Here is a 913,677-nt window from a genome sequence, read left to right as displayed (position 1 = left end):
ATCTTTGGCCGGGCGAAACGCTGGCGCTGGTGGGGGAGTCCGGCTGCGGTAAATCCACCACCGGGCGCGCGTTGCTCCGTCTGGTGGAATCACAGGAAGGCTGCATTACCTTTAACGGCGAGCGCATTGATACCCTTCCGGACAGCAGGCTGCAGGCGGTGCGGCGGGATATTCAGTTTATTTTCCAGGACCCGTATGCCTCCCTCGATCCGCGCCATACGGTGGGGTATTCGATCATGGAGCCGCTGCGGGTACATAACCTGCTCGACGGCGAAGCGGCCCAGCGTCGCGTGGCCTGGCTGCTGGAGCGCGTCGGCCTGAAGCCGGAGCACGCATGGCGTTATCCGCACGAGTTTTCCGGCGGGCAGCGGCAGCGTATCTGCATCGCCCGCGCGCTGGCGCTGAATCCAAAAGTGGTGATTGCCGATGAGTCCGTCTCGGCGCTGGATGTTTCTATCCGGGCGCAAATCATCAACCTGTTGCTGGATTTACAGCGGGATATGGGCATCGCCTTCCTGTTTATCTCGCACGATATGGCGGTGGTCGAGCGCATCAGCCATCGCGTGGCGGTGATGTTTATGGGGCAGATCGTGGAGATTGGGCCGCGAAGGGCGGTGTTTGAAAACCCGCAGCATCCGTACACCCGCAAGCTTATCGCGGCGGTCCCGGTTGCCGATCCGGCGCATCGTCACGGCCAGCGCGTGCTGCTGCAGGATGAAATGCCGAGCAATATTCATAAACGCGGCGAGGCCGTGGAGCGCGTGACGCTGCGCGAGGTCGGGCCGGGTCATTTCGTCGCTCCCCCGCGTCAGGACAACGCTTTTTCGCGGTTATAACTTACAACAGGCAGGAGAACACAATGGTTACATTTGTAGCGCGTAGATGGTTGTTAGCCGCGAGCGTGACGGCAGCCCTGGCCGCTGCCCCCGCGTTCGCTGCCAAAGATGTGGTGGTCGCCGTCGGCTCCAATTTCACCACGCTCGATCCGTATGACGCCAACGACACGCTCTCTCAGGCGGTGGCGAAATCGTTCTATCAGGGCCTGTTTGGCCTCGATAAAGAGATGAAGCTCAAAAACGTGCTGGCGGAGGGGTACACCGTGTCCGACGACGGGCTGGTGTATACCATCAAGCTCAGGACCGGCGTGAAGTTCCAGGACGGGACAGACTTCAATGCGGAGGCGGTGAAGGTTAACCTGGACCGCGCCAGCAATCCGGAAAATAGCCTCAAGCGCTATAACCTGTATAAAAATATCGCCAGCACCGAGGTGGTCGACCCGGCGACGGTCAAAATCACCCTGAAAGAGCCGTTCTCCGCGTTTATCAATATCCTGGCGCATCCGGCAACGGCGATGATTTCCCCTGCCGCGCTGAAAAAATACGGCAAGGAGATCGGCTTCCACCCTGTTGGCACCGGCCCTTACGAACTGCTCACCTGGAACCAGACCGATTTTGTGAAGGTGAAGAAATTCGCGGGATACTGGCAGCAGGGGCTGCCGAAGCTCGACACCATCACCTGGCGCCCGGTGGTGGACAACAACACCCGCGCGGCGATGCTGCAAACCGGCGAGGCGCAGTTTGCCTTCCCGATCCCCTATGAGCAGGCCGCCATTTTGCAGAAAAACAGCAAGCTGGAGCTGGTCGCCAGCCCGTCGATCATGCAGCGCTACATCAGCATGAACGTCACGCAAAAGCCGTTCGATAACCCGAAGGTGCGTGAAGCCATCAACTACGCCATTAACCGTCAGGCGCTGGTGAAGGTCGCTTTTGCCGGCTATGCCACCCCGGCCACCGGCGTGCTGCCGCCGGCGATCGCCTATGCGCAAAGCTATCAGCCGTGGCCGTACGATCCGGCTAAAGCGCGCGAGCTGCTGAAAGAGGCGGGCTTCCCGAACGGTTTCAGCACCACGCTGTGGTCCTCGCATAATCACAGTACCGCCCAGAAGGTGCTGCAATTTACCCAGCAGCAGCTGGCGCAGGTGGGGATCAAGGTACAGGTCACCGCAATGGATGCCGGACAGCGTGCGGCAGAAGTGGAGGGGAAAGGGCAGAAAGAGAGCGGCGTGCGGATGTTCTACACCGGCTGGACGGCGTCGACCGGTGAGGCCGACTGGGCGCTGTCGCCGCTGTTTGCCTCGCAAAACTGGCCGCCAACCCTGTTCAACACCGCGTTTTACAGCAACCCGCAGGTGGACAAAGACCTGGCCGATGCCCTGAAAACCACCAAACCGGAAGAGAAGGCGCGCCTCTACAAAGACGCGCAGGATATTATCTGGAAAGAGTCACCGTGGGTGCCGCTGGTGGTGGAGAAACTGGTGTCAGCCCATAACAAAGCGTTGACCGGGTTCTACATCATGCCGGACACGGGCTTTAGCTTTGACGATGCGGATTTAAAATAAACCTCATGCTGAATTATGTTTGTAAACGCCTGCTGGGGCTTATTCCGACGCTGCTGATTGTGGCGGTCCTGGTGTTTTTGTTTGTCCATATGCTGCCGGGCGATCCGGCGCGTCTGGTCGCCGGGCCTGAGGCGGATGCCACCGTTATTGACCTGGTGCGTAAGCAGCTTGGCCTCGACCAGCCGCTGTATATGCAGTTCATCCATTACATTTGCAACGTTCTGCAGGGCGATTTTGGTATCTCGATGGTGTCGCGCCGTCCGGTGTCGGAGGAGATTGCCAGCCGCTTTATGCCGACGTTCTGGTTAACGATAGCCAGCATGAGCTGGGCGGTCGTGTTTGGGCTTGGCGCCGGGATTATCGCGGCCGTCTGGCGCAACCGCTGGCCGGACAAGCTCGGCATGGCGCTGGCGGTGACCGGCATCTCCTTCCCGGCGTTCGCGCTGGGGATGCTGCTGATGCAGATCTTCTCCGTCGAACTGGGCTGGCTGCCGACCGTCGGGGCCGATACCTGGAAGCATTACATCCTGCCTTCCATGACGCTGGGGGCTGCCGTTTCGGCGGTGATGGCGCGCTTTACCCGCGCCTCGTTCGTTGACGTGCTGAGCGAAGATTATATTCGCACCGCACGGGCGAAAGGGGTCAGCGAGAAGTGGGTCATTCTCAAGCACGGATTCCGCAATGCGATGATCCCGGTAGTGACGATGATGGGGCTCCAGTTTGGTTTCCTGCTCGGCGGCTCGATCGTCGTGGAAAAGGTCTTCAACTGGCCGGGGCTGGGACGCCTGCTTGTTGATTCCGTCGAGATGCGCGACTACCCGGTGATTCAGGCGGAAGTCCTGCTTTTCTCGCTGGAGTTTATTCTTATCAACTTAGTGGTGGACGTGCTCTACGCCGCCATTAACCCGGCCATCAGGTACAAGTAAGATGCGATTGTTGAACTGGCGACGTCAGGCCGTTTTAAACGCGATGCCGGGGCTAAAACCGGACCACGTCCGCACCCCGTGGTCTGAATTCTGGCGGCGTTTTCGCCGTCAGCCGGTCGCGATGACCGCGGGGCTGTTTGTGCTGCTGCTGATTGCGGTGGCGGTGATTGCGCCGTGGGTGGCACCGTTTGATGCGGAAAACTATTTTGACTACGACCGTCTGAACGACGGACCGTCGATGCTTCACTGGTTCGGCGTGGACTCACTCGGGCGCGATATCTTTAGCCGCGTGCTGGTCGGGGCGCAAATCTCGCTCGCCGCCGGGGTGTTCGCGGTGCTGATCGGCGCGGCCATCGGTACCGTGCTGGGCCTCGTTGCCGGGTATTACGAAGGCTGGTGGGACCGCGTCATCATGCGTATCTGCGACGTGCTGTTTGCTTTCCCCGGCATTTTGCTGGCGATTGCCGTGGTAGCGATCATGGGCAGCGGCATGGCGAACGTCATCATTGCGGTCGCGGTATTTTCGATTCCGGCGTTCGCGCGGCTGGTGCGCGGCAACACGCTGGTGCTGAAACAGCAGACGTTTATCGAATCAGCCCGCAGCATGGGGGCCAGCGATGCCACCATCCTGTTCAGCCATATTCTGCCGGGTACGGTGTCGTCCATCGTGGTCTATTTCACCATGCGTATCGGCGTGTCGATTATCTCGGCGGCGAGCCTGTCGTTTCTGGGGTTAGGGGCGCAGCCACCGACGCCGGAGTGGGGCGCGATGCTGAACGAGGCGAGGGCGGATATGGTGATTGCACCGCACGTGGCGATCTTCCCGAGTCTGGCAATTTTCCTGACCGTGCTGGCGTTTAACCTGCTGGGGGACGGGCTGCGCGACGCGCTGGATCCGAGGATTAAGGGGTAGGCTTTTGCTTGCCCCTCACCCCGGCCCTCTCCCCAAAGGGGCGAGGGTGAAAAACCGCACCCAGCAGTCCCCTCTCCCCAGTGGGGAGAGGGTTAGGGTGAGGGGGAAAGGAGATTAAACCCGGCTACCCCACAGGTCATACTCGTCCGCGTTTTCAACCTTCACGCGAATAATATCACCCGGCTTAACGCTGGTTTCGCCGTTCAGGTACACCGCGCCGTCGATTTCCGGGGCGTCCGCCATGCTGCGGCCAATCGCGCCTTCTTCGTCCACTTCGTCAACGATGACCATGATCTCGCGGCCCACTTTTTCCTGCAGACGCTCGGCAGAGATCTGCTGCTGCAGCTGCATGAAGCGGTTCCAGCGCTCTTCTTTCACCTCTTCTGGCACCTGGTCCGCCAGCTCGTTGGCGGTTGCGCCTTCTACCGGGCTGTACTTGAAGCAACCTACGCGGTCCAGACGCGCTTCTTTCAGGAAGTCGAGCAGCATCTGGAAGTCTTCTTCGGTTTCACCCGGGAAGCCGACGATGAAGGTGGAGCGCAGGGTCAGATCCGGGCAGATTTCACGCCACTGCTTGATGCGCGCCAGCTGGCGATCAACGGATCCAGGACGCTTCATCAGCTTCAGGATACGCGGGCTGGCGTGCTGCAGCGGGATATCCAGGTACGGCAGAATTTTGCCTTCAGCCATCAGCGGGATCACGTCGTCAACGTGCGGATACGGATAGACGTAGTGCAGACGCGTCCAGATACCGAGCTTAGACAGCTGTTCGCACAGGCCGACCATGCTGGTTTTCACCGGCTCGCCGTTGTGGAAACCGGAGCGGTGTTTAACGTCCACGCCGTAAGCCGAGGTGTCCTGGGAGATGACCAGCAGTTCCTTCACGCCCGCGTCGGCCAGACGTTTAGCTTCCGCCAGCACTTCGCCAATCGGACGGCTCACCAGATCGCCACGCATGGACGGGATGATGCAGAAGGTGCAGCGATGGTTGCAGCCTTCGGAAATTTTCAGGTACGCGTAGTGGCGCGGCGTCAGCTTCACGCCCTGCTCTGGCACCAGGCTCAGGAACGGGTTGTGCTTTGGTTTTGGCACGTAGTGATGAACATGTTCCAGCACCTGCTCGTAGCTGTGCGGGCCGGTGATCTCCAGCACCTTCGGGTGCACTTCGCGGATCTGGTCTTCTTTCGCGCCCAGACAGCCGGTAACAATCACTTTGCCGTTTTCCGTCAGGGCTTCACCGATGGCTTCCAGTGATTCCTGAACCGCGCTGTCGATAAACCCGCAGGTGTTCACGATCACCATATCGGCGTTGTCGTAGCTTGGCACCACGTCATAGCCCTCGGTGCGCAGTTCGGTCAGGATGCGTTCGGAATCCACGAGGTTTTTCGGGCAGCCCAGGGAGACGAAGCCGATTTTCGGCTGGTGCGTAACATTGCTCATAGGTTAAAAATTCATCAATTATGGAGTTATCAGGGCGGGATTTTACAGCGTATCGCGGGGGATTTATACACTCTTTGCAAGGCGGATGCGCCGGGCAGACGTTGTAACATTGTAAATAATGTTAATCAGTTAATAAAAATTGATCCCAGGCATTAAACTGTACAAAAAATATACTTATCCTGACTATGCACAATGGCTGACAGAGGAGGAAAGAGCATGACCGTTGACAGACTAAAACGCGATCTGCTTAACAAGCTGATCAACGCCCGAATCGACCTGGCCGCGTACCTGCAGTTGAGGAAGGCAAAAGGGTATATGTCAGTCAGCGAAAGCGAACATCTGCGTGATAACCTGTTTGAACTTTGCAATTTCATGCGTGAAAAAGCACCGACCCTTAAGGCGAAATACGGCGAAAGTGAGCTGATCGCCCTGCGCCGCGCCGCTGAGGTACTTTCCATCGCTGGGGTATGTTTGATGAACGGACGCCACGACTGCCCGAATTTTATCGCTGTTAACGCGGAGAAGCTTGAAAACTGCCTGACCACGCTCTCTCTATGCATCATGTGCCTGAACGAGCACGAGAAGCTTGAACAGCACTGACCCAGGGGGAGGCAACTCCCCCTTCTGATTAAGCTTTTGTAAAAGTGGTAACGCGCCCGGATGCAGTGGCTAACCTTTATGCCATATGCCGATAAAGGAGTGCGTTATGCCTCGATCCTCGCTAATTTCCCTGCCTGCGCTGTTCATTCCGTTTTCGCTTCTTGCTGCCCCGGAGGCGGTCAAGGTCGAGGTGCTGCAAAACAAACTCGATCATCCCTGGTCTCTGACGTTTCTGCCGGACAATAAAGGCCTGCTGGTGACCCTGAAGGGCGGTCAGCTCAAACGCTGGCAGGCCGGAAAAGGGCTGTCCGATCCGATTGTCGGCGTGCCGAAGGTCTGGGCAAACGGTCAGGGAGGATTGCTGGACGTGGTCCTCGACCCGGATTTTGAAAAATCACGCCGCATCTGGCTGAGCTTCGCCGAAGCCGGGAGTGACGGCAAGGCCGGAACGGCGGTGGGCTATGGTCGGCTGAGCGACGATCTGACGCGCATTGACGCTTTCCAGGTGGTGTTCCGCCAGATGCCGAAACTCTCCACCGGGAACCATTTTGGTGGGCGACTGGTATTCGACGGCAAAGGCTCGCTCTTTATCGGACTCGGCGAGAATAACCAGCGTCCGACGGCGCAGGATCTGGATAAATTGCAGGGTAAAGTGGTGCGCCTCACTGAAGACGGAAAAGTGCCGCCGGATAACCCGTTTGTGAATACCCCCGGCGCGCGACCCGAAATCTGGTCTTACGGCATTCGCAACCCGCAGGGGATGGCGATGAACCCCTGGAGCGACGCGCTGTGGCTGAACGAGCACGGTCCGCGAGGCGGGGATGAGATCAACATCCCGGAGAAAGGAAAGAACTACGGCTGGCCGCTGGCGACGCACGGCATTAACTATAGCGGTCTGAAAATTCCGGAAGCCAAAGGCGAGCACGTTGAGGGTACCGAAAAACCGCTGTTCGTCTGGAAAGTGTCGCCCGCCGTGAGCGGTATGGCGTTTTACAACAGCGACGTCTTCCCGCAGTGGAAAAACAAGCTGTTTATCGGCGCGCTGAAGGAAAAGGACGTTATCGTGCTGAGCGTGGACGGCAATAAGGTCACGGAGGACGGGCGAATTCTCGGCGACCGGGATAAACGTATTCGCGATGTGCGGGTGGGGCCGGACGGCTATTTATACGTTCTGACCGACGAGACGGACGGGCAGCTGTTAAAAGTCAGCCCGTCCGGTGCGTAATCAGGTGACCGGGATCATTACCACGTTGCGGTACGCCGGGCGATCGCTTAGCTGTTTTAGCCAGCGCTCAAGGTGAGGGCGCGGCGTCCACTTCAGGCCGAGGTTGGTCAGGTTCCAGACGAACGGCGCCACGGCAATATCGCCCACGCCGAACGCCTCACCGGAGAACCAGGCGTGCTTCGCCAGTTCGTCATCCATCATCGCAAACAGGTTTTCACACGCATCCTGAGCGGCATGAATGGCAGGGTAGTCGCGCTCGGCTTCAGGGGTTCTGACTAACCCCATCAGGATCACGCGGTGGGTTGGCGATAGCGTCTGGTTCGCCCAGTCCATCCACTTTTCACCCTGGGCGCGACGGGCCGAGCTTTCAACCCACAGGCGGCCCTGACCGTACTGGGCGGCGAGGTAACGGACAATGGTGTTGGATTCCCAAAGCGTCGCGTCGGTTTCATCATCGCGCAGCAGCGGCACCAGGCCGTTCGGGTTCATGGCCAGATAGTCGGCCTCTTTGTTCACGCCGAACGACATGCCGGCCATGATTTGATTGAACGGTAAATCCAGCTCCTCAAGCGTCCAGAGCACTTTCTTAACGTTGGTCGAGTTGTTCCTGCCCCATAGCGTAATCATATTTACTCCTGATGAGATGTGAATCCGGGTCAGCTTTCGCCATGGTGAGATAAACCTAACAATTACGCAACAGAAGACAAAAAAATCGTCTGAATCAAAGCGTATCTGAATGTTATTGCATAAACTTTAATAACTTTACCCTCGTTGGGTTTCTTTAACCGTTTTAGTGCGCTATTACTCATCGCTTCTTGCGACACGGTGATGTGACGTAATTTTTGAATGGACACTCGGGTGGCATTTATGACGCGTAAAATGACTTCTCTGCGCAGCCTTGCGACAGGCTCTGCGCTCCTTTTCCTTTTTGCACCAACGCTCTACGCAGCTGAACAGGCTGCGCCCGAAGCGCCGCCTGTGGATGCGCGCGCCTGGATCCTGATGGACTACTCCAGCGGTAAAGTGCTGGCGGAAGGCAACGCGGATGAGAAACTCGATCCGGCAAGCCTGACCAAAATCATGACCAGCTATGTGGTCGGCCAGGCGTTGAAAGCGGGCAAGATCAAGCTGGACGATATGGTCACCATCGGGAAGGATGCCTGGGCGACCGGCAACCCGGCGCTGCGGGGCTCTTCGGTGATGTTCCTGAAGCCGGGGGATCAGGTCTCCGTTTCCGATCTGAACAAAGGGGTAATTATTCAGTCGGGAAATGATGCGTGCATCGCGCTGGCCGATTACGTTGCCGGCAGCCAGGATTCTTTCATTGGCTTGATGAATGGCTACGCGCAGAAACTGGGCTTAACCAACACCACGTTCAAAACGGTTCACGGTCTGGATTCGCCGGGACAGTTCAGTACCGCGCGCGACATGGCGCTGCTGGGGAAAGCGCTGATCCACGACGTGCCGGATGAATACGCCATCCATAAAGAGAAAGAGTTTACCTTCAATAAAATCCGCCAGCCGAACCGCAACCGCCTGCTGTGGAGCAGCAACGTTAACGTGGACGGAATGAAAACCGGCACCACGGCGGGCGCGGGCTATAACCTGGTGGCCTCCGCGACCCAGGGCGACATGCGCCTGATTTCGGTGGTGCTGGGCACCAAAACCGACCGTATTCGCTTTAATGAGTCAGAAAAACTGCTGACCTGGGGCTTCCGCTTCTATGAAACCGTGACGCCGATTAAACCGGATGCCACGTTCGTCAGCCAGCGCGTCTGGTTTGGCGACAAGAGTGAAGTCAATCTCGGGGCGGGTGAAGGCGGCTCGGTGACCATTCCGCGCGGTCAGCTGAAAAACCTGAAGGCCAGCTATACCCTGACCGACCCGCAGCTTACGGCTCCGCTGAAAAAAGGCCAGGTGGTCGGGACGATTGATTTCCAGCTAAACGGTAAGTCGATTGAACAGCGTCCGCTGATTGTAATGGAGGCGGTGGAAGAGGGCGGCTTCTTCAGCCGGATGTGGGATTTCGTGATGATGAAATTCCACGGGTGGTTTGGCAGCTGGTTTAGCTAAGTTTTTTGCCGGGTGACGCTGCGCTTACCCGGCCTACGTTTTTTCTCCCTCTCCTGTGGGAGAGGGGCGGGGGGCGGGCATCAGACCGCACCCTCTTAATACATTAACTTCACCTGCTGCGCCTTCGCGTGGGCCACGATCTCGTCGTCCGGGCGGCAGTCGCTGACGATGGCATCGAACTGCGCCAGCTCGCCCATTCTTGCCGAACGCACCTTGCCAAACTTGCTGTGATCGACCACCAGCACATGATACTGCGCCGCGCTTAACGCCCAGTGCTTCACCGGTAATTCTTCCAGGTTAAAGCAGGTCGCACCCTGACGCACGTTGACGCCTGCGGCGGAATAAAACGCGATATCCGGGCAGAGATTGCTGAGCGTATCCTGCAGGTTGAGCGGCTTAAAGATGGCGTTGCTGGCGTGAAACTCACCGCCGCAGAGGATCACCCGGCACTCCGGTTTCTCCTGAAGCGCCAGAAAGGTGTTCAGGGAGTAGCACACGGCGGTAAAAGGGATGCTGCTGTCGATGGCTTCGATAATCCACGGCGTGGTGGTTCCGCAGTCAAAAAACAGCGTCTGGTGCGGCTGTACCAGTGAGGCCGCAAGCCGGGCGGCTTTGCGCTTCTCTTCCACCAGGCGCGTCTTCTGGTCGCTGATTAGATAATGGCTGGCGCTACGCGGCTCAAGCACAATATATCCGCCCAGCAGCACGACGGGCGCGCTTTCGCTGTTCAGATCCCGACGAATGGTCATCTCTGAGACGCCGAGGAGGTTGGCGGCTTCCTTAAGATGCAGCTTATCGCTGCGCTTCAGCGCCTGTAGCAGCTGAGCAATGCGGTCATCGCGACGTGTTTCCATAGTTCCTCGGGATAAAAAAGTGAACCCCCGCAGGGCGGGGGCTCAAGTGTAACCTGTCAGGTTGGGGTTAGTCACGTATCCAGCCTTTGCGGATCGGGATAGCGAAAATGGCGCGATAAAGCGAAGACAGCGTGCGGTAAAGCGCTTCGCCAAAGAGGCTCCACAGGATAGCCGCGCTCACGCAGCCAATCAGCCCCACCAGGAAACCGCCCACCATATCCAGCGGCCAGTGAACGCCCAGGTAAACGCGAGACCAGGCGATAGCCAGGGCTGCCACCATCAGGACCGCACCGGACCACAGGCGATGCCAGAACAGGAAAGCCAGCGCGAAGGTAAAGATCACCGTTCCGTGATCGCTCGGGAACGAGTCATCCGGCGCGTGGTGCAGGAAGGTATAGCCGACGCGATCGACAAAAGGACGATCGTGCGGGAACGCATGGCCGAGAATGTAGCTGACCAGGACGCTTACCCCGAGCGCCATCGCGACTTTAATCACCAGCTGGCGCTGCGCCTTCACCTGGCTGCGGGGACCCCACAGCCAGAGAATCGCAGCCAGTGCAGGCACGATGCTGATCAGATCTTTTGCCAGAAAGGTGGCAAAATCGATCGTCCACTCAGGCGAGGCCGGCGTGGCGTTGATCAGATAAAACAGCTGATAATTCAGATTCTCTAACATAGCGTTATCACTCTTTAGCAAACCGGATGGAAATAAGTCCGTAGACCACCACCTGGGAAAACCAGACCCACCACCCGGCCCACAGGTTGTGAGAGAAAAAATGCGCCCCGCGCATGACCTGGCCGTAGCCCATCGCCAGACCTAACACCACGCCCAGCGCGACGAAGCACCAGGCGAGACGCGGACGCTCGCGCCAGAAGGCAAAAAACAGCCCCATCACCATAAAGCCGCTGGATGCATGACCGCCGGGAAAACAGCGCCCCGGACCGCTGTCAGCAGGGACGGCGCTGAACAGGGGATAAGACATAGCCTTACCGCCATATTCCACCAGATCCCACGGGCAGCTGTGATGGCTCATGCTTTTCAGCACGCCTACCACCAGCGCGCCAACGCCCATCAGTAGCGCCGCCGTCACCAGCCTTGCGTTGCGCTTGTAGGCGCCGTAAAACAGCGCTACGGCACCTAAGCCGATAGCGATGTACTTCGCCAGTCGGTGGTTCAGCAGATCCAGCAGGTGGTCCTTCTGGAGCGGAAAGCTCTGCGTTGCCGCGTCATACCAAAAGCCGGTGATCCATCTGTCGAGCGCTTCACTGCGCGATAGCCACGTAAAGACCACGGCAAGGGCGATCAGTACGAAAAGCTGATAACCATAAAAGCGGGTCGGTAAGCGGTAAAGTCGTTTTGTCTTATTTGTCTGTAAGTTAGACAATTCTGAACGGCTGGAGGTGAGTGCCATAATTTGGGATCGTTGACGAGTAATCGCGCTATCATAAAAGTGTCAACTTAAGGAAACCTTAAACGAAGACGATATGTGCTTTATTTCTGTTTATCCTCGATAAATCACTATCTCGGGCTGCGGCATTTCATTAAACTCGTCGCGATTTTGTCATTATAAAGAGATTGCATGTTAAACCGTTCTTCTTCTGGTTCACGTCTGGGTCGTCAGGCGTTGCTTTTCCCTCTGTGTCTGGTGCTCTACGAATTCTCTACCTATATCGGCAACGATATGATCCAGCCCGGTATGCTGGCCGTTGTGGCGCAGTACAACGCGGGTATTGAGTGGGTGCCGACCTCCATGACCGCCTATCTGGCCGGCGGCATGTTTTTACAGTGGCTGTTAGGCCCGCTGTCGGATCGTATTGGCCGTCGTCCGGTAATGCTGACGGGCGTGGTGTGGTTCATCGTCACCTGTCTCGCCACGCTGCTGGCGCAAAACATTGAACAATTTACCCTGCTGCGTTTCCTGCAGGGGGTGAGCCTGTGCTTTATCGGCGCCGTGGGGTATGCCGCCATTCAGGAGTCGTTTGAAGAGGCGGTATGTATCAAAATTACCGCGCTGATGGCGAACGTCGCGCTGATCGCCCCCTTGCTCGGGCCGCTGGTGGGGGCCGCGTGGGTGCACGTTGCGCCGTGGGAAGGGATGTTTGTGCTCTTTGCGCTTCTCGCCGCCTTCGCGTTCTTTGGCCTGCACCGGGCGATGCCGGAAACGGCCACCCGCATCGGCGAGAAACTCTCGCTGAAAGAGCTGGGTCGGGATTACAAAGAAGTGCTGAAGAACGGCCGCTTTGTGGCGGGCGCGCTGGCGACCGGGTTCGTTAGCCTGCCGCTGCTGGCGTGGATCGCGCAGTCGCCGGTCATTATCATCAGCGGTGAAAAGCTCAGCAGCTACGAGTATGGCCTGCTGCAGGTGCCGATCTTTGGCGCGCTGATTATCGGGAACCTGGTGCTGGCACGTTTGACGTCACGACGCACCGTGCGTTCCCTGATTATCATGGGCGGCTGGCCGATTGCGGCAGGGCTGATTCTGGCTGCGGTCGCGACCGTCGCGTCATCCCACGCCTATCTGTGGATGACGGCGGGGCTCAGCCTCTATGCCTTCGGAATTGGCGTGGCCAACGCCGGGCTGGTGCGCCTGACGCTGTTTGCCAGCGAGATGAGTAAAGGCACGGTGTCAGCGGCGATGGGAATGCTGCAGATGCTGATTTTTACCGTCGGTATTGAAGTGAGCAAGCATGCCTACGCGATGGGCGGCAACGGGCTGTTCAGCCTGTTTAACCTCGCCAACGGCGCGCTGTGGGTTGGCCTGATGGTGGTGTTCCTGAAAGATAAACGCGTCGGGAACGCCCTGCAACCATAATCTTTTTTCCCTCTCCCCTTTGGGGAGAGGGCCAGGGTGAGGGGCGAGGGCACCAGACCGCACGCGGTCAATTAAACGGTGCCTCCCCGTTCAACACCTTCTCAATCACGTTTAAAACGCCTTCATCGTTATTGTGCGGCGCTTCAAAACGCGCCGCCTCTTTGATGTGCGGTCTGGCATTCGCCATCGCAAAGCTGAACCCGGACTGGCGCAGCATCTCCACGTCGTTGCCGCTGTCGCCGAAGGCCACCACTTCGCTATCGTCAATGCCCCAGCGCTTTTGCAGGATCCGCAGGCCGTTAGCTTTGTGCACGCCGGGGATAATCAGGTCGATACTGCCGTGACCGGTGGTGACGGGCACCATGATGTCGCTCAGCTTTTCATGCAGCAGCGCCTGAATCCGCGGAATTTCATCGTCAGAGACGTTAAGCCCGAACTTGAAGAAAATATCGTTCAGGTTATCGAAATCGCTGACCATTTCGAGGCGGTGGTAATACTTCGCCGCGATATCCTTAAAGCCCTCGTCATAGCATTTCAGCGTGTACGCGCTGCTTTTCCCGCAGGCGATGATCTCAATGCCCGGAACCTCGTTTAGCACGTTCGCGACGGTCTCGAAATGGGCTTTCGACAGTTCACCGTTAAAGACATCTTCACCTTCGCTCACGACCCAGCCGCCGTTTTCGGCGACGAACGCGATTTCATGCGCTATCTCCGGGAAAAAGGAGATCAGCTGGTAATACTGGTTGCCGCTGGCGACCACGAAGCGAATGCCTTGCGCCTTCATGCGGGCGTACTGCGCCAGAAAGCGCGGCCGATTATAGGTCTTGGCATCGCTCAGAAAAGTACCATCCATGTCGACGGCGATCAGTTTAACGCTCATATCCCTTCTCCAGTGTCGTTTGATTCGTTTCCGGCTTTGCCACCGCGCGCGCCACCAGCGCCGCGATGATGACCAACCCTAACACCACCAGCATGGCGCTGCGCAGCCCGTAGTGCTCGCCGAGGAAGCCGAGCAGCGGCGGCCCGACCAGGAAGGCGAGATAACCGGTAGTTGCCACCACGCTGACGCGCGTCGGGGCATCCGGGCCGGTGTCGCTGGCGGCGGAAATGGTCAGCGGGAAGCCAAGTGATGCCCCCAGTCCCCAGAGAATCACGGAAACGCCCGCAATCCAGTCCACGTCCACAAAGATGATCATCGCGATACCCAGGCCGCCGAGCAGGGCGCTGGCGCGCACCACCGCCACGCGGCTATAGCGGTCGATAAACCAGCCGCCGGTGAAGCGACCTACGGTCATCCCGAGCGTAAACCCGGCGTAAATCAGCGAGCCGGAGGTCGGGCTAAAGCCGTGACCGTCCACCATCAGCAGCGGCAGCCAGTCGTTGGCGGAACCTTCCGCGAACGCCATCGCCAGCACCACCACGCCGATCAGCATCAGCTGGAAGTCGCGGTAGAAGGGCAGCCCTTTTTCAGCCGAGTGCTGTTCGTCAGCGGAGTTTTTACCGGTGCCGTCCGGGATGGCCCGGATGCCGGTCAGGATCGGAATGATGCACACCAGCGCCGCCAGCAGGATATGCAGATTCGCGCTCACGCCGGTGGCCGTCAGCGCCATCCCCACGCCCGCACCGGCCAGCGTGCCGAGGCTGTAAAAACCGTGCATCATCGGCAGCACGGTTTTATTCATCTCACGTTCGACCGCCGCCCCTTCCACGTTGATGGCAACTTCCGCCGACCCAAAGCTTCCACCAAATACCGTCAGGCCCAGGGCGAACAGCACCGGCGAGGCACACCACAGCGCCACGCTTAATATGCCCATCCCGAACACGGCAAAGCACATGGTGGTGCGGATCACCGCTCGCGTACCAAAGCGCTTTACCAGCCACGCGGAGCAGAGGATGCCGCTCATGGAGCCTATCGACAGGCCGAACAGCACGATGCCCATCTCGGCGGTAGAAACGGACAAAATATCGCGAATGGCGGGAGTGCGCGTGGCCCAGGAGGCCATCAGCAGGCCGGGAATGAAGAAGAACATAAACAGCGCCCACAGGCGTCGCTGCAGGGCTTTACGGGGAGAGGTCTGCGTCATTGGGGTAGCACCAGAAGTACAACAATAGCGACAACACTAGCAAGTTTGTGTACATTTGTACACAAACCACGTGAGGAATTTATGAGCAGACCACCGAACGATCCGCATCGCCGGGAGAAGATCCTGCAGGCAACGCTCGATACTATCGCTGAGCACGGTATTCACGCCGTCACGCACCGTAAAATCGCCACCTGCGCGGGCGTGCCGCTGGGGTCGATGACCTACTATTTTGACGGCATGGAGCCGCTGCTGGAGGAGGCCTTCACGTGGTTTACCCGGCAGATGTCGCAGCAGTACCGGGATTTCTTCGCCGGCGTCACCGGGCCGGAAATGGCGTGCGAATCTATCACCACGCTGATCCACAGCTCGCAGGTGACCACGCCGCACAACATGGCGCTGATGTATCAGCTCTACGCTTTTATGCACCGCAGCGCGGCGCTCAAAACGGTGATGCAGGACTGGATGAAAATGAGCCAGACCACGCTGGAGCAGTGGTTCGACCCGGTTACCACCCGCGCCCTGGACGCGTTTATCGAAGGGATGACGCTGCACTATGTCACCGACCGGGCGCCGTTAACCCGCGAAGAGATCCGGGCAATGGTGGGGAGAATTGCGGGCGAGGGCGGCTGCTAGGTTGCGCCCGCGGTCATATTGACGGTGGTTCCCGTCATAGCGCCTGCCGCATCTGAGGCCATAAACGTAATCGTGTCTGCCACCTGTGCCAGCGTCGGCAGGCGATGCGTCAGGGTGCTTTGCGCGGCACCGCTGAGAAACTGCTCAACCGTAATACCCATCGCCTGCGCCCGGGCGGCGAAAATGGCTCCCACATACGAACCCGCCTGCACCGCGTCTGCTATCGCATGCGAACGCACGCACAGCACGCGAATATTTTGTGTCCCAAGTTCCGCCGCCAGCGCCCGGGTCAAGGCTTCCGTTCCCGCGCAGCCGACGATATGCCCGAGGTGGCCCGCGATCGTCATGTTCGCGGCAGGCGCGACGACGGTAATAATGACTCCACCATGCTCGCCGCCCATGCGGGGCGACACGGCTTTCGCAATGTTAAAGTAGGCGGCCAGGAAGGGATCAAAACCCTGCCTGAACTCATCGAGCGTTAACGTCTCAAGGCGTTTGCCCTGATCGTGCATAAAGCCCGTGGCGTTGACGACGATATCAATGCGGGCAAGGTCCGGGAGCTGCGAGGAATCATCGAGTGCATCGAACATAAACGTGCTGGCAGACCCACCGGCGGCGCGAATACGGCTGGCGACCTGCTCCAGCCTGGCGTGGTCGCGTGCGGCGAGGTACACATCCGCCCCTTCACGCGCCAGAGCGTGCGCCACTGAACTGCCGATGACGCCGCTTCCGCCGAAGATAACGGCGGTTTTGTTCTTAAAGCCCATAGCTGCATACCCTCACCAGGATTAACCCTCAGAAGTATGTGCTGGGTTTCGGCTGATGCAACCTGGCAGATGGGTGGGGTATGCGGCTGGAAGGCCTTACTGCGCCATTATCAACGGGTTACTTTGGCGAGATTTTTTTGCCGCTGGCGTCCACGACGGCTTCGCCATCCTCTTTCGTAAACGCCCCTTTCTGCGCATCCGGCAGGATGTCGAGGACGACTTCAGACGGGCGGCACAGGCGGGTACCCAGCGGCGTCACCACGATCGGACGATTAATCAGGATCGGGTGCTGCAGGATAAAATCAATAAGCTGGTCGTCGGTGAACTTATCGTCGGCAAGGCCGAGCTGTTCATAGGGCTCCACGTTTTTACGCAGCAGATCCCGCACTGAAATGCCCATCTCGGCAATCAGGGTGGTCAGCTTATCGCGCGACGGCGGGGTTTCCAGATAAAGGATAATCTCTGGCTCCGTGCCGCTGTTGCGGATCATCTCCAGCGTGTTGCGCGAGGTTCCGCAGGCCGGGTTGTGATAAATGGTGATGTGGCTCATATCAGTGGCTCATTACAGTGTGAAGGAGAGACGTAGCGCCAGCGCGGCGAGCGTCACAAACAGGACCGGCAGCGTCATAACGATGCCCGTCCGGAAATAGTAGCCCCAGGTGATCGTCATGTTTTTCTGCGCCAGCACGTGGAGCCAGAGCAGGGTGGCGAGGCTGCCGATAGGCGTGATTTTCGGCCCCAGATCGCAGCCAATCACGTTGGCGTAAATCATCGCTTCCTTGATCAAACCTGTCGCCGTACTGCCCTCGATGGAGAGCGCGCCAATTAGCACCGTGGGCATATTGTTCATTATGGATGACAGAAACGCGGTGATGAACCCGGTTCCCAGCGTGGTGGCCCACAGCCCGTGTCCGGCCAGGCTATCCAGTACGCCTGTGAGAGAGTCCGTCAGCCCGGCATTGCGCAGGCCATACACCACCAGATACATCCCCAGCGAAAAGATAACGATCTGCCACGGCGCGCCGCGCAGCACTTTTCCGGTGTTTATCGCATGTCCGCGTTTTGCGACAGCGAATAAAATCAGCGCGCCGACGGTCGCGATGGCGCTGACCGGAATGCCGAGAGGTTCAAGCACAAAGAAACCGACGAGAAGCAGCAGCAGGACGATCCAGCCCGTTCTGAACGTCGGGAGGTCGTGAATGGCCCGCGCGGGCTCGCGGAGTTTTGCAAGGTCATATTCCGGGGGGATTTCCTTGCGAAAGAACAGATGCAGCATCACCAGCGTTGCGGCAATCGCGGCGATATCTACCGGGATCATCACCGAGGCGTATTCGCTGAACCCCAGCTTAAAGAAGTCTGCCGACACGATGTTGACCAGGTTGGACACAATCAGCGGCAGGCTGGCGGTATCGGCGATGAAGCCCGCCGCCATCACAAACGCCAGCGTGGCCTGCTTGCTGAACCCCAGCGCCAGCAGCATGGCGATCACGATAGGGGTCAGGATCAGCGCCGCACCGTCATTGGCAAACAGCGCCGCCACGGCTGCGCCCAGCAGCACGATATACGTAAACAGCAATCGCCCGCGACCGTTCCCCCAGCGGGCAACGTGCAGCGCCGCCCACTCGAAAAAGCCGGACTCATCCAGCAGCAGGCTGATAATGATGACGGCGATAAACGTTGCCGTGGCGTTCCAGACGATATTCCACACCACAGGTATATCGTTAATGTGAATCACGCCGCTGGCCAGCGCCAGTACGGCGCCGATAGTCGCGCTCCAGCCGATACTGAGCCCTTTGGGCTGCCAGATGACCAGTACCAGCGTAAACAGAAAAATAGCCCCTGCCAGAAACATCTTCTACTCCGTTATATCTGTTTTTGTGAATGTGTTTTGCCTAGCACGAGCCTGAAAGTCGGTTTTTAAGCTTCATGCGCGTCTCTTCCCGCAGGCAGTTCCAGCTGTTGTCGATAACGGTTGCCGCCCATGCAGGCATGTTGGGAGACAAACGGTAATGGACCCATTTCCCCTCGCGACGGTCGATAACCAGCCCGGACTCGCGCAGCAACGCCATGTGGCGGGAGACCTTAGGCTGCGACTCGGTGGTTGCGGAGCACAGATCGCAGACGCACAGCTCGCCCGCTTCGCGGAGCAGCATGACGATGGCGAGCCGCGTTTCGTCGGAGAGGGTTTTAAAGAGCTGGAGTGGGTGGAGCATGGGCGTTCCTGCAGGTGGAATGATTTATATATGTTTAATCATATATGTTTTGATTGCAGGATAGAAGCGGAGATGAGAGGTACGGGAATTTCAGGCAACAAAAAACCCATTTATGTAAACGGGTTAGTGAAAACAATTACTTGCATGATAATCAATGAGTTAGGTTGGTGGTAAGAAGTGGCGATTACGGGGTAATGCCAACCGCTGCCGCCACTTTGTCGCCACTTGGCAGGGTAGCTAACGGGTTGAAGCGTAGGGCAGTTTCAAGGTGATCAGGTGCCAGGTGAGCATAGCGCATGGTCATTTTTATGTCGTGGTGGCCGAGAATTTTCTGTAGGGCAAGAATGTTTCCGCCCGACATCATAAAGTGCGCTGCAAATGTGTGGCGCAGAACGTGGGTAAGCTGGCCGCGCGGAAGCACGATGGAGGTTTTGTCCATCACAGACAAAAACTGGAAGTAGCAATCCGTAAAGAATTTGAAGCCGTCAAGGGCAATAATTTCCTCGTAAAGCTCTTTGCTAATCGGAATGCTTCGGTTCTTTTTGCCTTTGGTCCTGACGAATGTGATCCGGTACTTTGTGACCTGGGAGCGGGTGAGGTTCACCGCTTCGCGCCAGCGTGCTCCGGTGCTCAGGCAGATTTTGACAACCAAAGCGAGAAGGGGGCTTTGGCGATTGTAGTCATAGAGTAGTTCAGTTATTTGCTCATGCGTTAGCCAGGCCATTTCTTTTTCGGCAATGGTGAACTTACGCATGTTCTCCAGCGGGTTCGGTGCTGCCCATTCTCCGAGTCGGGCCAGTTCGCTAAAAACGCCACTCAGATAGCTTTGTTCGAGGTTGATTGTTACCGGGCTGGCACCTTTCTTCCACTTCTCACTAAAATAGATTTCACCCGTCAGGCGTTTGTCACGGTAATGCGCGAACAATTTCGAGCTGAGATCAGTAGCAAGAGGGTTTCCGAGTGCATCGACCATCAGGACCAACTTGTCGTAAACATGTTCACCAGCGGTAAGAGATTTGCCGTGCAGTTTGAACCAGAGTTCAACTACGTCTTTCAGAGTCCGACGGTCTACCGATTCACCTAACCATGGCTTAGACTCTGCCTCATCCATCGTGTGACGCTCAAAGGACAATGCTTCGCCTTTGGTGGCGAACTGCTTGCGTACACGACGCCCGCTGCGCCCGGCGGGGTAGCATTCACAAATCCATTTTCCTGTGTCGAGTTTTCGTACTGCCATAAAAAAAGCCCTCATGTCTGAGGGCTAAATTTAACTGTATGTTTGGACAGTGGTCAATGTTTGGTATATTTTTTGTATACATCGAATGTTTTTACTTCTGCATTTCCCATCTCAGCGACTGCATCAACATTGTATAAATGTTAAATAAAAATGTTTTTAAAGTGAGAACAAGAAAAACAGCACTACTGCCAACTATTATATACACTATTTTAACACTAATTATTTTTTCACAATGAGGGATCATTAGCGCTTTAAGTATTTTTGTAATTAAACCATTTTCCTGTCCAAACATGAGAATGATTAAGTAAATAATAGACCATGTGATAAAATGGATGAAAACTCGCATGAAAACGCCATAAACATATTTCAAATAACTAAGGTTATATTTAGGGTGCTTAACTTCCATTAGAGCAAGGAAAAGTTCGGGTTTGTTTATTGTAGCAAAAATAGTAAATCCTGTTATCAGAAAGCCAAGGGTTGTAGTGGTGAAACCAAAAATTAAAGGAGCCCATTGTCTTACTGATGATATTAACTCTACAGATGAAGAAAGCCAGAAGGCATTGAAAGTTAATGCCAAAGATAATGCTAATGTAAAATAGAAATCAAAGGTGTTTATCTTTATTTCTCTTGTTAGTCTATATACATCAAACAAAGATGTCTCTTTAACTAACTCATTTGGGTCAAATGTATATTTCATGCTAGAGCCACCTATTAATGATAGATGTTATCTTTGATATGATATTAGCACGATCTGGACGATTAGGTACAATAATATCACCCTCTTCCTTTAATTCATTAAATGAGATATACGCCTCTCTAGACGCTTTTTCTAAATCTGAATCTAAATCAGGTTTAGGTGTTTTGAGAGTAAAGCTCTCATTATTCCCAGAGAGTGTAGCACCATTTTCATCTTTCCCTGAGATAACAACTTTTGAATTTGCCATTTGTGTTGCGCTTGTTGTTTTTTCGACAACTGCACTTGAGTTTAATCCATCTTCTGTTCTGTTTGTGTATACCAATTGAGCCTTATTACTGTTCAAGTCCTCTTTTTCTCTTTCAATTTTACGCCAAAAATCATCAAGAGATATATTTTCACTATTTGTAGGAAGAAGTTCTATGGATAATCTATTTACGACTGAAAAGAGCTCCACGAAGTTATTTAAAGTTCTAGGGTCAGTCAATGGTGTTACACGTAGTTTTGGTACCCCAAGTTTTTCATAAATATCTTTCTTGTAAATTCTTTTAACATGAGGTTTTTTCTTTCTGGTTCTTTTATTTTTAAGAATCTCATAGTCAACGAAAGAGTTGTAGCGTTTTGCTAAACAGTGTTTACTCGTATTTTCAAACTCTTCAAGAGTTGGTGCGCCAGCAACTTCTTTGCATAGCATTAATCTATGGTCATTAAGAATTAGGATGAATATTGAGCTGGGATGGCTTTCAAGTGTTTGGTGATCTTGAATTATCACACCATCTCGGAATATTTGATCACGTTTTAATGTGGTTTTTTTTATTATTCTTCCGCAAATGGCAATTGTAGGAAAAGGCAATGGGCCTTCAAACTGAGCATCAATAGTGTCTAAAGAGATTAAGCGTGTCTCTGTAAAGAAATACTCTGTGTCTTTAAATTTCCTAATGTATTTTTGATCTGAGAATGAAGGTAAAACTATGCTTTCAAAAGCATCCAGTAGTACTTTATCTGTACCAAAATTCAATGTGTAGTTAGCAAATTCAATTGTTTTTGTGAAACTCATGCTTAAACCCTTCTTTTTATTATGCCTTTAATGTGGTTATTAATTTCTATATCAGTTGCACCACACTCAAAACTATATTTTTCATTTTCAACTCGGATGCGATTGTTTGGTAGTTTGTAAACACTCCTTAAACTAAATTGACCATCAATCGATATTAACCATAGTCCATCAACGAGATTATACTCTTTACTTATAATATAAGATTCGTAATTATCATTAACAATATAAGGCTGGTTTAGGATCTCAGGTAAAAGCTCTCGAGAAATAGAACGCTGTTGAATATTGATTAGTTCTCCATCATGCAGGTCAAAGGAGTCTAATGTGATGAGTTCAGTGGTGCTGATTTGATTCAGCAAGCCCTTACCTGATGTTAACCATTCGAGTGAAACACCGGTTTCCAATGAGCATCTTATAACCCAGTCAGCGGGGAATATATCTCGCATGTAGCGAGTAGCCATAGTGCTCTTAGATACGCCTAAATGGTCACATAGAGCTTGACGGGTTGAGAACCCGTATGCCTCAACCAGACGTTCAATTGCCTTCTTTCCACCGGAATTGAAATCCAAAAGTCCTCCAAAACAATCTGAATTGCATTGACAGATTCCAAAAGCGATCTTAAAGTTGAACTCGAAGTGTTCTTTTGGAGCCTTCACAACTAATCACGATAAACAACGGCTCGCCACAAGCCGAACTAAAGAAGGAATGTTGCACCATGACCCCAAACATTTCAATCACTCTGAATACACCGCACGTCACAATTGAGCGCTATAGCGAACTTACAGGCCTTCCAGTCGATACGATCAATGACATGTTGGCTGATGGTCGCCTTCCGCGCCATCGTCTCCGTAAAGATAAAAAGCGCGAAAAAGTCATGATTAACATTGCTGCTCTGACTGTAGATGCACTATCGGCTTAAGAAATTTTTTGCTTATCGCACTCATCTTTAAGGTTCGATATTGCGATAAGTACGGAGATGAAAACTATGTTTGATTATAAAGTTTCCAAACACGGACACTTTAATGAAGCTTGCCGCACCTTCGCTCTACGCCACAACATGGCGAAGCTGGCAGAACGTACAGGTATGAACGTTCAGACCCTGCGTAACAAGCTCAACCCGGAGCAACCGCATCAGCTCACAGCGCCCGATATCTGGCTGTTAACCGATCTCACCGAAGATTCAACGCTGGTTGATGGATTTCTGGCGCAGATTCATTGCCTGCCATGCGTCCCTACCAATGAAGTCGCACGGGAGAAAATGCCGCAGTACGTCCTGAAAGCCACCGCCGAGATCGGTCGTGTTGCTGCAAGTGCGGTTTCTGGTGTTCAGCTAAATGCTACCACCCGCCGCCAGGTTGTCGAAAGCGTCAACTCCGTTACTCGGCTGATGGCGCTTACAGCCATTTCACTGCAGGCGCGTTTACAGGCCAATCCTGCAATGGCCAGTGTCGTCGATACCGTGACAGGTCTTGGCTCTTCTTTTGGGCTGAGCTGAGGTGTTTATGTTGAATAACGAACCTTCATTCGCATCACTGCTGGTTAGGCAAAGCCCGGCAATGCATTACGGTCATGGCTGGATTTACTTACCTGACGGGAAAAAGTGGCATCCGTGTATTGAATTGTCTCCCCGGCAGCAGGCTGTCCGGGGAACTGGCAAAAAGAGTTTGCTACAACGTCTAAGTATTAACGTGGCAGGCAACCTGCAAACCAGGCGAAAAGCTTTTCCTGGACGCCAAGCTTAGTGTCATCAGGCCGACCACATGCAATAGCAGCTCTTTTGTAGGCTGGATTTAACAAAGAACCGAAAGGTGCGGAATCAGAGTGATGCAGCATTTTCAACTTTTGTGCAATCAGTTCCGGGGTCAGTTCATTCCCTGCATAAAGCAATTCCCCGTAATGGCGGCTTTGTACGCTAGCACGTTCGGAAATAATAGCTGGTTGCCACACAAGTTGAATTGTCGCGATAACGACAACTGGCAAAGCGAACAACCATTCCAGACCGGTGTCCGCAAACACAGCAGTACCGCTAATAAGCTGAATGGCTGTCATCAATTTGTCAGCTCTACCGTGAAGCGTTGCCGTCATAACCTCAAGGTAATAACTGTAATGCAGTTGGAAGTATTCGGAGCTTTGTTTAGTCATGCCGGAATCCTATTTTTTATCCTGTCCCGGCGCTGGTTGAGGTGCAGGAGCAGGGCGAGGCAATACGTGGAAGTTGTCAGAGTCTGACATCAGGTTTCTCCTTCGGTGGGTAGATGATTGTTGGCGCAAATAGTCTACCACTAAGGCACGTGCCGGGCGTGCATAAAAATCCCCGGCTTCACTTTAAACATTCTTTGGTTCAGTGGGTTATGTGGATGTTTAACCATTTAAGTTCAGGTCGCTTGTGAGGTTGAACAATGGCTATAGAAGGTAACACGGCGACAGTTCCGCTTAGCCCCGGTCAGCGCCTGAATGGGCTGAACCACATCGCGGAGCTGAGAGCAAAAGTGTTTGGTCTGAATATTGAGCGGGAGCTGGAGCGGTTTATTAATGAGTTGCGCGATCACCGCGACATTAACCACAAACAAAACGAGAGGGCACTGGCCGCCATATTCTTCATGGCAAAAATTCCGGCAGAACGTCACAGCGTCAATATTAATGAGCTGACCACTGACGAAACGCGGGAGCTGATTAAAGCAATGAATCATTTTCGTGCAGTAGTGAGCTTATTTCCCAAACGGCTAACCATGCCGAACTAACCCAAAACAGAAATTAATGGCGTAAACCCGCCGGGCATTCTTTTGCCCAAATTCAGGAGAAATGATTATGCGAAATAGTGAAACACGTATCACCAAAACCGGACCGGATGATGCCGGTTTATTCCAGCTGTTTAACGAGACTCGCCTAGATGAGCGTAAAAGCTGCGCCTTTGCCGTTTCCATCCGCATGGAGGCACTGGCGATCCACATCCTGAAAGAGGGAATGAACGGAGTGGAGGCGGCAGAACTACTGCGCCGTGAAGTTGCTCGTTATGAAGCTGAATCACGCGGAGACTGGCACTGATGGCTGATTTCATGGATCTCGTACAGCAGCGCATCGAAGAAAACTTGCAGCGCCATATCCAGAATGCTCGTGTCAGAAAGCCAGGCATTGCCCGCGTTATTTGCATCGACTGCGAGGCACCAATCCCAGTAGCTCGCAGGCAAGCCATCCCTGGCGTGCAGTGCTGTGTTGCGTGCCAGGAAATCGCTGAGCTGAAAGGGAAGCACTATACCCGAGGTGCCCTGTGAGCTTCGGAGCCTGCCAGTGATGTCTGAATTAACAAACGACAAAGGCGGCCCGAATAAGGCCGCCGGGGTTTTCCCATGGAATGCCCCGAAAAAATCAGTAAACCCCTATCTGGACCCGGCGGAAGTTGCGCCGGTGTTTGCACTTTCAAACCTGATCACTCTCTACACTGCGGATAACGAGCAGCAACAGCTACGCCGTGATGCGCTGAGTGATGAGGTATGGGAACGCTATTTCTTCAATGAATCCCGTGATCCAGTTCAGCGTGAAATGGAACACGACCAGCTCATCAGTCGCGCCAAAATGGCCCGTGAGCAACAGCGCTTTAATCCCGATTTAGTCATTCTGGCCAACGTCAGCGCCGAACCCACCCACGTCAGCAAACCTCTGCTGGAGCGAATTAAATTCTTCCGTGGGCTGGGAAGGCCAAAGGCTTATTCCCGCTATCTACGCGAAACCATCAGGCCGTGTCTTGAGCGACTGGATAACGTACGTGAAAGTCAGGTGTCTGCCTCATTCCGGTTTATGGCGAGCCATGAAGGGCTGGAGGGGCTGCTTGTACTGCCTGAAATGAATCAGGAGCAGGTTAAGCGTCTTTCCACGCTGGTTGCGGCACATATGAGCATGTGTCTCGATGAAGCCTGCAGCGATATGTTTGTGACTAATGACGTCAAACCGGAACAAATTCGCCAATCATGGGAAAAGGTAGCCGCTAAGGCAATGCGCCTTGATGTGATCCCACCTGCCTTTGAACAGCTGCGCCGCAAGAAATGCCGTCGCAAGCCAGTACCTTATGACCTTATTCCGGGTTCGCTGGCGCGTATGCTGTGTGCAGACTGGTGGTATCGCAAACTGTGGCAGATGCGCTGCGAGTGGCGGGAGGAACAGCTGCGTGCTGTTTGCCTGGTCAACAAGAAAGCGTCCCCGTATATCAGCTATGAAGCTGTGATCCACAAACGCGAGCAGCGCCGTAAATCGCTAGAGTTTTTTCAGTCGCACGAGCTGGTCAATGCCGACGGTGACAGGCTGGACATGGAAGATGTGGTGAATGCTAGCAGCAGCAATCCAGCGCACCGTCGTAATGAAATGATGGCCTGTGTGAAAGGACTGGAGCTGATCGCAGAAATGCGCGGCGACTGCGCCGTGTTCTATACTATCACCTGCCCGTCACGCTTCCACGCCACGCTCAACAACGGCAGACCCAATCCGAAGTGGACCAGCGAAACGGTCCGGCAGAGCAGTGATTATCTTGTCGATACCTTCGCCGGATTCCGCAAAGCCATGCATAAAGCCGGGCTGCGCTGGTATGGCGTGCGCGTTGCCGAGCCGCATCACGACGGCACAGTGCACTGGCATCTACTGTGCTTTATGCGCAAGAAAGACCGTCGCACACTTACTGCGCTTCTGCGCAAATTCGCCATTCGTGTAGACCGCGCCGAGCTGGGCAACAACACCGGCCCGCGCTTCAAGTCTGAACTCCTTAACCCACGTAAAGGCACGCCGACCAGCTACATCGCCAAATACATCAGTAAGAACATCGACGGGCGCGGGCTGGCAAAAGAAATCAGCAAGGAAACCGGCAAATCACTGCGTGACAACGCGGAACATGTCAGTGCCTGGGCATCCCTGCACCGTGTCCAGCAGTTCCGTTTCTTCGGTATTCCAGGACGTCAGACATACCGCGAGCTGCGTTTGCTGGCTGGGCAGGCAGCGAGAGCGCAGGGCGATAAAAAAGCAGGTGCGCCGGTGCTGGAAAATGCGCGGCTTGATGCCGTGTTAGCTGCCGCTGATGCGGGCTGCTTTGCCACCTATATCATGAGGCAGGGCGGCGTTCTGGTTCCCCGCAAACATCACCTTATCAGAACCGCATATGAGTTTAACGATGAGCCTGGCACCTACGGCGATTACGGCATCCGTATCTATGGCATCTGGTCCCCGATTGTTGAGGGCCGGATCTGCACGCACGCAATGAAGTGGAAAATGGTTCGTAAGGCCGTTGACGTTCAGGAGGCGACAGCCGACCAGGGCGCTCGCGCCCCTTGGACTCGGACTCGTGGCAATAACTGTCCCCCTGTTGAAAAAATGTACCAGACAGGGGGAGAACTTTCGGGCAGCAAAGAACCTGCAGCGCAGCCGGACTTCGAGAACATGAGCAAAAAGGAACTGCGCGAGCTGACGGCAAGGCTGCGGCTGGTTAAACCGAAGCGACGAAAAGGCTACAAACAGGAAATTACGGAACACCAAAGGCTACAGCTCGATGCGGAGTTGCTGTCCAGAGGCTTTGAAGCCAGTGAAACGGAAGTGGATCTGCTTCTGCGTGGCGGCAGCCTACCATCTGGAGCCGGGCTGCGCCTGTTCTACCGGAACCAGCGCCTACAGGAGGATGACAAATGGCGTCAGTGGTACTGACAGCTCAGATAAATGGCATATCTATTAATCAAAGAGTTAGCTGAGTAAAAAACCATTTCAGCTTTAAAATTATATGATGTACTGTATGTATAAACAGTAATATTGGGAGGGAGTTGTGAACGATTTGTTCATGGAGTCACTTGCACTGCAGCGGATAGAACTTATGGCCCGGCTGGTTGCCAGCTCAGATTGTAGCGATGACGACAAGTAGGTTGCGATTTCGTGGCTGTCGGAGCTGACAAGCGATCTGGTTACCAGGGTGAATGATTATGGAGTAGGGCAGGATGAGAGTACGCATTAGTGATTTCGCACCATGGGAAACTCCCTCTCATATGGCATCCTGCGGTTTGAGAACGCAGTGCATGTCTATGGTGCATGGATTCGCATGATCCAAAAAGGATCGCAATGGGTCGGGGCCGCCAGAACTGGCGCGCTTTTCGGCCCGTCATGCGCCTGCATGAAAACCACTACACAAAGCGGGCAGGCGTGGCGGGGATACGAGCGCGCGCGTTGAGTTAAAATCTCTTGAGTTGATGAAAATAAGAGGTATTTTAATCTGGCACAGTAAAACCTAACAACTCATAAGGACAATGATAATAATGCAAATAGTTTCCGTTATAAATTACAAGGGTGGCGTTGGTAAAACAACAGTTACGTCTAATTTAGCAGCTGAATTAGCATTCCGAGGAAAGAATGTTTTAGTTCTGGATATGGATGCTCAAGCAAGCCTGACATTTTCGTTTCTAACTCCCGATTATTGGGATGAACATCTTAAAAATGAAAGGACCATTAAAAACTGGTTTGATTGTATTAGTCAGGGAGAGCAAACAATGCCTCTTTCGACTCTAAGAGTACGACCTGAACCAGTTAATAGTAGGTTTGGCAGAAATGGTGGATGCTTAGATTTAATTTCTTCCCACCTTGGGTTGATAAATGTTGATCTTGAACTTGCGACTCTTTTAGGAGGAGCAAGTCCTAGCCAAACTCAAAAAAAATATCTTAAAGTTCATGGCAAGCTTAGAGAGGAACTTCAAATTCTAGCTGATGAAATGAATTATGATATCGTTTTAATTGATTGCCCACCTAACTTTAATATCGTAACAAAAAATGCGTTAATTGCATCGGATAAAATTTTAATACCAGCCAAGCCTGACTATTTGTCAACGCTAGGCATCGATTATTTAAAAAGAAGCGTAGATTCTCTGGTTACAGACTATAATTTCTATGCCGATAAAGATGAAGATTATGAAAGAGTATCTCCTGAAATTCTCGGAGTAGTTTTTACTATGATTCAAATTAATTCTGGGCAACCTATTGCCGCGCAAAGACAGTATATTGCGCAGACAAAACGTCTGGGTGTTCCCGTATTTGATGCTATTTTTAGAGAGAATAAAACTATCTTTGCTGATGCCCCTAGAGATGGAATTCCTGTAGCATTAATTGGCTACTCGCATTCAACTCACTCTTCTATTGTTGGAGAGATTGAGGATTTTGTTGATGAATTCCTTCAAAAGATTGGAGAATAAAAGTGAGTAAAGCTAAAACTTTAACTATGCTGTTTCGTGAATTACAAGATGCAGTTCTTGAACTCAATGAGGGGGAATTGGAAAAAATTATTTCAGGTGAGTATCAATTCGTCCTTAAAGTAGTTAAAAAACGTGTTGGTACTAGTGCAAAGATAAGTTCAGTAGATGATTTTAGCTATGGCGAGTTGCTCAATTTACTTAACCAATGCGAGTCGAGAGAACAAGGTAATGAGCTTTTGTCGCGTGAGCTTAAGACTAAATCTGAGTTTGAAAAGTTCGCGCGTCATGTTGAAGTTGCTGTAATGAAAAGTGATAAGGTCGAGAAGATTAGAGATAATATTATTGAGTCGACAGTAGGTGCTAAACTCCGTTCTGATGCTATTCAAAATAAAAAGTAATTAATAGCCGCCAATTTGGCGGCTATTTTTTGTAATTCATAATTCATAATTCATAATTCATAAAACTAATGATATTTTCGTCAAGCCACCTATTTAACTCTTCCAGTCGTTTCTGAAGAGGCAATAGTTCATTACGCACAAACACATTCGCTGCCTTCTCCACATCCCCAAACCCCCCAACATTACTCGGCATAATCCCCATCATCTGCGGCGGAACGCGGTGCGCTGCCATCATGTCGTCCCGGCTCACGTTCTTGATGTTCAGAAACTCATCCTTCGCCGCGACCTCAGACAGCGGGATGATCTGAATCCCGTCTTTTTTACCGTTCGGTGAGTACATGAACAGGTTGCGGAAGTTGCCCGGTCCTTTGGCGTTTTTCATCGCTCGGCGGATGTTGTTCACGTCCTCCTGATTCTGCGCGGCGTCGGTCATGTACATGATGAATCCTGCATGGCTGCCATTGATGTAATACTTGCGGCGGAACAGCGTGGCGGATTCGTTGAGCAGGGCAGAGGGGATGGCGGACAGGTATTCCGGCAGACCGTAAATCTCTTGGTTTAAATCCGGCTCCATCAGGTGAAAGATGCTGCCTCTGGTGAACTCATAGGGCTGGGTGGTCATGCCGTATTGCACAAACCAGTAAGTATCCAGATCCACGCCGCGCCGGGTGTATTTCGCCAGCGACGGCTCCAGCGACAGAATGCCGCCGAGCCGGTTGGTGCGCTTTTCCAGATACGCGTTACCAAATACCAGATAGTCCTGCACAAACCGGCTGAACGCCTGCTGGCTCAGCAGCGGATGCGGAATAAAGGTGCTGGTCAGAATGTTGCGTTTTACCGCAATTGGGGAGCTGTGATGCACCGCCGCACGATAGGTGCGCGCCAACCCGTCAAAACTCACCGGCGGCTCATACCAGCGGTCCATCTGCACGCACTCCACATAATCAAGTAGCTCGCGGCGGTCCAGTACCGGGATCGGGTCGCCAAAGCTGAATGCTTCTGCAGATGCGCCGCTGCTGTGCTGAACTGCTGCACGGTTTTTCCTGTTCTTGCCCATCAAAATATCTCCACAATATTGCTGGTATTGGCGTATTCGCCCTGCAGCGGTTCGTTAAATAGGGCGTGCATCGTTGCCCAGGCCAGATCGGCATGGCTGGCTTCTTCGCTGCGGCTGGCTTCGTAGGTCGGGCGGTTGCCGCTGGCCGTGGTGGCGCGGCGGATTGCCATGAATGACTGTGCGATATCGGTGTGACCGGCGTCGAACTCCAGGCGGCGGTGGCTGATAATGTCGTACGCCTTGAGCACCAGGGCGTTTTTGACGTTGGGGTTGTAGACGAACTCGCGCACGGCCGTGAAGAACGCCTTCACGTTCTCATACACGCCGTGGCCGACGCCGGTGGAGTCGATGCCGATATAGGTCACGTTGTACTGCTGCGTCAGCTTTTTGATGGCGTCCGCCTGGGCGCGAAAGTCCATCCCGCGCCACTGGTGACGCTCCAGAATGCGAAACTTACCGCCCGGCACGGCAGGCGGCGCCATGACCACGCAACCTGCGCTGTCGCCGTTTTGCGTTCCCTTTGCCGGGTCGTAGCCGATCCACACTTCGCGCCAGCCAAACGGGCGCAGCGCCAGCGCGTGAAAATCTGACCAGACTTCCCAGCTGTCCACCATGCACGCCTGCAGCTCGGTGAGCGGAAACACGGACGCCAGATCGTCGATAAACTCGCACATCAGCAGATTCTGGTACTCGTCCGGGCTGTACTCCATGCGCAGCTGGTCGATGTCGAACAGGTTACACCCGCCGCGCACCGCATCTTCCACGGTGACAATCTGGCGATACTGCCCGTCCGGACACAGCAGGCCGGGAGCCAGGCTGCCGTGGGTCATGTCAATATCCACTTTGTCCGCTTTGGCGCGGCCCCGGTTGAACAATGCGCCGGACCAGAACGGATACGCGCTGTGCGTCAGGCTGGATGGCGTGGAGAAATAGGTCTGGCGCCATTTTTTGTGAATAGCCATCCCGGAGGCGACTTTGCGCAGCTCCTGGAATTTCGGTATCCAGAAATATTCATCCAGGTACAGGTTGCCGTGGTAGCTCTGCGCCGTGCGGGCGTTGGTGCCGAGGAAGTACAGACACGCGCCGTTGCTGAGCGTCATCGGGTCGCCTTTCAGCTCCACATCGACCTCTTTGGCAAAGTCGATGATGTACTGCTTAAAGACATGCGCCTGCGCCTTGCTGGCGGAGAGGAAAATCTGGTTGCGGCCGGTGGTGATGGCGTCAATCAGCGCTTCACGGGCAAAGAAGAAGGTCGCCCCAATCTGGCGAGACTTGAGCAGGTTGCGGATGCGGTGCCGGTTGCCTGCCTCCCACCAGTGGCGCTGGTAGGCAAACATTGAGTCGTGGAAAACCTCCTGCAGCTTCTCGATCTGCTCGTCGGTGAATAGGTTCTTTTCTGGCGGCTTGCGCGGGCCTTTGTTGCGGTTGGCGACGTTGGGATTCAGATCGGCTTCGTTGCCGCCGTCGTTGAATTTGCCGATCCGGGCGTGGCGCTCGGACTGGCGTGCCAGCAGGTCAATCTCCTTGAAGTCTTTCCCTTCTTTTTGCTCCTTCATGATGAGCTGGCAGTAACGCGCGGCGGTGGTGAGCTGCATCTGATCCAGCGGCCCGTACTCGCCCCATTTATCGCGCTTCTTCCAGCTGTGAACGGTTGCAACTTTCTCGCCCAGCATTTCAGCAATGCGGGCTACGCGGTATCCCTGAAAGTACAGCAGCATGGCCTGCCGACGGGGATCGAGGTCTGCGGGGGTCAGTGTCATATCCATGGCACAAGCCTACGGCCTTGACTGACCTCTTTCTTCGGCTTCGTTTTGTATGGCGAAAGGCACAAGCGCCGCGCGTTGTCTCACTCCCCCATCCCCGCAACCATAAGGCTCCAGACAGTTTTCTAACGGAGCACTGCTCATGACAGTGAAAGCAAAACGTTTCCGCATCGGGGTGGAAGGTGCCACCACCGACGGACGCGAAATCCAGCGTGAATGGCTGGAACAAATGGCGGCGAGCTACAACCCGACGGTCTACACCGCGCTGATTAACCTTGAGCATATCAAGTCTTACTCCCCGGACAGCGCCTTTAACCGCTACGGCCAGGTGACGGCGCTGGTTGCCGAAGAAATCAAGGACGGTCCGCTGGCCGGAAAAATGGCGCTGTACGCCGACGTGGAGCCGACCGGCTCTCTGGTGGAACTGGTCAAAAAAGGCCAGAAGCTATTCACCTCCATGGAAGTCAGCCCGAAATTTGCCGACACCGGTAAAGCCTATCTTGTCGGACTTGCTGCAACCGACGATCCGGCGAGCCTCGGCACGGAAATGCTGGCATTCAGCGCCAGTGCCGCCCACAACCCGCTGGCGAATCGCAAGCAGAAACCGGAGAACCTGTTTTCTGCCGCTGAAGAAACGCTGATCGAGCTGGAAGAAATCCAGGACGAAAAACCCTCCCTGTTTGCCCGCGTCACCGCGCTGTTCACCAAAAAAGAGCAAACCGACGAGGCGCGTTTTTCTGACGTGCATCAGGCCGTGGAGCTGGTCGCCACCGAGCAGCAGAACCTGAGCGAACGCACCGCCAAAACTCTGACCGAAAACGGCGAACGCCTGTCCGCGCTGGAGACTTCCCTGCAGGAGCAGCAGGTCGCCTTTGCTGAGCTTGAGCAGAAGCTGAACCGCGAAGACAGCCGCAGGGACTACCGCCAGCGTGCGCCGGGCGGTGACGCCCCGGCAGGCACCGTGACCAATTGCTGAGGAGCAAACCAACACATGAAACAGAAAACCCGCTTTGCCTTTAACGCCTACCTGCAGCAGCTGGCGCGCCTGAACGGTGTGGCCGTGACCGAGCTTGCCAGCAAGTTCACCGTGGAGCCGTCGGTATCCCAGACGCTGGAAGATGAAATCCAGCAGTCCACCGCGTTTCTGACGCTGATCAACGTGATGGGCGTGGCCGAACAGTCCGGTCAGTTGCTGGGCCTGGGCGTCGGCAGCACCATTGCCGGAACGACGGACACCACCACAAAAGAGCGCGAACCAACCGATCCGACGCTGATGGCTGACGTGGAATACAAGTGCGAGCAGACCAACTTCGACACGGTGCTGACCTACGCGAAGCTGGACCTGTGGGCCAAGTTCCAGGACTTCCAGGTGCGTATCCGCAACGCCATCGTCAAACGTCAGGCGCTGGACCGCATCATGATCGGCTTCAACGGCGTGAAGCGTGCCAAAACTTCCAACCGTGGCGAGAACGTCCTGCTGCAGGACGTGAACAAGGGCTGGCTGCAGAAAATCCGCGAAGACGCGCCGGACAACGTGCTGGGCACTAAAACGGCTGATGATGGCATCGTGACCGTCGAACCGGTGAAAGTCGGGAAGGGCGGTCTGTACGCCAACCTCGACGCGCTGGTGATGGATGCGGTCAACGAGCTGATTGATCCAATTTTCCAGGACGATGACGAGCTGGTTGTGGTCTGTGGCCGCGAACTGCTGTCCGACAAGTATTTCCCGCTGGTCAACAAAGAGCAGGAGAACAGCGAGAAAATCGCCGCCGATCTGATTATCAGCCAGAAACGCATGGGCGGCCTGCAGGCCTTGCGCGCGCCGTATTTCCCGGCGAACGCCGTGCTGATCACCCGCCTGGATAACCTGTCCATCTACTGGCAGGAAGAGACCCGCCGCCGCTCGGTTATCGACAACCCGAAACGTGACCGCATCGAAAACTTCGAATCCGTAAACGAGGCCTATGTGGTCGAAGACTACCGCTGCGCGGCCCTGGTGGAAAACATCGAAATCGGTGATTTCAGCGCATCTGCCGCACCGGACGCCGGGGAGTAACACATGAGCCTGAGTCCCGCACGGCAGCACCGCCTGCGCATTCAGGCTGAACAGGCCGCCCGCGAGGGCGGCAGTGTTCGCCATGCGTCGGGTTATGACCTGATGCTACTCCAGCTGGCCGAGGACCGCCGCCGTCTCAATGGCATCCAGTCCACGGTGAAAAAGGCGCAAATCAAGGTGGAGCTGCTGCCGAAATATGCCGCCTGGGCAGATGGCGTGCTGGCCGCCGGAGGCACGCAACAGGATGACGTCCTGATGTACGTGATGCTGTGGCGTATCGATGCCGGGGATTATGCCGGTGCGCTGGAAATCGGGCGTCATGCCCTGCGCCATGGCTGGGTGATGCCGCTCGGCAACCGCAACGTGCAGACCGTGCTGGCCGAAGAAATGGCCGACGCGGCGCAAAGCGCGATGCTTGCGGCTGCTCCATTCGATGCTGACCTGCTGATGCAGGCGCTGGACCTCACCACCGGGCAGGATATGCCGGACCAGTCACGGGCGCGTCTGCACAAAGCCATCGGCGCGGTGCTGAGCGAAAGCAACCCGGCATCGGCCCTAAATCACCTCACTCATGCGCTCCAGCTGGACTCCCGCTGCGGTGTGAAGAAAGACAAAGAGCGGCTGGAGCGCAGACTGCGCAACGACCGCTGACGGAACGTGCCCCGCGCACGGGCGGCACGGGATGGCGACAGGCATGGCCTCATCAAAATCCCGTTCACCGCCCACTTATTCAGGAGAAGACCGCATGAAGTTTGTGGCGCACGAACCGGCACCGGAACAGGCGGAGGTCATCAAAAATACGCCGTTCTGGCCGGATGTGGATTTGTCGGAGTTTCGCAGCGTGATGCGCACTGACGGCACGGTGACGCAGCCGCGCTTAAAGCAGGTCCTGCTGACCGCCATTTCCGAAGTGAACGCCGAGCTGTTCGACTTCCGCAACCGTCAGCGAATGCTCGGCTTTCAGGCGCTGGCGCAGGTCCCGTCGGACGTGCTCGATGGCAAAAACGAGCGCATTCAGCACTATCACAACGCTGTCTATTGCTGGGCGCGCGCCGTGCTCAATGAGCGTTATCAGGACTATGACGCCACGGCGTCTGGGGTGAAACGCGGGGAAGAGCTGGCAGAGGCCAGCGGCGACCTGTGGCGCGATGCTCGCTGGGCGATCAGCCGGGTGCAGGATGCGCCGCACTGCACGCTGGAACTTATCTGATGAAAGTGCGTGCGCACCAGTATGACACGGTGGATGCCCTGTGCTGGCGTCACTACGGGCGGACGCGGGGTGTCACGGAGCAGGTATTACGGGCCAATCCGTGGCTGGCCGAACACGGCCCCTTTTTACCGTACGGGCTGCAGGTGGAGCTGCCGGATATAACGGAAACGCCCACCGTGCAGACCGTTCAGCTATGGGACTGAATCATGACGCTTGAACGAATCAGCGCCTTTATCACGTATTTCATCGCCGCAGTGCTGGCATGGATGGGGGACCTGTCCATCAAGGATGCCTCCACGGTGGGCGGTGTGTTGATCGGCGTGCTGATGCTGCTGATCAACTGGTACTACAAACACAAAACTTTCCAGCTGCTGCGTGACGGAAAGCTCTCACGGGAGGCGTATGACTCCATCAATCGTTAAGCGCTGCCTGGTCGGCGTGGTGCTGACGATCGCCGCCACGCTGCCGGGCTTTCAGACCCTCCACACCTCGCTGGATGGCCTGAAACTGATTGCGGATTACGAGGGCTGCCGCCTGCAGCCGTACCAGTGCAGCGCAGGCATCTGGACCGACGGCATCGGCAACACGTCCGGCGTGACGCCCGGCAAAACCATCACGGAACGGCAGGCGGCGAAGGGGCTTATCAACAATGTGTTGATTGTCGAAAGGGCGCTGGAGAAGTGCGTCGTGCCGCCGGTGCCGCAAAAGGTCTATGACGCCGTGGTGTCGTTTGCCTTCAACGTCGGCAGCAATAATGCCTGCAGCTCCACGCTGGTGAAACTGCTCAATCAAAAGCGCTGGGCGGACGCCTGCCGCCAGCTGCCGCGCTGGGTGTACGTCAAAGGCGCGTTTAATCAGGGGCTGGATAACCGCCGCGCGCGTGAAATGGCCTGGTGCCTGAAAGGCGCGGGCGTATGACGCGCACGCTGGCGGTTTTTTTGCTGCTACTGGTGGCGCTGGGCTGGCAGTCGTGGCGGCTCAACAACGCCCGCCACACCATCGAAACTCAGGGCGAAACGCTGGAAACCAAAACGCAGGTACTGGCGAAGAAAAACAGCCAGCTGATCGGCATGTCCATTCTGACCGAAACCAACAGCCGGGAGCAGATGCGGCTTTATGCGTCGGCGGAGCAAACCTCCGCGCTGCTGCGTCATCGGCAGCATCGGATCGAGGAGTTAAAACGTGAAAACGAGGATTTACGCCGCTGGGCTGACACTCCTTTGCCTGCTGACATTATCCGGCTGCGGGAACGTCCGGCCCTCGCTGGAGGTGCAGCTTACCGTCAATGGCTGTCCCAGAGTGACGCCGTGCAGTCTGACCCCGTCAGCGCCGCGCACTAACGGCGATCTGAACGCGATGCTGGATGAAACCGAGGCCGCCTGGGCGGTCTGCGCTGACAAAGTGGACACGATAGTGGCGTGTCAGGAGCGAAACAGTGAACAAGCCGCAGTCCTTACGCCGCGCCCTGAATAAGGCGGTGCCCTACGTGCGCGATAACCCGGACAAGGTGCATCTGTTCGTGGACAACGGTTCTTTGGTGGCAACCGGCGCGCGGTCCATGTCATGGGAATACCGCTACACCCTGAACGTGGTGATCGAGGATTTCAGCGGTGACCAGAATCTGCTGATGGCCCCGGTGCTACTGTGGCTGAAAGCGAATCAGACAGATGCCATTAATAACCCCGACCTGCGTGAAAAACTGTTCACCTTTGAGGTGGATATTCTGCGCAACGACGTATGCGATATCAGCCTGAACCTGCAGCTGACGGAGCGCGTGCTGGTCAGCACCGACGGCGCTATCTCAACGGTTGATGCAGAGCCAGAACCTGACGAGCCCGAAGAAATGTGGACGGTGAAACGTGGATAATCTGCATAAAGTGGACGCCAGGCTGGCCGCGCTGCTGGCGAATCTTGAACCTGCCGCACGTCAGCGCATGATGCGGGAGCTGGCGCAGGAGTTGCGCCGGAATCAGCAGCAGAACATCCGGCTGCAGCGCAACCCGGACGGCAGCGGATACGAGCCGCGAAAGGTTACGGCCAGGACTAAAAAGGGGCGCATCAAGCGACAGATGTTTGCGAAGCTACGCACGGCGAAATATCTGAAAACTGCAGCCAGCGCGGAGTCGGCCAGTGTGCAGTTTGCAGGGAAGGTGCAGCGTATTGCGCGAGTACATCATTACGGCTTACGTGATCGTGTAAGCCGTAAAGGGGGAGAGGTACGTTATGCTGAGCGACGGTTACTCGGTGTCAACAGCGAAGTAAACACTCTGACTCTTGATATTCTGATGCGCTGGCTAGCGCACTGATGTCATTAATTTATGAAGACATGCTTTTCTTAGTAATGATTTAGTAAATAGTTCTCTTTGTTAAAACTATTTATAATCATAATGGATGGATGCGATGGTGGAAGTTCGAATTCATATTCGCCATCACTATGCGGAGGTGGAGTGTCCCCACTAAGAGAGTGTAGTAAGGAATTTGTTATTCTAAATTCATTGTGCATGCCAGATATGCAATTCATTACTTCATGTTGAAATGCTAATGATAGAATGTTTCGGCTGAAAGAGTTATAAACCTTAACGCCTCTAGGGCAATTTACTCTGTTTTGTCTCGATAAATTATAGCAATATGACTTATTTACAGCTAAGCCCAGCATCGCATGAATGAATAAAGACCAATGGTCATTAGGTGAATTGTTACCTGTGTTGAAAAATCGCCCTGCACTAGTGTTTATTATTGATGATAGTGTGCTTGAAAAATCTTCATTACAGAATAACCCATCCGTTGCAGAGCTTTCTTCATCTTCACATTTTGCTGTGTTCCATGCGCAAGAATTATAGAAGCCTGACTTGGAAAATTCTGAAGTTAGCGAAAGTTCTTTGTTATTGAAGGCCTGGCCTTTATAGATCAGGATGTATTTTGAATGTTCTCTGCTATCTGTTTTAGAAAAATCCCATTGTGTTACAGACGCTTCGAATTCGTTCTTTCTGGTTGAGAATTTAAAGGTAGGCCATTTGTTATATAAATAAAATTGTATGGCTTCGGTATCGTGTGCTAATGAGCCAGTACGTGCATGCAAGTTCCGTTTTGCCTGGAATAGCATCGCATTACCCATTGGTGGAATGTTGGGGATGTTGTGGTGAACATTGATTATGAGAAGATCGGCAATCTCAACGGATTTTTCACAATCCGATGGTTTTACTTTAGGTGACTGGTGAGTATAGATTGCATCGATAATAAAATGACGATCAAGTTGCGCGTCATTCAGCATATCTTGAAGTACTCGATGGTTTTCAATAAATGAACTTATAAAACTTGGTTCATCTGCTTCTTTGGAAATTTCCTCTGCTCTTTTGTAAGTGAGGAAATGCGAACTGTTTATATAGGTACGTAAAATTTCATTTAAGGACATATGATTTCCTATGGAAGCTGTTCATTTTGCCTAATTAAATATTCGTTGTGCCACCAATCATACATTTTGGGAATCTTACTACAAGTATTTGTCGCTGCCATTATAAAAAAATGAACACACAACTCACAGAAATCATGCGCCTCATCACCAACCTGATCCGCACCGGCACCGTGACCGAAGTGGACCGGGATAACTGGCTGTGCCGGGTGAAGGTGGGCGATCTCGAAACCAACTGGATTAACTGGCTGACACTGCGCGCAGGCGGTGCCCGTACATGGTGGTGCCCGTCGCCGGATGAGCAGGTGGTGGTTCTGAGTATGGGCGGCAATCTGGAAACCGCTTTTGCCTTACCTGCGATCTATTCCAACCAGTTTGCGCCGCCGTCGGACTCAGAGGACGGCTGCGTAACGGAATACCCGGACGGTGGATGGTTTGAATATGAACCCGTGACCGGCCGCTGGCATGTGCGGGGTATCAAATCCATGGTGATCGAGGCGGCAGATAACATAACCCTGAAAACGGGGGAGTTTGTAGTGGAAGCAAGCAACACGCGCATAAACAGCGAGGTGGTGATCAATGGTGGCGTCACCCAGGGCGGCGGCGCCATGAGTTCTAACGGGATCGTAGTCGATAAACACGGTCATACCGGTGTTAAGTCCGGCGGCGATACATCGGGAGGTCCAGTATGACGCTGTATATCGGTATGAATCAGGGCAATGGCAAAGCCATTTCTGATGCAGACCATTTGCGGCAGTCGGTCAGGGATATTCTGCTGACTCCCCAGGGAAGCCGTATAGCCCGCCGGGAATATGGTTCCCTGCTGTCAGCATTGATTGACCAGCCCCAGAACCCGGCGCTGCGCCTGCAGATTATGGCGGCTGTTTACGTATCGCTGAGTCGCTGGGAGCCTCGGCTTACGCTGGGTTCCATCACCATCAACAGCAGCTTTGACGGCTCCATGGTGGTTGAGCTAACCGGGAAGCGCAATAACGGCGCGCCTGTTTCTCTTTCGGTATCAACCGGAGCAGACAATGGCAGTCATTGACCTTTCCCAGCTCCCCGCACCGCAAATCGTTGACGTGCCGGACTTTGAATCCCTGCTGGCTGAGCGTAAGGCCGCCTTTGTGGCCCTGTATCCGGCAGATGAGCAGCACGCGGTGAGGCGAACGCTTGAGCTGGAATCTGAACCCATCACCAAACAACTGCAGGAAAATACGTACCGGGAAATCCTGCTGCGCCAGCGTATCAATGAGGCGGCGCAGGCGGTCATGGTGGCTTATGCCATGGGCGGCGATCTCGATCAGATGGCGGCCAACTACAACGTGAAGCGGCTGACGGTTACACCTGCTGATAACGACGCGGTGCCGCCGGTCGCAGCGGTAATGGAAAGTGACGAGGCGTTGCGCCTGCGTGTTCCTGCTGCATTTGAGGGGCTGTCCGTTGCGGGACCGACAGCGGCTTATGAGTTTCACGCTAAAAGCACGGACGGACGAGTCGCTGACGCCAGCGCAACCAGCCCGGCACCGGCGGAGGTGGTGCTTACCGTACTGAGCCGTGAGGGCGACGGAACAGCGGCGGCGGACCTGCTGGCGGTGGTTGAACAGGCGCTTAACAGTGAGAACGTGCGGCCGGTTGCTGACCGTCTGACGGTGCGCAGCGCTGAAATTATTCCGTACAGCGTGGATGCAACGATCTTTCTTTACCCGGGGCCAGAAGCTGAGCCGGTGATGGAGGCGGCAAAGGCCAGCCTGCAGAAATATATCGCCAGCCAGACGAGGCTGGGGCGCGATATTCGCCGCAGTGCTATTTATGCCGCGCTGCATGTTGAAGGTGTGCAACGTGTTGAGCTGGCCTCGCCGCTCGCTGATGTGGTGCTGGATAAGACACAAGCCGCTTCATGTACGGAATGGAGCGTAACCAACGGGGGAACGGATGAATAGTCTGCTTCCTCCTGGTTCATCGCCGCTTGAGCGCCGCCTGGCGCAGACCTGCAGCGGAATTTCCGATCTGCAGGTGCCGCTGCGCGATTTATGGAACCCGGCAACATGCCCGGTCAAGTTTCTGCCGTATCTGGCGTGGGCCTTTTCGGTTGATCGCTGGGACGAAGGATGGGCGGAGAGCGTGAAGCGCCGCGTGGTGCAGGATGCGTTCTATATCCATCAGCACAAGGGCACAACCAGCGCTGTGCGGCGTGTGGTGGAGCCGTTCGGCTTTCTGATCCGCATCATTGAATGGTGGCAGACCGGCGAGGCGCCGGGCACGTTTCGCCTGGATATTGGGGTGCAGGACCAGGGCATAACAGAGGAAACCTATCTGGAGCTGGAGCGCCTGATTGGTGACGCCAAACCCTGCAGCCGGCATCTGATCGGCATGTCCATAAATCTGCAGACGAGCGGGCCATATTTTGTGGGGGCTGCCACCTATAGCGGCGAAGAAATCACGATTTACCCGTATATCAATGAAACCATCATTTCCGGCGGTTCTGCCTACGAGGGCGGCGCCGTCCATGTTATTGACACAATGAGAGTGAACCCATGAGCGCAAAATTTTATACCCTGCTGACGGATATCGGCGCGGCGAAACTGGCAAATGCCGCCGCGCTCGGTGTTCCGCTGAAAATTACACAGATGGCGGTGGGGGATGGCGGCGGCGTGCTGCCAACACCAAACGCACAACAGACAAAGCTGGTCGGTGAAAAACGCCGTGCAGCTCTGAATATGCTGTATATCGATCCGCAGAACATCAGCCAGGTGATCGCTGAGCAAGTGATACCCGAAACAGAGGGCGGTTGGTGGATTCGTGAAGTTGGGTTGTTTGATGAAACCGGCGCGCTGATTGCTGTCGGTAACTGCCCGGAGAGCTACAAGCCGCAGCTGGCAGAGGGCAGCGGGCGCACGCAGACAGTGCGCATGGTGTTAATTACCAGCAGCACCGATAACATTACGCTGAAAATTGATCCTTCCGTGGTGCTCGCTACCCGTAAATACGTGGATGATAAGGTACTGGAGCTTAAGGTGTATGTGGATGAGCTGATGGCGGCACATCTTGCGGCAGCTGATCCGCATTCACAATATGCTACAAAAGCCAGCCTGACTAATGCCATGGCGAACAAGTAGCCTCTGGATAATACGCTGACAGCCTTGTCAGGAAAATCCGTTGCGGCCATTCTCGAATACCTCGGTTTAGGGGAAGGTTCTGCATTGCCTGTCGGTATACACATTCCATGGCCTTCTGCTAAACCTCCTGCGGGGTGGCTCAAATGCAATGGCGCTACGTTTATTGCTGAGCTATATCCAAAGCTGGCGCTTGCCTATCCTGCCCTTAAATTGCCAGATTTGCGCGGTGAGTTTATACGTGGTTGGGATGATGGGCGTGGGGTGGATGTTAGCAGGGGAGTGCTATCAGCTCAGCTTGATGCGCTGCAGAAAATGACAGGTACTGCAAGCAATGGCGCTGCGACAGGTTTTATAAATAACAGCACTTCTATTGTTACTGGTGTATTTAAGCGTGGGATAGCAACTTATGGAAATACAACCGCACAGGATCCAAATTACCAAGGGGTAGATTTATTATTCGACTCATCGCTGGTTGCTCGATCATCAACTGAAACCAGACCGCGCAACGTTGCATTCAATTATATTGTGAGGGCTGCGTAATGGCTCAGGCTATTTTGAACAAAGATAAAGTTGCCAGTTCGGCAGGGAATGTTACGGTATATAACTACGATGGCGAGACGCGAGAATATATTTCTTCTGCGGTTGAGTATTTGGCTGTTGGGGTTGGTATACCGGCTAACTCATGCATTGATCTGCCTTTCGAAAATAAAGAAGGATTTGCAATTTGTCGAACTAAGGACTTTTCTGGATGGGAGTATCTTGCTGATCATCGCGGTGAAACTGTTTACAGTATCGAAACAGGTGAGGCTTTGGTAATTACGGCGCCAGGCGATTACCCAAGAGGGACCACTACGCAGCCACCTTTTACTCCATTTGATAAGTGGAATGGTAGTGAATGGCTCACGGATATCGCTGCGAAGCATTCGTCAGAGGTGTTAGCCGCAGAACAGCAGAAAGCCGCCTTATTGAATAAAGCCAGGACAGAGATAAGCATTTGGCAGACTGAACTACAGCTAGGAGTTATCAGCGATCAAGATAAAGTCAACTTGATAAAATGGCTAAACTACATTAAAGAGTTGCAGGCGATAGATCCAACTGTCGTACCAGATATAGACTGGCCTGAGAAGCCACAAGATTAAGAAAAAATCAAACCCGGTAAATTGGAAGTAGAACAAAATTACCGGGTTTTTAACGTTCATTTTGCCAGATTCTCACCCTTGCAAATTAGTGAAACTGCTTTATCAAAAATGGTTGTTAACAGTCCATTGATTGCTCTCAATGAAAGCATGTAACAGACTATGCAACATGCTAGTATTTGTGTTGCTAACAATATACTTTGCGGGGTGTTGTTTAGTAAGAATGCAGAAAGCTCTCTGATGAACAATCCATGCATTAGATATATAGATAAACTATACCCACCAAGGCGTGATAAAAATGATAGTGATGGATGTAGATAAAATATGGATGCTATCAATAAAGCAACACCTAAATAGCTTAAGAGCCTGTAGCCTAAAAAGTGAGAATTGTTAAGTCCTAAGGAATTAAAACCACTTGAGCCATACAAAAAAGGAATTGAGGCGTTTTTGGAAACGAATGCAAGGCATGCTAAGGCGGTTATAAGAGTAATTAACGTAATGCGCGTAGATGGTTTTTTAATATGCAGTGAATGCTTGAATGCTAAACAACCCATGATATAGAAAGGTAGGAAAGTAAATGTTCGCATTGCAGAAAATGATAAGCCATTGAAGTTTAAATACTGGAAAAGCAAAGAGATTGCAATTGCAATGATAAGCGGGTGTTGAGTTGACAAAATAAATGGGGAAATTATTTTCCAGAATAATAAGCTAAGCAAGTACCACATTAACCAATATGGTGCTGCAAGATAAAAATAACCAGAGAAGCTTCCATTTTTTAAGAGGTTTATAGCTTCATAAAGCACATTGAATATTACCAAAGGGAGAATTACACCATTGATTAACTTTTCAATATTTATATCCTTGCTGCCCTTCGATAAAAAACCGGAAATAAATACAAATAGTGGCATATGAAAAGTATATATAAAGCTGTATATATGCTTGAAATATTCGTTGTTTAAATTTGACTCCAGCATATGACCAAAAACAACTAAAAAAATCAACATACCTTTAATGGTATCAATCGATTGTCTATCTTGAGAGTTAAGGAGCATATTCAATTACCAAAAAAACCAGCCAGACTATAACATATCATTATTACTGAATTAGTTGCTACTGATGCTTGATTAAGTAGCAAGGGTGAGTATCAGCGAAGCTGAAAAGGCGTGCATATCAATTATGTCCTTTCTGTCCGTACAAGAGCTGGAAGCTTATCTTCTGCCGGCTGACAAACTTCATATACGCGCGGGCGTATTGTGTGATTTAGGGGACAATGCCGCGAAGCTGTTTGCGCGGCCTATTCACTTCACCATAGGGCGAAACCTAAACACCGGAGGGTTCGCCGTATGGCTCAGGATTATCACCACGGTGTGCGCGTCGTTGAGGTCAACGATGGCACCCGCCCTATTTCAACAGTAAGCACGGCAATTGTCGGTATGGTCTGTACCGGCGATGATGCAGATGCGTCCGTGTTCCCTCTCAATAAACCGGTACTGCTTACCGACGTGCTGACCGCCAGCGGTAAAGCAGGCGAGTCCGGCACGCTGGCCCGCTCCCTGGATGCAATTGCCGATCAGGCTAAACCCGTGACCGTAGTTGTGCGCGTTGCACAGGGTGAAACCGAAGCGGAGACAACCTCAAACATTATCGGTGGCGTGACAGCCGACGGTAAAAAAACAGGCATGAAGGCACTGTTATCTGCGCAGTCCCAGCTCGGCGTTAAGCCGCGTATTCTTGGCGTACCAGGGCACGACACGCAGGCGGTTGCTACTGAGCTGCTGAGCGTGGCGCAGAGTCTGCGCGGTTTCGCCTATCTGTCAGCCTACGGCTGTAAAACGGTAGCTGAGGCGATAGCCTACCGTGAGAATTTTAGCCAGCGCGAGGGGATGCTGATCTGGCCTGATTTCATCAGTTTTGACACTGTGCTGAATGCTGAATGCTGAATGCTGAATGCTGACGCAACGGCTTACGCCTCAGCCCGTGCGCTTGGCCTGCGTGCCAAAATTGACGAACAGACAGGCTGGCACAAATCCCTGTCCAACGTGGGCGTGAACGGCGTCACCGGAATTTCAGCCGATGTGTTCTGGGATCTGCAGGACCCGGCAACCGATGCGGGGCTGCTGAACCAGAACGATGTCACCACGCTGATCCGCAAAGACGGTTTTCGCTTCTGGGGTTCCCGCTGCCTCAGTGACGATCCTCTGTTTGCCTTTGAAAACTACACCCGCACCGCGCAGGTACTGGCTGACACCATCGCAGAAGCACACATGTGGGCCGTGGACAAACCGCTTAACCCGTCGCTGGCGCGCGACATTATCGAAGGTATCCGGGCCAAAATGCGCAGCCTGGTGAGTCAGGGGTACCTCATCGGCGCAGATTGCTGGCTGGATGAGTCCGTCAACGATAAAGACTCCCTGAAAGCCGGGAAGCTCACCATTGACTACGACTATACGCCGGTACCGCCTCTGGAAAACCTGATGCTGCGTCAGCGCATTACCGACAAATACCTAATGGATTTTGCCAGCAAGATCAGCGCATAAGGGGGCAATATGGCATTACCACGCAAGTTAAAACACCTGAACCTGTTTAACGACGGGAACAACTATCAGGGGATCGTTGAATCTCTGACCCTGCCTAAATTCGGCCGCAAGTTTGAAAAGTATCGCGGTGGCGGTATGCCCGGTTCGGCGGATGTTGATCTGGGGCTGGATGATGGCGCACTGGACACGGAATTTTCAATCGGTGGCACCGAACTGCTGTTATTCAAGCAGATGGGTAAAGCCACGGTTGACGGCATCCAGCTGCGTTTCACCGGCTCCATTCAGCGTGACGATACCGGCGAAGTGCAGGCCGTTGAGCTGGTTGTGCGCGGGCGACATAAAGAAGTCGATTCCGGCGAATGGAAAACCGGCGAGAGCAACACCACAAAAGTCAGCAGCACCAACAGTTACGCGAAGCTGACCATCAACGGCGAGGTGCTCTATGAGGTTGATGTGATCAACATGATTGAAATCGTTGATGGCGTGGACCTGATGGAAGAGCACCGCAATGCCCTGGGCCTCTGATCCACTTTAAAGGCGCGGGCCGCCGCGCCAGTACCTTAATAACAGGATATGACGATGAGCGAACAACTGACTGAAAAAACCGTACAGCTGGATACCCCAATCAAGCGCGGTAAAACCGAAATTACCGAAATTGTGCTGCGCAAGCCGCAGTCCGGCGCGCTGCGTGGCACCCGTCTGCAGGCGATCATGGATATGGACGTCGGCGCGATGATGACGATTATTCCCCGCATTTCCACCCCGGCGCTGACCGCACAGGAAATGGCAGAGCTGGACCCTGCCGATCTCACCGCGCTTTCGGTTGAGGTGGTCACTTTTTTGTTGAAGAAATCGGTGCTTGCCGGTTTGCCGACAGCCTGACGGTAGAAGACCTAGTGGCTGATATCGCCACCATTTTTCACTGGCCGCCGTCCGTCACTGACGTTATGCCGCTGACCGAAGTGCTGGAGTGGCGGCATAAAGCGATTCAGAGAAGCGGGGCCAGCGATGAGTGACACTAACCTGCGTTTGCAGGTAATTCTAAATGCGGTTGATAAGCTCACCCGCCCATTCCGATCCGCGCAGGCCAGTTCTAAAGAGCTGGCTACCGCCATTCAGCAAAGCCGCGCAAGATTAAAAGAACTGGACGCCCAGGCGGGCCGCATTGACGGTTTCCGCAAGGCAAGCGCGCAGCTGGCCGTCACCGGCAACAGTCTTAAAGCCGCACGCGAAGAAGCGGCGAAGCTTGCCAAGCAGTTCTCGGCCACTAACCGCCCGACGGCGGCGCAGGCACGTCTGCTTGAGCAGGCAAAAAACCGCGTTAACGAGCTGCAGAGCAAATACAACGGTCTGCGTCAGTCTGTGCAGCGTCAGCGTCTTGCGCTCAATGAGGCCGGGCTGGACACCAAAAAGCTGAGTAGTGCGCAGCGGGAGCTGCGGCAGAACGCCGACGAAACCCGGCAGGCTCTGGACCGTCAGCAAAAATCTCTTAAACGTCTTGGCGCGCAACAGGCGCGAATGCATGCTGTCCGCGATCAGTATTCCCGCCGCCTTGAGGTGAGGGATCGTATTGCTGGCGCCGGAGCAACTACCTCTGCAGCCGGGCTGGCGATGGGGGCGCCGGTCATGGCCGCCGTGAAAAGCTATGCCAGCATGGAAGATGCCATGAAAGGGGTGGCAAAGCAGGTGAACGGTCTGCGGGACGACAACGGCAACCGGACAAAACAGTATTACGATATGCAGGATGCCATCAAGGCCGCCAGTGAGCAGCTGCCGATGGAGAATGGCGCTATTGACTATGCCGCACTGGTTGAAGGTGGCGCGCGTATGGGTGTGACAAATCAGAATGATCCTTACGAAGACCGGAAGCGTGACCTGCTGGCCTTTGCATCCACGGCAGCAAAAGCCGCAACCGCCTTTGAGCTGCCCGCTGATGAACTGGCGGAAGGTCTGGGTAAAATCGCACAGCTGTATAAAGTGCCCACCCGAAATATTGAACAGCTTGGCGATGCCCTGAACTACCTGGACGATAACGCCATGTCAAAGGGTGGCGATGTTATCAACGTGCTGCAGCGTATGGGGGGCGTGGCTGACAGGCTTGATTTCCGCAAGGCGGCCGCGCTGGGTTCAACGTTCCTGTCTCTTGGCGCTGCGCCAGAAATTGCTGCCAGTGCATCGAATGCCATGGTGCGCGAACTGTCGATTGCGACCATGCAGAGCAAGCGGTTCATGGAAGGTATGGATCTGCTGAAACTCAATCCAGAAGAGATTGAAAAGCAGATGACAAAGGACGCAATGGGGACCATTCAGCGCGTGCTGGAGAAGGTCAACAAGCTGCCGCAGGATAAACGCCTGTCCGCCATGACGATGATATTCGGCAAGGAATTTGGCGATGATGCTGCGAAGCTTGCAAACAACCTGCCGGAGCTGCAGCGACAGCTGAAACTCACCTCAGGCTCTGAGGCTAACGGCTCCATGCAGAAAGAATCCGATATCAATAAGGATTCACTTTCCGCGCAGTGGTTGCTTGTGAAAACTGGCGCGCAGAACGCGTTCAGTAGCCTGGGTGAAACCCTTCGCCAGCCGCTGATGGATATCATGAATTACGTGAAAAAGGTCACGGGGACGCTGCGCCGCTGGGTGGAGGAAAACCCGAAGCTGGCTGGCTCATTGCTGAAAGTAATGGCGGCACTGGCGGCGATTACAGGGGTTCTGGGTACGGTCATGCTGGCAGTGTCGGTTGTGCTTGGCCCGCTGGCGCTGATGCGCCTGCAGTTTTCTATTCTGGGTATCAAAGGCGGTGGTGCCTTTGGGCTTATCACTAAAGCCCTAAAGGGGGTAGGTAGCGGGATATTGTGGCTGGGTCGCCTGATGTTTGCCAACCCCATTCTGGCCGTTATTGCTCTGATAGCCGCAGGAGCGATTTACATCTGGCAAAACTGGGGCACGCTTGGGCCAAAGTTTAAAGCCATTTGGGATGAGGTTTGCGCTGCCACCACGGCGGCGTGGGAATGGATTAAACAAGCCGTAAGCTATGCCTGGGAAAGTATTAAATACCTGTTTTTCAATTACACACTACCGGGCCTTATAGCAAAAAACTGGGAAACTATTAAAGCCGGTGTGTCTGAGGCGTGGGCCAGTGTCCGGAAGACGATCAGTGACAAGTGGAATGCCATTATTTCAGATGTCGGTGCGCTACCGGCTAAATTCCAGGATATGGGCAGCGCCATTATTGACAACATCCTGAATGGTATCGATGCGAAGTGGGAAGCACTCAAGAGCAAACTGGCTTCCGTTACCGATTATCTGCCTGACTGGATGACAGGGAAAAATAAAGCGCCGGGTAATACTCAGGTTCAGGTTGTTGGTGGTGCCGCAGCTGCTTCTGTTCCGTTTGCAGGGCTGTATGACAGCGGTGGTGTTATTCCGCGCGGTCAGTTTGGCATAGTCGGGGAGAATGGCCCGGAGATTGTGAACGGTCCGGCTAATGTGACCAGCAGGCGCCGGACTGCTGCACTGGCTTCCGTTGTTGCGGGCGTCATGGGTGTGGCAGCTGCTCCTGCTGAAGCCTCGCAGCTGCATCCATATAGCCTGCCAGCTAAAGAGTACAAACAAAGCCAGTCAGCTAAATCCGCCAGTGCGCCGCAGGCAATTCGTTATGAAATTAACGCGCCTATTCATATCAACGCCCAGCCGGGGCAGAGCGCACAGGATATTGCCCGCGAAGTGTCGCGGCAGCTTGATGATCGTGAGCGCAGGGCCAGGGCAAAAGCGCGCAGCAATTTCAGTGATCGAGGGGGGTATGAATCATGATGATGGTGCTGGGGTTGTACGTATTCATGCTGCGCACCGTGCCGTATCAGGAGCTGCAGTATCAGCGCAGCTGGCGGCATGCCACTAACAGCCGGGTAAACCGGCGCCCATCTACACAGTTTCTTGGGCCGGATAACGATTCGTTGACGCTGTCCGGCGTCCTGCTACCGGAAATCACCGGCGGCAGGCTGTCATTGCTGGCCCTTGAGCAGATGGCGGAGCTGGGTAAGTCGTGGCCCTTGATTGAGGGGAGCGGGACGATTTACGGCATGTTTGTGATCGAGAGCCTGAGTCAGACCAAAACTGAATTTTTTGAAAGCGGGATGCCGCGGCGTATTGAATTCACGCTGACGCTGAAACGGGTGGATGAGTCGCTGTCTGATATGTTCGGCAGCCTCAGCGATCAGCTCAGCAATTTGCAGGGTACAGCCACCTCAGCGATAGGGAATATTAAAAATACGGTGGGAGGGTTACTGCAGTGAATTTCACCTCTGATCTCACGAACCTGAACAGTAAAACGCCGGGTTTCAGCGTCATTATTGAAGGCAAGGATGTCACAACCGTACTGGATTCGCGCCTGATGAGTCTAACGCTTACGGATAACAGGGGCTTTGAAGCTGACCAGCTTGATCTGGAGCTGGACGACTCGGACGGGCAAATCGTTCTGCCGCGTCGTGGGGCCATTATTCAGTTTGCGCTGGGGTGGAAAGACCAGCCGCTTTTTCCGAAAGGGGGATTTACTGTCGATGAGATTGAGCACAGCGGCGCGCCTGACCGTCTCACAATTCGAGCACGTAGCGCAGATTTCCGTGAAACCCTGAACACGCGGCGTGAAAAATCATGGCACCAGATAACGGTGGGTGAAGTGGTGAAGGAAATAGCTGCCAGGCATAAATTAAAGATGGCGCTGGGGCGGGACCTGATGGACAAGCCTATGGATCATCTTGACCAAACCAACGAGAGCGATACGAGTTTCCTGATGAAGCTGGCGCGGCAGTATGGGGCGATAGCCTCAGTCAAGGACGGAAATCTGTTGTTTATCCGCCAGGGGCAGGGCAGAACGGCAAGCGGTAAGCCGCTACCGGTTATCACCATAACCCGCCAGGCCGGTGACGGTCATCGTTTTACCCTGGCAGATCGCGATGCCTATACGGGGGTGATTGCCAGCTGGCTCCATACCCGTGAGCCAAAGAAAAAAGAGACAGCAAAGGTAAAGCGCCGTCGAAAGAAAACCGCCACGGCAAAGGAGCCGGAAGCAAAACAGGGAAATTACCTGGTTGGGACGTATGAAAACGTGCTGGTACTCAACAGAACTTATGCAAACCGCAGCAATGCAGAGCGAGCGGCAAAGATGCAGTGGGAACGTCTGCAGCGCGGGGTTGCAAGCTTCTCCCTGCAGCTCGCAGAGGGAAGGGCTGATCTGTATACCGAAATGCCGGTGAAGGTGAGCGGGTTTAAACAGCCAATTGATGCTGGCGAATGGACCATTACCACTCTGACGCATACCGTCAGCCCGGATAACGGATTTACGACCAGTCTGGAACTCGAAGTGAAAATAGATGAGTTCGACATTGAATGATTAGTTTCAAAATGAGAACAATAATGTATCATTATTGCGAACTGGTTAAGAGTGAGGGCCGAACGAAATGATGAATTGTCCGATGTGCGGTCAGGCCGCGCATACACGCAGTAGCTTTCAGGTTTCCAGCGAAACCAAAGAACGATACAACCAGTGCACCAATATTGAGTGCGGACATACGTTCGTGACGCATGAAACTTTTGTGCGATCCGTGTGCCGTCCGCAAAAAATCAGCGCCGCGCCGCCTCATCCGAAAGGAATGCAGGAACAACTAGCTTACTGATCCAAGACTATAGGCGTAGTTTTTATTACTGCGCCATTAGTCTTCTTCTGAAACCCCTTTCATCAGCAATCTCCATCAATCTTGCTTCTGCTGCAGCCTGACTACGCATTCCCGAAAGCGTCATTCTAAAGTCATGAGCATTTCCCTGAATGTTCAAGGGGAGGGGAATCGATGCGATCAGCGTGTCCTCAAGTTCCCATGGTGCTTCGACAGGAATCCAGTGAACTTTGGCATTCTTTTCCATCCAGGCATCAAGCCACTGCTCGCCTGGGTGAGTGAATGTCATTCTGGAGCCAGATCCAACCCGGCGCAGGGGAAAGCTGCTTTCTCGGCTTAGTAGCACTCCAAGTATGCGTCTAAGAGTGGAGCCAGCAGCATTTCCGCTGTAATGCGTTTTGATACGCTTCCTTAAATTCGAACGACTGTTGGGTTTCCCACGCTGGTCTGGTGAGATGCCAACATACAGCAAAGTGTAATCGTCAAATGTTATGCAGCCCTCTGCAGGAACTCCCGGAGGGATTTCTTTAAACCACCAAAAATAAATACCGTTCACCGCTGGAACCGGAGAAGGCGGACTCATGACTTCCGTTCTGCTGTAGGTTTTCTCAGGGTAAAAATCGAACATTCGACTTTCCTTGCTGACTATTTTTTTTGATTTTATTCATTTGTTGCCAGGAATCGATGGTTTTTAGTAGTGAGGAGGGCGAAAAATCAGGGGGAATTGAAGTCAGGTTTTTGCGACGTGCTTTAGTGTTGTCGCCACTTTGTCGCCATACATGGGAAAGTGGTTATGTAACTGTTTGATTTTATGGGTGGTAAATTTCAGGCAACAAAAAACCCATCAACCTTGAACCAAAACGGCGGGGTTGATGGGCTCCACAAATTGGGGACATCAAAGAAAAGCAGTGGCACTAGTTATGACTGCCCCCTGATAAAAAAGTTCTGCGCGTAACGAAAATAATTTTCCCCGCGCGCAAACTTAGGAGTTATCCGAGTCCAGGCCAGATGATAACGATCAGCGTACCCGCCAGCGTCAGCAGCACGTTGGCAATGGCGTACGTGCCCGCATACCCCAGCGCCGGGATGTTGCTGCGCGCGGTATCGCTGATGATTTCCATGGCCGGCGCACAGGTACGCGCGCCCATCATCGCCCCGAACAGCAGGGCGCGGTTCATGCGCAGCACGTAGGCGCCGAACAGGAAGCAGATAACGACCGGCACCAGGCTGACGATAAGTCCGGAAACCAGCATCTGCCAGCCGACGGCGCCCAGGCTGTGGCCGATACCGCTTCCCGCGCTTAAGCCGACGCCCGCCATAAACACCATCAGACCAAACTCTTTCACCATGTTCAGCGCGCCCTGCGGAATGTAGCCGAAGGTTGGGTGGTTGGCTCGCAGGAAGCCCAGCATGATCCCGGCAAACAGCAGCCCGGCGGCGTTACCGATGCCAAAACTGAAGTTGCTGAACTGGAAGGTGATCATCCCGATCATCAGGCCAACGATAAAGAAGGCGCAGAAGGCCAGCAGGTCGGTGACCTGGCTGTGAATGGAGATAAAGCCGATGCGGTCGGCAACGGTTTTCACGCGTCGCGCGTCGCCGCTGACCTGCAAAACATCGCCTTTGTTGAGCACGACGTTATCGTCGATCGGCATCTCAATCTGGCTGCGGATCACGCGGTTGAGGAAGCAGCCGTGGTCGGTCAGCTTCAGCTGCGCCAGACGTCGGCCCACGGCGTTATGGTTTTTCACCACGATCTCTTCGGTGACGATACGCATGTCGAGCAGATCGCGATCGAACACCTCTTTGCCGTTACGGAAGCTCGGGTCGAGACGGGCGTGGGCGTCCGGGTAACCCACCAGCGCGATGTCGTCGCCCATCTGCAGCACCGCGTCGCCGTCCGGGTTCGCCAGAATGCCGTTGCGGCGGATACGTTCGATATAGCAGCCCGTCTGGCGGTAAATCCCCAGCTCGCGCAGGTTTTTGCCGTCAGCCCATGCCACCAGCTCTGGCCCGACGCGATAGGCGCGGATCACCGGGAGATAGACTTTACGTTTGGAATCGGTATCCAGGCCGCGCTCGCGCGCGATTTGCTGGGCACTGGTTTGCAGATCCTGGTGCTGAAGTTTTGGCAGGTAGCGCGCGCCGACGATCAGGCTCACCAGACCAATCAGATAGGTCAGGGCATAGCCCAGGCTCAGGTGGTCGAGGGCGGTAGAGAGCTGTGCGCCGGCCATGCCGGAATGGCGAAGGGTATCACCGGCACCCACGAGCACGGGGGTGGAGGTCATGGAGCCTGCCAGCATACCGGCCGTTAACCCGATATCCCAGCCAAACAGTTTACCCAGCCCTAACGCGATCAGCAGCGCGCTGCCGACCATCACCAGCGCCAGCATCAGATAATTTTTGCCGTCGCGGAAGAAAATTGAAAAAAAGTTCGGTCCCGCTTCCACGCCAACACAAAAAATAAACAGCATAAAACCTAAGTTGAGCGCGTCCGTGTTAATGCTGAAGTGCTGCTGGCCTAATAATAAGGAGACGACTAAAACGCCAATGGAATTACCAAGTTGAACTGAACCCAGGCGCAATTTACCCAGGCAGAGGCCCAGCGCCAGTACCACAAATAATAACAGGATGTAATTCCCATTTAACAAGTCTGCGACGTTTATATTCACGGAGGCTAACTTCTTGTTTACCAGTAAGTTGTTGAATGAAAGGACTATTTGGGCTACTGTTTTCTGAGCCAGGGAACGTGTTCAACCCTCCCTGTTACCTAATTTATTCCCTAAAACATTAGCTGGCCGATAGTTTAATCGTATTAGCTACTGACAGCTACCTATTATCGCATCACCCTGTGCGTACTTTGGCAAGGATTGCCGCATTGCTTTATCTGACTGGGCGTCTACCCGACGAAGGTGTATTTGATAGAGATAAGTCAGGAGGATAGTTTGAACATTAAACGAAACTGGGCGGGGGTGATCAGCTGCTTTTTGCTGTTTACCGTCGTGTGCATGTCGCTCGCTTTTAATGTGAAGGGGGCATTCAGGGCTGCCGGACACCCGGAGCTGGGGCTGCTCTTTTTTACCCTGCCGGGAGCGGCAGCCAGTTTTCTTTCCCGTAAAGGGGAGGTGGTCAAGCCGCTTATTGGCGCAATGCTGGCGGCACCGCTGTGTCTGCTGCTGATGCGCATGCTGTATGTATCAACGCGAAGTTTCTGGCAGGAGATGGCGTGGTTGCTGAGCGGCGTCTTCTGGTGCGCCCTCGGCGCGCTGTGCTATTTGTTTGTATGCAGCCTGATTAAGCATCGACGGCACCACAAATAAAAACGCCCTCCGGGTGAGGGCGTCTTCGCATTACTGGGCGGCAAACAGGCCCAGATGCTCTTTGGCGTAAGCTTCAAAGTCAGTGCAACCGCCGATGTGTTTCTGATCGAGGAAGATCTGCGGTACGGTTTCAACCGGCTTGCCGACGGTTTTTTCGAGATCCGCTTTGGTGATGCCTTCCGCGTGGATGTCCACGTAGCGGAAGTTGAAGTCATCGCGCTCTTCGGTCAGTTTCTCAGCCAGCTCTTTCGCGCGCACACAGTAAGGGCACCCTGGACGACCAAAAATTACTGCAAACATTTCTCTCTCCTCAAAAAACAAGCCTGACGGCGAATAGGACATATAGTGCCCGATAACCTGTCGCCATTAAAGAAGGTTTCGCCTGTCGCTTTGATACAGTAAGGCTATGTTTCGCCAATTACACCGCGCAAATCATTGCCTATACTGGCTGCCATACGGTTTAAGCAAGACAAAGAGAGACAAGATGACGCCAACCATAGACCTGCTCACATCCCACCGTTCCATTCGCCACTTCACCGACGAGCCGATTACCGAGGCGCAGCGCGAAGCGATTATTAACAGCGCCAGGGCGACCTCCAGCTCCAGCTTTCTGCAGTGCAGCTCGATTATCCGCATTACCGACCCGGCCATGCGTGAACAGCTGGTCGCGCTGACCGGCGGACAGAAGCATGTGGCCCAGGCCGCGGAGTTCTGGGTGTTCTGCGCCGACTTTAACCGCCACCTGCAGATCTGCCCTGAGGCCGAGCTGGGGCTGGCCGAACAGCTGCTGCTGGGCGTGGTGGATACCGCACTGATGGCGCAAAACGCCTTTACGGCGGCGGAGTCGCTGGGATTAGGCGGCGTATATATCGGTGGCCTGCGTAACAACATTGAAAGCGTGACCGAGCTGCTGAAGCTGCCAAAACACGTCCTGCCGCTGTTCGGCCTGTGCCTCGGCTGGCCTGCGGATAACCCGGATCTGAAGCCGCGTATTCCTGCCGCCATGCTGGTGCACGAAAACCACTACCAGCCGGTCGATCAGGACGTCCTGAATCAATATGATGAAGAGCTGGCGAACTACTACCTGACGCGCGGCAGCAATAACCGTCGGGATACCTGGACTGACCATATTCGTCGCACCATCATTAAAGAAAACCGCCCGTTTATTCTTGATTACCTGCACAAACAGGGCTGGGCGACGCGATAGTCCATTCCGCCTGCGCCTGCCTGCGTATATGATATGCAGGCTTTTTCCATGTCTTCAGAGAGGTGCAGGGTGAAAATTGCCATATTGTCCCGGGATGGAACGCTCTATTCATGTAAGCGCCTGCGAGACGCGGCGGCGAAACGCGGGCATCAGGTTGAGATCCTCGACCCGATGTCCTGCTATATGAACATTGACCCGGCCGCCTCGTCGATTCACTACAAAGGCCGCAAGCTGCCGCACTTTGATGCGGTGATCCCGCGCATCGGCTCCCAGATCACCTATTACGGCACCGCCGCGCTGCGCCAGTTTGAGATGCTGGGCAGCTATCCGCTCAATGAATCCGTCGCCATTTCGCGCGCCCGCGACAAGCTGCGCTCGCTGCAGCTCCTCGCCCGCCAGGGGATCGATCTCCCCGTCACGGGGATTGCCCATTCACCTGACGACACCAGCGATCTCATCGACATGGTGGGCGGCGCGCCTTTGGTCATCAAACTGGTGGAAGGCACGCAGGGCATTGGCGTGGTGCTGGCGGAAACGCGTCAGGCGGCGGAGAGCGTGATTGACGCCTTTAGGGGCCTCAATGCCCACATCCTGGTGCAGGAGTACATCGAAGAGGCGAAAGGGCGCGACATCCGCTGCTTCGTGGTCGGCAATGAGGTGGTGGCAGCTATTGAGCGCCAGGCGAAAGAGGGCGATTTCCGCTCTAACCTTCACCGCGGCGGCGTGGCGCGGGTAGCCGATATTAGCGATCGCGAACGGGAAATTGCCGTCAAAGCGGCGCAAACCCTGGGGCTGGACGTGGCGGGCGTAGACCTTCTGCGGGCGACGCGCGGGCCGCTGGTCATGGAGGTGAACGCTTCGCCGGGGCTGGAAGGCGTAGAAAAAACCACAGGTGTCGATATTGCAGGTAAAATGATCGCATGGATCGAGCGTCATGCCACGCCGGGCTACTGTCTGAAAACGGGCGGTTAAATGGTATTGAACGCACTTTTTGCGTACCCTATGCACAGATTATATTGAAGAGGCTGCACAGCGATGGATTTACAGGTCGTACCTACACTGGATACGTTACGTCAATGGCTTGATGATGCCGGAATTACGTTCTTTGAATGCGATTCCTGCCAGGCGCTGCATCTGCCTCATATGCAGAATTTCGACGGCATTTTCGATGCCAAAATCGATCTCATTAACGACGTGATCCTTTTCTCCGCGCTGGCTGAAGTGAAGCCCTCCGCGCTGCTGGCGCTGGCCTCCGACCTGTCAGCGATCAACGCCAGTTCTTTGACGGTGAAAGCATTTCTCGACATACAGGATGATAATCTGCCAAAACTGGTCGTTTGCCAGTCTTTATTCTCCGGTGCCGGGCTGTCGTTCAAGCAGTTCTCCTGGTTTATGCGCTTGAGCGAAGAGCAAATTTCCATGGTCATGATGGAAGCCAATGCACACCATCTGCTGTATAGCGCGGAAGATGATGCAGAGAATAATGATGTATCTCCCAATTTTCTTCACTAAGCCTGTCTGACTTTTGCGCAGTCGCTGCCATAGCGGCTGCAGAAGGCCATTTTTTCTGCTGCTTTTAACCTTTCTTTAAAGAGTTTTTCACCTCCCTGAAGGCCGTTTCGGCTTATCACGTAGACATAACCTGCATAAAAAATTGATAAAAGGCGTTTTTTCGTCTGGGCTATAGCCGGAGACACGGGCTACAGTTATTCTTGCGATGCTTAAAAAAGCGAGCGGAAGCTGCCGGGTAAAGAGGTTTCTTTTTATTTTGGGCAGAGCGACAAACTATGCATGATTATTGCATATCTTCAGATTGCACAGTTTTAGTTCGTTTGTTAACGAGCTTTCAGAAGGAATAAAGATATGATCGCCTTGAATAAAAAATGGTTATCGGGTCTGGTTGCGGGTGCTCTGATGGCCGTCTCTGCCGGCACGCTCGCTGCGGAACAAAAAACGCTGCACGTTTACAACTGGTCTGACTATATCGCGCCGGACACGGTGGCGAATTTTGAAAAAGAGACCGGCATTAAAGTGGTCTACGACGTATTCGATTCCAACGAAGTGCTGGAAGGAAAACTGATGGCGGGCAGCACCGGGTTTGATCTCGTGGTGCCTTCTGCAAGCTTTCTCGAGCGCCAGCTGACGGCAGGCGTCTTCCAGCCTCTGGACAAGAGCAAGTTACCGAACTGGAAAAACCTCGATCCGGAAGTGCTGAAGCTGGTGGCGAAGCATGACCCGGACAACAAATACGCCATGCCTTACCTGTGGGCGACCACCGGTATCGGCTACAACGTGGATAAAGTCAAAGCGGTGCTGGGCCCGGACGTCAAGCTGGACAGCTGGGACGTGGTGCTGAAGCCGGAAAACCTTGAGAAGCTGAAAAGCTGCGGCGTCTCCTTCCTCGATGCGCCGGAAGAGATTTTCGCCACCGTGCTGAACTACCTGGGCAAAGACCCGAACAGCAGTAAAGCCGATGATTACACCGGCCCGGCGACCGATCTGCTGCTGAAGCTGCGTCCAAACATACGTTACTTCCACTCGTCTCAGTACATTAACGACCTGGCGAACGGCGACATCTGCGTCGCGATCGGCTGGGCAGGGGACGTGTGGCAGGCGGCTAACCGCGCGAAAGAGGCGAAAAACGGCGTGAACGTCTCTTACTTCATTCCGAAAGAGGGGGCGCTGGCCTTCTTCGACGTCTTCGCGATGCCGGCTGATGCGAAAAACAAAGACGAAGCCTATCAGTTCCTCAACTACCTGATGCGTCCTGAGGTGATCGCCCACATCAGCGACCACGTTTACTACGCGAACGGTAACAAGGCCTCCGTGCCGCTGGTAAGCGAAGAAATCCGTAACAACCCGGCTATCTATCCGCCAGCGGATGTGTTCGCCAAGCTCTTCACCCTGAAAGTGCAGGATCCAAAAATTGACCGCGTGCGTACCCGCGCGTGGACCAAGGTGAAAAGCGGTAAATAACGGCGTTGGGTATTGTTGCCCGGTGGCGCTGTCGCCTACCGGGCCTGTACAACCCGTAGGCCGGGCAAGCGTTAGCGCCGCCCGGCGATGCGCACCCTGACGGTGCGTTTGCACCAGTACTGATCTATGCCGGAGAACACCCCGTGAATGACGCGATCCCCCGCCCGCAGGCGAAAGTCCGTAAAGCGCTGACCCCGCTTCTTGAAATTCGTAACCTCACCAAATCTTTCGATGGCCAGCATGCCGTGGATGACGTCAGCCTGACTATCTATAAAGGCGAGATTTTTGCCCTTCTGGGGGCTTCTGGCTGCGGTAAATCGACCCTGCTGCGTATGCTGGCCGGTTTTGAACAGCCCACCGCCGGGCAAATCATGCTTGATGGCGTGGATCTCTCCAGCGTGCCGCCGTATCAGCGCCCAATTAACATGATGTTCCAGTCCTACGCGCTGTTCCCGCACATGACGGTGGAGCAGAACATCGCCTTTGGCCTGAAGCAGGACAAGCTGCCGAAGGCCGAAATTACCGCGCGCGTGGCCGAGATGCTGAGCCTGGTGCACATGCAGGAGTTCGCGAAGCGTAAGCCGCACCAGCTCTCCGGCGGCCAGCGCCAGCGCGTGGCTCTGGCTCGCAGTCTGGCAAAACGCCCGAAATTATTGTTGCTCGATGAGCCGATGGGCGCGCTGGATAAAAAACTGCGCGACCGTATGCAGCTCGAAGTGGTGGATATCCTCGAGCGCGTGGGGGTGACCTGCGTGATGGTGACCCACGACCAGGAAGAAGCGATGACCATGGCCGGACGCATCGCGATCATGAACCGCGGGAAGTTCGTGCAGATTGGCGAGCCGGAAGAGATTTATGAGCACCCGACCACCCGCTACAGCGCGGAGTTCATCGGCTCGGTCAACGTCTTCGAAGGGCTGCTGAAAGATCGTCAGGAAGATGGCCTGGTCATCGAATCACCGGGGCTGCAGCATCCGCTTAAGGTCGATCCGGATAACTCCGTGGTGGACAACGTGCCGGTCTACGTCGCGCTGCGTCCGGAGAAAATCATGCTCTGCGAGGATCCGCCTGCCGATGGCTATAACTTTGCCGTGGGCGAAGTGGTGCACATTGCCTACCTGGGCGATCTGTCTATCTACCACGTGCGGCTGAAAAGCGGGCAGATGCTCAGCGCGCAGCTACAGAACGAACATCGCTACCGCAAGGGGCAGCCAACATGGGGTGACGAAGTGCGCCTGTGCTGGGATGCTGACAGTTGCGTCGTGCTGACGGTATAAGGAGCGGCAAATGAGTGCACTTGAACCTCCAGCTCGCGCAGAAAAGCCGGGCGGTTTTGCCCAGTGGCTAACGCGCTTGCAGATGAACCACGGCCGCAAGCTGGTGATCGCCATGCCGTACGTGTGGCTGATCCTGCTGTTCCTGCTGCCGTTCCTGATTGTTTTCAAGATAAGCCTGGCGGAAATGGCGCGGGCGATCCCGCCCTATACCAACCTGCTGGACTGGGCCGACGGGCAGCTGACGCTGACGCTTAATCTCGGCAACTTCCTGCAGCTCACCGACGATCCGCTCTATTTCGAAGCCTATCTGCAGTCGCTGCAGGTGGCGGCGATCTCGACGCTCTGCTGTCTGGTGATGGGCTACCCGCTGGCGTGGGCGGTGGCGCACAGCAAACCGTCGACGCGTAACATCCTGCTGCTGCTGGTGATCCTGCCGTCGTGGACCTCGTTCCTGATCCGCGTTTACGCCTGGATGGGGATCCTGAAAAACAACGGCGTGCTGAATAACTTTCTCATGTGGCTCGGGGTTATCGATCAGCCGCTGACGATCCTGCACACCAACCTCGCGGTCTATATCGGCATTGTGTACGCCTATCTGCCGTTTATGGTTCTGCCGATCTACACGGCCCTGACGCGTATTGATTACTCGCTGGTGGAAGCGTCGCTCGATCTTGGCGCCCGTCCGTTAAAAACCTTCTTCAGCGTGATTGTCCCGCTGACCAAAGGCGGCATTATCGCCGGGTCAATGCTGGTCTTTATCCCGGCGGTAGGGGAGTTTGTGATCCCTGAACTGCTCGGCGGCCCGGACAGCATCATGATTGGCCGCGTGCTGTGGCAGGAGTTCTTCAATAACCGCGACTGGCCGGTGGCCTCGGCGGTAGCGATTGTTATGCTCCTGCTGCTGATCGTGCCGATCATGTGGTTCCACAAGCATCAGCAGAAACAGATGGGAGACCACGGATGAACAACTTACCGGTAGTGCGCTCCCCGTGGCGAATTGCGATTCTCGTTATCGGCTTTACCTTCCTGTATGCGCCGATGCTGATGCTGGTGATCTACTCGTTCAACAGCTCTAAGCTGGTAACGGTCTGGGCGGGCTGGTCGACGCGCTGGTACAGCGAGCTGTTTCACGACGATGCGATGATGAGCGCGGTGGGGCTGAGCCTGACCATTGCTGCCCTTGCGGCGACAATGGCGTCGGTGCTGGGCACGATCGCCGCGCTGGTGATGGTGCGCTTCGGGCGTTTTCGCGGCTCAAACGGGTTCGCCTTTATGATCACCGCGCCGCTGGTCATGCCGGACGTGATCACCGGACTCGCGCTGCTGCTGCTGTTCGTGGCCCTGGCGCACGCCATCGGCTGGCCGGCGGATCGCGGCATGCTCACCATCTGGCTGGCGCACGTCACCTTCTGTACGGCCTACGTGGCGGTTGTGATCTCCTCGCGCATGCGCGAGCTGGATCGCTCCATTGAAGAGGCGGCGATGGATCTTGGCGCGACGCCGCTGAAGGTCTTTTTCATCATTACCCTGCCGATGATTATGCCGGCGGTGATCTCCGGCTGGCTGCTGGCGTTTACGCTGTCGCTGGACGATCTGGTTATCGCCAGCTTTGTCTCCGGACCGGGCGCGACGACGCTGCCGATGCTGGTCTTCTCCAGCGTGCGCATGGGGGTCAACCCGGAGATCAACGCCCTGGCTTCCATCATCCTCGGCGTGGTCGGAATTGTCGGATTTATCGCCTGGTATTTGATGGCGCGCGCGGAAAAACAGCGCGTGCGCGATATCCAGCGTGCAAGACGCGGCTGAAGGATTTAAAATTTCCAGTGAAGTGCCGCGCATGACGCGGCACTGTTTTTCAGGGAAGTAAAACATTGGGATTATTAAAAAAATCACGTACTACGCACGCGCGTCCTAACGTACCTGCACTGGTTCAGGTGGCGGCGCTCGCCATTATTATGATCCGCTGCCTGGACGTGCTGATGATTCTGAACACCCTGGGCGTGCGCGGCATCGGTGAATTCATTCACCGCAGCGTGCAGACGTGGAATCTAACGCTGGTCTTTTTGAGCAGCCTGGTGCTGGTGTTTATCGAGATCTACTGCGCGTTTTCGCTGGTCAAAGGGCGCAACTGGGCGCGCTGGGTCTATCTGCTGACGCAAATTACCGCCGCCAGCTATCTGTGGGCCGCCTCGCTGGGATACGGCTACCCGGAGCTGTTCAGCATTGCCGGGGAATCCAAGCGCGAGATCCTGCGCGCGCTGTTTATGCAAAAATTGCCGGATATGCTGGTGCTCTGTCTACTCTTCGTTCCGGCCTCAAGCCGGCGGTTCTTCCGCCTGCAATAATGTGTATAATCGCAGCCCTCGTGATTCTTAAGGTTTTCATATGCAGTGCGCACTCTATGACGCCGGACGCTGCCGCTCCTGTCAGTGGATAGAACAGCCGGTCTCTCAACAACTCACCGCCAAAATGGCCGACCTGCAACAGCTGCTGGCAGCACACGCGGTGGGCGAGTGGTGCGCACCCGTCAGCGGCCCGGAGCAGGGCTTTCGTAATAAAGCCAAAATGGTGGTTAGCGGCAGCGTTGAAAAACCGCTGCTGGGAATGCTGCACCGCGACGGCACACCGGAAGACCTGACCGGCTGCCCGCTGTATCCCGCCTCGTTCGAACCCGTCTTTGCCGCGCTGAAACCGTTTATCGCGCGTGCAGGATTAACGCCTTACAGCGTCGCCCGCAGGCGCGGCGAGCTGAAATACCTTCTGCTGACGGAAAGCCAACTCGACGGCGGCATGATGCTGCGCTTCGTGCTGCGCTCGGAAGCCAAGCTGGAGCAGCTGCGCGCGGCGCTGCCGTGGCTGCAGGAACAGCTGCCGCAGCTGAAGGTCATTACCGCAAATATTCAGCCGGTGCATATGGCGATCATGGAAGGGGAGAAAGAGATTTTCTTCACCGACCAGCACGCGCTGGCCGAAAGCTTCAACGGCGTGCCGCTGTGGATCCGCCCGCAAAGCTTCTTCCAGACCAACCCGACCGTGGCAAGCAGCCTGTACGCCACCGCCCGCGACTGGGTTCGTGCGTTAAACGTCCATCATATGTGGGATCTCTTCTGCGGCGTGGGCGGCTTTGGTCTGCACTGCGCCACGCCAGAGATGCAGCTCACCGGCATTGAGATCTCTGCCGAAGCGATTGCCTGCGCGAAACAGTCCGCCGCCGGGCTGGGGTTAACGAATCTGCACTTCCAGGCGCTGGATTCCACGCAGTTTGCGACCGGCCAGGGCAACGTGCCGGAGCTGGTGCTGGTCAACCCGCCGCGCCGCGGCATCGGCAAGGCGCTGTGCGACTACCTGAGCCAGATGGCACCCGAGTACATCGTCTATTCCAGCTGTAACGCCCAGACCATGGCGAAAGACATCGCCAGCCTGCCGGGCTACCGCATTAAACGCGTTCAGCTTTTCGATATGTTCCCGCATACCGCGCATTATGAAGTGCTGACGTTGCTCGTGAAATCTTAAACAAAATGTGAACTCTTCCCCCGCTCGAAATCAGGTAAGCTTACGTCATAAGAGATGAATAAAGGCTTACCCATGAAGCAGATCCTGCTGGTGGAAGACGACCACGATATCGCGGCGCTTCTGCGACTCAATTTAGAAGACGAAGGCTACGCCATTACCCACGAGCCCGACGGGGGCAAGGCCTTACTGCGTCTTGAAAAACAGCCGTGGGATGCGGTGATCCTCGACCTGATGCTGCCCTGCGTTGACGGTCTAGAGATTTGCCGCCGCATCCGTCAGATGACGCGCTACCTGCCGGTGATCATCATCAGCGCCCGCAGCAGCGAGACCGACCGCATTACCGGGCTGGAAACCGGCGCCGATGATTATCTGGCTAAGCCGTTCTCGGTGCAGGAACTCATTGCGCGCATCAAAGCGCTGTTCCGCCGCCAGCAGGCGATGGGGCAGGCGCAAACCGACGGTCAAATTCAGGCCCACGGTCTGACCATCGATCCGCTGGCGCGCAGCGTGCTGCTTCACGGTCAGGTGGTGGATCTCACCCCGCGTGAATTCGAGCTGCTGTACTTCTTTGCCCGTCATCCTGGCGAGGTCTTTTCGCGTCTGGCGCTGCTGGAGCAGGTCTGGGGCTATCAGCACGAAGGCTATGAGCACACCGTTAACACCCATATCAACCGCCTGCGCATCAAGATTGAGAAGGACGCCGCCGAGCCGGAGATTATTCGCACCGTCTGGGGCAAGGGCTATAAATTTGCGGAGCCAAATCATGATGCGCCGCTTTAGCCTGGGCCAGCGCCTGACGCTGCTGTTTATCCTGCTGATGATGCTCTGCGCCACCGTCGCCTGTGCGGTACAACTCTACACCAGTACGCAGTACGGCAACGCGATGGTGCAGCGGCTGTCGGGCGGGCTGGCGCAGCAGATCGTTCAGCGTGAAGCGATTCTGGACGCGCAGGGCAGGGTCGACCGAAAGGCGCTCAAGCCGCTGTTCGATCGGCTGATGACCTTTAATCCGAGCGTTGAGCTGTACGTTGTCTCCCCGGACGGCGATATCCTGGCCGATGCCGCACCGCCGGGCCACATTCAGCGACAAAAAATCGATCTGGCCCCGGTTCAGACCTTCCTGAGCGGTACCGCCATACCGGTCCTGGGCGACGATCCTCGCAGTCAAAATAAAAAGGTCTTTAGCGCCACGCCGCTGCGGCAGGACGGCGAGCTTAAGGGCTACCTGTACATTATTTTGCAGGGCGAAGAGTCAAACGCCCTGGCGGAAATGGCCTGGCATAAGGCGCTGTGGAGCACGGTGCTGTGGTCATTGCTGTGGGTCGCGCTGTTTGGCCTGCTGGCAGGTTTACTGATCTGGTACTGGGTCACGCGCCCGGTAAAACAGCTGACGGTGGAGCTCGCCGGGCTGGAGCAGGACAGCATCAGCGCTATCAGAAAACTGGCGGCGCAGCCGTCGGACGCGGCGGCAAAGGATGAAGTGGCGATCCTGCGCAACAGCTTTATCGAGCTGGCGCGTAAAATCACACGCCAGTGGGACCAGCTGGCCGACAGCGATCGCCAGCGCCGGGAGTTTATCGCTAACATTTCGCACGATCTCCGTACGCCGCTGACCTCGCTGCTGGGCTATCTGGAAACTCTGTCGCTAAAAGCCGCCACGCTGACGCCGCAGGAGCACCAGCAGTATCTCGCCACCGCGCTGCGTCAGGGACAAAAAGTCCGTCATCTTTCTCAGCAGCTGTTCGAGCTGGCGCGCCTTGAGCACGGCGGCATTAAGCCGCAGCGCGAGCGTTTCGCGATGGGGGAGTTGATTTCCGACGTGGCGCAGAAGTTTGAGCTCACCGCCCGCACGCGCGAAGTGAATCTGCATATTGACGTGCCGGGACCGCTGCCGCTGATTAACGCCGACGTGTCAATGATCGAACGCGTGGTGACCAACCTGCTCGATAACGCGATGCGCCATACGCCATCTGGCGGGGAAATTCGTCTGGCGGTCTGGCAGGAGAATGAACGGCTTCAGGTCGAAGTGGCTGACAGCGGAACGGGCGTGGATGCCTCGCTGCGCGACGATCTGTTCCAGCGGCCATCGGCGTTGAACACCCAGGCATCGCGGGAGAATCGCGGCGGGCTGGGGCTGTTAATCGTGAAACGTATGCTGGAGCTGCACGGCGGTGGGATCAGGCTGATGGAGTCGGTGAGCGGGGCGCGGTTCAGGTTCTTTGTGCCGTTGTGAGAGAGTGCCGGGTGGCGGCTTCGCCTTACCCGGCCTACAGACTACCACCCCCGTAGGCCGGGCCACCCGGCAAAAAAATCTTACTGCGGGAACCACTGCTCGCTGATTTTCTGATACGTACCGTCAGCTTTAATCGCTTTCAGCGCGCCGTTCAGTTTTTCCAGCAGGGCCTTGTTATCCGGACGTACCGCGATGCCCAGACCCGTGCCGAAGTACTGCGGATCGGTCACTTTCTCGGTTGCGGTGCCCAGCTGCGGATTGGTTTTCAGCCATTCGTTCACCACGGCGGTATCGCCGAACACGCCGTCGATGCGGCCATTTTTCAGGTCGATAATCGCGTTCTGGTAGCTGTCATAAGCCACGGTTTTTACTTCAGGATGTTTGTCCTGGAGGTATTTCTGGTGCGTGGTGCCGTTTTCCATCCCGATGCGTTTGCCTTTCAGCTGATCGAAAGAGGTATAGGCGCCTTTCTTCGCAATCACGACCGCCGAGTTGGCGTAGTACGGGTCGGTGAACGCAACCTGTTTGCTGCGCTCAGGCGTGATGTCCATCCCGGAGATCACCGCGTCGTATTTTTTGAATTTCAGCGACGGGATCAGGCTGTCGAAGGCATGGTTGGTAAAGGTGCAGTCGGCCTGCATTTGTTTGCACAGCGCTTTCGCCAGGTCAATGTCGAAACCCACGATCTGGTTGCTGGCATCCAGCGATTCAAACGGCGGATAGGTGGCGGACACGCCAAAATTGATTTTATCAGCTGCGGATGCGCCAGCGGCGAAGGTGGCGAGCAATGCGGCCAGAACTAACTTTTTCATTGTAATACTCCCGTCTGTCTTATTTATGCGCCGTGTCTGCGGCATGGATGTACAATGCCATTTAATGAATTTATATGCAATAAAAATGATTAAGTATTAGTTTAATGGCAAAAAAAAGCGGATAACCAGAAAGTTACCCGCATTGATTAATCACATTTATGCACTTCTTGCCGGGCGGCGCTGCGCTTACCCGGCCTACGATCTGCGCTCAAACGCCAGCGCTTTACGCTCGATCAGGCGCATCATCAGCGTCAACAGGCCGTTAACCACCAGATAGACCACGCCTGCCGCACCGAACACCATCACGTCATAGGTGCGCCCGTACAGCAGCTGTCCGTGACCCATTACCTCCATCAGGGTGATGGTGTAGGCCAGAGAGGTACTCTTGAACACCAGCACCACTTCGTTGGAGTAAGAGGAGAGCGCGCGCTTAAAGGCGTATGGCAGCAGGATCGCCAGCGTGTCCTTCTTGCTCATGCCCAGCGCTCCGCAGGACTGCCATTGTCCTTCCGGAATGGCGCGGATCGCCCCGTAGAACAGCTGGGTGGTATAGGCCGCACTGTTCAGCGAAAGGGCAATCAGGGCACACAGCCACGGTTCAGAAAGCAGATGCCAGATAACCGGATACTCCTGCAGCGACGGGAACTGGCCCGGGCCGTAGTAAATCAGGAAGATCTGCACCAGCAGCGGCGTACCGGTAAACAGGGTGATGTAGCCGCGCACAATCCACACCAGCACCGGCGTTTTCAGCGTCAGGATGATGGTGAAGATAAGGGCCAGGATCAGCGCCACGATAATGGACGCCACGGTCAGCGTCAGGCTGGTGTGCAGCCCTTTCATCAGCTCGGGGAAATATTCAAGCATCAGCCTGGTCTCCGTTCAAAGCGCGTCGCACGCAGGTCAATACGCTTGAGGATGTACTGACTGAGCAACGTGATCACCAGGTAGATAGCCGCCGCCACAATGTACCAGGTAAAAGGCTCCTGGGTGCGGGTGGCGATGCTTTTGGTTTGCAGCATCAAATCGTTAACGCTGATCAGGCTCACCAGCGCGGTATCTTTCAGCAGCACCAGCCACTGGTTGCCGAGGCCCGGCAGGGCATGGCGCCACATCTGCGGCATGACCAGACGGAAGAAGATCGCTGATTTCGACAGGCCTAACGCCTGACCCGACTCCCATTGACCCTGCGGCACGGCTTTCAGCGCACCGCGCAGGGTTTGCGACGCGTACGCGGAGTAGAGCAGGGAGAGGGCAATCACGCCGCACAGGAACGGGCTGACGTCGAAGTTTTCAATCTGCATCTGCACCGGGATCTGCGCAAAGCCAAGATTGATCGTAAAACCGTCCGACAGCGTCAGCAGCAGCTGTGAGGAGCCGAAATAGATAAACAGGACCACCAGAATTTCCGGAAGCCCACGCAGCACGGTGACCAGCGCGGAGCCTGTCCAGGCGACGGGGAACCATTTCGCGGATTCCCACACCGCAAAGAACATCGCCAGCACGAGGCCGATAATCAGTGCGCAAACGGCAAGGCCGACGGTCATCCCGGCGGCGCTTGCTAAAGGAAAAATTTCATTCATCAGGAATTACTTCTGGAACCATTTTTTGTAGATGGTTTCGTAGGTGCCGTCTTTCTTCACTTTTTCCAGCGCAGCGTTGAATTTCTGCTGCAGCTCAGTGTTGCCCTGACGAACGGCAATCCCCAGACCGGTACCGAAGTAATCCTTATCGGTCACTTTGTCGCCCACTGGCGCCAGTTTATCGTTGGCTTTCAGCCACTCGGTTACGACCGCGGTATCACCAAATACGCCGTCGATACGGCCATTTTGCAGATCCAGCTTCGCGTTCTGGTAGCTGTCATACGGAACGGTTGTGATTTCCGGATGTTTATCCATGATGAATTTCTGGTGCGTGGTGCCGTTCTGCACGCCAACTTTTTTGCCTTTCAGCTGATCGACAGAGGTAAATTTACCTTTCTGACCAATGAACAGGGCGGAGTTGTCGTAGTAAGGCGTAGAGAACAGAACCTGCTTTTCACGCTCCGGGGTGATGTCCATACCGGCCATCACGGCGTCGATACGGCGGAACTTCAGGCTTGGGATCAGGCTGTCGAACGCCTGGTTGCTGAAGGTACAGGTCGCGTCGATCTCTTTACACAGGGCGTTAGCCAGGTCCACGTCGAAGCCAACAATTTTGTTGTTCGCATCAATGGACTCAAACGGAGGGTAAGAGGCTTCCGTGGCGAAACGAATGGTCTGAGCTGCGGTAGCGGAAAGGGTAACGCCAGCAAGCAGCACGGCAAGTAATACTTTTTTCATTATATTTCCCCTGACACAATCAATGAGATAAATAGTTTTTGAAGGCATCGGTTTGCGGGTTCGCGAAGCAGCTCGCATCACCTTGCTCAACGATATACCCGTTTTCCATGTAGACCACACGGCTGGCGGTTTTACGCGCCACTTCCACTTCGTGGGTGACGATAACCTGCGTAATATTGGTTTCCGCCAGCTCGCGAATGATGCTGACGATCTGGGCGGTAATTTCCGGGTCCAGCGCCGCGGTTGGCTCATCAAACAGCAATACCGCAGGCTCCATCATCAGCGCGCGGGCAATGGCTACGCGCTGCTGCTGACCACCGGAAAGGTGCAGCGGATAGCGGTCGCTGTAGGGCTTAAGGCGCAGACGATCCAGCAGCTTTTCAGCGCGCGCGATCGCCTGATCCTTGCTTAACCCCAGCACGCGGCACGGCGCTTCAATCAGGTTTTGCAGGACGGTCAGATGCGGCCAGAGATTGTATTGCTGGAAGACCATGCCGACGTTTTGACGCAGTTCGCGAATCGCTTTATCAGACGGCGTTTTCGCGAAGTCAAAATGGTTACCGGCAATTGCCAGCGTACCTGAACGGGGCATTTCAAGCAGATTAAGGACACGCAGAAGGGAGCTTTTGCCTGCACCGCTTGGGCCAAGCAAAACCAGCGTTTCGCCTTCCGGGCAGTTCAGCGTGATGTCAAACAGCGCCTGGTGTGCGCCGTAGAAGCAGTTAATGCCGTTTAGTTTAATACTCATCGGGGCAGTCTTTACTCATCCAGGCAATCTATAGCAATTGAGGCCGCAGATAGTACCGTTGACAGAATAGTTATGCAATATTTATGCGTTAAAAGTTAAATATAACCCGTGTTTCCTCTTAAACATAGCACAAAATAGCGAACGGTAAGGTCGGCGAGTATAAATGTCGGCATTCCGCATGAAATGCCGCACATTTTACGGGGGTTACCGGGTTGTATCGGCGGGTTTAGCGATTCTCAATCGACTGGCGCAGCGTGCCTGCCGGGGCATGAACGCTGCCGCCAACGTAGCGCACGTCGTCTACCGCCCAGCACTGTCCTTCACGGATCATCAGCACTTCATCCTGCCAGGTTTGGGTTCCCTGCGTCAGCTTCACGCGCAGCGGAATATTACGGGCATCGGTATTTGGGATGGTTGACGCGCTGGCTACTTCGGCGCTGTCCGGCAGCGTGGTGCGGCTGGAGAACGGATCGGATTTCAGCAGGGCGTTATGCTGCGGATCGCGGGTGGCGTCGTTAAGCAGTTTTGCCAGACCGTCGCTCAGATACGGGCGCAGGCCGGTGAGATCGTTGCTGCGGTGCTGAATGCGATAATCATAGAACTGCTGCGCCACGGCGTCCGGGCCGCCCTCAATGCAGGGGCCGCTGCGGGTACCGATATCCTTAAAGGCTGGCGTGACCGTGGTGGTACAGGCGCTGAGCACCAGCGCGCAGGGCACCAAAAGTGTTAAAGCAGAATAGCGCATGTTGATTTCCTTATTTATTAACTATCCTTTCAATCATAGCGTAACGAACCGATAATGCTGTGCCTAAGGCATTGAACGCTAAAGAAGGAGAGAAACCATGCAGTTTTCAACAACGCCAACCCTGGAAGGGCAGACAATAACCGAGTATTGCGGTGTGGTTACCGGCGAAGCCATTCTCGGCGCTAATATCTTCCGCGACTTTTTTGCCGGTATCCGCGATATCGTTGGCGGCCGCTCGGGCGCATACGAAAAAGAGCTGCGCAAAGCGCGTGAAATCGCCTTTAAAGAGCTTGGCGAGCAGGCGGAAGCCCTCGGCGCTGATGCGGTTGTGGGAATTGATATCGACTACGAAACGGTCGGGAAAGATGCCAGCATGCTGATGGTGAGCGTAAGCGGTACGGCGGTGAAAACCCTCCGATGACGCGTTCGCTTGCAACGCTCCTGCTGGCGCTGCTGCTGGCAGGGTGTGCCACGGAAAAAGGGATTATCGACAAAGGCGCCTACGAGCTGGACACGCGTCATCAGGCGCAGGCGGCTTACCCGCGTATAAAGGTGCTGGTGATCCACTACACCGCAGATGACTTTGACAGCTCGCTGGCCACGCTGACGGATAAGAACGTCAGCTCCCACTATTTGATCCCGGCTAAACCCCCTGCTCCGGACGGTAAGCCGCGCATCTGGCAGCTGGTGCCCGAGAGCGAACTGGCCTGGCATGCGGGCATCAGCTTCTGGCGCGGCACCAACCGGATTAACGATACGTCTGTCGGCATTGAGCTGGAGAACCGCGGCTGGCAAAAAACGTCGGGCGTTAAGCATTTTACGCCGTTTGAGCCTGCGCAAATTGCGGCGCTGGTTCCGCTCGCCAAAGACATTATTGCCCGCTACAACATCAGACCTGAAAATGTGGTGGCCCATTCGGACATCGCTCCGCAGCGTAAAGACGATCCCGGCCCGCTGTTCCCGTGGCGTGAGCTGGCGCAGCAGGGGATTGGTGCATGGCCCGATGCCGGGCGCGTTGCGTTCTATATAAACGGGCGACCGCCTTATCAGCCGGTAGACACCGCAGCGCTGCTGGATTTACTCGCACGCTATGGTTATGAGGTGCCCGACAACAGCACGCCTGCCCAGCAGAAGCGCATCATCATGGTGTTCCAGATGCACTTCAGGCCGCAGCTGTGGAACGGCGTAGCTGATGTGGAAACGATGGCTATTGCAGAAGCGCTTTTAGAGAAATACGGGCAGGGGTAATCCTTCGGATATCCCTCTCCGTGAATTAAGGCTATCGGTGCAACTTCCCATGATCCCGCAGCCACGCCGCCGTAAGCGTAATCCCTTCATCCAGCGTTACGATCGGTTTGTACCCAAGCTCGTTCTCCGCCCGCGAAATATCCAGCGTGAAATCAAAGTTAAGCTTCGATACGCCGTAATGCGTCAGCGCAGGCTCTTTGGCCGATTTACTGCCAAAACGCTCCATGCTGCGGGCAATCATATCCAGCATTGGGTAAGGGACTGAACGGATGCGGCAGTCGATCTGCAGCTCGTCAATTAAACGCTGCACAATGCTGCGCAGCGTGCAGGGTTCGCCGTTCGTGATGTTGTAGGCGCGACCGGAGATCAGCTTATCGCAGTCCGGCTGGCTTGCCAGCCACATGGCGTGAACGGCGTTTTCGTAATAGGTCATATCCACCAGCGCATCGCCGCCGCGCGGCAGCAGCACGCTGCCGTAGTGGTGCATCATCTGCGCCAGGCGCGGAATAAACACTTTGTCGTGCGGCCCGAACAGGCTCTGCGGACGTAAGACCGTAAAACGGGTGTGCGGGTTCGACTGTGCCAGCAGGTCAATCACCTCTTCGCTGGCCGCCTTGCTGCGGGCAAACTCGCAGGCAAAGCGAGCGGGACGGAAATCTTCCTGCACGTCACGATGGTGGTGATAGTCGAAATAGAGTGAAGGTGACGAGATATGAATAAAGTTACGCACGCCCCAGGCAACGGCCCATTCGCCCAGACGGCGGGTTGCCCGCACGTTGGCGAGATCGAAGGCTTCCTGGGTACCCCACGGGGAGGTGAAGCTGGAGCAGTGCCACAGCGTGTCGATACCGGCGAGCATCACTTTCGCCTGAGAGGAGACCAGCTCCGTCAGGTCAGCATGGACGAACTCCGCGCCCATTTTTTGCAGCAGTTTTCCCATCGCTTCGTTGCGACCGGTAGCCCTGACGCTAATGCCCTTGTTGCGCAGAAATTCGACCGCATTTCGGCCTAAGCCGCTGGTCGCCCCGGTAACCAGTACCTTCATATCAATCCACTGTGTTGAAAAGAATTTCGTGCGCATTCTTTCGTGAATTACGGCGCTATGCAATGGGAAAGGTGAAAGAAAGAGAGTTTTATTTAGATCTTTTCCGTCTTTTGTTCTGCCCGTTGCGCAATCCGCTTTGCCATCCCGCGGAAGATAAACAGGTGGGCGGGGATCATCAACAGCCAGTAGAACAGACCCGGCATTCCGTGGGGATGCCACCAGGCGCGGACGTCCAGTTCACGACAATCGCCTTTGTCTTTCAGGGTAAAGCAGAGCCGGCCCAGCCCCGGGGCTTTCATACCGAACAGCAGCGCCAGCTGTTTTTCCGGCTCGACGATGATGACCTTCCAGCTGTCGACCGCGTCGCCCACCTCAAGATACGGGCGTGCCGGGCGGCCTTTTGCCAGCCTGTGCCCCACCAGCAGATCCATTGCTCCGCGCGTTTGCCACAGGATATTACCGAAGAAATAACCGTCTTTGCCGCCAATCTGGTTCACCACCTCCCACAGCGCGGCCATGCTGGCGTGGGTTTTCACCGTGCAGCCCGCCTGTTTCGGGTAATAGCCGTACTCCGGCCGCCAGCGGGCAAACGCCTGAGCGTCGTAACCCCAGTCGCTGGAGTTCACCAGCTGCTCTTCCTCTTTCAGCGTATTGCGCACGGCATCGTCAAAGCGGATCAGGTCCTGGGGAATGAGTGCCCGCAGTTCGCGATCGTCCGCCAGTAAATCATGTTTGAGCCCCTGGATCAGCGCTTTGGCGATCGTCGGCGGCACCGAGGTGATCACATTCAAAAACCACACCGAAATCCAGCGGGTCGGGAAGGGAATGGGGATCAGCCAGCGGCGGCGGCCGCTGACGCGCATGAAATGTTCGAACTGCTCCTGATAGCTCAGCACTTCAGGGCCTGCCGCCTCGAGCACGCGGTGATGCTCCGCCGTGTGATCCAGCAGGGCCACCAGATAATGCAGTAAATTCTCCAGCGCAATCGGCGTGGTGCGCGAGCGCACCCAGCGCGGCGGCGTGAGTACGGGCAGGTTGTAAACCATATCGCGCATCACTTCGAAGGCGGCGGAGCCTGCGCCGACGATGATCCCGGCGCGCAGTTCGGTGACGGGGATATTCGCCCCGCGCAGGGTGTCAGCCGTCAGCTGGCGGGCGCGCAGGTGATCGGACTGCTCGTGTTCGGGCGCCTGGAGCGAGCTTAAAAAAATGACCTGCTTCACCGGGGTTTGCAGCAGGGCGTCGCGAACGTTCATCGCCACCTGCCGCTCATGGGCGATGAAATCCCCGCCTTCGCCCATGCTGTGCACCAGGTAGTAAAGCGTATCGACCCCTTCCAGCAGGGCGGGAAGTTCCTTCGGCCAGTTGAGGTCAACGCTGTGGCAGGTGACGCCAGGCAAACTGAGCTTTTGCAGGCGTTCGGTGTTGCGTGCCGCTGCCAGCACCTGGTGTCCCTGCTGGCTTAACGCCGCGGTGAGATGCTGACCGATGTACCCGCTGGCGCCGAGCACCAGAATTCGTTGCGGCACGTGATGCTCCTTATCGCTGTAAAAACGCCTGCCAGTGTTTCACCACGTCCGCCAGCTGTTCGCGGCTCACGTCGAGATGCATGACCAGGCGCACGACGGGTGAGGCGTTGATCAGCACGCCACGTGATTTCATAAATTCACCCAGCGCGGCGGCGCGGTCATCGCCCACGCGTACGAACAGCATGTTGGTGTCGTGGCGCATCACGTCGGCGCCAATCTCGCGCAGCTGCGCCGCCATCCACGCGGCGTTGTCGTGATCGTCCTTCAGGCGCGCCACGTTATTTTTCAGGGCATACAGCCCGGCAGCCGCCAGAATACCCGCCTGACGCATGCCGCCGCCGGTCATTTTACGCCAGCGGTTGGCGCGCTTGATGTAGTCCGCGTCGCCCACAAGCAGAGAGCCCACCGGCGTGCCCAGCCCTTTTGAGAGGCAGATGGTGAACGAGTCGCAGTATTGCGCAATCTCTTTCAGCTCGCAGCCATACTCCACGACGGCGTTAAAGATACGCGCGCCGTCAACGTGCAGGCCGAGCCGGCGCTCGCGGGTGAATTCCCACGCTGCTTTCAGGTATTCGCGCGGCAGCACTTTGCCGTTGTGGGTGTTTTCGAGGCTGAGCAGTCGGGTGCGGGCGAAGTGAATATCGTCAGCTTTGATTTTCGCCGCGACTTTATCGAGCGGCAGGGAGCCGTCCGGCGCGGCGTCAATCGGCTGCGGCTGAATGCTGCCGAGCACCGCCGCGCCGCCGGCTTCGTAGAGATAGTTATGCGCGCCCTGGCCGACGATATACTCTTCCCCCCGCTCGCAGTGGCTGAGCAGCGCCACCAGGTTAGCCTGCGTGCCGGTTGGCAGAAACAGGGCCGCTTCCTTGCCGCTCAGCTCTGCCGCGTAACGCTGCAGTTCGTTAACCGTTGGGTCATCGCCGTAAACGTCATCCCCGACCGGGGCGGCCATCATCTCTTCGAGCATGGCGCGGCTCGGGCGGGTTACGGTATCGCTGCGTAAATCAATCATTTCACATCCCTTTATTTTAAGAGGTCATGCGAAATGTTTTACCTGAGCCAGTTGGTTTTTGCCAGTTCGATCACCTCGTCGCCGCGCCCGCTGATGATGGCGCGCAGCATATACAGGCTAAAGCCTTTGGCCTGTTCAAGCTTGATCTGCGGCGGGATCGCCAGCTCTTCTTTGGCGACGACGACATCCACCAGCACCGGACCGTCGATGGAAAATGCGCGCTGCAGGGCTTCGTCCACCTCTGAGGCTTTCTCCACGCGAATGCCGGTGATGCCGCAGGCCTCGGCGATGCGCGCGAAGTTGGTGTCGTGCAGCTCGGTGCCGTCCGTGAGATAGCCTCCGGCCTTCATCTCCATCGCCACGAAGCCCAGCACGCTGTTGTTAAAGACCACGATTTTCAGCGGGAGCTTCATCTGCACCACCGACAGGAAATCCCCCATCAGCATGCTGAACCCGCCGTCGCCGCACATCGCCACCACCTGACGCTCCGGCGCCGTCGCTTTTGCGCCCAGCGCCTGCGGCATGGCGTTGGCCATAGAGCCGTGGTTGAACGAGCCGAGCAGGCGACGCTTGCCGTTCATCTTCAGATAGCGTGCCGCCCAGACGGTTGGCGTGCCCACGTCGCAGGTGAAGATGGCGTCTTCGTCCGCGAAATGGCTGATCTGCTGCGCCAGATACTGCGGATGAATGGCTTTGTCGCTCGGTTTGGCGAGGTCGTCCAGCCCCTTGCGGGCGTCGCGATAGTCGCTCAGGGCTTTATCAAGGAACTTGCGGTCCGTTTTTACTTCCAGCAGCGGCAGCAGGGCGGAAAGGGTAGATTTGATATCGCCCACCAGCGCCATATCAACCTTGCTGTGCGCGCCGATGCTGGCCGGGTTGATATCAATCTGAATGATTTTCGCATCCGTCGGGTAGAACGCGCGATACGGGAATTGGGTGCCGAGCAGGATCAGCGTGTCGGCGTTCATCATGGTGTGGAAGCCGCTGGAGAAACCGATCAGACCGGTCATCCCCACATCAAAGGGGTTGTCGTACTCGACGTGCTCTTTGCCGCGCAGGGCGTGAACAATGGGGGCCTTAAGCTTACCGGCGAATTCAAGCAGCTCCTTGTGCGCGCCCGCGCAGCCGCTGCCGCACATCAGGGCGATATTACTTGAGTACCGCAGCAGCTGTGCCAGCTTTTTCAGCTCCTCTTCCGCAGGCGTCACCACCGGCTGCGGGGCGTGATACCAGTGGGTGCTGGCCCCTTCTGGCGCAGCCTTGAGGGCCACATCGCCCGGGATAACGACCACAGAAACGCCGCGGTTCAGCACGGCTTTGCGCATGGCGATCGCCAGCACCTGCGGGATCTGCTCCGGAGATGAAACCAGCTCGCAATAGTGGCTGCATTCACGGAACAGCTCCTGCGGATGCGTCTCCTGAAAATAGCCGCTGCCGATTTCGGAAGAGGGGATATGGGCGGCAATCGCCAGCACCGGCACGTGGTTACGGTGACAGTCAAAGAGGCCGTTGATCAGATGCAGGTTACCCGGCCCGCACGATCCGGCGCAGACGGCCAGTTCCCCCGTGATCTGCGCTTCAGCGCCTGCGGCGAAGGCGGCAACCTCTTCATGGCGGGTGGGCATCCATTCGATGGTCTTCATCTTGTTGAGGCTGTCGCTAAGTCCGTTCAGGGAATCGCCGGTTACGCCCCAGATACGTTTCACGCCAGCCTGTTCGAGCGTTTTCGCTATATATGCAGCCACGGTTTGTTTCATGGTTGTCCGTCTCCTTTTTGTGATATCGCTTACAAGCTTAGAAGAAAGTCTCCGTATTGCCCGTCGCATCCTCCCAATTAAAAGGTGCTTTTCATGCGCAATTATTCGGCATAATCTGGTGTTAACTCAGTAAAAAAAGGAATTATTTCAAATGGTTAAATCATTGTTAATCGCTGTTAATGAAAAGCTATCGTGCGACGATCTTGGCAAACTCTTGTTACGACTTGCCGTCGGCGGGCTGATGCTTTTTCATGGTTTGCACAAGCTTTTTGGCGGCGTGGGCTTTATCAGCGGCATGCTGGTGGAAAAAGGGCTGCCGGGATTTATCGCCTACGGCGTGTTGGTTGGCGAAGTGGTGGCACCGATCCTGATTATTGTCGGGCTCTTTACGCGTCCGGCCGCGCTGGTGCTGGCCTTTACGATGATTGTGGCGTGGCTGATGGGGGGAATGGGGGAAACGCTCGCCCTCGATAAGGTAGGCGCATGGGCGATTGAAAGCCTGGTGTATTTCTTTATCGGCTCGCTGGCGGTCGCGTTTTTAGGGGCGGGGCGGTTTGCGCTGGGTAAAGCGCCCGCGTGGCGGTAGGGTTATTGTAGGTCGGATAAACGCAGTGCCACCCGACAAAAAGCCCGGTGGCGCTGACGCTTACCGGGCCTACGATCGAACGTTTACCGTTTATGCGAGGACGAGATCGCCCTGTGGATGGCATGAGCATGCCAGCACGTAACCCTCGGCAATTTCCGCGTCCGACAGCGTCATGGTGCTGGTGACGGTGTACTCCCCGGAAACCACCTTCGTCTTACAGCAGCCGCACACGCCCGCACGACAGGCAGCCGCTACCGGCACCTTGTTGCTTTCCAGCGCCTCCAGCAGCGTGGTCCCCACGCGGCCAAAGAAGGTCTGCGCAGGCTGCAGTTTGGTGAAGGTAATGCCGCTGGTTGCCGCTTCCGCCACCGGCGTGAAGAACTGCTCTTTGAAGAAGCGCGTCACGCCAAGCGCTTTCACCTCTTTCTCCACGATATCCATGTACGGCGCCGGGCCGCAGGTCATCACGGTGCGGTTCGCGATATCCGGCACGCTTTGCAGCAGCTCGCGGCTCAGGCGACCGGGCACAAAGCCGTGGGTCGCGTTGTGCTCCGCCACCAGCGTTACCGGATAATTACGCCACTCCCCGGCAAAAATCACATCTTCCGGGGAACGGACGCTGAAGATCGCCTGCACGTTGGCCTGCGGGCGGTTCTTCGCCAGCCAGCGGCGCATCGACATAATTGGCGTTACGCCACAGCCCGCCGCCAGCAGCAGGAATTTATCGTCCGTCTTATCGTCACAGGTGAATTCCCCCTGCGCGTCGGACAGCCAGATGTAATCCCCGCGCTTGACGTCCCGCGTCAGCCACTGCGAGCCCGCGCCGTCGTCAATGCGGCGGACGGTGAGCGTAATGTACTCGCTCACGCCCGGCGTGGAGGAGATCGTGTAGGCGCGCAGCGTGTCCGCCGAATTGCGAACGCTGACCAGCGCGTACTGGCCTGCACGGTACGGATAGTAGTCATGGCACAGCAGCGACAGCGTCCACACATCCGGCGTCTCCTGATGGATGTGATGAACCTGCATCCGCCACGGACATTGTGAGGTTGGCATGGTCATGAATAACTCCTTACGCGCTCAGCAGCTGTTTCATATCATCTTCAACGTTGGTCACGGAACGCAGGCCGAATTTCTCGTTCAGCACCGCCAGCAGGTCCGGCGTCAGGAAGCCAGGCGCGGTCGGGCCAGTCACGATGTTGGTGACGCCGAGAGAGAGCAGGGTCAGGAGGATGACAATCGCTTTCTGCTCGAACCATGACAGCACCAGCGACAGCGGCAGGTCGTTCACGCCGCAGCCCAGTTTCTCCGCCAGGGTGACCGCCAGAATGATGGCCGAGTAAGCATCGTTACACTGGCCCGCATCGATCAGGCGCGGCAGACCTTCGATGTCGCCGAAGTCCAGCTTGTTGAAACGGTATTTGCCGCACGCCAGGGTCAGGATCAGGCAGTCTTCCGGCACGCTGGTGGCGAAATCGGTGAAGTAGTTACGCTCGCCGCGCGCGCCGTCGCAGCCGCCGACCAGGAAGATGTGGCGCAGCTTTTCACGGCTGACGAGATCGATCAGCGAATCAGCGGCACCCAGCAGGGTTTCACGACCGAAGCCGACGGTAATAAGGTGCGGGATCTCGCTGTACGGGAAGCCTGCCATCTGCTGCGCCTGGGCGATAACCGGACCGAAATCGTCACCTTCAAGATGGCTCACGCCCGGCCAGCCAACGATGCTGCGGGTCCAGATGCGGTCATCGTACGCGCCGACGGTCGGGTCGATGATGCAGTTAGAGGTCATCACGATAGGGCCAGGGAAGCGGGTAAACTCCACCTGCTGGTTCTGCCAGCCGCTGCCGTAGTTACCGATGAGATGCTTAAATTTACGCAGCTCCGGGTAGCCGTGCGCCGGCAGCATTTCGCCGTGGGTATAAACGTTAACGCCGGTGCCTTCGGTTTGCTTCAGCAGGTTGTAGAGATCTTTCAGGTCGTGACCGGAAATCAGAATGCACTTGCCTTCGGTTGCCTTGACGTTGACCTGCGTCGGCGTCGGGTGGCCGTAGGTGCTGGTTTCACCGGCATCCAGAATGCTCATCACGCGGAAGTTCATCTGGCCGATTTCCATTGAGCACTCAAGCAGGGCGTTCATATCGGCAGGCCAGGTGCCCAGCCACGCCATGATTTTGTGGTACTGGGCATAAATCTCATTGTCGTACTGACCCAGAACGTGCGCGTGCTCCATATAGGCCGCAGCGCCTTTCAGGCCGTACAGGCACAGCAGGCGCAGGCCGAGAATGTTCTCGCCAATCGCCGCTTTGTCTTTATTCGGGGTGAATTCTGCCGCCTGACGCTGGAGGTCGCCCAAATCGTCGCTGACCAGCTGAAGTTCTGACATCGGGTTTTCCACGCGAGCGGAGGCATCCGCCTTCAGGCACTGGGCTTTCAGCGCCTCACGCAGGGCAATCGCTTCGCGGGCGTAGCCGACAATGCGCGGAGAGTCGAAGTTAACGTTGGTCAGCGTGGAGAAAAACGCGCGCGGGGCGAAGCTGTCGACGTAGTGCTCGACAATGCCGTATTCGCGGGCTTTGAACGCCCATGCGGAAAGGCCTTGCAGAGCCGCAATCAGCAGGTCCTGCAGGTCAGATGTTTCTGCGGTTTTGCCGCACATACCCTGTGCGTAAGAGCAGCCATTGCCTGCCGGGGTACGGATGGTTTGTTCACATTGCACACAAAACATAATCACACCTGTTAAAGTTATATTTGATATACATGTTTAAGGTTATGCCTGTGCCAGAACGGAGAAAAGGGCTTTCTGCTACAAAATAGAGGGAGATTGATTTAGCGCAATTTTGGCGGCAGGAAACCTACCGCCAAAGAAGTATCAGGCAGAGAAGAAGGCCATCAGGACCGGAACCAGCAGGCTTAAAATAAAGCCGTGCACGATAGCCGCGGGAACCATCTCCAGACCTCCGGAGCGTTGTAGTACCGGCAGGGTAAAGTCCATCGACGTCGCGCCGCACAGACCCAGCGCGGTAGAACGACTGCGGCGAACCAGGCTCGGGATCAGCATGATGGCAATCAGCTCGCGCGCCAGATCATTAAAGAAGGCGGCGCTGCCGATCACCGGTCCGAATGATTCGGTCAGCAGAATACCGGAGAGCGAATACCAGCCAAAACCGGACGCCATCGCCAAGCCGGTTTTCAGGGGAAGATCGAGAATAAAGGCGTTGATGACGCCCGCCACCATTGAACTGGCAACAACCATAACCGCAACCATCATTCCCCGACGGTTGAGGACAATTTGTTTCAGCGTCATGCCATTATTTCGCAGCTGAATACCGATCAGGAACAGCAGGAAGATCAGCGTATATTCACTTGCCTCAGTCGCGTGCTGTAAAAATGCCCAACCGGTCAGCCCAAGAAGAAAACCGAGCACCACGACGCCGCATAATTTTAATGATTCAAGCGCCATTGCAATTCGTGAAGGGAGTTTTTCCTGATGATGGTGATTTTTCCATGGAATAGTGCGTTCCAGCCACAGCAGCGCGGCAATATTGCACAGCAAAATAACCACCACGGTGACGACAGAATAATGGAGGATGGAGAGTAAATTCGCCGATAAGTTGTCCAGAAATGCCAGGCTAATCCCCATAAAGAAAAGAATAACGTAGACAATCCAGCTCAGGAATCGATTAATGAGCCTTAATGCGGATTCACGATGCAGCGGAATAAGATAGCCCACGATCAAGGGCAGCAAAATGATGAGGAGTCCTGAAAACATGAACAGCCGGTCCTTTTTGAATATCGGTTAAGCGCCAGTGACACTACCCAATAAAGGCTGTTCAGTAAAGCGGCAAAAGAAAGCCGGGCGGCGGCTACGCTTTACCCGGCTTGTGTCTACGTGGGGTGTGCGGCCTGAAGCCCTCACCCCGGAGCTCTCCCACGGGGAGAGGGAGGAAAGATTAATCGCGTTTTTCCAGCAGGGTGCGATACAGCACGCCACCCAGAATACCGCCGATAACTGGCATCACCCAGAACAGCCACAGCTGCTCAAGCGCCCAGCCGCCCTGGAAGATGGCGACGGCGGTACTGCGTGCCGGGTTAACGGAGGTGTTGGTGACCGGAATAGAAATCAGGTGGATAAGCGTCAGCGCCAGACCAATGGCAATCGGGGCAAAACCGGCCGGGGCGTGTTTGTCCGTTGCGCCGTGGATCACCAGCAAGAAGCCGGCGGTAAGCACGATTTCAATCACGATGGCAGACAGCATGGAGTAGCCGCCCGGAGAGTGTTCGCCAAAGCCGTTAGAGGCAAAGCCGCTGGCCGCCGCGTCGAAGCCGGCTTTACCGCTGGCAATCACGTACAGAACGCCCGCCGCGATAATACCGCCAACCACCTGCGCCACAATATAGCCAATCACGTCTTTCGCCGGGAAACGGCCCCCCGCCCATAAACCTAACGTTACTGCCGGGTTAAAATGACCGCCGGAAATATGTCCCACGGCAAACGCCATGGTTAATACGGTTAAACCAAAAGCCAGCGCAACGCCGACAAAACCGATACCTAATTCCGGGAATGCTGCTGCCAGAACGGCGCTACCGCAGCCACCAAATACCAGCCAGAATGTACCAAAGCATTCTGCTGCCAATTTTCTAAACATAACCACCTCAAATAATTATCCGCACGCTTTCCCGCGTGCGGGATATATCGCCATAAAGGGATGACGACTCAAAGAGCCCGTATTTTAAAAACCAACAACACCCCTTCGCCACTTAAATAAATTCGATTAATTTGATTTAAGGCAATGTGATGTCAATCCTTGTTCAAACTGGAGGTAAATAGAGCATAGTCCAATTTGCGGGCGGTAGTATCTTGCGAGATGTGGGTTATTTCAAATGAAACCTGATGGATAAATTCTGAATTTTTCGTGCTTCCGCCAGGTTATGGAGGCGGATTGCAGTGTCAAGCCCGTCTGCATCCCGCTATACTGCTGATAACTTGAAGGAAAAAGTGATCATATCGCGGGGGATTTATGCTTCTCGAACGTGTGGAAATTGTCGGGTTTCGCGGTATTAACCGCCTGTCGCTGCAGCTGGAGCAAAACAACGTCCTGATCGGCGAGAACGCGTGGGGTAAGTCCAGCCTGCTGGATGCGTTGACGCTACTGCTTTCGCCCGAGGACGATCTGTATCACTTCGTCCGCGACGATTTCTGGTTCCCGCCCGGCGACGTGACGGGGCGCGAGAAGCACCTGCATATCATCCTGACGTTCCGCGAATCCGAACCCGGACGTCACCGCGTGCGTCGCTTCCGCCCGCTGTCACCCTGCTGGGTGCCGTGCGATGACGGTTTCCACCGGATTTTCTATCGGCTGGAAGGCGAGATGGCGGAGAACGAGGGGGTACTCACCCTGCGTGATTTTCTCGATGAGAAAGCCAACCCGATCCCGCTGGACAATATCGACGATCTGGCCCGCCACCTGATCCGCCTGACGCCGGTGTTACGCCTGCGCGATGCACGCTTTATGCGGCGTATTCGTAACGGAACCGTACCCAATATGCCGGAAGTGGAAGTCACCGCCCGCGAGCTGGATTTTCTGGCCAGAGAGCTGGTGTCGCGTCCGCAGAATCTGACCGATGGCCAAATTCGTCAGGGGTTGTCCGCAATGGTGCAACTCCTTGAGCACTATTTTTCCGAGCAGGGCACGTCGGAATCGCGCCACCGTCTGATGCGCCGCCGCTCTCATGATGAGCAGCGAAGCTGGCGTTACCTCGACATCATTAACCGGATGATCGACCGGCCCGGCGGTCGCACCCATCGGGTGATTTTGCTGGGGCTGTTTTCAACGCTTCTGCAGGCCAAAGGCACCGTTCGTCTGGACCGGGACGCCCGGCCGCTGCTGCTGGTGGAAGACCCGGAAACGCGCCTGCATCCCATCATGCTCTCTGTGGCATGGCATCTGCTGAATCTGTTGCCGCTACAGCGCATTACGACCACCAATTCCGGGGAATTATTATCGCTGACGCCGGTAGAACACGTCTGTCGCCTGGTGCGTGAATCCTCCCGCGTCTCCGCTTTCCGGCTTGGGCCGGGCGGTTTGAATGCGGAAGACGGGCGGCGCATCGCGTTTCATATTCGCTTTAATCGGGCGTCGTCGCTCTTTGCCCGCTGCTGGCTGCTGGTGGAGGGGGAGACGGAAACCTGGGTCATCAACGAGCTGGCGCGCCAGTGCGGCCACCATTTTGATGCGGAAGGCATTAAGGTGATCGAATTCGCCCAGTCGGGATTAAAGCCGCTGATAAAATTTGCCCGCCGGATGGGGATCGAGTGGCACGTGCTGGTAGACGGTGATGAGGCGGGTAAAAAATATGCCTCGACCGTGCGGAGCCTGCTGAATAACGAGCGCGAGGAAGAGCGCGACCATTTAACCATGCTGCCCGCGATGGACATGGAACACTTTATGTATCGGCAGGGGTTCGACGACGTCTTCCACCGAATTGCCATGGTGCCGGTCGATGTCCCAATGAACATGCGGCGGGTGATCGCCAAAGCCATTCACCGTTCGTCAAAACCGGATTTAGCCATTGAAGTGGCGACGGAAGCGGGAAGGCGCGGCGTGGAGGCGGTACCGACCCTGCTGCGGAAGATGTTCTCCCGCGTGCTGTGGCTGGCACGCGGGAAAGCGGATTAGCGCTGGGTCGCCTGTTTCACCTGCTGAATCAGGCTATCCAGCAGTTCGTAGCGGCGGCGATATTCGGAGCGTTTTTTGCTGGCGATCTCTTCCATCGGTTTACGCGGCATGACGAGCGGCAGCATAAAGTTACCGTTGTCCTGCTTTTCACCGCCGATGGAGCTCCAGAAACTGTCGTAATCGGCCAGCAGTTTGCCCTCTTTTTTCTTGCGGTAGCGCCAGCTGCGATAAATGTGGGTAGCGTTACTGACGGCGACTATTTGCTCTACCGGGAACGCGGCGCCGAGTGTCATTGCGGCCTCGACCAGCAGACGTTTCGGGAACAGACCGTGGCAGGCTTTCGTCGCACCCTGGATCAGCTCGTGGGGAACATGCGCTTTTGCACCCTGCAAACCGCCAATGAACAGCGTCGATTTTCCCTCAAACTGGCATAGCGTAAAGGTCATCTCCGCCAGCGCCGTATTTTGACTGTCACAGAAAACGAGGGTAGCTTCTCCCTCTTTATCCATAAACGCGTCGGCACACAGGCGGACGGTAAATTGCTGTTCATCTTTTCCGGTTAAGGTCAGCAGAGTCACGCCCTGCTTTGAAAGGTAACCCTTTGTCAGCGTCGCCGGCAGCTGGCGACACATCATCTGATAGTGCCAGGACAGCGATTCCAGCGCACGCTGTCGATCCATATTGACCGTCAGCCACGGACGATGAAGGCGACACGGCAGCCCCGGCTGAACCTGGAGCATTTGCATCAGGTGCGGATGTTTCGCAAGATCAGACAGCAGGCGAGCGGTGCTGAGCGGTGTCGCCAGTGAACGCAGCATGAACTTGCGTCGGTAGGCGGTTTTTTCCCATGCCAGCCCGGGTGCGATCTCACCAAAAGCCAGGTTTTTGAAGAGTTGCCAGCCGGTTTTTGGCTGCGGCAGGTTTGAAAGTGATGTATCGACGATAGAAGACATGGTAGATCCTGATCCTTTTGGAATATCGCTATTTCAACAGGGGAAATGTCAACGTCTCGTAAACAAATTAGGGCGATTTCGGAGAACAGGGGTTTCGTTGAGGAGTCGTTTAGATAGAATCAACATTTATAATTGCCAGAACATTTATTTGGAATATTTATGAACCTCAAGGGAAAACGCAGAACGCTGTTTCTGCTGCTGGCGGTCGCGGTTTTAGCCGGTGGGTACTGGCTATGGCAGGTGCTGAATGCGCCGGTGCCGCAGTATCAGACACTGATTGTTCGCCCGGGCGAACTGCAGCAAAACGTCCTCGCGACGGGCAAGCTTGACGCGCTGCGCAAGGTTGACGTCGGCGCTCAGGTCAGCGGCCAGCTGAAAACGCTGTCGGTTGAGATTGGTGACAAGGTGAAAAAAGGCCAGCTGCTCGGCGTTATCGATCCTGAGCAGGCTGAGAACCAGATCCGCGAGGTGGAAGCCACGCTGATGGAGCTGCGCGCGCAGCGTGCGCAGGCGCTGGCAGAACGTAACCTGGCTCAGGTAACGCTGACCCGTCAGCAGGCGCTGGCCAAAACCCAGGCTATTTCGAAACAGGATTTAGATACTGCCACCACAGAACTGGCGGTGAAACAGGCGCAGATTGGCACGATTGACGCGCAAATCAAACGCAATCAGGCCTCGCTGGATACGGCAAAAACCAACCTCGACTACACCAAAATCGTCGCGCCGATGGCGGGCGAAGTCACCCAGATCACCACGCTGCAGGGCCAGACGGTGATTGCCGCGCAGCAGGCGCCAAACATTCTGACGCTGGCTGACATGAGCACCATGCTGGTCAAAGCCCAGGTCTCAGAGGCGGATGTTATCCATCTTAAGCCCGGACAAAACGCCTGGTTTACGGTGCTTGGCGACCCGCAGACGCGCTACGAAGGCGTGCTGAAAGACATTCTGCCGACGCCGGAAAAAGTTAACGACGCTATCTTCTACTATGCCCGCTTTGAGGTGCCAAACCCGCAGGGCGTGCTGCGTCTGGATATGACCGCACAGGTGCATATCCAGCTGACCGGCGTGAAGAACGTGCTGACCATTCCGCTCTCAGCGCTCGGTGAGTCCGCCGGGGATAGCCGTTATAAAGTGAAAGTGCTGCGCAACGGCGAAACGCGCGAGCGCGAGGTCGTGATCGGCGCGCGCAACGACACCGACGTGGTGGTGGTGAAAGGTCTGGAAGAGGGCGAGGAGGTTGTTGTCAGCGAAAGCCTGCCCGGAGCCGCTAAATGACGGCGCTGCTTGAGCTGAATAACATTCGTCGCAGCTATCCGTCAGGCGACGGTCCGGTGGAGGTGCTGAAGGGCATCTCCCTGCGCGTGGAAGCGGGCGAGATGGTGGCGATTGTCGGGGCATCGGGTTCCGGTAAATCGACGCTGATGAACATTCTCGGCTGTCTGGATAAACCGACCAGCGGTACCTATCGCGTGGCCGGGACGGATGTCTCCACGCTGGACGGCGACGCGCTGGCGAAGCTGCGTCGGGAACATTTCGGCTTTATCTTCCAGCGTTACCATTTGCTTTCTCACCTGAATGCGGCGCAGAACGTGGAAGTGCCTGCGGTGTATGCGGGCGTCGAGCGGAAAAAGCGACTTGAGCGCGCGCAGATGCTGCTGACGCGTCTGGGGCTGGCGGAGCGGGTGGAGTACCAGCCCTCGCAGCTGTCCGGCGGCCAGCAGCAGCGCGTGAGTATTGCCCGTGCGCTGATGAACGGCGGGCAGGTGATCCTCGCGGATGAACCGACCGGGGCACTTGACAGCCATTCCGGCGAAGAGGTGATGGCGATCCTTCACCAGCTTCGCGATCAGGGCCACACTGTCATCATTGTTACCCACGATCCGCAGGTAGCGGCGCAGGCGGAACGCATTATTGAGATCCACGACGGCGAGCTGGTCAGCAATCCGCCGCCGCGTGAGTCCAGGGCAGCGGCGCCGAAAGAAGCGCTGCCGGCATCAACAGGCTGGGGGCAGTTCTCCAGCGGCTTTCGCGAGGCGCTGACCATGGCCTGGCTGGCGATGGCGGCCAATAAAATGCGTACCCTGTTGACGATGCTCGGCATCATTATCGGGATCGCCTCGGTGGTGTCGATTGTGGTGGTGGGCGACGCGGCGAAGCAGCTGGTGCTGGCCGATATCCGCGCCATCGGCACCAATACCATTGACGTCTATCCCGGCAAAGACTTTGGCGACGACGAGCCGCAGTATCAGCAGGCGCTGAAATACGACGATCTGGCGGCGATTCAGAAGCAGCCGTGGGTGAACTCCGCCACGCCTGCGGTTTCGCAGAACCTGCGTCTGCGAGTGGGCAACGTTGACGTGGCCGCCAGCGCTAACGGCGTGAGCGGAGACTATTTCAACGTCTACGGCATGACCTTCAGCGAAGGTGCCACCTTCAACGCCGAGCAGCTGGCGGGCAGGGCGCAGGTGGTGGTGCTGGACGCGAACTCGCGCAGGCAGCTTTTCCCAAACAAAGCCAACGTGGTTGGCGAAGTGATTCTGGTCGGCAACATGCCTGCCACGGTCATCGGCGTGGCGGAAGAGAAGCAGTCGATGTTTGGCAGCAGTAAGATCCTGCGCGTCTGGCTGCCCTACACCACCATCTCAGGGCGGATTATGGGGCAGTCATGGCTCAACTCCATCACCGTACGCGTGAAGGAGGGCTACGACAGCGCGCTGGCCGAACAGCAGCTTGAACGGCTGTTAACCCTGCGCCACGGGAAGAAAGATTTCTTCACCTGGAATATGGACGGCCTCTTGAAAACGGCGGAAAAGACCACACGTACTCTTCAGCTGTTCCTCACGCTGGTGGCGGTGATTTCGCTGGTCGTCGGCGGCATCGGGGTGATGAATATCATGCTGGTGTCGGTAACCGAACGTACCCGGGAGATCGGCATTCGCATGGCGGTCGGCGCCCGGGCCAGCGACGTGCTGCAGCAGTTTTTGATTGAAGCGGTGCTGGTGTGTCTGGTTGGCGGGGCGATGGGTATTGCGCTCTCGATGATGATCGCGTTTGCGCTTCAGCTCTTTTTACCCGGCTGGGAGATTGGCTTCTCGCCGGTTGCCATTATTACCGCATTTTTGTGTTCGACCTTTACCGGCATTTTGTTTGGCTGGTTGCCCGCCCGCAACGCGGCGCGGCTGGATCCGGTGGACGCGCTGGCTCGGGAATAACCCGAAAATAAAAATGCCAGCCGATCGGGCTGGCATTTTGACTGCGGGATGTACACAATAAAACAGAGAGCTATGCAACCGTCTCTGCTTCAACGGGTACGATTAGGCTGGCATGATTGCCTTTTGGTCCCTGATGTACATCGAACCGGACGGACTGCCCGGCTTTGAGCGTTCTGTAACCATCCATCTGAATGGTGGAATAGTGAGCGAAGATATCCTCGCCGCCGCCTTCGGGGCAGATGAAGCCAAACCCTTTGGCGTTGTTGAACCACTTAACAGTACCCATTTCCATGCTTCGACATCCTTCGTAAATCTTATAAGTTAAGATGGAATGAACCGGTGGTGGAGTGGGGGCTGTTCAAAACCTCGCCATCTCACGCTTGTACAATTTAGAGAAACGAAAGAAGTCGTCAAGCGTTTGGCGCTGGAGATGGGACAATAATCAACCAAAGTTTGAAGCAGTTAACGCTATTGCAACAGTTTGTGACAGACATCGCGGATGACAGTAATAGATGATTGTTATCTAACATCTGAGGTAGATTCAAAGTGGTTATGCATAATGGGTAAGACCAACGATTGGCTGGATTTCGACCAGCTGGCGGAAGACAAAGTGCGCGACGCGCTAAAACCGCCATCTATGTATAAAGTTATGTTAATGAACGATGATTACACGCCGATGGAATTTGTTATTGACGTGCTACAAAAGTTCTTTTCTTATGATGTAGAACGTGCAACGCAACTGATGCTTACCGTTCATTATCGTGGCAAAGCTATCTGCGGCATCTTCACAGCCGAAGTGGCGGAAACCAAAGTGGCGATGGTGAACGACTATGCGAGGGAGAACGAGCATCCGTTGCTGTGTACGCTGGAAAAGGCCTGATAAGGCATAAAATTGGGGGAGGTGCCTATGCTCAATCAAGAACTGGAACTCAGTTTAAACATGGCTTTCGCCAGAGCGCGTGAGCACCGACATGAGTTTATGACCGTCGAGCATTTACTGCTCGCACTGCTTAGCAACCCATCTGCCCGCGAAGCGCTGGAAGCCTGCTCCGTGGATCTGGTGGCGCTACGTCAGGAACTCGAAGCCTTCATCGAACAAACCACACCGGTGCTGCCAGCCAGTGAAGAAGAGCGCGACACGCAGCCGACGCTCAGCTTCCAGCGCGTGCTGCAGCGCGCGGTATTCCACGTCCAGTCTTCCGGGCGTAGCGAAGTGACTGGCGCAAACGTCTTAGTCGCCATCTTCAGCGAGCAGGAGTCACAGGCTGCCTACCTGCTGCGCAAACACGAAGTCAGCCGCCTCGACGTGGTTAACTTTATTTCTCACGGAACGCGCAAAGACGAGCCTAACCAGGCATCGGATTCCAGCAATCAGGTCAATAACAATGAAGAGCAAGCAGGCGGGGAGGATCGTATGGAAAACTTCACCACCAACCTTAACCAGCTTGCTCGCGTTGGCGGTATCGACCCGCTGATTGGTCGCGATAAAGAGCTGGAGCGCGCGATCCAGGTGCTGTGCCGTCGCCGCAAGAACAACCCGCTGCTGGTGGGTGAGTCAGGCGTGGGTAAAACCGCGATTGCCGAAGGGCTTGCCTGGCGCATTGTGCAGGGTGACGTGCCGGAAGTGATTGCCGACTGCACCATCTACTCGCTGGATATCGGCTCGCTGCTGGCGGGCACCAAATACCGCGGTGATTTTGAAAAACGCTTCAAGGCGCTGTTGAAACAGCTGGAGCAGGACACCAACAGCATCCTGTTTATCGATGAGATCCACACCATCATCGGCGCAGGTGCGGCCTCCGGTGGCCAGGTGGATGCCGCGAACCTGATCAAACCGCTGCTCTCCAGCGGCAAGATCCGCGTGATTGGCTCCACGACCTACCAGGAGTTCAGCAACATCTTTGAGAAAGACCGTGCGCTGGCGCGTCGCTTCCAGAAAATCGACGTGACCGAGCCGTCCGTCGAGGAAACGGTGCAGATCATCAACGGCCTGAAGCCGAAGTATGAAGCGCACCACGACGTGCGTTACACCGCGAAAGCGGTCCGTGCCGCGGTGGAGCTGGCGGTGAAATACATCAACGACCGTCATCTGCCGGATAAGGCGATTGACGTGATTGATGAGGCGGGGGCGCGTGCGCGCCTGATGCCGGCCAGCAAGCGTAAGAAAACCGTTAACGTGGCGGATATTGAGTCCGTGGTGGCCCGCATCGCGCGTATCCCTGAGAAGAGCGTTTCTCAGAGCGACCGCGACACGCTGCGCACCCTCGGCAATCGCCTGAAAATGCTGGTCTTTGGTCAGGATAAAGCCATTGAGGCCTTAACCGAAGCGATCAAGATGGCCCGCGCCGGGCTGGGGCATGACCACAAGCCTGTCGGTTCCTTCCTGTTCGCTGGCCCGACCGGCGTAGGGAAAACCGAGGTGACGGTTCAGCTCTCCAAAGCGCTGGGCATTGAGCTGCTGCGCTTTGATATGTCCGAGTATATGGAGCGTCACACCGTCAGCCGTTTGATTGGTGCGCCTCCGGGCTACGTGGGCTTTGACCAGGGCGGCCTGCTCACCGACGCGGTGATCAAGCATCCGCACGCGGTACTGCTGCTCGATGAAATCGAGAAAGCGCACCCGGACGTGTTCAACATTCTGCTGCAGGTGATGGACAACGGGACGCTGACCGACAACAACGGGCGCAAGGCGGACTTCCGCAACGTGGTGCTGGTGATGACCACCAACGCCGGCGTGCGTGAAACCGAGCGTAAATCCATCGGCCTTATCCACCAGGATAACAGCACCGATGCGATGGAGGAGATCAAGAAGATCTTCACGCCGGAGTTCCGTAACCGTCTGGACAACATTATCTGGTTCGATCACCTGTCTACCGAGGTGATCCATCAGGTTGTGGACAAGTTCATCGTCGAGCTGCAGGTTCAGCTGGATCAGAAAGGCGTGTCGCTGGAAGTGAGCCAGGAGGCCCGCAACTGGCTGGCCGAGAAAGGCTACGACCGTGCGATGGGTGCCCGTCCGATGGCGCGCGTGATTCAGGACAACCTGAAGAAACCGCTGGCGAACGAGTTGCTGTTTGGCTCGCTGGTGGACGGCGGTCAGGTGACCGTGGCGCTGGACCAGGCGAAGAACGAACTGACGTATGATTTCCAGAGTGCGGCGAAGCACAAGCCGGAAGCGGCTCACTGAGTTAAACGTTAATCTAAAAAACCGGGCATTTGCCCGGTTTTTTTATGCCTGCCAAGGTAAAAGCAAAACGACAACAGTGTTGTCGTTTTTAGGGTTTTCTCCCTCTCCCTGTGGGAGAGGGTTGGGGTGAGGGCATCAGGCCGCAGAGGAATTTTGCGAGGCGCTTTCCAGTTTCTTTCGAAGTCAGTTGCTGGATAAATCCACAGTAATAAAATGGCGGCGCACCTGCAAAATCAGGTGTCAGGATTGGCGTCCTGATTACACACGAGAAATGATGTTGATACGTCAACTATCATCAGGTTCGTTCACACTTTTGAAAGCTAGCGATATAATCCGCAGACTCAATTATGGTGGGCTGAACCGGGGCTTCTTTTGAAGCGCCGATTTTCCCGTGTGGGTCGGTACGCCAAACCGGTTCAGTCTGCCACCTGAGTTGGCGTTCGGGTGGAGATCTCATCATTTCACACGGAGTCAAAATCAAATGGAACATAACAATCTTTCACTGCTTTACAGCGAACTCTCCCTCAACCCCGATCTCCCAACCCTTGCAGAGCGCTGCAAATTGCTCACTGAAATCCTCCTCGACTGCACATCACTCCCACAAACGCAGCCCGTCTGTCGCTGCCTGGGAGCGTATCTGGAAGAAATGAAATCCGGCCTCAAAGAATCAATGCGTGATTTTCAGGTGGTGGAATTTGAGGATGAAGCAGAACAACCGCGACAAAAAGAGTGGTTGCTGGAAGACACCGAAGCACAGTGTGATTACTGCCGGGCGTTAAACCACATACTGCTGGTATCGCATTTTGACCGCGATATGTTGCCGCACCTGACGGGACTGCTGCATGACATAACGCATTCGATGGCCGCAGATGTCGTTGCACCTCAAAGTGCAAAAACGGTAATTCACATTATTTCCTGACGTCGATCCGAGGCGTCGGGGGAGTTCCTCTGACGCCAAATGGATTAATCTTCGGAAAAGTAGGTGTTACAGGAAGACGTTAATAACTTTTGATGACAATAAAAAATAGTGCAGTTCGCTTTCAGTTCGCTGCCGTACAGCTCGCGTTATGTAGCCCTTAACGGCCTGAATTTTCCTTTATCTGTTGGTTATAAATACAGCCAAGACCCACTAAATGCTGGCTCACTACCCGCGCCCCAAAGTTATGACACTGTAATGACCATGGATGGGATTTCAGCCAGACAGCAAATGCAGTGCAGGATGCAAGTGAAATCAACGCGGGCTCCGCTGTACTTTGCTGTCCGGTCAGCAGGCCAATCATCTTGCATATCTCGCCATTATCCCAACGCTGCCACACATTTTTCCACCATCCCATTTTCCAGCTACCAGTAAGGCAAAATGCTTTGTCAGAGAGGTTGGCGTTTTCAATATTTTCAGACACAAACCAAAGATCGGTTTTCCCAAGTCGGACTTCTGTTGACCAGGCAGTTATAGCCCCGCCGCGCAAAACGCACTCATGGGCGAGATAATGATCGGTTACACCCGGGAAGCGTCGTTTTAATCTCTGGAAATGACTGTGTATGGTAATGACAGGACGGACCATGCTTCCCCGGTCGTTTCGCTTAAGCTCGGCACTACCGTACTGAATTTCATCAAATTGACTCCGTTTAAGAAATTGCATCTCTTGCTCCCGAATAAGATCGGTGTCGCTCGACGGTAGTATTGAAGAAGAGAAAGACTTAGAACCCTGATAGAGCAATGAATCACCTGCCTTCCAGTCGCAATAGTTGGTTGTTATTTGAATAATTTTGCCGGAGTCAGCATCGGCACTGATTACAACATACAGTTTCTGTCTCGCAGAATGACCCTGAAACGGTATAACCATTGTGGTCGTTGACACCCTTGTTAGCGCAGGGAGTGAAACATGCAGATCGTGCTCGAACCCGTTAACCGCTTGCGCAAGGACCCTTTGGTTTGTCGTTTCACCAGAGTGCACCCCTTGTTCGAGCTGGGAAAGAAGGGTGATATTTTTATTCCGGCCTACAGCATTGTCATAGTGTGGAGTAAATACATAACGGCAGGTACAACATTGAAAGCGGGGTGTTCTGGCTTTTGTGTATCCATAGCGAATGATGTGCGCTGTAAAACAGCGGGGACAACCTTGTCCTGTATTTCCTAATTTTCGTTGCATGAATTGACTGAACCACTCGTCACATTCTTTTGCATTAAACAGTGGAGGAAGACTGCCACATTTTTGACATTCAAGTGCAGCGTAGCCCAGACGATAAACAGGAAAAACATAATCACTCGCATCTGGTATTCCGAGATTTGGACATGACCAGCTTTTACAAACATTGAGATCTATTTTTGGAGCGGATTCCATGTGCTTCACCAACTGATTCTGTTAGTCGTAAATTTTCGCGTCTCCCTTTTTCATATGTCGTGAGAAGGTTCACAAAATCTGTTTTTTGCTAATCGATAATGAAATTCTTTCTTTAATTCGAGAGTTAAAAAATGAAAAAAACAGTAATCGCGGTTTTATTACTATCGGGATATGCTTCGCTAAGTCCAGCGCAGGACGTTACCGTCATTTATACCAATGACCTGCATGCACATGTTGAGCCCTATAAACTTCCTTATGTTGCAGAAGGTAAAAGAGCTGTCGGTGGCTTCGCAAATATTGCGACTTACGTCAAGCAAGAAAAGCAAAAGAATAAGGCTACTTTTTATTTCGATGCTGGAGATTACTTTACCGGTCCATACATTAGCAGCCTGACAAAAGGGCGGGCAATCATAGATATTATGAATACAATGTCATTTGATGCTGCGTCTGTCGGCAATCATGAGTTCGACCATGGTTGGGATAATACGCTGATACAGCTCAGTCAGGCTAAATTCCCGATACTGTTAGGTAACGTGTTTTATAAAAATAGTAATGTCCTTTTCTGGAATAAGACGTATACAATCCTTGAAAAGGATGGCATTAAAATTGGGGTCATTGGGTTGCATGGCGTATTCGCTTTTGATGATACCGTTTCATCGTCAATGCGTCAGGGCATTGAAGCGCGTGACGAGGTGAAATATCTCCAGCGTTATCTGGATGAACTACGTGGAAAAGTAGATATAACCGTTGCACTCATGCATGAAGGTTTCCCTGCACGCCAGTCCAGTATCGGCAATACTGATGTCAAACGCGCCCTTGATAAGGATATCCAGACGGCGAAGCAGGTGAAAGGACTGGATATTCTGATTACCGGACATGCGCATGTTGGAACACCGGAGCCGCTTAAAGTAGGTAACACGCTGGTGCTTTCGACTGACAGCGGTGGGATTGATATTGGTAAACTGGTCCTGGATGTGGATCTAAAAAAACATCACAACAAAATAAAAAGCTTCGAACTTAAAACCCTTTACGCTGATGAATGGAAACCCGATCCGGCAACTCAGAGTGTTATTGATAGCTGGAATAAAAAGCTCTCCGAAACGGTTCGCCAAAAAGTTGGAGAGACGCCTGTTACGCTTACGCGCGCCTACGGGGAATCATCTTCGCTGGGCAATTTATTTACCGATGCAATGCTTGCTGCTGCGCCTGATGCGCAACTGGCGCTCACTAATTCAGGTGGTCTGCGTGCTGATTTGAATGCCGGTCCGATAACCCTCGGCGATGTTATTAGCGCGTTCCCGTTTCCAAATGAGCTTACCGTAATGGATTTGAATGGGAAATCCTTACGAAATCTTATGGAGCACAGTGCGTCACTCACTAACGGTGTTTTGCAGATGTCGAAAGGACTGGAAATGCGCTACGACCAACATAAACCTGTCGGGCAACGCGTTGTGCTACTTACGCTTAATGGCAAGCCAATTGTAGACTCTGAAACCTATCGTGTAGCGACAAATAGTTTCCTTGCTCCTGGTGGCGATGGCTTTACTGCATTCATTGATGGTCAGAACAAACAGGTAAAAGGTGGATATAACCTTTCCAATGCGGTTATTGATTATCTGGTGAAAGGAAATAAGATCATTCCCCAACAGGTGAATGAGATGCGAGTAAAAGAAGTTACACAGTAATAATTAACAACAGGTGAATAATATGGCAATTACCTATCTTGGAATGGAACTCGCCCCTGCTAACAACCAGCTTGCGGTCTATCTGAAGTTTATAATTGATGAGGCGATAACATATTCCTATACGGTACTGGGAAGATCGACTAGCACGACAAGTTTAGACTTTACGTATTCTTCAAATGACATTGTCTCTTTACCTGAGATAAAAATTCCGGTTATTGGGCTGTATGCAAACTACCTTAACCAGGTGCAGGTTGTCTTTAAAAACCTTAGCGGAGTGGAAGTTTTTAATCAAACCATCCAGGTAAGCACACAGCAACAACTCTACCGCGATGGGACGATTTTCCATATCGATATTGAGCAAACTGATCCCGCTAACTTCACGACCGTATGGGGAAACAGTTGGTTAATGACTACCAATTGTGATGGCTACGACCGGAACGGCGATCTTCGCTGCTATTATGCTCAGCCCTACCGTAATCAGATGCTAAAAACGCATAATGGTTATTTCTATATCGGCAGTGATGAAGATGAACACTGGTATGGGCGACGCTTTTTCAAAATCGATATTTTGGGCAACGAGATTCTGGAGTTTGATTTACGTGACCGCGATGGTAACCGCTATGCTAACACACACGATCTGATTTGGGATTCCGCCGATAATCTTTTCATGATTGGTAATGATAACCCGGACCGTTCGACCAACACGATGAGACAGGACGCATCAATTTTAAAATTTGATGAAAAGACAGGCGTGATGCTGTGGGCAAAAAATTATACCCGTGCATTTGATAATACTCAGATCCTGAATAATAGCCCCACAAACGATGCTCACCTTAACTCGCTTTCCTGGATCCCCGCAGGCGAGGCAAATGCTGAAGCGATTGTTGTCCATACTCGCTCTGCAGGCCTGACGTTTGGTATTTCTCCTGCCGACGGCAAGATATTATGGAGTATTAATACCGGGGGATTTAACAGTAATTTCGCAGCAGGACAGGGCGTTACGCAGATAGATACTTCCGGTATTGAGAGTTTTGAAAATGGCGCTCATACCGTATTCGTCACTAAAAATAGCGCTTTTGCTGGGTTAAGCAATGAGACTGAAGGAAAATTTGTTCTTTCGCTCTTTGATAATCGCTCCTGCGTGGATAATGAAGGCAATGCGGTGACTCGAGATATTACACGTGATTCAACGGCTGATTCTTACAAAACCGATCCTGCGAGAGTCATGTTCTATGCTGTTGATCTCGTCGCCAATACAGCAACCCAGGCAGGTAGCATTATCCAGTTACCCTCCGATCGTGTTCCTCAGGTCACTGATTTTATGGGGGCAGCAATAGATTATGGTGACTACTATGGCATCTACACCAACCACGCACGCTCTTTCTTTATCAGCGATGCAACAGGCCATATTATTGCCACAATCTACGATCTGATTTGCTCGATGGATGGCTATCCAGAGTTCCCTGGTGAATGCTACCGGGCAAGGTTGTTTGCAAAAGACGAGCTTGATGCTTTGATAAATATAGGTTATCAGGTGGCAAACGGCTGATAGCTTAGCAAGACACAGCCATTAAAAAGGCATTGCTGTCGAACAGACAGCCCTGACGCTGAATCGAACGGCCAAATAATTGTTCAAATAATAGCCTGCAGCACAAAAAAGTAAGGCCGGGAAAATCCCGGCCTTAATTAATATTCATCTGCCATTACAGGCGAAAACAATTAGCGACTACGGAAGACAATGCGGCCTTTGCTCAGGTCGTACGGGGTCAGTTCAACAGTCACTTTGTCGCCCGTCAAAATGCGGATGTAGTTTTTGCGCATTTTACCGGAGATGTGCGCAGTTACCACGTGACCGTTTTCCAGCTCTACGCGAAACATGGTATTAGGCAACGTATCAAGTACGGTACCCTGCATTTCAATATTGTCTTCTTTGGCCATCTAATCCTCTGGGGTATCACTACCAAGTTTTGAACCGGCAAGATAATGCCGAAATTCATCAATTAAGTAAAGAATTGCGCGATTAAAACGCAGCAAAACAGTTTCGGCGCATTGCCCAAGCGTCACGGTACAACCGAACAGGAAGCGCATTCGTAAAGGGGAGACAACAGGATAAACGTCAGGACGTTATCTGAAGCGAGGGTCCCAAACGGCGGCGGGGCAACAGGCAGAAGCTACTCTGCGGCATAATTATAACACCCTCACAAAAAATATGCGGAAAACATTTAGGCATTGGGCATAAAGAGCGTTCTCGGTATCCAGAAGTCGCGCGGGAGCTTCTCCTGACGGCTGACGTCCAGATGCTCGATATACTGGCGTCGCGGGATTTCAACAGCACCCAGCGAGGCCGTGTGCTCGTTGAGCACCTGACAATCAATCAGGCTTCCGCCGCGCTGGGCAAACGCCTCGCAGAAGACCAGCAGTGCGGTTTTCGAGGCGTTAACCGTACGAGAGAACATCGACTCGCCGCAAAATAGGGTGCCTTGCGCCACGCCGTACATGCCGCCGACGAGTGCTCCGCCTTCCCACACCTCGATAGAGTGGGCGTAGCCAAGCTCGTGGAGCTGGTGGTAGGCGGTAATGATATCGCGGGTTATCCATGTCCCTTCATAGCGGTCTTCAGCGCAGCCTTCAATGACCTGACCAAAGGCGTGATTGAGGGTGACGCGGTAGGGTGATTTCGCATGGAAACGCTTCATGCTGCGGCTCGCGTGAAACTGCGCTGGCCACAGCACGGCACGCGGATCGGGGGACCACCATAAAATCGGATCGCCGGGGGAAAACCAGGGAAATATACCGCGCTGGTACGCCATCAAAAGCCGTGCGGGACTGAGGTCACCACCAAGGGCCAGCAGCCCGTTGGGCTCACGCAGCGCCCCTTCCGGAGAAGGGAACGCGATGTTATGACGAGAAAGCTGGACCAGGCGCATGACAGCAAAACTCCAGTACGCGAGTAAGGACGCTACAAATATAGTCTACAGACGCTGTTTAAACTGGTAGTAGCGACCCTGTTTCGCCAACAGCTCTGCGTGACTACCTTGCTCAATAATGTGTCCGTTGTCCATCACAATTATCCGATCAAAACTCGCCAGTCCGCGCAGGCGGTGTGTGACCATCAGCACGGTTTTGCCGGTCATGACATTCGCCAGCAAATCAAGGATTTGGCTCTCGGTGGTGGCATCCAGCCCCTCGGTGGGTTCGTCGAGCAGCATCAGCGGCGCATCGTGCAGCAGCGCGCGCGCAATGGCCAGACGGCGCAGTTCACCGCCGGACAGCTGACGGCCGCCTTCGCCCAGCCAGCTGTTTAGCCCGTCGTCCTCAAGCAGTTTTTGCAGTCCGACCTGCTCCAGCACGGCGCGAAGCGCATCATCAGAGGCCTCTGGCGCGGCCAGCAGCAGGTTATCGCGCAGTGTGGCGCTAAACAGATGCACGCGCTGCGGAACGACGCTCACCGTCTTGCGCAGGGCCTGCTCGCTGAAATCAGTCAGCAACGTGTTATTAAAACGAATCTGGCCGCGCTGCGGATCCCAGGCGCGGGTCAGCAACTGCAGCAGCGTCGATTTACCGCAGCCGGTACGGCCGAGGATCGCCATCCGCTGTCCTGCATTAACAGAAAGGTTGATACCGTCCAGCGCGTTCTGCGCCTGTTTGTCATAGGCGAAGGTGACATCTTCAAGCGTCAGCGCAACCTGCTCTGGTACCGCGGTCTGCCCGGCACTGAACGTGACTTCAGGCTCCTGCTCGGCAATCTGCGTGATGCGCAGGGCAGAGGCGATCACCTGGCCCAGATGCTGGAAGGCGCCCGTTACCGGGGCCAGCGCCTCAAACGCCGCCAGCGCGCAGAAGACGAAAAGGGCAATAAGTGGACCCGGCTGTGAATTCCCCCCGACATCGCCGGAAGCCAGCCACAGCATGGCAATCACCGCCACGCCGCCGATTAACATCATCAGCGCCTGAGAGAAGGCCGTCAGCTCCGACTGGCGGCGCTGGGCCTCATGCCAGTTAAGCTCCGTACTTTCCATGCGGGCGCGATAGCGCTTGCTGGCGCCAAAAATCGTCAGCTCTGCCTGCCCCTGAAGCCAGGAGGTGAGCTGCTGGCGGTAGTCCCCGCGCAGGCGCGTCAGGTTTTCCCCGGTGGATTTCCCGGCGCGGTAAAACAGCGGCGGCAGAATGATGAGCGTCAGCAGCATGATCCCGCCCAGCGTCAGCGCAACGGAAACATCCAGAACAGACAGCCCCAGCGTGACCACCACAATCACCACAAACGCGCCCACGATCGGGGAAATCACGCGCAGGTAAAGGTGATCCAGCGTGTCGACATCCGCAACGACACGGTTAAGTAACTCACCCTGACGAAAACGCGCCAGCCCGGCAGGGGAGAGGGGCAGCAGTTTGCTGAAGGTGTAGATGCGCAGGTGCTGCAGCACGCGGAAAGTGGCGTCGTGGCTGACCAGCCGTTCGAAATAGCGTCCGGCAGTCCGCGTGATGGCGGTACCGCGAACACCCGCAGCCGGGAGCATATAGTTGAAGCTGTATAAACCGGCAAAGCCCGCGACGGCCGAGGCCGACAGGAACCAGCCGGAAAGCGTGAGCAGGCCAATGCTGGCGAGCAGCGTGACAATCGCCAGCACAATCCCCAGCGTCAGCATCCATTTGTGGCGTTTATAGAGCGCAAGATAAGGCAGCAGAGCACGCATCAGATGTCCTCCTGACGGTTCGCCAGCAGGGCGGCAAACGGTCCCTGGGCGGCAACGAGAGAGGCGTAATCGCCTTGCTCAACAATACGGCCGTTCTCCATGACCCAGATCTGGTCCCAGTCGGCAATCCCCTCCAGCTGATGGGTAACCATCAGGGTGGTTTGCTGCCGGGAGGCGGCGTTCAGGGCCTCCATTACGCGCTGTTCGCTGTGCGCGTCCAGGCTGGCGGCGGGCTCATCCAGCAGCATCAGCTGACAAGGATTCAACAACGCGCGGGCAACGGCCACGCGCTGCGCCTGTCCGACCGACAGCCCGGCGGACTGATCGCCGACCACGGTATCTACCCCCTGCGGAAGCAGCGGCAGAAACTCGCTGACCCAGGCGCGGTCGAGCACCGACTGCAGTTCATCTTCACGCGCGTCCGGGCGCGCCAGCAGGACGTTTTCGCGCAGCGTTGAGGCTGGAAGCTGTGGGTTTTGGCCCACCCAGCTAAGCTGTTTACGCCAGGCGTCTGGATCGAGGTTGCGCAGTTCGGTTTTGTTGATCCGCAGTGAACCCGTGTAGGCCATAAAGCCGGATAGCGCATTCAGCAGAGAACTTTTACCGGAACCGCTGGTGCCGACGAGCACCACCCGTTGTCCGGCAGGTAAGGTAAAGTTCAGCGGACCCGCGAGCACTTTGCCTTCGGGTGATAGAATAGAAAAGTCCTGCGCTTCAATCGTCACGGGGTCTTTAGCATTCAGCGTCACGTCACCCCGCTCCGGGTGTGCCAGCGGCGTTTCCAGGAACGTTTTCAGACTATCGGCTGCGCCAACTGCCTGCGCTTTGGCGTGATAGAAGGTTCCCAGATCGCGAAGCGGCTGGAAAAACTCCGGGGCCAGGATCAGCGCCAGGAAGCCGGCAGAAAGGGTTACCGCCGTGCCGTAATGGCCGAAATCCAGCGCGCCGAGATAGGAGAAGCCGAAGTAGACCGCTACGAGGGCAATCGACAGCGAGGTAAAGAATTCCAGAACGCCTGAAGACAAGAATGCAAGGCGTAAAACTTCCATAGTGCGCTGACGGAAGTCCTGCGATGCCAGGCGAATATTTTCGGTTTCTGCTTCACCGCGGCCAAAAATGCGTAACGTCTCCATGCCTCGAAGACGATCGAGGAAATGACCGCTCAGGCGACCCAGTGCCAGGAAGTTACGGCGGTTGGCATCCGCTGCACCCATGCCGACCAGCGCCATAAACAGCGGGATCAGCGGGGCGGTGCCCATCAGAATCAGCGCAGCCATCCAGTTCACCGGGAAGATGGCGATCACGATCAGCAGCGGAACGAAGACGGCAAGGGCCATTTGCGGCAGATAGCGCGCATAGTAGTCGTGCATATCGTCAATCTGCTCAAGGATCAGCGTCGCCCAGCTACCGGCAGGTTTACCCTGGATCCACGCGGGCCCGGCTTCCTGAAGACGATCGAGCACCTGGCGGCGAATCTCGTAGCGGATGTGCTGTCCGGCGTGAAAACCGACGCGCTCACGCAGCCACACCACCCAGGCGCGCAGGATAAAAATCAGGATCAGGACAATAAAAGGCAGCAACAGCGCTTCGCGCGGGATGTTCTCCATGATCATGTGATTAAGAATGCGGGCCAGCAGCCATGCCTGGGCAACAATCAACAGACCGCTAACGAACCCCAGGAGACGGGAAATCGTAAGCCAGCGGCGGGAAATAACGCTTTGCTGTTTCAGCCAGCGTGTTAACTCTTGTTGACGGGTTTTTTCCATTGCGTACTTTGCAGGTGACGTTATTAGAAATTGGGCAGCGCAATGTTACAACGGGGAGACAATAAAGGCGACTTATCGCCGCCTTTATTTACGTTTGTTACTGACTTGTAAAGATTATTTACCTTGTTCAGCCAGTCCATCGAGGTAGCGTTCAGCGTCCAGCGCGGCCATACAGCCGGTGCCCGCAGAGGTGATCGCCTGACGATAAATATGGTCCATTACGTCGCCAGCCGCGAACACGCCCGGGATGCTGGTCTGGGTCGCGTTACCGTGAATGCCGGACTGCACTTTGATGTAGCCGTTTTCCAGCTCCAGCTGACCGTCGAAGATCGCGGTGTTCGGGCTGTGACCGATCGCCACGAACAGACCCGCCACTTCAAGCGTTTCGACGTTATCGGTGTTCTGGGTATCACGGATACGCAGACCGGCAACGCCCATCTGGTCGCCCGTCACCTCTTCCAGGGTACGGTTGGTGTGCAGCACGATGTTGCCGCTGGCCACTTTATCCATCAGACGTTTGATCAGGATCTTCTCCGCGCGGAAGGTTTCGCGACGGTGGATCAGGTGCACTTCAGAGGCAATGTTCGCCAGGTAGAGCGCTTCTTCCACTGCGGTGTTGCCGCCGCCGATGACCGCGACTTTCTGATTACGGTAGAAGAAACCGTCACAGGTTGCGCAGGCAGAGACGCCGCGGCCTTTGAACGCTTCTTCAGATGGCAGACCGAGGTAACGGGCAGAGGCGCCGGTGGCGATGATCAGCGCGTCACAGGTGTATTCGCCGCTGTCGCCCGTCAGGCGGAACGGACGGTTCTGCAGATCGACCTTATTGATGTGGTCGAACAGAATTTCAGTTTCGAATTTAGCGGCATGCTCGTGCATACGTTCCATCAGCAGCGGCCCGGTCAGGTCGTTCGGGTCCCCTGGCCAGTTTTCCACTTCGGTGGTGGTGGTCAGCTGACCGCCTTTTTCCATGCCGGTGATGAGTACCGGGTGCAGGTTAGCGCGTGCAGCATAGACCGCTGCGGTATATCCCGCAGGTCCAGAACCAAGGATTAGCAGCTTACTGTGTTTGGCCGTGCCCATGAGATCCCCATTGTTGTTGGCAGACATTTGGCTGGATTGTAGGGAATTTGTTGTCGTAAAAAAAGAGCGCAGCAATTTTGATATCAATCTGTGTAATAGCCACGGGCGATGAATGAGGCGCTATAACATCACGCTTTCGCCTGAAAACCGGTCGTTTGTAAGGCAATAAAATGAGGATTAATACCCTGCCGTAATGAATATCCGGCATGTTGTACTAAAAAACGATGTTTTGCTTTGACAATCCCCTGCGCTTTTGCGAAAACATTCAAGGAAGAAAAAAAACCGCGTTAACCGTATGCCGCATAGGCATGCACGTAAATGCCATTTTTACCGGGTCAGTGAAATCTACGCATGGCGTGGACAGACGCCATACGTGATGTCGGTGACTGCCTTCGGGCAACGGTCTTCTTACCAACAGAACCCGAATCCGCATCGCGTCTAATACAAAACCAGGCGATGTGATGACTAACGGGTACAGGCTCTGAACAGTGATGTGCACAGGGTCCAGGCAGGAGTAGGGAAGGAATACAGAGAGACAATAATAATGGTAGATAGCAAGAAGCGCCCTGGCAAAGATCTCGACCGTATCGATCGTAACATTCTTAATGAATTGCAAAAGGATGGGCGTATTTCCAACGTCGAGCTTTCAAAACGTGTGGGACTTTCCCCGACGCCGTGCCTTGAGCGTGTGCGCCGACTGGAAAGACAGGGTTTCATTCAGGGCTATACTGCTCTGCTGAACCCGCATTATCTGGATGCCTCACTTCTGGTATTTGTTGAGATTACTCTGAATCGTGGTGCGCCGGATGTGTTTGAGCAATTTAACGCCGCTGTACAAAAACTTGAAGAAATTCAAGAGTGTCATCTGGTATCCGGTGATTTCGACTACCTGTTGAAAACCCGTGTGCCTGATATGTCCGCCTACCGTAAGCTGCTGGGGGAAACCCTGCTGCGTCTGCCAGGCGTGAACGACACCCGTACATATGTGGTGATGGAAGAGGTCAAACAGAGCAATCGTCTGGTTATTAAGACGCGCTAACACGGAACAGGTGCAAAATCAGCGTAGTTTGATTACACTCCTGTTAATCCATACAGCAACAGTGCCGGGGAGTCCCGGCGCTGTTGTCCGTTTTAGCAAAAAGGCAGGATATGCCTGATACCTGGAGAGCCTTTTTTGAGCCAGGAATACACTGAAGACAAAGAAGTCACACTATCGAAGCTAAGCAGCGGACGTCGTCTCCTCGAGGCTTTGCTGATTGTTATTGCCCTTTTTGCCGTCTGGCTGATGGCAGCCTTACTCAGTTTCAACCCCTCAGATCCCAGCTGGTCACAAACTGCATGGCATGAGCCTATCCATAATTTAGGCGGTGTCCCCGGTGCCTGGCTTGCGGACACGCTGTTCTTCATTTTCGGTGTGATGGCCTACACCCTTCCCGTCATTATCATTGGCGGATGCTGGTTTGCGTGGCGTCATCGTCAGAACGATGATTACATCGACTATTTTGCCGTGTCGCTGCGCCTGATTGGCGCGCTGGCGCTGATCCTCACCTCGTGCGGGCTGGCGGCAATCAATGCGGATGATATCTGGTACTTCGCCTCTGGCGGAGTGATCGGCAGTTTACTCAGTTCTGCGCTGCAGCCGATGCTGCACAGCAGCGGCGGCACGCTGGCGCTGCTCTGCATCTGGGCGGCCGGGCTGACGCTGTTTACCGGCTGGTCCTGGGTGAGCATTGCTGAGAAGATCGGAAGTTTTATCCTCACCATTCTGACTTTCGCCAGCAACCGTACCCGCCGTGACGATACGTGGGTTGATGAAGACGAATACGAAGATGAAGAGGAAGATGACGCGCCTGTGCAGCGTCGCGAGTCTCGTCGTGCGCGTATTTTGCGCGGCGCGCTGGCGCGTCGTCAGCGTGTTGCAGAGAAATTTGCCAACCCGCTGGGTCGTAAAACCGATGCGGCGCTCTTCTCCGGTAAACGCATGGATGAAGACGAGCAGGTGGCGTATCGCGCTGCGGGTGTCGCCGTCGATCCTGACGATGTGCTCTTCTCCGGCAGCCGGGCCACTCCGGGTGACTTCGACGAATACGATCCGCTGTTAAATGGCCATTCGGTTACCGAGCCGGTTGCAGCCGCCGCAGCCGCGACGACCGCTGCGCAGGCGTATGCCGCGCCTGTCGACGCCGTGATGCCATCCGCGCCGGTTTCGCCGCCGGAATCCGTTATTCAGCAGCCTCAGGTTGACTGGCAGACTGCGCCAGGCGTTCACACGCCGGAGCCGGTTATCGCGCCTGAACCTGAAAGCTACATCCCTGTGCAGCAGGAGCAGTGGCAGCAGCCATATCAGCCGCCGCAGCCTGCGTATGAACCGCAAGAGTCCCCGCACTATGAACAGCCTGTGGCCCAACCTTATCAGGAGTATGTGCCTGAACCGGTTGAACCTGTGCAGCCTTATGTAGAGCCGCAGCCTGAACCTGAAATCGTGGAAGAGGTAAAACCCTCTCGTCCACCAATGTACTATTTTGAAGAAGTTGAAGAGCGTCGTGCGCGTGAACGCGAGCAGCTGGCGGCCTGGTACCAGCCTGTGCCTGAACCGGTGCAGGAGCCGGTGACGAAAGCGCCTTCTGTTTCCGTTCCACCGATCGACCCGACGCCTGCAGTCGCACCCGTAGCGGAAAGCGTGAAGCAGGCTACCGCGGCCGCTGCCGTGGCTGCACCTGTCTTTAGCCTGGCAACAGGGGGCGCGCCACGTCCTCAGGTGAAGGAGGGGATTGGTCCGCAACTGCCTCGCCCTAACCGCGTTCGCGTTCCAACCCGCCGTGAGCTTGCCTCTTATGGCATCAAGCTGCCTTCCCAGCGTATGGCGGAAGAGAAAGCGCGCGAGCCTGAGTACGAAGATGACGCCGATGAAATGCAGCAGGACGAGCTGGCCCGTCAGTTCGCCGCGCAGCAGAATCAGCGCTACGGTAATGAATACCAGCACGATGAACCTATGCTGGAAGACGAAGAGGACGCGGCTGAAGCAGAACTGGCGCGCCAGTTTGCCGCCACCCAGCAGCAGCGCTATTCAGGTGAACAACCGGCTGGTGCAAATCCGTTCTCGCTGTCTGATTTTGAATTCTCGCCGATGAAGGATCTGGTGGATGATGGCCCGAGCGAGCCTTTATTTACCCCGAGCGTGATGCCGGAAGCTGAGCCTGTGCGCCAGCAGCCGGCACCACAGGCCTACGCGCAGCCGCAGCAGCCTGTTCAGCAGCCGTATGCGCAGCCGCATCAACCTGTTCAGCAACCGCAGCAGCCACCACAGCCGCCGCAGTTCCAGCAGCCTGCGCCTCAGCCGCAGGAAAGTCTGATTCACCCGCTGCTGATGCGTAACGGTGACAGCCGTCCGCTGCAGCGTCCAAGCACTCCGCTGCCGTCGCTGGATCTGTTAACGCCTCCGCCGTCAGAAGTGGAGCCGGTCGATACCTTCGCGCTGGAGCAGATGGCGCGTCTGGTTGAAGCGCGTCTGGCTGACTTCCGCATCAAGGCGGACGTGGTGAACTACTCGCCGGGTCCTGTGATCACCCGTTTTGAACTGAACCTGGCGCCTGGCGTTAAAGCCGCGCGTATTTCCAACCTGTCCCGCGACCTGGCGCGTTCTCTCTCGACCGTTGCGGTGCGAGTGGTGGAAGTGATACCGGGCAAACCGTACGTTGGCCTTGAGCTGCCGAACAAGAAACGTCAGACCGTCTACCTGCGTGAAGTGCTGGATAACACCAAATTCCGCGATAACCCATCTCCGCTGACCGTGGTGCTGGGTAAAGATATCGCTGGCGATCCGGTAGTCGCGGATCTCGCCAAAATGCCTCACCTGCTGGTAGCAGGTACCACCGGTTCCGGTAAGTCTGTCGGTGTGAACGCCATGATCCTCAGCATGCTCTATAAAGCGCAGCCGGAAGATGTGCGTTTCATTATGATCGACCCGAAAATGCTCGAACTGTCGGTCTACGAAGGCATCCCACATTTGCTGACCGAAGTGGTCACCGATATGAAGGACGCCGCCAACGCCCTGCGCTGGAGCGTCAATGAGATGGAACGCCGCTACAAGCTGATGTCTGCGTTGGGCGTGCGTAACCTGGCCGGGTATAACGAGAAAATTGCCCAGGCTGTGCGCATGGGGCGTCCGATCCCGGATCCTTACTGGAAGCCGGGTGACAGCATGGATGCCCAGCATCCGGTGCTGGAAAAGCTGCCTTATATCGTCGTGCTGGTCGATGAATTCGCTGACCTGATGATGACCGTCGGTAAGAAAGTAGAAGAGCTGATTGCCCGTCTGGCGCAGAAAGCGCGTGCGGCCGGTATTCACCTTGTGCTGGCGACCCAGCGTCCTTCCGTGGACGTGATCACTGGTCTTATCAAAGCGAACATCCCGACGCGTATCGCCTTTACCGTATCCAGTAAAATTGACTCCCGTACCATTCTTGACCAGGGCGGCGCAGAGTCGCTGCTGGGTATGGGTGATATGCTCTATTCCGGCCCGAACTCCACCTCTCCGGTGCGTGTCCACGGTGCGTTCGTCCGCGATGAGGAAGTTCACGCCGTCGTGCAGGACTGGAAGGCGCGTGGTCGTCCGCAATACGTTGACGGTATTACCAGCGACACGGAAAGCGAAGGCGGCGGCGGTGGCTTCGACGGCGGCGAAGAGCTGGATCCGTTATTCGATCAGGCGGTTAACTTCGTTACCGAAAAACGCAAAGCGTCCATCTCTGGCGTGCAGCGTCAGTTCCGCATCGGCTATAACCGCGCAGCGCGCATCATCGAGCAGATGGAAGCGCAGGGTATTGTGAGCGAGCAGGGGCATAACGGTAACCGCGAGGTGCTGGCACCACCGCCGTTTGATTAACCTTCAGCGATTGCAAAGAAGGGTAAATCAGCCAAAATTAAGCATTTTCTTCTGTCGCCTGCCTTCGGGCAGGTCCAGAATAGAAGACGGAAACCCCATATCGGGAAGACGTATTTTAAGGAATAACAATGAAAAAAATCGCCATCGCCTGTGCATTACTCACCAGTTTTGTCGCCAGCAGCGTCTGGGCTGATGCAGCCAGCGACCTTAAAAGCCGACTGGATAAAGTAAGCAGCTTCCACGCCAGCTTCACGCAAAAAGTGACTGACGGCAGCGGCAACGCGGTGCAGGAAGGTCAGGGAGATTTGTGGGTAAAACGCCCAAATCTGTTCAACTGGCACATGACCCAGCCGGATGAGAGCATCCTGGTCTCTGACGGCAAAACCTTATGGTTCTTCAACCCGTTCGTTGAGCAGGCAACGGCGACCTGGCTGAAAGATGCCACCAGCAATACGCCGTTTATGCTGATTGCTCGTAACCAGTCCAGCGACTGGCAGCAGTACAATATTAAACAGACGGGTGACGAGTTTGTCCTGACGCCGAAAGGCAGTAACGGCAACCTGAAGCAGTTCACCATTAACGTAAGCACCAACGGTACGATTAATCAGTTTGGCGCGGTTGAGCAGGACGATCAGCGCAGCAGCTACCAGCTCAAGTCTCAGCAGAACGGCGCCGTTGATGCATCGAAATTCACCTTTACCCCGCCGCAGGGCGTAACGGTGGACGACCAACGCAATAAGTAAGAGGCGTGAGTGGGCAATCTGTCGCTCGATTTTTCAGATAACGCGTTTCAACCTCTGGCCGCCCGTATGCGGCCAGAAAATTTAGCGCAGTACATCGGCCAGCAGCATCTGCTGGCTGCCGGTAAGCCATTGCCGCGCGCCATTGAGGCCGGGCATCTTCACTCCATGATCCTCTGGGGACCCCCTGGCACCGGCAAGACTACGCTTGCAGAAGTTATCGCCCGCTATGCCAACGCGGACGTTGAACGTATCTCGGCGGTCACCTCCGGCGTGAAAGAGATCCGCGAGGCGATCGAGCGTGCGCGGCAGAACCGCAACGCCGGGCGGCGTACCATCCTCTTCGTGGACGAAGTCCACCGCTTCAACAAGAGCCAGCAGGATGCCTTCCTGCCGCATATTGAAGACGGCACGATCTTCTTCATCGGTGCGACCACCGAAAACCCATCGTTTGAACTGAACTCGGCGCTGCTTTCCCGCGCGCGCGTTTACCTGCTCAAATCGCTCACCACCGAGGATATCGAAAAGGTTCTCACCCAGGCGATGGACGACAAAGCGCGCGGCTACGGCGGGCAGGATATCGTTCTGCCTGACGACACGCGTCGTGCGATTGCCGAGCTGGTAAACGGTGATGCGCGGCGTGCGCTGAATACGCTGGAAATGATGGCCGATATGGCCGAAGTCGACGATGCCGGGAAGCGGGTGCTGAAGCAGGAGCTGCTCACCGAAATTGCGGGGGAGCGCAGCGCGCGTTTCGATAACAAAGGCGACCGTTTTTACGACCTGATCTCGGCGCTGCATAAGTCCGTGCGCGGCAGCGCGCCGGATGCGGCGCTTTACTGGTACGCGCGCATTATCACTGCGGGCGGCGATCCTTTGTATGTCGCGCGTCGCTGTCTGGCGATTGCGTCAGAAGATGTCGGCAATGCCGATCCTCGCGCCATGCAGGTTGCGCTGTCGGCCTGGGACTGCTTCACCCGCGTTGGACCTGCGGAAGGCGAACGTGCCATTGCGCAGGCGATTGTTTATCTGGCCTGCGCGCCGAAAAGCAATGCGGTTTATACCGCCTTTAAAGCGGCGATGTCCGACGCGCGTGAACGTCCGGACTACGATGTGCCGGTTCACCTGCGTAACGCGCCGACCAAACTGATGAAAGAGATGGGATATGGGCAGGAGTATCGTTACGCTCATGATGAACCCAATGCCTACGCTGCCGGGGAGGAATATTTCCCGCAGGAGATGGCGCAAACGCGCTATTATCACCCCACAAACAGAGGTCTTGAAGGCAAGATTGGTGAAAAGCTCACCTGGCTCGCCGGACAGGATCAAAATAGCCCTATAAAACGCTACCGTTAGTTCAATCGTTGCGGTAATGTTGGCAATGTATCCTTGTGGCCGCAGGCTGTGGTCACATTTTCCTATTTTAATTCGATAAGCACAGGATAAGCATGCTCGATCCCAATCTGCTGCGTAATGAGCCAGACGCAGTCGCTGAAAAACTGGCACGCCGGGGCTTTAAGCTGGATGTAGATAAGCTGCGCGCTCTCGAAGAGCGTCGTAAAGTTCTGCAGGTACAAACTGAAAATCTGCAGGCAGAGCGTAACTCTCGATCGAAATCCATCGGCCAGGCGAAAGCGCGCGGGGAAGATATTGAGCCATTACGCCTGGAAGTGAACAAACTGGGTGAAGAACTGGATCAGGCGAAAGCTGAGCTGGACGTTCTTCAGGCCGAGATTCGTGATATTGCCCTGGCTATCCCGAATATTCCTGACGACAGCGTGCCTGTCGGCAAAGATGAAAACGACAACGTTGAAGTGAAACGCTGGGGTACGCCTCGTGAGTTTGACTTCGAAGTGCGCGATCACGTGACGCTGGGCGAAATGCACGCGGGCCTGGACTTTGCGGCAGCGGTTAAGCTGACCGGCTCCCGTTTTGTGGTGATGAAAGGCCAGATTGCCCATCTGCACCGCGCGCTGGCGCAGTTCATGCTGGATCTGCACACCGAGCAGCATGGCTACAGCGAAACCTACGTGCCGTATCTGGTCAACCACGATACGCTGTACGGTACGGGCCAGCTGCCGAAATTTGCCGGCGATCTGTTCCATACCCGTCCGCTGGACGAGGAAGCAGACAGCAGCAACTACGCGCTGATCCCAACCGCTGAAGTGCCGCTGACTAACCTCGTGCGTGATGAGATCATCGATGAAGACGACCTGCCAATTAAGCTGACGGCACATTCACCGTGCTTCCGTTCTGAAGCAGGTTCTTACGGTCGCGACACGCGCGGTCTGATCCGTATGCACCAGTTCGACAAAGTTGAGATGGTGCAGATCGTCCGTCCTGAAGAGTCCATGGACGCGCTGGAAGAGATGACCGGCCACGCTGAGAAAGTGCTGGAGCTGCTGGGCCTGCCGTACCGTCGTATGGCCCTGTGCACCGGTGATATGGGCTTTGGCGCCTGCAAAACCTTCGATCTGGAAGTGTGGGTGCCTGCTCAGAACACCTATCGTGAGATCTCCTCCTGCTCTAACGTCTGGGATTTCCAGGCGCGTCGTATGCAGGCACGCTGCCGCAGCAAATCTGACAAGAAAACCCGTCTGGTGCATACCCTGAACGGTTCTGGTCTGGCTGTGGGCCGTACGCTGGTTGCCGTGCTGGAAAACTACCAGCAGGCAGACGGTCGTATTGAGATCCCTGAAGTGCTGCGCCCATACATGAAAGGCCAGCAGTACATCGGCTAATTCTTTGCCTCACAACAAAAAAGCGCCTTTGGGCGCTTTTTTTATGCCTCTGAATTGACACGACGCAATACCACCTCCCTCTAAAGTAGTAATACTCCTCCGAATGAAAGTCAGCAGAAAAAGCTGATTACGTAAAAATTCGTTGTATATAAAAATACATAGCGGTTTGCGCCGCCACTCTTTTCTTTGTGAGCAACCAAAGTGAGTCTCTATGAAAATCAACGCGCCTGAAGCATTAATGGCTGCCGAGGTCACTCGCCGTGGGTTGATGAAAACCACGGCAATAGGCGGCCTGGCCGTAGCCAGCAGCGCCTTCACGCTTCCTTTTACCCGACTGGCCTCAGCGGCTGATGCACTATCCCCAGCCTCAGCTCCGGAAAAAGTGGTGTGGAGTGCCTGTACCGTAAACTGCGGTAGCCGTTGTCCGCTGCGTATGCACGTGGTGGATGGTGAAATAAAATATGTCGAAACCGACAATACCGGGGACGATAACTATGAAGGGTTACATCAGGTTCGCGCCTGTTTGCGCGGCCGCTCAATGCGTCGTCGCGTGTATAATCCGGACCGCCTGAAATATCCGATGAAGCGCGTCGGTAAGCGTGGGGAAGGGAAGTTCGAGCGGATTAGCTGGGATGAAGCCTACGACATTATCGCCACCAATATGCAGCGCCTTATCAAAGAGTACGGCAACGAATCCATCTACCTGAACTACGGCACCGGGACGCTCGGCGGTACGCTGACCCGCTCCTGGCCACCGGGTAAAACGCTGGTGGCACGTCTGATGAACTGCTGCGGCGGTTATCTTAATCACTATGGTGACTACTCATCGGCGCAGATTGCTGCGGGCCTGAACTACACCTACGGCGGCTGGGCGGACGGCAACAGCCCGTCCGATATCGAAAACAGTAAGTTGGTCGTCCTGTTCGGTAACAACCCGGGCGAAACCCGCATGAGCGGCGGCGGGGTAACCTATTACCTCGAACAGGCCCGCGCCAAATCCAATGCCCGCATGATCATTATCGATCCGCGCTATACCGACACCGGCGCCGGACGTGAAGACGAGTGGATCCCAATCCGTCCGGGTACCGATGCAGCGCTGGTCTCGGCGCTTGCGTGGGTAATGATCGCAGAAAACCTCGTCGATCAGCCTTTCCTGGATAAATACTGCGTCGGCTATGACGAGAAAACCCTGCCAGCCAGTGCGCCTGCTAACGGTCATTACAAAGCCTATATTCTCGGGCAGGGCAGCGACGGCGTGGCGAAAACGCCCGAGTGGGCGTCCACCATCACCGGTATTCCGCCCGAGCGTATCGTTCAGCTGGCGCGTGAGATTGGCTCGGCCAAACCGGCCTACATCAGCCAGGGCTGGGGACCGCAGCGCCATGCGAACGGTGAAATCGCGACTCGCGCCATCTCCATGCTCTCCATTCTGACCGGCAACGTCGGTATTCACGGCGGTAACACCGGCGCGCGTGAAGGCTCGTATGAAGTGCCGTTTGAACGTATGCCGACGCTGGATAACCCTGTTCAGACCAGCATCTCCATGTTTATGTGGACCGATGCGATCGAACGTGGTCCTGAAATGACCGCCCTGCGCGACGGCGTGCGCGGCAAGGACAAGCTGGACGTGCCGATCAAGATGATCTGGAACTATGCCGGTAACTGTCTCATCAACCAGCACTCCGAAATCAACCGCACCCATGAAATCCTGCAGGATGATAAGAAGTGCGAGATGATTGTGGTCATCGACTGCCACATGACCTCCTCGGCGAAATATGCCGATATCCTGCTGCCGGACTGCACGGCCTCTGAGCAGATGGATTTCGCGCTGGACGCCTCCTGCGGCAACATGTCCTACGTGATCTTTACCGACCAGGCGATTAAACCGCGCTTCGAGTGCAAAACCATTTATGAGATGACCTCTGAGCTGGCGAAACGTCTTGGCGTTGAGCAGCAGTTTACCGAGGGGCGTACTCAGGAAGGGTGGATGCGCCATCTGCATGAACTCTCCCGTAAGGCGGTCCCTGACCTGCCGGATTTCGATACCTTCCGCAAGCAGGGTATGTACAAACAGCGCGATCCGGAAGGGCACCACGTGGCGTACAAAGCGTTCCGTGAAGACCCGCAGGCGAACCCGCTGACCACGCCGTCGGGCAAAATCGAAATCTACTCCGAAGAGCTGGCAAAAATCGCGTCGACCTGGGAGCTGCCGGAAGGGGACGTTATCGATCCGCTGCCGATCTACACGCCGGGTTTTGAAAACTATAACGATCCGCTGACGGCGAAATTCCCGCTGCAGCTGACCGGTTTCCACTACAAAGCGCGCGTGCACTCCACCTACGGTAACGTCGACGTACTCAAGGCCGCCTGCCGTCAGGAGATGTGGATCAACCCGATGGATGCCAAAGCACGCGGCATCAGCAATGGCGATCGCGTGCGTATCTTCAATGGCCGCGGCGAGGTGCACATTGAGGCCAAAGTGACGCCGCGCATGATGCCAGGCGTGGTGGCGCTGGGGGAAGGGGCCTGGTACAACCCTGATGCCAACCGCATCGACCAGGCGGGCAGTATTAACGTACTGACCACGCAGCGTCCGTCGCCGCTGGCGAAGGGCAACCCATCCCACACAAACCTTGTCCAGGTTGAAAAGGTTTAAGGAGTAGCCGATGACAACCCAGTATGGATTTTTTATTGATTCCAGCCGTTGCACCGGGTGCAAAACCTGCGAGCTGGCCTGTAAAGATTACAAAGACCTGACTCCTGACGTCAGCTTCCGCCGCATCTACGAATACGCCGGGGGCGACTGGCAGGAAGATAACGGCGTCTGGCATCAGAACGTCTTTGCCTATTACCTGTCGATTGCCTGTAACCACTGTGAAGATCCGGCCTGCACCAAGGTCTGCCCGAGCGGGGCGATGCACAAGCGTGAAGACGGCTTTGTGGTGGTGGACGAAGATGTCTGCATCGGCTGTCGGTACTGCCATATGGCGTGCCCGTACGGCGCGCCGCAGTACAACGCCGCCAAAGGTCATATGACCAAATGCGACGGTTGCCACACCCGCGTGGCGGACGGCAAAAAGCCGATTTGCGTCGAGTCCTGTCCGCTGCGCGCGCTGGACTTCGGCCCGATTGAAGAGCTGCGTCAAAAACACGGTCAGCTTGCCGCAGTGGCACCGCTGCCGTCTGCGCACTTCACGAAGCCGAGCATTGTGATTAAACCTAACGCCAACAGCCGTCCTACAGGTGACACCACCGGCTACCTGGCAAATCCGAAGGAGGTGTGAGATGGGAAGTGGATGGCATGAATGGCCGCTGATGATCTTCACGGTCTTTGGCCAGTGCGTGGCGGGCGGTTTCATTGTGCTCGCGCTGGCGCTGCTGAAGGGGAATCTCAACGCTGAACAGCAGCAGCGTTTAGTGTTGAGCATGTTTGGCCTGTGGGTGCTGATGGGGATTGGGTTTATCGCCTCTACGCTGCACCTGGGTTCGCCGATGCGCGCGTTTAACTCTCTGAACCGCGTGGGGGCCTCATCCCTCAGTAACGAGATTGCCAGCGGGGCAATTTTCTTTGCCGTCGGTGGGCTGGGCTGGCTGCTGGCCGCTTTGAAGAAATTGCCTGCGGGTCTGCGCAGCCTGTGGCTGATCGTGACCATGGTGCTGGGCGTGGTGTTCGTGTGGATGATGGTGCGCGTCTATAACACCATCGATACCGTTCCAACCTGGTACAGCGTCTGGACGCCGATGAGCTTCTTCCTGACGATGTTTATCGGCGGGCCGCTGCTGGGCTACCTGCTGCTGCGCGTGGCGGGCGTAGACGGGTGGGCAATGCGTTTGCTGCCGGCTGTTTCGCTGCTGGCGCTGGTGGTGAGTGCGATGGTCGCTCTGATGCAGGGGGCAGAACTGGCAACCATTCACAGCTCTATCCAGCAGGCTTCTGCCCTGGTGCCGGACTACGGTTCTCTGATGGCCTGGCGCATCGTTCTGCTGGTCGCTGCGTTGGTATTCTGGATTGCTCCTCAGCTCAAAGGTTATCAGCCTGCGCTGCCGCTGCTGTCACTGGCCTTTGTGCTGGTCCTGGCGGGTGAACTGATTGGCCGCGGTGTGTTCTACGGCTTGCATATGACCGTTGGTATGGCTATCGCCAGTTAACGTTGCATTGAGTTATATCAAGCCGGGCCTGAGTGCCCGGCTTTTTCTTTTTTCGATCATGAAATTTTTCGACTGTCGTTTTGTTTTAATTTCGCCCATTAATAAATAAAAACAGACACATAATTAATATCTACAGCAGGCGTGGCATTAGCAGGATAAGTTTTTTAAATCGACAGGGAACATATTGTGCGAGGCGGCTAAATCAGTGGATTGACTTTGTTTTTGCCAGTGGCATGATGCGCACGAAATCTGAACTTCCTCACGGTTTTTAATCCATGACCACCTATACCCGGCCAGTGCTTCTGTTGCTCTGTGGCCTGCTTCTGTTGACCCTGGCGATCGCAGTGTTAAATACGCTCGTCCCGCTATGGCTCGCCCATGAAAACTTACCGACCTGGCAGGTGGGTATGGTCAGCTCGTCCTTTTTTACCGGGAACCTGCTGGGTACGCTAATGACCGGGAGCCTGATTAAGCGCTTTGGCTTTAATCGCAGCTATTATCTGGCTTCGCTGATTTTCGCCGCCGGGTGTGCCGGGCTGGGCCTGATGGTCGGCTTCTGGAGCTGGATGGCATGGCGCTTTATCGCAGGCGTAGGCTGCGCGATGATTTGGGTGGTGGTTGAAAGCGCGCTGATGTGCAGCGGCACCTCCCGCAACCGCGGACGCCTGCTGGCGGCCTATATGATGGTTTACTACGTCGGCACCGTGCTGGGTCAACTGATGGTCAGCAAGCTGCCAACCGATCTGATGAGCGTTCTGCCGTGGGTAACGGGCATGGTGCTCGCCGCGATCCTGCCGCTGCTCTTCACGCGCATTGTGAACCAGAACAGCGAGCATCAGGAATCGACCCACGTCTGGCCGATGCTCAGACTCCGTCAGGCGCGTCTGGGCGTTAACGGCTGCATTATCTCGGGGATTGTACTGGGCTCGCTCTATGGCCTGATGCCGCTCTATCTGAATCATCAGGGCGTCAGCGATTCTGGAATTGGCTTCTGGATGGCGGTGATGGTGAGTGCGGGGATCGTCGGGCAGTGGCCGATTGGCCGTCTGGCGGACCGCTTCGGTCGTCTGCTGGTGCTGCGCGTGCAGGTCTTTGTGGTCATTATGGGATGCCTTGCCATGCTCAGCAACGCCGCGATGGCGCCTGCGCTGTTTATTCTCGGGGCGGCTGGCTTTACGCTCTATCCGGTCGCGATGGCCTGGGCCTGTGAGAAAGTTGAACATCACCAGCTGGTAGCAATGAACCAGGCGCTGTTACTGAGCTATACCATCGGCAGCTTATTAGGCCCGACGTTTACCGCGATGCTGATGCAGAATTACTCTGATAACTTATTGTTTATCATGATCGCCAGCGTATCGTTTATTTATCTCTTAATGCTGCTGCGCAAAGTGGGAGAACACCCAACGCCTGTGGCTCATGCCTGATTAATTAAAAGCCTGTCGATGACAGGCTTTTTTGTCCCTGTCACAACTAAGAGTTTTACTTATTGTTTGTTTATTGCGCCAGGCGATAATTCATGTGAGTCCTACCACTATAAGGCAGCAATCATGTCTATTCGTCGTTTTTCCACTACCGCACTTGCCGTAGTGTTGTCTTTAACGTTTGCAACGGCTCCGGTCATGGCTAATCCTGGAAACGGGAATGGCGGTGGTCACGGAAACGGTGGCGGGCAAGGTAATGGCGGTAATCATGGTAACGGAAATTCTGGTAACCATGGCAATAAGCAAAATAACGGTCAGGATAACCCTGGAAAATCGGATAAAAGCTTTAAAAGCAGTAAAGATGTCGGTAACGATGTCGACGCTCGCGTGAGCTTCGATCATGCCCGCCATCTGGCGCTGAATTATGGCCTAACGGGCTATGACTCTCTGCCTCCGGGTATCGCGAAAAACCTGGCGCGCGGTAAGCCGTTGCCTCCGGGCATTGCGAAGAAAACCGTGCCGGCCTCAATGCTGGGTCAGCTTCCTTCCTACCCTGGCTATGAATGGCGCGTGGTCGGAGACGACCTGGTCTTAATTGCGCTGAGTACAGCCATTGTGACGTCCGTTATTAACGGCGTCTTTAAATAGAATATAAAAAAGCCCGGTTTTCACCGGGCTTTTCTTTAATACATCACCTTGTGGCCGTACTGTTCAAGAATACCTTTGACGCGTTCCATCGTCTCTTTTTTTGGCGGCTTCACGCCATCAAGTTTGTACTCTTCGCCCATCGCCACCCATTTATGTTTACCCAGCTCGTGATAGGGCAGAAGCTCGATTTTCTCGACGTTGCCCATGTCGCGGGTAAATTCCCCGAGGCGGTGCGCGGAGTCGTCGTCATCTGACCAGCCGGGAACCACCACGTAGCGGATCCAGGTTTTGATGCCTTTATCGGCAATGTATTTGGCAAATTCCAGCGTGCGGTGGTTTGAGACGCCAACGAGGTTCTGGTGGATCTCATCGTTCATCTGTTTAAGATCGAGCATCACCAGATCGGTCACTTCAAGCAGCTCGTCGATAACCGGATCGTAGCGGCGCACAAAGCCGTTGGTGTCGAGGCAGGTATGAATGCCTTCTTTATGGCAGGCGCGGAACCAGTCGCGGACAAATTCGGCCTGCAGAATGGCTTCACCGCCGGATGCGGTGACGCCGCCGCCGGACGCGTTCATAAAGTGGCGGTAGGTCACCACCTCTTTCATCAAGTCTTCAACGGTCACTTCTTTACCGCCGTGCGTATCCCAGGTGTCACGGTTATGGCAGTACAGGCAGCGCATCAGGCAGCCCTGGAAAAAGGTGATGAAACGGATACCCGGGCCATCGACGGTGCCACAGGATTCAAAGGAGTGAATGCGACCAATAATTGACATTGCGGTGATATCTCCAGCATCGGCCCGTCCGGGGCCTGAGTATGCACAGCTCAAAGCCGGCTGTGTTGAAGTCTGTTTTGGCTGATATCCATAGAGTATAGATAGCGGACAAAAGAGACTGAGGTGGAGAGGGTGCTAAAAAGGCCCCACTGACGTGGAGCCTTTATTGTACGCTTTTTAACGCGTGATTTCAGTCAATTCCACTTACATGGACTGAGTGAAAGTACGGGTGATAACGTCCTGCTGCTGTTCTTTAGTCAGGGAGTTAAAACGTACTGCGTAGCCAGATACGCGGATGGTCAGCTGAGGATATTTCTCAGGGTGTTCCATCGCGTCGAGCAGCATTTCACGGTTCATGACGTTCACGTTCAGGTGCTGACCACCTTCGATGGACGCTTCGTGGTGGAAGTAACCATCCATCAGACCCGCGAGGTTAGTTTTACGCACTTCGTCGTCTTTACCCAGCGCGTTTGGCACGATAGAGAAGGTGTAAGAGATACCATCTTTCGCGTAAGCAAACGGCAGTTTAGCAACGGAGGTCAGAGAGGCAACCGCACCTTTCTGGTCACGACCGTGCATTGGGTTAGCACCTGGGCCGAATGGCGCGCCAGCACGACGACCGTCTGGGGTGTTACCGGTTTTCTTACCATACACAACGTTAGAGGTGATGGTCAGAACAGACTGAGTCGGGATAGCGTTACGGTAAGTAGTCAGTTTCTGAATTTTCTTCATGAAACGTTCTACCAGGTCAACCGCCATGTCATCAACGCGAGAGTCGTTGTTACCAAACTGCGGATATTCACCTTCGATTTCGAAGTCTACAGCCAGGCCGTCTTCGTCACGAATTGGTTTAACTTTCGCATATTTGATTGCAGACAGGGAGTCAGCAGCAACGGACAGACCAGCGATACCACACGCCATGGTGCGGATAACGTCACGGTCGTGCAGCGCCATCAGAGAGGCTTCGTAGCTGTACTTGTCGTGCATGTAGTGGATAACGTTCAGCGCAGTGACGTACTGTTTAGCCAGCCAGTCCATGAAGTGATCCATACGTTCCATGACTTCGTCGAAGTTCAGAACGTCGCCTTTGATCGGCTCAGACTTAGGACCAACCTGCATTTTCAGTTTTTCATCAACGCCGCCGTTGATTGCGTACAGCATGGTTTTCGCCAGGTTTGCACGCGCACCGAAGAACTGCATTTGTTTACCAACAACCATTGGGCTTACGCAGCAAGCGATAGCGTAATCGTCGTTGTTGAAGTCCGGACGCATCAGGTCATCGTTCTCGTACTGCAGAGAAGAGGTATCGATGGACACTTTAGCCGCGAATTTCTTGAAGTTCAGAGGCAGTTTTTCAGACCACAGAACGGTGATGTTCGGCTCCGGAGAAGGACCCATGGTGTACAGGGTGTTCAGGAAGCGGAAGCTGTTTTTGGTTACCAGAGTACGGCCGTCAACGCCCATACCACCGATTGATTCTGTTGCCCAGATTGGGTCACCAGAGAACAGCTCATCGTATTCAGGAGTACGCAGGAAGCGAACCATACGCAGTTTCATGACCAGGTGGTCAATCATTTCCTGAGCGTCTTGCTCGGTGATTTTGCCTGCTTTGATGTCGCGTTCGATGTACGCATCCAGGAAGGTGGATACGCGACCGAAGGACATTGCTGCACCGTTCTGAGACTTAACAGCGGCAAGGTAGCCGAAGTAGGTCCACTGGATGGCTTCCTGAGCGTTGGTCGCAGGACCAGAGATATCGCAGCCATATTTAGCAGCCATCTCTTTGATCTGACCCAGCGCGCGGTGCTGTTCAGCGATTTCTTCACGCAGACGGATAGTCGCTTCCAGGTTTACGCCATTTTCCAGGTCAGACTGCAGGGAAACAAACTGCGCGTACTTGTCTTTCATCAGGAAGTCGATACCGTACAGCGCAACGCGACGGTAGTCACCGATGATACGGCCACGGCCATACGCATCTGGCAGACCAGTCAGAACGCCAGATTTACGGCAGTTCAGGATGTCTTTGGTGTAAACATCGAATACGCCCTGGTTGTGGGTTTTGCGGTATTCGGTGAAGATTTTTTTCAGCATTGGGTCCAGCTCGCGGTTATACGCTTTGCAGGAACCTTCAACCATTTTGATACCACCGAACGGGATGATTGCGCGTTTCAGTGGTGCTTCAGTCTGCAGACCAACGATTTTCTCAAGGGCTTTGTTGATGTAGCCAGCATCGTGAGAAGTGATGGTGGAAGCAACGGAGGTGTCAAAATCAACTGGCGCGTGAGTGCGGTTTTCCAGTTTAACTCCTTCCATTACGCTGTCCCACAGCTTGGTGGTCGCGTCAGTTGCGCCAGCCAGGAAGGATTCGTCACCTTCATACGGGGTATAGTTTTTCTGAATGAAGTCACGTACGTTTACTTCATTCTGCCAGTCACCTTTCGCAAAACCTTCCCAGGCTGTGGCTAACTTTTCATTAAGCTCGGACATGTAACACCTACCTTCTTAAGTGGATTTTTTATTTACTGCCTGAGAAAACCATCAATGATGATCGTCGCCACGCAGGTAAATGACCCAGTATGTCAACCCAACTAACAGACCCCCACCGATAATGTTCCCGATAGTGACAGGGATCAGGTTATCAATAATGAAATTCATAATAGTCAGGTGAGAGAAACTTTCCGGGGATGAACCAACTGCGGTCCAGAACTCCGGGCTTGCAAAGTCGCGGATGACAATGCCCATTGGGATCATGAACATATTCGCGATACTGTGCTCAAAGCCGCTGGCAACAAACATCGCAACCGGCAGAACCATAATTAAGGCTTTGTCCATCAGGCTACGACCCGAGTAGCTCATCCATACAGCCAGGCAGACCATCAGGTTAGCGAGGATGCCGAGAGCAACGGCTTCGATAAATGTGTGGTGCATTTTGTGGTCGGCGGTTTGCAGGACGTTAAGGCCCCAGCCACCGTTGGCGGTCATGTACTCGCCAGAAAGCCACATCAACAAAACAAAGAGCAGACAGCCAACCAGGTTACCCACGTAGACGTTAAGCCAGTTACGTGCCAGCTGACCCCAGGTAATTCTTCCGCTGGCCTTTGCCACGACAATAAGCACCGTTGAGGTGAAGAGGTCGGCGCCGCAGATGACGCAGAGAATCAGACCCAGTGAGAAGCAAATGCCGCCAATCAGTTTGGCCATGCCGAAAGGCATTCCGGCAGTACCGGTGGTGGCGGTGATGTAGAAGACGAAAGCGATAGAGATGAACACACCAGCCGTGATCGCCAGATAGAACGTCTTCATCGGGTGTTTCGTTGCTTTATAGACACCCGCTTCTTCGGCAACTTTGGCCATCGCAGCAGGGAGTAAAAGATCAAAAGGGTTGTCAGCTTTCACACTAACTCTCTCTTTATTAAGTCGGCGACGAGATACTAACAAAGCATTATAGAAGAGAAATTGATATAGATCATATCTCGCCTGGCTTATAGGCCCGCAGTGTGTATGGTTTTACAGCAAATGCGGAGTAAGTATTTGATTATCCGTATAAAAATAAATTTTAAAAGTTATGAAAAGAGTTGAATTTTTTCGTTCAGCCACCTCTGACGCAGTTAATTAATATGGAGTATTTACCATAAAAAGTAACAGTAAAGCCCAGGTAAATATTATTATATTTACCCATGTTTAACTTTATTATTACAATCAACAGTCATTGCCGAAGAAAATAAAAAACGGGGCAATGAAATTGCCCCGTAATATAGCCCAGACGATTGAATACGCCTACAGCTGGTAATGTTATGTGCGCTTATTTTGACCAGTAAGCGGCTTTTGCTTTCTGCAGTTTTTCGTAGGCCTTCAGCAGCGACTGATGCGCCGGGAAGGCTTTCAGATCGCTATCAACAGCCTGCAGGCCATAGAACGGCTCTTCGCCGCTCAGGGCTGCACTGGCTGCTTCTACGGCCTCAGCTCCGTACATCCGCACGAAAGCATTCAGGTATTGCAGCGGCTCGCGATCCTCTTCCTGGGCCAGCAGCAGCAGGGTTTGCAGGCAGCGGTAATAATTGGTGCGCTCGGCAGAGAAGACCGACTGGTTGAATTCCATGGTCCACTCGGTCCAGGCCAGGGCCTGATCCAAATCGCCACCCGCCAGGGCCAGCATCGCTTTCAGCTCACCGATGCGCAGGGTATACCAGCCGTTGTCTTTACCGGTCGCCAGGCCCAGCAGTTCGCGTACGCGGGTAAAGTCATCGTGGCCTTCTTCGTCCAGCTGGGCGATCAGGTTCAGATAATCTTCTTTCTCCCACTCGCTGCCCGGCAGAGCCAGCAGCGTTTCGCGCAGGTGCGCGCCCATGCTGTTATTGGCCAGCCACAGATCTTCAGCCGGGTAGATGTCGGACATGCCCGGAACGATAATGCGGCACGCGTAGACGCCAAGATGTTCGTAGTCGGCAATGTAAACTTCCTGATTTTCCGCGTTGAAGATAGCCATCAGCGTGGTGAACTCTTCTTCCGTGGTACCGGCAAAGCTCCAGTCCACGAACGGGTAGTCGGCGTCCTGCTTGAACATATCCCAGGAAATTAAACCGCTGGAGTCGATGAAATGGGTTTCAAGGTTGGTATGCTCGGCCACTTCTTCATCGTCAAACGTTGGCGGGGTGAAGACGTCGAGATCTTTCAGGCTACGGCCCTGCAGCAGCTCGGTAACGGTACGCTCCAGCGCCACGCCGAAGTCAGGGTGCGCGCCGAATGAGGCGAAGCAGGTACCGTTGGTCGGGTTAAACAGCACGACGCAGATAACCGGATACTTACCGCCCAGCGAGCCGTCATAGGCAAAGATTGGGAAACCTTCGGCTTCCAGCTTGGCGATGGACTCCACTACGCCCGGGTAGCGCGCCAGCACGTCTGCCGGAATTTCAGGCAGGCTGATGGATTCGGCAATAATGCGGTTTTTAATGTGGCGTTCGAAAACTTCAGACAGACCCTGCACGCGTGCTTCATTGCGGGTGTTACCGGCGGACATACCGTTGGACACATACAGGTTGCCGACGATGTTCATCGGAATATATACGGTCTGCTCGTCAGACTGACGGGTGAACGGCAGGGCGCAGATCCCACGGTCTTCATTGCCAGACTGCAGATCGATCAGCATGCTGGCGGTCAGTTCGCTGGCTGGATCGTAGAAGGCACGCAGGCGCGCGTCGAGAATACCTTCCGGCAGCTCGTCATCTTCGGTCAGCGGGAACCATTTTTCATTTGGATAGTGAACGAACGGGCCGTTAGCGATGGTTTCGCCCAGCCAGAAATCAGCGAAGAAATAGTTGGTGGACAGACGCTCAAAATACTCACCCAGCGCAGAGGCCAGTGCCGCTTTTTTCGTCGCGCCTTTACCGTTGGTAAAGCACAGGGCACAGTCTTTATCGCGAATATGCACGGACCAGACATGAGGCACCGGATTGAGCCAGGAGGCTTCTTCGATGTTAAAACCCAGGTCGGTCAGTTTCTGCTGGAAGCGAGCGATGGAATCTTCCAGAGCGGCGTCTTTGCCGGGGATAAACGTTTGAGTCATGGCGTTCACTTTTATCGTACGTAAAGCGCGCAATGATACGGGTTTTGCGTGACGGGTGCTATCTTCGGCGAAAATAAAAGGCTGGGCTATGCTTAGTGGCAGTAACTGACTGTTAAGGCATAGAAAAATGAAAGCATTTGATCTCCAGCGGATGGCGTTTGATAAAGTTCCTCCTGAATTTCTGGGCGAAGTGGCGCTGCGCAGCCTGTATACCTTCGTCCTCGTCTTCCTGTTTCTTAAAATCACCGGCCGCCGCGGCGTGCGGCAGATGTCGCTCTTTGAGGTGTTGATCATCCTTACGCTGGGCTCGGCGGCGGGTGACGTCGCCTTTTATGACGACGTGCCGATGGTGCCGGTGTTTATCGTTTTTGTCTCACTGGCGCTACTTTACCGTCTTGTCATGTGGCTGATGTCGAAAAGCGAAAAGCTGGAAGATCTGCTTGAAGGGAAGCCGGTCGTTATCGTCGAGGACGGACAGCTGGCCTGGGAAAATGTACAAAGCGCCAATATGACCGAGTTTGAGTTCTTTATGGAGCTTCGCCTGAACAGCGTTGAACAGCTCGGGCAGGTGCGTCTGGCGATCATGGAAACCAACGGGCAGATCAGCGTCTATTACTATTCTGACGACGAGGTGAAGCCGGGACTGTGTATCCTGCCGGATATGCTCATTGAGCGTTTCAGAACGGTACCGGAATCAGGCGAGTATGCTTGCGTAAGATGTAGCCATGTTGTCGCGATGCAGCCGGGGGATCGTCAATTATGCCCCCGCTGTGCAAATCCGGAATGGACGAAGGTTAGCCGGGCCAAACGCATCACCTGACAGCCATTTTGTCGGTTTTGTCCTGGCGAGGCGGCAGATTGTTTTGTGTGACGCGGGGCACATTTCGCGGGTCATAAGTTTTAGACATTGCGGCGCGTGTCACTGAATGATAAAACCGATATCCACAGTTATAACTTATGGCTTTTAGCGTGGTGAGGGGAAATGGCTCAAGTCTTTAATTTCAGTTCAGGTCCGGCAATGTTACCGGCAGACGTGCTTAAACAGGCTCAACAGGAACTCTGTGACTGGAACGGTCTCGGTACGTCGGTGATGGAAATCAGCCACCGTGGTAAAGAGTTTATTCAGGTGGCGGAAGAGGCAGAAAAGGATTTTCGCGATCTGCTGAATATTCCCTCGAACTACAAAGTATTGTTCTGTCACGGCGGTGGACGCGGCCAGTTTGCAGGCGTTCCGCTGAATATTCTCGGTGACAATACCACGGCTGACTACGTTGACGCGGGTTACTGGGCGGCAAGCGCCGTTAAAGAAGCGCATAAATACTGCACGCCGAATGTTATCGACGCCAAAGTGACCGTTGACGGTCTGCGCGCCGTGAAGCCAATGAGCGAGTGGCAGCTTTCCGATAACGCAGCGTATCTGCACTACTGCCCGAACGAAACCATTGACGGGATTGCCATCGACGAGACGCCAAACTTCGGTAGCGATGTCGTGGTTGCCGCCGACTTCTCCTCCACCATTCTGTCTGCGCCAATTGATGTCAGCCGCTACGGCGTTATCTATGCGGGCGCGCAGAAAAATATCGGCCCGGCCGGTTTGACTATCGTCGTTGTGCGTGAAGACCTGCTGGGTAAAGCACATAAATCCTGTCCTTCGATTCTCGATTACACCGTGCTGAACGATAACGATTCGATGTTCAACACCCCACCAACGTTTGCCTGGTATCTCTCCGGCCTGGTCTTCAAATGGCTGAAGCAAAACGGCGGCGTGGCGCAGATGGACAAGGTCAATCAGCAGAAAGCTGAACTGCTGTATGGCGTGATCGACAAGAGCGATTTCTACCGCAACGATGTGGCGAAAGCGAACCGTTCCCGCATGAACGTGCCGTTCCAGCTGGCGGACAGCAGCCTGGACAAAGTGTTCCTGGAAGAGTCCTTCGCGGCAGGTCTGCATGCGCTCAAAGGTCACCGTGTCGTTGGCGGCATGCGTGCCTCCATCTATAACGCGATGCCGCTGGAAGGCGTTAAGGCCCTGACGGATTTCATGATCGACTTCGAACGTCGTCACGGTTAATTTGCTGTTTTTCACCCCCGCAGCGTCCCTGCGGGGTTTTTATTATGTTGAGTTGAGAGTTTAGTTTTCATGGAATCCCTGACGTTACAACCTATCGCGCGGGTAGATGGCACCATCAATCTGCCTGGTTCAAAAAGTGTCTCGAACCGCGCTCTGCTGCTGGCAGCTCTGGCAAACGGCACCACCGTCCTCACCAACCTGCTGGACAGCGATGACGTGCGTCATATGCTCAATGCGCTGAAAGCGTTGGGCGTTCATTACACTCTCTCCGACGATCGTACCCGCTGCGAAGTGACCGGCAACGGCGGCGCGCTGCGCTCGGGCGAAGAGCTTGAGCTGTTTCTGGGCAACGCCGGTACCGCGATGCGCCCGCTGGCGGCGGCCCTGTGCCTGGGTAGCAACAACATTGTGCTGACCGGCGAGCCGCGCATGAAAGAGCGTCCGATTGGTCACCTGGTGGATGCTCTGCGTCAGGGCGGCGCGCAGGTTGAGTATCTTGAGCAGGAAAACTATCCGCCACTGCGTCTGCGCGGCGGTTTTACCGGCGGTCACGTCGAGGTGGACGGCAGCGTCTCCAGCCAGTTCCTGACGGCACTGCTGATGACCGCGCCGCTGGCACCGCAGGATACGGTTATCACCATTAAAGGTGAGCTGGTCTCCAAACCGTACATTGATATCACCCTGCACCTGATGAAAACCTTCGGCGTCGAGGTGGAAAACCAGTCTTATCAGCGCTTCGTGGTGCGTGGGGCGCAGCAGTACCAGTCTCCGGGTAACTATCTCGTTGAAGGGGATGCGTCATCCGCGTCCTACTTCCTGGCCGCGGGTGCGATTAAAGGCGGCACGGTAAAAGTGACCGGTATTGGCCGTAACAGCGTGCAGGGCGACATCCATTTTGCGGACGTGCTGGAAAAGATGGGCGCCATTGTCACCTGGGGCGATGACTTCATCTCCTGTACCCACGGCGAGCTGAACGCCATCGACATGGACATGAACCATATTCCGGATGCGGCGATGACCATTGCCACGGCGGCGCTGTTTGCCAAAGGCACTACCACGCTGCGTAACATCTACAACTGGCGCGTAAAAGAGACGGACCGCCTGTTCGCGATGGCGACCGAGCTGCGAAAAGTCGGTGCCGAGGTGGAAGAGGGCGAAGACTACATTCGCGTGACCCCTCCGGCAAAACTGCAGTTTGCGGAAATCGGCACCTATAACGATCACCGCATGGCGATGTGCTTCTCGCTGGTGGCGCTGTCAGACACCCCTGTCACCATTCTTGACCCGAAATGTACGGCGAAAACGTTCCCGGACTACTTCGAACAGCTGGCACGCATTAGCACGCTGGCCTGATAACGTATTGCCGCATCGCCCGATGCGGCATTTGCTTACGCTTCATTACGAACACCTCCGCTCATTTCTTCTACACTCTGCTTCAATCATTCCGTAATTTGCACGCAAAGGTAACAGTTGCGCACGTTGGCGCGTATAATGCGCGGCGTTCATGTAAACGGTATGCCTTATTTAAGGAGAAAAAGATGACGGCAGTTGCCCCGGTAATCACCATTGATGGGCCGAGTGGCGCAGGGAAAGGTACTCTGTGCAAAGCGATGGCGGAAGCATTGCAATGGCATCTTTTAGATTCGGGAGCAATCTATCGCGTGTTGGCGCTGGCCGCGCTGCATCACCATGTGGATGTCGCGTCTGAAGAAGCGCTGGTTCCGCTGGCTGCGCATCTGGATGTGCGTTTCGTATCGACCGATGGCAACCTGGAAGTCATCCTTGAAGGGGAAGACGTGAGCGGCGAAATCCGTACGCAGGAAGTAGCTAATGCGGCCTCTCAGGTCGCGGCGTTCCCGCGCGTTCGCGAGGCGCTGTTACGTCGTCAGCGCGCGTTCCGTGAAGCCCCGGGGCTGATCGCTGACGGACGCGATATGGGAACGGTGGTATTCCCTGATGCGCCAGTGAAAATTTTTCTTGACGCCTCTTCGGAAGAACGTGCTCAACGCCGCATGCTTCAGTTGCAGGAAAAGGGGTTTAGTGTTAACTTTGATCGCCTTTTATCCGAGATAAAAGAGCGCGATGACCGCGATCGTAACCGCGCCGTCGCCCCACTTGTTCCTGCAGAAGATGCATTAGTTCTGGATTCAACCAGTTTAACTATTGAGCAAGTGATTGAAAAAGCGCTACAATATGCGCGCCAAAAACTGGCACTCGCGTAATCGCGACCGATTTAGCAGTACCCCCGCTGCAATGGATTGACGGCGGGTATGTGAAACAACCCCATCCGGCACGGAGCCAGGTGGACGTTAATATTAACCTGAAGATTAAACATGACTGAATCTTTTGCTCAACTGTTTGAAGAATCCTTAAAAACAATCGAAACCCGCCCGGGTTCCATCGTTCGCGGTGTTGTTGTTGCTATCGACAAAGACGTAGTACTGGTTGACGCCGGTCTGAAATCTGAGTCCGCCATTCCGGCAGAGCAGTTCAAAAACGCCCAGGGCGAGCTGGAAATCCAGGTAGGTGACGAAGTTGACGTTGCTCTGGACGCAGTAGAAGACGGCTTCGGTGAAACCCTGCTTTCTCGTGAGAAAGCTAAACGTCACGAAGCATGGATCACGCTGGAAAAAGCTTACGAAGAAGCTGAAACTGTGGTCGGTGTTATCAACGGCAAAGTTAAAGGTGGCTTCACTGTTGAGCTGAATGGTATTCGTGCGTTCCTGCCAGGTTCTCTGGTAGACGTTCGTCCAGTTCGTGACACTCTGCACCTGGAAGGCAAAGAGCTTGAATTCAAAGTAATCAAGCTGGACCAGAAGCGTAACAACGTTGTTGTTTCCCGTCGTGCCGTTATCGAATCCGAAAACAGCGCAGAACGCGATCAGCTGCTGGAAAACCTGCAGGAAGGCATGGAAGTCAAAGGTATCGTTAAGAACCTCACTGACTACGGCGCATTCGTTGACCTGGGCGGCGTTGATGGCCTGCTGCACATCACCGACATGGCGTGGAAACGCGTTAAGCACCCAAGCGAAATCGTGAACGTGGGCGACGAAATCACTGTTAAAGTGCTGAAGTTCGACCGCGAGCGTACTCGTGTATCCCTCGGCCTGAAACAGCTGGGCGAAGATCCATGGGTAGCTATCGCTAAGCGTTACCCAGAAGGTACTAAACTGACTGGTCGCGTAACCAACCTGACTGACTACGGCTGCTTCGTTGAAATCGAAGAAGGCGTTGAAGGTCTGGTGCACGTTTCCGAAATGGACTGGACCAACAAAAACATCCACCCATCCAAAGTTGTTAACGTTGGTGATGTAGTGGAAGTGATGGTTCTGGATATCGACGAAGAACGTCGTCGTATCTCCCTGGGCCTGAAACAGTGCAAAAACAACCCATGGCAGCAGTTCGCGGAAACCCACAACAAGGGTGACCGTGTTGAAGGTAAAATCAAGTCTATCACTGACTTCGGTATCTTCATCGGCCTGGACGGCGGCATCGATGGCCTGGTTCACCTGTCTGACATCTCCTGGAACGTTGCAGGCGAAGAAGCAGTTCGTGAATACAAAAAAGGCGACGAAATCGCTGCAGTTGTTCTGCAGGTTGACGCAGAGCGTGAGCGTATCTCCCTGGGCGTTAAACAACTCGCAGAAGATCCGTTCAACAACTGGGTTGCACTGAACAAGAAAGGCGCAATCGTAAACGGTAAAGTGACTGCAGTTGACGCTAAAGGCGCAACCGTAGAACTGGCTGACGGCGTTGAAGGTTACCTGCGCGCTTCTGAAGCTTCACGTGACCGCGTTGAAGATGCCACTCTGGTTCTGAACGTAGGCGACGACGTTGAAGCTAAGTTCACCGGTGTTGACCGTAAGAACCGTGCAATCAGCCTGTCTGTTCGTGCTAAAGACGAAGCTGATGAGAAAGATGCAATCGCAACTGTTAACAAACAGGAAGATGCAAACTTCTCTAACAACGCAATGGCTGAAGCTTTCAAAGCAGCTAAAGGCGAGTAATGTCAGGTTCTCAGCATCATTTGCGCTGTAACGCATTTACAGCGTGAAGGATGAGGAGCAAACTTGACAGATTGCAGGATTCGTCCTGTAATCAATAACAAAGGGCGGCTACGGCCGCCCTTGTTTAATGAGCTGTTCAGCTAATTGGTTTGAAAGGAACCGGAGGAATCATGACCAAGTCAGAATTGATTGAAAGACTTGCCAGTCAGCAACCGCATATCCCTGCCAAGGCAGTGGAAGATGCCGTAAAAGAGATGCTGGAGCATATGGCCTCCACTCTTGCCCAGGGCGAGCGCATTGAAATCCGCGGTTTCGGTAGTTTTTCTCTGCACTATCGTGCTCCACGTACCGGGCGTAACCCGAAAACTGGCGATAAAGTCGAGCTGGAAGGCAAGTACGTTCCACACTTTAAGCCGGGTAAAGAACTGCGCGATCGCGCCAATATTTACGGCAACTGAGTTTAGCCAGACGGTTAAACTGGGTTCGAAAGAAAGCACCTGCGGGTGCTTTTTTTGTCTCTGTCGCTTTCCTTCTGAAGGTGCCCCGCATTTTTCCGTTTCGTTTTCTGCAAACCGATAAAAACAGCACAGCTCGCGCTGTAAAACGTACTTTTCCCATCTGACAATTCGCTCTGCCTGATTAGATACTGCCCCTCTGAAACAGGGAGGTAGCAATGGGAATTCCCGCGCTTAGCATCTGCGTCATTCTGGCAATAGCCCCGTTACTCTGGTTACCTGAACTGCCATCACGTCATACCGTGTGGATAATGATTGTTGGCGGGATCGTGCTGGCCGCACGGCGAAACGTACGACTGAAGTATGCGGGTATCACGCTGTTATTTTGCGTGTGGGGTATTCTGGCTGCGAAGGAGAGCGTCTGGCCGATGCAGCATTTAACCACGGGGGCCGTGCAGGCTGAGGTAGCGATCACCGCCACAGATGGCGCAACGCAGCATCAGGGAAACATTCTTAGCGTTGATGGCAAGCGCTGGTGGGCCTCTACCGGCATAACGCTGTATGGCAATTATCTGCCACAGAAAGCGTGTGCCGGTCAGCGCTGGACCATGACGCTCAGGCTCAGGCCTGCCCACGGCGAACTGAACGACGGCGGTTATGATTCCCAGCGCAGCGCTTTTGCCCGCCATCAAACGCTGAGCGGGCGCTTCACCCGTGCGGAACTCGTCGATGGACGCTGCAGCCTGCGAGCGCAATATCTCATCTCACTGCAAAACCGCCTTTCTGCTTACCGATGGGGGGCGGTTATCCTCGGACTGGGAATGGGTGAACGTCTGGATATGCCCCGGGAAATACAAGACCTGATGCGCGAAACCGGGACGCTGCATCTGATGGCGATTTCGGGACTGCATATCGCGCTGGCGGCATCCCTCGCCTGGTTACTCGCACGTGGGCTACAGTTTTTATTACCCAGCCACCGTATCCACTGGCAAATGCCTCTTCTGGCCGGGTTATGCTTTGCCGCTTTCTACGCCTGGCTTACCGGTCTTCAACCGCCTGCGCTACGAACGGTCATCGCGCTTGCTGTGCTTGCAATGTTGCGGATCGCTGCCCGTCAGTGGTCTCCCTGGCAGGTGTGGGTCTGCTGTATCGCGGCGATCCTGATAAGCGATCCCTTAGCCATACTCTCGCAGAGTCTGCTCTTATCTGCATTTGCCGTCGCCGCGCTGATTTTCTGGTTTCAGTGGCTGCCTCTTCCTGGCTGGCGCAGGGCACGACATCTACGGCCGCTGCTGAACCTGATCTATCTGCAGGTGGGCATGCTGATGCTGATGATGCCGTTACAGGTTCTGATTTTCCACGGCTTCAGCATTTCTTCTCTGGTCGCGAATCTCTTTGCCGTTCCCCTGGTGACGTTTGTCTCCGTGCCGCTGATTCTGCTCGGTATGCTGCTTCATCTGTTGCCGTTGGCGGCACTTGAAAGCGTTGTCTGGTTCGCAGCCGATAAATCACTTGCGGGGCTGTTCTGGCTCCTCATGCGCCTGCCTGACGGCTGGCAAAATGTCGACCAACGCTGGCAGTACATGACATTACTGCCCTGGCTTATCATCATTGGCTGGCGCTTTCGTGCCTGGAAAACCCTTCCAGCCGTTTGTCTTGCAGGAAGTGCCTTACTGACATTTCCTCTGTGGCGAACGGAAAAAAGCGAGAGCTGGACGCTGCATATGCTGGATGTGGGTCAGGGGCTGGCGATGGTCATTGAACGGCAGGGGAAAGCCATTCTCTATGATACCGGACTCGCCTGGCCGGGCGGGGATAGCGCGCAGCGGTTGATTATCCCGTGGCTTCGCTGGCATCACCTGCGGCCTGAAGGCGTTATTCTCAGTCATGAGCACCTCGACCATGCGGGAGGACTCGCATCGTTGCAAAAAGCGTGGCCTGACGCGTGGGTAAGAAGCCCATTGCGCCAGGCGGGGCATCGCCCCTGTTTTCGCGGGCAGAGATGGAAATGGCAGGGACTCTCCTTCACCGTCCACTGGCCCCCCGAAAATTACCCGGCGCAGGGAAACAACCATTCCTGCGTGGTAAAGGTGGACGACGGTGAGCAGAGCGTTCTGCTAACGGGGGACATTGAAGCGCAAGCGGAACAGGCTATGCTTAGCCATTACTGGCGTTATCTGACGTCTACGCTTATACAGGTGCCCCATCATGGCAGCAATACTTCGTCGTCATTGCCGCTGGTACAGCGGGTGGAAGGTCAGATCGCCCTGGATTCAGCGGCCCGCTATAACGCATGGCGATTCCCGTCGGCAAAAGTTGTCCGACGCTACCGAAAAGAGGGGTACATCTGGCACGATACCCCTCATTCTGGACAAATATCGGTGACATTCTCGCAACATCACTGGCAAATCCGGCGCTTGCGAGAGCAATTTTTACCCGTTTGGTATCATCAGTGGTTTGGCGAGCCCGTCGATAACGGGTAGAATATGCGGCTATTTCAACGAATGCTGGTTTTTTGAATGCATAACGACAAAGATCTCTCCACGTGGCAAACCTTCCGCCGACTCTGGCCGATGATTGCGCCCTTTAAAACAGGCCTGATCGTGGCGGGAGTAGCGTTAATCCTCAACGCAGCCAGCGATACTTTTATGCTATCGCTTCTCAAACCGTTACTGGACGACGGTTTTGGTAAAACGGATCGCTCAGTGTTGCTATGGATGCCTCTGGTGGTTATCGGACTGATGATCTTACGCGGCATCACCAGCTATATCTCCAGCTACTGTATTTCCTGGGTATCAGGGAAAGTGGTGATGACCATGCGCCGTCGCCTGTTCAGCCACATGATGGGCATGCCGGTTTCGTTCTTTGACAAGCAGTCTACCGGGACGCTGCTGTCCCGTATTACCTACGACTCAGAGCAGGTTGCCTCCTCGTCCTCGAGCGCGCTGATCACCGTTGTGCGTGAGGGCGCGTCAATCATCGGCCTGTTCGCGATGATGTTCTATTACAGCTGGCAGCTGTCGATCATCCTTATCGTTCTGGCGCCGATAGTTTCTATTGCTATCCGCGTCGTCTCAAAGCGCTTCCGCAATATCAGTAAGAATATGCAGAACACGATGGGGCAGGTGACGACCAGCGCGGAACAGATGCTGAAAGGGCATAAAGAAGTTCTGATTTTTGGCGGTCAGGACGTCGAAACCAAACGCTTCGATAAAGTCAGCAATAAAATGCGTCTGCAGGGGATGAAAATGGTCTCGGCCTCTTCCATCTCTGACCCGATTATTCAGCTGATTGCCTCCCTGGCGCTGGCATTCGTCCTGTATGCCGCAAGCTTCCCGAGCGTCATGGAGACGCTGACGGCGGGTACTATCACCGTGGTCTTCTCCTCTATGATCGCCCTGATGCGTCCGCTGAAATCCCTGACGAACGTGAACGCCCAGTTCCAGCGCGGGATGGCCGCCTGTCAGACGCTGTTCAGTATTCTGGATTCCGAACAGGAAAAAGATGAAGGTACTCGCGAGATTGAGCGCGCCCGTGGTGACGTTGAATTCCGCAATGTCACTTTCGCCTATCCTGGACGTGAAACGCCGGCGCTGCGTAATATCAACCTGTCCATTCCGGCGGGTAAAACCGTGGCGCTGGTAGGCCGTTCCGGCTCGGGTAAATCGACCATTGCCAGCCTGATCACCCGTTTCTACGATATTAACGAAGGTGAGATCCTCCTGGACGGTCATGATCTGCGGGAGTATACCCTGCAGTCGCTGCGTAACCAGGTGGCGCTGGTTTCCCAGAACGTGCACCTGTTCAACGATACTGTGGCTAACAACATTGCGTATGCGCGCACGGATGAATACAGCCGTGAGCAGATTGAGAACGCCGCGCGTATGGCCTACGCAATGGACTTTATCAACAAGATGGATAACGGCCTGGATACGATAATCGGTGAGAACGGGGTACTGCTCTCCGGCGGTCAGCGTCAGCGTATCGCCATTGCGCGTGCGCTGCTGCGCGACAGCCCGATCCTGATTCTGGACGAAGCGACCTCCGCGCTGGATACGGAATCTGAACGCGCTATTCAGTCTGCGCTGGATGAGCTGCAAAAGAACCGTACCTCGCTGGTGATTGCGCACCGTCTGTCGACTATCGAGCAGGCTGACGAAATCGTCGTGGTTGAGGACGGTATCATTGTTGAACGCGGAAGCCATGCTGATTTGCTGGAACACCGCGGCGTTTACGCCCAGCTTCATAAGATGCAGTTTGGCGAATGATTGCACGCATCTGGTCCGGTGAATCTCCGCTGTGGCTGCTGCTTTTGCCGCTCTCCTGGCTATACGGCCTGGTGAGCGGCACAATTCGTCTGCTTTACCGTCTCGGGCTGAAGCGTGCCTGGCGCGCGCCGGTTCCGGTGGTGGTGGTCGGTAATCTTACGGCGGGCGGCAACGGTAAAACGCCGGTGGTGATCTGGCTGGTGGAGCAATTGCAAAAACGCGGTATCCGCCCGGGGGTGGTATCGCGCGGATATGGCGGTAAAGCGGCGCGTTATCCGCTGCTGCTGACGGCGGAAACCACGACTGCCGAAGCGGGTGATGAGCCGGTATTGATTTTCCAGCGTACCGGCGCGCCGGTTGCGGTCTCCCCGGTGCGCAGCAACGCCGTTCAGGCACTGCTTGCCGAACACGCGGTACAAATCATTATCACTGACGATGGCCTGCAGCATTACGCCCTGGCGCGTGATAAAGAGATTGTGGTCATCGACGGGGTTCGCCGCTTCGGTAACGGCTGGTGGCTGCCGGCCGGGCCCATGCGCGAACGCGCTTCGCGCCTTAAGTCCGTTGATGCGGTGATTGTGAACGGTGGTGAGGCAAAAGCGGGTGAAATCCCGATGTACCTGCAGCCAGGCCTGGCGATCAACCTGGTGACGGGTGAGCGCCGGTCAGTTGCTGAGCTGCCTTCACCGGTGGCGATGGCGGGGATTGGCCATCCGCCGCGCTTCTTCGCGACGCTGGAACACTGTGGTGCCCGGCTGGAAAAACGCGTTCCGCTGGCCGACCACCAGGCGCTGGTGGAAGGGCAGGTCGACGCCCTGACCGTACCCGGGCAGTCGCTGATTATGACCGAAAAAGATGCGGTGAAATGCCGTGCCTTCGCGAAAGAAAACTGGTGGTATCTGCCGGTTGACGCTGAACTCAGCGGCGAGCAGCCGGAACGTTTGCTCAAGGAACTGATTGCGTTGGTGAAATAAACGCTTACGCGGTTCTGGTGGCGCTTTGACTGACAGGATAACGCATGTCTTTACCGCAACTCTCGCTTTCAGCCGCACGTCATTTACACCTTGCCGCGCAGGGGCTGCTTAGAAAGCCCCGCCGCCGCGCGCAGCCTGCCGATATTCTCTCTACCGTCCAGCGCATGTCGCTGCTTCAAATCGACACCATTAACATCGTGGCCCGTAGCCCTTACCTGGTGCTGTTTAGCCGCCTGGGGAATTATCCTTCGCAGTGGCTGGATGAGGCGCTCAGCAAGGGGGAGTTAATGGAGTACTGGGCGCACGAAGCCTGCTTCCTGCCCCGCAGCGATTTTGCCCTGGTTCGCCACCGTATGCTTGCCCCTCAAAAGATGGGCTGGAAATACCGTCAGGCGTGGATGCTGGAACATGCTGCCGAAATTGAGCAGCTTATCGCGCATATTCAGGAAAACGGTCCCGTACGCTCCGCCGATTTTGAACACCCGCGCAAAGGCACCAGCGGCTGGTGGGAGTGGAAGCCGCATAAACGTCATCTCGAAGGGCTGTTTACCTCTGGCAAAGTCATGGTGATTGAGCGGCGTAATTTTCAGCGCGTCTACGACCTGACGCATCGCGTGATGCCGCACTGGGACGACGAGCGTGACCTGCTTACCCAGGAGGCGGCCGAGGCTATCATGCTCGAAAACAGCGCCCGCAGCCTGGGAATTTTCCGCCCGCAATGGCTGGCTGATTATTATCGCCTTCGCCAGCCCGCGCTGAAACCGCTGCTGGATATCTGGCAACGCGAACAGCGCATCATCCCCGTCACGGTGGAAACGCTGGGCGAAATGTGGCTGCATGCGGATCTCCTCCCGCTACTGCCTCTGGCCCAGGAGGGGAAACTTCAGGCAACCCACAGTGCGGTGTTGTCGCCTTTCGACCCGGTCGTCTGGGACAGAAAACGTGCCGAGCAGCTGTTCGATTTTAGCTACCGGCTGGAATGTTATACCCCAGCGCCAAAGCGCCAGTATGGTTACTTTGTTCTCCCGCTGCTGCATAAGGGGCAACTGGTCGGGCGTATGGACGCCAAAATGCACCGCAAGACCGGCACGCTTGAAATCATTGCGCTTTATCTGGAAGAGGGTGTCAGGGTGACGGCGAGCCTGGAAAAAGGGTTAACGTTCGCCATTAGCGAATTCGCGCGCTGGCAGGGTGCCCGCGACGTGACGCTGGGCCGGGTGCCCGACGGACTGTTTACATCCTGTCGAAGTGGCTGGGAAACAGGCACTCCCTGAAAAGGGAATGTGTTAAGCTTTAGCGATTACCCATACGGAGGAACTATGGATCACCGTTTACTTGAAATTATTGCCTGCCCGGTTTGCAACGGCAAACTCTACTACAGCCAGGACAAACAGGAGCTGATTTGCAAGCTGGACAGCCTGGCTTTCCCGCTGCGTGACGGCATTCCGGTGCTGCTGGAAAATGAAGCTCGTTCCCTGGTGGCAGAAGAGAGCAAACCATGAGTTTTGTTGTCATTATTCCTGCGCGTTATGCCTCAACGCGTCTTCCGGGTAAACCGCTGGTGGATATCAACGGCAAGCCGATGATTGTGCATGTCCTTGAGCGTGCGCGTGAATCCGGTGCCGATCGCGTGATTGTTGCTACCGATCATCCTGACGTCGCCCGTGCGGTTGAGGCGGCTGGCGGTGAGGTGTGCATGACCCGCGCCGATCACCAGTCCGGCACCGAGCGTCTGGCGGAAGTGGTTGAGAAATGTGGCTTCAGTGATGATACGGTCATCGTTAACGTTCAGGGTGACGAGCCGATGATCCCGGCGGTGATTATCCGTCAGGTGGCAGAAAACCTGGCTCAGCGTCAGGTCGGTATGGCGACGCTCGCGGTGCCCATTCACCACGCTGAAGAGGCATTCAATCCCAATGCGGTGAAGGTGGTCATGGATGCCGAAGGCTATGCGCTCTATTTCTCACGCGCCACGATCCCGTGGGATCGCGATCGCTTTGCGCTCTCTAAAGAGACAATCGGTGATACTTTCCTGCGTCATATCGGGATCTACGGCTATCGCGCCGGTTTTATTCGTCGATATGTTACCTGGGCGCCGAGTCCGCTGGAGCATATCGAAATGCTGGAGCAGCTTCGCGTGCTCTGGTACGGCGAAAAAATTCACGTTGCCGTTGCCAGCGAAGTGCCTGGAACGGGCGTTGATACGCCGGAAGATCTTGAGCGCGTTCGCGCCGAGTTGCGCTAATCCAGCCTGCATCCCTCCTGTCGGAGGGATGCTCTCTCCCTCGCTAATTCCCCTTTCTTTTTCCTAATTGTTCTCTTCCGGGTGACATCTCCCTTCAGGACGCTCATTATAAAAGCAGTAGTCTTAATGGGGGTAATCTCATATGGAACAGCTGCGTGCCGAACTTAGCCATCTGCTGGGTGAGAAATTAAGCCGGGTCGAATGCGTGAGTGAAAAGGCCGATACCGCGCTTTGGTCGTTGTATGACAGTCAGGGCAACCCAATGCCGCTGATGGCCAGAAGTTTCACCTCGCCGGGCGTTGCCAGGCAGCTGGCATGGAAAATGTCGATGCTGGCACGGGAGGGAACCGTCCGTATGCCGACGGTGTACGGCGTGATGACCCACGAGGAACACCCCGGCCCGGACGTGCTGCTGATTGAGCGTTTACGCGGCGTGCCCGTTGAAGCGCCCGCGCGCACGCCGGAACGCTGGGAGCAGTTAAAAGACCAGATTGTCGAGGCGCTGCTGGCCTGGCACCGTCAGGATAGCCGCGGGCTTGTCGGTCCGGTCGACAGCACTCAGGAAAACCTGTGGCCGCTGTGGTATCGCCAGCGGGTGGAAGTGCTGTGGGGAACGCTTAACCAGTTCAGCAATACCGGTTTAACCATGCAGGACAAACGTATTCTGTTTCGCACCCGCGAGTGCTTACCGGCGCTATTCGACGGTTTTAATGACAACTGCGTGCTGATTCACGGTAATTTCACCCTGCGCAGCATGCTTAAGGACTCCCGCAGCGATCAGCTTCTGGCGATGCTTGGGCCGGGGATCATGCTCTGGGCTCCGCGCGAATACGAACTGTTCAGGCTCAGCGACAGCGGGGCGGCGGAAGGTTTACTGTGGCACTACCTTCAACGCGCGCCCGTTGCAGAAGCGTTTCTCTGGCGGCGCTGGCTTTACCTGCTCTGGGACGAAGTCGCGCAGTTGGTCAACACCGGACGTTTTAATCGCGCAAATTTCGATCTGGCAACAAAATCACTCTTGCCCTGGCTCGCCTGACGACCCTCTCAGCCACTGCCAGAGGCGTCCGAGCATCTCATAACCGACGCGATCGCTATGCATCAGCCAGGCCGGGGATGGGATCGCCCGTTCCCACGGGTTGAGCGGCGCGTCGATGGCCATCTGGTTTGCCGGTGCGGGAAGCGGGTGCAGGCCTTGCTTCTGGAAGAAAATCATCGCGCGGGGCAGGTGTGAGGCGGAGGTCACCAGTAAGAACGGGACATCGCCAATTGCCTGCTTCACTGCGGCAGCCTCTTCTTCGGTGTCTTTTGGACTGTCCAGGGTGATAATCGAGGAACGCGGCACGCCGAGTGATTCTGCGACCCTGGCGCCCGCTTCAGCCGTACTCACCGGGTTCGTTTTGGCCGCCGCGCCGGTGAAGATCATTTTTGAACCCGGGTTCGCCAGCCAGAGGCGAATGCCTTCGTTTAGCCGTGGCAGGCTGTTGTTGATCAGGTTTGAACTGGGGGCCCAGTCAGGATCCCAGGTATATCCGCCGCCCAGCACCACGATGTACGCCACTTTCTGATTTCCCTGCCATGTTGGGTACGTGTTTTCGATGGGGCGTAACAAGCCATCCGCGACCGGCTGCAGGCTCAACAACAGCAGGACAAACCAGCCGAGCGTGATAAGCGTTTTGCCACTCTTCTGAAAGCGACTGAACCACACCAGCGCCAGCCCCAGCGCGATGATGATGAGCAGCAGCGGAAGGGGAAGCATCATCCCTCCAATGTATTTCTTAAGGGTAAAAAGCATCCTTTTTGGTTCCTTTTTTGACCATATAGCAGGTGATTACCCGTGATATTACACCAGAGAGGTTCATTCTCCGCGCGGGTGTGACAAAATAGCGGTTTTGCAGTTAGCGAGTGGAACTCTCCCAATGCGGGATCGCAATTTTGATGACATCGCGGAAAAGTTTTCGCGCAACATTTATGGCACCACGAAAGGTCAGCTCCGTCAGACGATCCTCTGGCAGGATCTGGACACCATTCTGGCCACCTTTGGTGGGCAAACGTTGCGCGTGCTGGACGCCGGTGGCGGTGAAGGGCAGACGGCGATAAAAATGGCCGAGCGCGGTCATCACGTCACGCTTTGCGATCTTTCTGCTGAAATGGTCGCCCGCGCGACGCGTGCTGCAGAAGAGAAAGGTGTGAGCGACAACATGCATTTTATACAATGCGCCGCTCAGGACATCGCACAGCATTTGGAAACCCAGGTTGATCTGATATTGTTTCATGCGGTGCTGGAGTGGGTTGCCGATCCGCAAAGCGTGTTACAAACCCTGTGGTCGATGTTGCGCCCGGGCGGCACGCTGTCGCTGATGTTCTACAATGCTAACGGCTTCCTGATGCACAACATGGTTGCAGGAAACTTCGACTATGTGCAAGTCGGGATGCCCAAAAAGAAAAAGCGCACGCTTTCCCCGGACTATCCGCGCGATCCACAGCAGGTTTATGGCTGGCTGGAAGCGATTGGCTGGCAGATAGTCGGGAAGACGGGCGTCAGGGTGTTTCATGATTATCTGCGTGAAAAACACAAACAGCGTGACTGTTTTGACACCTTAACAGAATTAGAAACGCGGTATTGCCGTCAGGAGCCTTTTATCAGCCTTGGCCGCTATATTCACGTCACCGCGCACAAGCCGCAGATGCAAGGATAACCTATGAGTGAATTTTCCCAGACAGTCCCCGAACTGGTTGCCTGGGCCAGGAAAAACGATTTCTCCATCTCGCTGCCGGTAGACAGACTCTCTTTCCTGCTGGCGGTTGCCACGCTGAACGGCGAACGGCTGGACGGTGAAATGAGCGAGGGTGAACTGGTGGATGCGTTCCGCCATGTCAGTGATGCGTTTGAGCAAACCAGCGAAACCATTAGCGTGCGTGCCAACAACGCAATCAACGATATGGTGCGTCAACGTCTGCTGAACCGCTTTACCAGCGAGCAGGCGGAAGGAAACGCCATCTATCGCCTGACGCCGCTGGGCATCGGCATCACCGATTACTATATTCGCCAGCGTGAATTTTCTACGCTGCGTCTTTCCATGCAGCTCTCGATCGTGGCGGGTGAGCTTAAGCGCGCCGCCGACGCGGCGGATGAAAACGGTGACGAATTCCACTGGCACCGTAACGTCTACGCGCCGCTGAAATATTCGGTGGCCGAGATTTTCGACAGTATCGATCTCACCCAGCGCCTGATGGACGAACAGCAGCAGCAGGTGAAAGACGATATCGCCCAGCTGCTGAATAAAGACTGGCGAGCGGCCATCTCCAGCTGTGAACTTCTGCTGTCAGAAACCTCCGGCACGCTGCGTGAGCTCCAGGATACGCTGGAAGCCGCAGGAGACAAGCTGCAGGCTAACCTGCTGCGTATCCAGGATGCGACGCTGGCACACGACGATCTGCATTTTGTCGACCGCCTGGTGTTCGATCTGCAGAGCAAACTCGATCGCATTATCAGCTGGGGCCAGCAGTCGATCGACCTGTGGATCGGCTACGACCGACACGTGCATAAATTTATCCGTACCGCGATTGATATGGATAAAAACCGCGTCTTTGCTCAGCGTCTGCGTCAGTCGGTGCAGACCTATTTCGATGCGCCGTGGGCGCTGACCTACGCCAATGCCGATCGTTTGCTGGATATGCGCGACGAAGAGATGGCGCTGCGCGATGAAGAGGTAACCGGTGAACTGCCGCCGGATCTGGAATACGAAGAATTTAACGAAATTCGCGAGCAGCTTGCGGCGATGATCGAAGAACAGCTCGCAGTCTACAAAACCAGACAAGTGCCGCTGGATCTTGGGCTCGTGGTGCGCGACTATCTGGCGCAATATCCACGCGCGCGCCACTTCGACATTGCCCGCATTGTGGTAGACCAGGCGGTGCGCCTGGGCGTTGCGCAAGCAGATTTCACCGGACTGCCGCCGAAGTGGCAGCCAATCAACGATTACGGAGCCAAGGTACAGGCGCATGTCATTGACAAATATTGAACAAGTGATGCCAGTTAAGCTGGCACAGGCGCTGGCGAATCCGTTATTTCCGGCGCTGGACAGCCAGCTGCGTGCCGGTCGTCACATTGGATTAGACGAGCTGGATAATCACGCCTTTTTGATGGACTTCCAGGAGTACCTGGAAGAGTTTTACGCACGCTATAACGTGGAACTTATCCGCGCGCCGGAAGGGTTTTTCTACCTGCGTCCGCGCTCCACGACGCTGATCCCGCGTTCCGTGCTTTCCGAGCTGGATATGATGGTCGGCAAAATTCTCTGCTACCTCTACCTCAGCCCGGAACGTCTGGCGAATGAAGGGATCTTCACCCAGCAGGAACTTTACGACGAGCTGTTGACGCTGGCTGATGAGAGCAAGCTGCTCAAGCTGGTGAACAACCGCTCCACGGGGTCGGACCTTGACCGTCAGAAATTACAGGAAAAGGTTCGCTCTTCCCTGAACCGTCTGCGTCGTCTGGGGATGGTCTGGTTTATGGGCCATGACAGCAGCAAATTCCGCATTACGGAATCTGTCTTCCGCTTCGGCGCCGACGTGCGTGCGGGCGATGACGCGCGTGAAGCGCAGCTTCGCATGATCCGCGACGGTGAAGCGATGCCGGTGGAAAACCATTTGCAGCTCAATGACGAGCATGAAGAGAATCTGCCGGATAGCGGGGAGGAAGAGTAATGATTGAACGCGGTAAATTTCGCTCACTGACGCTGATTAACTGGAACGGCTTCTTTGCCCGAACGTTCGATCTGGATGAGCTGGTCACGACGCTCTCCGGCGGTAACGGTGCGGGTAAATCCACCACCATGGCAGCCTTTGTTACGGCGCTGATCCCTGACCTGACGCTGCTTCACTTCCGTAACACCACCGAAGCGGGAGCCACAAGCGGCTCCCGTGATAAAGGTCTGCACGGTAAGCTGAAGGCTGGCGTCTGTTATTCGGTTCTGGACGTCATTAACTCCCGTCATCAGCGCGTTGTGGTGGGCGTGCGCCTGCAGCAGGTCGCCGGTCGCGACCGTAAAGTGGATATCAAACCGTTTGCAATCCAGGGGCTGCCAACCTCCGTGCAGCCGACGGCGCTGCTGACGGAAACCCTGAACGAACGCCAGGCGCGCGTGCTGACGCTGCAGGAGCTGAAGGACAAGCTTGAGGCCATCGAAGGCGTGCAGTTCAAGCAGTTCAACTCGATTACCGACTACCACTCGCTGATGTTCGATCTGGGCGTGGTGGCGCGTCGTCTGCGCACGGCATCAGACCGTAGCAAATACTACCGCCTGATCGAAGCGTCTCTGTACGGCGGTATCTCCAGCGCGATTACCCGCTCCCTGCGCGACTACCTGCTGCCGGAAAACAGCGGCGTGCGTAAGGCCTTCCAGGATATGGAAGCGGCGCTGCGCGAAAACCGCATGACGCTGGAAGCGATTCGCGTTACCCAGTCTGACCGCGACCTGTTTAAACACCTGATCAGCGAAGCCACCAACTACGTGGCGGCAGACTACATGCGCCACGCCAACGAGCGCCGGGTGCATCTCGATCAGGCATTAGAATACCGCCGCGAGCTGTTTACCTCCCGTAAACAGCTTGTGGCCGAGCAGTACAAGCACGTTGAAATGGCGCGCGAGCTGGGCGAGCACAACGGTGCTGAAGGCGACCTGGAAGCCGACTATCAGGCCGCCAGCGATCATCTGAACCTGGTGCAGACCGCGCTGCGTCAGCAGGAAAAAATCGAGCGCTATGAAGCGGACCTCGATGAGCTGCAGATTCGTCTCGAAGAGCAAAATGAAGTGGTGGCTGAAGCCGCCGACATGCAGGAAGAGAACGAAGCCCGCGCCGAAGCGGCCGAGCTGGAAGTGGATGAGCTGAAAAGCCAGCTTGCCGATTACCAGCAGGCGCTGGACGTGCAGCAAACGCGAGCGATTCAGTACACCCAGGCACTGCAGGCATTACAGCGTGCGAAAGAGCTGTGCCATCTGCCTGACCTTACGCCGGACAGCGCCGACGAATGGCTGGATACCTTCCAGGCCAAAGAGCAGGAAGCCACCGAGAAACTGCTCTCCCTCGAACAGAAAATGAGCGTCGCGCAAACGGCGCACAGCCAGTTTGAGCAGGCTTATCAGCTGGTAGTCGCGATTAACGGCCCGCTGGCGCGTAACGAAGCCTGGGACGTTGCCCGTGAACTGCTGCGCGACGGTGTGAACCAGCGCCATCTGGCCGAGCAGGTTCAGCCGCTGCGTATGCGTCTGAACGAGCTGGAGCAGCGCCTGCGCGAGCAGCAGGAAGCCGAGCGTCTGCTGGCGGAATTCTGTAAGCGTCAGGGAAAAAATTACGATTTCGACGAGCTTGAGGCCCTGCATCAGGAGCTGGAAGCGCGTATTGCGGCCCTGTCCGATACCGTATCAAACGCCAGCGAACAGCGTATGACCCTGCGTCAGGAGCTGGAGCAGATTCAGTCCCGTTCGAAGACGCTCCTGGAGCGTGCACCGGTCTGGCTGGCGGCTCAAAGCAGCCTGAACCAGCTCAGCGAGCAGTGCGGCGAGCAGTTCGAATCCAGTCAGGAAATGACCGAATACCTGCAGCAGCTGCTGGAGCGCGAGCGCGAAGCCATCGTTGAGCGTGATGAAGTGGGCGCCCGCAAGCGCGACGTCGATGAAGAAATTGAGCGCTTAAGCCAGCCGGGCGGGTCAGAAGATCCACGCCTGAATGCGCTAGCGGAGCGTTTTGGCGGCGTGCTGCTGTCCGAGATTTATGACGACGTTGGCCTGGACGATGCGCCGTACTTCTCCGCGCTGTACGGTCCATCCCGCAACGCGATTGTGGTCCCGGATCTGTCGCTGATTTCTGAGCAGCTTGCCGGCCTGGAAGATTGCCCGGAAGATCTCTATCTGATCGAAGGGGATCCGCAGTCGTTCGATGACAGCGTATTCAGCGTCGACGAGCTGGAAAAAGCGGTGGTGGTGAAAATTGCCGACCGTCAGTGGCGTTATTCCCGCTTCCCGGAGCTGCCGCTGTTTGGCCGCGCCGCGCGCGAAAGCCGCATCGAGAGCCTGCACGCCGAGCGTGAAACGCTGTCTGAACGTTTTGCGACCCTGTCGTTTGACGTGCAGAAAACCCAGCGTTTGCACCAGTCGTTCAGCCGCTTTATCGGCAGCCATCTCGCCGTAGCGTTTGACGCGGATCCGGAAGCCGAAATCCGCAAGCTCAATACCCGCCGTGGCGAGCTGGAACGTGCGATTGCCAGCCATGAAAGCGATAACCAGCAGAGTCGCGTTCAGTTTGAACAGGCGAAAGAGGGCGTCGCTGCCCTTAACCGCATTCTGCCGCGCCTGAATCTGCTGGCGGATGACACGCTGGCTGACCGTGTGGATGAGATCCAGGAGCGTCTGGATGAAGCGCAGGAAGCCGCGCGTTTCGTTCAGCAGCACGGCAATCAGCTGGCGAAGCTGGAGCCCGTCGTGTCTGTCCTGCAGAGCGACCCGGAACAGTTCGAGCAGTTAAAAGAAGATTATGCCTGGTCGCAGCAGGTGCAGCGCGAAGCGCGTCAGCAGGCGTTTGCCCTGACGGAAGTGGTGCAGCGTCGGGCCCACTTTGGCTACTCCGATTCGGCTGAAATGCTGAGCGGTAACAGCGATCTGAACGAAAAACTGCGTCAGCGGCTTGAGCAGGCGGAGGCGGAACGTACTCGCGCCCGCGAAGCAATGCGCAGCCATTCCGCTCAGCTGAACCAGTACAACCAGGTGCTAGCCTCGCTGAAAAGCTCCTTCGACACCAAGAAAGAGCTGTTAAACGATCTGCAGAAAGAGCTTCAGGACATCGGCGTGCGTGCCGACAGCGGGGCAGAAGAGCGCGCGCGTATTCGTCGTGACGAGCTGCATTCGCAGCTCAGCAATAACCGCGCGCGTCGTAATCAGCTGGAAAAAGCGCTGACCTTCTGCGAAGCCGAAATGGATAACCTGACCCGTCGCCTGCGCAAGCTGGAACGCGACTATCACGAAATGCGCGAGCAGGTCGTGACCGCCAAGGCGGGCTGGTGCGCGGTGATGCGCATGGTGAAAGACAATAACGTTGAGCGTCGTCTGCACCGCCGCGAGCTGGCGTATCTCTCTGCCGATGAGCTGCGCTCCATGTCGGATAAGGCGCTGGGTGCGCTGCGTCTGGCGGTGGCGGATAACGAACACCTGCGCGACGTGCTGCGCATGTCGGAGGATCCGAAACGTCCGGAACGTAAAATCCAGTTCTTCGTGGCAGTTTACCAGCACCTGCGCGAGCGTATTCGTCAGGACATCATCCGTACCGACGATCCGGTCGAAGCCATCGAACAGATGGAAATCGAGCTGGGCCGTCTGACGGAAGAACTGACCTCCCGCGAGCAGAAGCTGGCGATCAGCTCCCGCAGCGTGGCGAACATTATTCGTAAAACCATTCAGCGCGAGCAGAACCGTATCCGCCAGCTGAACCAGGGTCTGCAGAGCGTGTCGTTTGGCCAGGTGAACAGCGTGCGCCTCAACGTCAACGTGCGTGAAGCCCACGCGACGCTGCTGGAAGTGCTCTCAGAGCAGCACGAGCAGCATCAGGATCTGTTCAACAGCAACCGTCTGACCTTCTCCGAAGCGCTGGCGAAGCTGTATCAGCGCCTGAACCCGCAGATTGATATGGGCCAGCGTACTCCACAAACCATCGGTGAAGAGCTGCTGGACTACCGTAACTACCTGGAAATGGAAGTTGAGGTAAACCGTGGCTCAGACGGCTGGCTGCGTGCGGAATCCGGGGCGCTCTCTACCGGTGAAGCGATCGGTACCGGGATGTCAATTCTGGTGATGGTCGTACAGAGCTGGGAAGATGAAGCGCGCCGCCTGCGCGGCAAAGATATCTCGCCATGCCGACTGCTGTTCCTGGATGAGGCGGCGCGTCTTGATGCCCGCTCGATTGCCACGCTGTTCGAGCTTTGCGAACGTCTCGATATGCAGCTCATTATCGCGGCGCCGGAGAACATCAGCCCCGAGAAGGGCACCACCTACAAACTGGTGCGTAAGGTGTTCCAGAACAGCGAACACGTTCACGTTGTGGGGCTGCGTGGCTTTGCGCCGCAGCCGCCGGAGTCGTTGACGGAAACCACGGCGGACGCTTCCTGAAGCGTCTTCTGACCCGAAGCGGCGCACTGGCGCCGCTTTTTTTTTAAACTTAACTTGTGCTTGGGGCTGCGTTATCTTTAAACTTCTTTACATAAGGTAAGGCAACAGCTTAGCCGTCTACCTATAATGAAAGAAAGCCCCAGCGTGATGGGCATGTCGTGAAAACAGGGGGCAAGGGATGTTGCTAAAGAAAGAATGTGGTCGTCAGCTGTCTGCGCTGAGTTTATGCCTGGCAGTGATGTTTGCTCCGCTGTTAACCGCCCAGGCCGACGAGCCTGAAATTGTGCCGACTGACAGCTCGGCAACGACAGGCGCTCAGCCAACGTCGTTGTCCCAGCCGCTGGAGCAGTCTCCGGCGACGGCTATCATGGCCGGTATTAAACCGCTGCCGGAAGGCATCGACGCGGAATCGCTCAGTCAGCAGCTGCAGTCGGAGCTGCCGTCAGGCTACACGCCTGTCTATATCAACCAGCTCACGCTCCTCTATGCTGCCCGCGATATGAAACCGATGTGGGAAAATCGCGATGCCGTGCGCGCCTTCCAGCAGCAGCTGGCAGAGGTTGCGATTGCAGGGTTTCAGCCGCAGTTTACAAAGTGGGTTGAGCTGTTAACCGATCCTGCCGTCACCGGGCAGGCGCGTGATGTGGTGCTTTCCGATGCCATGATGGGCTACCTGCAGTTCGTGGCGGGTATCCCGGTCAACGGCAACCGCTGGCTGTACAGCGATAAGCCGTACAAGCTGGCGACGCCGGCGCTGTCGGTGATTAACCAGTGGCAGCTAGCGCTGGATAACGGCGAACTGCCGCGCTTTATTGCCAGCCTGGCACCGGCGCATCCACACTATGCCACTCTGCACCAGTCGCTTCTCGCGCTGGTTGGGGACACGCGTCCATGGCCGCAGATGCGCGGCACCGCGACGCTGCGTCCGGGGCAGTGGAGCAGCGATGTGCCCGCCCTGCGCGAGATCCTGACGCGTTCCGGTCTTCTTGACGGCGGGCCAAAGATTGTTCTCCCGGGTGACGATCCACAGAACGTCGCCGTCAGCCCGTCAGCGCCAGTTAAAGAGAAGAAAGCCGTTGCCCTGAGCAACAAACCCGCGGCTTACGATCGCGAGCTGGTTGCGGCCGTTAAACAGTTCCAGGCCGCTCAGGGGCTGGGGGCCGATGGCGTCATTGGCCAGACGACGCGCGACTGGCTGAACGTATCGCCTGCGCAGCGGGCAGGGGTGCTGGCGCTCAATATCCAGCGTTTGCGCTTGCTGCCGGGAACGCTCTCTACCGGAATTATGGTTAACATCCCGGCGTATTCCCTGGTCTATTACCAGAACGGCAGCGAAGTGCTGGCGTCGCGCGTGATTGTCGGGCGTCCGGATCGTAAAACACCGATGATGAGCAGCGCGCTGAATAACGTGGTGGTTAACCCGCCGTGGAACGTACCGCCGACGCTGGCGCGTAAAGACATTCTGCCGAAAGTCTGGAACGATCCGGGTTATCTGGAGCGTCATGGCTACACGGTGATGCGTGGATGGAACAGTAAAGAGGCCATCGATCCTTATATGGTCGACTGGTCGACCATCACAGCGTCGAATCTGCCGTTCCGCTTCCAGCAGGCTCCCGGAGCGCATAACTCTTTAGGGCGCTACAAATTCAACATGCCGAGTTCAGAAGCGATCTATCTGCACGATACGCCGAACCACAATCTGTTCCAGAAAGATACGCGCGCGCTGAGTTCTGGCTGTGTGCGCGTGAACAAAGCTTCAGAGCTGGCCAATATGCTGTTGCAGGATGCGGGCTGGAACGATACGCGTATCTCGGATGCCCTGAAGCAGGGGGATACGCGTTACGTGAATATTCGCCACAATATTCCGGTCAATCTTTACTATCTGACGGCATTTGTGGGTGAGGACGGGCGTACCCAGTATCGTACAGATATTTACAATTATGATCTCACCGCGCGATCCGGCGCACAAATTTTGCCAAAAGCGGAACAATTAATCAGGTAAATGAAGCAGTTCGGGAAAAATGATTGTCGTAAGTTAGGGTGAATAGGGGGCAATATCGCTGTAAGCCGCGTATTCACTGGGGTTGGGCGCCTTGACGTACCTGGTTTTGCCAGTTAAGGTGCCCTTCGTGCGCTAAGCATATTACGATTTCTTTTACCTGTAGACCTGATTATCATGGACAAATTTGACGCTAATCGCCGCAAACTGCTGGCGTTAGGTGGTGTTGCGCTTGGCGCAGCGGCCATCTTGCCGACGCCAGCATTTGCCACCCTCTCGACACCTCGTCCGCGAGTTTTAACGCTCAATAACCTGCATACCGGTGAGTCGCTAAAAGCGGAGTTTTTCGATGGCAGAGGCTATATTCAGGATGAATTAGCAAGACTTAACCATTTTTTCCGTGATTTCCGCGCGAATAAAATAAAAGCCATCGATCCAGGACTGTTTGATCAGATTTTCCGCCTTCAGGGCCTGCTGGGCACCAGCAGGCCGGTGCAGCTCATTTCTGGCTATCGTTCGATTGATACCAATAATGAACTGCGCGCCCACAGTCGCGGGGTAGCCAAAAAAAGCTATCACACGAAGGGACAGGCAATGGATTTCCATATTGAAGGCGTTTCGTTAGCCAATATTCGCAAAGCCGCGTTATCTATGCGCGCAGGTGGTGTAGGATATTACCCCAGCAGCAATTTTGTGCATATTGATACCGGTCCGGTTCGGCACTGGTAATAACGAAACACAGGAGCAGTATGAACTATCGTATTATTCCGGTTACCGCGTTCTCCCAGAATTGTTCATTGATCTGGTGCGAACAGACTAAACTGGCCGCGCTTGTCGATCCCGGCGGTGACGCTGAGAAAATCAAGCAGGAAGTCGCCGACAGCGGCGTGACGCTCATGCAGATTTTACTGACGCACGGTCACCTCGACCATGTGGGTGCAGCGGCTGAACTCGCTAAACACTACGGTGTGCCGATCGTCGGTCCGGAAAAAGAAGATGAGTTCTGGCTGCAGGGGTTACCCGCCCAAAGCCGCATGTTTGGCCTTGATGAGTGTCAGCCCCTGACGCCCGATCGCTGGCTGAACGAAGGAGAGCGAGTTAACGTAGGGAATGTGACTTTACAGGTGTTGCATTGTCCTGGGCATACGCCAGGCCATATCGTCTTCTTTGATGACCAGTCCCGTCTGCTGATTTCCGGCGATGTGATCTTCAAAGGTGGCGTAGGACGCAGCGATTTTCCGCGCGGCGATCACGGGCAGCTGATTCAGTCGATTAAACAAAAGTTATTGCCGCTGGGTGATGACGTTACGTTTATCCCTGGACACGGTCCGATGTCGACGCTGGGCTACGAACGGCTCCATAATCCGTTCCTTCAGGATGAGATGCCTGTCTGGTAACCAGAATAAAAAAAGCCTGCATAACGCAGGCTTTTTTATGGACGCAAATTACAGTACGGCGACAATCGCTTCGCACAGTGGCGCCATGTTGTCAGGCGTCATGCCAGCAACGTTCACGCGGCCTGAGGCCACGGCGTACACGCCAAACTCTTCACGCAGACGCAGAACCTGCTCTTTGGTCAGGCCGCTGAACGAGAACATGCCGTTCTGTTTGATAATAAAGCTGAAGTCGCGGTCCGCGCCTTTCTCAGCCAGTGTGTTCACAAACAGCAGGCGCATGCGCTGAATACGTTGACGCATATCGTTCAGCTCTTGTTCCCAGATAGCGCGCAGCGCATCGTTGCTCAGGATAGTGGCAACAACAGACGCACCGTGTGCCGGTGGGTTAGAGTAGTTAGCGCGGATAACCGATTTCATCTGGCTGAACGCACGATCGACGGTCTCTTCGTTAGCGGCAACCAGCGTACAGGCACCCACGCGCTCATTGTACAGACCGAAGTTCTTGGAATACGAGCTTGCGACAATCAGCTCCTGGTGAACGGCTGCGAACGCGCGCAGGCCTTCGGCATCTTCTTCCAGACCACGGGCGAAGCCCTGGTAGGCAAAGTCAAACAGCGGCAGCCAGCCTTTTTCAACGGACAGCTTCGCCAGGTGTTGCCACTGCTCAAGCGTCGGATCGATACCGGTTGGGTTGTGGCAGCAGCCGTGGAACAGAACCACGTCACCTGCCTGCGCTTCGCTCAGGCTCGCCAGCAGGCCGTCAAAGTCGAGAGAGTGGTTTGCCGCGTCGTAGTATGCATATTCACGCACTTCCAGACCCGCAGAGTTAAACACGCTCTTGTGGTTCGGCCAGCTTGGGTTGCTCACCCATACGCGCTTAACAGAGGTGTTTTTCGCAAGGAAATCCGCCGCTACGCGCAGCGCACCGGTACCGCCTGGGGTCTGTGCTGTACGGGCACGTTTGTCACTCACAATTGCGCTGCCTTTACCGAACAGCAGCTCCTGGGTGCAGCGACCAAACTCAGGGATACCATCAATACCGAGGTAGTTTTTGGTGGTTTCGTTTTCCAGCAGATACTGCTCAGCTTTCTTAACGCTGGTCAGTACCGGAGTTTTGCCGGTTTCATCTTTATATACACCAATACCCAGGTTGATTTTGCCAGGGCGGTCGTCGGCACGAAACAGATCGGCCAGGCCCAGAATAGGGTCGGCAGGAGCGGCGGTAATGTTCTCAAACATGACGAAGTTCCATTGTGATTACAGAAGTGAAATCCGCTATCAGGTTAACGGTAGATTTACAAAATGCCAACCGTTTGCGACGAAAAGCGTGCGGCTTTTCAAAAGTCGCCATTATTTTCTGTCACGCATAAAAAAACAGGGCCGAAGCCCTGTTCATTAAGCATATAACAAAGTGGTGTACTGATTAGAACTGGTAGGTTACGCCAACGGTAGCTTGGTTGTCAGAGCCAACCCAGCTGGTGGACGCATCTTTGTCGTCCAGCAGGTTGAAGCGGTAGTCACCGTACACGTTGAAGTTCTTGTTGAAGTAGTAAGTCGCACCAGTGGTGATGTATTTCGCCAGGTCACGGTCGCCGATGCCGTTCAGGTCTTTACCTTTGGACTGAACGTAAGAAACGGAAGGACGCAGGCCGAAGTCGAACTGGTACTGAGCGATAACTTCAAAGTTCTGGGTCTTGTTAGCAATGTTATAAACATTACCATCATCATTCGGAACATAGTTTTCGCCGCTGTTACCCAGGCGGCTCATGTTGCGAGTCTCTGCATAAACGGTCGCCAGGTAGATGTTGTTCGCGTCGTATTTCGCGCCAACAGCCCAAGATTCAGCTTTATCGCCTTTACCATCTTTTTTCTGCTCAAGCGTACGGTTAGCGGTACTGTAGGCACCGATCAGACCGAAGCCTTCACCGAACTCGTAACCCAGGGACAGGCCAACACCGTCGCCGTTTGCTTCATTCAGGTTTTTACGATCGTTTTTACCCTGGTATTGAACGCCAAAGTTCAGACCATCAACCAGACCGAAGAAGTTGTTGTTACGGTAGGTCAGCAGGCCAGTAGAACGGCTGGTCATGTAGTTATCAACATAGCCGCCACCCCAGGTTTCGCCAGAGAAGGACGGAGCCATATCGGTGTAGGATTCTACGTCATACACGATACCGTAGTTACGACCGTAGTCCAGAGAACCCGCGTCAGCGATTTTCAGGCCAGCGAAAGCCAGACGAGTTACGTTAGTCTGATCACCTTCAGCTGCACCGGCGCGTGCACGGTATTCCCACTGACCGTAACCGGTCAGCTGGTCGTTGATCTGAGTTTCGCCTTTGAAGCCGATCTGGCCGTAAGAGGAGTCAGCGTTTTTGTGTACGCCAGAAGTGGTGAAGCCGTGTTCGCCCACAACTTTACCGTAGAAGTCCAGTTTGTTGCCGTTCTTGTTATAGATTTCTGCAGCGTTAGCTGCACCGGCTACCAGCAGGGCAGGGATTACCACTGCCAGAATATTGCGCTTCATCATTATTTATTACCCTCATTGGTTTTTTTATGACACTCGCCACTGCCGTCAATAAATTCTGTCAATAAATATTTCCGGAACTATTGATGAGAGTTTGGTGTCTTTATGTATCTGACAGGCATCTTTCCATTCGGCGAAGCGTTTCGCTAGCCTGAAAGTGCTACAATTCTCAAGATTAAGTAACCGAAAGAAAATATGTGTAACTAAATATGTATTTTTGGGAACTTTGTGAACCATCTCAAACTTCAGAACTCCCTGACGAATTAAACAGCAAGGGCTATCCTATATATATGAATTCCTTATGATTAATTGAGATAAAGGCGATTCGTATAAACAGACCTTAAACGGCTCGTTTTTTCTTATGACTGCAAAAGGCCTTCCGGATGGCTGTAAGATTGGTCGAAATTTGTGCTATCGCTTGAGGGTGTAATAATCGCAATAAGAATGGGGTTTATTTTTTGTGGCTGGATATTTCGCGGAAACAAAACGTAACAGGTAGTGGTTGTGACGGGGGGAAGGTTTAAAGACGCTGACTTTGCGCTGACGAAAACTGACAATACAGAATAAAATAATGGCCAGCATCTGCTGGCCATTTCAGTCTTTTACCGATTAGAAGCTGGCGTTACGTGGAGTACGTGGGAATGGGATCACGTCTCGTACGTTCTGAACACCGGTAACGTAGGCAATCAGACGCTCGAAGCCCAGACCAAAACCGGCGTGCGGTACGGTACCGTAACGGCGCAGATCGCGGTACCAGCTGTAGTCAGCGGGGTTGAGGCCCATCTCTTCCATACGCGCGTCCAGCACGTCAAGACGTTCTTCACGCTGAGAGCCACCGATGATTTCACCAATGCCCGGCGCCAGTACATCCATCGCTGCCACGGTTTTACCGTCTTCGTTAAGGCGCATATAGAAGGCCTTAATGTCTTTCGGGTAGTTTTTAACGACAACCGGCGCTTTGAAATGCTTCTCGGCCAGATAGCGTTCGTGCTCAGACGCCAGGTCAACGCCCCAGTAAACCGGGTTCTCGAACGTCTCACCGCATTTCTCGAGGATCGCCACCGCGTCGGTATAGTCCACCTGCGCAAAGTCGGCAGAGACGAAACGCTCCAGACGCGCTACAGCATCGCTGTCTACGCGTTCTGCGAAGAATTTCATGTCGTCAGGACGCTCTTCCAGCACCGCTTTGAAGACATACTTCAGCATGGCTTCTGCCAGGCCAGCGACATCGTCGAGGTTGGCGAAGGCCACTTCAGGCTCCAGCATCCAGAATTCCGCCAGGTGACGACTGGTGTTGGAGTTTTCGGCGCGGAAGGTTGGGCCAAAGGTGTAGATCTTTGACAGCGCACAGGCGTACGTTTCGCCGTTGAGCTGACCAGATACCGTCAGGAAGGCTTCTTTACCAAAGAAGTCTTTGTCATAGTCCACTTTACCTTCAGGCGTGCGCGGCAGGTTTTCCATGTCCAGCGTCGAAACGCGGAACATCTCACCGGCACCTTCCGTATCGGACGCGGTGATCAGCGGGGTAGACACCCAGAAGTAACCCTGCTCATCGAAGAAACGATGCAGCGCCTGCGCCAGCGTATGACGCACGCGCGCCACCGCACCAATCAGGTTGGTACGCGGACGCAGGTGGGCGACTTCACGCAGATATTCGATGCTGTGGCGTTTTGCCGCCATCGGATAGGTGTCCGGATCTTCAACCCAGCCGGTGACTTCAATCGCAGTGGCCTGAATTTCGAAGCTCTGGCCCTGACCCGGTGAAGCCACAACCACGCCGGTAACAATGACGGAGCAACCCGTTGTCAGTCGCAGAACGTCATCATTGTAATTGGGCAGAGAATTATTAATGACGGCCTGTACAGGATCAAAGCAGGAACCGTCATAGACGGCGAGGAAGGAGATGCCAGCTTTAGAATCTCGGCGGGTACGCACCCATCCGCGCACGGTGACTTCCTGGTCAACGGCGACACGGCCCTGGAGTACGTCGGCTACAGGCACAACGCTCATAATATTCTCTCTGTTAATAGTCGGAAAAAATAAACACTTGTCCACCCTTATGGGGGGATATCTATGTTACCTGCCATCCGCTATCAGACAAGTAAATTTCGCAGTCAAAAGAGAAGAATTAAGAAATAAATAAGAAGAAGGGAGCCATAAAGGCTCCCGTAAGCGCTTAACTGGCTTTTTTGATCAAGGGGAGGTCGAACGCTTTACGCAATGCGCGGACAAACGCTTTGTCATGGCAGATGGTTTTACCCGGGCTGTCGGAGAGTTTCGCCACCGGCTTGCCGTTACATTCCACCAGTTTGATGACGATATTCAGAGGTTTTACCTGAGGAATATCGCAGGTCAGACGGGTACCAATCCCGAAGCTCAGGTTCACACGGGTATTGAAATGGCGATAGAGGTCGACCGCTTTCGCCAGGTCGAGATTATCCGAGAAGACCAGCACTTTGCTCATCGGGTCAATGCCGAGTTTTTGGTAATGGGCAATGGCTTTCTCGCCCCATTCAACCGGATCCCCGGAGTCGTGCCGTAATCCCTGGTAACGTTCAGCGAACTCGGGACCAAAGTCGCGCAGGAAAGCATCCATCGTAATACAGTCGGTGAGGGCGATCCCTAGCTGATTCGGGTACTCCTCAAGCCATGCGGCCAGTGCCGCGCGCTGGCTGTTAGCCAGATCGGGGCTGATCTGCTGATGCGCCTGGAACCACTCGTGTGCCTGGGTGCCCATTGGCGTCAGGCTGAGGCGTCGTGCCAGATCGTAGTTACTGGTGCCCACGAACCACGGCTCCCGCTGCAGACGTTTAACGATGGCCTCCTGAACATCACGCGAGAAACGGCGACGCGTGCCAAAGTCCATCAGGCGGAAGCAGGACATGTCCAGCCCTTCGGTCAGCGTGGAGAAGGCTGCGAGTTTATTTTCCAGCGCGGCGACCGCCTGCTCGACGCCTTTTTCCGGCGAACGGTAGCGGTGAGCCAGTTCACTGATCACCGCCAGAAGCGGCACTTCCCACATGATCACTTCCCGCCACGGACCTTCAAGGCGAATATCCAGCTTGCCATTATCGTTAACCACGCTGACCTGCTCCGGCTTATAGCGGAAATCGCGCAGCCAGTTCAGGTAGTCGTCTTTGAAGAAGGGCAGGCCAGAAAGCCACTGATATTCCTCGTCCTGCAGCGTCAGATGCTGCATAGCATCGACCTGTTCACGAATGGCGTCTGCGTAGATACCGAGCAAGTCGTCGCCACGACAGCGGAATTCCGCCGCGACGTGAACGTCATAGTAATGGTGGAAAACGGCTTGCTGCATATGCAGTTTATACGCGTCGGTATCCAGCAACGTATGCAGAACTGGAGAAGCGAATTGAGTCATAGGTGCGCAGTAGCATCCTCTCACAGGAGCGTTTAGTACAATAAACAACTCCGGAGTATACCTTGTTTAGTGATTTATTGAACCCCGATCACAACATAAGCGCGTTTTATGGTCGAGGGCATTTTGTGCCCCGTGTTATACAAATGTAGCAAAAAAAGGTTTTGACCCTGAAAAGATGAACATTCTGCATAGCGCGATTTGCGCAACAGGAATATATTGAAACGTTACTCGACAAACGATGCATAAGGTTTTCTATGACACAACAGCCACAAGCCAAATACCGCCACGACTACCGTGCGCCGGATTACCTGATTAGCGAAATCGATCTGACTTTTGACCTGGATGCCACAAAAACCGTTGTCACGGCGGTGAGCCAGGTGACGCGCCATAGCGCAACTGCGGTGCCGCTGCGTCTGGATGGTGAAGACCTGACGCTGGTCTCCCTGCATATTAATGATGAAGCCTGGTCAGACTATAAAGAAGAAAACAACCAGCTGGTCATCGACAACCTGCCGGAACAGTTTACACTGCGCATCGTGAATGAAATCAGCCCGGCCGCCAACACCGCGCTGGAAGGGCTTTACCAGTCGGGCGTGGCGCTTTGTACCCAGTGTGAAGCGGAAGGGTTCCGCCACATAACCTGGTATCTCGACCGTCCGGACGTCCTGGCGCGCTTCACCACCAAAATCATCGCCGATAAAACCCTGTATCCCTTCCTGCTCTCTAACGGTAACCGCGTAGGCGAAGGCGAGCTCGAGAATGGCCGTCACTGGGTGCAGTGGCAGGATCCCTTCCCGAAACCGTGCTACCTGTTTGCGCTGGTGGCGGGGGACTTCGACGTGCTGCGCGACACCTTCAAAACGCGCTCAGGCCGCGAGGTGGCGCTGGAGCTGTTTGTTGACCGCGGCAACCTTGACCGCGCGCCGTGGGCGATGACCTCCCTCATCAACTCCATGAAGTGGGACGAAGAGCGCTTCGGCCTCGAATATGACCTCGACATCTATATGATCGTCGCCGTCGATTTCTTCAACATGGGCGCAATGGAGAACAAAGGCCTTAACGTCTTTAACTCCAAATACGTGCTGGCGCGTACCGATACCGCAACGGACAAAGACTACCTTGATATCGAACGCGTTATCGGCCACGAATATTTCCACAACTGGACCGGTAACCGCGTCACCTGCCGCGACTGGTTCCAGCTGAGCCTGAAAGAGGGCCTGACCGTCTTCCGCGATCAGGAATTCAGCTCCGATCTGGGTTCACGCGCGGTGAACCGCATCAACAACGTGCGTACCATGCGTGGCCTGCAGTTTGCGGAAGATGCCAGCCCAATGGCGCACCCGATCCGGCCGGATAAAGTCATCGAGATGAACAACTTCTACACCCTGACGGTGTACGAGAAGGGCGCTGAAATTATCCGCATGATCCACACCCTGCTGGGCGAGGAGAACTTCCAGAAAGGGATGCAGCTGTACTTCGAGCGTCATGACGGCAGCGCGGCCACCTGCGACGATTTTGTGCAGGCTATGGAAGATGCCTCTAATGTCGATCTCTCTCACTTCCGCCGCTGGTACAGCCAGGCCGGGACGCCGGTTGTCACCGTCAAAGACGATTACAATCCGGAAACCGAGCAGTACACCCTGACCATCAGCCAGCGCACGCCGCCGACGGCGGAGCAGGAAGAGAAATATCCGTTGCATATTCCGTTCAGCATTGAGCTGTACGATAACGAAGGCAAAGTCATCCCGCTCCAGAAGGGCGGCCACCCGGTACACCACGTGCTGAACGTGACTCAGGCCGAACAGACCTTTATCTTCGATAACGTCTACTTCCAGCCGGTGCCTGCGCTGCTGTGCGAATTCTCCGCGCCGGTGAAGCTGGAATACAAGTGGAGCGATCAGCAGCTGACGTTCCTGATGCGTCACGCGCGTAACGACTTCTCCCGCTGGGACGCGGCGCAAAGCCTGCTGGCGACCTACATCAAGCTCAACGTAAACCGCCATCAGCAGGGCCAGCCGCTGTCGCTGCCTGTCCATGTGGCTGACGCGTTCCGCGCGATCCTGCTGGATGAGAAGATTGACCCGGCCCTGGCCGCTGAAATTCTGACCCTGCCGTCAGCGACTGAAATCGCCGAGCTGTTTGACATCATCGACCCGATTGCCATCGTGGCGGTGCGTGAAGCGTTGACCCGTACGCTGGCTGCAGAGCTGGCCGATGAGTTCCTGGCTATATATAACGCCAACAAGCTTGACGCTTATCGCGTTGAGCACGCGGACATTGGCAAACGTTCTCTGCGCAATACCTGCCTGCGCTATCTGGCGTTTGGTGAAACCGAGCTGGCGAACACCCTGGTGAGCAAGCAGTACCACGAAGCGGATAACATGACCGACGCCCTGGCCGCGCTGGGTGCAAGCGTTGCCGCTGAACTGCCGTGCCGTGATGCGTTAATGCAGGAGTACGACGACAAGTGGCATCAGGATGGCCTGGTGATGGACAAATGGTTCATCCTGCAGGCGACCAGCCCGGCGGCCGATGCGCTCAGCAACGTGCGCAGCCTGCTGAAGCATCGCTCCTTTACCCTGAGCAACCCAAACCGCGTGCGTTCTCTGATTGGCGCGTTTGCCAGCAGCAACCCAGCCGCGTTCCACGCCGAAGACGGCAGCGGGTATCAGTTCATGGTGGAAATGCTGACCGAGCTGAACAGCCGTAACCCGCAGGTGGCGTCGCGCCTGATTGAGCCGCTGATCCGTTTGAAACGCTACGATGCGAAGCGTCAGGCGAAGATGCGTGCCGCGCTTGAGCAGCTGAAAGGGCTGGAGAACCTGTCTGGCGATCTGTACGAGAAGATTGCTAAAGCCTTAGCGTAATAAAAAATTGCCCGGTGGGCAGGTAAAAGCAAAACGGCAACCTCGGTTGCCGTTTTTAGTGTTTTCTCCCCGTGGGAGAGGGCCGGGGTGAGGGCATCAGGCATTAGCCTTGGCTCGCTGTAACTCCGTCCCCCCGCGCTTCATCACCCGATCCAATACCTCAGCTTCCAGCTCCGCCAGCCTTGCCGAGCCCACGCGGCGAGGGCGCGGAAGATCCACCGTCAGATCCAGACCTATTTTCCCGTCCTCAATTAGCAGCACCCGGTCAGCCATCGCGACGGCCTCGCTCACGTCATGCGTCACCAGCAGTACCGTAAAGCCGTGCGCCTGCCACAGGGAGCCAATCAAATCCTGCATTTCGATCCGCGTCAGGGCGTCGAGCGCGCCGAGCGGTTCATCAAGCAACAGCAGGCCCGGACGGTGAATCAACGCCCGCGCCAGCGCCACGCGCTGCTTCTGCCCACCCGAGAGGGCGGCAGGCCATTCACCCGCACGATTTTCCAGCCCAACGGCGGCAAGCGCCTGGCGGGCTTCATCCCGCCAGCTGCCCTTAAGACCGAGCCCGACATTGTCGATAACCGTTTTCCACGGCAGCAGGCGTGCATCCTGAAACATCATGCGGGTATCGTCCTGAATATTCGAAAGCGGCGTCGTTCCTGCCAGAATGTCACCGCCGTTGGGGGCTTCCAGCCCGGCCAGAAGTCGTAGCAAGGTACTCTTGCCGCCGCCGCTGCGCCCGACAACGGCCACAAATTGTCCGGCGGGAATATGCAGATCCAGCCCGTTAAGAATGGTGTTTTCGCCGTAGCGTTTGGTCACGCCGTTCAGCAGTAACGGCGTTCCCTGGTTCAGTCGTGCAGTATTCATGCTTTCGCCTCCTGAAGGGTATAGGCCGGGTTCCAGCGCAGCCAGCTGCGCTCCACCCACTGGGCGCTGACGTCGGCGAGTTTGCCGAGCAGGGCATACAGAATGATGGCAACCACCACCACGTCCGTTTGCAGGAATTCGCGGGCGTTCATCGCCAGGTAGCCAATACCTGAGTTGGCCGAGATGGTCTCCGCCACAATCAGCGTCAGCCACATCAGACCGAGCGCAAAACGCACCCCGACCATAATGGAGGGCAGGGCGCCAGGCAGGATCACGTGGATAAAGAGAGAAAAACCGGACAAGCCGTAGCTGCGTGCCATCTCCACCAGACCGCGATCGATGTTGCGGATGCCGTGCCAGGTGTTGATGTAAATCGGGAACAGTGTACCCAGCGCCACGAGGAAGATCTTGGCGCTCTCATCAATGCCAAACCACAGGATAACCAGCGGGATCAGCGCCAGATGCGGCACGTTGCGCAGCATCTGAATGGAGGTATCCAGCAGCCGCTCGCCCCAGCGGGAAAGGCCGCTGATCAGGCCCAGAACCAGACCGATGCTACCGCCGATGGAAAACCCAATCACGGCGCGCCAGGAGCTGATCGCCAGATGCTGCCACAGCTCACCGCTGACGCTCAGCGACCAGAACGCTTCTACGACGCCCTCCGGAGAGGGCAGAATGCGGCTCGACAGCCAGCCGGTGGACGACGCGAGCTGCCAGAGAGCCACAATGCCGACGGGTAAAAACCACGGCGCGGCGCGCAGCAGCCATTTTTGGGAGGTGGCAGACATGGTCACTCCTTAGCTCTGTGCGGCTTTGCGTGGAATAAACTCGTTCGCCACGGCTTCGCCCTGAAGCTGAAGCCGCTGCGGCTGCGGAATCTCCGGGATGGCGACATCCAGATGCGGGAATAACAGCTCGCCCACCTTGTACGCCTCTTCCAGATGCGGATAACCGGAGAGAATAAAGCTGTCGATACCCAGGTCTGCGTATTCATTAATCCGGGCGGCTACGGTCGGTCCGTCGCCGACCAGCGCCGTGCCCGCACCGCCGCGCACCAGGCCAACGCCCGCCCACAGGTTCGGGCTGATCTCCAGGTTCTCGCGCTTGCCGTTGTGCAGGGACGCCATTCGGTGCTGTCCGACGGAGTCGGTTTTCGCAAACGCGGCCTGCGCCCTGGCGATGGTCTCATCGTCCAGGTGGGAGATCAGGCGGTCGGCGGCCTGCCAGGCTTCTTCATTGGTTTCCCGCACAATTACGTGCAGGCGAATGCCGAAGCGCACCTTGCGACCATGGGCGGCCGCCTTAGCGCGTACCTGGGCAATTTTTTCTTTCACCAGCTCAGGCGGTTCGCCCCAGGTCAGATAGAGATCGACCTGCTCTGCCGCCAGATCCTGGGCTACGTCCGACGATCCGCCAAAATAGAGCGGCGGTCGCGGCTGCTGCACCGGCGGGAAGTAGAGCTTCGCGTCACGAACGTGAATATGCTTGCCTTCAAAGGTGACGGTTTCACCTTCCAGCAGATGTCGCCAGACGCGGGTGAACTCGGCGGAAGCTTCGTAGCGCTCGGTATGGTCGAGGAACACCCCATCGCCCGCCAGCTCCTGCGGATCGCTGCCCGTCACCAGGTTAAACAGGGCGCGGCCGTTGGACAGCCTGTCCAGCGTTGCCGCCTGACGCGCCGCCACGGTGGGGGAGACCACGCTCGGGCGTAAGGCAACCAGGAACTTCAGACGCTGGGTGACCGGGATCATCGACGCGGCGACCAGCCAGGCATCTTCACATGAACGTCCGGTCGGGATCAGCACTCCGGTGAAACCGATTCGGTCCGCCGCCTGCGCAATCTGCTGCAGGTAGCCGTGGTCAACCGGGCGCGAGCCCTCTTCTGTACCAAGATAGTGTCCATCACCGTGGGTGGGTAAAAACCAGAAAAGATTCAGACTCATGATTTAGCTCCTTCTTTGCCTGCGGGCTGCCAGATGCGTTCGCGAATAGTGACCTGTTTTGGCACCAGGTGGTTTTGATAGAAAAGGTCAGCCGTTTGTTGCTGAAGCGCGGCGACGTGCGCGTCCACGGGCGTAATGGTGGTCGGCGGACGGTGGTTGAGATAGCTCGCGATCACCGGCTCAGGTAAGCCCATGGTTTTCGCCAGCAGGGCAATGCTCTCCTGACGCTGGGTCTGGGTCAGCGCATCGGCCTGAGTAAAGGTATCCAGTACGCCCTGGATAAATGCGCCGTTCTTTTCCGCATAAGGACGCGCGGCCAGATAGAACGAGCCGGTCTGCTTCAGCGTGGTACCGTCTTTCAGCACGCGAACGCCGCCCTGCAGCAATGCGGCGGAGTAGTACGGATCCCAGATGGCCCAGGCATCAACGTTCTTCTGCTGGAACGCGGCGCGCGCGTCGGCAGGCGTCAGGTAAACGGGCTGAATGTCAGTGAACTTGAGCCCGGCTTCCTGCAGGGCACGCAGCAGCAGGTTGTGCGAGCTGGAACCTTTCTGGAAAGCCACTTTATGCCCTTTGAGGTCGGCGACGCTTTTAATGTCGCTGTTTTCAGGCACCAGGATCACTTCGGCCTTTGGTTTGGGCGGCTCAACGCCAACATAGACGAGGTCCGCTCCCGCCGCCTGGGCGAATATCGGCGGAATATCACCCGTGCTGCCGAGATCGATACTGCCGACGTTCAGGGCCTCCAGCATCTGCGGGCCAGCCGGGAACTCCACCCACGAGAATTTGGTGTCCGGGAAGCGTTTTTCCAGCAGCTGGTGGCTTTTCGCCAGCACCATGCTGACGCTGCCTTTCTGATAGCCAATGCGCAAACTTTCCGGAGCCGCTTCTGCGGCATGGGCCAGCGAGCTGAGCGCCATCAGACCTGCCAGTCCGATGCGGGTTAACGTTTTAAACATGTGCGACTCCTTGAGGCTGACCAAACGCCGGGGCCTGGATATCCCTGCGGTGCAGGGCATGCCAGAAGGTTTCCAGGGCAGTATCGAGGCGGGTTTGCAGGTTCGGCGTAAAATGAGGTTTATGTTGGTAATCGATAACCTGGGAGTCATCTGCGAAAACGCCGTGGAGGATCTCCTGCGCTTTCAGCGCGTTTAGCACCGGCTTCAGGGCATAATCCACGGCCAGTAAATGGGCAACCGTACCGCCCGTTGCCAGCGGCAGCACGACTTTGCCGTCCAGGGCGCGCTCCGGAAGCAGATCGAGCAGGGTTTTCAGCGCCCCGGAAAAAGAGGCTTTATAAATAGGCGTGGCCACAATTAAGCCGTCAGCGCCGTTAAGCTGCTCGATGAGCGTTTTTAGCGCTGGGCTGTCGAAGCGGGCGTAGAGCAGATCTTCAGGTTCGAAGTTATGCAGGTTCCAGTGGCACACTTCCACATCCAGGGCATTGAGTTTTTCGCGGGCATATTCCAGCAGGGCGCTGGAGCGCGAAGGGAATCGTGGACTTCCGGCCAGGGTAATGACGCGCATACTTCCTCCTTATAACCAATTGTTTGCTTTTATCTAACATTCATAACAATTTTCAGGAGTGTGACACCGCGCGGTTATTCCACTAAATGATTTATCTGCAATTAAAATGCGAAAAAGTGCATAAGAAATAGACTGGGAGGTAAACGATTGCGTTTTACGCTGATTTTTTGCCGCAGGTCAATTCCCTTTCGCGCGTGGATCGCCCATAATCCCCTCCCGGTTTGCACACCGGGAATCCAGGAGAGTTCATGTACTACCCCTTCGTTCGTAAAGCCCTTTTCCAGCTCGACCCTGAGCGCGCTCATGAATTTACATTCCAGCAATTACGCCGTATTACCGGAACGCCGCTGGCCGCTCTGGTGCGTCAGAATGTGCCGGAAAAACCTGTGCAGTGCATGGGTCTGACCTTTAAGAATCCGCTGGGTCTGGCGGCCGGTCTGGATAAAAATGGCGAGTGCATTGATGCCCTGGGCGCGATGGGCTTTGGTTCCATTGAAATCGGTACCGTCACGCCGCGCCCGCAGCCGGGAAATGACAAGCCGCGCCTGTTCCGCCTGGTTGAAGCCGAAGGGCTGATCAACCGCATGGGCTTTAATAACCTCGGTGTTGATCACCTGGTTGAGAACGTAAAAAAAGCCCATTTTGACGGAATATTAGGCATCAATATCGGTAAAAATAAAGACACGCCGGTAGAGCAGGGTAAAGATGACTATCTGATTTGTATGGAAAAAGTCTACGCCTATGCCGGTTATATCGCGGTGAATATTTCTTCACCCAATACTCCGGGTCTGCGTTCCTTACAATATGGCGAAGCGCTGGACGATCTTCTGAGTGCCATTAAAAATAAACAAAATGAACTCCAGACGATCCACCATAAATATGTTCCGGTCGCGGTTAAGATCGCCCCGGATCTTTCTCCTGAAGAATTGATCCAGGTTGCCGACAGTTTGGTTCGCCATAATATTGATGGTGTTATTGCGACCAATACCACTCTCGATCGTTCCCTCGTGCAGGGAATGAAAAACTGTGACGAAGCGGGTGGGTTAAGTGGACGTCCGGTGCAATTAAAAAGCACCGAAATTATTCGCGCCCTGTCTGCAGAATTAAAAGGACGTCTGCCGATTATTGGTGTCGGCGGCATTGACTCAGTGATTGCTGCGCGCGAGAAGATGGCGGCAGGTGCGTCACTGGTGCAAATCTATTCCGGCTTTATTTTTAAAGGACCGCCGCTGATTAAAGAAATCGTTACTCATATCTAATCTTTTCTCTTAATCAGACAACCAGGGCTTTATTTCCAGCCCTGGTTGTTTTATATTCCGTCACTGTTGCTTATTTAGTCATTATAGTCTTTTATTAATGGTGTTATAAACGAGGCGGCAAACAGGACATTTTTAGTACAGGACGTTTGGGGACGGGAGAGACACATGCGAATTAAACCTGACGATAACTGGCGCTGGTATTTTTGCGACGAGCATGACCGAATGATGCTCGATTTAGCCAATGGCATGTTGTTTCGTTCTCGTTTTGCCCGCCGAATGTTAACCCCGGATGCATTTTCCCCGTCGGGCTTTTGCGTTGACGATGCGGCGCTTTATTTCTCTTTTGAAGAAAAATGCCGCGATCTGGTGCTCTCTAAAGAGCAGCGTGCCGAGCTGGTATTAAATGCGCTGGTGGCTATCCGCTTCCTGAAACCGCAAATGCCAAAAAGCTGGCATTTTCTTGCGCATGGTATGAGCTGGACCCCGGCAACGGGTGACGCGGCCAGCGTCAATCTGAGCGATACCGCAGAAGAGGTGAGCCTGCTGGTGGTTGAGCCAGGTGAAAATGCTGCGCTCTGCCTGCTGGCACAGCCCGGCGTAACCATTGCCGGGCGGACGATGCAGCTTGGCGATGCCATTAAAGTGATGAACGACAGGCTGAAGCCGCAGCTGCGCGTAGATTCCTTCAGCCTTGAACAGGCGGTTTAAGCTTCCAGCTGTACGGACGTTTTCGGTATGCAGCTACAGCACAGAATTGTGCCGTCATTTCCAATTGCCGATTTTTTCAGCGCACTGACCTCTCCATCCACCAGCCTGATGCGGCAGCATCCGCAAATGCCTGCGCGACAGGAATAGGGTACGCGAATACCTGCCTGCTCCAGTTGCTCCAGTAATACCTGCTGGTTGTTGCCACGGATGACGTTGCCCTCCCAGTGAATATCTACTGCAGAGGCGGCATTCGTCACAACGTCGACCATTTCTTCTTCCTGACCCGAGCCGTACGCTTTTGCAGGCCCTCGGGCAAGAATTTCTACCTCATCACCGACGCGGATTGCGCCGCTGGAGCGCGGGATCAGGTTCTGGCCGAAATCCACATCGCCGTTATCCTGTGCGGTGCGGAACGACTGCAGCGTCTTCAGCGGTTCACCGGAAGGGTGCTTCTGGCCTTTCTCAGGGCTCACCGTGGTGAAAATGCAGCGGCTGCAGGATTTTACGACATCAAAGATGACGCTGCCGATGCGGATCACTTTCCAGGTGTCTTCTTCCCAGGCGTCGGCGCCCGTGACCACCAGGTTCGGACGGAACTGTTCCATCTGAACGCTGGCCTTGCAGCGGGCTTGTAAATCACGCAGCGAGGCTTCGTTAGTCAGCAGGAACGGGAAACCATCGGCGAAGGAGAGGGGAACTGCGTTGTGGCGCTTCACGCGACGCGTCGGTTCAGGCCCAACCCAGCGCAGCTGCACGTCGCGAGAGAAGAAACCGCTCAGCCAGCGGTTAATCTCATCCGGGGCGATGCGCGCGGTAAAATGATTGCCCCACACTTCCGTTGGCGCATCGACAGGCGCAAAATCAGCAAAGCGAATGACCGCGCTGGAACCGTCCGGCGCGGTAAGGTGCAAACCGTCATGAAGCGGGGAAGGGGTAAAGCGAACCATCTGCGGGAACTGGCGTGCGGTAATGAACGTGCCGTCAGGCTCGGTGACCATAAAAATACGATCGAAGGCGAATCCACTCATGTCGGCCAGCGCGTGAGAGACGCCGATGCCGCGCATGGATTTCACCGGATGAATAAAAAGCCTGGATAACGTCGCCACTGCACACTCCCACAAATGAAAATAAGCCTTCAACTTTATGACATACACGCCATATTAGCTATAATGCGCGACAATTTTCTAAGAGTAAAAGTGACGATATGAATTCTCTGTTTGCCAGTACGGCCCGTGGGCTGGAAGAGCTGTTAAAAACTGAACTGGAAAGCCTGGGCGCGCAAGAGTGCCAGGTGGTTCAGGGTGGTGTCCATTTTGAGGGCGACACGCGGCTTATTTACCAGAGCCTGATGTGGAGCCGTCTGGCGTCGCGCATCATGCTGCCGATGAAGGAGTGCAAGGTCTATAGCGACCTGGACCTCTATACCGGCGTACAGATGATCGACTGGACAGAGATCTTCACGCCCAATGCCACCTTTGCGGTGCATTTCAATGGCGTGAACGACGAGATCCGCAACAGCCAGTACGGTGCCCTGCGCGTCAAAGACGCCATTGTGGACTGCTTCACGCGTAAAAATAAGGAACGTCCGAACGTCGATCGCGAAAATCCGGATCTGCGTATTAACGTCTGGCTGAACGGCGACACGGCGAGTATTTCTCTCGATCTGAGCGGCGCGGGCCTGCACCTGCGCGGCTACCGCGATCGTACCGGTATGGCGCCAATTAAAGAAACGCTGGCTGCCGCCATCGTAATGCGCTCCGGCTGGCAGCCGGGCACGCCGCTGCTCGATCCGATGTGTGGTTCCGGTACGTTGCTGATTGAAGCGGCCATGCTGGCAACCGACCGCGCGCCGGGCCTGCATCGCGGTCACTGGGGCTTTAAAGGCTGGGCGCAGCACGACGAAGCGCTCTGGAAAGAGGTCAAAGACGACGCGCAGACCCGCGCGCGTAAAGGTCTGGCGGAGTATACCTCCCACTTCTACGGTTCGGACAGCGACCCGCGCGTGATCGAACGTGCGCGCAGCAACGCCCGTCGCGCCGGTATCGGCGAGCTGGTCACCTTCGAGGTGAAAGACGTGGCGAATCTGACCAACCCGCTGCCAAAAGGTCCGTACGGTACCGTGATCAGCAACCCGCCTTACGGCGAGCGTCTGGACAGCGAGCCGGCGCTGATTGCCCTGCACAGCCTGCTGGGCCGCAATATGAAGGACTACTTCGGCGGCTGGAACCTGTCGCTGTTTAGCGCCTCGCCGGAGCTGCTGAGCTGCCTGCAGCTGCGTGCCGATCGCCAGTTTAAGGCGAAAAACGGCCCGCTGGACTGCGTGCAGAAAAACTACCATCTGGCGGAGAAAGCGGCGGACAGTAAGCCATCCGGCGTGGCGGAAGATTATGCCAACCGCCTGCGCAAGAACCTGAAAAAATATGAAAAGTGGGCGAAGCAGGAAGGGATTGAATGCTACCGCCTGTACGACGCCGACCTGCCGGAGTATAACGTGGCGGTTGACCGCTACGCGGACTGGGTGGTGATTCAGGAATATGCGCCACCGAAAACCATTGATGCGCAAAAAGCGCGTCAGCGCATGCTGGACGTTATCGCGGCCACCATCGCCGTGCTCGGCATTGCGCCGAACAAGCTGGTGCTGAAAACCCGCGAGCGTCAGAAAGGGAAAAATCAGTACCAGAAGATGGGCGAGAAGGGCGACTTCATCGAAGTGGGCGAATACAACGCTCGCCTGTGGGTGAACCTGACAGACTATCTGGATACCGGCCTGTTCCTCGACCACCGTATCGCGCGTCGCATGCTGGGCCAGATGAGCAAGGGCAAAGATTTCCTCAACCTGTTCTCCTATACCGGCAGCGCGAGCGTGCATGCGGGTCTGGGCGGCGCGCGGAGCACCACCACGGTGGATATGTCCCGCACCTATCTGGAGTGGGCGGAGCGCAACCTGCGTCTTAATGGGCTGACCGGACGTCAGCACCGACTGATGCAGGCCGACGTGCTGGGCTGGCTGCGTGATACTGACGAGCAGTTCGATCTGATCTTTATCGATCCGCCGACCTTCTCCAACTCCAAGCGTATGGAGGATAGCTTTGACGTTCAACGCGATCACCTGCGCCTGATGACCGACCTGAAGCGCCTGCTGCGTAAGGGCGGTACCATTATGTTCTCGAACAACAAACGCGGCTTCCGTATGGATCATGACGGCTTAGCAGCCCTGGGACTGAAAGCACAAGAAATCAGCCAAAAAACGCTGTCTCAGGACTTTGCCCGTAACCGTCAAATTCATAACTGCTGGTTGATTACCGCGGCCTGAAAGGAAAAATAAATGTCTTTAATTAGTATGCACGGCGCGTGGCTCTCTTTCAGCGACTCGCCGCTTCTCGATAATGCAGAGCTGCATATCGAAGATAACGAGCGCGTCTGTCTGGTGGGCCGTAACGGCGCGGGTAAATCCACGCTGATGAAAATCCTCAACCGTGAACAGGGGCTGGATGACGGTCGCATCGTGTACGAGCAGGATCTGATCGTCTCTCGCCTCCAGCAGGACCCGCCGCGTCACGTGACAGGCAGCGTTTACGATTTCGTGGCGGAAGGCATTTCTGAGCAGGCCGAATACCTGAAGCGCTATCACGAGATTTCGCATCTGGTGATGACCGACCCGAGCGACAAGAACCTCAACGAACTGGCGAAAGTGCAGGAGATGCTCGATCACCACGGTCTGTGGCAGCTTGAAAACCGCATTAACGAGGTTCTGGCCCAGCTTGGTCTGGAAGCGGACATGGAGCTGTCGGCGCTCTCCGGCGGCTGGCTGCGTAAAGCGGCCCTGGGCCGCGCGCTGGTCAGCGGGCCGAAGGTGCTGCTGCTGGATGAACCGACCAACCACCTGGATATCGAAGCGATTGACTGGCTGGAAGGGTTCCTGAAGACCTTTAACGGTACCATTATTTTCATCTCACACGACCGTTCGTTTATCCGCAACATGGCGACGCGTATTGTCGATCTCGATCGCGGCAAGCTGGTCACCTATCCTGGCGATTACGACACCTATCTGCTGGAGAAAGAAGAAAACCTGCGCGTGGAAGAGCTGCAGAATGCGGAGTTCGACCGCAAGCTGGCGCAGGAAGAGGTGTGGATCCGCCAGGGCATCAAGGCCCGCCGTACCCGTAACGAAGGTCGCGTGCGCGCTCTGAAGGCAATGCGCCGTGAGCGCAGCGAACGCCGTGAAGTGATGGGCAGCGCCAAAATGCAGGTGGAAGAAGCGTCCCGTTCCGGCAAGATTGTCTTCGAAATGGAAAACGTCAACTATCAGGTTGATGGCAAAGTGCTGGTGAAAGATTTCTCCGCCCAGGTGCAGCGCGGCGACAAAATTGCGCTTATCGGCCCGAACGGCTGCGGTAAAACCACGCTGCTGAAGCTGATGCTGGGGCAGCTGCAGGCCGACAGCGGCCGCATTCACTGTGGGACTAAGCTGGAAGTGGCGTACTTCGACCAGCACCGCGCGGAGCTGGATCCGGACCGCACGGTGATGGATAACCTCGCCGAAGGCAAGCAAGAGGTAATGGTAAACGGCAAACCGCGCCACGTGTTGGGCTATCTGCAGGACTTCCTGTTCCATCCGAAACGTGCGATGACCCCTGTTCGTGCGTTGTCTGGCGGAGAGCGTAATCGTCTGCTGCTGGCGCGTCTGTTCCTGAAACCAAGTAACCTGTTGATTCTCGATGAACCAACGAACGACCTGGATGTCGAAACGCTGGAATTGCTCGAAGAACTGATTGACGGTTATCAGGGGACCGTGATGCTGGTCAGCCACGATCGTCAGTTTGTGGATAACACCGTAACCGAATGCTGGATCTTCGAAGGTGAAGGGCGAATTGGACAATACGTAGGCGGTTATCACGATGCAAAAGGGCAGCAATCGCAGTCTCTGGCGCAGAAACAGTCAAAGTCCAAAATAAGTTCAGAACCTGCTGTAACAAAAGCAGAAACTGTCAAGAAAACCTCGGCTAAACTAAGCTATAACCTGCAGCGCGAACTGGAGGGGCTACCGCAGCGTCTTGAAGAGCTGGAAGCCGCGCTTGAGGATCTGCAAAAACAGGTTGCTGATGCGTCATTCTTTACCCAATCGCATGACTATACTCAGAAAGTACTGGCTGAACTATCCGCGGCTGAAAAAGCCCTGGAAGAAGCATTTGAGCGCTGGGAGTACCTTGAGTCTCTGAAAAACGGCGCATAGACAGGGATAACATATGTGTGACCAGCACCATGCCGACAGGCATATTTTATGCTCGCAATGCGATATGCTCGTGGCGTTGCCAGAGCTTGGTCACGGACATAAAGCCCTGTGTCCACGTTGCGGCGCAACGTTGACAACCGAGTGGGACGCGCCGCGGCAGCGTCCCACTGCTTACGCTCTGGCAGCATTGTTCATGCTGCTGCTCTCCAATCTCTTCCCCTTCATCTATATGAAGGTGGGGGGGATAACCAGCCAGGTGGATCTCCTTGAAATCCCGGGCGTGATGTTCTCGGAAGATTACGCCAGCCTCGGCACCTTTTTTCTCCTGTTTGTCCAGATAGTCCCGGCTTTTTGCCTGGTCGTTATCCTTTTGCTGGTCAACCGCGTCAGGATGCCCTCATCACTCAAAATCCGGCTCGCGCGTATCCTTTTTCAGCTCAAAAGCTGGGGCATGGCTGAAATCTTTCTGGCGGGTATTCTGGTCAGTTTCGTGAAGCTCATGGCGTACGGCGATGTGGGGATCGGCAGCAGCTTTGTTCCGTGGTGCCTGTACTGTGTCCTGCAGCTGCGTGCTTTCCAATGCGTGGACAGACGCTGGGCGTGGGATGATATCGCCCCGGCACCGACGCTTGCGCAGACGGTAAAAGTCGGCGTGCCCGGCATTCGTCAGGGGCTGCGTTCCTGCCCGTGCTGCACCGCCGTGCTGCCCGCCGATCTCGACGTTTGTCCGCGCTGCGAAACGAAGGGTCACGTACGCCGTAAAAATAGCCTTCAGTGGACGATGGCGCTGCTGGTCACCTCCATCATGTTGTATCTGCCAGCCAATATTCTACCGATCATGATCACCGATTTGCTCGGCGATAAAATGCCCTCGACGATCCTCGCCGGGGTGATACTGCTGTGGGGCGAAGGTTCCTATCCTGTCGCCGGCGTGATCTTTATCGCCAGTATTATGGTGCCAACCTTAAAAATGATCGCCATCGCCTGGCTCTGTTGGGATGCGAAGGGTCATGGAAAACGCGACAGCGAACGCATGCACCTGATTTATGAAGTGGTCGAGTTTGTCGGACGCTGGTCAATGATTGACGTGTTTGTCATCGCCGTTCTCTCTGCACTGGTGCGGATGGGCGGTTTGATGAGTATTTATCCCGCGATGGGGGCTTTAATGTTTGCACTGGTCGTGATTATGACCATGTTTGCGGCCATGACCTTCGACCCTCGTTTATCGTGGGATCGTGAGCCTGAATCAAGCCATGAGGAAGAGTAAGAGCATGGAAAATAAGAGTGGAGAGGCGAAAGTGCAGAAGGTCAAAAACTGGTCGCCGGTGTGGATTTTCCCCATCGTGACCGCGCTGATCGGTGCATGGATCCTGTTTTATCATTACAGCCATCAGGGACCGGAAGTCACGCTGATAACCACCAATGCCGAGGGGATTGAGGGCGGTAAAACGACCATCAAAAGCCGTAGCGTGGACGTGGGCGTGGTCGAAAGCGCAACCCTGACCGACGATTTAACCCATGTGGAGATTAAGGCGCGCCTTAATGCCGGCATGGAAAAACTGCTGCATGGCGATTCCGTTTTCTGGGTGGTTAAACCGCAGGTGGGGCGCGAAGGGATCAGCGGCTTAGGGACGCTGCTCTCTGGAGCCTACATTGAACTGCAGCCCGGCACGAAGGGCAGCCAGCCTGGGCAATATCAGCTTCTCGACTCACCGCCGCTTGCGCCGCCTGATGCCAAGGGTATCCGCGTGATCCTCGACAGCAAAAAAGCGGGCCAGCTTACGGCGGGTGACCCGGTACTGTTCCGCGGCTACCGCGTCGGTTCCGTTGAAACCAGCACCTTCGATGCGCAAAAGCGTACCATCAGCTATCAGCTTTTCATCAATGCGCCAAACGATCGTCTGGTGACCAGCAACGTTCGCTTCTGGAAGGACAGCGGGATCGCGGTCGATCTTACGTCGGCGGGGATGCGCGTAGAAATGGGTTCCTTAACCACGCTGTTTGGCGGCGGGGTGAGCTTTGATGTGCCGGAAGGGCAGGATCTGGGGCAGCCGGTTGCCGAGAAAACGGCGTTCAGACTCTTTGACGATCAGCGAAGCATTCAGGACGCGCTCTATACCGACCACATCGACTTCCTGATGTTCTTCAAGGATTCCGTCCGCGGTCTGCAGCCGGGCGCACCCGTTGAGTTCCGCGGTATTCGTCTTGGTACGGTTGGGCAAGTTCCGTTCTTTGTACCGGGCCTGAGCCAGATGCTGGACGATGATTATCGTATTCCGGTGCTGATCCGCATTGAGCCGGAGCGTCTGCTTAACCAGATTGGCGAGAATCAGGATATTGCCACCCATATCAGTCAACTGATGGACCGTGGTCTGCGAGGTTCCTTGAAGACGGGTAATCTGGTGACCGGTGCGCTGTATGTGGATATGGACTTCTACCCGAAAGCACCGCCGATTACCGGTATTCGTGAATTTGGTGGCTACAAGATCATTCCAACGGTGAGCAGCGGTCTGGCTCAGATCCAGCAGCGTCTGATGGAAACGCTGGATAAGATCAACAATCTGCCACTGAATCCGATGATTGAAGCGGCGACGAACTCTCTGAGCGAAAGCCAGGCAACGATGCGTCGCCTGCAAACCACGCTGGATAACATCAACAAGATCACTGCGAGCCAGAGCATGCAGCAGCTGCCGCAGGATATGCAGAAAACGCTACGTGAGCTGAACCGCAGTATGCAGGGCTTCCAGCCGGGTTCAGCGGCGTACAACAAGATGGTGGCAGATATGCAGCGTCTTGATCAGGTCTTGCGTGAACTGCAGCCGGTGCTGAAAACGCTCAACGAGAAGAGCAATGCGCTGGTGTTCGAAGCGAAAGATAAAAAGGATCCTGAGCCGAAGAGGGCAAAAGAATGAAAAAGTGGCTATTGATGGTTGGCGCTCTGCTGTTAACGGCGTGCAGTTCAGGGGTAGATAATAAAAGCTACTATCAGCTGCCTGTGTCTACCCACAGCGGTGGACAAAGCACGGCCAGCCAGGGAAACCGCCAGCTGTGGGTTGAGCAGGTTGCCGTGCCGGATTATCTGGCAGGAAACGGCGTGGTCTATCAGACCAGCGAGGTTAAATACGTGATTGCGACGAACAACCTGTGGGCCAGCCCGCTGGATCAGCAGCTGCGTAACACGCTGGTGGCCAATCTGGGCAGCCAGCTTCCGGGCTGGGTTGTCGCGTCGCAGCCGCTGGGTAACGACCAGGATACGCTTAACGTCACGGTCACGGGCTTCCACGGCCGCTATGACGGTGTGGTGGTGATCAGCGGGGAGTGGTTGCTGAACCATCAGGGGCAGCTGATTAAGCGTCCTTTCCATCTGGAGCTGAAGCAGCAGAAAGATGGCTATGACGAAATGGTGAAAGTTCTGGGTCAGGGTTGGGCACAGGAGTCGGCCAGTATCGCAAGGGAAATTTCCCGGCTGCCATAAGTAAAATTCATCATCAAAAACCGCAGTTGGCCTGTCGCTGATTGCGGTTTTTTTTCGTTTTCACTTCAGATTGTTACTTGTGCCACGTCACAATTTTTGTACAAATGAACTTCCAACTAGCTCACAAATATGACACCCGTATGAATTTTGAACATTGACGATGCGACTAATTCGGGGTATTCGTTATCTGTGCCTGTACATTGAGTGCAGACACTGTTTTCTTTCCACCAGACAAAAGAATGAGGGAAACGAGGCATGAAGAGACAGAAACGAGATCGCCTGGAACGGGCTCATCAACGTGGTTATCAGGCCGGCATCGCTGGACGTTCTAAAGAAATGTGTCCTTATCAGACGATAAATCAAAGGTCACAATGGCTTGGAGGCTGGCGAGAAGCCATCGGCGACAGGGCACTCATAGCCTGATAACGTCTCTTTCAAAAAAGAAACCTCCGCAATGCGGAGGTTTCGCCTTTTTGGGGGTGCCAAAAGCACGATCAGAAAGCTGAAGTATCCTGGAACAGGCCAACTTTCAGGTCGCTTGCGCTATAGATCAGGCGACCGTCGACCAGCACTTCGCCATCTGCCAGGCCCATAATCAGGCGGCGGTTAACGATGCGCTTGAAGTGAATACGATAGGTCACTTTCTTCGCCGTAGGCAGAACCTGGCCAGTGAATTTTACTTCGCCCACGCCCAGCGCGCGGCCTTTACCTTCGCCGCCCAGCCAGCCCAGATAGAAGCCAACCAGCTGCCACATGGCATCCAGGCCCAGACAGCCAGGCATTACCGGATCGCCAATAAAGTGGCAACCGAAGAACCACAGGTCCGGGTTGATATCGAGTTCTGCTTCTACGTAACCCTTATCGAAGTTGCCGCCGGTTTCGGTCATTTTCACGACACGGTCCATCATCAGCATGTTCGGGGCCGGTAACTGTGGGCCTTTAGCGCCAAACAGTTCACCGCGACCAGAGGCAAGAAGATCTTCTTTTGTATAGGATTCGCGTTTATCTACCATGTTCTCAGTAAGCCTTATTTTAGTGAAGGACGCAGGATAGCTAACACGTGTACGCTGAACAAGTCCGATCAGTTCGAACTAAACAAGCCCAGCCAGCGTAACGGCCATGGATAACGATGACGAGCATCCTGCTGTGTCGCCTGAGCTATGCGCTCCTGGATAGTCTGCATCAGGGTAGTTTGCCCTTCGCCATCCCAAACCAGATTTGTCAGTAAGGGTAGCGCATCCTCAATCCCTTCGATGGCCCAGATGGCGAATTGCTCTTGCTCAACCGCATCCAGAATATCCTGACTGAGGCTCAAATGGCGTGCGTTGGGAGCAGGAATAATCACCCCCTGTTTGCCGTTTAAACCGCGCTGCTGACAGATAGAGAAGAAGCCTTCAATTTTCTCGTTGAGGCCTCCCACTGGCTGGGCACGACCGAACTGGTCCACCGAACCGGTGATCGCGATGTTCTGATTGATGGGCACTTCCGCCAGGGCGCTGATTAAGGCGCACAGCTCGGCCATAGAGGCGCTATCGCCATCCACTTCGCTGTAGGACTGCTCAAACGTCAGCGAGGCGGAGAAGGGGATCTGTTGCTCAAGCTGCAGCTCTGACATCAAAAACGCCTGCATGATCATCATGCCTTTCGCGTGAATGTTGCCGCCCAGCTCGGCTTTTCGTTCAATATCGGTGAACTCGCCATCGCCAATGTGCACAACGCAGCTGATACGGGACGGTTCCCCGAATGCGCGCGGATGGCCAGGAAATTCAATCACCGACAGGGCGTTGATCTGCCCGACGCGTTCGCCTTCGGTTTCCACCAGAATTTGTTCCAGCAGAATTTCATCCTGCATACGGTCGGCAAGATAGCCTTCTCGCCACTCACGCTGAGCCAGCATCTGAGTGAGCTGTTCTCCGGTGAACGTCCCGTTACCGCTAATCACACCCACTTCACGCAGCTGTTTGCCGATCCAGAGCGGGCAAAGCGGCAGCGTTTCCTGGTCACCGGTGTAGCGTACCGCTTCGCGGATTAAGCCCGGCCACGCGTCAGCCGCAGGGGTTGGCAGCGCAAAACGCTCAGCAACGGCCATCACCCACTGGCACCACTCCGCCATATCGTCGGCGTCAGCAATCTGGACGTTGTCTTCGTATTCGCTATACACCGCCTGCTCAGCGAGTTCTGGCTCCATTTCCTGGAAATCCGCCAGCGATTCGCGGTCGCCCGTCAGCACGACGGTCAGCGACAGCGGCATAGACGGAACAGAGACAGGCAGAGGACGAGACTCGTCGTAGCCGACCCAGTCGAAACGCTGCTGGTTGACGATAGTTTTCAGACGCATCCACAGCAGCGGCTGCGAGAGCAGGGTACGCAGTGAGATGATGAGAACACCGCCATTTGCGCGATGAACCAGCCCCGGCTGCAGCGAAAGTTCGCCGTTAAACTGGCGCAGACAACCAAAGAGTTGTTCCGCCTCGACCCAGTTAGCGGTAATCACTTCGCCTTTAACGGCAAAACGGCCATCGGCCTGCGCCGTTGGTTCGAAAGTGACATCATGTCCCGCAATACGATACTGGCCGCCAAAAACTGCGTTCGCTTCCGGCTTCAGCTGGCGCACGGCATCACCGAGCAGCGTCAGGTATTCCGCTTCTTCCGGGGCCTTGAGCAGCATGAAGGGCGCTGTTGCCCATGGGCTTAACACCTGCTCCAGCGCATAATGCAAACGAGGCTGCGTATCGCTAAGGATGAATTCGTGTTCTTTTGCGAGTTCGGGCTGTGCAAACAGTTCCTGGTAACTTTCGGTATCCGGAACAAGGTCACGCCATGCAAGTTTCGTAATGGTCAAAGTTGATGTTTTTTAGTCAGATGTAAAAGCGTGGAGTATACCGTAAGCGGGGGGCTGTACCCAAGCAGGATTGGGGATTTCGACAGGGCGATTGGCTGCATTCACTCACAGGATATGATTTCTTTTCAGCAGATTGCTAAAAAACTGATATTCTGAACAGAGTTACGTGGTAACACTGAGATCGCAATGAAATATCAACAACTGGAAAATCTCGAAAGCGGCTGGAAATGGAAGTACCTGGTCAAAAAGCACCGTGAAGGGGAGCTGATCACCTGCTACGTCGAAGCCAGCGCTGCGCAAGAAGCCGTGGATATTTTGCTGACCCTCGAAAATGAACCGGTACAGGTTAACGGCTGGATTGAGAAACACATCAATCCCGCGTTGTTAAACCGGATGAAGCAAACTATCCGCGCGCGACGCAAACGGCATTTTAATGCTGAGCATCAGCACACTCGCAAAAAATCAATCGACCTGGAGTTCGTTGTCTGGCAACGCCTGGCTGGGCTGGCACAACGACGGGGCAAAACGCTGTCGGAAACCATCGTGCAGCTGATTGAGGATGCCGAACATAAAGAGAAGTACGCCAACCAGATGTCGACGCTGAAGAACGACCTTCAGGCTCTGTTGGGTAAAAAATAGATTTTTCTTTTCTTCAGACAATAAAAAACCCCGCATGGCGGGGTTTTTTTATAAGACGATAACTTATGCCGCTGGCTGAGTTACAACGTCTTTGATGCCTTTAACTTCGATCTCTACGCGACGATCTGGAGCCAGGCAGTCGATCAGTGCAGCGCGAGCTTTCACGTTGTCACAGGTGTTGCCAGTAACTGGGTTAGATTCGCCCATACCACGTGGGGAGATCTTGTTAGCTGGGATACCTTTAGAGATCAGGTAATCAACAACAGACTGAGCACGTTTCTCAGACAGTTTCTGGTTGTAAGCGTCAGAACCGATACGGTCGGTGAAGCCCAGAACCACTACGGAACCATCTTTAGGATCCAGGTTGCTCAGCTGGGTGTACAGCTGATCCAGTGCCTGCTGGCCTTCTGGTTTCAGAGTCGCTTTGTTGAAGTTGAACAGAACGTCAGACTTCAGAGTGAAGTGCTTGGTCTGTACTTCTGGAGCTGGAGCCGGCGCTGGAGCAACAACTGGAGCTGCTTCTTCCTGCTGGCCGAAACGGTAGGAAACACCTACGCTCAGCATGCCGTTGTCTGGACGAACACCAACGGTGTTGCCGTCGCCGATGTTGTTAACCCACTGGTATTCCAGACGGGTAGCGATGTCACGGGTCATAGCCCACTCAACGCCACCAGCGAATACTGGGGAAACACCGGTGTCATGGTTGTCACCAGAGATGTTGTTGCTGGAATCTGCGCGCCATACCATGCCGCCCAGACGGGTGTACACGTCCAGATCGTCAGTGATTGGGTAGCCCAGTTTAGCGGTCAGCTGAACGCCCTGTGCTTTGAAAGCGCCGTTGATGGTGTCGCCTTTGTATGGCATACGACCTAACCAGTCGTAACCCATTTCAAAACCAACATACGGGTTAACCTGATAGCCACCGAACGCACCTGCACCAAGCTGGCTCTCGTGAGTTGGGCCATCATTGTTCAGGCTGCTGTTGTACCAGCCGGTGTCGTGGAACTGAGACCAGCCCAGTTTACCACCTGCATACCAGGTATTATCTTTCGGAGCGGCCTGCGCTACGGTAGCGAAGCCAGCCAGTGCCACTGCAATCGCGATAGCTGTCTTTTTCATTTTTTGCGCCTCGTTATCATCCAAAATTCGCCATGAAAGTCTCAGGAGAGAATCACGGTTAAATCCTTCACCGGGGGGCGTGGTCAAATATAAATCTACCGATATCTTCGGCTTAGGCCGAGCACCCCTGGCGATGTAAAGTCTACAACGTAGCTGAAAACTTACAAGTGTGAAGTCCGTCAGGCATATGAAAAAAAAAGTTCCGTATACCGATTATTTAACATTTTTCGTACGAATTTTGTGCAATAAAATTAAGGAGAACCGCACCAGACAAGCCTTGCCGCAATTTTCAGGCCGGGAACTTTAATGCCATCTTGTGGTCAAAAAAAATTCCAGGAAAAATCTTAATTTCTCTCAATGATACAAATTTGAGTGAATTTTTAGCCCAGAAAGTTGTCCTCTGCGGTAAGAATCCGATCGAACCGGACGCATAATGAACCCGATCGCATTCCCTTCTTCGGCTGCTTCAGTCAGACGGAAATGTTCCTCTTCCGTCAATTCTTCCGGTAACCATCCAATCACCACGCTGTAATTTCCGGTGCGTAACGCGCGGATCATCGACTCAACGGTATCGCACGGCGGGAGCTGATTAATTTGCATGACCTTAGTAAGCGGAAGGCCTGCGGACTGAACCCATTCACGGCTCAGTTTTTGCTGAGGCGTGAGCCAAAGCTGCCAGCGCGATTGCTGACCAAGCTGTTGTAATAACGGCAACAACAGAAGTTGCGTCAACAGGGGCTGGTCTTCACGATAAACCACTTCACTGATTAGCCCCGTGGAAACACGCTCGACGGAATTCTGCGCGACATTGCCTGCGGTAGAAGAGAGAGAGGTTGAGCGATTTGCATAGCCTGAAGTGTGCATATTCATTCCAGCCCTGTAGTTACTGTATGGATATACAGTAACCCCTGTATGCATAAAGATCAACCTCATTTTCGGAAAGCGACTCGCAAAATTCATTCAATGTTGATGTCCCTCGAAAAATCATCTTGCTCATCGGCAATAAGTTGCCTATTTTCCTGCTAACGGATCCGCTAGTAAGAAATTTCGTTGTTACTTTATGATTTTGAAGGGAAATATCATGAAAAAGATATCTTATGAACGGATTTATAAATCCCAGGAATACCTCTCCCCGTTGGGCGAGATTCATCATCGTGCGCTGTTTGGAGGCTATACCCTGGCGGTGGATGATGCGGTTTTTGCCATGGTGTCAGACGGAGAGCTTTATCTTCGCGCCTGTGAAGAGAGTGCGAAATACTGTGTAAAAAATGCCTCCTCTTTTTTGACGTTGATGAAGCGAGGCCGCCCTGTGCTGCTCAACTATTATCGTGTGGATGACGGATTATGGCAGGACAGGGAGCGGCTGCTTCAGCTCTCCTCGTTTGCGCTCAGTGCGGCAAGAAAAGAGCGCTATCAGCGCCATCAACGAAACCGACTCAAGGATCTGCCAAACCTGACCTTTCAGCTTGAAGTCTTGCTCTTTGAAGCTGGCATCACCAATGAGGAAACGCTGCGGGCGCTGGGTGCCAGAGCGAGCTGGCTGAAGATGCGGGCAAAAAACAAAGCGCTCGGTATTAAGGTTCTCTTCGCACTGGAAGGGGCTATCGAGGGGCTGCATGAGGCGGCACTCCCGGCAGGCATTCGCCGGGAGCTGACGGAGTGGTTTAATGCGCTGCCTGAGCCACAGGAGAATCACTCCTCCAGGTAGCGATTTGCTGTTGCAGCCGGCAAATTTCAGGCAGCAGAGCGATAAGCAGGCCTATTTGCTGAAGCACCAGCGGCGCTTTGCTGTCGTTTCCTGGGTCAAGATGCGCAATGCGTTGAGCCAGTTCATCCAGCGCCTGTTGAACGCGCGGCTCATCGGCCGGTCGGTGATGAAGTGCGTCATCAACGTAGCAGACGGCGTCATCGAGCAGGTTGAGAATGCCTGGGTTGGTGAGTTTCTCACGGTGGGCGCCCAGCGTCGAAATATAGCTGGTGAACGTATGGTTCAGGCAGAGCAGGCGGAACGCAGTCTCACGAATCTCCACCGTGGCGCGAGGCTCCGTTGACATATTAGAGACAACGGAGGCCAGTTCTGCATCACTGTTGTGCGCGTCGCGACGGGCTATCCGGTAAGCCAGGCGGTTATCCCGCCCCTGGTGGTACTGCTCCAGGATTGCGTCAAGGTATCGACAGTTGGCGTTCATTGCCCTGTCTACCACGCGCGGCAAATTGCGGAAACGCCAGTCCGGCCAGATAAAGCTGACCGCAGCCCAGGCAATCGCACAGCCAATCAGGGTATCGATCACGCGGGGCAGGGCAACTTCAAACCCTTCACCCAGCAGGTTAAAGCAGAGCAGCACCAGCAGCGTGATGAACATGGTGGCGTGGGCGTACTGCACGTTGCGAAACGCGAAGAACAGCACGCCGGTGATCACAATCAGAATCAGTTGACCTTCAACGGAGGGCACGAAATAGAGCACCGGAAGGCCGATCGCGACGCCGACCAGCGTGCCGATAATACGCAGAGCAAGACGGTGTCGGGTGGCGTTATAGTTTGGCTGGCAGACGAACAGGCTGGTCAGCAGGATCCAGTAGCCGTGGTGCAGCCCGGTTATCTGGATAAAGGCATACCCCACGCACAGCACCAGCGACATTCTTACCGCGTGGCGAAAGAGTGCCGACTCCGGCGTAAAGTTACGACTCAGACGCAGCCACATATCGCTAACGCTGTGCACGCTGTCATCAGCAAGCTGATTTTCCACCTCACTACCCGGCAGCGCCATCGCCTGTTCGGACTCAATGGTTGCCAGCTGGGCATCAATCGCCCGCAGGTTGTTCAGCAGAAAGCCCAGCGCTTTGATGTGCTCCGGTGACGTTCCGCTGGCCTGAACGCGGTCGAGCGCCGCATCAAGATGGCTGAATACCCGTTCAAAGCGGGGGTCATGCTGATAGGGCGTACGCAGCAGAATGGAGCGCGAGAGCTGCTGGCACGCCTGGGACTGCATGGACAACAGGCGCTGGAAGCGGAACATCACGTCGCTGTAGCGGAACTTCTCGCGCAGGGCCGCGTATTGAACGTGCGAGGAGCTGGCACGTTCGTGAATGTCCTGGGCGGCAAAATAGTAGTGTAAGGTCCTTCGCGTTCCGCGCTGACCGCGATCGCCGCGCAGACGGGTAAGCAGAGAGGCCTTTGTCTGGTTAAGGGTGGCGACCAGCTGGCCGTTTGCCAGCGCCAGATCGTAGAGCGGAGCCTGGCTTTCTTCCTCGATATCCGGGTCGAACAGCCGGGATTTCAGTTCCAGATAGTGAGCTAACTGCTCAAAGCTGCGGGCAAGGTTATCCTGCAGCGGGCGAACCGGGAAGATCAGATGACCGGTTAGCGTCAGCAGATTATACCAGATGGCACCCAGCAGCAGGAGAACCGGCTGCTGGTACCACTGGTCGTACAGGGAAACGCCCAGCATGGTGTAGATGGCGATCAGCAATGCACCAAACGCGATGGTGGCATAGCGCTGCCCGAGGCCGCCCAGCAAAATAAACCCGCTGGTTGAGAGCGTAAGGCCCAGGGCAAACAGCCAGGGCCACGGGAAAAGCAGCTCAACGGACGCTGACGCAATGAAAAAGCAGACGAGCGTAATGACCAGGTTACGTAAGCGTCCGGCCAGACGATCGTCCAGGTCCGCCAGCGCCCCGGCCACCACCCCCAGCGTAAGCGGAATGGTGAGCTTGACATCATTCAGCCACCAGGGCAGGGCAACCGTGCCGCAAAGCGCGATAAATATCCTGACGTTGTATAGCCAGGTGCTGTTCCAGGTATAACGGCGAAGCAGTGGGCTTAGCATAAACGCGGCCGGTCCTTATTTACTGAAAACGACGACGCGCGTTAGCTTCACGGGCCGCCTGGGCCACTTCTACCGGAACAACCCTGCGACCGACGGGCCAAAGGGCGATAGCGGCGATCTTAAAGTTCGCTATCCCCACCGGAATACCAATAATCGTGATGCACTGTGCAATACCGGCAAAAATATGCATGATGCACAGCCACCAGCCGAAGAAAATCAGCCACAGTATGTTCAGCAGGGTTCCGCCCGTATTCATCAGGGCGTTTTTGTTCTCCGGATTGAGCTCGTCAACGTGGATAGCTTCATTCCCGTAGGGGATTAAGGAGAGTTTTGTGATTTCCCAGCAGGAACGGGTCAGGGGAAGCGTGAAAATCAGGACGATGCTCACCAGCGTGGCAAAAAGCCAGGAAAGGGTGGTGGCAAAACCGCCCAGCACAAAATTCAACACATTCAGAACGGTACGCATAAACCCTCACTTCCTTTCGATAAAATTAACGCCCAATGATTGTAACGTTTTTTTAGGCTGGAGCACCTTAAAACTGGCAGTTAAACTGTCAGGTAAATTATCTCTTCGTGGATTTGGCGGAACATGGAACTGAAAGCAACGTCGTTAGGCAAACGCCTGGCGCAACACCCTTACGACAGGGTGGTTCTCCTTAATGCCGGGGTGAAAGTCTCCGGGGAACGCCACGAATACCTTATTCCGTTTAATCAGCTTCTGGCTATCCACTGTAAACGCGGGCTGGTGTGGGGCGAGCTGGAGTTCGTTCTGCCTGACGATAAAGTCGTGCGTCTTCACGGCACCGAGTGGTCGGAAACCCAGCGTTTCCATCATCACCTGAACGCACTCTGGCAGCAGTGGAGCCAGGATATGAGCGTAATTGCCGCCCAGGTGCTGCAGCAGGTGCTGGACGATATCGCGCAGAGCAACGCACAGCACGCGTGGCTGACCCGTCAGCAGACCGCCGGGCTGCAGCAAAAGATCCGACAGGCACTCTCGGCGCTGCCGCTCTCCGTGACGCGTCTCGACGAGTTTGACAACTGTCGCGACGCCTGGCGCCAGTGTCAGGCGTGGCTGAATGATAAGGATAAAAGCCGTCTCGCCCATAACCAGGCCTGGACGGACGCCATGCTCACCCAATACGCCGACTTTTTTAGTACGGTGGAGTCTTCACCGCTCAATCCGGCCCAGGCGCGCGCGGTGGTCAACGGCGAGCAGTCGCTGCTGGTGCTGGCGGGGGCCGGTAGCGGTAAAACGTCGGTGCTGGTGGCGCGTGCCGGCTGGCTGCTGACGACCGGAGAAGCGGTAGCCGATCAAATACTGCTTCTGGCCTTTGGCCGCAAGGCTGCCCAGGAGATGGACGAACGTATCCAGGAACGTCTGCACACGCGGGATATCACGGCCAGAACCTTCCATGCCCTTGCGCTGCATATTATTCAGCAGGGCAGTAAAAAAGTGCCTTCCATCAGTAAGCTGGAAAACGACGCGCAGGCGCGTCAGGCGCTGTTCATCAAAACGTGGCGCCAGCAGTGCAGTGAGAAAAAGGCGCAGGCGAAAGGGTGGCGTCAGTGGCTGGAGGAGGAGCTCGGCTGGGAGGTGCCAGAGGGCAGCTTCTGGCAGGATGACAAACTGGCGCGTCGGCTGGGTTCGCGACTTGACCGCTGGGTCAGCCTGATGCGAATGCACGGTGGAACGCAGGCAGAGATGATTGAAAGCGCGCCGGAGGCGATCCGCGATCTGTTTTCGAAACGGGTCAAGCTGATGGCTCCGCTGCTGAAAGCCTGGAAAACCGCGCTGAAAGAGGAAAATGCCGTCGATTTCTCCGGTTTGATCCATCAGGCCATCATCATTCTTGAGAAGGGACGTTTTGTCAGCCCGTGGAAACACATTCTGGTGGATGAGTTCCAGGATATCTCTCCGCAGCGTGCTGCACTACTCTCGGCGCTAAGGGCGCAAAATAAACATACGTCGCTGTTTGCGGTGGGTGACGACTGGCAGGCCATCTATCGCTTCAGCGGGGCGCAGCTCTCCCTGACGACCGCGTTCCACCACTATTTTGGCGAAGGGGATCGCAGCGATCTGGACACCACCTACCGCTTCAATTCACGCATTGGTGAGATCGCCAACCGCTTTATCCAGCAAAACCCGCATCAGCTGGCCAAGCCGCTCAATAGCCTGCGCCCAGGGGATAAAAAAGCGGTCACCCTGCTGGCGGATGACCAGCTGGAGCCGCTGCTGGACAAGCTCAGCGGCTACGCGAAGCCCGATGAACGTATTCTGGTGCTGGCCCGCTACCATCACCTTAAGCCCGTGGCGCTGGAAAAAGCCGCCACCCGCTGGCCGAAACTGCAGCTTGAATTTATGACAATTCACGCCAGCAAAGGGCAGCAGGCTGACTATGTGATTGTGGTGGGGCTGAAAGAGGGCAGCGACGGTTTCCCGGCCCCGGCCCGCGAGTCGGTGATGGAAGAGGCCCTGCTGCCGGTGCCGGAAGATTTCCCGGATGCCGAAGAGCGGCGTTTGCTGTATGTGGCCATCACCCGCGCGCGGCATCGCGTGTGGCTGCTGTTCAATAAAGAGGAGCCATCCGTGTTTGTCGATATCCTGAAGAGTATTGATGTGCCGGTGGCGCGTAAGCCATAACGATGTCAGGCAAGATTTTGTAGCCGGGTAAGGCATAGCCGCCACCCGGCAAAAAAGCTACTTCAGTCTGTCGGAAAGATAACGCTGATAGTCCGGAATAAGGATATCAACCGGCGAGTTAAACTGCGGCGATTCGATGATGAAATCCGCCGTCGACAGGTTTGTCGCCACCGGAATATTCCACACCGTCGCCAGGCGCAGCAGCGCTTTAACATCCGGATCGTGCGGAACCGCGTTCAGCGGGTCCCAGAAGAAGATCAGCACATCAATTTTCCCTTCGGAAATCTGCGCGCCGACCTGCTGATCGCCGCCCATCGGACCGCTCAGCATGGCATTCACCTGCAGACCCGTTTCGCGCTGGATCAGGTTACCGGTTGTGCCGGTCGCCGACAGGGCGTGCTTTTCCAGCGAAGGCTGATGGCGGCGAACCCAGTTAAGCAGCATTTGTTTACAGTGATCGTGCGCCACAAGAGCAATGTGTTTGCGCTCAGGCAGCGTGCGTGTTGTCAGTTCCATAATCATATCCATCAGGTTAACTGACTACACGATGACGGGAACCGTCTGACGCTGCAAGAGAAAGGCGTAAAAAATGTGGCTTATGATGAAGGTTGTTGTTTTGCCCACTGTAAAAACCGGGCCCGCGTGTCGGGATCGGCCTGCTGGAACCAGAATTTAAGGCGCTGTTCCGTCAGGGTCTGGGACTGGGGAGGAATAACGTCCAGTTCAGAGACGCCGGATAGAAGCGTACTGTCGTCCGCCATCATGGTGGCAAACTGCGGAAGCGAGGCGCGTTTCCCCGCTTTGTTATAGGTCTGGGTCGCGGCCTCGTAATCCGGGCCTTTCGGCGAGGTCGTTAACGCCAGAATATCCAGCTTCACCGGAATCGGCATCGCATTCCCGTCCAGAAGTTCAACGCGGGGTGAAGCGTCAAAGGCCGCAGATTCCTTCTCCGTTTCAAGGCGAGGCAGGGTGATGTTCACCTGACTGATTTGCCGGGTATTAAAGCTGACGATCAGCGGCGGGGAAATGTACATCCGTTGCTCGTGATTAGCCAGACCGATCGACTTTTCTACCCGAAAGACCAGCTGATGCGGCCCGTTATCTAACTCGATGCTGTCTGCACCGCGCAATAACGAGCTGGAGACCTTTTTTCCGTCCAGTACAAGAAGATCAATGTCGGTAGAGAGCCGGAGCGTGGTAGCAAAAACGCAGACCGGCATCACTAACGCAATCAGGGCAGTGGCAATACCGGTTTTCATAGAAGGCTCCCGTCAGAAATCCTGTCGCCGCATTAATGTATCTAAATTTTTCGATAATCACGTTTACTAACATATAGACATATTTCGCCGTTTTGCCCTCATGCATCTGTATGGGATGGATGGTTGAGATGTGCGGTTTGGCGTACACTTTTAAAAAAGCCAGGAGAAAAACCATGAAAGAGAACGATATTGCCGAGATTCTGACATCCACGCGTACCATTGCGCTGGTGGGCGCGAGCGATAAACCCGATCGTCCCAGCTATCGGGTGATGAAATACCTTCTCGATCAGGGCTATCACGTTATCCCGGTCTCACCAAAAGTGGCGGGGAAAACATTGCTGGGTCAGCAGGGTTACGCCACGCTCGCGGAGGTGCCGGAAAAAATCGATATGGTCGATGTCTTCCGTAATTCCGAGGCAGCGTGGGAAGTGGCGCAGGACGCTATCGCCGTAGGGGCGAAAACGCTGTGGATGCAGCTGGGCGTGATTAACGAGCAGGCCGCCGTGCTGGCGCGGGATGCGGGGTTGAAGGTCGTCATGGATCGCTGTCCGGCGATCGACATCCCCCGTCTGGGGCTGGCGAAGTAATAAAAAAAAGCCCGTTTATCGGGCTTTTTTTACACGCTTAGTTCCGCAGGCGCGGAGCCTGTAACTGTTTGCGGATAGTCTGAGCAAGTTCATCCATTGTGGGTTGCTCCGGATGCTCTTCCTGCAGCTCGCTACTCAGCTGCGCTTCGGCCAGATAGGTGTGAACGGGTTGTCCATCATCACCTTCCATTACCACATGGTACCAGGGCGCGGCGCGAAGCTCTGCGTTCACCGCCAGCTCGTCTGCTGACGGTTCATCAAGGGAATACTCCGGGTCGATATCCACGACCACACCCAAATACCCTAGCAAAGTGTGGCGGACCTGCTGGCCGATACCGAATTTGCTGGCAATCATAGTCACCTCCCGGGAAATACGACTTACACGTTATGTGCGGGCAATATTTCTCTTTTCAAGTTACATGACGCGACAGGCAAACCCTTTCAGATACAGTCCTTCCGGGTAGGTAGCAATCACGGGGTGATCGGCTGCCTGACGGAACTGCTCTATAAATTGTACATCACGACCAGCATCTATTGCGGCATCGGCGATGATTTTCTGAAATAAATCTGTGGTCATCAGGCCGGAGCAGGAGAAGGTGAGCAGAACCCCGCCCGGATTCAGCAGCTGGATAGCCAGCATGTTGATATCTTTATACCCGCGGCACGCGCCCATCAGCTGGCTTTTGTTTTCCACAAACTTCGGCGGATCCATCACGATAACGTCGAACTTCTCGCCCTGATCGCGATATTTACGCAGCAGCTTGAACACGTCATCGCGCACAAACTCCGCTTTGCTCAAGTCCAGCTTGTTGAGCTCGACGTTCTGTTTTGCCACGTCCAGCGCTTCCTGCGACGTGTCCACGCTCACCACCTGAGCACAGCCGCCCATCAGCGCCGAAACGGCAAAACCGCCGGTATAGGAGAAGCAGTTCAGCACGCGTTTGTCGGCAACGTACTGACGCGTAGCCAGACGGCTGTCGCGCTGGTCGAGGTAGTAACCCGTTTTGTGCCCGCCCTGAATATCCACCAGCAGCTTCATGCCGTGCTCTTCAATCGGCAGCAGGGCCGGTGGCAGTTCGCCCGTTACGGGCCCCTGAGTCAGCTCCATGCCTTCTTTTTTGCGCACCGCCACATCGCTGCGGTCGTAAATGGCGCATTCCGGGAACAGCGTTTGCAGCGCGCTGATCAGCGCGGCACGCTGGTATTCCGCTCCGGCGCTCAGGAGCTGCAGCACCAGGAAGTTACCGAAGCGATCGATGGTCACGCCAGGCAGGCCGTCGGACTCACCGGCAATCAGGCGGTAGCTGTCCAGCCCGTCGCGTTTTGCCAGCCAGTCGCGCCACTGCTGCGCCTGCTGCAGACGGCGAACGAAGAAGTCGATGTCGATGGTTTCATCTTTATCAAACGTCCAGACGCGAGCGCGGATCTGGGACGCTGGCGAGTAGGCGCCTCGCGCTAACCATTTCCCCTGATGGTCAACGATATCAATGGTTTCACCGAGGCTTGCTTTGCCTTCCATACGGGCAACCGCGCCGGAAAAGACCCAGGGATGACGGCGCAGTAATGATTTCTCGCGCCCTTTGGCTAACACTAAACGTACACTCATAATTTGCTGTTCTGTCGATTTCAGGAAATGGCGCGTAGATTACCACATTCAGCAAGGCGCAATCATCTGCGGATACCGTTGAGCGTTTCGGCACAAAATCAAATCGCTTAGGCACATTACGATATTGCAGCTGGGTTTAGAGTGGGGCTTCCGGTACAGCAGAGGGAGCACCCATGAAAAAGCGCAGTGTGATAGCCATCGCCGCTCTGGCGGCGATGAGTTTTCAGGTTTTAGCAACAACGCCTTTCGACGTCACCAGCCGGGATATTTCCGGCGAAAGGCGGCTGGCGCAACAGCAGGTATTTGAGGGGTTTGGCTGCCACGGTGGGAATATCTCACCGCAGCTGGCATGGAAAAATCCGCCTGCCGGTACGAAAAGTTTTGCCGTCACGGTATATGACCCGGATGCGCCTACCGGCAGCGGCTGGTGGCACTGGACCGTAGCCAATATTCCGGCGAAGACAATGACGCTGCCCGCTGACGCCGGTAACCCGAACGGCGAGAAATTACCTGCCGGCGTTGTGCAGGGGCGTAATGATTTCGGCTATTCTGGATTCGGCGGCGCATGTCCACCCGAAGGGGACAAGCCTCACCGCTATCAGATTACCGTCTGGGCCCTGGACGTGGATAAACTGCCCGTCGACAACAATGCCAGCGGCGCGCTGGTCGGTTTTATGCTCAATAGTCACGTTCTGGCAAAGGCTCAGTTAACAGCAACCTACAGCAGATAAGGATGGCAGGGTGCAGGAGTTTCATTTTCGACATAACCATCTTACCGCGGGTGAAGTGACTGCCAGCAAAATGCATCGCCTGCACCAGGTTAAACTCTTTTTTCCGGCTATTTGTCATATCACTCACGGCACTAAGGTGATAGTTCAGGATGATAACCGCCTGGAGGCGACACGGGATGAGCTCATTATTATCCCGGCCAATACGGCGATGGAGATTATCAATCAGCCTGTAAACGGTCTGTTTCACTCGGATTTGCTGATGTTATCCCCGGAGATCGTCGCCGAGTTTAAGGCGCATTACCTGAAATCCTGGCCGCGCACGACGCTGCATTCGCTCTGCGCCCCGCTGAGCGAGGGATTGGCGTTTATGTGGGACAATCTGCTGCACGCCGTGCGTCAGGATTTACCGGAGGCGCTACAAAAGCATCAGGCTTTCGGCCTTTTGCTGGCCCTGCTGCACGATGGCGTGGCGGGTCCGCTGCTTGTTGAGCGCAACAGTAACCTGACCGAGCAGGTGCGGCAGTTCATTATGCTGTCGCCCTCCAGAGCCTGGACCGCGCAGGATGTCGCCAGCCGTCTGGCCTTAAGCGTGCCGACGCTGCGCAGACGCTTACGTGAAGAGTCGCAGAGTTTTCGCCAGATCGTGGAGGAGGTGAGGATGGCCGTTGCTTTGTCACAGCTCCAGTCAACCCGATTACCAATTGGCGAAATCGCATTACAATGTGGGTATCTTTCCAGCTCTCGTTTCACCGCCCGTTTCCGGCAGCACTATGGCTGTTTGCCGAAAACGCTACGTTAAGGAGAAGAAAAATGTCAAAAGTCTGCACCATTGCCTGGGTTCACGGCGTTGTTCAGGGCGTGGGGTTCCGCTACAGCACCCAGCGCGAAGCGGTTGAGCTTGGGCTCACGGGATACGCGCGAAATAGGGACGACGGCAGCGTTGAGGTGGTCGCCTGCGGCGAAGCGGAGCAGGTCGACAAGCTGGTGGCGTGGCTGAAAGCGGGCGGGCCGCGCAGCGCACGGGTTGATAAGGTGTTAACGGAACCGCATCAACCCGGGCGCGAATACGTAAACTTCGGGATTCGGTATTAAATACACTTCACCGGCTTAGGCAGGCCGGCAATTTTGGTGGCCTGTTTTGCCGGGCCTTTCGGGAACAGACGATACAGATAGCGGCTGTTGCCTTTCTCTTCGCCGAACTTATTGGCCATGGCTTTGACCAGCATGCGGATCGCCGGAGAGGTGTTGAATTCAAGATAGAACTCGCGGACAAAACGCACCACTTCCCAGTGTTCGGGGGAGAGGGTAATCCCTTCGTTTTCCGCAATTTTCTCCGCCAGCGGCTCGCTCCAGAGCGTCGTATCTTTCAGATAGCCTTCGCTATCGGTCTCAATTTCCTGGCCTGCAAAAATGAACATAATCTTCTGTCGTCTGTGAAAAAAACGGCGACAGTGTAGCAAAAAAGCCGCCGAAGGATAAGCCGTGCCCTACAGGAGCAGTTGCAGCAGATTGTTGGCATTAAGCTTTTTCAGCGCGTTGCATTTATGGGTTGAAACCTGCTTCTCAGACATACGCGTCACGATGGCAATGTGGCGTACCGGCAAGCCGGTAAGCATCAGATCGAGCACGTTGAATTCAAGGCCGGTAAGACAGCAGTCAAGACTTCGGACGCGGCGAGGCTCTTTTGCCAGCAAATATGCCGCATCAGCGACGGCGATCCGGTCATCGATGATATAAAGGGTCAACGTACTGAAACGCTTGCGTAAATGCGTCGCCAGCGCCCACCCCTTTTCATTGCAGACCAGATACAGGCTGCCTTGCCAGCGGGCGGCTTCCAGTCTGAGCAAAATGTTTATCAATGCCTGATGCGTACCCGCCACGGAAAAACGGCAGCGTACGACAACCACGCGGCGGGTAAGCAGCGCTGGCTGCCATTGCACGGTGTCGCTTTGGACCTCTGGCTGAACGCCCCGACGCAGCAGCGCGTAGCGCAACCCTTCGGCGTAAAATCGATTATTGTCGAGAATAGCGTAACTCACGGTGACCTCGTTATAACGTGCTGGGCGTATAGATAACGCGCAGCGTGCCGGTATAGTCGCCCGCGTTTTTGCTGCTGGCGGCAAACGCTGGGGTTTTCAGGATAATAGGGGCAGGGATGCACAATACGCTCTCGCGTCCGCCGGGCAGCACGACCTGACGCAGATGCTGCGGATCGTTCGTGCCTTGCCAGACCAGGGTTTTACCGTTCGCGACGGCTTCGGTTGCGCCTGTTATTGGATTGGTGACGGAGACCCGATAATCGAGACGATCCCGCGCATCGGTCTGGCTACCGCCGCGTCGCCTGATAGAAAACGCGCCTTCGGCACGATCCGCTGAGGGGAGTCCGTCATCCTCAAAGCGAAGATAGGCGCGGGTGCTGGTACTGTTTTTGCCGTCGTAAAGGCACATATCCAGCGAGTTTTCACCCTGGATCTCACTACCTCCCGGCCGCCCCGGGAAGTTGGTCAGGTTGAGGTTAACGACGGGCGTTGAGTGCGGAAAGGCCGGCAGATAAATCTGCTGATTACCCGGATCGACCACCTCAATGCGAATGTTTGCCTGCCACCTGGCGATGGTGAGGTAGCCAGGGCATCCGACGTTTACGTCATTGAAGTTTCCGCCACAGTCGGCGCTCCCCCATTGACGCAGGTTCTGCTTCAGCGTTGCGGTCCAGATCCCCGGCAGGGCGAGCTTATCCAGTTCGCTTTTCACAATATAGAAATCGAAATAGGGTTCTCTGTTCCAGGCGCTGAGATCGCCCGTTCCCCCCGTGACAAAGCTGGCAAAGGTAAAGACTTTATTGTTGATAAACATGTAGTGATCGCCATATACCTTGATATCCACCGTCTTGCTGGTGAGGGCATGCGTGAAACGTAAATTGATGGCATAGGGCGCGGCCGGGTTAGCTGAGAACCAGACCGGTGAGTTCATGCAGGCCCCGTTCGTGGTATCAGTTCGGGACTCACAGGTCAGGGTATTACGTCCCCACTTTTGCGGGTCGGCGAGGTCATAGCCGCCCGATTCATGAAACCAGATATCGAAACGCGCAGGCGATGCCGTACGATCGAAGCTGATCCCAACGCTGGTGTTTCGTCCCGCAGGGGCGCCCGCCAGCGCCTGGCCTGTCCACAGGCTTAAGAACAGTAATATAAAGAAGCACTTAATCACATCATTTCCCTTTAGTGAGGTTGTCGGCGTTCATGGCAGTTGGACCGGCAGGTACCGATCGTCCGGCGAGCATCAGCTGCGCCTGCTGCTGGACGGCATCCGGCAGGGCGGAGAAGGTTAACTCCCGGCAAGGAATGGAACCGACATAGCGCACCACGTCGCGCATACTTTTCACGTTGAGTTCGCACTGATAAAACTGCTGCTGGCGCACCAGGTAGAGGTTATGCAGCAGGGCATCGCTCTGGGCGCTGAATCCGCCGTTGCCAAGATCGCTCCAGCCGTTAACGTTCAGCGGCACGCCACCGATAAACGGCGAATGACGCTCGTCGGTTAACTGGCCGAGCCAGGTGTAGCTTGCGGTGGTTTGCACATCCCGACGCAGCAGTTTGCCAGGCACCATAAACAGCGTTCTGCTGCCTGAACCTTGCGTGATCTCACTGCTGGCTCCCCGGGATACGTCCAGCGATTCGTTAATCGTCAACGTTGTCTGCTGGTAGCCCGGCACTGCGAAGAGGGCGCGGCTATTGCCCGGAATGTCTGCGCTCCCGCTGTTATCCAGCGACACGGCAACGCTAGGAGCCTGGGTATCTTCCGGTGTGGCAACGTTAACCGCGACGGCGGAAGCAGGACGACCGTCGCTCCAGCGTCCCAGCCACAGGCCAGAACGCGACAGCGCAAGGGTCGAGCTGTAGTTGCCGCTGCTGCTCAGCGTATGGCGACGATCCTGTCGATCCCAGGCGTCGCTGACGGTCAGGCTGCCGTTGCCGTATCGCCCGCCCTGGCGCGTATAGGCTGAGGTATTCAGCGAGTCGCTGTTAATGCCCGACGCGCTTAGACCATACTCGTTTTCGCCGCGTGCATCGGCGTACCAGTTATGCGCCACGTTGTAGCTCAGCTGATTTTTTTCACGCTGCTGGTGCTGCCAGGTCGCGCCCAGAGAGGTATAGCTCGACGCATCGCCCTGACGGTTATGCGCCATGGACAGGCTCACGCTAAGGTAGCCGCCTTTGTCCCTGCCGTCGCGGGCGTCATCGTGACGCATGAACAGGTTAATGCTGCTGTTAATGTTCAGGCCTCGGGTGCTAAAGGCATTGCTCAGCCCTCCCTGCCAGGCGCGCGAGCGCGAGCGGGTCATATAGACCGATTCCCACGGCAAACCCGCATCGTGGCGATCGTCGCTGTCCGGGAGCTCCCGACGTGAAACGTACCGTCCTTCGTTGCGGTTATCCGAATATCCGAGGCTCGCATACCAGGCGCCGACAGGGACGGAAAACATCACCGAGAGGGTGCGATAGCAGCCGTTCACGGCGTCAAACCCCGCGCTTCGGGTGTTGCAGTTTTCCGCTGATAGCGCGTTGCGATAGAGGCTCAGCGAAAAACCGTCGTTGTAGCTGATTTGCTGAATATTGCCGCGCTGGCCTTCGCTGCCGTAAAGGTAGCTAAACCGGGTACTCAGCACGCCGTCGATCGGGCCCGCGTTGAAGCCCCGGCTCCAGTCGAGCGCATTTTCCAGGAAACGCTGGTTTTTCTTTATCGTTGCTCCGCTGGTCAGCGCCAGGGTCGGGGTGACGGGCATGCGTACGCCCGCCTGCGCAACCGCGCTGCGTTCTTCGTTCCGATCGCTATTGTCGGTTTCACCCGCCTGCAGGAACCACTCGACGCGGTCGAATGGCGTAATGCCGGTTCGGGTAAACGGCACCTGCTCGGTACGCGTCAGCCGGTTATTTTCATAGACCGACAGCGTGACGGTGTAGCTCCCGTCCGGAAACGAGCGCGTGTCGAGGGTTTGCGCCCCGGCATTCAGATAAAAGCTGGCCAGCAGCTGATTGCCACGGCGGGCGTCGATACGCGCGTCATGGGAAAGAAGTACGGTGACAGGCGTTCCCTTTGACTGCTGAACCGGATTAATCCACGCCCGTGTTGAACCCGTGCGCAGACCGCGAATTTTGCCCAGCGGCAGCTGGCTGAGGTTGATATTCCCGCCGGCATTACTGAACAGATCGCGGGTATCCATCTCGCCCAGCTGGACATAGTACTGACGCAGGATATCCTGGCGGAACCAGGCGTTGTTGACGGTGATTTCCTGCTGCTGCTGGTGCCTTGAACGCTGTCCCAGCCAGGTCCAGTCGAGGTTAACATAGCCGTCCTGCGTGAGCGCCAGCGCGCCATTGCCCTGTACGGTGGCTGACTGATAATCCCTGTCGGCAACAAAATTAATATTCTGCTGATGGATCAGCGCATTTTCGGTGTCCTGCGTGGGCTGATACCACTGATTTTCCGCGGTAGCTTTAGGCAGATATTTCTTGTCCAAAAACAGGCTAATGCGGGCGTTATTCTCGTCATAGATAATGGCCGCGCGGTCGGTATCAATGTAATCGCAGCCCGCTGCGGAGCCGTTGCTGCTGCAGGCCAGGTTGCCGTTACGGGCAAGCGGAACGGCCAGCGCGGCAGACACGGTGCCAACGAGAGCAGGGTCGTCGTTAAACCGGTGTTTGATGGCCGCTACAACGGTTTCAGGTGCGACAAAACTGACCGTTTCAAGCGTGATATCCGTTTCAAAAAGTCCAAGCGACTCGCCGTAGAGGTTGACCTCTGTCCACAGGCGCTGCGTTTTCGCCAGATCTTCAAAACCTGCCGGGACGGCCATCCCGGCGCAGGCGAGTTGGATGGATGCGGGTAACAAAGCAACAAAGAGGAGAGTATTTCTGTGAAACGCCATGAACGAGCCTCGACATCATCCTGACGTCAGAGGGCGGGCACCCTCTGACGTTATTCCTTAGGTGCTGTGGTGTTACGCACCGCCTTCCGTGGTAGTCGCCTGCGTCAGCATCAGGCTGACAACGCCGCTGTACTGACCGGTTTTCAGAATGCCTTTGGTGGTCTGAGAAATGGTCAGCGGCAGTACCGCTGAACCGTTTTCAATGCTTCCCGGGAACAGTTCGGTACCGGTATATTCCACATCGGCGGTAGAGAGGGTTTTATCGCCCAGCTTCACCGTCATTGGGATGGTCTCAGCACCGTCGGCATTTGCCAGCTTCGCGGCGCTTACCAGACGGACTTTCACGTTGCTGGTGGCGGAGTTAGACCACACCTTGGTATTCAGGCGATAGCTTTCCAGACCGCGGCCTGGCAGGTACTGCATATCGATGCTTGCCGGCAGCGGCGTGTTATCGGCCTGGGTCATATCCAGCTGTGAATCAACGCTGGCGTTGACGGTAATATCTTTTTGGATCGCCAGCGCGCTAACGGACGTGGTCATCGCGGCAACAATCATCAGAGGTTTAAAGTACTTACGCATTGATATCTCCATATTTACAAATGAGCACCCTGGCTCTTTAAACAAACCCTTTGGGGTCTTTACGGTAACGTCGTGTTATTGCACGACGGGTAAATCAGCTTCTTCAGCGGTTTTATTCACCCAGTTGAAGTAGCGGAATTTATATTTCTGGCCTTGTGTATTTGTGAGCGTTTTTAATTTCCGTTCGGTATCCGGATAAATCGTCGCGTCTTCTTTAACCCATTTACACGACGAATCTGCGTCACAAATACCGATCTCTCTCAGCGGCACGCGCAGCGTACCGTTGTTTTTTAACGTGCCCCTGCGAGGGTCTATCGAGAGTGAAACCACACTTTTTTCCGGGGCGAGGTGGATCAGGGCGCCCCAGATCACATTGACGCCCAATGTCGCCGTCGCAGCCGGGCTTTCTGCCTTGCCGGGAATAATGCTGTCAGGCTGCTTAACCCCTTCAAAATAGACGCGCCAGGTGGTCTCTTTTTCCGGTGGCGTAAGCGATACCAGACGAACGACGCGCATTGCGCCTGCCGCGAGAGCAAATTTTTCGGGCGTGACAACAACGCCACCTTCTTTCCACGAGGCCACATCAATCTCTTTTTCCTGGGCCGTGCCGGGATTAAGAATTTTCTTTTGCCTCACCCGAATGAACTGAATATCATCCGTTTTCGACGCTACCTTAATTTGTGCCGCACCGGACCTGTCCACATTCAGTTCCATGGGGTACACGCTCATATTGGCCATTGCCATTTCTGAGAAAAATGGCAATGACAGCGCGGCGACATAAAAGGCGGTTGTCATGTTCACTCTATTTTTCTGTTTCACATTCAGTCTGCCTGCTCTGAGTTCATCGGCGGCGCGTTAACACCAGGACACCGTCTGCTTTCGTATTGCTTCAGGGCAGGGAAACTTTAACCAGAACAGCGGTTTGTGAAAATTTGTATTAATTAACTCGTTAAATACAGGTTTTTATCCTGCTTTTCTGTCTTTAAGGTTGTATAGTTAAGCGAAAATACCGCGGCCAGGGATAGGAAGAAAATTCCTTCTGATGAAAAAATAAGCAGGTCAGGAGGCGGTTTTCATGTCGATGTACCAGGGATTAAAAAAGCATGCGGTAACAGCCGAGAATAAAAGATGTTTTTTATATGCAATAATTCGTTGTTATTCGATCCTGAAGCACATGCAATAAGTCTTGTTGGACAACCAGAATCTGTATTAACGCTTTCGGCGCCAGCCGTGCGGCTTTTGCAGGAATTTATAAAACACAAAGGGCACGACCTGAGTCGGGAGGAATTGATCACTCGCGTTTGGGAGGAATTTGGCTTTACGCCATCGGGAAATAATCTCAATAAAGCGGTAAGCGAATTACGTAAAAGCTTCCAGTCTCTGGGAGAGGGGCACGAATTTATTGTGACCGTACCCCGTTACGGATTTCGCTTTGATGCTGAGGTGATTTTTCAGCCGGGGGAGAATATTCCATCCGTCGATCCGCAACCCTCGGTCGCACCGCAAGAAGTAAAGCCTCAACGCGCCTCCATGAAAAAATGGGCGATTGTGGCCGTATTGATCGTCGCTGCGCTGGGGACGAGCCTCTACTTCAGCCGACAGCAGGGGATTTTCATTCCGGCGAAACTCAAGCCGGTTAAGGAAAAAATCGCGCGTTGCAGCATCTGGATTATCAACGATCACGGACGACCGCTGGTGCTATCGAAATTAGCGGAGCGGCTGGAGGCTAATAACGTGGCGTGCGGACGGGAGGAGTACGACATTTATTATTTCAGCGCCCGTTTTACTATTTCCGCTGCAGATGAGGTGTTTATTGGTGCCTGTCCGGTCAGCAAAACCAGCCTGTGTAAAACCATACGTTATAAAAGCGGGGCACAAAAATGAAAATAAAACTTCTTTTTGGCGTGGGCGGTGTCCTGGTTGGTTGTTCGCTGGCATTTTTTTACTATTCCGGCAGCGTGGGTAAAAAGGATGTGCTGGCCTGCAGCACTGAATTTAATTTCACGCGCAATGAGGGAAAAGCCAGTGAAGTGAAGGTCAATACCGTTGCCCAGTTCTATTTTCATCGGGACGGTACCGGGTTGACCACCTATAAAGGCGCGGCAAGGGCTGGCGGGCAATGTTTGATCGTTGACAGGGATGTGGATTTTACCTGGCAGCAGCGGGACGATGATAACGTCATCGTATTGAGCTACACCAAAACCTGGCGTCGGCACAATGACAATACGCCTGATGCTCAGTGGGGTAGCTTCGCCAATCCGACCGCACGCTACTACCTGACGATCTCTGAACTCTCGCCTTCCGTGTGGCTGATTCAGGACCGGCGCTATCCCACCTATATTTGCCGGGGTGAGTAGGGCATAAAAAAAGGAGAATGCCACAGGCATTCTCCTTTTTCGTATCCGTTGTGCTTAATCGCGGCTGGCGAAGCCCAGGATGCTCAGCAGGCTGACGAAGATGTTGTACAGCGACACATACAGGCTCACGGTGGCGCGGATATAGTTCGTCTCGCCGCCGCGAATGATGTTGCTGGTTTCAAACAGGATCGCGCCTGAAGAAATCAGAATAAACACGGCGCTGATTGCCAGATGCAGGGCAGGCAGCTGCAGGAAGATGTTTGCCACCATGCCCACCAGCACTACCACAACACCCGCCATCAGCATACCGCCGAGGAAGGACATGTCCTTACGCGTGGTCAGCACGTAGGCCGAGCAGCAGAAGAACACCAGCGCGGTGCCGCCCAGCGCCATGCCGATAAGATCACCCATACCGGCAGACAGATACGCATTCAGCATCGGCCCCAGGATGTAGCCCAGGAAGCCGGTGAAAGCAAACGCGGACAGGATGCCGACGGGCTTGTCAGCGGTTTTGTAGGTCAGGAACATCAGACCATACATACCCACCAGCGTCAGGATCAGCCCCGGAGACGGCAGCATCAGCACGGTGCTGGCGGTGGCGGTGATCGCTGAGAAAGCCAGCGTCAGGCTGAGCATGAAATAGGTATTGCGCAGCACCTTGTGGGTGCTGAGTAGCGATGTGCGGTCGCGTGAAGAAGTAATTATACGATCCATGAGTCACTCTCTTATGACAGATGTAATTAGTGGAAAGAATAGGAAACGGCACGCCAGTCTTAAAGTGGTTTTACCCATCTTTACTCAGCACGTTAGCGCTGGAGGCGGTTATTTCTTCTGCAGAAATCCGTTTCGCCAGTATGAACAGCGGTTTGCGACAATTTACCAGATCAAGCTCTTATAGGTTACTGAAAAATATTGCGTTATTACCATTCGAACGCTAAGAGTTATTTCCGGATCGTCATAAAACAGACTATAAGGCGAAGGAAATGAAACCACAAACACGCACTCACTTTACGCTCTCTTTGTTAACCGCAGGGATCCTGTGCGCCAGCACGGCAGCCTGGGCGGCTAACGTGCCGACAGGAACCGCGCTGGCCGACAAACAGGAACTGGTCAGAAACAACGGCAGTGAACCGGCTTCGCTCGACCCGCATAAAGTCGAAAGCGATGTCGAATTCAATATTATCAGCGATTTATTCGAAGGGCTGGTCAGCGTCTCCCCGACAGGCGAAGTCCAACCGCGACTGGCGGAAAAATGGGAGAACAAGGACAACACCGTCTGGACGTTCCATTTGCGCCCGGGCATCACCTGGAGCGACGGCACGGCGATTACCGCTGAGGATGTGGTCTGGAGCTGGCAGCGCCTGATCGATCCGAAAACGGCTTCGCCGTATGCCAGCTATCCGGGCAACATGCATATCGTCAACGCGGCCGATATTGCTCAGGGGAAAAAAGCGCCCGATACGCTGGGCGTAAAAGCGATTAACGACACCACGCTGGAAGTGACGCTCACGCAGCCAAACGCGGCCTTCCTCGCGATGCTGGCGCACCCGTCGCTGGTGCCGGTGGATAAAGTGCTGATTGGCCGCTTCGGGGATAAGTGGACCAAGCCGGAGCATTTCGTGAGCAGCGGGGCGTATAAGCTGTCGCAGTGGGTGGTCAACGAACGCATCGTGGCAGAGCGCAACCCGCGCTACTGGGATAACGCGCATACCGTGATTAACAAAGTCACCTACCTGCCCATCACCTCTGAGGCCTCGGATGTGAACCGCTATAAGGCGGGCGAAATTGACATCGTGTACACGGTGCCGATCAACCAGTTTGCCCAGCTCAAGAAAACCCTGGGCAGCGAGCTGGACGTTTCACCTCAGCTGGCGACCTATTACTACGAATTCAATACCACCCGGCCGCCGTTTAACGACGCGCGCGTGCGTAAGGCGCTGAACATGGCGCTGGATAAAGACATCATTGCCGGAAAAGTATTAGGGCAGGGGCAGCGCCCGGCGTGGCTCATCAGCCAGCCGGATATCGGCGGCGTGAAGCTACAGAACCCGGATTACGCCAGCTGGCCGCTGGACAAGCGCATCGCGGAGGCGAAAAAGCTGCTGAACGAGGCCGGATATAACGCCAGCCATCCTCTGAGCTTCAACCTGCTCTACAACACCTCTGAATCGCACCAGCGCATCGCGATTGCGGCCAGCTCCATGTGGAAGAAAAACCTTGGCGTGGAGGCAAAGCTGCAAAACCAGGAGTGGAAAACCATGCTGGATACCATGCACACCCACAACTTTGACGCGGTGCGGTACGCGTGGATTGCCGATTACGACGATGCGGCGACCTTCCTGAACAACTTCCGCACGGGCGACAGCGAAAACACCAGCCAGTACAGCAATCCGGAATACGATCGGGCGCTGCTCGATGCCGCAAAAGCCAAATCAGCGGAAGAGCGGGGTAAGTTCTACCAGCAGGCGGAAGATCTGCTGGGGCGTGATGTGCCGGCTATTCCGGTTTATCACTACGTCCGCACCCACCTGGTGAAACCGTGGGTAGGCGGATTTACGCCGGATAAGCTGGGGTACTATTTCACGAAAGACATGTACATCAAAAAACACTAGGCCTGTGCTGATAAAATCGTCGATGTGTCGTCAGTTCAACCGATTAAACACGTTTTGACTATTTTTACAGCGAACGAGTGAAGCCACTCTTTACAGCACGCGGTGAGGTGTTTATAGTTCGCCTCACTTAGGAAGTGTGGCCGAGCGGTTGAAGGCACCGGTCTTGAAAACCGGCGACCCGAAAGGGTTCCAGAGTTCGAATCTCTGCGCTTCCGCCAGATATAAACCCCAGGTTACTCGTTAACCTGGGGTTTTTCTTTTGCCTTAACGCGGGTTTGTCTGTCACCAGATTCTGGCCATTCCTTCGCTTTCCGGGCGAACGAACGTAAAACCAAATTTTGCATAAAGCTCAGGCACATCCGCCATTAAACAAACGTAGGCCCCTTTACAGGCATGGGTATCCAGCCAGGCTACAAGCGTTTCCATAATGACTCTGCCAAGCCCTTTTCCCTGATAAAGGGGATCAACGGCGACATCGACAATATCGAAATTCAACGCACCGTCCCCCACGATTCGCCCCATACCCACTGGTTTACCCTCATAAAGAATATGCATGCCGTAACAGCTGCCAGGCAGTGCTTTCCGGGCTGCCTTCAGAGGACGAGGGCTGAGGCCCGAGATTTCGCGCAGCCGACAAAACGCTTCTGCAGTGGGGACGGTCTCAACAACGGTATAGTTATCAGGCATAAAAAAGCTCCAGTCAGTGTCCATCAGGGGATCCCAGTCTGGCAGTAAAACTGACTAAACACGATTTTTAGGATCGATCCGCCTCACACTTTTAAGACTCTGCTATTTCCCTGTAAAAAACAGGCGTTATCATTCATCCCGTAAATATATTGCTATCTCTTACCGAGGCTTTGATGCTGGAGAATGTTTTCATCAGATAATCAGTTTCCCGCCCTTTTCAGGACGGACTGGTTATCGCTGCGCTTAAACCTTACGCGCGCACCTGCGGGTGTGGGCTCGTTTTTACGCATGATGATTACACAGGTTTTCCAGTATGAATTTATCCCGTCAGGAACAACGCACCTTACACGTTCTCGCCAAAGGTGGACGTATTGTGCACGTCCGCGACAGCTCTGGCCGCGTCACTTCCGTAGAGTGCTACACCCGTGAAGGGTTGGTGCTGAGCGACTGCACGCTTAGCGTCTTTAAAAAACTCCGCACCAAAAAGCTGATCCGTTCCGTGAACGGGCAGCCTTACCGCATCAACACTACCGGGCTGAACAACGTTCGCGCCCAGCTGGATAATCGCTAAGGAGAAGTGATGAATACACCTTACACAGATAGCTACGACCGCGCTTTTTTGCTCGATACCATGATGGGCCCAAACGCCATGCGGCTTACCGAGGAGCTGGTTGCTCAACTGCAGATTGATCCAGGAATGCGCATACTCGATCTCGGCTGCGGGAAAGGGATCTCTTCTATCCTGCTCGCCGAAAAATATGACGCCACGGTTTTTGCCGCCGATCTATGGATTACGCCGAGCGAAAACGCAGCGCGTTTCAGCGAACGGGGTCTGGACGGAAAAATTTTTCCGCTACGGGTTGATGCCACGAAAGCGATCCCGTTCGCGCATGATTACTTCGACCTGATCGTGAGCGTGGATGCGTATCAATACTTTGGCAACAATGACGCCATGCTGGGCACGCTGCTACCTTTCCTGAAACCCGGAGGACATATTGCGGTTGCCGTTCCCGGGTTTATCGGGGAATACAGCGAAACGCATCTTCCGGAGGTGGTTAAGCCTTTCTGGACGCCAGAGTGGTATTTCTATCCGCTCTCCTGGTGGAAAGCGCTGTGGGAAAAAGAGCCCGGTTCGGTTCTGACCACCGTGCGGGAGATGGATACCTGCCAGCAGGCGTGGGATGAGTTTATGCAATGCGAGATCGCCCAGGAGATGATGGTACCCATTATGGACGCGGGCGCCGGGACTTATTTCAACATGATCCAACTGGTTGCGCAGAAGCGCTAAAAGCTCATAAACAACGCCACCCTCGGGTGGCGTTCATGCATTGAATTGTGCAAATGTAGGCCGGGTAAGCGCAGCGCCACCCGGCAAGAAACGCGGCGTTATGAGCGGATAAAGGCCAGAATGTCCGCGTTGATGGTGTCCGCATGGGTGGTATGCATCCCGTGCGGGAAGCCCGGATAAATTTTCAGTACGCTGTTCGCCAGCAGTTTATCCTGCAGCAGGGCAGCGTTTTTATACGGCACGACCTGATCGTCATCGCCCTGCAACACCAGAACGGGAACCGTGATGGTTTTCAAATCTTCCGTCTGGTCGGTCTCTGAAAACGCCTTAATCCCCTCGTAGTGGGCCTTAGCGCTGCCGATCATCCCCTGACGCCACCAGTTCTGGAGCGTACCCTGTGAAACGTCCGCGCCCTCCCGGTTAAAGCCGTAAAACGGGCCGCTGGCGACGTCGAGGTAAAACTGGGCGCGGTTAGCCGCCAGCGCTTTGCGGAAGCCGTCGAAAACCTCAATAGGCGTTCCGCCTGGGTTCGCGTCCGTTTTGACCATCAGCGGCGGCACGGCGCTGACGAGTACCGCTTTGGCGACGCGACCCTGCGGTTGTCCATACCGGGCAACATAGCGGGCGACCTGGCCGCCGCCGGTGGAGTGACCGACGTGTACTGCATTGCGCAGATCCAGGCTTTCAACCACGGCCGACGCGTCGGACGCATAATGATCCATGTCGTGGCCTTCGCTCACCTGGTCCGAACGCCCGTGACCACGGCGATCGATAGCGATAACGCGATAGCCTTCTGCGAGGAAGAAGAGCATCTGGTTATCCCAGTCATCGGCACTCAGCGGCCAGCCGTGGTGGAAAACAATGGGTTGAGCCTCTTTTGGGCCCCAGTCTTTGTAGTAAATATTGACGCCGTCTTTCGTTGTTACGAATGCCATACCGCAGACTCCTCTGTTAAAGGCAAAACGATCCCCGGCTGAGCGCACAGCGAATCATTAATGCCTTAATTAAGTTGGCTTTTTTCTGTTTCCCGTACCGACAGTACTCCTAAAGTGTAGGAGAAATAGTAAAAGCGGTTGGTTTCATTGCTGTTAAAGGCATCCATTGCCAGCCCTATCATCGTTCTCCCGGCGTTACCCGCTTGCGGGTATACATCGCCTTGTCTGCGCTATTGAGCAACGTATCGGCATCACCCGCGTCATGAGGAAAGCGGGCAATGCCAATACTGCCGGAGATGGTAATCACCTGTTCGTTAATCAAAAAAGATTGTGCCAGCGCGGCGCTGACCTTTTCCGCCGTTTGTGTGGGTAAGGGATCGGCGGGGGTTAAATCGGGGAGCAGGGCGACAAACTCATCGCCGCCGAGGCAGGCCACCGTGTCACCTTCGCGCAGTACGCTTTGCAGACGAAATGCCACCAGCCGCAGCAGCTCGTCGCCGACGGCATGACCATGGAGATCGTTCACCGGTTTAAACCGGTCGAGGTCGATAAACAGCAGCGCCACTTCTTTATCGTGGGCGATAGCCTGGGCGATCGCCAGCTCCAGACGGTTAACCAGTAATCTCCGGTTCGGTAAACCCGTCAGGGCATCAAAGTTTGCATGCAGCCACGCGATATGTTCACGCTGTTTGCGATCGGTAATATCGCGAATAAAGGCTGAAAATATTTGCTTACCCGCTTGCTGATGCGGCCATATCGAGAGCTCAATAGGGAACTCGCCTTTGGTGCGATGCAGCGCAGCGATCTCGATAGTGCGGTTGAGAATATTCGACGGTTGCCCGGCCTGGAAGCGCATCAGGCCGCGTGCGTGCTGCTCGCGAAACGCTTCTGGTACGATCATCTTGCCAAGGCTGTTGCCTGTCGCTTCTTCCGCTGACCAGCCGAACATTCGCTCTGCCGCCTGGTTCCAGTTCACAACGTTACCGGCATGATCGATGGTAATCACCGCATCCTGCGCGGTTTCAACCAGCTGACGGTGGTACTCTTCACTCTCTTCCAGCGCCTGCTTCATCGACTCTATCTGGCTAATGCTCTCCTGCAGCTCGCGGTGCATTTCCGCCAGCGAAAGGGAGAAGAAGCGGATCCGCTCTTCAACGGACATATTTTTCATTTCTGAATAAAGATCGCTGGCGGTACGTGGCGGCATACTGAATTCCTGACAAAAGAGTTAGGTACCTATCAATTATGGCGCTTTAGATAACTTTTTGTATCGGGAGTGTGGCTAGGCAGCGGTAGGGGGCTTGCAGGTAATTTGGGCAGCAGCAATAAAACAGGCTCTGGAGCATGCCTCCAGAGCCTTCCGGGTTAGCGGTTTTCTTCAATATAGCGGGCCAGGTCCGCCGGAGTTTTTAGCACCGTCGCCACGTCAGTTGGTGGGATCATGCAGCCGTAAATGTCCTGCACTTCCAGCACCATATCGACCGCCAGGATGGAGTCGAGAATGTCGGATTCAATCAGTTCATCGTGAAAGCCCACCTTACGGGATAACACTTTTTCGAACAGGGCGAGAATTTCTTGTTCCATAATTTTTCCTGGAGTCATTAATTTGTGCGGGCGTAAGCGTCCAGCAGCTTGCGGTCAATTTTGCCGTTAGGATTCAGCGGCAAAGCGTCTTTTACGATAATTTGTGAAGGCACCATATAGTGCGGTACGACCTTCGAAAGCGATGTTTTGATGGTGTCCGGCGCCATATCCGTCACGCAGAACGCGGCAATGCGCAGCACGCTGCCGCAGGATTTCATCAGCGGCAGGACCACCGCTTCGTTGATGCCGGACATGGCCAGCAGGCGGTTCTCGATCTCGTTGATTTCAATACGGTAGCCGTTCAGTTTGACCTGGCTGTCGTTGCGGCCCTGACAGTAGATCAGCCCCGCCTCATAGCCCAGATCGCCGGTCCGGTAGCCGCGAAACGCTTCATCTTCCCGACGGAGTAATTTCGCCGCGTTCTCCTGCGGCAGGCCGAGATAGCCGCGCATGACGTTTTTACCCCAGATAATCAGCTCGCCGTCGGCGGAAATTTCCATTTTGCTCTCAGGCATCATGACGCCCACCGGCAGCACGGCGCTGTCGCTGTTCAGGATCGCATCCGTGATTTCAACCACGGTCGTCGCAATCGTCGCTTCCGTTGGGCCATACGAGTTAATGATTTTGGCCTGCGGGAAGCGGCGGCGAAGCTGTTTAACCAGCGCTTTATTGAGCACTTCGCCAATGAAGATAAAGACGTTGAGCGCGGGCAAATACTCGCTGTTGAACTGCGGGGAAAGCAGCTGCTGGTATGCAAAAGAAGGGGTGGAAACCCAGGCGGAGACCGCGTTGCTTTTCAGTCGCTCCAGCCAGTTCTCTTTCTGAATGTCCTCTTTGGCGTTCAGCACGATGTGTCCGCCCATCGCCAGATTCGCCAGCAAAGGGATCAGGGAGAGGTCAAAGCTGAATACCGCGTGGTTCATCAGGACCGGTTTTTCCGGCAGTGAAAAGTCCTGGCTGACCCATTTCATGAAGTGCCATACGCTTTCACGCCCAATCTGTACGCCTTTAGGTTTACCGGTGCTGCCTGAAGTAAACATGATGTAGGCCAGATCCTGCTCCTCCAGTACCTTGCCCGGTTCCCCGGTGGCGATGAACTGCCGGGTCGCGACGTCGTAATAGTAAGGGGCGCTGGCCAGATGGCAGATCTCCCGGAGGCGCTCCTGCGGATAGATGCAGTCCACCGGGATGTACGGAATGTTGTGCAGCAGGCAGCTATAAATCGCCACGGCGAAATCGGCCTGCTGGTGTCCGTACAATACGACCGGCGTACCGGCAACAGGCTGGCAGCGCTGATAGCGCTGCGCCCAGTCCGTCACGGCAGCAGAAAGCTGTAGCCAGCTTAAGGCTTCGTCGCTGCCGCTGATGGCCAGCTGCTGCGGGGAGGCGGGATCGCACAATGCCGCACGTAAGAAATCCTGCAGTTCCTGAAGATCGGAGTGATTTTTCATAGAGGTGACATTCCACTAAAGATGTAAAGGGATCCCGCGGCGCTTCCCAGCGTCAGAATTCGCCCTAAAAACGCAACGGCCGGATACTGCAGGCCGCGGTGCAATGCCGGGCTGCGTTTGGCTGACCACAGCAGCATATTGTGAGCGACGGAAATCGCGCCAAACAGCGCGCCGCTGATGACGTAATGGCGTTCCAGGCCATTCCATGCCCCCATGCAGAATAAGGTGCAAAAAATACCGATATTTTGCGCCAGCGTTTTGTTCTGACGGAAAAAGTTGAATTTCATCAAGTTCATATAAACGGGCATAAAGACCACATCGCGCAGCCATTCAGACAGGCTGATGTGGAAGCGGCGCCAGAAATCCTGCGGGTTCTTTGCCAGAAGCGGCATGTTAAAGTTTGCCGGAATGCTGAGCCCAAACAGGCGGCCCGCGCCGATGGCCATATTGCTGTAGCCCGCAAAATCAAAGTACAGGTAGGTGCTGTAGGCAATCGACATCACCACGCCCACGGTCAGCGTAAACGGCTTATGGCTCCAGGGCTGCACGACAAGCGAATCAATCAGCATGGCAAACAGGAACTTCTGGACAATGCCGGTAATGATTTGCTCCAGCGCGACTAAAAACTGTTCGCGGTTAAGGGCAAATACGGGCTTGCTGACGTCACTCATCCACGTCCGCCAGCGGTACATTGGGCCGGCCAGGATAATAAAGGGCATAAACAGATAACAGAAATAGTGCAGGAAATTCTGACCTTCTTTTTTACTGCGATAGAGCAGCACGTCCAGCGCGCGGAACGTCATAAAAGAGAGGCCGATCATGCCCCAGTGGTTATTTAAATGTAATTTCACCAGCAGTAGCGGCAATAATGTCAGAACGACCGCCTGCCACGTTTTTAACCATCCCTTCTCTTTAAGCGTGGCAAAAACATAAAAGCTGAAAAAAACGGCGGCGGGGACAATATAATCGCCCTGAAATATATATCCCCATCCCAGCGCCGTTAACACCGAGAGCGCAGATAACCAGGTCAGACGATGGCGCAATACGCGATTAACCAGCGCAAACGCCAGCGCGGATGAAAACAAATAAACAAAAAACATTCCTGAGCTGTACATCATTCGGCCTCAGAACTTTTGATATTCAAAATGCAGCTGCATGCTCATGCTGTCATCGACAGAGGTCCACGCGACGATGGTGATCGCCAGCAGGAGATAAAGGAAAAAAAGACGGATCGCGATTTTCATCATTTAAAACTCTGTGCAATAAAGCGAATCATAGGAACCCAGGCCAGTTCGGAAGGGTGCAAACGATCCCAGTTCCAGCCATTCTGATAAGGCATGGCGTACATATCTAAATAAGGGATCTGGTTTTTTTCCAGAATGGTTTTTATTTGTTTATCAACCGGACGGAAGGTATCGGTATTGTAAAGCGCCCAGGGGTTAACCGGGTCGACGATAGCAATCACCTGCACGTGGTGTTCTTTAAGCAGCTGGACGGTTTTACTGAAGGCGGCGATTTGCGCAGGCACGACCGGCGTGTCATCCCACTGCTGCCGCGTACTGTCCTCCTCGTAAATCGTTTTGTCCATCCACAGGGTGGCCGCGCTCTGCTGGCGTTTTTTATTTAACTCGCGCGCATTCGCCAGCTCTTTATCCCAGTCGGGGGCAATGTGGGCGGCTGGCTGCTGCGGCCAGGGCTGTACCGTCTGGGGCGTGATGTTGAGCAGCGCCAGCCAGTCGTTTTTTATCAGGGTGCAGACGTTGGCAAACTGGAAGCTCAGCTCGTCCCACATCAGATCGGGGTGCCAGCCAAAGACGCGCATTTGGCCGAAGGTTAAATGGCTTATTTCTTTACTATCAATATGCTTTAAATAATTAACCAGCAGCGGGCGCGCCTGCGGATCCTTCATCAGCGGATTAAAAATAGAGCCGGGGAAATTATCGGCATAGATAGCCGGTGGCAGCCCTTTTGAATAAAAGCTGTCAGGAGCCAGAAGCAAAACAACTTTACTGTTTGCGTTAAGGCTATTTTTAAAACGAGAGAACAGTAAAAATTGCGTTTCATCATCGACGAACGCATCGCCATACGCCACGACGGGTTTGTGTAATTGCTTATTAAAGTAATTATATACAGCGTAATGTTCATCTTCTGAGGTGGCCACCTCAGACGCGCCAATGAAGAAAATAGCATTCCCTTCTAAGGCATGGGAAATAGTCGCAATTTTTTCCGCTTGTTCTTTCGGCGTGCCCGCCATTGATTTAATCAGCGGCTGGAAGGTGAGGGGCGGATTGAAGCTCGTCACCAGCGGGTGAACACAGAGGAACAAAATGGCCAGGGTCGCCATCAGGATATGTAAGCAAAGCGTATTTTTGATTTTCATCATCAACCAGTAACACTGCATGGCAGTAATTTCTAAATCTGCGGGTACTCAGATTTATAACAATTACACAACAAATGACCGTTTATTTTTGTGGCATTCTATACCAGAGCGATTTAAAAGGATGAGCGTTGCTGTGTAACGGTATGTACAAGGGGGCTGTGACCGGTGCGCGGCAAGCGACTGGGTGATTTTTGCGCAGTCAAACGCCGGTGGGTGAAAATAGAAAAATTCCTGCTTTACAAGGGGCTAATAGATGTTTATAGTGCGCCTCACTTTGGAAGCGTGGCCGAGCGGTTGAAGGCACCGGTCTTGAAAACCGGCGACCCGAAAGGGTTCTAGAGTTCGAATCTCTACGCTTCCGCCAAATTCGAAACCCTGCGATAGCAATATCGCAGGGTTTTTTCGTTTTACAGGGCAATCACCAGCTCCCCGGAATGGCTCCGCGAACAGCACAGCGCCACCTGCTGGTCCGTCGCGCTTTTTTCCGCCTCCGACTGCACGCTATCCCGGTGATCCACCACGCCGTCAATCACCGGCGTCAGGCACGCCCCGCAGATCCCCATTTCGCATGACAGCGGCACGTCCACGCCGTTTTCCTGTAGTACCTGAGCGATGGTCTTATCCGCAGGCACCGGCCAGCGCTCCCCGGTGGAGGCGAGTTTGACCGTAAAGATCTCGCCCGCGTCACCGCGTGCGGCAGGGGCCGCGGGCTGAAACGCCTCGCTGTGAAGATGGCCATCATCCCATTCCCTGGCCGTCGCCACGTCTCGCACTTTTTCCATAAACCCTGCCGGGCCGCAGATCCAGGCGTGAAGCCCCGCCTCAGGTGCCGGGAGATGCTCTGCCAGCGCCGTGCGCGGGCTGGCGGTATGAATCTGGCACTCACCGAACCGGGAGAGTTCGCGCGCAAAGGCCGCGCTTTCGCGGCGTTTGACGTAATAGTGCAGCGTAAACGGCGTTCCGGCCGCCTTCAGCTGCAGGGCCATCGCATACAGCGGCGTAATGCCAATGCCTGCCGCCAGCAGCAACACCCGCTCAGCCTGATGCAGCGGAAACAGATTGCGCGGGGCAGAGATCGCTAATTTCTGCCCGGGTCGCAGCGTCTCGTGAACGTAACGCGATCCGCCGCGCGAGGCGGTTTCCCGCCCCACGCAGATAAGATAGCTCTCGTCTCCACACGCACCGGTCAGGGAATACTGGCGCACCGCGCCGCAGGGCAAGTGGACATCAATGTGCGCGCCGGGCTGCCACGCCGGCAGCGCGTTACCGTCTTCAGCCACCAGCCTGACGGCGAGGCTTTTGTCGCCCTCGCGCCACAGCCCGTCAACAATTACGCTCAGCATATCGGCCTCCGTCATACGAGGAAAAATTCGCCAAAGCCCATCTTCTTCAGTCCCCGACGGTAGGCAATTGAGCTCTTATCGGCGGGAATATGGGCTTCCAGCGTCAGATCCAGCGGCAGACTTTCCGGGCGCTGGGTTTCCACCATCAGGCGATCCTCTTCAAAAATGCGCAGATTGAAGGCATGCACATCCTCCACCGGAATATGCAGGTCAAAGTTACGCGCGATAGGGGCGAACATGCGGGTGACGCGCGATGACACGGGCGACGCGGCGTTCATGATGACCAGTCGCGATTCTCCCGGAAAATGAATCGTCAGGGTGGCGGTAAACGGCAGATGCATTTCAAAATGGCGCAGCCACTGGAACCCTTCCGGCGCCTGCACGGGTGAACTGGCGGGATAGTTGCTCACGGAGCTCCAGTAATCGGCAACAAAACCGAACGGCGTCTCCTGCGGTTGATAGGTGGGGACCCGCTGATTATTGGGGTCGGCAAAGGTATCGGTGTGGATCCAGGCAAAGTGCGCCACGTCCAGAAACCCCTCTACCTGACGACCGGCAAAGCCGTTCACCTCAAACGCCGGGCAGTTGATCTGCTGAAATCCGTCGTCATCCCAGTGCGGCATGGTGGGCAGCGGCACAGGATTGTCCGGGTCAAACGCCAGGCAGGTCCAGATCAGGCCGAAGCGCTCTTCCACGGCGTAGTTAATCAGGTTCAGCTTCGCCGGAACGGGCTGGTCGGGGCTGGACGGAATACGGTTGCAGCGCCCGTCCTCCCCGAAGCGTAAGCCGTGGTAGGGACAGATAATCCCGTACTCATCGTGAAAGCCGAGCGTCAGCGGCACGCCGCGGTGCGGGCAGACGTCACGGGCGACCACGACCTGGTCGTTAATCCGGTAAATCACCAGCTGTTCGTCCAGCAGGGTCGCCTTGACCGGCGCCGGGCCGATGTCGCAGGCGCGCGCGACCGGATGCCAGCATTTCGCCAGGCGCAGCCAGTCCTCTGGCTCAAACGTGCAGTGGGCGGGTGGAGTCGGTTCTCTTTTCATCGTTGTCCCTCTTGCGTTCAGCCTAACGGGCCGCCCTGAATGGTCTCGCACAGACCGTTGATGATGCGCTCACCGGTCTCCTCTTTGAGCTCCTGATACCAGGCCTGCGTCAGAGCCATGTCTTTCCCGTGGGTGACGTCGCAGCGTTTACGCGCCTTCAGCACCAGGTCGCGCACCCGGTCGCAGCGCAGCGCTTCGTACTGGCGCAGCGCCAGCGTAATGCTGTGGTTTTCACGCAGGCACTCACCCAGCACCACGGCGTCTTCCATCGCCGCACAGCCGCCCTGGCCGATATCCGGCGTGGTGCTGTGCGCGGCATCGCCGAGCAGCGCGACGTTGCCGCGCACCAGGCTGTCGAACGGCTCAATGTCGTGGATTTCAATGCGGTTGGTCGTTTCAGGATCCAGCGCCGCGATAAGCTTCTGCACCGGCGGCGCCCATCCGCGGAAGTAGCCCGTGAGGTCGGCGCGCAGAGTGGTGCGATCCTCCGCCAGGCCCGCGGGCAGCGGCACGTCAAAAAAGAAGTAGAAGCGTCCGCCGGAGACGGGCATCAGCGACACGCGTTTGCCTTCGCCAACGAAGGTGGTCCACTGGTGCGCCGGGGCGATCTCTTCGTCAATCTTCACCAGCCCGTTCCAGTTCACGTACCCGGCGTAGCGGCGCTCCGGGGTATAGCCCAGCACGTACGGGCGCACGGCGGAGTGGCTGCCGTCGGCGGCAATCAGAAAATCGCCGGCTGCCGTGGTGCCGTCGGTGAAGGTCACGCTCACGCCCGCGCCGTCTTCGCTTACGCGTTCGACGCGCTTGCCGAACTGCACCCTGTCGCGCCCCCAGAAATCCAGCATTTCGCGCTGAAGCTCAGCGCGCGAGACGGGGCAGGGGCGCCCGCCGGTACGCTCAACCAGCGGGGCAAGGCTGAAGCGGGTCAGGGTCTCGCCGCGCCGGTAATCCTTGTAGGCCATAAAACGCATCGGCCCGCCGTAGGTCTCGATGATGTCGCCCATGCCGAGGTGCTGCATGCATTTCACGCCGTTAGGCCAGATGGAGATGGCCGCCCCGACGGGCCGGATCTCTTTGACGGCTTCAAACACGGTACAGTCGATGCCCGCTTTCTTCAGCGCGACGGCGGCGCTCAGGCCGCCAATACCCGCACCAATGACGATTGCTCTCATGCTTCTCTCCTTTTGCAGGGTGTAAAGACATTCAGCAATTTGCGTACCAGGCTGCAGAGTGGCGAAAACGGCGTTGTGAGGGCTACGTTTGCACTGCTAAGGTGCGCAAACGCGGTGAGCGTGCCTTTTTTTGAATCAAAAATTTCCAGTTGAGCTATACGGAATCGACTGTTTCACGCTCGCGTTCAGAGTGGCGTGGTTTGTGCAATAACCCGGAGGAAGACAATAAAGGAGACGCTATGATCGCACTGCACGACTTCAATCATCTTCCCCACGAAAAGGCGTTAGCGCTGATTCACCCCTGCGTGGCGCTCCCCGAGTGGGCCGATGCGCTGGCTCTGGGGCGGCCCTACGCCAGCCGGGACGAATTGTTCAGTACGGCAAACGCGCTGACGCAAAACTGGGACGAAGCGGCGCTGGCGCAGGCCCTGAGCGCCCATCCGCGCATCGGAGAAAAGCCCGCAGGTTCACAGGCGGAGGCGGCGCTGTCGCGCCAGGAGCAGGGCGCGGTGAATGAAGGCGATGCTGCCCTTGCCCGGGCGCTGCGCGAGGGCAATGCCCGCTACGAGGCCCGCTTCGGACGCGTGTTTCTGATCCGCGCGAAGGGCCGCAGCGGCGAGGAGATTTTACAGGCGCTGCACGCGCGGCTGGAGAACAGCGACGCGCAGGAAGTCCGTGCCGCGCTGGAACAGCTGCGGGAAATTACGCTGCTACGGCTGGAAGGAGTTATTAGCGAATGAGCACACTCAGCACCCATATTCTTGATATCTCGACGGGCAAACCCGCACAGGGCGTGACGGTCCATCTCGAACGGGAGGGCGAAATCATGGCCTCGGGCGTGACCAACGTCCAGGGACGCATCGCCGCGTTCGTTCCCTCTCTGCCCGCAGGCCGCTATCGGCTGGTGGCGGAGATCGGCGCGTGGTTTAGCGAAACCGGCCGCGACACGCTATACCCCTGCGCGCAAATTGATTTTGTGACGGGAGAAGCGGCAGACGAGCATTTCCACCTGCCGTTTGTGATTGCGCCCGGCGGATGGTCAACCTACCGGGGAAGTTGACCACACCCGCTCGCCGTTGACCCAGGTCTCGCTGATGTTGCGCTCGTCGCCGAGGGTCATCAGCACAAAAAGCTGCTCGTAGATATCCTGACAGCGGCGATTGCGCAGGCGCTGCAGCGGCGTCACGTCAGGGTCGATTACCACGAAATCCGCCTCTTTGCCGGGCGCGAAGTTGCCAATCTTATCGTCGAGCCTGAGGGCGTGCGCGCCACCCAGCGTGGCGTGGTAAAACGCCTCGCTGGCGCGCAGGCGGTAGCTCTGAAGCTGGCCGACCTTGTAGGCCTCCCCCAGGGTGCGCAGCATGCTGAAGGTGGTGCCCGCGCCGACGTCGGTGCCGATGCCCATCCGCACCCTGTGCTGCCAGCAGGCGGGCAGGCGAAACAGCCCGCTGCCGAGAAACAGATTTGAGGTGGGGCAAAACGCGACTGCCGAACCGGTGTCATGCAGGCACTGCCATTCGCTGTGGTGAAGATGGATCGCGTGGGCAAACACGCTGCGCTCGCCGGTCAGGCCGTAGTGGTGATACACGTCCAGATAGCGCTCGTGCTCCGGCCAGAGGTCGCTCACCCAGGCCACTTCGTTGGGGTTTTCGCTCAGGTGGGTCTGCATCCAGGTATCCGGGAACTCCTCTCTGAGCAGGCTGACCGCGGCGAGCAGCTCGGGAGATGAGGTCGGAGCAAAGCGCGGGGTAATGGCGTAGCCCAGCCGTCCCCGGTGGTGCCAGCGCTGGATCAGCGCCCGCGTCTGCCGGTAGCTCTGCTTCGCGTCTTCGCTCAGGTAGTCCGGCGTGTGTCTGTCCATCATCACCTTTCCGGCGATTAGGCGCATGTTGAGGCGCAGGGCTTCGGTAAACAACGCCTCGACCGATTCCGGATGCAGCGTGCAAAACACCAGCGCGGTGGTGGTGCCGTTGCTTACCAGCTGGTGAATGAAAAATTCGGCGATCTCTTTCGCGTAGGCTTCATCGGCAAACTGGCTCTCCACCGGGAAGGTGTAGGTGGTCAGCCACTCCAGCAGCTGCTCGCCAAAGGCGCCGATCATCTCCGTTTGCGGATAATGGACGTGGGTGTCGACAAAACCGGGCAGCAGAAGCCTGCCGCGCAGGTCGGTGTAGCCCTTGTGGGGGTCAAGATACTGCTCGCCCTCCTGCCACGGCATGTGCGCCAGAATTTTTCCGTTCTGTATAAACAGCACCCCGTCCTCAAGGTAGCGCGCGTGCCGGGCAATCGCGTCTGCGCTGTCGCAGACCTGGGCAATATCAAAAAATGCGCCGCGGATCGCTGTCTGGTAATCCATCATGGTTCCTGCCTTATTGTGTACATAACGGGGTGATAAGGCTCAGCAAGAACGGTGCCAGAATGAACGGGCCGCAGATAGGCTGCGGCCGGAAGGAGGGGGTTACTCTTTTTGCGTTGCCACGCGTGAGCCGAACGACGTCGCGCCCGCCGTCTCGCGATCTTCCCGCGCCAGCCAGCGGTAAGTCACGCCGCCGAGGAAGACGCCGATAAACCAGCTGAAGTTCGCCACCTCATGCAGGGCCGGAATAAAGCTGATCACCAGGCCCACCGCAACGGACGGGATCAGCGCGCCAATGGCTTTCGGGTTGAAACCGTTGCGGTACCAGTATTTGCCCTTTGGCGTGTCGTCGAACAGATCGTCAACCGACACCTTGCCGCGCTTAATCAGGTAGAAGTCGGCAATCAGAATGCCGAACAGCGGGCCGATGAACGCCCCGAGCACGTCCAGGGTGTAGTGGATAAGCTCCGGCGAGTTGAACAGGTTCCACGGGGTGAGCAGGATCGAGCCGACGGCGGCAATCATTCCCCCGGTGCGGAAGCTGATTTTCTGCGGCGAGCAGTTAGAGAAATCAAACGCCGGGGAGACGAAGTTCGCGACGATGTTGATCCCGATGGTGGCGGTTATCATCGTCAGCAGGCCAATCGCTACGGCCAGATCGTTGCCCACGCGGCTGACGGTTTCGATCGGGTCGGTGATCATGCGCCCAAACAGCGACTGGGTGCCGGAGACAATCACCACGGTGACGATGGAGAACAGCAGGAAGTTAAACGGCAGGCCCCAGCGGTTGCCGCGGCGGATCTCGCCCATGCTTTTGCCGTAGCGGGAGAAGTCGCCAAAGTTGAGCAGCGGGCCGGAGAAGTAAGACACCACCAGCGCGGTCGCGGTGATCATCTGCCACGTCTGCTCGCCCGCGCTCAGGGATTTGCTGGCGAGAGTGAAGGATATGCCGTCAAAACCGGTCTTGTATACAATCCAGCCTGCGAGGGCCAGCATCACCACGTAGACCGCCGGACCGGCGATATCAATAAAGCGCTTGATAGCGCTCATGCCGTGCCAGAAGACCATCGCCTGCAGCACCCACATGATGGCAAAGCAGATCCAGCCGAGATGCGACAGGCCCAGGAATGCGCCGGTAGTGAGCGAAGAGAGCGACGGCCAGAACTTGAGCGCCACCAGCATCAGGGCGTTGGCGGCCAGGTAGGTCTGAATGCCGTACCACGCGAAGGCAATCAGCCCGCGGATCACCGCCGGAATATTGGCCCCGAAGACGCCAAACGCCTGACGGCTGATTACCGCGTAGGGCACGCCCGCCATCTGGCTCGGTTTGGCCACCAGGTTGGCGCACAGCTGCACGATGCAAATCCCCACCAGCAGGCACAGCAGCACCTGCCAGCTTGCCAGACCGAGCGTAAAGAAGCTCGCGGCGACAACATAACCCCCCATGCTGTGAACGTCCGACATCCAGAACGAAAAGATGTTGTACCAGCTCCAGTTCTGGTCACGCGTCGGTGCCAGATCCTCATTGCAAAGACGTGGGCTGTAAACCGCACCGGAATCAGCGGCCGTACCCTGCTGCGCGTTTTGACTGTTTGGCATGAAACCTGCTCCTGTGAATGAAAACCCGTTAAGCGGGAGTGCAGACGGTGTTGCAGGATCCAGGCCAAAATAATAAATCTTGTATGCAATATTTTATTTTTATGTATACGATTCGATAACGAAGAGTAAAAGACGGAGTGGTGAATGAACAACATAAACGCCCTGCAGACCGCGCCAGACCTGCATGACAAAGACGAATCGATCTTTCAGGCGCTGATGACCGCGATTGTCGAACATCAGCTGCTGCCGGGGAGCAAACTGCCGGAGGAGGCGCTGGCCGAGGTCTTTGGCGTAAGCCGCACGGGCATCCGCAAGGTGCTTCAACGACTCGCGGCTGTGCAAATGGTCACCTTAACGCCCAAGCGTGGTGCACACGTCGCCAGCCCGACGGTGGAAGAGGCGCAGCATATCTTCCGCACCCGCGCTCTGCTGGAGGTCGCCAACCTGCCGGACGTGCTGGCCCGCTGCCAGCCGCCGCACCTTGCCGCGCTGGACGCCATTATTCGTCAGGAGCAGCAGGCGCACGAGGCCTACGACGGCCCGGCGGCAATTCGCCACTCCGCCAATTTCCACATTCAGCTGCAGGCCATCTCCGGCAACCAGGTGCTGACGGAGATGGTGACCGGCCTGAGCCAGCGCTCGTCGCTGGTGATTGCCACCTGGGGCGCGCCGTGGCGTCAGGGGTGCCGCTGCAACGATCACGAACAGCTGGTGGATCTGCTGCGCCAGAAGGCGCTCCAGCCGCTAAGCGATGCCTTAATGCACCATTTTGAACACATCGTTGCCAGCCTTTGCTTCGAGCGGGCGGGCGAGTGCCTGCCTGATTTTGCCCGGCTGTTTGCCGGCCACAAGGAGTCGTAATGTCATCTGTCTGTATACAAGTGATCAACCCCAACACCAGCCTCGCGATGACGGAAACCATCGGCGCGGCGGCCCGCGCGGTGGCGGCGCCGGGAACGGAGATCCTCGCGGTCTGCCCCAGCGCGGGCGTGCCGTCTATAGAAGGCCACTTTGATGAGGCCATCGCCGCCGTGGGGGTTCTCGAACAGGTTAAGCTCGGCAGAGAGCAGGGCGTGGACGGTCACGTGATTGCCTGCTTTGGCGATCCGGGCCTGCTGGCGGCGCGCGAGCTGGCGCAGGGGCCGGTTATCGGCATTGCCGAAGCCGCCATGCATATGGCGACGCTGGTGGCGACGCGCTTTTCGGTGGTCACCACGCTGCCGCGCACGCTGATTATTGCCCGCCATCTGCTGCACCAGTATGGCTTTCACGATCGCTGCGCGGCGCTGCACGCTATCGATCTCCCGGTGCTGGCGCTGGAAGACGGCAGCGGTCTGGCGCAGGAGAAGGTGCGCACGCGCTGTATACAGGCGCTGAAAGAGGACGGCTGCGGCGCCATCGTGCTGGGCTGCGGCGGCATGGCGACGCTGGCGCAGGAGCTGACGCGCGAGCTGCGCGTGCCGGTCATCGACGGCGTCAGCGCGGCGGTGAAGATGGTGGAATCGCTGGTGGCGCTGGGGCTGTCGACCAGCAAGCACGGGGATCTGGCGTTCCCGGAGAAAAAAGCGTTAAGCGGACATTTTCAGGCACTGAATCCATTTTAATTTTTGGGGGTGGCAATGGGGCTTTTTGAACAGGATTACCCGCGGGATCTGCGCGGCTACGCGGGCAACCCGCCGCACGCGCGGTGGCCGAATCAGGCGCGTATCGCCGTGCAGTTTGTGCTCAATTATGAGGAAGGGGCGGAAAACCACGTTCTGCACGGCGATGCCGGATCCGAGCAGTTCCTGTCGGACATTATCGGCGCGGCCAGCTACCCGGATAAACACATGTCGATGGACTCCCTCTACGAATACGGCAGCCGCGCCGGGTTCTGGCGGATCCACACTGAATTTCAAAAGCGCGGCCTGCCGTTGACGGTCTTTGGCGTAGCGATGGCGCTGGCGCGTCATCCTGAGATCGTCGAGGCAATCAAGGCGGCGGATTATGACGTGGTGAGCCACGGCTGGCGCTGGATCCACTATCAGAGCATGAATATCAGCCAGGAGCGCGAACACCTGCACAAGGCGGTGCACGTGTTGACCGACCTGTTCGGCAAGCCGCCGACGGGCTGGTACACCGGGCGCGACAGCCCCAACACCCGCCAGCTGGTGGTGGAGCACGGCGGCTTCGACTATGACAGCGACTACTACGGCGACGATCTGCCCTTCTGGACGGAAGTGGCCTGCAGCGACGGCTCCCGTAAACCGCACCTGATCGTGCCGTATACGCTGGATGCGAACGACATGCGCTTCGCCACCGCGCAGGGGTTTAACACTGCCGAGCAGTTTTATACGTATCTGAAGGACAGTTTTGACGTGCTGTACGAAGAGGGGGAACGCGCGCCGAAGATGATGTCCATCGGCATGCACTGTCGCCTGCTGGGGCGGCCGGGGCGTTTTCGCGCGCTGCAGCGGTTCCTCGATTACGTGCAGCAGCACGAGCGGGTGTGGGTCTGTACCCGCCAGCAGATTGCCGACCACTGGCGGGATGTGCATCCGTTTAAGAAGTAAGTGTGCCGTGTTTAGCCGGGTGGCGGCTGCGCCTTACCCGGCCTAGGACTACGACATCAAACTCACCTGTGCCGCCACGATCCGCCATCCGTAGGCAAACCGCACCCACGTCTGCTGCTGGCGGCCAATGCGTTCCGTCCCCTCGCGGGTAAACTCGGTGCTGCACACGGCATAATCCTCGCCGAAGGTGGTGATGACGGTGTGGCGCAACGTCCGCTGCAGCCCGGCGGCGGGGCGCGCCGCCCGAAAGGCGCGGATTTCATCAATCCCGTACAGGTTTTCACCCGCCCCCAGACGCACCGTGTTTTTGTCGTGCCAGAACAGCTCGTCCAGCACCGCAACGTTGTTGCTCACCAGCGCGTCTTCATAGCGATAAAACGCGGCGGTCACCTCGGCAACTACCCACGGAAGGTTAATGTCATCGTGATTCATCATGCGGCCACCTCCGCCGGGCGGGCATCGGCGATGCCGCTCCCTTCAAGCACGCGCGCGACGCGCAGGCAGGCCTGCTCGTTAAACGGCGCGGCAATCAGCTGCAGGCCAATCGGCGCACCCTGCGCGGTGCGCAGCGGAACGGTGGTCACGGGCAGGCCCAGAAATGAAATCGGCTGGGTCAGCATCCCCATGCTGGCGCGAATGGGGAGCGGCTGACCGTTAATCTCCATGGTCTGCTCACCCGCGAGCGTGGCGCTGCGCGGCGTTGCCGGCGCGATCAGCACGTCGGCCTGCGCGAACAGGGTTTTAAACGCCTGCCGGGCGTGCGCGCGAAACCGCTGGGCCTGAATGTACCAGGCTGAGGGGATCATCGCGCCTGCCAGCAGGCGTTCCCGGGAGTGCGGCTCAAAACGCTCGGGCTCGCGGCGAAGCGCCGGCAGGTACTGGTTTCCCCCTTCGGAGGCGCTGATGATAAACGCTGCGGAGCGCGCCAGCTCGGCGTCCGGGAACTGCAGCTCATCCCGCACGTCGAGCGCCTTCGCCGCCCGCGCCACGGCGTCTCTGGCATCCGCGTCGCACCAGGTGGTGAAGTAGCCGCCGAGCACCGCGCAGCGCAGGCCGTCAAGCCCGCGATCGAGGAGGGAGCGCGTCTGCTCGCGCGAGCTCTCTGCCTGAAAAGCGTCGCTGCTGTCCCGCCCCTGCAGCGCATCGTAGACGGACGCCAGGTCGCACACGCGGCGGGCAAAGGGGCCGATATGATCGAGGCTCGCGACAAACGGATGGCTGCCGGATCGCGACAGGCGGCCAAAGGTGGGCTTCAGGCCGTAGATGCCGCACAGGGAGGCCGGAACGCGAATCGAGCCGTTGGTGTCGGTGCCGAGCGAAAAGTGCACCAGCCCGGCGGCCACGGCGGCGGCCGAGCCCCCGGACGAGCCGCCCGCAATGCGCGCCAGATCGTGCGGGTTACGCGTCGTGCCGTAGTGGCTGTTTTCGGTAGTAAAGCCGTAGGCGTAGGCGTCCATGTTCACCATCCCGGTCAGCAGCCCGCCCGCGCTGCGCAGCTGGCGCACCGCGAAGCTGTCAGCGGCCGCGGCGGGGCGCTGGCTGAACAGCTCTGCCCCGGCAAGGGTGGTGTGGCCGGCAACGTCGAACAGGTTTTTTACCGCGTAGGGCACGCCCGCCAGCGGGGGCAGGGGGCGCTTTTCGCGGCGCAGGGTATCGATGCTCTCGGCCTCGGCGAGCATGCGCGCTTCCGTCACGGCGGTCCAGGCGCCGATCTGCGGGTTAACGCGCGCAATCGCCTCCAGCGTCTGGCGGGCAATCTCGCGAGCGCTCAGCTCGCCCGCGCCCAGCGCATGCTGGATCGCGCTGATACTCATCTCGTGTAGCCTCATGCTTTGTACACTCCTGCGATCTCCAGACGGTCGTCGAGCGGCAGCGCCATCAGCGGGGCGGCCATGTTTGCTATGCGGCTGAACTGCACCTGCAGCTCGGCGCGGCGGGCATCGTCCAGCGTTACGCCGAGCACGGACTCCATTTGCGCCAGATACGCCTGCCAGTCGGGTTGTTGTGTCGTCATAGTTTTCTCCTCAGAATCCGGCGGCCGCGCCGTTGCTGCGCGGGTCAAATGCCCCTTCGAACAGCCCGTTGGGGTGGCGGACAATCGCGCCCGCGTGGCCCATCGCTTCGCTGAAGTCAGGGAACATTTCCACCTCGTGCCCGAGTGCCTGAAGCCGTGAGACCGTCTCAGCGGTAAAGCGTCCTTCCAGCTTTAACGTGTCCGAGGTTTGTCCCCAGGTGCGCCCCAGCAGCCAGCGCGGGCGGGAAATGCTCTCCTGTAAAGGCACGCCCTGAATCGCGTAGCGGGTAAAAAGCGCGGCCTGGGTTTGCGGCTGTCCGTCACCGCCCATCGATCCGTAGACCATCACGCGCCCGTCCTTAAGACGCGCCGCCGCCGGGTTCAGGGTATGGAAGGGCTGCTTGCCCGGCGCGAGGGCCAGAAGATGATTGGGATCGAGGCTGAACGATGCGCCCCGGTTCTGCCAGACGATGCCGGTGTCGGGCAGCACAACGCCGCTGCCGAACTCGTGATAGATACTCTGGATAAACGACACGGCAAGCCCGCTGTTATCCATCACTCCCATCCACACCGTATCGCCGGGGCCTTTTCCGATGCCCCACGGCGCGGCGCGGCCGTCGTCAACCCTGTCGGCAAGCGCCTGCAGGGCGGCGGGATCCAGCAGACCCTGAATATCGGTTTTCAGCTCGCGCGGGTCGGTAATGTGGGCATCGCGCAGGCCAAAGGCCAGCTTGGTGGCTTCAACGATGCGGTGAATGGTGTCGGCGTCGTCGGCCTCGGCCATGTTCAGGCGGTCGGTGATGCCGAGTATCGCCAGCGAGACCAGCCCCTGCGTCGGCGGGGCGTGGTTAAAGATCTCCCCCTGCTGATGCTGCAGCCTCAGCGGTGCGGTGCGCCGGGCAGCGTGCGCGTTAAGATCGGCCAGCGTCACGGGCAGGCCCAGCGTCTCCATGCCGTGCGCCAGCACGTCCGCCAGCGGGCCGCGGTAAAAGCTGTCCAGACCGTCTTCCGCCAGGCGCGTCAACGTCGTGGCCATGGCGGGCTGGTAAAAGCGGCTCCCGACCTGCGGCGGCTTACCGTCCACCAGCCAGGTTTCCGCGAAGCCGGGGACGTCCTTCAGCTCGTCGAATTTGCTGGCCGTGGCGTGGGCCTGAGAGGCCGTGACCGGCGTGCCGTTCTGCGCATAGTCAATGGCGTCGGCCAGCAGTCGGGACAGCGGCAGCGCCTTGCCGGTCAACTCGCGCGAGACCTTCAGCGCCTCGTCCCAGCCGCTCACCGTGCCGGCGACGGTCAGCGCCGCGCGGGGGCCGCGATGGGGGATATGCGCCAGACCGTCGTAGGCGTCGAGCGTTGCGCGCGATCCCGCCGCGCCGCTGGCATCAATGGCGACAGGTTCGCCTTCCGGCGGCACGATAAGCCAGAAGCCATCGCCGCCCAGCCCGTTCATGTGCGGATAAACCACGGCAACGGTGGCCGCCGCGGCGACCATCGCCTCTATCGCGCTGCCGCCTTCGCGCAGTACCGCCAGCGCGCTCTGGCTGGCAAGATGGTGGGGCGCAACGGCCATGCCGTGCGTGGAGACATTACTTTGCATAGAGAGTCCTCGTAACCCTGAAAGTCACAAGGCGCTGCAAAAGCTGTTCCAGTTCTGAAAGAAAAGTTTCAGTAAACTGGCACGTATAATGAATACGCATAATAAAAGGTACAATGTGATGAAACAAAAGTTACAGAGGCGCTATGGAACAACTGGATGAACGTCTGAAAGCACAGTACCCGTCGCTGTCGCCGCAGGAGCAGCGGGTGGCGGACTTTATTTTCGATCATTTTGACGATCTCATTAGCTACAACAGCGCCGAGCTGGCGCAGCTGAGCGGGGTGTCGAAAGCCACGGTTAGCCGTCTGTTTAAGCGTCTGGGCTATGAGAAATATAAGGACATGCGCGACGAGCTGCGCACCCTGCGCCAGAGCGGGATGCCGCTCACCGATAACCGCGACGCGGTGCAGGGCAATACGCTGCTGGCGCGCCACTATAAGCAGGAGATGGCGAACCTGACCCAGTGGGTCAACGCCCTCGACGCGCAGCAGTTTGCCGACGCGATGGCCTGCATGGTGAAGGCGCGGCGCATCGTCATTATCGGCATGCGTAACGCCTATCCGGCGGCGCTGCACCTGCGCCAGCAGCTGCTGCAGGCGCGCGGACAGGTGCTGGTCCTGCCGCAGCCGGGGCAGAGCCTGAGCGAGGAGCTGGTGGATTTAACGCCGGACGATCTGGTGGTCATGATGGCCTTTCGCCGCCGCCCGCGCATCATCCGCCCGCTGATGCAGCAGCTTCAGAGCCGCGGTATTCCGGTGCTGCTGATGTGCGAGCCGCAGGCGCACAGCCTCTTTCCGCTGGCGAGCTGGCAGCTCTGCGCCCCGCTGGACAGCGTCTCGGCCTATGACAGCTACTCCTCGGTCAACAGCCTGATTAACCTGCTGGCGAATGCCTTCCTGCATGACAGTCTCGATAAAGGCCGTCCGCGCATTCACGAGATTGCCTCCCTTTACCAGCAGCTGGACGAACTCGAACAGCGATAATGGGGCATCAGGCTGGTGCTTTGCATTAAAATGGTGCATCTGACGGGTCGGGAAAATAGACGTTTTTTCGACCCGTCCGCGTTTTATCAGGCTTCATAAGAATATTTTCCGCTTCGCCCTATCTGGCACATTAGTTGCAAAATCATACTCAAAGAATCTTTTGTTTCATGTTAACGTTACGGGGAAGCACCATGAAAAAATTGTTGATTGCACTGGCCGGGGCCGCATGTCTCTTCACACAGCTGCCGGCAAAGGCTGACCAGCTTCAGGATATCGAGAAGCGCGGCACCATTCGCATTGCCGTTCCGCAGGACTTCCCGCCGTTTGGCTCGGTGGGGACCGACCTGCAGCCGCAGGGCTATGATATCGACATGGCGCGCTATCTGGCCAAACAGATGAAGCTCAAGCTGCAGCTGGTGCCGGTGACCAGCGCCAACCGCGTCCCGTACCTGCAAACCGATAAGGTGGATCTGGTCATTTCCAGCCTCGGTAAAAACCCGGAGCGCGAGAAGGTGATCGACTTTAGCCGCGCCTACGCGCCGTTCTTCCTCGGCGTGTTTGGTCCGAAAGGGGCCGAGCTGAAAGACGCCGCCGCGCTGAGCGGAAAAACCATCGGCGTGACGCGCGGGGCGGTGGAGGACATGGTGCTGACCGGCCTGGCGCCGAAAGACGCGGACGTGAAGCGCTACGAAGATAACAACACCACGCTCTCCGCCTACCTCTCCGGACAGGTGCAGTACGTGGCAACCGGTAACCTCGTGGTGGCGGCCATTTCGCGCCAGAACGCGGATAAAGCTCCCGTGCCGAGCTTTATGCTGAAAGATTCGCCGTGCTTTATTGGCCTGAAGAAAAACGAACCGGCCCTGAAGGCAAAAGTGGACGCGCTGATTGAGCAGGGCATCAAGGACGGCACGCTGAACGGCCTGTCCGAGCAGTGGCTGAAGGCTTCGCTGCCGGCCAACCTTGGCGCCTGAGCCGATGACTGAGCAACTTGATTTTTCCGCGCTCTGGCCGCACTGGCCGGAGCTGCTGGCGGGGCTGTGGGTCACTATTCAGCTGACGGTGATGGCGACCGTCGGCGGCCTGGCGATAGGGATTTTCGGGGCGGCGATCCGCAGCGGACGCACCACCTGGTACAGCCGGATCTGGGGCGCGTACGTGGAGATCATCCGCAACACGCCGTTTGTGGTGCAGCTGTTTTTCATCGTCTTCGGCCTGCCGAATCTTGGGCTGAAGATGACGGCGGGGGAAGCGGCGCTGCTGGCCATGGTGGTGAACCTGGGCGCCTACAGCACCGAGATTATCCGCGCGGGCATTCAGGTCACGCCGAAAGGGCAGTGGGAGGCCGGACGCGTGCTGGGGCTGACCCGCCTGCAGACCTTTATCCGCGTGGTGCTGCCGCCCGCGCTGCAGCGCATTTACCCGGCGCTGGTGAGCCAGTGCATCATCGTGATGCTCGGCTCGTCGGTGGTGTCGCAGGTCTCGTATGAAGAGCTGACCTTCGCCGCCAACCTGATCCAGTCCAGAACGTTTCTGAGCTTTGAGGTTTATCTGGTGACAACCGGGATTTACTTAGCGCTGTCGATTACCCTGCGCCAGCTGATGATGGCGGCGGGACGCAAATGGCTGGGGGTGCAGGCATGATGACCACCTTTACTGACTGGGACATTATTCGCAACCTGCTGCTGGCCGGACGCTGGACGGTGCTGCTGTCGCTGGTGGCGTTTGTCGGCGGGGCGGCGGTGACGCTGCCGCTCCTGCTGCTGCGCCTGACGGGCGGGCGCACGGTCAGGCGCATCATCCGCGGCTATATTGAGCTGTTTCAGGGCACGCCGCTGCTGATGCAGCTGTTCCTGGCCTTCTTCGGCGTTGCGCTGTTCGGCATCGACGTCTCGCCGTGGACCGCCGCCTCGCTGGCGCTCACCTTCTACACCAGCGCGTTTCTGCTCGACATCTGGTTTGGCAGTATTCGCGCCTTGCCAAAAGGGCAGTGGGAAGCGTCGCGCTGTCTGGGGCTGACCTTCGGCCAGACCCTGTTTCGCGTCGTCGCCCCGCAGGCGCTGCGCATCGGTATCGCCCCGACGGTCGGCTTTGCCGTGCAGGTGATCAAGGGCACCGCTCTGGCGTCGATTATCGGTTTTATCGAGCTGACCAAGGCCGGGACCATGCTGACCAACGTGACGTATCAGCCGTTTAAGGTTTTTGCGCTGGTGGCGCTCGGCTACTTTATTCTGTGTTATCCGCTGTCGCGCTACAGCCGCTATCTGGAGACGAAATTCAATGCCTCTCATCACCATTAATCAGGTGCAGAAGTACTACGGCGATAACCACGTGCTCAAGGGCGTCGATCTGGATATCGACATGGGCCAGGTGATCTCCATTATCGGGCGCAGCGGATCGGGCAAAAGCACGCTGCTGCGCTGCATCAACGGCCTGGAAGGCTATCAGGACGGCAGCATCAAGCTGGGCGGCATGACCATTACCGACCGGGATTCTCAGGCGCGCGAAATCAGCCGCTCGGTCGGGATGGTGTTCCAGAGCTTCAACCTGTTTCCGCACATGACGGCGCTGGAAAACGTGATGCTCGCCCCGCGTCGGGTGCTGAAGAAAAGCGCCGCCGAATGCCGCGAGCTGGCGCAGCAGATGCTGGAGAAAGTGGGCTTAGGCGATCGTCTGGATTACTACCCGTCGAGCCTCTCCGGCGGCCAGCAGCAGCGCGTGGCGATTGCCCGCGCGCTGGCGATGTCGCCGAAAGTTTTACTCTGCGACGAGATCACCTCCGCGCTCGACCCGGAGCTGGTGGGCGAAGTGCTCAAGGTGCTGGAGCAGCTGGCGGCCGAGGGGATAACGCTCATACTGGTTACCCATGAAATGAATTTTGCCCGCGAAGTGGGCGACCGCGTGGTGTTTATGCACCAGGGGAAAGTCTGGGAGCAGGGCGACAGCAAAACGCTGTTCGCCAACCCGCAGACCACGGAACTGAAGCAGTTCATCTCCTCCGTGCGCGGCCTCAACTGATAAGGACTTAACAATGGATATCGCACGCTTTCCGCAAATCAACCCGCCCCAGCGCCTGCTGATGGGGCCGGGCCCGATCAACGCCGACCCGCGCGTGCTGCGCGCCATGTCGAGCCAGCTGATCGGCCAGTACGATCCGGCCATGACCCACTACATGAACGAGGTGATGGCGCTCTATCGCGGGGTGTTCCGCACCGAGAACCGCTGGACGATGCTGGTGGACGGCACTTCCCGCGCGGGGATTGAAGCCATTCTGGTCTCCGCCATTCGCCCGGGAGATAAGGTGCTGGTGCCGGTCTTTGGCCGCTTTGGTCATCTGCTGTGCGAAATTGCCCGCCGCTGCCGCGCGGAAGTACATACCATCGAGGTGCCGTGGGGCGAGGTGTTTACCCCGGATCAGGTGGAGGATGCGATTAAGCGTGTTCGTCCGCGCCTGCTGCTGACCGTGCAGGGCGATACCTCCACCACCATGCTGCAGCCCCTCGCCGAGCTTGGCGCCATCTGCCGCCGCTACGACGTGCTGTTTTATACCGACGCCACCGCGTCGCTCGGCGGCAACGCGCTGGAAACCGACGCCTGGGGACTGGATGCGGTATCGGCCGGGATGCAGAAGTGCCTCGGCGGCCCGTCGGGCACCTCGCCGATCACCCTGAGCGCGCGCATGGAGGAGGCGATCCGCCGCCGCAAATGCGTTGAGGAGGGCATCCGCACCGACGCCCACCGCGACGGCGACGAGGAGATGATCTACTCCAACTATTTCGATCTCGGCATGGTGATGGATTACTGGGGCCCGGAGCGCCTTAACCACCATACCGAAGCCACCACCGCGCTGTTTGGCGCCCGCGAGTGCGCGCGTCTGATCCTGCAGGAAGGGCTGGATAACGGCATCGCGCGCCATAAGCTGCACGGCGATGCGCTGCTGAAGGGCATTCAGGCGATGGGGCTGGAGACCTTCGGCGACCTGAAGCACAAGATGAACAACGTGCTGGGCGTGGTTATCCCGCAGGGCGTCAACGGCGACCAGGTGCGTAAGCTGATGCTGGAGGATTTCGGGATTGAAATCGGCACCTCGTTTGGCCCGCTGCACGGCAAAGTGTGGCGCATTGGCACCATGGGCTACAACGCGCGCAAGGACTGCGTGATGACCACCCTGAGCGCGCTGGAGTCGGTGCTGAACTACCTGAAATTCAACACCACGCAGGGTGCCGCCATGCAGGCCGCGTGGGACCACTATCGTCGCGAGACGCCGCAATGAGCCCGGCGGCAGAACGGGTGATGGCCCGCGCCGACGCGCTGGCCGCCATCAGCGAAACCCCGGATGCGCTGACGAGGGTTTATCTCTCCACCCAGCATCTGCAGGCCAACCAGCTGGTGGGGCAGTGGATGAGCCAGGCGGGAATGACCGTCTGGCAGGACAGCGTGGGCAACATCTGTGGACGCTATGAGGGCGCGCAGGAAGGGGCGCAGGCGGTGCTGCTCGGCTCGCATCTCGATACCGTGCGCAATGCCGGGCGCTACGACGGCATGCTCGGCGTGCTTGCCGCCATTGAGGTAGTGGACAGCCTGCACCAGCAGGGGGTGCATCTGGCCCAGGCCATCGAGATTGTCGGCTTTTGCGACGAAGAGGGAACCCGCTTCGGCATTACGCTGTTAGGCAGCCGGGGGCTGACGGGCACCTGGCCGCAGGGCTGGCTGGAAAAAGTCGACGCCAGCGGGATCAGCGTGGCGCAGGCGATGACCCTGATGGGGCTCGATCCTGCCCGCGTGCTCCATGCCGCGCGCCGTCAGGAGGATTTCAGCGCCTATCTGGAGCTGCATATTGAGCAGGGGCCGTGCCTTGAGCAGGAGGCGCTCGCCCTTGGCGTGGTGGAAGCCATTAACGGCGCGCGCCGTCTGAACTGCCGCTTTACCGGCGAGGCCGGGCATGCGGGAACCGTGCCGATGCTCCACCGCAGGGACGCGCTGGCCGCCGCCGCCGAGTGGATGGTTATCATTGAAAACGCTACCCGACAGCAGGGCGGCAACCTGGTGGCGACGGTTGGCGAGCTGCGCTGTCTGCCGGGGGCGGTGAACGTGATCCCCGGCGAGGTTCAGCTCTCGCTGGATATTCGCGGGCCGCAGGATGCGCCGCTGGATCGGTTGCTTAACGACCTGCTGGAACATGCGCAGGCGATCGCCTCGCGCCGCGGTCTGGACTTCAGCGCCGAGGAGTTTTACCGCATTGCCGCCACGCCGTGCGATATCCACCTGCAAAAGGTGCTGGGGGAGGCCGTTACATCGGTACAGAGTCGCTCGCTATCGCTGCCCAGCGGTGCGGGACACGACGCGATTGCCATCGCGGAACGCTGGCCGGTCGGCATGCTGTTTGTGCGCTGCAAAGGGGGCGTCAGCCACCATCCGGCGGAATCGGTGATGGCTGAAGATGTCGCCCTGGCGATTGAGGCGTTTGGGCGGGCGGTAAGAACGCTTGGTGCGATCTGAGTATTGCCCGGCGGCGCTACGCTTGCACGGGCCTACGGGATGGGTAGGCCGGGTAAGCGCAGCGCCACCCGGCAGGGAACTACGTTACTCCAGCCCCAGCGTATATTGCGCGATCTTGAAGTAGATAATCAGCCCGGTGCCGTCGATAAGCGTCGCGATAAACGGCGCGGAGACGACCGCCGGGTCAATGCCGCAGCGCTTGAGCACCATCGGGATCACGGACGACACAATCGCACTCCACAGCGTAATGCACACCAGCGTCAGGCTGACGATAAGCGTAATTTCCAGCCCAATCCCCATCATCCAGGCGCGAATGCACCCGGCGATACCGAGCGTGGCGGCAATCATCAGCGAGGTGGTCATCTCTTTACGCAGCACGCGGCCAACGTCGCGCAGGCGGACTTCCCCCAGCGCCATGGCGCGCACCAGCGTGGAGGTGATCTGCGTCCCGCTGTTACCGCCCGTGCCGATCAGCAGCGGAATAAAGAACGCCAGCGCGATGGCGGATTCCAGCGCCTCTTCAAAATGCTGGATCACCGAGCTGGTGTAGGCCTCCGCGACAAACAGCAGCAGCAGCCAGACGGAACGTTTCTTCCACAGGCTATACGGGCTGGTGTCCAGATAGGGCTTCTCCAGCGGCAGCGTCGCCCCCTGAAGCTGGGCGTCTTCGGTGACGTCATCTTCCAGCAGATGGGCGATTTCGCGCTCGGTCAGGCAGCCGACGAGCTTGCCGTGGGTGACCACGGGCACCACATCCGCGCCGCCGTGCGCCAGCAGTCCGGCAACGTCGGCACGTTCATCCTCCGGTTTGACCTGCAAAAACTGCGAAATCATCAGCGATTTCACCGGCTGTACCGTGTCGGCGGTCTGCAGCAATTTACGCACGGCAATCATGCCCGCCAGGCGGCCATTGTCTTCAATAAAAATATGAGACGGAATATCGTCGTCTTTTAATTTTTCGAAGAATTGTTCGCGCGCCAGCGCCACGCATAATGAAATATCGAGGACAATAAAATCGGTATTCATATATTGCGCGATCGCGCTGTCATTGAATGCCAGGTTCTGGTTGTGAATAGCGTAAGACATAGTGAATTCCCTTTGAATAATAACATCTCTCAGGGGCGAGCAAGACAGGGCATGTCGAAGAGGAGATCCCCACGTCCTGGGTTCAGCACTGTACACCGTATCCCACGAGGGAAGTTATACTGACAAAGCCTTGATTCGACAGTGCCTGTTTTACCCTGTGTCGGTTCTCTCGAACCTACCAGAGCGATAACGTGTATTTGTACAGGAGCCTCGCCATAACGAGATCGTTGTAAAACGAGAGGAATAATACGCTTATTTAAATTTACCGCTCAGGAAATTAAATAATGTTTAAGAACGGTTTAGACGATTTTTATTAATAAAATGTTGAGGGTTTATTTAAGTTAATTCATTTCTAATGGAGGATTAAATAATCAACGGAGGAGAGGATAATGGCGTGGTTTGATAATCTGCTGAATCATTTTGCGCTGTATCCGGCACATCTTTTCGCGCTGTTATTTGTGATGGCGCTGAGTAAATCGACGGTGCTGATCTCCTCCGTGCTGCCGCCCGCCTCGGTGATGCTGCTGGCGGGCATTACCGTCAGCCAGGCGAGCATGCATCCTGCGCTGGCGTGGCTGGCCGTGGTGCTAGGGGCAACGGCGGGTTCGGGGCTGAACTACCATATCGGTCAGCTGATGGGGCACACGCGATGGATGACCCGCTTCACGGCAAAGCACGCCGGTAAAATGCTGCGGGTGCAGCATCAGCTGCAGAAAAACGGGGTGCTGGTCCTGTTCACCGCGCGCTTCCTGGCGGTGCTGCGCTACATCGTGCCGCTGGCGGCGGGAATGCTCAGGCTGAATGCAGTCAAGGTCTACGCCGTCAGCCTGCTTTCCGCCTGCGCTTGGGCGGCGCTGTATGTCGGCATCGTCACCGGCATCAGCGCCTTTTGAATTACAAACTCCCCATTCCGCCGTCCACCAGCAGCTCCGTTCCCACCGTGTAGCTCGACTCGTCGGACGCCAGATAGAGCGCGGCTTTTGCCAGCTCCGTCGTCGAGCCCATTCTGCCGAGCGGCACCAGCTTGATGATCTCCGCCATCATCGCGTTAAGCGCCTCGTCGCTTAAGCCCGTTTTGGTAAACGCCGGGGTCTCCACCGGACCGGGGCTCAGGCCGTTGACGCGGATCCCGCGCGGCAGCAGCTCCGCCGACAGCGTGCGCGCCAGCGACAGCAGGGCGGCCTTGCTCGCGGCATACACGCTGCTGGTCGGCAGGCCGATACGCGCGCTCACGGAGCCGCAGAGGATCACCGACGACGGGTTATTCAGCAGCGGCAGCAGCGCCTGAATTAAAAAGAACGGCCCCTTCAGGTTGATGCCCATCAGGCGGTCCCAGGCATCCTCCTGCCAGGCTTCCAGCGGCGCGTGCGTCACGTCACCGGCGTTGAGAAACACCGCGTCCAGGCGTGGCCAGCGGGCGGCGAGGGTTTCCGCCAGCGCTTTTTGCGAGGCGATATCTCCCGCATCGGTCGGGATCACCCAGGCCTTATCGCCAAGAATACGTTCTGCTTCGGCGAGGGTGTCCGGGTTGCGTCCGGTCACGGCGACGCGCGCGCCTTCGGCGATAAACGCCTGCGCGGTGGCAAGACCGATGCCGCTGGTGCCGCCGGTAATCAGCGTATATTTATCTGTTAAACGACCCATGTTCTTCTCCTGAAATGTCTCTGGAGAAAGCACTATAGAAACGTTAGTATCGAAAGGAAACCAGGTACCAAATGGATACTAAAGAGGCAAGAGGTGTGCTATGGCAGAAATGCTGGAGGTGTGCTGTGAAAAAAAATCTGAGGCGTATACCTGCCCGATGACGAAGTTTGTGAACCTGATATCCGGTAAGTGGGCGATCCCCATTCTCTACCGCCTGATTGTCTTTAATACGCCCGTTCGCTTTGGCGATCTGCTGCGGGCGGCCACACCCATCACTCAGAAAGAATTGACCAAGCAGCTGCGCCTGTTTGAGCAGCGCGGGCTGGTGACGCGGACGGTCTACCCGGAGATCCCGCCGCGCGTGGAGTATCAGATCACCGCGCTGGGGTTAACCCTGCAGGACGCACTCTCCCCGCTGGCCGCCTGGATGAGCGAGTACGGCGACCAGCTTGAGCGTTAGGCTACTGTTTTGCGTAGCGCGGTGCCGGAATGCCGGTGCGTGCGCTATTAAACAGCTCAAGACGCGCCGCTTCGTAGCGATCCCACAGGCCGGCGTCATGCATCGGCGGGATGGTGATCGGTTCACCCTGATCCAGACCCGCCAGCGATGCATCCACCATATCGTCGGTGGTCATCACCGATCCTTCCGGCAGATCGTTTACCGTGACGCCCGAATGGCTCCAGATTTCCGTCGCCGTGGCGGCGGGCAGCACGGCCTGAATGCGCACGCTGCTGTCGGCAAATTCTTCCTGTAACCCACGGGTAAAGCTCAACACCCACGCCTTGGTGGCGCTGTAGAGCGCGCTGCCCGCCCGGACGTGCAGGGCCAGCACGGACGCGATATTGATCAGCGTGCCGCGATTGTTCTGCGCCAGGCGGGGCAGGATGGCGTAGGTCAGACGCATCAGCGCCGTGGTGTTCAGGGTGTTAATGGCCTGATGCTGCGCCACATCGCCCGCGAGGAACGGCGCCATCTGCGCGGTGCCCGCGTTGTTAATGAGCGTATCAATGGCGGTATTGCTGCGCAGTGCCTCTTCCACGGCGCGGATCCCGGCTTCATCGGTAAGATCGGCCACCAGAATATCGACGGCCACGCCGTAGCGCGCGCGAAGGTCGGCGGCAAGGGTGTTCAGGCGATCTTCGCGACGGGCGACCAGCACCAGGTTAGCGCCGCGCGCTGCAAGGCGATCGGCATAAACAGCACCAATTCCGGAAGAGGCGCCCGTAATCAGGGCGGTGGTGATTTGCGTAGTCATCGTGTGTTACCTCAGGGCAAAGTGGGTTATTTGGTTTCAAGATGAAACTGAATAAACTCTCTGTCATTTGGTTTTATAATGCAACTATATTTGCGAGCATTTTGTGCTGTTGCCGTCGGGAACGATCAGGATGGGAGTTTTGCCACGATCTCTTCAGGCGTCAGTTCGCGGCCATCGTCGGCGATAAGCGCCAGTTTGCGCAGGGGTTTGCGCTGTTCGGTATCGACCAGCACGGTGCCGCATTCGTTATCCGCAAACAAAAATTCATTGCCCCACTGGGAGAGGGCAACCAGCACCGTTTGCAGGGCACGCCCTTTATCGGTCAGGACATACTCCTGCCAGGCGCTGCCGTCGGACGCGGGCTGAAGCCGGAGGATGCCTTCGTCGACCAGCAGTTTCAGCCGCGTGGTCAGCATGTTTTTCGCGATGCCGAGGCTTTTCTGGAACTCGCCGAAGCGCTTAATCCCGCGCAGCGCGTCGCGCACAATCAGCAGCGACCACCAGTCGCCGATGATATCCAGCGAACGGGCGACGGGGCAGGTGCTCTCTTCGAGGCGGGTACGTTTCACGGTCAATTCTCCGGTGGGGTGTGGTTTTATTATAAAACTTATTGGCACACACCGTAAGCACGTTAATCATCAGTTTGAGAAATGCTTCCCGGAAAATTGTCACCAATCTGTCACACTGAACGCGACATTTTAAAACGAGTGAGGAATTAGGGATGAGAAAAGCACTACTCGCGCTGGCAGTCGCCGGTTCCATTTCAGCAACGTTTGGCGTGCAGGCGCAAGAGACGCCGGAAGGGTATCAGCTGGAGCAAGTTTTAATCATGAGCCGTCATAACCTGCGCGCGCCGCTCGCCAATAACGGCAGCGTGCTGGAGCAGTCCACGCCGAAGCAGTGGCCGGAGTGGGAGGTGCCGGGCGGTCAGCTCACCACCAAGGGCGGCGTGCTGGAAGTCTATATGGGCCATTACATGCGCGAGTGGCTGGCGCAGCAGGGGATGGTGAAGACGGGAGAATGCCCAGCGGCGGATAGCGTTTATGCTTACGCCAACAGCCTGCAGCGTACCGTCGCCACCGCGCAGTTCTTCATCACCGGTGCGTTCCCGGGCTGCGACGTTCCCGTGCACCATCAGGAAAAAATGGGCACCATGGATCCGACCTTTAATCCGGTGATTACCGATAACTCGCCGGAATTTCGCGAAAAAGCGCTCAAGGCGATGGAGTCCGAGCGGCAGAAAATGCAGCTGGGCGAAAGCTATAAGCTGCTTGAGCAGATGACGAACTACGCGGATTCCCCGTCCTGCAAAGAGAAAAAGGTCTGCTCGCTGGCTGACGCGAAAGATACCTTCAGCGCCGACTATGAAAAAGAGCCTGGCGTATCCGGGCCGCTGAAGGTGGGTAACTCGCTGGTGGACGCGTTCACGCTGCAGTATTACGAAGGCTTCCCGGCCGACCAGGTGGCCTGGGGCGAAATCAAAACCGACCAGCAGTGGCGCGTGCTGTCGAAGCTGAAGAACGGCTATCAGGACTCGCTGTTTACCTCCACCGAAGTGGCGCAAAACGTGGCGAAGCCGCTGGTGAAGTACATTGATAAAACGCTGGTTACCGAGCAGGCAAAAGCGCCGAAAATCACCCTGCTGGTGGGGCATGACTCGAACATTGCTTCCCTGCTGACGGCCCTGGATTTCAAACCGTATCAGCTGCACGACCAGCAGGAGCGCACCCCAATTGGCGGCAAGATTGTCTTCCAGCGCTGGCATGACAAAAACGCCAATCAGGAGCTGATGAAAATTGAGTATGTCTACCAGAGCTCAGAGCAGCTGCGTAACGCCAGCGTCCTGTCGCTGCAGTCGCCCGCGCAGCGCGTGACGCTGGAGCTGAAAGGCTGCCCGGTGGATGCGAACGGCTTCTGTCCTGTCGATAAATTCAATGCGGTGATGAATAACGCGGCGAAGTAAAAGAGAACCCCCCGCTGCGGCGGGGGGAAACGCTTAGACGTTTTTACGTTCGATGGTTTGCTCGCCCCAGTAGAGCGAGTCTTTATCCGTTTTTTCGAAGGCGCGCACCAGCACCTCATCGTTACCTTCCTCCCAAATCTGCTCGGCCAGCTTTTCATCGTACTTCGCGACTTCAAAGATAGCTTCGGCAATCTCCGGAGAGGTGTTGCGTAAACTTGCCCATTCGCCCACGTGGTGAGCTTTGGATTCTTGAGTTGGCATGCTTGTCCTCCTGTTGGGTGTTAGCCGTTCAGTTTTTTGGCCAGACCCGCGACGTATTCACCCTGATAGCGGGCGATAGACAGTTCTTCATTGCTTGGCTGACGTGAGCCATCCCCACCGGCAATGGTGGTTGCGCCGTACGGCGTACCGCCACGCACCTGGGAAATGTCAAACAGCTCCTGGGCGCCGTAGCCAATCGGCACAATCACCATCCCGTGATGAGCAAGGGTAGTCCAGGTTGAGGTAATCGTCTGCTCCTGACCGCCGCCGGTGCCGGTAGAGCTGAATACGCTGGCGAGTTTGCCGTAAAGCGCCCCGGATGCCCAAAGTCCGCCGGTTTGATCGAGGAAGGTGCGCATCTGGCCCGACATATTGCCGAAGCGGGTCGGGGTGCCGAAGATGATGGCATCATAGTCCGCCAGCTCCTGCGGGGTGGCGACCGGGGCGTTTTGCGTTTTCCCCCCGGCTTTCAGGAAGGCTTCCGCCTGCATGGTTTCCGGTACGCGTTTCACCACAACCTCAACGCCATCAACCCTGTTCGCACCTTCTGCTACCGCGTGAGCCATGGTTTCAATGTGTCCATACATGGAATAATAGAGCACCAGAACTTTTGCCATTTTGCATCACTCCTCGTTGGTTTTTCTGACAGCGGATCGCTGCGTTCTTTTAAAGATATGCCATCACAGCCAGACTGCAAAAATGAACGGCATTTCTTTGATTTATAACAATATGGTTACAAAAAGGCTTTGTAGCAAAATGAAACAACTTTTTGGCAGCATATTTTTGAAATGATAAGAAAGGTTTATGAATCGCCGCCGCGTCATCTCACCCGAAAGGCTGAGTTCATGTTGCAGAATATTACCTGCGGCTTGCCGGATAGCGGCATTCCACTAAGCTTAGTTTCACGCGGCACAGATAAAGGCACTGTCCTTGTGTTGCGAGGTGAAAGAATCCTCTTTTACTGAATGCAATATGATGTCTAATGTTTCACATTCTGGAGGTTAGAGATGGCAAACCATCGTGGTGGTTCAGGTAATTTCGCAGAAGATCGTGAAAGAGCATCAGAAGCAGGCCGTAAAGGTGGCCAGCATAGCGGGGGCAATTTCAAGAATGACCCGCAACGCGCATCTGAAGCTGGCAAGAAAGGGGGGAAAAACAGCCACGGCAGCAGTAAGTAACACGCCGGGTTGAACCCCTGCCGCCGGGATCTCCCGGCGGTTTTTTTATTTCTGCAACATTGAACTGTAACCAAAGGCAACGCACACTAGGGAATTGATCTTAACCGCGAGTGCCGCATGTCTGTTTCACGCTTCAAATTCTCCGTTAAACCGCAGGAAGCCATCCTGATTCTCATCACCATGTTCTGGGGCGGGACGTTTCTGGCCGTTCAGTACGCGGTGACCCTCAGCGATCCGTTCTTTTTTGTTGGCCTGCGCTTTGCGACGGCGGCGCTTGCCGTGGGGCTGATTTCGCTTAAAACGCTGCGGGGGCTGACGCTGAAAGAACTTAAGGCCGGCGTGGCGATTGGGGTGGCGATAGCGATGGGCTACAGCCTGCAGACATGGGGATTGCAGACCATCTCCAGCAGTAAATCCGCGTTTATCACCGCCATGTATGTGCCGCTGGTGCCGCTGCTGCAGTGGCTGTGCCTGGGGCGGCTGCCGGGGCTGATGTCCTGTATTGGCATCGTGCTGGCGTTTATCGGCCTGATCTTACTGGCCGGGCCGGAAAACAACCTGCTTGCGCTGGGGCCGGGCGAAATCATCACCCTGATAGGGGCGATTGCCATTGCGGCGGAAATTATTCTGATTAGCGCCTGGGCGGGCAAGGTCGACGTCAAGCGGGTAACGGTGGTGCAGCTCGCCACGGCGTCGCTGGTGGCGTTTGCGACGATGGTGCCGGCAGGCGAGTCCGTGCCGCCGATGTCCACCGGCCTGGTGGTGGTCGCACTGGGGCTGGGTATTTTCAGCGCCATTATTCAGGTCACCATGAACTGGGCGCAGCGCAGCGTATCGCCAACCCGCGCGACGGTGATTTATACCGGTGAACCGGTCTGGGCGGGGATTTTCGGACGCATTGCAGGTGAGCGTTTGCCGCTTCTGGCGCTGGTGGGAGCGGCATTTATTGTCGCCGGGGTGCTGGTGAGCGAGTTAAAGCTCAGAAAACGTCGGGGTGAGGTCAGGGATTTGACTGCAAAAGAAGGTTTAGATTGAAAAAATGGACAGGCTTATTTACGATGTGTACGGATAAATACCGTACACGGTGATGTAAACCATGCCAGCACTTAAAAAACAGCGTATCGATCTTCGCTTAACGGACGAAGACAAAACAATGATTGAAGAAGCGGCGGCGATGACGAACCAAACGATCACCCAGTTTATGGTGAACAGTGCGTCAGAGCGTGCTGCAGAGGTCATCGAGCAGCACCGTCGTCTCGTATTAAACGAAGCATCATGGACTGCGGTGATGGATGCCATCGACAATCCGCCTGAGCCAAATGAACGCCTGAAACGAGCAGCAAAACGGCTTCGAAACATGGAGTGAAGCGCCGTGGAGAATCTCACGATCGAAATGTTATCAGAGGGAACCGATTATGACTTCGAGTATTTTGATTGTGGCGAACCCTCGCTAAATGCCTTCCTTGCTGAACATCTGGTGCGTCAGCACAATGGGCGTATTTTACGAGCCTACCTGCTTAAAGAGCGCGATCGTCCGCGTGTACTGGGTTATTACACGTTATCGGGAAGCTGTTTTGAAAGAGCGATGCTTCCTTCTAAGACTCAGCAGCGCCGGATCCCTTATATCAACGTACCCAGCGTGACGCTGGGACGTCTGGCTGTAGATAAAACCCTACAGGGAAACGAGTGGGGAACAACGCTCGTTGCGCATGCTATGCGCGTTGTCTACCTGGCTTCACAGGCTGTGGGGGTACACGGAATATTTGTTGATGCCCTTAACGAGCGGGCAAAACGATTTTATCTGAAGCAGGGTTTTATCCCGATGACAGCTGAAAACAGCCATTCTTTGTTCTTCCCTACAAAATCTATCGAACGGCTGTTTGAGCAAGAGTGATTGCTTTACTACCTGTTGTTCTGAAGGAATGTACACGTCGGGTGAGGCCTGGCCGTCACCCGACATGGTGATTTCACGAATCCTGATGCACTACGGCGCCCTGCGGCGCGGCGGCCATCCGGCGGCTCAGCAGGGCGTTAAGCAGAATTGCCCCAAAGGTCGCCGTGCCAATCCCGCCAATCGTAAACCCGCCCAGCGTCAGGGCAAAATCGCCTGCGCCCAGCACCAGCGTGACCGCCACCATAATCAGGTTGCCGTTCTGGCTGAGATCGACGCGATGCTGTACCCAGATGCGCGCGCCGGCCACGGCGATCAGCCCAAACACCACAATCGATGCCCCGCCGATGACCGGGGACGGAATGGTGTGGATCAGCGCGCCGAACTTCGGTGAGAAGCCGAGCAGCATCGCCATCACCGCCGCCGCCACGAAGACCAGCGTCGAGTAGACCTTGGTCACCGCCATCACGCCGATATTTTCGGCATAGGTGGTGACGCCGCTGCCGCCTACGGAACCGGAGAGCATGGTCGCCAGCCCGTCACCGACGAACGCGCGGCCCATGTACGGATCCATGCTGCGCCCGGTCATTCCCGCAACCGCCTTCAGGTGGCCTAAGTTCTCCGCCACCAGGATCACCGCCACCGGTGCGATAAGCATCATCGCCTGGGTGTTAAAGGTGGGCGAGGTCACCTTCGGCAGGCCGAACCAGGCGGCCTGGTGGAGCAGCGTAAAGTCAACCGGCTTGCCCAGACCGAAAATGTTGGCCAGCAGGGCGTAGACCAGGCAAGCCACGATGAGTCCGACCAAAATCAGCAGCCGCTGAATCATGCCGCGCGTGAACACCGCCACCAGACCGATGCACAGCACCGTGATCACCGCCATCCAGCTTTCAAACGGCGAGGCGGAGACGCTTCTGACCGCAATCGGCGCGAGGTTGAGGCCTATCGCCATTACCACGGCGCCCGTCACGACGGGAGGCATCATTCGCTCTATCCAGCGCGTGCCGATTTTCATCACTACCAGACCAATCAGGGTGTACACCAGGCCGCAGGCGATGATGCCGCCGAGGGCCACGCTCAGGTTGGGGTTGATCCCCTGGCCGTTAAACCCGGTAGTGGCGATGACGACGCCGACAAAGGCGGCGCTGGATCCGAGATAGCTGGGCACGCGCCCGCCGGTGACGAAAAAGAACAGCAGCGTGCCGATACCCGACATCAGAATAGACAGGTTGGGATCGAGTCCCATCAGCATCGGCATCAGCACCGTGGCGCCAAACATGGCGACCGCGTGCTGAACGCCCATCACCATCGTCTGCCCGAGCGGGAGATGTTCATCCGGCGCGACCACGCCTGCTTCTGTGGAGGTCGATTTCAACTGCCAGTGGGGAAATCCGAACATGGTCTGTCTCCTTAAGGCGGGTTAACAGGCGGGTCGCATAAGCGCGTGGTAGCCGCGGTCAAACCACACCAGCCCTTGCGGCGCGGGGTGGCGAATAATCGAAATAATGTCGCAAAACAGAATGTCGTGGGTGCCGACGCTCACCACCTGGTTGATGCGGCAGTCAAACGAGGCCAGCGCATCTTCCAGGCGCGGACAGCCCGTGTCGCCCGTCTGCCAGCGGGCGGCGGCAAAGCGTTCTGCCATCGGCGTTTTCCCGCCAAACAGGTTAGATAAAGGCTCCTGTCCGGCGCTCAGGGTATTCACGCAAAGGGTGCGGTTTTCGCTAAAGGTTGGCCAGACGGACGCGCCGCGGTTCAGGCACACCAGCAGGGTGGGCGGTGAATCCGTGACGCTGCACACCGCGCTGGCGGTGAAGCCTGCCATCCCCGCCGGGCCGTCGGTGGTGATGATGTTGACCGCCGCGCCAACGCAGGCCATGGCGTCGCGAAAGGTTTGTTTATCCGGTGATGTCATCATCGCTCCTTACGCCAGCCCGCAGGCGTCGTCAAAGTCCAGGCGCGGCAGGCGCCCGTAAAGTTTGCGGGTATCGCCATAGCCTATGTTGATCAGCAGATTGCTTTTAAGCGTCGTGCCGGTGAAAAAGGCTTCGTCGACCTTTTGGCGGTCAAATCCCGACATCGGGCCGGTGTCCAGCCCCAGGGCGCGACAGGCGAAAATCAGGTAAGCGGCCTGCATTGAGCTGTTGCGAAAGGCAGTCTCTTCCGCATGCGCGGGGCTGGTGGTGAACCAGCTCTTTGCATCGCCGTGCGGGAACAGCTCGGGCAGGCGCTCGTAGAATTCACCGTCCCAGGCAATAATCGCCGTGACCGGAGCGGTGAGCGTTTTCTCGAGGTTACCGCTGGAGAGCGCCGGGCGCAGCTTCTCTTTTCCCTCCGCGCTTCGCACAAACACAATCCGTGCCGGGGAGCAATTGGCGGACGTGGGCCCCCATTTCATCAGGTTGTAGATTTCGCGCAGCGTTTCGTCGCTGACGGGCATATCCTGCCAGCCGTTATGGGTGCGCGCGCCGGTGAACAGCGTTTCCAGCGCGGCGGGGGTAATGGCTTCGCTCATTAAAGCTCCTTATAAAGCGGGTTCCGGGCTGTGCAGCAGGCTGGCAAGCCCGTTCAGCAGCAGGGTGTTGAAGGTATCCGGCTCGGTGACGTTGCAGGCATGCCCGCCCTGGCGCATCACCACGCTGCGGCTGTGCGGGATCGCCGCCTGCAGTTCCGACGAGCAGACTGAGGGCACCAGCATGTCGTCGGCAGAACAGACGATCTGTACCGGGCAGCGAATGCGCGCCGCATGGCGGCTGAAGTCGGCCTTTTTCAGGGCGCTGAGCCTGTGCAGCAGGTTGGTTTTACCCTGGAAATGGGCCAGCGCCAGCGCTTCTTCGGCCTCCAGACGGGGCGCGCGGGCGGCCATCCAGTCCGCCGGGTAGAGAAACAGCGGCTGCGCCTCGACCCACGCCTGTGCGCCGCCGTAATGCAGCAGGCGCTCGCGGATCTGAAAGCAGCGGCGGGTGTGGGCGTTGAGGGTCAACCAGCCGTTGACGCACACCAGCGCGGTGAGGGCGTCGGGCCTGTCGAGGGCCAGCTGCAGGCCGACCAGCGCCCCCAGCGCGTGACCCACGACGCTGTAGCGGGCAATCCCGGCTTCAGCCAGCGCCTGGGCCAGCTCGTCCGCCATCTGCGCAAGGCTGTACCCTTCCGGCAGGGTGGCGGGGTTATTGCCCGTTCCCCGCTGGTCATAGCACACCACCTGATACTCCGGCTCCAGCGCGGCCAGCTGGGGCAGCCAGTAGCTGCCGCTGCCGCCGAGACCGGAAATAAAGACCACCACGGGCGCGCCCTCGTACGGGGGCGGCGAGACGGAAAGTTTCATACCTGCCTCACTTCGCGATGTGCGCAACGGTGGCGATCTCAACCAGCGCCTCTGGCTTCACCAGCCCGCACTGAATGCAGAACCGCGCCGGTTTATCGCCGGGGAAGAACTCGGCGTAAATCTCGTTAATCGCGGCGTAGTTTTTCCAGTCGGTGATAAAGATGCTGTTGAAGGTCACGTCCTCCATCGTGCCACCCGCCGTTTCGATCACGGTTTTGATCGTCTCCAGCACGTGGCGGGTTTGCGCCTTTGGGTCGTTGATAAACACCACGTTGTTGTCTTTATCAAACGGCAGCGTGCCGGAGACATACACCACGCCGTCGGCGAGGATGCCGGGAACAAACGGGGCAATCGGCGTGCTGGTGCCCGGCGGAATAATCACGGATTTTGGCATCAGGCGTCTCCTCAGGCGATACGGGCAAGCGGGGGAGTCAGGGCGTCGCAGAAATCATTGACGTTACTGACCCAGCCAAAAAAGGTTTCGATGTTGAACAGGGCCGCTTTCTGGGCGAATTCCGGCCCGGCCTGGTGGGTCGCGTCTTCCAGCACCACGCCAAAATACTCGAGGAAAAAGCCGTCGCGCAGGGTCGACTCCACGCAGACGTTGGTGGCGATGCCGGTGAACACCAGATGACGAATGCCCCGGCTGCGCAGCAGGCTGTCGAGCGGGGTGTTGAAAAAGCCGCTGTAGCGCGGTTTGGGCAGAACAATATCGCCCGCCTGCGGTACCAGCTCATCCACCAGCTGATAGTCCCAGCCGCCTTTCGCCAGCAGCTTGCCCTGCAGTTCGGGCCGTTTACGCATGGTTTTCAGGGCGTTCGACTTGTGGAAGTTGGGCGAGCCGGGGCCGCCGGCCTCGACGTACTGGTCATCCCAGCCGTTCTGGAACCAGATGATGAGCATGCCCGCGGCGCGCGCGGCGGCGACGGCAGTTTTAATGTTCTCGATCACCGGCCGGGTGGCGGAGACGTCGAACCCCGCCAGATCCAGATAACCGCCCTGGCTGGCGTAGGCGTTTTGCATGTCCACCACGATCAGCGCGCTCTGCTGCGGCGCGAAGGTGATGGCTTCCGGGCGTGCGTTAAGGGTCGTCATTACGCCACCTCCTTCGTGACGGCAGGGATGTGGGCGCGGCACTGCATCAGCGGCTGGATGCGCTCGCCGAAGGTCTCCACGCCGGTGAGGAAATCGTCGAAGGTCAGCAGAACGCCTTCCGCCCCGGGCACGGCCGCCACTTCGTCCAGCATTCTGGCGACGCTGGCGTACGAGCCGACCAGCGTGCCCATGTTGATATTGACGGCGGAGGTAGGGTCAGCCATCTGGCGAACGTTGGTATCTGCCCCGGAGCGGGTATCTTTCTGGCTCTGTTCGGTGAGCCAGCTTAGGGCCTCCTCGTCGGCGCCGTCCTTATAGCGCTCCCATTTCGCGCGCGCGCCGTCGTCGGTTTCGTCGGCAATGACCATAAACAGCACGTAGGAGCCCACGTCGCGCCTGGTCCTGTCGGCGGCCTCTTTCATCCGCGCGGCGGTCGGGGCGAAGGCGGCAGGCGTGTTCACGCCTTTGCCGAAGCAGAAGTTGAAGTCGGCGTATTTGGCGGAGAATTCCATCCCCGCGTCGCTCTGCCCGGCGCAAATCACCTTCATCGGCACCGACGGCTGCGGGCTGACGCGGCAGTCGTTCATGGTGAAGAAATCGCCCTTGAAATCGCTTTTTCCGGTACCCCACAGATCGCGCAGCACCTGCACGTATTCGGTCAGGTAGTCGTAGCGACGCGAGAAGTACTCGTCACCCGGCCAGAGCCCCATCTGCTCGTACTCCGGTTTTTGCCAGCCGGTGACCAGGTTGACGCCAAAACGCCCGCCGGAGATGGAGTCGATGGTGGAGGCCATGCGCGCGACGATCGCCGGGGGCAGGGTGAGCGTGGCGGCGGTGGCGTAGATTTGGATCCGCGAGGTGACCGCGGCCAGCCCGGCCATCAGGGTAAAGGACTCCAGGTTGTGGTCCCAGAATTCGGTTTTTCCGCCAAAGCCGCGCAGCTTGATCATCGAAAGCGCAAAGTCGAAATGGTAATGCTCTGCTTTCTGCACGATGGCTTTATTGAGCTCAAAGGTCGGCTTGTATTGCGGTGCAGTGGTCGAGATAAGCCAGCCGTTGTTGCCGATGGGTACAAATACGCCAATTTTCATCACGAACCTCTCTTCATTACGTCGCAGGTGTATCGGTGTTTTTGCAAAGGCGGTGCCAGTTTTGAAAATGGCTGTGTTATTAATGTGTTAATCAGAAGTTGGTGGATTGATGCGGCTAAATGTGGACTAACTGGTCAAAAACATTGCACAGAAAACAGGCATTCATGCGCGATCGGAGTGCAGGATGTCGTGGCGAGTCGGGGGTTTTGCTATGCTGAGGGCAACGCAGAATAAGGAGAGCGGGAATGACACAAGGCGCAGTGAAAACTCCAGGTAAACGTTCGCAGGCGGTGAGCGCCAAGAAGCAGGCGATCCTCAGCGCGGCGCTGGAGACTTTTTCGCAGTTTGGTATTCACGGCACGCGCCTGGAGCAGGTGGCGGAGCAGTCCGGCGTATCCAAAACCAATCTGCTTTACTATTACCCGTCGAAAGAGGCGCTCTATGTGGCGGTGATGCAGCAGATCCTCGATATCTGGCTGGCGCCCCTCAAAGCGTTCCGCGCGGAGCTGGCCCCGCTGGTGGCGATCAAAGAGTACATTCGCCTGAAGCTGGAGGTGTCGCGCGATTACCCGCAGGCGTCGCGACTGTTTTGTCTTGAGATGCTGCAGGGCGCGCCGCTGCTGCAGGCGGAATTAACCGGAGATTTAAAGCAGCTGGTGGACGATAAGTCGGCCATTATTGCCGGATGGGTCGCCAGCGGAAAACTGGCCCCGGTCGACCCGCATCATCTGATCTTTATGATCTGGGCCTCCACCCAGCATTACGCTGACTTTGCGGCCCAGGTTGAGGCGGTGACCGGTAAAACGCTCCAGGACGAGGCGTTTTTCCACAGCACCCTGGAAAACGTGCAGCGGATGATTATCGAAGGGATCCGCCTGCGCTAGTTCCCCCTCACCCCAGCCCTCTCCCTCAAGGGGGAGGGGGCCGTCCGCGCAGGTATTATTTTGTGGGGATCCCTCAGCCCGGCGGGAGAGGGCAGCTTAAGTCGCCCTCTTCACACTGCATCAGCGAGGCCAGAAACGCTTCGCGCTCCACGGTTTTTTCCGCCAGGCACTGGTTAACAATCATTGGCTGGACGCTCCCGCCTTCCGTCCCCGAACCGATAAACGCGCAGTCCGCATCGCGCAGGGTAATCCACGCCTGCTGCGCTTTTTTCAGCAGGTCGCGCTGAGGAGCTGCCGCGCGTTTGATGGCGGCCTGATACGTCTGGTTGAGTTTTTTATCGGCAGTCTGGTACTGCTGCGCGCTACAGGTATTCAGTTCAAGCTGGGTGGTCGCTTTGTCGCACTCGTCGGCCAGCGCGCTGGCGCTCAGCAGCAGTGCCGCACTGGCGATAAGATATCGTTTCATATACTCCCCAATAAAATAAGGCTCCGTCTCCGGAGCCTTATTAACACAGCGTTAGCCTATTGTCATCAGGCTGGCGTTACCGCCTGCCGCCGCGGTGTTGACGCTGAGCGAGCGCTCCACGTACAGACGCTCCAGCAGCAGGTTGGTTTCCCCGCGCGCAAAGCCCTGCACGGAAACGATGGCGCCGCTGCGGGCCGCAACCTGCTCGCACAGTTCGCGCAGCTGATCGGAATCACCGTGGTAGATCACCGCATCAAACGGCTGGGTCAGCAGGCTATCGGCTTTCGCGAAGCGAATGCGGGCCGAGACCGCTTTCGGCAGCTGTTTGGCGAGATCGCGATGCAGGGCATCTTCCGGCCACAGCACTTCACAGCCGGTTGCCATGGCGGCGGCCAGCTGCACCAGCGCGTCCTGCTCGTTATCGGCCACGCACAGCACGCGCTCGCGCGGCATCAGCGTCCAGGTGTTGCGCTCGCCGGTTGGCCCCGGCAGCAGACGCTGCGTGCCCGCCTGCGCCAGCTCGCCGTACTGCTTCGCAACGGCACGCAGTTCAGGACGTTTTTCTGCCCATGTAATGAGCGCCTCCAGCGGCTGGGTCAGCACGGTTTTCAACTGCGCATCCACCGGATAGTCCGCATCCTGGCGTGCCAGGGTGACGCCCAGGGCGTTCTCCGGACGGTTCGCCAGCAGACGGTACAGGTAGAGCGGACCGCCCGCTTTCGGACCGGTGCCGGAAAGGCCTTCGCCGCCGAACGGCTGCACGCCCACGACCGCGCCAACCATGTTGCGGTTAACGTACAGGTTGCCCACTTTGGCTCTGCCGGTGACCTGCGCGATAGTCTCGTCGATACGGGTATGCACGCCGAGCGTCAGGCCATAGCCGGAGGCGTTGATCTGCTCAACCAGCTCGTTCAGGTTGTTACGGTTGTAGCGCACCACGTGCAGCACCGGGCCGAAGACCTCTTTTTTCAGCTCGTCGAAGCTTGCCAGCTCAATCAGCGTTGGCGGCACAAAGGTGCCGGTCCGCCATTCGCGGGCATCTTCGCTGTTCTCGCGCACCTCCTGGAACACCGGGCGGCCTTTCGCGCGCATGGTCTGAATGTGGTTTTCGATGTTGGCTTTGGCTTCCGCGTCGATCACCGGCCCGATATCGGTAGTGAGACGGCCCGGGTTGCCCATGCGGCATTCGGCCATCGCGCCGCGCAGCATCTTCAGCGTGTGGTCCGCCACGTCGTCCTGCAGGCACAGCACGCGCAGGGCGGAGCAGCGCTGACCGGCGCTGTCGAACGCGGAGGCCAGCACGTCGACCACCACCTGCTCGGTAAGGGCAGAGGAGTCTACGATCATGGCGTTCATCCCGCCGGTTTCCGCGATGAGCGGCGTAGGGCGGCCCTGCGCATCCAGACGGGTGGCAATATTGCGCTGCAGCAGTGACGCCACTTCGGTCGAACCGGTGAACATCACGCCGCGCACGCGGTTGTCGGAGGTCAGTTTGGCACCGACGGTTTCACCGCGGCCCGGCAGCAGCTGAACCACGCCCGCCGGCACGCCGGCTTCCAGAAGAATGTTGATGCCCTGCGCGGCAATCAGCGGGGTCTGCTCTGCCGGTTTTGCCAGCACGCTGTTGCCTGCGGCCAGCGCGGCGGCAATCTGGCCGGTGAAGATCGCCAGCGGGAAGTTCCACGGGCTGATACAGACGACCGGACCCAGCGGACGGTGGGTTTCGTTATCGAAATCATCGCGCACCTGACCGGCGTAGTAGTGGAGGAAGTCGACGGCCTCGCGCACTTCGGCAATGGCGTTGCTGAAGGTTTTGCCCGCTTCGCGCACCAGAATGCCGATGAGCGACTGCATCTGATCTTCCATCAGCACCGCGGCGCGCTCCAGAATCGCGGCGCGCTCCTGCGGCGGCGTGGCAAACCAGATAGGGGCGTTGTTCACCGCGCTGTCCAGCGCCTGATCCACTTCCGCTTCGGTCGCTTCACGCGCGTAGCCGACGATATCCTTCGGCTCGGCCGGGTTGATCACCGGCTGCATTTCGCCGTCTGCAACGGGCTGCTCCAGCATCGGTTTGGCCTGCCACTTCTGCAGCGCGCTGTTGAGCAGGGCAGAGGAGAGGGACGCCAGACGGTGTTCGTTGGCGAGATCCAGACCCGCCGAGTTGACGCGGCCTTTGCCGTACAGCTCGCGCGGCAGGGCAATCTTCGGATGCGGCAGGCCAACCTGGCCTTCCTGCGCCGCCATCTTCTCAACGGCCTGCACCGGGTCGGCCACCAGCTCGTCCAGCGGCAGCGTGGTGTCGGCGATGCGGTTAACGAAGGAGGTATTCGCGCCGTTTTCCAGCAGACGACGCACCAGGTACGCCAGCAGGGTTTCGTGCGTTCCCACCGGAGCATAGATACGGCATGGGCGGTTCAGCTTGCCGTCCGCCACTTTACCGGTGACCTGCTCGTACAGCGGTTCACCCATACCGTGCAGGCACTGGAACTCGTACTGGCCCGGATAGTAGTTTTGCCCGGCCAGGCTGTAGATCGCCGCCAGGGTGTGGGCGTTGTGGGTAGCGAACTGCGGATAGATCAGGTTCGGCACGCCGAGCAGCTTTTTCGCACAGGCGAGGTAAGAGACGTCGGTGTAAACCTTGCGGGTATAGACCGGATAGCCTTCCAGCCCTTCCATCTGGGCGCGTTTGATTTCGCTGTCCCAGTAGGCGCCTTTCACCAGACGGATCATCAGGCGACGGCGGCTGCGGCTTGCCAGGTCAATCAGGTAATCAATGACGAACGGGCAGCGCTTCTGGTAGGCCTGGATAACGAAGCCAATGCCGTTCCAGCCTGCCAGCTCCGGCTCGAAGCACAGTTTTTCCAGCAGATCGAGGGAGATCTCCAGACGGTCGGCCTCTTCGGCGTCGATGTTAATGCCGATGTCATACTGGCGCGCCAGCAGGGTCAGGGACTTCAGGCGCGGGTAGAGTTCTTCCATCACCCGGTCGTACTGCGCGCGGCTGTAGCGCGGGTGCAGGGCGGAGAGCTTGATAGAGATGCCCGGGCCTTCATAAATACCGCGACCGTTGGACGCTTTACCAATGGCGTGGATCGCCTGCTGGTAAGAGACCATGTAGGCCTGCGCGTCGGCGGCGGTCAGGGCCGCTTCGCCCAGCATGTCGTACGAGTAGCGGAAACCTTTATCTTCCAGCTTGCGGGCGTTCGCCAGCGCTTCGGCAATGGTTTCCCCGGTGACGAACTGCTCGCCCATCAGACGCATCGCCATGTCCACGCCTTTGCGGATCAGCGGCTCGCCGCTCTTGCCGATGATGCGGTTCAGGGAGCGGGAGAGGTTGGCTTCGTTATGGGTGGAGACCAGTTTGCCGGTAAACAGCAGGCCCCAGGTTGCCGCGTTGACGAACAGCGACGGACTGCGGCCAATGTGGGAATGCCAGTTGCCGTTGCTGATCTTGTCGCGGATCAGCGCGTCGCGGGTGGCTTTATCCGGAATACGCAGCAGCGCTTCCGCGAGGCACATCAGCGCCACGCCTTCCTGAGAGGAGAGGGAAAACTCCTGCAGCAGGCCCTGAACCATCCCGGCGCGGCCGGTGGCGGTTTTCTGGTTGCGCAGCTTGTCGGCTAACTGATACGCCAGGCTGTGCGCCTGCGCGGCAATGGCTTCCGGCAGGCGGGCCTGCTCCAGCAGCATCGGCACGGCGTCGGTTTCGGCACGGCGGTAGGCGCCGGTAATGGCGGCACGGCTGACGGACTGCGGCAGGATCTGCTCGGCGAATTCGAGGAACGGCTGATGATTCTCGTCGCCAGCGGCCGGGGCTTCTTCACTTTCGTTCGCCGCGCCGGCCAGCAGGGCAGGCAGCTCCGGCAGGCCCTCATCGCTCTCGAGTCTTTCGAGATAGTTAAAAATCGCCTGCTTAATTAACCAGTGCGGCGTGCGGTCAATGCGGGTTGCTGCGGTCTTAATCCGTTCGCGGGTTGCGTCATCCAGCTTAACCCCCATGGTGGTCATACCCATGCCAAAGCTCCTGTTGTTCTGTAATAGCGTTCTGTTGATAGCGTGAAATATCCACCATGTTGCAACTTTGTGCAACCGTGTTAAATGTGACCTGGTTTGCAACCCGGAAAATGAATGGATTGTTAACGGATGGTTAGCTGGAAAAACGCACTGGCTTTTGTGCAGGAGGCCTGGTTTTATGCGGTAGTTAACACTTTTCAAAGGTGCAACCCGCAAAAGCGTGAGCGAGTGCAACCTATAGGAAACTCGTATCAAACCGGGGATGAAATTGATGTAAATGCAGTGTTAAATCGTTTGTCAGCGGAAGGCGCATACGGCAGGATAGCGCGCCCAACCGAAACACAAGATACATTCACCTCGTTCCGGTGATCATATAACAAGGCAGCCCGGATGGTTGTCGCTCGACATTTTGGAGAATTTGAATGGCTATTAGCACACCGATGCTGGTGACATTTCTCGTTTATATTTTTGGCATGATCCTGATAGGGTTTTTGGCGTGGCGTTCTACAAAGAACTTTGACGACTACATTCTGGGCGGACGCAGTTTAGGCCCGATGGTGACCGCACTCTCTGCGGGCGCCTCCGACATGAGCGGCTGGCTGCTGATGGGGCTGCCCGGCGCGATTTTTATCTCCGGCATCTCGGAAAGCTGGATCGCCATCGGCCTGACCCTCGGCGCGTGGATCAACTGGAAGCTGGTGGCAGGCCGTCTGCGCGTGCATACCGAGGCCAACAACAACGCCCTGACGCTGCCGGATTACTTCACCGGACGTTTTGAAGATAACAGCCGCATCCTGCGCATTATCTCTGCGGTGGTTATCCTGCTGTTCTTCACCATCTACTGTGCCTCCGGCATCGTGGCCGGCGCGCGTCTGTTCGAAAGCACCTTCGGCATGAGCTACGAAACCGCCCTGTGGGCCGGTGCGGCGGCGACCATCCTCTATACCTTCGTGGGCGGATTCCTGGCGGTAAGCTGGACCGACACCGTGCAGGCGAGCCTGATGATCTTCGCCCTGATCCTGACTCCGGTGATTGTGATTTTCACCGTTGGCGGCTTTGGCGAATCGCTGGAAGTGATCAAGCAGAAGAGCATCGAAAACGTCGACATGCTGAAAGGGCTGAACTTCGTGGCCATCGTCTCGCTGATGGGCTGGGGTCTGGGCTACTTCGGTCAGCCGCATATCCTGGCGCGCTTTATGGCGGCGGATTCCCACCACACCATCGTTCATGCCCGTCGCATCAGCATGACGTGGATGATCCTGTGTCTGGCAGGGGCGTGTGCGGTCGGCTTCTTCGGCATCGCGTACTTCAACAACAACCCGGCGCAGGCGGGCGCGGTGAACCAGAACGCCGAGCGCGTGTTCATCGAGCTGGCGCAAATTCTGTTTAACCCGTGGATTGCCGGTATTCTGCTCTCCGCAATCCTGGCGGCGGTGATGTCCACCCTGAGCTGTCAGCTGCTGGTTTGCTCCAGTGCGATCACCGAAGACCTATACAAAGCCTTCCTGCGTAAAAATGCGAGCCAGAAAGAGCTGGTGTGGGTAGGGCGCTTTATGGTGCTGCTGGTGGCGCTGATTGCCATCGCGCTGGCGGCCAACCCGGAAAACCGCGTGCTGGGCCTCGTGAGCTACGCGTGGGCGGGCTTCGGTGCGGCGTTTGGTCCGGTCGTGCTGTTCTCCGTCATGTGGTCACGTATGACCCGTAACGGCGCGCTGGCGGGGATGATCATCGGTGCGCTGACCGTTATCGTCTGGAAACAGTTCGCGTGGCTGGGCCTGTACGAAATCATTCCGGGCTTCATCTTCGGCAGCATCGGCATCGTGGTGTTCAGCCTGCTGGGTAAAGCCCCGTCTGCCTCCATGCAGAAACGCTTTGCTGAAGCCGACGCGCATTACCACACTGCGCCGCCGTCTAAGCTCCAGGCAGAATAATTTTTCTCGCAGCACAATGCAGGCCGGGTGAGCGCAAGCGCACCCGGCTTTTTTCTTGCCAAAATCCGCAATTTCCTGTGATATCCATGTGCTTATAACAATGAGGATAGCGAAGCATGACAATCAAAACAGGGGTAATGGCAGCGGCACTATTGATGCTCGCTGGCTGCACGGCGCCATCGCAACACGCGGCTGTAGAGACCTGCAAGGCGGATAACCAGATGCAGCAAACCACGCTCTATTTCGGCTTAAATCGTCCTGCCGGGGCGCAAATCACCAGCAACGAGTGGCAGCAGTTTGTTGACCAGGACGTGACGCCGCGTTTCCGCGATGGCTTAACGGTGTTTGACGCGCGCGGGCAGTGGCTGGGGAACGACGGGAAAGTGGCGCGTGAACCCAGCAAAGCGCTGATGCTGATCCACGGTAAGGATGCGCAGAGCGAGAAGAACATCGAAGCGTTACGCGGGATTTATAAATCACGCTTCGCGCAGGAGTCGGTGATGCGCGTCGACCAGCCGGTGTGCGTGCAGTTCTAATAAAAACGGCGGGAAATCCCGCCGTTGTTGTTTTGTAGGCCGGGTAAGCGAAGCGCCACCCGGTATTGCATCAGAGCACCAACCCCGCAAAGCTCGCCGACAGCAGGCTCACCAGCGTCGCGCCGTACACCAGACGCAGACCAAACCGCGACACCACATTCCCCTGCTGCTCGTTAAGGCCCTTAATCGCCCCGGCCACAATGCCGATGGACGCGAAGTTCGCGAAGGACACCAGGAAGACGGATAAAATGCCCAGCCCGCGCGGGGACATCTGATGCGCGATTTTTTGCAGCTCAATCATCGCCACAAATTCATTCGCCACCAGCTTGGTCGCCATAATACTGCCCGCGTTTAAGGCATCACTCAGCGGAATACCCACCAGCCACGCCAGGGGATAAAATACATAGCCCAGGATCTGCTGGAAGCTCATGCCAAATACGCTGGAGAAGAGGGCGTTAATGGCGCTAATAAGGGCGATAAAGCCAATCAGCATGGCCAGAATAATCATCGCCACCTTAAAACCGGCCAGAATATACTCGCCGAGCATTTCGAAGAAGCTCTGCGATTCATGCAGTTTTTCCAGCTTGATATCCGGCTCCGCTTCCGGGCGCGCCGGGTTGATGACGGAGAGAATAATAAAGGTGCTGAACATGTTCAGAATCAGCGCCGCGACGACAAATTTGGCGTCGAGCATGGTCATATAGGCGCCGACAATCGACAGGGAGACCGTCGACATGGCCGTGGCCGCCATGGTGAACAGACGACGAGAGGAGAGATCGCCCAGCACGCCTTTGTAGGCAATGAAGTTTTCCGACTGGCCGAGGATCAGCGAGCTCACCGCGTTAAAGGATTCCAGCTTGCCCATACCGTTCAGTTTTGACAGCAGCGTGCCGATGACCCGAATAAAAATCGGCAGGATCCGCCAGTGCTGAAGAATACCAATCAGCGCGGAAATAAAAATAATTGGGCAAAGCACGCTGAGGAAAATGAACGCCAGCCCTTTTTCCCCCATTCCGCCAAAGACGAAATTGGTCCCTTCCGAAGCAAATTTAAGCAGTGACTCAAAGAAGCCGGAAACATATTTAATCAGGAATAACCCGCTTTCGGCGTGCAGGAAAAAGAACGCCAGCGCAATTTCAATAACAATCAGCTGTAAAACATAACGAATGCGAATTTTTCGGCGGTCGAAACTTACCAGCCAGGCAAGCGCGAGAATAATGACCAGCGCCAGCAGGAAATGGACAATTTTAAACATAATTAATTTTCACCAGGTGTTTGAGGCGGATATTTAGCCACAGCCCCGAACCAGCGTAAATGGGCATTTTCGTTATAACTTATAAACCTGAACGTAACGTATGTAACTATTACCAGGCTCGGCGTTTACAACTCGTCATCAAAACACCACACATTTCGCTTGTGTTTCTTTTCGCCGTAATGATAATCACTATCACAAGAATTTACCTTTCTTTGCATCAGTTGACCGCGATAAACATTTAAGGTGTCGGTATGTTTGTTCCATTTCTCATTATGTTACGTGAAGGGCTCGAAGCTGCCCTTATCGTGAGCCTCATCGCCAGCTATCTGAAGCGTACCCAGCGCGGACGCTGGATTGGCGTCATGTGGGTCGGGGTATTCCTTGCCGCGGCACTTTGTCTGGGCCTCGGTATCCTCATCAACGAAACCACCGGGGAGTTCCCGCAGAAAGAGCAGGAGCTGTTCGAAGGGATCGTCGCCGTGATTGCGGTGGTGATCCTCACGTGGATGGTGTTCTGGATGCGTAAAGTCTCCCGTAATGTGAAGGTGCAGCTGGAGCAGGCGGTGGATAATGCGCTGCAAAAGGGCAATAACCACGGCTGGGCGCTGATCATGATGGTCTTTTTTGCCGTCGCGCGTGAAGGCCTGGAGTCCGTTTTCTTCCTGCTGGCGGCGTTTCAGCAGGATGTCGGTATCTGGCCGCCGGTTGGCGCGATGCTCGGGCTGGCAACCGCCGTTGTGCTGGGCTTTCTGCTCTACTGGGGCGGCATTCGTCTCAATCTGGGCGCCTTCTTCAAGTGGACCAGCCTGTTTATTCTGCTGGTGGCGGCAGGGCTGGCGGCGGGGGCGATACGCGCCTTCCACGAGGCGGGCCTGTGGAACCATTTCCAGGACGTGGCGTTCGACCTCAGCAACGTGCTCTCCACGCACTCTCTGACCGGCACCCTACTCGAAGGTATCTTCGGCTATCAGGAAACGCCGAGCGTCAGCGAAGTGGCGATGTACTTTATTTATCTGGTTCCGGCGCTGGTGCTGTTCGCAATGCCGCCGCGTACCGGCACGCAGGCGTCGCGCGTTACGCCATAATTTTTGTTTTAGTTACAACATACTTTTAAAGGGAAGAGTCATGGCAATTCAGTTCCGTCGTAGTGCGTTATGCGCAGGCATTGCCGCGCTGTTCGCTTCTGCATTCTCCGCCTGGGGCGCGGATGTTCCTCAGGTTAAAGTCACCGTTAATGATAAGCAGTGTGAGCCGATGACCCTCACGGTGAACAGCGGCAAAACCCAGTTTATTATTCAGAACCACAGCCAGAAAGCGCTGGAGTGGGAGATCCTGAAAGGGGTTCTGGTGGTGGAGGAGCGTGAAAACATCGCCCCTGGCTTCAGCCAGAAGATGACCGCCAACCTGCAGCCGGGCGAGTATGAGATGACCTGCGGCCTGCTGACCAACCCTAAAGGGAAGCTGATCGTCAAAGGTGAAGCGACGGCCGATGCGGCGAAAGGTGCTGCGGTGCTGAGCCTGGGCGACGCGATTACGGCCTATAAAGCCTACGTCACGAAAGAGACGGCGGACCTGGCGGCGGCAACCAAAGCCTTTACCGATGCGGTGAAGGCCGGTGACATCGAAAAAGCGAAATCCCTGTATGCGCCAACCCGTCAGCACTACGAGCGCATCGAGCCGATTGCCGAACTGTTCTCTGACCTTGATGGCAGCATTGATGCCCGCGAAGATGATTACGAGCAGAAAGCCGCCGATCCGAAATTCACCGGTTTCCACCGTCTGGAGAAAGCCCTGTTTGGCGACAACTCTACCAAAGGGATGGAGAAATACGCCGAGCAGCTGAACGGCGACGTGCTGGAGCTGCAAAAGCGCATCAGCGAGCTGGCCTTCCCGCCGTCAAAAGTGGTGGGCGGCGCGGCTGGTCTGATTGAAGAAGTGGCCGCGAGCAAAATCAGCGGCGAAGAAGATCGCTACAGCCATACCGATCTGTGGGACTTCCAGGCCAACGTCGACGGCGCGCAGAAAATTGTTAACCTGCTGCGTCCTCAGCTGCAGAAAGAGAACGGCGAACTGCTGGCCAAAGTGGATGCCAACTTCAAAAAAGTCGACACCATTCTGGCGAAGTATCGTACCAAAGACGGGTTTGAAACCTACGACAAGCTGACCGATGCCGACCGTAACGCGCTGAAAGGCCCGATTACCGCCCTGGCGGAAGATCTCTCTCTGCTGCGCGGCGTACTGGGTCTGGACTAAGCACGATGAATAAGCATAGCGATAACGATGTGGTTGAGCCTTCACGTCGTCGATTGTTAAAAGGAGTAGGGGCGCTGGGGGGCGCTCTTGCTCTGGCCGGTGGCTGTCCGGTAGCGCATGCGGCGAAACCGCAGAGCGCGCCCGGCACGCTGTCACCCAATGCCCGCATGGAGACGCAGCCATTTTATGGCGAGCATCAGTCGGGCATCCTGACGCCGCAGCAGGCGTCCATGATGCTGGTGGCCTTTGATTCGCTGGCCAGCGATAAAGCCGATCTGGAGCGCCTGTTCCGCCTGCTGACGACGCGCATCGCGTTTCTCACCGCCGGCGGACCGGCACCCGATACGCCGAACCCGCGTCTGCCGCCAATGGACTCCGGCATTCTGGGGTCGTTTATCGCCCCGGATAACCTGACCATTACCGTTTCGCTCGGTGAGTCGCTGTTTGACGCGCGCTATGGGCTGGCAAAACAGAAGCCGAAAGCGCTGCAGAAAATGACGCGTTTCCCGAACGACTCCCTGGACGCGGCGCTGTGTCATGGCGACCTGCTCCTGCAAATTTGTGCCAATACCCAGGACACGGTGATCCACGCCCTGCGCGATATCATCAAGCACACGCCGGATCTGCTGAGCGTGCGCTGGAAGCGGGAAGGGTTTATCTCGGACCACGCCGCCCGCAGTAAAGGGAAAGAGACGCCGGTGAACCTGCTGGGCTTTAAGGACGGTACGGCCAACCCTGACAGCCACGATGGTGCGCTCATGAAGGAGGTGGTGTGGGTCACTGCCGATCAGGGCGAACCGGCGTGGGCGGTGGGCGGCAGCTATCAGGCGGTGCGGATTATCCAGTTCCACGTGGAGTTCTGGGATCGCACGCCGCTGAAAGAACAGCAGACGATCTTTGGTCGCGATAAGCAAAGCGGCGCGCCGCTCGGCATGAAGAACGAGCATGACGTGCCCGACTACGCCAGCGATCCCAATGGGGATACCATCGCGCTGGACAGCCACATTCGTCTGGCCAATCCGCGCACCAAAGAGACGCAGTCCAGCCTGATGATGCGTCGTGGCTACAGCTATTCGCTCGGCGTGACCAACGCCGGCCAGCTTGATATGGGCCTGCTGTTCGTCTGCTATCAGCACGATCTGGAAAAAGGCTTCCTGACCGTGCAGAAGCGGCTCAACGGCGAAGCGCTGGAAGAGTACATTAAGCCTATCGGCGGCGGCTATTTCTTTGCCCTGCCGGGCGTGCGCGATCGGAACGCATACCTCGCTCAAGGTCTTATTGAAGCCTGATAATTGTCCCCGCAACCGTTCGCGGGGACATTATTTTTTCATATGACTATCCTCCTGTTATATTTCTGTAATATTTCTATATGAGACTGATTTCACCTGTAGGGACAGTCTTAAAAGTTGCATTCAGGTAAAATAAATGTTGCATTTATGATAACTCCTGATGTACTTAAGATAAGACAGCGGTAGTTCCCGGCAGTGATGCTGAATCACTATGGAGATCGCGAATGGTTGCGTCCTGTACTGGACAAGGTAAACATAACAACCGCAGCACCCGGCGCGGAGGCTCAGACTCCGGCAGCGATTTCCTCACCACTAAATTCTCCCCCCTTCCTCAAGAATCTGATTCGACCGACGTGCAGAACGGTGCGCGTAGCTGTTCCGTATCGTTATCCGATAAAGCAAGCAATGGCTTACAAGGAAGCCAACCCTCTGATGTTCGTGCGCATAATCGTGCCGAAGCTGGCGCGTGTGATGAATACCAACAACTCAAGGTGCTATCCATGGGAAGACAAAAAGCAGTGATCAAAGCTCGTCGCGAAGCAAAACGTGTGCTGAGACGGGATTCACGTAGCCATAAACAGCGTGAAGAAGAATCGGTCACCTCGCTTGTGCAGATGAGTGGCGTAGAAGCAATTGGCATGGCCCGAGACAGCCGTGATAATTCTCCAATTGTGGCGCGCAATGAGGCTCAGGCGCACTACCTGAATGCTATCGAGAGTAAACAGCTCATCTTTGCAACCGGTGAAGCCGGATGCGGGAAAACCTGGATCAGTGCAGCCAAAGCGGCGGAAGCGCTGATTCATAAGGATGTGGAGCGCATTATTGTTACCCGTCCTGTACTGCAGGCTGATGAAGATCTCGGCTTCCTCCCCGGAGATATTTCGGAGAAGTTTGCTCCGTACTTCAGGCCCGTCTATGACGTGCTGGTGAAGCGACTGGGTGCATCCTTTATGCAGTACTGCCTGCGACCAGAGATTGGCAAGGTGGAAATCGCGCCGTTCGCCTATATGCGCGGACGTACATTTGAAAATGCGGTCGTCATTCTTGACGAGGCTCAGAACGTGACCGCTGCGCAAATGAAGATGTTTTTAACGCGCCTCGGGGAGAACGTGACGGTTATCGTTAACGGCGATATTACCCAGTGTGACCTGCCATCCGGCGTGAAATCCGGGCTGAGCGACGCCATGTCACGTTTTGAGGAAGATGAGATGATTGGGGTGGTACGCTTCACCAAAGAGGACTGCGTGCGTTCCGCGCTCTGTCAGCGCACGCTTCAAGCGTATTATTGAGTTTGCTGTTGTGTTCAAGGCCCGGGAAACCGGGCTTTGTTTTTTGTGCTTTTTATCCACTCTCCCCTGGGGAGAGGGGCAGGGTGAGGGGCTCAGGCCGCACCGGGCTGCATATAGCACCGGGGGATTCTCATCCCACCAGAGGTGTGCAACATGCGAAAAAAAAGCCCGCATTTTCATGCGAGCTCTTCTTTAAATATGGCGGTGAGGGGGGGATTGACTCGCTTCGCTCGCCCTGCGGGCAGACTGTTCGCTACGCTCTCAGTCTGTCCAACTGGCTGTCACCAGTTGTCGAACCCCGGTCGGGGGATTCTCATCCCCCCGCAGGCGTGCAACATGCGAAAAAAAAGCCCGCATTTTCATGCGAGCTCTTCTTTAAATATGGCGGTGAGGGGGGGATTCGAACCCCCGATACGTTGCCGTATACACACTTTCCAGGCGTGCTCCTTCAGCCACTCGGACACCTCACCATATTTTTTGCTGCCTGACCGCTTGGGGGCAACGGGGCGCTACTATAGGGAGTTGCGCTAACACGGTCAAGCAGATTTTCTGTATTCGTGCTCGTTCGGTTAAGCCTTAATCAGCTCTTGTCGCAGCACGGGTTATTAACGCTGTGAATCGAGCACTTCGCTGTTTTTAACTACTTCCTGTGCTTTGCCGTAGCTTTCGATCAGCAGCTGGTAAGCCGGGAAGATGTGGGTATATACCTCAGCCCACTCGGCTGCGTCCTCACGGTTCCAGGTTCTCTGGATCTCAGAGGCCACCGCCGCCGTATCCATCGGAACCACACCGGCCTGCACCACGCGCGCCAGGGTGATCTCCTGCGCCATTTTGCTGTAGGTGCCGGAGGCATCAATCACCGCAAACACCTTATAGCCGTCCGCTACCGCGCTGATTGACGGGAAGGCCATGCAGACGCTGGTGATAGTGCCCGCGATAATCAGCGTCTTGCGCCCGGTCGCTTTCACCGCCGCAACAAACTCCGGGTTATCCCAGGCGTTGATTTCACCTTTACGGGCAACATATTGCGCATGCGGCGCGTTGGCGTGGATCTCCGGGATAAGCGGTCCGTTCGGTCCCTGCGGGACGGACGCGGTGGTGATCACCGGGATCTTCGCCAGAGTCGCGATTTTTGCCAGCGCAGCCGCACGGGCGCGCAGTTCCGGCATTGGCATATCCCCAACGGTCTGGAACAGACCGCTCTGGTGATCGATAAGCAACATCACCGCATCGTTCACATCAATAACCGGACGTGCGCCATTAAAATTCGCAGGTGTAGACATTATCTTCTCCTTTTATTAATTTCAGATCTGGCCGAAGCGGCCGGAGTTAAAATCACGAATGGCTTCGTTGATTTCGCTTTTACTGTTCATCACAAACGGGCCATAGCCCACGATGGGTTCATTCAGCGGCTCGCCGGCCATCAGCAGCACTTTGGCATCGCTGTTCGCCTCCAGGTGCAGTTTGTCGCCTTCCTGACTCAAAACGACCAGCTGGGCTTCACCCGCCTGCGTTGTACCGTTCACCGTGATGTTGCCTTCAAGCACGACCAGCGCGGTGCTCCAGCCTTCGGGCTGATTGAGCGTCAGATGGCTTCCCAGGTTCAGCGCGATGTCCCAGACGTTGAGCGGTGAGAAGGTGTGCGCCGGGCCGGTTACAGCCTCGTAGCGACCGGCAATAACCCGCAGCGAACCGCTGATATCCGGTAGCGTCACGACCGGGATCGCATCCTTGGTAATGCTCTGGTAGCCGGGTGCCGCCATCTTGTCTTTGGCCGGCAGGTTGACCCAAAGCTGCATCATTTTCAGTTCTCCGCCTTTCTGCGAGAACGCGCTGGAGTGGAACTCCTCGTGCAAAATGCCTGCACCTGCCGTCATCCACTGCACGTCGCCGGGGCCAATGACGCCGCCTTTGCCCGTGGAGTCGCGATGCTCTACTTCACCGGAATAGACGATGGTGACCGTTTCAAAACCCCGGTGAGGGTGTTGGCCTACGCCGCGTTTCGCCCCATCTGCCGGAAAGGTGTACGGGCCCGCGTAGTCCAGCAGCAGGAACGGGCTCAGCGGCTCGCCGTGGGTTTGGTAAGAAAACATCGAACGTACCGGGAAACCATCGCCAACCCAGTGCTGGCGGGGAGCGGTATAAACGCCTGTTACGTTTTTCATGATTAACTCCTGATGTTCTGTTGATGTAATTAGCTTATATTCAGAGTTAATACTCCGGTAGATAGTGAAATTGGCATTCACTGTTCTGAAAATGAAACGATGAGGATTTATGCAGGATCTCAATGACTTCGTCTGGTTTGTGAAGGTGGTGGACTACGGCGGCTTTGCGGCGGCGGGAAGGGCGCTTGATCTGCCAAAGTCCAGGCTAAGCCGCCGGATAGCGCAGCTCGAGGAACGCCTTGGCGTGCGGCTTATCCACCGAACAACCCGACAGTTTACGGTGACCGAGGTCGGGCAGACCTTCTACCAGCACTGTAAAGCGATGATGGTGGAGGCCGAGGCCGCGGAGGAAGCCGTGGCGGCACTGCAGGCTGAACCGCGCGGTGTTGTCAGAATTACGTGCCCGATAACTCTGTTGCATGTCCACGTGGGTCCGATGCTGGCCAGATTTATGGCGCGCTACCCCGGGATTAATCTTCAGCTTGAGGCGACCAACCGGCGGGTAGACCTGGTGGGAGAGGGGGTTGATATCGCGATCCGCGTACGCCCGCGTCCCTTTGATGACAGCGATCTGGTATTAAGGGTGCTGGCTGACAGGGGACATTGTCTGGTCGCGGGTCCGGCGTTGATTCAACGCATGGGAGAACCCGTCGTGCCGTCTGAACTCAGTGCCTGGCCCGGGTTAAGCATGAACGAGGGGAAACATATTCATAAATGGGAGCTGTCCGGTCCCGGAGGTGCCAAAGCGGAGATCCATTACCATCCTCGATTGATCACCACCGACATGCTGGCGCTACGTGAAGCTGCCATGGCAGGCATCGGCGTGGTGCAGCTGCCGATTTTGATGGTTAAGGACCAGCTGGCGACGGGGGAACTGGTACGGGTGCTCGACGCATGGGAACCCAGACGGGAAGTGATTCATGCTGTTTATCCTTCGCGGCGCGGCCTGCTGCCGTCCGTCAGGACGCTGGTGGATTTTCTGACCGAAGAGTATGCGCGGATGGTGGAAGAGTAACACTTCCCTCTCCCCTGGGGAGAGGGGCAGGGTGAGGGGCTCAGGCCGCACCGAGCTGCATATAGCACCGGGGGTTCTCATCCCCCCCTTTACGGAGAATATAAAAGAAAAAAGCCCGTACTTTCGTACGAGCTCTCATCTTAAATATGGCGGTGAGGGGGGGATTCGAACCCCCGATACGTTGCCGTATACACACTTTCCAGGCGTGCTCCTTCAGCCACTCGGACACCTCACCATATTGTCATCCCGTTGTTGCCGGGACGGGCGCTAATGTAAGGAAAAGCCGAACTGCCGTCAACTCACTTTTTCAGTAATTTAGCGCGTTTAGACAAACTTCAGGCAACATGATTCTTAAATGTGCTGAAAGCGTCTTTTTTATCATCAACACAGTTGCGCTATAAATTTGATATGCTGACCGTCCAGTGAAAAAGCAAAATAAATCAGCGCAATAAAAGGCAGGAATGACAATGGATATACTTTTCTATCACCCAACGTTTGATACGGCATACTGGATCAAGGCGCTTTCGGCGGCGTTACCCGGCGCCCGCGTTCGCGAGTGGAAGCGTGGCGATAATGAACATGCTGACTATGCGCTGGTCTGGCATCCTCCGGTAGAAATGCTCCAGGGCCGCAAGCTGAAGGCCGTTTTTGCCCTGGGAGCCGGCGTGGATTCCATTCTGAGCAAACTGAAGGCACACCCTGAAATGTTGTCGGAAGATGTCCCCCTTTTCCGCCTGGAAGATACCGGAATGGGCCAGCAAATGCAGGAATATGCCGTGAGCCAGGTGCTGCACTGGTTCCGCCGCTTTGATGATTATCAGGCCTTTAAACAGCGAGCCCACTGGGAGCCGCTGCCGGAGTACCATCGCGAAGACTTTACGATCGGCATACTCGGTGCGGGCGTGCTGGGCTCAAAAGTGGCCGAAGCGCTTGCCCCGTGGGGATTCCCGTTGCGCTGCTGGAGCCGCAGCCGCAAGGATTATCCGGGCGTTGAGAGTTTTGCCGGAACGGATGAGCTTCCTGCATTCCTGAAAGGGACACGCGTGCTTATTAACCTGCTGCCAAACACGGCGGAAACGGTAGGGATCATCAATGAAGCTCTGCTCAATCAGCTCGTCGACCAGAGCTACCTGATGAACCTGGCGCGCGGGGTACATGTCGTGGAAGGCGATCTGCTGAAGGCGCTGGACAGCGGAAAGCTAAAAGGCGCCATGCTGGATGTCTATAGCCGTGAGCCGCTGCCCGCGGAAAGCCCGCTGTGGGCGCACCCGCGCGTGGCGATGACCCCGCACGTGGCTGCCGTGACGCGTCCGGCAGAAGCGGTGGCGTATATATCCCATACCATCAGCGAAATGGAAAAGGGTAACGCGGTCACCGGACAGGTCGACAGACAGCGCGGCTACTGAGAGAAACCCGGCGTTCGCCGGGTTTTTGCTAATATTCACCGCTGATAACTGCTATCCTTTGGAAAAACCGCAGAGGAGAGAGAGATGTATCCCGTTGACCTGCATATGCACACCGTCGCCAGCACCCACGCGTATAGCAACCTCCATGATTATATCGCCCAGGCGAAGCTTAAAGGCATCAAGCTGTTCGCGATCACCGATCATGGCCCGGACATGGCGGATGCGCCGCACTACTGGCATTTTGTGAATATGCGGATCTGGCCACGCCTGGTGGACGGCATTGGGATACTGCGCGGTATTGAAGCGAACATCAAGAATACCGACGGTGAGATCGACTGCACCGGCCCGATGCTGACGTCTCTTGACCTTATCCTCGCCGGTTTTCATGAGCCGGTTTTCCCGCCTCAGGATAAAGACACCAACACCGCGGCGATGATTGCCACCATTGCCAGCGGCAATGTGCACATTATCAGCCACCCCGGTAACCCGAGGTATCCGATTGATATTCAGGCTGTCGCGCAGGCGGCAGCGAAGCACCGCGTGGCGCTGGAGATTAACAACTCCTCCTTTGTGCACTCGCGTAAGGGCAGTGAAGCCAACTGCCGCGAAGTGGCTGCCGCCGTGCGTGACGCAGGTGGCATGGTGGCGCTGGGCTCAGATTCTCATACCGCGTTTACGCTGGGCGATTTCAGCGAGTGCCTGAAAGTGCTGAATGATGTTAACTTCCCGGAAGCGCAAATCCTGAACGTGACCCCACGCCGCATGCTCGATTTCCTCGAGTCGCGCGGAATGGAACCGATAGCCGAATTTGCCGATCTTTAATTGTGTAATGGAATCATAAAAATGAACGAGTTTTCCATCCTCTGCCGCGTGCTGGGTACGCTCTATTATCGCCAGCCGCAAGACCCGCTGTTGGTTCCGCTCTTTACGTTAATTCGTGAAGGCAAACTGGCGCAGAACTGGCCGCTGGAACAGGATGATTTACTGGAACGTCTGCAAAAAAGCTGCGACATGCAGCAGATTGCGACGGACTACAATGCGCTGTTCGTCGGCGATGAGTGCCGCGTTTCGCCATACCGTTCAGCCTGGCAGGAAGGGGCAACGGAAGCGGAAGTCCGCGCGTTCCTCTCCACGCGCGGTATGCCGCTGAGCGACACGCCAGCCGATCATATCGGTACGCTGCTGCTGGCGGCGTCCTGGATCGAAGACAACGCCGGTGATGATGAGAATGAAGCCATCGAAACCTTGTTCGAAACGTACCTGCTGCCGTGGGTCGGGACATTCCTGGGTAAAGTCGAAGCGCATGCCACCTCGCCGTTCTGGAGAACTCTGGCCCCGCTGACCCGCGACGCTATTGCGGCAATGTGGGATGAGCTGGAAGAAGAGAACGAAGAGTGATTTAGATCACATAAATTCTGCAACTCAACATTTCAACTTGCACGTAATGTGCTTCTGATCTCATTTCTATAGTGCGCATCTGCTAAGATGCGCGCCATGAATATATTACTTTGTATCGCACTAACGACAGGTATTCTCTCCGGACTCTGGGGATGGGTAGCCGTGTCTCTCGGATTGCTCAGCTGGGCCGGGTTCCTCGGCTGCACCGCCTATTTCGCCTGTCCGCAGGGGGGCGTCAAAGGGCTCTTTATCTCTGGCTGCACGCTGATGAGCGGTGTTATCTGGGCGCTGGTGATTATGAAGGGCAGCGCGCTGGCGCCGCATCTGGAGATGCTGGGGTACGTCATGACGGGTGTCGTTGCCTTTTTAATGTGCATCCAGGCTAAGCATCTGCTGCTTTCATTTGTGCCGGGGACCTTTATGGGGGCGTGCGCGACCTTTGCAGGGCAGGGTGACTGGAAGCTGGTGGTTCCCTCCCTGGCGCTGGGGTTGCTGTTTGGCTATGCCATGAAAAACAGCGGTCTTTGGCTGGCGTCGCGACGGGGAAAAGCGCAAAACATCACTGCGGTGAGCGAATAAAAAAAGGCGAGATAATCATCTCGCCTTTTTTATGCGCTTCCTGTCAGGATTCCGGAGGGACTGACATATCGCGGTATTTCACCAGTATCGGGTTCTGCACGTCAGCTTTGTTTTGCAGATCCCACAGCCCGCGGTCAATACCGTCGTTGATTAAGAAGATCACGCCGGTTTCAATGGCTGACATCAGGCACATCATGACCGGCTCGTTAGAGGTGTAGCCAATTTCACCTTCCAGCAAACGCTGGTAATCGATGAAGCGGAATACCCCTGCCTGCACTTCATAAGACAGAATGGTTTTGCTGGTGTTCACCGAAGAGAGCACTTCGCCTGTACTGACGTTAACCACACGCAGGTTCACGGCGATTTGGTCAAGCTGGTACTGGGTATCCGCACCGATACCGAAGTAACGAGCTCCTGCACCACCCGACTTAACGTTACTTTCGTAGCCAATAATCGATCCTTCGATCATCACGTTCGCTGCCGCCAGAGATTGCAGAGGCATGCGGTTATTGTCCGCGACGGTGCCATTTTCCTGAGCGGCACGAATGATTTTGCGTTCATTCAACAGGTTCTGGAGCCCCTGACGTTCCAGCGGAATAAACCAGTGCGAATCCTTGAGCGCGGTAACCAGCATGGCGGTGGCGCTTTGCGGCACAGCCGTGGAGAAGTTACTTGCCGGGTAAGGTTTGAATTGCCCGGTTTCATCCTGAATGTTGTATACGGAGACAAATATTTTCCCCGTCGGTGAAGGTAAATGCGTTAAATCACGATAACTCTGGGCCCGAGGCATTAATGTCGGTTTTGCAGCTTCTTTAGGTGGAGCAGTTAAACAACCGCTCAATAAGCACACTGCAACAAATATCAGGAAGCGCTGCATGATCGTTGTCCTTATTTAGCTATTGTTTAAAAGTCAGTTGAATTACTTTGTAGACCGGAAACCTGAATGGTGGAGATTCTTCCGGTTTTACGATCGGTCACGTTCAACTGAAGCTGTCCGTCAGTATTGGCGATATCAACGATAAAGTCGTTGGTCACCATGCGGCCGGGTTTACCGGTATTAATGTTGGTCAGTAACCCCCCTAAAATCTGCGACTGAATAGCTTGAGTGAAGTTGTCCAGCGCGGACGGGGTATCAACGCTAAAATCCTTTAAGCTGGGATCCTTATAGGAGTTTTGCGCCTGGGCTTCGTTCAGCAGGAACGCGCCGTTATTAGGGTTACCGCCAAAGTTAGGGTTACGGAACTGAAACGTCATGTTTCCGGCCCAGCTTATGGGTGTTATCAGCATTATCGAAACAACTGCATATGCAATACGCATGACAGCCTCCGCATATCGGTTCGCTAGAACTCGTCTTTTGCTAAATCGCTGGTGCTTAATAGGGCTTTATCTATTTGCAGGCGATTAATAGCGTCTTCTGATTGTGCCAGTGCTAAGGCTACGTTTTTATCGAAGTCTATTTTGGTCGGGAATAAAAACGTTTGATAAATAACGTACTGATTAGCCGTTATTGTTATCCAACTTCCCCATCGTGCACTGGGCCGCTCGTTGATTGTTATATTTCCGGTGTAGGTACTGTCCCATTTGTCACTGAAGGCGCGGTAAAAACTGTGCCCGACCGATGAGACAGTGTGGTCTGTTAACAATCCGGGAACTTCGACCTCGACGGCCTTCAGATTCCCGGCAGCGAGCAGGAAACTCGCTGCGGCGATCCAACTCAACGTACGCTTCATGTGATTAACGCCTGAGGTTATCGTTTGCCCACGAAACAGCCTGAGTTCGGTTTTTAACAGCTATCTTCTTGAAAAGATTATAAAGGTGCGTCTTTACCGTATTTTCGCTGATAAATAACGAACGGGCGATTTCAATATTTGAAGCACCAATGCGTAACTTGTTCAGGATCTCTTTCTCACGGTGCGTGAGCAGCGCGGACTCTGAACTGTTATAGCGATAATTTCCGGAGTGCGTGATGAGATAGCTGGCAAGCTTTTGCGAAAAATAACACTCTCCGCGTAATATACCTTGCAGCCCCTCTACCACCCGGTCTTCTTCTTCCGTGACGTAGAACACGCCATTGATATGCGGCCAGCTTTCAATATCTCTGAAAGGATATTCATCAGGCGTATTCAACAATAGCACGCGGATATTATTGTTTTTCCTGCTTAAAATATCTTGCCAGTAATGGATAAGCTTTTTATCAGCTTCCATCATATCGAAAAGAATGATGCTGCCAGGTGCAATATCATCAAAAGAACGTTGAATATTATGCAATTTCCCGTTCAGTGATAAAGATTGCTTTAAATGTTGTAATAACGCTGTCGCTTGCAAAGAAGGTTTTGTGATCAACAGTAATGTATGACCATGTAAACTATGGACTTCATTATACATGATGAAACCCCACTTTTTTTTGGCACCTGGCAGCTGTCCTCCTGTTTATTAGAGGACACCAGAAGTACTGACAGATGTTGCACTGCTGTGTGTAGAATCAGACCATAACCTCCACAGGGAGGTAAATATAAAACCAATTTCGTACATCTAATTTCAATCTAGCTTTTACGAAGTTTAAAGCAAGTGTTAAACGTGTAACAGAATGTAAAAATCAATATTAATTTGTGAAAACTGCTTGTTGTTAATGGTAATAATTGATGAAAAAGTTGTACATATAAATAGATTTGCACAGATTTTAAAAATCATACAAATATTTTTATATGATTGATTTTTGAGGTTATTTGTTATTTTTACGCAGCAGTAATTAAGTATGAGTTTCAGATTATTTCTAAGCCCATGAATGGGCTGCTGCCTGGCTTAAGAAAACAGGCGTCGTGTCACGCACTGAGAAAAATGATCTCCAGCCGTTACGTTTAAACAACGCGGGATGACGCCTGGACAGCCTTCATCCCGTTGTACAACCCGATCGCAAGACCTGCTTAATAAAAAATATAAGCTGACCTGATTAAAGTGATTTTTGATGTAAATTACGACTTTGTGGTGAGCCGATAAATAAAAATAAGCCGCGCGGGTGAGATATTTAAAATGTTTCAGCGGACATACTCTTCACCGTAACGACGCGTTAACACAATACGAGTCGTTTTAACAAGTAGCATTGTTATAGGGTTATGGCGTGATTAAATAGCCAGGTCCAGGGTGACAACATGAAAAACACATCGTTAATTATGATGTTTACATTACTGGGTGCGCCTGGATTTGTAACCGCAGCGAATTCAGATTTGGCAAATGCTGAATATAACTTTGCGGTTAACGAATTAAGTCTTTCATCACTCAATCAGGCAGCCATTATTGGTCAACGGGGCGTTTTCAATAACGCTGAGGTTAGCCAGGACGGTTCAAGACTCTTATCCATTGTATCTCAGGATGGGGCGGGTAACAGAGCGAGAGTTGATCAATCAGGGAGTTACAATTTAGCCTGGATCGATCAGAGCGGTAACGGGAATGATGCAGGTATTACGCAAGATGGATACGGTAATAGCGCGAAAATTATCCAGAAAGGGTCGGGTAATAGAGCAAATATTACGCAGTACGGTACGCAGAAAACCGCAGTTGTAGTGCAGAAACAGTCGCAAATGGCGATTAACGTTATTCAACATTAGCGCGTTCGCGACGACTTTAATCAATCCGATGGGGGTTTACCATGAAATTTATCAAAGTGGCAGCACTTGCAGCAATCGTAGTTTCTGGTAGTGCTATGGCGGGTTCTATTAATCAGGGCGGATGGGGTCATGGACATGGTCATGGTGGAAACAGTGGCCCAAATTCAACTCTGAATATTTATCAGAACGGTGGCGGTAACTCCGCGGTTGCCCTGCAGACAGACGCCAGAAATTCCGTCCTGAATATTAGCCAGACCGGCGGCTTTAACGGTGCTGACGTTGGTCAGGGCTCTGATGACAGTAAAATCAACCTGACCCAGAAAGGTTTTGGCAACAGTGCGACACTTGATCAGTGGAACAGTAAAAAATCCGTTATGAACGTTAGCCAGTCCGGCGGCTTTAACGGTGCACTCGTAGACCAGACTGCGTCCAACTCGACTGTTAACGTTACCCAGATCGGTTTTGGTAACCACGCGTCAGCTCATCAGTACTGATACTGAAATCTGTGCTACAAAAAAACAGGGCATCAGCCCTGTTTTTTTTCGGGAGTTCATCATGAATACCTTAATTCTACTCGCCGCGCTTTCCAGCCAGATAACCTTCAAAACGTCACAGCAGGAAAATATGACCACCATTGTTCCTCAGGTCACTCTGGCGCAATCGTGTGATTGTCAGGTTCAGGTTGTTTCTGTGCGAGAAGGGCAGGGGGGACAAAGTTCTTCCCGGCAGCAAAACACACTTTTTATACCCGCTAATCAGACGATTGATTTAATGCGCCTAAGTTTAAATATTAATGCGGGAGACACGGTAAAAATCGTTGTCACCGTTTCAGACGGTAAATCGCTGCATTTATCACAACAGTGGTCGCCAGCGGAACGCTCGCTCTAAACGTTCATGAAATCAATAGGTTGGGAATGTGGCGGGTCTGTGCCGTTGAGCTATGCTGATATCAGGGACCAGGTCGTTATGTTCCGTAACGTGAAACTTCGTTTGCAATAATAAATGAAGCGCGTTTACCCCTCATGGACGATTTTCATTGAGGAGTACCTATAATGAACAACTATTTTGCTCGACTCGTGGCAGGTCTGGGTCTGGTCGTTTCTGCTTTGAGTATCCCGGCTTATTCGGCCACGGTTGTTGACGGCGGTGTCATTCATTTTCGCGGTGCCATTGTCGCCGACCCCTGTGAAGTCACTCCCCAGAAGCAACAGTTTGCCATGTCATGTCCAGATAATAACCGTATGCAAACGCGTATGGTCAGCTATGAAGAGGCGCTTAACGGGAAAGTGAGCGACTCAAACGTGGCAACGCTCAATATGAAATACCTTAATCCTGAAAAAACGCTCGCGGTTGTCGAAATCCAGTATCGCTAATGCGCGCTCTCCCGCCCTGCGATGGATGAGGATTTTTTCTGATAGTTTTTTCTCCCGGTCTCCTCTGCGATACACTTAAGAAAATGGCGGGTTGCAGAGGGGCTTTATGAAACCGCAAATTGAAATTATTCATGGCGATATTACGACAGTGCACGTCGACGTTATCGTCAATGCGGCCAATCCCTCCCTGATGGGGGGAGGCGGCGTGGACGGGGCTATCCACCGGGCTGCCGGACCGCAGCTGCTGGAAGCCTGTAAAACCGTGCGGCAACAGCAGGGCGAATGTCCTCCCGGTCACGCGGTGATTACGCTGGCGGGCAATCTGCCTGCGAGAGCGGTAATTCACGCGGTAGGGCCGGTCTGGCATGGCGGGGACCAGCACGAAGCGAGTATTCTGGAAGAGGCTTACCGGAACTGTCTGCGACTGGCCGCCGACAACGGTTATAAAACGATGGCGTTTCCGGCCATCAGCACCGGCGTGTATGGTTACCCTAAGGCCGCTGCCGCAACGATCGCCGTTGAAACGGTTTACCGCTATTTGTCGCTAAAACCGCTGCCAGAGAAGGTGATTTTTGTCTGTTTCGACGACGACACCACGCATCTTTATCAGCGGCTTCTGACTCAGCGCAGACAAGAGCTGGAGAGCTGATGCAAACGCGGCGCATCTGATGCGCCGCGTGATTTATGAGGCTTTTGCCTGCGGTTTTCCTGAAAAGAGGAAGCGCAGGAGCGGGATCCGCAGATGGATTTCGTAGAGTACGATTGCCACCCCTACAACAAACACCAGCCCGGTAAAGAAGCCCAGCGTGTTGGAGGCGATGTGCGGTGTGATGTAAGCCCCGAAGAAAAGCGTCAACGGGTGATGCACCAGATAAATAAACAGTGATGCATTAACGAAGTAGGTCACGCGGCTGGACTTAAAGTTCAGCAAGCGGTGGCCCAGTGCGAATACCACGTTCACCATCCACAGCCCCAGCAGCATAGTGATCACGCTTTCCGTTTCATACATCCAGGCGTCGCCGCTGCCGTAGCGCTGATTCAGCAGATAGGCCGCGAACGCGAGGGTGGCCCCCAGCGCGCACCACGGTGATGGGGTGACAAACAGCGATTTAAGCTTCGTATGAATAAAAGCCAGCGCGCCGATTAAAAAGAACGGAATGTAGAACAGGGACTGCATCACCACAAAATTAAATAACCCGTCGCTCAAAATCGGCGGATAGACGATAAGCAGCGTCCGTCGCACGGCGGCATAGGCAATCCCCAACAGCAAGAAGAGCACAGACAGTTTGCCCATCGTAACGTTGGCGAAGAAGGTGTCGGCTTTTGTACTCAGACGGTGGCGCAGGCGGCTGAAAATCAACAGGCTCACCGTTGTGAGCACCACCAGCACCAGCAGGAACCACAGGTGAGACACCAGCTCCCAGACCAGCGTATTGTACTTTTCATACAGCGTAAGGTTCGGCCAGTTCTCCGCTTTGCCTTTGACATATTGCAACATAATGAACTGAGGCAGCGTCAGCAGTGGAATTGCGGTCAGCATGGGGATCCCCACGCGCTCTACGCGCACTTTCCACCAGCGCTTGAGCGGGTATCGCAGAAACAGCATGTAAGAGAAATAGCCGGATATGACGAAGAACACCTGCATACGGAAGGCGTGAATAAAGTCATTAAACAGCGTCAGCCACCAGGAGGGCATCTGGCTATTCACATGCCAGGTGTGGCTTGAGTAAATCAGCGAAATGTGAAAGGGGATCCCCAGTAGCATCAGCCAGGCCCTGATCGAGTCGAGGAAATATTCACGTTCTGTTGGTGTTGTGCTCATATAACGTTGTGCATTCTCAGACTTTTCGTCTTATCCCTAAGACTCATAATGGTTACATTCGAAGCCAACCCTACACCAAGACCGACACCCTGTCTCCAGGATAAGCACGCAAAGTGAATAGCGGGTTCTTTCATTTGCTTATTCCATGAGCCAGCAGCTGAACAAAGCAGTGATAATGTTGTCGGATTGCCTGAGTTTCCATTAAAATGGATCGGATCGATATAAGCACACAAAGGGGGAAGTGCTTACTTATTATGAAACATAAACCACAGATGATGAAAATGCGTTGGTTGGGTGCTGCAGTGGTGTTATCACTGTATACCTCATCGGCACTGGCCTTTAACATCGACGATGTCGCAAAACAGGCAAAATCGATGGCAGGCAAGAGCTACGAAGCGCCGAAAAGTAACTTGCCCTCCGTTTTCCGCGACATGAAGTATGCGGACTATCAGCAGATCCAGTTCAATCACGACAAAGCGTACTGGAGCAATATTAAAACCCCGTTCAAGCTTGAATTTTATCATCAGGGTATGTACTTCGACACGCCTGTTGCCATCAATGAAGTGACGGCAACCGCGGTACGTAAGATCAAGTACAGCCCGGATTACTTCAATTTTGGCAATGTGCAACACGACAAAGATACGGTGAAAGACCTGGGCTTCGCAGGCTTTAAGGTGCTTTACCCGATCAACAGCAAAGATAAAAACGACGAAATCGTCAGCATGCTTGGCGCCAGCTATTTCCGCGTTATCGGCGCGGGGCAGGTGTACGGGCTTTCTGCGCGTGGTCTGGCAATTGATACCGCGCTGCCATCAGGTGAAGAGTTCCCGCGTTTCCGTGAGTTCTGGATTGAACGTCCAAAGCCAACGGATAAGCGTCTGACCATTTATGCGCTGCTGGATTCCCCGCGTGCAACCGGTGCCTATCGCTTTGTGATTATGCCGGGTCGTGACACGGTAGTTGACGTGCAGTCCAAGGTTTACCTGCGTGATAAAGTGGGCAAACTGGGCGTTGCGCCACTGACCAGTATGTTCCTGTTTGGGCCGAACCAGCCGTCACCGGCTACCAACTTCCGTCCGGAACTGCATGACTCCAACGGTCTGTCTATTCATGCCGGCAACGGTGAGTGGATCTGGCGTCCGCTGAATAACCCGAAACATCTGGCGGTTAGCAGCTTCGCAATGGAAAACCCGCAAGGTTTTGGCCTGCTGCAGCGTGGTCGTCAGTTCTCCCGCTTTGAAGATTTGGACGATCGCTATGACCAGCGTCCAAGCGCCTGGGTCACGCCAAACGGTGACTGGGGTAAAGGCAAGGTCGAGTTGGTAGAAATTCCAACCAACGACGAAACCAACGATAACATCGTCGCTTACTGGACGCCGGATCAGCTGCCGGAAGCCGGTAAAGAGATGAACTTCAAGTACACCATTACCTTCAGCCGCGACGAAGATAAGCTGCATGCGCCGGATAACGCGTATGTGATGCAGACTCGCCGCTCAACGGGTGATGTGAAGCAGTCTAATCTTATCCGTCAGCCTGATGGTACCGTGGCGTTTGTCGTGGACTTCACAGGCCAAGATATGAAGAAACTGTCACCGGACACCGCCGTTGCCGCTCAGGCCAGCATCGGTGATAACGGTGAAATCGTTGAGAATACCGTGCGTTACAACCCGGTAACCAAAGGCTGGCGTCTGACCCTGCGCGTGAAAGTGAAAGATCCGAAACAGACCACTGAAATGCGTGCTGCGCTGGTCAGTAACGATCAGCCGCTGAGTGAAACCTGGAGCTATCAGCTACCTGCCAATGAATAATACATCTGAATATATTGATGCCATGCCGCTGACGGATATCGAAAAAGCGGCACTGCCAAAGAGCGACATCCGCGCGGTTCACACCGCGCTGGATGGTGAACATCATACGTTTTCCCGTGATGATGATACGCCGCTCGGGTCAGTCAAGGCGCGTCTGGAGCAGGCCTGGCCGGACTCGCTGGCGGAAGGGCAGTTGATTAAAGACGACGAAGGACGCGCTCAGCTTCAGGCGATGCCGAAGGCCACGCGTTCCTCTATGTTCCCCGATCCATGGCGCACCAACCCGGTGGGTCGCTTCTGGGATCGCCTGCGCGGGCGTGATGTGACGCCGCGCTATCTGTCGCGTCTGACGAAAGAAGAGCAGGCGTCCGAACAGAAATGGCGTACCGTCGGGACAATCCGTCGCTATATCCTGCTGCTTCTGACGCTTGCGCAGACGGTCGTCGCGACCTGGTACATGAAAACTATCCTGCCTTACCAGGGCTGGGCGTTTATCAACCCGACGGACATGATGGGCCAGGATCTCTGGGTCTCCTTCATGCAGCTGCTGCCGTATATCCTGCAGAGCGGCATTCTCCTGCTGTTCGCGGTCCTCTTCTGCTGGGTCTCGGCCGGTTTCTGGACCGCGCTGATGGGCTTCCTGCAATTGCTCATGGGGCGTGACAAATACAGCATTTCGGCGTCAACGGTCGGGGATGAACCCCTTAATCCCGAGCACCGTACCGCGCTGATTATGCCTATCTGTAACGAAGACGTTGACCGCGTATTTGCGGGCCTGCGTGCGACCTGGGAGTCCGTGAAGGCGACCGGCAACGCGGAGCATTTCGACGTTTACATCCTGAGCGACAGCTACAACCCGGATATCTGCGTTGCGGAACAAAAAGCGTGGATGGAGCTGATTGCAGAAGTGCAGGGCGAAGGCCAGATCTTTTACCGTCGCCGCCGCCGTCGCGTGAAGCGTAAAAGCGGCAACATCGATGACTTCTGCCGTCGCTGGGGTAACCAGTACAGCTACATGGTAGTGCTGGATGCTGACTCCGTCATGAGCGGAGACTGCCTGAGCGGTCTGGTGCGTCTGATGGAAGCCAACCCTAACGCCGGTATCATTCAGTCCTCGCCAAAAGCGTCCGGAATGGACACCCTTTATGCGCGCTGCCAGCAGTTCGCCACCCGTGTTTACGGGCCGCTGTTTACGGCCGGTCTGCACTTCTGGCAGCTGGGTGAGTCGCACTACTGGGGTCACAACGCCATTATCCGCGTGAAGCCGTTCATTGAACACTGTGCGCTGGCGCCGCTGCCGGGTGAGGGTTCGTTTGCCGGTTCTATTCTGTCGCATGACTTCGTAGAAGCGGCGTTGATGCGTCGTGCTGGCTGGGGCGTCTGGATTGCCTACGACCTGCCGGGATCCTACGAAGAGCTGCCGCCGAACCTGCTGGACGAGCTTAAGCGTGACCGCCGCTGGTGTCACGGTAACCTGATGAACTTCCGCCTGTTCCTGGTAAAAGGGATGCACCCGGTTCACCGCGCGGTGTTCCTGACGGGCGTGATGTCTTATCTCTCCGCACCGCTGTGGTTTATGTTCCTGGCGCTGTCAACTGCCTTACAGGTGGTTCATGCCCTGACGGAGCCGCAATACTTCCTGCAACCGCGGCAGCTGTTCCCGGTGTGGCCGCAGTGGCGTCCGGAGCTGGCGATTGCGCTGTTTGCCTCCACCATGGTGCTACTGTTCCTGCCTAAGCTGCTCAGCATCATCCTGATCTGGTGCAAAGGCTCGAAAGAGTACGGCGGTTTCTTCCGCGTGACCCTTTCACTGCTGATGGAAGTGCTGTTCTCGGTCCTGCTGGCGCCGGTACGTATGCTGTTCCACACCGTGTTTGTGGTCAGTGCGTTCCTGGGCTGGGAAGTGGTCTGGAACTCACCGCAGCGTGACGACGACTCCACGCCGTGGGGTGAAGCCTTTATGCGCCACGGTTCTCAGCTGCTGCTGGGTCTGGTGTGGGCTGCCGGGATGGCTTGGCTTGATCTGCGCTTCCTGTTCTGGCTGGCGCCGATTGTCTTCTCGCTGATCCTGTCGCCGTTTGTGTCCGTGATTTCCAGCCGTTCAACGGTGGGGCTGCGGACCAAACGCTGGAAGCTGTTCCTGATCCCGGAAGAGTATTCCCCGCCGCAGGTGCTGGTGGATACCGATCGTTACCTGGAACAGAACCGCAGTCGCTCGCTGGATGACGGCTTCATGCACGCCGTGTTTAACCCGTCATTCAACGCCCTGGCGACGGCAATGGCTACCGCGCGTCACCGCGCCAGCCAGGTGCTGGAGATTGCCCGCGATCGTCACGTTGAGCAGGCGCTTAACGAGACCCCGGAAAAACTCAACCGCGACCGTCGTCTGGTGCTGTTGAGCGACCCGGTGACAATGGCGCGTCTTCACTACCGCGTGTGGTCCGCTCCGGAGAAATACTCTTCGTGGGTGAACTACTATAAGGACGTGAAGCTGAATCCGCTCGCCCTGAAGGCGAAGTAAGCAGTTAAGTAAGGCGGGTAAGCGAAGCGCCACCCGCCAGATAAAATACCGGCTTAATCGCCGGTATTTTTTTAGAGGTTAAAGATGAGAATAATCATCGTCGTTATGGTGGCATGCCTGCTGAGCGGCTGCGGCAGTATCATCAGTCGCACCATTCCAGGGCAAGGTCACGGAAATCAGTATTACCCGGGCGTGAAATGGGATCTTCGTGATTCCGCGTGGCGCTACCTGACCGTGCTCGATCTACCGTTCTCGCTGATTTTCGACACGCTGTTGCTGCCGATCGATGCCAGCCACGGCCCTTACGAATAGCGTAAATTAACGCTCGTCCCACTCGTCGGCTGCGGTTTGACCTTCTTCCGTATCCAGCGGCGGCTCGAGCTGAAACTCACCCTCATCCCACTCGTGCAGGGTATTCTCTTCCAGCCATTCCTGCCGAAGTTCGATTTCGTCATAGTCGCCATCAAAGACGGCCTGCGCACCTTCACCACTTAATATCGGCAAACATTCCCCTTCTTCACCGTCATCGGCAAAGAATTCGGCCTGCCACATAATATCCCCATCCTGCAGAACGTATTTTTGGATATTAAGCTGTTGCACGTCAGCATCTTCTTCTTCAACGCCGGGGTTGTCGGCGAGGAACTCTTCACGAGCGGCATCAATAGCTTCTTCCAGCGTGGCGTACATGGTCATTGGTGTCTCCCTGTTTTCCAGAAGGTTTCAGGGAAAGAATAGCTGAATATAAGATTCTGCAAGTATGAATGCGAAAATAAGCTATCAGGCGTTCGTCTTATTCCGTCACGGGCCGCAGCGCGCGGGATAAACTGAACCATGAATAGATGGCATTGAACAACACGACGCCCGCCGTCACGATAAAGACGGCGCGAAAACCGAAGCTGGCGGAAATCCCGGCCCCGAGCAGCGGTCCGGTGACGTTACCGATGTCGCGGAATGACTGGTTATAGCTGAAAATACGCCCGGCAATCTGGTTCGTGGAGTTGTAGACCAGCAGGGTCTGTACGGCGGGCAGCAGCGCGCCGTCGGCGGCACCCAGCAAAAAACGCAGGACGCCCAGCTGCCATGGCGTTTGCACCATCGACATCGGGATAAGCAGCAGGACGGAAATCACCAGCGCGCAGATCAGAATTTTTTCCGGACCCACCCGGTCTCCCAGTTTCCCCAGCCTCGGGGCGCTCAGCAGCGCCGCCACGCCGGGTACGGAGGCAATCAGCCCGCTGATGAACGCAATATTGCTGACGTTACCCGCCAGGTCGCGAACGTACAGCGTCAGAATAGGGGCAATCGACCCGGTGGCTACCTGAATAATCAGGGTTGTCACGAACAGGCTCAGCACCAGTCTGGGATTTTTGAGCGAGGTCAGCACCTCTCTGGCGTGGAGCATCTCTTTTTTGGCGACAGGCGTGAAGTTTTCCCGGATACAGAGCAGGGTGACGATGAAGCACAGGAACAACACGCTGGCGGTGATAAAGAAGACCGGGCGCAGGCCGTAGTTATCCGCCAGTAATCCCCCGGCCAGCGGTCCCAGCAGAGCACCGCTCACGCCGCCGGTTGAGAGCGTGCCCAGCGCCCAGCCGCTTTTATGGCGGGGAATTTGCGTGGCAATCAGCGCATTCGCGTTGGGAATAAATCCCCCCAGCAGGCCCAGCAGCGCGCGCAGGATCAGAAACTGCCAGACGTTCTGCGCCACGCCCATCAGCGCCATGATAATGGCCATCCCCAGCGCCGAACGCAGCAGCATGATTTTACGTCCCTTGCGATCGGCAAGGCCGCCCCAGAAGGGCGAGGCCATCGCGGAAAAGAGAAATGTGATGCTGAATACCAGACCGGACCACATATTGAGCGCGCTGTGGCCCGTAACGCCTAGCTGTTCGACGTAGAGCGGCAGGAATGGCATAACCAGGCTAAAGGCCGCGCCGGTAAGAAAACAGCCAAGCCACGCAACCGCGAGGTTACGCTTCCAGTTTATGGGGGCATCTGAGGGTGACATAACTATCCGCATAATGAGGTGCAGAGCACCTGAAGCATAAAGTAATAAGCCTGCTAATTATGCGCCTGGGTTATGATTGCCGCAATGATGAGGAGCTTTTAAAGCTAAAACGGCATGCGGCCCTGAGGACCGCATGAGGATTAATAGCGGGACGGCGTGCCTTGTGGCCGCGTTTTAAAACGGCGGTGCAGCCACATGTACTGCTCGGGCGCCAGCATGATGCACTTCTCCACAACGCTGTTCATCCAGCGCGCGGTGGTTTCCGCATCGTCAAGCGGTGGCGCAAGCTCCGGCTCCAGCATCATCAGCTCGTAGCCTGAACCATCCGGCTTACGGCGAGGGACGAAAGGCACGATGGCGGCTTTGGACATGCGCGCCAGCATCCAGGTACCGGTCGTTGTGGCGGCCTCTTCAACGGCGAAGAAGGGAACAAATACGCTGGCCTGTGGGCCATAGTCGTGGTCGGGGGCATACCAGACCACTTCGCCGGATTTCAGCGCGCGGATCATCCCCTTCAGATCCTTACGGTCGATCATGCTTTTGTTGGAGCGCATGCGGCCGTTGGTCTGGATTAAATCGATGACCGGGTTATCGTTAGGACGATAAACGCCAATGCCAGGCGCCTGCATCCCGAACATGCGCGCCCCGATTTCCAGCGTCAGGAAATGGACGCCGATCAGCAAAACGCCCGTCTGGTTGGCCTGAAGCGTATGCACAGGATCCATGCCGGTTCCCGTCACCTCGCTCCAGCGGGCCATGCGTTTGTCCGGCCAGAACCACGCCATACCGGTTTCCATGAGCCCCATCCCGACGGATTCGAAATTCTTCGCGACCATATCGTGACGCTCTGGCTCGCTCATCTGCGGAAAACACAGCTCAAGATTGCGGTACGCGATTCTGGCGCGACGCTTCATAAACAGTTGCGCGAAGCGGCCCAGAAATTTACCCAACCGAAAAATAACAGGGTAGGGAAGCTGTACCAGAAGCCATAAAAAGCCGATGCCAAGCCAGGTCAACCAATAGCGGGGATGCAAAAGGGCGGCAGTAAATTTTGGTAACTGGGTCATGTCTTTCCTGTGTTCAAACGTCCTGTTTTGCTAGTGTCTCATTTTTTGAGACATAGCCAAAATATCTGCTTTCGAAGCGTGCACGAATACAGCAATTGTTAAGCCTGATTAATCAGGGTGTGTGAAATGTAGCGTAAATTGTGGGGATGTAAATTGGTTTTGTTTGCTATATGATGCCGACCGATTTTTCATTCTCTCTAACGATTCCAGGACTGTACACCATGCCAGTGTTACACAACCGCGTGTCGAATGAGATGTTGAAAGCGCGTATGTTGGCTGAAACCGAACCGCGCACAACCATCTCTTTCTATAAATACTTCACGATCGACGATCCGCAGGCGACCCGCGATGCGCTTTATCAGGCGTTCACGGCCCTGAACGTCTTCGGCCGCGTCTACCTTGCCCGTGAAGGCATCAACGCGCAAATTAGCGTACCGGAAAGCAAAGTCAGCGCTTTCCGCGAGTGTCTTTATCAGTTCGATCCGGCCCTCGACGGCTTACGCCTGAACATTGCCCTGGACGATGACGGAAAATCCTTCTGGGTGCTGCGCATGAAGGTGCGTGAACGCATCGTGGCGGACGGTATCGACGATCCTGCGTTTAACGCGGCGGATGTCGGTGAATATCTCAAGGCAGCGGAAGTGAATGCGATGCTGGACGATCCGGATGCCGTGTTCATTGATATGCGTAACCACTATGAATACGAAGTGGGGCATTTCGAGAACGCGATGGAAATCCCGGCCGATACCTTCCGCGAGCAACTGCCCAAGGCGGTTGAGATGATGCAGGAACATAAAGATAAAAAGATCGTTATGTACTGCACCGGCGGTATCCGCTGTGAGAAAGCCAGCGCGTGGATGAAGCACAACGGCTTTAATAAGGTCTGGCATATTGAAGGCGGAATTATCGAGTACGCCCGCCGCGCCCGCGAGCAGGGTTTACCGGTGCGCTTTATCGGGAAAAACTTTGTCTTTGACGAGCGTATGGGTGAGCGTATCTCGGAAGACGTTATTGCCCAGTGCCACCAGTGCGGCGCACCGTGCGATACCCACACCAACTGCAAAAACGACGGGTGTCATCTGCTGTTCATTCAGTGCCCGGCCTGTGCCGAGAAGTTTAACGGCTGCTGTAGCGAACTGTGCAGCGAAGAGAGCATCCTGCCGGAAGAAGAGCAGCGTCGCCGCCGCGCAGGACGCGAAAACGGCAACAAGATTTTTAATAAATCACGCGGCCGTCTGAATACCAAACTGGGTATCCCTGACCCGGAATGATAATAACGCCCGGCACGGCGAAAGCCTTCCGGGCGAATCTATTATGATTTCTGCTGTACGCCTTCAACGGAAATAATCAGCTCAACGTCCTGAGACGCCGGGCCTAAATCCGTTGTGATATTAAAATCTTTCAGGTGAATTTTACCCGCCGCTTCAAAACCTGCGCGTTTACCGCCCCACGGATCGTCACCCTGACCCAGTAATTTAGCATCCAGCGTGACCGGTTTTGTTACGCCGTTAAGCGTCAGGTTGCCGGTAATATTCAGCTTATCACCCTCTTTTTTCACTTCCGTGGAGGTGAAGGTCGCCTGTGGGTATTTCCCGACATTGAGGAATTCCCCACTGCGCAGATGTTTATCACGTTCAGCATGATTGGTATCCACGCTGTTGGTATTAATGGTTACGTTGACCTTATCGGCGGCAGGATTCTTCTCGTCAAAGGTGAATGTGCCGTCAAAATCTTTAAAGGTACCGTACAGCCAGCTGTATCCCAGGTGCTGAATACGGAAATTGACGAAAGCGTGCTGGCCCTCCTTATCAATTTTATAATCAGCCGCCACGGCGGAACCGGCGGTGAATAACAGAGAACCCAGGGCGATACCCAGCAGGTGTTTTTTCATTTTATGCTCCAGAGTCAACTGACGAGCGGCCAAGCATGCGCTTTAGCGTATCGTCTTTATCAATAAAATGGTGTTTGAGGGCGGCAAGCCCGTGCAGCACGGACAGGATCACGACGCTCCACGCAAGCCAGAGGTGAACGACCCCGGCGGTGTCAGCCTGAGCGCCCGCATCGCTGAGCGTTGCCGGGACGTCAAAAAGGCCAAAGACGCTAATCGGCTTACCGTCCGCCGTTGAGATAAGATAGCCGCTGATCAGAATGGCGAAGAGCAGCGCATAGAGCGCGATATGCGCGGCAACGGCACTCAGGCGGGTCATTTTTCCGTGGGTCTTAGGCGCCGCGGGCGGCGGGGAAATATGTCGCCAGATCACACGAAAAACCAGACCCAGCATCAGGAGAACGCCAATGCTTTTATGTAACTCCGGTGCCTGGTGATACCAGCCGTCGTAATAGCTGAGCGTGACCATCCAGAGTCCAAGGCCAAACATACCGTAGACGGCAATAGCAAATATCCAGTGCAAACCTATGGATATTATTCCGTAGCGCCGGGAGGTGTTACGCAGTTGCATCAGAATGTCCATTTTCGTATTAACCGAAGGGTAAAAATGAACGGGAAGATGTGACATTGCAACTGAAATAATTGTCTATTGATTTGTATTTTATTTATTTCAGCAATTTTGAAAGGAAAGGGCGAAGGTAATTCAATGCCTTCGTGCAAGAGGAGTTGAGAGTTTCAATAAAGCTAAATTAATGTCAATTATTGTCAGTCAGGGTTTTCAATAAAATACAATGTAAACAAAATCAATAATAGCCAGCAGCGCCCACAATAAGATATAGAGCATGAAATGCTCGCGAATATTATTCATCAGAAAGCTAACGATCCTGCGCATAATGCCCCGTAATGCAGTGTGAATAAAACGGGCCCCGGAACCTCCGGAGCCCGTGCGGATTATCTGTTAAAACGCGAGAGTGAGAAGGGCGTCAGATCAAACTGCGGCGCGATGCCCTGGCCAAACTGTGCGGCGATCTCGCCCAGCACGGAAGCGAACTTAAAGCCGTGGCCGCTCAGCCCGGTGATCAGCAGGACGTTGTCATGCCCTGGCAGGGTATCAATGATAAAGTCTTCATCCGGCGTGTTGTCGTAGGTACAGGCCGCGCCATACAGCAAGCCACCGACGCCCGGAAGGATAGTACGCAGGAACGAGAAGGCTTCCGAACCATCCTGTGGATAGGCGCCAAAAGGCTTACGCTCTTCAGGGGAGGCGATCGCCTGGCCACCGTTGTGTTTACCGATTTTCAGCGCGTCTTTCTCGGAAGGGAAACCGTAGAACTGATCGCCATTCGGCAATTCGCCGGTGAAGGCCGGGAATTTATTCTGCGCGCTGTAGCGACCATCCGACTGGAACCAGGAGAAGACCTTCCGCACCGGCTGGATTGGCAGTTCCGGCAGCAGGCGAGTGACCCAGGTTCCGGCGCTGACGAGCAGGCGGGACGCTGAATAGTCGCCGTCAAAAGTCGTTACCGTGACGCCATTCTCGTCATGGGTGATGGCCTCCACCGGACAGTTAAACAGCTGCGCACAGCCGGCCTTAGCGGCAAGATCGATCCAGGTTTTGATTGCCGTTTCACAATGCAGCACGCCGGAGTGGGCTTCAAAGAGGCCGATGTAATCGTCCGGGACGGTAATTTCAGGCCAGCGCGCGGTAATGCCCGTTGCGTCCAGCTTCTCAACATCCAGATTAAAGGCTTTTGCGCTGCGCTCGACGCCGGCGAGAAAATCAGAATGAGCAGGGCCAAGGTTGATGACGCCGGTACGCTCGAAAATACGCTCTTCGGTCTGTGTCGCCAGTTCATCCCACAGCGTCTGGGCGCGAAGCACCAGCGGCACATAGCGCTCGCCTTCTCCATACGCATGGCGCATGAGACGGGTATCGCCATGATGGCTGCCCTCCGAATGAGGAGGAAGGTGGGCATCGATCATCAGGACCTTCAGACCTGCCTGTGTTGCGTAATAACCGGCAGCGGAACCCACGGAGCCGCTACCAATAATGATTAAGTCGTATCTCATATGCATCTCGTAAACTGATGTTTTGTTAGCAGAGTAATTAACAACGCGGGGTTAGACAAGGGAGAAATAAATAAGGCACCGCGAGGGTGCCTGTAGAGAGAAAAGTGGGCATAAGCTTAGTGCCGTTTATACTCATTTTCCTGATAGTCGCCAGATTCTATTTTTGCAATACCTGCCTCTAAAATAGAAATAAACTGACGGGCGACGTCTGTTGTTAGCCACAGCGTCTGTCCAACTTCCGCTTCTTCACGGTTGAGTTGATTCGGGGTCTGGTAGTGCAAACGCAGCATCAGCGCATCGTAGCTATCTACGGTACTGATATCCCAGCCAACCAGTGGATGGGTCTGGATCACTTCACTATTCTTTTCCATTATAACCCCCTTAATGCGTGTTAGAAGACAACGGCTCTGAGGTTCAATGCATGTTTTTCTGAAAGCATCTTCAGTATACCAAGTAATAAGGGTTCCAACGGGAAAAATAAACAGGTGGCAACACATTTTTCTGCTTTTTAGGATTGTTCGAACAATAAAACACCATCTCGTTCACGATTTTTAAAGAAGATGCCGAATTAATTTGAACTTGCAGGATTTTTAGACAAAAAAAAGCCGGGGCGACCCGGCAAAAAAACACAATGAGGGAGCAGTGTTAATCTGTGATAAACCAGTCGTCTGCGCTTTCCCACGTTTCCTGCAGGATTTCGCTGATGCGATCTTTATCTTCTTTCGCAGCACCAATGACGGAGAGGTTGTTCGCCGCGGCGTAACGCACCGTTACGGCACCCGCGTTGTCGGGAAAGGTGTTGTTAATACGGCGGGATAATTCGCCTGCCAGTGCATCAAGCGCGCCGGCAGGCAGAACAGTTGTTTTGGCTATGGTGACTTCAATACGCATAAATGCCCCCTGTGTAATATACTGTTTATTTATACAGGTATATTATCGGTTTGACAACAAGGGGCATTGATTTTTTAACGTTTTACCGTCCAGTTAACGGTTTCGCCCGCCAGGAATGGGATCAGCGTGTCATCCGTCAGCGCAATGGACTCCTCAACGTGGCTCGCTTTACGCTCCAGTTCGATGAAGGTGTCGTTGACCGGCAGGCCGTAGAAGCGCGGGCCGTTAAGGGAGCAGAACGCTTCAAAATGTTCGAGCGCGTTCATCTCTTCAAAGACGGTCGCGTAGCTGGCCAGTGCCGTTGGGGCGTTGAAGCAGCCTGCACAGCCGCAGCTCGCCTCTTTGCGGTGGCGAGCGTGAGGTGCGGAATCGGTGCCGAGGAACGCGCGGGAGAACCCGCTGGCAACCAGCTCGCGCAGCGCCTGCTGGTGGATGTTGCGCTTGAGAATAGGCAGACAGTACAGGTGAGGACGCACCCCGCCCACCAGCATGTGGTTACGGTTAAACATCAGATGCTGTGGCGTAATGGTCGCGGCGATAAGATCGTTGCCGTCGCGCACATACTCTGCCGCGTCTTTGGTGGTGATATGCTCAAAGACCACTTTAAGCGCGGGCAGGCGCTGGCGCAGAGGCTCCATTACGGTCTCGATAAAGCGGGCTTCACGGTCGAAGATGTCAATCTCGGCATGCGTGACTTCACCATGGACCAGTAGCGGCATGCCCAGTTTCTGCATGCGTTCCAGAACCGGCATGATGGCATCAATGCTGGTGACGCCGTGGCTGGAGTTGGTGGTGGCATTTGCCGGGTAGAGTTTCGCCGCCGTAAATACGCCTTCGTTAAACCCGCGCTCCACTTCGTTCGGATCCAGCGAGTCGGTCAGATAGCAGGTCATCAACGGGGTAAAATCGTGTCCCGCAGGAACGGCATCCAGGATGCGCTGGCGATAGGCCATCGCGGCATCGACGGTGGTGACTGGTGGAACCAGGTTAGGCATGACAATCGCGCGGCCATAAATTTCGCTGGTATAAGGCACGACGGTTTTCAGCATATCGCCATCACGCAGATGGATATGCCAGTCGTCAGGGCGGCGGATTTTAAGAACCTGGGGTTGTGCAGTCATGGAAGCTCCGGCTTGTCAGGAATCAGTCATAAGGATGGCTGTTTTTGCCGGACACAAATCATAAGCGGAAACGTTTTCGTTTGCACACTTTTCCGTAAAAAAAAGGGCGCCGCAGCGCCCTTCAGGTTAATCGGTGAAAGGAATGATAATTTCACCCGGTTTCACCTCAATGCCTTTTGCATATTTTTTCGCCAGAGCTTCACCCTTGCTTTTGTCTTCGCTTAAGACGTACGCGGGCTGCTGGTTAAAGTAATTTCGCAGCGACTGGTTCAGATAGGGCATCAGGGTTTGCAGAACCGGTGCCATCTTGTCCGGCGACACCTGCGCATCGACGACTTCCATCTCCTGCAGGAAAATCGCCCCTTTCTCTTTGTTGAAAACGGGCAGGGCCTTCAGCTTGAGCTTGATGTTGGCCTTCTGATTGCCAAAGAGGGATGACATATCGAGATCCGCATCACCGGCCAGGGTGACTTTGTTTGGCTCTTCACGTCCGATCTGGCTGGTCAGGTTCGTCAGGACGATATGCGCGTCCGCCAGTCCCGGCACGCCAATGTCTTTAGAGAAATTGTTATGTTTTTCCAGCGCCTGATTAATTTCCTGTTCACTGACGGTATATTGCGTGAGCTGGTTACAGCCAACCAGCAGACCGCTGACAACTAATGCCGCGGCAAAGACAATTTTCTTCATAGTGTTCCTCAACGAAAAATCGGCGCTTCTGTCCTGTTACGCCAGTATGTCAGTGTGAATTGGCAGAAACCAGCAGAAAAAACTGAGAAGTGGGGCGGGAAGGGCTCCCGCCCGAGGGAAAGGCTACGCGCCAGGCTCGAGCATACCGCTCGCGCTGCGTTTCGGGCTGAACTGCCACCACAGAGCAAGGAGCGTCATAAAACCCACCGCGCCGAGCATCATCCACGGGAGTTCGGGCTGGCTTAACGCTTTTCCGGCATCAAACAACCAGCCGCCACCGGCGTAACCTAATGCGCCGCCAAGCGCCAGCCCCAGCCGGCTGAACCCCATATAGCTGCCACGCGCACGCGCATCTGCAAGCGAGGCGCTCAGCGTTTCACGGGCAGGCTCGGCGATGATCGACCCTATATAGAACGTGCAAATCAGCGTAAACAGCTGCTGGAGAGAGTTCACCAGGCCGATCGGCATCATGCTCAGCGTCATCAGGAACAGACCGGCCATCAGGCGATGCTCCAGACGAAAACGCCGTTCGCTCCAGCGGGCAATCGGATAAAGCAGCGTTAACGACAGGCAGGCTTCGATGGCGTACATCCATTTAACGGCTGCAGGGGTCCCCGCGATGTCGTTAACCATGATCGGCAGCATCAGCATGACCTGTACAGCCAGCATGTAGTATCCCGTCAGGGTCAACACATAGGTGACAAAACGCCTGTCGCGCAGGACGCGGCCAAGCCCTTCACGGACCGGCGCTTTGACCGTCGACAGTTTCCAGGCGGGCAGGAACAGGCCATTGAACAGCGCGCACAGAATAAAGAGCACCGCCCCAGCGGCGCAGACCAGACGGAAGTCATACTGCAGCAGCCAGCTTCCCAACAGGGCGCCGATAACCGCCCCTGCACTGTCCTGCATCATCAGAATCGAGAAGAAACGGCCGCGGTGCTGGGGGCGAATAAGCTTTACCACCAGCGCGGTGCGTGGCGGATCGAACAGCGTGCCGCCGATACCGGAGAGGAAACAGGAGAACCAGAGCAGCCAGGGCTCCTGGGCGACCGCCATCGTGGCAAAGCCTGCCGCGCGCAGCAGCATACCGGTAACGATCATCGGTTTAGCGCCGAAGCGGTCAGCGATGGCCCCGCCAAAGACGCCCAGGCCCTGCTGGACAAACTGGCGTAGCCCCAGGGCAATGCCAACCATTAATGCCGCCCAGCCCATCTGATCGACAAAGCGGATCGATATCAGCGGAAAAACGACAAAAAAGCCGAGCACGACCAGCATGTTATCGACGAGCAGGAAATATTTACCCAGGCTCCTGGCCTGTGATACGCGGGACATTTTCCCTCCAGGGAAAATAAGAAGGTGAGCACGCTAACATTCTGCGGTGTCGCCGCGTTTTTTCCCACCCCCGGGGGTGACAATATTTTTTTATCAAAAGGGTGCTTTGATAGAGAGTTCTCATCGAAAAATGTGAAAAGAGGTGAAAATGGTATGTCACTGTTTTCACAGACGGCGCAGGCGCAGGTATAGTAAAGCTAATGGGTCAGCAGAAGTGACGGGAAGGAGTGGTATCGATGTTTGGCTATCGCAGCAATGTGCCAAAAGTGCGTCTGACAACGGACAGGCTGGTCGTTCGTCTGGTGCATGAGCGTGATGCCTGGCGTCTGGCGGATTATTACGCCGAGAATCGCCAGTTTTTAAAACCCTGGGAACCCGTTCGGGATGAGAGCCATTGTTACCCTTCCGGCTGGCAGGCGCGCCTCAGCATGATTACGGAATTTCACAAGCAGGGCAGCGCGTTTTATTTCGCGCTGCTGGATCCTGAAGAGAAAGAAATTATCGGGATCGCCAACTTTTCAAACGTGGTGCGCGGGTCGTTTCACGCCTGCTACCTCGGCTACTCCATCGGCCAGAAATGGCAGGGGCAGGGGCTGATGTACGAGGCGTTAACGGTGGCGATCCGCTATATGCAACGCACGCAGCATATCCATCGCATTATGGCGAACTATATGCCGCACAATCAGCGCAGCGGCAATTTGCTGGCCCGCTTAGGGTTCGAGAAAGAGGGTTACGCCAAAGACTATCTGCTGATAGACGGAGAGTGGCGCGACCACGTTCTGACGGCGTTAACCACCCGGGACTGGACCGCAGGTCGTTAAGGAGAAAAGATGAAGTATCAGCTAAACGGTACAGAAGCGCGCGTGATTGGGTGCTTACTCGAAAAGCAGGTTACCACGCCGGAGCAGTATCCGCTCTCCGTCAACGCCGTGACCATGGCCTGCAACCAGAAGACCAACCGCGAGCCGGTGATGAACCTCAGCGAGCATGAGGTTCAGGACGTGCTGGATGCGCTGGTAAAACGCCACTACCTGCGCACCGTCAGCGGCTTCGGCAACCGCGTGACCAAATACGAACAGCGCTTCTGTAACTCCGAATTCGGCGACCTGAAGCTGAGCAGTGCGGAAGTGGCGGTCATCACCACGCTGTTGCTGCGCGGGGCGCAGACGCCGGGAGAGTTGCGCACGCGCGCTTCCCGTATGCATGAGTTCAGCGATATGCAGGAAGTTGAGCAGACCCTGGAAGGGCTGGCCTCACGTGAAGACGGCCCATACGTGGTGCGACTGGCGCGCGAGCCGGGCAAACGTGAAAGCCGCTATATGCATCTGTTCAGCGGCGACGTTGATGTCGCTACCGCTACCGTGGAGAGCGACGCGGGATCCTCAGCAAGTAATGACACTCTTGCCGCGCGCGTAGAAGCGCTGGAAGACGAGGTCGCCGGGCTGAAACAGCGCCTGGATGCGTTGCTGGCACATCTGGGAGACTGACGGTGAAAAAATTACGCGTAGGCGTGGTGGGGCTCGGCGGCATCGCGCAAAAGGCCTGGCTGCCTGTTTTAGGTGCAGCAACGGACTGGGCCCTGCAAGGGGCATGGTCACCCACCCGAGAAAAGGCAGAACGTATCTGCGAAACCTGGCGCATTCCGTATGCTGCCTCCCTGCAGGATCTGGCCCGCGAGTGTGATGCGGTCTTTGTGCATACCTCAACGGCAACCCACTATCAGGTGGTAAGCGAGTTGCTCAATTTAGGAGTTCACGTCTGCGTGGATAAGCCGCTGGCGGAAAATGTTCAGGATGCCGAGCGGCTGATTGAGCTGGCCGCGCGCAAAAAACTGACGCTGATGGTGGGCTTCAACCGCCGCTTCGCGCCGCTTTACCAGCAGCTGAAGGCGCAGTCGGACACGCTCGCCTCGCTGCGGATGGATAAGCACCGCACCGACAGCATTGGGCCAAACGATCTGCGCTTCACCCTTCTGGATGATTATCTGCACGTTGTGGATACGGCGCTGTGGCTGAGCAACGGAAATGCGCAGCTGAAGAGCGGTACCCTGTTAACGAATGACCAGGGGCAGATGGTCTACGCGGAACACCACTTCGCCGTTGAGCATCTTCAGATTACCACCAGCATGCACCGTCGTGCGGGAAGTCAGCGTGAATCCGTGCAGGCGGTGACCGAGGGTGCGCTGTACGACATTACGGACATGCGCGAGTGGCGGGAAGAGAAGGGCAACGGCGTGGTGACGCTCCCGGCGCCAGGCTGGCAGAGCACCCTCGAGCAGCGCGGTTTCGCAGGATGCGCCCGTCACTTTATCACCTGCGTGCAAAATCAGACGGTTCCTGAAACGTCCGGCGAGCAGGCCATTCTGGCGCAGCGCATTGTGGAAAGGCTCTGGCGCGATGCCATGAGCGAATAACTCGCTGTAACATCTGCGGATAGTAATTCGTTGAAATCCGGTTAGACTAAGCGCCGCTTGTTGGCTTTGCCGGGTGGCGCTTACGCTAACCCGATCTACAAATCCGTATGGTTCTGGAAATTCACGTTAATGAACTTATTAAAATCGCTGGCGGCCGTCAGCTCGATGACCATGTTTTCCCGCGTGCTGGGTTTTGCGCGCGACGCCATTGTGGCAAGGGTATTTGGTGCAGGGATGGCCACGGACGCCTTTTTCGTCGCGTTCAAATTGCCGAACCTGCTGCGTCGTATTTTTGCTGAAGGGGCGTTTTCCCAGGCATTCGTGCCCATTCTGGCGGAATATAAAAGCAAGCAGGGTGAAGACGCGACGCGCGTCTTTGTTTCTTATGTCTCCGGCCTGCTGACGCTGGCTTTGGCGGTGGTGACCGTACTCGGGATGCTGGCCGCGCCCTGGGTGATTATGGTGACCGCGCCCGGTTTTGCCGATACGGCTGACAAATTTGCGCTGACCTCGCAGCTGCTGCGCATTACTTTCCCCTATATTCTGCTCATCTCGCTGGCCTCGCTGGTGGGGGCGATCCTGAACACCTGGAACCGCTTCTCTGTCCCGGCGTTTGCGCCAACGTTTCTCAACGTCAGCATGATCGGTTTTGCCCTGTTCGCCGCGCCGCACTTCAACCCGCCGGTGCTGGCGCTGGCCTGGGCGGTTACCGTCGGCGGCGTGCTGCAGCTGGCGTACCAGCTGCCGCATCTGAAAAAAATCGGCATGCTGGTGCTGCCGCGCATCAATCTTAAAGATGCCGGGGCGATGCGCGTGATCAAGCAGATGGGGCCCGCCATTCTCGGCGTCTCCGTCAGCCAGATCTCGCTTATCATCAACACCATCTTTGCCTCTTTCCTCGTGTCCGGCTCGGTATCCTGGATGTACTACGCCGACCGTCTGATGGAGTTCCCGTCCGGGGTGCTGGGCGTGGCGCTGGGGACCATCCTGCTGCCGTCGCTGTCGAAAAGTTTTGCCAGCGGAAACCATGATGAATATTGCCGCCTGATGGACTGGGGTTTACGTCTCTGCTTCCTGCTGGCCCTGCCAAGCGCGGTAGCGCTGGGTATTCTGGCCAAACCGCTGACGGTGTCGCTCTTTCAGTACGGGAAATTCACCGCCTTTGATGCCGCTATGACCCAGCGCGCGCTGATTGCCTACTCGGTCGGCTTGATGGGGCTGATCGTCGTCAAGGTGCTGGCGCCCGGGTTCTACTCGCGTCAGGACATCAAAACGCCGGTGAAAATTGCCATCGTGACGCTGATTATGACCCAGCTGATGAACCTGGCGTTTATTGGTCCGCTGAAGCATGCCGGCCTGTCGCTGTCTATTGGTCTGGCGGCCTGTCTGAATGCCGGGCTGTTGTACTGGCAGCTGCGCAAGCAGGATATTTTCACGCCGCAGCCGGGGTGGGGAAGTTTCCTGGTACGTCTGATCGTTGCGGTACTGGTGATGTCAGCCGCGCTGCTCGGCATGATGTACGTGATGCCGGAGTGGTCCGTCGGCACCATGCCTTATCGTCTGATGCGGCTGATGGCCGTGGTAGGCGTCGGGGTGGTGGCTTACTTTGCCACGCTCGCGGTGCTGGGGTTCAAAGTGAAAGAGTTTGCCCGCCGTACGGCATAAACGCCAAAAGGGGAGTTCACCTTATGGTGCTCCCCGCTGCATGATTTGTCGCTCAGGCGTCAAATCGAAATCTTTTTAACTCCCGCAATACGCGCAGTCGCTGTTTGACCATCCGCACCGTACAGTCCGGTTTCTTTATGCGGTTTCAATACCTCAAGCGCCTGCTGATTACGCTCAATCTGACCTTCCAGTAGCCAGCCGTTGTGCTGGTTAAGGTCGCGCAGGTGCTGGGTTTTTTCGGTAATGGTTTGCCAGCGCTCAATAATATCGTCATTGGCGCTACGCTTAGGATCCTGCTCAGCGCGGCGCTGCTGCTCCAGATAATCCAGCGTCGCCAGTAGCGAACTCTTATCTTCAGTAATACGCTGCAGCGCGCTGCCGTTGATGTGACCGGAAGAGAGATGCTGCTGTTCAGCGTCCATTACCGTTTTCAGGTCGTTAAGAACAACCGTCATTTGATCCAGTATTTCTGACAGTCGACTCATACGGTTAGTTACTCTGTAAGAAACTCTGTGCTTCCTGAATCAGGGCGTCAGCGATTTTGCTGGTGTCCATTTTCAGCTCACCGTTACGAATAGCCGTTTTCAGCGCTTCAACACGTTCCATATTGATATCGTTGCTGCCTGGCTGCATCAGTTTTGCCTGCGCGTCGCTCAGGGTCACGCTGGTGCTGTTGGACGTTGACGGTTTTTCCAGACGCGTTTTCTGCGCAGGAGCGTCATTCGTTTCGCGAGGTTGTACAGCGCTTACCGGCTTCAGGGCTGATGTACGATCAATGCTCATAGTGTTGTCCTCATCGAGGGTTCGCGGCGTTTGCGCCTGACATCATCATTAGTGGAATATTTATCGGCACGCGCCGCGAAATCTTTAAAAAGATTATAGGTTAATCAGAATATTCCCATCAGAATCGACGGTTCCGCTCACCACCTGGCCTGAGGACATTCTGACGCGGGCGTTTTGCGCCACCGCGGCATTGTTTAACGCTTTCCCTTCACTGTTGATGCTAAAGCCATCTCCGTTGGCCACCACCATCACCTGTTGACCTGCTTTTACCCGCCATGACTGACGCAGCATTGAGAGCTGTATCGGCTGGCCGGGTGCGACATCGCGCAGGCTGACGGCGTCCTGTGCCTGGTTCATTTCCAGCATGGTGCGTGGAGGCAGCTGGTCCAGACGGCCGCGTTTTAACGTCACGCTGTTCGTCTGCAGCACGCTGCCGCGCGCAATGGGCACGGCGGCGACAACATAATTGCCCGTCGCCTGAACTGCAACCTGTAAATAGCGTTTTTCGTTCGCGCAGCGTGCCAGCACGTTCACATTTCCCCACAGCCGGGTGGTTCCCGTCACGCTGAATGACGGTTGGTCACAGGTCGGGTACAGATTCGGTGGGGTGCGCACGGTAACGTTAACCTCATCGCTAAAGCCCGCCAGCTTTTCAGCAAAAAAAGCCGTCAGCCGATCCTGTAAGCCTTCAGCCTGCACCAGAGGGCTAAAGAGCAAGAAAGTTGCCACCAGGCCACGTTTTAACGTTTGCATCGCAAGTTCCACCGTTTCCAGAGTTGAATGAATTCTACCTGCAGTGGTTTTGCATCAACGCAATAAATAGCGACGCATTTTGCGCTTATTCCGTCGATAGGGGAGACCGGGTGAGATTTAAGCTGTGAACTGAAATTTTGCCATCAGCGGAGGAGACATGCTCGATAAACTCGACGCCGCGTTACGTTTTCAGCAGGAAGCGCTCAATTTACGCGCCCAGCGGCAGGAGATTTTAGCCGCCAACATCGCTAACGCCGATACCCCAGGGTTTCAGGCGCGCGATATTGATTTTTCCAGTGAACTCAAAAAGGTGATGGAGCGTGGACGTGCCGAAGGAACGGGTGTTGCACTTGCCATGACATCCTCTCGCCATATTCCTGCTCAGGCGATGACCGCGCCAGCGACCGATTTACTTTACCGCATTCCCGATCAGCCCTCACTCGACGGTAACACCGTGGATATGGACCGGGAGCGTACCCAGTTTGCCGATAACAGTCTGAAATACCAGACGGGCCTGACCGTACTCGGCGGACAAATCAAAGGCATGATGAACGTCCTGCAGGGGGGGAACTGATAGATGGCCTTGTTGAATATTTTTGATATTGCCGGTTCGGCGTTAACCGCGCAGTCCAAACGCCTGAACGTGGCTGCCAGTAACCTGGCGAACGCCGACAGCGTAACCGGACCAGACGGCCAGCCTTATCGCGCCAAACAGGTTGTCTTTCAGGTCGATGCTGCGCCGGGCGCGGCGACGGGCGGCGTGAAGGTGTCTGATGTGGTAGAGAGCCAGGCGCCGGACAGACTGGTGTATGAGCCGGGTAACCCGCTCGCGGATGCCAGCGGATACGTGAAAATGCCAAACGTGGATGTGGTGGGTGAGATGGTGAACTCCATGTCGGCTTCCCGCAGCTACCAGGCCAACGTTGAAGTGCTGAATACCGTGAAGAGCATGATGCTCAAAACGCTCACTCTCGGCCAGTAAAGGAGACATGCATGTCCATCGCCGTAAATGTGAATGATCCTACGAACTCGGGTGTTAATAACACCAAGAGTACGACGGGTTCTAACTCCCTCACCGGGAGCAATGCCTCCGATCTTCAGGGCAGCTTTCTGACGCTGCTGGTGGCGCAGCTTAAGAACCAGGATCCCACCAACCCAATGCAGAACAACGAACTGACCACGCAGCTTGCGCAGATCAGCACCGTGAGCGGCATTGAGAAACTTAACACCACCCTAGGCTCCGTCTCCGGGCAGATCAACAGTGCCCAGTCTCTGCAGGCGGCAAGCCTGATTGGCCACGGGGTGATGATCCCGGGAACCACGATTCTGGCGGGCACCAGCACCACTGAAGGCAACACCACAACGACCACCACGCCGTTTGGCGTTGAGCTCCAGCAGGCGGCTGAGAAGGTCACTGCAACGATCATGGATGCCAATAACGTGGTGGTTCGCACCATTGATATCGGTGAGCTGAAGGCGGGCGTTCACACCTTTACGTGGGATGGCAGCCTGACCGACGGCACTAAAGCACCAAACGGTTCTTACAAAGTAGCGATCAGCGCCAGCAACGGGACGACCCAGCTGGTGGCGCAGCCGCTGCAGTTCGCGCTGGTCCAGGGCGTGATTAAAGGAAGCGACGGCAACAAACTGGATTTGGGAACCTCTGGTTCCACCACACTCGACGAAGTTCGGCAGATTATCTAAGCCTTAACACTTATCAGGAGTAAGTCATGGCCTTTTCTCAAGCGGTCAGCGGCCTGAATGCTGCGGCCACCAACCTGGACGTCATTGGCAACAACATCGCCAACTCCGCGACCTATGGTTTTAAATCCGGTTCTGCTTCATTTGCGGACATGTTCGCCGGTTCCAAAGTCGGCCTGGGCGTGAAAGTTGCGGGCATCACTCAGGACTTTACCGACGGCACCACCACCAACACCGGTCGTGGTCTGGACGTTGCTATCAGCCAGAACGGTTTCTTCCGTATGGTCGATTCCAACGGTTCTGTGTTCTACAGCCGTAACGGCCAGTTCAAGCTGGACGAAAACCGTACGCTGGTTAACATGCAGGGCATGCAGCTGACGGGCTACCCGGTAGCTGGAACGCCTCCAACCGTTCAGACCGGTGCGAACCCTCAGGCGATTACTATCCCGAATACCCTGATGGCGGCGAAATCAACCACCACCGCGACGCAGCAGATCAACCTGAACTCAACCGATCCTGTTCAAACTGCCCCGTTCGATGCGACCAACCCGGATACCTATAACAAAAAAGGGACCGTGACCGTATTCGACAGCCAGGGTAACGCCCACAACATGTACGTCTACTACGTGAAGACGGCCAACAATAAATGGGATCTTTACACTCAGGACGGCAGCGTTGCGGGTTCTACAGCAGCGAAAGCGGCGCAGATGAACTTTGATGCGAACGGTAACCTGGCGGGTGTCTACAACTACGACGCTGCGGGTGTACTGAGCGCAACGCCAAACGCCACGCCGGCCATTAACATCACCACGGGTTCTGTCAGCGGTGCGACGGCGGCGACCTTCTCCCTGAGCTTCCAGAACTCCATGCAGCAGAACACCGGTGCAAACAGCGTTGTGGCAACCAATCAGAACGGCTACAAGCCTGGCGACCTGGTGAGCTACCAGATCAACGACGATGGCACCGTGGTGGGAAGCTACTCTAACGAACAGTCTCAGGTTCTGGGCCAGATCGTGTTGGCAAACTTCGCGAACAACGAAGGCCTGAAATCTGAAGGCGACAACGTCTGGTCTGCCACTCAGTCCTCCGGCGTGGCGCTGCTGGGTACCGCAGGCACCGGTAACTTCGGCAAGCTGACTAACGGCGCGCTGGAAGCTTCCAACGTGGATATGAGTAAAGAACTGGTGAACATGATCGTCGCGCAGCGTAACTATCAGTCGAACGCGCAGACCATCAAAACCCAGGACCAGATCCTCAACACGCTGGTTAACCTGCGTTAAGCGGCTAACAGGAAAGCACAATGGATCACGCAATATATACCGCGATGGGCGCGGCAAGTCAGACGCTCAATCAGCAGGCCGTTACCGCCAGCAACCTGGCAAACGCCTCTACGCCAGGCTTTCGCGCGCAGCTTAATGCGCTGCGCGCGGTGCCGGTAGAAGGGCTGTCCCTGCCGACCCGTACGCTGGTGACGGCATCAACCCCTGGCGCAGATATGACGCCTGGGCAGATGGACTACACCTCGCGCCCGCTGGACGTTGCCCTGCAGCAGGACGGCTGGCTGGCGGTGCAAACGGCCGACGGCAGCGAAGGCTATACCCGTAACGGCAATATCCAGGTGAGCGCGACGGGCCAGCTGACGATTCAGGGTCATCCGGTAATGGGGGAAGCGGGTCCGCTGACCGTGCCGGAAGGCTCTGAGCTGACTATCGCCGCGGACGGTACCATTTCGGCGCTGAACCCGGGCGACCCGGCCAATACCGTTGCGCCCGTCGGACGTCTGAAGCTGGTGAAAGCGGAAGCCAAAGACGTGCAGCGCGGCGACGACGGCATGTTCCGTCTGACCCAGGCGGCGCAGGCGGCGCAGGCGACGCGTGGTGCCACGTTACAGGCCGATCCGAGCATCCGCGTGATGTCCGGCGTTCTGGAAGGCAGCAACGTCAAGCCGGTCGAAGCCATGACCGACATGATTGCCAGCGCCCGTCGTTTTGAAATGCAGATGAAGATCATCAGCAGCGTGGATGAAAACGCGGGCAAGGCTAACCAACTTCTGGCTATGAGTTAACAGGACTCCTTATGATCAGTTCTTTATGGATCGCGAAAACTGGCCTGGACGCCCAGCAAACCAATATGGACGTGATTGCCAACAACCTGGCAAACGTGAGCACCAATGGTTTCAAGCGTCAGCGTGCCGTTTTCGAAGATTTGCTTTATCAAACCATCCGCCAGCCGGGCGCGCAGTCTTCTGAACAGACGACGCTGCCGTCGGGTCTGCAGATCGGTACCGGTGTTCGTCCGGTGGCCACCGAGCGTCTGCACAGCCAGGGCAACCTGTCTCAGACCAACAACAGTAAAGACGTGGCAATCAAAGGCCAGGGCTTCTTCCAGGTGCAGCTGCCTGACGGGACCTCTGCCTATACCCGCGACGGTTCATTCCAGGTCGATCAGAACGGCCAGCTGGTGACGGCGGGCGGTTTCCAGGTTCAGCCTGCGATTACCATCCCGGCGAACGCCCTGAGCATCACCATCGGACGCGACGGTGTGGTCAGCGTGACCCAGCAGGGACAGGCCGCGCCGGTTCAGGTCGGGCAGCTCAACCTGACCACCTTCATGAACGATACCGGTCTGGAAAGCATTGGTGAGAACCTCTACACCGAAACGCAATCCTCCGGTACGCCGAATGAGAGCACCCCGGGCCTGAACGGCGCAGGCCTGCTGTACCAGGGTTATGTTGAAACGTCCAACGTGAACGTGGCGGAAGAGCTGGTGAATATGATCCAGGTCCAGCGCGCGTATGAAATTAACAGTAAAGCAGTGTCGACGACCGACCAGATGCTGCAGAAACTGACGCAACTCTAAGGTGTAGCCCGGTGCGGTAAACGCCGCACCGGCTCCCTGTTTTCGAAGATGAAGGCAATGCAAAAAAACGCGGCGTTTCGTTATCCGATACTGACTGTTCTGGCTGTCACCCTCAGCGGGTGTGCTTTGATCCCGTCTAAACCATTGGTCCAGGGTGCGACGACTGCCCAACCCGTTCCTGGCCCCGCGCCAGTGGTAAACGGCTCCATTTTCCAGACCGCGCAGCCGATTAATTACGGCTATCAGCCGCTGTTTGAAGATCGCCGCCCGCGTAACGTCGGCGATACATTGACCATTGTGCTGCAGGAAAACGTCAGCGCGAGCAAGAGCTCGTCGGCGAACGCCAGCCGCGATGGCAAAACCAATTTTGGCTTCGATACCGTGCCACGCTATCTCGAAGGGCTGTTCGGCAACGCGCGTGCTGATGTGAACGCGTCCGGCGGCAATACCTTTAACGGCAAAGGCGGCGCGAACGCCAGCAACACCTTCAGCGGTACGCTGACGGTCACGGTTGACCAGGTACTGGTTAACGGCAACTTGCACGTTGTGGGTGAAAAACAGATCGCCATCAACCAGGGCACTGAATTCATTCGCTTCTCGGGCGTGGTTAACCCTCGCACCATCAGCGGCACCAACACCGTTCCGTCCACCCAGGTGGCGGATGCGCGCATTGAGTACGTCGGTAACGGCTATATCAATGAAGCGCAAAATATGGGTTGGCTGCAGCGCTTCTTCCTTAATTTATCGCCGATGTAAGCGAGGTGACCCATGTTTAAATCGATCTTCGCCGTGGCGCTCGCGCTGGTGGCAACGTTTGCCCAGGCTGACCGTATTCGCGACCTCACCAGCGTTCAGGGCGTTCGTGAAAACTCCCTGATTGGCTATGGCCTGGTGGTTGGTCTGGATGGTACCGGTGACCAGACGACCCAGACGCCGTTCACCACCCAAAGCCTGAACAACATGCTTTCCCAGCTCGGCATTACCGTGCCGGCGGGAACCAACATGCAGCTGAAAAACGTGGCCGCGGTAATGGTCACTGCGTCCTACCCGGCGTTTGCGCGTCAGGGGCAGACCATTGATGTGGTGGTCTCCTCAATGGGTAACGCCAAAAGCCTGCGCGGCGGTACGCTGTTGATGACTCCACTGAAAGGCGTTGACAGCCAGGTCTATGCGCTGGCGCAGGGGAACATTCTGGTTGGCGGTGCGGGGGCATCCGCAGGCGGAAGCAGCGTGCAGGTGAACCAACTGAACGGTGGACGTATCACCAACGGTGCGATCATTGAGCGTGAACTGCCGACCCAGTTTGGCGCGGGCAACACCATCAACCTGCAGCTTAATAATGAAGACTTCACCATGGCGCAGCAAATTGCCGATACCATCAACCGCAGCCGCGGCTACGGTAATGCAACGGCACTCGACGCGCGCACCGTGCAGATCCGCACCTCCACCGGCAGCAGCAACCAGGTGCGCATGCTGGCGGATATCCAGAATATGGAAGTGAACGTTCCGGTTCAGGATGCGAAAGTGATCATCAACTCCCGTACCGGCTCGGTGGTGATGAACCGGGAAGTGTCGCTGGACAGCTGTGCCGTGGCGCAGGGGAACCTCTCCGTGACGGTAAACCGCTCCGCGAACGTGAGCCAGCCGAATACGCCATTTGGTGGCGGTCAGACGGTGGTGACGCCGCAAACGCAGATTGATATGCGTCAGAGCGGCGGGTCGCTGCAGAGCGTTCGCTCCAGCGCCAACCTGAACAGCGTGGTGCGTGCCCTGAACGCCCTGGGCGCAACGCCGATGGATCTGATGTCCATCCTGCAATCCATGCAAAGCGCGGGCTGCCTGCGCGCCAAACTGGAAATCATCTAATGCTGACCGATAGCAAACTGTTGACCAGTGCAGCCTGGGACGCCCAGTCGCTCAACGAACTGAAAACCAAAGCAGGCAAAGACCCGGCGGCGAACATCCGCCCGGTCGCCCGCCAGGTGGAAGGGATGTTTGTACAGATGATGCTGAAAAGCATGCGCGAAACCCTGCCGAAAGACGGGATGTTCAGCAGTGATTCAACGCGTCTCTACACCAGCATGTATGACCAGCAGATTGCGCAGCAGATGACCGCCGGTAAAGGCCTCGGTCTGGCTGACATGATTGTGAAACAGACCGAAGCCGCGCAGGGCATTCAGCCTCAGGATCAGACGCAGCAGGTGCCGATGAAGTTCGACCTGGAAACGGTGACCAGTTATCAGAACCAGGCTCTGACGCAAATGGTGCGTAAAGCGATGCCAAAAGCCACGGGCAGCGGCGATGAGCCGCTCTCCGGTGACAGCAAAGACTTCCTGGCGCAGCTTTCTCTGCCCGCGCGTCTCGCCAGCGAACAGAGCGGCGTGCCGCATCACCTGATTCTGGCGCAGGCCGCGCTGGAGTCGGGCTGGGGCCAGCGTCAGATCCGCAAGGAAAACGGCGATCCGAGCTTCAACATCTTCGGCGTGAAGGCCACCTCCAGCTGGAAGGGGCCAACAACGGAGATCACGACCACCGAATACGAGAACGGTGCGGCGGTGAAGGTCAAAGCAAAATTCCGCGTCTACAGCTCCTATCTGGAAGCATTGTCCGATTACGTTGGCCTGCTGAGCCGCAATCCGCGTTATACCGCCGTTACGCAGGCGGCGACGGCGGAGCAGGGCGCTCAGGCCTTACAAAACGCGGGCTACGCGACCGACCCGAACTATGCGCGCAAGCTTACCAGCATGATCCAGCAGCTGAAATCCATGGGCGAGAAGGTCAGCAAAGCCTATAGCACAGATATTGAAAATCTGTTCTGAAAGTTCTCAAGTCCCGGTGGAGGTTGCCGATAACCTTCATCAGGACTCGTGTCTGAACGTATAAAAGGAACCCCCATGTCCAGTTTGATTAACAGCGCCATGAGTGGCCTCAGTGCCGCGCAGTCGGCACTCAATACCGTCAGTAATAATATTTCAAGCTATAACGTGGCAGGTTACACCCGCCAGACCACGGTGCTGGGTGCATCTAACAGCACGCTGACCGGCGGTGGCTGGGTAGGTAACGGGGTTTATGTCTCCGGTGTCCAGCGTGAGTATGACGCCTTCATCACCAACCAGCTGCGCGCCGCGCAGACGCAGAGCAGCGGTCTGACGACGCGCTATCAGCAGATGTCAAAGATTGACGATGTGCTCTCCGATACCACCAACTCGCTTTCCACCACCCTGCAGGACTTCTTCAAAAGCCTGCAAACCCTGGTGAGCAACGCGGAAGACCCGGCTGCACGTCAGACGGTGCTGGGTAAAGCGGGCGGTCTGGTCAATCAGTTCAAAACCAACGATCAGTATCTGCGTGACCAGGATACGCAGGTCAATACCGCGATTGGGACCAGCGTGTCTCAGATCAACAACTATGCCAAACAGATTGCGAACCTGAACGATCAGATCTCCCGTCTGACCGGCGTCGGTGCGGGCGCATCGCCTAACGATCTGCTCGACCAGCGCGATCAGCTCGTCAATGAGCTGAACAAAATCGTGGGCGTGGAAGTGTCTGTTCAGGATAGCGGTACGTTTAACATCTCTTTCGGCAACGGTTACAGCCTGGTTCAGGGAAGTAAAGCTAACCAGCTGGCTGCCGTGAAGTCGAGTGCCGATCCGGCTCGTACCACCGTGGCCTACGTCGATGACGTGGCGGGTAATGTCGAGATTCCGGAAAAGATGATCACCACCGGTTCTTTGGGCGGTTTACTGACCTTCCGCACGGAAGATCTGGATAAAGCCCGTAACACCCTGAACCAGATGGCGCTGGCCTTTGCCGATTCAATGAACGCGCAGCATGAAGCCGGTTTTGATGCGAACGGTGATGCGGGCGGTAAGCTGTTCAACTTCGGTTCTCCGGCGGTTCTGTCCAACAGCAAGAACGGCGGCTCTGCCGTTGTTACGGCTTCTGTGGCGGACAGCAAACAGGTCCAGGCGACAGACTATAAGCTGCAGTTTAACGGCACTGACTGGACGGTCACCCGTACGTCAGACAAAACCAGCTTTACGATGAGCCCGGATGCCAGCGGCAATCTGTCGTTTGATGGCCTTAACGTCAACGTCAGCGGTACGGCAAATACCAAAGACAGCTTTACCGTGAAGCCTGTTTCCAACGTCATCATGAACATGGACCTTGCGATCAGCGACGAGTCCAAACTGGCAATGGCGTCGGTGCAAAACGGCGGCGAAAGTGACAACCGTAACGGCCAGAAACTGCTCGATCTGCAAAACGGCAAAGTGGTGGGTGGAAATAAAACCTTCAACGATGCGTATGCCTCTCTCGTCAGTACCGTCGGTAGCTCAACGGCGTCACTGAAGGTGAGCAGCCAGACGAAAGCCAACGTGGAAACGCAGTTAATCAAGCAGCAGCAGACCATCTCTGGGGTAAACCTCGACGAAGAGTATGGCAATTTGCAGCGTTATCAGCAGTATTACCTGGCCAATGCCCAGGTGCTACAAACTGCCAGTACGCTCTTCGATGCAATTATCAACATTCGTTAAGGTTGAGGTGAACAATGCGTATTAGCACCCAGATGATGTACGAGCAGAACATGCGTGGGATCACCGATTCTCAGAGCAGATGGCTGAGCTACGGTGAGCAGATGTCCACCGGCAAGCGCGTCAATCGTCCTTCGGACGATCCTATCGCCGCGTCGCAGGCCATCGTTCTGTCACAGTCTCAGTCGCAAAACAGCCAGTTTGCGCTCGCGCGTACCTTTGCAACGCAGAAGGTCTCGCTGGAAGATAACGTGTTAACCCAGGTCAACACCGCGATCTCAAGCGTGCGCGAGAAGCTCGTTTATGCGTCAAACGGCACATTAAGCGATGACGACCGTCTTTCTCTGGCAACCGATATTCAGGGGATCCGCGATCAGCTGATGAACCTGGCCAACACGACGGATGGTAATGGTCGCTTTATCTTTGCGGGATACAAAACCGAGAGCGCACCGTTTGATGCCGCGACCGGGGATTATAACGGCGGCGCTGAGGCCATCACGCAGCAGGTTGATACGGCGCGAAATATGACCATTAGCCATACCGGCCAGCAAATTTTCGAAAGCATTACCAGTAATGCGGAACAGCTGCCGGGCGGTGGATATGGCCAGACCAACATGTTCAAAATCCTGGATTCTGCTATTGCCTCGCTGAAGACACCGATTGAGAACGATCCGGCTGCCGCAACGGCGCAAAGCCAGGTGATTGCCAATGCGCAAATCGGCATCAAAAACTCCCAGAACAATGTCCTGACGGTCGTTGCGGATGTGGGGACCAAGATGAACGAGCTGGAAAAACTCGACACGCTGGGTGATGACCGCGCGCTGGGTCAGACCAAGCAGATGAGTGACCTGGTGGATGTTGACTGGAACGAAGCGATTTCCTCTTACACCATGCAGCAGGCGGCCTTGCAGGCGTCTTATAAAGCGTTTAGCGATATGCAGGGCATGTCTCTGTTCCAGCTGAACAAATAACATCTTGACCTCTTGGAACATGTCTTGAAACTGGGCATGTTTTACTGCCCAATCCGTCTGGATTGGGCATTTTTTTTATGCAACTTCTGCTGATGCGGAGGTAACTCGTGCGCTTTCTATCAGACGGATTGCCAGCGCAATGACGCCACAGACCGTCGCCAGCGCGACCACGCCCGTCCAGCCGGCCAGCGAGTAGATATTGCTGCCTAACGCGGAACCCAGCGCCATCCCGATAAAGACCACCGTAAAGAGCAGGGCGTTGAGACGACCGCGCGCCTGCGGTTCAAGGCTGTATACCAGGTTCTGGTGAGCGACCAGGCTGGACTGCAGACCCAGGTCGAACCCGACGGCGGAGATGGCGATCAGAATCAGCTGTCCATGAACGCCCAGCGCGGGCATCAGGAACATCAGGGCGAATGAAACGGTCACAAGAGCGGCACCAAGCTGCGTGACTTTTCCTGCGCCCAGTTTGTCTGCCAGACCCCCTGCCAGCGGGGCAGCTAACGCACCGGCGGCACCTGCAATACCAAAACCACCCGCTACGGCGCTACCCAGGTGATAGCGTTCCAGCAGCATGACCGCAAGCGTAGACCAGAAGGCGCTAAAGGCAATCGACAGAAAGCCCTGAGCCAGCGCCGCACGGCGCAGCGCCGGATAGCGACGCCACAGATGCTCCATTGAGCGCATCAGCGCGGGGTAGCTCAGCGTGGAGTGAATGGCAAAACGGGGAAGCACAAACCACATCATCACCCCGACGAACGCAATGCTCGCCGCCGCCAGCTGGTACATGACGCGCCAGCCAAACGCTTCGCCCACCACGCCGCTCACGGTTCTTGATAATAAGATCCCCATCAGCAGCCCGGTCATTACCGTACCCACGGTTTTCCCCTGTTTACCTTCCGGCGCAAGGATGGCTGCGGCAGGGACAATATCCTGTGCCATGGTGGCGGCCATGCCGATGAGCAGGCTGACCAGCAGCAGAGAGTGGATCTGCCCGGTCAGGCTACAGCCGAGAAGAAACAGCGCCAGCGCCGCACTTTTTATCAGGATTAACGTCCTGCGGTCGTGGCGATCGCCGAGCGGGAGCAGGAACAGGATCCCCAGGGCATATCCCGCCTGGGTGAGCGTCGGAACCATGCCCATTCCTTCGATACTCAGGTGAAGGTCTGCGCCCATCAGCGGCAGCAGAGGCTGGGCATAATAGATAGATGCCACGCTGAAACCTGCACCGATCGCCAGCATTAAGATTACCCAGCGGCTCACGGCATGGGCGGCGGTTGTTGTGTTCATAAGATGTTCCTCATTCCTCGTGTGAGGCTATTTTTTATCAGTACGCCTTGCGACGGTAGCGGGCCCGGTGGTAAAACGCTTATACGTTAAACGTATAAGTGAAAATGCGATGAAAAGAGCTGAGCGTATAGACAGGGTGGAGCTAATGCGGACGTTTGTTCGTATTGTGGAGGCGGGATCCCTCTCTGCGGCGGCACGGCAGCTGGCTACTACCCAGGCCACGGTAAGCAGACGGTTACAGTCGCTGGAGACCATGCTGGGCGTGCGCCTGATATTGCGCACCACCCACACGACGCGGCTGACGGATGACGGCGAGCGCTGTTATCAGCACGCCCGTCGGGTGATTGACAGCTGGCTGGCGCTGGAAGATGAGGTGGGGCAGACGGAAGATGAGCCGGTAGGCGTGCTGCGGGTGCGCGCTCCTCACGCGTTTGGTCAGGACCAGCTTCTGAAACCCGTAACCGAGTTTTTGCAACGTTATCCGCAGCTTTCGATTGAGTGGATGCTCAACGATCGGTCGGCGGACTTCCTCGGCGACAACCTTGACTGTGCGATTCGGGTGGGCGTGGAAGTCGATCCGGCGACCGTGTCCGTGCTGCTGGCCGAAGTGCCGCGTTCGGTAGTGGCTTCTCCGGCGCTGCTGGCCCGTTTCCCGACGGTCAACACGCCGGAGGATTTGCAGCAGTTTCCCTGGATAGCGATTAGCTCTTTCTACCAGCGCCATGTGGAGCTTTTTCACGATGCATCATCCGCCACCGCGCGGATTGCTATTACGCCACGGCTGAGCACCGACAGCCTGTATGTCGCACGCAATACGGCGCTCACCGGGCTTGGCGTGGCGGTGGTATCCAGCTGGACGGTACAGGATGATATTCGGGAAGGGCGGCTGGTGCATTTGCTGCCAGAGTGGCAGCCAGCGGCGTTACCGGTGCATCTGGTTTACCCCTGGTCCCGCTATTATCCGGCACGCTTGCGGCGTTTTCTGGAGTTGATGCGGCAGGTCATGCCTGAGGTGACCGGAATGAGAAAGCCCGTGCAGCAGCCATAAAAAAAGCCGACCCGAAGGTCGGCTTTTTACTTTCAGCGTCGTTATTCGACAGACTGCGGACGCGTCGCCGGTGCAGTCGCCTGATGCGTTGCACTGTGGCCGCCTGCAGCGCCTTTACCGTCGAAGCTGAAGGCCGGGCGTACCCAGTCACTGTGACGCGGGGCTTCAGGCACGTAATCCGGTGCCGGGGCGCGCGTCATTGGTGCTGTCGCCACGTGGGCTGCGGCTGGTGCAGAAACAACCGGCTCAGGTTTTACCTCAGGCGCTTTCGCTTCTTCGACAACCGGTTCAACCTGAATCTCAACGTCCTGAACGACTTCTTCAGTGGTGGTTTCAACGAGGGTTTCTGCGGTGTCTTCCACTGCGGCTACAGGTTCAGCCTCTTCAGCGACTTCCTCAGCCACCACGGCATCTTCTTCGGCGATAAGCTGCGGTGCGGCATCAACCGGCGCGGCAATCACTTCTGGATGGGTGGTTTCAACTTCCACTGCGTGAGGTGCTTCAGCTTCAACAACCTCAGGTTCAACAACCTCAGGTTCAACCACGGTTGCCGCTTCAGTCACGACAGCTTCTACCGCGGCTGCTGGTGCAATCACCTCTTCGGTTACAGGCTGTTCTTCAACAACCTGCTCCGGGCGAGCAACCGGGTAGCGGATCCAGACTTTGCCGGAGGCCATTTCTGGCGAAGCACAGGCAATAGTCAGCGGCATTGGCGACTGAGTCGGGTAACGCTCGTCACGATAGCGACGACGGCGCTGGCCGCTGACGCGCAGATGACGTGGAGAACGACGTGAACGGCGCGGCATACCGGCGTTATCACGGTTTTCACCGTTATCATCCTGCTCAACGTTGTTTTCAACGACCGCTGGCAGGTCAACTTTTGCCACTTGTGTACCGGTTGCGATCTCGCTGGTTTCAACCGCGATAGCGCCTGACTCTTCGGTTGCTTCAGAGGCGAAGCGAACTTTCTGAGAAAGCTGGCGCTGCTTACGACGCGGCATAACCTGAGTACGTTCTTCCTGCTCGCCGTCCTGCTGTTCAACAGGCTCTTCGCGGTTCAGGTTTTTGACTTCCTGCTGTGCCTGACGCTTCTCGTCGTTACGGCGACGGCTGCGTTCACGGCGCGGCTGCTGGTCGTCACGCTGTTTGCTCTTCTCAGACTCATCGCCCGTCTGCTGGCGAATTTCACGATCTTCAACATTCGGCTGTTGTTTCTCGCGACGGTTGCGGCGGTTGTCTTCGCGTTGCTCACGGCCTTCGCCATTCTCAGAGCGGTTGTCACGGTTGTCACGGTTGTCACGACGCTCGCTGCGGTCATTGCGATCGCTGCGGTCGTTACGATCGCGGCGGTTGTTCTGACGCTTACGGCGATCCTGCTGACGCTCTGGCTTGGCTGCTTTTGGCTCTTCTTTCGGCTGCTCTGGCTGAACTTCTTCTTCAGCAAACATCTTCTTCAGCGCGCCAAAGAAGCGGCTCAGCAGACCCGGCTGTGCCGGCTGGGCTTTCGCTACCGCGGCTTCTGGTTTCTGCGCTGCAGGTTTTTCCAGAGCTGCTTCCGGTGGTGCTTCAGGCATGATGAAGGTCGCTAACGCAGGCTGCTCTGGCAGTTTGCGCTCGGCTGGCTCTTCATCGGAAGGCAGGGACATCTCTTCTTCATGCAGCTTCGGCAGCAGGTAGCTGAGGGTGGTCGTCTCTTCGCCCTTACGCACGCGCAGCACGTGATAGTGTGGGGTCTGCATCTGGTCGTTTGGCACGATGATGCAGCGAACGCCACCCTGACGCGCTTCAATCGCACTTACCGCTGCACGTTTTTCGTTAAGCAGGTAAGAGGCAACGGGCACCGGCACAATGGCGTGAACCTCTTTGGTGTTCTCTTTCAGCGCTTCTTCTTCAATCAGACGCAGAATGGAGAGGGACAGCGATTCGTTATCACGCACGGTACCGGTGCCGGAGCAGCGCGGACAAACGTGATGGCTGGACTCGCCGAGAGACGGGCTCAGACGCTGACGGGACATCTCCAGCAGGCCAAAGCGTGAGATATGGCTAATCTGGATACGCGCCCTGTCCTGACGCACCGCTTCGCGCAGACGGTTTTCAACCGCACGCTGATGGCGAACAGGGGTCATGTCGATGAAGTCGATAACAATCAGACCACCCAGGTCGCGCAGGCGGAGCTGGCGGGCGATTTCATCAGCGGCTTCGAGGTTCGTGTTGTAGGCGGTCTCTTCGATATCGCCACCGCGCGTTGCACGCGCGGAGTTGATGTCGATAGCGGTCAGCGCTTCAGTGGTATCGATAACGATAGAACCGCCGGATGGCAGACGCACTTCACGCTGGAAGGCGGACTCAATCTGGGATTCGATCTGATAGTGGCTGAACAGCGGGATTTCGCCGGTGTACAGTTTAATTTTGCTGGTGAAATCTGGACGACCCAGCGCGGCGATGTGCTGGCGCGCCAGTTCAAGCACTTTCGGATTATCGATCAGAATCTCACCGATGTCCTGACGCAGGTAATCACGGAAGGCACGCACAATAACGTTGCTTTCCTGGTGGATCAGGAACGGAGCAGGGCGGCTTTCGGCTGCTTTCTGAATGGCTTCCCAGTGCTTCAGACGGAAGCTCAGGTCCCACTGCAGCGCTTCAGCTGATTTGCCAACGCCTGCGGTACGCACGATAAGCCCCATGCCATCAGGCAGTTCGAGGCTTGCCAGCGCTTCTTTTAGCTCGGTACGGTCATCACCTTCGATACGGCGAGAGATGCCACCCGCACGCGGGTTGTTAGGCATCAGAACCAGATAGCTCCCTGCCAGGCTGATAAAGGTGGTCAGTGCGGCACCTTTGTTGCCACGCTCTTCTTTATCAATCTGAACGATAACTTCCTGACCTTCACGCAGAACATCTTTGATGTTTGGGCGGCCATGGGCGTTGTAGTTTGCAGGGAAATATTCGCGGGCGATTTCTTTCAGAGGGAGGAAACCATGACGCTCAGCACCGTAATCGACAAATGCAGCTTCAAGGCTTGGTTCAATGCGGGTGATTTTACCTTTGTAAATGTTCGCTTTTTTCTGTTCGTGTCCAGGACTTTCGATATCCAGATCGTACAGGCGCTGCCCATCCACAAGGGCGACACGCAACTCTTCTTGCTGAGTTGCGTTGATTAACATTCTTTTCATCGTAACTTACTCGTTATTCTTACATTGACGACAAAGCTGCGGGCAAGGTGACGCTTTCCGGGGTATGAACCGATGGCCTCGTGTCTGTTCACGTCGCCAACCTCACGGTTGTCGCTCGCTTAAGAGGCGCAGAGTGTCGGTTGCCTGTGTTTCATACGGAAACACAGCGCAATTATCAGGGGAATTGCCTGGGTAGAACTCTCCAGAGAACAATCCTTATACCGGGAAGTACTGCAACCCGCAGCCCGCTAACTGCCTGAAAGATCAATACGTCTTACGCCATTGCTGCGTGGATGATCGGTCAGACAAAATTGGTCATTCCGTCAACATCCTTACTTAACCAGGATTTAACACGGAAAACAGCCTCATTATTCCACTGCTCGCCGGGTTATAGCAAGATGACTTTTACCAATTATCACCCGGTTACTCACAGTTTCTTCACTTCAGAATGGCGATTGGTTTAATAACCACCAAATCGGTTGCGCGAAACGGGGAGCTGGCCGGATAAAAGTAAATATAAGCATAGAAAAATGAGTGGCGCTAATGGCTGACGATATTTAGAATCGCCAACCATGAAAACAGAGACTCCAGCCGTAAAAATGGTTGCCATCGCCGAAGATGACGCGGGGCAACGTATCGATAACTTTTTGCGCACCCAGTTGAAAGGTGTGCCAAAGAGCATGATTTACCGCATCCTGCGCAAGGGCGAGGTGCGGGTGAACAAAAAACGCGTGAAGCCTGAGTACAAACTCGAGGCGGGCGATGAAGTGCGTATTCCGCCGGTGCGCGTTGCGGAACGTGAAGAAGAGACCGTTTCACCGAAGCTACAGAAAGTGGCGGCCCTGAGCGATGTGATCCTGTACGAAGATGACCACATTCTGGTGCTCAATAAACCGTCAGGAACGGCTGTTCATGGCGGTAGCGGTCTGAGCTTCGGCGTGATTGAAGGGCTGCGTGCCCTGCGCCCGGAAGCGCGTTTCCTTGAACTGGTGCACCGTCTTGACCGTGACACCTCTGGCGTACTGCTGGTGGCGAAAAAGCGTTCTGCCCTGCGTTCTCTGCATGAACAGCTGCGTGAAAAAGGGATGCAGAAAGACTACCTGGCGTTGGTGCGCGGTCAGTGGCAGTCCCATGTAAAAGTGGTGCAGGCGCCGCTGCTGAAGAACATTCTGCAAAGCGGCGAACGTATTGTCCGCGTGAGCCAGGAAGGGAAACCGTCTGAGACGCGCTTTAAAGTTGAAGAGCGCTATGAGTTTGCCACGCTGGTGCGCTGCAGTCCGGTGACCGGTCGTACTCACCAGATCCGCGTGCATACGCAGTTCGCAGGGCACCCTATCGCCTTTGATGACCGCTATGGCGACCGCGAGTTTGATAAGCAGCTGGCGGGGACGGGGCTGTCGCGTCTGTTCCTGCATGCGGCAGCGCTGAAGTTTACCCATCCTAATACGGGGGAAGTCATCCGTATTGAAGCGCCGCTGGACGAGCAGTTGAAACGCTGTCTTAAGGTTCTGCGCGGCTAAGGTAAACGTAAAACGGCAACGAATGTTGTCGTTTTTAATGTTTGCTCCCTCTCCCTGTGGGAGAGGGCCGGGGTGAGGGCATCAGGCCGCAGTTTAGTAGGCCCATGCAAGCGAAGCGCCGCTGGGCAAAAGTCACATAGTCAGCGGATTACACTCTTCTCGCCTTAACATCTGACACAGGGCAATCAGCGGTAACCCCACCAGCGTGTTGGGATCGCGACCGTCCAGCTTGTCGAACAGCGCAATCCCCAGTCCTTCGCTTTTAAAGCTCCCCGCACAGTTCAGCGGACGTTCCCGGCGCACATAATCCACAATCTCTTGCTCGCTGAGATGGCGGAAGTGTACGTCGAACGGCTCGCATTCGGTTTGCAGATGACCGGTGGCAGAGTTATAAAGCGCAAGGCCGGTATAAAAGGTCACGATAGTGCCTCGCGCGCGCAGAAGCTGCTGGCAGGCGTTCTCCTCCGTATGGGGCTTGCCGGTGATTTCGCCGTCCAGCACGCAAACCTGGTCTGAGCCTATAATCAAATGTGCGGGATAACGTGCGGCCAGCGACTGCGCTTTCTCTTTAGCAAGACGCATCACCAGATGACGCGGTGATTCGCCCGGCTGTGGCGTCTCATCAACCTCTGGCGCGGCGCATTCAAACGGGATCCCGAGCTTTTCCAGCAGCATTCGGCGGTAGGGAGACGTGGAAGCAAGGACGAGATTTGGCATATTTTTATCACCAGATATAGCGTATCGATGCCAGCCATTTTAAACTACAGGCCGCAATGTGTGCGAATAATTGGCAAAAGGCAGCTCTGGTTGCCTTTTTCTTTGACTCTATGACGTTACAAAGTTAATATGCGCGCCCTATGCAAAAGGTAAAATTACCCCTGACTCTTGATCCGGTTCGTACGGCTCAAAAACGCCTCGATTACGAAGGTATCTATACTTCCGATCAGGCTGAGCGTATTGCCGAATCCGTAGTCAGTGTGGACAGTGATGTAGAATGCTCCATGTCGTTCGCTATCGACAACCAGCGTCTCGCCGTTTTAACCGGTGATGCAAAGGTGACGGTAACGCTCGAGTGTCAGCGTTGCGGGAAACCGTTTGTACAGCATGTTCACACAACGTATTGTTTCAGTCCGGTTCGTTCTGACGAACAGGCTGAAGCACTCCCGGAAGCGTATGAGCCGATTGAGGTTAACGAATTCGGTGAAATCGATCTTCTGGCTCTGGTTGAAGATGAAATCATCCTCACCTTGCCAGTAGTTCCGGTGCATGATTCTGAACACTGTGAAGTGTCCGAGGCGGACATGGTCTTTGGGGAACTGCCTGATGAAGCGCAAAAACCAAACCCATTTGCCGTATTAGCCAGCTTAAAGCGTAAGTAATTGAGGAGTAAGGTCCATGGCCGTACAACAGAATAAACCAACCCGTTCCAAACGTGGCATGCGTCGTTCCCATGACGCGCTGACTGCAGTTACCAGCCTGTCTGTAGACAAGACTTCTGGTGAGAAACACCTGCGTCACCACATCACCGCTGACGGTTTCTACCGCGGCCGCAAGGTTATCACTAAGTAATCACGCGCAAGCGTGATTAGGCTTAGTGAGGATTTCCCCGTGCAAACGGGGAATTTACCGAACCAGGCTGCGACGATACCTTGACACGTCTAACCCTGGCGTTAGATGTCATGGGGGGAGATTTTGGCCCTTCCGTGACAGTGCCTGCAGCATTGCAGGCACTGAATTCTAATTCGCAACTCACACTTCTTTTAGTCGGCAATCCCGACGCAATCACGCCATTACTCGCAAAAGCTGACTTTGAACAACGTTCGCGTCTGCAGATTATTCCTGCGCAGTCAGTTATTGCCAGTGATGCCCGACCCTCGCAGGCGATTCGCAATAGTCGTGGCAGCTCTATGCGGATAGCGCTGGAGCTGGTGAAAGAAGGGCGAGCTCAGGCTTGCGTCAGCGCGGGAAATACCGGCGCGCTGATGGGGCTGTCGAAATTGCTGCTCAAACCTATTGAAGGTATTGAGCGCCCTGCGCTGGTAACGGTGTTACCGCATCAGCAGAAGGGCAAGACGGTGGTGCTCGATTTGGGCGCTAACGTCGACTGTGATAGTACTATGCTGGCTCAGTTTGCCGTGATGGGATCGGTGCTGGCAGAAGAAGTTGTCGGGATCAACACTCCCCGTGTTGCGTTACTGAACATTGGTGAAGAAGAGACCAAAGGCCTGGACAGCATTCGCGAAGCAGCTGAATTGCTCAAACAGGTTCCCTCCATCAACTATATTGGTTATCTCGAAGCCAATGAGTTGTTGACGGGTAAAACGGATGTTCTGGTGTGCGATGGCTTCACCGGAAACGTCACGTTGAAGACCATGGAAGGGGTCGTACGCATGTTTCTTTCTCTGCTGAAATCTCAGGGAGAAGGCAAAAAAAGCGCCTGGTGGCTGATTTTATTGAAGCGTTGGTTACAAAAGAGCCTGACGCGGCGATTCAGTCACCTCAACCCCGACCAGTATAATGGCGCCTGTCTGTTAGGATTGCGCGGCATCGTGATTAAGAGTCATGGCGCCGCTAATCAGCGAGCATTTGCTGTCGCGATTGAACAGGCAGTGCAGGCGGTGCAGCGACAAGTCCCTCAGCGGATTGCCGCTCGCCTGGAATCTGTATTAGCTAAAAGTGACTGAGCGTACATGTATACGAAGATTTTAGGTACCGGCAGCTACCTGCCAAAACAAGTGCGTACCAACGCCGATCTGGAAAAAATGGTAGATACGTCTGACGAGTGGATTATCACGCGCACAGGTATCCGTGAACGTCGTATTGCCGCGCCAGACGAAACCGTGTCGACCATGGGTTACGAAGCCGCACAGCGTGCTATCGAAATGGCGGGCATTGATAAAGAACAGATTGGTTTGATCGTGGTCGCCACGACGTCTGCCACGCATGCTTTCCCAAGCGCGGCATGCCAGGTGCAGAACATGCTCGGCATTAAAGGCTGTCCGGCGTTTGACGTCGCTGCCGCGTGCGCAGGCTTCACCTATGCGCTGAGCGTTGCCGATCAGTACGTGAAATCCGGTGCCGTTAAATACGCGCTGGTGATCGGTGCTGACGTGCTGGCGCGTACCTGCGATCCAACCGATCGTGGAACGATCATTATTTTTGGTGATGGTGCGGGTGCAGTGCTGCTGGGGCAGTCCGAAGAGCCAGGTATCATCTCTACGCATCTGCATGCTGATGGCAGCTATGGCGAACTGTTGACCCTGCCTAACGCCGATCGCGTTAATCCGGACAACTCGATTTACCTGACTATGGCAGGGAACGAGGTGTTCAAGGTGGCGGTAACCGAGCTTGCACACATCGTTGATGAAACGCTGGAAGCGAATAACCTTGAGCGTACCGCGCTCGACTGGCTGGTGCCGCATCAGGCGAACCTGCGTATCATCAGCGCGACCGCGAAAAAGCTGGGCATGTCGATGGATAACGTTGTAGTGACGCTGGATCGTCATGGCAACACCTCTGCGGCGTCGGTACCGTGCGCATTTGATGAAGCGGTACGCGATGGACGAATCAAACGGGGCCAGCTGGTCTTGCTTGAAGCCTTCGGTGGCGGGTTCACCTGGGGTTCCGCGCTGGTTCGTTTCTAGTATAAGGAATAAAAAATGACGCAATTTGCTTTTGTGTTCCCGGGCCAGGGCTCTCAAACCGTTGGGATGTTGTCTGAAATGGCAGCACGCTATCCGGTAATTGAAGAGACTTTCCGTGAAGCTTCTGATGCACTGGGTTATGATTTATGGGCGTTGACCCAGCAGGGTCCGGCCGAAGAACTGAACAAAACCTGGCAGACCCAGCCAGCGCTGCTGACCGCGTCCGTTGCGCTGTGGCGTGTCTGGCAGCAGCAGGGCGGTAAAGCGCCAGCGCTGCTCGCGGGTCACAGCCTGGGTGAATACTCTGCGCTGGTGTGTGCCGGCGTGATCGCGTTTGCTGACGCGGTACGTCTGGTTGAACTGCGCGGTAAATACATGCAGGAAGCGGTGCCGGAAGGCACGGGCGGCATGTCTGCCATCATCGGTCTGGATGATGCTGCAATTGCAAAAGCGTGTGAAGAATCTGCTGAAGGCCAGGTTGTCTCTCCGGTAAACTTCAACTCGCCGGGCCAGGTGGTTATTGCCGGTCATAAAGAAGCGGTTGAACGTGCGGGTGCGGCCTGTAAAGCAGCGGGTGCTAAGCGTGCGCTGCCGCTGCCGGTCAGCGTGCCGTCTCACTGTGCGCTGATGAAGCCTGCTGCCGAAAAACTGGCGGTTGAGCTGGAAAAAATTACGTTTAACGCACCGACGATTTCCGTTGTGAACAACGTCGATGTGAAATGCGAAACCACGCCGGAAGCGATCCGTGACGCGCTGGTTCGCCAGCTCTACAGCCCGGTACAGTGGACTAAAACCGTTGAGTTTATGGCCGCTCAGGGCGTTGAGCACCTGTATGAAGTCGGCCCAGGTAAAGTCCTCACCGGTCTGACAAAACGTATTGTTGACACCCTGACAGCCTCGGCAATTAACGAGCCGGAAGCGATGTCAGCGGCACTCTCGCAATAAAAGAGGAATACCATGAGTTTTGAAGGAAAAATCGCCCTGGTCACTGGCGCAAGCCGCGGTATCGGGCGTGCAATTGCTGAAACACTGGTTGCGCGCGGCGCGAAGGTGATTGGTACAGCAACCAGCGAGAATGGCGCTCAGGCCATCAGCGAGTATCTGGGTGCGAATGGTAAAGGTCTGGTACTGAATGTGACCGAACCTGCATCTATCGAATCTGTTCTGGAAAATATTCGCGCAGAGTTTGGTGAAGTGGATATTCTGGTAAACAATGCTGGGATCACTCGCGATAACCTGTTAATGCGAATGAAAGACGACGAGTGGAACGATATCATCGAAACCAACCTGTCATCTGTATTCCGTCTGTCAAAAGCGGTAATGCGCGCTATGATGAAAAAGCGTCATGGACGTATTATCACTGTCGGTTCTGTGGTTGGTACCATGGGAAATGCTGGTCAGGCTAACTACGCTGCGGCGAAAGCAGGTCTGATTGGTTTCAGTAAGTCGCTGGCGCGTGAAGTCGCGTCCCGCGGTATTACTGTAAACGTTGTTGCTCCGGGCTTTATTGAAACGGACATGACGCGTGCGCTGACTGATGAGCAGCGTGCGGGTACGCTGGCGGCAGTTCCGGCGGGTCGTCTTGGCGACCCTAAAGAAATCGCCAGTGCGGTTGCATTTTTAGCCTCTGACGAAGCGGGTTACATCACTGGTGAGACCCTCCACGTCAACGGCGGGATGTATATGGTTTAACCACGAGATACACTAAATCATTCTGGTTGGATCAAGGCGGCAAGACCGAGAAGCTTGGGAGCATAGATTACTATGTGACCGGGATTAGAGGGCGCAGCCAACGCAGAGGCAGCCTGGATGATGACGTGTAGAAAAATATTTGCGTTATTAGGGCAAATGGCCTCAAAATAACGTAAAATCGTGGTACGAACTGCCGGGATTTAGTTGCAAATTTTTCAACATTTTATACACTACGAAAACCATCGCGAAAGCGAGTTTTGATAGGAAATTTAAGAGTATGAGCACTATCGAAGAACGCGTTAAGAAAATTATCGGCGAACAGCTGGGCGTTAAGCAGGAAGAAGTTGTGAACTCCGCTTCCTTCGTTGAAGACCTGGGCGCAGATTCTCTTGACACCGTTGAGCTGGTAATGGCTCTGGAAGAAGAGTTTGATACTGAGATTCCGGACGAAGAAGCTGAGAAGATCACCACCGTTCAGGCTGCCATTGATTACATCAACGGTCACCAGGCGTAAGTGAACATCTCCAGGCGGTCATTCGACCGCCTGAGTTTTATCTTTTTTAGTCCCACGAATCTCTTTTTTTATCCCTCCCTGGAGGACAAACGTGTCTAAGCGTCGTGTAGTTGTGACCGGACTTGGCATGTTGTCTCCTGTCGGCAATACCGTAGAGTCCACCTGGAAAGCTCTCCTTGCCGGTCAGAGCGGCATCAGCCTAATCGACCATTTCGATACTAGCGCCTATGCAACGAAATTTGCTGGCTTAGTAAAGGATTTTAACTGTGAAGAGATCATCTCGCGCAAAGAACAGCGCAAGATGGATGCCTTCATTCAATATGGAATTGTCGCTGGCGTTCAGGCCATGCAGGATTCTGGCCTTGTGATTACGGAAGAGAACGCAACCCGTATTGGCGCCGCTATCGGCTCCGGGATTGGCGGTCTTGGCCTGATCGAGGAAAACCATACATCTCTGATGAATGGCGGCCCGCGTAAGATCAGCCCGTTCTTCGTTCCGTCCACGATTGTTAACATGGTGGCGGGTCACCTGACCATCATGTTCGGCCTGCGTGGGCCAAGCATTTCTATCGCGACTGCCTGTACGTCTGGCGTACATAACATCGGCCAGGCCGCGCGCATTATTGCGTACGGCGATGCAGATGCTATGGTTGCGGGCGGTGCTGAAAAAGCCAGTACCCCACTGGGTGTCGGCGGTTTTGGTGCGGCGCGTGCGCTGTCTACCCGCAATGATAACCCGCAGGCGGCGAGCCGTCCGTGGGATAAAGACCGTGACGGCTTCGTGCTGGGCGACGGGGCGGGCATGATCGTACTGGAAGAGTACGAACACGCGAAAAAACGCGGCGCGAAAATTTATGCTGAAATCGTTGGTTTCGGCATGAGCAGCGATGCTTACCACATGACGTCTCCTCCTGAGAACGGCGCGGGTGCTGCGCTGGCGATGGAAAACGCGATTCGTGATGCGGGTATTACCCCAGCACAAATTGGCTACGTGAACGCGCACGGTACTTCTACACCTGCAGGCGATAAAGCTGAAGCTCAGGCGGTTAAGTCTATCTTCGGCGAATCTGCCAGCCGCGTAATGGTGAGCTCCACCAAGTCCATGACCGGTCACCTGTTGGGTGCGGCGGGTGCAGTAGAGTCAATCTACTCCATCCTTGCGCTGCGCGATCAGGCTGTTCCGCCAACCATCAACCTGGATAACCCGGATGAAGGTTGCGATCTGGACTTCGTTCCTCACGAAGCGCGTCAGGTTAGCGGTATGGAGTACACCCTGTGTAACTCCTTCGGCTTCGGCGGCACCAACGGCTCTCTGATCTTCAAAAAGATCTGATCCTGACGTCCCGATAGCATTTAAAAAGGTCCGCTTGCCGGGCCTTTTTTATTAAGCCTAATCTTCTTGTCGGCTGCATGACATCCTGCCAGACTAATTGCCCACGCATAAGGAGCCACCATGTTTTTAATCAATGGCCTTGAGCAGGACACGCTGCCTGCCAGCGACAGGGCGATACAGTTCGGTGATGGTTGCTTTACGACGGCGCGCATTCTGGAAGGTGATATCTGCCTGCTGGAGGCGCACATTCGACGCCTGCAGCATGGCTGTGAAAAGCTCATGATCCCCTTTACGCACTGGGACACGTTGCGACAGGAAATGTGCCAGTTGGCAACCGGGAAGGACAGCGGCGTACTCAAAGTCATCATCAGCCGCGGCAGTGGTGGCCGGGGTTACAGCGCCGCATCGTGTATCAACCCTACGCGTATTCTCTCCGTTTCTGCTTATCCCGCGCATTACACTCGCTGGCGAGAAGACGGCATCACGCTGACGCTGAGCCCAGTACGACTGGGACGAAACCCGATGCTGGCCGGGCTTAAGCATCTCAATCGCCTAGAGCAGGTGCTCATTCGTACTCATCTTGAACAGACGGACGCCGATGAGGCGCTGGTTCTTGACAGCGAAGGGTTCATTACGGAATGCTGTGCGGCTAATTTACTCTGGCGGCAGGGGGAAGAGGTGTTCACTCCGTCGCTGGAACACGCTGGCGTAAATGGGTTAATGCGTCAGTTTTGTCTGCAACAGCTGGCACGCTCTGACTTTCGCGTTGTCGAAGTTAGCGCAGGAGAAGCGGCGCTACAGACCGCCGATGAAGTCATCATCTGCAATGCGCTGATGCCTGTTGTACCCGTCCGTGCGTATGGCCAACAACGCTGGTCTTCGCGCGAGCTGTTTCAGTTTTTAGCCCCGATATGTGAGCAAACCAGATAGTCATGAAAAAAATGTTGCGCTTTGTCCTTATCCTCATCGTCGCGCTGGGCGTCGCCGGCGGAGCAGGCGTATGGAAAGTTCGCCAGCTGGCGAACAGCAAGATCCTGGTTAAAGACGAAACGATCTTTACCCTGAAAGCGGGAACCGGCCGTCAGGCGCTTGGGGAACAGCTCTATGGCGACAAGATTATCAATCGTCCACGCGTATTCCAGTGGCTATTGCGCGTGGAACCTGAGCTGTCACATTTCAAAGCCGGTACCTATCGCTTTACGTCGGGAATGACCGTCAGAGAGATGCTGCAGCTGCTGGAAAGCGGTAAAGAAGCCCAGTTCCCCCTGCGGTTTGTGGAAGGGATGCGCCTGAGTGATTACCTCAAACAGCTGCGTGACGCGCCGTATATCAAACATACGTTAAAAGACGATAGCTATCAGACGGTGGCAGAAGCGCTGAAGCTTGAACATCCGGAATGGGTGGAAGGCTGGTTCTGGCCAGACACCTGGATGTACACGGCAGGCACGACCGATGTGGCTATCCTGAAGCGGGCGCACAAAAAAATGGTTGCCGCCGTAGATGCCGCCTGGGAAGGGCGGATGGAAGGATTGCCTTACAGCGATCCGAACCAGTTCGTGACTATGGCCTCGATCATCGAGAAAGAAACGGCCGTCGCTGCTGAGCGCGATCGGGTGGCGTCAGTATTTATCAACCGTCTGCGCATCGGGATGCGTCTGCAAACCGACCCTACCGTTATCTACGGCATGGGCGAGAGCTACACGGGCAAAATCTCAAGAAAAGATCTGGAGACGCCAACGGCGTATAATACCTACGTGATTAGCGGTTTACCGCCGGGCCCGATTGCCACGCCGAGCGAGGCGTCGCTTAAAGCCGCCGCGCATCCGGCTAAAACACCGTATCTCTATTTTGTGGCTGATGGAAAAGGGGGGCATACCTTTAACACCAACCTTGCCAGCCACAATCGCTCTGTTCAGGACTATCTGAAGGCACTTAAGGAAAAAAATGCGCAGTAAATACATTGTCATTGAGGGACTCGAAGGGGCGGGTAAAACCACCGCCCGCAACGTGGTGGTGGATACGCTCAAAGCGCTTGGCGTGGCGGACATGGTATTTACCCGCGAGCCGGGCGGCACGCAGCTGGCTGAAAAGTTGCGCAGCCTGGTACTGGATATCAAATCCGTCGGCGACGAAGTTATCACTGACAAAGCCGAAGTGCTGATGTTCTACGCGGCGCGCGTTCAGCTGGTTGAGACGGTGATCAAACCCGCGCTGGCCGAGGGCAAGTGGGTGATCGGCGACCGTCACGATCTGTCGACTCAGGCGTATCAGGGCGGAGGACGCGGCATCGACCAGACAATGCTGGCAACGCTACGTAATGCCGTACTGGGTGATTTTCGCCCCGACCTGACGCTCTATCTGGATGTGACCCCGGAAGTGGGTCTCAAACGTGCCCGCGCGCGCGGCGAGCTGGACCGCATTGAACAAGAGTCGTTTGATTTCTTTAACCGCACCCGTGCGCGCTATCTTGAACTGGCCGCACAGGACAGCTCAATTTGTACCATCGATGCGACGCAGTCTCTGGACGACGTTACGCGCGACATTCAGCACACCATTACGCAGTGGGTGCAGGAGCAGCAGGCATGAAATGGTATCCATGGTTGCGCCCACACTTTGAACAGCTGATCGGCAGCTATCAGGCGGGTCGGGGGCATCATGCGTTACTGATTCAGGCGTTGCCAGGAATGGGTGATGATGCGTTGATTTATGCCATCACCCGTTTTCTGATGTGTCAGCAGCCGGAAGGGCACAAGAGCTGTGGTAAATGCCGTGGCTGCCAGCTGATGCAGGCGGGCACGCATCCTGACTACTACACCCTTGAGCCTGAGAAGGGTAAAAGCGCGCTCGGTATCGATGCCGTGCGTGAAGTCAGTGAAAAATTGTATGAACACGCGCGACTGGGCGGCGCTAAAGTGGTCTGGCTTAAAGACGCCACGCTGCTTACCGAGGCGGCGGCTAACGCCCTGCTTAAAACCCTGGAAGAGCCGCCGGTTAAAACGTGGTTTTTCCTCTCATGCCGTGACCCGGGACGATTACTGGCAACGTTGCGCAGCCGTTGTCGTCTTCATCACCTTGCAGTACCTCAGGAATCGTGGGCGCTGAGCTGGCTTGAACGAGAGGTGACAACGTCACCAGAGAGTGCGCTGTCCGCCTTACGCCTGAGCAGCGGCGCGCCCGCGGCGGCGCTGGCACTACTGCAGCCTGACGTATGTTCAGAGCGAGAAACGCTCTGCCGGGCCGTAGACGCGTCGCTGAATAGTCACGACTGGCTAAGTTTACTGCCTGCGCTTAACAGTGATCGGGCCGTTGATCGTCTGCACTGGCTGGCCTCCCTACTGCTGGATGCGCTCAAAATCCAGCAAGGTGCAACGCTTCTGACTAACCCGGACGCGTTGCCGCTGGTGAATACGCTGGCGAACCGCCTCTCAGGGACGGTTCTTCACGCGATGCTCCATGACATCTGCCAGAGCCGTGAACAGCTTTTAACCGTAACGGGTCTTAATCGCGAGCTTTTACTGACCGACCAGTTACTGCGTATCGAACATTACCTGCAACCCGGCGTCACACCGCCTGTTTTCCATCTCTGAGAGAGACATTATGTTTTTAGTCGACTCACACTGCCATCTTGATGGCCTGGATTATCAATCCCTGCATAAAAACGTGGATGACGTGCTGGCAAAAGCCGCTGCCCGCGATGTGAAATTCTGTCTTGCGGTGGCGACGACGCTGCCGGGCTATCGCTCCATGCGTGAGCTGGTGGGCGTTCGCGATAACGTGGTGTTCTCCTGCGGCGTACATCCGTTGAATCAGGACGAGGCCTACGATGTTGAGGATCTGCGCCGACTGGCAGCAGAAGAGGGCGTTGTGGCGATGGGCGAGACCGGGCTGGACTATTTTTACACGCCGGAAACCAAACCGCGCCAGCAGGAGTCCTTCCGCAACCATATTCGCATTGGTCGGGAACTGAATAAGCCGGTTATCGTCCACACCCGCGATGCGCGTGCGGATACCCTGGCTATCCTCCGGGAAGAAAACGTGACGGATTGCGGTGGCGTACTACACTGTTTCACAGAAGACAGAGAAACGGCGGGGAAGCTGCTTGATTTGGGGTTTTATATCTCGTTTTCGGGGATCGTGACGTTCCGTAACGCTGAGCAGCTGCGTGATGCTGCACGTTATGTTCCGCTCGATCGCATTCTGGTGGAGACGGATTCTCCGTACCTGGCACCGGTACCGCATCGCGGTAAAGAGAACCAGCCCGCTATGACGAGAGATGTGGCTGAGTACATGGCCGTACTGAAGGGCGTCAGCATCGATGAGCTGGCCCGCGTGACGACGGAAAACTTCTCCACGCTGTTCCATATCGACCCCGCCCGCCTGCAATCTGTCTGATACACCTGTTTTTTTTAGGCTCGTAATTAATAAGTAAAGCGAGTAAAGTTCACCGCCTCATTTGGGGCGGTGAGTGTGTATTTAGACACATCTGGACATGCTTTTTGTAAATAACTGAAAGTTTTTCGACCGCCTTAAGCTGAAACGTGATAGCCGTCAAACAAACTCAGAGGGAATTATTTTACTCTGTGTAATAAATAAAGGGCGCTTAGATGTCCTGTCCACGGCACGGTACTCCCCCCGGGCCAATGCGTGAAAGCGTAAAAAAAGCACAAATACTCAGGAGCACTCTCAATTATGTTTAAGAATGCATTTGCTAACCTGCAAAAGGTCGGTAAATCGCTGATGCTGCCAGTATCCGTACTGCCTATCGCAGGTATCCTGCTGGGTGTCGGTTCTGCTAACTTCAGCTGGCTGCCAGCCGTAGTGTCCCACGTGATGGCCGAAGCAGGCGGTTCTGTCTTTGCTAACATGCCACTGATCTTCGCGATCGGTGTGGCTCTGGGCTTCACCAATAACGACGGCGTTTCTGCGCTGGCTGCAGTGGTTGCCTACGGCATCATGGTGAAAACCATGGCTGTGGTTGCGCCGCTGGTTCTGCATTTACCGGCAGAAGAGATCGCCGCGAAACACCTGGCGGACACCGGTGTTCTGGGCGGTATCATCTCCGGTGCGATTGCAGCGTATATGTTTAACCGCTTCTATCGCATCAAGCTGCCTGAGTATCTGGGCTTCTTCGCGGGCAAGCGTTTCGTTCCGATCATCTCTGGTCTGGCAGCGATTTTCACTGGCGTGATTCTGTCCTTCATCTGGCCACCAATCGGCTCTGCTATCCAGACCTTCTCTCAGTGGGCTGCTTACCAGAACCCGGTTGTGGCGTTTGGTATCTACGGCTTCATCGAGCGTTGCCTGGTACCATTCGGTCTGCACCACATCTGGAACGTTCCATTCCAGATGCAGATTGGTGAATTCACCAACGCAGCAGGTCAGGTATTCCACGGCGATATCCCACGTTACATGGCGGGCGACCCAACTGCAGGTAAACTGTCTGGTGGCTTCCTGTTCAAAATGTACGGTCTGCCGGCAGCGGCGATTGCTATCTGGCACTCTGCTAAGCCAGAGAACCGTGCAAAAGTGGGCGGTATCATGATCTCCGCAGCGCTGACCTCGTTCCTGACCGGTATCACCGAGCCGATCGAGTTCTCCTTCATGTTCGTTGCGCCGATCCTGTACGTTATCCACGCGATTCTGGCGGGCCTGGCGTTCCCAATCTGTATCCTGCTGGGTATGCGTGACGGTACGTCCTTCTCTCACGGTCTGATCGACTTCATCGTTCTGTCCGGTAACAGCAGCAAACTGTGGCTGTTCCCAATCGTGGGTGCGTGCTATGCCGTTGTTTACTACACCATCTTCCGCGTGCTGATTAAAGCACTGGACCTGAAAACTCCGGGTCGTGAAGATGCGACAGAAGACAGCAAAGCTGGCGCTACCAGCGAAATGGCTCCGGCACTGGTCGCAGCGTTCGGCGGTAAAGAGAACATCACTAACCTGGACGCGTGCATCACTCGTCTGCGTGTGAGCGTTGCCGACGTGGCGAAAGTAGACCAGCCGGGTCTGAAAAAACTGGGCGCAGCGGGCGTAGTTGTTGCAGGTTCTGGTGTACAGGCAATCTTCGGTACCAAATCCGATAACCTGAAAACCGAAATGGATGAGTACATCCGCAGCAACTAAGTTGTGACCTGGGGAGACTAAGGCAGCCGAATGGCTGCCTTTTTTATTTGTGTCTTAAAAAACGCCACTGAGACGCGAGAGCGGTCACTCTTCAGTCAGCTGATGAACATTCAGGAAAGAAATCGAGGGAGGAGGTTGAAAGGACAGGAGAAACTCGCTCATACTCTTGGATTGTGTCACACACCGATCCCGGGAGTGTGTTTACAGCGGACGCATTGCGCCAGATTAAACAAAAAAGGAAAAGGTCATGGCTGAAGAAACGATTTTCAGTAAAATTATCCGCCGCGAAATCCCGTCGGATATCGTCTATCAGGATGAACTGGTGACGGCTTTCCGGGACATTTCCCCTCAGGCCCCGACGCACATCCTTATCATTCCCAATATTCTGATTCCGACTGTAAACGACGTAAAAACCGAGCATGAAGTGGCGTTAGGTCGTATGCTGACGGTGGCTGCCAGAATCGCTGAACAGGAAGGGATTGCAGAAGACGGTTACCGTCTGATCATGAACTGCAACCGTCATGGTGGCCAGGAAGTTTATCATATTCACATGCATCTGCTGGGTGGACGTCCTCTGGGGCCGATGCTGGCACATAAAGGTCTTTGACATGCTGAAAGGGCGTATTGCAGCGCTGGTAATGGCGATGATGATTGTGGGGTGCAGCTCGCGTCCGGCGATCCCCGTGAATGATGAACAGACGCTGGTCATGGAATCCTCCGTGCTTGCCGCGGGCATCACGGCGCAACAGCCTGCGTTGACCATCAGTGAAATCAACTCATCTGCCTCCTCTACGCTCTTTAATGAAAGACATGAACCGGTGACGGTTCACTACCGTTTTTTCTGGTATGACGTAAGAGGTCTTGAAATGCATCCGCTGGAGGCGCCGCGCAGCGTCACCATTCCGGCCAGGTCGTCGGTAACGCTCTATGGCAGCGCCAACTATCTGGGTGCGCATAAGGTGAGACTTTATCTTTATCTCTGAGGGGTGAACCTTGATTAAAAATTTGAGCCGCTATGCGCTCGTGACAGCTTTCGCTCTGTTTCTTGCAGGGTGTGTGACTCGAACTGAACAGCCTGCGCCTGTGGAAGAGGCTAAACCGGGTACTGAACAGCCGACACCGCCAACGCAGCAGCAGCCAACCGTGCCGTCTGTACCGTCTATTCCGGCGCAGCCAGGCCCGATTGAACATCCGGACCAGACGTCACAGCCCACGCCGCGCGTGCGCCATTACGACTGGAACGGGGCGATGCAGCCGATGGTAGGCAAAATGCTGCAGGCGCAGGGCGTGACGGCGGGCAGCGTATTGCTGGTCGACAGCGTGAACAACCGTACCAACGGTTCGCTGAACGCGGGTGAAGCCACGGAAACCCTGCGTAATGCTCTGGCTAACAACGGCAAGTTTACGCTGGTCTCGGCTCAGCAGCTCTCCGTCGCCAAACAGCAGCTGGGCCTGTCGCCGCAGGATAGCCTCGGTACCCGCAGCAAGGCGATCGGCATTGCCCGTAACGTTGGCGCGCAGTATGTGCTGTACTCTAACGCCACCGGTAACGTGAATACCCCAGCCCTGCAGATGCAGCTGATGCTGGTTCAGACAGGCGAAATTATCTGGTCAGGTAAAGGTGCGGTTACGCAACAATGACGGCACGCGTGAAGAGATTCTGACGCGCTATTTTCCTCAGTACCGCCTTATCGCGCCGCAGGCCCATTCCGGGCTTGGCGGCGCGAGTTGCATTATAGAACAGGGCGAACGACGTCTGGTCTTGCGGCAAAATCACGATCCCGACGCGCCTGCCTCCCATTTCCGTCGTCAGTTTCGTGCCCTGAGACGTCTTCCGTCAGATCTCGTGCCTGCCCCTCGTTTTTTCAGACAGGGCTGGATGGCCGTCGACTATCTGGAAGGTGAAGTTAAAAGCGCGCTGCCGGACACGCCGGAGCTTGCGGCGGTGCTGTATCATCTGCACCGGCAGCCACGTCTGGGGTGGCGAACGACGTTATTCCCGCTGCTTGAACATTACTGGCAGCAAGCCCTGCCTGACAGGCGTACTCCAGTGTGGCTGGCACATCTTAAGCGGCTGCGTAAAACGGGCGAGCCGCAGCCGATTCGGCTCACGCCGCTGCATATGGATGTTCATGCCGGGAATATTGTTCATACGCCAGCGGGGATCAGGCTTATCGACTGGGAGTATGCCGGAGATGGCGATGTGGCGCTGGAGCTGGCGGCCGTCTGGACGGAGAGTGAAGCCGCGCGGCAGATGCTCATCAGGGAATACGCCCGGGTGGCACATATTGACCCCGACGCGCTGAGGCGTCAGGTCAGGCGCTGGCGACCCTGGGTCATCATGTTAATGGCTGGCTGGTTTGAAATGCGCTATCGGCAGTCCAGAGACAAACAATTTATTGCGCTGGCGGACGATGCCTGGCGTCAGTTACAAACGAAAGGATAAGAGAGGTGGATGTGGGTCCAGTCATGTTGGATGTAGAAGGGTTTGAGCTGGATGCGGAGGAGCGTGAAATTCTGGCGCATCCGCTGGTGGGTGGCCTGATCCTGTTTACCCGCAACTATCACGATCCGGCGCAGCTGCGTGAGCTGGTGCGTCAGATCCGCGCCGCGTCGCGCAATCATCTGGTGGTGGCCGTCGATCAGGAAGGCGGGCGCGTGCAGCGTTTCCGCGACGGTTTTACCCGCCTGCCCGCAGCCCAGTCTTTTGCCGCGCTGCTCGGCACGGAAGAGGGTGGAAAACTGGCGCAGGAGGCCGGCTGGCTGATGGCCAGCGAAATGATTGCCATGGATATCGACATCAGCTTTGCCCCGGTGCTGGATGTAGGGCATATCAGCGCTGCCATTGGCGAGCGCTCATACCATGAAGACCCGCGTATTGCGCTGGCAATGGCGACCCGGTTCATCGACGGCATGCACGACGCAGGCATGAAAACCACCGGGAAACACTTCCCGGGTCATGGGGCGGTGACGGCGGATTCTCACAAAGAGACCCCGCGCGATCCGCGCCCGGAAGCGGAAATTCGCGCCAAAGATATGTCAGTTTTCCAGTCGCTTATCACCGATAACAAGCTGGATGCCATTATGCCCGCGCATGTGATTTATAGCGACGTCGACCCGCGTCCTGCCAGCGGCTCTCCGCACTGGCTGAAAACCGTTCTGCGCCAGGAGCTGGGCTTCAACGGCGTGATTTTCTCTGACGATTTGTCGATGGAAGGGGCCGCGATCATGGGCAGCTACGCTGAACGCGGTCAGGCATCGCTGGATGCGGGTTGCGATATGATCCTGGTCTGCAATAATCGTAAAGGTGCCGTTAGCGTGCTGGATAACCTGTCGCCGATCAATGCAGAGCGTGTTACACAATTGTATCATAAAGGTTCATTTAGCCGTCAGGAGCTGATGGATTCGGCGCGCTGGAAGACGGTCAACGCCCGGCTTGAAGACCTGAATGAGCGCTGGCAGGCACATAAAGCCAGCCTGTAAACCCTCCCGGAAGGCGTAGCGTGGTGAGAAGACGATGATCATCTATTTACACGGTTTTGACTCAAACAGTCCTGGTAATCATGAGAAGGTGCTGCAGCTGCAGTTTATCGATCCGGATGTACGGTTGATCAGCTACAGCACGCGCCATCCGAAGCATGATATGCAGCATCTGCTCAAAGAGGTGGACAAGATGTTGCAGCTCAACGTCGACGATCGCCCGTTGATTTGCGGCGTAGGGCTGGGCGGCTACTGGGCGGAGCGGATTGGCTTCCTGTGCGACATTCGCCAGGTGGTGTTCAATCCTAACCTGTTCCCGAACGAGAACATGGAAGGCAAAATTGACCGTCCGGAAGAGTATGTCGATATTGCGACCAAGTGCGTGAGCAACTTCCGTGAGAAAAACCGCGACCGCTGCCTGGTGATCCTTTCCCGTAATGATGAAGCGCTCAACAGCCATCGGGCAGCAGAGCTCCTGCATCATTACTATGAGATCGTCTGGGACGAAGAACAGACCCACAAGTTCAAAAACATCTCTCCGCATCTGCAGCGTATTAAAGCGTTTAAAACGCTGGGTTAATCAATTACCCGCATGCATCAAAGCCCGGCCGCGAAAGCGTACCGGGCTTTCTTTTTGACCAGAATTGTCTACTTTTAAGCCATCAAAACTTGATGCATATCAATTTTGGTATGACCAATGCGCCTGACGTGGTATTCTCAATGCACCTGAATGGTTTCAGTGCTGTAACCTGTTGTTAATTAAGGGTTATTTTTATAACTTTTAATTAACAATTGGTTAATAATTTGAGGGGGTCACGTTGACTACGCCATTGAAAAAGATAGTGATTGTAGGCGGTGGTGCTGGCGGGCTGGAGCTGGCTACACAGCTGGGCAAGAAGCTGGGTCGCGGTAAAAAAGCCAAAATTACGCTGGTGGATCGTAACCACAGCCACCTGTGGAAACCGCTGCTGCACGAAGTGGCGACAGGTTCTCTGGATGAGGGCGTGGACGCGCTCAGCTATCTGGCGCACGCGCGCAACCATCATTTCCAGTTCCAGCTGGGCTCGGTGGTGGACATCAACCGTGAAAGCAAAACCATCACCCTGGCAGAGCTGCGCGATGAAAAAGGGGAGCTGCTGGTTCCCGAGCGTAAACTGGCGTACGACACGCTGGTCATGGCGCTGGGCAGTACCTCCAACGACTTCAACACGCCGGGCGTGAAAGAGCACTGCATCTTCCTCGATAACCCGCACCAGGCGCGTCGTTTCCATCAGGAAATGCTGAACCTGTTCCTGAAGTACACCAGCAATATGGGTGCGAACGGTAAGGTGAATATCGCTATTGTCGGCGGCGGCGCGACGGGCGTTGAGCTGTCAGCGGAGCTGCACAATGCGGTGAAGCAGCTGCACAGCTACGGCTACAAAGGGCTAACTAACGAAGCGCTGAACGTGACGCTGGTTGAAGCCGGTGAACGGATCCTGCCTGCGCTGCCTCCGCGTATTTCCGGTGCGGCGCACAATGAGCTCACCAAGCTGGGCGTGCGGGTGCTGACGCAGACCATGGTGACCAGCGCCGACGAAGGCGGCCTGCATACCAAAGACGGTGAGTATATCAAAGCGGATCTGATGGTCTGGGCGGCAGGTATCAAAGCGCCTGACTTTATGAAAGAGATCGGCGGTCTGGAAACCAACCGCATTAACCAGCTGGTAACCGAGCCAACGCTGCAAACCACGCGCGATCCTGAAATCTTTGCCATCGGTGACTGCGCCTCCTGCGCGCGTCCTGAAGGTGGATTCGTGCCGCCGCGCGCGCAGGCCGCTCACCAGATGGCAAGCCTGGTGCTGCACAACATTCTGGCGCAGTACAAAGGCAAGCCAATGAAAGCCTATGTCTACAAAGACCACGGTTCACTGGTGTCGCTGTCAAACTTCTCTACCGTCGGCAGCCTGATGGGCAACCTGATGCGCGGCTCAATGATGGTAGAGGGGCGCATTGCCCGCTTCGTGTATATCTCCCTGTACCGCATGCATCAGATTGCGCTGCACGGCTACTTCAAAACCGGGCTGATGATGCTGGTGGGCAGAATCAACCGCGTGATCCGTCCGCGTCTGAAGCTGCACTAATCTTTCACTCCCTCCGGGCCCTCCGGAGGGAGTTTTTAGCATTTCATGCTGTAGATCACAGTTTGACTGCTTAAGAGTTCTCCTAAATACAATATATCTCCTCTCCACGCCCCCTTTTTTGATCCTTTATCTTATTGGCGAAGCCGTGCCGCCATTGCAAAATTGTTACCAATAGCAACAAAGGAGGAAGTCCCGTGAATAAATCAATGTTGGCGGGTATAGGGATTGGCGTCGCGGCTGCGTTAGGTGTGGCTGCCGTTGCCAGTCTCAACGTATTAGATCGCGGCCCGCAGTATGCACAGGTGGTTTCTGCTACACCGATTAAAGAAACCGTAAAAACGCCTCGTCAGGAGTGCCGTAACGTCTCCGTGACGCACCGTCGTCCGGTGCAGGATGAAAACCGCATTGCCGGTTCTGTTCTGGGGGCAGTAGCGGGTGGCGTTATTGGTCACCAGTTTGGCGGCGGCCGGGGTAAAGACGTGGCGACCGTGGTCGGCGCGCTGGGTGGCGGCTATGCCGGTAACCAGGTGCAGGGCGCGATGCAGGATAATGATACCTACACCACGACTCAGCAACGCTGCAAAACCGTCTATGACAAGTCGGAAAAAATGCTGGGCTATGACGTGACGTACAAAATTGGCGATCAGCAGGGCAAAATCCGCATGGATAAAGACCCGGGCACGCAAATTCCACTGGATGGAAACGGCCAGCTGGTTCTGAATAACAAAGTGTAAAAAAGATGTTCTCTGAATTTAGCTCCTCATGCGCTCAGGCTGAGGAGCTTTTTTTTTGCTTCAGATTTTCAGTAGCTCAGGCCACAGCCGCAGCGTGGTTTCGCTAATATGCTGCAGTTTTTCCAGCGTGGCCCCTTCGCGGGCGCTGATCGACATCCCCTGCAAAATACAGCTCAGGTATTGCGCCAGCAGCTGAGGGTTGCATTGCGCGGGGATTTCACCGCGCTGCTGGCGCTGAGCCAGAAATGCGCTGAGGGTCTCCTCCTGCATGGCATGCCGTGATTTCACCGTATTGGCAATCTCTTTAGAGGACGCCGCCAGGGTGGCAGAGGTGTTAATCATAAAGCAGCCCGCAGGCGTCTCTTTACTGGTAAAGCAGGTCGCGACGGCGGTGAAATAGTCCCGGAGCGCCTGTTCAACGCTTTTCTCTTCGCAGAACAGCTGGGCTTCGTGTTTCGCCGCAAAGCGCGAAATGTATCTGTCCAGCACCGCCCTGAACAGCCCCTCTTTATTGGTAAATTCGGCATACAGCGTCGGCGCTTTGGCTCCGGTAGCTTCTACCAGATCGGAAAGCGAGGTTGCTTCATACCCATGTTGCCAGAAGAGAGTCATGGCCTTATCAAGCGCTGCATCCCTGTCAAACACTTTTGGTCGGCCACGGCTTTTCTTCGCACAACTCGTGACATCGGTTGTCATTTGCCGTTGGTCCTCTGTTGGTTTGGTGAATGACCATTATAAAAATAAACGCAACCCACCACCAGTGCAGAATGCTTAAAAATAAATTAATCATATATGTATGAAAAATAACAATTTTAAAATTAAGTTAACGATCGTTATAAAATTATGTTGACGCGTGACCTGGATCACATTTATGATTTACCTATCGATCGTTAACTAAATGATTAACGACCTCCAAATTCATCTGCTAAAGGTAAATATCATGAAAAACGTAAAAACTCTCATCGCTGCCGCTGTCCTGAGTTCACTCTCTTTCGCAAGCTTTGCTGCTGTACAGGTACAATCCACCCCTGCTGACCAGCATAAAGTCGGGACAATCTCTGCGTCTGCAGGTACTAACCTGGGTTCCCTGGAAGATCAGCTGGCGCAAAAAGCGCAAGAGATGGGGGCAAAATCTTACCGCATCACCTCAGTGACCGGTCCTAACACCCTGCACGGCACTGCTGTCATCTACAAATAAGCCGTGCATGAACCCTCATTTATGCCACTGCAATAAAAAACGCCCTGCTGAGCAGGGCGTTTTTTTATTTCTGATTTACATCGACTGCGGGACGACACCGTGATGCCGGGTGACATCGGTCGGCATGCCTGACCGGGCTTCCATCGCACGCTCCATCACCACGCTGTTGGTATTCGCATTCGTTTTGAAGCTTACCATCGCGGCATTCAGGTTGATGGGCAGCGTCTGCGGATCGTCGCCGATATTTTTCGATAACGGCTGATGGATCTCAACCAGCCGCACGCCGCCGGGCTCCTCTGAAACTTTAATCGGCGTATTGATAATATTCACTTTGGTTCCCGGCGTAACGACGTTAAACAGCGTTTTGATATCGTCATCGCGCAGACGAATACAGCCGGAGCTGACGCGCATGCCGATGCCAAAGTCCGCATTCGTTCCGTGCAGCAGGTAGACGCCGCCGTATGCCGCGAGGCGTATCGCGTGGTGCCCCATCGGGTTATCCGGACCAGCCGGCACCACGGCAGGAAGATCGATCCCCTGGGCCTTATAGCGGGCACGAATGTTCGCCGTTGGGGTCCAGGTTGGATTCGCGCGTTTATCCGAGACGGTGGTGACCATCGTCGGCGTCAGCGTGTCGCCGCCCAGCTGACCAATACCGATAGGGTAGACGGTGACTTCATTTTTACCCGGCGGGTAATAGTACAGGCGCAGCTCGGCGAGGTTTATCACCATCCCCTCGCGCGGGGCGTCCGGCAGGATGGTCTGTAACGGGATGGTCAGTACGCTGCCCGCGCGCGGGACGTACGGATCGACGCCGGGGTTGGCCTGCAGCAGGGCCAGAAAACCGACGTTATATTTTTTGGCAATCGCTTCCAGTGAACCACCATTATTTTCAACCACATGAAAGCGGTTTTCCCCCACCACCTTGCTGCCGGGAGGGGGAAGGGGCCAGGTATTTGCCCGGGCGGGAAGCGCAACCGCGACGGTGGCTGCCAGCGCAAACAGAGTCATCCAGCGAGTAAAACGCGAAGAGGTCATCATCACCATAATCCATGTAAATGATAAGGTTATTGTTTTATAAGACTTTAAACATAATTATGGCGAATGGGTATGTCGGGAAGATCGGGTGAAGTGCAAAGAGTTTGTAAATTGTCCCCTCGTAGCGCCGGGCTGACAGGGGGAAGGGATCCCCATAAAATAATCCCTGAACGGACGACCCCCTCTCCCTTGAGGGAGAGGGTTGGGGTGAGGGGGAACATACGGCTCTGGTGGTCATTCCGTTCACTTCATGTTCCTTGCTACTCTTTAACGACATAACCGGTGAACGTGCCAGGGTGGCTCAGTCGCCACCACCCTGGCGATCCGGGCTCCCGGTGGTAAATCGCCGCTTCGCGATGCCCTCGGCTTATTCCTTCCGGCTTATCGGGGACGGGCGGAGGCAACGTCCATGTAAAGCCCGCCCTCTCGGCGCATCCCTGCGCTTCGCCCCGGCCTGCAAGGAAACGCCTCAGCGAAACTCCTCAGCTAACAGGGGGAAGGGAGGTTATGCGATCGCGTTCTCTTCCAGCTGGCGCATAAAGTTACGCACCCAGTCCATACGGGTTTTGCGCTCCGTCAGCTCCTGGGTAAATTTCAGACGGGTTGGACCATCCAGACGGAAATGCTGCGGCTGTTTTTGCAGCAGGCCGATTAGCCACATCGGGTTGACGTGATTCTTCTCGGCGAATTCAATCACGCCGCCTTTTTCATTGCCTTCAAGCTTGCGGATCCCCAACTTTTGCGCCTGCTGGCGCAGCCTCGCGATATCCAGCAAATTTCTCGCCGGATCGGGCAGCAGACCAAAGCGGTCAATCAGCTCCACCTTGATCTCTTCCAGCTCGTTCTCCTTCTTCGCGCTGGCGATGCGCTTGTAGAACGACAGTCGGGTATTCACGTCCGGAATAAAATCGTCCGGCAGCAGGGAAGGCATACGCAGCTCGACCTCGGTCTGCTGGCTGGTGAGATCTTCCAGCGACGGCTCGCGTCCGGCCTTCAGGGCATCAACCGCGTTTTCCAGCAGCTCCATATAGAGCGAGAAGCCGATGGTTTCCATGGAGCCGCTCTGGTCTTCACCCAGCAGCTCGCCGGCACCGCGGATCTCGAGATCGTGCGTCGCCAGCGCAAAGCCAGCGCCCAGGTCTTCCAGCGAGGCGATGGCTTCCAGACGCTTTTGCGCGTCGGTGGTCATCGCTTTCGGATGCGGCGTCAGCAGCCAGGCGTAGGCCTGATGGTGCGAACGCCCGACGCGGCCGCGCAGCTGGTGAAGCTGCGCCAGACCAAAGTGATCCGCACGCTCAATGATGATGGTGTTTGCCGTCGGAATGTCGATCCCGGTCTCAATGATGGTGGTGCACACCAGCACGTTAAAGCGCTGGTGGTGGAAGTCGTTCATTACCCGTTCCAGCTCGCGCTCGCGCATCTGCCCGTGACCGATAGCTATGCGCGCTTCCGGCACCAGCTCCGCCAGCCTGTCCGCGGCTTTCTGGATGTTTTCCACGTCATTGTAGAGGTAGTAGACCTGACCTCCACGCAGCACTTCACGCAGAATGGCCTCCCGCACCACCAGATTATCGTACTCGCGAACAAAGGTTTTCACCGCCAGACGGCGCGCCGGCGGCGTGGCAATAATCGACAGATCGCGCATGCCGCTCATCGCCATGTTGAGGGTTCGCGGGATCGGCGTCGCGGTCAGGGTCAGGATATCGACGTCGGCGCGCATCGCTTTGATTCGCTCTTTATGACGCACCCCGAAGCGGTGCTCTTCGTCGACGATCAGCAGCCCCAGATCTTTCCACTTCACGTCGCTTTGCAGCAGCTTGTGGGTGCCGATCAGAATATCGATTTTGCCTTCGCTGGCCTGCTCCAGGATCTGCGTCTGCTCTTTAGTACTGCGAAAACGCGAGAGCATCTCGATACGTACCGGCCAGTTGGCGAAACGGTCGCGGAAGTTGTCGAAGTGCTGCTGAGCGAGCAGGGTGGTCGGCACCAGCACCGCCACCTGCTTGTTGTTTTCGACCGCAAGGAAGGCTGCGCGCATCGCCACTTCGGTTTTACCGAAGCCGACGTCGCCGCAGACTAAGCGGTCCATGGCCAGCGGCTGGCACATGTCGCTCAGCACGGCGTTGATGGCCTGGGCCTGATCCGGCGTGGTTTCAAACGGGAAGCTGTCGCAGAACAGCTGGTACTGTTCTTTATCATGCTTAAAGGCGAAGCCCTGTTTGGCCGCGCGCTGGGCGTAGATATCCAGCAGCTCGGCCGCCACGTCGCGCACTTTTTCCGCCGCCTTCTGGCGCGCGCGCGCCCAGGCATCGCCGCCCAGCTTGTGCAGCGGCGCATTCTCTTCGGCGCCGCCCGCGTAGCGGCTGATCAGATGCAGGGAAGAGACCGGGACATACAGTTTGGCGTCGTTGGCGTAGGTGAGCATCAGGTATTCACCTTTGATGCCGCCCGCTTCCAGCGTGGTCATCCCCTGATAGCGCCCAACGCCGTGCTCCAGGTGAACAATCGGCTGGCCCGGATGCAGCTCGGCCAGGTTACGGATCAGCGTGTCCGGGTTGATGGTCCGACGGCTGTCCTGACGGCGGCGCGCGACGCGCTCGCCCAGCAGGTCGCTTTCGCAAATCAGCGCCAGGTTGTTGAGCGTGTCGATGAACCCGTGCTCGGCGGCGCCAATCATCAGGTAACGACCGTTTCCGGTCGCTTCGCTCAGACGCAGGATGCGCTTCGGCGCCACCTTAATGCGTCCCAGCAGCTCACCTAACGCTTCGCGGCGGCCTTCACTCTCAACGGAGAACACCACCGGGCCGGTGAATGACTCCAGGAACTTGCGCAGATTATCCAGCGGGGATTTCTGCTGCGCCTGAACGGCCAGGTCCGGCAGCGTCCGGAAGGCGAGGTTGGTATTGGCGGCCTTATCTGCAAGCGAATCGGTTTTCAGCTGCATGCGCGGCCAGCGCTTCAGCTCGGCGTTCAGCTCGTCGGTGCGCAGCCACAGCGCTTCCGGTGGCAGCAGCGGACGCATCGGGTCAACGCCACGGTTTTCAAAGCGGGCGCGGGTTTCGCTTTCAAAGCGGCTGGCGCTGGCGTCGATATCCCCGGTGTTGACAATCAGCGTGTTCGCCGGGAAGTAGCTGAACAGGGCAGGCAGCGGCTCGTTGAAGAACAGCGGCTGCCAGTATTCGATCCCGGCTGGAAGCGTGCCTTTACTGACCTGCTGATAAATATGTTCCGCGTCGCGCTTCACCTCGAACTTATCGCGCCACTGGCTGCGGAACAGCTCGATAGCGGTTTTGTCCGTGGGGAACTCATGCGCGGGCAGTAAATTGATCGACTCTACTTCCTCAAGCGTGCGCTGCGTGTCGGCGTCGAATACGCGCAGGCTGTCGATTTCATCATCAAAGAAATCCAGACGATACGGCTGGTCGCTGCCCATCGGATAAAGGTCAAGCAGCGCGCCGCGGGTCGCGTATTCCCCGTGCTCCATCACCTGGTCGACGTGGCGATAGCCGGCACCGTCAAGCTGCGCGCGCAGGGCATCACGGGAGAGGCGCTGGCCTTTTTTCATCACCAGCGCGTGACCGTGCAGATAGCTGTGCGGACAGACGCGCTGCATCAGGGTGTTCACCGGCACAATCAGCACGCCGCGCTGCATGGTCGGCAGCTGATAGAGCGTCGACAGGCGCGAGGAGATGATCTCCTGATGCGGAGAGAAGCTGTCATACGGCAGCGTCTCCCAGTCGGCCAGGCTGAATACCAGGCTATCGGTGAACTGGCGAATTTCGTCGTGCAGGCGCAGGGCGTTTTGCATATCCGGGGCAACCAGAATCACCGGGCCTGGGTGACGCTCGGCGATTTCCGCCACCAGCGTGGCGCACGCCGCGCCCGTGAGTTCACCCAGCTGGCGCTGGTCGCCCGCTTTGACAGGCAAGGAATAACGATAGTGTTCAGGCATAGCTATGTCAGAGTCTCTTATGGATATACCAACAGTATTGGGGCATATCACTGATACGCAATGTCTTTATTATCCTCGATCGTTTTACATAAGCAAATCGTAACCGCACGGCGGGGCTAAACGCCCCCGAAACGGGGGCGGAGAGGGCATTAACGCGTTGAAGGTGACAGGGTTAGCGTAGACGGAGGAGAGAAGAAAACGTCCCCAAACAGCGCGGTGGAGATTTTACGCACTCCGAGCCCGGCAAGGGTACAGATAAGCAGGCTGGCAAACGGGTAGACCAGCACCAGGGTGAGCTCTGCCCAGACCGGCCACGAGGCGGCATTCATTTCGCCAATCAGGAACAGGCTAAAGGCCTCAATCAGGATGCGGTGGGTGGTATAAATCGCAATGGTATTGGAGCCAATCACGTTCAGCAGATTGTTCGGGTTAACGGCGTAGCGCTGCTCAAGGCTGTAGAACAGCTTCATGATCAACACAATCGACAGCAATGAGAGGAGCAGCGGAACGTTAGCAAACCACAGCACCACGGAGACGGCGGCGAAAGCGCCGGTTGCCAGCCAGATGCGGCGCAGGTTGACGCTTTTCATCCACGTCATCAGCGCTGCGCCATACCACGCCCCGAGGCTGTAGTAGATCATGTTGCGGACCACGCTGTTCATTCCCCACCACGGCAGCGGCAGGAAGTTAATCGCGATGCTCGCCAGCGCCAGCAGTCCAAGAACCGGCAGCTTCCAGCGGCTCAGCAGTTTACACAGCGTGAAGTAGACCACCAGGGCATACAGATACCACAGGCTGGTGCTGGCGGTGAGCATACCCCGTACAAATCCTGAGAGCGAGTCGGCGTAGGCCGCGTTCGACGCGGTGGCAAGCTCACGCTCGGGCGCCAGCCAGGCGTTCAGGTGGGTCAACGCCTGCCATTGCAGAACGCCCCACAGCGCCAGGACCCAGACAATGCTCCAGATCCGTTTATCGAGACTGGTTCGCCAGTCCACTTCGTCAATATAACGACGGATCAGATAGCCGGAGATAAAGAAGAAGACCGGCATACGAAACGGTGCGAGATAGAGGTTAAAATAGACCCAGCATTTGGCGAGAAGGCCGGAGAGCGGGTGCTGCAGCCCGATCAGATGCGGATAAAACGTGATAACCGAATGATAGATAACCACCAGGCAGATACACAGCCCTTTTATCTGGTTAATCCATAATGCTTTTTGCTTCATTGTTCGCCACTACCTTATTGCCATAAACGAACGAGCAATTGTTGTAAAACGAAGCCGGGATGTAATGGGTAACAGTCTGTATCCGGTGGTTTTTCGGAAAAGGTGGAGGTTGCGAGGTGAGTATTCAGACAATAGCACCCTGATTTATCTGAATTTTTCGGAAGAATGATTACCAAAGCTTACTGTTTCAGTCATTTACGCTTAACGGATTCGCTTATATACTCGTGGGTCTGCTATCAGCAAACAGACGGATTTCATGTATCAACCTGTCGCACTCTTCATAGGCTTACGTTACATGCGTGGGCGCGCCGCGGACCGCTTCGGTCGCTTTGTCTCCTGGCTTTCGACTATTGGCATTACGCTTGGCGTGATGGCACTGGTGACGGTACTTTCCGTCATGAATGGCTTTGAGCGCGAGCTGCAAAACAACATCCTGGGGCTGATGCCGCAGGCCGTTCTTTCATCATCCAACGGTTCGGTTAACCCGCAACAGCTGCCGGAAAGCGCGGCGAAGTTACAGGGCGTCACGCGCGTCGCGCCGTTGACGACCGGCGACGTGGTGCTGCAAAGCGCCCGCAGCGTGGCGGTCGGCGTGATGCTGGGTATTGACCCGGCGCAAAACGATCCGCTGACGCCGTATCTGGTTAATGTGAAGCAGACCGATCTGGAAGCCGGGAAATACAACGTGATTCTGGGTGAACAGCTTGCCGGACAGCTTGGCGTCAACCGTGGCGATCAGCTGCGCGTGATGGTGCCTTCTGCCAGCCAGTTTACGCCGATGGGGCGCCTGCCAAGCCAGCGCCTGTTTAACGTGATTGGTACCTTTGCCGCCAATAGCGAAGTCGATGGTTACCAGATGCTGGTTAACATTCAGGACGCTTCACGCCTGATGCGCTACCCGGCAGGGAACATCACCGGCTGGCGTCTGTGGCTCGATGCGCCGCTGAAGGTCGATACCCTCAGCCAGCAAAAACTGCCGGACGGCACCAAATGGCAGGACTGGCGCGAGCGTAAAGGCGAACTGTTCCAGGCCGTGCGGATGGAAAAAAATATGATGGGGCTGCTGCTGAGCCTGATCGTGGCCGTGGCCGCATTTAACATCATCACCTCGCTGGGCCTGATGGTAATGGAGAAGCAGGGCGAAGTCGCCATTCTGCAAACCCAGGGGCTCACGCCGCGCCAGATTATGGCGGTGTTTATGGTGCAGGGAGCCAGCGCAGGCATCATCGGCGCGCTGCTCGGCGCCGTGCTGGGGGCCTTGCTTGCCAGCCAGCTTAATAACTTAATGCCGATCATCGGCGCCCTGCTCGACGGCGCGGCGCTGCCGGTGGCTATCGAGCCGCTGCAGGTGGTCGGTATTGCGCTGGCCGCGATGGCCATTGCGCTGCTTTCTACGCTTTATCCTTCCTGGCGCGCTGCCGCCACTCAACCCGCTGAGGCTTTACGTTATGAATAAGATCCTGTTGCAATGCGACAACCTGTCCAAACGCTATCAGGAAGGCACTGTGCAAACCGACGTGCTGCACAATGTGAGCTTCAGCGTGGGCGAAGGCGAGATGATGGCGATTGTCGGTAGCTCCGGCTCGGGTAAAAGTACGCTGCTGCATCTGCTGGGCGGGCTGGATACGCCAACCGAAGGCGACGTGATTTTCTCCGGCCAGCCGATGAGCAAAATGTCCTCCGCGGCGAAGGCCGAGCTGCGCAACCGCGAGCTGGGCTTTATCTACCAGTTCCACCACCTGCTGCCGGATTTCACGGCGCTTGAAAACGTGGCGATGCCGCTGCTGATTGGCAAAAAGAAACCGACAGAAATTAACGCCCGCGCCAGCGACATGCTGAAAGCGGTAGGGCTTGGCCATCGCGGTAACCATCGTCCCTCTGAGCTTTCCGGCGGCGAGCGCCAGCGCGTGGCGATTGCCCGTGCGCTGGTCAACAACCCGCGTCTGGTGCTGGCGGATGAGCCTACCGGTAACCTGGATGCCCGCAATGCGGACAGTATTTTCCAGCTTCTGGGCGAGCTGAACGCCTCGCAGGGCACCGCGTTTCTGGTCGTAACCCACGATCTGCAGCTGGCAAAACGCATGGGGCGTCAGCTTGAGATGCGCGACGGCCATCTGAACGCGGAACTGACCCTGATGGGAGCAGAGTAATGGCGTCACCGTTATCGTTACTCATCGGTTTACGTTTTAGCCGCGGCCGCCGTCGCGGCGGCATGGTGTCGCTGATCTCCGTCATCTCGACCATCGGTATTGCGCTCGGTGTGGCGGTGCTGATTGTGGGCTTAAGCGCCATGAACGGTTTTGAGCGCGAGCTGAATAACCGCATTCTGGCGGTAGTGCCGCACGGGGAGATCGAGCCGGTTAACCAGCCGTGGACGAACTGGAGCGATGCGCTCGCCAAAGTCGAAAAGGTGCCGGGCATTGCCGCGGCCGCGCCCTACATTAACTTTACCGGGCTGGTGGAGAGCGGGGTAAACCTGCGCGCCATTCAGGTAAAGGGGGTTAACCCCGCCCAGGAAGCGCGTCTCAGCGCGCTGCCAAACTATGTGCAGAACGGCGCATGGGCCAACTTTAAGGCCGGCGAGCAGCAGATCATCATGGGTAAAGGCGTGGCCGATGCCCTGAAGGTGAAGCAGGGCGACTGGGTGTCGATCATGATCCCGAACGCCAGCGCCGACCACAAACTGCAGCAGCCTAAGCGCGTGCGCCTGCACGTCACCGGTATTCTTCAGCTGAGCGGTCAGCTTGACCATAGCTTTGCGATGGTGCCGATGGAGGATGCGCGCCAGTATCTCGACATGGCTGACAGCGTGACGGGCATTGCCATTAAGGTGAACGACGTCTTTAACGCCAACAAACTGGTTCGCGACGCGGGCAGCGTGACCAATAACTATGTCTACATCAAAAGCTGGATCGGCACTTACGGCTATATGTACCGTGATATCCAGATGATCCGCGCCATTATGTATCTGGCGATGGTGCTGGTGATTGGTGTCGCGTGCTTTAATATCGTCTCGACGCTGGTTATGGCGGTCAAGGACAAGAGCGGCGACATCGCCGTGCTGCGTACGCTGGGGGCGAAAGATGGTCTTATTCGCGCCATCTTCGTCTGGTACGGTTTGCTGGCGGGGCTGTTCGGTAGCCTTTGCGGCGTGGTGATTGGCGTGGTGGTTTCCCTGCAGCTGACGCCGATTATCAACGGGATCGAAAAGCTTATTGGTCACCAGTTCCTGTCGGGTGATATCTACTTTATTGACTTCCTGCCGTCTGAACTGCACTGGCTGGACGTTTTTTATGTGCTGGTTACAGCACTTTTACTGAGTCTGCTGGCAAGCTGGTATCCGGCGCGTCGCGCAAGCCGAATTGATCCGGCGAGGGTATTAAGTGGCCAGTAATTACGTCATGATCTAGCGGCTTTCTGGCCGCCAGGTTAAAAGAGGAATGCGTTATGTATTACGGATTTGATATTGGCGGCACCAAGATTGCGCTAGGCGTGTTTGATAAAGACCTCAGGCTGCAGTGGGAAACCCGCGTTCCCACGCCGCGCGAAAGCTATGACGAATTTTTAACCGCGATTGCCGCGCTGGTGGCTCAGGCCGATGAACGCTTTGGCGTGAAAGGCAGCGTCGGCATCGGCATTCCGGGTATGCCCGAAACCGACGACGGCACGCTGTATGCCGCCAACGTGCCTGCCGCCAGCGGTAAACCGCTCCGCGCCGATCTCTCTGCCCTCCTTGAACGCGACGTGCGTTTAGACAATGATGCTAACTGCTTTGCGCTCTCCGAAGCCTGGGACGATGAGTTCCGTCAGTATCCGCTGGTGATGGGGCTGATCCTCGGTACCGGCGTCGGCGGGGGAATTGTGATCAACGGGAAGCCAATCACCGGGCGCAGCTACATCACCGGCGAGTTTGGTCATATCCGTCTCCCGGTGGATGCCCTGGAGGTAGTGGGGCGCGATTTCCCGCTGACTCGCTGCGGCTGCGGCCAGCACGGCTGTATTGAGAACACCCTCTCCGGCCGCGGGTTTGCATGGCTTTACGAACACTTCTATCATCAGAAACTTGAGGCCCCTCAAATCATTACCATGTGGGAGCAAGGGGATGCGCAGGCGCGTGAGCACGTCGAGCGTTATCTGGATCTGCTGGCGGTGTGTCTGGGAAATATTCTCACCATCGTCGACCCGGATCTGCTGGTGATCGGGGGAGGGCTGTCAAACTTTACCGCGATTACGGAACGGTTGTCCGGGCGTTTGCCCCGACATTTATTGCCGGTTGCCCGCGTGCCGCGTATTGAACGCGCGCGACACGGGGACGCAGGAGGCATGCGCGGAGCCGCATTCCTTCATCTCACCGATTAGTTTACGAGGTTTCTATGCTGTCGCGTCGCCAGGGTCGACTCAGCCGTTTTCGCAAAAACAAACGCCGCTTGCGTGAGCGCTTGCGCCAGCGGATCTTTTTCAGAGACAGAATGATGCCAGAAGCGATGGATAAACCCAGAGTGGTGGTGCTGACCGGGGCGGGGATCTCCGCCGAGTCAGGAATTCGAACCTTCCGCGCGGCGGACGGGCTGTGGGAAGAGCACCGCGTGGAGGATGTGGCCACGCCGGAAGGCTTTGCCCGCGATCCGGATCTCGTGCAGGCGTTTTACAACGCTCGCCGCCGTCAGCTTCAGCAGCCTGACGTCGCGCCGAATGCGGCGCATCTGGCGCTGGCGAAGCTGGAAGAGGCGCTGGGCGATCGTTTTCTGCTGGTGACGCAGAATATCGACAACCTGCACGAGCGGGCCGGTAACAAGAACATCATCCATATGCACGGCGAGCTGCTCAAGGTTCGCTGCGCCTGGAGCGGTCAGGTGCTGGACTGGCAAGAGGACGTGCTGCCTGAGGATAAGTGCCACTGCTGCCAGTTCCCGTCGCGCCTGCGTCCGCACGTGGTCTGGTTCGGTGAAATGCCGCTGGGAATGGATGATATCTACAGCGCGCTGGCGATGGCCGACGTATTTATCGCCATCGGCACATCCGGTCATGTTTACCCGGCGGCGGGGTTTGTCCACGAAGCGCGCCTGCACGGTGCGCATACGGTAGAACTCAACCTTGAGCCAAGCCAGGTGGGCAGCGAGTTTGAAGAGAAACACTACGGTCTGGCAAGCACGGTCGTCCCGGAGTTTGTCGACAAGCTGCTGAAAGGGCTGTAACGGCAATCGCCTAAAAGGCACCCGTCCAGCGGGTGCCTTTTTATTTATGAATGGAAGAACGCCAGCGTCTTCTCGAGCGATTTAGCCTGGTCATCCAGCGAGAGCGCCGCCGCAGAGATCTGCTGAACCAGAGAGGCGTTCTGCTGGGTCGTGCTGTCCATCTGGTTAACGGCGGTGCTGACCTGGCTAATCCCGCGATTTTGCTCGTCCAGCGCCTGAACGATATCGTTGATGACCAGATGCACATGCGACACCGCTTCAATCACCTGTTTCATCATCACGCCGGTTTCATTGACCAGCTCAACGCCTTTGCTCACGCGCCCTGAGGACTCGGCAATCAGCTGAGAGATCTCTTTTGCCGCGTTAGCGCTTCGCTGGGCAAGATTGCGCACTTCCCCTGCGACGACCGCGAAGCCGCGCCCCTGTTCGCCTGCCCGTGCCGCTTCAACGGCAGCATTCAGCGCCAGGATATTGGTCTGGAAGGCGATGCCATCGACAATGCTGTTAATCTCGCCGATCTTACGCGCGCTCTCATCAATCTCCCCAATCACCACGACCACGTCGTTCACCAGCGTTTCGCCATGCCCGGCGAGGCTCGCGGCGCGATCGGTCAGCGTGGTCGCCTTGTGGGCGTTGTCGGCGTTATTCTTCACCGTGACCGAAATCTCTTCCATGCTGGCTGCCGTTTCAACAATCGCAGCCGCCTGTTCCTCGGTTCGCGAGGCGAGGTCCAGGTTGCCCGCCGAAATTTCGCTGGTGCCGCCGTGCACGGAGTGGCTGGCTTCGCTGATGTTGTCGACGATGCGCTTGAGCTGCATCTGCATGGTGTGCAGGGCGTAAAAAATGCTGTGGGTATCTCCGGAACGCACCGGGATGGTGTTGTTCAGGTCTCCCCGGGCAACGGCCAGAGCGATCCCGGCGGCCTCAGAAGGTTCTCCCCCAACCGGACGGTCAACTTTGCGGGTGAAGATCTGTGCCATGACCAGGCTAACCGCCACGATGCTTAGCAGCATCATGATGATGGCTTTCAGTAAAAATGCGCGCGCTTCGGCCATCACTTCGCTGACCGGCGTGATAATGGCAAGTTTCCACGGCGTCTGGCTGTTACCGACGGCGATGTCCTGCCAGGTGATAAACACGTCCTCCTTCAGCAGCGGATCGTTAATGCGGGTGACGTCATGACCGGCAATCTGACCGGCGTAAGGCTTGCCCGCCGCGCGCTTGTCCGGGCTGGACACCACGTTATTACCTGCGGAGAGGAGCAGGGCATAGCCCGTGCCGTTCCACGGTTTAATCGCGCCGATCGTCGACTGCAGCGTGGCGAGAGAGAAGTCAGAGGTGACCGAGCCCAGAAACTGACCGTCACGCATGATGGGGGCGGCAATCGAGGTGAGCATCACGTCCACGCCGTTGTAGGGATAGATATAGGGCTCTATGATCACATCTTTATGGCGTTGTTTCGGCAGCAGATAATAATCGCCGCTGCCGGGCGTTTCGATGTCCGTCAGCAGGTGTAATGCCGGTTTGCCGGTGGCGTCCCGGTCGACATAGCGGGCGTAGCGCCCGGCAGGATCTTCACCGCTTTGACCGGCCCAGACGGCATCTTTATCGTCGAACGCGTTAGGCTCAAAGGCCATCGACATGGAGAGAAACTGCGGGTGAGCCAAAAGGTAGTGGATGAGCAGCTGGTTCAGGCTCTGGCGATCGGTCACGCCCGCCTCGCGCAGCGCCAGGGCGCTGTTGCCCATATCCCGGGCGGCAGTCAGGGCAGAATCCAGCTGTTTACTGACCTGCAACGCTTGCACCTCGGCAATCTGGCGGATATGCTTTTTGGCCAGAACCTCCTGCTGTGCCATCCACTGCCACATCATAAACCCGATCGTTGCCGTAAAGCCCACCGTTACGGTGAGGAAAATGGACAATAGCATCAACGTCTTGACTCTTATTTTTTTTCTTTGGACCACGGCGTCTTTCATTCTCATCTCCCGTAATATCGTGCATGTCGGGCAGGCACATATTCCTTATCGGATATTTTCTCCTCTTTCTGTAGAGCGCCAGGGATATTTAATTTAAATTTTGATTTGTAAATCCGGTTAATTAGTGTGGATGCTTTTATTTTGTGCATTCAATCAAAATAGTGCTCGATAAAGCTCGTTATCGTCGTGTAGAAAGAGGATGCTAATAAATATAAAGTTGTAGAGGAGGATGGGATATGTACGGATTTATTGCGCGACAACCCATTTTTAACCCTGAGATGAAGACGGTGGCCTATGAACTGCTCTTCAGAGATGGGATGACAAACCGTTTTCCGGACGTGTCGGCGGAATATGCCACCTCCAGGATGATATCAGATCAGTTTTTATGCGTGCCGTCCCAGCGCATCGCCGGGGCACATACGTCGTTTATTAATTTCCCTTCGCGGATGGTCATAGACCGCAGTGGAGAAGCGCTGGATAAAGAGAGCGTGGTCATTGAGATCCTGGAAGATGCTGTGCCGGGAGCGGAGCTGTTGCAGGCCGTCAGGGAGATGAGTGCGGATGGTTATCAGTTTGCGCTTGATGATTTCACCCTTGCTCCAGAATGGGATGCTTTTTTACCCTATATTTCAATACTGAAATTTGACGTCAGAAATTATACCTTAGCGCAAATTAAACAGTATCTGAAAGAGCGTAAACATTTAACCGGACATATTAAATATCTCGCTGAAAAAATTGAGACTAAAGAGGAATTCAGCCAATACAGGGAAGAGGGATTCTCGCTGTTTCAGGGCTATTTTTTCTGCCGTCCGGAGGTCATTAAATATAAACGGCTATCGCAAAATCAGCTGGCAATTTTTCGGCTGCAAATGGAGGTTGGGCGCAATAAGCCTGATTTTCGGATCGTCGAGTCGTTGATTAAAACCGATCTCACGCTGTCCTGGAAAATCATGCGCTACATGAAGCACACCGCATTTAAACATATCGGTGCCTGTAATTTCAGCAAGTTAACCCTGAGCGAAGTCCTCAGATATCTCGGGGAAAATCAGCTGAGACGGTTTGTTGCCGTCGTGGTCCTGGCGAGCGCGGGCAATGACACCGTCAGCGAGCTTTACCCGTTGAGCATGATGCGCGGTAAGTTCTGTGAACTGATCGCAGAGACGATGAACGAACCGACGCTGGCTGAAAATGCCTTCATGTGCGGCCTGTTTTCGCTGCTCGATACCCTCCTCGAACAGCCGATGGCCGAGTTGATGAAGCAAATTGCGGTCCCGCAGAGCGTGAGCAATGCCCTGTGCCACCAGGAGGGACGGTTAGCCGATATGGTGAGCCTGTGCCGTTACTATGAACAGCAGCAGTGGGACGAGGCTGCCCGGGTTCGTCAGGCGCTGGGTCTGTCGGATGAGGATGTGGTTGAGGCGATGAGAAAGGCGACGATCTGGGCTGGGGAGAATGCGGTCAGTTAATCCTCCTCACGCCGCACGTACGGCGTGAGGAAGAACGCGATACCGTTTATCGGCCCGCTTTTAATTTCTGGTAATACTCTTCGTAGAGGCGGCTGGCGTCACCGACATCGTTCTGCCATTCACCTTTGCTGATGGTTCCGGCATCCGGATAGAGCGATTTATCGTTAGCCACTTCAGGCTTCAGCAGCCTGCGTGCGGCGAGGTTTGGCGTGGGGTAGCCAATCGTCTCGGCAACCTGTTTCGCCACGTCCGGGCGCAGCAGGAAGTTAATCAGCTTATGCGCCCCTTCAACGTTTTTCGCGTTGGCGGGGATCGCAAGGCTGTCCATCCAGAAGATCCCCCCTTCTTTCGGCCAGACCACCTCAAGCGGCGTCCCGGCCTGGCGGGCGACATACGCGGAGCCGTTCCACACCATCCCCAGGTTCACTTCGCCTTCCATATACGGGTTTGCCGGGTTATCAGAGTTGAACGCCGCCACGTTAGGCATCAGCTTTTTCAGCTCGTTATACGCCGCTTCAATCTCTTTAGGATCCGTCGTGTTGCCCGAGTAGCCCAGCGTGCGCAGCGCGACCTGGAACACCTCACGCGCGTCGTCGGTTAACAGCAGGCTACCCTTGTATTCTGGTTTCCACAGATCGGCCCAGCTTGTCACCGTTTTCGGATCGACGGCATCGCTGTTCACGCCGATAGCGGTTGCCCCCCAGATGTACGGAATGGAGTAGTCGTTATTCGGGTCGAACGGCTTGTTGAGCATCTCTGGATCGAGGTTTGAAAAATTGGTTAGCTTCGTTTTATCGATATTCTGAATCATGCCCTCTTTGCGCATTTTGTCGACAAAGTAGGTGGAAGGCACGACCAGATCGTACGCGCCGTCTTTGTAGGTTTTCAGCTTGGCGTACATGGTTTCATTCGACTCGTAGGTCGAGTAGATAACCTTGATGCCCGTCTCCTTCGTGAACTGTTCCAGCAGACCCGGCGGCACGTACTCGGTCCAGTTGTAGAAGTAGAGCGTTTTGCTGTCATCAGCGTGCGCGGCACCCATGCCAAGCACCAGCGCCGCAGCGGCGAGCATTTTTTTCATTTCATTGTCCCCTGAGATTTTGTTTTATCACGAGCAATAACCTGGCTGGCGATCACCAGAACCAGCGAAAACACCAGCAGAATGGTCGCCAGCGCGTTCACCTCCGGTGAGACGCCGACTTTCACCATTGAATAGATCTTCAACGGCAGAATTTCATAGCTCGGACCGGTGACGAAGGAGGACACGACCACGTCATCCATCGACAGGGTGAAGCTAAGTAGCCATCCGGCCGCCACTGCGGGCATCGCCAGCGGCAGGATGATTTTGCGCAGGATGGTCATCTCGCTGGCGCCCAGATCCTTCGCCGCCTCCAGCATGCGCACGTCGAACCCTTTCAGGCGCGCGAAAACGGTCACCACCACAAACGGCAGGCAGAAGGTGATATGCGAGAACAGCAGCGACCAGAAGCCAAGCTGTACGCCCAGCAGCATAAACAGCACCAGCAGCGAAATGGCCATCACGATGTCCGGCGACATCATCACCACAAACAGCATGCCGCTGACAAACGGTTTGCCGCGAAAGCGATAGCGGTAGAGCGCCACGGCGGTGAGCGAGCCAATCAGCGTCGCGAAGGTGGCGGAGAAGATCGCCATCGTCAGCGAGTGCTGAGCGGCCTGCAGGAGGCTATCGTTGTTCATCAGCAGGCTGTACCAGCTAGTGGTAAAACCCTGCCAGTTAATCCCGAAGCGTGAGCTGTTAAACGAGTTCACGATCAAAATAACGATCGGGATATAGAGATAGGCATAAATGGCGGTCATAAAACCGCCGCGAAGCAGTCGACCGATCATTCGAGTTCCACCTTTTTATTCAGCAAGCGTGAGGCGCGCCAGTAGACCAGCAGCATCAGGCCCATGACCACCGTCAGCGTAATGCTCGTCGCGGAGCCGAACGGCCAGTCGCGGATGTTGAGGAACTGGCTCTTGATCACGTTACCGATCAGCAGGTTTTTCGCGCCGCCCATCAGATCCGACACGTAGAACAAGCCCATCGCCGGGAGCATTACCAGCAGACAGCCCGCGATAATGCCGGGCATGGTCAGCGGGATAATAATGCGGATGAAGGTCTGCAGCTTGTTAGCGCCCAGATCTTTTGCCGCCTCCAGCAGCGGTTTATCCAGCTTCTCGATGCTGGAGTAGAGCGGCATCACCATAAACGGCAGCAGGATGTAGACCAGGCCGACAATCACCGCGCTCGGGGTAAACATGATGCGGATCGGCGTATCAATCACCCCCAGCCACAGTAGAAACTCGTTGAGATAGCCTTTAGTGCTGAGGAAGATCTTCAGCCCGTAGATGCGGATTAACGAGTTGGTCCAGAAGGGAACAATCAGTAAAAACAGCAGCAGGGGCCGCACCTTTTGCGGCAGACCCGCGAGGAACCATGCGAAAGGATACCCCAGCACCAGACAGGCAAGGGTGGCAATCAGCGCCATGTTGAGCGAGTGCAGCAGCACGTCAAAATAGAGCGGATCGAGCAGGCGCGCGTAGTTGTCCAGCGTAAAGACCAGCGAAACGAAGCTAGCGTCGTCGCGGGTCAGAAAGCTGGTGGCAACGATCATCAGGTTGGGTAAAAAGACAAACAGCACAAGCCAACCGACGATCGTGGCGATCACCACATTCTGGAATTTACTTGTGTTCTTCATCAGCCAGCACAACCTCCCAGCTTTCTACCCAGTTGATAACCATTTTCTGGTCGAGAGAGTGGTCGAAGTCAGGGTCGTCTTCGTTAAAGAACTCGCTGACCATCACCATCTTGCCGTTCTCCAGCTCGACAACGGACTCCAGCGTCATCCCTTTGTAGTTGCGCTCGCGGATATAGCCGATTAACCCTTCAGCCTCGGTATTGCCGTGAATTTCATCGACGCGCAGATCTTCCGGGCGCAGAAGAACGTTGAGCTTTTGTCCCTTTTCGACGGGGAAATTCACCGTGATATTGCACTCGCGTCCTTCGACGCTGGCGCGCACGCGCTGGTCGTCCAGACGCTCAATCACCGTGGCGTCGAAGATATTGATCTCGCCAATGAAGCTGGCGACAAACAGATTCTTCGGCTCTTCGTAGATTTCGCGCGGCGTGCCGTCCTGCTCGATTTTGCCGTCGCGCATTACCACGATGCGGTCGGACATGGTCAGGGCCTCTTCCTGATCGTGGGTGACGAAGACAAAGGTAATGCCGAGCTTGCGCTGCAGGGCTTTAAGCTCGTTCTGCATCTGCTTGCGCAGCTTGTAATCCAGCGCGGAGAGGGATTCATCCAGCAGGAGCAGGCGCGGCTTGTTGACCACGGCGCGTGCGATGGCTACACGCTGCTGCTGGCCGCCGGAAAGCTGATGGGGTTTTCGCTGGGCAAACGTCTCAAGCTGCACCATGCGCAGGGCGTCGGTGACGCGCGGTTCGATCTCATTCGCCGGCGTTTTTTGCATCCGCAGGCCAAACGCCACGTTTTCAAACACGGTCATGTGCGGGAACAGGGCGTAGCTCTGAAAGACGGTATTGACGTGGCGATCTTCGGCAGGAACTTGGGTGATGTCCTGGTTTTCAAGATGGATATGGCCGTTATCGACGCTTTCCAGCCCGGCGATAAGGCGCAGTACGGTTGTTTTGCCGCAGCCCGAGGGGCCAAGCAGCGTTAGAAACTCACCGTCATTGATGGTCAGAGTGAGGTCGGAAATAACGTCTTTACCATCAAAACTTTTACGAATTCGTTCCAGTTGCACCAGCGGTGAACGTGAACGGGATTGTGTATTCAATTTTTGCGCTGTCCCATATAGACGCCTCAGGCAGCAGACTGAAGCGGGGTTTGTGTGTAACCACCTTGGTGACTCGTAATGAGGGCGGACATTCTACGGCAATCCCCTGCGAACGCCAAACCTTGTCACTGATTCATAAGCTACATTTACTAACGCATAACCATATAAACGGAAAATATTCTCGTTTGCGGGATAAAAGTGACCTGACGCAATATTTGCGTTTTGATGCTTACTGATAATGTTGTCACGAAAAGTGAGGGTGACTGCATGGATAAATTACTTGAGCGTTTTTTACAGTACGTTTCGCTGGATACCCAATCTAAGCCGGGTGTTCGCCAGGTGCCGAGCACTGAAGGCCAGTGGAAGTTATTAAACCTGCTTAAAGAGCAGCTTGACGCCATGGGGCTGGTCAACGTCACGTTAAGCGAAAAAGGCACTGTGATGGCAACGCTGCCGGCGAATGTCCAGGGTGATATTCCGGCGATTGGCTTTATCTCCCATGTCGACACCTCTCCGGATTTTAGCGGTAAACATGTGAACCCGCAGATTGTGGAAAATTACCGCGGCGGCGATATTGCGCTGGGCATTGGCGACGAGGTGCTCTCGCCGGTGATGTTCCCCGTGCTGCACCAGCTGCTGGGCCAGACGCTGATCACCACCGACGGTAAAACGCTGCTGGGGGCGGATGACAAGGCGGGTATCGCGGAAATTATGACGGCGCTGGCGGTGCTGAAGGGCAAAAACATCCCGCACGGCGATATCCGCGTGGCCTTTACGCCGGATGAAGAGGTCGGCAAGGGCGCGAAGCACTTCGACGTGGAAGCCTTTAACGCGCAGTGGGCCTATACCGTTGACGGCGGCGGCGTCGGTGAACTGGAGTATGAAAACTTCAATGCCGCGTCCGTCACGATCAAAATTGTCGGCAACAACGTTCATCCCGGTTCGGCGAAAGGCGTTATGGTGAACGCGCTGTCGCTGGCGTCCAGAATTCATGCAGAAGTCCCGGCGGAAGAGAGCCCTGAACAGACCGAAGGGTATGAAGGTTTCTATCACCTGACCAGCATTAAAGGCACTGTGGACAGCGCGCAGATGCACTACATCATCCGCGATTTCGACCGCAAAGCCTTTGAGGCGCGCAAGCGCAAGATGATGGAGATCGCCAAGAAGGTCGGTAAAGGGTTACACCCTGATTGCTATATTGAGCTGATCATTGAAGACAGCTATTACAACATGCGCGAGAAGGTGATGGCGCATCCGCATATTCTCGATATCGCCCAGCAGGCGATGCGCGACTGCGATATTGAACCGCAGCTGAAGCCGATTCGCGGCGGCACCGACGGTTCTCAGCTGTCGTTTATGGGGCTGCCGTGCCCGAACCTGTTTACCGGTGGCTACAACTACCATGGCAAGCATGAGTTTGTGACGCTCGAAGGAATGGAAAAAGCGGTGAAGGTGATAGTGCGGATAGCGGAGTTGACCGCGAAGCGGTAAGAAAAAGCCCAGTGGCGCTACGCTTACCGGGCCTACGATCGTAATGTAGGCCGGGTAAGGCGAAGCCGCCACCCGGCATTCAGGCAAGGAGCGCCATGTCAAACTATCGTCGCCACTACGTCCCTGGTGGAACCTGGTTCTTCACCGTCAACCTGCAAAACCGCCAAAGCGATTTGCTTACCCGTCATATCGACAGCCTGCGTGCTGCCACCTCAACGGTTAAACATGCAAAGCCATTTACTATCAACGCATGGGTAATCCTTCCTGAACATATGCACTGTATCTGGACCTTACCGGAAGGCGACAGTGACTTTTCGGCCCGCTGGCGCGACATTAAAAAGACATTCAGCCGCTACATCGGCATGCGCCATATCTGGCAGCCACGCTTCTGGGAGCACACAGTCCGTAACGAAAAAGACTACCGTCGGCATGTGGATTACGTCTACATCAATCCGGTGAAACATGGCTATGTCAGTAAGGTCAGCGACTGGCCGTATTCAACGTTTCATCGCGATGTACGGGAAGGCTTGTATCCGGTGGATTGGGCGGGAGAGATCGAGGATTTTGCGGCGGGTGAGCGGAGATAAAAACGCCCGGTGGCGCTACGCTTACCGGGCCTACGGGATCGTGCTTTTGTAGGCCGGGTAAGGCGAAGCCGCCACCCGGCAAATATCACGACTTAGTCCTCAAAGAACCAGTACCCGCTGTTGACCAGCGCGGCGAGCATCGCGAGGAAGGAAGGATCTTCCAGCGCATCGCCAAAGGTGTCGGCAGTCAACACCAGATGGCTGGCAATGGCTTCCAGCGCCGGACGGTGCGGAGAGTCCAGCTTCTCGCCGTTAACGAACACTTCTTCACCAATGCGCAGCACGCGCAACCCGCCCAGACGCGTCAGCTTGTCGCCCTGCTGAAGCGCATCATAAATCTCGTCAGCCTGATACGGCGGCTCCGGCGGCGCAACGTCCAGCTCATGACGAGACTGGCTGATAAACTCACCAAACCACTGTTTGAAGTGCTCCGGCTCGTTGATCAGATCCAGCATCATGCCGCGCAGCTTATCGAGTTCTTCTGGCAGAATATCCGCCGGATGCTCGCGCGCAGGCACATCAGGGTCGCTGTAACGATAGCTGCCCAGCTCGCGTTGCAGAACATAGTCGGCAAATCCGCTGATCATCTCGCGGCCGCTTGGCGCGCGGAACCCCACGGAGTAGTTGAGTGAGTTTTCCAGGGAGTAGCCTTCGTGAGGGAATCCCGGCGGAATGTAGAGAATATCACCCGGCTCCAGCTCTTCGTCGATAATCCCTTCAAACGGGTCAACCTGAAGCAGGTCAGGATGCGGGCAGTGCTGCTTCATCGGCACTTTTTCACCCACGCGCCAGCGGCGGCGGCCCGTACCCTGAATGATGAACACGTCGTACTGGTCAAGATGTGGACCTACGCCGCCGCCCGGCACGGAGAAGGAGATCATCAGATCGTCCATGCGCCAGTCGGGCAGGGCGCGGAACGGGCGCATTAAGGCAGCAGTCGGCTCGTGCCAGTGGTTGACCGCCTGCACCAGCAGCGACCAGTTGTTTTCACCGAGGTGATCGTAGCTTTCGAAAGGACCGTGGCTAACCTGCCATTTCCCGTCCTGGTGGCTGACCAGACGGCTGTCGACTTCGTTTTCCATGGCCAGACCAGCCAGCTCGTCAGGCGAGATAGGGTCGACAAAATTGCTGAATCCGCGTTTCAGAACCACCGGGCGTTTTTGCCAGTAACGTTCAATAAACTCGGGCCAGTTAAGCGTTAAGTGATAATCCATAATTTTTTTATTCCGCAGGCTCTTACTGACTCGGATTATAACGGAAGCTCAGCCCCCCGGCTGCGAGATCCTCGCATTTTTCACATAACGGGTTAACTATCGTTCAATGTGGGCTGCTGGCGGCCAAAAATAACCTCCATTCTGGCGCCGCCCAGCAGACTTTCGCTGGTTTCGATTTTCCCGTCGTACTGGTCGACAATCTCACGAGCGACGGCTAACCCGACGCCCTGGCCAGGACGTAGCGTATCGGCGCGCTGACCGCGATCGAACACCACATCGCGTTTATTTCGAGGGATCCCCGGGCCATCATCCTCAACGATAATATGCAGTTCGGTTTCCGTCTGACGCGCTGACACTTCCACGAACTCCAGGCAGTATTTGCAGGCGTTATCCAGTAGGTTACCCATCACTTCCATGAAGTCATTTTTTTCACCCACAAAGCTTATCTCTGGCGAGATATCGAGGCTGATGTTCACCCCTTTACGCTGATACACCTTGTTGAGGGCGGACGTGAGGTTATCCAGAAGCGGGGCTACCGGGTACAGCTCGCGGCTCAGAAGCGCGCTGCCGGAACGCATGCTGGCGCGGTGCAGGTAATAGCCAATTTGCTGTGAAATACGGCTGATCTGCTCCAGCATCACCGGCTCGGCATCATCGACGCTCAGCTTCGAACTGCGCATTGAACGCAGGGTACTTTGCATGACGGCCAGCGGAGTTTTCAGGCTGTGGGTCAGGTCGGTAAGGGTGGTACGGTATTTATCGTAGCGTTCGCGTTCACTTTTCAGCAGGCGGTTGAGGTTACGCACCAGGCTGGTGAGCTCACGGGTGGTTTCCGGGTTCAGCTTCTCGCGATGATGTTCTTCCAGCTCACGAACCTCTTTCGCCAGTGATTCAATGGGGCGCAAGCTCCACCACGCCGCTACCCACAGCAGCGGGATCACCAGCAGGAGATTCGCAGCCAGAACGTAGATGAACCAGCTCCAGACCATATAAGAACGCTTCAGCTCGACCGGAATGGTGTCGATCACCACAATGGTCAGCTGCGGCATGTTCAGCGTCGCCGGATAGAGGTTAATCGCGACGGAGTGCGTCATCTCCGTTTCGGCGTTGTCGGCGCGGATCTCGTTCAGCTTTTGCTGCAGGGAGCGATCTTCACGGATCAGCGAGCTGGTGGTGTTGAGATCGGCTTCAATTTCATGAAACCCGTTGGTTTTGAGCCAGTCCGGACGAATGCTTTTAACCAGCCAGGGGATATCACGCTGCGCCCACAGTAATTTACCTTTTTCGTTATAAATCAGGGCCAGCGTTGGGCTCTGCTGGTTGAGGTTTTCCGGCATTTCGACGGTGATTCGGTTGTTTTCCCACTTCGCCAGGGTATAAAACAGATTGCTTTCGCCGCGCAACAGCCGAAAGGTTGTTTTATCAAAGCTGACGCTGTAGCCCACCAGGGCGACCATGCCGTAGGAGAGCGACAGCACCAGCACGACGGCGGCTGTTGCCAGTAAGAAACGAACCCGCAGCGAGAGGGGCAGAATGTGGCGTAAAATCCCTCTCATTTAGCGTAATTCGAACAGGTAGCCCTGGCCACGGACGGTGGTAATCACATCCTGCGGATACTGCGCCTGAATTTTCTTACGTAAACGTCCCATCAGCACGTCAATGGTATGGCTCTCGCGCAGTTCAGCATCAGGATAAAGCTGGAGCATTAAGGAATCTTTGCTCACCACTTTGCCATTGTTACGGATCAGCGTTTCCATGATGGTGTATTCGAAGGCGGTGAGCTTAATCACTTCCTCATTGATCGCTAATTCCCGGCGGGAGAGATCGACCTGGAATGGCGGGATGGAAATAACCTGTGAAGCCAGCCCGCTGTTGCGGCGTAACAGCGCCTGCATGCGCGCCGCCACCTCTTCAATATGAAACGGCTTGGTGACGTAATCGTCTGCACCCGCGCTGAGCACTTCGACCTTATCCTGCCAGCCTTCACGGGCGGTCAGAACCAGAACCGGCAGGGAGACATCGTGGCTGCGCCAACGGCGAATTAACGACAGGCCGTCTTCGTCAGGCAACCCTAAATCGACAATGGCGATATCCGGCAGGTGTTCATTGAGATAATAATCGGCTTCTTTTGCATCTTCAGCATCGTCCACCTGATGTCCCATCTCCTGAAGCTGAACCTTCAGGTGATGGCGTAGCAATGCGTTATCCTCAACAACCAGTACGCGCATCATCTCTTCTCCCTAAATAATTGGTATGAATAGTTTAACGCTGATTATGTTGTTGTGGGGATAAACATTGAGTAAACCGGGGAAAAGCATCCCCCCTTTTCGGGCGAAAAGGGGGAGAGGGGCGTTACTTCAGCTCGTCGACCATGGTGATGGCGCGGCCAATGTAGTTCGCCGGGGTCATCGCCTTCAGGCGCGTTTTCTCTTCTTCCGGCAGCGCCAGACCGTCGATAAACTGCTTCATGCCTTCGGCGTCAACGCGTTTGCCGCGGGTCAGCTCTTTCAGCTTCTCGTACGGTTTTTCGATACCGTAACGGCGCATCACGGTCTGGATTGGCTCCGCCAGCACTTCCCAGTTGTGATCCAGCTCGTCCAGCAGACGGTCGCGGTTCACTTCCAGTTTGCTCACGCCTTTCAGGGTGGACTGGTACGCGATCAGCGCGTAGCCAATGCCCACGCCCAGGTTACGCAGTACGGTGGAGTCGGTCAGGTCGCGCTGCCAGCGGGATACCGGCAGTTTGCTCGCCATATGCTGCAGCACGGCGTTCGCCAGGCCCAGGTTGCCTTCGGAGTTTTCGAAGTCGATTGGGTTCACTTTGTGCGGCATGGTGGAAGAGCCGATTTCACCGGCGATGGTTTTCTGCTTGAAGTGGTTCAGGGCGATGTAGCCCCACACGTCACGATCGAAGTCGATCAGGATGGTGTTGAAGCGCGCGATGCAGTCAAACAGTTCGGCGATATAGTCGTGCGGCTCAATCTGCGTGGTGTACGGGTTCCACTGAATGCCCAGAGAGGTCACGAACTCTTCGCTGAACTGGTGCCAGTCCACTTCCGGGTAAGCGGCGATGTGGGCGTTATAGTTACCGACCGCGCCGTTGATTTTGCCGAGGATCTCAACCTGCTCCAGCTGACGGTACTGGCGCTCCATACGGTACGCGACGTTCGCCATCTCTTTACCCATCGTGGATGGGGTGGCTGGCTGGCCGTGGGTACGGGAGAGCAGCGGAATGTCGCGGTATTCCACGGACAGCGCTTTTACCGCGTCGATGATTTTACGCCAGTAAGGCAGCACCACCTCTTTACGCGCGGTGGAGAGCATCAGCGCGTGAGACAGGTTGTTGATGTCTTCAGAGGTACAGGCGAAGTGAATGAACTCAGACACGGCATGCAGCGCAGGGACGCTTTCCACTTTCTCTTTCAGGAAGTACTCAACCGCTTTCACGTCGTGGTTGGTGGTGCGTTCGATGGTTTTAATGCGCGCGGCGTCTTGTTCGCTAAACTCGGCAACGATTTGATCAAGGTAATCGTTTGCCTTTTCGTCAAAAGCAGGAACTTCCTTGATTGCTGCCTGGGCGGCCAGCTTTTGCAGCCAGCGTACTTCAACCTGAACACGGAACTTCAGCAAACCATATTCGCTGAAGATCCCGCGCAGCGCGCTGACTTTATCGCCGTAGCGTCCATCGACAGGGGATACGGCGGTCAGTGAGGATAATTCCATAATTCGCAACTCCGGGAGGTTAACAATGAGCAAGAATTTGTTTTGCCTGAGTGGTCAGGCGATTACGAGAAAACATTAACTGCAGGCGGCCACCGCCCACCTGGTGCCACAGCACGGCGGCGCGGATACCTGCCAGCAGGGACGCGCGCACTTTTGCCTGTACCTGCGGACTTTGCAGCACGGCAGGGGATCCGGTGACCTGAATACGCGGCCCCAGCGGGCTGATGACGTCAACATAAATGCCGGCCATAGCGCTCAGCAGCGTGTCGGACTGCAGATCAAAATGGTCAAGCTGGCGCTGCAGCCCGGCAATACGATCGCCCAGGGTATTCATTGCGCCTTTTGCGGCGCTCAGCTTACGCTCCAGCACCATCAGGCTCAGCGTGTAGCGGGTCAGCTCCGCGTTTAATCCCTGACGGCTGCTGGCGTTAAGCACGCCGAGCAGGGTTTCAAGACCGAGACGAAGATTAGTTTCACTGCCGCCGAACACGCCCAGGGTCGAGCCGGGGTTGAGATCGATAACGCTGTTCAGTGAAACGTGCAGGGCATCTGCGTCGCAATGACCCTGATGCGCCAGCTGTTGCACCAGACGGGCTGACTGGCAAATTCCCGCCAGCGCCAGGGTGATGTCATAGTAGTTCTTCGCCACACGGTCTCCTTTATGTGTGAATCGTATTAAACAGCAGGCAGCGGCAGGCGCTGTTCAATGATCCCGCCGCCCAGACAGATTTCGCCGCTGTAGAAGACAGCAGACTGACCCGGGGTGACGGCTGCGACCGGCTCGTCGAAACGCACGTCAATGCGATCGTCATCAAGCGCGGTAATGGTGCAAGGAATATCGGTCTGACGGTAGCGTGTTTTCACCGTGCAGCGCAGGGTGCCTTTCAGCGGCTCACGATCGACCCAGTGCAGCTGCTGTGCAATAAGGCCAACGGACATCAGACGCGGATGATCGTGGCCCTGGGCAACAACCAGAATATTGTTTTCGACGTCTTTGTCGACAACATACCATGGATCTTCGCTACCTTCTTTGGTCCCGCCAATACCCAGCCCTTTACGCTGGCCGAGCGTGTGGTACATCAGCCCCTGATGCTGGCCAATCTCTTCCCCGTCGACGGTGACAATTTTACCCGGCTGAGCAGGCAGGTAACGTCCCAGGAAATCGCGGAATTTGCGCTCGCCGATGAAGCAAATGCCGGTAGAGTCTTTTTTCTTCGCGGTGATCAGGTCCAGCTCTTCGGCGATTTTACGCACCTGCGGCTTTTCCAGCTCGCCGACCGGGAACAGGCTCTGGGCGATTTGCTCGTGGCTCAGCGTATAGAGGAAATAGCTTTGATCTTTGTTGCCGTCCAGACCGCGCAGCAGCTGGCTTTTGCCATTCACGTCTGCACGGCGCACGTAGTGACCGGTCGCGATGTAGTCAGCGCCCAGATCTTCCGCGGCGAATTCCAGGAAGGCCTTAAATTTGATCTCTTTGTTGCACAGAATATCCGGGTTCGGCGTGCGGCCCGCTTTGTACTCTTCCAGGAACAGTTCAAAAACGTTGTCCCAGTATTCTGCGGCAAAGTTAACGGTGTGCAGTTCAATGCCGAGCTTATCGCATACGGCCTGCGCGTCGGCGAGATCCGCAGCGGCGGTGCAGTATTCCTCGCCATCATCTTCCTCCCAGTTCTTCATGAACAGGCCCTCCACCTTATAGCCCTGTTGCTGTAACAGGTAGGCGGAAACGGAGGAATCGACACCGCCGGACATGCCGACGATCACTTTTTTCTGGCTGTTATCTGACATGGAATACTCACGACATTGAACTTCAAGGCGGCGTATTCTATCACGCCCCCCCACCATTGACACCCTCTGTAAACGGCCAGTTAAATGCGCCGATGACGTCCAGCGGTAAGCGGCCAGCAGACTGCCAGCAGCGAATGCTTTCCGCAACCAGCGGCGAGCGCAGGTTTGGCGCGTTCAGGATCTCGTCGGCGGTGACCCAGAGACAGCGATCGATATCGTCATCCTGCGGCTCTGTGGCGCACGTTTCGCTAAGCTCAACGGCGAATAAAAAGCGCAGGAACGGGGTGTGATCCGGCGCGATCCACTGGTGCATACGGATGAAGTGCTGGGGCTCAGCGTGAATGCCGGTCTCTTCCCACAGCTCGCGTTTTGCTGCCTGCAGCAGGGTTTCATTGGCTTCAAGGTGTCCGGCAGGCTGGTTCCACAGCGCTTTGCCGTTAATGCTCTCTTCAACAACAAGGAATTTACCCCTGGCGTGGACCACGCAGGCAACCGTGACATGAGGTTTAAACATAGTGACTCCTTAAGGGGTGACGTCGCGCCATTCGCCGTTTGCCAGCGTTTCCAGGGTGTAGCTGCCCATGGCGTAGCGAATCAGACGCAGGGTAGGGAAGCCGACGTGTGCGGTCATGCGGCGAACCTGGCGGTTGCGGCCTTCATAAAGGGTGATTTTGAGCCAGCTTGTCGGGATGGATTTGCGTTCGCGAATCGGCGGGTTGCGCGGCCACAGCCACTCCGGCTCATTCACGCGTTCAATACCTGCGGGCAGGGTTGGGCCGTCGTTCAACGTCACGCCGCTGCGTAGTGCTGCCAGCGTCGCGTCATCCGGCTCGCCTTCCACCTGGACGAAGTAAATTTTGCCGGTGCGTTTGCCCGGCTGCGTGAGCTTTGCCTGCAACGCGCCGTCGTTGGTTAAGACCAGAAGGCCTTCGCTGTCGCGGTCCAGGCGCCCGGCCGCGTAGACGCCCTGAACGGGAATGTAGTCCTTCAGCGTGCTGCGCCCGGCTTCATCGGTAAACTGCGGCAAAACATCGTAGGGTTTATTGAATAAAATAACCCGCTTCGGCTGGGTTTCCTGCGGTCTTCTGGCGGCTTGTCGCGAGCTGAATCGCTCAACCCGGTGTTTTGTAAAAGAAGTTTTCTTCATGGTATTTTCAGGCGTTATCAATTGCCGCATTATAGCCTAATAACGAAGACCTTTCATGGCGCAGGACAATCAGGTACTATCGAAGGGCTCATTACAATTTATTAACATAAGATCAGTAACAACCAGAAGCGCTCGAAGGAGAGGTTAATGGAAAGCAAAGTAGTTGTTCCGGCGGAAGGTAAAAAGATCACCCTGCAAAACGGCAAGATTAACGTTCCTCACAATCCGATTATCCCGTTCATCGAAGGTGACGGTATCGGTGTAGACGTTACCCCGGCGATGCTGAAAGTGGTTGATGCCGCTGTTGAGAAAGCCTACAAAGGCGAGCGTAAAATTTCCTGGATGGAAATTTACACCGGTGAGAAATCTACTCAAGTTTATGGCCAGGACGTCTGGCTGCCAGCAGAAACGCTGGACCTGATCCGCGACTACCGCGTTGCTATTAAAGGCCCACTGACGACGCCAGTTGGCGGCGGTATCCGTTCCCTGAACGTGGCACTGCGTCAGGAGCTGGACCTGTACGTGTGTCTGCGTCCGGTTCGTTACTATCAGGGCACCCCAAGCCCGGTTAAGCACCCTGAACTGACCGATATGGTTATCTTCCGCGAAAACTCAGAAGACATCTACGCGGGTATCGAATGGAAAGCGGACTCTGCTGACGCAGAAAAAGTGATTAAATTCCTGCGCGAAGAGATGGGCGTGAAGAAGATTCGCTTCCCTGAGCATTGCGGTATCGGCATCAAGCCATGCTCTGAAGACGGTACTAAACGTCTCGTGCGTGCGGCCATCGAATACGCGATCACCAACGACCGTGACTCTGTGACTCTGGTTCACAAAGGCAACATCATGAAGTTCACCGAAGGCGCGTTCAAAGACTGGGGCTACCAGTTGGCGAAAGAAGAGTTCGGCGGTGAGCTGATCGACGGTGGCCCATGGCAGAAGATTAAGAACCCGAACACCGGCAAAGAGATCATCATTAAAGATGTGATCGCCGATGCGTTCCTGCAGCAGATCCTGCTGCGTCCTGCAGAATACGACGTAATTGCCTGTATGAACCTGAACGGTGACTACATCTCTGACGCCCTGGCAGCACAGGTTGGCGGTATCGGTATCGCCCCTGGCGCGAACATCGGTGACGAGTGCGCCCTGTTCGAAGCAACCCACGGTACTGCACCTAAATACGCGGGTCAGGACAAAGTGAACCCAGGCTCTATCATCCTGTCCGCAGAGATGATGCTGCGTCATATGGAATGGTTCGAAGCCGCAGACCTGATCGTTAAAGGTATGGAAGGCGCGATCAACGCGAAAACCGTAACCTATGACTTCGAACGTCTGATGGAAGGCGCTAAGCTGCTGAAATGCTCAGAGTTTGGCGACGCGATTATCGCGAACATGTAATCCAGATTCTGGGTTAAACAAGAGCGGGGGCCTGAGGGTTCCCGTTTTTTTTGCCTCTGCCTGCGGGAGACAACACGATGTTAGCCACCGTCCTTATCGCTGTCGTTGTATTCATCCATCTTTATATTCTTGTGCTGGAAATGTTCCTGTGGAATACCAAAACAGGGCATAAGGCCTTTAATCTGCGTCCTGATTTTGCGCGCGAGACCCGCGTGCTGGCCGCGAATCAGGGGCTGTATAACGGTTTTCTGGCGGCTGGTCTGCTCTGGAGCCTCTGGCTCGGGGAAAAGGGGATTCAGGTGGCCATCTTCTTCCTGGCCTGCGTGCTGATCGCCGGACTCTTTGGCGCAGCCACCGCCAGCCGAAAAATTTTGTATGTACAGGCCGCGCCTGCTCTCGCAGCGCTGCTTGCGTTACTCATCTGAAGCAATGCTTTGGTTGAGATTAGGCGTCCGATATACTGATGGCTTTACCCGTAAAAATTAGCGACGAGACAGTTATGAACAACGATATCCCACTGAAATATTATGACATTGCCGATGAGTACGCGACGGAAGCCGCTGAACAGGTCGCTGAGTCAGAGCGCGACGCGCTGGCACATTATTTCCAGCTGCTGCTCACCCGTTTATCGAATAATGAGGAGATTAGCGAGGAAGCCCAGCAGGAGATGGCCACTGAGGCCGGGATCCGTGCGGGTCGCGTTGATGATATTGCGAACTTCCTCAATCAGTGGGGAAATGAATAGTCTGCTTCAAAAACCGTTATGCTGATGCTTTGCGATACAGCTCAGCATCACGCTATCGGACCACATGCATTTTTTCCGCAGAATATGCGAAGCGGGGGCGTCGATAAACAGCGCGAAAATAACGGTCAGACAAAAGAGTACCACTGGGAATAGTAAGGATAATTTCACGTTTTTAACCAAAATATGAGTGTGCTTCAGGGTAATCTACCGTCTGAATGTGACGACTATATGTTTTTGCGTAAAAAATAGAAATGCCCGACTGGAAAAAAACGGACGCGCAAGGCTTCGGGTTACGGTGCGACCCCGGTGAGTCGCTTCGCCAGCTCGCTCCGGGTGAGCGCTTTTGAAAAATACCATCCCTGAATCAGCGCATCGGGATATCTGCTTGCAATAAAGCGATACTGAATTTCATTTTCCACGCCCTCGAAAACAAGCGTTTTATTCAATCTTGCCAGGGCATCGCAGAAGATTGCAAAGATGTTTTGCTTATAATGCTCGCTGATGCCGTCCACCAGCGACTTATCGATTTTGATTTCATCATATTCAAGCAGCGACAGGCGGGCGAGATTGGAGTTTTGCACGCCAAAATCATCTATTGATATTTTAACGCCGAGCGATTTCAGCTCCTGACAGAATCCCTCGAGGATATCTGCCGTGGAAACGGCTTTTTCGGAGAGTTCGACCTTCATCAGGGAAAGGGGAAGGTGATTGGCAAAACACGCACGACGCAAAATGGTAATGAACTGTCTATCTTCAATTTCCTTGTGCCCAACGTTTATGGAGACTATCAGCTGGTGTTTTATCGCCAGAGGGGCAATTTCGGAAAGGGATTTTTCGATAATATTACTGTAATATTTTTTATACAGACCGATCTTCTTAATTAATGGGATAAACAGCTCCGGAGAGACGTCCCCGTGCTTTTGGTCACGCCATCTCGACAGAACTTCTACACCCACGATTTTTTGATCGTGAATGCGAATAATGGGCTGATAGTTAACGCTTATGGTATTCGTGAGGACGGCTTTTATCAGCGTACGTTCCAGAGAAAAACGGTCTTCATAGATACGGAAGATAAATAACGTTATCGCAATCCAGATAAAACAGAGAATGACCGCGAGAAGCGCAAAGATAAACGGAGGTAACGAGGCCAGCCCGGCGTCGTGATGCTTCACGATGACGCACAGGTCCCAGAAGGCGCTGCACTGTGTCAGGGTCAGGGTAAACAACGTCGAATGCAGCCAGCTCTGCTGATTTAGCTCCGTGGCGGCCGAAAAAAAGACTCTGCCGAAGTCTTTGGTGGTAGCACTGAGCGAATAGCTTGCGGTGACCGGGGTGAATTTATCGTAAGCATAGCGGGAGGTGAAGATAATAATATTATTATGAATTGCCGCATTGCCCGTGAAAAAGTCTTTTCTCGAAAATTGGGCCAGGAGAAAGCCCCTCGGCGTTTTATGCAGTTCTGCAGGAAGTGCAACGGGCGTCGCGAGTTTCCCCCAAAAAGCGGTACAGACTATTTTTCCCTTCTCAATAAAGCCGATATCGGCAAAATAAAGATTATTAAGCTTAATTTGTCTGTAGCGATCGAGGCTGGTTTTATCGCATCCCTGCGTCGTGATGCTTTTGAGACCCAGCGCCACGCTTTGGGACACGTCTTCTGAATAATGTAAAAGGGTACGGGATATTTCACGCTGTTTACTCTTCTGCTGACCGATGATTACAGCATTGACCGCATAAAGAGACAGGAAGACCAGAAGCGTCGAAACGATAGCAATGGCAATGAGCTTTTTCATTTTCCAGATATCCAGTCCGCTCCCTGATTTCACAAATCTTAACACAGCCAGGGCAAGGAACAAGCCTGATAGTCACGTCATGTGAGTAAATGCCGGCAGGTGAACTCATACGAAAGTATCAGTTTTTTAAGACAATTCTCAGCTAAGCTATTTTCATTGTTATATGCAATACCGGGTTAGCACAGGCTCTTCTACCAGAACATCCATGCTTGTTTTTTCTATTAAGGAAAACATCGTGCGCAACGTGATGATCCCTATTCTTAGCGCTCTGTTTCTTTTTCTGAGCGGCATTTTGATTATTAACTGGCAGCTATGGCAGATGGCGAAGCTGAGTAATAGTCATACCGCCACGGCCAGCACCCAAAAAATAGAAAACATTCTGGCTGAAGCCGTCAGTGCGGCCAGCACGGCAAAGCGCGTTGCGGCTCAAGGGTGTACCAGTAGCGGACAGCTGGCGCTGGGGACAGAGGCAGCGCTAAAACCGCATCTGCGCGCCATCATGATCGAGTTGCAGGGTAAAATGATCTGTACTTCCCTTCCCGGGAATGGCGTGTTGATTATTCATCCTGAGACGTTACCTGCCGAAAAATTGATGCTGTTACCCGGCAATCGACTGGTGAACGGCATTCCGGTGCTTATCTTCCAGATGCCCATCGCGGGAGGGCGCGTCATTGTCAGCATCAGTGACGCGCATTTGCAGGACGTCATTGCAAGCGCATCGAACAGCGTGGATCTGGGGCTGGTTGTCGGCGAAAGCATGCTTGTTCGCAACGGCGATGTGAGGGGCTGGAAAGCGGCCTCCTGGACGGGGTCGCTTAAGGCATCAACGCAATTTCCCTTTAGCCTTGCCTGGCAACCTCCTGCCTTTTTCAGCCTGACGCGGCTTTTGCAACAGGGATGGAGCCTGATACTGCTTATTCTCGCGCTATCGGTGGCGGTGGGTATTTTGATCCGCCGATACAAGGGGAAAAGTACCTCATTTGAAGACGATTTGCGTAAAGCGATTTTGCAGGGGGAGATCGAGCCTTATTACCAGCCGATCGTGAACGGCGATACCGGCGGGCTCTACGGCGTTGAGGTCCTGGCAAGATGGAAGCATCCAAAGTCAGGCTTTATCCCGCCGGATGTCTTTATTCCGATTGCTGAACGTAGCGGGTTGATTATTCCGCTGACCAAAGGATTGATGGCGAAAGTGGTGACCCAGCTTAAGCCGCTTTTGCCTAAGCTACCGGACGGGTTTCATATTGGGGTGAACATCAGCGCCAGGCATATTAATGCGCCTTCATTTATCGGTGACTGTCGCGTCTTCGGGAAGGGGTTTCAGGGTAAAGAGGTCAAACTGGTTCTCGAGGTGACCGAGCGTGAACCGCTGGTCGATAATCCTCACCTCGTGGAGAACCTTAACATGCTGCATAACGCCGGCTTTGTTATTGCCCTGGATGATTTTGGTACGGGTTATTCCGGGCTGTCATGCCTTAATGCGCTTGCCATTGATTATATTAAAATTGATAAAAGCTTTGTGAACCGGGTTTCAGAGGAAAAGGACTCAACCATCTTGCTGGACTGCGTCATTGACCTGGCGAAAAAACTCTCATTGCGCATTGTCGCTGAAGGCGTAGAAACAAAAGAGCAACTGGAGTATCTCAACCGTAATGAGATAACCCTGTTACAGGGATATTATTTTGGTAAGCCCGTCTCCTATATCGATTTTATTAAAGTCATTTTATCTAAACCCAGGGAGACCGTTAGTTTGTAAAACGAAATAAAGACGAGCTTCTGTTGTATGCTTAAGTGCAATTCATTTTCCTCTTATCCCGAGCTTTGTTACAGTGACAAGAGTTGTCAGCCAGGGATGTCAGGCGTGATAAGGTGGAAAAGCTCGTGCATGTGAAAAATACTTTTTACACAACAACCATTACCGTCATCATTGTCTCATTGATCATCTCGCTGTCGCTTGCCGTCCAAATTGCCACGTCCAGACAGCAGTCAATTCAGCAAATTAATACCAGCGTTGCTAACCTGAGCCATACCCTTGATGTCTACACCGAGGGGATCATGCGCCAAAGCGAAATGTTAATTACTACCGTTTCCGACATAATCGAAATTTATGGCATGACGCCGCAACAGGCGACCAATATTCAGCGGATGATAAATAATCAGGATAATCTTCTTACCCAGATTAATAATGTGGTTGTTTACGACGCTCAGGGCGATATCTTTACCGCGTTGCACGAAACTTTTACAGGCCCACGCAAAGGATCGGACAGGTCATTTTTTATCTATCACAAGGAAAATAAAAATCAGCAGATTTTTATTGGTGAGCCCGTGGTCAGCAGAACCAATGGCAAATGGGTCATTACCATTAGTCGTCGCCTTGAAACCCACACCGGGGCATTTAACGGTGTCGTGGTGGTGACGCTGGGTATCGAGAATTTTCTCGCGCTTTACGGGCAGATTAATATTGGTCACCTGGGCGTCATTGGCTTAACGACACAATCCGGCGTGCTGCTGGTCCGTCACCCCTTTAAAAATACCTACGTCGGCACGATTTTTTCTGATTCACCCCTCTTCAGGAAATACCTAAAGGTACAAAATACCGGGATAGCCAGTTCCGTCTCGCGGTTTGATAAAATCGAACGCATTTACGCCTATGAGAAAAACCGACGCTACGGGCTGGTGACCACCGTGGCCGTCAGCATTGATGAAGCCCTCGCACCGTGGCGCAAGCAGGCCATTCAGCTGGCGCTGCTCATTTTCGTTTTCACTGCGATACTTATCGTCGCGTCATACTTCCTGTATTCCGACTTATCCAGAAAAACCAGAGATAATAAGGCGCTGAAGATTATCGCTTCCGAGGATGCGTTGACCGGGCTGTACAACCGTCGCATTTTTGATGAAAGAATCCTCTCGGAAATCGCGACTTGTGCCGCGCATGACGCAGCAATTTCGATACTGATTGTGGACGTGGACTACTTCAAAAAATACAACGATAACTACGGCCATCCGGAAGGGGACCGGTGTCTGACGCTGCTGGGAAACAGTCTCAGGGAGAGCCTTACCCGTGATAATCAGATTGTGGCGCGCTACGGCGGAGAGGAGTTTGCGCTGATATTGCCTGATACGGATATTCAGGAGGCGCTTCGACTGGCGCAGACGATTATTCGCAACGTGTTCTCCCTGCAAATCACGCATGATTTTAGCCCCTTCGGGCGGGTGACGGTAAGCGTCGGGATTTCCACCGCGCGTGCGGTCGACATCGCGGGCAGCCAGCAGAATATCATTATTGCCGCTGACCAGGCGCTCTACCAGGCAAAACGCGCAGGACGTAACCGGTACGCGTTTGTTGGGGTATGAACAGAAAAAAAAGCCCACTCAGGAGTGGGCAAGAAATACTGGAAGCAATGTGAGCAATGTCGTACTGAATACCTGAGTGTTACGCTCAACTATTCAGTGTTGAGAAAGATAATCTTTCTCAACAAAAGATGCAACCCCACAGTTTATGCGGCAGGCTCTTTTTGTTGATGAATAATTGCGCACTCTCTCATTGTGATGCCTATCACAAATTTCCTTTCTGAAATCCTGTGCTATTCTTTTTTGTGTCGTTGATTTAATGACAAAAACCATACAGAGAGGAAAGTTATGGGAATTTTATCCTGGATTATCTTTGGGCTTATTGCGGGTATTCTGGCGAAGTGGATCATGCCGGGCAAAGATGGCGGTGGGTTTATCGTCACCGTAATACTGGGTATTATCGGCGCGGTAGTCGGCGGCTGGATCAGTACGCTGTTCGGTTTTGGCAAAGTCGATGGCTTTAACTTCGGCAGTTTCGCTGTCGCGGTGATTGGTGCGCTGGTTGTTCTGTTTATCTACAGAAAAATCAAAAGCTAAGGCTTACAAGCGTTAAAAAAGGCTGCCAGATGGCGGCCTTTTTACGTAGTGGCGTTTACCACCAGCCAAGCTGCGTGCCGGCAAATGCCGCGATGGCAACGATCAGCATAACGAGGGTCGTTTTTCTCATTTATGCCCCAGGCGCCGCGTAACCACCGACAAAAAACCATGCTAAAAAAATCACCGCCGTTATAAAAATAACGACCGGGAAGAGGATCCCTATTCTCATATCATCACCTGTTTCGGTTTTTGTAACGCCGTAGAGTGTACGGGGTTAATCGATAGTGAGAAAGCGTGTTTTGCTTTTTCCTTTCTTATCCTGATACATCGCGACATCTGCGTCGCGTAATGCGCTGTCCGGATCGGTTATCTGAGGGTCCACTTCGATAACGCCGACGCTGGCTCCGGGGTAAATGAGGTTGACGCTACCCAGCCAGTATTCACCGGCAATACAGGCGCTGAGACGCGTTTTGAGCAGCGTGACCTGCGCGTTATCTCCTTCGCTGTGGGATGTGCTCAACGACGCCACCAGAAACTCATCGCCGCCCAGCCGGCCAATGATATCGTCCTGCTGTTTTTCTTCCGTCAGACGCTTGCCCACTTCAATCAGGAACTGGTCGCCAGCCTCGTGGCCGTAGCGATCGTTAATCAGCTTGAAATCATCCAGATCGATGAACGCGATGACGGTGTTACGTTTAAGGTGACGCGCCAGGGAAAACAGCGTGGTCAGATCTTCAAAAATGGCGCGACGGTTGGGTAAACCGGTAAGGGCATCCGTGTAAGAGTGCGCGATGAGGGCCGCGTTGGCTTCGCGAAGCTGGGTTACCAGCGACTCTTTCTGAATGGACTGGGCAATCAGACCGGCGAATAACTTCAGAACCTGTTCACCGCGCTCGCTAAGCGGCTTTCTGGCCGTGCTGGTGGCACAAAGCGTTCCGTAGAGTGAACCATCCGCAAGATGGACAGGAATACTCATGTAGGTCGTAATGCCGAGCGCTTTCGCCGCCTCGCACTCCGGCCAGCGTTCGGGAACGTCGTTGCTGAATACGGTGTCGCTATCCAGCGCGCGCTTGCACAGTGTTTCATCCCATGGGACGCTCAGCCCCTCAGGAATTGTCATCTGCTTGCTGTTGCGGGCGTAGAGGATATGCTGCAGTCGGGCTTCGATATCTACCTTGGTGAGGTAAGTCGACTCCATGTCAGTCACAATCTCCAGCATCTCCAGCAGCTGGCGAACGAGACCTTCAAGGGATTGTTCAGTGGCGAGGGTTTCTGAAACACGGGCAAGGATAATATCCGACATGACGTAGAATGACTCCCAGGCAGAAGACGTCTGCATCTGCATGTTATGCTGAATTTTTAGACTTCAGGCATAGTAAAACATGAATATAAAAAATTTAATATATGCAGGGAGAGGGCAGCAGCAGAGAAAAAAAGGCCCCGTTGTTGAGACCGGGGCAAAGACATCTTGATTACGGAATGATGTTCTCTGGTCATATCGAGAACATGCCACACTATAGTGTTGAAAAGTGCAGTTAAAATGGAGAAATCATGGAGAAAGGGGCGATGACCCGTTAACCTTAGATTGTCATGATGTCACAAGGATCAATGAGATGAGATTTCTGCTTCTGGCGCTTCCCCTGGCTGCCTGCACCGCGAAAACAACCCCACCCGATGCGCCGAAACCACCGCACGCTATCGGTATGGCGAACCCGGCCTCCGTGTACTGCCTGGAGAAAGGTGGGGAACAGATCCCGGTTCAAAGCCCGCAGGGCGTACGCACGGAGTGCAAACTACCGGGGGGCGAAGTGATTGATGAATGGACGCTCTACCGTCGCGATCGTCCGCAACCTGCCAGGTGACAGACCTATATTGCCTGCGATACACTTCTCTTTAGGATTATTCTTAGCCAGTCCCTGGCTATCGTTACCTTGAGAGAAGTATGTTTCAGCTTAAACCGGGCAGCATGGCGATGATCATCGGTGCCCGCACGGCGTCAGGCCGTCGCAATATTGGTAAATCTGTTGAGCTGTTTGGCCTGTGTCAGCCCGGCCTGCGTTTCGTTAACCCGGTCAACGGCGTGATGACGCAATTACCCGCTACCGCCGATCGCGCGCTTTGGCTGGTGACGGGTGATGTTTACGCCTTTGACAATCAGCACGGCTTTGCCTTTGTCCGCGCCGAACATCTGATGCCGCTCACCCCCGATGAAGCGCCGCAAATGCTTGACGAGCTGGCGATCGGCTGATCAGAGATGGCGTAGCCAGTCGGCTAATACCTGGGCGTGATTTTGCTTCGTGTCTTTGGCAGCAAAGAGCAGGGTGACGGTCTGCCTGTTCGCCAGCGTCGCCAGACGCATTCCCTCGTCAGCATGCTGCGCCAGCTCTTCCCGATAAGCCTTGCTGAAGGCGGCGAAATCAATGGTTTCGCTATGAAAGGCCTTACGTAATTCATTCGAGGGCGTGAGTGCTTTACACCATTCATCATACGCGAGGTCCGTTTTTTTAACCCCGCGCGGCCACAGCTTGTCCACCAGCACCCGATAGCCGTCGCCCGGACCAGCCTGCTCGTATACGCGTTTGCATTGAATCATAATTCCACCCTCCCAATTTAAGGTATTGTGATAATTGCAGAAGATCGGTAGTCTGAGGTTCCTTATGTTATCTGATAATACTCTGGCATAAGGAACCTTTCATGGAACACCTCCCGGTTAAAACGACGCTGCGCATTGCGCTGGTTGGCGATTACAATCCCAGTGTTATTGCGCATCAGGCGATCCCGCTGGCGATTGACGACGCCGCCGCAGTCCTTGACCTCACCGCCGATTACGACTGGCTTGCCACCACGGAGCTGACAAGCCCTGAAGATCTGGTGGGCTACGATGCCATCTGGCTGGTGCCTGCCAGCCCCTATAAAAACACCGAGGCCGCCTTTATCGCCGCGCGCTACGCGCGTGAAAACGGCGTACCGTTCCTGGGCACCTGCGGTGGATTCCAGCACGCGCTGATTGAGTATGCCCGCAATGTGTTGGGCTGGGCCGATGCGGCACATGCCGAGACGGATACAGAAGGCACCATGGTGATTGCGCCGCTGACCTGCTCGCTGGTGGAAAAAACCGATGCCATTGAGCTGCGCAAAAATACGCTGATCGCGAAAGCGTACGGCAAGCCGGAAATTGAAGAGGGCTATCACTGTAACTATGGCGTGTCGCCGGCGTTTGCACAGGCGCTGGAAAGCGGTGACATGCACGTTACGGGCTGGGACGAACAGGGGGAAATTCGCGCCGCAGAACTGGTCACGCACCCGTTCTTCGTGATCACCTTATTCCAGCATGAGCGTGCCGCGCTGGAAGGCCGTCCGGTCGTGCTGGTGCAGGCGATGCTGCGCGCGGCTCGCGGGTAGGAAAAGGCAGACCCGATGGTCTGCCACAGTCTCTAACGGGGCGCGATCTCCCGGTCTCGCCCGGCAAGCACGCCGCAGAGCGCCATTATCACGGCGGCCAGAGCGCAGCCCAGAAGCGGGATTTGCCAATTTCCCGCGCTATCGTGAATTTTCCCCATCAGCGGAGGGCCGCAGGCGGCGAGCAGATAGCCAATCGACTGCGCCATGCCGGACAGCGCCGCAGCCTGGTGCGCGGAGCTGGCGCGCAGACCGATGAACGTCAGGCCGAGGATCATCGTTGCTCCAGAGCCAAAGCCAAACACCAGCGTCCACATCACCGCCATGTCAGGCATAAACCATAGCCCCGCCGCGCTTACCGCGCACATCAGCGCCACCGCGCCGGCGATCCCCCGCTGGTCTTTCAGACGGTGGAGGATCAGCGGAACGGCAAGCCCCGGCACGGCCGTGGCCAGCTGCAACAGCCCGTGCACCGAGCCGGCCTGCGCTTCGCTGTAGCCGTGGCTGAGCAATATCGCCGGCAGCCAGCCGATGATGACGTAGTAAATCAGCGAGTTAATCCCCAAAAAGAGCGTTACCTGCCAGGCGAGGGCCGAGCGCCAGATGGCGCGGTTATGCAGCGCGCCAGCGCCCGTTACCGTCGCAACGTGTTTCTGGCGCCACTGCGGCAGCCAGAGCAGCAGCGCGACCAGCGGAAACGCCATCAGCATCAGCAGCGCGCCATGCCAGCCCGCGCTACCCTGCGCCAGGGGAACAATCATCGCTGAGCCAAACGCCGCCGAGACGCCCATCGTCAGAGAATAGGCCCCGGTGAGTCGGGCTACCAGGCCCGGGAAGTCACGCTTAATTAATCCGGGTAACAGCACGTTCCCGAGCGCAATTCCGCAGCCGATGACCGCGGTTCCTATGAAAAGCAGCGCGGCGGAAGGCAGCGAGCGAAGTGCAATTCCGGCGCAAATCAGCAGCAGGGCGACAAACAGGCTGCGCTCCATGCCGATACGTCGGGCAACGCCTGCGGCGAGCGGCGAGACAAGGGCGAAAGCCAGCAGGGGCAGGGTAGTCAGCAGACCGGTTTGCGCCGTGCTTAAGCCATAATCAAGACGAATAGTGTCGAGCAGCGGAGCTGCGCCGGTAAAGGTGACGCGAAGCGTAGTGGCAATCATCAGGATGCCTGCAATCAACAGCGCGCCGTGTTTTCCTGAGGTGCGAATAGCAGTAGTCATTATGTTCTCATACGTTCAAGCGAGCGCACACAATACCGATTTTCCCGGCGGTTGAAATCAGGCTAAAATGACAGTTTATCGCTAAAATCGGACAAACTGATGATTGGTCTGGGACTGGACGGCTATGATCCCGATAGCCAGCACGACGCGGCCGTCGCATTTCGCATCCGCGTGGTGGCTGAGGAACAGTATATTCCCCGGCATCATCACCGTAAGGGGCAGCTGATTCTGGCCCTCGGCGGCGCGATCACCTGCGAAGTGGAAAATGCCATGCTGATGGTTCCGCCCCAGTACGCCGTCTGGATCCCCGGCCAGATGCCGCACAGCAACAGGGCCACCCCGGGCGCGCAGCTCTGCTTTTTGTTCATTGAACCGGGGGCGGCAAGCTTGCCCGACCGCTGCTGCACCCTGAAAATCTCCCCTCTGGTGCGGGAGCTGATTTTATCCCTGGCGGAAAAATCGCGTGAACAATTCTCTCTTGCGGCCACGTCGCGCCTGGTAGACGTTCTGTTTGACGAGCTGCCGCTCCAGCGTCAGGAGCATCTGCAGCTGCCCGTCTCGCCCCATCCTAAAATTCGGCTGATGAGCGAGAAAATGGCGGAAGAGCCCGCCGCCTGGCAGACGCTGACGCAGTGGGCGAGCCACTTTGCCATGAGCGAACGCAACCTGGCGCGGCTGGTAGTGAAAGAGACCGGCTTAAGCTTTCGCCGCTGGCGTCACCAGCTGCAGCTGATCGTGGCGTTACAGCATTTGATCGGTGGGAAATCGGTACAGCAGGTGGCACAGACACTTGGCTACGACTCTACCACCGCGTTTATCACCATGTTCAGAAAGGGACTGGGCCAGACGCCGGCGCGTTATATGGCCAGCCTGACTACGACTTCCCGATAAACAGAGAGACAAGGCCAGCCGCAATCAGCGGCCCCACAGGAACGCCGCGAAAGAGCGCCACGCCCAGCACGGTGCCCACCAGCAGACCCGCCACCAGCGAGGGCTGGCTGCTCATCAGCGTAACGCCGCGCCCGCCCAGCCACGAAACAAAAATCCCCACCGCGATCGCCACCAGCGATTTCCAGTTTACAAACGAGTGCAGCAGGGTTGAAGCGGGAAGCGTGCCGCTGGCGATGGGCGCCATTACCCCGATGGTTAAAATGATGATCCCGATGGTGAGGCCCTGTTTTTCTATCCACGGGAAGAAGGTATTTAACGGGGTCACGCGAACAATAATCAGCACCAGAATCGAGATGGCGACGGTGGTGTTATGGCTGACAAAGCCGAGCGCGGCGAGTGCCAGAAGAATGAGCAGAGTAGGGTCAAACATAGGGAATCCTTGCCAAAATAATCAACTTGCTTACTGTACGCGCAAACGCGGCGGAGGACAGTTTTAAAAAGATTATATTGCTGTCATAACCTTGTCATTTACGCGGATTAAAACGAAGGCAGATATCGCAAAAGGGGTCGCCATCATGAACGATCACATGTTTGTTGAAACGCTGATTATCTCCTCATCGTTTTTCGCTATTGCCATTATTCTCGTCGCCTCCGTGCTGTTTCTGGAAAGAAAAGGCTGACAGGGGCGTCAGCCATCGCGGTTACGCTTTGTGGAAGGTCACCAGCTCAGGACGGGCGATGCGCAGGTAATCCTGGGTATCCATAATCACGGATTTCTCCAGTAAACCGGCGTTAAAGGCGATTTCGTCAAAGCGCTCGAACAGCAGCGGGTCGGCAACCAGTGCCAAATCAGGATGGAAGCTAAAGGGCGGGATAGCGCCGAAAACGCAGGCGGTCAGGGTATCGACCTCGGCCGGGCTGGCGAGGGAGGCCTTCAGCCCGCCAAAATGGCTGGCAAGCTGGCCCAGGTCGGCCTGCAGATCGGCGGCGAGGATCGCCAGAACGTGTTTTTTTACGCCGTTGCCCTTCACCTTGCAGACCAGGGCTTTGGCGCCTTGCCGCAGATCGGTCCCGCGAATTTCACTTACCGCTTCACATTTCCCGACCGCCGCATGTTCCATAACGCGAAACCGCGCGCCCTGCTCGGTGAGTAAGGTAATCAGCTGCTGGTGGGTTCCTGCCCCAATAACGTCGTCAGTCATAACGATTTCCCGGTGATAATCCATTTTGCAGGGTTCTACATTAGCACGGGATGAACGAGGTCGAAAGAAAACAGCCAGCGGGTTCGCTGGCTGTTGGATTATGCGTTGCTGGTAGCAGATTGCTTGTGGAACAGCTCCCTGAACACCGGATAAATATCATCCTGGTCACGGATATGCTGCATGGCAAAATTATCGAACATTGCTTGCAGATGTTCATACTCCCGCCACAGGGTCTGGTGCGCGCGACGGGTAATTTCGATATAGCTGTAGTAACGCACCACCGGCAGAATTTTCTTCGCCAGAATCTCGTGACACAGCGGTGAGTCATCGGCCCAGTTGTCGCCATCGGACGCCTGCGCGGCATAAATGTTCCACTGCGCCGGGTCGTAACGCTCTTTCACCACTTCATCCATCAGCTTCAGGGCGCTTGATACGATGGTCCCGCCCGTCTCCTGCGAGTAGAAGAACTCATGTTCATCCACCTCTTTCGCCTGAGTGTGGTGACGAATATAAACCACCTCCACGTTCTTATAGGTTCTGCTCAGGAACAGGTAGAGCAGAATATAAAAACGCTTCGCCATATCCTTCGTGGCCTGGTCCATCGAGCCGGAAACGTCCATCAGACAGAACATCACCGCCTGGCTGGAGGGCTCAGGGCGTTTTTCGTAATTCTTGTAGCGCAGGTCGAAGGTGTCGATAAACGGTACCCGTTCGATCTTCGCTCTTAGTTCCGCAATCTCTTTACGCAGACGCTCCTCTTCCAGCAGTTGCGCCGGTTCCGTGTTTTCCACGACCTTCAGGCTGCTCTCCAGCTCGCGCAGTTCGCGCCGTTTGCCCGCCGTCATGGCCGTTCGTCGCGCCAGCGAATTCTGCAACGAACGCACGACGCTGATATTGGCGGGCACGCCGTTGGCGGTATAGCCCGCGCGATGGGTTTTGTATTCATTAAGCTGACGATGCTGATTCTTTTTCAGATTCGGCAGCGCCAGGTCTTCAAACAGCAGGTCGAGATATTCGTCTTTCGAAATCTGGAAGACAAATTCGTCCTGACCTTCACCGTCCTGGCTGGCCTGTCCCTGACCGCTTCCTGAACCACCGCCGCCGCCCTGAGGACGCTCAATTCTGTCGTTCTGAACGAAGTGGTCATTACCTGGGTGTACGCGATGGCGCAGGCCGCCTCGCCCCTGATGAAACATCGGTTCGCTGATGTCATCGGTGGGGATGGAGACAGACTCGCCGCTGTCGACGTCGGTCACCGAGCGTTTGTTGATGGCCTCGGAGATAGACTGTTTAATTTGCGCTTTATAACGACGCAAGAAGCGCTGGCGGTTCACCGTGCTCTTGTTTTTGCCGTTAAGACGCCGGTCAATAAACCAGGTCATATACCCCCCGTACTGCATTTGCCAACTTGCATTTTGTAGGCCCGGTCAGCGCTAACCGCCACCGGGCACTTGTTTTTAAGACGATTTACGCACGCGCAGATACCATTCGCAGAGCAGACGGACCTGCTTGCGGGTGTAGCCTTTTTCCATCATACGGTCGACAAAGTCGTCGTGTTTTTTCTGCTCATCGGTTGAGGTTTTGGCGTTAAACGAGATCACCGGCAGCAGCTCTTCGGTATTGGAGAACATTTTCTTCTCAATGACCGTGCGCAGTTTCTCGTAGCTGGTCCAGTTCGGATTGCGCCCGTTGTTATGCGCTCTGGCGCGCAGGACGAAGTTCACAATCTCGTTACGGAAGTCTTTCGGGTTGCTGATCCCGGCAGGCTTCTCGATTTTTTCCAGCTCCGCGTTCAGGGATTCACGGTCAAACAGCTGGCCGGTATCCGGGTCCCGGTACTCCTGATCCTGGATCCAGAAGTCAGCATAGGTGACATAACGGTCGAAAATGTTCTGCCCGTATTCTGAATAGGATTCCAGGTAGGCCGTCTGGATCTCTTTGCCAATGAACTCGGCGTATTTCGGGATCAGGTAACCTTTGAGGAACTCAAGGTAGCGTTCAGCCTGCTCCTGCGGGAACTGCTCGCGTTCGATTTGCTGCTCCAGCACGTAGAACAGATGAACCGGGTTGGCCGCCACTTCCGCATGGTCGAAGTTAAAGACGCGGGAGAGGATCTTAAACGCGAAACGCGTGGACAGACCGTTCATCCCCTCATCAACCCCGGCATAGTCGCGGTATTCCTGATACGACTTCGCTTTCGGGTCGGTATCTTTCAGGCTTTCACCGTCATAGACGCGCATTTTCGAATAGATGCTGGAGTTTTCCGGCTCTTTCAGACGCGAAAGGATGGAGAAGCGCGACAGCGTTTCCAGCGTGCCGGGCGCGCAGGGAGCGTGCACCAGCTCGCTGTGGTTAAGCAGTTTCTCGTAAATTTTGATCTCTTCGGAGATCCGCAGGCAATAAGGCACCTTGACGATGTACACGCGGTCAAGGAAGGCCTCATTGTTTTTGTTATTACGGAAGGTCACCCATTCAGATTCGTTCGAGTGGGCGAGAATAATCCCGTTAAACGGCAGGGCGGAGATACCTTCCGTCCCGTTGTAGTTGCCTTCCTGGGTAGCCGTCAGCAGAGGATGCAGCACTTTAATCGGTGCTTTAAACATCTCGACGAATTCCATAATCCCCTGGTTCGCACGGCACAGCGCGCCTGAGTAACCGTAGGCATCCGGATCGTTTTGCGCGAAGTTTTCCAGCTTACGGATATCGACTTTACCTACCAGCGCCGAGATATCCTGGTTGTTCTCATCACCGGGTTCTGTTTTGGCGATGGCGATCTGCTCAAGGATAGACGGCCAGACCTTCACCACGCGGAATTTGGTGATGTCGCCACCAAACTCGTGCAGGCGTTTTGCCGCCCACGGCGACATGATGGTGCCGAGGTAGCGACGCGGGATGCCATACTCTTTATCCAGAATCTGCGCGTCTTCCTGCGGATTGAACAGGCACAGCGGATGGTCGTTCACCGGGCTGCGTTCACCGTTGGCGCTCAGCACATAAATAGGAACGCGCTGCATCAGCGACTTCAGGCGTTCAGCCAGCGATGATTTACCGCCACCCACCGGGCCGAGTAAATAGAGGATCTGTTTCTTCTCTTCCAGACCCTGAGCGGCATGCTTCAGATAGGAGACAATCTGTTCAATGGCATCTTCCATACCATAGAACTCTTCAAACGCCGGGTATCGGGCGACCACCCGATTCGAAAAGAGACGGGAAAGCCGAGGCTCCAGGGCAGTGTCAACCATGTTTGGCTCACCAATAGCCATCAATAGCCGTTCTGCCGCATTGGCATAGGCACTGCGATCTTGCCGACAGATGGTAAGAAACTCCTGCAGTGTGAACTCTTCGTCCTTGGCAGCTTCATAGCGCTGGCGATAGTGATCGAATATATTCATGGCATGCCGTCCTTTCGTTTTTTAGCACAGGATAAGAGCCGTTCGTATGAGTAGTGGAGGCTCCCGGAAGAGAATCTCTCGCACCTCACTGCCAGAGCAGCAACCTGTGTGCCAGGTCAGACGCTAAGAACCGCAGGGTGTTCAGGAAAACTCTTCTTAAATTAAAGCGTAGATGGCATTTGCAAAACTTGCATGCCCAGAAAATCTACTTTCAATGACATATCAATAACTCATCCAAAAATTTCCACTGTCGTTATAAGACAAATGCACGTTTTTCATTCAGTGGTCATATAAATGAAAGCGTGTTGTCATCTGAAAAGTTAAAAATAACGGGTTAATTAGACTGATTAGCAGGCAAAAAATTTTGGGATGTACGGGAATGGCGGTTACACTTCATCCGCTGATTATTTGACTACAGGAAAGAATGGATTGTGACCAAACTCAAACTTCTGGCATTAGGCATCCTTGCCGCGACCGCAGTGAACACCGCGCAGGCGGAAAGTCAGTGGACGGTTGGCGCGGGTGTTGGCGTCATTAACAGCCCGTATAAACAGTATGACCGTGATGTTTATCCTGTTCCCGTTATCACCTATGAAGGCGACAACGTCTGGTTCCGCGGGCTCGGCGGCGGCTACTATCTCTGGAACGATAAGGCCGATAAGCTCTCCATCATGGCCTACTACGACCCAACGCACTTCAAGCCGGGTGACAGCGACAGCCATGCGCTTCGCCAGCTCGACAAGCGTAAAAGCACCATGATGGCCGGGCTCTCTTATGTACATAACACCGAGTATGGCTTCCTGCGTACGGCACTGGCGGGTGACACGCTGGATAACAGCAACGGCTTTATCTGGGATCTGGCGTGGTTGTACCGCTACACCAACGGTGGGCTCACCCTGACGCCGGGTATCGGTGTGCAGTACAACAGCGAGAACTACAACGATTACTACTACGGCGTCTCTAAAAACGAGTCCCGCCGCAGTGGTCTGAAAAGCTACAGTGCAGATGACGGCTGGGATCCTTACCTGGAGCTGACCGCGAGCTACAACTTCCTCGGTGACTGGAGCGTGTACGGTACCGGCCGCTATGAGCGTCTGAGCGACGAAGTGAAGGATAGCCCGATGGTCGATAAGTCCTGGGCAGGCATCTTCTCTGTGGGCGTGAGCTACAAGTTCTGATTGTGCATTAATTCAGTGCAATCTATGCATCAAAACGGGGCGCTTGCGCCCCGTTTGCTTTAGCGTGGTGCAGTGAATTTATCGCTTAACAATGCGAATCGTCTGCCCTAAACGAGACGGTTTTTCCTCACTCGCTTTTTGCGGGTTGCTCACGCAAGCGGTTTCCACGCAGACAAACGTTTTGTAGCCATCATCCGTCATGTCGGCCATGCTGACGGACAGCGCAGGGCCCGGGTTCCAGCCCACCACGTCGCTGTGATGATGATGGACCACTTCAATGCCGCGGTTCAGGGCGCCGTCGTGGATCACGCTGCACGCTTCCGGGTGCAGGTAAACGCGGTCGGTACGGTCAGGGAATGCCTGAACGCCGTCGCTCAGTTTGCCTTCTTTCGCGTTATCCACTTTGTCGATATAGGTATCGCCCAGGCCGCTCACCTTCACGGCGCTGATATCACCCACGTTGAAATAGGTGTGCAGGGCAGAGGTGGTTTCGAACTCGCCGTGAGCTTCCAGTTCGATTTCACAGGTTTTACCCAGCTTGAAGCGGGCATAAAGGGTGAAATCGTGCGGCCAGAGGGCGCGGGTTTCATCATTAGCCTGCAGCTCAAAGGTCAGCACTGCGCCGTTGTCATCTTCGTTATGCGCTTTCAGCGTCCACTGCTGGTTACGGGCAAAACCGTGAGACGGCAAACCCGGCTGTGCGGACGGGCCGAACCACGGCCAGCAGATCGGTACGCCACCGCGGATTGCGGCCCCTTTTTTGAAGGAGGTCGCATCGCTCAGCCATAAGCCTTCTGCTTCGCCTTCCGGTTTCCAGGAGAGCAGGTGGGCGCCGTTGAGCGCTACGGAGGCTTTAACGCGTGGGTGGTCAACGACGATAATATCAGCACCGTCAATCTGACGGCGGGAGAGCACAGGGGTAAGTTGTTCGACTACCGGAAGTGCAAAAATTTTATGAGTCATTAAGCAATCCTCTGTCTAAAAACAATAAAAAAGGCGACCGAAGTCGCCTTTTTGGATCAAACACTCATCTCAACTTATTTGGAGATGTGAGCGATCAGGTCCAGTACTTTGTTAGAGTAGCCGGTTTCGTTGTCGTACCAGGAAACCAGTTTCACGAAGTTGTCGTTCAGTGCGATACCTGCTTTAGCATCGAATACTGAAGTACAGATTTCGCCGTTGAAATCGGTAGATACAACGTCGTCTTCGGTGTAGCCCAGAACGCCTTTCATTGCGCCTTCGGAAGCAGCTTTGATTGCTTTCTTAATTTCTTCATAAGAAGCAGCTTTTTCCAGACGAACGGTCAGGTCAACAACGGATACGTTAGGAGTTGGAACGCGGAACGCCATACCAGTCAGTTTGCCATTCAGTTCTGGCAGTACTTTACCTACAGCTTTAGCAGCACCGGTAGAGGATGGGATGATGTTCTGAGCCGCGCCACGGCCGCCGCGCCAGTCTTTGTGAGACGGGCCATCAACGGTTTTCTGAGTAGCGGTAGTCGCGTGAACGGTAGTCATCAGACCTTCGATGATGCCGAAGTTGTCGTTGATAACTTTAGCCAGCGGTGCCAGGCAGTTGGTGGTGCAGGATGCGTTAGACACGATATCCTGGCCAGCGTAAGTTTCGAAGTTTGCACCACGAACGAACATTGGGGTGTTGTCTTTGGAAGGACCAGTCAGAACAACTTTCTTCGCACCTGCGGTGATGTGTTTACGCGCAGTTTCGTCGGTCAGGAAGATACCGGTTGCTTCAGCAACAACGTCAACACCGATTTCGTTCCATTTCAGGTTAGCTGGGTCTTTTTCAGCAGTAACGCGGATGGTTTTGCCATTAACAACCAGGTGGCCGTCTTTCACTTCAACGGTGCCGTCGAAACGACCGTGAGTTGAGTCGTACTTCAGCATGTACGCCATGTATTCAGCGTCCAGGAGATCGTTGATACCAACGATTTCGATGTCAGAACGTTTCTGAGCAGCACGGAAAACAATACGGCCGATACGGCCAAAACCGTTGATACCTACTTTGATAGTCATATATTCCACCAGCTATTTGTTAGTGAATAAAAGGTTGCCTGTAAAATTACAAAAACCTTACGCAGCGTCAAGCGGAATCGTGTCAATCATTGCGACAAATCAATCCTGTGACTAACGTTTGTGCGACTGACTCGCCTCACTTTCCCTTTGAGCTTGCACCCATATGGGGGCTGAGCCGGGATTTTAAAGTCCTCGCAGGATAAAAATGTGAACGTGATCACAATTGCCTGACCGCTTATTCGCGACACATAAGTTTAGATCAAAAGTGCACGCAAGGGTGTTAATGTTTTGTTAGAATCCGGGTTGAAAGATGTCTGTTTCTACAGCGAGATGTAAGCATATGTCGAACCAACGTAACCCTGACGATTTGAAAAAAAACCTCACAGAAATGCAGTTTTACGTGACGCAGAATCACGGAACGGAACCGCCGTTCACCGGGCGTTTACTGCACAACAAGCGAGACGGCGTCTACCACTGCCTGGTCTGCGATGCGCCTCTGTTCAATTCACAAACGAAATTTGATTCTGGCTGCGGCTGGCCGAGTTTCTACGAGCCGGTGAGCGATGAGGCCATCCGCTACCTGACCGACTCGTCGCACGGCATGGTGCGTACGGAAATTCGCTGCGGCAACTGCGATGCGCACCTTGGGCACGTCTTCCCGGATGGCCCCCAGCCTACGGGCGAGCGTTTCTGCGTAAATTCAGCCTCAATGAGCTTCACCGATGATGAAAACGGTGACCAGATTAAGGGTTGAAAAAACGATTCAGCAAATTATTCCTTTGAAAGGGCGCGAGAGTGAATATTGATGACATGATTAGCGGCATGACGCCGGAGATTTATCAGCGTCTGGTGACCGCCGTAGAACTGGGAAAATGGCCCGACGGCGTTGCGCTGACGCCGGAGCAAAAAGAGAACAGTTTGCAGCTGGTGATGCTGTGGCAGGCGCGCAATAACACCGACGCGCAGCACATGACGATCGACACCAAAGGCCAGATGGTCATGAAGAGCAAGCGCGAGCTGAAAGAAGACTTTGGCATCACGCCGAAGCCGATTGCGACGATGAAAATGCAATAACGGTGCAGGTTGATACCCTCTCCCACAGGGAGAGGGCGTAAAAGACTACGCCTGTGTTTCCAGCCAGTCTTCGAGCGTATACAGCGTTGCGCCTTCCGCAGCCATATCCATAAACGCCTGAGCGCTGTCCTGCGGGTGAATGTTTACCCCGCGGCAGCCGTCGGTGATGACGCTGACGGTATACCCCAACTGGAGCGCGTCCAGCACGGTAAACTTCACGCAGTAATCCGTCGCCAGGCCCAGCACGATCAGCTCCGTGATTTCATGGTGGCGTAACCACGCGTCCAGCGCCGTTTTCTGGCGATGCCCGTTATCAAAAAACGCGCTATAGCTGTCGATAGCCGGGTTTTCACCTTTATGGAACACCGCGTCGATGGCTTTCTGGTTCAGGAGCGGATGCAGCTCCGCGCCTTCCGTCTGCTGTACGCAGTGATCCGGCCAGAAGGTTTGCGCCAGCCCGTCGAGTTCTCCCTGAGTGAAAGGCTCGACGTCGTGCTGGCTGGCAAAGCTGCCGTGGTTCGCCGGGTGCCAGTCCTGGCTTGCGACAACCGCTTCACCGCGGGCTTTGCACCAGTCAATCAGCGTGTTTGCCACGTCAACGGTGCTGTCACCTTCGGCGACGGCCAGCGCACCGCCCGCGCAGAAATCATTTTGCAAATCGACCAGTAGCAGGGCGCGTTGCTTCATGAGCACTCCTTATTCGTCCGGGGTCAGCTCGCCGCGCAGGTTTTGCATCATCGCGCTGCGAATGGACTGAATGTCCAGATCCTGACTCAGTAAATAGTGAAGTTTAGTCAGCGTTGCCTCAACGGTCATATCGAAGCCGCTGATAACCCCCGCATGTGCCAGCGCGTTACCGGTGGCATAGCCGCCCATGTTGACCTTTCCGGACATACACTGGGTCAGGTTCACGACCACAATTCCGCGCTCGCTGGCTTCCTGAAGCTCTTTCAGGAATTCGCCGTTCTGCGGCGCGTTGCCGACGCCATAGGAGCGCAGAATCAGCGCTTTCACCGGCTGGCGCAGGAAGTTACGCACCACGTCGGCAGAGATACCCGGGTAGATAGTGACCACGCCAATCGGCTGCGGAGTGATCGGATGCACGATCAGCTCGCCGGCGGTGTTCGGCGCAGGCGGCGTGCCCAGACGACGGATATGAATCCCGGCCTCCAGCAGCGGCTGCAGGTTAGGGGAGGCGAAGGCGTCAAAACCGTCAGCATGGGCTTTGGTGGTACGGTTGCCGCGATACAGACGGTTATTGAAGAACAGCGACACTTCGTTGATCGGGTAATTCGCCGCCACGTACAGGGAGTTAAGCAGGTTGATCTGCCCGTCCGAGCGCAGCTCAGCCAGCGGGATTTGCGACCCGGTGACGATAACCGGCTTGCTCAGGTTCTCCAGCATGAAGGAGAGCGCCGAGGCGGTAAACGCCATGGTGTCGGTGCCGTGCAGGATCACAAAGCCGTCGTACTGGTCGTAATGGGCTTTAATGTCATCCGCGATATGCTGCCAGTCTTCCGGCGTCATGTCGGAGGAGTCCATCAGCGGCTCGTATTCGTGGATGGTGAAGTCAGGCATTTCCGGACGGTGGAATTCTGGCATCAGCGCAAGCTGACGCTGAAGGTGGCCGGAGACAGGGATATAGCCGTTTTCAGAGCGCTGCATACCGATGGTACCGCCAGTGTAGGCTACATAAATCGATTTCTTCTGCATGGTAGTGAGTTCTTGTTCTTCAAAGAAAAAAATCCCCTCTTCGCGGGAAGAGGGGACGGTTTTTAACGGACGTTAGCGCAGGTCAGGCAAAACGCGTAACGACTCTGTGGATCGTTAAAGGCCGCAAGCTTGTCGCTTTCCGCCTTCATCGCTTTCGCCGCCGTGGCGACTGGCGCAGGCAGGTAAGCCTGCATCGCCTCCGGCAGCATGGCGCGTACCGAGCCGGACATGCTGTCCATGACCATATCGAAGAACGACGGCTCGTCCTGGTAATACTCGATATGCCACTGCTTGAGCTTCGCCAGCTCGGCGGCTTTCTTCACCGCGTCATCGAAGTCGCCCAGGCTGTCCACCAGACCGTTGCTCTTCGCATCCTGGCCGGTCCAGACGTGTCCCTGTGCGATCTGGTCGATCTGCTCAGGCGTCTTTTTACGCGAGTCCGCCACCAGGGTGATAAAGCGCTTATAGCCGTTCTCAATGCTGAGCTGCATCATCTCAGAGACTTCCGGCGGCAGGGATTTGGTCACCGACACATCCGCCAGCGGAGAGGTGGCCACGCCATCGGTATGCACGCCAAGAGAATCCAGGCTGTTTTCCACGGTGTTGATCACCCCGAAGATGCCAATCGAACCGGTCAGCGTGCTTGGGTTGGCCACGATGTAGTTGGCTGGCGTTGAGATCCAGTAACCCCCGGAGGCGGCCATTCCGCCCATTGATACAACCACCGGCTTGCCGGCGGCACGCGCCGCGGCAAGTTCAGCGCGGATCACCTCGGAGGCGCTGACGCTGCCGCCAGGGCTGTTCACCCGCAGGACAATCGCTTTCACTTTTGGATCCAGGCGAGCATCGCGGATTTGTGACGCGGTAGTATCGCCGCCCACGTTCCCCGGCGTCTCCTGGCCGTCCATGATGGCGCCGTTGGCAAACACCACCGCGACGCTGTCACCGCTGTCATCCGGCTTTTTCGTAGAGTAATCATACATGCTGATGGCGCTGTAATTTTTATCCTCTTTGCTCCAGCCAAACTGCTTGCTCAGGGATTTTTCAATCTCGGCGCTGGTGCCCAGGGCATCAACCAGTTTGTTATCGAGCGCATATTTTGCGGTATCACCGTCAACCTTACGCAGGCCTTCGAGCACGCCCTGTGCGCCAGGGAATGCCTGCTCAGGCGTAATCTGACGGTTAGCGGCAACGGTGCCGAGATAGTTCTGCCACAGCTCGCCAATCCAGCGGCTGTCCGCTTCGCGGGCGGCAGGGGACATATCGTCGCGGATAAACGGCTCGACGGCGGATTTGTACGTGCCGACGCGGAAGACGTGGGTGGTGACCTTCAGCTTGTCGAGCAGGGATTTGTAGTACAGGCCGTTGGTGGCAAACCCGTGCAGATCGACCGTGCCCTGCGGGGAGAGCCAGATCTTATTGGCGAAGCTCGCCAGATAATATTGCCCCTGGCTGTAGCTGTCGCCCACGGCAATCACCGGCTTGCCGCTGTCGCGGAATTCGCGCAGCGCTTTACCGATGTACTGCATTGAAGGCTGATCGCCTCCGGCAAAATCTTTCAGATCCAGCACGATCCCGGTGATGTTCCGGTCGTCTTTGGCCTGGCGGATGGTATCGACGATATCGAACAGGGAGTTTTCCTGCAGACGGTCTGATGTCGCGCCAAACAGCTGGCGGCTGATTGCCCCCAGACGGTTGCTGGCGGACGGTTTATCAACGATAACGCCGGTGATATCGAGTAACAGGGCCCCGCGAGTCGAATGCTGCGCCTGATTCGCGTTGCTGATATGCATCCAGATGCCCGCGCAAACCAGAACCAGCAGGATGAAGAAAATGTTCATCACCAGGTTGCGGACGAAGTTGAGCAGTCGCCACGTCCATTTAAAGAAACCGGCAATGATTCGCCAAAGGGTTCGCATGTATTCTCCCTAACCAGAAAATGACTGTTTCCGTCGCCACTGGACGGTAATGTTGGGTTATCGTAATGACCCAACCGCCACTTGTCAGCAGGAATCGCCTGCCAGGCTGTAACAAAATCTGCCGTCGTGTTAATTTTGTGAGTAAATTTCAAGAAAGGAGTTAACCAATGGACGCACTCGAACTGCTTGTTAACCGCCGTAGCGCTTCCCGTCTGGCCGAACCTGCCCCGGCAGGCGAGCAGCTGGAGAACATTCTGCGTGCCGGCATGCGTGCCCCCGATCACGGCACGCTGCAGCCGTGGCACTTCTTTGTGATTGAAGGCGAAGGCCTCGATCGTTTCAGTCAGCTGCTGGAGCAGGGCGCGGTTGCCGCCGGTCAGGATGAGAAAGGTATCGACAAGGCGCGCAATGCCCCGTTCCGCGCCCCGATGATTATCGCCGTCGTGGCGAAATGCCAGGCTGACCATAAGGTGCCGGTCTGGGAACAGGAAATGTCCGCAGGCTGTGCGGTCATGGCGATGCAAATGGCCGCCGTCGCGCAGGGCTTTAACGGTATCTGGCGTACCGGTGCGCTGACCGAAAGCCCGGCGGTCCGTGACGGTTTTGGCTGCGGTGAGCATGACAAAATTGTCGGTTTCCTCTATCTCGGCACCCCGCAGCTTAAAGCCTCCAGCACCATCAGCATTCCGGACACCACGCCTTTCGTCAGCCATTTCTGATAACGCACCTAAACTGTCTGGATTCTGAGCATCTGCCGCAGAATTCAGACAGTCATACTTACCTCTTTATGGAATGAGCGCTACCATAGCGCGATTGAGATGACAGGAGACGTCCATGAGCGAGCAAACCATTCGTTTAACGCAGTACAGCCACGGAGCCGGTTGCGGTTGTAAAATTTCCCCGAAAGTGCTGGAGACCATCCTGCACAGTGAACAGGCGAAGTTTGTCGACCCGAACCTGCTTGTCGGCAATGAAACGCGTGACGATGCTGCAGTTTATGACTTAGGTAACGGCACCAGCATTATCAGTACTACCGACTTCTTTATGCCGATTGTCGATAACCCGTTCGACTTCGGGCGCATTGCGGCCACCAACGCCATCAGCGATATCTTCGCGATGGGCGGTAAGCCGATCATGGCGATTGCCATTCTGGGCTGGCCGATCAACACCATCCCGCCGGAAGTGGCCCGTGAGGTGATTGATGGCGGACGTTTTGCCTGCCAGCAGGCGGGGATTGCCCTGGCCGGCGGTCACTCTATTGATGCGCCGGAGCCTATCTTTGGCCTGGCCGTTACCGGCGTAGTGCCGACCGAACGCGTGAAGCGCAACAGCACCGCGCAGGCAGGCTGCAAACTGTTCCTCACCAAGCCGCTGGGCATTGGCGTGCTGACCACCGCCGAGAAAAAATCCCTGCTGAAACCGGAGCACAAAGGCCTGGCAACGGAAGTTATGTGCCAGATGAACCTTGCCGGTGCGGCGTTTGCCAATATCGACGGCGTGAAGGCGATGACCGACGTCACCGGTTTTGGTCTGCTGGGACATCTCTCTGAAGTGTGTCAGGGCGCGGGCGTTCAGGCGCAGGTCTGGTATCAGGACGTGCCGAAGCTGCCGGGCGTGGAAGAGTATATTGCTCAGGGCGCGGTCCCGGGCGGTACCCAGCGCAACTTCGCCAGCTACGGTCACCTGATGGGCGAAATGCCTGAGGAGTGGCGCAACCTGCTGTGCGATCCGCAAACCTCCGGCGGCCTGCTGCTGGCGGTCACGCCGGAATCCGAAGCCGAGGTTCAGGCCACTGCCGCCGAGTTCGGCATCACCCTGACGGCGATCGGCGAGCTGGTGACCGCGCGCGGCGGTCGTCCGATGATTGAGATCCGTTAATTCGATGCGGTTGTTTATTGCCGAAAAGCCGAGCCTGGCCCGTGCCATCGCCGACGTGCTGCCTAAGCCGCATCGCAAGGGCGACGGCTTTATCGAATGCGGTAACGGGCAGGTGGTCACCTGGTGTATTGGTCACCTGCTTGAGCAGGCGCAGCCGGACGTTTACGACAGCCGCTACGCCCGCTGGAACCTGAACGATCTGCCCATCGTGCCGGAAAAATGGCGTCTGCAGCCCCGGCCTTCGGTCACCAAACAGCTCAACGTGATCAAGCGTTTCCTGCATGAAGCGGCTGAAATTGTGCACGCGGGTGACCCGGACAGGGAAGGGCAGCTGCTGGTGGATGAGGTGCTGGACTATCTTGAGCTGGCGCCGGAAAAGCGCCAGCAGGTGCAGCGCTGCCTGATTAACGACCTCAACCCGCAGGCCGTCGAGCGGGCGATTTCGCGCCTGCGCGCCAACAGCGAGTTTATTCCGCTGTGCGTCTCGGCTTTAGCCCGCGCCCGCGCCGACTGGCTGTACGGCATCAACATGACCCGCGCCTACACCATCCTCGGGCGCAACGCGGGCTATCAGGGCGTGCTTTCCGTGGGGCGCGTGCAGACGCCGGTGCTGGGGCTGGTCGTGCGTCGTGACGAAGAGATTGAGAACTTCGTCGCCAAAGATTTCTTTGAGGTGAAAGCGCATATCGTCACGCCTAAAGACGAACGCTTTACCGCCGTCTGGCAGCCGAGCGATGCCTGTGAATCGTATCAGGATGAAGAGGGGCGTCTGCTCCATCGTCCTCTGGCGGATCACGTGGTTAACCGCATTACCGGCCAGCCGGCTATCGTCACCAGCTATAACGATAAACGGGAATCAGAACCCGCGCCGCTGCCGTTCTCGCTTTCTGCACTTCAGATTGAGGCGGCCAAAAAGTTTGGCTTGAGCGCGCAGAACGTGCTGGACATCTGCCAGAAGCTCTACGAAACCCACAAGCTCATCACCTACCCGCGTTCGGACAGCCGCTATCTGCCGGAAGAGCACTTTGCCGGTCGCCACTCGGTGATGAACGCCATTAGCGTGCACGCGCCGGATCTGCTCCCGCAGCCGGCGGTGAATCCGGACACCCATAACCGCTGCTGGGACGACAAAAAAGTCGATGCTCACCACGCGATTATCCCGACGGCGCGCGCCAGCAACGTCAACCTGACCGAGAACGAAGCGAAGGTCTATAACCTGATCGCTCGTCAGTACCTGATGCAGTTCTGCCCGGACGCGGTATTCCGTAAGTGCGTGATTGAGCTTGAGATTGCCAAAGGCAAGTTCATCGCCAAAGCGCGTTTCCTCGCGGAAGCGGGCTGGCGCACGCTGCTGGGTAACAAAGAGCGCGACGAAGAGAACGACGGCACGCCGCTGCCGGTGGTCGCTAAAGATGACGAACTGCTGTGCGAGAAGGGCGAAGTGGTTGAACGTCAGACCCAGCCGCCGCGCCATTTCACCGATGCGACGCTGCTGTCGGCGATGACCGGGATCGCCCGGTTTGTGCAGGATAAAGATCTGAAGAAGATCCTGCGCGCCACCGACGGTCTGGGAACGGAAGCGACGCGAGCGGGGATCATCGAGCTGCTCTTTAAGCGTGGCTTCCTGGAGAAAAAGGGACGCTACATCCACTCAACGGAACCGGGCCGGGCGCTGATTCATTCTCTGCCGGAGCTGGCCGCGAGGCCGGACATGACCGCGCACTGGGAATCGGTGCTGACGCAGATCAGCGAGAAGCAGTGCCGCTATCAGGACTTTATGCAGCCGCTGGTCGGGACGCTTTATCAGCTGATCGATCAGGCGCGCAGCACGCCGGTGAAAACGTTCAGAGGGATGGTTGCGCCCGGTGGCGGCGCGAAGAAACCGTTCAAAAAGAAAAAGAGCGCGGCAGCCTCTTAAACCGTAGGTCGGGTAAGGCGCAGCCGCTACCCGGCGAAAAGCAGCTCTGCGGCCTGATACGCCCGGTTTTCTCCCTCTCCCTGTGGGAGAGGGCCGGGGTGAGGGCATCCGGCCGCACGCGATAAATCTTAAATCACACCCTGACCAATCATCGCATCCGCCACCTTCACGAATCCGGCGATATTCGCCCCGCGCACGTAGTTGGTTTGCGACGCCTCGCCGCCGTACTCCACGCAGGCATGGTGAATATCCAGCATGATGTGGTGCAGGCGCGCATCCACTTTTTCCGCCTTCCAGCCGAGACGCGCGGCGTTTTGCGCCATCTCGAGGCCGGAGGTCGCCACGCCGCCCGCGTTAGCGGCCTTGCCCGGCGCAAACAGCACGCCCGCTTCGAGGAACAGGTCCGTCGCGTCGATGGTGGTCGGCATATTCGCCCCTTCGGCCACCGCTTTTACGCCGTTGCTAATCAGGGTACGTGCGGCGTCCGCATCCAGCTCGTTCTGCGTGGCGCACGGCAGGGCGATATCCACCGGCACGCCCCACGGCTGTTTCCCTTCCTGGTAGGTCAGGCCAAGCTCCCGGGCATAATCCGCCACGCGACCGTCGCGGCTGGCTTTGATTTCACACAGGCGCGCCAGCTTCTCTGCCGTGAAGCCCGCTTCATCCACTACCGTGCCGCTGGAGTCAGAGGCGGTCACCACGCGAGCGCCAAGCTGCATCGCTTTCTCAATCGCGTACTGCGCCACGTTACCTGAGCCGGACACCGCGACGCGCATACCTTCAAAGCCTAAACCGTGACGCTTGAGCATCGCCTCGGTGAAGTAAACCAGGCCGTATCCCGTCGCTTCCGGGCGGATCAGGCTCCCGCCAAACGACAGCCCCTTGCCGGTAAAGACGCAGGCGCTGTTGTTGGAGAGCTTTTTCATCATCCCGGCCATAAAGCCCACTTCACGTCCGCCCACGCCGATATCACCGGCAGGAACGTCGGTATCCGGGCCGAGGTGACGGTAGAGTTCGGTCATCAGCGCCTGGCAGAAGCGCATGACTTCGCCTTCGCTTTTGCCTTTCGGGTCGAAATCGCTGCCGCCTTTCCCGCCGCCCATCGGTAGCGTGGTGAGGGCGTTTTTAAAGGTCTGCTCGAAGCCGAGGAATTTCAGAATCGACAGGTTCACGGACGGATGAAAACGCATGCCGCCCTTAAACGGGCCAATGGCCGAGTTAAACTGAACGCGCCACGCGCGGTTAACCTGTACCTGGTTGCGATCGTCAACCCACGTCACGCGGAACTGGATCACGCGCTCTGGCTCGACCAGGCGTTCAAGCAGAGACATCTGGCGATAACGCGGGTTTTGTTCAAGGAAGGGCCACAGGGTGGTCATAACTTCACGCACGGCCTGCGCGAACTCGCTTTGGTGCGGGTCGCGCTGCTGAACATGGGCAAGGAAACTTTCCAGAGAGCGTGTCTGATCCATAGATATAAGAACCTCTTATCGTATTTTATGTGTATTACTTATGCGATTTGTGTTGTTTTTTTGACTATACCACCCGTACCGCTTTGTGAGGCAAGCAGAAATTTATGACGAAAGGGAAATTAATGAGAGGGCGGGCGTCATAACGAAAAGCGATGAAGAGATAAATTAAAGGTTCCGCTCTGGTTTACCGTTATAGTCATTATCAAGGAACTACTGGAAGATGTGTCTATGAAACGTTATCTACTCACCGCGTTATGCGCGATCTTTGCCGCAGGCGTGCAGGCCAACCCCATTCTCCCGGACGTGGAAGTGAATGTGCCGCCGGAAGTGTTTAGCTCCAGCGGCCAGAATCAAACGGTGCAGCCCTGTAATCAGTGCTGTATCTATCAGAATCAGAACTACTCGGAAGGGGCCGTTGTGAAAGCGGACGGCATTCTGCTGCAGTGCCAGCGCGACGAGCGCGCCATCAGCACGAACCCGCTGGTCTGGCGTCGCGTAAAACAATAAAGGCTTCCAGCAGCGGAATATCCGCCGGGGCTAAGTCGTAGCCAAACGCCTCTTCCGGCGTACACCACGCGAGCGCGCTGTGGTAGTGCGCCGTGAGCTCGCCGCGAAAAGCAGGAACGTGCCAGGCATGCAGGTTAATCAACCGCTGCGACACTTCCCGCTGGTGGCTTGCCACGTATTGCCCCGGCAGGGCGTCAATGCCCAACTCTTCACGCAGCTCGCGGATAAGCGCTTCTGGCTGGGTTTCTCCGGCCTCGACTTTACCGCCTGCAAATTCCCACATTTCCGGCTGGTCGGCGTGGGCAGGGCGCTGCGCCAGTAAAATGTTGCCGTCTTTTTCGATGATGGCGGCAACGACATCGAGTGTTTTCAGCATGGTCGTCAATAATTGATAGCGAAAAAAGACATATTATCGTGCCCTTTCTCAGAGTCCAGTAAACAGGAGAATCAGGTGAAAGAGTCCACCGCCTGGGTTGCCCCCCTCGAATCCCTTCCCGCCAGCCTAAAACCGATTGCCGCCATGCAGAAAAAGCACTTTGGCGCGGTGCTGAATCCCACCCGCTGGTGGGGGCGAATGCCGCGTCTGTTCTGGCTGGTGGCGCTGTTTGTCGGCTTTCTGGAGCGTCGTCACGCGCGCCTGACGCCCGCGCTGCGTTCGCTGCTCATGACGCGGGTATCCCAGCTCTGTCACTGCGCTTTCTGTATTGATGCCAACAGCCTGCGGCTGGCCGAGCGCTGCGGCGCGCTGGATAAGGTTCAGGCCGTGAGCGACTGGCAGGATTCCGCCTTGTTTACCGAGCAAGAGCGCGCGGCCCTGGCCTACGCCGAGGCGATGACCGCCACGCCGCCCCGGGCGGATGAGTCAGTCAGAACGGCGCTGAAACGCCACTTCACGGATGATGCCATCACCGAGATGACGGCGCTGATTGCGTTTCAGAATCTCTCCGCCCGCTTTAATGCCGCGCTGGATATTCCGGCGCAGGGGCTGTGCGCCACGTTTAACGAGACTCCTCATGCTTGACCGTCATCTTCATCCGCGGGTAAAGCCCGTTCTGAATCGTCTGGTTTCCGTGCTGGATAAGCCGGGCATCACGCCCGACGGATTGACCCTGACCGGGTTTGTCTTCGGCGTGCTGGCGCTGCCGTTTCTGGCCCTCGGCTGGTATCCGGCGGCGCTGGCCGCCATCGTGCTTAACCGCCTGCTGGATGGTCTGGACGGCGCGCTGGCGCGCCGGAGAGGGCTGACCGATGCGGGGGGATTTCTCGACATCGCGCTCGATTTTCTGTTCTACGCCCTGGTGCCGTTTGGCTTTGCACTTGCGGCTCCGGCAGAGAATGCGCTCGCGGCCGCCTGGCTGCTGTTTGCGTTTATCGGTACCGGCAGCAGCTTTCTGGCGTTTGCGGCGCTGGCCGCAAAGCACGACATCGACAACCCCGGCTATGCGCACAAGTCGTTTTATTACATCGGTGGGTTAACGGAAGGGACGGAGACCATCGCGCTGTTCGTGCTGTGCTGCCTCTTCCCGGCGCACTTTGCGCTGTTCGCGTGGGTATTCGGCGCGCTGTGCTGGCTGACCACCACAACGCGCGTCTGGAGCGGTTATGTAACGCTGAAGTCACTCACCCGTTAGAGAGTACTCTCGGGCCCGCGCTCTCCGGTGGTGACCGGGTTCTGCGGGTGACTGCTCCATTCGTACCAGCCGCCGTCATAGACGGCGACATTCTTCCAGCCCATCGCCCGGGCGTACATAAAGGTTTCTGACGCGCGCCACCCGGTGCCGCAGTAAAACGCGACGTGCTGTTCCGGCAGAATATTCCAGCGCTTCCACTGGGCGGCGATATCGTCCGCGCTGCGCATGGTGCCATCCGGGTTATGGAAATCTTCCATATGGGTCGCGTCGCTGCCCGCATGACCCCAGCGGGCACCGGCTATTTCACCTTTTGGCTTGATGTAGCTGTAGCCGCTGGTTTCGCCGATGAACTCCGGCCAGGAACGAATGCTGACCAGGGCGGCATCCTGACGGTGCAGCATCCCGCGCGCCTGTTCCATATCAACCATCAGCTGCGGCTGGCCGGGGATCGGCGCGCCGAAATCGGGGGCTGGCGTCACTTTCGCGGGCGTGCCGCGCTCAACCGGGAGGCCAGCATCCGACCACGCCTTCCAGCCGCCGTCGAGAATACGCACATCCTTCACGCCGGCATACAGCATGATCTGCGCCACGCGCGCGGCGGCGTAAACGTCACGGCCATACAAAATGACGGTGGTGTCGTGACGGATCCCGTGCCTTGCCAGCATCGCTTTCAGCGCGTCGTCGGAGACTTTATTCCACAGCGGCTCGCTCTCCACCTCGTTGGTGTCGATGTAGCCCGCGCCGGGAATGTGGTTCAGCAGGTAAAACTTCGGTGCGCCCCAGGCGGCTTCAATCACTTTCCAGTCACCCGCCGGCGCGGCGGTCACGGGTTTACCCTGCTGGAGGCGGTGGATCCACTGCGGGTAAACCAGCTGTTCAAAGTGAGGCAGGCGCTGAAGGCGGTCGGGCGTCTGCAGCGCGTCGCTGAGCAGCGAGACGTGGCGGTATCCGGCTTTCTCCAGGCGGGATTTCACCGCCAGGTTATCGTTCTCGTCGCCGTAGAGGGCGATGGCCGTCGCGGGCGTAAGCTGATGCTGTTTTGCCCAGCTCGCAATCTGCTCGTCGCTCATTGCGCCCAGCCAGGCGGCAGCCAGGTTGAGTGCGGTGGGTTCATGTCCTGAGGGGCCGCTGAGGGTTTGCGGCCAGCCGTTATAGAACGCGCTGGGGCGGGTGTCGACAGGCGTGCCGTGCTGCGCCTGAAGCTGGGAGAGCGTCATCGCGTTGGGCATATCAGCCGCCAGAGAGGAAAAGGACGCGAGGCCGCAGAGCAGGGCCAGCGCGGTCAGTTGAGAAACACGTTTCATCGAATAACCTGACGTCAGTAAAAGAGGGGGGCATTGTCGTCTCTCCCGAAACGGAAAACATTGCGTTAGCACATTATTGCCAGCGAGAAATCTCAATCAGCTCGCCGCCGGGCGGAATATCGTCCTCATCGTGCGTGACCAGCACCACCGGGATATTGCGCGCGCGGAGGGCGTCAAAAACCCATGTCCGAAACGTTGTGCGCAGCGTTTTATCGAGACGACTGAACGGTTCGTCCAGCAGCAGCGCCTGCGGCTCTGCGAGCAGGGCGCGCAGCAGGCTGACCCGGGCACGCTCCCCGCCGGAAAGGGTGGCCGGATCGCTGGCGTAATGACCGCTCAGCCCGGCGGAATCCAGCGCCTGCTCGACCGCTTCCCGACGCGCTCTCCCTACGATGCGCTCAGGCAAGGCCAGCAGCAAATTTTGCCCGACGCTGAACGGTTCAAACAGCAGCGCGTCCTGAAAGAGAATGCCCAGCCCGCGGGATTCGACGGGAAGGCCGTCGCAGCGACGCGCGTCGAGCCACAGTTCGCCCCGCGCCTGGAAATCGTCTGACAGCGCGCCGACCATCCACGCAAAAAGGGTCGATTTGCCGCTGCCGGACGGCCCCATCAGGGTAACGATCTCCCCGCGAGGAACGCAAAAATTGACCTCGCGGAAAAGCGGTTCGATGGTGAGATCTTTTACCTTCAGCATTAACGTAATCCTTGACGGTAGCGGCCCGCGAGTCGGGATAACAGGGCGGCAAGACCGAACACCGTGCCCGTGACCAGCAGTAATCCCAGCGCCCTGCTGGCGAGAACGGGGATGCTGCCCCCGCTGCTGAGCGCGACGGTTTCGGTAGTCAGCGTGGCGAAACGCCCCGCGCCAAGCCAGAGCGTCGGCATGTATTGCGCCATGCTGACGGAAAAGCCGGTGGCAAAGGCCAGCAGCGCAGGGCGCACCAGAAGGGGGCATTTCAGCAGTAAGAATATTTTCGCCCGTCGCCAGCCGAGCGTTCTGGCGGTAAGGATAAGCCGGGGATCGATCCGCCGCCAGGCGGGCTGCAGAACCAGCAGCATCCAGGGTAATACCCACAGCAGATGGCTCCAGAGCACGGCGGCATAGTTCCCGTCGAGTCCCAGACGCAATGCAATAAAGTATTGCCCGGTGACGAGCGGCAGCGCAGGAAGGGCGAGCGGTGACCACACCCACGCTGCGCCGCGCTGCGGTCCCCATTCCAGCCAGAGAAAAATGACGATGAGGGCGATCAGGCTCGACAGCAGGCCGAAGGAAAGGCTGGTCCCCACGGGGCCCGCGTCTCCCCCTTCCGCCAGCATCAGCAGTACCGCAGCGCACAGGACGCCGCACGCGGGCAGTAACCCGCTGAATGCCCGCTCAGGCAGGACGAGTGGAGAACGGGGGCGCGTCCCCGCGAGATTCGGGATCGTGCGACGCCATGCTTTCCAGAGGCCGTACCCGAGGGCGGCCAGCGCGGCCAGCAGTACAAGGAGAAGCAGGCACAGCAGCATTCCTTTTGCCTGCTGCTGCGCGTCGCCCTGGCTTAGCCACTGAAAGGCCAGCACGGCCAGGGTGGGCGGGTTGCCGGGCCCGAGAACGATCGCCACGTCCACGACCGAGAGCGACCATGCCAGCACCGCCAGCATCACCGCGCCGAGGACAGGCGCGATCGCCGGGAGGATCAGCCAGCTGAGCGTCTGATAACGCCCGTAGCCAAAGGTTTGCAGGACGATCTTCTGCTGCGCGAGCCGTTGTTCCGGCAGTACGGCGTAAATGGCCCACAGCACGAACGCGCTCTCTTTGACCGCGAGCGTCAGGCCCAGCCCGACGCCGTAGCGGTCAAACGGAGCCGTACAGACGGTACAGAGCTGATAAAACAGACCGCCCTCGGCAAACAGCAGCAACGCGCTGGTGGCGAACGCCACATGGGGGATCGCCAGTAGCCACGGCAGCCGGGTCGTGAGGCGTCGCCAGCGTTGACCGGGCCACAAAAGGCAGACGAAGAAAAGGGCAATCAGCAACGCCCCCAGCGTGGCGATGAGCGTTGAGACCAGCGTGGCGACGGTCGCCTGCGGCAGCTGCGGATCGTTCAGCAGCCGCTGCCAGTTTGTCGCAGAAAGCGCCGGTGCGAAAAGCATCACGCCGGCGGGCAGGATCGGCAGATAAATCACCGCCATCGCCAGCCAGACAAGCCCGCTCAGCGGGTGCCGTAACGACGCAGCCATTCCTGCTCCAGCGCGTTCACCCAGGCGGACTGCGGCTCTGCAAGCACCTGCGGCAGCCCCTTAGGCGTATGGGCCAGCAGCTGTTTCGCTTCCTCTTCGGGCAGCGCTTTCGCATCCAGGACGCTCGGGTCTCCCCAGATGGCCGGGTCGGCCTTGCGGATTTGCGCCTGCGGTGACAGCAGGAAATTAGCGACCACCTTTGCACCCGCGCTCGCGCTGGCATTGGCCGGGATAGCCACAAAATGGACGTTGCCGAGCATCCCGCTCTGGAAACCAAAGCTGTAGCTGTCGGCAGGCAGTTCGCCGCTCGCCACTTTCTGCTGCGCATGAGCCGGGTTAAAGGTCAGCGACAGGTTCAGACTGCCGCTGGCAAGCAGGGCATCCATTCGGGCAGGCGAGGGAGGAAAATCTTTTCCTTCGCGCCACAGCAGCGGGTGCAGCTTATCGAGGTAGGCCCAGAGCGGCGCCGTAACCTCAGCAAACGTTGCATCGGGCGCTTTTTGTAAAGCTTCAGGGCGATCGGTCAGCGTCAGCAGCAGCTGCTCCAGAAAGGCCGTGCCGGTAAAATCGGGCGGGCGGGGATAGCTGACCTTGCCCGGGTGCTGCTGCGCGTACGCAAGCAGCGCCTGAGGATCCTCCGACGGCGTCGGCATGCTGGATTTGCGGGCGATAAAGGTCAGCTGCGCGCCGCCCCACGGGGATTCCGCCCCGTCGGTTGGAATCGCAAAATCTTCCGTGACGGGTTTGCGGGTATCGACATAGCGCCAGTCTGGCAACGTCTGCGCCCATCCGGTTTGCAGCAGGTTCGCCTCTTTTAACGTGCGGAAGTTTTCGCCGTTGACCCACAGCAGGTCAACCGAGCCGTTGGTCTTACGCCCCGCGGCTGCTTCGGTCTGAATACGTTTTACCGCATCGGCGGCATCCGCCAGCGGGACGATTTTTAGGGTAATGGCGTAGTGCGTTTGCATCTCACCGCTGACCCACTCAAGGTAGCGGTTGACCGCCGGATCGCCGCCCCAGGCGTTAAACCAAACGGTCTGGCCTTTGGCCTGCTGTTGGATGGCGTGCCAGCTTTCGGCGGCACACAGGGGGGCTGCCAGCAGCAGACCGGTCAAGAACGCGCAAAAACGCACACGGCGCATAATGCCTCACTTTTTAACAGACGGGAGATAACGGGAAAACAGCCGGCGCGTCGCCAGCGGCAATAACCCCAGTAGTGTAAAGGCGATTAGCATGCCCGGCGACAAAATATCGCGCAGCGACGCCACTTTCCCCAGCTCGCGCCCGGCGTTCAGAAAGACAACCGTCGCGGGCAGCATGGCGACCTGGCTGACCCACCAGTAGCGGCAGACTCCAATGCGGGTCAGCCCCATCAGCAAATTGACCAGGAAAAACGGGAACAGCGGCATCAGGCGCAGGGCAAAAAGATAGCCCGCGCCGTCATGCGCCATACCGGCGTTCACCGTTTTCATCTGCTGAGCAAACCGACGCTGGACCCATTCGCGCAGCAGATATCGGCTGGCGAGCATCGCAAGCGTGGCCCCGAGCGTGGAGGCAAACGAGACCAGCACGGTGCCTTCCCACAGGGGAAATAACGCCCCGCCCAGCAGGGTGAGGATCGCCGCGCCGGGGATCGACAGGGCGGAGACCACCACGTAGAGCGCAAAAAAGATCAGCGCGCTTCGCAGCGGCGCGTGGTCAACATGGGAGAGGAGTGCCTGCTGGTGGGTTTTAATCCCTTCCAGGGAGAGCGTGCCTGGAGGAAGCATGACAAACGTCAGAATAAATGCGCCCAGAAGGGCGCACAGGAAAGCAATTTTTCGAATGTTCACGCGTCATTACAGCTTGAATTTAGCCCACACCGGCGCGTGGTCAGACGGTTTTTCCATGCTGCGGATCTCGTAGTCGATCCCGGTTTCGATGCAGCGCTCTGCCAGCGGCGAACTGGCGAGCAGCAGGTCGATACGCAGGCCGCGGTTGTCGTCAAAACCTTTTGAGCGGTAGTCAAACCACGAGAAGCGATCCTGCGTGTCCGGGTTGGCGGTACGGAAGGTATCCACCAGCCCCCAGTCCAGCAGGCGCTGCATCCACTCGCGCTCTTCCGGCAGGAAGGAGCATTTGCCGGTACGCAGCCAGCGTTTGCGGCTGTCTTCACCGATGCCAATATCCAGATCGGTCGGGCTGATATTCACATCACCCATGATCAGCACCGGATTGTCTTTATTGAGTTCGGTTGTCAGGTAGTTCTGCAGATCCTGATAAAACTTGGCTTTGGCCGGGAATTTGGTCGGATGGTCGCGGCTTTCGCCCTGGGGAAAGTAACCATTAATCACGGTGATGTTCCCCAGCGGGGAAGGCAGCTCCGCCATGATGATGCGGCGCTGTGCTTCTTCGTCATCGCCGGGAAACCCGCGGCGGACTGAAACTGGCGTCTCTTTGGTCAACAGCGCAACGCCGTAATGGCCTTTCTGCCCATGATAGAAGACGTTGTAGCCGAGCTTCGCCACCTCTTCGAGGGGGAACATGTCGTCGTGAACCTTGGTCTCCTGCAGGCCGATCACATCTGGCTGATGTTGTTCAACGATAGCTTCAAGCTGATGGGGGCGGGCGCGCAGGCCGTTGATATTAAAAGAGACAAATTTCATAGTCGCTGCCAGTGCAAGGTGAATAGTGCATGGATGGTAGCAGAATTTGCGTCAACTGTTACCGGGTTCGGCCAATAACTGCGACAGATAATGCCGGTGGTGCAATATTTGCACCATTCTGACGCGCATCGCCCTCAAACAGGGCGTAAATGACCGATAAATTTCGCGAGCGATCACAATTCCAGAATTATATTTGGCCCTTGCATACTCTTTCTGATTTTCATGCGGCAAAGCGCCGCTTGTCGTAAAAATATTCACTTTTTATGCAATAACAGTGAATAACTCCATATTGTAACTTATTGATATTCTGTTACCTCAACCCGTTTATGCAATTTTATCGCTGGCTGGCACGAAGGCTGCAATCTACATTCACAGTGCAAACACTCAATTATTTAACATTCAAATAACTTTTTATTTACCGGATGAGGTCGCTATGTCTCTGTCAATTACGCGTGAAAATTTCGATGAATGGATGATGCCGGTTTACGCTCCGGCGGCTTTTATTCCGGTTCGTGGGGAAGGCTCGCGCCTGTGGGATCAGCAGGGTAAAGAGTATATCGACTTTGCAGGTGGGATTGCGGTCAACGCGCTGGGTCATGCGCACCCTGCGCTGCGTCAGGCGCTGAATGACCAGGCGGCGAAGTTCTGGCATACCGGCAACGGCTTTACTAACGAGCCCGCGCTGCGCCTGGCCAAAAAACTGATCGACGCGACGTTTGCCGAAAAGGTCTTTTTCTGTAACTCGGGGGCGGAAGCCAACGAAGCTGCGCTGAAGCTGGCGCGCAAATATGCGCACGATAAATTTGGTACCCACAAGAGCGGCATCGTGGCGTTTAAAAATGCCTTCCACGGGCGCACGCTCTTTACCGTCAGCGCGGGCGGCCAGCCTTCCTACTCGCAGGATTTCGCACCGCTGCCGCCGGATATCCGTCACGGTGTTTATAACGATCTGCAGTCCGCCAGCGAGCTGATTAACGACACCACCTGCGCGGTGATCGTCGAACCGATGCAGGGCGAGGGCGGCGTGCTTCCGGCGCAAAAAGCCTTCCTGCAGGGGCTGCGCGAGCTGTGCGATCGCCACAACGCGGTACTGATTTTCGACGAAGTCCAGACCGGCGTGGGCCGCACCGGCGAGCTGTATGCCTATATGCACTATGGCGTAACGCCGGATGTGCTTTCGACCGCCAAAGCGCTGGGCGGCGGCTTCCCGATTGGCGCGACGCTGACCACCGATAAATTCGCCAGCGTAATGACCGTAGGTACCCATGGCACCACCTACGGCGGCAACCCGCTGGCAACCGCCGTCGCCGGGCAGGTTCTGGACATCATTAACACGCCTGAGGTGCTGAAAGGCGTTAAGCAGCGTCACGACTGGTTTGTCGAGCGCCTGAATGCCATCAACGGCAAAACGGGGCTGTTTAAAGAAATTCGCGGTCTGGGGCTGTTAATCGGCTGCGAGCTCACCGCCGAGTTTGCCGGAAAAGCTAAACTTATTTCACAGGAAGCGGCAAAAGTGGGCGTGATGGTGCTGATTGCCGGTGCCAACGTGGTGCGTTTTGCGCCGGCGCTGATCGTCAGCGAGGAAGAGGTGCAAACCGGTCTGGACCGTTTTGCGCTGGCGTGTGAAAAAGTGAAATCCGGGGTGTCATCATGATGGTCATCCGTCCCGTTGAGCGCGGCGATCTCGCCGGGCTCATGCAGCTTGCCGGTAAGACGGGAGGCGGGCTGACCTCGCTTCCTGCCGATGAAAAAACGCTGTCGGCGCGCATTGAGCGCGCCCTGCAAACCTGGCAGGGGACGTTGCCAAAAAGCGAACAGGGGTATGTGTTCGTGCTGGAAGACACCGACACGGGGACCGTGGCCGGGATCTGCGCCATTGAAGTGGCCGTCGGGCTTAACGACCCGTGGTACAACTACCGCGTCGGCACCATGGTTCACGCCTCGAAAGAGCTGAACGTCTATAACGCGCTGCCCACGCTGTTCCTCTGTAATGACCACACGGGCGCCAGCGAGCTGTGCACGCTGTTCCTCGACCCGGCGTGGCGCAAAGAGGGCAACGGCTATCTGCTCTCCAAATCGCGCTTTATGTTTATGGCCGCCTTCCGCGATCGCTTTAACGAAAAAGTGGTCGCAGAGATGCGCGGCGTGATCGACGACACCGGCTACTCGCCGTTCTGGGAGAGCCTGGGCGAGCGCTTCTTCTCGATGGAGTTCAGCCGGGCGGACTATCTCTGCGGCACCGGCCAGAAAGCCTTTATCGCCGAACTGATGCCGAAGCATCCTATCTATACCCATTTCCTCAGTCCGGAAGCGCAGGCGGTGATTGGCGAAGTCCATCCGCAAACCGCGCCCGCCCGCGCGGTGCTGGAGAAAGAGGGGTTCCGCTACCGGAACTATGTCGACATCTTTGACGGCGGCCCAACGCTTGAGTGCGATATCGACCGCGTGCGCGCGATCCGTAAAAGCCGTCTGGTTGAGGTCTCTGAAGGTCAGCCCGCGCCGGGTGACTGGCCCGCCTGTCTGGTGTCGAACGAAAATTACGCCAACTTCCGCGCCATGCTGGTGCGTACCAACCCGAAATGTGAACGTCTGGTGCTGACGGCTGCAGAACTGGATGCCCTGAAATGTAACGCCGGCGATACGGTTCGCCTGGTGCGTCTCTGCCCTGAGGAGAAAACAGCATGACATTATGGATTAACGGTGACTGGGTCACGGGCGAAGGCGAAGAGCGCGTAAAGACCAATCCGGTTGGAAAAGAGGTGCTCTGGAAGGGGCATGACGCCAGCGCCGCGCAGGTGGAACAAGCCTGCCGAGCCGCGCGCCGCGCGTTTCCGGCGTGGGCAAAACAGCCTTTCGCCGTGCGCCAGGAAATTGTTGAAAAGTTTGCCGGGCTGCTGGAGGCAAACAAGGCCGAACTGACGCGCATCATCGCGTCTGAAACCAGCAAGCCGCGCTGGGAAGCGACAACCGAAGTGACGGCGATGATCAACAAAATCGCCATTTCGGTGAAGGCGTACCACACCCGCACCGGCGAACAGCACACCGACATGCCGGACGGCGCAGCCACGCTGCGCCACCGTCCCCACGGCGTCCTGGCGGTGTTTGGCCCGTATAACTTCCCGGGGCATCTGCCGAATGGCCATATTGTGCCTGCGCTGCTGGCGGGCAATACCGTCATCTTCAAACCGAGCGAGCTCACGCCATTCACCGGCGAGGCGGTGGTTAAGCTGTGGGAACAGGCCGGCCTGCCGCCGGGCGTGCTGAACCTGGTGCAGGGCGGGCGGGAAACCGGTCAGGCGCTGAGCGCGCTGAGCGATATCGACGGCCTGCTGTTTACCGGCAGCGCCGGTACGGGCTATCAGCTGCACCGCCAGCTGGCAGGGCAGCCGGAGAAAATCCTGGCGCTGGAGATGGGCGGCAACAACCCGCTGATTGTGGAAGACCCTGACGATATCGACGCCGCGGTGCACCTGACGATTCAGTCCGCCTTTATTACCGCCGGACAGCGCTGTACCTGTGCTCGCCGTCTGCTGGTCAAGCGCGGCGCGCAGGGGGATGCCTTCCTGAAGCGTCTGGTAGAAGTGAGCGCGCGTCTGGTGCCTGCCGCATGGGATGCCGAACCGCAGCCGTTTATCGGCGGGCTGATTTCCGAACAGGCCGCGCTGAACGTGCTGAAGGCCTGGCAGGACCACGTCGCGCGCGGCGCGAAAACCCTGCTGGAGCCGAAGCAGGTTCAGCCGGGTAGCTCGCTGCTGACGCCGGGTATTGTAGAGATGAGCGGCGCGAGCAACGTGCCGGATGAAGAGGTCTTTGGCCCGCTGCTGTGCGTCTGGCGTTACGACGATTTCGATGCGGCCATTGCGATGGCGAACAACACCCGCTACGGCCTGTCGAGCGGGCTGATTTCGCCGCATCGCGAGAAGTTTGATCGGCTGCTGCTGGAAGCGCGCGCCGGGATTGTGAACTGGAATAAACCGCTGACCGGGGCCGCGAGCACCGCGCCGTTCGGCGGGGTGGGCGCGTCGGGCAACCATCGCGCCAGCGCGTGGTATGCCGCCGATTACTGCGCGTGGCCGATGGCGAGCCTGGAAACCCCGGCGCTGACGCTGCCGGAGACGCTTAATCCGGGGCTGGATTTTACCGGAGGGGATCGCCATGAAAGCACGTGAGGTTAACTTTGACGGGCTGGTGGGGCTGACGCACCACTATGCCGGTCTCTCTTTTGGTAATGAAGCCTCGACGAAGCACCGTTTTCAGGTTTCCAACCCGAAGCTGGCGGCGAAGCAGGGGCTGCTAAAAATGAAGGCGCTGGCGGATGCCGGTTTCCCACAGGCGGTGATCCCGCCGCAGGAACGCCCGAACGTGGCGGTCCTTCGTCAGCTCGGCTTTAGCGGTACCGATGAGCAGGTCGTCGAAAAAGCGGGTACGCAGACCCCGCACCTGCTCTCCGCGGCAAGCTCCGCCTCCTCTATGTGGGTGGCCAACGCGGGGACCGTCGCGCCGTCAGCCGACACGCTGGATGGCAAAGTTCATCTGACGGTGGCGAACCTGAACAATAAATTCCACCGCGCCACCGAAGCGGAAACCACCGAGCGCGTGCTGCGCGCCATTTTCAACCATGACGCCCATTTTGAGGTGCATCAGGCCCTGCCGCAGGTGGCGATGTTTGGCGACGAAGGCGCGGCCAACCATAACCGCCTGGGGGGCGACTATGGCGACCCGGGCCTGCAGCTGTTTATCTACGGGCGAGAAGAGGGGGGCCACGCCGCGCCAACCCGTTATCCTGCCCGTCAGACGCTGGCGGCGAGCCAGGCGGTTGCCCGACTGAACCAGGTCAATCCTTCCCAGGTGGTTTTTGCCCAGCAAAACCCGCATGTGATTGACCAGGGCGTGTTCCATAACGACGTGATTGCCGTTTCTAACCGCCAGGTGCTGTTCTGCCACGAGCAGGCGTTTGCCCATCAGGAGAAGCTGCTCGCCACGCTGCAGGAGCGCGTGCGCGGCTTTACGCCAATCCAGGTGCCCACGGAGGCGGTGAGCGTGCAGGACGCGGTAGAAACCTATCTGTTCAATAGCCAGCTGCTGAGCCGTGACGATGGCAGCATGATGCTGGTCCTGCCGCAGGAGTCCCGGGATCATAAAGGCGTGTGGCGCTACCTGACGGAGCTGGTCAAGGCCGATAACCCGATTGACGAACTGCGCGTGTTTGATCTGCGCGAAAGCATGGCCAACGGCGGTGGTCCCGCCTGTTTACGTCTGCGCGTGGTCCTGACCCAGGACGAAATGCAGGCGGTGAACCCGGCGGTCATGATGAACGATACGCTCTTTACGCGGCTGAATGACTGGGTCGATCGCTACTATCGCGATCGTCTGACGCAGGCGGATCTGGTTGACCCGCAGCTTCTGCGTGAAGGACGCGAGGCGCTGGATGCGTTATCGACAATCCTGCAGCTGGGATCGGTTTACCCGTTCCAGCGCTAAAGGAGTGGATATGGAAAATTTACTGGCGCTGACCCTGGCCGATGAGACGCCGGAACAGAAAGAGGGGGACGGCCCCTCATTTCGCTGGCGGTGGCTGGGACGCGGGGTGCTTGAGCTGACGCCGACCGTAAAAAGCGATCTCTCGCTGCTGCTTTCAACGGGTATCCACGGGAATGAAACCGCGCCCGTTGAGATTGTTGATCTGCTGCTGCGTGCGCTGTATCGCAATGAGATCGAACTAAAGTGCCGCGTGCTGGTGGTGCTCGGCAATCCCCCTGCGCTGGCGCAAAACAAACGGTATCTGGTGAGCGACATTAACCGCATGTTTGGCGGCCGCTGGTCGCAGTTTCCCCAGAGCGATGAAACGGCGCGGGCAGAGTGGCTGGAGAACGTCGTGACCGCGTTTTTTGCCGCCGCGGGACCGGGGCGCTGGCATCTGGATCTGCATACGGCAATCCGCGCGTCCTACCACGTTCGCTTCGGCGTTCTGCCGCAGCGCAGTCAGCCTTGGGATGAAGCGTTCCTGAGCTGGCTGGGTGACGCCGGGCTGGAGGCGCTGGTATTTCATCAGTCGCCGGGCGGAACGTTTACCCATTTCACCTGTGAACGTTTCGCTGCGCTGTCCTGCACGCTGGAGCTGGGAAAAGCGCTGCCGTTCGGCCAGAACGATCTGAGCCGCTTTGCGCCTACGCATCTCGCCCTTCGGGCGCTGCTGGGAGGAACGGCTCCCGAGCACGCGCATCAGCCCGTTGAGCGGTATCGGGTCGTACAGCAGATCACGCGCCGCAGCGATGCCTTCCAGCTCCATATGGCCGCACACACCCTGAACTTCACCCCGTTCCGCAAAGGGGTGCTGCTGGCTGAGGATGGCGAGGAACGTTACGAGGTGCAGAACACCACCGAGTATGTCTTATTCCCTAACCCTACCGTCGCGTTTGGCCTGCGGGCCGGGCTGATGCTGGAAAAAATATCCTGAGCCTTTCCCCTCTCATCATCCGGGAGGGGGAAGTAAAAAACTTTTCTTAACGATTAAAGCGCTTGTGCTTGTTTTGCAGAATATTCCTGGTGAATTGCTTTATTATTGATCTTCACTTCGCTATACTTCTGCTTAATCTCTTTAAAATCAGCCTGTTAAATATTTTTTGTTGCAACTCTCCACGCTTTATCCTTATTTCCTCCACATTTGGCGAAAATTTGTTTTTTACACTTTCATTGTTTTACCGTTGCTCTGACTAATTGACGATAAACCCCGTAAAGTTAATCTCGTCAACACGGCATAGCGCCGAAGAATAACTGAAAGAAAGGAAATAAATTATGCGTAAGTTTACTGCACTGTTTGTTGCTTCTACCCTGGCTCTGGGCGCTACCAGCATGGCGTTCGCCGCAGATACTGCGACCACTGCACCTACCGTGCCTGCTGAAGGCAAAATGATGATGCATCATAAAGGTCCGGGTATGCACAACGAGATGATGATGTTTAAGGATCTCAACCTGACGGATGCGCAGAAGCAGCAGATCCGCGACATCAGAAAAGCCGAACGCGACCAGATGAAACGTCCTCCGCTTGAAGAGCGTCGTGCGATGCATGACATCATCGCCAGCGACAGCTTCGATAAGGCGAAAGCCGAAGCGCAGATCGACAAAATGGCCGAGCAGCACAAAGCCCGCATGCTGGCTCACATGGAAACCCAGAACAAGATCTACAACATTCTGACCCCGGAACAGAAAAAACAATTTAATGCGAATTTTGAGAAGCGTCTGACAGAACGTCCGGCGATGGAAGGTAAAATGCCAGCACCAACCGAATAATCGGTTCACACTCTTAAGACCGCCGGGATCCTGTCCACAAAAGCGCAACCGCTGTGGACAGGACCGGCGGTTTTTCTTTCCTGCCCTCTTGCCTGCCGCCGCCAGCGCGGTATCCTCCTGTAGTCGCTTCAGAGAATGTTTGCAGAGTCATGGCGTTAGAATTTTTATTAACGTTCCGCTAAGGCCTGCCCGCTCTGCTGCCGATACTGTTTCTGTGAATACCCAACGATAACAAACAAGACAGCAACGATAGCGATATCCTTGCCCTGGCACGGGTTGTGCCATTCAGGAGTGGTGATGGAGTTCTTTGATATCCGTAAGATGCCGGTCAGCCTCTGGCGCAATGGTGCTGGCGAAACGCGTGAGATTTGCTGCTTCCCTCCCGCGACGCGCGATTTTCACTGGCGCGCCAGTATCGCGACGATTGCCAGCAACGGCGAATTCTCCTCGTTTCCCGGTGTTGACCGGGTGATTACCTTGCTGGAAGGGGGAGAGGTGACGCTGGACGCGGGTCAGGCGTTCTCCCATACCCTCAAGCATCATCAGCCCTACAGTTTTGCCGGCGATCTGCCGGTGAAAGCGCTGCTTTCAGATGGGCGGATGGCGATGGACTTTAACATCATGACCCGGCGCGACTGCTGCCGGGCGAAGGTGCGCGTTGCTGACCGAACCTTCACCACCTTTGGCTCACGCGGGGGCGTGGTGTTCGTGCTAAGCGGGGCGTGGCAGCTGGGCGATAAATTGCTGACGGCCGATCAGGGTGCCAGCTGGGAGGAGGGTACCCATACGCTGCGTCTGCTGGAGGCTCAGGGCACCTTATTGTTCAGCGAAATCACGTGGCTGCCGGGTCATTGAGCACAATGATCTCAAACTTTCCCGCCAGGACCGGTTTGCAGAGAATTTTGTAGCCATCGTGGTCAAATCCGGCGGGCGTGCGCAGCAGGGTTGCCGCGTCGTTGATGTCGTCGACGGCGCCCAGCCAGAGCCAGTTGTTGACGATGTGATACTGGGTCATGGCCTCGCCCACTTCTTTTAGCGCAACGGCGCTTTCCCAGGGCCAGCAGTTCACGCTGATGGCCGCCAGACCGGTGAGAAGCCGGGCGTGATGCGCCTCAACGCTCTCTTTCCCGCAGCACGCACCGGCGCAGCGCTTCAGCGCGGATCGAAAACAGGCGCGTCCCCGGGTGGTAGCCTCCAGACCTAAAAGGCTGTAGCAAAGCTGTAAATCGTCCGCCAGCGTCTGCAGCGCCTGGAGCGCGGCGCGTTTATTGGCGAATAGCCCATAGAGATTCGGGGCATGAGAAAAATCGACGTCGCGCGCGTAGACGACCTGCGGCCTGCCATCGTTTATCTGCAGGGAGCAGAGCTGACGGTTGCGGCGCAGGCGCTTATTGAACAGCGGCTGTTGTTCTTTTATCAACCGCGCCTCCAGCAACAGCGCGCCCATTTCTCCCGCCGTCTGGAACCAGGTAATGCGTCGCGACTGGCGCAGCATGGCGGCCTCGTCCGGCGTACGGAGATGGGATAACACCCGACTGCGAATGTTAACGCTCTTGCCGATATAGAGCGGCAGGGTATCGCTTTCACCGTGAAAGATGTACACGCCCGGCTGTTTAGGCAGCGCCTCAAGCCAGGGGCGAAGGTGCTCGGGATATTCGTAGATAGCCGCCGCTTCAAATTCAAGACGCGGGGCGGATTGACGCCTGCTCACATACTGCTCCATATACTGTTCAGGCATACAGTGTAGCAGGAGTGTGATGGTTAAAAAAGAGCCGGGTGGCGGCTACGCCTTACCCGGCCAGGACGTGCGGCCTGGTGCCCTCACCCCAACCCTCTCCCACGGGAGAGGGCGCAAACATTAAAAGCGGTAACCTGGTTACCGCTTTGCTTTATTTTTTCCAGAAGTCGTCAAACACCGTAATGGGCGTATGGCGCTTGTGCTCGGTTTTCAGATACCAGCCCTCGATGATTTTCGCGGTCCGTTCATCCAGCTTTTTGCCTTCCAGATAATCATCGATGTTGTCATAGGTGACGCCAAGGGCCGCTTCATCCGGCAGGGAAGGGCGATCGTCTTCAAGGTCCGCTGTCGGCGCTTTCTTATACAGATGCTCAGGACAGCCCAGCGCGGCCAGCAGCTGCTTACCCTGACGCTTGTTGAGACGGAAGATCGGGTTAATGTCGGTGCCGCCGTCGCCGTATTTGGTGAAGAAACCGGTAATCGCTTCTGCCGCATGGTCGGTGCCGACGACAACGCCTTTGGTCATCCCGGCGATGCTGTACTGCGCTTTCATGCGCTCGCGGGCCTTCTCGTTGCCGCGAACAAAATCGCTCAGCTCAATGCCCGCTTCGCGAAGCGCCTGCTCGCTTGCCAGCACCGAGCCCTTAATATTCACGGTCAGCACGCGGTCAGGCTGAATGAAGGCAATGGCATCCTGGCAATCCTGCTCGTCCGCCTGTACGCCATAAGGAAGACGCACCGCGATAAACTGCAGTTTCTCATCGTCCGTCTCTTCGCGAAGCTCTGAAATCGCCATCTGGCAGAGTTTACCGGTCAGGGTAGAGTCCTGGCCGCCGCTGATGCCCAGCACCAGGGATTTCAGGAAAGCGTTCTTTTTTAAGTACGATTTTAAAAAATCCACGCTGCGGCGGATCTCTTCATGTGCATCTACCGTAGGCTTCGCGCCCAGTGCCTGAATAATCTCTTGTTGCAGAGCCATCACGCCCTCCATATGCAGTACATAAACAGAATGTGTTAGCTGTTAAAACTAACCCTTTGGGCGAGAAACGACAAGGATCACAGTTTCGAGTGCGCTAATTTGCGCCGATTTAGCAGGTTATCGTTGTTTTATTAGAATTTTCCGAAATTCGTCTGGCGTAACTCACAAAGTTGAACAATAGTACTTTTTATCCCATGCTTAGATAACACGCTGATAAACAAGAGGACGGAATATGAACAAGAACGTAGCAGGAATTCTTAGCGCAGCGGCGGTACTGACTATGCTGGCAGGGTGTACGGCTTACGATCGCACTAAGGATCAGTTTACGCAGCCCGTAGTAAAAGACGTTAAAAAAGGGATGACCCGTTCGCAGGTGGCTGCGATTGCCGGTAAACCTTCTTCTGAAGTGACCATGATTCATGCGAAAGGGACCTGCCAGACCTATATCCTGGGTCAACGTGATGGTAAGGCAGAAACCTACTTCGTCGCCCTGGATGATACCGGTCATGTGATCAACTCCGGCTATCAGACCTGTGCTGAATACGATACCGATCCTCAGGCACCTAAGGCGCAGTAACCCTGCTTGCCTGAGGATGTTAACAAACCGGCCCATGGGCCGGTTTTTTTATGCATCAGAAAATCTTATTTCTTTGCGCGAATTATTTGCCCGAAATGTGAAGGGAGTCAACAAGCCAGGTCAATGAGAGACAATTTGAGCCTATCCAGAATTATCCCCTGTCTGTACCATTGCGTATACTCACTCCAACGATAAACAACAGTACGCAAGCTACCTGTCTGCCGGGACAGCGAGTCGAGTGATAGCGCGATGGCAGGTAGTCATACAAGAGGGAAATCACGATGGAAAAGAAACATATCTACCTGTTCTGCTCAGCGGGCATGTCAACGTCGCTTCTGGTGTCAAAGATGCGTGCGCAGGCTGAAAAGTATGAAGTCCCTGTGGTGATTGAAGCGTTTCCAGAGACGCTGGCGGGCGAAAAAGGCCAGACAGCCGATGTTGTTTTACTGGGGCCGCAAATTGCCTATATGTTGCCCGAAATTCAACGACTGTTACCCAATAAACCGGTCGAAGTGATCGACTCGGGGCTGTACGGCAAGATTGATGGTTTAGGTGTTCTTAAAGCTGCTGTTGCAGCCATTAAAAAAGCTGCTAATTAATTTTTATTTTTCCCGTCAAAGAGTTATTTCACACACAATACGCCGTAACATGCGTTACGGCATTTAAGGGTATTTTCCTATGAGTAAAGTCATCGCTTCACTTGAAAAGGTACTCCTTCCTTTTGCTGTTAAAATAGGAAAGCAGCCTCACGTTAACGCCATCAAAAACGGCTTTATTAAATTAATGCCGTTGACGCTGGCCGGGGCCATGTTCGTTTTAATTAACAACGTTTTTCTGAGCTTTGGTGAAGGTTCCTTCTTTTATTCATTAGGAATTCGGTTAGACGCTTCCACAATTGAAACCCTTAATGGTTTTAAAGCCATTGGCGGCAACGTCTATAACGGTACGTTAGGGATTATGTCGTTGATGGCGCCTTTCTTTATTGGGATGGCACTGGCAGAAGAGCGTAAAGTGGATCCGCTGGCTGCCGGGTTATTATCCGTCGCCGCTTTTATGACCGTGACGCCTTACAGCGTGGGCGAAGCCTATGCCGTTGGCGCCAACTGGCTGGGCGGGGCCAACATCATCTCCGGTATTGTTATCGGCCTGGTGGTGGCAGAAATGTTCACCTTTATTATCCGCCGCAACTGGGTTATCCGCCTGCCGGATAGCGTACCGGCTTCCGTTTCTCGTTCATTTTCCGCGTTGATTCCAGGCTTCATTATTCTCTCCATCATGGGGATTATCGCCTGGGCGCTCTCCCACTGGGGCACTAACTTCCACCAGATCATCATGGACTCTATCTCTACGCCGCTGGCGTCGATGGGTGGCGTGGTCGGTTGGGCGTATGTGATTTTCACCTCTCTGCTGTGGTTCTTTGGCGTGCATGGTTCACTGGCACTGGCCGCGCTGGACAGCGGGATTATGACCCCCTGGGCACTGGAAAACGTTGCGCTTTACCAGCAGTACGGCTCCGTTGACGCGGCGCTGGCAGCGGGTAAAACCTTCCATGTGTGGGCGAAGCCGATGCTTGACTCCTATATCTTCCTGGGCGGTACCGGGGCGACCTTGGGTCTGATCATCGCGGTCTTTATTGTCTCTCGTCGTGCTGACTACCGTCAGGTCGCGAAGCTGGCGCTGCCATCAGGCATCTTCCAGATTAACGAACCGATTCTGTTCGGTCTGCCAATCATCATGAACCCGGTAATGTTCATTCCGTTCATCCTGATTCAGCCGCTGCTGGCCGCGATCACCCTGACGGCGTATTACATGGGCATCATTCCACCGGTCACCAACATTGCGCCGTGGACCATGCCGGCGGGCCTGGGCGCCTTCTTCAACACCAACGGTAGCGTCGCGGCCTTCCTGCTGGCGATATTCAACCTCGGGATTGCCACCCTGCTGTACATGCCGTTCGTGGCGATTGCCAACAAAGCCGCCACCATTATTGATGAAGAAGAGAGCGAAGAGGATATTGCCCTCTCACTGAAATTCTAGGATTGACCGGCGCGGGGAAGCCCGCGCCAGCCACAAGGAGCTTAAACATGTTAGATTTGGATAGTATTGTCGCAGACGAAGCCGTCGAGAACGATCTCGAAGAAGTGGTGATGGGGCTTATCATCAACTCCGGACAGGCCCGCAGCCTGGCCTATGCCGCACTGAAGCAGGCCAAGCAGGGAGATTTCGCCGCCGCGAAAACCATGATGGACCAGTCCCGCACGGCGCTGAACGAAGCGCACCTGGTGCAGACAAAGCTGATTGAAGGCGATCAGGGCGAAGGGAAGATGAAGGTCAGCCTGGTGCTGGTCCACGCGCAGGATCACCTGATGACCTCGATGCTGGCGCGTGAGCTGGTGGCGGAGCTTATCGAGCTTCACGAGAAAATGCACTGAGTCGGATTTCGCAGCAGGAGGTCAGCACGATGGAAATTAAAACCGCACTTGAACAGCAGCTGTTTAACGGCAAAAATTTTCACGTGGTTATCTACAACAAGACGGAGAGCGCCAGCGGTCTGCACCAGCATGACTACTACGAGTTCACGATTGTTCTGACCGGCCGCTACTACCAGGAGATCAACGGTAAGCGCGTCCTGCTTGAGCGAGGGGATTTTGTCTTCCTGCCGATGGGGTCTTATCACCAGAGCTTTTACGAATTTGGTGCCACCCGTATTCTGAATGTGGGCGTCAGCAGACGCTTCTTTGAGAAGCACTATCTGCCGCTGGTGCCGTTCTGCTTTGTGGCCTCCCAGGTCTATCGGGTCAAAAACGAGTTTATGACCTGGATTGAAACGGTTATCGCCTCGCTTAACTTCCGCGACAATGAATTTGATGAGTTTATTGAAACGGTGACCTTCTATGTGATGAACCGGCTGCGCCATCATCGTGAGGAGCAGCAGGTGACGGACGATATTCCACAGTGGCTGCGCAGCACCGTTGAGCTGATGCACGATAAAGGCCAGTTCAGCGAAAATGCGCTGGAAAATATGGTGTCACTGTCGGGAAAATCCCAGGAATATCTGACCCGCGCGACGCAGCGCTATTATCGTAAAACACCCGTGCAAATTATTAATGAAATCCGCATTAATTTTGCCAGGAAACAGCTGGAAATTACCAACTACTCTGTCACCGATATTGCGTACGAGTCAGGATACAGCAGTCCCAGCCTGTTTATTAAGACCTTTAAGAAATTGACTTCATTCACACCGAACAGTTACCGGAAGAATTTAACGGTAATTAATTAACTTTCGGCGGATTACCCGCCACAAATATTGCTTTAATGGCTTGCCCAAATAGCGGGAAGAGTACGCTATACCTTGCAGGCGATTAACCTGATACGCTAAGGGAGATATTATGCAGAAGAAATTAAAAGTCGTAACCATTGGTGGCGGCAGCAGCTATACCCCGGAATTACTTGAAGGTTTCCTGAAACGTTATCATGAATTACCGGTCAGCGAATTATGGCTGGTTGACGTTGAGGAAGGTCAGGAAAAGCTGAATATTATTTTCGACCTGTGCAAGCGCATGGTGGAGAAAGCGGGCGTGCCTCTGACCGTGCATAAAACCCTCGATCGCCGTCTGGCGCTGAAAGATGCGGATTTCGTGACCACCCAGCTGCGCGTCGGCCAGCTGAAGGCGCGCGAGCTGGACGAGCGTATTCCGCTGAGCCACGGCTATCTCGGGCAGGAGACCAACGGCGCGGGCGGTCTGTTCAAAGGCCTGCGTACCATCCCGGTCATTTTCGACATCGTCAAAGACGTGCAGGATATCTGCCCGAACGCGTGGGTTATTAACTTCACCAACCCGGCCGGGATGGTGACCGAGGCGGTCTATCGTCATACCGGTTTTAAACGCTTTATCGGCGTCTGTAATATTCCGATTGGTATGAAGATGTTTATCCGCGACGTGCTGGCGCTGAACGACAGCGACGATCTCTCCATCGACCTGTTCGGCCTGAACCACATGGTGTTCATTAAAGACGTTATCGTGAACGGTCAATCGCGCTTTGCCGAACTGCTCGACGGCGTGGCTTCCGGTCGACTGACGGCGGCATCGGTGAAAAACATCTTTGACCTGCCGTTCAGCGAAGGGCTGATCCGCTCGCTGAACCTGCTTCCGTGCTCGTACCTGCTTTACTACTTTAAGCAGAAAGAGATGCTGGCCATCGAAATGGGCGAGTACTATAAGGGCGGCGCGCGCGCGCAGATCGTTCAGAAAGTCGAGAAGCAGCTGTTCGATTTGTATAAAGATCCGAACCTGAACGTTAAACCGAAAGAGCTGGAGCAGCGCGGCGGGGCCTACTACTCCGATGCTGCGTGCGAGGTGATTAACGCCATCTACAACGACAAGCAGGCGGAACACTATGTTAACGTGCCGCACTACGGCCATATCGACAATATCCCGGCGGACTGGGCGGTCGAGATGACCTGCATCCTGGGACGCGAAGGCGCTAAACCGCATCCACGCATCACCCACTTCGATGATAAGGTCATGGGCCTGATCCACACCATCAAAGGCTTTGAAGTGGCGGCAAGCAACGCGGCGCTGAGCGGCGAGCTCAATGACGTGCTGCTGGCGCTGAACCTCAGCCCGCTGGTGCATTCCGACCGCGATGCGGAGCAGCTGGCCGGCGAGATGATCCTGGCGCATGAAAAATGGTTGCCGAACTTTGCCGCCACGATCGAGAAGCTGAAGTTCAAACACCACTGAGAGGACGTACAATGGAAAACCTGCTGATCGTTAATGCTGATGATTTTGGCCTCTCGAAAGGCCAGAACTACGGCATTATTGAAGCCTGTCGCCGGGGTGTTGTGACCTCGACCACGGCACTGGTGAATGGTGAGGCGGTTGAACACGCGGCGCAGCTGAGCCGCGAGGTGCCGGAGCTGGGCGTTGGCATGCATTTTGTGCTGACGCTCGGGATGCCGCTTTCGCCCATGCCCGGCCTGACGCGCGACGGCCAGCTGGGCAAATGGATTTGGGAACAGGCGGAGCAGGGCGCTCTGCCGCTCGAAGAGATTGCCGGCGAGCTGGAGCGTCAGTTCAACCGCTTTATTGACGCGTTTGGAAAGGCGCCGACGCATATCGACAGCCATCACCACGTACACATGATCCCGGCAATTTTCCCGATTGTCGCGGAGTTTGCGCAGCGTAAAGGCGTGGCGATGCGCGTGGATCGGGAGGCGCGCGGCGTGCCCGACTGCGACGTGACCACCACAGAGGGGTTCAGCAGCGCATTTTACGGCGACGAGATCGACGAAGCGCTGTTCCTTAAGGTGCTGGATGATTCCAGCGCGCGGGGGGAACGGTCGCTGGAGATCATGGCGCATCCTGCTTTTGTCGATAACATCGTACGTAAGAGCGCCTACTGCTGGCCGCGCCTGGCGGAGCTGGACGTGCTGACGTCGCCGTCGCTGAAATACGCGATTGCCGAGCGTGGGTATCGGTTGGGGACGTTCGGGGATCTTTGAGATAAAGCCCGGTGGCGAGGTAAAAGCAAAACGGTAACCTGGGTTACCGTTTTTATTGTTTTCTCCCTCTCCCGTGGGAGAGGGGCGGGGTGAGGGTATTTTTTACGCCGGGATTTGGTCAATCTTACTGCTGCGCGACCAGACGCGGTGCGCGGCGAGCAAATCAAACAGCTTCGTCATAAAGGCATCGTCAACGTTGTCGCCCTCGACAATGCCGTCCTCACCCTGATCGGCCACCTTCAGGTGCGCCTTAAACCGTCGCGCGTCGCCGGACAGCGCGATCGGTTTCAGGTGCTTATAGGCTTCCAGCAGATAATACACCGCGTCACCGTTGCTCAGCAGGCTGTCAATGTCTCCGCACGGCACAATCACCGCATCGACGGTCAGCGATGGCGCCCCGGCAAAGGTCGCCGCCACCGGCAGCACGGAGCCGTCATCGGCGGTCACTTCCCCCATGCGGGAATAAAGCAGTTTCGCATGCACGCCCTGGGTCTTCAGCGCCTGCATGATCCCCAGCACGTCGCTGGCGCGGGTTTTGTCGTTCAGCAGGATGGCGACCACGCGGCCTTTAATCGAGCCACCCGGCACGGCATACAGGCTCAGCGACGGATCTTTCTTCACGCCGTTAACCTCTTTAGGCGGGGCAAGGTTGCGCTGCTCGTCGGTCAGCGTAATGCCCAGGTTATCCGCAACGCTCTGGGCGAGCTGAATATCAATGCGCGCCAGCTGATCGACGACCCGCTCGCGGATGTAGGTACGCACCACTTTGCTCAGCTCAAAGCTGAAGCCGCCGATAATGTGCTGTTGCTCAATCGGCGTCTGGCTGTTCCAGAACAGGCGAGGATGGGCGTAATACTCGCCGAACGACGGGCTGCGCTCGCGAATTTTGTTGCCGTCGACACGCTCCTGGTACGATTCGAATCCACCGCGTTTCGGCGCCGGAGGCGTTTCGCGCGGCCAGTTATCGTTGATGGAGTTCGGCTCATAGTTTGCCGGATTGGTATCAATATCCTGACGATGCATCCCGTCGCGCTGGAAGTTATGGTAAGGGCAGGTTGGGCGGTTAATCGGAATTTCGTGGAAGTTCGGCCCGCCCAGACGGCTGATCTGCGTATCGGTATACGAGAACAAGCGACCCTGCAGGAGCGGATCGTTGGTGAAGTCCAGCCCCGGCACGATATGCCCCGGGTGGAATGCGGCCTGTTCGTTTTCGGCAAAGAAATTATCCGGGTTGCGGTTGAGCACCATTTTACCCACCAGCTGAACCGGCACCAGCTCTTCCGGGATCAGCTTCGTCGGGTCAAGCAGGTCGAAATCGAACTTAAATTCGTCCTCTTCCGGAATGAGCTGCAGGCCCAGCTCGTACTCCGGGAAGTCGCCCGCTTCGATAGACTCCCACAGCTCGCGGCGGTGGAAGTCCGGGTCGCGCCCGGTCAGCTTTTGCGCCTCGTCCCACACCAGCGAGGCTTTACCCGCCACCGGCTTCCAGTGGAAACGGACGAACGTGGCTTTACCCTCGGCGTTGATCAGACGGAAGGTATGGATGCCAAAGCCTTCCATGGTGCGATAGCTGCGCGGAATGCCGCGGTCTGACATCGCCCACATCACGTTGTGTAAGGTCTCAGGCTGCAGGGAGACATAGTCCCAAAAGGTGTCGTGCGCGCTTTGTCCCTGCGGTATGGCCCAGTGGGGCTCCGGTTTTACCGCATGGACAAAGTCAGGAAATTTATGCGCATCCTGAATGAAGAACACCGGGGTGTTATTGCCCACCAGATCGAAAATACCCTCTTCGGTATAAAACTTGGTGGCAAAGCCGCGGATATCCCGGACGGTATCTGCCGAACCCGCGCCGCCCTGTACGGTGGAGAAGCGCACAAATACCGGAGTGATTTTGTCCGGATCGGAGAGGAAATCCGCTTTGGTGATCGCTTTCAGACTCTTATAGGGCTGGAAGTAGCCGTGCGCAGCGGAACCTCGCGCGTGGACGATGCGTTCCGGTATCCGCTCGTGGTCGAAATGGGTGATTTTTTCCCGCAGGATAAAGTCTTCCAGCAGGGTTGGCCCGCGCGCGCCTGCGCGAAGGGAGTTCTGATCGTCCGCAATGCGCACGCCCTGATTGGTGGTGAGCGCAAAACCTTCGCCGCCTTTGCGGTGCGGCTCAAGCGATTTCAGCTTCTCGTTTCCCGTCTCCGGCGATTTCATGCTTCCCGGTGCGGTAGGCTGTTCGCCCGGTGCGGAAGGGCCAGGGGAGGGGCGGTGAGAGCCGTCCGCAGGGGCGAGAGAGTCCATACCCGGTTGAGATTCCTCAGTGCCATGAATCGGTGATTGATGAGTTTTATCTTTGTTCGACATTGCACGCTTCTCCTTTATCCATTGCTAAAAACCCTATTAAGGATAGAACAATGTCGCGAGATGGCTCGCGAACTAAGAGTTTTCACATGCCGTCATTAACGAAAGGAGCCATCCCACCCACTCGGAGCGCGACGGAAGGCAGCAGGATCGGCTATCATAGAATTTTCCTGCTTCAAGAATTTGCTTTAGTGAACCAGTCGCTTATGAAACCTCTTCGTCAACAAAACCGCCAGGTTATTAGCTATGTGCCCCGCGTTGAGCCCGCGCCGCCTGACCATGCCCTGAAAGTTGAGGGGTTTCGCGATGTCTGGCAGCTGCGGGGAAAATACGTGGCCTTTGTGCTGATCGGCGAACATTTCCGCCGCTCGCCCACGTTTACGGTGCCGGAATCAGCGCAACGGTGGGCGATGCAGATCCGCCAGGATGAAGAGGTTGAAGAATAACAGCCATAAAAAAACCGCCATCAGGCGGTTTTTTTTATTTCTAAAGTGATTAACGGTGCGCCAGCTCGGCGTCGTCTTCACTTTCCAGAATCGCTTTGTCGGTCTGCTTCAGCCACTGGCTGGTCAGCGTACCGGCGGTCATGGAGCCGCTCACGTTCAGCGCGGTACGGCCCATGTCGATCAGCGGTTCAACGGAGATCAGCAGCGCGACCAGCGTCACGGGCAGACCCAGCGCAGGCAGCACAATCAGCGCGGCGAAGGTTGCGCCACCGCCAACACCCGCAACGCCTGCGGAGCTGACGGTAACAATCCCGACCAGCGTGGCGATCCAGACCGGATCCAGCGGGTTAATCCCAACGGTAGGGGCAACCATCACCGCCAGCATCGCCGGGTACAGACCCGCACAGCCGTTCTGACCAATGGTGGCACCAAAGGAGGCAGAGAAGCTGGCGATGGATTCAGGCACGCCCAGACGACGGGTTTGCGCTTCAACGTTCAGCGGAATAGACGCGGCGCTGGAACGGCTGGTGAAGGCAAAGGTCAGTACCGGCCAGACTTTACGGAAGTATTTCAGCGGGCTGACGCCGTTTACGCCCAGCAGGATGCCGTGCACCACGAACATAATGCCCAGACCCAGATAAGAGGCGACAACGAAGCTGCCCAGCTTAATGATGTCCTGCAGGTTAGAGCCGGCAACCACTTTGGTCATCAGCGCCAGCACGCCGTAAGGCGTCAGCTGCATCACCAGACGCACCAGCTTCATCACCCAGCTTTGCAGGGTATCAATCGCCGTCAGCACGCGTTCGCCTTTAGGCGCGTCGTCTTTCAGAAGCTTCAGCGCCGCTACGCCCAGGAACGCGGCGAAAATAACCACGCTGATGATTGAGGTTGGGCTCGCCCCGGTCAGGTCAGCAAACGGGTTCTTCGGAATGAAGGAGAGCACCATCTGCGGCACGGTCAGGTCAGCCACTTTACCAACGTAGTTGGTTTGAATCGCGGTAAGACGCGCCGTTTCAGCGGTACCCTGAACCAGACCTTCTGCGGTCAGGCCAAACAGGTTGGTGACCAGCACACCCACCAGCGCGGCAATCAGCGTGGTGAACAGCAGCGTACCAATGGTCAGGAAGCTGATTTTTCCCAGCTGGGTCGCGTTATGCAGGCGGGCAACGGCGCTCAGAATAGAGGCGAACACCAGCGGCATAACGATCATCTGCAGCAGCTGAACATAGCCGTTACCGACGATGTTGAACCACTGAATAGAATCTTTCAGAACTGGATTATCGGAACCATAAATTGCCTGTAATGCCAGACCAAATACGACACCCATGGCCAGACCAACCAGCACTTTTTTCGCCAGGCTCCACTGTTTGTGGCGCGCCTGCGCGAGAAGCAATAGCAATACAACGAACACAACGACGTTCGCGATGAGTGGAAAATTCATCCCCGTTCTCCTGATTTATTATTGGGTCGGTTTTTACCGATCCTGTTGGCGGAAGGTTAGCAGAAGTGTGATGTAGCGCTTATATCCAAATGGAATGGGTTATGACAAATAGGATAATTTTGTTGGTTTACTGTTCAATCTGGTGATGAATAAAGCGATTGAACTGAAATTGCAGCGAATTAATCATCTGGGATGACCAGCGAACTGCACTGTTTTCGGGCAATGTTTGCGGCATCCAGACGGCATAAGCAAATAGCGCCATGCACAATACGCGCTCAAGCTGGTTGCCTTTCTGCGGTGCGAGGATCGGAAAACGGAAACGCCAGCGGCAGGGCCACAGCAGCGGCACGCCCGCAGGCGTCAGCATATCGGCGAGAATATGGCTTAAATAGCCCAGCACCATCCCCTGGATGGCATCGGCGGGGACTATCCAGCTTTCGGGCACCTTCAAATAGAAAAGCGTCAGCAGGCCAAACACGGCCAGCAGGCTGTGCGTAAACCCCCGATGGCCGAACGCGCGGGCGATGGGTTTCGACACCCACTTCAGGCGTTGTCCGAGAAAGGACTTGGGGTGGTCAATGTCGGGCAGCAGACAGGTCAATACGGCGGAAGGGACAATATGCCACCAGTCCCCCTGTGCCAGCACGGGGGTGAGTTCAGCGTTTTTGGCAAATACTGCGCACGCAATAGAAAAAAGCAGGTGGCCTTCCGCCGTCATGATAAAACCCACAAAACTGTCAATTCATACAGTATAGGGTTTTTATACAGTAGGCGGAAGAGGTGACGGTGTAACTGTTTGTCACAAACCGGAGAAGGGCGTTAACCGCCCTGCAGATGATGCGCAGTGAGTTCTGCCAGCGAGTTAAGCTTCACGTCGGCGAGGGCAAACCGGGGGTCGTGACGGCCTTCTTCAGCGGGCACCACAATGGAGCGCATCCGTGCAGCCTTCGACGCCACCATACCGTTAACGGAATCTTCCAGCGCAACGCAGTTGAGGGGATCCAGGCCCAGCTTTGCGGCGCAGTCCAGATAAACCTGCGGGTGCGGCTTGCTGTAAGGCAATTTTTCAGCGGACGCCAGCGCGTCAAAACTGTCGCGCAGTTCAAACATCGTGAGCACTTTTTCCAGCATATGTAGCGGTGAAGCCGAGGCCAGTCCGACCTTCAGCCCCTGGGCTTTACACAGCGCGACGGCCTCACGTACGCCGGGCAGCAGCGGCCTGTTCTCTTCCACCAGAGAAATGGCGCGGCTGATAATGCGTGCGGTCACCTCATCGCGATTGGGACCTACCCAAGGCTGTTGGGCAAACCACAGGTCAACCACCATATCGATGCGCAGGCCCAGCGTATCGGGAAGTTCATTACGGCGGCTGATATCCACGCCGAGGCTGGCCATCACATCCAGTTCGGCGCGATCCCACAGCGGTTCGGAATCGATCAGTAATCCATCCATGTCAAAAATTGCGGCAAGAATTTGGCGCGGTGTCGACATCACAACGTCTCCTTATCCAGGGTGTTCGACAGACGATACGTGCTAAGCACACTCTGCAATTTAGCATATTGCTTTTAAAGAGCGGGCGAAATTGATGACCAGCAGGTAGACTTAGGCACAAATAACGCGTCTTTATGAAGAGGAACTGATGACGTATCAACAAGCTGGACGCATTGCGGTCTTAAAACGTATTGCTGGCTGGGTGATTTTTATTCCTGCCGTCATTTCTACGCTGATTTCTGTACTCAAATTTATGTACGACCACAGCGAAAAACAGCCGGGTATCAATGCGGTAATGCTTGATTTCGCTCATGTCATGATTGAGATGATGCGTTTTAATACGCCATTTTTGAATGTCTTCTGGTTTAACTCACCCACCCCGGATTTTCATCAACAGCTGAATATCGGCTTTTGGGTGATATATGCCCTGATCTTTGTCGCGCTGGCATTACAAGCCTCTGGCGCGAGAATGAGTCGCCAGACGCGCTTTTTACGCGAAGGCGTTGAGGATCAGTTGATTCTGGAGCAGGCCAAAGGCCCGGAAGGAATGAGTCGGGAGCAGATTGAATCCCGCATTGTTGTGCCGCGTCACACCATTTTCCTGCAAATTTTCCCGCTCTACATCCTTCCCGTGATTATCATTGTGGCGGGATACTTCTTCTTCTCACTGCTCGGTTTTCTGTAAGCGATAAGGGTGGCGGCAAGGCCACCCGTTATCTTCTCAGGCGGCAAGCATACGCTCGAGTGCCCGCTGCGCGTTAACAAGGTGTTCTCCGCCAAAAAGAATGGCACGGTTCATCAGCGTATAAAGCTGATACACCGGCTGGCGGTCGAGGAAACCGGGCGGGAGGGGGGAAACAGACTGGTATCCGTCGTATATTTGCGGCGGCTGCTCAGGATGAAGTGGCAGCATGGCTAGATCGCACTCTCTGTCACCCCAGTAGCAGGCCGGGTCAAAGATGTACGGGCCGTTGGGACCCAGCGCGCAGTTATTGGACCACAAATCGCCGTGCAGCAGAGACGCCTGAGGCTGGTGGGATGCCAGACGCTGTTGAACATGCTCGACGATGGCGTCGATATTGCCAAACTCCAGCCCTTTCTCGGCGGCCAGCTCAAGCTGCCAGCCAATGCGCTGCTCGGCAAAAAATGTCGACCAGCGACGCTGCCAGGCATTGGGCTGTGGCGTGGTGGAGAGATCGTTGTCAAAGTCGAGACCAAACTGCGGCTGGTCGCTCCATTGATGCAGGCGCGCCAACTGTTGGCCAAGGATGAACGCATTATGGGCATCCAGCGGGCGGGCGGGGAGATATTCCATTACCAGGAAGCTGTAGTCGCGGTCGCTCCCCACGGCCAGAACCTGCGGGACCGTGACCGTTTTACTGCGGGACAACAGCTCCAGCTGGTCGGCTTCGGCGGTAAATATTGGAAGCAGCTCTCGCTCATCGCATTTAACGAAGAGATCGCGCCCTGCGTAGCGTAAATGCCACGCGGCGTGGATCTCACCGCCTGGCAGTTCGTTACGCAGTTCAATTTCACCTTCACCCAGCTGCTCACGTAAAAGATGACTGATAGCCTGCCACATGTTGTCTCTCCCATGTTGTCTGCCAGATCATAAAGTTAGCGCATAACTGCGGTAAAAAAATACGAACTAACGCACACCTGAGCGGTTTAAATTCATACAGCGCACTTATTGTTCTTTTTTCCGCCAGCTTTCCCAGGTATCCACGTCAATTTCGGCAGGCTTGTCGGCCACGCTCTCCACCAGACTGGCGGCCAGCGCATGAACCTCTTCCTGACTCAGGGCGCCGATCAGACCAAATGTCAGGGTGCCTAAATCATGAATGTTGCCCTCGTCATCCGTCAGCGTGAGGAGAAAATTAGCCCGGGTGAAAGCATTGTTGAGCTCATTCAGCTCGGTCAGCGATGCTTCATGAAGGTTGATGGTCACGACGTAGCGTGTGATGTCACCACTGCTCATAATTCACCTCATTGTTATCATGGAAGTTTTCTTAGCATAGTCGATAGTTTGCGTTTGGCGACTCAGAGACGACATTCCCCTCCGTTAAAGACGAAGGGGAAGAGGGGTTAATTTCGGGACAGGTAATCGACGATTTTTTGCGTATCGGCAAGCGAACAGAGACGCGTGCCCTGGTTGATGGTGGCGGCGCTACCCGCCGCCACGCCGTAGCGGGTCATTTCGAGCAGAGACGCGCCCTGCGCCAGTTTTAGCGTCATCGCACCCACCATGCTATCGCCCGCGCCAACCGTGCTCTGGCTCTTCATCGGCGGTGGAACAACCTGAACGGACGACGATTCATCGACTGCCAGCGCCCCCTGAGGGCCAAGGGAGACGACTACGCGCCGCGCTTTGCCGCTTCGCACCAGCTCCTGCGCGGCGGTGCGCACATCATCAGGCTGCGTCAGTTCGCGGTTGACCAGCGCGCTTAACTCTTTCTGGTTGGGTTTGACCAGCTCAAGATTGCCCGGCACCAGAGCCGCCTGCAGGGCCTCGCCGCTGCTGTCGACAATGCAGCGGATACCGCGCTGCTGCGCGGCCTGAATCAGCGCCGTCAATTTTTCCTGGCTTACGCCGGGCGGCAGGCTGCCGCTTACCACCAGCAGCGCGCCGCTTTCTATCGTCAGCACTTTCTCTTCAAGCTGACGAAACTCGTCATCGCTGAGTTTCGCACCCGGCATGACAAAACGGTACTGCTCGCCGCTGGATTCTACGTGGACATGCAGGTTTTGCCGCGTCCAGTCTTTCGCCTCGACGGTGTCTACGGCCACCTGTTCATCGGCCAGCAGAGAGACCAGGTGTTCACCGGTGGCACCGCCTGCGGGGAAAATGGCCGTGGCTTTGCCGCCGAGGTGTGTAATGGCGCGCGCCACGTTGATCCCGCCGCCGCCGGGCTCAAAGACCGGGGCGCTGCAGCGCAATTTACCTTCCGGGTAAATCTGCGGCGTCAGGGTGGCGGAATCCAGGGAAGGGGAGAGCGTCAGAGTATAAATAGAAACCATCATTACCTCCTTTTAGCATGGGTTCTTATTAGCCTGGCACCATTTGTCAGGAAGGCAATGTAAATAACAGTATGATTTTAAATATGAATACTGACGAAAAGTGAGGCGGGGGATATATAAAATAAAACGCTTTTTGAGATCGTTCTTATTCAAAAAATGAAATAAGAAAACATTGCTATGTTATTTGCGGCTTTTTATAATTTGTTACCTTTCTCTGGACTCCTTGTCATTGATCCTCAAGAAAGATTCCGGGACCGTGTGGTCTCTTTTTTTGTTGTACGGACTCCTTAATAAAATGAAGCTTTTAAAGACAGTGCCCGCTGCACTGATGCTGGCGGGTGGCGTGTTTGCGGCTATGAACGCGACCGCTGATGATACCGTTTTTACTGTCATGGACGATCCTTCCACCGCGAAAAAACCGTTTGAAGGTAACCTGAACGCCGGATACCTGGCACAATCCGGTAACACCAAAAGCTCTTCTCTGACGGCGGACAGTACGCTAACCTGGTACGGTAATACCACCGCCTGGTCTCTATGGGGTAATGCCAGCAACACTTCCGCTAACGACGAACGTTCTTCCGAGAAGTATGCGGTAGGCGGACGTAGCCGTTACAACATGACCGACTATGACTACCTGTTTGGTCAGGCAAGCTGGTTAACCGACCGTTACAACGGTTATCGCCAGCGCGATGTATTCACCGCCGGTTATGGTCGCCAGTTCCTGAACGGTCCGGTACACAGCTTCCGTTTTGAATTCGGTCCGGGTGTGCGTTATGACGAGTACACCAATGGCGATACTAAAACCCAACCGCTCGGTTACGCTTCCGGTACCTATGCCTGGCAGATGACTGACAACACCAAATTTACCCAGGGTGTTTCTGTATTTGGTGCCGACGATACGACGCTGAACTCTGAGACGGCGCTGAACGTGGCTATCAACGAACACTTTGGCCTGAAAGTCGCCTACAACGTGACCTGGAACTCTTCACCACCAGAATCTGCACCGGATCATACCGACCGCAGAACCACGGTTTCACTGGGTTATAGAATGTAATAAAAGCGGGCCGATGATGATGTCGGCCCGTTTATTGTCTGCGGTCTTTAGACGTCCCTTCTGATGACTTGTCTTCGCCCCTAGCCCCAAATCATTGCCGCCCAACGGAGTAGCAGCATTGCGCCGCAGATGGCAATCAGCACCAGCACCATTTTCCAGTGTTTTACGGCAAATCGTTTAGTTGGCATAACCTAATCCTTGTTGGTTGATATCCCCAGTCTACCAAACAGGGCCGAAATATGCCCCTTCTCAGGATCGATTGGGTTATGCCAGCGCAGGATTCGGCTCAGAACCAGTGGAATCGTTCGGCGAGAATCAACAATAAACCTGTGGCGGAAAGGATGTTCAATATCACAACCGTTCTACTGGATACGTTCATGGTATGCACCTTTGGGTTTAAAGACCTGTTCAAGGGTAGCCCAGCATCTTTGAAATGCGAGCGCAGGGGAGAAGCAACCTGCAAATTCGTACGAAAGCGCCAGCCCATCAATCTGGCCGCAGAGGGTGCAATCTCCTTGCCGTTAGTGTTAACATTACGTCGCTTGCCGTAAATCCACATTAATCTGAATTCGGCTGGTGAATGATGACGAACCAATTTGACGATTGTTGGTCAGATGGTGTCGTAATCTATTGTCAAATCACGATTATTTTCTTTGTATATGCTCTTATGTGTGGGGCATCACTGCAAATAAGGATATAAAATGCCTGTAATTACTCTTCCTGATGGCAGCCAACGCCATTTCGACCGTGCTGTTAGCCCAATGGATGTTGCCCTGGACATTGGTCCTGGTCTCGCGAAAGCGACTATCGCTGGCCGCGTTAACGGTGAGCTGGTGGATGCTTCCGATCTGATCGAAAACGATGCGACGCTTGCAATCATCACTGCGAAAGACGAAGAAGGTCTGGAGATCATTCGTCACTCCTGCGCGCACCTGTTAGGCCATGCCATCAAACAGCTGTGGCCAAACACCAAAATGGCGATCGGTCCGGTTATCGACAATGGTTTCTACTATGACGTTGACCTTGACCACACCCTGACTCAGGAAGATATCGACGCGCTCGAAAAACGCATGCACGAGCTCGCCGAAACGAACTATGACGTCATCAAGAAGAAAGTCAGCTGGCACGAAGCGCGTGAAACCTTCGTGAAGCGCGGCGAGAGCTATAAAGTCTCTATTCTTGACGAAAACATTTCGCATGATGACAAGCCTGGCTTGTACCATCACGAAGAATACGTCGACATGTGCCGTGGACCGCACGTGCCGAACATGCGCTTCTGTCATCACTTTAAGCTGATGAAGATCGCGGGCGCCTACTGGCGTGGCGACAGCAACAACAAAATGTTGCAGCGTATTTATGGTACCGCGTGGGCTGATAAAAAAGCCCTGAACGCATACCTGCTGCGCCTGGAAGAGGCGGCGAAGCGTGACCACCGTAAAATCGGTAAGCAGCTTGACCTGTACCACATGCAGGAAGAAGCGCCGGGTATGGTGTTCTGGCATAACGACGGCTGGACTATCTTCCGTGAACTGGAAACTTTCGTACGCTCCAAGCTGAAAGAGTACCAGTATCAGGAAGTGAAAGGCCCGTTCATGATGGACCGTGTGCTGTGGGAAAAAACCGGCCACTGGGACAACTACAAAGATGCGATGTTCACCACCTCGTCTGAGAACCGTGAATACTGCATCAAGCCAATGAACTGCCCGGGCCACGTTCAGATCTTCAACCAGGGTCTGAAGTCCTACCGCGACCTGCCGCTGCGTATGGCGGAGTTCGGTAGCTGCCACCGTAACGAACCATCAGGTGCGCTGCACGGTCTGATGCGTGTTCGTGGCTTTACTCAGGATGATGCGCATATCTTCTGTACTGAAGATCAGGTCCGTGACGAAGTTAACGCCTGTATTCGTATGGTCTACGATATGTACAGCACCTTTGGCTTCGAGAAGATCGTAGTCAAACTCTCAACGCGTCCGGAAAAACGTATCGGCAGCGATGAGACATGGGATCGCGCAGAAGCGGATCTCGCCGTGGCGCTGGAAGAGAACGGCATACCGTTCGAATACCAGCTGGGCGAGGGCGCATTCTACGGTCCGAAAATTGAATTTACCCTGTATGACTGCCTCGATCGCGCATGGCAGTGCGGTACTGTACAGCTGGACTTCTCCCTGCCGCAGCGTTTAAGCGCCTCTTATGTTGGCGAAGACAACGAGCGTCAGGTACCGGTAATGATTCACCGTGCAATTCTCGGTTCTCTGGAGCGCTTCATCGGCATCCTGACCGAAGAGTTCGCTGGCTTCTTCCCAACCTGGCTTGCGCCAGTGCAGGTCGTGGTGATGAACATTACCGATTCTCAGGCGGATTACGTTAAAGAATTGACGCAGAAACTACAAAATGCGGGCATTCGCGTAAAAGCAGACTTGAGAAATGAGAAGATTGGCTTTAAAATCCGCGAGCACACTTTACGTCGTGTCCCGTATATGTTGGTCTGTGGTGATAAAGAGGTGGAAGCAGGCAAAGTTGCCGTTCGCACCCGCCGTGGTAAAGACCTGGGCAGCCTGGACGTAAGTGAAGTGATTGAGAAGCTGCAACAAGAGATTCGCAGCCGCAGTCTTCAACAACTGGAGGAATAAGGTATTAAAGGCGGAAAACGAGTTCAAACGGCACGTCCGAATCGTATCAATGGCGAGATTCGCGCCCAGGAAGTTCGCTTAACAGATCTTGAAGGTGAACCACTGGGGATTGTGAGTCTGAGAGAAGCGATCGAAAAAGCTGAAGAAGCTGGAGTAGATTTAGTTGAAATCAGCCCTAACGCCGAACCGCCAGTTTGTCGTATCATGGACTACGGCAAGTTCCTTTATGAAAAGAGTAAGTCTTCTAAGGAACAGAAGAAGAAGCAAAAAGTTATCCAGGTTAAGGAAATCAAATTCCGTCCTGGTACCGACGATGGCGATTATCAGGTAAAACTCCGCAGCCTGATTCGCTTTCTGGAAGATGGCGATAAGGCCAAGATCACACTGCGTTTCCGCGGTCGTGAGATGGCCCACCAACAGATTGGTATGGAAGTGCTTAACCGCGTCCGTGACGATCTGAGTGAACTGGCAGTAGTCGAATCCTTCCCTACGAAGATCGAAGGCCGCCAGATGATCATGGTGCTCGCTCCTAAGAAGAAACAGTAAGGCCTTCAAGCAGCAAAATCTGTGGAGCCTTCGGGTTTCATAGGTTTTGTTCGCCTATGTTTCGTTTATTTAACAATGCGAAGTGGAAGTTATTAAGATGCCAAAAATTAAGACCGTACGCGGTGCTGCTAAGCGCTTCAAAAAAACCGGTGGTGGTGGATTTAAGCGTAAGCACGCAAACCTGCGTCATATTCTGACCAAAAAATCTACTAAGCGTAAACGTCACCTGCGTCCAAAAGGCCTCGTTTCTAAAGGCGATCTGGGTCTGGTTATCGCGTGCCTGCCGTACGCATAAGCCGTTAACGTTTAATTTTTTACTAAGAATATAGATACAGGAGAGCACATATGGCTCGCGTAAAACGTGGTGTAATTGCACGTGCACGTCACAAGAAAATTTTGAAACAAGCTAAAGGCTACTACGGTGCGCGTTCACGCGTATACCGCGTTGCCTTCCAGGCTGTTATCAAAGCAGGTCAGTACGCTTACCGTGACCGTCGTCAGCGTAAGCGTCAGTTCCGTCAACTGTGGATTGCGCGTATCAACGCAGCAGCACGTCAGAACGGTATTTCTTACAGCAAATTCATCAACGGCCTGAAAAAAGCCTCTGTTGAAATCGACCGTAAGATCCTGGCTGACATCGCAGTATTCGACAAAGTAGCGTTCACCGCTCTGGTCGAAAAAGCGAAAGCAGCACTGGCATAAGCCAGTTGAGAGAGGGGGCTTTGCTCCCTCTTTTCATTTAACACCATCAGAAGATTGACATTTATCCGTCCAGGCTTTTCAATAAGGTCTTAACGGTTTTTACCAGACAAGGTAACGCAAGCATGAATGCTGCTATTTTCCGCTTCTTCTTTTACTTTAGCACCTGATTTCAGGAGGCTAGCGCGTGAAAGATGAAACGAAAAACAGCGCCAGATAAGCCTCCCGATGGAGGCTTTTTTTGTGCCTGAATTTGAGAGAATAACTCCACCAAATCGGTGTCTGCACCGACATAATGAGGAAAATCATGTCACATCTCGCAGAGCTGGTTGCCAGTGCAACAGCCGCCATTAATCAGGCCTCAGATGTTGCCGCGTTAGACAATGTCCGCGTCGAATATCTTGGGAAGAAAGGGCACCTGACCCTTCAGATGACAACCCTGCGTGAGCTGCCGGCAGAAGAACGCCCGGCAGCAGGTGCGGTGATTAACGAAGCCAAAGAGCAGGTACAGCAGGCGCTGAACGCGCGTAAAGCCGAGCTGGAAAGCGCGGTGCTGAATGCGCGTCTGGCCGCAGAGACGATCGACGTTTCTCTGCCGGGTCGCCGTATCGAAAACGGTGGTCTGCATCCGGTTACCCGCACCATCGATCGCATTGAAAGTTTCTTCGGTGAGCTCGGCTTTACCGTGGCGACTGGCCCGGAAATCGAAGATGATTACCACAACTTCGACGCCCTGAACATTCCTGGCCATCATCCGGCACGCGCTGACCACGACACTTTCTGGTTCGACGCTACGCGTCTGCTGCGTACTCAGACCTCCGGCGTTCAGATCCGTACCATGAAGGATCAGGAGCCGCCAATCCGCATTATCGCGCCGGGCCGCGTCTATCGTAACGACTACGATCAGACCCACACGCCAATGTTCCACCAGATGGAAGGTCTGATTGTTGATAAAAACATCAGCTTCACCAACCTGAAGGGCACGCTGCACGATTTCCTGAACAACTTCTTTGAGGAAGATCTGCAGGTTCGTTTCCGTCCGTCCTACTTCCCGTTCACCGAACCGTCTGCGGAAGTTGACGTGATGGGTAAAAACGGCAAATGGCTGGAAGTGCTGGGCTGCGGCATGGTGCATCCAAACGTGCTGCGCAACGTGGGTATCGATCCGGAAGTTTACTCCGGCTTTGCTTTCGGCATGGGCATGGAGCGTCTGACCATGCTGCGTTACGGCGTGACCGACTTACGTGCATTCTTCGAAAACGATCTGCGTTTCCTCAAACAGTTTAAATAAGGGCAGGACAGAACAATGAAATTCAGTGAACTGTGGTTACGCGAGTGGGTAAACACCACGCTGGACAGCGACGCGCTTTCTAACCAGATCACCATGGCGGGTCTGGAAGTGGACGGCGTTGAGCCGGTTTCCGGTGCCTTCAGCGGCGTGGTTGTCGGCGAAGTGGTCGAGTGCGGCCAGCACCCTAACGCTGACAAACTGCGCGTAACAAAAGTAAACGTGGGCGGTGACCGTCTGCTGGATATCGTCTGCGGTGCGCCAAACTGCCGTCAGGGCCTGAAGGTGGCCGTGGCGACCGTCGGTGCGGTGCTGCCGGGTGATTTCAAAATTAAAGCGGCTAAGCTGCGCGGCGAGCCGTCTGAAGGCATGCTGTGCTCCTTCTCCGAGCTGGGTATTTCCGACGATCACAACGGCATTATTGAGCTGCCGCTGGATGCGCCAATCGGCACCGATATCCGTGAATACCTGAAGCTTGATGACAACACCATCGAAATCAGCGTTACGCCAAACCGTGCCGACTGCTTAGGTATCATCGGCGTGGCGCGCGACGTGGCCGTGCTGAACCAGACTGAGCTGAACGCGCCGGACATTGCGCCGGTTGAAGCGACCATCAGTGACGTGCTGCCTATTCAGGTTGACGCTGCGGATGCTTGCCCGCGCTACCTCGGTCGCGTGGTAAAAGGCATCAACGTGAAAGCGCCAACTCCGCTGTGGATGAAAGAGAAGCTGCGCCGCTGCGGTATTCGCTCTATCGACGCCGTGGTTGACGTGACCAACTACGTTCTGCTGGAGCTGGGCCAGCCAATGCACGCGTTCGATAAAGATCGTATCGACGGCGGCATCGTTGTGCGCATGGCGAAAGAGGGCGAAACCCTGGTTCTGCTCGACGGCAGCGAAGCGAAACTGAACGCCGACACCCTGGTGATTGCTGACCACAGCAAAGCGCTGGCAATGGGCGGTATCTTCGGTGGCGAGCACTCAGGCGTGAACGACGAGACGCAAAACGTCCTGCTGGAATGCGCGTTCTTCAGCCCGCTCTCCATCACCGGTCGCGCACGCCGTCACGGCCTGCATACCGATGCCTCTCACCGCTACGAGCGCGGCGTTGACCCGGCGCTGCAGTACAAAGCGATGGAACGTGCGACCCGCCTGCTGATCGACATCTGCGGCGGTGAAGCGGGGCCGGTTATCGACGTCACCAACGAAGCGACCCTGCCGAAGCGTGCGACCATCACCCTGCGCCGCAGCAAGCTGGATCGCCTGATTGGCCATCACGTTGCCGATGCGCAGGTAACCGACATCCTGAAACGTCTGGGCTGTGAAGTAACCGAAGGCCAGGACGAATGGAAAGCCGTTGCGCCATCATGGCGTTTCGACATGGAAATTGAAGAAGATCTGGTGGAAGAAGTGGCCCGCGTTTACGGCTACAACAACATCCCTGACGAGCCTGTCCAGGCAGGTCTGGTGATGGGCACCCACCGCGAAGCCGACCTGTCTCTGAAGCGCGTGAAAACCATGCTGAACGACAAAGGCTACCAGGAAGTGATCACCTACAGCTTCGTTGATCCAAAGCTGCAGCAGCTGATCCACCCGGGTCAGGAGGCGCTGATCCTGCCAAGCCCAATTTCCAGCGAAATGTCCGCGATGCGTCTGTCTCTGTGGACGGGCCTGCTGGGTACTGTCGTTTATAACCAGAATCGCCAGCAAAACCGCGTGCGAATTTTCGAAAGCGGTTTGCGCTTTGTACCGGATAATCAGGCAAATTTAGGCATCCGTCAGGATCTCATGCTGGCTGGCGCCATCAGCGGCAACCGCTATGAAGAGCACTGGGACCTGGCAAAAGGCACGGTTGATTTCTACGATATGAAGGGCGATCTGGAAGCGATTCTGGATCTGACCGGTAAATTATCTGAAATTGAATTCCGCGCAGAAGCTATCCCGGCTCTGCATCCGGGCCAGAGCGCAGCTATCTATTTAGACGGCAAACGCGTTGGTTTTATTGGGGTTGTTCACCCTGAGCTGGAGCGTAAGCTGGACCTGAACGGCCGTACCATCGTGTTCGAGCTGGAATGGAACCCGGTGGCTGACCGTGTTATTCCTCAGGCTCAGGACGTCTCCCGCTTCCCGGCAAACCGCCGTGATATCGCGGTTGTGGTCGCGGAAAATGTGCCTGCAGCAGATATTTTGGCCGAATGTAAGAAAGTTGGCGTAAATCAGGTAGTTGGCGTAAACTTATTTGACGTGTACCGCGGCAAGGGCGTAGCAGAAGGTTTCAAGAGCCTCGCTATTAGCCTTATCCTTCAGGATACCAGCCGTACACTCGAAGAAGAGGAGATTGCCGCTACCGTCGCCAAATGTGTAGAGGCATTAAAAGAGCGATTCCAGGCATCATTGAGGGATTGAACCTATGGCGCTTACAAAAGCTGAAATGTCAGAATATCTGTTTGATAAGCTTGGGCTTAGCAAACGGGATGCCAAAGAGCTGGTAGAGCTGTTTTTCGAAGAGATCCGTCGTGCTCTGGAAAATGGTGAGCAGGTAAAACTCTCCGGTTTTGGCAATTTTGATTTGCGAGACAAAAACCAACGTCCGGGCCGCAACCCGAAGACGGGGGAAGATATTCCCATTACAGCCCGCCGCGTGGTGACCTTCAGACCCGGCCAGAAGTTGAAAAGCCGTGTCGAAAACGCAACGCCCAAAGCAGAGTAATATGAACTAACTAAAAAGGCCGCCCACGCGGCCTTTTTTCTTTGCGCTCTCCGGCAAACCCGCCGTAAAATCAATTACATCTCTCGCTACTAAAACCGTACACATGCTTGATTATGCCCATCGCCAGCACCGTTCCGATAAGCGTCACCTGCTTTTGCTGGTGCTGTTGCTCATTGTCGCCGCGGGCGTGAGCCTCTGCGCGGGCGACAGATGGATCGGGCCTGAAAGCTGGTGGGGGCCGGACGGGCAGCTCTTCGTCTGGCAAATTCGCCTGCCGCGCACCGTCGCGGTGGTTCTGGTCGGCGCCTCGCTGGCGCTGTGCGGCACCATAATGCAGGCGTTGTTTGATAACCCTCTGGCGGAGCCCGGGCTGCTCGGCGTGTCAAACGGCGCAGGCGTAGGCCTGATTGCGGCGGTGATGCTGGGTGGGGGAAAACTCTCCGGATGGAGTATTAGCCTGAGCGCTATCCTCGGCGCGCTGCTGATCACCGCGATCCTTCTTCGTTTTGCCAGACGGCACTTATCGACCAGCCGCCTGCTGCTTGCCGGCGTGGCGCTGGGGATCATTTGTAGCGCGCTGATGACCTGGGCGGTCTACTTCTCAACATCCTTTGACTTGCGTCAGCTGATGTACTGGATGATGGGCGGCTTTGGCGGCGTTGACTGGCACCAGGGCTGGCTGATGGCGCTGCTGGTACCGGTTATCGTGTGGGCTGCCCTGCAGGCGCAGCCGCTGAATATGCTCGCGCTGGGTGAAACCTCTGCCCGCCAGCTCGGCATGCCGATTGGGTTCTGGCGTAATGTGCTGGTGATCGTCATTGGCTGGCTGGTCGGCGTCAGCGTGGCTCTGGCGGGCGCGATCGGTTTTATCGGGCTGGTTATTCCGCATATGCTGCGTCTGTGTGGCCTCACGGACCATCGGACCCTGCTTCCGGCCTCGGCGGTTGCCGGTGCCGTCACGCTGCTGGTGGCTGATATCATCGCCCGGCTTGCCCTGACGTCCGCAGAGCTGCCGATTGGCGTGGTGACCGCCACGCTGGGCGCGCCGGTATTTATCTGGCTACTATTAAAAGCTGGACGTTAATTCAACAAGCCGTAAGACAACCTGAGGGAATGCTATGCAGTCAGACATCCTGAATACTGAAGTGACCACCATTGATGGCGATAACACCACGCTGGAAGGCTACAAAGGCAACGTGCTGCTTATCGTCAACGTGGCATCCAAATGTGGCCTGACGCCGCAGTACGAGCAGCTGGAGAACATTCAGAAGGCCTGGGAGAAAGACGGTTTCACCGTACTGGGCTTCCCGTGCAACCAGTTCCTGGGCCAGGAGCCGGGCAGCGAAGAGGAGATTAAAACCTTCTGCAGCACCACCTATGGCGTGACGTTCCCGATGTTCAGCAAAATCGATGTCAACGGCGAAGACCGCCATCCTCTGTATGAGAAGCTGATCGCTGCCGCGCCGAAGGCCGTTGCGCCGGAAGGAAGCGGTTTTTATGAACGCATGGCCAGCAAAGGCCGCGCGCCGCTTTACCCGGACGATATCCTGTGGAATTTTGAAAAATTCCTGATTGGCCGCGACGGCCAGGTCGTTCAGCGTTTTTCGCCGGATATGACCCCTGAGGATCCGATCGTCATGGAATCGATCAAGCTGGCGCTGGCGAAATAATGTCGTTGCTGATGCAGCTCACGGACGTTGCCGAGCGGGGACGTCTGGAGCCGATAACCGGTACCATCAATGCGGGAGAAATCCTGCATCTTGTCGGGCCAAACGGTGCAGGGAAGAGCACGCTGCTGGCAAGGATGGCAGGCATGACCGTCGGAGAAGGGCAGATAACGCTGCTGGAGCATACGCTCGCCGACTGGTCACCGGTCTCGCTGGCGCATCGGCGCAGTTACCTCGTGCAGCAGCAGGTGCCGCCCTTTGCGATGCCGGTCTGGCACTATCTGATGCTGCATTTGCACGACAAACAACAGACGGCACTGCTGACGGACGTTGCCGCGGCCCTGGGGCTGGAAGATAAACTGTCCCGGCACGCCAGCCAGCTTTCCGGCGGAGAGTGGCAGCGGGTGCGCCTGGCGGCCGTCATTCTTCAGATCCACCCGGCAGGTAATCCTCACGGACGAATGCTGCTTCTCGATGAACCCATGAGCGGTCTGGACGTGGCGCAGCAGGCGGCACTGGATACGCTGTTAAGCGCCCTGAGCCGAAAAGGTATCGGCGTGGTGATGAGCAGTCATGACCTCAACCACACCCTGCGTCATGCCCACCGGGTGTGGCTGCTGTCGCAGGGAAAGATGATCGCCAGCGGCGCGCGGGATCGGGTTCTTACGCCGCCCCATCTTGCCCGCGCGTACAACATGTCGTTCCGCAGGCTGGATATTGAGGGACATAAGATGCTGATTTCTACCGGGCAGACGTAACCGTTTCTTGCCTCTTAGCACAATTGCACGCTAAATTACGAAAAGAACAAAAAAAGCAGAGGATTCGTCTGAAAATGCGATTCTGGTTTCTCCTGATGGCCGCACTTTTTCTTGCGGGATGCAGTAGCCATCGTGCGCCGCCGCCTAACCCACGGCTTTCAGATTCGATCACCGTCATTGCCAGCCTTAACGATCAGCTGAGCAACTGGCGCGGTACGCCTTATCGCTACGGCGGAATGAGCCGCGGCGGCGTAGATTGTTCCGGCTTCGTTCTGATGACGTTCCGCGACAAGTTTGATTTACAGCTTCCGCGCGAAACGCGCAAGCAGGCCGAAATTGGCACTGAAATTGATAAAGGCGATCTTCTCCCCGGGGACCTGGTTTTCTTCAAAACCGGATCGGGTGAAAGCGGTCTTCATGTGGGCATATATGATACAGACAATCAGTTCATTCACGCCTCGACAAGCCGCGGGGTGATGCGCTCTTCTCTTGATAATGTTTACTGGCGTAAAAATTTCTGGCAGGCACGACGTATATAGTCTTTGTCAGACACTTCTCTTATGACGGCATGGTCTCTAATAAATCATGCCGTTTTTTCTCAAATAAGATGCTTAAAGTTAAATTTATCTAAAATTAGCGAATCCTGCATGTGTCTGTTTTATCTAAAACTGGCTATTATTCGGCAACCAGGATAAAATTATTTTAGATTCAGGGATAAATCTGAAAATAAATACGGAACTAATGAAATTAATCTTATTAAAATCAAGACAGTGGAATTGTGTCGGCAATTGCTCCAGGATGTCCTCTCTCATCTTTAATGCGGAGCGAGTGCAATGATTATTACGCTAGATAATGCTTACCAGTCTGAACTGCTGCTTCTGCCTGCTCGTAATAGTGCAGGGGAGCTTAAAGGTTTAGAGGTTCTGGTTAACTTTACTGGCGTCGGCAGCGATGTGCGGATCCCCACTGAGCTCGTTATCCCTCGGCTTTCAGCAGCTGAAGAGTTAGTGCTGTTTAACGAAAAATTGCAATTGCTTGATACCTGTAAACTGTTTTTTATTCAGCATCAGTTAATTGCATGGATCAATATTACACCTGCAATAGTTGAATTTTTATTAAGTAATAGAAACGCTGTTTCAATCCTTGAGCGTTACCCGTTTCTTGAGTTTACTGTTAATGAGAATTATCCAGGTTTAAATAACGGAAAGGACGATCTGCAGCTGGCGAGAATGGCAATCCATTTCCCGTTGGTCCTGGCAAACTTTGGCGCAGGTGCCGCATCGCTCAAAGCGGTCTATGATGGATTATTTAAACGGGTTATTCTCGACAAAGGCTTCATTCAGCAGCGTGCCCCGGAGCTCTCTTTTGAGCCTTTTATGCGCGCCATCCTCTGGCAAATCACACCGCACTGCCAGTCAGTTATCGTCGCGGGCATTGACGACCACGGCCTGTTGCAACGCGTTTTGTCCTTCAATTTTGGCGCCATGCAGGGCGCACTCTGGCCAGCCGTCTCTGCGGAGCACGTTACATCGCTGGTTCAGCAGCGATAACCCTTGCTTTCGCCCGTGTTTAAGTCCGGGTAAACCCTCTACACTAAAAGCAGGAGGACCTATGACCCTGTCTTTTACTGCTCACTGGCATGACGAGTTGCCTGGCTTTTACACCGCACTCAAACCAACACCGTTACAAAATTCACGCCTTATCTGGCACAACGATTTGCTGGCAGAAGAACTGGCCATTCCGCCTGAGCTGTTTCAGCTTTCAGAGGGCGCTGGCGTCTGGGGCGGTGAAACGCTTCTCGCCGGGATGCAACCTCTGGCTCAGGTCTATAGCGGACATCAGTTTGGCGTCTGGGCGGGGCAGCTGGGCGACGGCAGGGGGATCCTGCTCGGCGAACAACGGCTTCCCAACGGGGGAACGGTTGACTGGCACCTGAAAGGGGCAGGCCTTACTCCCTATTCGCGAATGGGCGACGGGCGCGCGGTGCTGCGTTCAACGATTCGCGAGTGCCTGGCGTCCGAAGCGATGCATGCCCTGGGTATTCCCACTACGCGCGCGCTGTCGATTATCACCAGCGATACGCCGGTAGCGCGCGAAACGGTGGAAAAAGGGGCAATGCTGATGCGTATTGCGCAAAGCCATTTGCGCTTCGGCCATTTTGAGCACTTTTACTATCGCCGCGAGCCGGACAAGGTTCGCCAGCTGGCTGATTTTGCCATTCGTCACCACTGGGCGCATTTGCAGGACGAGGCGGATAAATACGTTCTCTGGTTCAGGGATGTGGTTGCCCGTACCGCAAGCCTGATTGCCCGCTGGCAAACGGTGGGCTTTGCCCATGGCGTCATGAATACGGACAACATGTCGATCCTCGGGCTGACCTTTGATTACGGTCCGTTTGGTTTCCTGGACGATTATCAGCCTGGCTATATCTGCAACCACTCCGACTATCAGGGACGTTACAGCTTTGACAATCAGCCCGCGGTTGGCCTGTGGAACCTGCAGCGGCTTGCGCAAACCCTGTCGCCGTTCATCGACGTAGATGCCCTCAATGATGCGCTCGACAGCTATCAGGACATATTGCTGCGAGAATACGGCTCGCTGATGCGCAACAAGCTGGGGCTGATGACGCAGGAGAGGGGCGATAACGACATCCTCAACGGTCTGTTTGCCCTCATGGCGCGCGAGGGCAGCGATTATACCCGTACCTTCCGGATGCTGGGCCAGACGGAGCAGCACAGTGCGGCCTCACCGCTGCGCGACGAGTTTATTGACAGACAGGCGTTTGACGACTGGTTTGCCACTTACCGCGCGCGGCTGCAGCAGGAGCAGGTGGACGACGCTACCCGCCAGACGCAGATGAACGCGACAAATCCCGCGATGGTGTTGCGCAACTGGCTGGCGCAGCGGGCGATTGAGCAGGCAGAGCAGGGGGAATACGACGAGCTACACCGTTTGCATCTGGCGTTGCGCACGCCGTTTGCCGAGCGGGATGATGACTACGTCAGCCGCCCGCCTGACTGGGGCAAGCGGCTGGAGGTCAGCTGCTCAAGTTAGAGATTTTGCCGGGTGGAGGCGTCGCCTTACCCGGCAAAAGTCACTGCGCAACCCAGCCGCCATCCATATTCCACGCGGCGCCGCGAACGTTCACGGCGCCATCGCTGCACAAAAACAGCGCCAGTTCACCCAGCTGCTCCGGAGTGACAAACTCGCCCGAAGGCTGTTTCTCCGCGAGAAGCCGATCGCGAGCCAGCTCCGGCGGGACGCCTTCAGCGATGCGCTGGTCGATTTGCTGTTGCACCAGCGGCGTCAGTACCCAGCCGGGGCAGATGGTATTGGCGGTAATACCGGTGCGGGCGGTTTCCAGCGCCAGCGATTTCGTAAAGCCCACTACGCCATGCTTGGCGGCAACGTAGGCTGACTTCTCTTTTGAGGCGACCAGCCCGTGAACGGAGGCGATATTAATGATGCGCCCCCAGTTTTTCTCGCGCATGGCGGGCAGCGCCAGCCTACTGGTGTGAAATACCGAGGAGAGGTTGATGGCGATAATGTCGTTCCATTTCTCCACCGGAAACGCGTCAACCGGCGCGACATGCTGTATCCCGGCGTTGTTGACAAGAATGTCCACGCCGCCAAACTGCGATTCGGCGTAGCGCATCATGGCTTCAATTTGCAGCATGTCACGCAGGTCCGCATCGTGATAGCCTGGCTTTTTGCCCAGTTGCGCAATCTCTTCTCTTGCTGATTCGCTGTCGCCGAAACCGTTGAGGATCAGCTGCGCTCCGGCCTTCGCCAGCACGCGGGCGATCCCAAGTCCAATGCCGCTGGTCGAGCCCGTCACCAGCGCGGTCTTACCGTTCAGATTCATCTTTCTCTCCTTACACAATGCCGGTCAGATAGAACACGGCAATGACAAAAAGCACTGCCAGACTTTTAATGAGGGTGATAGCGAAAATGCCGCCGTAGGCCTGACGATGGCTCAGGCCGGTAATCGCCAGCAGGGTAATCACCGCGCCGTTATGGGGAAGGGTATCCATCCCCCCGCTCGCCATCGAGGCCACGCGGTGCAGCACCTCAAGCGGAATATTGGCGGCGTGGGCGGCGGCGACAAACGAGTCTGACATGGCGGCTAGGGCAATGCTCATCCCGCCGGACGCCGATCCGGTGATCCCCGCGAGGACGGTCACGCTGATGGCCTCATTCAGCAGCGGATTCGGGATGGCCGCCAGCGCTTTGGATAACACCAGGAACCCGGGCAGGGCGGCGATCACCGCGCCGAAACCGTATTCCGAGGCGGTATTCATCGCCGCCAGAATGGCACCGCTCACCGCGGTCCGGCTGCCTTCAGCCAGACGCCCCCGGATATTGCGAAAGCCAAAAATCAGCACCAGCACGATACCGGAGATCAGCGCCGCCTCGACGGCCCAGATGGCGGTGATCTTGCCCACCTCGGTGACAATCGGTTTCGCCAGGCCTGGCAGAGTAAGCTGGTGGGTTGTGCCGTACCAGCCGGGGATCCAGCGGGTAAACAGCAGGTTCAGTATGCCCACCACCAGCAGCGGGGAGATAGCAATCAGCGGGTGCGGAAGGTTAATGTTATCCGGCGTCTCGGGTTCATTTTTCAGATCCGTGCCGTAGCCTTCGTTGTTATTGAACGCCTTACGACGCTGGCGCTCCAGCCAGAGCAGGCCAAAGACGATAATAAACAGAGAGCCAATAAGCCCAAGCCACGGCGCGGCCCAGGCGTTCGTGCCAAAGAAGCTGGTGGGGATGATATTCTGGATCTGCGGCGTGCCGGGCAGGGCGTCCATGGTAAACGAAAATGCCCCCAGCGCCACGGTGGCCGGGATCAGCCGCTTGGGGATGCCGCTCTGGCGGAACAGTTCCGCGGCAAACGGATACACCGCAAATGCCACCACGAACAGCGACACGCCGCCGTAGGTTAACAGCGCGCACACCAGGACGATCACCGGAATGGCGTGGCGACGACCGAGGATCTGAATCGCGGCCGCGACGATGGATCGTGAGAAACCGGAAAGCTCAATCAGCTTGCCGAAAACGGCCCCCAGCAGGAACACCGGGAAGTAGAGCTTGACGAAGCCCACCATCTTTTCCATAAACAGGCCGGTAAACGTCGGGCCGACGGCACCCGGATCGGTCAGCAGCACGGCGCCGAGCGCCGCAATCGGCGCAAACAAAATAACGCTGTATCCGCGATAGGCCGCCAGCATCAGCAGCGCCAGCGCCGCCAGGGCAATTAACACACTCATTACGACTCCTCACTTTAATTATTATTCGGGTACCAACGAGATGCTTAACGCTCGACGGTCAGAGCAATGCCTTGTCCGCCGCCCACGCACAGGGTGACGAGCCCTTTTTTGACGTCACGGCGCTGCATTTCGTACAGCAGCGTCACGAGGATGCGGCAGCCGGAGGCGCCAATCGGATGACCCAGGGCGATAGCGCCGCCGTTAACGTTCACCCTGCGCTCATCCCAGCCGAGCTGCTTGCCTACCGCCAGCGCCTGGGCGGCAAAGGCTTCATTGGCTTCAATGAGATCCACGTCATCGAGCGTCCAGCCCGCCCTCGCCAGCGCCGTCCGGCAGGCGCTGACCGGACCGATGCCCATTACCGACGGGTCAACGCCCGTCACGGCGTAGCTCACGATGCGACCGAGGATCGGCAAACCGCTCTCCCGCGCCTTTTCGCCGCTCATCAGCAGCACCGCGGCGGCACCGTCGTTGAGCGTCGACGCATTTCCGGCCGTGACCGTGCCTTCCGCCTGCAAAAAGGCGGGGCGCAGCTGCGCCAGCTGCTCAGCGGTAGTGCCAGGCCGGGGCTGTTCGTCACGGCTGACGATAAGCGGCGTTTTTTTGCCCTGTTTTACCGTCACCGGCGCAATCTCGGCGTCAAACCGACCCGCTTCGATGGCAAAGGCCGCTTTTTGCTGCGACCGGGCGGCGAAGGCGTCCTGCTGCTCGCGGGAAATGGCATTCTCCCGGGCGACGTTTTCAGCGGTGATCCCCATGTGGTAATCGTTGAACGCGTCCCACAGCCCGTCGGTAATCATGCTGTCCTGCAGGCCCGTATGGCCAAAACGCAGCCCTGAACGCGCGCCGTCCAGCAGATAGGGGGCGTTGCTCATGCTCTCCTGACCGCCAGCGATAGCCACGTCCGCGTCGCCGCAGCGGATCGCCTGCGCGGCGAGCTGCACCGCTTTTAGGCCCGCACCGCACACCAGGTTGACCGTTGTCGCCGGCGTGCTGACGGGTAATCCGGCGGCGATGGCCGTCTGACGCGCCGGGTTTTGCCCGCATCCCGCGGTTAGCACCTGTCCGAAAATCAGTTCATCTACCTGTTCTTCGAGAAGATTGCTGTTCTCCAGCAGGTGCCGCACCGCGACGGCCCCCAGCTCAACCGCTGAAAGGGACGATAGCGAGCCGCGAAAACTACCAATGGGGGTTCGCGTTGCCCCGACAATCATGACTTCTTTCATCGTGAGTCCTCAGTTGAAGCGCATCTCGCGAACGTCGTCCGCCACAATCATTTTCCCGGATGTCTTAGCCGCAATTTCGTCGATGCTGACGCCGGGGGCGTATTCCCGCAGGATGAACGCGCCGTCCTCGATCTCCAGCAACGCGAGGTCGGTCAAGACCCGACGGATACAGCCCGCACCCGTGAGCGGCAGCGTGCAGCGCGGCAGCAGCTTTGACTCACCGCTTTTCGAGGCGTGGGTCATCACCACAATGATGTTCTGCGCCCCGGCCACGAGATCCATCGCGCCGCCCATGCCCTTGACCATCTTTCCGGGGATCATCCACGAGGCGATATTGCCCTCGACGTCCACTTCAAACGCGCCCAGCACGGTCAGATCCACATGACCGCCGCGGATCATGGCAAACGACTGGGCCGAGTCGAAAATGGCCGCGCCGGTGCGCGCGGTCACGGTCTGTTTACCGGCGTTGATCATGTCGGCGTCAAGGCTCTGCTCGTCAGGAAAAGCCCCCATCCCCAGCAGCCCGTTTTCCGACTGGAGCATCACGTCCATTCCGTCCGGAATGTAGTTCGCCACCAGGGTAGGAATACCGATCCCCAGGTTGACGTAATACCCGTCGCGCAGCTCGCGGGCGACGCGCATGGCCATCTGTTCACGGGTTAACATCGTCAGACTCCTTCCGCGCGCAGGGTGCGCTGTTCAATGCGTTTTTCAAACTGGCCGACAATCAGCCTGTCGACGTAAATTCCCGGGGTATGAATGGCCGACGGGGGCAGCTCGCCCGGGGGAACTATCTCTTCCACCTCGACGACCGTTATCCGGCCCGCCGTTGCCATCAGCGGATTAAAATTTTGCGCGGTATGCCGATAGACAACGTTGCCGTACCAGTCCGCTTTCCAGCCCTTAATGAGCGCGAAATCGCCGGTAATGGCCTCTTCAAGGATGTAGTGCTTCCCCGCAAACTGGCGCACGTCTTTGCCGGTAGCCACGGGCGTGCCGTAGCCGGTGGCCGTGTAAAATGCCGGAATGCCCGCGCCGCCCGCGCGTACCTTTTCCGCCAGCGTGCCCTGAGGCGTGAGTTCAATCTCCAGTTCGCCGCTCAGCACCTGCTGTTCGAACAGGGCGTTCTCGCCGACGTAAGAGGCCACCACTTTGCGAACCTGCCGCGTTTCGAGCAATATCCCGAGACCGAAACCGTCCACGCCGCAGTTGTTTGATACCACCGTCAGATCTTTCACCTGACGGCGTCTGACCTCTGCAATCAGGTTCTCCGGAATCCCGCACAGGCCGAAGCCGCCCGCCAGCAAGGTCATTCCGTCCGTCAGCCCATCCAGCGCCCGCGCATAGCTGCCGACGCGCTTATCCAGTCCCGCCATAGTCATCCCTCCCGTTATCCGTGCCGGTATCATTAGGGGCGGCGACTCATTTGTTAATTTTGAATTTGTGACCCACTCATTTGGTTTTTTTATTAATTTCCTGTTAACTAAATTTTTTCAATTAGTTAACAGGATGAAAAATGAGAATGAGTGTCAAACAGTTACGCGCGTTTTTAGCGGTAGCTCACACTCTCAATTTCGCGCACGCAAGCGAACGGCTGAATCTTTCCCAGCCGGCCCTGAGCCTGACGATTAAAGCGCTGGAGGATGCGCTCGGCGGACCGCTGCTGCAGCGGAGCACGCGCAAGGTCGCGCTGACGCAGGAGGGAGAGACGTTTTTGCCGATGGCGCGCCAGCTGCTTGCCGACTGGGATAACGTCGAAGAGGCGATGCACCAGTGCTTTACCCTGCAGCGCGGTAAAATTTCGGTTGCGGCCATGCCGTCGTTTGCCGCGAATGTCCTGCCCGAGGTGCTAAAAGCGTTTCGCGATCGCCATGCCGGGATCAACGTCACCGTGCATGATGTCATTAACGAGCAGGTGATAGAGATGGTGCGGGAAGGGCGGGTCGAGATGGGCATCGCCTTTGAGCCCGCGCCAACGCACAACCTGCTGTTTACTCCGCTGGGCCTCGACAGGTTTGTGGCCATTGTGCCGAAAGATTCCTCGCTGGCAGGCAAGAAGCGCCTGTCATGGGAAGAGCTGCTGACGCTGGATTTCATCACCCTGCAGCGCCCGTCGGCGGTACGTCTGATGATGGAGGAGGAGCTGGCGCGAAGCGGCAGAAAGCTGGACGTGGCGCTGGAGAGTCATCAGCTGGTGACGGTCGGGCGAATGGTCGCGAGCGGGCTGGGCGGCAGCGCCGTTCCGGCGCTCTGCGAGGCGCAGATGACTGCGCTGGGCGCGGTCTGTATTCCGCTGGATAACCCGCCGATAGAAAAGTGCATTGGAGCGATCCATCCAGGACACACGCAGCTCTCTAAAGCGGCGCATGCCCTGCTGGAAACGCTGAAAGATTTTTACCAGCCCAATCAGGGGGCGAGAAACACCTGCGGCGCGGCGTGAGCCGGATGCCTGCCGACGATAACCTGCGCGCCGTACCAGCGCGCCAGCGCGTCGGTCTGCAAAACGGTTTCCGGTGCTCCCTGGGACACGATTCTGCCGTCATGCAGCAGCAGGATGCGGTCCGCCCACAGCGCCGCCAGATTAAGGTCGTGCAGCACCGCGCAAACGTGCAGATGACCCCGACGGGTCAGGGATTTCAGCAGGCGCAGCAGATGCTGCTGGTGATAGAGATCCATCGCAGACGTGGGTTCATCAAGGAACAGCCAGCCGCGCGGCGCGCCGTCGCACCAAAGCTGAGCCAGCGCGCGGGCGAGCTGGATGCGCTGCTGCTCGCCGCCGGAGAGTGCGGCAAACTGCCTGCCCGCCAGCGGTAAACAGCCGGTGACGGCCATGACCTCCTCAATAACCGTCGCTTCAGGCGTGCGGGTCCAGGGCGCTCGCCCCATACCGACGACCGCCTCAACCGGCCAGTCAAATCCGAGCTGCGTGTTCTGGCGCATTACCGCCCGGTAGCGGGAAAGCCTGTTCGGCTGCCAGGCCGCAAGCGGTGTGCCCGCCAGGCTGCACCGTCCGCCCGCAGGTTTAAGGTAGCCGGTCAGCAGCCGCAACAGCGTTGATTTCCCGGCGCCGTTGGGGCCAATCAGCGCCACCAGCTCGCCCTGAGATAAGGTCAGCGACACGTCGTCAATCAGCGTGCGTTGTCCGGCGCGAAAAACAAGGTTTTCAGCACAATAGCGTTCAGCCATGCGCACCTCCGCGACGAAAGATAAGCCACAGAAACCACGGCGCGCCGAGAAGGCTGGTCAGTAAGCCGACCGGCATTTCCGCCGGTGCGACCAGGCTGCGCGCCAGCGTATCGGCAACCAGCAGAAGCAACGCGCCGGCCAGCACCGAGCCGGGGAGCACGGCCCGGTGGTCGGCTCCCAGCCACATGCGCACCAGGTGCGGCACCACCAGGCCGACAAAGCCGATCACGCCGCTGACCGCAACGGCGGCGGCCACCAGCAGGGCGCTGCACAACAGCAGGATCCGCTGCACGGCGGCAACCTCCACGCCGAGGTAATGTGCCTCTTCGTCGCCCAGCTGCAGCAGGTTGAGGGCGCCTGCCAGACGCCAGATCGCGAGCACGGTGGGAACCATCAGCGACGCGACGACCAGCAGCGTTGACCACTGCGCCTGGCCGAGGCTGCCCATTCCCCAGAGCGAAAGCTGGCGAAGCTGGGAATCATTGCTGAGCCATGACAGCACCCCGACGGCCGCGCCGCACAGGGCGTTGATGGCAATTCCCACCAGCAGCAGGCGCGACAGGGAAGCGTCACGCTGACGGCTGAGCAGGAAAATCACGAAGGTGGCGGCCAGCGCGCCGAGAAACGCCGCCAGCATCGGGGCATACAGCATCACCAGTGCAGGCAGCGAGAGCGGAAGAACCACCCACAGCGCAACGGCGAGCGCCGCGCCGCTGCTGATGCCGAGCAGTCCCGGGTCTGCCAGCGGATTTCGAAACAGCCCCTGCATCACGCAACCCGCCAGCGCCAGTGAACCGCCGATCGCCAGCGCCAGCAGCACGCGAGGCAGGCGGATTGTCAGCCAGATTTGACGCAGCGCCTCGTCGGTCCCGTTCCACATCAGGCTGATCGGCAGGTGTAATGCCCCAACCCCGGTCGCTGCGAGCGTCATGATGGTCAGGATCGCGGTCAGCATCCATAACGATAAGGCGATCCGCCGGGACATCAGGGCAGCAGCTCCGCTTTGGCACGCAGCTGCTGGATGGCTTCCGGCGTTCGCACGCTGAAGCCCAGCAGCGCCATATCGTCAATCGCCAGCACCTGCTTGTTCCGTCCCGCCGGGGTTTGCGCCAGGCCGGGCAGCGTCCACAGATTCGCTTCACCGCCCAGGGCGTTGAGACCGTCCTGAGAAATCACCACCAGATCGGGTTGGCTGGCTATCGTGCCTTCCTGAGACAGCGGCTGATAGCGGGTAAACCCCTGCATCGCGTTCTGCAGCCCCGCCGCACGAATGGCAGCATCCGCGCCGGTCTGTTGTCCGGCGGCCATGGCGGTCATCCCGCCGTGGTTGAGAATAAACAGTACCCGCTTATTGAGCGGCGACGCGGGAAGCGCCGACAGTGCCTGGCGCAGCGTGCTGCGCAGGACCTCCCCCTCGACCTCGCGGTGCGTCGCTTCAGCGACGATCCGCACCTTTTCGTCAATGACGTTCAGGTCGTTACTGGCAGGAACAGCGATCACCCTGACGTGGCTTTGCTCAACCTGCTTTAGCGCCAGAGACGGCTGCGCCTGAGCGCTGGCCAGCACCAGCGTGGGGCGCATGGATAAGATCCCTTCCGCATTGAGCTGGCGCAGATAGCCCACGTCAGGCAGCGAATTCGCCGCCTGCGGCCACTGGCTGGTGCTGTCGCGGGCCACCAGCGAGGGCGCCGCGCCGAGAGCGTAGACAATCTCGGTGACGTCGCCGCCGAGGGTAACGATTTTCTCCTGCGGCGCCGCAGACGCCAGCAGGGGCAGGGCGCTAAGCAGGGCAAGCCACCGTTTCATGCGGCCAGCCCTTTCGCCGTTAAGGCGTCAATCTGGCTGCGCCACTGGCTCTGCTCCGGTTCGCCTTCCGTACGCTGGCCGTACAGCTGGGCGATTTGCGTTCCGTCGGCGGCAAACAGCTCCAGGCTGGTGACATGCCCGTCAGCCGTCGGCTTGCGCGTGACCCACGTTTCCGCAATGGATCCTTCAAGCAGATGCAGGGTAAAGGTTGGGTTAAAGACGTTCAGCCAGCCTTTCATTGGCACCAGCTTTTCCACCGCGCCGGTGAAGATCTGCACGCAGCCGCGGTTGCCGACGAAGACCATGATTTCGTTACCGTCCCGACGCGCCGTCTCAAGGAGTTGCGCCAGCGCGGTGTTTTCTACCCGGCAGGCCAGATCGTCACCCACCAGGCGAAACGCCTGCTGGCGGCTGAGGTTATGGCGCTTGAGCAGGCTGAAGAACTGATGAACGTCGGTCATGGCGCGCCACTCGTTATCCACGAGAGCGGCATTTGCGTTTTCTGCATGAGCCGGAGCATCGGCTATCCTCAACGCCAGCGGCGGGTTGTCGGCAAAGATAAAGCGGGTCAGCACGTCGCCCCAGGCGGAAACGTCGGTGTTGTCCGTGGCGTAGACCTTCAGCAGGGCATCGCCCTGGTGATCGAAGAACTGAATGCTCTGCCGCTCGCCGCGTGCGGTGGCTTCACTGATGTGAAACACGCTCGACCACTGGTTGAGGAACAGGCGCAGATCCAGCGCGCGCGGGTTCAGCACCAGCCCGGCGTGGCCGTTCAGGTGCTGGTTGGTAAATCTCCCGACCTGCTCGTGTACGGCGTATTCGTTGCGGCAGATACATTTGGTTTCGCCCACCGCCTCCAGCGCGCCCAGGATCTCGCGGATTTCACCGCACAGTCGCCAGGCGTCGTGACCTACGCGGGCAAAGGTCAGCTCTGCTTCACTGATGTTCATTAACCCCGCGACGTCGCGCGCGTACATACCCGGATTGGCTTCTTTTAGCTCAAGCCAGCGCGTGTAGTGATTCATTGTCTCTTCCTTCTGAATAGTTGCCCCGAAGGGAATTACCACTGATAGCTTACGAAAATCTTGCCGTTACGACCGTCCTGCGGAATGCCCTGAGGTGACCAGTACGCTTTGTCAAAGGCGTTGCCCAGCACCAGCGTAGTGGTCACGCCTTTGAGCCGCTCCTGGCCTTTGTAGCTCACGTAGAAATCGTTGACCGCATAGCCCGGCTGCTTGCTATAGCTGCCGCTGATATGCGTTGAGCGATCGACAAAAGTACCGATCCAGCCGACGGAGAATCCGCTTTGCGCCACCGGGATATCCAGCTTGCTGGTGACGGTGTCCGGGTTAATGCTGGAGATGTACTCGCCCGTATCGGTGTCTTTCCCGCGCGTGCGGTTGTAGGCCAGATCGAGGCTGAAGAGATCGGCCGAGTATTTTGCCATCATATCCCAACCCCAGATTTTGGCGTTCGGAACGTTGTACGACATGGTGGTCGCGGCGGCAAAATCGACGGTGGTGGAGATATAGTCTTTGGCTTTGGTGTCGAAATAGCTGGCTTTAAACTCCAGCGCATCGTTGGCAAGCATCAGATTGTCAAAGCGCAGGCCAAAACCAAACTCCTGCGTTTCGTTGGTTTCCGGGCGCAGGTTCGGGTTTGGCACCCAGTAGTTGGTATAGAAGCGGCCAATGGAGAAGTGTTTGGCGTCGTTATACATTTCGCCCATGGTCGGCGCGCGGAAGGCCTGCGCGTAAGAGCCAAACAGCATCAGCCAGTCGGTTGGGCTGATGGTTAACCCGGCGCGGGATGACCACTTGTCTGCATCCACATCTTTGTAGCCGTCGCTGCTGCCGCGGTAGCTGTCATAGCGCGTGCCGCCCAGCAGGGTAACAGGCAGATCGCGCAGGGTGATCTCATCCTGCAGCCAGCCGGAGCTGAAGTCGATTTTCGCGTCCGGGAAGCCGGTGGTTGCCCCGCCCGGATGCTGCTCCTGACGATAGTATTCCCCGCCGTAGGTCAGAAGGTGTGCTGCAAAGGTGTCGCTGAACAGACGGGTGCGGTTTTCCACCTTGCCGCCTTTGGTGGTCTGCTTGCGGAACTCACCGCTACCGTCGACGTTTTGGGCATTAATGCGCGCTTCGGACCAGTAGACCTTCGCGTCGGCGTCCAGCCAGTCGTACCCTTCCGGTGAAATGTGGTAGCCAACCTGCGCATCGCGCTGGATGGTGGAGCGGTCGGTCATCGGGTTACTGCTGTCCGCCCCGGTGGTTTGCGGGTTTTTCGGCTCCTGAGCGGCGTTGTTGTAGTAGCGCAGGGAGCCGCTCAGGGTCTGGGCGGGGGCGATTTTCCAGCTGCCTTTTGCCAGCATGTTGTTGATGGATTCGTCGTTAGGCGCGGTTGCACCGTCGCTCTGGCGGATATCACCGCGATCCCGGCTGGACCAGGAGACCAGACCGTCCAGCGTATCGGTGCGGCCGTAGGCGCTGGCCCCCATCCCGAGGCTATGATCGCCCGTTGCGCCCGTTCCAAACACGCGGTAGCCGCTGTTTTTACCCGGTTCGAGCAGATCGTTGGCATCGGCGGTGTCATAAGAGATCACGCCGCCCAGCGCGCCGCTGCCGTACAGCAGGGCCGACGGGCCGCGGACCACCTCGATACGTTTGATTAGCGCGGGATCGAGAAAGGTGCTGTTCAGGTGACCTGTGTCGGTGCCCTGACGCACGCCGTCAACCAGCACCAGCACGCCGCGACGGTCATAGCCGCGCAGGTTGACGTCCTGCCCGTTAGTGCGCCCAGTGCCGTCCAGCGTCAGACCGGGGACGTTACGCAGCAGGTCGGCCGCCGAGCTTGCGGTTTGTTTCTCCGGCGCGCTGGCGTCAATTACGCTTACCATCATGGGCGCTTCAAAGGTGCTGCGGGCGTTGCCCGTGGCGGTGACGGTAATGTCGTCTGTGGCGGCGAACGCGACGCCCGGTAGGGTACTGGCAATCGCCAGCGCCAGAAGTGACGGACGTAAAGATGCGGAAGGCAGGTGTGGCATAGCAACTCTCCATAAGAAGTGAAAAGCGCTGGCTGCCTGGGGATAACCTGGGTGGCTGGCGTATTTTTAGGTGTTGTTTATTTTGTGAGGATCAGTTTTCCGGCATGGGTCTGGCGCAGAAGATAGCGCTGTCCGTCATGCTCGATAATGACCCGTCCCTCATCGCCGAGGAGGGTTTTGCTGTCAATGCGACGCTCGGCGGGGGCTGGCGCTGTGTGTGTTTTTTCTTGCGTTGCCGCGCTGTTATCCGTACGTGACATAATGTTTATAAATGGCAATCAATGTAACAATGATAATCATTATCAATAAAGTACAAATTGACGGCAAGCGTTTTTGTGAAAAAAGGGGGAGGGGATCAAATTTGGGGGTGAGGTGCGGTCTGATGCCCTCACTCCGACCCTCTCCCACAGGGAGAGGGAGAAGGGCACAATCGTAGGTCGGGTAAGCGCAGCGCCACCCGACAATAACATCAGAAGCGAGAATCTACCGCAGCTGCCAGCTTTTCCAGCAGCAGTTCGCTGTCTTCCCAGCTCAGGCACGGGTCGGTGATCGACTGGCCGTAAACCATCTGCTGTCCGGCAACGATTTTCTGCGTGCCTTCTTTGATAAAGCTCTCAGCCATAATCCCTGCAACGGCGGTCGAGCCGCTGCGGATCTGCTGGCAGATCTCATCGCAGACGTCCAGCTGGCGGCGATGCTGCTTCTGGCAGTTGCCGTGGCTGAAATCCACCACCAGATGTTCCGGCAGGTCAAATTCGGCCAGCGTTTCACAGGCCGCCGCAATATCTTGGGCATGGTAATTGGGTTTCTTCCCGCCGCGCATAATGATATGCCCGTAAGGGTTACCGCTGGTCTGGTAGATGGTCATATGACCGCTCTTGTCCGGCGACAGGAACATGTGGCTGGCACGGGCAGCGCGGATGGCATCAACCGCGATACGGGTGTTGCCATCGGTCCCGTTTTTGAAGCCGACCGGGCAGGAGAGGGCAGAGGCCATCTCACGGTGGATCTGGCTTTCGGTGGTGCGCGCGCCGATCGCGCCCCAGCTGATCAGATCGGCGATAAACTGCCCGGTCACCATATCGAGAAACTCGGTCGCCGTCGGAACGCCCAGCTCGTTGACCTGTAAAAGCAGCTTCCGCGCCAGCTCGATACCGTGGTTAACGCGATAGCTGCCGTTGAGGTCAGGGTCGGAAATCAGGCCTTTCCAGCCCACCACGGTGCGCGGTTTTTCAAAGTAGGTGCGCATCACGATCTCAAGGCGATGCTGGTACTTATCCCGCAGTCCCTGGAGTCGTTTTGCATAATCCATCGCGGCATCCAGATCGTGGATGGAGCAAGGCCCAATCACCACCAGAAGACGTTTGTCTTCACCGTTCAGGATTTTTTCAATGCGGCGGCGGGAGGCCGTCACATGTTCCGCGACGGCGGCGGAAACGGGATGCCGCTGTGCCAGTTCAGCCGGCGTGACCAGGCTGTCAATGCGCGCAGTGCGGAGTTCATCGGTTTTATTCATGGAATGTCTCAGAAAATTTTTGCTTCATCGGCAGACTACCGGGAAGTGATGGGCATCACCTTAAACCAATCCCTGCTGATTTCAAGTTCGGGGCGACACCGCCCCGTGGTTGCAGATGATGATACCTGAATCTGAGTTAATGTACTAGCATATTAGTACATGCGGCGATTAAGCCCCATGATGTCGAGAATTTTGGTGGCAATTTCTTCAACTGAATAGTTGGTGCTGTTCAGCCACGGGATCTGGTTTTTGCGGTACAGCGCTTCCACTTCGGAGACCTCCATCCGGCACTGGCGCATGGAGGCGTAGCGGCTGTTCTCGCGACGCTCCTCGCGGATGGCCGCAAGGCGTTCAGGGTTGATCGTCAGGCCGAACAGCTTGTGCTGCAGCGGCTTAAGGGCGGCGGGCAGCACCAGGTTATCCATATCGTCGGCGATAAACGGGTAGTTTGCGGCGCGAATGCCAAACTGCATCGCCAGATAAAGGCTGGTCGGGGTTTTGCCGCAGCGCGACACGCCAAGCAGGATCACCTGCGCCTGGTCGAGATTTCGCAGCGAAATACCGTCGTCGTGGGCCAGGGTGTAGTCGATAGCGGCGATACGCGCGTCGTACTTGGTCAGGTTGCCGGGGTTCAGCCCGTGGGTTCGGTGGGCAATCGGGGTCGGGTCGAGCTTAAGCTCGCTCTGCAGCGGCGCCACCAGCGCCTGCACGATATCCTGGCAGAAGCCTTCACTTTGCAGAATGATGGAGCGAATCTCGGGGATCACGATAGAGTAGAACACCAGCGGGCGGACGCCGGTCTGCTGGTAGATGGCGTCAATCTGGTCCTTCACCGCTTTAGCGCGGCTCTCGTTTTCGACAAACGGCAGCGTGATGCTGTTAATCGAGACGGGAAACTGCGACATCACCGCGTGGCCCAGCACCTCGGCGGTGATCGCCGTACCATCAGAAATATAAAAAACGTGGCGATCGACAGCACTATCCATTTTACTCACCCTGAATATCAGACCTAATTGTCTGAAAGCATAAATTAAAAAAGTAAATTACACAGCAAAGAACTTATCCTAATTATGAATGAAACACTGTTTTTGATTTTCCTGAAAAGTGGATTTCATTTTTCAAATAGCGACTTTATTTTTGGGGTTTCTGGCTGAATATAGAGGAATCATCGGGTTAATCGTTGATGGGAAAGTATCCGAAAAGTTGAAATTTTAAATTGCTTACACGATTCACCGTTTTTTTAGCGGAAATAAATATGCCAGTATAAATACGTAGTCAGGTGTTACTTACTCCGATCAAATATCACAAAAGGATTGTTTCGATGTCCAACAATGGCTCGTCACCGCTGGTGCTTTGGTATAACCAACTCGGCATGAATGATGTAGACAGAGTTGGGGGCAAAAATGCCTCCCTGGGTGAAATGATTACAAATCTGTCGGGTATGGGTGTCTCCGTACCGAACGGGTTTGCCACCACCGCCGATGCCTTTAACCTGTTTTTAGACCAGAGCGGTGTTAACCAGCGCATTTACGACCTGCTGGATAAAACGGATATTGATGACGTTACCGAGCTTGCCAAAGCCGGGGCGCAGATCCGCCAGTGGATCATCGACACACCTTTCCAGCCGGAACTGGAAAAAGCCATTCACGACGCGTACAACCAGCTCTCAGCTGACGATGCGCAGGCCTCCTTTGCCGTACGTTCCTCTGCGACCGCAGAAGATATGCCGGACGCCTCGTTTGCCGGGCAGCAGGAAACCTTCCTGAACGTCCAGGGTTATGATGCGGTGCTGGTGGCGGTGAAGCACGTGTTTGCTTCCCTGTTCAACGATCGCGCCATCTCCTATCGCGTGCACCAGGGCTACGACCATCGCGGCGTGGCGCTCTCCGCTGGCGTGCAGCGCATGGTGCGCTCGGACGTGGGCTCATCCGGCGTGATGTTCTCCATTGATACCGAATCCGGCTTCGACCAGGTGGTGTTTATCACCTCCGCGTGGGGTCTGGGTGAGATGGTTGTGCAGGGCGCGGTAAACCCTGACGAATTCTACGTCCACAAGCCTACGCTGGCTGCTGGCCGTCCGGCGGTGGTGCGCCGCACCATGGGCTCGAAAAAAATCCGCATGATCTATGCCCCGACCCAGGAGCATGGCAAGCAGGTTAAAATTGAAGATGTACCGCAGGAGCAGCGCGACCGCTTCTCCCTGACCGACGCCGAAGTGCAGGAACTGGCGAAGCAGGCGGTGCAGATCGAAAAACACTACGGCCGTCCGATGGACATCGAATGGGCAAAAGACGGTAACACCGGCAAGCTGTTTATCGTGCAGGCGCGTCCGGAAACCGTCCGCTCGCGCGGTCAGGTGATGGAGCGTTATACGCTGCACGCGCAGGGTAAAATCGTGGCGGAAGGCCGCGCCATCGGCCACCGCATCGGTGCCGGTCCGGTCAAAGTGATCCACGACATCAGCGAGATGAACCGTATTGAGCCAGGCGACGTGCTGGTGACCGACATGACCGACCCGGACTGGGAACCGATCATGAAGAAAGCGGCGGCTATCGTCACCAACCGCGGCGGTCGTACCTGCCACGCGGCGATCATTGCCCGCGAGCTGGGCATTCCTGCGGTTGTCGGCTGCGGTGACGCCACCGAACGCATGAAGGACGGCCAGAACGTGACCGTCTCCTGTGCCGAAGGCGATACCGGCTACGTCTACGCCGATATCCTCGACTTCAGCGTGAAGAGCTCAAGCGTGGATACCATGCCGGACCTGCCGCTGAAGATCATGATGAACGTCGGCAACCCGGACCGCGCGTTTGACTTCGCCTGCCTGCCGAACGAAGGCGTTGGCCTGGCGCGTCTGGAATTTATCATCAACCGTATGATCGGCGTTCACCCGCGCGCGCTGCTGGAGTTTGACGACCAGGATCCGAAGCTGCAGAACGAAATCCGCGAGATGATGAAAGGCTACGACTCACCGAAAGAGTTCTACGTCGGCCGTCTGACCGAAGGGATCGCGACGCTGGGCGCTGCCTTCTATCCAAAACGCGTGATCGTGCGTCTGTCTGACTTTAAGTCTAACGAATACGCCAACCTGGTAGGCGGCGAGCGCTACGAGCCGGAAGAAGAGAACCCGATGCTGGGCTTCCGCGGGGCCGGACGCTACGTGTCCGACAGCTTCCGCGACTGCTTCGCGCTGGAGTGTGAGGCGGTGAAACGCGTGCGCAACGACATGGGGCTGACCAACGTTGAAATCATGATCCCGTTCGTGCGTACCGTGGATCAGGCGAAAGCGGTGGTGGACGAGCTTGCGCGTCAGGGTCTGAAGCGCGGCGAGAACGGGCTGAAGATCATCATGATGTGCGAAATCCCGTCCAACGCCCTGCTGGCCGAGCAGTTCCTGGAGCACTTCGACGGCTTCTCTATCGGCTCGAACGACATGACGCAGCTGACGCTGGGTCTGGACCGCGACTCCGGCGTGGTCTCCGAGCTGTTCGACGAGCGCAACGAGGCGGTGAAAGCGCTGCTCTCCATGTCCATCCGCGCGGCGAAGAAGCAGGGTAAATACGTCGGGATCTGCGGTCAGGGGCCGTCCGACCATGAAGACTTTGCCGCATGGCTGATGGAAGAGGGGATCGATAGCCTGTCCCTGAACCCGGACACCGTGGTGCAAACCTGGCTGAGCCTGGCAGAACTGAACAAGTAACGCCACGCTGACCCGAAAAGGCGAGGATATTATTCCTCGCCTTTTTTATTTCATTTCTTATTTGCTCCCCATCACAAATAAAGTAAAAAACCAAATATCATAATTTGTCTGTCAATTTAGACAATTGTTAGCGCGCAAACCGTTGCTAATACTTGAGCCTTACTGCGCATTTCCCTTAAGAAGATGCGCAACTGGTTGAAATACGTTTTAACCTGATAAAAAGGCAAATAACAATGACACTCTCCTCTGTATTGCGTACCAAAGATAAAATAGGTTATGGTTTAGGCGATATGGCCAGCGCGCTGGTCTGGCAAACGGCAACCTTATTTCTCGCTTATTTTTATACAGACGTATTTGGGCTGCCCGCCGCGATTATGGGCACCATGTTTTTAGTGGTGCGCGTGGTCGATGCGTTTGTCGATCCGTGCATTGGCGCACTGGTTGACCGCACCCGGACGCGTCACGGACGTTTCCGTCCCTGGCTGCTGTGGTTTGCTATCCCGTTTGGCGTGAGCTGCCTCATTACCTTCTATGTGCCGGACGTTGGGCCGACGGCAAAAATCGTTTACGCCTGCGTGACCTACGCGATTTTAAGTCTGATATACTCCGCGATTAACGTGCCTTACTGCGCCATGCCCGGCGCGCTGACGCTGGACCCGCGCGAGCGTCATTCTCTGCAGTCGTGGCGCTTTGGCCTGTCGTTTATCGGCGGGCTGATCGTGACGGTTATTGCCCTGCCGCTGGTCTCACTGTTAGGCCAGGGCAACGTGCAGAAAGGCTATTTCTATGCCATGAGCCTGATGGGTCTGCTGGGAATTGTGCTGTTCTTCTGCTGTTTCCTGATGACCCGCGAGCGTTATTCTCCGCGCAATGATACCTCCGGCTCCATGCTCACCGATTTAAAACTGCTGGCCGGGAACAGCCAGTGGCGGATTGTTTTTCTGTTTAATATTTTGCTGTTAACGGCGGTGGTGACGCGCGGTTCCGCCACCATGTATTACGTGAACTATGTGCTGCTGCGTCCGGATCTGGTTTTTGCCTTTATTGTTTCCGGCATGGTGGCCTCCTTAAGCGGCGCATTATTATCTGAACGGCTGCTGGGGAAATTTGACCGCGTGCGCGCCTACCAGTGGACGATTATCTCCTTCGTTATCTTCGGCGCGCTGATTTTCTTCCTGCCTCCTTCACAGGTGTGGCTAATCTTTGGCCTTAACATCGTCTTTAGCTTTATTCAAAACCTCACCACGCCGCTGCAATGGACCATGTTCTCCGATGTGGTCGACTACGAAGAGCACCGCAGCGGCCGTCGTCTGGACGGGCTGGTCTTCTCCACCGCGCTGTTTGCCATCAAGTTTGGCCTGGCGCTGGGTGGGGCGGTCGTCGGTTGGGTGCTTGGCATGGTGGATTACGCCCCGGGCCAGGCAACCCAGGCGCCAGGCGTTCTCTCGACCATTAACGCGCTGTTCACCCTTATCCCTTGCGCGCTGTTCCTCTGCATGGTCGCGCTGCTTGCCATCTACAAGCTCAACAGCCGGCTGGTGGATTCCATCGCCCGGGAGCTGGCCAGCAAGCGTGAAGTCAGACCCGAAGCGGGGCAGCTCAGCCCGGCAACCCCTTCCGCACTACAGGAGTAAAACATGACGACTATCTATAAGGACGCGGGACGTCCCGTGCACGAGCGCGTCGCCGATTTACTGGCGCGCATGACCCCGGAAGAGAAGTTCGCCCAGATGCACGCGTACTGGCTGATCCTCGATGAAAACGGTAACCACCGCGAGCGCAGCGACCTCAGCGACGAATTCGCCGGCGTGAGCGAGCAGGCTGCGCTCAGCGAACGGCTTAAGCTGGGCGTCGGGCAGATCACGCGGCCGCTGGGCACCCACATCGTTGACGCGAAGACCGGCGTGCGCGCGGCGAACCGCCTGCAGCGCATGATGATGGAAGAGACGCGGCTCGGCATCCCGGCGCTATTCCACGAGGAGTGTCTGGTGGGGCTGCTGTGCAAAGACGCCACCCTGTTCCCGTCGTCATTGAACTACGGTTCGACCTGGGATCCGGAGCTGGTGCAGCGGGCGGCAGAGCAGATTGGCAAAGAGGCGCGCTCCGTCGGCTGCCAGCAGGGGCTGGCACCGGTGCTGGACGTATCCCGCGACGTGCGCTGGGGGCGAACGGAAGAGACCTTCGGGGAGGATCCCTGGCTGGTGGGCGTAATGGCGACCGCCTACGTGAAGGGCTTACAGGGCGATAAGCGCGATCTGCTGGCGACGCTCAAGCATTACGTGGGGCATTCGTTCAGCGAAGGAGCGCGCAACCATGCGCCGGTCCACCTGGGGTTCAGCGAGCTGAACGACACCTTCCTGCTGCCGTTCGAAATGGCGGTCAAGCTGGCAAACGCCGGTTCGGTGATGCCCGCGTACCACGATATTGATAACCAGCCGGGGCACAGCGACAGCTTCCTGTTGACCACCGTCCTGCGCGAGCAGTGGGGGTTCGACGGGATTATTGTCGCGGACTACGGCGGCGTCAGCCTGCTGCACCAGCACCACGGGATTTCCCACGACGCGGCCGAATCTGCTGCGCTGGCGTTCAACGCCGGGCTGGACGTTGAGCTGCCGAAAGACGACTGCGCGCGGCATCTGGCGGAAGCGGTAGAGCGCGGGCTGATCTCTATGGCGAAGGTCGACGAGATCGTGGCGCGTACGCTGACGGAAAAATTCCGCCTTGGCCTGTTTGAAAAGCCGTACGCGGATGAAAACGGTATCGATCTGCAAAACGATATGACCCGCCAGGCCGCGCGGGAGGTGGCGACGAAATCGATCACGCTGCTGGAAAACAACGGTATTTTACCGCTCGGCGGCAAACCCCGCGTGGCGGTAGTGGGGCCGACGGCAGACGATCCGCTGGCGTTACTCAGCGGCTACAGCTTCCCGGTGCATTTGATCATCAGCGATATGGTGGAAGAGACCTCGCAGGTCACGACCCCGCGCGCGGCGCTGGAGCAGTATCTTGGTGCATCGAACGTCCGCTATGCCAAAGGGTGCCACATCATCGAAAAACGGATGGCGGGCGCGCCGGTCTTCCCTGGCGACAGCGGCGGCAAACCGATGCAGCAGTCGCCCGTATCGCAAAGTACCGCCCCGATCCCCGAGGCCGTGAACGCCGCGCAGGAGAGTGACGTGGTGGTGGCCTGCGTGGGCGATCTCGCCGGGCTGTTCCAGAGCGGTACCGTGGGGGAAGGTTCCGATACCGATTCCCTGAACCTGCCGGGCGTGCAGCAACAGCTGCTGGAAGCGCTGGTCGCCACCGGTAAACCGGTGATTGTGGTGATGACCGGGGGGCGTCCATACAACCTGCAGGGTCTGGAAGATAAGGTCGCGGCGCTGATGATGGCCTGGGCGCCGGGGCAGGAAGGGGGCTGGGCGATTGCGGACGTGTTAACCGGGCGTGCGGAGCCGCAGGGTCGTCTGGTGGTGAGCGTACCGAAAAGCGCCGGTGCGATGCCGTATTACTACAATCACAAGCTCAAAAGCGGCGGCACGCCGTTTGCGTTCCATTTCGGCTCACGTTACCCGTTTGGCTTCGGCCTCGGCTGGACGACGTTTAGCTGGGGCGCTGTCCGCGTCGCCGAAAGCAGCGTACCGGTCGACGGTGAGGTGAGGCTGAGCGTGGATATCACCAATACCGGAGAGCGCAGCGGCAGCGAGGTGGTGCAGGTTTACGTCAGGGATAAGGTCGCCACGCAGGTGCGGCCGCTTCAGGAGCTGAAGGCCTTCCAGCGCGTCACGCTCTCGCCGGGAGAAACCGCCACGCTCACCTTCACGCTGCCGGTTGAGATGTTCAACTTCACCCGTCGCGACGGAAAACGCATCGTCGAGCCGGGCGAGTTTGAGCTGCAGGTTGGCGCATCGTCGGCGGATATCCGCGAGACGGTGATGGTCAATGCGACAGGGGAAACGCGGGTGCTGCCGGCTGAGTGGCGGATGCTCAGTACCTGTGAGGTTCAACGCGCGTAGTCAGAATAAAAAAAAGCCCATCGTGGGAGATGGGCAAAGACTACACACAGCAATTCGTTGTTTCACTCAGGGGATTTCCATGCTTATAAATCAAGGTGTTGATTTATAACCGTGTGCTAATAGTAGGCATTGTGTTATTTAGCGTCGATCGGATTCGTCTCAATAGTTAAAGAGACGTAAAGAATTCTTGAGGTTATTAGCAGACTTATTGCTGAAAAGGCGGGTCTGACCAGTGAGCAACGAATAAATACTTTAGCAGTGTTTAAGTATCATGCGAGAGAGTGTAGGCCGGGTGAGCGTTAACGCCACCCGGCAGCATACCTTAATGCGTGTTCTTCTCTTCCAGCTCTTCCAGTTCGCTCAAAATCACGTCCGGGTCAGTTCCCGGCGGTGGAATTTCATGCACCCAGGCAGAGAACAGACGCCAGGTGACGGCGAGCAGCACCGGGCCAATAAACAGGCCAATCATGCCAAAGGCAATCAATCCGCCAATGACCCCGGAGAGGATCAGGATCAGCGGCAGGTCTGCGCCCATGCGGATGAGGATCGGACGAATGACGTTATCCATGGTGCCGACCACGCAGCTCCAGACCAGCAGCACCGTTCCCCACGTGGTGTCGCCCGTCCAGTAGAGCCAGATAATGCTGGGAACCAGCACCAGCAGAGGTCCCAGCTGTGCAAGACAGGTCATCAGCATGACAACGGTGAACACGGTAGCGTACGGTACGCCGGAAATCGCCAGACCGATCCCGCCCAGCACCGCCTGCACCAGCGCGGTGACCACCACGCCCAGCGCAACCGCGCGCACGGCCTGCGCGGCCAGCAGCACCGCTGCGTCACCGCGTTTGCCCGCCAGGCGGGTGGCAAAGTGACGAACGCCTAAAGCCACCTGCTCGCCGCGCCAGTAGAGCAGGGCGCTGAAGAGCAGCATCAGGGTACAGTGCATCATAAAGCGGCCGATATGCGCCGCCTGCCCGACAAACCAGGTGGTGGTGGTGCCAATATACGGGCGGACTTTTGCCATCAGCGCGCTGCCGCCCATCTCCAGCAGGCTATGCCAGCCGCTGTAGAGTTTGGCGCCCACCAGCGGAATGCTGTTCAGCCAGGCGAGATCCGGCAGCGTCAGGTCGCCGCTGCTAATGGCGCGAATAACCGGGCCACTGGAATCCACCAGGCTATTTACCAGCAGGGCAATCGGAATGATAAACAGCAGGAACAGCAGGAGCGTCATGACCAGCACGGCGAGCCCGCGGCGGCCAAACAGCAGCTTCTGCAAGCGCAGCAGCAAAGGCCACGTGGCCACGACAACGGTGGCAGCCCACGCAAAGCCGAGAATAAAGGGTTGAACAATCCACAGACACGCAATAATCATGAGGGCCAGAAACAGCACCGACAGCAAAATTTGCGCAACATCCCTGGGCTGGCGAAGATTGACCATAAATGAAACTTTCCTTAAAAGAACGCCAGTACGACTGGCGGGAACGGAAAACCGCGTCTCTTTAATCATTAATGATCTCAGCGGTTTTTAACAGGCGAATTCTGCCTGTAATTCAGCAGAGATTATAAGAAAAAAATGTGATAAAACTTTTAAGATACACGCAAACGATTTCATACAACTCTAATTAGGGTCGACAGTCATGATCCCACAGATTTCTCAGGCACCTGGCGTCGTTCAGCTGGTGCTTAATTTTTTGCAAGCACTGGAGCAACAGGGTTTTACAGGTGATACCGCCACGAACTATGCCGACAGGCTGACGATGGCGACCGATAACAGTATCTACCAGCTTCTTCCCGATGCCGTGGTTTTCCCCCGTTCAACGGCCGACGTCGCGCTTATCGCCCGGCTGGCCACGCAGGAGCGGTTTGCCTCGCTGGTCTTCACGCCGCGCGGCGGCGGCACCGGAACCAACGGTCAGGCGCTGAACCAGGGCATCATTGTTGATATGTCGCGCTATATGAACCGCATCATTGAGATCAACCCGGAAGAGGGGTGGGTGCGGGTCGAAGCGGGCGTCATCAAAGATCAGCTTAATCAGTATCTCAAGCCGTACGGCTACTTTTTTGCCCCTGAGCTTTCCACCAGCAACCGCGCCACCCTTGGCGGGATGATTAACACGGATGCCTCCGGGCAGGGCTCGCTGGTCTACGGTAAAACTTCCGATCACGTGCTGGGCGTGCGTGCGGTGCTGCTGGGCGGCGACATCCTCGATACCCAGCCGATGCCGGTTGAACTGGCGGAAACGCTGGGCAAAGACAACACCGCCAGCGGACGCATCTATCGCACCGTGCTGGAACGCTGCCGTGACAACCGCCAGCTTATTCTCGATAAATTCCCCAAACTGAACCGCTTCCTGACCGGTTACGATCTGCGTCACGTCTTCAACGATGACCTGACCCAGTTTGATTTAACCCGCGTGCTGACCGGCTCCGAAGGAACGCTGGCATTTATTACCGAAGCGCGGCTGGATATCACCCGGTTGCCGAAAGTGCGCCGTCTGGTGAACGTCAAATATGACTCCTTCGACTCCGCGCTGCGCAATGCGCCGTTTATGGTGCAAGCGCAGGCGCTGTCGGTGGAGACCGTCGACTCTAAGGTGCTCAATCTTGCCCGGGAAGATATTGTCTGGCACTCCGTAAGCGACCTCATTACCGACGTGCCGGATAAAGAGATGCTCGGTCTTAATATCGTGGAATTTGCCGGCGATGATGCGGAGCTGATTGAGCGTCAGGTCACCACGCTCTGCCAGCGTCTGGACGAGCTGATTGCGCAGGGTGAAGGCGGCGTGATCGGCTGGCAGCTCTGTAACGATCTGGCCGGGATTGAGCGTATCTATGCGATGCGTAAAAAAGCCGTGGGCCTGCTCGGCAATGCGAAAGGGGCGGCGAAGCCCATTCCCTTTGCCGAAGATACCTGCGTGCCGCCCGAGCATCTGGCGGATTACATCGTGGAGTTTCGCGCCCTGCTGGACAGCCACGGCCTGAGCTATGGCATGTTCGGCCACGTCGACGCCGGGGTACTGCACGTGCGTCCGGCGCTGGACATGTGCGACCCGCAGCAGGAGATCCTGATGAAGCAGATCTCCGACGACGTGGTGGCCTTAACCGCCAAATACGGCGGCCTGCTGTGGGGGGAGCACGGGAAAGGGTTCCGCGCGGAGTACAGCCCGGCATTCTTCGGCGAACAGCTCTACGCGGAGTTGCGTAAGGTGAAAGCGGCTTTCGACCCGCATAACCGCCTTAACCCGGGTAAAATCTGCCCGCCTGAGGGTGTTGATGCCCCGATGCTGCAGGTGGATGCCGTCAAGCGCGGCACGTACGACAGGCAGATCCCTATTGCGGTGCGCTCGTCCTGGCGCGGCGCGATGGAGTGCAACGGCAATGGCCTGTGCTTTAACTTTGATGTGAAAAGCCCGATGTGCCCGTCGATGAAAATCACCAGCAACCGTATTCACTCGCCGAAAGGGCGGGCGACGCTGGTGCGCGAGTGGCTGCGTCTGCTGGCCGACCGCGGGGTGGATCCGCTCAAGCTGGAGCAGGAGCTGCCGGAAAAACGGGCCAGCCTGCGCTCGCTGATTGAGCGCACCCGCAACAGCTGGCATGCCAACAAGGGCGAGTATGATTTCTCCCACGAGGTGAAAGAGGCGATGTCCGGCTGTCTGGCCTGTAAAGCCTGCTCCACCCAGTGCCCGATTAAAATCGACGTGCCGGAATTCCGCTCGCGTTTCCTGCAGCTTTACCACACCCGATACCTCCGCCCGGTACGCGACCATCTGGTGGCGACGGTGGAAAGCTACGCGCCGCTGATGGCGCGTGCGCCAAAGACCTTCAACTTCTTTATCAACCAGCCGCTGGTGCGCAAGCTCTCCGAAAAACACATCGGCATGGTCGATCTGCCGCTGCTGTCGGTGCCGTCTCTGCAGCGCCAGCTCGTCGGTCACCGTTCGGCGAACATGACTCTGGAACAGCTGGAGGCGCTCGCTCCGGAGCAAAAAGCCAGTATGGTGCTGGTGGTGCAGGATCCGTTCACTAGCTACTACGATGCGCAGGTCGTGGCCGATTTTGTCCGTCTGGCGGAGAAAGTGGGCTACCAGCCGGTTGTGCTGCCGTTCTCTCCCAACGGCAAGGCGCAGCACATTAAGGGTTTCCTGAACCGATTTGCGAAGACCGCGCAGAAAACGTCTGACTTCTTAAACCGCGTGGCGCAACTCGGGATACCGATGGTCGGTGTTGATCCGGCGCTGGTGCTTTGCTATCGCGATGAATACAAGCAGACGCTGGGCGATAAGCGCGGTGATTTCAACGTCATGCTGGTGCACGAGTGGCTTCCGGTGGCGCTGGCAGATAAAGCCGTTCAGGATGTCAGCGGTGAACCGTGGTATCTGTTCGGCCACTGCACGGAAGTGACCGCGCTGCCGGGTGCCCCCGCGCAGTGGGCGTCCGTTTTTGCCCGCTTTGGTGCGAAGCTGGAGAGCGTCAACGTAGGCTGCTGCGGGATGGCCGGAACCTACGGACACGAAGTGAAAAACCACGCCAACTCGCTCGGCATCTATGAGCTGTCCTGGCATCAGGCGATGCAGCGTTTGCCGCGAAACCGCTGTCTGGCGACGGGCTACTCCTGTCGCAGCCAGGTAAAACGGGTAGAAGGTAACGGTGTGCGTCACCCATTGCAGGCTTTACTGGAGATAATTGGATGATCTGGAAACGTGCCGTGACGCTGCAGGCGCTGAACGCCATGGGCGAGGGGAATATGGTGGGGCTGCTGGATATCCAGTTCATCCGCATTGGCGACGATGAGATTGAGGCCACCATGCCGGTCGATAGTCGCACCCACCAGCCGTTTGGTTTATTGCATGGCGGGGCCTCCGTCGTGCTGGCCGAAACGCTGGGCTCGGTGGCGGGCTATCTCTGTACCGAAGGGGAGCAGAAGGTTGTTGGACTCGAGGTGAATGCTAACCACATACGCTCGGTGCGCAGCGGGCGCGTGCGCGGTGTTTGCCGCGCGCTGCACGCCGGCAGCCGCCATCAGGTATGGCAGATAGATATTCTCGATGAGCAGGATCGCCTGTGCTGCTCGTCGCGGCTGACCACGGCGGTTGTGTAAAGTTTTCAGATGTTTTGCCTTTGGTCAAAAACTAGCCAGTCCGTTGTGATATACTGGTCAGGTTTTGTACATAAGCGAGGACATCATGGATACTGAAATAACCCCAACACAGCTGGCAATTGAATATTTACGTCGCGATAAGAGCAACCTGTCTCCGGCGCAGTACCTGAAAAAGCTGAAACAGCTTGAGCTGGAATTTACAGATTTGCTGGCGCTCTCTTCGAATGAACTGAAAGAAGAGATCTATTTTGCCTGGCGGTTGGGCGTTCACGTCCATTGAGTACATGAGAATAAAAGGGCCGCGAGTGCGGCCTTTTTTGTGTCTGCAATTCAGTATCGGGCGGCGGTGACGCCACCCGATATTTTCCTCAGACATTGACGGCGTTGATCAGCCGCGACTTCATGGACTGATACGCCGACGCCGCAAAATCCTCCGCCCAGCGCTGGTCCTCAATCGCCTCCAGCTGCACCGCGCAGTACTTCGTTTCCGGCGTTTTGGAGATGGGATCGAGATTATCCTGGGTCAGCTCGTTGCAGGCGCCAATCCACCACTGATAGGTCATGTAGACCGCCCCGGCGTTGATACGCTCGCTAATGCTGGCGCGGGTAATCACTTTGCCGCGACGCGAGCGCACCCAGACCAGCTGGCCCTCCGCGATGCCCAGCCTTTGCGCATCGGCTGGGTTCATTTGCACCCGGCCCGGCTCATCGGCCAGGCTTTGCAGCGCGGCGCAGTTCCCGGTCATCGAGCGGCAGGAGTAGTGCCCCACTTCACGCACCGTGCACAGCACCAGCGGGAAATCCGCGTCCGGGGTTTCCGCCGGCGCGCGCCACGGGGCGGCAAAGAGCTGCCCTTTACCGGTTGGGGTGTCGAACTGATTGTCTTTGTACAGGTACGGCGTTCCCGGATGATCCAGCGTCGGGCACGGCCACTGCACGTGGCCCATCTCGCCCATTTTTTCATACGTCACGCCGTAGAAGAGAGGGCACAGCTCGCGCATCTCGTCCCAGATCTGCTGGTTGGAGTCATAATGCATCGGGTAGCCCATCTCGGTGGCGAGCAGGCTGATAATCTCCCAGTCGCGCTTCACGTTGCCGCTGGCCTCAATGGCTTTGCCAAAACGCTGGAATCCGCGATCGGCACAGGTAAAGACGCCGCCGTGTTCACCCCAGGAGGTGGCAGGAAGCAGAACGTCCGCCACTTCTGCCGTTTTGGTCATAAAGATGTCCTGAACCACCACAAAGTCGAGCGCCTCAAAACCGCTGCGAACGAGACCGAGATCGGCTTCGGTCTGAAGCGGATCTTCCCCCATGATGTAGTAGGCCTTGACCTTGCCTTCCAGCGCCAGATGGGGCACCTCGGTAATGCGCGTCCCGACCCGATCGTCCATTTTAGTGGCGTCAATTCCCCAGGCATCGGCAAACTTCTGCCTGACCGCCGGATCGGTCACATCCTGATAGCCCGGGAACATATTCGGCAGAACGCCCATATCGCAGGCGCCCTGAACGTTGTTTTGCCCGCGCACGGGACCGACGCCGACGGCAGGGCGCCCGAGGTTGCCGGTCAGCAGCGCCAGGCTGGAAAGCCCTTTGACCACATCCACGGCCTGACCAAACTGGGTCACGCCCATCCCCCACATCACGGTGGCGGAAGGGGCCGCCGCGAAGGTACGCATCGCCTGGCGAACGTCGCGGGCGGGAATGCCGGTAAGATGCTCAACCTTCTCCGGCGCATAGTCTTTCACCGTCTGGCGGTAAGCCTCAAGCCCCTCGGTAAAGCGCGCCACGTAGCTTTTGTCGTAGAGCTCCTCTTCCAGCAGCACGAAGCCAAAGGCGTTCACCAGCGCCATATTGCTGCCGTTTTTCAGCTGCAGATGCTGGTCGGCGATGCGCGCCGTTTCAATGCGCCGCGGATCGCAGACGATGATTTTTGCGCCGTTTTCCCGCGCTTTCAGCACGCGCCGGGCGACGATAGGGTGGGAGTCCGCGCAGTTATAGCCAAACACCAGCAGGCATTTTGAGTTTTCAATATCGCTGATTGAGTTGCTCATCGCGCCGTTGCCGAGCGTTTCCTGTAAACCGGCCACGGAAGGGCCGTGACAGACGCGCGCGCAGCAGTCCACGTTGTTGGTGTTCAGCACCGCGCGGGCAAATTTTTGCATCACATAGTTTGTTTCATTGCCGGTTCCGCGAGAGGATCCGGTGGTCATGATCGACCGCGGCCCGTGCTGCGCTTTAATGCTGCTGAGTTTGTGCGCGGTGTAGCGGATAGCCTCTTCCCAGGTGACGGGAGTGAATGCCTCGCCTTTGCGGTAGCGGATCATCGGCTGGGTCAGGCGCGGGGTGAGCAGACGGGTATCGTTGAGGAAGTCCCAGCCGTAAAAGCCTTTCAGACACAGGGTGCCCTGGTTTGTGACGCCTTCTGCGGCTTCGGCACGGATGATACGGTTATTTTCAACGACAAGGTTTAATTTACAGCCTGCACCGCAGTAGGGGCAGACGCTGGCGATCTTTTTCATCAATAACAGACCTGTTAAGAAATGAAGCAAAGTTGACTGGAAAATCCAGTCCCGTACACGGAGGTAAGCAGGAACCGTGCCAGGTTGGCTTTGCTGGTTTTACAGGGTGTTAAGCAGGGAAGGCGCGTGTCATCGTCAGGCTGTTCGTCAGTTTTGACGATGACACGAGAGCAGGATGAGGAGCCGTGAAATTACAGGTCGTCCATGGTGTAGCCCACGACAATTTCCAGCGTCTTGCGAATCACATCCGCCTGGACAACGTCACGGGTCGCTTCCAGCGTCTGAATGAGCCAGAGGATGATCGCTTTGTTGGACAGATGGCCTTCGGAGGCCAGAACACAGCGTACTGCAGTAGAAAAAATAGCGGACTCTTCAGCAAAACGATCGCCTGCATGACGGAAATATTCCGCCAGCGCACTGTCTAAAAAAGCAGAGTGGTATTCGGGTTGAAGCTGAATATTTTGTCTCATTTGTTCTCACCGTAGCTGTTAAATTGCAGTCAATGTATTTTTTTGGGGTCGGACGGTTTTCCACTTCCAAATAACGGCACTACATTGTCTCTGTTATCGTTGAGAGGTCCCTCTCTGTTCGTTCGTCCTTGCGCGGTTCTGCGACGTGTAAAGGCGATGCTGTTTGAGCCGATCTCGGCAATCACCACCGCAAGTGTCTCCCGCCGCCGGGGATCCTTTTCATGTTCTTTCATTACCCGCAGACGCTGCAGCAATCCTTCGGTTGTCACTGGCCCCCGCTCTTTCAGAAGAGAGAGAACGGCTTCACCGATAAGCGTGTCGATCAGTCGGTCTGCGTCACTGCTATTCATCACGTTACCGTTCGAAGAGCAGACCAAGCAGCATGTGGTAGTGCTCTTCCTCTTCCGGACCATCGGCCCTTTCGAGGCGGCTGAGCAGTTTGGTACAGAGCGATTTGCGATTCAGGTTTCGCCCGTCGCTGAGGATTTCGACAACCACCTGGCCCAGCGTCTCCTGCTGAGTAGGAAGCGCCGCCTTTTCGAAGTACTGTGCGATCGCTGCTGCGGAATCTGTGGCGTAACCTTTCTGCTGCATGTTTCGCTCCTGTAAAATTTTGTAATCACTAACGTTACAATTAAGGTATACACAATTCTTAAATCTGTACACTTAAAATGTACAGATTTTTAATATTTTTATGATGTATTTTATAAATTGCTTTATTTTCAGATGGTTAATTAGTTGGTATGAACCGGTAATGTTACAGGATATATTGTACAAAAAGGTCTGACACTGGTAAGTTGTACAGCGCAGAAAAATGTTTCATTAACTGCCGTAAATGATTGAGATGTAAATTATTTGTCAGGCAATGAATGTGCTATAAATGATACTTATCCACCTTTTTGTGGCCAAAACCCTAACCCCAGGAATCGCATGCTCACAACCATCATTTACCGCAGCCATATCTGCGAGGACGTTCCAGTGAAAGCGCTGGAAGCCATGGTCGCTGCAGCAAATAGTAAAAACCGGCAATCCAACGTCACGGGGATCCTGCTGTTTAACGGCACACATTTTTTTCAGCTGCTTGAAGGGCCAGTGGAACACGTCTCTGCTATCTATGAGCAGATCTGCAACGACCCGCGCCACCATAACGTGGTGGAGCTGATGCGCGATCACGGACCTGTCCGGCGTTTTGGCAACGTGGGCATGGAGCTTTTTGATTTGCGCCACTTCGACAGGGACGAAGTGCTGCAGCAGGTGCTCAACAGGGGGACGACACGCTATCAGCTGACGTATAATGACCGCCCGCTGCAGTTTTTCCGCACCTTTGTCGAGGCCACGGAAAAAGCGAACTATTTTGAACTGCCGCCTGCGGATTCCTGGGAGTTCGTTCGCGAAGAAACGCGCCTGTCCGCGCAGCCCGAAGTGGTCGCGAAAGGGGCGGATTGCAGCTTTGCGTTCCAGCCGATAGTCGATCCGTTTATGCAGCAGGTCGTCTCCTGGGAGGCGCTTCTCCGCACGCCTGACGGCGGCGCACCGGGAGATTACTTTGCTAATCTGCCGCGTGACGAGGTGTACGCCTCTGATTTACACAGCAAGCAGGTGGCGCTCTCCATGGCCAGCGCGCTGGGGCTCCAGGACCAGACGTTATCCCTCAACCTGCGGCCCATGACGCTGGTCAACATTCCCAACGCCGTGGATTTCCTGCTCACCGCGATTGAAGCCAATGGGTTTGTACCCGAGCAAATTGTGGTGGAGTTCACCGAGAGCGAAGCCATTTCCCGTTTTGATGAATTCACGGATTCGGTCAGGCAGTTAAAAAGCGCGGGTATCAGCGTGACGATCGATCACTTTGGCGCCGGTTTTGCCGGGCTGCAGCTGCTGGCGCAGTTCCAGCCGGACAGAATTAAGATTAATCGCGATCTGGTCGCGAACGTGCATAAAAGTGGCCCCCGACAGGCCATTATTCAGGCGATTATTAAATGCTGCTCCTCGCTTGAGATCCAGTTCTGCGCGGTAGGAGTAGAGAAGGCTGAAGAGTGGATGTGGCTGGAATCCGCCGGGATTTCCCAGTTCCAGGGACATCTTTTTGCCAGCCCGCGACACGGCGGTATTCCCGCGATTGCGTGGCCGGAGAAAAAGTTCGATTTCTGATAAAGCTGTACACCTTACGGCAGAGTTAACTGTACGAATGGTAATTTTTATACAACAATGTATTAACAGGTGAAGGGAGGAGTAGCCCATTCACCTGAGCAAAATGCGGTCTTAGTTATACAAATGGTGTGTACAATCTGATAAGGTTGGTGCAGTTAGGTATGGAAGTTCTGAGCGTGAGGGAGTTAATGGCCTATTACAGTATCGGCGAAGTGGCCGAACGATGCGGTATCAACCCCGTTACGCTGCGTGCCTGGCAGCGCCGTTATGGATTGTTGAAGCCGCAGCGCAGCGAAGGGGGTCATCGTCAGTTTGACGATGAAGATATCCTCCGCATAGAAGAGATCAAGCGCCTGATGAAAAGCGGCGTCTCGGTCGGAAAAGTCAAAGCCTTGCTGGAAAACAAAGAAGTATTGACTCAGGGCAACTGGGTCTCGTTCCAGGAAGAGATGATGACCGTTCTGCGTTACGCCAGCCCGGCAAAGCTGCGCGCCAAAATGGGCGAATTCCGCCGCGATCACGCGATAGATGCGCTGATTGACAATATTATTTCTCCCGTTCGTCAGCGCATGAATCAGGATCAAAACACCGTGCGTCACATGGCGAGCCTGTTTGACGGCGTCCTGATCGAATTCGCGATTGCAAGCCTGGCGGAATCCCGCAAAAAAGCCGGTAAAGACGCGCTTCTGATTGGCTGGGAATGCGATGACCGCACCCACCTGTGGCTGGAAGCCGCGCGCTTATCGCAGAAGGGCTGGCACATTGACGTCCTGGCGGAACCTATTGATTCGCCGCGTCCTGAACTGTTCCCTGGGCAAAAAATCTTCGTCTGGACGGGGAAATCCCCAACGCCTCGCCAGCAGGAACAGCTCGACCACTGGCGTGAACAGGGGTTTGCTGTCTCATTTCATCACTGATTAACAGAGGCCTTGAGGGCCTTTTTTTGTTTTTGTCATTTTCTGAGCAAAAGCTATCTCAAAAATAGGCATTTCCGATGCATATTTTACTTTTCTCTTCCCTGTCATAAATGCCGCGACGAAATGCATTATTAATCAATGCATTGAACAAATACATCCATCCTGACTGCATCCTCTCACAGGGTCTATGCTTAATAAAAGTAGGCAAAAAGGGCGGTTTAGCCGAATGCCCCTGCTGACAGAGGGTTGAAGTGATAATCGTTATCACTAACATGGTGTTATGCCCTGATGGCTTATCAGATGAGGTGGACCTATGGAACTGCATTCAGAAACCTTTAATCCTGCCGATTTTGCCTGGCGCGGCTTAACGCTCACGCCAGCGGCGGCGGCACATATTCACGATCTGGTGGCGAAAAAGCCCGAGATCCTTGGCGTGCGTTTAGGCGTCAAACAGACCGGCTGCGCGGGTTTCGGCTACGTGCTCGATACCGTCACCGAACCCGAGAAAGATGACCTGGTGTTCGAGACTGACGGCGCGAAGCTGTACGTCGCGCTGCAGGCCATGCCGTTTATTGACGGCACCGAAGTGGACTACGTCCGCGAAGGCTTAAACCAGTTATTCAAATTTCATAACCCGAAAGCCCAGAACGAATGCGGCTGCGGCGAAAGCTTTGGGGTATAGGCGGTACTATGTCTCGTAATACTGAAGCAACGAGTGAAGTAAATACCTGGGGCGGTGGGCACCTCAACTATAAAGAGGGGTTCTTCACCCAGTTGCAGACCGATGAGCTGGCGAAAGGCATCAACGAAGATGTCGTGCGGGCGATCTCAGCGAAACGCAACGAGCCCGGGTGGATGCTGGAGTTCCGCCTGAGCGCCTTCCGCGCCTGGCTGGAGATGGAAGAACCGCACTGGCTGAAAGCGCACTACGACAAGCTGAACTATCAGGATTACAGCTACTATTCTGCGCCCTCCTGTGGCAGCTGTGACGATACCTGCGCCTCGCAGCCCGGCGCGGTGCAGCAAACCGGTGCGGAGAACAGTTTCCTCAGCAAAGAGGTGGAAGAAGCCTTTAACCAGCTTGGCGTGCCCGTGCGTGAGGGGAAAGAGGTGGCGGTGGACGCCATTTTCGACTCCGTCTCGGTGGCAACCACCTACCGCGAGAAGCTGGCAGAGCAGGGGATCATTTTCTGCTCCTTCGGCGAAGCGATTCACGATCATCCGGAACTGGTGAAAAAATACATTGGGACCGTGGTGCCTTCTAACGACAACTTCTTTGCGGCGCTCAACGCGGCGGTAGCCTCTGACGGCACCTTTATCTATGTGCCGAAAGGCGTGCGCTGCCCGATGGAGCTGTCCACCTATTTCCGCATCAATGCCGAAAAAACCGGCCAGTTCGAACGCACGATTCTGGTTGCGGATGAAGGCAGCTACGTCAGCTATATCGAAGGGTGCTCCGCCCCGGTCCGCGACAGCTACCAGCTGCACGCGGCGGTGGTGGAGGTCATCATCCACAAAGACGCCGAGGTGAAATACTCCACGGTGCAAAACTGGTTCCCGGGCGACGGCAATACCGGCGGTATCCTGAACTTCGTCACCAAGCGCGCGCTGTGCGAAGGCGTAAACAGCAAGATGTCGTGGACCCAGTCTGAAACCGGCTCTGCCATCACCTGGAAATACCCGAGCTGCATTCTGCGCGGGGATAACTCCATCGGCGAGTTTTACTCGGTGGCGCTGACCAGCGGCCATCAGCAGGCCGATACCGGCACCAAGATGATCCACATAGGTAAAAACACCAAATCAACCATCATCTCGAAAGGGATTTCCGCCGGGCATAGCCAGAACAGCTATCGCGGGCTGGTGAAAATCATGCCGACGGCCACCAATGCGAGAAACTTTACCCAGTGTGACTCGATGCTGATCGGTGCCGACTGCGGGGCGCATACCTTCCCGTACGTCGAGTGCCGTAACAACACGGCCCAGCTTGAGCACGAGGCGACGACGTCGCGGATTGGGGAAGATCAGCTCTTCTACTGCCTGCAGCGCGGGATCAGCGAAGAAGACGCCATCTCGATGATCGTTAACGGCTTCTGTAAGGACGTGTTCTCTGAACTGCCGCTGGAATTTGCCGTTGAAGCCCAGAAACTCCTCGCCATTAGTCTTGAACACAGCGTCGGTTAAGGAAAGCACATGTTAAGCATTAAAGATTTACAGGTTAGCGTAGAAGACAAAGCCATCCTGCGTGGCCTCAATTTTGACGTTAAGCCGGGTGAAGTCCACGCCATCATGGGGCCGAACGGCTCCGGAAAAAGTACGCTTTCTGCGACGCTGGCGGGGCGCGAAGATTATGAGGTAACCCACGGCTCGGTGGAGTTTAACGGCAAAGATCTGCTGGAGATGTCGCCGGAAGACCGCGCGGGAGAGGGCATCTTCATGGCCTTCCAGTACCCGGTCGAAATTCCGGGCGTCAGCAACCAGTTCTTCCTGCAGACGGCGCTGAATGCGGTGCGCAAGTATCGCGGCCTGGAGGCGCTGGACCGCTTTGACTTCCAGGACCTGATGGAAGAGAAGATCAAGCTGCTGAAGATGCCGGAAGATCTGCTGACCCGTTCGGTGAACGTTGGCTTTTCCGGCGGCGAGAAAAAGCGTAACGACATTCTGCAGATGGCGGTGCTGGAGCCCGAGCTGTGCATTCTGGATGAGACCGACTCCGGTCTGGATATCGACGCCCTGAAGATTGTCGCTGACGGCGTGAATTCCCTGCGTGACGGCAAGCGTTCGTTCATTATCGTCACCCACTACCAGCGCATTCTGGACTACATCAAGCCGGATTACGTTCACGTGCTTTACCAGGGGCGTATTGTGAAATCCGGTGATTTCACGCTGGTTAAACAACTGGAGGAGCAGGGCTATGGCTGGCTTACCGAACAGCAGTAATGCGCTCCAGCAGTGGCACCGGCTGTTTGAAGCCCAGGGCGGCACGCGCTCTGAGCAGGCGCAGCAGCATCTGCAGCAGATGCTGCGTCTCGGCCTGCCGACGCGTAAGCATGAGAACTGGAAATACACCCCGCTTGACGGCCTGCTGAACGCCGAGTTCGTGACCCGTCTGGCAGATCTCACCCCGGCGCAGCGTGACGCGCTGGCCGTAAACGTGGATGCCGTGCGCCTGGTGTTTGTCGACGGTGAGTTCCGTCCGGAGCTGAGCGACGACCTTCAGGGGAGCGGATTTGAGATTGAGATAAACGACGATCGCCAGCCCCTGAGCGCCCCGGTTCAGCCTGAGGTTTTCCTGCACCTGACCGAGAGCCTGGCCCGCAGCGTGACGCATATCCGCGTGAAGCGTAACCAGCGTCCGGCAAAACCGCTGCTGCTGATGCACATCACCCAGGGTCTGGACGGCGACGAAATCAACACCGCGCACTATCGCCACCATCTTGAGCTGGCGGAGGGGGCGGAGGCCACGGTAATCGAACATTACGTCAGCCTCAACGATATCCGGCACTTTACCGGATCGCGTCTGACGATGAACGTTGCCGCCAATGCCCAGCTTCACCACGTCAAGCTGGCGTTTGAGAATGCGCAGAGCCACCACTTTGCCCATAACGACATTGTGCTGGGTCAGGATGCCGCGGCGTACAGCCACAGCTTCCTGCTCGGCGGGTCGGTATTGCGCCACAACACCAGCACGCAGCTTAACGGTGAAAACACCACGCTGCGCATCAACAGCCTGGCGATGCCGGTTAAATCTGAAGTGTGCGACACGCGCACCTGGCTTGAGCACAACAAAGGCTACTGCAACAGCCGCCAGCTGCACAAAACTATCGTGAGTGATAAAGGGCGCGCGGTGTTTAACGGACTGATTAACGTGGCGCAGCACGCCATTAAAACCGACGGTCAGATGACCAACAACAATCTGCTGTTAGGTCGCCTGGCGGAAGTGGACACCAAACCGCAGCTGGAGATCTACGCCGACGACGTGAAGTGCAGCCACGGTGCGACGGTCGGGCGCATCGACGACGAGCAGATGTTCTACCTGCGTTCCCGCGGTATCGACCAGCAGGCGGCGCAGAAAATGATTATCTATGCGTTTGCCGCCGAACTGACGGAAGCGCTGAACGATGGTCAGTTGAAACAGCAGGTGCTGGCGCGTATCGGTCAGCGTCTGCCTGGAGGCGAAGCATGAGTTTTCCCGTCGAGAAAGTACGGGCAGATTTTCCGGTTCTGACCCGTGAAGTAAACGGTCTTCCTCTGGCCTATCTGGACAGCGCGGCCAGCGCGCAGAAGCCTAACCCGGTAGTGGATGCGGAAGCCGAGTTTTATCGCCACGGCTACGCCGCCGTGCATCGCGGTATTCATACCCTGAGCGCCGAGGCGACCCAGCGTATGGAAAACGTGCGCACGCAAATTGCCGCCTTCCTCAATGCGAAATCGCCTGAAGAGCTGGTCTTCGTGCGCGGAACTACCGAAGGGATCAACCTTGTCGCTAACAGCTGGGGCAACGCGCAGGTCCACGCGGGGGATAATATTATCATCACCCAGATGGAGCACCACGCCAATATCGTGCCGTGGCAGATGCTCTGTGAGCGCGTTGGCGCGCAGCTGCGGGTCATTCCGCTTAACCTTGACGGGACGCTGCAGCTCGAGCAGCTCGACGCACTGCTGGATGACCGCACGCGGCTGGTGGCGGTCACCCAGGTCTCCAACGTGCTGGGGACGGAAAACCCGGTGGCAGAGATTATCGAAAAAGCCCACCAGGCCGGCGCGAAGGTGCTGATTGACGGCGCTCAGGCGGTGATGCACCACGCGGTAGACGTTCAGGCGCTGGACTGCGATTTCTACGTCTTTTCAGGCCACAAGCTCTATGGGCCGACCGGGATTGGCGTGCTGTACGTGAAAGAAGACATCCTGCAGGCGATGCCGCCGTGGGAAGGGGGCGGATCGATGATCGCCACCGTTAGCCTGACGGAAGGCACCACCTATGCGCGCGCGCCGTGGCGTTTTGAGGCGGGCACGCCCAATACCGGCGGGATTATCGGGCTGGGGGCGGCGGTTTCCTACGTCTCCGCAATCGGCCTTCAGAGCATTCAGGAGTACGAACAGCTGCTGATGCACTATGCGCTTGCCGAGCTTGCCAGCGTGCCGGATCTGACCCTCTATGGGCCTGCCGACCGACAAGGGGTGATTGCGTTCAATCTCGGGAAACATCACGCCTATGACGTGGGCAGTTTCCTCGATAACTACGGCGTGGCGGTCCGTACCGGGCACCACTGCGCCATGCCGCTGATGGCGTTTTACCAGGTGCCGGCAATGTGCCGCGCGTCGCTGGTGATGTACAACACAACGGAAGAGGTCGACAGGCTGGTGGCGGGGCTTAAGCGCATTCACCAGCTGCTGGGCTAACGGAGAGGCGAAAGATGGCAGAACTGCCGGACAGAGACAAATTGCTGCGCAACTTTGGGCGTTGCGCAAACTGGGAAGAGAAGTACCTGTATATCATCGAGCTGGGGCAGCGTCTGCCGCCGCTCGGTGAAGAGGCGCATAACCCGGAAAATATTATTCAGGGCTGTCAGAGCCAGGTGTGGATTGTGATGGAACAGTCTGACGACGGCACGATAGCACTGCACGGCGACAGCGATGCGGCCATTGTGAAAGGGCTTATTGCGGTCGTCTTTATTCTCTATCACCAGATGTCGGCGCAGGACATTGTCGCGTTCGATGTCCGCCCGTGGTTTGAAAAAATGGCCCTGACCCAACACCTCACCCCGTCTCGTTCCCAGGGACTGGAAGCGATGATTCGCGCGATTCGCGCCAAAGCTGCAATCCTTAGCTAGAATTACAGAACAGCATTCATTCTGTTTCGCGAGGTGGTTCCCGCCTCGCTGGTTTTTCAGCTTTCTGGCGTCCTGCCAGTGAATAAGGAATCTCAGCATGAAGCGCGCGTCTCTCATAACTCTATTACTCCTCAGTTCGCTCGGCGCACTTAATTCGGCCCGCGCGATGGACTATCCGTTGCCGCCCGCAGGCAGTCGCCTGATTGGGCAAAATCAAACCTACACGATACAGGAAGGGGATAATAAGCTGCAGACCATCGCCCGCCGGTTTAATACCGCGGCGCAGGTGATTCTGGAAACGAACAATACCATTGCGCCGGTAAACCCGGCGCCGGGAACCGTCATTACCATCCCGTCGCAGATGCTGCTGCCGGACACGCCGCGCGAGGGGATTGTGGTGAACCTCGCTGAGCTGCGGCTCTACTACTTCCCGCCGGGAGAAAACATCGTTCAGGTCTTCCCGCTCGGTATCGGACAGCTGGGGCTGGAAACACCGGTCACGACCACGCGCGTAAGCCAGAAAATCCCGAATCCCACCTGGACGCCCACGCCGGGCATCAGAGCCCGCTCTCTGGAGCAGGGAATTAAATTACCGCCGGTGGTACCTGCCGGGCCAAATAACCCGCTGGGACGTTTCGCACTGCGTTTAGGCGTGGGCAACGGGGAATATCTCATCCACGGCACCAGCGCGCCGGACAGCGTTGGCCTGCGCGTCAGCTCCGGCTGTATGCGGATGAACGCCCCGGACATTAAAGCCCTGTTCGAACAGGTGCGGGTTGGCACGCGGGTACAGATTATCAATGAACCCGTGAAGTTCTCCGTGGAGCCGGATGGCAAACGCTATATTGAAGTCCATCGCCCGCTGGCGCAGGCTGAGGGAGAAAACCCGCAGGTCTCGCCCATTACCCATTCCGCAGACTTTGCGACCTTTGTTTCTCAGGCGGGAAGCGATAAGGCTCTGATTGAGAAAGCTCTGTCACGCCGCGCCGGGATCCCGGTTATCGTGTCGTCAGGGAGCGTCCCGTCGGCCAGCAATAGCGTGTTATCGGTGCAGAACAGTCGGGTGTCCGCTGCGGTAGCGGAGGATGAAGGGGAGAAGGTGACGCAGTAGCCGTTTGACGCAGGCAAAAAAAATGGCGCACAATGTGCGCCATTTTATTAACAGGTACTATTACTTACGGTATTTAGTAGCCTGGTTGTCCAGACGCTGGTTAGCGCGAGCTGCGTCGTCTTTAGCAGCCTGAACGTCGGAACGGATTGCGTTCACGTCGTTGCTCAGCTGGTCAACTTTAGCGTTCAGAGTCTGAACGTCAGAAGACAGCTGATCGATTTTAGCGTTGCTGGAGCAACCAGCCAGCAGAGTAGAACCCAGGATTACCGCGCCCAGTACCAGTTTAGTACGATTCATTATTAATACCCTCTAGATTGAGTTAATCTCCATGTAGCGTTACAAGTATTACACAAAGTTTTTTGGGTTGAGAATATTTTTTTGATGGGAATACACCTATTTTTGATCGTTCGCTCAAAGAAGCATCGAATCGGCCCTTTTTGAGCAAAAATCTATGTAAAAAAAGGCATTTATCATCGGATTCATCTTAGATAATTCGCAATTAAATAGAAAAACCCGATTTGCAATTTGAATGACTTTAGCTAATGCCAGGAATAAAAAAAGCGCCCGGAGGGCGCTTTTTATCAAAATTAATTCGTTCGGGAATTATTACAGCACGTGAACAGATGCGGTATTGGTAGTTCCGCTTGGTACCAGCGCGCCAGAAACCATGACCACAACGTCACCTTTCTGTGCCAGACCACGATCAACCAGCTCCAGAGCGACTTCTTTACCCAGACGGTAGAAATCATCCGTAGACGCGATCTCTTTCACCAGGTGAGGGATCACGCCTTTGCTCAGCACCAGCTGACGAGCCGTGGTTTCGTTGGTGGTCAGCGCCAGGATAGTCGCATCCGGGAAGTATTTACGCACCGCGCGAGCAGATTTACCGCCCTGGGTGGCAACCACGATCAGCGGTGCTTCCAGTTTCTCAGCCGTTTCTACTGCACCACGGCATACCGCTTCGGTGATGCGCAGCTTGCGGCTGTCGTTGTTGTAGTCCAGACGGCTTTTCATTACGCGGTCGGTACGTTCGCAGATGGTGGCCATGATGGACACCGCTTCCAGCGGATATTTACCTTTTGCGGATTCGCCTGACAGCATAACGGCATCAGTACCGTCGAGGATGGCGTTAGCCACGTCGCCTGCTTCTGCGCGGGTTGGGCGTGGGTTTTTGATCATGGAGTCCAGCATCTGCGTTGCGGTGATAACCACTTTACGCGCGCGAACACATTTCTCGATCATCATCTTCTGCGCGAAGATCACTTCTTCAACCGGGATTTCTACGCCCAGGTCGCCACGTGCAACCATGATGCCGTCAGACGCTTCGAGGATTTCGTCGAAGTTGTTCAGGCCTTCCTGGTTTTCAATTTTGGAGATGATCTGGATCTTCTCGCCGCCGTGGGCTTTCAGGTGCTCACGAATTTCAACCACGTCTGAACGCTTACGGATGAAGGAGGCCGCAACAAAGTCAACGCCTTGTTCGCAACCGAAGATCAGGTCCTGTTTGTCTTTTTCAGCCAGTGCTGGCAGTGCGATAGAGACGCCCGGCAGGTTAACGCCTTTGTTTTCGCCCAGGTCGCCGTTGTTCAGCACTTTACAGATAACCTTGTTGCCTTCGATGGCGGTGACTTCCATACCGATCAGACCATCGTCTACCAGCACGGTGTTACCGACGGACAGGTCGTTGGTGAAGCCTTCATAGGTCACTGCAACGATTTCGCTGTTGCCGACAACGGATTTGTCGGTGGTGAAGGTGAAGGTCTGGCCCGCTTTCAGAGAGACGTCGTTACCGCCTTCCAGTTTGATGGTGCGGATTTCTGGACCTTTGGTATCCAGCAGGATCGCAGCTTTTTTACCGGTCTTGCTCATTACGTTGCGCAAGTTCTGGATACGCTGACCGTGTTCAGCGTAATCACCGTGGGAGAAGTTCAGACGCATCACGTTCATGCCGGCGTCCAGCATTTTGGTCAGCATCTCTTCAGATTCGGTTTTCGGGCCGATAGTACAAACAATTTTCGTCTTTTTCATGACAGTCTTAGTCTTTAAGTTGGGAAGGATATGGAAATCTCGCTCCGGGGGCGCACCGCCGCGGAGTCAAACCTGTGTTGCAAAAGAGTATATGACACGCACTAAGGATAGGAGACATCAAATGAGCGTGCAGAAGAAAGTGTGCCTGAGTGACAGCCCAACGAAGGAGAGGAGAAGTTGTACGTTGTTTTTTGTATTCCAAGCGCTGAAACCATTCACCAGGGATTAGGCGCGCATTATACGCTGATTTTAAGATAAAAGGAAAATGGAAACGGTGTTTCAGAAATAATCTGTGCAGTTTCACATAATATTGTTATCAAGGCGTTAAGCCATGATGACAACTTATGGCGGCAGGTGATTGACCTGCCGCGTTTTGCTTATTTTTGCAGCGCCTGGCTGAGATCGGCAATCAGGTCTTTCGGATCTTCAATCCCGACTGACAGACGGATCAGCTGCGGCACAATGCCGTTTGCCAGGCGTTGCTCCAGCGGAATCGAGGCGTGCGTCATGCTGTAAGGCTGGCTCACCAGACTTTCCACACCGCCGAGGCTTTCCGCGAGGGTGAACAGCTTCAGGTTGCGAATCACCTCGGTGGCGCGTTGCGCATCGCCTTTTACCACCACGGAAATCATCCCGCCGGGCAGAGCCATCTGCGTGCGGGCAAGTTGATATTGCGGATGCGATTCCAGGCCGGGATAGAACACCTTTTCGACCAGAGGATGCTGCTCCAGCCATTGCGCAATCGCCAGCGCGTTGGTGCTGTGCTTTTCTACCCTCAAAGCAAGCGTGCGAATACCGCGCAGCGTCAGGAAGCTGCTGAACGGATCCAGTACGCCGCCTACCGCGTTTTGCAGATAGCCCAGCTTATCCGCCAGTTCCCTGTTGTCCCCGACAATCGCCAGCCCGGCCACCACGTCAGAGTGGCCGTTCAGATATTTGGTGGCGGAGTGCACCACGATATCGAAACCCGACTCCAGCGGACGGTGGATCACCGGTGACGCGAAGGTGTTATCCGCCACGCTGATGACGTTATGACGGCGGGCGATCGCCGCAATGGCCGCCAGATCCGCCAGCTTCAGCAGCGGGTTGGTTGGCGTTTCGACCCACACCATGCGGGTATCCGGGCGAATGGCGGCCTCGAGACCGGCTAAGTCGTCCGGTTTAACCCAGCTGACCTGCAGGCCGGTGCTGCGCTTGCGCACGTTTTCAATCAGGCGGTACGTCCCGCCGTAAACGTCATCAATGGCGACAATATGGCTGTCTTTGTCCAGCAGTTCGAGCACCGTGGAGATGGCCGCCAGACCGGAGGCGAAGGCGTAGCCGCGCGTGCCGCCTTCTAGTTCGGCGATGGCGGTTTCCAGCGCATGGCGGGTAGGATTGCCGCTGCGGGAATACTCATAGCCGGTATGCTCGCCGGGTGACGGTTGCGCAAACGTTGAGGTGGCGTATATCGGCGGCATGACGGCGCCGTGCTGGTCGTTGAACTCGCCGCTGTGTACGCTCAGGGTAGCCAGGTTTTTCATCATCGATTCCTTTATTGCTGAAGACGGTTGCGCCAGGCGGTCAGAACGTCGCTGCGCGTAATCAGACCGAGAAAACGGTCGTTGTCATTAATCACGGCCACCAGACCGCGGTCGAAGATGGCGTTAAGGGCGCTTTCCGGGGCGTGTTTATCAAGAAACTCCACCTGACGCGTCATGGCTGCCGTCACCGGAAGCGCGAAGCGGTCGCCGTCGCCGCCGATGTGCCGCAGGAGATCCCACTCGTCGATAATGCCCACCACCTTGCCGTTCTCCAGCACCGGCAGCTGGGAGATGTCATACAGGCGCATGCGTGCCAGTACGGTGGAAAGCGTGTCGTCCGGGGCGGCGGTAACGGTGGCGCCTTCATCGTGGCGCAGGGCGATATAGTCGGAGAGATCGCCGGCCTGAGGGCGCGTGATGAGCCCTTGCTGACGCATCCAGTCATCGTTGAACATCTTCGAGAGATACTTATTGCCGCTGTCGCAGGCGAAGGTCACCACGCGCTTCGGCGCGGTCTGCGCCTGGCAATACTTCAGCGCGGCCGCCAGCAGCGTGCCGCTGGAGGAGCCCGCCAGAATGCCTTCCGTTTTCAGCAGATCGCGCGCGGTGGTGAAGGCCTCGCGGTCGGTGATGCGCCAGGCGCGATTCACCCCTTCAATGTGGGCCAGCGGCGGAATAAAGTCTTCGCCAATACCTTCAACCAGCCAGGAGCCCGCGTCGTGATAGCGTCCAGTTTCCACCTGGTCGGCCAGAACCGATCCTGCCGGGTCTGCCAGGACAAACTCCGTGTGCGGAGAGTGCTCGGCGAACCACGCCTGCAGGCCGCCCAGCGTACCGCCTGAGCCGACGCCCACCACGATGGCGTCGATCCGCCCGTCAAGCTGCTCGTACAGTTCCGGTGCCGTGGTGGTGCGGTGCGCCAGCGGGTTGGCCTCGTTATTGAACTGGTCGATGTAAAACGCGCCGGGCAGCTCGTTGGCCAGGCGCTGGGCGTAATCCTGGTAGTAGGCAGGGTGTCCCTTGTTAACGTCGGAGCGGGTCAGCACCACCTGGGCACCCAGCGCGCGCAGGTGGAAAATCTTCTCGCGGCTCATTTTGTCCGGCACCACCAGGATCAGCGAGTAGCCTTTCTGGGCGGCAATCAGGGCCAGGCCGAGACCGGTATTCCCCGCCGTCGCCTCAATAATCGTGCCGCCCGGCTGCAGCTGGCCGGTACGCTCCGCTTCGTTAATCATCGACAGCGCAACGCGATCCTTAATAGAGCCGCCCGGATTCTGGTTTTCCAGCTTCAGGAACAGCGAGCAGGGACCGGTATCAAGCTTGTGCAGCTGGATAAGCGGGGTACGGCCAATCAGTTCGGTGACGGAATGGTAAATCGTCATGATTTTTTCCTTTCTGGATGTCATGACGGGATGATAGAGCGGCGAAATTTTCGCAATAAAGAACCATTCACTGCTCTTTAGAACAGAAAAGAATATAAATGCCATTTTTGGATGTCAGGACAGCAAGACGTAAAGTTGTCTGGATGTGAGGATGGCTATATCGGCAGGAAATGCTGAAAAAATGAGCGTTTTTAGCGGGCATCTGCCAGCAGATATGCATCCGGCAGATAATCATTGCTGAAATTGATCTAAATGCTTCCCACCCTGTAAATCCGCTGTTTATTTCCGAAAGTTATAACAAATTCTTTTTTGTTCATTTGAAAGCTGATAACGCCTGTTTACTATCGTTTGGACATCCATACTGCTAAACAGCCATGCGCGAAACGGATAAAGAATAAGAATGATCGTACTCAGGAATATTTCGAAGGTTTTTGACAACGGAAAGGTCGCGCTGACTGCCGTTGATAACGTCAATTTGACGATAGAACAGGGACAGATTTACGGAATTATCGGCTACAGCGGAGCCGGGAAAAGCACGCTGATTCGTCTGCTGAACGGCCTGGAAAAACCCAGCGCCGGAAGCGTCACCATTAACGGACAGGATATCTCTGCGGCAAAGGGTGAAGCGCTGCGCCAGGCGCGCCTGAAAATCAGCATGGTGTTCCAGCACTTCAACCTGCTGTGGTCGCGCACGGTGAGCGAGAATATCGCTTTCTCGATGCAAATCGCCGGTGTACCAAAAGCCAACATCAAGGCGCGCGTCGCCGAGTTGGTGGATCTGGTTGGCCTGAAGGGGCGCGAGAATGCCTACCCGTCCCAGCTGAGCGGCGGGCAAAAGCAGCGCGTCGGCATTGCGCGCGCTTTGGCTAACAGCCCTGACGTGCTGCTCTGCGATGAAGCCACCTCCGCGCTCGACCCGCAGACCACCGATCAGATCCTCGATCTGCTGCTGGATATTAACCGCCGCTTCAGGCTGACCATCGTGCTGATCACCCACGAGATGCACGTGGTGCGCAAAATCTGCGACCGCGTGGCGGTGATGGAGAACGGTAAAGTGGTGGAAGAGGGTGACGTACTGAGCGTTTTTACCCATCCGCAGCAGCCGATTACGCAGCAGTTTGTCCGCCAGGTGAGCCAGTACGCCGAGGAGGAAACCTTCAATACCGAACTGGCAAACGATCTGGAAGGCACGGTCATCAGGCTGACCTTTACCGGGCACAGCACCCATAAGCCGATCGTGGGTGAACTGACCCTGCGCTACGGCCTGCCGTTTAATATCCTGCACGGGAAAATGACGCAAACCGCCCACGGTGTGTTTGGTCAGCTCTGGGTGCATGTCGTGGCATCCGATGAACAACTGAACAATATCCTCGCCGACCTGCAGCACAGCGATATTGAAGGCGAGGTGATTAAACATGGCTGAGAATCTCTTTCCGCATCTCAAGTGGGATCAGCTCTGGGCGGCGACGCTGGAGACGCTATACATGACCGCGCTGTCCGGCGTGGCGACGTTTGTGCTGGGCATCGTGCTGGGGCTGGCGCTGTTTTTAACCGCGCGCGGCGGGCTGTTCCACAACCGCACGGTCTACAGCGTGATTTCGATTGTGGTGAACGTGTTCCGCTCTATTCCGTTCATCATTTTGATTGTCCTGCTGATCCCGTTCACCAAGACCGTCGTCGGCACCATTCTTGGCGCCAACGCGGCGCTGCCGGCGCTGATTGTGGGCGCCGCACCGTTCTACGCACGCCTGGTGGAGATCGCCCTGCGTGAAGTGGATAAAGGCGTCATCGAAGCAACGCGCTCGATGGGCGCACGACTGAGCACGTTAGTGTTTCGGGTTTTACTGCCGGAATCATCACCCGCACTGGTATCGGGTATTACGGTGACGCTCATTGCGCTGGTGAGCTACAGCGCAATGGCGGGGGTGATTGGCGCCGGCGGTTTGGGAAATCTGGCTTATCTGGAAGGATTCCAGCGCAACCATGGTGACGTCACGCTGGTGGCAACGGTGACCATTCTGATCATCGTTTTCATTATCCAGTTCTGCGGCGATGTCATTACTTCACTGTTAGATAAACGCTAATAAATACACACAGGAACCACATCATGAAAAAAACACTGACACTGATCGCCGCCGCAACCCTGAGCGCCCTGAGCTTCGCCTCCTGGGCCGACACCCTGACCGTGGGCGCATCCAACACGCCGCACGCCGAAATTCTGGAGCAGGCTAAGCCGATTCTGGCGAAGCAGGGTATCGACCTGGAGATTAAACCGTTCCAGGACTACATTCTGCCGAACACCGCGCTGGCGGGTCATGACATCGACGCGAACTATTTCCAGCACATTCCTTACCTGAACAGCGTGCTTAAGGATCATGCGGGCGATAAAGACTACGATTTCGTCAGTGCGGGCGCGATCCACATTGAGCCAATCGGCATCTACTCCAAAAAATACAAGTCGCTGAAAGACCTGCCGGAAGGCGGCAAGATCATCATGCGTGACGCGGTTTCTGAAGAGGGGCGTATTCTCTCCATCTTCGAGAAAGAGGGCGTGATCAAGCTGAAGCCGGGCATCGATAAAGTGACCGCGCGCATCAGCGACATCGTTGAGAACCCGAAAAAGCTGAAGTTCACGCCGAACGTGGAAGCCTCTCTGCTGCCGCAGATGTACAACAACAACGAAGGCGATGCGGTGGTGATTAACGCCAACTACGCGATTGACGCCGGTCTGGATCCGGTTCACGACCCGATTGCGGTAGAGAGCGGTGAAAACAACCCGTACGCCAACATCATTACCGTGCATCGCGGTGACGAGAAGAAGAAAGATATCGTTGCGCTGGTGAACGTGCTGCACTCGAAAGAGATTCAGGACTGGATCCGCACCAAGTACAAAGGCGCGGTCATCCCAGTAAACAACTAATTTACTGATTTTACAGATGAAGCCCGGCGAGTCTCTCGCCGGGCTTCTTTTTTGTATCCGGCAGGAGAATCATTTAAGCTCAACGTTTAACAGGCAATGGAGTGATGACGATGGGTAACGTGACCAAAGATGAAGCGCTGTACCAGGAAATGTGCCGGGTGGTCGGGAAGGTGGTGCTTGAGATGCGTGATTTAGGGCAGGAGCCAAAGCATATTGTCATTGCCGGAGTCCTGCGTACCGCGCTGGCGAACCAGCGCGTTAAACGCAGTGAATTGACAACCGAAGCGATGGAAACGGTGGTTAAAGCGCTGGCCGGGTAATGCGCCAGCGTTTCGCAAGCTGTTCGAGCGAGCAGCAGAGCAGGTAGTAGACCACGCCCGTAAAGATAAAAATGGCCGCCGGGTAGATTTGCACCCGGTTGTTGACCTGTCCCGCCACCGTGGTCAGTTCCGGTACGTTCACGATAAACGCCAGCGACGTATCCTTCAGCAGGCTGATAAAAATCCCCACCAGCGACGGCAGAATATTCCTCAGCGCCTGCGGCAGCAGCACGCGCAGGAGGGTTTGCTGCGTGCTGAATCCCTGTGACAGTGCGGCCTCATATTGTCCTGACGGTAGCGCGTTAAGCCCGGCCAGCACCGAGTGCATCACCGTTGCCGCGGTAAACCAGGCCAGGGCCAGCGTGACGGTCAGCGCTCCCGGCAGATCGCCCCCGGTCATAAGCGGCAGCAGATACCACATCCAGAAAATCACGAAGATGAGCGGGATACCGCGGATCAGCTCTGCCCATAAAAAGAGGGCCTTTCGCACGAGCCCGGTAAAGCGCCAGGCCAGACACGCGAGCACTATCCCACCGGGCAGGGCGATGACGGCGGCCCCGGCAGCCATCATCAACGACAGCAATACGCCCCCCGGTTCACCCGTTGCCGCGCGTCCCCACAGCAGATAGTCGAGGTTATCGGTGATGACGTTAAGTCCGGCAATCATGTTTTTCACTCCCTGTGGTGGCGACGCCTGGGCGTTTACGTTTCGCGTCAGGCCCGATGCGAACCAGCACCAGCCCCATGACCAGGCCGGTCAGCAGATAGAGTGCGGTTCCGAGGGTAAACGCCTCCAGGGCGTGCGCGTTATAGCTCTCGATCTGCCTGACCTGATAGGTCAGCTCGGCAAAGCCAATCCCGCTCGCGAGCGAGGAGAGCTTCATCAGATTTAGGTACTGGCCCACGACCGGCTGCCAGGCGTTGGCCAGGCCCTGCGGCAGAAGGATGTAACGAAACAGACGCCACGCGGAGAATCCCTGCGCGAGCGCCGCCTCACGCTGTCCGGCAGGCACGGAACGTAACCCCGCCTCCACCTCTTCGATTAAAAACGCCGAGGTAAAGACCCCCAGCCCCCAGGCAGAACATAAAAATTCGGGCGTAAACCACCAGACGTCGCCGGGCAGAATTGACCAGCTGTGATCCGCGTTCACCGCGTCGCGGAACGCCTGCGGTAATCCGTTCCAGGCGGCAAAATACCAGAACAGCAGCTGCACCAGCAGCGGCGTATTGCGAAACAGCGACACCCAGCTGCTGACAACCGCGTTCCCGGGGCGGCCGCCGGAGAGGCGCAGGAGCATAAAGAGCAGTGCGAGCAGGCTGGCCAGCAGCATTCCGGCAAGCGTGACCCACAGGGTGGTGAGGAATCCGGAGAGTATCCACTGCAGAGGCTGTCCGGTCAGTACCCCCTGCCAGTCGAGCGCGGGCATTACAGATGCTCCTGATGCAGCGGGTTGAGCACCTTCTGCAGGAACCGCTGCGCGCGCGGATGCGACGGCTGGCTGAAAAACTGTGCCGGCGGCGCGGTTTCCAGAATTTGCCCGCCGTCGATAAAGACAATCCGGTCGGCAATTTCCCGGGCAAACTGCATCTCGTGGGTCACCACGATCATCGTGATCCCGCTGTGGGCGAGGGCTTTCATCACGTACAGCACTTCACCAATCATCTCCGGATCCAGCGCAGAGGTGGGTTCATCAAACAGAATGATTTGCGGTGAAGAGGCCAGGGCGCGGGCAATCGCGACGCGCTGCTGCTGTCCACCGGAAAGCTCCGTCGGGAAATGGTGGGCTTTTTCCAGCATCCCGACCTTCTCCAGCAGGGCCAGCGCGCGCTCCTGAGCTGGCTGCGGCTTCCAGCCGTGAACGTGCTCCAGCGCCAGGGTAATGTTCTGGCTGGCGGTGAGGTGGGCGTAAAGATTGAACTGCTGGAACACAAACCCCACGCGGCTGCGCAGCTGGCGCAGCCCGGTACCGGAGAGCTTTGCGGTAGGCTTGTTGTCGACCAGAATCTCTCCGCCGCTCAGGGTTTCAAGCTGGTTGATAAGACGAATCAGGGTGGATTTACCGGAACCCGAAGGGCCGAGGATGGCGACCACTTCACCGGGCGTGATGGTGAGGTTAATGTCGTTTAAAACCTGATGGTCACCGTAGCGTTTGTCCACATGACGAAACTCGACGCTGGCCTGTTCCAGATGTGAAAAATCCGCGGCACCGGCCGCGGAGTGTGAAAATAAACCTGAGAGCATAATTATCTGGCTTCTATTTTAAAGGCGCGAGGCTGTGGGGAAGGCGTGTTTGGGCCAAACCAGACATCGTAGATTTTTGCTGCCTGACCGTTCTTCTCGAGATTAATCAGCTCGTCGTTAACGGCCTTCAGCAGCGCCGTTTCACCTTTCTTCACCCCAACGCCAATCTCTTCTTTGCTGAGCAGATCGGGCAGGATTTTAAAGTTCGCTTTATCCGGCGCCTGCGCCAGCAGACCGGCCAGAATGGTGCTGTCCTGGGTGATGGCCTGTACGTTACCGTTGCGCAGCGCCGTCAGCGCCAGCGGAATATCGTCATACGAGAGCACGCGTGACTGCGGGAAACGCTGGTGCAGCGCCTGCTCGCCCGTCGTTCCTTTGACCGCGCCAATACGCGCCCGGCTGTAGTCATCAAGCTTGTCCGGTGATTTAGCCGGCACCAGGAACTGCTGACCGGTGACAAAGTAAGGCGTTGAGAAATCAATCACCTGCGCGCGTTCCGGAGTGATAGTAATATCCGCCACGATCAGATCGGCTTTTCCGGACTGCAGCAGCGGAATACGGTTAGCCGGATTGGTGGCAACCAGTTCAAGCTTCACGCCGAGCGATTTTGCCAGCGCTTTGGCGAAGTCCACGTCATAACCCACGATCTCGTGCGTTTTGGCATCAATAGAGCCAAACGGCGGGTTGGCGTCAAACGTGGCCACTTTCACCACCCCTGCGGCCTTAATATCCGCCAGCTGATCGGCCTGTGCCTGCGCTGAAAGCAGGCTCCCCGCCGCCAGTAATGCCAGAACCAGTGTCCGTTTGGTAAACCCTTTCATATTTGCTGCCATAGTCATTCGCCATCCCGTAGTTTTTGTTTTACCCCGCTACGCTCCCATAAGCGAAAGCTATCGCCAAATAAGAAATCGTTCTTTGCTACGAGCAAAAAAGCATTAGTGAACAACGTGTTAATGAAGAGTGAAAAGAACGGGATGCTATTTGCAGATCCTGCACATCGACAGTGGATTTTGGTATTTCCCCCGCGCGGCATTTGAGTGCTTAACTGAGATCAGACACGGCGAGAGAGGGTAAGACGATGAAAAAATGGATCAGCACGTTACGGCGGTTTTTTGCGACCCGACCAGTGAATGCGGAGAACAGCGCGCAACGTGTTCTTGAGTCAATCCTGCCTGTCGCCAGCCTGTATGGCGTCGACGTTGCCAACATTGACCCGGAGTGGTTCCATGATAAAACGTCACGCTGAACTGCGCCGCACGCGCGAAACGTACTGGAACGAGGTGTGCGTGACGTTTAACGAGTGAAATAAAAAAGCACCGGTTTCCCGGTGCTTTTTTATTAGATTTTGCAGGCGTCGCCGCAGTCGTCGTCGGCGACAATCGCCTGCGCTTTTTTGTCTGCATCATCCAGACGTTCGGCATTACGCTCTTCGGCTTCATCCAGACCGTTAAAGACTAAGTTATCGAGATCAATTTCCATGTGGCACCTGCTCTGTTCAGTTTTTGATACTGGCACAGTATAGGGCAAAAAAAGCCAGCAATGTACCTCGCAGCACATAAGGATAATCCCTGCCATACTCAGTGCTTTATCGCTGAGGAGAGCACATGATTACACTCTGTAAAACCTGCGGAACCGCCTACGATGCCCGCCCGGACAGATGCCCGATTTGCGAGGATGAGCGTCAGTACGTGCCCGCCACGGGCCAGGCGTGGACCGATTTCGACACCGTCACCACCACGCATACCAACAAATGGCAGCAGCTGGAGCCGCGGCTGTTTGGGATCAAAACGGTCCCCGCGTTTGCGATCAACCAGCGGGCGCTGCTCCTGCAAACGGCCCACGGCAATATCCTCTGGGACTGCATCGCCAACCTCGACCCCGCAACCAAAACGCTCATTACCGCCCTCGGCGGCATCAGCGCGATTGCTATTTCACATCCGCACTATTACACCACGATGCAGGAGTGGGCTGCGGCGTTTGATGCGCCGGTTTACCTGCACGCCAGCGACAGAGAGTGGGTCATGCGCGACAGCCCGGCCATTCATTTCTGGGAGGGGGATGCGCTGGAGATTTTCCCGTCGGTCACCTTGCTGCGTCTGGGCGGGCATTTTGCCGGTGGAACGGTGCTGCACTGGCAGGAGGGGGATGGGGTATTGCTGGTGGGCGATATTCTGCAGGTCACGCCGGGTAAAGACGCCGTCTCGTTTATGTGGAGCTACCCGAATTATCTTCCGCTGCCGGCCCGCACCGTGGCGTCGGTGGTGAGTCATCTCGAAAGGAAAACCTTCGAACGTCTTTACGGCGCGTTTGAAGGGCAGAACATCCCGGCCAGTGCGGACGAGATTGTGCAGCGGTCGGGCCAGAAATATATTGCTTGTCTGAAGTAAACCACGATGGGTAAACTTTACGAGTGTGATCTCGATCATGCCTAAACTAAAACAGATAAAAGAGACATTGCTATGCAACATATCATTGAAGGTTTTCTCAGCTTTCAAAAAGAGATTTTCCCGCAACGTAAAGAACTCTTCCGCAGTTTAGCGTCCAGCCAGAATCCCAAAGCGCTGTTCATCTCATGCTCCGACAGCCGTCTGGTCCCGGAACTGGTCACCCAGCAAGAGCCAGGACAACTCTTTGTCATTCGTAATGCTGGCAACATCGTGCCGCCATTCGGGCCGGAGCCTGGCGGTGTGTCTGCAACCATCGAATACGCCGTGGTGGCGCTGGGCGTCACGGATATCGTGATTTGCGGTCACTCCAACTGTGGCGCGATGAAGGCGATTGCCGATAACGCGAACCTGGAGCCGATGCCTGCTGTGTCACACTGGCTGCGCTATTCTGACGCGGCGAAAGCCGTGGTTGAGAAGAAAACCTGGGATAAACCAATCGATAAAGTCAATGCGATGGTGCAGGAGAACGTGTTTGCGCAGCTGAGCAACATTAAGACCCACCCGTCCGTCGCGGTGGGCCTGCGTAATAACTCCATCCGACTGCACGGCTGGGTGTACGACATTGAAAGCGGCAAAATTCTTGCCCTGGATAAAGCGACGAAAACCTTCGTTTCGCTGTCTGAAAACCCAGAAGTCTTCTTCGAGTAATCCGCGACAGCAGGGCATGGAAGCCCTGTCAGTTCTCGATATACGGTAATCTGCGCCGCGATACCGACGCGGGTTTTTCCGCCGCCTTTGCCATTGCTTCCGCAATCTCTGCACACTCCGCCAGCCCCTGAACGAAGGGACGATCGTGCATCAGCCACGGTATCGCGCCGAAGGCAATGCGTCCGCGAACGGCGTCAGGCGCTTTTAAGGTGTAATCCTCACCGACGTCGGGAATCTCTTCGCCCGTGGCTTCCAGCTGTTTGCGCAGCGTCGGAAAGGGCAGATCTTTCGTTTTGAGCGGCTTCTGCCCGCGCGCATCAATAAACACGTCGAAACGGTAAACGGTCTCTTGTGTGGTGATTACCGTTCGATCGCTGCCAACGTCCAGCGCGTAATCGTCACCGAGCGTCGCCACGCTGATGATGCCGGCTTCGCGAAGCGCGAGCAGCCTGCGGATAGACTGCGGAGGGATGGCCGCATAGTTGTCGATAAATACGCGGGCGAGGCCTTGCTTAAAGCGCTCTCTGTCCCGTTCGTTGAGGTGGGGAACAATCTCCTGAACCACCTCATGCAGCCGAAGGACGGTATAGCGCCAGGCTACGGTGCGCCGCTCGCGTTTGTTCCGCTCCACCTCGTTGAGATTTTCTTCCGCCCAGGTAAAGGGGCCGTGCCGTTTACGATCCTCAAACCAGGCCTCACGAATGCTGTCCGCATTCTGCTTATGCAGGGATATTTTCTCACACCACGTCGGGTCAGCGAGTTGAAGCTCTTTCACCATCAGGGTAAATATACGGTCGAGCAGGCCATCCGAACCTTTGGCGATCTCGTTTTCAACCACGAATTCGGTTAAGACCGACAGCGGTTCATAAGGAATAGGGCAGTAAAAATCGGCTTCCGGCAGAATACCCGTTCGGGACATCAGGACAATCTTCAACGCGTCGCTGCCTTTATCCAGCACGAATTTATCATCACGAAATTCACCGTGCTGCATCACTACCGCCATGGCCGCGTCGAGACCGCTTAACGATGTCCCCATGATACCGACGCGGCAGGGAGGAATACTGGCATCCATCAGACCGGACCAGGGGCTTGGAAAGAACGCGCGCGTGGCTTCGTCCTCTTCTGGCCAGACGTGGCCGGTTGCGATAACCGCAAGGTCGAAGCGTTCAGGAAAGGCGCTGTCGTTGACGGAAAGCGTGACCCCTTCTTTCGTGGGCACGATATCGGTGACCTGGGCGGATTCATGGACATCAACCTGAAACCGCAGCTTTCTGGCCTCTTTCACGATTGAACGAAAGCTGTCGCGAAAATACTCGCCCAGCAGAAGCCGGGGCAGGAACTGTCGGTCATGCAGGCGGGTTGTATCGACCTTAAAGCGCGCCAGATGAGCTTCGCTCTGATCCTTCAGCCAGTCGAGGTAGGTCATAAAAATGGGCGGGATTTCAATGCTCGCAATGTTCGCCAGCATCAGCCGGGAGTTATCGTCGTCGTTATAGGGCATACCCACGCCAGCGTCTTCGGATTGTTCAAAGATGGAAACTGAGAGCGGCTTGCTGTTTTTAAGGAGATGATAAAAAGTATAAATCCCTGTGGGGCCGGAGCCAATAATCGCGATTTTCTTCATCGACGTTCTTCCTGTTTTTTTTCCATAAGAAAAGCGTAGCAGGAGAACAATGATGAAAATAAGGGATTAGGAAAATTCAGGATATCAGAAGAGGATTTGCACCATTTCAGGACTGAAATGGTGCGTCCGAGTGGACTCGAACCACCGACCCCCACCATGTCAAGGTGGTGCTCTAACCAACTGAGCTACGGACGCAGAATGGTGCGTTCAATTGGACTCGAACCAACGACCCCCACCATGTCAAGGTGGTGCTCTAACCAACTGAGCTATGAACGCAACGTGTTGTCGCTGACAACGGGGACGAATATTAGCGGCACAGCATCGAGGTGGCAAGAGGGAAAATGCATTTTTCTCTCTGATTTCACGCGATTGCTTCATTACCGCGCAAAGTGAAGAGAAAGTAGCCGCCGGGCGGCGGCTACCGCGTCGTTAACGTGCCGCGCGTTGCAAAATGACCGTTGATGGCTGGCGCTGCAGGAAGCGCATTCGCATCATCATCATAATCGCCGCCGACGTCAGGCCGATGATAAAGCCCATCCAGAACCCTGCCGGACCCATGCGATCCACCACAAGATCGGTAAGCGCCAGGATATAGCCACACGGCAGACCCAGCACCCAGTAGGCGATGAAGGTGATAAAGAAGATGGAGCGCGTGTCTTTATATCCGCGCAGCACGCCGCTGCCAATCACCTGGATGGAGTCAGAGATCTGGTAAATTGCGGCCAGCAGCATCAGGTGCGATGCCAGCGTGACCACTTCCGGGTTGTCGTTATAGAGCAGGGCAATCTGCTCGCGTAATGCAACGGTAAAGAGCGCCGTACAGACAGCCATGCAGACGCCGACGCCCAGCCCGGTCCGGGCGGCCGTTTGCGCATCAAGCGTTGAGCCCTGGCCCAGGCGGAAGCCGACGCGGATCGTGACCGCCGCCGCCAGCGACATCGGCAGGACGAACATCAGGGAGCTGAAGTTCAGCGCAATCTGGTGCCCGGCCACGTTCACGATGCCCAGCGGGGAGACCAGCAGGGCGACCACGGCAAACAGGGTCACCTCAAAGAACAGCGCGAGGGCGATCGGTAACCCTAACTGCACCAGACGCGTCATGATGTTCCAGTCCGGCGTGCTAAATCTTTTCTCGTTGCGAATATCGCGCATGGAACGGGCGCGTTTTACAAAGGCGATCATGGAGAAGAACATCACCCAGTAAACGGCTGCCGTCGCCACGCCGCAGCCGACGCCGCCGAGCTCCGGCATCCCGAAATGACCGTAAATAAACACGTAGTTCACCGGAATGTTGACCAGTAAACCGATGAAGCCCATCACCATCCCGGGCTTGGTTTTCGCCAGGCCTTCACACTGGTTACGCGCCACCTGGAAAAAGAGGTAGCCGGGCGCACCCCAGAGCAGGGCGCGCAGATAGCCCACGGCTTTATCAGCCAGTGCCGGGTCAATGTTATGCATAGCGCGAATGATGTGGCCCGCGTTCCAGAGCACGACCATGATCAGCACGGAAACAAACCCTGCCAGCCAGAAACCCTGACGAACCTGATGGGCAATGCGCTCGCGACGACCCGAGCCATTGAGCTGAGCGATAACCGGCGTGAGCGCGAGCAGCAGACCGTGGCCGAACAGGATGGCCGGAAGCCAGATTGACGTGCCGATAGCAACGGCCGCCATATCGGTGGCGCTATAGCCACCTGCCATTACCGTATCCACAAATCCCATTGCGGTCTGGGCCACTTGCGCGACGATCACTGGGATAGCCAGTGCCAATAGCTGGCGCGCTTCATTCATGTACTTCTGCACGTGAACACCTTTATTTTGTTGTTATTTGAGAGACTAAAAAAGCCGCCGAAACGGGCAGCAAGAAGAAAATGCAGGGGGGTGCCAGCTATTGTAGCGGGCTTTAGCTATTTATCTAGTGAAAAAATCGCCAGAAAATGCGCTCCGCTGGCAACCTCTTTTTCCAACTGTTATTGTGGTGGGATTAAACGGTGTCACCACCGTCCGGAAAAAACAGGAGTTGTAAGCATGTTTACTGGTATTGTGCAGGGCACCGCCAAAGTGGTGTCCATTGATGAAAAACCTAATTTCCGTACTCATGTTGTTGAGCTGCCGGAATATATGCTTGAGGGCATTGAAACAGGCGCGTCGATTGCCCATAACGGCTGCTGCCTGACCGTTACCGAAATTAACGGCAACCAGATTAGCTTTGATTTAATGAAAGAGACGCTGCGCATCACCAACCTTGGCGAGCTGGCGGTGGGAGATACCGTCAACGTTGAGCGGGCGGCGAAGTTCAGCGATGAGATTGGCGGCCACCTGATGTCCGGGCACATCATGACCACCGCTGAAGTGGCAAAAATCGTGACCTCGGAAAATAACCGTCAAATCTGGTTTAAAATGCAGGATCCTTCATTAATGAAATACATCCTCTATAAAGGATTTATTGGCATTGACGGGATTAGCCTGACGGTGGGTGAAGTAACGCCAACGCGTTTTTGCGTGCATTTAATTCCTGAAACGCTGCAGCGCACCACGCTGGGCGCCAAAAAACTGGGGCATCGCGTGAATATTGAAATCGATCCGCAAACCCAGGCGGTAGTGGATACGGTTGAGCGCGTGCTGGCAGCAAAAGAAGCGGCGATAATAAAGACCGCCACAGAAGAAGAATAAAAAATAACCCCGGGCATCCGGGGTTATTTTTTAGCGTGCGACACGTAATCCGTGTTCAATCCCACGGCTGAATACCACCTGCCAGAGCTGAATATCCCGTGCGCGAAACGCCCCCGCGCAGGCATTCAGATAATAGCTAAACATCCGCCTGAATCGTTCAGAATAGTTGTCCGCAATCTCAGGCCAGGTTTCCTGAAAACGCGCATGCCAGGCCATCAACGTGGTGTCGTAATCCGCGCCAAAGTTATGCCAGTCTTCCATCACGAAATGGGGTTCACTGGCGTTGGCAATCTGGCGGACGGACGGTAAACAGCCATTCGGAAAGATGTATTTGTTGATCCACGGGTCGACGTTATTGTCGGTCCGCTTAGAGCCGATGGTGTGCAGCAGGAAGATACCGTCCGGTTTCAGATTCCGATCCACCACCTCAAAATAGGTAGCGTAGTTTTTCGGCCCGACGTGCTCGAACATGCCGACGGAAACGATCCGGTCAAACTGTTCGTTAAGATCACGGTAATCCTGCAGCCGGATATCCACATCGAGGCCCTGGCAGCGTTCCCGCGCCATTTTTTGCTGTTCCGCTGAAATCGTGACGCCGACGACGCTGACGCCATAGTGCTTCGCCATAAAATACGCCAGCCCGCCCCAGCCGCAACCGATATCCAGCACGCGCATTCCGGGCTGGAGCTGCAGCTTCTCGCTAATCAGACGCAGCTTGGCCTGCTGGGCCTCTTCAAGCGTCGACGCCTCTTTCCAGTAGGCGCAGGAGTACTGCATGAAAGGGTCCAGCATACGGCTGAACAGGTCGTTGCCAAGATCGTAGTGTTCTTTACCAACGATCCACGCGCGTTTTTTACTTTGCAGATTGAACAGTCGGGCAGAGGCGACGCGCAGGGTGTCTTTCAGATTGCGAGGGAGTTGATTTTCAAGACCGGCACGCAGCACGCTGGCGAAAAAGGTATCCAGACGTTCGCACTCCCACCAGCCGTCCATGTAGCTTTCTCCCAGGCCTAACGATCCCTCTCGCAGCACGCGTTTAAAAAAGTCGGGATGTTTAACCTGAGGATCGGATGGCGATGATCCATTGATAGTGATGCCTGCTCGACCTAACAGTTCACTGACGATCCGGGACCAGTTATCGTCCGGAACGCTGACTTCTTCTATACACGATGAACTCATAGCTTCTCCATCACCCTACTGTGATCAGAACCTTAAAACAGCGTAGACGCTTTTTTTGGTTTGTGAGAAATCTCACGGTAAATACCGCGAGGCTAATATCCGACGTAGAACAGAGGAAGGGAGATAACCCTTGCCGAAATGCCTTCCATGGTAAAACGGGAGCACTCCGGCTCCCGTTAACACTTAATATTTATCGTATTTAATCGAACCAAATTTAGTATAGGCCTCAAAATTTGGTGATTCAATAGAAAATTCTTAGCAACCTAATCACTGAAAATTAACATGATTTCTGGCGCAATCAGGCATGTGACGTTTCAACCTGAGCACTCTTTTCCTGCGCACGCTGCGCGGAGGCCTGCATGCGATAGCCCAACACCGCCAACGCAACGGTCACCAGCATCACGCTGGTGGTGGTCAGGAGCGGCGTGGCAATCAGCGCCGATACAACCAGGCTTGCCAGGAAGCACAGCCCCAGCTGCAGGGTATTCTGCAGCGCGGCGGCGCGGCCTGTTGCCTGCGGGAAGGGACGCAGCGCCTGGGCTACAACGATAGGGTAAATCGCCCCGTTCGCAACGGCCATCACGCAGAATGGGATCAAAATTTCGGCCAGACCGGCGCCAGGAATAAAGCCAACGGCCCAGGTCCCGATAACGCTCAGCGCATACAGCACCAGCAGCCACGGCAGCATCTGCTGACCTTCCCACTTTTGCAGCGCCGCGCGACAGCCGTACCCGCCTACCAGGAACGCGATGGTCTGCGGAACATAGCTCAGGCCGATGGCTGCCGGGCTGTAACCCATATCGTGCAGAATGAACGGCGAGCCGGTGAGCCACGCGAAGAAGCTTGCCGAGCAGGCGGCATAGATCAGGACATTCCCGCGATACGCTTTGGTGCTGAGCAGAGACGTGAAGGTAATCGGCTTCGCGTCTGCATGCGCTTCTTTTTTATGCGCGGGCTTGAGGGCGAACGCCGGCAGCATCAGTACCAGGGTAATTGCAAACAGCGTGGCGAAAATGGCCTGCCAGTCGAAATGCGCGAGGATCCAGCTGCCCAGCAGGGGAGCGAGGGCCGGTGAGAGACCCACCAGCGGCATAATGGTGGCGAAAATACGGTTTGTGCGGTTAGCCGGGTAATAGTCGGTGACCAGCGCCTGCCATGTCACTGCCGCGGCACAGACGCCCACGGCCTGAATAAAACGCAGCACCAGCAGCCAGGTGGCATCGCGTACCCATAACATTCCCAGGCAGCCCACGGCAAAAATGGCCAGGCCCAGCAACAGCACCGGTTTACGACCAAAGCGATCCGAGAGCGGTCCCCAGAGCAGCTGTGCGAAGGCAAAACCGGCGAGGAATAAGCTCAGGCTGGCGCTGATGGCGGCAGCAGGCGTTTGCAAATCTTCCTGCATGGCGGCAAACGCCGGCAGGTACATATCGGTGGCCAAAAAGCCCAGCACGCTCAAGCCGCCGAGCCAGACTAAAAAACCGTTCCTGGGTTGCATTATTTTATTCTCCTGAGGAGGCAGGTATACATTGGCGCTGAGTGTAGGGAGTGCAAAGCCGCTTGTGAAACGCTAATATTTGGCGGGTGCATTCAAAAAATTTGCAGGCAGAAAATGTGGTCAGATTATTCTCTTGAAGTGGTCGATGCTGTTGCACGTAACGGCAGCTTCAGCGGTGCGGCGCAGGAGCTGCACCGCGTCCCTTCGGCAATAAGCTACACGGTGCGCCAGCTGGAGGAGTGGCTGGCGGTTCCGCTGTTTGAACGGCGGCATCGTGATGTGGAATTAACGCCCGCAGGCGCGTGGTTTTTGAAGGAAGGGCGTTCTGTTATCAAAAAAATGCAGATCACCCGCGAACAGTGTCAGCAGATCGCTAACGGCTGGCGGGGGCATCTTTCCATCGCGGTGGATAACATCGTTAAGCCGGAACGCACCCGGCAGATGATCGTCGATTTCTACCGTCATTTCTCTGACGTCGAGCTGCGGGTCTCGCAGGAGGTGTTCAACGGCGTCTGGGATGCGCTGGCGGACGGCAGGGCAGAGATGGCGATTGGGGCTACGCAGGCGATCCCGGTCGGGGGACGTTACGCTTTTCGCGATATGGGGATGCTGAGCTGGAAATGCGTGGTGGCAAGCGACCATCCGCTGGCGGCGATGGAAGGGCCGCTCAGCGATGACACGCTGCGCAACTGGCCGTCGCTGGTGCTGGAGGATACGTCCCGTTCATTGCCCAAGCGTATCACCTGGCTTCTGGACAACCAGCGGCGGGTGGTGGCCCCTGACTGGGAATCGTCGGCGACGTGCCTCAGCGCCGGGCTGTGCGTCGCGATGGTGCCCGTTCATTTCGCGCGTCCGCGCATCGATACCGGAGAGTGGGTTGAGCTGACGCTGGAGAATCCGTTCCCGGATGCGGCCTGCTGCCTCACATGGCAGCAAAATGACGTCTCGCCTGCGATGGCCTGGCTGCTGGATTATCTGGGAGACAGCGAAACGCTGAACCGGGAATGGTTACGGGAGCCAGCATAGCTGGCCCCGTAAAGCGATTAACGACGGTAGTCGCGGAACGGACCGTCCGCAACGGAACGGCGTTCGATAAGACGCGGGTGAACTTCAATAGACTGCGACTCTTCGCGTTTGTTGACGATCCTGTCCATCAGCATGTTGAAGGCCGTTTCGCCCAGCGAATCTTTCGGCTGGTGAATGGTGGTCAGCGCCGGGGTGAAGAAACGCGCGTTACGCACGTTGTCATACCCGATCACGGAAATATCCTGCGGTACGCGCAGGCCCAGCTCGTCGGCAGCGCATAGCGCGCCCATGGCCATAATGTCGCCCCCGCAGAACACGGCGGTCGGACGGTGCGGCTGGGAGACGATCTGCTGCATCGCGCGGTAGCCCGATTCCGGCTCAAAGTCACCCTGCACAATCCAGTTTTCCGGCACGTTGATCAACGCTTCTTCCATCGCTTTCATAAAACCGGCCAGACGGCCCGCGCCGGTGTTGCGCTCCAGCGGACCGGGGATCACGCCAATCTCGCGGTGGCCGCGTTCGATCAGATAACGACCGGCCATATAGCCGCCTTCAAAGGCGTTATCGATAACGGAATCGGTAAAGTCTGCGCGCGCTTCGCCCCAGTCCATCACCACCATCGGAATATGGCGATACTCTTCCAGCATCGACAGCACGGATTCCGGGTACTCGGAACACATCACCAGCAGGCCATCAACGCGCTTTTGCGCCATCATCGACAGGTAGGCACGCTGTTTTTCAATGCTGTTCCACGCGTTGCCCAGAATCAGGGTATAGCCTTTCTGGAAGCAGTTCTTTTCGACCGCTTCAATGATCTCGGCAAAATAGGCCGCTTCACTGCTGGTCGCCAGCAATCCAATGGATTTGGTGTGATTAACCTTGAGGCTACGCGCAACCGCACTTGGCGAATAGTGCAGCTCTTTGATCGCTGCCCAGACGGCGTTGCGCGTCTCTTCCGCCACAAAGCGGGTTTTGTTAATTACATGTGATACGGTTGTAGTGGAAACGTTTGCGCGTTTTGCTACGTCTTTAATTGTTGCCATTAAATGTCACTCCAGACCATATCCTAAGCTCCTGAAAAACTTGAAGGTAAACGTTTGCCTTCTCTCACCCTTATCTCGCAATCTTGAATTGCGGCACGCCGGGAAAACGACACGGGACGTCAGGAGGGGGTCAATGGCCGGTACGCTAATAAATTTAGCGTGGAATTTTGTCCTATCTTGATGAAAAGGGGAAGAGGTAAAGTGGTTATCAGTATAAATCCAGGAAGATTTTTGACGTAATCTGTGCAAAAATGAGCAAGCTCACTTTTCGTGTGGGGATTAAAAGGAGAAAAATTGATGAGTTCCGATCTTAAGTTTTCGCTGTTCACCACCGTTGTTGTGCTGGCTCTGATTGTTGCGGCCGGTCTGACGGCTGCGCTGCACTGATTTACGCGGAGGGAGAGCCTTCTCCCTCCCGACTCCCCGGATTGTTACTTCTCTGGCAAAAATCTTTTGCCATTTTGTTAACTTCTCATTTTTTGTGATTGATGTCATGCTTTCTGCTTCTTTGTTCTGTGTCACCACATGACACGGCATCCGGAGTTGACGCATGAAAATCAATTATCCCCTGCTGGCCCTGGCGATTGGCGCTTTTGGGATTGGCACCACTGAATTCTCCCCGATGGGGTTACTGCCTGTTATTGCCCGCGGCGTAGATGTCTCTATCCCTGCGGCAGGGATGTTAATCAGCGCCTACGCTATCGGCGTGATGGTCGGGGCGCCGCTGATGACGCTTCTTCTTTCACACCGCGCGCGCCGCAATGCGCTGATTTTCCTGATGGCGATTTTCACCCTGGGCAACGTGCTTTCGGCCATTTCGCCGGACTACACCACATTGATGCTGTCGCGCATTCTGACCAGCCTTAACCATGGCGCGTTCTTTGGGCTGGGATCGGTTGTGGCTGCCAGCGTGGTGCCAAAACACAAGCAGGCGAGCGCCGTAGCAACCATGTTTATGGGGCTGACGATTGCCAATATCGGCGGGGTGCCTGCGGCAACCTGGCTGGGAGAAGCGATCGGCTGGCGTATGTCTTTCCTGGCGACGGCCGGGCTGGGCGTGGTTGCAATGGTGGCGCTGTTCTTCTCCCTGCCGAAAGGAAGCGCCGGAGAACGTCCGGAAGTGCGTAAAGAGCTGGCGGTGCTGATGCGCCCGCAGGTGCTCTCCGCGCTGCTCACCACCGTGCTGGGGGCAGGGGCGATGTTTACCCTCTACACCTATATTTCACCGGTACTGCACGATATCACCCACGCAACGCCTCTCTTCGTTACCGCGATGCTGGTGCTGATTGGCGTGGGCTTCTCGATCGGCAACTATCTCGGCGGGAAATTTGCCGACCGTTCCGTGAGCGGGACGCTGAAGGGCTTCTTAACCCTGCTGATTGTCATCATGGTTGCCATTCCATGGCTGGCGCGTAATGAGTTCGGGGCCGCGATTGCGATGGTCGTCTGGGGAGCCGCCACTTTCGCCGTGGTGCCGCCGCTGCAGATGCGCGTAATGCGTGTCGCGCACGAGGCGCCGGGACTTTCATCTTCCGTGAATATCGGTGCGTTTAACCTGGGTAATGCCCTGGGCGCGGCGGCCGGTGGGGCCGTGATTTCAGGTGGTCTGGGGTACAGCTTTGTGCCGGTGATGGGGGCGATTATTGCCGCGCTCGGCCTGCTGCTGGTGATGATGTCGGGTCGTAAACAGCCTGAAGCAGCCTGTGCTGCGGAGTAAACTAAAAACGCAGAAGGGCGAACCCTTCTGCGTGTCTCTTACGCGGCGAAGTTCTTCGCGACAAAGTCCCAGTTAACCAGTGCCCAGAAGTGCTCCAGGTAGTTCGGACGCGCGTTGCGGTAGTCAATGTAGTAAGCGTGTTCCCACACGTCCACGGTCATCAGCGGCTTCGCGCTGGTGGTCAGCGGGGTACCCGCATTAGAGGTGGACACGATAGCCAGTTTGCCATCCGCCTCTTTAACCAGCCACGTCCAGCCAGAGCCGAAGTTCTTGATGGCTGCATCGGTAAATTTCGCTTTGAAATCCGCGAAGCTGCCAAATGCGGCATTGATAGCGGTAGCCAGTTCACCGACAGGTTCACCGCCGGCATTTGGCGCCAGGCAGTGCCAGTAGAAGGTGTGGTTCCACACCTGAGCGGCGTTGTTAAAGACGCCACCCTCTGAGCTGCGGACGATCTCTTCCAGCGTTTTGCCTTCAAAATCGGTGCCCTTGATCAGATTGTTCAGGTTGGTGACGTACGTCTGGTGATGCTTGCCGTAGTGATATTCCAGGGTTTCCGCAGAAATGTGCGGTGCCAGGGCGTCTTTTGCATACGGTAGTGCAGGTAATTCGAACGACATTGCTTCTCTCCTTATTGTATTTTGTGTTGCCAATAACCACACAGACAACATGGACAGGATAGCAAATTGAAAGGGTATGCAAAAGAGGAACTTACCCTGCCACGGATGCGGCAGGGCAGGGGTTAGCGAATGGTTTTTGGCGTCATCACGCGACGCGCGCCGACGTAGTGGCGTACCCAGTAGTCTTCACTGAGAGAAGTGATCTGAATATCCTGGCCGCTACGGGGAGACTGGATGAATTTCCCGTTGCCGACATACACGCCGACGTGGTCAGCCGTGCCGCGACCCTGGGTGCGGAAGAACACCAGATCGCCGTTTTCCAGTTCACCGCGGTCAACCGGTGAGGCATCGCGCAGGTGGTACATCTCATTGGCGGTACGAGGAATGCGGAATTTGACCAGATCTTTATAGGCGTAATAGACGAGGCCGCTGCAGTCAAACCCGGTACGCGGCGAGCTGCCACCCCAGTGATAAGGTTTGCCAATCTGCCCCATCAGTTTGTTCATCGCGGTTTTTTGCGCTTTCTGTACGCGCACTTTATGCACTTCCGCTATTTTCGTGACCTTCGTGCATTTCGCCTTGTGGCCTTTACGCGTGATGCATTTTTCAGTAACGAGGTTAGCGGCGGTTTGCGAAGCTTTACTTTTAGCGGAGTGGGCAGTGCGGGAAGGTTTTGTTTTCGTCTTGCTGGAAGCGGTCTGTTTCGTCTGAGCTGTTGTTTTTTTCTTGTCGTTCTTAGCGGTGGTTTTTTTCTTACGTTCTGTGGCTTTCACCAGATGGTTTTTTTGTACAGCAGAATGCCGCGCCTGCTGAGAGGCGTTTGCCACTGGCGTGAAAGTGAGTGAAGTAAACAGTAAAGCACAGAGCGTGATCGAGATTTTATTTATCCGCGCCACTGGGCAGTCCCCTGATAAATGCAGGTCATCAATAATACCCGCGTGTGATTTACAAAGCCCGTCGATTCTAATCTATAAAAACCCAGAAAGTTAATAGCATTTTTCAATCTACAATCGTGTTTCGTTAGCAAGTGCAAAAAAATTCATCGTTCTGTCGCACATTTGCCCACTCCCTAAGCAAAACCCTGACCGCCGCAGGGGTAAACACCATTTGCAATGCAACTTTTCGTGACTCGGGGTAGAATGTATAAACGTGACAAAAATGTTATTTTCCGATGCCAGTCTGAACCGCTACAATGTCAGACGAATGCCGTAACAGAAGTTAAAGGAAGCAAGACATGAGCACCACTATTGAAAAAATCCAGCGCCAGATCGCTGAAAACCCAATTCTGCTGTATATGAAAGGTTCTCCGAAGCTGCCAAGCTGCGGCTTCTCCGCACAAGCGGTTCAGGCGCTGTCAGCCTGTGGTGAGCGTTTTGCTTACGTTGATATCCTGCAGAACCCGGACATCCGCGCTGAGCTGCCTAAGTACGCTAACTGGCCGACTTTCCCACAGCTGTGGGTAGACGGTGAGCTGGTTGGCGGCTGCGATATCCTGATTGAAATGTATCAGCGCGGCGAACTGCAGCAGCTGATCAAAGAGACGGCGGCGAAGTACAAAACTGAAGAGCCGGACGCAGAGTAATTTTCTGCGCAAATAAATAAGCGACCTGATAAGGTCGCTTTTTTTTATTCTTCGCTGTCGCCCATCGGCAGCGGCCAGCCGCCAAGACGCTTCCAGCGGTTAACGATCTCACAGAACAGCTCTGCGGTGCGCTCCGTGTCGTATAAAGCGGAATGCGCCTGCGTGCCGTCAAAAGGTATACCCGCCGTGATGCAGGCTTTAGATAACACCGTTTGTCCCAGAGCCAGGCCGCTCAGCGCGGCGGTGTCGAAGGTTACAAAAGGATGGAAGGGGTTGCGTTTGAGCGCGGCGCGCTCCGCGGCGGCCATGGTAAAGCTGTGATCGAAGGTGGCGTTATGGGCCACCATGATGGCGCGGCTGCAGTTACTCTCTTTCATGCCTTTACGCACCATTTTAAAAATGGCGTGCAGCGCATCATATTCACTGACTGCACCACGCAGCGGGTTATGCGGATCGATACCATTAAACGCCAGCGCTTCCGGCTGTAAGTTTGCCCCTTCGAAAGGTTCAACGTGGAAATGCAGCGTGGTGTCCGGTGTAAGCCAGCCCTGTTCATCCATCTTCAGCGTGATGGCGGCAATTTCGAGCAGCGCATCGGTTTTAGCGTTAAATCCGGCTGTTTCTACATCAATGACAACGGGATAAAAACCACGAAAACGGTCGCACAGACCGCTAAATTGAGCGTTATCGGACATCAGGGTCTCTTACAAGGGGAAAAAGCAGAGCGCATTATGGCAAATTTTGCAGGGTGATGCAGTAAAACTACGGGCGCATGTTGCGCCCTGAGGGATCAGTTGCCCAGACCGCGACCCGCGTCTTTGGCTTCAATCAGTTCGATTTTGTAACCGTCGGGATCTTCCACGAACGCAATCACGGTGGTGCCACCTTTTACCGGACCCGCTTCGCGCGTAACGTTACCGCCGCTGCTGCGAATGCGTTCACACGCTTCGGCCGCGTTGTCCACTTCCAGCGCGATGTGGCCGTAGGCGGTGCCCAGCTCATAGCTGTCTACGCCCCAGTTGTAGGTCAGCTCGATCACCGCTTCATCCGTTTCCGGGCCGTAACCCACGAACGCCAGCGAGTATTTGTATTCCGGGTTTTCGCTGGTGCGCAGCAGCTTCATGCCCAGGACGTTAGTGTAGAAATCAATGGAACGTTGCAGGTCGCCAACGCGCAGCATGGTGTGAAGTAGGCGCATAATTTCCTCATTAACCAATGGAATAGACTGTCTTTTTGAACAGAAACGATGTTTTAGTATAGCGGCGAAGTATCGCCGCTATCAATGAACAATGGCGAGATTACAGAGAAGGGTAGTCGGTGTAGCCTTCCGCGCCGCCGCCGTAGAAGCTTTCCGGGCGCTGCGGATTCAGGGCCGCTTTTTTCTGCAGACGGGCAACCAGATCCGGGTTGGCGATGTAGTCGCGGCCAAACGCGACGGCATCGATCAGCCCTTTGCCGATCAGATCTTCGGCTTTCTCCGGGGTATAAGCCCCCGCACCGATGATCACCCCGTGGAAACGCTCGCGCACTTTCTGACGGAAAGCGTCCGTGTAAGGCTTACCGCCAGCCCAGTCCGGCTCGGACATGTGCAGATAGGCGATGCCGCGTTTAGCCAGTTCTTCGATCAGGTACAGGGCATCGGCTTCTTCGTTCGGACCGTTGTCGACGTTCTGGAAAGAACCGATTGGGGAGACGCGGATCCCGATACGATCCGGGCTCCACTCCTGGCATACGGCGTCAACCACTTCCAGCACCAGGCGAGCGCGGTTTTCGACGCTGCCGCCGTACTGGTCGGTGCGATGGTTGGACGACGGTGACAGGAACTGGTGTAGCAGGTAGCCATGGGCGGAGTGCAGCTCAATCAGGTCAAAACCGGCTTCACGGGCGTTGGCCACGGCCTGGCGGAAGTCGTTCACGATACCCGGAATTTCATCCAGCTCAAGCGCGCGCGGCATAGAGGTATCCACGCGGATCGCATTGCCGTTTTCATCACGCAGGGAAGTACGGGTATTTGCGCTCAGGGCCGAAGCGGAGACCGGAGCCTGGCCGCCAGGCTGAATGCTGCTGTGAGAGATACGACCGGTATGCCAAAGCTGGACCGCAATGCGACCCTCTTCAGCGTGAACGCCCGCGGTGATTTTCTGCCATGCGGCGATCTGTTCCGGGCTGTGAAGACCCGGCGCACCCGCATAGCCTTTAGCCTGAGCGGAAATCTGCGTGGCTTCGGTGATGATCAGGCCAGAGCTTGCGCGCTGACGATAGTATTCACCCATCAGTGGGGTTGGGATGTCGCCCGGCTCAATACTGCGCAGGCGGGTAAGTGGAGCCATAAACACGCGGTTTGGCGCAGTGACGGCACCTACTTTCAGTGGGGTAAATAATTTTTCAGCGGACATAAAGACTCCTGAGTAGACCAGTCGACTAGTAGTTGGGTAAATAAAAACGCCTGTTAAATGCCAGGCGCAGTAATGCTGTTTTTCACATGTGCCAGCGCGCTTTCCAGCGGCACGGCACTGCGCGAGATTTTTGCCTGCAGGTTAGCGCCTAGCCAGAGCGCATATAACACCTGCGCCTGGGTTAACGGCTCGCCGGAAAAGGCCAGCGTTTTTTCATCGCGGCCTTTCTCCAGCGCCTGGGCCAGGAGGGCGATAACGCCGCGGGCACCTTTATCCATCGCCGTGCGCATATCTTCAGAAAGATCGCACACTTCTGCAGACAGCTTAACGGTCAGGCAACCGCTGATAATGCCCTGCTGACAGAACTGGTTCAGCGTTTCCTGATAGTAGTTCAGAACACGATCCCGGTAGTTACCTTCACCCGACGCAAAGTGGGTCGCCAGGCGCTGGTGGTAGCCAGCATAATGACGCTCCAGCATCGCTACGCCAAAAGCCTCTTTGGACCGGAAGTAGTGATAAAACGACCCCTTCGGTACCTCAGCGGTTTTTAAAAGCTCGCTCAACCCCATACCGGTAAACCCGCGATGCATGCAAAGCTGCTCGCCGGTTGCCAGTAAATGTTCGCGGGTATCGTGTTCAGTATTTCTGCTCATGGCCGCACTCTAATAGACCGTTCGGTCTAATGCAAGCGAGTTTACTGGCGACATGCGCTCAGTATATCCAGCTGCGGTTGATAAACGGTTGATTTCACGTCCATCATACCCAATACGGTTGAGAATAAATTGTCCTGGGAAACCGCATTTTTTGCTGCATTGTCGCGCAAACACTGTTCGTTGACGCCAAAGTTTTTCGCGTAATCCGGTGACAGCCAGAACATAAACGGAATATGCGTTTGCTGCTCCGGTGCCAGCATGTACGGCGTGCCGTGCAGATAAATACCGCTTTCGCCCAGCGATTCACCGTGATCTGAGAGATAAATCAGCGCGGTGTTCATGCTCGACTGGCGCGCTTTCAGCGCATCAATGGTTTTACTGACCATGCTGTCGGTATAGAGGATAGTGTTGTCATAGGTATTGATCAGCGCCTGATGGTCGCAATCCTGAATTTCATTGGTATCGCAGGTTGGGGTGAATTTACGGAAGTTGTCCGGGTAACGGCGATAGTATGCCGGACCGTGGCTCCCCATCAGGTGGATAACCAGCACCGTATCTTGCTTCACGCCATCCAGCACGTTGTCCAGACGATAAAAGTTCACATCGTCAATACAGGATTTGTCTTTGCAGAACTGATCCAGCTGCCACTGCGTCATGTCGGTATGGGGCACGCGATCGCAGGCACCTTTACAGCCGCCGTCGTTGTCGCGCCACAGCAGGTTGATACCCGCATGCTTAAGCACGTCGAGTAGCCCCTCGCGATGGTGAGCCAGGTCGGCATCGTATTTGCTGCGCGTCATGCCGGAGAACATGCACGGAACGGAAACCGCGGTTTCGGTACCACATGAGGAGGCCTGCGGGAAGTTAATCACGTCCTGCTTTTTCAGCTCCGGGTTGGTTTCGCGTTCGTAACCGTTCAGGGAGTAGTTTGCCGCGCGAGAGGCTTCGCCGACGACAAGCACCAGAACGGTTTTCTTTTGTTGGCCGGTAATCAGTGACCCTTTGTGGGCATCTTCACCAATGCGCACCAGCGTTTGATCGCCGGCAAACCAGCGCATTTTGCTGTACTTCACCACGGCGCTAACATAGTTCGCTGGGGTGACCATTTTGACGATGCTTTTGTTATTGCGGAACAGCGACGCGTAATCTTTATAAAACAGCGCGGCAATCAGGATAATCACCAGCAGAGCGCCGAGCATCGCGGCAACGCGTGTCAGCAGCGCGTACCACCATTTTCCGGTACGAATCCGGGTCAACGCCAGCACCACGGAAGGCACGAGGCCGGCTATGACAATCCACAGAATCATCTGCGGGGTCACCAGGGCGGTCGCTTCCTGAGAGTTGGTTTCGAACACGTTCACAATCATGTTCTGGTCGATCACCGCGCCGTAGGTATACATGAAATAGGTCGCCGCGGCGCATCCGATCGTCAATACAATCAGCAGCGGCTTGCGGAGATACGGGATGTTAAGCAGGCTAAAGACAATCACCCAGCCGCAAAACAGCACCAGCGGGACGGAGGCGGCAAAGAGGAAGTCGTGCAGATGCACTGGGCCGATAATGGCCCAGCTGCGCTGGATAAACAGCCCGTTCAGCAGAGTAAAAAAGAGTGCACAGCCCAGAGTAAATTTAATGTCGTTACATTGTAACTTTCTGATTAACCACATCGATCGGTAAACCCGTTATTGTCATGATGGGCCGAGTATAGAGAGGGAAGATTAGTGAAACCTTAATGCCACAAATCTGTGATACGGCCTTGCACGCGACGCGATTAACGTCTTCACTGTAGGTGAGAGTAGCTATCGGGAGGTGAGTGTGGCAGAGCAGCTGGAGTTTTTCCCCATCCAGAGCCCGTGCCGGGGTATTTGTCAGGTCGATGAACGCGGATATTGCCGCGGGTGCATGCGTACCCGCGATGAGCGTTTTAACTGGCAAAACTTTAGCGACACGCAAAAGCAGGAGGTGTTACGCCTCTGCCGACAGCGTCTTCTGCGCAAAATACGCGCAAACAAAGCGGGTGAGACCGAAGAACCCCAGCAACCTTCACTTTTTTAACACGGTAATTGCGTATACTCATGACATTACGTCCTTGAGGAAAATGTTATGGTTCAGCGAATTACCCTTGCCCCCCAGGGGCCAGAATTCTCCCGTTTTGTGATGGGCTACTGGCGTCTGATGGACTGGAATATGTCCCCGCTCCAGCTGGCGAGCTTTATTGAAGAGCACCTCGATTTAGGCATCACCACGGTCGATCATGCGGATATTTACGGTGGCTACCAGTGCGAGGCCGCGTTCGGCGAGGCGCTTAAGCTTGTTCCGGCCCTGCGCGACCGCATGGAGATCGTCACGAAGTGTGGGATTGCCACCACGGCAAAACCTGAACATGCCCTCGGTCATTACATTACCGACAGCGCGCATATCATCAAGAGCGCCGAGCAGTCGCTGATCAATCTGGCGACCGATCGTATCGATCTGCTGTTAATCCATCGCCCCGACCCGCTGATGGATGCCGATGAGGTGGCGGAAGCCTTCCTGAACCTGCATCAGAGTGGAAAAGTGCGTCACTTCGGCGTCTCTAACTTTACCCCGGCACAGTTTGCGCTGCTTCAGTCTCGTCTGCCGTTCACCCTCGCCACCAACCAGGTTGAGATCTCCCCGGTACACCAGCCGCTGCTGCTGGATGGTACGCTCGATCAGCTGCAGCAGCTGCGCATTCGCCCGATGGCGTGGTCCTGCCTGGGGGGCGGACGTCTGTTTAATGATGAGGAATTCCAGCCGCTGCGCAACGAGCTTGAAACCATCGCCCGCGAACTGAACGCGGAGAGCATTGAACAGGTGGTTTACGCATGGATCCTGCGCCTGCCGTCAAAACCGCTGCCCATTATCGGCTCCGGCAAAATAGAACGCGTGCGTTCTGCGCTGGCCGCTGAAGAGCTGCAGATGACCCGTCAGCAGTGGTTCCGCATCCGTAAGGCCGCGCTGGGTTACGACGTACCATAAACCGCCTGAAAGTGGCTTTCCGGTGAAATCTTTGCCTCTGGTATACACTTAAGGGGCAAAAAATAACCCGCGGAGGTCACTATGAAGCGTTTTGCTCTGGCACTGGTCACGCTGGTTGTTTGCGCAGGGGCGCAGGCAGCCAGTGACGAAGTGGAAATGAATCTCGTCACCCCACAGGGTGTGGGTCAGTCCATCGGAACGGTGAAAATCACTGAAACCGATAAAGGGCTGGAGTTCGCCCCCAACCTCAAAGCCCTCCCTCCCGGTGAACATGGTTTCCATGTTCATGCCAAAGGCAGCTGTCAGCCCGCTTTAAAAGAAGGTAAACCGTCTGCGGCGGAAGCGGCAGGAGGGCACCTCGATCCGCAGCATTCCGGCAAGCATGAAGGCCCTGAAGGAATGGGGCATTTAGGCGATCTGCCTGTGCTGGTGGTGAATAACGACGGTAAAGCCACCGATCCTGTTGTCGCGCCGCGACTGAAAAAGCTGGATGAGGTGAAAGGCAAGGCGCTGATGATCCATGTCGGCGGCGACAATATGTCCGATCGGCCTAAACCGCTTGGCGGCGGCGGAGCACGCTATGCGTGCGGCGTGATCTGATCCCCAATCGTTCCCGGTGGCGGTGCCTGTTCCAGCTGCGACAGCGAGCAGTGCAGGCGCCAGATTATTGAGGCCAAATCACGGGCTGCGGGCAGATGATGCTGTGCCAGCGTATCGCAGATCCGCTGCAGTTCATTCAGCGTGGCTTCCAGCGGCCTCTGCTGGACACCGCGCTCGCTCATTACATCGCGCAGCAGGGAGATGCAAACATCACGAACCTGCGACAGCGGATCGGAACGCGTTTCCCACGCGCGCAGCTGCCAGACCACGTGCGAGCAGTTTAACAGCACCACGCCCCAGCGCAGCAGCCAGCGCCGGGACAGCGCGTCCTGGCTGTTATTCAGCTGGCTGACGTGATGATAGACCAGCGATTCATACTCGTTTTCGCTCAGATGCGGTTTACGGCTGAGCTGGTCGACAAACCCTCTGCGTAGCTCCCGGATATGCCTGCGGCTCTTGCGTGCATCGGAGCCGGGACGTAACACCGCGAAAGCCAGCCACGCCAGCCCCACGCCCAGGATCTTCGCCAGGTTGTCATTGAGAAAATCGGCGTAATCATAAACAGGTGGATTCGTCACGGAGATAAACGAGCCCATAAAGACAATCAGCTGTCCCCAGAGGCCCGCCAGCTTGGGCATTTGCAGCTTCAGAAGCTGCATGGTGGTCAACAGGGGAAACAGGAACAGCAGGAACTGCCACAGATCGCTTATCTGCACCATCAGGCCAAACTTCACCACGAAGCTGAACAGCGACAGCAGCACCAGCGTGCGCAGCAGCAGCGTAAGCGAGTTGAACGGCGAGGCCGCGACGGAGTAAAGCACGCAGCTGATGGCGGCAAGCGTCAGGGCCGCCGTACCAGACTCCCACTGCGTGGTAATGCTCCACGCCCCCACCAGCATCAGCGCACAGAAGGTGCGAAAACCGCTCCACAGCGCTTCAAGATAGTCGGTATGGCGCGCAAGTGCCGGGCTGCCGGGGACGTTGAACTCCGTCATCGGGGTCGCGTTTTCGACGGCCGTAATCCAGCGGCTGCTGCGCAGGTACAGCCGACAAAAGTAATTCAGGCGCTGCCAGAAGGCGCGATGGCGGTAGTCGTACTCATCAACCGGGGCGAGCGGGGCGATAATCCGCGCTACGGTGTAAATGTCCGCATCCGGGCGCGCAAGGGCCGCGAGAAGCGTTTCAATCACGGCTCGGGTATTTTCAGGTGGCGTCGGCCAGTTGAGCAGCATCCGGCGCAGGCTGGAGATGGCGCTGGTCATGCGCAGCTGCTGGTGCAGCAGATAGTTAAGTAGGGTGTTCTGGCGGCGAAAGCGGTAGTGGCTCCAGAACGCCTGAATGCGCAGCAGATTCATCGTCAGGATCTGTCCGATCACCTTTTCATGCGCGAGGCGGATATCGTCGCTGGTATCCGGTTGCCACAGCAGGCTCGCGTGTTCCAGTAACCGGGTATGCATGGTTTTCAGCGCGGTGATGAGCGCGGTGCCGTCGGATGTGCTGGGGAGGATCATCATCATGAAGCCGCCGCTGAGGATCCCGACAATCACTTCACAGACGCGCGCCTGGGCAATATCCCACAGCTCGGTGGTGTCGAGCACGTTAACCACCGGAAAGGCGATGATGGCGGCGGTATAGCCCGCCAGCTGAAACGCGTAGGCAACGTTATTGGTAAAATGGGCGCAGGCCCAGGTACAGCACCCCAGCCATGCGGCCATGCTCAGCAGGAACAGCCACGGATCGTTCAGCGTATGGCCAGCGATAATTAGCGCCGCGGTGGCGCCGAGCAGGCTGCCTGCGATGCGGCCAAGACTTTTACTGATCACTCCGCCTACTGTCGGAAAACTGACTACCGCCGCAGACGTCATCGCCCAGTAGGGCTCATCCAGGTTAAGGTAATAAGCCACAGTCAGCGCAAGACACATGGCAATGCCGTTACGCAGCGCGTAGCGCCACTGGGGACGCGTTGCTTTCATCCACGGCGTGTTTTGCCAGGAGAGACCCTGCAGCTTCATCACCGGTTTCCGATGGAGACAGTGCAGGTTGTGCCGGACACCAGGGTAATGTCCTCCGGCAAGCGGTCAAACTCCACGCGAACCGGAACGCGCTGGGCCAGACGCACCCAGGGTACGTTCGGCTTTATGTCCGGCACCAGGCCTGAATCCGTTTCAACACTTTGATCGTAAATAGCGCGGCCAATGCTGGAAACGTGACCCTGTAACTTTTGAGGGCCGCTGTAAAGCGTTATTGCGGCTGGCGAACCCTCGCGAATATGCCGAAGCTTGGTCTCTTCGAAATAGCCCACGACGTAGAAGGAGTGGCTGTCGACGAGGGCAAATATCGGTTGTCCCGTGGTGGCATAATTCCCCACGCGGGCCGAGAGGTTGGTCACCCATCCATCAACAGGTGCCGTAATCACGGTTTGGGTCAGTTGCCACTGCGCCTGCTTCAGCGTCGCCTCCGCCACGTTAACGTTAGCCTGCATCGCCTTAACGTTGATATTGGCGGTGTCTAAATCTTCCGCTGAGATGTAGTTTTGCGACAAGTGGCGGCGGCGGTTGGCCTCGTTGTTGGCCTTAGCCAGATCCGACTGGGCTTTCGCCAGCTGCGCCTGGGCGTTCAGGATCGCAATGTGGTACGGGGTGTCGTCGATGCGGAATAAAATGTCTCCCTTTTTGACGAACTGGTTATCCTTAACCAACAGCGTCGTAATACTTCCCGAAACCTGAGGGGTAATGCTGACCTGCTCGGCGCGGACTTTGCCGTCACGCGTCCACGGCGACTGCATATAAAAATTCCACATCCACCAGCCCGCAACCAGCGCGAGGGCAAGGACTAACAGGGTGGAAAAGTACTTTAGCGTTTTCAGGGACATATTCACCACACAGTCAAAACGGCAAGGCCCAGGCATACGGAAAGGGCAAACAGGGAAAGATCCATCAGCATGGGATGCCAGATTTCGCCGGAGTACATCCAGTCGCGAAGCAGGCGATGCGCGATGAGCCAGAGGATAAAGCCCACCAGAGCGTCCTTAAACAGAGGAGGAAAGTAGACTGACGCACCGAAGATCAGGTCCTGAAGGGGTAAACCCTCTGAGCGATGAAAAAACGTCACGGGCAGAAATCCTTTGCAGTGAACAGAATGCCGCGTTGGCTTGTCTTAGTATGATGAAGCATCACAATTCAGTGTAAGTCATACTTTTAAGTTCGATGAATGCAGTATTGCATTTGTTTTGGCAATACAAATGCTGCACACTATTCTAAAATCAGTATAATAACTTAGCAAGCTAATTATAAGGAGATGAAATTGGAATCGCCATTAGGTTCTGATCTGGCAAGGTTGGTACGCGTCTGGCGTGCTCTGATTGACCATCGCCTGAAACCTCTGGAACTCACACAGACGCATTGGGTCACACTGCACAACATTCATCAGCTGCCGCCCGAACAGTCGCAAATTCAACTGGCAAAAGCGATAGGGATTGAGCAACCGTCGCTGGTGCGCACGCTTGACCAGCTGGAAGAGAAGGGGTTGATCTCGCGGCAAACCTGCGCCAGCGATCGTCGCGCCAAGCGGATTAAACTCACCGAGAAAGCGGCGCCTATCATCACGGAAATGGAAGCCGTGATCACTAAGACGCGCGGTGAAATCCTGTCAGGCGTTTCACCGGCGGAGCTGGAAATGCTCATCAGCCTCATTGGGCGCCTTGAGCAAAACATCCATGAGCTACAGTCGCGCGACTGACAAACAACAAGGCCTTGCAGCAGCAAGGCCTTTTTTTTACTTAAAGACGACCACGCGGTTACGGCCCGTCTCCTTCGCTTCATACATCGCTTTGTCGGCATTTTCCACGCACGTTTCTGCGGCTATTGCGGGTGACGTTGCCGTAAACACCCCCATGCTGATGGTGATTGGCTCCGGTAGTTGACCGCCGCTGCTGGCGTTATCGAAGCTGCTCAGATTTAACCGTATGCGTTCCGCCACCTGATACGCCGCGTCTGATGAGGTGTTGGCCAGCATCAGAACAAACTCCTCACCACCGATACGGGCCGCGATATCCTGGGGGCGCACGGAATCCATCAGCAGATTAGCAACAAACTGCAGGACCTTGTCGCCCTGAAGATGCCCGTAGGTGTCGTTGATGCGCTTGAAGCGATCGAGATCGCTTACGATGACGGAAACCGGGCGGCTGGGTTTGGCAATATCCAGCGCCTGCTTTAATGTTTCATAAAAATAACTGCGGTTATACAGGCGCGTCAGCGGATCGCGAATGGAGTTCTGGTAAGACTGCTGATACTTAACGTGCGAGTCGCGATACAGCCTGAAAACATCGTAGAGCAGAACAAAAATGATCATCAGCGTGGCGACGGTTTCAAATAAGCGAGCGCGATACCAGGAGACATCTTCAACATGTCCACCCACTAACAGCATTGAGAGCGTGACGATATAGCAGACGCACAGAAAATTACCGCCCACCCAGAATAAGTTGCGTATGCGCGTAATAAACATCAGCGTGGCTAATGTGACCACCCAGAGTGCAATCAATGCAATATTAATAAAGTGGCTCCAGAGAACCATAAACTCACGGGTTTCATTATCCACAAGATCAATGGATAAAAAGGAAGAATGACTGGAATACATCCAGGCCAACCCTACAGTAAAAGCGGTAAAGAGAAACTCGCCGCTCACAATAGCAATATGCGCCAGCCGCGAAAGGGGACAATTGCGCGTGGTATAAAGTATTGCCGAAACGATTATTAGCACCGCCATTAAGAGATGGCGGAACATATAGAAGATCATCGCATCGTTGTAGTTCACCGCGTTGAACTGATAGAGGTCCAGCCAGGCGGGAAAGCTGCACAGCGTTCCGACCATCAGCGATGCCGACCCGGCAAAGGCAAAAGCAAGCGATACCAGATACAACCGTTTTCGGTCACACCAGTATTTCATTGCCATAAAGCAGGCAATAAACAGGTCAAACACCAGTAAAAAAATGGTGAGCGTAGGGAACAAGTGAGACGAAAAGGTAGGAACCCATTCGGCAATTTTTGAAAACAGGGCGTGTAATATGCCGATAACAGCAATACAACCTAGACAGAACGAGATATAACGGCCCTTTACAGAACGGCGATTCGCAAACATATATGGTTTTAATAACTTTATAATGAATTAAGGTGAGGGTATTGCGAAGAGTGTAATCAATTAGCACGCTAAATACTTTGCGCAGAAACAATATATGGCGTGGTTAATTATGGGTAGGGTGAATGTATTTTGTAAATATATTTGTGGGAGTGATAAATAATGTAAATGGATGTGGCCTGATGACCACATCCATTTTTAATTAACGTGGAGAAACGGTCACCTGACTTCCGTTGCTTGCCAGAACAACGCGCTGGCCTGCAGAGAAGCGAGTGCTGCCTTGTTTCTGCACAACCATGATCGTGCTGCCGTCGTCTTTACGAATTTCCAGCTCTACGCCCTGGGTTTTGTTCATCGCACCCTGAACGCCCTGGCCGGCTACGCCACCCGCAACGGCACCTGCGGCCGTTGCCAGAGAACGGCCAGTGCCGCCGCCGACGGTATTACCCAGGAAACCACCCAGCACGGCACCGCCGATTGCGCCCATCACGTTGCTTTCATCACCACCCTGGATCTGTACAGGGCGTGCGTTAACAACGGTACCGTAAGTCACGTTCTGAACCTGTTTCGCTTCAGAAGCGCTGTAAACGTCGCCAGAAAGTGAACTGTCATTCACACAGCCAGCCAGAGTTAAACCAATCAGCGAAACGCCCAGTACACGTAAAATCATTTGAATCTCCTGTTCACCAAAAACGCCCGATTGGGGGCATCCGTTATGGCTAAATTATATGGCATAAGGGGCCATAGTTCATATCTTTGCACTAACAATAAGAAAATTGTACTTGAATTTGACTTAACGAGACATAAACAGGATCCGCCCGTGTTACCCGTCTGACATTGTTAAAAAATATTATCGCAGGATGGCAAAGCTGCGCCGTTTATGGTTGAGTGGATAACCTTAGCCCACGCAACGTAAGGAAAGCGCATGAAATCGGGTCGCTACATTGGTGTGATGTCAGGCACCAGTCTGGATGGGGTAGATGTCGTTCTGGCCGCCATTGACGAAAACATGGTGGCGCAGCAGGCGAGCCTGACCTGGCCAATCCCCATTTCACTGAAAGAGGATATTTTGAGTATCTGTCAGGGGCAGCAGCTGACCCTCTCCCAGCTTGGACAGCTTGATGTTCGCCTGGGGGCGCTATTTGCGGATGCAGTGCAGGCTTTGATGCAAAAAGAACATCTTCGCCCGCAGGATGTGGTGGCCATCGGCTGTCACGGACAAACGGTCTGGCATGAGCCCGGCGGAGATGCCCCGCATACTCTGCAAATCGGCGATAACAACCAGATTGTGGCGAAGACGGGCGTGACGGTGGTAGGCGATTTCCGTCGTCGCGATATCGCCCTTGGCGGGCAGGGCGCGCCGCTGGTACCCGCGTTCCATCAGGCGTTACTGGCGCACCCTACAGAACGCCGCATGGTGCTCAACATTGGTGGGATTGCCAATCTTTCGATGCTCATCCCGGGGCAGCCCGTCCGCGGCTACGATACCGGCCCGGGCAATATGTTAATGGATGCCTGGATCTGGCGGCAGTGCGGACAACCGTATGATAAAAACGCGGAGTGGGCGAGCGGGGGGAAAGTGATTATTCCGCTGCTGCAGTCGATGCTGAGCGATCCATATTTTGCCCTGCCGGCCCCTAAGAGCACGGGGCGTGAATACTTCAACCTGGGCTGGCTTGAGCGTCAGCTGGCGCCATTCCCGGCGCTCGCGCCGCAGGATGTCCAGGCGACGCTTGCCGAGCTGACGGCCGTGTCGATCTCCGAACAGGTTCTGCTCAGCGGCGGATGTGAACGCCTGCTGGTGTGCGGCGGAGGAAGCCGAAACCCGCTGGTGATGGCGCGTCTTGCGGGGCTACTGTCGGGTACCGAAGTGACCACGACCGACGAGGCCGGCATCAGCGGGGATGATATGGAGGCGCTGGCCTTCGCCTGGCTTGCCTGGCGCACTATTGCCGGACTGCCGGGCAACTTGCCGTCGGTGACCGGCGCGCGTGAGGCGAGCGTCCTCGGGGCGATTTTCCCGGCAAATCCTCGTCATAATCAGAGTTAACTGAAATTCAGCGCGGCGCGTCATCGTTAGAATGGAACGAAACAGGAGGGCAGCCATGCCCTCCAGGACCAGGAAAGTCTTCGGAATACGCCCATGAAAAAACTTCTTCTTATTGCCGCGCCTTTATTGCTGTCAGGATGCAGCGTCTATAACCAGCTTCTTGAGCGCATGCAGACCGATACGCTGGAGTATCGCTGCGATGAAAAACCGCTGACCGTCAAGCTGAATAACCCACGCCAGGAAGCCAGTTTTGTTTATGACAATAAATTGCTGACGCTGAAGCAGGGGATGTCAGCCTCCGGCGCACGTTATTCTGACGGTATCTACGTCTTCTGGTCGAAAGGCGACAGCGCCGCGGTCTACAAACGCGACCGCATTGTGTTGAACAATTGTCAGCTCGAAAATCCGAAGCGTTGAGATTTTTACAGGGGCGGCGCACAATAGCGCCACCCACTCTCAATGTCAGCTAACGCCATGTCAGATAACGACGAACTGCAGCAAATTGCGCATCTGCGCCGTGAATACACTAAAGGCGGCCTGCGTCGCCAGGATCTTCCCGCTGAACCCCTCGTGCTTTTTGAACGCTGGCTGAAACAGGCCTGCGAAGCGAAACTCGCCGACCCAACCGCCATGGTTGTCGCGACGGTGGATGAAAACGGCCAACCGTATCAGCGCATCGTATTGCTCAAGCATTATGACGAGAAAGGGCTGGTGTTCTATACCAACCTTGGCAGCCGCAAGGCACACCATTTAGAAAACAATCCGCGTATCAGCCTGCTGTTTCCCTGGCACATGCTGGAACGTCAGGTAATGGTCACCGGCAAGGCGGAACGTCTCTCGACGCTGGAAGTGGTTAAGTATTTCCACAGCCGCCCGCGCGACAGCCAGATTGGCGCCTGGGTATCAAAACAGTCCAGCCGAATTTCCGCCCGCGGCGTGCTGGAAAGTAAATTCCTGGAGCTGAAACAGAAGTTCCAGCAGGGTGAAATTCCTTTGCCAAGCTTCTGGGGCGGTTTCCGCATCCCGATTGAGCAGATGGAGTTCTGGCAGGGGGGCGAACATCGCCTGCACGACCGCTTTTTATACCAGCGCGAGAATGGCGGCTGGAAAATCGACAGACTGGCACCGTAATCCCCGAAATTTGTTGATTTAAGCGCTAGCGCACACCGCGCTTGCGCTTTATTCTATTGTCCTTTCGCATCAGGCGAAAAGTCGTGTACCGGCAAAGGTGCAGTCGTTTATACATGGAGAATTTGATGGCAAGCAGTAACTTGATTAAACAATTGCAAGAGCGGGGCCTCGTGGCCCAGGTGACGGACGAGGAAGCGTTAGCAGAGCGACTGGCGCAAGGCCCGATCGCGCTCTATTGCGGCTTCGATCCCACCGCTGACAGCTTGCATTTGGGGCATCTTGTTCCATTGTTATGCCTGAAACGCTTCCAGATGGCGGGCCATAAGCCTGTTGCGCTGGTGGGCGGCGCGACCGGCCTGATTGGTGACCCAAGCTTTAAAGCCGCTGAGCGTAAACTGAATACCGAAGATACCGTGCAGGAGTGGGTGGATAAGATCCGCAAACAGGTTGCACCGTTCCTCGACTTCAACTGTGGTGATAACTCTGCCATTGCCGCGAACAACTACGACTGGTTTGGCAGCATGAACGTGCTGACCTTCCTGCGCGACATCGGAAAGCACTTCTCTGTTAACCAGATGATTAACAAAGAAGCCGTGAAGCAGCGTCTGAACCGTGACGACCAGGGTATCTCTTTTACCGAGTTCTCCTACAACCTGCTGCAGGGTTATGACTTTGCCTGCCTGAACAAGCTGCACGGCGTTTCCCTGCAGATTGGCGGTTCCGATCAGTGGGGTAACATCACCTCCGGTATCGACCTGACACGTCGTCTGCACCAGAACCAGGTCTTCGGTCTGACCGTTCCGCTGATCACCAAGGCAGACGGCACCAAATTTGGGAAGACAGAAGGCGGCGCGGTATGGCTCGATCCGAAGAAAACCAGCCCGTACAAATTCTACCAGTTCTGGATCAACACGGCGGATGCCGATGTTTACCGCTTCCTGAAGTTCTTCACCTTTATGGACATCGAAGACATCAACGCGCTGGAAGAAGAAGACAAAAACAGCGGTAAAGCACCGCGCGCCCAGTATGTGCTGGCGGACGAAGTGACCAAACTGGTTCACGGTGAAGAAGGTCTGGCCGCGGCAAAACGTATTACCGCAAGCCTGTTCAACGGTACCCTGAGCGATCTGAGCGAAGCGGACTTCGAACAGCTGGCGCAGGACGGCGTGCCAATGGTTGAGATGGAAAAAGGGGCTGACCTGATGCAGGCGCTGGTGGACTCTGAGCTCCAGCCTTCGCGCGGTCAGGCGCGTAAAACCATCGCGTCTAACGCTATCACCATCAACGGTGAGAAACAGGCCGACCCGGAATACACCTTCGTTGACGGTGACCGTCTGTATGGTCGCTACACGCTGCTGCGTCGCGGTAAGAAAAACTACTGCCTTGTCTGCTGGAAATAATTAACAGTCTCCAGGGGCGTGGGAAACCACGCCCCTTTTGTTTTTTCAGGGTTTGGTAAGAAAAAAATGAAGAACATCCTCGCCATTCAGTCCCACGTTGTTTTTGGACACGCTGGCAATAGCGCCGCGGAATTCCCGATGCGTCGCCTCGGCGTCAACGTCTGGCCCCTTAATACCGTGCAGTTCTCTAACCACACGCAATACGGCAAATGGACCGGCTGCGTAATGCCGCCTTCGCACCTCACCGAGGTTGTGCAGGGGATTGCCGATATCGACCAGCTCAGACGCTGTGACGCCGTGCTGAGCGGCTACCTCGGCTCAGCGGAGCAGGGGGAGCATATCCTCGGCATCGTACGCCAGGTGAAAGCCGCAAACCCGGCGGCAAAATACTTCTGCGACCCCGTTATGGGCCATCCGGAGAAAGGCTGTATCGTGGCGCCAGGCGTCGCAGAGTTTCACGTCCGCCACGCGTTGCCCGCCAGCGATATCATTGCGCCAAACCTGGTCGAGCTCGAAATTCTCTGCGAGCGTCCGGTTAACAGCGTAGAAGAGGCGGTAAGCGCGTCTCGCGAACTGATCGCTCAGGGGCCTGAGGTGGTGCTGGTAAAACATCTCGCCCGCGCAGGGCTGAGTCAGGACCGTTTTGAGATGCTTCTGGTGACGAAAGATGACGCCTGGCATATTAGCCGTCCGCTGGTGGATTTCGGCCTGCGCCAGCCGGTTGGGGTCGGAGATGTTACGAGTGGTCTGCTGCTGGTGAAATTACTGCAGGGGGCGACGATACGTGACGCGCTGGAACACGTTACCGCGGCGGTGTACGAAATCATGATTGCGACGAAAGAGATGCAGGAATATGAACTGCAGGTGGTTGCGGCACAGGATCGTATCGCGAAGCCGGAGCACTATTTCAGCGCAACCCGGTTATAACCGGCCAAAACGTGTAGGCCGGGTAAGCGTTAGCGCCACCCGGCAACACAGGCCGCTCGGTTAATTCAACCCTTCCGCTTTCAGCGCCGCAGCCACTGCAGGACGCTCTGCCACGCGTTTCATATACGATGCGATATGGTCTAACCCTTCCAGGTTCAGCTTAACCGCGCGCGCCCAGCGCAGCACGGTAAACAGATACGCATCGGCAATCGTGAAGCGCGAACCACAAATCCACTGTTCGTCTTTCAGCGATTCGTTAACATACTGCAGCTTTTTCTCAAGAAGCGCACGCAGGGTCGGTTTGAACTCCTCTGGCGTATCCGGGCGGAACAACGGCGTAAATCCTTTGTGCAGTTCGGTCGCAATGTAGTTCAGCCATTCCAGCGTCTTATAGCGAGAAATGGTACTGACCGGAGCCAGCAGCTGGCGATCGGGTACGCTATCGGCCAGGAACTGCATAATCGCGACGCCTTCGGTCAGCAGAGTACCGTCATCCAGCAAGAGCGCCGGAACTTGTCCCTTGGGGTTAATGGCAAGAAAATCATCGCCATTTTCCAGACGCTTTTTCATCAGATCAACGCCGTCCAGCGTGAAATCTTTGCCGCTCTCGCGCAGGGTGATATGGGAAGCAAGAGAGCACGCGCCCGGTTTGTAGAACAGTTTCATCGGTAACTCCTTTTTGCTGAGGTTTCAGCTATGTTAGTGCGCCAACGGACAAAAAAAAAGCCGCTAATACATTAGCGGCTTCTGTTCTGTCGTTTCTCAATAATCTTACGCGGTAGCGGTTTTGGTCGCTTCAGCCGTCTTGTCGTCGTCCTGAGTCATACGATTCAGTTTCGGCGCGGTCAGCAGCATCAGAACTGCAATAACCGCAGTCGCGATACCAATCTGCATGAACACGGTACCGTAGACGTTCAGGGAGACCAGTGGGTCAGTGACGTTTTCCGGTACAGCCATCAGGTTCGCAATTTTACCCGCAATGATTGCCGCACCGGCAGTCGTCAGGAACCAGCTACCCATAATGAAGCCCATCAGACGCTGTGGCACCAGCTGTGCAACCATCGCCAGACCCAGACCGGAGATCATCAGTTCACCGATAGACTGCAGCGCGTAGCTCAGGATCAGCCAGTTAACGGACACGATACCCGCGTCGGTGGCAAATTTGGTACCCAGCGGCAGCACCAGGAACGCGCCGGAGCACAGCACCATACCGATAGCAAACTTGTGCGGCATTGGCAGACGGTCGCCCATCTTGTTATAAATAGCGGCCAGAATCGGGCTACCAATCATGATCCAGAACGGGTTCAGCGCCTGATACTGTTCCGGCTCGAACGCGATGCCCAGAATTGAGTGCTCAACGTTACGAATGGCGAAGAAGTTCAGTGAGGTTGGCATCTGGCTGTACAGCACGAAGAAGATAATCGCTTCCAGCATCAGAATGAACGCCACAATCATCTTGCGACGGGCAGCACCCTGCATGGCGAACGCTTCTTTCGCAAAGATAACCACGATACCCAGCGCGACCACGCCCAGAACGGCACGGGCGATACCCTGGTTGTGCAGCAGCCAGGTGGCGATTGCCGCGAGGACAACAACGCCCACGATGGTGGCCAGCAGTTTGCCCATATGCACAGGCTCGAAGTCAGGTTTTGAACCGTAGTCTTTAACCCAGCTGCGGCAGAACAGGAAGTTGACCACGGTGATCAGCATGCCCACGAAGCTCAGCGCAAACGCCACGCTCCAGCCGAACTTCGCCGCAAGCCATGGGGTTGCCAGCATCGAGAAGAACGAACCGATGTTGATGGACATGTAGTACATGGTAAATGCACCGTCCAGGCGCGGATCGTCTTTGTTATAGCAGGTAGAAAGCAGGGAGGACGGGTTCGCTTTGAACAGACCGTTACCGACGGCAATCGTCGCCATACCCATATACACGACAGCGGCATCATGCCCTGACCATGCAACCAGACCATAGCCAATCGCCAGGACAATGGCGCCCAGCATGATGACGCGTTTAGTCCCGAGGACTTTATCACCCAGCCAGCCGCCAATAGCGACCAGACCGTACACCAGAGCACTAAAGGAAGAGAACAGCGTGATGGAATCGGCTTCGGACATACCCAGCTGTTTTACCAGGTAAACCGCCATGATCCCTTGCAGGCCGTAATAACCAAAACGCTCCCATAACTCGATAGAGAAGATGAGATAGAACGCTTTAGGCTGTTTAAAAGCGTTAAGACTCACGCTTTCATCTGTTGGTTTATTGTTTGCAGTAGACACATATACCTCTTTTTTTACATCCCATATTAACGGGGGTGTTCATAGCGCGATGGCCGTAGTCCATACGCCTTATAGTTATATTGGGAGGAGAAACGGCGGGTAATGTTCACTATCCTGCCCCATCTGGCAATACGTTTGTAATAATCTGTTACATATATCTGAAGTGGTATAATCGTCGGTTCATATAAATGTTATTCAGCGTTAAATTTCATACGATGAGTAAAGGTAGTTTTTTCGACTGGCATTAACCCACCGCGACCGGCTTTTGGCGATATGTTCTGCTATTTACTGCTTAATGCAGTGATATGGGCCATATTCTGAAAAATAGCTGGTCTTATCTTCGGTGATGGACGGAGAGTATCTTGTCAGACAAAGGGTTCAGGCGAATTTTGACAACAAAAATTCAACATGAAGTTATCAGGGTGATCGCGATCACAGATGTATAGAAATTTTTGGCTATGAAAAAAGTATTAACCTGTTTGAGCGTTAAACAACCGAACAAGTGACAGGTCAGGGGGAATGAAAGACGGACAAATAACGGCCAAAAGAAGGGTGTCTGGTAGCCCTTCTTTTGATAAGGGTTTGTGACGATCAGGGATACACTTTTTCTTTGTATTCGCAGAGATCTTCAATAATGCAGGAGCCGCAGCGAGGCTTACGGGCAATACAGGTATAGCGGCCGTGCAGAATCAGCCAGTGATGACAGTCAACCTTAAATTCGTCCGGAACCACCTTTAACAGCTTCTCTTCGACCTGCTCAACATTTTTCCCCGGCGCGAAGTTAGTCCGGTTAGAGACGCGGAAAATATGCGTATCCACGGCGATGGTCGGCCAGCCAAACGCGGTGTTGAGCACCACGTTCGCGGTCTTACGCCCCACGCCCGGTAAGGCTTCCAGCGCGGCGCGATCTTCCGGTACTTCGCCTCCGTGCTGTTCCAGCAGGATCCGGCAGGTCTTAATGACGTTCTCGGCTTTGCTGTTAAACAGGCCGATGGTTTTGATATAGGACTTCACGCCTTCCACGCCCAGCTCCAGCATGGCTTTTGGCGTATTGGCGACCGGATAGAGCAGGGCAGTGGCTTTATTGACGCTCACATCGGTCGCCTGTGCAGAGAGCAACACCGCGATCAGCAGCTCAAACGGGGAGGTAAAATTCAGCTCCGTCGTCGGGTGCGGGTTCTCGTCCCGCAGACGGGTCAGGATCGCAATGCGCTTTTCTTTATTCATGAAGCCTTCTCGGGTGTCCCTTCCAGAACGCTGCGCTCAGCCGCACGGCGCTTACGTTTCTCATCAATCAGGTATTTTATCGCCAGCATCATGCCAAGGCCAATAAACGCGCCAGGGGGCAGCATTGCCAGCAGGAATGGCGTATCGGTGTGGAACACTTCAACGCGCAGCGCTTTGGCCCAGCCGCCCAGCAGCGCATCTGCGCCGTCAAACAGCGTACCGTTACCGAGGATCTCGCGCAGCGAGCCCAGCACGAACATGGCGCAGGTGGCGCCCATTCCAATGGAAAAACCATCCAGCGCCGACATGGCGGGGCTGTTTTTCACCGCGAACGCTTCCGCACGGCCAACGACGATACAGTTGGTCACGATAAGGGGAATAAAGATCCCGAGCGACTGGTACAGGCCAAACGCGTAGGCGTTAATCAGCATCTGGACGATACTGACCACCGACGCAATGATCATGACGTAAATCGGAATACGAATTTCCGACGGCGTCCAGCGGCGCAGGGCGGAGATGGAGAGGTTGGTCAGCGTCAGCACCAGCGTGGTTGCCAGACCCAGACCGAGCGCGTTGGTGGCGGTGGACGTTACCGCCAGCAGGGGACACATCCCCAGAAGCTGGACCAGCGCGGAGTTGTTCTTCCACAACCCCTGGACAATAACCTCTTTAACCTGGCTCATGATTACTCCTCACAGGCCGGAAGATTGTTGATTTGCGCGGGCAGCGTTTCAGCATACAGCCCGGCTCGTTTTACGGCGTTCACCACGGCGCGCGGCGTGATGGTCGCGCCGGTGAATTGATCGAACTCGCCGCCATCTTTCTTCACCGCAAACGCGGTATCCCCTTCGCCATGGATAACTTTACCGGCGAAGTGCAAAATCCAGTCGCTCAGACGGGTTTCAATTTTATCGCCCAGGCCCGGCGTTTCATGATGTTCCGTCACGCGAGTACCCAGAATAGTGCCGGAGAAATCGCTGCCGACAAGCAGCTGAATGGCACCGGAATAGCCGTCGGGCGCGGTCGCTTCCATCACCGCGCCTACCGGTCTATCCCCTTTGCGGGCAATAAAGAGGCGGTGCGCGCCTTTCCCAAGCTGCGGCGCGTCTACCACAAAGCAGCTCTTTTGCAGGTCATTATCGTAGAAATCTGACGGGATCACCTGATCGAACAGCGCCTTTTGCTGCTTTGAAGCCTGCTCTTCGATGGTCGTTTTGGTTAACGTGTTAACCAGGGCCGTCAGCCCGGTGAGGACCGCGGCGAAGACAGCCAGCGTGACGCCGTGTTTTTGCATCGTTTTTAACATGGCGAAACCCTTAGCGATGGCCGTACACGCGCGGACGCGTGTAATAGTCGATGAGCGGAACGGTAATGTTGGCGAGCAGGACGGCAAACGCTACGCCGTCCGGGTAACCGCCAAAGCTGCGGATGAGCCATACCAGCAGGCCCGCCAGCGCGCCGAAGATCAGGCGGCCGCGGTTAGTCGTTGACGCCGTAACCGGGTCCGTCAGGATAAAGAAGGCACCCAGCATGGTCGCACCGGAGAGCAAATGCATCTGCGGGCTGGCGAGTGATTCAGGAGAGAATACCCAACCCAGCGTGGCGCAAACCGCCAGCGTCACGAGGAAGCTGACCGGAATATGCCAGCGAATGGCTTTCTGCTGCAGCAGGAACAGGCCGCCCAGCAGATACGCCAGGTTGACCCACTGCCAGCCCGCACCCGCCAGCATGCCGCTGTAAATCGCGGATTTCATGATCTGCTCAACGCTTTGCCCGGCGTGCAGGGACGTTTTAAAGGTATCGAGAGGCGTCGCCTGGCTGATACCGTCCACGCCCATGCGCAGCGCGTTCATATCAGCGCCGAGCGCCGTATGGCCGGTAAAGATAACGTGCAGGGCATCCATAAAGCCCGGAACCGTGGCCGCAATCTCGTGCGGTGGCAGCCAGCTGGTCATCTGCACCGGGAAGGAGATCAGCAGCACCACGTAGCCAATCATCGCCGGGTTAAACGGGTTATGGCCGAGCCCGCCGTACAGCTGTTTGGCAATGATCACGGCAAACACGGTACCGAGCATGACCATCCACCACGGGGCAAACGGCGGAATACTGATGGCGAGCAGCAGGCCGGTCAGCAGCGCGGAGTTGTCAGCCAGAATGCGTGACACCGCCATCTTACGCAGCTTCAGGACGAGTGCTTCCGCCGCGACGGCGCTGGCGCAGCCCAGGGCTATCTGGAACAGGGTTCCCCAGCCGAAAAACCAGCACTGAACGGCAATGCCCGGCAGCGCGGCCAGGCAGACCAGCATCATAATGCGCGATGTCTGACGCTGGTTGTGGGTGTAAGGGGAACTTGCGATTCTGAAAACCATTTAATCCTCGTTTACGGCTTGCTGTGCGGCTTTCTTCGCCTGAACGCGCGCAATGGCGGCGGCGACGGCGGCCTTGCGCGGGTCATCGTTGGCGGCCTGCGGCTGCTCTTCCTGCTGCGCAGCCTTACGGGCTTTGGCGCGGGCAATCGCTGCTTCGACGGCGGCTTTACGCGGGTCGACCGGTGGTGCTTCTGCTTCTGATACTGCCTCTGGCGCCTGCTGCGCAGCCTTGCGGGCTTTGGCGCGAGCAATCGCCGCTTCAACGGCGGCTTTGCGTGGGTCGACCGCTTCTTGCTCGACGACTACCTGCTGCTCTCCAGCTTTGCGGGCCTTGGCCCGGGCTATCGCCGCTTCAACGGCCGCTTTACGCGGGTCGATCTCAGTATCTGCCTGAACCGTTTGCGCTTTTTCCGCCTGACGCGCGCGAGCCGCAGCCTTTCGCGCTTCGCGAGCGGCAATCGCCTCGCTGTTATCCGGTTTTTCCCCGGCCTGGATCACCACCGTCTGGGCGGCATCGGCTTTTTTCTCGCGAACGCGCGCCAGTGCGGCGTTGATCGCATCCTGATCTTTCCCGGCAGGCTGAACGGCGGCCTGCTTATGGCGTTCCTGACGGGCGATTTTTTCGCGCTCCAGTCGCGCCTGACGCGCTTCGAAACGTGCCTTGGCTTCTGCGGCGCGTTTTTCTTCCATGGAGATGGCATAAATCTCGGCCTTCTCCTGACGGAAGTATTGCACCAGCGGAATGTTGCTTGGGCAGACCCAGGCGCAGGCGCCGCATTCAATGCAGTCGGCCAGATTATGTGATTTTGCCTTGTCGTGCAGCTGGCCTTTGCTGTACCAGTACAGCTGCTGCGGGAGGAGATCCGCCGGGCAGGCATCGGCACAGGCGCTGCAGCGGATGCAACCTTTCTCTTCCTGCTCTTCACCCATTTCGGTGGGGGAAGGAGCGAGCAGACAGTTAGTGATTTTCACTACCGGAACGTCCAGCCACGGCAGCGTAAAGCCCATCAGCGGGCCGCCCATGATCACCATCTGATCGCTGGCCGGGCAAAATTCAGCCTGTTCCAGCAGATGGCGCACCGGCGTACCCAGACGCGCCCAGACGTTGCCCGGACGGGAAACCGACTCGCCGGTCAGCGTCACCACGCGCTCGGTCAACGGCTCGCCGTCAATCACCGCGCGTTTCACCGCATAGGCGGTGCCGACGTTTTGCATCAGCACGCCGATATCCGAAGAGCGTCCGCCGTGCGGGACCTGCTTGCCGGTGAGAATTTGCGTCAGCTGTTTTGCGCCGCCAGAAGGGTACTTGGTCGGGATAACGCGCAGGCTAATATCATGACTGCCCGCCAGCACGGCGCGCAGCATCGAGATGGCCTGCGGTTTATTGTCTTCGATACCAATCAGCACTTCCCGCGGCTTCAGAATGTGCGCCAGGATGCGGATGCCTTCCACCACCTGAGCGGCGCAATCCTGCATCAGACGATCGTCGGCGGTGATATACGGCTCGCACTCGGCGGCGTTGATAATCAACGTCTGGATGTTATCGCCACCGCCGCGCAGCTTGACGCCGGTCGGGAAGCCCGCGCCGCCCAGCCCGGCGACGCCGAACTGATGAATACGCTCAATAAGCGCTTCGCGGCTCTGGCTGCGGTAATCGCTCCAGCCGTCACGTTCAATCCAGCGGTCTTCGCCGTCGGCTTCAATGATCACGCTCAGCTCCGACAGCGCGGACGGATGAGCCACCGTATGAGGGGCAATCGCCACCACTTTACCGGAGGTAGGGGCGTGCACCGGCAGCATACGTCCACGGCCAAAGGTCAGCGGCTGACCGCGAAGAACCGTATCGCCTTCTTTCACGCACAGCTCGCCCTCAGCGCCAATATGCTGCTTGAGCGGCATGACGTAACGCGTCGCCAGCGGAATTTGACGCAGCGGCGTGCCGTTGGACTGGGTTTTCATCTCTGGCGGATGGATACCGCCGTCAAAGTCCCAAATCTTCTCTTTTCTGAAAGCAGAAAATAACTTAAGCATGTTGTTCCACAGGAATGATACGAACCGGAATGGTTTGAAGATCCCACTTCCAGCTTTCGGTAGTCGTTTCAACCGGGCGCAGCTCGATACATTGCGTCGGGCAGGGGGCCACGCAGAGGTTACAGCCGGTGCACAGATCCGCCACGACGGTGTGCATGGCGCGGGTGGCGCCGACAATGGCGTCAACCGGGCAGGCCTGAATACATTTGGTGCAGCCGATGCAGTTTGCCTCGTCGATCACGGCGAGGGCGCGAACCGGTTCCTGCACCTCCGCATCGCCATCAACGGGCTGCGGATCGACGTTAAGCAGGGCCGCGATTTTCAGCATCACCGCTTCGCCGCCGGGGGCGCAGCGGTTAATTTTTTCACCCTGAATGCCTACCGCTTCGGCATAGGGGCGGCAGCCCGGGTAGCCGCACTGCCCGCACTGGCTTTGCGGCAAAAGCTCATCAATTTTTTCAACAACGGGATCGTCCTCTACCGCGAAACGGCGGGAGGCGTAACCCAGGATAAGGCCAAACACCAACCCCAGGACGCTGATAGAGGCGATGGCAATCCAGATAGCATTCATTACAACTTCACCAGACCACTAAAGCCCATAAAGGCCAGAGACATTAAACCCGCGGTAACCAGCGCAATCGCGTTACCGCGGAAGGGCGCAGGGATATCCGCTGCCGCCAGACGCTCGCGAATCGACGCGAACAGGACCATAACAAATGAGAAACCGACGGCGGCGGAAAAACCGTACAGCGCCGACTGCATAAAGTTATGGCCAAGGTTGATGTTCAGCAGCGCAACGCCGAGAACGGCACAGTTGGTGGTGATCAGCGGCAGGAAGATACCCAGCAGGCGATAGAGGGCCGGGCTGGTTTTACGCACCACCATTTCAGTAAATTGCACAACAACCGCAATGACCAGAATAAAAGCCAGCGTACGAAGATAGATTAACCCCAGCGGGATGAGGATCCAGGTATCAATCAACCACGCGCAGATGGACGCCATCGTCATGACGAAGGTTGTCGCCAGCCCCATGCCCATCGCCGTTTCCAGCTTTTTGGACACGCCCATAAACGGGCACAGGCCAAGGAACTTCACCAGAACGAAGTTGTTAACCAGCACGGTGCCGACAAAGAGCAGTAAGTAATCGGTCATTATTTAGCCTGAAATAAAAAAGCCGCCTATTATCGGACAAACTCACGCAGGCGACAACAGGTTATCTGTAGGGTTATTACGGGTTCACAAAGGTGTTTTTTACCCGCGTCGAACGCTTGAAATAGGGGACCAGCAGCGCGGCCGCCAGTAACGGGAAAAGCAGCTGACGAACGGCCAGAGCGTCTGATACGGGCGAAAAAGCAAACGCTTTAACCGCCAGCAGAACCGAAATCAGCAGCCAGATAATGTAGTGTTTAGGTACACTTTTGCGGCGCTTAAAGAAGGCGATGGTCAACCACAGGGTGTAGTACCACATACCAATCGCGAAAACGAACGACACAAACCACATCGCAATACTCAGCACGCTTTGCGACATCAGGGTCTGGATGGCGTGAGGAGTAATCAGTGCGGTGGTATACAGCAGCAGCGCAAGTGATGCGCTTAATAAGGCAACCAGCAGCCATGCCAGTGGGGCGATTAACCAGCCTCCAATGCGTTCTCCAGGCGTTGCGGTCATGAACTCTCCCATAATCTGCGCGAAATGTTGTACAGCCAGTTTGCAGGGCGGAGAGTATATAACATTTCGCGCGGATGGCTACTTTCTTATAAAACGTAACGCCATACGGACTTAGGCACTTCACCCACGTTGAACAAACGACCTCCGGAAACCAGCTCCGCACGGCGATGGTCAGCGGCGCGATACATATTAATGATGTCCTGATTATCCGACAGGGTGTAGTTCAGATGGTCAAACAGTTTTTCCAGGCTCTCAAGCGAATTGATCTTGCGAAATTTTAATAAATAGTCCTGAACTGTCATATTAATAAGTTTCCATATAAAAGTGAGTAATACCAGTTAAGGTAATTCGTTCGAATAATAAACGGATTAATAAAGACGTAAACAGCCCACTCAGGTAACGCGACGAAATTAGGAGTTTTCTTTGCTGAAATTTAGGCATCAGACGATGCCTGGAAGAGAAGGTTAACCGTGTTCACCAGGGCTGGCAATAAGTAACTGACATATTATGTCACTCTTTATTGCAGTAACCGGTTACTTAGGTTGGGCGACTGTGACAGGCTCCGGCGGCTGGTAGTTATCGATATGGCTGGCAACGCCCAGCAAAATGACCGAAACCCCAAGGACAATCCATCCCGCTAATTCAATGATTCGATTAATAATTGACGTCATGATTCGTAGTTGTACTTTATCCATAAATACAGGTCGCAAATGTTACAGCGACGTTTCCCCGACGGCAAGCGCTTTGGGAACGGTTCCCTTAAACAAAATCAGTGGGTTAATACTATGTAACAAAAACAACCCCTACAACCTGCTATTTTAAGTCATATGGCACATTATTAATCTGTGGTAATGCCAAGCTAGCCAGTGTGAAATAAGAACGTCATAAAAGAGGACGGCACTATGAGTGATAATATCCGCGTTGGGCTTATCGGCTACGGGTATGCAAGCAAAACGTTTCATGCGCCTCTGATAGCCGGGACGCCGGGGATGACCCTGGCTGCGGTATCCAGCAGCGATGCCGCTAAAGTCCATGCCGACTGGCCTTCCGTGCCGGTTGTCTCTGAGCCAAAACACCTTTTCAACGATCCAAATATTGATTTAATCGTTATCCCCACCCCGAACGACACCCACTTTCCGCTGGCAAAGGCCGCGCTGGAGGCCGGTAAGCACGTGGTTGTCGATAAGCCCTTTACCGTCACCCTGTCTCAGGCTCGCGAGCTGGATGCGCTGGCAAAGAGCCTGGGCAGGCTGCTGTCGGTGTTCCATAACCGCCGCTGGGACAGCGACTTTCTGACGGTAAAAAGGCTTCTCAGTGAAGGCACGCTAGGGGAGATCCTCTTTTTTGAATCGCACTTTGACCGCTTCCGGCCGCAGGTACGAAACCGCTGGCGCGAGCAGGCCGGTCCGGGCAGCGGTATCTGGTACGATTTAGCCCCGCATCTGCTGGATCAGGCCGTCAATCTTTTTGGTCTGCCGGTGAGCATGACGGTCGATCTGGCCCAGCTCCGGCCCGGAGCGCAGACGACCGATTACTTCCACGCGGTGCTCAGCTACCCGCAGCGGCGGATTGTGCTGCACGGCACGATGGTCGCGGCCGCGGAATCTGCCCGCTACATCATTCACGGCACGCGCGGGAGCTACGTGAAGTTTGGCCTCGATCCGCAGGAGGACCGGCTGAAAAGCGGTGAACGTTTGCCGCAGGAAGACTGGGGCTATGATATGCGGGACGGCGTGGTCACGCGGGTGGAAGGTGAGGAACTGGTAGAGGAAACCTTGCTGACGATCCCGGGCAACTATCCGGCCTATTATGCGGGCATTCGCGATGCGCTGAACGGCACGGGCGAAAATCCGGTTCCGGCCAGCCAGGCGATTCAGATTATGGAGCTGATTGAGCTGGGTATTGAATCTGCCAAACATCGCGCCACGCTCTGTCTGGCATAAGTTTTAAGGGCTGTTGTAGGCCGGGTAAGGCGTAGCCGCTACCCGGCAAATGCTCAACCGCGAGCCACTTTATCTTTAAGCGCCTGCTTCTCTTCAGGCGTCAGGAAGGCGATCTCCAGCCCGTTGATCTGCGCCTGACGGATCTGCTCGCGGCTCAGACCCGCCTGCGGTGCGGCGATGTTGTATTCGTGGATGATATCCACGCCCTGAACCGCCGGGTCGTCAGTGTTCAGCGAGGCCAGCACGCCGTGCTCGAGGAACGTTTTCAGCGGATGATGCGCCAGCGTTGCCACGGTGCTGGTCTGAATATTAGACGTCAGGCACGACTCAATCCCGATACGCTGCTCCGCCAGGAAATCCATCAGGGCGCGATCTTCTACCGCCTTCACGCCGTGGCCGATACGCTCGGCGCCCAGCTCGCGGATGGCCTGCCAGATGCTTTCCGGGCCAGCCGCTTCACCCGCATGCACGGTAATGTGCCAGCCGGCATCGCGCGCGCGGTTGAAGTGGGAGAGGAACAGACTGCCCGGGAAGCCCAGCTCGTCACCGGCCAGATCGACGGCGGTGATGGCATCGCGATGGGCCAGCAGCGCTTCAAGCTCCTGCAGGCAGGCGGCTTCGCCGAACGTACGGCTCATAATGCCAATCAGACGGGCCTGAACGTCGAAGGTTTTACACCCTTCGCGCACGCCTTCAATCACGGCTTCCACCACGCCTGCAACGGGCAGGCTGTGGGTCATCGCCATATAGCCCGGCGAGAAGCGCAGCTCGACGTAATGCAGGCCATTACGGGCCGCATCTTCAATGTTCTCAAACGCCACGCGGCGGCAGGCATCCAGCGAGGCCAGCATCTTCACGCCCCAGTCGAGTTTGCTCAGGAAGCTGACCAGGTCCGGTTCATTGGAGGTTACCTGTACGTGAGGGATCAGCGACTCAAGCGTCTGCGCAGGAAGCGTTAAATTGAACTGGCGGCCAAGATCGAGGATGGTTTGGGCACGAATGTTACCGTCAAGGTGACGATGAATATCAGTTAAAGGCAGGCGTGTATCAATCATGGTCGCACTCTTTTCTGGTTAAAGTGCGCCATATTATAAAAACAAAACGGGGTAAAAAGCTATTTGCGCAAGGGAATAATCCGTTGCGCAAATTGATTAGAGGAGCGTGTTAATCCCGGCAATGAGGCATTGCACCCCTTGTTCAAGCTTGCTGCGCGGACAGCCGGCGTTCAGGCGAACAAAGCCGTTTCCCTCTTTGCCGTAGGTATATCCCGGCATGATGGCGACTTTTTGCTGCTCGATCAGCACTTTTTGCAGCGCCCGATCGTCAATATTCAGCGGGCGCAGGTCAATCCAGGCCAGATAGGTCGCTTCGGGCGGCTGCCAGTTCAGTTTCGGAAAGGCGCGGTTTACTTCCTGCGCGATATACAACAGATTCTCTTCCAGATACCCCCGCAGGGCATCCAGCCACGGCGCTCCCTGCTGATAGGCGGCGATATGCGCCGTTAGCGCCAGCACGGAAGGGGAAGAGAGTCCGTCCCGGCCTTTTAGTGCGCTGAGATAACCGTTACGGCTCTCCTCATCACCAATAAGGCCGTAAGCGCCCGTCAGCGCTGGAATATTAAAGCTTTTCGAGCCGGAAGTGAGAAGCGCCCATTTGCCGCGCGCCACCGCGTTCCACGGCGTGTGACGATGCTCTCCCCACACCATATCCATATGAATTTCATCGCTGATAACCGCCACGTCATAGCGTGCGCACAGTTCCGCCATCTGCGTCAGCTCGTCCCGCGTCCAGACCTTGCCGGTTGGGTTTTGCGGGCTGCAAAGAAGTAAAATTTTGTTTTCAGGTTTCGCCAGGGCCGCTTCCAGCGCCGCCATATTTCCCTGCCAGCCTGCTGCGTGCTTTTCCATCTCCACGGGCACCACATGACGCGCATTCCCTTCAATGGCTTTGTAAAACGCGTCGTATGCCGGGGTGTGTACCACCACGCCGTCGCCGGGGTGTGACCAGAGACGAATCAGCTCTGACACCATGTAGATAACGGAAGGACCATAAACGACGGTTTCCGTATCAATCTGGCTGTTAAAGCGCTTCTGGAACCAGTGCGCGACGGCGGCGAGAAACTCATCGTTCTTCCAGCGGCTGTAGCCCAGCACGCCGTGATTGATGCGCTGATGCAGCGCGTCGGTAATGCAGGGCGCGGTGGCGAAATCCATATCCGAGATGGTGAAAGGCAGCAGATCGGCCGCGCCAAAGCGGTCGGCGACGTAGTCCCACTGCGTACACCAGGTGCCGTGTCGATCCACGACGGTAGAAAAATCAAACATGACGTGAGTCCTTAAAGTAAAACCCCCTCATGAGAGGGGGCTGAGGCATCAGGCTTCAACTGTTCGCATCAGGGTTGCCAGCTCATCCTTCACCGACTGGACCTGCGGGCCGATAACCACCTGCAAATTGTGCTGATTTAACTGTACCACGCCGATGGCCCGGTTGGCTTTCAGGGCGTTGGTATCCACTTTTGACATATCCGCCACCGACAGACGCAGGCGGGTGATGCAGTTATCCAGCGAGGTGATGTTATCCGCGCCGCCCAGCGCCGCCAGAATGGCCGGGGTGTTATAGCCGGATTTGCCCACGGTCCCGGCAACCGCCTGTTCAACGCTGCTCGCCGTATCGGTATCGCGGCCAGGCGTTTTCAGGTTAAAGCGGGTGATGGCGAAGCGGAAGATGCCGTAGTAAACCGCAAACCAGATAGCCGCCACAACCGGCACCAGGTACCACTTGGTGGACAGGCCGTGCAGGATCCCGAACACCACGAAGTCGATCACGTTGCCGTCGGTGTTGCCGATGGTCACGCCCAGCACCGCCATCACGGTAAAGCCCAGACCGGTCAGCACCGCGTGGATGAGGTACAGCACCGGTGCGACGAACAGGAACAGGAATTCGATTGGCTCGGTGGTACCGCCCACGACGCAGGCGATCACGCCGGAAATCAGCAGACCTTTAATTTTATGACGGTTTTCCGGGCGAGCGCAGTGGTACATCGCCAGCGCGGCACCCGGCAGGCCGCCGAGGAAGGCAGGCATTTTACCCTGAGACAGGAAGCGGGTGGCACTTTCCGAGAAGCCGTGGGTAGTCGGGCAGCTCAGCTGCGCCTGGAAGATGGTCAGCGCGCCGCTCACGTCGTGACCGCACACCTCCATCGTACCGCCCGCTTCGGTGAAGCGAATCAGGGCCACCAGGATATGCTGCAGGCCAAACGGCAGCAGCAGACGCTCGCCGGTGCCGAAGATCATCGGACCGAAATCTCCCGCGCCGTTGATGATGCGGCCAATACCGTTGATGCCCATCGCAAAGACCGGCCAGATCAGCGGAATGATTAAACCGAACAGACCCATCACCACCAGGGTAACAATCGGCACAAAGCGGGTACCGCCGAAGAAGGCCAGGGCATCCGGCAGCCGGATATTATGGAAGCGCTCGTGCAGCATCCAGATAATCACACCCGCGATCACCGCCCCGAGGATCCCGGTATCAATAGACTGGATACCGATCACGCTCTGAATGTTGTTGGCTTTAAGTACGGCAGCGTCGGTGGTCGGCAAAATGCCTTTCGCGGTCAGCCAGAAGTTAACCGCCAGGTTCATCACGGCGTAGCCCACAAACCCGGCAAACGCCGCGACGCCTTTGTTCTCGCGCGCCAGGCCCAGCGGGATAGCGATACAGAACATGACGGGCAGGAAGCTAAACGCAAAGGAGCCAACTTTACTCATCCAGATGAAGATCGCCTGCAGCACCGGGGTACCGAGGAACGGGATCAGCGTGATGACGTCTTTACTGCTCAGCGAGCTGCCGATCCCGAGCATGATCCCGCAGAACGAGAGGAGTGCCACGGGCAGCATAAAGGTTTTACCCAGTTGCTGGAAAAATTCCCACAGCGATATTTTTTGTGCTGCTTTCGCCGTCATAAAACGACTCCTTTATTGTTAAAATCAGTTTGCCTGCTTCAATGCTGCGAGAAGATAAAACGTTTTATCAAAGTTTAGTGCGCGCTAAATCACATTCTCAGGCTTTGACTGGTAGTATAAAGATAACGTATTGATAAAACGTTTTACCGATCTCATTTCAGGGAGTCACGCCAACACATGGCTGTAGCGAAAAAAATCACCATCAACGATGTCGCGCTGGCGGCGGGCGTTTCCGTCAGCACCGTTTCTCTGGTGCTAAGCGGAAAAGGGCGCATCTCTCCTGCGACCGGTCAGCGGGTTAACGAGGCGGTTGAGCAGCTGGGTTTTGTGCGTAACCGTCAGGCGTCGGCGCTGCGCGGCGGGCAAAGCGGGGTGATTGGCCTGATTGTCCGCGACCTGACGTCACCTTTCTATGCGGAGCTGACCGCAGGGTTAACCGAAGCGCTTGAAGCGCAGGGGCGGATGGTCTTTCTTCTGCACGGCGGTCGCGAGCCCGATCAGCTTCTTTCCCGGCTCGATATGCTGCTGAATCAGGGTGTTGACGGGGTGATCGTCGCCGGGGCGTCGGGCGTGGGCAGCGAGCTGTGCGAGCGCGCCGCCGAAAAAGGCGTGCCGCTGGTGTTTGCTTCGCGCGCCAGCTACCTGGACGAGGCCGATACGCTGCGCCCGGATAACATGCAGGCCGCGCAAATGCTGACCGAGCATCTTATTCGTCGCGGACACCAGCGCATTGCGTGGCTCGGCGGGAAAAGTTCGTCCCTGACCCGCGCCGAGCGGGTCGGCGGCTACTGCGCGACGCTGATTAAATACGGCCTGCCGTTCCACAGCGAATGGGTCGTGGAGTGTGAATCCAGCCAGAAGAAAGCGGCAGAAGCGATAGGCGCGCTGCTGCGCAGCAGTCCGACGATCAGCGCCGTGATTTGCTACAACGATGTGATTGCCATGGGCGCCTGGTTTGGCCTGATCCGCGCCGGGCGTCAGAGCGGCGAGGGCGGGGTGGAAACCTTCTTCGGCCATCAGGTGGCGCTCGGGGCGTTCGCCGACGTCGGTGAAAACGCGCTCGACGATCTGCCGATCGTCTGGGCTACCACCCCTGCGCGGGAGATGGGCTACACGCTGGCGGACAGGATCATGCAGCGCATCGACAACACGGACGTTCAGGCCGGGCACCAGATTGTGGCGGCGCGGCTGGTGACGGTGAAATAATATCAGGTGGGTTGCGTCAGCGGATTGAGCAACAGTTCGGCTTCCAGCGCTTCCACAAATTTTCTTACTTTTGCCGGGATCAGCCTGGAGGTCGGGTAAACCGCCCAAACGGCCAGCGATTCCGGCTGAGCGTCCTCCAGGACGATCCGCACGAGTTTACCCTCACTGAACGCCGGCTCTACGTACCAGCGGGATAAATTGGCGATCCCCAACCCTCCGAGGCAGGCTTCGAAAATGGCCTCAACGGAGTTCGCGGAGAATCGGCCCGACACCTTTTGTTTGTAGCGCTGTTCACCTTGTTCGAATGACCAGTGGACGGTATCTGACGTGGTCAGACAGCTGTGTGCCGCCAGATCGTTAAACGATTTTGGATAGCCATTCGCGGCAAGATACGCAGCGCTGGCGCAGAGATCGCGAGGGTTGTGACACAGGCGATGGGCAACCAGCCGGTTATCGCGCAGCGGCGCAATGCGTAACGCCACGTCTATGCCTTTTCCGACAATATCAACCTGTTCGTCGGTGGCGAGTAAATCGACCTGCAGGGCGGGATGTCGCTGCATGAACCGGGTCAGCATGGGAGCAACGATCTTACGGCCAAACCCCGCTGAGGCGGTAATGCGCAGGCGTCCGGAAAGGTGCGTCCCTTCGGGAAACAGATCGGCAAGCGCGTTATTTTTATCTTCCAGCAACGCCTGCGCATGGGGCAAAAAAACGGCCCCATCGCTGGTGGGTGACAGGGAACGCGTGGTGCGGTGCACCAGCCTGACCCTCAGTTCAGCCTCAAGATTATTAAGAGACCGTGACGCCGCCATGGCGCTCACAGAGAGCCGACGCGCGGCGCCCGCCAGACTACCCGCCTTGACGGCTTCGACAAACACTTCAACATCTTCCAGTTTCATTGCATCGATTTTCGTTATGCTGACTTATCAAAGTACATATCTACATTATTTATCGTTACGCTGCCATAGTCTCTTCACAACCTGAAAAATATCAATCTGGAGTGAAGATGAAAAAGTTGAAAACGGTTCTGGCGCTCAGCGGCCTGCTCCTGGCAAGCACATCGTGGGCAGATGCCCCGGCACAGGTGAAACAGCAGGTTCCGGGCTATTATCGTCTGGCGGTCGGGGAATATGAGGTAACGGCGCTGTTCGACGGCTATAACGATCTTTCGCCTGCCTTACTACACGGGCTCTCAGGCGACAAGGTTCGCGAACTGCTGGCTCAACACAAAGTTGATGCCGAACGCATGCCTACCGCCTTTAACGCCTTTCTGGTGAATACCGGTAAACACCTGGTCATGATTGACAGCGGGGGGGGCCACTGCATGGCGGAAACGGCCGGCCAGCTGGTCAGCAATATGAACGCATCAGGGTACCGTCCCGAGCAGGTTGATACCATTTTCCTGACCCACCTGCATCTTGACCACGTATGCGGCCTGAGCGATGCAGAGGGTAAGGCGTTGTTCCCCAATGCTACCGTCTACGTACCGCAGGGGGAGGCCGACTACTGGCTTGACCCCGCAAAAGAAGCGAGCGCGCCGGCTAATGCGAGAGAGTATTTCGCTATCGCCAGGAATGCGCTGTCTGCGTATAAAGCCGCCGGGCACCTTAAAACCTTCGTCCCGCCAGCTTCGCCTGTCCCGGAAGTCCAGACGGCATATGCCATCGGGCATACGCCTGGCAGTACCGTTTATCGCTTCGCGTCGCAGGGGACGGCTATCAACTTCATTGGGGATTTGATTCATGCTCCTGCCGTCCAGTTCCCGCACCCTGAAGTGTCTATTCGCTTTGATGTCGATCCGAAAAAAGCCATCTCATCCCGGGCGCAGGAGTTTAACGCGCTGGCGAAAGACGGTGAGTGGATGGCTGCGGCACATCTGCCTTTCCCCGGTATCGGGCATATCACCGCCTGGCAGCAGGGCTATAGCTGGAATCCTGTCAATTACGGTCCTTATCAACGTGCGGCCAACGTGCCTCTGCTGAAATAAAGTGAGGTGACGAGCATGAAAAGTTACACCGTAATGGCAAACGGTATCCGTCAGTTTGTGGTTGAAGAGGGTGAAGGCGCACCGGTTATTCTCCTGCATGGTTTTCCTGAAACAAACTATGCCTGGCGCTACCAGATACCCGTACTGTCCCGGCACTACCGCGTGATTGCACCGGATTTACGCGGGTATGGCGAAACGGATAAACCTGCTTCTGGCTATGATAAGCGCAATATGGCGCGGGACATCCGGGAACTGATGCGTGTGCTGGGTTTACAGAAAGTGGTGCTGGTAGGGCACGATCGCGGCGCACGCGTTGCGACGCGGTTTGCAAAAGATTACCCTGAGCTGGTGGATCGACTGGTGGTGATGGATAACGTGCCAACGCGTATTGTGGCGCGCGATCTGAATGCGTCGATTGCGCGTGCGTACTGGTTCTTCCTGTTTCATCTTGTGCCAGACCTGCCGGAAGCGCTGATTGCGGGTCGGGAGCATATCTGGCTGCGCCACTTTTTCTCGGACTGGACCTACAATCCCTCGACCATCAGCGGCGAGGCGTTTGACACCTATGTTCGGGCGTATCAGGCGCCGGGTGCCGTGCGTGGCGCAATGGCTGACTATCGCGCCAACGCAGAGGATGTGGCGCAGGATATGGCAGACGCTGAGGTGAAAATCACCTGCCCGGTAATGTCGCTGTGGGGTAATGATTTTCATGCGGTCGGCAAGCTTTTCGATATGGAAAGCGTCTGGGCCGAAATGGCGGAGAACCTGCGGGCGCAGGGTATTGATGAGTGCGGCCATCTGCCGCAGGAGGAGCAGCCAGAGAAAGTGAACGCGCTTCTGATGGATTTCCTGGCTGGATGGAAAAATTAGCGGGCAATAAAAAACCCCTCATGCGAGGGGTTTTGACGTTTACTGCTGCGGTGCCGCCGGTGCTGCCGGTTCCGGCATCCCCAGCGTCGGCATACCAAACATGCCGACAAAGTCTTCCAGCGGCATCTTGTCGCCGTTCAGCGTTACCTGGCCGTTGGCGTACTGCAGGCTGGTGGAAATCGTGTTGTTTTCCACTTTAGTGATGCGGAACATCTGGCCCATGGCCGCCAGACCTTTCACCTGCTGGTTAGCCAGCTTGCCGGCGTCTTCATCGCCGTAGCCTTCCAGCTTCGCAATCTGGGTCATAAACTCGGTCGCCATATCCATCGGGATGGTCAGCTTGCTGTCGAGCGACTTCACGCTGCGATCCACTTCCTGCGCCAGCGTCTGCGGTTCACCCGTTGCGGTTGCCGGATCTTTCAGGAACAGCGACAGGTTAAAGCTGGTTTCGCCTTTGCTGTTTTTCCAGCTCAGCGGCGCAACGGTGATCACCGGCTCGCCTTTCAGCAGGACAGGCAGGTTGTTGAACAGTACCGCCATCGCCTGCTGCTGATACACCTCAGGGTTCTGCTGGAGTGCGGCATCGGTCAGCAGCGCCTGGCTCTCTTTGCTGTATTTCTGGCTAAACTCGTGCCACGCCTGGCCGTCGATATTGCCGATCTTCAGCGACAGCTTGCCGGTGCCCAGATCCTGATTCTGCACCTTCAGGCTCTTCAGCGTGTAATCCAGCTGGGTGTTGATGCTTTTACCGTCTTTGGAAACGTCGGATTTGCCGTTGACGTCCATGCCTTCCAGCACGGCCATCTCTTTTCCTTCAACCGCAATGGCTACCTTGTCGAGAGAGAGTTTCTGATCGCCGATACGCTCCTGGAAATCGGTCATTCGACTGTTGCCGTCGGCTTTCAGGTTGTTGAAGGTGAGCTGAACCTTTTGGTTATATTCGTTCACGGCATTGACCAGGCCGCTTTCCGCTTCACCCGTCAGGGAGAACACATTTCCGTCGCGGTCAGCATCGAGTTTGAAGTGACCGCCGCTAAAGGCGACTTTCTCATTCTCTTTCTCGTAGTTCAGCGCTTTCAGAGCAATATCGGAGCTCGTGTCGCCGGCATAGCTAATTCGGGTATTAATGTCGAAAGGCGATTCATTCTTCGCCAGGTCAAACAGCGGTTTGGTGACGTCGTTATTCACCAGCACGGTATGAACGGACGCCATCGACGGGATCAGGTTAAAGGACTTCAGCTGCGCCAGCGGCAGCGGACCGTGGCTCACCACCTCGTCCAGCACCACGCTCTGGCCCGGTTTCAGCCAGCCGTTTTCAGCACCGGCCACTGGCTTCACAACCAGCTGCATACGGCTGGTAAACACGCCGCGATGATAATTCTGGTAGCTCAGCTCAAGGCCCGCCTCCGGCGCGCTGCGCTTAATCTCTCCGTTAGCCTGCGCCACCATCTCAGCCAGACGGCCTTCCAGCTGTTTCCCGGTAAACCAGGAGGCACCCGTCCAGACCACGCCTAACGCTACAATCACTCCAACCGCTACGACCGATTTTTTCATTGCGACTATCCCTAAAATGAAACCAGGCGGTAAAAACCGCCTGGAGATATTAAGCCTGCAACTAGCTTAGCAAGAGTTGTTAAAAAAATCAGTAAGTCCCTAATACCCGTCATACTTCAAGTTGCCTGTGCGTTGGCTTTCCTCGCTCACCCCAGTCACGTACTTATGTACGCTCCTGGGGATTCGCTGCGTCGCCGCCTTCATGCAACTCGAATTATTTAGGGTATAGCTTATTAAAAACGCGCGCCAGACGACCGGTGCCGCTTACGCTGACCGGTGATTCACTGGCTGCAACGAATGCTGACTCACCGGGCTTAAGCACCAGACGCTGTTCGCCTTTGCGCAGCGTCGCTTCGCCCTCGGCGCAGAACAGAATCGCCGCGCTTTCCTGCGCGATGACGGCTTCGGCCTGGCTCAGGTCGTGCAGGGAAAAAGCAAAATCCTCAACCGGAATTGGGAAGTCCAGCTCTGCGCCGTTTTTCACCGGCTGAGTCAGCAGCTCCGCGGCAGGTTTCGCCACAAACTTCACGTTGGCAACCAGTTCAGGAATATCGATGTATTTCGGCGTCAGGCCCGCGCGCAGCACGTTATCGGAGTTGGCCATTACCTCCAGCGCCACGCCCTGCAGGTAGGCGTGCGGGGTTTCGGCAAACAGGAACATCGCTTCGCCCGGGTTCAGCTTCACCACGTTCAGCAGCAGAGGGGAGAACAGGCCGCTGTCGTCCGGGTAGAATTCGGAGATCAGGCGGATAGTCTCCCAGGGTTCACCCTGCTGGCTGCCCAGAGCCGCTTTCAGCACCGCCAGCGCGTGAGATTTCTCTTCACCCTGCATATTCAGCAGGCTGGCAAACAGCTGGCTCAGCGCGTCTGCGTTCGGGTTTTCAAGGAAGTGGGCGATAGCCTTGTGGGCACCCGCGACCGGTTGCAGCAGGGAAACGATCTCTGAAAACTCGCGGAACGCGTTCATCGCCAGGAACGGGGTCAGCGCAAAGACCAGCTCCGGCTTGTGGTTAGGATCTTTGTAGTTACGCTCGGCGGCGTCTAACGGAATACCCGCCGCGTTCTCTTTCGCAAAGCCGATTTCAGAAGCTTTCTTGTTCGGGTGAACCTGGATGGAGAGCGGCTGGTCGGCGCACAGCACCTTGAACAGGAACGGCAGTTCGCCGAAGCGCTGAGCCACCTTGTCGCCAAGCAGCGCGGCTTTATCGGCGTCAATCACGTCACGCAGGCTGCGAACCTGGCCGCTGGCGTCTTCAATTTTTGAGCTGCTCTTCGGGTGCGCCCCCATCCACAGTTCTGCCATCGGCAGGTTGTTCGGGTTCGCGATACCGTAGAGATCCGTTAACGCAGTTTTACTTCCCCAGGCGTAGTTTTGCACTGAGTTAATGAGTTTTTGCATTATCAAGCCCTGATTCAATTGTGGAATTAACTCCGGGTATTAAAGCAATAAACCTCATGGAAGTAACCTGTGGATGTAAAAAGTCGTACTAGTCTCAGTTTTTGTTAAAAAATTGTGTAGGATAAGCTGACTCGCTTTTAAGCCGGGCAGCGGAACATCTGCCCTGAATAAACAGACCGAAGCAGTAAGTGAGAGACCAATGTCGAATAAACCCTTCCATTATCAGGATCCTTTCCCCCTCAGTAAGGATCGGACCGAGTATTACCTGTTAACCCGCGATCACGTCTCCGTCTCTGAGTTTGAAGGACAAGAGATCCTCAAGGTGGATCCGCAGGCGCTGACGCTGCTGGCGCAGCACGCTTTCCACGACGCCTCGTTTATGCTCCGCCCAGCGCACCAGCAGCAGGTTGCCGATATTCTCAGCGACCCGCAGGCCAGCGAAAACGATAAATACGTTGCCCTGCAGTTCCTGCGTAACTCAGACATCGCCGCGAAAGGTGTTCTGCCTACCTGTCAGGACACCGGCACGGCGATCATCGTCGGTAAAAAAGGCCAGCGCGTCTGGACCGGCGGCGGTGACGAAGCGGCCCTGGCGCACGGCGTCTACAACACGTACACCGAAGATAACCTGCGCTACTCGCAAAACGCGGCGCTGGATATGTACAAAGAGGTCAACACAGGCACCAACCTGCCGGCACAGATCGATCTCTACAGCGTCGACGGTGACGAGTACAAATTCCTCTGTATCGCCAAGGGCGGCGGTTCAGCCAACAAAACCTATCTTTACCAGGAAACCAAGGCGCTGCTCACCCCGGGCAAGCTGAAAAATTATCTGGTTGAGAAGATGCGCACCCTCGGCACCGCGGCGTGCCCGCCGTACCATATCGCGTTTGTGATTGGCGGTACGTCGGCTGAAAGCACGCTGAAAACCGTCAAGCTGGCCTCAACCAAATACTACGACGGCCTGCCTACCGAAGGTAACGAGCACGGCCAGGCGTTCCGCGACGTACAGCTTGAGCAGGAACTGCTGGAAGAAGCGCGCAATCTGGGCCTCGGCGCGCAGTTTGGCGGCAAATACTTTGCCCACGACGTGCGCGTGATCCGTCTGCCGCGTCACGGTGCCTCCTGTCCGGTCGGGATGGGCGTGTCCTGCTCCGCGGATCGCAACATCAAGGCGAAGATCAACCGCGAAGGCGTGTGGATCGAAAAACTGGAAAACAATCCGGGCAAATACATCCCGGAAGAGCTGCGCAAAGCGGGTGAGGGTGAAGCGGTTCGCGTCGACCTGAACCGTCCGATGAAAGAGATTCTGGCGCAGCTTTCGCAGTATCCGGTCTCGACCCGTCTCTCGCTGAACGGCACGATCATCGTGGGCCGCGACATCGCGCACGCGAAGCTGAAAGAGCGTCTGGACAACGGCGAAGGCCTGCCGCAGTACATTAAAGATCATCCGATCTACTACGCAGGCCCGGCGAAAACGCCTGAAGGCTACGCGTCCGGCTCGTTAGGCCCAACCACGGCAGGGCGTATGGACTCGTACGTTGACCAGCTGCAGGCCAACGGCGGCAGCATGATCATGCTGGCGAAAGGCAACCGCAGCCAGCAGGTGACGGACGCCTGCCACAAGCACGGCGGTTTCTACCTCGGCAGCATCGGCGGCCCGGCTGCGGTTCTGGCGCAGGGCAGCATTAAGAGCCTGGAGTGCGTGGAGTACCCGGAACTGGGTATGGAAGCGATCTGGAAAATTGAAGTGGAAGACTTCCCGGCGTTTATCCTCGTGGATGACAAAGGCAACGACTTCTTCAAGCAGATCCAGTCGTCCCAGTGTTCGGCGTGCGTGAAGTAATTCTGTAAATTGCCGGGTGGCGCTGACGCTTGCCCGGCCTATATTCTCGTAGCTCGGGTAAGGCGCAGCCGAAACCCGACACCAAAAAGAGCGCACAAAGCGCCATATCGTTTCCCAGAAGTCATCAATACTTATCCCTTAAGCATGTGAGCAATCCCTCTTTTGTTATCAAGGAGAAAGTAATGACCACGGTACGCCATGAGAAAGATTCGATGGGCGCCATCGACGTCCCGGCCGACAAGCTTTGGGGCGCGCAAACCCAGCGTTCGCTGGAGCACTTCCGTATTTCGACCGAAAAATTGCCCGTCTCGCTGATTCAGGCGCTGGCGCTCACCAAACGCGCTGCCGCGAAAGTGAATCAGGATTTAGGCCTGCTGACGGCAGACAAAGCGACCGCCATCATCAACGCCGCCGACGAAGTGCTGGCGGGTAAGCATCCCGACGAATTCCCCCTCGCCATCTGGCAGACCGGTTCCGGCACCCAGAGCAACATGAACATGAACGAAGTGCTGGCGAACCGGGCCAGCGAACTGCTTGGCGGCGTGCGCGGCATGGAGCGTAAGGTCCATCCGAACGATGACGTCAACAAAAGCCAGAGTTCTAACGACGTCTTCCCGACGGCGATGCATGTGGCGGCGGTCATCGCTATCCGCGAGCAGCTTATCCCGCAGCTCAACGTGCTGAAATCCACGCTCAACGAGAAAGCGCAGGCCTTCCGCGACATCGTCAAAATTGGCCGTACGCACCTGCAGGACGCCACGCCGCTGACGCTCGGCCAGGAGATTTCCGGCTGGGTGGCGATGCTGGAACATAACCTGAAGCACATTGAATACAGCCTGCCGCACCTGGCGGAGCTGGCGCTCGGCGGAACGGCGGTCGGGACCGGGTTAAACACCCATCCAGAATACGCGGTGCGCGTGGCAGAGGAGCTGGCAAACATCACCGGGCAGCCGTTCGTCACGGCGCCCAACAAGTTCGAAGCGCTGGCGACCTGCGATGCGCTGGTCCACACCCACGGCGCGCTGAAAGGGCTGGCGGCCTCGCTGATGAAAATCGCCAACGACGTGCGCTGGCTGGCCTCGGGTCCGCGCTGCGGCATCGGTGAAATCAGCATTCCGGAAAACGAGCCGGGCAGCTCCATCATGCCGGGTAAAGTGAACCCGACCCAGTGCGAAGCCATGACCATGCTCTGCTGTCAGGTGTTGGGCAACGACGTAGCCGTCAACCTGGGCGGTGCGTCCGGCAACTTCGAGCTGAACGTCTATCGCCCGATGGTGATCCACAACGTTCTGCAATCGATTCGTCTGCTGGCGGACGGGATGGAGAGCTTTAACGAGCACTGTGCGGTAGGGATTGAGCCGAATCGCGAACGTATCAGCCAGTTGCTCAATGAATCCCTGATGCTGGTGACGGCGCTGAATACCCATATCGGCTACGACAAGGCCGCCGAGATCGCTAAAAAAGCGCATAAAGAGGGGCTGACGCTGAAAGCCTCCGCCCTGGCGCTGGGCTATCTCACGGAGGCGGAGTTCGACGCCTGGGTTCGCCCGGAAGCGATGGTCGGCAGCCTGAAATAGTCATCCCGCCACGTACAGGTGCAGCCGCGGAATAATTAGCTGCAGCGGCTGCGCCTGAGGTCTGTAACGGTGCTGGACATTGTCCGCATCGTAATTCAAAAGCTCACCAATATCCGGCACGATGGCCCCCCGATCGGCATCATAGAGCGCAATCAGCGGCGTAGGGCAGGCATACTGAACCTGTTTTTGCTGGCCGGAATACCAGACGCGGGCGATAGGCTGTACCTTCACCGGACGCTTTATCTTGATGCGCGCGTCCGCCGGCAGCGAGGCGATGCTGTGGTACTCCTGCTCCAGGCGCTCAATCCACTGCTCGCGCGACCACGGTGCGACGGTGCGCGGCGTCTTCAGGCTTTTTTCCAGCTGCGCCAGAATTTCATCCCGGGTGAAGTTTTTAATGATGTGCTTATTCGCCCAGCCGAAGCGCAGCGTGGCGGGGTGACGCAGTACCGTCAGCGTGCGATAGGCGTTCAGGGTAATCAGCCCCGGAAGCTGACGGTGCACCCATTCAAACCGGGCGGCAGGGGCGAGGCCGGACTCTTCGGTAACGATCTTTTCAAAGGCCGCTTTCAGGGTGTTGATGTGGGTAATCTGGCTTTCCAGCGCGTCGCGCGTTGTCGCATCGGTTTGCAGGCAGATCACGCCGGGCAGACGCACGGCGGCCTTACTGCTGCGGTTTTCTGACTGCTGCTGGATAAACAGGCGGCGATAGTGCTTCAGCGTCAGCTCAAGGGCGGCGCTGCCGATGTGCTGTTCAACCGCGATGGTGTCCAGCGGGTCGTGCTCGGCCCCTTTGGCCACCTCGGGCAGGGTAAAGACGCGCGCGGCCAGCAGACGGCAGCTCTGCAAACGTTCGGTCAGGGTCAGGAGCTCGTGTTCTATTTCCCGAAACGTGCTGTTCAGCCGTTCGAGGAGATCGTAGGTCGCCATAAGCACTCTCGTTAGTTACAACATACTTATCATATAGCACAGCACGCCGGGTCAGGCCAGCGTGCGGTTGAAGTCAGGCAGGGACGGGAAGGGCGATGTTATGGTATACCGGCCAGCTAAAGCAGAAGCGCGCGCCGCCGAGCTCGCTCTCTTCGCAATGCACCGTGCCGCCCATCGCCTGCGCGATAGAGTAAACAATCGCCAGCCCCAGGCCGCATCCGCCAGTGGCGCGATCGCGGCTGGGGTCGAGGCGGACAAACGGTTCAAACACGGTTTCTCGCGCTTCCGGGGCAATCCCCGGACCGTCATCCTCCACCGTCAGGCTGGCCTGATTGCCCTGCAAATCCAGCCCAATCTGTAGCGTGCTTTCGCTGTAGCGCATGGCGTTGTTCATCAGATTGTCCAGCACGCGCTCCATCAGGCGCATATCGAGCGCGCCGTAATCACCCGGCGTGACGCGCGTTAACAGCGTGCGCTGCGGGTTCACGCTCTGAACGTCATCGATGTGGGTTTGCAGCCAGGCAGGCAGGTCCGGCGTGCTGAGGTTCAGTTCGTTTTGCGGACGATCGAGTCGTGCGTAGGTCAGCAGCTCCTCAATCAGCGCCTCAAGCTGGCCGATATCGCGGTTAAGCGCCTGAGACTCCGCTTCCGTCAGATTCTCGCTCATCTCCAGACGATAGCGCAGGCGAACCAGCGGCGTGCGCAGCTCGTGCGCAATCCCGTCGATCAGCTGCTTTTTACTGGCGATCAGGGCATTGATGTTATCGGCCATCTGGTTAAAGGCCACGCCCAGACGTTCAAAACTGGAACCGCTGTCGAAGTGGATGCGTTCGGTAAAATGCCCTTCGCCAAAACGCTGCGCGGCGGATTCCAGCTTCAGCATGTCCTGCCAGTGCGGGCGCATCCAGATAAAGACCGGAAACGCGAGCGAAATGGCGATAAAGGCCATCAGCGCCATGTCCAGCAGACGCATCTGGTGCAGATAATAGAGATAGGGTACCGGCCCGACGGCCAGCACGTAATGGCTGCGCGGAATACGCTGGATAAAGGTGTATTTCTCGTCCAGCGCGACGATGTCCCCGTCGCGCAGACGCTGCATGGCGGGCGGATCCAGCTCAAAATCTTTTAACGGCTCGATGCGTAAATCGAATGACAGGTTCAGATCCAGCTCTTTGAGGGTTTTCGCCCAGTCGTGCGGCGGGATCTCTCTCAGCTCGCTGCGCATCAGATAGAGCGAGCTTTTCATCAGATCGTCCAGCGACTGCCTGCCCGCACGTTCGGCGGTGAATTTATAGACCAGCCCGACCAGCATGGTCATGACCAGGAAACAGACAAACAGCAAAAGATAAAACTGCACAAACAGCTTTTTCATTGGATCTCACCGAAGAAACGCTTTGTGCAGAATATACATGAAAACCCGTCGATATTTTCATGTCTGTGGAGCGCGTTACATGGCAATTGCGCTGTTTTTTACCTTGGCGATGAGTGTTTCCGTTACGGCCAGTCCTTCCGCAATGTGCATATCAATCACATCGGTACCGAATTCGTTAATTAAATCCAGAAGTATTTCGTAAGTCTGGATGAGCTCAAGGAGATCAAAGAGCGCTTTTTGATCGGCGCGTGAGGGGGAGGAATGGCTAAGCGCAGCCTGATTAACAATCCATTCAAGATTGGTTTTGATGGCTTCTACCTGACTGTAGCTATACATATTTCATGGGCTTAAATCCTCATTTCAAGATTTTATGGGAGAGGTATCGTGAGAGCTTCACGGTGAAAAAAGAGTCTGCATGTCGCCGGGGCAGTGCTGGCTGTAGAAAGGATGGCTGAAGATTTAATTATGGGATAGTTCGCGTGCTTAGCAAGTTAATTGTTGCGCAAACGTAAAAATAAACGCGCGAAAGGGAGGACATCGCGGTGTAATGCCTTCATTTCGCGCACGTTATGCTAGCCAGATAACGGAATCAGGTTTCCCAGGCGTGCGGGGCAAACAGATAACCCTTGTTACGCACGGTTTTAATGCGGTAGGGCTCGGTAGCGTTATCCTGCAGCTTTTTGCGCAGACGCGAAATCGCCACGTCAACGCTGCGGTCCATTCCGTCATAGCTCACGCCACGCAGGTTTTTCAGCAGCGCGTCGCGGTCCATGATTTGCCCGGCGTGCGTTGCCAGCTCCCACAGCAGGTCAAAGTCTGCGGTGGAGAGGGCGATAAGCTCGCCGGAGAGCAGCACCTGGCGGTTAATGGGGTCAATAGACAGCGTACCGAAGCGCATCGCTTTGTGCGGCGTCAGAGACGGCGCGGGCGCTTCGCGTTCGATGCTGGCGTGCTGGCGCAAATGCAGGCGCAGGCGGGCAAGCAGGACGGCAGGCGGTGTGGTTTTCAGAATGTAGTCATTGGCGCCCATCTCCAGCGACAAAATGTGGTTCATATCGCTGTCCAGTGAGGTGAGCAGGACGATAGGACCCTCCCACCGGGCGCGCAGGTCACGGCAGAGCGTCATGCCGTCTTTGCCTGGCAACATAATATCCAGCAGTACCAGATCCGGGTTTTCACGGACGACCACCTCTTCGGCACGATCGCCGCGAGGTTCAACAATGACGTCCATATCATGTTTACCCAGATAGGCGGCGATCAGTTGTCCGACCTCGGGTTCGTCTTCAACATAAACAATCTTATTCATACAGCGTCTGTTTTCGTGAAAAAAGCCAACATACACCGCGGAACCTTAACCTTCCATTAATCTTTCAAAATTAACGCCGGTTCCGTTATTCTGGCTCATATTGTGAGTTGATTATTCCAGGGAAAAATATGGGGCTGGTGATCAAAGCCGCGCTGGGCGCGCTGGTGGTGTTACTGATTGGCATTCTGGCAAAAACGAAAAACTACTATATTGCCGGGCTAATCCCGCTGTTTCCGACCTTTGCGCTTATTGCTCACTATATTGTGGCTTCTGAACGGGGCACGGAAGCGTTACGCACGACCATCGTGTTTGGCATGTGGTCTATTATTCCGTACTTTCTCTACCTGCTTTCGCTGTGGTATTTCACCGGCTTTCTGCGTCTTCCCCTGGCGCTGAGCGGGGCGGTGGTCTGCTGGGGACTCAGCGCCTGGGTGCTAATTTTCTTCTGGAGCCGTTTTCACTAGCGCAGCGGGCGGCCGCCGTCCACGGCAAAGGTTCTGCCCGTGACGTAGCAGCTGGTGAGCAGGTAATCCACGAGGTCGATTACCTCTTTCTCGCCCGGCGCGATTTTCATGAGCGACTTATTCAGCGCCTGCTGGCGATACTCCGCATCATCGTTTTCGTTAAACAAAATCATCGCCGGGGCGATGGCGTTTACCTTCACCTCGGGCGCGAGCTTGCGGGCAAACGAGCGCGTCATATTATCCAGTGCGGCTTTACTGGCCGCGTAGGCGATGTGCTTGTCGCTGCCGCGCTCCACCACATAATCGGTGAAGTGAATAATATCGCCCGCCGCGTGCCCATGGCCGCGCAGCAGATCCTGCAGAGCGTGGTTAAGCAGATAAGGGGCATTGACGTGGATCTGCAGCATGGCGGAGAGCGTTTCGCTGAGTGACGTACCGGGTTTTTCGGCTCGCCATGCGCTGGCGTTATGGATCACGGCGCGCAGTCCCGTCGTGGTGGCTTTTACCTTTTCCGTGAAAGCCAGAATGCCTTCATCGGTCGAAAAATCAGCCTGAATGCAGACCGCCCCGGCTTTGCGTAACCCTTCAATCGACGGGTATTCCGTACGGTAGCTGACAATGACCGGATGGCGAAGGTTGAGAAAGTGATGGGCGAGGGCGAGGCCGATACGGCGGCCTCCACCGGTAATCAGTATTGGGCGAAGCGGTGCATTTCCCATCGTATTCTCCTTTACAGTTCAACAATGGGAAAGGCGATGCTATCCCATTAACATCCAGGTTGCCGGTAGGGCAGCAACCAGTAACAGTCCAATTAATGCCATCTCACGGCGCTTCAGCGCGTTCTCCAGCTGATGCGTGCGGCGGGCGTAGATAAACACCAGCAGACCCGGTGCGTACAGCACTACCGACAGCAGCAGATGCATAGGCCCGGAAGCATACAACAACCACAGGCCGTAAATACAGGCTCCGACACCCACGACATAATGCGCCGGGCGTGTGGCAATTTTTAACAGATACGCACCCACTAGGAAATAGGGTACCAGAATCATCTCCGAGGCGATGGTCAGCAGGGTGTTATAGTCTGAACCTGTGAGCCAGATCAGCACCAGACAGACCTGAACGCTGATGTTGGTCAGCCAGAGCGATGCCGACGGCGCGCTGTTTTGGTTTTGACGGGCGAACAGACGTGGAAACGCCTTGTGCGTCGCGGCCAGGAACGGCACTTCAGCCGCCATGATGGTCCAGCTAAGGTAAGCGCCGCAGACGGAGACGATCAGCCCTGCGGCAATCACCACGTCGCCCCAGGGACCGAGCATTTTCACCATCAGGCCCGCCATTGACGGGTTACGCATTTCAGCCAGCTCAGGACGCGCCACCACGCCCAGCGACAGCAGCGTGACCAGCAGATAGACCCCCAGCGCGGCCAGAACGGCCAGCAGCGTGGCGCGGCCCACATCGCGTTTATTCCTGGCCCGGGCAGAAACCACGACCGCGCCTTCAACACCGATGAACACCCACAGGGTAATCAGCATCGTGTTTTTCACCTGCTCCCAGACGGGCACGCCCAGCGCGATACCGGTGAAATCGAGCTTAAAGATGTCCATACGGAACGCAATAAAGGCCAGAACGATAAACAGGCCGAGCGGAACCAGTTTCGCCAGCGTCGCCACCAGGTTGATGCTGGCGGCCGTTTGTACGCCACGTAACACCAGCCAGTGGACGAACCACAGCAACACCGAGGCGCCCACAATAGACTGCCAGGTATTCCCGTCGCCAAAGAGGCGCAGCTCAGGCGTATCGGTAAAGAAACTGAGCGCTGAGAAGACGATCACAAGATAAGAGACGTTGGCGATAACGGCACACAGCCAGTATCCCCACGCGGAACAGAAGCCAATCAGCTCGCCGAAACCTTCACGCGCATAGGTGAAAATGCCGCCGTCCAGATCCGGGCGAATGCGGGTGAGCAGCAGCATCGCGAAGGCCAGCAGCAGTATGCCGACACCCGTAATGCCCCAGCCAATGATGAGCGCGGAAGGGCTGGCAACGGCCGCCATATTTTGCGGCAAACTGAATACACCCGCACCCAGCATTGAGCTTAAAACGAGTGCAGTCAGAGCACTCAGGCCAAGTTTCTTTTCCATTGGCTTCCTGTTATGAAAGGTCAAAATCCAGAATAATTATTTCGCTCAGGCGCATAAAAATGGTGGATCACACTAAGGCGCGGGATTTTACGGAGTGTAACGAATGCATGCAATGACGTGAGGCAGAAATTCAAAAAAAGTAACAAAAAAAGGCGGCATTGCGCCGCCTTTCGTCAACGATGTTGTTACTTGTACAGATCGGCGCTGATGGTCACGTTGTTACCACGTTCCTGCCACTGGCGGGTGATGTGGTAGTACTTCGCCCCTTTCTTCGCCGCACGCTTCGCGACCTGGTAAGAGACTTCCGTCATGTTGCCGTAGTTGCCGGTAAACTTGATGCTGTCGAACGGCACCATCTGCGCTGCAGTGGCGTTGTTCAGCTCTTCAATTTTGGTACCGTCAGGCAGCGTAACGGAGTAACGGCCACCTTTCGTGGACTGCGTTTCGAAGAAACGGCCCACTTCAGCGCTTGGGGCAGCCGTCGTTGCTACGCCTGGAATTTCAACTTTCTTCGCTGCTTCGCCGCCTTTCGCTATCGCCGCGCGACCTGCTTCTGAATTTGCCGGGATGGCATCCGGGCTCTGCAGAACACGTTTTTTCGCATCTTTTTTATAGATGAACGCGGTAATACGCTGGTTGCCACCCTGGTTAGCATCGACCTGACGCACGATGAAGAAAGAGTAGGCCCCTTTCTCTTTCGCGGCTTTGGTGATGGCATCGTTCACTTCAGGCTGGCTGCGATAGAAGCCCTGAACGGTGACGGTGTCGTAAGGTTCCAGCTCAATCGCCTGATCTTTCGGCAGTTCAACAACACCGTTGATCACGCGGTTTTTCGGTGCGTCAGCTTTTGGCGCATTGTCTTTGAACAGCGCGATAGTTACGCGCAGGTTACCGCTGTTGCCGTAATCGGACTGGTCAACGACATAAAACGAGGCCGCCCCGTTTTTATCAGCGGCTTTTGATGCAGCGGCGACGGCGTCGCCAATAGAATTATAACGACCCACAATGACCGTATGGTCAAAAGGTTTTAACGCTGCCGCTTGCTCCGGCGTTAACTCTGTTGCGGCATTCGCAGACAGGGCGGTCGCGGAAAGAAGTGCGGACGCCAGGAGTGTGTTCTTAAGCTTCATAAAAATGATCCTTCGCCTTGCGCAAACCATGTACTGGTATTGTTGTTAATTTGAGACGGTCCCGATTATTGCATTTAAAACCCGTCGCTGTCTGCGCCATTTTTCACTGCCTGTGCTTACTGAATCACCGAATTCGATAACATTTAGTGATATGTTGAAAAAACACGCGTTTGACAAGTAAAACTGATAAAGCATATGACTTTTACAAGTTAATTTAATGTTAACAAGTTGTTCTGTTATGGCGCTATATCATGTTTTTACCGCTTCGCTTGCGCGATTTATCGGTTCTGGCAGTGAATTTAAAGTAAATATCACTGTCAGTGACGCCGATCGCTTATTTTTCACAGACAAAGTAAGAAATAGTGTTTTCTGGCGGTAGATCACGGGCGCTATTTTCAGTAGGTTATAGACAGTTTGTTACTGTTTTATTTTCCGGGGTTAATCATCTCTCGTCGCTCGCGCGATGGCGAAAATTGATACAAACCGCGGGCATTTATCGATAAACCATCATCAAAAACCGATGGAAGGGAAAACTATGCGTATTGGGGTACCAAAAGAACGGTTAGCCAATGAGACCCGCGTAGCGGCAACACCGAAAACGGTGGAGCAACTGCTTAAACTGGGTTTTACGGTCGCGGTTGAAAGCGGCGCGGGCAAACTGGCGAGTTTCGATGACGAGGCCTTTATCCAGGCTGGCGCGGAAGTGGTCGACGGTGCTGACGTCTGGCAGTCGCCGGTGATTCTGAAGGTCAACGCACCGGAAGAGAGTGAGATTGCGCTGCTGAATCCGGGAACGACCCTGGTGAGCTTCATCTGGCCTGCGCAAAACCCGGAGCTGATGGAGAAGCTGGCGGCCCGCGGCGTGACCGTGATGGCAATGGACTCCGTGCCGCGCATTTCGCGCGCGCAGTCGCTGGATGCCTTGAGCTCCATGGCAAACATTGCCGGCTACCGCGCTATTGTTGAAGCGGCCCACGAGTTTGGTCGCTTCTTTACCGGTCAAATCACCGCCGCGGGTAAAGTCCCTCCGGCGAAAGTGATGGTGATTGGCGCTGGCGTGGCGGGCCTTGCCGCAATCGGTGCGGCAAACAGCCTGGGCGCTATCGTACGCGCCTTTGACACCCGTCCTGAAGTAAAGGAACAGGTCCAGAGTATGGGCGCCGAATTCCTTGAGCTGGACTTCAAGGAAGAAGCAGGCAGCGGCGATGGTTACGCGAAGGTAATGTCCGAAGCCTTCATCAAAGCCGAAATGGAACTCTTCGCCGCTCAGGCGAAAGATGTCGACATTATTGTCACCACCGCGCTTATCCCGGGTAAACCGGCGCCGAAGCTGATCACCCGTGAGATGGTTGACTCCATGAAGCCGGGCAGCGTGATTGTCGACCTGGCCGCCCAAAACGGCGGTAACTGTGAATATACCGTTCCAAATCAGGTAACCACGACCGCTAACGGCGTGAAGGTGATCGGCTATACCGATCTGCCGGGCCGCCTGCCAACGCAGTCTTCTCAGCTCTACGGCACCAACCTCGTCAACCTGCTGAAGCTGCTTTGCAAAGAGAAAGACGGCAACGTCACCGTTGATTTCGACGATGTGGTGGTGCGCGGCGTCACGGTGGTCCGTGAAGGTGAAATTACCTGGCCTGCGCCGCCTATTAAGGTTTCTGCTCAGCCTCAGGCGGCACCGAAAGCGGCGCCTGAGCCAAAAGAACCCGCCAAACCCGCTTCTCCATGGCGCAAATACGCGATCATGGCGCTGGTGATTATTCTGTTCGGCTGGCTGGCTGACGTTGCGCCAAAAGAGTTCCTCGGCCACTTTACCGTCTTCGCGCTCTCCTGCGTCGTGGGCTACTACGTGGTGTGGAACGTCTCCCATGCGCTGCATACGCCGCTGATGTCGGTAACCAACGCCATCTCCGGGATCATCGTGGTGGGGGCGTTACTGCAGATTGGTCACGGCGGCTGGATCAGCTTCCTGAGCTTTATCGCGGTGCTGATCGCCAGTATCAATATTTTCGGTGGTTTCACCGTGACTCAGCGCATGCTGAAAATGTTTCGTAAAGGCTAAGGGGTAGCATATGTCTGGAGGATTAGTGACAGCTGCATACATTGTTGCTGCAATCCTGTTTATTTTCAGTCTGGCGGGGCTTTCCAAACACGAAACGTCTCAGCAGGGGAATAACTTTGGTATCGCCGGGATGGCGATTGCGCTGATTGCCACCATCTTCGGGCCGGATACCGGCAACGTGGCGTGGATCCTGGTGGCGATGATCATCGGCGGCGCGATTGGTATTCGCCTGGCAAAACGCGTTGAAATGACCGAGATGCCGGAGCTGGTTGCCATTCTGCACAGCTTCGTGGGTCTGGCTGCAGTGCTGGTGGGCTTCAACAGCTACCTGTATCACGAACCGGGTCTGGAACCGATTCTGGTGAACATTCACCTGACGGAAGTGTTCCTCGGTATCTTCATCGGTGCGGTGACCTTCACCGGCTCCATTGTGGCGTTCGGCAAGCTGCGCGGGAAGATCTCCTCTAAACCGCTGATGCTGCCAAACCGTCATAAGCTGAATCTGGCGGCGCTGGTGGTGTCGTTTGTACTGCTGGTGGTCTTCGTGCGTACCGAAAGCGTCGGTCTGCAGGTGCTGGCGTTGCTGGTGATGACCATCATCGCGCTGGCGTTCGGCTGGCACCTGGTGGCGTCCATCGGCGGTGCGGATATGCCGGTGGTTGTCTCGATGCTGAACTCCTACTCCGGTTGGGCGGCAGCGGCGGCAGGCTTTATGCTGAGCAACGACCTGCTGATCGTCACCGGTGCGCTGGTGGGTTCTTCCGGTGCGATACTGTCTTACATCATGTGTAAGGCGATGAACCGCTCGTTCATCAGCGTTATCGCCGGTGGTTTCGGGACCGATGGGTCTTCTTCCAGTGCGGATGAAGAAGTGGGTGAGCACCGCGAAATTTCTGCGGAAGATACCGCAGACATGCTGAAAAACTCGCACTCCGTGATCATCACTCCGGGCTACGGCATGGCGGTGGCGCAGGCGCAGTATCCGGTTGCGGAAATCACCGAGAAGCTGCGCGCGCGGGGCATCAAGGTTCGCTTTGGTATTCACCCGGTGGCAGGGCGTCTGCCAGGCCACATGAACGTACTGCTGGCGGAAGCGAAAGTGCCATACGACATCGTGCTGGAAATGGATGAGATCAACGATGATTTCGCCGACACCGACACCGTGCTGGTCATTGGCGCCAACGATACCGTTAACCCTGCTGCACAGGACGACCCGGGTAGCCCAATCGCCGGTATGCCTGTTCTGGAAGTGTGGAAGGCGCAGAACGTGATCGTCTTCAAACGCTCCATGAATACCGGCTATGCCGGGGTTCAGAACCCGCTGTTCTTCAAAGAGAACACCCACATGCTGTTTGGCGATGCCAAAGCCAGCGTGGATGCGATTCTGAAATCACTGTAAGTTGCGTTGAAACGAAAAAACCGCCGAATTCGGCGGTTTTTTTTATTGCCGGGTGGCGCTGACGCTTACCCGGCCTACGGTTTTGTAGGCCCGGCAAGCCTGCGCCGCCGGGCGTCAGGCGTTAATCGTCTTCAGGATCGTCCAGCTCAACCGGCGTCTGATACTCATCCGGCTTAATGACCAGCAGGTCGCAGCGCAGATGGTCGATCACCTGTTCGGCGGTATTGCCGAGGAATGCGGCAGAAATACCGGTTCGGCCAATGGTGCCCAGCACCACAATCCCCGCCTGCAGGTGTTCCGCCAGGTCCGGGATCACCTCTTCAGGCAGGCCTTTTTCCACGTGAGTCATTTTCTCATCGATGCTGAATTTCTGGCGCAGCGCTTTCATGGCCAGCAGATGCTGACCGCGGATCGCGTCGTTGTACACGCTTGGGTCAAATTCAGGGAGCTCAATGGCAATGTTAATCGGGGTGACCGGATAGGCGCCTACCAGATGCACTTCGGTATGATTCACCTGATCGGCAAGCTGGATGGTCTCCTTCACCAGCTTCTCGTTCAGCGAATTGTGGTAATCCTCTTCGCTCGCGAGGTTTACCGCCACAACGGCTTTCCCGCCTTCAGGCCACGGCTGGTCTTTCACCATCCAGACCGGGCAAGGGCATTTGCGCAGCAAGTGCCAGTCGGTCGGGGTGAAGATGACGGATTCCAGCTTGTCGTGCTGGTGCGCCATCTTCAGCAGCAGGTCGTGCCCACCGGCGACAATTTCCTGGATGATGGCTTCGAAAGGTCGGTTATGCCAGACCACTTTAATATCAATGGGCACGCCCGCTTCCAGGTAATACTTCGCCTGTTCACGGATCCACGCGGTACGCTGGCTGATGACGCCCTGACGCATAGCGGTGCGCTCGTCAGGCGACAGAAGGGTGGTCATCTCATACGAGAAGTCATAGATCGGCAAAAACGCTTTGATTTTGCCACCAATCCGTTGATGTAAATACACAGCACGTCGTAATGCCGGCTGATCGTCCTGATTCGGATCGATAGCTACCAGCATGTTTTGATACTTGGCCATACAGGTCTCCTTACTACTGTCACCACAGTCTGTAATTAAAAGAGTAACCTATATATCCTGAATGAAACAGAGGGGAGGTTTTGCCAGATCAATAATTCATGAAAATTTATCAGAGGAAAAGTACCGTCGTCGTCACCGCGATAAACGCAATAAACAGCAGCACCATCACCGCTATCGCAAAGGTCGTGGAGTCCTGGACGTAGGTTTTTTCTTCCCCCTTCATCGGACCGACAAGCATGATCCAGATGAAGATAAAGGTCACAGAGGCAATCACGACTGAAACGAAAAACAAACTTTCTCTCAATTCATAACCTCAACGAGAACCTTTCGGGCGCTGTGTGGGGACGTGCTACGGTGAAAATATCTTGAAACGGAAGTGATTACACCAGACCAATAAATCACAAGAATTTATGGTCTGGTCATCAACATGCGGAGAGTTACGCCACGTTGCGGGCGTGCCCGGCAAGAACGGCAAGCGCTTCACCGTTTTCGATAGTGATGTATTTACCTTTAACGGCCAGCATCCCGCTTTTCTGGAAACGGCCCAGCAGACGGCTGATGGTTTCCACGGTCAGACCCAGGTAGTTGCCGATATCGCCACGCGTCATCGTCAGACGGAATTCACGCGGCGAGAAGCCACGCTCGGCGAAGCGGCGGGAGAGGTTGTAGATAAACGCGGCCAGGCGCTCTTCTGCGTTCTTTTTAGAAAGCAGCAGAATCATGTCCTGATCGCCTTTGATCTCACCGCTCATCAGACGCATCATCTGCTGACGCAGGTTAGGCATCTTACCGGACAGATCGTCCAGGGTTTCAAACGGGATTTCGCAAACCATTGAGGTTTCGAGTGCCTGAGCAAAGCTCGGGTGATGGCCCGTGCCGATGGCATCAAAGCCCACCAGGTCGCCCGCCAGATGGAAGCCGGTGATCTGCTCATCACCTTGTTCGGTGATGGTGTAGCTCTTGATGGTGCCAGAACGGATAGCATAGAGCGATTTCAGTTCGTCTCCCGCTTTAAACAGCGTCTGCCCTTTCTGAATAGGCTTTTTGCGCTCGATGATATTATCAAGCTGATCGAGTTCATGCTCATTCAGGGTAAACGGGATACAGAGCTGGCTGATGCTGCAATCCTGGCAATGGATAGCACAACCGCCAGACTGAATGCGTCGTATAATTCGCTTTTCCGGGATCATAGGTTTGCTCAAGCCTTAATTGATATTGGTCAATTTTAACATCTTTTTGGTAAGTACGTAAGCCTGACAAACCCTCAATAAGGACAAGAGACGGCAACGTGTCGCCATCTTCTTGAAATTCCACAGCTTGATTATGGATTTTTAGCCTAACCGGTAGAAAATTAAGCACAAAAAGCCTGGGAGCTAGAGCAGGAGATACCCTTCGTGACGCAGCAACCACTCTTTTCGCTGCACGCCGCCGGCATAGCCTGTCATGGTGCCGTTGCGGCCAATGACGCGATGGCACGGCACCACGATGCTGACCGGGTTAGAGCCGTTGGCGGCACCCACCGCGCGTGCGGCGCCTGCGCGGCCTAGCTGTTCCGCGAGCTGGCCGTAATGCATGACCTGCCCGCAGGGAATGGACCGCAGCGCCTGCCACACTTCGCGCTGAAAAGGCGTGCCTGCCGTGGCGGTTGGCAGAGTATCAATGATGCTGAGATCGCCTTCGAAGTAGGCGGCAAGCTTGTCGCTCAGCCCGCCCGGGTTGGTGGCGCGGATACGTTCATACCCCTGCGAGCGGTAGTGAACATTGAGCAGTTCTTCCATCCGGTCGCTGTGCTCTTCCCATTCGACGGCGCGCAGGCAGAACTGCTCGTCCGCGATCACCCACAGCGGCCCGAGCGGCGTCGCAATCTTATCTTCGAGTAATCTCAGCATCCTCATTCCTTTAGTTCAGCCTCGGGTAAATCCCCGGCCCAATCGGCAGGCCGACAAGATACCATGCCACCAGCATCACCAGCCATACCCCTAAAAAGATAAGCGGGTAGGGTAAAACCAGCGAATAGTAGGTACCCAGTTTGGCCTCGGGTTTATAGCGCTGCAGGAAGCCTAAAAACAGCGGAACAAACGGCGAAACCGGCGCCAGCGGAATCACCGAGGAGTCCGCGATGCGGAACAGGATCTGGGCAAACGCAGGATGAAAACCCAGCATCATAAACATCGGTACGAAGATCGGGGCCAGAATCGACCAGATGGCGGAGCCGCTGGCGATAAACATGCACAGCAGGGATGACAGCAGCGCCAGGCCGACAAACGCCGGTACGCCGCTTAGCCCGGCAGCCTCCAGCGCGTCGGTCAGGCCCACGGCCATAAACTTGCCCATGTTGCTCCAGTTAAACATCGCCACAAACTGCGCCAGCGGGAACACCATCACGATAAATCCCGCCATCTCTTTCATCGGCTCGATCATCAGCTGCGGCAGATCGCCCTGACGGCGGATCTTACCGGTCGCGATACCGTAGGCGAGCGAAACGACAAAGAAGAAGAGGATAATCAGCGGCACGATGCCCTGAATAAACGGCGACGGCAGGACGGTATGTTTAACCGGATCGCGCAAGATGCCGTTTTCCGGCACCACCATCAGCGCCACCAGCGCGATAAAGGCCAGCGAGACAACGCCCGCCACGCGCAGGCCGAAGCGCTGCTCTTTGCTCAGGGTTTCCAGCTTTTCATCGCTACGGCCTTCCCATTTACCCAGCCGCGGCTCGATGATTTTATCGGTAATCAGCCCGCCGACAATCGTCAGGACAATCACTGAGCTCGCCATAAAGTACCAGTTGTCGATCACGCTGACGTGCATGGCCGCATCAATGGTCTTCGCCGCCTCCGTGCTGATGCCAGAGAGCAGCACGTCGGTGGTGACGATCAGCAGGTTAGCGGTAAATCCGCAGCCCACGCCCGCAATCGCCGACAGCAGGCCCGCCACGGGATGACGCCCGACGGCGAGGAAAATCAGCGCCCCCATCGGCGGCATGATCACCAGCGCGGCGTCGGAGGAGATATGGCTGAAGAAGGCGATAAACAGCACCATATAGCTCGCGTAACGCGCGCTGACGTGAGAAGCCATCTTCACCATTAATGCGGGCAGCAAGCCCACGCGTTCAGCCAGCCCGGCGCCCAAAACCAGCGCCAGAATGGCGCCCAGCGGGGCGAAGCCGCTGAAGTTTTTGATGACGTTGGGTAAAAACCAGTGCAGCCCGTCAACGCTGAGCAGGTTTTTCACCGCCACCAGGCTGCCGTCGGCCGGGCTGCGCACGCTCACGTCAAAGGCGGAGAGCACGGCGGTGGCGACCATTAAAATCACAATCAGATAGATAAACAGCAGGAAAGGGTGCGGCACTTTATTGCCGATCCTTTCAACCCAGCCATAGAGCTTACCGGATGGGGAATGCGAAGGTATGGATGACATACTCATGGGCGTTCCTCGGGAGTGTTGTGTTGTTGTGTTGTGTTTTTTTATTTTAAAGGTGACGGTGTCACGCCCTGTGGGATCGGACACACGTACGGTTTTTCTTGTATTTGTTGTTCGAACTCTTCACGGCATTTTTTCAGCAGCGCCGCGTCCTGCAGCAGATTGAGCGCGGTTGCGCCCATCACTTTTCCGGCCAGCAGCATGCCTTTGTGGGCAATGGAGGTACGGCCCTGCGCCACCAGTTGCCAGGTGTGCAGCGGCGTGCCGACGGTAAAGCAGGGGCTGAAGCACTGGGCGACCGGCATTTTCCAGCTGACGTCGCCCACGTCGGTTGAACCCGCCAGCACATTGTCGGTGATGGCATAGGGCGCGACTTCATCCACCAGCAGCGTCTCCTGATGACGCCGGGCAAAGGCTTTACCCGCATCACCGCCCGTCGCGGCAATATTTTTCAGGCTGTTTTGCAGATCGTTGGGCGTCAGGGTGGCGCGGATCTCGCGGGCGAAGGCGCGTTCTTCCTCCGTCCAGAGCGGCGTGCCGTAGTGCTGCAACGCGCGATACATCGCCGCTTCAAGCGTGCGGTTCGGCAGGTAGCTGGAGCAGGCTTTATCAAAGCGGCACTCGACGGTGGTTTCGGTCATCATCGCCGCGCCCTGGGCGATTTTTTCGATGCGTTCGTAGATCTGCTGCGCATCGGCCATCTCCGGGGCGCGGATCAGGTACAGCACCTCCGCCTGCGCCTGCACCACGTTGGGCGAAATCCCGCCGGTGTCGGTGATGGCGTAATGGACGCGCGCTTTCTCAATGATGTGTTCGTTAAGGAAGTTGGTGCCGGTGGTCATCAGCGTCACGGCGTCGAGCGCGCTGCGTCCCAGATGGGGGGAGTTGGCCGCGTGTGCCGCCACGCCGTGAAAACGCCAGGCGGCCTGAATATTCGCCAGCGTGCTGACGTTAAACATCCCGGCGAAGGCTTCCGGATGCCAGGTGACGGCGGCATCGACGTCATCAAACAGGCCTTCGCGCACCATAAAGGTTTTCCCGGAGCCACCTTCCTCGCCGGGACAGCCATAAAAACGCACCGTTCCGCTGCCGCCGTGCTGCTCCAGCCAGCTTTTCACCGCCACCGCGCCCGCAAGCGCCGCGGTGCCTAAGAGGTTATGCCCGCAGCCGTGGCCGTTGGCTCCCGGCGTGGCGGATTGCGCCGTCGCGCAGTGCGCCTGCTGGCTTAGCCCGGCCAGCGCGTCGTATTCGCCCAGCAGGGCGATGACCGGTTTCCCGCAGCCGAAGCTGGCGATAAAGGCATTTGGAATACCGCCGGCCTCGCGCGTCAGCGTGAAGCCCTCGGCCTCAAGCTCGCTGGCGAGCCGCTCGGCGGACCAGAACTCTTCAAAGCGGGTTTCAGGACGATCCCAGATCGCGTCGGCAATATCGGTTAACGTTCGACATCGCGTGTCGATCGCATCGGCAATAAAATCGTAGTTCTCCTGCATTACACACCTCGCGTCCACGTGAAATTGAGCGCAGTTCGCGCCAGCGTTTCAATGGCGATGGCCATGACCTGCTCATCGAAGTCGAATTTTTCGTTGTGATGTCCGGCGCTCAAATCCGTGCCGAACACCATATAGGACGCCATGCCGCCGTTCTCCTGCACGCGGGCCATCATCAGCGTGGCGTCTTCGGAACCCGCTGGCGCTTTCACCTTGTCGATGGCGTGAATAACCCCGGAAACCTGGCTCGCCTGTTCGCGCAGGTAATCCACCCACGCCGGTGTCGGCGCGCTGGACGTCGCGGCACCCATCAGGCGCATCTCAGCGCGCACGCCGTAGAGCGCCGCTGCGCCGGTAATGACCGCCTGCGCGCGTTCAAAGACGTACTGATTAATCGCTTCGCTTTCACCGCGGGTTTCAACCTTTATCAGGGCATTGGCGGGCACTACGTTGCGTCCGCTGCCCGCCTGCATCACCCCGACGTTCACCCGGGAGGCGCCGTCGCTGTGCGGGGCGATGCTGTGCAGGGCGAGGGCGGCCTGCGCGGCGGCGAGCAGGGCGTTACGTCCGTCCTCCGGCTTACCGCCCGCGTGTGCGGCAACGCCGGTAAAGTTCACGTCGAACTTGGTGGTGGCCATAAAGTTATCGCTGCCGCAAATCACCGTTCCGGCAGGGACGCCGGTACCAATATGGATGGCCGTAAAATAGTCCACGTCGTCCAGCGCCCCGGCGGCAACCATGGCGCGCGCCCCGCGAGTGCCTTCTTCGGCTGGCTGGAAGATCAGCTTGATGGTGCCGTTGAGCTGTGCGTCATTCTGCTTAAGCACCTGCGCCAGCCCCAGACCAATAGCGGTGTGGCCGTCGTGCGCGCAGGCGTGCATCATGCCCGCGTTGCAGGAGGCAAACCCGTCGCGGAACGGGCGATGGCTTTCATCCAGCGCTTCGCTTAAGTCAAGGGCATCCATGTCGACGCGAAACGCCAGGGTCGGTCCAGGGCGGCCGGTATTGAGGGTCGCCACAATGCCGGTAAACCCGCCTTCAAACGGCGCCAGCCATTTCTCAGGCGCGCCCTGCGCCCGCGCGCGGGCAAACTCTTGCGCCAGGGTAGCGGCATCGGGCAGCCCCATCCGGCTTTCGGCATCGACGACGTCGCGGCCCATCGCCAGTTCGTAGCCCAGCGAGTCGAGGATTTCCGCGACTTTCGCGGCCGTTCGAAACTCTACCCAGCCGGATTCCGCGAAATGGTGAAAATCGCGACGCCATGCGCTCAGCTGCGGGGATAGTGTCTGGATGTACTGCGCCAGTGTGTCCATATCTGTTCCTGTCATCATTAAAATATGTGAACTGCTTCACGCTGTGATAGTTTTTACTTATCACTAACCGATTTTTCACAGTTTTAACCGTTCAGGAATTACCCTCGCACATCCCTTTCCATTAAAGTAGATGACAGTTTCTTTGCTCTGATAAACAACGGTTATCGGTCGGGCTATGACATTCCAGATTAAATTTCATCAAATCCGGGCGTTTGTTGAGGTAGCGCGTCAGGGCAGCATTCGCGGTGCCAGCAGGACGCTGAATCTTTCCCAGCCGGCGCTGACCAAATCCATCAAAGAGCTGGAGGAGGGCATGGCGGCGCAGCTTTTCGTGCGCAGGAGTAAAGGCGTCGCGTTGACCGAATGCGGTGAGGGTTTTTACCAGCGCGCCAGGTTGATTCTGGAAGAGCTGCGCGCGGCGCAGGATGACATCCGTCAACGGCAGGGGGAGCTGGCCGGGCAGATCAACATCGGGATGGGGGCCAGCGTTTCACGCACGCTGATGCCCGCCGTTATCACCCGCTTTCATGCGCAGCATCCGCAGGTCAAGGTGCGGATTATGGAAGGGCAGCTGGTGTCGATGATCAATGAATTACGCCAGGGCGAACTGGACTTCACCATCAACACCTATTATCAGGGGCCTTACGACCAGGAATTTACGTTTGAAAAGCTCTTCGAAAAACCGTTTGCGGTATTTTGTCGGGAGGGGCATCCGGCAATGGGGGCAACGTCAATTAATGAGCTCCTGCATTATAACTGGACAATGCCGACGCCGCGGGGAAGTTATTATAAGCAATTAGAGGAGGTATTTAGCGATCGTTCGCAAATACCGCGAATTGGTGTGGTTTGCGAAACATTTTCTTCCTGTATTAGCCTGGTCGCGCAAAGTGATTTTTTAAGCATATTGCCGCAGGAGCTGGGCTGTGACCCGCTGCTGGCGCACCGTCTGGTCATGCTGCCGGTTATCGAATCGCTTCCTAAAGCAACATATTATTTAATTCAGCGCCGTGATTCACGTCAGACGCCCCTTGCTGAGTCATTAATTACGCAGTTCAGAAGGGAAGCGAGAAAAATAATCGTCGCGTGAAATGCAGATTAAAAAAACAGGATCTGCCCGACATCAGACAGACCCTATAGTACACACAGCAGTGCGTCCTTTCGCCAATCCTGGGTATTATTTCCATGAGGCAGGTATATTTAGGTATAACACCTTTTCTGAAAAATGAAAGGCGGGCGAGTGATTGATTTCACGAAATTTTAACATAAATCACGTATTTTACCTTTGCTGAAATTTTAGTTAAGTCTTATTTAAATCTATTTAATAATTACTATATATATTCATCAGGTTAATATTATTGCCGCGCATTGCCCCGTAACGGTGATTGAGGCCGGTCTCTGGCGCAGGTATAGTACAGTCCTCAGATGCAGCCGGAGGATGTCCATGAACCCTGACGACAAATCATTTTTTCTTGACGCCATGGAAGATGTCCAGCCCCTGAAGCGCTGCGCGGATATTCACTGGCAGCCCAGCCGCAATACGCGGACGCGCGAGGAGGTGGATAGCGAACAGCTGGATAACTTCCTGACGCTGGATTTTCTTGACATGCTTCCCCTGGAAGAACCGCTGGCGTTCCAGCGCGAAGGGGTACAGCAGGGCGTTATCGATAAGCTGCGCTCGGGGAAATATGCCCGCCAGGCCAGCTTAAACCTCCTGCGCCAGCCCGCCGAACGCTGCCGTCAGATGCTCTATTCTTTTATTCGCCAGGCCGGACGCGACGGGTTACGCAATCTGATCATCATTCACGGGAAAGGGCGCGAGCAGAACTCGCATCCCAACGTGGTGCGCAGCTATCTGGCGCGCTGGTTAACCGAGTTCGAGGAAGTGCAGGCCTTCTGCGTGGCGCTGCCGCATCACGGCGGCAGCGGGGCATGTTATGTTTCACTGCGAAAATCAGATGAGGCAAAACGGGATAACTGGGAGCGGCACGCCAAGCGCAGCCGCTAGCGGGCGATCTCCTCGCCCGCCGGTGACTCAGAACGTTTCCCAGTTGCTGTCGGTGGAGGCGGTTGTCGTTGCCGGGCGCAGCAGCTGTGGCGTTTTCAGACTGGCGGGGCGCGGGGCGACCGCTTTTTCTTTGCCGTTCAGACGAAACGCGGCTACCGCCTGGCGCAGCTGCTCGGACTGATCTTCCAGTGCCGCAGCCGCCGTGGCGGACTCCTGCACCAGCGCGGCGTTTTGCTGCGTCACGCTGTCCATCTGCGAAACGGCCAGGCTCACCTGCTCAATACCGCGGCTCTGCTCGTCAGAGGCAGATGAAATCTCACCCATGATATCGGTCACGCGGGTGACGGCGGCGACAATTTCCTTCATGGTGGTGCCAGCCTCGCTGACCTGCTCAGAACCGGTATTCACCCGGCTGACGGAGTTCTCGATAAGCCCTTTGATCTCTTTCGCCGCCTGCGCGCTGCGGCTCGCCAGCGTACGGACTTCACCTGCAACAACCGCAAAACCACGGCCCTGTTCCCCGGCGCGTGCCGCTTCCACCGCGGCGTTAAGCGCCAGAATGTTGGTCTGGAACGCGATGCTGTCGATCACGCCGGTAATATGCGCAATTTGCTGCGAACTGTCGGCGATTTCGTTCATGGTGCGAACCACGTTATCCACGACGTGACCGCCGCGCGCGGCCGTTTCAGAGGCGTTTTTCGCCAGCAGCGTGGCCTGACGGGCGTTATCGGAGTTCTGCTTAACCGTCGCGGTCAGCTCTTCCATGCTGGCGGCGGTCTCTTCGAGCGAGGCGGCCTGCTGCTCGGTGCGGGCGGAAAGATCGTTGCTCCCTGCGGCAATTTCGCCTGCGCCGGTGTAGATGGAATCCGTACTTCCCCGTACGGCGCTGACGGTGGTCACCAGCGACTGTTGCATCTCATGCAGGCCCGCGGCCAGCTGGCCCATCTCATTGCGACCGGAGATAGCGATCTCCTGCGTCAGGTCGCCCCCTGCAATGGCGCGAATATGGTTCATAATGGAGTGGAGGGGTTTTAACAGCAGGTGCTGTAAACCCTGCCAGATGACCACCAGAACCGCGATAACGGCCAGCAGAATAGCCGCCAGCGTCCACTGCATCTGCGTGAAGCTGCTCTGGTTCTCTTCGGTTGCGGCCTTCAGCAGGGTGTTGTTTTCGGCGCGCCAGCGGTTATAGACCGCCTCCATCTCGTCCTGCGCCTGCTGGGCGTCCAGATCGCCATAGGCCTGGTAGTTGTCGGCACGCAGATACTCAATCGATAGGCGCATCACTTCGTGCATCTGGTTCCAGGACTTCTGCATCTCGTCGGTTAATGCTGCCTCCTGGCCGTTAACCTGCGGCAGCTTCTGCCACTCTTTGTTATAGGCTTCGGCTTTTGCCAGCGAGTCGGCTGCGGTGCCAAGCAGTTTATTGATCGCCGCAAGGGAAGCCGGATCGCGCTGGTTTTTCAGGTAGCGGATCGCCACGCGGGTGACGGTGACGCGTGTTTTCACCAGCGTGTTCACGCTGTCGCTCAGGCTTTCCTGCTGGGCATTGAGCACGCCGGAATTCTGGAAGTTATGGCGATCGTTGCTGACGGCAGAGTAGAACAACCCTCCCGTGACAACTTGCAGCAGACAGAATATGGTGAGGGCAAAGATAATACCGGTAATCACGTGCAAATTTTTCAGCATAGCGGTCGTCCGTTAGAAAGGATGCAGAGGTACACCAATACTATCGTCGTATAGAATTTAAACTTTAATTTAACTCGCGCTTAACTAAGGGCTCCGGTGAGGAACCTGTTGTAAATCCGGATCATTTTTATGAGGAAGGTTAACATGAGCAGCATTGATAAAAGCGGGACGTACGCGCTCGGGACGCGGACGGTAAAACGACTGGGCTACGGTGCGATGCAGCTCGCCGGGCCGGGCGTCTTTGGTCCACCGAAGGATAAGCAGGCCGCGCTGGACGTGCTGCGCGAAGCGGTGGCGGCGGGGGTGAACCACATTGATACCAGTGATTTTTATGGTCCTCATGTCACTAACCAGCTGATCCGCGAGGCGCTTCACCCTTATCGGGACGATCTAACGCTCGTCACCAAGATTGGCGCCCGTCGCAACGACAAAGGTGCCTGGCTGCCGGCCTTTTCCGCGCAGGAACTGACCCAGGCGGTGCATGACAACCTGCGTAATCTGCAGCTGGACGTGCTGGACGTGGTGAATCTCAGAATCATGTTTAGCGCGCACGGGCCGGCGGAAGGGTCAATTGCTGAACCGCTCTCCACCCTGGCCGAATTACAGCAGCAGGGTCTGGTGCGTCATATTGGCCTGAGCAACGTCACGGCCACCCAGGTTGCGGAAGCCCAGAAAATGGTTCCGGTGGTGTGCGTGCAGAACATGTACAACATTGTGAACCGGGGTGACGACGCGCTGGTGGATCTGCTGGCGCAGCAGAGGATCGCGTATGTACCGTTCTTCCCATTGGGAGGCTTTACGCCACTGCAATCTTCCGGGCTGAAGGCCGTCGCGGATTCACTGGGCGCCACGCCAATGCAGGTTGCGCTGGCATGGCTGCTGCAACGTTCCCTGAATATTCTGCTGATTCCTGGCACCTCTTCCGTGGCGCATCTGCGGCAAAACCTCGCGGCGGGGGAGCTGCGTTTGCCGCCTGAAGCACTGGAAACGCTGAATTCGCTGAGGGATTAAAAGTGACACGCGCAAAGCCTGGAGGGTGCTTCCGGCTTTGCGCGCTTAGGCTCCTGTCTGACTTTTCTGCCTGTGAAGCGCTAACGCTTCCGCCACAATCTCCTGCTTGCTCTTACGCGTCTCAAAGGCGGTGGTTCTGATGTACTCCATCAGATCGGAATCGATGCGGGCGCTCAACATCCTGAGATCGGCCTCCTTTGCCAGACCGCGTGCAACACGCTTGTCTGGATAGTCACGGGCTGGCATTGAAAATATTCTCCAGTAAGTCTTGTTAATTCGTTCGGTAAAATATGCTTTTATCTGACTTAAAAGTCAATGTGTAGTTATTGCATAGTGATGTTATTTTTTATAAGTCATAAACCAGATGACTTTTATATGACTTCTGCTGTCAGGCCTGTTAACGGCGGGCAACGTTGCTAAATTAAAACCGCTCAAACTTCAACGCGTTTGGGTTCGCCTTTGGAAATGACCTTGATCCTTGTTCATAATCCGTAATACTGTATTTATATACAGTATCTGGCGAGAAAGGTATTATGGACACTCTCTTTTCTTATCACCCAAAACAAGACATTGAATTACCTTTTTTTTTAGAACGCGTGGCCTGTGGTTTTCCCAGCCCGGCGCAGGATTATGTGGAGGATCGTCTCGATCTTAACCGGCTGGCAGTCAGACACCCCAGTGCGACCTATTTTATCAAGGTGAGTGGAGACTCCATGATTGGAGCGGGGATCGGCGACGGCGATCTGCTGGTGGTCGATCGTTCGTTAAATGCCGAACACGGGGATATCGTCGTGGCGTCGGTCGCCGGTGAGTTTACGGTGAAAGAGCTACAGACCCGCCCGGTTCTGAGACTTCTGCCGCATAATGCCCGCTATCAGCCGATTACTTTTCGGTCCGAAGAGGAGCTGCAGATCTTCGGCGTCGTCACCCACACGCTCAAAACGCATAAACATGTTCGCGCTGGTTGATGTGAATAGCTTTTACGCCTCCTGCGAGCGGGTATTCCGCCCCGATCTGCAGGGGAAACCCATCGTGGTGGTGTCCAATAACGACGGCTGCATTATTTCGCTGTCGCGGGAGGCAAAGCAGTTCGGCATAAAAATGGGTGAGCCGTATTTTAAATTCAAAGAAAAGCTATATCCGTCAAAAGTTTACGTCTTTAGCTCGAACTATGCGCTGTATGCCGATCTCAGCAGTCGGGTCATGCAGACGCTGACCGATCTCGCCCCGGCAATAGAGATTTACTCCATCGATGAAGCGTTCGTGAACGTTTCAGGGGTCAGCCACTGCCTGTCGCTGGAAGCGTTCGGTCACCAGATGCGCACAGAGGTCTTTAAAAATACGGGCCTAACCGTTGGCGTCGGTATTGCCCCGACCAAAACCCTTGCAAAGCTGGCCAACTATGCGGCGAAACGCTGGGCCAGCACGGGCGGCGTGGTCGATCTCTCAGGCCGCGAGCGGCAGCGTAAGCTGCTGGAAAAGGTTCCGGTAGAGGAGGTGTGGGGCGTAGGGCGGCGCATCACGAAAAAGCTCAACGCTATGGGCATTACCACGGCGCTGGAGCTGGCGGAAGCGTCGTCCTGGGTCATCCGCAAACATTTCAACGTGGTACTGGAGCGGACGGCCCGCGAGCTGCGCGGTGAGCCCTGTCTTGATCTGGAGGAGTTCACCCCCACCAAGCAGCAAATCATCTGTAGCCGTTCGTTTGGACACCGTATTACCCAATATGAAGAGATGCACCAGGCCATTTGCGCCTACGCGGAACGCGCTGCGGAAAAACTGCGCGGCGAGCATCAATACTGTTGTTTTATCAGCGTGTTTGTGCGCACCAGCCCGCACGCGGATAACGAAATTTATTACGGCAATCAGGCTTCCGTCACCCTGATGACGCCTACCAATGACTCACGGGATATCATCCGCGCCGCCACGGAGGCGCTGGGGCGTATATGGCTCGACGGCTATCGCTATATGAAAGCCGGGGTCATGCTTGCGGACTTTTTCAGCAGCGGCGTCGCCCAGCTTAACTTGTTTGACGATAATCGCCTGCGCGCCAACAGCGCGGCGCTGATGGAAACGATCGACAGCCTGAATCATTCCGGCAAAGGGAAGATATGGTTTGCCGGGCAGGGTATTGAGAAATCCTGGGCGATGAAGCGTGAGATGCTGTCACCGGCCTATACGACGCGGTACGCCGATTTGCCGGTGGCGAAGTAGAAGATGGTTGCGTTATTTCTTTTGCGTCAACCAGGTTGCCGCAGCCGTCAGCACGCCAATCCACGGCATTTGGCCCGCTCCGGCCAGGAAGTTATGGCGATCGATCTCGTTATTTTTACGGATATCGGCAAGGCGGGTAAGCGCCTCTTTTTCATCCGCGGCGCCAATCTCCTCAAACTGTTTTTCAAACCCCTGAGCGATGAGCTGAGCGGCCGCATCGGTGTTTGCGCTCTCGATCGCTATGAGGTTCGGGCCTTTTTGGAAAAAACGGTAATCCGGCATAAGTGCTCCAGAAAGAGGAGGATACGGTAAAAACACTCTATTCCTGGCGGTTAAAAAATGCACGTGATTTACGGCGGAAATAATCAATTTTTCTTTATTATTTCAGGCAGTAACTGCTCGATTACGCTGACGACCTTTCTGACGCGCTGCGGAATAAAGCGGGCGTCAGGGTAGACGGCATAGAGGAAGCGATCGGGTAACCGCCAGTCGGGCAGCACCGGTACCAGCGTGCCCGCCTGCAGCGCCCTGGCCACGAGCGGTCGCTGCATGCCGCCGATACCCATGCCGGATTCCAGCGCCTGCAGCAGCGCGTCGCTGGTGTTGGCTCGGAAAACGGTATTCACGTTGATCTCGACCGTTTCCTCGTCGGACATCAGGCGCAGGGGGGCATCCAGCGGAATACCGCTGAACCGTACGTGTGGCAGCGTCGCCAGCTCGCTGACGGCGTGTACCACCTGAAAACCGGGAGCGGCAAACAGCGCGGCTTCAATACGCGCCAGCACGCGAGCCGCGTGCGCCTGCGGAGGCTCACTGCCCAGCCGTATCGCGACATCCACGCCCTCCGTCACCAGATCGGCAAGGCGGTCATCCAGGGAAATCATCAGCTGCAGTTCGGGATGCAGGCGCTGTAGCGCCAGCAGATGCGGCAAAAAAATCTGCCCCAGGCCGCTCGGCAACTGGACATGGACGCGTCCCTGAACGCGATGGTCGGCAGGATGTAAACGCCTTTCCGCTTCCCCCATGGCGTCCAGCACAAGCTGCATATCACGCCGGTAACGTTCACCCTGTTCGGTCAGCTTCATCGTACGCGTCGTACGGTGCAGCAGCACCACGCCAAGCTCATCCTCAAGTGCCGCGATCTGTTGACTGACGGCGGACTGCTTAATCCCGGTCTGCCGGGCGGCCGCCGAAAACGAGCCCGCTTCAGCGACGCGTAGAAAGGTAGAAATGGCGGTGAGCTTATTATTCATTTAATGATTCTGCTTATAAGTGCCATCGGTTTCAGGGGATATCTCCAGAAAAAATAATAGATCACACTGCGTCTGTCACCCTTTGCGGAGAAACACCATGAATAAGATGCAGCAGCACAACGTCGCCCTGGTCGCGGGGGCCAGCGGCATTGTCGGCAGACAGCTGGTCAACACGCTCCTGCACCATCAGTGGGAAGTGATCGGCCTCAGTCGCCGCGAGGTAACCCATCCGGACGGCATTCCCATGGTGAACGTTGATTTACTGGATGCGCAGGACACCGCAAGGGCGCTGCACGCCCTGAACGGTATTACCCACATCTTTTACAGCGCCTGGGCGAACGCGGCGAACTGGACGGACATGGTTGAGCCGAACGTCACCATGCTGCGCAATCTGGTCAGCACCCTCGAAAAAACGGCACCTTTGCAGACGGTCAGCCTGATGCAGGGGTACAAAGTCTATGGTGCGCATCTGGGGCCGTTTAAAACCCCGGCGCGGGAAAGCGATCCCGGCGTGCCGGGTGCCGAATTTAACGCCGCGCAGCTCGCGTGGCTCAGCCAGTTTCAGCGGGGGAAAGACTGGCACTGGAATGCCATCAGGCCGGGCGTGGTGGGGAGCCCGGTACCGGGCAATGCCATGAACCTTGCGCTGAGCATCGCCCTGTACGCCTCCCTGTGCAGGGCGCAGGGTTTACCGCTGCGTTTTCCCGGTTCGGAACAGGCCTGGCACAGCATCGTTGACCATACCGACGCCGGGCTGCTGGCCGAGGCCACGCTGTGGGCCGCCGCGTCACCTGCGGCACAGAATCAGGCGTTCAACGTAAACAATGGCGATATCTGGCGCTGGAGCGAGCTGTGGCCGCGTATTGCGCGCTGGTTTGAACTGGACTCTGCGCCGCCGGTGAGGCTGTCATTTCATCAGCTGTTTAACGACTATCGCGGCGTATGGCGCGAGCTTGCCGAAGAGGGGCTGGCGGAAGCGGATATTTTGCAGCTGAGCGACGGCCATTTTGCCGATTTTGTCTTTGGCTGGAATTACGACATGTTTGGTGACGGGAGCAAGCTGCGCAGGGCGGGCTTTACGCAAATGCAGGCGACCGATGAGATGTTTTTCAGCCTGTTCGCGCAGATGAGAGCCGCGCGGATTATTCCCTGATGAGCCTGGGCGTCCTGGGGCAGCCCAGGACGCCGGGTGCTTACTCAACCGTTAACGCATTCACAACTTCGGCCACGCTTTTCACGCTGCGGATGTTCCCAATCCCCGTGCCGAGCGCGATATAGCCTTCATCGGTATTATCTTCCAGCATGCCCAGGCGCAGGCCCCGTAATCCTCCCATCGCCTTGCCCAGCGCGTCGTTGCTTGCGCCAGCTTTATCCATCGCCGCCAGTTTTTCCGCCAGCTTGCCGGGAAGAGCGCGGTAGTAATGGGGCACGGTGCGGAAAAGCAGCAAATCGAGACCGTTGGCGGCAACGATTTTCTCTTTGACCCCCTGCGGCACGCGGCTTTCTTCCGTGCTGATAAAGACCGACCCGGCAAACACGCCTTCCGCACCCAATGCATGGGCCGCTCTGGCGGAGCGACTGTCGGTAATGCCGCCCGCGGCCATCACCGGGATGTGCTTCACGGCATCGGCAATCAGCGGCACGATGGAAAAGGTGCCAAGCACCGTAGCGGGTAACGTCCCGCCCTCATCAAAACCGGTGGCGACGATAATGTCAGACCCCATTTCTTCTGCGAGGCGGGTGTTCTCAGGAGTTGGGTTGATATCGCGGTAGATAATGGCGATACCCGCCTCTTTTAACTCGCGGAACAGGGCGGGAATAATGCTGCCTTCCCCGTAGCCCGTATACACCACGGCCCTGACGCCTTCGTCTTTCACCACCTGAAGAATAGGCCCAGTCCAGACGTCATTAACGGCCGTGGGGATCAGGTTCACGCCAAACGGTTTCTCGGTCAGCCGTTTGGTTTTACGAATTTCTTCGCGCATTTTTTCGGCGGTCTCTTCCGGCGTGGAGACCGCGGTGTCGGCGGTTAAACCGGCATTGGGCCCCAGCACGCCGAGCCCTCCGGCATTGCTGACCGCAGCAACTAAACGGGCATCCGTGAGCCAGGATAACGGCCCCTGAATAACAGGTTTTTCGATGCCCAGGATCTGACAAATACGGTTATTTTTCATAGCAGACTCTCCCTCACGTTTGAATGGGGAAGAGTGTAGGGCGGAGGATTGTTAGGAAAAATAGCCAAAAAGATTCATCACTGTTATAAAATTAATAACAATCATATTATTCTGCTCGCGGCAAAAGCATTCCTTATGCAAATAAACCTCTTTGAAGCTCTTCGAATTTTTATTGAAATTGTCGAGTCAGGCAGTCTTAGCCAGGCGGCGGAGAATCTGCAGATCCATCGTCCGGCAGTCACCAAAGCGTTACAGCTTCTGGAGCAGCACAGCGGCACGCGGCTACTGCAGCGCACAACGCGTCGGATTAGCCTGACCCCGGATGGGGAAGCGTTTTATCGCCGGAGTAAACCCCTGCTGGCGCAGGCGGACGAATTGCTGGAGTCGTTTGGTACGGACCGGGCAATACACGGCCAGCTGCGTGTGGATATGCCGGTCTCTTTTGCCACGCTGCGGGTGATACCTAATCTGCCTGATTTTTATCGTCAGCATCCTGAGATCGACATCATTCTGAGCAGCTCTGACCGCCGTCGGGATATGCTGCGGGATGGCCTGGACTGCGTGCTGCGCGTGGGAGAGCTGGAGGACGGTGACTACATCGCGCGTAAAATCGGGAACATCAAAATCACGACCTGCGCCAGCCCGGCCTGGCTGGCAAAGCACGGTACGCCAGAAACGCCGGATGATTTACGCAAACATCAGGCCATCAACTGGATTAATAACCGCAGCAGACAAATTCATCCGTGGACGTTTACCACGCCAGAAGGCATCGCGGAAATTACCCTGCCCGGTAAGCTTGTCGTGGATAACTCCGAAGCCTACATCGCGGCAGGTCTGGCCGGACTGGGGTTAATGCAGGGGATGAATCTCTTTCTCCAGCCTTACATTGACCGCGGTCTTCTGGTTGAAGTCCTGCCGGACTATCGCTCGCCGGACCGCAAGCTGTCACTGCTCTATCCACACCGCCACCTCTCCCGCAAGGTGCGGGTCTTTACCGAGTGGCTGGAGACTCTGGTGTGAAAGCGGCCAGCTCGTGACACAGCGCGCCAATCTGTTCTACGGCGTTCAGCAGGCGGGGCGTGGGTTCGTTTGCGCAGTTCAGCCGCAGAAAGTGCGTTAACTCTGCGGCAGGTGAAAACAGGGGGCCAGGGCTGACGCCAATGCCCAGCGCCAGCGCGCGACGGTGCACCTCCAGCGCGTTGACCCGCTGAGGCAGTTCAACCCACAGCAGGAAACCGGCAGCGGGCACGTTAACGCTCGTTCCGGGGGGAAAGCTCGCCTTGACCTGCGCCACGACGGCGTGAACGCCCTCTGCGATCCGGCGCTTCAGCCGCCGCAGATGGCGATCGTAGTCGCCGCTCGCCAGAACCTCGCTCGTCGCCGCTTCCAGCAGCGGGGCGCCAGCCCATTCTCCGGCCATGCGGGCCTGTAAGACCTGCGGGGAGTAGCGTCCGGCGGCGATCCAGCCGATTCGCCATCCGGGCGCAAGCGTTTTGGACAGGGAACTGCAGTAAATCACATTCCCGCTCTGGTCGAACGCCTTGCAGGCCGGAGGGCGTTGCCCCTCGCCGACCAGGTCACCGTAAACATCGTCCTCAATCAAAGGAATTTCAGCCTCTTCAAGCAGGGCAACCAGTTCCTGCTTGCGCGCGACGGGCATGCTGGCACCCAAAGGGTTTTGCACGGTGGGCGAGGCCAGAACGGCCACAGGGCGGTGGCGGCGAATGGCGTCCGCCAGCGGTTCCAGCAGCAGGCCTTCCACAGGGTCGGTGGGGATCGCTAAAGCCTTCAGGCCTAAATCTTCCAGCAGCAGGAGCGTGCCAAAGTAGGCGGGCTGCTCAATCGCCACGACATCGCCCGGCTGGCACACGGCCCGAAGGGCCAGGCGCAGCGCCTGCGTCGCGCCTGCGGTAATAATGAGATCGTCCGCGCCGAACCGGGCTCCCCACTGGGCAGAACGCGCGGCAATCCTGCTTCGCAAATCCCGCCTTCCCGGAGGCAGGCTGTAGCTCTGTCCATGCGCGTCCAGGCGACGGCCCGCAGAGTGCAACGCCCGCTGCAGGGCATCTCCCGGCAGCCACGCGGGATCGGGCAGGGCGGCGCCCAGCGGGATCAGCCGGGCTTCTGCACTGCTGAACAGCGACCGGGCCACGGCGGACATTGTGACGGGGACCGGGCCCGGCGTGGAACGCGCGGGCTCCGCGCGCGCAGGCTGGCTGGTCTGGCGGATGTAATAGCCTGAACGCGGGCGCGCAACGATCAGCCCTTCAGCCTCAAGGCAGCGAAGGGCCTCCAGCGCCGTCGGAAGGCTAACGCGCTCGCGTTCGGCCAGTTTGCGCGCGGAGATCATCCTGTCACCGGCGCGTAGCGCGCCGGACGTAATGGTAAGACGCAGCATATCCGCAATACGGCGATAGTGAGGAGAGGACTGGGACGGGGCAGACATGGGTAACTGTTCAGGCTAATTTTCGATAAAACTGACTATACAGCCATTGATGCGCGCCATCTATAGTGTCCGGCATGTTCAGGACAAGGAGGCATTATGCAAAGCGATAACTTCAACATTTCCACCTATTTCAACCGCATAAACTACACCGGACCGGCGGGTGCCGATACGGCCACCCTGCATGCGCTGATGCGTCATCAGCTCTTTTCCGTTCCCTTTGAGAATCTGGACGTGCAGGCGGGCAAAGTTGTCTCGCTGGCGCCAGACGATATCGCCGATAAGGTGTTAACGCAGGGGCGCGGCGGCTACTGCTATGAGGTAAACGGGCTTTTTGCCATGGCGCTGGCGGCGTTAGGGATCCCTTACCGCTTCGTGGCGGCGCGCCCGATGTTCTACCCCGCACGGCGGCCGAAAACCCACATGGCGATCGTCGCTGAGGTAGATAGCCGACAGTGGCTTTGCGACCTCGGGTTCGGCAGCTACGGCATTCGTGCGCCGATGGCGCTGGACACGCTTGATGTGGATATCACGCAGGATTTCGACACGTTTCGGCTAAGCCGCGGCGCGGAGGGTGAGTATCTGCTTGAGGCGAAGGTTGAGGGAGAGTGGGCCCGGCAGTACGGCTTTGATCTCACCCCTCAGGAATGGATTGACTTCGTTCCGGCCAACTACCTTAACTCCACGCACCCGGATGCCATCTTTGTGCAGAAGCGGGTAGTGGTGCAGCACAGCCCGGAGGGACGCCAGATTTTACTGGGCGATATGCTGAAAACCATCACGGCGAACGGCACTGAAACGCGGCAGCTGGCGGAGGATGAAATCCGCCATGTCCTGAAGGACCGTTTTGCGCTGACCGCCGCGTAATCTATCGGGGAACGAGGGGGGCCTCAGCGCAGTCCGTCTTCTGCGGCTTTACGCTGAGTTCCCCACTGTAACAGCAGGCTAAACGACGCGGGTAATACGGTCAGCGTCACCAGCGTCGCGACCAGCAGCCCGCCGATAATCGCATAGGCCATTGGCCCCCAGAAGACCTGATGAGAGATCGGGATCATGCCCAGAATGGCGGCGCAGGCGGTCAGGCAGATGGGTCTGGCCCGGTGCTCCGCGGCCGCCATAATTGCGGCATCGTTTGCCATCCCCTGAGCAAGATTGCTGTCAACCTCGCTAATCAGTATCACCGCGTTGCGCACGATCATTCCCGCCAGAGCGATGACGCCCAGCAGCGCGACAAACCCCATCGGCGTGCCGCCGGGCAGCATAGCCAGCACGATCCCCGGCAAGCCAAACGGGGCCATCAGGAGGGCCAGCAGCATCCGGGAATATCGCCGCAGCTGAAGCATCAGCAGCAACAGCATGATGACCAGCGTTACCGGAAGAACGGTAAAGACGGAGCTGTTCCCCTTGTCCGATTCGGCAACCGCGCCGCCTTCTTCAATGCTGTAACCTGCGGGCAGGCTCGCGCGCAGCTTGTCGACCGCCGGACGCAGCGCCGCGGATACCGCTTCAGCCTTCAGCCCCGGGGCAAGGTCCGTTTGCACCGTGATGAAGGGCACGCGCTGCCGACGCCAGACGACCGGATCGTCCACGCCCCAGACCGGCGTCGCAACGGCGCTGAGCGGAATTTTTTTACCGTCATTCCCCTGAATCGTGAGCGAGGAGAGGGTGGCGGTGCTGTGACGTGCATCGTCCGTGGCCCGCAGCACCACGTCGACAAGGCGGTCGTTATCCCTGATGGAGGTGACAACGCTGCCGGACCAGACGGTGTTCAGCGTGCGGGCGAGGCTTTCTGACGATATTCCCGCCGCTCTGGCCGCCGTCTGATTCACTTTAAGGGTGATGACCCTCTCCGGCTCTCCGGCCGTCTGGTTAACGTCGCGTGAGAACGGAGACCGGCCAATCGCGTCCGTGAGACGGTTCGCCAACACCCGAACCTGCAGATAATCTGGCCCGCTCACCCGGTATTTGATGGGCCAGCCGACGGGCGGCCCCAGCTCAAGGGGCGACACGCGCGTGATGATGTCGCTAAACTGCGTCGCCAGGATCCTGTTGAGCCGAGCATGCAGACGATCCCGCGCCTCAAGATCCTTAGCCACCACGACCATCTGGGCGATGTTTTCATTTTCCAGCAGCACGTCCATCGGCAGGTAAAAACGGATGGCTCCCGACCCGACGTACGTCGAATAGCGATCGATGTTGCCGTTGCCTGCCAGCGCCTTTTCCAGCTTTTCCACCTCTCTTAACGTTTCCGGCTGCGACGCGTTGGCCGGAAGCGTCAGGCTGACCAGCAGCTCTGGCCGGTCCGAAGCGGGGAAAAACTCGCCCTGCATAAACGTCGTGCCGTACGCTGACAGCCCCAGCGCGGCAAGCGCAATCAGCACGGTAGCGAGCCGGTGGCGCAGTGCCAGGCGTAAAAGCCGTCCGTACCCGCGCGCGATCCTGCCGGGGCCTGCCGCGTGATGTCTGACTTTTTCCGGCAGCAGCCACGTGCCCGTCAGCGGGGAAAACAGGATCGCGACAGCCCAGGAGCAGAGCAGGGCAATGAGCACCACCGCAAACAGGGAAAAGCAGTATTCACCGGCGCTGGAGGCCGCAAAACCAACGGGAATAAAGCCGGCAATCATCACCAGAGTACCGGTGAGCATCGGGAAGGCCGTCGTTTTGAACGCATGCGTGGCCGCGTGCCGACGGGAATCCCCCGCTTCCAGCCGGGAGACCATCGTTTCGACGGCGATCATGGCGTCATCCACCAGCAGGCCCAGGGCAATGATCAGCGCCCCTAGCGAGATACGCTGAAGGCCAATACCGGCGAGCATCATGCCGGCAAACGTCATGGCGAGCACCAGCGGAATGGCCGTCGCCACCACCAGTCCGGCCCGTAACCCCAGCGAGACAAATGAAACCGCCAGCACGATAACAACGGCTTCGATAAGCACCCGGATAAACCCGCTTACCGCGTCACTGACCACCGCTGACTGATCGGCAACTTTCACCATCTCGATACCGTACGGCAGCCCGGCGCTGAGGGCCGCCATTCTGGCATTCAGCGCAGCGCCGAAACGCAGCATGTTGCCCGTTGGCGCCATCGACACCGCCAGCCCGATAGCCGGTTTGCCGTTCACCCGGTAGGCCGGGGCCGGTGGCTCGGCGATTTCCCGGGTGACGGTGGCAATGTCGGTCAGCGGAATATAGCGATTGTTCACGTGCAGCGTGACGGCGCGTAAGCTCTCCTCGGTCGTGAGCGCTCCGCTGACCTTGATCGCCATGTTCTCTTTTTCGGTACGCATCGTTCCTGCCGGGACAACCGCATTTTGCGCCCGGAGGGCGTCGGCAACCGCCTGAATATCGAGCCCCATGCCGGCCAGGCGTGCCGGAGAAAAGGCGAGAACCCACTGCTCCTGCTGTTCGCCCAGCAGGGTGGTTTTGCCTATATCCGGCAGGGACATCAGCTCTCGACTAATTGTTTCTGCGCGATCCCGCACCTCCCGCAGGGTAAAACCTTCGGGAATAAAGGCGTAAATTGTGCCGAACGTGTCGTCAAACTCGTCGTCCACGGCAGGACCCTGCACCCCTTCGGGCAGGGACGGCGCGATGTCCTGCATTTTTTTGCGAACCTGATACCAGATATCCGGCACGCGTTGCGGGGGCGTATCGTCACGGAGGTTGACGTGGATAACGGTGCGTCCGGCCCGGGTTTCACTTTCGAGATAGTCCAGCCAGGGCGTTTCCTGCAGCTTTTTTTCAAGCGTATCGGTCAGCAGGCGGGTGGTATCCGCCACGGAGGCTCCCGGCCACTGCGCGGAGACGACGGCCGTTTTAATGGTAAAAGCCGGATCTTCGTTACGCGGCAGCTTCTCATAGCAGAACACGCCCATCGCAATCACCAGCAGCATGAAAAAGCTGACCATCTGCTGGTTCTTCAGCGCCCAGGCGGAGAGGTTAAATTTGGCTTCCGGTCCTGTGTTCATGGCTGAACCTCTCCGGCAACCACCGGCTCGCCGGATCGTAATGTGCTCACGCCCGCCGTAATCACCCTGTCGCCCGGCTCAAGGCCGGAGGCAATAATGACGGAGGAGGCCGTATAGCTCGCGGGCACCACCGCGCGCAGCTGCGCCCGCGACTGCGGGGTAATCACAAAAACGGCCGGTTTGTCGCCGATGCGGGTCAGCGCCGAGGCGGGAAGGGTGTAGCCGCGCGGGGCAGACGATGGCAACGTGACGGTTACGCTGGCGCCCAGCGCCATGGCCGCCGGCGGGTTTTGCAGGGTGGCCCTGACGCGCCAGGTGCGGGTCTGAGGATCGGCCTGCGGGGTGATATCCCGCAGCGCGGCAGACGCCTGCACCGACGGGTCGCTGAGGAGGGAAACCCGCAACTCCGCCTTATCCAGAGGCGGGATCGCATCCGGAGTGGCAATATCAAACGCCACGTCGCGGGCTTCACCCGTTGCCAGCGTCAGCACGGACTGACCGTCGCTGACAACCTGCCCCGCAGAAGCGTTCACGGCGGTGATGACGCCCGCCTGCGGCGCGATCAGGCGCGTCCAGCCGAGGCTTTCGCGGGCATTTCGCCACGCGGCCTCGCTGCTTTTTAAGCGCGCGCGGGCGACAAGCCAGTCCGCACGGGCGCTGTCGAGCTGCGTGCGGGCAATCGCGCCCGTTGGCATGAGCTTTTGCATTCGACTGACGTTAAGCGCGGCGACCTGCGCCGAGGCTTTAGCACCTTCATAGTCGGCCGCCGCGCCGTCGAGCTGGTTTTGCCCGGTCGTGTTGTCAAGCGTGGCCAGCAGCTGTCCGGCAGTGACCCGGTCGCCAATATCAACGCTGCGCGTCAGTATCCGGCCCCCGGTCCGAAAGCTCAGGATCGTTTCATCGCGGGCATGGATCTCACCGGTTCTTTCCAGCGCGGGAAGGGTTTGGGCGGTGCCAACGACGACGTAGCGTACCGCTCGCGCCGGGTCGGGCTTATTTTCGTGTTTATCACCGCAGCCGGTCAGCGGAAAAATCGCCAGCGCAAGCAGGGCCAGGGGAAGAAAATGCAGCCAGGAAAGGGTGCGCGCCACGCCGTACAAATGATGCAGGCAGTGGCGGAGGGAGAGAAAAATTTCGTCTGACATAACGCCGCTCCATAAAGGGAATGGCGTTATTAAATGCGCGCTACGTCGAGAAAGATTCGATGTTCTGTCAAGGCTTTATCAAGAGTGAAGATTTTCATTACCGGACGGGTGCCAGGGCAATAAAATGCGCACGGCGAGGCCGCCGGTTTCCGGTAATGACGCGCTAATCTCACCCCCATGCGCCTCGCAAATCGCCCGGGCGATGGATAAACCGAGGCCGCTGCCGCCGGAATGCCGCGCGCGGGACTGCTCCTCGCGGCTAAAGCGTTTAAACATTTCCGGTAAAAACTGGGGCGAGACGCCCGGCCCGTCATCGGTAAATTCGAGGGTGTAGCGCCCGCTGGCGTAGTGCAGCGCCACCTCGAGGTGGCCGCCCTCGCGTCCGTAACGTAGCGCATTTTCCATGAGGATGGTAACGACCTGTCCAAGACGGAACGCATCGCCTCTGAAGGGGCTGGTGCGCGGGTTGCGAAGCGTTATCCGGAAATGATGCGCGTCAGCCTGGGGCATGATCCAGGCAGCCCGCTCCTGAATCAGCTCATCCAGACAAAACGGCTGGTCCTCCAGCACGAGGTTGCCCGCGTCGGCGAGCGAGAGAAGGTGAAGCTCATCGGTGAGGCGGTTGAGGTGCTGGAGCTGTTTCATCACCATGCCGAGCTGCGCCGGGCTGGCGTCAAACACGCCGTCTAACATGCCCTGCAGACGCCCGATGGCGGCCGTCAGGGGCGAGCGCAGCTCGTGCGCCATCGCAACGTGCGAGGCGCGGAGCTCTTTTTCATAGCGGGCGAGCTGTCCCGTCATGGAGTTAAAGTCGGTCGCAAAGCTGACCATTTCAGCCGGCGCATCCTTGATAAGTTCCGCCTGGCGGCCAAACTGCCCGTCGGCAACATCCTTTGCCGCATCGCGAAGGCGGCTGAACTGCAGCGCCAGCGGCCGGGCGTGTTTGAGCCCCATCACCACGATAAACGGGATCATCACCAGCACCAGCAGGGCCACCGTGGCCCAGTCGGCTGAGGCGATAGACGGCGTGGAATAGCTCAGGCCCCACCAGGTGTCCACAATCGAGTGGAAGCGGGCCGGATTGGCCTGCGGGTTCTGGCTGAGCGTCAGAAACTCCTGCCGGACCGCCGCTGGCATTTTGCCCATTATCCAGTAGTTCTGTACCGCATAGCGCAGCCACATGCAGGTGGCAATGACGATCACGCTGCCGATAGCCAGCGCCAGGATGCGCGCGCAAATCCAGCGCCACAGAGAGGAGTGCTGATTTTTAATCATGGCTGTCTGAACCTGTAACCCACGCCGCGAACGTTGATCAGCACGCCGGAGATCCCCGCCGCTTCCAGTTTTTTACGCAGGTTATAAATATGGGTGTCCACCACGCGCTCCAGCGCCTCGCTTTCCGGCAGACAGTGCTCCAGTAAATACTGGCGGGAGAACGGGTGCGCCGGAGAACGCAGCAGCGTTGCCAGAAGCGAGAATTCCGTTGGCGTAAGATCGAGCATCACGGGCGCATCGCCGCCGTTATCCACGCTCGCCACAATGGCGGCCACGTCCACCTCGAGCGTTTGCCAGCGAAGGATCGCTTCGTCCGTCTCTTTTTTACTGCTGCGCCGCAGCACCGCCTGCACCCGAGCCACCACTTCGCCCGGATGATAAGGCTTCACAACGTAATCATCGGCACCGTACCGCAGGGCACCAATACGGTCGGGCGTATCCCCCATGGCCGTGACCATGATCACCGGCACATCGCTTTTACGACGCAGGCCAGCCAGCACCTCGGTGCCGTTAAGCCCCGGCAGCATCACGTCCAGCAGGATGAGGTCGGGCTTCCACCGCTGCGCCATATCCAGCCCGGAATGACCGTCTCCGGTAATGGTCACGTCGTAATTTTCCCGCCGTAAATAGGCTTCGAGCACGCCGGCCGCATCGGCGTCATCTTCAATAATCAGCACTCTTCTGGACAACATCCGTTCACCTTGACCATTTCTTAACACTATCCCGACGATTCATTGATTCAGCCAAATCATACTGCGCCCACATTGTGTGGCCGCCCCCGTATCAGGAGGCGCCAGCGTCCGTATGGAGAGCAGTATGATAGCGATAAAAAAAGTCCTGTATATGTCCGTCCCGCTTCTGATGGCCGTGGCTTCCGGCGCGCAGGCGGATGATGGCACCGCGTCCGATTCCTTAACCGTCGGGCTGGGGGGACAGTATGCCCCACGTTACTCAGGCTCAGACAAGCAGGTGTGGCAGGTGGTTCCGGTGCTGCAGGGTCGTAAAGGCGCTTTCTTTATTGATGCGCAAAAAGGGGTGGGATATGACCTGCAAAACGACAGCGGCTGGTATTTCGAACACACGCTGGGCTACGACTTCGGAAGGGATGATAAAAATTCTGGCTGGCGTGAGGGCGCAAACAATCTGAAAGGGATGGGAGACATTGATGCCACCCTGAATACCGGCCTTGCCGTCGGCTGGCAGGCCGCGCCATGGCTGAGTATGGAAGGCAAAGCGACGCTGCCGTTAACGGACAGCCAGGGGGCAAGCTATCAGGCTTCCGTTACGCTAATTCCGGTACAAAATAAACAGGACACGGTCGCCTTTCAGTCTGCGGCCCTGTTTGGCGACAGCCGTTATCTGAATACCTGGTATGGGGTCAGCGAGCAGCAGAGCCGCCGCACCGGCTATCGCCGCTATGCTGCGACGGGTGGATTCTATGGCGTCGACACCAGCCTGACCTGGAGCCATCAGTTCGATGCCCACTGGGGGACAGTCCTGAGCGCGGACTATACCTGGCTTGGCGCTCGTGCGAATAACAGCCCGATCGTGATGCGGCGCAATGAGGGGGCTGCAACCGCCGCTATCACCTGGACATTTTAACGAGGGAAAGGGTCAGGCAAAGAGTCCCTTAATAAGCATCCAGAAAAGTGAGAGCACGCAGAGGAGTTGTACCGTTCGCAATGACCACAGCTGAAAACGCCATTGATATCGCTCCCGGGCATCGGCTTCTGCGATCGGGCCAGCGGCATCAGCAGCGTTTTTCCCTGGGCGGCGCAGAAAATCATGGCACAGCCAGACCAGAAGTATGAGGCAAAGTATTCTCGTGAAAAGTAAACCGTAGGCGGTATAAAACATATCCCAGTAGCAGCGGAGGGTGTCCATGGCCTTTATCCTTTCCTGAGCCGCCCATACGGCAGGTATGGGCGGTGAAAGATTATTTCTTCTTATCCATCATCGCTTTTAAATCGGCAAACGGGTTAAACGTGGCGACGCCTACGTCTTTTTGCGCGTCTTCCCCGGCGACCACGGTGGTGCCGTACTGATCCGCTTCGGTGTATTTCGAATGTTCGTGGTCGTGGCAAAACAGGCACAACAGCTCCCAGTTGCTGCCATCTTCCGGGTTGTTGGTATGGTCGTGATCGATATGATGAACCGTGAGTTCACGCAGATTGGAATAGACAAACTCGCGCGAGCAGCGTCCGCAGACCCAGGGATAGATTTTTAATGCTTTTTCGCGATAGCCGCTTTCCAGCCGCGCGTAGTTTTTGGGGATCAAAGCCATTGCCGGTTTTACCTGTGATAAAAATAGTGTGCCAATATAGCCCATCGGGTGCCGTAAAGGTAAACGCCATTGCTCCGTTAGAGTGAAAATGCGCCTTCAAGCGTAATCACACATTTTCCCCCTACGCGAACCACCGCCTTTCCTGACGAGGCATCGTATCCCGCGAACAGCACGCTTGCTCGCCCCATATCAACGCCCTGACTGACGTTAAGGTTAAGCGTCGTTTTATTGCGGTGCAACGCCAGCAGCGCCGTTGTAGCGGCGGTCGCGCTACCTGTTGCAGGATCTTCTGTCATGCGGGGAGTAAACATGCGGGCCTGCATATCGTGAGGTTCATCGGGATCCGTATCCAGGGTATAGGCATAGAGGGAAACCGCGCCATCCAGCGGTAACGTTGCGCGAAAACCCTGTAAATTCGGCACGCACCGACGAAGCGCCTCGCGAGAAGCCAGCTCGGCTATCAGGAAGGGCAGACCTACCGACGCGACAACAGGCATATGTACCGCGGTACGGATATCTTCTGCTTTCAGGGATAAGCAGGCAGCTACGCTTTCCGGGCTTACTTCAGAGCGGCAGGAGAGTGCCTCAGGCACCAGGAGTTCTGCGCCAGTCACGGTATCGTTGTCACGCAGCAGGCGTACTGGCACCAGACCGGCTATTTCCTCGAAGTGCAGCGTTTCAGGCAGGGGCTGATGATTCATCGCGGCGTGATAGGCCAGCACGTATGCAGTTCCAACATTCGGGTGCCCGGCGAAGGGGATCTCGCGCGAGGGCGTAAAAATTCGCACGCGTGCCGTACTGGAGGGATTGTCTGGCGGCAGAACGAACGTGGTTTCGCTGTAGCCAAATTCAACGGCGACCTGCTGCATTTGTGCTTTGCTCATACCCTCCGCATCGAGTACGACGGCGACAGGGTTACCCTGAAACGGGGTGTCAGTAAAAACATCCGCAACAACATAGCGTCTCTTCATTTTCTGTCCGGTGTAAAAATCCTGACATAGAGTAGTAACGTTAAATCAAACCGATAACCAGCCGTTTTTTACCTGACGGACCTGAAAAAAATTCAATCAATTTATTTGAATTATTCCGTTAAATAAACGGCATTTATTCTTACCGGGTAATGCGTAAAGTGTATAGAACGCAAAGCATTATCAGGACACATGGTTATGAAAAAGATCGGGTTTTTATCCTTTGGTCACTGGACGCCTTCACCGCAGTCCGGCACGCGCTCGGCGGCAGACACGCTGCTGCAGTCCATTGATTTAGCCGTGGCGGCTGAAGAGCTGGGGGCAGACGGCGCCTATTTCCGCGTGCACCACTTTGCCCGACAGCTGAGCTCGCCGTTCCCTCTGCTGGCGGCAATAGGCGCAAAAACGAAAACCATCGAAATCGGTACCGGCGTGATTGATATGCGCTATGAAAATCCGATGTACATGGCCGAGGATGCGGGCGCGGCGGATCTGATTTCCGGCGGTCGTTTGCAGCTTGGCATCAGCCGCGGTTCGCCGGAGCAGGTCATTGATGGCTGGCGTCATTTCGGCTATGTCCCGCAGGAAGGGGAAGACGAATCGGATATGGCGCGCCGTCATACCGAGGTGCTGCTTGAGGTGCTGCGCGGTGAAGGGTTTGCCAAACCCAATCCGCAGCCTATGTTCCCGAATCCGCCGGGGCTGCTGCGCCTGGAGCCGTATTCTGAAGGGCTGCGCGAGCGTATCTGGTGGGGTGCCGGTTCCAATGCGACGGCCGTATGGGCCGCAAAACTGGGAATGAACCTGCAAAGTTCAACCCTGAAGGACGATGAAACCGGCGAGCCGTTCCATATTCAGCAGGCAAAACAGATCCGCGCGTACCGTCAGGCCTGGAAAGAGGCAGGGCATACGCGCCAGCCGCGGGTGTCGGTCAGCCGCAGCATTTTTGCGCTAATGGACGACCGCGACCGGATGTATTTCGGTGCCAGCCGCAACGACAGCGATAGCGTGGGCTACCTTGATGAGAAAACGCGCGCCATCTTCGGGCGCAGCTATGCGGCGGAGCCGGACAAGCTGATTGAACAGCTGAAAAAGGACGACGCGATTGCCGAAGCCGATACGTTATTACTGACCGTGCCGAACCAGCTCGGTGTGGATTACAATGCGCATGTGATTGAATCCATTCTCAAACACGTCGCACCGGCAATGGGCTGGCGCGAGTAGTAGGCACACAGGGATAGCGCGTGGCGTGATTCTCAATCTGTAACTATCCGGGCGCTTATCGCGAAGACAGGAGGGGCAATACGTCCCTCCTGTCAGCGCTATTTATGGCTCATATCGCTCAGCAGCACGGCGATAGTTTGCCCGCCCGCCGTCTGTTCCAGACCGATCTTGACGATAATGGTCAGCGGGACTGAGAGCAGCATCCCAACGGGCCCGAGAAGCCAGCCCCAGAAAATCAGGGACAAAAAGACCACCAGCGTGGAGAGTCCCAGCCCCCGACCCATCATGCGTGGCTCAAGAATATTACCGAACACCAGGTTGATGACCAGATAGCCGGCCAGCAGGATCAGCGCGTCATAAAGCCCGCTGAAAACCAGCACCTGGAGGATAGGGGGGATCGCCGCCAGCACGGAGCCGATGTTGGGAATGTAGTTAAGCGCAAACGCCAGTAACCCCCAGACAAACGCAAAGCGAACGTCCAGCGCCAGAAGCATCCCCCAGACAACACCGCCCGTGACCAGGCTAATCGCCGTTTTCAGCACAAGATAGCGGGAGACGCTGTCCAGCGCGCGTTGAATCGCTCCCATTCCTTCAACCGGACGGACCATCATCTGCTGCAGCTTTGCCGGCAGCTGCGGCACCTCCAGCAGCATGAACACCACCGTTAAAAACAGCAGGAAAATGGAGGTCATGGCATTGGAAAGCTGCGCCAGCAGGCTGGTGACGATCGTCATGGCCGCATTGGGGTCGATATATTTCAGGAGTTCCTCAACCGAGACTTCGATGCCCGCGCGCTGCAGCCAGGGTTCCAGCTGCAGCAGCGGTATCGCCAGCGAAGAGCGGTACTTCGGCAGCGTTCGCGCCAGTTCATTGAGCGAGGTCCCCAGATACGCCACCAGCAAGACCATCGCCACAATGATGATGCTGATAAGCAGCGTAATCGCCAGCACGCGCGGGATGCGTAGCCGCGTCATGCGCTGCACCAGCGGGTTAAGGATCACCGCAACAAACAGGGCCAGAATAAAAGGCACAATAATGTCGGCGGCAAAACGAACGCCCGTCAGTATGATCACCAGCATGCCCAGCATGATGACAATTTTTAACCCGTTCAGGGTAATAATGGGTTTAGCCATGGTGACTCCGAATTTTTCTTTATATTTATAATAAAGGTGAAAGGCGTTGCAATAAACTAACCAAAATCAAACGGTATGGGTAAAGAATTGCAAAGACTTTGAGTAAAATCCTGGCTTATGGTACAAATCTGGTGTGTTTAACTACTGAGGACAATTTTCATCCGCAAAGACGAGAAGCAACAACGCGGATAATTGTAATTTTATGGACAATATGTTCAGGACGTACTCTTCAAACAATACCGCTGTCTACTCCACCTCCTTCTGCCTGCTTTCTGGTGAGCAACACTGGCGCACCGCACTATAGTCACGTCTTCTGCCTGAGCTGGCGCTAAGCGCTTAGCTATCTGATTTCAATTCGTATTTTTTTGGTTTGCTGCACGCAGCGAGCCACGATGGATTATATTCTCAAGCAGGAGAAAAACATGTTTTACTGGATCCTATTAGCGCTGGCTATCATCGCTGAAATTACCGGCACGCTGTCTATGAAATGGGCAAGCGTCAGCGATGGCAACACCGGTTTTATTTTGATGCTGGTGATGATTTCACTTTCTTATATTTTCCTCTCGTTTGCGGTGAAAAAAATTGCGCTGGGCGTCGCGTATGCACTGTGGGAAGGGATCGGTATTTTGTTGATTACGCTGTTCAGCGTGCTGATATTTGACGAAACATTAACAACAATGAAGGTCGCCGGATTAACGACGCTGGTCGCGGGTATTGTGCTGATTAAATCGGGTACCCGTAAACCTGGCAAACAGCAGAAGGAGCAGAACCATGCAACAGTTTGAGTGGGTTCATGCTGCCTGGCTGGGGCTCGCCATCGTGCTGGAGATCCTGGCGAACGTTCTGCTGAAATTCTCGGATGGTTTTCGCCGTAAACTCTACGGCCTGATGTCGATTGCCGCGGTTCTGGGGGCGTTCAGCGCGCTGTCTCAGGCGGTAAAAGGGATCGATCTTTCGGTGGCCTATGCGCTGTGGGGCGGTTTTGGTATCGCCGCTACCCTGGCCGCTGGCTGGGTACTCTTCGGCCAGCGCTTAAACAACAAGGGCTGGATGGGGCTCATCTTGCTGCTTGCCGGCATGATCATGATAAAACTCGCCTGACAGACCTCTCGCCATGATTTACAGGCAGCGAAATTCGCTGCCTGTATTACGCTTAGAAAAGCAAAACATGAAGAGGATGGCTGATGTATCGCACATTAAGCTGGCGCAATATTCCCAATGCGAGAACGTTGTTTGCCCTGGTCTTCATGGCGGGCATCGGCTTAATCATCTCCATCGTCGCACTGCTCTATCTATCCCTGCATCTTATCAGCACCAAAACCAACGAAATTGATGAACACCGCACGGCGCTTTCCGTGCAGGGGTCTATTCAGACATCGGTTAACCGCGTCTCCTCTCTGGTGCTTGATAACGCCGTCTGGGACGATGCGGTGCGGGAGGCCTACCGTCCCACGCTCGATACCGACTGGTTGTACAACACCTGGGGTACTGGCTTTAAAATCAATAACCTCTATGACGGCACCTTCGTGCTGGATGAGCATTTCAACGTCCTCTGGGGATCGTTTCAAAGCCGGCCCTTTAACGAAAAAAACCTCGACTTCTTTGGTAAAGGCCTCAAAGCGCTTATCGACCAGCACGGGCGCGAGCTTGCGGGCGAAAAAAATATCTATGCGGGGATCAGCCAGACGCGCAACGGCGTGGCCTTTGTCGGCATTGGGCTGATTCGCCCGATGGTCGGCAGCTTACAGGTCCACGACGGAACGCGCCGCTATCTGGTGATTACCCGCCATCTGAACGCCAGAATATTATCCGACCTGGGCGGCACCTTTCAGATCGATAACCTCCATTTTACCCCGGGCAAAATCAACGATCGCAGTATGCCGCTGCACAGTGCGGCAGGGGAGTTGGTCGGATATCTGAACTGGCAGGCGCGGCTCCCGGGCGCACAGGCCGCCCGGGCGGCATCGTCTGATATCAGGCAGATTGTGGTGCTGGTGTCGGGGCTGATTCTGCTCTTCATTCTGGTGAGCAGCGTGGGGCTGTACAAACTCGCGCGCGGCGAAAGCCAGGCGCGTCTGGTCGCAAGAACGGACTGGCTAAGCCATCTGCCGAACCGACGCGCGCTTATAGAAACGCTTGATCGGGTGCGTTTACGCGGCGATACCGACGTCAAAAGCGTGGTGTTTATCGATCTGGACGGTTTTAAAGATGTGAATGACATCTACGGCCACAGCGTGGGTGACGACCTCATCGTGGCGATAGCAAAAACGCTGAATGAACGCGTGCCGCCGGGCGGGATGCTGGCGCGCATGGGCGGGGATGAGTTTGCCATGACCATCGGTGGAGATGATGCAGAGGCGCAGGCTACCGCCTTTGCCGTTTCCGTGCTGGATTTTCTCACCACCCCGGTTCAGCTGGGGGAACGCACCATCCATATCGGTGCCAGCATCGGCATCGCCAGCGGAACCCTGACGGAATGCAACAGTTCCGAACTGTTTCGCCGTGCCGATATTGCCATGTATCACGCCAAAATGAGCGGGAAAGGGCGTATTACCCACTACGACGCGGAGCTGAACAGCGTCCGGGAACGCAAGCTGGCGATTGAAAATCAGATCCGCAGCGGTCTGGAGCGCGATGAGTTTGAGGTCTGGTATCAGCCGATCGTTGACGCCCGCAGTCAGACAATGAGCAGCGTCGAAGCGCTGGTCCGCTGGCCACGTCGCCCGGAGGGGCCGCTGGGTCCGGACACCTTTATCGCCATTGCGGAGACCAGCGGTCTGATTTACAAGCTGGGTCAGTTCGTATTGCAGCGAGCCTGTGAGGATCTGCAGCCGTACGGTGAATTAAAGCTCTCCGTGAATATCTCCCCCGCGCAATTTCGCGATCCTGCCTTCGAAGAAAAAGTGGCCAGCGTGCTGGAGAGCACCCGTTTCCCGGCCAACCGGCTGCAGCTTGAGGTTACGGAGTCGTATGTACTGGAAAATCCGGAGCGAGCCCGCATGGCGATAGCGAATCTTAAAGCGCTGGGTACGGCGGTGGCGCTGGATGACTTTGGCACCGGCTATTCCAGCATTGGCTATTTGCGGCGTTTTAACTTCGACACCATCAAGATCGATAAATCCCTGGCCGGGCTGGTGGATAACGATGAACAGGCGGCCGCGCTGGTGAGCGGTACGGTGCGGATCGCCAATGCGCTGGGCATGGCGGTGGTGGCAGAAGGGGTGGAAACCGAGAAGCAAATGAAACTGCTGCGGCTGGCTGGCTGCGATCAACTGCAGGGTTTTTGGTTCAGCCAGCCGATGCCAATTGAGTCAATCAAAGCGTTACGTAAGGTCAGACGCTGCTGATTTACTGCTGCGCCAGCGCTTCCAGCTGGTCGCGGAAACCGGTAACGGACAAGGCGCGGTTATCGGCGCGCCACCGGTCTTTTGCCGCCGGCGCAGAGCTCTGGACACCAATCAACTGCCAGCCATTGTCGGTTTTCAGCATCAGCGGCGAACCACTGTCACCCGGCAACGTATCGCACTGATGCGAGAGTACGCTGGTTTGCGCCCAGCCCGTCACAATACAGTCGCTGTGCGTATAAAGCGTATCCAGATGATCGACAGGATAGCCTGACTGCGTCACCTTTCGGTCGGCGGCTTTCAGCGCGGCGGTGAGGGCGGCCTTGTCGCCGTCAAATAACGGCAGCGGCGTAATGCCCGAAGGCGGGTAGCGTAAAACGATCAGGCCAAAGTCCCATGAGGCGGCCGCCGGTGGCACTATCCAGCCGTCGCCATCCGGCTTCAGGCGTTTGCCGAGAGACGGATCGACCCGTCCTTCAATGCCGTGGATTTCATAGCGCCAGGTCCCTTTTTGCGACACAAACCGCAAGGCAACCGCTTTATCCGGCTTGCCGTTTGGCGGCGTTAACAGGCAGTGGCCTGCCGTCAGGGCAAGCTGCGGGGTGATCAGCGTCGCGGTGCATAAGTTACCGCTGGCGGTTTCCAGTTGACCTATAGCATCCCAGGGGGCCTGGGTGGGATCGGCGACGCGCGTACGATCGTCATGACCGAAAAAAAGCGTCTTTAGCTCTTTCGCGCTAATGGTGTCATCACCGCCATCATCCGCATGTGAGAATCCAGAAAAAAGACCAAACGTTCCCAGTAACAACACAACAGATTTACGCATATCACACTCTGGTGGGGGTAATTATGATTATTAAAAGTGAACCCTATGAAAATACTATAGACGGGACAGCGCTAAAGTGGGAGTAAAATCAGCGTGCTACAATCAGGAAAGATAAAAATGGCTGGCGATGAGCGCGCATAAAATAAGCAGGATAAGAATCAGCTCAAACCGATAGCGTCGCAGCATACGCCCTCCGGAAATAAAAAAACGGCGCGGAACCTGTTCCGGTTCAGCGCCGGTTTACCAACGTGCCCCGAAGGGCACGGTTAAGCTTGTACTCTTACGCAGCTGGCTGTGCAGCTGGTTTAGCAGCTTCGTGTTTTACTGCTTTTTTGTGATGCTTTTTAGCAGCCTGAGCTTTCTGTTCTACAGCCGGTTTGGTCGCTTTTTTGTGGTGCTTTTTAGCAGCCTGCGCTTTCTGCTCTACAGCCGGTTTGGTCGCTTTTTTGTGATGCTTTTTAGCAGCCTGCGCTTTCTGCTCTACAGCCGGTTTAGCGGCTTTCTTGTGGTGCTTTTTGGCAGCCTGAGCTTTCTGCTCGGTTGGTGCTGCGGTTGCTGGCGCAGCGGCTTCTTTTTTCACTGCAGCTTTGTGATGTTTCTTATGGTGAACCGCTTTTGCTGGCGCAGCGGTGGTGGTTGCTGCAGGCGCGGCAGCCGGTGCAGCAGTTGCGGTAGTGTCAGCAGCAAATGCAGCAGAAGACAGACCCATAGCAGCGGCAACAACCAGAGCTAATACTTTATTCATTCTCATACCCTCGAATTTGGTTTTTCATTTAACCCCACTGCGGGGCCGTTGAAATAACTATATCCCTGTAAATTCGAGGTTTCCGTGAGTGATTGGTATCGGCGTGTAACGGAATGTACAGAGGGGAGGAAAGTGTACGAACAGGCCAAACGCCGCTGCTCGTACGGGCCTCTGTTATTTGTTCAGTGTGGCCAGAATAGCCGCCGGAGACTGACTGCCTATAATCGTCCGTGATTCAGGCTCGATCACCACCATTACCGGGGTGATGCTAATGCCCAGTCGTTCTGCCAGTGCAGATTGCCGCGCGATCAGATCGGAACAGGCTGTGGTGGTATCGTTATCCGGTAAAAATCCCGCCATCGCTTGTTGCAGGCTTTTGACCTTATCGGTTGAACACCAGACGCGCCCCATATCTTCAATTACCGAGTCGCGAATGGCGTTGGGCGCAACGGTCAGAAACGACATCGTCAAACCGGCATCCGTATATTGCTTAACGTTTTTCACTACGTTGCTGCAGTAAATGCACTGGTTATCAATAAACACCAGCAGCTTATATTTTTCAGCAGGAGCCTGAAACGTGATGGGCTGGAGGTCTGCAAGAGAGCGGGTAATATCGTTGAACGCGTCTTGCGGGGTATTATCCGTGGCTGCGAAAGTACTTAAACTGGTCGCACACAGAATGGCTAACATCGTTTTCATTATGCCTTTCATCATTCATCCCTTTATTTTTTTAATCCTGACCTGATGGCAGTCTAATTGTGTCGGAAGGACACGCATTCATACACCCGACGCAATCATGACAACATGTGCTAAATCATATTCTTATTGAAAAGGGTGAGAAGAGTGCCGGAGCAGGCTCCGGCAGAGGGATTAAAGATAACGGGAGGTCAGATGTTCGCGGAAGTAACGGATATTCAGATCTTCGCCCGTCGCCTGGGTGATTAATTGCGACGTGCTGAAACGGCTGCCGTGCTGCCAGATGTTCTGACGCAGCCACTCAAAGAGTGCGGAAAAATCGCCTTCAGCGATGGAGGTCTGCAGACCCGGCAGTGCGGTTCGGGCGGCATGGAACAGCTGCGCGGCGTACATAGCGCCAAGCGTGTATGACGGGAAGTAACCAAAACCGCCATCGGTCCAGTGGATGTCCTGCATACAGCCGTTGCGGTAGTTGTCTTTGGTGGATAATCCGAGCCAGGCCTGCATTTTCTCATCCCACAGGGAGGGAATATCGTCCACCTCGATCTCGCCGTTGATCAGCGCACGCTCAATCTCATAGCGCAGCACCACGTGTGCCGGGTAGCTCACTTCGTCCGCATCGACGCGGATATAGCCAGGCTTCACGCGCTGGTTCCAGGCAATGAAGTTCTCTTCGCTGAACGCCGCCTGGCTGCCAAAGCGGGCGTGTACCGCAGGGAGAAGATGCCTGAGGAAGGCTTCACTGCGCCCCAACTGCATTTCAAAGAACAGGCTCTGTGACTCATGGATCGCGGTTGAGCGCGCCAGGGCAACCGGCTGTCCTGCCCACGCGCGCGGCAGGTTTTGTTCGTAGCGGGCGTGTCCAGTTTCGTGGATCACGCCAAACAGCGCGCTGAGCAGCTCATCTTCGTCATAGCGCGTGGTGATGCGCACGTCTTCCGGGACGCCGCCGCAGAACGGGTGCGCGCTCACGTCCAGGCGACCGCCGTTAAAATCGAAGCCAAGCATCTTCATGGCTTCAAGGCCCAGCTCACGCTGTGTTGCCGTCGGGAAGGGGCCTTGCGGCGGAATAAACGACCGTTGAGCCTGCTTTTCCACCACGTTTGCCAGCAGGTCCGGGAGCCAGGACTTCATATCGCCGAACAGAACGTCCAGACGCGCGCTGGTCATGTCGGGTTCAAAAATGTCCAGCAGCGCGTCGTACGGCGTACAGCCTTTGGCTTCGGCCCGCAGGCGAGCCTCTTCGCGGCTGAGTTTGACCACCTCTTTCAGGTTGGCGGAAAAACCCTGCCAGTCGTTAGCGGGGCGCTGAGTACGCCAGGCGTGTTCACACTTGCTGCCCGCCAGGGATTTGGCTTCCACCAGCGATTCCGGCAGCAGAGTGGCCTGCTGGTAGTGGCGCGTCATTTCGCGCAGGTTGGCCTGTTCGACATCATTCAGATCTTCACCTGCCGCCGCCGCTAACAGGTCGCCGACTTTTTTATCGGTCAGGATCTGATGTTGCAGGACGCTCATCTCCGCGAGTGCTTCACCGCGCGCGGCGCTGCCGCCCGGCGGCATCATCGTGAACATATCCCAGCTGGCGATGGAGGAGAGGTGGGAGAAGCGGGAGAGACGCTGGAAGGTGCGGGTGAGTTGTTGGTAGTTATTGTTTTTCATGAAGTCCTCGTGTCTGAATCAGCCGATGACAAAAATTAGCATCGGCTTGATTTAAACACGAAGGCGCTGGAATGTTAATGCAGACGTTTATGCAAACTGGTGCCCACCAGCAGCGCCGCGCACAGCATCAGCGCGATAAACCCGCCCACGCCGTTCCAGCCGTAGTTATGCCAGAACACGCCGCCGAGGGTCCCGGCGATGCTGGAGCCCAGGTAATAGCTGAACAGATACAGCGATGATGCCTGGCCTTTGGCGCGACGCGCGCGCGGGCCAATCCAGCTGCTGGCGACCGAGTGGGCGGCGAAGAACCCGGCGGAGAAGAGCAGCATCCCGGCAAAGATGAACCACAGCGAGGAAAAGAGCGTCAGCAGCAGGCCGAGTAACATCACGCCCGTGAATACCAGCAGTACCGGCCCGCGTCCATAGCGTGCGGTCATCGCCCCGGCTTTCGGCGAGCTCCACGTGCCGGTGAGATAGGCCACAGAAAGCAAACCGACAACGGCCTGATTCAGATGCCACGGCGAGAGCATCAGGCGGTAGCCAATATAGTTAAACAGCGTGACGAAGGCGCCCATCAGCAGGAAGCCGATCAGAAACAGGCGCGGGAGCCCTTTGTCGCGCCAGTGCAGGCGGAAGTTGATAAACAGCGTTTTCGGGCGCAGCGATGTCGGGCGGAAATGACGCGATTCCGGCAGAATTTTCCAGAACATCAGCGCTGATGCCAGCGCAAAACATCCGATTACCGCCAGCGCAATACGCCAGTTAAAGAAATCCGTAAACACCCCGCTCAGCAGGCGGCCGCTCATTCCGCCAATCGAGTTCCCGCTGATGTAAAGCCCCATAGAGAAAGCAACAAAGCTCGGGTGGATCTCCTCGCTGAGGTAGGTCATCCCGACCGCCGCCACGCCGCTGAGCGAGAGCCCAATCAGCGCGCGCATCACCAGAATACCGTGCCAGCTGGTCATCATGGTCGAGAGTAACGTACAGACCGACGCCAGCATCAGCGCGGTTACCATCACCGGTTTACGGCCAATGGCGTCGGACAGCGGCCCGGTAAAGAGCAGGCCAATCGCCAGCATGCCGGTAGAAACAGAGAGCGAAACGCTGCTGCTGGCAGGCGATACGCCAAACTCATGTGAGAGAACGGGCAGGATCGGCTGAACGCAATAGAGCAGGGCGAAGGTCGCCAGACCGGCGGAAAAGAGCGCCAGCGTGACGCGCATAAATTGGGGGGTACCACGTTTAATGAACTGGACCGGCTGCGGTGCTGCGGGTAAATCATCGATATCTCTTGCCGGATCGATATCAATAGTCGTTGTACGGCTCACACAATTTCCTTGCTTAAACATCCCCGTGATTTCTGGTGACGGGTATGACCACCTGTTCAGGGTAGGAAAATGTAAATATTCTGTCTAATATATTAATAATCTCAAATGATACTTTAAAAATATGAATATCGAGCTGCGTCATCTTCGCTACTTTGTCGCCGTCGCCGAGGAGCTGCATTTTGGCCGCGCGGCGGCACGGCTGAATATCTCTCAGCCACCGTTAAGCCAGCAGATTCAGATCCTGGAGCAGCAGGTCGGGGCGCGCCTTCTGGCCCGCACCAACCGCAGCGTGAGCCTGACGGCGGCGGGTAAACAGTTCCTGATCGACAGCCGACAAATTCTGAGCATGGTCGATGACGCCGCCGCCCGTGCTGAACGGCTCTATCTCGGGGAAGCCGGAGAGCTTCGGATCGGGTTTACCTCGTCCGCGCCGTTTATCAGCGCCGTCTCGGAGACCCTTTCGTCATTTCGTCGCCATTTTCCGGATGTTCACATTCAGACGCGCGAAATCAACACCCGCGAGCAGATTGCGCCGCTGAATGAGGGATCGCTGGATCTGGGGCTGATGCGTAACACTCAACTGCCGGACACGCTGGCGTGGGAGGTTATCCTGCGCGAACCGCTGATGGCCATGATCCCGCACGATCACCCGCTGGCGTCGCGTCCGTCGGTTTCGCTGGCAGAGCTGGCAAAAGAGCCGTTTGTCTTTTTTGACCCGCAGGTCGGGACGGGCCTGTATGACGATATCCTGGGGCTGATGCGCCGCTACGATCTTGCCCCGGTCATCACCCAGGAGGTAGGGGAAGCGATGACCATTATCGGCCTGGTCGCGGCCGGTCTGGGCGTATCTATTCTTCCGGCCTCCTTTAAGCGGGTGCAACTGCGCGAAATGCGCTGGGTGACCATCGCCGAAGAGGATGCCGTTTCCGAAATGTGGCTGGTGTGGTCAAAACACCGTGAACAGAGCCATGCCGCACAGCGCTTCAAACAGCAGCTAATGAGCGCCTCTGCCGGGCGGCATTTTCACGTAAAAGAGGGTAAAAATGTGCGGTAAATCACATGGCTAAGTAAATATTTGACGACGGCCATGCAAGTGCTTCACCATAGCAAACAGTTTATTTCGAAGCTCGAAAATAAGGGAGTACGAGGTGGTTGCTGATAGTCAGCCAGGGCATATCGATCAGATTAAGCAGACCAACGCTGGCGCGGTGTATCGCCTGATTGATCAGCTTGGTCCGGTTTCGCGTATCGATCTTTCGCGCCTGGCACAACTGGCACCTGCCAGTATCACCAAGATTGTCCGCGAAATGCTGGAAGCGCACCTGGTTCAGGAGACGGAAATTCAGGAGCCGGGCAGCCGCGGTCGTCCGGCAGTCGGGCTGGTGGTTGAAACGGAAGCGTGGCACTACCTGTCACTGCGCATCAGCCGGGGGGAGATCTTCCTTGCGCTGCGCGACCTGAGCAGCAAGCTGGTGGTGGAAGACCGTCTTGAACTGCCGCTCAACGCGGAGGAACCGCTCCTCGACGCGATTGTCTCGCATATCGATCACTTCTTTATCCGCCATCAGCAGCGGCTTGAACGCTTAACCGCGATTGCCATCACCATGCCGGGCATTATTGATACCGAAAACGGGATTGTTCACCGCATGCCGTTTTACGACGATGTCAAAGAGATGCCGCTGGGCGAGGTGCTGAAAAACCATACCGGCGTACCGGTCTATATCCAGCATGACATCAGCGCCTGGACAATGGCGGAAGCGCTGTTTGGCGCGTCGCGCGGCGCGCGGGATGTGATTCAGGTGGTCATCGACCATAACGTTGGGGCGGGCGTGATTACCGACGGACGTCTTCTCCACGCCGGGAGCAGTAGCCTGGTGGAAATCGGTCATACCCAGGTCGACCCGTACGGCAAGCGCTGCTACTGCGGAAACCACGGCTGTCTGGAGACCATTGCCAGCGTGGAAAGCGTGCTGGAGCTTGCGCAGGTCCGGCTCAGCCAGTCCATGAGCTCCTCGCTGCACGGACAACCCCTGACGGTGGATTCCCTCTGCGCCGCCGCGCGCCAGGGCGATCTGCTGGCGAAGGACATTATTACCGGCGTGGGGAATAACGTTGGCCGCATACTGGCCATTATGGTGAACCTCTTCAATCCGCAAAAAATCCTTATTGGCTCACCGCTGAGCCAGGCGGCGGAGATCCTCTTCCCGGCGATTTCGGCCTGCATCCATCAGCAGTCGCTTCCCGCCTACAGCAAAAATATTGCGGTAGAAAGCACCCAGTTTTCCAACCAGGGAACCATGGCCGGCGCGGCGCTGGTCAAAGATGCCATGTATAACGGCTCGCTGTTGATCCGCCTGCTGCAGGGTTAACTCTTTTCCGCAGATGTAAGAAAAATTGCGCTATCTCAAGCCGGGTAGCGCACGCATCCCGTAGACTTCCTCCACTGAATTATTTACCTGGTTTATATTTTCGAAGCATACCCAAGAGGTGGAGTGAGTCATGCTTAAGCGTTTCTTTGTTACTGGTACAGATACCTCTGTCGGCAAGACCGTCGTATCCCGCGCATTGCTGCAGGCGCTGGCAGCAAGCGGTAAACGCGTGGCAGGGTACAAACCGGTCGCAAAAGGGAGTAAAGAGACGCCAGAGGGATTGCGTAATAAAGACGCCCTGGTGCTGCAAAGCGTCTCGTCGCTGGAACTGCCTTATCACGCGGTCAATCCCATTGCGTTAAGCGAAGAGGAGAGCAGCGTAGCGCACAGCGGCCTGATTAATTATCCCCTGTTGTCCGACGGCCTGGCGAACCTGAGCGAGAAGGTTGACCACGTGGTGGTGGAAGGGACGGGCGGCTGGCGCAGCCTGATGAATGATTTGCGCCCGCTGTCTGAATGGGTCGTACAGGAACAGCTTCCGGTGGTAATGGTGGTGGGTATCCAGGAAGGGTGCATCAACCACGCGCTGCTGACGGCGCAGGCGATCGCCAATGACGGCCTGCCGCTGATTGGCTGGGTAGCAAACCGCATCAACCCGGGCCTGGCGCACTACGCCGAGATCATCGACGTGCTGAGCAAAAAGCTGCCCGGGCCGCTGGTGGGTGAACTGCCTTATCTGCCCCGCGCCGAGCAGCGCGAGCTAGCGCAGTACATCGATCTCTCTGCCCTCGGTGGCGTGTTGACCGTAGACCGAGTCGTGGCGTAACGTCCGCGACAGCACGGACGCCACCACGCAGGCGACCAGCAGGCCGGGCAGTAAAAAATACTGCCCGGTCATTTCACAGACCATCAGCGCTGACATAATGGGCGCATGCGTGGTCGCGGCAAGTAGCGTTGCCATCCCCGCCAGACCCAGCAAAATCGCCGTCTCAGAGCCCGGCAGCCACAGCGCGAAAAGCTGCGCGAACAGCATTCCTGTTGCCATACCGACAAACAGCGTGGGCGTAAACACCCCTCCGGGCGCGCCCGATCCGCTGCTCGCCAGTACCGCCAGCAGTTTACAAACAAACACCCCGGCAATGACCGACAGCAGCGGCGGGGCGAGCAGAAAAGCCTGAACCACGCTGTAGCCATTCCCCCACACCTTCGGCGTGAGAAGAGACAGCAGCCCGACGATCGCACCGCCCAGCGCTAATTGCCACGGCGGCGAAAGGTTGAGGCGCAGGAAAAGCCCGTGGCTGACGTCCATCAGCCACATCAGCAGCGGTCCGCAGAGGCCCGCCACCAGCCCCATCGCGACGAGAAGAGCATAATCGGCCGCGGTGAGGATGCCGCTCAGATGGACCGCGTAGAGCGTACCCGCGCCCGGTGCCAGGAGCTGCGTCGTAAGAAGCGCCACCACCGCCGCGATCACCACGGGGCCGAGCGAGGCCAGCATCAGCGTGCCAAACAGAATTTCCGCGATGAACAGGCTTCCGGCCAGGGGCGCGTGATAGGCGCTGGCCATCCCGGCGGCGGCACCGCAGGCTATCCATAATTTCCATTCGGATTTGGGCGTAAAGCGCCGGGCGAAAAGGGAGGCGGCCAGGGCGGCAAGCAGGATCATCGCCCCTTCACGCCCGATGGCGCTTCCGCTGGCCACGACCAGCAGCGAGGCAAGGGATTTCACAAGGCTGGCGCCGTAGTCAAACTGGCCGTCTCCGGTCTCCAGCGCTTCCATGTAATCGGTGGGAGCATGAGGCCGCTGCGCGGTCAGGCGCTGCCAGCCCCAGAGCAGCAGTCCGGCGGCCAGCCCACCCAGTGCGGGCGTCAATGCGCGTCGCCAGGGCGAGAGCGACGCGGCCGCATTCACCAGGCTGCCGCTGTCGTTGCTGAGAAGCAGCCACTCCAGCAGGTACATGCTGTGGCGGAATACCGCAACGGCCAGCGCGGCCAGCACGCCGGTGACGGTGGCAATCAGCAGACGACGAAACATCGCGCGGATGTCGGGGTAGGTATGAAGACGTTGCATGGGTCGCGTTTTAACGGGGACGATACGATATTGTGGCGGGAAATCGCGGGGTTAGCAAAAGGTCTGCGTGCGAAAAGCCGGGCGATGCCCGGCCAGAAAGGTTAGCTGTCGCTATGAATATTCAGCGCCCGGCGCGTACGCCCGGAGCTCAGGTACTCGGCAATATAGTCCTGCGAAATCTCGCCGTTGTAGCGACCGTCCTCATCCACGATCGGCATCCAGCTGGTATTACTCTCATACAGACGTGAAAGCACCACGCGCAGGTTGTCTTCCGCCTTGCCGGTCATGCGGAACGGATGCAGGATGTCGGCGCAGGTACCGCTGGCGTTACGCGCTTCGCGACGCTTCACAAAGCCCTGCGGTTTGCCGTGCTCGTCAACCACCGTAACGGCCCGAATGTCGTTATCATCCATGGTCGCAAAGGCTTCGGGAAGCGGAGTAGAGCCCCGCACCGTAATGGTCGGCTGCTGGTCGGTGACGTCGCCCGCCGATACCAGCAGCAGACGCTTCAGCGTCCGGTCCTGACCGACAAACGAGCCGACAAACTCGTTCGCCGGTTTCGCCAGCAGCTCATCCGGGCTGGCGCACTGCACGATTTTCCCCTGACGGAACACCGCAATACGGTCGCCGAGCTTCAGGGCTTCGTCGATATCGTGGCTGACCAGCATGACGGTTTTTTTCAGCTTGCGCTGCATCTCCAGGAACTGGTTCTGGATCACCTCGCGGTTGATCGGGTCCACCGCGCCGAAGGGTTCATCCATCAGCAGTACCGGAGGATCCGCCGCCAGGGCGCGGATCACGCCGATACGCTGCTGCTGGCCGCCGGACATCTCGCGCGGGTAGCGGTTGAGGAACTTATGCGGATCCATCGCCACCATATCCATCAGCTCTTCGGCGCGGATTTTGCAGCGCGCTTTATCCCAGCCCAGCATGCGCGGCACGACGGTGATGTTCTCTTCGATGGTCATGTTCGGGAACAGGCCAATCTGCTGGATAACGTAGCCAATGTTGCGGCGCAGGGTGACGGTGTCCATCCCGCTGGTGTCTTCACCGTTGATCAGGATTGTCCCGCTGCTTGGGGTAATGAGGCGGTTAATCATCTTCAGGGTGGTGGTCTTCCCGCAGCCGGAGGGGCCGAGCAGGACGCACATTTCCCCTTCGGGTACGGTCAGGTTAACGTTGTCGACGGCCTTAAAGGACTGGCCGGGCTTCTGTGAAAATTGTTTGGTGAGGTTTTCCAGTTTTATCATTATCGAATCCCCTTTGGAGTCAGAACCACCTGCAGACGGTGCAGCAGCCAGTCGAGCACAATCGCTAAAAGACAAATCATCAGCGCGCCCGCAATCAACATGCGAATATCGCTTCCGCCGATGCCGTTGAGCAGCAGCAGGCCCAGACCGCCCGCGCCGATCACGGCGGCAATCGCCATCACGCCGATATTCATCACCACGGCGGTGCGGATCCCGCCGAAAATCACCGGCAGCGCCATCGGGATCTCGACCCAGCGCAGACGCTGCCAGAAGGTCATGCCGATGCCGCGTCCGGCTTCGCGCAGGCCCGGCGGCAGGCTGTCGAGCGCCGTATGGGTGTTACGCACAATCGGCAGCAGCGAGTAGAGAAACACCGCCGTGATCGCGGGCAGGGCGCCAATACCCTGACCGATCAGCGAAAACAGCGGGATCATCAGGCCAAACAGGGCGATGGACGGAATGGTCAGCACGATGGTAGCAATCCCCAGCACCGGCGTTGCCAGCCACTTATGGCGGACAATCAGAATGCCCAGCGGTACGCCGATGATGATGGCTAAACCTACGGCCAGCGCCACCAGCCACAGGTGCTGAAGGGTGAGGGTTAAGAGGTAATCCCAGTTGTCGAGAATGTAGTGAATCGTCTCCATAGCGCCTCCTACAGCAGCTGTTTGCTACGCAGGAAATCGCGGGCGACCTGCTGCGGTGACTGATGGTCGATATCCACCTTCTTGTTCAGCTCGGTGATAACGTCGTTGTTGAGCTGCGCCGAGAGGGTGTTGAGCGCCTCTTCCAGACCGGGGTTGGCCTCCAGCGTGTCCTTACGCACCACCGGCGTCACCGCGTAGCTCGGGAAGAAGCCTTTATCGTCTTTCAGCACCTTGAGGTCGAAGCCTTTCACGCGCCCGTCGGTGGTGTAAATCAGACCGGCGTCAACGAAGCCGTCGCGCACCGCGTTATAGACCAGACCGGGGTCCATTTGACGAATTTGCGGGCGGTCCAGATCCATCTTGTAGGCCGCCTGAAGCGGCTTCATGCCGTCGCTGCGTCCGGCAAATTCCAGGTCCAGGCCCAGCAGCCAGTTTTTGTCCGGGTTGGTTTTACGGACCTGCTCAATCTTCGCCACCATCTCTGACATGGTGTTGATGTGTTCCGCCTCGGCGCGCTTGCGCTGCATTGCGAAAGCGTAGGTGTTGTTCATGTCGGCGGGCTTGAGCCAGACCAGACCGTGCTTCGCGTCCAGGCGTTTCACCGTCTCATAAGACTCCTGCGGCGACATGCGCTTGTTGATGTGGTTAAAGATGATCAGCGACGTGCCGGTGTACTCCCAGGTCATATCAATCTGCTTGTTGATCATCGCGTTGCGGGAGATCACCGTGGCAATGTTGGTTTGCGGCTGGACCTGAAAACCTTTCTTTTGCAGGTACTGCACGGTCATCGCCGAGAGAATATGCTGCTCGGTAAAGCTCTTGGTCGCCAGAATCAGCGGGGCCGCCATCGCCTGGCTGGTGAACAGCGCCGCGGCACACAGCGCCGTCAGGCCGGAAAACAGTCTCATAAAAGCTCCTTGTTATAGTTATCGAGCGAGATGGGGACTCATTACGCGACCCAGCGCCGCCAGCAGGGTATCGAGGATCAGGGCGAACAGGGCGGTGGCCGCCGCGCCGAGGATCAGGGTCGGGAAATCGTTCAGGTAAATGCCGGGGAAAATCAGCTCGCCGTAGCTGCTGGCGCCAATCAGGAACGCCAGCGGCGCGGTACCGACGTTTATGGCGGTGGCGATGCGGATCCCCGAGAGCATGACCGGCCAGGCGGCTGGCAGCTCAACCTGACGCAGACGCTGCCATTTGGTCATCCCGATGCCGTTTGCCGCTTCCAGCAGCGACGGCGGTACCGAGCACAGCCCGGCGTAGGTATTGCGCACGATCGGCAGCAGCGAGGCGAGGAACAGGGCGATGATGGCGGGCGTATCGCCAATGCCAATCACCACCATCGCCAGCGCCAGCACGGCCAGCGGCGGGAGCGTGTTGCCGACGTTGAAGATTTGCATCACATATTCGACGATCCCCCGCGCGGCCGGGCGGCTCAGCAGAATACCGGCTGGAATACCGACCAGCAGGGCAAAAAACATCGATGAGAAAACCAGAATCATGTGCTGTTGCCCGAGATAAACCAGGTCAACTTGGCGCTCCCTTATCGTTTCCAGCCCGATGCCCCAGACGAGGAGGGCGAGGACCACGATAATGGCGCCGACAAACAGCAGCGAACGTTTGAGTAATGGGTGCATTGCGGTGTGTCTCCCTGTGCGCATGCGTTATAGCAACCACCGGTTGCCTGTTGTTATGCCATGTTTCGGCAGGGGTATTTCACCTATAGCAAGCGTTTGGGAAGGGTTCCAGCGAAGGGGTAAAATCAGTAACCCTATGAAAACAGTGACAACCTTGGGTTAAGCCTTATGGCATAAGGGCTGATTGAGGGTCAGGCAGAATAGTCCTAAAGCGAATTTTTAGATGTGACGGTGTCACATCTAAAGAGCTCATACGCCGGATATCGGTCATTAACTTCAAAGAGAGGCACGAACCCGTCGAACCCGCGTCGAGACGGTGATAATTGAAACGATAGCGACCACGGCGAGCATCAACCCGAGCGCCAGCATGGCGTTAAACCCGATCCATCTGAACAGCAGCAGCCCCGCGATGCCGCCCGAAATAAACGAGAAAAGGGTGGTTAAGTGGGTTGTCAGCTGGCTTTTTTGCGCCGCCGTATCTTTGGAGTAATCCCTGCGCAGCATCGCCATCAGTACCGAGGCCAGGGATATCCCCGCGTCCGTCAGCGTGCCGGTAATGTGCGTCGATCTCACCCGTCCGCCGGAAAGCTGCGTGGAGGTGGAGTTATGAATGCCCATTAGTCCGCACAGAAAAAGAATAATCACGCGGTTGCTGGTGAGGGCATGAAAATACATCTCGTAGAAGGAGACGCCGGTCAGTAATAACCCTTCGACAAACAGGATCTGGCAAAAAACCAGCCTGACGTTATGGATAATGCCCCATATCACAATCATGCGCGCAACAATGGCGCCTGCAACAAAAGAGAGAATAATCGAGCCGAAGAAAATCATATCGCTCAGATCGGTGGAAGAAACTTCGCTGGATAACTGGGAGGTGTTGCCGGTCATGTGTGAGGGGAAAAAACCAAATGCCCCGAGAGCGATGGCATTCAGCAAACCTGCCGAGGTCGCCAGCCAGAGAGCAAGCCGGCGATCCTCCTTATGCGTTCGTTCTTTCTTGAGTCTAATCAGCAAGAATACCTCCAGATTGAGCTTTGCCTGAATATTCAGGCTAGCAAAGCGGCGCAACGGGCTGTCCAGGATATGGCTTAATTATTATTCCCTCTGACGACTTTCAGGGTTTAGTAATTAATTAAAATATCCTTACTCAAAATGGGGTCGAGAATACTTTAAATCATGCCGTTATTTCCGTGACGCAAAAACGCCGGTCGCTGGTTAAGGCGTTCAAACCAGGCCTCAATCGCGGGCACGTCGGGCTTATCAAAGGGCGTCATTTTCCAGCGATTCACCGACAGCCCAAGCACCACGTCCGCAAGGGTAAACGTCTCGCCTGCCGCAAAGGCGCCGGTGCGCTGCAGCTGGTTTTCCAGGATGGTGATGCAGTGGTTCCACTCTTTTATTCCCGCCGCAATACGTTCAGGATCGTTAAAGTCCGGGTTTTTACGCCCCAGCGCCGGGAAGACATAGCGCCAGGCGTTGTTAAATTCGGTCGCCTGCCAGTCCATCCAGCGCTCGACGTTGGCGCAGGCCTGCGGTTCTGCGGGCAGCAGATCGTGACGTCCGGCCTTGCGCGCCAGGTAACGGCAGATGGCGTTGGACTCCCACAGCACGAAATCGTCATCGATCAGCACCGGCACCATGGCGTTGGGATTCAGCGCGCGGAAGGCCTCCGTTTCCGTTGAGGCAAAACCGCTGCCGTAATCTTCCTGTAGATATTCGAGGCCTGCTTCTTCGCAGGTCCAGAGCACTTTACGAACGTTAATGGAGGTGGTTTTGCCGAGGATGGTGATCATTGCGCAGGTGTCCTTTAGAGGAATGAATTGTCTAAAAACAATACACCAGTTGCGCGGGGAAGGTTGGGGCAAAATTTAGTGGGATGTACTGTCTTGCCCAATCGACCCCTTCCGGCGGATGCCTATCTTTTTGCTGTCTCAGACAACTGCGCCGCGCTCGTACCGCAGGAGTTGTCGATGGTACAAAGCCAGCGATCATCGTTTTCCTGCCGAAAAAAATAAATTCCGCCCCAGGAATCCCCTGGAAAATAATTATCTGCAATTGACATCCTTTATTGGACACAAAACCACTCCAATATTGCAGCATGTTTATCTAATATTATCTATATTGACTTATATTTATAAATGATACGATGTTACAGCAAAAAATAACAGAAATTATACTTTATGAACCTCGGCCACTGTTTCGCAATGCGGCCAAAAACAGCATCCAGGCCGTCAATGGCTCTCTGTTAGTGATTGAACCAGACGCGCTAATAGAGGAGGTACCTCCTTTTAATGATCAAACGTCTTTATTCGCTGCAGGCGTTAGTGGTGCCGGTGAAGAAATATATTCTCTATTGCGGATAATTCATCATCTGATAATGCAGGGAAAAGAAATTATCGTCTGGGTCGCAAAACGGGATGACCTGCTTATCAGACTGATGTACGAGCTTGGTGTACAGACGCTACTCTGCGAAAATTATTTGGAAGAAGAACTCGCTCAGCGTATGTTATCCAAAAATTTCAGTTCAGGATATTTGCCTTTACGCTCCCCGCTAATAAATAACATGAATAGAAAAAATAGGCTCACACACTCTGAACTGAATATTCTTATCGACTGCGCCCGAGGTCTGAGTGCCTATGAGATCGCCAGTATGCGCCATATGGGATATAAAACGGTCTTCACCCATAAACAAAACATCCGGTTACGTCTGAGCCTGCAAAAGTCAGCCAGTTGGCTGGATCTGCTTAACCGTTTGGATCAGATTTATTCAGTCTGAACATCTGGAGAACTATGTTTACTTTTACTGTTTGTTCCCGTGTGGTTCATCCGACTCTACTGAACGGGTTTATATCCAGCCTGAAGGCTTTTCGCGAACAAAACCCTGACTGGAAATATGAACTTACACGGCAGGATAACGCGCATCTGACTTTGCTTGATTTCACCGCATATGACACGCTTACTGATATCTCCGCCGCGGAGTACGAAAGTCTCTGCCGGCCAGGTGAAGGAACTGCTCTGGTTATGCTCTCTGCATGTCAGGAGAAGCTGGCGCATCAGCTCATGAGGTCATACCGGTGTTCACTGCTTTGTGTGGATGAACGTCTGCTTGAACTGCGTGAGCTAATAAAACACAGTATGAAAAAACAACGTTATATCAGTGCTCACTTCCTGCGACTGCAGGAGCAGGAAAATAATATAACCGACGGTATGATTTTTACCGATGCAGAAAAAAAAGTACTTATTGGCCTGAAAAGCGGTAAAACCGGGATTGAATTATCACGTGAAATGTTTCGAAGTCAGAAAACGATCAGTACCCATAAGCGAAAGATTATGTTTAAGCTGGGGGTTAAGAATGATCTGCAACTGCGCAAAGCGATACAAAAGCTCCAGCCGCCGCTGTGATGCGGCAGCTGTTCTTACGTCAGGTAATTTATCCCCCGGTATTGTTTGTCAGATATAACGGACCTGTGTTAATTATCCGTTAAAAGCGCTTAATATTTTTCAGGCAATTTATTAATTTTTATCAGAATACCTCGATTGATCTCAATATAACCACCGATACGCAAATCGCCCAGTATTTTAATAACACGACTGCGTGAAAGTCGGGTTTTTTCGAGAATATAATCACTGACGTTGACATGACCACTCAGCGCTTCATCTTCATTCATCAGGGCAATCAAATTCAGTCGTATCAACTCATAGGTGGAGAGCCCGACGGATGAGTAGTGGGCGACCAGCAGTTGCCGGACGGCATACATATAACAGTATGCGGCCTCTTTCCATAATCCCTTCGTACTGATGACGTCAAGCATCTCTTTTGTGGGCAGGATCTCATAGCTAACATTTCTGTAGGCCTTTATAAAAATGTCGGCGTTGGTGTCAATTAATTCGTTCATGCCAGTAATCATTGGGGCTTTGATGTATTTGATTAGAAGCCGATCGCTGCTTCGGTATATCGCAACGACTCCCTCATGCAGGATAAACGTTACTGGCTCGGTTTTCTTCTCCAGCGAAATGAGCTGGCGTGGCTTACCACTCTGGATCCGCCTGGTGTCAGAGGCTGCCTCGATCAGGGTATTGAAATGTGTTTCAGGTTTCATACTTATGGCTACCAAAAAAATTATAATTGTTAATGTATGATAGAAGAGTTTGTTGAAAAGATGATAAAAATTCCGAATCAGAACGTATCGATACAATCAGTCAGGAGGTTGATAAGGCTCTGAACAGAATATGGGGTTGGAGGATTAGCTTCATCTGGACATCCTTGTGAGAAAAACAAACATGAAACCGCCTTCCGATAGCGGTTTTGCGTACGCAGCTCGTCCTCAGTTGTATGCAAATGACATGGTAATAACAGGACTGATTGTACCGGGTATGTTGCCAGAGGCCATACTCACAGTATGTGTATGAATTTTAAAGGTCGGCGTGCCAACTGCTGAGGCAGTATCGATAATCCCTGTTCTCCCGCCGCTGTAGGCCTCATAAGAAAGTCCTTCAAACCGCTCGCCTGTAACATGCCACTTGAGTTTATCGCTCTGTTTTTCAACGTGGGCATCTTTTAGCGCGTCAGGGCGATAGATGGGTTTGATACTGGTCGCGGCGGCAATCTGTAGCGTCTTATTTTCCTTAGACGCAAACGGAATCGCCTTGACGCGAAGCCTGTACATCGACTCTTTAACCTGGGAAAGCGTGCCTGCAATAACAAGGCGCTTTAGGTTCTCTTTACCGCCTTCCTGGTGACAGAAGGGAAGAATGATGAGGTGGGGGGATTTGTGCACGTCGTTGTTAAGATTTTTCACTACCGCCTCAATTAAATACGGTGCACTGAACGGGTTGCGCACGATTACTGAAACTTCTTTTTTTGCTGCTTTATCTAAAAAACGGGTGCCGCGGAAATTGACAGTGTCGGAGGTATTATGAATGAGGGCAATTGCAACGCAGCCAGTTAATATAGGTAATGTGGCTTTCAATCCTGACTCCACAATAATTAATTGAAACAAACTCCGTAATATTATTATCTGGAGCTCCTTGCAGATCTTAAAAGATGATACTGGCGAAGATAAAAAAAGTCTTTTTTTGTAAGTCCTTAAAAGGATTGTGTTCTAATTGTTACATCAGACAAAATTTCTTTATTTGTCCACTATTATCATAGAACCGTGTTTATGAACCAACCTGATGTATCTGCAGGCAGGGCTCTTTGGTTGCTGGATTGCAATGGGTTTCTGAGGTGAGGGCGGCAGGGGCGGGGGAGAAAGCTGACTGCGCAGAAACGCGTTACCTTTTGTGCCATGCTAAAGCTTTTGTAATATGAAGTTATCCTTGCAGGCTTTTCGTAAAAAAAACCGGGCATAACATTATGCCCGGTTTTCGCTCCTGCCATTAAATTACCAGGTGTAGCTGACACCGGCATTCAGCTGCCATGGAGACTCGTAGTGATCCTGACCTTTGGCATAGTTCGCCCCGGCCCATCCGCTCAGGTTTTTGCTGAGCTTCACATCCGCGCCCAGGCCAACGATGCCGCGTGAACCGTCGGTGCTGTCGTTGATTTTTTCGCCGTTGATGTCCATGGTGTTGCTGTTCTCGGTTTCACCCGCAACGGCCAGATGCACATACGGACGGACCTCGGTGCCATTGTTCAGCGCCATCGCCGTACCGACATTCACACCGCCTTCCAGACCCAGTGAGGTGCTGCCGTCATCTTTCGTGTGCAGGCCATTTTTCAGCTTGTAGTCAACGCTGTTATAGCGGGCATAAGAAATCTGGGCATAAGGTTCGATATACCAGGCATTAAACTGCTTGTGGTAGCCCGTTTTGAAAGCTCCGCCGAAGCCATTGTTGTTATAGTCGCCGGTGGTATGACCGCCGTCCAGAGACGTCACGCTGATGTCGTTTTTCAGGTGCGTGCCCTTGATGCTGGCATCAAAGAACAGACCGTTGTTCAGGCGCAGTGAGGTATACAGTGAGGCGCCGTAGCTGTCGACATCTGTACCTGCACTGCCGCCGTCATGCATGTTCACATCCGAATACCCGCGGGTGGCGGCAAAACCGAACAGCAGGTTGCCCGGCGCGATATCGACACGCTTGTCAGCACCTAACATAAAGCCGTTGTTGGTCTGATCGTAGGCAGAACTGGTCTGCTCGACCTGCTGACGGTGGTAGCCGCCGTAGTAGCTGCCCCAGGCGTTCACCGTGCCGTCGCTGCTGCCGGTGAGGCGCTCGTTATCCAGACGGCGGTTCAGCACATCCTGTTCGTCGCTCCAGATGCTCATCGCTGCCGCACGGGTATTCACCACAGCCTGCGCGGCGGTTGAGAGCGTGCGTGAATCCGGGTTCGGGTTCGGATTCGGGCCAGGGGCCGGGTCTGGCGTCGGTTCTGGCGTAATGTTATCGAGGATCACGCTGGTTGACCCGTCTGCGTTAGCCACGCTGCGTGATTCGTAACGGTAAACCCCGACATCGCTCTGCATGGAGTTGAAGGTCGCACCGGAACCGTCCGTCACCTGAACAATGGTGTTGCCGGTCATATCGCCCGCCGCACCGCTGGAGCTGGAGGTGACGCCGGCATTAAAGCTGCCGGTGGCCTTGTCGGCCGTGAGCACGAAGGCTGAACCGGTTTCCGCGTTATACGTGGAGTAAATGGTGGACGCCGTCGGGCTGGCCGCCGCCAGCAGCGTGGTCGGTGCGGTGTCGGAAAGACTTGCGGTGTGGATATTCCCGCCGTCCATCACGATGGTGCTGGCACCGGTCAGGCTGATGGCATCGACATCCGTGGCCGCGTTGTTGACCCAGGCTGAGCCGTTGCTGATATTCAGCGCCAGCGCGCCGGTACCGGTTTTCCCGGCACTGCCGGTCCAGGCTGAGCTGTCGATGTTCACCGACTGGTCAGCGCCTGAAGAGGTGGTGATGGCGCCGGAAAGGGTAGAGCCGCTGAAACCGACCGTATCCACTGCGCTGGTACTGGAAATCTGCAGCAGATTGGTTTTGCCGGTCACCGTGGAGTCTTTCACGCTAACGGTGGAGCCCATGGTGGTACCCCCTTTAAGGATAATGGCGCTATCACCTTCTATAGTTGACCCTGCGCTTGAATTTAACGTGTAACCGCCACCCAGAGCAACACCATTTCCGGTCGAGGAACTTACCGTGGAGCTATCAATATTGATGATATTATTTTCATTGCCGGCATCATCAGCGTAGATCCCATAATTAACACCGTTTACTGTTGTGCCATTAGACAGCGTTACGTTGGTATTTTTATTACCGTACGTTGCAAAGCCAGTATCATCACTATTTACAGTAGTGTTAGAAATGTTGTAAGTACTTCCATTATTTAGTGCAAATCTTAATCCAGTATTAGCCGCAGAAATGGTTGAGTCCGCAATATCTATTGCGCCGGAATAGCCACCATTGGTCTTGATGCCTTGACCGTCCGATTTAATCGTGCCGTTAGTGATATGGACAACGCTACTCCCTTCGCTAATAAATACTGCTATGTCGCCAGAACCGCCACCATTAGCCTCAATCAAGGAATTAGAGATATCAACATTACTGCCGCTTTTACCCGATGTTTCCCAGACATAGACACCGTTTTTCCCACCCTTGATGGTTGAATTTTCAACCTTCAGGTTCGCTTTAGCCTGACCATTAATATTATTACGGACGAATAAACCGGTTTCCACGCCTTCTACATACGCATTGTCTGTGACGTTAACCGTAGCCCCTGTAGAGTTAGCAACATCTATACCAATTTTTCCGCCAGAAATAGTGGTCCCTGCGCCGCTGACATTCAGTGTTGCGCCTTTCGTAGCGTCTGTAAGATTAATGGTTACACTATTTTTATCTGGGGTATTACTTATTTTGCTACCGCCATTGATATTGGCAGTGACACCAGCTGTGTCTATTAGTACGCCATCAGTAACATTTTGACCGGTAACATCGGTATCGGCACTGATGGTTTGCGCGCTTGCGCAGGAACCCCAGGAATAAAGGGCGCCTAAAATAACAATATTAATTGCCTTGATTTTTGGTTTAAAAGTATTTAGAGACTGCTGTTTAGCATTTATCATATTGCACCATGAGGAGTATTTCGCCATAAAAATGACACCGATGTATTGCGGTGAGTAATGTTATTAATTGTGACCAGCTAAAAAAGTTCAGAAATTCTAATTTTAATGAAAAAGAAAAACCCCGAAAATATAGTCCTCTTTAGTACTTTCATCCCCAAACATCAGGCGGATGTTGTAATTGATTGATAGATAAGTTTTTTTGAGGCGTTCTTACCCAAGCTTTTTCCAGATAACAGGCTTGCACTGTAATGCGAAAATAATGTTAAATTTTCTTTAATAAAACGAAAATAAGAAGAAAAATGCTGTTCAGAATAAACTGAACGGCATCTGTTATTACGGAGCGCATGACAGGATCTATTATTAATCCGGACAGGTGCGATAAAGCTGGTTCGGCACCGAACGCGCTAAACGCCCGGCGATCTTATTAAGCGATTGAACTCCTGGTGCAAAGCGGGCCGCAGCAGAAAAATGTCTGCTTTGAGCGAGACGTTGACGTTCAACGCTGGCGCCCAGCATTTGCGGATTGGCACAGAATACTTAACGGAACTGCAAATTACATGGAGTGAAGAGGGGGATAAAACTGGCTGCGCAGAAGCGTGTTATCTTTTTGTGCATCCGGAAGCTTTGTAAAAGGACGTTATCCTTGCAGGCTTTTCGTAAAAAAAAACCGGGCATAACATTATGCCCGGTTTTCGCTCCTGCCATTAGATTACCAGGTGTAGCTGACACCGGCATTCAGCTGCCATGGAGACTCGTAGTGATCCTGACCTTTGGCATAGTTCGCCCCGGCCCATCCGCTCAGGTTTTTGCTGAGCTTCACATCCGCGCCCAGGCCAACGATGCCGCGTGAACCGTCGGTGCTGTCGTTGATTTTTTCGCCGTTGATGTCCATGGTGTTGCTGTTCTCGGTTTCACCCGCAACGGCCAGATGCACATACGGACGGACCTCGGTGCCATTGTTCAGCGCCATCGCCGTACCGACATTCACACCGCCTTCCAGACCCAGTGAGGTGCTGCCGTCATCTTTCGTGTGCAGGCCATTTTTCAGCTTGTAGTCAACGCTGTTATAGCGGGCATAAGAAATCTGGGCATAAGGTTCGATATACCAGGCGTTAAACTGCTTGTGGTAGCCCGTTTTGAAAGCTCCGCCGAAGCCATTGTTGTTATAGTCGCCGGTGGTATGACCGCCGTCCAGAGACGTCACGCTGATGTCGTTTTTCAGGTGCGTACCCTTGATGCTGGCATCAAAGAACAGACCGTTGTTGAGGCGCAGTGATGTATACAGTGAGGCGCCGTAGCTGTCGACATCTGTACCTGCACTGCCGCCGTCATGCATGTTCACATCCGAATACCCGCGGGTGGCGGCAAAACCGAACAGCAGGTTGCCCGGCGCGATATCGACACGCTTGTCAGCACCTAACATAAAGCCGTTGTTGGTCTGATCGTAGGCAGAACTGGTCTGCTCGACCTGCTGACGGTGGTAGCCGCCGTAGTAGCTGCCCCAGGCGTTCACCGTGCCGTCGCTGCTGCCGGTGAGGCGCTCGTTATCCAGACGGCGGTTCAGCACGTCCTGTTCGTCGCTCCAGATGCTCATCGCTGCCGCACGGGTATTCACCACAGCCTGCGCGGCGGTTGAGAGCGTGCGTGAATCCGGGTTCGGATTCGGGCCAGGGGCCGGGTCTGGCGTCGGTTCTGGCGTGATATTATCGAGGATCACGCTGGTTGACCCGTCTGCGTTAGCCACGCTGCGTGATTCGTAACGGTAAACCCCGACATCGCTCTGCATGGAGTTGAAGGTTGCACCGGAACCGTCCGTCACCTGAACAATGGTGTTGCCGGTCATATCGCCCGCCGCACCGCTGGAGCTGGAGGTGACGCCGGCATTGAAGCTGCCGGTGGCCTTGTCGGCCGTGAGCACGAAGGCTGAACCGGTTTCCGCGTTATACGTGGAGTAAATGGTGGATGCCGTCGGGCTGGCCGCCGCCAGCAGCGTGGTCGGTGCGCTGTCGGAAAGACTTGCGGTGTGGATATTCCCGCCGTCCATCACGATGGTGCTGCCACCGGTCAGGCTGATGGCATCGACATCCGTGGCCGCGTTGTTGATCCAGGTTGAGCCGTTGCTGATATTCAGCGCCAGCGCGCCGGTACCGGTTTTCCCGGCACTACCGGTCCAGGCTGAGCTGTCGATGCTCACCGACTGGTCAGCGCCTGAAGAGGTGGTGATGGCGCCGGACAGGGTAGAGCCGGTGAAATCAACGGTGTTCACTGCACTCGTGCCGTCGATCTGCAGCAGATTCGTTGCCCCGGTGACAGTGGAATCAGCAATATTAACGGTACTGCCGATAGCATCACCGTAAAGCACAATGCCATTATTACCGGTGATCGTGGAGCCTTCGTTCACGTTCAGCGTAAAGCCATTACCCAGCTTAACCCCATCGCCCGCAGTAGCTTTGAGAGAAGAGCCATTAAGGGTTATGGTACTACCCGTACTGGCGCTGTTATCGACCAGAAGACCGGCCAGAGCACCACTGATCTTCGTATTATTGATAGTAATGTCGGTCGAACTCGCGTTATTTACCCTGACGCCATAACCATAGGATGACGTATCTGTAACGGTAGAATCACTTATCGTAAAGGTTGAATTGTTATAAGTACGAACATAGATTCCACCTAATGCGTTGGAATTTAACTCAGTGTTTTCAACATTGACGTTGTTATGTTGCCCCGTCATTTTCAACGCGTAGCCATCCGCGGCTCCGGTTGAGCCCAGTACCGAATTGGTGATGCTTGCCGTGGTATCATCGGCCCAGATATGCACACCGGCATAACCCCCAACAACGGTCGCGTTATCAACCTTCAGGTTGGTGTTAGTCGCAACCCTGCCACTGTCAGTGTGAATATAAATTGCGTTGCCGTTCGCACTGGTCACGCGTGCACCGTCTGTCACGCTTAGGGAGGAACCGTCTGTCTGGGCAATCTGAATACCCGCTCCCATACTCATGATTTCCGTTCCCTGACCGCTAATATTGATGGTCTCCTTTCCGCTCGGGGAATCAACAAAGATTGCCGGTCCCGTTCCCCCCCCGGTGACTTTGCTTGCACCATTGATATTCAAAGTCACATCATCCGTCGCAAAGGTGATCCCATCTGTAACCACCTGCTTGGTAATATCCGTATCCGCGCTGATAACCTGCGCGACGGCGGTATTTCCACAGGAATATAGAACGCTCAAAATAAAAATATTCAGCGCATTTCTTTTGGGTTTGAAACTAGTTGAAGGTTGCTGCTTTGCGTTTGCCATATTGCACCATAGAGAGTGTTTTGCCATAAAAAGGAATAAATGTATTGCGGTGAGCAATATTATTAATTGCGACCGACTAAAAAGTTCAGAAATTTTACGTTCAATTAAAAAGAAAAACTCCGAAAATATAGTCCTCTTTAGTACTTTCATCCCCAAAACATCAGGCGGATGTTGTAATCGACTGATAAATAGGTTTTTTATGAGGCGTTCTTACCCAGGCTTTTCCCTGATAACATGATTGCAATATAATGCTTAAATAATGTTAACTTTTATTTAATAAAACGAAAATAAAAAAAGTGCTGTTCAGAATAAACTGAACGGCATCTATTATTACGAAGCGCATGACAGGATCTATTATTAACCCGGACAGGTGCGATAGAGCTGATTCGGCACCGAAGGCGCTAAACGCCGGGCGATCTCATTAAGCATTTGGACTCACGGTGCAAAGCTGACAGCAGCAGAAAAAATTTCTGCTTTGAACGAAAAGTTGACGTGTAGGCTGGCGTCCTGTCCTCACCGGCCATTCCGCTTTAGCGTGTTACAGGGCTGAGACGAGGTTTCGGATCTTTTCTGCCTTTTCAAAATGATCGAGTTTCATTTCCATAATCCACCAGTGCGCAACTTCCATAAGCAGTTCTGGATCGTCATTTTTATTAGCAAAAAAAGCATAAAACGAAAGCCCAACATGGCTTCCCTTAGAGGCAATTTTTGAATCACAGATCCTGATGATTTTCGCCTTCATTTCCTGGCGCACGTCATCTCCTTATTTATATTCTGAATCTGAAACAACGACATCGTTACCCTCAACCAGCAGCGGAACCCTGCGGACAGCTAAAAAAGCCGTAAGCAGTTATCTGCTTACGGCGCCAGGATCGGTGATGGTTTTTCTGACAATCAGGCCGCTTTCACGGCCCTGATTTTTTTCGTGTCAGCCGCATCGGATTCTGTTTTATCCGTTGCAGCTGAAGCATTGAGATCGGGAAGCTTGCTGGTACGCAGAATATGCTGCACCGTCTCTTTCTGCTCGGCGAGATACAGGCCGAGATTTTCAGCCTGCGTTTCATCCAACTGCATTCCGCTTTGCAACAGCCAGTCGGTGAACGCGTCTGCCATATCGAGCAGCTTGTCGTGAGCGTCAGCCTCTTTCTTACTGGCAAATGTCATTTTCTCTTCACCTTTTCTTACGACAACAAATTTTGTTTCAACAGCCATCGTGCACCTCGCTATACTGTATTTATATACAGTATAGCAGCTACCGATAGACATTGCAGCAAAATATGCATCACTGGCAAAGCTGCTGCGATTCCGGGCCACCCATACTCCGCCGCCACGCCCCGGGCGCCTGACCATACTGACGCTTAAAGCTGCGGTTGAAGGACTGCTGGGAGTCGAAGCCCAGCGCGATCGCCACGTTCAGAATCGGCTCATCGCTGCGCGTTAAGCGCTCAACCGATTTTTGCAGCTTTTGCGCGCGGATATACCCGGCGAGGGGATAGCCCGTATGCTCTTTGAACAGGCGCTGGAGGTGCCATTTTGAGTAGCCGGATCGCCTGGCAACGGACTCAATGTCCAGACGGCTATCCAGGTTGTTGTCGATCCAGTCGAGTAAATCATGCATAAATGCGCCAGTGTTCATCTGGTTACCCCCACGCGGTCTGTCAAAAGGTATCTTTATCTGTTGCATTAAAAGGTGGCGCGTTTTTGTATTAATTGCAAGTTTTATTGTTGCATTTAAAACCCTGACCGAAACGGGTCTTTTTACATCCGCTCAAATAGCACATAAAGTGCAACAATTATTCTTGCACTTAGTTAAGCGCCTTCCTACAATCGCCGCGATAGTGTATTCGCAACTGTTACAGTTTTGTGGCGATGAACGACACAAATGGCCTTGAGACAGCCACCGGACAAAGGAAGTGGCGCAGTGCCTCCTGCTGCGTCTTGCCCGGCGGCGACAATTACCGGAATAAAAATAATGAGCCTGCAAAAAACCTGGGGTAACTTTCATCTGAACGCGCTGGGGGTCATGTTGCTCTCCGTGCTGCTCGTCGGATGCGACAACAGCGTCGCGCAAAACGCCGCGCCGCCTGCGCCCGCCGTCAGCGCTGCTGACGTGGTGGTGAAATCCATTAGCCAGTGGGATAGCTTTAACGGCCGGATTGAGGCGGTGGAGAGCGTTCAGCTCCGTCCGCGCGTGTCCGGCTACATTGATAAAGTGAATTACACCGACGGCCAGGAAGTGAAGAAGGGTGAGGTGCTGTTCACGATTGATGACCGAACCTATCGCGCGGCGCTGGAACAGGCGCAGGCGAACCTGGCGAGAGCTAAAACGCAGGCCAACCTGGCGCAAAGTGAGGCTAACCGTACCGATAAGCTGGTCAATACCAACGTTGTCTCCCGTGAAGAGTGGGAGCAGCGTCGTTCGGCCGCCACTCAGGCGCAGGCCGATATTCGTGCCGCGCAGGCGGCAGTGGACGCCGCGCAGCTCAACCTGGACTTCACCAAAGTCACCGCGCCTATCGACGGTCGCGCCAGCCGGGCGCTGATCACCAGCGGCAACCTGGTGACCGCGGGCGACACCGCCAGCGTTCTCACCACGCTGGTCTCGCAGAAGACGGTTTACGTCTACTTTGACGTGGACGAGTCGACCTACCTTCACTACCAGAATCTGGCCCGCAGCGGGCAGGGGGCGTCCAGCAATCACACGGCGCTTCCGGTTGAGATTGGCCTGACGGGCGAGGAGGGCTATCCCCATCAGGGCAAGGTGGACTTCCTTGATAATCAGCTGACGCCGAGTACCGGCACCATCCGTATGCGCGCTCTGCTGGATAACGCCCAGCGTCAGTTCACGCCGGGACTATTTGCCCGCGTCCGCCTGCCGGGCAGCGCGGAGTTCAAAGCCACGCTTATCGACGACAAAGCGGTGCTGACCGATCAGGATCGTAAATACGTTTATATCGTCGATAAAGAGGGGAAAGCGCAGCGTCGCGACATCACGCCAGGCCGTCTGGCAGACGGTTTACGCATCGTGCGGCAGGGGCTGAACCCTGGCGATAAAGTTATCGTCGAGGGTTTACAAAAAGTGTTTATGCCGGGTATGCCGGTTAACGCGAAAACCGTTGCCATGACCGCCACCAGCGCCCTCAACTGATCCCTTGACCTGAGAATCCTATCCATGGACTTTTCCCGCTTTTTCATCGACAGGCCGATTTTTGCCGCGGTGCTGTCGATTCTGATTTTTATCACAGGGTTAATCGCCATCCCGCTGCTGCCGGTGAGCGAATATCCTGACGTCGTGCCGCCAAGCGTGCAGGTGCGCGCGGAGTACCCGGGCGCTAACCCGAAAGTGATTGCCGAGACGGTGGCGACGCCGCTGGAAGAGGCGATCAACGGCGTTGAGAACATGATGTACATGAAGTCCGTTGCGGGCTCCGACGGCGTGCTGGTCACCACCGTCACCTTCCGTCCGGGAACCGACCCGGATCAGGCGCAGGTGCAGGTGCAAAACCGCGTCGCGCAGGCCGAAGCGCGTCTGCCGGAAGACGTGCGGCGCCTGGGCATTACCACCCAGAAACAGTCCCCGACGCTGACGCTGGTGGTGCATCTGTTTTCGCCTAACGGCAAGTACGACTCCCTGTATATGCGTAACTACGCCACGCTGAAGGTGAAGGACGAGCTGGCGCGCCTGCCCGGCGTCGGCCAGATCCAGATTTTCGGCTCGGGTGAATACGCGATGCGCGTCTGGCTGGATCCCAACAAGGTGGCGGCCCGCGGGCTGACCGCGTCGGACGTGGTCACGGCGATGCAGGAGCAGAACGTGCAGGTATCCGCCGGGCAGCTTGGCGCCGAGCCGCTGCCGAAAGAGAGCGATTTCCTGATCTCCATTAACGCCCAGGGGCGTCTGCATACCGAAGAAGAGTTCGGCAATATTGTCCTGAAAACGACGCAGGACGGTACGGTAGTCCGCCTGCGCGACGTGGCGCGTATCGAAATGGGGTCCGGCAGCTATGCGCTGCGTTCCCAGCTGAACAATAAAGACGCGGTCGGGATTGGTATCTTCCAGTCGCCTGGGGCGAACGCCATTGATTTGTCTAACGCGGTGCGCGCGAAAATGGACGAACTGTCCACGCGCTTCCCGGCTGACATGAAGTGGGCGGCACCTTACGATCCGACCGTTTTCGTGCGCGACTCCATCCGTGCGGTGGTGCAAACGCTGCTGGAAGCGGTGGTACTGGTGGTGCTGGTGGTGATCCTGTTCCTGCAAACCTGGCGCGCGTCGATCATTCCGCTGATCGCGGTGCCGGTTTCGGTGGTGGGTACCTTCAGCATTCTCTACCTGCTCGGCTTCTCGCTGAATACCCTGAGTTTGTTCGGGCTGGTGCTGGCCATCGGTATCGTGGTGGACGACGCCATCGTGGTGGTGGAAAACGTCGAGCGAAACATAGAAGAGGGGCTTGCTCCGCTTGCGGCGGCGCATCAGGCGATGCGCGAAGTGTCTGGGCCGATTATCGCGATTGCGCTGGTGCTGTGCGCGGTGTTTGTGCCGATGGCGTTTCTCTCGGGCGTTACCGGTCAGTTCTACAAGCAGTTTGCGGTGACGATCGCGATTTCCACGGTCATCTCCGCTATTAACTCGCTGACGCTCTCTCCGGCGCTGGCGGCACTGCTGTTAAAACCGCACGGCGCGCCGAAAGATTTCCCGACCCGGCTTATCGATCGTCTGTTCGGCTGGATTTTCCGTCCGTTTAACCGCTTTTTCCACCGCAGCTCGAACGGCTATCAGGGGCTGGTGGGCAAAACGCTGGGACGGCGCGGCTCGGTATTTGTGGTGTATCTGCTGCTGCTCTGTGCCGCTGGCGTGATGTTTAAAGCGGTGCCCGGCGGGTTTATTCCGACGCAGGATAAGCTGTACCTGATTGGCGGCGTGAAGATGCCGGAAGGTTCTTCGCTGGCGCGCACCGACGCGGTGATCCGCAAAATGAGCGAAATCGGGATGAATACCGAAGGGGTGGATTACGCGGTTGCGTTCCCGGGGCTGAACGCGCTGCAGTTCACCAATACGCCGAATACCGGGACGGTCTTCTTTGGCCTGAAGCCGTTCGACCAGCGCAAACATACTGCGGCGGAAATAAACGCGGAGATTAACGCGAAAATCGCGCAAATTCAGGAAGGTTTTGGCTTCTCCATCCTGCCACCGCCGATTTTAGGGCTGGGTCAGGGGTCGGGCTATTCTCTGTACATCCAGGATCGCGGTGGTCTGGGGTATGGCGCGCTGCAAAACGCGGTGAACACCATGTCCGGCGCGATTATGCAGACCCCGGGAATGCACTTCCCGATTTCAACCTACCAGGCTAACGTTCCGCAGCTGGACGTGCAGGTCGACCGTGACAAGGCGAAAGCGCAGGGCGTGTCGCTGACCGATCTTTTCGGAACGCTGCAAACCTATCTGGGCTCGTCGTACGTGAATGACTTCAACCAGTTCGGCCGTACCTGGCGCGTGATGGCGCAGGCCGACGGGCAGTTCCGCGACAGCGTTGAAGATATTGCGAATTTACGCACCCGTAATAGTCAGGGCGAAATGGTGCCGATTGGCAGTATGGTGAAAATCACGACCACCTACGGGCCGGATCCGGTGATCCGTTACAATGGCTACCCGGCGGCGGATCTGATTGGCGATGCCGACCCGCGCGTCCTCTCGTCTTCACAGGCGATGACGCAGCTGGACGCCATGTCTAAGCAGATCCTGCCAAACGGGATGAACATTGAATGGACGGATCTGAGCTTCCAGCAGGCAACGCAGGGCAACACGGCGCTGATCGTCTTCCCGGTCGCGGTGCTACTGGCGTTCCTGGTCCTGGCGGCGCTGTATGAAAGCTGGACGCTGCCGCTGGCGGTGATCCTCATCGTGCCGATGACCATGCTCTCCGCGCTGTTTGGCGTCTGGCTGACCGGTGGCGATAACAACGTCTTCGTGCAGGTGGGGCTGGTGGTGCTGATGGGGCTGGCGTGTAAGAACGCGATTCTTATCGTGGAGTTTGCCCGCGAGCTGGAAATTCAGGGCAAAGGCATTATGGAAGCCGCGCTGGAGGCGTGCCGCCTGCGTTTACGTCCGATTGTGATGACCTCCATCGCCTTTATTGCCGGGACTATTCCGCTGATCCTCGGCCACGGCGCGGGCGCAGAAGTGCGCGGCGTCACCGGGATCACGGTCTTCTCCGGGATGCTGGGCGTGACGTTGTTTGGTCTATTCCTGACGCCGGTGTTTTACGTGACGCTGCGTAAGTTCGTGACGCGCGGGAAAAAAGAGGAAAGGGACGTTCTGCCCGCGTAGGAACGCTGCAGATAATAAAAAACCGCCTTCATTGTGAAGGCGGTTTTTTTACATCTGAATGTAGGCCGGGTTAGCGCAGCGCCACCCGGCAAGATCGTTACGACGTTTTTTGATACTGGGCAATAAGGTCCGGGAGGGGATCCCATCCGCTGCTATCGGCGTTTTTAACCGCTTCCAGGGCGCTTGCCACGGTATGGCGGGCGAGTACCGCTAACGAAGCCTCCTCGGCTTCTTCGGATATCGATTTGAAGTACCAGCAGGCGTTAGCGCTGACCACGCAGCGGGCCGGTACGTCAGGGCGCGAGGCCCACAGCTTTTTATCTTCGATGACCGAAAGGTAGATGTCGCGCAGGGTGATCTCTTCCGGCGGGCGACCAAGATGAATTGAGCCGTTACGGCCAAGCGTTGAGACGATAATGCCGTCACGCGTCAGCGGAACCATCAATTTGCGGATGAAGCTCGGGTTCGCTTCCAGGCCGTAGGCCAGAATCGCACTCGTGGAACGTTCACCCAATTGCTCCGCCATCGCTACGCTGAGAACCATCTGCAAAGCTGTCGGGAAGCGGTAATCTAACATTTCTCTGTCCTGGGTTGCGGTGAATCTTGTTCTTTTTGGCACCGCAGAGGTGAATAAGCAATAAACAACAATATAACAAATACGGTAATTATTTTGAAGCAATCTGCGGCATTTGCGATCGAACTCCCTGTTCTGATTTAGCAAAACGTGCGGTTCGGGAAGTCAACCGTAACCATCAGGCCACCTTCAGCGGAAGTACTCAGGTTTACGCTGCTGTTGTGTTGCTGCGCCACCGCTTTGACGATGGCAAGCCCCAGCCCGCTCCCGCTTTGCACCTGATTGGGATCGCGGAAAAACCGGTCGAACACGCGCTCGCGCAGTTCAACCGGAATACCGGGCCCTGCATCTGAAACGCGAAGCCGCGCGAAGCCATCTGCTATGCAGACATCGACCTGAATCCGCCCGCCCTCGGGACTGTACTTCACGGCGTTCTCAATGAGGTTATCAATAAGCGATACCAGGCGTTCCCTGACGCCGGGGATCCAGATGTCATCCTCGGCGAAGAATTCCAGCTCAATCCTGCGCGCAGACGCCAGCGGTTCCAGCTCGGCCATTCGCTCCTGGATGAGCGTCGTCAGCGGCACGGTCTCCATTTCCGTATCAATGCGCGCTTCGCTGTGCATCATCAGCAGCAGCTGGTTGACGAGACGCGCTGCCCGGCTGTTGCTGCGAATCACCCCCGCAAGCAGCTCCTGCTGGCTCTCGCTAATGACCCAGGACTGCAGCGCTTCCACGTTGATGCGCATCGCCGCGAGGGGCGTACGCAGCTCGTGCGCGGCATCCGCAATGAAAACCCGTTCCCTTTCCGCGCTTTCACGCACCCTGGCAAGGAAGTCATTGATCGCATCCACCATCTGGCGAAGCTCCCTGTGTCCGGGAACGGCTTTTAAAGGGGAGAGATCGTCAGGCGTGCGTAACGTAATTTCATTGACCACCTTGTTCCAGGGGCGCATCGCAATGCGGATTGACAGCCACGCGGGAAACAGAAGAAAAGGGAAGCAGACCAGCAGCGGCATGATGTAGTAGCCGCGCGAGTTCAGGTAGATAAAGAAGTTCCAGCCGCCGGCCGGGGTGAAAAGGGTGACCTCCACGTCGGAATGAGCGGATTTAAGGGTTCGGCTGGTCCAGGTACGACCATCGCTCTGAACACGCTGCATTTCCCCAAACCGGGTGTTGGTTACCCCCGTTGGCGCATCAGGCGATGAAAAAATAATCGCGTTATTTTTGCGCACGATGAAGTTGATTGACAGCGCGGGATCTTCGCCGCCGCCATAGCCCTCACGCAGCGCCTTGCTAAAGGCTTCCAGCACCGCGGTGCGATCCTGCGGGTGTTCGTCCATCCGCTCGACCAGGGTAAAAAGGGTGTCGTAGGTATGACTGCCCGTAAGGATGGGAGGGCTGCGCAGGTCCTCCCACAGAATAAAGGTTAAAAATAGACACCACAGCAGGGTAAGCAGCAGCAACTGGGCGATAATAATTCGCCGTACCAGCGTTGGGCGTCTCAGGTGGTACCAGACGTTTTGCATTACCCTGTTACCTTCTGGACTGAAACGGTATCAATGACATACCCGACGCCCCGCACCGTTCGCACATAGCCATCGCCGATTTTTCGCCGCAAATTTCCCATATGCACGTCGAGCGCATTGCTGAGGTTCTCTTTGTTGCCGAATATCCGTTCTTCCAGAAACCGTCGCGTAATCACGCGGTCAGCGCGCAGCATCAGCGTTTCCAGCAGCGCATATTCACTCGCCGTCAGGTCTACGTGGCGCGCGCTCACCGTCACGCGGCGCGTCGGAACATGAAGCGATAGGCCTCGAATTTCTATCGCCTCATTCTCGAAACCGTAGCTGCGCCGCGCCAGGGCTCTCACCCGCGCCAGCAGCTCGGCGAGAATAAATGGCTTGACGAGATAGTCGTCCGCACCGGCATCCAGCCCGCACAGCCGATCCTGCAGCGTACCTCGCGCCGTCAGGATGATGACCGGGATCCCCTTGAGCTGCTGACGCAAACGCGCCATCAGGCTCATGCCGTCGCCGTCGGGCAGCCCCAGGTCGAGCAAAATAAGTTCCGGCACGCAGACGTCCAGCTGATGCAGCGCATCCTCTTTGCGGCGAACCCATATGACGTCAAACCCTTGATCGGAGAGGGCGATACGTACGCCGTTGCCGAGATCCAGGTCGTCTTCGATTAGTAGAATTTTCACACTGGTAACTGTATCAACCGTGAATGAAGAACTTCTTAAGAAAAAAACGGTATCAGGAAACCTGCCCGGTTTACAGCGTCGGCTCGCGCTTCAGTGTTTCTTCATGTTCGGCTCATAAGAACCTTAGGGTCGGTATTCAAAATGGGCGTTCTGGCGGTTAACCGCATGCATCGTCATCATTTGAATCCAGAAGGGCTTCTTTAATGAGAAACATCGAACTGCGTCATACGTTCCCCCATTTACTTCCGGGCCGCAGCCTGAAAAACCTCGTGTCGGGCGTCGTTCTGGCGTTACTGGCCACGCCTGCACTTGCGGCAGAGCAGAGCCAGGGTAACGTCTTAACCCTGGGGGGCGGCGTGGACGTCGCGCCGCGCTACTCGGGTTCCGATAAAACCCGCGTTTCCGCAGCTCAGGTGGTGGAGTACGCCATGGCAAACGGCTTCTTTATCGGCACCACGCGAGGGATCGGTTACGGCAACAACTTTGGCAATCTTGATTACAGCGCCGCGCTGAGCTATCGAGTTGGGCGTAAAGATAAAGACGTGAGCAGCGATTCCATCAGCTCCGGCAGCGACGAGCTGCGGGGAATGGGCGAGATAAAAGGCTCGGCAATCGTTGTGCCCGGGCTTGAGTACAGGGTGACCGACTGGCTTCACCTGCAGCTGCAGGCAGAGGTTCCGGTTTCTGAGAGGGACAACGGTGAAGCGGTGCATTTCGGCATTTCCAGCCCGTTCTATACCTCACCCAAAAATGAGGTGACGCTGGCGCTGACCGGCAGCTGGGGATCCGACAAGTATATGCAGACCTACTACGGGGTCAGCGCCGCTCAGTCGAGCGCATCGGGCTTTGCCCGACATGACGCCGGGGCGGGAATTTATGGCTACTCGATGAATCTTGACTGGACCCACAGGCTCACCTCGCGCTGGAGCGTCCTTGCCTCAGCGGGCGTTACGCAGCTGACGGGGGATGCGGGTGATAGCCCCATTGTACAACGCAAAACGTCGCCCACGGGGAGTTTGAAGGTGACGTACAGTTTTTGATTGTGGGCCGCGGTGGCTTAACGTTTTGAGCACGCACTTGCGGTAATTAAAGCCGCTCCGGTTGAGATGGCGGGGCGGTTCCCTTTGCAGACAGTTACAGCACTGCACACGAGGTTGACGGATTTATCTAAAGCTCCATTGTGCCGTAATGACAAACACGGAAGGTATGATAATACCCACATCCATTCCAAAATAAGACGTAAAATTATACTGGAACCCATGATATATATAGGGCGAAAATCCTATCCCCGTTGCTTTTTTAAAATCATGGTATGAACCATGGTCACCACAATCATCGAAAGTATTAAGGAAAAATTCACCTACATATCCATAGATTCCTTTAAAAACCCAACCGTTATCCCATCCAGCCCAGTCTCTTCTTACGCCGGCAGCGAGGCATCTGTCATTAAAGCTGTTTTTCATTGTCCCTAGCACAAGACTGTATTTCGACGTATCCGAGAATTTCCTCTCCACGGATATGAACTTATTTTCAAAGTTCTCCGTGTATTGTCCTCGATTATGGGTCAGATGATAAACGTATGAGCCGGTGTTTATTGAATACAGATTTATTTCATCTGCAGAGCAATGCAACGTAAAAAGATAAAAACTTCCGCACCACAGCCATGTGGGGCATCTTTTCCGAACTGTCTGCTTATGTGGAATATTATCCATATTCGCTCACTTTGGCTAACGTACTGAAATTATAAGGACTGTTTTCGGTCTTCAGCTGGATAAATTTTAGCATACATACCAAAACTCGAGATATTCACGTCACGGATTGGGGGCTGAAATTACGATAGAACATGTTCTGCGAACCCTTACCCCACGCGCTTACAGGAGTGAAAATCAGCCTTTTGCCGCCGCTAAAATCATAGCCTCTGAGGTATAATCGCTGTTCAGAAAACGGCAAAGAGGATGTGACAAGATGCTGACTTATATCACCATAGGTACAAAGGATCTTCAGCGCGCCGCGTCGTTTTATGACGCGATTTTTAACGTGCTTGGCTATTCACGTTTGCCTGCCTGGACCGAGGACTGGGCAATGTGGGGAGATGAAAATAATCCAGATGAGGGGTTTAGCTTCTGTATTTGTCCTCCGTTTGACCGACAACCCGCAACGGCGGGAAACGGGACAATGTTCGCATTCCGTGCAGCTAACGCGGAGCTAGTCAGACGTTTCCATGCAGCAGGCCTTCTTGCGGGAGGGAGGAGTGAAGGCATGCCAGGGACACGAACCGCGTACGGCCCCGATTTTTATGTTGCCTATCTGCGCGATCCTGACGGGCATAAGCTGGCATGCGTTTGTCAGCATTATTCTCCTGAAGCCGATACGTTCCCGGACGAAGAATAGTCACAAGCGGTCGTTTTTGAACTATGTTTAACACCAGTCAGAATAATAAATAGTTGAACTGTTATTAGATTCTGAACAGTGACGCCTTAATCCGGAGCATTTGAAAGCCAGAACCTCACTGAGAAGTGTGCCAGCATGACGTGGCTAATATTCCTATCCGGAGAAGAACGTGTTCGGAAAACAATTGTTAAACTACATGCCAGGTTTACAAACTTTGTTAGCCTACAATAAAAGCTGGCTAAAACATGATGTTAAAGCCGGGTTATCCGTTGCGGCTGTCGCGCTACCCGTGGCTATTGCTTATGCTGAATTGGCAGGTGTTGGGGCGATAGTGGGGCTCTATTCCTGCGTTTTACCGATGATAGCGTATGCACTCTTTGGTTCTTCACGTCAGCTTATTGTGGGCCCTGATGCCACGACCTGCGCGGTGATTGCGGCCGTCGTGTTTCCGCTTTCTGCAGGTAATTCCGAACTGCACTGGCAGCTGACGATTATCATGACGTTGATGATGGGCGGATGGTGCCTGCTTGCCAGTAAATTTCGTCTGGGCGCACTTGCCGATTTACTTTCTCATCCCATCCTCACGGGTTTGCTTAATGGCGTTGCCGTGACGATTATTGTCGGGCAATTAGGCAAGGTGTTGGGGATAAAACTCGACGAAGCGCAGGTTATTGAGAAAATAATGGCCTTGCCAGGCCGTCTTTCCGACAGCCATTTATTAACCGTTGGCATATCGCTTTTAACGTTAATTATATTAATGGCGATCAAAACCTATCGCAGCCACTGGCCGGCACCGTTGATTGCCATTGTGATGACAACGCTACTGGTATGGGCGACATCTGCGCAACAGTACGGTATTGCCACTATTGGGGGTGAAGGCTTCCAGCCTGGTTTACCCGTCGTTAACTGGGGCGCGTTCCAGCCCGGTCCGATGCGTGATTTAGTGATCCCGGCACTGAACCTGGCGTTGGTCAGTTTTGTCAGCCTGATGCTGACCGCCCGCAGTTTCGCCGCGAAAAATGGCTATGAAATTAATGCTGATGCAGAGTTCAGAGCGCTGGGTATTGCGAACATTATGTCTGGGTTATCTCAGGGGTTTGCTATCAGTGGAGCCGATTCCCGGACAGCGGTTAATGATTCAGTGGGTGGGAAAAGCCAGCTGGTTTCCATCGTCGCAGCCTTACTCATCGGTATCGTGGTGGTGTTTTTCACTCAGCCATTACAATTTATTCCGGTATCTGCATTAGGAATTGTTCTGATGTACGCATCCTGGTCATTAATTGATCTGCGCGGGTTATGGAATCTGAGGCGAAGAAATAAACAGGCATTTCGCCTGGCCTTTTTCACGTTTGGCTGTGTGTTAATTATCGGCGTTATCCAGGGGATCGGCCTTGCGGTGTTGCTTGGCCTGTTACAGTTCCTGCGTACGGTGTTTCGTCCCTCTGAGCACTTACTGGGAACCGACGAAGATGGAATGATTCACTCGTTAGGGAATACAACCGATATTAAAATGGTCCCGGGCGTGCTGATGTATCGATTTAACTCCCCGTTGACCTATTTTAACGTGGCTTATTTTAAGCGTCGGGTATTGAACCTGGTTGATGGTGCAGCAGTACAGCCTAAATGGGTGGTCATTGATGCCGTTGCATGCTTCACCTATTCAGATATCAGCGTTCTGGCAACCATAAATGAGTTAAAGCGTGACCTGAAGGGTCGAGAGATTACGTTAATCCTTGCGGGCAGAAAAACGGAATTAACGCGCTGGTTTAAAGATAGCCGACCAACGATGAATGATGATGACATGATTCTGGCGCCAGACCTCTATCTGGCACTTCGGTTCATTCAAAGCAAAGAGAGTGCGAGTGAATCAGGTGGCGAGGTATAAGCTAAAGGCTTGCCCGCCACCCGCGAGCAAGCCACACCCTTAGCGATACAGCGTCTTTTCCGTAACCGGAATAAGCAGCCCGGATCGCCAGTCCGCGAGCGTCAGCTGCGCAAGCCTGCCCAGCGCGGTATAAAACGGATGCCCGGCGTTGTCGACAAACACCGACAGGAAGCGGGTGCTCCACGGCAGCAGGTGCCACGCCAGAAGCTGATTGCACTCCGGCTCGCGGCCATTCTCGGCCAGCCACGCCGCCAGCAGCAGCAACGTACCGAAATGATCTTCCGGCTCATTCTGCTGCATCTCAAACGCGATATTGTTCTCCCGCATCCACTGGCGCAGCGCGAGGGTCGAGTCGCCAAACAATACGGATTCACGGTCCAGCCAGACGGAACCCCACGGCGGAGCGGGCAGGGCATACGGACCAATAAACAGCCGTTGCCAGGCGTCCGCCAGCGGTTCATCGGAAGATGAGGCAAACGTATCGGCAACGGGCTGCAGCGTTTCCGAAGGCAGGGGCCAGTCCTGAACCCATTCGCCAGCGGTGAGCGCTTTCACCAGCGGCGCGGCCTGCTCGCTGTCGGGAGCGAAATAAAACAGCGCGCCCAGCACCCGGGCGCTGAACGCGAACGATTCACGATGTGAGACGTCTTTCATTAAACTTTCCTTGCTCGCGCGGATGACGCCCGCGCGACTGTGTTAACCGATAATACTGACCACAGAATAAACCAGGGTCTCGCGTTTCACCCTCTATACCTTCTCAATCTGCACCAGATTGGTGTGCTGCGGGTTGCCTTTTGCCAGCGGAGAAGGTCGATGGGTCGTCAGCGTGTTGATGCATGAGCCGTGATCGATACGATCGCCATTCATATTGGCATCATGCCACGCTCCCTGGCCCATGGCGCTCACGCCGGGCATGATGCGCGGCGTGACTTTCGCTTCAATTCGCACCTCGCCGCGATCGTTAAATACTCGCACCGTATCGCCGTTCTTGATGCCGCGTTTTGCAGCATCGACAGGATTAAGCCACACCTCCTGGCGACAGGCTGCTTTCAGCACGTCGACGTTACCGTAGCTCGAGTGGGTACGGGCTTTGAAGTGAAAGCCAAACAGCTGCAGCGGGAACTGCGCGCGCTCGGGCGCATCCCAGCCGTCAAAGGTCGACGCGTAGACGGGCAGAGGGCTGATGGTCTCATCTTTTGCCAGCTCCCAGGTAGCCGCAATCTCCGCCAGCTTGCTGGAGTAAATCTCAATCTTGCCCGATGGCGTTTTCAGCGGATGGGCTTCCGGGTTCTCGCGGAATTTTTTATAGGCCACAAAGTGTCCGTTCGGATCTTTACGCTTATAAATGCCCATTTTTTTCAGCTCGTCATAGGACGGAAGCTTAGGGTCTTTCTCGAGCATTTTGGCATACAGGAACTGCAGCCACTGTTCCTGCGTACGTCCTTCGGTGAATTTCTGATGGATGTCCGGACCGAGGCGTTTTGCCACTTCGCTCATCATCCAGTAGATCGGCTTACGCTCGAACTTCGGCGCGGTCACGGGCTGGAGGAAAATCAGGTAGCCCATGTTACCGGCGTAATCGTTAGGAATGATATCTTCCTGCTCGACGGTCATCAGGTCCGGCAACACGATATCGGCGTACTTCGCTGACGAGGTTATGAAGTTGTCGATGACGACAATCATTTCGCACTTGCTTTCATCCTGTAGGATCTCGTGAGTTTTATTGATATCAGAGTGCTGGTTGATGATGGTGTTGCCCGCATAGTTCCAGATGAACTTAATCGGCACGTCCAGCTTATCCTTACCACGCACGCCGTCGCGTAAGGCGGTCATCTCCGGCCCGCGGGCGATGGCGTCCGTCCAGCTGAAGCAGGAGATTTGCGTTTTGACCGGGTTATCCGGTATCGGCATACGTTCGATGGTAATGGTGTAGGTCGACTCGCGCGCGCCGCTGTTACCGCCGTTGATTCCTACGTTTCCGGTGAGGATCGGCAGCATGGCGATGGCGCGCGACGTCAGCTCGCCGTTCGCCTGGCGCTGTGGTCCCCACCCCTGGCAGATATAGGCCGGTTTCGCGGAGCCGATTTCACGAGCAAGCTTGATGATGCGATCCGCAGGAATGCCTGTGATGCGTGAGGCCCACTCCGGCGTTTTCGCCGTGCGGTCATCGCCCTGGCCGAGAATGTACGCTTTGTAGTGGCCGTTAGCGGGCGCGCCTTCCGGCAGCGTTTTTTCGTCATAGCCCACGCAGTATTTATCCAGAAACGGCTGGTCGACCAGGTTTTCGTCGATCAATACCCACGCGATTCCCGCCACCAGCGCGGCATCGGTACCCGGACGGATCGGGATCCATTCATCTTCGCGTCCGGCTGCCGTATCGGTATAGCGCGGGTCGATGACGATCATGCGCGCATTGGATCGCTCGCGGGCCTGCTCCAGATAATAGGTGATCCCACCGCCGCTCATGCGGGTTTCCGCCGGGTTATTGCCGAACATCACCACCAGTTTGCTGTTTTCAATATCCGAGGTGCTGTTGCCATCGTTGCTGCCGTAGGTGTAGGGCATCGCGCAGGCAATTTGCGCCGTGCTGTAGGTGCCGTAGTGGCTCAGGAAACCGCCGTAGCAGTTCATCAGGCGCGCCACCAGCGAAGCGTAAGGGGAGGAGCGGGTGATATTGCCGCCGACAATCCCGGAGGAGTAGTTGATATACACCGCTTCGTTGCCGTATTTGCTGACCACGTTTTTAAGGCTGGCGGTGATGGCGTCCAGCGCTTCATCCCATGTGATGCGCTCGAACTTGCCTTCACCGCGTTTGCCCACGCGTTTCATCGGGTAGTTGAGACGGTCAGGATGATTGATCCGACGGCGAATTGAACGTCCGCGCAGGCAGGCGCGCACCTGATGGTTACCGTAAATATCCTCGCCGGTGTTATCGGTTTCGACCCAGTACACTTCGTCGTCGCGGACGTGCAGACGCAGCGCGCAGCGGCTGCCGCAGTTGACCGAGCAGGCGCCCCACACCACTTTATCTCCAGAAGGCTGGACGGCGTTCTTCACCGCCGCGGCGGCGCTTTTTAAGCCGAAAGGAAGCGAGATCCCGCCGGCGGCCAGCGCCAGAGAACCTATTGCCGTAGATTTCACGAGAGTTCGACGGCTAATTCCGCCGTGATGTTCAGTATCGGACATGGCTCACCCCATCATTATAATTACGTATTATTTTTCCCGAAATGATAACCGGGCTAATGATGGGGTGAGTGTTACTGATTTGGGGGTATTAAATCTTAATCCTCATCAAATCAAAGGGGATTGAGGGTAAATTACTGCGCTTCAGCAGCCCCGTTGCCTGTGCGGGTGTACAAAATTTTAAAGGTGTCGTTGGCGCAGTGGCCTACCACCTGCGTGCCCGCCTGGTCAGCCTGATCGTTCGGCACAATGCTCAGCGTAAAACCTGATTCAGGCACGCCGTTGTTGATAATTTTCTGCTGAATGTCGCTTTTCACGCGCTCGCAGGAATCCGGTGCCGCCAGCGCGGCCGTTGAGGCACTCATTAACAGCAGGGCGGTAATCCAGGGTAACCGTTTCATCTGTAGCTCCTTTTCTCTGTGTAGAGATTAATTTTAGCAGGCTTCGTGTAAACAACTGTATTTGCTAATATGATTGGGAATAATCTCCCTGTACGGTAATAAATGTGAAGAAATACGCAGCGATAACGCTACTGGCAGCAACACTGGTGGGGTGCGACAACAGCTCCGCGCCGCTGTCGTTTACGCCCGAGATGGCGAGTTTCTCGAACGAATTTGATTTTGATCCGCTGCGCGGCCCGGTGAAAGACTTCACCCAGACGCTGCTCAACGAGAAGGGCGAAGTGTCCAAACGGGTGACCGGCACCGTGTCGGCGGAAGGGTGTTTCGATACCCTGGAACTGCACGACCTGGAGGCCAATACCGGCGTGGCGCTGGTGCTGGATGCCAATTACTACCTTGATGCGGAAACCCAGCAGCGAAAAGTGAAGCTGCAGGGGAAATGCCAGCTGGCCGAACTGCCGTCAGCCGGGATAACGTGGGATACCGACGACAACGGTTTTGTGGTGGCGGCGCACGGCAAAGAGATGGAAGTGAAGTATCGTTACGATGCGGATGGCTACCCGCTGGGCAAAACCACCGTCTCGGGGGATCAGCACCTGTCCGTCCAGTCGACGCCGTCTAAAGACGTTCGCAAAAGAATGGATTACTCGGCAGTGAGCATGTTGAATGACAAGCCGCTGGGCAACGTGAAGCAGAGCTGCGACTACGATCGACACAATAATCCGGTGAGCTGCGACCTGACGATCACGGACGATAGCGTCAAACCTGCCGTTGAGCACAAATACACCATCAAAAACACGATTGAATACTACTGAGAATAAAACCGCGCAGATTACTGCGCGGTCGGTTTCAGCAGGCTGGCGCCTGACGGCTTGTGCCCGGCCAGATGCTGATGCTGGAAGATGCACATGCGAATGGTATTGCGGTATTCGCCGTTGATAAAGAACTCGTGAATCAGCTCGCCTTCCACCATAAAGCCCAGCTTGCGGTAGATATGGATCGCTTTCTCGTTCTCTTTATCCACAATCAGATAGAGCTTGTAGAGATTCAGAACGTTGAACCCGTAATCCATCGCCAGCTTCGCTGCCCGTGAGGCAAGGCCTTTTCCCTGATGCTCAGGGGAAATAATGATCTGAAACTCCGCCCGACGGTGAACATGGTTGATTTCAACCAGCTCCACAAGACCGGCTTTTTCGCCTTCACACTCCACCACAAAACGACGTTCACTCTGATCGTGAATGTGCTTATCGTAGAGATCGGACAGCTCAACAAAGGCCTCGTACGGCTCTTCGAACCAGTAGCGCATTACGCTGGCGTTATTGTCCAGCTGGTGGACGAAGCGCAGGTCTTCACGCTCCAGCGGGCGAAGCTTAACGTCGCAGGGCGCCGACATTACGGGGCTACCGTGCGGCCAGTGCGGCGATCCAGGCAGCGCAGGGTGTTTGGCTCCCAGTAGGCGTTGACGTTTGCACTTTGCTGACACTTATCGCGCGCGTCAAAAGCGACATCTTCTTTATCCCACTCTTTCTCAGCACGTTTGTTGACCTTGTGGCGAAGGCTGCGGGTGTCATTCCATTGTTCTTTGTCCATGGCGGCGTTCTGGCGGCTTTGCGCGCTGTCACCAGACTCAATAATGAGCTTGCTGGTTTCCGCTGTCGCAGAGGCGGCAAAGGCGAACGATGACAGCGCCAGCAGGGCTGTCAGACAAAGGCGTTTGCTTAATGTGGTCATAGCGTTTCCTTTTAAACGGGTGCAGATAATCAAGTTACCCTGAACAGATTCTACACCAAAGCGAAAAGACGTCATACCCGCGGTGCAAGTATGGGAAAGTAAAGGATATCATCAGGTATGATGTCTAAATAAATCCTCACCTGACGTGAAATATGCTCAAAACGACGCTGCTTTTTTTTGCCACCGCGCTATGCGAAATCATCGGCTGCTTCCTGCCCTGGCTCTGGCTGAAGAAGGAGGGATCCGTACTGCTTCTCATCCCGGCAAGCATCGCGCTGGCTCTGTTTGTCTGGCTGTTAACGCTGCATCCGGCCGCGAGCGGCCGCGTCTACGCCGCTTACGGTGGTGTCTATGTCTGTACCGCGCTGCTGTGGCTACGCGTGGTGGACGGCGTCAGGCTCAGCGCGTACGACTGGGCCGGCGCGCTGATTGCCCTGTGCGGAATGCTGATTATTGTGGCGGGATGGGGGCGGGCCTGAGGCCCCGGTTTTGTGATCGTTAGCGGATTTTATGATCATTATACTTGTATGGTAGTCTGGTTAGTGGGTAAGTTTCCAGCATCACAACGAATGATGTAAGGAAAGGAATTATGAAGATTGTCGCGGCTGACGTGTTTGTTACCTGCCCGGGGCGGAACTTTGTCACCCTTAAAATCACCACCGACGAGGGGATTGTCGGCCTCGGTGACGCTACGCTAAACGGGCGTGAACTCTCCGTGGCTTCCTACCTGAAAGACCATCTCTGCCCGCAGCTGATTGGCCGCGATGCGCACCGCATCGAAGACATCTGGCAGTTCTTCTATAAGGGCGCCTACTGGCGTCGCGGCCCGGTCACCATGTCGGCCATCTCCGCCGTGGACATGGCGCTGTGGGACATCAAAGCCAAAGCGGCCAACATGCCGCTCTACCAGCTGCTGGGCGGCGCATCCCGCGAAGGGGTGATGGTCTATTGCCACACGACCGGCCACACCATTGACGACGTGCTGGAAGACTACGCCCGCCATAAAGAGATGGGCTTTAAGGCGATCCGCGTGCAGTGCGGGGTGCCGGGTATGAAAACCACCTACGGCATGGCCAAAGGGAAGGGGCAGGCCTACGAGCCTGCGACCAAAGGCGACTGGCCGGAAGAGCAGCTCTGGTCCACCGAAAAATACCTCGATTTCACACCGAAGCTGTTCGACGCGGTGCGCAGTAAATTCGGCTTCAATGAACATCTTCTGCATGACATGCACCACCGCCTGACGCCAATCGAAGCGGCGCGCTTCGGCAAGAGCATTGAAGAATTCCGCATGTTCTGGATGGAAGATCCAACGCCTGCGGAAAACCAGGCCTGCTTCCGCCTCATTCGCCAGCACACCGTCACGCCAATTGCCGTGGGCGAAGTGTTTAACAGCATCTGGGACTGCAAGCAGCTCATCGAAGAGCAGCTCATCGACTATATCCGCACCACCATTACCCACGCGGGCGGGATCACCGGGATGCGTCGCATCGCGGACTTCGCCTCGCTCTATCAGGTGCGAACCGGCTCGCACGGCCCGTCGGATCTCTCGCCGGTATGCCACGCCGCCGCGCTGCATTTCGACCTGTGGGTGCCAAACTTTGGCGTCCAGGAATATATGGGCTATTCCGAACAGATGCTGGAAGTCTTCCCGCACAGCTGGCGTTTTGATAACGGCTATATGCATCCGGGCGACAGGCCGGGGCTGGGCATCGAGTTTGATGAAAAGCTGGCGGCGAAATACCCGTACGATCCGGCCTATCTGCCGGTGGCCCGTCTTGAGGACGGCACGCTGTGGAACTGGTAAATGAGGAGCGAACGATGAAAAGCGTAGTGATTCAACAGCCGAACGAACTGGTGATTGAAGAGCGGCCACTCCCGGCGCCAGGTGCAGGTGAAGTTCGCGTCAAAATCACGCTGGCGGGGATCTGCGGCTCGGACAGCCACATCTATCGCGGCCATAACCCGTTTGCGAAATATCCACGCACGATCGGCCACGAGTTTTTTGGCGTGATTGACGCCGTAGGCGAGGGTGTCGACAGTGCCCGTCTGGGCCAGCGCGTCTCGGTCGATCCGGTGATCAGCTGCGGACATTGCTATCCGTGTTCCGTCGGAAAACCGAACGTCTGCACCTCGCTGGTGGTGCTGGGCGTACACCGCGACGGGGGCTTCAGTGAATACGCGGCGGTACCCGCTAAAAATGCCTGGCCTATTCCGGATGACATTCCTGATAAACACGCCGTCATGGTGGAGCCTTTCACCATCGCCGCCAACGTGACGGGGCAGGCCAACCCCATCGAGCAGGACGTCGCGCTGGTTTACGGCGCAGGGCCGATGGGGCTGGTCACCGTGCAGGCGCTGAAGGGCGTCTATAAGGTGAAGCAGGTTATCGTGGTTGATCGCATAGACGAACGCCTGAAAATGGCCCAGCGCAGCGGCGCGGACTGGGTGTTGAATAACGGCGAGCAGTCGCTACAGGCCGCGCTGGACGAAAGGGGGATCAAACCGACGTTAATCATTGATGCCGCCTGTCATCCGTCGATATTGCAGGAGGCGATTACCCTGGCCTCTCCGGCGGCGCGTATCGTGCTGATGGGGTTCTCCAGCGAGCCGAGCCAGATTGTCCAGCAGGGCATCACCGGCAAAGAGCTGGCGATCTTCTCCTCGCGCCTCAATGCCAACAAATTCCCGGTCGTCATCGACTGGCTGAAAAAAGGGCTGATCGACCCGGAAAAACTGATCACTCATGCCTTTGACTATCACCATGTAACAGACGCCATTGAACTGTTTGAGAAAGACCAGCGGCAGTGCTGCAAAGTCTTGCTCACGTTCGGGCAATAATCCTTTACGCGGTTAAGAGCCTGCGCAGACAGGCTCTGTGTGGTACGCATCTTACCCTTCAGAGATAGCCATTATGACGCAAGCACAACCTCAAAGAACCACCTCCGATCTGGTGAAAGCCGCCGTTTCCGGCTGGCTGGGCACCGCCCTGGAGTTTATGGACTTTCAGCTTTACTCGCTGGGGGCTGCCCTGGTCTTTCACGAGATCTTCTTCCCGGAACAGTCAGCCGCGATGGCGCTGATCCTCGCGATGGGGACCTACGGCGCAGGCTATATCGCACGCATTGTCGGCGCTTTTATCTTTGGAAGGATGGGCGACAGCATTGGTCGTAAGAAGGTGCTGTTTATCACCATCACCATGATGGGGATCTGCACCACGCTGATTGGCGTCCTGCCGACCTACGCGCAGATCGGGATTTTTGCTCCCGTTCTGCTGGTGACGCTGCGTATCATCCAGGGCCTGGGGGCCGGGGCTGAGATCTCCGGGGCCGGGACCATGCTGGCGGAGTACGCGCCGAAAGGCAAACGCGGCATTATCTCCTCGCTGGTGGCGATGGGCACTAACTGCGGGACGCTGAGCGCAACGGCGATCTGGGCGGTGATGTTCTTTGCCCTCGACCGTGAAGAGCTAATTGCCTGGGGCTGGCGCGTGCCGTTCCTCGCCAGCGTCGTGGTGATGATTTTCGCCATCTGGCTGCGAATGAACCTGAAAGAGAGCCCGGTCTTTGAGAAAGTGAACGATGCCCAAACCGTACAGCCGGACACCTCGCTGGGTTCAATGGTGAAAAGTAAATCCTTCTGGCTTGCGACCGGGCTGCGTTTCGGTCAGGCGGGCAACTCGGGGCTGATCCAGACGTTCCTCGCCGGGTATCTGGTCCAGACGCTGCTGTTCGATAAAGCCATCCCGACCGATGCGCTGATGATAAGCTCCATTCTAGGGTTTATCTCCATTCCGCTGCTGGGCTGGCTTTCCGATAAAGTAGGGCGCCGTCTGCCGTACATTATCCTCAATATCTCCGCCATTCTTCTCGCCTACCCAATGCTGTCGATCATCGTCGATAAGAGCTATGCGCCGGGGACGATTATGCTCTCCATCATCGTTATCCATAACTTCGCCGTGCTGGGGCTGTTTGCGCTGGAAAATATCACCATGGCGGAGATGTTTGGCTCGCGAAATCGCTTTACCCGCATGGCTATCTCGAAAGAGGCGGGCGGTTTGGTGGCGGTGGGCTTTGGTCCGGTACTGGCGGGGATCTTCTGCAACATGACCGGCTCCTGGTGGCCGATTGTCGCCATGCTGGTGGCCTATTCCGTGATTGGGCTGGTCTCGGCATTCCTGATGCCGGAAGTGCGCGACCGTGATTTGAGCGCGGCGCAAGACGCAGCGGAGTCCGCGCCAGAAGAGAGCGTGGGTTACGGCGCGGTCTCCTCGCGACGCTAATGGTTTATAACTTACGTGACCTGTCACATAACTTTATCTTTATGTCACACCACATGAGCAAAAGTTAATATAAATCAAAATATCAAACGGCAGTATCAGTATGGTTGATGGCAGTTATTTTTTTACCCCAACTGCCATTCTAGTTGGTGTAGTCAGCAGGCGCTGCCGCTTCAGAGGAGCGGCAGCGGTCCACGGCTTTCAAATTAACGAGTCTTAATCATGGAAAACACCTTATTACAGGCCAACGCGACGCTGCCTCAGTACGATCGCGACAGCCTTCAACCACGGATTGTTCATCTGGGTTTTGGCGCCTTTCACCGGGCGCACCAGGCGGTATACGCCGACATCCTCGCCGCCGGGCACGGCAGCGACTGGGGCTACTGTGAGGTTAACCTGATTGGCGGCGAGCAGCAGATTGCCGATCTGAAGGCGCAGGATAACCTCTACACCGTGGCGGAGATGTCTGCCGACGCATGGACATCCCGCGTGGTTGGCGTGGTTAAAAAAGCGCTGCATGCGCAGGTTGACGGGCTGGAAAGCGTGCTGGCGGCGATGTGCGAACCGCAGGTGGCGATTGTCTCGCTGACCATCACCGAGAAAGGGTACTGCCATTCACCGGCGACAGGACAACTGATGCTCGATCACCCGTTTATCGTCGCCGACCTGCAAAACCCGCACCAGCCGAAATCCGCGCCGGGCGTGGTGGTGGAGGCGCTGGCGCGTCGCAAAGCGGCGGGTCTGCCCGCGTTTAGCGTGATGTCCTGCGACAACATGCCGGAGAACGGCCACGTGATGCGCAATGTGACCTGCGCGTACGCCCGGGCGGTAGACGGCGAGCTGGCGGACTGGATCGAGGCTAACGTCACCTTCCCGTCAACCATGGTGGATCGCATCGTGCCGGCGGTCACGCCCGATACGCTGGATAAAATCGAACAGCTGACCGGCGTGCGTGACCCGGCGGCAGTCGCCTGTGAACCGTTCCGCCAGTGGGTGATCGAGGATAACTTTGTGGCAGGACGTCCCGAGTGGGAAAAAGCCGGAGCCGAGCTGGTGTCAGACGTGATCCCGTTTGAAGAGATGAAGCTGCGCATGCTCAACGGCAGCCACTCCTTCCTGGCGTACCTGGGCTATCTGGCCGGTTACCCGCATATCAACGACTGTATGGAAGATGAGAACTACCGCTTCGCCGCGCGTGCGCTGATGCTTAACGAGCAGGCGCCCACGCTGAAAGTGAAGGGCGTTGATTTAGGTCGCTATGCCGATCTCCTGATTGCCCGCTACAGCAACCCGGCTCTGCGCCACAGGACATGGCAAATCGCGATGGACGGCAGCCAGAAGCTCCCGCAGCGTATGCTGGACTCCGTGCGCTGGCACCTGGTGCACCAGACCCCTTTCCCGCTGCTGGCGCTGGGGGTGGCTGGCTGGATGCGTTATGTCGGCGGCGTGGACGAGCAGGGTAACGCCATTGACGTGAGCGATCCACAGCTGGCGGTGATTCAGGCGGCGGTGAACGGAAGTGCGGAAGGCGAAAGCCGGGTCAATGCGCTGCTCGGCATTGAGGCCATCTTTGGTAACGAGTTACCGAAGGAGCCGCGCTTTGTGGCTGCGGTGATGGCCGCGTACCGGTCGTTGCTGCAAAAAGGCGCGAAAGCGACCGTCGCGCAGTACGCGTCTCAACGGTAGTTCAGCACATGCCGCCGCGCGCGGCGGCATGTCTGCGCACAGCTTAGTGCATTCCCAGGCGAATCAGCTCAATCGGCTCGAACTTACCTTCGCATCCTTCCACTTCAACCGTTTTGCTGCGGCGCACCTGCGCGGCATCCAGCCCGTCGCTGTGGATCGCTTTAATCACGCCAGTTTTGCCCGTGCCGCTAATCATGACGCGGCTGCCGGTGGTGATTGCATTGCGGTTACGGTCGTATGTCATCATGGTATTTTCTCCTCTCTAACCTGTTCGTTACGGTGCTATTTCGGGTTATGCCGTTCACGGGGCATATAAATACGCCTGTCCGCGCTTCATGTTTTTGTTTTTGATCAAACTCACACTTTTTTCTTTATTTCGTCGAGCGCTGACGGTTCAGGACGGTAATTTACAAAGTGGACCGTTATTTTCATTAATTGATAGTTTCGACAGGGAAGCGTTGAGGGTTGGTTTATATTCCGGATGTCATCCTGTGTGCAGGAAATAACCCTTTCATTGGAATAAGGAGTCAGGCTTATGTATAAGAACATTTTGATGCCTGTAGACGTGTTTGAAATGGATTTGAGCGACAAAGCGGTTCGCCACGCGGCAAGCCTTGCGAAGGCTGAGGGCGCGTCGATTACCCTGGTCAATATTCTGCCTGCCAGCAGCCGGTCTCTGCTGCGCGGTTTCAACGCCGATATAAAAAAGTTTGAAGAGTATATGACCGCAGAATCCGGGAAGAAAATGAACGAGTTAAAAAGACTGTTCGATATTGCCCCTGAAAATATTCACAGCATGGTGCGTTTTGGCAACGTCCGGGATGAAATTATCAAGCTGAGCAAGGAGGGGAAATATGATGCGATTGTCATCGGGTCGAAAAATCCGAGCATCTCCACGCATCTGCTGGGTTCAAATGCGGAATCTATTCTGCGCTACGCTACGATCCCGGTGTTAGTCGTTCGCTAATCACCTCGCCGCACCCGAAAGGGGCGGCGCATATTACTCTTCGCTAAACCACTCGCTATTTTCCTGACGAATAAGCTGCACGGATTCGCTAATTTCCTGCAGATGCAGCGTCATCGCTTTTTCCACACCGTCCGGGTCGCGTTTTTCCAGCGCGCTGAAAATATCATGATGCTGTCGGAGCAGCATTTCCGGCGGGGAGACGTGATCGAGGCTCATATAGCGCACGCGGTCAATGGTGGCCTTGATGTTCTCGATGGTGTCCCAGGCCAGCTGACAATCCGCGATTTGCGCCAGCTTCTGGTGGAATTCATCGTCAAGCTGGAAGAAATCATTGAGCTGCTTACGGTCAATCGCAATACGCTGCTGGTGCAGGTTCTGCTCCAGCTGGTAACACTGGTTGTCGTTGATAAGCGTTGCGGCGCGGCGCGCCACCGCGCATTCAATGGCCTGGCGAACGAAACAGCCGTTGCGTACCTGAGAGAGTGAAATTTTGTTCACGTAGCTGCCGCGCTGCGGGCGGATCTGAATTAGTCCGTTTTCAGCAAGCTTAATAAACGCTTCACGTACCGGCTGACGGGAAACGTCAAAACGCACGGACACCTCTTTTTCAGAAAGCGGCGTTCCCGGTGGGATCAGGCAATGGACAATATCACGTCGCAAAATGCGATAGATTTGCTGGTTAACGGGCTGGGTGGGATTGAGTTGCGATTCAGCGGCCATGAGTTGTCATTTCTCAGAGAGTTAGCCTGAACATACTACCATTCTTTTATAACCCGAAACAGACCCGGCCCGCAGGCCGGGAAGGGCAGAGTTAGCCACGATGGACGCTAAGTCCGGCAAAACTCTGGCTGACGGGCATCATTTCCACGGTATTGATGTTGACGTGTTTTGGCAGCGTTGCCACCCACCAGACCGTTTCGGTCACATCTTCCGGCGTCAGCGCGTTAGCATTTTCGTAGGTTTTATCCGCTTTCGCGTCATCGCCTTTGAAACGCACGTTGGAAAACTCGGTGCCGCCCACCAGGCCCGGCTCGATATCGGTAACGCGAATGGCGGTGCCGTGCAGGTCGGTACGCAGGTTAAGGCTGAACTGGCGCACAAACGCCTTCGTTGCGCCATAGACGTTGCCGCCCGCGTAAGGCCAGCTTCCGGCGGTGGAGCCAATGTTGATAATGTGGCCGCGGTTGCGCTCGACCATGCCAGGCAGCACCGCGCGGGTCATATAGACCAGCCCTTTGTTGTTGGTGTCGATCATGTTTTCCCAGTCTTCAACGCTGGCTTTGTGGGCGGGCTCCATGCCCAGCGCCAGACCGGCATTGTTGACCAGAACGTCGATGGCGCGCCACTCGGCGGGCAGGTTGGCAATCATCTCTTCAATGGCCGCGCGGTTACGCACGTCCAGCTGCGCGGTCAGGATGCTGTCGCCTAATTCGTCCTTCAGCTCCTGCAGGCGCTCCTGACGACGGCCCGTGGCAATAACCTTGTGCCCGTTGGCGACGAAGCGACGCGTGATGCTTTCACCAAAACCTGCCGTTGCCCCGGTAACTAAAATAATCATCTCACTGTTCCTCAACGCTTTTTGTGTTGTACTAACATAGCACGGCCGCAGAGGGTGCGTTAAGGCAACATTTGTATGACGGCGTTGCAGGGGATGGCGGCCTGGCCTACTCTGGGAGGATACCCGTACTCAGGAGCGAAAGATGACGGCCACGAACCCCTTTTTTGACATCAGCCTGCTGCCTTACCAGGCCCCCCATTTTGATGAAATCACCGACGATCACTATCGCCCGGCCTTTGATGAAGCGCTTCGCCAGAAGCGGGCGGACGTAGACGCCATTGTGTCCCAAACCGCTGCGCCGGACTTCACCAACACCGTGCTGGCGCTGGAGAAAAGCGGCGCTTTGCTCTCGCGCGTCAGCAGCGTGTTCTTCGCTATGACCTCCGCACACACCAATGCGTATCTGCAGGAGCTTGAGGAGCAGTTCTCCACCGAGCTTGCCGCGCTGGCAAACGACATCTGGCTGAATGACACCCTTTTCGCCCGCGTGGAGAGCGTCTGGCAGGACCGTGCCGCGCTGGACGCCGAATCCCGCCGGCTGGTCGAGGAGACGTATCAGCGGTTTATTCTGGCCGGCGCGCGTCTCAATGAAACGGAAAAAGCCGAGCTGAAGGCGCTGAATACCGAGGCGGCGACCCTGACCAGCCAGTTCAATCAGCGTCTGCTGGCTGCCGATAAAACGGGTGGGCTGGTGGTGGATTACGCGCACCAGCTTGACGGGCTCAGCGCCAGCGAGATCGCCGACGCGGCGCAGGCTGCCGCGGATCGAGGGTTAAACGACCGCTGGCTGATCCCGCTTCTGAACACAACTCAGCAGCCCGCGCTTTCCGCGCTGCGCAATCGTCAGACCCGTGAAAATCTGTTCAACGCAGGCTGGACGCGCACCCAGAAAGGGGATGAAAACGACACTCGCGAGCTGATCCTCCGCCTTACGGCGCTGCGCGCCCGGCAGGCCCGCCTGCTGGGATTTGACGATTACGCCAGCTGGAGTATCGCCGACCAGATGGCGAAAACCCCGGACGCCGCGCTGGAATTTATGCGCGGCATTGTGCCCGCCGCCCGCGCCCGGGCAGAGCGCGAGCAGGCCGATATTCAGAAAGTGATTGATGACGAGCAGCGCGGTTTCACCGTGCAGGCCTGGGACTGGGCCTTTTATGCCGAGCGCGTGCGTCAGGCAAAATATGCCCTCGATGAATCGCAAATCAAACCCTATTTTGCGCTCAATACCGTTTTGCACGACGGCGTATTCTGGGCCGCAAGCCAGCTGTTTGGCATCCGCTTTGTGGAGCGCTTCGATATTCCGGTGTATCACCCGGACGTCCGCGTCTGGGAAATTTTCGACCACACCGGTGAGGGCATGGCGCTATTTTACGGCGACTTCTTTGCCCGCGATTCCAAGCAGGGCGGGGCCTGGATGGGGAATTTCGTCGAGCAATCCTTCGAGCTTGCTGCCCGTCCGGCGATCTACAACGTCTGTAATTACCAAAAACCGGCTAACGGCGGCGTCGCGCTTCTCTCCTGGGATGACGTGATCACCCTGTTCCACGAGTTTGGCCATACGCTGCACGGTCTGTTTGCCAGCCAGCGTTTCGCCACGCTCTCCGGGACCAATACGCCGCGCGATTTCGTTGAATTCCCGTCGCAGATCAACGAACACTGGGCCAGCCATCCACAGGTATTTACCCACTACGCCCGCCATTACGAAACCGGTGAACCGATGCCGGACGCGCTGCGGGAAAGCATGCTCAACGCGACCCATTTCAACAAGGGTTATGACATGACGGAGCTGCTGGCTGCCGCGCTGCTGGACATGAACTGGCACGGGATTAGCGAAGCCGTTTCGAGCGTAGACGCGTTTGAAGCGGCAGCACTGAAAAAAGAGGGGCTGGATCTGCCCGCCGTACCGCCGCGCTATCGCAGCAGCTATTTTGCCCATATTTTCGGCGGCGGCTACGCGGCGGGATATTACGCCTACCTGTGGACGCAAATGCTGGCGGACGATGGCTATCAGTGGTTTGTCGAACAGGGCGGTCTGACTCGTGAAAACGGACAAAAATTCCGCGAGGCGATTTTGTCCCGTGGTAACAGCACGGATCTGGCAGAACTTTATCGGCAATGGCGCGGGCACGATCCGAAGATTGAACCGATGCTGGAAAATCGCGGGTTGAGCGAATAGAGCCAGTCTCGTCAGAAAAAAGAACCGGGCTTTACGCCCGGTTTTTTTATAGGCTCCAACATGCTTGTAACGTCTTCTGCAAAAACAATTTTAATATGTTTTCTTTATAAATAAAACAGGTGAGATTAAAACTTACTTCGAACAGTATATTTAATTAGCCAAGATTAGGCTTTAAATGAATTAATGGTTAATAGTTTGTTCTGGATTGTAAAAATAAAAACCTTTAGCTTCGGGTTTTTAGCTATAAATTTTTGTTATTTTTTGCCGATAAATGAAAGTGGCATAAAAATCGACGTAGTAGCAGTTAAGAAGGCGAAAGATGACCCTACCTCTGAACAATCCGGGCTTCACGGATACCGAGCCTTCTAAAGGCCTGATAAATAAAACCTTTACCTATATTGTAACGTTGTTGATAAGTATTTTTATTGCGGCAATAATTTCCCTGCTAATAATAAAAGATAATGTGAATGAAATCAGCGACAAGCACGATGAATTTTTGTTAAGGAAAGCCCTGGAGACCCGCCAGGAGAGCATGCGAAGTCATTTGAAAGATAATGCCGAGTGGGGAGATGCCTACAAACATCTTCATCTGAACAATGACGTTCACTGGGCGTGGGATAAACAGAACCTGGGTAAGTCCCTGTATGACAACTTTGGCTACGAAGGGGTGTTTGTTCTCTCTCCAGAAGGGAGTACGCGATACAGCGTGGTTGACGGGAAGCTGAAGCTTCAGGAGCTGGAGCGCTGGTTAGACAAATCAACCAAAGACCGTTTACTCCATGAGTTGAGTATAAAAAAGGGAGTGCCGGTTTCTGTGCTAGCGCTTATCGATTCCGTGCCGGCCATTGTTTCTGCGCAATGGATAACGACGGGCGATGATGCGAGCGTGCAAACCATGCCCGGAAAACCGTCGACAATGGTGTTTATAGACAAGTTAACGGCTAAAAAAATCCTCACGATTGGGCAGGATGACGGCATCCAGAACGTTCGTACTTCACCTGATACAGCCACTTCTCAAATAAAGAATCAGACGGAATTTACATTAAGCACCCAAAATGGGGATGTGCAAATTATCTGGGACGGTGAAAATCCCGGCCAGGCGTTAATAATTTATTTTTTGCCATTGCTCATTCTTTCCGTCGTTCTGACGGTATCGATGACGGTGATATTAATGCGCCATATTATGCACAAGGCGAGAATGCTTGACGAAAATACGTTTCTCCTTGAGCAGGCGCGGTTGAATCTTATTACGAGTGAAAAACGATTCCGGGACGTCAGTGAAACAACCAGCGACTGGTTCTGGGAAACAGATTTATCGTTAAGGATAACGTGGCTATCGGGTCGTTTCTCTACAATAACGGGATATGAAAATAGCAAATGGATAGGCCGCAGGTTGGATGAACTCTTTCCGGCGACAGGCGAATTATCACATGACTGCGCCGGGCAGCGGGATTTAACCGAACGCTTTGAATTTAAAAACTGTCCTTATACTCACGCGCAAAAAACCACGTCATATTGCACGCTTCTGGCAAAGTTTTCTGCTCAGCCTGATGGAACGGTGGTGTTGCGAGGCGCGGCAACCGACGTCTCTCAGGAAGTAGAAGCAACAAAACGCGTGGAGTTCCTGTCACGCCATGATGAATTAACCGGTCTGCCGAACCGGTATCATATTAAGGAATTCCTGGCTGGCCAGTTGGCGAAAGAAGACCTTAACCATTATCCCTTTGCCATGATTTGCCTTGATTTAGACAAGTTTAAGCCCGTCAATGATATTTTCGGGCACTCCACCGGCGATGCCCTGCTTGGCGAGGTCGCTTCACGTCTTAAAAACTGCGTTCGTCGGGGTGATTTTGTCGCACGGCAGGGAGGGGATGAATTTATGCTGCTCCTCGGCAACACCAGCCAGCAAGACCAGATTGAGGAGGTGTGTCGTCGTATCGTGCAAGAACTTAACCGTCCTTTCGCCATTGAGGGCAATGATGTGGCGATAGGCGTAAGCATGGGCATTGCGCTGGCTCCCCGGGATAGCAGCAGCGCAAACGATCTTCTACGCTACGCGGATATTGCGCTGTATCAGGCGAAACAATCCGGCAGAAACCGATGGGTCTATTATCGCCCGGATATGTCGGAAAAGTTGACCGAACGCAGGAAACTGGAATTAGAACTCAAGACCGCGATTCGCGAAGAACAGCTCTACCTGGTTTACCAGCCGCGTTATAACCTCCGGTATTCTAAAATTGAGGCCGTCGAAGCGCTGGTACGCTGGCAGCACCCGGCTCGGGGGACCATAATGCCCGATCAGTTTATCCCGCTGGCAGAAGAAACCGGGCTGATTATTAGCCTGAGTAACTGGGTCATACGCAAAGCCTGTACGGAGACGAAAGACAAATTGCCGGGATTATCGGTCTCCGTCAATATTTCTGCTATCGAATTCCAGGCAAGCGATCTTGCCGAAAGAATAAAAGAGATCCTTCACGAAACGGGGCTTGAATCCAACCGGCTGGAAATTGAAGTCACTGAAAACGTTACGCTTTCCGACCCGGAAAAAACCTTGCAGACCATGAAGTCTCTCAAAAGAATGGGCGTCCGCATTCTGATTGACGATTTCGGTACCGGCTATGCCTCTCTGAGCTATCTGCGGAAGTTTCAGTTTGACGGGCTTAAGCTCGACAAGAGCTTTATTTTTACCCTCGGTGACTCGCCGCAGAACCAGTCAGTCGTGGAGAAAATTATCGACCTGGGAAAAGCCTATTCCATGGCGGTAACCGCAGAAGGGGTGGAGACCGTCGAACAGCTGTCTTTTCTGAAAAAAAATAAATGTGATGAAGTTCAGGGCTACCTGCTTGGAAAACCGGCCGCCATTGCGGACTTAAATTTAAACGCCAACAGAGTAAATCTCTAAATCGCGTTTTCACTCAGGAAAGCGTAAATGAAAAACCGGGCTTCTCGCCCGGTTTTTATTATCCGCTATCCGTTCGTATCCACGAGCGTAAACGCCGCTTTCTATCTTACGACCAGGACAGGGCATTTCGCATGCCGAACCACTGCCGCAGCGTTCGAACCCAACAGATACGTCGATATGTCAGGTTTGTGGGAAGCGATGATAATCAGGTCGGCATCGATCGTGTCAGCGAGCTTAAGGATTTGATCCTTTGGAGAGCCCGTCACGGCGTGAGTCTGTATCTTGTCTGGAGGAATTTTGAATTGCTTAACGATTTCATCCAGCTTCGCTAAGGCCGCGTGCTGGAACTCTTTCAGCTTCGGCATTTCAACCGAATAGGCCAAACCTAATGATGAATAATACGGAAGCGATGGAATGACGGTAAGAAAGTGAACTTTAGCTGTGTTAAGTGCTGTATGTGCCTGAACGAAGGGGATAACCATGTGCGTCAGGCTATCCTCCGAAATGTCAATTGGAACCAAAATTGAATTATACATTTGTCCCTCCTGAGTGTTTTTCACACAATTCAGGGTAGACCGTTAATTTCAGGAAAACAGAGAGCAAGCTGTCATAACGGGGACAAATTTCGGTTATGTGATAGGCGTACAGTCGAACCAGCCCTGATCTCGTCAACGTGGCGTGACAACGAACAGGGCATTCGGGGATGAATCTCTCCGCGTCACGGTCCGTTTTCTGCAAAACGCCAAAGCCTCAACCGGGCGCAATGCCCGGTACCTTGTTCATATTGCGTGACAGCTGACGGACGCGATAATTTTATTCCCGCCCATATTTCCCATAATCAGATCGAGTAATTTTCGGTATTCCTCCCGGGTCATCACTTCCGCCCGAATTTCAGTTTTACCTTCTGCTTGCGCCGTAGCGGAATAAATCGCTTTCAGACTTAACGTCAACTCTTTCGCCATATTTACGACGCTCTGCCGCACCGCATCTTCATGCTCGTCATTGCAGGTGATTTTAAGTACATAGCATTTTTCGCCTTCATGGAGCACAGGCAGTTGATTAATTCGCTGCGCGGCTTCGCGAAGCAATATGTTAGCGCAGAGAATAATTAGGCTGGCCATGGCGGCATTCCAGAACTGGCCTAATCCGCACAGTACGCCAATTCCGGCCGAGCACCACAGCGTTGCGGCGGTGTTCAAACCACGAATATTCATTCCTTCACGCATAATGACGCCTGCGCCAAGAAAGCCGATACCGGAGACGATCTGCGCTGCGATACGCCCCGGGCTATCAGGAGAAGTCGATACCGAACTTAAAATGAACACTGCCGCACCCGTGGCAACCAGTGCATTAGTACGAAGTCCGGCCATACGCTGGCGCCACTGTCTTTCCGCGCCAATAATTGCGCCCAGCAGCATCGCTGCGAGCAGATGAGAGATATAAGGGAACATCAGCCTGTCGCCTGTTAACGTTATTAAATAATAAGCGTCAGTGCTTTGCTAAGCACATCATAACGCCGTTTAAATGGTAAACGTGTCAGGACGACGGTGGCGGAAAGAGTGAATGTGTAAACATGAACATGCGATGCCCCACAAATTGAGTGGTTTTACTATTTCGGGATACAATCGCTTAAAGAGGATTGCTGCCCACCGTTTCAGGTAAGCAGCGAGGAAATCGCGCTAGCTTACCTTCGTATCAACAATAAAATAACTTTCCAACGAAGGACTCCTGTGAAAATTTATTGCCAGTATAGTCAGGGTCGATAATGAGTAAAGCGAAAAAACAGCCTCCGTTATGAATTGTTTAAGTTCGCAAGGCATATTTTTTAAGACGTCATCTGATTTTAAAAAATACCCGCTATACTACATTTCCTTTTTTACAGGCGATAACAGACAAAGGCAGGAAGTATGTCTCTTCGTTCGCTGCGGGCATTATGCCTGACAAGTTTTTTCATCGCGGATGTCCGCGATGGCCTCGGTCCTTTTCTCGGTATTTTTCTGACCGAACGCCACTGGGCTCCCGATGATATCGGCATCCTGATGACGGCCGGTGGGCTGGCGGGATTACTGGCCACGCTGCCGGCGGGATTCATCACCGACACCTCACGCAGCAAGCGGACCGTGCTGGCGCTGGTGTGCCTGCTCATCACTCTTAGCACGCTCCTGCTCTGGTTTAGCCAGCAGAGCGCTGTTGTCGCCGTTTCGCAAATTGTCTCCGGTATCTATGCGGCGTTTGTCGGGCCGCTGATCGCCGGGATTACCCTGGGGCTGACCGGCCAGAGCGGGTTCAGCGCGCAGATGGGCAAAAATGAGGCGTTCAATCACGGCGGCAACTTTGTTACCGCACTGATTGCAGGGGGCATTGCGTGGTACTGGGGCGTCGGCGGGATTTTCCTGCTGATGACCTGTACCACGCTGTTAACGCTCTGTGCGCTGCTTGCCATTCGCAACGGGGATATCGATAACGACGCGGCGAGGGGGCTCTCTTCTTCAGCGAGCCTGCCGGTTCCCGGCTTTGCCGTGCTGATTAAAAACCGGGCGCTGTTAGTGACCGGACTGACGCTGCTGCTGTTTCACCTGGCGAACGCCGCGCTGCTGCCGATGCTGAGCATGAGGGTGGCCGCCGCGCCCGCCTCGATCAATCCCGGTTTGTACGCGGCGGGCACCGTTATCATCTCTCAGGCCGTGATGATCCCCGTCGCCATCTGGGTCGCCCACCGAATAGACCGCTACGGCTACTGGCGCTTAATTATGCTGGCGCTGCTGGTGATGCCGGTGCGCGCCGCGCTGGCGGCGTCGACGGACGCGCCGCTCATGATGATCCCGGTACAAATTCTCGACGGGCTCGCCGCAGGGATCCTGGGGGTTGTGGTTCCGTCGTTTATCGTGGTGCTGCTGCGCGGGAGCGGGCACGTCAATGCCGGGCAGAGTGTGGTGATGCTGATGCAGGGGGTTGGGGCATCCGTGAGCCCGGCGCTAACCGGCACGATTGCCGGTCATTACTCATTTGCCACGGCATTCAGTGTTCTGAGCGCGATTGCGCTGGTGGCCGTCCTGCTCTGGTGGTGCTTTGCGCACCGGACCTGGGAAACTGACAGTACGCCGGGTGGGGCATAGCCGCCACCCGGCGTCACGCTTACGCCAGTTCGTTAGGGCACGCTTCGCCCTTTTCCAGCTGCTGCAGATTACCCAGCGTGGTTTCCGAAATGCTGATCAGCGCTTCGGCAGTCAGAAACGCCTGGTGTCCGGTAAACAGCACGTTATGACAGGCTGACAGGCGGCGGAACACGTCGTCCTGGATCACATCATTCGACTTGTCTTCAAAGAACAGATCGCGTTCGTTCTCGTACACGTCCATTCCCAGCGCGCCAATTTTCTGGGTTTTCAGCGCTTCGATAGCGGCCTGAGAGTCAACCAGCCCGCCGCGGCTGGTGTTGATGATCATCACGCCATCTTTCATCTGGTCAAACGCCGCCTGGTTAAGCAGGTGGTAGTTCTCCGGCGTCAGCGGGCAGTGCAGGGAGATCACGTCAGACTGGGAGAACAGGGTCGGCAGGTCGACGTATTCCACGCCCAGCTCCAGCGCAGCGGCGCTCGGGTATGGATCGAACGCCAGCAGACGCATGCCGAAGCCTTTCAGAATGCGCAGGGCGGCGACGCCGATTTTACCGGTGCCGATCACGCCCGCGGTTTTGCCGTACATGGTAAAGCCGGTCAGCCCTTCCAGAGAGAAGTTGGCATCACGGGTACGCTGATAAGCGCGGTGAATACGACGGTTGAGCGACATCATCATGCCAATTGCATGTTCCGCGACCGCTTCCGGGGAGTACGCCGGGACGCGCACCACCCTCAGACCCAGCTCTTTCGCCGCGTCGAGGTCCACGTTATTAAAGCCCGCGCAGCGCAGGGCGATATACTTCACGCCCTGTTTTTTCAACTCCTCCAGCACCGGACGACTGCCGTCGTCGTTAACAAAAATGCAGACGCCTTCACAGCCGTGCGCCGTTTTGGCGGTTTTTTCGGACAGCAGAAAGTCGAAAAATTCAAGCTCAAACCCGTAAGCCTCGTTAACATGTTGCAGATACTTTTTGTCGTACTGCTTTGTGCTATATACCGCGAGTTTCATAAGACTTTCTCCAGTGATTTTGCATTCACGTTAGCATGATTAAAATTATCTTACAATTTCTAAAATATTATTGAATTCAATAAGTTCTATCAATTATTCTAGAGCATCTATCCTTAAAAATGGCATTCCCTTCAACTGACTGGCTAAACATGCGACAATACTCGGCACTGCCGGCTTAAATCTTTCGCTAAATCAGGATATTAACTGCCCATGAAGGGTAAATACAAAGCCGCTCTTGCGCTTTTACTGCTGTTCATATTGTTGCCGCTGACGCTGCTGATGACGCTCGCCCAGTGGGTACCGACGCTCGCCGGGATTTGGCTGCCCGTCGGGACGCGCATCGCTTTCGAAGAGAGTCCGAAACTTACCCGCCACGCGCTGGTGATCCCCGATCTTCGCTATCTGGTTGAAGACTGCGAAATTGCCCGCATCGATAACGTGACGCTGTCACATCCGAGCCGCTGGAAGCTGGATATCGGTGCGCTGGATCTTAACTCCGTCTGTCTGAGCAAAATTCCCCAGTCTGCGCCCTCAACGGTCGCCCCCAAAACGCTGGCACAGTGGCAGGCGGTATTACCCAATACCTGGATCACGGTTCACCGTCTGACGCTGTCGCCCTGGCAGCAGTGGCAGGGCGAGCTGCATGCGTCGCTGACGCCGTCCATTCAGGAGATCGCCTATAAAGGCGAGCAGGTCAGCATTAAAGGCACGCTTCGCGGTCAGACGCTCTCGGTCAGCCAGTTCGATGTCCAGCTCCCGGACCAGCCGCAGCCGATTAAGCTGGTGGGCGAGTTTACCTTGCCGCTGGTACCGGATGGCGTGCCGGTGAAGGGCCACGCGGTCGCGACCTTTAACGTGCCACAGTTGACGTCTCTGGTCGATGCCGATCTGGACTGGGAAGACAATCAGGGTCAGCTGGTGGTGATGGCGCGGGATAATCCCGATCCGCTGCTCGACCTGCCGTGGCAGATCACCGCGCAGCAGCTGAACATCAGCGACGGGCGCTGGAACTGGGATCTCTCGGGTATGCCGCTGAGCGGGCGGGTATCCCTTCGCGCCGACAACTGGCAGCAGGGGCTGGATAACACCACCCTGACCGGACGGCTGAATGTGCTTACCCAGGGTGACGCGGGGAAAGGCAACGCGGTACTGAACATTGGGCCCGGCAGACTCAGCATGGAAAACAGCGACATGCCCCTGCATCTGAGCGGTGAAGCGAAGCAAAACGATCTCATTCTTTACGCAAAATTGCCCGCCACGCTGACCGGCAGCCTGTATGAACCGCAGCTGGCCTTTGAGCCGGGCGCGCTGCTCCGCTCGCGCGGGCGCATCATTGACTCACTCGATATCGATGAAATCCGCTGGCCGCTGGCGGGCGTGAAGCTGACGCAGAAGGGCGTGGACGGTCGTTTACAGGCGATTCTGCGCGCTCATGAAAACGAGATGGGCGATTTTGAACTCCATCTGGACGGTCAGGCCAACGACTTTTTACCTGATAACGGCCTGTGGCAGTGGCGCTACTGGGGGAAAGGCGGTTTCACGCCGATGCATGCCCGCTGGGATGTCGCCGGGAAAGGCGAGTGGCGCGACAATCTTATTGAGCTGACGGCGCTCTCCACCGGTTTTGACAAGCTCCAGTACGGCACGATGGAGGTCAGCAAGCCGCGTCTGGTGCTGGATCAGCCGGTGCGCTGGCTGCGTGACCCCGAAAAACCGGCCTTCAGCGGCGCGCTGTCGCTCAACGCCGGGCAAACCCGTTTCTCCGGCGGCAGCGCGTTGCCGCCCTCGGTCCTGACCTTCAGCGTCGACGGCACCGACCCGACCATTTTTCAGTTCAAGGGCGACCTCCATGCGGACAAAATCGGCCCGGTACAGGTGAACGGACGCTGGGATGGCGTGCGCCTTCGCGGGCAGGCCTGGTGGCCAAAACAGTCGCTCACCGTCTTCCAGCCGCTGATCCCGCCGGACTGGAAAATGACGCTGCGCGACGGGGAGCTTTACGCGCAGGTCGCCTTCTCGGCGGCGGCCGATCAGGGCTTTGAGGCCGGTGGGCACGGCGTGCTGAAATCCGGCAGCGCCTGGATGCCGGATAACCAGATTAACGGCGTCGATTTTGTGCTGCCGTTCCGCTTCAGCGAGGGTACCTGGTCTCTCGGCACGCGCGGTCCGGTCACGTTGCGCATAGGCGAAGTGGAAAACCTGGTGACCGCGCGCAACATTACCGCCGATCTACAGGGGGATTATCCCTGGACGGAGGACAATCCGCTGCTCCTCACCAACGTGAAGGTGGAAACCCTCGGCGGGAAAATCACCATGCAGCAGCTGCGGATGCCGCAGCACGATCCGGCCCTGCTGCGCGTGGACAATATCTCTTCGAGCGAGCTGATTAGCGCCGTTAATCCGAAACAGTTTGCCATGTCAGGGCCGGTGAGCGGGGCGCTGCCGTTCTGGCTGGACAATGAAAAATGGATCATTAAAGATGGCTGGCTGACCAACCCGGGGCCAATGACGCTGCGCATCGACAAAGATACGGCAGACGCCATCGTGAAAGATAATATGGTGGCGGGCGCCGCGATTAACTGGCTCCGCTATATGGAAATTTCGCGTTCGTGGACGAGAATCAATTTAGATAATCTGGGTGAATTAACCATGCAGGCGACCATCAAGGGGACCAGCCGGGTGGATGGCAAAAGCAGCTCCGTCAACCTGAACTATACCCATGATGAGAATGTCTTTACCCTCTGGCGCAGCCTGCGCTTTGGGGACAACCTGCAAACCTGGTTTGAGCAACATGCGGCGATACCTGCTCCCCGCAGTTTGACTGGCAAGGAAAGTGAGGAACAACAATGAAAAAGATGGCTGGTGTGCTCACCGTTGCCGTTGCCGCGCTACTGACCGGCTGTACGCCGCGCATTGAAGTCGCTGCCCCAAAGGAGCCGATTACCATCAATATGAATGTCAAAATCGAACATGAGATCCATATTAAGGTCGATAAAGACGTTGAAACCCTGCTGAAATCGCGCAGCGATCTGTTCTGAGGATGCCATGAAACGATTAGCTCTCATTTTACTGGCGCTGGGGATGAACGTGCAGGCGGCTGCGCTGACCTTAAACGATGCCCGGGCGCAGGGGCGCGTGGGGGAAACCCTCAGCGGCTATCTTGCCCCAATTCAACAGGACGCGGAAACGCTGGCGCTGGTCAATCGTATCAATGCGGCACGCGCGGAAAACTACCAGAAGCTGGGTGACAGCAATAATTTGCCGGTTGATGAAGTGGCTAAAATGGCAGGTCAGAAACTGGTTGCCCGCGCGCAGCCGGGCGAATACGTGAAGGGCATTAACGGAAAATGGCTCAAAAAGTAGTTAGCGGTAGCGCCTGCGGTATTCACCCGGCGAGACGCCAAAACGCTGCTTAAACGCCGTTGAAAAATGGCTATGGTCGGTAAAGCCCCAGCTGTAGCCAATGCCCGCCAGCTTTTCATCATCACCGGTAGATTGCAGTGCCTGCGCGCAGAGATCCAGACGACGGTTTTTGATGTACTGCGCCACTACCAGCCCCTTCTCGGCAAACATGCGGTAAAGGCTGCGCACGGACATGCCGCTCTCGGCGGCAATCCATTCCGGGCGCAGCGATTCAGACTGAATATGGTCGTCAATCAGCGCCACCACATGCTGGAACTGGCGCTCCTTGCGCGGCTGAATGATTTCACGCTGCTGGAACGCGGGGCGCAGCAGGCAGATCATCGCTTCGAGCGCCGCTTCGCTTTCACGGTCACTCAGGTCGGCATTGCTCATGCTCTCCATCAGCAGGCGATGGCTCAGCTGTACAGTCGGCAAGGTGCGGGAAAGGGCGGTCGCGCAGCTTATCTCCTGGAAACGACACTGCTGCTCAATAATCTGACGGGGAACCAGCAGCGAAATCTGGCGGGATTTTTCCCGCCAGTTGATCGAGCAGGGACGTGACGCGTCAATCAGCGTGATATCACCGGTTCTGAGCAGCGCGCGACGGTCATCCTGCTCAATTTCCGCGCTGCCTTCGAGCTGGAACACGGTATAGAACCAGGCATCATTACTCTGAGCGATCTCCTGACGGGAGCGGAACAGGTTGACGCCGCCTGCGGTCACGGTGCTGAGCTTCAGGCTGCGCGCATAGCTGGTCTCCAGTTCGCCGAAGAATTTCCCCCCGGTGGGCTGCGCGTTAAAACGCCCGCAAACCTGGTTAATTTGCGCCAGCCACTGCTGATACTGTTCCTGCTCGCTTGCACACGCCATCGTTTCTCTCACTGCACCGTCAACGTTTTCGCATTGTTGCATTTGTGTTGCATTTTGTCAGAGCTATGAGGCTGACTATAGGAAAGAACACTCACCGGTAACAGCGATATAAGCGGCAATTATCGCGATTTGCGGAGCCTGTCACAGGTGGCAAAGCGAATGTCACAGAGACAAAAGCGAGAACGCAAAACCCCACTTAGACTGGATGGACACCCTGCGAAGAATAACGAAGGAGTATCCTATGTCTGAATCACAGGTGGCCATTCAGCCTGCCGTACAACAATTTTTAGACCGACAGCATGGCCTGTGGATTGAAGGGCGTCAGGCCGCGTCGGACAGTGAAAAACGGCTGAACGTCTTCAACCCGGCCACGGGCGAGGTCATTGCCTCGACTGCCGATGCCAGCGTCGACGACGTTGATCGTGCCGTCATGTCCGGCTGGCGCGCGTTTGTCGCCCGCAGCTGGGCCGGAAAACTGCCGGCGGAGCGCGAGCGGATCCTGCTTCATTTCGCCGATCTGGTCGAACAGCACAGCGAGGAGCTGGCCCAGCTTGAAACGCTGGAGCAGGGCAAATCCATCAACATTTCGCGCATGTTTGAAGTCGGCTGCACCCTGAACTGGATGCGCTATACCGCCGGGCTGACCACCAAAATTTCGGGTAAGACCCTCGACCTTTCCATCCCGCTGCCGCAGGGCGCCCGCTATCAGGCGTGGACGCGTAAGGAGCCGGTTGGCGTGGTGGCCGGGATTGTGCCCTGGAACTTCCCGCTGATGATCGGGATGTGGAAAGTGATGCCTGCGCTGGCCGCGGGCTGCTCTATTGTCATCAAGCCGTCAGAGACCACGCCGCTAACCATGCTGCGCGTGGCGGAACTGGCAAGCGAAGCGGGCATTCCGGACGGAGTGTTCAACGTGGTGACCGGGAGCGGCGCGGTGTGTGGCGCAGCGCTGACCTCGCATCCGCATATTGCAAAAGTGAGCTTTACCGGCTCAACGGCGACGGGCAAGCAAATCGCCCGCGCGGCAGCGGACACGCTAACCGGGGTGACTCTGGAGCTGGGCGGGAAAAACCCGGCCATCGTACTAAAAGACGCAGACCCGGCGTGGGTGATCGAAGGCCTGATGACCGGCAGCTTCCTGAACCAGGGGCAGGTGTGCGCGGCGAGCTCGCGCATCTATATTGAAGCGCCGCTGTTTGACACGCTGGTCAGCGGGTTTGAGCAGGCGGTGAAATCCCTGAGCGTCGGGCCGGGCATGTCGCCGGAGGCGTTTATCAACCCGCTGGTGTCGCGCGCGCACTGCGACAAGGTGCAGACCTTCCTTGACGAAGCGAAGTCGCGCAACGCGGAGCTGATCGTCGGTAACCGGGGGCCGGAAGGCAAAGGCTATTACGTTTCGCCTACGCTGGTGGTGAACCCGGATGCCTCACTGCGCCTGACGCGTGAAGAGGTGTTTGGCCCGGTGGTCAACCTCGTACGCGTCGCCGACGGAGAAGAGGCGCTCCAGCTGGCAAACGACAGCGAGTATGGCCTGACGGCCAGCGTCTGGACGCAGAATATCAGCAAGGCGCTGGAGTACACCGACCGGCTGCAGGCGGGCACCGTCTGGGTGAACAGCCATACGCTGATTGACGCCAACCTGCCGTTCGGCGGCATGAAGCAGTCCGGCACCGGGCGTGACTTTGGTCCGGACTGGCTGGACGGCTGGTGTGAAACCAAATCGGTGTGCGTGCGCTACTAGTAAAAGCAAAAGGCAACCTGGAGGTTGCCTTTTTTGTGTTTGCTCCCTCTCCCGTGGGAGAGGGTCAGGGTGAGGGCATCAGGCTGCACCGGGCGAATTTTGTAGGTCGGGTAAGGCGTAGCCGCCACCCGACATGTTTACAGCGACCACCGATCCCGCCCGGCCTCTTTCGCCCGATACAGCGCCGCATCGGCGCGGGCGATGATCTCGGTGCCTGCTAACCCCTCCGCCATGCTCGCAATCCCCATGCTCACGGTGACACGATCGCTAACGGTTGACGCACTGTGCGGTATAGCTTCTGTACGCAGGCCGTCCTGAATGCGTAAGGCCACCTTTTCCGCGATGTTTTCCGGACAGTTAAACAGGATCACCACGAACTCCTCGCCGCCGTAGCGTGACACCACATCGTCAGGCGTGCGCACCGACTGCTTTAGCACCCGCGCCACGCGGGTCAGGCAGTCGTCACCCGCCTGGTGCCCGTAGGTGTCGTTGTAGCGTTTGAAATAGTCGATATCCAGCATAATCACCGAGAAGGTTTTTTTCTGCTCAACCGCGCTCTCCAGCACCACTTCCATTTTCCGGCGATTGGCGGTTTTGGTTAATGGATCCTGATGCGCCAGCGCATCCAGCCTGGAGATCAATAGCTGATTTTGCTGGTTACGTCGCCAGGCCTCGTCAAACCAGCTCAGCAGGATGAAACGTCCGCAAATCAGGATCAGCGTAAAGACGCTCCAGATAACAATGAAGTGAAGGTTGAGGCCATCGTTCCGTATCCAGCTTGCTACCGGCAGGGTGATCCAGAGCGGGAGCACAAAGGCGAGTAGCCCTTCAGGATAAAAATAGAGCGCCGTTAAGCCGGCGAGTAATAAAATGACGCACAGCGGCCAGACGTGCGGGAGCAGCAGCTGGGTGATAAACCAGAAGCAGGAGACCGACCAGATGGCGCTGCAGATAAACAACACCACGCTGATGCCGGCGATGCGCCGCCAGGCCATCAGGATCAGCGCAGCGGAGAGGATGATAATGCCGAGCATGGAGGCATCAACTATTCTCGTCAGCTGCGGCGAATGGGGATAAAGGGGATCGCTGGTATTAAGCAAAACGTGTCGCAGCAGAATCATCACCGCGAAGCTGATATTCACGAAGGCCAGCCACGGCAGGTTCATCGCCAGCCCGTGCATAACCATAGCATGGCGCGTTGGCCAGGTTGCCCGTTCAAGTGTCGGTTTTTTTCTTTTTTCCATTGACGCTTTTTACCCTTTCTGGCTAACACGTGAAGCAGGAAAGGGCGGACGAACCGCCCTTTTGCGTGCACCGTTACGGTGTCACAATGTTAAACCAGAAATCAAACTTGTCCATATAGCTAAGCATGGCATCAAGTTTCGCGCTGTCGCCAGTAATTTTAATATTTCCGCTGTCCTGAGCCTGTTTCAGCGTCACCTCCTTGAGGATGATTTTATTCAGGGTGTCACGGTTAAGCGTCAGCGTCGCGTCCGCCTCTTTTGCTTCCGCGTTCGCCGTGTGGTTCAGCACGCCGTTTTCCAGCTCGAGTTTGTACTTCCCGCCATCGCTGCCCAGATCGATGTTAAACACCGATTTGGCGTCACCCGCTTTTTGTCCGTTGATATGGACAGCCAGATAGTCAAAGAACATCTCCGGCGTCATCGCGCGCACCGTATCCGGGCTGGCGGTATTCGGCGTTGGCCCTTTCACCACGCCGTTACGCAATTCCTGCGCGCCGGTCAGGTAGAAGTTACGCCACGGGCCGGATTCAGCCTGATAGCCAAGCTGTTCCAGCGCATCCGCTTCCAGGTTGCGCGCCGCCTGGTTGTTCGGATCGGCAAAGACCACTTTGCTCACTACCTGCGCCACCCAGCGGTAGTTCCCCTGGTCGAAGTCGGTTTTCGCCTTGCTCAGGATGGCATCCGCGCCGCCCATATACTCCACGAATTTCTTCGCGCCTTCTTCAGGCGGCAGTTCATCCAGCGTCGCCGGGTTACCGTCAAACCAGCCCAGATACAGCACATAGGTGGCTTTTACGTCATGGCTCACCGAACCGTAATAGCCGCGGTTGGCCCAGATATGCGCCAGTGAATCCGGGAGCTTGAAGTTCGCGGCGATTTCGTCGCGCGTCAGCCCTTCGTTCGCCATACGCAGCGTCTGGTCGTTGATGTAACGATAGAGATCGCGCTGGCTTTTCAGCAGTTTGACCACGTTTTCATTGCCCCAGGTCGGCCAGTGGTGCTGTGCCATGATGATTTCAGCTTTGTCACCCCAGCGCACAATCGCCTGGTTGATGTACTTCGACCACGGCAGCGGCTCGCGGATTTTGGCCCCGCGCAGCGAGTAGGTGTTGTGCAGGGTATGGGTCACGTCCTCAGCGGATTCAATCAGTTTTTTCTCTTCGATATACCAGAGCATTTCCGATGGCGCTTCGGATCCCGGTGCGAGCATAAAATCATAGGTCAGGCCGTCGATAACCTCTTTTTGCCCGTCTTTCTCAATGATATTGGTCGGGGCAATCAGCGTCACCGTTCCGGCGGAGGTGGTCGTACCCAGGCCCGCGCCCACCTGGCCTTTGGCATCGGGCTTCAGCAGGTTGCCGTACATATAGCTGGCGCGGCGGCTCATCACGTTGCCCGCCATGATATTCTCGGCAACGGCCGCTTCCATAAACCCGGCTGGCGCGTAGACCTTCACTTTGCCGGACTTCACGTCGGCTTCATCCACCACGCCGCGCACGCCGCCATAGTGGTCAACGTGGCTGTGGGTATAAATAATGGCGACGACAGGCTTCTTGCCGCGATTTTTAAAATAGAGATCCATCCCGACCTTCGCCGTTTCTGCCGACACCAGCTGGTCAACCACGGTAATACCTTCTTTCCCTTCAATGATGGTCATATTTGACAGGTCAAGATTTCGGATCTGATATACGCCATCGGTCACTTCAAACAGGCCGCTAATATTAATCAGCTGAGATTGACGCCATAAGCTGGGATTAACGGAGTCCGGTGCTTTATCGCCTTCTTTAATAAATGAATATTGCTGTGGATCCCAGATGACATTCCCTTGTTCCCCTTTGATAATTTCCTGAGGAATCGGTGCAATAAAGCCTTTATGGGCGTTCGTAAAATCGGTGTTGTCGGAGAAAGGAAGCTGATTAAACAGGGCGTTATTGGCTTGTTGCGTTGCAGTCGTGGCATCCTTCGGGGCGTCTGCGGCATACGCGGAACTGACGGAAATAACAAATCCAGCCAGAGCAAGACTCCTGACGATCAAATTGAATTTCATCCTAAACCTCTCAGTGATGTATTACGTCGTTCGTGGAAACTTCGTGTCCTGGCTGAAAGTGGTTCAAGAAATGCAATAGGAATAAACGAGGTAGAAATAACTATAATCGGGGAGAGCTATTCAGCAAGTAAATAGATGAAAAACCGGGCATTGCGCCCGGTGCGTTATTTATTTCTGTTCCTCTTTCTTTTTCCCTAGCGTTGGCGTCTCGTCGAAGAAGTTCCACGGCTTAAGCAGGGTATGTACCCATTCCGTCGGCATGATCGGCCACTCTTCCGCGCGGGCGACGTGGGTGGTGCCGGTGGTCATCCAGACCACGTCATCCCGATCGTTGAGCGACTCGTTATCCTTGCTGTACTGTCCCAGGCCCGTGTCGTGAATGGAGCGGTTCGGGAATTTCCCTTCAGGGTAGAGTTCATCCGGATGGTAACGGGTAACCCACAGCTGTTTGTCCATAAAGCTCAGGCGATGATAAATCCACTCGTCCGGGGCAAATTTCGCGCCGGTCGCCACCGGGTGCGTACCGCCCGCGTAAGGGATAATCTGGTACGAGACCGGGTTGCCCATGCGGTTCTCTTTACTGGTGTTGCTCAGCAGCCGAATGGTGCCCGGGTCGAATTTCTGCGCCGCCTGCTGCTCGGTATCAATATCATACTGATTGATCTGCATGGTGCTGGTGCGCGGGCCCCCGGCGGTATTCGGCTTCACTTCTGGATCCATCGCCACCAGCTTGTTGTTGATGCCGTCCACGTCCATATCGAGACGGAAGTTGTAGATGTGCTGGTGCGTGGTGCCCACAATGTTATGGTCGATCAGCGTGCCGTATTTGGTGTCGTCTTTGGCGGTGGCGTCGTGCATGGTTTTCGCCTGAACGCCTTTCACCGCTTCGATACCCGTTGCGCCGGCATCAATGCCGATGGTGCCATTTTCATGGAACACCCAGTCGAAGATGTAATCGTAGTTGCCCACGGTACTCACCCAGCGCACCACCAGCTCGCGGCGCTCGGTGCTGACGTTCGGCTGGCCCATCTCCTGATGTTTGTATTCCGGCCCCGCGTAGCGTTCGAAAATGGCGATCGCGCGCGGGATCTCCATCGGCGCGCCGGTGTAATCCGGGATAGTTTCATTGAGCATCACGGCGTTGGACGGCACGTCTTTACCGCGCACCAGCGGTGAGGTCAGGGTGCCCATACCGTAGTCGCCGGAGTCGAGGTAGGCTTTAAAGTACCAGCCCACGTCCGGATCGCCATAAGGGACGATCATGCCGCCGAGTGACCCCTGATACATCACCTGGCGCTTTTTGCCGTTGTCGTTATAGGTGACGGTTGAAATCATCGGGCCGACGCGGGAGTCCAGGCTCAGGTGGAAATCCCAGTTCTGCCAGTGCACCATATCCCCGGTGATGGTGTAGTTCTTGCCTTCCGGCTCAGTGATGTTGAGCGGTTTTTTCGGCGTCTCCATGCGGTCGCGGCCATCATAGGGACGCGGGGTCATGGGAACCGGAACAACGGCGCCTTCTTCAATCTTCTGGATCTTTTTCTGCTCAAGATCGACAACCGCGACCAGGTTTTCAATCGGGTGCGCCCAGTAGTTGCCGTCGCCCACGTCCAGATAGCTCACCACCTTCAGCAGGCGATCTTCCTGCTTCAGGCCGTCTTTACCGTCGAAATAGCCGACGGTCAGCGGCGTGGTAATCACTTTTTTCGGGTCGGTGATGCCGTGTTTTTTAAGCACCTCGGCGAACTCGGTACTTTCGTTGATGATCTGCTGAACCGCGGTGAAATCATCCAGCAGCACCATGCCGTGCGCGTCTTTTACCGGTTCCCAGCGCAGAATTTTTTTATCCTTCAGGTCCACTACGCTTTCGATAACGTGCTTGCCATCAAGCATGACGATCTTCGCCTGACGCGGGGCATCCACTGCCGTACCGTTAAGCACAAAGTCCCACACTTTGGCTTTCTCAGGCTCTGCCAGGGCGATCTGGGTAAAGCGGGTATTCGGCTTAAAATCCGCAGAGGCTTTCACAATCTCAACGGCCTGCTTAATTTCGTCCGCCGTTAGCGCGTTTAACGGGTGAGGGCGTTTTTCAACCTGGAAGGTCTGGTCAAGGCCGGACTGGAAAACGTCGTTGATGAAGGTATCGGAAATAAAGGCTTTCTTGCCTTTCATCACCACCGGCACCTCAAGCCTGAGGGTTTTACCGTTGACGATGGCGGTTTTAGCGCCCGGCTTGACCTTCACAAAGGCACCGTCTTTCGCAATGGTGAACATCTGTGCGTAATCATCCCACTGAACGTCCGCGCCAAAGTCCTGCAGCGTTTTGTCCATCGGGACCATATGCGCCTCACTGCCGTGGGCGAAAACAGGGGATTGCCACGCGCAACACAGCGCAACGGCCATGGCCAGCGCCGTTCTACGGGCAGAAAAAGAAGAATTGCTTCCCATCGTAGACCTCATCTTGTTGTGTTTATACCCGTCATACTTCAAGTTGCAGGTGCGTTGGCTGCACTCACTCACCCCAGTCACGTACTTATGTACGCTCCCGGGGATTCGTTCCCTTGCCGCCTTCCTGCAACTCGAATTATTTAGGGGATATTGTGTTGTGACAGCCTTATCCTGACAGGCGCCTGAGAAAAGCGTTTGCCTGCATCTGCCAGATTATTTGTCAGCCTTGCCAGGTTAAAAAAAGAGCGGGGATAAATCACATGCCGGGCCATTTCCTCTCCCCATTGAGGCTGAGGTAACCCCACAAATGATGTCAGCACAGATGGCTCCCTCTCCCTTGAGGGAGAGGGCTGGGGTGAGGGGGAACATACGGCTGTAGTGGTCATTCCGTTCACTTTATGTTGAGGGCCTTGCTGGAGACCCCCAGTGAATCTGTAAGTAGCGTCAAATTACCGGGAGCCACCAGCCATTGTGGTAAAGGGAAAGGGACGTTAGCTGAAATCGCCCTGCTGGCGCGCCACCAGCGTCAGAATGGAGTAGAGCGCCACGGCCTGCTGGTGCTGGTTGAAAATCTCAACCGCCCACTCCACCACGCCGGTCGGTTTTTCCTCGGCGGTACGCTGTTTCTTCAGCGTTTTACGCTTGCAGGTCAGGCGCACCTGAATGGTATCGCCCGGCTTAACCGGCTCGATAAAACGCAGGTTTTCCATGCCGTAGTTGGCAATAACCGGCCCGACGCCCGCATCAACAAACAGTCCCGCCGCGGCGGAGATCAGGAAGTAGCCGTGCACCACGCGCTCGCCGAAGATCGACTCCGCCGCACCGATCTTATCCATATGGGCGTAGAAGTGGTCGCCGCTCAGGCAGGCAAAGTTCACGATGTCCGCTTCCGTGAGGGTGCGGCGCGGCGTCAGCAGGCTGTCGCCCGGCTGTAGCTCCTCAAAGTATTTGCGGAACGGATGCACGCGGTCTTCCTGCACCGCTGCGCCACGCACCCACTGTTTGCCAATGGCGGCCAGCATCGTCGGGCTGCCCTGAATCGCGGTGCGCTGCAGGTAGTGCTTCACCGCGCGCAGGCCGCCCAGCTCTTCGCCGCCGCCCGCGCGACCCGGGCCGCCGTGCACCAGCTGAGGCAACGGGGAGCCGTGGCCGGTAGACTCTTTTGATGATTCCTCGTTTAGGATCTGAATACGCCCGTGGGCGCGCGCCGCGCCGGCAATAAACTGGCGGGCAATTGCCGAATCGGCGGTGACCAGCGTACCGGCCAGGCTGCCGCCGCCCGCGCGGGCAAGCTGCATAGCGTGGCGCGCGTTGCGATACGGCAGCAGCGTCGCAACCGGGCCGAAGGCTTCGGTGGAGTGCACCGCCGGGGTTTCATCCGGCTGCGGGCAGAACAGCAGGGTCGGCGGGAAGAACGCCCCCGCGGCCTGCAAATCCGCTTTGCCGCCCAGACGGATCTGGCAGCCTGCGGCGATCAGTTGCTCCACTTTCTCCTGCACGTCCGCGCGCTGTTCGGCGTTGACCAGCGCCCCCATCTTCACCCCTTCCTGCGCCGGGTCGCCCACCACCACTTTTTCCAGGCGGGCAACCAGCGCCTGGCTCACCGCGTCAATCTGGTTTTGCGGGAGGATAATCCGGCGAATGGCCGTACATTTTTGCCCGGCTTTGGCGGTCATCTCGCGGACCACTTCCCGGATGAACAGGGCAAACTCCGGCTGGTCCGGCGTAACGTCTTCCCCCAGCACGCAGCAGTTCAGGGAGTCGGCCTCCATCGTGAACGGAATCGAATTCGCCACGATATTCGGGTGCACGCGCAGGCTTTGCCCGGTGCTGGCGGAGCCGGTAAAGGTCACCACGTCCTGGCTGTCGAGCTGGTCGAGAAGATCCCCCGCGCCGCCGCAGATCAGGCTGATGGCGCCGTCCGGCACAAGCCCGCTGTCGACGATGGATTTCACCATCGCCTGCGTCACCTGCGCGGTTGCGGTAGCGGGTTTAATGATGGCGGGCATCCCGGCAAGCCAGGTCGGCGCCAGCTTTTCCAGCATCCCCCAGCAGGGGAAGTTAAAGGCGTTGATGTGTACCGCCACGCCGGATTTGGAGGTGAGGACGTGGCGCGCCGCAAAGCCGCCTTCTTTCGACAGCGGGATTAACTCATCTTCCGGCCACAGGGTGTCATCTGGCAGCTCGCGGCTGCCCAGGCTGGCGTAAGTGAAGAGGGTGCCGATGCCGCCTTCAATATCCACCCAGCTGTCTGCCTTCGTCGCCCCGGTCTGGGCCGACAGGGCATAAAACGTCTCTTTCTCGCTCAGCAGGTGCTTTGCCACCGCCTTCAGCATGGCAGCACGTTCGATAAAGGTCATCTCGTGAAGCGCTTCCCCGCCGCGCTCAATCGCATAGCGACGGGCGGCCGCCATGTCCAGCCCTTCGCTGGTCACGCTCCACAGGGCTTCGCCACTGATGGCGTGATGAATAGTGCGCTCGCGGCCCCGGCCAGACTGCCAGGTACCGGATAAGAAGCTGGCTAACTGCTGCATCGCTTATCTCCAAATGTTACGTGATTTACTCATTAATAGTTTGATCGTGAATCATAAAAATCAAGCTGAGTTTTTAATGAATTGTTAACGTTGTGATCTGGCTGGATGAATCCCATCGCTTGAAGACGCTTTCTGAAAAGCCTGATGCAAAAGCCTTGCGAGCAGCATCACAAAATCAGGAAACAATTCTTGGGGTTATATTTAACCTGTGTGTAACTTTTAAAAAACAAAGTGATTCAACATTACGCCTTAATTTGCAAACTAACGAATCATAAAGGTGATGACGTGACGCAAGAACAACGGTTTGAGCAGCGCATAGCGCAGGAGACGGCGATTGAGCCTCAGGACTGGATGCCTGACGCCTACCGTAAGACGTTGATCCGCCAGATTGGTCAGCATGCGCACTCCGAAATTGTCGGCATGCTGCCGGAAGGGAACTGGATCGCCCGCGCGCCGACGCTGCGCCGAAAAGCGATCCTGCTGGCGAAAGTTCAGGACGAAGCCGGGCACGGACTCTATCTCTACAGCGCGGCGGAAACGCTGGGCTGCGCGCGGGAAGACATCTACCAGAAAATGCTCGACGGCAGGATGAAATACTCCTCCATCTTCAACTATCCGACCCTGAGCTGGGCCGATATCGGCGTGATCGGCTGGCTGGTGGACGGCGCCGCTATCGTCAACCAGGTGGCGCTGTGCCGGACCTCTTACGGTCCGTATGCCCGCGCGATGGTGAAAATCTGTAAAGAAGAGAGCTTCCACCAGCGCCAGGGCTTTGAGGCCTGCATGGCGCTGGCGCAGGGCAGCGAGGCCCAGCGCCAGATGCTGCAGGACGCCATCAACCGCTTCTGGTGGCCAGCGCTAATGATGTTCGGGCCGAACGACGACAACTCGCCGAACAGCGCCCGCAGCCTGGCGTGGAAAATCAAACGCTTCGGCAATGACGAACTTCGCCAGCGCTTTGTCGACAACACGGTGCCGCAGGTGGAGATGCTGGGCATGACGGTGCCGGATCCCGACCTGCGATTTGATGAAGAGAGCGGTCATTATCGCTTCGGCGAGATCGACTGGCAGGAGTTTGACGAGGTCATTAGCGGGCGCGGCATCTGCAACCACGAGCGCCTGGCCGCGAAACGTAAAGCCTGGGAAGAGGGGGCGTGGGTGCGCGAAGCCGCACTGGCGCACGCGGAAAAACAACACGCCCGCAAAGTGGCTTAAGAGGAATCACAATGAGCAACGTCTACTGGCCGCTGTACGAAGTGTTCGTACGCAGCAAACAAGGGTTATCCCACCGTCACGTGGGCAGTCTGCATGCCGCCGACGATCGCATGGCGCTGGAAAATGCGCGCGACGCCTACACCCGCCGCAGCGAAGGGTGTTCTGTCTGGGTGGTTAAGGCGAGCGAGATTGTCGCCTCCCAGCCGGAAGAGAGCGGTGAGTTCTTCGACCCGGCGGAAAGCAAGGTCTACCGCCACCCGACGTTCTACACCATCCCCGACGGCATCGAGCATATGTGAGGCAAAGAATGAATTCAGTGACTGCCTATGCCCTGCGTCTGGGCGACAACGGTCTGGTGCTTTCCCAGCGTCTCGGCGCCTGGTGCGGCCACGCGCCGGAGCTGGAAATCGACCTCGCGCTCGCCAATATCGGTCTCGACCTGCTGGGCCAGGCGCGCAATTTCCTGACCTATGCCGCGGAGCGGGAAGGCCAGGGCGATGAAGACACGCTGGCGTTTGGCCGCGACGAGCGCCAGTTCCGCAACGTCCTGCTGGTGGAGCAGCCGAACGGCAGCTTCGCCGACACCATTGCCCGCCAGTACCTGATGGATGCCTGGAACGTGGCGCTGTACGAACGGCTGACCCAAAGCAGCGACGGCCAGCTTGCGGCCATCGCCGCCAAAGCGATTAAAGAGGCGCGCTACCACCTGCGCTTCAGCCGCGGCTGGCTGGTGCGTCTGGGCGACGGGACCGAAACGTCCGCGCAAAAAATGCAGCAGGCTTTCGACAACCTGTGGCGTTTTACGGCGGAGCTGTTTGAAGCCGATGACGTCGAGCTGGCCCTGATTGACGCCGGCGTGGCGGTTGACCCGCGCGTCCTGCGCCAGCCGTGGGAAAGCGAAGTCTTTGCCGGTCTCAATGAGGCCTGCCTGCAGGTTCCCGCAGAGGTGGCGTACCGCACCGGGGGCAAGAGGGGGCTGCATACCGAACATCTGGGCCCGATGCTGGCGGAAATGCAGTATCTCCAGCGCGCGTATCCCGGTCAGCAGTGGTAAAGGAGAACGCTATGCAACGCCTCGTCGACATCGCGCCCGCGCAAATCCCGCAGATCTGGTCGCTGTTAAGCCAGATCCCCGATCCGGAAGTGCCGGTATTAACCATCACCGATTTAGGCATGGTGCGCAGCGTGAAGGCGCAGGGGGAAGGCTGGGTCATTGGCTTCACGCCAACCTACTCGGGCTGCCCGGCAACGGAGCACCTGCTGGGGGCGATCCGCGACGCGATGACCGCGAACGGCTTTACCCCGGTGCATATTGTGCTCCAGCTTGAGCCCGCCTGGACCACCGACTGGATGACCGCCGACGCGCGCGAGCGCCTGCGGGCGTACGGCATCAGCCCGCCCGTGGGGCATAGCTGCCACGCGCACGCGCCTGTGGAGGTGAGCTGCCCGCGCTGCGCCAGCACTGACACCTCCATTATTAGTGAATTTGGTTCGACGGCCTGCAAAGCGCTCTACCGCTGCAACACCTGCCGCGAGCCCTTCGACTATTTCAAATGCATTTGAGGCTGCCATGACAACGTTTCATTCATTAACAGTGGCAAAAGTGGAACCCGAAACCCGCGACGCGGTGACCATCACGTTCGCGGTGCCGCAGGCGCTGCAGGACGCCTACCGCTTCCGCCCCGGCCAGCACCTGACGTTAAAAACGAAGCTTGGCGGGGACGAGCTGCGCCGCTGCTACTCCATCTGCCGGAGTACCGCCCCGGGCGAAATCAGCGTGGCGGTCAAAGCCATCGACGGCGGGCGCTTTTCCCGCTATGCGCGGGATGAGATCAAAGCGGGCATGGCGCTGGAGGTGATGGTGCCTCAGGGACAGTTTGGCTACCAGCCCCGGGCTGAACGTGAAGGCCACTATCTGGCGATTGCGGCAGGCTCCGGGATCACCCCGATGCTGGCGATTATCTCCGCTACGCTGGCGACCGAACCCAACAGCCAGTTCACCCTGATCTACGGCAACCGCAGCAGCCAGAGCATGATGTTCCGCCAGGCGCTGGCGGACCTGAAGGACAAGTACACGCAGCGGCTGCAGCTGGTCTCCATCTTCAGCCAGGAGCGGCTGGACAGCGATCTGCTTTACGGCCGCATCGACGGGGAAAAGCTGCAGGCGCTGGCGAAAACCCTGATTAACTTCCGCCAGTACGACGAGGCGTTTATCTGCGGCCCGTCGGCGATGATGGACGACGCGGAAGCGACGCTGAAGGCGCTGGGGATGCCGGACAAATCCATTCACCTTGAGCGCTTCAACACCCCGGGAACCACCGCTAAACGCGCGGTGCATGTCCAGGCGGAAGGACAGAAAGTGACCGTGCGCCAGGACGGGCGCGACCGCGAAATTACCCTAACGGCGGACGACGAAAGCATCCTGGATGCCGCCCTGCGTCAGGGGGCGGATCTCCCGTATGCCTGCAAGGGCGGCGTGTGCGCCACCTGTAAATGCAAAGTGCTGCGCGGAAAGGTGGACATGGCGACCAACTACAGCCTGGAGCCGGACGAGCTGGCCGCCGGATACGTGCTGAGCTGCCAGTCGCTGCCGTTAACCGCCGACGTGATTGTCGACTTCGACGCGAAGGGGATGGCATGAGCGAACTGATTGTTACCCGTCATGGCCGCGTGCAGCAGCTGACGCTAAACCGTCCGGCGGCGCGCAACGCCCTCAACAATGCGCTGTTAACGCAGCTTGCTGAGCAGCTTGAGTCCGCCGCCGTCGATGCCGACATCGCCGTCTGCGTGATTTACGGCAGCGAGCGCTGCTTTGCCGCCGGGGCCGATCTCAACGAAATGGCCGAGAAAGATCTGCCCGCCACGCTGAACGATATCCGCCCGCAGCTGTGGGCGCGCATCAACGCTTTTCCTAAACCGCTGATTGCCGCCGTGAACGGCTTCGCGCTGGGCGCAGGCTGCGAGCTGGCGCTGCTGTGCGACGCGATCGTTGCTGGCGATAACGCCCGTTTCGGCCTGCCGGAAATTACGCTGGGCATTATGCCCGGCGCGGGCGGCACCCAGCGTCTTATCCGCAGCGTCGGTAAATCGCTCGCCAGCAAAATGGTGCTGACCGGCGAGAGTATTTCCGCGCAGCAGGCGCTGAGCGCCGGGCTGGTGAGCGACGTTTTCCCGCCAGCGCTGACGCTGGAGTATGCCCTGAAGCAGGCGGCGCTGATGGCGCGCCACTCTCCGCTGGCGCTGCAGGCGGCGAAACAGGCGCTGCGCCAGTCTCAGGAGGTGCCGCTCCAGGCCGGTCTGGCCCAGGAGCGCCAGCTGTTTACGCTGCTTTCTGCCACCGAAGACCGCCGGGAAGGCATCGACGCCTTCTTACAAAAACGCACCCCCGACTTTAAAGGACGCTAATTGTGGAATTTATTCTCAGTCATGTTGAGCAGGGCGTAATGACCATTACGCTGAACCGTCCGGAGCGTCTGAACAGCTTTAACGACGTGATGCACCAGCAGCTTGCCGAGTGCCTGAAACAGGCCGAGCGTGATGACACCGTTCGCTGCCTGCTGATCACCGGGGCGGGTCGCGGCTTTTGCGCCGGTCAGGATCTGAACGACCGCAACGTCGACCCCAGCGGCCCGGCGCCGGATCTGGGGATGTCCGTTGAAACCTTCTATAACCCGCTGGTGCGCCGCCTGGCAAAGCTGCCGAAACCGGTGATTTGCGCGGTTAACGGCGTAGCAGCGGGGGCGGGTGCGACGCTGGCGCTGGGGTGCGATATGGTGATCGCCGCGCGTTCCGCCAACTTCGTGATGGCCTTCAGCAAGCTCGGCCTGGTGCCGGACTGCGGCGGCACCTGGCTGCTGCCGCGCGTGGCCGGACGCGCCCGCGCTATGGGGCTGGCGCTGCTCGGCGACAAGCTCAGCGCCGAACAGGCGCTGGCCTGGGGAATGATCTGGCAGGTGGTGGATGACGAACAGCTCTCCGCTACCGCGCAGCAGATGGCGCTGCACTTTGCGTCTCAACCGACCTTCGGGCTGGGGCTGATCAAGCAGGCGATCAACGCCGCGGAAACCAACACCCTGGACGCCCAGCTCGATCTGGAGCGCGACTACCAGCGCCTGGCCGGGCGCAGCGACGACTACCGCGAGGGCGTCAGCGCCTTCCTGGCGAAGCGCGCGCCGAACTTTACGGGGAAATAAGATGCTGAACATACGGACTGTCGCCGTGATTGGCAGCGGCACGATGGGCGCAGGGATTGCCGAAGTCGCGGCCAGCCATGGGCATCAGGTGCTGATCTACGACATCTCCAGCGACGCGATATCGCGGGCCATCGACGGGATCCGCCAGCGTCTGGCCTCCCGGGTGACGCGCGGAAAACTCTCCGCCGATGCCGGGAGCCAGATCCTCGCCCGGCTGCTTCCGGTCACCGATATCGAGGCGCTCGCCGCGGCCGATCTGATTATAGAAGCGGCCTCCGAGCGTCTGGAGGTGAAAAAGGCGCTGTTTGCTCAGTTGGCTGAGATCTGCCCGCCGCAAACGGTGCTGACCAGCAATACCTCATCCATCTCCGTTACGGCGATTGCGGCGGACGTCCACCACCCGGAGCGGGTCGCCGGACTGCACTTCTTCAACCCGGCGCCGGTGATGAAGCTGGTGGAGGTGGTCAGCGGGCTGGCAACCTCTCCGGAAGTGGCCGACGCGCTGTGCGAGCTGGCGCTGAACTGGGGCAAACAGCCCGTTCGCTGCCAGTCAACGCCGGGGTTCATCGTCAACCGCGTCGCGCGTCCGTTTTATTCCGAAGCCTGGCGCGCGCTGGAAGAACAGGTCGCGCCGCCGGAGGTGATTGATGCCGCCCTGCGCGACGGCGGCGGTTTCCCGATGGGGCCGCTGGAGCTGACCGACATGATTGGTCAGGACGTGAATTTTGCGGTGACCTGCTCGGTATTTAACGCCTTCTGGCAGGAGCGTCGTTTTCTGCCTTCTCTGGTCCAGCAGGAGCTGGTGCTGGCGGGAAGGCTGGGCAAAAAGAGCGGGAAGGGCGTCTACGACTGGCAGGGTGACAAACCCGCCGTGCAGTGGATGCCGGCCGTGAACGACAGCTACAGCCCGATGCGCGTGGAAAGAAGACGTGACGGTGTCACCGAAATTGATGATGTGTACCTGATCGAAACGCAGGGCGAAACCGCTCAGGCGCTGGCGCTGCGGCTCAACGGCCCGGTGGTAGTGGTGGACCGCATTGAGCGCGACGTGGCGGTGATTGCGTCGGCCGCCAGCAACCCGCACACCGCGACGCAAAAGGCCATCCGCTACCTGCAGCAGCAGGGTAACCGGGTGGTGCAAATTGCCGATTATCCCGGCCTGCTGGTCTGGCGCACGCTGGCGATGATTGCCAACGAAGCGCTGGATGCCCTGCAAAAAGGGGTCGCCAGCGAGAAGGACATCGATACCGCCATGCGCCTGGGCGTGAACTACCCGAGCGGCCCGATCTCCTGGGGCGAGCGTCTGGGCTGGCAGCGCCTGCTGACGCTGCTGGAGAACCTGCAGCGTCATTACGGCGAAGAGCGCTACCGCCCCTGTTCACTGCTGCGCCAGCGCGCGCTTCTGGAGAGTAGCTATGAGTCATAACGCCTGGCATAACGCCCGCGCGATGTACGAACGGGACGCCTGCGCGCAGGCGATGGGGATGGACATTGTCGCCATGGACGAGGGCTACGCGGTGGTGACCATGACCATCACCCCGCAGATGCTTAACGGCCACCAAACCTGCCACGGCGGACAGCTTTTTTCGCTGGCAGACACCGCCTTTGCCTACGCCTGCAACAGCCAGGGGCTGGCGGCGGTAGCTTCAGGCTGCTCGATTGATTTTCTGCGTCCGGGCTTTGCCGGGGACACGCTCACCGCCACCGCGCGGGTGATGCATCAGGGCAAGCTGACCGGCGTGTACGACATTGAAATCCAGAACCAACAACAGAAAACCGTCGCCCTTTTTCGCGGGAAATCTCACCGCATCGGCGGCAGCGTGACAGGAGAGGCCTGATGCGTGACGCATTTATTTGTGATGGCGTTCGAACCCCGGTGGGTCGCTACGGCGGCGCGCTTGCCGCAGTCCGGACCGACGATCTCGGTGCCGTGCCGCTGCGCGCGCTGCTGGCCCGCTATCCCCAGCTCGACCTCGGGCGGATCGACGATGTGATTTTCGGCTGCGCCAACCAGGCGGGGGAAGATAACCGCAACGTGGCGCGCATGTCGTCCCTGCTGGCCGGGCTGCCGCAGACGGTTTCCGGAACCACCATCAACCGCCTGTGCGGGTCGGGTCTGGACGCGATTGGGTTTGCTGCCCGCGCCATTAAGGCGGGCGATGGCGAGCTGCTGATTGCGGGCGGCGTGGAGTCGATGTCGCGCGCGCCGTTTGTGATGGGCAAAGCCACCGCCGCGTTTCAGCGTCAGGCGGAAATCTTTGATACCACCATCGGCTGGCGATTTGTGAATCCGCTCATGCATCAGCAATTCGGAACTGACAGTATGCCGGAAACGGCAGAGAATGTAGCTGAATTGTTAAATATCAGCCGTGCCGATCAGGACGCGTTCGCGCTGCGCAGCCAGCAGCGTACCGCGCAGGCGCAGCAGAACGGCATTCTGGCGCAGGAGATCGTGCCGGTACCGGTGCCGGGCAAAAAAGGGGCGGTCACTGAGTTCTGCGTGGATGAACATCCGCGCGCGGACACCACGCTCGAACAGCTCGCCGGGCTAAAAACGCCGTTTCGTAAGAACGGGGTGGTTACGGCGGGGAATGCCTCCGGCGTCAACGACGGCGCTGCGGCGCTGATCGTCGCCAGCGAGAAGATGGCGCTGGCGCAGGGATTGGTCCCGCGCACGCGGATCGTGGCGATGGCGACGGCGGGCGTGGAGCCTCGTCTGATGGGGCTCGGCCCGGTCCCTGCGACCCGCAAGGTGCTGGAACGCGCCGGACTCAGCATTAACGATATGGACGTTGTCGAGCTTAACGAAGCTTTCGCCTCGCAGGCGCTGGGCGTGCTGCGTCAGTTAGGCCTGCCGGATGATGCCGCGCACGTCAACCCGAACGGTGGCGCGATTGCGCTGGGCCACCCGCTGGGCATGAGCGGTGCCAGACTGGCGCTGGCCGCGAGCAACGAACTGCACCGACGCGGCGGGCGCTACGCGCTGTGTACGATGTGCATCGGTGTGGGTCAGGGCATTGCCATGATCCTTGAGCGTGTTTGAGCATAAAAACAATGTGAGTACCCTACAATGACAAATACAACAAAGCTTGATCCGATTGAAACGGCCTCCCTTGACGAGCTACAGGCGCTGCAGACCGAGCGTCTGAAATGGACGCTGCATCACGCCTACAACAACGTGCCGATGTACAAACGCAAGTTTGACGCGGCGGGCGTTCACCCTGACGATTTCAACGAGCTGGCGGATATCCGCAAATTCCCGTGCACCACCAAGCAGGACCTGCGGGATAACTATCCGTTCGATACCTTTGCCGTGCCGATGGAGCAGGTGGTGCGTATTCACGCCTCATCCGGCACCACCGGCAAACCGACCGTTGTCGGCTATACGCAGGGCGACATCGACAACTGGGCCAATCTGGTGGCCCGCTCCCTGCGCGCCGCGGGCGGCAGCGCGAAGGACAAAATTCACGTGGCGTATGGCTACGGCCTGTTTACCGGCGGGCTGGGGGCGCACTATGGCGCCGAGCGTTTAGGCGCGACGGTGATCCCAATGTCCGGCGGCCAGACGGAGAAACAGGCGCAGCTGATCCGTGATTTCCAGCCGGATATGATCATGGTGACGCCGTCCTACTGCCTCAACCTGATTGAGGAACTGGAGCGCCAGATGGGCGGCGATGCCAGCGGCTGTTCCCTGCGCGTGGGCGTCTTCGGCGCCGAGCCGTGGACGCAGGCCATGCGGCGCGAAATTGAAAAACGCCTGGGCATTACGGCGCTGGACATTTATGGCCTCTCCGAGGTGATGGGGCCGGGCGTGGCGATGGAGTGTATCGAAACCGTCGACGGCCCGACCATCTGGGAAGATCACTTCTACCCGGAGATCGTCAACCCGAACGACGGCACGCCGCTGGATGACGGGCAGCAGGGCGAACTGCTGTTCACCACGCTGACCAAAGAGGCGCTGCCGGTGATCCGCTACCGCACCCGCGACCTGACGCGCCTGCTCCCGGCCACCGCGCGCAGCATGCGCCGCATGGACCGCATCAGCGGGCGCAGTGACGATATGCTGATCATCCGCGGCGTCAACGTCTTCCCGTCGCAGCTGGAAGAGGAGATCGTCAAGTTCGAACACCTTTCTCCGCACTATCAGCTGGAGGTGAACCGTCGCGGGCATCTTGATTCACTTTCCGTGAAGGTCGAGCTGAAAGAGAGTAGCCTCACGCTGACCCATGAGCAGCGTTGCCAGGTGTGCCACCAGCTTCGCCACCGCATTAAGTCGATGGTGGGGATTTCCACCGACGTAATGATTGTTAACTGCGGCAGCATCCCGCGCTCGGAGGGCAAAGCCTGCCGGGTGTTTGACTTGCGTAAAGCTGCGGCCAACGGCTAAGTTTTCCCTCACCCCGGCCCTCTCCCAAAGGGAGAGGGTGTAAACAGTTCCTTCTCCCAAAAGGAGAGGGTGTAAAAGTTCCCTCTCCCTTTGGGAGAGGGTTAGGGTGAGGGGCTATCCCAGAATCCTATGCTATGATTCATCCAGGACAAAAATAACAACAGAATGAATCACATGAATAAACTCGACGCCTTTATCCAGCACGCGGTCAGCTCCGTTCCCGTCAGCGGGACCTCGCTTATCTCCTCGTTATACGGTGACGCGCTTTCCCATCGCGGCGGTGAGATTTGGCTCGGTAGCCTGGCCGCCCTGCTGGAAGGCATGGGGTTTGGCGAGCGCTTCGTGCGCACCGCGCTGTTTCGCCTCAACAAAGAGGGCTGGCTGGACGTTTCCCGCATCGGACGTCGCAGCTTTTACCGCCTGAGCGATAAGGGGCTTCGCCTGACGCGTCGCGCGGAGAATAAGATTTACCGTGCGGAACTGCCCGCATGGGACGGCAAATGGCTGTTGCTGCTCTCCGAAGGTCTGGATAAAACCACCCTTGCCGACGTCAAAAAACAGCTGATCTGGCAGGGGTTTGGCACGCTGGCGCCGAGCCTGATGGCCTCGCCGTCGCAGCATCTGGCGGACGTGCAGTCCCTGCTTCACGATGCCGGCGTGGCGGAAAACGTGATTTTCTTTGAAGCCCACTCGCCGCTGGCGCTTTCCCGCGCCGCGCTGCGTTCGCGGGTGGAGGAGTGCTGGCAGCTAACCGAGCAAAACGCGATGTACGAGACGTTCATCGATTCATTCCGCCCGCTGCTGCCGCTGTTGAAAGAGGCCGCGCCGGAGGAGCTGACGCCGGAACGCTGTTTCCAGATCCAGCTGCTGCTGATTCACTTTTATCGTCGCGTGGTGCTGAAAGATCCGCTGCTGCCGGAAGAGTTGCTGCCCGCGCACTGGGCGGGGCAAAGCGCCCGACAGCTCTGCATTAACATCTATCAGCGTGTCGCGCCGGGGGCGCTGGCGTTTGTCAGCGAGAAGGGCGAAACCTCCGTGGGCGAACTGCCCGTGCCCGGCACGCTCTACTATCAACGCTTTGGTGGTCTTACAAGCGCATAAGGAGCGAAGATGCCAGTTTATCAAATTGACGGTCTGACGCCGGTCGTGCCGGACGAGAGCTATGTTCACCCGACGGCGGTGCTGATTGGCGACGTGATTCTGGGCAAAGGCGTTTACGTCGGTCCTAACGCCAGCCTGCGCGGTGATTTTGGCCGTATCGTGGTGAAAGACGGCGCCAACATTCAGGATAACTGCGTAATGCACGGCTTTCCGGAGCAGGACACGGTGGTGGAAGAGGACGGGCATATCGGCCACAGCGCCATTCTCCACGGCTGCGTGATCCGCCGTAATGCGCTGGTGGGCATGAACGCGGTGGTGATGGACGGGGCGGTCATCGGTGAAAACAGCATCGTCGGCGCGGCGGCGTTCGTGAAGGCGAAAGCGGAGATGCCCGCTAACCATTTGATCATCGGCAGCCCGGCCAAAGCGATTCGCGAACTCAGCGAACAGGAGCTGGCGTGGAAGCAGCAGGGCACGCGGGAGTATCAGGTGCTGGTGGAGCGCTGCAAGCTAACTATGCACCAGGTGGAGCCGCTGCGAGACGTTGAGCCTGACCGGAAACGGCTGGCGTTTGATGAGAACTTAAGGCCGAAGTCGGCGGTGTAGGGCTCAGACCGTCTTTTTTCGCCATATCCATCAACAGCGCGATGCCGATGTAATTACTCCAGTTAAAGGTATTTTGCAGCACCACCACCGCATTGCCTTTTTCTTTGTCATAGCCGATAAAGCTGGAGTAGCCGCCGATATAGCCGACCTGATAGGTGATTTTTTCCAGGCCGATAAAGTCCGTGGTCCAGGCAATACCCTGTACCCCGTCGGGACGTTGAATATCGGTATTTCTCACTTCGGCAAAGACATTGTCCAGCAGGGGACTGTGGGTCGTCGAGACGTGATAGCGGGCATAGGCCGCCAGATCTTCGGCGTTGCTGTACAAGCTCGCTGCCGCCACCATGTTGTTGGAAAAATGCCAGTCCGGGGTGAGCTGCCCGCGCGGGATAAATTTAGGCTGATCGCCCGCGTGGCCGAGCGCACGCTGCGGGTAGCCTTTGAGCTGCTGGGGAATAAAGCTGCTGTTAGCCATTTGCAGCGGACGGAAAATATAGCGCGAGGCTAAACTCTGGATATCTTCGCCGGTTTTGTGCTTCAGGATATAGCCGATCAGGGCGTAGCCGGTATTGGAATATTGCGGCACTTTATTCTTTGGCGCCCGCCAGTCGGCGAGGTAGCGCAGCACGTTATCGCTGTCCAGCTCGCTATAGAAATTTTCGCCCGTGCTTAAATAGCCGATAAATTTTCCAAGCATCGGAACATCCATATTCTGACGCGGCAGGCCGGAGGTGTGGGTTACCAGTTCGAGCAGGGTGATTTTTTGTGCATCCGCGCTAAGCGGCGTCCCCGGCGGAAGCAATGTCGCCAGGTTATCGTACCAGTTCAGTTGCCCTTCATTGACCAGACAAGCCACCACTTCTGCCGTGATCCCTTTGCTGAGCGAGCCGAGCGCAAACAGGGTGTCGGGCCTGACCGGATAGCGATTGACCGCATCGGTTACGCCCCAGGTGTAAAACTGCGGCGAGCCGTGATTATGGATCACCGCGACCGTCATCCCGGGAACGGATTTTTGCGCCATATAGTGACGCACCACGCTGTCAACGTCGCCATCCAGCGAATCATGGGTGAGAAGTTCCTGAGTACCTTCCGGGGAGGACATCTGTGAAAGCGTGCCACAGCCGCTGAGGAGTGGGAGAGTAAGCAGAAGCCAGCGAATTTTTTTTGTTATGTTCTGCATACCTGATAGCGAGTGTGGGGGTCATTGGCGCGCCAGGAATGTATCACAAATAGCCTGCCTGAATGTAAACTTTCTAAACGGCGGCGGCCCTGTTGATGGTCACCGTGAATTTTTCGGCCAGCCTTGAGGGATTTCAGTATGACTCGCTTTTATCAACTTACCGCCACCCGCCTGGATGGCCGCCTTATCTCAATGGCCGACTATGCGGGAAAGGTGGTTTTGGTCGTCAATACCGCCAGCCAGTGTGGCTTTACGCCGCAATATGCGGGCCTTGAAGCGCTATACAAGAAATATGCCGATCAAGGACTAGTGGTGCTGGGCTTCCCCTGCAACCAGTTCGGTAAACAGGAACCCGGCGGCGCCGACGAAATCTCGAAAACCTGTCACATCAACTACGGCGTGAGCTTCCCGATGTTTGAGAAGGTAGAAGTTAACGGTAACGCAGCGCACCCGCTGTTTCGTTATCTGAAAAACGAATTGCCCGGCGTGCTGGGAGGGCGGATCAAGTGGAACTTTACTAAGTTTCTGATCGGCCGCGACGGTAAACCACTCAAGCGTTTTGCACCGATGACCACGCCAGAGAAAATGGAGAGGGCGATTGTGGAGGCTTTGGGGAGGTGAGAGTTTTGGTGAATGGAATTAACCATGAGTCGGGCACTTCCGGAATACCCGATGTCCGCTTTGTGCCAGGAGCGGACTTTTAGTTCGCTGTAGTACCGTTTATAACCGTATGAGATGGAAAATAATGAAGCCGCCAACTGGCGGCTTTTGTGCAGGAAGGTAAATTTAGCTGTATTCGGTAATATCAAACCCTTCATCAGCCGTTGGCTCTTCGAAATAGCGCGTTATGATGTCAAATTGTTGATCTGAGGCAGAAAATTCATGCACGCCTTCTGCATTACGGGCGCGCAAGCGTGATTTACATACTTCATCAGAAACTTTCAGATAGTGCAGCTGATTACTGGCACCTGACTCTTTAATAATGCTCATCATCCATTCACGATTTGTTTGTGTGTTTGCCGGGAAATCAAGAACTACTGATAAACCAGCTTTGAGTAGTGACACCAGATGAGGCTTCATGGCATTTCTTAGTCTTAATGAATACTGCACATAATCAGATATGGATTGCATTTCATTGGTAAAGAGGGCAGCCAGCCAGCGATCCTCGCTGACAATTACAGTCCCAGGTGATGATCCTAATTTTGCTGACAATGTGGATTTTCCTAATGCAATTTTTCCACATAACAAGTGCAAGACAGGTTTTTCAGGCGTCGCTACTGCATTTGTGTCCATTCTTTACCTCACTGGATTGTTACCGGTAAGGCCCGCCTTACCGGCGGGAAAATGGCGAACGTTATCCCACCTGAGTCAGACAGGTGATAATAATCATTGAATAGGTTAGGACTGAGTGTGTTTTCATCGTCATTCAACTTAACAGGGCCTGAATGCAAAATCAGCAATTTTTTCACTTATGTACTGAGTGTCCGCTCCGAGCTCAAAACTGCTTCAGGAACTATGAAACAACTGCGTTATTTAACAATTTGCGGTAGTAACCTTTATTGATATAGCTTTATTGCTTTTGTGTTAATTTAAATTGGTACTATTTGCTTAAGGAGATATGCGTGAACATCACCATCTGCAAACCAGACGAATATCCTGATTTGGTTGATATTTTTATCGAGATGGAAAACTATTATAACCAGGATGTTTGCTTGTCCAGGAGTGACATGACCGCATATCTGAGGGATAAGGTCCTTGCAGTCGACTCTCATACTGAAGTTCACAAAGTGGTTTGTGAAGGAGTAATAGCTGCGTTTTCATGTGTCTCAGTGATGTACCCTTCACCACGTTTCAGCGGGCAAATGTTTATCAAAGAGCTTTTTGTTTCAGCACCTTTCAGGAGGGCTGGAGTGGGTAGAAAGCTGATGAGTTTTATAGCCAGCCGGGCTCAAGATCGGGGATGTTTACAGCTCGATTGGTTATCTGTGGCAGCAGACCCACTGGCGCAAAAGTTTTATGAGTCTTTCGGTGCTCAGGTTATCAAGAGTGTTAACTATCATCGGGTTTTTGGCACAAAAATAGATGAGCTTGCCCGCAGTGCCGGCTGAAGTACCCAGAAATAGAGTCACACCGTTGGTGAAAATAGCATAAGGGTGCGCCCACTGTTCGCTCAAAGCAGGCGTTTCCCACTACAATGCTGCTTTCCAATAACCCATTTATCCCCGCAGCCACGGCGTAATCGTCAGCCCGGTAAGCAAGCCTTCCGGGCTGAGCAGGCGAGTGACGGTTTGCCCCCACGGTTCCAAACGGTTAGCCACCAGCATCCGATAGCCTTTTTCGCTCAGAACGCGTGTAGCCGAGTCCAAATCCTGTACCTCGTACTCAACCCATCCCTGCGGTATCGGGTGCTCAACTGGCCACTGTTCCTCTCCAAAACAGGATGCAGCCGCCTGTGCGAGCGGCCAGACGGCGAAATGCTTCACGCCTTCCAGCTGGCCCTCCTCAGTGAGCAGATAATCGGTGTTTCCCTCCATCGGCTTCAGCGGAAGGCCGAGTGTCTGAACATAAAACGCGCTGCTGGACTCCGTATCCCGCGAAATGGGCCCGAACCCGGCGACGAACAAGACATCAATTTCCGGTAACGTCTGCGACATATCCACTCCTGAATGAGGTGAAATTCACCCTGAATTTATCTTACGATCGGCGGAAATACGACTCTCAAATCTGGTATCGCGTTCACCGTGCCTGCTGATCCACGACGGGTTTAAAATTTAGCGCGATAACGATCAGCAGCACGACTCCCGCACTCATGATCAGCCATGCGCTGGTCAGCGAGACCGAACTGTCGCGAACGATCCCCGCAATTAACGGCATAAGCGCGGCGATCGTGTATCCGCCTCCCTGAACTTTAGACAGCAACTTCCCGGCCTGTGCGGGCGTTCGCGCATGATCGAACGTGACGATGAGCGACAGCGGGAAGAGGGCGCCGATCCCGGTACCAAGCAGCAACGTGGATAATACCGGCGTCGTACCCGGCGCAAAGACCAGACACAGTAATCCTGCCAGCAGCAACAGCAATACGGCGATCAGCGGCACGCGACGATCGGGGAATTTACCGATCAGCGCGGAGACGGCAAACCCGGCGACAACCTCGGTTAACGTCAGCCAGGCCAGCATGTAGCCGCTGCTGCGTGCGGACCATCCCGCCTGAATATAGAGCGGGGGCAGCCAGGCCAATACCAGCGTGTAGGCTCCCGTTCCCACGCCGAAAAAGAGCAGCAGTAACGCTGTCCGGGAGGACGAGAGCGTAACGGTTTCGCGTGCTGTTTTTTCCCCTTGAGGATGCTTAACCAGCGTTAACCACAGTATCAGCGCCAGCAGCGCTAACAGCCCGGACATTGCCAGCGCGGGCTTCAGCGTGAGCCATGAAAACAACGGCTCTGCGCTCGCGGCGGCGACTGCCGCACCGGCCATAATGCCCGTGCTGAAAAGCGACATCACCGTGCTGGCCGTTTGCGTATATTCCTTTTTTATCAGGGCAGGCATTAACGCCTGGATCGTGCCTATGCTGGCCCCGCCCAGTAACGCGGTGCCCATAAGACTCTCCGGTGAGGCGCTAAAACCGCGCAGCAAACAGGCCGCAAGCAGGATAAAGAGCCCGAGCATAATTCCCCGTACGGCGCCGACTCGGGCTAAAAGCCAGGGGCCACACAGGGCGGCAAGCCCCATCATCGCGACCGGCAGGGTGGTTAGCAGGCTGAATTGCGTAGCGGTCAGCCCTGCTTCGCGCTGCAGCACGGAAAACAGCGGTCCGACAGAAGCCAGAATGGGGCGCAGGTTCAGCCCGACGATAAAAGCGATAACGGCGAAGAGTAAAGGCGACGTGCGTTTCAACATGGAGTCCTTTTCGGTTGTGAATGGCCCGGACAAATTGCCACGAGCATTTATCTTAACGTTAAGATAAAATATGTTTTTGCGTAAGATGTACCGCACAACAGGATAAATTCGCACGCCATCAGGGGTGAAAATGCAAGATCACGTAGACTTCGTTGTCGGCCAGTGGAGCCGCGCCATGCCGGAGCTGGACGCCTCGTCGATGAAAATTTTTGGCCGAATGCTCCGGCTGATGAAGCATCTGGGAAAAGAATGGGCGCAGGCGATGGCGCAGTTTGGCTTTCGCGAGGGCGAGTTTGACGTGCTCGCCACGCTGCGTCGCGCCGGTGAGCCGTACTGCCTTTCCCCCACGCAGCTCTATAAATCGCTGTTGGTAACCTCAGGGGCGATGACGAACCGGCTCAGCCATCTCGAACAGCTTGGGCTTATCAGGCGAATTGCCGATCCGGATGACAAGCGCAGCACCCTCGTAAGCCTGACGCCGCACGGGCAGGAGCGCATCGAACAGGCGCTGATCGTCCATACACAAACGCAAAATGCGCTGCTGAGCAACTTATCTGACGCGCAGCGCGCGCAGCTTGAGTCCCTGCTCAGGGAGCTGCTGATGACGTTCCCGTCTGAGGACCTGAGCGACAAGTCACCGAGTGCCGATAATACAAAAACTGCATAGCTAAACCTCACAGAAAGGGAATGTATGTCTTTACCACCACTGTATGCGCTGCGCGCTTTTGAAGTTGCCGCGCGGCTGAACTCCTTCAGCAAAGCGGCTGAAGCACTGAATATCACGCCGGGCGCGGTCAGCAGGCATGTCCGGACGCTTGAACAGTGGTTCGACTGTGAGCTCTTTAAACGCCAGGGGCCGCGAGTGGAGGTCAGTGATGCCGGACGTATTCTGGCCGGACAGCTCAGCGAAAGTTTCTCGAATATTGAGTGGGCCTGTCGCGCATTCAGAAGCGAAAACCACCTTCTGCGCCTCAAAGCCCCCAGCACCCTGACGATGCGGTGGCTGCTGAATGTGCTTAAATCCTTTCGCGAGAACCACGCGAAGCCAAAAATTGAAATTGCCAGCGTCTGGATGGACTTCGACACCGTTGACTTCAGCCGTGAGCCCTACGATTGTGCGATCCTGCTCGGTAATGGCTATTTCGGCGAGTCTACGGAAAGCCGGCTGCTCTTCAGTGAATGGCTCATTCCGGTTTGTACCCCGTCGCTGCTTGAGTCTGCCCGGCATCAGCTCCCAGAGTGCGATCTTATCCATCCCTCTCCGGACAGACGGGACTGGAAGCGATGGCTGAAAAGAACCGGGTCATTCCCCGGGCTCGACGTGAGTCGTGGAATAGTGTTCGACACCCTGGAGCAGGGAAGCCTGGCCGCCATGCACGGTCACGGCGTGGCGATGGCCGACCTCCGCCTCACGCTCGACGCGCTGAAAAGCGGCCTGCTCGCGCTGCCCTTCAGGGAAGCTATCGCAACCGGCGATGGCTACTACCTCGTCTGGCCGAAAAATTCGCTCAGAAGACAGAGTATTGAACAGTTGCTGGCGTGGCTTAACCTTAATGCGCCGGTGCTGCCTTCGTTGGATATCGTCTGTCTTGATTACAACGAAAAGCGGGTTTAGTAAATAGCGGAATATTTAGTGAAGGATATTCCGCATATAGAACATATTTATGCGTAGGGAATATTTGCCATATCTTTATATCGCTCCGGCAGGGCGCTGTTCAGGTTGAGTAATTTATCCAGAATATAAAGCGCAGGCGTTCCCTTTGCTCGCTCGGCGTCGATCAGCGCAGTGCGTAACAGATTGGCAGCCGAGGTCATATCACGGAAATACTCCTGCGATTCACGCGTCTGAGCTTCGCCTGACGCGGCGTAACGCACCTTTGGCCAGTCCGCAAAGTCCAGCAGCGGAAGGATCCCATCCTCTTTTGGTAAATGCGCTGAGAGCAACTCTTCGGCGTTACCCGGATTGCTTTGGGCGAAAGCCAAAAGATGCAGTCGATGGATGAAGGGCGATAGCGCTTCTGAGCTTTCCTTTTCTGCTGAAAGTAACGTTATCAGCTCATGCACATTTGCATCAGGGCTATATTTATGAGGCGAGATAATATTCAATACAGGGAATAAAACATCGAGTGTCATAGGTGCTCCATACAGGCTTAGTATTATTTATTTTTCTATCCCAGGGGTGAATGGATGGTATTTCAGGTGCGTCACTTTTTAAAAACGATAAATAGTGGGAATCAATGTGAGTTTTACTCAACGTTGCGCTTTGGGGGCGATCGCGCGCATCCTCACGTTGCAGCGATTTGTTTCACAAATGCCATCGCTCATCGACCGTCCAGAATGGTATAACGTCGTGCGGCTAAAGGGGTGCCGTCCGCTGACTCCATTCACAAAGGTGTATATGAAACAAATTACGTTCAGTGACCTGCAGCAACAAAGCGAGCAGGCTGCCAATTCTCCTCGCTTACGCGCGCACCGCAATTTACATCCCGAGCTGAGCGACCCGGTGCAGCGCCTGGCTATCGCGATGGAGCCTGGGACCTATGTTCGCCCTCATCGCCACCCGCACACGTTTGAACTGCTGACGGCTCTGAGCGGTCGCTTTCTGGTGTTGAATTTTGATGACGGCGGTAACGTGACCCAGCGCGTGGTGTTAGGTGAAGACTGCAAAGTGCTGGAGATGGATGCCGGTACCTGGCATGCCGTGCTGTCGCTGGATAAAGGCGGCGTCATTTTCGAGGTAAAACACGGCGGCTATCAGCCTGTTCCGGAGCACGATACCGCCCAATGGTCACCGGCTGAGAACGCGCCCGGTTGCGCGGAGCTGATGAAATGGTACGCCCAGGCGCAGGTGGGTGACGGGGGTTTTACCCTGTAAACCGGTGAATTTTGATAAAAATAATCACAAAAAGGATGTGCGTATGTTGAAAAGATTAGTCGCGGGGCAGATGAGCTTACCGATGACTTTCTGGGGATGGGGATTCTGCGGAGGTTTTCTGCTGGGTCTCATTGGGCTTGCTGGAGTGCATACCGGTCACCCGGCAATGGTTCCGCTTTCCTATATCCTTAAAGCCATTCTGTTCTGTGCTGTACTTTCCGGCATTACTTTCATTCTGCGTCGAAAAATCACAGTCTTGGGTGGGGTCGCTTTTTTTATTATTCTGATTCAGGTGATTATGAGCGTAGTGATGGCGATTGGCCTTTTCTCGTTATTTTTTGAATAATCGCTGGAAAGAGAGTTCCGGTTAGCCAGCAGGATTAAAAGATCGCCCCTGACGGTGGTAGGTGATAACGAGACACGCGCTTCCTTCTGGCGAAGGAGGCGCGCCTTTGCTGTGACTGGATAGCCGGGATTATTTAAGGCTCTCTAGCCCCCGCAGGAAATCCTCAACCTGCTCAGGCGTCGCCGTGTCTGCCTGGTAAAGGATATCGAGCTTAACGTTCTTCAACCCGCAGAAGCCAAACACGCCTTCGATTATCTGCGTCTGAATCGCCGTCGAATAGCCGTGTTTGTCGAATCCGGTGAGATCGCTGCCGCCGGTGGCGATCAGGCGGACGGGAACGTCGCGTAAGCTGCCCACAATCCGGCCGTCGTCGGCCACCTTATACGCCCAGTTCAGGGTTAATACGCGATCGAACCAGCCTTTCAACAGCGCGGGAACCGACCACCAGTACACGGGGAAAACAAACACCAGCATATCCGCTCGCTCGACGCGCTGCTGCTCGCGCAGAATATCGTCGGGAAGGGCGCTCGGATCGCCGTGATACAAATCGAGATCGGCGCGGGTCATCGCCGGATTAAACCCTTCAGCATGCAGATCGGCAATCTCAACCTGCGTACCTTGCTCGCGTAATTTTCCGGCAATACGGGCTGCCAGCGAATGGGATAACGAATTGTCGACAGGATGAGCCGTCACGATCAGTGCGTTATTAATGGCATTTGTAGCAGACATAGCGACCTCGAATGGGTGAGAACTGACGCCTATATTACTATTGGTAACTTAGGTGTCAATCCGCCCCCAGCGATCATTTTGTGCTATTCACGTAGGTCTCCAGCACGCCGGTCATGGCGCCGCTGAGCGTATTTTCCGCCACGTTCCGGGCGAGCACGCCGTTGCCCGCGGCGGTGCTGAGCGCGTCCGCCGCGCCAATGATGGCCGTCAGTACCGCTTCTCCCTGAACGCCTTTCAGCGCGACGAACGGGTAAAGCGCGGTACGCAGGCAGTCAGCGCATTCGGCCACGCATGCCTCACGAAACGTCTGCAGCGCGTGGGATCCGGACAGCGCCGCGGCGATTGGGCCGGTCTCCGGCCCGGCACTGATGGCGCAGTCGATATAGGCGGCGCTGAAAAAGCGAATCGTCTTCTCCAGCGTTTTGCTGTCGACCGCCAGCGTCTCGCGGAATTTCGCCAGCTGCCGGTCGCTATAATCCCGGTACAGCGCCATCAGCAGCCCTTCACGATCGCCAAAGTGGTCGTAGGGGATAGGCTTGGTCACGTTGGCCCGCTCGGCCAGGTAGCCAAGAGTTAGGGCCTCCGTGCCTTGTTGACGAACGATTCCGCGCGCAACCTCCAGCAGCTGCACGCGGCGGTCCTCTTTTCTTAAGCGCTTAACAACCATGCTTTCCTCAGAAGTATTATCTACTCATGGTAGTTTACACGTTTTCTGCAGGGTGCTGCACCCGTTGTTCCGCAGGGCGGATCCGGAACCAGATCGCATACATCGCGGGCAGGAAGACGAGCGTGACGATCGTCCCGCCCAGCGTTCCGCCTATCAGCGTGTAGGCCAGCGTGCCCCAGAACACCGAATGCGTCAGGGGAATAAACGCCAGCACGGCGGCCATGGCGGTCAGCAAGACCGGGCGCGCGCTGGACCGTCGCTTCAACCACCGCCTGGAACGGCTCGAGCCCCTGCTTCTGGTTATGATCGATTTGACCGATCAGGATCAGCGTATTGCGCATCAGAATGCCGGAAAGGGCGATCAAGCCGACCAGCGCGTTGATGCCAAACGGCTGATTGAAAATCAACAGCACGGGCACCACGCCAATCAGCCCCAGCGGCGCGGTTAAGAACACCATCACCATCGCCGAGATTGAGCGCACCTGCAAAATGATGATCAGCAGCGTCAGGGCAATCATGATAGGGAACAGCGGAATCATGGCCTGCGTGGCTTTGCCCGATTCCTCAATCGAACCCGCCATGTCTATTCGGTATCCGGCCGGCAGCGCATCAACAATCGGATTGAGCTGCTTCATGATGGCGACCGACACATCCGGTGGCTGAAGATGGTTAGCGATATCGCCCCGCACGGTAATCGTCGGGGTGCGATCGCGGCGGCGAAGGATCGGATCTTCCATACCGATCTCAATCTTGCCGATTTGAGACAGCGGAACGCGCTGTCCCGCATTGCCGACAAGGGTGAAACCCTCGATTTTTGCCGGATCGAGACGTATGTCTCCCGCCGCACGGCCAATCACCTCCACCGAGCGAATATCCTCCCGCACGGAGGTGACGGGCACGCCTGAGAGCAGAAACTGAAGCTGCTCGGCAACGGCACTGGAGGTTAAGCCGGTCGCCTGCAGGCGGTTTTGATCGAGGGTGAAATGCAATACGGGAACGCGCGACCCCCAGTCGGTGTTGACGGTTCTCATCATCGGGCTCGCCTGGAGCACGGCTTTCACCCTGTCAGCGATGTCATGCACCTGTTCGACATCCGGCCCCGACACGCGCCAGGCAACCGGGAAGGGCGAGTACGGGCCAAACACCAGCTGCGTTACCCGGACGCGCGCTTCGGGGGCAAGGCCGTTGGCGACAGCCTCTCTCAGCCGGAGCTTGAGCGCCTCGCGTGACGTCTCGCTGTCCGTCAGGATCACAATTTTCGCAAAAGACGGGTCGGGCAGTTCTGGCGCCATCGCCAGATAAAAACGGGGTGAACCCTGACCAATATAGGCCGTGACAATTTTGGCTTCGGGCTGCTGGCCCAGCCACGCTTCGATTTTTGCGGTTGCGGCGCTGGTTTGCTCAATCGAGGTACCGTAGGGCATCTGCACCTCAACCAGCACTTCCGGACGATCGGAGGTCGGGAAGAATTGTTTTTTAACCAGCCCCATGCCGAGCACGGCCAGGATGAAAATGGCGACCACCAACCCGGCCACCCGCCATTTTCTGGCGATAACGCGGGCCAGCAGCCGGCGAAAACGGTTATAGCGAGGCGTGTTATAGATGGCGGCATGACCCCCTTCGACTTTCGGGATCGCCGGCAGGATCTTCACCCCAAGATAGGGCGTGAACACCACCGCGACAAACCACGAGGCAATCAGGGCGAGGCCGACGATCCAGAACATATTGCTGGTGTATTCCCCTGCGGTCGACTGGGCAAAGCCATTCGGCATAAAGCCAATGGCCGTCACCAGGGTACCGGCCAGCATGGGCGCGGCGGTATGGCTCCAGGCGAAGGCCGAGGCTTTGATTCTGTCGTAACCTTCCTCCATTTTCACTACCATCATTTCGATGGCGATGATGGCATCATCAACCAGCAGGCCGAGGGCGAGGATCAGGGAGCCCAGCGTAACGCGGTCAAAGTTTATCCCCGCGGCTTCCATCACCACGAAAACGACAGCCAGCGTCAGCGGTACCGCCGCCGCAACGACAACACCCACGCGCCAGCCCATGCTGACAAAACACACCACCATGACCACAAGCAGGGCGACGAAGAATTTGATCATGAACTCATCGACCGACGAGCGAATATTCACGGACTGGTCGGTAACTTTGGTCAGGGACATGCCAAGCGGCAGGCTATCATTTATTTTTGCCGTTTCCGCATCCAGCGCTTTCCCCAGCGCCAGACCGTTCCAGCCTTCACGCATCACGATGCCCAGCAGAAGGGCGGGCTCATGCTGATTGCGTATCAGCATCGTCGGGGGATCTTCGTAGCCTCGCTCAACCGTTGCCACATCGGACAGCTTGAGCGTTTTGCCCTGAGCAATAAAAGGCGTATCGCGGATTTTCTGCAGTTCATCGAACGCGCCGTCCAGGCGGATAAAAATCTGCGCGCCTCGGGTCTCAATGGAGCCCGCCGCGGCTAACGCGTTCTGGCTGTTGAGGGCGTTGAAAATTTCCTGGGGTGAGAGCCCTATCGTCGCCAGACGGTCATGGGAGAAGGAGATGTAAATCCGCTCGGCCTGTTCGCCGATAATGTTCACTTTCTTCACGCCGGGAACGTGCAGGAGCTGCTGGCGCAGGCCTTCGGCATCGCGTACCAGCTGCCGCTGCGGTTCGCCTTTCGCTTTCAGGGCAAAGAGGGCAAAGGTGACATCCGAGAATTCGTCATTGATCATCGGGCCGATGACGCCCGCCGGAAGACGCTGAGATTCATCTCCAAGCTTCTTCCGCGCCTGATAGAACTCCTCCTGCACTTCGGCTGGCGGGGTCTTGTCCTGCAATGACAACGTGATAAACGCCATGCCGGGACGGGTATAGGTTTCGGTACGGTCATACCATTTGAGTTCCTGCAGGCGCTTTTCCAGCGGCTCGGCGACCTGATCCTGGATCTCCTGCGCGGTGGCGCCCGGCCAGACGGTTATCACCGTCATTTGCTTTACCGTGAAGGGCGGATCTTCCGCCCGCCCGAGCCCAAAGAAGGCGTAAATTCCGGCAATCGTGACCAGAACGATCAGAAACAGCGTGACGGAACGTTCGCGGACGGCCAGCGCCGACAGGTTAAAGCGGCTTCCGCTCATGGCGTGTTCTCCGCCAGGGCGGCATTGCGCTGCTTAGCAAGCCTGACGACCTCACCTTCGTGCAGAAGATGGGCGCCTAACGCAACAATCTTCTCACCGGGATTCACGCCGCCCGTGACCTGCGCCGCATCTTCACCCACGCTCAGCACCCTGACGGGCGTCCATGCGACTTTTGCCGGCTGGGCGGAAATACGCCAGACGCCGGGACCTTTTCCTGCATCATAGAGTGAAGCCAGCGGGACCTGCATGACCTGACCTTCCGCTTTGTTGTCCTGAACGTTCAGCGTGACGGTCGCCCCCAGCGGCGCGTTCGCCAGCAGGCCATCCAGCACGTAGCGGGCTTCATACGTGCGGGTCGCGGCATCGGCCGAATCAGACAGCAGGCGCAGCGTTGCGGTGACCGGATGTTTTTCATTGCCATACAGCGTGGCCTGCGCTTCGCTGCCGACGGCAGGGCGCAGGGTTTCCGGAAGCTGGACGAGCGCTTCACGCTGCCCGGCTCTGGCGAGCCTGATCGCCACCTGTCCGGCGCTGACGACCTGACCCGGCTCGGCGAGCGTCTCCATGACCACGCCGTCCGAATCCGCCAGCAGCACGGCATAGCCCGTGGCGTTTTGCGCCACGCTGGCCTGCGCCCGGGCGGCGCTGAGATCGGCCCTGGCCGTATCGGCCGCCGCTTTGATCTGGTCATACTCCGAGGCAGACACCGCGCCGGACGCCACAAGTCCACGATAGCGCGCCTCATCGCTGGTGGCTTTTCGCGCGCGCGCCTGGGCCGCATCTACCGCGCGCTGCTGCGCCTGAGCCTGTAACTTCAGGTCAACCGGATCCAGGCGCAGCAGGGGCTGGCCCTGTTTGACGGTCTGGCCCGTATCGACCAGTCGCTCAAGGATTTTTCCCTGAACTCTGAAGCCTAAATCGCTTTGCGTTCTTGCGACCACCACGCCCGTGAAGGCGCGGGCGCTATTGTTCGCTAGCTCTACGGAGGCGGATCTGACGAGCGGTGGCTTTGTGCGCGGATCGTCACTCGCTGAAATATCGCCGCAGGCCACCAGGGCAAACGGCAGGAGACAAACGGCAACGTGGGCTGAAGTGAGCCTGAGCATGGGAAACCTTTTTGACGTAACAGGACGGTATCCGCATTCTCTGACTAGTGACCAAAATTGTCAATGGTCACAAATTAGGGGGCCAGGCTTCTTAAAATCAGTGAAGAGAGAAGCACCGCCGCGGTGGGGGCCATTTCGAGGTTGTACTGAAGCTGAACGGGGTTAATGTAAGGGCACATCACCATGTAGACGGCACAGGTGACTTCATCCAGCGGCGTTTTTCTTTCAAACTCGCCGGCCTGCCTGCCTTCGATAATGATGCTCTCAATCAGCTTCATCAGGCTTTCGCTGTACTTTTGCGTGGAAGGCCACTGCTCCTGCGCGGCGACGGCGGCGATGTCGTATAGCTTACGGTCGTGGAAAAACAGCTCGCTTCCCGCCTCGGTGAGCGCTTTGAAAAGGCGGCGTAATTTTTCGCTTGCCGACGGCGCACCCTCGATGGCGGAAAGCACTGCCGCCATGATCAGCTCCAGGCGGTTAGCGCAGATCACCTCGCCGATAGCCTGTTTGGAATCGAAAAACTTATAAATGTAGGACTTTGAAAAACCAATGGATTTAGCCAGTTCGGCAACGGTGGTTTTTTCATAGCCGTAGTGGCCGAAGTGCTCAAAAGCCGCTTCGACGATTTGCTCTCTGACAGCGTGATCAAGGGGACCACGTGATGATGGGGGATTCATATTTTTAGTCATTATTTAAGCTTAGCGTGACAGGCTACGATTAACAACGAGTGACCATTTTGAGATTTGGTTACCGTCATTCATCATGCGCCGTTCAGACGGGACGATCAACCAGGTGCGGTAAGTGTATCACTGTTTTTCGTGCACTATGGCATCTATCTGCCTGCGATAAGCGTGGATTTCAGCGCAACTCCCTTGCGCTGAACAGGACTGTTTTTGCTTAGGCCGAGCGTGGACGCAATATTTTTTCAACGATGAGCACCAGACGCCTGCGCGTCACGAACCGGTGTAGCTGCCCCAGAAGCCAGTTACCGCATCCGGTAATCAGGTAGTTACGGTTGCTCTCAACGGCCTTCAACGCCAGGGTGACCACCTTGTCAGCGGGCATTCGTTTACCGACCGAGGCTTCCTCAGCATTCACCACATCAAAAAAGGCCGTATCCGTTGCGCCGGGGCAAAGCGCCAGGACGCGAATGCCCCTGGAGCGATACTCTCCCCACAACGCGTTCGAAAACGAGAGCAGGAAGGCTTTGGTTGCGCCATAAATCGCCATATAGGGATCCGGCTGCATCGCGGCCGTTGAGGCAACGTTAATAATTACCCCGGAGCCCTGCTGCAGCATTCCCGGCAGCAAGGCGTGAGTCAGCTCCACGGGGGCCATGCAGTTTACGTTTATCTCATCACGCTGCCTGTCGATGGACAGCTTTTCGAATGGCCCGTAGGTGGCGAAGCCGGCGCAATTGATCAGAATGTCGGGGACGCGTCTTAAGGTTTCAAGCCGTTCCACAATGTGCGGAATGGCTTCCGGCTTCACTAAATCCTGCACGATAATCGTGATTGAGACGCCGTGCTTTCTGACTAACTCTACGGCAAGCGCCTGCAGCCTTGGCTCGGAGCGGGCGACCAGGATCAAGGCCACGCCGCGGGCGGCGAGCTGCCGGGCAAAATCACGGCCTATGCCTGACGACGCTCCGGTAATCAGCGCTGTTTTTCCGGTATAATCAAAAGAATTCATATGTTTAATCCCATTTCCCTAATGTATGCTGCACAGCATAAACCGTGCACTTAGGTACACGGTCAAGCGTGATTTTTACAAGGTGAGGGCGACGCGATGCGAATTGGTGAACTGTGTGCGAAAACGGGATTGTCGAAAGAGACGGTGCGTTACTATGAGCGACAGGGGCTATTAGAGAATATCCCGCAGCCCAATCGCAGCAATAACTATAAAGTCTATTCCGCCGTCGATTTACAGCGTTTAAACATGATCAAGCATGCCAAAATGCTGGGTTTTACCTTAGCTGAAATTTCAGAGGTTTTGGCTGTCTGGGTTGACGACAAATTTACCGCTGAGCAAAAACAGGCGTCTCTGCGCCACAAGCTGCAGCAGCTTGAAGAGAAAGAAGCGGCGTTAATTGAACTCAGAGCCAGGTTGAAAAACGCCCTTAATAAGGTCGGCCAGCCTTGTGTCGACACGTTTTGAACGCCGGGTGAGAGGAGGCCGCAAAACCGATGCGGCCTTATCTGTCATGCAGCCAGTTCAGGCATCTGCTCCTTCACGAAATTCAATACTTTCCTCGCGTCGAGAGAGGCATAGGGCAGGCTCTCAATAATGGCGATTGAACGCGTATTGCCCACCGTTTCTTTTATCTCATCGAGTTTGTACTGAATGTGCGGGGCGATGAGGAAACCATCGAAAGCGGGAGCGACGCTGGCGAAGTTATCCAGCCCAACAGCGCTAATCATCAGCGGATAGCCTTCGCGTTCTGCCAGAGACTGCATTTTTTTGGCGAGAGAGTTTGCGGTATTACCAAACAAACAACAGATCAGAAGCTTTTTCATATTTTGTACCTCCTGAAAACCGCACACAGAGTAGTCCTGAGGTTGTCACCGAAATGCGCGCCATCTCTTATTTTGGCGAGAAATTAACCGCAGATGCCTGACGCGATTTAATTTTACTGTTTTTTTAGCCAGTCGAGAAAAAACTGGCTAAACGCCGTGACCTGAAGCGGCTGCAGTTTGCGCTGGGGGTAAACAAGCTGCAGGCCGACATCTTTGCGATCGTATCGGCTAAAGCCGGTGAAGCTGTCGGCAAACAGTACCGTGAGCCTTCCGGTTTCAACATCGTCTTTGACGTCCCACCACGATTTCCCCGCGATGCCAGCCCCGCTGAGTGCCCACTGACGAAGCAAAGCCCCGTCGTCGCACACCATGGCAGGCTCTACGCGAACGACGCTTTCCTCGCCATCTTTTTCAAAGCGCCATTCGTTCATCACCACGCCCTGAGACTCAAGCGCCAGGCACCGGTGCTGAGCTAAATCGGCAAACGTGGAGGGAATTCCGCGTTCGTTAAGATACTCCCCGGAGGCGACCAGCACCCGATGGTTCGGGCGGATGTTTCTGACGACAAGGCTGCTGTCCGGCAGGTTGCCGAAACGCACGCTCATATCCAGCCGGTTAGCGACCAGATCCTCAACGTGTTCTCTTAACGAGATGAAAAATTTAACGTCGGGATGGCGTCGGGAGAATTCCACGACGGCGGGGCTAAGATACTGCCTGCCAAAGTCCGAGGGCGCAGAAAGGCGAATGTTGCCGCTGAGCACGCCTTCCTTTTGCGTCATTAACGACTCGGCGTGATGCACTTCTTCCAGCACGCGCAGCGCGGCATGGTAAAACTCTTCCCCGGCGCGGGTCAGCGTGATGGATCGCGTTGAGCGGTGAAACAGGCGCGTCTGGTAACGCTCCTCAATCGCCTTCAGCCTGGCCGTCATGGTGGCGGGAGAAAGCGACAGGCGTCGCCCGGCGGCAGAAAGACCGCCGGCCTCGGCAACTTCCACCAGTAACGCCATGTCTTCGAGTTTACCCATTATTCATATATTCCGAAAAGTGCATCTGATTTTAGCGTAATTATCAAAATCAGATGCCGACTGTAAAGTGATTTCATCCAAACCATAAGGGATGAAAACATGCAACGTACCTCACTTTTTGAACGTTACAGGCTGGGTCAGCAAGACCTGAAGAACCGTATCGTCATGGCGCCGATGACCCGCGCGCGCTCCCTTCAGCCGGGAAATATTCCCTCGGCGCTGATGGCGGAGTATTACCGGCAGCGGGCCAGCGCCGGATTAATCATCACGGAAGCCACCCAGATTTCGCCTCAGGGCCAGGGATACTCCTGGACGCCCGGCATCCATTCGCCTGAGCAGGTTTCAGGATGGCAGCTCACCACGGGCGCCGTGCATCAGGCGGGAGGGGTGATTTTTTCGCAGCTCTGGCACGTCGGGCGGATGTCGCACGCCAGCTTTCATCAGGATGGTCAGCCCGTCGCCCCGTCAGCGCTGGCCCCGGACGCGCAGGTGTGGGTGGTGAATGAAAAGGGGGAAGGCCAAATGGTTGACTGCCCGCAGCCGAGAACCCTCTCGCGCAAGGACATCCTCAGCATCATCGCGGACTATCGTCAGGCGGCACTGAATGCCGTTCAGGCCGGGTTTGACGGCGTGGAGGTTCACGGCGGAAACGGCTATCTGATCGACCAGTTTCTTCGTCAAACCTCCAACAAACGCACGGACGAGTACGGCGGCACGCTGGCGAACCGGATCCGCTTTGCTCAGGAGGTGTTAAGCGCCATTGCCGAGGCCATTGGCCGCGAGCGTACGGGCATTCGCCTTTCCCCGTTTATTACCCAGCGCGGGATGAACGATCCGCAGGTGACGGAAGCCATACTCGCTCTCGCGGCCTGGTGTGAACAAGAAGGGATTGCGTTCATCCACCTGGCGGAGGCCGACTGGGACGATGCGCCGCAGGTGCCTGAGCCGTTCCGACAATCGCTTCGCGAGACGTTTAGCGGAACCCTTATCGTCGCGGGGAACTATGACCTTCAAAAAGCGGAAAAGATCCTCGCTGCCGGCTATGCCGATTTGATTGCCTTCGGACGGCCATTTATTGCTAACCCGGATTTACCCCACCGTCTGGCGCACCAGCTGCCTCTGGCCCAGGTGCGCGATCCCGCCACGCTGTTTGGCGGCACCGCGACGGGATATACCGATTACCCCATTTACACCCTGCAGGAGAAGACGTTATGACCCGTAAAACCTTAATTATCGGCGGCGCTTCCGGCATCGGTTTCGCCGTGGGCAGCCTGCTTGCCGGGCGCGGCGAGGAGATTATTCTTGCGGGCCGCGACGGCGCGAAGCTGGACGCTGCGCGGCAACGGCTGAGCGCCCACGCCGCGTCTGTTCATACCCTCGTGCTGGATATCAGCCGTGAGGCAGAGCTTGTCGCACTCGGTGAAACGCTGGGTGAGGTCAATAATATCGTCGTTACGGCGGGTTCACAGGCACCGGGAGGGCTTCTTTCCGGGCTGGATCTCCGCGCGGCAAGGCTGGCTTTTGATACAAAATTCTGGGGAAGCATCAATGTCGCCCGCTATCTCAGCGGGAACATCGCCCCCGGCGGTACGCTGACGTTTACCAGCGGGTTCGTGGCGCGTCGCACCGTGGCGGGCGCCATTGTTAAAACGACGATGAATGCCGCCATCGAGGCCGCGACAAAAGTGCTGGCGAAAGAGCTTTCACCGCTGCGCGTCAACGTCGTGAGTCCGGGGCTGACCGACACGGAAGCGTATGCGGGCATGGACGCCGCCGCGCGGGAAAAAATGCTCGCTGGCGCGGCGGAAACCCTGCCAGCCAAAGCCTGGGGAAGGGCGGAGGACGTGGCGCAAGGATATCTTTTCGCCATTGATAATCCCTTTGTCACGGGGTCGGTCATTGATATTGAAGGCGGGGCGTTAATTAACTGACCCTCTCTGATTTGAACCGCAGGAAATCGTCTGCGGGAATGTAATACTCTATTGAGAGATATCATGAAATATACGACGTATTTTCATTCGGCTGTAGCGATGGTTATTTTTGCCGGTCTGTCGGGCAATGCGATTTCCGCGCAGGGGGAATGGCTTCAGCCGAAACAGCTTATAGTGGACAACAGCCTGCCGCAGGCGCAATTAAAGGTGAATGAAGCCGTTGCCAGAGAATATGCTTCATTCTGGAACACGGGTAATGAAACCCTGGCGCGTGATGCCCTGGCGGCAGGTTTTATTGATAAAACGCCTCCGAAAGGGCGTACGCAGGGGCCGGAAGGCGCTATTTTAGCGTCCCGCGCGTTTCGCGCAGCCGTGCCTGATTTGCGCTGTGACGTTGAGCAAATGATTATTTCAGGCGATCGCGTGGTTTCGCATTTACATTTTCACGGCACGTTCACCGGAACATTTGGCAAGCTGAAAGGACAGGGGCAGAAAATTGATTTTATCGCCACGGATATTTATGAGATTGGTGACGGTAAAATTGTGGCTAACTGGCATATTGAGGACAACCTGACGCTGATGAAACAGCTGGGCGCGCTGTAAATTCATCACTCCGGGGCGGCCCGGAGTGATGCAAAAATCCTATAAGCCAAGATCGCTCAGCGAAGGGTGATCGTCCGGGCGTCTGCCCAGCGGCCAGTGGAACAGACGCTCAGAGGCTTTGATTGGCATATCGTTTACGCAGGCAAAGCGGCGCTTCATCAGTCCGTCCGGCTCAAACTCCCAGTTTTCATTGCCGTAAGAGCGGAACCAGTTGCCGGAATCATCATGCCATTCATAGGCATAGCGCACCGCGATCCGATTCTCCGTAAATGCCCAGAGCTCTTTAATCAGACGATAGTCCAGCTCTTTTTTCCATTTCCGCTCCAGAAACGCCTGGGCTTCTTCACGGTTGGTGGCGAACTCTGCGCGGTTACGCCATTGGGTATCCAGCGTATAGGCAAGCGCGACTTTCGCCGGGTCGCGGCTGTTCCAGCCATCTTCTGCCAGTCTGACTTTTTCGATGGCGCTTTCACGAGTGAAGGGCGGTAAAGGAGGACGTGTGTTCATGGCGATTACCTCAGTGTTATATTATGTAGACAGGTCTGTCTACTTGCGGTAATCTATGCCTGTAAAATAACGCTGTCAACATTATTTTAGAGGCTACCCAAAAGTGAAAACAGAACCCGCAGACAACGATACTAAAATCAGCGTCAGAGATAAGATATTACTCACGGCGCACGATCTGTTTTATTCCACGGGCTTCAGGGCGACGGGGGTGGATACGCTGATTAAAGCATCTAAAGTGACCAAGGTGACTTTTTATCGCCATTTTCCCAGCAAGAGTTTGCTTATTCTTGCCTATTTGAACTACCGGCATGAAATATGGATTAACTGGTTTGAGACCACGCTGCGTCGGCATCTCGATGAAGGCGAAATACCTGCTGATGCGATATCCGCAACGCTTTACGAATGGTTTATTTCGCCCGAGTTCCACGGCTGCGCGTTTATTAACGCCAGCGCAGAGGCAAAATCGGAAGATATTGAAAGCGAAATAAAAGAGATATGCCGCAGTCATAAATCAGAAACAAAGAAAATTATTGCCTTGCTGACGAAGAGTGCTGATGAGCGCGTCGTCAATGAAATCATGCTGCTCATTGACGGCGCAATTATTCATGCACAGATGGGTATGGATTCAGAAACGGTAAGACATGCGTTAAAAAAGGGCCTGGAGAAACTGTCCGAAAAGTGATATTCCCCGGTGCTTAATCAACTCTCGCACCGAGCCGATTAAGCACCCGCGTTACGCTGTCGGAATGGTGCCGCCATCAATCACAAATTCAGTACCGGTGATACTCGCAGCATGCGATGAAGCAAGGAAGACGATGAGGTTGGCCACCTCAATCGGTCTGGCAGGGCGTCCGAGCGGTATTCCACCTAACGCCTTCATAATAATCTGCTTGCCGCCTTCGTAGTCTGTACCTGCCTGCTTTGCCAGCCTCTCCGCCAGTGCAACCGCCGCTTCAGTTTCGATCCATCCGGGCGCAACGCGCACCACCCGAACGCCCTTCGGTGAGACTTCCTTTGAAAGGCTTTTACTGTAGGTTGAGAGGGCTGCTTTAGCCGCCGCATAACCCGTTGTTGATTCCGGTAACGGCAGCTCGCGCTGAATAGACGTCACGTGAATAATCACCCCATTTCCCTGCGCGAGCATTCCGGGAAGCAGGGCGCGATCTAAGCGTACTGCAGGCAGCAAATTAAGATTGAGCTCCTGCTGCCACTCTTCTTCGCCAAGCGCAGCAAAACCGCCACCGGGTGAGGTTGAACCGCCCGCAACATGGATAATCACGTCGACGCCTCCCATCTGCTCCTGAACCGCAGATGCGACAGCGGAACATCCAGCGACCGTCGTAAGGTCAGCGGCGACGAAAGTATCTGCGATATCTACGTCCGGCTCGTGGCGCGCAGTGGTGAATACCGTTGCACCGAGCTGTTTTAAAAGCCCGACGACCGCTTTTCCGAGCCCTTTCGTGCCCGCGGTAACAAGCACGCGTTTGCCTTTAAAATCAATATCTAATGACATGACCTTGCACTCCCGTTATTTACAGTACAGGTATATTCAACATAGACTGAGAAATTGACAAGTACGCACGAAAAAGTGAGCTACTGAATTATGAGTAAGTTATATAGTCCGGAATCTGCCGCGAGCGGCGTGGAGCAAGTGTTACGGCTGCTGGAAGGCCGCTGGAAATTAATTATTCTTTTTCATCTTTTCGACGGAAAAGTGCAGCGCTACTCTGATTTCGAAAAACTGATCCCCGGTATTTCCCAGAAGATGCTGGCGCAGCAGCTCAGGCAACTTGAATCCGATGGTATCGTTTCGCGGATGGTCTACCCGCAAGTGCCACCGAAAGTGGAGTATCGCCTCACCGATTGGGGGCAGGCATTATGTCCGGCGCTTGATGCCATGCTGAAATGGGCAGAAAAGCGCGAGGCTTACGCAAGCCAGTAAACCCGGCGGCCAGCACGCTGCAATGGAATAGCGTTGCCCGTAACCCATTTATGCAAAGGAAACGAAAAATGAGAACACAGAAGCGATGCCTTGGCTGCGTGGCTATTGTGGTTGATGACTACGATCGCGCCATTGAATACTACACCGACAAGCTGGGGTTTACCCTCGTAGAGGATACGCCTCAACCAGGTAAACGCTGGGTGGTCGTCTCACCCAACCCGGAAAGTGACTGCAACATTTTGCTGGCTCGCGCTTCTAACGAGAGGCAGGAAAGCTTTATCGGCAATCAATGCGGCGGCAGAGTTTTCCTCTTCCTTCAGACGGACGATTTTTGGCGCGATTACCGTGCTATGAAAGACAAAGGCGTCCATTTCTGCGAAGAACCTCGTGAGGAAGAGTACGGTACGGTGGTGGTGTTTGAAGATATTTACGGCAACCGCTGGGATCTCTTTCAAAATGCCCAACACGGGTGATTACCAGGGAGACTTTCCATGACGCTTCGAATTCGACAGGCCACCCGTGCCGATGCCGCGCTATTAAGCGAGCTGGGATACCGAATCTATCCCGCCCATTTTCAGCATCTGTGGGTGTCAGACGCAGAGATGAAGGATTTTCTGAACGGCGAGTACGCGCTTTCCGTACTTGAACAGAGCCTGAAAGAGAACGCTGTTTCCTGGTATGTTGCCGAGACCGATCGGCCCGTGGGATTTATGAAAGTGACATGGGAAGCCCTGCTCCCGGAAACGGACAAGAAGGGCGTTCTCCTCAACAAGCTCTACCTCGATCCCGCCGAGACCGGCAAGAACTATGGCCAGGTGATGTTCAACAACATCACCGACATGGCCCGGAGCAGGGGAAAAGACTATCTCTGGCTGGAAGTGCTTGAGCAGAACGCGGGAGCGTACCGGTTCTACCGGAAGCAGGGCATGCTCTGCGTTAAGAACGTCCTTTTCGAAACCGCATCACAGCAGAGCATACTCAGGATTATGGGGATGTCTCTTTAGAGCGAGAGCTCTCGTCGCGCTGTGCCAGCGATAGCGCGCTGGCGCTGGCGGGATCGAACAGCGAGAGGCTCTCAATCTGATTGAGTAAAATCACCTTCCGGAATGACATGGCGCTGCGGGGTTCGGAGTCGAGCGTGATGTCATGCTCCGCATACCACTTGCTGTAGTTATTCTCGATGCGAAAGTTCATCGTCTTCGCATCTCTGTATCCGCTTAACATCGGGATCAGCACGATATTGGCCGTTTTTTCATATTCCAGCGTCGCGGTGTGGATCATGCCGACGTAAATCCGCCTCGACCGCAGCGTGACCTGCGCCAGTTCCCCTTGTTCCATACACTGATACAGCAGCTGTTCAATACCGCTCGACTGCGCCAGACGTTTGTAGAGCTTTTTCCGGCTTTCGCCGTCCAGCCTGGCGCTGCCTGCCCAGTTAGAGCGGTAGAGGCAAAACAGGATGGCAAACGCCAGCATCACGACCACCGGCGCCTGAATGCCTAAAAAGCTCCAGTTCATAAAGTCGATTTGCCAGTCGGTATATTTCGGCGAGGCAAAGTGAAAAGCGTTGTTTGCCGCAGAAAGAGCGAGCAGGAGTAGCCAGAGCAGACCGGTGGCAATCACGCCCTGAAGAACGAAAATACAGCCGTACAGCGCCACAAGAAAATAGACGTCCCAGCCAAATGAACGCTTGATTTTAAAGCGTGTCGACAGGTCGCGGCTGGTGTACCAGTACCCGCATACCATCAGCACCATAAATATCGCCGTTCCCATATCAGGCCCTCTTCAGCATGTTGACGTGACGCAGAAAATCCTGCCGTACCTCGTTGCTTTTGTAGTTCACCGAGGCGTTCCCGTCCTGGTCGATAATGATGCGATCGCCATCTTCGACGGCTTCAATAATTTCCTGCTGGCTCATCACCTGCAGTAAGGATTCCGGGCTTGAGAATAGGGAGAGAAAGAAACGTTTCATGCAGGCATCCTTATGAATAAAAAGGATAAGCCTGGAAGAAGACCGGCGAGTTTGCCTTAAGGAAATCCTGAAAGTTAAAGTCGGGTGGCGGCCACTCCTTACCCGGTCTACAAAACTCACTTTTTTACTGTTATTAAGTTATTGATATATAGTTAAAATAAAAAATAAATCTCCACAAACTTGGACAAATAACGTTAATTGTGTAAGTTTTAAGTATGCGATTACGCCACGTTGTTTACAGCCAGGATGTGACCCATGAGCACTTTGCCCTCTGTCGTGAGTCGGTTTGTTGAGTACTACGCCGCACTGGATAGCCAGCCGCCGTCCGCGCTGGTGGGGCTTTACCATTCGAATGCCACGCTTATCGATCCGTTTGGCGAGCATGACGGGATTTTCGCGCTTCAGCGCTATTTCACCCATCTGCTGGCCAACGTCGAGCATTGCCGTTTTACCATCGATACGCCGCTGTGCAGCGGGAACCGGTTTGCTGTGACCTGGGTAATGCACTGGTCGCATCCGCGCATTGCCGGGGGAGAGCCGCTCGAACTGCCGGGATGTTCGGTGGTGGACACGGAAAACGATCTCATCACGCACCAGCGCGACTACTACGATGCGGGAGAGATGATCTACGAACACCTTCCTCTGCTGGGCTGGGCGGTACGCGGCGTGAAGCGGAGGGTCAAATCATGAAAACGGTACTGATCACCGGCGCAAGCTCGGGCATTGGCGCCGGGCTGGCGAAATCCTTTGCCGCAGACGGCTACCACGTGATTGCCTGCGGACGCGATCCGGCGCGCCTCGAAGCGCTGCATCAGACCTGCCCCAATCTCACCGTTCGCCTGTTCGATATGACAGACAGGGATGCCTGTCGCCAGGCGCTGACCGGCAGCTACGCCGATCTGATTATTCTCTGCGCCGGTACCTGCGAATATCTCGATGGAGGCGTGGTGGATGCGGCGCTGGTGGAGCGGGTTATGGCGACAAATTTCCTCGGCCCGGTGAACTGTCTTGACGCGCTGCAGCCCCAGCTGACGGCTGGCAACCGCGTAGTGCTGGTGAGTTCCATGGCCCACTGGCTACCTTTCCCACGGGCAGAGGCCTACGGCGCGTCCAAAGCGGCCCTGAGCTGGTTTGCCGAGAGTTTGCGCCTGGACTGGGAGCCAAAAGGAATTGCCGTCACGGTGGTCTCCCCGGGCTTTGTTGATACGCCGCTGACGCGCAAAAACGACTTTGCCATGCCGGGCAGGGTGAGCGTCGACGAGGCGGTCAAGGCGATCCGTACCGGGCTGGCGGCAGGGAAAATGCATATCGCGTTTCCTGACGGGTTCGGCTTTATTTTGCGGTTGCTCTCCGGGCTGCCTGCGTTTCTTCAGCGCGCGCTGCTGCGCAGGATGGTGCGTTCATGAACATTGCGATTATCGGCAGCGGCATCGCCGGGCTGACCTGCGCCTGGCGCCTGGCCGGGCACCATCAGGTGACCCTGTTTGAAGCGGACGCCACGCCCGGCGGCCATACCGCAACGGTTGACGTCTCGACGCCACAGGGTACCTACGCGATCGATACCGGGTTTATCGTTTACAACGATCGCACCTATCCGCGCTTTATGGGCCTCCTCAGCGAGCTGGGCATCAGCGGACAAAAAACGCAGATGAGCTTTTCGGTGCACAACCCGGCGACGGGGCTGGAGTACAACGGACACACCCTGACGTCGCTGTTTGCCCAGCGCCGAAACCTGGTGAATCCGGCATTCTGGCGGCTGCTCGGGGAGATCGTCCGCTTCAATCGTCTGGCGAAACAGGCGCTGGACGGGGAGGTGGACCCGAACGCCACGCTGCAAACGTTTCTGGAACAGCACGGCTTCACGCCGTTTTTTGCGCGCCACTACATTCTGCCGATGGGGGCCGCCATCTGGTCCTCGTCGCTGCAGGAGATGAAGCGTTTCCCGCTGCCGCTTTTCTTACGTTTCTTCCAGAACCACGGGCTGCTGGATATCACCCAGCGCCCGCAGTGGTACGTGGTGCCGGGCGGCTCGCGGGAGTATATCCGCGCCATGCTCGACAAGCTGGGCGACCGTCTGAATCTGCATCTCAATTCTCCGGTGCAGCGGGTGAGCCGCCACGAGCACGGGGTTACGCTTCAGCTTGAAAACGGCAGCCATACCTTCGATCGGGTGATTTTTGCCTGCCACTCCGCCAGCGCTCTGGCGATGCTTGATGACCCGACGCCCGCAGAGCGCGAGGTGCTGGGCGATATCGGCTGGCAGCGCAACGAGGTCGTTTTACACAGCGATCCGCGCTGGCTGCCGGAGCGGCGGCGCGCGTGGGCCAGCTGGAACTACCGCCTGAGCGCTCACGAGCAGGCCAGCGCCTGCGTCACCTACAACATGAACATCCTGCAGGGGCTCCCTGCGGGCAGTCCGCTGTTCTGCGTCACCCTCAACCCGGACGCGCCGGTAGATGAACGCTTCGTTCTGCAACGCTTTGTCTATGAACATCCGCTGTTTAACCCGCAAAGCTGGCGGGCGCAGGCGCGGCGCGGCGAGATCAACGGTCATAACCGGAGCTGGTACTGCGGTGCCTGGTGGTACAACGGCTTTCATGAAGATGGCGTGCGCAGCGCGCTGGACGTGGTCAACGCGATAGCGGCCGGAGAGGGGAACTGAGATGAACAGCTGCCTCTACCACGGCGTATTACGCCACCGCCGCCTTCAGCCGAAAACCCATGAATTCAGCTACAGCGTCTTCATGGCCTGGCTGGATCTCGATGAACTGCCGCTGCTGCCGTCAGTCGGCGTGCGGCGCAATCGCTTTGCCGGCGCCTCGTTCCACGACGCGGACTATCCGCTCGGCACGCCGCTTAAAGAGAACGTGCTCAGCAGGCTGGAGAGCCTGACCGGGGAACGTCCGGACGGGCGGGTGATGCTCCTGACGCAGCTGCGCTATTTCGGCTTTCATTTCAATCCGGTCAACTTTTACTACTGCTACGACGGGAAGGGAACGCTGCGCTGGGTGCTGGCGGAGGTCCGCAACACGCCGTGGAATGAACGTCATTACTATGCCGTCAACGGACAGGATGCGCAGCCGACGGAAAAAGCGTTTCACGTTTCCCCCTTCAACCCGATGGACATGATCTACCACTGGCGCTTTAACGACCCGGATAACACGCTGCATATGCACATTGAAAATCATCAGGAAGCGAAGGTTTTTGACGCCACGCTGGCGCTGCGCCGGGAGCCTTTGACGCGCCCCGCGCTGCGCTCGCTGTTGCTGCGCATTCCGCTCATGACTCTGAAAACCTTTTTTGCCATTTACTGGCAGGCGCTGCGCCTGTGGCTCAAGCGCGTGCCGCTGTATAACCATCCCGTCAGCAGGAGTGAACGCTCATGACCGATCCCGTCTTTGCGTTAGAACCCGATATTCCGCGCAACGTCCGCATCGCACGATGGCTGCTGTTTCGTCTGTTAAGCGGTATCCGCGGCGGCTCGCTCACGCTGCGTGAAGGGGCGCAGACCTTCCATTTTGGCGAGTCATCCTCCGCGCTGCATGCCGACGTGCAGATCCTCACGCCCGGCGTCTACTGGCGCGTCTTAACGGGCGGGAGCCTTGCTGCGGCAGAAGCCTGGATGGACGGAGAATGGGAAACTGCACACCTCACGCCGCTTCTGGAGCTGCTCGCGATAAACGGCGAGGTGCTTGGGCGTCTGGAAAACGGGTTCCGTCTGCTCGGCAGGCCGCTGGAGCGGATACGCCACTGGACGCGGCGTAACTCCCGCATGCAGGCGCGCGAAAATATTGCCGCCCATTACGATCTGGGCAATACCTTTTATGCCCATTTTCTGGATAAAGAGCTGCTCTATTCCAGCGCGCTGTTTACTGGTGACGAGCAGGATCTCACGGCGGCCCAGCGGGCCAAAATGGCGCGCCTGTGTGACCAGCTGGCGCTAAGTCCGGGTGACCACCTGCTGGAAATTGGCACCGGCTGGGGTGCGATGGCGGAATACGCGGCGCGTCATTACGGCTGTCGGGTAACGACCACCACGCTGTCGCAGGAGCAATATAGCTGGGCGACCGAGCGGATCGCCCGCGCCGGGTTGCAGGATCGCGTTGAGGTACTGCTCTGCGACTATCGCGACCTCACCGGACAGTACGACAAGCTGGTCTCGATAGAGATGATTGAGGCCGTCGGGCAACGCTATCTGCCCACGTTCTTCCGCACCTGCCAGGCGCGGCTGCGCCCGGGAGGACGGATGGCGATTCAGGCCATTACCATTCAGGACCAGCGCTATCGTGACTACAGCAAAAGCGTCGATTTTATCCAGCGCTACATTTTCCCGGGCGGATTCTTGCCGAGCATCACCGCGATGAACGAGCTCATGACGCGCCACACCGATTTCGTGGTGCGCAATCTTTTCGACATGGGCCCCGACTACGCCCGCACGCTGGCCCACTGGCGGCAGCGCTTTGTCCACGCCTGGCAGGAGATTGAAAAGCTCGGCTTCGATGAACGGTTCCGCCGCATGTGGCTGTACTACTTTGGCTACTGTGAGGCCGGGTTTAACGCTCGCACCATCAGCGTGGTGCAGCTGACCGCCGAGCGCGTATGAGACGTTACCTTCAGGTCTTCCTGCTCGCCGTCGCGTTCGATCTCTACTGGGCGCTGGTGGTGCTCTTTCGCGAACAGGGCCTGATTATCTGGCTCGCGCTGGCGATCCTGGCGTGCCTGCTCTTGCCGCCTGCATACCGTTTTTACGCCATTGGGCTGGCCGCGGCGGGCAGTTTGCTGGACGCACTCTGGGCGCTGACCGGGCTGATTGCCTTTACGGGCGAGTCCCTGATGCCGTTATGGATGGTGGCACTGTGGCTGATGTTCGCCACGGTCTGGACGCAGCTGACGCGCACCACCACGCTACCCGGCTGGCTGCTGACCCTGCTGGCCGCCGTGGGTGGACCGGTGGCCTACCTGTTAGGCGAGCGGCTGGGAGGCATCACGTTTCTGGAGCCGACCTTTATCGTCGTCAGCTGGATGGCGCCGGGCTGGCTGGTACTGATGCTGTTTTTCCACCTGCTGATGGGGAGACAAAAATGAGATCTGTGGTTTTGCTGCTTTGGCTGACGCTGGTTGTTCCGGTTGCCCAGGCCGCCGACTGGCTTGCCTGGCGGAAGGTGGGTGACGCCACGCTCACCTGGGGACCTTTCACCGTCTACACCTCCCAGCTGCGCACCCCGGACGGCCGTTACAGCCGGGACCAGGATCAGGCGCTCATTATTACCTATGCGCGCGACATCGATCGCGATGAACTGGTTGAGGCGACCCGCGACCAGTGGCAGGCGCAGGGGATCCTGGCCCAGGAGCCGCAAAGCGAAGCCTGGCTGCGGATGCTCCAGTCCCTTTGGCCGGATGTCCGCCCGGGCTCACAGCTGGCGTTTGTTCTCAACGAAAAGCAGGGGCAGTTCTGGTATCGCGCGTCAGCGGCGCAAACATCCTTTATTCCACTCGGACCGCGCCAGTCGGAAGCGTTCAGCACCCGTTTTCTGGCCATCTGGCTCGATCCCCGCACGCAATATCCTGAGCTGCGTCAGCAGTTAATCGGAGGCCAAAAATGAAACGTATCCTGATGATGGCGCTGGCATTCACAATGCTGCTGGCGGGCTGTAGCACTGAGGTGGCCGAGTATCGCCAGCAGCAGCCGCGGCTTGATATCTTTCACTACTTCCAGGGCAAAACCGAAGCGTGGGGGATGGTGCAGGATCGCAGCGGCAAGCAGATCCGCCGTTTCCACGTTGAGATTGCCGGAGACGTTATCGGCGATACGCTGACGCTCAACGAGCACTTCGTCTACGACGATGGCGAGAAGCAGCAGCGGGTCTGGCACATCCGGCGCGTGGGGAACGACCGCTACGAGGGAACGGCAGGGGATATTGAAGGGGTTGCCACGGGGCAGGCTGCAGGCAACGCCTTTAACTGGCATTACAGCATGAACGTGAAGGCCAACGGCAGCACCTGGCTACTGAACTTCGACGACTGGATGTATTTGCAGGATGAGACGCATCTGTTTAATAAAACCGAGATGAAGAAGCTGGGCGTCACCGTCGCCACGGTGACGCTGTTCTTTACCCGTAAGACCTCAGCTTAGTCGCGGACGCTGCCGGTTTTGCTGCTGGAGTAGATGAAGTACAGGGCAATCCCCAGGCACACCACCGCGCTCAGACGGCTCGTCGAAAACGGAATGGCGGGATTGCCCAGCCAGCCAAAGTTATCAATCAGCATACTCATGGCGAGCTGGCCGAATATCACCGCCACCGTGGCGACGGCGGTGCCGATGCGCTGCACCGCCACGACCATGATCACAATGTAGGGCACGCCGAACATCGCCCCGATGAGCTGCCATTTCGGCACGTCCAGCAGCGTGACCGCCTGCTTCGGTTCAAAGAAGAAAATGAGCAGGGCGGTTATCAGCGCGCCGACGGAAAACGTCAGAAACGCGCTTTTAAATACCCCGACATTGCTGCCGAGCTGCCCGTTAATCGCGGCCTGAATGCTCAGCGTTGCACCGCCGCAGACGGCCAGAAGAATCATTATCAGCGTCATATCATCACCCCTGCGCGACCAGAACCAGTGCCGCAATAATAAAAACCAGCGCCACGATACGTTTTGCGTTTATCTTCCTGTGCGGTGTACCCAGCAGGCCAAAGTGGTCAATGATCAGGCTTTTAAAAACCTGACCAGCCAGAATGCCAATCATCGTCAGAGCGATGCCGATGGTCGGCGTGGCGATCGTCAGAATGACCACGTAAACAGGGCCAAGCACGCCGCCGAGCAGCTGCCAGCCGGGCTGGGCGAAAAACGACGGGCTGTTACGCGGGCTGAAAAACAGCATCAGCAGAAACGTCAGCGCGGCGCCGACGCCAAAAATGCTGAACGTCGCCCATAAATCGCCCACTTCTCCCCCTAATGGCCCCAGTAGCCCCGCCTCGACGGAGAGGCCCATCCCGCCGGCAATCACCAGTAAAATCAAAACAAACTGCATTACGCTTCCTCCGTTTTCAGGCGAAGAAGATTACGTCGGTAGACCCGTGAGAAAAATGCCATAATGCAGGAAACACCTTTGCAGGAAATGCATTAATGTCAGATGCCGGAAGCATGAACCTTCGCTCACTGCTGCTGTTTATTGCCGTCTATGAAACGCAGAACTTTTCCGTCGTCGCGCGACGAGAGGGAATATCCGCCTCGCAGGTGTCGCGCATTGTTCATCAGCTTGAGGACGCGCTCGGCCAGCAGCTGTTCTATCGCAATACCCGGGCGGTGATCCCCACGGAAAGCGGGCATCTGTTTATCCGCTATGCCCGGGCGATGGTCGATAACTTCGAAGAGGCGCGCCGTGAGCTGGATGAACGTTCGACCGAACCCTCCGGCACGGTCCGCATAAACGGGCCGGTATTTTTTGGACAGAGACACGTTGCGCCCGGACTGGCAGGTCTGGCCGAGCGTTATCCACGGTTAACCATTGAGCTGACGCTGACCGATGACTTTATCGACCCGCACCGGGATGCCGCCGATCTCATCTTCCGCATCGGCACGCTGACGGATTCGACGTTCCACGCCCGTGTTTTTGGGCAGCAGCGCTACCACCTCGCCGCATCGCCCGCGTATCTGCGTCAACACGGCGTCCCGGCCGACCCGACCGAGTTGAGCCAGCACAAATGTCTGGTCTATCGCGGTTCGTCCGGGCCTAACCGCTGGCTCGTACGTCGCAAAGGGGAGAATTGGGTGCATTATCCCGTCGCGCCGCTGATGACGTCTAATAATGCGGAATCGCTGCTTATTGCCGCGCTGGGTGGGATGGGGATCGTCCTGTTTCCGGACTGGCTGATTGGCGACAGGCTGAAGCGGGGGGAGCTGGTCGCCCTTTTGCCGGAAATGGCGTGCGCCATCAACACGGAGCAACTCAATATTGCGGCGATCTATCCTAACGCACGTCATCCGCCCCTGAACGTCAGGGCGGTGATTGATTATTACGTGGCGTTTTTCGGTACGCCGCTCTACTGGCAAACGTAAGGGATTACGCGCCAAGCTCCTTGCGGATAATCTTTGCGCCGGCGCTGAGCGCTTTCAGCTTGCCGTTAGCCACCTGGCGTGAAAGCGGGGCCATGCCGCAGTTGGTTGACGGGTAAAGCTTGTCGGCATCGACGAACTGAAGCGCTTTACGCAGCGTATCGGCGACTTCCTCCGGCGTTTCAACGGCGTTGGTTGCCACATCAATCGCGCCGACCATCACCTTTTTACCGCGGATCAGCTCCAGCAGATCCATCGGCACGCGGGAGTTGTGGCACTCCAGGGAGATAATGTCGATATTAGAGGTCTGCAGCTTAGGGAAGGCCTCTTCGTACTGGCGCCACTCTGAGCCGAGCGTTTTTTTCCAGTCGGTATTGGCTTTGATGCCGTAGCCGTAGCAGATGTGTACCGCGGTTTCGCACTTCAGCCCTTCAATGGCGCGCTCCAGCGCGGCGATACCCCAGTCGTTCACCTCGTCAAAAAAGACGTTAAATGCCGGTTCATCAAACTGGATAATATCGACGCCTGCGGCCTCTAACTCACGCGCTTCCTGATTGAGGATTTTGGCGAATTCCCAGGCCAGCTTTTCGCGGCTTTTATAGTGCGCGTCGTAAAGGGTGTCGATCATGGTCATCGGCCCGGGCAGGGCCCATTTGATCGGCTTGTCCGTGAGCTGACGCAGGTATTTCGCATCGTCCACGAATACCGGTTTCTGACGCGCAACGGCTGAAACCACGGTCGGCACGCTGGCGTCGTAGCGGTTACGAATGCGCACCGTCTGGCGATTTTCAAAATCCACGCCGCTCAGGTGTTCAATAAAGGTGGTGACGAAGTGCTGGCGGGTCTGTTCTCCGTCGCTGACGATATCGATACCCGCGCGGATCTGCTCATCCAGAGACAGGCGCAGCGCGTCCTGTTTACCCGCCAGGAGTTCCTGATCCTGTAATTTCCAGGGTGACCACAGCGTTTCAGGTTGTGCAAGCCAGGTCGGCTTAGGCAGGCTGCCAGCCGTAGAAGTCGGGAGCAATGTTTTCATAATAAAAGACCTTTTTTGATGAATTAAAGCGTGTAGTTATCAGACCACTGCTCAAGAATGTGTTGGTAAGGCTTAATAAAGTACGCTTCGGTAAAGCGACCCTGTTCAATCGCCAGTCGGCTACGCTCTTCCCGGTCATAAACAATTTTGGTTAAGGAGTGATCCTGCTGGTTCAGATCCGGTCGGTAGCACAGTCCCGCCGCCGAGTTTGCGTTATAAATTTCCGGGCGATAGATTTTCTGGAACGTCTCCATCGTGCTGATGGTGGCAATCAGCTCCAGATCGGTGTAGTCACTCAGCAAATCCCCGGTAAAGAAGAACGCGAAAGGCGCCACGCTGTTTTCCGGCATGAAATAGCGAACCTTCAGGCCCATCTTCGCGAAGTACTGTTCCGTTAGCGACTCGCCATCCGGCTGATACTCAACGCCCAGCACAGGATGCTGGTTACCGTTGCGGCGATAGGTGTCTTTGCTGGAGACGCTCAGGCAGATCACCGGACCCTTGCTGAAGTTCTCTTTGTATTCCGGCGAGCTCACAAAGTGGCGGAAAATATTGCCGTGCAGTTCGCCAAACTTTTCCGGAATGCTGAAGTGCTGCTGGTTCTTGTTGTGTTCCAGCAGGCGCACGCTGAAATCATAATCCCGCACGTAAGAAGAGAAGTTATTTCCGACGATGCCAGGGATACGCAGGTTATTTTTTTTGTCGACAATCGTGGTTTGCAATATCTCAATGGCCGGGAACGGTTTTTCCGCGCCAATGTTCAAGTCGACAGAGATGATTTCCAGCTCAACCGCGTAGCGATCGGCGTTTGGGTTATCCCAGCGCGCCAGGGCGTTAAAGCGGTTGTTGATCATCACCAGCGTATTGCGCAGGTTTTCCTGACGCTTTTCCCCGCGCGCCAGGTTGGCAAAGTTGGTGGTCGTACGCGTATTTTCTGACGGGTTGTAATTCTCATCGAAGCAACTGCGCTTAAGGGTATATGTGAAAGCTTTGCTCATTGTGGTTATGCATCCTAAGTTCATGTTGCTAAGAAGTTACCGATGCATAATTTATGCCTGAGCCCGCGGCGCAGGGGAAGTGACTTAATTTCAATGCAACATGAGCGAAGTTCATGAACAGTGTTGCGCACAGGCTGGAGAGGGCAGTGAGAGAAGAGGTATCGGAATGCTTTCGTTATACCTCCTTATTAATGCGATCCAATAGGCTGGTTGAAAATACAACCAGCAATTGATGTTGCGGATTTCAGCTCAACGTATCAATCAGAGTGGACAACAATTCGCTGAGGTTAGCATGTGTTTCAATGGCATAATCCATTGATGCTTTATCACGGATCTCGAAACAGTCATCTGTGAAGTTGTAGGCAAACACGGTCATACCATCTTCACCAATGAGTACCTTGTCAGTAAGGTTCGGATCAACATAGCTTTCGTTGTCACGTATTTCAAAGTTACGAATGTAGATATTCGACCATACGGGTTCACCGTTCTCCGCCTGCACCAGGCTGTACAGCGTCAAACCGTTATACTCAAGGCCATCCATGATTTCGAACATACCAGAGTAGTCCAGCCGGTTAACCATCAGGCGTTGGATATCCTCGTAAACTCTTCTCTTCTGAGCATCCCATTCAGCAGGGGCGGCTTTGTACATCAAGTCTGTCATTACGTCAGGATCTACTGGGTTGGCTACCGGGAAATGATTGTCAACCAGCAGTGTTTTAAGGATACCTGGAGTGAAATAACTCTTTAGTTGAGCAGGAAGCAAAGCAGGCAGTGCGATTGTTCTTCCTTCCTCATCGCAAAACTCGACAAGATAGCCCCGCGTAGGGGTGTCGAAAACCATAACAATCGTACCAATAGTCCCTTTTACCAGTCCTTCATTCGGTAAATCCTCGCCCAAAACCACTACGTCTAATTCGGCTCTTTTCATTTGTATTTTCTCATTTAACGAATATGGTTGTCAGGCGAGGAACTAACGCGTCTGTTTCATACATCCAACCTGTACGCACGATCGCTGTTTCATCATTGACGCCTAAAATGGACATATCGACAGCCATTGTTTGGCCGTAATTATTTGCCTGCAACACTTTGGCTGGGGCCGATAATACGCCTTCCTGGATTCTTGCGGCTAAAACATCTGCATTAGTTGGGTTGTATCCCAGCGCTGATTCAAACACCCTGGCTTTGTGCCCCCCTGTAGGATGTGTTGAATCTAAAGCATAAGCCGCGAGTTTTTTTGGGTCGATAACGGCGTGTTCAGCATTCACTAATGTACCATTCTCAGAGGTGAAACCTTTTACATATGGGTTTTCAAGTGCTGGTATCTTACTGAGACCCGATATTTCGTCTATTTCGCTTAAAGGGTTCAACCTGCCAATTGTCAATCCTGCTGCAATGGAGGCACCCGCAATCATTAACCCTTTGTTGTTCATGATTTGATCGTAGCCCGCGGGGGCATCCCCACCAAGCTGCTGTGCGGTTTCATGAAAACCTTTAGTATTGCCGTTATACACCCCACCAGCGGCGAGCAGTCGACCAACAGCTTTACTATTCAGCGTTTTCCCCGACGGTGAAGTTGTTGGCCCGTAATAATCATAATGCATCCGTTGAGTGGGAGCAGGCTTCCTGCCTTGCCGATCGGCAATAACGTGCCGGTAAGCGCTCATGATTTCGTCCTTATACCATGCATGCCACGATGAGGAAGTAGGGGTAAAAATTAGCTCGCCGTTATCGTCGATATAAAACGGGTTCCGGTCGCTGCTCCAGCGCCTGGAGGTATCTACTCCAACAAGCCAGCCAATTTGAAGTTCGCGTTCTACTTGATCATAAATGGGATCTGCGTAGCTGCATTGCCTTCGTTCATAGGGTCTTTGATGTGGAGATATGCTGTATTTTCTTTTGGGAAGACCAAAAGAGAGGCTATGACCGTTTGCTTCATAAGACAGATCATAATGTTTACACGCCTCTTTCAGTGAACCTGCTGGAGTAAGCATGTATTGAAAATCTTCAGGGTTTAATTGCCGTGTTAAATCATGTGACCGGTAGAGTCGAAACATGCGGAATCCTTATCGTTAAGCATCATTGTTCCTTCTAAGGGCATATTTTTTTTCATTCTCTTAATAAGAAAAAACAGCCTACGCCTGAAGCGATCGCAATTATTCAATCCGCATCATATTCACGAACTGCTCATTTTTTTTAAGAAAATGACCTGACAATTTTTAATCACTCTTGCGGCTGTAACGTTAGTAAACGCTGAATAAATAATAAACAAGGCCCATGCGACAAAGCGCCATGCCTACTTCTCTGGCACACGCTCCGCAATTCCCGCTATAATCCCCAAAATTTCCAACCGGTTTAGAAACAATCATGACAAAACTCACCTTACAAGAGCAGATGCTGAAAGCGGGCCTGGTCAGCAGCAAAAAAGCGGCAAAAGTGCAGCGCACGGCAAAGAAATCACGCGTTCAGGCGCGTGAAGCTCGGGAAGCGGTAGAAGAGAACAAGAAAGCGCAGATCGAGCGCGACAAGCTGCTGAGCGAACAGCAGAAGCAGGCCGTGCTTGCGAAAGAGTTTAAAGCACAGGTGAAGCAGCTGATTGAGATGAACCGCATCACCGTGGCGAAAGGTAACATCACCTTTAACTTCACCGACGGTAATCTGATCAAAAAAATCGACGTCGACAAGCAAACCCAGGCTCAGCTGATTAATGGCCGTCTGGCGATTGCCCGTCTGGTCATCAACGCCAGCGGCGACTGTGAATACGCGATTATTCCGGCGGTGGTGGCCGATAAAATTGCCCAGCGCGATGCCGACAGCATCGTGTTAAACAGCGCGCTAAGTCAGGAAGAGCAGGACGAAGACGATCCGTACGCGGACTTCAAAATCCCTGACGATTTGATGTGGTAAACCGCATTCAGAACGGGGCGGCGTGACGGGCGTTAACCGGCTCTCCGCTCACGGGATGAATAAAATTCAGTTCGCTTGCATGCAGCATCAGCCGGGGCGTTTCCTCCGCCCCCGGCGCTTCAAGACCGCCATACAGATCGCAGCCCAGAATCGGGTGCCCCAGCTGCTGACAGTGAATACGCAGCTGATGGGTTCGCCCGGTCTCCGGCGTAAGCATCACCCGCGTTAACGGCAGTCCCGTACCCTGATAAAACCGTTCCACTACCCGATAGCGGGAGCGGGCGGGTTTTCCGTTGATGGCGCAAATCGACATCAGCGGGAACAGCGCCGGGTCTTTGGCAATTGGCGCGTCTATTATTCCCTCGTCGTTTTCCACATGGCCGCAAAGCAGGGCGCTGTAGACCTTCTCCACGCTGCGCTGGCTGAACTGCTGGCACAGCGCCGCGTTGATGGCCTTATTGCGCGCAACCACCATCAGCCCGGACGTGCCGAAATCCAGACGGTGTACCAGCGTGCAGCCGGGGAACGTCTGGACCAGACGATAATGGACGGAATCAAGGTTTTGCGGATTTTTGCCCGAGAGGCTGAGCAGACCGGAAGGCTTATCGATCAGCAGCAGATGTTCATCCTGCCAGAGGATCTGAATGTCGTCGTGACACGGTGGGGCAATAAAAGAATCAATAATCGCAGACATCAGGCCGCCCGGCTGGAGAGTGGGAGCGGATGATAACGAAATGCGGGGAAAAGAAAAACCCTCCCACCAGGCGGTGAGAGGGTGAAGTCTTAGGCTGCTACCAGGCTGTCGATGGCGGCTTTCGCATCGGTCTGCGCTTTGGTCGCCACTTCCGGACCGTAAGCGATACCTTCAGCGAACACGAAGTTCACGTCGGTGATGCCGATGAAGCCCAGGAACAGGCTCAGGTACGGTGCAACCAGGTCGGTTGGGGTGTCTTTATGGATACCGCCACGGCTGGTCAGTACGATCGCACGTTTACCTTTCACCAGACCTTCAGGGCCGTTCTCGGTGTAACGGAAGGTTACGCCAGCGCGCGCCACCAGGTCGAAGTAGTTCTTCAGCTGGGTAGGGATGTTGAAGTTGTACATTGGGGCGTTGATGACGATAACGTCGTGCGCCTGCAGCTCGGCAATCAGCTCGTCGGACAGGGCCAGGGCTTCCTGCTGACGTGGAGACAGCGGTGCATCGCTTGGGCGCAGCGCGCCAACCAGCTCGCCGTCCAGCACAGGAATTGGGTTTGCAGCCAGGTCACGCACGGTGATTTCGTCAGCGGAATGCTGTTCACGCCACTGTTCAACGAAGTAATCAGACAGCTGACCAGACTGAGAGTACCCTGCCAGAATACTGGATTTCAAAACTAATACTTTGCTCATGGGTGATTCCTGTTGTTGCATTTGATTGAAGGGGGTTGCCCCGTTGCTTGTTGACACTCTATTCACAATCCTGCCACAGAGATAGCGCAATATATCGAAGCCTATGTTCGAATTTTTTGAATAAGGCGCGAAAGGCGTCGATGTGGTACTCTATAGCAATCATTAAAAAGAGAGTTTATCAGGGCGTGTACTGCCCTTTAACGCTATGACAGAACAACAAAAATTAACCTTCCCGATGCTCCTGCAACAGCTTGATTCTCTGATGCTGCGCGATAAACAGCGCTTTGCCCGCCGTCTGCACGGCGTGAAGAAGGTTAAAAATCCTGATGCACAACAGGCCATTTACCAGGAGATGGCGAAAGAGATTGAACAGGCGGCAGGGAAAGTTGTGCTGCGCGAAGCTGCACGTCCGGCAATTACCTACCCGGAAAACCTGCCCGTCAGCCAGAAAAAACAGGACATCCTTGAGGCCGTCCGCGACCACCAGGTGGTGATTGTTGCGGGGGAAACCGGCTCGGGGAAAACCACCCAGCTGCCGAAAATCTGTATGGAGCTGGGACGCGGGCTAAAAGGGCTGATAGGCCACACCCAGCCGCGTCGACTGGCGGCACGCACCGTGGCGAACCGTATTGCCGAAGAGCTGCAGACGGAGCCGGGCGGCTGCATCGGTTACAAGGTGCGATTCAGCGACCACGTTAGCGATAACACCATGGTCAAGCTGATGACCGACGGTATTCTGCTGGCGGAAATCCAGCAGGATCGCCTGCTGATGCAGTACGACACCATTATCATTGACGAAGCGCACGAGCGCAGCCTGAACATCGACTTCCTGCTCGGCTACCTGAAAGAGCTGCTGCCGCGTCGCCCGGATCTGAAAATCATCATCACCTCCGCGACCATCGACCCTGAGCGCTTCTCAAAGCATTTCAACAATGCGCCGATTATCGAGGTGTCAGGACGCACGTATCCGGTTGAAGTGCGCTATCGCCCGATTGTTGAAGAGGCGGACGATACCGAGCGCGACCAGCTGCAGGCCATCTTCGACGCCGTTGACGAGCTGGGCAACGAAAGCGCGGGCGACATCCTGATCTTCATGAGCGGCGAGCGCGAAATCCGCGATACCGCCGATGCGCTCAGCAAGCGCGACCTGCGCCACACGGAGATCCTGCCGCTTTACGCGCGCCTGTCAAACAGCGAGCAGAACCGCGTATTCCAGCCGCACGGCGGGCGACGCATCGTGCTGGCGACCAACGTGGCGGAAACCTCGCTGACCGTGCCGGGGATTAAATACGTTATCGACCCGGGCACGGCGCGCATCAGCCGCTACAGCTACCGCACGAAGGTTCAGCGGCTGCCGATTGAGCCGGTCTCCCAGGCGTCCGCTAACCAGCGTAAAGGCCGCTGCGGCCGCGTCTCGGAAGGGATCTGTATTCGTCTCTATTCCGAAGATGATTTCCTGTCGCGCCCGGAGTTTACCGACCCGGAAATTCTGCGCACCAACCTGGCGTCCGTTATCCTGCAGATGACCGCGCTGGGGCTGGGCGATATCGCGGCGTTCCCGTTCGTCGAAGCGCCGGATAAACGCAACATTCAGGACGGCGTACGTCTGCTGGAAGAGCTCGGCGCCATTACCACCGACGAGCAGGCGACGGTCTACAAGCTAACGCCGCTGGGCCGCCAGCTCAGCCAGCTGCCGGTGGATCCGCGTCTGGCCCGTATGGTGCTGGAAGCGCAGAAGCACGGCTGCGTGCGCGAGGCGATGATCATTACCTCGGCGCTCTCCATTCAGGATCCGCGCGAGCGTCCGATGGACAAGCAGCAGGCGTCTGACGAAAAGCACCGTCGCTTCCACGACAAAGAGTCCGACTTCCTCGCCTTCGTAAACCTGTGGAACTATCTCGGCGAGCAGCAGAAAGCGCTCTCCTCGAACCAGTTCCGCCGCCAGTGCCGCGTGGATTTCCTCAACTACCTGCGCGTGCGCGAGTGGCAGGATATCTACACCCAGCTGCGCCAGGTGGTGAAAGAGCTGGGCATTCCGGTCAACAGCGAGCCGGCGGAGTACCGCGAGATTCATATCGCGCTGCTGACCGGCCTGCTGTCCCACATTGGGATGAAGGACGCCGAAAAGCAGGAGTATACCGGCGCGCGCAACGCCCGCTTCTCCATCTTCCCCGGTTCTGGCCTGTTCAAGAAGCCGCCGAAATGGACCATGGTTGCCGAACTGGTGGAAACCAGCCGCCTGTGGGGGCGTATTGCCGCGCGTATCGATCCGGAATGGGTCGAGCCGGTGGCGCAACACCTGCTGAAACGCTCATACAGCGAGCCGCACTGGGAGCGCGCGCAGGGCGCGGTGATGGCGACCGAGAAGGTGACCGTTTACGGCCTGCCGGTGGTCGCCGCGCGTAAGGTCAACTACAGCCAGATTGACCCGGCGCTCAGCCGCGAGCTGTTTATCCGCCACGCGCTGGTGGAGGGGGACTGGCAGACGCGCCATGCGTTCTTCCGCGAAAACCTGAAGCTGCGCGCCGAAGTGGAGGAGCTTGAGCACAAGTCCCGCCGCCGCGACATTCTGGTGGACGACGAGGCGCTGTTTGAGTTTTACGACCAGCGTATCAGCCACGAGGTTATTTCCGCTCGCCATTTTGACAGCTGGTGGAAGAAAGCCAGCAAAGAGACGCCTGACCTGCTCAACTTCGAAAAGAGCATGCTGATTAAAGAGGGGGCGGAGTCGGTCAGCAAGCTCGACTACCCGAACTTCTGGCATCAGGGCAACCTCAAGCTGCGTCTGACGTATCAGTTTGAACCGGGTGCCGACGCGGACGGCGTGACCGTTCATATTCCGCTGCCGCTGCTAAACCAGGTCGATGAGGGCGGTTTTGAATGGCAAATTCCCGGCCTGCGCCGCGAGCTGGTGATTGCGCTGATCAAATCCCTGCCGAAACCGGTGCGCCGCAACTTTGTGCCTGCGCCAAACTATGCGGAAGCGTTTTTAGGCCGCGTCACGCCGCTGGAGCTGCCGCTGCTGGACGCGCTCGAGCGCGAGTTCCGACGCATGACCGGCACCACCATCGACCGCGAGGACTGGAACTGGGATCAGGTGCCCGATCACCTGAAAATCAGCTTCCGCGTGGTGGATGATAAAAACAAAAAGCTGCTGGAAGGGCGTTCGCTGAGCGAGCTGAAAGAGGCGCTGAAAGGCAAAGTTCAGGAAACGCTGTCTGCGGTGGCGGACGACGGTATCGAGCAGAGCGGGCTGCATATCTGGAGCTTTGGTCAGCTTCCGGAAAGCTACGAACAGAAGCGCGGTAACTATAAGGTCAAAGCCTGGCCTGCGCTGGTGGACGAGCGCGACAGCGTGGCGATCAAACTGTTTGATAACCCGCTGGAACAGCAGCAGATGATGTGGCGCGGGCTGCGTCGTCTGCTGCTGCTCAACATCCCGTCGCCGATTAAGTATCTGCACGAGAAGCTGCCGAACAAGGCTAAGCTCGGGCTGTACTTTAACCCGTACGGCAAGGTGCTGGATCTGATTGACGACTGCATCTCCTGCGGCGTGGACAAGCTGATCCACGAGGCGGGCGGTCCGGTCTGGACGGAAGAGGGCTTTGCTCAGCTTCATGAAAAGGTGCGCGCAGAGCTGAACGACACCGTGGTGGAGATAGCCAAACAGGTCGAGCAGATCCTCACCGCCGTGTTCAATATCAACAAGCGCCTGAAGGGGCGCGTGGATATGACCATGGCGCTGGGGCTGTCGGACGTGAAGGCGCAGATGGCGGGGCTGGTCTATCGCGGCTTCGTCACCGGCAACGGCTTTAAGCGTCTGGGCGATACGCTGCGCTATCTGCAGGCGATTGAAAAACGTCTGGAAAAAATGGCTATCGACCCGCACCGCGATCGCGCGCAGATGCTGAAAGTGGAGAGCGTGCAGCAGGCGTGGCAGCAGTGGCTAAACAAGCTGCCGCCGGCGCGCCGCGACGATGAAGACGTGCAGGCGATCCGCTGGATGATCGAGGAGCTGCGCGTCAGCTTCTTTGCCCAGCAGCTCGGTACGCCGTATCCGATTTCGGATAAACGTATTCTGCAGGCGATGGAGCAGATTTCCGCTTAAAATCCTTGCCCGGTTTTCTCCCTCTCCCTGTGGGAGAGGGTCGGGGTGAGGGCATCAGGCCGCACAATTTTCACCCGTTCACGATTGCCAGCGTAAACCCATCCCATCCCTTAACCCCCACCGTTTGCAGCGCGGTGGCGGTCAGGCGCGGGTTATCCCCAATCATTTCGATAAAACGCCGCACCCCCAGCACGCGCGCGTCGTCGCTTTGCCCGTTAATCACTTCGCCGTCGCGCACCACGTTATCGCCAATGATTATCGTGCCGGGACGTGAATAGTGCAGCGCCCACTCCAGATAGCCGGGATTGTTTGGCTTATCGGCATCAATAAAGATCAGGTCGAACGGCGGAACGTCACCGAAATTCTCCAGTGAGCTCAGCGCCGGGCCTTCAATCAGTTCAATGCGATCGTTCAGCCCCGCGAGGTGAATATTCTGGCGGGCCACATCGGTATGCGTCGGGTCAGCCTCGAGCGTAATCAGCTTTCCGTCCGGCGGCAGGGCGCGCGCCATCCAGATTGAGCTATAGGCGCCCAGCGTACCAATCTCAAGGATGCGTCTTGCCTGGGTCATGCGCACGAACAGCGCCAGCAGTTGCCCCTGATTGGCCGCAACATCGTGTTCGGGTAGCCCGGCGCGTTTATTGTTTTCCAGTACCTGATGAAGCACGTCATCGTCAGGGATTAGCGAAGAAATCATGTAATTATCTACTGCAGACCATTGTTGATGCATAGATTGACTCCTTGGGTTTTTCTCCCTCTCCCTGTGGGAGAGGGTCGGGGTGAGGGCATCAGCGCGCAAGGGGGTTCACGCGCTCTTCCAGCCGCCGCCCAGCGCCCTGTACAAATCGATCTGCGCCAGCAGCAGGTTATTTTTCACCTGCACTACGCTGGTCTGAACCGAGTACAGCGTGCGCTGCGCGTCCAGCACGTCCAGATAGGAAGAGTAGCCGTTGCGATTGCGGTTCTGCGCAATGCGCAGCGTCTCCTGCGCCACCTCCTGCTGGGCAAGCAGCTCGGTCAGCTGTTCCTGATAGCGCGTAATAGCATCAAGGCTGTTATTCACTTCGGCAAACGCGTTACGCACGGTTTTTTCATAGGCGTACAGCGCCTGGTTACGCTGGGACTGGGAAATATCCACCTGCGCATTCAGCGCCTGGCGGTTCAGCAGCGGGGCGAGAATACTGCCCCCGACGCTCCAGAGCTGAAGCGGGTTGTCCAGCAGGCGATCCTGTATCGATCCGGTCGCGGTCAGGTTGATCGACGGCAGCAGGCTCGCGCGCGACGCGGCAAGCGAGGCGTCTGCCGCAACCAGCTGGCGTTCGGCCTGAACGATATCCGGCCGACGGTTCAGGAGCGTTGAAGGCAGCTGTGACGGCAGCGTCAGCGGCGTTAGCGCCTCAAAGCTTTCACTGCGCGCTAACGCACCGGGATTGCTTCCCAGCAGCAGGCTGAGGGCGTTCTCCTGCTGTGCAATCTGATGCTGCAGTACAGGAACCTGCGCTCGCGTCGAGCGGAGTTCGGAATCCGACTGCATCAGCTCCAGACGCGAGCTGTAGCCCGTCTCAAACTGACGTTTCGCGAGGTTAAATGCCTCTTCGCGCGATTTCAGCGTGGATTCGGTCACCCGCAGCTGTTCGTCAAGCGAGAGCAGGGTGACATACCCGGATGCAACGGAAGACGCGACGGTCAAATCCGCGGCGGCAGCGGCGGCTTTTTGCGCCGCCAGCGAGGCTTCGGCGGCACTGGCCGTGCTGCGGTTGACGCCCCAGATATCAACGTCATAGCTCGCCGTCAGGCTGCCTCTGTACAGCGTGCCGTAGACCGGCAGCCCGGTCGCGGCGGATTGCGAACGGGCGCGCGTCCCCGTTACGCCCGCGTCAAGTGACGGAAACAGGTTGCCGTCGGCCGCAAAGACCCGCGCCTGATACTCGTTAATCCGTTCGCGGGCGATCAGCACGTCGCTGTTGTTCTTTAGCGCCCGATCCACGTAGCGGTTGAGGTTGTTGTCATGAAAATTGCGCCACCAGAGCTGCTCCGCCGGGCTGGCAGGACCGGAATCGGCGCGCCACTGGGCGGGGATTTGCAGCGTTGGCTGCGCCGGTTTTACGTCGACGGACTGGCATCCGGTGAGCATTACCGCCAGCACCAGACCGGCTATCGGGCGAAGGGTCATTGTTTGCCCTCCCGCGTATCAATCGTCACCTGCACCGACATGCCCGGACGCAGCAGGGCGGTCTCCTCAGGCTTGCCGAGCACCTCGATGCGCACCGGAATACGCTGGGCGATTTTGACAAAGTTGCCGGTGGCGTTGTCAGGCGTGATGGCGCTGAATTCAACCCCGGTTGCCGGCGAGATGCTCTCCACGCGGCCCTGATAGGCTTTGTCGTTCAGCGCATCGACGGTGAATTTTACCGGCTGGCCGACGCGCAGCTCCGCGAGCTGCGTCTCTTTGATATTGGCGATCACCCAGTGCTGCGGCGGAACCAGCGTGGTGAGGTGGGTCCCGGCGGTCACGTACGCCCCGAGACGCACGGCAATCTGGCCGAGCTGGCCGTCGCGCGGGGCGATGATGCGGGTGTTTTGCAGGTCTATCTGCGCCAGCTCCAGCGCCGCTTTGGCGTTTTCGACATCCGCCTCCAGCGCGCCGCGGTTCACAATTACCGTCTGCAGATCCTGACGCGACATCTCAAGCAAGGCTTTAGCCTGCTCGATGTCGGCGCTGCCCTGGGCCGCGCTGGCCAGCGCCGCGTCGCGCTCGCGAATGGAAAGCGAGCCGTCCGCCGTCAAATCCTTCACGCGCTTTAAATCCGCCTGGGTTTTCAGGCTCTGGGCGCGGGCATTTTTCAGCGCCGCGTCGTTTTTGGCGATCGTCGCTTCGGCGCTTTTACGCTGCTGCAGGTTGTTATTAAGCGCGGCAATTTTCATCGCCAGCTGTGCCTCGGCCTGATGCACGCGCTGACGATAGATACGGTCATCAATCTGCAGCAGCAGGTCGCCTTTTTTAACCTGCACAAAGTCCTGAACCTTCACCTCGGTGATATAGCCATTCACCTGGGGGCTGATAAACGTCGTCTGACCGCGCACGTAGGCGTTGTCGGTAAACTGCGCGTGGCGGGTGAACGGCGGAAGCTGCCACGCGTAAAGGATCACCAGCACGCCGACAATACCGATGGCAGCGGCGGTGAAAACGGAAACAATGCGCACATTTTTGCGGGTGTTGGCCTGCTCTTTGGCGGCATCCTGCTGACTCATAAACTCTCCAGAAATATTTAAATTATTTGTTGCCGGTGGCGTTCTTAAGCGCCATACGGGCAGTGATGCGCAGGCGCAGCAAGCGCCATAAAATCCAGACCAGCGTGGCGGCAGCGATGCCCGCCGTCAGCAGATAAGTATCGTTGTAAGCCAGAATATTCGCCTCAAGCGTCGTCACCGTTTGCAGCTGCGTGATCGCCTGCGTTCCCAGCAGCGAACTGTCGCCAATCAGGCTCCGGTACATCTGGGTGTAAAGCTGGATACGCTCGTTGACAAGCGGATTGAGCGTGGTGAGCTGGTCCGCCAGCAGGCTGGAGTGGTACTTCTCGCGCCAGGTCTGGAAGGTTCCGAGGATCGCGGAACCCAGCAGGCCGCCGAGGTTCTGACTCATGCCGAACATCACCGAGAAGCTGACCAGGTTGCGCGGGTCGGCGATCACCCCGCCAATGGCAGCCAGCATGGCGGGCGCCAAGAAGAAGGCGCTGCCGAAGCCCAGCAGAAACTGGCTTAGCATCAGCTGATCCGGCCGGGTCAGGTTGTTGGACTGGCTGTCCAGCAGCGAGGCAACAATCATCAGCGCCAGGGAGGTGATAATCGGCCACGCCAGTTTGGTCGGCTTAATCGTGAGGCAGCTGGTGACAATCCCGCAGACGATCCCGGCGAAAATGGACCACGCCAGGTGGGTCATCTGCTCGTTCTGTAACCCCACGTACTGCAGCCAGCCGATGACCCCGGTGTTTTGCTCTGCCAGCACGATACGGATCAGCAGCATGATGAGCCCCAGACGGACGATGCTGCCGCTCGACAGCCAGCGGGTGTTCAGCAGCGGGTTGGCGCGGTTATGTTCAAAGACGATGGCGGCCACAATTAATACAAGCGACAGCGCCAGCGACCAGCCGATCCACGGCGCCTCGAACCACCAGTCAAGGCGGCCCAACGAGAGCACGGCGCAGAGCAGGGCCATTCCGGGGGCCATTAAAAAGAAGGTGATGAAGTCTTTCTTCTCAAAGACCTTTCGCCGATCGCCCGGCGGCAGTTTTAAGGCTATCACGCAGGCCAGGGAGATCAGCGCCAGCCCGAGCTCGAAGAAATAGAGCCCGCGCCATTCGTCCAGCTGCAGCAGTTCGGTGGAAAACAGGCGGGCCAGAGGAATAGCGAGTGATGACCCGGTAATCCCGATGGTGAGCGCCTTCAGGCGGTGCTTCGCAGGCCAGGCCTGGATCTGGTAGTAAATCCCCAGCGAGCTGAGCGCGGCGGCCACCATCCCGTGCGCGGCGCGCACCATCAGCGCCGAGCTGAGATCGTTAACGAACAGGTGGAAAAAGGTCACCAGCACGTACAGCACCAGAAAACCTTCCGTGAAGGCGCGCAGACCGTACTGCTGGCGGAACTTGACCAGCAGCAGGTTGATAGAGATGTTGGTCATGACGTAGACCGCGGGCAGCCAGGCGATCTCGGTCGACCAGGCCCCAAAGGTCCCCTGCAGGTTTTGCAGGTTGGCGGTCACCACCGCATTTCCCAGCGCCCCCGTCAGGCACACCAGCAGGCCAACGACGCCGTAGGCAATGCGTTTTGGCGTACTGTGCTCGGGTGTGGAAGGCGAACCCAGCAGGGCGGGTTTCTCATGTGGCTGCCACTCGCGAGGAGCATAAGGGTCGCGTTCGGGCAGGCGCATAACGTCGTTTACCTTAGAAATAGTTGAATAATTAGCGGGCTAGCGATTCTACGTCTGCCGCAAATGATAATTCAAGTGAATATGATTTACGCATGTTAATCAAATGTAGAAGGGAAGTTTAAGGAAAAAGAGCGGCCCGATGTCGCCGTTGTGTTGAGAACCTGAAGTCGCTACCCTGAAGGGATAGAGAGAAGGAGTTCATCATGGAACAGCCCCATTTTCCCATCCTGCCGGATGCCACGCTGGCGGCCATCAATACTGTCGGTGAATGGCTGGCGCAGGACGACCTGAGCGACAGCCGCCAGCCCCCGGACGTCGATGCGGTGATCCTGGCAGGAAACGCGGTGATCCCGACCATTGAGGCGGCCTGCCGTATTGCCACGCAGAGAGACATCCCGCTCCTGATTAGCGGCGGTATTGGTCATTCAACCGCGTTTTTATATGCCGCTATCGGCAGTCATCCGCGTTATCACACCTTGCCCGTCGAAGGGCGGGCGGAAGCGAGCATTCTTGCCGACATTGCGCGGGAGTTCTGGCAGATCCCCGAGACGCGCCGGTGGATTGAGGATCAATCCACCAACTGCGGTGAGAACGCGCGTTTTAGCTGGAACATGCTGAAACAGCATCAGCGAGCGACCGGGCGGGTGCTGGTGGTGCAGGACCCGACGATGCAGCGCCGTACGATGGCGACGTTTGCCCGCGTTTGTCGGGATGAGCCCGTGTCACCGCAGTGGATAAGCCATCCCGGGTTTACGCCAACGCTGCACAATGGCAAAGAGGGCGTGGAGTTTAGCGCGGGCAATAGCGGACTGTGGCCCGTTGACCGCTACCTGTCACTGGTTCTGGGGGAGCTGCCGCGTTTGTATGATGACGTTAACGGCTATGGTCCGGCCGGGCGGGATTTTATCGCGCACGTTGAATTCCCGGATGCTGTGATTGCCGCATGGGGACAGTTACAGCAGGACCCGGTTCTCGCGGATGCGTTGTCCAGGCGCTCGATTTAAGGGTGTAATCAGAAGCGATAACAACCGCTTCAGAATAACCTTTGGCTTACAGCAATGTCCTGGTCCGGCTGTATATCGCCGAAGCGTTTCCGTAAGGCCGGGGCGAGGCGCAGGGATGCGCCGAGAGGGCGTGGCCTGCAGGGATGCAGGCTCATGCCCGACCCGATAGCCTGAAGGAATAAGCTGAGGGGACCGCGAAGCGGCGATTTACCGCCGGGAGCCCGGGTTGCCAGGGTGGTGGCGATTGAGCCACCCTGGCACGTTCACCGGTTATGTCGTTAAAGAGTAGCAAGGAACATAAAGTGAACGGAATGACCACCACACCCGTATGTTCCCCTCACCCTAACCCTCTCCCACAGGGAGAGGGGATGCTTCACTGCTCATATTAGCCCTGAATAAAGGCATAGAATCACAGCGCCGCAAACTTATCCAGCGTCCGCACCAGCTGCGTCACGAAACCGTACTCGTTGTCATACCACGCTACCGCTTTCACCAGCTGCAGCTCTCCCGCTTCTGACACCTCCGTCTGCGTGGCGTCAAACACCGAACCGTAATGCGAGCCAATTACATCGGACGAGACAATCTCTTCGTCGGTATACCCGAACGATTTATTGCCCTGCGTCGCCTTTTTCAGCGCGGCGTTGATCTCCTCAACGGTGACTTTCTTGCCCAGAATCGCGACCAGCTCGGTGACCGAACCCGTTTTTACCGGCACGCGCTGCGCGTGGCCCTTCAGCTTGCCGCTGAGCGCCGGGATCACCAGACCGATGGCCTTTGCGGCGCCGGTGGTGTGGGGAATGATATTCTCTGCCGCCGCCCGCGAGGCGCGAAGGTCTTTCCCGCGCGGGCCATCCACCAGCGCCTGCGTACCGGTATAGGCATGAATGGTGGTCATGGTGCCCACTTTTATTTCAAACGCATCGTTCAGGGCTTTCGCCAGCGGGGCGAGGCAGTTGGTGGTGCAGGATGCGACGGAAATAATGGTGTCACTGGCGTCAATGGTGTCGTCATTCACGCTGTAGACGATGGTTTTCATCTCGCCCGCAGGCGCAGAGATCAGCACTTTCTTCGCCCCGGCGTCCAGGTGCGCCCGTGATTTCTCTTCAGAGGTATAAAAGCCGGTGCACTCCACGACGATATCCACGCCTGCGGCTTTCCACGGAATGTGCTTCGCCTCTTTTTCGGCGTACACCGCAATGGTTTTTCCGTCCACAATCAGCGCATCCTCGGTGAAATCGACGCTCCACGGGAAGCCACCGTAGTTGGAATCATGCCTGAGCAGGTAGGCCAGCACTTTCGGTGAGGTGAGGTCGTTGATGGCGACGACGGTATTGCTGTCCTGGGTTTCAAGAAGGCGACGCAGTACAAGGCGCCCAATGCGTCCAAAGCCGTTAATGCCAATTTTACTCATGGTGTTCTCCTGTAAACGTGTCGATGCGACAGTTTGAACTCATCCAGGCTTAGACCATCACGGGCAGGGCGGCAATTGAAGATGCTTCATGCGGGAGGAAGTATTTGAAAAACAATACAGAAAAGTTAATGAATTTTTAAGGAAAGGAGATTATGTTGGCGCGGTAACTGTTTTTAATCGGGAAATCACATGCGCACTAAATATACAAGCCTGCAAATCGGCATCCACTGGCTGGTGTTTCTGTTAATCATCGTCGCCTACTGCGCCATGGAGTTCAAAGGTTTCTTCCCGCGCACCGCGCGTCCAGCGATCAATATGATCCACGTCTCGTGCGGTATCAGTATCCTGGTGCTGATGGTGACGCGTCTGCTGGTTCGCCTGAAATTCCGCGCGCCACCGATTCAGCCGAAGCCAAAAGCGATGGTGACGGGGATGTCCCACCTTGGGCATCTGGTGGTGTATCTGCTGTTTATTGCGCTGCCGCTGATTGGCATTGTGATGATGTACAACCGGGGCAGCGACTGGTTTGCGTTTGGCCTGGCGATGCCGCATGCGGCGGAGTCCAATTTCGACCTGGTTGATATGTTGAAAGAGTGGCACGAGACGCTGGCGAACCTGGGCTACTTTGTGATTGGCCTGCACGCGGCGGCGGCGCTGATGCATCACTATTTCTGGAAAGATAATACTCTTCTGCGCATGATGCCGAAAAAGCGTTCGTAGTGCTGAAACATTGTCGCCACCTTTCTTGCCCGGCGGCGCTTCGCTTGCACGGGCCTACAAACGGCGCTGAATCGTAGGCCGGGTAAGCGCAGCGCCACCCGGCTTGTTTTTTTAACCCAGCAGCGCACGCTCTTCGGCAGTTAACGCCAGCGCCTGAGTTGATCCCGTCTCCGACGACTTCACCGCCGCTTCCAGCACGGCCATGACCGCCAGTGCCTCAACAGGGTGGACAGGATTGGTGATTTTCCCGAGCAGCGCATCACGTACGTTGACGTAATACTGGCGCTGATCGCCTTTCGGGGTTGGGATCGTCTGCGGTGCGCCGTCGGCGCCAAAGAAGACCATGCTGTCGCCGTCTTCGCCCCAGGTTTCACTGCCGGGGATCACTCCTGCGAGCAGCTGCGCTTCCTGCTGGTCGATTCTGGCTTTCACCACGCTGCCCTTGTCCCCGTGGACGGTAAAGCGCGCCGTACCGCCAGCAACCAGCATGCTGGCGTGCAGAATGACCTTATGCTCCGGGTAGTTTAAGACCACGTGCGCCCAGTCGTTAATTTCTGCGCCGTCGCGCAGCGTCGCGATATTCCCCTGAACCGACTCCGGCAGTCCAAAGAGCTGTAGCGTCTGGTCAATCAGGTGAGGGCCCAGATCAAACCACAGACCGCTTCCGGGGACGTTCTGCTCGCGCCAGCGCACGCGCACTTCCGGGCGGAAGCGGTCGATGTGCGATTCCAGGTGTTTAACCTTGCCGAGCGTGCCTTGCTCAATAATCTGCTTAATGCCGAGGAAATCGCTGTCCCAGCGGCGGTTGTGGAAGACGGAGAGCAGCAGCTGCTTTTCATCCGCCAGCGCAATCAGGTCGCGGGCTTCCTGCATGTCGAGGGTAAAAGGCTTATCGACGACCACGTGTTTACCCGAGTTCAGGGCCAGCGTCGCCAGCGGGGCGTGCGTGGCGTTGGGGGAGGCAATCACCACCAGATCGATATCAGGATGCTGAATGGCCTCTTCCGGTGTCGCTACCACCTGTACGTCCGGCAGATCGCGTTTAACCTTCTCTTCATCACGAGAAGAGACCACGGCCAGCTTAATCCCGTCCACAGACTGGATCAGCGGGGCATGGAAGGTTTTACCGACAAATCCATACCCGATCAGCGCAATGTTGATTGTTTGAACTTTACTCATGACCTTCTCCACGTTAATTCGCGCACACCGTAACCTGCAGTGCGCTATGTTCCCCAAGCTCAGGCCAGGGACGATCTAAAAAGAGTTGTTGAATGCTGGATAACCCGGAAACCAGATACGGCTCGCAGCGGTTAATTTTCAGATGGTCGGCGACAATCCAGTGCGCATGGCTTGCGTCCAGCATCGCGCGTTTCACCTCGGCATCCGCTTCTTTACCGGCGCTCAACCCGAGCTCGGCATGAATGGCGCACGCCCCAAGAATGGCGATATCTGCCCGATACCGGGACAGCAAGGACAGCGTGGCGCTGCCGGCAAACAGTCGCTGCTTGTGGTCCCATTTCCCGCCGAGCAGGATCAGCTCAATGTCTTCCCGGTCGCTAAAATGCTGGGCGATATCCAGTGAGGGGGTAATGACGGTGAGCGGACCCTGAAGAAAGGTGGCGACGGCCATCACCGTGCTTCCGGCATCCAGAAACAGGGTGGAGCCCGGTGGAACCTGCTGTGCGACCTGTTTACCCAGGCGCTGTTTGGTCTCCGGCAGCAGCGTATTGCGGCCCTGACGGTTCATGGCGGAGAGGTTGAGCGCGATGGCGCCGCCGTGGTTCTTCTGCGCAAGACCCTGGTTTTCCAGGTCGGTCAGATCCCGACGAATGGTATCCGCCGAAACCTGCAGCTTTTCAGCCAGGTCGGTGATGCTGGCCTGGCCTTGCTCGCTGAGGATATCCAGGACGTAGCGTTGACGAGCGGTTTTGTGCATGGGGTACATTCCTGCAAAATGTCGCAATAGTTTGCATAATACAGCATTTTGACGCAGAGAGAAGGGGAATGTCCTCAGGACGATGTGCGGCGGCGTGATAATTCAGATGGGTGATTATTAAAATTTTATTAAGCAGGTATAAGGAAGCCGTTTTGAATGTTAATCACAATGTTATTGTTATGTTTTATTTAACGATTTGGGTTATGTAACCAGCGCAACGCCATTGCGTGGTGTTAAGTGCTGTTTAATTAAAATTATGCAGGTTTTAATTGCTTTAATTAGTTTTTTAATAGTTTTTAATTTTAAATATATCCCTTTGGCTACGTAAACTGACACTTCTTTGAAAATCTTTGTGTCTGACTCGCTCTGAAATTAACGCAAAAATGTGCACGGAGGGAATTAAGAATTTTCCTTAGATAACAGAGAGTTTATATGTTTCATCTGAAAGGATACTTTTAGAGTTTTGTCCAGAAACCCCATATTTTTTCTTGCTTGTAACACCACATTAACATTGTGGCTGTAGTGGGGTATAACACATTTTGTTATGCTGCTAACCAGTTTAAGAAATAAGTAAATTCTTAATTGAAATAAGATGCGGGCAGATCTCATCTCCGATGGAAATGGGTATGGGGAGTATTACCTGAAATTCAGCAAGGTAGCTAAATAAGATATTTGTCTAATTATCTGTACCTCTTTTTGGGTATTTGCTTGAGTATCACTCAGAGTCAGGGAGATAACATGACGATATTACGAAAGCCTATGTTACGCCGATTTACAGCAGCACTGGCATTCATTTCATTAGCCATAAATACGGCTTTCGCCAATAGTAATCAGGTGGGTATTGCCCCAGTGGCAACCACAACCTTAAAAGAAAGTATTCTTTTTGCGATCGATCGCGATCCGTCAATTAGCCAGCAGGCCGCGCAATTAGGTATTGGCCAGGCACAAATAGATGAAGCGCGCAGCGGCTGGATGCCGCAAATATCGTTGAACGGGAGTACAGGGCACAGCCAGACCACCGATTCCAGCGGGTCGCTGAAGAATTCAGCCGCCTGGGGGCTGAGCCTGACGCAGTTGCTGTACGATTTTGGCAAGACCAATAACAGCATCAGCCAGTCCTCCGCCCAGCGCGATAGCTACCGCTATCAGCTGATGGGCACGCTTTCTGACGTGGCGGAAAAAACGGCGCTGAGCTATGTCGAGGTCAAACGCTATTCCGATCTGCTGCAGGCGGCAATAGATAACGTGCAGGCGCTCAAGAACGTCGAGCAGCTGGCAAAGCTTCGCGCAGACGCGGGCGTGAGTTCGACCTCCGATGAGCTTCAGACCCGCACGCGCATTGCCGGCATGCAGGCGACGGTCGCGCAGTATCGCGCCGCCTTAAACAGCGCGCGCGCCAGGCTTGCGGTATTAACCGGCATGCAGGCAGAGGCCTATTCGCCGGTGCCCGCGAATCTTGCCGTGGAGCCAGACTCGCTCAACCGCATCGATTATTCCCTGATACCGGCGGTGATGGCCGCGCAGAACATGGAACGCTCGGCTCAGTATGGCGTGGAAACGGCGAAGTCCCAGCACTGGCCTACGCTAAGCCTGAAGGGGGGGCGCACCCGTTATGAATCGGACAACCGTTCCTACTGGGACGACCAGATACAGCTCAATATCGACGCGCCGCTGTATCAGGGGGGCGCGGTTTCCGCGCGCGTTCGACAGGCGGAAGGCGCACGGGCCATGGCCTCCTCTCAGGTCGATCAGGCGCGTTTCGATGTCCTGCAAAAGGCCTCCGTCGCGCAGGCTGACTGGACCGGCGCGCGGGGACGAATGGAGGCGGGGAAGCAACAGCTGGAAAATGCGCTGCGGGCCCGCGATGTTTATAAAAATGAATACACCCTGAGCAAGCGGAGCATTAACGATCTGCTCAGCGTTGAGCAGGATGTCTGGCAGGCCACCTCAGCGAAAATAATCGCCGAGTATGACGGCTGGAGTTCGGCAATTAATTATGCTTCCGCGGTTGATAATTTAATGCCGCTTATTGGAATAGAGAAAAACGCTGCCGCAAAATTACCCGACTTGAGTTAATAAAAGACGCGCAGTGTTGCGCAAAGTAAGACTGAAAATAATGGGTGTTTTTTCCCAGGGATAGCTACATCCGTCTGGTGGACATATCCACAGGAATCCGTACACCTGCAAGGAGAAGAATATGAGTAACATGAAAGTTGTTGATGTCATCATTCGCAAAACGGCGGAGAAAACGAAATTAACCGGCGAAGGAAATCTGTCGGTCTCTATTTCATCGCCGAGCGTGATTGAAATCCAGGGCTCTGCTCAGGATGTGGCGCGTTATGTCCGCCAGGGTAAAGATCTCCTCATTTATATGAAAGATGGCAGCGTTATTCGCTGCAATAACTATTTTGTCGAAGATCCAGAAACGCATAATCAGTCAGAGCTGGTGTTCAACGACCGTCAGGAACTGACGCATATTTCTTTTGCCGATGCCGGGGAAGCGTCAGGCGTTGCGGTGACCGAGTTAACCGCGCAGGCCACACCGATTAGCAGCATTCAACCTTTCCTCGAGCAGGAAAGTGTTTTAAGCGACGCGCCGTGGGGCTGGATTGCGGGGGCTGCGTTAGGCGGCGGTGCCATCGGGGCACTGCTGGCAAACGGCGGTGACGGCGAAACTAAAACAAAAGTCATTGATAATACAAAAGACGTTGAAAGCGCGACGCCGACCTTCTTGCTGTCGGATAAAGCGGGTGACAAGCAGGGCGTGCTGAGCGCAAACGAGATCACGGACGACAGCAACCCAACCTTTAGCGGCACCGGTCAGCCGGGCGCGACCATCCAGATCAAAGACAGCAGCGGCAGCACCATTGCCAGCGCCATGGTCGGTAAAGACGGCACCTGGACGGTAATATTACCGACCCAGACGGACGGGGAACACACCTGGTCCGTCGTGCAGATCGACGGCAGTAAAACCACCTCTGCGGGCAGTATCACCGTGACGGTCTCTACCGCCGACGCCGCCATTACGCTGGCCACCACGGCGGGCGATAACGTGCTGAACGCCAGCGAGCAATCCGCGGGCTTTACGCTTTCCGGTGCCAGCAAAAACCTGGCGCAGGGTACCGCACTCACCGTGACGCTGAACGGCAAAACCTACGCGGCTGAAGTCGGGGCAGACGGCGCGTGGAGTGTTAACGTGCCTGCGGCGGACGCGCAGGCGCTGGGCGACGGTACCTGGACGGTCAACGTGAGCGGTAAAGACGCGGCGGGTAACACCGTCAGCGGAAGCCAGACGATTGGGGTGGATACCACCGCGCCAACCCTCTCTGTCGATACCCTCGCGCAGGACAACATCATTAATGCGGCTGAGCACAGCCAGCCGCTGACCCTGACCGGTAAAACGAATGCGGAAGCCGGTCAGATCGTCACGGTCACGCTGAACGGTAAAAACTATAACGCCACGGTGGGCAGCGACGGCACCTGGTCCGTCACGCTTGATGTGAACGACGTGCAGGCGCTGAGTGAGGGTAATCACACCCTGACGGTTAACGTTAGCGACAAAGCGGGCAACGGCTCGTCCGTGACGGCAGATTTCACGGTGGATACCGCCGCGCCGATCGTCACCATCCATACCGTGGCGGGCGACGATATCCTCAATATCAGCGAGCAGGGCCAGGCGCACATTATTTCCGGCCTGGCGAGCGGTGCCGCCGCGGGCGATGTGGTCACCGTGACGCTTGGCGGCCAGACCTTCACCGGCGTGGTGCTGGCGGACGGCAGCTGGAGCGTGGGCGTTCCGGCGTCCGTGCTGGGCGCGCTGGGTGAAGGCAACCACACGCTTTCGGTTTCCGTCACTGACGCGGCAGGCAACACCGGCAGCGCCACGCACGGCATTACGCTGAGCGGACACCCGCCGGAATTTACGATTGACGCCATCAGCCAGGATAACGTCCTGAATGCCCAGGAGGCGATGCAGCCGCTGAGCCTGACCGGCACCAGCAACCTGCCGGACGGCTCCACCGTCACCGTGACGCTGAACAACGTCAGCTATCAGGCCACCGTCGAAAACGGTATCTGGGCTGTCCAGGTGCCGGTTTCCGACGTCCTGAATCTGGCGAACACGCTTTATACCGTCAGCGTCAGCGGGACCGACAGCGTGGGTAACAGCGGTTCTGCCGAAGCGAATCTGCTGGTGGATACCGTTCTTCCGCAGGTCATTATCAATACGTTTGCGGGCGACAACCTGGTCAATAACGCCGAAGCGGGCGTCGATCAAACCCTCAGCGGTCGCGTTACCGGCGCGGCGGCGGGCGATACCGTCTCCATCACCGCAGGCGGCAAGAGCTACACCGCAACGGTTGGCAGCGACCTGACCTGGAGCGTGAAAATCCCGTCAGCGGATCTTCAGGCGTTCGGCGACGGGGATTTGACCTTCACCGCGTCCGTCACCAACGGGCACGGCAATACCGGCACCGGCGAGCGTGATATCAACATCAACGCGGAGCTGCCGGGTCTGCGCGTGAACACCATTTCCGGCGATGACGTGATCAACGCCATCGAACAGCAGCAGGATCTGAGCGTCACCGGCTCCAGCACTCATCTGGCCGCGGGCACGCAGATTGTCGTCACCATCAACAATGTGGAGTACGTCACCGCAGTTAACGCCAGCGGCAGCTGGCAGATCGGCGTTCCGGCGGCGGACCTGCAGGCCTGGACGGCGGGCGGCATGACGGTTAGCGTCAGCGCGGTAGATGCCTGGGGCAATCCCGTTGCGGCTGAACACCCAATTGAACTCGATCTGAACGCCGTGGCGGTCACCATTGATACCGTCTCCGGCGATGACCTGCTGAATGCGGCAGAAAAAGGCAGTGATTTAACCCTTTCCGGCCAGACGCAGGGCGTGGAGGCGGGGCAGACCGTGGTGGTGAAATTCGCCGACCAGACCTTCACCGCGCTGGTGCAGCAGGATGGCTCCTGGAGCCTGACCGTACCCGCCAGCGCCATGGAAACCCTGATCGACGGGCGCGCGCAGGTGAGCGTCAGCGTCACTAACGTCAGCGGCAACAGCGCCGACGCCGCGCGTGTGGTCACGGTGGATACGCAGCCACCGGCGATTACGCTCGATAACCTGACCGCCGACAACATCATCAATGCCGCTGAAGCGCAGCAGGATTTACTGTTAAGCGGCAGCAGCAGTGCGGAACCGGGCCAGACGGTCACCGTGACGCTGAACGGCAAAACGTATCAGACCACGGTCCAGACGGACGGTACCTGGCAGCTGAGCGTCCCGGCGGCAGATGTGGGTGCCCTGACGGACGGCATTGTGACCGTGACGGCCACCGTCAGCGACGTGGCGGGCAACGCCAGCAGCGCCGAGCGCGTGGGTCTGGTGGACGCCACCGTACCGCAGGTGACCATTAACGACTTTGTCACCGACACCAACACCGTTAACCAGCTCGCCCATTCACAGGCGCAGATCCTGAGCGGCTCCGTCACCGGTGCGGCCGCGGGCGACCTGGTCACCATCACCATTAACAGCGTCGATTACACCACCGTGGTGGATGCGGCGGGGAACTGGAGCCTTGGCCTGCCGGCGTCCGTCGTGCAGGGACTGACTGACGGCACCTGGACCATCGACGTCTCCGTGACCGACAGGTCCGGCAACACCGGAAGCAGTTCGCTGGATGTGGTGGTGAATACCGTGACGCCTGTCATCGGTATCAACACGCTGGCGGCGGACGACGTGATCAACGCGACCGAGAAGGGCGAAGATCTGCTGCTCTCCGGCACCAGCAACCAGCCGGAAGGCACGACCATTACGGTGACCCTGAACGGCATTCAGTACACCGCCACCGCTGACGCCAGCGGTAACTGGAGCGTGACCGTACCGGCCTCCGCCGTAAGCGCGCTGGGAGAAGCCCATTACACCGTGACGGCGAGCGTTACGGATAGCGCAGGCAACAGCGCCTCAACCTCGCACGACGTGCTGGTGGACAGCTCCCTGCCGGTGGTAACGATCGACACGCTGGCGGGCGACAATATCGTTAACGCAGCGGAAGTGGCGGCAGGGCAAACCCTGACCGGTAAGGTGACGAATGCGGCGCCAGGTGACACTGTCACTATTATCCTTGGCGGCCAGACGTACACAGCTACCGTGCAGGACGATCTGACCTGGAGCCTGCCGTTAAGCGAGAGCCAGTTAACCGCGCTCGGCAACGGCGACCTCACCGTATCCGCCAGCGTGACCAACGCGCACGGCAATACCGGCTCTTCTTCTCACGACTTCACCATCGACGCCCAGCTCCCGGGACTGCGTATTGATACCGTGGCGGGTGACGACGTAATTAACGTGATTGAACACGCTCAGAACCTGATTGTATCCGGTACCAGCACCGATCTGGCGGCGGGCAGCGCCGTGACCGTGACCATCAACGGCAAAGATTATTCCGCAACGGTACTGGCGGACGGCACCTGGCAGGCGGCGGTACCGGCGGCCGATGTCTCCCAGTGGGCGGACGGTTCGCTGGATATCAAGGCAAGCGCGCAGGATGCTTCCGGCAACCCGGTGACTATCGGCACCGTTGTGGACGTCGATCTCGCGCCTGTCGCCATCACCATCAGCAGCGTGACCGACGATAACGTGCTCAACGCGGCGGAAAAAGGCCAGGATCTGCTGCTTTCCGGCACCACCTCCAGCGTGGAAGCGGGCCAGACCGTGACTATTACCTTTGCGGGTAAAACCTATACCACTACGGTGGATGCTAACGGCGACTGGACCTGGACCGTTCCGGCAGCCGATTTGAGCGGCCTGAAAGACGGCGGCGCCAGCGTGCAGGTAACCGTTACCAACGTGAACGGCAACGCGGCGTCTTCGGCGCAGGAGTTCAGCGTCGATACCACCGCGCCGACGGTGACCATCAACACCATCAGCCATGACAATATGCTGAACGCGGCGGAGGCGGCGCAGGATCTGACCCTGAGCGGCACCTCTACTGCCGAAGCAGGCCAGACGGTCACCGTGACCTTCAACGGCAATCAGTACACCGCGCAGGTGCAGGCGGACGGCAGCTGGACGCTCGACGTTCCGGCGGCGGATATGGCAGGCATCGCCGACGGCAGCGCGGCGGTGACGGCGACCGTGTCCGACAAAGCAGGCAACCCGGCCAGCGCGGGCTCTTCGGTGCTGGTCGACACCACCGTACCGCAGATTTCGTTCAACATCGTCGCGGGCGACGACGTCGTGAATATTGCCGAGCACGGCCAGGCGCTGATCGTCTCCGGCAAGGTCACGGGCGCGCAGGCGGGTGACGTGATTACCGTGACCCTGAACGGCAAAGACTACACCGCCATGCTGGACGCGTCCGGCAGCTGGAGCGTGGGCGTTCCGGTGGCGGACGTGGGCGCGCTGGTTAACGGCGAACAGACGATCTCCGCGACACTCACCGATAAAGCCGGTAACAGCACCACCGCTACGCACGAGTTTGACGTCTCCCTGACCGCGCCGGTGGTTGCCATCAATACCCTGGCGGCTGACGACGTGATCAACGCGACCGAGAAAGGCCAGGATCTGCTGGTGTCCGGCACCAGCAACCAGCCGGACGGAACCACCATTACGGTGACCCTGAACGGTATCAGCTATACGGCCACCACCGACGCCAGCGGGAACTGGAGCATCACCGTTCCGGCGGCAAATGTCTCCGCGCTGGGCGAAGCAAGCTACGTCGTGACGGCGAGCGTAACCGACGCGACGGGCAACAGCGCAAGCACCGGCCACAGCGTGCTGGTTGACAGCGCGCTGCCGCAGGTCACCATCAACCCTGTCGCCACGGACGATGTCATTAACGCAGCGGAAGTGGCTGCCGGGCAGACCCTGAGCGGCAAAGTGAGCGGCGCGGCGAGCGGTGACACTGTCACGATTTCAATCGGCGGCAATACCTGGACCGCGACGGTTCAGGACGATCTGAGCTGGTCGGTCAACGTGCCGTCCACGGTCTTAACCGCCATCGGGAACGGCGATCTGACCGTGTCAGCCAGCGTCACCAACGGCCACGGCAACACCGGCACCGGCGAGCGCGAAATCGTAATAGACGCTAACCTGCCTGGCCTGCGGGTCGACACCGTGGCGGGCGACGATGTCATCAACAGCATTGAGCACGCTCAGAACCTGATTATCACCGGCTCCAGCGAAGGCCTGGCAACGGGCGCGGCGTTAACGGTGACCGTCAACGGCAAAACCTACGCCGCAACCGTGCTTGCAGACGGCACCTGGACGGCGGCCATTCCGGCGGCAGACGTCAGCGCGCTGAATGCGGGCACGATTGCCGTGACCGTGGAAGGCCAGAGCGCGGCGGGCAATCCGGTTTCCATCAGCCACGACGTGAAGGTGGATCTGGCGGCAGTCGCCATCAGCATTAACCCGATTGCATCGGACGACGTAATCAACGCGGCTGAGAAAGGCGCGGACCTGGTGCTGTCTGGCTCGACCTCCAACGTGGAAGAAAACCAGACCGTCACCATTACCTTCGGCGGCAAGTCGTACACCGCGACGGTCGATGCCGACGGCAACTGGACGGCGACCGTACCGTCCGCTGATTTGGGCAGCCTGAAAGACGGCGATGCCAGCGTGCAGGTGAGCGTCACCAACGTTAACGGCAACAGCGCGTCGGCAGGCCGCGAGTACAGCGTGGACGCCACCGCGCCGACGGTGTCTATCGAGATCGTCAGCGACAACAACATCATCAATGCGGCCGAAGCGCAGCAGGATCTGGTCGTTAACGGCGTAACCAACGCCGAAGCGGGCCAGACCGTCACCGTGACGCTGAACGGCGTGGACTACACCACCACCGTGCAGGCAAACGGCAGCTGGAGCGTGACCGTGCCGTCCGCGGATCTGAGCGGTATTACCGACGGCAACTACACCATCAGCGCCGCCGTGTCTGATAAGGCGGGCAACCCGGCCTCAGCGGATCGCGACGTATTGGTGGATACCACCGTCCCGCAGCTGACCATCCACACCGTTTCTGACGACGACGTGATCAACAGCGCCGAGCATGCGCAGGCACTGATTGTCACGGGTTCCGTGACCGGTGCGGCGGCCGGTGATGTGGTCACCGTCACGCTCAACGGCAAATCGTACACCGCCACCCTGGATGCCTCAGGCAACTGGAGCGTGGGCGTGCCTGCGGCAGACGTAACCGCCCTGGCCGCCGGGGATCACACTATTACCGCGGCGCTGACCGATAAAGCGGGCAACAGCAACAGCGCCACGCACGGCGTAGAGGTGAACCTGACCGCGCCGGTGCTGACCATTGACACCGTTTCCGGTGACGATGCGATCAACAACGCCGAGAAAACCCAGGATCTGACGATCTCCGGTACGGCTTCCGGCCTGGCGGCAGGCGCGGTGGTGACCGTGATGCTGAACGGCAAAGCGTACAGCGCGCAGGTGGACGATAACGGAAAATGGACGACTACCGTTCCGGCGAACGAGGTCGGTCAGCTGGGCGAGGCGCTTTATACCGTCACCGCCTCAGCAACGGACAGCGTCGGCAACAATACCAGCGCGTCGCACACCGTGAACGTGGAATCCGTTCTGCCGGGCGTGATCGTCAACACCATTGCAGGTGACGACGTCATTAACGCGGCGGAGCTGGCAGCCGGGCAGACCATCAGCGGTAAGGTGGTGAATGCCGAAGCGGGCAACACCGTGACCGTGACCATTGGCGGCAACAGCTACACCGCCACGGTGCAGAGCGATCTCACCTGGTCCGTGAACGTGCCGGAATCAGTGCTGACCGCGCTGGGCAACGGTGATTTGACGGTGTCAGCCAGCGTCACGAACGGTGTGGGCAATAGCGGAACGGGCGAGCGCGAAATCGTGATAGACGCTAACCTGCCGGGCCTGCGCGTCGACACCGTGGCGGGTGACGACGTGATCAACAGTATCGAACACGGGCAGAATCTGATTATCACCGGCTCCAGCGACGGGCTGGCGGCTGGCGCGGCGCTGACCGTGACCGTAAACGGCAAAACCTATCCGGCAACCGTGCTGGCGGACGGCACCTGGAGCGCGGCGATCCCGGCGGCGGAGGTGGGTGCGCTGGCCGCAGGCACGGTTACCGTGACCGTATCGGGCCAGAGCAGCGCCGGTAACCCGGTCTCCATCAGCCACGATGTGACGGTGGATCTGGCGAGCGTTGCCATCAGCATTGATGCCATCGCCACCGACGACGTGATTAACGCGGCCGAGAAGGGCGCGGATCTGGTGCTCTCCGGCACCACCTCGAACGTGGAAGCAAACCAGACCGTTACCATTACCTTTGGCGGCAAGAACTACACCGCCACGGTGGACGCCGACGGCAAATGGACAGCTACCGTGCCGTCTGCGGATCTGGCGGGCCTGAAAGACGGCGACGCCAGCGTGCAGGTGAGCGTCACCAACGTGAACGGCAACAGCGCCTCGGCGGGCCGCGAGTACAGCGTGGATGCGACCGCGCCGTCCGTGACCATCAATACCCTGGTGACCGACGATATTCTGAACGCCGCTGAAGCGCAGTCCGATCTGGCCGTATCCGGCACCACCACCGCCGAAGCGGGCCAGACGGTCACCGTATCGCTGAACGGCAAAGACTACACCACAACCGCAGGCGCGGACGGCAGCTGGACGCTGAACGTTCCGGCGGCGGATCTGGCATCGCTCGGCGACGGCAGCGTCACCGTGACGGCGAGCGTCAGCGACAAGGCGGGCAACCCGGCGTCGGCGGATCGCAATCTGACGGTGGACGTGACCGTTCCTGCGGTGACCATCAACACCGTGGCGGGCGATGACGTCATTAACCTCGCAGAACACAGCCAGGCGCACATCATCAGCGGCACCGCCACCGGCGCGGCAGCGGGCGATAAGGTGACCGTCACCATCGGCGGCCAGACCTACACCACCGTGCTGGACGCGGCGGGGAACTGGAGCGTGGGCGTACCGGCGAGCGTGATTTCCGGCCTCAGCGACGGCACCGTAACCGTAACGGCGTCAGTCACCGACGCGGCGGGCAACACCGGCACCGGCACGCATAACGTGATCGTCGATACCGGTCTGCCTTCGGTCAGCTTCAGCGCCATCAGCGGCGACAACGTGCTGAACGCGGTAGAAAAAGGTCAGGATCTGAGCGTCAGCGGCACCAGCGCCAACCTGGCGGAAGGCACCGTAGTGACCGTGACCCTGAACGGCAAAAACTACACGGCGACGACGGCGGCGGACGGCACCTGGAGCCTGACCGTTCCGGCAGCGGATCTGGCCGGTCTGGGTCAGGCCAACTATACCCTGAACGCGACCGCCACCAACGGCGTGGGCAACAGCGTGAGCAACACCGCGAACCTGCTGGTGGACACCGCGCTGCCAACCGTCACCATCAACACCGTGGCGGGCGACAACGTCATCAACGCGGCGGAAGTGGCGGCAGGCCAGACCCTGAGCGGTACCGTGGCGAATGCCGAAGCGGGCAACACGGTAACCGTGACTATCGGCGGCAACAGCTACACCGCAACGGTGCAGAACGACCTCACCTGGTCCGTGAACGTGCCGTCTGACGTGCTGACCGCGCTGGGCAACGGCAGCCTGAGCGTAACGGCGACCGTCACCAACGGCCACGGCAACACCGGCACCGGCGAGCGCGAAATCGCTATCGACGCTAACCTGCCGGGCCTGCGCGTCGACACCGTCGCGGGTGATGACGTGGTCAACACCATCGAACACGCGCAGAACCTGATCGTCACCGGCTCCAGCGACGGGCTGGCGGCAGGCACGGCGCTGACCGTCACCGTCAACGGTAAAACCTATGCGGCGACCGTACTGGCGGACGGCACCTGGAGCGCGGCGATCCCGTCCACCGACGTGAGCGCGTGGCAGGAAGGCACCGTCAAAATCAGCGTGACCGGCGACAGCTCTGCGGGCAACCCGATTACCATCAGCCACGACGTGACGGTAGATCTGGCGACCGTTGCCATCAGCATCAACGCCATCGCCACCGACGACGTAATTAACGCGGCAGAGAAGGGCGCGGATCTGGTGCTGTCCGGTGCGACCACCAACGTGGACGCCGGGCAGACCGTGACCATCAGCCTGAACGGCAAAATCTATAGCGCGACAGTAGACGACAGCGGTAACTGGACCTACACCGTACCCTCTGCGGATCTGGCACACCTTAAGGACGGTGACGCCAGCGTGCAGGTGAGCGTCACCAACGTGAACGGCAACAGCGCTTCGGCAGGCCGCGAGTACAGCGTGGATGCGACCGCGCCGTCCGTGACCATTCATACCCTGGCGGCTGACGATATTCTGAATGCCGCAGAAGCGCAGTCCGATCTGACCGTATCCGGCACCACCAGCGCCGAAGCGGGCCAGACCGTGACCGTGACGCTGAATGGCAAAGACTACACCACAACCGCAGGCGCGGACGGCAGCTGGACGCTGAACGTTCCGGAGGCGGATCTGGCATCGCTCGGCGACGGCAGCGTCACCGTGACGGCGAGCGTCAGCGACAAGGCGGGCAACCCGGCGTCGGCGGATCGCAATCTGACGGTGGACGTGACCGTGCCTGCGGTGACCATCAACACCGTGGCGGGCGATGACGTCATTAACCTCGCAGAACACAGCCAGGCGCACATCATCAGCGGCACCGCCACCGGCGCGGCAGCGGGCGATAAGGTCACCGTCACGATTGGCGGCCAGACTTACACCACCGTGCTGGACGCGGCGGGGAACTGGAGCGTGGGCGTACCGGCCAGCGTGATTTCCGGCCTCAGCGACGGCACCGTGACCGTCACTGCGTCAGTCACCGACGCGGCGGGCAACACCGGCACCGGCAGCCATAACGTGACCGTCGATACCGGCCTGCCGTCCGTGGCGTTCAACGCCATCAGCGGCGACAACGTGCTGAACGCGGTGGAGAAAGGTCAGGACCTGAGCGTCAGCGGCACCAGCGCCAACCTCGCGGAAGGCACCGTGGTGACCGTAACCCTCAACGGCAAAAACTACGCGGCCACGACGGCGGCGGACGGCACCTGGAGCCTGACCGTTCCGGCAGCGGATCTGGCGGGTCTGGGCGAAGCGAATTACACCCTGAGCGCGACTGCAACCAACGGCGTGGGCAACAGCGTCAGTAATACGGCGACCCTGCTGGTGGACACCGCGCTGCCGACCGTCACCATCAATACCGTGGCGGGCGATAACGTCATCAACGCGGCGGAAGTGGCCGCGGGTCAGACCATCAGCGGTAAGGTAGCGAACGCGGAAGCGGGCAATACTGTCACCGTCACCATTGGCGGCAACAGCTACACCGCAACGGTGCAGAGCGATCTGACCTGGTCCGTGAACGTGCCGGAATCCGTCCTGACGGCGCTGGGCAACGGTGACCTGACGGTGTCAGCATCCGTCACCAACGGCCACGGCAATACCGGCGCGGGCGAGCGCGATATCACTATCGACGCCAGCCTGCCGGGTCTGCGCATTGATACCGTGGCGGGCGACGATGTGATCAACAGCATCGAGCACGGGCAGAACCTGATCGTTACCGGCTCCAGCGACGGGCTGGCGGCAGGCACCACGCTCACCGTGACCGTCAACGGCAAAACCTATGCGGCCTCCGTGCTGGCAGACGGCACATGGAGCGCGGCGATCCCGGCGGCGGACGTTAGCGCGCTGAATGCGGGCACGGTCACCGTGACCGTTGCAGGCCAGAGCGCGGCGGGCAACCCGGTGACCATCAGCCATGACGTGACCGTCGATCTGTCAGCGGTGGCTATCAGCATCGATGCGATTGCCACCGACGACGTGATTAACGCGGCGGAGAAAGGCGCGGCTCTGGTGCTGTCCGGCAGCACCTCGAACGTGGAGGAAAACCAGACCGTTACCATCACCTTCGGCGGCAAGACGTACACCGCGAAAGTCGATGCCGACGGTAACTGGACGGCCACCGTGCCGTCTGCGGATCTCGCGGGCCTGAAGGACGGCGATGCCGGCGTGCAGGTGAGCGTCACCAACGCGCACGGCAACAGCGCCTCGGCGGGCCGCGAGTACAGCGTGGACGCCACCGCGCCAGCCGTGAGCATCGATACGGTCGCAGGCGATAACGTGATTAACGCCAGCGAAGCGGCTGCGGGCGTGGCCATTTCCGGCACCACCACGGCGGAAGTCGGTCAGACGGTCACCGTGACGCTGGGCGGGAAGAGCTATACCGCGCAGGTGCAGCAGGGCGGTATCTGGAGCGTGAACGTGCCGGGCACAGACCTGTCCGCACTGGCGGATAACGGCTACACCGTGCAGGTCAGCGTGAGCGACGCCGCGGGTAACCCGGGCAGCGCGGGCAAAGCGATTACGCTTGATACCACGCCGCCGACCGTCAGCTTTAACGCCGTCGCGGGCGATGACGTCATCAACAGCGTGGAGCACGGGCAGGCGCAGATCGTCAGCGGCACGGCAACCGGCGCGAGCGTCGGCGATAAGCTGGTCATCACCATCGGTTCGAACCAGTACACCACCACCGTTGACGCCAGCGGTAACTGGAGCGTGGGCGTGCCGGCCAGCGTGATTTCCGCGCTGACCGACGGCACCGTGACCCTCAGCGCGACGATTACCGACAGCGCGGGCAACAGCAGCACCCAGACCCACGACGTGGTAGTGAACACGGCCTCCGTGGCGCTGACCATCAATACCCTCAGCGGCGATGACGTCATCAACGCGGCTGAAGCCGGTTCGCCACTGGTGATTAACGGCTCCAGCGCCCAGTTCGCCAGCGGGACGCAGGTCACCGTGACGCTGAACGGCAAGAGCTATACGGCCACCATCCAGAGCGACGGCAGCTGGACGACCACCGTACCTGCCGCCGACGTGGGCGCCCTGGCCGATGGCGCGAGCTACCAGGTGTCCGTCTCGGCACAGGACAGCGCGGGCAACAGCGCGTCGGCGACGCACGGCATCAGCGTGGATACCACCGCGCCGGTCGTGAGCATTGCGACGCTGTCGGGTGACGACATGCTGAACGCGCTTGAAGCGCAGCAGCCGCTGACCGTGCACGGATCTTCCAGCGCGGAGGCGGGTCAGACCGTCACCGTGACGCTGGGCGGCAAAACCTACACTGCCACCGTCGCGAACGACGGGACGTGGACGCTGGATGTTCCGGCAGCCGATCTGGCCGCGCTGAGCCAGGGCGCGCTGACGGTGACCGCCTCGGTCAACGATAAAGCGGGTAATAACGGCCAGACCACGCACACCTTAACGGTCGATACCGTCGCGCCAACCGTGACCATCAGCACCGTGGCCGATGACGATATCGTCAACAACGCGGAGCAGCTGGCGGGCCAGACCATCAGCGGCACCACCACGGCGGAACAGGGCCAGACGGTGACCGTCTCCTTCAACGGGCACAGCTATCAGGCGACCGTCGGGGCGGACGGTTCGTGGTCGGTCTTCGTGCCGGGCCGTGATTTCCTTGGCCTGAGCGACGGGGATTACACCATCACCGCTTCGGTAAGCGACAGGGCGGGCAACCCGGGCAGCGCGACGCACGACGTGACGCTGAACGGCGATGTCCCAACCATCACCATCAACACCTTTGCGCAGGACGATATCGTCAACGCCGCCGAGCACGGCACGCCGCTGGTCGTCAGCGGCACCACCGACGCCCCGGCGGGCCAGACGGTGACCATCACGCTGAACGGTAAAACCTACACGGCGACCGTCCAGAATGACGGCAGCTGGAGCTATACGGTGGGCAGCGCAGACGTGGCCGCGCTGGCGGACGGCGGTTCGTACGTCATTAACGCGCAGGTCAGCAACACCATCGGCAACAGCGGCAGCGATAACCACACCGTCACCGTGGATCTCACCGCGCCGTCGATGGGCATCAGCATTGATTCGCTGCAAAACGACACCGGCCTGAGCGCGAGTGATTTCATCACCAACGATAGCCAGGTGGTGGTCAACGGCTCGCTGACCGCGCAGCTCGGCAATAACGAGAAGGCGCAGATCAGCCTTGACGGCGGCACCACCTGGATTGACCTGACCGTGACCGGCACCACCTGGCGCTACACCGATGGCCGCACCCTGACGGACGGTACGTATCAGTATCAGGTGCGCGTTATCGATAACGCGGGCAACGTGGGGGCGACGGACAGCCAGGACGTGGTGATCGATCAGACGAAGCCTGCGGCGACGACCATTACTGTGGATTCCATCACCCAGGATACGGGTCTGTCCGGCAGCGACTTTATCACCAGCGACAGCCAGATCAGCCTGAAAGGGACGCTCGGCGCGGCGCTGGGCAGCGGCGACCACGCGCAGATCAGCCTCGACGGCGGCGTTACCTGGACAGACGTCAGCGTCAGCGGCCTGAGCTGGACCTATGTCGATGGCCGCACGCTGGCCGACGGGGATTACAACTACCAGCTGCGCGTGATTGACGATGCGGGCAATATCAGCGCCACCGCCAGCCAGGTGGTGACCATTGATACGGTTGCGCCGGACGCCAGCAAAACCATCGCCATCGACAGCATCAGCGACGATACCGGCCTGAGCGGCAGCGACTTTGTCACTAACGATACGTCCCTGACGCTGCACGGCTCGCTCGGCGCGACGCTGGCCGACGGCGAATATGCCCAGATCAGCATCGACGGCGGCGTCACCTGGCAGAACGTGATTGTCACCGGCAACAGCTGGTACTACGTCGATAGCCGCACGCTGGGTAACCAGACCTATGACTACTACGTTCGCGTGGTGGATGCGGCGGGCAACGTGGGGGCCAGCGCCCATCAGCAGGTGACCGTCGATACGGTCGCCCCGGATGCGGCGATTACGGTGACCGTGGATAACATCACCGTGGATACCGGCTTCGACAATAACGACTTCCTGACCAGTTCGACCTCGTACACGCTGCACGGAACGCTCGGCGCAGAGCTGGGCGCGGGTGAATTCGTGCAGGTGAGCATGGACGGCGGCACGACATGGGTGTACGCCACCGTCAGCGGTACGCAGTGGAGCTACAGCGACACCCGTACCCTGACCGACGGCAGCCATAACTACCAGGTGCGGGTCGTTGACCAGGCGGGGAACGTCGGGGCAACCACCTCGCAGGCGGTGACGGTGGATACGCAGGCGCCGCAGTACGGCATCACCATCGACAGCATCAGCGAAGATACCGGCCAGTCCGGGAGTGATTTCATCACCATGGACACCACGCTGACCATCAACGGTTCGCTGGGCAGCGCGCTGGCAAACGACGAGCGCGTACAGATCAGTCTGGACGGCGGGAACACCTGGTCAGACGCCACGGTCACCAACCAGCGCTGGAGCTACACCGATACCCGCGATCTGGCTGACGGGGACTACACCTACCAGGTGCGGATTATCGACCAGGCGGGCAACGTCGGCTCCACCGCCTCTCAGGTGGTGACGGTAGACACCACGCCGCCAACCACGGTGGGAACCGTAGTGAGCTATACCGACGGCGAAGGCGAGCGTCAGGGGACTTTTGGCAGCGCGGTGGCAACGGACGATAACTCGCCGCTGATCAACGGCACGCTTAACCGCGCCCCGGACGACGGTGAAATTGTGCAGCTCTATCGTGACGGGGTCCTGCTCGGCCAGGTGACCATGAACGGCAGCGCAAGCTGGTCCTTCCAGGACAACGGCCTCAGCGACGGCAACCACACCTACATTGTGCGCGTCACCGATAAGGCCGGTAACTACACGGAATCCGACGGCTTTGTGCTGAACGTTGATACCAGCATCCCGACCACCACGGCGGCGATTACCGCGCAGACCACGTCGGACACCACGCCGATTGTCAGCGGTACCGTCTCCGCCGATCTGGTGAACGGTGAATACCTGGTGGTAACGGTAAACGGAAAAACCTACACCTCCCAGACCGGCGGTGCGGTGGTGGTCGATCCGGATCACAACACCTGGTATCTGCAGATCCCGGACGGCGATGCGCTGAGCGTGTCGAGCTACAGCGTGACGGCGCAGGTGAAGAGCAGCGCGGGTAACGGTAATACCACCGGTACGGCGACCGGCAGCCTGGTGATTGATACCACCTCGGTGAATACCGACTGGGCAACCACGGCGGGGAACAGCAACAACTCCACCATGACCCTCGGCATGAACAGCAGCGGTCTGTGGAATATCATTGCTAACGGCCAGTCATACTCCAGCAGCGATAGCTCGACCTATGCCGGAAATGCGCTGACCAACACCCGCGGCTATTACGTGGTGAGCCAGACCGCCGCCGACTTTGACCGTAACGGCACGCAGGATATTTTCGCGACGGAAAATACCTACGCCGGGTCAACGCAGGTGATGTGGACCTACGATGGCAGCACCTATAACGCCAGCCAGCTGGCGATGGGCACCACTATCTGGTACGGCGGCGTGATTGCGTACGATAAAACCGGCGATGGCTATCTGGATCTGGCGTACGGCGATGCCGGCATGGACTCACTGACCTACCTGGTGAACAACAACGGCGTTCTGTCGCCGGACGGCACCGGTGGCGAAGGCGGTTTCTACGGTCAGTTCGATTCCGGGCGTGAAATCTCCGGCGTCGACCTGAACAACGACGGCACGGTGGATATCGTTCAGCACACCAACCGCAGCGGCGCGTACTCGTTAACCGTGATCAACAACAACGGTAACGGCACGCTCTCTATCGGTCAGAACCTGACGAACGTGTTTGTGGCAAACGCCTCGAATACCACCACGGCGGCGTCCATGACGTGGGCGGACTTCAACGGCGATGGCTACATGGATCTGTACCTGGGCAGCAGCTACAACAACAACGGCGGGGTGATCTACTACAACGACGGTGCCGGGAAGCTCTCTGCCACCAAGAGCGCGGTGGAAGCCTCTAACGCCACGGCGGGGTATCTGTCGGTGGCGGTGGACTGGAACGGTGACGGGCAGATGGACATCATCAAGCTCAGCACCTACGGCGGCTCGCAGACGGCAACGCTGTTCACCAACAACGGTTACGGTTCCACCTGGACCTCCAGCCAGCTGGCGTCCGGTATTGCCTACGCGACCGGCGTGGCGGCGGTGGACTACAACTGGGACGGCGCGCAGGATCTGCTGGTCTCTCAGCAGAACGGCAAGGTGGTGCTGGTGCAAAACAGCAAAACCATTGCTGACGGCACCGCGATGCACCTGCACATTGTCGACAGCGAGGGCATCAACGCCTACTACGGCAACACGGTCAATCTGTACAACGCCGCGGGCGTGCTGGTGGCCTCGCAGATCATCAACGCCCAGTCAGGTATCGGGTCGAACGATACCTCTGCGCTGGTGAGCTTCTACGGGCTGGATCCGAATGAAACCTATTCGGCCGAAATCCTGAAGATCACCAACGGCGTGTCGGATAACGTCACCTGGAGCGGTCTGGAAGCGGGCAACGGCAAAGAGGGCTACGTCCTGACGGCCGAAGCCGCCACCGGCGGCCACAGCGGGACCATAACCGGGACCGGGTATAACGACACCTTTATCGCAGAGAACGGCACCTATACCTACAACGGCTCCGGCGGCTGGAATACCCATTCCGACTACGACACCTGGAGCAACACCGGCGGGATGGACGTGGTGGATTACCGCAATGCGACCTCCGGCGTGACCGTTGATTTGCGCCTTTCTACCGCGCAGGACACCGGGTTCGGAACGTCACGACTGCTCAACATTGAGGGGATCAACGGCTCGGACTTCGACGACGTCATTACCGGCAACAGCGGTGATAACCAGTTCGAAGGCCGCGGCGGGAACGACACCTTCAACATCGGCAGCGGCGGTCACGATACGTTGCTCTACAAGCTGATCAACGCCTCGGATGCAACGGGCGGTAACGGTCACGACGTGGTGAACGGCTTTACGGTCGGCACCTGGGAAGGGACCGCGGACACGGATCGTATTGATCTGCGCGATCTGCTCTCCGGCAGCGGCTATACCGGCACGGGCTCGGCGAGCTACGTGAACGGCGTCGCCACGCTGGACAGCAGCGCGGGCAATATCAGCGATTACATCCGCGTGGTGCAGAACGGCAGCAATACCGAGATCCAGGTTGACCTGGACGGTACCGGCGGTCAGTTCTCGCCAACCACTCTGGTGACCCTGAACGGCGTGCAGACGGATCTGGCGACGCTGCTGGCGAACCATCAGCTGTTAATTGCGTAAAACAACACCGCGGGGAGCGATCCCCGCGGCCTTTTGCGTTTCTTTACATGAATAGCCATAACCCTATATTTCACATGATTATTTTGCGGGCTCGTTTAGAAAGTGTTCGATTTTTAATCATTCCGTAAAGGTATCATTTCAGTGCGAAATTAACGCTCTGGACAGGACGTAGCATTATGAAGACACATCCACAGTACGAACCCTGGCTGCAGGGCATGCTCATCATCGCGAAGCACTACCGGCTGGATTTCTCAGCGGAGCATGTGCGGGTCACGATTAATCATGAAAGCCAGTCTCCGCGCCAGCTGGTGCTGGAGGAGATGGCGCGCCAGCTTGGGCTGGGGATGCGTATGGTGGCGGCTGAAGCGGTATCCCTCGATCCGTGGCGCCTGCCGCTGCTGGCGGAATTCACCGGCGGACAAATCGCGGTCATTAACCGCATGGACAGCGAAGGCAACGTCAGCCTGCAGTTTAGCGGCGACGCGGGGCTGGAGACGACGCTGACGCGTGATGAGCTCGGGGCGCGGTTAAAGGGGCTGATGGTGTTGCGCCCGCTCGAATCCACGCCGGATGCCCGCGTGGACGACTACATCAAACCCTATGAGAAAAACTGGTTCTGGCAGCTGGCGCTGAAGGACTGGCGACGCTACAGCGATATTATGCTGGTGGCGCTGGTCGCCAACGTGCTGGCGCTCTCCGGCATGGTCTTCTCCATGCAGGTGTACGACAGGGTGGTACCGTCGCAGTCGGAAGCCACGCTGTGGGTGCTGTTTGGCGGCGTGATGATTGCCATCGTGTTCGAATTCATCATGCGCATGCTGCGCGTGCATATTTCTGACGTGGTGGGGAAGCGCGCCGACCTGCGTATCTCTGAACGCGTGTTTGCCCACGCGCTGCGGATTAAAAACGGCGCGCGTTCCAAATCGACCGGATCCTTTATCGCCCAGATCCGCGAGCTGGAGTCGGTGCGCGAGCTCATTACCTCGACCACCATTGCGGCGATTTCCGATCTGCCGTTCTTCCTGCTGTTCGTCTTTATTCTGTGGATGATTGGCGGGCCGCTGGTGCTGGTGGTCCTGCTCGCCGTGCCGCTGCTTCTTATCCCCGGCCTGCTGGTGCAGCGCCCGCTGGGGAAACTCTCCAGCGAAGGGATGCGGGAATCCGCCATCCGTAACGCCACGCTGGTGGAAGCGGTGCAGGGCATTGAAGACATCAAGCTGATGCGCGCCGAGCAGCGTTTCCAGAACCAGTGGAATAATACCAACGACGTCGCCGCCAGCGTCGGCATGAAGCAGCGCTGGCTGACGGGCCTGCTGCTGACCTGGACTCAGGAGGTGCAGTCCATCGTCTACGCGGTGGTACTGCTGGTGGGCTGTTACCTGGTCATCAGCGGCGACATGACTACCGGTGCGCTGGTGGGAACCTCGATTCTGGCGTCGCGCACCATCGCGCCGCTGTCGCAGATCTCAGGCGTGCTTTCGCGCTGGCAGTCGGCAAAGGTGGCCCGCAAGGGGCTGGACGGCCTCATGCAGCGCCCGATTGACGATCCGCAGCACGGCAAGAAGGTGCACAAAGCCCACCTGCGAGGCGACTATGCGCTTGAGGACGTCGGGTTTTATTACGACGAGGAAGAAAAACTCACCGTGCTCAACATCAGCAAGCTGCAAATCCGCGCCGGAGAGCGCGTGGCGGTGCTCGGGCGCAACGGCTCCGGTAAAAGCACGCTGCTGCAGCTGCTGGCGGGCATGCAGGAGCCGCAGCAGGGCAGCATCCTGCTCGACGATATTGCCCTCAATCATCTGGACCCGGCCGACGTGCGCCGCGACATGCAGCTGCTCAGCCAGCAGGCCCGGCTGTTCTTTGGCTCCGTGCGGGACAACATCCTGATGGGGAACCCGTTAGCCACCGACGATGAGATTCATCAGGCGCTGGTCAACAGCGGCGCGCTGGAGTTTGTGCGCAAGCAGAAAATGGGGCTGAACTACATCATCAACGAGGGCGGTGCGGGTCTCTCCGGCGGCCAGCGTCAGGCGCTGCTGCTGGCGCGAGCCCTGATTACCTCGCCGACTATTCTGCTGCTGGACGAGCCTACCGCCTGGCTGGACGAAATGAGCGAGAAGCAGTTTATTCAGCATCTTCACAAATGGCTGGGCAAACGCCGGACGCTGGTCGTGGCGACGCATCGCCTGCCGATCCTGGACCTGGTCGACCGCATCATCGTGCTGGAAAACGGCAAGGTGGTGATGGACGGCCCGCGCGATGCAATCCTGCACCAGCACGGCATGGCGCCGCAGAAAGCCGCGCAGCGCACCGTGACCATGAAGCCAGCGGCGGTTGTCGAGGAGGGCGCGGCATGAATGATTTCTCTCGTTTCAATAGCCGACTGAAGGAGCCACGCCTGCCGCGCTCGTCGCTGGTGGCATGGTCCCTGTTCGCCCTGCTGGCGGTGTTTATCGCCTGGGCAAGCCTGTTCCATCTGGATGAAGTGACGACCGGCAGCGGCAAGGTCATACCGTCTTCGCATGAGCAGGTCATCCAGTCTCTGGAAGGCGGCATCATTCACAGCCTGATGGTGCGCGAAGGCGACATCGTGGAACGCGGGCAGCAGCTCGCGCAGCTTGACCGGACAAAAACCGAGTCGAGCGTGCTGGAGAGCGAGTCTCGCCTGAATGCGGCGCTGGCGACCGCTGCGCGCCTGAAGGCTGAGGTGAACGACACGGAGCTCGCGTTTCCGGAGGAGCTGGATGACGACGTTGAGCTGGTCAAACAGGAAACGGCGCTTTACCAGTCCCGTCGTGAAAGCCTCGAAAAAGGGCTGGCCGGGTTGCGTCAGGGCGCCGGGCTGGTGCAGCGCGAGCTGTCGTTAACCCGTCCTCTGGTGACCCAGGGAGCGGCCAGCAAGGTTGAGGTGTTACGTCTTGAGCGTCAAAAAAATGAGCTTGAGAACAAAATCACCGAGATGAAAAACCAGTATTACGTTCGCGCCCGTGAAGAGCTGGCAAAAGCCAATGCGGAGATTGAGGCCCAGCGTTCGGTGATGAAAGGGCGTGAGGACTCCCTGACCCGGCTGACATTCAATGCCCCGGTTCGCGGGATCGTGAAGGATATTGACGTCACGACCGTGGGAGGCGTTATTCCGCCGAACGGCAAGCTGATGAGCCTTGTCCCGCTTGACGATCAGATGGTGGTCGAAGCGAAAATCTCGCCGCGCGATGTGGCGTTTATCCATCCCGGCCAGAAAGCGCTGGTGAAAATTACGGCCTATGACTACTCCATTTACGGCGGGCTGGAAGGGGAAGTGACCATGATTTCGCCAGACACCCTGCAGGATGAGGTGAAAAGGGATGTCTATTACTATCGCGTTTATATTCGTACCGACAGTAACCATCTGACCAATAAGCAGGGTCAGGAATTTCCGGTCTTTCCGGGCATGATTGCCACCGTTGATATTAAAACCGGCAGCAAAACCATTCTGGATTATCTGTTGAAACCGCTGAACAAGGCGAAAGAGGCGCTGCGGGAACGATAGGGGAATGGCGTTCGGAACTCCGAACGCCTGCTGGATTATACGGTTGACGTCACGTTGTGAGCGTGGCGTCGCTCTTTAGGCACAACGTTGATGTAATGCGTAACATACGCAAAATATAAACCGGCATAATTTTCGACAAGGTCGATAAACGCCGGGTATATCGACATCCGACCATCACCACGATCTTTAAGATAACCCGCCTCTTGTGCCGATTTGACAATTCGGTTGACGTGGATGCGCGAAACAAAAAATTCCTTTGCGAGCGTGCTGGCTGAATAGTCAATGACCGCACCGTGAGCGGATTTATTTTTCATGGCCTGCAGATAGATATAAAGCATAATCATGCGGCCGCCATCTTTATCAATAAATAACCCCACCTCAGGTAACACCTTTCTGAACGTTAATCCCCGGAAAAGATATTCAGCCGCGCGGCGGAAAAAGTTGTTTCTCAAAATATCATTATCCAGCAGGTTAACATTAATATTAAATGCCGGATAAAGAATGCTGACGGGCAAAAAAGCGCCGGACATATAGCGCTTAAGTTCATTGAGTCCTTTTTCGGTTGGCGCGATTCTCGTTTTGCGTCGGTCATCCGTGCAGCGCCAGGTCCTGATGCGCCCGGTGGTTCTCAGTATCGTAATGATCGCAATCACGCTGTTGGGGCTGGCTATTTTATAGCGAGAGCATAACTCTTTAATCTCTGAAACTGACTCGGCCTGATTTCCAAAAATAAAACAACACATGGAGAGGATAATGTTAAACCGTGATTCCTGCAACATTGTCTTGTAGAACAAAGGTTGTTTTTTGTAGATGGTGTCATTAATTGTGTAGTGCTCTAATATTGCCTCACCGAATCGCGGATTGTTCTTTATAACATCCCTTCGATGTAGCAAGGCCCTGGATGAGATGTGATTATCCATAGCATTTTTCTCGTATTTGAATGAGCCGATAGATGAAGTGTCCACTCTTCTTTTTCGGAATTTTCATTATACCCTGAGAATAAGATATTTGCCGTTGTTATTTGCAAAGAAAAGTATATTTAAACGACGGTGATTAACGCAAAGATGTTCCTGTGAGTTCAGCGGATAACTGTTTCTTACCCTGAGGCTGTACTGTAAAATTAATGTTTATAACAGGTGCGTTAAATTTTACGTATTCACAAATGGAAATGGCGCCTCAGTGCCCAGGAGCAGTTTATGACCCACACAATTTCTCTCAGAAATGAGGCGTGCGATGAACATAAATTTGTCATCTCCGCCTGCGGTTTTACGTTCCAGGGATATCGTCTGATCCTTAACCAGTACGGAATACAGGCTTCGCATATTCACTTTGACGGGGATGAGGTATCCCAACAGGATCTTGAAAATATCCTTATAAATCAGAGTGCTCATATTGTGGTGTTTCTCGGAAAAGGTATCGTCAGTCTCCTGGAGAGCCTGAAGAGACTGGCGTCCGTACTCAATGCACTTCCCGTTATTCGACGCGTCACCCTGTATGGCGACCTGCCGGATAGCTGGCTATATCGCACCCTGGGCACTCTTTTAAATAATAGTTATCAATTATCATTGATTCGACTGGCCCGCGTTTCAGATGTCATAACCTGTATTCATACACACCATCATGTTTTTAAAGATCGTTCGTACGTATTACGCGATCGCTACAAGGATAATTCTTCGCAAGAAACCGTAAAGTGGCTAACAAAAAGAGAAATTGACGTTTTATTAAATTTCTACCGCGGCATGTCCGTAAAAGAAATGTGCGACGAAATGGGGCTTTCTAATAAAACGGTTTATACCCACCGTAAGGAAGGCGTGCTGAAATTACGCTTAATTAAGCGGTGGCTAAACGATTCGCACAATTTCAGCGCGGAAAGACGTATCAAGCGGCGGAGCCAACATACGGATTTTACGGATAAAGAATCAGAAATTTTTAATGCATTATATAAAAAAGAGATCTTCCCCGCTTATCAGATCATTACCGATCGTGACAAAAAGGGCGTAGGCTTTGAGATACTGATCCGCTGGAATAAAAACGGTAAAATTGTCAAGCCGGCCAGTTTTCTCACGGATATTTCAAATCATGAGATATGGTTGAAAATAACGGCGTTAGTCATCCATGCCGCCGTGTCAGGGATTAATAAGTATAATGGAAAATACTATTTTTCTGTAAATATTCCGCCTCGTCTGGCTTCCGGAAATGCATTGCCTGATATGGCAAAGAAAGCTATCGACATGCTGCTCAAGCCGCAGTGGGCCGAAAAGCTGGTCTTTGAATTTGCTGAAGATATTGACGTGACGAAGGACAAAAGGATCCCTGAAACCATGCGGCATTTGCGTAATACGGGGTGTCGATTATTTCTGGATGACTGCTTCTCTAACCATCAAACCATGTTCCCGGTGCGGCAGGTGCATTTTGATGGACTCAAGCTGGATCGCGATATCGTTGAGCATTTTGTGGCAAACGACAATGACTATAACCTGATTAAAGCGATACAGATTTATAGCGACATGACCGGAACGGACTGTATTGCCGAGGGGGTTGATAGTGAAGAAAAGTTTGAAAAATTAGTCGCGCTGGGCGTCAAAAATTTTCAGGGGTATTATTTATCGCGCGCAGTGAAAGAGGAAGAGTTAGACCGCATGGTCAGAATGTTTAGCTAAGAAAAATAAAGCCCCGAAGGGCCTTTTATTATTTTCGACCGAGCAGCAGGCCGAGAACAATACCGACCGCACCCGCTGCGACGAGGCCGGTAAGGGGATTATTTCTGACAGCTTCAGTAACGTCGGAAACGGCATCGCTGGCCTGCGCGGCATATTTTTTGGCCGCACCTTTTACCTGATGCTTTGGTGAATCAACGAATTCACCAAACTGCTGCTGCGCGGAACCTGCAAGCTCGTCAAATTTATTTTTTGCTTTATCTTCAGCAAACTGGGTGTTTTTATCAGTACCGAAATCAGACATTTTTGCCTCCTTTTGTTGATTATTAAAGGATAGCCGCTCTTTGTGGATGTGGGAGACGTTAGGCTAAATTCGGTACATATCAGGGCTGTTTTCGGATATATCTCTATACCGGAAACCCGTTATTTCTCATTGTCATCCTGACCGTAATACAGTTTCCCGATGCGAATCAGCGGGCGGCCCTGAGACTTACGATGCAGGTTACTGTCCCTGAGCGAATAAACGCACCCGCAGTATTCCTGCTGGTAAAACTGCTCCCGCTTGCTGATCTCAATCATGCGAGAGGAGCCGCCCTGTTTACGCCAGTTATAGTCCCAGTAAACCATACCCGGATAGCGCGCGGCAGCACGCTGGCCGCAGTCATTTATCTGCTGCATGTTTTTCCAGCGGGAGATCCCCAGCGAGCTGCTGATGACGCTGAATCCATTTTCTGCCGCATAGAGCGCCGTACGCTCGAAACGCATATCGAAGCACATGGTGCAGCGGACGCCGCGCTCGGGTTCCCATTCCATGCCTTTCGCACGCTCAAACCAGTTATCGGTGTCGTAATCGGCATCAACAAACGGCACGCCGTGTTTTTCCGCAAAGCGAATATTCTCCTCCTTACGAATGAGGTATTCCTTTTGTGGATGGATATTGGGGTTGTAGAAGAAAATCGTGTAGTCAATCCCCGAAGCCTGGATAGCCTCCATCACTTCACCCGAGCAGGGGGCGCAGCAGGAGTGCAACAGCAGCCTGTCGGCACCGTCTGGCAGGGAAAGTTGCGGTCGGATAAAAGGGGCTGTCGTCATGGCGTTCTGCAATATGTTTATGAAATTTATGGAAGGGTAGCATAAATTCATCATCTGTTGAGACGGGATAAAGGCATGACAGAGCGACCCCGCGGGGCGGGATCATCTCGGGTACCACGTGTCGCTATTCGGCAAAATTCAGCAGCGCGTCGCCATCAAGACGATAGCGAACCCATTCGGACTGCGGCAGCGCGCCTATGCTCAGGTAAAAATCAATGGCGGGCTGGTTCCAGTCCAGCACGCTCCATTCAAGGCGGCCGCACTGCCGTTTTACCGCGAGCTGCGCGATATGTTTCAATAGCGCTCTTCCCGCGCCTTTTCCGCGATACTCCGGGGATACGTACAGGTCTTCCATGTAAATCCCGTTACGTCCGAGCCAGGTCGAATAGCTGGTGAAGAACACGGCATAGCCGGCAGTCTTGCCTTCACACTCTGCGATCAACGCTTCGGTTTTTGTGCCTGCGCCAAAGAGCGTTTCGCGGATCTCCTCCGGCGTGGTAACCACTTCTTCCGGCGCTTTTTCATACACCGCCAGCTCGTAGATCATGGCGTATATTGCCGCCGCATCTTCGGGGCGGGCCTGACGAATGGTGATGCTCATTGTTTTTCCTATGTTTTAGCCTGTGTTCGATTGATGGCGTTAAGCATACGGAGTATTGTCCGAAGAATTAAGTGCAATGAAATCAACAAAAGATGAATATTATGCATCCGGTACTGAGGCGTCTTGATTTAAACCTGCTGCCCGTTTTCGACGCGATTTACCGCCACCGTTCCGTTCGGCTGGCCGCTGACGAGCTGGCGATGAGCACATCGGCACTGAGCCATGCGCTGTCGCGTTTGCGCATCACCCTGAATGACCCGCTCTTTTTTCGCGAAGGGCATCGCATGTCCCCCAGCGTGTATGCCAATCAGCTCGCGCCTTCCATTGCTTCCGCATTGTCGTTCCTCAATCATGAGCTGACCCCGCAGCCGGAGTTTGACCCGGCCAGCAGTACCGAAAGCTTACAAATTGGGATTACGGACTTTACCGCGCTGTGCATTTTCCCGGCGCTGATGCACAAACTGCAGCTTGCTGCCCCGGGTTTGCGTTTCGAATTGCGCTATCTGCCGCACAGCCCGGCGCTGACGGAACTGCTGGCGGGCGAAGTGGATCTCGCGCTGGGTTTCAGCACTCAGGATGATATTCGGCACCCGGAGCTGGAAGAGATCGACTGGTTTGAAGATGAGTATGTGGTCATCGGCAACGCGCGCCGGACGCGTCTGACGCTGGAGGATTATCTCGCGGCCCGCCATCTGGTGGTGACGCCATGGAATGAGAAGCAGGGCGTTCTGGACGTGCGGCTCGAACAACTGGGCTATACCCGACAAATCGCGATCAAAACGCCGTCGATGCTGAGCGCGCCGTTTATCGTTGCCGAAAGCGACCTGCTGATGGCAATCCCCCGTTTTGCCGCTGAGAAGCTGGCTGCGGCAGCGGACCTGAGGATTTTTCCTTTACCGTTTTCGATACGCACGTTTGAAGTGAAAATTTACTCGCATAAACGCAGCGGCCAGCGGGGGGCGACCCGCTGGCTTAAGGAGGAGCTGCAAACGCTGGCGCAGGCTGGCAGGGAACCGTAGGCCGGGCAAGCGCTGTGCCGCCCGGCATACATGGCGGTCAATTAGGGAGAGTCAATTTAACGGCAGGTAGATATCGGTTTGCAGCGCATGTTCCGGCACTTCGTGAATAAAGTTGAGGTAGTGGAAAAATACCGGGGCGTCGCGCAGCGTTTCGCCGCTGGCCGGTAGCCAGTCGCGAAACATCGCCCACACCGTGGCGGAAATGGTATCCAGAGACCCCGTGTGACGGCCAACAGCGTAACGTCCACCGTCGATTTCGCCACTGCAAACCCCGAATTCATTTTCTGGTATCGCTTCAGAGATACTGCCGCAGATATCGAAACGAAAGGCGTCTGCGGGTGTGGTTGCCGGGTCATCCCAGGCAATACCAAACGTGCTGCTTTCGTGTACTGGCGATAGGCCCGTGGTTTTACGCCATGCAATAAATTTCGCCGCGCTGTCATTAACCCGATCCGGGCTACCACGGTGCTGCAGCATTGCCACTTGGGTCTGTGGGAAATCAACAATTTTAATTTCCATCGTTTTTTGCTCCTGGAAGGTCATTTTCGGTACGCGCTGGTGCCAGTTCAGCCAGTCCGGCTGCTGCCGAAACTGACGCGGGCTTTTTCCAAACGCGTTTCTGAAGGCGCGACTGAACGATTCAGGGCTCTGGAACCCGGCATCGAGCGCAATATCAATCACCTTATCCTGAGGATTAAACGCCAGTCGCCAGGACGCATGACGCAGGCGCAACCATTGAATATAGCGATACAAAGGCTGGCCGCTAAACGCCAGGAACTGCCGGTGAAAATGATAAGGCGAACAGCAGGCTAACGCGCTGAGCTTCTCCAGCGTAAGCGGTTCATCGAGATGTTGGGCGATATAGTCGCACACCGTCGTGAAGCGCTCGCGGTAAGCCGTTTTGATTGCATCGTACATTGCATCCTCCTGATGACCTACTTTGCCTCTCCGAACGTCCAAAATCCTGACCGATCTTGCTGATTATGGAGAGGGTAGACTGGCGGTATATCGTTGTGCGGCATTAATCGTTCCGTCGTACCTATGATACTGCTGAATGATGAATGAAGACTCACTTCCTATACTTATATTAGGTTTGTCATAATCCAAATTTTCTAAGCTACAAAATTTTATGAGAGGTAATGATGGAAAAGGACTTAAAGCCAGAACAAATCGAAATCATAAACCGTATTGTATTTGAGCAAATCGACAAGATGCAGGCCAGAGTAGCCGAAATAGTTGCTGAAACGGAGAGATCTACGCACCAGCAGCTGCAGGATAGCGGGATTGATATGACCGAATTTTATCCGGCTAATAAGGATTATTTGATGATGACTCTCGTTCAACACTTAATAGATCAAGTACATGGCGGCAATATGGCTCTTGCCCAAAAAATGATATCCATGGAAGCAAAACGGCTGAATATCAGCGTACATGTTGAGGCAGAGTAAATAATATCGAATAAGGAATAAATGAATGGGGTCATGTTTGTGAACAGACAAATTTCGTGAGTATCGCTGAGGCTATCAGCTGCTCGCCGCTAAAGTGCGGCCAACAGCTGATAGTTTTTTTTCAGTTCGCTTCATGATTTGCGCAAATTTCAGCGCAAAATTCCATAAAGGCTTCGACAGCAGCGGGGGGCAGTCGACGAGATGGCCGCGTGATATACAGCGGATAGGTTTCGCCTGGCCATTCCGGAAAAAGTTCGATCAACACTCCGTCAGCGATCAATTGCGTAACGCTGAGTGAAAGTACCTGAGCAATGCCAACACCACTTACGCAGGATTGCACCATCAGGTCTACATCGGTTGTCGTCAAATGACCGTGAGTATCAATAGCCAGTACTTCGCGATCGCGACGGAATTCCCACTCAAACGGTTTCCCGCGGCGAGGATCGATATACTGAATACACTCATGCGTGACTAGTTCTTCAGGATGCGCAGGTCGACCATGCCGTTTCAGATATGCCGGTGATGCCACAGTGAGTACGCGCGTCTGAAAGAGCAATTTCGAAGAAATAGTTGAGGGGAGCTGTGGCCCGAAACGCACCGCAACATCTATACCCTCCGTCACAAGATCCCCTACGTCAGGCTGCTGCACTACTGTAAGTTCCAGTTCCGGGTGACGTTCGCGCAAAAGAGGCAGTTTCGGGGCCAAAATATAACGAGCGAAGATTGGATTAACGCTGACCCGTAATGATCCTCGTACAGCAATGGCGGCACCGGATACGTAGCTTGCCGCAACTTCAATACCTTCAAGGTGTGGCGAGGCGCGCTCATACAAAGCCCGGCCTTCGTTCGTCAGGTTCATCGTACGCGTCGTACGGTTTAACAAACGCACTCCGAGCCTCTCTTCAAGACGATCTATCGATCGGCTTACGCCAGAAGCGGATAGTCCCAGCACCTCGCCAGCGCGACTGAAACTACCCGCCTCGACAACTGCGGCCAACACGCTCAATCCTGACAGTAGCCTTCCGTCAAAACTCATAGAGACTCACCTTTGAATTTATTCAAATATAATTTGCATAAAACTACCTTTATCAAAAATGGTGCGCAACCTATTGTGTCAGCCAATTCGTTGCCGGGCGCTATTTTACCTGTCTCCGGCTGGGCAAACCTCGCAACGAACGGCATCACTTAACCCTGAGGAATACGAAATGACAACGACGCGCACTCTTTTTAAAGGCGGCATCATCCTTACTCTGGATGCCGATATTCCCAACCTCTCCGTGGGCGATGTTCTCGTCCATGGCGACCGTATCGCAGCAGTGGGTCCGGATCTGCAGGCGGATGATGCCCAGGTGATCGATGCAGCTGACCATATTGTTATGCCCGGCCTGGTGGATGCTCACCACCATATGTGGCTTGGCGTGATGCGCCGCATGATGCCAAATGTCGACGATCTTTTTGCTTACATTGATGTGGTCGCAGAGAAACTGGGCAAACATTATCGTCCTCTGGACATGTACCTGAGTACCAGGCTCACGGCACTTGCCTCACTGGACGCTGGTATTACTACCATCATTGATGCCTGCCACAACTCGCGCAGCCCCGAGCATACTGATGCAGCATTAGATGCTCTAAAGGAAAGCGGCATCCGTGCGTTACATATGGTCGGTGCAGCAATGGATAAAGAAGCTTCGTCGGCGCATTTGCCTGCGGATTTGGAGCGGCTGTCGCTAAGCTGGAATACAAATGACAGCCTGGTGCACGTTGGTCTGTTTGGTCAGCTCAATCTTGACTGGTGGAAGGTCGCTCGCAAACTCGATATGCGCATTCTGACCGAATTCATCGGCGATCTCGCCAATCTCGGCCCTGAGTTTGCCACGCCGGGCCTACTGGGCACACATAACATCTTCAACCACTGTTCAAGGGTTCCTCAGGATACGTGGAAGCTCCTGGCCGATTCAGGAGTGAACATCACGGTCAATCCACGGTCGGATGCGCTATTTGGCTTCGACGATGAAAGTTTTGCCTACCAGCAGGCTGTCGATCGCGGCTTGACCCCGGCACTGGGCATTGACCTTGATACTGCCTTTGGCAGCGATATGTTCGGGGAAATGCATGCTCTGTTCGGGCAACAGCGATCGGCTATGCGCTACCGTCGCTTCCGTGGTGAGGACAATGTGCCGTCACCCATCACGGCCGAGGACGTCCTGAAAGCGGCAACGGTTAATGGCGCGCGTGCGGCCGGTTTGGAGGACCAGATTGGCACCCTTACGCCAGGCAAGCAGGCCGACATTATTATGGTTCGCACCAGCGGAGCCGCTGTTTTCCCGGTAACCAACGTCATTGGTACCGTCGTGCAGGCGATAGAGCGGTCTGATGTGGATACCGTGATGGTGGCCGGCCAGCTTCGTAAACGTGCGGGCAAGTTGGTGGATATTGATCTGGCGGCGCTCAGTACAGAGATAACCGTTTCTCGTGATTACCTGCTCAACGCCAGCGGCTATCACATCGATCTTTTTAAAGCATCCTGATGACAGAGCGGCCTGATACACCGGGCCGTTCAACCCTCTTAATCATATTTCATAAAGGATAATGACATGGGAGCCCTCGCCATAAAGCGGTTCGCGGAGGATAACACCCCGCGCGTCCTGCTTCCCCGCCCGGCAACGGGCGTTATTGCCGCACTTTTCTTTGGCTATCTGGCAGTCGGACTTCCACTGCCGGTGATTCCATTGTTCATCCATGGCCATCTCGGCTTCAGCAACCTCGTGGTGGGACTGGTGATCGGCATCCAGTTTCTGGCCACCGTCCTGACCCGCGGCTATGCCGGACGGCTTACAGACCAGCAGGGCGGTAAACGTTCTGCTCTCCAGGGAGCAATCCTTTCAGCGATAGCAGGGGCGCTGTATTTGGTGGCTTCGGTAACGGATTTATCGCCTGCTGCAACCCTTTGCATTGTTATCGCAGGTCGTCTGATGGCCGGTTTTGGCGAAAGTCAGTTCGTGACGGGATGTGTCTCCTGGGCAATTGCTTCAGTTGGCCCTCAGCGCGCCGGTATGTCCATGTCCTGGACCGGCATCGCGATGTTCGCGGCGCTGTCGATTGGTGCTCCTGTTGGCATGGCGTTATATCAGCATTACAGCCTCGCAATGGCGATGATTGCCTGTATTGCTGCACCGATGTTGGCCGCTCTGGTTGTATTTTGTACCCCATCATATATATCGCCTGGAGGTCCGCGACTGCCATTCCATCGCGTAGTAGGGCGCATCTGGCGCGAAGGGCTGGGATTAATGCTGCAGGGCGTTGGGTTGTCAGGACTAACCGCTTTTGCCTCGCTGTACTTTGCGGCACATCACTGGCAGAACGCCGGCCTGGTGATGACTGCGTTTGGTCTGGGTTTTATTTTCGTTCGCCTCGCCCTGGGGCATCTGCCAGACCAAATAGGCGGCTATCGCGTTGCAGTTTGGTCACTGGTGGTTGAAGCGCTAGGCCAGGCAATGCTGTGGTTGGGTTCAAACGAATGGATGGCACTTGCAGGTGCTCTGGTTACCGGACTGGGCTGTGCGCTGGTTTTCCCCGCACTGGGCGTCGAAGCCTTAAGACGTGTTCCACAAGCCAACCGCGGCAGCGCAATGGGCGCATTCGTTGCATTTCTGGATGTCGCTTATGGAATCGCCGGGCCAGTCGCTGGCCTGATCGCCGGTCAGTTTAGTTATGCCGCTGTGTATCTGTCTGGTGCGGTCTGTGCGCTGCTGGGGGCGCTGATTGCGAGCGCGTCTCGCATGCAGCAATCCTGAATAAACATTCGAGCCGGCAGCGCTTGCTGTCGGTTTACTAATCTGGAGAAATTATATGTCACGCATTTTCATCTCCGGTTCGTCCACAGGCCTGGGTCTGATGGCAGCCGAACTGCTGGTTCAACAAGGACATCAGGTTGTGTTGCACGCGCGTAATGCGAACCGTGCAGAAGATGCCCAACGCGCCTTACCGCAGGCTGAAGCCGTCGTTGTCGGTGACCTGGAGACAATTGAAGGTGCCAGGCAAACGGCATTACGTGTCAACGCCCTGGGACGCTTCGATGCCGTCATCCACAATGCTGCCGTTGGCTACAATGAAGCGTATCGCCTGACCCGCGACGGGCTGCCGCATGTTTTCGCGATCAACACGCTCTCGGCTTACATCCTCACCGCGTTGATTGAACGTCCACAGCGCCTCGTCTATCTGAGTTCGGGTATGCATCATCATGCCCGGGCAAACCTGGATGATATTCTCTGGCGCAAACGTTGCTGGAATGGCTCAGACGCCTATGCGGAGAGCAAATTGCACGACGCTATGCTGGCTTTTGCTATTGCGCGTCGCTGGCGTGATGTGCGTAGTAACAGCCTCGAGCCTGGCTGGGTGCCGACAAAGATGGGAGGGCCGCATGCCCCGGACGATATGGACCAGGCGCACCTGACCCAGGCCTGGCTTGCCGCCAGCCGTGATTCTGAGGCTGACGTAACGGGGAAATATTTCTACCACATGAAGCGCATGACGGCTAATCCGCAGGCGCACGACGTTGTATTGCAGGAGCGTCTCATTGATATTTGTACCGAGATTTCAGGGATAGCGCTGCCGGAGTAATACGTAACGTTAACGAAATGCGCATTAACCATAAAAAACAGAGTGTTTACATCTTAAGGATAAAATAGGTACCATACCCCCCTATAGTATCAGGAGGGCGTATGCCGCATTCACCCGAAGATAAAAAACGTATTCTTACTCGCGTCCGCCGCATTCGGGGTCAGGTTGATGCCCTTGAACGCGCGCTGGAGTCGGGCGACCCCTGTCTGGCCATTCTGCAGCAAATCGCCGCCGTGCGAGGGGCTGCCAATGGCCTGATGGGCGAAATGGTTGAAATTCACCTCAAAGATGAACTGGTGACGGGGGAAACCACGCCGGATCAGCGAGCCGTACGCATGGCGGAAGTCGGCCATTTGCTGCGCTCTTATCTAAAATAAACCCACACACCTGACAAAAAGGGAAGACATGATGAAATCTCGCGCTGCAGTTGCATTTGGTCCCGGCCAGCCGCTGAAAATCGTTGAAATCGACGTGGCACCGCCGAAAAAAGGCGAAGTGCTGATCAAAATCACCCATACCGGCGTGTGCCATACCGATGCGTTTACGCTCTCCGGTGACGATCCGGAAGGCGTCTTCCCGGCGGTGCTGGGTCATGAAGGCGGCGGGATTGTGGTGGAAGTGGGCGAGGGCGTGACCAGCCTGAAGCCTGGCGATCACGTTATCCCGCTGTACACCGCGGAGTGCGGCGAGTGTAAGTTCTGTAAATCCGGTAAAACCAACCTCTGCCAGGCGGTTCGCGCCACTCAGGGGAAAGGGCTGATGCCGGACGGTACCACCCGTTTCTCCTATAACGGCGAGCCTGTTTACCACTACATGGGCACCAGCACCTTCAGCGAGTACACCGTTTGCGCGGAAATTTCCCTGGCGAAGGTGAACCCGCAGGCGCCGCTGGATAAAGTCTGCCTGCTGGGCTGCGGCGTGACCACCGGTATTGGCGCGGTGCATAACACGGCAAAAGTCAAAGAGGGCGACACCGTGGCGGTGTTCGGTCTCGGCGGCATTGGTCTGGCGGTGATTCAGGGCGCGGTACAGGCGAAGGCCGGGCGTATCATCGCGGTCGACACCAACCCGGAGAAATTCAGGCTGGCGGGTGAAATGGGCGCGACCGATTTCGTGAACCCGAAAGATCACGATAAACCGATTCAGGACGTCATCGTTGAGATGACCGACGGCGGCGTTGACTTCAGCTTCGAATGTATCGGCAACGTTAATGTGATGCGTTCCGCGCTGGAATGCTGCCACAAAGGCTGGGGCGAGAGCATCATCATTGGCGTGGCCGGCGCGGGCCAGGAGATTAAAACCCGTCCGTTCCAGCTGGTCACCGGTCGCGTATGGCGCGGTTCCGCGTTTGGCGGCGTGAAGGGCCGTACCCAGCTTCCGGGTATGGTTGAAGATGCTATGGTCGGCAAGATTCAGCTCGACCCGTTCATTACCCACCGTTTGCCGCTGGAGCAGATCAACGACGCGTTCGATCTGATGCACGAAGGAAAATCCATCCGTACCGTCATTCATTTCGGCGACAAGTAACTCTTCTGCCAGCGGTTTTTCGCCGCTGGCGTTTCTTTAATAATCTTCTCTAAAGTGTGACCAGTGCGGCGTTTTTAGCCGTAATCTAAATCCCCACCGTGCCGATGACTATTTAACACGCATGTTTTTACGCATCTTACCTATAAGAGAGTCGACGGTCATGGACAACACTACTTCGATGCAGGCGCAGCGCAAGCTGAGCTTCTTGCATCACATCAGGCTGGTTCCGCTGTTTTCCTCCATTCTCGGTGGCATTATTCTTCTGTTCGCCTTGAGTTCGGGTCTGGCGGGGTATTTCCTGCTGCAGGCCGATAACGATCAGCAGGATGTCACGTCCGAAATTCAGGTGCGTATGGGGCTGTCGAACAGCTCAAACCATCTGCGTACCGCGCGTATCAATCTGATCCACGCCGGTGCTGCAAGCCGCATCGCGGAGATGGATGCGATGAAGCAGAACATCAGCGAGGCGGAAACGCGCATTAAGCAGTCCCAGGAGAGCTTTACCGCCTATATGAATCGTGCCGTGCGTACCGCTGAGGGTGCAGCGCTGGATGAGGATCTCAAGGCGCGGTACGACGCCTATATTGCGGGCATGCAGCCGATGGTGAAATTCGCCAAAAACGGCATGTTCGAAGCGATTATCAACCACGAAAACGAAACGGCGCGTCCGCTGGATGACGCTTACAACGCCGTGCTGCTGAAGGCGATTAAGATCCGCACCGAGCGTGCCAATGCGCTGACGGCGCAGGCGCACAGCCGCACGCAGCTGGGCCTGATGTTTATGGTGGGCGCGTTTGCGCTGGCGCTGGTGCTGACGGCGATGACCTTTGTCGTGCTGCGCCGCACGGTAATCAATCCTTTGCAGCGTGCAGCGAAACGTATCGAGAATATCGCCAAAGGCGACCTGACGATGCCGGACGACGTGGCCGGGCGCAGCGAAATTGGCCGCCTGACGCGCGATCTGCAAACCATGCAGCACTCGCTTGAAAACACGGTGGGGACCGTACGTCAGGGGGCGGAGGAGATCTACCGCGGCACGAGCGAGATTTCTGCCGGTAACACCGATCTCTCTTCGCGCACCGAGCAGCAGGCCGCCGCCATTGAGCAAACCGCTGCAAGCATGGAACAGCTTACCGCGACGGTGAAACAGAATGCCGATAACGCCCATCATGCCAGCAAGCTGGCGGAAGATGCCTCCGGGAAAGCCAGCCGCGGCGGCCAGATGGTCTCAGGCGTGGTCAAAACCATGGGCAATATCTCCACCAGTTCGAAAAAAATCTCCGAGATCACCGCCGTCATCAACAGCATTGCGTTCCAGACCAATATCCTGGCGCTTAACGCGGCGGTTGAAGCGGCGCGGGCGGGCGAGCAGGGGCGCGGTTTTGCCGTGGTGGCAAGCGAAGTTCGAACCCTTGCAAGCCGCAGTGCGAATGCCGCAAAAGAGATCGAAAGCCTGATTAACGAATCGGTCTCGCTGATTGACCAGGGCTCCGGTGAGGTTGTGGCTGCCGGTAACACCATGAATGAAATCGTCGAAGCGGTTAAACGCGTGACCGACATCATGCTGGAGATTGCCGCCGCGTCCGATGAGCAGAGCCGCGGTATTGTGCAGGTGAGCCAGGCGATTTCTGAGATGGATAAAGTGACCCAGCAGAACGCCTCGCTGGTGGAAGAAGCCTCTGCGGCCGCCGCGTCTCTGGAAGAACAGGGCGCGCGTCTGACCGAGGCGGTCGGGGCGTTTCGTCTGAGCGGTGCAAAGTCGGGCCGCGCGGTGACGTCTGCGCCAGTGGCGAAGAACGCGCCGTTGCGTCCGGCGGCGACGGTTCCCGGGGATAACTGGGAGACGTTCTGAGTTGTCGGCAGTGTCGGGTGGCGCTTCGCTTACCCGACCTACAAAATCTGACCTACAAAAAAGGGACCTTTCGGTCCCTTTTTCACATCTTATTGCTTATCGGGTAACGCGTACGCGATAACGTAATCACCGCGATCCGGTGACTGTCGGGCGCCCCCGGCGTTGATGATGATGTACTGCTTACCGGTTTTCGGCGACACGTAGGTCATCGGGCCGGACTGGCTGCCGACCGGCAGACGGTCTTTCCAGATCTCTTTCCCGGTGGCGGTATCAAACGCGCGCAGGTAGAAATCCTGCGTGCCGGCGAAGAACAGCAGGCCGGACTGGGTAGAGAGTGATGCGCCCAGCGTCGGCATGCCGATTGGGATTGGCATGTGCATACGAATGCCCAGCGGCCCGGTATCTTCCACCGTGCCGACAGGCACCTGCCACACCAGCTTGCCGGTTTTCAGGTCAACGGCCGACATGGTGCCGAACGGCGGCTTCTGGCACGGAATGCCCAGCGGCGACAGGAAGCGTTCGCGCATCGCGCCGAACGGCGTGCCGTCCATCGGTACGATGCCCATCTCGATGCCGCTGGCGTTTTTCGCCACGTTAGCGCGCGGCACCATGTAGTTTGCCAGGCCCAGGCGCATATCGTTGACGAACATCAGGCTGTTGTTCGGGTCAACGGAGACGCTGCCCCAGTTCATCCCGCCGAGAGAGCCAGGGAACTGCAGGGAACGGTCGAGACCCGGCGGGGTGAAGACGCCCCGATGACGCATCTCTTTAAACTGAATACGGCACAGCAGCAGGTCGACAGGCGTCGCCCCCCACATGTCGGATTCGGTCAGCGTCTGGTTGCCAATCATCGGCATGCCAACGGAATACGGCTGGGTCGGAGAGTAGCGTTCACCTTCAACGTTACCCGCAGGGACAGGACGTTCTTCTACCTTCGCCACCGGCTTGCCGGTTTCGCGGTTAAGCATGAAGATCATGCCCTGCTTGCTGGTCTGCACCAGCACGGGCGTGGTACCGCCCTTACCGTCGGGCAGGTCGTACAGCAGCGGCTGGGAAGGCAGGTCAAAGTCCCACAGGTCGTGGTGGGTCGTCTGGAAATGCCAGCGCACCTGACCGGTGGTTGCGTCGACGGCGACGATGGAGGAACTGTACTTATCGTCCAGCGCGGTACGTTCGCCCGCCCAGAAGTCCGGGGTGGCGTTGCCGGTTGGCAGGTAGATCAGGTTCAGCTTAGCGTCGTAGGACATTGCTGACCAGACGTTCGGCGTGCCGCGCGTGTAGGTCTGGCCTTCCGGCGGCAGGCCGGTCAGGTTCGGATTACCCGGATCCCACGCCCACGCCAGCTTACCGGTGTGAACGTCGTAGGCGCGCACCACGCCCGGCGGTTCGCCGGTGGAGAAGTTATCCGCGACGCGACCGCCGACGACAACGACATTCCCGGCGACCAGCGGCGTGGAGGTCTGCTGATAATAGCCGGGCTTAATTTCGCCCATGCCGACGCTCAGATCCACGGTGCCATGGTCGCCGAAGTCTTCGCAGACCTTTCCGTCATCCGCGTTGATGGCAATCAGGCGGGCGTCGGTGGTCGGCAGGAACAGGCGGCGAGGGCATGCCGCAGGCGGTGTCTCTGCCTGTGACGTTGTCACGCTGGAATGGTCTTCAAAATAGCCCAGGCCGCGGCAGCGCTGCCAGTTAGGCGCCGTGGCTTTGGAATCGTAGCGCCATTTTTCTTTGCCGGAATCCACGTCCAGCGCCAGCACTTTACTGTACGGGGTACAGACGTACAGCGTGTCGCCAATCTGCAATGGCGTGTTCTGATCTTCCGCGCCGGAGCCGTTGCTCTGCGGAATATCGCCTGTGTGCGCAACCCACGCGACTTTCAGATCGCGGACGTTTTGCTTGTTAATCTGGTCCAGCGCGGCGAAACGGTCGCCGTGGGTGGTATTACCCCAGTGCGCCCAGTTCTTTTGCTGCTCGCCGGGGGCGACGGGTTTCACCGGAACGGGCTCGTTCGCTGCCACGAGGGTCTGCGGCTTAAACATCCAGCCCAGGCTGACCAGCATCGCCACCGCGAGCACGGCCGCGACGCCAAAAGCGGGCGCCTTGTTCGCAACGCTGTGGTTTGCCGCGCGCAGGAAAGGCCAGACGATGGCGCAGAGGAAGGCCAGTACGGCAAAGGTAAACAGGCGAGAGAAGAGCGGCCAGAAATCCCAGCCCGCATCGCCTACCGCCCAGAACAGCGAGGCAATAAAGGCGATGCCGTAAAGCACGATCCCGCTGCTGCGATTGAGGAAAATCAGGATCGCGGCAATCACCATCACCGCGCCCATTATCAGGAAGTATCCACTTCCGCCTACGGTGACGAGCTTAAAGCCCAGCCCGCCGACTGCCAGACCGATGAGCAACATCAGTCCGGCAAGGAGCCACTGCAGGATACGCGGTATCCCACGTGGCGCGCTGCCAAATGCCATTTCTGTCTCCTTAAGATCCCCCCGTCGTGCTGGGTGTGTACCAGTTGGGTAATAAATGCGGAGGGAAGAATGATTAATACGGGTGAATTCGGAGTTGTAAAATTATTTACGAACCATTTGGTGAATTCGTCGCTATGATAAAACTGTTAAATTGTTTTACGCAATTGTTAATGGATTATTCCGCATTAATTGATTAGCGCGCAAGACGGCCCCTCTCCCTTGAGGGAGAGGGCTGGGGTGAGGGGGAACATACGGCTGTGGTGGTCATTCCGTTCACTTTATGTTTCTTGCTACTCTGTAACGACATGGCCTGTGAACGTGCCAGGGCGGCTCAATCGCCACCGCCCTGGCAACCCGGGCTCCCGGCGGTAAATCGCCGCTTCGCGGTGCCCTCAGCTTATTCCTTCAGGCTATCGGGTCGGGCATGAGCCTGCATCCCTGCAGGCCACGCCCTCTCGGCGCATCCCTGCGCCTCGCCCCGGCCTTGCGGAAACGCTTCGGCGATTTACAGCCGGACCAGAGCGTCGCTGTAAGTTCTTCATTTTCCTGAGGCAATATTTATCGCTTCGGGTGGAAAAATGGCTGGTGAACCCTCGCCCCGTTGGGGAGAGGGTTAGGATGAGGAGGGCGAAAGTTGTCAGACCGGCATTGATTTACGAATAGCGCTCAGCAGCGTCTGCGCGCCCGTTGAAAGCGGCGTGTCTACGCGGGTCAAAATGCCGATAGGTTCACCGGGGCCGGGGGAGGTAATCGGCAGGGCAATCAGCGTTCCCTGACGTAAATCATCTTTCACCGCGCCGGAGGGGACGAACCAGACGTAGTCATAATCCAGCGTAAGCTGGCGCGAAAGCGAAGCCGACAGCGTTTCGATACATCCTGAGGGCAGCGTACACCCCTGCATTTGCAGCAAGGTTTCGGCGGTCTGGCGGGGAACGGTCCCTTTTGGGCAGACCACTACCGGCCACTCCATCACGCGGCTTAACGTGACCGTGTCCTGCAGCAGGGGGTGATCGGGACGAACCACCAGCTTCAGAGACTCCAGGAACAGCAGTTCATAGTTGAGGCCGCCCATCAGCTCAGGGTCGGACATGCGACCGATTCCGAGATCCAGTTCGCCGGATTTCAGCCCCGCGAGCAGCATGGTGTTATTCATGGTGGCGACCTGAATCGTGGTATGCCGCTGCTGCTTGTGGAACTGGCCGATAACGGGCGGAAGAATGCCCAGCGCCGCGGTAGGCAGAGCGCCCACGCGCACCACCTCACTGGATTGCTCTTCTTTTCGGTGCAGGGACTGGCCTGCGGTATTGAGCGCATCCAGCACTTTCACGGCGTGCGTGAGAAACTGTTCGCCCACGATGGTAAGCTGCGCCCCCAGCCGGCCGCGGTCAAAAAGACGGGCACCGGTCAGCTGTTCCAGCTCGTTGAGGGTTTTTGAGAGCGCAGGCTGGCTCAGGTTGAGAGTTTCAGCCGCACGCCCCAGCGTTCCCTGTTGAGCGACGGCCACAAATGTATGCAAATGGCGCAAGCGTATGCGCTGACTGAACAGACCATTTTTTTCCATAGGCGATGTTAAAAACAGAGCGATGCGGGTGACAAGTTAAGTTGTTTAATTTTGATAACCTGATAGCAAAATATTTTTAACATTTGATCTGTTTGAGTTACAACATGTTTTTTGGCGGGGGAATAAAAGCGAACATCCTTGTTCGTTTATTGCTCACTGCGGAGGGGTATCGTCTACCGGTTTAGATCACGCCGTCGCCGCCATCGGAGCACCACACCTGGCCGGACGTAAATGAACATTCATCCGAGGCCAGCGTGACGTACAGCGGGGCAATCTCGACGGGCTGGCCCGGACGTCCCAGCGGGGTGTCGCCACCGAACTCCTTCACTTTTTCCATCGGCTGCCCGCCGCTGGACTGCAGAACCGTCCAGTAAGGGCCAGGAGCAACCGCGTTGACGCGAATGCCTTTCGGACCCAGCTGCTTGGCTAAGGATTTGGTAAACACCGCCAGACAGGCTTTCGTCTGGGCGTAGTCCAGCAGCACGGGGCTGGGCTTCACCGCCTGAACGGAGGAGGTATTAATGATAACGGACGACGCTTTCAGGTGGCGCAGGGCCGCCTTGGTGATCCAGAAAGGAGCGTAAACGTTGGTTTTAAACGTTGCGTCAAAATCTTCCGTGGTCAGTTCCTCAAGCGATTCACGGAACTGCTGACGGCCGGCGTTGTTGACCAGAATGTCCAGCCCGCCCAGTCGCGACACGGCTTCTTCGACCAGATTCTGACAGAAGGTTTCGTCCCGGACGTCACCCGGCAACGCGATGGCCTTGCGGCCTTCCGCTTCGATCAGCTCGATGACCTCAGCGGCGTCTTTTTCCTCTTCGGGCAGGTAGTTAATGGCAACGTCAGCGCCTTCACGCGCATAGGCGATAGCGACCGCGCGACCAATGCCGGAGTCTCCGCCGGTAATTAGCGCTTTTTTGCCGGCAAGGCGGCCATGTCCTTTATAGCTTTGTTCCCCGTGGTCGGGTACGGGCTGCATTTCGGATGCCAGTCCCGGCGGCGTCTGCGGCTGTTCCGGGAACGGGGGCTGCGGGTAAGCGTTCGTACGTTGTTTAGTATCACTCATAGCTGACTCCTTAAGCCAAGGGGTGAGATTTGATGGATAACTGCAGCGTTAACGCTTCGCTGAATTATTTCTGCAAACGATCAACACGGACGACGGCAGGAGATGATTTTTTATCAAGCGAACCGTTGATACTGATCATCTGGTCGGGTTTTACCGTTCTGCCGTCGAAGACTGCCTGGGGAATAATAACGTCGATTTTTCCGGTTTTATCCTGAAATACAAACTTATCGCCGCTACCGTCAATAAGATTACCGCGTAATGAAATTGTCGCACCATCGTGCAATTCTTTTGCCTGCCTGATGGTCATAATACGCGCGTCGTCGGTTCCGCGATATCCGCTATCAAGCGCGTGGGGAGGCGGTGGCGCTTCGCCTTTTTGTAAACCCCCGTTATTATCTGCCCATGCGGCCGGAGCCAGAAATATCAATAAAGCGGAAATAAGTGATAATTTCATCCGATATCCTTCATTTTGCGTGTCTTGACTTATTAAGTATTGTTGCTATTCCTTTATGTGGCAAATGTGATAAGTCCTAAAAACATTCGCGTTAGAAATCAAAATTATCGGATAATAAGCGAAACGGTGACGATGACCATGAAGCGTGAAAATGAAAAGTTACCCGGGATAGATGAGAGTTACCGTTTGCTGACGTTTGAATACGCGTTTCGTCAGGTGGGTTTTATTGTTCTGCTGGGTATTATCGTCGCGGCGATTGCCGGTCTGTTTTCCAGCGGAATGGTCAGCGACACGGTCAAAACGAATTCCGCTAAATCATTGACCATAGACTATGAACGCTTTGGACGACGGGAGACAGAGACGCGGATGGCGCTCGCGTTTCCGGTGCAGAGCGAGGGGAAGTATGTCCTCAGTATGACCAGCGAGAGCAGCGATGCGTATGAGCCCGGCAGCGTCTGGCCGCAGCCGGACGCTATGTTCAGCCGCGGGAAGACCCTCTTTTTTGTCTATAACAATCTGAAAAAAACAGACAGTTTCTCCGTGTTACTCTTCACGACACCTTCCAGAGCCGGTAAATGGAACACCGTCATCCGCGTCAACAGCGAGCCGGAAATTAACATCTGGCAATTTATTTACCCCTAGGAGGCTGATATGGATATGGTCTTTCGCGCGCTGGCTATTTATCTGTTTCTGGTGGTGGTATTTAAAGTGGCCGGGCGTCGCGCGCTGCTGCAGATGACCAGCTTCGATCTCATTCTGCTTCTGATAATTAGTGAAGCCACGCAGCAGGCGCTTCTCGGACAGGATTTTTCCGTTACCGGCGCGATGATTACCATTACCACGCTGGTGGTGGTCGATATTATATTCGGGTTGATGAAGAAATATTTCTCGCCGGTGGAGAATATTCTGGATGGCACTCCTGTTATTCTTGTTGAGAACGGCGTGCCGTTAGCCGATAAACTGAAAAAAGTTGACGTGTCCTGTGATGATATTCTGGTGTCAGCGCGCCAAAATAATGGCATTACGGAAATAAGCGGCATTAAATATGCCATACTTGAGCGCAATGGGCATATTTCAATCATTCCTTTCGAGAAATAAGAGGCGGCAAGATGAGCAATCTTTTTCACGACAGCAATAATACCGTGGGTGAACTGACGAAAAAGCTGGCGAGCAAATTAACCGATCTCGGGCTTCGCTTAACCACCGCGGAGTCCTGCACGGGCGGAAAACTCTCGGTGGCGCTTTGCGCAGAGGAAAACACCGCCGAATTTTATGATGTTGGGCTGGTCGTGTTCAGCGATGAAGCTAAAGCGCGGATCCTCGGCGTGCGTCCCGAGACGCTTGAGCGGTTTACGGCCGTGAGCGAGCAGACGGTAACCGAAATGGCCGCCAGTATCCGCGACATCGCCCAGGCCGATATCAGCATCGCCATCAGCGGCTACGCGGGTCCGGAAGGGGGCGACGACGGCACGGCGGCGGGGACGGTCTGCTTCGCGTGGAACATACGCGGCGAGACGAAGACCCGCACCGTGCTTTTCTCCGGTGACTGTCAGGACGTGGTCGAAAAAGCGGTGCATTACTCGCTGGCTGAACTGGTGACAACCTTGTCAGACGGGAATAACGGATAAACTCACGTGGAGGTTCTATGGCTGTCATAGTGATTACCGGCGGGACGGCGGGCGTGGGAAAAGCCACGGCGCTGCATTTTGCAAAGGCGGGTTACGACGTGGGGCTCATCGCCCGCGATGAAGCCAGCCTGCACTCTACCCAGGAGGAGCTACGGCGCTTTGGCGTTAATGCCCACGCCGTGCAGGCGGACGTCGCCGACAGCCAGGCGGTGGTGGATGCCGCTAACGAAATTGAGTATCGCCTCGGCGCGATTGATGTCTGGGTGAACAACGCGATGGGGGCCATTCTGGCGCCGTTTCGTACCCTCACGCCGGACGAGTTTCGGCGCGTGACTGAGGTGACGTACCTCGGCTACGTGAACGGCACTCGCGCCGCGCTCGAACTTATGGTTCCGCGCGACAGGGGGGTGATTATCCAGGTAGGTTCCGCGCTGGCCTACCGTTCCATTCCGCTGCAGTCAGCCTACTGCGGGGCAAAAGCGGCGATCCGTGGGTTCACCGATGCGGTGCGTACCGAGCTGATGCATGAGAACAGCCGGGTTCAGCTTTCGATGGTCCAGATGCCGGGGCTCAATACCCCGCAGTTCGAATGGGCGAGGAATAAGTTCGCCTGGGCGATGCGCCCGGTGCCGCCGGTCTTTGAGCCTGAGGTGGCCGCCAGCGCCATCTTCAGGGTGGCGCAAAAGCCGGTACGCGAGCTGTGGGTAGGCAGCAGCACCATCCAGTCCATCGTCGGGCAATTTTTCTTCCCCGGTTTTCTTGATCGGCTGATGGTGAAAAAGGCGTGGGAAGGCCAGATGACCGACGATCTCAACGCGCCGGATCGTCGGGACTATCTCGACCAGCCGGTTAACGATCTGCATAAAATCCATGGCCGCTTTACTGACGAGGCGAAAACCCGCGCGCCGTCCGTCACCTCCGGCATGCCGGGGAAAGTGGCCCTTGGCGCCCTCGCGGTGGCGGGAATAGTGCTGACGCGTCTGATAACTCGCCGGAAACCGTAGTCAGCGCAGCGCGCTACGGTGCGTCCAGAACCAGCGATAGCCGTAGCCGCCAAGGCTGAGCTGAACGGTTTTACCGCAAATCAGCGCGTCATCGTAGCGCTTGTCCTCGAGACAGGCGGTCCAGGTGGCGTTGCGGATCCCTTTGGCGGTGAACTGTACCGGCTGGTCGCTGAAGTTAACGAAGGTCAGGATGCTGCGCTCGTCGGTCTCGTAATAAAGCCCCAGCACCGCGTCATCATCGATTGCGATCAGGCGAAAGGGCGCAACGGCTATTTCAGGGAACTCCGAGCGGGTAGTGGCAATATCGATGATCCGGTGCAGGAGCGAGTTGTGGTGAAGCAGCGAATCGGCGACGTTGACTTTCTGATAGCGGTAAGGGCCATGGTCGATAATCGGCGCGATAAATTTTTCCGGGTCGGCTGCAGAGAAACCACCTCCTTGCGATCCTGCCCACTGCATCGGGGTGCGGACGGCGTAGCGCTCCTCCAGATCCAGGTCGTCGCCCATGCCTATCTCGTCGCCGTAGCGCATCACCGGGACACCCGGCAGGGAAAACAGCACCGCGTGGCAGAACGCCAGCCGCTTCCGATCGCCGTTGAGCATCGGGGCCAGGCGGCGGCGGATCCCGCGCTGATAGACGTTCATCTCCTCATCAGGGGCGAACGTGTCGAGGACAAACTGTTTGTCTTTCTGACTGATGCCTTCCAGATCCAGCTCGTCGTGGTTGCGCAGCCAGTTGGCAAAACAGCAGGAGTCAGGCGGGACGATCATCTTCTTCACCGCATTGCGCAGCGGGCGGGCGCTTTTGCGGGCCAGGCTGACGTAAAAATACTTGTTGAGCCAGAAATTGAGCACCAGATTCAGGCGGTCGTTATTGCCGAAGTAATCTTTATAGGCCTCTACGTCTACGTCCACTTCACCCAGCAGGATCGCGTCCGGATTGCGCTCTTCGATAAGACGCCGCATATGCTCGAGGATCCACAGCCCTTTTTTTTCATCACCGTTTCCCGCCTGGGTGGTGAGGTGGGACGCGGCATCGAGGCGAAATCCCGACACGCCCAGCTTGAGCCAGAAGAGGATGATGTTTTCAATCTCTTTAAGCACCGCGGGCGAGGTGAGGTTCAGATCCGGCTCGTGGCGATAGAACATGTGCCGGTAGTATTGTCCCGCCTCGTCGTCCCAGGTCCAGATGCTCTTTTCCACGCCGGGAAACATGGGGGGCGTATCGTCCTTGTCGTTATCCGACCAGAGGTAGTAATCACGATAGGGTGACGCCGGGTTGCGGCGGGCCTGCTGGAACCAGGGATGCGCGTCCGACGTGTGCTGGATCAGCAGCTCGATAATGACCTGCATGCCCAGCTCGCGGGCCTGCTCGATAAAGGCGATGATATCGGCCAGCTTTCCGAAGCGGGGATCCACCTGGAGGTGGTCGCTGACGTCGTAGCCTTCATCGAGAAAGGGCGTGAGGTAAAACGGGGTGATCCAGATGACCGTCGCCCCCATGCGGCGTATATAGCGCAGCTTGGCCGCGATCCCGGCGATGTCCCCGCAGCCATCGCCGTTCAAATCATAAAATAGCGCGGTATCAATCTGATAAATAATGGCTCGTGTATGCCAGTCGGTCATAGCGTTCCTCAGTGATAGCCTTCAGTATCCGACACTTTGCCCCGGAAGACGTAGTAGCTCCAGGCGGTGTACACCAGGATCACCGGAATAATCAGCAACGTGCCTACCAGCATAAACAGCTGGCTGGCAGGCGGGGCCGCGGCTTCCCACAGGGTGATGCGCGGCGGAATAATGTTTGGCCAGAGGCTGATGCCGAGCCCGCTAAACCCGAGGAAAATAAGCCCCAGCGTCAGCAGGAAGGGGCGGGAGTGGCTGGCCGGGTTGCGGGTCAGGCGCCAGATCAGCACGCTGAAAAGCCCGACCAGCAGCGGAACCGGCAGGAACCAGAAGAAGTTGGGCAGGGTAAACCAGCGGTCGGCCACGTACTGCCAGCCGAGCGGCGTCCAGATGCTCACCACGGCGATGACGACCATCAGCGCCAGCAGCACGTGGCGGGTCAGCTCGCGCATGCGGGCCTGCAGCGCGCCTTCGCTTTTCATAATGAGCCAGGTGGTGCCCAGCAGCGTGTAGGCCACAACCAGCCCGATACCGCAGAAGAGGTTAAAGGGGGTGAGCCAGTCAAGCGCGGAGCCGACGAAACGCCGCCCCTCAACGTCGAAGCCGTTAATCACGGCGCCCACCACCACGCCCTGGCTGAAGGTGGCGAGCAGAGAGCCGCCGGCAAAGGAGTAATCCCAGAATTTGCGGTGCGACGGCGTGGCTTTGAAGCGGAACTCAAAGGCGACGCCGCGGAAGATGAGGCCGATCAGCATCGCGGTGAGAGGAATGGTGAGCGCATCAATAATCACCGCATAGGCCAGCGGAAACGCGCCGAACAGGCCCGCGCCGCCGAGCACCAGCCAGGTCTCGTTGCCGTCCCAGACCGGCGCCACGCTGTTGACCATCACATCGCGCTCTTTCGCATCGCCCACGAAGTTAAACAGCAGGCCGATGCCCAAATCAAAGCCATCCATGATGATGTACATCAGCGTGGCAAAGACGATGATGGCAAACCAGATAACTGAGATATCGACGCCCATCAGTTTCTCTCCTGTTCAGGAACAGACTCAGCGGCAGACAGCGGACGGGCGGGTGTGCCCGAGGTGTTTGACGTCAGCGTATCGACAGGCTGCGGTCCTTTCTTAATCAGCCGGATGAGGTAAACATAGCCCACCCCAAACACCGACGAGTAGACGACGAAGAACGCCAGCAGGCTGATGCTCATCTGCAGGGTGCTGTGCAGCGATACCGCGTCGATGGTGCGCAGATAGCCGTAGACCACCCACGGCTGACGGCCCACCTCGGTGGTGACCCAGCCGGCGAGCAGCGCCAGCAGCCCGGCAGGCCCCATGCAGAGGGCAAACCAGTGGAACGGGCGAGAGTGGAAAAGTCGATGACGATAGCGCAGCCAGACGCTAATCAGCCCGAGGGTAATCATCAGCAGCCCCATCCCGACCATGACGCGGAACGACCAGAAGACGATGGTCGAATTAGGGCGGTCTTCTTTCGGAAAATCCTTCAGCGCCGGGACCTGCTTATCCAGACTGTGGGTCAGGATAAGGCTGCCAAGCGCGGGGATCTCCAGACCGTATTTGGTGCGCTCCTCCTCCATATCCGGCAGGCCAAACAGCAGCAGCGGGGTGGCCTCGCCCGGCGGATTTTCCCAGTGTCCCTCAATGGCGGCAATTTTGGCCGGCTGATGCTCAAGCGTGTTCAGACCGTGCATATCGCCTACGACCGCCTGGATGGGGGCGACCAGCAGCGCCATCCACATCGCCATGGAAAACATGGTGCGGACGGCGGGGGTATCGTTACCGCGCAGCAGGTGCCATGCGCCCGACGCGCCGACAAACAGCGCGCTGCTCAGAAACGCGGCGATAGCCATATGAATAAGGCGATAAGGGAAGGAGGGATTAAAGACGATCGCCAGCCAGTCCTGCGGAATAACCTGTCCGTTCTCGATAGTGAAGCCCTGCGGCGTATGCATCCAGCTGTTGGAAGCGAGGATCCAGAAGGTCGACATCAGCGTGCCGAGCGCCACCATGCAGGTTGAAAAGAAGTGCAGGCCCGGGCCGACCTTATTCCAGCCGAACATCATGACGCCAAGGAAACCGGCTTCAAGGAAGAAGGCGGTTAAGACTTCATAGGTCAGAAGAGGGCCGGTAATACTGCCCGCGAACTGTGAGAACCCGCTCCAGTTGGTGCCAAACTGGTACGCCATGACCAGGCCGGAAACGACACCCATCCCGAAGTTAACGGCAAATATCTTGAGCCAGAAATGGTACAACGATCGCCAGACGTCGTTTTTTGTACGCAGCCACATGCCCTCCAGCACCACCAGATAGCTGGCGAGGCCGATGGTGATCGCAGGAAAAAGGATATGAAACGAGACGGTAAAAGCGAACTGAATTCTGGCCAGATGGAACGCGTCGAGTTCGAACATGGTCCGTACCTCTGAAACGATGGGGCACGAGAATTGCCGGGCAGTTTATGGCTGCCCGGCAAAACCGATTACGGTTTAGTCTTACCGGCACCCAGCTCGGCACCGGTCAGCGGGTCAGAATGTGGATCGGACTTCGTGCGGGCAGACATCGCCTTGAGCAGGGTTGCCTGTTCGGTCGTGAGCGTGACGCTTGCGCTGCCATCGCCGCCGTCAACCGCAGGCTGGGGGGACTCAACGTAATCGAAATGTTTATCGCTGTTCCAGCTTCCGCGAACCTCTCCACCTTCAGACATATTGTAGTACTTGTTGGTGAATTCCTCGATTGGCGGCAATTTTCCCGGTGGGAAATTATTACGGATGGACTGCAGCGCCTTCTCAAAGGAGAGCTGATGCGCCGCCTCGCGCGTCATCAGAAACGCCAGGGCATCCTTTACGCCGGGATCGTCGGTCACGTTGATCAGCCGTTCATAGATGATTTTCGCTCTGGCCTCTGCTGCCACGTTTGAGCGCAGGTCCGCCGTCGGTTCGCCGATGGTGTCGACGTAGGCCGCCGTCCAGGGCACGCCCGCCGAGTTAGTCAGCGGAGTGCCGCCACCGTACAGCAGGGAGGTGATGTGGCTGTCATTGCCGTTTTCGGTCATGGAGCGATACAGCTCGGCCTCGTTTTCCACCCCTTCCGCCAGCGCGCCTTTGGCGCCTTTATTCAGCATGCCGACCAGGGTACCGATGATTTCGAGGTGGCTTAGCTCCTCGGTCGCGATATCCATCAGCATATCTTTACGGCCCGGATCGTCATCGCTCAATCCTTGCGTAAAGTACCGGCAGGCGGCAGCCAGTTCGCCCTGAGGCCCACCGAACTGTTCCAGTAAAAGGTTGGCGAGGCCTGGGTTAGGTTCGGCAACGCGAACCGTATATTGCAGCTGTTTGACGTGTCGGAACATGGCGATTCTCCCTGATTATTTTTTTGCTTCGACGCCCGATGCGTCTGAACGCAGCAGGAACTGTTCCGTGGTCTGCGGAATATGGCGAATCAGCCAGTCGGCCATTTCGCGTTCTTCCGCCAGAATCGTCTCGATGGCTGGTACCGAGGCCGTGTCGCCTGCTTTCTTCGCCGCAGCGAGCAGGGAGGTATAACAGGCTATTTCAAACTGTTCGAAAACATAGCCGCTGATCGAACCCTTCACGATCTCATCAGACGGGAACATGCCGCCGATGGACTGGCCGAGCGCCGCCATTTTGCTCATCGAATCTTTTAAAACCGAACGAGAAATATCATTACGGTCGAGGATTTCTTCCAGCAATGTAATTTGCCGTTTTGTCTCATTAATATGCTGCTCAATTCGGGCGCGAACATCAGGATAATTATCGATACGGCTGGCCATGGATTCCAGCATAGATTCGGCTTGCTTTTCCATCGCATGGGCATCGCGTAGCCAGTCATGGTAGTGTTCTACGTGATTCATCATTGTATCCTCATTAGGGGTTCGCTTATTTGGTCTCACTTTCAGCAGCCTGATCGGCACGCGCGGCACTGTAGCCAGATAAATGGCCGACAATATTGGCGTAAATGCTGATGATAATGACCCATAGCACGCTGTTCTTCCACCATATTACGGAAGGGATGGCGAGAATGAACCATATTATGGCTGCCGCTAAATGGCACCGTTTAATTGTCCTGGGACTGATGCTCATTTTATTTAACCTGTATTATTGCGTCATTTCTGCGCTTTTTGATTAATATTTCCTACGGCTAGGTCGGTGAGTTTAAGGTCGGTCTCTTTTTCTTCTTCCAGCGTTTCGGCAAGAAGCTTAACGGCTTTTTTATAGCCCAGTTGTTCAGCTAGTGTTGCAAGGGTACCGTAGCTGGCAATTTCGTAATGTTCGACTTTTTGCGCGGCGGCAATAAGTGCGGCATCACGTACTTCATTTTTTTCCGTGCTTTCGATGACTTCGTTGGCTTCTTCAATTAAGCCTTCCATTGCCACGCACTTCATGCGCTTAAGCTTGATACCGTCTTCCTGCTCGACGATCTGGTCGATACGTTCGATCTGACCCTGCGTCTCCTCAAGGTGTGCGGTAAAAGCGGCGCTCAGCTTCTCGCTGGAGGCGGCGCGGGCAAGTTTGCTTAACGCACGGGTAAGCTGCTTTTCTGCGCTGTAGGTATCCGACAGAAGATGAATAAAGACATCATCGACGCTTTTCATATTCATAATAATTACGCTCCGGTAAAATAAAGAAAGGGTACTGCGAGCTTTTCAGCCCGCAGCATGCTCTCTGGTTTTATTAAAAGAGTTTTAAAATAAGATCAGGAGTTATCAGATTTACGGCCTCCGCCGTGACTGTTCTGTCCTCCTTTCTTACCCGCTTCAGAAGCGCGTTGCGGATCGTTTTTAAAGTTCCCACCGCTATGCTGGCCACCTTTACGTCCAGCTTCTGATGCTTTTTCACGGTCTTCAGCGAAATTACCGGAACCACCACGATGCTCTGCCATATTAAACCTCATAGTCATATATTGGTTATGTCAGTACGATACGAAAATATTCCGTATCACTCGTCGTTCGAGTAATAACTCTAGTCGCTGTGCGTCATCCGTCAAATGCGTTTTGCTATTTGCGGTTGCGTTATTTTTAAATATTTGTAAATTTGCGCTTCGCTTAAAAAGGAAATATGGATAGACAGGAAGGACTTGTAAACAACCATTCAGATTAATCCTAACTTCGAGCTAAAAATTTGAAAGGTGAGGATAAAAATAATGGCGTACTCGTATTGGTTAATTTGCATTCAGAAGAGAGCCCAAAAATACTCCTTTATAGATAGAAAGCGGAACCCTAAATAATTATAAGGAAAATCCTGGATAAAAGCGTTCAGGCTGAAAGGGCGGTTCCGTTCGGCGCTGTTCAGGGGCCTGATAGCACACGGTTTGACCACTGTCGTCTTAAGATCACAATTCAGAAATTCTTCCCCCCGGAAGGAACGGGTTTCTCTACACTCCAGGTAATATTCACTGGAGGCATGACATCATGGCGAACACCATCACGGCTGATGACATTCGGGAACACTTTTCGCAGGCTATGTCGGCGATGTACCAGCAGGAAGTTCCGCAGTACGGCACCTTGCTTGAACTGGTTGCGGACGTAAACCTGGCGGTTCTGGAAAATAATCCACTATTACATGAACAACTGGCTAACGCCGATGAGCTTGCACGCCTGAACGTGGAGCGTCACGGGGCGATCCGCGTCGGCACGGCACAGGAACTTTCAACCCTGCGCCGCATGTTTGCCATTATGGGTATGTACCCGGTCAGCTATTACGATCTCTCTCAGGCGGGGGTGCCCGTCCACTCAACGGCGTTTCGTCCGATAGAGGATGCGGCGCTGTGCCGGAATCCGTTTCGTATCTTTACCTCGCTGCTGCGTCTTGAGCTGATTGAAAACGTCGCGCTGCGCGAGCGGGCCGCGGAGATCCTGTCTCACCGCAACATCTTCACCCCGCGCTGCCTGGAACTGATCGACCTCCACGAGTCGGAAGGGCAGTTTACTGACGCACAGGCGCACGAATTTGTGCAGGAAGCGTTAGAAACCTTCCGCTGGCACCGCCATGCGACGGTCGATCAGGAAACCTATCTGGCGCTGCACAACGAGCACCGTCTGATTGCCGACGTGGTCTGCTTCCCGGGCTGTCATATTAACCACCTCACGCCGCGCACGCTGGACATTGACCGGGTGCAGGAGCTGATGCCGAAGTACGGTATCGAGCCAAAAATTCTGATCGAAGGGCCGCCGCGTCGCGAGGTGCCCGTCTTATTGCGTCAAACCAGCTTCAAGGCGCTGGAAGAGCCGGTGCTGTTTGCCGGTGAACATAAAGGCACCCACACCGCGCGCTTCGGTGAGATTGAACAGCGCGGCGTGGCGCTGACCCCGAAAGGCCGTGAACTGTACGATAGCCTTCTCGCCCAGGCCGGTACCGGTAAAGATAACCTGACCCATCAGCTGCATCTGCGGGAGATCTTTAATGCCTTCCCGGACAGCGAAATGCTCATGCGCCGTCAGGAGCTGGCTTATTTCCGCTACCGCCTGACGCCAGCCGGGGAAGCGCATCGGCATGCGTTTCGTCCGGGCGACGATCCGCAGCCGCTGATCGAGCGCGGATGGGTGGTTGCCCAGCCGATCACCTACGAAGATTTCCTCCCGGTCAGCGCTGCGGGGATTTTCCAGTCCAATCTAGGGAACGAAACCCAGGCCCGCAGCCACGGTAACGCCAGCCGCGATGCGTTTGAAGACGCGCTGGGATGCCCGGTGTATGACGAGTTTACGCTCTATCAGGAGGCTGAAACGCGCAGCAAACAGCGTTGCGGTTTGCTCTGAAATCGTTACTCTGCAGGGGTGTGATGGAAACAATAAGGTCGTTATGCAAAATCCTTCCGCCCCTGTGGTTGAAACGCGCCAGGGCGCACTGTCTGGTTTAACCGATGAAAACGTCCACTTCTGGTGCGGTATTCCCTACGCCGCGCCGCCCGTGGGGGAGTGGCGCTGGCGCTCGCCCCGGCCGCCTGAACGCTGGGATGGGCTGCGCGAGGCCACGGCATTTTCGCCCTCAAGCTGGCAAAGCAGCGAGTATTGTCAGGAGCTAGGCGGCGGCGATCCGGGCCAGTTTTCCGAAGATTGCCTCTACCTTAACGTCTGGTCTCCCGCAGAGCGGGCCGAGCCGCTTCCGGTTATGGTCTGGCTGCACGGAGGCGGGTTTACGATTGGTGCCGGAGGCCTGCCGCCGTATAACGGCAAAGCGCTTGCCACGCGCGGCGTGGTTGTGGTCACGATCAACTACCGTCTCGGCCATCTCGGCTTTTTCGCCCATCCCGCGCTGGAAGGCGAGGAAGGGCGCGTGGTGCATAATTTTGCCCTGCTGGATCAGATCGCCGCGCTCGAATGGGTGCGGGATAACATCGCCGGGTTTGGCGGCGATCCCGCCAATGTGACCCTGTTTGGCGAATCCGCTGGCGCGCGGAGCGTGCTCTCGCTGCTGGCCTCTCCGCTGGCAGCAGGATTGTTCCACAAGGCGATTGTGCAAAGCGGATACACCTTACCGGACACGCCGCGCGAGCAGGCGCTGCAAAAAGGGGAAGCGCTGGCCGCCCATTTCGGGCTGGAAAATGCGACCGCCGGGCAGCTGCGCGCCATTCCGCCCGAGGCGTTCTGGCCGCTCACCGCGCCGCTGAACGTCGCTCCGGCGCCTATCGCAGGAGACTGTGTTCTGCCGGAAGCCATGCTTGACGTCTTTTTCGCCGCGCGTCAGCATCCGGTGCCGGTGATGATTGGCTCCAACAGCGATGAAGCCAGCGTGATGGCGGTGTTTGGCATCGATCTCGCCGGACAAATCCAGAAGCTTCGCAGGGAGCGCCGCTTCGGGCTGGGGCTGATTAAGCTGCTCTACCCGGGCGTGAAGGGCGATGAAGAGCTGGGCAGGCAGGTGTGTCGCGACATGGCGTTTACCACGATGGGCTACGTGGTGATGCAGGCCCAGCAGCGCGTCGGCGGATTGTGCTGGCGTTACTGGTTTGACTATGTCGCAGAGGCGGAACATGCCACGTACATCAACGGTGCCTGGCACGGCAACGAAGTTCCCTACGTCTTCGATACGCTCGGTCAGGTGGAGCCTTCACGACAGTACGTCAATGAGCGAGATCTGCAGTTTGCTGCCCAGGTGGCGGATTACTGGGTGAGCTTTGCGCGTGACGCGGGTCGTCGCGACATCCTGCCCGGGCCGACGCACTGGTCCGCGTGCCGTAAAGGGCGGGACGTTCTGTTACGCATTGGCGTGAATAAACATGCAGCTTTCAGGCTTGAAAACCGCTTTATGCGCGCCCGCATGAGCCTCTTCAAACGGGTGATGAAGCACCACGTCAGCCTCGATTAAGCAAACAGGCGCGAAACGCCGCCAGTCCATTTTCCTCGCCTGGCGTTTCGCGCAGCACCAGCCGGTAGCTTGCGCCGGTTTTTATGCTTGTCTCATAGGGCCGTACCAGCCTTCCCGCGTGAATATCTTCTGCCACCAGCGTTTCGTCGGCGATGGCGACGCCGAGCCCCTGAATGGCGGCCGTAATGGCGAGATCCATCGTATCGAAGTGTTGATTTTTATGCATGGCAAAGCCCGGACCTTCCTGTTTCGTCAGCCACAGCGACCAGTCTGTCTTGTCCCTTGTCGGGTGCAGAAACGTCAGCGAACCCAGCGCAGCACCCGCCCGCACCGGGCTGAACACCGGCGTGAGCGCCTCTTCGAACAGCAGATCGCCTGCGCTCATGTGCGTGCCGAACACGATGGCCGCGTCGTAAGATTCGGTTTTGAAATTGACGTTGTGATCGGTGGTGGTGGTCAGCGCGATCTGCAGATCCGGATGCTCGCGCTCCACCTCCAGCAGGCGCGGCACCAGCCAGCGCATGGCGCAGGTGGGGGCCTTTAGCCGGATCACCGTGTGCTGGCTGCGGGCCTGGTCGGCCACGGACAGCAGCTGCTCGAAAGCGGACTGCAGCTCCGGAAGCAGGGCGCTGCCCTGCGGTGAGAGGCGCAGCCCGCGCGCGTGGCGTTCAAAAAGCGGAAAGCCAAACCACGCCTCAAGGGAGGCAATCTTGCGGCTCACGGCCCCCTGCGTCAGACACAGTTCCGCCGCGGCATGGGTAAGATTGAGATGACGCGCGGTGACTAAAAATGCGTCGATGGCATTAAGGGGGAGCGAACGGCGTGACATAGAAAACACCTCAGCTATGCATTTTTCTCATGGCTATTATGACAACAATTCGATTGTCCCGACAGCACAGATGTTGTTTGAATAGTTATGCAATGTCCATGAGAAGGGAAAGAGGATGACTTTACGAACGCCAGTGCAAACGCGCTCCAAACTGCCGGATGTGGGAACCACCATTTTTACCGTTATCGGCCAGCTCTCGGCGCAGCATAACGCGATTAACCTTTCTCAGGGCGCACCGAATTTTTCCTGCGACCCGAAGCTGATTGCGGGCGTCACCCGCGCAATGGAGGCGGGGCATAACCAGTACGCGTCGATGACCGGTCTGCAGCCGCTCAGAGAACGTATTGCCGATAAAATTGCCACGCTCTACGGCACGCAGTACGACCCTGCCAGCGAGGTGCTGGTGACCGCCAGCGCCAGCGAAGGGCTCTATTCGGCGATTAGCGGGCTGGTGCATCCGGGCGATGAGGTGATCTACTTTGAGCCGTCCTTTGACAGCTACGCGCCGATTGTCCGTCTGCAGGGGGCAACCCCGATTGCCATCAAGCTCACCGTGCCGGATTTTGCCGTCAACTGGGATGAGGTTCGCGCTGCGATCACCCCGCGCACGCGCATGATCATCATCAACACGCCGCACAACCCGAGCGGTCAGGTCTTCTCCGCCAGTGACCTGCAGCAGCTGGCGGCGCTGACGCGCAATACCGACATCATTATTTTGTCTGACGAAGTGTACGAACACGTCGTTTTTGACGGCGAGCCGCATCACGGGATGGCCACGCACCCGCAGCTGGCGGAGCGCAGCGTGATTATTTCCTCTTTCGGAAAAACCTATCACGTCACCGGGTGGCGCGTGGGTTACTGTGTTGCACCGGCGGTACTGATGGACGAGATTTGTAAAGTGCATCAATTTTTAATGTTTTCTGCCGATACGCCAATGCAGCACGCGTTTGCTGAGCATATGGTCGACCCGCAAACCTGGCTGTCGCTGTCGGCGTTTTACCAGCGCAAGCGCGATCTCCTGCACAGCCTGCTGGCCGATTCGCCGTTTACGCTGCTGCCGAGCGCCGGATCGTTCTTCATGCTGGCGGACTACAGCCAGTTCAGCGACGAGCGCGACAGCGAGCTGGTGAAACGGCTGATCGTTGAGTACGGCGTTGCCACCATTCCGCTGTCGGCGTTTTATGCGGACGGCACGGATAATAAATTGATTCGTCTCTCTTTTGCGAAAGATGAGGCGACGTTACGGGCAGGTGCCCAGGCCCTGTGTCGGGTTAAACCACGCTGAGGAGTATGAGATGAAATTACGCGCGTTAGTTGTCGGCATGGGATTGCTGTGTACTTTTTCTTCCTTCGCGGCCACCGAGCTGCGTTACGGTCTGGAAGCGGAATATCCGCCGTTTGAGAGCCGCAATGCGGCGGGCGAACTGGAAGGGTTTGACGTTGAGCTGGGGAATGCCATCTGCAAAGCGGCAGCGCTGAAGTGCAGCTGGGTTGAAACCTCCTTTGATGCGCTGATCCCGGGCCTGGTGGCGAAGAAATTTGACGCCATCAACTCGGCGATGAACATCACCGAGCAGCGCCGCAAGAGCATTGATTTTACCCAACCGATCTACCGTATTCCGTCGCAGCTGGTCGGCAAGGCAGGTACGGCGGTTGAGGCAACCCCAGAAGGGCTGAAGGGGAAAACCATCGGCGTGCTGCAGGGATCCATCCAGGAAACCTATGCCAAAGAGCACTGGGAAAAGCAGGGTGTCACCGTGGTGTCTTATAAAGATCAGAATATGGCCTGGGGCGATCTGCTGAATGGCCGTATCGACGCCTCGCTGGTCATGTCCGCGGCCGGGCAGGCAGGTTTCCTCAGCAAGCCGCAGGGGAAAGGGTTTGGCTTCATCGGCAAACCGGTGTCTGACGACACTATCCTCGGCAGTGGGATCGGTTTTGGGTTGCGTAAGGGCGACGAGGCCACCAAAAAGCAGCTTGATGCCGCGATCGATAAAGTACGTGCCGACGGCACGATCGCTAAACTCGCTGATAAGTACTTCCCGGGTATCGATGTCAGCGTAAAATAACCGCCTCATTAGCCCCGGCGAACGATGTCGCGCCGGGGCATTTTTAATACACTTCATCCTTCAAGCTGCCTCTGCGTTGGCTACGTCTGTTCACCCCAGTCACTTACTTAAGTAAGCTCCTGGGGATTCTCAGACTTGCCGCCTTGATCCAGCATGAATGATTTTGTGTATTTACTGTTTTTTACACCACTTTCGGGCCGTTCTGGTCGACAGAAAATATTTCTCACTTTGTTCATATAATCACCGGCCAACAATTGGATTCTTAACCATTTTTGTTTAGGCTGTGCGTTCTTTCTTGCCGTCATTTCGCCGAGCGCGAAACACATTCACACGACCATAAGGACGTTTTTCCAGGCATGAATCGCAGACGTTTTCTAAAAGGCTCGCTGGCAGTGGCAGCCCTGAGCGGCACATCTGGCCTTGCTTCCCTGTTTTCCAAAGCGGCATACGCTGCCGACTCTGACATTGCTGACGGCCAGAGCCGTCGTTTTGACTTCTCCGTACTGCAATCCATGGCGCATGACCTGGCGAAAACCCCGTGGGGTGGCGCGCCGCGTCCGCTGCCGGACACGCTGGCAACCATGACGCCGCAGGCGTATAACGCCATCCGCTACGATGAAAAACAGTCACTGTGGAACAACATTGAAGGGCGTCAGCTGGACGTGCAGTTCTTCCATATGGGGATGGGGTTCCGTCGCCGCGTGCGGATGTTCTCGCTGGACCAGTCGACCTCTATGGCGCGCGAGATCCACTTCCGTCCGGAGCTGTTCAGCTACGGTGAAACGGGTGTGGATACCAAACAGCTGGAAGGGCAAAGCGATCTCGGCTTTGCGGGATTCCGCGCCTTTAAGGCGCCTGAGCTGGCGCGTCGCGATATTGTCTCTTTCCTGGGCGCGAGCTATTTCCGCGCGGTAGATGACACCTACCAGTACGGCCTTTCCGCGCGCGGTCTGGCGGTAGACACCTTTACCGACACGCCGGAAGAGTTCCCGGACTTTACCGCCTTCTGGTTTGAAACCGTCAAGCCCGGCGACACGACTTTTACCGTCTACACGCTGCTGGACAGCCCGAGCATCACCGGCGCCTATAAATTCGTGATCCACTGCGAGAAGAGCCAGGTGATTATGGAGGTGGAAAACCATCTCTATGCGCGGAAGGACATCAAGCAGCTCGGCATCGCGCCGATGACCAGCATGTTCAGCTGCGGCAATAACGAACGCCGCATGTGTGACACCATTCACCCGCAAATTCATGACTCCGACCGCCTGGCAATGTGGCGCGGCAACGGGGAGTGGATCTGTCGTCCGCTGAACAACCCGCAGAAGCTGCAGTTTAACGCCTATATGGACAAAAACCCGAAAGGGTTCGGCCTGCTGCAGCTCGACCGCGATTTCTCGCACTATCAGGACGTGATGGGCTGGTATAACAAACGCCCGAGCCTGTGGGTTGAACCGCGTAACGACTGGGGTAAAGGCGCGGTTGGCCTGATGGAGATCCCGACCACCGGCGAAACGCTGGATAACGTGGTCTGCTTCTGGCAGCCGGAAAAAGCGGTGAAGGCGGGCGACGAGCTGGACTTTAAATATCGTCTGTACTGGAGCGCAATGCCGCCGGTGCGTTCTCCGCTGGCCAACGTCTTCGCCACCCGTACCGGCATGGGCGGCTTCCCGGAAGGCTGGGCACCGGGCGAAAATTACCCGAAAGTGTGGGCCCGTCGCTTTGCTATCGACTTCGTCGGTGGCGACCTCAAGGCCGCTGCGCCAAAAGGCATCGAGCCGGTGATTACGCTCTCCAGCGGTGAAGCGAAGCAGGTTGAGATCCTCTACGTTGAGCCGTTTGACGGCTATCGCATCCTGTTTGACTGGTACCCAACCTCGGATTCGACGGAGCCGGTGGATATGCGCCTGTTCCTGCGCTGCCAGGGCGATGCCATCAGTGAAACCTGGCTGTACCAGTATTTCCCGCCAGCGCCGGATAAACGTAACTACGTTGACGACCGGATAATGCGTTAACGATCGATTCCCTCTCCCTTTGGGAGAGGGTTAGGGTGAGGGGCAATGACCGCAGCAAAATCCGAAATTATCCCGGTATCTGACGCTCTCGAGCTTCGCGCCGTCGAAGAGCGCTACGCCGCCGATCTGCATAATCTCGTCGTCAAAAACAAAACCTTTCTGCAAACCGCCTTTGACTGGGCGCAGCACGTGGGCAGCGAGGACGATACCCGCCGCAACGTGCAAAGTAACCAGATGCTGCACCAGCGCGGCTACGCCAAAATGTTTCTGATCTTCAAGTATGATGCGCTGGTTGGCGTGCTGTCGTTCAACACGATTGAACCGACCAACAAAACCGGCTATATCGGCTACTGGCTGGATGAAGGCCATCAGGGGCAGGGCATTCTCTCCCGGTCACTGCAGGCGTTTATGCGCTACTACGTCGAACGTGGGGAGATCCGCCGTTTTGTGATCAAGTGTCGGGTGGCGAATCAGCACAGCAACAGCGTTGCCGTACGCAACGGTTTTACGCTGGAAGGGTGCCTGCGGGAAGCGGAATACCTGAACGGTCGCTTTGACGATGTGAATATCTACGGGAAGATCTACGCCCTATAACGCTCCCAGCAGCGGGGTGCGGGTGATGCGCTGGTCGCCGTTAATCACCTTTTCGCCGCGCAGGTGAATGCTCTCCCCGGCAAAGGCTTCAATGACCGCATCATCTGTGATTTCAACCCGGTGCTCAATGAGCACATCTCCGCTGATCCGCGCGCGTCCCTGGATCACTACCTTATCGTCCAGCATGATCGGCCCGCCGCGCAGCCATGCCTGACCGCCAATCAGAACGTGGTGCTTGATGACGCAGTTTCCCTCCACCACGGCATTCTCCGCAATCTGAGAGCTGTAGCGCACCGTCGGAATAGCATCCTCGTCATAACCGGCAATCACGCGGGCATTGCCATAGACCTTTGCGCAGTCGCAGACCCAGACGTTATTTAAGTCGTTACCTTCGAGGATGGCGTTGTCGAATACTTCGGCGCGGTGCTCAACAAACGCAAAATTAACCATCGCCTCGCCGTAGATTTGCGCCTGATGCACAATGCGCGACTGGCTGACGGTCGCCTTATCGTAGATTTGCAGGATCTGGTCATGGTCCGGCGTCAGCCCTTTGGCGGCGATGATAACGCTGTTGTGCAGAATGCGGGCGTCGCCGTAGAGATGGCATTCGCCCCGCACGCAAGAGTGCTGAATGGTGACGTTGTCACTTATGCGCGCCCCGTGGCTGACCTCCGCGCCGTCCAGCCAGCAGCTGCCGCCGATATGCGCATCGTGGCTAACGATGCACGGTAGGGTAAGTCGCGCGTTGCCGGACACGACGGCACCGGCGAACACCACGCTGTTTTCGTCGTAGATCCAACAGTCCCCGTCCTGCGCGAGGGCGCGCTCATCGTCAACCCAGCCGCCTTTCGTGCCGGCCGTCACGTCGTTAAAATCCACTGTCGCGATAATCTGCCGCAGCGTGACGGAGCGGGTAGTGTCACCGTTTTTCCATTGCCAGAGGCGGGTTTCGTCGCTAAGGCGATATTTGTTCATCTTTAGGTCTCTGATAAGCGTCTTAACTAAACGTAGCAAATTTTTCGGTTTTCGAACGGCTGGCAACCAGACGGTAAACGCCTTAAAATGGCATTCAGGATGCACTTTAAACTTATGCAGGCTCAGGAAAAAATAATGACCGTTGATGAGAATTACTTCACAGAGAAATATGGCTTAACCCGCACCCATTCAGAGGTGCTGTTCAGTGCGGCAAAGATTAAACCGGGTAAAACGCTGGATCTGGGCTGCGGCAACGGCCGCAACAGCCTTTATCTGGCGGCCAACGGTTACGAGGTGACCGCGTGGGATAAGAACCCGATGAGCATCGAGAATATCGAGCGCATCAAGGCGGAAGAAGGGATCGATAACCTCCACACGGCGATTAAAGATCTCAACAACCTGAGTTTTGACGGCGAGTACGATTTCATTCTCTCCACCGTGGTGCTGATGTTCCTGGAGTCAAAAACCATCCCGGGACTTATCGCCAACATGCAGCGCTGCACCAAACCCGGCGGCTACAACCTGATTGTTGCCGCGATGGACACGGCGGATTACCCGTGCACCGTCGGCTTCCCGTTTGCGTTCAAAAGCGGTGAGCTGAGCAACTACTACGAAGGCTGGAAGTTGCTCAAATACAACGAAGACGTTGGCGAACTGCACCGCACCGACGAAAACGGCAACCGCATCAAGCTGCGCTTTGCCACGATGCTGGCGCGCAAGCCCGCTTAGCGGGCAGCAAGCAGGCAGATCTGCAGGGCGGTGTTGTAAGACGCCTCGAACGACGACAGCGGCAGGAATTCAAACTTCGAGTGGAAGTTATGCGCGCCGGTGAAGAAGTTCGGCGTGAGCAGCCCTTTTGCCGAGAGCGCCGCGCCGTCGGTACCGCCGCGCATGGGCGTTGGCTTTGGCGTGATGCCGAGCGATTCCATCGCCTCGAACATCAGATCGATGGCGCGTCTGTCCTCACCAATCGCATTGCTGATATTGCTGTAGGTATCTTCAATGCGATAGTCCACCCTGGCCGTAGGATACTGGGCGGCAATCAGCGCGGCTACGTCGGCAATCTGCTGCTTGCGGGCGGCAAAGTTGTCCTTGTCAAAGTCGCGGATATTGGCCTTAAGAATGGCCTCGTTCTGGCCGGCCTGAATGCCGTTAAACCAGATATAGCCCTCACGCCCCTCGGTGCACTCCGGCGTTTGCTGGCGGTCAAAATGGTTGATGTAGTCAGTCGCCATCAGCAGGGGATTCACCAGCACGCCTTTGGCGGACATCGGGTGCGCCGTTACGCCGGTAAAGCGGATCTCAGCGGCTGCCGCATTAAAGTTCTCGTAGACAATTTCCCCCAGCTCGCAGCAGTCGATGGTCCAGGCGAAGTCGACGTCAAAGCGCTTAAGGTCCAGCGCTTTTGCACCGTTCAGGCCGATCTCTTCGTCAGGCACAAACGCCACGACGATATCCCCGTGCTGATGTTCCGCCGTCAGGTTTTCCAGCACCGTCATGACCACCGTGACCGCCGATTTATTATCCGCGCCCAATACGCTGGTTCCGTCGCTGAAAATAATCTCCTCATTCGGATACGCCAGAATTTCAGGGTGCTCGTTAACCCGCAGCCAGATGTCTTTCTCTTTATTCAGGCAGAGATCTTCACCGGTAAACGTTAATATTTGTGGATGAATATCCGGTGATAATCCTACGTCCACGGTATCAATATGGGTAATAAAGCCGATGCGCGGCGCGCCGGGCACGTTGCCTTTTTTGACCGCCGTTACCGTGGCGAATTCATCAATCACAATATCGTCTAACCCCAGCTGTGCCAGCTCCTGCGCCAGCTCCCGCGCCATGTCGTGCTGGCCCGGCGTTGAGGGCAGGGTTTTGACCTTGGGGTCGCTCTGGCTGGTGATCGCGAGATAGCGGAAAAAACGGTGCGTTAATTGTCTGGAAAGCGGCGAGCCCATAGTGATTTATTCCTTATTTATTTTTCAGGTGTTTGCCACATCACTTTAATGTTATTTATGAAATGGCAAAAGAATTAATTAGCCGTCGAATTAAAAAGACAGGAATAAATGATGAAAAGCAAACTCACAACTATAACGCTGGCGCTTGCTGTACTCACGGTCAGTTCCACCGTCGCCGCGAAAACGCTGGTGTATTGCTCCGAAGGATCGCCGGAAAACTTTAATCCTCAGCTATACACCTCGGGAACCAGCGTGGACGCCAGCGCCGTGCCGGTCTATAACCGGCTAGTTGATTTCAAACCCGGCACCACGGAGCTGGTGCCAAGCCTGGCGGAGCGCTGGGAGGTGAGCGACGACGGCAAGGTTTACACCTTCCATCTGCGTAAGGGCGTCAAATTCCAGAGCAATAAATCCTTCACGCCGACCCGCGACTTTAACGCCGACGACGTGATTTTCTCGTTTATGCGCCAGAAAGACGTGAATCATCCTTATCACAACGTCTCTAACGGCAGCTATTCCAACTTCGAAAGTCTGGAGTTTGGCAGCCTGATTACCGGCATTGATAAAGTTGATGACCACACCGTGCGCTTTACCCTGGCGCACCCGGAAGCGCCGTTTGTCGCCGATCTGGCATGGTATTTTGCCTCTATCCTGTCCGCGGAATATGCCGACGCGATGCTCAAAGCGGGCACGCCGGAGAAGGTGGATATGGAGCCTATAGGCACCGGGCCGTTTAAGCTGGCGCAGTATCAGAAGGATTCGCGGATCCTGTTTACGGCGTTCGACGACTACTGGCAGGGGAAATCGAAGCTGGATCGGCTGGTGTTTAGCATCACCCCGGATGCCTCCGTGCGGTTTGCCAAAATTGAGAAGAACGAGTGTCAGGTGATGCCGTTCCCGAACCCGGCGGACCTGCCGCGCATGAAGGCGAACAAAGACATCAACCTGATGAGCAAAGCCGGACTGAATACCGGCTTTCTGGCGTTCAATACCCAAAAGCCGCCGCTGGATAACGTAAAAGTCCGTCAGGCGCTGGCGATGGCCATCAATAAGCCGGCCATTATTGATGCGGTTTTCCACGGCACCGGCACTGCGGCAAAGAACCTGCTGCCGCCGGGCGTCTGGAGCGCAGACAGCGAGCTTAAGGATTACGATTACGATCCTCAAAAGGCGAAAGCGCTGCTGAAAGAGGCCGGTTTTGCCAACGGCGTGAGCGTCGACCTGTGGGCGATGCCGGTGCAGCGTCCGTACAATCCGAATGCGAAACGCATGGCGGAGATGATTCAGGCCGACTGGGCGAAAATCGGCGTACAGACCAAAATCGTCACCTATGAGTGGGGCGAATATCTGAAACGCGTGAAGGGCGGAGAGCATCAGGCCGCGCTGATGGGCTGGACGACCGCAACGGGCGATCCCGACAATTTTTTTGGTCCGCTATTTACCTGTACCTCGGCAAACGGTGGCTCAAATTCGGCGAAATGGTGCTATAAGCCCTTCGATAACATTATTGCGGAAGCAAAATCAACCACCGATCGCGATAAACGCGTGGCGCTGTATAAAGAGGCTCAGCAAATGATGCATGATCAAATGCCGGCGGTGATGATTGCGCATTCAACCATTTTCGAACCGGTGCGCAAGGAGGTGACGGGCTATGAAATTGACCCGTTTGGCAAACATCTGTTCTGGCAACTGGATATAAATCAGTAATTTTTCACTGCCCGGCACGCTTCCGGGCAGTCTTTTCGCAATTTGTGCTCTCCGCATCATTTTTTGTCACAACAAACCCGTCGGTCTTTTGCTATAACTTCAAATGCATACTTGCAGATAACATGGAAAACTATCATGCGTACTCAAACTTTTTTTAAAGTTGCAGTGCTTACTGGTCTGTTGGCGTTGGCGGGCTGTTCTTCAAAAGTCGCGGCTCCCGAACAATATTCTGGCTTTTTGAAAGACTATTCAGGCTTGCAGCAGACGACGTCTGCGACGGGTAAACCAACGCTGCGTTGGGTTGATCCTTCTTATAACGAAGCTAATTACGACAGTATTCTCTGGACGCCGATTACTTATTATCCTGCGCCTAAACCGACCACTCAAATTGGTCAAAAAACGCTTGATGAGCTGCTGAATTACACCAATAACAAAATGAAAAGCGCTATTGGTACCCGTAAGCCAGTCGTGACCACGCCGGGTAAACACAGCCTGATTTTCCGCGGTGCAATTACCGGGGTGAGTTCGCAGAAAGAAGGTCTGCAGTTCTATGAAGTGGTGCCGGTCGCGCTGGTTGTAGCAGGTACGCAGATGGCAACCGGGCATCGCACCATGGATACGCATCTCTTCTTTGAAGGCGAACTGATCGATGCGGCCACCAACAAACCGGTCATGAAGGTGGTGCGTAAAGGCGAAGGTAAAGATCTGAACAACGAAAGTACGCCGATGACCTTTGCGACGCTGAAGCAGGTTGTTGATGACATGGCGACGGACGCCACCATGTTTGATGTGAAAAAGACCGCGAAATAAAATAAAACGGCCTGCTTAATGCAGGCCTTTTTATTTACGCCATTCGTAAGCGTCTGAACCAGGTTTCTGGTTTGGTAAACATCACCATATTTCCCCCCAGAATCAGCAATAACCCCACGATACCGTTGATATGCCAGACGTAGCCTTCATACACCGTTGAGATCGTCAGCGCCACCAGCGGGAAGAGCAGCGTACTGTAGGCCGCTTTGCCCGGACCGATACGTCCCACCAGCGTGAAGTAGGCGCCAAAGGCAATCACCGAACCAAACACGGCCAGATAGAGCAGCGCGCCAATGTAGCTGATGGTCCACTCTGGCGCGAAGCTGTCGCCTCTGAACAGGGCAATGCAGCCCATTACCAGGGTGCCGTAGAGCATCGCCCAGGCGTTGGTGGTCATGGTTTCAAGGCCTTTGCGTTGGTGACGCATGCTGATCATATTGCCCAGCGAGAAGCCGTAGGTGCCGAGCGCGGAGAGACCAATCCCGGTCAGGAGCGACGCGCTCCAGCCGCTGGCCAGCAGATCGTCCCAGAAGAGGGTGACGATCCCAGTCAGGCCCAGTGCCGCCGCCGTCCAGAAACGCGCGGGCGGGCGCTGCCCGAAGAAGATAAAGCTGTTAATGGCGTTATAGAGTACGGCCATGGAGAAGATCACCGATTCCAGCCCGGTGTTGATGTGCGAGGCTGCGGCGTAAAAACACCAGAAGTTAAAGCAGAAAACGCAGCATCCCTGGAGCATACAAAAGAGGTGATCCCGCAGCGCCAGCTTGCGCAGGCGGCGCAGGGCGATTAACACCACCATCATCGTGAGGCTGGCGACGGCGAAACGCCAGAAAATAGAGACGGGCGCCGCTACGGGACCTTGCTGCAGGAAAATCGCAATCCAGGTGGTTCCCCAGATGACCACCACCAGTCCGTATAATAATGCGTTCATATTTTTCTCTTCTCAAACCACGGAAGCCCGCAGTATGCCGCTGAGATCGGTCAGGGGCTTTCACCGGCTTGCGGTCGACTTGCAAAATCTTGCGCTTTTTTCTTTCCCGGGGGCTGGCAACGGGAGACAACTCTTCTTAGACTGATATTCCAGTCAATCACGCGCTTACGGTCATGTCTCACGCTTACGATACCTTTGAAACGCTTTGCCAACAGAATGCGGTCCTGCGGGAAACCGTCTCGCTGAATTCGGGCATTCAGCTGGCAGCGTGGTACAACAAGCACGATACGATAACGGTAAAAAGTAACCACCATACCCTGAGCCTGTACGTGGCGGACGGCTACGAAAGCTACCAAAAAACGCCGGGCGGCTGGAAGAACGGCGGGGGGCCGGACCGTTTCTGCTTGATGCCAAAAGAGAGCGAATCGACGTGGGATATCCGTGATGACCTGTCGTTTGTGCACCTCTACTGCACCGATGAACACCTGCGCGACGTGGGGGAAAAGATCTGGGACAAGCGCCCGCTTTCGCTGACGCTGGACGAGCGCATTTTTGGTAGCGATCCGAAGATCACCGCGCTGTATCGCCAGTTTTTGCTCGGCTGCGACTGGCAGCAGCACGCCAACCAGCTCACCCTGAGCACGGCCTCTACGCTGCTCCTGACCCACCTGCTGCAAAACTACTCTAACGTTCAGTGGAAGCTGCCGGTCGTCACCGGCGGGCTATCGCCATTCGTACTGCGTAACGTGCTGGCCTTTATCGAAGAGAACCTGGGCCAGCCTCTGACGCTGGCTGAACTGGCGGCGCAGGCCGCCCTCAGCGAATACCATTTTGCCCGCATGTTCCGCCAGTCGACGGGGCTGGCGCCGCATCAGTATGTGATGCAGAGACGAATGGAAAAAGCGAAGGCCCTTGTGCAGAACACGGCGACGCCGCTAACGGACATCGCCCTTGCCTGTGGGTTTAACTCCGCCAGCCACTTCAGCAACCGCTTTCGCAGCGCGACGGGCATGACGCCTTCGCAGCTACGCGCGGCGAGCGCGTGAAAGCAGGGCATAGCACACGCCGCCCAGCACCAGCCCCCAGAATGCCGAACCGATGCCGAGGATCGTGACGCCGCTCGCGGTCATCAGGAACGTGACGATGGCCGCGTCGAGCTCCGCCTCGTGGCTCAGTGCCTGATATAAACTCCCGCTAATGGTGCCCAGCAGTGCCAGACCGGCGAGCGTCTGGATCCAGCTGAGCGGCAGAGCGGCCATCAGCCCGGTAATCGAGCCGCCGAAAATCCCCGCCAGCAGATAAAATCCTCCGGCTGCGATGGCCGCCAGCCAGCGTTTACCGGCATCCGGATGCGCATCCGGGCTTTGACAAATGGCGGCAGTAATGGCCGCGATACAGATAGAAAAGACGCCAAAAGGGGATAACAGCAGCGCCAGCGCTCCCGTAAAGATGATAAGCGGCGAGACCGCCAGCGGATAACCGGAGGCTTTCATCGTGGCGAACCCCGGCGCGTTTTGTGAGGCCATAGTCACCAGGAAGAAGGGCACGCCAATACTCACCAGGCTGGTGAAGGTGAACGTAGGCGCAATAAATTCAGGCATTACCAGAGATAGGGTAACCTTGTCAGTGACAACGTCACCGCCCGCCCATGCCACGATACCGCCGACCAGCAGCGTGACCACGATGGCGTAGCGCGGTGCCAGCGCTTTTGCTATCAGCCACGCCGCAATCATGCTGCCGCACAGCAGAAAGTGCCCCTCAAGGTGCGCAAACGCGTGCAGGCCAAACTGCAGCAACACGCCTGCCAGCATGGCGGCAGCAAGCGAATGGGGGATCAGCCTCATCAGACGGGCGAAGAGCCCGGTGATGCCGCAAAGTAAAATGAGCACGTTAGCAAAGATGAACACGCCGATCGTTTCCGGCAGCGTCACGCCGTGCAGGCTGGTGGCGAGCAGCGCCGCGCCGGGCGTTGACCAGGCGGTCAGCACCGGCGCTTTGTACCACCAGGAAAGCGCCAGCGTGCTGACCCCCATCCCAATCCCCAGCGCGGTCATCCAGCCTGCGATCTGCTGTGCGCTGGCACCAGCCGCCGCGGCGGCCTGCCAGATGATGGCGGCCGAGCTGGCGTAACCGACCAGCACGGCGACAAAACCAGCCAGGGCGACTGGAACAAGGTGAGAGGAAGGGCGCATGAAAACTCCGTTGTGCGTTATAACGTCCGATATAAGGTAACACTGTGCGCTATAGCGTACAAGTGGTATGCTGATCGCCATCAGGAGGGACCATGGACATCACACTACACCTTGCAACAACGCTGAAAACGCTGCGCCAGACGCGCGGCTGGAGTTTATCGAAGCTCGCGGACGAGACCGGCGTGTCAAAAGCGATGCTGGGGCAAATCGAGCGCAATGAATCCAGCCCGACGGTGTCGACGCTGTGGAAAATTGCCACCGGGCTGAACGTGCCGTTTTCCGCTTTTATCACGCCAGAGGCGGACCGGCAGGCGGTGTTTGACCCGCAGCAGCAGGCGATGGTGGTCAAACCGCTCTTTCCGTGGGACGAGACGCTCGGGTTTGATTATTTCTCCATCACGCTGGCACCCGGCGCGCTGAGTGAATCCACGCCGCATGAGGCCGGGGTGATTGAACATGTGGTGGTGGTCAGCGGCGAGCTGGAGATGAAGCTTGACGGCACGTGGCAGACGATTTCTGCCGATTCGGGCGTCCGTTTCGCCGGCGATAAACCGCACGCCTACCGCAACAGCAGCGACCGGACGGTGCATTTTCACTCCCTGATTCATTATCCCCGCTGACGCTACGCAAAACTGTTTCGCTGACGCATACTTCTGACTACAATAGCCGCCATTTTGACCATAACGGATAACGACGAAGTATGCGCCTGCAATCCCATCATCTTGAACTTTTAAGCCCGGCCCGCGACGCCGCCATTGCCCGTGAAGCGATCCTTCATGGTGCTGATGCCGTCTACATTGGCGGCCCGGGCTTCGGTGCCCGCCATAACGCCAGCAACAGCCTGAGCGATATTGCAGAACTGGTGCCGTTCGCCCACCGTTTCGGGGCGAAAGTGTTCGTGACCCTGAACACCATTCTTCATGATGATGAGCTGGAGCCTGCACAACGTCTGATTACCGATCTCTACCAGGCCGGCATTGATGCCCTGATCGTTCAGGATATGGGCGTGCTTGAGCTGGATATTCCGCCCATTGAACTGCATGCCAGTACCCAGTGCGATATCCGCACGGTCGAGAAGGCCAAGTTTCTCTCCGACGTCGGCTTTTCGCAGATCGTTCTGGCGCGCGAGCTGAACCTGAATCAGATCCGCGATATTCACCAGGCGACAGACGCGACGATCGAATTCTTTATCCACGGCGCGCTGTGCGTGGCTTACTCCGGTCAGTGCAATATTTCCCACGCGCAGACGGGCCGCAGCGCCAACCGCGGCGACTGTTCTCAGGCCTGCCGCCTGCCGTATACCCTGAAAGACGATCAGGGCCGCGTCGTGGCGTTCGAAAAACACCTGCTCTCCATGAAGGATAACGATCAGACGGCCAACCTGGGCGCGCTGATCGACGCGGGCGTGCGTTCCTTCAAGATTGAAGGGCGCTACAAAGATATGAGCTACGTGAAGAACATCACCGCGCACTATCGCCAGATGCTGGACGCCATCATCGACGATCGCGGCGACCTGGCGCGCGCGTCGGCCGGTCGCACCGAACATTTCTTTATTCCGTCGACGGACAAAACGTTCCACCGCGGCAGCACGGACTATTTTGTGAATGCCCGTAAAGGGGATATCGGCGCGTTTGACTCACCGAAGTTTATCGGTTTACCGGTGGGCGAAGTGCTGAAAGTGGCGAAAGATCACCTTGATGTCGAAGTGACGGAACCGCTGGCGAACGGAGATGGCCTTAACGTGATGATTAAGCGTGAGGTCGTAGGCTTCCGTGCCAATACGGTCGAGAAAACCGGCGAGAACCGCTACCGCGTCTGGCCGAATGAAATGCCCGCCGATCTCTACAAGGCGCGGCCGAACGCGGCGCTTAACCGTAATCTCGATCATAACTGGCAGCAGGCGCTGCTTAAAACCTCCAGCGAACGCCGTATCGCCGTGGATATTGAGCTGGGCGGCTGGGAAGAGCAGCTGATTCTGACCATGACCTGCGAAGATGGCATCAGCGTGACGCATACGCTCGATGGTCATTTCGAGGTGGCAAACAATGCCGAAAAAGCGCTTAACAGCCTTAAGGATGGCGTGGCGAAGCTGGGCCAGACGATCTACTACGCGCGTGCGATCGACGTGGCGCTGCCGGACGCGCTGTTCGTGCCGAACAGCCTGCTTAACCAGTTCCGCCGCGAAACGGCAGAGATGCTGGATGCCGCGCGCCTGGCGCAGTATCCGCGCGGAAGCCGTAAAGCGGAAACCGTACCTGCGCCAGTCTACCCGGACACCCATTTATCCTTCCTCGCCAACGTCTATAACCATAAGGCGCGTGAATTCTATCATCGCCACGGCGTGCAGCTGATCGACGCAGCCTATGAAGCGCATGAAGAGAAGGGCGATGTGCCGGTGATGATCACCAAGCACTGCCTGCGCTTTGCGTTTAACCTGTGTCCTAAGCAGGCGAAAGGGAACATTAAGAGCTGGAAGGCCACCCCCATGCAGCTGGTAAACGGCGATGAGGTTCTGACCCTCAAGTTCGACTGCCGTCCTTGCGAAATGCATGTGATTGGTAAGATGAAAAACCACATCTTCAAAATGCCGCAGCCCGGCAGTATCGTGGCGTCCGTCAGTCCGGACGATCTGATGAAAACGCTGCCGAAACGCAAGGGCAGCTAATTACCGAACGTGCGTGTCCGGTTTGCGCGACTTCTGCCACAGGTGGTGCTCGCGCAAACCCTCCGCCGACTCTTCCGCAGCGCTTCGCAACTCATCGCTGTCGGCTTCATGACGAAGCTGATGCGCCACATTCTTGACCAATAAATATTCGTGTCCTTTGTGCCCGGCCATAAGCTGGCCGGAAAACAGCGCACAGATAAGCATGACGAAAGATAACCCTTTTTTAATCATGGATTCACCGCTGAAAAAGAATGCGGGATAATCATGTCGATTATTTTTTAGGGTTATTATTCAAAAATTAAAATTAGCGAAAAGAAAATGTCAAATAATGTGGGTTCGGAATTACGGCTAAGATATTTCCTAAAAAAACCATGACGCTTTGTAAAGTATCATTTCTGGACCTCAATTAGATATTTGCATTAAGGATAAACCTTATATAATAGTTAGTCTCTGGCTAAGGAACAGGTCATTTCTAAATGAAAAAAATAATAGCGCTTGCGCTTCTGGCGGTTGCTGTTGTGGCCGCTGCAGGGATTCGTTATGCAGGTAATGACGAACCAGAATATATTCGTTCTGCGGAAATTCGCGTGGGTTCCTATTTAACCAGCGATTATGGTGGCGTTGCCTGCTCCAGCAAAAAAATAAACGATCGGCGCTGGGAATTAGATTGTACTCATCAGGCAAGAGGAAAAACATTCCAGTTTGCGGTGTATCCCTCTGAAAAAGCACCTTATGGTGTCGCCCGTTCCTTTTATCTTGAAGCCCTTAATGACGACGCAAAACAGAGCGCTGAGCAGGGGCTTATGCGTTATTTGCAGATCAATACTCATGCAGGTTAATAAGGTTGTTTAGCGTTCGTTAAGACAACAGGTGTTAGGTTGTAAGGGATCCGCAGCCCGGCCACGGAGTGTCGGGACGTAGAGACCAAAACACAAATCTATCCATGCAAGCATTTACCGCCAGTTATTGGCGGTTTTTTTTTGCGCAGGCCGTCGCGATGGTTTTATGGCATCAGCCGATAATGTGACTGCACCAGACCCGAAGGGAAACTGCGGCTTGATACAAGCGTTAAATCGATATCCTGAGGAAGGGTTCCGAACAGCGGTTTTCCCGCTCCGAGCAGGACAGGAACGGTCGTGATCACCATATCGGCCACCAGCCCTTCGCGCAGGAATGACTGGATCACCTGTCCGCCATCGAGATAGACCCGATGAACGTTCTGCGCAGCGAGATCGTCCAGCACCTCCTTTGGCGTGCGGCAAGAGAACTGCACTTTTCCCTTCAGCGCCTCCGGCACGGTCGTACCGGCCAGCTGTCGGGAGAGTACCAGCACGGGCCGTTCATAAGGCCATGCGTCAAAGGTCAGTACCTTTTCATAGCTACCCCGGCCCATCACGATCCACTCTTTGTCCGCGATGAATGCCTCATAGCCATGATCTTCCGTTGGGTCGTCGCGCTGCAGCAGCCAGTCGATATCGTCATTCTGTCGGGCGATGTAACCATCAAGACTGACCGCGATAAAAACGTGTGTGGTGACCATCAGGTGCTCCGTATTACGAAAATTAAAAAATGAATCTTCCTCTTAGCGGAGAGGGGCCCCTTTGTAAACGTGTATTCTGAAGCAATAAGACTGTCTTCAGAATAATGACAGACTTACAGCGATGCCCTGGTCCGGCTGTAAATCGCCGAAGCGTTTCCATAAGGCCGGGGCGAGGCGCAGGGATGCGCCGAGAGGGCGTGGCCTGCAGGGATGCAGGCTCATGCCCGACCCGATAGCCTGAAGGAATAAGCTGAGGGCACCGCGAAGCGGCGATTTACCGCCGGGAGCCCGGGTCGCCAGGGTGGTGGCGATTGAGCCACCCTGGCACGTTCACAGGTTATGTCGTTAAAGAATAGCAAGGAACATAAAGTGAACGGAATGACCACCAGAGCCGTATGTTCCCCCTCACCCCAGCCCTCTCCCTCAAGGGAGAGGGGGGCGTCCGTGCAGGCATTATTTTGTGGGGAACCCTCAACCGTTAGCGGGCAGTACCCGGACGTGAAAATTGTTTGCGATACTGAGCCGGGGAAAGCGCGAACTGCTGGCGAAAATGATGACGCAGTGTCGACGCCTGACCAAACCCGGTCTGTTCAGCGATGCTGTCGATGCTCAACCGGCTGCTTTCCAGATAATCTTTTGCTCTCAGCAGGCGTTCATTGATTAACCAGCGTGCGGGCGTCGTCCCCGTTGCCGCCTCGAAACGACGAAGGAAGGTGCGCTGGCTCATTCCGACCCGACGCGCCAGGGAGTCGACGCTGTGCGCCTCGATAAGATGCGTGTGCAGAAAGTCAAACAGCTGGCCGAGACGCTGGCTTTCCCGCAGCTGGGCTACCGGGCGGCTCAGCTGTTGTGGCTGTGAACCATCCCGGTGAGGGGGAATGACCAGCCGACGCGCCACGCTGTTGGCGGTTTCCATGCCATAATCCCGCCGCACAACGTGCAGACAGAGATCGATTCCCGCCGCGCTGCCCGCGGACGTCAGAATATCGCCTTCGTCCTGGTAGAGCACATCCTCAACCACGTCGATGTCTGGATAACGGGCTTTAAGCGCGTCGATGTAGCGCCAGTGGGTTGTGGCTTTGCGGCCGTTCAGCAGCCCCGTAGCGGCCAGCACAAATACCCCCGAACAGATGGAGAGCAGCCGGCATCCTCGCGCGCTGGCCTGGCGTAGTGCCTCGCAGAGCGCGTCCGGAACCGGTGAATCCAGCCCCCGCCAGCCGGGAACCACAATCAGGTCCGCAGACGCAAGCAGGCTTAAATCACCATCGGTAACGATGCGGATCCCGCCAGTTGCCCGAAGTTCACCGCTGTCCACGCTCGCCACCGCAAAACGATACCATTCATCGCCAAGCTCGGGACGCGGAAGGCCGAAGATCTCCACCGCTACGCCAAACTCAAAGGTACACAGACCGTCATACGCCAGTACGACCACCTGCGGGCGGGCAATTTGTCTTAAGTTTGTCATCTTTTTGCTGTTTTCTGGCATAAGCGAACGCATTCACGGGCTGAATTTGTGGATAGAGTAGTGTTAACACAAACGCCAAAGATGAGGAAGGATCATGAGCTATGTTACTGAATTTCCGGCTGCCGAGCCGCAGGAAGCCGTTACCCATTTTCTGCGCCGCCTGAGCGTTGAAACCGACTGCGCGGATGTGCATCACGCTATCGCCAATAATGAGCAGGACTTCGTGCTGCTGCACGTGGTGGGCAGCCCGGAGCAGTTTGCCCGCCGTCACGTGCCCGGCGCACTGCACCTGCCGCGGAGCCAGATGACCGCCGAGCGCATGGCCCAATGGCCTGAAGGCACGCTGTTCGTCGTTTACTGCGCAGGGCCGCACTGTAACGGCGCGGACAGAGCCGCGCTGAAGCTGGCGCGCCTCGGGCTGCCGGTCAAAATCATGCTCGGGGGGATCACCGGCTGGGAGGATGAAAAGTTCGCCTTTGCCAGCAGCGAAACCGCCGTCGCCCTGTGAAGATGAATTTTTTTCAACAGCCGTGAAATTTTCTCGTTTGCCGGAACAGAACAGGTATGACATCTTTTTTGGACATTTAGACATCCAGAAGTCTAAAACTTCAAATAATGAATTATCACTGCTGGCAATTATCGCCAGCAGACTGAGGAGATTTCCATGCAACGACAGCACGCCCCGTACCGCGCCGATGTAGTCGGCAGTTTTTTACGCCCGGATGCCATCAAAGAGGCTCGCCTGAAGTTCGCCAGCGGCGAAATTGACGCCGGACAGCTTCGCGCGGTAGAGGATGATGCCATTCGCCACGTCGTTGAGCAGCAGTGTGCGTGCGGCCTGCATGTGGTCACCGACGGTGAATTCCGCCGTGCCTGGTGGCACTTCGACTTCTTCGACGGTCTGCAGGGCGTTGAGCGTTACGATTCACAGCAGGGCATTCAGTTCAACGGGGTACAAACCAAAGCCCACGGCGTGCGCGTGACCGGCAAGCTGGGCTTTGGCGCCCATCCGATGCTCGAAGATTTCCGTTACCTGAAAAGCATCAGCGGCAATGCTCAGCCGAAGATGACCATTCCCAGCCCGAGCGTGCTCCATTTCCGCGGCGGCCGTAAAGACATCGATGCGACGGTCTACCCGGATCTGAATGACTATTTCGACGATCTGGCGACCACCTGGCGCGACGCCATCCGCGCATTTTACGACGCGGGCTGCCGTTACCTGCAGCTGGACGATACCGTCTGGGCCTATCTCTGTTCGGACGATCAGCGCCGTCAGATCCGCGAGCGCGGTGACGATGCCGATGAGCTGGCACGCATCTATGCCCGCGTCCTGAACAAGGCGCTGGAAGGCAAGCCGGACGATCTGACTATCGGGCTGCACGTCTGCCGCGGTAACTTCCGTTCAACCTGGATTTCCGAAGGCGGCTATGAGCCGGTGGCGGAAGTGCTGTTCGGGACTGTCAACGTTGACGCGTTCTTCCTTGAATACGACAACGACCGCAGCGGGGATTTCGCGCCATTGCGCTTCATTCGCCCGGGCAAGCAGCAGGTGGTGCTGGGCCTGATCACCACGAAAAACGGCGAGCTGGAGAACCCGGAGGGGATTAAAGCCCGTCTGGAAGAGGCGGCGAAATACGTGGCAAAAGAGCAAATTTGCCTCAGCCCGCAGTGCGGCTTTGCCTCTACCGAAGAGGGCAACAGCCTGAGCGAATCCCAGCAGTGGGATAAAGTCCGTCTGGTCACGCAGATCGCCAGCGAAGTCTGGTAAAGCCTCTTCCACAGCGCTGCATTATAAAAGTGCAGCGCTGTGCCATTCTGAGACGTTCTCTTTACATCCCGCGTTCCCCCTCCAGAAATAGCGCTACCTCCATTCTGGCATCCTTTTTGCTCCTGCTTCGCTGACACATTTTTTTTCCGCGTCCACGCCGTAACGGACGCTTTCGCACAGCGTTCTTTTTCAGGAGTGAAAATATGCAGCGTCGTACCTTATTAAAAGCCTTTGCGTTATCCGCGTCCGTCGTGACGATGGGAATGAGTTTTGGCGTGCAGGCGGCCGATACCATCAAAGTGGGGATCATGCATTCTCTTTCCGGCACCATGGCCATCTCCGAAACGCCGCTGAAAGACGTCGCGCTGATGACCATCGACGAGATCAACGCGAAAGGCGGCGTACTGGGTAAAAAACTGGAGCCGGTGGTGGTGGATCCCGCCTCAAACTGGCCGCTGTTTGCCGAGAAGGCGCGCCAGCTGTTAAGTCAGGATAAAGTGGCGGTGGTATTCGGCTGCTGGACGTCGGTATCGCGCAAATCCGTGCTGCCGGTCTTCGAGGAGCTGAACGGTCTGCTGTTTTATCCGGTGCAGTATGAAGGCGAAGAGATGTCGCCAAACGTCTTCTATACCGGCGCGGCTCCAAACCAGCAGGCCATTCCGGCGGTGGAATACCTGATGAGCGAAGACGGCGGCGCGGCGAAGCGCTTCTTCCTGCTGGGTACGGACTATGTTTACCCGCGCACCACCAACAAGATCCTGCGCGCGTTCCTGCATTCGAAAGGGGTGGAGGATAAGGACATCGAGGAGGTTTATACCCCGTTCGGTCACAGCGACTACCAGACCATCGTCGCCAACATCAAGAAATTCTCCGCGGGCGGCAAAACCGCCGTGGTGTCGACCATCAACGGCGATTCCAACGTTCCGTTCTACAAAGAGCTGGCTAACCAGGGTCTGAAGGCAACCGACGTGCCGGTGGTGGCGTTCTCCGTGGGTGAAGAAGAGCTGCGCGGGATCGACACCAAACCGCTGGTCGGCAACCTCGCGGCGTGGAACTACTTTGAATCCGTGGATAACCCGACCAACCAGGCCTTCGTGGCGGATTACAAAGCCTATGCGAAGGCGCACAAGCTGCCGAACGCCGATACCGTGGTGACCAACGACCCGATGGAAGCGACTTACGTGGGGATCCATATGTGGGCGCAGGCGGTGGAAAAAGCGGGCACAACCGACGTGGATAAAGTGCGTGCGGCGATGGCCGGTCAGTCCTTTAAGGCGCCGTCAGGCTTTACGCTCACCATGGATGCCACCAACCACCATCTGCATAAGCCGGTCATGATCGGTGAAATCGAAGGCAACGGTCAGTTCAACGTGGTGTGGCAAACAGAACAGCCGGTACGCGCCCAGCCGTGGAGCCCGTTCATCGCCGGTAACGATAAAAAGCCCGACCAGCCGATGAAAACCGCCAGCAACTAAGCCATCACCAGGGAGAAACGTCATGAACGCCATGCGCATGTTCATCGCTCTTGTATGGCTTTCCGGACTGCTGCCAGGGATGGCGCAGGCATCGGATGCCGATCGTTTTGTTGCCGCCAGCCGCAGCCAGCAGGCAGAGTTGCTGACGCAGTGGGCCGCCGCGCCGGACGCCTTGAGGCTGCCGCTGCTGCAGGCACTGCAAAAAGAAAACCTGTATACCGACAGTCAAAAGCACGCCTTTGCGCAGCGCAACGGTCAAATGGTTTCGCTCGGTGACGCTAAGTCGACCGAAGGGGCAGCCAAAGCCGTTCGTCTGACCAACCGGCTGCGCGTGCTGGCCGCCACGGCTATCGCTACGCATCAGCTGGTGAGTGACAGTGTCACAGAAAGGCGGACGGCGGCTCGTCAGCTTCAGCGGGATGCCCAGCCCGGAATGCTCGCTTTTCTGGAAAAGCGGGTAAACGATGAAACGGACGCGGTGGCACGTCAGGCGCTTTTACTGGCGGTGGCGAACCTCCAGCTAGCCAGCCCGCAGGCAGAGGTGCGCCGCAAGGCCGTCGAGTTATTAGGGCAGTCCGACGATCCGGACGTGGAGTCCAGACTTACCCCGTTTACCCAGGCACAGACAGAGCCGGATGCCGGGGTGCGCGCCGCCGCGCAGGAGAGTCTGAGCCAGATCCAGCATCGACTGATGTGGGGCGATCTGCTGGGCCAGGCGTTTATGGGGCTCTCTCTGGGGTCGGTGCTGCTGCTGGCGGCGCTCGGGCTTGCCATCACCTACGGCCTGCTGGGCGTCATCAATATGGCGCACGGTGAGATGCTGATGCTGGGGGCGTATGCCACCTGGATGGTGCAGCAGGCAATGGTCGGGCTTGCGCCCCAGTGGCTGGCGCTCTATCCCGTTATCGCGCTTCCGGTGGCGTTCTGCCTGACGGCGGGCATCGGGATGGTGCTGGAGCGCACCGTGATCCGCCATCTGTACGGTCGCCCACTGGAAACGCTGCTGGCAACGTGGGGGATCAGCCTGATGCTCATCCAGCTGGTGCGCATGACCTTTGGCGCCCAGAACCTGGAGGTGGCCAACCCGGCATGGCTGTCCGGCGGGGTGCAGGTTTTTGCCAACCTGACGCTGCCGTGGAACCGCATTGTGGTGCTGGGCTTCGTGCTGCTGGTGCTGTTCTTTACCTGGCTCATTCTGAATAAAACCCGTCTGGGGCTCAACGTGCGTGCGGTGACGCAGAACCGCAGCATGGCCGCCTGCTGCGGGGTACCGACAGGCCGCGTCGATATGCTGGCGTTTGGGCTTGGCTCAGGAATTGCCGGGTTAGGCGGCGTGGCGCTATCGCAGCTCGGTAACGTCGGGCCGGAGCTGGGTCAGGGCTACATCATCGACTCTTTCCTCGTGGTCGTGCTCGGTGGCGTAGGCCAGCTGGCAGGCAGCGTGGCCGCGGCGTTTGGTCTGGGTATTTTCAATAAAATTCTTGAACCGCAGATGGGGGCGGTGCTGGGCAAGATCGTGATTCTGGTGGCGATCGTGCTGTTTATTCAAAAACGCCCTCAGGGGCTGTTTGCGCTGAAAGGGAGGGTGATTGACTGATGAGCCAGCCGCTGACCTTAACGCTGGCGCGCAAAGCGCCGCGCACAACGCAACTTGCAGGTAGCCTGATGGTGGTGTGTCTGCTGATATTACCGTTTTTCGCCTTACTGCCTGCGACGCATCCGCTGGCGCTGTCGACCTGGATGCTGACGTTGATTGGCAAGATCCTCTGCTATGCCATCGTTGCGGTGGCGCTGGATCTGGTGTGGGGCTACGCCGGGATGCTCTCTCTTGGGCACGGCATCTTCTTCGCCCTGGGCGGCTACGCGATGGGCATGTACCTGATGCGTCAGGCTGCGGGTGACGGTCTTCCTGCGTTTATGTCGTTTCTCTCCTGGAGCGAGCTGCCGTGGTTCTGGTGGGGAACCCAGCATTTTGCCTGGGCGCTGGTGCTGATTGTGATGGTGCCGGGCCTGCTGGCGCTGGTGTTCGGCTGGTTCGCCTTCCGCTCAAAAATCAAAGGGGTCTACTTCTCGATTATGACCCAGGCGTTGACCTATGCCGGGATGCTGCTGTTCTTTCGCAACGAAACCGGTTTTGGCGGCAATAACGGCTTTACCGGCTTCACCACGCTGCTCGGGTTTTCGGTAACGGAAACGACCACCCGTATCGCGCTGTTTCTGGCGACCGTGCTGTTGCTGCTCTTGGCGTTAGGCACCGGATTTGCGCTGGCGAAGAGCAAGTTTGGCCGCATCCTGACCGCCGTTCGCGACGCCGAAAACCGCCTGACGTTTTGCGGCTACGATCCGCGCGGGTTCAAGCTGCTGGTATGGACGCTCTCAGCCGTGCTGTGCGGCCTGGCGGGGGCGCTGTACGTCCCGCAGGTAGGCATTATCAACCCCGGTGAAATGTCGCCGACGAACTCAATAGAAGCGGCAATCTGGGTGGCGCTGGGCGGGCGCGGCACGCTGGTCGGGCCGGTGATTGGCGCGGCGCTGGTGAACGGCGCCAAGAGTTTCTTCACCGTCGCGATGCCGGAATACTGGCAGCTGTTCCTGGGGCTGATTTTCATCGCCGTCACGCTGTTTTTACCGCGCGGCGTCTACGGTCTGTTTCGAAAGGGAGATAAATAATGCAGCCAGCCGAAGGGTTATTTACCCGCCAGTTGCCGGGCGATCGTTACCGTGAACAGACCGACCCGGTGCTGCAGCTTGAGGCCATTAACGTCAATTTTGACGGATTTCAGGCCCTGACCGATCTGTCGCTGAATATCGGCGTGGGCGAGCTGCGCTGCGTGATTGGCCCTAACGGCGCCGGTAAAACCACGCTGATGGACGTCATCACCGGCAAAACGCGGCCAAAGAGCGGCAGGGCGATTTACGATCAGTCTATCGACCTGACCGCGCTGGAGCCCGCGGCCATTGCCCGCCAGGGGATCGGCCGTAAATTCCAGAAGCCCACGGTTTTTGAAGCGCTGACGGTGTGGGAAAACCTGGAGATCGCCATGAAAACCGATAAATCCGTCTGGGCGAGCCTGCGGGCAAAACTCAACGGTGAACAGCGCGACCGCATCGATGAGATGCTGGTTTTGCTGCGCCTTAGCAGCGAGCGCGACCGCCGCGCCGGGCTGCTTTCGCACGGGCAAAAACAGTTTCTGGAAATCGGTATGCTGCTGGTTCAGGACCCGCACCTGCTGCTGCTGGATGAACCGGCCGCCGGGATGACCGACGCGGAAACGGAATACACCGCCGAGCTGTTCAAAGCGCTGGCGGGTAAGCACTCCCTGATGGTAGTGGAGCACGATATGGGCTTTGTTGAGACCATCGCCGACCACGTGACGGTGCTGCATCAGGGCCGCGTGCTGGCGGAAGGTTCGCTTCGCGAGGTGCAGGCTAACGAGCAGGTGATTGAGGTCTATCTGGGGCGCTAAGGAGCGATGATGTTACAGGTTAACGAACTGAATCAGTATTACGGCGGCAGCCATATCCTGCGCGGCGTGAGTTTTGAGGCCGCCACCGGAGAGGTCACCTGCCTGCTGGGGCGCAACGGCGTCGGGAAAACCACGCTGCTGAAGTGTCTGATGGGGCTGATCCCGGCGAAAACCGGGGAGGTCATCTGGCAGGGTAAAAAGATCACCCACAGCAAGCCGCACCAGCGGGTGCACTCTGGCGTGGCGTACGTCCCGCAGGGCCGCGAGATTTTCCCGCGCCTGACCGTGGAAGAGAATCTTCTGCTCGGGCTGTCGCGTTTTTCCGCCCGCGAGGCGAAGCAGGTTCCGGATGAGATCTGGCAGCTGTTTCCGGTGCTTAAAGAGATGAGGCATCGTCGCGGGGGCGATCTCTCCGGTGGACAGCAGCAGCAGCTGGCGATTGGTCGCGCGCTGGCGAGCCGTCCGCAGCTGTTGATTCTCGATGAGCCGACCGAAGGCATACAGCCATCGGTGATTAAAGAGATTGGACAGGTGATCCGCACCCTGGCGAACCGAGGCGACATGGCGATCCTGCTGGTCGAACAGTTTTACGACTTTGCCGCCGAGCTGGCCGACAGCTATCTGCTGATGTCGCGCGGCACCATTATCCAGCGCGGCCGGGGTGAAAACATGGAGCAGGAGGGCGTTCGCGGGCTGGTTGCGATTTAAAGTGTTATAATATAACATTCGCATTCTTATAAAACGGAATGAGGGTGTTATGTTGGCTGCACATTTTGGGAAATTTGCCATGACTCTGGGGGCGCTGCTGGTCAGCGGCCAGCTGTTTGCTCACTCGCACGGCCATCAGATGACCGAAGCGGAACAGCGGGCGGCGAACGGCGTGTTTGAGGATAAGGACGTGAAGGACAGAGCGCTGTCTGACTGGGACGGGACCTGGCAGTCGGTCTATCCGTTCCTGATGGACGGCTCGCTGGATCCGGTTTTTAAACAGAAAGCGCAGAAAGACAAAAGCAAAACCTTTGACGATGTGAAAGCGTACTACCGCAAGGGCTATGCGACGGACGTGGATGCTATCGGCATCGAAAACAACGTGATGGAATTTCATAAGGGCAAAGCGGTCAGCCGCTGTCAGTATGATTACAGCGGCTACAAAATACTGACCTACGCATCGGGCAAAAAAGGCGTTCGCTACCTGTTTGAGTGTAAGGATGCCGGCAGCAAGGCACCGAAGTTTGTTCAGTTCAGCGACCACACCATCGCCCCGAAGGCCTCTTCGCACTTCCACATTTTCATGGGCAACACCTCCCACGAGGCGCTGCTGAAAGAGATGGATAACTGGCCGACCTATTATCCGAATGAGATGTACAAAGAACAGGTGGTAGAGGAAATGCTGTACCACTGATGCTTTATTGCCGGGTGGAGGCTACGCCTCACCCGGCCTGGAAGCGCTACGCCACGTTGGGCGTTTCACACCACGCCTTCACGCTCATCCCACGCAAAATCATCAGCCACGCAATAACGATGGCGACCATCATGATGACAAATAGCGACCAGTGCGGCAGGTTGGTCAGGATAATACCGGTGATCATCGGGTTTGCCGCCGCGCCGAGCCAGCCCAGCGCCTGCGCAGAGAAATAGCTTGCCTTCATCCCCGGCGGGGCAATGTTGTCGATCAGCATGTATTCACCCGGTGCATAGATAATCTCACCCAGGGTAAAGATGGCGGCAGCGATGCCCCAGTAAACCAGGTTTTCCCCGGAGAGCATAAAGCCACCCAGTCCCACGATAAAAAACAGGGTGGCGAGGGTCATCAGCGGGCGAATATTGCTGGCAGAGATCTTGCGGCCCAGCGCATATTGCAACGTCACCACCACGGCGGCGTTGACGGGCAATACCACGGCGACCACCTTTTCGGCGAAATTACTGTCTGCATGCGCGGCCAGAACGTATTGCGAAATGCAGGTCGCGAACGATCCGCCGACGTATGACGCCAGCAGGCCGGAGAGCGTATACCAGAACAGCGCGCGGTCTTTCAGCAGTACCGACGGCTGCCAGGGCATTTTCTCCTCGGCGGCATCCAGCGCAACGCTTTTCTGCACGAAGAAATGGATGAATCCGAGCGGCAGCGCCGCGCAGAAGGCCGCCAGCCAGAACGGCAGCTGCAGGCTGTACATCACCAGCAGGGTGCCAATCGGCGGCCCGATCGTCCAGCCAATGTTCAGAAAGCTGTAGTTAAGCGAGAAAACGCGCGCTTTCTGGCTTGCGGTGAGCACGTCGGAGAACCAGGCCTTCAGCACCGTCGAAAAGACGGAATAGGCGCAGTTGATCAGCGCAAAGAACAGCACCACCAGCGTGACGTTATCGACCAGCGGGATCGCGACAAACCCCGCGATAAAGGCCACGATCGCAATCAGCATGTAGCGCTTTTTATCAAACTTATCGGCCAGAATGCCAAATCCCAGGCTGAACACCACGCCGATAGTCAGCGCAATCGTCAGTGCATAACCAATATTCTCGACGCTCATGCTGTAGACGCGCGTGAGATAAATGGTCATGAACGGCAGCGTTGCTCCCCGACCAATGGTTAATAACAATGACGACGCCAGCAGCGCTGCGGTTGAGCGCCTGAGAGATGGTTTCATATTCCTGCCCGACAGTTGCTTATGCTTTTTATGTTGTGTCCTAAAAGGAGTATCACGACATAAGGGGCTTGTATAGCGCCCAATTTATCCGTAAGTGCTTAGCCTGACTGCCAGAATTAATGATCTTCTCGCCGCGCACTTTTTTCTGTTACCTTGAACTGTTAACAAATAATTAATAATTCAGGGGCAGGGTATGACGCGTAAAGACGGGCTGCTGGCGTTGCTGGTGGTCGTAGTATGGGGGCTCAATTTTGTGGTCATCAAGCTGGGGTTGCACAACATGCCGCCGCTGATGCTCGCCGGTTTACGTTTTTTGCTGGTCGCGTTCCCGGCGCTCTTTTTCGTCGCCCGTCCGAAGATCCCGTTAAAGCTGCTGCTGGGCTATGGCCTGACCATCAGCTTTGGCCAGTTCGCGTTTCTCTTCTGCGCCATCAAGTTCGGGATGCCGGCCGGTCTGGCCTCGCTGGTGCTGCAGGCGCAGGCGTTCTTTACCATCATTCTCGGCGCCTTCGTGTTTGGCGAACGTTTACAGGGAAAACAGCTGGCGGGCATTACGCTGGCGGTGTTTGGCGTGCTGGTGCTTATTGAAGCCAGCCTGAACGGCCAGGATGTGGCGCTGCTCGGCTTTATGCTGACGCTGGCGGCAGGGCTGAGCTGGGCCTGCGGGAATATTTTCAACAAGCTGATTATGCAGCACGAGGCCCGCCCGGCGGTGATGTCCCTGGTTGTCTGGAGCGCGCTGATCCCGATAATCCCGTTTCTGGCGGCGTCGTTTATTCTGGATGGTCCGGATGTAATGCTGAACAGTCTGGTCGAAATCGATCTGACCACAATCCTTTCTCTTGTCTATCTGGCCTTTGTCGCCACCATTGTGGGCTACGGGATTTGGGGATCGCTGCTGGGGCGTTATGAAACCTGGCGCGTGGCGCCGTTATCCCTGCTGGTGCCGGTAGTGGGGCTTGCCAGTGCGGCACTCTTGCTGGATGAAACGCTGAGCGCGCTGCAGCTGTTTGGCGCCGTGCTGATCATGGCCGGGCTGTACATTAACGTGTTTGGTCTGCGGGTTCGTCGGGCGACGCGGGTAAGCGAAAAGGCATAAAAAAAGCCCCGCGTCTGCGGGGCAAAAACGAATCAGAGGCCGTGCTGATTATAATAAGGCACGCCTAATTCGTCGGATTTGTCGCTACCAGCACCCATATGGTTGAAATCATAAGGCGACTGGTCATGTGCTGACGGCAAAATCATCGTATCAGGATTATTTTGCTGCGTTGCACGAGGGGTTTGCTCCGCGAAGGTCTGGCTGGAGAACAGCACCAGCAAGGCGAGGGCGGCGGAGGCGGTAACTTTCATGATTTCCTCGGTTACGTCTGTTACAGGCGATGATTAACTACAGTGTTTTAACGGATACAGGTATCGGGATTCGCCCGGCACGCTGGTGATTCGATACTTATGAGGCGGCACGTCAAAATAGTTCTTGAACGTACGCGTCAGGGTCTGTTGCGATTCAAATCCGTAACGCTCCGCCAGATAAAGGATCGGCTCATTGCTTTCTTTCAGTTTCTGGGCAATTTCCGTCAGCTTGCGGCTGCGAATGTATTGACCTAATGAATGACCGGTCTCTTTTTTGAACATCCGTTGCAGGTGCCATTTGGAGTAACCTGAACGCTCTGACACTTTTTCAAGGGAGAGCGGCGATTCCAGGTTATCTTCGATCCAGTCCAAAATGCTATGAATGGTGATAGCGTCAGTATTGCGTCTGGACATCGTCATACCTCTTTTTCTGTTTACGGCAGTATTTTTTTGAGCAGAAGCTCAAGGGTTGCCACTTCATCTGCCGTTAAGTTTTTTGTTAGTTCCTGATGCAGTGTTTGTCCTACTAATTGATGACATTGCTCGCACATGGCCGCGCCATCGCTGGTCAGCTTTACCAGTACGCCGCGTTTGTCATTCGGGTTAGGGCTTCGTTCTATCCATCCTTTGCAGACGAGACGATCCAGCATGCGGGTTAACGCGCCCAGATCGACAGAGAGCACCTTTTTAAGCTCAACCGGTGTAATACACACTTCGCAGCGAATGGAACACAGCACTTTGAACTGTGTTGCGGTGATATCCAGCGGTGACAGATAGTCGTTGAGCAGGCGATCTTTTTTCTGATTTACCATATGAATAAGACGACCCAGCGGAACAACGTCGTTAAAGATATCACTGGTGCTTTTCACAATGGTTGCCCTGGCAAGTAGTTAGTCACGGCAGATATTATTGCTCAGGCAAGTATAAGTCAACTGAATGAGTCAGCCGATGCCACGAATTGCTAAAACGTTTCATGAACTTTTTTTGAGGTCTTTCAAATCATATAGATAACTGTCAGTTATCTTTCCAGGACGGAAATAATCGTTGCGTTGCGCCCATGGCTCAATGTCACACTTTCACCCTATAATTGCTGTGTTAAATATGGATAAGGACGACAACGCACTATGTTGGATTTAATAAAAGCAATCAGCCTTGGGCTGGTGGTCTTGCTGCCGTTGGCTAACCCGTTAACGACGGTGGCGCTGTTCCTCGGTCTGGCAGGGAATATGAACAGCGCCGAGCGTAACCATCAGTCGATGATGGCCTCGGTGTATGTGTTTGCCATCATGATGGTGGCTTACTATGCCGGACAGGTGGTGATGAACACCTTCGGGATTTCCATCCCCGGCCTGCGTATCGCCGGGGGGCTGATTGTGGCCTTTATCGGTTTCCGCATGCTGTTCCCGGCGCAAAAAGCGCATGAGTCGCCGGAAGCGGCCAGCAAATCGGAAGAGCTGGAAAACGAGCCGAGTGCGAATATCGCCTTTGTGCCGATTGCCATGCCGAGCACGGCGGGGCCGGGTACGATCGCGATGATCATCAGCTCCGCATCAACGGTGCGTGACAGCGCAACCTTCCCGGACTGGGTGCTGACGGTTGCGCCACCGCTGATTTTTGCGATTATCGGGGTTATCGTGTGGGCGTCGCTGCGCAGTTCTGGGGCCATTATGCGCTGGGTAGGCAAGGGCGGTATCGAGGCGATTTCCCGTCTGATGGGCTTCTTACTGGTCTGTATGGGCGTGCAGTTTATTATTAACGGCGTGCTGGAAATTATTAAGACCTATCACTGATGCAATTGCCGGGTGGCGCTTCGCTTGTACGGGCCTGCGGGTTTTGTAGGCCGGGTAAGGCGAAGCCGCCACCCGGCAAGAAGACTCACCCGTGCTGACCCTGTTCCTCCAGCGCCACCGGCCATTTACGGAAGATGAGCACTGACCAGACCAGCGCCACCAGGGCCGGAATGGCGCCCAGATAGCCAATCGCCGACATCGATACGTGCAGTATTACCTGATTTCCCACCAGCGCGCCCGCGCCAATCCCCAGATTGAAAATCCCTGAGAAAAGCGACATGGCGACGTCCGTTGCATCCGGCGCCAGGGCCAGGACCTTCACCTGCATGCCCAGACCAATAATCATGATCGCCACGCCCCAGAACAGGCTGAGGATCGCCAGATGGCTTTCACTGCCTGCGGCAGGCATCAGCAGCAGCAGGCAGGCCAGCAGCAGACCGATAGCGCAGCTCACCAGCGTTGACGCATGCCGGTTACCCAGCTTACCGAACAGCACGCTGCCAATAATGCCCGCTCCGCCGAGGATCAACAGCAGGATGGTGGCAAAGTTGGCGCTAAAGCCCGCCACCACCTGCACAAAGGGTTCAATGTAGCTGTACGCCGTGTAATGGGCCGTCACCACAATGACGGTAAGCAGGTAGATACCCAGCAGCGCCGGGCGACGCATCAGCAGCGGCAGGCTTTTCAGCGAGCCGGAATGCTCGCTCGGCAGCGCGGGGAGCAGCTTAATCAGGCATACCAGCGTAACCAGCGCGCCCATACCAATGGCGAAGAACGTCGTACGCCAGCCGAAGTATTGCCCTACGATGCGGCCAATCGGCAGACCCAGCACCATCGCCAGTGCGGTACCGGTGGCAATCAGGCTCAGCGCCTGGGCGCGTTTACCCGCCGGAGCGAGTCGAATAGCCAGCGACGCGGTAATCGACCAGAACACCGCATGGGCAAAGGCAATGCCGATGCGGCTAATGACCAGCACCGTAAAATTCCACGCCATAAACGACAGAACATGGCTGGCGATGAACAGCACAAACAGGCCGATCAGCAGCCTGCGCCGCTCCATCTGGCTGGTCAGCAGCATAAACGGCAAGGACATCAGCGCCACTACCCAGGCGTAGATGGTCAACATAATGCCCACCTGGGCCGTTTCCATCTGGAAACTTTCAGCGATGTCAGACAACAGCCCAACCGGAACAAATTCTGTGGTGTTAAAAATAAACGCGGCAATGGCCAGCGTGACCACGCGTAGCCACGCAACCCTGCGGGAAACTGTGTTCGTTGTCATAGGGATGTCGGAGATTCGTTGCTGAAAAGAAGAGGAGACGATCTTAAAACGTCGAACGGCGAAAACTCAACCATTATGTGACGCAGATCTCAATATTTACCTTATGAAAGCGGTAGCCGGGAACACCGTTTTCATTGAATATAAAAGAACAACACAATAAAAACAGGCGGTAAGACAATGCAGGAGATTGATTTTTATCTAGTAGATGCGTTCAGCGACACCTCGTTTGGCGGCAATCCGGCCGCCGTTTGCCCGCTCAAGGAATGGTTACCCGATGAGACCTTGCTGAAAATGGCGCAGCAGCATAATCAGTCGGAAACGGCTTTTTTCGTCTGCAGTAAAGGGGGCATTGAGCTACGCTGGTTTACCACGCTCACCGAAGTCAATCTCTGCGGCCACGCTACGCTTGCGGCCGCGCACGTGCTGTTTACCGGGCTGGATTACCCGGATTCGCGGATCCACTTTGATACCGCCTCTGGCCGCCTCACCGTCAGCCGGGAGGGGGAGTGGATGACGCTGGACTTCCCTGCATGCCCAACCCATCAGGAGACACCCCCGCCGGAGATGCTCTCGGCGCTGGGTATCAGCCGCTACGTTGAAGCCCGTAAAGGGCGCGCATGGCTGATCGTTCTGGAAAATCGCCAGCAGGTTGAAGCGCTTGCGCCGCGCTTCTCGGTGATGACGCCGGGCGAGCATAAGGTGAGCGTTACGGCGCGCGGTGAGGGGAAATATGATTTTGTCAGCCGCTTTTTCTCACCGGGCGTTTCCGTCCCGGAAGACCCGGTCACCGGCTCCGCGCACACCATGTTGATCCCATACTGGAGCGAAAAGCTGGGCAAAACCACGATGTTTGCCCGTCAGGTTTCAGCGCGCGGCGGCGATGTGCGCTGTGAGCTGAAAGGTTCGCGCGTGCTGATGAGCGGGCAGGCCACGCTTTATCTGAAAGGCACAGTTTTTCTGCGCTAAAAACCCATAACAAGAGAGGAAGAGACAATGCAGGAAATTGATTTTTATCTGGTGGATGCCTTCAGCGATAAAACCTTTGGCGGCAACGCCGCAGCGGTATGTCCTCTGGAAGAGTGGCTGCCGGACGAAACGCTGCTCAAAATGGCGCAACAGCATAACCAGTCTGAGACCGCCTTTTTCGTGCGCACCGACGGCGGGTTTGAGCTGCGCTGGTTCACCACGCTGGATGAAATTAACCTGTGCGGTCACGCTACGCTTGCCGCATCGCACGTCATTTTCGAATACCTTGATTATCCGCATACCGAAATCACCTTCACCACGCGCTTCGTGGGCGAGCTGACCGTCAAGCGCAGCGGCGACTGGCTGACGCTGAACTTCCCCGCGTGGACGACGGAAGTCGTCGAAAACCCACCTGAGCTGCTGTTTAGCGCGCTGGGCATCACGGAGGCGAAAGAGGTGCGCGTCGGACGCGATTACATGGTGGTGCTGGAGAGCCAGCAGCAGGTGGAAGCGTTAACGCCGGATATTGGGGCCATGCTTCCGCTGGATAAAATGGTCTGCGTGACGGCGCCGGGAGAAGAATATGACTTCGTCAGCCGCTTCTTCTGCCCTGGCGAAGGGGTGCCGGAGGATCCGGTCACCGGATCCGCCCATAGCATGCTGATCCCTTACTGGAGCGAAAAGCTGGGCAAAACGTCACTCAATGCCCGCCAGGTGTCATACCGTGGCGGGGATCTGCGCTGCGAGCTGAAGGGCGACCGCGTGCTGATTGGCGGCCAGGCTACGCTGTATCTGAAAGGGCGAATCTTCCTGCGCTAGCTGAGTGACGCGCTATAAGTTAATACTATGAACCACCCCGGCAGGCCTGAGCTATGTTGATATAAAAACAGCAAGGAGCCTGCCATGTATTCCATTACCTCTGAATCTGCACGTCATCCGGACATTCTCAACCTGATCGCGGCGCTTGACCGCTATCAGAGCGAACTCTATCCCGCCGAAAGCAATCATCTGCTCGACCTGTCTGCGCTGCCTGAAGCCTCGCTGATCCTGATGGTCATTCGTGACCAGCAGCTGCACGCCGTAGGCTGCGGAGCTATCGTGCTCAACGGCGACGGAACGGGGGAGATGAAGCGGGTCTATATCGATCCGGCCCATCGCGGGCAGCATCTCGGCGAGACGCTGCTGGCCGCCCTGGAAGATGAGGCCCTGAGCCGCCATTGCCACACGGTAAGGCTGGAGACGGGCATCAAACAGCGCGCTGCGGTTCGCCTGTACGAGCAGTGCGGGTACGATTTGCGTCCGGCGTTTGCCCCGTACGCTGACGATCCGCTCAGCCTGTTTATGGAGAAGGCGCTGGTTGAAGACGTTCGTTTAGCAGCGCTATAAAAGCTTCCAGCTGGCGGGTCATCGCTCCGCGCCGCCACACCAGCCAGGTTGTAAGCCAGCGCCAGTTTTCCGCCAGCGGCCAGGCTTCAACCTGATGATGTCCCGGCATACTCTCCAGCATCGAGCGCGGCATCAGCGCGATGCCCGCGCCCGCAATGACGCAGGCGAGCATGCCGTGATAGGACTCCATCTCATGAATGCGGCCGGGGGTGGCTCTGTCCGCATGAAACCAGCTTTCCAGATGTCGACGGTACGAGCAGTTCGCGCGAAAAGCGTAAACGTCGCTGCCGCTAACCTGCGTGGCGCGGGCGACCTCCGCGTGCCCGGCAGGCGTGACCAGCATCATCTCTTCCCGGTAGACCGGCATGCCCTCCAGCTCCGGGTGCGACAGCGGTCCGTCGACGAAGGCGGCGCTGAGGGTTCCCTCCAGTACGCCATCAATCATCGTCCCGGATGGCCCGGTAGAAAGGGCAAACTGGATGCGCGGATAGCGCTGGTTAAACTGCGCCAGCGTTTCGGGAATGCGCACCGCGGCGGTGCTTTCCAGCGCGCCGAGGGCAAATAGCCCCTGCGGCTCATCACCCGCGACGACCATGCGCGCCTCATCCACCAGGGCGAGGATCTGCCTGCTGTAGCGCAGGAAGTTATGTCCGGCGGGGGATAAGCGCAAACGCTGGTTCTCACGAATAAACAGCTCAACGCCAAGATCGGCTTCCAGCTGGCGGATGCGGGTCGTCAGGTTAGACGGCACGCGATGCACCTTCTGCGCCGCCTGGGTGATGCTGCCCGTCAGCGCAACGGCGTTAAACATTTCAAGCTGGGTTAGGTCCATAGCATTCTCGTTTCGTGAATAAGGTGGTTAGTATTATTCATTTTTATGAAATAGCAGAGTGAGCCACAATGAATCAACCGAAATGCGTGGAGAACATCATGAAATATTCATCTGCTACACATGCCCTGTCCGTTAACCCGGCAACGGGGGAAACCCTCGCTGCTTATCCCTGGGCGACGGCGGAAGAGGTTGAACGCGCGATTGCTCAGTCTGACGCGGGGTATCGCCAGTGGCGACGCGAAAGCGTGTCCCACCGGGCGCAGAAGCTCCTGGATCTCGGCGCCGCGCTGCGAAACCGCGCGGAAGAGATGGCGCAGACGATCTCCCGTGAAATGGGGAAACCCATCCTGCAGGCGCGGGCGGAAGTGGCAAAATCCGCAGCTCTGTGCGACTGGTATGCCGGGCACGGCCCGGCGATGCTGCGTGCGGAGCCTACGCTGGTGGAAAACCACAACGCGGTTATTGAATACCGTCCGCTGGGGCCGATTCTCGCGGTAATGCCATGGAACTTCCCGCTCTGGCAGGTGCTGCGCGGCGCGGTGCCCATTCTGCTGGCAGGTAACAGCTATCTGCTTAAGCATGCGCCAAACGTGCTCGGCTCTGCGGATCTTATTGGACAGATCTTTGCGGATGCCGGTTTCCCTGAAGGCGTATTCGGCTGGGTGAACGCCACCAATGACGGCGTAAGCCAGGCGATTAACGATCGCCGTATTGCGGCGGTGACCGTCACCGGCAGCGTGCGTGCCGGTGCGGCCATTGGCGCGCAGGCAGGAGCCGCGCTGAAAAAATGCGTTCTTGAGCTGGGCGGCTCCGACCCGTTTATCGTTCTCAACGATGCCGACCTGGATCTCGCCGTGAAGGCGGCGGTGGCGGGTCGCTACCAGAATACCGGGCAGGTGTGCGCGGCGGCCAAACGCTTCATTGTGGAAGAGGGGATTGCAGATACCTTTACCCGCCGCTTCGTCGACGCCGTCGCCGCGTTAAAGATGGGCGCGCCGGAAGCAGAAGAGAACTACCTGGGCCCGATGGCGCGTTATGACCTGCGCGATGAGTTGCATCAGCAGGTGCAGGCCACCCTGGCCGAAGGGGCAACGCTGCTGCTGGGCGGAGAGAAAATCAGCGGAGAGGGCAATTACTACGCGCCAACCGTGCTGGCCAACGTCACCCCGTCGATGACGGCGTTCCGCCAGGAACTGTTTGGTCCGGTCGCGGCCGTGACTGTCGCAAAAGACGCGGAGCACGCTCTGGCGCTTGCCAACGACAGCGACTTTGGCCTGTCCGCCACCGTCTTTACCGCTGACGCGGCGCTTGCGGATAAATTCTCCCGCGAACTGGAGTGCGGCGGGGTGTTTATCAACGGCTTTAGCGCCAGCGACGCGCGCGTGGCCTTCGGCGGCGTGAAGAAAAGCGGCTTTGGCCGCGAGCTTTCCCACTTTGGTTTGCACGAGTTCTGCAACGTGCAGACGGTGTGGAAGGATCGCGTGTAATTTATTGCCCGCCTGTGATTACGGCCCTCATCACGAGGGCCATTGTCATTTATCTGCAATGGTTCTGTCATTTTCATTTCGTAGACTCGCACGCGTCTAACGCATTGTTAATGAAGATAATTATGAACCTAACGCAAATTTTTCGCCGTATTGCGCAGCGTCTCACCCCTCGTCACTTTGGCCTGCTGACGGGTATCTTTTGCATTATTGGCCTTTTCTCCGCGCTGCAGCTCTCCTCCTCATTCCTGCTTAACGCCTCCCTGAACGACGCCCAGCGCAACGAGCAGCAAAACCTGCTGGCCTGGCAGCAGCAGAGCAAGCTGGATCTGGCCCGTGTTTCCCTGCTGGCGGCAAGCGACCTGCTTAACCGCTCCGGCGTCTGGTTTATGCAGGATAAAGAGACCGGCTCCGACGGGAGCTGGCACAGCCTGATGGATGATGCGCAAAAGGCGCTGGCGGTTTCTCAGCAGGCGTGGAAGGCCTGGCTGGCGCTGAATCCGCCGAAAGACGATGCCCTGGTGAACAGCTATCAGCTTTTTTACGGCGCGATAAACGAGCAGGCTGAAGGTCTGATTAAGACCAACACCATCGACGCGTTTTTTGCCGTACCGGCTCAGGCGTTTCAGTCTGATTTTAACGACAACTATGCGCGCTATCAGCAGGCAAGCGAGAAGCAGGCCATGCAGGGGCGTCAGAGCTTAATGGCGCAGCTCTCCGGCCTGCAAACGTTGTTCCTGTTTGCGCCGGTGCTGCTGCTTGCCATCGCGGTTGTCGTCTGGTTCGGCATGTCCAGATGGGTGATTACGCCGCTGCGTCGGTTGATTGCGCATATTAACCGGCTGGCGGCAGGGGATCTCTCCGGCACGCCGCCGAACGTCATGCGCTTCAACCGGGAGATAGGTCAGCTTAGCGACAGTATTGCGACGATGCAGCACGGTCTGCAGCAGCTGGTGACGCAGGTCAGCCATGCCACTGCCACCATGGTGGAGAATATTGGCTCCCTTGCGCAGGGTAACCAGAAGCTGTATCAGCAGTCAGCGCGCCAGGCGAAAGAGCTTGAGGATGTGACGGCGCATATCGCGTCGCTGGAAAGCCATGTGGAAGGGAATACCGGCTATGCCAGGCTCGCCAGCTCGCGGGCCGATGAAGCGCGTCAGGCCGCCGTGGGGGGCGACCGGATGATGTCTACCGTGAATGCGTCCATGCAGGCGATCGTCGACCGATCTTCTGAGATGCGCGGGATCGTGGCGATGATCGACAGCGTGGCGTTTCAGACCAACATCCTGGCGCTGAATGCCGCCATCGAGGCGGCCCATGCCGGAAACCAGGGGCGCGGCTTTGCCGTCGTCGCCCGGGAAGTCGGGCTTCTGGCCAGAAAAAGCAGCCACTCGACGCAGACCATTCAGGAGCTGATCAACCGCTCGCTGCAGGGCATTGAAGACGGTTCCCGCGCCGTTACCTTGATGGAAGAGAATCTGCAGCAGGTCACGGGCCTGGTGGGCAATTTAAGCAGTTTGCTTAATGAGATCTCAACCGCCACGCTCAGCCAGGGAGACAGTATTCACCAGATGACGCGCCAGCTTCAGGCGCTGAATCAGGTCTCCCGGCAGACGGACCTGCTGGTCTCTGACGCCTCGGATGCCTCTGAGCGGCTGCAAAAGCAATCCGATCTTTTATTGCAGGCCGTTTCGCGTTTTCGTCTTAGCGCCTGACGCAATACATAAGCCTCTGTTATACTCGCAGCCCGTTTTAGCCTGAGGGCAAGGAGCAAAGTGTGGCTGCGGTCATCCATAATGAGATGTTGGACGAGATTCTGGCGCAGGTTCGTCCGTTAATTGGAAAGGGGAAGGTTGCCGACTATATTCCGGCCCTTGCCTCGGTGAGCGGGAACAAGCTGGGGATTGCTATCTGTACCATCGACGGACAGCGATACCAGGCAGGCGATGCGGCTGAGCGTTTTTCCATTCAGTCCATTTCGAAAGTGCTGAGTCTGGTTGCGGCGATGCGCCAGTATGAAGAAGAAGAGATCTGGCAGCGTGTCGGTAAAGATCCTTCCGGCCAGCCTTTTAACTCGCTGCTTCAGCTCGAGATTGAGCAGGGTAAACCGCGAAATCCCTTTATCAATGCCGGGGCGCTGGTGGTCTGCGATATGCTGCAAAGTCGCCTCAGCGCACCGCGCCAGCGAATGCTGGAGATTGTTCGCCAGCTCTCGGGCGTTGACGACATTGCCTATGATGCGGTGGTGGCTCGCTCGGAGTTTGAACACTCCGCCCGTAACGCGGCTATCGCATGGCTGATGAAATCCTTCGGTAATTTCCACAACGACGTGGCGACCGTGCTGCAAAACTACTTCCATTACTGCGCCCTGAAAATGAGCTGCGTTGAGCTGGCCCAGACGTTCCTGTTCCTTGCGCACCAGGGGCACGCGCCGCATCTCGATCAGGAGGTGGTTTCTCCGCTTCAGGCCCGGCAGGTTAACGCGCTGATGGCCACCAGCGGGATGTATCAAAACGCCGGCGAGTTTGCCTGGCGCGTTGGGCTTCCGGCTAAATCGGGCGTTGGCGGCGGGGTCGTGGCGATTGTGCCGCATGAAATGGCGATAGCCGTCTGGAGCCCGGAACTGGATGAAACGGGAAATTCCCTTGCCGGCGTGGCGGTTCTGGAGAAACTTACCCAGCGCCTGGGACGTTCCGTATACTGATGTCCGATCTGGATCCTCTCTTTTCCCGCCTGGCGCGATCGACATTTCGCTCGCGCTTTCGCCTGGGCGATAAGGAACGACAGTACTGCTGGGACAAAGGCCCCGAAACCATTGATCGGCACGCCGCGGATTTTGTCGAAAAGCGCCTTGCGCCCGCGCACCCCGCCAACGACGGTAAACAGACGCCCATGCGCGGTCACCCGGTGTTTATCGCCCAGCATGCCACCGCTACCTGTTGCCGGGGCTGTCTGGCAAAATGGCATAACATTCCACAGGGCGTAACGCTCACGGCGCAGCAACAAAATTATATCGTCAGCGTCATCCACCACTGGCTGGTGCTGCAGATGAACGCCTAAATTTGACGAGTTATGCTCCCGTGGTATTTGTGTTATAGATGCATCCCAAGTTAGTCCCGATCATGCTGACGACCGCAATAATTGCCATAAGCTTTCATATGGAATGATATTTAATGCGTTCTGCTTTTACCGCTTTCAGGCCGTTCCAGGTTGATACGCCGCTGCGAAATGCAGCGACGATCTTCATCCTCACCACCTTATTCTATTTTGTGGGCGCGGAATTACGGCTCGTTGAGGCCCTGTCGCTGTTCTGGCCGCTGAATGGCGTCATGGCAGGGATATTCGCCCGCTATGTTTACCTGAATCGCCTGCATTACTACGCGGTATGTTATGTCGCGATGCTGTTGTACGACGCGGTTACGACCAACTGGGGTATGGCCTCTGTGGTGATTAACCTGTCTAACATGATCTTTATCGTCGTCGTCGCCGTGCTGGTTCAGCGCGACAAGCGGCTGATGAAGAAAACCCCCGATCCGCTTAACGCGCTACGCCTGTTTAACTACTGTCTGATTGCCGCGCTGCTTTGCGCCTTGCTCGGCGCGGTAGGGTCGGTCGGGATTGACAGTCATACTTTCTGGCCGCTATTTGCCGACTGGTTTAGCGAGCAGTTCTCAACCGGCGTGCTTGTTGTGCCCTGTATGCTCACGTTGCGTATGCCCGGGCGTGAACTCAGGCTCCGTCTGGAGCAGCTGCTGCCGGTAATTGCGCTGATCGTCTCGGTGATCGCGTCGGTGGTGATTGGCGGAGCGGGGAGCCTCTCGTTTCCTCTGCCTGCGCTTATCTGGTGTGCGGTTCGCTACTCGTTGCCTGCGACCTGTCTGCTGACGTTTATCACGGGGGCCACTGAAATCATTCTGGTCGCCAACTCGATTATTAATATCGCCGTGGCGACGCCGTTTACGACGCCAATGATGTTTTCAGCCCGGCTGGGGATCGCCACGATGGCGATCTGCCCGGTGATGGTATCCGTCAGCATGGCGGCGATTAATTCCCTGATCCGCCAGGTTTCACTGAGGGCGGATTATGACTTTTTAACGCACGTCTACTCGCGTTCCGGGCTTTATGAGGCGTTAAAGCATGAAGAGACGTACCGGCACACGCGTTTTCTGACCGTCATGCTGCTGGATATTGATTATTTCAAAAGCATTAATGATAACTACGGCCACGAGTGCGGAGACCGCGTGCTGGCGTCGTTTGCCCGACAGGTTCAGCAGGTCGTCGGCGAAAACGGCATGGTGGCGCGCATGGGCGGGGAAGAGTTCGCCGTGGTGGTCAATTCAGGCGACGCGCAGCACGGTTTTGAACTGGCTGAACGTATCCGATCCACCGTTGCCAGCCATCCTTTTACATGGCGTCACCAGACGCTCTATCTGACCGTCAGCATTGGCCTCGGCAGCGGAAAGGCCGAGTCCTGGCAGCTGACCGAGGTCTTCAACAAGCTCATGGCCGAAGCGGACGATCATCTCTATCGTTCAAAAAAAGCGGGTCGAAACCGTACCAGCGCCCGGGTGGCGGACGAGCAGATTGCCGCGCCCTCCGGGAGTGAAACATAGCTGCGTTAATCGTCATAAGGCATTGACGTGAATAGTAAGCGGCTTAACAGGATGTCAGAACACTGACAATGTCTCTGTTTAAGCTACGCTTTTAGTAACGCTTTACGTCAGGAGACATTATGAAAGCACCTGCAACCCCTGAAAATGAAACAGACAGACTCAACTCGCTACGAGAATCAGGCCTGCTTGAGATCGACAGTTCCCCGGCGTTTGACCGCTTAACGCGTCTGGCAAAACGCTTCTTCCAGGTGCAGCTGGCGATGGTCAATCTCATTGATGAGCATTCGCTGATCGTGAAGTCGGCCGACGGTCAGGCGCCGGGCAGCGTTCCGCGCAATATCTCATTTTGTGGCCATACGATCCTCACCGAAGCGCCGCTGGTGGTGGGGGATATGCTTCAGGACGATCGCTTTGCGGATAACCCGCTGGTGGCCGGTGAGCCTCGCGTGCGTTTTTACGCGGGTTTCCCGCTGCGCCTGCGCGACGGCGCAAGCGTTGGCTCGCTGTGCCTGATTGATTACGCCCCCCGCGAGTTTTCTGCCGCCGACCTCGCCGTGCTGGGGGACCTTGGCGCGCTGGCGGAAGACGAATTTGCTGCCATCAGCGCGGCGACCACGGATGAATTAACCGGGTTATTCAACCGTCGGGGCTTTAATCAGCTCGTGCGGTTCACGCTTTCCGTTGCCCGGCGTCGCGCTGAGCCGCTCACGCTCGGCTGGCTGGATTTGGATCGCTTTAAGGAAATTAACGATCGCTTCGGGCATGAAGAGGGGGATAAGGCGCTGAAAGCGATGGCGCAGCTAATGCGCGCCTCTTTCCGCGAAGCGGATCTGCTGGTGCGTTTTGGCGGGGACGAGTTCGCCGTGCTGTTCGCGGATACGGATGAGCAGGGCGCCTGGATTGCCATGCAGTATCTTGCCGAGCAGGTAGAAAACTATAACGCCCGCAAGCTACATCCCTGGTCGCTCCATTTCTCGTGGGGGCTCAGTGAATTCGATCATAACGGCAACGACCTGCAGCAGTGGTTAAAAGAGGCCGATGAAAAGATGTATGCCATGAAACAGCAGCGACAGCGCTCCCGGTAACATAACAAAAGCGTATGTCCGATCCGTTTGCGTTAAGAAGATGTTAAATGCACAGTGACGGTATTCAACGTAAGGAAAAACAATGAATACCTCACTGCAAATCAAAAACCTCACCCGAGACGACATTCTCACCCATCTTGATGCGCTGGCCGGGATCCTCGAAAACTGTGTGAACGGCGGGGCATCCGTCAGCTTTATGCTTCCCTTTAGTCTGGATAAGGCTCGTTCGTTCTGGCGCGGCATCGCTGAAAGCGTAGGGCGCAACGAGCGTCTGGTGCTGGCCTGTATCGACCCGCAGGACGGCGTCATCGGCACGGTGCAGCTGATCGTCGACCAGCCGGAAAACCAGCCGCATCGCGCCGATGTGGCGAAGCTGCTGGTTCACGAGAAAGCGCGCCGCAAAGGTGCCGCGATGGCTTTGATGGAAGCGCTTGAAGCGGAGGCCCGGGCCAGAGATATTTCGGTTCTGGTGCTCGATACCTCCACCGGCAGCGGCGCCGAGACGTTCTACCAGCGTGCCGGCTGGCAAAAGGTGGGGGAGATCCCGCGCTATGCCCTGATGCCGGACGGCGCCATGATGGCCACGTCCGTGTTCTATAAGTTCTTATGATTATTTTGTACAACTACGCCGTGGATTGATCAAAACAGGGTTTCTGGTCGTTAAGTTTTGATAAGTTATCGTACCAATCTTATCAGGCTGTATGACTAATCATAAAAGGAACCCTCTTGTGAACACGCTCAACCGTCGTGATTTTCCCGGTGCTCAATACCCGGAACGCATTATTCAGTTTGGCGAAGGCAACTTCCTGCGTGCGTTTGTCGACTGGCAAATTGACCTGCTAAATGAACATACCGATCTTAACGCCGGTGTGGTTATCGTCCGTCCTATTCAGAGCGACTTCCCGCCGTCGCTGAACACTCAGGATGGTCTCTATACCACTATCATTCGCGGCCTGAACGGGCAGGGTAAAGCGGTGAGTGAGAGCCGTCTTATCCGCTCGGTTAACCGGGAGATCGACGTCTACGGCCAGTATGATGTGTTCCTGAAACTGGCGCACAATCCGGACATGCGCTTTGTTTTCTCGAACACCACCGAAGCGGGTATTAGCTACCACGCGGGTGACCGATTCGACGATGCCCCTGCGGTGAGCTACCCGGCGAAGCTGACGCGACTGCTGTTTGAGCGTTATAGCCACTTCAACGGTGCAGCGGATAAAGGCTGGATCGTCATTCCGTGCGAGCTGATTGACTACAACGGTGATGCGCTGCGCGAACTCGTCCTGCGCTATGCCCGGGAATGGGCGCTGCCTGCCGCCTTTATCCAGTGGCTTAACGAGGCGAACAGCTTCTGCTCGACGCTGGTTGACCGTATCGTGACCGGTTACCCGCGCGACGAAGCGGCCACGCTGGAGGCTGAGCTGGGTTATCACGATGGTTTCCTGGATACGGCTGAACATTTCTATCTGTTTGTTATCCAGGGGCCGGCATCTCTTGCGCAGGAACTTCGTCTGGATAAATACCCGTTGAATGTGCTGATTGTCGACGACATCAGGCCCTACAAAGAGCGCAAAGTCGCTATCCTGAACGGCGCGCATACGGCGCTGGTGCCGGTGGCATTCCAGGCTGGGTTAGAGACGGTAGGCGAGGCGATGAATGATGCAGAGATCTGCGCGTTTGTCGAAAAAGCGATTTATCAGGAGATCATTCCGGTCCTCGATCTGCCGCGTGACGAGCTGGAATCTTTTGCCAGCGCGGTAACAGGGCGTTTTCGCAACCCTTACATCAGACACCAGCTGCTTTCCATTGCGCTTAACGGTATGACCAAATACCGCACCCGCATCCTGCCGCAGCTGCTGGCAGGGCAGAACGCAAGCGGACAATTGCCTGCACGTCTGACGTTCGCGCTGGCTGCACTGATAGCGTTTTATCGCGGGGAACGTAACGGGGAGAACTATCCGGTGCAGGATGATGCATTCTGGCTGGAACGTTATCAGCAGCTGTGGGCACAGCATCGCGACCAGCAGTTGAGCACCCGTGAGCTGGTGCAGTCCGTACTGAGCGTGAGCGAGCACTGGGAACAGGATCTCACGCATGTCACCGGGCTTGTCGACCAGGTGACCCTGGATCTTGACGCCATTCTCCTGAAGGGAATGCGCGCAGCGGTGAACCCCCTTTGCTAATGACGTTACCCGGCTTCGGCCGGGTTTAATTACATCTTAATTTAGTTACAACATACTATGTACTCTTTTTTTAAAACCGCATGCAGCACCGTGCGGTTATCGCTAAGCAGGTCATAAAATTCAATGTCCCGTTAACATGCTTGCAACCGTGAGGGAGATCACGTTTAATAGCCACGCTCTTTTCCTTCCTGAAACTCACTATGATTGTTCGTCCTAAACAGCACTGGCTACAACTGATTTTTGTCTGGCACGGCTCGGTACTTCCCAAAATTTACACCCGACTGCTGCTGAACTTCCTGCTTTCAATCGCCGTTATCCTGATGCTGCCGTGGTATACCTCGCTGGGCATCAAATTTACCGTGGCGCCATTTAGCATTCTCGGCGTGGCGATCGCTATCTTTCTCGGTTTCAGAAACAACGCCTGTTATTCGCGCTACGTTGAGGCTCGCCTGCTTTGGGGGCAGTTGATGATAGCGGCACGCTCGCTGTTTCGCGAGGTGAAAAACACCTTGCCTGACGATAAGCACCTGGGGGAATTTGTCCGCCTGCAGATAGCTTTTGCCAACTGCCTGCGTATGACCCTGCGCCGGGACCTGAACGCCGAACAGCTTTCTCGCTATCTTGCTCCGGACGATTTACATCACGTGATGAGCGCCAACTCGCCGGCGAACCGCATTTTACTGATTATGGGGGAGTGGCTGGCCGTGCGGCGGCGTAACGGGCAGCTTTCAGACATCCTGTTCCACAGCCTGAACAACCGTCTGAACGATATGTCCATCGTCCTCTCCGGCTGCGAGCGCATTGCGACTACGCCGGTGCCGTTTGCCTATACGCTGATTTTGCACCGCACGGTCTATCTGTTCTGCATCATGCTGCCGTTCGCGCTGGTTGTAGATCTGCACTACATGACGCCGTTTGTCTCGGCGCTGATCTCCTACACCTTTATCTCGCTGGACACCCTGGCGGAAGAGCTGGAAGACCCGTTCGGCACAGAAGATAACGATCTGCCGCTGGACGCCATCTGCAACATGATGGAACGCGATCTGCTGCAGATGAACGATGAAGAGAACATTCCTGAAAGGCTGATGCCGGATAAGCATTATCAGCTGACCTGACGGGCGTTCCATTCGTCGCGGGTAATCTCCCACAGTTCGGAATCCAGCATGCCGCTGACGTAGGCTTTTTGTTCCGTTCTGATAAGCCGCATGCCGCTACTGTCTGAAATACGCCGGGAGCGGCTGTTGGCGGTGGCTTTCGGGGCGCGTAATACGGGTTTGTTTAGCGTATTGAACCAGTAATCCGTCGCGGCAATGCTGGCCTCGCGCATGTATCCCTGGCCCTGAAACTCCGGGGCCAACCAGAATCCACGGTTGTTATCTTCGACGTCATACAAACAGATAATACCCATCAACTCATCCGGCACCTCGCGACGACGGATGCTCCAGAACCAGGCAATCCCTTTTGCCATATCCGGCAGCGCCACGTTGTTGACATAGTTTTCCGCGCCGTTATCCGGGTAGGGCCAGGGCACGGAAGAGACCATATAGCGGACGATCTCCCAGCGCGGATAACGCTTTTGTATCTGGGCAGCATCTTCGGCAACCAGCGGTTTTAGCAATAAGCGTTCTGTCGTGAGCGTCGGTATCGTCATCCGCGGATCTCCATATTTAAGCGTTATTCTTTTGTTTGTGTTCTGGTATTTTCATCTTTACGGCACTCTATCCCAGCGAGCTCTTTTCCCATACTACTAACAATTGCAGAGGTCAGCATGACATTAAGACGGGCCAACCCACAGGAAGCCGAAATACTCTGGAATATTCGCAATCAGGCGATTCGTCACGGCTGTAAAACCAGTTACGACGCCGACGTCATTGCGCGCTGGACGCCGGATCTCATGCCCGAACACTATCGGCAGATGGTCATTGAATACCCTTTTTACGTGGTGGAAGATGAAACGGGCGACGTTGCGGCGACCGGCTATCTGGATCTGGATACCCACTGTCTGGAGGCGATATTCACCTTGCCCGCGGCCTTCGGTAAAGGCATGGCGACCCGAATTATCGAGGCGCTCAAAAATGAAGCCCGTAGCCGGGGGATAACCCGCCTGAGGCTGGATGCAACCCCTAATGCCCAGTCGTTTTATCAGAAGCTGGGGTTTGTCACGCTGCGCGAAAACTATCATCACTCGCGTATGGCAGGGGCTGATTTACGCTGTTTTGAAATGGCGATCGACTTGTAATGTGAGGAACACATGGCTGTCACGGTAAGACCTCTACGTGAAGACGATTATTCCCAATGGCGACCGCTGTGGGATGGCTATACCCATTTTTATGACTGTTACCTCGAGGAATCCGTCACCGCATCGACATGGGAAAGGGCGCTCTCAGCGCATTCCTCGATGTTTTGCCGCGTGGTAGAAACGGATGAAAAGGTCATCGGTTTCGCGATGTGCATTCTGCACGAAGGAACCTGGTCAACGGCCCCCGTTTGCTACCTGGAAGATCTGTTTGTTGATGCCGACGAACGCGGGGCGGGAGCCGGTAAGGCGCTCATTGATGCTCTGATTGAGGAAGGCAAGCGCGAAGGGTGGTCAAAACTGTACTGGGTCACCCGGGAGAATAACCCGGCGCGAAAACTTTATGACAAATACGGTCAAGCCGACGATTACGTCCGCTATCGCATCACCCTTTAAGGCGACAAGGCCTGGGTTTGTATCACACTGTATCTGCATCGCTGGTACATACACAGGCTTGCAATAAACCCGCTTTCGCACATATCCGCTATACATTGCCGTGTTGTTATATCCCCGTGAACTGTACTCAACCGGAGATACCAACATGTTTAGCAAACTCGCGTACTCAACTCTCGCACTGACCGTTTCTCTTGGCACCGTGATGTCCTGTCAGGCTGAAGTCACCGGCACAAATTTCGCGGCAGCCTTTGATCATCCGCAGCAAATTAACGCCGGCGATCTGAATGTCGGTTATGTCGACATCGGCCCGAAAAACGGCCAGCCGGTTATTTTACTGCACGGCTGGCCTTACGATATTCACAGCTACGCCGACGTCGCCCCCGCGCTGGCGGCAAAAGGCTATCGGGTGATTGTGCCTTCTCTGCGCGGCTACGGCACCACGCGCTTCCTGTCACCCAAAACGCCGCGCAACGGCCAGCCTTCAGCCATGGCGAAAGATATTGTGAACCTGATGGATGCCCTGAATATTAAGCAGGCGGTATTTGCAGGATATGACTGGGGCGCTCGTACGGCGGATATCGTTGCGGCGCTGTGGCCAGAGCGCGTTAAGTCACTGGTGTCGGTGAGCGGGTATCTCATCAGCAGCCAGCAGATTGGCAAACAGCCGCTGCCGCCAAAAGCGGAACAGCAGTGGTGGTATCAGTTCTATTTCGCTACCGCGCGCGGTGCTGAAGGCTATGCCAAAAACACGCATGACTTCGCCCGTTTGATCTGGTCTCAGGCCTCGCCTGACTGGAAATTTAGCGATGCTGTCTTCAACGCCAGCGCCAAATCCCTCGATAACCCGGATCACGTCGCGGTGACGCTCAGCAACTATCGCTGGCGTTTAGGGCTGGAAAAAGGCGAGCGCAAATACGATAGCTACGAGCAAAAACTCGCTACGCTGCCGAATATCACCGTTCCAACGATCACTATCGAAGGCGGGAACAACGGTGCGCCGCATCCAGCTCCGCAGGCTTACGCGGGTAAATTTACCGGTAAATATGAACACCGCACCTTCGGGGCAACCGTGGGGCACAATCCGCCTCAGGAAGATCCGCAGGATTTCGTCAAGGCCGTCGTTGACGCGGACAAGCTCTGAAATGTGCTATTTTCAGTACGTTACCCTTCGGTCTGGAGATTTCGGTGGAGCATATTGATCATATCCTTGTCGTCGATGACGACAGGGATATTCGTGAACTGATTGTCGATTATCTCGTTAAGTCTGGCTATCGCGCGACGGGCGCGGCCAACGGCAAAGAGATGCGCGTCGTGCTGGATAAACAGCATATCGACCTGGTGGTGCTGGATGTCATGATGCCCGGCGACGACGGGCTTACGTTATGTCGAGAGCTACGCGTCGGGAAATACAAAGATCTGCCCATTCTGATGCTGACGGCCCGCAACGAGGAGACGGACAGGATCCTGGGTCTGGAGATGGGCGCGGATGACTACGTGGTGAAGCCGTTTGTCGCCCGGGAACTGCTGGCGCGTATCAAAGCGATTTTACGGCGTTTTCGCACGATGCCGCCCAATTTGCAGGTGACAGAAGCCGGGCGGCTGGTGATATTCGGTGAATGGCAGCTCGATACCGTTGCCCGTCACTTAATCGATCCGGAAGGGGTGATCGTCGCGCTCAGCGGGGCGGAGTATCGCCTGCTGCGCGTGTTCCTTGACCATCCTCAACGGGTGCTGACCCGCGATCAGCTGCTCAACCTGACGCAGGGGCGAGACGCCGAGCTGTTTGAACGTTCTATCGACCTGCTGGTTAGCCGGGTTCGTCAGCGCCTGAACGAAGACGCCCGCACGCCCGCCTATATCAAGACCGTGCGCAGCGAGGGCTACGTTTTTACCATGCCGGTGACCATCAAAGAGGCTAACGAATGACGCTCTGGCCGCGCTCGCTGCTGACCCGCCTGCTGCTCGTCGTGCTGTCCGGCCTGCTGCTGGCCAACGCCCTGAGCCTGACGCTGGTCATGATTGAACGAATGCACAGCGCCAGAACGGTGATGCTCGGTAATCTGGAAAACGACGTCGCAACCAGCGTCGCCATTTTAGACCGCTTACCGGCCAGCGAGCGCGCAGCCTGGCTTTCGCGCCTCGAACGGGGCAATTACCGTTATATTCTGGGACCGGGAGAGCCCGGCAACGCGCCGACGGATAAGCGTTCGCAGGACGCCATCCGAACCTTAAAAGCGACGCTTGCGTCACAGTACCCGCTCAGCTTCACCGCCGTTCCCGATGCCGTTTCACACATCCAGGCGCATCTGACGTTACGCGACGGCGCGCCGCTGACCATTGACCTGATCCCACGCATGCCGCCGGTCGCCAGCTGGCTGCCCGTAGTGCTGATCCTACAGCTGCTGTTGCTGGCTGCGTGCGGCTGGATTGCCGTGCGGCAGGTGGTGCGGCCTTTTTCACAATTTACCCGCGCGGTGGATTCGCTGGATCCGGCGGCCAGCACGCCAATGACGGAGAAAGGGCCGCTTGAGGTGAAGCGTGCAGCGCATGCCTTCAACGCGATGCAGGCGCGCATTCAGTCTTATCTCCGGGAGCGCGCGCAGATCCTGGCGTCCATTTCTCACGATCTTCAGACGCCGATTACCCGCATGAAGCTGCGCGTTGAGATGGCAGGGGAACCTGAACTTCGCGACAAGCTCCTGAACGATCTCGATAGCATGACGCGTCTTGTTCGCGAGGGTATAGCGTATGCCCGGTCATCAGAATCCCTGGAAGAGACCCCGCTGAAGCTGGAGCTGAACGCCTGGGTCAACAGCATCGCCTGCGATTACCAGGACATCGGTAAAAACGTGCAGCTTCAGGCAAACGATACTCGCTTACCGATCGTTACGCGTCCGCAGGCGCTTCGTCGGGTGATGACCAACCTGCTGGATAACGCTCTTAAGTTCGGTGAGTATGCCGTTATTGCCATTGATAATTCGTCTTCCGAAGAGGTGGTGATTCACATCACTGACGGCGGACCGGGAATACCCGATGACGAGCTTGAGGCGGTATTACAGCCGTTTTACCGGGTGGAAACATCGCGCAACCGCGATACCGGCGGAACAGGACTCGGACTGGCGATTGCCGCGCAGCTCACCGCTCAGCTGGACGGAAAGCTCAACCTGACGAACCGTGCCGGAGGCGGACTGGATGTCTCCATTACGCTACCGCGCCGTTAATTGTACGGCTTTGTATCTCCCGGCCCGGGTGATACAGAGCCAGACAGAATCTGCGTTTTTACACATATCCTGAACACATCCGCACGATGAAATAGCCTCACTGCAGCGTCGCAGGACTTGTATTGTGAGGTTTCTATGTTTCTGGTAATCGCTTTTCTGGGCGGGATGATAAGCCTGCTCAGTCCATGTACGCTCCCGGTTATCCCACTCCTTTTCGCCGGTTTTCAGGGACAGCGACGACATATTCTGGCCCTGCTGGCGGGGATGATCGTGATGTTCACCCTGGTGGCGATGGCCGTCACCGTCGCCAGCGAGTGGATAGCAGAGGCAACCATCGTCGGGCGCTGGATCGCTCTCGTTATTCTGGCCACGGCCGCGCTGGCCTTAATTTTTCCGTCATTCGCCCAGCGTATTGCGGGTCCGGCCGTCAGCGCGGGAAATGTCCTGAACACCCGAAGCGGGCAAACGCGCGGTATGGCATCGGCTTTTCTGGCCGGGCTTGCGGTGGGGCTGCTCTGGTCTCCCTGCGCCGGTCCCATACTGGGCGCCATTTTCAGCATTAATATCGCGGGCAATTCGGCAATTACGACGGGCGCACTGCTGGCGGCCTACGGCAGCGGATGCGCGCTGATGCTGAGCCTGCTCGTTTTCGGCGGCCGCACGCTGATGGCGCCGTTAAGAGCAAAATCGGCGCTGATGGAAAGGCTGCGGCAGGGGGCTGGCGTGGCGATGCTGGCGGCAGTCGTATTTAACGCGACAGGAATGACTTCGCTTCTGAAAGGAGCAAACGGCGTTGCGGATCGTCTGGAGACAACACTTTTGACGCTGGCGAGACCCACAGCCGCGCCGGTGAAGCTCCGGCCGGTCGTGATGACAGAGCCCAGCAACCAGCTGCCTTCGTTAAGCGGGGGAACAGGGTGGATAAACGGTGACCCTGTCACGTCTGAATCCCTGCGAGGGAAGGTGGTATTAATTGATTTCTGGACGTGGGATTGCATTAACTGCCAGCATACGCTTCCCCATGTGAGAGACTGGGCCACGAAGTATCAGTCTCAGGGGCTGGTCGTGATTGGGGTTCACACCCCGGAATATCCCTGGGAAAAGCCGCTTTCGTCGGTAAAAACCGCGGTGGAGAAATGGCAGCTGCCGTATCGGGTTGTGACGGATAACAACTATCAAATCTGGAACGCTTTCGGGAACCAGTACTGGCCAGCGCATTACTATTTCGATGCCAAAGGCCAGCTACGTTATACCGCCTTTGGCGAAGGAGATTATGCGCAGCAGGAAAAGGTCATCCAGCAGCTGCTGAAAGAAGCCAGGTCATAACCCGTCAGGGCTGGCGTTGCGCCACGATAAACAGCCGCGGAAAAGCGAGCAGTATCTGCCCATTTTCCTGGAGCGGATACTGCTCTTCCAGCAGTTCATGGTAGCGTTTCAGGAAACGTTTCTGCTCGCTCTCGTTCAGTTCCTGGAGCCACGGGCGCAAGCCGGTGGCGCTTACCCAGTCAATAATGGCCTGGTGCGAGCTCATTTTATGGAAATAGGTTGTCCGCCAGATATCCACGTCACAGCCCGCCTCGGACAAGATATCGTAGTAGGCATGCACACCAGGGAGAGGTTCGCGGCCGCGGTCAGGGTAGTCTTGTTCCAGCGCCACTTCGCGCATCGCCACATGAGTAGGTTCAAGCCAGTTGTCAGGCATCTGGATTGCTAATACGCCGTTAAGCGTGAGTAAAGAAACGAGATGAGGCAGGAGATCGTAATGGTCAGGAACCCATTGCAGCGAAGCGTTGGCATAAATCAGGTTCAGCGGTTGGCCAGGCTTGTACTGGCGGATATCGGCCTCAACAAAATGGCAGTCAGGCAATGCGGCTCTTGCTTCCTCGAGCATTGCAGGGGAGTTGTCGACCCCGGTAACGCGTGCCGAAGGCCAGCGATGCTTCAACAGCGCGGTGCTGTTTCCCGGCCCGCAGCCTAAATCAGCGATGGTGGAGACCTCATCCAGAGGAATTCTGGCGAGCAGTTCAGCGGCAGGACGCGTTCTTTCCGCGCCGTACTGCAGATAAAGAGAGGGATTCCAGTCGGCCATTTTGATTCTCCGTTTAGCATGCTTCTGCAAGAGTAGCACAGCATTAAGAACAGAGATAATAGGAGAAAAAATAGAAAAAGGAAATATTACCCCTTAAATACTTAAGGGGCAATACTTTAATTGTAATTATTTTATGATTATCGTTTTTTAATATTTTATCGGCTAAGTGCTTCTTACGCTCTGTACCCGAAACTATAAATATTAGATAATCATGAATGGATATATCCCTGGTGTTTCGTAGGTCTTTGACCTCCTGGCCACTGAGTTTCACGAGGACTTAGTGGCCGGGTACTTTTTAAGTATAAGGAATACCATGCACAATGAAAGCTGTCCTAAAAGACAGGGGATAATAGTTTCAGGTGTTATTATCAGGAATAAGAGCAATGAATTCTGTTATTGAGTTTTTTTTGCATGATTACGATGATTTACCGTCAGCATTAGCCCGCGAACTCTTCCGACTCAGGAGAAAAACCTTTCGGGACCGACTCGACTGGAAAGTTGAATGCGTTGAAGATATGGAAAAGGATCGGTTTGACAACCCAAACACGACATACTTGCTGGGTATGTATGAGGGACAGTTGTTATGCGGCGCACGATTCATTAACTCGACGCATCCGACGATGATAAGCGAAATATTTCACAATTATTTTGACGAAGCCATTATTTTCCCGGCAGATGTTCCCTGCTGTGAAATTAGCCGTTTATTTTTAGATAAAGAAACGCGAGACTCCGCAAGTCTGCAGGGCGTGCCCGCCAGTAAGGCATTGTTTCTTGCAATGAATATGTATTGCATAAAGCAAAAATACCATGGAATGTACGCTGTAGCCAGTCGCGGTATGTATGCCATATTTCGCCATGCGAACTGGAAAGTTGAAGTTATTCAACGCGGTGTTTCTGAAAAAGGGGAGGTTATTTACTATATTTATATGCCTGCCAGCACCAGCATTATTGAAGACATTATTAGCAAAGACAAATCCAGTCACTGGCTTCGCGAAATGCTGGAGCATTTACGCCACTTATAACCAGTGGCTGAGGCTCAGTCGTCCAGTAAGCGTAGTTCTGTTCCAAGCTTTATTGCGTGTCTGGCATTATTCACACCGAGCTTTTTCATTACATTTCCCATATGGAACTTAACGGTGCGTTCAGCAATAGACAAAATAACAGAAATTTCTGCGTAGGTTTTCCCGGCGCTGACCCATTTAAGGATTTGTCGCTCACGTGGTGACAGAAAAACATTCTTTTTCTGTTGATGCTGGCTATACAGGTTGAGTGTCTTCTGATGCAGTTGAACAAGGAAGCTTAGAAATTGTGGCCGATATTTTTCTATATCAATACCAGAGTGCTTAGGACTGATGACGGATAAGACGACAAGATTATTCAGATAGTCATGCAGAGGAAAAGTCTGTCCCTGGTAGATATCATACTGGACGCTTTCGTTGAAAATGCGCGTCAGGTTATAACCATCCGACAGAATGACATCACTTTCCCAGAAAAAATCTTCAACACAGCGCAAAGCCCGAATGATAACAGGGTCAATGAACTGATATTTCCTGTCGAGGTAGATATCAAACCACTCGGGGCTGTTATTGATTATCCGCATCTGGGAAGGATCTTTCTTGTTCATAATGGCGTAGGCGAAGACGATCCCTTTGAAATCCTCAAAAAACGCGTCCAGCTCACTCTGAATTAGCGTATTGATCGCTATGTCGTTGTAATATGTATCCTTCACGTGAGTTGCTTGCCTCCTGTTCGAGTGGAGGAGCAAGTATAATATGCTTCGTTATCTGTAGCGAGTCGCATTTTAATCCAGCCAACAGATAAGACAGGCTACCTCTACTGGTAGCCTGGTCAACGTGTGGCATTTCTAATGGTAAATGCAGATGACTCGGCGAATTTTTGAAGATTTTGTCAAATCCCGAAATAGTTCACTAAATATAGTAGGCTGCAAAATTTAGGAGGTTTTCCGCTTTACATTTGAGTAATGTACAAGCGTACCGACCCAGATTCAAAATCAGGATTTTAACCAGCAGTCTACATAATGCCTTTAAGAGCAATATGATAAAGCAGCATGATGGTTTTACCGTCGACAATCTTGCCTGTTTCAATGCCGCGTAATGCCTCTTCAAGCGTCATTTCCAGCACGTCGATATCTTCTCCCTCAGCCTTGATCCCGCCGCCTGCGCCGGTTCTGTCTTTCGGCTGATACTCGGCAAGATAAAAATAGAGTTTTTCCGTGACGGAGCCCGGGCTCATATAGGCTTCAAAGATTTTCTGCACGCTCGAAACCTGAAACCCTGTCTCTTCTTCCGCTTCTGCTTTTATGCGGCTTTCGGGATCCATGTTGTCCAGCAGTCCCGCCGCGGCTTCAATTAAATCGTCCTCATGGCCGTTGATAAAGACGGCAAAGCGGAACTGGCGTGTCAGGATCACCGTTTTTTTCTCACGGTTGTAGAGAAGAATAGTCGCGCCGTTGCCACGGTTGTAAACCTCCCGTTGCTGTCTTTGCCATTCGCCGTCACGGCGCTGCAGGTCGAAGGTGTATTTTTTAAGGTTGTACCAGTTATCTGACAGGGTTTCACTGTCAATGATGCGCACATCTGCACGTTTTGATTGCACGTTTGTTACTCCTTACGTAGAGTAGTTATCATAAACAGCATTATCGTGCACCTTCAAGATAAAACATGCAACATCAGGAACTCATGATGCTCACCAGTCAGCGAAAACAATTGATCCTCGAAAAGCTCGGCGCAGAAGGTCAGGTCCAGTCAAAAGCACTCAGCATGCTCTTTGACGTCTCTGAAGACACCATTCGGCGTGATTTACGCGAGCTGGCGGCAGAAGGGCGTTTACAGCGGGTTCACGGCGGCGCGCTGCCGTCATCTTCTGCTATTGCTCCCTTTGCCGAACGGCAATCCGTGAAGATGGATGCAAAAATGAGGGTCGCCCGGAAAGGAGCGCAGCTGATTTCATCAGGCCAGGTGGTGATCGTTGACGGCGGCACGACAACATCGGAGCTGATTACGTTTTTCCCTCCAGACCTGCGCATCACGGTGGTTACGCACAGCCCGAGCATCGCCCTGGGGCTTGTGGATCATCCGTCCATCGAGGTGATTCTGATCGGCGGTCGCTTGTATAAGCACTCCATTGTTGCGGTCGGCGCTGCAGCGATCGAAGGCATCGAAAATATTCATGCAGATCTGTTTTTTATGGGCGTGACCGGGATCCATCCTGAGGCGGGGCTGACAACCGGCGATTTCGAAGAAGCGTGCATCAAACGTGCATTTTCCGGCAGAGCCGCGGAGACGGTCGTCCTGGCTTCCCCGGAAAAGGTCAACACAGCGTCTTCGTTTGTGATTGGCGATGTGTCATCGGTGAACACCATCGTCGTTGAAGACAATACCGATCGGGACTGGATCCGCGCGGTATTGGAAAAAGGGGTCTCCGTCGTGTTGACCTCAGAGAGTGACACTCTCTGATAGCCAGCCTGTGCTCACAGGCTGGCTGGCGGACTGCCTTAAGCCTCAGGAATATTCTCAAGTGCGGTATAAACCTTCAGGCCATATTTGCGGGCGACCTCAATGTCCATATCGGCACCTTTAGACGCACCGGCAATACGATAAATGGCATCACATTTAGCTATGAGCCGGTGAGCAACGGGGTACAGCATCGCTTCACTGATTTCATCACCAACCGCTTTCGATCCTGCGGCTTTTGCCAACGGCAAAGCCATCCATTCGCCAATGACCGGGATGTGACCCCGCTGGTAAACGGCTAGTGCTGCGCTTTCGAGACGCGCCAGATTCTCATCAATGCGTGCCTGAACGCCTTCGGTTCCGCTGCGATAGGGGCCAGCAATTAAAATCAGCTGTTGTGTCATAGGTACCTCTGTCAGTGTTATTGCATGAAATTGCACGTTTACTGCCGATACCATACGGGATTGTGGCCGCGTTATGAAATACTTTCGTGCATTATCGTGCAAAAAGATGCATTACAGATCATTTAATCGCTTCTGACAGAAGGGCTGAGCTACTGACTTTCCGGCGCATGGCACACTGCCTCGATATTGTGGCCATCGGGCGAGATGACAAACGCGGCATAGTAATTTTCACCGTATGACCTCAACCCCGGCCCGCCGTTATCACGTCCGCCGGCGCGCAGGGCGGCATGGTAAAATTCATCGACCTGCTGGCGCGTGTTGGCTACAAACGCCAGATGCAAAAGGGCAGGTTTTTCATTTGTCTGAAAAAGACAGAGCGAAACATCGCCTGAACTCATTTCGACACCGTAGTCTGGCGTGCCCTCATCGATGAGTTCTACACCAAGCGGCTTAAGCGCATGCAGGAAGAAGGTTTTACTTTTTTCATAATCACTGACGCCGAATTTCACATGATCGAACATGGTTCCTTCCTTTATGAGATGGAGAAATAACCAGTATAGAAGGAGAGTGGGGCGACCATACGAAATAACGTGTCAATGTGACAGTCATCAATTTATGCAGTCTTTTCCGATGCCGAAGCGGACAAATGGCATATTTAAAACGTCAGGATTTGAGCTGGAAAAATAGACCAATCCGGTTCTGTTGTCCCTTGGGTTGTATTTTTTCAGCATTTCAAGCTCAATGCCGGTGCTCATAAATGTTTTTCCGTTTTTATCAAACAGGAAGAAACACATCTTATTATCTTTGCCCGGCTCAATACTTTTACCCGACGCGTTATCAAACGTAACCTTGTAGCTAACCATATATTTTGCTTCGCCCGTTGTACTGTCCCATTGGCTTCCCTGAGACTCTTTTTGAGCGAAAATGGTTATCCCGGTGAGCTTGTCGTCATGGCTCTCTTTCTTAGCGGCCTGAGCCGTCCCGGCGGCGGACAGCGCTAACGCAAGACAAATTCCTTTAGTCATGAGACTTCGCATTTTTCTTCCTCTTCATTTTTTACATTGATTCACTTAGCTATAACGCCGAACGCTTTCGTCCAACGAACGTCCAGCGCAGGTAGTCGTAAAGCCAGTTAAACAACATCGTATAGGGCAGGAAAAACAGCACCAGGCCAATCTCAACAAAAAATGCCTCCGTCACGGTCAGGTTCAGCATAACCATTGCCACAGGGATTAAGGAGATGATAAGTCCCGTTTCAAAACAAACCGCATGGATTGCGCGAACGAGAAATGTGCGTTGAAACTGATGTTTTTTCTGCAGGGAATCAAAGAGCTTATTAAAAATAAAATTCCAGACCGTTGCGGTAAGTGCAGATATCACGGACAACGAGCCTGACTGAAGTACCGACACGTTCATCAGCCAGGCGAGTGACAGCGCGATGATAACGTTGGCCGTCACTTCAAAAATGACAGCGTGGAAAACTCTCTCTTTAACACTTTTATTTAATTCAATTTCCATTTGCTTACGACAGCGTTTTTCAAAAGCTGAAGTATATCAAACATTTTTCAACCCTTTCTAAACGTGCAGGTTATGTTAAATACAGCCCAGGCCCGCTAGTGTAGAACGCACGGCCTCGGTAAGAGGGGTCTGCGGTTCATGACCTAAAAAGGCGATCAGTTTTGAATTATCCATCTCTATTGTCTGCTCCCAGAGATAGCGCATCTCCCGCATTTCACGCAGCGTGGTGTTAAACGGACTCATTGCAGAGACCAGCCACCATGGAAATGACTTCACCTTCGCCTTAATACCGGCATGCTCCGCGACGTGCTTTATGGCTGTGGTCATCGTTGTCCCATCAGGATCCCAGTGTCCACGCATATGGAAACAGGAAAACGGTTCGAGTTCATCCCGCCGCGCCAGCAGAGCCGCAACGGTATCGGCGACATCCGGCAGATAAGCCCACTGATGTCCTGCGCCGTGTTGCCCGGGATTTTTAACGACCTTCGGTGGATGTCCCGGTTTTACCAGTCCCTGTGAAAACCAGTTGTTGCCTGCGAGGGGACCAAAAAAGTCACCCGCCCGCAAAATGAGCACCTTTCCGCCACGCTGAGCATAGGCTGAGAGCGTCTTCTCCATTTGCACGCGTATGGCTCCTTTTTGAGTAACCGGATCCTGAGGGGAATCCTCTCGTAAGAGGGGAAAAGCATCCGGACCGTAGTTATAAATCGTGCCCGGCAGAACGATCAATGCACCGTTTCGCTCCGCTGCGTTGATGGTATTATGCAGCATGGGCAAAACCAGCTGTTCCCAGTTTCGATAACCCGGCGGGTTAACGGCATGGACAATCACGCTGCAATCTGACGCCGCTGCCTCAACCCGTTCAGCATTCTGCGCGTCGCCGTTTATCCAGGTCATGCTTTCGTTGCGATCGTCATGTTGAGGGGCGCTGCGGCGCAATGCCCGAACATCCCATTCATCACGGATCAATTTACGGGCAATTTCACCACCGATTCCACCCGTTGCGCCCAGTATCAGTACCTTATTTGTGCTTTTCATCGTCTGGCCCTTATTGGATATCTGCTTGACATCTTAAGGGCCGCACGGGCTAAATGTAATTGCATAATATAAGCCAGCAGGTATGCATTTTTGTATGAAGCTAAATATCCCGTGGGAATGGTATCGCACCTTTTTGGCCGTAATTAATGAAGGGTCTCTGTCAGGAGCTGCACGCAGGCTTGCCATTACCCAGCCAACCGCCGGACGCCACATTGCGGCACTTGAATCAGCCCTGGGCCTTGTTTTATTCACCCGTTCGCAGACAGGATTGCAGGCCACGGATGCAGCCGTTGAGCTGAAGGGCCATGCGCAGGCGATGGAAAATACGGCCATGATGATTGAGCGGTCGGCTGCGAGTTTCAGCTCCGGCGCAACCGGGTTGCGGGGCGTGGTGCGCGTCGCCGCCAGTGAAATCATCGGCACGGAGGTTCTGCCTCCCGTGATTGCACAGATAAAGGATGCATATCCGCAAATAACCGTTGAACTGGTTCTGTCTAACCGAGTTCAGGATTTACTGAATCGGGAGGCGGATATTGCCGTACGTATGGCCACGCCGGTGCAGGAGCAACTGATTGCCCGTCGGATGGGAAGGGTTGAAATAGGTCTGCATGCCGCGCCAGCCTATCTGTCACGACGTGGTGCTCCGGAAAGTATTGATGAGTTGTTCACCCATACGCTTGTCGGTTTCGATAATTTGACACCCTTTATTTTACAGGCACTTAAACAATACCCACAGCTAAACCGCGATCTGTTTACCGTACGGACCGACAGTGATATTGCCCAATTAAACCTTATACGCGCAGGGGCCGGTATCGGTATGTGTCAGGTTCAACTGGCAGATTTTTCTCCGCCGTTGCAGAGGATAATGCCTGATTACTTTGCGTTTCATCTGGACACCTGGCTGGTGATGCATGAGGATTTACGCCACAGTCAGGCCTGCAAAACGGTGTTTGATTTTCTTGCTGAGGGTTTACAGGCTTATATCAACAGAGCAAAACGGTAAGCCATGCACTGTGAGGCGATCATGACGATAGCAGCACGTGAGAAGACACATTCAAAGGTCATCAGCATCCAGGCCCAACGTGCCCATAAGAAGCCAGATTTCTTCTGATTCCTTATTGGTGCGCATAATGTATATTATGTTAAATGCGATATGGACATCAGAGAATAAGCCATAAACCGTTCAGTCAAAACCCTCATAGTTGCCTTCCCTCTCACATCAATGCAGTGACCCAAAGGTCACTGCATTGGTTACTGAGGAAGTTATCTTTTATTCAGATATTTATTGAAGAATGCCGTGATGTTATCGAACGGGATCTTATCCATACGATCATATAAATCGACATGCGTGGCATCTTTAACAACCAGAAGCTCTTTTGGCTGATTTGCCGCTTCATAAGCCGTTCTGAAGAAGTAGTAAGTCATCAGCGGGAAATTCATGAAGGACATCGGAGTTGGTTATGGACATCGAAACTCAATGAAGGTGTATACAGACTACCATCCCGTCATCAACATGCTCCATCAAATGACCAATTTCGTTGATGAGATGTCTGGCACCATGCTCCGTTAACAATACTAGTAACGGGTCGATACCCCTCTCTGACTTGGACCTTTAAGGAACATCTTTATGATTTGATCGCTGAGTTAACGCTGCTATTATCTAAGTCTTAATGTTCGAATCATAAATTCTTTTTATTAAGCGACGCTAACGACTCCCTCACTTGCTACGGAAATTACCTCAACCGGTTTTGCCTGTGGCGCGATGATTGTTACGCTTGTTATGGCGTTTGGTGCCGGTGCGGCAGTGCCTTTTACCGCTGGCGGGTCCGGTGTGATTGCCGCGATTAGCCTGTCCGGTACGCTGGCAACTGGCGCACAATGCATGATTGGCGCGGGCCGTCTGCTGGCTATCCATAACGATCATGGTTCCGATGTTGCCTGGCTCGACAGCCAGGACTGGTATGTAGCTACCACGACGGTTCTGGATGTCATTTCGCTGGCTGCGGCAGGAACGGCGCTGCGAGGTACTTTAGAAACGTACAAGCTGATGAAAGCGGCATCCTCAAGTAAAGTTACCGCCTGGTTCCAAAGCCTGAGCCGTGCTGAGCGTAAGCGCATCACGGAAGAGATCATTAAAGCGCAGAATCCAGGTATTTCCAGCGCCGGCGTGAAGGCAGCGATCCGCGCAGGCGTCTACCCGAAACGTTTCCCCAGTGAATCATTACAAAAATCACTGCAACGTGAGCTGATGAGTGCCGTGAACAACGCATCGGCCTTTGTGGGCAGTTCACTCACGGGGACGATCCGCAATCCTCAAAACACCGTCCAGTCCGGGCGCTATGTAGTCGGTCTGTTGCAGTCATTTTCGCCTAACTAAACGCTGAGTATTCAAATGGTTAAAGTTTTTTTCCGCCGCCTGCAACACTGTAACGAGGTGGCTACCAGCATAAGCAATGCCTCCCCGACACAGCTGCAACAGCTAAAGACTGAGTTGGCTGACGAAATGGGCAAACCTGTAGGTCTACACACCATGGGTATTCCAGCAGCGATCAGTACCCTCGGGGTGATTGTCAGTTTCGCTATTCCTCAGCTGTGGCTGGGGTATGGCGTACTCGCAGGACTCAACCAGTCAGCGGAACACGTATTCGTCTGGGTTGTCCTGATCGCCCTTCTGTTCGCTGGCCTTAACGGCGTGACGATGTTTATGATTGGCAAAGGCAGCATGCGCGCCGTGCGGTTACACCTTACGCTGGCGGTGATAAGCCTGGTATTAACAGCAGCCTATCTGCTGGTCGCGCTGAGCGGTAGCGCAGCTCCGGGCGTCAGTCTGACCGCGGCGCTAGTGAGTATCGGCATGCTACTGCTTAGCGGCAGCTGTATCCTTTCCACCGCCTTCTATAAGATGCTGCTGTTTACTCTGCATAATCGTGCCTGGCGCAAGCTTCTCAGCCAGACGCGTGCTAAAACAGCGCGCTAAGCGTTCATCCCGTAAAAAACCCGCCATCGCTGGCGGGTTTTTTTAGGATTTTTTATACCTGCGCAGCCAGATTAACTTGTACGCCGCAGGAATAATAAACAGCGATAACAGCGGCGCCGTGATCATCCCGCCAATCATCGGCGCCGCTATCCGGCTCATGACCTCTGACCCTGCCCCCGTTCCCCAAAGAATGGGCAGCAGGCCGGCAATAATCACCGCGACGGTCATGGCCTTTGGCCGCACGCGCAGCACGGCGCCATGGTAAAGGGCGTCATCAAGCCCCTGTTCAGTGAACGTGTCCCGATGGGACAACGCCGGCTGAGCCTCAACGGCATGACGCAAATACATCAGCATGACTACGCCAAATTCTGCCGCCACCCCGGCCAGGGCGATAAAGCCGGTGCCGGTTGCCACAGACATATGGAAGCCCTGCCAGTAGAGGAACCATATCCCACCGACCAGGGCGAACGGCAGACTCATCAGGATCAGCAGCGCTTCATCCACGCGGCGGAACGCCAGATACAGCAGAATGAAGATGATCATCACCGTCATCGGCACCATCAGCTTCAGTTTCTTGTTGGCGTGTTCGAGCAGCTCAAACTGCCCGGAGAATGACACGCTGGTACCCGGCCTCAGCTTTACGTTCTGACTGATGGCCGTCTTAATGTCGTTCACCACCGACACCATATCCCTGCCGCGGGCATCAATATAAATCCAGCTCGCAGGGCGGGCATTCTCCGTTTTCAGCATCGTGGGGCCGGAAACCACGTTGATATCCGCCACATCGCCCAGCGTGATCTGCTGTTTCATCGGCGTCAGGATCGGCATTTGCTTTAACGCGTTCGGGCTGTTCCGGTAGTCCTGGGGATAGCGGATATTAATCGGGTACCGGGCGACGCCTTCCACCGTTTCCCCCACCGTCGCCCCGCCGATGGCCGAGGAGACGAACAGCTGCACATCGCCCACCGTCATCCCGTAGCGCGAGGCTTTTTCCCGCTTGATATCAACGTCAATGTAGCGCCCGCCCTCCAGACGTTCAGCCAGGGCAGACACCACGCCCGGCACCGTTTTGGCTACCGCCTCGATGCTCTGCGCCGTGGCGTCGATATCCGACAGAACGGTACCCGACACCTTGATACCAATCGGGCTTTTGATCCCGGTGGAAAGCATATCGATGCGGTTACGAATGGGCGGAACCCAGAGGTTCGCCAGGCCGGGCAATCGAACGGTCTTGTCGAGTTCGTCAATAATCTTGTCAATCGTCATGCCGGGCCGCCACTCATTCTCAGGCTTGAGCTGAATCGTGGTTTCCACCATCTCGAGCGGCGCGGAATCCGTTGCGGTCTCAGCCTTACCCGTTTTACCAAAAACGGAGGCCACTTCTGGCACGGTTTTGATTAACTTGTCCGTGGTCTGTAACAGCGCCGCTGCTTCTGCCGGAGAAACACCCGGCAATGTTGACGGCATATACAGCAGATCGCCTTCGTTGATCTTCGGTAAAAACTCGCCGCCCACCTGGCTGAGAGGCCAGATCACCGTGAATATGGACAAGGCCGCAACCAGCAGGGTTGTTTTTGGCCTGTGGAGCACTCTAATCAGTAGCGGATGGTAGGCTTTAATCAGCAGCCTGTTCAGTGGGTTACTGGTCTCAGCGGGAATTTTACCCCGGATCCAGAATCCCATCAGGATGGGGATAACGATGATGGCCAGCGCGGCCGCACCCGCCATGGAGTACGTTTTGGTGAAGGCCAGCGGACCAAACAGCCGCCCTTCCTGCCCCTCAAGAGTAAAGATGGGAATGAAGGACAGGGTGATAATCAGCAGGCTAATAAACAGCGCGGGGCCAACCTCGACAGAGGCGTTGGTGATCACCTTCCAGCGCGTGGCGTTATCAATCTGCTCTCCCGGATGCTGGTGATCCCACTCTTCGAGCCGTTTGTGCGCGTTTTCAATCATGACGATGGCGGCATCCACCATCGCCCCGACGGCAATGGCAATGCCTCCCAGCGACATAATGTTGGCGTTCAGCCCCTGGAAATGCATGACGATAAAGGCAATACACAGGCCAAGCGGCAGAGAGATAATCGCGACCAGCGCAGAGCGCACGTGCCACAGGAACAGTGCGCAGACGATGGCCACCACGATAAACTCTTCGAGCAGCTTGGAACTCAGGTTGTCGATTGCCCGATCGATGAGCTGGCTGCGATCGTAGGTGGTCACAATCTCAACGCCTTCCGGCAGGCTGGCCTTCAGCGTCTCCAGCTTATCTTTCACCGCCGTGATGACTTCACGCGCATTTTTACCTGAACGCAGGATCACCACGCCACCCGCAACTTCCCCCTGCCCGTTTAATTCGGCAATGCCGCGGCGCATTTCCGGCCCCGTTTGTACGCGGGCGACATCGCGAAGATAAATCGGTACCCCGTTCTCTCCGGCTTTCAGGACAATGTTATTGAAATCATCCATCGTCTGCAGATAGCCGCTGGCCCGGACCATATACTCCGCTTCCGCCATTTCAACTGACGATCCCCCCGCCTCCTGGTTAGACGACTCAAGTGCCTGCTTAACCTCCGGCAGGCTAATGCCGTACTGAGCCAGTTTTAATGGATTGACCTGGATCTGATACTGCTTTACCACGCCGCCGACGGAGGCCACTTCAGCCACGTTCGGGATGGTTTTCAATTCAAATTTCAGGAACCAGTCCTGCAGCGAGCGCAACTCTGCGAGATCGTGTTTTCCGCTGCGATCCACCAGCGCATACTCAAATATCCAGCCCACGCCGGTGGCATCAGGACCGATTTCAGAGCTCACGCCGGCAGGCAGCTTGCCCTGAACCTGGTTCAGATACTCCAGCACGCGCGAACGGGCCCAGTACAAATCGGTGCCGTCTTCAAAAATGACGTACACGTACGAATCGCCAAACTGCGAAAAACCGCGCACGGTCTTTGCGCCGGGAACCGACAGCATGGTGGTAGTCAGTGGATAGGTGACCTGATTTTCAACAATCTGCGGGGCCTGGCCGGGGTAGCTGGTTTTGATAATCACCTGCACGTCAGAGAGGTCGGGCAAAGCATCAACCGGGGTGTTGATGATAGTCCACGTCCCCCAGACGCTGAGGAACAGCGCCCCCATCATGACCAGGAAACGGTTGGCGACCGACCGCCGGATAATCCATTCAATCATCATCGTCTCCTTAATGGCCAGAATGCGCGTCGTCAGCGGCTTCAGCGTGACGCATGCGCTCCAGCGCGCCGGTAATATTGGCCTCCGAGTCAATCAGGAACAGACCGCTGACCACTACCGACTCCCCCTCTTCCAGTCCGCTACCAATGCCGGACTGCTGCTGAGATTCATGCAGAACGTGGATCCTTTTAGGTACAAAATTCCCGTCCGCATCGACGGTAATCACGCGCTGTTCTTTACCGGTATCGATAACGGCCTGGGAAGGGATCAGCAGCATTTCCTGGCTTTGAGTATTCAGCTTCAGGTACGCGTTCATGCCTGGTTTCAGCAGCTCATCCCTGTTAGAGACCTGCAGGCGCACCTGCAGCGTACGGGTGGTTTGATCCGCGCTCGGCAGAAGACTCCATTTTTCAACCGGGAAGGATTTATCCGGATAAGCCGGTATCGAAACAGCAAACTGCGAGGTCTCTTTCAGCAGATAAGCAATGGATTCAGGCACTGCCGCGCCGATCCAGACCGGATCCATCCCCTGAATTTGCGCCACCACCTTATCTTTGGAAATATTCATGCCGGTACGCAGATCAAAGGCCGTGATCGCTCCGTCGATCGGCGCCCTGATGGTAAACCGGGTCTGAATAGTGCGGGTCGCACGCAGCCTCTGAATATCCTCATCCGGCATACCCGCCAGCCGAAGCCGTTCCAGAACCCCTTTGATTTGCGTCGGCGTTCCGCCGGTACCGGATAACAGCAGAAACTCGCTCTGCGCCTCTACCCAGTCAGGAATGGTTATATCAACGAGCGGCGTGCCTTTCTTCACCTTATCGCCCGTCGTCAGCGGGTACACTTTTTCCACAAAGCCTTCCGCGCGGGCCTGCACAATGACAAACTGATAGTCGTTATAGCTGACGTTAGCCGGGATCGTCTGGGCATAGTTCAGCGTTCCGCGCGTCACCTTTTGTGTTTTTAATCCCAGGTTCTGGACCTGGGTCGGATCAATACGGATACCGGCACTGCTTTTATTGGCGTTTTCATCCGCATATTTCGGTACCAGATCCATATCCATAAACGGCGATTTGCCGGGCTTATCGAATTTAACGTCGGGCTTCATCGGGTCATACCAGAAAAGCACCTTTCTTTCTGGTGCGCTATTTTCTGTTTTTTCAGATGAATGAAGCGCCTGCCGTGCCGTCACCGATATCAGCCCTCCCGCAATAAGGCTGCTGACTAACACGGCGGCATATTTTATTTTTACTGAGGCCATGCCGCGTCTCGCTATTTAATGCTCTTGAGTAAAGAGAGATTGCCCTGCTGAACAAACGAGAAATTCACGTGGTTACCGATTTTTAAGGCATTAATACTCTCGTCAGCCTGAATAAAGGTAAAACGCATGGTCATCGCGGGCCAGCCAATTTCCGGGATCGCTTCATGAGAAATCGTGACTTTTTTATTCGTGAGATCAATGTCCTTCACGATGCCGGTTCCCGTGATGACCTGCTCTGATGTCCCTTCGCTGGCAGCACTCATCATCTCGTGCTGATGAACCTCAGCCTGGAGGCCGGCAGAAAACACAATGGAGATTGCACCAAATACAACGGCCTTAAGTGAATTGCGCATGGTTATTTTCCTGTTTAATTAAATAAGATTATTCGACCCAACCGCCGCCGAGCGCGGTGAAGAGATTAATTTCATTAACCTGCCGGGCATAAATAAGGTCGAGAATATTTTGCTGGGTAGAGAAAAGAGAACGCTCCGCGTCAAGCACCTCGATATAGCTGACCGCGCCGCTGGAATATAACCCTCTGGCACGTTGAAGCGTGATGCGGAGCGAATCCAGATACCGCTGTTGTGCAGCAAGCTGCTGGTTAATGCTGTCCCGCAGCGCGAGCGCGTCGGCAACCTGTTTAAAGGCGGACTGAATTTTTTGTTCGTAATTAACCACCGACTGCTGCAGTCGAATTTCGGCCAGCTTAAGGTTGGCCTTATTCCTTCCCGCATTAAAAATAGGAATTTCTATTTTAGGAATAAAATTCCACATCCCGCTCCCGGACGTAAAGAGGCTGGACAACTCCGTGCTGCCCGTTGAAAGCCCGCTGGTCAGGGAAATAGACGGGAAAAAGGCGGCGCGCGCCGCACCGATATTCGCATCGGCCGCTTTAAGCTGATACTCCGCCTCCATAATATCCGGGCGCTGCAGCAGTATCGCGGAGGAAAGATGAGGAGGCAGTTTTACCGGCGCAACGTCGCTGGCGTTCATGCCGCCGTCACCCGGCAGCGCGCGATACGTGCCGAGGACCAGCTGCAGGGCGTTATTGGCCTGCGCCAGCTCCCCCTCTCTTTTGGCAATCTCTGCCTGCGTGCTTTCGATCTGTCCCCGGGCCTGTTCCAGCGCCAGGACGTTCGTACTGCCCGTCACCAGCTGCTGCTCAACGAACGCATAAGACTGCCGGTAATTGTTCAGCGTATCCTGCGCGATACGCAGCTGTTTATACGCCAGCTGCTGGTTGAAATAGCTCTGGGAAACGTTAGAGACGAGCAGGATATGCACCGCGCGACGGGCCTCTTCGCTCGCGAAAAAATTTTGTCGGTCGGCCTCGCTCATGTTCTTTAGCTTGCCGAAGAAATCGAGTTCATAGCTAAGCATAAGGCCCGCGTCGTACTGCTGCGCGGTGGGTTTGTCACTTTTCAGCCCGCCGCTGTACGTGATGCCCGAGGAGGCATTCAGCTGAGGGTAGCGATCCGCATCCGTCACGTTGAACTGCGCCCGGGCCTCTTCGACCTTCAGGGCGGCCATTTTCAGATCGCGATTGTTCTTCAGGGCTTCCGTAATCAGCCCGGCAACATGAGGATCGACGAAAAAGTTGCGCCAGCCGGTGTCCTGATACCCCGCCGCCGCGGGCGTCAGGCCGTTACGGGAGAGCGAAAACTGCCGGGGGACAGGTGCTTCCGGCCGCTGGTACTCCGGGGCCAGCGAGACGCAGCCTGCCAGAATAAATACCGTACTGATGCTTAGTCGTTTTAACAGGAACATAACGGTTCAAATAAAGTCCAGAGTAGTTTTAGGGCTACTCTACGCAACGCATCCTGTTTGACGGGTGACAGGATAATGACAATGTTGTCATTTTTAGCGTAAGTCATTGTTAACGGCGGTACGCTCACTAGAATGTCATCAGCAGCCAGTCAGGGGAGCACGATGAAAATACTGATCGTCGAAGACGAAATGAAAACCGGTGAGTACCTGAGTAAGGGGCTGACTGAAGCAGGATTTGTGGTGGACCACGCGGATAATGGCCTGAACGGCTACCATCTCGCCATGACCGCTGAATACGATCTGCTGATTCTGGATATCATGCTGCCCGATGTGAACGGCTGGGACATTGTCCGCATGCTCCGCTCTGCGGGAAAAGGGATGCCCATCCTGTTACTCACGGCTCTCGGCACGATTGAACACCGGGTTAAAGGGCTTGAGCTGGGCGCGGATGACTATCTGATTAAGCCATTCGCTTTTGCCGAGCTGCTCGCCCGGGTGAGGACGCTGTTGAGACGCGGAAATACGGTGATCGCGGAAAGCCAGCTTCAGGTGGCGGACCTGACGGTTGACCTCGTGTCGAGAAAAGTAAGCCGGGCCGGAAGCCGCATCTCCTTAACCAGCAAAGAGTTCAGCCTGCTGGAGTTTTTCCTGCGTCATCAGGGAGAGGTGCTTCCCCGCGCCCTGATTGCCTCCCAGGTATGGGACATGAATTTTGACAGCGACACAAACGCAATTGACGTGGCGGTAAAGCGGCTTCGCGCGAAAATCGATAACGATTTTGAACCGAAGCTGATCCAGACGGTGCGCGGCGTGGGCTATATGCTGGAGGTGCCGGATGCGCGTTAAGCTTCCCGGGCGCCCTTTTTCGCTTGCCCTGCGGCTGACCTTTTTTATCAGTCTCTCCACGATACTGGCCTTTTTCGCCTTTACCTGGTTTATGCTGCATTCCGTTGAAAAGCACTTCGCCGAGCAGGATGTCAGCGACCTGCAGCAAATCAGCACCGCGATGCACCGCATCCTGCAGTCTCCGGTCGATCCTGACCAAAAGAAAATCAGTAAAATCAAAGAGTCGATCGCCAGCTACCGCAACGTAGCCGTCCTGCTCCTGGATCCGCAGGGCAATATCCTGTTCAGCTCGGCGCAAGGGGAAGCACTGCGCCCTGCGATGAACGCGGCGGACTTCGGCGAACACCGCCGCGCGCAGGATGTGTTTCTCTGGACGGTTGAAGACCCTGCCGCAAACATGCACGCCGGGTCCGACATGAAAATGGAAACGTACCGGATTATCGCCTCTTCAGGCACGGCGACGCTGCAGGGCAAAACGCAGGGCTACGTGATGCTGATCGGGCTCTCCATCAATTTTCATCTGCACTACCTTGAGGCGCTGAAAAAGAATCTTCTGGCGATTGCCGCGGCGATCAGCCTGCTGATTATTCTTGTCATTCGCATCGCGGTTCGTCAGGGACATTTGCCCCTGCGTAACGTCAGCAACGCCATTAAAAATATCACTTCAGAAAACCTCGACGCGCGGCTGGAGCCGTCCCGCGTGCCCGTTGAGCTGGAACAGCTGGTCATCTCCTTCAACCATATGATCGAAAAGATTGAAGATGTCTTTACCCGCCAGGCGAATTTTTCCGCCGATATCGCGCATGAAATCAGAACCCCCATCACCAACCTGGTGACGCAAACGGAAATCGCGCTGAGCCAGGACCGCTCGCAGAAAGAGCTGGAAGACGTTCTGTACTCCAGCCTTGAAGAGTACAACCGGATGACCCGCATGGTCAGCGACATGCTTTTCCTGGCGCAGGCGGATAATAACCAGCTCGTCCCTGACCGGGTGGTGTTTGATTTAAGTGCGGAGGTCATGAAAGTCTTCGATTTCTTCGAAGCCTGGGCGGAAGAACGCAACGTTACGCTGAAATTTAACGGGATGCCCTGCCTGATAGAAGGCGATCCGCAGATGTTCAGAAGAGCAGTAAATAATCTGCTCTCCAATGCCCTGCGCTATACGCCAGCCGGGAAAGCGGTGACGGTCTCCATCAGAGAACAGGATAACGACGTTGAACTGATGATAGAAAATCCCGGTACGCCGATCCCGCAAGAGCATCTGCCAAAGCTGTTTGACCGTTTCTATCGCGTCGATCCGTCAAGGCAGCGCAAAGGCGAAGGCAGCGGGATAGGGCTTGCCATCGTGAAGTCCATCGTCTCCGCGCACCACGGAAAAGTCCGCGTGGAATCGGATGCGGCATCGACGCGCTTCATCCTCTCCGTGCCGGGAAAAGTGGCCTGAGCGTCAGCGCACGGCCCGACACACTTCCAGTACCTTTTCCCTGAGCCATCGATGTCCCGGGTCCCTTTCCATGCGCGGATGCCACATCTGTGACACCGTAATGGTCCGGGTTTTAAACGGCAGTTCAAAGACGTGTACGCGCTCGTTCATCGGCTGATTGAGCAGGTACAGCGCCGGCACCATGGCAATCAGATCGGACGCCAGCGCCACGGATAGCGCCGTTGGAAATCCGGGCACCACGCTGGCGACCTTGCGCTTCATCCCCCGTTCCGCCAGCGCGTCATCGACAAACCCGTGTAGCGATCCGTCCGGCGAGGCCACCACGTGGCCCCACGCGACATAATCGTCAAGGCTGACGTCAGGCCGTAATGAGAGAGGATGCCCCTTACGCACCGCGCCAACAAACCGATCCTGAAAGAGCCGTTGCAGCCGTATTTCAGGCCCCATATTGCTCTGCACGCCGATCTCCAGGTCGACCAGCCCCTCACGCAAATAGCGCGAGGTTTTTTCAGGTTTCGGCGAGAAGCGGATGCACACCCCGGGGGCAACGCTCGCCACCGCCGCAATCAGCAGTGGCCCAAACGCCACCACAAAACCGTCGTTGGCTCTGATGGTGAACAGCCGCTCGAGACTTTCAACCTTCAGCGCGTCGGTGGAGGGCTGTAGCACTGCCCTCGCCTCATGCACGGCAGTTCTGGCGCGGTCCCGCGTGGCTTCTCCCCAGGGCGTCAGCACCATATGACGCCCGGCCCTCACCAGAATAGGATCGCCGGTCACCTCCCGCAGCCTGCTCAGGGTGCGGCTCATGGCGGAGGTGCTGAGGTTCAAACGTCGCGCCGCGCCCGCCACGCTGGCTTCGGCCAGCAGAACGTCGAGCGCAACCAGAAGGTTAAAGTCAGGATCGGACACGGTGACTCCTAAGATAAGGCGTTATATGCAACGATTAAGTGCAGCTGATGCGTCTTCCGCCCTGTATACCGCATGCTTATAGTTTCGTCATCACTATTCTTATGCGGAGTAACGACGATGACGCTTTTTTCAAACCTGCCCGGCGATGAAGGCTTACCCGGTCATGAACGCGCCCGGGTCATGGCCGCCGTCATGACCACCACGCTGATGGGCGTCTTTGACGGCACCATGATCAACATCGCGCTGCCCTCCATGGCAAGGGCAATGCAGGTACCCGCAAACGTTGCGGTCTGGTTCTCCAACGGTTACCTGCTTTCAGCGGCAATGACGTTAGCCATCTTCGCGGCGCTGGCGGCGCGCGTGGGCTATCGCCCGGTGTTTCTTGTTGGGCTTGCCACCTTTACGCTCACCTCACTCGGCTGCGCGCTGGCAGCGACGCCGGAAATGTTAACCGGCATGCGTATTCTGCAGGGCATCGGCGGTGCGGCCACCCTGAGTATCGCCCCGGCAATCCTGCGATCCGTTTTTCCGGGTCGACTGCTTGGGCGTATTCTGGGGCTGCACGCCCTGCTTATCGCCTCCAGCACGGCGATTGCCCCCGTGCTGGGCGGAACCATACTGGACGCGCTGAGCTGGCAGTGGCTGTTCGCCATTAACATTGTTCCGGGCAGCGTCGCCCTGCTGCTGGCATGGCGGGCCTTGCCGCGGGAAACGGCCGTTGACCGCTCGCCCTTTGACGCGCCGGGCGCCGTGTTCTCCGCCGTGCTGTTAGGTTCAGCAATCATGCTGGCCGACAGCCTTCAGCACGTGACGCAAAACATCAACCAGGCGGCCACAGGCTGGGGGCTGCTCGCGCTGGTCAGCACCCTCGCCTTTATCTGGCGGATTCGGCGCGCGCGAAGTCCCATCCTGCCGCCCGTCATGTTTAAAAACGGACGCTTTACCCTCGCCGCCCTGACCTCGCTAGCCTCGTTTGTCAGTCAGGGCATCACCTTTGTCGCGCTGCCGTTTCTGTTTCAGAGCGTGTATGGCTACAGCCCGGTGGTCTCCGCGCTGCTGTTCACCCCGTGGCCGATTGGCATCGTGCTGATCGCGCCGCACGCGGGACGCTGGGCAGATACGATTTCCGCGCCGCTGATCTCGACAATCGGGCTGATGATTTTTGTCTGTGGGCTGGTCCTGCTGGCGACGTTGCCGGAAAATCCTTCCGCATGGGATATCAGCCTGCGCAGTCTGGTTTGCGGGATTGGGTTTGGCTGCTTCCAGAGCCCCAATAACCGGGAGATGCTCTCTAACGTGGCGCGGGAATATGCCAGCTATGCCTCCGGCGTGTTGTCGATTGTGAGGACATTCGGCCAGTGTCTCGGCGCCGCCGCGGTGGGCGTGCTGCTGGCGACGGCCGGATCAGACCATGACCGGGCCGTGCATTTTGCGCTGTGGATAGCCGTCATCGCCTCAACGGGATCGGTGTTGTTTAGCGTGAGTCGTCTGCGCCCTGCGGTTCGGGCATCAGCGTAAACTGTTGCAGCGCCTTCCGGCGCTGCTCGTTTATAACGCCTACGCTGTAAGGCGTTCATTCCACGCATCAGTGTATTGAATATTTCCGTCCAGGATTTTCCATGTGATTTTTGCGTATCGCAAAGATACATTTTCCAGGTGACCAGTACCGGGACAATCTCTTGTATCATGCATAACTGGAGTTATTGAAATGACTTTCACACCTTCCATAAGAATATTGAAGTATTCCACTTCCTGGCCAGCATCATTGATGTGATAGAACTTTAATTCAGCACTTTGAAGAGTCTGACCTGTAGCCACTGCTTTGTATAGATAGGGTGAAGATGAATCAATTGCTTTTGTTAAACTGAAAGCTGAGTGTTGCCTTGTACCTGTAAGTTTACCTGTTGCCTCATCTGTTGGAATGCTCAGGTTATGGATCAGATCTCTAAGCTCTATGCTTCCTTCACGGTCTGCAACATCAGAACCGCCACGGATCATTGCTCCACCATCGTCTTTCAAAAAGAGGTGTACTGGTACAGCCATTTCTAAAACTCCTTATGCTAATTAATCTCTTATTCCATTTGCTATGAGGTTAATTACAGGCATGATCGCTACACCATCTGCATAGAACAGATCCGAATTAGTGAATGAATAAACCTTACCTGTGATTTTTATATTTACCGTGTTCCCATAAGCAGAAGCTGTAACATTGCTTGTATTGGCTTCAAGGAACGGCGAGCGTTCTTTAAGGGCCTTCATAATGTTCCCGCTGCTGTCTTTATCTAAATAGAAGCGGTAAACATCCGACACCGTAGCTCCTCCGTCATCATACTTTGTTATGTACAGTGTGACGGTATCAGATAGTTTCTGTTTGCTGACAAAGCTATCGTGAGGAGGTGCATTAAAATAATATTGATATGTCAGAAACCCGCAAACAATGATCAATAAAATCGTTGTGAGTAAATAATGAAGCCGTTTAATAACCGTGTTTCTTTGCATATTCAATCCCTTGACTTATCCAAAACTGATCGTGAGGATCATCCCCATATGGCGGTTTTTGATACCAGTGCCCCCATTTCTTTTTGGAGGTTTTAGCTCTTTCCTGCGCCCATCCTGCCCCCATCAATAACGTTTCTGATGGTATCCCGGCAGCATAGCCAGCCGAACCATAATTGAAGTTACCAAAGTTCGCTAACTCAGGGTGTCACTGCTTGTAATCCCATGGCCCCTTATTTCTTACTTTTTGATAAAACCAAAGATAGGTTGTAGGGATAGCCATATTTCTACTCATACCATGAGCTCTTGCAATCCTCATGTTTGCCAATGCAAGCGCGATTCCTTCTTTTGGTAACAAAGGTATAACAGCCATATTAACCACTCTTTTCACATGGATATATGACCGCGTATCGTACACTTTTGCGATAGTAAAAAAGATATCTGTTTCGAGACAAATGACGGAAAAATAACCGATTAAGATATTAATCGCATTAAAAATCAAAGAAATTTAGGCTGAGCCCTGCGGTTCGGGCGTCAGCCTGATTCGCCCGGCGGAGCTACGCTTGCACGGGCCTACAAGGAAGCTTTGCACAATGTAGGCCGGGTAAATGCAGCGTCACCCGGCAAAAAGACGACTCGTTTGTTTACTCCAGCGCCAGCAGCGCAAAGCTCGCCAGCCAGTGCCCGCCGCTGTAGTGGCTGCCGACCACATGCTCAACGCTTGCCGTCAGGTGTTTCGCCACCGCCTCGCGCAGCGCCTGCTGCGCCGGATGGTTTGCGGGAAGCGCTCTGGCAATGTGCTTCATGCACCAGGCGCGGCTGAGGTTTAACCCGTCGAGATGGGCAATTTTCGGGTCGGTACGGTCGCTCACTTCCGCCGGGTTCATCAGCGCCGCAATGGTGCCCGCCTCCGGGAGAAACGCGTCAAACCAGGCCGGGAAGTCTTTCTGCACCTTGCTCATCAGCAGCGCTTCCATCAGCGCGCCGGAAATATACTCATCACCGCCGGGCTCGTAGTGGGCCGGATAGCGCGTGTCGGCGAGATAAAACCGCTCCGCCGCCGTGACAATCGCCTGCTCAAGCGCGCTATCCTCCACGGCTCGCGCGTAATCGAGCGCCAGCGCGAGGGCAAACGCCGTGTTGTAGTGCGTCCCGACGCGGATCGGATAGGTGAGCTTGCTGAGGTAATCCATCAGGCGGTTACGAATATCCTGGGTTAACGGCTCAAGCGTCCGGTACCAGCCTGCGGCCTGCGGCAGCGACGACTGCTTTAGCTCCTGGGCCAGCGCCAGCAGCCAGCCGTAGCCATACGGGCGCTCAAACGAGGCGCGGAACGGCGCGGTGAAATAGGCCAGCTCCTTCGCCACGTTCTCTTCCGTCAGGTGCTCGTCGACAAGCGCGACGATCGCGTCCCGGCTCGGCAGCTCCGGGTAGAGGCGCACGCAGCGCAGCAGCAGCCAGTAGCCGTGCACCGCCGAGTGCCAGTCGAAACAGCCGTAGAAAATGGGGTGCAGTTCGCGCGGCGGCAGAACGTCACCATCATCATTCAGCAGGTGCATGATGTGGTTCGGGTATTCCTGGCGCAAATAGGTCAAAGGCATGCGGGCAAACGCGTCAGCCTGATGTTGCGTTAATTCCATAACAGCTCCTTAGCGAAACACGAGGAAATACATGAGGAACACGTTCACCACCAGCAGGGTTAACGCGGTCGGGATCTGGATCTTGATCACCTGATATTTATCTTTCAGCTCCAGCAGCGCGGCGGGAACAATGTTGAAGTTAGCGGCCATCGGCGTCATCAGCGTGCCGCAGTAGCCCGCGTACATGCCAATCGCCAGCAGCGGCGCCGGGTTGCCGTGATGCACATTAATCAGAAACGGCAAGGCGATCCCCGCGCTCAGCACCGGGAAGGCCGCAAACGCATTCCCCATGATCATGGTAAACAGCGCCATCCCCACGCAGTAAATCACCACCAGCATAAAGCGGTTATCCGGATTAACGAACAGGCTCACCACCTTCTGCACCGAGTCACCGGTATTGGCCGCCACGAACACGCCGCCGAGCATGGCCAGCATCTGCGGCAGGATCACCGCCCAGCCGATGGTGTCGACAAGACGGCGAGACTGGCGAATGGCGTGCAGCGGCGTGCCTTTGGTCAGCCACCATCCGGTGAGGATCGCCGCGACGCAGGCCACGCACAGCGCCGCCAGGGTAAGCTGTTTCTGATCGAGCAGGAACACGCCGCCAACCGACACGCCCTTCAGGAACAGCGTCCCGATAACCGTCACCACCGGGATCATCAGCGCGGGCAAAAATAGCCAGTTTTTAAGGCGGTTTGACGAGGCGAGACGTTCGTCTTCGGTGGACATTTTATAGTGCCCTTTTCCGACCAGACCAAAACCCGCCAGCAGCGCGATAGCGATGACGCCCCCGCCGATTATCCGGTACGCCAGCGATTTCCCCAGCTCCTGCACCATCAGATCGCCGAACAGGAAGATCCCGCCAAATAAAAACCAGAACAGCGCCGTGGTAAAACGCTTCGGATTGGCGCGATCGCGCAGGGTCATCACAACCAGCAGCATCACGACGAAGCCGATCAGGTAGTACACGCGGTTAATGGTGATAAGCGTCATCATTGCGCGGCCTCCCGCGTGCCCTGCTCCGCGCGCCAGGCCATGACGTCGCGACGGATGCTGGCATCCAGGCGCAGAAGGCGCGTCATATGAATAACTAATGCCGCAATGGCGGTTGGGATGGCCCACAGGCCGATATGCAGCGGTTCGATGCCCGCAATACCGTTCTCTTTCAGGAACGCGTCGATCAGCAGCACCGCGCCAAAGGCAATAAAGATATCTTCCCCAAAGAAGACCGCAATGTTGTCGCACGCGGCGGCATGGGCTTTGATTTTGTCGCGGATGTGCTGCGGCAGCTCGCCGTATTCGTTCAGCGCCGCCCCTTCGGCCATCGGCGCCAGCAGCGGACGCACCGTCTGGGCATGACCGCCCAGCGACATCAGCCCCAGCGCGGCGGTGCCTTCACGGGCGACAAAATAGAGCATCAGAATACGCGCCGAGGTCGCGCTGGCGATCTTCGCCACCCAGGCCTGGGCACGCTCCTTGAGCCCGTAATATTCCAACAGACCAATCACCGGCAGGATCAGAATGAAGGTCGCCAGGGATCGGCTATTCACGAACTTTTCGCCAAAGGTCTCCAGCAGCATCCCGAAATCCATACCGACCAGCAGACCCGTCGCCAGCCCCGCCACCACGACCACCAGCAGCGGGTTGAAGCGCAGTGCAAAACCAATAACCACGATCGGTATCCCGATCAGCGGCAACAGCGTAGTACCGTCCATAACGTTTACCCTATCCAAAGTGAGCGTTGCGCGCCGACGGCTATTTTTTTATTTTGCGGCGAGCGATGTTGTGTTTTTCGACAGGTTTCGGAAAACCTGCGATAAAAAGCTATATCTGAACCTCAAAAACATGTAAACAAATTATCAATAAAATGTTCTTATTTTATCGATGAGTTTACATTTCTGGCTAAGGAACGTTATGACCTCGGAAAAGAGTGCTACCCCCCCTCACGACGATATCAACGACGGCCGGATCGTCTCGTCCCGCCACCTGGTGTCCGAGCGCTGCGCGGAACTGTCAGAGCTGGAGTACGCGCTGATCATGACCAGCAACGCGTTCAATAAATGGATGGTGCGCTGCATGACCGCAGCCGGCGAGCCCGATATGGGCGCATTTGACGTCTCGCTGCTGCATCACGTGAACCACCGCGACCGCAAGAAAAAGCTGGCCGATATCTGTTTCGTTCTTAACGTGGAAGATACCCACGTGGTGACCTACGCCCTGAAAAAGCTGGTCAAAGCGGGCTACGTGACGAGCGAGAAAGCGGGCAAAGAGCTCTTTTTCTCGACTACCGAGGAAGGGAAAGCGTTGTGTATGAAGTACCGGGACGTGCGGGAGGCGTGTCTGATCGCAATCCACGCGGAGAGCGGCATTGCCGGGAAGTCGATTGGCGAAACCGCGCAGCTGTTACGCACGATCTCCTCCCTGTATGACACCGCCGCCCGCGCGGCGGCATCACTCTAGAGCTAAGGACGTCTGAAGAGAGTAATACTGCGTCCGGCCAGTTCGTACTCTACGGTTTCGGTGAACGCTGTCCCGGTGGCAGCGTCCTCTGCCGTAGACAGCTCCAGCACCCATCCCCCTTCGCCAAACTGCGGGATCTGGAACGGCACGGTCCCTTCAAACGGGTTGAACAGCATCAGCACGTCGTGCCAGATGCCGTCCTCCTGCCTGAGATCCGGCCTGCTGATGGAGACGCCGAGCGTCGAGCCTTCATCCCACTGCTCGGCCTGCTGTGGGCCGCCGCCGGCATTGAACCAGCGGATCTCCAGCCCGTCGCGCCAGCTTTCACGGCGCAGCAGCGGCTGTTGCGCGCGAAGGTCAATGAGCCGTCGGGTAAACTCGCGCAGCGCAGCGTCGTTTTCGGTTATCCCGTTCCAGTCGATCCACGAGATTTCGCTGTCCTGGCAGTAACCGTTGTTATTGCCCTTCTGCGTGCGGCCAAACTCGTCCCCCGCCAGCAGCATCGGCGTGCCGTGGGAAAACAGCAGCGTGGTCAGGAAATTACGTTTCTGCCGTTCGCGGGTGGCAATAATATCCGGGTTCTCCGTCGGCCCTTCTTCGCCATAGTTGTACGAGCGATTATCGTTATGCCCGTCGTTATTGTCCTCGCCGTTGTCGGCGTTGTGCTTCTCGTTGTACGACACCAGGTCATTCAGCGTAAAGCCGTCGTGAGCGGTGATGAAGTTGACGCTGGCCCACGGACGACGCCCGCGCAGGTCGTACAGATCCCCGGATCCCAGCAGCCGTGCGGCAAAGTCGTTGGAGACGTTATCGCCCTTCCAGTACTCGCGTACGGTATCGCGGTATTTGTCGTTCCACTCACCCCAGCCCGGCGGGAAACCGCCGACCTGATACCCGCCGGGGCCAATATCCCAGGGTTCACCAATCAGCTTAAGTCTTGATAACACCGGATCCTGAGTCATGGCGTCGAAGAAACCGCCGCGCGGGTCAAACCCTTCCGGCTCTCGGCCCAGTATCGTCCCCAGGTCGAAACGAAAACCGTCAATATGCATCGATTCCGCCCAGTAGCGCAGCGAATCCATCACCATCTGCAGCACGCGCGGGTGCGAGGTGTTGACCGTGTTTCCCGTCCCGGTGTCGTTGATGTAGTACCGGTGCTGGTCCGGCAGGGTGCGGTAATAGCTGTAGTTATCAATCCCCTTAAACGAGAGCGTGGGACCAAGCTCGTTTCCTTCCGCCGTATGGTTGTACACCACGTCCAGAATCACCTCGATGCCCGCATCGTGATACGCGCGTACCATGTCGCGAAAGCCCTGGATCCCCGCCGGGCCGTAGTAGCGCGACGCCGGAGCAAAAAAGCCGAGGGTGTTATAGCCCCAGAAGTTCTTCAGGCCGCGATCGAGCAGATGCTGGTCGTCCGGGAACCAGTGAACCGGCAGAAGCTCCACCGAGGTGATGCCAAGACTCTTGATGTATTCGACCGAGGCTTTGTGTCCCATCCCCTCAAACGTGCCGCGCAGCTCCTGCGGGATGGCCGGGTTCATCTGGGTAAAGCCCTTCACGTGGCTCTCATAGACGACGGCATGCGGCCAGGGCACGTTTGGCCGGCTGTTGTCCTGCCAGTCAAAGGCGTTCGGGTCGATGACCTTGCACTTCGGCGTGAACGGCGCGCTGTCGCGCGTATCATAACTGAGATCCAGTTCATCATGACCCAGCTCATAGCCGAAATGGGCGTCGTTCCAGTCGATATCGCCCACCAGTTCGCGGGCGTAGGGGTCGATAAGCAGCTTGTGCGGGTTAAAGCGGTGACCGTTTTCCGGATCGTAAGGGCCGTAGACGCGATAGCCGTACAGCGCGCCGGGCTTGAGGTCCGGCACATAGCCGTGCCAGACCTCATGGGTATATTCCGGCAGCTCCAGCCGGGCGATTTCGTTTTTCCCGGACGGGTCAAACAGACAGAGTTCCACCCGCTCGGCGTGAGCGGAGAACAGCGCGAAGTTGACGCCCTTCCCGTCATAATTCGCCCCCAACTGCTGACCATGACCGGCCCGAATTTCAAACGTAGTATCCTTTGCCATTTTCGTTCTCCACGATTATTCGCAGGTAAGCAGAACCAGTACACATCCCTTTTCTGACGTTAAATCCAGCGTCTCTTGCAGAATGCGGCTCTCACCGCTGAACAGATCCCGATAGCGTTTCCCGGCCAGTTCTTCCGGTATCGCGACCCTGGTATTGACCCACAGCTGATGATTATCGGTGACATCAAAAACCAGACGCGGCACGGCGACAATCAGCGCCTCCTCGTCCTTAACGCGGGCATAGACAATCAGGTTCTCCTCGCGCTCGCCGGTGACCTTAAGCGGCAGCCAGTCGCCGTAGCGGAAAAGCGCGTCGTAATGCGGACGCAGCCGCAGCAGCGTGGCGGTGACGAACTGCTTAACGCGCCCGTCTCGCCAGCAGGCCGGGTTATCAAATACCGTGGCATCCGCCGTGCTGAGGTTGTGCACCAGCGCGTTGAAGTCCGGCTCCCGTCGGTTATCCGGGTCGACGAGGCTAAAGTTGAGCGCCTCGCTGCCCTGATAGATATCCGGCACGCCGGGAGCCGTCAGCTTGATTACCGTCTGGCTGAGGCTGTTTATCAGCCCGGCGCGGATAAAGGGCTGCATCGCCTCGCTAAAATCATGCAGGAACAGCGCGTTGTCCGGCGAAAGCAGGTGCCGCGCGTAGCTCAGCACCACGCTCTCATAGCTCTCGTTGCTGTCGATCCAGTCGGTGCGCTGTTTTGCCTCGCGCAGCGCTTTCTCGAGGAAGCCGATGAATCGCGCGTCGAGTGCTTTAAGCCCTTCGGCGTCGTCCGGCGACTGCGTGGCGGGCCAGACGCCCGCCAGCGCCTGATAGATCATCCAGGTATCGGCAGCGTTCGGCGCGGTACCGTCATTGAGAAAACGCACCTGAGTCTGGTTCATCTGTCGCCAGCGGGCCAGATTTTCCCCCCAGCGTTCCGGCGCTTCCGTCAGGGTGTAGAGACGCGCCCGGGCGTCTTCCCCGCGCTTGGTATCGTGCGTGGAGGTGCCCAGCAGCGCGTCGGGCTGTCGGGCGAGACGAATGCGCATCTCCTGGTGGAAGCGGGATAATGAAAACGCGCGCGGCGTCGGGTCGGCGCCCACTTCATTGAGCGCCAGCTCGAGGTTGTGGCGAAAGAACAGCGTGTCTTCAACGGACTTCGCCATCAGCGGCCCGGTAAGCTGCTGGAAGCGGGTTCTGAACAGCGCGGCGGACTCGCGGCAATCTTCCGGCAGATCGCCGGTAAGAATGCGCACAATCAGGCTCAGCGCCGCTTCAGACGTCTCCACGCCGGCGATCACGCGGTTAAGCAGCGCCACGTCCGGCGGGGTTAATCCCTCCCGGGTGCCGTAGGTGCGGTAGACCGGAAAGGCGATAAGCAGCTCGCGCAGCGCGTGGCGGATCTCCTCGCGCGGTAGCGCAACCTCATTGCGGCCGGCCAGATCGTCAGCAAGGTTAAGCAGCGTGGTGAATTCACCCTCAAAATTGCGATCGGTCATCAGGCTCTTGGCATCGCGCAGTTCCGCGTGGCGATCGACCGTTATCCCCAGCGTTTCGTCGTGGATGGTCTCCAGGCGCGACAGGTTATCGTCGTCGACCAGCACTTCCGCCAGCGAGGCGATAAACTCGTAGCCGGTGGTGCCGGATACCGGCCAGTCGGCGGGGAGCTGTTCTCCCTTCGCGAGGATTTTTTCAACCGTGATGTAGCAGTCGGGCCCGGTTTTCTCCCGCAGGCGCTGCAGATACCCCAGCGGATCGGCCAGGCCGTCGACGTGGTCGATGCGCAGGCCGTCCACCACGCCCGCGTGAACCAGCTCCAGGATCAGCCGGTGCGAATCGTCGAAAACCGCGTCGTCTTCAACCCGAACGCCGACCAGCCCGGTGATCTCGAAGAAGCGCCGCCACGAGAGCTGCTTCGGCGCTTCCCGCCAGGACATCAGCCGCCAGCTTTGCGCTTCATGCAGCTCAGCGATGCTCTTATCCTCGCTGTACGTGCCGGGGTTGAGCGGATACTCGGCGTCGTAGTAAACCAGCGCGGCCTTGTGCGTGACAGGGTCACGTTTTAGAGCGATCGCCCCCTTCTCCAGCTCCGCCTCAAAGGTGTCACCGAGGAACGGCAGCGTTAGCGGGCGCGACCCGTCGATATCGAAATAGCGGAAATAGCGGCTCTGCTGGCCGTATTCAATCACGTCCCGCCACCAGGCATTTTCCAGCGAGGTGGACATATGGTTCGGGACAATATCCAGAATCAGCCCCATGCCGGCCTGCTTAAGCGCCGCGGCCATGCGGTCGAAGCCGTCTCGTCCGCCGATCGCGGGGTCAATTTCATTCGGGTTGGTCACGTCATAGCCGTGGGTGGAACCCGCTGTGGCGGTAAATACGGGCGACGCGTAGAGATGGCTGATGCCGAGATCTTTCAGGTAAGGCACCAGCGCCGCAACGCGGTCGAAGGTCATGCCATTACGGAACTGAATACGGTACGTGGCGGAAGGGATCATAACGATGCTTCTCCATCAGCAAAGCGAACGACAATACCGTTCGGCGGTAAAACGTCAGTGACTTCCGGCCAGGCAAAGCGCGTCTCACCCGCGAGATCGGGCAGCGCGACGGGCTTACTACCGATATTCAGCGCCAAAGAGAGTGTCCCCGACGGGAAATGCCAGCTCACCGCCACCATGCCGGGCGCGGTCTTGATTACCTTGCTCTCAACGGCGCCGCCATGACGCAGAAGCGGAACGATATGGCGATGACGCAGCGTCAGCAGGTGGCGCGTGAAGCGCAGCCACGTTTTGCCTTCGTCGGTGGCAATCTTATTCCAGTCGAGTTTTGAACGGATAAACGTGTTCACGTCGTTCGGATCCGGGACGGTTTCATCGTGCCCGGCATGGCCGGTAAACTCTTTTGCGCGCCCTTCCCGCACCGCCTTTGCCAGATCGCCGTGAAAATCGGTGAAAAACAGGAACGGGTGCGTTTCCCCAAACTCCTCACCCATAAACAGCAGCGGGATATGGGGGGAAAGCAGCAGCGCGGCAAGCAGCACCCGCGTCTTGTCGGCTCCGGCCAGGGTGATAAGCCGTTCGCCCTGGGCGCGATTCCCGGTCTGATCGTGGTTTTGAATAAAATCGACGAAGAACTGCGGCGGCTGCGTCTGGCACTCCACCCCGCGGGATTCGCCGGTTTGCAGCGAAATCTCGCCCTGGTAGACAAAGCCTTCCGCCAGCGCCCGGGCGAACTTTTTCTCCGGCTCAAAGGCAAAATCCTGGTAGTACGCGTGGGTCTCGCCGGTGGCAAACACGTGGGCGGCGTTGTGGAAGTCATCATTCCACTCGGCGGTGAACAGCGGCGTGTTGCCCTGTTCATCGCGCGGATGCAGGAAAATCACGTTGCGGCTGTCTTCCGTGGTCAGGTGAACGTGACGGTGCGGGATCGCGTCGCGGATTTTTGCGGCAATCTCCTCCAGAATGTGCGTCTCCGAGGCGTCTTTAATCTGGTCGATGGCATCGAAGCGCAGGCCGTCCAGACGGTACTCCGTCAGCCAGTAGAGGGGCGCATCGGTAATGTACTGCCTTACCGGCTCGCGTTCGTAAGCAATTCCGTTGCCCCACGGCGTCATTCGCTGTGCATCAAAAAACGCGGGCGACAGCAGCGGCAGATAGTTCCCCTCCGGGCCGAAGTGGTTAAGCACGATATCCAGCACCACGGAGAGTCCCAGCCCGTGCGCGGCGTCGATAAACGCGTGGAAATCCTCCGGCGTACCGTAGGCAGAGTGCGGGGCGTACAGCAGCACGCCGTCATACCCCCAGCCGCGTGTTCCGCCAAACTGAGAGACGGGCATCACTTCAAGCTGGGTAATACCGAGCTCTGCCAGATACGGCAGCTTGTCGATGGCGGCCCGGAAGGTGCCCTCCGGGGTAAACGTGCCGATGTGCAGCTCGTAGATAACCGTATCTTCCCACGGCCGCCCTGCCCAGTCCCGGTTGACCGGCTGATAGCGTTGGGGATCGATAACGATGGAGGGGCCGTTAACGTCGCCTTTTTGCGCGCGCGAGGCGGGGTCGGGCACCGTCATGCCGTCCTGCAGAACAAATTGATATTCTGCACCGTGCGTGACGCCGGGTACGTCTGCCTGAAACCAGCCGTCGCCAGCTGCCGTCATCGGCACGTCGGCGGCTGCCAGACGTAGCGTTAGTTCTTTCTGTCCTTCTGCCCAGACGCGAAAACGTACAACGTCATCGAAAATAAACTCAGCACCCCACTGCTTTTGAAATGTCCTGAATTCCATTCATTGTCCTCGAATGACCCACATTTTACGCGGAACGAAGTACAAGCTTAGTTCAGGATTAAAAGTGTGTTAGGCCAGCGAATTTAACCGCTTCGTCTATTCTTTATGAAATAACTCACTACCGGGAAGACTATGCAGATTCGAAAAGGACTCAATACCGACCTCGCTCGCCTTGAATGCTGTGACTTTTCTTTCACCATTAGCCACATTGCGCGAGAGCCCTTTATCCACTGCGATTTGCATATCGAAGCCGTCGCCGTGCCCTGGATTAAAACCTACGAGCTCGATATCCAAACCCTTGAAAACCACTGCGTTAATCCGGACGCCATATTTCTTATTGCCGAAACGGATGACGGTGAAATTGCGGGATTTATTACCGCGTCAATCGGCTGGAATAAGTTTATCTCGGTGGATTACATTGCCGTGGAGCGCACGAAACGCAGAACCGGCGCCGCGCAAAAATTAATGGCCGCCGCGCACGTGTGGGCCCGCAGCGTAAACGCGCCGGGATTACGGCTTGAAACGCAAAATGTGAACGTCTCTGCCTGTCTGTTTTACCGCAACTACGGGTTTACCCTGGGCGGATACGATCGTTATCTCTACAACGCCTTACCGGAAAAAGACGAAGTCGCCCTGTTCTGGTATTACATGCTGGTCTAGCGGCGCGGCCTTCATATTTCTGTCATTGAATTTCATTACGCTTTCGGGATTTTAACCAGGGTGTTGAGGAAAAAAGTGTGAATTCAATGGCTAAGGCATTACTGCTGGCATTACCTGTTTTGAGTGCAACGGCAGCGGCGACGGCCGCCGGGGGCGAGCTGTGTGAACCCAAAGCGTACGAAATGGCGCTGCGCTATCAGCAGAAATCGGCAGAGATCGTGGCCCTTCAGCTGCAGACGTATCGGTTTGCCACCGAGCGTTTCAACGAAAAGTTAAAAGAGCTGAAAACGCCTGAAAATTACGCCGTGGTAATGGACCTGGATGAAACGGTGCTGGATAACACCCCTCTGCTGGTGCGCGACACCGAGCAGTGTCACGACTATACAAAATGGGACACCTGGAGCGACTGGGAAAAACAGGGAAAACCCGGCTTAATTCCGGGCGCGAAGGCGTTTCTTGACCATGTGAATCAAAGCAAGGTCCGTATCTATTATGTTTCGGACCGTATGCAGGAAAATAAAGCCGATACGCTCAGGACGTTAAAAGCCCTGGGACTTCCGCAGGTGTCCGATGAAAGCGTGCTTCTGGACACGGTCAGCAAGGAAGAGCGTCGCCAGAGCATCCTCAAAAAGCAGCAGATCGTAATGCTGTTTGGCGACAGCCTGCCGGATTTCGCCGTGCAGTTTAAAAATAAAAAGCCGAGCGAGCAGCAGCGCGAGCTGGTTGAAGCCAGCGCGGAACACTTCGGAAACGACTGGATTGTGCTGCCTAATGCCGCTTATGGCTCCTGGTCCAAAGCCACGCCGGACGGCTGGAACGCGCCGCTGAAAAAATAAGGTTTTACGGGCCGGGAAAGGCAGCATCGCCACCCGGCTTCTGCGTTGTGCTATCCACTGCGTTTATAGGTCCTATCATTTCTGGGCAGGTTCTTATAATTTTACGAAGAAGTAAGATGAGTGCTTTCAAAGGAGACTCGTATGCTTACCGTGAAAAAACTTGCTCTTTCTACGCTGATTTCCAGTTCATTGCTTTTCTACCCTGCGCTGCAGGCGTCGGCAGATACGCCCCTGCACGTCGTTAAACAACCGGCGGGCGGATACAGCGTTCAGGTCGGCGACGTTCTGGTCACCTCGTTTACCGACGGGACCGTCGCGCAGGATCTGCACAAGCTGCTGCGCCGGACAACGCCGCAAAAAATCGATGCGCTGCTCGCGAAAAATTTCCAGACCAACCCGCCTGAGGTATCCATCAACGCGTTCCTGATTGCGATGCCCGGACATAAAATCCTGGTCGATACGGGCTCAGGCCAGCTCTTTGGCCCCGGCAACGGCGGACGTCTGATTGAGAGCCTCGCCACCCAGGGGATTAAACCCGAGGACATTACTGAAGTCCTGCTGACCCACGCCCACTCCGATCACGCGGGCGGCCTGGTGAAAGACGGCAAGGTGGTGTTCAGCAACGCGCGCGTTTTCATTGGCAAACCGGACGTCGACTTTTTCTTTAACGACGAGAATCAGAAAAAAACCGGCTACGGCAAGAACTACTTTGACGTCGCGCAGAAGACCTTAAAACTCTATCTTGACGCCGGTAAAGTGGTGCCGTTTAGCGGCACATCTGAGATTCTCCCCGGGCTGACCGGCACGGTTCATCCCGGCCATACGCCGGGTTCAGCCTTCTACACGCTGACGAGCAAAGGCGAGAAGATCACCTTTGTCGGCGACATCATTCATGCCGCGGCGGTTCAGTTCCCGCAGCCTGACGTGACCATTACCTACGATGAAGATCAGAACAAAGCGGCAGGCGTGCGCGAACACGCGTTTGCGGACTTTGTGAAAAATAAAGACCTGGTTGCCGCGCCCCATCTGCCGTTCCCGGGTATCGGTTATGTCACCAAAGGCGAAAACGGCGGCTATGCCTGGGTCCCTGTGACCTATACCAACCGGGACGCCGGCAGCGCGAAATAAAATGACGCCCGTCTCTGACATGGACATCGACCTGATCCTGACCCTGGACGCCCTGCTTCAGGACAGGAATATCACCCATGCGGCCGCGCGGCTGGGCATCAGCCAGCCCGCGCTGTCCGCCCGTCTCGCGCGTCTGCGAACGCTGTTTGGCGAACCGCTGTTTATTCCCTCCCCACATGGACGTGGGGTGCTACCGACGCCGCGAGCGGAAGCGCTTAAGCCGCAGGTGGAGAGCGTGCTGCGCGGCATCAGCGCGATGTTTTCTCCCACCACGTTTGATGCCCAGACCAGCACCCGAACCTTTGTTATCGCGCTGCACGAAAACCCGGCGCTGATGCTGGGCACAGGGCTGCTTAACCAGGTGGGTACCGAAGCTCCAGGTATTCGCCTGCGCTTCGCCCTGCCACAGATGTCCGAACTGCCGCAGCAGCTGGAAAACGGTGATGTGGATATCTACATCGGCGTGAGCGCGGGGGCCCATGACGGCTGGGTGAGGCGCAAACTGCTCGACGATGCGTTTGCCACCGCCCAGCGCAAAGGCCATCCGCGCGGGACCGGAGCGTTAGACCTGGAAAGCTACTGCGCGCTTTCTCATCTGGTGGTGTCATCGGCGGGAGATCCGTTTACCGGCTTTGTCGATCAAACCCTGGCCGGGCTGGGCTACCAGCGGCACGTCGCGATGTCCACGCAGAGCTACGCCATGGCGCCTGCGCTTGTTGCCGGTACCGACCTGGTGTGCACCCTGCCGGAACGGATGCTGAAACAGTTTGCCGGCACGCTGGATCTCTTTGCGCCGCCGCTCCCGCTCCAGCCGATTACCATCTACATGTACTGGCACCCGAAAAACAGCCAGGATCCGGCGAATGCCTGGCTGCGCGAGCAGCTGCTGCAGGCCGCCGGGCGTCAGGTATGATCGAGGGTAATCAGGAATTTTTTAAGCACTTCTGAGCGAATAATCCGGTGGCAAACCAGCGTCAGTTCGCTTTCACGGAGCCGGTCGAGGATGTCCACGTACACCACGTTCTCAACGCTCACCGCCTTTGCCGAGGCGGGCAGCAGCGCCAGCCCAAACCCCGCCGAGACCAGGCTTATCACGGTGGGCACGTCGGTCGCGTTTTGCACCACGTCCGGCTGAAAGCCCGCCCCGCTGCAGGCGTCATAAAAGTACTGTTCCAGCCCCATTCCCTCCGGGTCGCGCAGGGAGATCCATTTTTCGTCCTTCACTGACGAAAGCGTCAGCGCGGAAGATCCCGCCAGCGGGTGCTGACGATACAGCGCCAGGACCGTTTTCTCTGACGTGAACGGGCGGCTTTGCAGATCGTCAGGCAGCGACGGCAGCGGCGCCCGGATAATAGCCACATCGAGCTGGTTGCTCTGCACGGCCGCGTAGAGCGTCTGCACGTTTCCCGTCACCAGCGACATGGTAATGGCCGGCCAGCGCGTATGCATCTGGCGCAGCGCGGCGGGCAGCCTGCCGTCGAACATCGCGCTCGACACGCACCCCAGGTTTAATACCCCCTGCTCGCCCCGTGCCGTTTGCCTGGCGTCCAGAACCGCCTGCTCGGTCAGGGAGATGGCGAGCCTGGCTTTCACCAGAAACGCTTCACCTGCGGGCGTCAGGGTTAAGCGGCGGTTCGCCCGGCTAAAGAGCGTGACGCCTAAACGTTCTTCCAGCGCCTTTATCTGCTGGCTCAGGGCCGGTTGCGCCATGTTCAGACGCTCAGCGGCCCGGTGCATGTGGAGCTCTTCGGCCACCACGATGAAATGGCGCATCTGACGAAACTGCACGGAACGCTTCCTTTTTTGATATGAGTTTACTTATCAATTTAGCAGTAATGATGCAATTGATGCTATTGGTCATTGCCATAAAAATGGAGGTATTCAAAACGAGGGAGGAAATTATGGAAAACCCGATCAACGATCTCCGCAGCGCCATCGCCCTGCTTCAGCGCCACGAAGGGCAGTATCTTGAAACCGATCATCCGGTCGATCCCAACGCGGAGCTGGCGGGAGTCTACCGCCATATCGGCGCGGGCGGCACGGTAAAACGTCCAACCCGTACGGGCCCGGCCATGATGTTCAACAGCGTGAAGGGCTATCCGGGCTCCCGCATCCTGGTGGGCATGCACGCCAGCCGCGAGCGCGCGGCGCTTCTGCTAGGCTGTGAGCCCTCGGAGCTTGCAAAACACGTCGGCCAGGCGGTGAAAAAGCCGGTTGCGCCGGTTGTCGTTCCGGCCTCGCAGGCGCCCTGCCAGGAACAGGTTTTCTACGCAGACGACCCTGACTTCGACCTGCGCAAGCTGCTTCCGGCCCCCACAAACACGCCGATTGATGCGGGCCCGTTCTTCTGTCTGGGACTGGTGCTGGCAAGCGATCCGGAAGACAGCTCGCTGACGGATGTCACCATCCACCGCCTCTGCGTTCAGGAGCGCGACGAGCTTTCCATGTTCCTTGCCGCCGGTCGGCATATCGAAGTCTTCCGCAAAAAGGCGGAAGAAGCCGGAAAACCGCTGCCGGTGACGATCAATATGGGGCTCGATCCTGCCATCTATATCGGCGCGTGCTTTGAGGCGCCCACCACGCCGTTTGGCTACAACGAGCTGGGCGTCGCCGGGGCGCTGCGCCAGCAGCCGGTCGAACTGGTGCAGGGCGTGGCGGTAAAAGAGAAAGCGATCGCGCGGGCGGAAATCATCATCGAGGGCGAACTGCTTCCGGGCGTGCGCGTAAGAGAAGATCAGCACACTAACACCGGCCACGCGATGCCGGAGTTCCCGGGCTACTGCGGCGAGGCGAACCCGTCCCTGCCCGTGATCAAAGTGAAAGCCGTGACCATGCGAAACCACGCGATCCTGCAAACGCTGGTGGGACCGGGAGAAGAGCATACCACCCTGGCCGGTTTACCGACGGAAGCCAGCATTCGCAATGCCGTTGAAGAGGCGATTCCGGGCTTCCTGCAAAACGTCTATGCGCATACCGCGGGCGGCGGTAAATTCCTCGGGATCCTGCAGGTGAAAAAACGCCAGCCGTCAGACGAAGGCCGTCAGGGACAGGCGGCGCTCATTGCCTTAGCCACCTATTCGGAGCTGAAGAACATCATTCTTGTCGACGAAGACGTGGATATTTTCGACAGCGACGACATCCTGTGGGCGATGACCACCCGCATGCAGGGTGATGTCAGCATCACCAATATTCCGGGGATCCGCGGCCACCAGCTGGATCCGTCCCAGTCGCCGGATTACAGCACCTCAATTCGCGCAAACGGCATCTCCTGCAAGACCATCTTCGACTGCACGGTGCCGTGGGCGCTGAAGGACCGCTTCGAGCGCGCGCCGTTTATGGAGGTGGATCCGCGTCCGTGGGCGCCGGAGCTGTTCGCTGATAAGAAATAGGGAAAGTTTCGGGCGTATGGCCCGCAGGTCATACGCTTATTTTCTTTTCAAGCGCGGCAATATTTTTATCTGCCTTTCGCTCCACAGAGAAACGATCGACGCTCAGCAAAATGAGCATCAGCCCCCTGCCGCTCTCCAGTAACGGCGATATTTCACAGAAACGGTCTCGTCTGGCGGCCTCGAGCCGCTCCAGCGGGAACGCATCACCTGCGTCGGTAAAGACAACGCGGACATTATGGTCCCGGATGTCGAACTCTACGCTAAATGTACGTGAAGCATCCTCATGCAGCGCGTGCCGGATGATATTCGTCGCCACTTCACAGACGGCAAGGTCGAGCGCGAAACGCCACTCATCGTCAACGGCAAGCGCGCTCAGACGGTCTCCCAGCCAGCCGGCCAGCGGCATCAGGGAGCCGAGCTCCGCCGGAAATTCCGCATGCTCCGGCGTCGGCATCTACTGCCCCAGCTGCGCAAGCGCGCTGTTTTTATCCGGATAAATGCGGAATATGCGATCCATTCGGGTCAGGGTGAACATATTCATGATCCCGGGGTTCAGGGAGCACAGCGCCATGTCGCCTTTCCCGTTCATCAGCTTAAACAACGACACCAGCATCCCCAGCCCGCTGCTGTCGATAAAGTCCACTTTGCTGAAGTCGACAATTAAGGCTTTACGATCGCTGCCAATTTCTTCCGTGACGGTGGCCTTAAACGCCGCGGCAATGGACGCATCCAGCCGCCGGACCGCTGGCGTAAGAATGTTGGCATGCGGTAATCGTTCAGTGTTAATAATCATTCTGTTCTCCCTGACGCTCAATCACTAACAGTGAAACGTCATCGGTTAAGGCGGTCGGTTCATCACGATTTGCATTGCGCCAGCCGGTCAGGTGTTGTCCGAAACGCAGCAGGAGCTCGTCTACTGGCAGATGGGCATGTTCATGAAGCCAGCGTTCCAGACGTTGCGGGCCAAACTGCTCGCTCTCGCTGTTCTCACACTCCGTGATGCCGTCACTGAATAAGCATAAGCGATCCCCTGAATTGAGGGTAAAAGCGACGTCCTCCCAGCTGAGGTCGGGGATCAGCCCGACCGGCGGTCCACCCTCGCCAACGGAAGTGACGGCACTCTCTGCGTTCACAATCACGGGAGTAGGATGCCCCGCCTGACACAACGACCCCTGACCACTGACGGGGTCGATCACGCCGTAGATGATGGTGAAATAGCTGGTGATGTCGTTTTCTTCACTGCAAAAGCGGCTGTTCAGTATTCTGACGACCTCGGCAGGCGACTGAATTCCGCCCTCTGCGGTAAACAAAAAACGATCCACCACCCGGCCATGCAAGAACTGACGCGCCACGGCGAGGGACATCATTGCTGCCCCCACGCCGTGACCGGAGACATCAACGCAGTAGAACCCCAGATGAGAGTCCAGAGGAAAAATATTGAAGACATCACCCGATACCCAGGCAGACGGTAAGAAAAGCCAGTCGGAAAAGTAGTTCCCGAAGCGCAGGCGGTGTGAAGGCAGAACCGAGTGCTGAACGCGCGCCGCCAGCTCAAGATCCTGTTCAATCTGGCGTAACGCTTCACTCAGGCGCTTATTATGCGCCGCGAGGGTCGCTTCCAGCGTCAAAATACGTACCCCGGCATGGAGCCGCGCCCGTAACTCAGCCCGTTCGACGGGCTTGCTTAAAAAATCATCCGCCCCGGCATCAAAACCCTGCGTTAAATCTCCTGCATTCTCGCGGGCCGTGAGCAGAATGATATACACATAGTGGCCAAACTGACGGCTGCGGATCGTCTGACAGAGCGTAAGCCCGTCCATTTCCGGCATCTCCCAGTCGCTTATCACCATGCTGATCGGCTGGCTGGACAATATTTCCAGCGCGGCGACGCCATTTTCCGCCTCGCTCACGATATACCCCCACTGGGTGAGCATTCGGGAGAGTAACCGACGATAAATCAGCGAATCTTCAACGATTAACACGTGCAGCGCTGACATGTATCCCTCCTATAGCGGTAAGAACCAGATGAGGCTCACGGTCCCTTCCCTGAATTTTGCGTTACCGTTGCCGTGCCCCGGATAGCGCGTCCCCGCATAGTTCGCGTACTGGATGGAGAACGAACCTGGCGTATAGCCCGCATAGCCAAAGCTGTAGCTGTAATCGCCGTTCCAGGGCTGCTGCTGGCTGCTGTCCGGGAACCAGAACGCCGTTGCGCGAACGAAGAAATGTTGTTTGAAGGTATAGCCGCAGCCGCCGAGCATGACGTTTTTATTTTTGCGGATGTCATCGCTGCTGAGGTCGTAGTAGCGCGGAACCCAGCTGTACCCGACCTGGCAAATGATAGAGTCCCCTTTATTAATCAGGAGCGCGTTTTCAACCGGTTTCGGTAGCGAAAACTTATAGGCCAGCGTAAAGGCGCCCTGTTCGAAATAGGTGTGTCTCCGGCTACCCGACGTCCAGAAGTGGTTATCGCCATAGTTGCCGTAGACCAGGCTGAACGTGTTGGCGTGCCAGTCGTCATAGCCAAAGCTGTAGCGAAAATCCGCGGTGTAGCGGTTGGTATCCCTGACCGGCAGCCGGGAGGTAATGTTGGCAAACCAGAAGCTGTAGGGGGAATACTGCAGACTAAGATTCAACGTCTGGTTAATTTTTTTCGCCTGCGCGGCGCTGTCCGAGCTGTTGGGCACGCTCACCATCTGCTCTTTCAGCCCAGAACTAAAGCTCAGAGCGCCTGAAAATTTCTTGTCATTGCCTGAGAACAGGCGCCCCCACCGGCTGGTAAAAACGCCTGCCTGAACGGGCTCGCCGTTTTTATCGCGCAACGTCTCTTTCTCGCTGCTTTGCGCCGCATCCGCCGCGGGTATTGCGGCGAGTAAGACGCCCGCCAGGAGCCATTTTTCACACATAACCGCCATCCTTAGTTAGGTATCCAGCGTGCAGCGACGTTGTATTTTGCCATGAGCCACAAAATGCCCAGTGCCGCAGCATGCACTAACGTATTTTCTATCCAGGCATGACGCCACAAATCGAAGGTGATGAACTGACTCACCAGCAGCACCACGTACACATGCAAAATGAAGGTATAAAGCGAGTGCTGGCCTAACGGAATAAGAAACCATCCCAGCAGGCGGTTGAGCGGCGTCCAGCAGTATGTCAGCACCAGATAGACGGTAACCATCAGGGCGATATCGTTTAATACCCGCACCGGGCCCAGCCCATTTTTCGCCGCCCAGGTGTGATAAAAGGTGTTGAAGCCGTCAGGCGGAATCACGTGCATCAGCAGCGCGGGGGGCATAAACGGGTTGGTATGGTTCTGTGCTATGAACCCCAGAATGAGCGCCACTATCACCAGCGCAACCACCACCACTTTACCTGCAGGCGTGCGTGCGAAAGAGATCAGTTCGGCTTTATACCACCCGCTGGCCATGCCCAGCACAAAGATGAACTGCCAGGCCAGCAGCGGAAAGGCAAATTCGAATTCCGACGGCGTCAGCCGGAGCGGCCACCGCTGCCAAAGGCCGTACACTAGCAGAGACGCTCCCAGCAGCCACCAGACGTTACCCTTCTGTAGCATCCCCAAAAATAGCGGGCTGAGTAGCAGCAAAAAGATATACAGCCCCAGAATTTGCGTCTGATGGGGGCCAATCTGTAAATAGAGGATAATGTTGAACCAGGTCTCTTTTATTTGTGGCGTGACCGGATAAAGCGACCAGCTTTCACCCGAAAATCGGTCGGTAAAATGAGTGACCTCGAAAAGATTAATATGCGGGATATAGGCCAGGAGAATAAACGACACTATGATAATGATATTTACACGATATATTTTCCACGCCCTGAGATAAAGCCCCCACGAAACCGTGAGTAATACGACTTTTTGCAAACGAGCGCGATTCAACATCCCCAACATAAATCCCGAAAGAATGACAAAGCCTTCTGCGCCGGTTGTTAACCCAAAACGCTCCCAGGAGAATATATTAAATACCGACATCACTTCCGTATGCGCCACGACCATCATGACGAGGGCAATCCCGCGCATAAAGTCAATTCTCAGGTCCCGGGCACCTGCAATGGCATACCGCCATGATCTTGATTTTACTATATCCGCTTGCGCGATCGGCGGCGCAATATGGCTCATAGGGTATCCTTTACCTGGAAACGAAAATTAACGTCTAAATAAAGTAGATAGCCTAAAGAAATAGTAACCGCAATTTATCGTGAACAGATGAGGCGAATTAAGCAGAATTTAACCTTAATTAACCACCACTAAATAATAGTAATGAACGTGGCTGGACACTTTTATTCGGCGTTCTACACTTACCTTAAATCTTGTTTATTCGCTATTTTCTTTGACCTTCTGGCAACTGCCTTTGCAGCAGAATGGGTCTGCATATTCACGGAATCAGGAACGCCGGAACTATGGATTTTTATTTTTCCCGTTTTGAACATCGTCGACCTCCGGAACCGTTGAAAACGCCGCGCTGGGTAATGATGACCTGGCAGGTGTTAGCGGTCGCGGCGCTTATTCTGGGCGCAAATTATATTTACTGGCGCTGGACCGCCTCCCTGAACACGGACGCGTTATGGTACGCCATACCGCTGGTCCTCGCCGAAACCCTGGCCTGGATCGGTACCGTGCTGTTTACCATCAACTTATGGAAAGAACAGGATCCTCCCCAGAGTCCGCCCCCGAGCGAGATTAACGACTGCCTGTCACCGGAGGAGGCCGTAGAGCCCCGTCCCGTTAAGGTGGATCTGTTCATTGCCACCTACTCCGAAGACACCGAGCTGGTGAGGCTGTCCATTCGTGACGCCAAGAAGATGGATTACCCGTACCCGATTGACTACCGGATCCACGTCCTCGATGACGGCCGTCGCCCGGAGATGAAAGCCGTTTGCGATGAGGAAGGCGTCAATTACATCAGTCGCCAGACCAACATCGGATTTAAGGCCGGTAACCTGCGCAATGGTCTTGAGCAAACCGACGGCGATTTTCTTGTTATCTGCGACGCCGATACCCGTGTATTTCCCACCCTTCTCAGCCATACGCTGGGCTATTTCCGCAACCCTGACGTGGCCTGGGTGCAGACGCCGCAGTGGTTCTTCGATCTCCCGGAAGGAGAAAGTTTGTCGCGCTGGGGCCAGCGGAAAGCCGGAAAAATGGGCTATGGCCTGGGCTGGCTGATCCAAAAGTGTGTCGGCCCGGTCACGGTTGGCCGCGACCCGTTTTTTAACGATCCGCGCATGTTCTATGACGTCATCCTGCGGCGGCGCAACTGGGCCAACGCCGCATTCTGCTGCGGCGCGGCGTCCATCCACCGTCGCGAGGCGGTTATGCAGGCCGCGCTGAGAAGCTACGTCTGGTCCGTCGAAGAGGAGATCCATCGCCATACCCGCGACATACGCGATGACGAAACGCGGAGCGCGCTACAGGAGGCGATGCGCCCCCACGTGGCATTTGACACTGAGTTAACGCCCTACAAATTTCACGTCTCCGAAGATATTTACACCTCGGTGCTGCTGCACGGTGACGCCGCACGACGCTGGCGTTCGGTCATGCACCCGCGCGTTGAGTCGAAGATGCTCTCTCCGCAGGATATGCTGACCTGGATGATCCAGCGCTTTAAATATGCCGCAGGTTCGCTGGATATTTTGTTCCATGACAACATCTTCAGCCGTCGTCGCTTCAGGCTTTCACTCCCCCAGACGCTGATGTACGCCACGACCTTCTGGTCCTATATGGCCTGCGTATGGAACACGGTGTTTTTGATTTCACCCATTATTTATCTGTTCACCGGTATTCCGCCGGTATCGGCCTGGTCGACGCCGTTCTATCTCCATTTTCTCCCCTTTTTTATTTTCTCCGAACTGGCCTTTATGTTCGGGACATGGGGGATTTCGGCCTGGGACGGCAGGGCCTCCTACCTCTCCTTCTTTTCCATGAATCTGCGCGCGCTCAATACGGTGCTGCGGGGCGAGCAGATCAAATTTCACGTCACGCCAAAAGAGCGGCAGACGGGCCGTTTTCTCTATCTGGTGAAGCCGCAGATTGCCATCGTAGTGCTGACCCTCGCAGGGCTTATCTGGGGAGGGATTCAGGTTGCACGCGGCCAGGTCGACGACCCTTCCGGCTACGTCATCAATATTTTCTGGGGAGGGGTGAACATCGCCGCCATGCTGCCGCTGATATTCGCAGCCATGTGGACGCCCGCCGAAGAGGATGAGGTCACCCAATGAGAATACGTGATGCCCTGCTTTCCGCGCGCAGTTATCTCACTATTCTGCTGGGGTTCCTGCTCGGCTTTGCCATTGTGGTATGGGTTGAGAAACAAATGCCTTCGCGCGTGGAGAGCAGCGGCGGCATCGCGCTCAGTAAAGATTTCCCTCCGCTGCCCGCAAAACGCGAGCTGACCTATGACGAGGCCATCTGGGCGCGGGTAGCCTGGCAATACTACGTGAATAATACCCAGCCAAACGGCCTGGCGAACGCCAGCGACGGTGAGCCCTGGCTGAGCCTCTGGAGCGTGGGAAGCTACCTGTTTGCGGCCGCTGCCGCAGAGCAGCTCAATATCATTTCCACCGATGAGTTTGACGAGAGGGTCAGCGCGGCCCTGTTTACGCTGGGGCAGTTGCCGCTTAATGAGAAAGGCCTCCCTGCCGCGTATTACCATGCGGACACCCTCAAAATTCTGGGAAAACCTGACGCATCCGCAATAGGCCTGAGCCGCCTGCTGACGGCGCTTCAGACTCTCCTTTGGCGCTATCCTCAGCACGCGGCGGCCATCCGCGATCTGTTTAGCGTCTGGAGCACCGGCACGCTGATCGAAAGCAGCACTCAAAGCCAGGCGGCCGTGCCGCTCCATCACTGGACTCTGACCAATGACGAACAGCGGGACAGCTTTGGCTATCGGCTCTATGCCAGCCATACGCTGCGCTTAATTGACAGTGCGGCGGGACTGGCGGTCACCAATCCGCCCGAAGGGCAAAAGATGATCGACCTGGATGGGATCATGGTTCCTGATGAAGGGCTGCGCACGCCCTGGGGCAAGCAGACCTCCCTGATCAGTCTGCCCTATCTGCTAACCGGACTCGAACTGGGTTTTGACGCGCAGAGCGCTGAAATTGCGTGGCGGATTATGCAGATCCAGCAGCGGCGCCACGGCCTGCGCTCACCAAAACCTCCTATCAGCACGGATTATGCCGAACCGGCACCGGATTACGTTACCGATCTGCCAAACAGGCAGCCGGTACAGGCGCGCGCCCTGCGTGACGAAGTGCCGGAGAAAGTCGCGATCGCCTCCACCCGCACCGCGTTTGCCTGGTATGCCCTGTTCCGCAACAGCTGGAGCGAGGCGCTGCGCCAGCAGGTTCTGCCGCTTCTGGTGCCGGGTAAAGGCTGGCAGCGCGGCTTCAATCTTAATAACAGCGTTAATAGCGTCGTGGACGCCGACACCAACGCCATCGTACTGGAAAGTCTGTCGTATATCGCGCACGGCCAGATGCTCTGTCTGGCCTGCCTTCACACGGCCCCCCATTCATCCACTCCCGCAGGAGCAACGCCATGAAGCCACGATCCCCGATCCTTTTCTACCTGCTCACGGGAATAACGATCTGCTGGCTGGCGCTCTCGACCGCGCGCGCGGAAACCGGGCTGCCTGCATCTGGTTACTCCCCTCGCAGCGGCGAGCTGACGGCCCGAGAGATGACCATTGCGAAAAACGCCTGGCAGTATTTCGTCTCAAACTATCAGCCCACGACGGGGCTGGTGAATGCGGTCAACAAATATCCTTCCACCACCATGTGGGACAGCGCCTCCTATCTGGCCGCACTGACGGCGGCGCGCGAGCTGGGGATCATTGATAAAGCAGAATTCGATCGCCGGATGCTGAAATTTCTCGCCACGCTAAACACCCTGGTGCTGTTCCGCAACGAGCTGCCCAACAAAGCCTATAACACCATCAGCGGCCAGAAAGTGGACTATACCAACAAGCCCGGCGAAATTGGCTTCTCGGCTCTGGATATCGGGCGAATGCTGGTCTGGCTGAAAATCATCAAAGAACGTTACCCGGAATACGGCAACAGCGTTGATAACGTGGTGCTCGGCTGGGATTTCAGCCATGCGATCGACCCCTGCGGCACGCTGTACGGAGCCTATCTGGAGAACGGCCAGCCGAAGTATGTTCAGGAAGGCCGGCTGGGCTATGAAGAGTACGGCGCGGCGGGCTACCAGCTGTGGGGGTTCAATACCTGTAAAGCCAGCCGTCCGCAGCCGTACGAGCTGGCCGAAATCTACTGCGTGCTGGTTCCGTATGATTCACGCGACCCGCGCAACACGTCTCAGCATAACTATGTGGTGACGGAATCCTACCTGCTCTACGGTCTGGAGTTCGGCTTCGATAAACCGACCGATCGGGATAACGCTCCGCGCGACTACTCCCTGACGTGGATGAAAAACTTTGCCGATCGCGTTTATCAGGCTCAGGAGAACCGCTACACCATCACCGGCGTCCTCACCGCGCGCTCTGAGCACCAGCTCGATAAAGCGCCATACTTCGTCTATGACACCGTCTTCAGCGACGGGTACAACTGGAACACCATTACCGACAAAGGCCAGTTCGTCCCTAACGCTGCCGCCATTTCACTGAAGGCGGCGCTGGGAATGTGGGTCCTGTGGAACTCGCCTTATACCGATCGCCTGCTGAACACCATTGAGAATGCCAACGAAGAGGGAAAAGGCTACTACGAAGGGCTGTATGAAAACGGTGACGGGCCGATCAAGGAGTTCACCGCGAACAATAACGGCATCATGCTGGAGGCCCTGTTGTTCAAAAAAGAGGGGAAACTGCTGGCCTTCAACACCGACAACCCGAAGAGCAAGGATTTTGCGCCGTCGCTGTGGGATCAAAAGCTGCTCGATCAGTTTGAAGAGAACAACGCCCTGCGCAGCCGTCCGTTCCTTGCCAGCACGCCGGCCGTAAAAAGCTGGTGCGACCGGACCGGCGTCACGCAGCGCACCAAACCCGCCTGCCAGGCCTGTCAGTGCGCGACATGCAGCGCGGACGAGCCGGTTAAACTGCCTCCGGTGACTGCGCAATGCTTAAAACCTTAGCCAGAGGGCTCGCGGGATTACTCCTCGCAGGTGTGGTCATCTTTGCTCTGTTTGGCCATCAGGGGGCTGGCTGGCGCTGGCTAATCAATGGCGGCTGGCACTCCAGCGCGCGTATCGCTGCCCTGACGCCGGAAGAACAGAAATGGGCGGCGATCGCCTGGCGCTATTTCGTCAACAATACCCAGCCGCAAACCGGACTGGTCAACGGGAGCGACAAACAGCCCCGCGTCACGCTCTGGCAAATGGGCGATACGCTTATCGCCCTGCTGGCGGCAAAAGAGCTGGGGCTGATTGATGAGGCCGAGTATGACGCCCGCCTGACGCGGCTGATGGGCACTCTCAACCGCCTGATGCTGACCGAGACCCGGACGCCAGGACGGCTCTATTCCAGCCAGACGGCAGCGACGATCGACTTTAGCGGCAAGCCCGCTAAAAATGGCTGGTCCGCGCGCGACATGGCTCGTCTGATGCTCGCCTTGCGCCTCACCGCTGAGCGGGAGCCGCAGTACAGCGAGTATCTGGATAAAATCATTCTGCGCTGGAACTTCTGCCCGGTCATCGATGGTGAAGGCGAACTGTGGTCCTCTTCCCTGCAAAACGGCCAGCCGGTGGTCCGTGAGGAGCTGCGCCTGGGCGAAAGCGAATATGCCGCGACGGCGTTTCATCTGTGGGGATTTTCCCCGGATAAAGCGTTTACGCCCCCGGCGCACCACGTCATCATCGCCCAGCGGCGCCTTGCTGTGGATGCCCGCGATCCGCGTACCACGTGGCAGCCCTCCCTGATAACTACCCTTCCCTATATGCTGCCGGGCCTGGAGTTTGGCTGGGAGCCAGAGGGCGTTGCGGCCGATCGGCAAAAGCGCCTGCGCAAGCAGGCCGAAAACGTCTGGCTCAGCCAGAAAACGCGCTGGGAGACCGATAAGATCCTGACGGCAAGGGCAGATTTTGCGCTCCCACAGACGCCCTGGCATATTCAGGATACCGTCTGGGGAAATGGCTATGCCTGGAACTCTGTTGGCGACGATGGCCGGGATTACACCCGCTTCGCGCAGGTGTCGACAAAAGCGGTCTTTGCGCTGTGGGCCTTGTGGGACTCCCCTTATACCGACGTGCTGATGTCGGTCACCGAGCACCTTAACGATCCGCAGAAAGGCTGGTACGAAGGCCGCCTTGAAGCCACGGGCGATACCAACGCCTCCCTGACCCTTTCTACCAATGCCACGGTTCTGGAAGCCCTTTTCTTTAAGCACAACGCCGGGCCGCTGTTTGACGCCCGCCGGTCTAAGAAAGAGAGCTACTTTACGCGCCGTGTGGCAGAGGAATATACGCCAGTCGGGCACTGTCTGCCGGGCGAAAACGCCGCAAGGAGGACGCCGTGAAGTTTTACCGCGATCTGTTTGAATCCAGTCTGAACCGCGTTTTTCCGAATAATGACAAAACAGCGTTTTTTCAGACGTTCTATGACGCCTTCGTCCATATGTCACCCGAGACGCAGCAGCATTTTTCTCGCCTGCCGGATCGAGAGGGTCAGCAAACCCTGTTTAAAAGTTTCTTCGCCATGCTTGCGGTGGACGGCGCCCTGATCGTCCCTGATTTTCTCGAGCGTCTGGCGCGGGAGCAAAGCGACGACGGCCTGCACCTCCCCCCACGATTTTTCGCGCTCTGGCGAGAAGCGATGTTGAGCGCGGTCAGCGAGCGCGACCCGCAGTGCGACGATGAGATCCTGACGGCCTGGGCGATGGCGATAGCGCCCGGGCTGGAATACCTGCGCCGACAGGCCGAACTGCACTACCGCGCGTAGGGAGGATCACGATGAGCGCATTTACATACGATCTTAACGCGCTGCCAGCTGCCGTCATGATTTATGACCGCGATGAACGCCTGCAGGCCTGGAATCACAACGTGGCCCTTTTTTATCCGGTCATCACCCCGTGGCTGAAGGCGGGCACAACGCTTGAAGCGCTGGCGGAACGCTTTATCGACGCCGTTTATAACGTCGACCCCGGCCTTCGTCAGACGCTGCGCGAGTCGGTTATTCGCAACTGTCGGCAGGATAAACACTGTGAGGTTCGGCAGGCGGGCCAGCGGCGGATCTTCGTCCAGCATCAGCGCCTGGCGGACGGCGGTATTGTCAGCCTGCACAGCGATATTACAGAGCTGGATGAAGCGCAGCGCGCGCGTCACCAGCTGCACGACGATTTTCTGCTGACGGCGGAATCCATTCATATTGGGATCTGGGACTGGCAGGTTTCTGGCGACGCGTTACAGGTTAACGACACCCTGCTTGCCATGCTGGGCCAGTCGCGCACCCAGTGGCGATATCCGGTGCGTTTTCTGCTCAATCAGGTCCACGAGAACGATCGCGCTGCGCTGCGCAAGGCGCTGCACGCTTCGAAGCAGGATCATCGTCCGGTCTTTGAATGTGAAATTCGCGTGCATCACCCTACCGAAGGACTGCGCTGGATGCTGCTCTCCGGCCAGGTGGTCACGCTCTCTATTGAGGGAAACGCCGAGCGCGTGATTGGCACGCTGCAGGATATTACGCGGCGCAAGGAGGCTGAAATACAGGCGTTCACCTCGGCCATTGAGGCACAAAAAGCCAATGAGGCTAAAAGTGCATTTCTGGCGAACATGAGTCATGAAATCCGCACCCCCATGAACGGCATTATTGGCATGACCCAGCTGTGCCTTGACACAACTCTCAACGCCGATCAGCGCGATTACCTGACGCTGGTGATGAGTTCGGCCCAGTCTCTGCTGCATATCATCAACGATATTCTCGACTTTTCCCGTATTGAAGCTGGCAAAGTGGAGCTGGAGGCGGAACCTGTCCCTGTCCGCCCCTTTATCCAGTCGCTTATTCGCCCGCATATGCCGGGCGCGAGCGAAAAAGGCATTGAGCTTCTGGTTGATATTGCCCCAGACGTCCCCGACGTGCTGATGGTCGACGGCGCGCGGCTGCGCCAGATCCTGACCAATCTGCTGGGCAACGCGCTGAAATTTACGCACCAGGGGGAAGTCATCCTGGTTGTTGAGCCCGGCGATAGCGAGGACTACTGGCGTTTTCGGGTGCGCGACAGCGGTATTGGCATCCCGGCTGAAAAGCAGAAGGCCATTTTTGAAGCCTTCAGCCAGGCGGATAACTCAACCACCCGCCGCTACGGCGGCACGGGGCTCGGACTAACCATCTCGGCGCGGCTGGTTGCGGCCATGGGAGGCGAGTTAACGGTCACCAGCGAGCCGGGGAAAGGCAGCGAATTTTCTTTCGTCCTGCCGCTTGCAACGCAGTTTCTTGCCCCGGAGGAACGCCCGCGTAGCCAGCGCTTTAGCGGTGAACCCGTGCTGGTGGTGGATGATAACGAAACTAACCTCCGGCTGCTGGCCGCCATGCTGAGCCAGATGGGGCTGAAACCCACCTGCGTTAACAACGCCAGTGAGGCCATCAACCGGGTTAAAACCGGAACAGCATGGCCGCTGATCCTACTGGACGCGCAGATGCCGGATATGGACGGCGTGTCGCTGGCCCTTGAGCTTTCGGTGCTGCCGCAGATTTCTGAAAGCCATATCATCATGCTGAGCTCCATGAGCCGACATTTTGATATCAATATGCTGAAGCGGATCGGCATCAAAAACTATCTGCATAAGCCTATCGCTCAGGACGAGCTGCATCAGGTGATTGCCTCGGCGTTTGAACGTGCGCCTAAGACCGTGGGGGAAACCGCGTCCGCCCCCGTCGCCGCCCCGGGCGCTACGGGGCTGCGGGTCCTGCTGGCTGAAGATAATCTGGTCAATCAGAAGGTCGCCGCGCGCCTGCTGGAACGCCTCGGCCATACCTGTCAGATCGTCGATAACGGCGTCACGCTGCTTGAGCGCTGGCGCGCGGGCGTGTGGGACGTTCTGCTTATCGATCTCCAGATGCCAGAGATGGACGGTGAAACCGCCATTCGCCTGCTTCGCGAGGAGGAATGCTCCCGGCCCGGACCGGCTCAGCCTGCCGTCGCCATGACCGCACACGCTATGCAGGGGGATAAAGAGCGCTGTCTTAACATGGGCTTCGACGGCTACATTGCCAAGCCCATCAGCCAGGAGCGTCTCGCTGAGGAGATTGCTCGCGTGCTTGAGCGTCATGATGATTCCTCCGTTTTTCCTGATGAAGCGCGCCTGCTGAAACAGTGCGCTGACGACCCTGTCCTGGTACAGGAGCTGCTGGCCCTGTTTGGCGAAGGGCTGGAGGAGGCCATAAGAGCGATCGCCCGGGCTGTCGACAACGATGACCGCGAAGCGCTGCGCCGCGCGGCCCACAAGCTGCGCGGAGAAGCCGTCACGCTGGATTTCGGGCTGCTCGCCCGTCAGCTGCAGGCGCTGGAGAACGAGGCGCACACGCAGGACAGGCAACAGCTCGCGACGCTAAACCGGCGTCTTCAAATGGAATCGCAGCGCCTGATGGCGTGGCTCAACGCGCGAGGGGTAAACGAACCATGACCCGTAGCTGCGCGCTGCTCTTTGCGCTGTTTATTCCACCGCTGGCGGCGAACCCGACACCGGTCAGCTGGTCACTTGCTGGCACCTGGCGGGTTCAGGACGCCAACGACGGCACGCCTCCTCTCGCGTCAGGCTGGCGCGGGCTGAAAGTCCCCGCCAACTGGTACAGCGCGGGGTACGATCGTCAGGGCGCGCTGTGGTATAAGCACGCATTTACGCTCCCCCTTCAACCGCCCGACGTGATGAGCACCCTGGTGTTTGACGGCGTCGATTATCTTGCCGATGTGACGCTAAACGGCCAGCCGCTGGGCAAGCACGAGGGCTATTTTCAGCGCTTTTCGCTGGACGCCAGCGCTGCGTTACAACGTCACAACCAGTTGGTGGTTCGGGTGGATAGCCCTTACGAAGCGCATAAGGTCTGGCCGCTGCATAAAACGGTCATGAAGGGGATTCTTAACCAGCATGACACGCGTCCCGGCGGCGCCTGGTCGCCGGAAGGACAGGACGCCAACTCTGGCGGCATCTGGGCGCCGGTCAGGCTGCATCTGAGCCGGGGCGCCACCCTGGATGAAATCATCCTTCGGCCTGACTGGTCCCAGGGGCTGAAAAGCCCTGAACTGAAGGCTGAGATTCGCTATCGCGCGCTCGGTCAGGGCCCGGCAACCGTGCGGCTCACCGCCACGCCCGCCAATTTCAGCGGCAAACGCTTCCAGGCAGACTTTCCGGTTACCCTGGAAAGCGGCGCCCATTCCGCGCGTGTTACGCTGCCCATGCCTGCGGCAAAACTGTGGTGGCCGGTCGGCACCGGGAAACCCCATCTGTACAGGGTTCGCGTCTCATTACGGGATGAAAAAGGGTTAATGGATACGGCAGTCACCCGCACCGGGCTGCGCAAGATCGCTGAGCAGCCAGACAACAAAGGCTGGCTCATCAACGACAGGCGCCTTTTTGTTAAGGGCAGCAATTACATTGGCTCTCCCTGGCTCGGCACCATGACGCGAGAGAAATATCGTCGCGATCTTCGTCTGGCAGAAGCCATGAACGCCAACGCCATTCGCGTGCACGGACACGTTGCCGGACGCGCGCTGTATGACGTTGCCGATGAGATGGGCATGATGATCTGGCAGGATGTTCCGCTGCAGTGGGGCTACGACAGCAGCGACGCCTTTACCAAAAATGCGGTTCGACAGACGCGGGAGATGATCGAACAGTTTGGGAACTCACCCGCCATCATCGTATGGGGCGGCCATAACGAACCGCCCTGGAATTCGCCGTGGATGGAAAAACGCTTCCCGGACTGGAACAAAAACCTCAACCGCGAGCTCACTCAGCAGGTGGCGGACACGCTTGCCGAAGATAGCTCCCGCATCGTGCACCGCTTCTCCGCCGTTGAGGAGCACTACTGGGCGGGCTGGTACTTCGGTACCATGCGCGACCTGCTGGCGCCAGCTAAAACGGGGATCATTACCGAGTTTGGCGCGCAGGCGCTGCCCCACCTGTCCACGCTAAAAACCATCATCCCGGCTGCGTATCTCTGGCCCAAAACGACCGCCGCCGACGATCCCGGCTGGAGCGTCTGGAAATACCATAACTTCCAGCCCTTTCAGACGTTTAAATTTGCCGGTATACCGCGCGGAAACAACATTCAGGAAATGATCCGCAATACCCAGGCGTATCAGGCGCGGCTCGTCGCCACGGCGGCCGAGAGCTACCGCCGACAGCGCTACCAGCCGGTGACGGCCCTGTTCCACTTTATGTTCGTCGAAACCTGGCCCTCCATCAACTGGGGCGTGGTGGACTATCTGCGTAAGCCTAAAGCAGGTTTTTACGCGTTAAAACGCGCCTACCAGCCTGTTCTGCCTTCAATTGAACCGGTCACCCCGCAGTGGAAATCCGGCACGGCGGCGACCGTGCGTCTCTGGGCCATCAACGACACCTGGAAACCGTGCAGCGAGTGCCGTCTTTCGTGGCGCATCTCCCAGCGCGCTAAGGTGCTGGCAAAGGGGACGATGACGATGACGATCCCCGCTGATTCGGGAACGATGGTCAAAACGCTGACGGTCACGCCCGTGGGTCAGGATGAGGTGTCGATCGGGTTTACGATTGAAAACAAGGCGGGAAAAAGAGTTGGTGAAAATCAGCGCACGGAGTCCGTCATAAAATGAGCGAGGGAAAAGGAAAATTGCCGCTTCCCCTGCTTTCTTGTACCCTTTCACCGGAAACCCTGCCCCCACAAACATTGAGACATCCGGACACCTATGACTGCACATATTTCCAAAGATCCTTTGCATGGCGTAACGCTGGAGATGATGGTCAATGCCCTGGTGGCAAAATACGGCTGGAGCGAACTGGGCGACCGAATCAAAATTAACTGTTTCAGAAAAGATCCCAGCGTTAAATCGAGCCTGAAATTTCTGCGCCGCACCCCGTGGGCGCGCGCGGAAGTGGAAGCCCTGTATCTGGACTCCCTCAACGATGAGGTAAGCACAGAACAGGCGGCGCCCGCGTTTAATCCCTGGGCCAACAGTCGGATTATCAAGAGCTAATACGCAAATGACGCGACACGTAAAACGGATTGGTGCGCTGGCTGCCTGCGCGCTTTTACTTGTGAGCTGCTCCTCCAAACCGCCGAAATCACTGGTTACTCCTCTTCCCACCGCGAGCAAACCGACGCAGCAGGCAAACGAGCCGATGCGCGGGATCTGGCTGGCGACCGTCTCACGTCTCGACTGGCCGCCGGTGGCCTCGGTGAACGGCCGCAGCGCGGACCAGCGCATCGCGATGCAGAAGCAGGCGCTGACAAGCAAGCTCGACAACCTTAAGCGCCTCGGCATTAACACGGTGTTTTTCCAGGTGAAGCCGGACAGCACGGCCCTCTGGTCATCAAAAATTTTGCCGTGGTCGGATATGCTGACGGGCAACATCGGCGAGTATCCGGGATACGATCCGCTGAAGTTTATGCTGGATGAAGCGCACAAGCGCGGCATGAAGGTGCATGCCTGGTTCAACCCGTACCGCGTGTCGACCAACACCAAACCGTCCACCATCGCCGCCCTGAACCGGACCGCCTATCAGACCCCGTCCAGCGTCTATGTCCAGCACCCGGAGTGGGTGCGCATCTCGGGCGATCGCTTTGTGCTCGACCCCGGCATTCCGGAAGTGCGCGACTGGATAACCAAAGTGGTGACCGAAGTGGTGGCGAACTACGCGGTAGACGGCGTGCAGTTCGATGATTACTTTTACGCCGAATCACCGGGGTCCGCGCTCAATGATTCGCAGACCTGGCGGCAGTACGGTCAGGGATTTGCCTCAAAGGCAGACTGGCGTAGACACAATACGCAGCAGCTGATCGTCCAGGTTTCCCGCGCGATTAAACAGACCAGGCCCCACGTTGAGTTTGGCGTCAGCCCGGCGGGCGTGTGGCGTAACCGTTCGTTTGACCCGGCAGGCTCGGACACCCGCGGCGCCGCGGCCTACGATGAATCCTACGCCGATACGCGGCAGTGGGTTCAGCAGGGCCTGCTCGACTACATCGCTCCGCAGATTTACTGGCCCTTCTCCCGGGACGCCGCGCGCTACGACGTGCTGACCAAATGGTGGGCCGACGTCGTGAAGCCGACCCACACTCGCCTGTATATCGGCATTGCGTTCTACAAGGTGGGCGAGCCGTCGAGAAACGAGCCGGACTGGACGGTTCAGGGCGGCGTGCCGGAGCTGAAAAAGCAGCTCGATCTCAACGATTCGCTGCCCAACGTCAACGGCACCATCCTGTTCCGGGAAGATTACCTGAACCAGCCGCAGACCCAGCAGGCGGTGAACTACCTGAAAGGACGCTGGGGAAGCTAAATGCCATCAGGCAGAAACGCCCCGTTTCTGCCTGTTTTTTTACGGCTTCGGCCCGAACATCGCCTCAAGCTGCTGCGCATCCGGCATACCGACCACCTGCTGCAGCTCATTTTCCGCATTCAGATAGTAAATGGCCGGCGTGGCGTTAGCGCCCAGGCTGTCCATCAGCGTCTGGTGCTTCTGCAGGATCGCTACCGTTTCGCGGGAAGCCTCGCCCTCTGGCTTCGGTAATTTTTTGCCACCTGAAAGCTCGTATTCGCGCCAGGCCGAAACCGGATCTTTCGCATTCAGAATCGCCGAGGCGTTACGTCCGCTGTTGGGGTTGAGAAACGCCACCAGCAGCGTGTTGAGCTGCACCTTGCCCGCCTTCACCCACGGCTGCGCTTCGGCCCAGAACTGCTTGCAGTACGGACAGAACGGATCGGCGAAGACAAAGACCTTACGCGGGGCGTTATCCGCCCCTTCCTTCAGGGGATGCGCCGCGTTGAGGTTCTTCCACATCTCGCGTCCCATCGGGGCGTAGATCTCTTTCTGGAAATAGCCCTCGCTGAGGTTTTTTCCTTTGTCATCGTACAGATAGCCTGAGATCACGTGCTTGCCGTCCGGCGTTAAAAAGAGCGTCACGCCCATGTCCTGATACTGCCCAAGCCAGGCGGGCGCGCCGCCGGGCGCATCCAGCTTCTTAATGATTTTAATGTTTTGCTGCTCGCTGAAGTGCTTCACCACGTCCGGTATGGCTTCAGCCGCCTGCGCCAGCCCTGACGCCGTCAGCGCTGAAAGTAACAGTAATTTTTTCATTTCCCTCTCCGGTTTGTCGGGGGCATTCCGCCCCTTCAGGTTAGCGGTTTTTCAGTGCGTCACTGACCATTTCGTCGAACTGTTCAAACGGCACCCAGCCGGGCAGCAGTCCCTCGCCGATGAGCGTGGCGGGCGTGCCCTGGATCCCCATTTTTTCCGCGACAATCAGGCTGCGCTTGATCGTCAGCAGGCTCTCCTCATCAGGCGTCGCGACGCTCACGCCCGCCCGCTTCTGCGCCTCCTGAATGCTGGCATCATCGTGGTAGCCCTTCTTCGCCATCAGAGTGTGGTTAAGCTTCATAAACTGCCCGGGCTCCTGACGCCAGAGCGTTAACGCATCGCGCGCGGCGGTCAGCGAACTTTCCGAGCGGAAAGGTAAAAACTTAAAGACCACCGCCACGTCCGGGTGTTTTTCGACAATCTTCTCCAGGTACGGATCGAATTTTTTACAGTACGGACAGTTGTAGTCGGTAAACACCACCAGGGTGAGTTTGGGGTTTTTCGCGCCGATGCGCGGAGAGTTTGGATCGTTAAACAGGAAATCAGCGATGATCTTCTGCGCCCGCTGCTCCTGGTCCGGCGTCAGCGGCTGGGCAGCGAACACCTGAACCGGCGCCAGCAGGAGCAGAAGCGTAATAAGGAGTTTTTTCATAATGCGTTTAGCCTTTTGCGTTATTCAGGGTGGCGATCAGAGTGCGCTTGTCCAGCAGCGGCGAGAGGATTTCGCCCTCAGGCAGACCGGGGCCATACGCTGCGTTAAACGGAATGGCGTAACGGTTTCGCTTCGCCAGAAAATCGGCGATAAACGCGGACGGCTGGCTCCAGTCTCCGCGAAGGGCCACCACGTCCGGCTGGCGCAGCGCGGCAATAACGTCCGGCTGATTCAGCACCCGATGCTCGTTAACTTTGCAGGTCACGCACCAGTCCGCCGAGATATCCACGAACACGCGTTTTCCCTGCGCCAGCGCCTGCTGGATGGCCTCCTCGCTGAGCGGTTGCCACGGGATGGTCTGAGCAGCATTTTGTGCCGGAGCGGCAGGCGGCGCGTTAAGCAGCCCGCGCGCCTGATACCCACCAAACGCCGACAGCGCGATAACCACGAGCCAGAACAGCGGTGAGGATTTTTGCCCCTTCAGCGCGAACAGCGCCAGCGCGACGGCGATAAGCACCAGCATCACAATCTGGCTGACCGCCTCGCCCAGATGCACGCTCAACAATGTTGCCAGCCAGAGGCTGGAGGCGAGCATCATCAGGCTCAGAACGACTTTTAGCGTGTTCATCCAGCGGCCGGGTTTCGGCAGCAGCATGGCCGTTTTCGGCACCAGGGCGACAAACAGCCACGGCAGGCTCATGCCCACGCCGAGCATCAGGAAGATCAGCCACAGGGAGTGTAGCGGCGCGCCAAGGGCAAAGGCGACCGCCGTACCGAGGAACGGCGCGGAGCACGGCGTGGCAAGCAGCGTGGCGAACATCCCTTCGCAGAAGCTGCCGCCAATCCCGGATCCTCCTGCCGTTGCCAGCCGTCCCGTGGCGGCGGAAGGCAGCAGCATCTCAAACGCGCCAAACAGGTTCAGCGCAAACAGGAAGGTGACGGCGACCATCAGGCCGATAAACCACGGGTTCTGGAACTGAATGCCCCACCCCAGCGACGCCCCGGCCAGCTTAAGCGCGGTCACCATCCCCGCCAGCAGCATAAAGGAGGTGAGGATCCCGGCGCTGGTGGCCAGAAAGCGCAGCCTGATGGCGCGCCTGTCCGATCCCGCCTGCAGGATGCTGTTAAGCTTCATGCCCATGACCGGCAGCACGCAGGGCATCAGGTTGAGGATCAGCCCGCCCAGCAGCGCAAAAAGCACCATTTTGCCCGTCCCTTCAGGCGCAGAAGGTGCAGCAGGCGTCGCGCCAACGGTCATGGTGGTTTGCTGCGCATTGCCGCCACTGGTCAGCACAAACGACAGCCTCTTGCCTTCCAGCGAGGCGGGCTTGTCTCCCCATTCGTCGGTCAGGGGTACCGTCACCCGAAGCGTATTGCCGTCGTGTTTGATGACCGGCTCGCCGGGAAGAATGTCACCTTCCAGCGGGTCAAAGTAGATCCCCGGATTATCCCACTTCCCGTCCGTCGTACCGGTAATCACCAGCTTGTCGCCAGAGAGCCACGCGGAGAGATCCCTGGATACGCCTGACGTACCGGGCACGGCACGCATCGCCTGCTCGAACTCGCTACGGAAGCCCTCATCTACCGGCTGGGTAAAATCGAGATGCAGCGGGTAGTCCGTCAGCAGACAGACGTTACTGCACGTGGAAAGCGTGAGCGTCCCGTCGAGCGTGTCGCCCTTCACTCCGTTGAGCGTAATCGGGATCGTGACCTTATCGTGATAGCCCTGCGTCGTCATGCCGGAGATATCGAAGCGCGACGGGACCGGCCAGGACCAGCTATCCGTTACGCCTTCCGGCCAGCCGATTTTTGGCGCGACGCCGCCCTCGCCCGGCGATCGCCAGTAGGTTTTCCAGCCGTGCTTTAGCTCAACGGTGAGCAGGCCTTTAACGTGCGTTTGTTCCCTTTCCGCCTGAAAGCGGATGCGGGCGTGATCGTTTTGTTGGGAAACCTGCCAGCCGGTGTCTGCCGCATGGACAATGCCGATGCAGGACAGCCACAGGAAGACGAATCCCCTGAAGAGGTTAACCATGTTTTACTCCGTGAACAGTGAAAATTATCGTGAGAGGACGATGATTTTCATTCACGGAAAACGCAGTTTTTAAGGTGTATTCGGGGAGGCGGTGCCTGAACGGGCTGTTCTGCGGGAGCCAATGCCCGCCCTTGCATAAACAGCTGCAGCAGCGCGAAGAAGATAATAATGGCCGGCAGCGCGCCGTCGAAGAACAGCGGCTGGGCGCAAAGCAGCGAGTGTGCGCCCAGCTGACAGGGCGACGGGCCGGGCTGTTCAGTATTGCCGCTTTGAGCCGGGGCATCTGCACTCAGTGAAATCTGCGGATCCAGTCCCTGTAAAAAATGGTTAAGCATCACCGTACGCTGCACGAGGCAAAGCGCCATCGCGAGACAGGTGACGATCAAAAGCCATTTTCCGAGGAGCTGACGGTTGCGCATAACGTTCCAGAGTGACGAGACGCCCCGATCATAAACGATAGTGATGAATCTACAAGTGCCGGAAGTGTAAGGTTTTGTCTGTCGCCGCTATTCGCCCGTCAGCGCGTCATAGACGTCCCGCAGCCGCGTGCGCAGAAACAGCACCGCCTTGTGCTTGCGGGATAACAGCGCCTGCTCGCTGGCGCCCGTCTCCTCTGCCAGCATTTTAATGCTGTAGCCGTGGAGTTCGGTCTTTTCAAACACCTCGCGCTGCGGCGGCGGCAGTTCAGACAGCGCCTGCCCCAGTTCTTCCCACAGCAGCGTTTTGAGATACTCCTCTTCCGGCGTGTGCGGTACGCCGAACAGGGTTTCGGCCAGCTCGTCCTCCGGGAACCCCTCTTCGTCTTCTCCCGTAAAATAGCCAGAGAGCGACACCTCGCGCTTTTTACGCGCCCGGTCGGTCATCTCGTTACGCGCCGCGCGGAACAGCCAGGCGGCGACGTTTTCGACCGGCTGCTCCACTTTCATCAGCTGATAGGTGACTTCCTGCAAAATGTCGTCGGCATCATCGCGAACGGAGGTCCGTCCGCGAATGAAGGCTTTCAGCCGGGCGCGGCAGGCATTGAGCGCCGACATCAGCATGGATCCGCCCGCCTCCCCGGCTTTCATTTCGCTCACTCTGCTTCCGGCGCTTTTGGCGTGGCGTCGTCACGCTTATCGTCACGATGACCGTGCCAGCCGCAGTGGCCGCGTCCGTGGCGACCAAACCCTTCGCGGCGCTGCTGAATAAACGCCTCGCGCTGTTCGGGCGTCATATTCATCCAGCGCTCGTGCATGCGGCGGTGCGCGCCAAACATCCCCGGGCGGAAACCTAACCCGCCAAACAGAATGCGGCTCAGCACCAGAATGCCCAGCGCCTGCCAGAAGCCAATGGCCTTCACGCCGAGAATGGCCGGGAGCAAGGCGTTCCACAGGGTCATCACCACCAGGCCGAGCACGATAAAAATCACCGCGCCGATGACTAAGCCCTTGCCCATACGGTGGCGACCGAATCCGCGCCCGTGACCTCTGCCGTGCATATCAAAATCTCTCATGGTGTTTACCTCGTTTACAGTAACTGATTATGGCTTGTGATGAGGTAGACGGATGAAGGAGGGAAATATTGCTGGGGTGAATGAATAATTTTGCGGAGAGCGTATTTTCACACGCCCCGTGAAAGCAATTGCTGGCGCTTGTTCACCGTTTAAGGCCGGTTTAGAGCGATCTTATTCCTTATTTCCAGGATTTTATCTGCACACTCTGCCGCTGATAACAGGGCGGTGTCCAATATGAGATGTTCTCTCTCCCAGGGGGCATACTCACGGTTTTTTACCTGTTTCCAGTCAGGAGGTGTGAGCCCTGGGATATCAGAGACTCTGTGCTCCACGCGATAACGATGTTCTTTTTCGTCTGAGCAGACAATTTCAACTTCCAGGAAAGGGACATTCAACGAAAGAGCAATATTGCGAAAAGTATCTCGCACAAGGTTAATATCATTAACGGAATCGGTCACAACGGTGGAGCCGAGCTTAAGATTCTCACTTGCTAAACCATAGATGGCAAAATAGCCCTCCGGCCCCGTTTCCTGACCCGGTTCATAGACTGAACGAATGGCCTGCTCAACAGTATCAACCCGCAGATAGACCGCCCCCAGCCTTTGAGTAACTATTTTTGCAACGGTGCTTTTACCACTGCCGGGTAGCCCACTAAAAATAATTAACATAATTTTCCCTGGTGATAATTAATATTAGATATGTGCTGCCTATAGAGACGTCCTGAATTATACAGAAACGGTTACACCAGATACAAAAAAGGCTCCCGTAGGAGCCCCCCTCATACAATCAAGCCTGCACCGGCAAACTAAAACTCGAAATACTCCGCGAAAGCTGCTGCGCCTGCTCTTCCAGGGATGCAGCTGCCGCAGCGGACTGCTGCACCAGCGCGGCGTTCTGCTGGGTCACGCCATCCATCTCGGTCACCGCCTGGCCGACCTGGCTGATCCCGCGGCTCTGCTCTTCGGAGGCGACGGAGATCTGCTCCATAAGCGTATTCACTTTATTCACCGACGAAATAATCGAGTCAATCACCTCGCCCGAGCGGCTGACCAGCTCCGCGCCGTTTTTCACGCTCGAGACCGACTGCGCAATCAGGTTCTCGATGTCCTTAGCCGCCACCGCGCTTTTCTGCGCCAGGGTGCGCACTTCGCTGGCCACGACCGCAAAGCCGCGGCCCTGCGTTCCGGCGCGCGCCGCTTCTACCGCCGCGTTCAGCGCCAGGATGTTGGTCTGGAAGGCGATGCTGTTAATCACGCTGGTAATGTCTTCGATGCGCTTCGAGTTCGCCGCGATGGTATTCATCGTGTCGATGACTTCACGGGTCACCGCTTCACCGGTGTGGGCATTTTTCACCGCGTCCTGCACCAGTTTCCCGGCCTGATAAACGTTGTCGGTATTGTTCGCCACCGTCGCGCTCAGCTCTTCCATGCTCGCTGCCGTCTGGGTTAACGCCGAAGCCTGCTGCTCGGTACGTGACGCCAGGTCGATATTTCCGGAGGCAATCTCCTGCGCCGCGTGCGTTACGGTATGGCTCGCATCGCGCACCTGGGCGATGGTCGCCAGCAGCGCCTGACGCATCTGCTCCATTGAGCTCATAAGATGATCGATTTCGTTATGTGCGCTCCCCTTGACCGGCACCGGAACGTCCAGCTTGCCCGCCGCAATCTGGCTGCAGTGCTCGCGCGCCAGGTTGACCGGCGCAAAAACAAAGCGCTTCATCAGCAGGCTGACGGCGACAATCACCACCACAAACAGGCTGGCAATAGCGGCAATGATCGCCAGGCCAGAGACGAAGTTACTGCTCGCATTCTCGTTCAGGCTTTTGGCATATTTCTGGTGGACGGAAAGGACCTGGTCGAGAACGATCTCGTACTGGCGGTCGAGGCGGGAGACTTCCGGGATCAGCGCGTTAAATTTGGCCACATCGTGCGCCTCGGCGGCATCGATCAGCGGCGCCAGCCCCTGGTTGCGGTAGTTTTGCCAGGCGTCCTGATAGGCAGTCACCAGCGGCGCTTCATCCGTCAGACGCGGCGAAGCCATAAAGGCCGCAAAGGCGTGGTCCGCTTTGGTCAGCGCCTCCTTCACGGCGGTTAACTTTGCAGCCCCGTCTGCCGAGTTGCCCGCTTCCACCATCTTCACATACTCCATCACCCGCACGCGCAGCGTACGGCTATGGTTGATGGGGTCAATAATGGACAGCACAACCTGGATCTCTTTGTTGACGTTATCCAGGGAATTATTACTTTTAATGATGAGGCCAACGCTGGTCACAGTGCTGACAACAAAGAAGAAAAGCAGCGAGAACAGGACGATCAGGGACGACTTTTTCAACGACATAAACCAATACCTCAAGGAGAATTATTCCTTATGGTTATCGGCCATTCCAAAACTTAAATTAATTAAAGTTATTGAAGTATCGAACCGGGCTATTTCGCTGGCTTATAGCGTCGCTGCAGGGTGGCATTGAGCTTGCGCTGCAACGGCTGCGGCGTCTCCCCTTCGATCAATTTGTTAATCAAATCAAAGCAGTGCCACGCCAGCTGGCGGTTATCCTGACGAATGGTATCCACCGGGATCGTCAGCGAATCGTAGAGATAATGATCGTCAAAACTGGCTAACCTGATATCACTTTGCAACAGGTTGTGCTGGCCCATATAGCGCAGCACCCCTTCCAGCAGCCCGCAGGCGGCGGCGAACAGCGCTTTCGGCGGACGCCCCAGACGGGCGCAGAGTTCAGCAAACATCTCGTAACCGGAGCTCGGGTGATAGTTGCCGTGAATGATCCACTCGGGGCGCAGCTCCACGCCCGCCTCTCGCAGACCTTGCTTAAACCCTTCCAGGCGGTCGCGCGTCGGAGAAAGGCGCGGCTGGCCGCCGAGGAAGTAGAATTCATCAGGGTGCTGGCGCGCAATGTCGGCCACCAGTTCCGCCGTTGGAGTAATCGAATCGGTGATGACCAGCGGCAGCGCGCTGTCGTTGATGTGGCGGTCAAACAGGACAACGGGCAGCTGCTCGCTCAGCTTGTGGTAGTCCGCATCGTTAAGCATGCTGGAGGCCACAATCAGCCCGTCAACCTGACGCGCCACCATGTTGTTCACCACCACCGTCTCCTGCCCCGGGTTTTCATCGCTGCAGGAGATCAGCAGCTGAACGCCCGCCTCGCGGCACAGCGTCTCAAGCTCGTGAGAAAACACGGCAAAACCGTAGTTGGTGATCTCCGGGACCACCAGACCAACGGTGTGGCTGCGGTTATCGCGCAGCGACCGGGCGTGAATGCTGGGCTGATAGTGGTGCTCTTTTGCAATCGCCAGCACGCGCTCGCGCGTCTCTTCCGCCACGCGAAGCTCTTTGCTGCGCCCGTTCAGGACCAGGCTGGCGGTGGCTTTTGACACACCCGCCAGCTCCGCGATGTCTTTAATGGTGACGCGTTTTGTTTTTCTCACAACGACTTAGATCCGGCTGCCAAAACCCTCATTCTATCATGCAGGCGCGCAGCGACCAGTAGCGTAATGTGATATCGGACGCACCTTCGAATCGCACCCGGGCCGGATGGTCAGGAAAATAGCGGCTGCTCATCACCCCTTCACCGTGATTGATGAAAATTTCAACGCTGGAGCGGTCGCAGAGAATACGCAAATGGCTGACGTCGCCCCGCCAGTAGCGGGTCAGCGTTTCACCGGTTTTCAGGCTCGCGCGTTCAAGACGTATGCCCCGCTCATCGACCGTGAGACGCAGTGCGCCGCCAAAATCGACATTCACCTGCGATGCGCTCAGCTCAAACTCCAGGCGCGTCGCGTCCAGGTCCGGCGCCTCGCTGGCGCGCCCCTGCCAGCGCTGCTCATCTTCACGCAGCGCCGCCAGCTCGCGCGCCGGGGTCTGCCAGAGCCTGCCGTCGCGATAGCGTAATTCGCGCGGGCAGGTCATCTGATGCATCCAGCCGCGCGCACGGGTTGGCTGAAGCATCTCTTCCCCGTCCGGTACGCCCATCCAGCCGATCAGAATGCGTCGGCCATCTTCCGCCAGCGTCGTTTGCGGAGCGTAAAACTCAAAGCCCGCGTCCAGCTCGTGCAGCTCGCCGTGATCGAACGCGGCGTTTGCATAGTCAAACGCCCCGCTCATCCAGGTCGCCGGATAGGTGTTGAGATAGCGATGCGGCTCGCGCGCCAGCCCCTGCGGACAGCTGATTAAGATGTGCGTTCCGTCGAGGGCGAACAGGTCCGGACACTCCCACATATACCCCGCGTCCGTCAGGCCGTTGACGCCGTGACCGGCGATTTCCCCGCATGACGTCCAGGCGTGCAAATCGGCTGACTTAAACAGCAGCACCTTGCCGCGCTTTTGCAGATCCTGCGCGCCGAGCACCATGTACCACTCCCCGTCATGCTGCCACACCTTCGGGTCGCGCACGTGGCCGGTATAGCCTTCCGGCAGCGCCAGCACCGGCCCCAGCTTCGTAAAGGTCCCGTCCGGCTGTTCCACTGCGAGGCACTGCCAGGCGGTGCGGCTGCCGTCATCGAACTTGACGTTGCCGGTGTAGCACAGGGTCAGGACGCCCTGGTTATCCACGGCGCTACCGGAGTAGCAGCCGTTGCGGTCATACTCTTCATCCGGCATCAGCGCCAGCGGCTCGTGCTGCCAGTGCACCAGGTCCGCAGAGCTCCAGTGCCCCCAGCATTTAAACCGATGCTCGCAGTCCAGCGGGTTCCACTGATAGAACAGGTGGTAGCGGCCGGCAAACCAGATAAACCCGTTGGGATCGTTCATCAGCCCCGTCACCGGCGCGGGGTGCCACTGCGGATAGTGGCTATCCGCAAGCGCCCGCGGCTGACCTTTCATAACGGCCTGCAGGATCGCAGGCCAGCGGGAAGGTAACGTCATTATTCAGAGTCCGTTTTATATTTCAGCAGCAGTGAGACGGTAAACGCCACGCCGAAGGCAATCACCATACCGATAATATAGTTGAGCAGCGAGCTGGCCTGCACGATGGCCATGCCCGGAATAGCGGTCAAACCAACGGCGGTCATGTACACATGGACTGAGACCACCCAGGCCCCGCCCACAGCGCCGCCAATCAGCGCGGCGATAAACGGCTTAACAAAGCGCAGGTTGATACCAAAAATGGCCGCTTCGGTGATGCCCAGCATCGCAGAGAACGCCGACGGTAAGGTAATGGCTTTGATTTTGGCATCTTTGGTTTTGAACCACACCGCCAGACAGGCGCCGCCCTGCGCCACGTTCGCCATGGCCCAAATCGGCAGCAGGAAGTTAACGCCAATCGACGGGTTGCCCAGCAGCCCGGCTTCGATCGCGTGGAAGCTGTGGTGAATACCGGTGATCACAATCACCGAGTAAAGCCCGCCGAACAGCAGCCCGGCCAGCCAGCCCGCGTGTTCAATTAACGTGCTCAGGATAAAGGAGATGCCGTCGCCCAGCGCGCGCCCCGCCGGGCCGATAATCAGCAAGGCGATAAAGCCGGAGATAACGACGGTAAGGAACGGCGTCAGGATCAGGTCTAACGCGTCCGGGATCGCGCGGCGCAGGTTTTTCTCGACGATGCTCATAAACCAGACGGCCAGCAGCACCGGGAACACCGTGCCCTGATAGCCAATCATCGCAATCTCAAGGCCGAAGAAGTTCATGGTATGGAAGCCGGAGGCCACGCCCCAGGCGTTGGTCAGCGCCGGGTGCGTCAGAATGCCGCCCAGCGTCGCGCCGAGATACGGGTTACCGCCAAATTCCCGCGCGGCGGTAAAGCCGATCAGAATAGGCAGAATGATAAACGCCGCGGAGCTGCACATGTCCAGCATGATGTAGAGAGCGTTATCCGCATTGACCCAGCCGTAGGTTTTCACCATGCCGAGCAGGCCCATCAGCAGGCCGGATGCCACAATCGCGGGAATGATCGGGACAAAGATGTTGGAGAGCAGACGGGCAATGCGCTGGAACGGGTTCAGCTTGCGCGCCGCCAGATCCGCGGCCTCAGATTTACTGGATTCGCTAATCCCCGCCGCCTGAATAAACGCGGCGTAAACCTTGTTGACCACGCCCGTGCCAAAAATCACCTGCATCTGTCCGGCGTTACGAAAACAGCCTTTTACGCCGTTGACCTTGCCGATCGCCTGCTGATCCGCAAGCGCGTCATCGACCAGCACCAGACGAAGACGCGTTGCGCAGTGCGCCGCGCTGGCGATATTTTCCTTGCCACCGAGCAGCGGAATAAGCTCGCGGGCGATTTGATTAAAATCCATAGATACCTCTGCCTGACTTCTTTTTATGATGTGCGAAACGCTCCCGCCGGGCGGGAGCGTGATGGGTTAAAACCAGGTTTCCATCTGGACCCCAAAGTTCCATTCCCCGCCGGCGTTGAAGCCGCTGCTGCCAAAGGCATCATCGCTGGCGTAATGATCCAGTTTGCTGCTCCAGTCCATCCAGGTGGCAAACAGGCGCAGCTCCGGACGGCTGAAGAAATCGCCGATTTTGCTCGCTTTTAACGTCGGCGCAAAGGTCAGCTTATAGAAACTGCCGTTGACGGCGTTGCGGTCCTTATAGCCTTCCGGATTTAAATCCATGTACTGATAGCTTCCCTCAAACGCCAGGGCGAAGTTCTGCGTCACTTCTTTAATCAGGCGGGTGTTAAGCGTCACCCACTCATAGCTATCGCCCTTGACGTAGCGATCTTTACTGCTCTGCGCCAGTACGGCGGGCGCAACGCTCCAGCCGCCGCCGATTGGCGTGACACCGTAACTTGCGAAGCGCCAGGTATCCGCCTCAGGCAGCAGCGCGCCGTCGGAGCCGATGCTTTTCACTTCCGCGCCCAGCCCGTGACCGTACAGCAGCGCCGTTTTGGCTGTCCCTTCCCGCAGGCCGTAGAAGCTCTCGTTGTGCAACCCGACCAGGGCATGAACGCCTGTATTGGCGGCGTCAGTTTTGATGAGATCGCCGTTGGTGTCTTTACGGTCGTCGTTATCCTTCGCCCGCAGGCCGCTCACCATCAGCTGGAACGGTCCGGCGAAGTGGTTCATGCTGAGAATATAGTTCTGAACGTTATTGTCGGTCTGCTCCACGCTGCCGAAGTTGCGGCCGTAGATGGAGAAGTTGCTGCGCAGCGACTCGTTCCATTTCACGTCGTAGACGCCGCCGCCGGTACCGGCCAGGAACACCACGTCGGAGTCCAGCCAGTGAATATCAAAGTTGTCGCGGTCGAAGCGTTTACCCGCCCAGAAGGTGCTGCCCTTCAGCGCGCCGGTAAAATCAGGCAGGTTGCCCAGCTCCGCGAAGGCCTGGCGAATATTAAGATCGCTGGTATCGGCTGACCAGTCGTTATAGGTCCGCTGACCGTCGGCCAGCATCGCTTTAAAGCGCGTGGTGGCGCCGTTATCCAGAGTTTGCTTGTGCTCCAGGTTCAGCTCGACGTAGGTGTCGGCTTCGTTACCCAGACGCCCTACCGCGCCGCCGGTTTCTCCGGCCGGGGTCAGATAAGGACCGCTTTTGCTGCTGGAGGCCGCATCGTTCATCAGAAGGCCCGAACGGGCGTAGCCGTGGAACTCAAACCCGCTGCTTTGATCCGCCTTCTTCTCCAGCGCGGTGGTGCGCTGCGCCACCGCCTGGGCTGTCGTTTGCGTCTGCTGCTGCGCGGCCACCAGCTGCTGCGTTTTTTGTTCCGCATCCGTGGCGCGTTTCTCAGCCACCTGCGCACGCGTTTCCGCAGCCTGGAGGCGCTGCTCCATCGCGGCAAGACGCGCTTCGATACTTGTCATATCCGTCTGGGCAAAAACAGAGGTACTTCCGGCCAGCATGCCTATCATCACGGCAAGTCTGCGTTTTTTATACATTTTGTCGCATCCCTAAAAGAAGTCATTAAACGTGCTAAATTGCTAAACCGGTTTAGGTTGCTGATACTAAACCTCTGAATTTTGGATCGGCAATCTTTTTTGCTAAACCGTTTTAGTAAGTGTGATCGAGGCGACAATTCAGGCCGCCGGATGGCGGCCAGTGAAGGAAGGAATTACAGATCGTGCTGCCACGGCAATGCGGTCATTGCCCCTTTGGCCGTGGTGGCTAATGCGCCGCAGCGCTGGGCTAAGGCGATGACCGGCGTCAGATCCTGCCCGGCGGCCAGCCCGTAGAGCAGCCCCGCCACAAAGGCATCGCCCGCGCCGGTGGTATCGACACACTCGACGGGCGTTGCCGGATAGTGCTTCACGGTGCCGTCATGCCAGGCGATCACCCCCTCTTTTCCCTGGGTGACCAGCACCAGACGCGCCGGGCAGCGCGCCATCAGCGCGTCCAGGCCGACGTTTACCTCGACATTTCCGGTTAAAAACGCCAGCTCTTCGACGGAGAGTTTCACCACGTCGGCACTCTGCAGGGCCTGTTCCAGGCAGCGACGCAGCGCGTTCTCATCCGGCCAGAGATCCGGGCGAATATTGGGGTCGAAGCTGACGTAACCGCCCGCCTCGCGGATGGTGGCCATCGCCTCAAACGTCGCAGAACGGCTCGGCTCTGCGCTTAATGCGATGGAACAGACGTGCAGCCACTCCCCGGCGCTGAACGTCGGCAGATCGGCGGATTCGAGAAACAGATCGGCGCTCGGGCGCACCATAAAGGTAAACGAGCGTTCGCCCTGGTCATCCAGATCGACCACCACCGTTGAGGTGCGGTGCGCCGGATCAAGGCGCATAGACTTCACGTCAACCTTTTCGTCAGCGAGAGTTTTCGCCATAAAGCGCCCGAAGGGATCGTCGCCAACCCTGCCGATAAAGGCGCTCTGGCCGCCCAGCCGGGCAATACCGACCGCAACGTTTGCCGGTGCGCCGCCGGGACACTGCAGCAATCTGCCTTCTCCATCGGGCAGCAAATCCACCACCGCATCGCCAAGTACCCAGATTTTTTTCATGTGATCCTCTCAGCTAAACTATGTTAAACCGTTTTAGCTATTTAAGCACACGCAGGACGAAGGGGAAATAACGCGGGAGGAAAATTGGCTAACGCACCAGATGCGGCCAGTGAATATCACCGACGCCATTAAGCTGCGGACGGGCAAACAGAAAGCCCTGGAAACGCCGGATCCCGGCAGACTCGAGCCAGCACCACTCCTCTATCTTCTCGATTCCTTCGGCCACTAGGGTAATTTCGAGATCGGAGCAACAGCTGACGATGGAGCGCACAATCGCCTGCTTCGGGCCGCTGAGGTGGATATCGCTGACTATCTCCCGGTCGATCTTAATTTTGTCCGGCTGAAAGCGAGTCAGCAGCGAAAGACCGGCATAGCCGGAACCGAAATCATCGATCGCCAGGCCAATCCCCTCACCGCGAAGCTGCTTGATGGCGCTATTGAACTGGTTGAAGCCGGAGATCATCTCGTTTTCCGTCACTTCAATGACTACCTGCTCCGGCTGCAGCCCATGTTTTTTTATCTCGCTGACCAGGAATTCCACGGCGTTGGGAACATTCACCAGCGACATCGGCAGCAGGTTTACCGCAATCTTATGGCTACCAATGCCCAGCTTTTCCGCTAGAGCAAAGGCATACGCCTTCGTCTGGAGATCGACTTCGTAGATTTTGTCCGGGTCGAGGGCGCTGAAGAAATGCTCCGGGCTGCCGCCGTCGTTGCCGCGGATAAGGGCTTCAAGCGAACTGATCTTCCCTTCCGAGGGCTCAACAATGGGCTGGAGCGCAAACTGACAGGTTTGGTTGGCCATCAGCCCCAGGTGTTCGCCAAAGGGCAACACCTCGGGTGAAAGCGTCCATTTTTCAGGTACGTAGCGTGCACCCGACAGGGCCGGACGTTTACCCGTGATAAACGTCTGGATAAATTTGAACACCCGGTCATCGGATGTGAGATAGCTGTCCAGCTTGCTGTAATTCAGAACCGACTGCAACACCTCTTTCGGTGACTGCGTCTGCAGATCGAACAGCAGCATACCGACGTTTTCAAAGCGCCTGCGCGGGCCATAGTCCCGCATCAGCTCTACCACTCCACTGTGCCGCTTGTCGTCACGGATTTTATGGAACAGCTTAAGCACGCTCTCTTCCGACCCTTCGAGTATTTGCAGCACGTCGCTGCCTTTTGCGAGCAGAACCCCGGTGATATTCAGACTGGCATTGCGGATCCGGGCGCGCTCCACCAGTTCCCGCAGCTCGG

The 913,677-nt window shown here is 56.4% G+C and carries 880 protein-coding genes, 6 tRNA genes, 1 other RNA gene, 6 pseudogenes, 1 riboswitch and 1 other annotated feature (2 of these 895 cut by a window edge); of the genes and pseudogenes, 465 read left to right on the top strand and 428 right to left on the bottom strand.

What is annotated here, in order from left to right:
* The 4 genes in view from gsiA to gsiD are tightly spaced (at most 23 nt apart) and all read left to right on the top strand, a layout consistent with a single transcriptional unit that may run on beyond the window.
* Positions 1-836: the 3' portion of a glutathione ABC transporter ATP-binding protein GsiA gene (gene gsiA / locus HCH49_RS09710; protein WP_221702602.1), read on the top strand. Its footprint begins 1,036 nt before the window's first position; the window shows 836 of its 1,872 coding nt (coding positions 1,037-1,872); its start codon lies beyond the left edge, outside the window; the stop codon is at positions 834-836.
* Between the two features lie 23 nt (positions 837-859).
* Positions 860-2,398, top strand: coding sequence for a glutathione ABC transporter substrate-binding protein GsiB (gene gsiB / locus HCH49_RS09705; protein WP_033145024.1), 1,539 nt, complete (start codon positions 860-862; stop codon positions 2,396-2,398).
* Between the two features lie 5 nt (positions 2,399-2,403).
* On the top strand, positions 2,404-3,324 hold the full coding sequence (gene gsiC / locus HCH49_RS09700) for a glutathione ABC transporter permease GsiC (protein ID WP_023310911.1): 921 nt from the start codon (positions 2,404-2,406) through the stop codon (positions 3,322-3,324).
* Position 3,325: 1 nt separating this feature from the next.
* Positions 3,326-4,237 (top strand): glutathione ABC transporter permease GsiD, encoded by a 912-nt coding sequence (gene gsiD / locus HCH49_RS09695; protein ID WP_221702601.1) that lies wholly within the window; start codon positions 3,326-3,328, stop codon positions 4,235-4,237.
* A 114-nt stretch (positions 4,238-4,351) separates the two neighbouring features.
* Here gsiD and rimO read toward each other — a convergent pair whose 3' ends face one another.
* Positions 4,352-5,677 (bottom strand): 30S ribosomal protein S12 methylthiotransferase RimO, encoded by a 1,326-nt coding sequence (gene rimO, locus HCH49_RS09690; protein ID WP_058841665.1) that lies wholly within the window; start codon positions 5,675-5,677, stop codon positions 4,352-4,354.
* Between the two features lie 216 nt (positions 5,678-5,893).
* On the opposite strand from rimO, the gene bssR reads away from it, so the two are divergent.
* The gene (bssR, locus tag HCH49_RS09685) at positions 5,894-6,277 is read left to right on the top strand and encodes a biofilm formation regulator BssR (RefSeq protein ID WP_023310914.1); all 384 of its coding nucleotides are present in this window, start codon (positions 5,894-5,896) and stop codon (positions 6,275-6,277) included.
* A 106-nt stretch (positions 6,278-6,383) separates the two neighbouring features.
* Entirely contained in the window at positions 6,384-7,502 is a 1,119-nt protein-coding gene (locus tag HCH49_RS09680; RefSeq protein WP_221702600.1) for a PQQ-dependent sugar dehydrogenase, read from the top strand.
* Here the strand turns inward: HCH49_RS09680 and HCH49_RS09675 are convergent, their stop codons facing one another.
* Positions 7,503-8,129, bottom strand: a complete 627-nt coding sequence (locus tag HCH49_RS09675; protein ID WP_221702599.1) for a glutathione S-transferase family protein — start codon at positions 8,127-8,129, stop codon at positions 7,503-7,505.
* 240 nt (positions 8,130-8,369) lie between these two features.
* Between HCH49_RS09675 and dacC the strand changes: the two genes are divergently transcribed.
* On the top strand, positions 8,370-9,575 hold the full coding sequence (dacC, locus tag HCH49_RS09670; RefSeq protein ID WP_032661393.1) for a serine-type D-Ala-D-Ala carboxypeptidase: 1,206 nt from the start codon (positions 8,370-8,372) through the stop codon (positions 9,573-9,575).
* Between the two features lie 95 nt (positions 9,576-9,670).
* Here dacC and deoR read toward each other — a convergent pair whose 3' ends face one another.
* From deoR to HCH49_RS09655, 3 genes are all read right to left on the bottom strand, one after another.
* Positions 9,671-10,429: a DNA-binding transcriptional repressor DeoR gene (deoR, locus tag HCH49_RS09665; RefSeq protein WP_008503427.1), complete on the bottom strand. Its 759-nt coding sequence runs from the start codon at positions 10,427-10,429 to the stop codon at positions 9,671-9,673.
* A gap of 67 nt (positions 10,430-10,496) precedes the next feature.
* Positions 10,497-11,105, bottom strand: coding sequence for an undecaprenyl-diphosphate phosphatase (gene ybjG / locus HCH49_RS09660; protein WP_221702598.1), 609 nt, complete (start codon positions 11,103-11,105; stop codon positions 10,497-10,499).
* A gap of 7 nt (positions 11,106-11,112) precedes the next feature.
* The gene (locus HCH49_RS09655) at positions 11,113-11,841 is read right to left on the bottom strand and encodes a phosphatase PAP2 family protein (protein WP_213729478.1); all 729 of its coding nucleotides are present in this window, start codon (positions 11,839-11,841) and stop codon (positions 11,113-11,115) included.
* 168 nt (positions 11,842-12,009) lie between these two features.
* On the opposite strand from HCH49_RS09655, the gene HCH49_RS09650 reads away from it, so the two are divergent.
* Positions 12,010-13,242 carry an MFS transporter gene (locus tag HCH49_RS09650; RefSeq protein WP_032661345.1) on the top strand — a complete coding sequence of 411 codons (1,233 nt, stop codon included), beginning with the start codon at positions 12,010-12,012 and terminating at the stop codon, positions 13,240-13,242.
* A gap of 67 nt (positions 13,243-13,309) precedes the next feature.
* Here the strand turns inward: HCH49_RS09650 and HCH49_RS09645 are convergent, their stop codons facing one another.
* Positions 13,310-14,122 (bottom strand): Cof-type HAD-IIB family hydrolase, encoded by an 813-nt coding sequence (locus HCH49_RS09645; RefSeq protein ID WP_033145033.1) that lies wholly within the window; start codon positions 14,120-14,122, stop codon positions 13,310-13,312.
* Entirely contained in the window at positions 14,112-15,326 is a 1,215-nt protein-coding gene (locus HCH49_RS09640; protein ID WP_048976812.1) for an MFS transporter, read from the bottom strand. Before HCH49_RS09640 ends, HCH49_RS09645 begins: the two co-directional genes overlap by 11 nt.
* 81 nt (positions 15,327-15,407) lie before the next feature.
* Between HCH49_RS09640 and HCH49_RS09635 the strand changes: the two genes are divergently transcribed.
* Complete coding sequence (locus HCH49_RS09635) at positions 15,408-15,959, top strand: TetR/AcrR family transcriptional regulator (protein WP_023335053.1); 552 nt, start codon at positions 15,408-15,410, stop codon at positions 15,957-15,959.
* Here HCH49_RS09635 and HCH49_RS09630 read toward each other — a convergent pair.
* The 8 genes from HCH49_RS09630 to HCH49_RS09595 form a co-directional block, all read right to left on the bottom strand.
* A complete protein-coding gene (locus tag HCH49_RS09630) occupies positions 15,956-16,726 on the bottom strand; it encodes an SDR family NAD(P)-dependent oxidoreductase (RefSeq protein ID WP_221702597.1) in 771 nt (256 codons plus the stop codon). The genes HCH49_RS09635 and HCH49_RS09630 overlap by 4 nt on opposite strands.
* Before the next feature lie 118 nt (positions 16,727-16,844).
* On the bottom strand, positions 16,845-17,276 hold the full coding sequence (gene arsC / locus HCH49_RS09625) for a glutaredoxin-dependent arsenate reductase (RefSeq protein ID WP_221702596.1): 432 nt from the start codon (positions 17,274-17,276) through the stop codon (positions 16,845-16,847).
* 12 nt (positions 17,277-17,288) lie between these two features.
* Positions 17,289-18,578, bottom strand: a complete 1,290-nt coding sequence (locus tag HCH49_RS09620) for an arsenic transporter (protein WP_039261482.1) — start codon at positions 18,576-18,578, stop codon at positions 17,289-17,291.
* Between the two features lie 40 nt (positions 18,579-18,618).
* Positions 18,619-18,939: a metalloregulator ArsR/SmtB family transcription factor gene (locus HCH49_RS09615; RefSeq protein WP_045142923.1), complete on the bottom strand. Its 321-nt coding sequence runs from the start codon at positions 18,937-18,939 to the stop codon at positions 18,619-18,621.
* Between the two features lie 184 nt (positions 18,940-19,123).
* Positions 19,124-20,176 (bottom strand): tyrosine-type recombinase/integrase, encoded by a 1,053-nt coding sequence (locus tag HCH49_RS09610; protein ID WP_221702595.1) that lies wholly within the window; start codon positions 20,174-20,176, stop codon positions 19,124-19,126.
* A gap of 91 nt (positions 20,177-20,267) precedes the next feature.
* The gene (locus tag HCH49_RS09605; RefSeq protein ID WP_221702594.1) at positions 20,268-20,873 is read right to left on the bottom strand and encodes a hypothetical protein; all 606 of its coding nucleotides are present in this window, start codon (positions 20,871-20,873) and stop codon (positions 20,268-20,270) included.
* Position 20,874: 1 nt separating this feature from the next.
* Positions 20,875-21,927 (bottom strand): hypothetical protein, encoded by a 1,053-nt coding sequence (locus HCH49_RS09600; RefSeq protein WP_221702593.1) that lies wholly within the window; start codon positions 21,925-21,927, stop codon positions 20,875-20,877.
* Positions 21,928-21,929: 2 nt separating this feature from the next.
* Positions 21,930-22,493: a phage repressor protein CI gene (locus HCH49_RS09595; protein ID WP_221702898.1), complete on the bottom strand. Its 564-nt coding sequence runs from the start codon at positions 22,491-22,493 to the stop codon at positions 21,930-21,932.
* Positions 22,494-22,639: 146 nt separating this feature from the next.
* On the opposite strand from HCH49_RS09595, the gene HCH49_RS09590 reads away from it, so the two are divergent.
* The 3 genes from HCH49_RS09590 (at position 22,640) to HCH49_RS09580 (ending at position 23,666) form a co-directional block, all read left to right on the top strand.
* Positions 22,640-22,843: a regulator gene (locus HCH49_RS09590; protein ID WP_135719108.1), complete on the top strand. Its 204-nt coding sequence runs from the start codon at positions 22,640-22,642 to the stop codon at positions 22,841-22,843.
* Positions 22,844-22,909: 66 nt separating this feature from the next.
* A complete protein-coding gene (locus HCH49_RS09585) occupies positions 22,910-23,419 on the top strand; it encodes a phage regulatory CII family protein (RefSeq protein ID WP_221702592.1) in 510 nt (169 codons plus the stop codon).
* Between the two features lie 7 nt (positions 23,420-23,426).
* Positions 23,427-23,666, top strand: coding sequence for a phage filamentation protein Fil family protein (locus HCH49_RS09580; RefSeq protein ID WP_221702591.1), 240 nt, complete (start codon positions 23,427-23,429; stop codon positions 23,664-23,666).
* Here HCH49_RS09580 and HCH49_RS09575 read toward each other — a convergent pair.
* Entirely contained in the window at positions 23,608-24,066 is a 459-nt protein-coding gene (locus tag HCH49_RS09575; RefSeq protein WP_221702590.1) for a hypothetical protein, read from the bottom strand. The two genes, HCH49_RS09580 and HCH49_RS09575, sit on opposite strands and share 59 nt — an antisense overlap.
* A gap of 257 nt (positions 24,067-24,323) precedes the next feature.
* Here HCH49_RS09575 and HCH49_RS09570 point away from each other — a divergent pair, with 257 nt between their 5' ends.
* From HCH49_RS09570 to HCH49_RS09545, 6 genes are all read left to right on the top strand, one after another.
* On the top strand, positions 24,324-24,665 hold the full coding sequence (locus HCH49_RS09570; protein WP_221702589.1) for a DUF5347 domain-containing protein: 342 nt from the start codon (positions 24,324-24,326) through the stop codon (positions 24,663-24,665).
* Positions 24,666-24,732: 67 nt separating this feature from the next.
* A complete protein-coding gene (locus tag HCH49_RS09565) occupies positions 24,733-24,969 on the top strand; it encodes a DUF2732 family protein (protein ID WP_221702588.1) in 237 nt (78 codons plus the stop codon).
* Positions 24,969-25,196: a TraR/DksA family transcriptional regulator gene (locus HCH49_RS09560; RefSeq protein WP_221702587.1), complete on the top strand. Its 228-nt coding sequence runs from the start codon at positions 24,969-24,971 to the stop codon at positions 25,194-25,196. Before HCH49_RS09565 ends, HCH49_RS09560 begins: the two co-directional genes overlap by 1 nt.
* Positions 25,197-25,215: 19 nt before the next feature.
* On the top strand, positions 25,216-27,603 hold the full coding sequence (locus tag HCH49_RS09555; protein ID WP_221702586.1) for a replication endonuclease: 2,388 nt from the start codon (positions 25,216-25,218) through the stop codon (positions 27,601-27,603).
* 599 nt (positions 27,604-28,202) lie between these two features.
* Complete coding sequence (locus HCH49_RS09550; RefSeq protein ID WP_221702585.1) at positions 28,203-29,129, top strand: ParA family protein; 927 nt, start codon at positions 28,203-28,205, stop codon at positions 29,127-29,129.
* Between the two features lie 2 nt (positions 29,130-29,131).
* Entirely contained in the window at positions 29,132-29,527 is a 396-nt protein-coding gene (locus HCH49_RS09545) for a hypothetical protein (RefSeq protein WP_221702584.1), read from the top strand.
* A 43-nt stretch (positions 29,528-29,570) separates the two neighbouring features.
* Here HCH49_RS09545 and HCH49_RS09540 read toward each other — a convergent pair whose 3' ends face one another.
* Entirely contained in the window at positions 29,571-30,584 is a 1,014-nt protein-coding gene (locus HCH49_RS09540) for a phage portal protein (protein ID WP_221702583.1), read from the bottom strand.
* Positions 30,584-32,350, bottom strand: coding sequence for a terminase ATPase subunit family protein (locus tag HCH49_RS09535; protein ID WP_221702582.1), 1,767 nt, complete (start codon positions 32,348-32,350; stop codon positions 30,584-30,586). Before HCH49_RS09535 ends, HCH49_RS09540 begins: the two co-directional genes overlap by 1 nt.
* Before the next feature lie 139 nt (positions 32,351-32,489).
* On the opposite strand from HCH49_RS09535, the gene HCH49_RS09530 reads away from it, so the two are divergent.
* From HCH49_RS09530 to HCH49_RS09485, 11 genes are all read left to right on the top strand, one after another.
* Complete coding sequence (locus HCH49_RS09530) at positions 32,490-33,323, top strand: GPO family capsid scaffolding protein (RefSeq protein ID WP_221702581.1); 834 nt, start codon at positions 32,490-32,492, stop codon at positions 33,321-33,323.
* A gap of 15 nt (positions 33,324-33,338) precedes the next feature.
* Positions 33,339-34,403: a phage major capsid protein, P2 family gene (locus tag HCH49_RS09525; protein WP_221702580.1), complete on the top strand. Its 1,065-nt coding sequence runs from the start codon at positions 33,339-33,341 to the stop codon at positions 34,401-34,403.
* A gap of 3 nt (positions 34,404-34,406) precedes the next feature.
* Positions 34,407-35,054, top strand: coding sequence for a terminase endonuclease subunit (locus tag HCH49_RS09520; RefSeq protein ID WP_221702579.1), 648 nt, complete (start codon positions 34,407-34,409; stop codon positions 35,052-35,054).
* A gap of 94 nt (positions 35,055-35,148) precedes the next feature.
* Positions 35,149-35,613 carry a head completion/stabilization protein gene (locus HCH49_RS09515; protein ID WP_221702578.1) on the top strand — a complete coding sequence of 155 codons (465 nt, stop codon included), beginning with the start codon at positions 35,149-35,151 and terminating at the stop codon, positions 35,611-35,613.
* Positions 35,613-35,816, top strand: coding sequence for a tail protein X (locus HCH49_RS09510; protein WP_221702577.1), 204 nt, complete (start codon positions 35,613-35,615; stop codon positions 35,814-35,816). The genes HCH49_RS09515 and HCH49_RS09510 overlap by 1 nt, the downstream gene beginning before the upstream one ends.
* A gap of 3 nt (positions 35,817-35,819) precedes the next feature.
* Positions 35,820-36,035, top strand: coding sequence for an HP1 family phage holin (locus HCH49_RS09505; RefSeq protein WP_221702576.1), 216 nt, complete (start codon positions 35,820-35,822; stop codon positions 36,033-36,035).
* The gene (locus tag HCH49_RS09500; RefSeq protein WP_221702575.1) at positions 36,016-36,531 is read left to right on the top strand and encodes a lysozyme; all 516 of its coding nucleotides are present in this window, start codon (positions 36,016-36,018) and stop codon (positions 36,529-36,531) included. The genes HCH49_RS09505 and HCH49_RS09500 overlap by 20 nt, the downstream gene beginning before the upstream one ends.
* Positions 36,528-36,953, top strand: a complete 426-nt coding sequence (lysB, locus tag HCH49_RS22220; RefSeq protein WP_260454056.1) for an Rz-like lysis system protein LysB — start codon at positions 36,528-36,530, stop codon at positions 36,951-36,953. Before HCH49_RS09500 ends, lysB begins: the two co-directional genes overlap by 4 nt.
* Positions 36,838-37,086: an Rz1-like lysis system protein LysC gene (gene lysC / locus HCH49_RS09495; protein WP_260454119.1), complete on the top strand. Its 249-nt coding sequence runs from the start codon at positions 36,838-36,840 to the stop codon at positions 37,084-37,086. The genes lysB and lysC overlap by 116 nt, the downstream gene beginning before the upstream one ends.
* Positions 37,049-37,480 carry a phage tail protein gene (locus HCH49_RS09490; protein WP_221702573.1) on the top strand — a complete coding sequence of 144 codons (432 nt, stop codon included), beginning with the start codon at positions 37,049-37,051 and terminating at the stop codon, positions 37,478-37,480. Before lysC ends, HCH49_RS09490 begins: the two co-directional genes overlap by 38 nt.
* The gene (locus HCH49_RS09485; protein ID WP_221702572.1) at positions 37,473-37,919 is read left to right on the top strand and encodes a phage virion morphogenesis protein; all 447 of its coding nucleotides are present in this window, start codon (positions 37,473-37,475) and stop codon (positions 37,917-37,919) included. The genes HCH49_RS09490 and HCH49_RS09485 overlap by 8 nt, the downstream gene beginning before the upstream one ends.
* Before the next feature lie 29 nt (positions 37,920-37,948).
* Here the strand turns inward: HCH49_RS09485 and HCH49_RS09480 are convergent, their stop codons facing one another.
* Positions 37,949-39,025 (bottom strand): hypothetical protein, encoded by a 1,077-nt coding sequence (locus HCH49_RS09480; RefSeq protein ID WP_221702571.1) that lies wholly within the window; start codon positions 39,023-39,025, stop codon positions 37,949-37,951.
* Between the two features lie 110 nt (positions 39,026-39,135).
* On the opposite strand from HCH49_RS09480, the gene HCH49_RS09475 reads away from it, so the two are divergent.
* The 7 genes and pseudogenes from HCH49_RS09475 to HCH49_RS09450 all read left to right on the top strand — a co-directional run bounded on the left by HCH49_RS09475 (position 39,136) and on the right by HCH49_RS09450 (position 43,280).
* Positions 39,136-39,714: a phage baseplate assembly protein V gene (locus tag HCH49_RS09475; RefSeq protein ID WP_221702570.1), complete on the top strand. Its 579-nt coding sequence runs from the start codon at positions 39,136-39,138 to the stop codon at positions 39,712-39,714.
* Positions 39,711-40,070, top strand: coding sequence for a GPW/gp25 family protein (locus HCH49_RS09470; RefSeq protein WP_221702569.1), 360 nt, complete (start codon positions 39,711-39,713; stop codon positions 40,068-40,070). Before HCH49_RS09475 ends, HCH49_RS09470 begins: the two co-directional genes overlap by 4 nt.
* Positions 40,057-40,965 carry a baseplate assembly protein gene (locus HCH49_RS09465; RefSeq protein ID WP_221702568.1) on the top strand — a complete coding sequence of 303 codons (909 nt, stop codon included), beginning with the start codon at positions 40,057-40,059 and terminating at the stop codon, positions 40,963-40,965. Before HCH49_RS09470 ends, HCH49_RS09465 begins: the two co-directional genes overlap by 14 nt.
* A complete protein-coding gene (locus HCH49_RS09460; protein WP_045408863.1) occupies positions 40,958-41,563 on the top strand; it encodes a phage tail protein I in 606 nt (201 codons plus the stop codon). Before HCH49_RS09465 ends, HCH49_RS09460 begins: the two co-directional genes overlap by 8 nt.
* Positions 41,560-42,237, top strand: a pseudogene (locus HCH49_RS22385) (phage tail protein); the annotation flags it as partial. The gene HCH49_RS09460 and the pseudogene HCH49_RS22385, both read left to right, overlap by 4 nt.
* Positions 42,226-42,681, top strand: a complete 456-nt coding sequence (locus tag HCH49_RS22380; RefSeq protein ID WP_409410444.1) for a phage tail protein — start codon at positions 42,226-42,228, stop codon at positions 42,679-42,681. The pseudogene HCH49_RS22385 and the gene HCH49_RS22380, both read left to right, overlap by 12 nt.
* Positions 42,681-43,280: a tail fiber assembly protein gene (locus HCH49_RS09450; protein WP_221702567.1), complete on the top strand. Its 600-nt coding sequence runs from the start codon at positions 42,681-42,683 to the stop codon at positions 43,278-43,280. Before HCH49_RS22380 ends, HCH49_RS09450 begins: the two co-directional genes overlap by 1 nt.
* Before the next feature lie 56 nt (positions 43,281-43,336).
* Here HCH49_RS09450 and HCH49_RS09445 read toward each other — a convergent pair whose 3' ends face one another.
* Positions 43,337-44,329, bottom strand: coding sequence for an acyltransferase family protein (locus HCH49_RS09445; RefSeq protein WP_221702566.1), 993 nt, complete (start codon positions 44,327-44,329; stop codon positions 43,337-43,339).
* 291 nt (positions 44,330-44,620) lie between these two features.
* Between HCH49_RS09445 and HCH49_RS09440 the strand changes: the two are divergent.
* The 8 genes and pseudogenes from HCH49_RS09440 to HCH49_RS09405 all read left to right on the top strand — a co-directional run bounded on the left by HCH49_RS09440 (position 44,621) and on the right by HCH49_RS09405 (position 51,489).
* Positions 44,621-45,814: pseudogene (locus tag HCH49_RS09440) on the top strand (phage tail sheath protein).
* Between the two features lie 9 nt (positions 45,815-45,823).
* Complete coding sequence (locus HCH49_RS09435) at positions 45,824-46,339, top strand: phage major tail tube protein (protein ID WP_007848874.1); 516 nt, start codon at positions 45,824-45,826, stop codon at positions 46,337-46,339.
* Positions 46,340-46,393: 54 nt separating this feature from the next.
* A complete protein-coding gene (locus HCH49_RS09430; RefSeq protein ID WP_073001392.1) occupies positions 46,394-46,696 on the top strand; it encodes a phage tail assembly protein in 303 nt (100 codons plus the stop codon).
* 14 nt (positions 46,697-46,710) lie between these two features.
* A complete protein-coding gene (locus HCH49_RS09425) occupies positions 46,711-46,830 on the top strand; it encodes a GpE family phage tail protein (protein ID WP_007848878.1) in 120 nt (39 codons plus the stop codon).
* Positions 46,823-49,627, top strand: coding sequence for a phage tail tape measure protein (locus tag HCH49_RS09420; protein ID WP_221702565.1), 2,805 nt, complete (start codon positions 46,823-46,825; stop codon positions 49,625-49,627). Before HCH49_RS09425 ends, HCH49_RS09420 begins: the two co-directional genes overlap by 8 nt.
* Positions 49,624-50,109, top strand: coding sequence for a phage tail protein (locus tag HCH49_RS09415; protein ID WP_221702564.1), 486 nt, complete (start codon positions 49,624-49,626; stop codon positions 50,107-50,109). Before HCH49_RS09420 ends, HCH49_RS09415 begins: the two co-directional genes overlap by 4 nt.
* Positions 50,106-51,206, top strand: a complete 1,101-nt coding sequence (locus tag HCH49_RS09410; RefSeq protein WP_221702563.1) for a phage late control D family protein — start codon at positions 50,106-50,108, stop codon at positions 51,204-51,206. The genes HCH49_RS09415 and HCH49_RS09410 overlap by 4 nt, the downstream gene beginning before the upstream one ends.
* Positions 51,207-51,273: 67 nt before the next feature.
* Complete coding sequence (locus HCH49_RS09405; RefSeq protein ID WP_012016760.1) at positions 51,274-51,489, top strand: ogr/Delta-like zinc finger family protein; 216 nt, start codon at positions 51,274-51,276, stop codon at positions 51,487-51,489.
* Positions 51,490-51,514: 25 nt separating this feature from the next.
* Here HCH49_RS09405 and HCH49_RS22215 read toward each other — a convergent pair whose 3' ends face one another.
* Together HCH49_RS22215 and HCH49_RS09395 are read right to left on the bottom strand one after the other, a co-directional pair.
* Positions 51,515-52,114, bottom strand: coding sequence for a GIY-YIG nuclease family protein (locus HCH49_RS22215; RefSeq protein WP_260454055.1), 600 nt, complete (start codon positions 52,112-52,114; stop codon positions 51,515-51,517).
* 361 nt (positions 52,115-52,475) lie between these two features.
* Positions 52,476-54,161 (bottom strand): aspartate:alanine antiporter, encoded by a 1,686-nt coding sequence (locus HCH49_RS09395; RefSeq protein ID WP_029739442.1) that lies wholly within the window; start codon positions 54,159-54,161, stop codon positions 52,476-52,478.
* Positions 54,162-54,434: 273 nt separating this feature from the next.
* Between HCH49_RS09395 and HCH49_RS09390 the strand changes: the two genes are divergently transcribed.
* Positions 54,435-54,809 (top strand): inner membrane protein YbjM, encoded by a 375-nt coding sequence (locus tag HCH49_RS09390; protein WP_033145040.1) that lies wholly within the window; start codon positions 54,435-54,437, stop codon positions 54,807-54,809.
* A 30-nt stretch (positions 54,810-54,839) separates the two neighbouring features.
* Here HCH49_RS09390 and HCH49_RS09385 read toward each other — a convergent pair whose 3' ends face one another.
* Positions 54,840-55,109, bottom strand: coding sequence for a GrxA family glutaredoxin (locus tag HCH49_RS09385; protein ID WP_006809455.1), 270 nt, complete (start codon positions 55,107-55,109; stop codon positions 54,840-54,842).
* 184 nt (positions 55,110-55,293) lie between these two features.
* On the opposite strand from HCH49_RS09385, the gene nfsA reads away from it, so the two are divergent.
* The 11 genes from nfsA to HCH49_RS09330 all read left to right on the top strand — a co-directional run bounded on the left by nfsA (position 55,294) and on the right by HCH49_RS09330 (position 66,015).
* Positions 55,294-56,016 carry a nitroreductase NfsA gene (gene nfsA / locus HCH49_RS09380; RefSeq protein ID WP_033145041.1) on the top strand — a complete coding sequence of 241 codons (723 nt, stop codon included), beginning with the start codon at positions 55,294-55,296 and terminating at the stop codon, positions 56,014-56,016.
* A gap of 69 nt (positions 56,017-56,085) precedes the next feature.
* Positions 56,086-56,988, top strand: a complete 903-nt coding sequence (gene rimK / locus HCH49_RS09375) for a 30S ribosomal protein S6--L-glutamate ligase (protein ID WP_033145042.1) — start codon at positions 56,086-56,088, stop codon at positions 56,986-56,988.
* 63 nt (positions 56,989-57,051) lie between these two features.
* Entirely contained in the window at positions 57,052-57,528 is a 477-nt protein-coding gene (locus HCH49_RS09370) for a YbjN domain-containing protein (protein ID WP_221702562.1), read from the top strand.
* 351 nt (positions 57,529-57,879) lie between these two features.
* Positions 57,880-58,992 carry a spermidine/putrescine ABC transporter substrate-binding protein PotF gene (gene potF / locus HCH49_RS09365; protein WP_023335062.1) on the top strand — a complete coding sequence of 371 codons (1,113 nt, stop codon included), beginning with the start codon at positions 57,880-57,882 and terminating at the stop codon, positions 58,990-58,992.
* Positions 58,993-59,135: 143 nt separating this feature from the next.
* Entirely contained in the window at positions 59,136-60,269 is a 1,134-nt protein-coding gene (gene potG / locus HCH49_RS09360) for a putrescine ABC transporter ATP-binding subunit PotG (protein WP_024907855.1), read from the top strand.
* 10 nt (positions 60,270-60,279) lie between these two features.
* Complete coding sequence (gene potH, locus HCH49_RS09355; RefSeq protein WP_033145043.1) at positions 60,280-61,233, top strand: putrescine ABC transporter permease PotH; 954 nt, start codon at positions 60,280-60,282, stop codon at positions 61,231-61,233.
* Positions 61,230-62,075, top strand: coding sequence for a putrescine ABC transporter permease PotI (gene potI, locus HCH49_RS09350; protein ID WP_029739447.1), 846 nt, complete (start codon positions 61,230-61,232; stop codon positions 62,073-62,075). Before potH ends, potI begins: the two co-directional genes overlap by 4 nt.
* A gap of 65 nt (positions 62,076-62,140) precedes the next feature.
* A complete protein-coding gene (locus HCH49_RS09345; RefSeq protein ID WP_023310935.1) occupies positions 62,141-62,614 on the top strand; it encodes a YbjO family protein in 474 nt (157 codons plus the stop codon).
* Positions 62,615-62,654: 40 nt separating this feature from the next.
* Complete coding sequence (gene rlmC, locus HCH49_RS09340) at positions 62,655-63,782, top strand: 23S rRNA (uracil(747)-C(5))-methyltransferase RlmC (protein WP_221702561.1); 1,128 nt, start codon at positions 62,655-62,657, stop codon at positions 63,780-63,782.
* Between the two features lie 72 nt (positions 63,783-63,854).
* Complete coding sequence (locus HCH49_RS09335) at positions 63,855-64,562, top strand: response regulator transcription factor (RefSeq protein WP_221702560.1); 708 nt, start codon at positions 63,855-63,857, stop codon at positions 64,560-64,562.
* Complete coding sequence (locus HCH49_RS09330) at positions 64,546-66,015, top strand: ATP-binding protein (protein ID WP_221702559.1); 1,470 nt, start codon at positions 64,546-64,548, stop codon at positions 66,013-66,015. Before HCH49_RS09335 ends, HCH49_RS09330 begins: the two co-directional genes overlap by 17 nt.
* 80 nt (positions 66,016-66,095) lie before the next feature.
* Here HCH49_RS09330 and artJ read toward each other — a convergent pair whose 3' ends face one another.
* The 6 genes from artJ to HCH49_RS09300 all read right to left on the bottom strand — a co-directional run bounded on the left by artJ (position 66,096) and on the right by HCH49_RS09300 (position 70,638).
* Positions 66,096-66,827 (bottom strand): arginine ABC transporter substrate-binding protein ArtJ, encoded by a 732-nt coding sequence (artJ, locus tag HCH49_RS09325; protein WP_021240923.1) that lies wholly within the window; start codon positions 66,825-66,827, stop codon positions 66,096-66,098.
* Between the two features lie 195 nt (positions 66,828-67,022).
* Positions 67,023-67,691, bottom strand: coding sequence for an arginine ABC transporter permease ArtM (artM, locus tag HCH49_RS09320; protein ID WP_033145048.1), 669 nt, complete (start codon positions 67,689-67,691; stop codon positions 67,023-67,025).
* On the bottom strand, positions 67,691-68,407 hold the full coding sequence (artQ, locus tag HCH49_RS09315) for an arginine ABC transporter permease ArtQ (RefSeq protein WP_023310941.1): 717 nt from the start codon (positions 68,405-68,407) through the stop codon (positions 67,691-67,693). Before artQ ends, artM begins: the two co-directional genes overlap by 1 nt.
* 6 nt (positions 68,408-68,413) lie before the next feature.
* Positions 68,414-69,145 (bottom strand): arginine ABC transporter substrate-binding protein ArtI, encoded by a 732-nt coding sequence (gene artI / locus HCH49_RS09310; protein ID WP_033145049.1) that lies wholly within the window; start codon positions 69,143-69,145, stop codon positions 68,414-68,416.
* A 19-nt stretch (positions 69,146-69,164) separates the two neighbouring features.
* Positions 69,165-69,893 (bottom strand): arginine ABC transporter ATP-binding protein ArtP, encoded by a 729-nt coding sequence (artP, locus tag HCH49_RS09305; protein ID WP_023310942.1) that lies wholly within the window; start codon positions 69,891-69,893, stop codon positions 69,165-69,167.
* A 226-nt stretch (positions 69,894-70,119) separates the two neighbouring features.
* Positions 70,120-70,638: a lipoprotein gene (locus HCH49_RS09300; protein WP_023310943.1), complete on the bottom strand. Its 519-nt coding sequence runs from the start codon at positions 70,636-70,638 to the stop codon at positions 70,120-70,122.
* A 97-nt stretch (positions 70,639-70,735) separates the two neighbouring features.
* Between HCH49_RS09300 and HCH49_RS09295 the strand changes: the two genes are divergently transcribed.
* Both HCH49_RS09295 and HCH49_RS09290 read left to right on the top strand, forming a co-directional pair.
* Positions 70,736-71,059, top strand: a complete 324-nt coding sequence (locus HCH49_RS09295; protein ID WP_023310944.1) for a heavy metal-binding domain-containing protein — start codon at positions 70,736-70,738, stop codon at positions 71,057-71,059.
* The gene (locus tag HCH49_RS09290) at positions 71,056-71,886 is read left to right on the top strand and encodes an N-acetylmuramoyl-L-alanine amidase (RefSeq protein WP_221702558.1); all 831 of its coding nucleotides are present in this window, start codon (positions 71,056-71,058) and stop codon (positions 71,884-71,886) included. Before HCH49_RS09295 ends, HCH49_RS09290 begins: the two co-directional genes overlap by 4 nt.
* A 31-nt stretch (positions 71,887-71,917) precedes the next feature.
* On the opposite strand, the gene HCH49_RS09285 is transcribed toward HCH49_RS09290, so the two are convergent.
* The 4 genes from HCH49_RS09285 to poxB all read right to left on the bottom strand — a co-directional run bounded on the left by HCH49_RS09285 (position 71,918) and on the right by poxB (position 77,229).
* Positions 71,918-72,931 (bottom strand): NAD-dependent epimerase/dehydratase family protein, encoded by a 1,014-nt coding sequence (locus HCH49_RS09285; protein ID WP_033146514.1) that lies wholly within the window; start codon positions 72,929-72,931, stop codon positions 71,918-71,920.
* A 92-nt stretch (positions 72,932-73,023) separates the two neighbouring features.
* Positions 73,024-74,460 carry an SDR family oxidoreductase gene (locus HCH49_RS09280; protein WP_221702557.1) on the bottom strand — a complete coding sequence of 479 codons (1,437 nt, stop codon included), beginning with the start codon at positions 74,458-74,460 and terminating at the stop codon, positions 73,024-73,026.
* 10 nt (positions 74,461-74,470) lie between these two features.
* Complete coding sequence (gene ltaE, locus HCH49_RS09275) at positions 74,471-75,472, bottom strand: low-specificity L-threonine aldolase (protein WP_033145067.1); 1,002 nt, start codon at positions 75,470-75,472, stop codon at positions 74,471-74,473.
* 38 nt (positions 75,473-75,510) lie between these two features.
* Complete coding sequence (gene poxB, locus HCH49_RS09270) at positions 75,511-77,229, bottom strand: ubiquinone-dependent pyruvate dehydrogenase (RefSeq protein ID WP_221702556.1); 1,719 nt, start codon at positions 77,227-77,229, stop codon at positions 75,511-75,513.
* A gap of 151 nt (positions 77,230-77,380) precedes the next feature.
* Between poxB and HCH49_RS09265 the strand changes: the two genes are divergently transcribed.
* Positions 77,381-77,815: a DoxX family protein gene (locus tag HCH49_RS09265; RefSeq protein ID WP_221702555.1), complete on the top strand. Its 435-nt coding sequence runs from the start codon at positions 77,381-77,383 to the stop codon at positions 77,813-77,815.
* Positions 77,816-77,905: 90 nt separating this feature from the next.
* Here the strand turns inward: HCH49_RS09265 and hcr are convergent, their stop codons facing one another.
* From hcr to aqpZ, 4 genes are all read right to left on the bottom strand, one after another.
* The gene (hcr, locus tag HCH49_RS09260; RefSeq protein ID WP_064672200.1) at positions 77,906-78,874 is read right to left on the bottom strand and encodes an NADH oxidoreductase; all 969 of its coding nucleotides are present in this window, start codon (positions 78,872-78,874) and stop codon (positions 77,906-77,908) included.
* 10 nt (positions 78,875-78,884) lie between these two features.
* Positions 78,885-80,537 (bottom strand): hydroxylamine reductase, encoded by a 1,653-nt coding sequence (gene hcp, locus HCH49_RS09255; RefSeq protein ID WP_221702554.1) that lies wholly within the window; start codon positions 80,535-80,537, stop codon positions 78,885-78,887.
* Between the two features lie 144 nt (positions 80,538-80,681).
* On the bottom strand, positions 80,682-81,581 hold the full coding sequence (locus tag HCH49_RS09250) for a lysine exporter LysO family protein (RefSeq protein ID WP_033145072.1): 900 nt from the start codon (positions 81,579-81,581) through the stop codon (positions 80,682-80,684).
* 181 nt (positions 81,582-81,762) lie between these two features.
* Positions 81,763-82,458: an aquaporin Z gene (gene aqpZ / locus HCH49_RS09245; RefSeq protein ID WP_033145073.1), complete on the bottom strand. Its 696-nt coding sequence runs from the start codon at positions 82,456-82,458 to the stop codon at positions 81,763-81,765.
* 372 nt (positions 82,459-82,830) lie between these two features.
* Here aqpZ and HCH49_RS09240 point away from each other — a divergent pair, with 372 nt between their 5' ends.
* A complete protein-coding gene (locus tag HCH49_RS09240) occupies positions 82,831-84,489 on the top strand; it encodes an ATP-dependent endonuclease (RefSeq protein ID WP_029739481.1) in 1,659 nt (552 codons plus the stop codon).
* On the opposite strand, the gene HCH49_RS09235 is transcribed toward HCH49_RS09240, so the two are convergent.
* Entirely contained in the window at positions 84,486-85,442 is a 957-nt protein-coding gene (locus HCH49_RS09235) for a VirK/YbjX family protein (RefSeq protein WP_058842117.1), read from the bottom strand. The genes HCH49_RS09240 and HCH49_RS09235 overlap by 4 nt on opposite strands.
* A 159-nt stretch (positions 85,443-85,601) precedes the next feature.
* Here HCH49_RS09235 and macA point away from each other — a divergent pair, with 159 nt between their 5' ends.
* Both macA and macB read left to right on the top strand, forming a co-directional pair.
* Positions 85,602-86,717, top strand: a complete 1,116-nt coding sequence (macA, locus tag HCH49_RS09230) for a macrolide transporter subunit MacA (RefSeq protein WP_096150398.1) — start codon at positions 85,602-85,604, stop codon at positions 86,715-86,717.
* Positions 86,714-88,654 (top strand): macrolide ABC transporter ATP-binding protein/permease MacB, encoded by a 1,941-nt coding sequence (gene macB, locus HCH49_RS09225; RefSeq protein ID WP_032658224.1) that lies wholly within the window; start codon positions 86,714-86,716, stop codon positions 88,652-88,654. Before macA ends, macB begins: the two co-directional genes overlap by 4 nt.
* A gap of 70 nt (positions 88,655-88,724) precedes the next feature.
* Here macB and cspD read toward each other — a convergent pair whose 3' ends face one another.
* Positions 88,725-88,946 carry a cold shock-like protein CspD gene (gene cspD / locus HCH49_RS09220; RefSeq protein ID WP_006809408.1) on the bottom strand — a complete coding sequence of 74 codons (222 nt, stop codon included), beginning with the start codon at positions 88,944-88,946 and terminating at the stop codon, positions 88,725-88,727.
* Between the two features lie 267 nt (positions 88,947-89,213).
* Between cspD and clpS the strand changes: the two genes are divergently transcribed.
* The 3 genes from clpS (at position 89,214) to HCH49_RS09205 (ending at position 92,760) form a co-directional block, all read left to right on the top strand.
* Positions 89,214-89,534 (top strand): ATP-dependent Clp protease adapter ClpS, encoded by a 321-nt coding sequence (gene clpS / locus HCH49_RS09215; RefSeq protein ID WP_006174393.1) that lies wholly within the window; start codon positions 89,214-89,216, stop codon positions 89,532-89,534.
* A gap of 27 nt (positions 89,535-89,561) precedes the next feature.
* Entirely contained in the window at positions 89,562-91,841 is a 2,280-nt protein-coding gene (clpA, locus tag HCH49_RS09210) for an ATP-dependent Clp protease ATP-binding subunit ClpA (RefSeq protein WP_008499992.1), read from the top strand.
* A 481-nt stretch (positions 91,842-92,322) separates the two neighbouring features.
* Complete coding sequence (locus HCH49_RS09205) at positions 92,323-92,760, top strand: hypothetical protein (RefSeq protein ID WP_213787506.1); 438 nt, start codon at positions 92,323-92,325, stop codon at positions 92,758-92,760.
* A gap of 157 nt (positions 92,761-92,917) precedes the next feature.
* On the opposite strand, the gene HCH49_RS09200 is transcribed toward HCH49_RS09205, so the two are convergent.
* Positions 92,918-94,192 (bottom strand): hypothetical protein, encoded by a 1,275-nt coding sequence (locus HCH49_RS09200; RefSeq protein WP_221702553.1) that lies wholly within the window; start codon positions 94,190-94,192, stop codon positions 92,918-92,920.
* Between the two features lie 122 nt (positions 94,193-94,314).
* On the opposite strand from HCH49_RS09200, the gene HCH49_RS09195 reads away from it, so the two are divergent.
* Together HCH49_RS09195 and HCH49_RS09190 are read left to right on the top strand one after the other, a co-directional pair.
* Positions 94,315-95,868 carry a bifunctional UDP-sugar hydrolase/5'-nucleotidase gene (locus HCH49_RS09195; protein WP_221702552.1) on the top strand — a complete coding sequence of 518 codons (1,554 nt, stop codon included), beginning with the start codon at positions 94,315-94,317 and terminating at the stop codon, positions 95,866-95,868.
* A gap of 22 nt (positions 95,869-95,890) precedes the next feature.
* Entirely contained in the window at positions 95,891-97,417 is a 1,527-nt protein-coding gene (locus HCH49_RS09190; protein WP_221702551.1) for an aryl-sulfate sulfotransferase, read from the top strand.
* A gap of 170 nt (positions 97,418-97,587) precedes the next feature.
* Here the strand turns inward: HCH49_RS09190 and infA are convergent, their stop codons facing one another.
* The 5 genes from infA to trxB form a co-directional block, all read right to left on the bottom strand.
* Entirely contained in the window at positions 97,588-97,806 is a 219-nt protein-coding gene (infA, locus tag HCH49_RS09185; protein WP_002211347.1) for a translation initiation factor IF-1, read from the bottom strand.
* Positions 97,807-98,090: 284 nt separating this feature from the next.
* Positions 98,091-98,795, bottom strand: coding sequence for a leucyl/phenylalanyl-tRNA--protein transferase (aat, locus tag HCH49_RS09180; protein ID WP_221702550.1), 705 nt, complete (start codon positions 98,793-98,795; stop codon positions 98,091-98,093).
* 45 nt (positions 98,796-98,840) lie between these two features.
* Positions 98,841-100,562, bottom strand: a complete 1,722-nt coding sequence (gene cydC / locus HCH49_RS09175; protein WP_048979707.1) for a heme ABC transporter ATP-binding protein/permease CydC — start codon at positions 100,560-100,562, stop codon at positions 98,841-98,843.
* Positions 100,562-102,328, bottom strand: a complete 1,767-nt coding sequence (gene cydD, locus HCH49_RS09170; protein ID WP_221702549.1) for a heme ABC transporter permease/ATP-binding protein CydD — start codon at positions 102,326-102,328, stop codon at positions 100,562-100,564. The genes cydC and cydD overlap by 1 nt, the downstream gene beginning before the upstream one ends.
* A gap of 114 nt (positions 102,329-102,442) precedes the next feature.
* Entirely contained in the window at positions 102,443-103,411 is a 969-nt protein-coding gene (trxB, locus tag HCH49_RS09165; protein WP_032638969.1) for a thioredoxin-disulfide reductase, read from the bottom strand.
* 544 nt (positions 103,412-103,955) lie between these two features.
* On the opposite strand from trxB, the gene lrp reads away from it, so the two are divergent.
* The 10 genes from lrp to HCH49_RS09115 all read left to right on the top strand — a co-directional run bounded on the left by lrp (position 103,956) and on the right by HCH49_RS09115 (position 117,995).
* On the top strand, positions 103,956-104,450 hold the full coding sequence (gene lrp, locus HCH49_RS09160) for a leucine-responsive transcriptional regulator Lrp (RefSeq protein WP_000228469.1): 495 nt from the start codon (positions 103,956-103,958) through the stop codon (positions 104,448-104,450).
* A gap of 135 nt (positions 104,451-104,585) precedes the next feature.
* A complete protein-coding gene (locus HCH49_RS09155; protein ID WP_221702548.1) occupies positions 104,586-108,296 on the top strand; it encodes a DNA translocase FtsK 4TM domain-containing protein in 3,711 nt (1,236 codons plus the stop codon).
* A gap of 128 nt (positions 108,297-108,424) precedes the next feature.
* On the top strand, positions 108,425-109,039 hold the full coding sequence (lolA, locus tag HCH49_RS09150) for an outer membrane lipoprotein chaperone LolA (RefSeq protein WP_023310983.1): 615 nt from the start codon (positions 108,425-108,427) through the stop codon (positions 109,037-109,039).
* A 9-nt stretch (positions 109,040-109,048) separates the two neighbouring features.
* A complete protein-coding gene (gene rarA, locus HCH49_RS09145; RefSeq protein WP_029739490.1) occupies positions 109,049-110,392 on the top strand; it encodes a replication-associated recombination protein RarA in 1,344 nt (447 codons plus the stop codon).
* A 92-nt stretch (positions 110,393-110,484) separates the two neighbouring features.
* Entirely contained in the window at positions 110,485-111,777 is a 1,293-nt protein-coding gene (serS, locus tag HCH49_RS09140) for a serine--tRNA ligase (protein WP_008499983.1), read from the top strand.
* Positions 111,778-111,988: 211 nt separating this feature from the next.
* Positions 111,989-114,433 (top strand): dimethylsulfoxide reductase subunit A, encoded by a 2,445-nt coding sequence (gene dmsA / locus HCH49_RS09135; RefSeq protein WP_221702547.1) that lies wholly within the window; start codon positions 111,989-111,991, stop codon positions 114,431-114,433.
* Between the two features lie 10 nt (positions 114,434-114,443).
* Positions 114,444-115,061: a DMSO/selenate family reductase complex B subunit gene (locus tag HCH49_RS09130; RefSeq protein ID WP_021240882.1), complete on the top strand. Its 618-nt coding sequence runs from the start codon at positions 114,444-114,446 to the stop codon at positions 115,059-115,061.
* 1 nt (position 115,062) lies between these two features.
* Positions 115,063-115,926, top strand: a complete 864-nt coding sequence (locus HCH49_RS09125) for a dimethyl sulfoxide reductase anchor subunit family protein (RefSeq protein WP_029739492.1) — start codon at positions 115,063-115,065, stop codon at positions 115,924-115,926.
* A 275-nt stretch (positions 115,927-116,201) separates the two neighbouring features.
* Entirely contained in the window at positions 116,202-117,350 is a 1,149-nt protein-coding gene (locus HCH49_RS09120; RefSeq protein WP_048979716.1) for an MFS transporter, read from the top strand.
* Between the two features lie 123 nt (positions 117,351-117,473).
* A complete protein-coding gene (locus HCH49_RS09115) occupies positions 117,474-117,995 on the top strand; it encodes an anti-virulence regulator CigR family protein (protein ID WP_023310990.1) in 522 nt (173 codons plus the stop codon).
* Positions 117,996-118,030: 35 nt separating this feature from the next.
* Here the strand turns inward: HCH49_RS09115 and pflA are convergent, their stop codons facing one another.
* The 4 genes from pflA to ycaO form a co-directional block, all read right to left on the bottom strand.
* Positions 118,031-118,771 carry a pyruvate formate lyase 1-activating protein gene (gene pflA / locus HCH49_RS09110; protein WP_023310991.1) on the bottom strand — a complete coding sequence of 247 codons (741 nt, stop codon included), beginning with the start codon at positions 118,769-118,771 and terminating at the stop codon, positions 118,031-118,033.
* A gap of 204 nt (positions 118,772-118,975) precedes the next feature.
* Complete coding sequence (pflB, locus tag HCH49_RS09105) at positions 118,976-121,258, bottom strand: formate C-acetyltransferase (protein ID WP_033145088.1); 2,283 nt, start codon at positions 121,256-121,258, stop codon at positions 118,976-118,978.
* Between the two features lie 51 nt (positions 121,259-121,309).
* Positions 121,310-122,167 carry a formate transporter FocA gene (gene focA, locus HCH49_RS09100; protein WP_221702546.1) on the bottom strand — a complete coding sequence of 286 codons (858 nt, stop codon included), beginning with the start codon at positions 122,165-122,167 and terminating at the stop codon, positions 121,310-121,312.
* 406 nt (positions 122,168-122,573) lie between these two features.
* Positions 122,574-124,334, bottom strand: a complete 1,761-nt coding sequence (ycaO, locus tag HCH49_RS09095) for a 30S ribosomal protein S12 methylthiotransferase accessory factor YcaO (protein WP_221702545.1) — start codon at positions 124,332-124,334, stop codon at positions 122,574-122,576.
* Positions 124,335-124,461: 127 nt separating this feature from the next.
* Here ycaO and HCH49_RS09090 point away from each other — a divergent pair, with 127 nt between their 5' ends.
* The 13 genes from HCH49_RS09090 to HCH49_RS09030 all read left to right on the top strand — a co-directional run bounded on the left by HCH49_RS09090 (position 124,462) and on the right by HCH49_RS09030 (position 139,390).
* Positions 124,462-125,154, top strand: coding sequence for a DUF421 domain-containing protein (locus HCH49_RS09090; RefSeq protein WP_023310994.1), 693 nt, complete (start codon positions 124,462-124,464; stop codon positions 125,152-125,154).
* 162 nt (positions 125,155-125,316) lie between these two features.
* Positions 125,317-126,405, top strand: coding sequence for a 3-phosphoserine/phosphohydroxythreonine transaminase (serC, locus tag HCH49_RS09085; RefSeq protein WP_126794933.1), 1,089 nt, complete (start codon positions 125,317-125,319; stop codon positions 126,403-126,405).
* Positions 126,406-126,474: 69 nt separating this feature from the next.
* Positions 126,475-127,758, top strand: a complete 1,284-nt coding sequence (aroA, locus tag HCH49_RS09080) for a 3-phosphoshikimate 1-carboxyvinyltransferase (RefSeq protein ID WP_221702544.1) — start codon at positions 126,475-126,477, stop codon at positions 127,756-127,758.
* A 185-nt stretch (positions 127,759-127,943) separates the two neighbouring features.
* A complete protein-coding gene (gene cmk / locus HCH49_RS09075; protein WP_013097305.1) occupies positions 127,944-128,627 on the top strand; it encodes a (d)CMP kinase in 684 nt (227 codons plus the stop codon).
* Between the two features lie 111 nt (positions 128,628-128,738).
* Complete coding sequence (gene rpsA, locus HCH49_RS09070; protein WP_014169387.1) at positions 128,739-130,412, top strand: 30S ribosomal protein S1; 1,674 nt, start codon at positions 128,739-128,741, stop codon at positions 130,410-130,412.
* 170 nt (positions 130,413-130,582) lie between these two features.
* Positions 130,583-130,870, top strand: coding sequence for an integration host factor subunit beta (gene ihfB / locus HCH49_RS09065; protein WP_008499965.1), 288 nt, complete (start codon positions 130,583-130,585; stop codon positions 130,868-130,870).
* Positions 130,871-131,085: 215 nt separating this feature from the next.
* Complete coding sequence (locus HCH49_RS09060) at positions 131,086-133,350, top strand: ComEC family protein (protein ID WP_221702543.1); 2,265 nt, start codon at positions 131,086-131,088, stop codon at positions 133,348-133,350.
* Between the two features lie 36 nt (positions 133,351-133,386).
* Positions 133,387-135,135, top strand: a complete 1,749-nt coding sequence (msbA, locus tag HCH49_RS09055; protein WP_033145094.1) for a lipid A ABC transporter ATP-binding protein/permease MsbA — start codon at positions 133,387-133,389, stop codon at positions 135,133-135,135.
* A complete protein-coding gene (gene lpxK / locus HCH49_RS09050) occupies positions 135,132-136,109 on the top strand; it encodes a tetraacyldisaccharide 4'-kinase (protein ID WP_221702542.1) in 978 nt (325 codons plus the stop codon). Before msbA ends, lpxK begins: the two co-directional genes overlap by 4 nt.
* Positions 136,110-136,153: 44 nt before the next feature.
* Positions 136,154-137,383, top strand: coding sequence for a winged helix-turn-helix domain-containing protein (locus HCH49_RS09045; protein WP_221702541.1), 1,230 nt, complete (start codon positions 136,154-136,156; stop codon positions 137,381-137,383).
* Between the two features lie 45 nt (positions 137,384-137,428).
* Positions 137,429-137,611, top strand: coding sequence for a protein YcaR (gene ycaR, locus HCH49_RS09040; RefSeq protein WP_006174474.1), 183 nt, complete (start codon positions 137,429-137,431; stop codon positions 137,609-137,611).
* Entirely contained in the window at positions 137,608-138,354 is a 747-nt protein-coding gene (kdsB, locus tag HCH49_RS09035; RefSeq protein WP_023311001.1) for a 3-deoxy-manno-octulosonate cytidylyltransferase, read from the top strand. The genes ycaR and kdsB overlap by 4 nt, the downstream gene beginning before the upstream one ends.
* A gap of 142 nt (positions 138,355-138,496) precedes the next feature.
* Positions 138,497-139,390, top strand: a complete 894-nt coding sequence (locus tag HCH49_RS09030; RefSeq protein WP_047651301.1) for a YcbJ family phosphotransferase — start codon at positions 138,497-138,499, stop codon at positions 139,388-139,390.
* On the opposite strand, the gene elyC is transcribed toward HCH49_RS09030, so the two are convergent.
* Positions 139,367-140,146, bottom strand: coding sequence for an envelope biogenesis factor ElyC (gene elyC / locus HCH49_RS09025; protein WP_221702540.1), 780 nt, complete (start codon positions 140,144-140,146; stop codon positions 139,367-139,369). The two genes, HCH49_RS09030 and elyC, sit on opposite strands and share 24 nt — an antisense overlap.
* A gap of 124 nt (positions 140,147-140,270) precedes the next feature.
* Between elyC and cmoM the strand changes: the two genes are divergently transcribed.
* From cmoM to HCH49_RS08990, 7 genes are all read left to right on the top strand, one after another.
* A complete protein-coding gene (gene cmoM, locus HCH49_RS09020; protein ID WP_023311004.1) occupies positions 140,271-141,050 on the top strand; it encodes a tRNA uridine 5-oxyacetic acid(34) methyltransferase CmoM in 780 nt (259 codons plus the stop codon).
* 3 nt (positions 141,051-141,053) lie between these two features.
* The gene (gene mukF / locus HCH49_RS09015) at positions 141,054-142,376 is read left to right on the top strand and encodes a chromosome partition protein MukF (RefSeq protein ID WP_033145101.1); all 1,323 of its coding nucleotides are present in this window, start codon (positions 141,054-141,056) and stop codon (positions 142,374-142,376) included.
* Positions 142,357-143,061 (top strand): chromosome partition protein MukE, encoded by a 705-nt coding sequence (mukE, locus tag HCH49_RS09010; protein ID WP_008499954.1) that lies wholly within the window; start codon positions 142,357-142,359, stop codon positions 143,059-143,061. The genes mukF and mukE overlap by 20 nt, the downstream gene beginning before the upstream one ends.
* The gene (gene mukB, locus HCH49_RS09005; RefSeq protein WP_221702539.1) at positions 143,061-147,512 is read left to right on the top strand and encodes a chromosome partition protein MukB; all 4,452 of its coding nucleotides are present in this window, start codon (positions 143,061-143,063) and stop codon (positions 147,510-147,512) included. The genes mukE and mukB overlap by 1 nt, the downstream gene beginning before the upstream one ends.
* A 178-nt stretch (positions 147,513-147,690) precedes the next feature.
* Positions 147,691-149,514, top strand: coding sequence for a L,D-transpeptidase (ldtD, locus tag HCH49_RS09000; RefSeq protein ID WP_058840885.1), 1,824 nt, complete (start codon positions 147,691-147,693; stop codon positions 149,512-149,514).
* Positions 149,515-149,688: 174 nt separating this feature from the next.
* Positions 149,689-150,240 carry a YcbK family protein gene (locus HCH49_RS08995; RefSeq protein ID WP_033145104.1) on the top strand — a complete coding sequence of 184 codons (552 nt, stop codon included), beginning with the start codon at positions 149,689-149,691 and terminating at the stop codon, positions 150,238-150,240.
* Between the two features lie 20 nt (positions 150,241-150,260).
* Positions 150,261-150,908 (top strand): MBL fold metallo-hydrolase, encoded by a 648-nt coding sequence (locus HCH49_RS08990; protein ID WP_033145105.1) that lies wholly within the window; start codon positions 150,261-150,263, stop codon positions 150,906-150,908.
* Between the two features lie 48 nt (positions 150,909-150,956).
* Here HCH49_RS08990 and aspC read toward each other — a convergent pair whose 3' ends face one another.
* From aspC to pncB, 4 genes are all read right to left on the bottom strand, one after another.
* Complete coding sequence (gene aspC, locus HCH49_RS08985) at positions 150,957-152,147, bottom strand: aspartate transaminase (protein ID WP_033145106.1); 1,191 nt, start codon at positions 152,145-152,147, stop codon at positions 150,957-150,959.
* A 184-nt stretch (positions 152,148-152,331) separates the two neighbouring features.
* Positions 152,332-153,435: a porin gene (locus tag HCH49_RS08980; RefSeq protein WP_047651295.1), complete on the bottom strand. Its 1,104-nt coding sequence runs from the start codon at positions 153,433-153,435 to the stop codon at positions 152,332-152,334.
* Positions 153,436-154,041: 606 nt separating this feature from the next.
* Positions 154,042-155,442 (bottom strand): asparagine--tRNA ligase, encoded by a 1,401-nt coding sequence (asnS, locus tag HCH49_RS08975; RefSeq protein ID WP_033145107.1) that lies wholly within the window; start codon positions 155,440-155,442, stop codon positions 154,042-154,044.
* A 166-nt stretch (positions 155,443-155,608) separates the two neighbouring features.
* Positions 155,609-156,811, bottom strand: a complete 1,203-nt coding sequence (gene pncB, locus HCH49_RS08970; protein ID WP_167818262.1) for a nicotinate phosphoribosyltransferase — start codon at positions 156,809-156,811, stop codon at positions 155,609-155,611.
* A gap of 254 nt (positions 156,812-157,065) precedes the next feature.
* Between pncB and pepN the strand changes: the two genes are divergently transcribed.
* Positions 157,066-159,678, top strand: coding sequence for an aminopeptidase N (gene pepN / locus HCH49_RS08965; protein ID WP_023311014.1), 2,613 nt, complete (start codon positions 157,066-157,068; stop codon positions 159,676-159,678).
* A 96-nt stretch (positions 159,679-159,774) separates the two neighbouring features.
* Here pepN and ssuB read toward each other — a convergent pair whose 3' ends face one another.
* From ssuB to ssuE, 5 genes are read right to left on the bottom strand one after another with little or no spacing between them, the layout of a single operon-like run.
* The gene (ssuB, locus tag HCH49_RS08960; RefSeq protein WP_032658179.1) at positions 159,775-160,545 is read right to left on the bottom strand and encodes an aliphatic sulfonates ABC transporter ATP-binding protein; all 771 of its coding nucleotides are present in this window, start codon (positions 160,543-160,545) and stop codon (positions 159,775-159,777) included.
* Positions 160,542-161,333 carry an aliphatic sulfonate ABC transporter permease SsuC gene (gene ssuC, locus HCH49_RS08955; protein ID WP_221702538.1) on the bottom strand — a complete coding sequence of 264 codons (792 nt, stop codon included), beginning with the start codon at positions 161,331-161,333 and terminating at the stop codon, positions 160,542-160,544. The genes ssuB and ssuC overlap by 4 nt, the downstream gene beginning before the upstream one ends.
* A 9-nt stretch (positions 161,334-161,342) precedes the next feature.
* A complete protein-coding gene (gene ssuD / locus HCH49_RS08950) occupies positions 161,343-162,488 on the bottom strand; it encodes an FMNH2-dependent alkanesulfonate monooxygenase (protein ID WP_210867292.1) in 1,146 nt (381 codons plus the stop codon).
* Positions 162,485-163,447, bottom strand: coding sequence for a sulfonate ABC transporter substrate-binding protein (locus HCH49_RS08945; RefSeq protein WP_033145112.1), 963 nt, complete (start codon positions 163,445-163,447; stop codon positions 162,485-162,487). The genes ssuD and HCH49_RS08945 overlap by 4 nt, the downstream gene beginning before the upstream one ends.
* The gene (gene ssuE, locus HCH49_RS08940) at positions 163,440-164,015 is read right to left on the bottom strand and encodes an NADPH-dependent FMN reductase (RefSeq protein ID WP_023335146.1); all 576 of its coding nucleotides are present in this window, start codon (positions 164,013-164,015) and stop codon (positions 163,440-163,442) included. The genes HCH49_RS08945 and ssuE overlap by 8 nt, the downstream gene beginning before the upstream one ends.
* Positions 164,016-164,263: 248 nt before the next feature.
* Between ssuE and pyrD the strand changes: the two genes are divergently transcribed.
* Both pyrD and zapC read left to right on the top strand, forming a co-directional pair.
* On the top strand, positions 164,264-165,274 hold the full coding sequence (gene pyrD / locus HCH49_RS08935) for a quinone-dependent dihydroorotate dehydrogenase (RefSeq protein WP_023311019.1): 1,011 nt from the start codon (positions 164,264-164,266) through the stop codon (positions 165,272-165,274).
* Positions 165,275-165,439: 165 nt separating this feature from the next.
* Positions 165,440-165,982 carry a cell division protein ZapC gene (gene zapC / locus HCH49_RS08930; RefSeq protein WP_023311020.1) on the top strand — a complete coding sequence of 181 codons (543 nt, stop codon included), beginning with the start codon at positions 165,440-165,442 and terminating at the stop codon, positions 165,980-165,982.
* On the opposite strand, the gene HCH49_RS08925 is transcribed toward zapC, so the two are convergent.
* On the bottom strand, positions 165,979-167,088 hold the full coding sequence (locus tag HCH49_RS08925; protein WP_221702537.1) for a YcbX family protein: 1,110 nt from the start codon (positions 167,086-167,088) through the stop codon (positions 165,979-165,981). The two genes, zapC and HCH49_RS08925, sit on opposite strands and share 4 nt — an antisense overlap.
* A gap of 98 nt (positions 167,089-167,186) precedes the next feature.
* On the opposite strand from HCH49_RS08925, the gene rlmKL reads away from it, so the two are divergent.
* The 6 genes from rlmKL to rmf all read left to right on the top strand — a co-directional run bounded on the left by rlmKL (position 167,187) and on the right by rmf (position 175,113).
* Positions 167,187-169,295 (top strand): bifunctional 23S rRNA (guanine(2069)-N(7))-methyltransferase RlmK/23S rRNA (guanine(2445)-N(2))-methyltransferase RlmL, encoded by a 2,109-nt coding sequence (gene rlmKL / locus HCH49_RS08920; RefSeq protein ID WP_039261606.1) that lies wholly within the window; start codon positions 167,187-167,189, stop codon positions 169,293-169,295.
* Positions 169,296-169,307: 12 nt separating this feature from the next.
* The gene (locus HCH49_RS08915; protein ID WP_221702536.1) at positions 169,308-171,215 is read left to right on the top strand and encodes an ABC transporter ATP-binding protein; all 1,908 of its coding nucleotides are present in this window, start codon (positions 169,308-169,310) and stop codon (positions 171,213-171,215) included.
* Between the two features lie 13 nt (positions 171,216-171,228).
* Positions 171,229-172,482 carry a membrane integrity-associated transporter subunit PqiA gene (gene pqiA, locus HCH49_RS08910; protein ID WP_048979354.1) on the top strand — a complete coding sequence of 418 codons (1,254 nt, stop codon included), beginning with the start codon at positions 171,229-171,231 and terminating at the stop codon, positions 172,480-172,482.
* A gap of 4 nt (positions 172,483-172,486) precedes the next feature.
* Positions 172,487-174,127, top strand: coding sequence for an intermembrane transport protein PqiB (gene pqiB / locus HCH49_RS08905; RefSeq protein ID WP_033145117.1), 1,641 nt, complete (start codon positions 172,487-172,489; stop codon positions 174,125-174,127).
* Positions 174,124-174,690 carry a membrane integrity-associated transporter subunit PqiC gene (gene pqiC / locus HCH49_RS08900; RefSeq protein WP_221702535.1) on the top strand — a complete coding sequence of 189 codons (567 nt, stop codon included), beginning with the start codon at positions 174,124-174,126 and terminating at the stop codon, positions 174,688-174,690. Before pqiB ends, pqiC begins: the two co-directional genes overlap by 4 nt.
* A 255-nt stretch (positions 174,691-174,945) precedes the next feature.
* Complete coding sequence (rmf, locus tag HCH49_RS08895) at positions 174,946-175,113, top strand: ribosome modulation factor (protein ID WP_013097261.1); 168 nt, start codon at positions 174,946-174,948, stop codon at positions 175,111-175,113.
* A gap of 71 nt (positions 175,114-175,184) precedes the next feature.
* Here the strand turns inward: rmf and fabA are convergent, their stop codons facing one another.
* Together fabA and HCH49_RS08885 are read right to left on the bottom strand one after the other, a co-directional pair.
* The gene (fabA, locus tag HCH49_RS08890) at positions 175,185-175,703 is read right to left on the bottom strand and encodes a 3-hydroxyacyl-[acyl-carrier-protein] dehydratase FabA (protein WP_008499931.1); all 519 of its coding nucleotides are present in this window, start codon (positions 175,701-175,703) and stop codon (positions 175,185-175,187) included.
* 68 nt (positions 175,704-175,771) lie between these two features.
* Positions 175,772-177,532, bottom strand: coding sequence for a Lon protease family protein (locus tag HCH49_RS08885; RefSeq protein ID WP_221702534.1), 1,761 nt, complete (start codon positions 177,530-177,532; stop codon positions 175,772-175,774).
* A 186-nt stretch (positions 177,533-177,718) separates the two neighbouring features.
* On the opposite strand from HCH49_RS08885, the gene matP reads away from it, so the two are divergent.
* Positions 177,719-178,171 carry a macrodomain Ter protein MatP gene (gene matP / locus HCH49_RS08880; protein ID WP_032658161.1) on the top strand — a complete coding sequence of 151 codons (453 nt, stop codon included), beginning with the start codon at positions 177,719-177,721 and terminating at the stop codon, positions 178,169-178,171.
* Positions 178,172-178,234: 63 nt separating this feature from the next.
* Here the strand turns inward: matP and ompA are convergent, their stop codons facing one another.
* On the bottom strand, positions 178,235-179,290 hold the full coding sequence (gene ompA, locus HCH49_RS08875; protein WP_023311028.1) for a porin OmpA: 1,056 nt from the start codon (positions 179,288-179,290) through the stop codon (positions 178,235-178,237).
* A 354-nt stretch (positions 179,291-179,644) separates the two neighbouring features.
* The gene (sulA, locus tag HCH49_RS08870) at positions 179,645-180,154 is read right to left on the bottom strand and encodes an SOS-induced cell division inhibitor SulA (protein ID WP_033145120.1); all 510 of its coding nucleotides are present in this window, start codon (positions 180,152-180,154) and stop codon (positions 179,645-179,647) included.
* A gap of 217 nt (positions 180,155-180,371) precedes the next feature.
* Here sulA and HCH49_RS08865 point away from each other — a divergent pair, with 217 nt between their 5' ends.
* The gene (locus tag HCH49_RS08865; protein ID WP_033145121.1) at positions 180,372-180,998 is read left to right on the top strand and encodes a TfoX/Sxy family DNA transformation protein; all 627 of its coding nucleotides are present in this window, start codon (positions 180,372-180,374) and stop codon (positions 180,996-180,998) included.
* Here the strand turns inward: HCH49_RS08865 and yccS are convergent.
* On the bottom strand, positions 180,955-183,117 hold the full coding sequence (gene yccS / locus HCH49_RS08860) for a YccS family putative transporter (protein WP_039261616.1): 2,163 nt from the start codon (positions 183,115-183,117) through the stop codon (positions 180,955-180,957). The two genes, HCH49_RS08865 and yccS, sit on opposite strands and share 44 nt — an antisense overlap.
* A gap of 19 nt (positions 183,118-183,136) precedes the next feature.
* Complete coding sequence (locus HCH49_RS08855) at positions 183,137-183,583, bottom strand: YccF domain-containing protein (RefSeq protein ID WP_032649128.1); 447 nt, start codon at positions 183,581-183,583, stop codon at positions 183,137-183,139.
* 123 nt (positions 183,584-183,706) lie between these two features.
* On the opposite strand from HCH49_RS08855, the gene helD reads away from it, so the two are divergent.
* A complete protein-coding gene (gene helD / locus HCH49_RS08850) occupies positions 183,707-185,761 on the top strand; it encodes a DNA helicase IV (protein WP_221702533.1) in 2,055 nt (684 codons plus the stop codon).
* A gap of 57 nt (positions 185,762-185,818) precedes the next feature.
* Here helD and mgsA read toward each other — a convergent pair whose 3' ends face one another.
* Both mgsA and csgI read right to left on the bottom strand, forming a co-directional pair.
* Complete coding sequence (mgsA, locus tag HCH49_RS08845; RefSeq protein ID WP_033145124.1) at positions 185,819-186,277, bottom strand: methylglyoxal synthase; 459 nt, start codon at positions 186,275-186,277, stop codon at positions 185,819-185,821.
* A gap of 80 nt (positions 186,278-186,357) precedes the next feature.
* Positions 186,358-187,020: a curli synthesis inhibitor gene (gene csgI / locus HCH49_RS08840; protein WP_033145125.1), complete on the bottom strand. Its 663-nt coding sequence runs from the start codon at positions 187,018-187,020 to the stop codon at positions 186,358-186,360.
* Positions 187,021-187,193: 173 nt separating this feature from the next.
* Between csgI and HCH49_RS08835 the strand changes: the two genes are divergently transcribed.
* Positions 187,194-187,607, top strand: a complete 414-nt coding sequence (locus HCH49_RS08835; RefSeq protein ID WP_023311036.1) for a CoA-binding protein — start codon at positions 187,194-187,196, stop codon at positions 187,605-187,607.
* Positions 187,608-187,644: 37 nt separating this feature from the next.
* On the opposite strand, the gene hspQ is transcribed toward HCH49_RS08835, so the two are convergent.
* Together hspQ and rlmI are read right to left on the bottom strand one after the other, a co-directional pair.
* Positions 187,645-187,962 carry a heat shock protein HspQ gene (gene hspQ / locus HCH49_RS08830; RefSeq protein ID WP_008499919.1) on the bottom strand — a complete coding sequence of 106 codons (318 nt, stop codon included), beginning with the start codon at positions 187,960-187,962 and terminating at the stop codon, positions 187,645-187,647.
* A 60-nt stretch (positions 187,963-188,022) separates the two neighbouring features.
* Positions 188,023-189,213, bottom strand: coding sequence for a 23S rRNA (cytosine(1962)-C(5))-methyltransferase RlmI (rlmI, locus tag HCH49_RS08825; protein ID WP_032658151.1), 1,191 nt, complete (start codon positions 189,211-189,213; stop codon positions 188,023-188,025).
* A gap of 173 nt (positions 189,214-189,386) precedes the next feature.
* Between rlmI and HCH49_RS08820 the strand changes: the two genes are divergently transcribed.
* Genes HCH49_RS08820 through yccX form a run of 3 tightly spaced genes read left to right on the top strand, consistent with a single transcriptional unit; the run spans position 189,387 to position 191,036 of the window.
* The gene (locus tag HCH49_RS08820; RefSeq protein ID WP_039261620.1) at positions 189,387-189,944 is read left to right on the top strand and encodes a kinase inhibitor; all 558 of its coding nucleotides are present in this window, start codon (positions 189,387-189,389) and stop codon (positions 189,942-189,944) included.
* A 10-nt stretch (positions 189,945-189,954) separates the two neighbouring features.
* Positions 189,955-190,743 (top strand): AraC family transcriptional regulator, encoded by a 789-nt coding sequence (locus HCH49_RS08815; protein ID WP_033145128.1) that lies wholly within the window; start codon positions 189,955-189,957, stop codon positions 190,741-190,743.
* An 11-nt stretch (positions 190,744-190,754) separates the two neighbouring features.
* Positions 190,755-191,036 (top strand): acylphosphatase, encoded by a 282-nt coding sequence (yccX, locus tag HCH49_RS08810; protein WP_033145129.1) that lies wholly within the window; start codon positions 190,755-190,757, stop codon positions 191,034-191,036.
* On the opposite strand, the gene tusE is transcribed toward yccX, so the two are convergent.
* The 6 genes from tusE to HCH49_RS08780 form a co-directional block, all read right to left on the bottom strand.
* Positions 191,033-191,362 (bottom strand): sulfurtransferase TusE, encoded by a 330-nt coding sequence (gene tusE, locus HCH49_RS08805; RefSeq protein WP_008499913.1) that lies wholly within the window; start codon positions 191,360-191,362, stop codon positions 191,033-191,035. The genes yccX and tusE overlap by 4 nt on opposite strands.
* Before the next feature lie 69 nt (positions 191,363-191,431).
* Positions 191,432-191,983: a LuxR C-terminal-related transcriptional regulator gene (locus HCH49_RS08800; RefSeq protein WP_047061513.1), complete on the bottom strand. Its 552-nt coding sequence runs from the start codon at positions 191,981-191,983 to the stop codon at positions 191,432-191,434.
* A gap of 10 nt (positions 191,984-191,993) precedes the next feature.
* On the bottom strand, positions 191,994-193,151 hold the full coding sequence (locus tag HCH49_RS08795) for a CfaE/CblD family pilus tip adhesin (RefSeq protein ID WP_221702532.1): 1,158 nt from the start codon (positions 193,149-193,151) through the stop codon (positions 191,994-191,996).
* A gap of 1 nt (position 193,152) precedes the next feature.
* Positions 193,153-195,870 carry a TcfC E-set like domain-containing protein gene (locus tag HCH49_RS08790; RefSeq protein ID WP_221702531.1) on the bottom strand — a complete coding sequence of 906 codons (2,718 nt, stop codon included), beginning with the start codon at positions 195,868-195,870 and terminating at the stop codon, positions 193,153-193,155.
* A gap of 72 nt (positions 195,871-195,942) precedes the next feature.
* Complete coding sequence (locus HCH49_RS08785) at positions 195,943-196,449, bottom strand: CS1 type fimbrial major subunit (protein WP_021240847.1); 507 nt, start codon at positions 196,447-196,449, stop codon at positions 195,943-195,945.
* A gap of 75 nt (positions 196,450-196,524) precedes the next feature.
* Positions 196,525-197,268 carry a fimbrial protein gene (locus HCH49_RS08780; RefSeq protein WP_045142968.1) on the bottom strand — a complete coding sequence of 248 codons (744 nt, stop codon included), beginning with the start codon at positions 197,266-197,268 and terminating at the stop codon, positions 196,525-196,527.
* A gap of 309 nt (positions 197,269-197,577) precedes the next feature.
* On the opposite strand from HCH49_RS08780, the gene HCH49_RS08775 reads away from it, so the two are divergent.
* Complete coding sequence (locus HCH49_RS08775) at positions 197,578-198,333, top strand: transcriptional regulator (protein WP_033145134.1); 756 nt, start codon at positions 197,578-197,580, stop codon at positions 198,331-198,333.
* On the top strand, positions 198,330-198,806 hold the full coding sequence (locus HCH49_RS08770; protein ID WP_033145135.1) for a hypothetical protein: 477 nt from the start codon (positions 198,330-198,332) through the stop codon (positions 198,804-198,806). Before HCH49_RS08775 ends, HCH49_RS08770 begins: the two co-directional genes overlap by 4 nt.
* A gap of 54 nt (positions 198,807-198,860) precedes the next feature.
* Here the strand turns inward: HCH49_RS08770 and yccA are convergent, their stop codons facing one another.
* The gene (yccA, locus tag HCH49_RS08765) at positions 198,861-199,520 is read right to left on the bottom strand and encodes an FtsH protease modulator YccA (RefSeq protein WP_023335168.1); all 660 of its coding nucleotides are present in this window, start codon (positions 199,518-199,520) and stop codon (positions 198,861-198,863) included.
* Positions 199,521-199,789: 269 nt separating this feature from the next.
* Between yccA and HCH49_RS08760 the strand changes: the two genes are divergently transcribed.
* Both HCH49_RS08760 and HCH49_RS08755 read left to right on the top strand, forming a co-directional pair.
* Positions 199,790-201,418 carry an ABC transporter substrate-binding protein gene (locus HCH49_RS08760; RefSeq protein WP_087822293.1) on the top strand — a complete coding sequence of 543 codons (1,629 nt, stop codon included), beginning with the start codon at positions 199,790-199,792 and terminating at the stop codon, positions 201,416-201,418.
* Between the two features lie 130 nt (positions 201,419-201,548).
* Positions 201,549-201,636 (top strand) — tRNA-Ser (locus HCH49_RS08755).
* A 64-nt stretch (positions 201,637-201,700) separates the two neighbouring features.
* On the opposite strand, the gene HCH49_RS08750 is transcribed toward HCH49_RS08755, so the two are convergent.
* Positions 201,701-202,105 carry a GNAT family N-acetyltransferase gene (locus HCH49_RS08750; protein WP_221702530.1) on the bottom strand — a complete coding sequence of 135 codons (405 nt, stop codon included), beginning with the start codon at positions 202,103-202,105 and terminating at the stop codon, positions 201,701-201,703.
* A gap of 313 nt (positions 202,106-202,418) precedes the next feature.
* Here HCH49_RS08750 and HCH49_RS08745 point away from each other — a divergent pair, with 313 nt between their 5' ends.
* Both HCH49_RS08745 and HCH49_RS08740 read left to right on the top strand, forming a co-directional pair.
* Positions 202,419-202,676 carry a YjhX family toxin gene (locus tag HCH49_RS08745; RefSeq protein WP_021240841.1) on the top strand — a complete coding sequence of 86 codons (258 nt, stop codon included), beginning with the start codon at positions 202,419-202,421 and terminating at the stop codon, positions 202,674-202,676.
* Positions 202,677-202,685: 9 nt separating this feature from the next.
* Positions 202,686-203,393, top strand: a complete 708-nt coding sequence (locus HCH49_RS08740) for a cyclopropane-fatty-acyl-phospholipid synthase family protein (protein WP_023335170.1) — start codon at positions 202,686-202,688, stop codon at positions 203,391-203,393.
* A 98-nt stretch (positions 203,394-203,491) separates the two neighbouring features.
* On the opposite strand, the gene HCH49_RS08735 is transcribed toward HCH49_RS08740, so the two are convergent.
* The 7 genes from HCH49_RS08735 to HCH49_RS08710 form a co-directional block, all read right to left on the bottom strand.
* Positions 203,492-204,328 carry an alpha/beta fold hydrolase gene (locus HCH49_RS08735; protein ID WP_221702529.1) on the bottom strand — a complete coding sequence of 279 codons (837 nt, stop codon included), beginning with the start codon at positions 204,326-204,328 and terminating at the stop codon, positions 203,492-203,494.
* A 178-nt stretch (positions 204,329-204,506) separates the two neighbouring features.
* On the bottom strand, positions 204,507-205,535 hold the full coding sequence (locus tag HCH49_RS08730; protein ID WP_221702528.1) for a diguanylate cyclase domain-containing protein: 1,029 nt from the start codon (positions 205,533-205,535) through the stop codon (positions 204,507-204,509).
* 158 nt (positions 205,536-205,693) lie between these two features.
* Positions 205,694-205,912 (bottom strand): acyl carrier protein, encoded by a 219-nt coding sequence (locus tag HCH49_RS08725; protein WP_047061519.1) that lies wholly within the window; start codon positions 205,910-205,912, stop codon positions 205,694-205,696.
* Positions 205,913-205,929: 17 nt separating this feature from the next.
* Positions 205,930-207,363 carry an AMP-binding protein gene (locus HCH49_RS08720; protein WP_033145137.1) on the bottom strand — a complete coding sequence of 478 codons (1,434 nt, stop codon included), beginning with the start codon at positions 207,361-207,363 and terminating at the stop codon, positions 205,930-205,932.
* The gene (locus HCH49_RS08715; protein WP_048975195.1) at positions 207,360-208,478 is read right to left on the bottom strand and encodes an MBOAT family O-acyltransferase; all 1,119 of its coding nucleotides are present in this window, start codon (positions 208,476-208,478) and stop codon (positions 207,360-207,362) included. Before HCH49_RS08715 ends, HCH49_RS08720 begins: the two co-directional genes overlap by 4 nt.
* Positions 208,479-208,487: 9 nt before the next feature.
* Positions 208,488-208,610: a hypothetical protein gene (locus tag HCH49_RS22210; RefSeq protein ID WP_023335174.1), complete on the bottom strand. Its 123-nt coding sequence runs from the start codon at positions 208,608-208,610 to the stop codon at positions 208,488-208,490.
* Complete coding sequence (locus HCH49_RS08710) at positions 208,607-209,743, bottom strand: D-alanyl-lipoteichoic acid biosynthesis protein DltD (RefSeq protein WP_033146519.1); 1,137 nt, start codon at positions 209,741-209,743, stop codon at positions 208,607-208,609. Before HCH49_RS08710 ends, HCH49_RS22210 begins: the two co-directional genes overlap by 4 nt.
* Before the next feature lie 276 nt (positions 209,744-210,019).
* Between HCH49_RS08710 and HCH49_RS08705 the strand changes: the two genes are divergently transcribed.
* Positions 210,020-210,107: transfer RNA gene (locus tag HCH49_RS08705), tRNA-Ser, on the top strand.
* Positions 210,108-210,150: 43 nt separating this feature from the next.
* Here HCH49_RS08705 and HCH49_RS08700 read toward each other — a convergent pair.
* The 3 genes from HCH49_RS08700 to hpxO are packed head-to-tail and all read right to left on the bottom strand — an operon-like array spanning position 210,151 to position 213,304.
* On the bottom strand, positions 210,151-211,086 hold the full coding sequence (locus HCH49_RS08700; protein ID WP_087822853.1) for a PDR/VanB family oxidoreductase: 936 nt from the start codon (positions 211,084-211,086) through the stop codon (positions 210,151-210,153).
* An 11-nt stretch (positions 211,087-211,097) separates the two neighbouring features.
* A complete protein-coding gene (gene hpxD, locus HCH49_RS08695) occupies positions 211,098-212,132 on the bottom strand; it encodes an aromatic ring-hydroxylating dioxygenase subunit alpha (protein ID WP_217072747.1) in 1,035 nt (344 codons plus the stop codon).
* 17 nt (positions 212,133-212,149) lie between these two features.
* Positions 212,150-213,304: an FAD-dependent urate hydroxylase HpxO gene (hpxO, locus tag HCH49_RS08690; protein WP_064672246.1), complete on the bottom strand. Its 1,155-nt coding sequence runs from the start codon at positions 213,302-213,304 to the stop codon at positions 212,150-212,152.
* A gap of 239 nt (positions 213,305-213,543) precedes the next feature.
* Here hpxO and uraD point away from each other — a divergent pair, with 239 nt between their 5' ends.
* A complete protein-coding gene (gene uraD / locus HCH49_RS08685; RefSeq protein WP_064672247.1) occupies positions 213,544-214,044 on the top strand; it encodes a 2-oxo-4-hydroxy-4-carboxy-5-ureidoimidazoline decarboxylase in 501 nt (166 codons plus the stop codon).
* Positions 214,041-214,364 carry a hydroxyisourate hydrolase gene (gene uraH, locus HCH49_RS08680; RefSeq protein WP_033145142.1) on the top strand — a complete coding sequence of 108 codons (324 nt, stop codon included), beginning with the start codon at positions 214,041-214,043 and terminating at the stop codon, positions 214,362-214,364. The genes uraD and uraH overlap by 4 nt, the downstream gene beginning before the upstream one ends.
* Here the strand turns inward: uraH and guaD are convergent.
* Together guaD and HCH49_RS08670 are read right to left on the bottom strand one after the other, a co-directional pair.
* Positions 214,344-215,663, bottom strand: a complete 1,320-nt coding sequence (gene guaD, locus HCH49_RS08675; RefSeq protein ID WP_087822301.1) for a guanine deaminase — start codon at positions 215,661-215,663, stop codon at positions 214,344-214,346. The genes uraH and guaD overlap by 21 nt on opposite strands.
* 99 nt (positions 215,664-215,762) lie before the next feature.
* Positions 215,763-217,259, bottom strand: a complete 1,497-nt coding sequence (locus tag HCH49_RS08670; protein ID WP_023335187.1) for an NCS1 family nucleobase:cation symporter-1 — start codon at positions 217,257-217,259, stop codon at positions 215,763-215,765.
* Between the two features lie 144 nt (positions 217,260-217,403).
* On the opposite strand from HCH49_RS08670, the gene HCH49_RS08665 reads away from it, so the two are divergent.
* From HCH49_RS08665 to puuE, 3 genes and pseudogenes are all read left to right on the top strand, one after another.
* Positions 217,404-218,120, top strand: coding sequence for a GntR family transcriptional regulator (locus HCH49_RS08665; RefSeq protein ID WP_047652808.1), 717 nt, complete (start codon positions 217,404-217,406; stop codon positions 218,118-218,120).
* Positions 218,120-218,994, top strand: a pseudogene (gene hpxA, locus HCH49_RS08660) (allantoin racemase). The gene HCH49_RS08665 and the pseudogene hpxA overlap by 1 nt, the downstream one beginning before the upstream one ends.
* Positions 218,912-219,811, top strand: coding sequence for an allantoinase PuuE (gene puuE / locus HCH49_RS08655; RefSeq protein ID WP_259678411.1), 900 nt, complete (start codon positions 218,912-218,914; stop codon positions 219,809-219,811). Before hpxA ends, puuE begins: the two are co-directional and overlap by 83 nt.
* A 48-nt stretch (positions 219,812-219,859) precedes the next feature.
* Here the strand turns inward: puuE and hpxZ are convergent, their stop codons facing one another.
* The 4 genes from hpxZ to hpxW are packed head-to-tail and all read right to left on the bottom strand — an operon-like array spanning position 219,860 to position 223,419.
* Positions 219,860-220,246 carry an oxalurate catabolism protein HpxZ gene (gene hpxZ, locus HCH49_RS08650; RefSeq protein WP_045354537.1) on the bottom strand — a complete coding sequence of 129 codons (387 nt, stop codon included), beginning with the start codon at positions 220,244-220,246 and terminating at the stop codon, positions 219,860-219,862.
* On the bottom strand, positions 220,243-221,640 hold the full coding sequence (locus tag HCH49_RS08645) for an AtzE family amidohydrolase (protein ID WP_221702527.1): 1,398 nt from the start codon (positions 221,638-221,640) through the stop codon (positions 220,243-220,245). Before HCH49_RS08645 ends, hpxZ begins: the two co-directional genes overlap by 4 nt.
* Entirely contained in the window at positions 221,637-221,825 is a 189-nt protein-coding gene (hpxX, locus tag HCH49_RS08640) for an oxalurate catabolism protein HpxX (protein ID WP_033145148.1), read from the bottom strand. The genes HCH49_RS08645 and hpxX overlap by 4 nt, the downstream gene beginning before the upstream one ends.
* Positions 221,826-221,835: 10 nt before the next feature.
* Complete coding sequence (hpxW, locus tag HCH49_RS08635) at positions 221,836-223,419, bottom strand: oxamate amidohydrolase (protein WP_221702526.1); 1,584 nt, start codon at positions 223,417-223,419, stop codon at positions 221,836-221,838.
* A 143-nt stretch (positions 223,420-223,562) separates the two neighbouring features.
* Here hpxW and hpxU point away from each other — a divergent pair, with 143 nt between their 5' ends.
* The 7 genes from hpxU to hpxK all read left to right on the top strand — a co-directional run bounded on the left by hpxU (position 223,563) and on the right by hpxK (position 229,901).
* Positions 223,563-224,402, top strand: a complete 840-nt coding sequence (gene hpxU, locus HCH49_RS08630; RefSeq protein WP_167818240.1) for a MurR/RpiR family transcriptional regulator HpxU — start codon at positions 223,563-223,565, stop codon at positions 224,400-224,402.
* Positions 224,403-224,593: 191 nt separating this feature from the next.
* Positions 224,594-225,376, top strand: a complete 783-nt coding sequence (locus tag HCH49_RS08625; protein ID WP_221702525.1) for a transporter substrate-binding domain-containing protein — start codon at positions 224,594-224,596, stop codon at positions 225,374-225,376.
* A 4-nt stretch (positions 225,377-225,380) separates the two neighbouring features.
* A complete protein-coding gene (locus HCH49_RS08620) occupies positions 225,381-226,046 on the top strand; it encodes an amino acid ABC transporter permease (protein WP_116340808.1) in 666 nt (221 codons plus the stop codon).
* Positions 226,046-226,702 (top strand): amino acid ABC transporter permease, encoded by a 657-nt coding sequence (locus tag HCH49_RS08615; RefSeq protein WP_071884868.1) that lies wholly within the window; start codon positions 226,046-226,048, stop codon positions 226,700-226,702. The genes HCH49_RS08620 and HCH49_RS08615 overlap by 1 nt, the downstream gene beginning before the upstream one ends.
* Complete coding sequence (locus HCH49_RS08610; protein ID WP_221702524.1) at positions 226,683-227,420, top strand: amino acid ABC transporter ATP-binding protein; 738 nt, start codon at positions 226,683-226,685, stop codon at positions 227,418-227,420. The genes HCH49_RS08615 and HCH49_RS08610 overlap by 20 nt, the downstream gene beginning before the upstream one ends.
* Positions 227,421-227,433: 13 nt before the next feature.
* The gene (locus HCH49_RS08605) at positions 227,434-228,675 is read left to right on the top strand and encodes a pyridoxal-phosphate-dependent aminotransferase family protein (protein WP_087822309.1); all 1,242 of its coding nucleotides are present in this window, start codon (positions 227,434-227,436) and stop codon (positions 228,673-228,675) included.
* A complete protein-coding gene (hpxK, locus tag HCH49_RS08600; RefSeq protein WP_221702523.1) occupies positions 228,672-229,901 on the top strand; it encodes an allantoate amidohydrolase in 1,230 nt (409 codons plus the stop codon). The genes HCH49_RS08605 and hpxK overlap by 4 nt, the downstream gene beginning before the upstream one ends.
* A gap of 84 nt (positions 229,902-229,985) precedes the next feature.
* Here the strand turns inward: hpxK and HCH49_RS08595 are convergent, their stop codons facing one another.
* Positions 229,986-230,987 carry a magnesium transporter gene (locus HCH49_RS08595; RefSeq protein WP_029741838.1) on the bottom strand — a complete coding sequence of 334 codons (1,002 nt, stop codon included), beginning with the start codon at positions 230,985-230,987 and terminating at the stop codon, positions 229,986-229,988.
* A gap of 60 nt (positions 230,988-231,047) precedes the next feature.
* Positions 231,048-231,217: riboswitch (M-box (ykoK) riboswitch) on the bottom strand.
* 159 nt (positions 231,218-231,376) lie between these two features.
* On the opposite strand from HCH49_RS08595, the gene HCH49_RS08590 reads away from it, so the two are divergent.
* A complete protein-coding gene (locus HCH49_RS08590; protein ID WP_167818236.1) occupies positions 231,377-231,880 on the top strand; it encodes a DedA family protein in 504 nt (167 codons plus the stop codon).
* A gap of 1 nt (position 231,881) precedes the next feature.
* Here the strand turns inward: HCH49_RS08590 and HCH49_RS08585 are convergent, their stop codons facing one another.
* Positions 231,882-232,631, bottom strand: a complete 750-nt coding sequence (locus HCH49_RS08585) for an SDR family oxidoreductase (protein ID WP_029741836.1) — start codon at positions 232,629-232,631, stop codon at positions 231,882-231,884.
* A gap of 100 nt (positions 232,632-232,731) precedes the next feature.
* Here HCH49_RS08585 and HCH49_RS08580 point away from each other — a divergent pair, with 100 nt between their 5' ends.
* Positions 232,732-233,091 carry a helix-turn-helix domain-containing protein gene (locus tag HCH49_RS08580; RefSeq protein WP_221702522.1) on the top strand — a complete coding sequence of 120 codons (360 nt, stop codon included), beginning with the start codon at positions 232,732-232,734 and terminating at the stop codon, positions 233,089-233,091.
* A gap of 1 nt (position 233,092) precedes the next feature.
* Here the strand turns inward: HCH49_RS08580 and HCH49_RS08575 are convergent, their stop codons facing one another.
* Together HCH49_RS08575 and HCH49_RS08570 are read right to left on the bottom strand one after the other, a co-directional pair.
* The gene (locus HCH49_RS08575) at positions 233,093-233,887 is read right to left on the bottom strand and encodes an SDR family oxidoreductase (RefSeq protein ID WP_033145158.1); all 795 of its coding nucleotides are present in this window, start codon (positions 233,885-233,887) and stop codon (positions 233,093-233,095) included.
* A 125-nt stretch (positions 233,888-234,012) separates the two neighbouring features.
* A complete protein-coding gene (locus HCH49_RS08570) occupies positions 234,013-234,456 on the bottom strand; it encodes a winged helix-turn-helix transcriptional regulator (protein WP_032658095.1) in 444 nt (147 codons plus the stop codon).
* A gap of 152 nt (positions 234,457-234,608) precedes the next feature.
* Here HCH49_RS08570 and agp point away from each other — a divergent pair, with 152 nt between their 5' ends.
* Positions 234,609-235,850 carry a bifunctional glucose-1-phosphatase/inositol phosphatase gene (gene agp / locus HCH49_RS08565; protein WP_221702521.1) on the top strand — a complete coding sequence of 414 codons (1,242 nt, stop codon included), beginning with the start codon at positions 234,609-234,611 and terminating at the stop codon, positions 235,848-235,850.
* Positions 235,851-235,883: 33 nt separating this feature from the next.
* Here the strand turns inward: agp and HCH49_RS08560 are convergent, their stop codons facing one another.
* Together HCH49_RS08560 and wrbA are read right to left on the bottom strand one after the other, a co-directional pair.
* Positions 235,884-236,111 carry a YccJ family protein gene (locus HCH49_RS08560; RefSeq protein WP_033145160.1) on the bottom strand — a complete coding sequence of 76 codons (228 nt, stop codon included), beginning with the start codon at positions 236,109-236,111 and terminating at the stop codon, positions 235,884-235,886.
* A gap of 20 nt (positions 236,112-236,131) precedes the next feature.
* A complete protein-coding gene (wrbA, locus tag HCH49_RS08555; protein ID WP_023311076.1) occupies positions 236,132-236,728 on the bottom strand; it encodes an NAD(P)H:quinone oxidoreductase in 597 nt (198 codons plus the stop codon).
* 390 nt (positions 236,729-237,118) lie between these two features.
* Here wrbA and HCH49_RS08550 point away from each other — a divergent pair, with 390 nt between their 5' ends.
* The 4 genes from HCH49_RS08550 to HCH49_RS08535 all read left to right on the top strand — a co-directional run bounded on the left by HCH49_RS08550 (position 237,119) and on the right by HCH49_RS08535 (position 239,183).
* Positions 237,119-237,289: a general stress protein gene (locus tag HCH49_RS08550; RefSeq protein ID WP_023311077.1), complete on the top strand. Its 171-nt coding sequence runs from the start codon at positions 237,119-237,121 to the stop codon at positions 237,287-237,289.
* Positions 237,290-237,406: 117 nt separating this feature from the next.
* Positions 237,407-238,324, top strand: a complete 918-nt coding sequence (locus HCH49_RS08545) for a DMT family transporter (protein ID WP_045354558.1) — start codon at positions 237,407-237,409, stop codon at positions 238,322-238,324.
* Between the two features lie 61 nt (positions 238,325-238,385).
* On the top strand, positions 238,386-238,655 hold the full coding sequence (locus HCH49_RS08540; RefSeq protein ID WP_023311079.1) for a DUF1778 domain-containing protein: 270 nt from the start codon (positions 238,386-238,388) through the stop codon (positions 238,653-238,655).
* A gap of 27 nt (positions 238,656-238,682) precedes the next feature.
* Entirely contained in the window at positions 238,683-239,183 is a 501-nt protein-coding gene (locus tag HCH49_RS08535; RefSeq protein ID WP_221702896.1) for a GNAT family N-acetyltransferase, read from the top strand.
* Positions 239,184-239,256: 73 nt separating this feature from the next.
* On the opposite strand, the gene rutG is transcribed toward HCH49_RS08535, so the two are convergent.
* The 7 genes from rutG to rutA are packed head-to-tail and all read right to left on the bottom strand — an operon-like array spanning position 239,257 to position 244,691.
* Complete coding sequence (gene rutG, locus HCH49_RS08530) at positions 239,257-240,579, bottom strand: pyrimidine utilization transport protein G (RefSeq protein WP_221702520.1); 1,323 nt, start codon at positions 240,577-240,579, stop codon at positions 239,257-239,259.
* Positions 240,580-240,600: 21 nt separating this feature from the next.
* Entirely contained in the window at positions 240,601-241,095 is a 495-nt protein-coding gene (gene rutF / locus HCH49_RS08525) for an NADH-dependent FMN reductase RutF (RefSeq protein WP_069302622.1), read from the bottom strand.
* A 9-nt stretch (positions 241,096-241,104) separates the two neighbouring features.
* Complete coding sequence (locus tag HCH49_RS08520) at positions 241,105-241,695, bottom strand: malonic semialdehyde reductase (protein ID WP_033145164.1); 591 nt, start codon at positions 241,693-241,695, stop codon at positions 241,105-241,107.
* A 9-nt stretch (positions 241,696-241,704) separates the two neighbouring features.
* Positions 241,705-242,505: a pyrimidine utilization protein D gene (gene rutD, locus HCH49_RS08515; RefSeq protein ID WP_221702519.1), complete on the bottom strand. Its 801-nt coding sequence runs from the start codon at positions 242,503-242,505 to the stop codon at positions 241,705-241,707.
* A 7-nt stretch (positions 242,506-242,512) separates the two neighbouring features.
* Positions 242,513-242,899, bottom strand: a complete 387-nt coding sequence (rutC, locus tag HCH49_RS08510) for a pyrimidine utilization protein C (RefSeq protein ID WP_033145166.1) — start codon at positions 242,897-242,899, stop codon at positions 242,513-242,515.
* 11 nt (positions 242,900-242,910) lie between these two features.
* Entirely contained in the window at positions 242,911-243,600 is a 690-nt protein-coding gene (rutB, locus tag HCH49_RS08505; protein WP_033145167.1) for a pyrimidine utilization protein B, read from the bottom strand.
* Positions 243,600-244,691: a pyrimidine utilization protein A gene (rutA, locus tag HCH49_RS08500; RefSeq protein WP_214538285.1), complete on the bottom strand. Its 1,092-nt coding sequence runs from the start codon at positions 244,689-244,691 to the stop codon at positions 243,600-243,602. The genes rutB and rutA overlap by 1 nt, the downstream gene beginning before the upstream one ends.
* A gap of 245 nt (positions 244,692-244,936) precedes the next feature.
* On the opposite strand from rutA, the gene rutR reads away from it, so the two are divergent.
* Positions 244,937-245,575 carry an HTH-type transcriptional regulator RutR gene (rutR, locus tag HCH49_RS08495; protein ID WP_023311087.1) on the top strand — a complete coding sequence of 213 codons (639 nt, stop codon included), beginning with the start codon at positions 244,937-244,939 and terminating at the stop codon, positions 245,573-245,575.
* A 73-nt stretch (positions 245,576-245,648) separates the two neighbouring features.
* Here rutR and HCH49_RS08490 read toward each other — a convergent pair whose 3' ends face one another.
* Together HCH49_RS08490 and putA are read right to left on the bottom strand one after the other, a co-directional pair.
* On the bottom strand, positions 245,649-246,041 hold the full coding sequence (locus HCH49_RS08490) for a lysozyme inhibitor LprI family protein (protein ID WP_047061885.1): 393 nt from the start codon (positions 246,039-246,041) through the stop codon (positions 245,649-245,651).
* 51 nt (positions 246,042-246,092) lie between these two features.
* Positions 246,093-250,055, bottom strand: coding sequence for a trifunctional transcriptional regulator/proline dehydrogenase/L-glutamate gamma-semialdehyde dehydrogenase (gene putA, locus HCH49_RS08485; protein ID WP_221702518.1), 3,963 nt, complete (start codon positions 250,053-250,055; stop codon positions 246,093-246,095).
* Positions 250,056-250,477: 422 nt separating this feature from the next.
* Between putA and putP the strand changes: the two genes are divergently transcribed.
* A complete protein-coding gene (gene putP, locus HCH49_RS08480; RefSeq protein ID WP_211437840.1) occupies positions 250,478-251,986 on the top strand; it encodes a sodium/proline symporter PutP in 1,509 nt (502 codons plus the stop codon).
* A gap of 116 nt (positions 251,987-252,102) precedes the next feature.
* On the top strand, positions 252,103-252,522 hold the full coding sequence (locus HCH49_RS08475; protein ID WP_028019107.1) for a DUF3574 domain-containing protein: 420 nt from the start codon (positions 252,103-252,105) through the stop codon (positions 252,520-252,522).
* A gap of 70 nt (positions 252,523-252,592) precedes the next feature.
* Here HCH49_RS08475 and HCH49_RS08470 read toward each other — a convergent pair whose 3' ends face one another.
* Positions 252,593-253,777 carry a NupC/NupG family nucleoside CNT transporter gene (locus HCH49_RS08470; RefSeq protein WP_221702517.1) on the bottom strand — a complete coding sequence of 395 codons (1,185 nt, stop codon included), beginning with the start codon at positions 253,775-253,777 and terminating at the stop codon, positions 252,593-252,595.
* Between the two features lie 251 nt (positions 253,778-254,028).
* Between HCH49_RS08470 and efeU the strand changes: the two genes are divergently transcribed.
* The 4 genes from efeU (at position 254,029) to phoH (ending at position 258,608) form a co-directional block, all read left to right on the top strand.
* Positions 254,029-254,862: an iron uptake transporter permease EfeU gene (efeU, locus tag HCH49_RS08465; RefSeq protein ID WP_033145172.1), complete on the top strand. Its 834-nt coding sequence runs from the start codon at positions 254,029-254,031 to the stop codon at positions 254,860-254,862.
* 40 nt (positions 254,863-254,902) lie between these two features.
* Positions 254,903-256,030, top strand: coding sequence for an iron uptake system protein EfeO (gene efeO / locus HCH49_RS08460; protein ID WP_045354579.1), 1,128 nt, complete (start codon positions 254,903-254,905; stop codon positions 256,028-256,030).
* Positions 256,031-256,035: 5 nt separating this feature from the next.
* Positions 256,036-257,319: an iron uptake transporter deferrochelatase/peroxidase subunit gene (gene efeB / locus HCH49_RS08455; RefSeq protein WP_094934943.1), complete on the top strand. Its 1,284-nt coding sequence runs from the start codon at positions 256,036-256,038 to the stop codon at positions 257,317-257,319.
* Positions 257,320-257,819: 500 nt separating this feature from the next.
* Entirely contained in the window at positions 257,820-258,608 is a 789-nt protein-coding gene (gene phoH / locus HCH49_RS08450) for a phosphate starvation-inducible protein PhoH (RefSeq protein WP_024908976.1), read from the top strand.
* Between the two features lie 382 nt (positions 258,609-258,990).
* On the opposite strand, the gene HCH49_RS08445 is transcribed toward phoH, so the two are convergent.
* The 3 genes from HCH49_RS08445 to HCH49_RS08435 all read right to left on the bottom strand — a co-directional run bounded on the left by HCH49_RS08445 (position 258,991) and on the right by HCH49_RS08435 (position 260,773).
* Positions 258,991-259,078, bottom strand: a tRNA-Ser gene (locus tag HCH49_RS08445).
* A 135-nt stretch (positions 259,079-259,213) separates the two neighbouring features.
* On the bottom strand, positions 259,214-259,891 hold the full coding sequence (locus tag HCH49_RS08440; RefSeq protein ID WP_025755865.1) for an isochorismatase family protein: 678 nt from the start codon (positions 259,889-259,891) through the stop codon (positions 259,214-259,216).
* Positions 259,892-259,912: 21 nt separating this feature from the next.
* On the bottom strand, positions 259,913-260,773 hold the full coding sequence (locus tag HCH49_RS08435; RefSeq protein ID WP_221702516.1) for a pirin family protein: 861 nt from the start codon (positions 260,771-260,773) through the stop codon (positions 259,913-259,915).
* Between the two features lie 109 nt (positions 260,774-260,882).
* Between HCH49_RS08435 and HCH49_RS08430 the strand changes: the two genes are divergently transcribed.
* A complete protein-coding gene (locus HCH49_RS08430; protein WP_094934946.1) occupies positions 260,883-261,788 on the top strand; it encodes a LysR family transcriptional regulator in 906 nt (301 codons plus the stop codon).
* A 147-nt stretch (positions 261,789-261,935) separates the two neighbouring features.
* Here HCH49_RS08430 and HCH49_RS08425 read toward each other — a convergent pair.
* Positions 261,936-262,023: transfer RNA gene (locus HCH49_RS08425), tRNA-Ser, on the bottom strand.
* Between the two features lie 232 nt (positions 262,024-262,255).
* On the opposite strand from HCH49_RS08425, the gene ghrA reads away from it, so the two are divergent.
* From ghrA to HCH49_RS08405, 4 genes are all read left to right on the top strand, one after another.
* On the top strand, positions 262,256-263,194 hold the full coding sequence (gene ghrA / locus HCH49_RS08420) for a glyoxylate/hydroxypyruvate reductase GhrA (protein ID WP_221702515.1): 939 nt from the start codon (positions 262,256-262,258) through the stop codon (positions 263,192-263,194).
* A gap of 84 nt (positions 263,195-263,278) precedes the next feature.
* Positions 263,279-264,016 (top strand): phosphatase, encoded by a 738-nt coding sequence (locus HCH49_RS08415; protein ID WP_033145179.1) that lies wholly within the window; start codon positions 263,279-263,281, stop codon positions 264,014-264,016.
* Between the two features lie 21 nt (positions 264,017-264,037).
* A complete protein-coding gene (locus tag HCH49_RS08410) occupies positions 264,038-264,592 on the top strand; it encodes a molecular chaperone (RefSeq protein ID WP_029740002.1) in 555 nt (184 codons plus the stop codon).
* Between the two features lie 96 nt (positions 264,593-264,688).
* The gene (locus HCH49_RS08405; protein WP_074399111.1) at positions 264,689-265,171 is read left to right on the top strand and encodes a DUF1097 domain-containing protein; all 483 of its coding nucleotides are present in this window, start codon (positions 264,689-264,691) and stop codon (positions 265,169-265,171) included.
* A gap of 43 nt (positions 265,172-265,214) precedes the next feature.
* On the opposite strand, the gene csgG is transcribed toward HCH49_RS08405, so the two are convergent.
* The 4 genes from csgG to csgD are packed head-to-tail and all read right to left on the bottom strand — an operon-like array spanning position 265,215 to position 267,556.
* The gene (csgG, locus tag HCH49_RS08400; protein ID WP_025755858.1) at positions 265,215-266,048 is read right to left on the bottom strand and encodes a curli production assembly/transport protein CsgG; all 834 of its coding nucleotides are present in this window, start codon (positions 266,046-266,048) and stop codon (positions 265,215-265,217) included.
* Positions 266,049-266,074: 26 nt separating this feature from the next.
* On the bottom strand, positions 266,075-266,488 hold the full coding sequence (gene csgF, locus HCH49_RS08395; RefSeq protein ID WP_008500846.1) for a curli production assembly/transport protein CsgF: 414 nt from the start codon (positions 266,486-266,488) through the stop codon (positions 266,075-266,077).
* Between the two features lie 23 nt (positions 266,489-266,511).
* Complete coding sequence (gene csgE / locus HCH49_RS08390) at positions 266,512-266,901, bottom strand: curli production assembly/transport protein CsgE (protein WP_033145182.1); 390 nt, start codon at positions 266,899-266,901, stop codon at positions 266,512-266,514.
* Positions 266,902-266,905: 4 nt separating this feature from the next.
* Positions 266,906-267,556 carry a biofilm master transcriptional regulator CsgD gene (gene csgD / locus HCH49_RS08385; RefSeq protein WP_021240790.1) on the bottom strand — a complete coding sequence of 217 codons (651 nt, stop codon included), beginning with the start codon at positions 267,554-267,556 and terminating at the stop codon, positions 266,906-266,908.
* Positions 267,557-268,320: 764 nt separating this feature from the next.
* On the opposite strand from csgD, the gene csgB reads away from it, so the two are divergent.
* The 5 genes from csgB to ymdB all read left to right on the top strand — a co-directional run bounded on the left by csgB (position 268,321) and on the right by ymdB (position 270,798).
* Entirely contained in the window at positions 268,321-268,776 is a 456-nt protein-coding gene (gene csgB, locus HCH49_RS08380; RefSeq protein WP_033145183.1) for a curli minor subunit CsgB, read from the top strand.
* A 41-nt stretch (positions 268,777-268,817) separates the two neighbouring features.
* Positions 268,818-269,270, top strand: coding sequence for a curli major subunit CsgA (gene csgA / locus HCH49_RS08375; protein WP_033145184.1), 453 nt, complete (start codon positions 268,818-268,820; stop codon positions 269,268-269,270).
* A 61-nt stretch (positions 269,271-269,331) separates the two neighbouring features.
* Positions 269,332-269,664, top strand: coding sequence for a curli assembly chaperone CsgC (csgC, locus tag HCH49_RS08370; protein WP_221702514.1), 333 nt, complete (start codon positions 269,332-269,334; stop codon positions 269,662-269,664).
* 164 nt (positions 269,665-269,828) lie between these two features.
* A complete protein-coding gene (locus tag HCH49_RS08365; protein WP_047648111.1) occupies positions 269,829-270,149 on the top strand; it encodes a type 1 fimbrial protein in 321 nt (106 codons plus the stop codon).
* Positions 270,150-270,255: 106 nt separating this feature from the next.
* The gene (gene ymdB, locus HCH49_RS08360; protein ID WP_023311113.1) at positions 270,256-270,798 is read left to right on the top strand and encodes an O-acetyl-ADP-ribose deacetylase; all 543 of its coding nucleotides are present in this window, start codon (positions 270,256-270,258) and stop codon (positions 270,796-270,798) included.
* 33 nt (positions 270,799-270,831) lie between these two features.
* Here ymdB and mdoC read toward each other — a convergent pair whose 3' ends face one another.
* Positions 270,832-271,971 carry a glucans biosynthesis protein MdoC gene (mdoC, locus tag HCH49_RS08355; protein WP_033145187.1) on the bottom strand — a complete coding sequence of 380 codons (1,140 nt, stop codon included), beginning with the start codon at positions 271,969-271,971 and terminating at the stop codon, positions 270,832-270,834.
* Between the two features lie 254 nt (positions 271,972-272,225).
* On the opposite strand from mdoC, the gene mdoG reads away from it, so the two are divergent.
* The 3 genes from mdoG (at position 272,226) to HCH49_RS08340 (ending at position 276,612) form a co-directional block, all read left to right on the top strand.
* Positions 272,226-273,779, top strand: a complete 1,554-nt coding sequence (gene mdoG / locus HCH49_RS08350) for a glucans biosynthesis protein MdoG (RefSeq protein ID WP_021240787.1) — start codon at positions 272,226-272,228, stop codon at positions 273,777-273,779.
* The gene (mdoH, locus tag HCH49_RS08345; protein ID WP_221702513.1) at positions 273,772-276,300 is read left to right on the top strand and encodes a glucans biosynthesis glucosyltransferase MdoH; all 2,529 of its coding nucleotides are present in this window, start codon (positions 273,772-273,774) and stop codon (positions 276,298-276,300) included. The genes mdoG and mdoH overlap by 8 nt, the downstream gene beginning before the upstream one ends.
* Positions 276,301-276,384: 84 nt before the next feature.
* Positions 276,385-276,612 carry a YceK/YidQ family lipoprotein gene (locus HCH49_RS08340; protein ID WP_033145189.1) on the top strand — a complete coding sequence of 76 codons (228 nt, stop codon included), beginning with the start codon at positions 276,385-276,387 and terminating at the stop codon, positions 276,610-276,612.
* A 6-nt stretch (positions 276,613-276,618) separates the two neighbouring features.
* Here the strand turns inward: HCH49_RS08340 and HCH49_RS08335 are convergent, their stop codons facing one another.
* The 3 genes from HCH49_RS08335 to HCH49_RS08325 all read right to left on the bottom strand — a co-directional run bounded on the left by HCH49_RS08335 (position 276,619) and on the right by HCH49_RS08325 (position 279,375).
* Entirely contained in the window at positions 276,619-276,993 is a 375-nt protein-coding gene (locus HCH49_RS08335) for a MysB family protein (protein WP_033145190.1), read from the bottom strand.
* A 97-nt stretch (positions 276,994-277,090) separates the two neighbouring features.
* Complete coding sequence (mdtG, locus tag HCH49_RS08330; RefSeq protein ID WP_033145191.1) at positions 277,091-278,308, bottom strand: multidrug efflux MFS transporter MdtG; 1,218 nt, start codon at positions 278,306-278,308, stop codon at positions 277,091-277,093.
* Between the two features lie 140 nt (positions 278,309-278,448).
* Positions 278,449-279,375, bottom strand: coding sequence for a Kdo(2)-lipid IV(A) acyltransferase (locus tag HCH49_RS08325; RefSeq protein ID WP_214579006.1), 927 nt, complete (start codon positions 279,373-279,375; stop codon positions 278,449-278,451).
* Positions 279,376-279,596: 221 nt separating this feature from the next.
* On the opposite strand from HCH49_RS08325, the gene HCH49_RS08320 reads away from it, so the two are divergent.
* Positions 279,597-280,646, top strand: a complete 1,050-nt coding sequence (locus tag HCH49_RS08320; protein WP_033145192.1) for a rhodanese-related sulfurtransferase — start codon at positions 279,597-279,599, stop codon at positions 280,644-280,646.
* A gap of 41 nt (positions 280,647-280,687) precedes the next feature.
* On the opposite strand, the gene HCH49_RS08315 is transcribed toward HCH49_RS08320, so the two are convergent.
* The 9 genes from HCH49_RS08315 to mdtH all read right to left on the bottom strand — a co-directional run bounded on the left by HCH49_RS08315 (position 280,688) and on the right by mdtH (position 287,364).
* Positions 280,688-281,266, bottom strand: coding sequence for a YceI family protein (locus HCH49_RS08315; protein WP_033145193.1), 579 nt, complete (start codon positions 281,264-281,266; stop codon positions 280,688-280,690).
* Position 281,267: 1 nt separating this feature from the next.
* Positions 281,268-281,834 (bottom strand): cytochrome b, encoded by a 567-nt coding sequence (locus HCH49_RS08310; RefSeq protein ID WP_033145194.1) that lies wholly within the window; start codon positions 281,832-281,834, stop codon positions 281,268-281,270.
* 207 nt (positions 281,835-282,041) lie between these two features.
* The gene (locus HCH49_RS08305) at positions 282,042-282,155 is read right to left on the bottom strand and encodes a YceO family protein (RefSeq protein ID WP_032638658.1); all 114 of its coding nucleotides are present in this window, start codon (positions 282,153-282,155) and stop codon (positions 282,042-282,044) included.
* Between the two features lie 59 nt (positions 282,156-282,214).
* Positions 282,215-283,333 (bottom strand): N-methyl-L-tryptophan oxidase, encoded by a 1,119-nt coding sequence (gene solA / locus HCH49_RS08300; protein WP_221702512.1) that lies wholly within the window; start codon positions 283,331-283,333, stop codon positions 282,215-282,217.
* A 116-nt stretch (positions 283,334-283,449) separates the two neighbouring features.
* The gene (bssS, locus tag HCH49_RS08295) at positions 283,450-283,704 is read right to left on the bottom strand and encodes a biofilm formation regulator BssS (protein WP_008500827.1); all 255 of its coding nucleotides are present in this window, start codon (positions 283,702-283,704) and stop codon (positions 283,450-283,452) included.
* A gap of 274 nt (positions 283,705-283,978) precedes the next feature.
* Positions 283,979-284,224, bottom strand: a complete 246-nt coding sequence (dinI, locus tag HCH49_RS08290; RefSeq protein WP_008500826.1) for a DNA damage-inducible protein I — start codon at positions 284,222-284,224, stop codon at positions 283,979-283,981.
* Positions 284,225-284,298: 74 nt separating this feature from the next.
* Complete coding sequence (gene pyrC, locus HCH49_RS08285) at positions 284,299-285,345, bottom strand: dihydroorotase (RefSeq protein WP_033145198.1); 1,047 nt, start codon at positions 285,343-285,345, stop codon at positions 284,299-284,301.
* 126 nt (positions 285,346-285,471) lie between these two features.
* Positions 285,472-286,032 carry a lipoprotein gene (locus tag HCH49_RS08280; RefSeq protein ID WP_023311126.1) on the bottom strand — a complete coding sequence of 187 codons (561 nt, stop codon included), beginning with the start codon at positions 286,030-286,032 and terminating at the stop codon, positions 285,472-285,474.
* 123 nt (positions 286,033-286,155) lie between these two features.
* Positions 286,156-287,364, bottom strand: coding sequence for a multidrug efflux MFS transporter MdtH (gene mdtH, locus HCH49_RS08275; protein WP_039261870.1), 1,209 nt, complete (start codon positions 287,362-287,364; stop codon positions 286,156-286,158).
* Between the two features lie 236 nt (positions 287,365-287,600).
* Between mdtH and rimJ the strand changes: the two genes are divergently transcribed.
* The 4 genes from rimJ (at position 287,601) to murJ (ending at position 291,442) form a co-directional block, all read left to right on the top strand.
* A complete protein-coding gene (rimJ, locus tag HCH49_RS08270; protein WP_008500822.1) occupies positions 287,601-288,185 on the top strand; it encodes a ribosomal protein S5-alanine N-acetyltransferase in 585 nt (194 codons plus the stop codon).
* Positions 288,186-288,194: 9 nt separating this feature from the next.
* Positions 288,195-288,851, top strand: a complete 657-nt coding sequence (locus HCH49_RS08265; RefSeq protein WP_033145200.1) for a YceH family protein — start codon at positions 288,195-288,197, stop codon at positions 288,849-288,851.
* 2 nt (positions 288,852-288,853) lie between these two features.
* Positions 288,854-289,777 carry a Gfo/Idh/MocA family protein gene (locus tag HCH49_RS08260; RefSeq protein WP_087822332.1) on the top strand — a complete coding sequence of 308 codons (924 nt, stop codon included), beginning with the start codon at positions 288,854-288,856 and terminating at the stop codon, positions 289,775-289,777.
* Positions 289,778-289,906: 129 nt separating this feature from the next.
* Positions 289,907-291,442: a murein biosynthesis integral membrane protein MurJ gene (gene murJ / locus HCH49_RS08255; RefSeq protein ID WP_221702511.1), complete on the top strand. Its 1,536-nt coding sequence runs from the start codon at positions 289,907-289,909 to the stop codon at positions 291,440-291,442.
* A 59-nt stretch (positions 291,443-291,501) separates the two neighbouring features.
* On the opposite strand, the gene flgN is transcribed toward murJ, so the two are convergent.
* The 3 genes from flgN to flgA form a co-directional block, all read right to left on the bottom strand.
* A complete protein-coding gene (gene flgN / locus HCH49_RS08250; RefSeq protein WP_008500818.1) occupies positions 291,502-291,927 on the bottom strand; it encodes a flagella biosynthesis chaperone FlgN in 426 nt (141 codons plus the stop codon).
* Positions 291,928-291,931: 4 nt separating this feature from the next.
* On the bottom strand, positions 291,932-292,225 hold the full coding sequence (gene flgM / locus HCH49_RS08245; protein ID WP_023311133.1) for a flagellar biosynthesis anti-sigma factor FlgM: 294 nt from the start codon (positions 292,223-292,225) through the stop codon (positions 291,932-291,934).
* Between the two features lie 93 nt (positions 292,226-292,318).
* Positions 292,319-292,978 (bottom strand): flagellar basal body P-ring formation chaperone FlgA, encoded by a 660-nt coding sequence (gene flgA / locus HCH49_RS08240; protein ID WP_023311134.1) that lies wholly within the window; start codon positions 292,976-292,978, stop codon positions 292,319-292,321.
* A 157-nt stretch (positions 292,979-293,135) separates the two neighbouring features.
* Between flgA and flgB the strand changes: the two genes are divergently transcribed.
* From flgB to flgL, 11 genes are all read left to right on the top strand, one after another.
* Positions 293,136-293,552, top strand: coding sequence for a flagellar basal body rod protein FlgB (gene flgB / locus HCH49_RS08235; RefSeq protein WP_023311135.1), 417 nt, complete (start codon positions 293,136-293,138; stop codon positions 293,550-293,552).
* A 3-nt stretch (positions 293,553-293,555) separates the two neighbouring features.
* Positions 293,556-293,960 carry a flagellar basal body rod protein FlgC gene (gene flgC, locus HCH49_RS08230; RefSeq protein WP_008500814.1) on the top strand — a complete coding sequence of 135 codons (405 nt, stop codon included), beginning with the start codon at positions 293,556-293,558 and terminating at the stop codon, positions 293,958-293,960.
* 11 nt (positions 293,961-293,971) lie between these two features.
* On the top strand, positions 293,972-294,682 hold the full coding sequence (gene flgD, locus HCH49_RS08225) for a flagellar hook assembly protein FlgD (protein WP_029740349.1): 711 nt from the start codon (positions 293,972-293,974) through the stop codon (positions 294,680-294,682).
* A 26-nt stretch (positions 294,683-294,708) separates the two neighbouring features.
* Entirely contained in the window at positions 294,709-295,959 is a 1,251-nt protein-coding gene (gene flgE / locus HCH49_RS08220; RefSeq protein WP_039261882.1) for a flagellar hook protein FlgE, read from the top strand.
* A gap of 20 nt (positions 295,960-295,979) precedes the next feature.
* Positions 295,980-296,744, top strand: coding sequence for a flagellar basal body rod protein FlgF (locus tag HCH49_RS08215; protein WP_221702510.1), 765 nt, complete (start codon positions 295,980-295,982; stop codon positions 296,742-296,744).
* A gap of 11 nt (positions 296,745-296,755) precedes the next feature.
* Positions 296,756-297,538: a flagellar basal-body rod protein FlgG gene (flgG, locus tag HCH49_RS08210; protein WP_008500810.1), complete on the top strand. Its 783-nt coding sequence runs from the start codon at positions 296,756-296,758 to the stop codon at positions 297,536-297,538.
* Positions 297,539-297,595: 57 nt separating this feature from the next.
* Positions 297,596-298,294, top strand: coding sequence for a flagellar basal body L-ring protein FlgH (gene flgH, locus HCH49_RS08205; protein WP_024909015.1), 699 nt, complete (start codon positions 297,596-297,598; stop codon positions 298,292-298,294).
* A 12-nt stretch (positions 298,295-298,306) separates the two neighbouring features.
* Positions 298,307-299,404 carry a flagellar basal body P-ring protein FlgI gene (locus HCH49_RS08200; RefSeq protein ID WP_029740346.1) on the top strand — a complete coding sequence of 366 codons (1,098 nt, stop codon included), beginning with the start codon at positions 298,307-298,309 and terminating at the stop codon, positions 299,402-299,404.
* Positions 299,404-300,357 (top strand): flagellar assembly peptidoglycan hydrolase FlgJ, encoded by a 954-nt coding sequence (gene flgJ, locus HCH49_RS08195; RefSeq protein WP_033145206.1) that lies wholly within the window; start codon positions 299,404-299,406, stop codon positions 300,355-300,357. Before HCH49_RS08200 ends, flgJ begins: the two co-directional genes overlap by 1 nt.
* 75 nt (positions 300,358-300,432) lie before the next feature.
* Positions 300,433-302,073 carry a flagellar hook-associated protein FlgK gene (flgK, locus tag HCH49_RS08190; protein ID WP_096151211.1) on the top strand — a complete coding sequence of 547 codons (1,641 nt, stop codon included), beginning with the start codon at positions 300,433-300,435 and terminating at the stop codon, positions 302,071-302,073.
* A gap of 14 nt (positions 302,074-302,087) precedes the next feature.
* Positions 302,088-303,041, top strand: a complete 954-nt coding sequence (flgL, locus tag HCH49_RS08185) for a flagellar hook-associated protein FlgL (RefSeq protein WP_033145208.1) — start codon at positions 302,088-302,090, stop codon at positions 303,039-303,041.
* Positions 303,042-303,116: 75 nt separating this feature from the next.
* On the opposite strand, the gene HCH49_RS08180 is transcribed toward flgL, so the two are convergent.
* On the bottom strand, positions 303,117-304,331 hold the full coding sequence (locus HCH49_RS08180; RefSeq protein ID WP_221702509.1) for an MFS transporter: 1,215 nt from the start codon (positions 304,329-304,331) through the stop codon (positions 303,117-303,119).
* Positions 304,332-304,476: 145 nt separating this feature from the next.
* Between HCH49_RS08180 and HCH49_RS08175 the strand changes: the two genes are divergently transcribed.
* A complete protein-coding gene (locus HCH49_RS08175; RefSeq protein WP_073001132.1) occupies positions 304,477-305,379 on the top strand; it encodes a LysR family transcriptional regulator in 903 nt (300 codons plus the stop codon).
* A gap of 41 nt (positions 305,380-305,420) precedes the next feature.
* Here HCH49_RS08175 and rne read toward each other — a convergent pair whose 3' ends face one another.
* Positions 305,421-308,552 carry a ribonuclease E gene (rne, locus tag HCH49_RS08170; RefSeq protein ID WP_221702508.1) on the bottom strand — a complete coding sequence of 1,044 codons (3,132 nt, stop codon included), beginning with the start codon at positions 308,550-308,552 and terminating at the stop codon, positions 305,421-305,423.
* A 572-nt stretch (positions 308,553-309,124) separates the two neighbouring features.
* On the opposite strand from rne, the gene rluC reads away from it, so the two are divergent.
* Positions 309,125-310,072 (top strand): 23S rRNA pseudouridine(955/2504/2580) synthase RluC, encoded by a 948-nt coding sequence (gene rluC, locus HCH49_RS08165; protein WP_024909023.1) that lies wholly within the window; start codon positions 309,125-309,127, stop codon positions 310,070-310,072.
* A 132-nt stretch (positions 310,073-310,204) separates the two neighbouring features.
* Here rluC and HCH49_RS08160 read toward each other — a convergent pair whose 3' ends face one another.
* Positions 310,205-310,789 (bottom strand): Maf family protein, encoded by a 585-nt coding sequence (locus HCH49_RS08160; protein ID WP_047648098.1) that lies wholly within the window; start codon positions 310,787-310,789, stop codon positions 310,205-310,207.
* 140 nt (positions 310,790-310,929) lie between these two features.
* Here HCH49_RS08160 and yceD point away from each other — a divergent pair, with 140 nt between their 5' ends.
* From yceD to HCH49_RS08050, 22 genes are all read left to right on the top strand, one after another.
* A complete protein-coding gene (yceD, locus tag HCH49_RS08155; protein ID WP_014883375.1) occupies positions 310,930-311,451 on the top strand; it encodes a 23S rRNA accumulation protein YceD in 522 nt (173 codons plus the stop codon).
* 16 nt (positions 311,452-311,467) lie between these two features.
* Positions 311,468-311,641: a 50S ribosomal protein L32 gene (rpmF, locus tag HCH49_RS08150; protein ID WP_003857964.1), complete on the top strand. Its 174-nt coding sequence runs from the start codon at positions 311,468-311,470 to the stop codon at positions 311,639-311,641.
* Positions 311,642-311,721: 80 nt separating this feature from the next.
* A complete protein-coding gene (gene plsX / locus HCH49_RS08145) occupies positions 311,722-312,756 on the top strand; it encodes a phosphate acyltransferase PlsX (protein ID WP_060568787.1) in 1,035 nt (344 codons plus the stop codon).
* A gap of 6 nt (positions 312,757-312,762) precedes the next feature.
* Positions 312,763-313,716 (top strand): beta-ketoacyl-ACP synthase III, encoded by a 954-nt coding sequence (locus tag HCH49_RS08140; protein ID WP_221702507.1) that lies wholly within the window; start codon positions 312,763-312,765, stop codon positions 313,714-313,716.
* Positions 313,717-313,731: 15 nt separating this feature from the next.
* Positions 313,732-314,661: an ACP S-malonyltransferase gene (fabD, locus tag HCH49_RS08135; RefSeq protein ID WP_221702506.1), complete on the top strand. Its 930-nt coding sequence runs from the start codon at positions 313,732-313,734 to the stop codon at positions 314,659-314,661.
* A 12-nt stretch (positions 314,662-314,673) separates the two neighbouring features.
* The gene (gene fabG, locus HCH49_RS08130) at positions 314,674-315,408 is read left to right on the top strand and encodes a 3-oxoacyl-ACP reductase FabG (RefSeq protein ID WP_008500795.1); all 735 of its coding nucleotides are present in this window, start codon (positions 314,674-314,676) and stop codon (positions 315,406-315,408) included.
* Between the two features lie 277 nt (positions 315,409-315,685).
* Positions 315,686-315,922 (top strand): acyl carrier protein, encoded by a 237-nt coding sequence (acpP, locus tag HCH49_RS08125; protein WP_003857954.1) that lies wholly within the window; start codon positions 315,686-315,688, stop codon positions 315,920-315,922.
* A 91-nt stretch (positions 315,923-316,013) separates the two neighbouring features.
* A complete protein-coding gene (fabF, locus tag HCH49_RS08120) occupies positions 316,014-317,255 on the top strand; it encodes a beta-ketoacyl-ACP synthase II (RefSeq protein WP_024909028.1) in 1,242 nt (413 codons plus the stop codon).
* A gap of 120 nt (positions 317,256-317,375) precedes the next feature.
* Complete coding sequence (gene pabC / locus HCH49_RS08115) at positions 317,376-318,185, top strand: aminodeoxychorismate lyase (RefSeq protein WP_221702505.1); 810 nt, start codon at positions 317,376-317,378, stop codon at positions 318,183-318,185.
* Positions 318,186-318,187: 2 nt separating this feature from the next.
* Positions 318,188-319,210, top strand: coding sequence for a cell division protein YceG (gene yceG, locus HCH49_RS08110; RefSeq protein WP_033145216.1), 1,023 nt, complete (start codon positions 318,188-318,190; stop codon positions 319,208-319,210).
* On the top strand, positions 319,200-319,841 hold the full coding sequence (gene tmk / locus HCH49_RS08105) for a dTMP kinase (RefSeq protein WP_023311155.1): 642 nt from the start codon (positions 319,200-319,202) through the stop codon (positions 319,839-319,841). The genes yceG and tmk overlap by 11 nt, the downstream gene beginning before the upstream one ends.
* Positions 319,838-320,842: a DNA polymerase III subunit delta' gene (holB, locus tag HCH49_RS08100; protein WP_221702504.1), complete on the top strand. Its 1,005-nt coding sequence runs from the start codon at positions 319,838-319,840 to the stop codon at positions 320,840-320,842. Before tmk ends, holB begins: the two co-directional genes overlap by 4 nt.
* A 10-nt stretch (positions 320,843-320,852) precedes the next feature.
* Complete coding sequence (locus tag HCH49_RS08095) at positions 320,853-321,647, top strand: metal-dependent hydrolase (RefSeq protein WP_029739870.1); 795 nt, start codon at positions 320,853-320,855, stop codon at positions 321,645-321,647.
* Between the two features lie 297 nt (positions 321,648-321,944).
* Complete coding sequence (ptsG, locus tag HCH49_RS08090; protein WP_023311158.1) at positions 321,945-323,378, top strand: PTS glucose transporter subunit IIBC; 1,434 nt, start codon at positions 321,945-321,947, stop codon at positions 323,376-323,378.
* A 247-nt stretch (positions 323,379-323,625) separates the two neighbouring features.
* The gene (gene hinT, locus HCH49_RS08085) at positions 323,626-323,985 is read left to right on the top strand and encodes a purine nucleoside phosphoramidase (RefSeq protein ID WP_033145218.1); all 360 of its coding nucleotides are present in this window, start codon (positions 323,626-323,628) and stop codon (positions 323,983-323,985) included.
* Position 323,986: 1 nt separating this feature from the next.
* Positions 323,987-324,361 (top strand): YcfL family protein, encoded by a 375-nt coding sequence (locus tag HCH49_RS08080; protein ID WP_023311159.1) that lies wholly within the window; start codon positions 323,987-323,989, stop codon positions 324,359-324,361.
* 13 nt (positions 324,362-324,374) lie between these two features.
* On the top strand, positions 324,375-325,019 hold the full coding sequence (gene lpoB, locus HCH49_RS08075; protein WP_221702895.1) for a penicillin-binding protein activator LpoB: 645 nt from the start codon (positions 324,375-324,377) through the stop codon (positions 325,017-325,019).
* Positions 325,000-325,824, top strand: a complete 825-nt coding sequence (thiK, locus tag HCH49_RS08070; RefSeq protein ID WP_221702503.1) for a thiamine kinase — start codon at positions 325,000-325,002, stop codon at positions 325,822-325,824. The genes lpoB and thiK overlap by 20 nt, the downstream gene beginning before the upstream one ends.
* A gap of 11 nt (positions 325,825-325,835) precedes the next feature.
* On the top strand, positions 325,836-326,861 hold the full coding sequence (nagZ, locus tag HCH49_RS08065) for a beta-N-acetylhexosaminidase (RefSeq protein ID WP_023311162.1): 1,026 nt from the start codon (positions 325,836-325,838) through the stop codon (positions 326,859-326,861).
* A 34-nt stretch (positions 326,862-326,895) separates the two neighbouring features.
* On the top strand, positions 326,896-327,438 hold the full coding sequence (ycfP, locus tag HCH49_RS08060; RefSeq protein WP_008500781.1) for an alpha/beta hydrolase YcfP: 543 nt from the start codon (positions 326,896-326,898) through the stop codon (positions 327,436-327,438).
* Between the two features lie 238 nt (positions 327,439-327,676).
* Positions 327,677-328,981 (top strand): NAD(P)/FAD-dependent oxidoreductase, encoded by a 1,305-nt coding sequence (locus HCH49_RS08055; RefSeq protein WP_023335290.1) that lies wholly within the window; start codon positions 327,677-327,679, stop codon positions 328,979-328,981.
* 194 nt (positions 328,982-329,175) lie between these two features.
* Positions 329,176-329,715, top strand: coding sequence for a glycine zipper 2TM domain-containing protein (locus HCH49_RS08050; protein WP_008500779.1), 540 nt, complete (start codon positions 329,176-329,178; stop codon positions 329,713-329,715).
* A gap of 60 nt (positions 329,716-329,775) precedes the next feature.
* Here HCH49_RS08050 and HCH49_RS08045 read toward each other — a convergent pair whose 3' ends face one another.
* Positions 329,776-330,411, bottom strand: coding sequence for a TetR/AcrR family transcriptional regulator (locus HCH49_RS08045; RefSeq protein WP_029739866.1), 636 nt, complete (start codon positions 330,409-330,411; stop codon positions 329,776-329,778).
* A 244-nt stretch (positions 330,412-330,655) separates the two neighbouring features.
* On the opposite strand from HCH49_RS08045, the gene bhsA reads away from it, so the two are divergent.
* Complete coding sequence (gene bhsA / locus HCH49_RS08040; RefSeq protein WP_023616599.1) at positions 330,656-330,913, top strand: multiple stress resistance protein BhsA; 258 nt, start codon at positions 330,656-330,658, stop codon at positions 330,911-330,913.
* A gap of 75 nt (positions 330,914-330,988) precedes the next feature.
* Here the strand turns inward: bhsA and HCH49_RS08035 are convergent, their stop codons facing one another.
* From HCH49_RS08035 to HCH49_RS08025, 3 genes are all read right to left on the bottom strand, one after another.
* Entirely contained in the window at positions 330,989-331,954 is a 966-nt protein-coding gene (locus HCH49_RS08035; RefSeq protein WP_221702502.1) for a L,D-transpeptidase family protein, read from the bottom strand.
* 502 nt (positions 331,955-332,456) lie between these two features.
* Positions 332,457-335,903, bottom strand: a complete 3,447-nt coding sequence (gene mfd, locus HCH49_RS08030) for a transcription-repair coupling factor (RefSeq protein WP_023311167.1) — start codon at positions 335,901-335,903, stop codon at positions 332,457-332,459.
* A 149-nt stretch (positions 335,904-336,052) separates the two neighbouring features.
* Complete coding sequence (locus tag HCH49_RS08025) at positions 336,053-337,126, bottom strand: acyltransferase family protein (protein ID WP_033145222.1); 1,074 nt, start codon at positions 337,124-337,126, stop codon at positions 336,053-336,055.
* A gap of 256 nt (positions 337,127-337,382) precedes the next feature.
* On the opposite strand from HCH49_RS08025, the gene lolC reads away from it, so the two are divergent.
* Genes lolC through cobB form a run of 5 tightly spaced genes read left to right on the top strand, consistent with a single transcriptional unit; the run spans position 337,383 to position 342,321 of the window.
* Positions 337,383-338,582 (top strand): lipoprotein-releasing ABC transporter permease subunit LolC, encoded by a 1,200-nt coding sequence (lolC, locus tag HCH49_RS08020; RefSeq protein WP_032668182.1) that lies wholly within the window; start codon positions 337,383-337,385, stop codon positions 338,580-338,582.
* On the top strand, positions 338,575-339,276 hold the full coding sequence (lolD, locus tag HCH49_RS08015; RefSeq protein WP_048975729.1) for a lipoprotein-releasing ABC transporter ATP-binding protein LolD: 702 nt from the start codon (positions 338,575-338,577) through the stop codon (positions 339,274-339,276). The genes lolC and lolD overlap by 8 nt, the downstream gene beginning before the upstream one ends.
* A complete protein-coding gene (lolE, locus tag HCH49_RS08010; RefSeq protein WP_032657985.1) occupies positions 339,276-340,520 on the top strand; it encodes a lipoprotein-releasing ABC transporter permease subunit LolE in 1,245 nt (414 codons plus the stop codon). The genes lolD and lolE overlap by 1 nt, the downstream gene beginning before the upstream one ends.
* A gap of 53 nt (positions 340,521-340,573) precedes the next feature.
* Positions 340,574-341,485: an N-acetylglucosamine kinase gene (gene nagK / locus HCH49_RS08005; protein ID WP_221702501.1), complete on the top strand. Its 912-nt coding sequence runs from the start codon at positions 340,574-340,576 to the stop codon at positions 341,483-341,485.
* A gap of 14 nt (positions 341,486-341,499) precedes the next feature.
* A complete protein-coding gene (cobB, locus tag HCH49_RS08000; protein ID WP_023311172.1) occupies positions 341,500-342,321 on the top strand; it encodes a Sir2 family NAD+-dependent deacetylase in 822 nt (273 codons plus the stop codon).
* Positions 342,322-342,365: 44 nt separating this feature from the next.
* On the opposite strand, the gene HCH49_RS07995 is transcribed toward cobB, so the two are convergent.
* Positions 342,366-344,297, bottom strand: a complete 1,932-nt coding sequence (locus HCH49_RS07995) for a methyl-accepting chemotaxis protein (protein WP_221702500.1) — start codon at positions 344,295-344,297, stop codon at positions 342,366-342,368.
* A gap of 236 nt (positions 344,298-344,533) precedes the next feature.
* Here HCH49_RS07995 and HCH49_RS07990 point away from each other — a divergent pair, with 236 nt between their 5' ends.
* A complete protein-coding gene (locus HCH49_RS07990) occupies positions 344,534-345,763 on the top strand; it encodes an EAL and HDOD domain-containing protein (RefSeq protein ID WP_221702499.1) in 1,230 nt (409 codons plus the stop codon).
* A gap of 46 nt (positions 345,764-345,809) precedes the next feature.
* On the opposite strand, the gene potD is transcribed toward HCH49_RS07990, so the two are convergent.
* Genes potD through potA form a run of 4 tightly spaced genes read right to left on the bottom strand, consistent with a single transcriptional unit; the run spans position 345,810 to position 349,618 of the window.
* A complete protein-coding gene (gene potD, locus HCH49_RS07985; RefSeq protein ID WP_221702498.1) occupies positions 345,810-346,844 on the bottom strand; it encodes a spermidine/putrescine ABC transporter substrate-binding protein PotD in 1,035 nt (344 codons plus the stop codon).
* The gene (gene potC, locus HCH49_RS07980; RefSeq protein ID WP_033145228.1) at positions 346,841-347,632 is read right to left on the bottom strand and encodes a spermidine/putrescine ABC transporter permease PotC; all 792 of its coding nucleotides are present in this window, start codon (positions 347,630-347,632) and stop codon (positions 346,841-346,843) included. The genes potD and potC overlap by 4 nt, the downstream gene beginning before the upstream one ends.
* Complete coding sequence (gene potB / locus HCH49_RS07975) at positions 347,629-348,486, bottom strand: spermidine/putrescine ABC transporter permease PotB (protein ID WP_023311177.1); 858 nt, start codon at positions 348,484-348,486, stop codon at positions 347,629-347,631. Before potB ends, potC begins: the two co-directional genes overlap by 4 nt.
* Positions 348,470-349,618 carry a spermidine/putrescine ABC transporter ATP-binding protein PotA gene (gene potA / locus HCH49_RS07970; RefSeq protein WP_172421426.1) on the bottom strand — a complete coding sequence of 383 codons (1,149 nt, stop codon included), beginning with the start codon at positions 349,616-349,618 and terminating at the stop codon, positions 348,470-348,472. The genes potB and potA overlap by 17 nt, the downstream gene beginning before the upstream one ends.
* A 237-nt stretch (positions 349,619-349,855) precedes the next feature.
* On the opposite strand from potA, the gene pepT (HCH49_RS07965) reads away from it, so the two are divergent.
* Positions 349,856-351,079, top strand: a complete 1,224-nt coding sequence (gene pepT / locus HCH49_RS07965) for a peptidase T (RefSeq protein WP_032665021.1) — start codon at positions 349,856-349,858, stop codon at positions 351,077-351,079.
* Positions 351,080-351,174: 95 nt separating this feature from the next.
* Positions 351,175-351,666 (top strand): REP-associated tyrosine transposase, encoded by a 492-nt coding sequence (locus HCH49_RS07960; protein ID WP_064672295.1) that lies wholly within the window; start codon positions 351,175-351,177, stop codon positions 351,664-351,666.
* Between the two features lie 92 nt (positions 351,667-351,758).
* On the opposite strand, the gene HCH49_RS07955 is transcribed toward HCH49_RS07960, so the two are convergent.
* The 8 genes from HCH49_RS07955 to rluE form a co-directional block, all read right to left on the bottom strand.
* A complete protein-coding gene (locus tag HCH49_RS07955) occupies positions 351,759-352,880 on the bottom strand; it encodes a cupin domain-containing protein (RefSeq protein ID WP_023311180.1) in 1,122 nt (373 codons plus the stop codon).
* A 92-nt stretch (positions 352,881-352,972) separates the two neighbouring features.
* Positions 352,973-354,436: a two-component system sensor histidine kinase PhoQ gene (gene phoQ, locus HCH49_RS07950; protein WP_221702497.1), complete on the bottom strand. Its 1,464-nt coding sequence runs from the start codon at positions 354,434-354,436 to the stop codon at positions 352,973-352,975.
* Entirely contained in the window at positions 354,437-355,108 is a 672-nt protein-coding gene (gene phoP, locus HCH49_RS07945; RefSeq protein WP_033146521.1) for a two-component system response regulator PhoP, read from the bottom strand.
* Between the two features lie 124 nt (positions 355,109-355,232).
* On the bottom strand, positions 355,233-356,603 hold the full coding sequence (purB, locus tag HCH49_RS07940; RefSeq protein WP_211437865.1) for an adenylosuccinate lyase: 1,371 nt from the start codon (positions 356,601-356,603) through the stop codon (positions 355,233-355,235).
* Between the two features lie 19 nt (positions 356,604-356,622).
* A complete protein-coding gene (hflD, locus tag HCH49_RS07935; protein ID WP_047061594.1) occupies positions 356,623-357,252 on the bottom strand; it encodes a high frequency lysogenization protein HflD in 630 nt (209 codons plus the stop codon).
* A 26-nt stretch (positions 357,253-357,278) separates the two neighbouring features.
* Positions 357,279-358,391, bottom strand: coding sequence for a tRNA 2-thiouridine(34) synthase MnmA (gene mnmA / locus HCH49_RS07930; RefSeq protein WP_032657963.1), 1,113 nt, complete (start codon positions 358,389-358,391; stop codon positions 357,279-357,281).
* 40 nt (positions 358,392-358,431) lie between these two features.
* A complete protein-coding gene (locus HCH49_RS07925; protein ID WP_033145233.1) occupies positions 358,432-358,905 on the bottom strand; it encodes an NUDIX hydrolase in 474 nt (157 codons plus the stop codon).
* A 9-nt stretch (positions 358,906-358,914) separates the two neighbouring features.
* The gene (gene rluE / locus HCH49_RS07920) at positions 358,915-359,568 is read right to left on the bottom strand and encodes a 23S rRNA pseudouridine(2457) synthase RluE (protein ID WP_023311239.1); all 654 of its coding nucleotides are present in this window, start codon (positions 359,566-359,568) and stop codon (positions 358,915-358,917) included.
* Positions 359,569-359,685: 117 nt separating this feature from the next.
* Between rluE and icd the strand changes: the two genes are divergently transcribed.
* The 3 genes from icd (at position 359,686) to HCH49_RS07905 (ending at position 361,681) form a co-directional block, all read left to right on the top strand.
* Positions 359,686-360,936 carry an NADP-dependent isocitrate dehydrogenase gene (icd, locus tag HCH49_RS07915; RefSeq protein WP_032657958.1) on the top strand — a complete coding sequence of 417 codons (1,251 nt, stop codon included), beginning with the start codon at positions 359,686-359,688 and terminating at the stop codon, positions 360,934-360,936.
* A gap of 77 nt (positions 360,937-361,013) precedes the next feature.
* Entirely contained in the window at positions 361,014-361,361 is a 348-nt protein-coding gene (locus HCH49_RS07910; protein ID WP_221702496.1) for a DUF1304 domain-containing protein, read from the top strand.
* 74 nt (positions 361,362-361,435) lie between these two features.
* Positions 361,436-361,681 (top strand): DUF2543 family protein, encoded by a 246-nt coding sequence (locus HCH49_RS07905; protein ID WP_033145234.1) that lies wholly within the window; start codon positions 361,436-361,438, stop codon positions 361,679-361,681.
* A 290-nt stretch (positions 361,682-361,971) separates the two neighbouring features.
* Here the strand turns inward: HCH49_RS07905 and HCH49_RS07900 are convergent, their stop codons facing one another.
* The gene (locus HCH49_RS07900) at positions 361,972-363,471 is read right to left on the bottom strand and encodes a cyclic diguanylate phosphodiesterase (protein WP_221702495.1); all 1,500 of its coding nucleotides are present in this window, start codon (positions 363,469-363,471) and stop codon (positions 361,972-361,974) included.
* Positions 363,472-363,676: 205 nt separating this feature from the next.
* On the opposite strand from HCH49_RS07900, the gene HCH49_RS07895 reads away from it, so the two are divergent.
* The 3 genes from HCH49_RS07895 (at position 363,677) to HCH49_RS07885 (ending at position 367,359) form a co-directional block, all read left to right on the top strand.
* Positions 363,677-365,227, top strand: coding sequence for a cyclic diguanylate phosphodiesterase (locus HCH49_RS07895; RefSeq protein WP_260454043.1), 1,551 nt, complete (start codon positions 363,677-363,679; stop codon positions 365,225-365,227).
* A gap of 113 nt (positions 365,228-365,340) precedes the next feature.
* Positions 365,341-366,825 (top strand): diguanylate cyclase, encoded by a 1,485-nt coding sequence (locus tag HCH49_RS07890; RefSeq protein ID WP_373276177.1) that lies wholly within the window; start codon positions 365,341-365,343, stop codon positions 366,823-366,825.
* Positions 366,826-367,110: 285 nt separating this feature from the next.
* Positions 367,111-367,359 carry a GlsB/YeaQ/YmgE family stress response membrane protein gene (locus HCH49_RS07885; protein ID WP_006174788.1) on the top strand — a complete coding sequence of 83 codons (249 nt, stop codon included), beginning with the start codon at positions 367,111-367,113 and terminating at the stop codon, positions 367,357-367,359.
* A 130-nt stretch (positions 367,360-367,489) separates the two neighbouring features.
* Here the strand turns inward: HCH49_RS07885 and HCH49_RS07880 are convergent, their stop codons facing one another.
* Positions 367,490-367,588 (bottom strand): YoaK family small membrane protein, encoded by a 99-nt coding sequence (locus HCH49_RS07880; RefSeq protein WP_029739841.1) that lies wholly within the window; start codon positions 367,586-367,588, stop codon positions 367,490-367,492.
* 45 nt (positions 367,589-367,633) lie between these two features.
* On the bottom strand, positions 367,634-368,662 hold the full coding sequence (locus HCH49_RS07875) for a sensor domain-containing diguanylate cyclase (RefSeq protein WP_047061889.1): 1,029 nt from the start codon (positions 368,660-368,662) through the stop codon (positions 367,634-367,636).
* Positions 368,663-368,972: 310 nt separating this feature from the next.
* Here HCH49_RS07875 and HCH49_RS07870 point away from each other — a divergent pair, with 310 nt between their 5' ends.
* Positions 368,973-369,221, top strand: coding sequence for a DUF333 domain-containing protein (locus HCH49_RS07870; RefSeq protein ID WP_221702494.1), 249 nt, complete (start codon positions 368,973-368,975; stop codon positions 369,219-369,221).
* Between the two features lie 80 nt (positions 369,222-369,301).
* Positions 369,302-369,607, top strand: a complete 306-nt coding sequence (locus HCH49_RS07865; protein WP_023311247.1) for a hypothetical protein — start codon at positions 369,302-369,304, stop codon at positions 369,605-369,607.
* On the opposite strand, the gene HCH49_RS07860 is transcribed toward HCH49_RS07865, so the two are convergent.
* A complete protein-coding gene (locus HCH49_RS07860) occupies positions 369,608-369,952 on the bottom strand; it encodes a DUF488 domain-containing protein (RefSeq protein WP_213730139.1) in 345 nt (114 codons plus the stop codon). It abuts the gene before it with no gap.
* Between the two features lie 101 nt (positions 369,953-370,053).
* Between HCH49_RS07860 and HCH49_RS07855 the strand changes: the two genes are divergently transcribed.
* Complete coding sequence (locus tag HCH49_RS07855; RefSeq protein ID WP_033145239.1) at positions 370,054-370,761, top strand: CTP synthase; 708 nt, start codon at positions 370,054-370,056, stop codon at positions 370,759-370,761.
* 32 nt (positions 370,762-370,793) lie between these two features.
* Here the strand turns inward: HCH49_RS07855 and HCH49_RS07850 are convergent, their stop codons facing one another.
* On the bottom strand, positions 370,794-371,981 hold the full coding sequence (locus HCH49_RS07850) for a CynX/NimT family MFS transporter (RefSeq protein ID WP_221702493.1): 1,188 nt from the start codon (positions 371,979-371,981) through the stop codon (positions 370,794-370,796).
* 99 nt (positions 371,982-372,080) lie between these two features.
* Here HCH49_RS07850 and HCH49_RS07845 point away from each other — a divergent pair, with 99 nt between their 5' ends.
* On the top strand, positions 372,081-372,872 hold the full coding sequence (locus HCH49_RS07845; RefSeq protein ID WP_269837053.1) for a helix-turn-helix transcriptional regulator: 792 nt from the start codon (positions 372,081-372,083) through the stop codon (positions 372,870-372,872).
* On the opposite strand, the gene HCH49_RS07840 is transcribed toward HCH49_RS07845, so the two are convergent.
* A complete protein-coding gene (locus HCH49_RS07840; RefSeq protein WP_024908579.1) occupies positions 372,856-373,302 on the bottom strand; it encodes a DUF441 domain-containing protein in 447 nt (148 codons plus the stop codon). The two genes, HCH49_RS07845 and HCH49_RS07840, sit on opposite strands and share 17 nt — an antisense overlap.
* Before the next feature lie 145 nt (positions 373,303-373,447).
* Here HCH49_RS07840 and yoaI point away from each other — a divergent pair, with 145 nt between their 5' ends.
* Positions 373,448-373,552, top strand: coding sequence for a small membrane protein YoaI (gene yoaI, locus HCH49_RS07835; RefSeq protein WP_087822389.1), 105 nt, complete (start codon positions 373,448-373,450; stop codon positions 373,550-373,552).
* A gap of 21 nt (positions 373,553-373,573) precedes the next feature.
* Here the strand turns inward: yoaI and HCH49_RS07830 are convergent, their stop codons facing one another.
* The 3 genes from HCH49_RS07830 to yeaG form a co-directional block, all read right to left on the bottom strand.
* Positions 373,574-374,074 (bottom strand): YbaK/prolyl-tRNA synthetase associated domain-containing protein, encoded by a 501-nt coding sequence (locus HCH49_RS07830; RefSeq protein WP_033145243.1) that lies wholly within the window; start codon positions 374,072-374,074, stop codon positions 373,574-373,576.
* A gap of 98 nt (positions 374,075-374,172) precedes the next feature.
* Positions 374,173-375,456, bottom strand: coding sequence for a YeaH/YhbH family protein (locus HCH49_RS07825; RefSeq protein ID WP_032651499.1), 1,284 nt, complete (start codon positions 375,454-375,456; stop codon positions 374,173-374,175).
* A 75-nt stretch (positions 375,457-375,531) separates the two neighbouring features.
* Positions 375,532-377,466 (bottom strand): protein kinase YeaG, encoded by a 1,935-nt coding sequence (gene yeaG, locus HCH49_RS07820; protein ID WP_008500713.1) that lies wholly within the window; start codon positions 377,464-377,466, stop codon positions 375,532-375,534.
* A gap of 431 nt (positions 377,467-377,897) precedes the next feature.
* Here yeaG and HCH49_RS07815 point away from each other — a divergent pair, with 431 nt between their 5' ends.
* On the top strand, positions 377,898-378,644 hold the full coding sequence (locus tag HCH49_RS07815) for a MipA/OmpV family protein (protein ID WP_032657936.1): 747 nt from the start codon (positions 377,898-377,900) through the stop codon (positions 378,642-378,644).
* Between the two features lie 78 nt (positions 378,645-378,722).
* On the opposite strand, the gene HCH49_RS07810 is transcribed toward HCH49_RS07815, so the two are convergent.
* Together HCH49_RS07810 and gapA are read right to left on the bottom strand one after the other, a co-directional pair.
* Positions 378,723-379,607, bottom strand: coding sequence for a D-hexose-6-phosphate mutarotase (locus HCH49_RS07810; RefSeq protein ID WP_032657934.1), 885 nt, complete (start codon positions 379,605-379,607; stop codon positions 378,723-378,725).
* A 74-nt stretch (positions 379,608-379,681) separates the two neighbouring features.
* The gene (gene gapA, locus HCH49_RS07805) at positions 379,682-380,677 is read right to left on the bottom strand and encodes a glyceraldehyde-3-phosphate dehydrogenase (RefSeq protein WP_023311257.1); all 996 of its coding nucleotides are present in this window, start codon (positions 380,675-380,677) and stop codon (positions 379,682-379,684) included.
* A gap of 340 nt (positions 380,678-381,017) precedes the next feature.
* Between gapA and msrB the strand changes: the two genes are divergently transcribed.
* Together msrB and HCH49_RS07795 are read left to right on the top strand one after the other, a co-directional pair.
* The gene (msrB, locus tag HCH49_RS07800) at positions 381,018-381,431 is read left to right on the top strand and encodes a peptide-methionine (R)-S-oxide reductase MsrB (RefSeq protein WP_008500710.1); all 414 of its coding nucleotides are present in this window, start codon (positions 381,018-381,020) and stop codon (positions 381,429-381,431) included.
* Positions 381,432-381,487: 56 nt separating this feature from the next.
* Positions 381,488-381,751, top strand: coding sequence for a YeaC family protein (locus tag HCH49_RS07795; protein WP_196238666.1), 264 nt, complete (start codon positions 381,488-381,490; stop codon positions 381,749-381,751).
* A 45-nt stretch (positions 381,752-381,796) separates the two neighbouring features.
* Here the strand turns inward: HCH49_RS07795 and pncA are convergent, their stop codons facing one another.
* From pncA to sppA, 3 genes are all read right to left on the bottom strand, one after another.
* The gene (pncA, locus tag HCH49_RS07790; RefSeq protein ID WP_058840806.1) at positions 381,797-382,438 is read right to left on the bottom strand and encodes a bifunctional nicotinamidase/pyrazinamidase; all 642 of its coding nucleotides are present in this window, start codon (positions 382,436-382,438) and stop codon (positions 381,797-381,799) included.
* 9 nt (positions 382,439-382,447) lie between these two features.
* Positions 382,448-383,464, bottom strand: coding sequence for an asparaginase (gene ansA / locus HCH49_RS07785; protein WP_008500705.1), 1,017 nt, complete (start codon positions 383,462-383,464; stop codon positions 382,448-382,450).
* Positions 383,465-383,526: 62 nt separating this feature from the next.
* Positions 383,527-385,383 (bottom strand): signal peptide peptidase SppA, encoded by a 1,857-nt coding sequence (sppA, locus tag HCH49_RS07780; protein ID WP_126794548.1) that lies wholly within the window; start codon positions 385,381-385,383, stop codon positions 383,527-383,529.
* A gap of 167 nt (positions 385,384-385,550) precedes the next feature.
* Here sppA and HCH49_RS07775 point away from each other — a divergent pair, with 167 nt between their 5' ends.
* The 3 genes from HCH49_RS07775 (at position 385,551) to HCH49_RS07765 (ending at position 389,179) form a co-directional block, all read left to right on the top strand.
* On the top strand, positions 385,551-386,102 hold the full coding sequence (locus HCH49_RS07775; protein ID WP_094935568.1) for an NAD(P)H nitroreductase: 552 nt from the start codon (positions 385,551-385,553) through the stop codon (positions 386,100-386,102).
* Positions 386,103-386,217: 115 nt separating this feature from the next.
* A complete protein-coding gene (selD, locus tag HCH49_RS07770) occupies positions 386,218-387,261 on the top strand; it encodes a selenide, water dikinase SelD (RefSeq protein ID WP_008500702.1) in 1,044 nt (347 codons plus the stop codon).
* A 4-nt stretch (positions 387,262-387,265) separates the two neighbouring features.
* On the top strand, positions 387,266-389,179 hold the full coding sequence (locus tag HCH49_RS07765) for a DNA topoisomerase III (protein WP_193139064.1): 1,914 nt from the start codon (positions 387,266-387,268) through the stop codon (positions 389,177-389,179).
* Positions 389,180-389,307: 128 nt separating this feature from the next.
* On the opposite strand, the gene gdhA is transcribed toward HCH49_RS07765, so the two are convergent.
* Positions 389,308-390,651 (bottom strand): NADP-specific glutamate dehydrogenase, encoded by a 1,344-nt coding sequence (gene gdhA / locus HCH49_RS07760; protein ID WP_033145249.1) that lies wholly within the window; start codon positions 390,649-390,651, stop codon positions 389,308-389,310.
* 228 nt (positions 390,652-390,879) lie between these two features.
* Between gdhA and HCH49_RS07755 the strand changes: the two genes are divergently transcribed.
* Entirely contained in the window at positions 390,880-391,158 is a 279-nt protein-coding gene (locus tag HCH49_RS07755; protein WP_023335340.1) for a DUF1496 domain-containing protein, read from the top strand.
* Here the strand turns inward: HCH49_RS07755 and HCH49_RS07750 are convergent.
* Positions 391,118-391,534, bottom strand: coding sequence for a pyrimidine (deoxy)nucleoside triphosphate diphosphatase (locus HCH49_RS07750; protein ID WP_311775732.1), 417 nt, complete (start codon positions 391,532-391,534; stop codon positions 391,118-391,120). The two genes, HCH49_RS07755 and HCH49_RS07750, sit on opposite strands and share 41 nt — an antisense overlap.
* Before the next feature lie 75 nt (positions 391,535-391,609).
* On the opposite strand from HCH49_RS07750, the gene HCH49_RS07745 reads away from it, so the two are divergent.
* Together HCH49_RS07745 and HCH49_RS07740 are read left to right on the top strand one after the other, a co-directional pair.
* Positions 391,610-392,179: a carboxymuconolactone decarboxylase family protein gene (locus HCH49_RS07745; protein WP_096151199.1), complete on the top strand. Its 570-nt coding sequence runs from the start codon at positions 391,610-391,612 to the stop codon at positions 392,177-392,179.
* A complete protein-coding gene (locus HCH49_RS07740) occupies positions 392,172-392,789 on the top strand; it encodes a CDP-alcohol phosphatidyltransferase family protein (RefSeq protein ID WP_182931831.1) in 618 nt (205 codons plus the stop codon). The genes HCH49_RS07745 and HCH49_RS07740 overlap by 8 nt, the downstream gene beginning before the upstream one ends.
* Here the strand turns inward: HCH49_RS07740 and HCH49_RS07735 are convergent.
* The 6 genes from HCH49_RS07735 to xthA all read right to left on the bottom strand — a co-directional run bounded on the left by HCH49_RS07735 (position 392,786) and on the right by xthA (position 398,961).
* Positions 392,786-394,093 (bottom strand): rhodanese-like domain-containing protein, encoded by a 1,308-nt coding sequence (locus HCH49_RS07735; protein WP_221702492.1) that lies wholly within the window; start codon positions 394,091-394,093, stop codon positions 392,786-392,788. The genes HCH49_RS07740 and HCH49_RS07735 overlap by 4 nt on opposite strands.
* A 73-nt stretch (positions 394,094-394,166) precedes the next feature.
* Positions 394,167-394,787 (bottom strand): ATP-binding cassette domain-containing protein, encoded by a 621-nt coding sequence (locus tag HCH49_RS07730; RefSeq protein ID WP_221702491.1) that lies wholly within the window; start codon positions 394,785-394,787, stop codon positions 394,167-394,169.
* On the bottom strand, positions 394,787-396,316 hold the full coding sequence (locus HCH49_RS07725) for a thiamine ABC transporter permease (protein ID WP_221702490.1): 1,530 nt from the start codon (positions 396,314-396,316) through the stop codon (positions 394,787-394,789). Before HCH49_RS07725 ends, HCH49_RS07730 begins: the two co-directional genes overlap by 1 nt.
* A complete protein-coding gene (locus tag HCH49_RS07720; protein WP_409410443.1) occupies positions 396,289-397,449 on the bottom strand; it encodes an ABC transporter substrate-binding protein in 1,161 nt (386 codons plus the stop codon). Before HCH49_RS07720 ends, HCH49_RS07725 begins: the two co-directional genes overlap by 28 nt.
* 15 nt (positions 397,450-397,464) lie before the next feature.
* A complete protein-coding gene (locus tag HCH49_RS07715; RefSeq protein ID WP_221702488.1) occupies positions 397,465-398,148 on the bottom strand; it encodes a TVP38/TMEM64 family protein in 684 nt (227 codons plus the stop codon).
* A 6-nt stretch (positions 398,149-398,154) separates the two neighbouring features.
* A complete protein-coding gene (xthA, locus tag HCH49_RS07710) occupies positions 398,155-398,961 on the bottom strand; it encodes an exodeoxyribonuclease III (RefSeq protein WP_023311273.1) in 807 nt (268 codons plus the stop codon).
* A 433-nt stretch (positions 398,962-399,394) separates the two neighbouring features.
* On the opposite strand from xthA, the gene HCH49_RS07705 reads away from it, so the two are divergent.
* The 7 genes from HCH49_RS07705 to ves all read left to right on the top strand — a co-directional run bounded on the left by HCH49_RS07705 (position 399,395) and on the right by ves (position 407,106).
* Positions 399,395-400,615 carry an aspartate aminotransferase family protein gene (locus HCH49_RS07705; protein WP_039262052.1) on the top strand — a complete coding sequence of 407 codons (1,221 nt, stop codon included), beginning with the start codon at positions 399,395-399,397 and terminating at the stop codon, positions 400,613-400,615.
* Positions 400,612-401,646, top strand: coding sequence for an arginine N-succinyltransferase (astA, locus tag HCH49_RS07700; RefSeq protein WP_023311275.1), 1,035 nt, complete (start codon positions 400,612-400,614; stop codon positions 401,644-401,646). Before HCH49_RS07705 ends, astA begins: the two co-directional genes overlap by 4 nt.
* Positions 401,643-403,130: a succinylglutamate-semialdehyde dehydrogenase gene (astD, locus tag HCH49_RS07695; RefSeq protein ID WP_221702487.1), complete on the top strand. Its 1,488-nt coding sequence runs from the start codon at positions 401,643-401,645 to the stop codon at positions 403,128-403,130. The genes astA and astD overlap by 4 nt, the downstream gene beginning before the upstream one ends.
* Positions 403,117-404,442, top strand: a complete 1,326-nt coding sequence (gene astB / locus HCH49_RS07690) for an N-succinylarginine dihydrolase (protein ID WP_221702486.1) — start codon at positions 403,117-403,119, stop codon at positions 404,440-404,442. Before astD ends, astB begins: the two co-directional genes overlap by 14 nt.
* A gap of 10 nt (positions 404,443-404,452) precedes the next feature.
* Entirely contained in the window at positions 404,453-405,418 is a 966-nt protein-coding gene (gene astE, locus HCH49_RS07685; RefSeq protein WP_221702485.1) for a succinylglutamate desuccinylase, read from the top strand.
* Positions 405,419-405,756: 338 nt separating this feature from the next.
* Positions 405,757-406,251, top strand: a complete 495-nt coding sequence (gene spy, locus HCH49_RS07680) for an ATP-independent periplasmic protein-refolding chaperone Spy (protein WP_221702484.1) — start codon at positions 405,757-405,759, stop codon at positions 406,249-406,251.
* 297 nt (positions 406,252-406,548) lie between these two features.
* The gene (gene ves, locus HCH49_RS07675) at positions 406,549-407,106 is read left to right on the top strand and encodes an environmental stress-induced protein Ves (protein ID WP_023311280.1); all 558 of its coding nucleotides are present in this window, start codon (positions 406,549-406,551) and stop codon (positions 407,104-407,106) included.
* Here ves and cho read toward each other — a convergent pair.
* Together cho and nadE are read right to left on the bottom strand one after the other, a co-directional pair.
* Complete coding sequence (gene cho / locus HCH49_RS07670; protein ID WP_176690046.1) at positions 407,084-407,974, bottom strand: excinuclease Cho; 891 nt, start codon at positions 407,972-407,974, stop codon at positions 407,084-407,086. The genes ves and cho overlap by 23 nt on opposite strands.
* Positions 407,975-408,140: 166 nt before the next feature.
* Complete coding sequence (gene nadE / locus HCH49_RS07665) at positions 408,141-408,968, bottom strand: ammonia-dependent NAD(+) synthetase (RefSeq protein WP_047061618.1); 828 nt, start codon at positions 408,966-408,968, stop codon at positions 408,141-408,143.
* A 232-nt stretch (positions 408,969-409,200) separates the two neighbouring features.
* Here nadE and osmE point away from each other — a divergent pair, with 232 nt between their 5' ends.
* From osmE to chbG, 7 genes are all read left to right on the top strand, one after another.
* Positions 409,201-409,545, top strand: coding sequence for an osmotically-inducible lipoprotein OsmE (gene osmE / locus HCH49_RS07660; RefSeq protein WP_010430142.1), 345 nt, complete (start codon positions 409,201-409,203; stop codon positions 409,543-409,545).
* 281 nt (positions 409,546-409,826) lie between these two features.
* Positions 409,827-410,144 carry a PTS N,N'-diacetylchitobiose transporter subunit IIB gene (gene chbB / locus HCH49_RS07655; protein ID WP_008500676.1) on the top strand — a complete coding sequence of 106 codons (318 nt, stop codon included), beginning with the start codon at positions 409,827-409,829 and terminating at the stop codon, positions 410,142-410,144.
* Positions 410,145-410,223: 79 nt separating this feature from the next.
* Entirely contained in the window at positions 410,224-411,582 is a 1,359-nt protein-coding gene (gene chbC / locus HCH49_RS07650) for a PTS N,N'-diacetylchitobiose transporter subunit IIC (RefSeq protein WP_023311283.1), read from the top strand.
* A gap of 47 nt (positions 411,583-411,629) precedes the next feature.
* A complete protein-coding gene (gene chbA / locus HCH49_RS07645; RefSeq protein ID WP_023311284.1) occupies positions 411,630-411,977 on the top strand; it encodes a PTS N,N'-diacetylchitobiose transporter subunit IIA in 348 nt (115 codons plus the stop codon).
* Positions 411,978-411,982: 5 nt separating this feature from the next.
* Positions 411,983-412,825: a transcriptional regulator ChbR gene (gene chbR / locus HCH49_RS07640; protein ID WP_071884835.1), complete on the top strand. Its 843-nt coding sequence runs from the start codon at positions 411,983-411,985 to the stop codon at positions 412,823-412,825.
* Between the two features lie 109 nt (positions 412,826-412,934).
* Complete coding sequence (locus tag HCH49_RS07635) at positions 412,935-414,290, top strand: 6-phospho-beta-glucosidase (protein ID WP_221702483.1); 1,356 nt, start codon at positions 412,935-412,937, stop codon at positions 414,288-414,290.
* An 11-nt stretch (positions 414,291-414,301) separates the two neighbouring features.
* Positions 414,302-415,051, top strand: coding sequence for a chitin disaccharide deacetylase (gene chbG, locus HCH49_RS07630; RefSeq protein WP_213730132.1), 750 nt, complete (start codon positions 414,302-414,304; stop codon positions 415,049-415,051).
* A gap of 102 nt (positions 415,052-415,153) precedes the next feature.
* Here the strand turns inward: chbG and katE are convergent, their stop codons facing one another.
* Complete coding sequence (katE, locus tag HCH49_RS07625) at positions 415,154-417,403, bottom strand: catalase HPII (protein WP_221702482.1); 2,250 nt, start codon at positions 417,401-417,403, stop codon at positions 415,154-415,156.
* A gap of 50 nt (positions 417,404-417,453) precedes the next feature.
* On the opposite strand from katE, the gene cedA reads away from it, so the two are divergent.
* Positions 417,454-417,846: a cell division activator CedA gene (gene cedA, locus HCH49_RS07620; RefSeq protein ID WP_309136789.1), complete on the top strand. Its 393-nt coding sequence runs from the start codon at positions 417,454-417,456 to the stop codon at positions 417,844-417,846.
* A 49-nt stretch (positions 417,847-417,895) separates the two neighbouring features.
* Here cedA and tcyP read toward each other — a convergent pair whose 3' ends face one another.
* The 3 genes from tcyP to hxpB form a co-directional block, all read right to left on the bottom strand.
* Entirely contained in the window at positions 417,896-419,287 is a 1,392-nt protein-coding gene (tcyP, locus tag HCH49_RS07615; protein ID WP_008500667.1) for a cystine/sulfocysteine:cation symporter, read from the bottom strand.
* A 127-nt stretch (positions 419,288-419,414) separates the two neighbouring features.
* Positions 419,415-420,005 (bottom strand): metal-dependent hydrolase, encoded by a 591-nt coding sequence (locus HCH49_RS07610; protein WP_014883483.1) that lies wholly within the window; start codon positions 420,003-420,005, stop codon positions 419,415-419,417.
* Between the two features lie 101 nt (positions 420,006-420,106).
* The gene (hxpB, locus tag HCH49_RS07605) at positions 420,107-420,778 is read right to left on the bottom strand and encodes a hexitol phosphatase HxpB (RefSeq protein ID WP_033145270.1); all 672 of its coding nucleotides are present in this window, start codon (positions 420,776-420,778) and stop codon (positions 420,107-420,109) included.
* Between the two features lie 148 nt (positions 420,779-420,926).
* Between hxpB and HCH49_RS07600 the strand changes: the two genes are divergently transcribed.
* Complete coding sequence (locus HCH49_RS07600) at positions 420,927-421,463, top strand: YniB family protein (protein WP_023311291.1); 537 nt, start codon at positions 420,927-420,929, stop codon at positions 421,461-421,463.
* Positions 421,464-421,499: 36 nt separating this feature from the next.
* Here the strand turns inward: HCH49_RS07600 and HCH49_RS07595 are convergent, their stop codons facing one another.
* From HCH49_RS07595 to pfkB, 3 genes are all read right to left on the bottom strand, one after another.
* Positions 421,500-422,360, bottom strand: coding sequence for a fructosamine kinase family protein (locus HCH49_RS07595; protein WP_029740438.1), 861 nt, complete (start codon positions 422,358-422,360; stop codon positions 421,500-421,502).
* 105 nt (positions 422,361-422,465) lie between these two features.
* The gene (gene ghoS, locus HCH49_RS07590; protein WP_221702481.1) at positions 422,466-422,756 is read right to left on the bottom strand and encodes a type V toxin-antitoxin system endoribonuclease antitoxin GhoS; all 291 of its coding nucleotides are present in this window, start codon (positions 422,754-422,756) and stop codon (positions 422,466-422,468) included.
* A gap of 107 nt (positions 422,757-422,863) precedes the next feature.
* On the bottom strand, positions 422,864-423,796 hold the full coding sequence (gene pfkB, locus HCH49_RS07585) for a 6-phosphofructokinase II (RefSeq protein WP_221702891.1): 933 nt from the start codon (positions 423,794-423,796) through the stop codon (positions 422,864-422,866).
* A 295-nt stretch (positions 423,797-424,091) separates the two neighbouring features.
* Between pfkB and HCH49_RS07580 the strand changes: the two genes are divergently transcribed.
* Positions 424,092-424,850 (top strand): YdiY family protein, encoded by a 759-nt coding sequence (locus HCH49_RS07580; protein ID WP_033145273.1) that lies wholly within the window; start codon positions 424,092-424,094, stop codon positions 424,848-424,850.
* Between the two features lie 80 nt (positions 424,851-424,930).
* On the opposite strand, the gene yniD is transcribed toward HCH49_RS07580, so the two are convergent.
* A complete protein-coding gene (gene yniD, locus HCH49_RS07575; protein WP_008500658.1) occupies positions 424,931-425,038 on the bottom strand; it encodes a small membrane protein YniD in 108 nt (35 codons plus the stop codon).
* Between the two features lie 98 nt (positions 425,039-425,136).
* A complete protein-coding gene (yncL, locus tag HCH49_RS07570) occupies positions 425,137-425,229 on the bottom strand; it encodes a stress response membrane protein YncL (protein ID WP_021241082.1) in 93 nt (30 codons plus the stop codon).
* 322 nt (positions 425,230-425,551) lie between these two features.
* Here yncL and thrS point away from each other — a divergent pair, with 322 nt between their 5' ends.
* The 14 genes from thrS (at position 425,552) to selO (ending at position 438,202) form a co-directional block, all read left to right on the top strand.
* The gene (gene thrS, locus HCH49_RS07565; RefSeq protein ID WP_008500657.1) at positions 425,552-427,480 is read left to right on the top strand and encodes a threonine--tRNA ligase; all 1,929 of its coding nucleotides are present in this window, start codon (positions 425,552-425,554) and stop codon (positions 427,478-427,480) included.
* Positions 427,481-427,483: 3 nt separating this feature from the next.
* Positions 427,484-428,026 (top strand): translation initiation factor IF-3, encoded by a 543-nt coding sequence (gene infC, locus HCH49_RS07560; protein ID WP_014069901.1) that lies wholly within the window; start codon positions 427,484-427,486, stop codon positions 428,024-428,026.
* 97 nt (positions 428,027-428,123) lie between these two features.
* Positions 428,124-428,321: a 50S ribosomal protein L35 gene (gene rpmI, locus HCH49_RS07555; protein ID WP_003030583.1), complete on the top strand. Its 198-nt coding sequence runs from the start codon at positions 428,124-428,126 to the stop codon at positions 428,319-428,321.
* Between the two features lie 50 nt (positions 428,322-428,371).
* Positions 428,372-428,728 carry a 50S ribosomal protein L20 gene (rplT, locus tag HCH49_RS07550; RefSeq protein WP_000124850.1) on the top strand — a complete coding sequence of 119 codons (357 nt, stop codon included), beginning with the start codon at positions 428,372-428,374 and terminating at the stop codon, positions 428,726-428,728.
* A gap of 117 nt (positions 428,729-428,845) precedes the next feature.
* Positions 428,846-428,970, top strand: a sequence feature (Phe leader region).
* Positions 428,851-428,895, top strand: a complete 45-nt coding sequence (gene pheM, locus HCH49_RS07545; protein ID WP_001386830.1) for a pheST operon leader peptide PheM — start codon at positions 428,851-428,853, stop codon at positions 428,893-428,895. It overlaps the preceding feature by 45 nt.
* Positions 428,971-429,032: 62 nt before the next feature.
* Positions 429,033-430,016: a phenylalanine--tRNA ligase subunit alpha gene (pheS, locus tag HCH49_RS07540; protein WP_033145275.1), complete on the top strand. Its 984-nt coding sequence runs from the start codon at positions 429,033-429,035 to the stop codon at positions 430,014-430,016.
* A gap of 15 nt (positions 430,017-430,031) precedes the next feature.
* On the top strand, positions 430,032-432,419 hold the full coding sequence (gene pheT / locus HCH49_RS07535) for a phenylalanine--tRNA ligase subunit beta (protein WP_058840787.1): 2,388 nt from the start codon (positions 430,032-430,034) through the stop codon (positions 432,417-432,419).
* 4 nt (positions 432,420-432,423) lie between these two features.
* On the top strand, positions 432,424-432,723 hold the full coding sequence (ihfA, locus tag HCH49_RS07530; RefSeq protein ID WP_003857805.1) for an integration host factor subunit alpha: 300 nt from the start codon (positions 432,424-432,426) through the stop codon (positions 432,721-432,723).
* A gap of 103 nt (positions 432,724-432,826) precedes the next feature.
* The gene (btuC, locus tag HCH49_RS07525) at positions 432,827-433,807 is read left to right on the top strand and encodes a vitamin B12 ABC transporter permease BtuC (RefSeq protein ID WP_221702480.1); all 981 of its coding nucleotides are present in this window, start codon (positions 432,827-432,829) and stop codon (positions 433,805-433,807) included.
* Between the two features lie 34 nt (positions 433,808-433,841).
* Positions 433,842-434,393 carry a glutathione peroxidase gene (locus HCH49_RS07520; protein WP_221702479.1) on the top strand — a complete coding sequence of 184 codons (552 nt, stop codon included), beginning with the start codon at positions 433,842-433,844 and terminating at the stop codon, positions 434,391-434,393.
* On the top strand, positions 434,393-435,148 hold the full coding sequence (gene btuD, locus HCH49_RS07515; RefSeq protein ID WP_069302682.1) for a vitamin B12 ABC transporter ATP-binding protein BtuD: 756 nt from the start codon (positions 434,393-434,395) through the stop codon (positions 435,146-435,148). The genes HCH49_RS07520 and btuD overlap by 1 nt, the downstream gene beginning before the upstream one ends.
* A gap of 74 nt (positions 435,149-435,222) precedes the next feature.
* Positions 435,223-435,687, top strand: a complete 465-nt coding sequence (locus HCH49_RS07510; RefSeq protein ID WP_047061629.1) for an NlpC/P60 family protein — start codon at positions 435,223-435,225, stop codon at positions 435,685-435,687.
* 294 nt (positions 435,688-435,981) lie between these two features.
* Positions 435,982-436,698 (top strand): EAL domain-containing protein, encoded by a 717-nt coding sequence (locus tag HCH49_RS07505; RefSeq protein WP_221702478.1) that lies wholly within the window; start codon positions 435,982-435,984, stop codon positions 436,696-436,698.
* 61 nt (positions 436,699-436,759) lie between these two features.
* Positions 436,760-438,202 (top strand): protein adenylyltransferase SelO, encoded by a 1,443-nt coding sequence (selO, locus tag HCH49_RS07500; RefSeq protein WP_221702477.1) that lies wholly within the window; start codon positions 436,760-436,762, stop codon positions 438,200-438,202.
* A 40-nt stretch (positions 438,203-438,242) separates the two neighbouring features.
* Here the strand turns inward: selO and HCH49_RS07495 are convergent, their stop codons facing one another.
* Genes HCH49_RS07495 through HCH49_RS07475 form a run of 5 tightly spaced genes read right to left on the bottom strand, consistent with a single transcriptional unit; the run spans position 438,243 to position 443,017 of the window.
* Complete coding sequence (locus HCH49_RS07495) at positions 438,243-439,013, bottom strand: 3-hydroxybutyrate dehydrogenase (protein ID WP_221702476.1); 771 nt, start codon at positions 439,011-439,013, stop codon at positions 438,243-438,245.
* A gap of 10 nt (positions 439,014-439,023) precedes the next feature.
* Entirely contained in the window at positions 439,024-440,415 is a 1,392-nt protein-coding gene (locus HCH49_RS07490; RefSeq protein WP_033145283.1) for a GntP family permease, read from the bottom strand.
* 44 nt (positions 440,416-440,459) lie between these two features.
* Positions 440,460-441,641 (bottom strand): acetyl-CoA C-acetyltransferase, encoded by a 1,182-nt coding sequence (locus HCH49_RS07485; RefSeq protein WP_221702475.1) that lies wholly within the window; start codon positions 441,639-441,641, stop codon positions 440,460-440,462.
* Between the two features lie 9 nt (positions 441,642-441,650).
* Positions 441,651-442,307 carry a CoA transferase subunit B gene (locus HCH49_RS07480; protein ID WP_221702474.1) on the bottom strand — a complete coding sequence of 219 codons (657 nt, stop codon included), beginning with the start codon at positions 442,305-442,307 and terminating at the stop codon, positions 441,651-441,653.
* Between the two features lie 2 nt (positions 442,308-442,309).
* Positions 442,310-443,017, bottom strand: a complete 708-nt coding sequence (locus HCH49_RS07475) for a CoA transferase subunit A (RefSeq protein ID WP_039262088.1) — start codon at positions 443,015-443,017, stop codon at positions 442,310-442,312.
* Between the two features lie 140 nt (positions 443,018-443,157).
* Here HCH49_RS07475 and HCH49_RS07470 point away from each other — a divergent pair, with 140 nt between their 5' ends.
* On the top strand, positions 443,158-444,081 hold the full coding sequence (locus tag HCH49_RS07470) for a LysR family transcriptional regulator (protein ID WP_033145286.1): 924 nt from the start codon (positions 443,158-443,160) through the stop codon (positions 444,079-444,081).
* Here the strand turns inward: HCH49_RS07470 and HCH49_RS07465 are convergent.
* From HCH49_RS07465 to HCH49_RS07430, 8 genes are all read right to left on the bottom strand, one after another.
* Positions 444,048-444,827 (bottom strand): heme ABC transporter ATP-binding protein, encoded by a 780-nt coding sequence (locus HCH49_RS07465; RefSeq protein WP_221702473.1) that lies wholly within the window; start codon positions 444,825-444,827, stop codon positions 444,048-444,050. The genes HCH49_RS07470 and HCH49_RS07465 overlap by 34 nt on opposite strands.
* Positions 444,820-445,812: a FecCD family ABC transporter permease gene (locus HCH49_RS07460; RefSeq protein ID WP_047061637.1), complete on the bottom strand. Its 993-nt coding sequence runs from the start codon at positions 445,810-445,812 to the stop codon at positions 444,820-444,822. Before HCH49_RS07460 ends, HCH49_RS07465 begins: the two co-directional genes overlap by 8 nt.
* Positions 445,812-446,633: a hemin ABC transporter substrate-binding protein gene (locus HCH49_RS07455; RefSeq protein ID WP_033145289.1), complete on the bottom strand. Its 822-nt coding sequence runs from the start codon at positions 446,631-446,633 to the stop codon at positions 445,812-445,814. Before HCH49_RS07455 ends, HCH49_RS07460 begins: the two co-directional genes overlap by 1 nt.
* The gene (gene chuS / locus HCH49_RS07450; RefSeq protein WP_221702472.1) at positions 446,630-447,658 is read right to left on the bottom strand and encodes a hemin-degrading factor; all 1,029 of its coding nucleotides are present in this window, start codon (positions 447,656-447,658) and stop codon (positions 446,630-446,632) included. The genes HCH49_RS07455 and chuS overlap by 4 nt, the downstream gene beginning before the upstream one ends.
* A 35-nt stretch (positions 447,659-447,693) precedes the next feature.
* Positions 447,694-449,676, bottom strand: coding sequence for a TonB-dependent hemoglobin/transferrin/lactoferrin family receptor (locus tag HCH49_RS07445; protein ID WP_221702471.1), 1,983 nt, complete (start codon positions 449,674-449,676; stop codon positions 447,694-447,696).
* A gap of 77 nt (positions 449,677-449,753) precedes the next feature.
* Positions 449,754-449,936, bottom strand: coding sequence for a hemin uptake protein HemP (gene hemP / locus HCH49_RS07440; RefSeq protein ID WP_094935171.1), 183 nt, complete (start codon positions 449,934-449,936; stop codon positions 449,754-449,756).
* A gap of 209 nt (positions 449,937-450,145) precedes the next feature.
* Positions 450,146-451,192: a 3-deoxy-7-phosphoheptulonate synthase AroH gene (gene aroH / locus HCH49_RS07435; protein WP_033145292.1), complete on the bottom strand. Its 1,047-nt coding sequence runs from the start codon at positions 451,190-451,192 to the stop codon at positions 450,146-450,148.
* A gap of 152 nt (positions 451,193-451,344) precedes the next feature.
* Positions 451,345-452,178, bottom strand: a complete 834-nt coding sequence (locus HCH49_RS07430) for a pyruvate, water dikinase regulatory protein (RefSeq protein ID WP_023311315.1) — start codon at positions 452,176-452,178, stop codon at positions 451,345-451,347.
* 335 nt (positions 452,179-452,513) lie between these two features.
* Here HCH49_RS07430 and ppsA point away from each other — a divergent pair, with 335 nt between their 5' ends.
* The 3 genes from ppsA (at position 452,514) to HCH49_RS07415 (ending at position 458,905) form a co-directional block, all read left to right on the top strand.
* Positions 452,514-454,892 (top strand): phosphoenolpyruvate synthase, encoded by a 2,379-nt coding sequence (gene ppsA / locus HCH49_RS07425; RefSeq protein ID WP_023311316.1) that lies wholly within the window; start codon positions 452,514-452,516, stop codon positions 454,890-454,892.
* Between the two features lie 233 nt (positions 454,893-455,125).
* Positions 455,126-456,526 carry an MFS transporter gene (locus tag HCH49_RS07420; RefSeq protein WP_058840771.1) on the top strand — a complete coding sequence of 467 codons (1,401 nt, stop codon included), beginning with the start codon at positions 455,126-455,128 and terminating at the stop codon, positions 456,524-456,526.
* A 3-nt stretch (positions 456,527-456,529) separates the two neighbouring features.
* On the top strand, positions 456,530-458,905 hold the full coding sequence (locus tag HCH49_RS07415) for a glycoside hydrolase family 3 N-terminal domain-containing protein (protein WP_033145294.1): 2,376 nt from the start codon (positions 456,530-456,532) through the stop codon (positions 458,903-458,905).
* Positions 458,906-458,910: 5 nt separating this feature from the next.
* Here the strand turns inward: HCH49_RS07415 and rprA are convergent.
* Together rprA and ydiK are read right to left on the bottom strand one after the other, a co-directional pair.
* Positions 458,911-459,018: antisense sRNA RprA (rprA, locus tag HCH49_RS07410), an RNA gene on the bottom strand.
* A gap of 209 nt (positions 459,019-459,227) precedes the next feature.
* Positions 459,228-460,343 (bottom strand): AI-2E family transporter YdiK, encoded by a 1,116-nt coding sequence (gene ydiK, locus HCH49_RS07405; protein WP_033145295.1) that lies wholly within the window; start codon positions 460,341-460,343, stop codon positions 459,228-459,230.
* Positions 460,344-460,542: 199 nt separating this feature from the next.
* Between ydiK and HCH49_RS07400 the strand changes: the two genes are divergently transcribed.
* From HCH49_RS07400 to HCH49_RS07390, 3 genes are all read left to right on the top strand, one after another.
* Entirely contained in the window at positions 460,543-463,599 is a 3,057-nt protein-coding gene (locus HCH49_RS07400; RefSeq protein WP_033145296.1) for an FAD-binding and (Fe-S)-binding domain-containing protein, read from the top strand.
* Positions 463,596-464,006 (top strand): 1,4-dihydroxy-2-naphthoyl-CoA hydrolase, encoded by a 411-nt coding sequence (gene menI / locus HCH49_RS07395; RefSeq protein ID WP_023311321.1) that lies wholly within the window; start codon positions 463,596-463,598, stop codon positions 464,004-464,006. Before HCH49_RS07400 ends, menI begins: the two co-directional genes overlap by 4 nt.
* Positions 464,007-464,091: 85 nt before the next feature.
* Entirely contained in the window at positions 464,092-464,286 is a 195-nt protein-coding gene (locus tag HCH49_RS07390; protein WP_003857766.1) for a YdiH family protein, read from the top strand.
* Positions 464,287-464,374: 88 nt separating this feature from the next.
* Here HCH49_RS07390 and fdhF read toward each other — a convergent pair whose 3' ends face one another.
* From fdhF to ycgZ, 4 genes are all read right to left on the bottom strand, one after another.
* Positions 464,375-466,525, bottom strand: a complete 2,151-nt coding sequence (fdhF, locus tag HCH49_RS07385; RefSeq protein WP_033145297.1) for a formate dehydrogenase subunit alpha — start codon at positions 466,523-466,525, stop codon at positions 464,375-464,377.
* A 191-nt stretch (positions 466,526-466,716) separates the two neighbouring features.
* Complete coding sequence (locus HCH49_RS07380) at positions 466,717-466,995, bottom strand: biofilm development regulator YmgB/AriR family protein (RefSeq protein ID WP_033145298.1); 279 nt, start codon at positions 466,993-466,995, stop codon at positions 466,717-466,719.
* A gap of 29 nt (positions 466,996-467,024) precedes the next feature.
* Complete coding sequence (locus HCH49_RS07375) at positions 467,025-467,345, bottom strand: hypothetical protein (protein ID WP_033145299.1); 321 nt, start codon at positions 467,343-467,345, stop codon at positions 467,025-467,027.
* A gap of 4 nt (positions 467,346-467,349) precedes the next feature.
* A complete protein-coding gene (gene ycgZ / locus HCH49_RS07370) occupies positions 467,350-467,589 on the bottom strand; it encodes a regulatory protein YcgZ (protein ID WP_029739771.1) in 240 nt (79 codons plus the stop codon).
* A gap of 336 nt (positions 467,590-467,925) precedes the next feature.
* On the opposite strand from ycgZ, the gene HCH49_RS07365 reads away from it, so the two are divergent.
* The 9 genes from HCH49_RS07365 (at position 467,926) to HCH49_RS07325 (ending at position 477,005) form a co-directional block, all read left to right on the top strand.
* Positions 467,926-469,146, top strand: coding sequence for a diguanylate phosphodiesterase (locus tag HCH49_RS07365; protein ID WP_032657802.1), 1,221 nt, complete (start codon positions 467,926-467,928; stop codon positions 469,144-469,146).
* A gap of 188 nt (positions 469,147-469,334) precedes the next feature.
* On the top strand, positions 469,335-470,063 hold the full coding sequence (locus tag HCH49_RS07360; RefSeq protein ID WP_033145300.1) for a MerR family transcriptional regulator: 729 nt from the start codon (positions 469,335-469,337) through the stop codon (positions 470,061-470,063).
* 313 nt (positions 470,064-470,376) lie between these two features.
* Positions 470,377-470,745 (top strand): Fe-S cluster assembly scaffold SufA, encoded by a 369-nt coding sequence (sufA, locus tag HCH49_RS07355; RefSeq protein ID WP_033145301.1) that lies wholly within the window; start codon positions 470,377-470,379, stop codon positions 470,743-470,745.
* Positions 470,746-470,753: 8 nt separating this feature from the next.
* Positions 470,754-472,244, top strand: coding sequence for a Fe-S cluster assembly protein SufB (sufB, locus tag HCH49_RS07350; protein WP_221702470.1), 1,491 nt, complete (start codon positions 470,754-470,756; stop codon positions 472,242-472,244).
* Between the two features lie 9 nt (positions 472,245-472,253).
* A complete protein-coding gene (gene sufC, locus HCH49_RS07345) occupies positions 472,254-473,000 on the top strand; it encodes a Fe-S cluster assembly ATPase SufC (RefSeq protein WP_014831592.1) in 747 nt (248 codons plus the stop codon).
* The gene (sufD, locus tag HCH49_RS07340) at positions 472,975-474,246 is read left to right on the top strand and encodes a Fe-S cluster assembly protein SufD (protein ID WP_087822425.1); all 1,272 of its coding nucleotides are present in this window, start codon (positions 472,975-472,977) and stop codon (positions 474,244-474,246) included. Before sufC ends, sufD begins: the two co-directional genes overlap by 26 nt.
* Positions 474,243-475,463, top strand: a complete 1,221-nt coding sequence (gene sufS / locus HCH49_RS07335; protein ID WP_064672340.1) for a cysteine desulfurase SufS — start codon at positions 474,243-474,245, stop codon at positions 475,461-475,463. The genes sufD and sufS overlap by 4 nt, the downstream gene beginning before the upstream one ends.
* Positions 475,464-475,477: 14 nt before the next feature.
* Entirely contained in the window at positions 475,478-475,894 is a 417-nt protein-coding gene (gene sufE, locus HCH49_RS07330) for a cysteine desulfuration protein SufE (RefSeq protein ID WP_063438351.1), read from the top strand.
* 97 nt (positions 475,895-475,991) lie between these two features.
* A complete protein-coding gene (locus tag HCH49_RS07325) occupies positions 475,992-477,005 on the top strand; it encodes a L,D-transpeptidase family protein (RefSeq protein WP_221702469.1) in 1,014 nt (337 codons plus the stop codon).
* A gap of 60 nt (positions 477,006-477,065) precedes the next feature.
* On the opposite strand, the gene lpp is transcribed toward HCH49_RS07325, so the two are convergent.
* The 4 genes from lpp to HCH49_RS07305 all read right to left on the bottom strand — a co-directional run bounded on the left by lpp (position 477,066) and on the right by HCH49_RS07305 (position 481,938).
* On the bottom strand, positions 477,066-477,302 hold the full coding sequence (gene lpp / locus HCH49_RS07320) for a murein lipoprotein Lpp (RefSeq protein ID WP_010430241.1): 237 nt from the start codon (positions 477,300-477,302) through the stop codon (positions 477,066-477,068).
* A gap of 309 nt (positions 477,303-477,611) precedes the next feature.
* Positions 477,612-479,033, bottom strand: a complete 1,422-nt coding sequence (gene pykF, locus HCH49_RS07315) for a pyruvate kinase PykF (protein ID WP_029739779.1) — start codon at positions 479,031-479,033, stop codon at positions 477,612-477,614.
* A gap of 377 nt (positions 479,034-479,410) precedes the next feature.
* A complete protein-coding gene (locus tag HCH49_RS07310) occupies positions 479,411-480,556 on the bottom strand; it encodes a PLP-dependent aspartate aminotransferase family protein (protein WP_045887795.1) in 1,146 nt (381 codons plus the stop codon).
* Between the two features lie 11 nt (positions 480,557-480,567).
* The gene (locus tag HCH49_RS07305; RefSeq protein WP_032657782.1) at positions 480,568-481,938 is read right to left on the bottom strand and encodes a cystathionine beta-synthase; all 1,371 of its coding nucleotides are present in this window, start codon (positions 481,936-481,938) and stop codon (positions 480,568-480,570) included.
* Positions 481,939-482,338: 400 nt separating this feature from the next.
* On the opposite strand from HCH49_RS07305, the gene HCH49_RS07300 reads away from it, so the two are divergent.
* The 4 genes from HCH49_RS07300 (at position 482,339) to fumD (ending at position 485,178) form a co-directional block, all read left to right on the top strand.
* Positions 482,339-483,361 (top strand): methionine ABC transporter ATP-binding protein, encoded by a 1,023-nt coding sequence (locus tag HCH49_RS07300; RefSeq protein ID WP_096150068.1) that lies wholly within the window; start codon positions 482,339-482,341, stop codon positions 483,359-483,361.
* On the top strand, positions 483,354-484,022 hold the full coding sequence (locus tag HCH49_RS07295) for a methionine ABC transporter permease (protein WP_008500617.1): 669 nt from the start codon (positions 483,354-483,356) through the stop codon (positions 484,020-484,022). Before HCH49_RS07300 ends, HCH49_RS07295 begins: the two co-directional genes overlap by 8 nt.
* 23 nt (positions 484,023-484,045) lie before the next feature.
* A complete protein-coding gene (locus tag HCH49_RS07290) occupies positions 484,046-484,858 on the top strand; it encodes a MetQ/NlpA family ABC transporter substrate-binding protein (protein WP_008500616.1) in 813 nt (270 codons plus the stop codon).
* A 110-nt stretch (positions 484,859-484,968) separates the two neighbouring features.
* Positions 484,969-485,178, top strand: coding sequence for a fumarate hydratase FumD (gene fumD, locus HCH49_RS07285; protein ID WP_008500615.1), 210 nt, complete (start codon positions 484,969-484,971; stop codon positions 485,176-485,178).
* Here the strand turns inward: fumD and HCH49_RS07280 are convergent.
* Genes HCH49_RS07280 through HCH49_RS07265 form a run of 4 tightly spaced genes read right to left on the bottom strand, consistent with a single transcriptional unit; the run spans position 485,159 to position 488,253 of the window.
* The gene (locus HCH49_RS07280; RefSeq protein ID WP_032657777.1) at positions 485,159-485,845 is read right to left on the bottom strand and encodes an amino acid ABC transporter permease; all 687 of its coding nucleotides are present in this window, start codon (positions 485,843-485,845) and stop codon (positions 485,159-485,161) included. The two genes, fumD and HCH49_RS07280, sit on opposite strands and share 20 nt — an antisense overlap.
* Positions 485,829-486,605 (bottom strand): amino acid ABC transporter permease, encoded by a 777-nt coding sequence (locus tag HCH49_RS07275; protein ID WP_047061649.1) that lies wholly within the window; start codon positions 486,603-486,605, stop codon positions 485,829-485,831. The genes HCH49_RS07280 and HCH49_RS07275 overlap by 17 nt, the downstream gene beginning before the upstream one ends.
* Positions 486,605-487,420: an amino acid ABC transporter ATP-binding protein gene (locus tag HCH49_RS07270; protein WP_211437903.1), complete on the bottom strand. Its 816-nt coding sequence runs from the start codon at positions 487,418-487,420 to the stop codon at positions 486,605-486,607. The genes HCH49_RS07275 and HCH49_RS07270 overlap by 1 nt, the downstream gene beginning before the upstream one ends.
* Before the next feature lie 2 nt (positions 487,421-487,422).
* A complete protein-coding gene (locus HCH49_RS07265; protein WP_221702890.1) occupies positions 487,423-488,253 on the bottom strand; it encodes an ABC transporter substrate-binding protein in 831 nt (276 codons plus the stop codon).
* A 245-nt stretch (positions 488,254-488,498) separates the two neighbouring features.
* Between HCH49_RS07265 and HCH49_RS07260 the strand changes: the two genes are divergently transcribed.
* Positions 488,499-488,666 carry a hypothetical protein gene (locus HCH49_RS07260; protein WP_014831607.1) on the top strand — a complete coding sequence of 56 codons (168 nt, stop codon included), beginning with the start codon at positions 488,499-488,501 and terminating at the stop codon, positions 488,664-488,666.
* Between the two features lie 92 nt (positions 488,667-488,758).
* Here HCH49_RS07260 and HCH49_RS07255 read toward each other — a convergent pair whose 3' ends face one another.
* Positions 488,759-488,899: a hypothetical protein gene (locus tag HCH49_RS07255; protein WP_003857665.1), complete on the bottom strand. Its 141-nt coding sequence runs from the start codon at positions 488,897-488,899 to the stop codon at positions 488,759-488,761.
* Between the two features lie 125 nt (positions 488,900-489,024).
* Between HCH49_RS07255 and HCH49_RS07250 the strand changes: the two genes are divergently transcribed.
* On the top strand, positions 489,025-489,807 hold the full coding sequence (locus HCH49_RS07250) for an MBL fold metallo-hydrolase (protein WP_221702468.1): 783 nt from the start codon (positions 489,025-489,027) through the stop codon (positions 489,805-489,807).
* A gap of 72 nt (positions 489,808-489,879) precedes the next feature.
* Complete coding sequence (locus HCH49_RS07245) at positions 489,880-490,515, top strand: carbonic anhydrase (RefSeq protein ID WP_023311344.1); 636 nt, start codon at positions 489,880-489,882, stop codon at positions 490,513-490,515.
* A gap of 28 nt (positions 490,516-490,543) precedes the next feature.
* Here HCH49_RS07245 and HCH49_RS07240 read toward each other — a convergent pair whose 3' ends face one another.
* The 4 genes from HCH49_RS07240 to mdtK all read right to left on the bottom strand — a co-directional run bounded on the left by HCH49_RS07240 (position 490,544) and on the right by mdtK (position 493,942).
* Positions 490,544-492,139 (bottom strand): FAD-NAD(P)-binding protein, encoded by a 1,596-nt coding sequence (locus HCH49_RS07240; RefSeq protein ID WP_221702467.1) that lies wholly within the window; start codon positions 492,137-492,139, stop codon positions 490,544-490,546.
* A 118-nt stretch (positions 492,140-492,257) separates the two neighbouring features.
* Positions 492,258-492,334: transfer RNA gene (locus HCH49_RS07235), tRNA-Val, on the bottom strand.
* A 4-nt stretch (positions 492,335-492,338) separates the two neighbouring features.
* A tRNA-Val gene (locus HCH49_RS07230) sits at positions 492,339-492,415 on the bottom strand.
* A gap of 153 nt (positions 492,416-492,568) precedes the next feature.
* Positions 492,569-493,942, bottom strand: a complete 1,374-nt coding sequence (gene mdtK / locus HCH49_RS07225) for an MdtK family multidrug efflux MATE transporter (RefSeq protein ID WP_033145315.1) — start codon at positions 493,940-493,942, stop codon at positions 492,569-492,571.
* A gap of 225 nt (positions 493,943-494,167) precedes the next feature.
* On the opposite strand from mdtK, the gene HCH49_RS07220 reads away from it, so the two are divergent.
* Complete coding sequence (locus HCH49_RS07220) at positions 494,168-494,812, top strand: riboflavin synthase (protein WP_033145316.1); 645 nt, start codon at positions 494,168-494,170, stop codon at positions 494,810-494,812.
* 30 nt (positions 494,813-494,842) lie between these two features.
* Here HCH49_RS07220 and cfa read toward each other — a convergent pair whose 3' ends face one another.
* Both cfa and punC read right to left on the bottom strand, forming a co-directional pair.
* Entirely contained in the window at positions 494,843-495,991 is a 1,149-nt protein-coding gene (cfa, locus tag HCH49_RS07215) for a cyclopropane fatty acyl phospholipid synthase (RefSeq protein WP_023335428.1), read from the bottom strand.
* Positions 495,992-496,289: 298 nt separating this feature from the next.
* On the bottom strand, positions 496,290-497,489 hold the full coding sequence (gene punC, locus HCH49_RS07210; RefSeq protein ID WP_033145317.1) for a purine nucleoside transporter PunC: 1,200 nt from the start codon (positions 497,487-497,489) through the stop codon (positions 496,290-496,292).
* A gap of 114 nt (positions 497,490-497,603) precedes the next feature.
* On the opposite strand from punC, the gene punR reads away from it, so the two are divergent.
* A complete protein-coding gene (gene punR / locus HCH49_RS07205; RefSeq protein WP_023311350.1) occupies positions 497,604-498,515 on the top strand; it encodes a DNA-binding transcriptional activator PunR in 912 nt (303 codons plus the stop codon).
* A 17-nt stretch (positions 498,516-498,532) separates the two neighbouring features.
* Here the strand turns inward: punR and purR are convergent, their stop codons facing one another.
* Positions 498,533-499,558, bottom strand: a complete 1,026-nt coding sequence (purR, locus tag HCH49_RS07200; RefSeq protein WP_023335431.1) for an HTH-type transcriptional repressor PurR — start codon at positions 499,556-499,558, stop codon at positions 498,533-498,535.
* Positions 499,559-499,855: 297 nt separating this feature from the next.
* On the opposite strand from purR, the gene HCH49_RS07195 reads away from it, so the two are divergent.
* Both HCH49_RS07195 and HCH49_RS07190 read left to right on the top strand, forming a co-directional pair.
* Positions 499,856-499,945, top strand: a complete 90-nt coding sequence (locus HCH49_RS07195; RefSeq protein WP_008500596.1) for a YnhF family membrane protein — start codon at positions 499,856-499,858, stop codon at positions 499,943-499,945.
* A gap of 163 nt (positions 499,946-500,108) precedes the next feature.
* Positions 500,109-501,275, top strand: coding sequence for an MFS transporter (locus tag HCH49_RS07190; protein ID WP_033145318.1), 1,167 nt, complete (start codon positions 500,109-500,111; stop codon positions 501,273-501,275).
* Positions 501,276-501,313: 38 nt separating this feature from the next.
* Here HCH49_RS07190 and sodB read toward each other — a convergent pair whose 3' ends face one another.
* Positions 501,314-501,895, bottom strand: a complete 582-nt coding sequence (gene sodB / locus HCH49_RS07185) for a superoxide dismutase [Fe] (protein ID WP_029739795.1) — start codon at positions 501,893-501,895, stop codon at positions 501,314-501,316.
* Positions 501,896-502,017: 122 nt separating this feature from the next.
* A complete protein-coding gene (locus HCH49_RS07180; protein ID WP_045887803.1) occupies positions 502,018-502,791 on the bottom strand; it encodes a C40 family peptidase in 774 nt (257 codons plus the stop codon).
* A gap of 338 nt (positions 502,792-503,129) precedes the next feature.
* On the opposite strand from HCH49_RS07180, the gene grxD reads away from it, so the two are divergent.
* A complete protein-coding gene (grxD, locus tag HCH49_RS07175) occupies positions 503,130-503,477 on the top strand; it encodes a monothiol glutaredoxin 4 (protein WP_003832760.1) in 348 nt (115 codons plus the stop codon).
* Between the two features lie 44 nt (positions 503,478-503,521).
* Here grxD and rnt read toward each other — a convergent pair whose 3' ends face one another.
* The 5 genes from rnt to eptA form a co-directional block, all read right to left on the bottom strand.
* Positions 503,522-504,172, bottom strand: a complete 651-nt coding sequence (rnt, locus tag HCH49_RS07170) for a ribonuclease T (protein ID WP_023311355.1) — start codon at positions 504,170-504,172, stop codon at positions 503,522-503,524.
* A gap of 95 nt (positions 504,173-504,267) precedes the next feature.
* Positions 504,268-504,675: a lactoylglutathione lyase gene (gene gloA / locus HCH49_RS07165; RefSeq protein ID WP_063142959.1), complete on the bottom strand. Its 408-nt coding sequence runs from the start codon at positions 504,673-504,675 to the stop codon at positions 504,268-504,270.
* 100 nt (positions 504,676-504,775) lie between these two features.
* Positions 504,776-505,873, bottom strand: a complete 1,098-nt coding sequence (locus HCH49_RS07160; RefSeq protein ID WP_023311356.1) for an alkene reductase — start codon at positions 505,871-505,873, stop codon at positions 504,776-504,778.
* A 53-nt stretch (positions 505,874-505,926) separates the two neighbouring features.
* Positions 505,927-506,526, bottom strand: coding sequence for a TetR/AcrR family transcriptional regulator (locus tag HCH49_RS07155; RefSeq protein WP_047061657.1), 600 nt, complete (start codon positions 506,524-506,526; stop codon positions 505,927-505,929).
* 41 nt (positions 506,527-506,567) lie between these two features.
* Positions 506,568-508,193, bottom strand: coding sequence for a phosphoethanolamine transferase EptA (gene eptA, locus HCH49_RS07150; RefSeq protein WP_039262332.1), 1,626 nt, complete (start codon positions 508,191-508,193; stop codon positions 506,568-506,570).
* 148 nt (positions 508,194-508,341) lie between these two features.
* Here eptA and HCH49_RS07145 point away from each other — a divergent pair, with 148 nt between their 5' ends.
* From HCH49_RS07145 to sodC, 3 genes are all read left to right on the top strand, one after another.
* Positions 508,342-508,581, top strand: a complete 240-nt coding sequence (locus HCH49_RS07145) for a DUF1289 domain-containing protein (protein WP_008500587.1) — start codon at positions 508,342-508,344, stop codon at positions 508,579-508,581.
* Positions 508,582-508,629: 48 nt separating this feature from the next.
* Complete coding sequence (locus HCH49_RS07140) at positions 508,630-509,526, top strand: aldo/keto reductase family oxidoreductase (RefSeq protein WP_214538324.1); 897 nt, start codon at positions 508,630-508,632, stop codon at positions 509,524-509,526.
* Between the two features lie 81 nt (positions 509,527-509,607).
* Entirely contained in the window at positions 509,608-510,126 is a 519-nt protein-coding gene (gene sodC, locus HCH49_RS07135; RefSeq protein WP_047061660.1) for a superoxide dismutase [Cu-Zn] SodC, read from the top strand.
* Here sodC and HCH49_RS07130 read toward each other — a convergent pair.
* Genes HCH49_RS07130 through HCH49_RS07120 form a run of 3 tightly spaced genes read right to left on the bottom strand, consistent with a single transcriptional unit; the run spans position 510,105 to position 513,237 of the window.
* Positions 510,105-512,138, bottom strand: coding sequence for an FUSC family protein (locus HCH49_RS07130; RefSeq protein ID WP_221702466.1), 2,034 nt, complete (start codon positions 512,136-512,138; stop codon positions 510,105-510,107). The two genes, sodC and HCH49_RS07130, sit on opposite strands and share 22 nt — an antisense overlap.
* Complete coding sequence (locus HCH49_RS07125; protein WP_221702465.1) at positions 512,138-512,998, bottom strand: HlyD family secretion protein; 861 nt, start codon at positions 512,996-512,998, stop codon at positions 512,138-512,140. Before HCH49_RS07125 ends, HCH49_RS07130 begins: the two co-directional genes overlap by 1 nt.
* A gap of 2 nt (positions 512,999-513,000) precedes the next feature.
* Positions 513,001-513,237: a DUF1656 domain-containing protein gene (locus HCH49_RS07120; RefSeq protein ID WP_221702464.1), complete on the bottom strand. Its 237-nt coding sequence runs from the start codon at positions 513,235-513,237 to the stop codon at positions 513,001-513,003.
* Positions 513,238-513,423: 186 nt separating this feature from the next.
* Between HCH49_RS07120 and slyA the strand changes: the two genes are divergently transcribed.
* Positions 513,424-513,864 carry a transcriptional regulator SlyA gene (slyA, locus tag HCH49_RS07115; protein ID WP_033145325.1) on the top strand — a complete coding sequence of 147 codons (441 nt, stop codon included), beginning with the start codon at positions 513,424-513,426 and terminating at the stop codon, positions 513,862-513,864.
* A 36-nt stretch (positions 513,865-513,900) separates the two neighbouring features.
* On the opposite strand, the gene HCH49_RS07110 is transcribed toward slyA, so the two are convergent.
* Both HCH49_RS07110 and slyB read right to left on the bottom strand, forming a co-directional pair.
* A complete protein-coding gene (locus HCH49_RS07110; protein ID WP_214538327.1) occupies positions 513,901-515,262 on the bottom strand; it encodes a GGDEF domain-containing protein in 1,362 nt (453 codons plus the stop codon).
* Positions 515,263-515,461: 199 nt separating this feature from the next.
* The gene (gene slyB, locus HCH49_RS07105) at positions 515,462-515,929 is read right to left on the bottom strand and encodes an outer membrane lipoprotein SlyB (RefSeq protein ID WP_023311367.1); all 468 of its coding nucleotides are present in this window, start codon (positions 515,927-515,929) and stop codon (positions 515,462-515,464) included.
* A 255-nt stretch (positions 515,930-516,184) separates the two neighbouring features.
* Here slyB and anmK point away from each other — a divergent pair, with 255 nt between their 5' ends.
* The 5 genes from anmK to pdxY all read left to right on the top strand — a co-directional run bounded on the left by anmK (position 516,185) and on the right by pdxY (position 520,767).
* Positions 516,185-517,309, top strand: coding sequence for an anhydro-N-acetylmuramic acid kinase (anmK, locus tag HCH49_RS07100; RefSeq protein WP_087822440.1), 1,125 nt, complete (start codon positions 516,185-516,187; stop codon positions 517,307-517,309).
* A 93-nt stretch (positions 517,310-517,402) separates the two neighbouring features.
* Positions 517,403-517,726: a C-type lysozyme inhibitor gene (gene mliC / locus HCH49_RS07095; RefSeq protein ID WP_058840748.1), complete on the top strand. Its 324-nt coding sequence runs from the start codon at positions 517,403-517,405 to the stop codon at positions 517,724-517,726.
* Between the two features lie 57 nt (positions 517,727-517,783).
* Positions 517,784-518,440, top strand: coding sequence for a pyridoxamine 5'-phosphate oxidase (gene pdxH, locus HCH49_RS07090; RefSeq protein ID WP_024909355.1), 657 nt, complete (start codon positions 517,784-517,786; stop codon positions 518,438-518,440).
* A 125-nt stretch (positions 518,441-518,565) separates the two neighbouring features.
* On the top strand, positions 518,566-519,840 hold the full coding sequence (tyrS, locus tag HCH49_RS07085) for a tyrosine--tRNA ligase (protein ID WP_048977462.1): 1,275 nt from the start codon (positions 518,566-518,568) through the stop codon (positions 519,838-519,840).
* Positions 519,841-519,906: 66 nt separating this feature from the next.
* Complete coding sequence (gene pdxY, locus HCH49_RS07080; RefSeq protein ID WP_039262324.1) at positions 519,907-520,767, top strand: pyridoxal kinase PdxY; 861 nt, start codon at positions 519,907-519,909, stop codon at positions 520,765-520,767.
* Between the two features lie 60 nt (positions 520,768-520,827).
* Here pdxY and gstA read toward each other — a convergent pair whose 3' ends face one another.
* From gstA to blr, 12 genes are all read right to left on the bottom strand, one after another.
* Entirely contained in the window at positions 520,828-521,433 is a 606-nt protein-coding gene (gstA, locus tag HCH49_RS07075) for a glutathione transferase GstA (protein WP_048977464.1), read from the bottom strand.
* A 105-nt stretch (positions 521,434-521,538) separates the two neighbouring features.
* Positions 521,539-523,047, bottom strand: a complete 1,509-nt coding sequence (gene dtpA / locus HCH49_RS07070; protein ID WP_033145330.1) for a dipeptide/tripeptide permease DtpA — start codon at positions 523,045-523,047, stop codon at positions 521,539-521,541.
* Between the two features lie 591 nt (positions 523,048-523,638).
* Positions 523,639-524,274, bottom strand: coding sequence for an endonuclease III (nth, locus tag HCH49_RS07065; RefSeq protein ID WP_033145331.1), 636 nt, complete (start codon positions 524,272-524,274; stop codon positions 523,639-523,641).
* Complete coding sequence (locus HCH49_RS07060) at positions 524,271-524,957, bottom strand: electron transport complex subunit E (protein ID WP_023617347.1); 687 nt, start codon at positions 524,955-524,957, stop codon at positions 524,271-524,273. Before HCH49_RS07060 ends, nth begins: the two co-directional genes overlap by 4 nt.
* A 2-nt stretch (positions 524,958-524,959) precedes the next feature.
* Positions 524,960-525,580, bottom strand: coding sequence for an electron transport complex subunit RsxG (gene rsxG / locus HCH49_RS07055; RefSeq protein WP_087822442.1), 621 nt, complete (start codon positions 525,578-525,580; stop codon positions 524,960-524,962).
* Between the two features lie 10 nt (positions 525,581-525,590).
* Positions 525,591-526,643 (bottom strand): electron transport complex subunit RsxD, encoded by a 1,053-nt coding sequence (gene rsxD, locus HCH49_RS07050; RefSeq protein ID WP_221702463.1) that lies wholly within the window; start codon positions 526,641-526,643, stop codon positions 525,591-525,593.
* Positions 526,644-528,674: an electron transport complex subunit RsxC gene (gene rsxC / locus HCH49_RS07045; RefSeq protein ID WP_221702462.1), complete on the bottom strand. Its 2,031-nt coding sequence runs from the start codon at positions 528,672-528,674 to the stop codon at positions 526,644-526,646.
* Positions 528,667-529,245: an electron transport complex subunit RsxB gene (gene rsxB / locus HCH49_RS07040; protein WP_023311378.1), complete on the bottom strand. Its 579-nt coding sequence runs from the start codon at positions 529,243-529,245 to the stop codon at positions 528,667-528,669. The genes rsxC and rsxB overlap by 8 nt, the downstream gene beginning before the upstream one ends.
* Positions 529,245-529,826 (bottom strand): electron transport complex subunit RsxA, encoded by a 582-nt coding sequence (gene rsxA, locus HCH49_RS07035; RefSeq protein WP_014883581.1) that lies wholly within the window; start codon positions 529,824-529,826, stop codon positions 529,245-529,247. The genes rsxB and rsxA overlap by 1 nt, the downstream gene beginning before the upstream one ends.
* Before the next feature lie 76 nt (positions 529,827-529,902).
* Positions 529,903-530,343, bottom strand: coding sequence for a DUF2569 domain-containing protein (locus HCH49_RS07030; RefSeq protein ID WP_048977467.1), 441 nt, complete (start codon positions 530,341-530,343; stop codon positions 529,903-529,905).
* Between the two features lie 86 nt (positions 530,344-530,429).
* On the bottom strand, positions 530,430-530,645 hold the full coding sequence (ydgT, locus tag HCH49_RS07025) for a transcription modulator YdgT (RefSeq protein WP_013096896.1): 216 nt from the start codon (positions 530,643-530,645) through the stop codon (positions 530,430-530,432).
* A 231-nt stretch (positions 530,646-530,876) separates the two neighbouring features.
* Complete coding sequence (gene blr, locus HCH49_RS07020; protein ID WP_168112406.1) at positions 530,877-531,002, bottom strand: division septum protein Blr; 126 nt, start codon at positions 531,000-531,002, stop codon at positions 530,877-530,879.
* A 243-nt stretch (positions 531,003-531,245) separates the two neighbouring features.
* On the opposite strand from blr, the gene HCH49_RS07015 reads away from it, so the two are divergent.
* Entirely contained in the window at positions 531,246-532,286 is a 1,041-nt protein-coding gene (locus tag HCH49_RS07015; RefSeq protein ID WP_032657704.1) for an oxidoreductase, read from the top strand.
* A gap of 53 nt (positions 532,287-532,339) precedes the next feature.
* Here HCH49_RS07015 and add read toward each other — a convergent pair whose 3' ends face one another.
* From add to malX, 3 genes are all read right to left on the bottom strand, one after another.
* Complete coding sequence (gene add / locus HCH49_RS07010; RefSeq protein ID WP_033145337.1) at positions 532,340-533,341, bottom strand: adenosine deaminase; 1,002 nt, start codon at positions 533,339-533,341, stop codon at positions 532,340-532,342.
* A gap of 96 nt (positions 533,342-533,437) precedes the next feature.
* The gene (locus HCH49_RS07005; RefSeq protein WP_221702461.1) at positions 533,438-534,610 is read right to left on the bottom strand and encodes a MalY/PatB family protein; all 1,173 of its coding nucleotides are present in this window, start codon (positions 534,608-534,610) and stop codon (positions 533,438-533,440) included.
* 48 nt (positions 534,611-534,658) lie between these two features.
* Positions 534,659-536,251 (bottom strand): maltose/glucose-specific PTS transporter subunit IIBC, encoded by a 1,593-nt coding sequence (gene malX / locus HCH49_RS07000; protein ID WP_029740306.1) that lies wholly within the window; start codon positions 536,249-536,251, stop codon positions 534,659-534,661.
* Positions 536,252-536,428: 177 nt separating this feature from the next.
* Between malX and HCH49_RS06995 the strand changes: the two genes are divergently transcribed.
* Positions 536,429-537,457, top strand: a complete 1,029-nt coding sequence (locus tag HCH49_RS06995) for a Mal regulon transcriptional regulator MalI (protein WP_033145339.1) — start codon at positions 536,429-536,431, stop codon at positions 537,455-537,457.
* A gap of 2 nt (positions 537,458-537,459) precedes the next feature.
* On the opposite strand, the gene HCH49_RS06990 is transcribed toward HCH49_RS06995, so the two are convergent.
* Complete coding sequence (locus HCH49_RS06990; RefSeq protein WP_221702460.1) at positions 537,460-538,356, bottom strand: LysR family transcriptional regulator; 897 nt, start codon at positions 538,354-538,356, stop codon at positions 537,460-537,462.
* A gap of 107 nt (positions 538,357-538,463) precedes the next feature.
* On the opposite strand from HCH49_RS06990, the gene HCH49_RS06985 reads away from it, so the two are divergent.
* Both HCH49_RS06985 and HCH49_RS06980 read left to right on the top strand, forming a co-directional pair.
* Positions 538,464-539,444 carry an MBL fold metallo-hydrolase gene (locus HCH49_RS06985; RefSeq protein ID WP_064672362.1) on the top strand — a complete coding sequence of 327 codons (981 nt, stop codon included), beginning with the start codon at positions 538,464-538,466 and terminating at the stop codon, positions 539,442-539,444.
* A 15-nt stretch (positions 539,445-539,459) separates the two neighbouring features.
* The gene (locus tag HCH49_RS06980; RefSeq protein WP_221702459.1) at positions 539,460-540,314 is read left to right on the top strand and encodes an alpha/beta fold hydrolase; all 855 of its coding nucleotides are present in this window, start codon (positions 539,460-539,462) and stop codon (positions 540,312-540,314) included.
* A 39-nt stretch (positions 540,315-540,353) separates the two neighbouring features.
* Here HCH49_RS06980 and HCH49_RS06975 read toward each other — a convergent pair whose 3' ends face one another.
* The gene (locus HCH49_RS06975; RefSeq protein ID WP_221702458.1) at positions 540,354-541,868 is read right to left on the bottom strand and encodes a YdgA family protein; all 1,515 of its coding nucleotides are present in this window, start codon (positions 541,866-541,868) and stop codon (positions 540,354-540,356) included.
* Positions 541,869-542,082: 214 nt separating this feature from the next.
* Complete coding sequence (gene manA, locus HCH49_RS06970) at positions 542,083-543,267, bottom strand: mannose-6-phosphate isomerase (protein WP_143347158.1); 1,185 nt, start codon at positions 543,265-543,267, stop codon at positions 542,083-542,085.
* 199 nt (positions 543,268-543,466) lie between these two features.
* On the opposite strand from manA, the gene fumA reads away from it, so the two are divergent.
* Together fumA and fumC are read left to right on the top strand one after the other, a co-directional pair.
* On the top strand, positions 543,467-545,113 hold the full coding sequence (fumA, locus tag HCH49_RS06965; protein ID WP_029740299.1) for a class I fumarate hydratase FumA: 1,647 nt from the start codon (positions 543,467-543,469) through the stop codon (positions 545,111-545,113).
* A 182-nt stretch (positions 545,114-545,295) separates the two neighbouring features.
* Positions 545,296-546,690, top strand: coding sequence for a class II fumarate hydratase (gene fumC, locus HCH49_RS06960; protein ID WP_193139121.1), 1,395 nt, complete (start codon positions 545,296-545,298; stop codon positions 546,688-546,690).
* On the opposite strand, the gene tus is transcribed toward fumC, so the two are convergent.
* From tus to rstA, 4 genes are all read right to left on the bottom strand, one after another.
* Positions 546,691-547,620 (bottom strand): DNA replication terminus site-binding protein, encoded by a 930-nt coding sequence (gene tus / locus HCH49_RS06955; protein ID WP_221702457.1) that lies wholly within the window; start codon positions 547,618-547,620, stop codon positions 546,691-546,693.
* Positions 547,621-547,693: 73 nt separating this feature from the next.
* A complete protein-coding gene (gene rstB / locus HCH49_RS06950; protein ID WP_033145344.1) occupies positions 547,694-548,992 on the bottom strand; it encodes a two-component system sensor histidine kinase RstB in 1,299 nt (432 codons plus the stop codon).
* Between the two features lie 75 nt (positions 548,993-549,067).
* The gene (locus HCH49_RS06945) at positions 549,068-549,328 is read right to left on the bottom strand and encodes a hypothetical protein (protein WP_033145345.1); all 261 of its coding nucleotides are present in this window, start codon (positions 549,326-549,328) and stop codon (positions 549,068-549,070) included.
* A gap of 253 nt (positions 549,329-549,581) precedes the next feature.
* Positions 549,582-550,298, bottom strand: coding sequence for a two-component system response regulator RstA (gene rstA / locus HCH49_RS06940; RefSeq protein WP_021241154.1), 717 nt, complete (start codon positions 550,296-550,298; stop codon positions 549,582-549,584).
* A gap of 128 nt (positions 550,299-550,426) precedes the next feature.
* Between rstA and HCH49_RS06935 the strand changes: the two genes are divergently transcribed.
* Complete coding sequence (locus HCH49_RS06935) at positions 550,427-550,762, top strand: GlpM family protein (protein ID WP_028017326.1); 336 nt, start codon at positions 550,427-550,429, stop codon at positions 550,760-550,762.
* Here the strand turns inward: HCH49_RS06935 and folM are convergent.
* The 3 genes from folM to ydgH all read right to left on the bottom strand — a co-directional run bounded on the left by folM (position 550,759) and on the right by ydgH (position 554,033).
* Positions 550,759-551,481 (bottom strand): dihydromonapterin reductase, encoded by a 723-nt coding sequence (gene folM / locus HCH49_RS06930; protein ID WP_064672368.1) that lies wholly within the window; start codon positions 551,479-551,481, stop codon positions 550,759-550,761. The genes HCH49_RS06935 and folM overlap by 4 nt on opposite strands.
* 39 nt (positions 551,482-551,520) lie before the next feature.
* The gene (locus HCH49_RS06925; protein ID WP_048980409.1) at positions 551,521-552,903 is read right to left on the bottom strand and encodes an amino acid permease; all 1,383 of its coding nucleotides are present in this window, start codon (positions 552,901-552,903) and stop codon (positions 551,521-551,523) included.
* A gap of 185 nt (positions 552,904-553,088) precedes the next feature.
* Positions 553,089-554,033 carry a DUF1471 family protein YdgH gene (gene ydgH / locus HCH49_RS06920; RefSeq protein ID WP_033145347.1) on the bottom strand — a complete coding sequence of 315 codons (945 nt, stop codon included), beginning with the start codon at positions 554,031-554,033 and terminating at the stop codon, positions 553,089-553,091.
* Between the two features lie 535 nt (positions 554,034-554,568).
* Here ydgH and pntA point away from each other — a divergent pair.
* Positions 554,569-556,098, top strand: coding sequence for a Re/Si-specific NAD(P)(+) transhydrogenase subunit alpha (gene pntA, locus HCH49_RS06915; RefSeq protein WP_069302717.1), 1,530 nt, complete (start codon positions 554,569-554,571; stop codon positions 556,096-556,098).
* Between the two features lie 10 nt (positions 556,099-556,108).
* Positions 556,109-557,497, top strand: a complete 1,389-nt coding sequence (gene pntB, locus HCH49_RS06910) for a Re/Si-specific NAD(P)(+) transhydrogenase subunit beta (protein WP_024909329.1) — start codon at positions 556,109-556,111, stop codon at positions 557,495-557,497.
* A gap of 121 nt (positions 557,498-557,618) precedes the next feature.
* Here pntB and uspE read toward each other — a convergent pair whose 3' ends face one another.
* The 7 genes from uspE to HCH49_RS06875 all read right to left on the bottom strand — a co-directional run bounded on the left by uspE (position 557,619) and on the right by HCH49_RS06875 (position 564,792).
* On the bottom strand, positions 557,619-558,569 hold the full coding sequence (uspE, locus tag HCH49_RS06905) for a universal stress protein UspE (protein WP_023335478.1): 951 nt from the start codon (positions 558,567-558,569) through the stop codon (positions 557,619-557,621).
* A 109-nt stretch (positions 558,570-558,678) separates the two neighbouring features.
* Positions 558,679-558,861: a hypothetical protein gene (locus HCH49_RS06900; protein WP_014883604.1), complete on the bottom strand. Its 183-nt coding sequence runs from the start codon at positions 558,859-558,861 to the stop codon at positions 558,679-558,681.
* 145 nt (positions 558,862-559,006) lie between these two features.
* Complete coding sequence (gene fnr / locus HCH49_RS06895; RefSeq protein ID WP_006174991.1) at positions 559,007-559,759, bottom strand: fumarate/nitrate reduction transcriptional regulator Fnr; 753 nt, start codon at positions 559,757-559,759, stop codon at positions 559,007-559,009.
* A gap of 183 nt (positions 559,760-559,942) precedes the next feature.
* Positions 559,943-560,458, bottom strand: coding sequence for a methylated-DNA--[protein]-cysteine S-methyltransferase (ogt, locus tag HCH49_RS06890; protein ID WP_039262722.1), 516 nt, complete (start codon positions 560,456-560,458; stop codon positions 559,943-559,945).
* A gap of 10 nt (positions 560,459-560,468) precedes the next feature.
* On the bottom strand, positions 560,469-561,995 hold the full coding sequence (gene abgT / locus HCH49_RS06885) for a p-aminobenzoyl-glutamate transporter (protein WP_029740288.1): 1,527 nt from the start codon (positions 561,993-561,995) through the stop codon (positions 560,469-560,471).
* Between the two features lie 41 nt (positions 561,996-562,036).
* Positions 562,037-563,482, bottom strand: a complete 1,446-nt coding sequence (locus HCH49_RS06880) for a M20 family metallopeptidase (protein ID WP_221702456.1) — start codon at positions 563,480-563,482, stop codon at positions 562,037-562,039.
* On the bottom strand, positions 563,482-564,792 hold the full coding sequence (locus HCH49_RS06875) for a M20 family metallo-hydrolase (protein WP_221702455.1): 1,311 nt from the start codon (positions 564,790-564,792) through the stop codon (positions 563,482-563,484). Before HCH49_RS06875 ends, HCH49_RS06880 begins: the two co-directional genes overlap by 1 nt.
* 175 nt (positions 564,793-564,967) lie before the next feature.
* Here HCH49_RS06875 and HCH49_RS06870 point away from each other — a divergent pair, with 175 nt between their 5' ends.
* Together HCH49_RS06870 and smrA are read left to right on the top strand one after the other, a co-directional pair.
* The gene (locus HCH49_RS06870) at positions 564,968-565,879 is read left to right on the top strand and encodes a LysR family transcriptional regulator (protein WP_039262718.1); all 912 of its coding nucleotides are present in this window, start codon (positions 564,968-564,970) and stop codon (positions 565,877-565,879) included.
* Positions 565,880-566,233: 354 nt separating this feature from the next.
* The gene (gene smrA, locus HCH49_RS06865; protein ID WP_047061681.1) at positions 566,234-566,797 is read left to right on the top strand and encodes a DNA endonuclease SmrA; all 564 of its coding nucleotides are present in this window, start codon (positions 566,234-566,236) and stop codon (positions 566,795-566,797) included.
* A 27-nt stretch (positions 566,798-566,824) separates the two neighbouring features.
* On the opposite strand, the gene tcp is transcribed toward smrA, so the two are convergent.
* Complete coding sequence (gene tcp / locus HCH49_RS06860; RefSeq protein WP_039262714.1) at positions 566,825-568,486, bottom strand: methyl-accepting chemotaxis citrate transducer; 1,662 nt, start codon at positions 568,484-568,486, stop codon at positions 566,825-566,827.
* A 144-nt stretch (positions 568,487-568,630) separates the two neighbouring features.
* Between tcp and HCH49_RS06855 the strand changes: the two genes are divergently transcribed.
* Positions 568,631-569,497 carry an aldo/keto reductase family oxidoreductase gene (locus HCH49_RS06855; protein ID WP_221702454.1) on the top strand — a complete coding sequence of 289 codons (867 nt, stop codon included), beginning with the start codon at positions 568,631-568,633 and terminating at the stop codon, positions 569,495-569,497.
* Between the two features lie 45 nt (positions 569,498-569,542).
* Here HCH49_RS06855 and HCH49_RS06850 read toward each other — a convergent pair whose 3' ends face one another.
* Positions 569,543-569,743 (bottom strand): hypothetical protein, encoded by a 201-nt coding sequence (locus tag HCH49_RS06850; RefSeq protein WP_045889461.1) that lies wholly within the window; start codon positions 569,741-569,743, stop codon positions 569,543-569,545.
* Positions 569,744-570,030: 287 nt separating this feature from the next.
* On the opposite strand from HCH49_RS06850, the gene umuD reads away from it, so the two are divergent.
* Complete coding sequence (gene umuD / locus HCH49_RS06845; RefSeq protein WP_221702453.1) at positions 570,031-570,465, top strand: translesion error-prone DNA polymerase V autoproteolytic subunit; 435 nt, start codon at positions 570,031-570,033, stop codon at positions 570,463-570,465.
* The gene (gene umuC, locus HCH49_RS06840; protein WP_143347117.1) at positions 570,449-571,711 is read left to right on the top strand and encodes a translesion error-prone DNA polymerase V subunit UmuC; all 1,263 of its coding nucleotides are present in this window, start codon (positions 570,449-570,451) and stop codon (positions 571,709-571,711) included. Before umuD ends, umuC begins: the two co-directional genes overlap by 17 nt.
* Before the next feature lie 12 nt (positions 571,712-571,723).
* Here the strand turns inward: umuC and HCH49_RS06835 are convergent, their stop codons facing one another.
* Together HCH49_RS06835 and HCH49_RS06830 are read right to left on the bottom strand one after the other, a co-directional pair.
* The gene (locus tag HCH49_RS06835) at positions 571,724-571,993 is read right to left on the bottom strand and encodes a hypothetical protein (protein ID WP_033145359.1); all 270 of its coding nucleotides are present in this window, start codon (positions 571,991-571,993) and stop codon (positions 571,724-571,726) included.
* An 83-nt stretch (positions 571,994-572,076) separates the two neighbouring features.
* Positions 572,077-572,964, bottom strand: a complete 888-nt coding sequence (locus HCH49_RS06830; RefSeq protein WP_221702452.1) for a LysR family transcriptional regulator — start codon at positions 572,962-572,964, stop codon at positions 572,077-572,079.
* Positions 572,965-573,061: 97 nt separating this feature from the next.
* Here HCH49_RS06830 and HCH49_RS06825 point away from each other — a divergent pair, with 97 nt between their 5' ends.
* A complete protein-coding gene (locus HCH49_RS06825) occupies positions 573,062-574,117 on the top strand; it encodes an SDR family oxidoreductase (protein WP_196354510.1) in 1,056 nt (351 codons plus the stop codon).
* A gap of 40 nt (positions 574,118-574,157) precedes the next feature.
* Here the strand turns inward: HCH49_RS06825 and HCH49_RS06820 are convergent, their stop codons facing one another.
* Positions 574,158-575,138, bottom strand: a complete 981-nt coding sequence (locus HCH49_RS06820) for an NAD(P)H-dependent flavin oxidoreductase (protein WP_221702451.1) — start codon at positions 575,136-575,138, stop codon at positions 574,158-574,160.
* Between the two features lie 135 nt (positions 575,139-575,273).
* Between HCH49_RS06820 and HCH49_RS06815 the strand changes: the two genes are divergently transcribed.
* Entirely contained in the window at positions 575,274-576,158 is an 885-nt protein-coding gene (locus HCH49_RS06815) for a LysR family transcriptional regulator (protein WP_221702450.1), read from the top strand.
* Here the strand turns inward: HCH49_RS06815 and HCH49_RS06810 are convergent.
* A complete protein-coding gene (locus HCH49_RS06810) occupies positions 576,130-577,584 on the bottom strand; it encodes a PLP-dependent aminotransferase family protein (protein ID WP_221702449.1) in 1,455 nt (484 codons plus the stop codon). The genes HCH49_RS06815 and HCH49_RS06810 overlap by 29 nt on opposite strands.
* Before the next feature lie 96 nt (positions 577,585-577,680).
* On the opposite strand from HCH49_RS06810, the gene HCH49_RS06805 reads away from it, so the two are divergent.
* Entirely contained in the window at positions 577,681-578,448 is a 768-nt protein-coding gene (locus HCH49_RS06805) for an arylamine N-acetyltransferase (protein ID WP_221702448.1), read from the top strand.
* A gap of 23 nt (positions 578,449-578,471) precedes the next feature.
* On the opposite strand, the gene HCH49_RS06800 is transcribed toward HCH49_RS06805, so the two are convergent.
* From HCH49_RS06800 to HCH49_RS06785, 4 genes are all read right to left on the bottom strand, one after another.
* The gene (locus HCH49_RS06800) at positions 578,472-581,549 is read right to left on the bottom strand and encodes an efflux RND transporter permease subunit (RefSeq protein WP_221702447.1); all 3,078 of its coding nucleotides are present in this window, start codon (positions 581,547-581,549) and stop codon (positions 578,472-578,474) included.
* Entirely contained in the window at positions 581,546-582,694 is a 1,149-nt protein-coding gene (locus HCH49_RS06795) for an efflux RND transporter periplasmic adaptor subunit (RefSeq protein WP_221702446.1), read from the bottom strand. The genes HCH49_RS06800 and HCH49_RS06795 overlap by 4 nt, the downstream gene beginning before the upstream one ends.
* A gap of 78 nt (positions 582,695-582,772) precedes the next feature.
* Positions 582,773-583,969 (bottom strand): sensor histidine kinase, encoded by a 1,197-nt coding sequence (locus HCH49_RS06790; RefSeq protein WP_096150489.1) that lies wholly within the window; start codon positions 583,967-583,969, stop codon positions 582,773-582,775.
* Positions 583,966-584,661 (bottom strand): response regulator, encoded by a 696-nt coding sequence (locus tag HCH49_RS06785; protein ID WP_029739347.1) that lies wholly within the window; start codon positions 584,659-584,661, stop codon positions 583,966-583,968. The genes HCH49_RS06790 and HCH49_RS06785 overlap by 4 nt, the downstream gene beginning before the upstream one ends.
* A 124-nt stretch (positions 584,662-584,785) precedes the next feature.
* Between HCH49_RS06785 and HCH49_RS06780 the strand changes: the two genes are divergently transcribed.
* Positions 584,786-585,571 (top strand): MipA/OmpV family protein, encoded by a 786-nt coding sequence (locus HCH49_RS06780; RefSeq protein ID WP_221702445.1) that lies wholly within the window; start codon positions 584,786-584,788, stop codon positions 585,569-585,571.
* A 12-nt stretch (positions 585,572-585,583) separates the two neighbouring features.
* Here HCH49_RS06780 and HCH49_RS06775 read toward each other — a convergent pair whose 3' ends face one another.
* The 3 genes from HCH49_RS06775 to HCH49_RS06765 form a co-directional block, all read right to left on the bottom strand.
* Complete coding sequence (locus HCH49_RS06775) at positions 585,584-585,853, bottom strand: hypothetical protein (protein ID WP_182383440.1); 270 nt, start codon at positions 585,851-585,853, stop codon at positions 585,584-585,586.
* Between the two features lie 52 nt (positions 585,854-585,905).
* Complete coding sequence (gene yajD / locus HCH49_RS06770) at positions 585,906-586,253, bottom strand: HNH nuclease YajD (RefSeq protein WP_003857471.1); 348 nt, start codon at positions 586,251-586,253, stop codon at positions 585,906-585,908.
* Positions 586,254-586,330: 77 nt separating this feature from the next.
* Positions 586,331-587,224: a PhzF family phenazine biosynthesis protein gene (locus HCH49_RS06765; protein WP_221702444.1), complete on the bottom strand. Its 894-nt coding sequence runs from the start codon at positions 587,222-587,224 to the stop codon at positions 586,331-586,333.
* Positions 587,225-587,419: 195 nt separating this feature from the next.
* On the opposite strand from HCH49_RS06765, the gene HCH49_RS06760 reads away from it, so the two are divergent.
* A complete protein-coding gene (locus HCH49_RS06760; RefSeq protein WP_032657621.1) occupies positions 587,420-588,445 on the top strand; it encodes an LLM class flavin-dependent oxidoreductase in 1,026 nt (341 codons plus the stop codon).
* 98 nt (positions 588,446-588,543) lie between these two features.
* Here the strand turns inward: HCH49_RS06760 and HCH49_RS06755 are convergent, their stop codons facing one another.
* Positions 588,544-589,578: an AI-2E family transporter gene (locus HCH49_RS06755; protein WP_033145372.1), complete on the bottom strand. Its 1,035-nt coding sequence runs from the start codon at positions 589,576-589,578 to the stop codon at positions 588,544-588,546.
* Between the two features lie 422 nt (positions 589,579-590,000).
* On the opposite strand from HCH49_RS06755, the gene mdtJ reads away from it, so the two are divergent.
* The 3 genes from mdtJ to HCH49_RS06740 all read left to right on the top strand — a co-directional run bounded on the left by mdtJ (position 590,001) and on the right by HCH49_RS06740 (position 592,925).
* Positions 590,001-590,363 (top strand): multidrug/spermidine efflux SMR transporter subunit MdtJ, encoded by a 363-nt coding sequence (gene mdtJ, locus HCH49_RS06750; protein ID WP_029739354.1) that lies wholly within the window; start codon positions 590,001-590,003, stop codon positions 590,361-590,363.
* Entirely contained in the window at positions 590,350-590,679 is a 330-nt protein-coding gene (gene mdtI, locus HCH49_RS06745) for a multidrug/spermidine efflux SMR transporter subunit MdtI (protein WP_024909144.1), read from the top strand. The genes mdtJ and mdtI overlap by 14 nt, the downstream gene beginning before the upstream one ends.
* Before the next feature lie 83 nt (positions 590,680-590,762).
* A complete protein-coding gene (locus tag HCH49_RS06740; protein WP_039262697.1) occupies positions 590,763-592,925 on the top strand; it encodes a bifunctional diguanylate cyclase/phosphodiesterase in 2,163 nt (720 codons plus the stop codon).
* 1 nt (position 592,926) lies between these two features.
* Here the strand turns inward: HCH49_RS06740 and HCH49_RS06735 are convergent, their stop codons facing one another.
* The 5 genes from HCH49_RS06735 to HCH49_RS06715 form a co-directional block, all read right to left on the bottom strand.
* Positions 592,927-593,748: a serine protease gene (locus HCH49_RS06735; protein ID WP_033145374.1), complete on the bottom strand. Its 822-nt coding sequence runs from the start codon at positions 593,746-593,748 to the stop codon at positions 592,927-592,929.
* Positions 593,749-594,028: 280 nt separating this feature from the next.
* The gene (gene asr, locus HCH49_RS06730; protein WP_096150484.1) at positions 594,029-594,493 is read right to left on the bottom strand and encodes an acid resistance repetitive basic protein Asr; all 465 of its coding nucleotides are present in this window, start codon (positions 594,491-594,493) and stop codon (positions 594,029-594,031) included.
* Positions 594,494-594,667: 174 nt separating this feature from the next.
* Complete coding sequence (locus HCH49_RS06725; RefSeq protein ID WP_226855153.1) at positions 594,668-595,192, bottom strand: thioredoxin fold domain-containing protein; 525 nt, start codon at positions 595,190-595,192, stop codon at positions 594,668-594,670.
* A gap of 171 nt (positions 595,193-595,363) precedes the next feature.
* Positions 595,364-596,848, bottom strand: coding sequence for a carboxypeptidase M32 (locus HCH49_RS06720; RefSeq protein ID WP_221702443.1), 1,485 nt, complete (start codon positions 596,846-596,848; stop codon positions 595,364-595,366).
* A 74-nt stretch (positions 596,849-596,922) separates the two neighbouring features.
* Positions 596,923-598,176: an MFS transporter gene (locus HCH49_RS06715; RefSeq protein WP_221702442.1), complete on the bottom strand. Its 1,254-nt coding sequence runs from the start codon at positions 598,174-598,176 to the stop codon at positions 596,923-596,925.
* Between the two features lie 121 nt (positions 598,177-598,297).
* Here HCH49_RS06715 and HCH49_RS06710 point away from each other — a divergent pair, with 121 nt between their 5' ends.
* The 3 genes from HCH49_RS06710 (at position 598,298) to bioD (ending at position 601,371) form a co-directional block, all read left to right on the top strand.
* Entirely contained in the window at positions 598,298-599,230 is a 933-nt protein-coding gene (locus HCH49_RS06710) for a LysR family transcriptional regulator (protein WP_064672395.1), read from the top strand.
* A 94-nt stretch (positions 599,231-599,324) separates the two neighbouring features.
* Positions 599,325-600,545, top strand: coding sequence for a sugar metabolism global transcriptional regulator Mlc (gene mlc, locus HCH49_RS06705; protein ID WP_023311510.1), 1,221 nt, complete (start codon positions 599,325-599,327; stop codon positions 600,543-600,545).
* A gap of 130 nt (positions 600,546-600,675) precedes the next feature.
* Entirely contained in the window at positions 600,676-601,371 is a 696-nt protein-coding gene (bioD, locus tag HCH49_RS06700) for a dethiobiotin synthase (protein ID WP_023311511.1), read from the top strand.
* On the opposite strand, the gene clcB is transcribed toward bioD, so the two are convergent.
* From clcB to HCH49_RS06665, 7 genes are all read right to left on the bottom strand, one after another.
* On the bottom strand, positions 601,306-602,616 hold the full coding sequence (gene clcB / locus HCH49_RS06695) for a voltage-gated ClC-type chloride channel ClcB (protein WP_221702441.1): 1,311 nt from the start codon (positions 602,614-602,616) through the stop codon (positions 601,306-601,308). The two genes, bioD and clcB, sit on opposite strands and share 66 nt — an antisense overlap.
* A 101-nt stretch (positions 602,617-602,717) precedes the next feature.
* Positions 602,718-603,866: an osmoprotectant ABC transporter ATP-binding protein OsmV gene (osmV, locus tag HCH49_RS06690; RefSeq protein WP_221702440.1), complete on the bottom strand. Its 1,149-nt coding sequence runs from the start codon at positions 603,864-603,866 to the stop codon at positions 602,718-602,720.
* Complete coding sequence (gene osmW / locus HCH49_RS06685) at positions 603,866-604,513, bottom strand: osmoprotectant ABC transporter permease OsmW (protein ID WP_006808875.1); 648 nt, start codon at positions 604,511-604,513, stop codon at positions 603,866-603,868. The genes osmV and osmW overlap by 1 nt, the downstream gene beginning before the upstream one ends.
* Positions 604,514-604,521: 8 nt before the next feature.
* Positions 604,522-605,421 carry an osmoprotectant ABC transporter substrate-binding protein OsmX gene (gene osmX, locus HCH49_RS06680; protein ID WP_167818828.1) on the bottom strand — a complete coding sequence of 300 codons (900 nt, stop codon included), beginning with the start codon at positions 605,419-605,421 and terminating at the stop codon, positions 604,522-604,524.
* 18 nt (positions 605,422-605,439) lie between these two features.
* On the bottom strand, positions 605,440-606,150 hold the full coding sequence (gene osmY, locus HCH49_RS06675) for an osmoprotectant ABC transporter permease OsmY (RefSeq protein ID WP_221702439.1): 711 nt from the start codon (positions 606,148-606,150) through the stop codon (positions 605,440-605,442).
* Positions 606,151-606,426: 276 nt separating this feature from the next.
* Entirely contained in the window at positions 606,427-607,164 is a 738-nt protein-coding gene (locus HCH49_RS06670; RefSeq protein ID WP_167818830.1) for a YoaK family protein, read from the bottom strand.
* A 155-nt stretch (positions 607,165-607,319) separates the two neighbouring features.
* On the bottom strand, positions 607,320-607,943 hold the full coding sequence (locus HCH49_RS06665; RefSeq protein WP_033145385.1) for a glutathione S-transferase family protein: 624 nt from the start codon (positions 607,941-607,943) through the stop codon (positions 607,320-607,322).
* Between the two features lie 353 nt (positions 607,944-608,296).
* Between HCH49_RS06665 and HCH49_RS06660 the strand changes: the two genes are divergently transcribed.
* Positions 608,297-608,926 carry a hypothetical protein gene (locus HCH49_RS06660; RefSeq protein WP_221702438.1) on the top strand — a complete coding sequence of 210 codons (630 nt, stop codon included), beginning with the start codon at positions 608,297-608,299 and terminating at the stop codon, positions 608,924-608,926.
* Between the two features lie 14 nt (positions 608,927-608,940).
* Entirely contained in the window at positions 608,941-609,552 is a 612-nt protein-coding gene (locus HCH49_RS06655) for a helix-turn-helix domain-containing protein (protein ID WP_221702437.1), read from the top strand.
* Positions 609,553-609,641: 89 nt separating this feature from the next.
* On the opposite strand, the gene HCH49_RS06650 is transcribed toward HCH49_RS06655, so the two are convergent.
* From HCH49_RS06650 to HCH49_RS06620, 7 genes are all read right to left on the bottom strand, one after another.
* Positions 609,642-610,250: a helix-turn-helix domain-containing protein gene (locus HCH49_RS06650; RefSeq protein WP_221702436.1), complete on the bottom strand. Its 609-nt coding sequence runs from the start codon at positions 610,248-610,250 to the stop codon at positions 609,642-609,644.
* A gap of 225 nt (positions 610,251-610,475) precedes the next feature.
* On the bottom strand, positions 610,476-611,120 hold the full coding sequence (locus tag HCH49_RS06645; RefSeq protein ID WP_183269152.1) for a molecular chaperone: 645 nt from the start codon (positions 611,118-611,120) through the stop codon (positions 610,476-610,478).
* A 414-nt stretch (positions 611,121-611,534) separates the two neighbouring features.
* Positions 611,535-613,175 carry an autotransporter outer membrane beta-barrel domain-containing protein gene (locus tag HCH49_RS06640; RefSeq protein ID WP_221702435.1) on the bottom strand — a complete coding sequence of 547 codons (1,641 nt, stop codon included), beginning with the start codon at positions 613,173-613,175 and terminating at the stop codon, positions 611,535-611,537.
* A 1,747-nt stretch (positions 613,176-614,922) separates the two neighbouring features.
* The gene (locus tag HCH49_RS06635) at positions 614,923-617,214 is read right to left on the bottom strand and encodes an autotransporter outer membrane beta-barrel domain-containing protein (protein ID WP_221702434.1); all 2,292 of its coding nucleotides are present in this window, start codon (positions 617,212-617,214) and stop codon (positions 614,923-614,925) included.
* 838 nt (positions 617,215-618,052) lie between these two features.
* The gene (locus HCH49_RS06630) at positions 618,053-618,268 is read right to left on the bottom strand and encodes a DUF6500 family protein (protein ID WP_039262681.1); all 216 of its coding nucleotides are present in this window, start codon (positions 618,266-618,268) and stop codon (positions 618,053-618,055) included.
* Positions 618,269-618,408: 140 nt separating this feature from the next.
* The gene (locus tag HCH49_RS06625; protein ID WP_221702433.1) at positions 618,409-618,726 is read right to left on the bottom strand and encodes a YebG family protein; all 318 of its coding nucleotides are present in this window, start codon (positions 618,724-618,726) and stop codon (positions 618,409-618,411) included.
* 70 nt (positions 618,727-618,796) lie between these two features.
* Positions 618,797-619,150, bottom strand: coding sequence for a helix-turn-helix domain-containing protein (locus HCH49_RS06620; RefSeq protein WP_039262679.1), 354 nt, complete (start codon positions 619,148-619,150; stop codon positions 618,797-618,799).
* A gap of 336 nt (positions 619,151-619,486) precedes the next feature.
* Between HCH49_RS06620 and HCH49_RS06615 the strand changes: the two genes are divergently transcribed.
* Positions 619,487-620,662: an efflux RND transporter periplasmic adaptor subunit gene (locus HCH49_RS06615; protein WP_221702432.1), complete on the top strand. Its 1,176-nt coding sequence runs from the start codon at positions 619,487-619,489 to the stop codon at positions 620,660-620,662.
* A 24-nt stretch (positions 620,663-620,686) separates the two neighbouring features.
* The gene (gene oqxB / locus HCH49_RS06610) at positions 620,687-623,842 is read left to right on the top strand and encodes a multidrug efflux RND transporter permease subunit OqxB (RefSeq protein WP_047061712.1); all 3,156 of its coding nucleotides are present in this window, start codon (positions 620,687-620,689) and stop codon (positions 623,840-623,842) included.
* A gap of 97 nt (positions 623,843-623,939) precedes the next feature.
* Here oqxB and HCH49_RS06605 read toward each other — a convergent pair whose 3' ends face one another.
* From HCH49_RS06605 to HCH49_RS06595, 3 genes are all read right to left on the bottom strand, one after another.
* Complete coding sequence (locus HCH49_RS06605) at positions 623,940-624,419, bottom strand: Rrf2 family transcriptional regulator (RefSeq protein ID WP_029739386.1); 480 nt, start codon at positions 624,417-624,419, stop codon at positions 623,940-623,942.
* 137 nt (positions 624,420-624,556) lie between these two features.
* Positions 624,557-625,945: a HAMP domain-containing sensor histidine kinase gene (locus HCH49_RS06600; RefSeq protein ID WP_047061713.1), complete on the bottom strand. Its 1,389-nt coding sequence runs from the start codon at positions 625,943-625,945 to the stop codon at positions 624,557-624,559.
* On the bottom strand, positions 625,945-626,622 hold the full coding sequence (locus HCH49_RS06595) for a response regulator transcription factor (protein WP_048980503.1): 678 nt from the start codon (positions 626,620-626,622) through the stop codon (positions 625,945-625,947). Before HCH49_RS06595 ends, HCH49_RS06600 begins: the two co-directional genes overlap by 1 nt.
* Before the next feature lie 203 nt (positions 626,623-626,825).
* Here HCH49_RS06595 and HCH49_RS06590 point away from each other — a divergent pair, with 203 nt between their 5' ends.
* Complete coding sequence (locus HCH49_RS06590; RefSeq protein WP_221702431.1) at positions 626,826-627,662, top strand: MipA/OmpV family protein; 837 nt, start codon at positions 626,826-626,828, stop codon at positions 627,660-627,662.
* A 123-nt stretch (positions 627,663-627,785) separates the two neighbouring features.
* On the opposite strand, the gene HCH49_RS06585 is transcribed toward HCH49_RS06590, so the two are convergent.
* The gene (locus HCH49_RS06585) at positions 627,786-628,334 is read right to left on the bottom strand and encodes a hypothetical protein (RefSeq protein ID WP_260454038.1); all 549 of its coding nucleotides are present in this window, start codon (positions 628,332-628,334) and stop codon (positions 627,786-627,788) included.
* A gap of 253 nt (positions 628,335-628,587) precedes the next feature.
* On the opposite strand from HCH49_RS06585, the gene HCH49_RS06580 reads away from it, so the two are divergent.
* Positions 628,588-629,013, top strand: coding sequence for a VOC family protein (locus tag HCH49_RS06580; RefSeq protein WP_221702430.1), 426 nt, complete (start codon positions 628,588-628,590; stop codon positions 629,011-629,013).
* Positions 629,014-629,182: 169 nt separating this feature from the next.
* Positions 629,183-630,898, top strand: a complete 1,716-nt coding sequence (locus HCH49_RS06575; RefSeq protein ID WP_221702429.1) for a SulP family inorganic anion transporter — start codon at positions 629,183-629,185, stop codon at positions 630,896-630,898.
* 39 nt (positions 630,899-630,937) lie between these two features.
* Here the strand turns inward: HCH49_RS06575 and dmsD are convergent, their stop codons facing one another.
* The 3 genes from dmsD to HCH49_RS06560 form a co-directional block, all read right to left on the bottom strand.
* Positions 630,938-631,552 (bottom strand): Tat proofreading chaperone DmsD, encoded by a 615-nt coding sequence (gene dmsD, locus HCH49_RS06570; protein WP_221702428.1) that lies wholly within the window; start codon positions 631,550-631,552, stop codon positions 630,938-630,940.
* Between the two features lie 93 nt (positions 631,553-631,645).
* A complete protein-coding gene (ynfE, locus tag HCH49_RS06565; protein WP_221702427.1) occupies positions 631,646-634,084 on the bottom strand; it encodes a selenate/tellurate reductase subunit YnfE in 2,439 nt (812 codons plus the stop codon).
* A gap of 131 nt (positions 634,085-634,215) precedes the next feature.
* Positions 634,216-634,482, bottom strand: a complete 267-nt coding sequence (locus tag HCH49_RS06560) for a DUF1161 domain-containing protein (protein ID WP_029739394.1) — start codon at positions 634,480-634,482, stop codon at positions 634,216-634,218.
* A 104-nt stretch (positions 634,483-634,586) separates the two neighbouring features.
* Between HCH49_RS06560 and HCH49_RS06555 the strand changes: the two genes are divergently transcribed.
* Complete coding sequence (locus tag HCH49_RS06555) at positions 634,587-635,297, top strand: YnfC family lipoprotein (RefSeq protein WP_033145401.1); 711 nt, start codon at positions 634,587-634,589, stop codon at positions 635,295-635,297.
* A gap of 17 nt (positions 635,298-635,314) precedes the next feature.
* Here HCH49_RS06555 and speG read toward each other — a convergent pair whose 3' ends face one another.
* Positions 635,315-635,875, bottom strand: coding sequence for a spermidine N1-acetyltransferase (gene speG / locus HCH49_RS06550; protein ID WP_023311549.1), 561 nt, complete (start codon positions 635,873-635,875; stop codon positions 635,315-635,317).
* Positions 635,875-636,213, bottom strand: a complete 339-nt coding sequence (locus tag HCH49_RS06545) for a DUF1283 family protein (protein WP_023311550.1) — start codon at positions 636,211-636,213, stop codon at positions 635,875-635,877. The genes speG and HCH49_RS06545 overlap by 1 nt, the downstream gene beginning before the upstream one ends.
* A 152-nt stretch (positions 636,214-636,365) precedes the next feature.
* Between HCH49_RS06545 and HCH49_RS06540 the strand changes: the two genes are divergently transcribed.
* The 5 genes from HCH49_RS06540 to HCH49_RS06520 all read left to right on the top strand — a co-directional run bounded on the left by HCH49_RS06540 (position 636,366) and on the right by HCH49_RS06520 (position 642,175).
* Positions 636,366-636,692 carry a YnfA family protein gene (locus HCH49_RS06540; RefSeq protein ID WP_221702426.1) on the top strand — a complete coding sequence of 109 codons (327 nt, stop codon included), beginning with the start codon at positions 636,366-636,368 and terminating at the stop codon, positions 636,690-636,692.
* 110 nt (positions 636,693-636,802) lie between these two features.
* Positions 636,803-638,017, top strand: coding sequence for a D-mannonate dehydratase ManD (gene manD, locus HCH49_RS06535; RefSeq protein ID WP_221702425.1), 1,215 nt, complete (start codon positions 636,803-636,805; stop codon positions 638,015-638,017).
* Between the two features lie 14 nt (positions 638,018-638,031).
* The gene (locus HCH49_RS06530; RefSeq protein WP_112778390.1) at positions 638,032-639,051 is read left to right on the top strand and encodes a Zn-dependent oxidoreductase; all 1,020 of its coding nucleotides are present in this window, start codon (positions 638,032-638,034) and stop codon (positions 639,049-639,051) included.
* 73 nt (positions 639,052-639,124) lie between these two features.
* The gene (locus tag HCH49_RS06525; RefSeq protein WP_221702424.1) at positions 639,125-640,492 is read left to right on the top strand and encodes an MFS transporter; all 1,368 of its coding nucleotides are present in this window, start codon (positions 639,125-639,127) and stop codon (positions 640,490-640,492) included.
* 219 nt (positions 640,493-640,711) lie between these two features.
* Positions 640,712-642,175, top strand: coding sequence for a mannitol dehydrogenase family protein (locus HCH49_RS06520; protein WP_221702423.1), 1,464 nt, complete (start codon positions 640,712-640,714; stop codon positions 642,173-642,175).
* A gap of 43 nt (positions 642,176-642,218) precedes the next feature.
* Here HCH49_RS06520 and ydfZ read toward each other — a convergent pair whose 3' ends face one another.
* Positions 642,219-642,422, bottom strand: coding sequence for a putative selenium delivery protein YdfZ (gene ydfZ / locus HCH49_RS06515; RefSeq protein WP_014883679.1), 204 nt, complete (start codon positions 642,420-642,422; stop codon positions 642,219-642,221).
* 288 nt (positions 642,423-642,710) lie between these two features.
* Between ydfZ and HCH49_RS06510 the strand changes: the two genes are divergently transcribed.
* Complete coding sequence (locus HCH49_RS06510; protein ID WP_033145406.1) at positions 642,711-643,142, top strand: universal stress protein; 432 nt, start codon at positions 642,711-642,713, stop codon at positions 643,140-643,142.
* A 33-nt stretch (positions 643,143-643,175) separates the two neighbouring features.
* Here the strand turns inward: HCH49_RS06510 and HCH49_RS06505 are convergent, their stop codons facing one another.
* Positions 643,176-643,862 (bottom strand): GntR family transcriptional regulator, encoded by a 687-nt coding sequence (locus HCH49_RS06505; RefSeq protein ID WP_023311557.1) that lies wholly within the window; start codon positions 643,860-643,862, stop codon positions 643,176-643,178.
* Between the two features lie 91 nt (positions 643,863-643,953).
* Positions 643,954-644,700, bottom strand: coding sequence for a bifunctional NADP-dependent 3-hydroxy acid dehydrogenase/3-hydroxypropionate dehydrogenase YdfG (gene ydfG, locus HCH49_RS06500; protein ID WP_023292548.1), 747 nt, complete (start codon positions 644,698-644,700; stop codon positions 643,954-643,956).
* Positions 644,701-644,842: 142 nt separating this feature from the next.
* On the opposite strand from ydfG, the gene dcp reads away from it, so the two are divergent.
* Complete coding sequence (dcp, locus tag HCH49_RS06495; protein WP_221702422.1) at positions 644,843-646,876, top strand: peptidyl-dipeptidase Dcp; 2,034 nt, start codon at positions 644,843-644,845, stop codon at positions 646,874-646,876.
* Between the two features lie 319 nt (positions 646,877-647,195).
* Entirely contained in the window at positions 647,196-649,778 is a 2,583-nt protein-coding gene (locus HCH49_RS06490; protein ID WP_221702421.1) for an EAL domain-containing protein, read from the top strand.
* 101 nt (positions 649,779-649,879) lie between these two features.
* Here the strand turns inward: HCH49_RS06490 and uspF are convergent, their stop codons facing one another.
* Positions 649,880-650,314 (bottom strand): universal stress protein UspF, encoded by a 435-nt coding sequence (uspF, locus tag HCH49_RS06485; protein ID WP_023292544.1) that lies wholly within the window; start codon positions 650,312-650,314, stop codon positions 649,880-649,882.
* 243 nt (positions 650,315-650,557) lie between these two features.
* Positions 650,558-651,229 (bottom strand): MgtC family protein, encoded by a 672-nt coding sequence (locus tag HCH49_RS06480; RefSeq protein ID WP_033145409.1) that lies wholly within the window; start codon positions 651,227-651,229, stop codon positions 650,558-650,560.
* Between the two features lie 456 nt (positions 651,230-651,685).
* On the opposite strand from HCH49_RS06480, the gene HCH49_RS06475 reads away from it, so the two are divergent.
* Positions 651,686-652,894: an MFS transporter gene (locus tag HCH49_RS06475; RefSeq protein ID WP_221702420.1), complete on the top strand. Its 1,209-nt coding sequence runs from the start codon at positions 651,686-651,688 to the stop codon at positions 652,892-652,894.
* Between the two features lie 19 nt (positions 652,895-652,913).
* Here the strand turns inward: HCH49_RS06475 and HCH49_RS06470 are convergent, their stop codons facing one another.
* The gene (locus HCH49_RS06470; protein ID WP_058840686.1) at positions 652,914-653,903 is read right to left on the bottom strand and encodes a 2-hydroxyacid dehydrogenase; all 990 of its coding nucleotides are present in this window, start codon (positions 653,901-653,903) and stop codon (positions 652,914-652,916) included.
* A gap of 210 nt (positions 653,904-654,113) precedes the next feature.
* Between HCH49_RS06470 and HCH49_RS06465 the strand changes: the two genes are divergently transcribed.
* Genes HCH49_RS06465 through HCH49_RS06455 form a run of 3 tightly spaced genes read left to right on the top strand, consistent with a single transcriptional unit; the run spans position 654,114 to position 657,266 of the window.
* On the top strand, positions 654,114-656,753 hold the full coding sequence (locus HCH49_RS06465) for a YdbH family protein (RefSeq protein WP_221702419.1): 2,640 nt from the start codon (positions 654,114-654,116) through the stop codon (positions 656,751-656,753).
* A complete protein-coding gene (locus tag HCH49_RS06460; RefSeq protein ID WP_014169918.1) occupies positions 656,750-656,941 on the top strand; it encodes a YnbE family lipoprotein in 192 nt (63 codons plus the stop codon). Before HCH49_RS06465 ends, HCH49_RS06460 begins: the two co-directional genes overlap by 4 nt.
* A gap of 7 nt (positions 656,942-656,948) precedes the next feature.
* Complete coding sequence (locus HCH49_RS06455) at positions 656,949-657,266, top strand: YdbL family protein (RefSeq protein WP_221702418.1); 318 nt, start codon at positions 656,949-656,951, stop codon at positions 657,264-657,266.
* Here the strand turns inward: HCH49_RS06455 and feaR are convergent, their stop codons facing one another.
* Positions 657,267-658,175 (bottom strand): transcriptional regulator FeaR, encoded by a 909-nt coding sequence (gene feaR, locus HCH49_RS06450; RefSeq protein WP_033145415.1) that lies wholly within the window; start codon positions 658,173-658,175, stop codon positions 657,267-657,269.
* A gap of 241 nt (positions 658,176-658,416) precedes the next feature.
* Here feaR and HCH49_RS06445 point away from each other — a divergent pair, with 241 nt between their 5' ends.
* Positions 658,417-659,916: an aldehyde dehydrogenase family protein gene (locus tag HCH49_RS06445; RefSeq protein WP_033145416.1), complete on the top strand. Its 1,500-nt coding sequence runs from the start codon at positions 658,417-658,419 to the stop codon at positions 659,914-659,916.
* A 137-nt stretch (positions 659,917-660,053) separates the two neighbouring features.
* On the opposite strand, the gene HCH49_RS06440 is transcribed toward HCH49_RS06445, so the two are convergent.
* The 4 genes from HCH49_RS06440 to paaZ all read right to left on the bottom strand — a co-directional run bounded on the left by HCH49_RS06440 (position 660,054) and on the right by paaZ (position 668,186).
* Positions 660,054-661,160 carry a GGDEF domain-containing protein gene (locus tag HCH49_RS06440; protein ID WP_033145417.1) on the bottom strand — a complete coding sequence of 369 codons (1,107 nt, stop codon included), beginning with the start codon at positions 661,158-661,160 and terminating at the stop codon, positions 660,054-660,056.
* A 73-nt stretch (positions 661,161-661,233) separates the two neighbouring features.
* Positions 661,234-663,207, bottom strand: a complete 1,974-nt coding sequence (locus HCH49_RS06435) for an alkyl/aryl-sulfatase (RefSeq protein ID WP_221702417.1) — start codon at positions 663,205-663,207, stop codon at positions 661,234-661,236.
* 168 nt (positions 663,208-663,375) lie between these two features.
* The gene (gene tynA, locus HCH49_RS06430) at positions 663,376-665,652 is read right to left on the bottom strand and encodes a primary-amine oxidase (RefSeq protein ID WP_221702416.1); all 2,277 of its coding nucleotides are present in this window, start codon (positions 665,650-665,652) and stop codon (positions 663,376-663,378) included.
* A 491-nt stretch (positions 665,653-666,143) separates the two neighbouring features.
* On the bottom strand, positions 666,144-668,186 hold the full coding sequence (gene paaZ / locus HCH49_RS06425; RefSeq protein ID WP_221702415.1) for a phenylacetic acid degradation bifunctional protein PaaZ: 2,043 nt from the start codon (positions 668,184-668,186) through the stop codon (positions 666,144-666,146).
* A gap of 92 nt (positions 668,187-668,278) precedes the next feature.
* On the opposite strand from paaZ, the gene HCH49_RS06420 reads away from it, so the two are divergent.
* The 14 genes from HCH49_RS06420 (at position 668,279) to paaY (ending at position 679,688) form a co-directional block, all read left to right on the top strand.
* Entirely contained in the window at positions 668,279-668,461 is a 183-nt protein-coding gene (locus tag HCH49_RS06420) for a hypothetical protein (protein ID WP_221702907.1), read from the top strand.
* A 10-nt stretch (positions 668,462-668,471) separates the two neighbouring features.
* Positions 668,472-669,401, top strand: a complete 930-nt coding sequence (gene paaA, locus HCH49_RS06415) for a 1,2-phenylacetyl-CoA epoxidase subunit PaaA (RefSeq protein WP_047061739.1) — start codon at positions 668,472-668,474, stop codon at positions 669,399-669,401.
* Positions 669,402-669,412: 11 nt separating this feature from the next.
* Positions 669,413-669,700 (top strand): 1,2-phenylacetyl-CoA epoxidase subunit PaaB, encoded by a 288-nt coding sequence (paaB, locus tag HCH49_RS06410; protein WP_033145422.1) that lies wholly within the window; start codon positions 669,413-669,415, stop codon positions 669,698-669,700.
* 8 nt (positions 669,701-669,708) lie between these two features.
* Complete coding sequence (paaC, locus tag HCH49_RS06405; protein WP_221702414.1) at positions 669,709-670,455, top strand: 1,2-phenylacetyl-CoA epoxidase subunit PaaC; 747 nt, start codon at positions 669,709-669,711, stop codon at positions 670,453-670,455.
* A gap of 11 nt (positions 670,456-670,466) precedes the next feature.
* Positions 670,467-670,964, top strand: a complete 498-nt coding sequence (gene paaD, locus HCH49_RS06400) for a 1,2-phenylacetyl-CoA epoxidase subunit PaaD (protein WP_221702413.1) — start codon at positions 670,467-670,469, stop codon at positions 670,962-670,964.
* Between the two features lie 7 nt (positions 670,965-670,971).
* Positions 670,972-672,042 carry a 1,2-phenylacetyl-CoA epoxidase subunit PaaE gene (gene paaE / locus HCH49_RS06395; protein WP_069302761.1) on the top strand — a complete coding sequence of 357 codons (1,071 nt, stop codon included), beginning with the start codon at positions 670,972-670,974 and terminating at the stop codon, positions 672,040-672,042.
* On the top strand, positions 672,039-672,806 hold the full coding sequence (paaF, locus tag HCH49_RS06390; RefSeq protein WP_064672428.1) for a 2,3-dehydroadipyl-CoA hydratase PaaF: 768 nt from the start codon (positions 672,039-672,041) through the stop codon (positions 672,804-672,806). The genes paaE and paaF overlap by 4 nt, the downstream gene beginning before the upstream one ends.
* Positions 672,806-673,594: a 2-(1,2-epoxy-1,2-dihydrophenyl)acetyl-CoA isomerase PaaG gene (gene paaG / locus HCH49_RS06385; protein WP_087822504.1), complete on the top strand. Its 789-nt coding sequence runs from the start codon at positions 672,806-672,808 to the stop codon at positions 673,592-673,594. The genes paaF and paaG overlap by 1 nt, the downstream gene beginning before the upstream one ends.
* 1 nt (position 673,595) lies before the next feature.
* The gene (gene paaH / locus HCH49_RS06380) at positions 673,596-675,020 is read left to right on the top strand and encodes a 3-hydroxyacyl-CoA dehydrogenase PaaH (RefSeq protein WP_221702412.1); all 1,425 of its coding nucleotides are present in this window, start codon (positions 673,596-673,598) and stop codon (positions 675,018-675,020) included.
* A complete protein-coding gene (paaI, locus tag HCH49_RS06375; RefSeq protein ID WP_039262613.1) occupies positions 675,010-675,432 on the top strand; it encodes a hydroxyphenylacetyl-CoA thioesterase PaaI in 423 nt (140 codons plus the stop codon). The genes paaH and paaI overlap by 11 nt, the downstream gene beginning before the upstream one ends.
* Positions 675,432-676,637, top strand: a complete 1,206-nt coding sequence (gene pcaF / locus HCH49_RS06370) for a 3-oxoadipyl-CoA thiolase (RefSeq protein WP_221702411.1) — start codon at positions 675,432-675,434, stop codon at positions 676,635-676,637. The genes paaI and pcaF overlap by 1 nt, the downstream gene beginning before the upstream one ends.
* Before the next feature lie 27 nt (positions 676,638-676,664).
* Positions 676,665-677,981, top strand: a complete 1,317-nt coding sequence (paaK, locus tag HCH49_RS06365) for a phenylacetate--CoA ligase PaaK (RefSeq protein ID WP_045888536.1) — start codon at positions 676,665-676,667, stop codon at positions 677,979-677,981.
* 165 nt (positions 677,982-678,146) lie between these two features.
* Positions 678,147-679,082 carry a phenylacetic acid degradation operon negative regulatory protein PaaX gene (gene paaX, locus HCH49_RS06360; RefSeq protein WP_033145431.1) on the top strand — a complete coding sequence of 312 codons (936 nt, stop codon included), beginning with the start codon at positions 678,147-678,149 and terminating at the stop codon, positions 679,080-679,082.
* Between the two features lie 9 nt (positions 679,083-679,091).
* Positions 679,092-679,688 carry a phenylacetic acid degradation protein PaaY gene (gene paaY, locus HCH49_RS06355; RefSeq protein ID WP_045888537.1) on the top strand — a complete coding sequence of 199 codons (597 nt, stop codon included), beginning with the start codon at positions 679,092-679,094 and terminating at the stop codon, positions 679,686-679,688.
* Here paaY and HCH49_RS06350 read toward each other — a convergent pair.
* Positions 679,597-680,868 carry a serine hydrolase domain-containing protein gene (locus HCH49_RS06350; RefSeq protein WP_064672432.1) on the bottom strand — a complete coding sequence of 424 codons (1,272 nt, stop codon included), beginning with the start codon at positions 680,866-680,868 and terminating at the stop codon, positions 679,597-679,599. The two genes, paaY and HCH49_RS06350, sit on opposite strands and share 92 nt — an antisense overlap.
* Before the next feature lie 138 nt (positions 680,869-681,006).
* Between HCH49_RS06350 and HCH49_RS06345 the strand changes: the two genes are divergently transcribed.
* Positions 681,007-681,489, top strand: coding sequence for a glutathione peroxidase (locus HCH49_RS06345; RefSeq protein ID WP_221702410.1), 483 nt, complete (start codon positions 681,007-681,009; stop codon positions 681,487-681,489).
* Positions 681,490-681,654: 165 nt separating this feature from the next.
* Here the strand turns inward: HCH49_RS06345 and HCH49_RS06340 are convergent, their stop codons facing one another.
* Positions 681,655-682,161 (bottom strand): ATP-binding protein, encoded by a 507-nt coding sequence (locus tag HCH49_RS06340; RefSeq protein ID WP_221702408.1) that lies wholly within the window; start codon positions 682,159-682,161, stop codon positions 681,655-681,657.
* A gap of 329 nt (positions 682,162-682,490) precedes the next feature.
* On the opposite strand from HCH49_RS06340, the gene HCH49_RS06335 reads away from it, so the two are divergent.
* Positions 682,491-682,976 (top strand): N-acetyltransferase, encoded by a 486-nt coding sequence (locus HCH49_RS06335; protein WP_167819424.1) that lies wholly within the window; start codon positions 682,491-682,493, stop codon positions 682,974-682,976.
* A gap of 108 nt (positions 682,977-683,084) precedes the next feature.
* On the opposite strand, the gene HCH49_RS06330 is transcribed toward HCH49_RS06335, so the two are convergent.
* Both HCH49_RS06330 and HCH49_RS06325 read right to left on the bottom strand, forming a co-directional pair.
* Complete coding sequence (locus tag HCH49_RS06330) at positions 683,085-683,522, bottom strand: VOC family protein (protein ID WP_221702407.1); 438 nt, start codon at positions 683,520-683,522, stop codon at positions 683,085-683,087.
* A gap of 82 nt (positions 683,523-683,604) precedes the next feature.
* On the bottom strand, positions 683,605-684,765 hold the full coding sequence (locus HCH49_RS06325) for an MFS transporter (protein ID WP_221702406.1): 1,161 nt from the start codon (positions 684,763-684,765) through the stop codon (positions 683,605-683,607).
* Positions 684,766-684,895: 130 nt separating this feature from the next.
* On the opposite strand from HCH49_RS06325, the gene HCH49_RS06320 reads away from it, so the two are divergent.
* Positions 684,896-685,432, top strand: coding sequence for a MarR family winged helix-turn-helix transcriptional regulator (locus HCH49_RS06320; protein WP_033145438.1), 537 nt, complete (start codon positions 684,896-684,898; stop codon positions 685,430-685,432).
* A gap of 24 nt (positions 685,433-685,456) precedes the next feature.
* Complete coding sequence (locus tag HCH49_RS06315; protein WP_039262603.1) at positions 685,457-686,380, top strand: LysR substrate-binding domain-containing protein; 924 nt, start codon at positions 685,457-685,459, stop codon at positions 686,378-686,380.
* 47 nt (positions 686,381-686,427) lie between these two features.
* On the opposite strand, the gene HCH49_RS06310 is transcribed toward HCH49_RS06315, so the two are convergent.
* Positions 686,428-686,898, bottom strand: a complete 471-nt coding sequence (locus tag HCH49_RS06310; RefSeq protein ID WP_221702404.1) for a hypothetical protein — start codon at positions 686,896-686,898, stop codon at positions 686,428-686,430.
* A gap of 265 nt (positions 686,899-687,163) precedes the next feature.
* Here HCH49_RS06310 and HCH49_RS06305 point away from each other — a divergent pair, with 265 nt between their 5' ends.
* The gene (locus HCH49_RS06305; protein WP_033145441.1) at positions 687,164-687,640 is read left to right on the top strand and encodes a WbuC family cupin fold metalloprotein; all 477 of its coding nucleotides are present in this window, start codon (positions 687,164-687,166) and stop codon (positions 687,638-687,640) included.
* Between the two features lie 43 nt (positions 687,641-687,683).
* Positions 687,684-687,986, top strand: coding sequence for a hypothetical protein (locus HCH49_RS06300; RefSeq protein WP_048980816.1), 303 nt, complete (start codon positions 687,684-687,686; stop codon positions 687,984-687,986).
* Positions 687,987-688,115: 129 nt separating this feature from the next.
* On the opposite strand, the gene HCH49_RS06295 is transcribed toward HCH49_RS06300, so the two are convergent.
* The 6 genes and pseudogenes from HCH49_RS06295 to HCH49_RS06270 all read right to left on the bottom strand — a co-directional run bounded on the left by HCH49_RS06295 (position 688,116) and on the right by HCH49_RS06270 (position 695,302).
* Positions 688,116-688,715, bottom strand: a complete 600-nt coding sequence (locus tag HCH49_RS06295; RefSeq protein WP_087822513.1) for an NAD(P)H-dependent oxidoreductase — start codon at positions 688,713-688,715, stop codon at positions 688,116-688,118.
* Between the two features lie 73 nt (positions 688,716-688,788).
* The gene (locus HCH49_RS06290) at positions 688,789-689,382 is read right to left on the bottom strand and encodes a TetR/AcrR family transcriptional regulator (RefSeq protein ID WP_221702402.1); all 594 of its coding nucleotides are present in this window, start codon (positions 689,380-689,382) and stop codon (positions 688,789-688,791) included.
* Positions 689,383-689,416: 34 nt separating this feature from the next.
* A pseudogene (locus HCH49_RS06285) lies at positions 689,417-692,504 on the bottom strand (efflux RND transporter permease subunit).
* Positions 692,501-693,610: an efflux RND transporter periplasmic adaptor subunit gene (locus HCH49_RS06280; RefSeq protein WP_221702401.1), complete on the bottom strand. Its 1,110-nt coding sequence runs from the start codon at positions 693,608-693,610 to the stop codon at positions 692,501-692,503. The pseudogene HCH49_RS06285 and the gene HCH49_RS06280 overlap by 4 nt, the downstream one beginning before the upstream one ends.
* A gap of 74 nt (positions 693,611-693,684) precedes the next feature.
* Positions 693,685-694,299, bottom strand: a complete 615-nt coding sequence (locus HCH49_RS06275; protein ID WP_064672443.1) for a TetR/AcrR family transcriptional regulator — start codon at positions 694,297-694,299, stop codon at positions 693,685-693,687.
* A 208-nt stretch (positions 694,300-694,507) separates the two neighbouring features.
* Positions 694,508-695,302 (bottom strand): SDR family oxidoreductase, encoded by a 795-nt coding sequence (locus HCH49_RS06270; protein ID WP_094935232.1) that lies wholly within the window; start codon positions 695,300-695,302, stop codon positions 694,508-694,510.
* Positions 695,303-695,398: 96 nt separating this feature from the next.
* Between HCH49_RS06270 and HCH49_RS06265 the strand changes: the two genes are divergently transcribed.
* Positions 695,399-695,767, top strand: a complete 369-nt coding sequence (locus tag HCH49_RS06265; protein ID WP_087822518.1) for a MerR family transcriptional regulator — start codon at positions 695,399-695,401, stop codon at positions 695,765-695,767.
* Positions 695,768-695,811: 44 nt separating this feature from the next.
* On the opposite strand, the gene HCH49_RS06260 is transcribed toward HCH49_RS06265, so the two are convergent.
* Positions 695,812-696,126 carry a PTS sugar transporter subunit IIB gene (locus tag HCH49_RS06260; protein ID WP_033145449.1) on the bottom strand — a complete coding sequence of 105 codons (315 nt, stop codon included), beginning with the start codon at positions 696,124-696,126 and terminating at the stop codon, positions 695,812-695,814.
* 113 nt (positions 696,127-696,239) lie between these two features.
* Positions 696,240-697,151, bottom strand: a complete 912-nt coding sequence (locus HCH49_RS06255; RefSeq protein ID WP_213787386.1) for a LysR family transcriptional regulator — start codon at positions 697,149-697,151, stop codon at positions 696,240-696,242.
* Positions 697,152-697,250: 99 nt separating this feature from the next.
* On the opposite strand from HCH49_RS06255, the gene HCH49_RS06250 reads away from it, so the two are divergent.
* The 3 genes from HCH49_RS06250 (at position 697,251) to HCH49_RS06240 (ending at position 699,685) form a co-directional block, all read left to right on the top strand.
* Positions 697,251-698,366 (top strand): alkene reductase, encoded by a 1,116-nt coding sequence (locus tag HCH49_RS06250; RefSeq protein ID WP_045888561.1) that lies wholly within the window; start codon positions 697,251-697,253, stop codon positions 698,364-698,366.
* Positions 698,363-699,082 carry an SDR family oxidoreductase gene (locus tag HCH49_RS06245; RefSeq protein WP_210867223.1) on the top strand — a complete coding sequence of 240 codons (720 nt, stop codon included), beginning with the start codon at positions 698,363-698,365 and terminating at the stop codon, positions 699,080-699,082. Before HCH49_RS06250 ends, HCH49_RS06245 begins: the two co-directional genes overlap by 4 nt.
* 63 nt (positions 699,083-699,145) lie before the next feature.
* Positions 699,146-699,685 carry an ester cyclase gene (locus HCH49_RS06240; protein ID WP_221702398.1) on the top strand — a complete coding sequence of 180 codons (540 nt, stop codon included), beginning with the start codon at positions 699,146-699,148 and terminating at the stop codon, positions 699,683-699,685.
* Between the two features lie 39 nt (positions 699,686-699,724).
* On the opposite strand, the gene HCH49_RS06235 is transcribed toward HCH49_RS06240, so the two are convergent.
* On the bottom strand, positions 699,725-700,192 hold the full coding sequence (locus HCH49_RS06235; RefSeq protein ID WP_023311608.1) for a DUF1348 family protein: 468 nt from the start codon (positions 700,190-700,192) through the stop codon (positions 699,725-699,727).
* Positions 700,193-700,295: 103 nt separating this feature from the next.
* On the opposite strand from HCH49_RS06235, the gene HCH49_RS06230 reads away from it, so the two are divergent.
* Positions 700,296-700,874 (top strand): TetR/AcrR family transcriptional regulator, encoded by a 579-nt coding sequence (locus tag HCH49_RS06230; RefSeq protein WP_221702397.1) that lies wholly within the window; start codon positions 700,296-700,298, stop codon positions 700,872-700,874.
* A 51-nt stretch (positions 700,875-700,925) separates the two neighbouring features.
* On the opposite strand, the gene HCH49_RS06225 is transcribed toward HCH49_RS06230, so the two are convergent.
* Positions 700,926-701,705, bottom strand: a complete 780-nt coding sequence (locus HCH49_RS06225) for an SDR family oxidoreductase (protein WP_221702395.1) — start codon at positions 701,703-701,705, stop codon at positions 700,926-700,928.
* Between the two features lie 90 nt (positions 701,706-701,795).
* On the opposite strand from HCH49_RS06225, the gene HCH49_RS06220 reads away from it, so the two are divergent.
* The 3 genes from HCH49_RS06220 to HCH49_RS06210 all read left to right on the top strand — a co-directional run bounded on the left by HCH49_RS06220 (position 701,796) and on the right by HCH49_RS06210 (position 703,138).
* On the top strand, positions 701,796-702,134 hold the full coding sequence (locus HCH49_RS06220; protein ID WP_023311611.1) for a helix-turn-helix domain-containing protein: 339 nt from the start codon (positions 701,796-701,798) through the stop codon (positions 702,132-702,134).
* A 68-nt stretch (positions 702,135-702,202) separates the two neighbouring features.
* The gene (locus HCH49_RS06215; protein ID WP_221702390.1) at positions 702,203-702,607 is read left to right on the top strand and encodes a VOC family protein; all 405 of its coding nucleotides are present in this window, start codon (positions 702,203-702,205) and stop codon (positions 702,605-702,607) included.
* Positions 702,608-702,625: 18 nt separating this feature from the next.
* On the top strand, positions 702,626-703,138 hold the full coding sequence (locus HCH49_RS06210; RefSeq protein WP_221702388.1) for a GNAT family N-acetyltransferase: 513 nt from the start codon (positions 702,626-702,628) through the stop codon (positions 703,136-703,138).
* Here HCH49_RS06210 and HCH49_RS06205 read toward each other — a convergent pair.
* Both HCH49_RS06205 and HCH49_RS06200 read right to left on the bottom strand, forming a co-directional pair.
* Positions 703,119-703,907: a hypothetical protein gene (locus tag HCH49_RS06205; protein ID WP_032657321.1), complete on the bottom strand. Its 789-nt coding sequence runs from the start codon at positions 703,905-703,907 to the stop codon at positions 703,119-703,121. The genes HCH49_RS06210 and HCH49_RS06205 overlap by 20 nt on opposite strands.
* Position 703,908: 1 nt before the next feature.
* Positions 703,909-704,106 (bottom strand): hypothetical protein, encoded by a 198-nt coding sequence (locus HCH49_RS06200; RefSeq protein WP_023311615.1) that lies wholly within the window; start codon positions 704,104-704,106, stop codon positions 703,909-703,911.
* Between the two features lie 255 nt (positions 704,107-704,361).
* On the opposite strand from HCH49_RS06200, the gene HCH49_RS06195 reads away from it, so the two are divergent.
* The 8 genes from HCH49_RS06195 to HCH49_RS06160 are packed head-to-tail and all read left to right on the top strand — an operon-like array spanning position 704,362 to position 710,239.
* Positions 704,362-704,796, top strand: coding sequence for a nuclear transport factor 2 family protein (locus HCH49_RS06195; RefSeq protein ID WP_048977880.1), 435 nt, complete (start codon positions 704,362-704,364; stop codon positions 704,794-704,796).
* Positions 704,793-705,512 carry an SDR family NAD(P)-dependent oxidoreductase gene (locus HCH49_RS06190; RefSeq protein WP_032657315.1) on the top strand — a complete coding sequence of 240 codons (720 nt, stop codon included), beginning with the start codon at positions 704,793-704,795 and terminating at the stop codon, positions 705,510-705,512. Before HCH49_RS06195 ends, HCH49_RS06190 begins: the two co-directional genes overlap by 4 nt.
* Complete coding sequence (locus HCH49_RS06185; RefSeq protein ID WP_217072937.1) at positions 705,509-706,768, top strand: NAD(P)/FAD-dependent oxidoreductase; 1,260 nt, start codon at positions 705,509-705,511, stop codon at positions 706,766-706,768. The genes HCH49_RS06190 and HCH49_RS06185 overlap by 4 nt, the downstream gene beginning before the upstream one ends.
* Before the next feature lies 1 nt (position 706,769).
* Positions 706,770-707,492 (top strand): DUF1365 domain-containing protein, encoded by a 723-nt coding sequence (locus HCH49_RS06180; protein WP_214538377.1) that lies wholly within the window; start codon positions 706,770-706,772, stop codon positions 707,490-707,492.
* The gene (locus tag HCH49_RS06175; protein ID WP_221702387.1) at positions 707,489-708,709 is read left to right on the top strand and encodes a cyclopropane-fatty-acyl-phospholipid synthase family protein; all 1,221 of its coding nucleotides are present in this window, start codon (positions 707,489-707,491) and stop codon (positions 708,707-708,709) included. Before HCH49_RS06180 ends, HCH49_RS06175 begins: the two co-directional genes overlap by 4 nt.
* Positions 708,706-709,191: a DUF2878 domain-containing protein gene (locus tag HCH49_RS06170; protein WP_221702385.1), complete on the top strand. Its 486-nt coding sequence runs from the start codon at positions 708,706-708,708 to the stop codon at positions 709,189-709,191. Before HCH49_RS06175 ends, HCH49_RS06170 begins: the two co-directional genes overlap by 4 nt.
* Complete coding sequence (locus HCH49_RS06165; protein WP_045888572.1) at positions 709,188-709,709, top strand: hypothetical protein; 522 nt, start codon at positions 709,188-709,190, stop codon at positions 709,707-709,709. The genes HCH49_RS06170 and HCH49_RS06165 overlap by 4 nt, the downstream gene beginning before the upstream one ends.
* Positions 709,706-710,239 carry a DUF3833 domain-containing protein gene (locus tag HCH49_RS06160; RefSeq protein ID WP_047647836.1) on the top strand — a complete coding sequence of 178 codons (534 nt, stop codon included), beginning with the start codon at positions 709,706-709,708 and terminating at the stop codon, positions 710,237-710,239. Before HCH49_RS06165 ends, HCH49_RS06160 begins: the two co-directional genes overlap by 4 nt.
* On the opposite strand, the gene HCH49_RS06155 is transcribed toward HCH49_RS06160, so the two are convergent.
* The gene (locus HCH49_RS06155; RefSeq protein WP_221702384.1) at positions 710,236-710,694 is read right to left on the bottom strand and encodes a DMT family transporter; all 459 of its coding nucleotides are present in this window, start codon (positions 710,692-710,694) and stop codon (positions 710,236-710,238) included. The two genes, HCH49_RS06160 and HCH49_RS06155, sit on opposite strands and share 4 nt — an antisense overlap.
* A 4-nt stretch (positions 710,695-710,698) precedes the next feature.
* Positions 710,699-711,133: a DMT family transporter gene (locus tag HCH49_RS06150; RefSeq protein ID WP_032657293.1), complete on the bottom strand. Its 435-nt coding sequence runs from the start codon at positions 711,131-711,133 to the stop codon at positions 710,699-710,701.
* 95 nt (positions 711,134-711,228) lie between these two features.
* Here HCH49_RS06150 and HCH49_RS06145 point away from each other — a divergent pair, with 95 nt between their 5' ends.
* Positions 711,229-712,161 (top strand): LysR family transcriptional regulator, encoded by a 933-nt coding sequence (locus HCH49_RS06145; protein ID WP_048981087.1) that lies wholly within the window; start codon positions 711,229-711,231, stop codon positions 712,159-712,161.
* Between the two features lie 4 nt (positions 712,162-712,165).
* Here the strand turns inward: HCH49_RS06145 and HCH49_RS06140 are convergent, their stop codons facing one another.
* From HCH49_RS06140 to HCH49_RS06125, 4 genes are all read right to left on the bottom strand, one after another.
* On the bottom strand, positions 712,166-713,194 hold the full coding sequence (locus HCH49_RS06140) for a methionine synthase (RefSeq protein WP_045888576.1): 1,029 nt from the start codon (positions 713,192-713,194) through the stop codon (positions 712,166-712,168).
* Between the two features lie 23 nt (positions 713,195-713,217).
* The gene (locus HCH49_RS06135) at positions 713,218-714,192 is read right to left on the bottom strand and encodes a DUF1852 domain-containing protein (protein ID WP_167819233.1); all 975 of its coding nucleotides are present in this window, start codon (positions 714,190-714,192) and stop codon (positions 713,218-713,220) included.
* 244 nt (positions 714,193-714,436) lie between these two features.
* Complete coding sequence (locus tag HCH49_RS06130; protein WP_221702382.1) at positions 714,437-715,120, bottom strand: YrhA family protein; 684 nt, start codon at positions 715,118-715,120, stop codon at positions 714,437-714,439.
* A 10-nt stretch (positions 715,121-715,130) separates the two neighbouring features.
* Positions 715,131-716,246, bottom strand: coding sequence for a DUF6883 domain-containing protein (locus tag HCH49_RS06125; RefSeq protein WP_221702381.1), 1,116 nt, complete (start codon positions 716,244-716,246; stop codon positions 715,131-715,133).
* Positions 716,247-716,556: 310 nt separating this feature from the next.
* On the opposite strand from HCH49_RS06125, the gene HCH49_RS06120 reads away from it, so the two are divergent.
* Positions 716,557-717,096 (top strand): DUF2058 domain-containing protein, encoded by a 540-nt coding sequence (locus HCH49_RS06120; RefSeq protein WP_023311631.1) that lies wholly within the window; start codon positions 716,557-716,559, stop codon positions 717,094-717,096.
* A gap of 7 nt (positions 717,097-717,103) precedes the next feature.
* On the opposite strand, the gene HCH49_RS06115 is transcribed toward HCH49_RS06120, so the two are convergent.
* Together HCH49_RS06115 and azoR are read right to left on the bottom strand one after the other, a co-directional pair.
* The gene (locus tag HCH49_RS06115) at positions 717,104-717,790 is read right to left on the bottom strand and encodes an RluA family pseudouridine synthase (RefSeq protein ID WP_221702379.1); all 687 of its coding nucleotides are present in this window, start codon (positions 717,788-717,790) and stop codon (positions 717,104-717,106) included.
* A gap of 89 nt (positions 717,791-717,879) precedes the next feature.
* Entirely contained in the window at positions 717,880-718,485 is a 606-nt protein-coding gene (azoR, locus tag HCH49_RS06110; RefSeq protein WP_008502313.1) for an FMN-dependent NADH-azoreductase, read from the bottom strand.
* 205 nt (positions 718,486-718,690) lie between these two features.
* Between azoR and hrpA the strand changes: the two genes are divergently transcribed.
* Complete coding sequence (gene hrpA / locus HCH49_RS06105; RefSeq protein ID WP_221702378.1) at positions 718,691-722,593, top strand: ATP-dependent RNA helicase HrpA; 3,903 nt, start codon at positions 718,691-718,693, stop codon at positions 722,591-722,593.
* Positions 722,594-722,663: 70 nt separating this feature from the next.
* On the opposite strand, the gene HCH49_RS06100 is transcribed toward hrpA, so the two are convergent.
* From HCH49_RS06100 to HCH49_RS06085, 4 genes are all read right to left on the bottom strand, one after another.
* Complete coding sequence (locus HCH49_RS06100; protein WP_221702377.1) at positions 722,664-723,323, bottom strand: O-methyltransferase; 660 nt, start codon at positions 723,321-723,323, stop codon at positions 722,664-722,666.
* 75 nt (positions 723,324-723,398) lie between these two features.
* Positions 723,399-724,766 carry an efflux transporter outer membrane subunit gene (locus HCH49_RS06095; protein ID WP_221702376.1) on the bottom strand — a complete coding sequence of 456 codons (1,368 nt, stop codon included), beginning with the start codon at positions 724,764-724,766 and terminating at the stop codon, positions 723,399-723,401.
* Positions 724,763-725,845, bottom strand: a complete 1,083-nt coding sequence (locus HCH49_RS06090) for an HlyD family secretion protein (protein WP_033145473.1) — start codon at positions 725,843-725,845, stop codon at positions 724,763-724,765. Before HCH49_RS06090 ends, HCH49_RS06095 begins: the two co-directional genes overlap by 4 nt.
* Before the next feature lie 22 nt (positions 725,846-725,867).
* Positions 725,868-727,520 carry an MFS transporter gene (locus HCH49_RS06085; RefSeq protein WP_039262556.1) on the bottom strand — a complete coding sequence of 551 codons (1,653 nt, stop codon included), beginning with the start codon at positions 727,518-727,520 and terminating at the stop codon, positions 725,868-725,870.
* Between the two features lie 203 nt (positions 727,521-727,723).
* On the opposite strand from HCH49_RS06085, the gene HCH49_RS06080 reads away from it, so the two are divergent.
* Positions 727,724-728,524, top strand: a complete 801-nt coding sequence (locus HCH49_RS06080; protein ID WP_221702375.1) for a YdcF family protein — start codon at positions 727,724-727,726, stop codon at positions 728,522-728,524.
* A gap of 409 nt (positions 728,525-728,933) precedes the next feature.
* Here HCH49_RS06080 and gap read toward each other — a convergent pair whose 3' ends face one another.
* Entirely contained in the window at positions 728,934-729,935 is a 1,002-nt protein-coding gene (gene gap, locus HCH49_RS06075; protein ID WP_029740556.1) for a type I glyceraldehyde-3-phosphate dehydrogenase, read from the bottom strand.
* Between the two features lie 189 nt (positions 729,936-730,124).
* On the opposite strand from gap, the gene cybB reads away from it, so the two are divergent.
* Complete coding sequence (cybB, locus tag HCH49_RS06070) at positions 730,125-730,655, top strand: cytochrome b561 (protein ID WP_023311642.1); 531 nt, start codon at positions 730,125-730,127, stop codon at positions 730,653-730,655.
* 111 nt (positions 730,656-730,766) lie between these two features.
* Here cybB and HCH49_RS06065 read toward each other — a convergent pair whose 3' ends face one another.
* Positions 730,767-731,834 (bottom strand): oxidoreductase, encoded by a 1,068-nt coding sequence (locus tag HCH49_RS06065; protein WP_168979422.1) that lies wholly within the window; start codon positions 731,832-731,834, stop codon positions 730,767-730,769.
* Positions 731,835-731,847: 13 nt separating this feature from the next.
* Positions 731,848-732,591, bottom strand: a complete 744-nt coding sequence (locus HCH49_RS06060; protein ID WP_221702373.1) for a DeoR/GlpR family DNA-binding transcription regulator — start codon at positions 732,589-732,591, stop codon at positions 731,848-731,850.
* 738 nt (positions 732,592-733,329) lie between these two features.
* Here HCH49_RS06060 and HCH49_RS06055 point away from each other — a divergent pair.
* From HCH49_RS06055 to HCH49_RS06040, 5 genes and pseudogenes are all read left to right on the top strand, one after another.
* Positions 733,330-734,667 (top strand): TolC family outer membrane protein, encoded by a 1,338-nt coding sequence (locus tag HCH49_RS06055; RefSeq protein WP_087822538.1) that lies wholly within the window; start codon positions 733,330-733,332, stop codon positions 734,665-734,667.
* 121 nt (positions 734,668-734,788) lie between these two features.
* A pseudogene (locus tag HCH49_RS06050) lies at positions 734,789-750,670 on the top strand (Ig-like domain-containing protein); the annotation flags it as partial.
* A gap of 57 nt (positions 750,671-750,727) precedes the next feature.
* The gene (locus HCH49_RS22375) at positions 750,728-752,794 is read left to right on the top strand and encodes an FG-GAP-like repeat-containing protein (protein ID WP_409410442.1); all 2,067 of its coding nucleotides are present in this window, start codon (positions 750,728-750,730) and stop codon (positions 752,792-752,794) included.
* Between the two features lie 176 nt (positions 752,795-752,970).
* Positions 752,971-755,151, top strand: a complete 2,181-nt coding sequence (locus tag HCH49_RS06045; RefSeq protein WP_221702369.1) for a type I secretion system permease/ATPase — start codon at positions 752,971-752,973, stop codon at positions 755,149-755,151.
* Positions 755,148-756,323 (top strand): HlyD family type I secretion periplasmic adaptor subunit, encoded by a 1,176-nt coding sequence (locus tag HCH49_RS06040; RefSeq protein WP_221702368.1) that lies wholly within the window; start codon positions 755,148-755,150, stop codon positions 756,321-756,323. Before HCH49_RS06045 ends, HCH49_RS06040 begins: the two co-directional genes overlap by 4 nt.
* A 35-nt stretch (positions 756,324-756,358) precedes the next feature.
* Here the strand turns inward: HCH49_RS06040 and HCH49_RS06035 are convergent, their stop codons facing one another.
* Positions 756,359-757,243 (bottom strand): hypothetical protein, encoded by an 885-nt coding sequence (locus tag HCH49_RS06035; RefSeq protein WP_033145482.1) that lies wholly within the window; start codon positions 757,241-757,243, stop codon positions 756,359-756,361.
* 276 nt (positions 757,244-757,519) lie between these two features.
* Here HCH49_RS06035 and HCH49_RS06030 point away from each other — a divergent pair, with 276 nt between their 5' ends.
* Positions 757,520-758,983 carry an EAL domain-containing protein gene (locus HCH49_RS06030; RefSeq protein ID WP_210867214.1) on the top strand — a complete coding sequence of 488 codons (1,464 nt, stop codon included), beginning with the start codon at positions 757,520-757,522 and terminating at the stop codon, positions 758,981-758,983.
* 28 nt (positions 758,984-759,011) lie between these two features.
* On the opposite strand, the gene HCH49_RS06025 is transcribed toward HCH49_RS06030, so the two are convergent.
* The 3 genes from HCH49_RS06025 to HCH49_RS06015 all read right to left on the bottom strand — a co-directional run bounded on the left by HCH49_RS06025 (position 759,012) and on the right by HCH49_RS06015 (position 760,673).
* Positions 759,012-759,284 carry a YqjD family protein gene (locus HCH49_RS06025; protein WP_023311651.1) on the bottom strand — a complete coding sequence of 91 codons (273 nt, stop codon included), beginning with the start codon at positions 759,282-759,284 and terminating at the stop codon, positions 759,012-759,014.
* A gap of 119 nt (positions 759,285-759,403) precedes the next feature.
* Positions 759,404-760,072 carry an epoxyqueuosine reductase QueH gene (locus tag HCH49_RS06020; protein ID WP_023311652.1) on the bottom strand — a complete coding sequence of 223 codons (669 nt, stop codon included), beginning with the start codon at positions 760,070-760,072 and terminating at the stop codon, positions 759,404-759,406.
* A 124-nt stretch (positions 760,073-760,196) separates the two neighbouring features.
* Complete coding sequence (locus HCH49_RS06015) at positions 760,197-760,673, bottom strand: GNAT family N-acetyltransferase (protein ID WP_096149883.1); 477 nt, start codon at positions 760,671-760,673, stop codon at positions 760,197-760,199.
* Between the two features lie 92 nt (positions 760,674-760,765).
* Here HCH49_RS06015 and HCH49_RS06010 point away from each other — a divergent pair, with 92 nt between their 5' ends.
* Positions 760,766-761,692, top strand: a complete 927-nt coding sequence (locus tag HCH49_RS06010) for a LysR family transcriptional regulator (protein WP_221702367.1) — start codon at positions 760,766-760,768, stop codon at positions 761,690-761,692.
* A gap of 51 nt (positions 761,693-761,743) precedes the next feature.
* On the opposite strand, the gene HCH49_RS06005 is transcribed toward HCH49_RS06010, so the two are convergent.
* Positions 761,744-762,610 carry a GyrI-like domain-containing protein gene (locus HCH49_RS06005; protein WP_221702366.1) on the bottom strand — a complete coding sequence of 289 codons (867 nt, stop codon included), beginning with the start codon at positions 762,608-762,610 and terminating at the stop codon, positions 761,744-761,746.
* A 224-nt stretch (positions 762,611-762,834) separates the two neighbouring features.
* On the opposite strand from HCH49_RS06005, the gene HCH49_RS06000 reads away from it, so the two are divergent.
* Complete coding sequence (locus tag HCH49_RS06000) at positions 762,835-763,140, top strand: hypothetical protein (protein WP_032642577.1); 306 nt, start codon at positions 762,835-762,837, stop codon at positions 763,138-763,140.
* A gap of 121 nt (positions 763,141-763,261) precedes the next feature.
* On the opposite strand, the gene HCH49_RS05995 is transcribed toward HCH49_RS06000, so the two are convergent.
* The gene (locus tag HCH49_RS05995) at positions 763,262-764,176 is read right to left on the bottom strand and encodes a LysR family transcriptional regulator (RefSeq protein WP_087822548.1); all 915 of its coding nucleotides are present in this window, start codon (positions 764,174-764,176) and stop codon (positions 763,262-763,264) included.
* 169 nt (positions 764,177-764,345) lie between these two features.
* On the opposite strand from HCH49_RS05995, the gene HCH49_RS05990 reads away from it, so the two are divergent.
* From HCH49_RS05990 to HCH49_RS05965, 6 genes are all read left to right on the top strand, one after another.
* Positions 764,346-765,668 carry an amidohydrolase family protein gene (locus HCH49_RS05990; RefSeq protein WP_221702365.1) on the top strand — a complete coding sequence of 441 codons (1,323 nt, stop codon included), beginning with the start codon at positions 764,346-764,348 and terminating at the stop codon, positions 765,666-765,668.
* Between the two features lie 66 nt (positions 765,669-765,734).
* Positions 765,735-766,934 carry an arabinose transporter gene (locus tag HCH49_RS05985; protein ID WP_214538385.1) on the top strand — a complete coding sequence of 400 codons (1,200 nt, stop codon included), beginning with the start codon at positions 765,735-765,737 and terminating at the stop codon, positions 766,932-766,934.
* Positions 766,935-766,989: 55 nt separating this feature from the next.
* Positions 766,990-767,760 (top strand): SDR family oxidoreductase, encoded by a 771-nt coding sequence (locus tag HCH49_RS05980; protein ID WP_087822551.1) that lies wholly within the window; start codon positions 766,990-766,992, stop codon positions 767,758-767,760.
* Between the two features lie 101 nt (positions 767,761-767,861).
* Complete coding sequence (locus HCH49_RS05975) at positions 767,862-768,137, top strand: metal/formaldehyde-sensitive transcriptional repressor (protein ID WP_003857256.1); 276 nt, start codon at positions 767,862-767,864, stop codon at positions 768,135-768,137.
* Between the two features lie 31 nt (positions 768,138-768,168).
* Positions 768,169-769,287, top strand: coding sequence for an S-(hydroxymethyl)glutathione dehydrogenase/class III alcohol dehydrogenase (locus tag HCH49_RS05970; RefSeq protein ID WP_167819251.1), 1,119 nt, complete (start codon positions 768,169-768,171; stop codon positions 769,285-769,287).
* 160 nt (positions 769,288-769,447) lie between these two features.
* On the top strand, positions 769,448-771,139 hold the full coding sequence (locus HCH49_RS05965; protein ID WP_221702364.1) for a methyl-accepting chemotaxis protein: 1,692 nt from the start codon (positions 769,448-769,450) through the stop codon (positions 771,137-771,139).
* 89 nt (positions 771,140-771,228) lie between these two features.
* Here HCH49_RS05965 and HCH49_RS05960 read toward each other — a convergent pair whose 3' ends face one another.
* The 4 genes from HCH49_RS05960 to HCH49_RS05945 form a co-directional block, all read right to left on the bottom strand.
* Entirely contained in the window at positions 771,229-773,610 is a 2,382-nt protein-coding gene (locus HCH49_RS05960; RefSeq protein ID WP_221702363.1) for a glucose/quinate/shikimate family membrane-bound PQQ-dependent dehydrogenase, read from the bottom strand.
* 637 nt (positions 773,611-774,247) lie between these two features.
* Positions 774,248-775,171 carry a LysR substrate-binding domain-containing protein gene (locus HCH49_RS05955; RefSeq protein WP_033145495.1) on the bottom strand — a complete coding sequence of 308 codons (924 nt, stop codon included), beginning with the start codon at positions 775,169-775,171 and terminating at the stop codon, positions 774,248-774,250.
* A gap of 181 nt (positions 775,172-775,352) precedes the next feature.
* Positions 775,353-776,237, bottom strand: coding sequence for an SDR family oxidoreductase (locus HCH49_RS05950; protein ID WP_182932019.1), 885 nt, complete (start codon positions 776,235-776,237; stop codon positions 775,353-775,355).
* Between the two features lie 64 nt (positions 776,238-776,301).
* Positions 776,302-776,691, bottom strand: a complete 390-nt coding sequence (locus HCH49_RS05945; RefSeq protein WP_182932018.1) for a YdeI family stress tolerance OB fold protein — start codon at positions 776,689-776,691, stop codon at positions 776,302-776,304.
* A 138-nt stretch (positions 776,692-776,829) separates the two neighbouring features.
* On the opposite strand from HCH49_RS05945, the gene HCH49_RS05940 reads away from it, so the two are divergent.
* The 4 genes from HCH49_RS05940 to HCH49_RS05925 are packed head-to-tail and all read left to right on the top strand — an operon-like array spanning position 776,830 to position 779,323.
* Complete coding sequence (locus HCH49_RS05940; RefSeq protein WP_182383531.1) at positions 776,830-777,333, top strand: hypothetical protein; 504 nt, start codon at positions 776,830-776,832, stop codon at positions 777,331-777,333.
* 9 nt (positions 777,334-777,342) lie between these two features.
* Complete coding sequence (locus tag HCH49_RS05935) at positions 777,343-777,789, top strand: DUF421 domain-containing protein (protein WP_217072954.1); 447 nt, start codon at positions 777,343-777,345, stop codon at positions 777,787-777,789.
* An 11-nt stretch (positions 777,790-777,800) separates the two neighbouring features.
* Positions 777,801-778,319 (top strand): 2-oxo-tetronate isomerase, encoded by a 519-nt coding sequence (locus HCH49_RS05930; protein ID WP_032657136.1) that lies wholly within the window; start codon positions 777,801-777,803, stop codon positions 778,317-778,319.
* Between the two features lie 17 nt (positions 778,320-778,336).
* Positions 778,337-779,323, top strand: a complete 987-nt coding sequence (locus HCH49_RS05925; RefSeq protein WP_048974696.1) for an SDR family oxidoreductase — start codon at positions 778,337-778,339, stop codon at positions 779,321-779,323.
* Here HCH49_RS05925 and HCH49_RS05920 read toward each other — a convergent pair whose 3' ends face one another.
* The 8 genes from HCH49_RS05920 to HCH49_RS05885 form a co-directional block, all read right to left on the bottom strand.
* Positions 779,324-780,949 (bottom strand): alpha-amylase family protein, encoded by a 1,626-nt coding sequence (locus HCH49_RS05920; protein WP_221702362.1) that lies wholly within the window; start codon positions 780,947-780,949, stop codon positions 779,324-779,326.
* A gap of 8 nt (positions 780,950-780,957) precedes the next feature.
* Positions 780,958-781,968: a cytochrome d ubiquinol oxidase subunit II gene (gene cydB, locus HCH49_RS05915; RefSeq protein ID WP_063441332.1), complete on the bottom strand. Its 1,011-nt coding sequence runs from the start codon at positions 781,966-781,968 to the stop codon at positions 780,958-780,960.
* On the bottom strand, positions 781,968-783,371 hold the full coding sequence (locus HCH49_RS05910) for a cytochrome ubiquinol oxidase subunit I (protein WP_033145500.1): 1,404 nt from the start codon (positions 783,369-783,371) through the stop codon (positions 781,968-781,970). The genes cydB and HCH49_RS05910 overlap by 1 nt, the downstream gene beginning before the upstream one ends.
* 68 nt (positions 783,372-783,439) lie before the next feature.
* Positions 783,440-784,312 (bottom strand): manganese catalase family protein, encoded by an 873-nt coding sequence (locus HCH49_RS05905; RefSeq protein WP_064672479.1) that lies wholly within the window; start codon positions 784,310-784,312, stop codon positions 783,440-783,442.
* Positions 784,313-784,327: 15 nt separating this feature from the next.
* Positions 784,328-784,834, bottom strand: a complete 507-nt coding sequence (locus HCH49_RS05900; RefSeq protein WP_014831871.1) for a ferritin-like domain-containing protein — start codon at positions 784,832-784,834, stop codon at positions 784,328-784,330.
* Between the two features lie 25 nt (positions 784,835-784,859).
* The gene (locus HCH49_RS05895) at positions 784,860-785,063 is read right to left on the bottom strand and encodes a hypothetical protein (RefSeq protein WP_008502273.1); all 204 of its coding nucleotides are present in this window, start codon (positions 785,061-785,063) and stop codon (positions 784,860-784,862) included.
* A 23-nt stretch (positions 785,064-785,086) separates the two neighbouring features.
* Entirely contained in the window at positions 785,087-785,581 is a 495-nt protein-coding gene (locus HCH49_RS05890) for a ferritin-like domain-containing protein (protein ID WP_047075334.1), read from the bottom strand.
* Between the two features lie 95 nt (positions 785,582-785,676).
* On the bottom strand, positions 785,677-785,862 hold the full coding sequence (locus HCH49_RS05885; protein WP_004150795.1) for a general stress protein: 186 nt from the start codon (positions 785,860-785,862) through the stop codon (positions 785,677-785,679).
* 529 nt (positions 785,863-786,391) lie between these two features.
* On the opposite strand from HCH49_RS05885, the gene HCH49_RS05880 reads away from it, so the two are divergent.
* Complete coding sequence (locus HCH49_RS05880) at positions 786,392-787,735, top strand: VOC family protein (RefSeq protein WP_182383536.1); 1,344 nt, start codon at positions 786,392-786,394, stop codon at positions 787,733-787,735.
* A 43-nt stretch (positions 787,736-787,778) separates the two neighbouring features.
* Positions 787,779-789,284, top strand: coding sequence for a carboxylesterase/lipase family protein (locus tag HCH49_RS05875; protein ID WP_221702360.1), 1,506 nt, complete (start codon positions 787,779-787,781; stop codon positions 789,282-789,284).
* Here HCH49_RS05875 and HCH49_RS05870 read toward each other — a convergent pair.
* Positions 789,271-790,113 (bottom strand): LysR family transcriptional regulator, encoded by an 843-nt coding sequence (locus HCH49_RS05870; RefSeq protein WP_033145505.1) that lies wholly within the window; start codon positions 790,111-790,113, stop codon positions 789,271-789,273. The genes HCH49_RS05875 and HCH49_RS05870 overlap by 14 nt on opposite strands.
* 115 nt (positions 790,114-790,228) lie before the next feature.
* Here HCH49_RS05870 and HCH49_RS05865 point away from each other — a divergent pair, with 115 nt between their 5' ends.
* The 4 genes from HCH49_RS05865 (at position 790,229) to rimL (ending at position 794,788) form a co-directional block, all read left to right on the top strand.
* On the top strand, positions 790,229-791,398 hold the full coding sequence (locus tag HCH49_RS05865) for a pyridoxal phosphate-dependent aminotransferase (protein ID WP_047651261.1): 1,170 nt from the start codon (positions 790,229-790,231) through the stop codon (positions 791,396-791,398).
* Between the two features lie 10 nt (positions 791,399-791,408).
* Complete coding sequence (locus HCH49_RS05860; protein ID WP_025756391.1) at positions 791,409-792,182, top strand: transporter substrate-binding domain-containing protein; 774 nt, start codon at positions 791,409-791,411, stop codon at positions 792,180-792,182.
* Between the two features lie 356 nt (positions 792,183-792,538).
* Complete coding sequence (locus HCH49_RS05855) at positions 792,539-794,194, top strand: glucan biosynthesis protein D (protein ID WP_033145508.1); 1,656 nt, start codon at positions 792,539-792,541, stop codon at positions 794,192-794,194.
* A gap of 45 nt (positions 794,195-794,239) precedes the next feature.
* The gene (gene rimL / locus HCH49_RS05850; protein WP_058840616.1) at positions 794,240-794,788 is read left to right on the top strand and encodes a 50S ribosomal protein L7/L12-serine acetyltransferase; all 549 of its coding nucleotides are present in this window, start codon (positions 794,240-794,242) and stop codon (positions 794,786-794,788) included.
* On the opposite strand, the gene ydcK is transcribed toward rimL, so the two are convergent.
* Complete coding sequence (gene ydcK / locus HCH49_RS05845) at positions 794,783-795,763, bottom strand: YdcK family protein (RefSeq protein ID WP_221702359.1); 981 nt, start codon at positions 795,761-795,763, stop codon at positions 794,783-794,785. The two genes, rimL and ydcK, sit on opposite strands and share 6 nt — an antisense overlap.
* Before the next feature lie 114 nt (positions 795,764-795,877).
* Between ydcK and tehB the strand changes: the two genes are divergently transcribed.
* Positions 795,878-796,492 carry a tellurite resistance methyltransferase TehB gene (tehB, locus tag HCH49_RS05840; protein ID WP_260454103.1) on the top strand — a complete coding sequence of 205 codons (615 nt, stop codon included), beginning with the start codon at positions 795,878-795,880 and terminating at the stop codon, positions 796,490-796,492.
* On the opposite strand, the gene pepT (HCH49_RS05835) is transcribed toward tehB, so the two are convergent.
* The gene (pepT, locus tag HCH49_RS05835; protein ID WP_221702357.1) at positions 796,489-797,718 is read right to left on the bottom strand and encodes a peptidase T; all 1,230 of its coding nucleotides are present in this window, start codon (positions 797,716-797,718) and stop codon (positions 796,489-796,491) included. The genes tehB and pepT (HCH49_RS05835) overlap by 4 nt on opposite strands.
* 111 nt (positions 797,719-797,829) lie before the next feature.
* On the opposite strand from pepT (HCH49_RS05835), the gene HCH49_RS05830 reads away from it, so the two are divergent.
* Positions 797,830-799,425: an ABC transporter substrate-binding protein gene (locus HCH49_RS05830; protein WP_221702888.1), complete on the top strand. Its 1,596-nt coding sequence runs from the start codon at positions 797,830-797,832 to the stop codon at positions 799,423-799,425.
* A 135-nt stretch (positions 799,426-799,560) separates the two neighbouring features.
* Positions 799,561-800,235 carry a DUF3313 domain-containing protein gene (locus HCH49_RS05825; RefSeq protein WP_221702356.1) on the top strand — a complete coding sequence of 225 codons (675 nt, stop codon included), beginning with the start codon at positions 799,561-799,563 and terminating at the stop codon, positions 800,233-800,235.
* Between the two features lie 34 nt (positions 800,236-800,269).
* On the opposite strand, the gene HCH49_RS05820 is transcribed toward HCH49_RS05825, so the two are convergent.
* Entirely contained in the window at positions 800,270-801,166 is an 897-nt protein-coding gene (locus HCH49_RS05820) for a DMT family transporter (protein ID WP_045888391.1), read from the bottom strand.
* 173 nt (positions 801,167-801,339) lie between these two features.
* On the opposite strand from HCH49_RS05820, the gene HCH49_RS05815 reads away from it, so the two are divergent.
* A complete protein-coding gene (locus HCH49_RS05815; RefSeq protein ID WP_032657103.1) occupies positions 801,340-802,212 on the top strand; it encodes a helix-turn-helix transcriptional regulator in 873 nt (290 codons plus the stop codon).
* On the opposite strand, the gene HCH49_RS05810 is transcribed toward HCH49_RS05815, so the two are convergent.
* A complete protein-coding gene (locus tag HCH49_RS05810) occupies positions 802,192-803,358 on the bottom strand; it encodes a benzoate/H(+) symporter BenE family transporter (protein WP_221702355.1) in 1,167 nt (388 codons plus the stop codon). The genes HCH49_RS05815 and HCH49_RS05810 overlap by 21 nt on opposite strands.
* Positions 803,359-803,450: 92 nt before the next feature.
* Between HCH49_RS05810 and HCH49_RS05805 the strand changes: the two genes are divergently transcribed.
* Together HCH49_RS05805 and HCH49_RS05800 are read left to right on the top strand one after the other, a co-directional pair.
* The gene (locus HCH49_RS05805; RefSeq protein WP_039262505.1) at positions 803,451-803,978 is read left to right on the top strand and encodes a helix-turn-helix domain-containing protein; all 528 of its coding nucleotides are present in this window, start codon (positions 803,451-803,453) and stop codon (positions 803,976-803,978) included.
* Positions 803,979-804,058: 80 nt separating this feature from the next.
* Positions 804,059-806,023 carry a peptidase U32 family protein gene (locus tag HCH49_RS05800; protein WP_033145519.1) on the top strand — a complete coding sequence of 655 codons (1,965 nt, stop codon included), beginning with the start codon at positions 804,059-804,061 and terminating at the stop codon, positions 806,021-806,023.
* Here the strand turns inward: HCH49_RS05800 and HCH49_RS05795 are convergent, their stop codons facing one another.
* Positions 806,024-806,254 (bottom strand): DUF2554 family protein, encoded by a 231-nt coding sequence (locus tag HCH49_RS05795; protein ID WP_033145520.1) that lies wholly within the window; start codon positions 806,252-806,254, stop codon positions 806,024-806,026.
* Positions 806,255-806,499: 245 nt separating this feature from the next.
* On the opposite strand from HCH49_RS05795, the gene HCH49_RS05790 reads away from it, so the two are divergent.
* Positions 806,500-806,862 (top strand): hypothetical protein, encoded by a 363-nt coding sequence (locus tag HCH49_RS05790; RefSeq protein WP_033145521.1) that lies wholly within the window; start codon positions 806,500-806,502, stop codon positions 806,860-806,862.
* Positions 806,863-807,026: 164 nt separating this feature from the next.
* Here the strand turns inward: HCH49_RS05790 and HCH49_RS05785 are convergent, their stop codons facing one another.
* Positions 807,027-807,563, bottom strand: a complete 537-nt coding sequence (locus HCH49_RS05785) for a dihydrofolate reductase family protein (RefSeq protein ID WP_221702354.1) — start codon at positions 807,561-807,563, stop codon at positions 807,027-807,029.
* 478 nt (positions 807,564-808,041) lie between these two features.
* A complete protein-coding gene (gene ftrA, locus HCH49_RS05780) occupies positions 808,042-809,049 on the bottom strand; it encodes a transcriptional regulator FtrA (RefSeq protein WP_167819207.1) in 1,008 nt (335 codons plus the stop codon).
* A gap of 73 nt (positions 809,050-809,122) precedes the next feature.
* On the opposite strand from ftrA, the gene HCH49_RS05775 reads away from it, so the two are divergent.
* The 8 genes from HCH49_RS05775 to zinT all read left to right on the top strand — a co-directional run bounded on the left by HCH49_RS05775 (position 809,123) and on the right by zinT (position 817,140).
* Entirely contained in the window at positions 809,123-809,536 is a 414-nt protein-coding gene (locus HCH49_RS05775) for a rhodanese-like domain-containing protein (protein ID WP_047060853.1), read from the top strand.
* A gap of 156 nt (positions 809,537-809,692) precedes the next feature.
* Positions 809,693-810,796, top strand: a complete 1,104-nt coding sequence (locus HCH49_RS05770) for a cobalamin-independent methionine synthase II family protein (RefSeq protein ID WP_219939633.1) — start codon at positions 809,693-809,695, stop codon at positions 810,794-810,796.
* A 203-nt stretch (positions 810,797-810,999) separates the two neighbouring features.
* Complete coding sequence (gene urtA, locus HCH49_RS05765) at positions 811,000-812,271, top strand: urea ABC transporter substrate-binding protein (protein ID WP_033145526.1); 1,272 nt, start codon at positions 811,000-811,002, stop codon at positions 812,269-812,271.
* 22 nt (positions 812,272-812,293) lie between these two features.
* Positions 812,294-813,868 carry an urea ABC transporter permease subunit UrtB gene (gene urtB, locus HCH49_RS05760; protein ID WP_221702353.1) on the top strand — a complete coding sequence of 525 codons (1,575 nt, stop codon included), beginning with the start codon at positions 812,294-812,296 and terminating at the stop codon, positions 813,866-813,868.
* Positions 813,868-814,941: an urea ABC transporter permease subunit UrtC gene (urtC, locus tag HCH49_RS05755; RefSeq protein WP_143347014.1), complete on the top strand. Its 1,074-nt coding sequence runs from the start codon at positions 813,868-813,870 to the stop codon at positions 814,939-814,941. The genes urtB and urtC overlap by 1 nt, the downstream gene beginning before the upstream one ends.
* Positions 814,941-815,738 (top strand): urea ABC transporter ATP-binding protein UrtD, encoded by a 798-nt coding sequence (urtD, locus tag HCH49_RS05750; protein ID WP_196354398.1) that lies wholly within the window; start codon positions 814,941-814,943, stop codon positions 815,736-815,738. The genes urtC and urtD overlap by 1 nt, the downstream gene beginning before the upstream one ends.
* Before the next feature lie 9 nt (positions 815,739-815,747).
* Positions 815,748-816,446 carry an urea ABC transporter ATP-binding subunit UrtE gene (urtE, locus tag HCH49_RS05745; RefSeq protein ID WP_094935484.1) on the top strand — a complete coding sequence of 233 codons (699 nt, stop codon included), beginning with the start codon at positions 815,748-815,750 and terminating at the stop codon, positions 816,444-816,446.
* A 52-nt stretch (positions 816,447-816,498) separates the two neighbouring features.
* Positions 816,499-817,140, top strand: coding sequence for a metal-binding protein ZinT (gene zinT / locus HCH49_RS05740; RefSeq protein ID WP_221702887.1), 642 nt, complete (start codon positions 816,499-816,501; stop codon positions 817,138-817,140).
* A 46-nt stretch (positions 817,141-817,186) separates the two neighbouring features.
* On the opposite strand, the gene ydeE is transcribed toward zinT, so the two are convergent.
* The gene (gene ydeE / locus HCH49_RS05735) at positions 817,187-818,380 is read right to left on the bottom strand and encodes an efflux MFS transporter YdeE (protein WP_221702352.1); all 1,194 of its coding nucleotides are present in this window, start codon (positions 818,378-818,380) and stop codon (positions 817,187-817,189) included.
* Positions 818,381-818,573: 193 nt separating this feature from the next.
* On the opposite strand from ydeE, the gene eamA reads away from it, so the two are divergent.
* A complete protein-coding gene (eamA, locus tag HCH49_RS05730; protein WP_033145532.1) occupies positions 818,574-819,479 on the top strand; it encodes an O-acetylserine/cysteine exporter in 906 nt (301 codons plus the stop codon).
* Positions 819,480-819,511: 32 nt separating this feature from the next.
* On the opposite strand, the gene marB is transcribed toward eamA, so the two are convergent.
* From marB to marR, 3 genes are read right to left on the bottom strand one after another with little or no spacing between them, the layout of a single operon-like run.
* Positions 819,512-819,730 carry a multiple antibiotic resistance protein MarB gene (marB, locus tag HCH49_RS05725; RefSeq protein WP_029741246.1) on the bottom strand — a complete coding sequence of 73 codons (219 nt, stop codon included), beginning with the start codon at positions 819,728-819,730 and terminating at the stop codon, positions 819,512-819,514.
* Between the two features lie 33 nt (positions 819,731-819,763).
* Entirely contained in the window at positions 819,764-820,144 is a 381-nt protein-coding gene (gene marA / locus HCH49_RS05720; RefSeq protein WP_008502237.1) for an MDR efflux pump AcrAB transcriptional activator MarA, read from the bottom strand.
* 20 nt (positions 820,145-820,164) lie between these two features.
* Positions 820,165-820,599, bottom strand: a complete 435-nt coding sequence (gene marR, locus HCH49_RS05715) for a multiple antibiotic resistance transcriptional regulator MarR (protein ID WP_008502236.1) — start codon at positions 820,597-820,599, stop codon at positions 820,165-820,167.
* A 255-nt stretch (positions 820,600-820,854) separates the two neighbouring features.
* On the opposite strand from marR, the gene HCH49_RS05710 reads away from it, so the two are divergent.
* Positions 820,855-821,520 carry a MarC family NAAT transporter gene (locus tag HCH49_RS05710; RefSeq protein ID WP_087822575.1) on the top strand — a complete coding sequence of 222 codons (666 nt, stop codon included), beginning with the start codon at positions 820,855-820,857 and terminating at the stop codon, positions 821,518-821,520.
* Positions 821,521-821,605: 85 nt separating this feature from the next.
* On the opposite strand, the gene HCH49_RS05705 is transcribed toward HCH49_RS05710, so the two are convergent.
* On the bottom strand, positions 821,606-822,802 hold the full coding sequence (locus HCH49_RS05705) for a sugar transporter (RefSeq protein ID WP_032657078.1): 1,197 nt from the start codon (positions 822,800-822,802) through the stop codon (positions 821,606-821,608).
* A gap of 177 nt (positions 822,803-822,979) precedes the next feature.
* Here HCH49_RS05705 and HCH49_RS05700 point away from each other — a divergent pair, with 177 nt between their 5' ends.
* The 3 genes from HCH49_RS05700 to HCH49_RS05690 all read left to right on the top strand — a co-directional run bounded on the left by HCH49_RS05700 (position 822,980) and on the right by HCH49_RS05690 (position 825,154).
* Positions 822,980-823,768, top strand: coding sequence for a PhzF family phenazine biosynthesis protein (locus HCH49_RS05700; protein WP_221702351.1), 789 nt, complete (start codon positions 822,980-822,982; stop codon positions 823,766-823,768).
* Positions 823,769-823,795: 27 nt separating this feature from the next.
* A complete protein-coding gene (locus HCH49_RS05695; RefSeq protein ID WP_221702350.1) occupies positions 823,796-824,587 on the top strand; it encodes a PhzF family phenazine biosynthesis protein in 792 nt (263 codons plus the stop codon).
* Between the two features lie 84 nt (positions 824,588-824,671).
* Positions 824,672-825,154, top strand: a complete 483-nt coding sequence (locus HCH49_RS05690) for a GNAT family N-acetyltransferase (RefSeq protein WP_029741250.1) — start codon at positions 824,672-824,674, stop codon at positions 825,152-825,154.
* Here HCH49_RS05690 and ptrR read toward each other — a convergent pair.
* Positions 825,108-825,986: a putrescine utilization regulator PtrR gene (gene ptrR, locus HCH49_RS05685; protein WP_033145537.1), complete on the bottom strand. Its 879-nt coding sequence runs from the start codon at positions 825,984-825,986 to the stop codon at positions 825,108-825,110. The two genes, HCH49_RS05690 and ptrR, sit on opposite strands and share 47 nt — an antisense overlap.
* Positions 825,987-826,084: 98 nt before the next feature.
* Here ptrR and sad point away from each other — a divergent pair, with 98 nt between their 5' ends.
* From sad to HCH49_RS05640, 9 genes are all read left to right on the top strand, one after another.
* Positions 826,085-827,473: a succinate-semialdehyde dehydrogenase gene (gene sad, locus HCH49_RS05680; RefSeq protein ID WP_221702349.1), complete on the top strand. Its 1,389-nt coding sequence runs from the start codon at positions 826,085-826,087 to the stop codon at positions 827,471-827,473.
* Positions 827,474-827,595: 122 nt separating this feature from the next.
* A complete protein-coding gene (locus HCH49_RS05675; RefSeq protein ID WP_221702348.1) occupies positions 827,596-829,185 on the top strand; it encodes a methyl-accepting chemotaxis protein in 1,590 nt (529 codons plus the stop codon).
* Positions 829,186-829,247: 62 nt separating this feature from the next.
* Positions 829,248-830,174, top strand: a complete 927-nt coding sequence (glsB, locus tag HCH49_RS05670) for a glutaminase B (protein WP_033145540.1) — start codon at positions 829,248-829,250, stop codon at positions 830,172-830,174.
* Complete coding sequence (locus HCH49_RS05665; protein ID WP_045354969.1) at positions 830,174-830,530, top strand: DUF4186 domain-containing protein; 357 nt, start codon at positions 830,174-830,176, stop codon at positions 830,528-830,530. Before glsB ends, HCH49_RS05665 begins: the two co-directional genes overlap by 1 nt.
* A gap of 113 nt (positions 830,531-830,643) precedes the next feature.
* The gene (locus HCH49_RS05660; protein ID WP_221702347.1) at positions 830,644-832,083 is read left to right on the top strand and encodes a GGDEF domain-containing protein; all 1,440 of its coding nucleotides are present in this window, start codon (positions 830,644-830,646) and stop codon (positions 832,081-832,083) included.
* A 119-nt stretch (positions 832,084-832,202) separates the two neighbouring features.
* Positions 832,203-833,168, top strand: a complete 966-nt coding sequence (locus HCH49_RS05655; protein ID WP_221702346.1) for a sensor domain-containing diguanylate cyclase — start codon at positions 832,203-832,205, stop codon at positions 833,166-833,168.
* A gap of 82 nt (positions 833,169-833,250) precedes the next feature.
* Entirely contained in the window at positions 833,251-833,778 is a 528-nt protein-coding gene (locus HCH49_RS05650; protein ID WP_221702344.1) for a GNAT family N-acetyltransferase, read from the top strand.
* Between the two features lie 118 nt (positions 833,779-833,896).
* Positions 833,897-835,348 carry a tagaturonate reductase gene (locus HCH49_RS05645; protein WP_221702343.1) on the top strand — a complete coding sequence of 484 codons (1,452 nt, stop codon included), beginning with the start codon at positions 833,897-833,899 and terminating at the stop codon, positions 835,346-835,348.
* A gap of 200 nt (positions 835,349-835,548) precedes the next feature.
* Complete coding sequence (locus HCH49_RS05640; protein ID WP_210867189.1) at positions 835,549-836,463, top strand: bestrophin family protein; 915 nt, start codon at positions 835,549-835,551, stop codon at positions 836,461-836,463.
* On the opposite strand, the gene HCH49_RS05635 is transcribed toward HCH49_RS05640, so the two are convergent.
* A complete protein-coding gene (locus HCH49_RS05635) occupies positions 836,451-836,999 on the bottom strand; it encodes a GNAT family N-acetyltransferase (protein WP_221702342.1) in 549 nt (182 codons plus the stop codon). The two genes, HCH49_RS05640 and HCH49_RS05635, sit on opposite strands and share 13 nt — an antisense overlap.
* Positions 837,000-837,116: 117 nt before the next feature.
* On the opposite strand from HCH49_RS05635, the gene HCH49_RS05630 reads away from it, so the two are divergent.
* From HCH49_RS05630 to HCH49_RS05605, 6 genes are all read left to right on the top strand, one after another.
* Complete coding sequence (locus HCH49_RS05630; RefSeq protein WP_045888368.1) at positions 837,117-837,587, top strand: GNAT family N-acetyltransferase; 471 nt, start codon at positions 837,117-837,119, stop codon at positions 837,585-837,587.
* A gap of 12 nt (positions 837,588-837,599) precedes the next feature.
* Complete coding sequence (locus HCH49_RS05625) at positions 837,600-838,040, top strand: GNAT family N-acetyltransferase (RefSeq protein WP_033145551.1); 441 nt, start codon at positions 837,600-837,602, stop codon at positions 838,038-838,040.
* 145 nt (positions 838,041-838,185) lie between these two features.
* On the top strand, positions 838,186-839,181 hold the full coding sequence (locus tag HCH49_RS05620; protein WP_033145552.1) for an alpha/beta fold hydrolase: 996 nt from the start codon (positions 838,186-838,188) through the stop codon (positions 839,179-839,181).
* A gap of 44 nt (positions 839,182-839,225) precedes the next feature.
* Positions 839,226-839,966, top strand: coding sequence for a response regulator (locus HCH49_RS05615; RefSeq protein WP_221702341.1), 741 nt, complete (start codon positions 839,226-839,228; stop codon positions 839,964-839,966).
* Positions 839,963-841,261 carry an ATP-binding protein gene (locus tag HCH49_RS05610; protein ID WP_221702340.1) on the top strand — a complete coding sequence of 433 codons (1,299 nt, stop codon included), beginning with the start codon at positions 839,963-839,965 and terminating at the stop codon, positions 841,259-841,261. The genes HCH49_RS05615 and HCH49_RS05610 overlap by 4 nt, the downstream gene beginning before the upstream one ends.
* 135 nt (positions 841,262-841,396) lie before the next feature.
* Positions 841,397-842,587, top strand: coding sequence for a cytochrome c biogenesis protein/redoxin (locus HCH49_RS05605; protein ID WP_221702339.1), 1,191 nt, complete (start codon positions 841,397-841,399; stop codon positions 842,585-842,587).
* Positions 842,588-842,591: 4 nt separating this feature from the next.
* Here HCH49_RS05605 and tam read toward each other — a convergent pair whose 3' ends face one another.
* Positions 842,592-843,350: a trans-aconitate 2-methyltransferase gene (gene tam / locus HCH49_RS05600; RefSeq protein WP_033145556.1), complete on the bottom strand. Its 759-nt coding sequence runs from the start codon at positions 843,348-843,350 to the stop codon at positions 842,592-842,594.
* Between the two features lie 383 nt (positions 843,351-843,733).
* Here tam and HCH49_RS05595 point away from each other — a divergent pair, with 383 nt between their 5' ends.
* On the top strand, positions 843,734-844,372 hold the full coding sequence (locus HCH49_RS05595) for an acyl-homoserine-lactone synthase (RefSeq protein WP_087822586.1): 639 nt from the start codon (positions 843,734-843,736) through the stop codon (positions 844,370-844,372).
* A 14-nt stretch (positions 844,373-844,386) separates the two neighbouring features.
* Here HCH49_RS05595 and HCH49_RS05590 read toward each other — a convergent pair whose 3' ends face one another.
* A complete protein-coding gene (locus tag HCH49_RS05590) occupies positions 844,387-845,079 on the bottom strand; it encodes a LuxR family transcriptional regulator (RefSeq protein WP_023311808.1) in 693 nt (230 codons plus the stop codon).
* A gap of 302 nt (positions 845,080-845,381) precedes the next feature.
* Positions 845,382-845,966: an NUDIX domain-containing protein gene (locus tag HCH49_RS05585; protein ID WP_221702338.1), complete on the bottom strand. Its 585-nt coding sequence runs from the start codon at positions 845,964-845,966 to the stop codon at positions 845,382-845,384.
* A gap of 86 nt (positions 845,967-846,052) precedes the next feature.
* On the opposite strand from HCH49_RS05585, the gene HCH49_RS05580 reads away from it, so the two are divergent.
* Entirely contained in the window at positions 846,053-846,826 is a 774-nt protein-coding gene (locus HCH49_RS05580; RefSeq protein ID WP_221702886.1) for a DeoR/GlpR family DNA-binding transcription regulator, read from the top strand.
* Between the two features lie 38 nt (positions 846,827-846,864).
* On the opposite strand, the gene HCH49_RS05575 is transcribed toward HCH49_RS05580, so the two are convergent.
* The 5 genes from HCH49_RS05575 to HCH49_RS05555 all read right to left on the bottom strand — a co-directional run bounded on the left by HCH49_RS05575 (position 846,865) and on the right by HCH49_RS05555 (position 849,783).
* On the bottom strand, positions 846,865-847,227 hold the full coding sequence (locus tag HCH49_RS05575; protein WP_048981347.1) for a DUF4406 domain-containing protein: 363 nt from the start codon (positions 847,225-847,227) through the stop codon (positions 846,865-846,867).
* A 149-nt stretch (positions 847,228-847,376) separates the two neighbouring features.
* Positions 847,377-847,748, bottom strand: a complete 372-nt coding sequence (locus tag HCH49_RS05570; RefSeq protein WP_048981346.1) for a VOC family protein — start codon at positions 847,746-847,748, stop codon at positions 847,377-847,379.
* A gap of 87 nt (positions 847,749-847,835) precedes the next feature.
* A complete protein-coding gene (locus HCH49_RS05565) occupies positions 847,836-848,252 on the bottom strand; it encodes a DUF4354 family protein (RefSeq protein WP_231926987.1) in 417 nt (138 codons plus the stop codon).
* Positions 848,253-848,301: 49 nt separating this feature from the next.
* Positions 848,302-848,745, bottom strand: coding sequence for a PACE efflux transporter (locus HCH49_RS05560; protein ID WP_221702337.1), 444 nt, complete (start codon positions 848,743-848,745; stop codon positions 848,302-848,304).
* A 75-nt stretch (positions 848,746-848,820) separates the two neighbouring features.
* Positions 848,821-849,783 carry an NAD-dependent epimerase/dehydratase family protein gene (locus tag HCH49_RS05555; RefSeq protein ID WP_221702336.1) on the bottom strand — a complete coding sequence of 321 codons (963 nt, stop codon included), beginning with the start codon at positions 849,781-849,783 and terminating at the stop codon, positions 848,821-848,823.
* 94 nt (positions 849,784-849,877) lie between these two features.
* On the opposite strand from HCH49_RS05555, the gene HCH49_RS05550 reads away from it, so the two are divergent.
* The gene (locus HCH49_RS05550; protein ID WP_221702335.1) at positions 849,878-850,786 is read left to right on the top strand and encodes a LysR family transcriptional regulator; all 909 of its coding nucleotides are present in this window, start codon (positions 849,878-849,880) and stop codon (positions 850,784-850,786) included.
* A gap of 260 nt (positions 850,787-851,046) precedes the next feature.
* Here the strand turns inward: HCH49_RS05550 and HCH49_RS05545 are convergent.
* Positions 851,047-851,238: pseudogene (locus HCH49_RS05545) on the bottom strand (alpha/beta hydrolase); the annotation flags it as partial.
* Positions 851,239-851,545: 307 nt separating this feature from the next.
* On the opposite strand from HCH49_RS05545, the gene HCH49_RS05540 reads away from it, so the two are divergent.
* Positions 851,546-852,160 (top strand): hypothetical protein, encoded by a 615-nt coding sequence (locus HCH49_RS05540; protein ID WP_259678407.1) that lies wholly within the window; start codon positions 851,546-851,548, stop codon positions 852,158-852,160.
* Positions 852,161-852,175: 15 nt separating this feature from the next.
* A complete protein-coding gene (locus HCH49_RS05535) occupies positions 852,176-852,760 on the top strand; it encodes a hypothetical protein (RefSeq protein WP_213729709.1) in 585 nt (194 codons plus the stop codon).
* Between the two features lie 42 nt (positions 852,761-852,802).
* On the opposite strand, the gene silA is transcribed toward HCH49_RS05535, so the two are convergent.
* Genes silA through HCH49_RS05515 form a run of 4 tightly spaced genes read right to left on the bottom strand, consistent with a single transcriptional unit; the run spans position 852,803 to position 858,971 of the window.
* Positions 852,803-855,943, bottom strand: a complete 3,141-nt coding sequence (gene silA / locus HCH49_RS05530) for a Cu(+)/Ag(+) efflux RND transporter permease subunit SilA (protein ID WP_087822593.1) — start codon at positions 855,941-855,943, stop codon at positions 852,803-852,805.
* 10 nt (positions 855,944-855,953) lie between these two features.
* Positions 855,954-857,204, bottom strand: a complete 1,251-nt coding sequence (locus tag HCH49_RS05525; protein ID WP_221702334.1) for an efflux RND transporter periplasmic adaptor subunit — start codon at positions 857,202-857,204, stop codon at positions 855,954-855,956.
* A gap of 11 nt (positions 857,205-857,215) precedes the next feature.
* Positions 857,216-857,557: a cation efflux system protein CusF gene (cusF, locus tag HCH49_RS05520; RefSeq protein WP_182383572.1), complete on the bottom strand. Its 342-nt coding sequence runs from the start codon at positions 857,555-857,557 to the stop codon at positions 857,216-857,218.
* A gap of 28 nt (positions 857,558-857,585) precedes the next feature.
* Positions 857,586-858,971: an efflux transporter outer membrane subunit gene (locus tag HCH49_RS05515; RefSeq protein WP_221702333.1), complete on the bottom strand. Its 1,386-nt coding sequence runs from the start codon at positions 858,969-858,971 to the stop codon at positions 857,586-857,588.
* 162 nt (positions 858,972-859,133) lie between these two features.
* Here HCH49_RS05515 and HCH49_RS05510 point away from each other — a divergent pair, with 162 nt between their 5' ends.
* Positions 859,134-859,817 (top strand): copper/silver response regulator transcription factor, encoded by a 684-nt coding sequence (locus tag HCH49_RS05510; RefSeq protein WP_087822596.1) that lies wholly within the window; start codon positions 859,134-859,136, stop codon positions 859,815-859,817.
* On the top strand, positions 859,807-861,261 hold the full coding sequence (locus tag HCH49_RS05505) for a Cu(+)/Ag(+) sensor histidine kinase (RefSeq protein WP_221702332.1): 1,455 nt from the start codon (positions 859,807-859,809) through the stop codon (positions 861,259-861,261). The genes HCH49_RS05510 and HCH49_RS05505 overlap by 11 nt, the downstream gene beginning before the upstream one ends.
* 3 nt (positions 861,262-861,264) lie before the next feature.
* Here the strand turns inward: HCH49_RS05505 and HCH49_RS05500 are convergent, their stop codons facing one another.
* Positions 861,265-862,170 carry a LysR family transcriptional regulator gene (locus tag HCH49_RS05500; protein WP_219939652.1) on the bottom strand — a complete coding sequence of 302 codons (906 nt, stop codon included), beginning with the start codon at positions 862,168-862,170 and terminating at the stop codon, positions 861,265-861,267.
* Between the two features lie 117 nt (positions 862,171-862,287).
* Here HCH49_RS05500 and HCH49_RS05495 point away from each other — a divergent pair, with 117 nt between their 5' ends.
* Positions 862,288-863,688, top strand: coding sequence for an MFS transporter (locus HCH49_RS05495; protein WP_221702331.1), 1,401 nt, complete (start codon positions 862,288-862,290; stop codon positions 863,686-863,688).
* A 39-nt stretch (positions 863,689-863,727) separates the two neighbouring features.
* On the opposite strand, the gene HCH49_RS05490 is transcribed toward HCH49_RS05495, so the two are convergent.
* The 7 genes from HCH49_RS05490 to HCH49_RS05465 form a co-directional block, all read right to left on the bottom strand.
* Entirely contained in the window at positions 863,728-864,213 is a 486-nt protein-coding gene (locus tag HCH49_RS05490) for a type VI secretion system tube protein TssD (RefSeq protein WP_023311839.1), read from the bottom strand.
* A 21-nt stretch (positions 864,214-864,234) separates the two neighbouring features.
* Complete coding sequence (locus tag HCH49_RS05485; RefSeq protein ID WP_047060899.1) at positions 864,235-864,669, bottom strand: hypothetical protein; 435 nt, start codon at positions 864,667-864,669, stop codon at positions 864,235-864,237.
* The gene (locus HCH49_RS22205) at positions 864,647-864,814 is read right to left on the bottom strand and encodes a polymorphic toxin type 44 domain-containing protein (RefSeq protein ID WP_241174683.1); all 168 of its coding nucleotides are present in this window, start codon (positions 864,812-864,814) and stop codon (positions 864,647-864,649) included. Before HCH49_RS22205 ends, HCH49_RS05485 begins: the two co-directional genes overlap by 23 nt.
* 60 nt (positions 864,815-864,874) lie before the next feature.
* Positions 864,875-865,039: a hypothetical protein gene (locus tag HCH49_RS22200; protein WP_260454028.1), complete on the bottom strand. Its 165-nt coding sequence runs from the start codon at positions 865,037-865,039 to the stop codon at positions 864,875-864,877.
* A gap of 271 nt (positions 865,040-865,310) precedes the next feature.
* Complete coding sequence (locus HCH49_RS05475; protein ID WP_221702330.1) at positions 865,311-866,306, bottom strand: DUF2891 domain-containing protein; 996 nt, start codon at positions 866,304-866,306, stop codon at positions 865,311-865,313.
* Between the two features lie 9 nt (positions 866,307-866,315).
* The gene (locus HCH49_RS05470; protein WP_033145579.1) at positions 866,316-867,302 is read right to left on the bottom strand and encodes a DUF979 domain-containing protein; all 987 of its coding nucleotides are present in this window, start codon (positions 867,300-867,302) and stop codon (positions 866,316-866,318) included.
* Positions 867,299-868,021, bottom strand: coding sequence for a DUF969 domain-containing protein (locus HCH49_RS05465; protein WP_069302844.1), 723 nt, complete (start codon positions 868,019-868,021; stop codon positions 867,299-867,301). Before HCH49_RS05465 ends, HCH49_RS05470 begins: the two co-directional genes overlap by 4 nt.
* A 199-nt stretch (positions 868,022-868,220) precedes the next feature.
* Here HCH49_RS05465 and HCH49_RS05460 point away from each other — a divergent pair, with 199 nt between their 5' ends.
* A complete protein-coding gene (locus HCH49_RS05460; RefSeq protein ID WP_039262429.1) occupies positions 868,221-868,766 on the top strand; it encodes a winged helix DNA-binding protein in 546 nt (181 codons plus the stop codon).
* 2 nt (positions 868,767-868,768) lie between these two features.
* Here HCH49_RS05460 and glgX read toward each other — a convergent pair whose 3' ends face one another.
* Genes glgX through treZ form a run of 3 tightly spaced genes read right to left on the bottom strand, consistent with a single transcriptional unit; the run spans position 868,769 to position 875,112 of the window.
* Positions 868,769-870,844: a glycogen debranching protein GlgX gene (gene glgX, locus HCH49_RS05455; protein WP_221702329.1), complete on the bottom strand. Its 2,076-nt coding sequence runs from the start codon at positions 870,842-870,844 to the stop codon at positions 868,769-868,771.
* A 15-nt stretch (positions 870,845-870,859) separates the two neighbouring features.
* The gene (treY, locus tag HCH49_RS05450; RefSeq protein WP_221702328.1) at positions 870,860-873,328 is read right to left on the bottom strand and encodes a malto-oligosyltrehalose synthase; all 2,469 of its coding nucleotides are present in this window, start codon (positions 873,326-873,328) and stop codon (positions 870,860-870,862) included.
* On the bottom strand, positions 873,325-875,112 hold the full coding sequence (treZ, locus tag HCH49_RS05445; protein ID WP_221702327.1) for a malto-oligosyltrehalose trehalohydrolase: 1,788 nt from the start codon (positions 875,110-875,112) through the stop codon (positions 873,325-873,327). The genes treY and treZ overlap by 4 nt, the downstream gene beginning before the upstream one ends.
* A gap of 132 nt (positions 875,113-875,244) precedes the next feature.
* On the opposite strand from treZ, the gene HCH49_RS05440 reads away from it, so the two are divergent.
* From HCH49_RS05440 to HCH49_RS05425, 4 genes are all read left to right on the top strand, one after another.
* Entirely contained in the window at positions 875,245-875,772 is a 528-nt protein-coding gene (locus tag HCH49_RS05440) for a GNAT family N-acetyltransferase (RefSeq protein WP_033145585.1), read from the top strand.
* A gap of 86 nt (positions 875,773-875,858) precedes the next feature.
* A complete protein-coding gene (locus HCH49_RS05435; RefSeq protein WP_260454101.1) occupies positions 875,859-876,608 on the top strand; it encodes a 5'-nucleotidase, lipoprotein e(P4) family in 750 nt (249 codons plus the stop codon).
* A gap of 141 nt (positions 876,609-876,749) precedes the next feature.
* Positions 876,750-877,736 carry an MBL fold metallo-hydrolase gene (locus HCH49_RS05430; protein WP_221702326.1) on the top strand — a complete coding sequence of 329 codons (987 nt, stop codon included), beginning with the start codon at positions 876,750-876,752 and terminating at the stop codon, positions 877,734-877,736.
* Position 877,737: 1 nt separating this feature from the next.
* Entirely contained in the window at positions 877,738-878,649 is a 912-nt protein-coding gene (locus tag HCH49_RS05425) for a LysR family transcriptional regulator (protein WP_033145588.1), read from the top strand.
* Here the strand turns inward: HCH49_RS05425 and HCH49_RS05420 are convergent.
* Positions 878,640-879,524, bottom strand: a complete 885-nt coding sequence (locus HCH49_RS05420; protein WP_033145589.1) for a LysR substrate-binding domain-containing protein — start codon at positions 879,522-879,524, stop codon at positions 878,640-878,642. The two genes, HCH49_RS05425 and HCH49_RS05420, sit on opposite strands and share 10 nt — an antisense overlap.
* Positions 879,525-879,637: 113 nt before the next feature.
* Between HCH49_RS05420 and HCH49_RS05415 the strand changes: the two genes are divergently transcribed.
* Entirely contained in the window at positions 879,638-881,125 is a 1,488-nt protein-coding gene (locus tag HCH49_RS05415) for a UbiD family decarboxylase (protein ID WP_039262417.1), read from the top strand.
* A gap of 28 nt (positions 881,126-881,153) precedes the next feature.
* On the opposite strand, the gene HCH49_RS05410 is transcribed toward HCH49_RS05415, so the two are convergent.
* The 5 genes from HCH49_RS05410 to opgC are packed head-to-tail and all read right to left on the bottom strand — an operon-like array spanning position 881,154 to position 885,260.
* Positions 881,154-881,579, bottom strand: coding sequence for an ATP-binding protein (locus HCH49_RS05410; protein ID WP_087822607.1), 426 nt, complete (start codon positions 881,577-881,579; stop codon positions 881,154-881,156).
* Positions 881,580-881,918, bottom strand: a complete 339-nt coding sequence (locus HCH49_RS05405) for an STAS domain-containing protein (protein ID WP_221702325.1) — start codon at positions 881,916-881,918, stop codon at positions 881,580-881,582. It lies immediately after the preceding gene.
* Positions 881,908-883,122 carry a PP2C family protein-serine/threonine phosphatase gene (locus HCH49_RS05400; protein WP_221702324.1) on the bottom strand — a complete coding sequence of 405 codons (1,215 nt, stop codon included), beginning with the start codon at positions 883,120-883,122 and terminating at the stop codon, positions 881,908-881,910. Before HCH49_RS05400 ends, HCH49_RS05405 begins: the two co-directional genes overlap by 11 nt.
* 9 nt (positions 883,123-883,131) lie before the next feature.
* Positions 883,132-884,031: a hypothetical protein gene (locus tag HCH49_RS05395; RefSeq protein WP_221702323.1), complete on the bottom strand. Its 900-nt coding sequence runs from the start codon at positions 884,029-884,031 to the stop codon at positions 883,132-883,134.
* Between the two features lie 11 nt (positions 884,032-884,042).
* Positions 884,043-885,260, bottom strand: coding sequence for an OpgC domain-containing protein (gene opgC, locus HCH49_RS05390; protein ID WP_087822608.1), 1,218 nt, complete (start codon positions 885,258-885,260; stop codon positions 884,043-884,045).
* Positions 885,261-885,541: 281 nt separating this feature from the next.
* Between opgC and HCH49_RS05385 the strand changes: the two genes are divergently transcribed.
* The 9 genes from HCH49_RS05385 (at position 885,542) to HCH49_RS05345 (ending at position 898,559) form a co-directional block, all read left to right on the top strand.
* The gene (locus HCH49_RS05385) at positions 885,542-887,359 is read left to right on the top strand and encodes a glycosyltransferase (protein WP_221702322.1); all 1,818 of its coding nucleotides are present in this window, start codon (positions 885,542-885,544) and stop codon (positions 887,357-887,359) included.
* Positions 887,356-888,687 carry a DUF3131 domain-containing protein gene (locus HCH49_RS05380; protein WP_048974797.1) on the top strand — a complete coding sequence of 444 codons (1,332 nt, stop codon included), beginning with the start codon at positions 887,356-887,358 and terminating at the stop codon, positions 888,685-888,687. Before HCH49_RS05385 ends, HCH49_RS05380 begins: the two co-directional genes overlap by 4 nt.
* Positions 888,684-890,231 carry a DUF3131 domain-containing protein gene (locus HCH49_RS05375; RefSeq protein WP_221702321.1) on the top strand — a complete coding sequence of 516 codons (1,548 nt, stop codon included), beginning with the start codon at positions 888,684-888,686 and terminating at the stop codon, positions 890,229-890,231. Before HCH49_RS05380 ends, HCH49_RS05375 begins: the two co-directional genes overlap by 4 nt.
* A complete protein-coding gene (locus tag HCH49_RS05370) occupies positions 890,216-891,610 on the top strand; it encodes a DUF3131 domain-containing protein (RefSeq protein ID WP_221702320.1) in 1,395 nt (464 codons plus the stop codon). Before HCH49_RS05375 ends, HCH49_RS05370 begins: the two co-directional genes overlap by 16 nt.
* Complete coding sequence (locus HCH49_RS05365; protein ID WP_033145600.1) at positions 891,607-892,032, top strand: globin; 426 nt, start codon at positions 891,607-891,609, stop codon at positions 892,030-892,032. The genes HCH49_RS05370 and HCH49_RS05365 overlap by 4 nt, the downstream gene beginning before the upstream one ends.
* An 11-nt stretch (positions 892,033-892,043) precedes the next feature.
* The gene (locus HCH49_RS05360; protein WP_221702319.1) at positions 892,044-894,713 is read left to right on the top strand and encodes a response regulator; all 2,670 of its coding nucleotides are present in this window, start codon (positions 892,044-892,046) and stop codon (positions 894,711-894,713) included.
* A complete protein-coding gene (locus HCH49_RS05355) occupies positions 894,710-896,878 on the top strand; it encodes a glycosyl hydrolase 2 galactose-binding domain-containing protein (RefSeq protein ID WP_221702318.1) in 2,169 nt (722 codons plus the stop codon). The genes HCH49_RS05360 and HCH49_RS05355 overlap by 4 nt, the downstream gene beginning before the upstream one ends.
* A gap of 93 nt (positions 896,879-896,971) precedes the next feature.
* Positions 896,972-897,259 (top strand): VF530 family DNA-binding protein, encoded by a 288-nt coding sequence (locus HCH49_RS05350; RefSeq protein WP_033145603.1) that lies wholly within the window; start codon positions 896,972-896,974, stop codon positions 897,257-897,259.
* A gap of 7 nt (positions 897,260-897,266) precedes the next feature.
* Entirely contained in the window at positions 897,267-898,559 is a 1,293-nt protein-coding gene (locus HCH49_RS05345; RefSeq protein ID WP_221702317.1) for a glycoside hydrolase family 10 protein, read from the top strand.
* Between the two features lie 39 nt (positions 898,560-898,598).
* On the opposite strand, the gene dsbG is transcribed toward HCH49_RS05345, so the two are convergent.
* From dsbG to HCH49_RS05275, 14 genes are all read right to left on the bottom strand, one after another.
* Complete coding sequence (dsbG, locus tag HCH49_RS05340) at positions 898,599-899,357, bottom strand: thiol:disulfide interchange protein DsbG (protein ID WP_047060912.1); 759 nt, start codon at positions 899,355-899,357, stop codon at positions 898,599-898,601.
* Positions 899,358-899,397: 40 nt separating this feature from the next.
* The gene (locus HCH49_RS05335; protein ID WP_221702316.1) at positions 899,398-900,009 is read right to left on the bottom strand and encodes a DsbA family protein; all 612 of its coding nucleotides are present in this window, start codon (positions 900,007-900,009) and stop codon (positions 899,398-899,400) included.
* A 7-nt stretch (positions 900,010-900,016) separates the two neighbouring features.
* The gene (locus tag HCH49_RS05330) at positions 900,017-902,041 is read right to left on the bottom strand and encodes a protein-disulfide reductase DsbD (protein WP_221702315.1); all 2,025 of its coding nucleotides are present in this window, start codon (positions 902,039-902,041) and stop codon (positions 900,017-900,019) included.
* 47 nt (positions 902,042-902,088) lie between these two features.
* Positions 902,089-902,460, bottom strand: coding sequence for a hypothetical protein (locus tag HCH49_RS05325; RefSeq protein WP_094935026.1), 372 nt, complete (start codon positions 902,458-902,460; stop codon positions 902,089-902,091).
* Positions 902,461-902,547: 87 nt separating this feature from the next.
* Entirely contained in the window at positions 902,548-903,108 is a 561-nt protein-coding gene (locus tag HCH49_RS05320; protein ID WP_029741319.1) for an RNA polymerase sigma factor, read from the bottom strand.
* A gap of 5 nt (positions 903,109-903,113) precedes the next feature.
* Entirely contained in the window at positions 903,114-903,533 is a 420-nt protein-coding gene (locus tag HCH49_RS05315) for a hypothetical protein (RefSeq protein WP_126795444.1), read from the bottom strand.
* 149 nt (positions 903,534-903,682) lie between these two features.
* A complete protein-coding gene (locus tag HCH49_RS05310; RefSeq protein ID WP_069302856.1) occupies positions 903,683-904,201 on the bottom strand; it encodes an AAA family ATPase in 519 nt (172 codons plus the stop codon).
* 118 nt (positions 904,202-904,319) lie between these two features.
* Positions 904,320-905,870 carry a methyl-accepting chemotaxis protein gene (locus tag HCH49_RS05305; protein WP_143346977.1) on the bottom strand — a complete coding sequence of 517 codons (1,551 nt, stop codon included), beginning with the start codon at positions 905,868-905,870 and terminating at the stop codon, positions 904,320-904,322.
* Between the two features lie 89 nt (positions 905,871-905,959).
* Positions 905,960-906,976: a LacI family DNA-binding transcriptional regulator gene (locus HCH49_RS05300; RefSeq protein WP_182072952.1), complete on the bottom strand. Its 1,017-nt coding sequence runs from the start codon at positions 906,974-906,976 to the stop codon at positions 905,960-905,962.
* 28 nt (positions 906,977-907,004) lie between these two features.
* Positions 907,005-908,411, bottom strand: a complete 1,407-nt coding sequence (locus tag HCH49_RS05295; protein ID WP_221702314.1) for a sucrose-6-phosphate hydrolase — start codon at positions 908,409-908,411, stop codon at positions 907,005-907,007.
* Complete coding sequence (locus HCH49_RS05290; RefSeq protein ID WP_221702313.1) at positions 908,411-909,781, bottom strand: sucrose-specific PTS transporter subunit IIBC; 1,371 nt, start codon at positions 909,779-909,781, stop codon at positions 908,411-908,413. The genes HCH49_RS05295 and HCH49_RS05290 overlap by 1 nt, the downstream gene beginning before the upstream one ends.
* A 66-nt stretch (positions 909,782-909,847) precedes the next feature.
* Positions 909,848-911,365: a carbohydrate porin gene (locus HCH49_RS05285; RefSeq protein ID WP_058840946.1), complete on the bottom strand. Its 1,518-nt coding sequence runs from the start codon at positions 911,363-911,365 to the stop codon at positions 909,848-909,850.
* Positions 911,366-911,538: 173 nt separating this feature from the next.
* Positions 911,539-912,429, bottom strand: a complete 891-nt coding sequence (locus HCH49_RS05280; RefSeq protein ID WP_221702312.1) for an aminoimidazole riboside kinase — start codon at positions 912,427-912,429, stop codon at positions 911,539-911,541.
* An 88-nt stretch (positions 912,430-912,517) separates the two neighbouring features.
* Positions 912,518-913,677: the 3' portion of a diguanylate phosphodiesterase gene (locus HCH49_RS05275; protein WP_219939671.1), read on the bottom strand. 52 nt of this gene lie beyond the right edge of the window; the window shows 1,160 of its 1,212 coding nt (coding positions 53-1,212); the start codon falls outside the window, past its right edge; it ends in the stop codon at positions 912,518-912,520.

This window comes from Enterobacter sp. Y17 (genome assembly GCF_019730495.1).
GTDB classification, from domain to species: Bacteria; Pseudomonadota; Gammaproteobacteria; order Enterobacterales; family Enterobacteriaceae; genus Enterobacter; species Enterobacter asburiae_B.
The sequence above is the reverse complement of the archived record's forward strand: the minus strand, read 5'-3'. Positions and strand labels throughout refer to the sequence as shown.

Coding starts and splice junctions, on each gene's coding strand:
- infA (WP_002211347.1), bottom strand. CDS start 97,806: ATGGCCAAAGAAGACAATATTGAAATGCAGGGTACCGTACTTGATACG.
- HCH49_RS06820 (WP_221702451.1), bottom strand. CDS start 575,138: ATGAAAAATAACCGTATTTGTCAGATCCTGGGCATCGAAAAACCTGTT.
- tcp (WP_039262714.1), bottom strand. CDS start 568,486: ATGCTGAAAAATTTGCACGTGATTACCGGTATTATCTTTGCCCTCACC.
- HCH49_RS06045 (WP_221702369.1), top strand. CDS start 752,971: ATGAAGACACATCCACAGTACGAACCCTGGCTGCAGGGCATGCTCATC.
- rutC (WP_033145166.1), bottom strand. CDS start 242,899: ATGCCAAAATCCGTGATTATTCCGCCGGGCACCAGCACGCCGATTGCC.
- efeU (WP_033145172.1), top strand. CDS start 254,029: ATGTTTGTTCCATTTCTCATTATGTTACGTGAAGGGCTCGAAGCTGCC.
- ompA (WP_023311028.1), bottom strand. CDS start 179,290: ATGAAAAAGACAGCTATCGCGATTGCAGTGGCACTGGCTGGCTTCGCT.
- HCH49_RS08320 (WP_033145192.1), top strand. CDS start 279,597: ATGCCAGTGTTACACAACCGCGTGTCGAATGAGATGTTGAAAGCGCGT.
- HCH49_RS09240 (WP_029739481.1), top strand. CDS start 82,831: ATGCTTCTCGAACGTGTGGAAATTGTCGGGTTTCGCGGTATTAACCGC.
- cusF (WP_182383572.1), bottom strand. CDS start 857,557: ATGCGCAATTCACTTAAGGCCGTTGTATTTGGTGCAATCTCCATTGTG.
- putP (WP_211437840.1), top strand. CDS start 250,478: ATGGCTATTAGCACACCGATGCTGGTGACATTTCTCGTTTATATTTTT.
- HCH49_RS05990 (WP_221702365.1), top strand. CDS start 764,346: ATGACAACGACGCGCACTCTTTTTAAAGGCGGCATCATCCTTACTCTG.
- HCH49_RS05870 (WP_033145505.1), bottom strand. CDS start 790,113: ATGTCACGCCGTTCGCTCCCCCTTAATGCCATCGACGCATTTTTAGTC.
- pflA (WP_023310991.1), bottom strand. CDS start 118,771: ATGTCAATTATTGGTCGCATTCACTCCTTTGAATCCTGTGGCACCGTC.
- HCH49_RS06220 (WP_023311611.1), top strand. CDS start 701,796: ATGAGTAAGTTATATAGTCCGGAATCTGCCGCGAGCGGCGTGGAGCAA.
- rutB (WP_033145167.1), bottom strand. CDS start 243,600: ATGACGACCCTTAACGCACGCCCGGAAGCCATCACCTTCGCGCCGCAG.
- yceD (WP_014883375.1), top strand. CDS start 310,930: ATGCAAAAGGTAAAATTACCCCTGACTCTTGATCCGGTTCGTACGGCT.
- paaX (WP_033145431.1), top strand. CDS start 678,147: ATGAATCACATGAATAAACTCGACGCCTTTATCCAGCACGCGGTCAGC.
- efeB (WP_094934943.1), top strand. CDS start 256,036: ATGAATAAGCATAGCGATAACGATGTGGTTGAGCCTTCACGTCGTCGA.
- HCH49_RS06265 (WP_087822518.1), top strand. CDS start 695,399: ATGCGAATTGGTGAACTGTGTGCGAAAACGGGATTGTCGAAAGAGACG.
- menI (WP_023311321.1), top strand. CDS start 463,596: ATGATCTGGAAACGTGCCGTGACGCTGCAGGCGCTGAACGCCATGGGC.
- ansA (WP_008500705.1), bottom strand. CDS start 383,464: ATGCAGAAGAAATCGATTTATGTAGCCTACACTGGCGGTACCATCGGT.
- paaF (WP_064672428.1), top strand. CDS start 672,039: ATGAGCGAACTGATTGTTACCCGTCATGGCCGCGTGCAGCAGCTGACG.
- HCH49_RS08715 (WP_048975195.1), bottom strand. CDS start 208,478: ATGTACAGCTCAGGAATGTTTTTTGTTTATTTGTTTTCATCCGCGCTG.
- paaY (WP_045888537.1), top strand. CDS start 679,092: ATGCCAGTTTATCAAATTGACGGTCTGACGCCGGTCGTGCCGGACGAG.
- HCH49_RS06480 (WP_033145409.1), bottom strand. CDS start 651,229: ATGTTCCCTTATATCTCTCATCTGCTCGCAGCGATGCTGCTGGGCGCA.
- rutR (WP_023311087.1), top strand. CDS start 244,937: ATGACACAAGGCGCAGTGAAAACTCCAGGTAAACGTTCGCAGGCGGTG.
- HCH49_RS06810 (WP_221702449.1), bottom strand. CDS start 577,584: ATGTCTGCCCCGTCCCAGTCCTCTCCTCACTATCGCCGTATTGCGGAT.
- ihfB (WP_008499965.1), top strand. CDS start 130,583: ATGACCAAGTCAGAATTGATTGAAAGACTTGCCAGTCAGCAACCGCAT.
- paaZ (WP_221702415.1), bottom strand. CDS start 668,186: ATGCAGCAGTTAGCCAGCTTCTTATCCGGTACCTGGCAGTCTGGCCGG.
- HCH49_RS08140 (WP_221702507.1), top strand. CDS start 312,763: ATGTATACGAAGATTTTAGGTACCGGCAGCTACCTGCCAAAACAAGTG.
- pflB (WP_033145088.1), bottom strand. CDS start 121,258: ATGTCCGAGCTTAATGAAAAGTTAGCCACAGCCTGGGAAGGTTTTGCG.
- HCH49_RS08610 (WP_221702524.1), top strand. CDS start 226,683: ATGCCTCTCATCACCATTAATCAGGTGCAGAAGTACTACGGCGATAAC.
- gsiB (WP_033145024.1), top strand. CDS start 860: ATGGTTACATTTGTAGCGCGTAGATGGTTGTTAGCCGCGAGCGTGACG.
- fumD (WP_008500615.1), top strand. CDS start 484,969: ATGGGTAACGTGACCAAAGATGAAGCGCTGTACCAGGAAATGTGCCGG.
- dacC (WP_032661393.1), top strand. CDS start 8,370: ATGACGCGTAAAATGACTTCTCTGCGCAGCCTTGCGACAGGCTCTGCG.
- HCH49_RS08645 (WP_221702527.1), bottom strand. CDS start 221,640: ATGAGGCTACACGAGATGAGTATCAGCGCGATCCAGCATGCGCTGGGC.
- HCH49_RS06580 (WP_221702430.1), top strand. CDS start 628,588: ATGCTGACTTATATCACCATAGGTACAAAGGATCTTCAGCGCGCCGCG.
- HCH49_RS05635 (WP_221702342.1), bottom strand. CDS start 836,999: ATGACGATACCGACGCTCACGACAGAACGCTTATTGCTAAAACCGCTG.
- cho (WP_176690046.1), bottom strand. CDS start 407,974: ATGGAGCAGTATGTGAGCAGGCGTCAATCCGCCCCGCGTCTTGAATTT.
- HCH49_RS06655 (WP_221702437.1), top strand. CDS start 608,941: ATGTTTACTTTTACTGTTTGTTCCCGTGTGGTTCATCCGACTCTACTG.
- serC (WP_126794933.1), top strand. CDS start 125,317: ATGGCTCAAGTCTTTAATTTCAGTTCAGGTCCGGCAATGTTACCGGCA.
- HCH49_RS09620 (WP_039261482.1), bottom strand. CDS start 18,578: ATGTTTCTGGCAGGGGCTATTTTTCTGTTTACGCTGGTACTGGTCATC.
- ydcK (WP_221702359.1), bottom strand. CDS start 795,763: ATGAACAAATATCGCCTTAGCGACGAAACCCGCCTCTGGCAATGGAAA.
- malX (WP_029740306.1), bottom strand. CDS start 536,251: ATGACGGCGAAAGCAGCACAAAAAATATCGCTGTGGGAATTTTTCCAG.
- HCH49_RS06080 (WP_221702375.1), top strand. CDS start 727,724: ATGGAACAGCCCCATTTTCCCATCCTGCCGGATGCCACGCTGGCGGCC.
- HCH49_RS05895 (WP_008502273.1), bottom strand. CDS start 785,063: ATGAGCATCAGTCCCAGGACAATTAAACGGTGCCATTTAGCGGCAGCC.
- HCH49_RS05985 (WP_214538385.1), top strand. CDS start 765,735: ATGGGAGCCCTCGCCATAAAGCGGTTCGCGGAGGATAACACCCCGCGC.
- HCH49_RS05965 (WP_221702364.1), top strand. CDS start 769,448: ATGGACAACACTACTTCGATGCAGGCGCAGCGCAAGCTGAGCTTCTTG.
- HCH49_RS06250 (WP_045888561.1), top strand. CDS start 697,251: ATGCAACGTACCTCACTTTTTGAACGTTACAGGCTGGGTCAGCAAGAC.
- HCH49_RS09540 (WP_221702583.1), bottom strand. CDS start 30,584: ATGGGCAAGAACAGGAAAAACCGTGCAGCAGTTCAGCACAGCAGCGGC.
- HCH49_RS07510 (WP_047061629.1), top strand. CDS start 435,223: ATGCGATTCTGGTTTCTCCTGATGGCCGCACTTTTTCTTGCGGGATGC.
- mdoC (WP_033145187.1), bottom strand. CDS start 271,971: ATGAGCACAACACCAACAGAACGTGAATATTTCCTCGACTCGATCAGG.
- HCH49_RS06245 (WP_210867223.1), top strand. CDS start 698,363: ATGACCCGTAAAACCTTAATTATCGGCGGCGCTTCCGGCATCGGTTTC.
- potB (WP_023311177.1), bottom strand. CDS start 348,486: ATGAAGAACACAAGTAAATTCCAGAATGTGGTGATCGCCACGATCGTC.
- sulA (WP_033145120.1), bottom strand. CDS start 180,154: ATGCACACTTCAGGCTATGCAAATCGCTCAACCTCTCTCTCTTCTACC.
- HCH49_RS08535 (WP_221702896.1), top strand. CDS start 238,683: ATGTTATCAGAGGGAACCGATTATGACTTCGAGTATTTTGATTGTGGC.
- umuD (WP_221702453.1), top strand. CDS start 570,031: ATGGACACTCTCTTTTCTTATCACCCAAAACAAGACATTGAATTACCT.
- rlmKL (WP_039261606.1), top strand. CDS start 167,187: ATGAATTCTCTGTTTGCCAGTACGGCCCGTGGGCTGGAAGAGCTGTTA.
- HCH49_RS06465 (WP_221702419.1), top strand. CDS start 654,114: ATGAAGGGTAAATACAAAGCCGCTCTTGCGCTTTTACTGCTGTTCATA.
- HCH49_RS05815 (WP_032657103.1), top strand. CDS start 801,340: ATGTCTCACGCTTACGATACCTTTGAAACGCTTTGCCAACAGAATGCG.
- pncA (WP_058840806.1), bottom strand. CDS start 382,438: ATGAAGCAACGCGCCCTGCTACTGGTCGATTTGCAAAATGATTTCTGC.
- ves (WP_023311280.1), top strand. CDS start 406,549: ATGGAGTTCTTTGATATCCGTAAGATGCCGGTCAGCCTCTGGCGCAAT.
- HCH49_RS08550 (WP_023311077.1), top strand. CDS start 237,119: ATGGCAAACCATCGTGGTGGTTCAGGTAATTTCGCAGAAGATCGTGAA.
- HCH49_RS07305 (WP_032657782.1), bottom strand. CDS start 481,938: ATGACGATTTACCATTCCGTCACCGAACTGATTGGCCGTACCCCGCTT.
- gapA (WP_023311257.1), bottom strand. CDS start 380,677: ATGACTATCAAAGTAGGTATCAACGGTTTTGGCCGTATCGGCCGTATT.
- rimJ (WP_008500822.1), top strand. CDS start 287,601: ATGTTTGGCTATCGCAGCAATGTGCCAAAAGTGCGTCTGACAACGGAC.
- HCH49_RS08265 (WP_033145200.1), top strand. CDS start 288,195: ATGAAGTATCAGCTAAACGGTACAGAAGCGCGCGTGATTGGGTGCTTA.
- HCH49_RS08745 (WP_021240841.1), top strand. CDS start 202,419: ATGAATTTATCCCGTCAGGAACAACGCACCTTACACGTTCTCGCCAAA.
- HCH49_RS09285 (WP_033146514.1), bottom strand. CDS start 72,931: ATGAAGGTACTGGTTACCGGGGCGACCAGCGGCTTAGGCCGAAATGCG.
- HCH49_RS06455 (WP_221702418.1), top strand. CDS start 656,949: ATGAAACGATTAGCTCTCATTTTACTGGCGCTGGGGATGAACGTGCAG.
- hpxK (WP_221702523.1), top strand. CDS start 228,672: ATGAGCCCGGCGGCAGAACGGGTGATGGCCCGCGCCGACGCGCTGGCC.
- urtD (WP_196354398.1), top strand. CDS start 814,941: ATGCAGCCAGCCGAAGGGTTATTTACCCGCCAGTTGCCGGGCGATCGT.
- HCH49_RS08775 (WP_033145134.1), top strand. CDS start 197,578: ATGTTTTTTATATGCAATAATTCGTTGTTATTCGATCCTGAAGCACAT.
- HCH49_RS09385 (WP_006809455.1), bottom strand. CDS start 55,109: ATGTTTGCAGTAATTTTTGGTCGTCCAGGGTGCCCTTACTGTGTGCGC.
- HCH49_RS08790 (WP_221702531.1), bottom strand. CDS start 195,870: ATGGCGTTTCACAGAAATACTCTCCTCTTTGTTGCTTTGTTACCCGCA.
- HCH49_RS06140 (WP_045888576.1), bottom strand. CDS start 713,194: ATGAAAACATTGCTCCCGACTTCTACGGCTGGCAGCCTGCCTAAGCCG.
- HCH49_RS06545 (WP_023311550.1), bottom strand. CDS start 636,213: ATGACCACATTAAGCAAACGCCTTTGTCTGACAGCCCTGCTGGCGCTG.
- tmk (WP_023311155.1), top strand. CDS start 319,200: ATGCGCAGTAAATACATTGTCATTGAGGGACTCGAAGGGGCGGGTAAA.
- sodB (WP_029739795.1), bottom strand. CDS start 501,895: ATGTCGTTCGAATTACCTGCACTACCGTATGCAAAAGACGCCCTGGCA.
- HCH49_RS08575 (WP_033145158.1), bottom strand. CDS start 233,887: ATGACTACGCAAATCACCACCGCCCTGATTACGGGCGCCTCTTCCGGA.
- HCH49_RS05495 (WP_221702331.1), top strand. CDS start 862,288: ATGACGCTTTTTTCAAACCTGCCCGGCGATGAAGGCTTACCCGGTCAT.
- HCH49_RS09435 (WP_007848874.1), top strand. CDS start 45,824: ATGGCATTACCACGCAAGTTAAAACACCTGAACCTGTTTAACGACGGG.
- HCH49_RS09290 (WP_221702558.1), top strand. CDS start 71,056: ATGACGCGTTCGCTTGCAACGCTCCTGCTGGCGCTGCTGCTGGCAGGG.
- hinT (WP_033145218.1), top strand. CDS start 323,626: ATGGCTGAAGAAACGATTTTCAGTAAAATTATCCGCCGCGAAATCCCG.
- hpxD (WP_217072747.1), bottom strand. CDS start 212,132: ATGAAAAGAGAACCGACTCCACCCGCCCACTGCACGTTTGAGCCAGAG.
- hpxO (WP_064672246.1), bottom strand. CDS start 213,304: ATGAGAGCAATCGTCATTGGTGCGGGTATTGGCGGCCTGAGCGCCGCC.
- HCH49_RS07455 (WP_033145289.1), bottom strand. CDS start 446,633: ATGAAACGGTGGCTTGCCCTGCTTAGCGCCCTGCCCCTGCTGGCGTCT.
- HCH49_RS08410 (WP_029740002.1), top strand. CDS start 264,038: ATGAACGAGTTTTCCATCCTCTGCCGCGTGCTGGGTACGCTCTATTAT.
- lrp (WP_000228469.1), top strand. CDS start 103,956: ATGGTAGATAGCAAGAAGCGCCCTGGCAAAGATCTCGACCGTATCGAT.
- azoR (WP_008502313.1), bottom strand. CDS start 718,485: ATGAGCAAAGTATTAGTTTTGAAATCCAGTATTCTGGCAGGGTACTCT.
- rimO (WP_058841665.1), bottom strand. CDS start 5,677: ATGAGCAATGTTACGCACCAGCCGAAAATCGGCTTCGTCTCCCTGGGC.
- sodC (WP_047061660.1), top strand. CDS start 509,608: ATGAAGCGTTTTGCTCTGGCACTGGTCACGCTGGTTGTTTGCGCAGGG.
- clpA (WP_008499992.1), top strand. CDS start 89,562: ATGCTCAATCAAGAACTGGAACTCAGTTTAAACATGGCTTTCGCCAGA.
- gsiC (WP_023310911.1), top strand. CDS start 2,404: ATGCTGAATTATGTTTGTAAACGCCTGCTGGGGCTTATTCCGACGCTG.
- HCH49_RS06975 (WP_221702458.1), bottom strand. CDS start 541,868: ATGAAAAAATCGGTCGTAGCGGTTGGAGTGATTGTAGCGTTAGGCGTG.
- gloA (WP_063142959.1), bottom strand. CDS start 504,675: ATGCGCCTACTTCACACCATGCTGCGCGTTGGCGACCTGCAACGTTCC.
- sufC (WP_014831592.1), top strand. CDS start 472,254: ATGTTAAGCATTAAAGATTTACAGGTTAGCGTAGAAGACAAAGCCATC.
- HCH49_RS08095 (WP_029739870.1), top strand. CDS start 320,853: ATGTTTTTAGTCGACTCACACTGCCATCTTGATGGCCTGGATTATCAA.
- ftrA (WP_167819207.1), bottom strand. CDS start 809,049: ATGCCAGAAAACAGCAAAAAGATGACAAACTTAAGACAAATTGCCCGC.
- HCH49_RS07300 (WP_096150068.1), top strand. CDS start 482,339: ATGATCGTACTCAGGAATATTTCGAAGGTTTTTGACAACGGAAAGGTC.
- nadE (WP_047061618.1), bottom strand. CDS start 408,968: ATGGCTCTGCAACAAGAGATTATTCAGGCACTGGGCGCGAAGCCTACG.
- osmW (WP_006808875.1), bottom strand. CDS start 604,513: ATGGAGACGATTCACTACATTCTCGACAACTGGGATTACCTCTTAACC.
- osmE (WP_010430142.1), top strand. CDS start 409,201: ATGAACAAGAACGTAGCAGGAATTCTTAGCGCAGCGGCGGTACTGACT.
- HCH49_RS08820 (WP_039261620.1), top strand. CDS start 189,387: ATGAAAAAGCGCAGTGTGATAGCCATCGCCGCTCTGGCGGCGATGAGT.
- flgL (WP_033145208.1), top strand. CDS start 302,088: ATGCGTATTAGCACCCAGATGATGTACGAGCAGAACATGCGTGGGATC.
- tynA (WP_221702416.1), bottom strand. CDS start 665,652: ATGGGAAGCAATTCTTCTTTTTCTGCCCGTAGAACGGCGCTGGCCATG.
- HCH49_RS06815 (WP_221702450.1), top strand. CDS start 575,274: ATGCAAATAAACCTCTTTGAAGCTCTTCGAATTTTTATTGAAATTGTC.
- HCH49_RS06985 (WP_064672362.1), top strand. CDS start 538,464: ATGAAAAAGTTGAAAACGGTTCTGGCGCTCAGCGGCCTGCTCCTGGCA.
- ptsG (WP_023311158.1), top strand. CDS start 321,945: ATGTTTAAGAATGCATTTGCTAACCTGCAAAAGGTCGGTAAATCGCTG.
- rimL (WP_058840616.1), top strand. CDS start 794,240: ATGACCGCAGCAAAATCCGAAATTATCCCGGTATCTGACGCTCTCGAG.
- HCH49_RS09470 (WP_221702569.1), top strand. CDS start 39,711: ATGACGCTGTATATCGGTATGAATCAGGGCAATGGCAAAGCCATTTCT.
- HCH49_RS06615 (WP_221702432.1), top strand. CDS start 619,487: ATGAGCCTGCAAAAAACCTGGGGTAACTTTCATCTGAACGCGCTGGGG.
- HCH49_RS06115 (WP_221702379.1), bottom strand. CDS start 717,790: ATGTCTGCGATTATTGATTCTTTTATTGCCCCACCGTGTCACGACGAC.
- HCH49_RS05955 (WP_033145495.1), bottom strand. CDS start 775,171: ATGGAAAAAAATGGTCTGTTCAGTCAGCGCATACGCTTGCGCCATTTG.
- HCH49_RS08665 (WP_047652808.1), top strand. CDS start 217,404: ATGAACAACATAAACGCCCTGCAGACCGCGCCAGACCTGCATGACAAA.
- rlmC (WP_221702561.1), top strand. CDS start 62,655: ATGCAGTGCGCACTCTATGACGCCGGACGCTGCCGCTCCTGTCAGTGG.
- HCH49_RS05490 (WP_023311839.1), bottom strand. CDS start 864,213: ATGGCTGTACCAGTACACCTCTTTTTGAAAGACGATGGTGGAGCAATG.
- rne (WP_221702508.1), bottom strand. CDS start 308,552: ATGAAAAGAATGTTAATCAACGCAACTCAGCAAGAAGAGTTGCGTGTC.
- HCH49_RS06520 (WP_221702423.1), top strand. CDS start 640,712: ATGGAAAACACCTTATTACAGGCCAACGCGACGCTGCCTCAGTACGAT.
- HCH49_RS05305 (WP_143346977.1), bottom strand. CDS start 905,870: ATGTCGTTGAAAAAGTCGTCCCTGATCGTCCTGTTCTCGCTGCTTTTC.
- HCH49_RS05660 (WP_221702347.1), top strand. CDS start 830,644: ATGCGTTCTGCTTTTACCGCTTTCAGGCCGTTCCAGGTTGATACGCCG.
- pqiB (WP_033145117.1), top strand. CDS start 172,487: ATGGAAAATAAGAGTGGAGAGGCGAAAGTGCAGAAGGTCAAAAACTGG.
- HCH49_RS06755 (WP_033145372.1), bottom strand. CDS start 589,578: ATGGCTAAACCCATTATTACCCTGAACGGGTTAAAAATTGTCATCATG.
- hpxW (WP_221702526.1), bottom strand. CDS start 223,419: ATGCAAAGTAATGTCTCCACGCACGGCATGGCCGTTGCGCCCCACCAT.
- HCH49_RS09205 (WP_213787506.1), top strand. CDS start 92,323: ATGGAACATAACAATCTTTCACTGCTTTACAGCGAACTCTCCCTCAAC.
- ogt (WP_039262722.1), bottom strand. CDS start 560,458: ATGCTGAGATTACTCGAAGATAAGATTGCGACGCCGCTCGGGCCGCTG.
- HCH49_RS05540 (WP_259678407.1), top strand. CDS start 851,546: ATGATTGTTACGCTTGTTATGGCGTTTGGTGCCGGTGCGGCAGTGCCT.
- HCH49_RS07850 (WP_221702493.1), bottom strand. CDS start 371,981: ATGACTACTGCTATTCGCACCTCAGGAAAACACGGCGCGCTGTTGATT.
- rutF (WP_069302622.1), bottom strand. CDS start 241,095: ATGACATCACCGGATAAACAAACCTTTCGCGACGCCATGGCCTGCGTT.
- HCH49_RS09445 (WP_221702566.1), bottom strand. CDS start 44,329: ATGCTCCTTAACTCTCAAGATAGACAATCGATTGATACCATTAAAGGT.
- HCH49_RS08605 (WP_087822309.1), top strand. CDS start 227,434: ATGGATATCGCACGCTTTCCGCAAATCAACCCGCCCCAGCGCCTGCTG.
- rstB (WP_033145344.1), bottom strand. CDS start 548,992: ATGAAAAAGCTGTTTGTGCAGTTTTATCTTTTGCTGTTTGTCTGTTTC.
- arsC (WP_221702596.1), bottom strand. CDS start 17,276: ATGAGCCACATCACCATTTATCACAACCCGGCCTGCGGAACCTCGCGC.
- HCH49_RS06125 (WP_221702381.1), bottom strand. CDS start 716,246: ATGTTTCGACTCTACCGGTCACATGATTTAACACGGCAATTAAACCCT.
- HCH49_RS07610 (WP_014883483.1), bottom strand. CDS start 420,005: ATGACGGCGGAAGGCCACCTGCTTTTTTCTATTGCGTGCGCAGTATTT.
- HCH49_RS06460 (WP_014169918.1), top strand. CDS start 656,750: ATGAAAAAGATGGCTGGTGTGCTCACCGTTGCCGTTGCCGCGCTACTG.
- dsbG (WP_047060912.1), bottom strand. CDS start 899,357: ATGAAAAAATTACTGTTACTTTCAGCGCTGACGGCGTCAGGGCTGGCG.
- HCH49_RS08625 (WP_221702525.1), top strand. CDS start 224,594: ATGAAAAAATTGTTGATTGCACTGGCCGGGGCCGCATGTCTCTTCACA.
- HCH49_RS07955 (WP_023311180.1), bottom strand. CDS start 352,880: ATGGATTATCACTTAACGCTTAACTGGCCCGAGTTTATTGAACGTTAC.
- fabG (WP_008500795.1), top strand. CDS start 314,674: ATGAGTTTTGAAGGAAAAATCGCCCTGGTCACTGGCGCAAGCCGCGGT.
- hxpB (WP_033145270.1), bottom strand. CDS start 420,778: ATGTCGACACCGCGCCAAATTCTTGCCGCAATTTTTGACATGGATGGA.
- HCH49_RS09615 (WP_045142923.1), bottom strand. CDS start 18,939: ATGCTCCACCCACTCCAGCTCTTTAAAACCCTCTCCGACGAAACGCGG.
- HCH49_RS09515 (WP_221702578.1), top strand. CDS start 35,149: ATGAAGTTTGTGGCGCACGAACCGGCACCGGAACAGGCGGAGGTCATC.
- HCH49_RS07130 (WP_221702466.1), bottom strand. CDS start 512,138: ATGAAGCTGCAGGGTCTCTCCTGGCAAAACACGCCGTGGATGAAAGCA.
- HCH49_RS05620 (WP_033145552.1), top strand. CDS start 838,186: ATGTTTAGCAAACTCGCGTACTCAACTCTCGCACTGACCGTTTCTCTT.
- chuS (WP_221702472.1), bottom strand. CDS start 447,658: ATGAATCACTACACGCGCTGGCTTGAGCTAAAAGAAGCCAATCCGGGT.
- HCH49_RS08855 (WP_032649128.1), bottom strand. CDS start 183,583: ATGCGTACCGTTCTGAATGTGTTGAATTTTGTGCTGGGCGGTTTTGCC.
- HCH49_RS09415 (WP_221702564.1), top strand. CDS start 49,624: ATGATGATGGTGCTGGGGTTGTACGTATTCATGCTGCGCACCGTGCCG.
- btuD (WP_069302682.1), top strand. CDS start 434,393: ATGTCGTTGCTGATGCAGCTCACGGACGTTGCCGAGCGGGGACGTCTG.
- rlmI (WP_032658151.1), bottom strand. CDS start 189,213: ATGAGTGTACGTTTAGTGTTAGCCAAAGGGCGCGAGAAATCATTACTG.
- artI (WP_033145049.1), bottom strand. CDS start 69,145: ATGAAAAAAGTATTACTTGCCGTGCTGCTTGCTGGCGTTACCCTTTCC.
- HCH49_RS07505 (WP_221702478.1), top strand. CDS start 435,982: ATGATTATTACGCTAGATAATGCTTACCAGTCTGAACTGCTGCTTCTG.
- HCH49_RS05550 (WP_221702335.1), top strand. CDS start 849,878: ATGAAGCTAAATATCCCGTGGGAATGGTATCGCACCTTTTTGGCCGTA.
- HCH49_RS08590 (WP_167818236.1), top strand. CDS start 231,377: ATGGCGTGGTTTGATAATCTGCTGAATCATTTTGCGCTGTATCCGGCA.
- HCH49_RS07730 (WP_221702491.1), bottom strand. CDS start 394,787: ATGCTGAAGGTAAAAGATCTCACCATCGAACCGCTTTTCCGCGAGGTC.
- HCH49_RS06275 (WP_064672443.1), bottom strand. CDS start 694,299: ATGACTAAAAATATGAATCCCCCATCATCACGTGGTCCCCTTGATCAC.
- HCH49_RS08475 (WP_028019107.1), top strand. CDS start 252,103: ATGACAATCAAAACAGGGGTAATGGCAGCGGCACTATTGATGCTCGCT.
- cfa (WP_023335428.1), bottom strand. CDS start 495,991: ATGAGTTCATCGTGTATAGAAGAAGTCAGCGTTCCGGACGATAACTGG.
- ydfZ (WP_014883679.1), bottom strand. CDS start 642,422: ATGATGACATACGACCGTAACCGCAATGCAATCACCACCGGCAGCCGC.
- lpxK (WP_221702542.1), top strand. CDS start 135,132: ATGATTGCACGCATCTGGTCCGGTGAATCTCCGCTGTGGCTGCTGCTT.
- HCH49_RS07865 (WP_023311247.1), top strand. CDS start 369,302: ATGTTTCAGCTTAAACCGGGCAGCATGGCGATGATCATCGGTGCCCGC.
- acpP (WP_003857954.1), top strand. CDS start 315,686: ATGAGCACTATCGAAGAACGCGTTAAGAAAATTATCGGCGAACAGCTG.
- ybjG (WP_221702598.1), bottom strand. CDS start 11,105: ATGTTAGAGAATCTGAATTATCAGCTGTTTTATCTGATCAACGCCACG.
- ydiK (WP_033145295.1), bottom strand. CDS start 460,343: ATGGTCAATCTTCGCCAGCCCAGGGATGTTGCGCAAATTTTGCTGTCG.
- HCH49_RS06065 (WP_168979422.1), bottom strand. CDS start 731,834: ATGAGTAAAGTTCAAACAATCAACATTGCGCTGATCGGGTATGGATTT.
- HCH49_RS06040 (WP_221702368.1), top strand. CDS start 755,148: ATGAATGATTTCTCTCGTTTCAATAGCCGACTGAAGGAGCCACGCCTG.
- HCH49_RS07190 (WP_033145318.1), top strand. CDS start 500,109: ATGAAAATCAATTATCCCCTGCTGGCCCTGGCGATTGGCGCTTTTGGG.
- paaE (WP_069302761.1), top strand. CDS start 670,972: ATGACAACGTTTCATTCATTAACAGTGGCAAAAGTGGAACCCGAAACC.
- HCH49_RS09655 (WP_213729478.1), bottom strand. CDS start 11,841: ATGGCACTCACCTCCAGCCGTTCAGAATTGTCTAACTTACAGACAAAT.
- HCH49_RS05825 (WP_221702356.1), top strand. CDS start 799,561: ATGCGTACTCAAACTTTTTTTAAAGTTGCAGTGCTTACTGGTCTGTTG.
- HCH49_RS05320 (WP_029741319.1), bottom strand. CDS start 903,108: ATGAAAGCCGGGGAGGCGGGCGGATCCATGCTGATGTCGGCGCTCAAT.
- folM (WP_064672368.1), bottom strand. CDS start 551,481: ATGGGAAATGCACCGCTTCGCCCAATACTGATTACCGGTGGAGGCCGC.
- HCH49_RS05325 (WP_094935026.1), bottom strand. CDS start 902,460: ATGCGCAACCGTCAGCTCCTCGGAAAATGGCTTTTGATCGTCACCTGT.
- HCH49_RS06160 (WP_047647836.1), top strand. CDS start 709,706: ATGAAACGTATCCTGATGATGGCGCTGGCATTCACAATGCTGCTGGCG.
- HCH49_RS06710 (WP_064672395.1), top strand. CDS start 598,298: ATGAATATCGAGCTGCGTCATCTTCGCTACTTTGTCGCCGTCGCCGAG.
- HCH49_RS05650 (WP_221702344.1), top strand. CDS start 833,251: ATGAATACCTCACTGCAAATCAAAAACCTCACCCGAGACGACATTCTC.
- bssR (WP_023310914.1), top strand. CDS start 5,894: ATGACCGTTGACAGACTAAAACGCGATCTGCTTAACAAGCTGATCAAC.
- pheS (WP_033145275.1), top strand. CDS start 429,033: ATGTCACATCTCGCAGAGCTGGTTGCCAGTGCAACAGCCGCCATTAAT.
- HCH49_RS09430 (WP_073001392.1), top strand. CDS start 46,394: ATGAGCGAACAACTGACTGAAAAAACCGTACAGCTGGATACCCCAATC.
- HCH49_RS09580 (WP_221702591.1), top strand. CDS start 23,427: ATGTTGAATAACGAACCTTCATTCGCATCACTGCTGGTTAGGCAAAGC.
- HCH49_RS05330 (WP_221702315.1), bottom strand. CDS start 902,041: ATGGTTAACCTCTTCAGGGGATTCGTCTTCCTGTGGCTGTCCTGCATC.
- HCH49_RS07635 (WP_221702483.1), top strand. CDS start 412,935: ATGCAGAAGAAATTAAAAGTCGTAACCATTGGTGGCGGCAGCAGCTAT.
- HCH49_RS05860 (WP_025756391.1), top strand. CDS start 791,409: ATGAAATTACGCGCGTTAGTTGTCGGCATGGGATTGCTGTGTACTTTT.
- uspF (WP_023292544.1), bottom strand. CDS start 650,314: ATGTATAATTCAATTTTGGTTCCAATTGACATTTCGGAGGATAGCCTG.
- hcr (WP_064672200.1), bottom strand. CDS start 78,874: ATGACCATGCCAACCTCACAATGTCCGTGGCGGATGCAGGTTCATCAC.
- eptA (WP_039262332.1), bottom strand. CDS start 508,193: ATGTGGTTAATCAGAAAGTTACAATGTAACGACATTAAATTTACTCTG.
- HCH49_RS05515 (WP_221702333.1), bottom strand. CDS start 858,971: ATGTTCCTGTTAAAACGACTAAGCATCAGTACGGTATTTATTCTGGCA.
- osmV (WP_221702440.1), bottom strand. CDS start 603,866: ATGATAAAACTGGAAAACCTCACCAAACAATTTTCACAGAAGCCCGGC.
- punR (WP_023311350.1), top strand. CDS start 497,604: ATGTGGTCAGATTATTCTCTTGAAGTGGTCGATGCTGTTGCACGTAAC.
- HCH49_RS05925 (WP_048974696.1), top strand. CDS start 778,337: ATGGCTGTCATAGTGATTACCGGCGGGACGGCGGGCGTGGGAAAAGCC.
- HCH49_RS09090 (WP_023310994.1), top strand. CDS start 124,462: ATGAAAGCATTTGATCTCCAGCGGATGGCGTTTGATAAAGTTCCTCCT.
- HCH49_RS09045 (WP_221702541.1), top strand. CDS start 136,154: ATGTCTTTACCGCAACTCTCGCTTTCAGCCGCACGTCATTTACACCTT.
- HCH49_RS09525 (WP_221702580.1), top strand. CDS start 33,339: ATGAAACAGAAAACCCGCTTTGCCTTTAACGCCTACCTGCAGCAGCTG.
- HCH49_RS06325 (WP_221702406.1), bottom strand. CDS start 684,765: ATGTTGAAACGCACGTCGCCTTTACTCTTCGCCGTTATCGCTTTTATC.
- HCH49_RS05525 (WP_221702334.1), bottom strand. CDS start 857,204: ATGGCCTCAGTAAAAATAAAATATGCCGCCGTGTTAGTCAGCAGCCTT.
- HCH49_RS08785 (WP_021240847.1), bottom strand. CDS start 196,449: ATGCGTAAGTACTTTAAACCTCTGATGATTGTTGCCGCGATGACCACG.
- opgC (WP_087822608.1), bottom strand. CDS start 885,260: ATGAGCCATATTGCGCCGCCGATCGCGCAAGCGGATATAGTAAAATCA.
- fdhF (WP_033145297.1), bottom strand. CDS start 466,525: ATGAAAAAGATCGCCAGCGTCTGCCCCTACTGCGGTGCAGGCTGTAAA.
- HCH49_RS06015 (WP_096149883.1), bottom strand. CDS start 760,673: ATGAGCATCACCATTCGTCAGGCCCGCCCCGAAGATGCGGCGGCAATA.
- HCH49_RS07880 (WP_029739841.1), bottom strand. CDS start 367,588: ATGAGAATAGGGATCCTCTTCCCGGTCGTTATTTTTATAACGGCGGTG.
- astB (WP_221702486.1), top strand. CDS start 403,117: ATGAAAGCACGTGAGGTTAACTTTGACGGGCTGGTGGGGCTGACGCAC.
- grxD (WP_003832760.1), top strand. CDS start 503,130: ATGAGCACCACTATTGAAAAAATCCAGCGCCAGATCGCTGAAAACCCA.
- HCH49_RS06875 (WP_221702455.1), bottom strand. CDS start 564,792: ATGGACACACTGGCGCAGTACATCCAGACACTATCCCCGCAGCTGAGC.
- HCH49_RS07390 (WP_003857766.1), top strand. CDS start 464,092: ATGGATACTGAAATAACCCCAACACAGCTGGCAATTGAATATTTACGT.
- bioD (WP_023311511.1), top strand. CDS start 600,676: ATGCTTAAGCGTTTCTTTGTTACTGGTACAGATACCTCTGTCGGCAAG.
- xthA (WP_023311273.1), bottom strand. CDS start 398,961: ATGAAATTTGTCTCTTTTAATATCAACGGCCTGCGCGCCCGCCCCCAT.
- marB (WP_029741246.1), bottom strand. CDS start 819,730: ATGAAAGTTACCGCCTCCGCCGCCCTCGCCTTGCTGGTGCTGTTCTCC.
- HCH49_RS05360 (WP_221702319.1), top strand. CDS start 892,044: ATGAGCGCATTTACATACGATCTTAACGCGCTGCCAGCTGCCGTCATG.
- HCH49_RS07840 (WP_024908579.1), bottom strand. CDS start 373,302: ATGTTTGACCCTACTCTGCTCATTCTTCTGGCACTCGCCGCGCTCGGC.
- lolC (WP_032668182.1), top strand. CDS start 337,383: ATGTATCAACCTGTCGCACTCTTCATAGGCTTACGTTACATGCGTGGG.
- HCH49_RS05580 (WP_221702886.1), top strand. CDS start 846,053: ATGCTCACCAGTCAGCGAAAACAATTGATCCTCGAAAAGCTCGGCGCA.
- HCH49_RS05970 (WP_167819251.1), top strand. CDS start 768,169: ATGAAATCTCGCGCTGCAGTTGCATTTGGTCCCGGCCAGCCGCTGAAA.
- HCH49_RS06205 (WP_032657321.1), bottom strand. CDS start 703,907: ATGGGAACGGCGATATTTATGGTGCTGATGGTATGCGGGTACTGGTAC.
- HCH49_RS07280 (WP_032657777.1), bottom strand. CDS start 485,845: ATGATTGCCGGACTTAACGTCATCACCGATAACCTCGACTATCTGCTG.
- HCH49_RS05630 (WP_045888368.1), top strand. CDS start 837,117: ATGACATTAAGACGGGCCAACCCACAGGAAGCCGAAATACTCTGGAAT.
- ydfG (WP_023292548.1), bottom strand. CDS start 644,700: ATGATTATTTTAGTTACCGGGGCAACGGCAGGTTTTGGTGAAAGCATC.
- sufD (WP_087822425.1), top strand. CDS start 472,975: ATGGCTGGCTTACCGAACAGCAGTAATGCGCTCCAGCAGTGGCACCGG.
- purB (WP_211437865.1), bottom strand. CDS start 356,603: ATGGAATTATCCTCACTGACCGCCGTATCCCCTGTCGATGGACGCTAC.
- HCH49_RS08670 (WP_023335187.1), bottom strand. CDS start 217,259: ATGCCAAACAGTCAAAACGCGCAGCAGGGTACGGCCGCTGATTCCGGT.
- HCH49_RS05695 (WP_221702350.1), top strand. CDS start 823,796: ATGCAGGAAATTGATTTTTATCTGGTGGATGCCTTCAGCGATAAAACC.
- HCH49_RS08280 (WP_023311126.1), bottom strand. CDS start 286,032: ATGAAGAAAATTGTCTTTGCCGCGGCATTAGTTGTCAGCGGTCTGCTG.
- HCH49_RS07825 (WP_032651499.1), bottom strand. CDS start 375,456: ATGACCTGGTTTATTGACCGGCGTCTTAACGGCAAAAACAAGAGCACG.
- HCH49_RS08760 (WP_087822293.1), top strand. CDS start 199,790: ATGAAACCACAAACACGCACTCACTTTACGCTCTCTTTGTTAACCGCA.
- HCH49_RS06195 (WP_048977880.1), top strand. CDS start 704,362: ATGAGCACTTTGCCCTCTGTCGTGAGTCGGTTTGTTGAGTACTACGCC.
- HCH49_RS05855 (WP_033145508.1), top strand. CDS start 792,539: ATGAATCGCAGACGTTTTCTAAAAGGCTCGCTGGCAGTGGCAGCCCTG.
- HCH49_RS07260 (WP_014831607.1), top strand. CDS start 488,499: ATGAAAAAATGGATCAGCACGTTACGGCGGTTTTTTGCGACCCGACCA.
- kdsB (WP_023311001.1), top strand. CDS start 137,608: ATGAGTTTTGTTGTCATTATTCCTGCGCGTTATGCCTCAACGCGTCTT.
- HCH49_RS06150 (WP_032657293.1), bottom strand. CDS start 711,133: ATGCAGTTTGTTTTGATTTTACTGGTGATTGCCGGCGGGATGGGCCTC.
- HCH49_RS08735 (WP_221702529.1), bottom strand. CDS start 204,328: ATGGCATTCGTAACAACGAAAGACGGCGTCAATATTTACTACAAAGAC.
- dmsD (WP_221702428.1), bottom strand. CDS start 631,552: ATGAAAGACGTCTCACATCGTGAATCGTTCGCGTTCAGCGCCCGGGTG.
- HCH49_RS07495 (WP_221702476.1), bottom strand. CDS start 439,013: ATGAATCTGAACGGTAAGACCGCGCTGGTGACGGGCTCGACCAGCGGC.
- HCH49_RS09605 (WP_221702594.1), bottom strand. CDS start 20,873: ATGAAATATACATTTGACCCAAATGAGTTAGTTAAAGAGACATCTTTG.
- eamA (WP_033145532.1), top strand. CDS start 818,574: ATGACGCGTAAAGACGGGCTGCTGGCGTTGCTGGTGGTCGTAGTATGG.
- HCH49_RS22200 (WP_260454028.1), bottom strand. CDS start 865,039: ATGGCTGTTATACCTTTGTTACCAAAAGAAGGAATCGCGCTTGCATTG.
- HCH49_RS06785 (WP_029739347.1), bottom strand. CDS start 584,661: ATGTTGTCCAGAAGAGTGCTGATTATTGAAGATGACGCCGATGCGGCC.
- HCH49_RS06100 (WP_221702377.1), bottom strand. CDS start 723,323: ATGCATCAACAATGGTCTGCAGTAGATAATTACATGATTTCTTCGCTA.
- hrpA (WP_221702378.1), top strand. CDS start 718,691: ATGACAGAACAACAAAAATTAACCTTCCCGATGCTCCTGCAACAGCTT.
- hpxU (WP_167818240.1), top strand. CDS start 223,563: ATGGAACAACTGGATGAACGTCTGAAAGCACAGTACCCGTCGCTGTCG.
- ghrA (WP_221702515.1), top strand. CDS start 262,256: ATGGATATACTTTTCTATCACCCAACGTTTGATACGGCATACTGGATC.
- HCH49_RS06035 (WP_033145482.1), bottom strand. CDS start 757,243: ATGGATAATCACATCTCATCCAGGGCCTTGCTACATCGAAGGGATGTT.
- mdoG (WP_021240787.1), top strand. CDS start 272,226: ATGAAACATAAACCACAGATGATGAAAATGCGTTGGTTGGGTGCTGCA.
- HCH49_RS07885 (WP_006174788.1), top strand. CDS start 367,111: ATGGGAATTTTATCCTGGATTATCTTTGGGCTTATTGCGGGTATTCTG.
- HCH49_RS06830 (WP_221702452.1), bottom strand. CDS start 572,964: ATGAATAATAAGCTCACCGCCATTTCTACCTTTCTACGCGTCGCTGAA.
- HCH49_RS05575 (WP_048981347.1), bottom strand. CDS start 847,227: ATGACACAACAGCTGATTTTAATTGCTGGCCCCTATCGCAGCGGAACC.
- rsxD (WP_221702463.1), bottom strand. CDS start 526,643: ATGGTTTTCAGAATCGCAAGTTCCCCTTACACCCACAACCAGCGTCAG.
- flgJ (WP_033145206.1), top strand. CDS start 299,404: ATGCTGACCGATAGCAAACTGTTGACCAGTGCAGCCTGGGACGCCCAG.
- pyrD (WP_023311019.1), top strand. CDS start 164,264: ATGTACTACCCCTTCGTTCGTAAAGCCCTTTTCCAGCTCGACCCTGAG.
- tusE (WP_008499913.1), bottom strand. CDS start 191,362: ATGTTCATTTTTGCAGGCCAGGAAATTGAGACCGATAGCGAAGGCTAT.
- ghoS (WP_221702481.1), bottom strand. CDS start 422,756: ATGAGCAGTGGTGACATCACACGCTACGTCGTGACCATCAACCTTCAT.
- HCH49_RS06170 (WP_221702385.1), top strand. CDS start 708,706: ATGAGACGTTACCTTCAGGTCTTCCTGCTCGCCGTCGCGTTCGATCTC.
- mdtH (WP_039261870.1), bottom strand. CDS start 287,364: ATGTCCCGCGTATCACAGGCCAGGAGCCTGGGTAAATATTTCCTGCTC.
- HCH49_RS06290 (WP_221702402.1), bottom strand. CDS start 689,382: ATGGTTGTTAAGCGCTTAAGAAAAGAGGACCGCCGCGTGCAGCTGCTG.
- HCH49_RS06215 (WP_221702390.1), top strand. CDS start 702,203: ATGAGAACACAGAAGCGATGCCTTGGCTGCGTGGCTATTGTGGTTGAT.
- HCH49_RS08490 (WP_047061885.1), bottom strand. CDS start 246,041: ATGAAACGATATCTTATCGCCAGTGCGGCACTGCTGCTGAGCGCCAGC.
- smrA (WP_047061681.1), top strand. CDS start 566,234: ATGAACCCTGACGACAAATCATTTTTTCTTGACGCCATGGAAGATGTC.
- hspQ (WP_008499919.1), bottom strand. CDS start 187,962: ATGATTGCCAGCAAATTCGGTATCGGCCAGCAGGTCCGCCACACTTTG.
- HCH49_RS07725 (WP_221702490.1), bottom strand. CDS start 396,316: ATGGCTGCGTCGTTACGGCACCCGCTGAGCGGGCTTGTCTGGCTGGCG.
- yceG (WP_033145216.1), top strand. CDS start 318,188: ATGAAAAAAATGTTGCGCTTTGTCCTTATCCTCATCGTCGCGCTGGGC.
- HCH49_RS05570 (WP_048981346.1), bottom strand. CDS start 847,748: ATGTTCGATCATGTGAAATTCGGCGTCAGTGATTATGAAAAAAGTAAA.
- HCH49_RS05975 (WP_003857256.1), top strand. CDS start 767,862: ATGCCGCATTCACCCGAAGATAAAAAACGTATTCTTACTCGCGTCCGC.
- HCH49_RS06055 (WP_087822538.1), top strand. CDS start 733,330: ATGACGATATTACGAAAGCCTATGTTACGCCGATTTACAGCAGCACTG.
- HCH49_RS06540 (WP_221702426.1), top strand. CDS start 636,366: ATGCTCAAAACGACGCTGCTTTTTTTTGCCACCGCGCTATGCGAAATC.
- HCH49_RS09125 (WP_029739492.1), top strand. CDS start 115,063: ATGGGAAGTGGATGGCATGAATGGCCGCTGATGATCTTCACGGTCTTT.
- HCH49_RS05865 (WP_047651261.1), top strand. CDS start 790,229: ATGACTTTACGAACGCCAGTGCAAACGCGCTCCAAACTGCCGGATGTG.
- ldtD (WP_058840885.1), top strand. CDS start 147,691: ATGTTGCTAAAGAAAGAATGTGGTCGTCAGCTGTCTGCGCTGAGTTTA.
- HCH49_RS07400 (WP_033145296.1), top strand. CDS start 460,543: ATGATCCCACAGATTTCTCAGGCACCTGGCGTCGTTCAGCTGGTGCTT.
- HCH49_RS08995 (WP_033145104.1), top strand. CDS start 149,689: ATGGACAAATTTGACGCTAATCGCCGCAAACTGCTGGCGTTAGGTGGT.
- HCH49_RS05440 (WP_033145585.1), top strand. CDS start 875,245: ATGCAGATTCGAAAAGGACTCAATACCGACCTCGCTCGCCTTGAATGC.
- HCH49_RS05805 (WP_039262505.1), top strand. CDS start 803,451: ATGGACATCACACTACACCTTGCAACAACGCTGAAAACGCTGCGCCAG.
- rpsA (WP_014169387.1), top strand. CDS start 128,739: ATGACTGAATCTTTTGCTCAACTGTTTGAAGAATCCTTAAAAACAATC.
- cybB (WP_023311642.1), top strand. CDS start 730,125: ATGCGCACTAAATATACAAGCCTGCAAATCGGCATCCACTGGCTGGTG.
- HCH49_RS06835 (WP_033145359.1), bottom strand. CDS start 571,993: ATGCCGGATTACCGTTTTTTCCAAAAAGGCCCGAACCTCATAGCGATC.
- HCH49_RS09640 (WP_048976812.1), bottom strand. CDS start 15,326: ATGACGCAGACCTCTCCCCGTAAAGCCCTGCAGCGACGCCTGTGGGCG.
- HCH49_RS06475 (WP_221702420.1), top strand. CDS start 651,686: ATGTCTCTTCGTTCGCTGCGGGCATTATGCCTGACAAGTTTTTTCATC.
- HCH49_RS05935 (WP_217072954.1), top strand. CDS start 777,343: ATGGATATGGTCTTTCGCGCGCTGGCTATTTATCTGTTTCTGGTGGTG.
- HCH49_RS05315 (WP_126795444.1), bottom strand. CDS start 903,533: ATGAGAGATTTTGATATGCACGGCAGAGGTCACGGGCGCGGATTCGGT.
- pntA (WP_069302717.1), top strand. CDS start 554,569: ATGCGTATTGGGGTACCAAAAGAACGGTTAGCCAATGAGACCCGCGTA.
- HCH49_RS06120 (WP_023311631.1), top strand. CDS start 716,557: ATGACAAAACTCACCTTACAAGAGCAGATGCTGAAAGCGGGCCTGGTC.
- HCH49_RS07240 (WP_221702467.1), bottom strand. CDS start 492,139: ATGAAGAAAATCGCGATTATTGGCTCCGGCCCCACAGGGATTTATACT.
- HCH49_RS05535 (WP_213729709.1), top strand. CDS start 852,176: ATGGTTAAAGTTTTTTTCCGCCGCCTGCAACACTGTAACGAGGTGGCT.
- sufS (WP_064672340.1), top strand. CDS start 474,243: ATGAGTTTTCCCGTCGAGAAAGTACGGGCAGATTTTCCGGTTCTGACC.
- HCH49_RS07520 (WP_221702479.1), top strand. CDS start 433,842: ATGCAGTCAGACATCCTGAATACTGAAGTGACCACCATTGATGGCGAT.
- HCH49_RS06855 (WP_221702454.1), top strand. CDS start 568,631: ATGAGCAGCATTGATAAAAGCGGGACGTACGCGCTCGGGACGCGGACG.
- ynfE (WP_221702427.1), bottom strand. CDS start 634,084: ATGTCCGATACTGAACATCACGGCGGAATTAGCCGTCGAACTCTCGTG.
- csgB (WP_033145183.1), top strand. CDS start 268,321: ATGAAAAACACATCGTTAATTATGATGTTTACATTACTGGGTGCGCCT.
- HCH49_RS08215 (WP_221702510.1), top strand. CDS start 295,980: ATGGATCACGCAATATATACCGCGATGGGCGCGGCAAGTCAGACGCTC.
- HCH49_RS08740 (WP_023335170.1), top strand. CDS start 202,686: ATGAATACACCTTACACAGATAGCTACGACCGCGCTTTTTTGCTCGAT.
- HCH49_RS06295 (WP_087822513.1), bottom strand. CDS start 688,715: ATGTCTGCTACAAATGCCATTAATAACGCACTGATCGTGACGGCTCAT.
- HCH49_RS05410 (WP_087822607.1), bottom strand. CDS start 881,579: ATGCCGACGCCGGAGCATGCGGAATTTCCGGCGGAGCTCGGCTCCCTG.
- HCH49_RS07855 (WP_033145239.1), top strand. CDS start 370,054: ATGGAACACCTCCCGGTTAAAACGACGCTGCGCATTGCGCTGGTTGGC.
- HCH49_RS07990 (WP_221702499.1), top strand. CDS start 344,534: ATGTACGGATTTATTGCGCGACAACCCATTTTTAACCCTGAGATGAAG.
- HCH49_RS08710 (WP_033146519.1), bottom strand. CDS start 209,743: ATGAAAATCAAAAATACGCTTTGCTTACATATCCTGATGGCGACCCTG.
- artJ (WP_021240923.1), bottom strand. CDS start 66,827: ATGAAAAAGTTAGTTCTGGCCGCATTGCTCGCCACCTTCGCCGCTGGC.
- HCH49_RS08560 (WP_033145160.1), bottom strand. CDS start 236,111: ATGCCAACTCAAGAATCCAAAGCTCACCACGTGGGCGAATGGGCAAGT.
- urtE (WP_094935484.1), top strand. CDS start 815,748: ATGTTACAGGTTAACGAACTGAATCAGTATTACGGCGGCAGCCATATC.
- paaH (WP_221702412.1), top strand. CDS start 673,596: ATGCTGAACATACGGACTGTCGCCGTGATTGGCAGCGGCACGATGGGC.
- HCH49_RS07295 (WP_008500617.1), top strand. CDS start 483,354: ATGGCTGAGAATCTCTTTCCGCATCTCAAGTGGGATCAGCTCTGGGCG.
- hpxZ (WP_045354537.1), bottom strand. CDS start 220,246: ATGATGAATCACGATGACATTAACCTTCCGTGGGTAGTTGCCGAGGTG.
- HCH49_RS09130 (WP_021240882.1), top strand. CDS start 114,444: ATGACAACCCAGTATGGATTTTTTATTGATTCCAGCCGTTGCACCGGG.
- pepN (WP_023311014.1), top strand. CDS start 157,066: ATGACACAACAGCCACAAGCCAAATACCGCCACGACTACCGTGCGCCG.
- guaD (WP_087822301.1), bottom strand. CDS start 215,663: ATGATGGATTACCAGACAGCGATCCGCGGCGCATTTTTTGATATTGCC.
- msbA (WP_033145094.1), top strand. CDS start 133,387: ATGCATAACGACAAAGATCTCTCCACGTGGCAAACCTTCCGCCGACTC.
- HCH49_RS06260 (WP_033145449.1), bottom strand. CDS start 696,126: ATGAAAAAGCTTCTGATCTGTTGTTTGTTTGGTAATACCGCAAACTCT.
- HCH49_RS09550 (WP_221702585.1), top strand. CDS start 28,203: ATGCAAATAGTTTCCGTTATAAATTACAAGGGTGGCGTTGGTAAAACA.
- flgE (WP_039261882.1), top strand. CDS start 294,709: ATGGCCTTTTCTCAAGCGGTCAGCGGCCTGAATGCTGCGGCCACCAAC.
- add (WP_033145337.1), bottom strand. CDS start 533,341: ATGATTGATACACGCCTGCCTTTAACTGATATTCATCGTCACCTTGAC.
- fnr (WP_006174991.1), bottom strand. CDS start 559,759: ATGATCCCGGAAAAGCGAATTATACGACGCATTCAGTCTGGCGGTTGT.
- HCH49_RS05560 (WP_221702337.1), bottom strand. CDS start 848,745: ATGGAAATTGAATTAAATAAAAGTGTTAAAGAGAGAGTTTTCCACGCT.
- marA (WP_008502237.1), bottom strand. CDS start 820,144: ATGTCCAGACGCAATACTGACGCTATCACCATTCATAGCATTTTGGAC.
- HCH49_RS09480 (WP_221702571.1), bottom strand. CDS start 39,025: ATGTCCTTAAATGAAATTTTACGTACCTATATAAACAGTTCGCATTTC.
- manA (WP_143347158.1), bottom strand. CDS start 543,267: ATGCAAAAACTCATTAACTCAGTGCAAAACTACGCCTGGGGAAGTAAA.
- HCH49_RS05920 (WP_221702362.1), bottom strand. CDS start 780,949: ATGACCGACTGGCATACACGAGCCATTATTTATCAGATTGATACCGCG.
- cmoM (WP_023311004.1), top strand. CDS start 140,271: ATGCGGGATCGCAATTTTGATGACATCGCGGAAAAGTTTTCGCGCAAC.
- HCH49_RS05710 (WP_087822575.1), top strand. CDS start 820,855: ATGTTGGATTTAATAAAAGCAATCAGCCTTGGGCTGGTGGTCTTGCTG.
- glgX (WP_221702329.1), bottom strand. CDS start 870,844: ATGGCAAAGGATACTACGTTTGAAATTCGGGCCGGTCATGGTCAGCAG.
- astD (WP_221702487.1), top strand. CDS start 401,643: ATGACATTATGGATTAACGGTGACTGGGTCACGGGCGAAGGCGAAGAG.
- HCH49_RS06775 (WP_182383440.1), bottom strand. CDS start 585,853: ATGGACACCCTCCGCTGCTACTGGGATATGTTTTATACCGCCTACGGT.
- HCH49_RS06620 (WP_039262679.1), bottom strand. CDS start 619,150: ATGAACACTGGCGCATTTATGCATGATTTACTCGACTGGATCGACAAC.
- macA (WP_096150398.1), top strand. CDS start 85,602: ATGAACCTCAAGGGAAAACGCAGAACGCTGTTTCTGCTGCTGGCGGTC.
- HCH49_RS06530 (WP_112778390.1), top strand. CDS start 638,032: ATGAAAAGCGTAGTGATTCAACAGCCGAACGAACTGGTGATTGAAGAG.
- mnmA (WP_032657963.1), bottom strand. CDS start 358,391: ATGTCAGATAACAGCCAGAAAAAAGTGATCGTCGGCATGTCCGGCGGT.
- cspD (WP_006809408.1), bottom strand. CDS start 88,946: ATGGAAATGGGTACTGTTAAGTGGTTCAACAACGCCAAAGGGTTTGGC.
- chbG (WP_213730132.1), top strand. CDS start 414,302: ATGGAAAACCTGCTGATCGTTAATGCTGATGATTTTGGCCTCTCGAAA.
- HCH49_RS08200 (WP_029740346.1), top strand. CDS start 298,307: ATGTTTAAATCGATCTTCGCCGTGGCGCTCGCGCTGGTGGCAACGTTT.
- rplT (WP_000124850.1), top strand. CDS start 428,372: ATGGCTCGCGTAAAACGTGGTGTAATTGCACGTGCACGTCACAAGAAA.
- HCH49_RS09335 (WP_221702560.1), top strand. CDS start 63,855: ATGAAGCAGATCCTGCTGGTGGAAGACGACCACGATATCGCGGCGCTT.
- HCH49_RS08430 (WP_094934946.1), top strand. CDS start 260,883: ATGCAGGATCTCAATGACTTCGTCTGGTTTGTGAAGGTGGTGGACTAC.
- HCH49_RS05595 (WP_087822586.1), top strand. CDS start 843,734: ATGAATTCTGTTATTGAGTTTTTTTTGCATGATTACGATGATTTACCG.
- HCH49_RS07245 (WP_023311344.1), top strand. CDS start 489,880: ATGCAACATATCATTGAAGGTTTTCTCAGCTTTCAAAAAGAGATTTTC.
- HCH49_RS05430 (WP_221702326.1), top strand. CDS start 876,750: ATGCTTACCGTGAAAAAACTTGCTCTTTCTACGCTGATTTCCAGTTCA.
- HCH49_RS06440 (WP_033145417.1), bottom strand. CDS start 661,160: ATGGAAAAAAGAAAAAAACCGACACTTGAACGGGCAACCTGGCCAACG.
- HCH49_RS05385 (WP_221702322.1), top strand. CDS start 885,542: ATGGATTTTTATTTTTCCCGTTTTGAACATCGTCGACCTCCGGAACCG.
- HCH49_RS06665 (WP_033145385.1), bottom strand. CDS start 607,943: ATGATCACCATCCTCGGCAAAACCACCTCCATTAACGTTCGTAAAGTG.
- spy (WP_221702484.1), top strand. CDS start 405,757: ATGCGTAAGTTTACTGCACTGTTTGTTGCTTCTACCCTGGCTCTGGGC.
- HCH49_RS05435 (WP_260454101.1), top strand. CDS start 875,859: ATGGCTAAGGCATTACTGCTGGCATTACCTGTTTTGAGTGCAACGGCA.
- aqpZ (WP_033145073.1), bottom strand. CDS start 82,458: ATGTTTAGAAAATTGGCAGCAGAATGCTTTGGTACATTCTGGCTGGTA.
- rsxC (WP_221702462.1), bottom strand. CDS start 528,674: ATGCTTAAGTTATTTTCTGCTTTCAGAAAAGAGAAGATTTGGGACTTT.
- HCH49_RS09300 (WP_023310943.1), bottom strand. CDS start 70,638: ATGCGCTATTCTGCTTTAACACTTTTGGTGCCCTGCGCGCTGGTGCTC.
- HCH49_RS07110 (WP_214538327.1), bottom strand. CDS start 515,262: ATGTTTGCGAATCGCCGTTCTGTAAAGGGCCGTTATATCTCGTTCTGT.
- nth (WP_033145331.1), bottom strand. CDS start 524,274: ATGAATAAAGAAAAGCGCATTGCGATCCTGACCCGTCTGCGGGACGAG.
- elyC (WP_221702540.1), bottom strand. CDS start 140,146: ATGCTTTTTACCCTTAAGAAATACATTGGAGGGATGATGCTTCCCCTT.
- flgA (WP_023311134.1), bottom strand. CDS start 292,978: ATGCAAACGTTAAAACGTGGCCTGGTGGCAACTTTCTTGCTCTTTAGC.
- HCH49_RS08770 (WP_033145135.1), top strand. CDS start 198,330: ATGAAAATAAAACTTCTTTTTGGCGTGGGCGGTGTCCTGGTTGGTTGT.
- HCH49_RS06470 (WP_058840686.1), bottom strand. CDS start 653,903: ATGAAACTCGCGGTATATAGCACAAAGCAGTACGACAAAAAGTATCTG.
- HCH49_RS06650 (WP_221702436.1), bottom strand. CDS start 610,250: ATGAAACCTGAAACACATTTCAATACCCTGATCGAGGCAGCCTCTGAC.
- fumC (WP_193139121.1), top strand. CDS start 545,296: ATGACCACGGTACGCCATGAGAAAGATTCGATGGGCGCCATCGACGTC.
- HCH49_RS08700 (WP_087822853.1), bottom strand. CDS start 211,086: ATGCTGAGCGTAATTGTTGACGGGCTGTGGCGCGAGGGCGACAAAAGC.
- ydgT (WP_013096896.1), bottom strand. CDS start 530,645: ATGACAGTTCAGGACTATTTATTAAAATTTCGCAAGATCAATTCGCTT.
- HCH49_RS07830 (WP_033145243.1), bottom strand. CDS start 374,074: ATGACTGACGACGTTATTGGGGCAGGAACCCACCAGCAGCTGATTACC.
- HCH49_RS05475 (WP_221702330.1), bottom strand. CDS start 866,306: ATGGAATTAACGCAACATCAGGCTGACGCGTTTGCCCGCATGCCTTTG.
- HCH49_RS07375 (WP_033145299.1), bottom strand. CDS start 467,345: ATGAATAGCAGTGACGCAGACCGACTGATCGACACGCTTATCGGTGAA.
- HCH49_RS08720 (WP_033145137.1), bottom strand. CDS start 207,363: ATGAAAAATCACTCCGATCTTCAGGAACTGCAGGATTTCTTACGTGCG.
- mdtG (WP_033145191.1), bottom strand. CDS start 278,308: ATGTCACCCTCAGATGCCCCCATAAACTGGAAGCGTAACCTCGCGGTT.
- oqxB (WP_047061712.1), top strand. CDS start 620,687: ATGGACTTTTCCCGCTTTTTCATCGACAGGCCGATTTTTGCCGCGGTG.
- punC (WP_033145317.1), bottom strand. CDS start 497,489: ATGCAACCCAGGAACGGTTTTTTAGTCTGGCTCGGCGGCTTGAGCGTG.
- ycfP (WP_008500781.1), top strand. CDS start 326,896: ATGATCATCTATTTACACGGTTTTGACTCAAACAGTCCTGGTAATCAT.
- HCH49_RS08335 (WP_033145190.1), bottom strand. CDS start 276,993: ATGACCATGTACGCCACGCTGGAAGAAGCTATTGATGCCGCTCGTGAA.
- uspE (WP_023335478.1), bottom strand. CDS start 558,569: ATGGCCAAGTATCAAAACATGCTGGTAGCTATCGATCCGAATCAGGAC.
- pyrC (WP_033145198.1), bottom strand. CDS start 285,345: ATGACTGCACAACCCCAGGTTCTTAAAATCCGCCGCCCTGACGACTGG.
- ssuD (WP_210867292.1), bottom strand. CDS start 162,488: ATGAGTCTGAATCTTTTCTGGTTTTTACCCACCCACGGTGATGGACAC.
- phoH (WP_024908976.1), top strand. CDS start 257,820: ATGGGAAGACAAAAAGCAGTGATCAAAGCTCGTCGCGAAGCAAAACGT.
- HCH49_RS05705 (WP_032657078.1), bottom strand. CDS start 822,802: ATGACAACGAACACAGTTTCCCGCAGGGTTGCGTGGCTACGCGTGGTC.
- HCH49_RS06225 (WP_221702395.1), bottom strand. CDS start 701,705: ATGTCATTAGATATTGATTTTAAAGGCAAACGCGTGCTTGTTACCGCG.
- HCH49_RS05690 (WP_029741250.1), top strand. CDS start 824,672: ATGTATTCCATTACCTCTGAATCTGCACGTCATCCGGACATTCTCAAC.
- treZ (WP_221702327.1), bottom strand. CDS start 875,112: ATGGAATTCAGGACATTTCAAAAGCAGTGGGGTGCTGAGTTTATTTTC.
- silA (WP_087822593.1), bottom strand. CDS start 855,943: ATGATTGAATGGATTATCCGGCGGTCGGTCGCCAACCGTTTCCTGGTC.
- HCH49_RS08980 (WP_047651295.1), bottom strand. CDS start 153,435: ATGATGAAGCGCAATATTCTGGCAGTGGTAATCCCTGCCCTGCTGGTA.
- HCH49_RS08585 (WP_029741836.1), bottom strand. CDS start 232,631: ATGGGTCGTTTAACAGATAAATATACGCTGATTACCGGCGGCACCAGC.
- sufE (WP_063438351.1), top strand. CDS start 475,478: ATGGCAGAACTGCCGGACAGAGACAAATTGCTGCGCAACTTTGGGCGT.
- HCH49_RS06990 (WP_221702460.1), bottom strand. CDS start 538,356: ATGAAACTGGAAGATGTTGAAGTGTTTGTCGAAGCCGTCAAGGCGGGT.
- HCH49_RS06945 (WP_033145345.1), bottom strand. CDS start 549,328: ATGTATAGCTACAGTCAGGTAGAAGCCATCAAAACCAATCTTGAATGG.
- mukF (WP_033145101.1), top strand. CDS start 141,054: ATGAGTGAATTTTCCCAGACAGTCCCCGAACTGGTTGCCTGGGCCAGG.
- HCH49_RS07775 (WP_094935568.1), top strand. CDS start 385,551: ATGGACGCACTCGAACTGCTTGTTAACCGCCGTAGCGCTTCCCGTCTG.
- HCH49_RS08945 (WP_033145112.1), bottom strand. CDS start 163,447: ATGTTTAAAACGTTAACCCGCATCGGACTGGCAGGTCTGATGGCGCTC.
- HCH49_RS06925 (WP_048980409.1), bottom strand. CDS start 552,903: ATGGAAAAGAAACTTGGCCTGAGTGCTCTGACTGCACTCGTTTTAAGC.
- zapC (WP_023311020.1), top strand. CDS start 165,440: ATGCGAATTAAACCTGACGATAACTGGCGCTGGTATTTTTGCGACGAG.
- astE (WP_221702485.1), top strand. CDS start 404,453: ATGGAAAATTTACTGGCGCTGACCCTGGCCGATGAGACGCCGGAACAG.
- HCH49_RS09555 (WP_221702586.1), top strand. CDS start 25,216: ATGTCTGAATTAACAAACGACAAAGGCGGCCCGAATAAGGCCGCCGGG.
- HCH49_RS05665 (WP_045354969.1), top strand. CDS start 830,174: ATGTCCGATCTGGATCCTCTCTTTTCCCGCCTGGCGCGATCGACATTT.
- HCH49_RS08325 (WP_214579006.1), bottom strand. CDS start 279,375: ATGACCCAGTTACCAAAATTTACTGCCGCCCTTTTGCATCCCCGCTAT.
- HCH49_RS05810 (WP_221702355.1), bottom strand. CDS start 803,358: ATGCGCCCTTCCTCTCACCTTGTTCCAGTCGCCCTGGCTGGTTTTGTC.
- ssuC (WP_221702538.1), bottom strand. CDS start 161,333: ATGTCTGCCACCTCCCAAAAATGGCTGCTGCGCGCCGCGCCGTGGTTT.
- HCH49_RS05995 (WP_087822548.1), bottom strand. CDS start 764,176: ATGAGTTTTGACGGAAGGCTACTGTCAGGATTGAGCGTGTTGGCCGCA.
- HCH49_RS07795 (WP_196238666.1), top strand. CDS start 381,488: ATGATTAGCGGCATGACGCCGGAGATTTATCAGCGTCTGGTGACCGCC.
- HCH49_RS08915 (WP_221702536.1), top strand. CDS start 169,308: ATGTCTTTAATTAGTATGCACGGCGCGTGGCTCTCTTTCAGCGACTCG.
- HCH49_RS06725 (WP_226855153.1), bottom strand. CDS start 595,192: ATGAAAACGATGTTAGCCATTCTGTGTGCGACCAGTTTAAGTACTTTC.
- HCH49_RS09235 (WP_058842117.1), bottom strand. CDS start 85,442: ATGTCTTCTATCGTCGATACATCACTTTCAAACCTGCCGCAGCCAAAA.
- HCH49_RS07905 (WP_033145234.1), top strand. CDS start 361,436: ATGAACAACGATATCCCACTGAAATATTATGACATTGCCGATGAGTAC.
- HCH49_RS06435 (WP_221702417.1), bottom strand. CDS start 663,207: ATGAAATTCAATTTGATCGTCAGGAGTCTTGCTCTGGCTGGATTTGTT.
- HCH49_RS06210 (WP_221702388.1), top strand. CDS start 702,626: ATGACGCTTCGAATTCGACAGGCCACCCGTGCCGATGCCGCGCTATTA.
- HCH49_RS09675 (WP_221702599.1), bottom strand. CDS start 8,129: ATGATTACGCTATGGGGCAGGAACAACTCGACCAACGTTAAGAAAGTG.
- HCH49_RS06060 (WP_221702373.1), bottom strand. CDS start 732,591: ATGCACAAAACCGCTCGTCAACGCTACGTCCTGGATATCCTCAGCGAG.
- mdtJ (WP_029739354.1), top strand. CDS start 590,001: ATGTTTTACTGGATCCTATTAGCGCTGGCTATCATCGCTGAAATTACC.
- HCH49_RS05355 (WP_221702318.1), top strand. CDS start 894,710: ATGACCCGTAGCTGCGCGCTGCTCTTTGCGCTGTTTATTCCACCGCTG.
- ydgH (WP_033145347.1), bottom strand. CDS start 554,033: ATGAAGCTTAAGAACACACTCCTGGCGTCCGCACTTCTTTCCGCGACC.
- HCH49_RS06660 (WP_221702438.1), top strand. CDS start 608,297: ATGTTACAGCAAAAAATAACAGAAATTATACTTTATGAACCTCGGCCA.
- HCH49_RS08310 (WP_033145194.1), bottom strand. CDS start 281,834: ATGCAACTGCGTAACACCTCCCGGCGCTACGGAATAATATCCATAGGT.
- HCH49_RS08045 (WP_029739866.1), bottom strand. CDS start 330,411: ATGACAACCGATGTCACGAGTTGTGCGAAGAAAAGCCGTGGCCGACCA.
- osmY (WP_221702439.1), bottom strand. CDS start 606,150: ATGCACCCATTACTCAAACGTTCGCTGCTGTTTGTCGGCGCCATTATC.
- pheT (WP_058840787.1), top strand. CDS start 430,032: ATGAAATTCAGTGAACTGTGGTTACGCGAGTGGGTAAACACCACGCTG.
- clcB (WP_221702441.1), bottom strand. CDS start 602,616: ATGCAACGTCTTCATACCTACCCCGACATCCGCGCGATGTTTCGTCGT.
- HCH49_RS05555 (WP_221702336.1), bottom strand. CDS start 849,783: ATGAAAAGCACAAATAAGGTACTGATACTGGGCGCAACGGGTGGAATC.
- speG (WP_023311549.1), bottom strand. CDS start 635,875: ATGTCGGCGCCCTGCGACGTTAAGCTTCGCCCGCTGGAGCGTGAAGAC.
- HCH49_RS06780 (WP_221702445.1), top strand. CDS start 584,786: ATGATAGCGATAAAAAAAGTCCTGTATATGTCCGTCCCGCTTCTGATG.
- murJ (WP_221702511.1), top strand. CDS start 289,907: ATGAACTTATTAAAATCGCTGGCGGCCGTCAGCTCGATGACCATGTTT.
- HCH49_RS06300 (WP_048980816.1), top strand. CDS start 687,684: ATGTTGAAAAGATTAGTCGCGGGGCAGATGAGCTTACCGATGACTTTC.
- cobB (WP_023311172.1), top strand. CDS start 341,500: ATGCTGTCGCGTCGCCAGGGTCGACTCAGCCGTTTTCGCAAAAACAAA.
- HCH49_RS07265 (WP_221702890.1), bottom strand. CDS start 488,253: ATGGCAGCAAATATGAAAGGGTTTACCAAACGGACACTGGTTCTGGCA.
- HCH49_RS06320 (WP_033145438.1), top strand. CDS start 684,896: ATGCAAGATCACGTAGACTTCGTTGTCGGCCAGTGGAGCCGCGCCATG.
- potD (WP_221702498.1), bottom strand. CDS start 346,844: ATGAAAAAAATGCTCGCCGCTGCGGCGCTGGTGCTTGGCATGGGTGCC.
- trxB (WP_032638969.1), bottom strand. CDS start 103,411: ATGGGCACGGCCAAACACAGTAAGCTGCTAATCCTTGGTTCTGGACCT.
- HCH49_RS07845 (WP_269837053.1), top strand. CDS start 372,081: ATGATTGGTCTGGGACTGGACGGCTATGATCCCGATAGCCAGCACGAC.
- purR (WP_023335431.1), bottom strand. CDS start 499,558: ATGGCAACAATTAAAGACGTAGCAAAACGCGCAAACGTTTCCACTACA.
- ptrR (WP_033145537.1), bottom strand. CDS start 825,986: ATGGACCTAACCCAGCTTGAAATGTTTAACGCCGTTGCGCTGACGGGC.
- pqiA (WP_048979354.1), top strand. CDS start 171,229: ATGTGTGACCAGCACCATGCCGACAGGCATATTTTATGCTCGCAATGC.
- HCH49_RS06155 (WP_221702384.1), bottom strand. CDS start 710,694: ATGACGCTGATAATGATTCTTCTGGCCGTCTGCGGCGGTGCAACGCTG.
- HCH49_RS09650 (WP_032661345.1), top strand. CDS start 12,010: ATGTTAAACCGTTCTTCTTCTGGTTCACGTCTGGGTCGTCAGGCGTTG.
- HCH49_RS06270 (WP_094935232.1), bottom strand. CDS start 695,302: ATGAATTCTTTTGATTATACCGGAAAAACAGCGCTGATTACCGGAGCG.
- HCH49_RS05675 (WP_221702348.1), top strand. CDS start 827,596: ATGAACCTAACGCAAATTTTTCGCCGTATTGCGCAGCGTCTCACCCCT.
- flgM (WP_023311133.1), bottom strand. CDS start 292,225: ATGAGCATTGATCGTACATCAGCCCTGAAGCCGGTAAGCGCTGTACAA.
- HCH49_RS07445 (WP_221702471.1), bottom strand. CDS start 449,676: ATGCCACACCTGCCTTCCGCATCTTTACGTCCGTCACTTCTGGCGCTG.
- HCH49_RS08865 (WP_033145121.1), top strand. CDS start 180,372: ATGAAAAAGATATCTTATGAACGGATTTATAAATCCCAGGAATACCTC.
- manD (WP_221702425.1), top strand. CDS start 636,803: ATGAAGATTGTCGCGGCTGACGTGTTTGTTACCTGCCCGGGGCGGAAC.
- tcyP (WP_008500667.1), bottom strand. CDS start 419,287: ATGAATTTTCCACTCATCGCGAACGTCGTTGTGTTCGTTGTATTGCTA.
- HCH49_RS07810 (WP_032657934.1), bottom strand. CDS start 379,607: ATGACTCATAAAATTTTTGCACTTCCGGTAGTCGAACAACTTACCCCT.
- HCH49_RS07735 (WP_221702492.1), bottom strand. CDS start 394,093: ATGAAACGTGTTTCTCAACTGACCGCGCTGGCCCTGCTCTGCGGCCTC.
- icd (WP_032657958.1), top strand. CDS start 359,686: ATGGAAAGCAAAGTAGTTGTTCCGGCGGAAGGTAAAAAGATCACCCTG.
- HCH49_RS06870 (WP_039262718.1), top strand. CDS start 564,968: ATGACATTCCAGATTAAATTTCATCAAATCCGGGCGTTTGTTGAGGTA.
- HCH49_RS09510 (WP_221702577.1), top strand. CDS start 35,613: ATGAAAGTGCGTGCGCACCAGTATGACACGGTGGATGCCCTGTGCTGG.
- HCH49_RS06605 (WP_029739386.1), bottom strand. CDS start 624,419: ATGTTAGATTACCGCTTCCCGACAGCTTTGCAGATGGTTCTCAGCGTA.
- HCH49_RS06590 (WP_221702431.1), top strand. CDS start 626,826: ATGAGAAACATCGAACTGCGTCATACGTTCCCCCATTTACTTCCGGGC.
- yccX (WP_033145129.1), top strand. CDS start 190,755: ATGTCAAAAGTCTGCACCATTGCCTGGGTTCACGGCGTTGTTCAGGGC.
- potC (WP_033145228.1), bottom strand. CDS start 347,632: ATGATCGGTCGACTGCTTCGCGGCGGTTTTATGACCGCCATTTATGCC.
- lysB (WP_260454056.1), top strand. CDS start 36,528: ATGACGCGCACGCTGGCGGTTTTTTTGCTGCTACTGGTGGCGCTGGGC.
- HCH49_RS09600 (WP_221702593.1), bottom strand. CDS start 21,927: ATGAGTTTCACAAAAACAATTGAATTTGCTAACTACACATTGAATTTT.
- nagK (WP_221702501.1), top strand. CDS start 340,574: ATGTATTACGGATTTGATATTGGCGGCACCAAGATTGCGCTAGGCGTG.
- HCH49_RS07160 (WP_023311356.1), bottom strand. CDS start 505,873: ATGTCCGCTGAAAAATTATTTACCCCACTGAAAGTAGGTGCCGTCACT.
- HCH49_RS07365 (WP_032657802.1), top strand. CDS start 467,926: ATGCTCACAACCATCATTTACCGCAGCCATATCTGCGAGGACGTTCCA.
- HCH49_RS06765 (WP_221702444.1), bottom strand. CDS start 587,224: ATGAAGAGACGCTATGTTGTTGCGGATGTTTTTACTGACACCCCGTTT.
- pykF (WP_029739779.1), bottom strand. CDS start 479,033: ATGAAAAAGACGAAAATTGTTTGTACTATCGGCCCGAAAACCGAATCT.
- fumA (WP_029740299.1), top strand. CDS start 543,467: ATGTCGAATAAACCCTTCCATTATCAGGATCCTTTCCCCCTCAGTAAG.
- HCH49_RS08440 (WP_025755865.1), bottom strand. CDS start 259,891: ATGTCTACACCTGCGAATTTTAATGGCGCACGTCCGGTTATTGATGTG.
- HCH49_RS09405 (WP_012016760.1), top strand. CDS start 51,274: ATGATGAATTGTCCGATGTGCGGTCAGGCCGCGCATACACGCAGTAGC.
- HCH49_RS06180 (WP_214538377.1), top strand. CDS start 706,770: ATGAACAGCTGCCTCTACCACGGCGTATTACGCCACCGCCGCCTTCAG.
- HCH49_RS06020 (WP_023311652.1), bottom strand. CDS start 760,072: ATGACGACAGCCCCTTTTATCCGACCGCAACTTTCCCTGCCAGACGGT.
- HCH49_RS05655 (WP_221702346.1), top strand. CDS start 832,203: ATGAAAGCACCTGCAACCCCTGAAAATGAAACAGACAGACTCAACTCG.
- wrbA (WP_023311076.1), bottom strand. CDS start 236,728: ATGGCAAAAGTTCTGGTGCTCTATTATTCCATGTATGGACACATTGAA.
- thrS (WP_008500657.1), top strand. CDS start 425,552: ATGCCTGTAATTACTCTTCCTGATGGCAGCCAACGCCATTTCGACCGT.
- HCH49_RS06005 (WP_221702366.1), bottom strand. CDS start 762,610: ATGTACGATGCAATCAAAACGGCTTACCGCGAGCGCTTCACGACGGTG.
- chbB (WP_008500676.1), top strand. CDS start 409,827: ATGGAAAAGAAACATATCTACCTGTTCTGCTCAGCGGGCATGTCAACG.
- artP (WP_023310942.1), bottom strand. CDS start 69,893: ATGAGTATTAAACTAAACGGCATTAACTGCTTCTACGGCGCACACCAG.
- HCH49_RS07310 (WP_045887795.1), bottom strand. CDS start 480,556: ATGAAAAACCTGGCTACCCTGAGCGTACACAGCGGCGAGTTCAACGAC.
- ssuE (WP_023335146.1), bottom strand. CDS start 164,015: ATGCGCGTCATTACCCTGGCCGGAAGTCCACGATTCCCTTCGCGCTCC.
- HCH49_RS09645 (WP_033145033.1), bottom strand. CDS start 14,122: ATGAGCGTTAAACTGATCGCCGTCGACATGGATGGTACTTTTCTGAGC.
- aat (WP_221702550.1), bottom strand. CDS start 98,795: ATGCGCCTGGTCCAGCTTTCTCGTCATAACATCGCGTTCCCTTCTCCG.
- ppsA (WP_023311316.1), top strand. CDS start 452,514: ATGTCCAACAATGGCTCGTCACCGCTGGTGCTTTGGTATAACCAACTC.
- phoQ (WP_221702497.1), bottom strand. CDS start 354,436: ATGAGAGGGATTTTACGCCACATTCTGCCCCTCTCGCTGCGGGTTCGT.
- HCH49_RS09250 (WP_033145072.1), bottom strand. CDS start 81,581: ATGTTTTCAGGACTCCTCATCATTTTGCTGCCCTTGATCGTGGGCTAT.
- rsxA (WP_014883581.1), bottom strand. CDS start 529,826: ATGACCGATTACTTACTGCTCTTTGTCGGCACCGTGCTGGTTAACAAC.
- HCH49_RS05800 (WP_033145519.1), top strand. CDS start 804,059: ATGCGCCTGCAATCCCATCATCTTGAACTTTTAAGCCCGGCCCGCGAC.
- ltaE (WP_033145067.1), bottom strand. CDS start 75,472: ATGATTGATTTACGCAGCGATACCGTAACCCGCCCGAGCCGCGCCATG.
- slyA (WP_033145325.1), top strand. CDS start 513,424: ATGAAATTGGAATCGCCATTAGGTTCTGATCTGGCAAGGTTGGTACGC.
- HCH49_RS08025 (WP_033145222.1), bottom strand. CDS start 337,126: ATGAAGCAAAAAGCATTATGGATTAACCAGATAAAAGGGCTGTGTATC.
- HCH49_RS07380 (WP_033145298.1), bottom strand. CDS start 466,995: ATGAGACAAAATATTCAGCTTCAACCCGAATACCACTCTGCTTTTTTA.
- HCH49_RS05380 (WP_048974797.1), top strand. CDS start 887,356: ATGAGAATACGTGATGCCCTGCTTTCCGCGCGCAGTTATCTCACTATT.
- HCH49_RS05295 (WP_221702314.1), bottom strand. CDS start 908,411: ATGACGTTACCTTCCCGCTGGCCTGCGATCCTGCAGGCCGTTATGAAA.
- lpp (WP_010430241.1), bottom strand. CDS start 477,302: ATGAATCGTACTAAACTGGTACTGGGCGCGGTAATCCTGGGTTCTACT.
- HCH49_RS07015 (WP_032657704.1), top strand. CDS start 531,246: ATGAGTGATAATATCCGCGTTGGGCTTATCGGCTACGGGTATGCAAGC.
- HCH49_RS05485 (WP_047060899.1), bottom strand. CDS start 864,669: ATGCAAAGAAACACGGTTATTAAACGGCTTCATTATTTACTCACAACG.
- helD (WP_221702533.1), top strand. CDS start 183,707: ATGGAACTGAAAGCAACGTCGTTAGGCAAACGCCTGGCGCAACACCCT.
- HCH49_RS06330 (WP_221702407.1), bottom strand. CDS start 683,522: ATGTCGCAGACGTTACCGGAAATTGATGTCTTGTTCGTCGCCGGGTTC.
- HCH49_RS09190 (WP_221702551.1), top strand. CDS start 95,891: ATGGCAATTACCTATCTTGGAATGGAACTCGCCCCTGCTAACAACCAG.
- msrB (WP_008500710.1), top strand. CDS start 381,018: ATGTCGAACCAACGTAACCCTGACGATTTGAAAAAAAACCTCACAGAA.
- treY (WP_221702328.1), bottom strand. CDS start 873,328: ATGATCCCTTCCGCCACGTACCGTATTCAGTTCCGTAATGGCATGACC.
- HCH49_RS08580 (WP_221702522.1), top strand. CDS start 232,732: ATGGCAGAAATGCTGGAGGTGTGCTGTGAAAAAAAATCTGAGGCGTAT.
- HCH49_RS07465 (WP_221702473.1), bottom strand. CDS start 444,827: ATGGCTGAACGCTATTGTGCTGAAAACCTTGTTTTTCGCGCCGGACAA.
- ycaR (WP_006174474.1), top strand. CDS start 137,429: ATGGATCACCGTTTACTTGAAATTATTGCCTGCCCGGTTTGCAACGGC.
- HCH49_RS07430 (WP_023311315.1), bottom strand. CDS start 452,178: ATGGATAGTGCTGTCGATCGCCACGTTTTTTATATTTCTGATGGTACG.
- hemP (WP_094935171.1), bottom strand. CDS start 449,936: ATGTCACGTACGGATAACAGCGCGGCAACGCAAGAAAAAACACACACA.
- HCH49_RS09505 (WP_221702576.1), top strand. CDS start 35,820: ATGACGCTTGAACGAATCAGCGCCTTTATCACGTATTTCATCGCCGCA.
- HCH49_RS22375 (WP_409410442.1), top strand. CDS start 750,728: ATGACCCTCGGCATGAACAGCAGCGGTCTGTGGAATATCATTGCTAAC.
- HCH49_RS06720 (WP_221702443.1), bottom strand. CDS start 596,848: ATGAAAAACAATAACTACCAACAACTCACCCGCACCTTCCAGCGTCTC.
- HCH49_RS09465 (WP_221702568.1), top strand. CDS start 40,057: ATGGCAGTCATTGACCTTTCCCAGCTCCCCGCACCGCAAATCGTTGAC.
- nfsA (WP_033145041.1), top strand. CDS start 55,294: ATGACGCCAACCATAGACCTGCTCACATCCCACCGTTCCATTCGCCAC.
- ycgZ (WP_029739771.1), bottom strand. CDS start 467,589: ATGCAGCAGAAAGGTTACGCCACAGATTCCGCAGCAGCGATCGCACAG.
- HCH49_RS06560 (WP_029739394.1), bottom strand. CDS start 634,482: ATGAAACGGTTACCCTGGATTACCGCCCTGCTGTTAATGAGTGCCTCA.
- sufB (WP_221702470.1), top strand. CDS start 470,754: ATGTCTCGTAATACTGAAGCAACGAGTGAAGTAAATACCTGGGGCGGT.
- HCH49_RS09635 (WP_023335053.1), top strand. CDS start 15,408: ATGAGCAGACCACCGAACGATCCGCATCGCCGGGAGAAGATCCTGCAG.
- HCH49_RS07220 (WP_033145316.1), top strand. CDS start 494,168: ATGTTTACTGGTATTGTGCAGGGCACCGCCAAAGTGGTGTCCATTGAT.
- rsxB (WP_023311378.1), bottom strand. CDS start 529,245: ATGAATGCTATCTGGATTGCCATCGCCTCTATCAGCGTCCTGGGGTTG.
- HCH49_RS07960 (WP_064672295.1), top strand. CDS start 351,175: ATGTCAAACTATCGTCGCCACTACGTCCCTGGTGGAACCTGGTTCTTC.
- HCH49_RS08545 (WP_045354558.1), top strand. CDS start 237,407: ATGTCTGTTTCACGCTTCAAATTCTCCGTTAAACCGCAGGAAGCCATC.
- selD (WP_008500702.1), top strand. CDS start 386,218: ATGAGCGAGCAAACCATTCGTTTAACGCAGTACAGCCACGGAGCCGGT.
- pabC (WP_221702505.1), top strand. CDS start 317,376: ATGTTTTTAATCAATGGCCTTGAGCAGGACACGCTGCCTGCCAGCGAC.
- HCH49_RS08405 (WP_074399111.1), top strand. CDS start 264,689: ATGAATATATTACTTTGTATCGCACTAACGACAGGTATTCTCTCCGGA.
- csgE (WP_033145182.1), bottom strand. CDS start 266,901: ATGAAGCGTACGTTGAGTTGGATCGCCGCAGCGAGTTTCCTGCTCGCT.
- macB (WP_032658224.1), top strand. CDS start 86,714: ATGACGGCGCTGCTTGAGCTGAATAACATTCGTCGCAGCTATCCGTCA.
- HCH49_RS09450 (WP_221702567.1), top strand. CDS start 42,681: ATGGCTCAGGCTATTTTGAACAAAGATAAAGTTGCCAGTTCGGCAGGG.
- HCH49_RS05790 (WP_033145521.1), top strand. CDS start 806,500: ATGAAAAAAATAATAGCGCTTGCGCTTCTGGCGGTTGCTGTTGTGGCC.
- HCH49_RS07420 (WP_058840771.1), top strand. CDS start 455,126: ATGACACTCTCCTCTGTATTGCGTACCAAAGATAAAATAGGTTATGGT.
- HCH49_RS08415 (WP_033145179.1), top strand. CDS start 263,279: ATGTATCCCGTTGACCTGCATATGCACACCGTCGCCAGCACCCACGCG.
- HCH49_RS06280 (WP_221702401.1), bottom strand. CDS start 693,610: ATGCTCAGGCTCACTTCAGCCCACGTTGCCGTTTGTCTCCTGCCGTTT.
- deoR (WP_008503427.1), bottom strand. CDS start 10,429: ATGGAAACACGTCGCGATGACCGCATTGCTCAGCTGCTACAGGCGCTG.
- csgD (WP_021240790.1), bottom strand. CDS start 267,556: ATGTATAATGAAGTCCATAGTTTACATGGTCATACATTACTGTTGATC.
- HCH49_RS09115 (WP_023310990.1), top strand. CDS start 117,474: ATGTCTATTCGTCGTTTTTCCACTACCGCACTTGCCGTAGTGTTGTCT.
- holB (WP_221702504.1), top strand. CDS start 319,838: ATGAAATGGTATCCATGGTTGCGCCCACACTTTGAACAGCTGATCGGC.
- HCH49_RS05820 (WP_045888391.1), bottom strand. CDS start 801,166: ATGAACGCATTATTATACGGACTGGTGGTGGTCATCTGGGGAACCACC.
- HCH49_RS07860 (WP_213730139.1), bottom strand. CDS start 369,952: ATGATTCAATGCAAACGCGTATACGAGCAGGCTGGTCCGGGCGACGGC.
- HCH49_RS06805 (WP_221702448.1), top strand. CDS start 577,681: ATGCAAAGCGATAACTTCAACATTTCCACCTATTTCAACCGCATAAAC.
- flgB (WP_023311135.1), top strand. CDS start 293,136: ATGCTCGATAAACTCGACGCCGCGTTACGTTTTCAGCAGGAAGCGCTC.
- solA (WP_221702512.1), bottom strand. CDS start 283,333: ATGAGATACGACTTAATCATTATTGGTAGCGGCTCCGTGGGTTCCGCT.
- flgD (WP_029740349.1), top strand. CDS start 293,972: ATGTCCATCGCCGTAAATGTGAATGATCCTACGAACTCGGGTGTTAAT.
- ydeE (WP_221702352.1), bottom strand. CDS start 818,380: ATGAAACCATCTCTCAGGCGCTCAACCGCAGCGCTGCTGGCGTCGTCA.
- lolD (WP_048975729.1), top strand. CDS start 338,575: ATGAATAAGATCCTGTTGCAATGCGACAACCTGTCCAAACGCTATCAG.
- HCH49_RS08725 (WP_047061519.1), bottom strand. CDS start 205,912: ATGGAACAAGAAATTCTCGCCCTGTTCGAAAAAGTGTTATCCCGTAAG.
- HCH49_RS07480 (WP_221702474.1), bottom strand. CDS start 442,307: ATGTTAACCCGTGAACAGATGGCCATGCGCGTCGCCCGCGAGCTGCGC.
- pdxH (WP_024909355.1), top strand. CDS start 517,784: ATGTCAGATAACGACGAACTGCAGCAAATTGCGCATCTGCGCCGTGAA.
- HCH49_RS05415 (WP_039262417.1), top strand. CDS start 879,638: ATGGAAAACCCGATCAACGATCTCCGCAGCGCCATCGCCCTGCTTCAG.
- selO (WP_221702477.1), top strand. CDS start 436,760: ATGACCCTGTCTTTTACTGCTCACTGGCATGACGAGTTGCCTGGCTTT.
- HCH49_RS06640 (WP_221702435.1), bottom strand. CDS start 613,175: ATGGGCTCCACCGTTAGCGTGAAAGACTCCACGGTGACCGGCAAAACC.
- HCH49_RS05465 (WP_069302844.1), bottom strand. CDS start 868,021: ATGGACGGTACTACGCTGTTGCCGCTGATCGGGATACCGATCGTGGTT.
- paaB (WP_033145422.1), top strand. CDS start 669,413: ATGAGCAACGTCTACTGGCCGCTGTACGAAGTGTTCGTACGCAGCAAA.
- osmX (WP_167818828.1), bottom strand. CDS start 605,421: ATGAGACTGTTTTCCGGCCTGACGGCGCTGTGTGCCGCGGCGCTGTTC.
- HCH49_RS07290 (WP_008500616.1), top strand. CDS start 484,046: ATGAAAAAAACACTGACACTGATCGCCGCCGCAACCCTGAGCGCCCTG.
- HCH49_RS06010 (WP_221702367.1), top strand. CDS start 760,766: ATGAATATTATGCATCCGGTACTGAGGCGTCTTGATTTAAACCTGCTG.
- bhsA (WP_023616599.1), top strand. CDS start 330,656: ATGAAAAACGTAAAAACTCTCATCGCTGCCGCTGTCCTGAGTTCACTC.
- cedA (WP_309136789.1), top strand. CDS start 417,454: ATGTCGCGAGATGGCTCGCGAACTAAGAGTTTTCACATGCCGTCATTA.
- HCH49_RS09560 (WP_221702587.1), top strand. CDS start 24,969: ATGGCTGATTTCATGGATCTCGTACAGCAGCGCATCGAAGAAAACTTG.
- HCH49_RS05900 (WP_014831871.1), bottom strand. CDS start 784,834: ATGAATCACGTAGAACACTACCATGACTGGCTACGCGATGCCCATGCG.
- gstA (WP_048977464.1), bottom strand. CDS start 521,433: ATGAAACTGTTCTACAAACCGGGCGCGTGCTCTCTTGCTTCCCATATC.
- HCH49_RS07485 (WP_221702475.1), bottom strand. CDS start 441,641: ATGAAAGAAGTCATGATTGTCGGGGCAACGCGAACCCCCATTGGTAGT.
- HCH49_RS06090 (WP_033145473.1), bottom strand. CDS start 725,845: ATGAGTCAGCAGGATGCCGCCAAAGAGCAGGCCAACACCCGCAAAAAT.
- flgK (WP_096151211.1), top strand. CDS start 300,433: ATGTCCAGTTTGATTAACAGCGCCATGAGTGGCCTCAGTGCCGCGCAG.
- lolA (WP_023310983.1), top strand. CDS start 108,425: ATGAAAAAAATCGCCATCGCCTGTGCATTACTCACCAGTTTTGTCGCC.
- potI (WP_029739447.1), top strand. CDS start 61,230: ATGAACAACTTACCGGTAGTGCGCTCCCCGTGGCGAATTGCGATTCTC.
- HCH49_RS09570 (WP_221702589.1), top strand. CDS start 24,324: ATGGCTATAGAAGGTAACACGGCGACAGTTCCGCTTAGCCCCGGTCAG.
- katE (WP_221702482.1), bottom strand. CDS start 417,403: ATGTCGAACAAAGATAAAACTCATCAATCACCGATTCATGGCACTGAG.
- rutA (WP_214538285.1), bottom strand. CDS start 244,691: ATGAAAATTGGCGTATTTGTACCCATCGGCAACAACGGCTGGCTTATC.
- yniD (WP_008500658.1), bottom strand. CDS start 425,038: ATGCCAACTAAACGATTTGCCGTAAAACACTGGAAAATGGTGCTGGTG.
- flgG (WP_008500810.1), top strand. CDS start 296,756: ATGATCAGTTCTTTATGGATCGCGAAAACTGGCCTGGACGCCCAGCAA.
- rsxG (WP_087822442.1), bottom strand. CDS start 525,580: ATGTTAAAAACGATGCAAAAACACGGCGTCACGCTGGCTGTCTTCGCC.
- HCH49_RS06350 (WP_064672432.1), bottom strand. CDS start 680,868: ATGCAGAACATAACAAAAAAAATTCGCTGGCTTCTGCTTACTCTCCCA.
- HCH49_RS07490 (WP_033145283.1), bottom strand. CDS start 440,415: ATGAGTGTGTTAATTGCCCTGGCGGCGCTGGCGCTGCTGATGCTGGCG.
- HCH49_RS07705 (WP_039262052.1), top strand. CDS start 399,395: ATGTCTCTGTCAATTACGCGTGAAAATTTCGATGAATGGATGATGCCG.
- gsiD (WP_221702601.1), top strand. CDS start 3,326: ATGCGATTGTTGAACTGGCGACGTCAGGCCGTTTTAAACGCGATGCCG.
- dinI (WP_008500826.1), bottom strand. CDS start 284,224: ATGCGTATTGAAGTCACCATAGCCAAAACAACTGTTCTGCCTGCCGGC.
- paaI (WP_039262613.1), top strand. CDS start 675,010: ATGAGTCATAACGCCTGGCATAACGCCCGCGCGATGTACGAACGGGAC.
- HCH49_RS07415 (WP_033145294.1), top strand. CDS start 456,530: ATGACGACTATCTATAAGGACGCGGGACGTCCCGTGCACGAGCGCGTC.
- HCH49_RS08340 (WP_033145189.1), top strand. CDS start 276,385: ATGAGAATAATCATCGTCGTTATGGTGGCATGCCTGCTGAGCGGCTGC.
- mdtI (WP_024909144.1), top strand. CDS start 590,350: ATGCAACAGTTTGAGTGGGTTCATGCTGCCTGGCTGGGGCTCGCCATC.
- HCH49_RS05980 (WP_087822551.1), top strand. CDS start 766,990: ATGTCACGCATTTTCATCTCCGGTTCGTCCACAGGCCTGGGTCTGATG.
- HCH49_RS06600 (WP_047061713.1), bottom strand. CDS start 625,945: ATGCAAAACGTCTGGTACCACCTGAGACGCCCAACGCTGGTACGGCGA.
- mukB (WP_221702539.1), top strand. CDS start 143,061: ATGATTGAACGCGGTAAATTTCGCTCACTGACGCTGATTAACTGGAAC.
- mdoH (WP_221702513.1), top strand. CDS start 273,772: ATGAATAATACATCTGAATATATTGATGCCATGCCGCTGACGGATATC.
- HCH49_RS06000 (WP_032642577.1), top strand. CDS start 762,835: ATGGAAAAGGACTTAAAGCCAGAACAAATCGAAATCATAAACCGTATT.
- ihfA (WP_003857805.1), top strand. CDS start 432,424: ATGGCGCTTACAAAAGCTGAAATGTCAGAATATCTGTTTGATAAGCTT.
- HCH49_RS08305 (WP_032638658.1), bottom strand. CDS start 282,155: ATGCGCAGGATCGTTAGCTTTCTGATGAATAATATTCGCGAGCATTTC.
- HCH49_RS06255 (WP_213787386.1), bottom strand. CDS start 697,151: ATGGGTAAACTCGAAGACATGGCGTTACTGGTGGAAGTTGCCGAGGCC.
- HCH49_RS08365 (WP_047648111.1), top strand. CDS start 269,829: ATGAACAACTATTTTGCTCGACTCGTGGCAGGTCTGGGTCTGGTCGTT.
- HCH49_RS08520 (WP_033145164.1), bottom strand. CDS start 241,695: ATGAGCGAAGCCATTACCCCCGCCGCGCTGGAAACGCTGTTCACCGGC.
- cmk (WP_013097305.1), top strand. CDS start 127,944: ATGACGGCAGTTGCCCCGGTAATCACCATTGATGGGCCGAGTGGCGCA.
- urtB (WP_221702353.1), top strand. CDS start 812,294: ATGAACGCCATGCGCATGTTCATCGCTCTTGTATGGCTTTCCGGACTG.
- HCH49_RS06935 (WP_028017326.1), top strand. CDS start 550,427: ATGGGGCTGGTGATCAAAGCCGCGCTGGGCGCGCTGGTGGTGTTACTG.
- hpxX (WP_033145148.1), bottom strand. CDS start 221,825: ATGACGACACAACAACCCGACTGGCAGGCGTATCTGGCGCAAATGGAG.
- slyB (WP_023311367.1), bottom strand. CDS start 515,929: ATGATTTTACGTGTACTGGGCGTTTCGCTGATTGGTTTAACTCTGGCT.
- HCH49_RS09575 (WP_221702590.1), bottom strand. CDS start 24,066: ATGACTAAACAAAGCTCCGAATACTTCCAACTGCATTACAGTTATTAC.
- HCH49_RS05510 (WP_087822596.1), top strand. CDS start 859,134: ATGAAAATACTGATCGTCGAAGACGAAATGAAAACCGGTGAGTACCTG.
- HCH49_RS08080 (WP_023311159.1), top strand. CDS start 323,987: ATGCTGAAAGGGCGTATTGCAGCGCTGGTAATGGCGATGATGATTGTG.
- urtA (WP_033145526.1), top strand. CDS start 811,000: ATGCAGCGTCGTACCTTATTAAAAGCCTTTGCGTTATCCGCGTCCGTC.
- HCH49_RS06165 (WP_045888572.1), top strand. CDS start 709,188: ATGAGATCTGTGGTTTTGCTGCTTTGGCTGACGCTGGTTGTTCCGGTT.
- asr (WP_096150484.1), bottom strand. CDS start 594,493: ATGAATAAAGTATTAGCTCTGGTTGTTGCCGCTGCTATGGGTCTGTCT.
- HCH49_RS06740 (WP_039262697.1), top strand. CDS start 590,763: ATGTATCGCACATTAAGCTGGCGCAATATTCCCAATGCGAGAACGTTG.
- HCH49_RS05310 (WP_069302856.1), bottom strand. CDS start 904,201: ATGTTAATTATTTTTAGTGGGCTACCCGGCAGTGGTAAAAGCACCGTT.
- HCH49_RS07895 (WP_260454043.1), top strand. CDS start 363,677: ATGCTTGTTTTTTCTATTAAGGAAAACATCGTGCGCAACGTGATGATC.
- HCH49_RS05775 (WP_047060853.1), top strand. CDS start 809,123: ATGAGCTATGTTACTGAATTTCCGGCTGCCGAGCCGCAGGAAGCCGTT.
- HCH49_RS07325 (WP_221702469.1), top strand. CDS start 475,992: ATGAAGCGCGCGTCTCTCATAACTCTATTACTCCTCAGTTCGCTCGGC.
- anmK (WP_087822440.1), top strand. CDS start 516,185: ATGAAATCGGGTCGCTACATTGGTGTGATGTCAGGCACCAGTCTGGAT.
- hcp (WP_221702554.1), bottom strand. CDS start 80,537: ATGTTTTGTGTGCAATGTGAACAAACCATCCGTACCCCGGCAGGCAAT.
- HCH49_RS05505 (WP_221702332.1), top strand. CDS start 859,807: ATGCGCGTTAAGCTTCCCGGGCGCCCTTTTTCGCTTGCCCTGCGGCTG.
- HCH49_RS06790 (WP_096150489.1), bottom strand. CDS start 583,969: ATGATTAAAAATCAGCACTCCTCTCTGTGGCGCTGGATTTGCGCGCGC.
- HCH49_RS06340 (WP_221702408.1), bottom strand. CDS start 682,161: ATGGACACAAATGCAGTAGCGACGCCTGAAAAACCTGTCTTGCACTTG.
- HCH49_RS05700 (WP_221702351.1), top strand. CDS start 822,980: ATGCAGGAGATTGATTTTTATCTAGTAGATGCGTTCAGCGACACCTCG.
- HCH49_RS06130 (WP_221702382.1), bottom strand. CDS start 715,120: ATGAAAAGAGCCGAATTAGACGTAGTGGTTTTGGGCGAGGATTTACCG.
- HCH49_RS06025 (WP_023311651.1), bottom strand. CDS start 759,284: ATGTCTGATTTCGGTACTGATAAAAACACCCAGTTTGCTGAAGATAAA.
- rluC (WP_024909023.1), top strand. CDS start 309,125: ATGAAAACAGAGACTCCAGCCGTAAAAATGGTTGCCATCGCCGAAGAT.
- HCH49_RS09460 (WP_045408863.1), top strand. CDS start 40,958: ATGAATAGTCTGCTTCCTCCTGGTTCATCGCCGCTTGAGCGCCGCCTG.
- feaR (WP_033145415.1), bottom strand. CDS start 658,175: ATGGCGTGTGCAAGCGAGCAGGAACAGTATCAGCAGTGGCTGGCGCAA.
- HCH49_RS08175 (WP_073001132.1), top strand. CDS start 304,477: ATGCGGACGTTTGTTCGTATTGTGGAGGCGGGATCCCTCTCTGCGGCG.
- HCH49_RS09265 (WP_221702555.1), top strand. CDS start 77,381: ATGGTTAAATCATTGTTAATCGCTGTTAATGAAAAGCTATCGTGCGAC.
- HCH49_RS22210 (WP_023335174.1), bottom strand. CDS start 208,610: ATGATGAAAATCGCGATCCGTCTTTTTTTCCTTTATCTCCTGCTGGCG.
- HCH49_RS07255 (WP_003857665.1), bottom strand. CDS start 488,899: ATGGAAATTGATCTCGATAACTTAGTCTTTAACGGTCTGGATGAAGCC.
- HCH49_RS05880 (WP_182383536.1), top strand. CDS start 786,392: ATGGCGAACACCATCACGGCTGATGACATTCGGGAACACTTTTCGCAG.
- rluE (WP_023311239.1), bottom strand. CDS start 359,568: ATGCGGCAATTGATAACGCCTGAAAATACCATGAAGAAAACTTCTTTT.
- HCH49_RS09565 (WP_221702588.1), top strand. CDS start 24,733: ATGCGAAATAGTGAAACACGTATCACCAAAACCGGACCGGATGATGCC.
- HCH49_RS06490 (WP_221702421.1), top strand. CDS start 647,196: ATGACCCTACCTCTGAACAATCCGGGCTTCACGGATACCGAGCCTTCT.
- asnS (WP_033145107.1), bottom strand. CDS start 155,442: ATGAGCGTTGTGCCTGTAGCCGACGTACTCCAGGGCCGTGTCGCCGTT.
- HCH49_RS05425 (WP_033145588.1), top strand. CDS start 877,738: ATGACGCCCGTCTCTGACATGGACATCGACCTGATCCTGACCCTGGAC.
- pfkB (WP_221702891.1), bottom strand. CDS start 423,796: ATGGTTTCTATTTATACTCTGACGCTCTCCCCTTCCCTGGATTCCGCC.
- agp (WP_221702521.1), top strand. CDS start 234,609: ATGAGAAAAGCACTACTCGCGCTGGCAGTCGCCGGTTCCATTTCAGCA.
- pepT (WP_221702357.1), bottom strand. CDS start 797,718: ATGGGCTCGCCGCTTTCCAGACAATTAACGCACCGTTTTTTCCGCTAT.
- chbC (WP_023311283.1), top strand. CDS start 410,224: ATGAGTAAAGTCATCGCTTCACTTGAAAAGGTACTCCTTCCTTTTGCT.
- rutD (WP_221702519.1), bottom strand. CDS start 242,505: ATGAAACTTTCCGTCTCGCCGCCCCCGTACGAGGGCGCGCCCGTGGTG.
- HCH49_RS06800 (WP_221702447.1), bottom strand. CDS start 581,549: ATGAACACAGGACCGGAAGCCAAATTTAACCTCTCCGCCTGGGCGCTG.
- HCH49_RS07270 (WP_211437903.1), bottom strand. CDS start 487,420: ATGCTCTCAGGTTTATTTTCACACTCCGCGGCCGGTGCCGCGGATTTT.
- HCH49_RS07900 (WP_221702495.1), bottom strand. CDS start 363,471: ATGAAAAAGCTCATTGCCATTGCTATCGTTTCGACGCTTCTGGTCTTC.
- serS (WP_008499983.1), top strand. CDS start 110,485: ATGCTCGATCCCAATCTGCTGCGTAATGAGCCAGACGCAGTCGCTGAA.
- aroA (WP_221702544.1), top strand. CDS start 126,475: ATGGAATCCCTGACGTTACAACCTATCGCGCGGGTAGATGGCACCATC.
- paaK (WP_045888536.1), top strand. CDS start 676,665: ATGACAAATACAACAAAGCTTGATCCGATTGAAACGGCCTCCCTTGAC.
- tus (WP_221702457.1), bottom strand. CDS start 547,620: ATGGCGACCTACGATCTCCTCGAACGGCTGAACAGCACGTTTCGGGAA.
- aspC (WP_033145106.1), bottom strand. CDS start 152,147: ATGTTTGAGAACATTACCGCCGCTCCTGCCGACCCTATTCTGGGCCTG.
- HCH49_RS05285 (WP_058840946.1), bottom strand. CDS start 911,365: ATGTATAAAAAACGCAGACTTGCCGTGATGATAGGCATGCTGGCCGGA.
- HCH49_RS05950 (WP_182932019.1), bottom strand. CDS start 776,237: ATGAGTGATACTAAACAACGTACGAACGCTTACCCGCAGCCCCCGTTC.
- pntB (WP_024909329.1), top strand. CDS start 556,109: ATGTCTGGAGGATTAGTGACAGCTGCATACATTGTTGCTGCAATCCTG.
- mukE (WP_008499954.1), top strand. CDS start 142,357: ATGTCATTGACAAATATTGAACAAGTGATGCCAGTTAAGCTGGCACAG.
- urtC (WP_143347014.1), top strand. CDS start 813,868: ATGAGCCAGCCGCTGACCTTAACGCTGGCGCGCAAAGCGCCGCGCACA.
- HCH49_RS06235 (WP_023311608.1), bottom strand. CDS start 700,192: ATGAACACACGTCCTCCTTTACCGCCCTTCACTCGTGAAAGCGCCATC.
- HCH49_RS05905 (WP_064672479.1), bottom strand. CDS start 784,312: ATGTTCCGACACGTCAAACAGCTGCAATATACGGTTCGCGTTGCCGAA.
- HCH49_RS09590 (WP_135719108.1), top strand. CDS start 22,640: ATGACCCCAAACATTTCAATCACTCTGAATACACCGCACGTCACAATT.
- csgF (WP_008500846.1), bottom strand. CDS start 266,488: ATGCGTATTGCATATGCAGTTGTTTCGATAATGCTGATAACACCCATA.
- HCH49_RS06850 (WP_045889461.1), bottom strand. CDS start 569,743: ATGCCAGCCCGTGACTATCCAGACAAGCGTGTTGCACGCGGTCTGGCA.
- bssS (WP_008500827.1), bottom strand. CDS start 283,704: ATGGAAAAGAATAGTGAAGTGATCCAGACCCATCCACTGGTTGGCTGG.
- HCH49_RS06315 (WP_039262603.1), top strand. CDS start 685,457: ATGTCTTTACCACCACTGTATGCGCTGCGCGCTTTTGAAGTTGCCGCG.
- yncL (WP_021241082.1), bottom strand. CDS start 425,229: ATGAACGTATCCAGTAGAACGGTTGTGATATTGAACATCCTTTCCGCC.
- HCH49_RS09680 (WP_221702600.1), top strand. CDS start 6,384: ATGCCTCGATCCTCGCTAATTTCCCTGCCTGCGCTGTTCATTCCGTTT.
- HCH49_RS05370 (WP_221702320.1), top strand. CDS start 890,216: ATGCTTAAAACCTTAGCCAGAGGGCTCGCGGGATTACTCCTCGCAGGT.
- HCH49_RS07765 (WP_193139064.1), top strand. CDS start 387,266: ATGCGGTTGTTTATTGCCGAAAAGCCGAGCCTGGCCCGTGCCATCGCC.
- cydB (WP_063441332.1), bottom strand. CDS start 781,968: ATGGGCGTCGATATCTCAGTTATCTGGTTTGCCATCATCGTCTTTGCC.
- HCH49_RS09475 (WP_221702570.1), top strand. CDS start 39,136: ATGAACACACAACTCACAGAAATCATGCGCCTCATCACCAACCTGATC.
- HCH49_RS07195 (WP_008500596.1), top strand. CDS start 499,856: ATGAGTTCCGATCTTAAGTTTTCGCTGTTCACCACCGTTGTTGTGCTG.
- gdhA (WP_033145249.1), bottom strand. CDS start 390,651: ATGGATCAGACACGCTCTCTGGAAAGTTTCCTTGCCCATGTTCAGCAG.
- HCH49_RS07470 (WP_033145286.1), top strand. CDS start 443,158: ATGAGAATGAGTGTCAAACAGTTACGCGCGTTTTTAGCGGTAGCTCAC.
- HCH49_RS07595 (WP_029740438.1), bottom strand. CDS start 422,360: ATGTGGCAGGCTATCAGTCATCTTTTACGTGAGCAGCTGGGTGAAGGT.
- paaD (WP_221702413.1), top strand. CDS start 670,467: ATGCAACGCCTCGTCGACATCGCGCCCGCGCAAATCCCGCAGATCTGG.
- HCH49_RS06980 (WP_221702459.1), top strand. CDS start 539,460: ATGAAAAGTTACACCGTAATGGCAAACGGTATCCGTCAGTTTGTGGTT.
- HCH49_RS09530 (WP_221702581.1), top strand. CDS start 32,490: ATGACAGTGAAAGCAAAACGTTTCCGCATCGGGGTGGAAGGTGCCACC.
- ssuB (WP_032658179.1), bottom strand. CDS start 160,545: ATGAATACTGCACGACTGAACCAGGGAACGCCGTTACTGCTGAACGGC.
- HCH49_RS06305 (WP_033145441.1), top strand. CDS start 687,164: ATGAAACAAATTACGTTCAGTGACCTGCAGCAACAAAGCGAGCAGGCT.
- csgG (WP_025755858.1), bottom strand. CDS start 266,048: ATGCAGCGCTTCCTGATATTTGTTGCAGTGTGCTTATTGAGCGGTTGT.
- HCH49_RS08315 (WP_033145193.1), bottom strand. CDS start 281,266: ATGAAAAAACACCTGCTGGGTATCGCCCTGGGTTCTCTGTTATTCACC.
- pncB (WP_167818262.1), bottom strand. CDS start 156,811: ATGACTCAATTCGCTTCTCCAGTTCTGCATACGTTGCTGGATACCGAC.
- yoaI (WP_087822389.1), top strand. CDS start 373,448: ATGAACGATCACATGTTTGTTGAAACGCTGATTATCTCCTCATCGTTT.
- HCH49_RS07275 (WP_047061649.1), bottom strand. CDS start 486,605: ATGCCCGCGCTCGACTGGCAGGGGGTACTGACCGGACAGCCTCTGCAG.
- HCH49_RS07060 (WP_023617347.1), bottom strand. CDS start 524,957: ATGAGCCAGGTTAAAGAGGTTATTGTCCAGGGGTTGTGGAAGAACAAC.
- HCH49_RS08615 (WP_071884868.1), top strand. CDS start 226,046: ATGACCACCTTTACTGACTGGGACATTATTCGCAACCTGCTGCTGGCC.
- HCH49_RS06585 (WP_260454038.1), bottom strand. CDS start 628,334: ATGGATAATATTCCACATAAGCAGACAGTTCGGAAAAGATGCCCCACA.
- HCH49_RS07875 (WP_047061889.1), bottom strand. CDS start 368,662: ATGTCGGATATTATCCTTGCCCGTGTTTCAGAAACCCTCGCCACTGAA.
- HCH49_RS06505 (WP_023311557.1), bottom strand. CDS start 643,862: ATGGCCGCTGAATCGCAACTCAATCCCACCCAGCCCGTTAACCAGCAA.
- HCH49_RS06795 (WP_221702446.1), bottom strand. CDS start 582,694: ATGTCAGACGAAATTTTTCTCTCCCTCCGCCACTGCCTGCATCATTTG.
- HCH49_RS08835 (WP_023311036.1), top strand. CDS start 187,194: ATGAAAGAGAACGATATTGCCGAGATTCTGACATCCACGCGTACCATT.
- csgA (WP_033145184.1), top strand. CDS start 268,818: ATGAAATTTATCAAAGTGGCAGCACTTGCAGCAATCGTAGTTTCTGGT.
- HCH49_RS06825 (WP_196354510.1), top strand. CDS start 573,062: ATGAATAAGATGCAGCAGCACAACGTCGCCCTGGTCGCGGGGGCCAGC.
- HCH49_RS06345 (WP_221702410.1), top strand. CDS start 681,007: ATGACTCGCTTTTATCAACTTACCGCCACCCGCCTGGATGGCCGCCTT.
- HCH49_RS07580 (WP_033145273.1), top strand. CDS start 424,092: ATGAAGCTTTTAAAGACAGTGCCCGCTGCACTGATGCTGGCGGGTGGC.
- HCH49_RS07030 (WP_048977467.1), bottom strand. CDS start 530,343: ATGACCGCAACGCCTGGAGAACGCATTGGAGGCTGGTTAATCGCCCCA.
- HCH49_RS22215 (WP_260454055.1), bottom strand. CDS start 52,114: ATGTTCGATTTTTACCCTGAGAAAACCTACAGCAGAACGGAAGTCATG.
- sppA (WP_126794548.1), bottom strand. CDS start 385,383: ATGCGAACCCTTTGGCGAATCATTGCCGGTTTCTTTAAATGGACGTGG.
- putA (WP_221702518.1), bottom strand. CDS start 250,055: ATGGGTATGACCACCATGGGGGTTAAGCTGGATGACGCAACCCGCGAA.
- HCH49_RS07005 (WP_221702461.1), bottom strand. CDS start 534,610: ATGTTTGATTTTTCTACCGTCGTGGATCGACACGGCACCTGGTGTACG.
- HCH49_RS08750 (WP_221702530.1), bottom strand. CDS start 202,105: ATGCCTGATAACTATACCGTTGTTGAGACCGTCCCCACTGCAGAAGCG.
- HCH49_RS05875 (WP_221702360.1), top strand. CDS start 787,779: ATGCAAAATCCTTCCGCCCCTGTGGTTGAAACGCGCCAGGGCGCACTG.
- HCH49_RS06030 (WP_210867214.1), top strand. CDS start 757,520: ATGACCCACACAATTTCTCTCAGAAATGAGGCGTGCGATGAACATAAA.
- HCH49_RS08160 (WP_047648098.1), bottom strand. CDS start 310,789: ATGCCAAATCTCGTCCTTGCTTCCACGTCTCCCTACCGCCGAATGCTG.
- fabA (WP_008499931.1), bottom strand. CDS start 175,703: ATGGTAGATAAACGCGAATCCTATACAAAAGAAGATCTTCTTGCCTCT.
- artQ (WP_023310941.1), bottom strand. CDS start 68,407: ATGAATGAAATTTTTCCTTTAGCAAGCGCCGCCGGGATGACCGTCGGC.
- HCH49_RS05885 (WP_004150795.1), bottom strand. CDS start 785,862: ATGGCAGAGCATCGTGGTGGTTCCGGTAATTTCGCTGAAGACCGTGAA.
- csgI (WP_033145125.1), bottom strand. CDS start 187,020: ATGAAAACCGGTATTGCCACTGCCCTGATTGCGTTAGTGATGCCGGTC.
- artM (WP_033145048.1), bottom strand. CDS start 67,691: ATGCTTGAATATTTCCCCGAGCTGATGAAAGGGCTGCACACCAGCCTG.
- rutG (WP_221702520.1), bottom strand. CDS start 240,579: ATGTTCGGATTTCCCCACTGGCAGTTGAAATCGACCTCCACAGAAGCA.
- HCH49_RS07870 (WP_221702494.1), top strand. CDS start 368,973: ATGAGATTTCTGCTTCTGGCGCTTCCCCTGGCTGCCTGCACCGCGAAA.
- HCH49_RS07995 (WP_221702500.1), bottom strand. CDS start 344,297: ATGAAAGACGCCGTGGTCCAAAGAAAAAAAATAAGAGTCAAGACGTTG.
- HCH49_RS05460 (WP_039262429.1), top strand. CDS start 868,221: ATGACCTCGGAAAAGAGTGCTACCCCCCCTCACGACGATATCAACGAC.
- mgsA (WP_033145124.1), bottom strand. CDS start 186,277: ATGGAACTGACAACACGCACGCTGCCTGAGCGCAAACACATTGCTCTT.
- HCH49_RS06995 (WP_033145339.1), top strand. CDS start 536,429: ATGGCTGTAGCGAAAAAAATCACCATCAACGATGTCGCGCTGGCGGCG.
- pepT (WP_032665021.1), top strand. CDS start 349,856: ATGGATAAATTACTTGAGCGTTTTTTACAGTACGTTTCGCTGGATACC.
- lolE (WP_032657985.1), top strand. CDS start 339,276: ATGGCGTCACCGTTATCGTTACTCATCGGTTTACGTTTTAGCCGCGGC.
- HCH49_RS09585 (WP_221702592.1), top strand. CDS start 22,910: ATGTTTGATTATAAAGTTTCCAAACACGGACACTTTAATGAAGCTTGC.
- HCH49_RS05830 (WP_221702888.1), top strand. CDS start 797,830: ATGAAAAGCAAACTCACAACTATAACGCTGGCGCTTGCTGTACTCACG.
- umuC (WP_143347117.1), top strand. CDS start 570,449: ATGTTCGCGCTGGTTGATGTGAATAGCTTTTACGCCTCCTGCGAGCGG.
- HCH49_RS05280 (WP_221702312.1), bottom strand. CDS start 912,429: ATGAAAAAAATCTGGGTACTTGGCGATGCGGTGGTGGATTTGCTGCCC.
- ymdB (WP_023311113.1), top strand. CDS start 270,256: ATGAAACCGCAAATTGAAATTATTCATGGCGATATTACGACAGTGCAC.
- flgC (WP_008500814.1), top strand. CDS start 293,556: ATGGCCTTGTTGAATATTTTTGATATTGCCGGTTCGGCGTTAACCGCG.
- cydC (WP_048979707.1), bottom strand. CDS start 100,562: ATGCGTGCTCTGCTGCCTTATCTTGCGCTCTATAAACGCCACAAATGG.
- yajD (WP_003857471.1), bottom strand. CDS start 586,253: ATGGCTTTGATCCCCAAAAACTACGCGCGGCTGGAAAGCGGCTATCGC.
- HCH49_RS05930 (WP_032657136.1), top strand. CDS start 777,801: ATGAGCAATCTTTTTCACGACAGCAATAATACCGTGGGTGAACTGACG.
- HCH49_RS08180 (WP_221702509.1), bottom strand. CDS start 304,331: ATGAACACAACAACCGCCGCCCATGCCGTGAGCCGCTGGGTAATCTTA.
- HCH49_RS05770 (WP_219939633.1), top strand. CDS start 809,693: ATGCAACGACAGCACGCCCCGTACCGCGCCGATGTAGTCGGCAGTTTT.
- HCH49_RS06310 (WP_221702404.1), bottom strand. CDS start 686,898: ATGACACTCGATGTTTTATTCCCTGTATTGAATATTATCTCGCCTCAT.
- aroH (WP_033145292.1), bottom strand. CDS start 451,192: ATGAATAAAACCGATGAACTCCGCACTGCGCGCATTGACAGCCTGGTC.
- HCH49_RS06635 (WP_221702434.1), bottom strand. CDS start 617,214: ATGAGTATGGGAGCGGGTATTCAGATTGCCCAGACAGACGGTTCCTCC.
- mliC (WP_058840748.1), top strand. CDS start 517,403: ATGAAAAAACTTCTTCTTATTGCCGCGCCTTTATTGCTGTCAGGATGC.
- HCH49_RS05405 (WP_221702325.1), bottom strand. CDS start 881,918: ATGATTATTAACACTGAACGATTACCGCATGCCAACATTCTTACGCCA.
- csgC (WP_221702514.1), top strand. CDS start 269,332: ATGAATACCTTAATTCTACTCGCCGCGCTTTCCAGCCAGATAACCTTC.
- HCH49_RS09330 (WP_221702559.1), top strand. CDS start 64,546: ATGATGCGCCGCTTTAGCCTGGGCCAGCGCCTGACGCTGCTGTTTATC.
- tam (WP_033145556.1), bottom strand. CDS start 843,350: ATGGCCGACTGGAATCCCTCTCTTTATCTGCAGTACGGCGCGGAAAGA.
- HCH49_RS05960 (WP_221702363.1), bottom strand. CDS start 773,610: ATGGCATTTGGCAGCGCGCCACGTGGGATACCGCGTATCCTGCAGTGG.
- tyrS (WP_048977462.1), top strand. CDS start 518,566: ATGGCAAGCAGTAACTTGATTAAACAATTGCAAGAGCGGGGCCTCGTG.
- clpS (WP_006174393.1), top strand. CDS start 89,214: ATGGGTAAGACCAACGATTGGCTGGATTTCGACCAGCTGGCGGAAGAC.
- HCH49_RS09060 (WP_221702543.1), top strand. CDS start 131,086: ATGGGAATTCCCGCGCTTAGCATCTGCGTCATTCTGGCAATAGCCCCG.
- mfd (WP_023311167.1), bottom strand. CDS start 335,903: ATGCCTGAACACTATCGTTATTCCTTGCCTGTCAAAGCGGGCGACCAG.
- HCH49_RS05940 (WP_182383531.1), top strand. CDS start 776,830: ATGAAGCGTGAAAATGAAAAGTTACCCGGGATAGATGAGAGTTACCGT.
- HCH49_RS05610 (WP_221702340.1), top strand. CDS start 839,963: ATGACGCTCTGGCCGCGCTCGCTGCTGACCCGCCTGCTGCTCGTCGTG.
- HCH49_RS06880 (WP_221702456.1), bottom strand. CDS start 563,482: ATGCAGGAGAACTACGATTTTATTGCCGATGCGATCGACACGCGATGT.
- rstA (WP_021241154.1), bottom strand. CDS start 550,298: ATGAATAAGATTGTTTATGTTGAAGACGAACCCGAGGTCGGACAACTG.
- rmf (WP_013097261.1), top strand. CDS start 174,946: ATGAAGAGACAGAAACGAGATCGCCTGGAACGGGCTCATCAACGTGGT.
- HCH49_RS07125 (WP_221702465.1), bottom strand. CDS start 512,998: ATGTCCCTGAAAACGCTAAAGTACTTTTCCACCCTGTTAGTCCTTGCC.
- HCH49_RS08435 (WP_221702516.1), bottom strand. CDS start 260,773: ATGAAAAACGTAACAGGCGTTTATACCGCTCCCCGCCAGCACTGGGTT.
- HCH49_RS05375 (WP_221702321.1), top strand. CDS start 888,684: ATGAAGCCACGATCCCCGATCCTTTTCTACCTGCTCACGGGAATAACG.
- pqiC (WP_221702535.1), top strand. CDS start 174,124: ATGAAAAAGTGGCTATTGATGGTTGGCGCTCTGCTGTTAACGGCGTGC.
- HCH49_RS05350 (WP_033145603.1), top strand. CDS start 896,972: ATGACTGCACATATTTCCAAAGATCCTTTGCATGGCGTAACGCTGGAG.
- HCH49_RS05290 (WP_221702313.1), bottom strand. CDS start 909,781: ATGGATTTTAATCAAATCGCCCGCGAGCTTATTCCGCTGCTCGGTGGC.
- HCH49_RS06510 (WP_033145406.1), top strand. CDS start 642,711: ATGTATAAGAACATTTTGATGCCTGTAGACGTGTTTGAAATGGATTTG.
- HCH49_RS05470 (WP_033145579.1), bottom strand. CDS start 867,302: ATGATGACGCTTATCACCATTAACCGCGTGTACTACCTGATCGGCTTC.
- flgH (WP_024909015.1), top strand. CDS start 297,596: ATGCAAAAAAACGCGGCGTTTCGTTATCCGATACTGACTGTTCTGGCT.
- HCH49_RS08990 (WP_033145105.1), top strand. CDS start 150,261: ATGAACTATCGTATTATTCCGGTTACCGCGTTCTCCCAGAATTGTTCA.
- HCH49_RS09520 (WP_221702579.1), top strand. CDS start 34,407: ATGAGCCTGAGTCCCGCACGGCAGCACCGCCTGCGCATTCAGGCTGAA.
- HCH49_RS09535 (WP_221702582.1), bottom strand. CDS start 32,350: ATGGATATGACACTGACCCCCGCAGACCTCGATCCCCGTCGGCAGGCC.
- rnt (WP_023311355.1), bottom strand. CDS start 504,172: ATGTCCGATAACGCTCAATTTAGCGGTCTGTGCGACCGTTTTCGTGGT.
- HCH49_RS08730 (WP_221702528.1), bottom strand. CDS start 205,535: ATGCCGCCACGTACCGCCAGCGATCTTTATTCAGAAATGAAAAATATG.
- chbA (WP_023311284.1), top strand. CDS start 411,630: ATGTTAGATTTGGATAGTATTGTCGCAGACGAAGCCGTCGAGAACGAT.
- HCH49_RS08035 (WP_221702502.1), bottom strand. CDS start 331,954: ATGATGACCTCTTCGCGTTTTACTCGCTGGATGACTCTGTTTGCGCTG.
- dmsA (WP_221702547.1), top strand. CDS start 111,989: ATGAAAATCAACGCGCCTGAAGCATTAATGGCTGCCGAGGTCACTCGC.
- paaC (WP_221702414.1), top strand. CDS start 669,709: ATGAATTCAGTGACTGCCTATGCCCTGCGTCTGGGCGACAACGGTCTG.
- HCH49_RS08620 (WP_116340808.1), top strand. CDS start 225,381: ATGACTGAGCAACTTGATTTTTCCGCGCTCTGGCCGCACTGGCCGGAG.
- HCH49_RS07910 (WP_221702496.1), top strand. CDS start 361,014: ATGTTAGCCACCGTCCTTATCGCTGTCGTTGTATTCATCCATCTTTAT.
- HCH49_RS06085 (WP_039262556.1), bottom strand. CDS start 727,520: ATGCGCCTGCCCGAACGCGACCCTTATGCTCCTCGCGAGTGGCAGCCA.
- HCH49_RS05345 (WP_221702317.1), top strand. CDS start 897,267: ATGACGCGACACGTAAAACGGATTGGTGCGCTGGCTGCCTGCGCGCTT.
- uraD (WP_064672247.1), top strand. CDS start 213,544: ATGATCGCACTGCACGACTTCAATCATCTTCCCCACGAAAAGGCGTTA.
- HCH49_RS08470 (WP_221702517.1), bottom strand. CDS start 253,777: ATGTTTAAAATTGTCCATTTCCTGCTGGCGCTGGTCATTATTCTCGCG.
- HCH49_RS09120 (WP_048979716.1), top strand. CDS start 116,202: ATGACCACCTATACCCGGCCAGTGCTTCTGTTGCTCTGTGGCCTGCTT.
- HCH49_RS06135 (WP_167819233.1), bottom strand. CDS start 714,192: ATGAGCAAAGCTTTCACATATACCCTTAAGCGCAGTTGCTTCGATGAG.
- matP (WP_032658161.1), top strand. CDS start 177,719: ATGAAATATCAACAACTGGAAAATCTCGAAAGCGGCTGGAAATGGAAG.
- HCH49_RS05785 (WP_221702354.1), bottom strand. CDS start 807,563: ATGGTCACCACACACGTTTTTATCGCGGTCAGTCTTGATGGTTACATC.
- HCH49_RS07750 (WP_311775732.1), bottom strand. CDS start 391,534: ATGCTGAAAACACTCGATGTCGTTGCCGCCATCATCGAAAAAGACGGC.
- HCH49_RS05910 (WP_033145500.1), bottom strand. CDS start 783,371: ATGTTCGAACTCGACGCGTTCCATCTGGCCAGAATTCAGTTCGCTTTT.
- HCH49_RS09370 (WP_221702562.1), top strand. CDS start 57,052: ATGGATTTACAGGTCGTACCTACACTGGATACGTTACGTCAATGGCTT.
- fabD (WP_221702506.1), top strand. CDS start 313,732: ATGACGCAATTTGCTTTTGTGTTCCCGGGCCAGGGCTCTCAAACCGTT.
- HCH49_RS06145 (WP_048981087.1), top strand. CDS start 711,229: ATGTCAGATGCCGGAAGCATGAACCTTCGCTCACTGCTGCTGTTTATT.
- HCH49_RS07140 (WP_214538324.1), top strand. CDS start 508,630: ATGGTTCAGCGAATTACCCTTGCCCCCCAGGGGCCAGAATTCTCCCGT.
- HCH49_RS05400 (WP_221702324.1), bottom strand. CDS start 883,122: ATGTCAGCGCTGCACGTGTTAATCGTTGAAGATTCGCTGATTTATCGT.
- HCH49_RS07360 (WP_033145300.1), top strand. CDS start 469,335: ATGGCCTATTACAGTATCGGCGAAGTGGCCGAACGATGCGGTATCAAC.
- pcaF (WP_221702411.1), top strand. CDS start 675,432: ATGCGTGACGCATTTATTTGTGATGGCGTTCGAACCCCGGTGGGTCGC.
- HCH49_RS06175 (WP_221702387.1), top strand. CDS start 707,489: ATGACCGATCCCGTCTTTGCGTTAGAACCCGATATTCCGCGCAACGTC.
- btuC (WP_221702480.1), top strand. CDS start 432,827: ATGCTTGATTATGCCCATCGCCAGCACCGTTCCGATAAGCGTCACCTG.
- HCH49_RS09420 (WP_221702565.1), top strand. CDS start 46,823: ATGAGTGACACTAACCTGCGTTTGCAGGTAATTCTAAATGCGGTTGAT.
- HCH49_RS05640 (WP_210867189.1), top strand. CDS start 835,549: ATGATTGTTCGTCCTAAACAGCACTGGCTACAACTGATTTTTGTCTGG.
- HCH49_RS09295 (WP_023310944.1), top strand. CDS start 70,736: ATGCAGTTTTCAACAACGCCAACCCTGGAAGGGCAGACAATAACCGAG.
- uraH (WP_033145142.1), top strand. CDS start 214,041: ATGAGCACACTCAGCACCCATATTCTTGATATCTCGACGGGCAAACCC.
- HCH49_RS05395 (WP_221702323.1), bottom strand. CDS start 884,031: ATGTGTGAAAAATGGCTCCTGGCGGGCGTCTTACTCGCCGCAATACCC.
- HCH49_RS06190 (WP_032657315.1), top strand. CDS start 704,793: ATGAAAACGGTACTGATCACCGGCGCAAGCTCGGGCATTGGCGCCGGG.
- HCH49_RS06445 (WP_033145416.1), top strand. CDS start 658,417: ATGTCTGAATCACAGGTGGCCATTCAGCCTGCCGTACAACAATTTTTA.
- HCH49_RS07740 (WP_182931831.1), top strand. CDS start 392,172: ATGCTTGACCGTCATCTTCATCCGCGGGTAAAGCCCGTTCTGAATCGT.
- rpmI (WP_003030583.1), top strand. CDS start 428,124: ATGCCAAAAATTAAGACCGTACGCGGTGCTGCTAAGCGCTTCAAAAAA.
- cydD (WP_221702549.1), bottom strand. CDS start 102,328: ATGGAAAAAACCCGTCAACAAGAGTTAACACGCTGGCTGAAACAGCAA.
- HCH49_RS09610 (WP_221702595.1), bottom strand. CDS start 20,176: ATGGCAGTACGAAAACTCGACACAGGAAAATGGATTTGTGAATGCTAC.
- potH (WP_033145043.1), top strand. CDS start 60,280: ATGAGTGCACTTGAACCTCCAGCTCGCGCAGAAAAGCCGGGCGGTTTT.
- abgT (WP_029740288.1), bottom strand. CDS start 561,995: ATGAGTATGTCATCCATACCTTCGCATTCCCCATCCGGTAAGCTCTAT.
- rpmF (WP_003857964.1), top strand. CDS start 311,468: ATGGCCGTACAACAGAATAAACCAACCCGTTCCAAACGTGGCATGCGT.
- yccA (WP_023335168.1), bottom strand. CDS start 199,520: ATGGATCGTATAATTACTTCTTCACGCGACCGCACATCGCTACTCAGC.
- ycaO (WP_221702545.1), bottom strand. CDS start 124,334: ATGACTCAAACGTTTATCCCCGGCAAAGACGCCGCTCTGGAAGATTCC.
- HCH49_RS07600 (WP_023311291.1), top strand. CDS start 420,927: ATGACGTATCAACAAGCTGGACGCATTGCGGTCTTAAAACGTATTGCT.
- HCH49_RS07925 (WP_033145233.1), bottom strand. CDS start 358,905: ATGTTTAAACCTCATGTCACGGTTGCCTGCGTGGTCCACGCCAGGGGT.
- HCH49_RS06185 (WP_217072937.1), top strand. CDS start 705,509: ATGAACATTGCGATTATCGGCAGCGGCATCGCCGGGCTGACCTGCGCC.
- tehB (WP_260454103.1), top strand. CDS start 795,878: ATGCAGGCTCAGGAAAAAATAATGACCGTTGATGAGAATTACTTCACA.
- HCH49_RS06625 (WP_221702433.1), bottom strand. CDS start 618,726: ATGGCTGTTGAAACAAAATTTGTTGTCGTAAGAAAAGGTGAAGAGAAA.
- HCH49_RS05335 (WP_221702316.1), bottom strand. CDS start 900,009: ATGAAAAAACTCCTTATTACGCTTCTGCTCCTGCTGGCGCCGGTTCAG.
- yccS (WP_039261616.1), bottom strand. CDS start 183,117: ATGCTAAGCCCACTGCTTCGCCGTTATACCTGGAACAGCACCTGGCTA.
- HCH49_RS05795 (WP_033145520.1), bottom strand. CDS start 806,254: ATGATTAAAAAAGGGTTATCTTTCGTCATGCTTATCTGTGCGCTGTTT.
- HCH49_RS09195 (WP_221702552.1), top strand. CDS start 94,315: ATGAAAAAAACAGTAATCGCGGTTTTATTACTATCGGGATATGCTTCG.
- phoP (WP_033146521.1), bottom strand. CDS start 355,108: ATGCGCGTACTGGTTGTTGAGGATAACGCATTGCTACGCCATCACCTG.
- flgN (WP_008500818.1), bottom strand. CDS start 291,927: ATGAGTCGACTGTCAGAAATACTGGATCAAATGACGGTTGTTCTTAAC.
- HCH49_RS06240 (WP_221702398.1), top strand. CDS start 699,146: ATGAAATATACGACGTATTTTCATTCGGCTGTAGCGATGGTTATTTTT.
- HCH49_RS08540 (WP_023311079.1), top strand. CDS start 238,386: ATGCCAGCACTTAAAAAACAGCGTATCGATCTTCGCTTAACGGACGAA.
- gap (WP_029740556.1), bottom strand. CDS start 729,935: ATGAGTAAAATTGGCATTAACGGCTTTGGACGCATTGGGCGCCTTGTA.
- HCH49_RS07475 (WP_039262088.1), bottom strand. CDS start 443,017: ATGGCGGGACTGGATAAGCGCGTCGGCAGCTATGCGCGGGCGCTGGAT.
- HCH49_RS06200 (WP_023311615.1), bottom strand. CDS start 704,106: ATGAAACGTTTCTTTCTCTCCCTATTCTCAAGCCCGGAATCCTTACTG.
- HCH49_RS05605 (WP_221702339.1), top strand. CDS start 841,397: ATGTTTCTGGTAATCGCTTTTCTGGGCGGGATGATAAGCCTGCTCAGT.
- potF (WP_023335062.1), top strand. CDS start 57,880: ATGATCGCCTTGAATAAAAAATGGTTATCGGGTCTGGTTGCGGGTGCT.
- HCH49_RS06525 (WP_221702424.1), top strand. CDS start 639,125: ATGACGCAAGCACAACCTCAAAGAACCACCTCCGATCTGGTGAAAGCC.
- HCH49_RS05945 (WP_182932018.1), bottom strand. CDS start 776,691: ATGAAATTATCACTTATTTCCGCTTTATTGATATTTCTGGCTCCGGCC.
- HCH49_RS07755 (WP_023335340.1), top strand. CDS start 390,880: ATGAAACGTTATCTACTCACCGCGTTATGCGCGATCTTTGCCGCAGGC.
- efeO (WP_045354579.1), top strand. CDS start 254,903: ATGGCAATTCAGTTCCGTCGTAGTGCGTTATGCGCAGGCATTGCCGCG.
- HCH49_RS05625 (WP_033145551.1), top strand. CDS start 837,600: ATGGCTGTCACGGTAAGACCTCTACGTGAAGACGATTATTCCCAATGG.
- astA (WP_023311275.1), top strand. CDS start 400,612: ATGATGGTCATCCGTCCCGTTGAGCGCGGCGATCTCGCCGGGCTCATG.
- pdxY (WP_039262324.1), top strand. CDS start 519,907: ATGAAGAACATCCTCGCCATTCAGTCCCACGTTGTTTTTGGACACGCT.
- HCH49_RS05565 (WP_231926987.1), bottom strand. CDS start 848,252: ATGACTAAAGGAATTTGTCTTGCGTTAGCGCTGTCCGCCGCCGGGACG.
- sad (WP_221702349.1), top strand. CDS start 826,085: ATGAAATATTCATCTGCTACACATGCCCTGTCCGTTAACCCGGCAACG.
- sufA (WP_033145301.1), top strand. CDS start 470,377: ATGGAACTGCATTCAGAAACCTTTAATCCTGCCGATTTTGCCTGGCGC.
- HCH49_RS06760 (WP_032657621.1), top strand. CDS start 587,420: ATGAAAAAGATCGGGTTTTTATCCTTTGGTCACTGGACGCCTTCACCG.
- HCH49_RS06735 (WP_033145374.1), bottom strand. CDS start 593,748: ATGCGTAAATCTGTTGTGTTGTTACTGGGAACGTTTGGTCTTTTTTCT.
- HCH49_RS09030 (WP_047651301.1), top strand. CDS start 138,497: ATGGAACAGCTGCGTGCCGAACTTAGCCATCTGCTGGGTGAGAAATTA.
- HCH49_RS07460 (WP_047061637.1), bottom strand. CDS start 445,812: ATGTCCCGGCGGATCGCCTTATCGTTATGGATGCTGACCGCGATCCTG.
- yeaG (WP_008500713.1), bottom strand. CDS start 377,466: ATGAATATATTCGATCACTATCGCCAGCGCTATGAAGCTGCCAAGGAC.
- HCH49_RS05890 (WP_047075334.1), bottom strand. CDS start 785,581: ATGAATATGAAAAGCGTCGATGATGTCTTTATTCATCTTCTGTCGGAT.
- HCH49_RS08595 (WP_029741838.1), bottom strand. CDS start 230,987: ATGTCTTACGCTATTCACAACCAGAACCTGGCATTCAATGACAGCGCG.
- HCH49_RS09630 (WP_221702597.1), bottom strand. CDS start 16,726: ATGGGCTTTAAGAACAAAACCGCCGTTATCTTCGGCGGAAGCGGCGTC.
- dcp (WP_221702422.1), top strand. CDS start 644,843: ATGACGGCCACGAACCCCTTTTTTGACATCAGCCTGCTGCCTTACCAG.
- poxB (WP_221702556.1), bottom strand. CDS start 77,229: ATGAAACAAACCGTGGCTGCATATATAGCGAAAACGCTCGAACAGGCT.
- HCH49_RS07250 (WP_221702468.1), top strand. CDS start 489,025: ATGATTACACTCTGTAAAACCTGCGGAACCGCCTACGATGCCCGCCCG.
- HCH49_RS06095 (WP_221702376.1), bottom strand. CDS start 724,766: ATGACCCTTCGCCCGATAGCCGGTCTGGTGCTGGCGGTAATGCTCACC.
- HCH49_RS07155 (WP_047061657.1), bottom strand. CDS start 506,526: ATGAGCAGAAATACTGAACACGATACCCGCGAACATTTACTGGCAACC.
- HCH49_RS09500 (WP_221702575.1), top strand. CDS start 36,016: ATGACTCCATCAATCGTTAAGCGCTGCCTGGTCGGCGTGGTGCTGACG.